This window comes from Prochlorococcus sp. MIT 1323, assembly GCF_047304905.1.
GTDB lineage: Bacteria > Cyanobacteriota > Cyanobacteriia > PCC-6307 > Cyanobiaceae > Prochlorococcus > Prochlorococcus marinus_D.
In genome coordinates, this window is sequence record NZ_CP138973.1 from 1664611 (window position 1) to 2461429 (window position 796819).

A 796819-nucleotide genomic window follows, 5' to 3' on the forward strand; every position below is an offset into this window, starting at 1 on the left:
ATGAGCACAGATCCACCCTTGATCCTGGTGGTGGGTATGCACCGCAGCGGAACTTCCCTACTTGGCTCCATTCTCGAAACACTGGGAGTTGCCATGCCTGGACCCCTGATCCCCGGCGATATCCACAACCCTGATGGGTATTTCGAACGCAGTGACATCACGGCCCTACAAGAAGAGCTCCTCATCGATCTAGGCCGCTGGTGGCCAAGCGCAGCCGGCCTGCAGCCCCTAGCAAACGACTGGATGGAAAGTCCCCGAGCGCAAAGGGCTGCCAACTGCCTGAAACGTCTACTCAGCGCAGACCTCCACAGTCAAACAAACTCCTGGGCGATTAAGGATCCCCGCACCTCATTACTGCTCCCACTCTGGAAAGAGGTCTGCAACGAACTGACAATCCCGCTCAAGCTACTGCTGGCAGTGCGCAACCCAGCGGAAGTAGTCGTGTCGCTCGTGGAACGCGATGGAGGCACTGCAGCAATGGACGAGCAGCGTGCCTCGGGGCTCTGGCTTCGTCACCACCAGCAACTGCTTCATGACAGCGATGGCTTGCCTTTATATGTGCTCGATTACGGCCGCTGGTTTAGCGACGCCGAAGCTCAAATCGAAGCACTAGCAGCGTTCTGCCAACCGCAGGGAATAGCACCCTGCCAAATCGAGCAAGCAGCGGCCTGCATCAAACCGCAACATCGTCGCAGCCAAACCCGGGCTGAAGAAATCTCACTGAACCGCAGCGTGAATCGCTGGTATCGGCATCTGCGCAAGGCTGCGAACACAGGAGACAGTGCAGCACTACGAACCTGGAGCAAAAGAGAACACCAGGCAAGCAGATCCCAAGCAGAGACACATCCCTGGCAAGCCGCACTCGATGCTCTTGGAGCATCCAACCCATCCGCACTGGAACACTGGATGACCCAGGGAATTCCTGAAAGCAGCCTCAGACATCTCAGCGCTCTTAACCACCCTGGCTTCCCCGGAAGCGACCCCAGTGCGCATGACGGGCCATTGTTGCCGACAACCCTTCACCTTGAATTAATCGGAGCCGATCTTGAGCAATGGCACAGCCATCTCTGGATCAATCAACTTCCCATAGCCGCCAACACCAAGCTGACCACGAACGCTGGAGTCAATCCGCAGGCCACACTTCATCTTCAGCCCCTGAGCGTCACTGCTACAAACCCAGCTCTGCTGCTTGCACTAAGCCGACGCGAACGCGTCTTTGATCCCGACCCTACACAGCTGAGGCTACTGCGCCTACTGGGCGTGAATGCTGAACCGCTACCCGCCCGATTGGCAGGGCATTGGCTCAACAGCCCAACTGAGTCAATCTCTGCACTTGGCTTACCAAACCCCAATGCTCTTGCAAGCATGCAAACCGCCTGCCTTTGCCTTGGAACCAGTAGCGATCCCAACTGGCTGACCCCCCCCGCGGGCGTCATGCAGCTGCCCTGTTTCCCCCCAGCGCCTGCTCTGCAGGCCTCCCAAGCCAAGCTGCTGGCGCAGTGGATCAAACACTGCCAACAGCTTGGCTTAGCTCTGGCAAGACTGAATCCAGAACCCTATGAACGCCACTTATTCAGGCAGCTGGATGTTCCATGCTTTGAGGATCCAATCAGTCCTGAGGAGCTACTCAAAGAACTGCAATGGCGCAGCGCTGGACAACCAGCTTCTCCGTGCGTAAAGACACCCATTCCAGCAATCGAGCGGCTCTGGGAGCACACCACTGCAACCTCACCTCGAGCTGCCATCTGCATCAGCTCCTTCAATTACGCCGATCGCCTGATACAAGCTTTGAACAGCAGCAAAGCTCAGACTCTCCAAGAGCTTGAACTAATAGTTGTTGATGACGCTTCCAATGACGACAGCGTGAAGCTCTGCCTGGCATGGCTAGAACAACATGGTTCACGCTTCTGCGGAGGGCAGCTAATCCGCCATCACACGAACGGCGGTCTGGCCTCAGCTCGCAATTCAGCCTTCGCAGCTGCGCACTCACCCTGGTGCTGGGTACTGGATGCCGACAACCAGATCGACCCAACCGCCCTTGAGCATTGCCTCTACATCGCGGAAACTAGTCCAGCCAGCACTGCAGTTGTGCACCCTTTGATACGCATCCTCAATGATGCGGGTCAGCCAATAGGGCTAGTCGGGAAGGGACATGCCTGGCAACGGGAGCAACTGCAGCACGGCAACGCGATTGATGCCATGGCCCTGATCCGTCGCAGCGTGTGGCAGACCGTTGGGGGCTATAGCCACATCCCAGGTGGATGGGAAGATTTTGACTTCTGGTGCAAGCTCATCGCTGCTGACTTCCATGGTGTGATCTGCCCAGAGGTGCTAGCGACTTACCGACAACACGGTGATTCGATGCTGCAAAGTCAGACCAACCAACGTCAACGGCGACTGAGCCGTTTGCTGCAGGAACGTCATCCGTGGTTGCAGCTGGCCTATGCCAAGCCGGATCGCTGAATTTTGAATGACTAGTTCGTACTCTCTTCGTGGACTACTCAATACTGGAGCCGGTCGCAAACTCAAACCTTTATTGCGTTGGGCTTACACGCGACTTATCTGCAATGAACGTGTTTTAACACGTGCAGGCATGATCATTAGAAGTGGCGTCAGAACGCATGATTCCACAAAAGAAACTGTTTTAGTCGTCAGTCACGAAGCGAGCAAAACAGGCGCACCAATCCTGGCTCTAAATCTTGCACAAAATCTTAGCGATACACACAACGTTGTTGTGATGCTTCTTGAAGGAGGAGAACTCCAAGAAGACTTCAAAAAAAATGCAACAACAGTCATATCAACTCGCAATAACTTTATCAACTGCACAGTTGTACGAAGGGCACTAAAACGCATAGATCAATCCAAAAAAATTCGTTTCGCAATAGTAAATTCAGTTGTCTCTGCTCCATTAATTGAGCCCCTAAGGAACGAAGGAATCGCCTGCTTATGCTTGGTGCATGAGTTCGTAACTTATATCAAGCCTTTGGATATTTTCTCAGAAATCAGTATATGGGCTTCGAGGATTATTTGTTCGACACCGCTCACATGGAACGACATAGTCAGGAACTGCTCTCACTTAAACGATGTTCAAGCAATTATTTTGCCGCAAGGTCGCTGCACTCCACCTAAGCAGGTCAAACAAAAGAAAGCCAACAATAAAAAGTCTGAGGATATTTCATCAAAAGATCCTGCGACAGACTTCTTCAAGAAGCTCGCAAAGGACACATTATTAGTCATGGGGGCAGGTGCGATACAACCTCGCAAAGGAGTCGATCTATTTATAGCAACAGCCCAACAAATTCACAAACAAGCCAGTGATCTCAACGTCAAGTTTGCTTGGATTGGGAGCGGTTATGACCCTAATCATGACTTCAATGTATCGGTTTGGATTAAAGATCAAATTGATCGAAGTGGTCTATCTGAGAGAATCGTGATTCTTGACGCATCTCCTGCCTACAGCAAGTTAATCAGTCGCAGTAATATCTTCCTCGTAAGTTCGAGACTAGATCCCCTGCCCAATGTCGCGATTGACGCAATCCTGGAATCAACTCCGGTTCTTTGCTTTGACGAAGCTTGTGGATTCGCGACCCTCCTAGAGAAACACCCATCTCTTCATGAAGTGTGCGTAGCTCCGTACTTTGACTGCAATTCTTTAGCGACAAAAGCTACAGCATTATTACGCTCCCAAGAAATGGCAACAAAAATCAGCGAGCAACTAAAAAAACTAGCTCAACAATGGTTCCACATGCCAACCTATGTACAACAGATAATCGAACTGGGCAATACAGCTTCCAAGGAGGTCGAGAAGGAAGACGCTGACATAAAAATCATCCTAGATTCAAAGGTCATCAACAGGGGATTTCATTCAACAAGCGAAAAACTAACCGACTTAGCGCTAACACAACGCTATGTTTTTGCTTGGAAGAATAATATCCACAAGCGTAAGCCCTTTCCTGGTTTCCATCCAGGCATTTACCTCGAAAGCCAACAACCAGCGATTCAACAACATGATCCACTGGCCCATTGGATAGAAAATGGAAAGCCAAAAGGGCCTTGGCAGGTTCCTTTAATTGAAGCATCTAGCACAGTAGAGAAGTTACCAAGCAACAATCAGGTTGCTTTGCATATTCACGTTTTCTACCCTGAATTGCTGATCCAACTTATCCAACAACTTCAATGCAATACATTGCAACCAGATTTGTTTATTAGCTATTCGAATTCAGAGCTGAAACCTGCAATCGAAAATGTTCTCAGTCAATACAGACAGGCTGCAAACATGCACCAAGTTCCAAACCGTGGACGTGATATAGGCCCTTTAATTAGTGAATTCGGCCGGGAACTCGATCGAAATTATTTAATTCATGGCCATCTACACACCAAAAAAAGTGCACTTATAGATCAAAGAGTGGCATCACGTTGGCGAGATTTTTTATTAATGAACTTACTGGGAAATGCGAGATCACCGATGCTCGATCGAATTGCATCGAGATTCCAAACGGACAGCAACCTAGGCATGGTTTTCCCAGATGATCCGGGTTGCCTGGGCTGGACAGCTAATCGAGCTGAAGCCGAAAGACTGGCCTTCGCTCTTGGCATCACAAATCTGCCAGAGGCAATCAACTTCCCAGTAGGCACAATGTTCTGGGCACGCCAAGGAGCACTTCAACCGCTCTACAAGCTTGGACTGAACTGGAACGACTATCCAAATGAGCCCCTTGGCTACGACGGCACGATGCTGCATGCAATTGAACGCCTACTGCCGCAAATCTGTATGAAGCAAGGTTTCAAATACGCCATGACCCATGTGCCGGGCCTTACCCGTTGAAATCAATGAAGGTGCCCTAATATCTGCTCAAAAAAATGATCGCGACAACCACCCTGGAATGATCCGAACAGCCAATCCAAATCAGAATGCTCGTGAGATCCAGACGCAGCAGAATGGTCTAGAGCCAAAACATGGACTTGTTCATCAAATAGCATCGATGCAGATTCTCCATGATGATCATGGGCAAGCAATCCTCCATTGATCAAAGGATCAGCATATTCACTACCCCAAATTAATTGCAGCGCTCTCAAATCATTACGTGTAAAAGTATTTGACCATAAACCAAACTGAGGACTACGATAAGCCATCACAGTCTCTTCTGGATAAGCGCTATTCCATGGATCAGTAATCCCATCAACTGCATCACCATCTGAATTATCAAAGGGATGCTCTAAACCCAGGCTATGACCAAATTCATGTAATGCCGCATATCGAAGATAATTCTCATTCCCTCTGAAAGCAGGCTTATTGAGCATAATTTCCCAAAATGGCGCCTGACCCTGGGTTTGGTTGGCTAAAGCAAGCCCCAGTATTTCACCAGAAGCATCTGGAATCTCAATAGCTGTATCAAAATAAATACGCAAATCAGCATCTTGCGGTCTCTCCGTAAAGCGGAAATCGAGTGCAATCTGTTGATCAATGGCTGAGACTGAAGACAAGAAATAATCCACAAAAGGATCATCCATAGCCAAAGTGTGGATAACCTGTGGTCCGAAAACGCCTCCACTCACTGAGACAGGTCCAGCCTCACGCTGGATGTAGATATCGAAAAATCCGTCTCCAGCGATGCTGCGATCAAAATCCTGGCTCCAAGGATCGATTAAAGCTTCGACAGGAAGGTCACGAACCATGTGATGTGGTGGAGGCCTATCAATCAATATTCTAAATCTCGCTTGCCCCAATCAGCATGGCTCTTCAGCTGATCCTCACAAACTCATGACAGCAGTGCAATTCTTAAAACACCCAAGTATGGCAAAAAAGGCAAAGAGGCAGAGTCTTTAAATGGCTAAGATGATTGGGTCATAGTTTCTTTCTGAACACTGCCAGTGCACTTGCTGCGAGCAGTAGACCTCTCCAGCAGCAATAGGGCATCAATTTGCAAAGCAGTTTCCAACCGGATGTCGATTCTCTCTCTACAAGACCTCAGCCCTGAAGCTCTCGACCTGCTACGTCGGCACAACCTTTTGATCCAGGCTGCCCGTGCGGAGATTATCGCTGACGCTGTCAGCACTATTGAGCTTCCGCCCGAGCAAAGCGAACAGCTCTGGAACAACCACCTCAAGCAAAACAATCTGGAGAAGCCAGACAAATTGAAAACCAAGCTAAAGGCACTCTCAATTAGCGAAGAAGACCTACGTTGGCAACTAGAATTGCCATTACGAATTAACAAATATAGCTATGAACATTTTCATCACAAAGCAGAAGCGCGTTTTCTAGCCCGCAAAGAACAACTTGATCTCGTTGTTTATAGCCTGCTTCGCGTTAAGGATGCCTACCTCGCTCGTGAACTGTACTTGCGTATCTCCGGCCAAGAAGCCAATTTTGCAGATCTAGCTTTCGACCACAGCCTCGGCAAAGAAGCAAGGACCAAAGGTATTGTGGGGCCTGTGCCGATGACCCAGGCCCATCCAGCCCTTGCTGAAAGGCTACGCACCAGTCAGCCAGGAGAACTGCTTGAGCCCTTCAAAATCGAAGAGTGGTGGTTGGTGGCTCGCCTGGAGCGCTTTGAAGCAGCCAAGTTTGATGACAAGACTGCACAAGCTATGGCCTGCGAGTTATTCCAAGATTGGATTCAGGAGAAACTTCTCTGTAAGCTTGCCGAGTTTTGAGCCCAGGAGTTGGGAAAGGCGAGCATGACCGTTTCCTCAGAAACCAACTTCCTTGGCAACCTTCTTGCTTTCCGCAATTGTTCAGCATCAAGCCATAAAAAGATTTCAGAGCTGAGTACCTCTGTCAGTTTCGCGATTGGACAGGAGCTATGCAGTAGCACATTGATACCCAATCGAGTGCTTTTGATTGGCGAAGGCAAAGCCCGTTTGCTTGGTCGTCAAGATGGAAAGTTATCCAGCCTGGCAATACAAGGGTCGGGCTCCTTCGTGGGTCTGGCCTCGCTATTGCGAGCAGAGGGCTGCGAAGAGGTAAGCGCAGCCACTCCAATCAAGGCCTTAGCCATACCAGACTCATTAATCGCTGAGCTTTACAAGGAAGAATCCAGCTTTCGCGAGTGGTGCAACAACACCCTTTTCCCTGCTGAACTGGCAAAGCTATTAATCGCCTTGCTGAACCAAAGCGAGAGATCTCCCTATCGAGTGCTTGATGTACTGGCCAAGGTGGTGCCAATGGCAGGTGTCATCAGCGGCACCAGCGAGGCATTAAGACTCCTACCAGATGAACAGTTGGCCTTTATAGGCAGTGGCAACACCAAGCTTGCACTGAACTCACTTGTTGATCGAGATACCCCCCTGGATAGCAGTCAAGGCTCATTCGCGTTACGACTGCTAACTCTGCCCAAAGCTGTGGTTAATCAGCTCAAGGCAGGTAAGGCCCCTGAACAACAACGAATCGAACAGGGTCATCAGAGTCCAAAAGAACAAATCTCGCCAGCTATCACCCCTCGCTCCAGCCTTCAATTAAGCGGTGAAGATCCCTACGAATCAGTCACCTTTGTTTCAGGATCGGGGCCAATAGATGAAACTTTGGCTTGCTTCCGAATGTTGGCACAGGCCATGGAGTTGCCGTTCCGGCGGGACTCAATTGAAAAAACCATCCGCGATGCGGTTCGTCGCGGCAAGCAGCCAAACTTGCCCATGCTCGGGCAACTGGCTGTCAGCATGGGCTTGCATGCATCTGGAGGCCGTGTACCAGCTGAGCATTGCACACGTATAAATGTTCCTTGCATCATCCCCTGGGACGGTGGTTTCGGCGTTGTTTTTCGCAGTGACGAGAAGGGTCTGCTGGTAGCCCATCCACGCCTTGGTTGGCTTGAACTGAACCCTGCTTCCATTCAAGAGGCAGCCCCCGAAGGCCTTGACTTGATCCTGATCGATCGCAGTACGGCAACACCTGAGATGAAGTTCAACTTCAGCTGGTTCCTACCTGCGATTCAGAGGTTCCGAACCACCTTGATGCAGGTGCTATTGGCGTCGTTCGTCGTGCAACTATTCACGCTTGCAAATCCACTGTTAATACAGGTGATCATCGACAAGGTGATAAACCAACGCAGCCTAGACACGCTTCAGGTACTTGGAATTGCACTCGTGGCAGTGACCATTTTCGAAGGAATTCTAGGAAGCCTACGAACTTTTCTATTCGCAGATACTACAAACCGCATTGACATGCGCCTAGGCGCTGAAGTTATCGATCATCTGCTGAGATTGCCGATTGGCTATTTCGATCGTCGCCCAGTTGGTGAGCTTGGCACCCGCGTAGCAGAGCTTGAGAAGATTCGATCTTTCCTCACCGGTGAAGCACTGACAACAATCATCGATGCAGCTTTCTCGGTGATCTACATCCTTGTAATGGCCCTATACAGCTGGGTTTTAACCATTGTTGCCCTGCTCGTGGTGCCAATTCAAATAGCTATCACACTGGTTGGAGCACCCCTATTCCGCAGACAATTCAGACAATCAGCTGAGGAAAACGCTCGTACCCAGTCACACCTCGTGGAAGTCCTTACCGGAATTCAGACGGTGAAGGCTCAGAATGTAGAGATCGTGAGCCGTTGGAAATGGCAAGAGCGCTATGGCCGTTACATCGCCCGCACCTTTGAAAAAACGATTACCGGGACAGCACTTACTCAAACCGGGCAAGTCCTCCAGAAACTCTCACAGCTGATGGTGCTCTGGGTGGGTGCAAGCATGGTGCTCAATGGAGAACTAACACTCGGTCAGCTGATTGCCTTCAGGATTATCAGTGGTTATGTCACCCAACCCTTACTTCGCCTTTCCACCATCTGGCAACGCATTCAAGAACTGCGGGTGAGCTTCGAACGCCTAGCAGACATCGTCGACACACCCGAGGAATCAACTGAGCTTGATCAAGGCAAGATTCCGCTGCCGCCAATCAGTGGCCAAGTGGATTTCGACGATCTGAATTTCCAATTCAGACGTGGCGCTCCACAAATACTGAAGAACATCAATCTCTCGATTGCCCCAGGTACATTCGTGGGGTTAGTTGGCCAAAGCGGCAGTGGCAAAAGCACGCTTATGAAACTGATGCCTCGCCTTTATGAACCTGATCAAGGCCGCGTTCGTATTGATGGCTATGACATCAACAAGGTTGAACTTTATTCACTTCGCAGGCAGATCGGCATCGTTCCACAGGAACCTTTGCTTTTCACCGGCAGCGTCAGTGAGAACATTGCTCTAACCGACCCCAATTCAACTGCCGAGGAGATTAAACAAGCAGCGAATATAGCCTGCGCCCATGAATTCATTATGGAGTTGCCCTCTGGTTACAGCACCGAATTGGGAGAGCGAGGTGCCAACATCTCTGGAGGCCAGCGTCAAAGATTGGCAATCGCCAGAACATTGCTGTCCAATCCCAAGCTATTAGTGATGGATGAAGCCACAAGCGCTCTTGACTACGACACCGAACGAAGGGTTTGCCAGAACCTGCGTGAATCCCTAAAGGGCTGCACAGTATTCTTTGTGACCCACCGCCTTTCGACAATTCGCAATGCAGATCTGATCGTCATGTTGCACCAGGGCGCAATCGTTGAGAAAGGCACACACGAAGAACTGATTGCCCTTAAAGGTCGTTACTACGCGCTCTATCGCCAACAGGAGGCAGGGTAATGAAAGAGATAGAGAAGCTCATCAAAAAACCAGCCCAGTTCTTAAAGAATGCACAAAATTCATTAGAGCAACTATTCAACGAGCGCGATGCAGAAGGAGAAGTAATTCGACAATCGCCAATCTGGATGAGAGCCACCACTTGGGGACTCATGGGGACAGCCGCATTTGCAGTGGGATGGCTAGCCGTTGCAAAAACAGAGGAAATTGTGACAGTGACTGGAAAACTTGAACCCTTGGGCTCAGTTCAAGAGATTCAGATGCCTTTAGGAGGCATTGCTTCGGCAATTCTTGTCAAAGATGGCGAAGAAGTTAAGGCTGGACAGGTTGTCATGCGGCTTGATGCGGAAACTACACAACAACAGCTTGACTCCTTCCAAGAGAGTTTCAAACTTAAGAGTAAGCAACTCGAATTAAAGCAGATAGAGTTAGAACAATATCTTCTTCTCAACAATGAAGAAGTGGCAATGCTAAAGCAAAATCTCTCGCTACAAAAACAAATTCTTGCTAGTTACAAAAAACTTAGCGAACAAGGAGCCACTGCGGAGCTGCAATACTTGCAACAATTAAACACGGTGGCTGAAGTTAACGGCAGGCTAAAGCAAACCATAGTAGATCGCAAACGCCAAAAAGCAGTTCAGAATCAACAAATCCAGCAATTGAAGGCAGAATCAGAACAACTACAAGCCAAAATCACAGAAGCATCAGTCAATCTTCGCTACCAAGTTCTGCGCTCACCCGTTCATGGAATTGTCTTTGATCTCAAACCTCGTGGAGAAGGTTATGTTGCCCAAGGGACCGAAACAGTGATGAAAATCGTTCCCTATGACACATTAGAAGCACGCGTTGAAATTCCCAGCAACCAAATTGGTTTTGTGAAGGTGGGCATGCCCGCTGATGTGAGTATCGACTCTTTCCCTGCGACCGACTTTGGCGTACTGGAAGGGGAAGTCAAAAGTATCGGCTCTGACGCCCTCGCTCCTAATCAAGCGGAAAATAGGCTGCAGTACCAATATCCAGCAATGATCCTATTAGACAGCCAACAACTCAAGCTTAAAAACGGAAACCAATTACCTTTGCAAGTTGGAATGAGCGTAACATCCAACATCAAACTACGCAAAGTAAGCTATTTGCAACTTTTATTAGGATCATTCCAAGACAAAGTTGATTCCTTACGTAAATTTTAATCTGTCAGCAGTTTCAAGAGATACTGTAAAAGGCCTCGTCTAAGGTGTGATTATTTCCTATTTTCAAAAATAAGTTCAACCAAAATGTAGAGGGTTATTTATCTTGAAAAGCCTGAAGGTATTTCGATTTACAAATGATATCTCCAAGCAAATCTAGCCTGATGGGCTTGCCACTTCTCATGACGAGCGAAGACTCTGATGAAATCGATGCAACCCTTCAGGCACAGACACAGAAGGGCGCCAACCCAGATGCCGATGCGTGGCATCGATGCTGAGCACATTGGTCGGAACGTCGAACCCTCTGGACTGCTTGTAGCTCACAGTCAAGAAACAACCCAGCTCCTCCTCAAGCAATCGAACCAGCGCATTAAGGCTGGTACCCTGACCAGAGCCAATATTAAACACTCGCTCAAGCCCCTCGTAACTGGCGACAGCCAACAAGGCTCGGACGACATCACTGATATAAAGGAAATCGCGAATGGTGCTGCCGTCACCCCAGATCTCTAGCGGTTCATTCCGCAAAGCACGTGACAAAAAAGCTGGAACGACACCTTGGGCGGAATCCAAACGCTGACGTTCTCCATAAGGATTAGCCACGCGTAACACCAGGCCTTTGAGGCCATGCAACTGCTCATACAGAGCTACATACTTTTCCAATGCCAATTTGGTGATTCCGTAGGAGCAAATGGGATTGGTTGCATGATCTTCCGGAATAGGCACCTCATTCGGCACGCCATACACCGTGCCTCCCGAGGAAACCAGCACCAACCGCTCAGCACGAACCTGCCTAGCTGCCTCAAGAACATTGAGCCCGCCCAGCAGGTTGATCTGCACATCGCGAGCAGGATCACGATTCGAACTCTGGGGCAAGCTGCCATTGGCTAGATGAAACACAACATCAGCACCCGCCATCGCATGGCCAAGAGGCTCAACCTCTGCCATATCAGCTGTATAAAGCTTCAGCCCAGACGCTTCAAGCGCTTGCTTGGGAATCAATCCGGGCCCATGTCTTACAACAGCCCTCACTGAGTGACCAGCCTCTAGCAAACCATCCACCAGATGAGAGCCGATGAATCCACTGGCCCCGATCACAACGGCTTGCATTAGATATAAAAAATCAATTTACTTAGCACAATCCTAAGCTTAAGGAACTGCCTGATAGCGAAAAAGCCAAACATATAAAGCTATAGTCCGAAATAGTCCATGCTTATGAGGCCACTGCGAAAGTTGGGTTTTCAATAAGCAAAGCAAACGGTTAACCTTTTTACGACGAATTAGGCCTGGCAAAATAGAAATAACAAGCCCGTAGCGGGCCTCAAAACAATCTATTTGACGGATAGCTTCTAGGGTATGCCCTCCTCGTTGAGGCATATAAAACCACTGATAAAGGCGCTTCAACCAGTAACGAAAGCCAAGGCCATGAGCACCAATTGAATTCGACTGATGCTGCCTATACAAAATAGATGGTGTAGGAATAAAGCCTATCTCCCCATACGCACTGGCAACCAACGCTAACCACCAATCATGAACCAAAGCTTCAGGCGGCAACGGCATCGCCCGATCAAGCAGAGCCCTGTTAAAAAGAGCCGTACAGCCAGTCACGACATTAGTAAGAGCTAAATCGGATGGCGCGACAAGAGCAGGGTTCAGCATTTGTCGCTTCATAAAAGTGCAGCCATATGGTCTCAAGGATGCATCTACCAGGTGCAAGTCGGAATGAACAAGTGCAGGGGAATTACAACCTTTGCGCTTTTCAATAGCACTAAGAGCTGTAAATCCCCGCTCTAATTTATCAGGCAACCAGATATCATCCTGGTCAGCCAAAGCACAGTAAGAAGCCTCTACACATTTGAGCAAAGCGTTGACATTGGCGGTGCATCCAACATTCCCCTCAGATGGAAGCACAACGAGCCAAGGGGAATAATACGCTTCAAGGCGGTGGATTAATTTCAGAACACGCTCAGAAGACCCATCGTCGCGGATTAACAATCTCCTCGGCCGGAGAGTCTGCGATGCAATCGAAGCCACTTGCTGCTCCAAATACTCATATCCATTAAAAACAGGCAGCACAACATCGATCACCATAAAGCCCATCCCCACTTGCAAAAATAAAGCCAAGCACTATGCAAGTTAACCAGAGTTAACCGCCAACTACCGTAATTACCCCGCCCCCAAGCATGCACAATCGAAGCCTGCGGAAGATGAAGGCATCGCCCAATAGAAGCTAACTTTCGCGTGAGATCAGCATCTTCTAAATAGAGAAAATAACGTTCATCGAACCCACCAACATTCTGAAAAGAGTCAGAGCGAATCAACATGCAACAACCACTCAAATAAGGGGCCTCAAAAACCTGTTGATAATTTTCGCCATGCATCACATACCAATTGTCATAGCGCCTCAGCCAGTTCGGCTTGACCCAGCGAGGAATGAAGCGGCGACTCAACAAGCCAAGAACGGTTGGATTCTGCTTGCATAACTTCTGAACGATGCCACGTTCATCAACAATCTTAGGTACAGCAAGAACCACATCAGGATGCACTTGCAGCCAACCGAGCAGCAATGAAAATGTATTTTGATCCCAGCTCAGATCCGTATTGAGAATACCGAGGTAAGCAGGCAGCTCCTCAAGAGATCTGACCAATCGGTTCACAGCACGGCCATAGCCGAGGTTTTCAGTATGAACAAGCCAATGATCAGCATCACCAAGCAGCTGATCGACAGGCTCGCCGGGGTGGTGATCATTGACAACGACGCTGTAGCCAACCTCGGGAGAAAGCGTTCGCAAATTGGTCTTGAGGCTGTCAACCTCCTGCTGAGAGGGGTGATAAGCCACCAGTACAAGCAAAAGCGAGCGCGATGAAATCACGAACTCAACCAGGATTGATACCTTTGGCTGAGTTCATCCCAATTCTCTCCCCACTGTATCCAGAACGATCGCGCACACTCTTGCACCAATCCAAATGATTTAGGTACCACTCCACGGTGGCGGCAATCCCCTGTTCAAAACTATGGCGTGGCTTCCACCCCAGTTCATGGGTGATTTTTGATGCGTCAATGGCATAACGGCGATCATGCCCCGGGCGATCGCGCACCCGGGTGATCAATGCGGCATAGGTCTGCGGCTGAGGGCGGAGACAATCAAGTGTTCGGCAAATGGTTTCCACGACATCTCGGTTGGTCCTTTCACTGGGATTGCCATGGTCACCAGCCCCTCCAACGCAATAGCTCTCCCCTAAACGTCCTCGGGTGGCAGCCAACAACAAGGCCTCAACATGATCCTCCACGTACAACCAATCGCGTACATTTCCACCATCCCCATAAAGAGGGATCGGCTCACCCGCTAAAGCCTTGAGAATGACTACGGGAATCAACTTCTCAGGGAACTGCCAGGGACCGTAGTTATTGGAGCAATTGGTGAGCACAACAGGCAAACCATAGGTGTGATGCCAGGCACTCACAAGGTGGTCACTGGCCGCCTTGCTGGCCGAATAAGGACTCCTTGGGTCATAAGCAGTAGTTTCTGAAAATCGCCCATGCTCGCCGAGGGAACCAAACACCTCATCAGTGCTGATGTGATGAAAGCGGAAGTGCTCACAGCGTTCTTCTGGTAGAGCACTCCAATGACTTCGGACAGCCTGGAGAAGATTGAAGGTGCCGGTGATGTTGCTCTCGATAAACGCAGCTGGCCCATCGATGGAGCGATCAACATGGCTTTCTGCAGCCAAATGCATCACCAGATCAGGATCAGCCTGCTTGACAGCAGCATGGGTTGCATCGGCATCAGCGAGATCGACCCGTAGAAAATGATGGTTGGCATGCTCACCGATGCTGCTGAGGTCACTGGCATAGCTGAGTTTGTCAAGGTTGAACACTTGAGCACCAGACTCACTCAGGAGCCTGCGAACCACACACCCGCCAATAAAACCAGCTCCGCCGGTAACAAGAACCCGCGCATCGGCAGCCACCCAAAAGGTCATCACATGTCCTTGCCTGGCAAGACCTTAAACTCCAACATATTTAATAGGCGGGAATCAAGCTCCTCCAGGCTTGAGCACAGTCTGGATGGTGCTCAAAAGGATGATCAGGTCAATCCAGTTGTTGAAATGCTGCAGGCAGTAGTGGCCATAAGAACATTTCTTCAGGCCGGACTCCTAGAGGCTTCTGGCATGAAGCGCACAGAGGTGGACAATTCGAACATTGAAGGTCGCGCCGAGACACAAAGTCAAATCAAAAGGAGCAGACCTTAAATCTGACGCAACTGCTCCAAAACCCCATATAAAGCCTGCCGCCAATGGATCCCAGACAAACCAAGGGCTGACCGCGTGGCAGTGCAATCCAGCAAGGAATAACTTGGTCTTCGAGCAGAAGTTGGATAGTCAGCGGTGGTCAAAGGCCTCACGAGCGCTGGGGTTTGCAACAACTCACACTGCATCGCCAATTCGCCTATGGCCACAGCGAAGTCGTACCAACTGGCCACCCCAGCATCACTCCAATGATGGCGACCCACTAGTGATTGCTCCAGAACAGACCAGCAGGCCTGAGCCAGACCATGGGTCGATGTAGGGCAGCCCACCTGATCCGCGACAACTCCCAAAGTTTCACGCTCTTGATGAAGGCGAAGCATCGTGAGCAGGAAGTTGCGCCCAACCGGTCCATAAACCCAGCTAGTGCGAAGGATGCATAGCCTGTCTGGATCCAAAGCGGAAGCCGCCTGCACTTCACCAGCAGCTTTGGAGGCTCCATAGACCCCCAGAGGTATGAGAGGTTGATGAGGCTGATACGGAGATCCCTGCGCCCCATCAAAAACAAAATCAGTGCTGAGCTGCAACAAAAACCCACCCGTTCGCTGTAGGGCCCGTGCCAATGCTTCTGGAGCTTTTGCATTGACTGCATAAACCAGCTCCGATTCGGATTCGGCGCGATCAACAGCCGTATAAGCACCTGCATTAATGACCCAGACTGGCTTTAGTTCATGCACAGCGGCCTCACAGGCCTTGGGATCCGAAAGATCAAGCGCATACCGGTCCAGCACGATCAATTCCACCGAAGGAGGAGCCAGCTTTTGTAAAGCCTGGCCCAACTGACCAGAACCACCCGTGATCAAAACACGCATGATTGATCATCAAGCAATGGTGCATTGGCATCCTTATCGGACAACAGAGGTAATAGCTGTGTCCCCTCAGGCTCAGGCGTCGTCACCGGCCAAGCAATCGCAAGGTCAGGATCGTCCCAGCGAATGGACTGCTCACACTCACGGCTCCAGAAATCGGTGGTTTTGTAGAGCACATCGGCATGGTCACTAAGTGTGAGAAATCCATGGGCGAACCCTGGCGGAACCCAAAGCTGGCAATGATTCTCTGCACTCAACCTGGCTGAGACCCACTGCCCGAAGGTGGGCGAATCACGTTGAATATCGACAGCCACATCAAAAATCTCACCCACCACACAACGCACAAGCTTGCCCTGAGGATGAGGCGGCAACTGATAGTGCAATCCCCGCAACACACCTATTGAGGAACGCGAATGATTGTCCTGTACGAACAATGACGTGGGTTGACCTGAGTTCTCAAGAACTTCCTGAAAAGCAAGCTGATTCCAGCTTTCGAAAAAAAAGCCCCTCTCATCACCGAATACCCGTGGTTGGATCAGCAAAGGCCCGGACAAGACATGTCCGGCGTAACTCTGGAGTGATTCAGCCTGCATCCTCAAGAAGCTGCATCAGGTAAATGCCGTAACCACTCTTACGCAACGGAGCCGCCAAAGTCGAAAGCTGGTCATCTGTGATCCAACCCATCCGCCAAGCCACTTCCTCAGGGCAGCCGACCTTGAGAGTTTGACGATGCTCAAGCGTTCGGATGTAGCTCGAGGCCTCATGCAGAGAGTCACAGGTACCTGTATCAAGCCAGGCCATACCTCGACCCATTAACTGCACATGCAACTGGCCTTCATCGAGATACTGACGGTTGAGATCAGTAATCTCAAGCTCCCCGCGTGCCGACGGAACCACTTTACGGGCACGCTCAACGACGGTGTCATCATAAAAATACAATCCCGTAACGGCATATCTGGATTTCGGTTGATCGGGCTTCTCTTCAATGCTGAGCACCCTTCCATCAGGAGAAAAGTCAACAACCCCGTATCGCTCTGGGTCGCGCACCGGATAGGCAAAAACCGTCGCCCCAACTTTAGGGAAGTTGTCAGAAACCAAATTCTGACCGTGAAAAAGGTTGTCACCAAGCACCAGAGCCGAAGACCTACCAGCAAGAAAATCCGCACCAATCAAAAAAGCCTGAGCCAGTCCATCCGGGCTTGGCTGAACGGCATAGCGAATCTCTATGCCCCAGGCCTGACCATCACCAAGCAGCGATTGAAAAGACCCTTGATCCTGCGGTGTGGTGATGATCAATACTTCACGGATACCCGCAAGCATCAATGTGCTCAACGGGTAATAGACCATCGGCTTGTCATAAACCGGCAGCAACTGCTTGCTTAACGCCTGCGTAATCGGATGCAGCCTTGTGCCACTTCCTCCGGCGAGGATGATCCCCTTGCGTGCCTGAGCCAATCGCTGCGTCAACTCTCAATTGATGTTGGCATGCTCCGCCATGGCTGATGTGAAATACACAAAACCATTGAGCAGGCCTTGAAAAGCATGGAAGATTAACTCCAAGACCCAAGAGAACGATTGCGACATGTTGACCACTATTTCCTGCGGCGATCTTGATCTCAATCTCAATCACCCCATTGGCACACCGACACTGGTCCCAGGCAAAGCCCTGGAAGCTCAACTGGACGTTCGCCGATTACCAGAGTGGCAATCAGAAAACAGCAAAGACCCTCCCACGAAGCTGGCCGTTCATATTCATATTCACTACACGGAAACCATCGACTGCCTGCTTGCAGCTCTCAACAAGGTTTCAGACGGCTTAGGAAGCTTTGACCTATGGATCAGCACCAACAGCACCGCCAAGGCTGAACTGATCAAAGAGCGGATTCATTCAAGCCTGAATCAGGCAATGCTCAAACATCTCAACATCCGAATCTGCGGCAATCGAGGCCGCAACTTGGCGCCGCTATTAATTGATCTGTGGTCAGACCTACAGACCTACGACTTACTTCTACATCTCCACGGGAAACGTTCTTTAGAGAGCGATCTTGGCCAACCCTGGCTAGAAGAACTGCTCAATACATTGCTCCCAGATTCCTGCAGCGTGCTGCATTTACGTCAAACATTCAGCAACCATCCCAGCTTGGGACTGGTAATGCCTGCACCTCCCGAGCTGATTCGCCCCTACTTGAACTGGGGCACAAACTTTGAATTAGCGAGTCAATTCAGTCAATTGTTCGCGCCGCATCGCCCGTTGCGACGCGATGCCTTATTGAGCTTCCCTGCAGGGATGATGTTTTGGGCCAAACCCGCGGCATTGATGCCTCTTGCCCATGCAATGGCACAAATAAACGAACTGCCCCCAGAACCCCTTGCGATTGACGGCAGCAGTTTGCATGCTTTGGAGCGGCTCGTATCTCACAGCTGTGAACAAGCCGAACACACCTGGAAACTGATCCACAAAGATAAGCCTGCAAGCCACGGGGATCTGCAACGCAATATCAGTGCTTGGGAGCCGCAGCCCCTAGCTCTTCAAGATGGATTAGCAACCTTGGCTCACAAGCTTCGCCAAGAGATGGAGCGCAGCGAATCTGCAGAAACAAAACTGAACAACTGCGCTCAGCAACTAAAAAGCTCCAACGAGCAACTTCAACAAGCCGATGTACAACTTCAACAAGCCGATGGGCAACTGCGAGAGCTCTCTGCTGAGCTGCATGCAATCAAACGTTCACTGAGTTGGAAACTGACACGCCTCCTGCGCTGGTTAAGTAAATCGCAATAATCCTCATGCCTGCTCTTGCCCTGATGCGGCCGGCTGGAACATGAACATTGAATAGATCACGTTTCGACGCATGTTCGTCATCATTTCAAGAAACATGTCATAGCCCTCATTCTTATATTCAATCAGTGGATCTTTCTGACCATAACCGCGCAAGCCTACTGATTCTCGCAGAGCATCCATCGCCTGCAGATGTTCCCGCCAAAGTGTATCGATCTGCTGAAGGATGAAGAAACGTTCAGCCTCACGCATCAGCCCTGGACGTTGCTGCTCAATCTGACCCTCCTTAATGTCATAAGCATTGCGCAGTTGCTCCTGCAGAAAAGACTTAAGTTCCTCCATGCTTAGCTCCTGCAACTGCTCAGGCTTTAGATCCTCAAGCAGATAGACAAATTCCTGGACCTTGCTAACCAGTTGGCCTAAATCCCATTCTTCAAGGGGCAAGTCAGGGTTCACATAAGCCTCAACAACATCGTCCATGGTTCTCTCTCCATAACCAATCACCTGCTTCTTGAGGCCGCGACCCTCGAGTACCCGGCGACGTTCGGCATAAACGGCACGACGTTGATTGTTCATTACCTCGTCGTACTCAAAAACCTGCTTACGGATGTCGTAGTAATAGGTTTCTACCTTTTTCTGAGCACCCTCTAAAGAACGGGTGAGCATGCCCGACTCAATGGGCATGTCTTCCTCCACGCGGAAAGCATTCATCAACGAAGCCACCCGTTCTCCTCCGAAGATGCGCAATAGGTTGTCTTCCAAAGAAAGGAAAAAACGGGTACTACCTAAATCCCCCTGGCGGCCGGCCCGACCACGAAGTTGATTGTCAACCCTGCGAGATTCATGACGTTCTGTACCAATCACATGAAGACCACCTACTTCCCTCACTCGAACCTCCTCCTGGGTCACTACTACGTCGTATTCAGTCTTGACTCTTGCGATCGCCTGTCGTAAGGCAGCAATCTGCGGATCATCGGTAGGTGCTTTTTCAGCAGCAGTGGAGATGCGATCCTCCAATTCGATCACGCTCAGTGCCCTATCTCCCCAAACCTTCACAAGCTCACGAGCTAACTCCGCAAGGAACTGATCAGTGTCATCAGTGAGCGAGCAAGGATAAAGACTCCCGATTGCACGGGCCTCGCTTAAGACATGGCCATGAGAGCCATTCGAAGCAGCGGCCTTGGCAGCGAACCCACCACCTGTCTCGGCAGCCCTCTGCAATGGCACTGGTGGACGATGACCCTCCTCAGGCCGCACCAATCTTGGCAGCAAAACCTCACGCAACTTGAGGCGTGCCATGTAATCACTATTTCCGCCGAGAATGATGTCTGTCCCACGGCCAGCCATGTTTGTGGCAATCGTCACAGCACCTGCACGGCCAGCCTGGGCCACGATCTCCGCCTCACGTTCCACATTCTCCGGCTTGGCATTCAAAAGATTGTGGGGAATCTCTTGTTCTGAGAGCAGGGAGCTCAACAGTTCGCTTTTCTCAACACTGGTCGTGCCAACCAGAACAGGCCTTCCCTGCTTATGAATTTCAGCCGTCTCGTTGGCCACGGCGCGCCACTTTGCTGATTCAGTCTTATAAACCTGATCCACCCAATCCGCACGAGCCCGAGGCTGATTGGTAGGGATAACTGAAGTCTCAAGCTTGTAGGTCTTCTCAAACTCAACCTCTTCTGTCTTAGCGGTGCCGGTCATGCCAGCCAAGCGGGGATAGAGCAGAAAGAAATTTTGATAAGTAATCGAAGCCAGGGTTTGAGTTTCGGGCTGAATCGCTAGCTGTTCCTTGGCCTCAATCGCCTGATGCTGTCCGTCGCTCCAGCGTCGGCCAGGCATCACACGGCCTGTGAACTCATCAACAATCACAGCTTCACCATCGCGCACGATGTAATTCACATCCCGGACAAACAACTCCTTGGCCTTCAATGCATTTGTGATGTAATGGGCCCAGGGATCAGCGGGGTCAAACAGATCCCTCACATTGAGGTTCTGCTCAGCCTTGGCGAAGCCTTCATCCGTGAGTGTGCAACTGCGTTGCTTCTCATCAACCTCGTAGTCACCCTCAGGGTCAATGCCATCCTTACCCTGTTCGGCAGCCCGCTCAAGAGCAGCGGCCACATCTGCAGCCTGCTGATACTTCTCCTGGGGACGCTCCACCTGTCCGGAAATGATCAAGGGAGTACGCGCCTCATCGATCAGAATCGAATCCACCTCATCGATGACGCAGTACTGAAACTCCCGCTGAACCACCTCACTAAGATCGGTGGCCATGTTGTCGCGCAGGTAGTCAAAACCCAACTCTGAATTGGTGGCATAGGTGATATCGCAGGCATAGTTTTTCCTGCGCTCAGCAGGACTCATGTCCTGCTGAATCAAACCAACCGACAACCCCAAAAAGCGATGAACTTGTCCCATCCATTCAGCATCTCGCCTTGCTAGATAGTCATTCACAGTGACGACATGTACACCTCGCCCTGTTAAGGCATTGAGATAAGCAGGCAAAGTCGCCACAAGCGTTTTACCTTCGCCAGTCTTCATCTCACCAATCTGGCCCTCATGCAACACCATTCCGCCGATTAGCTGCACATCGAAGTGCCGCATCTCAAGAACACGTTTACTGGCCTCTCGCACCACGGCAAAAGCCTCGGGGAGCAGCTCATCCAAGAGAGGTAACTGCTTGTCAAGGCTGCCTGCATTCTCAAGCCGCTGACGAAACTCAGCCGTTCTGGCGCGGAGTTGTTCGTCGCCGAGCGGAGCAATGTCCTCTTCGAGGATATTGATGTCAGTGACGATCGGCTGGTAGCGCTTCAGCTTGCGGGCATTGGGATCTCCCAGCAGGAGCTTGAGCATGAAACAGCTGTTATTTCTGCGTGCAGCCTACTGAGTGCTGCTTGGAGGGATGCTGAAAGGAGAAAAGTACTGGCTCGAAAGAACACAACATGAACCACTGCATATGAGAAAACAGATTGAAGACATCGCAAGCAAACCGTTCTGAAAAAGAAGTGGATACATCTCTCACGCGCCTACGTTCCAAGCGCCACTCGCTTAGCTGAAAGCAATCTCCATTGGCCAGGGACGGATGATAAAGAGGTCAGTGATCCGTTATGACCCGTATCCGTCTTGTTGAACACGCCGCCGGAGCTCCGGGCATGCGCTGGTTCGGGATTGGACCTGATCTCAAGCCAAGCCGCGGACTTCTTAAGCTGCACCGTCTGCTCCACAAACACGCCTTCTGGGCCCAGCAACGCGACACGTCAGAACTAAAAAAAATGCTGGCAGGCAGCAACGTGGTCATTAGCCTTTGGCGTGGCAAGCGCCTGGTGGGCTTCGGACGTGCCACGAGCGACGGGATCTACCGAGCCGTCCTATGGGACGTTGTCGTAGCTGGCGATCTGCAAGGTCATGGCTTAGGCAGACAAGTGATCGAAGCTCTGCTAGTCGCTCCTGGCATCCGCAATGTTGAGCGTGTCTACTTGATGACAACAAACAGCAGAGGCTTCTACGAGCAAATGGGCTTCGAAAGGTCAAGCAATCAACAGCTGTTGTTGTTGAATCTCAAAAACAGCTAATTGTTCAAACTGAAAAGCGGATGAAGAGATTCGAACTCTCGACCCTCTCCTTGGCAAGGAGATGCTCTACCACTGAGCTACATCCGCATCACGTGCCTTGGGGATGTCTCCCCTTGGACAAAGACAGCATGCACCACCAAAGGGGAACTGGTCAATTCCAATCAATCAGCTGGCAGAAGTAGCTGAGCAGAGCACTCCCATCAGCGAACCCATTTCTAAAGCCTGTAACCCATAACTCCAGCCCAAATTGCTCTTAATCCCAGCCCGCTCAAGTGCTTGTTGCATGGTGTCTGTGGTGAGCACACCAAAAATCACCGGCACACCTGTCTCCCTTGAGACTGAAGCAATGCCCTTACTGGCCTCAGCAACCACCACATCAAAATGGGGTGTATCGCCTCGAATCACAGCACCAAGGGTAATCAACACCTGATAGCGACCACTACGCGCAAGATTCTGAGCCACAAGAGGCAATTCAAACGATCCGGGCACCCAGGCCACATCAAGTTGAGAACTGCCTGCAGAGGTATCAACCCCATGGCGAGCCAAACAATCAAGACAGCCACTCAAAAGCTTGCCAGTCACCAAGTCGTTAAACCTGGCGACAACAACAGCTATGCGCAGAGCTTGTACATCTGTATAACGCCCTTCAAATGTGGCCATCATTCAGTGGCAGGAACTGCCCACATGCTCTCATCACAGCAAGTGAGTGATTGGTTCAAACCACCAAAAAGCTGATTGCTCCGTTGAGCAAAACAAGATGGAACCAAACCCCGCCAATGATTTCGATCTTTTTGATTTCAGGGTTGCGGCGATCGCCAGGATTTTTTTGGGTTGCATAAAGCACCGGAATCCCAACAACCAAAAGCAATGATGCGAACAACAGGGCGTTCACAGCGATGTCGGAAATGATCTGCATGGAGTTGAGGCGGCGGAGCCAATGCTCTGATCTTTGAAAATTCTCCCACGAGGCCGAGGCTTCTCATGAAAAGGCCGCCATGGGTGTCGCGAGGCTTCACATCCTTCCCAGCAGACCAGACTTACGATGCCATCTCTTTGCTGGCAGGATTATCCAATGACTGCCAACGCTGAGTTGTTGCAAGGCAGTCTGTTTGGTGATCTGGAACCGCAGGCAAACGCTGAAAGCTGCTCAGAAACCATTACACGAGCTCTGCGTAACGATCTCTCTGATCAAGAACTCGTCGACGAATCCCTAAAAAGGCCCCGCAATCGACATAAGCCAACATCCGTTCCAAGCATCCCACTTGATTCTGAAAGCCAAGAGCAACTCGAAACAGCTGATAACGACAACGACCTGCCCGCCTGGGCACACCACAACCTTGTTGACCCTGAGCAGCTCACGCCAATGCTGAGTCATTACGTGGAACTCAAGGCCAAACATCCCGAAAGGATCTTGCTCTACAGACTCGGCGATTTTTTTGAATGCTTTTTTGAAGATGCCATTCAGCTCTCAAGGCTGCTGGAGCTGACTCTCACGGGCAAGGAAGGAGGTAAAGGGATCGGCCGTGTGCCGATGGCAGGCGTCCCCCACCACGCTGCAGAACGCTATTGCGCCGAATTAATCCGCCATGGGCTCAGCGTGGCCATTTGTGACCAACTGGAAACAACTCCAAGCAAAGGCGCACTGCTTAAACGTGACATCACCAGGGTGCTCACCCCAGGCACGGTGATTGCCGAAGGCATGCTGACAGCTCGCCGCAACAATTGGCTAGCAGCAGTTGTGGTTGAGCCAGCACAAGGCAACCAACCGTTTTGCTGGGGTCTAGCCAACGCCGATGTCAGCACAGGCGAATTCCTGGTCACGCAACGGGAGGGGAGCGCTGAGCTGCACCAACACCTTGCTCAGCTCGAGGCTTCGGAACTGATCATGGCTCAACAGAGCGGAGAAAGCAGCAGGCCTGCATGGTGTCCAGAGCAGCTCTTCCTGACAACAATGGCCACTACCCCCTTCAGTCAACCAGAGGCCGAGCGAACGTTGCTCAATCATTACCGGCTCAGCACCCTTGACGGTCTAGGGCTGCAAGCGGTGCCTTTAGCACTAAGGGCCGCCGGTGGACTGCTGACTTATCTAAGGGACACCCAACCCCTTGCTGAACACGTAGATGACGGCATCGCCCCGATGCCCCTGGAACATCCGCTCACAGTGTTCGCCAGCGATGCCTTAGTGCTCGACGCCCAAACCCGACGCAACCTAGAACTCACAAGCACTCAACGAGACGGCCAGTTTCAAGGGTCACTGCTGTGGGCCGTAGACCGTACCCTCACCGCAATGGGAGCCCGCTGCCTGCGTCGCTGGATCGAGGCCCCCCTTCTAGACAGCAAAGCCATCCGCGCCCGTCAAGCGGTAGTGAACCATCTCGTGGAGACACGCTCCCTGCGGCATTCACTTCGACGCTTGCTGCGACCGATGGGAGATCTAGAACGGCTGGCGGGCAGGGCCGGCGCCGGTCATGCTGGCGCCCGTGAGCTAGTGGCTATCGCCGATGGCATTGAACGATTACCACGGCTAGCAGAGCAACTACACAATGCATTGAGCTCTGGCCCACACTGGCTCGACAACTTGCTGACTCTGGATAAGAGCCTGCCAAAACTGGCGGCAAGTATCCGCGAGCAATTGATCAATAACCCACCGCTCAGCCTCAGCGAGGGAGGCCTCATGCACGACAACGTTGATCCGCTGCTGGATGGCCTGCGCAATCAACTGGATGACCAGGACAACTGGCTTGCAGGTCAGGAAATCCAAGAACGCAAACTCAGTGGCAACCCTAATCTGCGCCTGCAATACCACCGAACCTTCGGCTACTTCCTAGCCGTAAGCAAAGCCAAGGCTTCCATGGTGCCGGACCACTGGATCCGCCGGCAGACCCTGGCCAACGAGGAACGCTTCATCACACCAGATCTCAAAACCCGGGAAGGGCAGATCTTTCAGCTCAGAGCAAGGGCCTGCCAAAGGGAATACGAATTGTTCTGCCAATTGCGCGAGCAAGTGGGCAAACAGGCAACTGCAATCCGTAAAGCAGCACGGGCCGTGGCAGGACTCGATGCGCTAGTCGGGCTAGCAGAAGTAGCTGCGACTGGAAACTATTGCTGCCCAGAGATCGATAACAGCAGAGAACTGCAGCTCAAAACCTGCAGACACCCAGTGGTGGAACAACTACTGGTAGAGAGATCCTTCATCCCTAACGATGTAGAACTTGGCAAGGGCATCGACCTCGTCGTACTCACCGGCCCAAACGCCAGTGGCAAAAGCTGCTACCTGCGTCAAATCGGCCTCATACAGTTGCTAGCCCAGGTGGGTAGTTGGGTACCTGCAAAGCAGGCTTTTGTTGGCATCGCAGATCGCATCTTCACCCGCGTCGGCGCCGTAGATGACCTAGCGGCGGGACAGTCCACCTTCATGGTGGAAATGGCAGAAACGGCCAACATTCTCCATCACGCCAGCGATCGTTCCTTGGTGCTTCTCGATGAGATTGGACGTGGCACCGCAACCTTCGATGGTCTTTCCATTGCCTGGGCAGTGAGCGAACACCTGGCAACAGATCTTAGAAGCCGCACTGTGTTCGCAACCCACTATCACGAACTCAACGGGCTGAGCCAGGAGCTGGCCAATGTCGCCAATTCTCAAGTTTTGGTGGAGGAAACAGGCGACGACCTGGTGTTCCTGCATCAAGTGACCGCAGGCGGTGCAAATCGCAGTTACGGCATTGAAGCCGCCCGTCTAGCTGGTGTGCCGGATGACGTGGTGCAACGAGCAAGGCAGGTGTTAGCTCAGCTTCAAGACGATCACTCATCTCTACACGCCCTGCCAAGCGCGAAAACAATCAAAAGAGAATGCTGAGAACCTCCTGTCGCCTGACATCGATCCACTGCCTCATTTGACGCCCATTCAAGTGAACCTCTGCTCAAGATCGTTCGTATCAACAACCAGGTAGCCGATGTGGCAATACCCTGCAAGCAAATTGGTTTCGTTCGCAAAGCCATTCCCATTGACATCAGGATTGATTCGTTCACCTCTACAAAGTTCGGGGTACGCAAGGCAAGGGCAGCTCGATTGAATCCGACGCACTACCAGCCGATCAACCACATCAAAGACAGGGATACCGCTTCCCTTGCAAGTTGGGTTTCACTTACTTCAACTATCAAACTGCAGAGTGGGAACTATTGACAACTACTGCTGGGCCAGCTCCAGAGCAAAACCGATTCACTCAGGCAATTGTGAATCAAGCAAGAGACTATCAATATTGACTGCAACAACAACAGGCCAACAATAAGAGCAAATTACACAAAGCTGATCATTGATTGAAAAAGCAAGCGGCAACAAAATAGAAAGATGAAAAACAAGGCTATTGATAGGATTAGTCTCAAGACTGATCTAGAAAAATCAGATTCACCATTCACATCACTTCTAATCAATCGCTGTGCACAAATAAAGGTGTGAGCTACGTCACGATTGAATGTGAGCAAGTTCGCGGCTCAAAAAGTTCTAGATCACATCTAAAGTCATGACATTGATCGAGATTGATTGAGTCATCAAAAGGCATTACCTTTTCTCCGATCATGAAGAGACTCTTCAGAAGTATCCGCTCAAATAACAAGCAATCAGAGCGCAGAGACTTCATCAGTGAATCTCTAAATTTAGCAAAACCAACAGACAGTCAGGACACTCATCTTGGCGCGGGGCATTCAAGCCACTATTACTACAATAGTGACAAGATCACTGAACAAGAGCAGCCCTTTGAGCTCGAAGCCAAGGGAGCCTCAAATGCAAACAACACAACCAAAGATTATTCTCGCGACAGTAGACTATCTTTTGAGAGGCAAGAAACATTCAATGTTCATCATTCCACCAGACTGGAAGATCCGATTACAGGCAATCAACATGGCCAAAATACATTTGGCCGACGCCTAAGACAGCCATTCCGTTCTTTCAATCAGCAAGGTTTCTCTTCCAGGGCAAATCAGCAAGATCGCGATGAATCAACTGATGAATTCAACCATCAAGGCCAATTCGAACGAAAGTCAAATAGGTTTTCCTTCGGAAAGCTAAACTGGATGGGAAGAAAGGACCAACTGGAGTTACCTCAAGATCGTACAAATGGTGAATATGAAGCTGGCGAAGAAGGTGGTTCACGCAACCCATTTAGCAAAGGTTTTGATCGACACTCTTTCAGACATAACCCACGACCATACGATGTCGATCTAAGCATCAGCATCAAGCCATGGGACTTTAGTGTAGGGAGTCTATTTGATTATGGTTATACCCGTATTTATGATGCATCACACGACGGCACGAAAAAAGAAGTCTTTGAAGATGGTGCTATCAGAATTAATTATGATGGTGATTTCTTAAATGATAATAGGTTGGATTTCTCAGATGTTTTTGGCTGGAGTTGGGGCCCATGGGCAACAATGAAGCTTGGTAATGTTGAAGCTCAAGTCAATGCAACCCACACCACGACAGGAGAAAGTGTTGATCTTGGATCATACACACTAGACCTCTCAGAAGATCGATTCCTTGTCGATCTTAACGGCAAGATCGATGCTGCGGAAAGCTTCCTCGATAGACGCAGTAACTGGGACTTTGATGTGGATATTGATGCTGTATTCGGTGGCATGAGAGAAAACATTGAAGACTTTGATGAAACATTGGCAATGATTGATGCTCTTGACTGGAGTACATTTGATGGTGACATTGAAGCCAACACTTTTACTTATTATGATATGGATGCATATTCATGGGTAGGTTCACAATATGATTCAGGCAGAATTTACAAAGCTCGTGGTGGAACCGACGAGCTAATACTTAATGGTATTGATAGTGCAGACATCAAGAGCTTCAATGGCGAAACCTTCAGCGGTCTGACTGATTACACAACGATCGGCGAACAGGCCATTTATCAAGGCACAGCTTTCGACATCTTGAGCCTCAAAAATGGAGATGAAATTTATCTACAAGGTTTTGAGAGGATTACCACCGAAGACGATAGCTACCGCATTAGAGAAGGAATGAGCGACAGCACAAAAGAACAATGGAATCTACAAGTCATGGATGCTGCAAGTGCTTGGCGATTCAACAAAGGTTCTGACAAAGTCAAGCTTGTTTCTCTCGATAGTGGTCTTAATGACGTTGCTGGGAGTGACTCTGATGCTCACAATGAAATCTCACATGTTCAAAACCAAAACGCAAAATCAGGCAGCTCCCATGGCCATCGAGCGATGAGTGTGATGGCAGCTAAGCATGACAGTGAAAACCTGGCAGGCATTGCTCCCGGAAGCCAACTTGTTGCCTATAATGTTTGGGATGATACCTTCTACGAATCAATTGAAGATGCAAAAGATCAGCGTAATTGTGATGAACGTCTAGTTTTTCAAAGCGGAGCCAGATGGTCAAATCCGAGTAGTAATTGGCCAAGTGCAGAAGAAATGAAAACGTCTTTTGAAGAAACTCAAGAATACGCCTTCTTTTCTCTTGCCGCTGGCAATAACGGAAATAAAGAAACCGTTTGGGCTGCTGGACAACACCCTGATGATTTAATTCCTGATGATACAACTGAACTGGATAATATTGCCATCGTTGGTGCTCTGCAGTTCACAGGTACAGAAGAAATCGATGCGATTGCCGGTGGTTCAATTACCAACATAACTGGCACCCAGCTGGCTAGTTACTCAAATGCTGGTGAGGGAATGACGATGGTTGCACCGACCGACAGCCAATCTATTGATGCGAACGGATGGCAAAGATCTTTTGGCGGCACCTCTTGTGCCAACCCTAATCTTGCTGGTGCAGCTGCAATTGTCTGGAGTGAGAATTTAGCTCTTACGGGTGTAGAGGTTAAAGACATCATCACGACTAGCGCGATGGATCTGGGAGATCCGGGGACTGACGACACCTACGGTGCAGGCACAGTCAATATTGACTCAGCGGTCCGTCGTGCTCACGCACTTTCAGTCGATAATGAGTTAGCCAGTCTCTACAGCAATACGGATTTTCTAGCTTGATTAATAACACGATCTAAGCGCTTCTCCTTTCATCGCCCTGGGCATATGTCCAGGGCTTTTGCTAGGAATTCAATCTCATTGATCCAACCAAGCACGACGCAACAGAGCATTGACCGTCGCTGCAACCAGACCAGCCCCACCCCGACTACCCATTAAGCGAATATGAGCTAGTCCGCTAACAGCTAACCGCCGCTTGCTGTCAGATACACCTACAAAGCCCACAGGCATGCCGATGATCAAACTAGGAGGAGGTGAACCTGTAGACACCAGATCCAACAAAGCTTCCAAAGCCGTTGGTGCACTACCAATCAACACAATCGGCGCTTGTTGATCCACATCTTTAGCCGCCAATTCTTGCCATGCGCATCGCAAGCCCTCGGCTGTTCGCGTGGAACCGTTTGGTGCCTCATCCGGCGCCCACTCCAGCACGCAGCGAACTGATGTCTTGAGTGTGCGTCGCGCCATCGGCTGCACTGCTACAGCTGCCATGGCCGTATCGGTGAGAATTGGCGCTCCGGCCTGCAAGGCAGCCAGCCCAAGCTCACAAGCCTGTGGAGTAAAGCGCAGCAAAGGAATTAGGCCAAAATCCCCACTGCTGTGAATCAAACGCTCCAACACCTGCTGCTGCAAGGGATCCAAACCCGTTACACCCAACTGCTCGCGAATGCGGCGAATGCTTTCCGTGAAGATCGGATGATCAAGCGACTTCACGTTTCTGCCTTAAGCCAGATAGATATCAAGCATCATCAGTTAAAGATCTTCGGTCTGCCGCTGCAATGCCGATCCATCTCATCTGGGGCGATGATGCCGCCGCCCGAGACCACGCCATCGAGACTCTGATCGGCGATGTTGTCGATCAAGCATGGAGCAGCATCAACCTCAGCCGCCTCGATGGAGCTGATGCTGGGCAAGCCAGCCAAGCCTTGGCAGAAGCACGCACACCACCCTTCGGAAGTGGCGGACGACTGGTGCTGTTACAGCGCAGTCCGTTCTGCAACGCTTGCCCTAGCGAACTTGCCAATCGTTTCGAAGACGTGCTGGATCTAATTCCAGAAACCAGCCACCTGGTGCTATGCAACCCCAACAAACCAGACGGCCGACTGCGAACAACGAAGGCCTTACAAAAGCTTGTGAAGTTGAAGCAAGCCAGCGAAAAAAGCTTTCTGCTGCCAGCGTTCTGGGATGGTGCCGGTCAGCAGGAGCTGGTGGAACGCACCGCCCGCGACTTAGGTCTGCAGCTGGAGCCTGAAGCCACTACAGCGCTGGTGGAAGCCATCGGCAACGACAGTACGCGACTCACCGCAGAGCTGCAAAAACTGGCTCTCCATGCCGACATTCGCCAAGAAAGCACAACTGCTAATCAATCACCAAGTTTGATTAAAGCCGAAAACGTAGCCGCGCTGATTGAAGGAATGGCCACCAATGCACTACAGGTTGGAGATTCACTCTTGGCAGGCCATGCCGGAGAAGCGATCGCCCGTCTTGATGCACTCCTTGATGCCGGTGAGCCAGCACTTCGCATCGTGGCCACCTTGACAGGCCAAATCAGAGGCTGGCTTTGGGTGAGTTTGCTGGAGCAGCAAGGGGAACGAGATGTGAACGTGATTGCCAAAGCAGCAGGCATTGGCAACCCCAAGCGGATCTACGTGATGCGCAAACAGCTACAGGGCCGGCCACCGCAGCGATTCCTCACCCTGCTCAGTCGCTTGCTTGAAGTAGAAGCCGCCCTCAAGCGAGGTGCAATCCCTACTGATGCCTTCCGCGACGGGTTACTCAGCACTCCCTAATCCAGTGACGACACGCTGAAATAATCAGAACGTGTGTCAAAGGCATGGATGGCGTTGCTGGTGCAAAAATTCGGCGGATCATCCGTCGGCAACGTCGAGCGCATCCAAGCCGTCGCTGAGCGGATTGCGACCAGCAAAGATCTCGGCCACGACCTGGTGATTGTGGTATCCGCTATGGGCCAAACCACTGATGAGCTCACAGCCCTAGCGAAAGTGATCAGCGGCAATCCCCCTCAACGGGAAATGGACATGCTGCTAGCCACCGGAGAACAGGTTTCGATCTCCTTGCTTGCAATGGCACTGCATGAACTGGGTATACAAGCGATTTCGATGACTGGAGCCCAAGTGGGCATCGTGACAGAGTCTGCCTATGGCCGCGCTCGAATCCTAGACGTCCGCACTGAGCGCCTGCAATCCCTGTTGAGCACTGGCAAGGTGGTAGTCGTGGCAGGCTTCCAGGGCACAAGCCTGAGCAGCGTTGGCACCGCAGAGATCACCACCCTCGGCCGCGGTGGTTCAGATACATCTGCAGTTGCCATAGCAGCCGCCCTAGGAGCAGATGCCTGCGAGATCTACACCGATGTACCAGGAGTGCTCACAAGTGATCCACGTCAGGTCAGCGATGCCCAACTGATGCAAGAAGTGAGTTGCGACGAGATGCTTGAGCTGGCCAGTCTGGGCGCCTCCGTGTTGCACCCCCGTGCGGTCGAGATCGCCCGCAACTTTGGAGTCGCCCTGGTCGTGCGTTCTAGCTGGAACAACGAAGCCGGAACCAAGCTCACAAGCAAATCAAAGCGCCCCCTCGGTCGAGAAGGTCTAGAGCTTGGTCGGCCTGTGGATGGCGTTGAACTTGCCGAAGGTCAAGCGGTGATCGCCCTCTCTCACGTGCCCGATCAACCGGGTGTCGCAGCCACACTTTTTGAGAACCTCTCTAGCGATGGCGTGAATGTAGACCTCATCATCCAATCAACCCATGACGGCAACAGCAATGACATTGCCTTCACAGTGGCCGAAGCCGACTTAGCGAAAGCCCACTCACTTTGCGAAGGGCTGCTTAAAACCGTCGGTGGCCAACTCTCAGCTGAAGCCGGAATGAGCAAACTAAGCATCAGCGGAGCAGGAATCATGGGACGCCCCGGTATCGCCGCAAGCCTTTTCGACACGATCTCACGGGCAGGAATCAACCTACGGCTGATCGCGACTAGTGAAGTGAAAGTCAGCTGCGTCATCGATGCAACGCTGGGAAGCAAAGCCCTGCGTGCAGTCAGCACAGCCTTTGAACTCAGCGACAGCCAAGTACGCATCAATCCTTTGGTCAACGGCAAAGGTGAACCAGAGGTTCGAGGGGTAGCACTCGATCAAGGTCAGGCCCAGCTAAGTGTGCGAGGGGTGCCGAATCGGCCTGGGACAGCAGCAGCTCTTTGTTCAGCGATGGCAGAGGCTGGAATCAGCCTCGATGCGATCGTGCAATCAGAGCGACAACATGAGGATGGAAGCCGGGATATCAGCTTCACCCTCAAGCGCGATGAGCGAGAGCAAGCCAACAAGACTCTTGCCCCCCTACTTGCGCAATGGCCAGGAGCCAATCTGGAAGACGGTCCTGCAATCGCCCGGGTGAGCGCAGTGGGTGCAGGCATGCCCGCCACCGCAGGTACAGCAGGGCGCATGTTCCGAGCTCTCGCAGATGCAAAGATCAATATCGCCATGATCGCTACCAGTGAAATCCGCACAAGTTGCGTGGTGGCTGAACCCGATGGAGTCAAGGCGCTGCAAGCAGTGCATAAAGGCTTTGGGCTGGGTGAAGAGACTGATCATCCAGTGCAAAGCAACTTGTAATGGCTGAGAAGTCCACAGTTCCGCTAGGCAATTATTCAGCAGAAAAACAGCCTGTTTTCATCGCTTGATTCAGCTTCAAATCAACGTTGCAACACCCTTCGAGTCTTGTTCTTATGGGTATACGCCTCAGCTGCCTGCAATAAACCAAAACCACTAACAGCATCAGCTAGACGAGCCATCCCAGTGGGTCAACACCCTTTAGATCACCCTGCAGATGCTGAAGCAAATGGATGAATTCATTACTAATCAAGAGGCAGGGCACCTCTGAAGACATCAACCTTCACCGCAATCTAATCGTGCCCAATGAGCCATTTAAAGCCCTATGGCTGGAATGCTTGCGAGCTAATCAGATGCACCGCTGAGCACCCTTACACCAATTCGCGGCCCTGCCTCAATGAACTCATGCACGAACTCAATAGGCTACCCACCACAAAGTTGTTTCGACCTTATTTCGGCTCCAGAAAAACTCGCTAAAGACTCCTCAAGTCGTTATCTTGTTTGAAAAAAACCGTGTCATTGAGGCGAATGCACAAGGATCAAACTTCCGACAACTACAAGTATCAAATGGAATGCAAACAAAAGGTACTTTCTACATAATTTGATCACATGAACAATGGCCAATGATCAAGTATTGCGAATCAGCTTCTGCCTGAACTTCTTGATGCGATCGCGCAGGCTTGCTGCTTCCTCAAAATTAAGATTCTTGGCAGCTTCTTTCATCTTTGTTTCGAGCTGATCAATCAACTCAGGTAAAGCATCAAGGGCTAAGCCAGCATCCTGATCTGAATCAAGCGCATCAACAGCCCGGCCAGTAATCTGCACCAAGTCAGCATCTTTACCATCCGTCTGTAATCGCCTTGATAATTCGAGAAACGAGAGGATCGAATTGCTCGCTCTCTTACCCGCTGGCCTTGGCACGATGCCATTCAGTTCGTTGTAAGCCTTTTGAATCTCGCGTCTTCGCTCAGTTTCACTAATCGCTCTTACCATCGAATCTGTCAAGTTGTCTGCATAAAGAAGTGCCATCCCATCCACATGCCTAGCCGCACGACCAATGGTCTGAATCAACGACCGCTCCGCTCGCAAGAAACCTTCCTTATCAGCATCAAGAATGACCACTAATGACACCTCCGGAAGATCCAAGCCTTCTCGGAGAAGATTGACCCCAACAAGAACATCATATTCACCTAATCTCAAATCCTGAATAATCTCAATCCGCTCGATTGAATGGATCTCCGAGTGTAAATAACGAACGCGCACATCATTCTCCGCTAGATAATCTGTAAGGTCTTCCGCCATACGCTTGGTCAGGGTGGTGATTAACACTCTCTCCTGCTTCTCTGCTCTGATACGGATTTCTGCCAACAAGTCATCGACCTGGCCTTGCGTCGGTCGCACTTCCACCAAGGGATCAAGAACCCCTGTGGGCCGAATCACCTGTTCAGCCAAATGACCATCACTCTGCTTAAGCTCCCAATCACCTGGCGTCGCACTAACAAATACAGTTTGCCTCGCCTTCCTCCAGAATTCCTCACTCTTGAGAGGACGATTATCAGCAGCACTAGGCAATCGAAAACCATGCTCAATCAAAACTTTCTTACGAGCTTGATCGCCGTTGTACATCGCCTTAAGCTGAGAACAGGTCACATGACTTTCATCCACAACCAGTAACCAATCCTCAGGGAAATAGTCAATCAAGCATTCAGGAGGCGTTCCCGCAGAACGGCCAGCCAGATGGCGGGCATAGTTTTCAACACCATTACAATAACCAACCTCCCGTAACATCTCCAAGTCGTAGGTAGTGCGTTGCTCCAAACGCTGCGCTTCCAAAAGCTTGCCTTGTTCATTGAGAAACTGCAAACGCCCACGCAGCTCATCACGAATCGCTTGAACTGCAACATTGAGTCGCTCTTTAGGAGTCACAAAATGCTTGGCCGGATAAATATTAATGGCTTCCAAGCTTTGCAAAATCTCACCTGTTGTTGGGTCCAGATAACGGATTGCCTCTACCTCATCACCAAAAAGCTCAATACGCACTAGCCGATCTTCATAAGCAGGGCCAATCTCCAAAACATCCCCTCTCACGCGAAAGCGGCCCCGCGTAATGTCAATATCATTACGGCTATATTGGTTCTCAACCAACTCCCGTAATGCACTGCGGATATTGAGTGTTTCACCAACTTTAAACTTGACAGCAGCTTTTAGATATTCACTTGGTATTCCTAGGCCGTAAATGCAGCTGATTGAAGCTACTACAATGACATCATTTCGCTCAAATAACGAGCGCGTTGCTGAATGGCGCAGCATATCAATTTCTTCATTAATCGAAGATGTCTTGGCTATATACGTATCACTAACAGGCACGTAAGCCTCGGGTTGATAATAATCATAGTAAGAAATAAAATATTCAACAGAATTATCAGGAAAGAACTCCCTAAACTCATTGCAAAGTTGAGCAGCAAGCGTCTTGTTATGAGCCAAGACAAGGGCCGGTCGGCCAGTCTGAGCAATCAAATTGGCAATCGTGAATGTCTTACCCGTACCGGTAGCTCCTAAAAGCGTCTGATAACGCTGGCCCTGATTGACCCCCTCCACCAACCGAGCAATCGCAGTGGGCTGATCCCCCTTCGGGCTATAGGGCGCCTTGAGGTGATACTTCGGCATTAGGGCCGTAACGGGCAGCCGCTTAGCTTATGAGCAGATGCCATGAACGGGCTATCCCAGACTTTTTCCAACGCTGATGACCTGCTAAACAATGCCTTGAACTCTCAGGCTGAAAGCAAAGCAGCTCTCGTGAACTCAATATCAGCGATGCCGAGAGATCGCAACACGATCGTGCTCACAACGCTGTAAAAGACAGCGCCACAGATGGCACTAAGTAAACCGTTCTTTAGCCGAAAACCATTAATCAGCCAGGCTGCCAGAGCAAATAAAAGGACCGTGATCAACCAGTTGAACAAAAACGACACTGGCCAGATCAGCCCCCCCAAGGACGTAATTGCCCAGAATGGACCCAACAGCAACTTGAGAGGCACGATCAACAACGTACCCAATAGGCCAATCATCACGGCCGACCACAAAGCTGTGCTGAAATTGGCCATCTCAATGCCAAGGGGCAACGCAGCAACCAATAACAAAATGAGGGCCCGAATGGGCCATTGCAGCAACCAGCCGAGCGATCCAAGCATTTAAAGAATACTACTCAAAGTAGCTGACTAGACATTAATTAACGCTAGTGAATTAATGCAAATTTGGGCGCACTGAGAGCTTCACGCAAGCCCCGCACAACAGCAACCATCGCCAGCTCATCATTGAGACGGTTCACCGCCGATCCAACACCGACACCAGCAGCACCAGCAGCAATAGCCATGGGCACCGTCACTGCCGATAAACCAGAAGCACAAAGCACAGGAACTACCCGATCAGCAGCCTTCAGTGCGGTAGAAATGCTGTGTGCAGCAGCCAAAGTGGGAGCAGCTTTCTCAATCAAGCCAAGACTTCCAGCACTAAATGGTTTAGCGCTCGTGCCGCCCTCCGTCTGAATCAGATCAGCACCGGCAGCAACCAGATCCACTGCCAGTTGCTCCTGCTGATCCATCGGCAACACATGGGGCACGGTCACACTCAAGACAACCTCAGGCAACAACACCCTGGTTAAACGAGTCAGCTCAAAGACTTCGGCGGCACCAAAGATCCGGCCCTGAGGATAAAAAGTATCGAAATTTCCAATTTCCACCATGGCAGCACCAGCTGCAACCGCTGCAGGGAACAGCTCAGGGTCCACCGCTGACACACAAACCGGAACTCCAGCGGATTCCCTGATCGCCAGTTGCACTAGCTCTGGATCACAAGCCACATCAATCAGATCAGCGCCACCGTGGCCAGCAGCCCGCGCGACCTGCGCCACCGAGAGGGCCTTGAAATTCATCAAACCAGCAATCACCTTGAGGGCCGAGCGCTGCTCGAGACGCTGACGCAAGTGTGCTGGCAACTGAGCGAGACGGGTCATTTCATCAACGATCTATAGCTCCATACTCCCATTTGCCAGGCTCCTGCACGGCAAACTGACCTCAGCTGAATGACCACTGCGCCATGGCCTCATCCAGCTCAGCGCAACTGCCCTGGAGCGCCTGGCACGCGCGTCTCCATCACAAACTGCTAGCGAATCCAGATCTACTGCCAGCAGAAGCCTCACTCTTGATCGCCGTGTCCGGCGGTCAAGATTCGATGGCCCTGCTTGGCCTATTGATCGATCTCCAACGAAAACATGGCTGGTCTTTAGAGGTATGGCATGGCGACCACAACTGGCATAAACAATCAGCAACGATCGCAACTGAACTCAAGAATTGGTGTGAATCACACAACTTGAGCTTCTGGTCTGATCAAGCCAAACCTGGACACACCAACAAAGAAGCTACAGCGCGACATTGGCGATATGAACAACTGACACTTCACGCAGAACGTTTGTCATCCAACAACCCAAACCATCCATGCCGGTATGTGCTCACAGGTCACACCAGTTCTGATCGAGCTGAAACCTTGATACTCAACCTTGCCCGAGGTACCGACCTCGCGGGACTGAGCAGCATGCGCCAATGCAGGCCCATCAGCAAAGACCATCCTCACAAAAACGTGCAGCTCATACGCCCTTTGCTGGGGTTCTCGCGTGAGGACACCGCCCTGATTTGCAGCGAGCTGGGCTTACCTATTTGGCTTGATCCTGCCAATTCCAATCCAGACTTCAGCCGCAACCGAGTCCGCCAAGAAGTGCTCCCAGTACTGGAATCTCTCCATCCTGGCTGCAGCTTGCGCATGGCCGCTCTCGCCGAAAGGCTCAACCATCACCATGCGGACCAGCAAGCGATCGCCATGCTGGCTCTAAACAACCTCAGCAAGCAAAACGGCCTTTGTCGTAAGGACCTTGCCCAACTACCGATCACAGCAAGAACAACTCTGTTGGCCTATTGGCTCAAGCGATCAGGAGCACCAAGTCTGCCAGCAGTCCAACTTGAACAGATCAGCCAAAGCATTGCCCCCGGAAAACCACCTGGATCTCTACACCTCGCGCAGGGCTGGAAAGTCCAATGGCAGCGAAACTCTGTACAACTAGAACATCACGACTGACTCCGGTGGACGGTGACTTCCAACAGCAGTACCTCGCAGCCGAGAAGGCCTATGGGGCAGGAAATTACGAAGCAGCGCAATCAATCTGTGAACGCCTGCTAGGCCAGCTAGAGGTGCAGCAGAAAGGACCTGAGCAAGAAGCAATGCTGGCCTGGCGGGCCTTTGTTGCTCTGCTAATGGGCAACGTCCTGCTCTACGGAATGAACGATATCCAACAAGCCCAACACCACTACAACCTGGTTCTAGATAGCCAACCACAAGACACTTTGAAAGAACTCGCCGAACAAGGCTTAGAACGATGCCAAGGCGAATTGCAACGAGAGCCTGCAGATACAGAAGAACATCCTCAAAGCCCTAGCCCTAAACAATCCACAAAACACAAGCCAATGGCTCTAAAAGCTGAAGTCACAGAACAACAGCAGAGCCTGATTAATGATCCCTTCCTATCTACAAAGACCCAAAACATTAATGAGGCCAACAAAGCCAAACATCCTCAATCAGATCAGCAGGCCAATCAACAAGAGACAAGGACATTGAGCAATAAAATGTCAGAGTCTCTGGCTGATCTTATTCGTGATCCCTTTCTATATCCAGCCGCCCAAACTGCAGCGACAGAAGCAGATCATTCTAAATCTACAGCCAAAATGGAATCAACACTCATTGCAGATAGCATGAAGCCTGAAAAGTTATCTAAGCAGAAAAACTACGCACAAAATACTGATCTTCAACAAAAGGTCCATGCGAAACAAGAACCATCGACAACAGCGAAAGCGCTAAAAATCAAATCAGATCTCAATACAGAAACCGAAATAAGGCCAACAGCGAAATCAGAAGTAAACCCAATCAAAAAGCCTAAACAGGACACTTTCAAGCAAGCAAAAATCCCCCCAGAGGCCATCTCACAAGCATCAACCAATGACCTCCTAAATGATTCATTGTTGCGCGTGACCATGCCCTCTTGCGCTGACCTTGCCAAGCAGGAGACCAGTCAATTGCAGTCAAAGAAGCGAACATCAGCAACACTGACAGCTCGCCTCAAAAACTTCTGGATGGTCTTAAGCCACCGCTGAGCGGCGACGGCGCGTGCGACCGGAAGGCACCTCTGCTGAATCAGGTTCAGAGTGAGTCTTGACATTGGCTTGATCTGCAACCTTCTTCGTAGTCGACGTTGCTGACAGAGCTGCCGCAACCTTGACAGGAGCCGCAGCTGGAGTTCGGCGTCCGTTACTAGCCAGATCACGATTACCACGAATGCGGGTCACTGATCGATCTTCAGGTTCAGCATCAGCCATACCTTTATAAGCAGGTGTTCCGCCTGGTGCAGGCTGAACTAAGCACAGAAGCAAGGGCTCAACTTGCAACTCACGACGCATTCGACGACCCAAGCCCACTTCCACTTCTCGCTGCAAACCCATCCAATCGACTTCAGGAGTTTTGCCATCTGTTTGACGAGAAAACTGATTCCAGCGGTTTTCCAACACCCAGCTTATTTCCCGTTCAGTCCAAATCGACATCTTGCGGGGGTCAGCAGCGGTCACAACACCTCGCAAGTTCACTCTTGGCGGTGCAACCATCACTCCATCGGTACTGATTGCAGCCAGCACAGTGACAACACCATCTTCAGCAAGTTGCTGGCGCTCCTTCAAAACACGAGCATCAACAATGCCATTGCGAGAAGCATCAAGAAGTTCAATTCCTGCCTTTACTGAGTCTCCTTTACTAATCGAATCAGCTGAAAGTTGAACGACATCCCCATTATCAAGAATCAAAATATTTTCGCTAGCTATACCCATCGACTGCGCAGTCTTACTGTGGCAAATAAGCATGCGATGCTCACCATGTACAGGCACAAAAAACTTTGGCTTTGTTAAAGCCAGCATCAACTTGTGATCCTCCTGGAAGCCATGCCCAGACACATGGATACCCTCTCCCTTGCCATAGACCACCTTGGCTCCCAGCATCATCAAGCGGTCAATGGTATTAACAACTGAGATCGTATTACCCGGAATCGGACTCGCCGAAAAGATAATCGTGTCAGAGTTCTTGACCTGCACATGTTGATGCTCACCGCGTGAGATGCGACTTAACGCAGCCAACGGCTCGCCCTGACTTCCTGTCATCAACAACAGAGTCTCGCGATCAGGCATATCACGAATCTGTTTGATTGGTACGAACAGATCATCAGGAGCACGCATATAGCCAAGTTCACGCGCCTTAGCGATAACATTGAGCATCGATCGCCCAAGCAAACCAACTTTTCGTCCGTTCTTTATGGCCAGCTCCAAAATCATTGAAACGCGGTGAATAGAGCTCGCAAAAGTTGTGATAATCACTCGGCCATCAGCTTGAGAAATATGGCGATCTAAAGCAGGAAATACCGATCGCTCAGGTGGACAGAAGCCAGGCACCTCAGCATTAGTTGAATCACTGAACAAACACAAAACACCTTGCTCACCGTGATGGGCAAGGCGAGCCATATCAAAATTTTCACCATCCACAGGAGTATGGTCAAACTTGAAGTCTCCTGTGAAGATCACCGAGCCAACAGGAGTGGTGATGGCAAGCGAAAAGCTATCTGCCATCGAGTGGGTATTGCGGATAAATTCCACCGAAAAGTGTTGTCCAACCTTGACAACATCCCTTGGACTCACAGTCTGGATCGTGGTGCGATCTGTAACACCAGCCTCTTCCATCTTTCCCTGGAGCATTGACATGGCCAGACGCGGGCCATAGATCACTGGAATATTGAAGTGCTTGAGATGATGAGGAATCCCACCAATATGATCTTCATGACCATGCGTCACGATCATGCCGCGGATGCGCTTTTGGTTCTCGCGTAGATAACTGGTATCTGGCATCACCACATTGACGCCATGCATTCCATCACTCGGAAATGCCAGGCCAGCATCCACCATCATGATGTCGTCGCCGTACTCGAACACGCAGGTGTTCTTACCAATCTCATGGAGCCCACCAAGGGGAATCACTCGTAAGCAGGGCTCTTTGGCTTTACCGTCTCTAGCAGAGGTGGATCTGGGAATGGAGGAACTAGACGTCATGACAAAAGCGTGCGAAAACTATTTGGGGACTGAAATGAAGCGAGCGCTCATGGCGAAAAGCTAAAGCGTCAAGCAATCAATGTGGGAAACAGCCGTGGCGTCAGGTCTGACACAAGGCAGTCAAGGTGTTTGAAAGAGCATCTCGCATCACGGGATCAAGAGGAAGCAAAGGGAGGCGGGGGGATCCAACCGGCCAACCGCTGAGTTCGAGGGCTGCTTTAACAGGAATCGGATTGGTGGTGACAAATAGAGCCTTGAACAAAGGTTGCAACTGCTCGTGATAACTGAGGGCAAGAGCACCTTGACCATTGAGATAGGCCTCAATCATCGCCTTCAGCCGACGACCTACAAGGTGACTTGCGACACTCACCACCCCAACTGCCCCCACCGACAACATGGGCAAAAGCAAGCCATCGTCGCCGCTGTAAACAGCCAATTTTGAACCACACTGCAACCTCAACTGGGTCACCTCATCCGTGGTGCCACTGGCGGCTTTGAAACTCACCACATTCGGACATTCCATCAACCTTGCAACTGTTGCTGGAGCAAGCGAACAGCCAGTCCGCCCAGGAATGTTGTAAAGCATTAGCGGCAACTCAGGGGCAGCCTGGGCAATAGCCCTGAAATGGGCTTCAAGACCTTCCTGCGGAGGCTTGTTGTAATAAGGAACAACCACCAATGCCCCATCAGCACCCACCGCAGCTGCCTGGGTGGTGGCCTCTATCGCCTCAGCGGTGCTATTGCTACCAGTACCGGCAAGAACCTTCACGCCTGGCCCCACTGCCTGACGGACCACCCCAAGCAATTGATGCTGCTCCTGCCAGCTCAGAGTGGGCGATTCCCCAGTCGTGCCGCAAACAACCAGCCCATCAGATCCCTCATCCACGAGATAGCGAGCAAGACGACCAGCCAAAGCCAGATCAACGCATCCATCAGCGTCAAAAGGTGTGACCATGGCCGTCAGCAAACGGCCAAAAGGAGTTGGAGACAACTCAGCAGCAGAGCTCATGATGACGACAACAACAATTCTGCAATTTGGATCGCATTTAGAGCGGCACCTTTACGGATCTGATCCCCGCATAGCCAAAGCTCGAGAGCATTGGGATCACTGATGTCCTGCCGAATGCGACCCACCGCAACCGGATCGCGATCAGTGACATCGGTAGGCATGGGAAAGCGATTCTGCTCAAAATCTTCGATTAACTCGAGCCCCGCTGCCACCTTCAGCAATTGGCGAGCTTCTTCCACTGGAAAAGGCTCGTCAAACTCAATATTCACAGCCTCCGAATGGGCTCGAAGTACAGGCACCCGAACACAAGTTGCGGTAAAGCGCAAATCAGGAAGGCCCATAATTTTGCGCGTTTCATTGACCATCTTCATTTCCTCCTCGCAATAGCTATTGGTCATCAATGGAGAGTTGTGCAGGAACAAGTTGAAGGCAAGGGAATGAGGAAGCACTTCACTACAAGGTGTGTCGCCCGCTAAAACAACCTGAGTGAGCTGCTTGAGCTCCTCCATAGCGCGTGCACCTGCACCACTCGCCGACTGATAGGTGCTGACAACAACGCGACGCAAAGCACGTCTTGCAGCCAAAGGTGCCAGCACCAGAGTTAACAAAATCGTGGTGCAATTCGGATTTGCAATCACCCCCTGATGCTCTGCAACCGCCTCAGGATTGACCTCTGGCACCACCAGTGGCACGTCGGCATCCATCCTGAAGGCACTGGAGTTGTCAATCATCAGCGCACCGGCTGAGTTGATCACCTGCCGCCACTGACGCGATACGGATCCACCAGCTGAAGCGAGCACCAAATCAACCCCCTCAAAAGCAGCTTCGCTCACCTCCTGAACGACGAGGCTGGAGCCATTCCAAGGTTGAACATGGCCCGCAGAACGCGCAGATGCCAATAAGCGCAACTCACTAATGGGAAACGAGCGTTCCTGCAGCAGCTGAAGCAGCTCCTGACCCACTGCGCCACTGGCACCAAGCACAGCAACTGTGAGGGGACGATCGGGAAAAAACGATATGGGAAGCAAGCGGTGAGATCAGGTTATTGACTGAGTTCAGGGGTTCGATCTCAATAAAAAATTGAACCCAGCTGGGAAAAGCCCTACAGCCTCAATCAGGCAAAACGCTGAGACCACAATACGTGTTGAGAGATGAACTGGCGCTTTCTTAGGGTGGTCTTCTGCTCGCAGTCGTCCGTCCATGAGTGCCACAGCACTACAGGTCAAAACCACGCAGAAACCCAATAGTCGGCTTGCTGTCGAAGTAGCGGTACCAGCAGAGCGCTGCCAGGCCAACTATGAGGCCGCTGTTACCCGCTTAAGCCGCACCATCAATCTTCCAGGCTTCCGCAAGGGGAAGGTTCCGCGTGCCGTTCTGCTGCAACAGATCGGCCTGGTAAGAATCCGTGCAACAGCCTTAGAATCTCTCGTCGATGCTGTCTGGCGTGAAGTCCTCGAACAAGAATCAATCGAGCCACTTTGCGAACCCGAACTCAGTGGCGGCTTTGACGCTCTTCTGGAAAGCTTTCAGCCCGGCGAGGCACTGACCCTCACCCTTGAGACAGACGTCACCCCAACCCCAAAACTTAAGGCCACCAAAGGGCTCCAAGCCGAAGCAGAAGTGGTGACTTTCGATCCCAGCAAGGTCGATGAATTGATTGAACAATCCCGCAAACAACTAGCAACACTTGTACCCGTCGAAAGTCGCCCAGCAGCAATCGGCGATGTCGCTGTGGTTAGTTTCAGTGGTACCTACGACGACGACGGCAGCGCAATCGAAGGCGGAAGTAGTGAGTCCATGGATGTCGATCTTGAAGATGGACAAATGATCCCCGGCTTCGTGGAAGGGATTATCGGGATGAGCTTGGGCAGTGAGAAAACTGTTGATTGCCACTTCCCAGACGATTACTCGAAAGAGGATGCTCGCGGCCGTAAAGCCAGCTTTGTGATCAACCTCAAAGAACTCAAAACCCGCGAATTACCTGATCTTGACGATGCTTTCGCCCAGCAGTCCAGTGACAAAGCAACTCTGGAGGAACTTCGCAACGATCTAGAACAACGTCTTCAGGAAGACGCAAAGCGTCGTGATCGCAGCAATCGTCATGACGCACTGCTGGAAGCATTGACTGAGCAGCTGGAAGTAGATCTACCCAACACCCTTGTGCAGCAAGAGATACGCAACCTTGTTGAACAAACTGCCAGTCAATTCGCCCAACAGGGAATGGACGTGAAATCCATGTTCACCCCAGAGCTTGTACGTTCCTTGATGGAATCATCACGCCCAGAAGCCGAAGAGCGTCTACGACGCAGTCTTGCCCTCACTGCACTAGCTGAAAGCGAAGATCTCAAAATAGAAGAGAGTGAAATCAGCGCCAAGGTCAAGGAAGTAAGCCGCGAGCTTTCTGGCGAACGCGATATTGACCCGGCAAGGTTGCGTCAAGCTGTTAGCGACGACTTACTCAAAGACAAATTGCTGGACTGGCTCGAAGACAACAGCACCATTACCGAAAAGGTGCTTGAAAGCGAGGCAAAAACCAGTAAGCCCGCTGCAAAATCCAAAGGCAGCAAAACTAAATCCACAAAAACCAAGACCAACAAAGCCAAGACTGAAAAACCTGCCTCGGAGAAAACCAAGTCCTGAATGGCACCAATAGATTGATAGAAGTGCTCCCCTAAAGCCCAAGCGAGTGATCGATTCCTGCTGCTACCACCCCATCCACAATCGCTGGCAAGGCATTCGTCCTGTCTCATCACCAGGGATCCTGCCCACAGTGGTGGAACAGTCGGGCCGGGGAGAACGGGCATTCGACATTTACTCGCGCTTGCTACGTGAGCGAATCATTTTTCTTGGCACTGGTGTCGACGATCAAGTGGCCGATGCCCTCGTTGCTCAGATGCTCTTCCTTGAAGCCGAAGATCCCGAAAAGGACATCCAGATCTATATCAACTCCCCAGGTGGTTCAGTGACCGCTGGTTTGGCTATCTATGACACCATGCAGCAGGTCGCTCCAGACGTCGTGACCATCTGTTATGGCCTTGCTGCCAGCATGGGGGCTTTCCTTCTCTGCGGAGGTACCAAAGGCAAGCGACTGGCACTACCCAATGCACGGATCATGATTCATCAGCCCCTGGGTGGTGCCCAGGGGCAAGCAGTAGACATCGAAATCCAGGCTAAAGAGATCCTCTTCTTAAAAGAAACCCTCAACGGCCTTCTCGCCGAGCACACTGGCCAACCCCTCAACAAAATCGCTGAAGACACTGACCGCGACCACTTCCTTTCTCCAGCAAAAGCGGTTGAATACGGACTGATCGATCGGGTTGTGGATAGCCTCACAGGCGGTGGAATCGTTACGGAAGGGTGACGCAACCCTTATCTGACACGATCCTGAGCGTTCAGGCTGGCCAACATTCGTCAGATCCTGTCTGCCCGTTTGAAGTGATCACAGCCCGATGGCCAAATTCGACGCCCATCTAAAGTGCTCTTTCTGCGGCAAGTCTCAGGACCAAGTACGCAAATTGATTGCTGGGCCAGGTGTCTACATCTGCGACGAATGTATCGATCTTTGCACCGAGATCCTGGATGAAGAACTTGTCGATAGCCAAGGCAACCCACGTCATAGCAGCGAGTCCAATCGCAAGTCTGCAACTGCTTCCCATAAAAGTGGAAAGCCAGCACCCACACTCGCCACCATACCCAAACCTCAGCAGATCAAAAACTTCCTAGATAAGCAAGTGGTGGGGCAAGAAGCTGCCAAAAAAGTCCTTTCAGTCGCCGTCTATAACCACTACAAACGCCTGGCTTGGCAAGGTGACGGCCAAGGCGAAACCGATCTCTCTGCAACCAGGCTCCACAAGTCAAACATCCTGCTCATCGGTCCAACAGGCTGTGGCAAAACCCTATTAGCTCAGACCCTGGCCGAACTCCTGGACGTGCCCTTCGCCGTTGCTGATGCAACCACACTGACCGAAGCCGGCTACGTGGGCGAGGATGTCGAAAATATTTTGCTGCGGCTATTGCAAAAGGCCGACATGGACGTGGAGCATGCCCAGCGGGGCATCATTTACGTGGATGAGATCGATAAGATCGCCCGAAAAAGTGAAAACCCCTCCATTACCCGCGACGTATCCGGTGAAGGAGTACAGCAAGCCCTGCTAAAAATGCTCGAAGGCACAGTCGCCAACGTGCCACCGCAAGGAGGGCGTAAACACCCCTATCAAGACTGCATCCAAATCGACACCAGCCAGATCCTCTTCATCTGCGGTGGTGCCTTCATTGGCCTCGAAGATGTGGTGCAAAAGCGACTAGGCCGTAATGCTATCGGTTTTATGCCCAGCGATGGTCGAGGGCGCAGCCGGGCCAATCGTGATCTACAGGCCTCACAGGTGCTGCACCACCTTGAAGCCGACGACCTCGTGCGTTATGGCTTGATCCCTGAATTCATTGGCCGCATTCCCGTGAGTGCAGTGCTTGAACCACTTGATTCACAAGCACTCGAATCGATACTCACGGAACCTCGTGATGCACTGGTCAAGCAATTCAGCACCCTGCTGAGCATGGACAACGTGCAGCTTGAGTTTGAATCAGATGCCGTAGAAGCTATCGCCCAGGAAGCACATCGGCGCAAGACCGGGGCCCGAGCACTACGAGGCATCATCGAAGAGTTAATGCTGGATTTGATGTACGACCTTCCCTCCAAGAAGAACGTGAAGAAATTCACCGTGACCCGCACGATGGTTGATGAACATACCGGCGGCAAGGTGCTGCCTCTACCAGCCAACGACGAGCGAGCGCATCAGGAATCAGCCTGATCTAGTGGCGACGGCTGACCACCTAAAGGTGCCCCGCCAGCACGGACTTTTTTTGCATCACGGAATTGATCTTGGAGATGGCAGCGTGGCCCACTATCTAGAAGGTCGGTCAATCCTGCGCAGCTCCCTTGAAGACTTCTCGCGCGGTTCACCTGTGAACGTGGTGAATCACACCCAGGCCTCTCCCTCAGGAGTGACCCTGAGACGAGCGATGAGTCGCATTGGAGAGCAGCGCTACAACCTACTTTTCAATAATTGTGAGCACTTTGCTAACTGGTGCAAAACCGGGCGACATCGAAGCAGCCAAGTCGAAGACTGGATGCAAACCAGCAGCCTAGGAGCGCTGGCACTGGGGCAAATCATCCCTGCTGCCCTACTGACAGGATTATCACTACTCCTTCGGCGAGGATTGGTGGATGAAACCTCGCGGGAACGTGCAAGGCAAGCAGTAGCTCAACTGAAAAGTCTGCGCGTGAACTTACTCAACAAGCTTGAAGCAACACTGGAGCAAGCAGAGGGATGGCTTCATGGTGAACTAGACAACAACTTGATCGATCACCCCAACTCCCGCAGCCGTTCTTTGCTGTTAAAAGGTCAGACCCTTGCCGATGAACTAGCAGCAATAGAAGATCTAGAAGCCCGCATCACTGCATTGCTCGACGAACCAAAAGCCAAGCCTGAGTAACCTCAACATCCCGCCAGCAGCGCATGAGCCAGGCCTACCAGCCGCTGCATCACAAATATCGGCCACAGCGCTTCGATGCCCTGGTAGGGCAGGACGCGATCGCCGCGACCCTCAGTCATGCCTTGCGCAGCAGCCGAATCGCACCGGCCTATCTATTCAGCGGTCCACGAGGCACTGGTAAAACCTCCAGTGCTCGCATCCTGGCACGATCACTCAACTGCTTGAACTGCGACCAGCCAACACCCGAGCCATGCGGAAACTGTGAGCTCTGCAAAAGCATTGCCGCCGGCACAGCACTAGACGTGATCGAAATCGACGCCGCCTCCAACACCGGCGTAGACAACATTCGCGAACTGATCGAACGCTCCCGCTTTGCCCCGGTACAAGCCCGCTGGAAGGTTTATGTGGTGGACGAATGCCACATGCTCTCAACCGCCGCCTTCAATGCCCTACTGAAGACCCTTGAAGAACCACCACCACGGGTGGTGTTCGTACTAGCAACGACCGATCCACAGCGAGTGCTGCCGACCATCCTCAGCCGTTGTCAGCGTTTTGATTTCAGGCGGATTCCACTGGAAGCCCTTGAAAAACACCTAGAGATGATCGCCACTCGTGAAGCCATTCCGATTGAGCCCGAAGCCCTGCATGTGGTAGCCCAGCGAGCCCAGGGAGGACTTAGAGATGCGGAAAGCCTGCTTGATCAGCTCAGCCTGCTTCCAGGGCCAATCAAAGCAGAAGCTGTATGGGAGTTGATGGGAGCAGTGCCTGAGCAAGAGCTGCTGAAACTAGCCGCAGCCTTGGCCCAAGCCGATCCACTCAGTTTATTGGAAACCTGCCGAAACCTGCTGAATCGAGGGCGTGATCCAGGTGCACTTCTGCAAGGGCTGGCAGCGGTGTTGCGAGATTTGGTGCTCATGACTGCCGCACCCGATCGCCCTGAACTCACAAGTGTTTCTCCACAATTCCGCAATCAATTGCCGCCCCTAGCCAGCCAAATAGGTCGTCATCAGCTTTTGCAATGGCAGGTCCAACTCAAAGGAAGCGAAAATCAGCTGCGTCACAGCGTTCAACCCCGTCTCTGGCTTGAAGTGCTTCTGCTGGGTCTGCTGGCCGATCCACCTTCCAGTGAAGCTGTAACCGCAGTGCCAATAGCAAAGACAGCTCAACCAATAACCCCAACTGCGCAGGCGATCACTGCCAAGGCATTGACCCCGACAACACAAATCCAACAACCCCCTTCTGGATCAACGACGACCAACAATCCAGTCTCAGCAATCACCCCAAACGCAGAACCCGATCCATCCCCAGCTCCAGCCCAGAGCACCCCTAACAGCAATCTGCAGGAGTTATGGCAACAAATACTTGGCAGTTTGGAGTTACCTTCCACACGCATGTTGCTCTCTCAGCAAGCCCAGCTAGTGCGCCTTGATGACCATCGCGCCGTGGTTCAAGTCGCCGGCAACTGGATGGGAATGGTGCAAAGCCGTGCAACCCTCCTGGAACAAGCAATTGCAAAAGCCCTGGGAAATTCCAGACAGCTTGTTCTCGAAAGCCAAAGCGGAAGTGCCACACAAACTCCCATCCCACAAAAAACGGGTGCGGCACCAAAAACAAACACATCCACTTCCACTGCTGAACCATCACCACAAGTTCAATCCAGATCTACAGACGCTTATTCCCCAGATCCTGCAACCAGCGCCGCCATCACAGACCAGCAAAAGCCTCTAGAGGAGGATTCTCCTACGACTCAGCCCACTTCCTCTTTAGAACCAATCGACAGCAAAGCAAAGCGCCTAGCTGACTTCTTCAACGGCAAAGTGCTGGACGTGGACCTTTAAACATTCAAACCTGAACAGGCTGTTGGCCATGATGACTGGTCTTGGCCCACACCAAACTCTTCGGAAAAAGTGCCATCCGTACTGTGACCCAAGGGATGACCACAAACCAGTGAGACAAATAAGTAATCGCCACCACAAGATTCCACGGGGTTGGTGATGGCAAAGCAGGCCCATCACTGATGCTCCTACAACCGCGCCAGTAAGCCATCCCTGAAATGCTGAAGGCCACGATCGAAAGGGGCCAATAGGTTGGGATAGTGCGTGTCAACAATGTGGTGAACAAATCAGCGAAAGACACCACTGGGAGGGCGTATTGAAGGAGGAAAAAACAAGCCAAATCAAGACGCTGAGCCAGAGTTAACTTGCTGGACATCAAGACTGGCCAGTAGTCAAAAAATCGCTGCAATCCACCCTCGGCCCAACGTTGCCGTTGTCTCCAAAGAGCTGACAAGCTCTCCACTGCCTCCTCCTGCACTGGAGGGTTCCAGACAATCCCGACCAAAGCTCCAGTTGTAAGTAAACGGAAACTCAGATCAAGATCATCTGTGACCGTATTTTCATTGAATCCCCCACAAGCCTCCAGAGTGGAGCGTTGAATCAACTGGCCATTTCCACGCAGCTCAACCACGCCTCCCCCCGCTAAGCGTCCTTGTTGAATCAAGGCATCCATAGCCATCTCCATCGCCTGAACCCTGGTGAGCAGATTGTGCTGAGAGTTGATCACCGCCTTACGCAACTGCACAGCAGACCACCCACCCTGTTGGGCAAATAACACCAGACGCTGGAGCAGGTCATCCTGCAACTGGGCATCAGCATCAAGAATCAAAAGCCATTCCCCCTGAAGCTGCTGGAGTGCTGCATTAAGAGCTCCAGACTTTCCGCCGCCTGCTCCAGAAGGACGATGAATCACGTTTAAAGAAGGAAACTGCTGCTGCAACTCATCCAGTAGAGCTGGCGTTCGGTCCTGACTACCATCATCAATAATCCAAGTAGACAACTTGCCCTTGGGATAGTTCAGACCGGCAAGACGTTCCACCAACCGATCAACCACAGCTTCCTCATCCCTGGCAGCGACCAAAACATCAACGCTGGGCCAGACATACTCAGCAGAGGGCTCAAGCCCTATTTCATTGGCATTGGCAGACGAGTGCTGCCGATCGCGCAAAACCGTGCGCAGACCATACCCTCCCAAGACAAAAGCCAGCGTAATTGCAGGCAAAAGACTTCTACCTGCTTCCAACCAAAGGTGGGGTGCGGCACCAGCCCAACCGCAAGCAATCAAAAACAGGGCTGTCTTGCCGCGTCGATAATCCCCAATGACAGCGGCGGCGGCCATGCATAGACCCGAAGTCCAGCGACTCTAAGGGGCATCCTTCATCTCAGGCAAAGGTCCATAGGTCGTTCCTGGGTAGTAATGACTAAGAATCTGTTCAGTTGTCCAGCCCCGACGGGCCAGATCAACTGCTCCGGCTTGTGAAAGCCCAGCCCCATGGCCAAAACCACCGCCAGAAAGTTGCCAAACTCCGACACCAACTTCCTCAACCACGAAGAGAGTGCTTGGCAACTGACGCAAATGACGCCGAATACCGTCTAATCGAAGCACCACAGGGGGCTGATGGCCTTCATCACGTATCTCCAAAGACAAGACCCGACCACTTGGACCCCGTTCAAGAACAGTCAATCGCTGGGGCATTGACAAGCTAGGCGCCACCAAACGCAAAGCTTGTTTCAACTGTTCAGCAGTCAAAGTACGGGTCCAACGAAAACGGGGATGCCCCTGGCCATAAGCACCATCGGCATTATCCAGCAATGACTTCACGACAACTCGTTCTGTGAGTGGCAAAAGGAATCGATCTACCCATCCAACCGATCCATCCAACTGAGCCCTTAGGTATGGAACAGACTCCATGGACCAAGCTTCAGAACCAGCGGCCATCACACCACCATTGCTGGCGTGATACACAGCATTGATCGGTTGCTCCTTCCAGCTCAACACCTTGCCAGCAGTGCTCACAATCGCCTGGCGGACTCCAAAACTGGCCTGCCTTGGATCGCTGTAAACCTGGCACTGAGTGTCACTGCACAGATGGTATCCATCAAGGGCAAACCGATGGCTATTGGCAAGCGCCCAGGTCCTAGCCAACACCGTCTGAGCAGCTAATGCTGCTGATGGAGCGCCCGCTCCAATCTCATGGGGCACCACTCCTTCCAGATACCTCTCCAGGGGGACATGTTCCACCAAAGTCCAGCTTCCGTAGGCATCAACCTGCAGTTGAAACGGCCCCAAATACACCCCACCCTTCCAACTGAGGCCATCCGGAGCATCAATCTGAATCGGACCCACCAAGCTGCGATCACCACTGTCCCCCTGAATCACAGGCTGCACAGCTGTAGAGACGATGCCCTGCCAAAGACGAATGTCCACTCCTGGGAGAGGTTGTACCCCTTGCGGCGCCCACACTTCCCATTCGCTTGGATGAGCCACCACTGCCGCAACGCCCAGCTCTCGCCACTGCGATGCAACCTGATCCGCCGACTCGAAACTGGCGAATGGACCAGCCACCTGACGTGACAACTGGAGGGGCTCCTCGAGAGCTACCAACCGCCAGGTGATTGTGATAACTGGAGCCCGCTGCACATCACCGCGCGCATCTTTGAGAAATAAGGGCTGATGCCCAGCACTGATCAAACGTAATGATGGAGCTGAGCGACTCGACGTCGTGCCCTGTCCCAAATAAGGCTGCAAAGCCACCCACAACAAAGACCTACCTGACATAGGAACTGGCGGAGCTTGTACCGCCTGATGAGTAGGCATACCAACAGAATCAACTGGTGGAATCACCTCTTGGGCGTCACAGCCCACCGTGCACACACCAAGCAAGACCAGGGCGCCACTCATGACTTGCTTTGAGCGAAGCAGCGAACGATGAAAAGTCTTGGCCAATGCTTCCCCTCCGCAAACACCCATCATGCGAAATTTGGCTTCTGGCAGGTCTTGATCGTATGGTTGTCGTTTGTGTGCAGACCGTCAGAGATGCCTAAGCTCAAGACCCGCAAAGCTGCTGCCAAGCGGTTCAAGGCAACTGTCACTGGCAAATTCATGCGCCGTCGTGCATTTCGCAATCACCTGCTGGACCACAAAAGCCCGAAATTAAAGCGCCATCTCGCCACCAAAGCCGTTGTAGATGAACGCGATGCGGAAAATGTGCGTCTGATGCTCCCTTACGCCTAAAGACCAAGCTCAACTAACAGGTCTTATACAAGCTCTGATCTGATTTCATTCCCTTCTTGATTTCTTAAACCATGGCCCGCGTCAAAAGAGGCAACGTTGCCCGCAAACGCCGCAACAAAATTCTTCGACTAGCCCGCGGCTTTCAAGGCAGCAATGGAAGCCTCTTCCGCACAGCCAATCAGCGGGTCATGAAGGCTCTTTGCAATGCCTATCGCGATCGGCGGCGGCGCAAACGTGATTTTCGTCGTCTCTGGATTGCTCGCATTAATGCAGCCGCTCGGATCAATGGAGTCAGCTACAGCCGCCTGATTGGTGGCCTTAAAAAAGCCGACGTACGCATCAATCGGAAAATGTTGGCCCAACTGGCAGTCATGGATCCAAAAAGTTTCACGAGCGTGGTTACCTCCGCCAAGAGCTGATTCACTTTTTGGCTTATCAATACACATAGGCAACAGAAACTCCAATCTGAAGATCTTTCTGGATGCCTAGCCAAAAAACTTTCATCTGTGTTTAATGACCAGAGCATCTTGAAATCTTGATAGGGCTTGTTTTTCTCTACCGTCTATTACTTTTGAGGATCATCCAATCCATCAAAGCTAAAAAATCATCAAGACATCAAAATCAGTTGTGGCTTGATAGCTGAGCATGAGCAAGCCTTAAACCTGACTCCAAGGCTTGCCGTTGCGCTGACGGCTCCAAGCCACTGTTGGCAGTAGGCCTGTACGTAATAGCGCGCGGTCTTCGCTGATCGGCTTGCTCCGGCTTTGCCTTCGCATCCGATGAACCGAAAAATTGACTGATTTCAACAACTGAGGCCTGCAACCCACAAGCTCAGGCAAAATCTCAATGGCCTAACCACACTTCAGACATGCAGCCACTAAGACTGTCATCACTCTGCTGAACTGAACATGCCTGTTCAGCAGCACTGGATCCCAAAAAGCAGAGAAAACCATGAATGTGCCCGATCATGGGGGTTACTGCAACAGGAGCTAGAAGTCGGCTGATGTTCTGAGAACCAAGGGATTTGCATCGATGAGTCCAAAACAAACAAGCTGGACTAAGACCCTCCGCTACGTCTCTCTCATGCTCGAAAACAATGAATCTGACGTGCTGATGCACGCAGAACGTCCTATACCGATCTGCTAGTCCTGCAAAGACTCGTTCTCATCTGAGAAGATATCAAACCATCAAATGGTGGGAGCTACTTTGAAAAGATGGTTGGAAGCCTCTAACCCCTCAGTGTTGATCTCTAACGAAGCGCAAATTTCCCGCAAGTGCCTAACTCAATATCGATGAACCTGCAGAGCAAATTCTTTGAGCCATTGGAAAAATGGTTTTTCAACCAGAAAAGCAGATGTTAAAAGTTCAAAGTCAATTCGACTACTTCCTCGATTTGACTGCAAATGCCAACCCATCACTAAGAACTGCCACTAAACCATGAGCGCCTTCCTGCCAGAAACGCAAACCTACCTAATTGGCCTAATCGGTTTGCTCGCAATCGTGGCTGTCATCGTGGGCAGTCAAGTTTTCAAGGCTCAACGCGACGAACGGGCACTGATCCGACTTGAAAAAAGTGGAGCGGGCTCTTCAAAAGAGGCATCCAAACTCTATGAACTGGCATCTGTACAGCTGCGTAAAAGGCTCTATCCCCAGGCCATAGCATCCCTTCGCAAGGCCTTGAAGCAACTGACTGGTGAACCAGATGAAGCCAAAGCTCTGATCGAAAATGCCCTTGGGTTTGCACTCGCGGCTCAAACAGACTATTCATCTGCAGTTAGTCACTACCAGTCAGCCCTAAAAGCCAAGGCTGACTACCCCGTAGCACTCAACAACCTTGCCTTTGCTAAAGAGCGCCTTGAGCAAGATGCTGAGGCCTACGAGCTGTATCAAAAGGTGCTCAGCCTGGATCCCAAGAACAAGACAGCGCGCAAAAACCTAAAACGACTGGCAAAAACACAACCAACAAACTCACCAGAGCCCGCGGATGGGCAAGGGTTCTGATGCCTGTACTGAACAGGAGCTGTTTAAGTCGAGCATGCCGCCGGTATTGGTAAGACGAGGTGCCTGCCAACCCACCATTGTTAACTCCTGAAGGCCGATAAAAAAACCACCTGGCTCCACTCCAGGAATCAACTGATCTGAAAGGGGTAGCAACTCCAGCTGATCTGACTTGGCATTCAAGTTTCCCTGCACAGGAGTTGTAACGCTGCCAAGACGCATCTCTCCACGCAGATCAATGATCTGACCAATCGGTGTGAGCTTGTCCAGATTCAAGTTCACATCAACATTGGAGCCATCTCCAAAAGACTTATAAGTGCCACACCACTGGCGTGGCATTGTCTCAGCAAGATCAACGGCGCGCGCTACCGGATCAAATCTCTGAACAGAGCCCTCCACGACCAGCGGCACAGCCAATTGAGAGGAATCCAAGGGCATAGTGAGCTCGAAGGGAACCTGACTGTCAATCGAGAGATCCATGGCGAGCAGGATGGGCATGGAAAAACATGATGATGGGCACAAGCTAAGGCCAATCGGCTCAACCGGGACACTCCGCGATGACGTTCCAACAACCTCAACAGCGCCAATGGTTCTGACGCACTCCTCACCTGACCTACTCACAATCGGCAAACGCAACTTCCACAGCCGACTTTTTGCAGGCACAGGGAAGTACCCAAGCCTAAAAGTGATGCAACAGAGTCTGCGCTCTTCAGGATGCGAAATGGTGACGGTTGCAGTCCGCCGTGTACAGACAATGGCATCAGGCCACGCCGGCCTGATCGAAGCCATCGACTGGTCAAAAATATGGATGCTGCCCAACACCGCTGGCTGTGCAACTGCAGAGGAAGCCATTCGTGTAGCCCGACTCGGCCGCGAACTCGCCAAACTGGCAGGCCAGGAGGACAACAAGTTCGTCAAGCTCGAAGTCATCCCCGACAGCCGCCACCTCCTACCTGACCCTTTCGGCACCCTTGAGGCCGCTGAACAATTGGTAAAAGAAGGCTTCGAGGTCTTGCCATACATCAATGCCGATCCCCTCTTGGCGAAGCGCCTTGAAGAGGTGGGCTGTGCGACGGTCATGCCACTGGGCTCACCGATTGGATCAGGTCAAGGTCTGAGGAATGCCGCCAACATCTCCCTAATCATTGAAAACGCCCGAGTGCCAGTCGTTGTGGATGCTGGCATCGGTGTCCCCAGTGAAGCTGCACAAGCCTTGGAAATGGGTGCCGACGCAGTGCTGGTGAACAGCGCAATTGCCTTAGCCGGAGATCCAATCACCATGGCCGAAGCAATGCGCTGGGCGATTCAGGCCGGTAGGCAGGCTTACAGATCAGGTCGCCTACCCGAACGCGCCGCAGCCTCGCCAAGCTCACCGACAACAGGGATTATTACGGAAGCCAAGACTAAACAATTATGAAGGAACGTAACGGAAAAGTTCCTGCAAGCAATCCTGTCCATAGGGTCCGCCGAGTTGTAAGTGTTACATGCAAGTCACCGAGGAAGAGGGTGGTCGACTCAACGCCTTTGCAAGAGAACCCCGTATGGAAGTGATAGCTGAAAAAGGCAGCAGCAACGCCAACACTCGCCTGCTCCTCATCGGTGGAGCCCTGCTTGTGACATCCCTAATCATCGTCAGGATCGCCATCAGCTGAAAAACCTTGTAGTAGCTTGCCCTGACTGAGCGAATTGCTCGTTCCTGCAGGAGTTTGAGTTGAAAGTTTTCGTTCTCGGCGGCGACGGCTTCTGCGGATGGCCTTGTGCAGTGAACCTTGCTGATAGGGGTCACGACGTTTTGATCGTCGACAATCTCAGCCGCCGCAAGATCGATATCGATCTTGAAGTCGAGTCACTGACACCAATCACCAGCATTGGAGACCGCCTTAAGGCCTGGCGAGAAATCGGAGGCAAGCCAATTCGTTTTGAGCACCTAGACATCGCCCATCAGTACGACCGATTGGTGACAATGCTCAAAACTGAACGACCCGATGCGGTGGTTCACTTTGCCGAGCAGCGTGCAGCTCCCTACTCGATGAAGAGCAGCTCCACCAAGCGCTATACCGTCGATAACAACGTCAACGGCACTCACAATCTGCTCGCCGCCATCGTTGAAAGCGGCCTAGACATCCACATCGTGCACCTGGGAACGATGGGGGTGTACGGCTACGGCTCGCACCGCGGAGCCACCATTCCTGAGGGATACCTCAAAGTGGAAGTGCCCCAGCCTGATGGCAGCCGTTTCGAGGAAGAAATTCTTCACCCAGCCAGCCCTGGAAGCGTCTATCACATGACCAAGACGCTCGATCAACTGCTTTTCCTCTACTACAACAAGAATGACCAAATCAGGATCACCGACCTTCACCAAGGCATCGTCTGGGGTACCAACACTGAAGCAACCGCTAGGGATCCACGACTAACCAACCGCTTTGATTACGACGGTGACTACGGCACAGTTCTCAACCGCTTCCTGATGCAGGCAGCAATCGGTTATCCGCTCACTGTCCATGGAACAGGAGGTCAAACCCGTGCCTTCATCCACATCTGCGATTCTGTGAAGTGCGTACAACTGGCTCTTGAAAACCCACCGGCTAAAGGCGAACGAGTCAAGATTTTCAACCAAATGACCGAGAGCCACCAAGTGGGTGAACTTGCCAAGAAGGTAGCTGCCCTAACCGGCGCCGAACTAAACCATCTTCCAAACCCACGCAACGAAGCAGTGGAGAATGATCTGATTGTGGATAACCGCTGCTTCATCGAACTTGGACTCAAACCAACCACCCTCGACGATGGCCTACTTGCTGAAGTAGTCGATGTGGCAAAACGCTGGGCAGACCGCTGCGACCGCAGTCGTATCCCATGTGTATCGGCCTGGACTTCAACCCAGGCGGAGGCCATCAAGCACCCCTCCTAAACAGCCTGCCCACACCACCCGCTGAACCAGTGAAGATCGCCTTTTTCACAGAGACCTTCCTCCCAAAAGTGGATGGAATCGTGACAAGACTCACCAAAACGGTGCAGCACCTGGTTGAAGCCGGTGATGAAGTGATGGTGTTCTGCCCGGAAGGCTGTCCTAGGGAATACATGGGAGCCGAATTGATAGGAGTGCCAGCCATGCCACTGCCGCTCTATCCGGAACTGAAGCTTGCCCTGCCCAGACCAGCCGTTGCCGAAGCCCTAGAAACCTTCAAGCCTGATCTCGTACACGTTGTCAATCCAGCTGTACTAGGCCTTGGGGGGATTTGGCTAGCCAAAACCAGCGGAATCCCGCTAATAGCTAGCTACCACACCCACCTCCCGAAATACCTAGAGCATTACGGCATGGGCATGCTGGAGCCCTTGCTCTGGGAACTTCTCAAGGCAGCCCACAATCAAGCAATACTCAATCTCTGCACCTCAACAGCAATGGTGGCTGAATTGAGCGAGAAAGGGATCCAAAACACCGCCCTGTGGCAACGCGGCGTTGATACCGAACTCTTTCGACCGGAACTGCGCAACGAAACCATGCGCTTACGCCTTTTGAACACAAACGATGATCAAGGTGCCCTGCTTCTCTACGTAGGGCGGCTCTCCGCCGAAAAGCAAATCGAACGCATCAAACCTGTTCTCGATCGCATACCCGAGGCACGATTGGCCCTAGTAGGCGATGGACCTCACCGCCAGCAACTGGAAAAAGCATTTGAAGGCACTGCTACAACATTTGTGGGCTATCTCGAAGGGGAGGAACTAGCCAGTGCATATGCAAGCGGGGATGCCTTTCTATTCCCCTCAAGCACCGAAACCCTTGGGCTCGTTTTACTGGAAGCAATGGCAGCAGGTTGTCCTGTAGTAGGAGCCAATCGTGGCGGAATTCCAGACATCATTACCGATGGAGTCAACGGCTGTCTCTACGAGCCGGATGGAGTGGATGGAGGGTCCACCAGCCTGATCAATGCAACCCGACGACTGCTCGGCAACGATCTCGAGCGTCAAGGTCTGCGCAAAGCAGCCCGTCAAGAAGCCGAACGCTGGGGATGGGCCAGTGCTACGCAACAACTGCGGAGCTACTACAGAACAATCCTCGGCCAACCCCTCAACCTGGCCGCCTGAGAACAAACATCAGTGTGTTCTGAGAGTCAGTGAGTTCAACTAGAGCGTGTGCGATTCCAAGCCTGAAGCACCTGCCGTGCCATAGGCAATGCATGGACCGAACCTCCCCCAGGAGTGTTCTGGGCAAAAGCAACAACGACGATTTCTGCTGACTGATATGGCGCAAAACATGCAAACCATGCGTGATCAGAGCCACCGGTACTGTCCTCGGCAGTGCCCGTCTTGCCAGCCACTTGCGGAAAGTTGGGCAAATTGATACCTGAACCAGTCCCATCCTGCACAACCTTGCGCAACCCACGCCGAATCGTCGCCAATGTGGAAGGCTTGATATCGACCTTGATGCGTCGCTGTGATGAAGTCCAGTCGATCGCACCATCTGCCAGATGAGGAGTGACCAAAAAACCCCCATTGGCGAATACTGCATAAGCACGAGCAAGTTGCAAAGGAGTGATCTGAACCACAGATTGACCAATCGAGGCGCTGGCCATGTCCTCGGGAATCCAAGGAGTCGTTCCAGCTTCAGCCCAACCCCGACCTTTAGCCGCCCAGGCCTGATGGCCCACCAAGCCTTTGCTCTCCTCATAGCCAATCTCAATCCCAGTGCGGGCATCGAAACCAAGCTTGATGGCGGCCTCATAAAGCGCCTTAGAACCAACACCCACACCCACCTGATAAAAGAAGGTATTGCTGGAAAAGCGCAGCGCATCCTCATACCCGATCGTGCCAAATCCGACACCGTTGTGGTCAGGGAAGCAATGCCCCCCATAAGTGATGCATGCCGCCGTCTTTAAACGCACATCAGGCAGAAACTTGCCACTCTCCATGCCCGCCATACTTGTAACAGGTTTCCAAGTACTCCCCGGGTCATAGGCATTCATGGCCCGACTGAGCAATGGCTTGCTCGACGAAGCAAAAAGCTTGTCGTACTCCTTCTGCGTGGTGAACAGTTTTGAGAAAAAATTGGGATCAAAGGCAGGGCGACTAGCCATGGCGCGAATAGCACCGTTACGAGGGTCGAGTGCTACAACTGCACCGCCAGGCTTATCTTCAAGAGCCTTTTCAGCAGCCAACTGCAAATCAAGGTCGAGTGTGAGGAGGAGGTCTTTACCCGCCTGTGAAGGCTTGTCACCAAGACTGCGCTGCACCTCTCCCATAGCGTTGACTTCAAGCATCTGACCACCCCACTTCCCTCGTAAATGAGGCTCATAGGCCGCCTCCACTCCAATTCGGCCAATGCGATCTCTAATCTCATAACCCTGATCAGCGAGAGTCTTAAACTCCTTTTCAGTGATTGGCTGGGTATAACCCAAGACATGGGCGGCCAAAGTGCCGTGAGGGTAGTGACGTAGTACATCCACATCGACCTGGGCCGCTTCAAAACTGCGAGCCTGCTCTCGAAAACGCAGCACCTGCTCAGGTTTCAAATCAGTTGCCAAAGTGATGCGATAGCCATCCGTGCCAAACCCCTGTCGCCTGCGTTGATCTAAATCCTGCTTAGGAAGATTGAGCAACTGAGAAAGACTGTCACGAAGCCCAGGCCAATTAACATCACTAACCAATCGAGGCTGCAAATAAAGGTTGTAGCTCAGCTTGCTTGAGGCAAGTACACGACCTTGCCGATCGAGCAGCCGACCACGAATCGGTGAGCGGGGTACCAAGCGAATCCGATTTTCATCTGCCAACTCTCGGTATCGAGCCCCTTCCAACAGCTGTAACCAGGTCAACCGCGCCACCATGGCACCACTAAACAAAAGCACCAGAGCAAGCAAGGCCTTGGGCTGCTGGCCTAAACCACTGTGCCGCTGATTGGCACGTCCCAAAGGCCGCGATCCACTCATCAACGTCAGCTTTGTTCCACGCCTGATTTTGGCGATTTTTCGCCAACATCTTTCTGCAGATGAAGCTGAAGAGCATCAAGCCTTCCCTCAATCCTGGCCAGCACCTCCAGCAAAATCTGCTGATCCTGAGGGTCTGGAGATTTCACAACGACATCATCAACGGCCACATTCACTGCCATCACAGGATTCCCCAGCCCTGGGCTGACCTGATCTAATCGATCACGTACGGATCGAGCAGCAGCTTCTCCTTCAACACGAAGCTCCTGGAGGGGATCACTTGAGCCCGTAAAAGCTTCCACGATTTTTCTCGCTCCACCACGACGGACCCGATCAACCATGGCTAAACCCACAGGAAGAGCATCCTGCATCAGGGAAAGGCGAAGGCTGTCGAACGAATCGTCGGCCATGCAAGCCTCAAAGATCTACCTAACAACAGTTTGCTCGGAAGGGATCAAAAGTGTTGGGCAAGACGTTTGAGACATTCCCATCGACCAGCCCCCAAAACCTGCCAAAACCAATAACGCCACCATTGGTCCCACAGCATGATGCGTTGTCTCCAAGCTGAGCCATTCCCTCCAAGACCGCCAAAAACGCTCACGAGCAAAGCGCTTGCGCTCACGAGACTCTTGTTTGAAACGCCTGCGAAACGACTTCTCGACCCAGCGCTCAAAAGACTGCTTCTTTGTGACCGCCATCTTGCGCTCGACCTCAAGCAACTGGCCAGCTGTCAGTTCCGGGTGAAAAGTGCCGATCAGCTCCAAACTTTTAAGGAACATCTCAACAGCGGCATCCTTGATATCCCTTTGACTCTCATCCAACAGGGCCCAATCAAGCTCAGGGTAAAAGCGACCACGATTGAGGCTGATCTGGTCTTCACCCAACTGACCGGGCTCCCTTAACCAACGATCGGTGTTGCTATCAAACCTTCGCCAGTACAGGAAAGGGTTGATATAAACAGTCTTACCCGCAAACTGAATGCTGTCCTGTTGCAAACGGCGGTCTAGCTGTATGTCCTGCTGTTGAGCGATGGTCAAAAGTCTCTAGGCCAGTGGCCCAGGCTATCGAGTCATTCTGAGCTTCACCAGTCCCTCATCACCTCAACAGAATCGACTTTCACTTCAAGGGTGCGAATCAAAAATATTGAGTGATGCAGAACACTCTCGAAGATAATTTGAGCTCATGCAGCCAAGTCAGCGCAGAAAGCGTTGAAGAAGAAGATTCGACGCTATAAAGATCGTCGAATATTTGTCACCATCAACATATCGACAATAATTACCAAATAAGCGAATGTCAAAGTTGATCATTGGTAGCATAAAATAACCTGATTCGAAAGACAATTGACAAGAAAAATGTAAGCTTGTCAAAAGCCAAGATGCATAATATTCTCAATCCAAATAAAATCGCAGGGCTCTTAAAGCTGACGCGAGAGTGTATAATTCTGCATCACCTCCAATAAAACGTGAAGCCACAATTTAGAGTCAAGAAAAGAAATTTAATACCTAAACTATTCCCACTCAATCGTTCCAGGAGGCTTGCTGGTGATGTCAAGCACAACCCTGTTTACACCGCTCACTTCATTGACAATTCGATTGGAGATACGCTCCAAAAGTTCATAAGGCAAACGCGACCAATCCGCTGTCATGCCGTCCTCACTGGAGACACATCGCAGCACAATCGGCCAGGCATAGGTGCGTTTATCCCCCATTACCCCGACAGAGCGCACCGGTAGCAATACGGCAAAAGCCTGCCAAATCTCGTGATATAAACCCGCCTCGCGGATTTCCTCTCGCACGATTAAGTCAGCATCGCGTAAGCAATTGAGCTTTTCATCGGTAACTTCATCAAGGATACGAATCGCCAGACCTGGGCCAGGAAAAGGATGGCGGCGGACAATCTCCTCAGGCAGCCCCAAAGCACGGCCTACCTTGCGCACTTCATCCTTAAACAGTCGCCTAAGCGGCTCCACCAATTTGAACTGCAAGTCTTTGGGAAGGCCGCCTACATTGTGGTGGCTCTTGATCTTCACGGCCACCCGCTCTCCGGTTTTCGGATCTATGTTGGTACCAGAACTCTCGATCACATCCGGATAAAGAGTGCCCTGCGCAAGATAATCAAAGGGGCCGAGACGATTGCTTTCCTCCTCAAACACCCTGATGAATTCCGTGCCGATAATCTTGCGCTTTTCCTCAGGGTCAATAATCCCCTTGAGCTTAGAAATGAAACGTTGACGCGCATTAATATATTCAACATTGATGTGGAACTTTTGATCAAAGAAGTCCATCAAGAATTCAGGCTCACCTTTACGCATAAAACCCTGATCAATAAACATGCACGTGAGCTGATCTCCAATGGCCTTTTTTAATAAAAAAGCCAGTGTTGAGGAATCAACTCCTCCGGACAAAGCAAGCAAGACCCTTTTCTGACCCACCTGAGCCTGCACCTGAGCAATCGATTCTTCAATAAATGCAGTCGTCGTCCAATTCGGCTCACAACCACAAATGTGGTAAACGAAGTTTCGAATCAGAGCAATTCCGTGGCTTGAATGCACCACCTCAGGGTGAAACTGAACGCCATAAAACTGACGATTGTGATCAGCAACCGCCGCATCAGGAGTATTGGCTGTATGAGCAAGCCGAACAAACCCCTCAGGCAAATCCCTCACCACATCACCATGGCTCATCCACATCGTGGAGCCACTTTCAACATTGGTGAGAAGGTCCCTAGGGTCCTCGACCTGCAAGGGCGCCTTACCGTATTCAGCCTTGCCAATAGCAGCCTCCACCCGACCACCCAGCTGCTGCACCATTAGCTGCATGCCGTAACAAACACCAAGCACAGGAATACCCAAATCCCAAATGTTCGGATCACAAAGCGGCGCTCTATCGGCATACACAGAGCTAGGTCCGCCGCTCAAAATGATGCCCTTCGGGGCAAGCTGGCGCAGCTCATCCGCTGAGGTGCAATAGCTCATCACCAATGAGTAGACCTCTGTTTCTCGCACCCGACGGGCAATCAGCTCTGAATACTGAGAGCCAAAATCGAGAATGACGATTGCCGGCTGGCTCTGACCTTCAGACTGGGAATTGGACATATCAGCGAAAAAGCTCCTCTGGAGTCAACCAACAGAACGTTCAGGGTAGAGAAAGGCTTATCGGTGAATCCTCAGGGGTCACTCCCAAGACAGCCAACTGTTGAGACCCTTGGGGACCAGCCCAGCGCAACCGTCGCTGACGGTCGAAAAGAGCTGCCCCAATAGCTATCGACCATGAGCCATAACGTGCAAGGTAGGCAGCGCTGCGATGCTCCACTGTTGCTGCCAGCCGATACCAAAGCTTGCGTACCAGCTCTTGATCTTGAGCTTCCAGCATCTTCAAGGCTGCCTCCATGGAATCAGCCTGGCCAAGTTGCCGGATCAGATCCAACGGCAATCCTTCACGCACAGCCATGGCCGCAAGCACCTCCAAACGACCATCTGCCAGATGGTGATGAGTATGAAAAATCCCCCCTGCCAACTTCACCAACTTGCCGTGATACCCCAACAACAACAATTGCTCCACCCCAGCCTCTGCCGCGGCCACAATGACAGGCCCCAACCAATTGCCAATCTTGAGGAGCGGCTGAGCAGCCAACCCCAACTGTCGAGCTAGATCAAGACCATTCTCACCAATCACCAAAGTCATTGCTCCACAAAAATCTGAAGCGGCACTTTGCCGACGTAGTTGCTCAATGGTCTGCTGCAACTGATCAGGAGAGGCGCTGACCTGCACATCCGCCTGGGTACCAATCAAGGCCAAGCCATCCACAACCCCAAAAGCTGCATTACTGGTACGTGCTGCCAAATCTCTACCCCTAGGCAACACAACTTCCAACTGCAGCCCTCGACCCGAAGGCACCAGCGGGTACAAATTACGACTCAAAAGCTCGCGTGCAAATCGAGACACACACGCCTCTCCACCGGACCCCAGCGTGCCAACACCCTTGCCTGCCAGGAGATTCAGCCAGGCCTCTGAATGAACATTCAACTCATCATCAACAACCAACTCCTGCCACTGAACACACACCCAAATCTCCAAACCTCTTGTGAGATCCAGACCTGGACCTGGATCGCAATGGCTGATTGCCAAAGCCTGTTCACCTCCAGCCAAAACCGCTGCAGAGGTCACTGACACAGCAAAAGGTTCGTCGCGATCAGGCAATTCAAGCAACTGAAAACCACTGAAAGGCCTACCAAGCAAAGCTTCGGTAGCAGCTCGGGCCGCAGCCGCGACCCAAACCGGGAGCGTCAACCCCCTTGAATCAGCATCAGCGTGATCGATAAAAAACCCTTGCTTAGGTATTTTTTAGGATGGTTCATTACTAAGCCTTAGGCCGTGCAGGACAAACTCACCCTGATGATCCCGGGTCCTACGCCGGTTCCCGAAACAGTACTCAAAGCGATGGGTCGCCACCCCATCGGCCATCGCAGTGGAGAGTTTCAAGCAGTCGTTAGACATACCAGCGAGCAGCTGCGCTGGCTGCATCAGACCAAAGCAGATGTTCTAGTCATAACTGGCAGCGGCACCGCTGCGATGGAAGCAGGAATCATCAATACCCTCAGCTACGGTGACAAGGTCCTCTGCGGAGACAACGGCAAGTTTGGACAGCGCTGGGTCAAGCTGGCTAAGGCCTACGGCCTGGACGTACAAGTGATAAAAGCAGACTGGGGACAACCGTTAGACCCAGAAGCCTTCAAAAGAGCACTGGAAGCAGACAATGGCAAAACAATCAAAGCCGTAATTCTCACCCACTCGGAAACCTCAACCGGGGTCATTAACGACCTTGAAACCATCAGCAAATATGTCCGCACTCACGGCAAAGCACTAACCATCGCTGATTGCGTGACAAGCCTTGGAGCCTGCAATGTCCCCATGGATTCTTGGGGTCTAGATGTGGTCGCCTCCGGTTCCCAAAAGGGATACATGATGCCTCCAGGTCTCAGCTTCGTGGCCATGAGTGAACGAGCCTGGCAAGCGCATCAACAATCGGATCTACCGAAGTTTTATCTCGATCTGGGGCCGTACCGAAAAACTGCCGCTCAAGACAGCAATCCATTCACCCCTGCTGTGAATCTCTACTTCGCACTGGAATCTGCACTGGGAATGATGCAGTCAGAAGGACTAGAAGCCATCTTTGACCGTCATGCCCGCCATCGCGCAGCCGCTCAGGCCGGCATGAAGGCCATCTGCCTGCCGCTGTATGCAGCAGAAGGACACGGCAGCCCAGCGATCACAGCAGTCGCACCTGAGGGAATTGATGCAGAGCAACTGCGCAAAACTGTCAAAGAGAAATTCGACATCCTGCTAGCAGGTGGACAGGATCATCTAAAAGGGAAGGTCTTCCGTATAGGCCATCTTGGATTCGTATGTGATAGAGATATCCTCACTGCCATAGCTGCCATCGAATCCACCTTGCAATCTCTTGGCTTGCATAAAGGCAACATGGGAGATGGACTGGCTGCTGCTGCAGCAATTCTGAGGTAACAGTGCTCGCCAACAAAACGAACTAAAGCTGATCTAAACTGATCAAATGCGGGTGTAATTCAGTGGTAGAATGTCAGCTTCCCAAGCTGAACGTCGCCGGTTCGAATCCGGTCACCCGCTTATCAAAGAATTAATCAAAGTTCATAGAATACTCATTCATATTTAACAAGCAAAAAAGCCTACCTAATCGAAAATAGGGTTCAAAACATTATTCAATGCCAATTCAGGATCTGGGCTTGATTAATTGAAGAACTTGTGGGCCAACCACTCCTGCACGACGCTCCTGATCTAATGCCTTAAGAATCAAACTGCCAGCAGCCTGAAAATCTCCCGCTTCCGCCTGTGCAGAAGCTCGGTCAAAAAAACCACTCGCGGCCTTCAAGTAAACCTCGCGTTGAATAGAAGCGGAATTCGTGCCCGCTGTTGTTCTCAAAAAAGTAGACGTCAAAACTGCTCAGCTGAACCCCTTGATTGAAAGTTTAACGCGAATTGTCTAGTACAAGCAATATCGAGCATCAAAACAGCAAATGTTGTTGCCCAAATCAGCCAATTGATATGTATAGAAAATATAAGAGGGCTAAATCAGGTTCCTGGCTCCTCAATGTTGCCTCCCATAGTTTCGATCTGAGCTCTTAAGACTGACGCACGAGTCTGGTCACCACGTGTTTCAGCAACAGCCAATGCAAATTCAAGCTTCTCGAGCTGATGACCCCCCTCATGGAAAGCCTGAAGTCTGATAGAAGGTCTCGCTAACGGTGACAATACTGAGCTGGTAACACTAGCTTTGCCAGAGGCAGAAATGGTTAAAGCCATGGATGCCTTTCTTTTTATTGTGCACCCGATGCCACCCTCATGCCGCGAGAGTGTCTGGTTCCCCTGACCAAGACTGAGGATCTTCTCGGGCTTGATCCTCAGCTTGATCAGAACTATCCAGAAGTTCCTGGCACTCTTTTAAGAGCTGCTCAACCCCATCGAGCATCTCCATTTCCTCGGAGGGAATTCTCTGAGATTCGCTCTGCTGTCTCAACTGAAACTCCAAAGCCTCCTGACGCTGCTCCAACTTAACGAGCCTCTGTGATAAAGCAGTGATCGTCTGAACCAGGTCTTCTGCAGTACGAGTAATTCGAAAAGAAACTGACGAGGACATAGCCACAAACAAATACTTTGTCCCGATGACAACACATTAGGAATCAAGCCTCAAGTCATTAGGCAGATGGTGAAGAGAATCATTTGCGCTCAAAGTATCTGTACTTTTTCCAATCGATCCCATGCCTTCTCTGGCAACGTTACTGATTTATCTCATGGCAGGAACAGCATTGGGTCTGCTGACATTGCGCACTGGCATTCCAGCTGCACCCCTTGCAGGCGCTCTTTTAGGTGCAGGGCTCGTGAGCATGAGCGGTCGCCTTGATGTTGCTGAATGGCCCTCAGGAACACGCACCGCAATTGAAATCGCCATCGGCACGGTGATTGGTACCGGCCTGACCAAAAGCTCCCTAGGGGAGCTGCAAAGCCTCTGGAAACCAGCCCTACTGATCACTCTGACCCTTGTACTTACTGGGATCGTGATCGGCCTTTGGAGCAGTCGATTACTAGGTATTGACCCTGTGGTTTCACTCCTCGGCGCTGCCCCAGGAGGCATCAGTGGCATGAGTCTGGTAGGTGCGGAATTCGGCGTCGGTGCTGCAGTCGCCACCCTGCATGCTGTGAGATTAATCACCGTACTTTTGGTCCTACCCCTTCTGGTGAAGCTATTGGCCCCATTAGGACTAATTGATTCCTGATTAAACCTGGACAGGACAGTTTCAATCGATAAGTTGATCAATACTGTGTTGACTTGCAAGCGATGAATCGAAATCGAGTTGCCCTTTCACTCACACTGCTAGGCCTTGTCGGAATCAGTCTTTCTGCCACAGCTGCCCAGTCAGCAACAGCTGACGCCGCAAGCAAAGGAGCCCAGGTCTACTGCTTCATGCGTAGTAATGGCAATAACCATGAGGTGAGCTGGACTGCCTCTTATGCCCTAATCAAACGCCAGGGCAATAGCCTTTTCAAGACCTCACCACAGCATGCTGCCGTATTAATTACTGAAGCAGTGGTCAACGAACCCAGCAGTTACCCAAACTGCGGTCAATACCTTGGCGATTTATTCGGAAATAGCAAAAACTCTTTGTCAGTAGCTGATCAAGAAAGTGGTAATGAGACTGTCATCGACTCCTATAGCTCTAGCAATACCAACACCACCACTCCTTCAAGCACAGATCATGAGCAGCACTACAGCTATTAAATTCCCTCATTTCCTTGCCAAACTATTTCTTAGCGGGGTGCTGCTTTCCGGTCTTAGCTGCAACAGTCGCTCAGCACCAACCAATCCATCTGCTGACTCAAATATCTCGTCCCAAGCTTGCTTGGAAAATCTTGACCTCAAAGGACTCGACAAAGCCCTACTGCGCTGCAATAGCGTAGTGAGCAAATATCAAAACGACCCTGAACCACTCAACGACCGGTCCCTGATCTACACCCTGCTTGGCCAAACCAATTTGGCTTGTCAAGATGTCTCCAAAGGCTTACAGCTTCTGAATCAACAAGGAGCATCAGCTGATCCGATGGTGCGTCACGAACTAACCGTGCGTAAAGACTCCTGCATGCAACATCTCAACATGACTGGCAAAGGCTGACGCTTGAGTCCAACACGACGAGAACCAAGCAATACCTCAATCCGCTCGGCCTTACTTGCTATCAGAGCATCCACCAGCTGATCTGCAAAACCCAGTTGGAACCAATGACTCGTGAGTCCACCATCCATCCCCAATCGATGGCAACGATCCTCAGCCTGATCCACATCACCAGGTGTCCAGTGACGTTCAAGCAAAACCACATGCCTAGCGCGATGCAAGGTGTAACCAAGCCCGCCTACTGCATAGGTTGCCAACAAAAGGGAACTCATCCCTGATTGAAAACGATTCACAGCTTCCTGACGCTGCCCTGGACGCTGACGACCAGTTAACAACTCACCCCCTAAGCGTTGCTGCAAAAGCAACAAAGGACCAACAAAACTGCTGAAAAGAACAACGGCTTGCCCCTCAGCAAGAAGTGCTGCCACAAAAGTCTCCACTGCTGGCAGCTTGAACTCCGCTGCGATCTGGCGCAAAGCCGTAAGCACCGCCAGCGATTCCGCATCTGAACGCACCAAACCCTGCTGAACACGATGGCGATAGTTGTCAGTGACAAGAGCTAGACGATGGTCAAAACCACGAGACTCTGGCTCTGTAAGGACAACCCGATGCTCTTGACGACGTTTTGGGGGCAAGCCAAGCAAAGTCTGTTTGCGTCGATGCAGAACCAATGGCCGTGTGAGCTTCCCTAGAGCATCGAGATCACTCGCACCACGTGAATGCCAGCGTCGCTGTCCACCTTGATCTCGCCAGTGACCCTGACAAAAACGCTCTTCAAACTTACGTTGATCTCGAGCCAAAGGATGATCAATGGCAGCCAACAGTGGATAAAGCTGATCAGGACGACCATTTTTCATCGGCGTCCCGGTGAGTAACCAAATAGCCCTTAAACGCGGATGCCGCGCAAGCCTTAAAAGAGCCTGAGTTCGTCTTGACTTGATGGACTGGCCGAAATGCGCTTCATCCACCAACAGAAGCGTTCCCGCCGCCGGCAATTCCCTAGGCAGACGCGCCCAGCTATGGATGCACACCGGCAAATCAAGACTTGCAGCTTCGATGCGCCAGTGTTCATGAAGACCCACCGGCGCCACCACCATGACCCGTACATCAGCACATCTCACCATGGCGCGAGCCGCCAAAAGAGAGGTAAGAGTCTTACCAAGACCCATTTCATCAGCCAAGACTGCACCGCGCCGCGCCAACAACCAACGGGCTCCAGAGCACTGATGAGGAAGAGGTCTACGACCATCTGTCAAAACAACCTCAAGATCTGCATAGCTCACGAGATCGCGATGGGGCGGCATCGGTGGCAAAGGCTGTTCGAACCAACTCAGCCACTGAGCCAAGTCGTCCTGCACCAAAAAACGTGAGCCAAACTGCCTCTGCAAACGTTGAGCCGCAACCAAAGGAAATTCCCAGCCCTGGCGAGTACCACGCCAAATTCCACGAGGCCTCACTTTGCGAAGCTGAGCCTGAGTCACCGCATCGAAAGGGAACGCCACCTTGACCAAACCCGCCGCAGTCAGACCCAAATAACAGCTGGAAGACGATTTAGGCGTGAGCTTCACTGCTCAAGAAACACCTAATTTACGCCCCATTGCCTTACTAGCAAGAGCGAAAGCAACCACTGTAAAAAGCAGCGCAAAGCAAGCCAAAATAGATATTTAGGCACATTGACTTAAAGAGCATTCGCGGCACACTGCACAAAACCGAGAAACTCGGATGCACAATAGGGACGCGGTTTTCCTCGAAGATCTATGCCCCAAGTTACATGTCCGAAGATGGAGAAAATCCCTGCACAACTATACCGCTCAAAGTTGTATCTATTGCGGTAAAACTTCTGAATCAATTGACCATATTTTACCTCTAAGTCGCGGTGGCTTAAGTATTACTCAAAACTGCGTTCCGGCCTGTCTCTCCTGTAACGGTCACAAATCAGATGCCCATGCCTTCGAGTGGTATAGGCGCCAACGTTTCTATGATCCACGACGAGCAATGGCCATCCGCGCCTGGATGGATGGCGATCTCAGACTGGCTTTAAGGTTGCTTCAATGGACCCAAACTAACCATAGAGAAGCTCCTTTTATCAGCCAAGATGAAGAATGGATGCCCCAGCTGGCCTAAACCAATCTCACCAGACCTGACAGGCCACCACAGGGTGATGTCTTTGACAAATAGAAGCAAGCTGCTCAGGTTGCTCCGGAGCGAGAAGCATCGCACCTGTCAACAAAGCCAAAGGCAAGACAAAATGAAAAGCTGAACTGATATGCCGACCTTGAACGATCCTTGGACATGCCCGACGCGGCAGCATGGACACTGAAATCGCGGAAGCGCGCAAATAGGAGCTCGCCATGACCAAAACCAGAACATAATACATTTGTACTCATGCTCGCAGAGCTTGTCAAGCAGAGTCCGCCTCTCCCCACCGGATCAAAGTTGCTGGTTCTCGGTGGAGGATTCAGTGGCCAGCATGTAGTGGCTCTGGCGAGAGCACTTGGCAGCACTGCTATCTGCAGCCGCAGAAACATCAACAGCCCAGGCGCAGACATCGCATTTGATAGTGCCACCAAGCTGTTGCCAGCCACGAAAGTTCTAGAAGGTGTCACTCATTTACTCAGCTGCATACCACCAGCAGCCGATGGGAAAGATCCAGTGCTGACATGCTTGGGCGACCAGCTCAAAGCGCTGCCATTGCAATGGGTTGGCTATCTCTCCACCACAGGGGTTTACGGAGATCGCCAAGGACGCTGGGTCACAGAAATCGATCATCCTCAGCCGCAGCAAGCACGGAGCAAACGAAGATTGGCCTGTGAAGAGGCCTGGCAAGCTTCGGGATTACCCCTGCAGATTCTGCGACTGCCTGGCATCTACGGACCAGGCCGCTCAGTGCTTAAAAGCGTCAACACAGGTCAAAGCAGAATGATCCACAAGCCCAACCAGGTGTTTTCAAGAATTCATGTCGATGACATCGCAGGCGCCATCCTGCACCTAATCCAATGCGCTGCTGATGGACAGCGGCCCATCGTGATCAACGTCACCGATGACATGCCAACAGCGTATACAGACGTACTCGGGTTCGCCGCCCAACTACTTGGAAAGTCCCTACCCGAAATTGAGCCGTTTGCAGTTGCCGCTACACAGATGAATCCCATGGCACTCTCCTTCTGGCAAGAGAATCGCAGGGTTAGCAATCAGCTCCTATGCCGCGAGCTTGGCTATTCCCTGATGCATCCCAACTATCACTCCGGCCTTAGAGACTGTTATCTGGCAGAAGGTTTCAAGGTCTCACAGACGAATTTTCCTTAGTTGTTGAACCTTCCCGATCCGGACCACCAAGAATGAACTCGTTCCAATTGAAGGGCTTCTCTGGATCGATAAATGTCAACCCGGCATCGCGCAAAAACTGACTCCAATGCACCACCAACCAACCATTCCGCAACCCTGTACCAAGACCAAACAACAACAAACCAAGCAGCAACCAGCGCATCATGGCTATGCCTTCTGAAGGCTTTGAAGCTAATCAACTTATCGTTATCGCCCTCGGCGATCCCGCTGGCATCGGGATGGAGGTCACCCTCAAGGCCCTCGCTTCACCAAGCTTGCCATCAAAGCTGCATCCCAAGCTGGTTGGCTGTCGAAAAACCCTGGAACTGACCTATGCCCAATTACAAGCTCAAGGGATCTCTCCCCTAGCCAATCCAAAGAACCTCGATATCAAAGATCTACCCCTGAAGAGCACACTGCAGCCTGGATACCCCACAGCACAGAGTGGAGCCGCAAGCTTTCTATGGTTGACAAAGGCAACAGAACTCCTCTTGAAGAGTCGAGCCCGCGCCCTTGTTACCGCTCCCATTGCCAAGCATGCCTGGCATGCAGCAGGCCATCACTATCCCGGTCAAACCGAACGGCTTAAAGAACTGGTGGGCGCTGATCAAGCCTCCATGCTCTTCACCGCGATCTCACCTCAAAACGGCTGGCGGCTAAACACTCTGCTAGCAACAACCCATATCCCGCTAGCAGCAGTCCCAAAAGTGCTTACCCCTGAGTTGGTTAGAGCGAAGCTCAACGTACTCAAGGCATTCTGCCAAAGATTCAAAACCGATCCATCCATTGCAGTCGCAGGCCTCAATCCCCACGCTGGCGAGCAAGGCCAACTGGGCCATGAAGAGCTGAAATGGTTGATCCCAATGCTGAACAGATGGAAAACCGAGCACCCTGAGATCCAACTAGACGGTCCTTTACCTCCCGACACATGTTGGCTTTCAGCTGCAAAGGCTTGGCATGGCATCCCATGCGCCCAAACCCCAGACGGCATCCTGGCCTTGTACCACGATCAGGGTCTAATCCCAATGAAGCTGCTGGCTTTCGACTCTGCCGTCAACACCACCCTTGGGCTTCCATTTCTGCGTACCTCACCTGATCACGGCACCGCCTTTGACATTGCCGGAAAAGGATGTGCCAGACCCGAGAGCATGTTGGCCGCCCTCAAAGCAGCCTGGGAGCTCACGGAATGACGCTGATCAGCCAGGCTTAACACGCATCAAAACCTGACCGAACTCAACTGGTGTGCCGTTATCTACAAGGATTTCAACCACCTCGCCACTGACTTCAGATTCCAACTCATTCATCAACTTCATGGCCTCCAAAATGCACACGATCTGACCGACACCAATGCGACTACCAACTTCTACAAATGGGGATTCCCCAGGGCCAGGAGCACGATAAAACGTGCCGACCATCGGTGCCGTTACCTCCAGGAAATCAGTTCTGGAACCTGGTACCGCTGGAGGCGGAGTACCAGGTCCGACCATCTCAACTCTCGGTTCTGGAGCCGGTGATGGTATCTCAACGGTCGAAGACACCGGCATCACCGGGGCCACCACTGCTGCTGCAGGGATATTCCGCCTGACCTCAAGACGAAAATCATCGCCCTCAAGGCGAAATTCCTGGATGTCGCTTTCCGCCAAGGCTGCAAGCAACTGGTGCAGTTGATCATGATCGAGCTGCATAGCCATTAGTTCTCGCGACCTAGGTAGCTGTCGTTACGTGTATCGACTTTAATTTTCTCGCCCACAGAAAGAAACAAAGGAACCATCACCTGAGCACCAGTCTCAAGGATGGCGGGCTTAGTACCCCCGGTAGCGGTATCACCCTTAACACCAGGATCAGTTTCAGTGATTTCAAGCACCACAGAATTGGGGAGCTCCACCTCAAGAGGATTTCCGTTCCATGAGACCACATTCACCTCCATACCTTCCTTGAGGTATTTACGACTGTCACCGATCTGCTGCGCTGTAAGCCTGGTTTCCTCATAACTAGACATGTCCATAAAGACATAGTCACCGGACTCCATATAAGTGTGTTGGAGGGTCGACTTCTCAAGCAAGGCCTGCGGAAGCATCTCCCCAGCCCTAAAGGTTTTTTCCACCACGCTGCCGCTCTGCACCGCCTTCAACTTGGTACGCACAAAAGCTGAACCCTTACCCGGTTTCACATGCAAAAACTCGACTACACGCCAAACAGAACCGTCTAATTCAATCGAGGTGCCAGTGCGGAAGTCGTTACTTGAGATCATTCCCGCTGAACGGATCAGAGGGATCATACGGCTGTGCCAAAGTCCAAGCACTAGAAGAGTTCCACATGCCAAATACTCCTCTACTGACCAGCCTGATCACAGTGCTCGCAGTACTTTTACTGAATTGGGGTAATCCTGTTCTGGCTGCTCTGCCAGCTGGAAGTGCAGTGACGGATGGTGCCGCAATCCTGCGCAATGCCCTACCAATCGAACAAAAAGATCTCCGCCAAATGCAAGCCACCCTTGAGGCCACTAGCAAAGTGGTTGGGTCTTCAAAGGGCAATCGCTGGGTTGCCCTAAACGAAGCTGCTGCTTCTAGTCAGTTCCTAGTAATAACCCGCAAAAAGAGCATCCTCGCAGCCATCCCAGAAGCATCTCGAGAAGAGGGTGAGGCCCTTTTGGAATCCTTGGGAGAAACGGTCCAGGCCCTGGGGGATGAAGCAAGTAACCAAAACATAGATGGCTTCATCGACCTACGTCGCAAAAGTCTCAAGCAGATCGGTGCTCTAGAAGCGCTATTGGTGAATGATTTTCCTTACACCATCCCTGAGGAATTCAACTCACTACCGCGGCTTCTTGGACGAGCAACTGTATCGATCAAAACCACAAAAGGGAATATCACTGCTGTCATTGATGGCTACAACGCCCCGCTAACAGCCGGCGCCTTCGTAGACCTAGCTCTCAAAGGCTTTTATGACGGATTGCCATTCACACGCGCTGAAGACAATTACGTACTACAAAGCGGTGACCCCACAGGACCTGAAAGCGGATACATCGACCCAACAACCAAGAAAGAACGTCAAGTGCCTCTGGAAATCCGTATTCCAGAGGAAGCAACTCCTTTTTACAACCAAACCTTTGAAGACATCGGTCTTTACAAAGCCACACCAGTCCTCCCATTCGCCGCCCTTGGCACACTCGGATGGGCCCATTCCGACCAGGCTATAGACGACGGTTCCTCCCAGTTCTTTCTATTTCTCTATGATGCAGAATTAACTCCAGCGGGTCTCAACTTGGTGGATGGCCGCAATGCAGCCTTTGGCTATGTTGTTGAAGGTACCGAGTTACTTAAAAAACTCGAAGTTGGTGATCAAATCTTATCCATCAAAGTTGTCGATGGAGCCGATCGGCTGAAGCCCCACGCCTGAGGACTTGTGTATGGGCGAAACCCTAGGCCAACTTGGTGAAAATGAACTACTGCAACGACTAGCCCGCTTTGCTCCTGCTGGCCAACTTGACGACGACACAGCGCAAGTCCACACCAATGAGGGAGAACTCCTCATTAACACCGATGTCATGGTGGAAGGCATTCACTTCAGCGAAGACACCACGACTCCAAAAGATGTGGGTTGGCGTTGCGTAACCGCCAACCTTTCCGACCTAGCAGCCAGTGGCGTTGATCAGATTCTGGGTATCACTGTCGGACTTGTAGTCCCTCCAGAGACCCCCTGGAACTGGGTAGAAGGGGTTTATTTAGGCATAGAAGCCGCATTGAAACAGTTTGGGGGGACCTTGCTGGGCGGCGACTGTTCCCGAGGGGATCAACGACTACTCGCAATCACCGCCCTGGGCACTCTCGGGCCAGTACGGTTGCACCGCGCCCAAGCCCAACCTGGAGATTCTCTTGTCGTCAGTGGTCCCCATGGCCTCAGCCGCCTTGGCCTGGCCCTACTACGCTCAGATCCACTGATAGAAGCAGCCCTGCTGCCAGACCAACTCAAGCAAAAAGCGATAGAAGCTCATCAACACCCTCAACCATGTTTGAAGGCGCTGCACGCTCTTCAAACCTGTAAGCCTGAAGAACTCCCATGGCGAGCTGGGGGCACCGACAGTAGTGACGGACTTCTGGCAGCGGTTCAAGGCCTTTGCAGAAGCAGCGGTTGCCGGGCGATTCTTGATCCAACAGGCCTACCCAAAGACCCTGACTGGCCACTAGGCGAACACTGGGATAGCTGGTGCCTAAACGGCGGAGAAGACTTTGAACTTATTCTCAGCCTGCCACCTCAATGGGCCACCGCTTGGCTGCAAGTTCTTCCATGTAGCCAAGTCATTGGGGTCATGGAAAAAGGCCCACCTCGGGTGGAATGGGCGCATGGAAAAGGAGAAGTGAGCAACTTCTCAAGCTTCAAACATTTCCTATAAAGAAAGACAACAAACCCCTCCTATTGGCGAGGGGTTTGTAACTCAAAAGCAGCTAGAAGCTCAGAGGAAAGTAATCCCGTGAAAGATCACTTCCAATTCTTGGCCACAATCTCAGCGAGATCGACAACCCTCTGGCTATAACCCCACTCATTGTCATACCAAGCAACCACCTTCACCAAATTGTCGCCAATAGTCATCGTGAGATCCTCATCAACGATGGTGGATTCATTAGTACCGGCGTAGTCACTAGAAACCAAAGGAAGATCACCATATTTAATGATTCCCTTCATGCCACCCTGAGAAGCCGATTTGAGTGCAGCATTCACTTCTTCAGCAGTCGTGGAACGTCCGGACTCAAACACCAGATCTACCGCTGAAACGTTTGGGGTTGGAACACGCATGGCAATACCCGTGAGCTTGCCCTTCATCTGTGGATAAACCAAAGCCACAGCCTTGGCAGCGCCAGTTGAGGTTGGAACAATATTCATGGCTGCCGCACGAGCACGGCGAAGATCACGATGGCTGTTATCGAGGATCCGCTGATCACCGGTGTAGCTATGAATAGTCGTCATCAGGCCCTTATTGATCCCAAAGGTCTGATCAAGCACCTTCACGATTGGTGCCAGGCAATTGGTTGTGCAGCTGGCATTACTGAGAACATTGAAATCACCGTGTCGGTACTGATCAGCATTGACGCCCACGACATATGTGCCAACACCATCTCCTTTACCAGGAGCTGTGAGGATAACTTTCTTCGCACCAGCCTCGATGTGTTTGCTAGCCCCGACATCAGTATTGAAAACCCCGGTGGACTCGATCACAAGATCGATACCCCACTCCTTCCAAGGAAGATTCAAGGGGTTGCGATCTGAAAAACACTTAATGGTTTTACCGTTGATAACAAAAGTGTCATCGGTATAACCGATCTCCGCATCCTTGATCTGTCCAAGAATTGAATCGTACTTAAGCAGATGAGCATTGGTCTTAGGGTCAGAAGTGACGTTGATGCCAACCACTTCAATCCCAGTATTCGCACCACGGCTTAGCCAACAACGCATGAAGTTGCGACCGATTCGGCCGAATCCATTGATCGCAACGCGCAGAGTCATAACAAAAACGGGGAAACCGCAAGGGAAGTGGCCGATGATCATACAGAAATAGGTTGCACTTTCCGCTGTTCCGGATGAGGAGGCGGCCCATAGCTGGCACAAGGTCAACCCCGGCTGGACCTCTCCAAAACATAAGAATCACGGGCTTTCAGCCCAAGACTGGCTTATCTTTTGAGCCTATGGTTTTGCCCATTGACCAGCACGCTCAGCCGCCAGCAACCCATCCACTTCATAGGTGTTGGCGGCATCGGCATGTCTGCCCTAGCTCTAATTCTGGTGAATCGAGGTCATATTGTCTCAGGCTCAGACCCACGCGAAAACACTACCGTTGAGCGCCTGCGAGCTCAAGGAGTAAGGGTCTTCCGCGATCAGAGCGCCGCAAACATCAATGCCATTTGTAGCAACGTAGATCTCCTTCCTTTGGTGGTGATCAGCACAGCCATTCCCAAGAGCAATCCTGAGCTCAAGGCAGCCAAGCTGTCTCAATTGAAAATCTTGCATCGCTCAGACCTCCTTGCTGCCTTGATTCAGGCACAACCCTCCATCGCAGTAGCCGGGAGCCATGGCAAAACCACAACCAGCACCCTGCTCACCACACTGCTGGCCACAACCGATCAAGACCCAACAGCTGTAATTGGTGGTGTCGTGCCTTACTACGACAGCAACGGCCATGCGGGCAAAGGGCGACTGCTAGTAGCAGAAGCTGATGAATCTGATGGCTCTCTCATCAAGTTTCAGGCAACTCTCGGCGTGATCACCAACTTGGAGTTAGATCACACCGATCACTACGCCAATCTTGATGAACTGATCAACACCATGAAGCGGTTCGGCCGAGGTTGCCGACGACTGCTCGCCAACTTCGACTGCCCAATCCTCAAGGAGCATTTCGATGCCACAGCTTGGTGGTCAGTCAAAACCTCAGCGGGTGTTGATTTTGCAGCTTTACCAATTTGCCTCAATGGCGATCAAACAATTGCGGACATTTACGAGCAGGGCAAACGGATGGGTCAAATCACACTGCCGATGCCCGGACTTCACAACCTCAGCAACGCTATGGCCGCTATAGCAGCCTGCAGACTCGAAGGACTGTCCTTTGAGGACGTGCAACAAGGTCTTGCTGACCTGCAGCCTCCTGGGCGCCGTTTCGACTTCCGAGGCACTTGGGAGGGTCGCCAAATCGTTGATGATTACGCCCACCATCCAAGCGAAGTCAGCGCCACACTCACAATGGCGCGCCTAATAGTAACTAGCGGTCGTAGCCAACTACCGAACCCACCCAAACGCATTTTGGCCGTGTTCCAGCCTCATCGATACAGCCGTACAAACGAATTTCTCTACGAGTTCGCAAGGGCACTCGGTGAAGCGGATGCTGTTCTGCTAGCACCCGTTTACAGCGCCGGAGAGAACCCTATTCAGGGAGCCACTAGTGAGAGCCTGGCTAAAGCGATCAGAATCCAGCACCCCAGCCTGCCAGTCGCCGTAGCTGAAAACTTTAATCAGCTAACCCTATTGGTGCAAAAACACAGCCTCAAAGGTGACCTAGTCCTCGCCATGGGTGCAGGCAATATCAACAATCTATGGAGACAACTGACACGTCTTGACAACGCAAAGAGATGCCCACCCTCCCTGGCAGCCTGACCCTAGTGAAGGGGATCAAGCCCCAACCACTGGTTTCTCTTGCCAACTTCACGAGCTGGCGCGTCGGAGGACCTGCGGAATGGTTTGCATCGCCCAGCAGCGTGGAAGAACTACAGACACTGATTGCTTGGGCCTATGAACAGAAGATGCCCTGTCGAGTCATTGGAGCAGGATCAAACCTGCTGATCAACGACGCTGGCTTGCCGGGCCTGAGCCTTTGCATGCGCAAACTCCAAGGGAGCGAGCTAGATCCAAAGACTGGCATTGTCGAAGCCTTGGCCGGTGAACCAATCCCCAACCTTTCCAAACGCGCCGCAAAGGCGGGCCTGCATGGCCTGGAATGGGCCGTTGGGATTCCTGGAACAGTTGGTGGTGCAACCGTCATGAATGCTGGAGCCCAGGGCGGCTGCACAGCCGACTGGCTGGAATCTGTACAAGTCATCGACCTCAATGGCGAGGGCCCTTTTGAACTGAGCCGCCAAGAACTTGACTACGCCTACAGACAAAGTCTCTTGCAGGAAAAAACACTCGTCGTGCTCTCAGCAAGATTCCGCCTAGACCCCGGCCATGATCACAAGGAGCTCAATGAAATCACATATAAAAACCTCACTCATCGCACGACGACCCAGCCTTATCAATTGCCTAGTTGCGGAAGTGTCTTTCGCAACCCAGAACCCCTCAAAGCTGGTCGTCTAATCGAAGCGCTGGGTCTGAAAGGTCACCGCATTGGAGGAGCTGAAGTCTCCCCCATTCACGCAAACTTCATCGTCAATATTGGTGGGGCCACGGCTGCCGACATCAATCAAATGATCAGCTTCATTCAGCAACGGGTTCAGATGACCCATGGAGTGATGCTCCATCCTGAAGTGAAACGACTTGGTTTCGAAGCGACCGCTTAATCTGCCTATTCCTCCAGCAACGCAATGGCAGGGTTCGGACTTCCCAATTTCGGCCAACTCACCGAAGCCTTCCGCAAGGCCCAACAAATCCAACAAAACGCCCAAAAACTGCAGGAAGAGCTAGATGCCATGGAAATTGAGGGCAGCAGCCCAGACGGCAGAGCAAGTATCTGGCTATCTGGCAACCAGCAACCACTGCGTGTGCGTCTTGAACCCTCACTGCTTGCCGAAGGACAAGATGCCAGCGAAACCGCGATCTTGGCCGCTCTTCAATCCGCCTATGAGCACTCCACCACAACCATGAAAGAGCAAATGGAAGAACTTACAGGAGGCCTGAACCTGAACCTCCCCGGGATGAGCGACTGAGGCACTCCATCTCCTCCAAAAAACGCTTATAGATTGGATATCGTTCCCAACTTTTGTCGACCCCACAACCGGGCTCATCACGATGGAAACAATCCCTAAATCTGCAGGGATAATCTTCAATCTGTCCATCAAATTCAGGGAACAACACCGCAAGCTTGCGCGGATCAGCAGGAAGTTCAGGTCGATTAAACCCTGGTGTATCTGCAACAAGAGATCCTTCGCACAGTCGAAAAAGTTCAACATGACGAGTGGTATGCCTGCCACGTTGTAACCGGCCAGAAACAGCGCCTACGCGCAGGGATAGCTGGGGTAAGAGCTGATTGAGCAAACTGGTCTTACCCACACCTGAAGGACCACAAAAGACAGCAAGTCGTGTACTGCTGAGTTTGTTTTTTAGGGCACCCAATCCCTCTCCGGTCTGCACAGAGACCGCCATAGGCCTATACCCCCAACCCCTTAGCCGCACTAGCTGCTGCTCGAGCTGATCCGAAGTGATCAGGTCGCGTTTGGTGAGGATGAGGTGAACATCAACACCAGTCTGCTCAGCGGAAAGTAGAAAACGACTCGCTTGGTCAGCGTCAAAGCAAGGTTGCTTGACTGCCAAGGCAACAACAACAGCCGTAACGTTGGCGACTGGCGGGCGGTTGATCCAACTCTGCCTAGGTTCCACATCACCAACCACAGCTCGACGCTCCTGCCAATCGATTGCTTCCACCCAAACTCGATCCCCCACATGCACTGCAGCCCCGCGATGGTCAAGGCGCGTTCGACGAGTACAAAGCAAGCGCAATGGTTCAGCATCAGTTGATCGTGTCCAGCTGACCAATGAAGACGGATTAAAAGTCTCGAGTTCTACCTCGAGAAAATTGGCTTGTAAGGCCACCACCATCCCTGCAAGCCGCGGCGCCTCAGCCGCCGCCACAGGTCACCATCAACCTCAACCAAGTGTTTTCCTGAGCAATAATCTCGACGCGATGGCCTGCCTCTACTAACCCTGGCACCACCATCGCCTCAGGTTCCCCACGATCAAGATCCACCTGAAGACGTTCCTTGGGCTTAAGACCCTCGAGAGCCAAGCGACAGCGAATAAAATTGATCGGGCAGGGAGTACCACGCAAATCAATCTGCTGATCAGGAACAAGCTGGGCGGTCATCCTTTCTGACCAAACAAACGAGCAAACAAACCACTGTTGTGGTGGTGATGCTGCCTACCTTTAGCGGAATGATGGCCAGCCAGATCTTCAAGCAAGCCCCGCTCCTCATCAGAAAGACGAATGGGCAACTTCACATTGATAGAAATGTGCTGATTACCTCTTGCTACTGGGTTCCCTAGCTTAGGAATACCCTTGTTTTCAAGGGTGAGTACAGCATTGGGCTGAGTTCCAGCAGGAATCTCAAGACTGGTGTTGCCATCAACCGTATCGACCTCAATGATGTCTCCAAGGATTGCCTGGAGATAACTCACGTTGACTTCTGAAAGCACCGTAATCCCATCACGTCGCAAGTGGGGATGGGACTTCACCGTCAAAAATACGTAAAGGTCTCCAGAAGGTCCACCCCGCAAACCAGCATTTCCCTCACCGGCAACTCTCAGACGAGTTCCGGTATCAACCCCAGCGGGAATATTGATGCGCAATTTCTTGCGAACCTGACGTACACCCTGTCCAGCACATGCACCACAAGGATCTGAAATCACCTGTCCAGTACCTTCACAACTGGGACATTCCGCCACCTGAGTGAAGCTCCCGAAAGGTGTTCTGGTCGCTCGTCGCACCTGACCAACACCACCACAAGTGGAACAAGTAGTTGGTCCACTACCCACCTTGGCTCCAGTGCCGTTACAGGTGTCGCAAGTTTCAAGATGGGGAATTTTGATTTCTAGTTCCTGGCCGAAAACAGCTTGCTCAAAGTCAATCTTCAAGTCGTAGCGAAGATCATCTCCTTGCTGCGGTCCCCGTCGTCTTGGACGACCACCACCAGATCCACCAGCCCCACCAAAACCACTAAAAAAGGTCTCAAAGAGATCGGCAAAGCCACCCATATCTCCCACATCGGGCATGCCCCCTGCACCCCCAAGCCCAGCCTCGCCAAATTGGTCATAACGGCCACGAGTCTGAGGATCGCTAAGCACCTCATAAGCACGACCTATCTCCTTAAAACGATCCTCTGCACCAGGATCCTTATTGATATCTGGGTGATACTGACGTGCCAGACGGCGATAAGCCCGCTTCAGGGTATCGCCATCAGCATCTTTGCTGACCCCTAGCAGGTCGTAATAATCAGCCATCAGCTCGTCAACACTCCTTCACCCTAAAGGGCAACAGCATGCAATCAGACCCCTGGTTGGTCAGGATCTGCCTCACCTTGAAAAGTTGCAGTGGAGTCATCATTGGATTGAGCTGAAGAAGGAGAGGCGCCACTCTGCGGGCCTGGTCCCATAGACACCTTCACAAGAGCATGGCGAAGCACCCTGCCATTGAGGTGATATCCACGCTGAAGTTCCTCTGTGACTACATCCTCTGGATGCTCCTCACTGGGCTCTCTTGAAACAGCCTCATGGAGCGTGGGATCAAACGCCTGTCCAACAACCCGCATTGAAGCAACGCCCAATTGTTTGAGCACCTCAACAAGCTGTTTATAAAGACCCTGATAACTGCGATGAAGGGCCTGGGCCTCCTCTCCCTGAGGATCTAATTGCTGACGAGCTCGCTCAAAATTGTCCACCACCGGCAGAATTTCACTCAAAGTAGTACAGATGAGCTGTAATCGAAGATCGTCCTGATCGCGACTCTGACGTTTGCGGAAATTATCGAAATCTGCAGCAATCCGCATGTACTGACTACGAAGAGTTTCGTGCTCTTCCCGCAGGCTGCTGTGCTCCTGCTCCAACTGCTGTAAGCGAGCCTCATTATCCGCTAATGGTGCAGATTGAGCAGAAGGCTGATCCTCGTCGGAATTCATCGATGCCACTGATTCCAGAGGCACGGAAGCCTCTAAACCCTCAGCAGCAGGATCGTGAGCTGGGGTAGGGGCGTCGCCACTCATGCTGACCGTTTGCAAATTCACGTCTAGACATGTTGATGGGAGTAGCACACCTCCCACAAGCGGCGGAAGCCCGCACCTCCAATTTCATTTCTTCTTCGTGACCCAGGGCCGACCAATCCCCAAAGCAACCAACAGCATCCAGCAGCGACTGGAACTGGAACTGCTCCTACAAGTCAGTGTGCTTAGCCACGAAGAACTTGTTGTCGGAGTGGAGGTAATGGCCAACCACACCACTCTTGACATCTCAACGTGGCAACAATTCCAGGCCCTGCCAATCAACATGCACAACCAACATTTGGTTGTAGCCATCTCGGACCAATGCAATGAGCAAACCAAAAATCAACTGATCTCAGTACTTCAGTCCCAAGGCTTCAGCACAGAATTCCGTCTCGCGCTGGCATCCGACATCAGCGAGCTGCTTGCACCAATGAGATCTGAGCAGCACGTTGAATCTGCATCCAAGTCAAAAGCAACAAAGCCAATTGCACAAACACCAACCTCCCTGCTGGCAGGATTTAGTGCCGAAGGCGTGCTCGAAGAAGATCCTGAAGAACAAGCCAGACTTGCTAGTTACGTAGAGGATTTGGAGTCCAGCTTGATGGACTCAGACAGCTCACCAGTCATCAACCTGGTGGACCGCATACTGCTAGAAGCACTGCAAACATCAGCCAGCGACGTACACGTTGAGCCGCAACAAGACGGACTACAGATCCGCTTCCGTCAAGACGGTGTCCTGCAGCGCTATATCGAACCCCTCCCGAGCCGGTTGATCCCTGCTGTTACCTCACGCTTCAAGATCATGGCCGACCTAGACATCGCAGAACGGCGCATGGCTCAGGACGGTCGCATTCGTCGCACATATCGCAATCGTATGGTCGATTTCAGGGTTAATAGCCTGCCAAGCCGTTACGGGGAAAAAATCTGTCTGCGACTCCTTGACAGCAGTGCTCCACAACTCGGGCTAGACAAACTGATCAGCAACCCAAGTGCTCTCTCTCTCGTACGCAACTTGGGCTCTAAGCCCTTCGGCATGATCCTTGTGACAGGTCCAACAGGATCAGGCAAATCAACGACCCTTTACTCCCTACTGGCTGAACGCAACGAGCCTGGTATCAACATTTCCACCGTAGAAGATCCCATCGAATACACCCTCCCTGGGATTACTCAATGTCAAGTGAACAGGGAAAAAGGCTTCGATTTCAGTACTGCACTGAGAGCCTTCATGCGTCAAGACCCAGACGTTCTGCTGGTCGGTGAAACCCGTGACCTAGAAACCGCAAAAACCGCCATCGAAGCCGCACTGACTGGTCATCTGGTGCTAACCACACTGCATTGCAATGACGCATCAAGTGCGATCGCCCGCCTCAACGAGATGGGCGTGGAACCATTCATGGTGAGCGCCTCGTTGATTGGCATCGTCTCTCAACGACTTCTACGAAGAGTGTGCCGTTCTTGTCGTAAGTCCTATCACCCAACTGAAAAAGAACTGGGGCGATTCGGATTGATGGCCCATACAGAAACTGGCGTGACCTTTTTCAAGGCCCACCACCACGGTCAAGAAAAACAGCCGTGCCCCAACTGTCAAGGCAGCGGCTACAAGGGCCGAGTTGGTGTCTATGAAGTACTGCGCATGAACGAAGAGCTCGCTACAGCCGTCGCCAAAGGTGCCACTACTGATTTAGTAAGACGTCTGGCGCTAGAAGCTGGTATGAAAACTCTTTTGGGCTACAGCCTTGACCTGGTGAGAGAAGGCCACACCACCCTTGAGGAAGTGGGCCGAATGATCCTCACCGATTCCGGATTGGAATCTGAGCGCCGCGCAAGAGCCCTTAGCACTCTCACCTGCAACGTCTGCGGGGCAGGCCTCCAAGACGGCTGGCTGGAATGTCCCTACTGTCTAACCCCTCGCCAATGAAGGACCCGTCATGGATCTAATGATCGAGGACCTGATGGAACAGCTGGTGCAAGGTGGCGGCAGTGATCTGCACATTGCTACCGGCCAGCCCCCGTATGGACGATTCAGCGGTGAATTAAGGCCAATGACCAATACCCCCCTATCCGAAGAAACATGCAACAAGCTGATTTTCTCAATGCTCAACAACAGTCAGAGAAAGACTCTTGAACAAATCTGGGAGCTTGACTGTGCCTATGGGCTAAAGGGTGTGGCACGCTTTCGCGTGAATGTCTATCGACAGAAGGGAAGTTACGCCGCCTGTCTACGTGCTCTTGGCAGCACTATCCCGAGTATTGAAAGTCTCAACCTGCCATCAGTAGTCATAGAAACCAGCAAACGACCAAGGGGATTAGTGCTAGTAACAGGACCAACCGGATCAGGCAAAACAACAACCCTTGCTTCCCTGCTGGACCACATCAATCACACCAGAAGCGAACACATCCTCACGATCGAAGATCCAATCGAATTCGTATACAAAAGCGATCTCAGCCTTGTGCACCAGCGACAGCTCAATGAAGACACACGCAGTTTTGGCAATGCCCTGCGTGCCGCACTACGCGAAGATCCAGATGTGATCCTCGTGGGCGAAATGCGCGACCTGGAAACCATTCAACTGGCCATCAGCGCCGCCGAAACCGGTCACCTCATATTCGGCACCCTGCACACCAACTCGGCGGCACAAACGGTCGATCGCATGGTTGATGTTTTCCCGCCAAACCAGCAAACCCAAATCAGAGTTCAACTCTCAGGAAGCCTGCTAGCCATTTTTTCTCAAACCCTCTGCCGTCGCCAAAATCCACAACCAGAACAATTTGGGCGGGTCATGGCTCAAGAAATCTTGATCAACACCCCAGCCACAGCAAACCTGATCAGAGAAGGCAAAACCGCACAGCTCTACTCCCAAATTCAAACCGGAGGAGAACTAGGGATGCAAACACTAGAAAAAGCCCTTGCGAATCTAACTAAACAGGGTGAAATTAGCCGCTCTGAAGCCATCGCCAAAGCCAGTAAACCCAGCGAACTGGAGCAACTCCTCAACGATGGCTAAGAGAAAGGCCTAAGCGATGACATCCTTCATCGCCACCTACGAATCCGCAAGTGGTCAAAAACACACAATAACCATCAAAGCGGCCGACCTAACAACCGCAAAAAAATTACTACGTCGTCGTGGAATACGAGCAACTGACCTGAAAGTAGCTCTCAGCAATAAAGGACAAGAAAGTAGCAAAAAAATTGACCGCCAAAAGAATACAAAATCATCAAATCTTGGACTATTTTCCATCGATCTAAGTGCCGCTTTCGAAAAGTCCCCAGGTGTAAAAGACAAAGCAGTTTTCGCAAGCAAATTGGCAACTCTGGTGGATGCAGGCGTTCCGATCGTGCGCAGTCTCGACCTAATGGCTAGTCAGCAGCGCTTGCCTATGTTCAAACGTGCACTGATGAAGGTGAGTCTTGATGTAAATGAAGGCAGTGCCATGGGCACTGCTATGAGCAAGTGGCCAAAGGTTTTCGACCAACTCAGTATCGCAATGGTGGAAGCCGGAGAGGCTGGTGGTGTTTTGGATGAATCTCTCAAGAGACTCGCCAAGTTATTAGAAGACAATGCCCGACTCAAGAACCAAATCAAAGGGGCCCTTGGTTACCCAATCACTGTGCTGGTGATAGCCATCCTCGTCTTCCTAGGTATGACAATCTTCTTGATCCCGACCTTTGCAGAAATCTTTGAAGATTTAGGCGCCGAGCTGCCCCTGTTCACTCAGTTCATGGTCGACCTAAGCAAATTATTGCGTTCCTCCTTTTCCCTGCTATTAACAGGTGTCCTACTGGCGTGCGCTTGGATTTTCAACCGCTACTACTCCACTCACCAAGGACGCCGTCAGATCGATCGACTGAAGCTGAAAATCCCCCTATTCGGCACTCTGATCATCAAAACTGCCACCGCTCAATTCTCCAGAATCTTCAGCTCATTGATCAAAGCAGGCGTACCAATCCTGATGTCACTAGAAATTGCCAGCGAAACCGCTGGCAATGCGATCATTTCCGACGCCATTCTTGAATCACGCACCCTTGTTCAAGAAGGAGTGCTCCTTAGTGCTGCCTTAATTCGCCAAAAAGTGCTTCCAGACATGGCCTTAAACATGCTGGCCATTGGCGAGGAAACCGGAGAGATGGATCAAATGCTCAGCAAGGTGGCTGATTTTTACGAGGATGAGGTCTCTTCCTCGGTGAAGGCTTTGACCTCAATGCTTGAACCCGCGATGATCGTTGTAGTCGGTGTCATCGTGGGCTCCATCCTTCTAGCGATGTATCTCCCGATGTTCACCGTGTTTGATCAGATCCAGTAGCGAGCTGCAAACTCTTTGCAATGGCCTGACCAGCAAGCCAACCACTGGTCCAACAATGCTGGAAGTTGAACCCCCCCGTTAGCCCATCCACATCGAGAAGTTCCCCAGCAAAAAAAAGACCTGGACAAACCCGACTCTCCATCGTCGCGAGATTCACCTCACCCAACTGCACTCCCCCAGCCGTAACGAACTCTTCTCCAAATGGCCCCTTGCCACCGATTGAGTAACAGCTAGCAACCAAAGCTTCAAACAAAAGACGTTCCAAACGGGCAGGACAATCCGCCCAACGCAAATCCCGAGTAGCACCCACTTGAGCCAACAAGGACAACCAAAGACGACGGGGCAAGTTGGGCACAGGACGAGCTGATCCCAGAGTGCGTCGACCTTGGTGATGACGTAGGTCACGCATTGACTGCTTCACCAGATTGTGACTACTCATGCCAACCCAATTGACAAAAAGCTTTCCCCGATAGTGATCGCCTTGCAAAGCCCTTGCAGCAAAAGCAGTAAGCCGCAAAATGGCGGGCCCACTTAATCCCCAATGAGTAATCAACACCCTGCCGGTCTGCTGAAAGTTTTGACCTCCAGCCTTAAGACTGAGATGAACGCCATCGAGAGCCAAACCAGAACATGCGATTAACGCAGGTGCCTCCAGAGTAAGACTGAACAGAGAAGGAACTGACGGCACAAGCTGATGACCCATCGCTGCCGCCAAGCGACGACCACTGGGATGCCCACCCGTAGCCAATAAAACCCTTTGAGCCTGAAAAGAAGACCCATCCCGACATTGAACTAAGAACCCTGCAGCACCCCTACGCTCCAAGCTCTGTACAACCTTCTGACTGCGCAAGCTGACTCCAGCCAACACTGCTGCCTGCTTCAGACACGCCACCACTGCAGAGGAGCAATTAGCCACAGGGAACATTCGCCCATCCGGCTCTGCCACAAGCTCCAGGCCCCGATCGGCAAACCAAGCCACCGCATCACCGGTAGCAAAACGGCTAAAGAGGCCCCGCAATGGGCGGCCACCTCGGGGGTAATTGGTCACCAAATCACCTGGCTCCCAGCAGGCATGGGTCACGTTGCAACGGCCGCCACCACTGATCTTCACCTTCGTCAATGGCTCAGAGGTGGCCTCCAACACATGCACAAAAGCCAAACCCTCCTCAGCCGCGGTGATTGCCCCAAAAAAACCTGAGGCACCACCACCAACAACGATCAAATCAACTGGCGGGTCGGAAAGTAAGGGCAACTCCGTTATTGCAATAGCGCTTGCCGGTTGGCCTGGGACCATCATTGAAGACATGTCCCTGATGACCGCCACAGCGCCGGCAATGATATTCGCTGCGAGGAATAATCAATTTGAAATCTACTTTCGTTTGAATAGCTCCAGCAAGGGGCTCCCAGAAACTTGGCCAGCCAGTACCACTATCGAATTTCGCCGCAGAAGAAAACAACGGCAGATCGCAACCTGCACAGTGATAGATGCCCACACGCTTCTCCTTGTCGAGAGAACTCGTAAAAGGGCGCTCGGTTCCCTCCTCTCGAAGCACCCGATAAGCCTCAGGGGAAAGACGCTTTGCCCACTGCTCATTACTAAGCGACCAATCAAGATCCTCAGCCCTCGTAGCAGCAAAGGCTGCTGCAGGTCTCCTATAAAGACCAAAGGCTCCTGCAATAGTGGCTATCAGCAGAGAACGACGACTCAATAGCAAAGCAGTAATGGGCATAAGCGCAACCAAAATCAATGACCTTCTTTCTAGGAAAGCGCAACACAACTATGAAGGCAGCATGAATCAATGATTGCTCCTTTCACGCCACAGGTTGATGGTGCTTATCGGTTCAGCGTGGCTCCAATGCTCGACTGCACAGATCGACACTTCAGGGTACTAATGCGACAAATCAGTCGCCGGGCGTTGCTTTACACGGAAATGTTGGTGGCCCAAGCTCTGCATCACAGCAACCGTCTTGATCATCTGCTCGATTTCGACATCATCGAGCATCCCCTGTCTCTACAAGTAGGAGGCGATGATCCAAAAATGCTTGCAGAAGCAGCGCGTCTGGCCGATGCCTGGGGCTACGACGAAATCAACCTCAACGTGGGATGTCCCAGCTCAAGAGCAAAAGCAGGCAACTTCGGTGCCTGCCTAATGGCTAAACCTGATCAAGTCGCACGTTGTGTTGAAGCGATGGCGATGGCGAGCCCTCTTCCAGTCACCGTGAAACACCGTCTAGGAATTGATAATTTCGATAGCGACGCTCTACTCATGACCTTTGTCGACCGAGTGTCCATAGCAGGAGCCACTCGCTTTACTGTGCATGCACGAAAAGCCTGGCTAGAAGGGCTTGACCCCAAACAAAACCGCACGATTCCACCACTTCAACATCAACGAGTCACCCATCTCAAGCAACAACGCCCGCAGCTCACTATTGAAATCAATGGAGGGCTAGAACACCCTGCCGACTGCCTAACAGCGCTGGAAGCCTGTGATGGGGCAATGGTGGGGCGAGCAGCGTATGCGCATCCGCTCCGCTGGCAGAGCATGGATGAGCTGGTCTATGGAGAACAACCACGCTCAATCAATGCTTCTGAAGTCATAGGAGGATTACTCCCTCATGCCGAAACCCACCTAAGCCGAGGTGGCCGGCTATGGGATCTTTGCCGACATCTTTTACAACTCGTTGAAGAGGTACCGGGCGCCAAAGCCTGGCGGCGAGACCTTGGCATCAAGGCTCAAAAAGCCGATGCCGATCTAAGAGTGCTGCAAAAAGCAGCCCAGCAACTTGAAGATGCCGGGCTATAAGGACTGAACTCAGCCCTCCGCTCCCCCATATCCGCTGTAGCTGTCACCACCTTCACCATCAGGTGCAGAGCCTCCCCTACGACGACGAGTGCGACCCTCGTCATAGGAACTTGTTTCAGGAGAAGCTCCGCCATAACTGCGATCTTCCCAACCACGAGCTCCCGAACCACGATCTCCACCACCGCCACCACCGCCATATCCACCGCCGCCGCCATATCCACCACCACCGCCATATCCGCCGCCGCCGCCGCCATATCCACCGCCGCCACCGCCATATCCACCGCCGCCACCGCCATATCCACCGCCGCCACCGCCATATCCACCGCCGCGACGGGGCGCACTGCCACGTGGCTCTGCCTTATTAATCCTCAAAGGGCGACCCATCATTTCCGCCCCTTGAAGAGCTTCGATAGCCGCAGGCTCAGCTGACTCATCAGCCATCTCAACAAAAGCAAAGCCCCTTTTGCGTCCTGTGTCGCGTTCCAAGGGCAAAGCACAATTCGCAACCTCACCAAAAGGTGCAAACAATTCAATAACGTCTTCCTGCTCAGCGCGGAAGGGAAGATTGCCGACGAAAATACTCACTTTCCTTGTGGACCGTAAAAAAAGTAGTGGACCAATTGGCCAGGTATAGCCATTAGTTCATGATTCGGGAATGAATCAATCCACCTTTGGCGCTATCAGCGTAGACCCGCCGAGGCACTTCGATCATGACAGTACGGAATCAAGGCGGCTACGCCAGTGGCGCAGTTGCTCCTCAACTCGATCAAAACCAGTGCCACCTTCACTAATCCGCACAGCCACAACCCGCTTTGGAGCCAATGCTTCATGCAAATCCTTAGCAATAGCAGAGTGAAATTCCTGCCATTGTTCAAGGCTTAGATCACAAAGCAAAATCCCTTCGTCTAAACAACGCTTCACAACCGCACCCACCAATTGGTAGGCCTCCCGAAAGGGCACTCCTTTAGCAACCAAGTAGTCAGCCACATCAGTGGCATTGGAAAAGTCGGATTCAACGGCAGCTGCCAAACGTTCCGAACAAAACTCCAACCCTTGCTCCATCAAAATCGACATGGCTTCCACACAATCTTTAGTAGTGCGAACGGTGTCAAAGAGAGCTTCCTTATCCTCCTGAAAATCCTTGTTGTAAGCCAATGGCAATCCCTTAATCATGGTCAGGAGACCCTGAAGGTGACCAAACACACGACCACATTTGCCACGTACCAATTCAGGCACATCAGGATTCTTCTTCTGAGGCATCAAGCTGCTGCCAGTGGCACAACGGTCGCTGAGACGCACAAATGCAAATTCCTCAGACGCCCAGAAAATCACCTCCTCCGCCAGGCGACTGAGATGGACCATGACCAACGAAGCCGCCGCTGTGTACTCAACAGCAAAATCGCGATCACTTACCGCATCCAGGCTATTCGCGTAAATACACTCAAAGCCAAGTGCTGCTGCTGTATTTTGGCGATCAATAGGTACTGATGTTCCTGCAAGGGCAGCGGCGCCAAGCGGCGAAATATTGACTCTTCCGCGAACATCTTTAAGCCGATCTCTATCCCTTTGGATCATCTCGATATAAGCCAAAAGATGATGGGCCAAGCAAAGCGGCTGGGCACGCTGTAAGTGGGTGTAGCCGGGAATCAAAGTTTGACGATGGGATTCTGCCTGTGTCAAAAGAGCATGCTGAAACCGCTCCAGTTCACAATCCAAATCATCCAAGCGACGCCTTAACCACAAGCGCAGATCCGTGCCTACCTGATCATTGCGACTTCGGCCGGTATGAAGTTTCTTACCGACAGGCCCCAATAAAGCGATCAGCCGCCTTTCAACAGCGAAATGAACATCTTCATCAACAAGTCCTGGCTGAAATTCTCCTGCCGCTGCCTCTGAGCGGATTTTCTCAAGGCCGCCCTCAAGCTGAGCCGCCTCTTCAAAACTGATCACTCCACATTCGCCAAGCATGCGTGCATGAGCGATAGACCCATCCAAATCTTCTTGGAGCAGAGTGATGTCAAAGCTGATGGAAGCATTGAACCGCTCAATAACCGGATGCAATCCCTCTTCAAACCTTTTGCTCCAGCCTTCTGCAGAACCACCGGTCACTCCACCTGCCATCCCTTCATAAGTAGCGAGTCAACAGCTTGTCAGGCCAGGGAGACAGAAGGCAGCGTTACCTCCTCTGGCACTTTCAAAACCACCATTGAGGCATCATCTTCCAGTTGATGGTCCACACCGACAAACCGATCCAAACGGGCAAATAACTGATCAAGAATCCCCTGTGCGCCTAAACCACTTCGACAAGATCCCTCCATTGTGCGAATCAAGCGAGCTTCATCAAAACGATCTCCGGTGATGCCAGGAGCTTCGGTAACACCATCTGTGTAGTAAATAATCACGTCACCAGGCTTGAGTAAAATTTCACCACAGCTGTAATCCGCCTCTGGCTGAAGTCCAATCAACAAACCAGGCACATCAAGCCGACTCACACTGCGTTGCTCAGCTCGCCAGATCAGAGGAGGATTATGAGCAGCATTTGCATAGCGAAGACGACGCGTGCGCGGATCGTAGTCAGAATAAAAAAGAGTCACAAACCTATGGGACTGAGCCAAGTCCTCTTGAGCTAGCTGATTGAGATCATGGAGAATCCGATTGGGCGGCAGACCACTTAACACCTCTGCACGCAACATGCCCCTGAGCATGGTCATTAATAAACCAGCAGGTACACCCTTACCCATCACATCTCCCATCACAAGACCCCAACGACCTCGTTCCTTGCGTCGACCGATCAGTTCTGGACGGGTAGGAATGAAATCGTAATAATCGCCGCCAACCTGAAAGGCGGGACGGCAACGAGCCGCAAGCTCGACACCTTCAATCACGGGACAACGATCCGGCAAAAGCTGAGCCTGAATCTCTGCCCCGATACTGAGTTGACGATCAACCCGCTCGTGAAGACGCGCCTCCTGAAGCATCAGATCGTTCTCAATAGCCACCCCAGTCAGGTCTGCCACCAACTGCACATGGCGACGGTGAACATCACTCCAAATCAGAGCTGCTTGAGGATCGAAAACATAAAGCCTGCCACGCTGCTGCCCGCGAGCAACTAATGAGGTGGCAAACATCCCGGCCCTAGCCAAATGGCGCTGAACCAGCTGATCCATAGCAAGAACCTGTGCCTCATCAGTACCGAAACCTGTGGCAAAACCTGCTTCAAATGAAGCCAACTGCCTCACTAATTCCTGACTCTGATCAAATGGAACTGCCTGAAGCTGCTCCCTCCACAAACGACCATCAACCTGAAAAGGCACGAGCAATGCTCCTTGTACGCCCACCAGGCGGGAGGCCACCACAGGGACCAATTCGAGAAAACGATGCAGATTGGTGAAACTGCGCAGGGCAAAACCCAACGAAACCAACAAGTCCTGATTGCGGCGCTGCTCCCTCGACAAGCTATCAAGCAATTGCCGCAACGACGTAGAGGCTGACACCTGCTGAGAAGCGTTACGAAAAGAAGGAGTCGGATGTCGCCGTGGCGGCTTACTGCTCACAGCAACGGCACAGCAGGGTTAGAAAGTTAGCAAGATCAACTGCTGCAGGCCGCCTCCAGAACATCAATAGTTAGCCAAAAGTGCCTCAACAAATTCAAAACTGTTGAACGGTCGTAAATCACGGATCCCTTCACCAGCGCCGATGAAACGAATCGGCAACCTCGCTTCTGAAGCGACCGCTAAGGCCACACCACCACGAGATGTGCCATCCAACTTGGTAATCACTACCCCTGTAAGAGCTGCCGCCTGGGCAAAAGCCATGGCTTGTCGCAATCCGTTCTGACCTTGACTGGCATCAAGTATCAAAAGAGATTCAACCCTGGCTTCAGGTGCTAAACGATCAATAATTCGTCGAACCTTCTGTAGCTCCTCCATCAAATTGTGCTTTGTCTGCAACCGACCAGCTGTGTCAACAAGCACAAGGTCTGTTGATTTAGATCGGGCCGCACCAATTGCATCAAACACAACAGCAGCAGGATCAGCATTTGCAGTGGAATTGGCTATGACCGGAACACCACTGCGAGCACCCCACACCTTTACCTGTTCAACCGCAGCAGCCCGGAAGGTGTCAGCAGCAGCAATCAAAGCGTTATAACCACTGCGTACTGCCAAGTTTGCCAACTTGCCAAGAGTAGTGGTCTTGCCAACACCATTGACTCCCACAAATAACCAGATATTGAGACGGCCCCGTTCTGGCGCCAAAAGATCAGTGCCAGTGTCCTGAATCGGAGCCTCCAAAAGATTGCAAAGTTGTTGTTTAAGAAAGCGAAGTCCTTCAGCAGGATCTACAACTTCTTCGTTCATTCGACAACGAAGCGCATCGAGAACTTGATCCGTAGCTTCAACTCCCGCATCAGCTCTCAAAAGTAATGTTTCAAGGTCATCAAGCACCTCAGGGGTAAGGGGATCATCTCCGAGGTTTTCCAAAAGGCTTTTAACAAAACCTTGACGGGTCTTTTCAAGACCACGCCTGAGTCGACCCAACCAATCAATCTCCTCTAAAGAAATTTTTTCCGGCTTGCGCCCCTGTGCGGCAAGCACTTCTGCAGACCACGCAAAGGTTTCGTCAAACTCACCAAGCGTGGGTTCAGGCGACGTTTCCGAAAATTGAGATTGCTGAGCTACTTGAGGCGACACCTCCTCAACCCTTGCTTCAAGCTCTTGTTGACGAGACTGCCTCTGGAGAGCAGCTTGCTCCAATAAAGAACTCCCAGCCTCAAGACTTGAAGACTGAGCACTAAATTCAGGTTGAACATTCGCAGTAAGGGTTGTTTCGCTAGCAGAGTCAATCTCGACTGAAGCCTGTGACGTTTTCTGCTGCTCTTGCTGTGCTTTTAAGCGGGCGTAAGCACTGCGAGCCCACTCCAAAGAGGATTCCTCCTGGTTCATTGGAGAAGATTCCTCTTGATTATTAGACGAATCGGAGCTGACCTCCTCAGAGCCTTCTGCCTTCTGCTCTAAAACTTTCTCAGTAGAAACATCGTCACTGGCTTGACGATTAAACCAGTCGTAAACCATTAGGCCAACGTCACAGTGGAGGCATCATGCAACCGTCTCAAGACACCATTAATCATGCGACGACCTTGATCATCGCTGTAGCGATGGGCCAATTCAACAGCTTCATTGCAAGCCACAGCAGATGGAGTCTGAAGAGCAGTCAAGTCCACCACGGCCAACCTCAAGATATCCCGATCAATACGAGGCAAACGACTCAAGCGCCAGCCCTCCATAACAGTATCAATACTTGCATCAATGCTGTTGCGTTGTTCTATCACCAACCTCACACGCTCTAGAGCCCCAAGCCGAATCTGCTCCTGGTTTCCTAACGCCAGCAAACGGGGGATTTCCAAGCTTGTTGAAACACCATTAATAACCTGTTCTGCACCAATAAGACAAGCCTGTAAATGCTCACGAACCTGACTCGTAGAGCTTGCATCACGATCTTGAAACTCACTATCGAGTAAATGCTGTTGAGCATTCTCAAGCTCAACAGCACAAGTATCAAGACCCTCTCTCCAGTGCTGACTCAGTGTATCAAAAGCCTTCTGAAGAAGACTCTCCAAAGATATTGTTTTCAACCTCGAACTTTCATGTTCGGGAATCTGACCAAGCACCAAAAGAGCCAGTTCTCGAGCAAGTGATCTGGACTGCATGATCGACACAAGAACGGGAGGAGACGAACTCAAACCTGGGTCGTAGTCGTAGAAGGCGGGGCAGTATTAGAACGCAATTGAGTCATCAAACTTGAGAAACTGCGATTCATAGGAGGCTCTTGTTCATCAGGGTTCACAATTCCTGCTGAAATAATCGTGCGGAAAGCATCCTCCACGGTAATATTTAAATTGCGAACCGAAGACTCCGGCACCAAGGTATACCAACCTGTGGTGGGATTGGGGGCCGTGGGAATAAATACACTAAGCAAGGGCTGATCAAGCTCAGCTTGTAGTGAAGGACCTACCAAACCGGTCACAAAACCAACACTAAACAAGCCCTCACGGGGATATTCGACCAACACCACTCGACGAAAACGCTTCGAATTATCTCTTAGGAAAGTTTCCAAAAGCTGCTTAAGGGTCTTATAAACCGAACCAGCAAGAGGTATCCGAGAAAGAGTTCCCTCACCAAACTCAAGCAGCCAACGTCCAACAATATTGCGAGCCATCAAGCCAATCAAAAGGATGCCAAGCAACGGCACCGTAAGGCCCAGGCTCAAATTAATCAGATCCTGAAGAAGTGGATTAAGGGTGATGAACGGATTGACCTGTTTGGGGATCGACGTAAGAAATGCCAGTACAAATTTGCTGACAGTGGTAGCCAACCAGATCGTTGTCGCCAAAGGTATGACTACCAACAACCCTGCAATGAGATCGTTCTTGAGATCCTGCTGAAGCCTTGAGGTCAGCGGCAGATCTGTTCTGGGATTGGACTGCACCAAGGAAAGTCTGAGGCCAAAAGCGGACTTGATTAAACCAACCTAACCAGCTGTCTGACTTCTGCCGAGTTTTTAAAGCACGGCTGTGAGCGCCAGCAACACAAAAGCCACTGCAAGCACAACAGCACTAAGGGTGCCACCAAAACGACGCTGATTCACTGCAAGATTGCGCTGCCGCTCCATTTGCTGGATCTGCTGATCCATCTGAGTTAATTGACCAGCGACGAAATCATTGGCTGCCTTTTGCTGATCTTCATCAGTTGCAGTAGCAGGCAACTGACCAGCTTGTGCAAGCTGATCACCAAGGACCTTGAGAGCTTCAGGGTTCTGAGCCTGTCTACGGGCTTCCTCAAGCTGATCTCGCCTTTGCTTCAAAGTTTGATTTGCCTGTCCAGCGAGGGTCTGATTACCAGAAATCGCCATTGGAATCACTGCGATCATGGCAATAGCAAAAAGACTAGAAAAAACACAAATCAGCCAGCGAATCGGCAGTTTTGCTTTGCCTGGATGATCCAGCCTGGAACTGATCAACATCAGCAACAGACCTATAAATCCCATCGGAGAAAGCGTAACCAAACGCTGAACCATCACTTGCTGAAACTCCGCCGAAGCCCAATCGCTTGCTCCAAGCAAGACAACCATCTGCAAAAGCAGCAAAATCACGAGAGTGAGTCCGAGCCAGCGCATCAACGGAGTTAAACGACCGGCTGAACTTGATCCCAACTCAGAAGCAGGCAAGGCACGATGCCAAAAGGTAATCAAGTGTACGGTTGATGGTTGTGAAAATCTGCGCCACGCAAGATCAACTCAGCCATGAGCTCAAAGAGCAAGCAAACAAACAAGGTTTTGATCCTGTAGGAATTGCCAGGTTCCCTGGTAGTGACCGACTACAACTTCGCTCCGCTGCTCTACAGCGCTGGCTAAAAGCCGGTCATCAGGCCGACATGGCATGGATGGCCTCATCGCAAAGGCAACAGGCGGACCAACTACTCGAAGGGATGACAAGCCTGCTGGCGGTAGGTCTGAACTACTTCGTAAATGTAGAAAGAGCTCCAGGCAAATTATTAGTTGCTCGCTATGCCTGGGGACGGGACTATCACCGAGTGATCAAGCAAAGGCTCCGAAGAGTAGGTCGCTGGCTTGAACAACAGCGACCTAACTGCCGCTGGAAAATCTGCGTAGATACCGCTCCATTACTCGACAAAGCCTGGGCAGAAGAGGCCGGTCTCGGTTGGATCGGCAAGCACAGCAACCTGATCAATACCCAGCGAGGTTCATGGATGGTGCTGGGTCATCTTCTTTGCACCGAACCACTCACCCCAGACCAACCCGCCAAGTCCCTGTGCGGCAAATGCCAATCCTGTCTGGAGATGTGTCCCACCGAAGCCATCACCGAACCCTTTGTGATCGATTCACGTCGATGCCTGGCCTACCACACAATCGAAAACCGCAACCCTGACTTACCAGAAAACATTGTGAGGTCCTTGGGGGATTGGGTCGCCGGATGTGACATCTGTCAAGACATCTGCCCATGGAATCAACAATCTCTTCCCCATAGCAATGATCCTGATGTACAGCCTCGAGATTGGTTACTCAAGCTGACGCGCAATCAGGCCCTCTCATGGAGCGATACAACTTGGAGTGAACAGTTACGCGGATCTGCTCTGAAAAGAATCAAACCATGGATGTGGCGTCGAAATGCAGCCTCAACGCAAACCAACAAACCTCCTACGCTGCAAAAGAACTAAATCCATGGAATGAAACTGAACCAGCTGCGATATAAACCGCTTAACGGCTGGCTCAGAGGAGCTGTTCTAGGGCTCATCACCACAATTGTGGCAACACCTCCTACTCATGCCCTCATTCCCTACATCTACGAGCCAAGTCCTCTTGAATTAAAAGGAGCCAGCCTCGGCATTGGACGCACAGCCGCCCAATTGCTGCAACTGGGTCAACCAAAAGAGGCCGCGCTCTTGGCAGCACTTGCTGTCCGACTGCAACCAGAAGATGAGCGTCTCTGGTCAATTTTTGCAGAAGCCCAACTACGCAGCGATCAACTTGATGCTGCAAGCCATTCTTTAGCGCGAGCAAAGCAACTCAACCCCAAGAAAGCAGGCCTTTGGTTCGCTGAAGCTTCCCTTGCCCTGAGAGATAACCGGCCTGCAGACGCCGTGAGCCTCCTCATCCAAGGTCTCGAACTCGACCCAGACAATGCTGGTGCTTACTTTGATTTAGGCAACGCAAGAGTGATGCAAGCCAATCTTCAGATCGCTCTCGAGGCTTTTGAAAAGGCATCCGGCTTGCAGCCAACATTCTGGGAAGCCGTTAACAACCAAGGACTCGTGTTGTTTGAAATGGGCAAAATCAAAGCTGCCATCAAACGCTGGCGGCGTGTACTACAAATCAAACGCAATGCTGAACCAATGCTTGCCCTTGCGGCTGCTTTAAATCAAATCAACCCTGGCAGCACAGAAGCACTCGCACTTGCCAACCAAGCCCTTGCAGAAAATCCAAATTACGTCTTACCAAGACACCAGAAAGAGCAGCTCTGGGGAGATCGCCTTCGCCAAGCCACTAGTCATTTACTGACAAACCCAAATCTACGATCAGCTGTGGAACGAGCTGAAGCCAACGCTGATACAAACCAATAGGCACTGATCAACAATGCGGGTATCCGCTAAGTAGATCTGTAGGCTGAGCGCTTTAAGCCCTCTAATCCCAAATCTGGATGGCCGAGGAGCGCCTTCAACCAATCGCATTGCATCAAGAGATGCAACGCTCCTATCTCGAATACGCGATGAGCGTAATCGTAGGAAGAGCATTGCCCGATGCCCGGGATGGCCTCAAGCCAGTTCAGCGGCGCATCCTATTTGCAATGCACGAGCTAGGCCTGACGCCAGATCGTCCCTATAGAAAATGCGCCCGTGTTGTTGGAGATGTCCTAGGGAAATATCACCCTCATGGCGATCAAGCCGTTTACGACGCACTCGTTCGACTCGTTCAGAACTTTTCAAGCCGTTTCCCAGTATTGGATGGACACGGCAACTTCGGCTCCGTTGATGACGATCCGCCTGCGGCCATGCGTTACACAGAAACGCGTCTGGCTTCAATCGCCCATATGGCGTTGTTGGATGAAATCGGCGAGGAAACAGTTGATTTTACTGCGAATTTTGATGGCTCCCAACAGGAACCCTCAGTACTGCCAGCCCAACTTCCCTTCCTACTACTAAATGGTTGTTCGGGAATCGCCGTGGGTATGGCGACCAGCATTCCACCACACAACCTTGGCGAAGTGGTCGATGGATTGATTGCCCTGATACGCAAGCCCGATCTCAGTGACGACAAATTACTTGGTCTAATTCCTGGCCCAGACTTTCCAACTGGTGGAGAGATCCTGCTGGGCACTGGCATCCGTGAGACTTACCTCAAAGGACGCGGCAGCATCCCAATGCGTGGCGTGGCCCATGTCGAAGAAATACAACCTGGAAAGGGTCGGCACCGCCGAAGTGCTGTTGTAGTCACTGAATTGCCCTATCAACTCAGCAAAGCTGGCTGGATCGAAAAACTGGCAGATCTTGTTAACAATGGAAAAATCGGTGGCATTGCCGATATTCGCGACGAAAGCGACCGAGAAGGAATGAGGATAGTGGTGGAACTGCGCCGAGATGCCAACCCAGAGAATGTTCTCGGCGATCTGCATCGACGCACCTCCCTACAAAGCAATTTCGGTGCAATTCTTCTGGCTCTTGTTAACGGCCAACCCCAACAACTTTCACTGAGGAAATTGCTACAAACCTTTCTCGAGTACCGAGAACTCACAGTTATCCGAAGAACCAACCATGCCCTAGGAAAAACAAAAACTCGCCTGGAAGTGGTGGAAGGATTGATCACAGCATTGAACGCACTACAAGCTGTCATTGCAATGATCCAAGAAGCTGCCGATGCTGCTGCTGCAAGAGCCCGTCTGATGGTGCAATTAGATCTAAATGAAAAGCAAGCCGACGCTGTTCTGGCAATGCCACTAAGACGACTTACAAGTCTGGAACAAAGCAGTTTGAGGCAAGAAGCCAAAGAACTACAAGGAAAACAAGAACAACTTCAATTCCTTCTCGAAAATCGAGAAAGCATGCTGGAAGTACTCATTCAAGAACTTCGACAGCTCAAAAAACGCTTTAACAACCCCCGCCGAACTCGCCTTGTAGAGGGTGGCGATGATCTGGTCGCTGAGCGAGCGGCAAACCAAAGACCGAATGCTGAAGTTCAACGACAACAAGCACTATCCGCGCTGCCAAGTGATGGACGAATACTCATTCAACAAGACAGCCAGGTCAAGGTAATGAGCCCACAAATCCTCGGTCGACTTCACCTCAACGAAGCCTGCAAACTCGGCGATGGACCCTCGCCAGCCAGATTGATCTTGCCAATTGAACCAGCCCCACGTCTACTTGCGGTGACAAACAATGGTCGAGTAGCTCTAGTCCGCTGGGAATTTGCAGGGCAACAACCCGGATCGCTGGAACGCTTCCTACCAGGAGGATTAGAAAAAGAAACATTGATCAACATTTTCCCCTTGCCCGTAGATCAAAACCTAAGCCTAGGTCTACTGAGCAGCGATGGACGCTTCAAACGATTACCCATAGAAGAAGTGATGGAACTTTCCGGAAGAGCAGCAACCATTGTTAAATTAAAAGATGGTGTTGTATTAAAATCAGCATTCATTTGCAAAGCAAATGACGATGTCATTTTAGCAAGTAACATGGGAAGAGTAATCAGAATTAATGTTAACAACGACAGCATGCCATTGATGGGAAAATTAGCTCAGGGGCCTATGACAATGCGACTATTACCAGAAGAAATGGTCGTTGGAGCAATTTCTTGTCCACCAAACTGTGAAAGCACTGTATTACTTGCCACACGCCTAGGTAAATTCGCCAAACTATTAGTCTCTTCGATAAGAGTCTGCCAGAGAGGAGATTTAGGCGAAATTGGGTTAACAATAAAAGATTCAAGCCGAGATCAAGATCGAGTAGTTGACATCTCTAATGGCAATAGGTTGGTCGGCCTAGTCAGTAGCCAAGGTCGCCATGGCCGTATCGAAGCTGGAAAGCTGGAACTGACCATACCAATCAAACCAAGTCTAAATATCGTCGAATTAAAAGACAACGAAGAAATTCAAAACCTCGTGCCACTAATCACGACTAATAATATTATAGATTAAACCTTTAACACCTAAGGCCTTGACAATTACCCTTATTAAGACAATTGTGTGCGTTCTATCCAATCGAGATATTCAGGAGTAACTGTCCCTGTAATATACTCTCCGGTAAAACAAGAAAGCTCAAGTTCAGAAACACCCGAACCTTCAACAATTGCTGCTTCTAGATCAGCGACCTCTTGATAGACCATGTGATCAGTTGAAAGTTCGGAAGAGATTTCAGGAATAGTGCGATTATAAGCAATCAGCTCATGCCGATTTGGCATATTTATGCCATAAACATGTGAATGTCGCACTGGTGGTGCTGCAGAAGTAAACGTGACTTTATTCGCACCAGCAACTCGAGCCATTTGTACTATCTCCTTCGAAGTCGTACCACGTACAATTGAATCATCCACAATTAAAACATTCTTACCTTTAAATTCTGTTCCCATAGCATTTAACTTTTGTCTAACAGATTTCTTACGTTGAGCTTGTCCAGGCATGATAAATGTACGGCCTACATAACGATTTTTAAAAAAGCCCTCACGATATTCAATCCCGAGCTGTCTAGCCACTTGCATAGCAGCAGGCCGTGAAGAGTCAGGAATTGGCATCACAACATCTATATCTCCAGATGGCGTGTACTTTGCAATAGTTTCTGCAAGTCGATCCCCCATCCTTAATCGAGCCTCGTAAACCGAGATTCCACTCATCACTGAATCAGGACGAGCAAGATAAACATACTCAAATGAACATGGCACAAGACGCGGATTCTTCGCACACTGACGTGAATAAAGCTCGCCATTTTGAGTAATGAAAATCGCCTCACCAGGATCAACATCCCTAACAATCTCATAATCACCATTCTCTAATACCAATGACTCACTAGCCACAATCCACTCATCAGCACCTTCTAAAGACTTACGTTTACCAAGTACCAATGGCCTAATCCCAAACGGATCACGAAAGGCAAGAAGACCGTGCCCTGCAATCAAAGCAATAGATGTATAAGAACCTTCTACTCGTTGATGCACAGACGTAACAGCATCAAATACCTGATCTGGAGTAAGATCACTACCATAAATTTTCAATTGCAATTCAGTAGCTAGAACATTAAGCAACATCTCCGTATCACTCTTTGAATTTGTGTGGCGACGATCAATATTGAACAAGTCGCGATCAAGCTCTCGAGTATTGGTAAGGTTACCGTTATGAATAAGAATGATTCCGTAAGGAGCATTCACATAAAATGGTTGTGCTTCTTCTTCCCGCTCAGCTGCACCCTTTGTTGCATATCTGACATGACCAAGACCAATATTACCGATTAAGGAACGCATATCACGTGTGCGATAGGCCTCCCGCACTTGCCCCCTTGCCTTATGCAAGTGAAAAACACTGCCATCCATGGTGGCTATGCCAGTAGAGTCCTGACCCCGGTGCTGTAGAAGCAGCAAGCTGTCATAAATCTGCTGATTGACCAGCGCAGTAGAAACAATGCCAACAATGCCGCACATGTGAAGCTCAACTCCTCAAATGCATAAGCCAAGGAAGACATTTTGCACCAAAGCTCAACTCAGACGCTTGAAGAGAAATCCAAGCCCATACGACGAGGTATTGCCTGCTCAAAGCACTCCCTCAGCTGATTCAAAGGAAGCTGAACCAAGCGATTGCCAGCCTGAGTGATCAACAACTCCTCATCAGCCGTAACAACACCAAGGTACTGATCAAACACTGCGCCAGGGGATCTGGTCTTTGCCTGATTTAAAACCTTTTGCCAGGCAACAGCCTGCGTGGATGGAACACTCACCAAGATGCGTGAACCACCTTCAGCAAATAACAAGCGATCCAATCGAGCATCGCTGGATGGTAACTCAAGATGTGCACCCAAATTTGCAGCGATACAACACTCAGCAACTGCAACTGCAAGACCTCCATCACTTAAATCATGAGCAGAGCGAACAAATCCCTCAGTAATAGAATTGCGTAGGAAAGATTGAACTAAACACTCAAGTTTCAGATCAATCTCCGGAGGCCTACCAGTAACTAAACCATGAATACATTCAAGATAACTACTACCCGCAAGGCTAACGCGAGGATCAACCGCAACTGTTGTATCGATAGGCACGCCTAAAAGCCAAATCAAATCACCAGGCTCAAGCCAAGCCTGACCACACACATTTGCAAGATTATGAACTAAACCAACCATTCCAACAACTGGTGTTGGGTGAATAGGTTGTATTTTTCCATCAGCTAAGCGAGTCTCATTATATAGAGAAACATTACCTCCAGTTACTGGTGTTGAAAAAGTCTTGCAAGCCTTAGAAAGACCACGACAAGCTAAAGCCAATTGCCAATACCCAGTAGGCGTTTCCGGAGAAGGAAAATTGAGATTATCTGTGACAGCCAAAGGCTCCGCACCAACACAACTAAGATTTCTGGCCGCTTCTGCTACAGCGGCCATAGCACCACGTTCTGGATCAAGAAAAACCCATCGATTAGGACAATCAACAACTGCCGCAACTCCCCGGTTTACCTCATCTACAGAGCCTTTACCTTGCTGTGGACGTAATCTCACAACAGCAGCATCAGAAACTCCTGGGGCTGAAACTGTATTGGCTTGAACCTGATGGTCATATTGACGATAAACCCAACGTTTTGAAGCAATCGTAGGGTCATCAAGTAACTTTAGAAGAATTTCATCCCATGAAAGATTACTACAAAAATGAGATTGTGAATTTAAATTGATCCCTTTTAAACCAACAACTGGTAATAGATTCTCCTGCCAGTCCCATTTGGCCTGAATCTCTAACGGAGGATCACTCACTAATTCATGTCGATCAATTGGAGTGTCATCAGCTAATGCATTAGCAGGCACCTCAGCAACAACTTCACCTTTTTGCAAAACACGAACCACCTTCTCTTCAAGAACGCAACCAACAATTGCTGCTTGCAACCCCCAACGGATAAATCTCTCCATCAAAGATTGCTCTTGTCCAGGCTTCACCACAAAAAGCATTCTCTCTTGAGATTCCGAAAGTAAAAACTCATATGGAGTCATCCCAAGCTCACGAGCAGGAACTCGATCAAGATCGAGTTCAATACCAAGACCACCCTTAGCAGCCATCTCCGAACAGCTACAAGTAAGACCAGCCGCACCCATGTCCTGAGCAGCAACAACATCGCCACTCTTAAAAGCTTCAAGACAAGCTTCGATTAAACCTTTTTCCAAAAATGGATCACCAACCTGAACCGCAGGACGATCATCCAGAGAAGCTTTTGTGAGCTCTGCACTAGCAAAACTGGCACCACCCATACCATCACGACCAGTTGTACTACCGACATAAATCACCGGATAACCAACACCATGAGCCCCAGAACAAACAATCTCGTCTGTTTCCATCAGCCCAAGAGCCATTGCATTAACTAACGGGTTACCGGAATAACTGGAATCAAACGCCACCTCACCACCAACGGTAGGAACTCCCACGCAATTGCCGTAATGAGCAATACCTTCAACGACCCCCTCCATAAGACCAACATTACGTTCATCTTCAAGAGGTCCAAAACGTAAAGCATTAAGGAGCGCAATAGGCCTTGCACCCATAGTAAAAATATCTCTCAAGATTCCGCCAACACCTGTAGCAGCTCCTTGAAAAGGTTCCAATGCAGAAGGATGATTGTGGCTTTCGATTTTGAAAGCCAAGCTCTGACCATCTCCTAAATCCACTACACCAGCATTTTCTCCAGGACCAACCAAAATCCGATGACCACTTGTAGGAAAGCTGCTGAGCAAAGGCCTTGAATTGCGATAACAACAGTGTTCAGACCACATCACACCAAACATTCCCAGCTCAACTCGGTTAGGTGCACGTTGGAGACGACGACAAATTTCGTCATAATCATGTGGTTTAAGACCTTCATGACGTAAAGCCGCAGCCACGTCATAGTCAACTCTCAAATCGGGGCCCTGACACACGAGATCTAACTCATCTCTTCCCAGTTTTGCTTATAAAGCTCAAACCCAAGGATCATTCTGACCATCGCCTCTACCGTCCGGACGGCGGCGGCGACGTAATTCTTCAGTTGATTGGGAAAAATTGTCAGTCTGTTGATCATCCCAACCTTCTAAGGGATCCATTTCAGCCATATCAGAAGACTTCCAAGAACGCTCAACTGGTTCATCCCAGGGAGGATCCTCCAACCAGCCTTCCAAACGATCACTGGCCCGGTCACCCATCTTGTGAAGTTGATCACGCCAATGACGGGAACGCTTGATTAAACCCTGACGAACACTGGAATGAACCAAGGGAAGATCATCTAAACCACGCAAAGCAGTAGCAACCATTCCTGGTTGCTGATCAACAATGCGATCAGTTGTTAATCGCCATCGACTACTGCCTGGAAGCCGAGGATCACTGCGAGAGACCAAATAATGAAGGATTTTCCCTGTTGTGGGATTAAAAACAAAATCAGCAACCAAACCGAGGCGGTGCCCATCGCGATCCAACAAATCAGCATCTAACAAAGTCGGAAGACGCTCAAGCGTGATCTGATCAGAAACAGCCGGTTGCCCTTTAACAAAAACTTCTTGCTCATTAATCGCACGGGACTGATCCAAACGCCAAACATCCCTCGACACTCGAAGTGCTGATGGACGACTAACCCAACCAAGTAAACGATGAACAGGAGGATGCATCCAAGGCATTACACCAGGGCCGTGATCTAACCCCTGATCACAACGTACACGATGATGCAACAAATCACTCAATAAAATCTGATCAGGAAGATTCAAAGTTCAAGAACGAATTTGTACTGGCATCACCAAATATGTAAAACCAATATCATCATCCTTTGGCGAAATAATTGCAGGTGTAGTTGGAGCATTACAGCGCAGTACAATACGGTCACTATCCATCACCTTCAAACCATCTAGTACATAACGAACATTAAAAGCAATCTGAACAGCATCCCCAGTAAATTCAGCCGATAGCGATTCAGAACCACTGCCTACATCCTGAGCATCAGCACTAATTTGTAGAAGCTCAGAAGTATTGTCACCACTAACCTTTACAACATTGTTATGTTGATCAGCTAATACAGCTATTCGTTCTAAAGCTGCAATAAAAGCACGCCGATCAACATCGAAACTCCGAGCAAAACCATCAGGAATTAACTGACGATAATTAGGATAGGTACCGTCTAATGTTCGACTAGTTACGACTTGATCAGCAGCTAAAAACACCACCTGACCTTTATCACAAAACAAACTCACTTGATCATCACCACGCCATCCAGGGATCAAACGCTCTACTTCCCGCAGAGAGCGAGAAGGAAGCGTTACGGAAAAATTCTCACCTTCATCATCCATCTCAGATGAGACCGTAGTCTCAACAGCTAAGGCATCTGCCAAGCTTAAAACGGCAAGGCGGTGACCATCAGTTGCCGCTGCTTCCATCGCTTTACCATCAAAATGCAGATGAACTCCTGTTAGTAACTGTTTGGCTTCATCTGCACTGCTAGCAAAAAGAGTTCCTCGAAGAGCTTTCAAAAGAGCCGTCGCATTAACCTTGACAGCCTTACCACTTTCAACAAGAGGTAATTCAGGAAAATCATCAGCAGACATCCCACGCATCTGATAACTCCCGCTTGAACTTTTGAGTTCAACCTGTTCACCAGCCTCATCAGTGGCCAAAGTGATAGGTGAATCACTTGAAAGCCTTGAAACAATTTCCCCTAATAGACGCGCAGGCAAAGTAATCGCACCACTCGATTCCACCGAGGCAGTCAATGCCGTTTGAATACCAAGGCTCAGATCAAAACCCGTGAGGCTGAGACGATCAGTGCCAGCATCAGCAGTGAGAAGGACGTTGGCTAGCACTGGATGAGTGGGTCGTGAAGCCACGGCTCTGCTAACGAGCTGCAGTGCTGTATTGAGTTCAGCCTGTGAACAAACGAGTTTCATTGAATCAATGTCACGACTAGAACAAGAACGCTGAAGAGGTCTCCCAGAATTTCACAAGCCAGCAAGAAGTGCAATGGCAGATCATTCTCATTCATAACCTCCCGTCTTTATTAATTTAATTATTAAAAGAAATTAAAAGAACCGTAGTAGTAGGGCTTGAGGAAATCGTGGAAAATTGTACAAATCCTTTATGGCGACTGGGGTCTAATGGCTATAGACTTGTGGAAAGGATAGTTGGACATGTGGAGAGATGTCGTTCTTTCCACATTTTAATCAATTGGGGAAAAGGATGAGTTTTTTAAATGGTTGGGTTTTGCGGCCTTTTCCCCAGTTTCAATAATAATTTGAGCATGATTTCCACAGTCAGATTATAGATAGTCCATTCGAGATGCTAATGGTTGTTTGATCCTTAAAAACCCATGACACGAGCTACAGTGGTTAGATCTGGATTTAGATCTGCATGAAATGTTGCATCGTTGTTATTGATGGCACAATCTGGATCTTTTAAACCGTTGCCAGTAAGGACACATACAACAGTTGCCCCTGAAGGGACTTCAGAAGCACGTTTTAATAATCCTGCTACAGAAGCAGCACTTGCAGGTTCACAGAAAATGCCTTCCTCGCGACCAAGCAATTTGTAAGCTTCTATTATTTTTTCATCTGAAACATCAAGAAAGGCTCCATTGCTGCTTGATTTTGCGGCAATGGCTTTTTCTTTGTTGACTGGATTCCCTATTCTAATTGCCGTTGCAATTGTATTTGGATTGTTTACGGTTTTATTGAAAACTAATGGAGCAGAGCCACTTGCTTGGAATCCCATCATTTGTGGTAGAAGTTGACATTTTCCGGCTTGTTTGTACTCTTGAAAACCCATCCAATACGCAGTGATATTGCCTGCATTACCCATTGGGATGCAAAGCCATTCCGGCGCTTCTCCGAGAGCATCAACAATTTCAAAGGCTGCAGTTTTTTGACCTTGAAGCCTGTATGGGTTGACGGAATTCACTAGTGTTACTGGGTATTTCAAGGCCATTTCTTGAACGATGTCGAGAGCACGATCAAAATTGCCTCGAATTGCCAGCACCTCGGCGCCATAAACTAAAGCTTGAGCTAACTTTCCTTGCGCTACATAACCGTCTGGAATTAATACAAAAGCACGCATGCCAGCGCGTCTTGCATATGCAGCAGCAGCAGCAGATGTGTTGCCTGTACTGGCACATATGACTCCTTCACAATTAGCTTCTTTGGCCTTGCTGATCGCCATCGTCATGCCTCGGTCCTTAAAGGACCCTGTGGGGTTGAGGCCGTCGTATTTCACGTACACCTTGACTCCCCTGCCAATCTGTTCAGCTATGGAGGTGACAGGGATCAATGGCGTCGCCCCTTCTTTGAGCGTCACGACAGGTGTGGTATCGCTTACCGGTAACCAGGATCTATACGCTTCTATTAGGCCAGGCCAATCCTGCATCACAGGGGTTGTGGAGATAGCTTGAGGGAGGTTCTGGCTGAGGGACACCAATAGAGAGCAAGAGAGCAGTGTTTAGTAGGAATCTAAGCCTTAAGGCTTAGATTCCTTAAGGCCGTCTAGTGGCGAATCGGAAAAGAATTTCACCAAACCAGCGATTGACTCAGCTTTTTGCATGATTCCAAACAGAGCCGGTAGGTTTACTGTCATTGTTTGGTTGGGATAGGCTTTTAGAAAGTGGATGGCATTAAGACCGCCCTTCCCTATTTGCATGCCATTGATTACTCCAGCTCTGAATGCTGGAACACTTACCGAAGGGTTTGGCACGTTGAGAGGGTAGATGATTTTGGATATGCGGTTGATGATTACGTTGCCAATGCGGGTGGTCATTAATCGACTGGTAAGCCCTATAGGAAGTTCTAGCTTTTTATTGAGGAGCTTGGAAACACTTTCTGGGTTTTGTCGACTGAATTTCAGGGCATCTTTTAACAGGCCTCTGGCTTTTCCTGTTTTTGCTAGATATTCCAAATCTGACACTGAGATTGAGCGGCGGAAGGCACCACTCACTAAGGCCACTTCTTTGGCTGCTTCTGCTTTCGGTATCGTTGAAAACAGACTTAATTCCAAACCTAGGCAGAGAGCCATCAGAGATCGGTAAGAATGTTTTTTGGATTGATTCATTAGTGAACCCTTTAGTCACAGAATTTAGGGTGAAACTCCTGCTGCTACCTTGACAAGACGGACAACACCACGTTCGGCGAGACCCTGCGCAACTTTTATACCCATTTTGTGGGTATCAGGTTCGCGGATCAGTCTTGGTAGGCGGCTGAGGACTAGTTCAGGAGTGAAGCCTGGCAGGTTTTGCAAGATAACGATCAGTTGTCGAATTGGTTCTAAATCAAGCAATGAACCATCGTCAGAATTTTCAGACTCCGAACCAATGGCTATAAGTGGAGGTTGCAAGGATCGCGGTAGGTTACGACCCAGACGTTGAAATGTTTGCCAGCCAAAGGCGTCAAGGCGGTTGATTAGTGCTTCAACAAGTTGTTCTCTCAAGAGACCACCGTTGATTGAGAAGAGGAAATCGATGACCTGATCAATTAAGCTGTCCAAGTCGAGCTGGGCTTGGCTTGCAGCACTTGCTACCAGGTTTTCTAGTCGAGTCCAGCGGAAGATTTCCCCGTCAAATAGCATTTCTTTGAGGCTTTGGCGTAATTGAGGGTCTGGATCTTCCATGAGTCGCCGAGCGAAGTAAGGATAAGCGGCACCAAGAATTTTGAATTCTGAATCTACACTTAATGCGATGCCTTCAAGGGTTATTAGTGAACGAATAATTAATGCGTAGTATGGAGGTACTTTGAAAGGGAACTTGTACATTACGCCAGAGAGGTCATCAGTTACGCTTTTGAAATCAAGGCGACTTACACCCATCTCTAGAGCTTGGCTGAAGACACTTTCAAACGCAGGTACAATTGGTTCGAGATTGACATCTTCTGCTAGAAAACCGAGTTTTACAAAGTCTCGTGAAAGGTTGTTGAAATTACGGTTTACCAGATGTACTACTGCTTCAATTAAGCCTGTACGTGATTCTCGGCTCACCTCACTCATCATTCCGAAATCGAGGTAGCAGAGCCGCCCATCGGCCATAGCCAGAAGGTTACCAGGATGTGGATCAGCGTGGAAAAACCCGTGTTCCAACAACTGTTGCAAGCTGCAGTTAACTCCGACTTCTACCATATTATTGGGATCGATTCCTAGCTCTCTCACTGCCTTTAGATTAGTGAGTTTTACTCCATCAATCCATTCCATTGTAAGTACTCTACGGCTAGTAGCCTGTCGATAGATTATTGGTACAGCGATGCGTTGATTATGGCTGTGAAGAGTGCGGAAACGCTCTGCATTGGCAGCTTCATTAAGGTAATCCATCTCTTCAAATACTCTTCGGCCTAGCTCATCAATCAGTGCCACAAGATCACTACGTATCAATCTCACATTGCTTTTTAGCCATGCGGCAATGTTCCGTACGATGTAGAGATCAAGGGTGATTTGTTCACGAAGTCCTGGTCGTTGTACCTTGACGGCCACCTGTTGACCTCCTTTGAGTACGCCTCGGTGGACCTGTCCTAAAGAGGCGGCAGAGATGGGTTCTTTGTCGAGTTGTTCGTAGATTTCTTCGATTGGTGTTTCAAGGTCTTCTTCTATGCAGGCCATAGCCATGACACTGTCGAAGCCTGGCAATTGGTCTTGTAGTTGTGAAAGTTCTTCCAGTAGAACTGGTGGTACCAGGTCTGGTCGACTGGAAAGAGCTTGTCCAGCCTTAATGAAAGCAGGGCCAAGCTCTACTAAGAGTTCCGCGAATTCTCGTGCTCGGGAACGAGCACGATTTGCATCGTTCAGTAAGCCAAAAACTTTGTCCCCTGCTAAGCCAATCAGGAAGAGACCAATTGGTAGAAGTGTTTGCCAGAGTCGGCGCAAAAGGCGCTGTGGATGGCCGGCATAAATTCTGGTAATTGCAGCAGGGTCGTATTCAAGTAGGCCTGCCGCCTCGATGAAATCCCCGAGTTCTGTTTCCATCCTGAGTGGGGTCTTGATCATTCACCCCTTCTAAACGAACCGTGCTGCCGCTACGGTCGGAATCATCACAGGGCTGGACGTGCTCACCGGTCTGCTGCTGCAGAACATAGCTCTGATCGAGAGTCTTGAACTGGAGTTCAGCTCCGGCTTTACGGTGCTCACCGGCGAGACCGGCGCAGGCAAGTCGATTCTTCTCGATGCCCTCGATGCGGTGCTGGGTGGAGCGCAGGGGGCCAGCGGCGTTCGTTTGCTACGCGCTGGTTCTGATCGAGCCAGGATCGAAGCTGCGTTTCAACTCAGCCCTGCGCTTGAACAGTGGTTGATCGAGGCGGAGTTTGACCCTGAAGAGGAGCTCTTGATCAGCCGTGAATGGAAACGGCAGGAGGGTGATCGCTTTTCTAGTCGCTGCCGGCTGAACGGCAGCACGGTGAATCGTCAGCAGTTGCTTGAGCTCAGACCGATGCTGATTGATCTCACTGTTCAGGGCCAGATCCAGTTGTTGTCGCGTGCGGGGCAGCAACGGTTATGGCTGGACCGTCTCGGTGGTTCTTCGCTGGCAGAGGTCAAGGCACAGGTTGCTGATGCCTGGACGGACTGGCGCGTTGCTGCAGATGCCCTGATGGCTCTCGAGCAGGAACAGCAGCGTTTCGAACAGGAGCGGGCTGAACAGGAGCAGCAGTTGGAGCAGCTTCAAGCTGCTGATCTCGAGGATCCAGACGAGCAGCAGCGGCTAGAGCAGGATCAGGATCGCCTCGTTCATGGCGTGAGGCTTCTCGAGGGTCTGGCCTTGTTGTTTGGGCGTCTCCGCGATGGTGCGGATCAGGGGCCCTCTTTGCAGGATCACTTCTCGGCGTCCATCCAGGAGCTGCAGGCCATGGCCCAGTTGGATGGTTCCCTGGAGCCGCTGCGGGATCAGGCTCTGGATCTCGGGGCCGGTGTTGACGCCTTGTTGCGCTCCCTAGATCAATACGGTCTGGCGCTCGAGAGCGATCCAGATCATTTGGAACGGATCCAAGACCGCCTGTCTATTCTAAAACGCCTGCAGCGCCGCTATGGCCTTGATCTGGCCGGTTTGATTCTGCGTCGCGATGACTTGCTTCATCGTCTGGGGGCTGAAGGATTCGCGGTTGATCTCGCCCGCCTGCATCAGGACGAGAACGACCGACGCCAGAGTCGTGATCAAGCCAATGCGGCGTTGCATCGCGAGCGTTTCAATGCAGCGGAGGCTCTCGAGGCGTCGTTGCTTGAGCTGTTGCCCCCTATGGGCCTGGCCAACGTGCGTTTCAAGGTGGATCTCACCCCCTGTGATCCCTCTGACCATGGTGCGGATGCTGTGCAATTCCTGTTTTCCGCCAATCCCGGCCAACCGATGGCACCGTTGACGGAGGTGGCGTCCGGCGGTGAGATGTCCCGTTTTCTCCTGGCGCTCAAGACCACTCTTGCCGCGGTGGATGGGTCCAGCACGCTGTTGTTTGATGAGATTGATGCCGGCGTCAGTGGACGCGTTAGTGGAGCGATGGCGGATCTTCTTCAGACCCTGGCGCGTCAACGCCAGGTGTTTTGCGTCACCCACCAACCGCTCGTGGCGGCCGTGGCCGATCACCATTTCCGGGTAAGTAAGCATGTGCAGGACGGCGTGACCCATTCGCGAGTGTCCCGACTGCGGGACACTCAGGAACGCCGCCAGGAGCTAGCTGACCTCGCTGGTGGTAATCAGGCTGATGCCTATGCAGCGAGCCTGCTGGACCAGCGCACAGCTTGAAGGCTTCGGTTCTTCCTAAGCTCTTGAGCTTTCCAACGGGTCCTGATGGCGCGAGCTGCTGCCAAGATCGCTGATTCAGCTGGCTCGCTGGCGACTCAGGACGACGTGATTCGCGTGAGGGGTGCCCGGCAGCACAATCTCAATAATGTCGACGTCACCATCCCCCGCAACAAGCTGGTGGTGTTCACCGGAGTCAGTGGCAGCGGCAAGAGTTCGCTGGCCTTCGACACGATCTTTGCGGAGGGACAACGCCGCTATGTCGAAAGTCTGTCGGCCTATGCCCGGCAGTTCTTGGGGCAGGTGGACAAGCCCGATGTAGATGCGATCGAGGGTCTCTCGCCGGCGATCTCGATCGACCAGAAATCCACCAGTCACAACCCGCGGTCGACGGTGGGCACCGTCACGGAGATTCAGGATTACCTCCGTTTGCTGTTCGGTCGCGCTGGCGAACCCCACTGCCCCAAATGTGGCCGCTCGATTAAGCCGCAGAGCATCGACGAGATGGTCGATCAGATCCTTCTTTTGCCGGAGGGGACCCGTTATCAGTTGTTGGCGCCGGTGGTGCGCGGCAAGAAGGGCACCCACACCAAGCTGATCAGTGGCCTGGCAGCAGAGGGTTTCGCCCGGGTGCGCATCAACGGTGAGGTGCGCGAGCTGGCCGACAACATTGAGCTGGACAAGAACCACAGCCACAACATCGAAGTGGTGGTCGATCGTCTTGTCGCTCGTGAGGGGATCCAGGAACGGCTGACCGATTCCCTCCGCACGGCCCTCAAACGCGGCGATGGTTTGGCGCTGGTGGAGGTGGTGCCTAAGAAGGGTGAGGAACTTCCCGACGGCGTTGAGCGGGAGCGTCTCTATTCCGAGAACTTTGCCTGCCCGGTGCACGGCGCTGTGATGGAGGAACTGTCGCCACGGCTGTTTTCCTTCAACAGTCCCTATGGCGCCTGTGAGGCTTGCCATGGCATTGGCCATCTGCGCAAATTCACCGTGGACCGGGTGATTCCGGATCCATCCCAGCCGGTGTACGCCGCTGTTGCTCCTTGGGCGGAAAAAGACAACAGCTATTACTTCTCTCTGCTCTATTCAGTGGGTGAAGCCTTTGGCTTTGAGATCAAGACCCCATGGAATGAGCTCACGGACGAACAGTGGGATGTGCTGCTCAATGGAAGCCGCGAACCGATTCTGATTCAGGCCGATAGCCGGTATCGCAAGGGCAAAGGGGGGTACACCCGCCCGTTTGAGGGCATTCTTCCAATCCTTGAGCGGCAGTTCCGTGATGCCAGCGGAGAAGCCCAGCGCCAGAAGTTGGAGAAGTACCTCGAGCTGGTTCCTTGTGAAGCCTGTGGCGGTCAGCGGCTCCGACCCGAAGCCCTGGCGGTGAAGGTGGGTCCTTATCGGATTACTGAACTCACTTCTATCAGCGTGGCGCTGACTCTTGAACGCATCGAAAAGCTGATGGGCGTTGGAGCAGCTAATGGATCTGAGCCTTTGCTCAATTCACGTCAGATCCAGATCGGTGATTTGGTCTTGCGTGAGATTCATATGCGTCTTCGCTTTCTTCTTGATGTTGGGCTCGAATATCTCAGTTTGGATCGACCCGCGATGACCTTATCTGGCGGTGAGGCTCAGAGGATTCGTTTGGCGACACAGATCGGTGCTGGTCTGACGGGTGTGCTTTATGTGCTTGATGAACCAAGCATTGGCTTGCATCAGCGGGACAATGATCGTCTGTTAGCCACGCTCAGACGTTTAAGGGATCTGGGTAACACTTTATTGGTGGTAGAACACGATGAGGACACCATTCGCGCTGCTGACCATCTTGTCGATATTGGTCCAGGGGCAGGGGTGCATGGGGGTCATATTGTTGTTGAAGGATCTTTGGATCATCTGTTGATGGCTGAAGAATCTTTGACAGGTGCATATCTCAGTGGCCGCCGCTCTATTCCTACACCTAGAGAGAGGAGAGAAGGAAGCAGTCGCAGGCTTCGTTTGATTGATTGTGATCGCAATAATCTTAAAAATCTCACCGTAGATTTTCCTTTAGGGCGCCTTGTTGCGGTCACAGGAGTCAGTGGTAGTGGTAAGAGCACTTTGGTGAATGAGTTGCTTCATCCTGCCTTAGATCACAGTTTGGGTTTGAAGGTGCCTTTCCCTCAAGGCTTGGGCGAGTTGCGAGGTGTCAATGCGATCGACAAGGTGATCGTGATTGACCAGTCTCCAATCGGCCGTACACCGCGGTCTAATCCAGCCACCTACACCGGTGCGTTTGATCCGATTCGTCAGGTATTTGCTGCTTCCGTTGAGGCAAAGGCTCGTGGTTATCAGGTTGGTCAGTTTAGTTTCAATGTGAAAGGTGGTCGCTGTGAGGCTTGTCGTGGTCAAGGGGTGAATGTGATTGAAATGAACTTTTTGCCAGATGTTTATGTTCAGTGCGATGTCTGCAAAGGTGCTCGATTTAATCGGGAGACCTTACAGGTCACTTACAAGGGCCACACCATTGCAGATGTTTTGCAGATGACGGTTGAGCAGGCTGCAGAGGTTTTTTCTGCTATTCCCCAGGCGGCTGATCGATTGCGCACGTTGGTTGATGTGGGACTGGGATATGTGAAGTTAGGTCAGCCTGCGCCCACGCTTTCAGGTGGTGAAGCTCAACGTGTGAAGCTTGCTACCGAGCTCTCAAAGCGCGCTACTGGCAAAACCCTTTATTTGATTGATGAACCAACCACTGGCCTCAGTTTTTACGACGTGCATAAGTTGATGGATGTTATGCAGCGTCTTGTTGATAAAGGCAATTCAATTATCGTGATAGAACACAACTTGGATGTAATTCGTTGTTCTGATTGGATTATTGATCTTGGCCCTGAAGGAGGAGATTGTGGTGGCGATCTTCTGGTCACGGGGACTCCAGAACAGGTTGCATCCCATCCCACTAGCCATACGGGGCATTATCTCAAGAAGGTGTTAGCGAAGCATCCTCCTGAGACTGTGTCTGTTGCAGCTTGATGATGTTTTTTCATTCCCGTCTTTGGCTGTTTGCAATCAGTTTTGGAGCGGGGCTTGGACTTTTTCCAAGCTCTGCTCCTGCACTTGAACGCTTGGTGTTTGATCTGCCTGTACTGGAAAGTCAGATTGATTTTGAGCTTGGCGCTGCTCAGAGCGCAGGCGATCTAATTGATGCCAATCCCGATTTTGTGGAGTTGGATCGGGCTACGGATGGTGCTTTTGTGCGACTTCTCAATCAGGTCTTTAACGCTCCCCTGCCAGCGCAGATTGAGAAGGTGATTGAGAAGTCTGTCGGGAAGCCTCTTTTGGAGCAGGCTCTGATCGTAGTAACCAAGTTGGTTCAAGTTGAGGGGTTGCCCCAAGACACCAGTGGAAGGATGTTGCTTGAGGCGCTTTCGCGTGCTTCCAAGAGTGGTCAGCCAACTGTGCTTGGTTTGTTGCGACAAATCCCTGGTCAAGCTGCATCCATCAACTTGTCGAAATTGGCCAGCTATGTCTCACGGCTTCAACGTAATCAGCTAGCAGCAAATTTGCTTGTGGAGAAAGAGGCTCCTGTTCAGATTAAAACTGGATTACGCATGCCGCTTTCCGGGTTGTGGTTAAGTCAGCAAGTTGATTTTCAGGCTTCCCATCGCTCGAAACCGATACGGGTGGTGGTGATACAACCGAAGTCTCGTGCAAATGGTCGCTTGGTGGTCATTTCACATGGGCTTTGGGAGTCTCCGAGAGATCTTCAGGGTTGGGCTGAATATCTTTCTGCTAACGGTTATACGGTGTTGCTCCCGGAGCATCAGGGCAGTGATGCTGATCAGCAGAAGGCGATGTTGGCGGGTGATCAACCTCCGCCGGGACCTCAAGAGTTGCGTCTTCGTGCGATGGATGTGACTGCGATGCTCTCTGCTGTGGAGTCAGGTGGTTTGTTGTCAAGACTTTCCCTCAATACAGATGAGGTCGCTGTTGTTGGTCATTCATGGGGGGCGACTACGGCGATTCAATTGGCTGGGGCACGCTCAACGGATGTGAAGCTCTCTGCTCGTTGTCATAACCAGGATGACCCTGAGCGCAATATCAGCTGGATACTGCAGTGCAGTTGGCTTTCCAAAATGAATGAGTCTTCTGTTGAAGACTCACGGGTCAAGGCAGTTGTGGCGGTGAGTCCGCCGTTACGTCTTCTATTTGATCCAAGTAGAACTTCAGTTTTGACAGCCAAGGTTTTGTTGGTTAGTGGCACTCGTGATTGGGTCGTGCCTCCGGTGCCTGAGGCTCTGGTGCCCATGCGTGATAGTGGTGCTTTGGAGTTTGGCCATCGCTTGGTGCTTGCCCAAGATGGTGGTCACTTCAACTTGATGGCACCTGCAAATCAGCTTCAGCCGGCCACTTTGGCGCCCCTCATTCTTGCTTGGATTAATGAACAGCTTGCAAATCCTGGTGTTGTCACCTTTAGTGGCGGCGGTTGGGGTGATGCTGTGCATCCTTTAGTGGATGTGACTGATGCGGCTCTGAACCTGTATCGCTGAGGCTTTTTGGCCTGGCTTGTTGCGAGCAAGAGGCTTCATTATTCTGTCTTTGAGGTTTGTATTTCTCAACGATTCGCTCTAGGATTTTTGTGTTTAAAAGAGAAAACACATAGAGGGAATATATTGTTGTCGTTTCTAGTGAGCTGGGAGGTTTGGTTCTTATCCTTTCTTTAGGCTTATGAGGATGGAAATTCCTTGATTATTTCTTTATGGCCATCCGCATTTGGATGGTTTCGTTGATCGCCTTGGAGGCATCAGATGGGTTTGAGATTGCTTCATCTGCATCTTCATGGACTGTTTCGATCTCACGACTTGGAATTGGGTCGCGATGCTGATACAGGAGGCCAGGCTCTTTATGTGCTCGAGCTTGTCAGGGGCCTGGCAGCGCGTTCGGAAATTGAGCAGGTTGAGGTGGTTACCCGCTTAATTCATGATCGTCGTGTTTCTACTGACTATGCCAATCCCATTGAGGATATTGCTCCTGGGGCCAAGATCATCAGGCTGCCTTTTGGACCAAGACGATATTTGCGCAAGGAGTTGTTTTGGCCCTATTTGGATGATTTAGCGGATCAGACCGTTAGCCATCTCCAGCAGCAAGAACATCTTCCTGATTGGATTCATGCTCATTACGCCGATGCAGGCTATGTGGGAGCCCTTGTGAGTCGCAGGCTGGGTGTTCCCTTGGTGTTTACAGGTCATTCCTTGGGCAGGGAAAAGTTGCGGCGTCTGTTGGGAGTTGGTGGAGACCATGAACAGATCGAGCAAACATATGCCATTGGTCAACGCATTGATGCTGAAGAGTTGACTCTTGCTCATTGCAGTTTGGTGATTACGAGTACTCGCCAGGAAATTGATCATCAATACGCTCGCTATGGGCGTTTTGTTCCGGAGCAAGCGGAGGTGGTGCCTCCCGGCGTTGATTCCATTCGCTTCCATCCACTCCAATCTTCTAGTGAAACGGATGTTGTTGATGGATTGCTCGCGCCCTTTTTGAGGAAACCTTCTTTACCTCCTCTTTTGGCCATTTCCAGAGCTGTACGTCGTAAGAATATTCCTTTTTTGGTGGAGGCTTACGGCCGCTCGCCTGTGTTGCGTCAACGGCATAATCTTGTGCTTGTACTCGGCTGTCGGGATGATCCTCGTCAGTTGGAGAAGCAACAGCGGGAGGTGTTCCAGCAGGTTTTTGATCTCGTGGATCGTTACGACCTCTATGGCCGGGTGGCTTATCCCAAACAGCACCGTCGTGATCAGATCCCAGCGATTTACCGATGGGCAGCCTTGCATCGTGGTTTGTTTGTGAATCCAGCGCTTACCGAGCCCTTTGGGCTCACTTTGCTTGAAGCGGCGGCCTGTGGTTTGCCGATGGTGGCGACTGATGACGGTGGTCCACGCGACATCCTTGCTCGTTGTGACAACGGCTTGTTGGTTGACGTTACTGATCTGGAGGCACTTCAGGATGTAATGGAGCAGGCTGGTTCAGACGCAGATCAGTGGCGTCTTTGGAGTGATAACGGGATTGAGGCGGTCAGTCGGCATTTCAGTTGGGATGCTCATGTTTGCCATTACTTGGCATTGATGAAGCAACGTCTTGAATTGTCTCAGCCACGAATCTGGGCCACAGATAAAGAGTGTCTGGGCAGTCCACTCGGGCAGAGTTTGTTGTTGCTTGATCTTGATAGTTCTTTGGAAGAACCCGAGGCAGAGGGTTTGGCTTCGCTGCGGGAGGGATTGGAATCCATTGGCTCTGGTGATGCGCATGGTCTGGGAGTATTGACGGGTCGTTCTGTGCAGGCTGCAAAAAAGCGTTATGCAGAGCTGCATCTTCCTTCTCCTCGGGTTTGGATTAGTCGCGCGGGTACTGAAATCCATTACGGATTGGGGGATCAGTCGGATCGCTTTTGGCAGGCCCATATCGACGTTGATTGGCGGCGACAGGCAGTGGTGTCTGCTTTAGCTGATCTCAAGGACCATTTGACCCTTCAGGACGATCAGGAGCAGGGTCCTCACAAGGTGAGTTATCTATTGAAAGAGCATGGTGAGGCGATTTTGCCACTCGTCCGTCAGCGTTTAAGGCAAAGGGGTCAGGCGGCACGTCCTCATTTGCGTTGTCATTGGTTTTTGGATGTGGTGCCTTTGCGGGCTTCCCGAAGCGAAGCCATTCGCTATCTCTCTCTTCGTTGGGGATTACCTCTTGAGCAGATTTTGGTTGTTGCCAGTCAACAAGGTGATGCTGAATTGGTAAGGGGATTGACTGCTTCAGTAGTCCTTGCAGAGCATGATCCTTGTCTGGAGGGTTTGCGACATCAGCAACGAGTGTTTTTTGCTAACAACCCGCATTTGTTTGGACTTTTAGATGGCTTAAATCACTATCGATTTTTCTTAAAGTCTTAACTGACACCCTTACCCTTTATTACCTGGATGGATGCGGCGGCTCGATCAGCTTTAGAGCGAACTGCTTCCATAGACTTGCCTTTGGCTAAAGCAACCCCCATGCGACGCCCTGGTCGAGCATTGGGTTTGCCGAACAGCAATATCTGGGTGTCAATTTCTGAGAGGGCTTTCTCCACTCCTTTGTAGGAAATGGATGAGAGATTGTCTTTTGCCAGGATTACCCTGCTTGCTGCTGCATCTGCAGTTTGAATAGTAGGAATAGGTAAGTTCAGCACTGCGCGCAGGTGTAGTTCGAATTCACTAAGGTTTTGGCTGATAAGGGTGACAAGTCCGGTGTCATGTGGTCTTGGTGATAGTTCCGAGAAAATCACTTCATTGCCACAAAGAAAGAACTCCACCCCGAACAATCCCACACCATCAAGATTTTTGGTAATAGTCAGAGCCATTGATTGGGCTTGCTTGAGTTGTTCAGTAGAGAGTTCTGCTGGTTGCCAGCTGCATTGATAATCTCCTCCAATTTGTTCATGCCCGATTGGTTCGCAGAAGAGGGTGGAGCCATCCTCTTGGCGAATTGTGAGCAAGGTAATTTCGAGATCAAAGTGAAGGAACTCTTCCACGATGACTCGCGGTGAGTTACCCCGGGACCCTGCCATAGCGGCTTGCCAGGCTTGCCGAAGGCCTTCAGGATTGCTAACCACACTTTGGCCTTTGCCGGAGGAGCTCATGACTGGTTTGACCACCACTGGCCAGCCCAGGGGCTCAGCTGCATGTTTGAGTTCTTCGGCACTGCCGGCATAAGCAAATTTTGGGGTCAGTAGAGCCAATTCAGCGCTGGCGAGATCTCTGATTCGATCGCGATTCATCGTTACGGCTGTGGCTCGGGCCGTAGGGATCACTGTGATTCCTTCGTTTTCAAGCTCTGCCAGTGCATTGACTGCCAATGCTTCGATCTCTGGAATGACTACATCCGGTTGGTGATGCCTGATGATGGCTGTGAGGGCTTCTGAATTGTTCATGTCCAGAACCTCTGCTTGGTCTGCTACTTGCATGGCCGGGGCCCCGGAGTATCGATCACAGGCGATGACATGGCAGCCCAACCGTTGAGCGGCGATTGTTATTTCTTTGCCGAGTTCTCCGCTGCCAAGTAACAGCAAGGTTTTTGGTAAGACAGTCATCATGAAGGTGTTGATGATGAGTTGATCTTCGCGCTCGGCTGGTTAGGGGAATTGCCTTAAAAGTGGTATTTGAGATCCCTTTACACTTTGAGATCAGGGATCAGCGTGAGCTGTCGAAAGGCTGGTTCTTCGCTGATGAACCCCCAGGCTTCGAATACACTGGGATCAGGATGAGTGATGCGTTGTTTTTTCATGTTTTGTTCCAGCCGAAAGCCTTCTCGGGCCATGCGTCGCATCAGACTTGCAGCCTCTTCGAAACGGGAAGCCATGGCTTCAAGGCTTGCGCAGTCGCTTGTGAGACCAGCCTCTTTCCAAGTGAAGTAACTCATTTTTTTAATACACCAGATTGATGGTGATGACGACTGGGTGTTTGAAGCTTCGAGGTTCCGCAGACCACATTTGCTATTGGGTTGGTATGGATATTTCTCGTTGGCAGTTGCTCTGTGTTAACAGTTCAACCATTATCGGCGGACTAACCTGCCCGAGGGAGAGAGGCTGTTCTTAATAAGTACGACACAATGGAGAGTTTCTGGCCTTTGCCCCGATTGGCTTTGTTTGCACCAGCAAAAAGCTCACTTTGCTTGATAAGACTTGGAGTTTAGTGATTTCAGGGTTCTGCACCATGAGTTGCCTTCGTGGGTGTGTGCTTGATAAGTCTCAAAGGAAGCAAGGCCAATGTGTACACCAGGAAGGGGATGTAGAACTTTGGGTCTTCACGAGTGTGTTCAACGTAGGTGAGCAGAAAGACGGTCCAAAGCCAGTGGCTGCCAATTAAATGAAGTCTCTTCCAATGTTTCATACCCATCCATTGCTGGGCTCGATCAGTGGAAGTTAAGGCCATCAGGAAAACAAAAATATAACCAAGACCACCGAAAATCCACTGGCCTATTGATTGATCTTCGAGAAAAGGTTCTGGGAAGTTCAAAGAGATCAACACAATCAGGCTGAGGTGAATGAAGTGTGAGGCTGCAAAGCTCAGTCCGATGGAGCGCCTGTTGCGAAGAGTCCAGGTTGTAAAAGGTGTTTTCCAGAGGGAATAGACACTCGATGCGGTAAAGGTAATGGAGAAGAGAAATAGAGAGCTTCTACCGGTGTAATCAATGCCTGCTTTGATCGTTTCGGCACTCCAGCCGCTCAAAACGAAAAAGATGGTAAGCATCAAAAGGATCATGCCAGCGACCCAAGCAGTGATGTTCCAGCCTTGTAGTTTCATGGCCTTCATTTTGTTATTGATGTACTGGAACTGATGGGAGTTGGTGGCAAGAAGTGAGTTTAAAAGTGCATCTTTATTCCTTATAGAAGTAACTCATGCCAGCACTTATGCAGTGGGGCGTAATAGCAGACCCAGTAGCACTAAGCCTCCAGTGCTCAACCAAAATCTTCTCACCACCATTTGCTCGTCGGCACCTCCGATTTCATAGTGGTGGTGAAGCGGGGCCATGCGGAACACGCGTCGTCCAACGCCGTCAGCTCCTTTGGTGGCTTTGAACACCCACACCTGAATAATCACAGAGAGGGATTCAGCCAAGAACACACCACCCATGAGCAATAGCGGCCAGAGGCTGTTGGAGAGGATTGCGACTCCACTCAATGCGGCCCCCATTGCTAGTGAGCCTGTGTCGCCCATGAACACTCGGGCTGGGTTGCGGTTGTGCATCAGAAAACCGAGCCAGGCACCTGCCATTGCCATGCAGAAGCCTGCTAGTACAGGATCGCCATCATTGCCTCTCAGCATCAGTTGCACGGCTAGTCCAGTGAAGACAAGCGCCCCGCAGCCACTTGCTAGTCCATCGAGTCCGTCGGTGAGATTGGTGGCGTTGCTTTCCGCTAGGAACACGAACAGTGCTAGTGGCCAGATCATGAATCCCATCTGGATGGACATGCCAAGGGGCAGGGCGATGCTGGAGTCGATCCAGTGTTGCCAGCCCGCCCAAGCGAGAAAGATCAGGCCGGCTGCGGTTTGAAGTAGAAGTTTTCCCCGAGGGGTAAGACCAGTGTTGGTTCCGCGCGTGAGACTGCGCCAGTCGTCGAAGCCACCGATCACCATGTAAGCCAGGGTGATGCATGACAGAGCTAGCAGTTGCTCGCTGCTTTCGCCATTCACACTGACGAAACTTCCGATGATGAGCCCCACTGGAACAACTAGCAGCCCACCCATGGTTGGTGTGCCAGATTTGCGCTGATGAGTCTGTGGCCCGTCTTCTCGAATCACTTGCCCCATTTTTAGGGCCTTTAACTTTGGGATGCCCCAGCTTGCGACCAGCACTGAAATCAGTGTTGAAATCATCAACGGCAAGCTGAGCAGACTGTTGGCTATGAAGCGGTCCGATGTGAAGCTTGCAGCAAAGATAACGATCCCGAGCAAGCTTGCAGACGTTGTTCCTTTAGTCCACCACCTTTGTGTATCCGTATCAGCCAATGGCTTCGGAGAGTTGCTCACGTCAGGGCTTGATTTGCGGTGCGTAATGAAGTGAGCAGGCTTCTTCGGTTTGAGAAAATGACTATTCTTCCCAGTTTTCTTCTGTTTGCTCGTCGTCGGCTTTGTAATCTTCTTTTTCTCCCATCAAGGCCGAAAGCTCCTCTTCCTCTACTGTGCTGACCTCTGGTGAGGTGGATTCTTCATCGGCGACTAGCCTTCCACTTGTTTCGAGCCAACTCAGCAGATCTGGTTCTTCGCGTAGGGGTAAAACTGGGGCAGGTTCTGTTCTTCTATAGCGCGTAAGAGCAGGGTTGATGCCGTCGAGTGCGCTCAGGTTGATCGTATCGAGGGCGCTCATTTGTGAGGACTTAGACCAATCAGCCAACATAGTTCATTGAGTTCCTTTGATCAGGTGTTTTTTTCTTCCAAGCTGATCTTGATGGTTCTTGCCTGGGGCTTGGCTTTACTACTCAGCCTTGGCTTGCGGTTTTGGGGTCTGTTGCATCCTGAGCCTTTTGTAATTCGGCCTCTCCTGGTGGCGTTGTTGCTCTTTGCTCCTGCGGTTGGCCTTGGTATTTGGGTCATGCGGGAGGGATTTTCTACGGCTGATTCCGAGTCTTTGGTCAACGGGAAGGGAGAATCTTTGAATTGTGATTCGGAGTCCAGTTGATGGGGCGTGCGAAGAAGGTGGTGCTTGCTTATTCCGGTGGTGTTGACACCAGCGTTTGCATCCCATACCTCAAGCATGAATGGGGGGTAGACGAGGTGATCACCTTTGCTGCCGATTTAGGTCAGGGCGATGAGCTTGATCCCATCCGCCTTAAGGCTCTTGATGCTGGTGCTAGTCAGTCTCTGGTGGGAGATTTGATAGAGCCTTTTGTAGAACAGTTTGCTTTGCCGGCGATTCGTGCCAATGCTCTTTATGAAGGTCGTTATCCACTGTCTACGGCTTTAGCTCGCCCCCTAATTGCTCGTCGGTTGGTAGAGGTTGCCAGGGAGGTTGGGGCCGATGCGGTGGCTCATGGCTGTACGGGTAAAGGCAACGATCAGGTGCGTTTTGATTTGGCCATTGCAGCACTAGCACCTGATCTCAAGGTGCTAACTCCCGCTCGGGAATGGAGCATGAGCAGAGAGGAGGCGATCGCCTATGGCGAACGCTTTGGGATTCCTGCCCCCGTGAGTAAGAAATCGCCTTATTCGATTGATCTGAATCTTTTGGGTCGGAGTATTGAAGCGGGTCCTCTTGAAGATCTGATGGTGGCTCCGCCCGAGGAGGTCTTTGCCATGACTTCCTCGATTGACGCTGCACCCTCTCAGGCTCAGGACATTGAGATTAGTTTTGAAGCTGGTAATCCTGTGGCTATTGATGGGGTACGACTTGATTCGGTGGGTTTGATCAAGGAGGCAAATCGTCTTGCTGGACGGCATGGTTTCGGGCGCCTTGACATCATTGAGAATCGGGTGGTTGGCATCAAGAGTCGGGAGATTTATGAAACTCCAGGGTTACTTTTATTGATTCGTGCTCATCAGGAATTGGAGAGTTTGACACTTGCTGCGGATGTGTTGCGCATGAAGCGTCAATTGGAGATGCAATGGGCTGAGCTGGTCTATCAGGGTCTTTGGTTTTCCCCTTTGAAGGATGCTCTGGATGGATTCATGGATCGCACTCAGATTTATGTGAATGGCTTGGTGCGGATTCGTCTCCATAAAGGCAATGCCATGGTGATTGGCCGGAGCTCTGACACCAACAGCTTGTATATATCTGAGATGGCTACCTATGGCAGCGAGGACAACTTTGACCACAGGGCTGCTGAAGGATTTATCTACATCTGGGGACTTCCAAGTCGCCTTTGGGCAGCAGCTCGGCGAGGCTAAGTTGTGACCTTTTGATTAGTTTTCTTGTGGAGATTGTCCTCTGCCACCAAGCCATCTTGTGCGGAGCAGGGAAGGCACTCTTAATGGGTGAGGCTCCTCAATCATGATTGACTCAGTTTGAATAGCAGAGTTTTGAGTATGTGTGATTAGCCGATAGCGCTCTAATAGGGGGATGAGTCGTTGTTGAAATTTTCGTTCGAAAATATCAGGGAGTTCTTTTAGGAGTGCTTCGTATTCCTGGACTTGCTCCTTAAGGTCTTTGATTTGACTTTTAAGCAGCTCTTGTTGGTCATAAGGATTTTCTTTGCAGTTAGATCTGATCTCAGCCTTGATTAGAAGCAACTTGCCTCTTGATTGCCGCCATTGTTGGATGGCATCATGTCTGGTTATTTTTTTATTTTCTTGTTGTGTTTCCTTTTTCTTCCAAATTGGAAGAGGGCTCTGATGGTCCTGATGGGCAGCGCGCATGGCAGAAAGCTAACGCCAAGCAGCTTTTTCATCAATGGTGTTGATCAGGCTTCTACGGCTGCGGCTTCCTGCTGTTCTACTGGCTCAGGCTCACTCCCGGGGACGATTCTGGGAGCGGGTAGAGGACCTTCCTGCTTCACAGTTAGATAGCGAATCACGTCTTCACTGAGACGCATGGCTTTTTCCAGCACGGCCACTTGTTGTCCATTGCCGTTGTGGCTTAGCTGCACATAGATGCCTTCCTTGTGATTTGAGATTGGATAGGCCAGGCGGCGCTTGCCACGCATTTGATTGTCGAGGACCTCTGCCCCAGCTTCAGTCACCATCTCGCGGTACTTGGTGACATGGGTTTCTACTTCCTCTTCCGGGATGTCCGGCCGGAGGATGTACATGGTTTCGTAATAAGGTTGTTGACTCATCAGGTGTTCCGACAGGGACTTAAAGGCTCACGGCAGTGAGCGACGGAGCGACCAGCCTATCTCTTTGTGGTCAGTGTTTAGGAGAGCTGCATGCGAACGGCTTGGCTGATACCTGGCAGGTCTGGTTCACGTCCTCTTAGGCATTCGATGAGGGCGAAAATCACGATGGCAAGCATTGTCACCAGCACAGTGCTGGTTAGCGTGCGCAGCATGAAAGCACCACTAAGAGGTTGTAGAAGGATTTGGAAGGCATAGCCCAGCAGTACGACAACAATGTCTACTAGTAGTGCTTGCAGTGTGTTGAAGCGAAGAAAATAGGGAACTTTAGGGTTCCTTACAACGGCAAGAAATAGCAAGAAAAAGATTAGAAGACTTCCGAACGGGATCCCTTGTTCCAGGATCATTAAGGGTAGGGCTGGAAGTGCAAGCAATTCAAGCAATGGAAATTGCACAAATAAACTTCGCCCAAATGGAATGGTGTCGCTCCAAGGGAGCATGTAAATCAGCACTCCCAGCAACCGTTGCCAGATAGGGATCAGCATGGGGGTCAGATCACTGCTATGACGCTAAACCGTGAGCCAGCTCAGAGCAGCTTTTCTCATCTCTTCGACAGGCACCTGGTTGTTGCCGCTCCAGAGCCTTAGAGAGGCCGCGCCTTGTTGAACAAGCATTTCGAGGCCATCTATGCAATGGCAGCCATGTTCAGTTCCTAAGGTCAGCCAGGCGGTTGGTTTTGGTGTGTAAATCAGGTCATAGAGAGTTGTCTTTGGGCTTAGGTTTTGCCAAATCTTCTTCCCCAGGGGCATTGGCGCTCTAGGAGTTGATGTTTCCGAACGGTTTTGGGACATGCCTACTGGTGTGGTGTTGACCACCAGATCGGCTTTGGTTATTTGTTCAACCAGAGCAGGGTCCTGTTGGAGAATTCCTTGCAAGAGCACTTGGCAATCAGATTCGGGGCTCGCTGGGTTGGGCTTGAGATCATCGAGAAATCTCTTCAGCGCATCAGATCGGCGGCCAACCACCATGATTTGAGCCAATTTTAAATCTTGCAGACCTGCAACGACTGCTCGGGCGCTACCACCGCAACCGAGTACGACTGCACGACGCTCATGCCATTCGCACTTGCTTTCTTGAAGGGGTGCAATAAAACCAGCCACGTCTGTGTTGGTGCCTGTCCAACCGCCATCGGCATGAGGGATCAGAGTGTTGACGGCTTTAAGTCGTTTTGCCAATGGGCTGAGCTCTCGACAGGTTTTGGCCACGTCTTGTTTGTGGGGGATGGTGATGTTCAGGCCAAGGCAGTTGATCGAACGCAGAGCGCAGAGCACATTGGCCAGATCGTTGGTTTCGCAGGGCATGGCCACGTAGCACCAGTCGAGATTCATTGCAGTGAGGGCTGCGTTTTGCATCACCGGTGAGAGGGAATGGTGCACTGGTTGGCCGAGCAGGCCTATTAGGGAGGTTGTGCCGCTAATCATTCCCATTGCTTGATCGGTTCTGTGCCCAGCCTGCCGGGCGAGCTGTTCGGGAACCACACCTCGCCTCTAAGTGGCCTCACTGCCGAGGATGCACCTGTTCAAGACAGAGATCTTTAGGAGGTCGGCACGAATGGGAAAGGTTGTTGGCATTGACCTTGGAACCACGAACAGTTGTGTCGCCGTAATGGAGGGTGGCAAGCCCGTCGTGATTGCTAACGCTGAAGGGTTTAGAACAACTCCCTCCGTGGTCGCTTATACCAAAAATCAGGATCAGTTGGTTGGCCAGATCGCCAAGCGCCAAGCGGTGATGAACACTGATAACACCTTTTATTCAGCGAAGCGCTTCGTTGGTCGTCGGGTTGATGAGGTGAACGAAGAGTCGAAGGAAGTGAGCTATGAGGTTGAGAAGTCTGGTTCTAATGTGAGGTTGAAGTGCCCGGTTCTTGATAAGCAGTTTTCTCCTGAGGAAGTGAGTGCTCAGGTGTTGCGCAAGTTAGCTGAGGACGCTGGTAAGTATCTCGGTGAGAACGTAAACCAGGCCGTGATCACGGTGCCTGCGTATTTTAATGACTCACAGAGACAGGCCACCAAAGACGCCGGCAAGATAGCTGGCTTAGAGGTGCTACGCATCATTAACGAGCCAACCGCGGCTGCGTTGGCATATGGCCTCGATAAGAAGAGTAATGAGCGCATTCTGGTGTTTGACCTGGGTGGTGGAACCTTTGATGTTTCCGTGCTCGAGGTAGGTGATGGTGTTTTTGAGGTTCTATCTACCTCTGGTGACACTCATCTAGGCGGAGATGATTTCGATAAAGTGATTGTTGATCATCTGGCTGCAACTTTTAAGGCCAATGAAGGTATTGATCTGCGTCAGGATAAGCAGGCTCTTCAGCGTCTCACTGAGGCGGCAGAGAAAGCCAAGATCGAGCTTTCCAGTGCTACGCAAAGTGAGATCAACCTGCCATTTATTACTGCTACCTCTGAGGGGCCTAAGCATCTCGATCTAACCCTGACACGTGCCAAATTTGAGGAATTGGCTTCAAAGCTGATTGATCGTTGTCGCGTACCTGTGGAGCAGGCTCTTAAGGATGCCAAGCTCTCTTCTGGTGAACTTGACGAAATCGTGATGGTGGGCGGCTCCAGCCGCATGCCTGCAGTTCAGGAACTTGTAAAGAGGGTTACGGGTAAAGATCCCAATCAGACTGTCAACCCTGATGAGGTTGTTGCAGTAGGAGCTGCCATACAGGGCGGGGTATTGGCTGGTGAAGTTAAGGACATCTTGCTGCTTGACGTCACTCCTCTCTCCTTGGGTGTGGAGACTCTTGGTGGTGTGATGACTAAGATGATTACGCGTAATACGACTGTTCCTACGAAGAAGTCGGAAACGTATTCCACAGCGGTTGATGGACAAACCAATGTGGAGATTCACGTGCTTCAGGGTGAACGTGAGATGGCCTCTGATAATAAGAGCTTGGGAACATTCCGTCTTGATGGAATTCCTCCTGCCCCTCGTGGTGTTCCTCAGATTGAGGTGACCTTTGATATCGATGCTAACGGTATTCTTAGTGTTAATGCCAAGGATAAGGGTAGCGGTAAGGAGCAAAGCATTTCGATTACTGGTGCTTCAACCCTCTCTGAAAATGAAGTTGAGAAGATGGTTAAGGATGCTGAGACCAATGCCTCAGCTGATAAAGAAAAGCGTGAGCGCATTGACATTAAGAACCAGGCTGAGACTCTTGTTTATCAGGCGGAAAAGCAGCTCGGAGAGTTGGCTGACAAGGTTGATGCTGATTCAAAGGCAAAGGTGGAAGATAAGCGTGTCAAGCTTAAGGCTGCCATTGAGAAAGATGACTTTGATGAGATGAAGACACTATTGGAGGAACTGCAGCAGGAGCTTTATACCTTGGGTGCTTCTGTTTATCAGCAGGCGGGTGCTGCCGGCGCTGATGCTGGCGCTGATGCTGGCGCGGCTGGTGCTGGTGATTCCAGTAGTGGTGATGATGTGATTGACGCAGAATTTACTGAGACGAAGTGATGGGATAATTGACTTGTTGATGTTATAAAGCCTCATTTGCACGCTTTCCTATCGTCATCAAGTAGTTCTGGTCAATATTGGCCTTACTTTTGATACATGGTTAGCCTATGTAGCATGAATTCTTTTATCTTTTAGTGGCTAAGAATGGATCAAGAAACGAATGATTGTTTAGGTTTTGTCGATCAGCGATTAAACTTGATTAGGGTTGATTGAAATGAGTGGAGGTCTTATGTAAAGACGCCTACCCTCTGCTTAAAATAGTGACATCTGTTTTAGGTTTTGCTTGACTGGCATTGGTAATTAGTGGCAGCTGCTACATCACCATGGGCTGGCATGACAAAATATTCCCTGGAGAGAGTGAAGGCCTAAAATTTATAAAACAGCTCAAATGATTCCTAGCCTTGAGAAAAAATTATCTAGATTAGGTTATCAACTTTGAGAGATGTTTTTCCCCATGCATGAGTTGACCTGAGAGGCAAGAGTCTCTTGCAGGTTGGTGGTGTGCTGACCAATGATCTTTTGTTTGATTGTCTTGGAGTAGTCAACTCAATCAATATTGAGCCACATTATTACAATAATTGAGCCGATAGATATGCCTATTCTGATCAATATGAATCTGATGATAGTAAGAGGCAGTTTTCTGCAATGCTGAATACATTGTTACTGAGTTAGCGACAGAATCGATCGAATCAATCTTTTTAATGCTTGCTTGTAGCATCTCAATGATTTCTCAATGATTTGACCGTACCACTTGAACCATGCTAATAGCGTTTGAAGTGTTGAGGAACTCTTTATTGATATTCTCCGCCTAGCTAATTAAATTCCTTGTAAAGTGCCCTGGTGTGATCCCGATATATTCTAAATTTCTAGAAAAATTTCTGGGGCTTATCCCTTGCCTAAAAGAATAAACGCAGAAAACTCTACGAAGCATGGATTTCTGTTGAGAAGGAGCGCCTATAGTTTTTTAGTAAATGTTAATCTCAGTAGATTTCCTAATTGTTTGATGTATGATAACTGCAAGCAGATTTTAGCCGAGCTATCATTTCATGACTTGGAACTATACGGTTAAGAGAGTTGCAATCTTTCGATATATTATACTCAGTAAATTGCAGAAATAAGAAGCCCAATCCCTTTGATTGGCAATCTTATGACGATTGGATTTAGGATTCCTTGATTGACGCTACAAGGCTTTTTATGTGTAGGCGTTTGTCCGCTATGTTAAGGGCAAATCAAATCCTTTATGCCCCCCTGTCAGTGATTTTGACGGTTCAATCTGCACTTATTGAAGCAAGGGCTTTCTTGCAATGGCAGCTGCATGGGAAGTTCTAATGAACTTTTCCCATCTGTTGCTGCGGACTCCACTGTCTGCTGGCATTGATCTGTGTTATAGCTTGAAGGATAGAAAATCCTATTTGCCAAAAGGTTATGGAAACCCTTGGAACCATTTTCGCTTGTCTGCTGGCAGTAGTTCCTGTTGGTTTGTTGTTACATTTTTATGCCAGGCACCGAGACAAAGAGATAACTCTCAACTAACGCTTCTTGCTTGATTTCTTCAACATCATGGCGTCTTGCCATCTCGAAAGCATGTGCCTCTTAGGCATTCATTCCCTTTGAAAGCGTTTTTAGGCACTTCTTGATTGTTGATGGGTACTGGCGTCTCGAGGAATTAAGGCAATCCAAGTGTGCGTCTACCAGCTCATCGAGATTTCTTTGACGCAGCAAACTGGTGATCTTCGGACGCCTTGCTGTTGGATGATTGAAAATTGATCAAGAGGCAAGTCAAGATCTTGTTTCGTTAGCGAGTTGCTCTTTTACCCATGCAGCGCTGGCGGGGGCGAGCAAGACGCCATTTCGGTAATGGCCCGTCGCCACGATTAGCCCGGGCTCTAGTTTTTCTAAAAGAGGTGCTGGACGTTCGACAGGTTGAGCGCGCAATCCATGCCATTGGTTTTTCACAGTCGCGCTCTGTAGCCAATCCGGTGCATCTCCTGCGAGGTGTTGCATGGCCTTGAGGTGGCTAGACATTGGTTGAACGCCTGGCTCGAGAGTGGCACCTATCCAGATTTGATTGGTTCCGTGGGGGATCAGGTTGATGCCATGGCTCACGAGTACTGCAGGCCAGCCGCTCCAATTGTGCTGATCTGAGATCAGCTCTAGATCCAGCACTTGTCCAAGCACAGGGGCCATGGGAAGACTGTGGCCTAGAGATTCCAGCAGGGCTTTGCTGCCCAGTGCTGCACAGATCACGACAGCGTTTTGGCTCAAATTTGTTCCTCCGGGAAGTTGAAGGCGCCACTGTTTGTCTTCGACAGATGAATTTCGTTCCAGCGAGATGACTGGCTCTTGGATTTGTTGTACGCCTTGGTCTTGTAGGGCAGCCCGTAGGCATTTTTGTAGGGCGATCGGGTCTAGATAACCGTCTTGATGAGAGATCAGGCCCCCATGTTGTGTGTTTGGCCATGATCGGCCCATGCAGGGATTCGAGTTTGCTGAGATCAGCTCAAGGCCGAGATGCTGCCGTTGTTCTGCGAGTTGCTTCATCAGGGTGGCTTCTGCTTCGCTACTCGCCAGTTGAATCAGAGGAGTGTTGAGCGCGAGCGGATGCTCTTGATTGCTCAGTTCTGCAATCCACTCTGGCCAGAGGGCCATGCTCTGTTGCCGGAGTCGCCAGGCTCGTCCACTGCTGCGTCTGAAAACATGCCCCATGAGTACCCCTAGCGAAGCAGTTGTTCCTGGGAGGGTCCCTGATCTGTTAATAGGTTGACCCAGTATTGGATCAATCAGCATCACTTGGTGGCCATGCTTGGCTAAATACCAGGCGGTGCCAGCGCCAACCACACCGGCGCCAATGATGGCAACGCTGGAAGCAGTCATTCTTGATATTGACGAGCGATGCATCTCACTTTGAGGTGTTCTTTGTGCTGACGTTCGTCAAGACAGAATGAGTGTTTGCAATCAGGTTGCGTGAGTTCCCCTCTTGGTGCTGTATGGAATCCTTACGGTTGCAAGCTTCGTGTGATTCTGCAGCTCATCTGTCCAGATCGGCCTGCTTTGGTGAGTGAGTTGTCGGGATGGGTGGCTGTTAATGGAGGCAATATTCTTCATGCTGATCACCATACGGATATTGGGGCTGGACTGTTTCTGAGCAGGATCGAATTTGGGATTGAGGGCTTCGGATTGCCTCGAGAGGCGATAGCACCGGCTGTGAATGCCCTGGCAGATCGCCTCGGGGGTCAGGCGCAAGTGCATTTTTCTGATGAGATCCCTCGGGTGGCGATCTTCGCGAGCAAGCAGAGTCACTGTCTGTTGGATCTACTTTGGCGCACTCGCAGTGGGGAGTTGCCGATGCAGGTGCCGCTTGTGATTGCAAACCACTCTCAATTGGAGCCTTTATGCAGGGAGTTTGGTGTTTGTTTTGAGTGTGTTCCTATGACGCCTGCCAGCAAGCCTGAGGCGGAACAAACAATGCTGGATTTGTTGGCTGAGCATCGGATTGAGCTGGTTGTGTTGGCCAAGTACATGCAGGTTCTTAGTGGTGTTTTTCTAGAGCGTTTCCCCGCCGTGATTAATATTCACCATTCCTTCCTGCCGGCTTTTAAGGGGGCACAGCCCTATCACAGGGCCTGGGATCGAGGGGTGAAAGTGATTGGTGCTACCGCCCATTACGTCACTGAAGATCTGGATGACGGGCCGATTATTGAGCAGACCATCGAGCATGTAAATCATCGTGATGAGGTGGAAGATTTGATTCGTAAAGGGCGTGATACGGAACGTCTCGCTTTGGCAAGGGCCTTGAGATTGCATCTTTGTCGCCAGGTGATGGTCTATCGCGGTAGAACCGCTGTTTTTGCATGACGGTGTTGGCTTGGATGGCTCGATGTCGCCCTGCTGCTGCGACCTCCATGGGTTGGCTTGTTTTCCAGTGGGGGCTTTTTTTGTTGCCTTCCAGTGCATTGTTGGCAGGCCTGTTGCTGCTTACGGCCCTGGTGCTTGGTAGTTGTCAGCGACAGCAACCGTTTTGGCGTGATCCCTGGAATTGGCCTTTGCTGATTGCCGCACTGTTGATGCTGTTTGGTTGCGTTCAGGCCTATTCGGGTGGACGTGCTTGGGTTGGTCTGGGGAATTGGTTGCCTTTCTTTTGGGCTTTTTGGGGTTTTCAGCCTTATTTAGTGAGTGATGAAGCCCGACGACGTTGTGCCCTTTGGCTTGTCGCTGGCACTTTGCCTGTGGTGATTACCGGTCTCGGGCAGCTCTGGTGGGGATGGCAGGGGCCATGGCAATTGTTCGGTGGCTTAATCGTCTGGTTCATGGCTCCCGGCGGGGAGCCTACTGGCCGTTTATCTGGTCTGTTTGATTACGCAAATATTGCCGGAGCCTGGTTGGCGGTGGTTTGGCCATTCTGTTTGGGAGCTTTGCTTCAGCCTGCCCTTAGTCGTTTTCAACGCAGTGTGGCTTTGGGGGTCGCTATTGCTGTTGTGGCTGCATTGGTTCTCACCGATTCACGTAATGCTTGGGGAGGGTTGATGTTGGCGATTCCCTTTGTTTTTGGGCCCGCTAGGTGGCCCTGGTTGTTGCCGTTGATGGTGTTAGCGCTGTTACCAGTGACCCTTGCAGCATTACCAGGCAGTCCTTCAGGTTTGCAGCAGTGGGCACGCACGTTTGTGCCTGAGGGCATTTGGGCACGTCTTAATGACATGCGCTATATCCAGGATCGTGAGTTGATGTCAACTCGCATGAGCCAGTGGGGAGTGGCGCTAGAGCTCATTGAGACTCGTCCTTGGCTGGGTTGGGGGGCTGCTGCTTTTTCAGTGCTCTATCCGCTGCGGACTGGTCAGTGGCATGGCCATGCCCACAACCTTCCTCTTGAACTTGCTGTGAGCCATGGGATACCCGTGGCTCTGCTAGTGGTGGGGACTGTTTTAGCTCTCTTGATCACAGTCTTGCGACGTGGTGTGTTGACTGGTGGAGTCTTGATAAGCCGAGGTTTGAGTAGCACGGTCTTTGACCGTGCTTGGTGGACGGCAAGTTTGATCCTGGTGGTGATGCACGCTACTGACATGCCTTTCTTTGACAGTCGGCTCAACATTGCCGGCTGGATTCTTTTGGCTGGATTGCGTTGCATCATTCTTCCCCAGCAGGCACTCCCACATGCTCGTTTAGGGCTTGATGATGATGGTGGATGAGTTGCTTTTGGTTGAGGGGCCCTTCTAGATGGGTCCAGGGAAGTGTTCGTGATGGCTCCCATGATTCATGCACCACTTCTTCCCATGCGGGTGGGCGGGGTAGTGGTATGGCTTGTTCAGTTGTTGCATTGAGATCCCCTTCGCGTGCTGCTTTGTAGGCCTTTCTCCAGCTGCCCAGTTTGTTGTGTGAGCCCCGGACAGATGCAATCACAGGGGCGAGGCGTCGGTCACTGCGTGACAGCAGAGCCTGGATCGTGCTCCATCCGAAGCTTTCTGGTCGCACCTCAATGCCTTTTGGTTTCAGTTGTTTGGCTAGTTGTTTGAGTCGTTTCTCCGCTTTACGGTTGATCCCTTGCCATTGAAAGGGAGTATGAGCCTTAGGGACAAAGGTGCTGACTCCCAGAGTGAGGCGTAAGCCTGGGGTTGTTTTTTTGAGGTTCAGTAACAGATTGCTCGTGTCGTCTATATCGGAGTCCTCTTCGGTAGGCAGTCCAACCATGCCGTAGAGCTTCAGGCCACTGAGGCCGCCTTCAAACGCATATTTGGCAGCCGTAAAAATTTCTTCTTGAGCAAGCTTTTTATTGATCATTGCGCGAATGCGCTCGCTGCCGCTTTCGATGGCAATTGTTAGTGATTTGCTGCCGCGGCGGTTCAGGATCCTGGTCAATTCTGAGTTCACTGTGGCGGCCCGTACCGAGCTAACGCTGAGGCGGATGTCGTTGAAGCGATCTTTGTCTAACCATTGCAGTAGCTCACCAAATTGAGGGTGTTGGGTAACAGAGGCGCCTAGTAGTCCAAGTCTCTTAGTGGCGGTGAGTCCTTTCTCAATGGCAGGGATGAGTCCATCGTCTAAGGATGGACTGCGGAAGGGCAGTGTGAGATAGCTGGCAAGACAGAATCGGCAAAGTTCTGGGCAGCTGCGGACCACCTCAACCATATGGATGTTTGGCCAGGCAGCATCTGGCGAGATCACTGTGGAATGAGTGAGGGTGTTGCCGCGCCAGGTTTGCTTCGCGATTGAGGGGGGTAAGTCGGATTCGACGGGCTTTACTGTCAGCAGGGTGTCGTCAGCGTCGTAGATGGGTTCATAGAACCTTGGTACATAGACACCTGGAATCTTTGCCAGAGCTCGCAGGCGATCAGTTCGTGCCAACTGTTTCACTTGTTGGAGCCTATCGATGAAGGCTGGTAAAAGTTCTTCCCCGTCTCCCAACAACACCACATCGAAAAATGGAGCTAGGGGTTCGGGGTTAGCTGTGAGTACAGGACCACCACCAAAAACAATCGGGTTGTTTTCTCCGCGTTGATGACTCCATAGCGGGATGCGTTGTTGCTCAAGTAGATCCAGTAATACCGGACCATCCAGTTCCCAGCTCAGGGAGAGTCCGAACAGGTCGCATGTGCGATGGGGGATGTCCCCTTGATCGGTAAATAACCGCCTTACATCGATGTCTTCACGTTTAGCGAGGGTGGCCCAGATGACTTGATATCCCAGGCTGGTAATCCCAATGCTGTATGTGCTTGGGAACGCCAGCACGGCTCGGAGCGCTCCAGGTTCGGGAACGGCGGGGGTGAATAGGAGTGTTTCCTTGTTCAGGAGGTCAACCTTGGCAACATCAGTTCATCCTGAAGAGGCTATTGGCATCGGGTGCGAAATTATTTGATGTACGTCAATAAATCAATGGTTAAGGAATCAGCGCTTCATCATTGGGTTGATTGACCTTGCTTGATTATATGTTTTGATCTGTCAGCTGTCTTTGGCAAATTTCTTGCTTCACTTTATATTGATGTAATAATAATTTCTATGACTACCTGCCTCTTAGGGATCTAGGTTATTGTGATATTTGATGGCAATATTGACTGACATCCTAGGTTCAGGAGCGGATATTTGCGAGTCTTGTTATGGAGATTATGAGAATTCAAATAATATGGGCTGTCTGCAAATTGTCCAGTTTATTTAGATAAAATAAGTAGCAGATTACTTCTTTCGATTGGTTACTCTTTGTATTCCATTGTGATTTGTCTTTCATAGATTGAGTGTTCATTAAAGAGGCGAGCGACGAGAAAGCTTGATAGGCATGTCACTAGAATTGGTTTGAGGATTAGCAAATCTTTGGTTAGTGCGAAGGCTAAAAACATGGCTGTGATCGGTGTGCGTGAGCAGCTGGCTACGAACGCTCCCATGCCTGCAAAAATGAAGGTACTGGGTGCATGGCCAGTGAGCATTTCTGCCCAGTCTCCACAGGCCAGGCCGATTGCTCCTCCTAGGGTCAGCATCGGAACAAATAAGCCTCCTGGTGCTCCTGAGGCAGCTGCTAGCCCGGTAGTGAAAAACAGCACGACGAAGGTGGTGAGAGCCATCAGAGGACCAGCTTCTCCTCCGCCGACCAGATCTTGGAGGTTGTCCAAATTCCTAAAGCTTTCAGGAAGAGCTGCATAAACCCCTCCGAGTAGACCACCACTGAGCACCATCCTTAAAACGAGTCGATTGCCGAACCAGGTTTTACCTTTGCGTTGCATCGCTAGGACGTAGCGGCAGTAAAACTCCGCCAAGACTCCAGTGACCAAACCAAGGGTGATTAGGTAGCCCAGGTCGATTGGTAGAAAGTGCACTAGGGGTGTGTATTCACGTTCCAGTTGAAAGCCCACGCCTTTGCTAAGACTTCCAGCTGATGGACTTAGTCCTAGAAATCCGAACACATCTGCCCAAGTATCAGCCCAGAAGGTGGTGACAACCACCAGCAGCAAGACTGCAGGTTTTGCAGAATGAAGTAGCTCTTCAATTACATAAACAAAGCCTCCAATTGGCGCACTGAAAATAGCGGCTAGACCTGCCCCACCTCCAGCAGCGACAATGACTCGGCGAAAGGCGATCGGTGCCTTTAACCATTGAGCAAATTTCCAAGCGACAGAGCCTCCCATTTGCACTGCTGGTCCTTCTGGACCAAGTGGAAAACCACTGCCGATGGCGATAACTCCTGCGACTAGCTTGACCATCCCAACCCTCAATCCCATTGGTACGGATCGATGGCGTAAAAACGCCATGATGTGGCTCACCCCTGAACCGCTCGCAGAGGGGGCTAGACGGGAAACAAGCAACCCAGAAACCAAGCCTCCTGTGGCACCAAGGGCTGGTAGAACGATCCATGGCGGAAGAAGTTCAAGAAGCTGGAATCGCCACTTGGCGAGGCTATAGATACCAGCTTTGAAAAGCACTCCTGTGAGGGCAGCTCCAAGGCCCGTAAGCATCAGAGCCAGCACAACCACAAACCAGCGCTGCTCTAAGAGTTTGCGGATGCTGCGACTGGACTGCATCAGATTTTGTTGCCGGTTTAGATCATTCGGCATGGCCATTGGTGGGTGAAAACTCTGCAAGAACTTCTGCTTGTATGTCGTTACTTACCACGCGCCCTTGATCTGCAAAGCCATCAATCTGGTTGAAATTTAGATAGCGATAAAGCTCAGATGAGAGGGGATTAATTTTTTCTGTAGCGATCGAAAGGTATTCTTTTGGTGTAGGGATTCTGCCTAATAATGCACACACTGCTGCCAACTCAGCACTGCCTAAATAGACCTGGGCTCCTTGGCCTAGTCGATTGTTGAAGTTTCGAGTGCTTGTGGAGAAAACGGTTGTGTTGTCTTCCACGCGTGCTTGATTGCCCATACATAATGAACAACCAGGCATTTCCATGCGGCTCCCTGCCGCTTCGAAGATTTTGTAGTAACCCTCTTCTTGAAGCATGGCTTCATCCATTCTTGTTGGTGGGCAAACCCATAGCCGAGCTTTGTTGGTTCCAGACCCTTCAAGAATTTTTGCGGCAGCTCTGTAGTGGCCGATGTTGGTCATACAGGAGCCGATAAAGACTTCCTGCACTGGATTGTTTGCAACCTCACTGAGTAGTTTTACATTGTCGGGATCGTTGGGACAGGCCAGTACGGGTTCTTTAAGTTCGTTGAGATTGATATTGATGATTTCGGCATACTCTGCGTTTTGATCAGCGCTAATCAATTCTGGTTTTGCTAGCCAAGCTTCCATGGCTTTGATACGTCTTGCCAGGGTGCGAGCATCCTGATAACCGCGGGCAATCATGTTTTTTAGCAATGCAATATTGCTGCGAAGGTATTCAGCAATCGTTGATTCAGAGAGTTTGATCGTGCAGCCAGCGCAGGAACGTTCAGCAGTGGCATCGGTTAGTTCAAAGGCTTGTTCCAGCTTCAGATCAGGTAATCCTTCGATTTCCATGATTTTGCCGCTAAAGACATTGAGCTTTTTGGCTTTTTCTACGCTGAGTAGACCTTCTTGAATCGCGATCAAGGGGATGGCATTGACGACGTCACGCAGTGTGATGCCTCTCTGTAGTGAGCCGCTGAAACGAACCAGTACAGATTCCGGCATGTCTAGGGGCATGGCACCGATGGCTGCAGCAAAAGCCACCACGCCAGAACCTCCGGGGAAAGAAATGCCTAAGGGGAAACGAGTGTGGCTATCGCCGCCTGTTCCCACTGTGTCTGGCAGAAGCATGCGGTTCAGCCAGCTGTGGATGATCCCATCGCCTGGATGAAGTGCTACTCCACCACGTTGGGCGAAGAAATCGGGAAGTTCTTTCTGGGTTTGTAGATCTACAGGCTTCGGGTAGGCAGCGGTGTGGCAAAAGCTTTGCATGACCAGATCTGCTGCAAATCCCAGGCAGGCGAGCTCCTTCATTTCGTCCCGAGTCATTGGTCCAGTTGTGTCTTGGCTGCCTACAGTTGTCATCAGCGGCTCGCAACTGGTCCCAGGTCGTATTCCTTCGAGACCACAAGCAAGACCAACGATTTTTTGGGCTTGGGTATACCCCTTGCCCGTTTCAGGAGTGTCTCCTGGGCGGACGAATAGATCGGAGGTTGACAGTCCAAATTGAGAACGCACTTTGTCGGTTAGTGCTCTGCCGATCAGTAGGGAGATACGCCCACCCGCGCGCACTTCGTCGCTGATGGTGATTGGTTTGAGCTTGAAGTGAGCCACGATTTCGCCTGCTTTGTCTTCTCCGAAGGCCCGTTCGATGGTGCCGGCATGTGGACGGATGGTGATCACATCGCCACTTTGCAGCTGACTGACATCACATTCGATTGGTAGGGCGCCGGAGTCTTCCGCTGTGTTGAAGAAAATGGGAGCGATTTTGCCGCCAAGGATGACGCCGCCGGATCGCTTGTTGGGTACGTAAGGGATATCGGCTCCTATGTGCCAAAGCACCGAATTGATTGCTGATTTACGAGAACTGCCCGTACCCACTACATCGCCCACGTAGGCAATGGGATGGCCTTTTGCCTTCAGGCTGATGATCGTGGCAAGGGCCTTGGGATCCCGTGTTTCCAGCATGGCCAGAGCATGCAGGGGGATGTCTGGTCGAGTGGTGGCATGGGTGGCGGGGGATAGATCGTCGGTATTGGTTTCACCTTCAACTTTGAAGACTGTGACTGTGATCTCTTTGGCTAAGACTGGTTTTGAGGTGAACCATTCAGCGGCGGCCCAGCTTTCTACAACTTGCTTTGCGAAGCGATTGGTTTCAGCTAGCTCGATAACGTCATGGACAGCGTCGTAGACGAGCAGGGTGCGACTCAGGCCTGTAGCGGCGCATTCAGCCAGCTCGTGGTCATTGTGTTGAAGCAGCTCAATCAGAGCTGCAACGTTGTACCCCCCAATCATCGTGCCTAGTAGTTTTGTGGCTTCTAAGGGAGTAATGAGTGGGCTCTTGCTGTTTCCCTGGGCGATAGCACTCAGCCAGGTTGCTTTCACGTAGGCAGCTTCATCTACTCCTGGAGGGATGCGTTCACGCAGCAGGTAAAGCAGTTCAGAGTTATCTCCTGCTGGTGGATTCTGTAAAAGTAAGGTGAGTGCTTGGGTTTGCTCGGCAGTGAGGGGCAGGGGGGGGATGCCCTGGGCGTCACGTTCGGCGGCGAGCTGGCGATAAGCACTCAGCATTGGGGTGATTCCTCGGCAGAGGTCATGGCCCTTCTATTGTTATTTGCCGTCGATCCCTTCTGGCAGGAGATCGATATTGAAATGCAATTACCGGATGCTGCCACCTTGCTGGTTTCCTAGCCTGGGTTGTCATGAATTCTGGCGAAATGACCACCACCTCCGACTTGCATGTGGTGGATACGCGGCCGTTGGTGTCGCCCCTCTTGCTTCATCAGGAGCTGCCCCTCGATCTAGTGGCTCTCAAAACCGTTGCAGACACTCGTAAGCGAATCCAAGCAATTCTGCGTGGTGAGGATCCCCGCTTGCTGGTGATTGTTGGTCCCTGCTCGGTTCATGACATTGCCTCTGCAAGGGACTATGCCCGTCAGTTGGAGCCATTGCGACAGCGATATGCCGCCCAGTTGGAGGTGGTTTTGCGGGTCTATTTCGAAAAACCTCGCACCACCGTTGGCTGGAAAGGTCTCATCAATGATCCCCATCTCGATGGTTCCTATGACATCAACACTGGCTTGAGGCGTGCGCGGTCGTTGTTGCTCGACCTTGCCCGCGAGGGTATGCCGACGGCCACTGAATTGCTGGATCCGGTTGTGCCTCAATACATCGCTGATTTGATCAGTTGGACGGCGATTGGAGCCAGAACCACTGAGAGTCAGACCCATCGGGAGATGGCTTCTGGATTGTCAATGCCCGTCGGTTACAAAAACGGTACCGATGGCAGTGCCAAGATTGCGATCCATGCGATGCAGGCAGCATCTAGACCGCATCATTTTCTTGGGATCAATCGCCAGGGTCAGGCTTCGATTGTGCATACCACTGGAAACCCTGATGGCCATCTCGTGTTGCGGGGAGGTAATGGCTGTACCAATTACCATCCCGAAGCGGTGGAAGAGGTTGCAAAAGAATTAGTGAAGGCTGGCTTGGCTGATCGGTTGATGGTGGATTGCAGCCACGACAATTCGAATAAAGATTTTCGGCGACAGTCAGAGGTGCTGCAGGCTGTTGCTACTCAGGTACGCCAAGGATCCACCCATCTCATGGGTGTGATGTTGGAAAGTCATCTTGTCGAGGGCAATCAGAAGTTGCCTGAAGACCTCTCTACTCTTGTCTATGGTCAAAGCATTACGGATGCTTGTATCGATATAGAGACAACGGCAACTCTCCTTGAGGATTTGGCGGCTGCAGTGGCTTCAGTGACGTTGTCACCAATAACTTGATCAGCCTTTAGATCGCTGTCATCCATGACCAGGCGACTGCAACTCCCATCGGCACAGTGAGGTTGTCGATACCCCAGCGACTTAGTTGCTCTAGTCCAACGGCAAGGCTTGTGACGGCGAAGATGCGTAGAGGATGGAAGTTAGCGTCAATGAGCAGGCTTAGAGTGAAAAGAATGATGAGGGTTATCACAGCCATGGTAAGAGTGCCTGCGATTGATTTGCGTTGACCCCATATCAACCAATTGGGTGAGCGTACTTTGCGACCGATGAGGCCAGCTAACCCATCGCCGAAAGCCATCACAAGCACTCCGGAGCAGACCGCTGCAGCATTTTCTGGCCAGAAGAAAATCAGCAACAGGGTGATTGTTAGAGCGTATGCCACTGTGCCGTAGCTGTTGCGATTGACGTCTTCAATAGCTGGTAGTAAGCGCCAGCGGTGGTTGATGAGGATCACAATGGTAATGAGAATTGCCATTGGAATCGCCCAATCCGATGGGATCCCGAGCCACCAGGCCAAAGGGATCACTGGGCCAGTACCGATGTGAACGATCTTGCGACTTAGTTCTCGTTGGTTAGGCCAGCGGACCCTGCAAACCACAGCAGCTGAAAGCACAAAAGCTATCCAGCATGCAATGGCAACCAGAGAGTTGATATACCCCAAGACTTATCTCATGCAGCTTGTTGATGGTTGGTCATCATCCGTAGCTTGAGAATGGCTTTGGCCTCCAACTGTCGTACGCGTTCTCGTGAGACGCTGATTTGCCGCCCGATTTCAGCGAGGGTCAGTGGTTCTTCACCATCTAGACCGAAGCGCAAGCGCAGGATTTTCTGTTCACGTTCATTGAGCTGAGATAGCCAACCTCCTAGGTGTTCCTTTTGGATGCTGCGATCTAGGCCTTCCATTGGTTCGGCCCCATCGGGGTCGGGGATCAGTTCACCTAGGGTGCTGCGATCTTCTTCTCCGCGGGCATGGGCATCGAGGGATGCGCAAGGAGCGCTTTGAGCGATGAGATCCTCAAGGTCTTGGGGTTGAATACCCATGGCATGGGCTAACTCCAATCGATTTGGTTGACGGCCGAAACGATGGGAAAGCTCTCTTGAGATGCGTCGCATCTTGGAGAGTTTTTCGCTGATGTGGATGGGTAGACGGATGGTGCGGGCACTGTTGTCGATGGCCCTGGTCATCCCTTGACGAATCCACCAATAGGCGTAGGTGGAGAACTTATAACCCATGGCTGGATCGAACTTGTCGACAGCACGTTCGAGACCAATGGCTCCTTCTTGGACTAGGTCAAGGAGTTCAAGGCCCTGATTCTGATATTTTTTGGCAACGCTAACCACGAGCCGGAGGTTGGCTGACATCATGCGGTCACGGGCGCGTTTGCCCATGCGAATTTTGTGGCGTTGTCGTGGAGTGTGGTCTTGCTCTGGTAACTCCAGCAATTCCTTCATCGCTTGCACATGGTGGGCCAGCTCAATTTCCTCAGCTGCGGTCAGCAAAGGGACGCGTCCAATGCTGCTCAGGTAGAACCCGATCGCATCAGTACCCAAACGACCACCTTGGCGATTTTGATTACGGGATGCCTGCCCGTTACGGCCAGCTCGATTCGCCGTTTCTGAACGTTGCTTAGATGTAGACGGTAATACAACTTCTGACGAAGGCGTGAGTGAAGCACCCTTCGCAGATTCCAGAGGGATCCCCATCACCCTGGCCTCCTAAATTAGATTTGCGCGGAATGTAGCACTCATAGAGCTTAGAAACTTGGTTGAAGCAAAAAGTTTTTGTTAGCCCATGCGAGTGATCAGTTGATTGGTCGCTTCTAAGTAAAAAAACTGTTTTGCATGCTGATTATTCCTTTTTAGGTAGCAAAGAGCACTTTCTCACAGTTATGGTCTCGTGAGGCATCGAGTTTCACGCTGCAGGGATGCCTTGTTGCCAAAGGTTGATCAGCTGTTGCTGTGCACGATGTTCTTCACTATTGGGATTGGGTTGGCGCTGTAAAAAGCTGCCATCGCTCTGCATATCCCATGCTTCACGGTTGTCGTTTAGGTAGAGGTTCAGCAGTCGCTCTAGGTGTTCCTTTTGCTCTGGTTCTTCAATTGGAGTAATGGCTTCCACGCGTCTATCTAAGTTTCGAGGCATCAAGTCTGCGCTGCCGATATAAACCTCTGGGTTGTTGTCATTGGCAAACCAGAAGATACGGGAGTGTTCCAGGAACCGGCCGATGATGCTGATCACGCTGATGTTTTCGCTGAATCCTTTTCGCCCTGGGTAGAGACAGCACATACCGCGGATGATCAGTTCGATGCGAACTCCACCTTGGGAAGCTTCGTAGAGCAGGCTAATGATGGCTGGATCCACCAGAGCATTCATCTTGGCGCGGATGTGTCCGCCTTTACCTTCGCGGGCGTGTTCGATTTCGCGGAGGATTAGTGATTCCATCCCCTTGCGTAGGGTGACAGGTGCCACCAGCAGTCGACGGAAGCTTTGTTGCTTTGAAAAGCCAGTGAGATAATTGAATAGCTCAACTAGATCTTGGCTGATTTCCGGTCTTGCAGAGAGCAGGCCAAGATCGGTATAGAGACGTGATGTCTTCGAGTTGTAGTTCCCTGTGCCGATGTGCACGTAGCTGCGTAGGCGCTCTTTTTCTTTGCGAACGACCAAGATGGTTTTTGTGTGGGTTTTTAGTCCTAAAACGCCATAGACAACGTGAACGCCAGATCGTTCTAGATGACGGGCCCATTGAATATTGTTGCCTTCATCGAAGCGTGCCTTGAGTTCAACCAGAGCCATGACCTGCTTTCCGTGTTCGGCTGCACGGATCAGGGCCGCAATGATTGGGGAATCCTTAGATGTCCGATAGAGCGTGATCTTGATTCCCATGACTAGGGGATCGTCTGCTGCCTGATTGATGAATTCCTCTACAGAGGTCGCGAACAGTTCGTATGGGTGGTGCAGGAGAATGTCTTTGCGGCGAATCACCGAGAAGATGCTTTTGAATTCTTCTTCTTTGATTGATTCGTCTTCAAGCATTCTGCGCTGGCTGCGGGAGAGAACTTTGGCGGTCAGGCCAATGTGGGGTTGGTCTTTGAGTTGTTCCAGAGGTAAACGCATGAGACCGAATAGATCATCGAGGCCTAATAGTCCCTCGATGCGATAAAGGTCTTTTTCTTCAACAGCCATACCTTCAATCAGCATCTCAACGACTCTCTGGGGCATTTCGTTGGTTACTTCGAGTCTCACCACTTCTCCGCCCATCCGCCGCTTATGCAGGCCTTGTTCCATGGCGCTCATGAGATCGTCGGCTTCTAGGTCCCTGAGTTCAAGGTCGGCATCGCGGGTGACTCGGAAGAAGTAGTGCTCTTCAATCTTCATCCCGGGGAAGAGCAATTTGAGGTTGAAGGCCACCACTTGCTCCAATGGAACTGCTGTGTGAACCGGTTTGGGATTGATGCCACTTAGATCAGGAGGTATCTCTACAAACCGAGGGATCGTTTTTTGTGGAATCTTGACCCGGGCGAATTGTTGTTGGCCTGTTTCCGGATCGAGGATCAGGGTGGCAATGTTGAGGCTGAGATTGCTAACGAAAGGGAAGGGATGGGCTTGATCCACGGCTAGTGGTGTCAGCACCGGGAAAATGGCTGTCTGGAAATAATTGTCAATCCAGAGGCGTTCTTTTGGATTGAGTTGCTCATAGTCGAGTAGGTGAACACCATGCTCGACTAGCTGGCTTTTGAGGTGTTTACGGTAGTGATCTTGTTGTTGCTCGATGAGAGGAACAAGGTGATCTCGGATCGTGAGGAGCTGCTGAAGAGGGGTTAGACCGTCTGCGCTGGTTTTGGTAATGCCGGCTTCCACTTGTGCTTTGAGGGAGGCCACGCGAACCATGAAGAATTCGTCGAGGTTGTTGCTGAAGATGGCACTGAACTTGGCTTGTTCCAGCAGCGGGGTGCGCGTATCCAGTGCCTGAGCAAGGACCCTTTCGTTGAAGGAGATCCAGCTGAGCTCTCGGTTGATGTAGTGCTCCGAAGCTACTGCTGGATTACTCATTGAATGCCAGTTTGTTGATCCACTATCCAGGCAAAGTAGCAATCATGATTGTTTGACTGTTGTGTTACTTGTGCTTGTAGGTGGGCCTCCTGCAACAAGGGCAACAACTCCCGTTAGTACGAGGATGGCCAGCCAGAAAGGACTGCGAGGGCCTATTTGGTCGTAGGCGAATCCTGCAGCCGCTGCCCCAAGGAAGGTCCCTAGACTCTGCAGGCCTTGAAGGCTACCGAGTACTGCCCCTTGGCCTGCGTTGTCGAGGCGTCTGGAGACGAGGGCTCTCAAGCATGGCACGACTAGACCTGTGCCAAGGGCTAGTACCGATACGGCAGTGAATACAACAGAAATCGAATTCTGCTGACTGGCCATGGGCAATAGCAGACAGCCTGCAATGACGAAGCCAACGCCAGCAATGGTGAGCCGCCATTCGCCGAAGGATTTGACCAGTGGACCGATGAGCAGCCCTTGAACCACCATTGCGATCACGCCTACAACTGCAAAGGTCAGGCCCGCTAAACCGACTGTCCATGAAAAGGCTTGCTTCAGGTAAAGCACCAGCACAGCTGTGAAACCGTTGAATGCCATGAAGAACAGGAAGAAGGCGAAACAAAGGCGGCTTACTAATGGATTGGCAAAGATCTGTGCTAGCTGGGTGATCGGGTTGAGTTGTCTTTTGCTTGGTAGGGAATTGCGAGCTGCTGGCGGGTGTGTTTCGGGAAGGATATAGATCACAAGAAGTAGGTTCGCGACTGCGAAGGCTGTGGCGGCTATCCCGGGTAGAGCAATATTGATCTCTGCTAAGCGGCCACCGATATAAGGGCCCAAGATGAACCCGAGGCCAAATGCAACGCCAATCAGGCCGAATGCCTTGGCTCGGCTCTCAGGTGTTGAGATGTCGGCAAGCACTGCTGTGGCGCTACTTGCTGTTCCACCGCTAACGCCATCGATGATTCTTGCTGAGAAGAGAAGGATCAGGGGAACAATGCCGATCCAAGCGGCTGGAAGTATGTTCCAGTCAATCCATACTGTGATAGCGAATAAGCCAAGGCCGACTACTGAGCCAGCAACGCAAGCGGTTAAAATTGGTTTGCGGCCAAAACGATCACTGAGAGCTCCAATTAGGGGAGCCACGACGAATTGAGCCAATGCATAAGTACCTCCAAGTAGCCCCAGGATTGTGCCGCTGTCTGTGAAGCGTCCTGGGAGGTATGGAAGTAATGGCAGTAAGAGGGTTTCTCCTAGGCGATCGTTCAACAGAGTGACAAAGGCACAGAGAAAGATGGGAATCTGTGGTCGGCGCAATTGGGAATGAGTCAGGATGAATGTCACGATCCCATAGAGACTTGACGCCATTGATCTAAATGGCAGGCTCTTGTGACTTGTCGCCGCTTAAGACCCCTTACAAAAACTGATCATTTTGTTGTCAGGGAGATTTATGCCGATGCGATTGAATCTCAAGGGGGAGGCTTGTATTCCCCTGTTCAGATCAGTGCTTGGGCAGCCTTGGCTTGGTTACCAGGAGTTCTGGATCGGCCACTGATTGAAGGACGAGGTTGGTTGAGTCTTGAGAACGACGAGGTTGAGGCTTTCGCTCTTCGTTATCCCTCTGATCGTTTGGCGTTGCTGTATTGCCGGGGCCGGTCTGCTCGTTGTGGCCATGCCACTGCGTTGCTTGAACAGGTAGAAGCTGAAGCCTTGCAGGAAGGAGAGCTAATCTTGGTGACGGAAGCCAGTTTGTGTAGTCACCCTTTGCTGTTGAAGTGGGGCTGGATTGAAATGTCTAAGGAAGTGATTCAGATCGGAGGTGTGAGTTTCGATCGTTATCGCATGGCGAAAAACCTACAGGCTCGCTTCAAATGATGGTTTCTCTCCAAGCAATGAGCTGCTCAAGCGTGGTTTGGGCTAAGCCTGATTGCAGACACTTTTCAGCATGAGCGATACCTTCATCGAGGTTGTCGGCCAGGCCAGCTAACCATAGGTAGGTACCAGCATTCCAGAGGAGGGGCTGACTTAATGGCCCGCGATTGTGCAGAGCTTCCATTGCCTGTTCGCTCCACTCCGTCAGGTTGCTCCACTCAACGTCTTGGCTAAAGCAGCCATGGTTACGGGGGTGGAGGATGAGTCGTTCTGGCTTGCCATTTTGAACTCGGGATGTGATGCAAGCTCGACTGATGGGAAGGTCTGTGCTTCCTTCGAGCCCTTTCACAGTCACGAGATTTGTTTCACCTGCTAGCGCAAGGGCTTTCCAGGCCCGCTCTTCGGTGGGGGGATGCACGAAGCCGCTGACGAGTAAATGCTTTCCTTGATGTGCTGTCCAAAGCAGCTCCAAACTGGCCACAGGCGGTCGCTTGCCGATGTCGTCGCGATAACTGATCAAGCTTTCGGCTAGCGGGAAGTGATCTGGCTGGTAAATCAGTGCCAGACCATGTTGTTGAAAGCCAGCTTCTAGGTTTGCTATTGATAGGCCTTGGAGTTGTAGCCCTAAGGCTTTGAATAACTCTTCTGTGGTGACGCCATATTTGATTGGCATACGCTGCCCCCCTTGCAAGACGACGGGTTGACCAGCGTTGAGTAGGACCAGTGCTGTGAGCGGATAAATCGGGGCTGTTCGCTTGCGGCCGTCGAATGGCATGCCAAAGCAAATGGGTCGTTTCTGGCCATTGGCTGATTTCAGTTTGGGTCCAAGCACTCTGTATGTATCCAGCATGCCGGCGAGTTCCTGGGGCTCGGGTCGACGAATGCGATGGGCGATGAGGAAGGCGCCAATTTGAGCAGGGCTGGCTTGGGCTGTAAGGATGAGATGCAAGGCATCAGCTGATTCTTCACGGCTCATGCCACGACTGGTTTGCTCTCCACTTCCCACCTTCCTGAGGTGGGCTTTGAAGCGTTCACGGCCGGATAATTCGGGGCATGTGGTCACGATTGATTGCCGGAACTCATTGGATCTTTCTGTAGTCATGTAGCTGCGTGGAGTAGCGATTAAGACATCCTTGTGACATGTCTGCTTGGCACAGGCCTAATTGACTCCGTTGGGCTTTAGGAATCACTTCAACGATAAAGCGAGGCTGTTTGCATTTCAGCGTAGTTATGTTTTTTAAGTGCAAGGTTCGAATCTGCAAAGTTTTTGCGCTGGGGTATTGATCAAAGTTGAGACTAGTTTTATGCTATATTTTTATTTGATTACAGGGCTTTTGATTGCAAGGGTTCGGCATGCATCTTGCATAGAAGATTAATCTAACAGTAAGAGCGCTTTTTGTGGCAGCGTAGTTCTGCTTTTCAGTAGTTGATTGGTGTCAATGAAATGAATCATCAGATGCGATTGCTTTTGTTTGGATTGCAGTTTTCATTTATTGCCATCATCCTCTTTTTGATTCAATAACCCATATTGGCGTATCCGTTGGCTATGGATTTATTGCCATGATCTGTATTGCTGAGCAAGTTGTTTTTTGGCTAGGTCTCGATGGAGATCAGTCGGCAGACTTTGGCTGAGCTTGAACAGGTTTGATTGACTACTGGATGTGCCGATGCAGCCCAGGGCTAGTAATGCTGCTCGTGTTGTAGCTTCGGAACCTTTTCTTGCCACTTCGGCAATGCGGTTGCTGATGTCGGCACCATCGCGTCGTTGCAGAATTCGAATGGTGCTTAACACCACCGGATCGCGTATGTCGTTGAGGAGGTCGTCAAGGAGGTTCAGCAGCTCGTCATCGCTGAGTTGGTATGCCTTGAAGTTCAACAACTCCAGACCAGCGATGCGCATTGCTTGGGAAGGTTCTCTGAAAATCCTTTTTATCAGCAAAGTTGGCACGATTGCTCCCCAGCAGGCCATTGCTTGTAGTACCTCGAGCTCCAGTTCTTCTTGATCACCAAGTTGTTGGATGAGCCAGTCTCGAGCCTCAGGTTGATGGCAGAGGCCAGCTGCATGGATGAGTTCGGACTGCTTACCATGTTGCTTAAGCAGGGTTTTTAATATTCCCCAGCCATCATCACCAAGTAAGCCCAGTCTTTCGGCTAAGGCTTTACGTAGATCAGCAGAAAGGCTGGGGCAGTAAACATTCCCCAGCCAGTCTGGTTCTAGAGGAGCCTTGCCTACTTTATTGAGACGTTCCCAGAGAACGGCTTCATCGAAGCTCATGAATGTTCTAGATCAGCGTGCGCCTAGTTCGGCGGCGAGTTCACGTTCCAGCTTCTCATCGTGAACCGTCGGCAGTACGTTGCTCATTTGGGTGCGATGGGTGCTGTAGAAGAGCATGCCGATAAACACCATCCCGCCAATGATGTTGCCGAGGGTGACTGGAATGAAGTTCCAAACGATTACCTGGCCAAAAGAAACGCCTGAACCAAGCATGGGTCCGGCGGTGTGCAGGAACATGTTCACCACGATGTGCTCCATTCCCATGGTTTGGAATGCTGTGATCGGTAGCCAGCAGGCGAGGATCTTTCCTGGAACGCTCTTGCTTACCAAGGCCATCGTGACCCCAAGACAAACCAGCCAGTTGGCAATCATGCCGCGTAGGAACGCGAGGAAGAAACCAGTGCTGCCTAGGTCTTGATATTTGGCCACGACATTGGCCTTATTGAGTGCCATGATCTTGGCGGCAACCACGGCCCAACCTTTGCCCCCATCGGCTGCCGCAAGTGGCTCAACTGTGCCTGCGCTGGTCAGGCTTGTGGCGAGTAATAGAGCCACCAATGCACAGCCGATGAAATTGCCAATCCAAACCCATATCCAGTTACGGAAGGTTGCTTGCCATGTGCTTTTCCCAGCCCAGGTTGCCATTGGCAATAAGGCGAAGTTGCCTGTGACTAGCTCCATGCCGAAGAGCACGATGCTGGCAAACCCAAAGGGGAAGAGAACGGAGCCTAGAAATGGCATTCCAGACTGGACTCCTACGGTGATGGCTAAGCAGGTGGCTAGGCCAAGAATCGCTCCTGAATAGAAACCACGTACCAGCAGATTTTTAATACTCACACTGGATTTTTTTCCGCCGGCAGTAATCATGCCGTCGACGAGTTCATTGGGCAGGACGTAGTCCATTTGGGATGTGTTCACATCCATGGCAGTTCTCGTTGGGGTGGGGTGTTGAAGGAAGGAATTGAGAGTTTCAGCCGCTGATTCGGTTCATCAGGCGTGAGAAGAGATCTCGGCCACCTTCTTTTTGATTGATTGCAGGCTTGTCATGACCGCTGTTGCTGAACCAGTTGACAAAGCGAGAGAAAAGATCACGTGCTTGGGAAGTCGATTGCATGGTGGGGCTTGATAGGTGATTGATCTAGGAACGGTGGTTTAGCGATCGCAGCTCAAGGGGATGGGCTGCTGTTTTCGCCTAAATTGCTGAACCAGTTCATGAAGTTGGAGAAAGGGTCGCTGTTTTGCTTCGGTTGGCTACGAGGTTGAGCACCGAAGCGTTCGATCAGTAATTCCCGCAGTACGTCTTTCAGTTCGCTGCCAGGAATGGCTTTGCGATGCAGTGTTCCGATTTGGGCGTCCGGCCCTTGTCTGCCTTCAAGGCTGAGGTCATAGGCCTCAACCATGCCTTGGCCCCCGTTTGGTGCACGGGCTTTGGTTCCTGTGAGGCCGATTGCGCCCATGTAGGCCTGGCCACAACTGTTGGGACAGCCAGTCCAATGGACTTTTATTTCCTCAGGGAGGATGAGTTCTGCATCCAGTTCATGGGCCATTGCCATTGCCTGATCTTTGGTGTTTGTAAGGGCGAAGCTGCAGTACGTATTTCCTGTGCAGGAGACAGTGCCGGCGGCAATGGAACCGGGCTCAAGTGGAAAACGCTGTAGCAGTGGATCAGCTTGAAATTTGTCGAGGTTGGTAGTTGATAGCCCCACCAAAATGATGTTCTGGTCTTCTGTAAGACGAATTTCACCACTGCCATAGTTAAGACTGGCGCTAGCAAGATCCTGAAGATCTTCTGCGCTTAATCGTCCAACGGGTACATGCATGCCGGCGTAGTGAAGCCCTGTTTGTTTCTGAGGGTGGATTCCGTAAAAAGAGCGTGGCTTGTCGTCAAATACAGAACCGGGATCAGGTGTTAGCGGTCCAAATGTTTCCGCCACCATGGTGCGAAACGCTTCGATGCCCACGCTGTCGAGGTACATGCGAAACCTGCCCTTAGGGCGATTGTTACGCTCACCGTTATCTCGCCATAACGTTAGAATAGTGCCGGTGAGTCGACAGATTTCATTGGGTTTAACCCAGGCATTTAAAGGCAGCGCATAGTCATTCATCTGCGAGGAGAGGATCCCTCCGAGCCAGACGCCGAAACCCATCACCCCATCGTGTTCCACTGGATGGAAGATGATGTCGTTATGGAGCAGGAAATTATCGCGGGCCCCTGCAACTGCCGTATTCCATTTGCGGGGAAGGTTGGAGAATTCATGGTTTCCTTTCCCTTGATTCGTGAGGAAATTTTGTAGTTCAGTTGTGTATGGGCGAGTATCAACAATTTCAAGAGGGTCAATCCCAGCCAGTGGATTTCCTGTGACATTGCGTGGGTTATCAAAACCTGATTGGATTGTGTTGAGACCTGCCTCTTCAAGACGTTTGAGGATTTCGGGAAGATCACTCAGTAAAACACCACGAAGCTGTAGGTTTTGTCGTGTTGTGATGTCGCAACTGCCGTCTTCTCCGTAGCGACCCACGATTGAGGCCACTACTTTTATTTGGTGGCTATTGAGAACACCATTGGGTATCCTTAGCCGTAGCATAAACTTGCCAGGGGTTTTGGGTCGCCAGAACATTCCATACCATTTCAGGCGCAGTTCGAGGTCTGTTTTATCGACCTGTTCCCAACCTACCTGAGCAAAGGTTTCAAGTTCATCACCAACATCTAAGCCATCTTTAAAAGCTTTGTTTTGCTCAATTTTGTTGAGCTTCTTCCCTTGGAGAAATTGTTTCGCAGGAGAGCTAATAACCATGAAATTTTGTTGAAATTAAACTTGAAAAGAAGTGATCATGTTTTTTGAAACTTTATTCGCCTATTCGATAGCCATGGTTTTTAGGCCCTGCCTTTATTGAAGCAAGGGTGAGTTGCGAATGGAGTCATTAAGCCTGATGGAAGAGGGTATTGGCGGTATCAGATTGAACAAAACTGAGCATTTGTGTGAAATTCAAAATTTGGTGTCTTTGTGTACATTCTGAACCCGGCTGATGTTGGCAACTAGAGGTGTTGAGGAGTGAGGCCACGCTGCGAATGGAGTCATTAAGCCTGATGGAAGAGGGTATTGGCGGTATCAGATTGAACAAAACTGAGCATTTGTGTGAAATTCAAAATTTGGTGTCTTTGTGTACATTCTGAACCCGGCTGATGTTGGCAACTAGAGGTGTTGAGGAGTGAGGCCACGCTGCGAATGGAGTCATTAAGCCTGATGGAAGAGGGTATTGGCGGTATCAGATTGAACAAAACTGAGCATTTGTGTGAAATTCAAAATTTGGTGTTTATCGATACATCTAGGTGCACAAGTTTCCTTCTTTATGGTTGCTGTGTGTAAATTTTAAGTGATTTCAGTATTGGCGGCCTATCTCTCCCAACCAGCGGATTGTGCCTTGTCTGAGCATTTTCCATACACGGTTCATGGCAGCTAAATCCCTTTCGAAGTCACTGTTAAAGCGTTTTGAGCGGGTTGCACCCTGTCTGCCTTGGCGACCACTCGTCCTCAACCGAGTTTGCGACTGTGTTCGATAGCGACGGGATGCCATGGTTGCAGTCGACTATTAAGACTGGAATGACTTCACCAGTTTCGGATGTCTTAGATCCGTGGCCGTTGTTACGAAAGCATGAGGAGGTTGGTTGTAAGCGCGCTTTGCGTTACATCGTGCATGGCCGTGCTGGTGGGTATGTTCCTTCTTGTGTGCGTTCTTTTGCTCTGCAGGTCGCGCAACGTCGTGGCACACCTGTGCTTGTAGAGGCCTTAACGGCTACTGATCGCCATGAGCAGATTGCAGATCCTATTTGGCTGGTTCCTTTGTTGTTGCTGCCTGGTTCTCATGTTCGAGAGGATGTGCCGTTGCTTCGTCAGCGACTTCAGCAACAGGGTGTGAACACCAGGTTGGTGCCTTTCTTGGGTGCCTGGCCCTCTTGGTGGCGATTGTTACAGGAGTGGGTGCAGCGTCAGGCTTGTCGTGATGGCTCTCTTGTTTTGGTTCATCATCCCCTTCGCCAGGGTGTTGCTCATCGCTATTTAAGTTTGCTGCAGCAGCGGCTGGCGTTGCCCATGCTTTCCTGGGACGACTGGCATGCTGATGTCGCTTCAGCGAAGGAGGCATCCACGCCTCTTTTTCTTGCCTTGGCGCCAATCCAGATTACGCAGACGCTGCGCGATTCTGGGGTGATGACTTCCCTACTTGAGATTGAGTTATTTCGTTTCGGTTTGATTGATTTGCTGGCTGCATTGCCATGAGCTCTTTGGACTTTGGCACTGTGTATTTGGTGGGTGCAGGCCCTGGTGATCCTGATTTGCTCACACTGAAGGCTTATCGTCTGCTTCGCCAATGCGGAGCCTTGGTTCACGATGCTCTGGTGCCTAAGGAAGTACTCGAGTTAGTGCCCGAGTCTTGTGAACGGCATTTTGTTGGTAAACGTCGAGAACGTCATTGGGTTCCACAGTCCAAGACAAATGAGTTGCTTGTTGAATTGGCTCAGAGTCATTCCTGTGTAGTACGCCTAAAAGGTGGTGATCCTTTTCTGTTTGGGCGGGGTGGTGAGGAGGCCGCCTATTTGCAGAGTCATGGGGTATCGGTGGAGGTGGTCCCTGGGATTACAGCGGGGATGGCTGCGCCGGCCTATGTGGGCATTCCTCTGACCCATCGTTGTGGGGGTAGTTCTGTCACCTTTGTGACAGGTCACGAGAAGATCGACAAACAGCGCCCTTCTGTGAATTGGAAGGATCTTGCTAGTGCAAGTGACAGTCTGGTGATTTATATGGGTTTGCATAACCTTGCTTATATCGTCGAAGAGTTGATTGCCGGTGGACTCGATCCAGCTACGTCCGCAGCAATCATTCAACAGGGCACTGTCGTAGGTCAGCGCTACCTCAAAGCTCCCTTGGAACAGTTGGTTCAAAGGGTGCAGAGCGAAGGGTTTGCAGCGCCGTCGATTGTGATTGTGGGTGCAGTAGTTGATGAACAGGTTGCAGAGTGTGCTCCTCAGCCGGCTGAGGTTGTGATGCCGATCAAGTCTTGATCTATTACTTAGCAACCTAAAGGTAGATGTTGGATTTAGCGTTTAAAGTAGGAGATATCGCTGGGCCATTGGTAGTTCTTCTGCGGGGTCGCATGTGAGTAAATCGCCGTCGGCGAACACCTCGTAAGTTTGTGGATCTACCTCTACTTTTGGTAGTGAATTGTTGTTGTGCATTTCTGCTTTGCCGATCGTGCGGGTGTTCAGAACGGGAATGCAGGCACGTTGCAGCCCCAGCTTGTTGGGAAGATCTGTTTCGATGGCCGCTTGGCTCAGGAAGGAGAGGCAGCTGGGGGCAAGGGCTTTGCCGAATGCTGCAAACATTGGTCTGCCATGGACCGGTCCAGGTGTTGGAATCGAGGCATTAGCATCGCCCATTTGCGCCCAGATGATTGACCCGCCCTTGATGACAAGTTCTGGCCGCACGCCGAAGAAGCCTGGCTTCCAGAGCACCAGGTCTGCCAGTTTGCCTACCTCTACTGAGCCAACATGGTTGTCAATGCCGTGGGCAATGGCGGGGTTGATCGTTACTTTGGCGATGTAGCGCTTTAGGCGGTTGTTGTCGTTACGAGTGCCACGTGGATTGGCAGCATCTTCTGGCAGAGGGCCTCTCTGAACTTTCATCTTGTGAGCGGTTTGGAATGTTCTGGTAATCACCTCTCCGACTCGTCCCATCGCTTGGGAATCACTGGCAATGATGCTGAAGGCACCGAGGTCGTGGAGAATATCTTCCGCAGCGATGGTTTCGCGACGGATGCGCGATTCGGCAAAGGCCACATCTTCAGGAATCGCTGGATCTAGGTGGTGGCAAACCATGAGCATGTCGAGGTGCTCTTCCAGGGTGTTGCGGGTGTAAGGCCGGGTTGGATTTGTGGAGCTGGGCAGCACGTTGCTTTCACCACAGATACGGATGATGTCTGGTGCATGGCCTCCACCGGCCCCTTCGGTATGGAAGGTGTGGATGGTGCGTCCGCCGATGGCTCGGATTGTGTCTTCTACAAAACCTGCTTCATTGAGCGTGTCTGTGTGGATGCAGACCTGAACATCAAAGCGATCGGCTACCGAAAGACAGCAGTCAATAGCTGCTGGAGTGGTACCCCAGTCTTCGTGGAGTTTGAGGCCGCAGGCTCCAGCTAGCACTTGCTCCTCTAGAGCTTCAGCTGTACTGGCATTGCCTTTACCAAAGAAGCCAAGATTCATCGGCAATCCTTCAGCTGCTTGCAGCATGCGGCTGATGTGAAAGGCGCCAGGTGTACAGGTAGTGGCATTGGTGCCTGTTGCCGGACCTGTACCACCACCGAGCATGGTGGTAACGCCGCTAGCCAGGGCAGTCTCGATTTGCTGTGGGCAAATGAAATGGATGTGGCTATCGATGGCGCCGGCGGTCACGATGTGACCCTCTCCAGCAATGGCTTCAGTGCCTGGGCCGATCACAATGTCAATCCCGTCAGTGATGTCGGGATTGCCAGCCTTGCCGATGGCAACGATCCGTCCGTCTCGTAGGCCGATATCTGCTTTGACGATCCCCCACCAGTCGAGGATCAGGGCATTGGTGATCACGGTGTCAACAGCACCATTGGCGCGGGATTGCTGGGATTGCCCCATGCCGTCGCGGATCACTTTCCCTCCACCGAATTTGACTTCTTCGCCGTAGGTGGTGAAATCGCGTTCCACTTCCAGGATCAACTCGGTGTCTGCTAGGCGTATGCGGTCACCTGTGGTGGGGCCGTAGGTTTCGGCGTAGGCCTGGCGATCGATCCGGTAGGCCATAGCAATGCAGCGAAAGGGACGAGGTGTAGAAGCAGTTCAGTCGAGGGGTCCGTTGACCAGACCGTTGAAACCAAAAACCTTGCGGTGACCAGCAAGGGCAACCAGGCGCACGTCACGTTCGTCGCCGGGTTCGAAGCGGATCGCTGTTCCAGCAGGGATGTCCAATCGGTGCCCCCGTGCAGCATCACGATCGAAGTGCAGAGCTGTATTGGTCTCGAAAAAGTGAAAGTGGGAGCCAACTTGGATCGGTCGATCGCCACTATTGGCCACGCGCAGGGTGAGGGTTGGCCGGTTGCTGTTGAGTTCAAGCGTGCCCGGTTCAGGAATCAGTTCACCGGGGATTAGCGGAGGCATGGGGATTTTTTAGCGGATGGGGTCGTGGAGGGTGACCAATTTGGTGCCGTCCTTAAAGACGGCTTCGATTTGCACCTCCGGGATCAGTTCGGGAACACCATCCATCACCTGATCGCGACGCAGCCAGGTGCTGCCTTCGGCCATCAGCTCCGCGACGGATTGGCCGTCACGAGCGCCTTCGATGACAAGGAAGCTGAGCCAGGCCACTGCTTCGGGGTGGTTGAGCCGCAGGCCGCGGTTGAGGCGTCGTTCTGCAAGCAGGGCAGCGGTGACGATCAGGAGTTTGTCTTTTTCCTGGGGGCTGAGGTGCATGGAAGCCAGGATTTCATTTCAGTGTGGCGAGGCAGAAGGCGATTGATGGTTCTTTGTGAACCTTTCGTTTGAGAACGTTCCCTCTTCTTGCAGGGGCCATTCTCGTGGAGGTTGAGGAGTGCTTAGCCGCCGTAGCTGGCGTGTGCGGGCCCAGAGGCGGGAAAACCATTGGCGCGCGGCTTGGCTTGATGGCCCTATATATCGGGCCACTAAGCCTTGATCGAGACCACCACAAGCCATGGAACCTTCTAGGTTTGCGCGATCTGTTCGACAGTTCCGCAGAAGTATCTCCATCACGTCGGCAGTCAGAGGATTCGGTGCGGCCCAAACAAAAGATCCGAACACGGGCTGTGTCCCCATGCCGTGCAAACTCTGCAGCACTTCGCTGTTGAGCTCGAGTTGATCGACTAGTTCCCATTGACGACCGATCGGGGTTTGTCGGCAGATCTCCAGGTTTGACCTCCAGGCGCCTTCGTTCAGTGTTTCTCCAGCAGCTGTGCGACCTAGGCGCACCACTTCGGCGCAGAGAAAACTGGCTTTTGGTTGCAGTTCGACTTGCATCCGTTGCTTGTAGAGGCCTCCTTGAAAAACCACGAGCTCTTGGGGTAACCATTCCAAGTCAGCATTGGTTTCTAGTTCGAAGTGACACTCTTGACTTGCCCAGCGGCCTTTGGGGTGTTGTTTGGAGCGGCCTACGGAGCCATAGACCTTCTGGGCAGCCACACTCGTGACCAGGCCGCGGCTGTCTGCTCCAGCTTTGATATTCACACTGAGCTGATCTCCTCCGACCAAACCCCCTGCGGTGTGAAGTAAGGGCAGTTGACAGCGGCCGTCGTGATCAAGATTGGCACGCTGAATCTTGAATGGAGCCGTGCATTGGCTCTGATGCACGGTGAGCCGGGATTGAAGATCGTCTGTCGCAGTTTTGCTGATCAGTTGCAGGGAACATTGGCCGTGCCAGGGTCTATCGCCAGTCATCGGAGCACGCTGTGATCGAGCACGGTTTAACTCTTTAGCAACACTCACGGATGGAGCAGTTGCCGTTTGGCAGGCTTATGGTCATGAGCTTGGTCGATTTTCCTTCTCTGGATACTGTTCCGGTGCTCACCCGCAGGCTTGATGCTGTTGGGGTTGAGGCTTGTATGGAATTGCCTCTTACTGCTGAAGAACGCACACGTTTGCGAGGGCTGCGATGCACGGCTTGTGGTCAGTCCGTCTTATTGCAATTGCCGCGGCAGGGCCCATTGCAGCCTGGAGAAAGTTTGGCTGCGGCGGAAGGTCCTGTTTTGGTGAGGGTGGTCGCTGCTCCTGAGAAACTCTTGGTGGTTAGGGCTCCTTCAGAACTGGCTTTGCTTGAGGCGGCTTATCACTTGGGTAATCGTCACGTGGCACTAGAGCTACGCACGCAGCAGCTGCGTTTGCTAGATGATCCTGTCTTAGCCGATCTGCTGCGGGTGCGTGGCTTGGCTTTGGAGTCTCTGATGGAGCCATTTTATCCGGAGCCTGGGGCCTATCAAGGCGTCCATAGCCATGATCACCAGCCCATTGATGGGCAGCAACAACGTCATCATTGATGAGCAGTCTCGCTTTGCTTCAGCTTGTTAGCCCTGCTTTGCCGGTGGGTGCGTTCAGTTATTCGGAGGGTTTGGAACTGCTGGTGCAGCGTGAGCAGCTTCAGGATCGAGCAACTTTGGCAAGTTGGTTGGAGGCGGAGCTCAGTCGCGGGCAGGTCATGATCGAAGCTGCTGCTTTGCGTCCGCTGCGTCATTCCCTCAGCCAATGGAAGGTGAGTGCTGAGCAGGACAGAGTTGACCATGGCACTGCTGTGCGGGATTGGGCTCAATGGTTGATTGCACTGCGAGATGCGGCTGAAGTAAGAGCGCAGCAACAGCAGATGGGTCGATCTCTTTTGCAGTTGTTAGCCGATCTGGGTCATCCTCTCCCTGATGGAGGAGTGGATTTTGGTTGGCCAGTGGCGTGGGCTTGGGCTGGTTTGTCTTGGGACATAACGCCTCTGGAGGTTGTGCAGGGTTACCTGTTTGGCTGGGTGGCTAATCAGCTCAGTGCGGCCGTGCGTCTTGTTCCGCTGGGGCCAACTGAGGCACAACGGTTGCAGCGTCAGCTTCAGCCGCTCATTGAAATGCAGGCCAGTAGCTTGCTTCATGTGGATCCACAGCAGCTTTGGTGTGGAGGAGTGGGTTCTGCTATTGCACAGCTCTCCCATGCTGAGCTTTATTCCCGATTATTCCGAAGCTGATGAGTAGCAAACTGCGTTTAGGTGTGGCTGGCCCGGTGGGTTCGGGTAAGACAGCTCTAGTGGAGGCAATCTGTCGCCGTCTACGAGATCAGTTGCAATTAGCAGTTGTCACCAATGACATCTATACCCAGGAAGATGCAGAGTTCTTGACGCGTGTTGGAGCTCTTGAGCCAGAGCGTATTCGCGGAGTGGAAACAGGCGGTTGTCCTCATACTGCTATTCGTGAGGATTGTTCGATTAATCGCGCGGCCGTAGAAGATCTGGAGCGAAATTTTCCAGATCTTGATGTTGTGCTTGTTGAGAGTGGTGGCGATAATCTTGCCGCCAGCTTCAGTCCAGAATTGGTGGACCTTTGCATCTATGTGATTGATGTGGCGGCTGGCGACAAGATCCCTCGCAAGGGTGGTCCGGGGATTACCCGCTCGGATTTATTGGTGATCAACAAGATTGATCTTGCTGTCCATGTCGGGGCCAGCTTGGAGGTGATGGAGCGCGATACGACGCGGATGCGGGGAGAGCGCCCTTGGTGTTTCACCAACTTGCGGAGCGGCGATGGCCTGGAGAGTGTGCTGCAATTTTTGTTGCAACAGATACCAAATCGACCTGAGCAATGATCAGCGCAAAGGGCTTTGTATCATTCACTACAGAATCATGCCTGCCTGATCTTTACGTTCCCCAAGCCGCCCGAATAGGCGTGCTCCATATTCTGCCTATCTACGGTTTCGATGAACGTTTCATTCTCAAAGCGCCTTGTAGCTGGCTTCGCCGCAACCGCCGTTGGTGTCAGCATTACGGCTTGCGGTGGTGGTAGTGATAAAACCGCTAACACCGATTTCGACGACTCGGTCACGGTTGGTATCCTCCATTCCTTAAGTGGCACCATGGCCATCTCGGAGTCCACCCTTGTGGACACAGAGAAAATGGCGATTGAAGAGATCAACGCTGCCGGTGGGGTTGAAGTTGATGGCAAGAATTACAAGATCGACTACATCGTTGAAGATGGCGCTTCTGATTGGCCAACCTTCGCTGAGAAGTCCAAGAAGTTGATCGATCAGGACAGTGTTCCTGTGGTCTTTGGTGGTTGGACTTCCGCAAGCCGTAAGGCGATGCTGCCGGTTTACGAATCGAAGAATGCATTCCTCTATTACCCGATTCAGTACGAAGGCCAGGAGTGTTCCAATAACATCTTCTACACAGGTGCGACTCCGAATCAGCAGTCGGAGCCTGCAACCAAGTTCATGTTCGAGAAGTCGCCTGCTGCTGGCAAGCCCTTCTTTCTTGTAGGTTCTGATTACGTTTTCCCTCGCACCTCCAATACCATCACTAAGGAGCAGGTCAAAGCTCTGGGTGGGAAAGTGGTCGGAGAGGATTATTTGCCTCTCGGCAACACTGAAGTGGCGCCGATCATTGCCAAGATCAAGAAGGCATTACCTGACGGTGGTGTGATCATCAACACCCTCAATGGTGACCAGAACGTCGCTTTCTTTAAGCAGATTCAGGATGCCGGACTTACTCCTGAGAATGGCTACTACGTGATGAGCTATTCCATCGCGGAAGAAGAGATCAGCACGATCGGGCCTGAGTTCCTTGAGGGACACTATGGGGCTTGGAATTACATGATGTCGATTGATACGCCTGCTTCGAAGAAGTTTGCATCTGACTTCAAGGCCAAATATGGCAATGACCGTCAGGTTGCTGACCCTCAGGAGTCGGCTTACAACATGGTGTATCTCTGGAAAGCTGCGGTCGAGAAGGCCAATAGCTTTGATGACGACAAGGTACGTGAAGCTTTGATCGGAATTGAGTTTGATGCGCCTCAGGGCCCTGTGAAAGTGATGCCAAACCATCACCTGTCCCAGACCGTACGTATCGGCAAGATCACCAAAGATGGTCAGTTCGAGATTCTCGAAGAGACAGATGGCCCTGTTGCTCCACAGGCTTGGAACCAGTTCGAGCCCAGTTCTAAGGGCTATGCTTGCGACTGGACTGACGCCAACAAAGGCGAGAAGTACAAGCTTTGATTACCTTGTCAAGGCGTTTTTCCGCTTTGGCATTGTTTGGGAGGAGTCCGGAAACGGACTCCTCCTTTCGTCGTTTTTCCGGTCTCTGAACTTCGCCCGTGCAACTGCTTCTTGAAAGTCTTTTCAATGGTGTGGCCATCGGCTCGGTGCTGCTGGTTGCTGCCCTCGGACTGGCGATAGTCTTCGGCCTGATGGGTGTCATTAACCTCGCCCATGGCGAGTTGATTATGCTCGGGGCCTACACCACTTATGTAGTACAGCTGATCTTCAAGCTGCCTGCTCTGCAGTCTGTCTACAACGCTTATGTGTTGGTGGCGATTCCTCTGGCCTTCATCGTTAGTGGTGTGGTTGGTATCTTGCTAGAACGCACCGTGATTCGTCGTCTCTACGGCAACCCGTTGGAGACATTGTTGGCAACATGGGGCGTTAGCCTGATTCTGCAGCAGTTTGTGCGCAGTTTTCCATTGGCTTATGCGGCTGGCTTGGTGCTGGCGTTAGTGCTTGGCTTCAGTCTGCCGATCATTCTTCCTGACAAGCTTTTGGAGGGGCCGCGGGCCCGCCTGGTGCGTGCTGGAAGCTGGCTTGTGTCGGCTCTGGCTGGGGTGTTACTGGCGGGTGGTTTGGCCTCTCAGATCAGTCGTATCGCTCGTGCGACCTCTCGCAATGTCGATGTCACGGCACCTAAGTGGATGCGTGGGGGGATTGAACTATCGGGCATGACCTTCCCTGTACCACGCTTGGTGATCATTGTGATCACGATCCTCGCTGTACTCGGTATCACCTGGTTCTTGAATCGCAGTGTGTGGGGGATGCGCATCAGGGCAGTGACTCAGAATCGTTCCATGAGTGATTGCCTTGGCATCTCAACCGATACCGTGGATGTGCTTACCTTTGGTATCGGCTCCGGTTTGGCTGGCGTCGCTGGGGTAGCGGTGTCTTTGTTGGGATCCGTGGGACCCAACGTTGGCACTTCTTATATCGTTGGTTGCTTCATGGTGGTGGTGCTTGGAGGCGTCGGAAATCTGTTCGGCACCGTGTTGGCCTCCTTTGCTATTGGGGTGCTAACAGACCTGATCGGTGCTGGCCGTTTGCTCAGTATCTGGCCTTCGATGCCTGCGCCTTTGGCGAGCGTGGTTGATTTTTTTGCTACCACGAGCATGGCTCAGGTGATGGTGTTTGCGTTGATTGTGGTGTTCCTTCAGTTCCGTCCTGCTGGTCTTTTTCCCCAGAGGGGACGCATGGTGGAGGCTTAAATCAATGTTGAAAGCGTTTCAACAACGCCGTTGGCCCCTGGTGATTGTCTGGGTCTTGATCGTTGCTGCGATTGTGGCGGCGCCTGCAGTGGTGTCGGTATTTGGGCTCAACCTGCTCGGTCGTTTTCTCTCTCTCTCGATCGTGGCCCTCGGCATCGATTTGATTTGGGGTTTTACAGGCTTATTGAGCCTGGGCCAGGGCATCTTCTTTGCGCTCGGTGGTTACGCAGCCGCAATGTACCTGCAGCTCAACAGTTCGAGCGAACAACCCAATGGTATTCCAGAGTTCTTCGGCCTATATGGGGTGGATCAACTGCCTGGATTTTGGCAGCCGTTTCATTCGCCTTGGTTCACGCTGATTGCCATCTGGTTGATCCCTGCACTGCTTGCCGCGCTGTTAGGCAACTTGGTGTTCCGCAACCGGATCAAGGGAGTTTATTTTTCGATTCTTACCCAGGCCGCCTTGCTGGTTTTCTTTAATTTCTTCAACGGACAGCAGAAACTGATCAATGGCACCAACGGTCTTAAGACCGATGTCACAGAGCTTTTTGGCCAGCAGGTGGGCTCTGCATTAATGCAGCGAGGCTTCTTCTGGTTAACGGCCGTGATGGTTATCTTGGCCTGGTTGGCTGTGCGCTGGGTGGTGCGTGGCCGTTTTGGTGAAGTGTTGATCGCCATTCGCGATGACGAGCCGCGTTTGCGTTTTGCTGGTTACAACCCCACCTTGTTTAAAACCATCGTGTTTGCGATGGCTGGTGGCTTGGCCGGCATCGGCGGTGCTCTTTACACCGTGCAGTCCGGCATCGTCTCGCCGCAATACATGACTGTTCCCTTCTCAATCGACATGGTGATTTGGGTGGCAGTTGGCGGACGCGGAACTTTGATTGGTGCCATTCTTGGAGCCCTAGTCATTAATTTGGCGAGGAGCCAAATCAGTACGGTTTGGCCAGAAGGCTGGCTATTTATCCTGGGAGGCTTGTTTATTCTCGTCGTTACGGCACTACCAGAAGGTGTTGTGGGCTGGTGGCAGGCGGGTGGGCCACGCAACCTGCTTACTCGCTTGGGTGTCGCGCGCAGGATCGGTACCTATCCACGATTGGAAATGGATGGCAAGGAGGAGGTGAAGTCATGACAACGGCTTTGCTTGAGCTGCGTCAAATCAGTGTCAGCTTTGATGGCTTTATGGCACTGCGTGATCTCAATCTCAGCCTGCAGCCAGGAGAATTGCGTGCCGTGATTGGTCCCAACGGTGCAGGCAAGACCACCTTCCTTGACGTGATCACTGGCAAGCTTCGACCAACGTCAGGTGATGTTTTGTTTAAGGGCCAATCTCTTTTAAACAAGCCGGAACACAGGATTGCGCGGCTTGGCATTGGTAGGAAGTTTCAGAGCCCGAGAGTCTTCGAAAACCTCACTGTTGAGGAAAACCTCGCCTTGGCGGTCAGTCATCCAAAGCGTCCTTGGCCACTCTTAAGCGCAGGTCTTAGTGCTGTTGAGCGCGATCGCATTGCCCATTTGATGGGTATCGTTTCGCTGCAGCAGCGTGCGCATCAAGTTGCTGGATCGTTGTCTCATGGGCAGAAGCAGTGGTTGGAGATCGCCATGCTTGTGGGTCAGTCTCCTGACCTGTTATTGGTTGATGAACCAGTTGCTGGTTTGACGGATGAGGAAACTGATCTCACCGCGGATCTGCTTAAGTCTCTCGTTGGTGAGCACACTGTTTTGGTGATTGACCATGATATGGAGTTCATCCGGCGCCTGGAGAGTCAGGTTTCTGTTCTTCATCAGGGTCACGTTCTCTGCGAGGGCTCGATGGATCAGATTCAGTGTGATCCACGCGTGATCGAGGTTTACCTAGGTCGCAATGAGGAGGCTGCTTGATGCAGAGATTTCTACCTATGCCGTTCATGATTTGGTTAAGCCGATGACCATACTCGAGATTCGGGGCTTGAATACCTACTATGGAGAGAGTCATATCCTTAGGGATGTCGACCTCACCGTGAAAGCTGGTGAGATGGTCTGCTTGATCGGCCGCAACGGTGTAGGTAAGACCACCTTATTGAAATCGTTAATCGGTCTGTTGCGTCCTCGTAGTGGAGAGATTCTTTTTAACGGCGCAGGCTTGGATCGCCATCCTCCGCATCAGCGGGCTCGTGCAGGCATTGGTTATGTGCCTCAGGGGCGAGAAATTATTCCCCATCTTACGGTGGAGGAGAACCTGATGCTGGGGATGGAGGCATTGCCCGGCGGCTTGGCTCGTAACCACAGCATTGACCCGCTTGTCTATGAGTTGTTCCCGATTCTGCAGGAGTTTTTGCCGCGTAAGGGCGGAGATCTCAGCGGTGGGCAACAGCAGCAGCTTGCGATTGCTCGGGCTCTGCTTGGTAAGCCGAAATTGCTCCTGCTAGATGAACCGACGGAGGGTATTCAGCCCAATATCGTTCAAGACATTGAAAGAGCTGTTCGACGCATTATTGCCGAGACAGGGATTGGCGTTCTTTTGGTAGAGCAGCATCTGCACTTTGTTCGTCAAGCTGATCGTTACTACGCCATGCAACGAGGTGGCATTGTGGCCAGTGGTCCGACCAGCGACCTTAGTCAGGCGGTGGTGGATCAATTCCTAAGTGTATGAGTGCGTATGGAGATGTTTAGGGGTGGGGCATTAATCTGTATGCCTGGGAGAAGTGTCAGTGTTGTTGGGTTTTAAGAGGGAGTACCAAAGGCCTTCAGGATCCAACCATGCTCTGAGCAGATGATCATTGATCTTCACGATGGGTTGGCAGTTGAGGCTATTAATTAGGAGCCATTGATCATCTTTTTCTGGTGTGGCTTCTAGTTGAGTTTCTTGCAGCCATCCATGTTCGAGTCCCTGTTGCCGCATTACACCTGGTAGACAGCCACTGGCAAGACGAGGTGTGAGCCAATGATTGTTTCGTCGCACGATGAGGTTGGCGGTACTGCCACAACAAAGTTCACCGCTTGTGCTGAGCAGTATGGCCTCATCGCAATTCGCTTTCTGTGCTTCGTGGCGGGCTTGTATCGCTTGACCGTAGGCGAAGGTTTTGTAACGACTCAAGCGACTATTGGCGTTACGACGCTCATGGCAACTGATCATCGTCGTCAGTGGAGTAAAGCAGGGCTCCATTGCATTCAGCTCTAGCCAGAAGCGATGGGTTGTTGATTTCGGGTTGTCCTGGGGCAGGCTGATGCCTCGGCTTGAACTATCGCCACGGCTCCAGTTGAGGCGCAGGGCCCCATTGCCATTGTCCAAGTTGCATTGTTTTAGGCCCTCTTTGATCAGAGGTGTCAACCATTGCGCTGTAGGCGGGGGGGCCATCCCTAGCAGGCATGCGCTGGTCTGCCAGCGGCTGAGATGAGCATTGAGGAGTTGTGGATGTCCATCAAGGATCAGAATTGTCTCAAAGATTCCATCGGCAAGCTGCAGGCCTCGATCTCTTAGAGGAAGAGCGAGCTCCGCAGTGCTACCCCAGCTGCCATCGATCCAGGCAATCTGGTTTTTCATTGCAGTGCCTCCAGTAGTGGCAGCAGTTTCCAGTTCAGCTCATCAGCTTCGCAATAGGGGTCGGAACCGGTCACGATGCCGCAGCCGGCATGGGCTCGTAACGTGTTCCCCTCGAGCAACATCGAGCGAATCAGAATGCTGCTGTCGAGCTGCCCATCCCAGTTGAGATGCAACAACGAGCCGCAATAGGGCCCGCGTGCTGTCGGCTCTAGTTCGTGCAATCGCTGGCAGGCGCGCAGCTTGGGGGCACCGCTGATGGAGCCTCCAGGCCAGCAGGCTTGTAGTAGGTCTACCCAAGATTGGTTTGATCGAAGCCGTCCTTGCACTACTGAGGTGAGGTGATGCACATGGGGATAGGTCTCAAGGCCTACCAATTGAGGCACTGTGATGGAGCCGGGTTGACAGACTCGCCCTAGATCGTTGCGCAATAGATCGACGATCATCACGTTTTCAGCTCGATCTTTGCTGCTGCAAACAAGATCAGCTGCCAGATCAGCGTCTTGGCTTTGGTTGTGGTGGCGTGGTCGGGTCCCTTTGATTGGTCGCGTTTCAACTTCTCCTGTTGGGAGTGCTTTTAGGAAACGCTCTGGAGAGGCGGAGATCACGGCTTCACCTTTTGCAAGGCCTGCAGCTATCACGAGGCCGGCAAAGGGAGCTGGGTTGTGGTGGCGAAGTTTTAGGAAAAGGTCTACGGCGAAGCTTCCTGAAGGGATCGTGGTGGTACAGCAAGCGCTGAGATTGGCCTGGAAAATATCGCCGCTCGCAATCCAATCTCGGATCTGTTGCACATCACGTGCATAGTCAGCTCTAGTGGTGAGCCATTTCCATGCATTGACGGGAATGTTGAGGTCTGTTGTTGCAAGTGACGACTCATCTTTGCTGTTTTCAGCTGCATTCTCAGATTGCTGGGCTTCTAGCCAGTTAGCCAGTTCTTGCAGTCGTTTGGGATGACACCCTTCGATCCAGAGCTGATGCTTTTGCAGGTCGAATCGCAGTACTGGGTCATGTTGCGCCATCCACAGAGTTGCCATGGAATCTTTTTTCCACGGATTTTTGGGTTCTATCCAGGCTCCTGCTTCGTAGCTGAGCCAGCCTGTCCAGTGGCCTGGTTCTAGATCACGCAGTACCTCAAAAGGATTGCTGGAATCTTTTTCGCCAGGGATTCCTTGGCAACAAATCTGATTAATGGGATCGACTGCCAGAGTCGCCCAACGACCCAGACCACTGCCGTCTCCATCCAGCCACACAAGCCCAGCTTCTCCCCAAGTTTTGGTGAGTTGTTTTGCCAACTTCGCTGGTTCTTGCCAGCGGCAAAGTCGCCGCTCCAGAGCAGTCATGGTGTCGGCTTGCTGCAGAGATCTGATCTACCAGCCTCGCTCAAAGCTGCATCGCGGATGCGGCAGCTGTCGCACATGCCGCAGGCATGATCGCCTCCGCTATAGCAGCTCCAAGTTTTTTCGATTGGTACGCCTAGCCGCAGCGCCTCTTGCACAATCTGTTTCTTGTGCCAATGCATGAGTGGAGCCCAGAGTTTGATCCCATGTCCTTCACGGCCAGCCTTATTGGCCAGATCAGCCAAGGCCTGATAGGCCTTGAGATAGTCAGGTCTGCAGTCTGGGTAGCCGGAGTAGTCCATTGCATTGACCCCTAATACCAGCCGATTGGCATTACTGGCTTCGGCAAGACTGAGGCCAATGGCAATGAAGACGGTGTTGCGTCCGGGTACGTAAGTGTTGGGGATCACTCCGTCAACGACTCCTTCACTGGGTACTGTTTGCGTTAGATCGGTGAGGGAGGAGCCTCCCCAACTGCCAAGGTTGACACTGATTACATGGTGTTCAGTTAGACCCATGTGGGCTGCTATCGCGTTAGCGGCTTGTAGTTCTTTGCGATGTCGTTGCCCGTAATCGAAGGATAGTCCGATCACTTTTTGACCTGCTTCCATGGCCAAAGCAGCGGCAGTCGCTGAATCAAGTCCGCCTGAGAGCAGGGCAATGGTTTTGGAGTCGCTCATGCGGGCCATTCTGTTGTGCTAAGCGGTATGGCGGTATCACTTCAGATCAGAATCTTTTTCGGGCTGGTTGTTTTGTGGTCGACGACAGTGCTGGAACCCCTGCGGGCAATACCACGGCTGGATTTGAATGATTATCCGCAGCCGATTGCTGGACAGCAACGCTGGGTGATTCAGCTCCCAGGGTTGCTAGCCAAAAGACCTGATCCTGTCCTGTCCACTAATGCTATGGATTGGCGGGTCCAGTTGATTGTGGGTCGAACGATTCAGTTGGACTGCAATCAGCACGATTTGTCAGGTCAAGGGCTGAGGATGGAGCGGCTTCAAGGAGCTGAGCAGCCGATGCTCTATAGCGTTGCAGGTGCAGTGAAGGTGATGTTCACTCGTATCGCTTGCCCCCCTGATGAGCCGATGCGTGAGAGCTTTCTTGTTTTTGGCACTAAGCCCTATTTGGTGCCCTATAACGCCTCCTTCCCGATCGTCGTTGATGTACCTGGTGGCTTAGAGGCGCGTTGGTGGTTGTGGAAGGCTGAGATCACTCAGCGTGAGGCAACCAAGCTTTGAGCTTCAACGGATACCAAGCCACTTGTGGGTTTGCATGCTGAGTCTCCAGTGGGGATGACTTTGTACGTGCTCGAAAGCTAGTTGTTGACCTGTTGTTGTCTCCCAGCCAGGTTGAAGGAAAAGTAGTGGTTCCTTTGATGTGTTGCTGAGGTGTGATTGTGAGGCGTTGTCGTTCTTTCTCGCTTCTAAGGCAGCTTTGGCCATGTCTTCGGCGAAGTTTAGATCGTCTGTTTCATGGACTACAACTTTAAGCTCATGACACGCTGCTAATAAGTCTGTGCGAGGTGGCGCATGGCGTTTTGGCGAGAGGGTGATCCATGTGGGAACACCGCTGAGCTGATTCACTCCGCTGGTTTCTAGATGGATTGGCAATGGCCCGCCGTGGTTTGGTGCTGTGGCAATGCGTAGTGCCTCACATAGGGGCGCGATGTTGTGTTGCAATGGCTCACCCCCGGTCAACACCACAAAGGCCGCGCCATCTTTTGCTGCTGTTGCTGTTTCCTCTGCTAGTTGTTCAAGCGTGATTTGCGGATGGTTTCTCGAGTTCCAAGAGTGCTTGGTGTCGCACCATGAACAGCCGACATCACAGCCGGCGAGCCTGATGAAGAAGGCGCTGCGACCGACATGGGCTCCTTCTCCTTGTAGGGAATGGAAGGTTTCTACTACCGGCAGATTGCCGGTCATCCAATCCGGCTGGGTTGCTCCTGAGCGGAGATGTTGGTCTGGCTTTGTCGGCGTAGGGCTTCGTTAGGTGAGGCTGGTAGCCGTAGTTGAGCTGCCTCGATTAATCCTCGGAAGAGGGGATGGGGTTTTCCGGGTCGGGAGAGAAATTCAGGGTGGTATTGGCAGGCTGTGAAGAAGGGATGACCTTTCAGCTCGATCAGTTCTACGAGGCGTCCATCGGGTGAGCTACCGCTGATGGTGTAGCCGGATTCAATAAATAGGTTGCGGTAGGAGTTGTTGAATTCATAGCGATGGCGGTGGCGCTCGTAGACAACCTGTTCGCCATAAAGCTTCTGTGCCAACGTGTCTGGTGCGATGCGGCATGGATAGACTCCAAGCCTCATTGTGCCGCCTAGATCGACTACGTCTTGTTGCTCTGGCAGGAGGTGGATAACAGGATGGCTGGTGTTGGGCTCCAGCTCGGAACTACTGGCTCCAGTGAGTCCTGCCTGGTTGCGTGCCCACTCGATCACAGCGCATTGCATGCCTAGACAAAGCCCTAGGAATGGCACTCGTTGTTCTCTCGCCCAGCGAATGGCAGCAACTTTGCCATCGACGCCGCGGTTACCGAAGCCTCCAGGAACTACAACAGCATCCATTCCTTTGAGTAGGCTTTCAGGACCATGCGTTTCGATCTGCTCGGCGCAGACCCAAGACAGCTCGAGAGAGGCATCTTGGGTGAGGCAGGCATGGCGCAGGGCTTCTACTACTGAAAGGTAGGCGTCGTTGAGTTGCACATATTTTCCGACTAGGGCCACCTTCACAGCGGGACCTGGGTTGCGCAGCTTATGAACCAGCTGAATCCAGCTTTTCATGTCGCTGTCATGGTCAGTCAGGTTGAGTACATCCAGCATTTCTAGACAGAGGCCCTCTTCCTCTAGTGAGATGGGTACGGCATAAATGCTGTCGGCATCAAGGGCAGTGATGACAGCCCGGTTTGGTACCCCGCAGAAGCCTCCAATTTTGCTTTTTAGGTCTTCATTGATTGGGCGGTCGCTGCGGCAAACCAGTACATCTGGTTGTATGCCGATTGCGCGCAGTTCCTTGACGGAGTGCTGTGTGGGCTTGGTTTTGAGTTCACCGGATGTGCCGATGAACGGGAGTAGGGTCACATGGATGTAGGCGAGGTCGTTGCGTCCTACGTCACCACGGAATTCACGGATTGCTTCGAGGAAGGGCAGAGATTCGATGTCTCCGACAGTTCCGCCGATTTCTGTGATCACGACATCTGCGCCACTATTGGCTGCTACTCGGTGGATGCGTTCGCGAATCTCACCAGTGATGTGGGGGATCACTTGCACAGTGCCGCCGTTGTAGTCGCCGCGCCGTTCCTTATTGATGACTGCTTGATAGATCGAGCCAGTGGTTACGCTATTGAGGCGTGACATGGCTGTGTCAGTAAAGCGCTCGTAGTGGCCAAGATCCAAGTCGGTTTCGGCGCCGTCTTCGGTGACGAACACTTCACCATGTTGAAATGGACTCATGGTGCCTGGGTCCACATTGAGGTAGGGATCCAGCTTCAGGATCGAGACGCTGTAGCCACGCGACTTGAGTAGGCGACCAAGGCTCGCGGCCACAATTCCCTTGCCGATGCTTGATACGACTCCACCGGTAACAAAGACGAACTTGGCCATGAATTTCAGGCTGATTCTTTAAGTTACCTCGGCTTTCTCATGCTTCCAGCAGGCTGCGCAGCATCCAGGCGGTTTTTTCGTGAATCTGAAGCCGCTGGGTTAATAGATCGGCGCTGGGTTGGTCATTGGCGGCTTCAGCCAGTTTAAAAATTTCCCGAGCGGTGCGTGCAACTTCTTCATGACCATCGACCAGCTCACGCACCATCTCGAGGGCGGCGGGATGTTGCTCCGCTTCCTTGATCGAAGCGAGTTGTCCGAGGGTATTGCCGCCGAAGGGTGCCAGAAAACCAAGGGCACGAATGCGTTCGGCGATCACATCGCGGGCATTCCAGAGCTCGGTGTATTGATCCATAAACATCAGGTGGAGCGTGTTGAACATCGGGCTGGTTACGTTCCAGTGGAATCCGTGGGTTTTGCCGTAGAGCACATAGGTATCGGCGAGAACCCTTCCAAGGCCGTCAGAGATTGCCTGTCGTTTGTCCGTTGGGATGCCGATTTCAAGGAAGGAGGTCTGAGGTATTGAAATTCAGTGCGTTTGTTAAGTGTTAATCAGGAATCGAGATTTTGAATGTAGTCCCGTACCTTGCAGCGACGTTGCGGTTGACGCAATTTCAAGAGGGCATGGCTTTCAATCTGACGCACTCGTTCTCGCGATAGATGCATTGCCTCGCCAATTTGCGTCAGGGTTTGCGGAGTGTCGTCTTCAAGTCCAAAACGTCGTCTGATGACTGTCGCTTCGCGGTGGCTTAGTTCATCCAGCAAGATTTCAAGGTCGTTGTGCAATTGATCGCGGGTGAGTTTCTCCTCTGGGGTCGCGTTGCTGTCTTCCAGCAGATCGCCGAGTTGGCTGTCTTGTTCTTGGCCTATTCGAGTTTCCAGGGAGATCGAACGTGGAACCCTCATTAGGGTTAGGCGCACTGTTTCTTCACTAAGGCCAAGTGCCTTGGCGAGATCGGCAATCGAAGCTAATCGTCCTTGGTTGCTAGCAATCTCCTGTTGAACCCGTTTGATGCGGTTTAGTTTTTCGGTGATGTGCATCGGCAGTCGGATCGTCCGACTTTGCGTCGCAATGGCCCTGGTGATGCCCTGACGGATCCACCAGTAGGCGTAGGTGCTGAAGCGGAAACCTCTGGCGGGGTCAAACTTCTCTACTGCGCGTTCCAAGCCCAGGGTGCCTTCTTGCACCAGATCCAGCAGTTCTATGCCCCGTTGTTGATATTTCTTGGCTACAGCCACCACAAGTCGAAGGTTGGCCTGGATCATCTGATCCTTGGCACGCCGACCATCTCGCAAACTTCGCTTGAGTTCCAAGGGGTCAAGACCAGTCAGGGCTCCCCAGGTCTTGTAACCAGTCTTGATTTTGTCTTGCAGTTCGGCCAGGTTGATCCCAGCAGCCACAGCCCATTCCTGTTTGGTGGGCCAGTGGCAGGAATGGTTCGCTTCTCGCTGCTGTAGCTCCTCCAGTCTTTGTAATTCTTTGATCGCTTCTTGGTTGGAGGCCAGTTTCCTTTCCTGTTTGAGCAGGGCTTCCCTGCGCTGAACAAGTCGCGCCAAGGTCACTTCCTCTTCATGTGTCAGTAGCTCTACGCGTCCAATGTCCTGTAAGTAGAGACGCACAGGATCGGTGCTGCCGCTTCTGCGGACTCGGGAAGTCTTGGTTGGTTGGGGGCTGCTCTTCAAGGGTTGCCCGCAAAGATGATGCCTTCAGGGTTAATGAAGACGCCCCAAGCTGTCTCGAATGCGCTGAATCTATTCGGGATCGACCCAGGTACTTTCTACATGCAGTTCCTCTAATTGATGGTAGGAGACACCTGCGGGGGCTTGGGTCATCAGGCAGCGAGCTTGTTGGGTTTTTGGGAAGGCAATCGTGTCGCGGATCGAGTCTTCCCCGGCGAGCAGCATGACGATCCGATCCATCCCGAATGCCAAGCCGCCATGAGGTGGGGCTCCCATCTCGAGGGCGTCGATGAGGAAGCCGAATTGTTGATTTGCTTCTTCTAGGGGCAGACCGATGGTTTGCAGGACTTGTCGTTGGAGTTCGGCATTGTGAATGCGTAGGGATCCTCCGCCAAGCTCCAGCCCATTCAAGACAAGGTCATAGGCCTGAGCACGGGCTTGTGGAAGGCGCTCCATCCAGGCGTCGGGATCATCGCCTAGATCGTCCTTATTTGGTGCACAGAAGGGGTGATGGAGAGCCTCAAGGCGGTTTTCTTCTGCGTTCAACTCGAACATCGGGAAGTCCACGACCCAGAGGAATTTCCATCGATTGTTGTCTTGGTCTGTGGGGATCAGGCCCAGCTCGCGGCCCAGGAATTGCCGCACCCGGTCAAGGGCGCTGTTGACGGTGGCGGTCTTGCCCGCTCCGAACAAAATCAGGTCACCCGCTTTGGCTCCAGTCTGTTTCAGCAGGGCTGTCTTTTGTTTGCTGTTGAGGTTGTCTTTGATCGCACCAATGCTGTCGATCTCATCGGAATCGCGTACACGGATGAAAGCCAGGCCACCGGCCCCAGCTTTTTGGGCTTCGTTGAAAATGTCTCCGCCGGGTTTGATGCGCACGTTGCTGATCAGGTCGTTCCCGTTTGGCACAGTGATGCACTTCACGGAGCCTCCAGCGGCTATGGCCCCGGAGAAGACTTTGAAGCCCATGTCTTTGAGGATGTCGCTGACATCATTGAGCTCCATTCCATAGCGGGTATCGGGCCGGTCGGTGCCGTATCGGTCCATGGCCTCATTCCAAGTCAATCTTGGGAAGGGAAGTGGAAGGTCGATGCCTTTCACTGCTTTCCAGATGGTGGCGATCAGTCGTTCATTGAGCTTGAGGATCTGTTCTTGATCCATGAAACTCATTTCGATGTCCAGCTGGGTGAATTCCGGCTGCCTGTCGGCGCGTAGGTCTTCATCGCGGAAGCAGCGAGCGACTTGGTAGTAGCGCTCCAAGCCGCCCACCATGAGTAATTGTTTGAATAGCTGGGGGGATTGAGGCAGCGCAAACCATTCACCGCTGCATACCCTTGAAGGCACTAGGTAGTCGCGGGCTCCTTCGGGAGTGGAGCGTGTCAGAACAGGAGTTTCCACTTCGATGAACCCCTCGTCTTCCAAAAAACGACGAGCCGTTTTAATGGTTGTGTGGCGTAGCTGGAGATTGCGGCTCATTCGCTCCCGGCGCAGATCTAGGTGGCGGTGACGCAGACGTAGCTCTTCTTTGACCGGTTCTTCGTCGTGGATCGAGACCGTAAAGGGCAGGTTGCCTGTGACGGGGTTGAGTACCTCGAGACCATTGGCTAGTACCTCAATCTCGCCGGTGCTGAGTTTGCTGTTGATTGCATCGGCCGGCCTGGGTCTGACCAGACCCGTGATCTGCAGGACGGTTTCATTACGCAGGCTCTCTGCGCTTGCGAAGAGCTCAGCACCTTGATCGGGATCCACGGTGATTTGTATGGTTCCACTGCGGTCTCGCAGATCGATGAAGATCACTCCGCCATGGTCTCGACAGCGATCAACCCAGCCACACAGTTGCACGTTGGAGGCGATGTGCTTACTGCGCAGTTCGCCGCAACCGTTGCTGCGCATGGGTAAGGCTTCAGGATGAAAAGTGAGTTTCCCACAGGGGCTTGTTGCCGCTTATTAGAACGACCGGTTTTGGTGATGGCCTTCAGCTAAGGGAAGGACGGCGATAAAAGGGGCGCTTCACCACCGTTGCCCGGTGGTGCTTGCCGCGGATCTCTACCTCTACTTCGTTACCGATGCGGGCTAGAGCTGTGGGTAGATAGCCCAGGGCTATCGCTTCTTCCAGACTGGGCGACCAGGTGCCGCTTGTGATTTCTCCCACTTTGTTGTTGTTGTGAAGCAGTGGGTATCCATGACGGGCTATGGCTCGTCCAGACAGCTTTAGGCCGACCAAGCGGCGAATGGGGCCTTGCTCTGCTTGTTGCTCTAAGGCAGTTCGACCCATGAATGGAGCAGGCATTTCCAGGTGTACCAACCAGCCGAGACCAGCCTCGAAGGGTGTTGTATTGATGTCCATGTCCTGTCCATAGAGGTGCATTGCTGCCTCTAGACGCAGGGTGTCACGGGAACCGAGTCCGCATGGGATGACTCCTTCGGCGAGCAATTTGAGCCAGAGGGTTCGGCCGGCTTCTGCCTCTAGGAGCAGTTCAAAGCCGTCTTCGCCGGTGTAGCCAGTTCGTGCAACGAAGACTGAAGAGGGATCTTTCGCTCCCAGGCCGTAAAACTGGACTTGGCGATGGCCGAAGCGGGGAAGGCTCGCTAGTGATTCGCCACTGAAGCGTTCCAACACCTTGGTCGCTTGGGGTCCTTGTAGTGCCAGTAAGACGCCATTGTTCTTGGCATCCGAGAGTGCGATGCCTGCGGGCTGCAAATGTTGCTTTAACCAGATGGTGTCGGTTTTGCTGCAGGCTGCATTAATCACAATCAGCAGGCTTTGGCTGTCTTGCTTATTGGTGCCAAGGTCATAAATGACTAGGTCATCGAGAATTCCGCCTGTTTCGTTGAGCAGCACCGTGTAGCAAGCCTCACCTGGCCCGATGCGATTGAGGTCGGTTGGCACTAGTGCCTGCAAGGTGTCTTTGGGGTTGGTTCCTTCGAGACGCAGCACTCCCATATGAGAGATATCGAACATTCCCACCTGCTGACGCACTGCCTGATGTTCTTGGAGTAGGCCAGAGAACTGCACTGGCATGTCCCAGCCGGCAAAGGGCACCATCCGGCCGCCTGCATCTCGGCAGAGGTCATGGAGGGGTGTTTGTTGCAGATTCACAGGCTGGTCGTTGTAGTGCCGAAATCCTATGGAGGGTGCTATCGGCTTGTAAAAGCGGAAGGAATGTCGCAGATTTGACGATTTCAGTCGTCCAATCCGTCAACAGTCCTTACCCTGAGCGTCATTCGGGGATTGAAAAATGTCCACGAGAGCCAGCTGCAACACCTGCGAACACTGTGGTACCAGTCAGTTGGCGGATGCAGGTTGGTGTCGTCTTAGGCAAATCAGCGTGCATCCAGAGTTGGCGCACGTTGCTCTGTGTCATCACTGGACAGAACAAGCCCCATCACTGCCATTGTTGAAGGAGAAAGCGACTGAAACTCAGATGGATCGGCAGCTTGAGCTTGGTCGTACTTTGGTTGGTTGTCTAAGTGAGGATCTTTAATCAGGGGATACAGGAGCTGTTTTCAGACCTGGATGTTTTCCGAGCTGTTTTGAGTGTTCGAAGATCTAGCGTGAAACTCTGCTGAAGCAATGGATTGATGCTGCTCACTTTTGCTCAGATGTTGCACACAGGCTGAGCAGCATGAGCAGGCTGCGGGTCACCTTGGCGCCTAGCACACTACTCATCCCTGAAGGATCAAGTTGTGGGGCGAGTTCCACCACGTCTGCGCCTACCAGTTGATGGTGTCGTAGTACATCCACGACGGCGGCAAAATCGCGCCATAGAAAGCCGCCTGGTTCAGGTGTCCCCGTCCCTGGCAGTACGGATGGGTCGAACCAATCTAAATCCACGGTGAGATAGAGAGGTTTGCCTTGATGGGGTGCAAGGGCTTTAGCTAGCTCAGTCGCTGCTTGGCCGGGGTTGTGGTTCACCAGCCGTTGCTGATCGTGTAGTTCCTGAAATTCTGCGCGTGTGCCACTGCGGATTGCTAACTGCAGCAGCTGAGCACTGGGCAGTACCTCGAGGCAACGGCGCATGGCACAGGCATGGCTGTGTCGCGCACCTAGATACTCTTGGCGGAGATCTGCATGGGCATCTAGTTGCAACAGCACGAGATCTGAATGAGATTCAGTGATTGCAGCCACTGCTCCGGAGCTGATCGAGTGCTCGCCGCCTAGCATCAGCGGCCTGAGACCCATCTGCAGCACGTTTTGGGTGGCTTTTTTGACTGCTTCTACAACTGGCTTAGGGTCGCCGAAGGGAATGTCAAGGGCGCCAAGATCGGTGAAGGCAATCTCATCTAGATCCAGATCAAGCTGAGGGCAGTAGGTCTCTAGGCCGTTGCTGACGTCGCGGATGGCTGCCGGACCGAAGCGGCTGCCTGGGCGGAATGAAGAGGTGCCGTCGTAAGGCACGCCAAAAAGTCCGACGTTGCATCCGGTAGGGTCACGTTTTGCAGCCATGAAGATGGCACCTTCGCTGTCGAATCTTGCTGCAGCGGTTGTTGTGTTTTGGGGCATCAAGTCAGCTCCCTTTCAATGAAAGCTGGGATGGCTTCAAAGGCACCCTGTTGCCAGCGTGGGCTCCAGATTTCACAGCCTGAGGAGATGGCGGCCGCTCTTGCTGGGAGTGGGTTGCGATAACGAGGACCATCGATGGCGGCGAAGGTCCAGCTCCACCAGCCGCTTGGATACATCGGCACAGAGCCGTAGAGGGGATCTGCGTAGCCAAAAACTTGACGGATCAGGCGAACAGTGTCGATGTGAACCTGGCGGAACGCTTCTGGGGACTCGCTTTGAGTAGCAAAAACTCCTCCGGGTCGGAGGAGTCGTCGACACTGCTGGAAAAAGGCCTTGTTGAAGAGGCCTTCAGCGGGTCCGGTCGGATCTGAGCCGTCCACAAGGATCACGTCGTAGGAGCAGTCAGCTGCATTGGTGACCCAGGCAATGCCGTCTTCCAGGTTGAGCTTTAAGCGGGGATCGCTCCACGCATGGCCTCCAAGGCTGGGCAGATGTTTTTGGCTCAGTTCCACGACTCGGCCATCAATTTCCACCATGTCGAGGTGTTTGACGTCTTGGTAGCGCAGGCACTCCCTTGCTGTGCCTCCATCGCCTCCCCCAATCACCAACACCTTTTCAAGTTGGGCAGCGCTACACAGAGCTGGGTGAACCAAGGATTCGTGATAGTGGCGTTCCTGGTGTTCTGCGGTCATCCAGCAGCCGTCGAGCAACAGCCCTTTGCCGTAGCGGCCGCTGTCGATCACCGTGATTCGCTGGTATGGGCTTTTTTCATCAACCAATACACGGCCTTGAAGGCCATAGCGAACACCCTGGTGGTGTTCATCGATCCAGCCACTTGCTGTTATCGAAGGGCTGTCCATGGCAAGGAGGCCTCAAACTCTCTTCCAGCTAAGTCCCCCGTAGGGCTTGGATGCCAGCGTGGGTCCATGGTGCAAGACCTTCTGATTGCAAATCGCTTGTTGATTCCCGCTGCTGAACTGCAATGGCGGTTTTCAAGGGTTTCTGGGCCTGGAGGGAAGGCGAGCAAAGGAATAGACTTAATTCAACGTTTTTAGCCTTTTTTTGTTGTTCTGTCCGAAGGGTGTTGTTTTCTACTTAGACGTGCATCTTTGCATGAATAATTAACGCAAGGCATGATGACTGAATGCTAATTAGGCATCGAGTGAAGGTTTGGATTGTCGGGTACATTTTAATTCGCCGCGCAGTTTTTTGGCTTGAAGACGACGTTTCTTTGCTGCTTGACTGGGTTTGGTTGGTTTGCGTGTCTTGGGAACTGCTTCTAAGCCCATTCGTAAAAAATAAGCCAGTCTCGAAAGGGCTAACTGACGGTTTTGATATTGGGAACGTTCTTCCGCTGCAACCACACGTACACAACCAGCTACCAAGCGATGTTGAAGTTGATTTAATAAGCGTTTTTTTCGAAAAGGTCCCAGTGCAGAGGTTGCGTTGAGATCAAAGATCAGTTCAACTCGACTATTGGTCTTGTTGACGTTTTGCCCACCAGGACCTGAAGCTTTGGAGAATCGCCATTGTAATTCAGCTGATGGGATGACTAATTGTGAATTAACTCTTAGATCGTCCATTGACTTTAGTCGCAGATCTTGGCAGTATTTTTAAGAGTGTGACTCTATTGAAGTGGGCTTAGTGGCATGTCGCATGGTAATGATTAAAACACATGATTGTTGCAGGTCAAGATTTGGCCAGGACAGATGTCACTGGCCATGGCATTGGCGCTAATCCTTCTTTTTGAAGGTTGAGATTGTTCATGCTTCTGCTTATGGAAACTTCGCAAGATAAACTTGGAATATTCTCCTAAGCTAATGACTTGGTTTTGAGGTCGAATCGCTTTTTGGATTCTTTCAAAGCCAAACATCCCAATGATCCATTCAAGGAATAATTTGCATCCAAGGGCTAAATTAATAAGCAGGTGATCATTCTTCTTTTTTTCGATTATCACGATTTCGGAAAGCTCTCTCTCCTGTCCATAATGCGATGGCAATTAATACGGCTGTAATCGTTAGGGGAAAATCGGTAATTGATACAGCGAACATTGGATAAATCATCTCTGGCTTTGCTTGAAATAGATGGCTTGGGCTTTTAGGTTGTGCATTTAGGCTATAGAACTTATTCTCTTAAGCCTTGCATGTGTGTTAATTCGATATCTTTTTGTCGTCAGCCTCTTCTCGAATTGCTGCTTTGGCTTCTTGCCAAAGTTGTTCTAGCTCCGTCAGTGATTGGCCGCTTAGCTGGCCGTCTAGTGCTGCTTCAACGCGAGAAAAGCGATTAAGAAAGCGTTGGTTTGTACCTGCAAGGCCTTCTTCTGGGTTTAGGCCGCACCAGCGCGCAACATTCACAAGAGTGAACAGCACATCACCAAGTTCTGTTTGTGCATGGGCTTGGTCTTCATGCTCTACCGCCTCTTTGAGTTCCTCGAACTCTTCTTGCACTTTTCCCCATACTCCATCGATGGTGTTCCATTCGAAGCCAACGTTCGCGACCTTTTTGGAGATGGCCATCGCTCCAGCTAGAGCTGGCTGGCCTCTGACCTTGCTACGTAGACGATCGCTTAGCGGATTTTTAGAGGCCGTGCTGGGTTGCTCACTCGCTTTAATCGATTCCCAACTTTGCCCAACTGCTTCGCTGTCGATTGCGACTGCCTCTGCGAACACATGCGGGTGACGGCGAATCAGCTTTGCGCTGATGCCTCGAGCGATGTCTTCGAGATTGAAGCGTCCTTCTTCGTTAGCGATCTGAGCATGTAGCACGACCTGCAGCAGAAGATCCCCTAGTTCTTCACTGAGGTGGTTGTCATCGCCGTTGCGGATGGCGTCGGCCACTTCGTGGGCTTCTTCCAACATGCATGGAATCAAGGAGGTATGGGTTTGCTCCAGATCCCAGGGGCAACCTCCCTTTGGATCCCTGAGCTGGGCCACGATGCTCACCAGCTCCGCGATGGCTTCTGTTGGAGCCAGATGTTGTTCGGCGTCCATGGCCATTGGTTTGTCTTGGCCTACCTTCTCATCGATGACGCCAGCGATGCCATTCGGCGGGGAGGGGATCGCCATCGAGAATGAGGTGTAGCCAAACACTGGCTTCTAGCCCGAGCAGCAGTGAAAGGATTGGTTGAGGATTAAGCCGCAGCTGCTCATTCAATGCTTTGGCAAGACTCAGCGGTGCAGGGCAACCTAGCGGCTGCAAGAGCATCAGTAGTAGGCCAGTCCAACTCATCAGATAGGCGAGCCTTAGACCGGTACCGATCAGTGGGCCGTGGGAGAAGAGGGAGCGATGGGGAATCAGCTTGCGGTAAGGCCACCAAAGCCCTTGCAAGAGCCCCCAGCGCTTCAATGGTTTTGAGTTAGTGTCGAGGTCTGGAGACAGCCACAGTCCGCCGACGACAAAGCCCAGCCCACCAAGGAGACCACTGGGCAAGCCCATCACAAAGCTCAGGCCGAAGCCAAATGGCAGGCTCCAGAAGTAGGTGGCTTTGTCGTGGTCTTCGCCTGAGGCCATGTCTCTTCTATGGTGCTCAAGTCCACCTTGACCTCTTGGGGCACAATTGTCTCTAGGGGCGATTAGCTCAGCGGTAGAGCGCCTGCCTTACAAGCAGGATGTCGCTGGTTCGATCCCAGCATCGCCCATTCATTGGCCTCAATGAATTTTTGGTTTGCCTAAAACTCATAAAAAGCTGTTCACTCAATTCAATGAGCCTTAAATGAGATTGCTAACTGATGGTATTGGCTTGCCAATTAAATTGGCAAGCCAATAAGCTGAATTCTGCACCTTGTCTTGTGTCAAGACATGCACCTGAAAAAGGTTTCATTGTATCTTTAATTATGAATGCCTTTGAATCTGACTTTTGAGGCCATGAGTTAAGCCTTTGCGAACTGAAATCTGTTGTTGGGCATGCTTTTAATGTGCTCATCGGCTTACGGTCTTCATCAAGAATATTGCTTGACGATGAGTGGTGATTAGGGCAAGAAAGTAATGCTCTGATCTTTCCTGAGCCAGTTCAAAAGGAGTGGCTGGTAGGTCGCCTATGTTTCAATTGAGTAGCAATATAAATATTGCCCCAGTTCAGCCATTCTCTCAAATGAATCTGATTGGACTGTTTAGAACCCTCTGCTTGTTCTGCCGATTTAGCAGGGCTTCATCATGATCCTCATCAATTCAGCATGAGGCGAGCTTCTGATCACAACTCCCTTAAGACCCATGAAGGTTGATCCGCATCATCAAGGCAGGATTTCAAAGTCCCAGGCCTGAAAGGGCCACTGCAGAGCTAGATTTCTTGAGAATGAAGAATTTCGCTAGGGATGCAAGAGTGATGCATGGTTAATTCTTTGAGATGGAAAATGGTCCGCGCCTAGGCATTACGCCAACCGCCGCAGCTGAGCTGGTTCGACAGGCTGCTTTGGCCGGCAAGCCAGGCTTGATGCACCTCGATTTGATTAAGGCCACCTGCGATGAGGGTTGGCTTTACATACGACTCCAGCCAGGTGAATGTGGTGGTGTGCCTCTCGCTCGAGCAGATGGCATCACTCTTTTTGCACCGGCGGGCCAGTTCCATTTACTTTCGGGTCTCACCCTCAATTATTATGGAGATTTGAGTGGTGGCGGTTTCCTGATTAGTGTGCCTGAGGGAGCTGAAGCAACTGCTTGTGGTGGAGGTTTTCGTTTTATAGAAAAAGAACAGTAGTTATTTGTAGTCAGTGCTCCGGCTTATTTAACATGCCATCTGAATATTGGCATGGTTAAATTGTTCAACTGTGATTTGATTTGCTGGCGATAGCTTTTCTTGTTGATCATTTTTATTGCTTTGATGTATGAGCTTTGCAGGAGGTTGGGCCGCTACATAAGCGTTTCTTCAGTGAGATTTCAGGTCAGGCTTTGACCCTTTTGGCAGCTCTCACAGTGACCAAAGAACTCAAGTGTGTGGAAGATCAGCTGAAAATTATGACTTTGTTCTTGCGGGATGTTGAGGTTGTGCAAAGGGCAATGCTCGATCGGCAGCGTTTTGCCGCAGTCCACGCATGTGAGGTGATGAAGGTCCCTTTCAACTGGCGCATAGAGGGCTTCACCTGTTGGTAGGTGTCGGCATCTCACCAGTCCTCGTTGTTGAAGCTGGCGCAAGTTTCTGTATACGGTTGCAAGTCCCATGGCATAGGGGCTGTCCTGCAAGGAGCGATAAAGCTGCTGACCGCTCATTTCATCGCAACAGCCACGTAGTTCTTTCAAAAGTTGGTTCTGCCGCAGTGTGGGCTGACTCTGATCGACAGGCATGGATGAGCTCGTTCACTTGTTCTTTTAGCTCAGAGGAGCTGGCAAGAGGATTGCTTTTGACAAATTTTTTGGATAAATGATTCTAGAGAATCAACGAGCAAGACCATTGCACGAATTCAATTTCATGCAAAAAAGCAGATGTTGAAGCAGATCTCAAGAGAATATAGAATCTTTCATTGACAAACTCTTTGCCTCATTTTGAAATGATATTCGTCAGAGCTTTGGTTTGTGATTTAGTTTCAGCAGTTAACTCACGGATGTGCCATCAATCGCGATGATTCAGAATCAATGGCTAGTTTTTATATTTTTATTGAAAATCAAGCCAGCCCTGCAAGATATGTAAGGTCTTTTTTCTCAAGTGGTAGCCACTCCAGTGGCTCTTACGTCGATCGCTAATCAAGCCAGCATCCTTCAAGAGCTGGAGAAGAAAATAAACGCGTGATTGTTCAAACTGTCACTGATTAATCAGAATCATACAATATTTTTCAGGCCAGGGAAGTTCTTTTATTTTTTGCATGAGAATAGAATCTGGAAGCGTCTTGATTAGAGTTTTGGCACTTGCTTTTGCAGCGCTCCCATGAGAATCAAGTGGAAGAATATCCGCCAAGCTTTTGAACTTACAAGGGTAATTAGCTTAGTCTGATGCTCAACGCGAGTCAGTCTCTGCCTGTGGGTTATAAGTAGTTTTTAAGGTTGTTTTGGGTGCTCATGTCATTACATGATGAGCAGCGATCACTGGGCACAAGTTTTCAACCTGATCCATCCAATATCATGAAAAATTCTGCAAAAGAATTCCATTGCTGCAGAATCAGCCACATGCACAGTTGAGCTAGATGGATAGGCTCGCCACAGCCTGGGCGATATTTCAGGGCCTTCTGCTTGAAGCGATTCCCTTCCTGTTGCTGGGTGTCACCATTGCTGGCCTGGCCCGCTGGCTTGTACCCCAGGGTGCCTGGATCGGACGTCTCCCCCGGCATCCACTGCTAGCGCCGATCCTGGGTGCCTTAATGGGTTTTGCCCTACCTGCTTGTGAATGTGGCAATGTTCCTGTCGCCCGCCGCTTGCTGGCCAGCGGTGCTCCTTTGGGCACAGCCTTCGGCTTTTTGTTTGCAGCGCCAGTCCTGAATCCGATTGTTCTCGCCAGCACCTGGGCCGCTTTCCCTGATCAGTCTTGGTTGCTGATTGCTAGACCACTGGGAGCCTTTCTCATCGCTCTGGTACTCAGTGCTCTTTTGGTGCAGCTACCAGAAGCGCAATTGATTGAATCGTCCCTACTGGCAGAACGGCGTCTTAGCCAGCCCTTGAGCAGCATCGGCCTATTAGAAAGAGGCGCTGGGCTGATCGGAGCCGCGCTACCCGATCCACAACCAACGAGGATCAAGCGACCTCAACTCAGTGAGGTGCTGGAACAAAGCAGCAGGGAATTTCTTGACCTGCTTGCTCTACTCGTACTCGGTTGTGTGATCGCCGCCCTTGTGCAGAGTTGGCTGCCACGCAGTTGGCTCTTGGCGGTAGGCAGCGCGCCAACACTCTCGATTGTGGCGTTAATGCTGCTGGCCATTGTGGTCTCGGTGTGCTCAAGCGTGGATGCCTTTCTGGCCCTTGGCTTCGCTGCCCAGGTGACACCTGGAGCCCTGCTGGCGTTCCTGTTACTGGGCCCGGTTGTGGATCTGAAACTTGCGGGTCTGTTCACGGTGTTACTCAGGCCAAAAGCAATTGGCATCACAGCAATCGTGGCCTGTCTAGGCGTGCTTCTCATTGGCCAGTGGGTCAATTTATGGCAACTTTGAACAGGACAAAACAATGATGCGTGCCCTGCTTCTGCAGCTGTGGGGATGGATGGTGGTCTGGAGTGTTCATTCAGGTCGCCTCGATCTCCTTCTCGCTGGTGGCTTTCACAAACTTGTGAGTGCTTCAGGAGTGGCGCTGCTGATTGCGGGTGTGATGGTGGGACTGAAAAGCCGCAAGCGGAAAGAATCAGTCTCATGGCCCTGGCTGGCCAGTGCTGGGATGGCAGTACTTGTGTTAGTCGTGCCCCCGCAACCTTCCTTCAGCGACCTGGCAGCCTCGCGCCCGCAAGGCCTACTTGAACCGCCGGATCTGGCTTTCGTGCTGCCGCCTCAACAGCGCACGCTTACGGACTGGGTAAGGCTATTGCGCAGCCAGCCTGACCCGGATCTGGTGGATGGCAATCCTGTCAAGATCAGTGGATTTGTGCTCAAGACAGGCGATCAGCCAGCCCAGATCGCACGCCTTACGGTGCGCTGCTGTCTGGCAGATGCCACCCCTGCAGGTCTACCGGTGGCCTGGCCAGTGAACGCTAAACCCAAGGTCAATCAGTGGCTCAAGATTGAAGGGCATATGAAGGTGGAAACACGTCAGGGCCAGAGAGTCGCCGTTGTGGTTCCCGAGACAATCACCCCGATTCAAAGGCCGGAACGACCGCTGGAACCATGAAGCAAAAGATGTGGGTGCTGCTAACAAGCTTCGCGGCTCTGGTGCTGGCGCAACAGCAACTGCTGCTGAGCCGTCCACCCCGATTGGTGTCACGCACACTGCAGCCCCTCCAGTCAGGTAGCGCTGCCCTTGACCTTCGCTTCAGTCGGCCGATGCAATTGGAGAGCGTGGCGGCAGATAGTCAACTACAACCGGACCTACCTCACCGTTGGCAGGGGGAGAACAATCTTCTGCGTTTGTTGATTGATGCCAATCAGAGCATCAAGACTTCAATTCAGCTGTCGGTGGCTGGACAGGATCATCGAGCCCAAGCTCTACCTTCTCAACACTGGTGGTGGGATCCGAGACCCTGGCTGTTAGTGAATCGCCAGGTGGATGGCGGAGATCAATTGCAAGTCCAGAGCCGCGATGGGCGTTGGATACCCCTGAGCCCCACGCTGAATCAGATTCAGAGAGTTGTTCCCCTTGGCAATGGCAAGGGAGCTGCCTTGATCGAAAAGGATCAGGACTGGAAGCAGCGAGTCTTTTTGCTGCCTTTGTTGCCAAGCAATATCACGGTTCATCGCGATCAGCTCGCCGCTCCAAAGGCAGGGAAATTGATGCCATTAGTGCCAGGGCAATATCTTTTTGCTGATCTCAGCAGCAACCTGAACGGTGACCTGCTTGTGCAAACAGGAGGATTCTCTCCAGGCAGTGGACGCACTGAACTGATCAAAGCGGATGGCCAGAGAAGAATCCTTGAGATCAAAGCCTCTGGTCCGATCCAGCTGCTGCCGGCCGGTGGTGGAGCAGTTGTGCCCACCTTCAACGGGCTGACACTGCGTCCACTGATTGAAAACTACAAGACCCCCCAACTCCTCCCCGGGGCAAGGGATCTTGGAGATTTCTGCCAAGCCACGGGCAGGGCAGTGCTCATCCGCCATTGGCCGGACTATCGCCGTTCAATCGAGTTGGTGATTCCAGGATTGCCTCCTAGGCAGCTCTGGCTTGGCGAAGAGTCAGTGCTGGCCTTGAGCTGTGATAACAGGGGCGAACATGTTTGGGCGGTTCTTGGTCGCAGGCAGGATCGCCGCATCAAACATGAGCTGGTTCTACTGGATGGCGACGGCGTTGTACTGAGCCGCCGCCAACTAGCACCATGGCTTTTTAAGTCAGGTTCAAGGCTGCAGTTTGATCCTGTTGGCGAACAGTTGTTGATGACCGTCACCAAGCCAGGATTGGATGCAGGCCGAGCGGCTCTGATGGATGCCACCACGCTTGAATGGCTCGAGCTATTGCCAATACGAATTAAGGAGGCACTGTGGTTGTCTGCAGGCTGACCTATCGCTGTTGGCTTAGAAGCTGAATGTGACGCCGGTGCCGACATGGTGCTGCCAGCCTTCACCCCAGCCTGAGCCTCCTTCTGAACTGTAGGTGGGCTGCCAGTGGGCGAACAGAACAGTGTTGTTGCCAACTGGATATGCAACTTCCAGTTCGCCTGCGAAATCGGTGCGCTGTTCGAGTCCGGAGTAGCTGCCTGGTACGTAGAAGCGTGGTCCAGCGTTGAGGCTGATGTTCAACAGGTCGACATTGAAACCGACTCCAAGACGGGGATCGGTGTAGTTGCCCATCCATGTGCCATCCGATTCCCATCCCTGCCGATGCTCGAGAGAGAGATAAACGCCATCGATCAGGTCTTCAAGGCGATCGCCGAGAGCAAAATTGACATCTCCATCGCCCAGTGCCCAAAGCACTTTCGCTCCTAGTTCATTCTTCAGACCCTTAATGTCTTCGCCTTGATCCTTGGTGACGTAGTAGGGATTCCAGGAGACCGACAGGCTGAGGCGATCGTTAGGGGCATAGCGCGCCTGTAGGAAACCGCGGACATCGGAGCGCTTGTAGTCGGTGTCATGGGACCCATGGCCAGCATGGCCAGCATGGTCGTCATGGCCAGCATGGTCGTCATGGCCAGCATGGTCATCGTCATGCTCATCGCCATGCTCGTCCTCATGCTCGTCCTCATGCTCGGCATGGTCGTCATGGTCATCGCCATGCTCGGCATGCTCATCGTCGCTATGGCTATCCGTCTCTTCGTCATGCTCATCCACATGAACCTTGCCGTAAAAGTGTTCCGCTTCACCCCACACCAGGGCTGGACCAATGGCGGCTTCAATCGCGAAGCTACCGTTATTGCCAAGACCCCACTCCATCACTAAGCCAAACAAACCATCGATGGCGTAGTGCTCAGGGCTGCCCTCGAGGTTGGTTTCGAACCCTCCATGACCTTCGATGGTGATAACGGGTGATGTACGAAATTCACCTGCCTCTAGAGCTTCTGCGCCACCGCCGCCATGGTTGCCACCTGCAACACTGGGGCGGCAGAGGGTGGCATCAAGCGTTGCTGGAGCAAGTAGGAGCGCTAGAAGTAAAAACTTGGGCCGATTGAAGAGACGATGAGACATTGGTTTGTGTAGGAATGAATTGAAAGGGATTCAACAAAGGTGAAATTGATTGTTCAACGAATCGCGGACCAACGCGCCATCAGTTCATCGGCAGCGGCCTGATCACACTGGCCTCCTTGGCCTTGGACCACAGTGCAAATGTTTAGCGTTGCCGTGCCAACTGTGGAGCGATCGGGAGCAAGGCCATCGGCGAACAGAGGGGTGCCATTCACAGGCAGACCAGTGCTGCGGCTGATGCGGCGCAGGGTCTTGCTGACAGGTAGAGATTCAGGGAAAAGGGTTTGGGCGCCGGAGCCTTGCACTTCAGCTGTGATCGTTCGAAGGCTAGAGGGGCGCAAAACGCCTCCGGTGGTAAAGGAATCGAGCATGGTGATTTGTCGTAGCCCATATCGATTCGTGAGGTAGCTATAAGCTTTGTGTTCACTCACGAGAATGCGCTGATTCTCAGGAATCGTGGCGAACTGCTTGCCTCCCCAATCACCAACGCGATTGAGCACGTTAATCGCTTCTGCGGCCCGAGCAGTCAAGGCAGACTGTTGAGTAGAAGGCAGGACAGGAGCGAGACGCTCAGCAATAACGGTCACCATCGCGGCTGAATTGGCGGGATCGTGCCAGACATGGGGGTCTAAGTCCTCATTAATGGGTATTGCTTTCTCCGCCACGGCAACCACCTTGGTTGAGCCGCTGATTTTGTTTGCACTTGGGGTGAGGTTGTAGCCGTTGTGCAACACCAAACTCGCACTGCTCAGAGCCTGTCGGTCGCTGGGTTTGAGCCTGTAGTTGTGGGGATCGCTACCCGGTTGAATCAGGCAAACCACCTTGGCATCTGAGGCCACAAGGGTGCGAGTGAGATCACAGAGCACACCATCAATGGCGACCACGGTTGGCTGACTTGCCTGTGCAGAAACTGGAGTAGCAGAGACTGTGGCTAGAACAAGTAGAGCGTTTATGGCTGAAGGTGTGATACGGCGAGCTGAAACCAAGATGTTCTAAAATGAGAATGATTCCCATTTTTATGTTCAGTCGGGGTTCTGTGCGTTCTCTTGTTTCAGTTCCAAGACAGGACCAAGGTCTTCATCAGTTCGGTGTTGGCATTGCCTCAGCGATGCCGAGCCTCAGCGTGCGAGGGGTCTCCTATGACTACGACAACTGCCCTGCCATTAAGAGCGTTGATCTCGACCTTCACCCTGGGACGCTCACAGCCCTCGTCGGTCCTAATGGTGCTGGTAAGTCCACCCTGCTTCATTTGATTCAGGGTTGCCTTAGAGCGAATCAGGGCACGATTGAAAGCAACGGCAGTATTGCTTTGATGCCACAACGGGCGTCGATCGACTGGTCGTTTCCGATCACGGTGACGCAGATGGTGGAGTTGGGAAGACTGCGTACGCGCAATCCAGGGCAGCAGCTTTCTGCCCAGCAGCTACTCAATCAGGTTGGGCTGAATGGTCTCGGTGCTCGACGGCTCGACCGGCTGTCAGGAGGCCAGCAGCAGCGGGTGCTGCTGGCACGGGCACTGATGCAGCAGACCAGCATCTTGCTGCTCGATGAACCTTGCAGCGCCATCGACCCGCCGACGCGTGAACACCTACTCACAGTGATGCGCCAGCAAGCAGAATCGGGACAAACCCTACTCGTGAGTAGCCATGATTGGGGCAGTGCCCTCGACAGTTATGACCGAGTGGTGGTGCTCGACGGTACGGTCCTTGCCTGTGGCACACCCGATGAAGTTCGCCAGAACCTCACCGACATGACTTGCATGATGGGCAGTCACTGCTGTGGATGACTTGGGCGTTTGGTGGCTAACGCCACTGATCCTGGCTCTGATGGTTGGGGTGATCTGCCCGACGACTGGTGCTCTGCTGATTACTCAGCGACGCATCCTTTTAGCCAATCTGATGGCCCATTCGGTCTTGCCAGGGCTGGTGCTTGCGCTTGCATTCGAGCTGGATCCCCTAATCGGTGGTTTGCTGAGCGGTCTGCTTGGTGCGTTGCTGGCAGAACAGCTCAACCATCGCTTCAAAGGCCGGGAGGAGGGCGCAATGAACACCGTGCTGGCGGGTTTCACTGCCCTGGGTGTGCTGCTGGTGCCCCTGCTGCAAGCGCGAATCGATCTGGAAGCCCTTCTTTTTGGAGACATGCTTGCTGGCAACGGTAGCGATGTGATTCGGACGCTGATCGCTGCCGCTGCCTTGCTGCTGCTGTTGCTCAGTCGTTATCAGGATCTTGTGTTTCTCGGTGTGGATCAGGAGGGAGCGATCGCGGCGCGACGACCGGTCATGCAGATCCGTTTCATCACGATTCTGATCACCGCTTTGGTCGTGATCAGCGCAATCACTGCCGTTGGTGTTGTGCTTGTGATTGCCCTGCTTTGCGCTCCTGTGCTGGTGAATCTTGATCGCAGCGAGAGTCTGCGCGTCTTGATGCTGCGCTCTGCTGGCACTGGTGTGCTGCTGAGTAGTGGCGGATTAATGCTGGCGATTTTGCTGGATCTGCCACCGGGGCCTTTGATTGGGGTGCTTTGTCTGGTGTTGTTGTGTTTTTGGCGCCGTTGACCAAGGTTCAGATTGACATCGCTACTGATGGCAAAAGTTGTTGTGAGCTGCCATCCCCTTGCTAAGCGGGATTCTCCTTTCTAGATGTGCACGACCCAACGGCTAGCCAGCGCCAAGGCCAACAATGCTCCGCTAGCTGTTAGCCAGGGTTGTCGCTGGCGGCTGATTAGACGCCGAAGTAACACCAAACAACCAAGCCAACCAACCGCAATTGCCAAGCTTTGGTAGAAGCCAGTCACGTTGGGGTCGGCGCTCCATTGAGGCCAACCAATTGGCAACACAGTGCCGGCCTCTGCCATGCCAATCGGTAGATGACGCGCCAAGAGCACGCTCCATAACAGTGGCAAGGCGGTATACAGCCAGCGACGCTCCACCCACAGACCTGCAGCTGCTGGCAGGCTTAGCGCTAGTGCAGCAAACACCAGTCGCGCTAAAAGGGGCCCCTCCTGGAGAGACTCTGCAGCCAGGGGCAACCAGCCCAGTAGTCGTTGCCAATGATGCAGGGTGATTCCACCTGCCAACACCAAGATCAATCCCTTCTCGCCTTTTGGACCATGCATGCTGCGTTGCAGATCTGCGGCTGGAGGCCGCAGTCGCAATTGCACGGAGTGGTGCGGGCATGCTTGGGCGCAGGTCAGACAAAGGACACAGTTGCGGTTGTCGCTGAGATGGGCTGGATGGTTGCCCAGGGGGCAACCTTCGCTCGCCATACCTTCGCCTTCAGCAGGACCTCCTTTGAAACAGGCGTAGGACGTGCAACTCCCTGAGCAAGTGCCCGATTGCGCACGTAATTCGAGGATCGAAAGCTTTGCGAATAGGCCATTCATGCCGCCAACTGGGCAGAGATAGCGGCACCAGAATCGCTTTTCGAAGACCAGTGAACACAGCACAGCTCCTGAGGTAATCAGTAGCAAGAGACAACTGCTGAGTCGGGCTGTGTCTTCTAGGTTCCAGACCTCTTCCCAAATCAGGATCGCGGCGAACCCTATCGCCAAAACTGGTGCGCCCCAACTGTCGTGATCGCCATGGGGCTAGAGCCTTGGTTGCAACCAATCGGCAGGTAAACCCAAGGTTGAGATCAATGTTGCGAGAGCCTTTTTGCTGTTCTGAGCAATTTCGCCCCAGACCATGAATGGACAGACTGCACACCAAAGTCGTCCAACTAGGGGGTAAGTCAGCAGGATCAGAGGCCACCACCAGGCCCAGAAAAATTTTCGCATGCTGTTATGTGCCCTGTCTTGTGGGCCAAACCACAGCCACAGGTTCACTAGCACGAAGACCCAGCTCACCAGCCCAAAAAGCAAGCCGTTCCAGAGTTGGGGTGAGCGCATCAACTGACGTAGTTGAGGCTTGCAGCGCCAGATCTCAAAGCGCAGGTTGGGTTCCCGGCTGTTCACCCAGAACACGTCTTCCGGCAAAGCTGCGGGTAGGGCCATGGTGATTGCACCGCTTGCTTGCTCAGCCGCGGCCTGGCTGCGGGCTTGTTGCAGGGCCCGTTCCACCACGCTGTCCAATTCGCGGATGTTGTTCGGGAAATCGTGGCTTTGCAGTCGCCTGACAATTGCTTCGGGCAACTCGGGAGGGCGACTCCAGCCCAGACTGGGGCTGCGCTGGCGCAGGCTGTAACGGAGCTAATCGCCCAGATCTGATCGTCGCACTCTTAAGGGTGGCACTCTGATCTGAGTTGCTACCCCCTCTAGCTCTTTGAGGCTTGATTCGGCAGTCAACAAGATCCGCCCCGAGAAGGCAGGGTGGCCTTCAGTTGCAAGGGCAATCAGACGTGCTTGCAGTTGAGGCTCTGCAAGATCAATGCAGTCGATCAGCAGGTTGCCATCCCCTAGGCAATCGAGCAGAGACAGTTCATGAGAGCCTTCTCTGCCAAAAAGTTCAACGCCTTGGCCTCGTATGTTGCTGGCATCGAAGCTCATCAAAAGAAGGCGTCGATCGGCAGAGCCGAAATGAACCAGTCTGGCGATGTTGTCTTTTTCTAAGCCTGGTTCACCACTGATTAAGACTGGCTTGCGCTCTGGATCATTGGCTGCTTGGCGAATGGATTCCCGTAACTTGCAGGCATAACGGCTGCCTCCCACAACGCCGCGGCGTGGGCGACCGATTAGGTAGGGAGCCATCCGCATCATGCATTGATGGCTGGGGGTGGTGCACTCCATACCGATCAGGCACGACGGACATCCAACTCATCCAAGCTGACAGCAAGCCATTGCGGCTCAAGCTCATCTTGATCAATTAATTCATGGGGCTAAGCGCTCGATGCGCCAGGTTTGCGCATGGTTGCTGTCTTGTTGGGGTCGGTAGCGAAATCGATCGTTTAGCCGGTTCTCGCGTCCCTGCCAGAATTCGAATTCAGTCGGAGCCACCCGAAAGCCACCCCAGAACTCAGGGAGGGGTACTTCACCATTGGCGAAGCGACGATTCATTTCTTGCCATTTCATTTCCAGGATCTGGCGCGAGCTGATCACTTGGCTTTGCTGCGATACCCAGACCCCAAGGCGACTCCCGAAGGGCCTTGAGCTGAAATAGGCCTGAGATTCAGCTCTGCTGATGCGCTCAGCAGGGCCCATGATTGCGACTTGCCGCTCAAGGTCATACCAGGGAAATAGCAGGCTCACATTCGGATGCGCAGAAATGTCTTGGGCTTTTCGGCTGCCGTAATTGGTGAAGAACACAAATCCGCGCTTGTCAAAGGCTTTGAGCAGCACTGTGCGGCTACTGGGGCGCTTGCCATCAAAGGTGCTGAGCACCATGGCTGTGGACTCTTGCAGATCAGCTGCGATGGCTTGCTGAAGCCAGCGACGGAATTGCTCCACTGGATCGGCATCTAGGTCGACACTGCGCAGGCTTGCTCTTTGGTAATTCCGCCTAATCGCTGCAATGTCTTGATCAGGGGAGGGTGCACCCATGGGAGCGATGGGGTTAAGAGGATTCTTAGCCAATGCCGCTTGGGCCCGCCGCTTGATGTTCTATCTGTTTAGCAGGGTGTATTACTGCTGAGGCTTAATCCTTTCAGTAGCGGTTTTGAAAGATCTGCATTGGCAGGCCTAATGAAGATCAGCATCAGCGCCTTGCCATGGGCTTAGCAATGGATTGATTGGTTTTGAGTTTTAAGGTTTTAGGCCTTTGGGTAGCAGGGCTCCCTCAAGGCGGGCGCCCTCCAGCTGGGCTCCTTCTAGCTTGCTGTTTCTCAGATCGCATCCACGTAGGTCCGCTTCGCGTAGATCGGCCTCGCTAAAGGATGTGCCGTAGAGGCAGCAGCCAAGCAGGTTGGCTCCGTGCAGATTGGCTCTCTGTAGCAGGGCATAACTAAGGTCTGCGTTGTTGAAATCTGCTTTGCCTAGGTCAGTGAGTTGATCGAGTCCTGAACGGAAATCTGCCTCGACTAGCCGGGTGTGATGCCATCTGCTGCTGGCAGCAATCACGCCTCTTAAGCAGCAGCGATGCATGACAGCCTCGCTGAAGTCTGCTTTTTGCATACGGGATCCGGAGAGGTCAGCTTCGTGCCAAAACGATTGCTGAGCTTGAAGATTGGAAAGATCTGCCCCCCATAGCAAGGCTTCTTGAAAACAGCAGCCCTGGACGTTGGCATTGCTTAGCTGGGCATGACCAAAGCGGGCTTCCTTGAAACAGCTGTCGGTGAGTTCGCAGCTTGATAGATCGAGATCAAGACCATCGACTTGAATGAGCTGAAGCCCTGGAAAACAACGCTTGCCATCAACAAGGGCTTGTCGTAATTGGTCGAGGTTTTGTGGGCTAAGGGAAGGGATCTCCTCCATTAAATGATGGAGGAGAGCTCGTCGAGCTGTTGGCGGCGGGCGGTCATGATCAGTTTTTGCGCCTGGCTAATCAGTTTGAACACAGCCTTGTCCATCACCTCGTAGTACACGAGGGATCCTTCAGGGCGGCGATGCACCACTCCAGCGATGGTCAGCAGCTTCAGGTGTTTCGATACCAGAGCCTGGCTTAGGTCAGTTTTTTCAACAACGGCAGTTACGTTGAGAGGCCCGCTCCTGAGTGCCTCAAGAACTGCCAGGCGATTGGGCTCTGAGAACACTTTGAAGTACTCGGCGAGGAGCTCCATATCAATAACTTGTATAAAACAGAATAAACTTAGCGTGACCCGCTGAGACTTGATGAGGTATATTAACGTAATAGCGTTATATTAGCTTTAGCATCCTTGCTGGATTGCTGTCTGGGCCGAAGCCCCTGCAGGCTTGTGGTTACAGGATTGCTGATCAGCCTTGAGACCTCTAGATCTTGCGGGTTCTTGGGCGCGATTGGCTGTATCGAGGCTGCTTGTGTTCCTGTTTTGTGATTTGGATACTCGGTGTATTTTGCGATTGCCTAAGGGAAAGGGCGAGTTTTAAAGCAAAGGCCTTATGATCACTTGCCAGTTAGAGCAAGGTGATGACGGCCACTACTGCTACTGCCCCTACCATGAGAGGAGGAGGGAGGAATGAGCTTCCGCCACACCTTGATGACAACCTCCTGACTCCGCGTTTTTACACCACAGAATTCGATAAGGCAGCCAAAACTGACCTTGACATCGCCCGCAAAGATTTTGAGGCGATGTTTAAAGAGATGGAAGCAGACTACAACCTGAAACATTTTGATCGCAAGGCTTCTCTAGAGCGCCTTTCTGAACTCTCTCCTGAGGACAAGGCTATTTATGAGAGCTACTTGGTTCGCTCTGTTGTCTCAGAGTTTTCTGGCTTTTTACTCTTTAAGGAGATCTCAAATAGATTCAAGAAAGCAGGTCGTCAGGAATTGGGGCAGTTTTTTACATTTTTAGCAAGGGATGAAGCTCGTCATGCAGGTTTTCTTGGTAGGGCATTAAAGGCAGAAGGAATTAATGTTGATTTGCCAAACTTAGGCAACAAAAGAGCGGCCACATTTTTTCCGCTCAGCTGGGTTCTCTACTCCTTATATCTTTCTGAGAAGATTGGCTATTGGCGTTATATCTTGATTAACCGTCACTTAAATGATAATCCAGAGAAGGTATGTGCGCCTTTATTTGACTTTTTTGAGCCATGGTGTCAGGACGAAAATCGTCATGGTGATTGCATCAATCTGATGATGCGTTGCTGGCCAGGAATGACCAAAGGCTTCCGAGGCAAACTGCTAAGCCGCTTTTTCCTTTGGAGTGTTTTTCTTACTCACACACTCACTGTTTGCGAGCGGGGTGATTTCTATGGGCTTTTGGGTATCGACCCTGTCCTTTTTGATGAGGAGGTGATCATTCAAACCAATAACACTTCTCGCAATGCATTCCCTTGGGTTTACAACTTCGATGATGGCAAATTCCTTGAGATGCGTGTGCAGATCTTGAAGGCATTTCGTAATTGGAGGGAAAGCTCTGGCTTGGCTAAGCCGGTAGCTCTGAGTAAGTTTGTTTCATTGATTCTTAGGCAGTTCGCCTTGCCAATGCAGAAAACAAATGCAGTTCGCTATGGATAAATTCTTCTGCTGAAGAAGACTTGATGAAATCCTGAGAGTTTTCTTCAGCGTATAGCACAAGTTATATTTCTGTAGGCTTTGTTGCTTGAGTTTGTTTATAGATCAAAAGGGCTGCCTGCTTTAGATTTAATGCTGCCCAAATCTTTGCCGAACTGCATTTCGTAGACCTCATCCTCATCCTGAGTCTCAACTTCTAGATCTCCAGTTGCTCTTGCCACGCAAAGCAGCCCGTATCCTTTGTCGCGCATTTCTTTTGAAAGGCCAATACCAGCCGTTTGATCCATCTCGCCAGATAAAATTCTTACGGCGCATGTTGTGCAACAGCCATTTCTGCATGAAAAAGGCAGCTGCTCTCCACGTGACTCGAAAGAGCGCAGAATATATTCCCCATCTGGCACATCAAAAGTAATTGTGCGGCCTGCTTGGCGGTGGTGGATTGTGATCTTGTGAAGGGATGTCATATGAGTAGCAAGAATGTGAAAGTGTTTTTTCAATGTAGTAAGGATAGGTATTTTTTTAATGCTTCGCTAGCAGATGAGTTTGTCGTGTTGGCTTGGTGTTGATTGATCACCCGTATCAACTGCCAGTGCAATGTTTTATTGAACACTAAGATCCCTATTTGTTGGTGCCGGTGGTAATGAACTTGCATGTTCATGTAATTGATCAACATCTAGTTGAATGCTGCAACTCTCACCACCAAAGCGCATTTTCAGCCAATTGATTGCTGTGAGTTCGTTGGCAACCACTGCTTCCACTCCGGTTCCAGGCAGATTGAATTTCTGAACCAGTGCAGGAGAAAGATACCAAAAAGCTACATCGTCGCCATTGCGCTTCCGACGTTCGCGAATTGTTTCTCGTAATTGCCCATTGCCGGTCAGTTGGCCGGTAGGGGCCAATAGTACGTAGAGAGCTTGGGTCTCTGACATGGTGAAAAGTGCTTAGAGAAATCCTTTAAATCAATCTTATACGCCAAGTTGTTTTGTCTTTGCAGGATGGAGCTCAGCCTTTAGTGGAAATGGTAGGGCGGTGCTTTGATTCTTTTATAGGTTTTCGCCTTTGCCTTCTCCAGTTTGGTTGTGTGCTCTACGTGGCTGATTTTTCAAGACGATTGCACTGATATTGCGCTTGAACGGAATCCGAAGCCATCAATCACACTATTTTCAGCTTGTTAGTCGATCCCGTTCGCTCTACTTGCTAAGAGCAGCACCGCCAGGCAATGTCTTCACGCTGCCTACTTTTTCGCTCAAAATATTGAGGATTGATGCGGTTTGTTGTTGGACCATTGTTCCTTTTTGCAAGAGTTGTCTTAGTTCTTGCCTAAACGTGGGTGATTGTGGCGGGTTTGCCAATCTTGGAAATCGCTCTGAGTTTTGTAGATGAGCTGTGATCACTGAGCGAACACCTCCCAACGATCCTTGCGATTGCTTGCGACCAGGCCGTTGTATCAGTCTTGATTGGGCCTGATTCGTTGCTGGACACTATTCCTAGAGCTCAAGTTTTGAGATCTGGTTTTTGAAAAGCTTCTCCTGAGATGTCCTCTTTGCTCTCAAGCGAGTGCGTCCAGTGTGTTCAGCCAGCCGATGCTGCCATACCTGAATGGTCCTGATCGAATGTGCTGACCTTGCCAGCTTCGTTGCATTAACTTTGCCCATCTCATCATCGGCTCTATGGAGGTGCCAGCAAGTGCCATGTCTGCTTGGGGGATCTGGCATCCAGCGGAACCATGCCTCATCGATCAGTGAAGAAGATCTAACGAATGCTTCCTAGGCAGCTCATGAGCAGCTCAGGGGATCAGCGATCAAGTTCAGTCTTCTGGGAAAAGCAGGTTGGCGAGTTCTTCTGCATCAACGTCATAGACGCGCGCCAGGCTGGTTTCAATGGCGCTGGTCACGTCTCCTGGAAGAAAGCGCATCGCATTGAGCGCATCTTCAGAGATCTCATCAGTGAGCAGCTGATCCTCAGATTCGAGCTTTTCATCATTGATCACGGCCAATACCCACGTGATGTAGGCATCCACCAAATTCGAAAATTCGAGTTCGGGATCGTTCAGATCCAGGGTCATGGGCCCTGCCGGATTAGACACCTCATCAGTCTGCCTTCTGGAGGAGAGGATGTCTGCCATGGACGATTCCCAAGCAATTCTGTTTCAGGGCAAATTGGTTGATTTTGCTTTGGCTGAGCTGGTGCGGCAGCACCGGGATAGCTTTCAGCCCCTCTGGACGGTGGATAGTTGGGCCAAGTTGCTGATTTGGATGGCGCTCAACTGTGGGTTGTCGGGAGAGCGCGAGAGCCTTGAGTTATTTGCCGAGGCTCTGGGCCCAAGGTTGACGGGTCGCTTGCGCGGGTTGTTTTACGAACGAACCTTGGAGGATCTCGAATTGCAGCTGATGGCTGATCCAGCTGAGCCCCAAGTGCTGGTGATGCCTATAGCACCTGGGGCCGTAGTGACACCCCAGCAGGCTTCCAGGGCATTGGATCAGGTGGGGTTGCTGGAAAGGGTTGATTCCGACCGCAGTCGCTGGCAAAGGCTTGATGCGCTAGTCGCTATTCCTTGGAAAGTTTCTCAGTGATGCGGGTGATGGTTTCGAGCCGTCATGGATGCGCCGCGGTCTTTTGCGAGCATGGTTCGAATGCCGTCCACTTCCATCGTGACTGAGCTGAGCGCCGCAGACCCAGCCTTTGTTCAGGCGGCTGATGCCCTGGCTAAGACCTATGACCCAGCTGGTACGGAGAGTCGCTGGCAGTGCGCATGGGAGGAGAGTGGTGCTTTTCACCCTGACCCACAGGCTGCAGGCGAGCCTTTTTCGGTGGTGATCCCCCCCCCAAACGTGACCGGCAGTTTGCATATGGGGCATGCCTTCAATACGGCTCTGATCGACACAATCGTGCGTTTTCAGCGCTTGCAAGGAAAAAATGTGCTCTGTCTGCCTGGGACCGATCACGCATCGATTGCTGTGCAGACCATTCTTGAAAAGCAGCTAAAAGCTGAAGCGATCAGTCGTTATGACTTAGGCCGGGAGGCCTTTCTTGAACGTGCCTGGGCCTGGAAGGAGGAAAGCGGTGGGCGGATTGTTGATCAGCTTCGCCGCTTGGGTTACTCGGTTGACTGGCAGCGTCAGCGCTTCACTTTGGATGAAGGTCTTAGTGCGGCTGTTCGTGAAGCTTTTGTTCGCTTACATGAGCAGGGCTTGATCTATCGAGGTGAGTACCTCGTGAATTGGTGCCCGGCTTCCGGATCGGCAGTGAGCGATTTGGAGGTTGAGATGAAGGAAGTCGATGGTCATTTGTGGCACTTGCGCTATCCCCTCACGGGTGGCCCAGCTCCTGATGGCACTACTCATCTTGAAGTGGCCACAACTCGCCCTGAAACCATGCTTGGCGATGTGGCTGTTGCGGTGAATCCGGCCGACGAGCGTTATCGCCATTTGGTGGGTCAAACCCTCACATTGCCCCTGCTGGGGCGAGAGATTCCCGTGATTGCTGATGATCATGTGGATCAGGATTTTGGGACTGGTTGCGTCAAGGTGACACCCGCCCATGACCCCAACGATTTTGCGATTGGACGGCGGCACGACTTGCCTCAGATCACGGTGATGAGCAAAAACGGAAGCATGAATGGTCATGCCGGTCGTTTTGAGGGGCTGGATCGCTTTGAGGCCCGCAAGGCAGTGGTGGCGGCCTTGCAGGAGGAGGGCCTATTGGTGAAAGTGGAGCCCCATCGCCATAGCGTTCCTTATTCCGATCGGGGCAAGGTGCCGGTGGAGCCTTTGCTTTCCACTCAGTGGTTCGTGCGTATGGAACCTCTAGCGGCCCGTTGCCATGAGTGTCTGGATCATGGAGCACCCCGCTTCGTACCCAATCGTTGGCAAAAGGTCTATCGCGATTGGCTCACTGAGATTCGTGATTGGTGCATCAGCCGGCAGCTGTGGTGGGGCCATCGCATTCCTGCCTGGTTTGTTGTCAGTGAGACTGACGATCAGTTGACCGATGCCACTCCTTATCTGGTGGCTCGCTCGGAGGAGGAGGCATGGCAGCAGGCTCGTGATCAGTTTGGAGAGGCTGTGGTCATCCAGCAGGATGAAGATGTTCTTGATACCTGGTTTTCCAGTGGTCTTTGGCCCTTCTCCACCATGGGCTGGCCTGATCAAGAGAGTGCAGACCTTGAATGTTGGTATCCCACCAGCACTTTGGTCACAGGGTTCGACATCATCTTTTTCTGGGTGGCGAGGATGACGATGATGGCTGGTGCCTTCACCGGTCGCATGCCGTTCGCAGACGTCTATATCCATGGCTTGGTGCGGGATGAGCAGAATCGCAAGATGAGCAAAAGCGCCGGCAATGGTATTGATCCGTTGTTGCTCATCGAGCGTTATGGCACCGATGCTTTGCGCTTTGCTCTGGTGCGTGAAGTTGCCGGAGCTGGTCAAGACATCCGCTTGGATTACGACCGTAAGAGCGACACCTCCGCGACAGTGGAGGCGGCCCGGAACTTCGCTAATAAGCTCTGGAATGCCACTCGTTTTGCCCTGATGAATCTGGGTGGAGAGACGCCGGCGTCGCTTGGTGAGCCTGATTCCGCGAGCTTGCAGCTCGCGGATCGTTGGATTCTTTCTCGCCTAGCTCGCATGAATCGCGATGTTGCTGAGCGCTACGACAGTTATCGCCTTGGTGAGGCGGCTAAATGCCTTTATGAGTTCGCTTGGAACGATATTTGCGACTGGTATTTAGAGCTGAGTAAACGACGGCTACATCCGGGTGAAGATGCCAGTGGTGAAGTTCTGGCGGATCAGTGCACAGCTCGTCAGGTGTTGGCCAAGGTGCTTGCTGATCTATTGGTGATGCTTCACCCATTAATGCCTCATTTGAGCGAGGAACTTTGGCATGGGTTAACTGGTGCGCCCAAAGATACTTTTCTGGCTTTGCAAAGCTGGCCAGCAAGCAACCAATCATCTCTTGATGACGCTCTTGAGCTGTCGTTTACTGAGCTGATTGAGGCCATCCGGGTGGTGCGTAACTTGCGTGCAGTTGCTGGTCTGAAGCCAGCTCAAACAGTGCCGGTTCAATTCATTACAAGCCGCCCTGAGCTGGCGGCTTTGTTAGAGCAGGCGACTGCGGATATCACAGCTCTCACGCGTGCTGAGAGCGTGGTGGTGGCGACCAGTGTTGATCTGACGCAGCGCTGCTTAGCCGGTGTTAGTGGGGAGTTGCAAGTGCTGCTGCCCATCGATGGATTGGTGGATCTGGATGCTCTTAGGGGTCGCTTGGAGAAGGATTTAGCTAAGGCAGAGAAAGAGATTGCTGGTCTGGCGGGTCGCTTGGCCAATCCGAATTTCGCAATCAAAGCTCCGCCGAACGTCGTTGAGGAATGCCAATCCAACCTTGCTGAGGCTGAGGCTCAGGCTGAGCTGGCGCGTCAGCGGTTGTCCGATTTGGGGTGATGATGATGTCACTTTTATGGTCTGCTCTGGAGCAGTGCAGACCTTTAGTAGGCCAGTGCCACCTGGATGGTGACATCGTTGTAATCCCAATCGGGATTATTGCTGGACAGCATGTCTTCAACGGCGAAGAAGTTGTAACCCAAATTTTTGATGTGGCTTTGATTGTCTCTGGCGCTATTGGCCCCCCAAGTGAAGACATCTCCAAAGGGGTTGATCACAACAGGTGCGTAGTACCCGGCTTCAGCAGGGGATAGCGACCAGGAGAGTGTTTGCGTTGGTTGATCGCGCGTATAAATCAGCGAATCACTTGGATCGATGATGTTGTCTTTAATGGTTTGGTAGAAGGTGTTTCTTGCATCTGCGGTGATGTTGTTAATTTTGAAGCCAGTGCTTGGGTCTCCATCAAGTTTGATGAAACCAATCCGGTTGTTGTAGCCGCCCTCACTGTTGATGATTAGGGTTAGATGCTGGCCGTTGCTACTTATGGAAGACAGATCGAGGATTGAGTTGTAGATATCCGTTTGTAGACTTGCTATGGAAGCAGAGGCAGGGTCGGTAGCAGAGGTTGATGAGCTGATCTCGATGACAAGATCATCGTTGCCTTGACTACTTTTGTTGTCAGTTAGGTTAAGCAGGAAGTTGTCCTTGCTTTCCGTGATGGTTAATTGAGGTGCATTATTGACGGGGTTATTATTGCTGTACTGCTTGAAATTAAGGGTAGAACCTTCTGGTATAAATAATTCATGAGTACCTAGATTTGTCGAGCTTTTTGTGGCACCGATAGAGCCCAAGCTTGTGCCATTCTGGTTAACAATGTGCAAGCTGTTTTGCCAATTAGTATTGGCAGCAGTTACTTTGAACTGTAGCCAAAGGCCAGTGCCTGACCCTTCACTAACTTTGAAGGAATGATTGTCAATGAGCAAAAGCTGGTTGGGCTTTTCCTGTTCTTGTGAGCTCGAGGCTGGCTTGTTGTTTGCAGAAGTGATATTGTTGTTTGCAGAACTGATATTGATGTTTGCAGAAGTGATTGTGATTCCTAAGCTTTGCATCACATTGATGCTTCGGTAATCAACTGCCCTATCCCAAGCTGAGCTACCAGTGGAGTAGGTTGCAAGAATAATCACATCATAAATTCCATTGCTATCGTTATCGGACGGGTTGTCAAAATCTGGTGCACTATTAAATGCCAATGCACCAGTTGTTTCGTTGATTGAAAATAGCGAGCTATCATCACCTCCAGTAATCGACCAATAAGTTGTCCCTCCAGTTGTTGCATTGGTAAATGTATGAACTGCCGTTGTATTTTCCACCAAGGAAAAATCTACACTATTATCCCCTGCATTGCCTGTAGGACCTGCTATAAGAATAGGCAATTGTCTTAGGCTTTCATTAGGATCGGTGATCATATCTTCAGGCTCTGATGATGAGCTACTATTGGCAAAGGTGTGGTCGAAATCAAGGATTAGAAAGTTGGTGTTATTGATGCTGAAAAAGTCATTCGCTTGGTTGTTATAGAGGACTAGAAAGTCTTCATCGTTGCCCCAAGTTGTGCTTTCGCCGGTAGTAAATGAGCCGGAGAAATTATTGGCTTGGAAGTTTGTGCGTGCATTGCTCCAGTCATTAATAGACCAGGTACCTTGCACAAAATAATTAGCCCCAATTGTTAACCCGCTCAGTTGATCACCTGCGGTTAACTTGTTAAAGGATGTATTTGGGAGATAGAGTTGGTCGTCACTATGATGAAAGTCGTAAATCACATCAACGCCATTGCTAAATGTGATTACTTCGCCATTGATCAGCGTGGCACTGTTCTGTAAGACAGGAGCGTTACTCCAGATTTTTGAATCACTATCGTGTTGGAAGTAATGGTCTGTACGGCTTGATTTTACGCCCCCTGTTGTTGCAGCAAAAATGATGTCAGCGCCTTGCCCACCATCAAGGTAGTCATCACCCTGACCGCCATGCAGGAAATCATTACCGTCGCCACCGGTGATGAGATCATGGCCATTGCCCCCGTAGAGTTCATCTTTGCCTGCATTACTGGGAACTTCTTGACCTTGCTGGTTGCCATCTCCGCGGAGAACATCATTTTTCTTGCCAGAACTAATGTAGTCATTGCCCTCACCGCCAAACAGATAATTTGTGCTTCTATCGTTTGTATTTGTTGACGTCTGGCCATAAATAGCATCGGCACCTCCCCCCCCAAAGATGTAATCAATTCCACTTCCCCCAGATAGAGTATCGCTTCCTCCAAATCCATAAATGTAGTCTCCTGCAACGCCTTTGCCTTGATCACCACCGATGATGATGTCATCATTGCTGGTTCCATTAATCGTATCGGCCGTGTTGCCACCTGTATAAGGACTGCCTACATCTGAGATTTCAATGGTTGCAAATTCAGCACGATCAATGCCGATCTCATTCACTATCGTGCCATGGTCTTCTTCTATTTGTATGGCATTAAGAAGCTCTGCTGAAACACCATCTTTTTGGCCATTTGATAGCAGGATGGCAAAAAGATGGCCTTCATCACCAGCTGTATCATTTGCATTAAACTGAGCATCAAGGTGGTGACCAAGCTCTTCATTTAGAACGCTAATAACCTGTTCACTTGTTGCAAGTCTAAGCCAGTTCTGATTGAGATAAATTTTGCCAGTATTTTTGGAGTAGGCACCTTTGGCGCCGTAAATATGCTTTTCAGGTAAAACAGCTACCTCCGGCAATCTGCCGAAGTTGCCAAGACTCAATTGTTGGTTGAGAGTTTTTAAATCTTCTGATATGCCACCTAATCTGAGCGCATTTTTACTGGCGCTCAGGAAGTGCCCTTCCCGTGAGGCTTGCTGCAGAAAGGCCTTCCAGGCAAGTTGAACTTTCCCAATCACCTCCTTGCCCATTTCTGTTTTCGCAGCCTATTCAACGTGACAAAGGCCTAGGCCCATGCGGTAAGCGCCTTGCCTTGACCCATATCTATGGTGTATTGAAAAGTGTTCACACTCTTTCGCTTGCCAGTCTAGCTTGAATGGCTGATAAGGATGTTTTTCGAATCAGATTTTGATCACTGTTGAGTGGCTCAGCAAGACCTATCAGGTCGCAGATAAGACACCAGGTTTTGTTGGCACGTTCAACCATTTTTTTAGGCGTAAGACCCGAGACGTTCAAGCTGTTAGGGACGTGAGCTTCAGCATCCAGCCAGGGGAAATGGTGGGCTTCCTTGGCGCAAACGGTGCCGGTAAAACCACTACCTTAAAAATGCTTTGCGGCTTAATTCATCCCAGTGCAGGGAGGGTGCATGTCGCTGGCTATCTGCCTCAGCGACGTCAGGCTGCTTTTCTCAAGCAGATCACTTTGGTGATGGGTCAGAAGCAGCAGCTGATCTGGGACTTGCCGCCACTCGATTCGCTCTCCGTCAATGCTGCGGTCTATGGCATTGGAGAGAAGGAGGCCCGATACCGCATTAATGAGTTGGCGGAGATGTTGGAGATCGCAGAAGAGCTCACCCGCCCGGTGCGTAAGTTGTCCCTTGGACAGCGCATGAAGGCTGAGTTATTAGCGGCCCTATTGCATCGTCCCTCGGTGCTTTTTCTGGATGAACCGACCCTTGGCTTGGATGTGAATGCTCAGGCGAGGGTGCGTAGTTTTCTGGCGGAGTACAACCGTCAAACGGGCGCAACGGTTTTGCTGACAAGTCACTACATGGCCGACATCACTGCTTTGTGTTCGAGGGTGTTATTGATTCATCAAGGGGAGCTCATTCACGATGGTGGCCTTGATGCATTAGCCACGAGCCTGTCTCCCTTCCGTCAGGTTCGTCTTGAGCTCAATCGGTCAGTTTCCCCGGAAGACTTCGTCGGTTATGGCGAGTTGGAAGCACTGGATGATCGAGCCGTGCGTCTTCTGGTTTCACGCAGTGAGCTCACTGAGGTTGTGGCACGTCTGCTGGCCAATTTTGATGTTTTGGATCTTGAAGTTAATGATCCACCGATCGATGAATTGATCGGCAGCCTTTTTCGTAAGGGGAGGGTTGTATGAAGATCGCTGGCCTGTCTTGGCCGGTGGTGAGGGCCTTGTTGGCTTCTCAGCACGCCAACATGGTTCAGTATCGCGCTGAGATTGCCCTTTGGGCTCTGTCCGGTGTGCTGCCTTTCATCATGTTGAGCCTTTGGAGTGAAAGTGACGCTGGAGCGTCATTGGGCTTCAAGGGGGTGGGCTTGGCCCGTTATTACCTCAGCGTCTTCATGGTGCGTCAGTTTTCAGTGGTGTGGGTGGTTTTTGCCTTTGAGGAGGATGCCTTGCTCGGGCGTTTATCTCCCTTTTTGCTCCAGCCTTTGCATCCACTTTGGCGTTATGTGGCTGCTCATGTGGCTGAACGAGTCACTCGCTTTCCTTTTTCTATTGGGATCGCAGCTATTTTTTTCCTGCTTTATCCAACGTCTTTTTGGTTGCCGTCGCTTGGCCAGTTTTTGTTGGCTTGTCTGGCCATCTTGCTCGCTTTCAGTATCAATTTTCTGCTACAGAGTTTGATTGCCGCACTTTGCTTTTGGAGTGAGAAGGCTAGTGCTTTGGAGCGGTTGCTGCTGATTCCATATCTCTATTTTTCTGGTTGGTTGGTCCCTCTTGCTGCGTTCCCAGATGCGGCGCGAACGGTTTGTTTCTGGACGCCGTTTCCCTATCTGATTGATTTTCCGGCACGGGTGCTGGCGGGTTTGCCTGTTGATTTTGTAGCCGGCTTTGCGGCTCAGTTGTTTTGGGTAGCGTTATTGCTGCCTTTGGTGTTGATGGCTTGGCGCGCTGGGGTGCGTCGCTATACAGCGATGGGGGCTTGAGATGGGGCGCTACCTGCTCAGCCTGAAGCGTTTTTGGGGCACGGCATTGGCTGGGCAGTTGGAGTATCAGGTCAACATGCTGATCGATTTGGTGGCCATGGTCGGCAGTTTGGCTGGCAGCATCTTTGTGCTGTCTGTGTTCTTTGGGCAGGGGCGAGAACTGGGTGGTTGGAGTTGGGAAGCTGCCCTTGTGGTTCAGGGGATTTACACCTTTTTGGATGGCGTTTCAAGTACCTGGCTACGCCCCAACCTCGGTGCGATTGTCACCCATGTGCGTGAGGGCACTTTGGATTTTGTGCTGTTGAAGCCGATCGACAGCCAGTTTTGGGTATCGCTACGCATCATGGCGCCGGAGGGCCTTCCGGAAATGTGGTTGGGGTTGGTTTTGATCGTCTGGGCTGCATCCCGGGCAGGCGCATCTTTCAGCCTTGGCACAGTATTGGTAGCTGTTTTGATGCTTTGTGTAGGCGGTGTGATTCTCTATGCCCTGTGGTTTGTGATTGCTGCCACGAGCATCTGGTTCGTGAAGACCTGGAATGCCACTGAAGTGCTACGGGCCGTGCTGGCTTCCGGTCGGTTCCCAGTGAGTGCCTATCCGCCGACTCTGCGCTTGGTGTTCACTTTGGTGTTACCGGTTGCTTTTTTGACCACGGTTCCAGCAGAGGTCATCCTTGGTCGTGCGGCCATGCCGATGTTGGCTTTGGGATTGTTTTTGGCTGTGATTTTTTTTGTTGGAAGCCGGGCTTTTTGGCTGTTTGCTTTGCGCTATTACACATCAGCTTCGAGTTGATGTGTTTTGCCGGTGGGCATTGGTTTGAGGCTTGCATTTATTGATCGCTGCCGACCCCATGGTGTACTCGGAAAAGGTTGGTGGGGTTGCAACCCAGTTTGATGCTCAGAATCTGTTCGTAGTTTGGGCCCCAGAACGCCTGTTTTCAGTTTGGTGCGAAGACATGACCTTCGTTCACGTAGGTGCTGATGCCAGGTGTGGCTGTGCGAATTAGGGCCATGGCACGATTCACTTCCAGTTTTTGCTTGTAGTTTTGCCCTAGCAAGTGTGGCTCTGATTAGACGAGTGCCGAGGCGTCGTTGTAACTCCTTGATGGCTGCTGTTGTGTTTTTAGCTTTGGCTTGTCGCCAAAGCGCTGGTAGGCCGATGGCGGAAAGAGTGGCCAATCAGGCTTGCTGCAGAGTTTGCGCCGATGCATCGCCAACTCTGCATGAATCTTGAGTATGAGATGTATTGGTGTTGCATGCAGATCGCTTGTGTTGATGGATCCGGGGACTTGGTTGGAGTCTTGGCTGCCTTTCTTGCAGACACCTATTGGTGCAGTTCTATTTGTGCCTCTTTATGCACTTTGGGTCACATTGTTGCTGCCAGGTGTATGGGCCTCGATGCTTGCAGGTGCGCTCTTCGGGACTGGGTTAGGAAGTTTGCTGGTGTTTGTCGGCGCCTGCCTGGGTGCAGAGGCATCCTTTCTGCTTGGACGTTACTGGCTAAGGAATTGGGCTCGACGTCGCTTGGCAGTTGTGCCAAAACTGCAGGCTGTTGAGAAGGCCGTGAGTCGTGAGGGGCTCAAGTTGGTGCTCTTAACCCGCCTGTCTCCGGCGTTCCCTTTTAGTGTGCTCAACCTGGCATATGGCCTCAGTGAGGTGAGCCTGCGGGACTATTCGATCGGTTTGATCGGCATTCTTCCCGGCACTGTTTTGTTTTGTGGTTTTGGTGCACTGGCTGGAGATGTGGCGCGATTTGGCGATGTCCTCTCTGGCCAGGCTGACCCGGCCACCTGGACTCTCAGGATTGTTGGGGTGTTGGCCACGGTTGTGGCGGTATGGCTGGTAGGCCTTGCAGCCAAGCGAGCTCTTCAGGATTCCGAGCCATCCAGTTGATCTGGGTTGTCTAGCTGCCAGTCTTTGAGGGCGGCAAAGAACACGAACCAGCTCAGCCGGAGGCGTGCAAGCACCCCAGTGCGTTGAGCCAGATCTGCATATTTGGCACGTCCGCAGGCTGTTTTGATCCAGGTGTTGATGTTGGCTTGGCTCATGCTCTTATGCAGTGATTCAAAGCCTAGGGATGGAGAACTTCAGCTGGCCAAAAGTTTGAGCAGCTCCTCCTGGTTAAGGACCGTGACTTCAAGTTTCTCGGCCTTGTTCAGCTTGCTGCCCGCTTCAACTCCAGCCACCACATAATTGGTGTTTTTGCTGACAGAGCTATTGACTTTGCCACCGGCGGCTTCGATCAGGGCTTGGGCTTCGCTGCGGTTCAGGGTTGGCAGAGTGCCGGTTAATACAAAGGTTTGGCCCTCCAAGCTGACCGTTCTTTGGTTTTGATCTGTGTCGTGAGCGAGCTCGTCTTCATTGGCTTCCAGGGAGATGCCTAGCTGTTTCAACTTGGCCAGAAGCTGTTGATTGGCGGGGGTGGCAAACCATTGTTGTAGTGACTGCGCAATTTCGTTGCCGACTCCGAACACTGACGTGATTTGTTCGGGTGCCTTGCAGGCGGCGTTGGCCAGTGTGGCGGCGCTGGGGAACTTTTTAGCTAGGGCTTTAGCGTTGACTTCGCCGACATGGTGGATGCCTAGGCCGTAGAGCTGCTTATGCCAGGGCTTGCTTTTGGAGGCTTGCAGGGCGGTTATCAGGTTTGCTGTTGATTTACTGCCCATACGATCCATGCTTGCCAGAAGGCTTGCCTCGAGTGCATAGAGGTCAGCAATCGATTGCACTAGACCGCGGTTTACTAGCTGTTCGATCAGCTTGCTGCCGAGGCCATCTACATCCAGAGCTCCTTTACTGACCCAGTGACGTAGTGTTCCGCGCAGTATCGCTGGGCAGCTGCTGTTGACACAGCGTGTTGCTGCTTCGTCTTCTTCCCGCACTAGGTCTGATCGGCATTCCGGACAGATATGAGGCAGCTTGAGTGTCTGTGCTCCTGCAGGTCGTAGTTCTCTCAACACACCTATCACTTCCGGGATGATTTCGCCGGCCTTGCGCACCACGATGGTGTCGCCGCTATGGAGATCGAGCTCGCTGACCCGATTGGCGTTGTGCAGTGTGGCGCGGCTCACACTTGTACCTGCTAGTGGTATCGCTTCGAATTCAGCCACAGGGGTTACGGCGCCTGTGCGTCCCACCTGGCAGGTGAGTCTTAGCAATTTGCTTGGGGCTTCTTCAGCGGCGTATTTGAGTGCAATCGCCCAACGTGGGGCCTTTTGAGTAAAGCCTGCAGTTTCTTGTAGTTGTAAGTCGTTGATCTTTACGACTACTCCGTCGGTGGCGTATGGAAGTTGATGGCGATCCTCATCCCAGAGCTTGAAGAAGTGTTCTACCGCAGTTAAATCCGTAAGCAACGCGGTGTTTGGATTCACCTTGAAGCCGATGGCCTGGAGCCATTCCAATGCTGCCCATTGGTTCATGGGTCTGGCTGGATCATGAGCTTTCGCTTGCCAGTTGTCTGGTAGATGCAGGGTGTAGGCAAAGAAGTCCAGCTGACGTGAGGCCACCACCTTGGGATCTAGTTGACGCAACGTGCCGGCACAGGCATTGCGGGGGTTGGCAAAGGCTACGTCGCCCCGTTTTCCTCGGGCAGTGTTGATGTCTGCAAAGGTGCTATTCGGGATAAACGCTTCTCCTCGCACTTCCAGCCAGGCTGGAGGATGCACGAGTTGTAATCGCAGCGGAATGGAGGCAATGGTGCGGACGTTGGCTGTGATCTCCTCTCCATTAGCGCCATCACCGCGGGTGGCTGCGCGTATGAGTACGCCGTGTTCGTAGCTGAGGGCTAGCGCGTTGCCATCGATCTTCAGTTCGCCCACCATCGATAGATCAGGTTGAGGCGTTTTAGGGTTGGTTTGATGACCAAGCAGCTTGGCGAGTCGGACGTACCAGCCCGTTAGTTCGTCAACATTGAAAGCATTGTCGAGGCTGAGTAATGGGATGCGATGCTGAACACTTGCAAAGCCTTGAGCAGGGGCTCCACCAATCCTTTGGGTGGGGCTGTCTGGGGTGAGTAGCGATGAATCTTTAGCTTCTAGGTTCAGTAGCTCGCGATAGAGGCGGTCGTAGACGGCATCCTCCATCGTTGGTGTATCAAGTACGTAGTAAGAGTGGGCGGCCTGATTGAGTAGTTGGCGTAGTTCGGCTGCCCGCTCTGGGGGTGTTATCGACGTCGGGGTCACCGCAGCTGTCTTAAGAACGATCGGTTATGAATTGAGGGGCACAATGCGATCGACTCGCCATGAATCGTCAATCTTGCTGAATGTGAAATCCATTTTTAATTCATCTTTGCCATCAGATTTGAGTTTGATGGTGAGGATGACCTGACCTTCTTGGAGCCTAGGTCGACCGGATTTGAGGTTGCGATATCGGTTGAGTTTCAGACTGGCCAGGAAGCGGATGAATTGTTGTCTGTTGACGTGCTGCCGATAGGTTTTGGTGGTGAGTAGGTAGGCAGCATCAATCCGACCTGCCGCGACCTGAGTGAAGAACTGCTTGACCAAGGGGTTGATGCCCCTTGCACTGAAGACCAGCCTGACGGCCGTGATGGTCCAGTAGAGCAGTAGGGCTCCAGCGCCAGCTAGTAGGGCTTTGGTCCCAATGTCCCGTGCCAGGGCTAGATCCATCATCTTGATGCAATTGAAAAGAGAGTCTGACTGACCGACTTCAGAAATATGGCTCTTCAGCGATTGTGTGAAGTGGGCAGACTGTCAAAGCTTGATTTAAGGGCCTACCCCACGCGCATTAATGCCTCTGGTGCCTCTGCTGCCGCTGTTTCATCGCTTCAATAGGGAATATTTCAATGGCGCCCTAGCGATTGGATCTCAGCCTCTTCTGTCTGTGCGGTGGAGTGATGGTCGATTGCGCAAGACGGCAGGTTTTTATCGTCGTGGCTTAAGGGTTGACGGCCGCAACAGCTGCGAGATTGTTCTTTCTCGTCCGTTGCTGGAGCTTCTGCCTCAGACCGCTACTGAAAGCACTCTTTGCCACGAAATGATCCATGCCTGGATTGATCTTGTACTGCAGGTTAAGGAGAGTCATGGCCCCAACTTTCATGCCCGGATGGCCGCCATTAACGCTGCCCAGAACCAGTTTCAGGTGAGTGTGCGCCATCAGTTTCCCGTGCCTCAAACGCCGCCGCGGTGGTGGGCGGTTTGCCCTCGCTGTGGTCTTCGTTCTCCTTATCAGCGACGTGTTCATCGCGCTGCTTGTCGGCAATGTTGCGACCGTCACTATGGGGGTAGCTGGCATGCCAGCTGTGTGTTCGTCTATGAACCTGCGTCACCGGAGGCCTGAGTGGACATGTTTTTCTGGGTGCTTCAGGTCAGTGGGGTCTCGATTGCCCTAATCGGTTGGCAACGGGAGCAGTGGTTGCACCGGCGGCGCCGGTAACGTCGATGCATGGATACACGTCGTCAACGTCGCCAAAGGTCCAGGGATCCCTTGGATCGTCGTTTGGATCAGTGGCTTGAGACAGGTCGTCAGTTGGTTGATGGTGTGGCCGGCACCCGCCCTGGACAGCGTGGATCTGGTCGTACAGACCGTCGTTCCGCTGCGAGCTTGGGAACGGTTGGTCGCTGGGTGGGTGACAAGCTTGAATGGTTTTTGGAAGAGGACGAGGACGATGGTTGGCTGGAGCCTTGGCAGTCTGAGCCTCAGTCCACTGAAATGCGAGTGAAGCGACCACTGGAAGCGATCTCTCGCCGTGTTCCCCCTTTGATTCAACCTGCGTCTTCTCGCAGTGAGGTTGTGCCTCATGAGGATGATTGGCCCGATGAGTCCACCTTCCAGGTTGATCGTTGGCAGCGTCGCCCATCAGAGCGGCTTAATCCTGAGGCCGCTTCAAACAGAAGCGCATCAGAATCATTGAAGCGACCGCTGGAGCGGAGACCTTTGCCGCGTTCCAGTCGTCGGCGAGATTGAGCCTGCGCGATTCAATCAGGCTGCAGCGCTCAAAGATGCTTGATGTGGTTTGTGCGCTACGCGAAAATGGCAGCCTCGCCGTGCGAGTTGATCATTGACTTCACCTACCAGTTCTTCAGGTAGATCTTCAGCCATTTGCTCTGCTGTTGCATTGATGGAGGGCGATCCCTCTTCAAGGGCCTCAAGTAGTTCGGCCCATTGCTCCACCTGAAGTGTTCGGTTGATGGGTTGGTAGCCGCTTTTCTCAAGCAAGCCTTTGCAAATTTTGGCGTTCCAGAGAGCTGTGCGTGGAGGGGTTTGTGGACCGTGCTTATGGGCTGCACCAGTCTCAAGGGCTCCTGGAGTTGGTCGTCCATGTCGATCGCGCAAGCCTTGCAGTTGTAGAGCTCGGCCGCAATTGATTGCTGAGATGCCGTAGATCCGTCCCAGATCAGTAAGGCTCAGCCAGCTTGGGGAGGGTGCCATGGAGAGGGGAACCGCTTGAATAATCTTCCCGAAAGCACAAGAGTTGGCAAGTTGTCAAGTTAAAAATCGACAAATCGAGAGCTCTGGTCATGAACAGAGTTGAAGCTCTTGTCGTGGAGTGGGTCCGAGCCATTTCTCGAGCTCAGGGCTGAAAACTTCTCGGATCACTGTTAGTTCACGCTCTTGGCGAAAGAAGCGATAATGACGGCTCCAAAATGGCCCTGTTTGGCCGAATGCGGATTCGAGCCAATCGGCAGCGACAAGTCCCAGTCCATCGACTTCTCGAAACAGTTCGGAACGGCCTTTTGTGAGACTGTCCCAGATGGGTTGATTGCGATTGTGGAGATGCTTTTCGGCTTCATCGAAATTCCACCAGCTTTCTGCCCAGGCCAGGGTATGGGAGTCGCAGATCAACCACACCTGGCGCCTTAGTAAAGGTGGTTTGAGTTCGCGAACTTCCTGCGGGGCTGTTGCATCAGGATTGGGTTCCGGTTGCATGGCAATGAGGTTGACTTGCACTTCATGGCCTGTGAGCAGTCTCAGGTGGCGGGTTGGGCTGCCATCTCCAAGCAGCATCAATCGCCAGGGTCCGGGAAGTTGCCAGGGGCCTTCACCAGAGAGCACTGCCTTGCTAGGGGCGTCCCAGACCCGTGCTGGTGAGATCAGTCCTGAGGGTGTCTGGTTCAGAAGGCGCCTCCAATGTTGAGCTGACGTTGCTGACCTTGATTTTTGATGACGGCACCATTGGCGTTGACAGAGTCCAAGCGCCAGTTACTGCTACCGATGTTCTCTCCGGGTTTTGCGGAGGCGGAGGTTTGCTTCAGCTGAAAGATTGCTGAGCTGCTGCCTTTAGGGCCATGTACGACACCTACAAGTACGGGGACTTCGCTTGCATTGTCCTGCAAGTGACTTGAGTGGCTGGAGAACGTTTCTTCGCGGATGGGAACGATGACAGGCTCCAAGCTTTGGACCCAATCAGGATCAAGCGGGGTTTGGGGAAGGACTGCCAGCTCAGCGTTTGTGTTTTGGGTGCTAATGCTTGAGCTGTTGCTGGGTTCTTCGCTGGTCGTTCGAGATGCGGCGGGTAACTTTCTGAGCCGCTCCATGACTAGCAAATTTCGTTCTCGGTCAAGCTGGGCTTGGGAGGCCTGCCAATTGTGAGCTAGCCAGACACTGCTGATTAGCCCCGCAGTGGCAAGACCAGTAAGAGTAAGAGTTTGCCACTGAGGTGGCTTCGCCTTGAGTGATTCGTGGACATGCACCCTGGCAGAGGTCAGATGATTGTCTTGCTCGTGGAAGACGCGGTCCATCACCTGTTCAGCTCGTAGGTTCCAGTAGGCCCGCGAGGTGGTGAGCTGAGAGGGCACCGTTCGTTTTCAATGACATCCAACGTTATCGATCGTGACCAGAGGCGGCGAGGGTTCGACGCTTCTGCAGTTCCAGCCAGACCAACAGGGCGGTGAGATCTGCCTTGCTAACACCGGGAATCTGGCTGGCCTGAGCGAAATTGAGTGGCCCTACAGCGGTTAGTTTTTCGCGGGCTTCCTTAGAGAGGGTGCTGATGTTGGCGTAGTCGAGATTTGCAGGTAGGCGTCTTTGGCTCTGCCGCTTCAATTGATCAATTTGTTGTTGCTGCCGTTGTAGGTAACCGCTGTACTTGATATCAATTTCTGCTCCTTCTCTTACGCCTAGGGCAAGCTCTGGATCGACTAGGCCATGCTCGATCAGATCAGCACTACGCACGCCAGGACGTCGGAGCAGATCGGCCAGAGTTATGGAGCCTTTGATTGTTGCGCCTGTTTTGGCCTCGAGGGCCGGTGCGACTGGATCGCTAGCTTTGAGTCGCTGCTTTTCGAGTCGTTGTTTTTCATCCTCTAGAGCGGTTTGTTTGCGTTGAAACAGCTGCCAACGGCGTGCATCAATCAGGCCTAGCTGATAGCCCAGAGGCGTGAGGCGTCGGTCTGCGTTGTCGCCCCGCAAAATCAGGCGGTATTCGCTTCGACTGGTGAGCACCCGGTACGGCTCGTGTAGATCCTTGCTGACAAGATCGTCGATCATTGTGCCGATATAGCTGCCCTCGCGCGGAAATTGCACTTGCTCTTGGCCTTGGACGAGACGGGCTGCATTGAGACCGGCAACCAGCCCTTGGGCGGCGGCTTCTTCATAGCCGGTTGTGCCATTCAGTTGCCCAGCAGTGAAAAGCCCTTTGACGCGTTTGGTTTGCAATGAAGGACTGAGCTGTGTGGCGGGAAGGTAGTCGTAATCGACTGCATAGGCAGGCCGCAGCATGACGCATTGTTCAAGCCCTGGCAGGGTGCGTAGCAAGTCGAGTTGCAACCGCTCAGGTAGTCCGGTGGAGAATCCCTGCACATAAATTTCTGGCGTGTCGCGACCTTCCGGTTCGAGAAAAATCTGGTGAGAGTCTTTGTCAGCAAAACGGACGATCTTGTCTTCGATTGATGGGCAGTAACGCGGCCCTTTGCTGTCGAGAAAGCCTCCATAGATAGGCGTTAGTGCGAGGTTCTCTTTGATCAGTTGATGGGTTGATGCGGTGGTGCGGGTGATGTAGCAGCTCATCTGTTCACCGCTGACCCAGGCCGTTGGGTCGAAGGAGAAGAAGCGATCAGCGGCATCGCTGGGTTGCTCTTCCAGTTGATCGAGAGCAATGCTGCGTCGATCGACTCTGGCCGGAGTGCCTGTCTTGAGGCGATTGGTTTGGAAGCCAAGTGACTCGAGGGCTTCGGTGAGCCCTTCTGCGGCTTGCTCGCCGGCACGACCTGCCGGCATGGATTGATTGCCAACCCAGATCTGACCACCAAGAAACGTGCCGGTGGTTAGCACGACGGCTTGGGCCCGATAAATACTGCCGAAATAGGTCCGTACGCCTGTGATTTGTGCTGCATGTCCTTGAGCTGGCTCCCAGTGCTCCCCGCCACCAGATGGATCTCCTTTGACTTCGAGGCCAGTCACCATCGCTTCTCTTAGCGAGAGGTTGGCTGTTTGTTGAAGCAACTGCAGCATTTGGCGTGAATAGAGGCGTTTGTCGGTCTGGGCGCGTAAGGCCCAGACCGCAGGGCCGCGGCTTGCATTCAGCACACGTTTTTGCAGCGCCGTCGCATCGGCAAGGCGTCCGATGACCCCCCCAAGGGCATCGACTTCATGCACGAGTTGACTCTTGGCTGGCCCTCCCACTGCGGGATTACACGGTTGCCAGGCAATCCGATCGAGGTTGAGGGTGAATAAAGCTGTACTTAGGCCTAAGCGCGCTGCCGTAATCGCGGCTTCACAACCGGCGTGCCCACCGCCGACGATGATGACGTCGAAGTGTTCGGTTGGGGGAGCACTGAAGGGCATGGGGCCCGTGACGTTCTAGAGAACAGTAGAAATCATCAATGTATTGCTGCTTTAGGCCGCCAGGTTGCGGAACCGTGTGAATTGGGGCTCGAACAGTAGTTTTACTGTGCCGACAGGGCCGTTGCGGTGCTTGGTCACGATGACTTCGGTGATGCCGCGGTCGGGGGTCTCTGGGTTGTAGTACTCGTCGCGGTAGATCATCAGCACCAGGTCAGCGTCCTGTTCGATTGAGCCTGACTCGCGCAGGTCGCTGAGCATTGGGCGTTTGTTGGTGCGGGATTCCACCCCACGGCTGAGCTGTGATAAGGCAATCACAGGTACGTTCAGTTCCCTGGCCATGCCCTTAAGGCCGCGGGTAATCCGGGAGAGTTCCTGAACACGGTTATCAGGCGTGGAGCCCTCCATCAGTTGTAGGTAGTCGATCACGATGAGTCCGAGCTCTTTGCCTTGTTCGGCCATGAGCCGCCTGGAGAGAGAACGCATCTCCAGGACGCCTGAATTGGGTTTGTCATCGATGTAGATCGGTAGCTGGCCAAGGGTGTTGATGCCCTGGCCCAGAAGAGGCCACTCTTCCTGCCGTAAACGGCCTGTTCTCAGTCGACTGCTCTCAATGCCAACTTCCATTGAAAGGAGGCGATAGGTGAGTTGTTCCTTGCTCATCTCCAGGCTGAACAAGCACACAGGCAGGTTGTGGAGTTGAGCAACGTTTTTGGTCAGATTGAGCACCATGGAGGTTTTGCCCATGGCTGGGCGGCCAGCCACAATGATCAGATCACTGCGCTGCAGACCCTGGGTCATGGCATCGAGGTCGTAGAAGTTCACAGGGATGCCTGCGACGGACGTGCCTAGTGAGCGGCTTTCGATCTCGTTGAAGGTGCTGGTAAGGATTTCTGCTGTGGGGGTGAGACCTTTGGATGGCTTTTCCTGGCTGATCGCAAAAATTGTTTGTTCTGCTTTGTCGAGAACCTGTTCCATCGGTAGGCCCTGGTCAAAGCCGAGTTGAATCACTTCGTTGCCTGAGCGAATCAACTGTCGCCGTAGGAATTTGTCCATCACCAAACGGGCCACTTGCTCGATTGATGCAGTGGAGGCGACGCGCTCTACAAGTTCGATCAGACGGTTGCTGCCACCTACCTTCTCCAGGGACCCTGTGTCGGCCAACCAGGCGCTCATTGCTGTGAGATCGGTGGGTTTGCCCTGGCTGTGAAGCATCAGGGCTGTGCGGAAGATCTCTCGATGGGCGTTGAGATAAAAAGCCTCAGGTTGGAGCACATCGACCACTCTGCCGATGGCATCAGGATCAAGAAGGATGCCTCCTAGAACAGCTTCCTCTGCCTCCAGATTTTGAGGAGGCACGGAGTCTGGCAGGGCTTCAAAGCTCGGTTCTCGAGATGTAGAAGAGGCTTTCCTGAAGGGACGGGACCCCTCTGCGGCGGTATCGCCGTTGTTTGGCAGGGGGGCGCTCACCATGGATGAGGAGCTGACGTTATAAGGAGACCCACTTTGGCTTGTTTTTCAAGCCTTGCCAGCAATCAGTAGCTGACGACTTCGAGGTTGATTTCGGCGTTGACTTCGTTGTGCAGTTTCACTTGCACCTTGTAGCTGCCGGTCCGGTGAATTTCCGGAACGATGATATTGCGGCGGTCGATCTCCTTCTTTGTGGCTGTTTCGATTGCTTCAGCGACATCACCATTGGTGACTGTGCCGAACAAGACATCGTCTTCGCCGGTTTGCTTTTTAACGGTGAAACGCCCGATTGTGACCAGAGCGGTTTGGAAGTCCAGGGCTTCCTGCTTGATTGCCGCCTGATGTTCGGCCTGCTTGGCACGTCGGTGACCGACCTGTTTCATCACGGCTGGGGTCACAGGGACAGCCTTGCCGAAGGGAAGCAGGAAGTTGCGGGCATAACCAGGAGCAACCTCAACTAGGTCGCCGTCCTTGCCGAGGCTGAGGACGTCTTCGTTCAGGACGACTTGTACGCGCTTGGCCATGGCGATAAGAAGACGGACGACGACTGTTGAGCGATCGACAACCTTACGATGTGATCGGTAGCCGGATCTTGCGAGCCAAGCCTAGGGCTCGCATGAGGCGGATGTGCTGCCAGGTGAGGTCGATCTGACCGCGCTGGAGTCCATGAATGGCGGAGTGCGGGAAGGCGTGGTGGTTGTTGTGCCAACCTTCGCCAAAAGTAAGAGCTGCTACCCAAGGGTTGTTGCGGGAGTTGTCACCGCTGTCGAAGGCCACAGTCCCCCAGCAGTGACTGGCGGAATTGACCAGCCAGGTGATGTGATACACGATCGTTAGGCGCAAGGGGATACCCCACAGCACGAGGGCCCACCCACCGGCTCCACTGACGCTGCCGATCCAGAAGAGCAAACCGGCTAGCGGGAGCTGCAACAGTAGAAAGTACTTGTTAAGCCAGCGGTAATAGGGATCCGCTGCCAGGTCAACAGTGAGGCGTGGCACGACCCGCATGGCTGGAATGGGTTCAAACATCCAGCCCATGTGGCTCCACCAGAAGCCCTTATGACTGTTGTGGTGGTCGGGGTCAGTATCGGAAAACTTGTGATGGTGGCGATGGAGTCCTACCCAGTCGATTGGACCGTGTTGGCAGCTCAAGGTTCCGCAGGTGGCAAAGAAGCGCTCCAGCCAGTGGGGTACTCGGAACGACCGGTGTGAGAGCAGACGGTGGTAGCCGATCGTCACGCCGAGGCAGGCCGTGACCCAGTAGAGGACGAGAAGGGTTGTGATCGCTTGCCAGCTCCAGAAACGGGGCAACAGGGCCAGGATGGATAGGGCATGAATGGCGATCATGAATCCGATCGTTCCCCAGCGTCTTGATTCTTTAGGTGGGCAAATGGCCTGGCTTGTGTAGGAGCGCTGAAGTTTTGTAGAAAGGCTTGAGGCCTTATGCGAAGCTGCAGGCCTGCTTATCGTTGAAGGCGTAGGTATCACTCTGGAGGCCATGAGCGATCTATCGAATGTGCATAAACTATACACGATACGGATCCTTATCCAGTGACTAAGCCTGATGTTGAATCTGATTCGGCGACCAGGGGCTATCGCGAGCGCTTGGATGATGGGCGGCGGGCCATGGCTCATCTCATTCATGTTTGGCATGAGCGCAATGGTTGGTCACATAAGGTCTTGCCGGCTCTGGCTGAATGCCTTGATCTCGGCCGGGTGCACAATTCGCAGATCTCTAATCTGCGCAACGGCAAACTCGCTTCACCAGGCCCCGAAGTGTTTCTGGCATTGGGTCAAGCCAACGCCATTCTTCATGCCGGTCTAGAGCCGATTCGTGATCGCTTGGTTGAGGGGCATCCCGACTTACTCAAGGTGCTTTCGGAAAGTTCTCTTCCTCTGGAAGGAGCAGATGGTGAGCCACTCGGCGCTGGCGCTCTGTTTGAGATTTTTGTGGGTCTTGCTGCCTTACCTGCTGGCTTTGATTGGCGAATTGAAGAAGATGAGGCCGCAGCTCTTAGTGCTGCTTTGGCTGATTGTCTATGCAATGGAAAATCGTGGCGTCAATGCCGGGACAAGGTGATGGAGGCTTATCCAGTCACTAAGGCGCAGCGCAGAGAACGTTTTGCGGAGGTGATGGCTGGTTTGAGGGATTACAACTCTGAGGAGCTCGATGGTGAATTGCTTGATCTGCACGCAACTCAGGTGGCCTTGGGTGGAGTGAACAGACAGGGAGCAGAGGGGTTTTTGGATGATCTCAGGGCCCGCTCAGAGTTGTTGGTTGCTCAGGAAGCCCCGGAAACATAGCGGGCTTGCTGGACTCGACGAGCCAGGCCAAGACGACGCAATGCCTTCACGTGTTGCCAGGTGATGTCGAATTCAAACCATCGCAGGCCATGACGGGCGCTGGAGGGATAGGCATGGTGATTGTTGTGCCAACCCTCGCCGAAGGACAGCACCGCCACCCACCAGCAGTTGCGAGAGAGGTCTGGGCTGTCGAAGTTGCGGTAGCCAAATGCATGGGTCGCCGAGTTCACAAACCAGGTCACGTGGTACACAACCACCAGTCGCAGGGGGATGGCCCAGAGCACCAGGCCAAGTCCTCCACCGTGCACCTGGGCGACTTCTCCGTACCAGTAGAGCCCAAGACCGAGAGGGATCTGTAGCAGCAGGAACCAGCGATCAAGCCATCGGAAGAAAGGGTCGGCTAGCAGATCTCCTGCAAAGCGGTCCATGTGATCCAGCGCTGGAATCTCATGCAGCATCCATTCACTGTGGGCCCACCAGAGGCCACGGCCGGCGTCGTGGTGGTCATTGGTTTGGTCGGAGTAGCGGTGATGGTGGCGATGCAGAGCCACCCATTCGATGGGGCCACTCTGGCAGGCAAGCGTGGCCATGATCACCAGAATCCTCTCCAGCCAAACGGGTACGACAAAGCTGCGATGAGCGACCAGTCGATGTAATCCCAAGGTCACCCCGAGCACCGTGGTCCAATAAAGAACGGCAAAAGCGACCAACCCTTGCCAGCTCCAAAAGCGTGGTAGCAGTGCGAAGGTTGCTGCTACATGCATGGCCAGCATGAAACTGGTGGTGCCCCATTTGAATCGACGTTGTTTTGCTGGTAGTGGCTCACGATGAGCCTTTACAGCAGCCCACAAACGTTGCTGACGGTTTGTGGCTGAAGAGACCGGAAGAGGGGAAACCAAGAGGTACTCCTTTGGATGGGTCGGCCGCTTGGCTTGTAAGGCGAGTGGAGCGGAAAGGGCCGAGACATGTTCAAATCTAAAGGAACTATGGAACCGTTTCCAGGGGCCATAGCTCAGCTGTGCATCTTCTTGATGCGTGCTGAGCTATGGCAGTTTTGCCAATGATTTGCGCTGACTTGGTTCGGTGAACTGTGATTTTGGCAATGTTCTGCTCTTGTTCTTCACTTTCGATTTCGTTTGACGTTCAACGAGGATTCAGCATGGGGATGATTGCTTCTGACCCCGGGTTGTTTTGAAGACATTCCCTGCAGCTGGCTTTGATGAACTGCTGGTGCAGGCGTGGGCCAGGCGGCACGTTGGCTTTGTCTCTAAGCGCCTTGAGGGGATCGCATGCGAGCGGACGGCTGCCGTAGCGGTTCGCCTTGCGAAGGTGTTGGAGGCTTTCAGCAGCGAACGAGTCGCCACGCAACACTTTGCTTCCATCACCGGTTATGGCCATGGAGATCAGGCTCGGGAGGTGGTTGATCGTGTATTTGCAAGGGTGCTTGGTGCTGAAAAAGCAGCTGTTCGACTCCAGTTTGTGAGTGGTACCCATGCAATTGCGACTGCGTTGTTTGGCGTTCTTCGGCCTGGTGACCGACTCGTGTCAGTGACCGGAGAGCCTTACGACACCCTTGAAGAAGTGATTGGTCTGCGTGGATCCGGCCAGGGGTCTTTAACCGAATTAGGGATCTCTTATGACCAGCTGCCCCTCACGGCCGAGGGATGTGTGGATGTTTCAGCCTTGGAACGCGCCTTGGAGGTGCCAACAAGGATGGTGTTGATACAGCGCAGCTGTGGCTACAGCTCGCGGTCATCTCTTTCGATCAAAGCCATTGGCGAGTTGTGTCATCGCATCCATAACTCTCAGCCTGGATGTGTCTGTTTTGTCGACAATTGCTATGGCGAGCTTGTTGAGGATTTGGAGCCCCCAGCAGTTGGTGCTGATCTGATTGCGGGCTCTTTGATCAAAAATCTCGGTGGCACGATTGCTCCAACTGGTGGATATGTCGCCGGTCGGGCTGATTTGGTGGAGCAGGCTTGCTGTCGGCTCACTGCTCCAGGAATTGGTAGTCAGGGGGGCACTGGCTTTGATCTTTATCGGTTGGTGTTGCAGGGGCTGTTCTTGGCTCCACAAATGGTGGCAGAGGCATTGATCGGAGCTGATTTGGTCGCGGGTGTGTTCGACACTTTGGGCTTTGCAGTGAAGCCCTCGATGGGAGCCTTTCGTAGCGATTTAATTCAGGCGGTGCAGCTTGGAGACCCTGAGGTTTTGAAAGTTGTTTGCAGGGCCTTTCAGGCATGTTCACCTATTGGGGCCTATCTCGATCCTGTGCCGGCAGCGATGCCTGGGTATGCAAGCGATTTGGTGATGGCGGGCGGAACATTTATTGACGGCAGCACCAGTGAGTTTTCTGCAGATGCTCCCTTGCGCCCCCCTTACAACCTCTATGTGCAGGGAGGTACCCATCGCACTCATGTGGAATTGGCACTGATCCGAGCTTTGGTGGCTTTGGTTCGCGCCGGTTTGCTGGATGTACCCCAGACTGGGTGAGCTTTGCCTCGCCAGGCTCGATGGCTTTCCAATACCCCGACCACTTTCGGTTTGCCGATACCCATGAATACGCCAGTTTGGATGGTGAATTGGTGCGGATAGGCATCAGTGCCTTTGCTGTTGATCAGTTGGGTGACATTGTGTTTGTGGATTTGCCGGAGGTGGGCGATCGGCTGAATCGCGGCACCACTTTCGGGTCCGTTGAGTCGGTGAAAGCTGTCGAGGATTTGCATGCTCCGATCAGCGGTGAGCTGGTGCGGATTAATGAGTCGGTGCTTTCCAGCCCGGATGAACTTCAAAATGATCCTCATGGTGAGGGGTGGTTGCTCGTGGTTCGCCCGGCGGACCCAGCTCAATTGCAGGATCTGATGGACGCAGCCACCTATGCCAACAAGGTGGCTATCGAATCAAGCAACTAAGCACCTGATGAAGTGCGATGGTTCTGGGCCAAATTTTCTAAACTTCTTTCCATCTTGTTGATGAATGTCCCTTGACACTGCTTGAACAGCGTGCAGTTGAGGCTTCAAGCATTCAGTCCTCACCTTTTTTGGTGAGGCACATTGGGCCCAGCTTGGAAGACCAGCAGCAAATGCTGCTGGAGCTTGGTCATCGTGATCTTCAGAGCTTTGTTGCTGCTGTAGTTCCTCCAGACATTCTTGAGACAACGGCACCCAGCAGTTCCCTTCCTGAGGGCTGTGGTGAAGTTCAGGCTATGGAGGAACTGCGTCTCATCGCGGCGGCGAATCGGGTGAGGCGTTCTTTAATTGGGCTTGGCTATTACGGCACAGCAACGCCTGCATTGATTCAGCGACAGGTGCTTGAAAATCCTGCTTGGTATACCGCTTACACCCCTTATCAGGCTGAGATCTCTCAAGGACGGCTTGAGGCTCTGTTCAACTTTCAGACGCTGATCAGTGAGCTCACGGGGTTGCCGATCGCCAATGCTTCCTTGCTTGATGAGGGAACGGCAGCTGCTGAGGCGATGAGCCTCAGCTTTGCGATTTGCAAGCGCCCTCAGGCCCATCGTTTTCTCGTGGATGCGGAGGTTCTTCCCCAGACTCTTGCAGTGTTGAGAACTCGGGCTGAACCTCTGGGCATTGATCTCGAGGTGGCCGAGCCGATGACCTTTCAGTTTGATGCTGAGGTCTTTGGTGTTTTGCTTCAGTTGCCTGGACGTAGCGGCAGGCTCTGGGACCCCACGACCTCCATTCAGGCTGCTCATGAGGTAGGGGCCCTGGCAACTGTTGCCATTGATCCTCTTGCTCAGGTTTTGCTTGCTCCAGTGGCTGAATTTGGAGCTGATATTGCTGTTGGGAGTGTTCAACGGTTTGGGGTGCCAATGGGCTTTGGGGGACCTCACGCCGCCTTTTTTGCCACCCTTGAGATCTTCAAGCGCCAGGTCCCTGGACGTCTAGTCGGCCAGTCTGTGGATGCGGAGGGGCAACCGGCTTTGCGATTGGCGTTGCAGACCCGGGAGCAACACATCCGCCGAGACAAGGCCACCAGCAATATCTGCACGGCGCAGGTCTTATTGGCTGTGATGGCGTCGTTCTATGCAGTGCACCATGGACCCGATGGGCTCGCTGCAATCGCTAGACGAGTCCTGCTTTTACGGGCTCAACTGGAGAGGGGATTGCACCAGTTGGGCTATCCAGTCCAGTCGATAGCTCGCTTTGACACGATTGAGGTGATCTGTCGCCAAGCTCCTGCTGTTCATCAGGCAGCCGCTTTGGCGGGATTTAACCTACGGGTGTTGCCTTTGGGTGTTGCTCCAGAGGCAGCCCATGGATTTGGAATTAGTTTTGATGAGCTCAGCACCGATCAGGAGCTGAAGTCGATCCTCCAGATTTTGGCTGAGGCTGCAGGTCAGCCTGTGCCAGTTCTCGAAGACCCTGGAAACCCTCACCTTGAGGAGCTTGTTGGCTTGCCGTTGCGCCAGCGACCTTGGCTGCAGCAGCAGGTGTTCCATCGCTATCGCAGCGAAACCGAGTTGCTTCGTTACCTCCAGCGATTGGTGGGCCGCGATCTTTCATTGGTGCACGGGATGATCCCCCTGGGCAGTTGCACGATGAAGCTCAATGCTGCAGCTGAACTGATCCCCATTAGTTGGAGGGAGTTTGCGGCGCTGCATCCTTTTGCTCCTCAGGATCAGTGCCAGGGGTATCAGAGATTGGTTCAGAACCTGGAAGATTGGTTTGCAGACATTACTGGCTTTGCCGGGGTGTCTTTGCAGCCGAATGCCGGCTCTCAGGGGGAATTAGCTGGCTTGTTAGTGATTCGCGCTTGGCATCATTCCCGCGGAGAGCAGCAGAGAGATGTTTGCCTGATTCCCACCAGTGCCCATGGCACCAATCCAGCCACGTGCGTGATGGCCGGTTTGCGGGTGGTGCCTGTGGCTTGTGATGCAGACGGGAACGTGGATCTCAATGATTTGGCCAGCAAGGCAGAGGCCCATGCTCCTCAGCTGGCAGCCCTGATGGTCACCTATCCCTCAACCCATGGTGTCTTTGAACCGCAGATTCGTGAAATCTGTGAGCTCGTTCATGGTCACGGTGGCCAGGTGTATCTCGATGGCGCCAATCTCAATGCGCAGATCGGTTTTTGTCGTCCTGGGACTTATGGCGCTGATGTTTGTCATATCAATCTGCACAAAACATTTTGTATCCCCCATGGCGGTGGTGGACCAGGGGTGGGTCCGATCGCGGTGTCTGCTCATTTGATGCCCTTCCTCCCAGGTCATCCCCTCGCTGCCTGCGGCGGCGAGCAGGGAATCGGCGCAATTTCGGCTGCGCCATGGGGCAGTGCAGGCATCCTGCCGATCAGCTGGATGTACCTGCGCATGATGGGTGAGGAGGGATTGCGGCAGGCCAGTGCCGTTGCACTGTTATCTGCTAATTACCTAGCCCATCGGTTGCATCCTCATTACCCGGTGCTGTTTCGGGGTCAAGCAGGGTTGGTTGCCCATGAATGCATCCTCGACCTGCGCCCCCTGAAGCGAAGTGCAGGCTTGGAGGTGGATGACATTGCAAAGCGGTTGATGGACTACGGCTTTCATGCTCCAACTGTGAGCTGGCCTGTGGCAGGGACTGTGATGGTGGAACCCACTGAGAGCGAGAGCTTGGAGGAGCTCAACCGCTTCTGCGACGCCATGATTGCCATACGCGAAGAAACGGCAGCGATCGAGTCAGGCCAGATCGATCCTCAGAACAACCCGCTGCGACGGGCACCTCACACTTTGGCGGCCGTCACAGCAGAGGTTTGGGATCGTCCATACTCCCGCGCCGAAGCTGCTTTCCCATTGGCTGAGCAGCGCCAAAGCAAGTTTTGGCCTGCGGTTTCGCGAATTGATAATGCCTATGGCGATCGCAATTTGCTGTGTAGCTGCCCATCAGTTGAGGAGCTTGCTGATAACGCTGTTCTTAAACCTCCCCTGGTGTGAACAGATTAAAGGCAGTAACTTTTCACTGAAAACCGAATTTTTGGTTTTTAATTCAGCACATGTGGCAGTGTTTTGACCATACTGTCCCGCATCTGCACCATCGCTGGGGGGACAGCATGGATAGCGACACTTCATTGAACCAAGTAGATCAGTCCTCTAGGGGGGCTGGGGTAACTCTTCCTACCCTTCCAGATGGATTGGAATCAGCTCTGCTGCAGGGACATACCTTGGCGGTTGATGGAACCAATGTGGTGCGTGTCCCTTTTGGTGTCCGTCAGCCACGCCGTCAACGACCTGATCGTCCAGAGCGATGGGCAACATTGGTGTTGCCATTTCAATCTCAAGGACACCCCACACCTCCTCCTCATGCTGCCTAATTGATCAGGCAGCATCAAACAACTTTCTTTGTTGAGAGAGACGCCAATCCAGCATCGACTTGACATCTGTTAAGGAACAGATTGGGGTGCGGAACGGCAACAAAAGCATTGGACTGCGTTCAGGTCTAACCAACCATGTTTGGTTGCTCTGTGGCAGGAGCAGAAAACCGCGGTATCGAACAGCAGCGTTTTGGCCAGGCTGAGATCCCATCGCGCCGAGGGCTGAATGCAATGACTTGTGCATTTCAAGCCACAATATCTAGCGTGCCAATCTTTTTTTAGATTGTCTTTATGATTGGGATTATGCCTGGCTTTTGTTGCTTCTAGACAGGGCAAGGCTTCTGGCAGATCAGGCTTTTGCTCTCATTCTTAAGTTAGCAAAACCAGATTTTTTGCGTTTAAAGCCGGAGAGAGTTTCTTTTGTAAGAATCCATATCTAGTGTTCACTAGATTTAGTTTGTTTCGCAGTTCTAGGCCTTCGAAGGGTCGTCGAGAAGATCCTTATCGAGGCTGTTGCAACAAAGGTGATTGGTTCGGATGGATCAAAGCTTGAGAGGTTGCATCTGCATCAGCAGGTGCACTAAGTCTCGAATGGATTCGTCTTTGGCGGGTTTGGCGTGGTTACTCATCAGCTGCCGTCCAAGCACCTGAGCTCCGAGGTGGCTGAGTTGACTGCGCAGGCTCATCGACATGCCCATGCCGCCCCCGCCGGAAAAGCTTGCCATTGCGATTGGCCTGCCGTTGAACAAATTGCGGAAGTCATCTCCTTGCACGGAGAGCCAGGCGACGGCACTTGTGAACGCAGGTGGAATCGAGCCGTTGTATTCAGGCGCGCAGATCACCCAGTGCGTGGCCGCTATTAGCTGTTGATGGAGTGGTGCTACACCGTCTGGCATTCCAGCTTCCTTTTCCACAGGCGTGAACAGTGGCAGGCCCAAGCTTGTGAGATCGAGAATCTTGGCTCTGTGGCCCTGATGTTCAGCTTGAGCGGCGATGCGACGAGCTAGCTTTAGGTTCTCGCCATTGCTAGCGGCGATGACAAGCAGATCGGGGGGGGGGGATAACGCCATAAACCTGGTCTAACTCAAGAGATGCTGCTCTCACGCAACAAATTTGTACACGGTTTTGCTGCACCTCAGCCAATCTCAGGCCGCTTCGTTGAGTTCGGCTTCTCGGTAAGGCACGAAGTTGGCTTTTCGGGTGCCGCAGATGGGGCAGAACCAATCCTCCGGAATCGCTTCAAATGCGGTTCCTGCGGAGATGCCTGACTCGGGATCACCGATGGCTGGGTCATAGATCATCGAGCACACTTTGCAAATCTATTGACCAGCTACGGGTTGATCCGCTTCGTTGACGATGCCCTTGCCTTCCAGTGCTTTGAGGGCAACGTCGTAACGCTCGGCATGATGTTGCTCGATTGGCACTAAAAAGCCGAAGTTGTGAGCGGCACGACGAAAAAGGTTCGCGTGTTGCGGAGACTCTTCGATCTGTTCGTTGAATTCTGCTTCTGCGTCGCTGTCACGATCAGTACGGGCTTGAGCCGCGAACTCGGGATACATCGTGGTGTACTCATAGGTTTCACCTTCAATGGCCAGCTCGAGGCATCAGCTGAGGACTTGTTGCTTCTGTTGTGCATTGAGCTTGGCTGGATCGTCAATCTCTAGTTCGGGATGAAGTAGCCGGAAGTGGGCAAAGGCCTGCTCATTTTCCTGAGCAGCGGTATCGCGGAAAAGCTTGGCTAATGAATTGTTGCCAAGTGTCTTGGCAACGTCGGCGAAGAAGAGTTATTTGCGATTGGCCATGCTCTCGCCAGCGAAGGCGGCTTCGAGATTGGCGCTAGTTGTGGGCTTGGAGAGGTTTATGCAGAATCAGGTACCCAGTACATGAATGCTAGCCAGCAGTCATCGCGACCATGGACTAATAGTTGGCTCCACTCCGTCGCTGATGCACTGCCGTCGTGCCTTCTCGCTCCAGTAGGGCACCATGGCTGATCTCGGCATATAGCAGCCAGTGGTCTCCACATTCCATGCGTTGCTGTACGCATCCTTCAAGCCATGCCAGAGCATTTTTAAGCAGCGGTTGACCTGCGGGACTGGCGTCAAGCTCTAGCCCTGCGAACCGGTCTGAACCAGCTGGGAATGGTTGCAGGAAATGTTTCATCAGTTCGTGTTGCCTTCCTGCTGCCAACACATTGAGAGCGAAGTGGTCGCCCCGATGCAGCAACGCTTCAACGGCTCGGTCTTTGGCGACGGCCACGCTCAGCCCTGGCGGTGAAAAGCTGGCTTGGCTGACCCAGCTTGCGACCATTGCGCCGCTAAGCGCTGTATTCCCTTCACCTTTACGAGCCGTCAAGATGCATAGTGAGCCCACTACCCGACCAAGGGCAAGCACGGCTGGATCGCTACGGCTTGCACTCATGCCACTGGTTGCTCGTGGTTGCTGGCGTTGTTGTTGCTTGAGAAGGTCTCGGCCAAAGAGTGTGCCTGTCTCTTCCAGGGTTTTCACCATGGCAGCATCGGGACTGAACTTCACTTTTATTGGCTCGAATCCAAAGGAGAAACCACCATCACGTAGCTTCTTTTCGAGAAGTTCCAATGCCTCTCCACTCCAGCCATAGCTGCCGAATATGCCTACCTTTTTGTTGCGGTCACCTTCGGCCAGCAAGGTCCCTAGAGCCGATACGATTGGTGTTGGCGCATGCCCTCCAAGGGTTGGCGATCCAATCAAGTAGGCATCGGCTTGTTGGATTGCATTCATCAATTCATTCGCAGGTGTGAATTCGCAGTTGAGGCTTTCTACTTGAATACCAGTACTGGAGACTCCTTTTGCGAGTGCGTCAGCAATCGCCGCTGTGTTGCCGTAGGCGCTGGCGAAAAGAAGAACGACCTTTAAAGGGGCTTGTTGTTGGCTTTCACCCCAGCGGAGGTAGTCATTCAGCAGGCTCCGCCAGCTCGTTTCTATGGCTGGCCCATGGCATGGGGCGATCGTGCGGATGTCTAGCTCTTCAAGCCGCTCTACTAAGGTATCTACCTGGCTGGCCATGGGAGCCATCAGGCAGTCATAGAAATGCCGACGCTCCTCTTCTGTGCTGATGCGATTGGCTTCTGCCCATTCGCTTGTGCAGAGGTGGGCGGCGAATAGTTTGTCGCTCATCAACAAGCCAAGGCTTTCCTCGAAGGCCAGTAGACCGCCTGGCCAGCGAGCTGTGGGCGCTGGTAGCAGCCACAATGCGTGTTCATTGCTGAGGGAGAGCTTCTTTTCTTGTCGAACAATCTCAATGGATGGAAGAGACGGAAGGGATGACTCTTCCTGTTCATTGTTGTTGGGTGTTGCTGGTTTGCGTTGTTCCCAAAGCTCTCTGAGCAATTTGGCGCCGGGATTGGAACTGATTAACGCCAGCTGGGGGTAGCTGTTGGCCAGCTTTTTGAGTAACGCAACTCGGTTGGGGTTGATGTGACCAACGACCACCTTCAACGCTTTGGTATCTGCAGGTAGAGCCTTGGCGAGTGCCGGCATGAAAACCTCGGCATAGGCGTCGCCAGGGGGGTGTACGAGGACAGCCGATTGAGGTTGCCCATGTGAGTCTTCACCGGCAGAGAAAAGAAAGCTATTGGCGGTACTGCCTCGCTCCAGGGCATATTCCAGCTCAAAGCGCAGACGTTGTGGACTAAGGCCGCGCAAGCTGATCAGGCCCTTTTCGATTGGGAGTGTGATCACCGTTCGCTGCGCTGCTGCTGCAGGCTCGTGGATGGAGGACATCGACATCAGTAGTGGTTCCCTACTTTGCGGTGATGTACTGCTGTTTTAGCTTCAGCATCCGCCACATTGCCTTGTTCGACCAGGGCGTAGATGATCCAGTGATCGGGGGTTTCTAGTCGCTGTTTGACGAGGCAATCCAAGAAGGCCAGCGCATCCACGAGTACGGGGCCTCCTTTGGCAACGTTGTTGAGTACATTCACTCCTTCGAAACGATCGGCTCCGGGGGGGAAGCGTTTGAGGAATTGCCTTAGTAAGGGTTGATAGTTGTCTTCTCTTAATACGTTGAGTACGAAACGATCCCCTACTTGCATCAGGGTTTCTATGGCTCTGTCTTTGGCTACTGCGACGGTTAGCCCTGGCGGTGTGAAACTTGCTTGACTTACCCAGCTTGCGATCATGGCGCCACGTCGTTGGCAGGACTCTTCATCTTGGCTGGCGGTGACGACATAAAGGCCGCCACTCAGGGTGCCCATGGCCTTGTCAAGTTCAGTATCTAGGCTTTTCATGGCCGCAATATTTTGCTTTTGGTTGAGTAGTTGTCCAAGGTCGGTACCAGCTTCTTCGAAGCGTTGGTAGAGATTCCCGTCAGGAGCTTGCCGCACCCTTAAAGGTTCGAAAGCTTCTTTTTGCCCAAGGCTACGTAGTTGCGCTGCTACTGCATCAATTGGCTCATCATTGCCGCCATAGGCATCGTAAACGGCAACCCATTGCTTTTGATTCAAAGCTGCCAATAGGGTGCCAATTGAACTCTGCAGTTCTGCATCTGGTTGGGATGGCCAGGTTGGTACTACTACTGCCTTTGCTTCCCCAATTAATGCGCTCAGTTCTTGGGCATCAGTGGCTCGAAGATCGACTAGTTGTACCTCTCCTTTGGCTTTGCCGATGCCGTGGGCAATGGCTTGGCTGAGCCGGTCGCAAAAGCCGTAATAACTGAGATAACAGATGGCTGCATAGCTTTCTCCTTGGCTTCGTTGGCTGCTCCAGTCGCGATAGTCGTCGACCCAAAGCTTGAGATGGTGGCGGAGTAGCGGGCCGTGACCAACGGCAATTGTGGTGATCTCTGGTAGCTGATCCATGCGCTTCAAAGCCTGGACAACACTGCGCGCATTGGGCCCCATCAGGCAGTCGTAATAGAAGCGGAAGTCTGGGGCGAGTGCGGAGGGGTCCTGGTCGAAGAGTTCATCTGAGCAATAGTGCAGACCAAATGCATCACAGGTGTAAAGAATCCCTGTGGCGTGGTCGAAAGAGAAGATTGTGTCTGGCCAGTGCAGGTTGGGCGCACTCAGAAATTCGAAGCGGTGAGCGATACCGCTTGTTGGGTTAGTGCCTAGATCAAGTTCTTCGCCGGTTTTGACTTCTCGCGAGCGGAAGGGGCGATGCACCTGATCCTCTAGGAACTTGATGGCGACCTTTGAAGCAATGATTTCGATCTCGGGATTGAGATCGATGATCTGGCCCACTAGACCGGAATGGTCGGGTTCGGTGTGGCTGATGATGAGATAGTCGATCGCTTTTGGATCGATTTGCTCCTTAAGCATCGGTAGCCAGGTGTCCTCAAACTTGAGGTGGTTGGTATCGATCAATGCTGTTTGGGCACCTCGCACTAGGAAGCTGTTGTAGGTGGTGCCGTTACGAAGCCCGAACTCGATATCAAAGCGGCTGCGGTCCCAATCGAGGGCACGGATCGTGGTGGTGTCGCTAGCGATAGCTGCGCATTGGAGTGACAACCTTGGAGCAGTGTTGGGCGTTGTCACTGTGGTGTCTTTGTTCGCAACGTTCATGGACCCTTTACACCAATGTCAAAACTCTACGGAGGGTGTTCGGAGAACTGTGCTGTCGTTCAGGAGGCGGCAAGGTTGGGCAGCCAATCCACTAGGGGTGGGGCTGCAATGATCAGCACCAAGACAGCGATTTGCAGGCCCACGAAGGGCAGTGCACCCTTATAGATTTCTTGTGTGGTAATGGTTTTAGGGGCTACTCCGCGTAGATAAAAGAGTGCGAAGCCGAAAGGTGGGGTGAGGAAGGAGGTTTGCAAATTGGCGCCGATGACAACACCTAGCCAGATCAAGGCCTCGGGTCCAAGGATTTCGCGAGCTGCTGGGAGTAAGAGCGGAACGGCAATAAAGGCGATTTCAAAGAAGTCGATGAAAAAGCCGAGGCCGAAGATCGTGAGCATGCTCACGGCCATAAAACCAACCTTGCCCCCGGGTAGGTTGAGCAAAAGGTCGGCAATGAGTTGATCGCCGCCTACGCCGCGAAAGACAAGGCTAAAAGCTGTTGAGCCCAGTAAAATCGCCATCACCATGGCGGTGGTTCGCAGGGTTTCATCGCATACTTTTGAGAGGCTGCTGCGACTGAACCCTCCATTGAGCGCTGCTAGGGCCATGGCGCCCGTGGCACCAAGAACGCCAGCTTCGGTGGGTGTTGCGATTCCAAAGAAGATGCTGCCTAGCACCAAGAGGATCAGGCCTAGGGGCGGGATGATCACACGCAGCAGTTGGCCAGGTTGCATGGGGATCAGTTCTGCTGGATTCAGTTGGGGGGCGAGATGAGGTTTGAGGTGGCTGATCACGAGCACATAAGTGGCAAATGCACCAGCCATGAGCACCCCTGGAATCAGTGAGCCGAGGAACAGATCTCCTACTGAGACTCCCAACTGGTCGCCGAGAACCACCAAGACAATGCTGGGTGGAATGATCTGGCCAAGGGTGCCTGAGGCAGCAATGACCCCCGTGGCGAGTGAGCGGTCGTAGCCCGCTCTCAGCATGGCCGGTAGAGAGATCAGCCCCATAGTGGTGACTGTCGCTGCTACGACTCCGGTGGTGGCAGCGAGCAGTGAGCCCACGAGCACGACGGCCAGGGCCAGGCCACCGCGGAGTTTGCCGAGTAGACGTCCCATGTTCTCGAGCAGTCGCTCTGCAATACCTGATGTCTCGAGCATGGCGCCCATGAACACAAACGCCGGAATGGCCAACAAGGTGAAGTTGGCCATGATCCCCAGGATTCGCTGCGGCAGAGCGGTAACGAACAGTGGATCGATCACACCAAGAGCCATGCCCAGCAACGCGAAGATCACGGCAATGCCACCGAGGCAGAAGGCCACTGGATAGCCGCTCAATAGGGCGAAGACCAGGGCTATAAACATCCCAGGCCCAAGTGTGGTGGCGGGATCGAAACTGATCACATGGTCGAGTAGTTCAATCTCAATCAAGGCGATCTCCGCCCTGTTCCGCTTCAGGGTTGAATGGCCTAAATGTTTGGGCTTTTAGCTTTGCCCAGGCTCGAATGGCTTCGGCGACGCCTTGTAGGGCCAAGAGTAGGAAGCCCAATGGGATGAGGGATTTAACCCAGTAGCGCGGCAGGCCGTTGGGGTCGGGTGAGGCTTCGCCGATCCTCCAAGACTGCAGGGCGGGTTCGAGCGAGATCAGCATCACTCCCAGGGCAAATGGCAACAGGAAGACCAGGGTGCCAAGCAGCTCCATACGTGTTTGGTGCTTTTCTCCCCAGCGGCTTTGAAGCACATCAACCCGCACATGCCCATGGCGTTGGAGGGTCCAGCCCAGTCCCAGTAGGAACACCAGATCAAAGAGGTACCACTGCCCTTCGATGAGACCGTTGGAGCTGAGATTGTGGCCGATGGACACACCCAGATAGCGCCCCACAACGTTCCAGAGCCCTAATCCCAACATCATCAACACCGACCAGCGAGCAATGACTGCAAAGGCCTTGTTTAAGGCGTCAAGGCGTTCTGCTAGGTCTAGCCAGCGTCTCATCAAGTTCCTTGCAGTTGGTCGTAACTGAAGCGAGCGAATGAGAACTCATTGACGTTGTTCCAGGCGTAAACCTCCTTACGGAAGCCTTGCCATTGCTGAAGCAGGCTGCGGAAGCTGGCATCTTTTGCGGCGGTATCGCTATAGAGCTGGAAGGCTGCTTCTTGGGCAGCTTTAAGGATGCTTTGGTCATAGGGAACCAGCTCGGTGTTGCCCTTTAAAAGCCTTTGCAGAGCAGCCCCGTTGAGGTTGTCGTATCGGCTGAGCATGGTGAGGTTGGCTTCGTAACAGGCGGTTTTGAACATCGCTTGGTATTCGCTCGGCAGCTTGCTCCAGGCTTGTTGGTTGACCAGAGCTGCAAGGGTGGGGCCGGGTTCCCACCAACCTGGGTAGTAGTAGAAGCGTGCGGCTTTGGCTAGGCCAAGCTTTTCGTCATCGTATGGGCCGGTCCATTCAGCGGCGTCGATCGCGCCACGCTCTAGAGCCAGGTAGATCTCTCCACCAGGCAAAACCTGCACATTGACGCCAAGGCTGGCAAGTACCTTGCCGCCCAGGCCAGGGATACGCATTTTGAGTCCCTGTAGAGAACTCAGGCCCTCGAGTTTGCGCTTGAACCATCCGCCCATTTGTGCACCGGTGTTGCCAGCGGGGAAGCTGATCACTCCGAAATCGGCATAGAGGTTGTTGATGGCGTCGTTACCGCCGGCTTCGTAGAGCCAAGCGTTCTGTTGTTGTGCGGTAAGGCCAAACGGTACGGAAGTGCCGAAGGCAAAGCCGGGATTTTTGCCAATGTAGTAGTAACTGGCGGTATGACCGCACTCGACGGAGCCCGCCTGAACCGCATCAAGGACTTCTAGGCCTGGTACGAGCTCGCCGGCCGCATAGGGCTTGATTTGGAAGTTGCCTCCGCTTAGTTCATTCACCCTTCTGCTGATTGTTTCGGCCCCCCCGTAAATCGTGTCTAGAGAGGGGGGCCAGCTGGTGGCCATTCGCCAGCGGATCTTGGGCTGGCTGCTACTGCCGCTTTCTTCCTCTCTACGGATTGTGCAGGCACTGAGAATGCCTGCGCCGACGGCTGCTGAGACAGCCGTAGCACCAGACCCGAGTAGTTTTCGACGTTGCATACAGTTCTCTGGGTCGCTGCGATTTTACGGCGCATCTACAAGTTCAGAGCAACGATGTCAGTTGAAGAATGAAGTTTGGAGTTGCTTTTCGGGCTAGGGCTGGTCCAAACGAGCACTCCCCCACAACATTGAGTCATGCTTAAAGGGTCTTGTTGGTATCACACGTCGTTCTTCAGCTGAACCGTGTTCGCGATGTGATGCTTGGTTTTTGGCGAGGCTGATCTCGAGAATCGCATCGGGCTAGGCGGCTTTTGTCTGTTCGCGCTCTCCCCCTTAGGGCCAGTGGAAGTGATGATGCAAGACCTCATAGCAGAATGTTTTGAGTAGTGCATGATCCAAAACTTGGACAGCAGGATCAGAGGCTCTTTGTTGTTATTTGTCGGCTAAGTGTTTTCGTCTTTGTTGTGCCCTTAATTATTGAATATTAGGGTCAGTTTGGTAGTGTTTTTAACTCATGGTGGCTTGGCCTAAATCCGATCGGTTAACTGAAATTGTGTAACTTTCATTTCTATTTGCACGATTTCAGTTGTAGCGATGGGCTGGGATGTGTCGAGCTACTAGTTACTGTCCCAGGCGTTTAAAAGAATCAAAGGAAGATTGGTTTTTGATCAGCATTCTTCGATTCTCAAAGCAGAAAATATTCATGGCTTAAGTGATTGCCCTAAAGTCAATCTGTGGATTTTATCCGAACTTCATTTGTTAGAAAATGGTGCATACGTATTGGCTGATGATCCCCTTAATTTTTTGCATGAACTTGGTTTCAAGGCAGCGTGAAGATTTGATTGTTAATGGGCTGGTGTGCAGTCATAACCAACACCAGCTGCCGATCGCAGCAGCTTGGCCGATGCGTAGACCTTCTTGATTCCATAGGGTCCATATGCGTGCGTTCTGGATTAGAAACCTTCGCCCTTCATGGTTAATACGGATCCCTTGATAGTCCTTGATTGCATCCTGTTGGAGCGCTTTGTCTAAGGCATTGGCGCGTGCATCTTGTTCGCTGGTTGGTGCTGTCAAGCGGGAAGGCATGCCGACCATCTCTGCCCAGCGCCGTCCCCACAGCTGAAGTGCTGCAGCATTGGCATAGCTGAGATTTGGATCGTGCCCGTCACTATGGGCCAGTACGGGCTGTCTTGAGGCAAATAGTTCCTGACTGGCAAGACGTTGTGAAGGCTGCCGCCGCTCACATGCCAGAAGTGGGTGATTGAAAGCTTGTTGGTGAGAGATTAAAAGTAGGTTCACCAGCTCCTGCTTCTCCGAAGATAGCCAGGGGGGTTCAGCCACCGGTGGCCATCGCCTGAAGCATGGCTTGCTGGGATAGGGCTTGTCCCTGCTCCCTGAGATGATTCAGGAAAGTCTGACGGGCTTTTGGGAAGCGGGGTTCTTCGGCCAGGGGTAGATCACCTGCTGCATCGAGCCCTGTGTCGCCTTCCATGGCTGGAGTAATCACCACTAGATCGGCATCGAGGCTGGAGTCGTAGCGCCACCATAAGCTCGGGTCCACAACGGCGGGATGGGGTGGTACAGGCAGCTCGTCGCTGCTGGATGGCTCAGCAGGAACCTCATTCTTTTCGGCAGCTGTTTCTGCCAGTTTTGCGAGTGCATCACGCCGTTGTTCGGCTAGATCCGCAAGCAATTTGTTGCGGGTGCGACCGCGTAGCTGAAACAGTACAAAGGGATCTTCGCTGAAGCGATCCCCCATCAGGAAATAGATGGCGCTGATGTGTTTGCAGGGATTGGCTTTATCTGGGCAGCTGCATTCACTGCGGACTTCCTGCAGCTTGAAGGGAAAAAGACGTCGACCACTGGCTGCAAATGCCCGCTCGATGTCTGCCGGCATGATCCCTGCCAGCAACTGGGCAGACCAGCGCGCTTTCTGGGTAAGGGCTTCTAGTACATACCCCCAGTCTTCGTCGTTGAGGACATCAAGCCAGAGTTTCACCTTGTAGGGGTCTTCACCGGTGCCCTGGACGCGGGCGTGTACTCTGCGACCCTCGAAGCGTATTGAGGTGACATTGCCTTCTCTGGCGTAGGTCCAGGCACGCTCAAGTCGCTTTTTGAAGCGATAGGAATTAATCAATTCCATCCATTGCTCCACCCACCAAGGCTGTTGCCCTAGCCCCTCTTCCCCTAGGGCGGTTGTGATGCTGGTGTTGTTGGTGCTGCTTGTCATGACGTCATCTTTGAATCAGCTGTCTTCTAGGGCCACTAGTTCGCGCAATTGACTGACGCCTAAGCCACCTAACCAGTCTTCTCCAGAGCCAATGATGTCTTCGGCAAGTCGAGATTTTTCACGAATCATGCGATCAATTTTTTCTTCAACTGAGCCGCTGGTGATGAATTTGTGCACCATCACCCGATTGGTTTGCCCGATCCTGTAAGCGCGATCAGTGGCCTGGTTTTCTACGGCAGGATTCCACCAGCGATCAACATGAAACACATGGCTAGCCCGCGTCAGGTTGAGGCCTACACCACCGGCTTTGAGTGACAGCAGGAACAGTTGGGGTCCACGTGGATCCTCCTGGAAGCGATCAACCATGGCCTGACGTTCAGTTTTGCTTGTGCTGCCGTGCAGGAATGGAACTTCAAAGCGCCAGCGTTGTTGCAGGTAGGCCTTAAGGAGATGACCCCATTCTGCGAATTGGGTGAATAACAGAGCGCGATCTCCTGCCTCGATTACTTCTTCGAGAATTTCTTCCAAACGCAGCAGCTTGGCGGAGCGGTCCATGAACCCTTTGGTAACGGTTTGTTCTTTGAGGGCTAGGGCGGGATGGTTGCAGATTTGCTTCAGTCGGGTAAGCAATCCGAGCACCTTGCCATGACGTTGACCCCTGGGTGCGCGGGCAATGGCCTCCAGTGTTTCATCCACTGTGTTGCGATAGAGGGCTGCCTGTTCTTTGCTCAGCCCCACCCATTCGCTCAGCTCTACTTTTTCGGGTAGGTCGGAGATGATTGCCTTGTCGGTTTTTAGTCGTCTCAGGATGAAGGGACCAACACGGCCCTTGAGGTCTCGCAGGGAAGACATGTCGCCATAGCGCTCAATTGGCAGCCGGTAGCGCTGGCGGAAGAAGTCTTCTTCACCGAGAACCCTTGGGTTAAGGAAGTCCATCAGTGCCCAAAGTTCACTGACTCGGTTTTCTACGGGTGTGCCGGTAAGAGCAATCCTGAAGCGATTGTTTTTGTCTGGGCGACCCATATCGCGTGCTGCTTGGCTCTGTTTGGCGTTGGGGTTCTTAATGGCTTGGGCTTCATCGATGACCACGCCTTGCCAGTCGACCGTTTCCAGGAGCTCACTATCTCGCTGCAGGAGCCCATAACTGGTGAGAACGAGGTCTAAGCCTTTGAGTGCTTTCTTTAAGGCGGCGGGGGTAGAGGGCCGACGCGGCCCATAGTGTTCGCGTACGTTTAACTCTGGTGTGAAGGCCAATGCCTCTCTCTTCCAGTTGGTGAGTACGGACGTGGGAGCGATAAGCAATACCGGTCGTTTGAGTTCCTGTTCCGCCTTGAGGTGTTGCAGGAATGCCAGTAGCTGGATCGTTTTGCCAAGGCCCATGTCGTCGGCCAGGCATGCCCCTTGATCGAAGCGATGCAGGAAGGCCAGCCAACCCAGACCCCTTTCCTGATAAGGCCTTAGTTGACCGCAGAAGCCTTCGGGAGCAGGTAGGGGGTCTGGTGCTTTTTGCTGGTGGTACTGCTCCAACACCGCCTGTAGTCGTGGACCGGCCTCAAAGCGGTGAACGGGCAGTCGCATCAGCGTGTCGCCATCGGTTGCGGTAAGGCGCAAGGCATCGTCGAGGCTGATGCCTGGATTGACGCTGCAGAAGTGTTCCGCATGTTTGAGATCGTTGGGCCGTAATTCGATCCAGGCGCCCTTGTGGTTGACAAGCGGGCTGCGCTTGCTTGCTAGTCGCTCCAGTTCGCGAAGCGTCAGGGTGACGCCACCGATCATGAGCTCCCAACTCCAGTCGAGGGTTTCGCCCAAAGTGAAACCTCTAGATCTCTCCGATAGCTCCGCCTTGATCGCTAGGCCTAGGCGACTGGCCAGCCCTCCCGAGAGGCTGGCAGGCAATTCCACGCCAACGCCAACATCACGCAGTTGGGTCGCTGCAGTGCGCACCAATACAAAGGCTTCAGCAGGGGTGAGCTGCATTGCTTCTGGTGTGGCGCTGTCGAGGCCTCGTTCGATCGGTGCAAACACCGTGAGGGCTCGCCCCATGCCTTCCAGTAGCACCTCGCCTGGATGTTCCACACGGATTTCGCCTAGTTGCAGGACCTTGGGACCAGCTGCCCAGGCTGCTGCGGCCGGTACTTTGATCGTGGGATCAGCCTCAGCCTGTAAAGAGAAGCGCAGCTCCCAGAGGTCTTCCCCTTCTCCGGGAGTGAAGAGTTCTAAGCAGGCCCTGGCTGGTGCGACGTTGCCAGCCACGCCTTCACGCCAATGGTTGCTTGCTGTAGCTAGACGTTCGGCTTCCTCATCGGGGAGGTTGATCACGCCGCTGTCCGACCCCAGTGCTTCCTGCCAGGCTGTGAGCAATGGGTCTAGGCCTTGCTGACTCGCTTCAAATCCGGTGCGCAGTTGGGCATCCAAGAGTTCTTCCAGCAAGCTGGCTACGCGAAGGCGACCGCTGCGGGGTCGGCATGAAGCCACAGGGTTAGCGGCTCGCATCGCCTCTGGTCTTAGGCGGGTCATTCGGTTGCTACGCCTTCCGGTGGGCTCCCGCCAGGGGAGGGCGCAGGTGGCCACTAAGGGAAGCTGAGCGGCAAGGTCTTCGAGGCGGCGGCGATCATCTTCACGGTTGAGTAGCGGTGTCCAGCGTGCTCGGTGGGGATAGCCCTCTCCCTTGCTGAGTTCCACCTGGGGTAGCCAACGTCCGCGAGCAATCATGCTCAGGGCCCAGCGCTGTAGATGGCTCCACCAGCGCAATTCATCGGCCAGATCAGGATGATCTCCTGAAAGAGGCAGTTTCGAAAGCCAGGCCGTTGCGGCAGCAGGTTCCACTGCCAGGCCTTGCACCTGCCAGGGCCACCATTCCGTTTGTTTGGGAATGGGTTCGCCTGCTTGTAAGGGCAGTCCTGTCCAACTTGTTTTGTTGTCTTTGGCTTCGTCGGATTCAGTGGATACGTTCTTGGTTTTGCTTCGCGGTTTGACTGTTCGGCTAGGCAGGGTCAGACATGCTGTGGCGTCGATAATTTCATCAGGCAGTAGATCGCGCTCGATGAGCCACGCACGTAGATCGTCTGGGCTGAGGGTGAAGGGGTGGAGTGCGGGAGTTGCTGCTGGTCCTGCTGGGGTAGCGACTCGCCAGGTATCTGCCCACACAAGGAGCGCAGGGCGACCGGAGCTGGTCGGAGTACGGATGGCTGGAAGCCAGGTGGCGTGCAGCAGGCTCATGGCCGCGACGCAAAAAGTATGTGTTGGGTTTCTTGGAGCAGGAGTGCACTGCCGATCAACGGCAACCATCCACGCAGGAGTTCCATAACCAATCATGCCAGGGCGCCGGTCCCCTAGCTATGGCCAGCTGCTTTCGAGGGGGTGTGGCTGTGGATTGCGCAAGCTAAAGCTGCCATAGAGCAAGCCCAAGCCTTAGGAGCGCAAGTCCATTGCCAGTTTGAAGGGCAGGTTTAACAGGGCTGCACGCATGCCTGAAGTTGGCATTGCCCAAGCGAATGCAAATACATCTGGGCCCCAACCATTGGGTTGGTTGCGGTGGCGGGCAACGTCATAGGGAGGTCCAAAGGCGATCATGGCTGGTGGATCCTTGTTCCACGTCCGAATTCTTCATGGCCGTTGCAAGATCATTGCGTTCTGGTGATTCGCGACCTCGCACTGGGTCAGAGATCCGCACTGCTTTTCTGACATTTTTTGCTGAGCGTGCGCATCAGGTGATTCCTAGTGCTTCGTTGGTTCCTGAAGACCCCACGGTGCTACTAACCATTGCTGGCATGCTGCCGTTTAAGCCCGTTTTCATGGGTCAGGCTGAACGCCCTGCGCCGCGGGCCACCAGTAGCCAGAAATGTATTCGCACGAATGACATCGAGAACGTGGGTCGCACAGCGCGGCATCACACGTTTTTTGAGATGCTTGGCAACTTCTCTTTTGGCGATTACTTCAAGCAACAAGCGATTGAGTGGGCCTGGGAGCTCACGACAGAGGTGTTTGGACTTGATCCGAAGAATTTGGTGGTGAGCGTCTTTCGAGAGGACGATGAGGCTGAGACCATCTGGCGAGATGTGGTGGGGGTGAATCCCAAGCGCATCATTCGTATGGATGAGGCTGATAATTTTTGGGCTTCAGGGCCGACTGGCCCCTGTGGACCTTGTTCGGAGATCTATTACGACTTCAAGCCGGATCTGGGCAACGACGACATTGATCTGGAAGACGACGGTCGTTTTGTTGAGTTCTACAACCTGGTTTTTATGCAATACAACCGAGATGGGGAGGGCAATCTCACCCCACTCGCGAACCGCAATATTGATACCGGCATGGGCTTGGAGCGGATGGCTCAGATTTTGCAGGGCGTCCCTAATAACTATGAAACTGACATTATTTACCCATTGATCGAGACGGCTGCTGGGCTGGCGGGTCTCGATTATCAAAAGCTTGATGAGAAGGGGAAGACCAGCTTCAAGGTGATCGGCGATCACTGCCGCGCGATTACGCATTTGATCTGTGATGGGGTTACTGCTAGCAACCTTGGTCGCGGCTACATCATGCGGCGTTTGCTTCGCAGGGTGGTGCGTCATGGGCGACTGGTCGGGATCGAGAAGCCTTTCTTGCAGGCCATGGGGGAAGCGGCGATTGCCTTAATGGTGGAGGCTTACCCCCAGCTTGAGGAGCGCCGAAAGCTGATTCTGGCGGAACTCAATCGCGAGGAGGCCCGCTTCTTGGAAACGTTGGAGCGCGGTGAGAAGGTGCTGGCTGATGTGTTGGTTGCTAATCCCCAGATGATTTCAGGGGGCCAGGCCTTTGAGTTGTACGACACCTATGGCTTTCCTTTGGAACTCACCCAGGAGATTGCTGAAGAGCATGGTTTGACTGTGGATCTCCAAGGATTTGAGCAAGCGATGGATCAGCAACGTCAGCGGGCCAAGGCCGCTGCAGTGAGCATTGATCTCACGCTGCAAGGGGCTATCGAGCAAATGGCAGCTGAGTTGGAGGCCACTCGCTTCAAGGGTTATGAGGTCTTAGAGCAGCCTTGCTGTGTCTTGGCCCTAGTCGTGAATGGGGAGTCGGCCGAACGAGCCAGCGCTGGTGACAGTGTGCAGATCGTGCTCGATACCACGCCCTTCTACGGTGAAAGTGGCGGCCAGGTGGGTGATCACGGTGTGCTTTCGGGTGAAGGATCTGGCGGCAATGGTGTGATCGTGACTGTTGACGATGTGAGTCGTCATCGCAACGTATTTGTGCATTTTGGTCGTATTGAGCGCGGCACGTTGGCTCTGGGCGACCTGGTTAACGCTCAGGTGGATCGGGCCTGTCGTCGCCGTGCCCAGGCCAATCACACTGCAACTCACCTCTTGCAGGCGGCGCTCAAGCAGGTCGTTGATTCGGGGATCGGTCAGGCAGGTTCTCTGGTGGACTTCGATCGCTTGCGCTTCGACTTCCACTGTTCGCGAGCTGTTACGGCCAAAGAACTCGAGCAGATTGAGGCTTTGATTAACGGTTGGATCATGGAATCTCATGATCTGATTGTTGAAGAGATGTCGATCCAAGAGGCCAAGGCTGCCGGCGCTGTAGCGATGTTCGGAGAGAAGTACGCCGATGTGGTGCGCGTGGTGGATGTGCCAGGTGTGTCGATGGAACTTTGCGGCGGAACCCATGTGGCCAATACAGCTGAGATCGGCTTGTTCAAGATCGTTGCTGAGAGCAGTGTTGCTGCAGGAATTCGGCGGATTGAGGCTGTGGCTGGTCCGGCGGTGCTGGCGTATCTCAATGAGCGCGATGAGGTGGTGAAGAAACTTTTGGAGCGCTTGAAGGTGAAGCCCAGCGAAATCGTCGAACGGGTGACATCGCTGCAGGAGGAGCTGAAGAGCAGCCAAAAAGCGTTGACTGCAGCACGGGCTGAATTAGCGGTCGCGAAGTCAGCGGCCTTGGCAACCCAGGTAGTAGCTGTTGGTGAGTACCAGTTGTTGGTGGCCCGTCTTGATGGTGTGGAGGGTGCGGGCTTACAAAACGCAGCTCAGGGTTTATTGGATCAATTGGGGGATGGTGCTGCTGTTGTGTTGGGAGGTTTGCCTGATCCGAGCGACGAAGGCAAGGTGATTTTGGTAGCGGCCTTTGGCAAGCAGGTGATCGCTCAGGGTCAGCAAGCGGGCAAGTTCATTGGCTCGATCGCTAAGCGTTGCGGCGGCGGCGGCGGGGGGCGCCCCAATCTGGCCCAGGCTGGGGGGCGCGATGGAGCGGCTCTGGATGGAGCATTGGAAGCGGCAAAGGTTGAGCTGAAGCAAGCCTTGGGCTGAGCTTGTAATTGCAGGGAGACGTCTTGACTAAGAGCTTGATTGTTGAGATGTTAAGTAATTGTATGACCTTGCATTAGTTTTCTTATTGAGCTCATTCAACGATATTTGCTACGACTTTAGGGCGGGAGCTTTGCAGGATAAGATTAATCTCCTGATAATGGATTTCTAGTTTTTTGATGAGGATTTTCTAGTCTAATCTAGAAAATTGTTTTTCTTGGGAGTCAAGTTGCTATTTATCAAGATGGGGTCTCTTTTGCTGGTTTTGAGTCGGCCTGGCGAGGTGCTCTATTAATACTTGAAATCCACGATGAACAATATATCATTGGTTGATGAATGATATCTTTGGTTATTCATTCTCCCTATAGCGGTGTTTAAGTTGTTCGGCTGTTAGTGAAACGAACTGGCTCAGACTTTTTAAGTCTTGCAGTGCTTTGTCCAATAAAACATCATCCCCTTTGCAGGCTCCGTTGATTCCATCAAGTAGCAATGTGATTACCTTATTGGTATTGCGGACACGCTCACTCATCAGAGCAAGCAGTTCGATCAGCAGTTCGGAGTCATAGATCAGTGCTTGGAGTAGATCGTTACCGTTGATTTGGAGTAGTTCTGCAGGTCCATCAACCACCCGGACATCAGCAGAGTGAGTGCCATCGCCGAATAGGCCCATCTCCCCCAATAATGCTTCGGCTTCAATCATTGTCAGCGTGTGAGGAGATTGCCCTTGTTGTTGGATCTCAATCGCCACCTTTCCTTGAGTCAGCAGAAGCAGGTGCTTGGCTGCTGTGTCTTGCTTGATGAGCAGCTCTCCTGGCTTGGCATACAAGCTTTTGGGATGGAGTGCATTGGCGTGGGTCGCCAGCAGTAACTTCAGTCGCTCGCGGACTCGCTGAAGTTGAGGTTCTTGTCCCCACATGGCTGCCGTGGATGGCTTTCATTATCTTGCTATGACTGGCGACATCGTGCAGAACCAATGCAAGCTGGTCCGTTATAGGGAAACCCTTTTTTAGATCAAACAGCAATGTTGGCGACTGGAATCGCTTTTCAAAATGATTGGCCTTAGATCAAGGCTTAATTTGTCTTCTCATCAATATTGTGCAGTGCAATGAATTATGTTTGCGTGAAAAAGCCTGAAGATTTCAGGCTTGAGTTCATGTTTTTGGCGGGACAATCAAATGCCAACCCTTTACAGATGGTCGATTGGCTGACTTTTCATCGATGCTTATTGATGGCAGAGCTTGTTGCCTGATTGCAAATTACGTGTATTTATATTTGTGGCTTGATTTTCTGTGTCATCAGTCATTGCCCCAACTATTATTGCGCCTATTATTATTCGTATTTCCAGCTGTATTTGTATTTGTGGTTTGATTGTTCGCATCGTTACTCGATGTACTGGTGGAGTTATTGCCTGAATCGTTACTAGAAGTATCTGTAGAGTTATCGCTTGAGTTGTTGGTAGAGTTATCGTTTAAATCATTGCTAGAAGTATCTGTAGATGTATCCTTCTTACTGGCTGAATCAGATTTGTTGTTTTTGGTTTCTTTGGACTCATTTAACTCAGTTTGTATTGAGTCGCTAATTGATTGAAGTTGAAGTCTTCCCCCAAAAGGTTTATTATTCAGAATAAAAGTAGGGTTGATTTTGGGCTCACCTTTTGTAGTTGTATTTAAAATATTGTAGAAATCGCGAATCAGCATGGGTTCGAAGTTGTTACTTGGGTCATTTTTTGGTAAGGGGGTTATGGGTTTATAGCTCAGCAGCTCATTAAATGTTTTGGCTATTCCAATGCGTTCTGGAGGAGGTGTTTGGCCTTTGATGTGTTTAATGACTAGCTGGCTGAAATACTTAGGAGTCATTTTCATGCGACTTAGGATAGTTCCGCCTGGGTTTATTATCACTTGCTCACCAGCTTTGATGATATAAGTATCATTTTGCCCGTTGGCAGTATTAGAGCCAAGGCCCTGAGATAAAGCGTATGTTACCATTTTTTTCTCGAGGTATTCAAGCGCTTTCTGTTCTACTAGATCATGATTCTTCATCCACATTGCTCGTCCTGGAACTGAATCTTGGATGGCAGGTGATTCGTATGCTTGTACATTATCAACAGTTTGTTCCACAATTAGCGACTTGACTGGCTCTGATTCGTACGGGGGCGTAATTTGTCCGATAGATGCAACTAGAAATTTTGTATTTTTCGATTGCTTGACCTGGGAGACTTCAGTTCTTAAGGCTGTGTTATTTCTAGAAATAGGTGGGGCTTCTACAAAGCTTCCGCCAATGGGAAATCGATAGGATATCTTGCCTCCTATGGTTGTATCCGCAATACCATCGTAGGATCCGTAGGCAAATAAATTAAGTCTTGAACCGATTGGGATATTCAATCCTACGCGCCCACCAGCATAGTTATTACCTATCCCTGCAAGTAGATATGGCGATAAGGATAGGGTGATGGGCTCTTGATCAATTTCAGCAATAGGCATTCCTACCGTCGCACTGGCAAAGGAGAATTGGCTCTCGCAGTTGTCTACGGGAACCCCACCAGCAGCAGCAAACTTCCAACGATTTTGTTCTGTCTCTACTCCTAACGAAAGCTGTGAGCGAGAACAACTATCTTTAATTTGGCCCTGCCAATGGGTGTACCCCGCCATAACTCCATTGCTTCTTTGGTTATTGGGATCAAACCAGCGATATCCGAATTCTTGGCTTACTCCCCATGCCTTGTCGAAGTTAGAGGATGACGATGTAAGGCTATAGAGAACTGAACTCCCGCTATTTTGACTGAGAGGTTGAAAGTATGCTAAGTCACCTAAAATAAGCCCCTCAAAATCACTGTTATTGGAATTATTCCCCCAGATGGTTCCACCAATTCCAATCACTGGATTAAGTCGTGGATGCAGGGTGAGAATGTCGGCGTCTGGCTCGTTGAGCAAGGCTGCTTCAGATTTGCCGCTGATTTGAGCTTCTCCAGTGAGTACAGCAAGATCATAATTACCTTCTTCGTTGATGCTTAAGACATAGGTCGTACCACGAATTCCAAGAACCTTGCTACCGATGCAGCTGCGCTGGGTACCGTTAATCAGGACAGACCCATTGCTTAAACTGAAGCAGTCTTCACCGAGGTTGATCAAGCTGTTTTTGCCGAGATATCCAAGAGCGCGACGATCAAACAGCAATTCAGTTCTGCTGCTGCCTGTGCTTATTTGTTGTCCCTCTTTGGCCGATTGCTTCACGCGGGCTTGATTTTTATCGATATAAACTTCGTTACCATCAACAATGCGTTGAATGGTTGCTTGTTTAAGGGATGAAGCGAAAGCAGGGCTAATGAAACCTTGTAATACGATCAGCCACAAGAAAAGTTTTCTTGGCTTCATCGTCAACTCTTTGAGAATTGTCATTCTTTACTTGATTCATTCAGGAATTTAGCTTTGCTATGGACGCTTTTAATCGCGTACACGTGCTGTGCTTTTTGGCCTCGTATCTCATAAAGTCCTAAGTTTTTTAGAGTCCATTGGTCGCCGAGGAGTTGAGCTACTTCCTCGCTCATAACCACTGTTTGATTGCTTTGTTTGGCTATTTTTTCGAGCCGGCTAGCAGTGTTGACAGCATCGCCGATCACCGTGTAATCCATGCGACTGCGGGAGCCAATGTTGCCGCTGATCACAGTGCCATAACTAAGCACAACCACCTGTTCCCAGGATTCTTCACCTTTATTGTTCCAGTGTTGATTGAGCTTTGTTAGCCGTTTCTCGATATCTAAAGCTGCTTCGATGGCGGCTTTTGCCTCCACCTGACTGCTTCGCTTGATTGGTGCTCCAAAAACAGCCAAGGCGGCATCACCAATGAATTTATCCACCGTGCCTCCCCGTTGATGGATGGCTTCTACAACTTCGGAGAAATAGAGGTTTAGCCTTTCCACCAGTCGGGGTACTTGACCACTTTCTGACATGGATTGGGTGAAGCTGGTGAAGCTGCGAATATCGGTCATCAACACCACGACTTTCGTGAGTCGTCCACCCAGGATGTCATCTGCTTCCTCAGGTTGATTGGCGATCTCCGCGGCTACGGCTGGTGATAAGTAGCGCCCTAGGCTTTGACGTAGGCGTCGTTTTTGCCATTGGAGTTTCAATGTGGCACCAGCACTACTGATGATGCCTGCCGCGAGTGCTCCAGCAGACAGGCTCACCAAACCAACCTCAAGGCCAAGTTGGGCGATGAATAGGAGGCTTAGTAGCAGTAGGCCTGAAGCAATCGCCGTCAGCATTCCCAGGCGAGTGAGAGGACGTTCCCAGCGCTGAGAGGCCAAAGCCATAAGTACCACCATTACTCCTAGCAACAGCGACCATCCAGGCGATTTGTGGGGGAACAGCAGGGCGCGGCCTTCTATTTGATTGGCGATTTCCGTCGCGTGGACTTCCACGCCAGGCATTCCTGCACCTCTTGCAAATGCTGTTTGGTGTAAGTCTTGTAGTGATGTAGCCGTTGGACCGATTAGGACTATTTGATTGCGCAGTTGCCCAGACTCTTTCAATGCTGCATAGCTGTTTGGCTCTAGCAGTTGCCAGATGGAAAGGGTAGGAATCGTGCGCGGTGGGCCGTAGGGATCCAGGAGTGGCAACCAACCATCCCATTTCACATGATGATTAACTGGTAGTTCTGCAGCTTGTAAGAGCGCAACCCCAAGGCTACGAGGAGTGTTTTTGCCAAGACTCTTGCTGACCGTGGTGGCATAGGTGTTCGGGCGTTGGCGGACCACACCATCAGCATCTTGGAATCCATTGAGTAGTCCGTGTTGGTTTGTTCCCAATGCAGCGCTAAGTGCAGGCGTAGCACGCAGAAGGCTTAGGCCTCCTACCGCACCACGGCTTTCGAGCACTTGTGCTGCCAATACGACTTTGGGTTGGAAGCGGTTTATGCTGACGGCTAAGACCTGATCGTCGTTTGGGCCATAGATACTTGGGCTATCGAAGAGCAGGTCAACACCAACAGCCTTCACTCCACAGGCAAAGAGGCGATCCAAAACCGTTGCGTAGATTTTTCGCGGCCATGGCCAATGCTGCAAACTACGTAAGTCTCTTCTCTCACTGAGATCTGTATTGGAGGCTTGTTGCAGGCTGAAGTCGTCAATGGCCACGATCGTGATGCCATCAGGAACCCGACGTGGGCCACGAAGCTCTTGGGCAGCATCGACAAATGCCAGTTCAAGAAGCTCTATTTGGCTGGGATAGAGCAAGCCAATGCCGCCAATCACCACTCCAAGGCTTAAGACAGCCGCTTGGCGCTTGATCCACTCGCCCTTTGTCGCCATCCATGCTCAAGACTGCTAATAACCATGGTGATGCCAGTCGTTCTGAACAGCCAGCTCTTGTTGCATTAGGCAGGAACAGCTTTGTCTTGAGATCGACAGTTGTTATGAGGAATAGTGCATGCTTAGTGTGTGAGTGAAGGTTGACTAATGTGCCAATAATTGATTCATATTGAAGAGTGATTTAGGGGTTGCATTACTGTTCAATAACTAAAAATAATCAAACATGGCTGTTTTCAGCGTTGAGCAGTTGCAGGCTGTGCACTTTTTTTCGGCTTTAACAACGGATGATTGTGAGCAATTATTGGATCGCCATCTTGAGTCCAGTCATGGTGCTGACCAGGTTTTCGTGATGGAGCAAGACTGGGGTGAGTCGGTTTTTCTGTTGTGCTCAGGCATGGCCAAAGTCCGCAGTTATACGGCTGATGGCGATGAAGTTGTGATGTCAGTGTTGGGGGAGGGGGACCTGTTTGGTGAGATGGCTGTTCTTGATGCAGCACCCAGGTCTGCTGATGTTGTGGCCTTAACGCCAGTGAAACTTTTGAAGATGAGAGCGTCGCCTTTTGTGACTTTGCTGCGTAAGGAAGTGGGCTTTGCGATTGCCCTTGCTCAGCTTGAGGCATCTCGCTTGCGGGATCTCAATCAGCGTTTTGCAATCCAGACCAGTGATGCCACGACGCGCTTACTCAATGCATTGGCTTATTTGGCTCGCAAGAGTTCTTCTGCTGATGATCCCAAAGTGGCGATTCCGCCCTTAGCTCAAAGGGAGTTGGGTCTCATGGCAGGTTTGTCCAGGGAGACTGCCTCCCGGACATTGAGCAAGCTGCGGAGTCGTGGAACACTGGAGGAGATCGAAGGCTGTCTGCGTTTGGTGGATCTGCAGCCGCTGGTCAAACGAGGTCTGTTGCCGCTTGGCTCTTAGAGCTTTTGAGCACGGTTACGGGTTGAATTGACCAGCCAGAATCGTCTTGGACTTAGGAGTCTTTGGAAAGCTTTCAGAAAAACAAGTCGCTGATCTCGAGGGATGCGACTCTTCAGTGCTCCATGAGTTGCTGTGATCACAGTCGCCCATGTCTCCGATATGGGAATGATTTTAGGCCCTAACCTTGAAGGTATGTGGTCTGACGCAGGCTTGCTTCTAGATGGTCCATCAGCCGGCGCACATCGTTGATCTTTAGCTCACCTCGTTGAATCGCAAGTTCACTAGCCAAGCGCAGCCTCTCTAGCAGGATCTCAGGGTTGTGCTCCATTGCTTCGAGCACCTCGGAATTGGTGTTGCCTCGCACAACGTGGTCTACCTGGTAGCCACCACCAGTTGTTAGTCGGATGTGCACTGCATTGGTACTGCCGAACAGGTTGTGCAGATTGCCCATCACTTCCTGGTAAGCACCGGCGAGAAACATGCCAATCATGTAAGCCTCGTTTTGGCGCAGGTTGTGCAGCTCCAGAAGAGTTTTGGTTTGCCCATTCCCGATGAAGCGGTCCAGTTTGCCGTCGGAGTCGCAGGTGAGGTCAGCGAAGTGACCTAGCTGAGTTGGTTCTTCATTCAATCGATGAATCGGCATGAGCGGGAAGAGTTGTTCAATGGCCCAGGTGTCTGGGGCTGAACGAAATATTGAAAGGTTGGCGTAGTAGGTGCCAGCGAGAACAGCTCTTAAACTTTGTAAGTCGTCGGGAATTGTTTCGTTGCAAGGCAATTGGCCCATAATTGCTTCGGCGCAAGCCCCTGTAAGTTGTTCTGCCAGAGCCCGCTCTGGCAGACTGATGTAACCCAAGCGGAAGGCAGCGAGGGCATCTTCTTTGAATTTGATCGCGTCGTTCCATGCTTCCTGTAGTCGCGATATCTCAGACAAAGCATCCTTTTGAGTTGCCATAACTCCTGCGAGCGTCTCCCTAAGGTTGTGAATGGTGAGGGGTTCCTCTCTGGTTTGATTGGGTACAGCTCCTGGGACAGTTCCTGTACCCAGTACATCGAACACGAGTATTGAGAAATGACTAGCGATCGCGCGTCCGCTTTCGCTTACAAGGATAGGCAAAGTGATGCCATGGGGTTCACAGCATTCGCGCACCGTTGCGACCACATCATTGGCGTAGTTTTGTAGGGAGTAATTGGTCGATGCTGCGCTAGCGCTGCGGCTGCCGTCGTAGTCGACACCCAGACCACCCCCAACATCCAAATACCCCATGGGGGCTCCCAGCTTGGTGAGCTCTACGTATATTTGCGCTGCCTCTTGAAGCGCGTCTTTAAGTACAGCGATGTCGTTGATTTGGCTGCCGATGTGGAAGTGCAGTAGGCGCAGATCGCTAAGTAGATCAGCTTGTCTTAAGGCTTCCACTGTGGCTAGCAGATCCGGCACTGATAGACCGAACTTGGCTTTCTCTCCTGCTGAGCTACTCCAGTGGCCCGTACTGCGTGTCGTTAGCTTTGCTCGTACACCGAGGAAGGGTGCGGCGCCAAGTTCTTGGCTGGAGCGGATAATCCGTTCCACTTCATCGGGTTGTTCAATCACTACTACAGGTTGGCGACCAAGCCTGCGGGCCAGGATCGCGGTTTCGATGTAGCGCTGATCTTTGTAGCCGTTACAGATCAGTAGTGCCTCTGGGTCGTTGACGAGTGAAAGAGCAATCAGCAGCTCAGCCTTGCTGCCAGCCTCTAGGCCAAAGTGCCAGTGTCGACCACTCTCTACCAGTTGTTCTACGACGTGGCGCTGTTGGTTGCACTTCACCGGGAATACGCCTTGATATCGACCGGCGTATCCGTATTTGCTAATGGCTTCTTCGAAGGCGCTGTGCAGCCTCTCTAGCCGGTCTTCGAGGATGTCATCAAAGCGGATCAGCAGAGGCAAGTTGAGGTTACGGCTTTTGAGCTCCTCTACCAGTTCCACCAGATCAAGGCAGCTGCCTTGATCGCCGCGTGGCTGGACCTGCACGTGGCCGTTGGCGTTGGCTGAGAAGTAGGGCTCCCCCCAGCGATCGAGACCATAGAGAGCTGCACTGTCTGCAACGGTCCATGACTTGTTGCCCTGGATGGGGTCGGCTGCCGACATAACGCACGCAGATGGATCGCTGAGGGAATGACAAGGAAATCTAGGTGTGCTTTGGCATTCGTATTGCTTCAGTATCAGCATCTCCTGCACTTCATGGTTTTGTGTTGGTGCTTTCTTTGGAATTGCTTGTTTAAAGCTGTGATTACTTTTGGCCTTATTAAGGGCTGTTGTGAACCAGCTGTTCATGCTTGATCACTTTTAGGTATTCAGGCTGATCTGCAGGCTTGTTGTTTAGAGTTCAAAAGCGATATTTCAGGTGTGCATAGAGGCCATCTCCTAACAGCCACTCTTGCCAAATGCCTTGGTTATCTGCGCTTTCAAATGAATTAACCCAGCCCAACTCCAGCATCCAGGATCCTTTGTAGTAGCGAGTCAGGATGCCACCTGAGCCGATCGTGTCTTCAAAGACGATGTCGTTGAAATCTGTTCTAACTCCACCCATCCCTAGGAAGGGGACGATCTGGAGTGCTTGATCATCTTTTTGCCAGGCAGTCATTATCAGCTCACTGATTCCAAGCCAGCCGCTGTCGCCACTGATCAGACTGCCAGGCAGCCCGCGTAGACCTACATCGCTGCCGATGCTGAAGCCCATGTCGCTAGGGAGATGATTAAAGGCCCATTGACCTGCCCCTCGCAGCTTAAGCATCACTTTGGGGCTTAGGCCCCAGTGAAGGTTGGCTAGACCACCGATGGCGCGAGCTTCACCTGGATTAATTCTGAACCAGGCCAATTCCTTGAGCTGGCTTTCAGTGCTGAAACCAGCGATGCCTTGCAGTCCATAGATATTGCTGTCCCAAGCCAGGTCTTTGATCCTTCCTGAGAAGTTAATGCCGCCTCTTAGGTAGCCGCTTCGTAGCCAGCCGTCTGGGCCCCCTCCGAGTACAAGAGGAATACTGTCGCCTGCTAAGTAGCTGTCATTGCGGTTGACGCTGATACCGGCGAAGGCACTCCAGAGTTGATTGGTTGAGCGGTACAAGGTGGTTTCCACTTGTCCCATGGCTTGCAACTGCCGGAAGCTGATCTCATGGGCGTCATCTGATGCTTCGACTAGCTGGCGGCGGCTGTGGCCGAAAGATCCGATAAGACGCCAGCTGTCTGATAATGGCCAGGTGTAACTGGTGGAAGTGATGGTGGCTCCGAGTTCTGGGTCGGAATCACTGTTCATTTCGAAGTAGGCCAGAAAATTATCGTTGCGCTTCACGACGTTGTTTTTCATGACCGTGGCAATGCTGCGCCATTCGCCGGTGCCGATATTGCCGTCGTTGCGGATGCTTACTTCTCCCAGCCATGGGGCAGGAGCGGGGTCGACTGTGAGGCTCAATTTGGCTTGAGTGGCATCGCTGCCGAGGCGACCCAGATTTCCTGTGATCTGCCCCACCCCAGGGATGCTGCGCACATTTACCAAAGCTTTTTCGAGGCTAGGCAGATGCAGCACGCTGCCGATTAGTGAATGCAGCCGCTCCTTGATTTGCTTTTGCAGACCTAAGTCAGGGCTTTTGATGCGCAGCTCGGCGATTCTGCCCTCTACCACCTCCAGTGCTCCTGGACTTGGTGATGCAAGAGTGAAGACCCGACTGTTCACATAGCCATCGCGCACCAGCCTGGCGGTGAGGTTGGCAGCACAGATGTTTAGGGTGTCTGCGACGGTTGGTCTGCCGCAGGAGCTGAGAATTTTTTGCAGTTGCTCAGTGCTGTAAGGGGTCGTGCCATAGAGAGGAGGCCGCCAGTTAGAGCTTGGGATATCCGCAGGTGCTCTAAGCGCCTCTTTTGCTTTGTTTTCAAGCGGCGGTTGTGGTTCTTGCAGGATTTGTTGTTGCCTGGGTTGGGGCCCTGTTTCCAGAGGGGTTTGCTCCGGCAGTCGTACTGGCCCCGGTTGCAGGGGTGGTGCTACAAGTTGGGCTAGAAGTAAAAATATGGCTTGAGTATTCCGAGGGATTGCAAATCATTATGGGGCTTTTCTATTGATGAACCCAGTGCGCGTTGCTTGGAGAATCATATTAATATCAAAAAATATGGGCATAATGGTTTCTCGCTGGTGCGATTCGCTCAGCATTAGCCAAGTCAGCCAGATCACAGCAAATCTTGCTATTGATCACTGTTGATCACGAATTTCTTTTAGAGGGTATGTGTTTTGAGGGCAATAAAGTTCCTGTGATGAGACCTATCGCTAGACGGGTTTTGCTGACCTTGGCTCTAACGCTAGGTTTTTCGACGTGGCTTGGTTCTTTGGTGCGGGCTGATGTACGTTCCGGTGGGATCGGTACCCGAGTTAACGGGAACCTTGAAGGGGTCTGCAGGCGCGGGATCTGCCGCATTACTGGTGGCAGCGATGCGGGTAAGAATCGTTTTCACAGATTTAGTGCTTTCGATACTCGTGGTGCCATTAAGGGCGTGAATATTGATACCGGTGGGAAAAGTAATTTGATTGTGGGTGTGACCGCTTCTGCTGGAACCTATCTCGATAAGCTCCTGAGTTTGTCGTCACCAGCCAATCTTTTTTGGCTGTCACCTGGTGGCATTCATCTTGGCTCAGGGGTTGGTTTTGTGAATGTGCAGCAGCTCAAGTTAAGTACGGCCAATTCACTGCGTTTTCATAATGGTGTTTTCGACGTGTTCGGTAGTAGCCCGCAGCAACTTGCGGCTTTGGTTTCTGATCCCTTGTCAGGATCGCAGGGATTTGTAGATGATCCGGCGCGGCGTGCAGAGCTTGGCCTTACCGCTACGCCAAGGATTCTGCTTCAAGGCATTGATGTCTCTATTGATAAGAGCTTGTTGGTTGATGCACCTAGTGGCGGTGTGGAGGTAGTTGGCAGCCGCCTTTCGGTGAGTTCTGCTGATGGCAGTGGTGGCAATCTCACGCTGACCGGTGATCAAGTGAAGGTTGATGGCAGCTCTAAGTTGTTAGCGACTGGTGCGACTGGCGGCGGATTGATTCAGGTGGGTGGCAGCTGGCAGAACAGTGATCAAACTGTACGCCAGGCATTGCATACAACGGTTGAACCTGGCGCGTTATTTGATGCTTCGGCTACTGATCAGGGGCATGGCGGAACGATTGTGGCTTGGAGTGATATCCATAACCCTAATGGCTTAACTAGTGTTGCAGGCAGTTTGGTTAGCCGTGGTGGAAGCCTTAATGGCAATGGAGGAAAAATTGAAACATCCGGTGCTTATCTTGATGTTGATCAAGTTGCGATTGATGTGGGTAGTGTCAATGGTGAGGCGGGTGAGTGGCTCTTAGATCCATTCACCTATACCATTGATAATTCGAGCCAAAACGCGATTCAAAATGCTTTAATTGCTGGCGCTAATGTTGCGATTAGTACAAGTGTGAAAGATACGACTTATGTTCCTGACGCAGATATCTCAACTGTGAATGCGCCTGATGGTGATATTAATGTTGATATTAGTTTGGATTGGTCTGGTGGCTCTGGGACTCTGCAATTGACTGCTGATGATACAGTAAATATTGCTAATGGTGTCACAGTTACCACAGGCAGTGGTGGCTTGGCTGTGACTACTGCAAAGCTCACGGGAGATGGCAACGTTAATGTTGCTTCAGGAGGCACATTTGTAGTTAATCAATCTGGAACTTCTACATATAATGGTGTGATTGCTGGAGCTGGCGGACTACAAAAGAAGGGTGCTGGCAATCTGACGCTTACAGGTGCTCAAACGTTTACAGGCAATACTTCCATTACTGCGGGTACGTTAACAATGGGTGCGGCCTCAGGGCTTTCTAGTTCAACGGATTTGAGAATTGATACTGGAGCCACATTGAGTGCCTTGAATGACCTAACAATTCGCTCACTGAGTGGCAGTGGAACCTATAATATGTCTGGCACTACAACAGATTTAAGAATTAATATTCCTTCGGGTGTTACAGAAACATTCTCGGGCGTTATTCAGGCAGATAATGCTACTTCTAGGCTTCTTAAGCAAGGGCCTGGTACACAGGTTCTTGCTGGTGCTAATACCTACGATGGTGAAACTTACGTTGATGCTGGCATCTTGAGAGTGTCGAATGCGGCGGGCCTTGGCACTACCACACAGGAAACTCTTGTACGCGATGGCGCCACTCTTGAATTTGCTGGTGGTGCAACACTCGCTGATGAGATGGAAGTAGGGGAACAGATTAAATTGAATTATAATGGTGGCCCTACAGATTCTGTGCTTAGGGCTTTTTCAGGTTACACGGAGATTACCGATACAGTTATGCTGGAGGGAGATTCAAAGATTGAGGCTAATGCCTCATCATTTTTGATTTTAGATCCCTCGAGCAGTGCCACTGCATATGCAGTGGCACCTGATGCAACTCTCTGCACATCAACCAATACTTGCAATCTTTCTGTTGGCGGAGCTGGCAATGTGCAAACAGAATCAGGCCACGGTATTGATCTTAATGATGGCACTGATTCTTTTACGCTCACTAAAGTTGAATCTGGCACGTTACTAATATCCGGAAAATCGGATATCACTCAGACTATAGATATACAGGAGGGTACATTCCAAGTCGCTCATAAAGATGCCTTCGGTACATCTACTGCTATTAACCTTGGATCTAACACCACTGCCGCAACTCTGAAATTCAGTGTTAACATGCCACGCGATTCTACTGCAGCTACTACTACGTTAACCTTAGGCGCTTTGGGAGGAACTTTTGATGTAGATTTGGGAGTTACAGTTTACACTGATAGTATTAATATTCAAGGCGGAAGTGCCAATAATGGGTTCACCAAGGATGGCGGGGGAGAGTTGATTCTCGAGGGTGTTAATACATACTCTGGTCCTACAACAGTTACCGCTGGCACTCTAACAGTTAACTCTGCTGCTCCTGCATCTGCGACTTGTTCTAGTGGTGCTAGCAGTAACCTCTGTTTCAGTAGTGGAGGAGGAGGAGGTGGCGATACATCTACCCCAACATCTACTACAACTCAGCCCACAACACCTGCTACAACTGCAACCACAACTACCGTTACAGGAGGTACTACAGAAGACATTGATGGCTTTAATCAGGATTTGTTTGATGATGATGTGGCTGAGGTTGTCGCTGTTGTGAATTCTGCTCAGACACAACTATTGCCAAGTTTGGTTGGTTCAGCAGCGATTGAAAGAATAACTGTTGGCCCATTAACAGTTATTGAAGGAGGAGAATCTGCAGACACTCAGATTGACTCTACCAATGATGAATTTGACAAGGGTGCTGTACAAGGCACTCCTCAGACCATAGCCGCTAATGGTTTGGAAGTGGATCTTTCACTCAATAACTCCTTTGAGGTTGTCGATAACTCGACATATGGCGCTACTGTTGAAGCTGGGGGAGAATCAACGTCTTCTGTTAATACCAGGAGTGACACTCAGGCTGAGGCTGGAGGGGCTAAAATAGGCGAAGGAGCAAATTCTGCCGCTAATAATGATTCAGGGGAAGGGGATGCGTCAGCTGCAGAGGCTGAATCAGGGGAGTTCCAAGGTGGCGCCACTGATTCCGTTGCGTCATCGGCGGCAGTGTCGGCACCCTCTTCTGTGACCAAGGTGACATCAGCTCAGGCAACGGCCAATGTTGCCAAGGCTGACGCGGCGGCCATGCGCCGTACTGTTCAGGCGCTCAACTTGCCTGATCTGGCGGACCGACCCACACCAACATCTGCGCAGCTCCAGGAAGGCATGCAGCGGGCTGTTGAACGCTTTGGTAGCCGTCCATGACATTCGCGAAGGCGAGCGTCAGTTTTGTTGTTAAGTCCTTATTACTTGGACTGGTGGCCTCAGCAAGTACTGCTTGCCAGGGCCATACATCGGCAGAGCCTCAAACCAATTTGTTGCGCAAAGACCCTTGGCTGCTCACTGCTGCTGAGACAGTTTTGCCTTCGTCAAATACACCTCCTCGATTTAACCGGGAGGTCTACAACCCTGCGGTATTGCATGTGCGTTTCACCCAGGCTGCAGGCAAGACCACTTCTAAAAATACAGACGCTTTTCTTGATTTAACCCTGATTCCATCTGAGGGGGAGCTTGAGGGACGTCGCGTTGAGCTCTCAACCCGGGAGTTCGCCTCTCTACTGAAGCAGCTCTATCTCCAGCTCTCGCGGCAGGATTTCTTGGATGTGGCCAATTCAGAATCTCCAACCAGACGATTGCACCAGCTTTTGATCGGCAGTATTACTCCCTTGCTTGAGAAGCATCGTGTTAGCACCTTGCTGATTGCTGCTGATCGAGGCCTACAGGCGGTACCTTTTGCTGCACTTAGCGACGGGCAGCGCTACTTCGGTGATCGCTATGCCTTTGCGATGACACCATCACTCGCACTTACCGATATAAACCTACCTGCTCAGAGCGGTTCTCGATTACTCGCTCTTGGTGCCTCTCAGTTCGATGGCTTGGCGCCACTTCCGCTTGTGCCACAGGAGCTCGAGAAGATCGCAGTATCCGATCCCGATCGCAAGGATCTTTTCCTCAATCAAGCTTTCACTCCATCAGCGTTGCTGGTGCAGGGTGGAGAATCCAGGTATGACCGCGTTCATGTAGCTACTCATGCGGAGTTCAGGCCTGGTGGACCGGCGGCATCTCAGCTTCACTCTGGTACAGGGCCCATCTCTATGCAGCAGTTGTCGAAACTGCGCCAGCAGCGTAAAGGGGTGCCCCTTGATCTGGTTGTGTTTAGTGCTTGCCGTACAGCACTAGGCGACCCTGACTCTGAGCTCGGTTTCGCTGGCCTGGCGCTTCAGGCTGGTGCCCGCAGCGCTGTCGGTACCCTTTGGTATGTCGATGACGTAGTGACGTCTGCTTATTTCGTGCAGATGTACCGCTACCTTGAGCAAGACATGCCCAAAGCTGAGGCACTACAGCTCACGCGTCAGGCATTCCTTCGAGGGCTTGTAAGACTTGAGGGAGATCAGATCATCGGGGCTGATGGCATCCCTCTGCTTACTGATCTAACTTCTACGCAGCAACGTCGCGTGGCTAGAGGCATGCAGAATCCTTTCTTTTGGGCTGGGATTGAACTGCTTGGTTCGCCTTGGTGAAGTCTCTCGTATGGGCCGCATCATTCACTCCTTGCTCTATGGATACTGTTTGCTTTTGCTTCTCCTGCAGAGATGTTATGGCAAGAGTGCAAGAGATGATGCAGGCTGGATCCAGCCTGCATGCAAGTAGGTTGTCATGGCTTTAGTACCGTCTACGCACTTATCACGGTTAGCTTTCCGTCTGCAATTGTTGTCGCTTCTGTCGTCCCTTTCCTTGGTTCCAGCAGTTGGATTCGCTCAGGATGACCTTCGCAGTACTTTCCCCGGTCGGCGGGTAGGAGGAGGAACAAGAGGTGAATGTAGTGCACGTCTGCTGGTTCATCTGGTCCCCCAAAGCAGTGTCTATGCCCCGAGCAGTACTTTTCAAATTGGCTTGCTTGAAGGGCCTACGGCAACTCCTCAACCTCTGGAACTGCAGTTCCGTCCTATGAGTGCCTCCAGTAGTAATGAGACGTCTGGATTAAACCGCACGTCTAACGATTTGCCGGCGTCCACGGCAGGGATCACTTTGATCAGATTGGAGTCTCTCAATTTCCCAACTGTTTGGGAGTCTTCTTATTGTTGTGGTGATGGTGAGACCACGAGCAGTGACCCTTTGGCGTTCGTTCAAACTTCATCGCCTCCGGCAGTGAGTTTGCTTGTTAGCGACTCAGAGCCCGGTGATCTGCGTATTCAGGAAGCCCTTGCGAACTTAAGAATGCATTGTGGTGGAAGTGTTTCAAGCGAGTCTTTCGTTAATACATTTGGCCTGGGGGATGTCATTGATTCGGCCTGGCCGGTTGAGCTTCCTGTTCGTTGCCCATTTTGAGTTCGGCTACTAGAAGGGGTTCTTCCCTTCCTTTGACTTTAATCTCTCCCCACTCGTCCCAATGCAGAGAGCTTTTGAGCTCGTCTTCGAGTAGTTCTCTGGTGCTTGATGAAACCAACACGCGAAGAACTCCTACATGACGATCTTTTTCGAAACCCTCAAGTCTTGATGCGCAATTGACGGTATCGCCGATAACTGCGTATTCGACCCGCTCTGTACTGCCCATCGACCCTGCTAGCACTACCCCTGAGTGAATCCCGATGCGCATGCGGTTGGCAGGTGCACCTTCTTTTTCTAATTCTGCATTGAGCTTCACCAGCCCAGCTTGAATTTCGATCACTGCTTCAATGGCTGCTCGGGCGTCCGCTTTTGGGTCATCGCTGAGGGGAACGCCAAAGACAGCTAACATGCCGTCACCGGTGAATTTGTTGACGACTCCTCCTCGTTTGGTAATGGCGGTAACGCAGTAGGCCATTCCTCGGTTCAGCCAGTCCATTAATTCAGCGGGCTTAAAATGTTCGGAAACCGTTGTGAAGTTTGCTGTATCGGAGAACAGCACAGTTACAGGTAGCTGCTGCCCTTCAAAACGTCCATTTTTGAGTAGTTGATCACGCTTTTCCCATAGTTGCTTGGCGATTGCCGGAGAGGTGGCTTGCCCAAGCAGCCTTTTAATTTGTTGTTGGTGTTGTTGACTGACCACACCCCGTCTCAGCCAGGCTGAGCCTGCCATTATTGCCATCCCAGCTACCGGCATGACCGTGCCGATCCAGACGTAATTGACCAGCAAGATCACCAAGCTTGCGCTAACGGCTATCAGGGTTGTGACGACCACAAGCACACTTCGACGCAGGGTGAGGAAGGCTTCACCCAGTGCTAAACCAGCTCCTGCTGTGAGAAGAGTAATCCATAGGTTGCCCCAACCAGGCATCACGAATCCTTGAATCAGCTGTCCGTTTTGTTGGTCTACTAGGGCGGCTATTCGCAACGCATGTATTTCTACTCCTGGCATGAAGAACTGCATCGCCCCTTTACTGAAGCGGCTGTGGGGAACTTCGTAGAGATCCCTGAGAGATGGGGCTGTGCTGCCAATCAGCACCATATGGTCTTGAATTGCCTCATTTGGGATGCTTTTATCTAGGAGTTCTGAAAGCGAGAACGTTTTGAAACTCCCTGGTTCACGGAAAAGCAACAGCCGTTGTATCCCCAACCCAGCGTTTGTTTCACGGAAATAGCCACCTGAATTGGCGGTTAGCCAGGTATTGGCTGAAGTACTCGCTTCAATTTCCTGGCGCAGCTGCTTATCACCCGTTGCAACTTCAACGATGCGTAGAGGGAAAGCCACTGTGGCTTTGTTTTGGTTAGTCACATGAACCAGATCACGTCGAATTACGTTGTCGTGATCTAGTGAGATGTCGTTGTAGCTCTGCTGTAATTGCGGTGTTCCTGGTATCGCGGGAATCCCGCTGGCTAAATTAAAGATCGAAACCAGTCGGGGGTCGGTGCGGAAGCGCTTGCGCAGGCAGGCTTGGTTTGGCCCTACACCCTGGTCACGATAGATGTCGAATCCAATGGCAAGAGCTCCATTGTTGCGAAGTAGATCTATTCCCTCGCAGAACAGGCCATCATCGATTGGCCAGCCGAGACGTTGGATGTCATTTTCCTCGATGCCAATGATCGTGATTGGCTGTTTATTTCCCGATGCTGCGGGTCGCAGCGTAGTAATGAGGTCGTATACCAGTAGATCAAGAGTCTGCGCTACGCCTGAAACCTGGATCACAGCGAGCAAGCACAAGCCGCCCAGATAGGGAGCTATTCGCCTAGCAATACCTCTGGCAGTGATGGATCTCCAGCCAGTTGCTTTGCTTGGCCGTGGCTGTTGTCGTTGGTGCCCGCTGCTTCTTGAGGCTTTTCCCACTCGCCATGCTCCTTTCTCTCAGCCTATGCAGCATTGACCTGGCTGGTTGATTTCACTACGAGACTAGCTACTTGACGACCTGCAACCGGCTTGATTCGAGCAGTTTTAAAGGGCTGTGATTTCCGAATTGTTTTTTGTCAGCCTGAGCTCCTTGTCTGCAATCTGCCTCTATGAAAGGCGATTATTCAGGCCAGCTACAGCTCCTAAATCCGTAATGATTGGTTGTGCCCTATGGACTAGAGAACTGGGGAAATTTCTGTTTTTCTTGACGAGATTTTCACTATTTAGTGGTGAGGGATATATGCACTAATATATTCTCCAAGAGTGACGGCAAGTTATCTTCTTCTTCCTGTCAATTGCAGGTCATAAACATGCCGTTTGCGACCTTTTTGCTTTGTTCAAGTTGTGCAGCCTCAGTAGAAGTTCGAATCATTATCATTTGCGGCGATCTCGAGTTTCTTGTCTGAATAGCAAGTGGACTGAAAGGAGCGGTCAATAAAAATTTGTTTTTCATTGACTTTGCGGATTGAAATTATATGGAAAGTTGTGTAATTACTTTTGAAGTAATCGAAATCTGAACGAACAAAAATCATGGTTTGCAACGTGCTTGCTAGCGGTTTCGGCTATGCATCGACCTCTGCTAAAAGCTTGTTATTGGGCTAGTTATGCTCCTTTGGTATTCAATTTTGTAGTCTTTTGGCCCTGGAATCAGTTATTTACTTTCATGGGGAAAGTGTAAATCCTTTATGTGTCTAGTTTTTCTGACACGTTTGACCCTCCGCGTATCACTTTGTAGAGCTTATGCATGGAGCGGATCAGCCTTCGTTGGTTATCTAGCTTTCTTGAAAGATCTTGCTCCTTATTTAGCATCCCAATTTCCATTTGGCGGAGATGTACCAATCGGGCCAGTTTCTCGATCAACCCCTGGTCCTGATCGATCAGGGGTTGTAGGTCTCGGCGCTCCACTTCTAGGAGTACCGATTCTTCAAGTGCGCGAACTGTGGAGTTGCGAGGTTGTTTCGTGCACAGTGCCATTTCTCCGAAGATCTCATGCTGGCCAAGTTTGGAAAAGGTTATTTCTTGTCCTTGTGAATTTGTTTGCGACACCTTCACCGTGCCGGTGATGACCTGGTACAGGCAATCTCCATGTTCACCCTGTCTGATAATCGTTTCCCCTTTTGCGAAGCGCACGCAGCGTGTTGATGGGGCTAGGGCATCAAGTTGGGCTTGGCTTAGATCTGTAAAAAGTGCATTGCTTTTGAGCAATTGGACCTTGCGTTGATCGTCAGCGCACATTGGATGGTCTGCAGCCAAGGTCTGTGGTTTGGGGCTCCCTAAACGGACGCGGAATGGAATGCTTTGACCAATTCGCTCGAGGGCATACCAAATTTGTTCCATCAGTTCACCACGGATGCTCAACCGTTTGACGTCACTGATATCTCTATGCCACACTTGGATGCCATAGCAGATGTAACTGTCTTCGAAGCTGGCTACCCATGCTTTTGGGGCTGGTTTGCTCAGCACAGAAGTGTGGCGATTGACTACACCCAGCAGCAGGCTGAGAGCTTGTGATGGAGGGAAGCCGTAATCCAGGCCAACTTCAAAACAATTGCCATAGGGAGTGCCTAGGTGGACTCGTCGGATCGTCGCTTGAGCAACCGTGTCGTTGGGGATAATCAGGGTGCACCCATCCATACCAGTGCGGAGATAGGTGTTCATTAGGGTCAGCATGATGACTTGACCGCAGTCCTCTCCTATTTGGATCCAATCGCCTTCTTTAAACGGTTGATCTAATTGAAGACTCAGCCCGCCGAAAATGTCTTTAAGTGGTTCTTGTGCGGCGAAGGCGACGACGCCTGTGAGCAAGGCAGATGTCGTGATCAAGCCAGCGAGATTGACCCCTGCTTGCTGAAGGATGATTAATGTCAGGATGGCTGCCAGGATTAGTCCGCTCAGTTGGCGCAGAATTTTGGCTGGTGGCATCCACCAGCCCAGTGCCCCTGGAATCTCCAGGAGTAACCATCCCCCCAGGCTGAGTGTTGCGTAGAGCAGTGCTAGTTGTCCGATTGTGGTGAGGCTGGCCTGCTTAGAGATGATCTTTTCTAAGAACGGCAGCGCAGTCCCTACCCAGATCAGTAACGCCAGCACTGGTAGGCGAACCGGTGGTTTTGGCCAACGTGAGCTAAGCAGGTTGCGTTGATGGCTAACTGCTAACAGCAGGGTGATCAAAATCGTGGTGATCAGGCGCAGGCCAAACGTCATCAGATTTGGGCGTTCGTAGTAGGAGACTTGATTGCATTGGTTGGCCAGTCATGCCATGGAGCCAGCATGTTGAAGCAGCTTCAAGTGATTGAATTCTGATCGATGTGTCGTCTGTGAGGTCATCAATGCCCGCATTGTCTTGTTGTGCTTTGGCTTTGCTTGTCATAAGGGTCTAAGCCAATGGTGCTGACGCCTGTGTTCGTCAAGGGATTGATGGCATGACAGACCTGTTGGCCGTCAATTGGCTAGCCAAGCTAATCGCTGTTCGCTTCACTGATGGAGATCATTGTGATTGGATCCTCCTCTTTCGAGTGGGTCGGACCTGCTTCACTTACAAGGGTGTAGATGATTAGATCTAATGATTGGGGTGGCTTGATCTGCCAAAAAGTGCCAGGGCTTAATAGAACGATTGCCTAGGGAACAAGATGTCCTCACAGGGCATCATTTAGGCCTTTGTCAGTTTTCTGGCGAAAGCGGTTGCCTGGGATTGCAGCAGATTGGACAACTTTTAGGTCGGATGATTTAGCTATTCTCTCTTCAACAGGCTTTGCTGCGATATCACGAGCCCAATGCTCTGCTGTGAATGTGAAGCGTGTGCCATGTCTAGTTGGATTTCTCTTTTGAAAGGCCTCGATAGAGAGCAGTGCAGTGGAGGGTTAGGGCATTGCTGCTTATCTGATTCAGATCTAGAACCATTGGTTGGCTTGCCAAGCGGTAACTCCAACACGGACGATGGCCGCAACAACGACTGATCAGCATGGCCATGGAACGCACCTTTGTTGCCATCAAGCCCGATGGCGTCCAGCGTGGTCTGGTGGGAGAAATTCTGGGTCGATTTGAGCGCAAGGGCTTCAAGCTCGTGGGGCTTAAACAGGTGACCCCCAGTCGTGATTTGGCTGGTGAGCATTACGGCGTGCACCGTGAACGCCCTTTCTTTGCTGGGCTTGTTGATTTCATTACCTCCGGTCCTGTGGTTGCAATGGTCTGGGAAGGTGATGGTGTGATTGCGAGCGCCCGCAAGTTGATCGGCGCCACCAAACCTCTTGAGGCTGAGCCAGGCACCATTCGTGGCGATTTAGCTGTGAACATCGGTCGCAATGTGATCCACGGATCCGATGGTCCAGACACCGCTCATTTTGAGATCAACCTCTGGTTTGCTTCTGAAGAGCTCAACGCATGGACTCCTTCAGATCAGAGCTGGCGCATTGAAAGCTGAGGCTGCAATATTTTGCGTGCCTGATTGGGGCAAAATGATTGTGCTGTTGATCAGGCTTTTGTGATGGTTGGGACTGACATCGCGATCCTGAAGCCAGTGGCTCTCTTCACTGGCTTTAGTTTGATGGCCATGACGCTTTCGAGCTCGGTTCAAGCTATAGAGAGCGCAATGGTGCAGGAGATCCTCGATGGCAATCAGTTGTACATCGATTCTCAACAGGCGAAAGTGAATCAAAAGGCTACTGAGCCACAGCAGGTCAGCACGGGCGATAGTCGTGGCCAGCTTCTGTTCAATTCCGGAGCATCTGGTCGCCTGAATCGGTTTTCCAGGATGCAATTAGGTAGTAGTTGTTATCAACTGACCCAGGGGCAGATTTTGGTCTCCGGGAAGCAAGATGGCTGTACCCGTTCAGCCCGACTCAGTGTTCGAGGCACGAATTACGTTCTGCAGGTTTCGGATGATGGGGCTACTGAGGTGTCTGTCTTGGAGGGTGAGGTGGAATATCGTTCTGTGGAGCCTCAAGCTCAAGCTGATCAATCTCCCAGGATGGATCAAGCTCAGGATCAACAACCCTTGAGTGATGAGCCGGTCATCATTAGATCTGGAGAATCGCTTCGGGTGTCCCCTGATGGCATGATCTCAGCATTGAGGAAGCTAACGGCTGGCGATTACAGCCGCATCTTTGCAGGCCCTTTGTTTGAGGGCTTCCAGACTGAGATCCCTGCGTTGCCCTCACTCCAATCTTATGTACGATCTCAGTTCCCATCAGTGAGAATTCCTTCAATTCCTACGATCGTGCCTTCCTCTACCCCTCGGATCCCTGGTGGTGGCTTTTTTCGGTTTTGATGCAATGAGCCCTGGAAGATCTGAGTGATCTTCATACTGATTGGGTGAGCAAGGTGATCCCAAGGTCAGGCACCGATGCGCATTCCTAGAAATGCTCCAGTGCTTCTTGTGGCTGGTGTCCTGACGCTGGCTGCTGCCCTATTGGCATCTTGTTCGGCATCGCTTTGTCGACCTTGGTGGGCATTGGAACGCAATCTTGAGGGTCAGCTCGTCAGGATTCGTGGGCCTCGCCTGGCCTCGCCAGAGATCGTGCAGGTGGTGATCGACGACGCAACCCTCGCGGAGGGTCTCTGGTTTGAGCAGCAGGAGCAGATACCATCCTGGGCCGTGGGAATGGGAAGCCTGCCCTGGCCAAGAGCGCGCTACGGCGACCTTTTGGAGCCGTTGATGGCGGCTGGTGCTGATGTGGTGGTCTTGAATGTGGTCTTCGCTGGAGAGAGTGTCTTCGGGCCAGCAGACGACAAGGCTTTTATCGCAGCCCTCGAGCCGCATCAGCAGCACCTTGTACTGGCGGCAGAAATGGTTGAAGCAGAAGATCAACTCGGCGCCGGTGCAATTTCTCTCTTGCGTCCTGATGCTGTGGATGCCCCTGAACTAGACAAACTCTCGCTGGGCTTGAGCAATCTCTTTCCCCCTGAGCATGGAGCTCGGTTTTTGCAACCAGAGTTTTATGCCACCACCTTGGAACAACCGCTCGGTCATGAGGCGTTGCATTCTTTGCCAGTTGCTGCATTGGAGCAGGCAGGCCGCTCGCTCGAGTTGGATCTTTATGGCCAGACTCTTAACTTCTATGGCCCTGAGCCCGAGCCCATCGGGATGGATGGATCCTGCTCAACCCTGGGTCACGGGTTTTTGCGATTGTCGGCAAAGAATGTGATCAATCCGCGGCAATGGGCGGTGCACCCCTGTCGTGAGTGGGTTGATGGGGCTGTCGTTTTGGTGGGTGTTGTTGTGTCTGGTGGCGGAAGTGCGTTAAGCGATCTGCCATCACCCTTCGGTGATCTTTCGGGAATGGAGTTGCTTGCCACCTCCACTGGCAATGCTTTGACAGGCGATGGACTGCGGGCCTGGCCCCAGTCACTTCCGCAGAGAGGCGCTTTTGTTGGCCTTGTTGTTCTACTCACACTGTTACTGGCTTTTTATCGCACCGATTTGGCTTGGCGACTTGGTGTGCTTTTTGCATGCTCAGGTTTGTGGTTTGTGGTTGGCTATGCGCTGATGCAGCATCGCCATGTCTGGATTCCAGTTCTTACACCTCCTGTCGCATTGGTGGTTGGTGCTTTGCTCTATGGAAGTGAGGCTTATCGACGTATGTCGATCAAACGGCGATTGACGCGTCGCTGGCTGGAACGTTGTGTGGACCCCTCCGTTGTAGGCCCCATGCTCAGCGACCCGAGTGATATGGAGGCTTTGTTTGATGGCCAGCTCAAATCTGTCAGTGTGTTGTTTGCGGATCTTCAAGGGTTCACTGCTCTGACTAGACAGCGCAGCGAGCAGGGTCGAGTTCGTGTTCATCTTGAGCAGCTCAATCATTATCTCGATGAGATGCGTTCGGTGGTATGGGACCACCATGGATTCCTAGACAAGTTTATTGGCGATGCCGTGATGGCCGTGTTTGGTCTGCCCGATGGTCGTGGTGAATCTGCAGAAGCGCAATCCGCTATTTGTTGTGCTATGGCGATGCGTGAGAGGCTTGTTCATTTGAATCGTCTCTGGCAGGCGAAGGGAGTGGAGCCTCTGGTTAATGGGATTGGTATCGCTAGCGGCACCGTCTTGGCTGGTGGGATTGGTGGTCGCAAGCTTGGGGGACTTTCCGTGATCGGAGACACCGTGAACCTTGCTAGCCGCCTGGAGGGTTTGACCCGCAGCCTGGATCAATCCATTCTTTTCGATCAGTGCACCTCAGAATTGGCGGGAGAGGGTTTTGGTATCCGATCTTTGGGGATACAAGAGCTAAAGGGGATTGGGCGCCTTGAGGTTTATAGCCTTTCTGATAGAGGGTGATGGCTTATTAAACCATTGATTAGGCCACTTCCGCCAAGAGTTTCTGGTAGGGAGAGTTAGAGACGGACGCCATATCTTCATGGCGACCTTGTTGGACCACTTGACCACGCTCTAGTACCAAGATGAGGTCAGCATCACGGATGGTACTGAGGCGGTGGGCCACGATGATTTGGGTGCAGCCACGACGTCGGAAGGCCTCGTCCACCAAGCGTTCTGTTTCGCTATCGAGTGCTGAGGTGGCTTCATCGAGGATCAGAATGCTGGGGTTTTGAACCAGGGCACGAGCAATGTCGAGCCGTTGTCGTTGACCGCCTGAAAGGTTGCGACCTCCTTCGCTAAGTACAGTTTCAAAGCCATCAGGCAGGCCGAGAACGGTGTCGAGTATTTGGGCATCTGCACATGCCTGCATAAGGTCTTTGTCTGGAAGGCTGTTATTCCATAGATTGAGGTTCTCACGAACATTGCATCCATAGAGTTGTACATCTTGTTGAACCATCGCAAGTGAGCTGACGCTGATGGCTCGTGGTATTTCGTTCAGCGGAATACCGTCGTAGAGGATTTGTCCTGAGGAAGGTTGATAGAGACCGGCAAGCAGTTTGGCGATTGTGCTTTTACCAGAGCCACTGCCTCCGACAAAAGCAATCCTTTGGCCGTGTTGGATGGATAGACGTAGTCCATTAATCAGAGGGGGGTTAAGTGGCAGGTAGCCGAAGTAGACGTCTTGAATTTCGATGGCGCCTGATAGGCGTTCCCTGTCGCTATTCCAGTCCTGAATTTTTGGTGCGTCGATTAGTAATGGGTCTCGAGGTTGTTCAAGAACATCTTCCAGGCGGAGTACTTCAGCTTCCAAGTCGGGCAGGCTCTGCACGAAGCCAATTACATTTTCGATTTCCGCTTTTAGGTTAGTGGCAATGGTTTGGGCTGCCAGGAGCATTCCTAGAGTGAGCTGGCCTTGAATCACCAGGAAAAATCCAACCAACAAAATTGCCACCTCGTTCAAGGTGGTCATGGCGCTCGGGATCACCCTGATCCGTGCGTTGAGAAGTTGAAGCTTTTGCACAGTGTTGAGGAGTCGACTTTGGTAACCCGCGTAGCGTCTGAAGATGTCGTTTTCTACAGCTGCTGCTTTTACGGTGTCGATATCTTGCAAGGCGCTTACTACGACTGCGCCAGCTTTGGCCCCATCTTTTTGGAGCTGTTGACTAGAGTCTTGTTGTACTCGAAGGTTGATGGCTACCACGAGGGCGTTGATTCCAGTAGTCACGCCTACGAGCAGTCCTAGAATTGGGCTGTAGAGCAAAGTCAATACCAGATAAAACACCAGTAGAACAATGCCGGTGAGCATGGGGATCAGTTCTCCGCCGATGAATTCGGCAATTCGGGCATTACTTGCAACCCTGCTGGCTATATCTGATGCATAGCGTTGGGCGTAATAACGCTCTGGTAAGGCCAGGACCTGGTGCTCAAATTGTGCAGCAAAGCGTCGGGTTAGTCGCCTTTCCAGGGCGCGTGTTCCGATGAGCTGAAGATGCTGCAGCACCACTTGCAGGCTGATGGTGAGGGCCATGCCCCACAACATTGGCTTTAACCACGTTTGGATTTGATTGCCGATAATCTCATCCATATAGATCTGGGCAAAGATCGGCATCACCAGCTGGGGCAAGATCAGCAGCAGACCAGCTAGCAGAATGAATAGAGCTCCTTTGGGTTCAAGGCTTAAGCGCCGCCAAACCACTGGCCAGACTGATGGAGCCTTTCCGCCTTTTTGAAAGTTTGGACCTGGCTCCAGCGTTAGGACAATGCCGGTGTAACTGGTATCGAATTCTTCGCGACTGACAGTTCGAGGACCGAGAGCTGGATCATTGAGGGCCACTCGATCACCAATGAAACCTTCGAGGATGAGGAAATGGTTGAATTCCCAAAACACGATTACTGGTGGCTGGATTTGTTCTAAAGCCAGCAATCCTTTTTTGAATCCTTTTGCTTTGAGGCCTAGGCTTTGCGCCGCAAGTAATAAATTGGCCGCATCACTGCCGTCGCGTGAGACGCCGCACAGTTCGCGCAGTTGGGTCAGAGGTACATAACGGCCGTAGTACTGGAGGATGATGCTGAGGGAGGCTGCCCCGCATTCCGTGTTTTCCAATTGCAGCAATGTTGGGGTACGTACCCACTGCTTGCTGAGACGAGCTTGGATGCGGATCCAGAGTTGACGACAGAAAGGATGCAGGTTCATGTCTTATCTCCCTCAGTAGATCCCACTGAGATTTCTCAATAGAGGGATCACATAGCTGATTGGCCGCCTTTGCTCTACAAGCACTCTCAGCGTTGTGGGTGTGCCTGCTGTGAGCTGTAGGTCTGGCCCTTTGCTGCCGCCCCAGTCATAACCGCTAGGTGTTGTGGGGTCTTTGGTTAAGGACGTAGTTACTTCGATCAGTGGACCTTCGTCTTTGGTATTGATGGCCTTGAACAGTGATTCTTTGTTGTAAAGCCGATTGATGACGGCCTCTTTGCTGACTGGTAAACGACGCACTTTGAGGATTTCAGCTTCGATGCCACCATGGCGTTGTGCTTTGGTCGTTGTTGGTGTCACGCGAACTGGCTGACCGATACGAAGGCGTTTACCATCTTTTGCTGGGAAGAAGGCCAGGCTTTCAAGCGTATTGGCGTCTTTGTCTCGCTCAAGTTCAAAGAGTGTGACGCCTGGTTGCACCACTTGCCCTAATTGGACATGGCGGTCAGTGACACAGCCTGCTAGAGGTGCTTTCACGGTGGCTGTTCGTGCAATTTGTTGTTCTAGGGCAGCAATTTCGCTTTGTTTCTGATTAATTAATTGCTCACGTTGGTTGTTACTTGTCTCTAGGTTGTATAACAGTTCAGAGAGTCGTTGGACTCTTTGATCCCATTCGACTTGACTTACCGCATTCTTTTGAAATGCCAATTTCCAGCGTGCTGTGCTTTCCCTAAGCTCATCTTCCCGTTGGATAGCAATGAGGTCTAAACTTGCATCATTGGCGATTAGAATCTCAAGTTGGTTGTTTGCTTTTTGTTGTTCCAGCTCTAATTGCACTGGGTCAATGACGGCTAGAGGTGTTCCTTGCTTGATGCAATCCCCCACATTGACTTTGAATTCTTTGATGCGGCCATTAGTTTCGCTTTGAATCCATTGTAAATTTTCTGTTCTAATTAGGACGCCACGCCCTTCGATTCTTACGGGTAAACGGCCAAATATTGACCACAGCAGAATGCTAAGACTGAACCCCAATAGTGAGATCAGTAAAAGCCAGTAACTTGGCCTGAGCAATTCAAGAGGCTGGTCTAGTTGTTCAGGGCTGGATAATGCATCCAGAGCATTTTTTCGAAACAGGCTCATGAAACCTGCCTCTCCATTAAGCGGGCAAATAGCCCAGCTTCATTCATCAGACTTTCGAATGTGCCTTGTTGCTGCACTTGACCTTTCTCCAGCACAATGATGCGATCGGCGTGGCGAATTGTGCTCAGCCGATGGGCGATGACCAAACGTGTGATGCTTAGTGTTTCAAGGCTGCGACTCACAATTCCTTGGGTGTGATTGTCCAGGGCGCTTGTGGCTTCATCAAAGATCAGAATTCGCGGTTGCCGCACCAAGGCGCGGGCGATGGCAATTCGTTGGCGTTGGCCACCTGAGAGGGTCCCCCCTCCCTCAGAAACAATGGTTTGTAGTCCCATTGGCATTTCGCGGATGTCGTCTGCCAGGCCTGCCATCTCAGCAGCAGCCCAGGCGTCCTCTTGATTGATTAGGCATCCTCCGGCGATAGCCTCCATCAGGCTGCCGCTGAATAGGCTATTGCTTTGTAGCACTGTGCCAATTTGACGCCGCAAGCTTTCGAGGCGTATGCCATTCAGCGGCTGATCGTCATATCTGATTTCTCCGTTTTCAGGCTTGCCAAATCCCAGCAGCATGCGCACGATTGTTGATTTGCCTGATCCTGAAGGACCCACCAGAGCGATGAATTCCCCTGGGTTTGCTTTCAGGCTCACCTTATCTAGAACCAGCGGCAGATCTGGGGCATAGCGATAACTCACGCGGTCGAGTTTGATGGCTCCACGCAGCTCGGCTGGTTCGATGGCTTCATCGAAAACTTCTGGTGTGGCTTTCAGCAAAGGCTTTGCTCGTTCATAGAGGACAGGCATATCGAAGGCTGCAACTGCAAGCCCAGCGAAGCTGGCCATGCCTCCCACAAATGTTCCGAAGGCTGAGAAAAACCCAAGTAACTGGCCAGCGTTGGGTGCATTGAGTGCAGGGGTCATCGCGGCATCAGCGATCAGTTTTGTGATCACGATGTAAAGCAGCAGGTTGCCAAGGTTTGGCATCACACCCTGCAGGAGTGCGGCGGTTGCTTCTTTGATATCCAGAGCATTTTCTAGAACCACGACGCGTTGGAAGTGTTCTCCCCACCAGCGGGCGGCCGCAGCTTCAGCTCCTGCTAGACGCAGTTTCGATACAGAGCTGATGAGCTCAAGATTGCGACTTTGGGCTTGGCCTTCGATCTCCTCCTGTTGGCGTTTTAGAGGGCGAGTTTGCAGACCGATTAATGCTGTCGGCAGAAGCACCATCATGGAGATTACTAGCGCTAGCAATGTCAACTTGACGCTGATCCTCAACATGAACAGCACATAAATACTGGTGAGCACTACCTTGACCAGACCCCCTTCCAAGAGGTTTTGGATTTGACTGCGCAATTGCTCTAGTGCATTAAAGCGGAGTTGAAGGTCGCCGATGTTGTATTGACGGAAGAAATCCGTCGGCAGGCTTAGCAAGTGCTTAATACTTGCCAGCTGGAATTTTGCCCCCCCTTTTTGTTGGGTGATTTGGAAAGACCGGCTTTGGATCCATTCCAATGCCACTCGTGTGATACCAGCAGCGATAAGAATTAGGCCTATTTGCAGCAATAGAAGAAGGTCTCTATCGGGCAAAGCCGAGTTTGTAATTATGGTGTTGAACATGGGGGTCAGCAAGCTCAGAAGAGTTGCCAAAAACATCACGCCAACTCCGATACGGAAGCCGCCACTGAGTAGTCCAAGGCATGCCCCAGCTGCCAATCCGGTGATCCCCATCCCGAAGATCCAGCGCGCAGCACCGACCTCTCGGCCAATGGCAAGTAAGAAACCTAATGTGATTCCCAAGAGCAGGCCACTGATTACAAATCTGGCGAGATTGTTTGGTTGTCCATAGGTAAAACGCAAAAGCCCCAAGGTGGTTAGATCCTTGGTTTGGAATTTGGGACTGATGGCCATCACCCTTGGATTTAGCTCTTCAAGTAGTTGGCTTGCTTGGGAGAGGGGTATCGGCTTTGCCATTCGCTCGGGAGCCCAGACGCGATAGCCGTTGGCAGTGGAATGAAGGACAACTGGGCTTGTAGGCGTCTGCTCGAGAAAACCGATGAGGTCCCCGCAATCTTTCTCCAGCAGGTTGTCGTTGAGCAGTACATCCCGTCCGATTAAACCTGCCGATTCCAGAATCAGCAGTAGCCTTGAGCGCGGGTCAGGCGTGTTTCGAATTGGTGCCTTCGCTGATGCTGAGCCTTGTTGGGCCAGGGTCGCGACGCAGGCCAGAAGAGGATCTTGACGAACAGTTTCTTGTAGGGGCTGATGTTGCTGGCTCTGGCTAGTTTGACCAGCTGCCTCAAGACTGCGGAATAGATGTTCTTCGCTTTGTTGGCTCAGAGGCTCATGACTGTGTTGTCTTAAGTGGTGTTGCTCCCAGGCTTGTTGATGGTGGGCTTCCAGAAGGTTTGCTAGAGCAGTTTCGCTGGAGTTTGTTGTCTCAGGACGATGGCTAAGTTTCTCCCAGAGCAACGCTTGCAGAATTTTCAGCCCTTCCTGTTGTTCTGGATCTGAGCTGTTCAGCGACGTCAACACACTGGTAGTGATTGCTTTGATGCGAAGGTGGCTGGTGCTATTGAGACCATCAATAGGTAAACCAGGCAGGATTGCGCCTTCATTAAGGCTCATCAGGCCAACTCTTGAGCGAAGGGATCCTTCCTTAGAGCGTTGCTCAAGGATCAGTCTTATCTCTCCCTCAGTAACCTTCAAAGGATTAGAGGGCCATGGTTGCTCTTCACCGGGTAGCAGTTTCAAGAAATCAGCCCTCCTTATCCTGAAATTGTCTGCACAGCCAGTCAAAACGCAACCCGGCTGAACTGATGGCCGAGAGTTGATCAAGACCAAGCTGTTCGTTGTCGATGATTTCCTCGGCTATGCGGCTTGCTTCAGCAAATCCACGGCTGAGGAGTTGATCACGGCTGCGTTGGGAGAGCATGCGTGCGATGCCTTTGTAGAAACGCTTGGCCAGCCTCGGATCTGCGTTGAGGGTCATGCTGAGTTCCTCTTTGTCGAGCACCAGTAGCTCTAGGCCTGTGAGTGTGTCCACATTGGCGGTGGCTCCGGCTGCTTGAGGGTTGAGCATTGTGAGCTCACCGAGTAGTTCACCGCGTCGAGAGCTGCCTACCGATTGCCAGCTCCCGTTTTCAGTGATACTTATCCTGGCCTCACCAGCGAGCAGCAGATAGAGGCCAGGCACATTATCTCCCTCTTGAAGGAGAACGTCTCCAGCGACAAGGCGTTTGAATTTACCGGACCTGGCGATCCAGGCGACATCCTTCTCTTCGAGTTCTGCGAATAGCACCAGAACTTTGCGGAGGGGTTCCTGGTCAGTCTCGGCAATACGATGAACCCAAGCGTTTTGGCCTTGCACTTGGAGGGCCAGTTTTTCAGCGATGAGGCGATAGAAGAGATGGCAAATGAAAGCCTCGGATTGATTGATTGACTCCAGAGCCTCTCTAGGGATTTGGAGCAGACGACTTCCTGGACCAGCATCAATGCTTGCCACTGCTGGCCGTTCTTCCAGCCAGCTCATCTCTCCCACCAGGTTGCCTGCTTTTAGGCTGGCGAGTGACAAGCTTCCGCCATCAGCTTGCTTGGTGCAAACCGTGATTGGTCCTGACTCCACTATAAACAATCCGTCCGGAGTGCTGCCTTCTTCGATCAGACGACAGGAGGTTGTGATTTCCCTGACGACAGAGACATCACGAATCCAGGCCAGCAGCTTGGAATCTGCTTTTTCAAAGATGTTAAATGGCAAGACATTCCCAGTCACAATTTCATTGTGCATTTGATTGGACCTTGTTTTGCCTGAAGGTGAGATTCAGATACTTTGCTTAAACTTTTCATCAAGCTCACAGCTCTTTTTGGGGCAAGTCAATGCTGCAAGTAGAAGATTGAGAGGTTTAGTAGATTTTCAGAGGAGATGGCTTGCATTGACTTATTCAGATGGGATCAGGCTAATGGTATCTTTGCGCTCAAAAAACTCTACACTGGTTGCCTTGGGGCTCCCTTTGGTGGCACATTGCGCTGTGATTCAGGCAAGTCTGCTGCCATGATTCATGGGCAAGTTGATTGTTGAGGCAAGCAGGTGTTTGCCTATTGATGATTGGAGGCCTGAGCCTCGGCAGAAGTCTTGGTTTTTCGAAAAGCAGTTTGATGTTGTGATTTGGCTGAGCCTGTCGTCATGCTCATGTACTGGGACTGCATTTTGCCGCAATGACTCGCGGGATGATTGGCATCTTTCGGATGTTTTAATCTCATCGAGTTCCGGTCAGTTTTTTTGGAGAGTTTTCAGCCCATGCCTATGAACGGCTTGGTCATTGTACTGTAGGTGAAATGTGGTTTTAGATTTATAGTTTAGATCTATGGCTTTGTAAGATTAAGGGATTCACGCAAGCCTATCTGCTTGCTGTTTTATGATTTTGCAGATAGGCTAGGGAAATGGCTTTGTATTGTTTATGCTAGCAGTTAGCATTTGCTAATGCTTGGATAATTTGCTATTGCTCAAGGAACCTTTGTGATCCTTTGATATTATAATCTATTACTTACATTTCCTATGGTGTTGAAGATGATGACTCGCTACAATGGAAATAGCATTCTGCAGCTTGATGGTGTTGATTGAATTGCGATTCTGCTCAGATTTCTGAGGTTGATTGCTGACGAGGAATTATTATCATGTCCCCATGACTGCATGGTTTAATTCGCATATTTACGCCGTAAATCGATTCCACTGAAATGCTTCTAAGATTTGAATCTGTTCTGCGTTGATTCCCTTGCCGCTGATGCATGTTTCGATTAATTCAGCTGTTATGGCGGCGAGCAGGACTCCATTACGGTGATGTCCAGTTGCCAGCCAGAGGCCATCAACGGATGAGCGGCCCAGTAGTGGCGCTCCGTCAGGCGTGCAAGGTCGGAACCCCCACCAACGTTCCATCGGTGGCCATTGGCTTGCTTCTGGCAGGAGAGTGTCAATGCCGGCTTGTAGTTGTTGTTGGCCAAAAGGGGTGAGACCTTCCATGAAACCGGCCTCAGGCTCGCTGGTGGCTCCCACCACGAGTAGCCCATCTTCACGAGGTACGAGGTAAATGCCCGGACCAAACACAATTCGCTTCAAGCTGTCCCGTGGCCCTTGGAGCGACAGCATCTGACCCTTCACGGGCACGATGGCTAGGGCTGGGAGCAGTTGGGCACTCCAAGCACCGCAACAAAGCACAGCCTTGTGACTGGTCAGCGTGTGCATCTCCCCTTCAGCGTTGCGCATTCTCACCCCTCTGAACGTATGGCCGTCTCGCAGGATCTCCTGTACTTCTACGCCTTCTTGGAAGCGAACGCCCAGGCTCACACAGGCTGTCTCCAGTGCCCGCATCAATCGTCGGCGATTGTCGATTTGTCCGTCTTGGCTGAAGAGCAAGCCGGCCTGCCAGTTAGGTCCAATTCCTGGTACTTCTCGCTCCAGGCCCGAACGATCGAGGGTCTCACCTAAGTAGGCGGTGGGATAGAGATCTCGCTGCGTCGCTGTGGCGAAGGGCACCACAATCCCGCATTGGCGCAGACCGCAACAGAGGCCGCTGTCGGTTTCGATTTGGTCCACCCAGGATGGGATGAGATCCAGGCTTAATTGGCCTAGCCGTAGTTGCTCTCCGCTGAGGCCTTCAGCATGGGGTGCAAGCATGCCGGCCGCAACGAAGCCAGCGGCCTCATTGCGGCGTCTGCTGAGTACTTCTACTGCGCTGCCGCGCCGCGCCAATTTGTGGGCTAAAGCTAGGCCCATCAAGCCGCCTCCCAGGATCAGCACTGATTCAGTACGCATTGCTGCCATGGTCAACTGAATGAACAGTCCAGATCAGTTCAGTGTTTCAGCCTGTTGACCCAACTTCGGCCATGTGAGGGAACCTTTCCATAGGATCAAGGACATATAACCAGTAATTGGAGATCGGCAATGACAGCGGCCACCAGCTCGGATAACGGCGCATGGGAAGCCGTGATCGGTCTGGAGACACACGTGCAGCTAGGCACCAATAGCAAGATCTTCACATGCGCCTCCACGACCTTTGGCGACGACCCCAACACCCACATCGACCCTGTTGTGTGTGGCCTGCCCGGCACGTTACCGGTGCTTAATCAGATGGTGTTGGAATACGCGGTCAAGGCAGCAATGGCACTCAACCTCAATATTGCCGAGCACAGCAAGTTTGATCGCAAACAGTATTTTTATCCCGATCTACCGAAGAACTATCAGATCTCTCAATTTGATGAGCCGATTGCAGAAGAAGGCTGGATTGAGGTGGAAGTTGCGGAGAAGGGGAAGGATACTTACCTCAAGCGTATTGGCATCGAGCGTCTCCATATGGAGGAGGATGCCGGCAAGCTCGTTCATGCTGGCAGCGATCGACTCGCCGGCTCCACCCACTCCCTGGTTGACTACAACCGGGCCGGCGTGGCGTTAGCTGAGATTGTCAGCAAGCCTGATCTGCGCACTGGGCGTGAGGCGGCGGAATATGCCTCGGAGATTCGCAGGATCATGCGTTATTTAGGGGTCTCTGATGGAAACATGCAGGAAGGTTCTTTGCGTTGTGACGTCAATATCTCCGTGCGCCAAGGGGCCGACGCTCCCTTTGGCACCAAGGTTGAGATCAAGAACATGAACTCGTTTTCGGCCATCCAGAAAGCTTGTGAGTACGAGATTCAGCGTCAGATCAAGGCCTATGAGGCCGGTGAAGCAGTGGTGCAGGAAACCCGCCTTTGGGATGAGGGCAAGCAACTCACCAAGAGCATGCGCTCGAAGGAAGGCAGCAGCGATTATCGCTATTTCCCCGACCCTGATTTAGGTCCGATTGAGGTGATGGCATCGGTACGTGAGGGTTGGCGTACGGAGTTACCAGAGTTGCCGTCGGCGAAGCGTCATCGTTATGCCGAAGAGTTTGGTTTGTCGGTGTATGACGCCAGGCTGCTCACTGATGAGTATGCGATGGCGGAATACTTCGAGGCGGCCGTGGCGGCAGGTGCCGAGGCCAAGGGAGTGGCGAATTGGATCCAGGGCGATATTGCTGCTTACGTGAATGCCAATCGCCTTTCTTATTCCACGTTGCCATTTCGACCGGAGCAGTTGGCAGAGATGGTGCAACTGATCGACGGCGGCAAAATCAGCGGCAAGATCGCCAAGGAAATCTTGCCTGAGTTGTTGGAGAAGGGTGGTTCAGCGAAGGCGATTGTTGATCAGCGCGGTCTGGGGATGATCAGTGATCCGGCGGCACTCACAACGATTGTGGAGGAACTGTTGGCGGCTCATCCTCAGGAAGTAGAGGCCTTCCGCGGCGGTAAGACCAAGCTGCAGGGTTTCTTTGTTGGTCAACTGATGAAGAAGACTGGCGGCAAAGCTGATCCCAAGCTCGCCAATCAGATCCTCAGCAAGAAGTTGAAGGGTTGATGGCTGCAGTTGATCGCTTCAGTTGAGCTCACTCGTCGATCATTAACTGTGCTGGTGCGTGGCGAACCTTGGGGATGTTGAGGTAGTTAATGGTTAACACAAGCGATAGCGTTCACCATTAGTTATTGGATGAGCCTTGTTTGCTACCTGTAGTCATAAAGTGTTCTCATCTAGTCCATAGCTGCTTATTGCTGTTCTTGCCTGAGTGCCTGGTCTACAACCTGTTTCCAGCTGTTTGGCGAACCACTGTTGTCGATCACCAGATCGGCAAGATCTCGCTTTTGGCTCATCGGCCATTGAGCTGCGATTCGTCGCTCTGAGTCTTGGCGCGACAGTTCGTCGCGATTCATCAACCGTTGGCATTGTTGAGTAGAGCTGCAATCCACTAACCACACTTCACTGCACAAATCAGTGAGCTTCGCTTCAAATAGCAAAGGGATCATCAGCACGACCGGTGTTGTTTCAGTAAGGAGAGCCAAGTCAGCCTCAAATCGCTGACGCACGATTGGATGCACGAGCTGCTCTAGCCAATAGCGCTCGGCGGCATCGTTAAACACGATCTTGCCGAGGGCAGAGCGATCGAGGCTGCTTTCATTGTTCTGGCTGTCTGCCGCCACGGCTTTGCCATATCGCTGCAGCACAGCCTTGGTTGCTGCGCTGCCAGGGGCTAGGGCCGCGCGGGCGTATAGGTCAGCATCGAGAAAAGCAAGGGCGTGTTGCTCAGCGAGGTAGTGGCCAACGCTGCTCTTGCCAGTGGCGATACCGCCAGTTAGGCCGATGCGTCGTTGTGATTTAGACCAAGGTGGCTGTAGCACCGTGCTAATCGGCTCGGCAGTCATGATGAAGGTGGAGGATGTGTTTAGTTTGTCTCCTAAGGCCGTGAGCTCTGCGCTTGCTTCCCTTTGGCGCCCCATCCAAGGTGGTGTATCGGCCCCATTGGGTTTTCAGGCTGCAGGGATAACGGCTGGATTGAAGGACTCTGGTAAGCCGGATCTGGCTTTGCTGCTAGCTCCAGAAGGTGCTGTTTGTGCAGGGACGTTCACCACGTCATTGGTGCGTGCAGCTTGTGTTGATCTTTGTGTGGATCATTTGCAGGCTTGTGGTGGGAAGGCACGGACTGTGTTGATTAATTCTGGCCAGGCGAATGCTTGCACCGGTCAACGCGGTTGGCTCGATAGCATTCGAGCCACTCAGGCTCTGGCTGATCGACTTGAGCTTCCAGTTGAGCAGGTTTTGATTTGTTCAACCGGTGTAATTGGTGTACCGATCCCGATAGACACTCTGCTTGCAGGGTTGGATCCCCTTGTGGAAGCACTTAACGATGAGGGTGGTGCGGAAGCGGCCGGCGCAATTCTTACGACCGATGGAGTTGAGAAACAAGTTGCTCTCGAGGCTGAGCTTGGTGGGCGTTTAGTTCGTATCGGCGGGATGGCTAAGGGATCAGGAATGATCCATCCTGATATGGCAACGATGCTGGGCTATTTTAGTTGTGATGTCGGTGTTGCAGTCGACGTTTGGCAAGCGATGCTGAAGCGGGTTGTTGATCGCTCCTTTAATGCGATTACGGTCGATGGTGATACCAGCACCAATGACTCTTGTCTGGCTTTTGCTGCTGGTGAACCTCTAGATCGAGAACATCTGCAGGCTTTAGAGGTTGGCCTTTTAGTAGCTGCCCAGCAGCTCGCCAAGGCCATCGCTCGTGATGGTGAAGGTGCAACCTGTTTGTTGGAGGTTCATGTGGAGGGTGTTGCGAGCGATGTTGAGGCCTGCTGCATCGCACGCACGATTTGTGGCTCTTCTTTGGTAAAAACGGCAGTACATGGTCGTGACCCCAACTGGGGGCGAATCGTCGCGGCTGCAGGGCGTGCTGGTGTGGACTTCGACCCTGCAGCCGTAGCCCTTTGGTTGGGCCCTCATCAGTTAATGGAATTTGGTCAGCCGTTGTCTTTTGATCGGATAGCTGTATCTCGCTATATGCAAGAGCGGGTTGATGGCGCTTATTTAAGTGATGACACAGTGAGGATTCGTTTGGTTGTTGGTGATGGGTCTGGCGATGGCATGGCTTGGGGCTGCGACCTTTCGGATCAATATGTGCGCATCAACGCCGATTACACTACCTAGGCGGAGATTCATTGTGTAGAAAGGCATTTGAGCTGATTGGATATCGCTGGTAACGCAGTGGTAACAGTTGTAAAAGACGTAGTGCTCATTGGATCCTTCGCTCTGGTGCTCACGACTCAACGCACATTGTTCGCTCTAACAGATCACGTCTCAAGGAAATAGACGTGCGTTGCAGGGTGGCTATGGGGACAATGAGGGCCGTCTACATACGTTATATGGCTTCAGAGATTTGTTTCATGAAACCTCAGCTCGATCTGAATTTATTTTTTTAAAAATTTCTAATAGGACCTGTGACCAACATCACAACTAGCAATGATTGGAGTCAATGACGTATAAGAGAAATTGGCAGATGATGTGTTTGTCGGCGGAAGAGATTCCAACGAACTTAAACACACTACTTATTTTTAATCATGACTACTTTTAAAAATCAGATCACCGAAGCTGAATTTGAAGCACTCGTTATGAGTGAGCTTGAAGACATGGAGCTAACTCCTGAACAACTGGCATTCGTAACTGGTGGAGGCCTCTGGTCTTGGGTTAAAAAAACAGCCAAGAAAGCAGCAGACTGGGTCGAAAGTACTTTGGGTGATGGTGATGGCGAACATGAAGTGAGTGACTACATTGACGAAGTCCTTGCGGTTATTGGTTTCCTATCTAGTAAGAAAAGTGACAAAAAAGACTGACCCCTTCTAGACAGGAAGTGTCTTTATCACCCCGCCATTGAGCGGGGTTTTTTGTAGTCTTTTCAGCATGTAATTAAGATCACAGTTGAAGATGACTGAGATCATCACATCTGTTGCTAATTTGGGAGATAGTGTGTTCATCCGAGGGATAGATCTCTCACAACCCATTCAAACCAATGACAAACAACGAACTTACGATTGAAGAGCTACAGGGAATTGCAGGTTGCGGTACTTTTACTGGCAATGCATTAAGGTTGGATAAGTCTTCTACTAAGTTTGCTGATAGGAACCAAAGCAAAGCAATTATCAATCCAGATTCCATGTGTGATCCTATTCATAAAGTTGGATTGCGAGGGATAGGCGACGCCGTCGAACGCGCTGTTGCAGTACCGGCCTTTCTTTAGTCTCACAATAACAAGTACAAGATTAGAACAGGTCTAGTTTCTATTATTGGTGATGAAGGGTAAATAGCCCTGACCAATCCTCACATTATTCAACCAATCCAAACCAATGACTAACAACGAACTTACGATTGAAGAGCTACAGGGAATTGCAGGTGGATTAAGTCCTGGAAATTGTGTTAGTGCTCTAACTAGTAAAGAAGGTACAGTGGTAGATGGGATGTGCACAACATGGTTAAGTGCTTACCTAGCAGAAATTAAGTTCCCTGTCCTTGACTAAATAACAGAAGTAAATCGTCTTAAAGTGGATGGTTAAATAGAGATATCAGGTGTAGCCAATCCCCAATAACCAATAGAAACACTATATAAACTCAAGCTGGTTCATCTACTATTACAGTCATAGCAATTCTTCTGAGGTTAGCTATACTCAGGAAAGAGTATTTACACCTAATGACTGACCCAAAAGAAAACGAAGAAATCAACGAGGAACTGTCAACTGACGACTTGAAAGCTGTTAGTGGTGGGTTGAGGGGTCAGGGTTCATCTGGAGACACAGTGAAGGGGGGAAGTTCAGAGGATTTGCTAGCTGGACAGGGTTCAGGTTCAGGGCTAACAAAAGCTGATTTTGAAAGAGCTAATAAGATAGGTTTTAGTCAAGTCATAAGAGGTGACCAACTTGCAGCGTCAGAAGACGCTCTGAGATAATAAGGTGTAGAAGCTAGCCAATCCTCACGTTATTTAACCAATCTAACATTTCCTGCTTTTGTTTTTTGAGTTCTGCTGGTGATGTCTTACCAGGCTTAGCTGGATTAGTTTTTGTATAAGGAGCCTCCAATCGGTTGGCTCCTTTTTTATGTGTTTGCTTTACTGGCTGTTTAGGGATCTGTTTGATTGGTTTATTAATGGTAAGTGGTTGCTGCGCTTTCAGTTCATGTATTTGTAGCTGTTCTATTTCAGGGATAAGTAGCTGTTGGACTTTCAGTTGCCTTCCCTTAATTGAGTTTACTTGGTTACGTGCCATTGGTAAATATATTGTGGATAATGAGCCGAAGATGAATTGCACATCGAAAGTAGATCAGTCCACCCTTCTGAAGTACTTGTATCTATACCGGCTCTAATGCCTATACTTCTTTTGGAAGGATTGTAATTTGAGATTTCGCTTGCCTTTACTTTATTTTCTCTATTTAGCTAAACTTGGATGCGACTCTCTTTTTATTTATTCATTTGTCAAGCAAATTATAATCTGTAACTTATTCGTTGACAGGGTTGGGCAATCGGATTCCTGCAGTAGTTGGTTGGTATATGTGGTTGATTAGACGAGGAAATCACCTACTGCTTGAATGTCTCCGGCTGCATTGTCTACTCGACAGAGTAAGTCAGCTCCAAGATAAATATGGGCATGACCGAAGGCATTGATGATGTTTAGGCCACTTGTGCCACTATCGATTTTAATTCGATCTTCTCCATCTGCGAAGTCTTTGATAGTGTCCCAACCGGCCCCTTTGATGATTCTGAACGTATCACAGCCTGATCCTCCATACATTTTGTCGCTTCCAGTGCCACCATCTAGAAAGTCATTCCCGCTATCACCATAGAGGCTGTCATTACCTCTACCACCGTAGAGACGGTCAACTCCATTTGCACCTTTGAGTCGGTCATTTCCCGTACCACCAAACAGACGGTCATTCCCTTCATCACCGCTTAGACGGTCATTCCCACTACCACCGTAGAGAAGGTCATTCCCTATAAAACCCAAGAGAAGGTCAGGCCCGCTCCCACCGTAGAGACGGTCAAGACCACTTCCTCCAATAAGCCAATCATCTCCTCTACCACCGTAGAGTCGATTATTCCCACTACGATCTTCAAGGTAGTCACTACCATAACCACCATAAAGACGGTCATTCCCGATTCCACCGAAGATTCGATCATCTCCCCCAGCACCATGGAGGTAGTCATTCCCGCCTCCACCAAAAATTTGGTCTGCTCCGTTGCCGCCAGATAATACGTCAGAATTGATGCCTCCATAATATACAGTCATGGCACTTGCTAGGTAATTTTGTAGGGAGAATGATTGCTCTCAATAGAAAGAGTATTTCATCCCTTAATGATTCGTGCGGTGATTCTAATCACAACTTTCTGTGATAACTTGCCAGGTATCGATGGTTGTTTCAAGCCAATAGTGAGGTGTTTCAAGAAATAAAAAGCCCCCGCTTTTGCAGGGGCTTTTGGCGGGTATCCTCTTCAAGGACAGTCCATCTCATAAGGAGGGTCACAAATTGGCTGATAAATTGGCTCACTGGTGTCGTGCACCCTTACATCCCGATTGGCTGGTGTTGCAGATAACGCCTGAATTGCAGGCATCACTGCTGGTTCACTCTTGCTTGGTGCTCCATAACCATTGCTTCCAAAGCGATATTTAATGTCTGCCGTAAAGCGTGTATCAAAGGCTTCGTCGTAAGAAAGATTGGCGCCAAGCGTTAAACCATTGCTGATGTTGTAGGCGAGTCTTCCTTTAACACCAGAACCATCAGCATCATCGAGATCACCTTGCTGGTAGTAATAACCAACAGAAGCATTGAGATCAGGTGTGATGCTGTACCCAACATCCAAGCCATAGGTATCAAGAGCACCACCTTTGTAATGGCTGTTCAGCTTGTGTTCGACATCACCAATAGGAACCAGTGCATAGGCATTGAAGTTCCAGGTGTCTGAGACTGCTTCTAAGCCTGCAGCAACCTGAGAGAAGAAGACATCACGCTTATCAAAGACATTGACGCTGGTATCAGCATCACCTGTATTCATTGGCCGGCTGTCATAGCCAGCATTGATGCCATACATCCAAGAGCGATCACCATTGAGCCAGCGATAGCCAAGCCTTGTTGAAGTGCTGATCGTGGTACCCGCAACATCGGTATTAACGATGCTGCTTTCACCATCTCGATCAGAGAAGTTGGCATTGGCTAAGGCATCGATAAACCAAACGCTGTTCTCGCCAACGGCAATGGGAAGAAAGGCACCAATGCCGGCTTGATTGGGTGTGCCTGCTCCTTGCAGTGCTCCTTGGAACCCCCAGTTGAACTGCACAGCGTCTTTGAGGTTGATCTCCATCACGCCTAGATCTGCGGCACTGCCCTCTTCTTTTTCTTGAGCAGCAACTGGCTGAATCGGAGTATTGGCTAAGGCAAGAGCAGCAGCAGTAAGCGATAAGGAGAGGCGGAGGGAACGCTGCACGGGGATTGAACGATTAAAAGTGCTCTCATTATCTGGGATGTGTTTGGTTGCAGCTATCAACCCACATCAACTTCAGCAATTGGTTTGTCGTCAGTGGCTAAGCCAAGTGAGATCTTCATTCGTCAACTCCTTCTGTTCAAGTAAGAGCTAGTGAAGGAAGTTGTATTAAAGTCAGATCAGTTAACTTGATCTGTTGGTTGCTGTTGCACGGGAATATTTGCTGATGCACGACCTGTGCGGAATCTCCATTTTTGATAATCACTAATAATCCCTGTTGCGGACTCAAAGATCACACCTGTTGCAAGCAGAAATACAGCGAACTGCAAAATTGGATCTAACCTCCACCCTTGAAAGAATACGATTAACCCCGCCAGTGGAAGCATCAGCATTCTTCCAAGTGATTGAAAAACAAGAAAAATGCTTTTCCCTATAACGGTAGGAGAAGTGTCTGCTCTTCGTTGCAGGACAAAAAATAACTGGAACAAACCTAAAACTCCTGCAGGTATACCCCAAAGGAAAACTAGGATTCCAATAATGCTGCTCCAGTTCAGTGACGCATTAAACATTGAATTTTTTACGCTTAATTATTTTTAGCATTCTTTTTGCAATTAGAACATTTTCTAAAATAAAGATTCACGCTCATCTGCTTTCCTTTTGCCCTATGGGTTCAACTCAGGTGCGGGATGAAATATTTAAGCTTGCTGTTAAAAACGTCAATAAAAATTCTGCAAGAAAGTTTAGTCGCTCTTGAGTAAATAAAGAACTTCCAAGTCTTGCATTGATTCAGCTACCTTGCGCCTTAGAAATGTTAAAGCATCGCCATCCATGCTTGATTCAGAAATCATTGCTTCTGACTGTTGGATGGCATGTTCTAGGTTCTGGATTTTTATTTCCAGAACCTCTTTATCCTTTCTGCATTGGTCCAGCGTGTAGGCATCAATCATAGGTCAGCATGGTGGATTTGATGAATAATCGATCGTTCAAGTATCAAGGTAACTACAACTCCTTTAAAGAACATAAACCAAAGCAATCCATAGTCATACTTAGAAATACCTGTGCTCCATCCATTAACAATTGAAGACTCCAAAGCATCTATTGATAGAGGTATGCCTTAGAGACCCTTTGCGCCCCTATCAAATGAAAACCAAAACAGGTCTGCTTCTACTTGCTGGGGTGCTTGCAATCACAGCAGTCCCATCTATAAGTTCTTCTATCGCCACACCGGCAAGACAGCAGTTCCAACTCACAGCAGGGCAAAAGGAGTTCATCAGGCAGTTTGACGAAGCAGTTGGAACAAAGGTGCTTCCCCTTGCTTCAACGCCTGTTGCTGCGCCTTTCATCAAGGTTGCTTCTATTGCTTGTGGAGATAATGAACTCCAAAGAGATGCTGTGTTTGCTCTGGGGGCAACAGAGTGGCAGGCACAAGACGCTACAAAGAGATTTCAGACACTCTTTTGTGACAATTAGGTCTCCTTAAAGTTCTGCCCTCCAACCCAGAAATTGACTTGGACTTTCATTTCTCTTCCTGATACATCGGGTTCGGAACAGGGATCTGAATGTTCAGGTGCTTGGGGATCTTTATTGGTTCTTCCTTTGGGTCTAACCAGTTCGCCGCCATTCGTAGTGCATTTGCTGTTGTCTCTCTTGCTTGAGGTGTAGACCACAGAAGAGCAACGATGACAGCAAGTAGAAGAGTTTTGATCATGCCGTCACGATCTCTTGCTCCACGATGATTCTTCTAATCGTCGATAGAGCAAGACCCGTTTGCTCTCTGATGGACCTGTAAGAGCACCCTTCCTTTCTTAGGCGTAGGACAAGACCTTCTTTGACGCGACTGGTCTTCGGTCTACCTCCCAAGTTCCCGCCTGTTTCTTTGCGGTGTTGGATGCTCTCAATGGTTCTCTCTCTGGTCAGTGAGCGCTCTACTTCTGCAAGACCAGAGAGCAGACCAATAAGCACAGGAGCGAATTTCCCAAGTCCTCTTGTATTGATCAGTCCATCAAGAGTTCTGATGTGAATGCGTTGCTGCTGCAGGTCATGGATGCGATTGACCACTTCAACCTGAGTCCTGCCTAAACGGTCCATCTTTGTGACCACCAACTCATCTCCTTCATCGAGTGCACTGAGTGCTGCCATCAGTTGAGGTCGTTCTTTCTCTTTGACTGTTGTGCTGATCGTTTCTTGGAATACAACGCAGCATCCTTCTTTTTTCAGATCAGTAACCTGCCCTTCTGTGGTCTGCCCTGAGGTACTGACGCGGGCATAACCAATCGATTTGTAGTTGGGTTTATCCATGAATGATGGTCTCTCGAACTTGCGCTTTTGGAATTTGCCCATGCCCGTTCCAAAAAAAGGGTGTTTTACCTGTATTTCTACTTTAACAATCAGAACGCCTTAATGGAACAGATTTGACTTCGTTTCACTGGATTTGAGGGATGACTGCTTCTTTGCCAAAATGATCGCTAACCGAACGCTTATTGGAACATAAGAAATAGGCACTACTGCTCATACCCCTACTCAACCTCCGTGCTTAGACCTTTATTAGGAGTCCGAGGACGTAGAGACCCTGAAAACCTGTCCTGGACTTGAGGGCATCCAACGCGGGTGCCCTTCTTCATGTCTTGCAGTTACTGCCAGAGGGGAGAGCACCTCAACAGTAAATGCCCTCAATGGATCATGAGAAGGGAACTGGAGGTTGGATGGGCGCCTGAAGTTGCATAGCAAGAGGTATCGGTAGAAGATCAGATGCATTCAGCAAACAAGCAACGATGTCTTTAGTACCTCGCTGGGAAGTCATGACTGATGAGGCAAAGGCAATCACCAAGCGGATTGCTGTGTCTGCGGTGGTACTGCTGCTTGCCCTTTGGATTGTTAGAGCACTGATTCCGTGGGTGATCGTCGCGATCTGCGGTTACTGGGCATATCGGTGGTTGGCGAAGAGCAGTTAAGAAGGTTGGGGTGCCATGAGTTGCTTAGTTGTCGTCGATATAGGGATCCCGCATCCAGTCATTACCCAATGCACCTTTAAGTCGCTTCCTGCCTGTCGAGAGTGCTTCTGTTGCGCGCTTGGTGTCGTAGTGGAAGTAGTGCTCTTGGATGTATTGGATTGAGGTGTCGCAGTTGTTGCAGACCGTGGCAATGGGTACACCTCGCTCTAGTGCAAGGGTGATCCAGGTGTGCCGAAAGGAATACCAAGTCAAGGTTTTGCCAGTGTGTACATCTGCTTTACGGCAGTTGTTGGAGTCTTCTGCTGACCAGGTAGCGAGTCCAGATTCCACCAGCATTTCGAGGAGTCCATCACGCCAGATTCGAGAACTGAGTGCTTTGCCTGTGCGTTGATTGCAGAAGAGGAGAGCGTTCTTCTTTTTTGGTTTACAGGCGCTCCTGGAGGTCTCTTGTGGGCAAGAATAAAACTTTCCTTCAGGGAATTTTAGGTTTCCGGGAATATTTAACTCCTTAAAGATTGCATTCCCTTGGCTCTAAGTATTGCTATGGAGAATTGGCCCATCAGTGCTTAGAGATTATTTAATTTTCATTAGCTTGGAGTGATCCTTTGGCTTGAGAGCTAAAGATAGGTTTTTGTAGTCGTTTATGAATTGATAGGAGCCAATCTTTCCATTACGCTCATAGCTGACAATCCATAGCTGATCTAGCTCGATTGGATTTGGTACTATATCTGCCCCGCGAAACTTATTTACTTGACTCATTTTTTCTGTTGCAGATATAAGAATTAACCCATCAGGTAGTTCAGCTGCCCAGTTGAATTTTCGACTAATTGGCGCAAACCCTTTGCTCCATTCTTGGAGTCGCTCAGTGAGTTCATTTATATTGAATGCCTGGCCAGTTGTTGAGTAGTAGATGACATCAGAGGATAGATATTTACTCACAGCAGCATTTGGGTTGACTTCTGTTTCCCTAACATATTCCAAAAATGCTTTTACTCTTTTATCGTTGGAGTCAATAGGCTTGGCGTCAGCTTTTGAATTGTTACTTGCTAATGCAGAGAGGCCTTGTGCCCCAATGATAGACCCAGCAAAAAAACTTCCTATTAAATCACGACGTAAGATCATTGACATCTTCGTAATAGTATATAAATATATTCTATGCGCCGGAGCTGCTTTTTCTCGTCATTGCAATATTTTTTAAATACATTGAGTATTTATAAATTACTCATTCTCTCGAAGTCAAGGCATGGGGCAGCAGCACCAGCAAGCGATAGAGGAAGACGAAGAGAACGGTGCACTGGGATTGAACGATTAAAAGTGCTCTCATTATCTGGGATGTGTTTGGTTGCAGCTATCAACCCACATCAACTTCAGCAATTGGTTTGTCGTCAGTGGCTAAGCCAAGTGAGATCTTCATTCGTCAACTCCTTCTGTTCAAGTAAGAGCTAGTGAAGGAAGTTGTATTCAAGATGGTGGTTCACTCGCTCGCTTTGCTCGCTCGTTCACCGCACGATCAGCAATAGGGATCTAAGGAACTGTTGTGTCTTTAGTAAATGGTGTGTGGTCCTTATGAGCAGAGCAACCTCTCCAACCTGTTCATCAGATGAGTGTGGTGTTGGTAGAGGTGTTTGATTGTCTCTGTGTCTTTATCTTCTTGTGCTGTTAGCAACATCTTTTCGTAGATGCTGACTTTGCTAAGCATGGAGCGGCAAAGCTTTTCTTTAGCGGTAGTGAGTGTCGTCATGGTGTTGGTATGTCTATGTTGTCTTTCCTCTTAGAGTAGGGGGGTAGGTGTCTTTTTCTAGTGATAGCAAGGGTTTTCAGTCAAGAGCATCAAAGAAGCGCTTGATGATCAGCTCTTCTGGTGTAAGGCGCTCTCGAGGTTGTTGAGCCATCAGCTGTAAGGGGGTAGGCGTTGGTTGATCCTCTCTACCTGCTGTTAATTCATTGAGCCATTCATCGAGCATGTCATCTGTCATTTGAGGTTCTAAGGCTTCTGCTTGTTTTCGTTGTTGCTCTTGTTGCCAGATCTCAGTTGCAAGCTGCTCATCCCAAATCTGGTAAGAGATCATGATGCGGAAGATCTCCTCTTCTTTTTGACCTAGAGCTTCTGTGCCTTTGAAGTCATTGATGATCTGATCGATGAGATCGTCTGCGTCTCGCTGCAGCATGGCGTCGATAGTTGTTAGCTGTGCTTGATCGCCAAGCTGCTGCATCATCAAGCCTCGTTGCTCGTAGAGCTGCTTGTCTTTTTCTTGGCCCAATGCTTCTGCTTTTTGGTAAGCAGCCTTGGCTGATGCTTTGAGCTTTGTGAGCTTGGATGGCTCGCCTTTGTGGGTTTGGCTCCATTGCTTAGCCAATGAATCTTGAGAGAGCTTGGGAGTGTCTTGCAGCTTGGTGATGGTTTCATCTTTGATGGCTTTAGCGAGCCAGATGATTGCAAGCCTGAGGATTTCTTTGTCTGTAAGTTCGAGTTGATCGGCCAAGCCGATTGCCTGATGCTTTTCTGCCTTAGGAAGACTGACCGAGAGAGGCCTAGAGCGCCCTGTATGACCCTTGTCTACTGTTGATGCTCTTGCGCATCTAGAGGTGCTTTGCAGGGCCTTAAAGCCGCTTCTGGAAGCCTCATGTAAGGCGATGCGAATGGCTTCCCTTTGATTACATTGAAGAGAGTTAGTAAGACCTTCTAGCATTTGATCTTCTTGCGCAGATAGCATCGTTGTCATGCGTGCTGCACACTTTTGAGTTGATTGAATGATTGGATGCTTTGAAGAATCAAAGCGATGCTGCTTGATGGGGAAGAAGGTCTTGGATTTTGATGTTGTATTGAACTTACTTTGCTTGCTTTGACCCATGAGTTCGTTTTGGTGATACGTGTTTTATTGTTTGATCTAACCAATCCAATGGAGGTGATTTTCTGCAGCTTTAATTGTCTTTCTACCTTTGCTAAGTAGATCTGTTGCTTCATCGGCTCGGTAGTGGAAGTAATGGTCTTCTATGTATTTCATGCTGGTGTCGGTGTTAGCTGCAATCACAGGAACTGGTACACCGGCTTTAAGACGCATGCTGATGTGAGTGTGTCGAAAGCTGTACCAGGTGAGGTTCTTGCCGGAGTGGATGTTGATGCGTCTTTGGTTGTTGCTGTCATCATCGGCCCAATCTGCGAGTCGTGCCTCTACTAATGCCTCAGCGAAAGCGTCTTTCCAGATGCGTTCACTAAAGGCTTGCCCTGTCCGTTGATTGACAAAAAGCAAGTCGTCGGGCTTCTTGAATCTGGTGATATCTCTGAGGGTCTCAAGGTGACGAGCGATGGGAGCAGAGATGCGGTAATAGCGAGCTGTTTTGGTGTTCTCTGGCGGCACCTCAACAATGATCCATGTCTTCCTTTCTGCTTTGGGGATAGCGGTGTTCTCTGAGATGTGCTTCCACTTGATCTTGCGTAGGGAGCCAGGACGGATGCCGCTATCCATCGAGATGCGCATCGCGTAATAGATGAGTTGCCGATGGATGAGCTGTGCTGCAGAGCGGGGCGAAAGGCCATCAACGCTGACGGTTGTGATGTACTTGCCGCTGGAATCTTTGAGTAGCTGACCTTGTTCATCGAAAGTGCGTTGCAAGCCTTTGCTCCACCAGAGCCGGCTGCTTTTTTCAAGCTCTAACCACTCTTTTTCTGAGAAGTCATCACGGCGGTGCTTTTGGTCTTTCGGCAGCTTGATGCGTGGGATCTCAGGAAGGCTCTCTCGCGTGACAAAACCATGGGCGACGCCGACTTCCTCAAAGGCGCGTTTAAGGGCAGACATCTCTTGGAGGATGGTGGTTTGCACTGGGATCTTTTTGCCGATTTGTATGGCTCGTTCTTTGCGCCATGTCTCGTAGTTCAAAAAGGCCGAGCGCCGAAACTTGTGAATGGGCTTTTTGTCATCTCCGACGTAGTCCCTGAGCCAGCGCATCTGATTGGCAAGCAGCCTGTAGCGAGCAGCTGTAATCCCTTGCAGTGGGATAGAGCTGATCTTCTTTTGTTCTTTGGCTAGGAACTGTTGAGCCATCTCAGTGAATGAGATCGAACGGATGGCTTCTCCGCGATCAGCTTTGGCTTTGAGTTCCATGTAGAGAGCAAGACCAACCATCCAGGCATCGTCTTGTCCTGTGATGTCTGGTTTGGGATATTGACCCTTGGCATCTTTAAGAACAAAGCGGTGCCTTGTTCCTGCTTCTCGGTCGTAGAAGTAGAGGAACCATCGACCACCCCGCTCTGCACGCCTGTAGACGTAGGCGTTGTTATCGGTTGGGATCTGTTTTTTATCGAGAACGCTTGAAGTCGTCAACAGTTAGTGGAGCGAGCTGGTAACGCTTTGGGTACGGCAGGACCGCCGCAAGAGGGATGTCACGAGCGGCAGTGATCTGGTAACACCATGGTAACGATGATAGGTTATGACCAAAAGCGCTGCAAATACTAGATTATGGGTAATACGTGCGCATCAATGCCGATTACACTACCTAGGCTGAGAACTACTGTACTGGAAGGCTTTTGAGGGGCTGTCAAATAGGCGCTTACGCAATGCTTACGCTGAATACGGACATAGGCCGACAGGCCATTTGTTGTCTACTAGTAATGACTCAACGAACCTTGCTCGCCCTAACAGATCACGTCTCAAGGAAATAGACGTGCGTTGCAGGGTGGCCATGGGGCAAATGAGGTCCATCTACATACGTTATATCGCTTCAGAGATTTGTTTCATGAAACCTCAGCTCGATCTGAATTTATTTTTTTAAAAATTTCTAATAGGACCTGTGACCAACATCACAACTAGCAATGATTGGAGTCAATGACGTATAAGAGAAATTGGCAGATGATGTGTTTGTCGGCGGAAGAGATTCCAACGAACTTAAACACACTACTTATTTTTAATCATGACTACTTTTAAAAATCAGATCACCGAAGCTGAATTTGAAGCACTCGTTATGAGTGAGCTTGAAGACATGGAGCTAACTCCTGAACAACTGGCATTCGTAACTGGTGGAGGCCTCTGGTCTTGGGTTAAAAAAACAGCCAAGAAAGCAGCAGACTGGGTCGAAAGTACTTTGGGTGATGGTGATGGCGAACATGAAGTGAGTGACTACATTGACGAAGTCCTTGCGGTTATTGGTTTCCTATCTAGTAAGAAAAGTGACAAAAAAGACTGATCCCTTCTAGACAGGAAGTGTCTTTATCACCCCGCCATTGAGCGGGGTTTTTTATAGCCTTTTCAGCTTGTAATTAAGATCACAGTTGAAGATGACTGAGATCATCACAGCTGTTGCTGATTTGGGAGATAGTGTGTTTGTCGGCGGAAGAGATTCCAACGAACTTAAACACACTACTTATTTTTAATCATGACTAATTTTAAAAATCAGATCACCGAAGCTGAATTTGAAGCACTCGTTATGAGTGAGCTTGAAGACATGGAGCTAACTCCTGAACAACTGGCATTCGTAACTGGTGGAGGCTTCTGGTCTTGGCTTAAAAAAACAGCCAAGAAAGTAGCCAAGAAAGTAGGCAAAGCTATCGACAAAAAGGGAGATAATGATGGAAAGTTTGAATTGCAAGACATAATAGACATGCTTCCAATAGTAACTGTAGGGATGATGTAGTAAACTCTGATTAAAGGCTGATCATAAGTGTAGATATAGTATATTTTTATATACGTATCTAAGGCAAATTCAGATTGCTCCAAGCAGATCTTTGCTACCCCGCCAATGAGCGGGGTTTTTTGTAGCCTTTTCAGCTTGTAATTAAGATCACAGTTGAAGATGACTGAGATCATCACAGCTGTTGCTGATTTGGGAGACAGTGTGTTTGTCGGCGGAAGAGATTCCAACGAACTTAAACACACTACTTATTTTTAATCATGACTAATTTTAAAAATCAGATCACCGAAGCTGAATTTGAAGCACTCGTTATGAGTGAGCTTGAAGACATGGAGCTAACTCCTGAACAACTGGCATTCGTAACTGGTGGAGGCCTCTGGAGTTGGATCAAAAAAACAGTTAAAAAAATAGGTGATAAGATTGAAAGTACTTTTGGCGATGGTGATGGCAAGCATGAGGTAAGCGATTACATTGATGAAATCAGGGATCTCTTTAAGCCAAGCCCTTTTGACCCACGTCCAAACCCAGGACCTTGTCGTTGATTGGCGACTGATCCTTCTAGATAGGGCATATTTTTATATATGTATCTGAGGCAAATGCAGATTGCTCCAAGCAGATCTTTGCTACCCTGCCATTGAGCGGGGTTTTTTATAGCCTTTTCAGCTTGTAATTAAGATCACAGTTGAAGATGACTGAGATCATCACAGCTGTTGCTGATTTGGGAGATGATGTGTTCATCCGAGGGATAAGTCCCTCACAACCAATCCAAGCCAATGACAAACAACGAACTTACGATTGGAGAGCTACAGGGATTTGCAGGTTGCGGTACTTCTACTGGCAATGCTTTTAGGTTGGATAAGTCTTCTACTAAGTTTGCTGACAGGAATCAAAGGAAAGCAATTATACATTCAAATTATATTGTTGATCCTATTTACAAAGATGGACTAGATACTGGTCCTATAAATAAAAGTGAAGTTGGTCCAATGGGAAGAGAGCGATAAGCTCAGCTAGGTTCATCCATTATCACAGACCCAGCAATTCCTCTGAAGTTAGCTATACTCAGGGAAGAGTATTTACACCTAATGGCTGACCCAAAAGACAACGAAGAAATCAACGAGGAACTATCGCTCTTGCTGTGTCTCAGGCCATAGTCAGAACTCCGAATTCATTGTTCTCTTTGTCATCTTCCTGCTCCCTCTCGTAAATGATAGAAAGTTTCCTCACACCTCACAGCAACACCCTTATATTGAGGTGGGAAAGATTTCATCCAAGTATGTATTGCCATAGTGACTGGCAAGACCCCCTTGACATGGAAGACAATTTTTTTTCTTTTTGTCTAAGAAATGTGGTGGAAGGTTCAAGCCGCTACTATCTCTTGCTCCACGATGATCCTTCTGATGGTGGAGAGAGCAAGACCTGTGTGCTCTCTTATGGATCTGTAAGAGCAGCCTTCCTTGCTAAGGCGTAGTGCCAGCCCTTCTTTGACCCGACTGGTCTTAGGTCTGCCTCCCAAGAGTTCCCATCTGTTTCTTTGCGGTGTTGGATGCTCTCAAGTGTTCTCTTTCTGGTCAATGAGCGCTCCACTTTTGCAAGACCAGAGAGCAGACCAAGAAGCACAGGCGCGAACTTGCCTAAAGCTCTGGTGTTGATCAGCCCATCGAGGGTTCTGACGTGGATGCCTTGCTGCGGCAGGTCATGGATGTGATTGACTACCTCGACTTGAGTTCTGCCTAACCTATCTATCTTCGAGGCCACAAACTCATCGCCTCATCCCCATTACTCTGGAATGCTGATTGTGGATATAGGCAGCATTAGATCTTGAACCGAAAATTAGAGTAAAGCAGTGATAAAGAAGCATGAAAAAGGACGCCAACATCAATCAGCGCCCATACCTCAAAACCTACTTGAGGAGTGTTGTGTCTTTAGTTTAATCGATAACCAACTAATCTTCTGCGTTTTCAAATTGCTTTGCCAATTTGAATGCCTTTCTGATAATCAAATATGCGCCGTATAATCCAGCGATTAAGGGAATAACAATGAATGGATTAGGACTGTAGTTGGAATAATCCTTTACGCCATCGACGTATTCAATTCCTGAACATTTTAGATAGAAGAGACTCATGAAAATGATTGCCCATCCAAGGATTGAAAGAATTCCTCCTTTTTTATCCCCCTCATAAAACCTATCTAAACCCCACCCCCAACCAATACCGAGTAAGACACCTCTTGTGATTGCATTTTTTTCTTGCTTGCGAAGCATTGGTCAATTAATGGTTAAAGTTCGAACTAACCATAACTGATTCTTTCTGATAGTGTGTGAATAAGCAAAATACCCTCTAGGCGCAGGGCGAAAAAAGGTCCGTTTATGCTTTATGGAGAAGTCTGGAGATTATTTCTAAGTTGCGTGCATCAAGGACCATGCGCAAGGCTGTTCTTGCTTAACAGTCACCATTGCATTGCCGGATCCTTCCGAGCACTAGAGACCAGAACAGTCGCGATCAGCCGCTTGACCCAAGCGACCCTCTTGAGCTAGTACAGATGTACTGGACGCGCAGGGCTCGATGGCACGGTTCTCAGGCAGGCAACTATCACCCATCCCTTCTTCTGACCCAGAGGAGTGGCAGTGCATGGATGAGGGCACTCTCAAATCCTCGCGATCAGGAGCAGTGTGCATGACCTGTAATCACTTCCGCTATGCGGTCGGAAAGCAGTGCCAGACCTTATTGACCTGTCCCATTCATCAACGCTTGATTCCTCAAGGAGAGCACCTCAACAGCAAATGCCATCAATGGATCATCAGAAGGGAGCTGGAGGTTGGATGGGCTCCTGAAGTTGCATAGCAAGAGGGTTCGGTAGAAGATCAGATGCATTGAAAAAAGTAACAACCATGTCTCTGGTACCTCGCTGGGAAGTCATGACTGATGGGGCAAAGGCAATCACCAAGCGGATAGCTGTTTCTGCCTTGGTGCTGCTGCTTGGGTTTTGGCTGGTCAGAGCATTGATTCCGTGGGTGATCGTCGCGATCTGCGGTTACTGGGTCTATCGGTGGTTGGCGAAGAGCACTTAAGAAGGTTGGGATGTGATGAGTTGGCTAGGTGTCGTCGACATAGGGATCACGGCATCCAGTCATTACCCAATGCTTTTTTAAGTCGCTTTCAGCCTGTTGAGGGTGCTTCTGTTGAATGCTTGGCGTCGTAATGGACTCATTTTCTTGGATGTATTGGATGAGGTGTCGCAGTTTTTGCAGGCCGTGGCAATGGCTACACCTCGCTCTCAGGCAAGCATGAAACAAGGAACCACTTTTACAAGAAATATCCCCTGTGAAATTAGTGTTAATCCACACAGATTGCTTTCAGCCATGCCTGCAAGGGCTGCCAATCATCATGTTGATCGATCGATTGCCAAAACTCCTCAATCACAGATCGAATTGGTGTTTTGACAAGATTCCAGCGCTGCAATCGCGCATTGATGGCTTGTGCCTCAGCCGGCTCAGCAGACACAGCTTCCCGTTGCTGTGTCCACCAACGATCTCTCCAATCCAGCCAGGCTTTCCTTGCAGGTTCAGCACCATTTAAGACCACTGGCAACAAAGCTTCTGGCTCTTCCGGCAACCCCTTGGTCGATATTTGAGCAGCAAGGCCTGCAAAGAAGGCACCATAACCAACAGGCCAAGTGTCGAGGAGTGCAAGAGTTTTACGAACGGCATCATCACAACCCTCAAGATTGTCATTGCGATCAAAACGACTCGGAAGACCGAGACGACGCTGCATGCAAGCTCTATAATGAGATTGGTAAATAGGAGCAAATGTCTCTAATGACTGCTCCATTGGCTGCCGTGGCAGAAGCATTGCCAATGGTTCTTGCAGCAGGCGCAAGTTGTTATGGCATATCCCAGGTTGCCTGCCATAGGCATAGAGGCCTGTTTGATCAAAATAAGCAGCAGTAAATCCAGGCTCCCATTGATCCAAAAAGGCGAATGGACCGTAATCGAAACTTTCTCCCAGCAGAGACATGTTGTCGGTATTGAGAACACCATGGGTAAAACCTGCAGCCATCCACTCCGCCGTTAACCTGGCCACCCGTTCAACGAGTTCTGCGTAGAAGGCCAGCAACTGAGCTTCGATCGCGCCAGCAGCATTGCCTTCTTGAACAGGATAGGCAGCGGCAATCTGCGGATAATAGACATCAACCACATGACGCAACAAACGCTCTAGGCTCTGAGCATCCCGCAAATGCAGCAGCCGCTCACAAGTGCCAAAGCGCAGATGCGTGCGTGCCATACGCATCATCACTGAACTGCGAGTCGGAGAAGGCTCATCACCCCGCCAAAGCTTCTCACCGGTTTCCACTAAGCAAAGAGTTCGGCTCGTGGTGACGCCTAAACGGTGCAGCGCTTCACTGGCGATAATCTCCCGTACACCCCCTTTGAGGGTCAGTCGACCATCCCCTCCACGGCTCCAGGGAGTTGTACCAGATCCCTTAGTGCCAAGATCCTGAAGCTGTCCAAATCGATCACGCAGTTGACCATAAAGGAAGCCACGACCATCCCCAAGCAATGGATTGTATGTACCGAATTGATAGCCGTGATAACGCAGAGCTAATAACGGAGTACGAGCCTCAAAAGAACCATAAGCCTGCTCCAGATGATGATCCTCTACGGCATCAGGGTCAACCCCTAGCTGCCTCAGCAAAGCATCATTACGGAAACGCAATTCAGTACGCGGAAATCGTGCGGCATCAACCACATCCCAATACTCAGAGCCCAGACTTTCAATCTGCGGCTCAAAGTTCAATGCGAGTAGCAGGTTAGTCAATCCAACACAAAGCTGTCGTTACACGTTGTTCTCAAATTCATAGACAGCCCTCATGCATTCATGGCCAATATTTTATTCCCCTGTTTCGCCACATAGCAGCGGTTGAAGGAGCCCCCATCGTTGTATGGCCCACAACACCTGCCAGAGCAAGGCACTGTACCCTTGGAAATCGCGATGCTAACTCAAGACTTTTATCTGATAAATTGTAGCGGATGATTCTAAAATCTAATTCACGAGCTCTGCTGATATAGAGGGCGCTAAGAAAGTCTTTGATGACAGGGTTAGCGGAAAATTTTGTGTCAATCAATTGATCTTTAATATGATTCCAGTGCCAAAGAATGAGCCAGAAACTCATCACCTAGAACCTTGCAGTTCCCCCGCTCCCAGTACTTAGGGCTCTCTATTCGTTGGGTAGCTTGGCTATCTTGTGATTGTCTTTAATAGAGTCAGTGACTAAAATGGTGAACAGCGCAAGGTCGCTTAGTGATCGTAGAGATCTATTCGTTAAGCGTACATCTACTCGGCAAGATAATCTTGACATTTGCTATCAGAGCCTGACCACCTAGTAGGCACGATCAACGTGAGCGATTGCAAGAAGATCTAAGATTAAGTGGACTGATCAAAAGTATCGCTTACGATTCCATTGTTCAGGTCTTATTTAGATTTCAGAGCAATCGCGGTATAGATAACAATCCCCAGGCTTTTCCATGCGCGCTGTATTGCATGAAGTCATGATTTGGGAAACAGCACGTAGAGACCACCGCTAAGCCATTAGGCAAGGAATTGATCAGTCAAGACGCTTGAGCGCCTGAATCAGCAACGCAGGGGAACGGCTATGTAGAAAGGGCATGGAGCTAGGCCCATCAAGGAACGGCACGATACGAAATAGTTGCTCATAAAGTAGAGATGCCTCACGGCAGTAGACGTAGAGACCAAGGTCAACCAAGAAAGGAACGGCCACTAAGAGACATCCCAGTTGCTTTTGCCTGTTTAGATCGCGCTGTCCTAGCTCAAGCCAGTGCGGGCGATATCGAGAACATCGGCCATCGAGCGAATCTGATCCATCATTGATACCAGCTGAGCAGCACTGTTGAGCTCAACCCGCAAATCAATGCAGGCGGGTTTGCCATAGGATGTTTTAACCCTGGCATCGCTCACATTGATGTGGTTGTCTGAAAGACGCATCAGGATGTCTTTCAGAATTCCCACTCGGTCAATCACTTCAATACGCAACTGCACCGGGAATCTCTCGCCTGCGATGAAGGCACCTTGATTCCAGCGCACCGGCAATCGTCTTTCACTGGGGATCGAGCCAACATTGACGCAATCCTGCCGGTGAATCGTGATGCCGTGATTACCAAGAGCAACCGTTCCAAGGATCGCTTCTCCTGGCAGCGGACTACAACAGCCGCCCAGGCGGTAATCAAGGCCCTCCACGCCAAGGATCGGTACGCCATCAGACGCAGACAGCCTGGCTGGGCTTAACTCCACTTGAGCCACAAGCCGTTTCGCAACATTGACATTGCTGAGTGGTTGCTCAGGCTCGACAGTCTGAAGACGGATTTCTTCTCGCAAACGATTCAGAACTTGCTGCAAGGTCAAAGCTCCAAAACCAAGCGCCGCAAGCAAATCCTCTGTAACCGGTAAATTGCAGCGTTCTGCCACGCGAGTCATCGCTTCGCTACTGAGTAGCGCATCAAAACCATTGCGACCGAGTTCACGCTCCAAAAGGTCTTTCCCCCGTTGGATCGTTTCATCACGATGGCTTCGCTTATACCACTGACGGATGCGATTACGGGCTGTGGGAGTAGCCACAAAGTTCAGCCAATCGAGGCTTGGATGTGCTGTTTTGCTGGTGAGAACTTGCACGAAATCACCATTTTGTAATGAGGTCGACAATGGACAAAGCCGATCATTAATTCGCGCACCATGGCAATGGTTGCCAACCTCTGAATGAATCCGATAGGCGAAATCAACGACTGTTGAGTCTTTGCGCAAGCCCACTACATCGCCTTTAGGAGTAAATACAAACACCTCCTCATCAAACAAGTCTTCCTTGATCGAAGCAAGGTAGTCGTTGTGGTCATCATTGCCTCCTTCCTGTTGCCACTCGACAAGCTGACGAAGCCAATTAAACCGCTCCTTATTGGCGGCAGCTGGGGAACCACCTTCTTTGTACTCCCAATGAGCCGCAATGCCGAATTCAGACACACGATGCATCCCTGGAGTACGAATCTGCACCTCAATGGGCCGATGCTTGCCGAGGACCGCCGTATGTAGCGATTGATAGCCATTGGGCTTGGCTAAACCGATGTAATCCTTGAAGCGTCCGGGAATAGGCCGGAAGGTGTCATGCACGACAGCCAAGGCGCGGTAGCAAGTCTCCACACTGGGAGCGATAATTCGCAAAGCCGCCACATCGAAGATCTCATGGAATGCCTTTTGCTGGCGTTGCATCTTGCTCCAGATGCCATAGAGATGCTTCGGCCGCCCACTGACTTCACAAGCATCAAGACCCGCAGCTTCCAGTCGTTCCGTTAACAGTTCAACCGTGGTCGCCAGACGGTTCTCCCGTTCACTGCGCTTGGTAGCCACCTCTTGCTGAATCTCTCGGAAAGCCTCAGGTTCAAGAAGCTTGAAGGCCAAATCCTCGAGTTCCCATTTGAAGCGACCAATGCCGAGGCGATTGGCTAGAGGTGCGTAAATCTCGCGGGTTTCACGAGCAATGCGCTGCTGCTTATCAGCCTGCAATGAGCCAAGCGTGCGCATGTTGTGAAGCCTATCGGCCAATTTCACCAGCACCACGCGGATGTCGCTGGCCATTGCCAGAAACATTTTGCGTAAGTTCTCAGCTTGGGCCTCAGTGTGGTTAGTGAAATTAATCCCCCCCAGTTTGGTGACGCCTTCCACCAGTTCCCGTACCTCAGCGCCGAAATAATCTTCCAGTTGCTCCAGGGTTAAATCGGTGTCTTCCACTACATCGTGAAGGAAACCTGCAGCGATCACGCTGGCGCTAGCGCCGATATCCCGCAACAGATCAGCCACTGCCACGGCGTGAACGATATATGGGTCACCACTGGCTCGAAATTGCCCCTCATGCAGCTGAAAGGCCAAATCAAAAGCTGCTGCAAGCAGGGCTTCTGAATCGATTGGGCAACTCTGCCCAATCCCAGGAGGAATGTGCTTAATACAGTCTTTCAACCATTCCGGCAAGGCAATGCCGTAGTCATCAACACTGCTGAACGGATGTCTCCTGATCTCAGGCAAACCACACACCTCTGAACCACAGGCAGCATTGGCCTGTGTTGACTTTGGGGCAGTGGTGACGTTGAGCATCCGACCCAGCGCATCAATCCATGGTATTCAGTCTCAAGACTCCGTGCTACTAACGATGCCCAGCTCTTCAGAGCAGGTACTCGAGCTCAGCCAACTGCGCATGCGCTATCCCCGCAGCGCTGATTGGACACTGGATGGACTGAACCTAAGCATCAAGTCAGGAGAGAGACTCGCCCTGGTGGGCCCTTCAGGCTGTGGCAAGAGCACCGTGGCCAAGGCCGTACTGCATCTACTTCCCCCTGGCAGCATTTGCCAGGGGGGGTTGCTACTGACCGGCCAAGATCCAAGACCATTGCATCAGAAGCGATTGCGGCAACTGCGTGGTGAAGCGGTAGGTCTGGTTTTTCAGGATCCAATGACCCGCCTCAATCCGTTGATGACGGTGGGAAAGCATTTGCTGGACACTCTCAACGCCCACCAACCACAAGCTACCCCCAGCTGGCGAGAGCAGCGGGCAGAGGAACTCCTGGAGCGAGTGGGAATCGGGGCGAACCGGTTCCGCGCTTACCCCCATGAATTCAGTGGTGGGATGCGTCAGCGGCTGTCCATTGCTCTAGCAATCGCCCTCAATCCCCCTCTGGTCATCGCCGATGAGCCCACCACCAGCCTTGATGTCGCCGTGGCAGGTCAGGTTATGGCCGAACTCAGCAACCTCTGCGAAGAGCTCGGCAGTGCTCTCATGCTGATCAGCCATGACTTGGCGATGGCAGCTCGCTGGTGCGAGCGCATGGCCATTCTCGATGGGGGACGCATGGTGGAAGAGGGTCGGAGCGAAGAGCTGCTTTCTCATCCCCGCTCAGCTATCGGCACTCGGCTCGTGGGTGCCGCCAGGGCGCGTGAAGGCGGAAGCACTCCAACTTGCTCGCATACCGCTGCCGTCGTTCTAGAAGTCAATGCTTTGCGCTGTTGGCATGTTCTGGGAGGCTGGCCCTGGGCACCGACCTGGCTCAAAGCTGTTGATGGAGTGAGCTTCAAGATCCGTGCTGGCGAGAGCCTTGGTGTGGTTGGAGCATCTGGCTGCGGCAAAAGCACCCTTTGCCGGGCCCTCATGGGTCTTACGCCGATCCGGGGTGGTCAGGTGCACCTCCAAGGCCACAACCTGCTCAGCCTGCAAGGACAGCCATTAAGGCAAGCCCGTCAGGCCTTGCAGATGGTTTTTCAAGACCCCCTCGCCTGCCTCAATCCAAAAATGACGATCGCAGAAGCCATCGCTGACCCACTGCTCATCCATGGAATGGCAAGCCGAGCCGAAGCAAGGCAAAACGGGCGAAAGTTACTTGAACAGGTGGGCCTCAGCCCAGCAGAGGACTATCAAAACCGACTGCCTCGCCAGCTCTCTGGCGGCCAGCAACAACGCGTCGCCATTGCCCGAGCCTTGGCCTTAAAACCGAAGGTGCTGATTTGCGATGAGAGCGTCAGCATGCTGGATGCGGAAATTCAAGCTGAGGTGTTGGCTCTATTGCGTCAGCTTCAGAAAGAATTGGGGCTCGCGATTCTTTTCATTACCCACGACCTCTCCGTTGCCAGTGGTTTTTGCCACAGAGTGATTGTGCTCGACCATGGGCAAATCGTTGAGGAAGGACCGGGCGATCAGCTCCTTCAGAACCCCCAAGCAGCAATTACCCGCACACTCGTCGAAGCCTGCCCGAGACTGCCAACCCAAAAGGCTTAGAGGGATGGGAAAGAACACAAAGCAACACGCTTTGGCCTTTAAAACTCTAGTGAAATCGTTAAAATTGAACATCTATTGCGAAGCCAACACGCCTCAGGATCTATTTATCTTTGATCATTTGCCATTAAATGCATGGCCAAAATTGCAGGAATTGATATTAAAGAGGTGTTTCTTTAAGTATAAGATTCTGGCGGGCATGAAATGCCTGACCGACCCTTGGAACATTTTCTAGGTATGATAATTGCGCTTCCTCAAGAGCAGGTAACCTCTCGGTAAAATAAAACAGCAAAAGCCAAAATAAAGTCATCAAAGATTTAGCTTTCATTGACGCAAAACTATCAAACAAGCAAGAGGCCAGCCTTCGAGGCTGGAGCAGATGTCTCCCAATTTTCACCTGGTGACTTCACGATCAGCAGTTTTGACATCATTAATGATCTTGAAATTGGTACAGACAGGATCATGGCCTGGGGATCCATAGTAGATGAAGTCACTCAATTAGCCAGCACCAGGAGCCTGAGGAGAGAAGAGATGTCATCACTACTCAACTCGACAACTTCCAATGCTCATACTGCAGCCATATTCAGCATGAATACACGAACTTTCCTAGAGATGAATGACGCCAGAGTTGGTTTGCAGGGGAGCTCAGACAGTATGGTTGAAATTACTGGTTACAGCGGTAATCTCTCAGATCTGGTCATGGGATAGTCCTTAACCGTATTCTCACTAGGGAAGAATTATTTTGATCGATTGAAACTCATTATTGCTCAAGAGTTAAGCATTTTCAAAAAAACTTCCTTGAGTTATCACAGATACCTAATTCAGAGTGAGTAATAATCTATAGCGTCATTCGATCCTATGGTTTGCATTTGAATCTTTGCAAGAGTACGCCTTGCGACAAAGGCATTCTCCATCTCAAACCTCCAGAAATCATTGAGTTGCTGACATTGAGCAAGGAATATATCAGCTTCGGAAAGATTATAACCAGCGCTCTTGGCCACTTCAATAACTTTCGAAGTGTCGACATCTAATGGCGTATGCTGATCACCCCATTTCTCCAATGAGCAATCCTTTAATTGAGCCTGCAGATCAGGGTTGCGTCGCGCTTCAGCAATAAAAGCCTCCAGTTCGCTCATGCGCCTAAAAAAAATAGCTAGGAGACAGGGAAAAGTCCCCCAGATTAGTCAATGTCAACCTAATCTATCTCAGACTCTGCTGGCAGGCTGGTTAGATGGTTATATGTTGGACTCCTTCTACCAATTATATCTGCTATGGGCAAGCTGTTTCTGGGAAAAGGATCCCTCTGTGGCGGATCAATAACTTTTTAGAACTAACCTAATCTTGATTAATGCGTACTCCATGCCCCTTGATCTGGATTATTTGAGATAAGGTGAAGAATCGAATTGCTTGGATCTTATACCTTGGACACTTCACTATAATCTTTTTGATGAATAGAAAAAGTGGGCTCGGCAAAGACAAACTCAAAGTTGTAGTTTACCGCTATATTGAAAGAACATGCTTTGTGAAATGATACACTAACTTTAGTGTATTAGCTGATAATGGCTGAGAAGAGATTTCCACGGAATCTCGTGATTCTCATTACTGATCAAGAAAGGTCCCATGACCTTGGGTTTGCGGATACCTTTGATAGTGACTTACCCGCCACCTCGTGGTTATCGCAAAATGGCCTTTCTTTTTCTAATGCATTTACAAATACCAATCAATGTTCAGTAGCGAGAACTTCATTCTTTACATCCAAATTCCCCGCCCAGCACGAGGTCAAAGAGGTTATAACTTCTGATAAATGGGTTAATCCTCAGACTCAAGCACAGATTGGCTTGAATCCAGACATTCCCAACTTTGCCACAATACTGAAGAACGAGGGTTACGACGTTATTTATAAGGGCAAAGCACATATGAATATCGGCTTTAATCAAAATAAGGGTACAGCAAATACATCAGATGACGAATACATAGACCCAGACTTGTCTCTGCTTGGCTTTAATGAATGGGATCCCCCTGAAGCGGGAACATTCTCGAACCCTCTTGGTCTGACCAATGATCAGCGATTTATAAATGATGGTATAACGTGGCTTGAAGATAGAATTGATTCAGGGAATGATAAACCATTTGCCCTAGTGATTAGTCTGGTCAACCCACACGATATCCTTGCATATCCACCTTTAGGGCAAGCATTAGCAATAGGCAATGAAGATTATAAGTATAGCATTAAGGATTTTCTGGACGTAAATTTTTCATCTCAACAGCCTATTCCTGAGACCATAAATGAGAACATATCCAGTAATTACAAGCCCGATGTTCAAGCGGAATTCGTGGAAGTAATGGACAATCTTTTTGCGCCAATAGATGACACTATAACTAGCAATAGCACAAGCTATCTAAACTTTTATGCCAATCTAATCCAACGAACAGACCTCCAATTTAAACAGGTAATTGATACGATTAACTCCGACGCGGCATTTGCATCAGATACGATGATTGTGAAGATGTCCGACCACGGTGAGCTTGGCTTAGCTCATGGTGGTATGAGACAAAAAACATTTAATGCCTATGAAGAAGCGATTAAAACTCCTTTGATATGGAGTAATCCAGGATACTTTGAAGGCCGCGAATCCAATATTGAGGAACTTGTTTCTCATATTGATTTCCTCCCGACATACTTGAACCTCATTGGGGCAGAAAAAAATACAATTGATTCATATGATCTACAGGGAATTGACTATAGCGGAATTATTGATGGGAGTACAGATGACAATGAGTCGCAAGATTATATTTTATTCACCTGGGATGATGATTGGGCTGGACAAGACCCCCCATCTGGTGTGGCTAAAGACCCACAGCTAGGAATGTTAAACCCGCCTAGTAAAATTCAGGCGATTAGAACCAAAGAATACAAGTTAGTCAGGTATTATGATCAATCAAAGCCATATTCGAATCAGGTATATCAAGAAGAATTCTATGATCTAAGGGGCAATGGCACTGATTATTCTGACGAGCAACAGCAACCACTAGAATCTCTCAACTATTCTCCATGGGCTGAAACCAAACGCGCAGAAGCTGGCGAGGCAAAGATAGCAACCAAAGAAATCACCGATGAATATCTAGTCTTATCAGCACAATTAGATGCAGCTATAGAAGAGCGCTTACAAAGCATGCCTGACTTGCCTGGTGTTGAACCAACAATTGCTACAAAATTACTTGAAAATGGTACAAGAGAAGAAGTCTTTTACATTCACGATGGTCCAGGAAAATTAACCAAAGATCTTGAAATTGCATTTAATTCAAGAGATGGCCAATATTACAATATTCAGTATTTAAATTCAAGCATGAATGATAATGGAGAGAAGGTCGATGAATGGATAAATATAGGAGGAGAAGATAATATAATCAAAGGCACGAATAGCCCAATATACCTATATTATAAAGGACTGCCTAAAAATCTAGCCAAGGAGAATATACGTGTTGAATGGATTGAAAAGTCTGCGAGTCTGCCGACAACAAGCATTGCAACTCAAGGTGTCGCACCTGAGGCGATGATTCGTCTAACTGATGGGCCAGGTAAATTGACCAAGGATGTTGAAGTCTCTTTTGTCCCAAATGATGGTCAATATTATAATGTTCAATATCTGGATGCATACTTAGACGATGATACTGGGGTGTTGGTTGAATCATGGTCAATCATAGGGGGGGGAAGCATACAAGGTGGGGCAAAGCCTATAAATCTATCTTTTAAAGGCTTACCAGCAACATTGCGCGAGGAGCAGATCCGTGTCGCATGGGTTGGATCTTCCAGTGACCCTCCATCTTTAGACAGCGTGCAAAAGACTTATCAAGGGACAAATAAGAATGATCGAATCATAGACATCTTCTCCTTTTCAGGATCTGGTGAAACCAATGATCTCTTGAAAGGCTTAGAAGGTGATGACATCATTTTTGCAGGTAGAGGCAATGACTATTTGTATGGTGGAAAGGGCGATGACACTCTGATTGGTGGCCATGGAGATGATCGTTTAAATGGTGGCAGCGGCTCAGACAAGTTCACGCTCAGTCCAGGAAAGGATACAATTGAAGACTTCCAAATATTCAAGTTGGACAGGATTCTAATTGAAGAGAACATTGAATTGTTCTTCGAACAAGTTGGTAGCGATTTACTTATCAAAGGTGACGGAGGTATCGAAACGACTCTTTTAAATATGAGTAAGCATGACTTTATGCTTTTTCGGCCTATTGAGACTCTTTGATGAGAGTCAATAAAGAAATGCCCCTAATGTGCTTATCTGTTCATCAACTTCAGGCGTAGCAATTTCAAAAGATGATCAAATTCCTTAGGCAAGGGTGCCTCAAAGATCATCCGTTCACCGGTTAGTGGATGATTTAAACCAAGCTGCACAGCGTGCAGAATCTGGCCAGGTAAATCCATCGGTAACTTGCGGCAGCGGCTGTAAATGGGATCACCAACTATTGGATGACCAATGTGAGCACAATGAACACGAATCTGATGGGTGCGCCCCGTATCAAGCTTGAAACGCAGCAAGGAATAGTCAGCTAATCGTTCAACCAACGTCCAATGGGTGCAGGCATGACGGCCTCCGTCTTCAGTGATCACGGCATATTTTTTGCGATCCACCGGATGGCGACCAATCGCTGCCACGATCGTGCCTTGGTCACCTGTCGGAGCGCCATGCACGACAGCCAGATAGTTACGTGATGCAATTCGTTTCTGAATCTGCTCTTGCAGTTTCACCAATGCCTCCTGACTCTTGGCAATCACGATGCAGCCAGTGGTGTCTTTATCGAGACGATGCACGATGCCTGGTCGCAACTTTCCACTGATGCCAGGCAGATCAGAGCAATGATGCAACAGACCATTCACTAACGTGCCGTTGCGATTGCCTGGAGCTGGATGCACTGTGAGGCCCGCAGGTTTGTTGATCACGATCAGATGTCTATCTTCAAACAGCACATCCAGCGGCATCTCCTCCGGTTGCAGGTAGGGCAGCGGTTCCGGTGGTGGCATCCACAACTCCACCTCATCGCCTTGGCGCAAAGGAGTCTTCGCTCGCCCGGTGATGCCGTTCACACGTACAAGACCAGCCTCAATAAACTTTTGGATGTGTGAACGGCTCTGCTCCGATCGCTGGCTCACAAGCCAACGATCCAGACGCATTGGTAAGGGTTTGGGGTAGTGCAGCTTCAGCAATTCACCCTCACCTTCTCCGAACGCCAATGTCCGTTCGTCCAATGTCATGGCAATGGCAACTCCAGCGCGATCGGCCCCAACAGTGCTCGGCGAAAGTCATCCAAAAGCCGTTGAGCCATCCGCCCTGTATCACCAGAGGTGTGGCGTTCGGCAACAGTCATCAACCAAGCATGGGTATCAGCTTGCTCACCGGCCAAGTTGATGCCGTAACGCTGCTCAAGGACCCCTGCAACGACCCCAGCCGCTGCCTGCTTCTCCAACACACTCAGCGTCTCCAGCAACGCTAGGGCTACTAACTCAACGTCATAGGCGGCCTGGCCGATGTCATCGCAAAGGGCGAGATGCAAAGCAGCCTGTTGGTCATCGAGGCGGGGTGGCAAAACGCCGGGGGCATCAAGTAAGTCAAGGTTTTGACCCAAGCGCACCCAGCGCAGGGTGCGGGTCACGCCGGCGCGACGAGCACTCTCCACCACCTTCTGACGGACCAAGCGATTGATCAGGGCAGACTTGCCCACATTGGGAAACCCCAAAGTGAGTGCCCTTACAGGGCGTGGTCGCATACCACGGGAGCGGCGGCGCTGATTGAGCTGATCGCCAGCTCGTATGGCTGCTTGTTGAACCTGCTTAACACCTGTGCCAGCCTTGGCATCACACCACCATGGGGTTTGGGCCTGGTCACGGAACCAACGATCCCAAGATTGTCGAGCCGCAGAGGAAATCATGTCGCGGCGGTTGATCACGAGCAAATGCTGCTTGCCCTTAATCCAGCGCTGCAGCTGCGGATGAGCAGTGGCTATCGGGATGCGAGCATCTCGCACCTCAATGACAAGGTCAATTTTGTCGAGATTCTTGCTGAGCTGTTGTTCCGCCTTAGCGATGTGGCCTGGATACCACTGAATTGTTGGAGTGCTCACGGCACCACCAGCACCGGACAAGGGGCCAACTGGATTACCCGGGCTGCTGTGCTCTCGCTCTCGCCATCCAAATTCACACCGCGTGTGCCCATCACAATCACATCCACATTTAATTCATCAGCCACATCGCAGATCACGAAGGCAGGCTTACCTTCTCTCTCCAACACTTCACAAGCAATCCCAGCCTGCTCGACTTGCTCTCGAGCCCTTTTCAATAGAACTGCCACAGCCTCAGGATCGTGCATTTCAGGCCGCTCAGCCTGGACCACAGACAGGATGATCAAACGGCTGCTATGGCTTCTGGCCAGTTCCAAAGCCTTGCTGGCCGTTTCCATCGTTTCCCGGCTCTGATCAATCGGGAAGAGAACGGTTTCAAACATGCGTTTGAACAAAATGCTTGCTTCAATCTTGTCCTAGCGCCAACCAGATCAGTTCGCCGGCCTATCCAGCCAACCAGCCAAACAAAACACGGGTTAATCTCAGCGGGTTTTTCTTACCGTACGGCACAACCCCCATGGCGAAGCGTTCACTGTCCAGTCTCAACGCAGCGGACCTACGCAGTAAGCGTGTGCTGGTTCGGGTTGATTTCAACGTGCCTCTCAACGAGACCGGCGCCATTACCGATGACACCCGCATCCGCGCCGCCCTGCCCACCATCAATGACCTCATCGACAAAGGTGCTCGGGTGATCCTCTCGGCTCACTTTGGCCGACCAAAGGGACAAATCAACGAAGGTATGCGGCTCACACCAGTAGCAAAACGCCTCAGCGAACTCCTGGGTAAAACCGTGCCCAAAGCCGAAAGCTGCGTTGGTAGCGATGCCGAAGCCAAGGTCAATGCCATGGCCGATGGAGACGTTGTCCTGCTCGAGAACGTGCGCTTCTTCTCAGAAGAAGAAAAAAACGACGCCAACTTCGCCCAAAAGCTCGCAGCACTTGCTGACGCCTATGTGAATGACGCCTTCGGTGCAGCACACCGAGCCCACGCCTCTACCGAAGGGGTCACGAAATTCCTCAACCCCAGCGTTGCAGGCCACCTGATGGAGAAGGAACTTCAATACCTTCAAGGTGCCATCGACGACCCCAAGCGACCCCTTGCAGCGATCGTGGGTGGGTCCAAGGTCAGCAGCAAGATCGGCGTGCTGGAAGCCTTGATCGACAAGTGCGACAAGGTGCTGATCGGCGGCGGCATGATCTTCACGTTCTACAAAGCGCGTGGCCTTTCAGTCGGCAAGAGCCTGGTGGAAGAAGACAAGTTAGAGCTGGCCAAGGAGCTAGAGGCCAAGGCCAAGGCCAAGGGGGTTCAACTGCTTCTGCCCACTGATGTAGTTCTAGCCGATGACTTCGCCCCCGACGCCAATAGTCAGACCGTATCCATCGACGCCATTCCCGATGGTTGGATGGGACTGGACATTGGCCCAGACTCAATCAATCTCTTCCAAGACGCACTTGCTGACTGCCAAACAGTGATCTGGAACGGCCCCATGGGCGTGTTTGAGTTCGACAGGTTTGCCGCCGGCACCAACGCCATCGCCACAACCTTGGCGGACCTCAGTGGCAAGGGTTGCTGCACAATCATCGGTGGTGGTGACTCCGTGGCCGCTGTCGAGAAGGCCGGCCTCGCCGAGAAGATGTCTCACATCTCCACCGGTGGTGGCGCCAGCCTTGAGCTGCTGGAAGGCAAGGTGTTGCCAGGTGTCGCAGCTCTCGACGACGCCTAAGCAAAGACCTCGCTTGTCTGATCGGGCCATTGCCTTGCATAACGGCAATGGCCCCCGCATTCATTAGCTCTGATCAGAGCTCTCGAGCAAACTTCTGGCGCAATACTGATCTGACAGAGAACCTTCATCCCAGCAATCGTAAGGCGCATGAACAGCGAAGAAGACTGCAACTGACTTGACGATTCAGCACCTTGCAAGCTTTGAGCTGCCCGAGTGCAAACCTGCAAACTCTTGTAGGTCAAGCTCGTTGAGCATCATCAGGCAAGATCCTCAGTTTGCAGGCTTGAAGCAACTGTCAATGTTGAGCTTAAGCAGTAACAATCGAAGTAGCTCGACTGACAATCATGAGCAAAGCTCAGCTCAGTTCAACGTCTAGCCTTGCCTTTGTTGGCCTTGGCGCATTGGGTTTACCAATGGCTGCCAATTTGCTGGCTGCGGGTTATGAGCTGAAGGTTCATAGCCGCAGTCGTGCGGCTGAATTGAATTGGGCTTTGAAAGGTAGCCGTTCCTGCAGCTCACCAGCAGAAGCAGCAGCAGATAGCCAGGCTCTCATGATCTGCGTTAGCGATGATGAAGCAGTTGAAGCGGTTCTTTTTGGTTCTCAGGGAGCAGCTTCTATGCTCAGCTCTGGTGCCGTTGTGGTGGATTTCTCGACGATTGCCCCAGCAACGTCGATCACCCTTGCGCAGCGACTCGCTCAGCAAGGGGTGACCTATCTGGATGCACCGGTGACCGGTGGGACAGAAGGGGCCAGAGCAGGAACTCTTACCGTTTTGGTTGGTGGCAGCGCACAAGTTCTGGCAAGGGTGCAGCCACTGCTCGAGGTGATCGGTGAGACCATTCATCACTTCGGTCCGGTGGGACGGGGCCAGCAGGTGAAGGCGCTCAACCAAGTGCTGGTGGCTGGCAGCTATGCCGCCTTAGCAGAAGCAATCGCGCTAGGGCAGCAGCTGGGTCTACCGATGCAGGAGGTGATCAAAGCCTTACAAGATGGTGCTGCAGGTTCATGGGCTCTCAAGCACCGATCAACAGCGATGCTCGAAGATCACTATCCGCTTGGCTTCAAGCTGGCTTTACATCACAAGGATCTCGGCATTGCCTTGGAAACGGCAGAACGCGTGGGACTACAACTGCCCATCACAAGCCAAGTGAAATCCATGGAGGAACATTTGATTGAACACGGCCATAGCGAGGAAGACGTCTCAGTGCTGAGGCGGTGGTTTGATCAGCAACAGGCAGAATCTCAGCAATTCTGATCGAGCCTTCGATAGGCTGAATCAGTTGTTAATAATGCTTCAATTGAAGGTTGATCTTTATGTCTAATAAGAGCCAATAGATTCAGCCTGAATGTTCATTTGTGATCTACTGCTTCATGAACTCCAACTGATATGTGTAGAAGGGGTTAGTGATGATACCGGCAATATGCTATTTACTAGCTAGGCTGCATAGATCCATCCAGTGTAACGATTCAAGGCGCACAAGATGCACTTGAATACTCACTGATTACCATGGGAAAAATGATAGGCTGCATCACCAATCAAGTTATCCAGTGCCTTGAGCTAGATGTCGACTCCGTTGTTGTATAGCTTCCGTCGCTGCCCTTATGCAATGAGAGCCCGATGGGCTCTTTTGGTTTCTGGCCTTTTGGTGAACTTGCGAGAAGTGGCCCTGAAAAATAAGCCGCCAGAGCTGCTGCAGGCTTCTCAAAAAGGAACCGTGCCAGTGCTGTTGACTGCAGATGGGACAGTGATTGATCAAAGCATTGATATCATGCAATGGGCTCTTCAGCAAGCTGACCCCTTTGATGGGCTACGCAGCGGAAAAGCCGGAGAACAAAAAACAATTCAGGAGCTTATCGAACAGAATGATGGCCCTTTTAAATATCATTTAGACCGTTTTAAATATGCTGGCAGGTTTAAAGGAGAAGATGCCGAAGAGCATCACAACATGGCTAGAGACATTCTTGTGGAATGGAATGCGCGACTGGTACAACAAGAATCAAGGGATCGCAATGGTTGGCTGGTCGGAAAATCTCAGAGCTTGGCAGACTGGGCGTTATGGCCTTTTGTGCGTCAATACCGCCTCGCTGATCCATCAAGCTTTGATTGCGATCAAGATCTTCAAGCCATCAAAAGATGGTTGCAAGCTTTTCTGCAACAGCCACTGTTTACAAGGTTGATGACACCAGTCAAACCTTGGCTGCCAGAGCATCATCCGCAGGCTTTCCCTGCTGATTCAAGTTTAGTCAAAATAGATCAGCCATTGTTTCATCTGGCTTTGCTTGAAGACTGGCAAGACGCATGCAATCAAGGGGTTTATCAATTCTCTACTCGTGGATTAAAACTCAAAGAGATTGGATTCATTCATTTGAGTTACCTGCATCAACTTGAGTCTACTTATCATCAATTTTATCGTGATCGAGGCCAAGTGCTTAGCTTGAAATTAAACCCAGAGCAACTGACAATGCCGCTGCGAGCTGAACCCTCATCAGCCGGGGAGCTTTTCCCTCATCTGTTTGGAGTTTTGCCTTTGAACGCTGTAGAACTTGTGGAAACTTATCCATGAATGAACGCTTTGATGCCGATCAAGATCGTCTTCACTTTGCCGCAACTGAGAGGAACCGTGATGCCATTGCTGCTGTTCTGAGCAAGGCGCTGCCGAGCGATGGGAGAGTGTTGGAACTTGCAAGTGGCAGTGGCGAACATGCCGTTGCTTTTCAGAAACTGTTCCCAAAGCTCATTTGGCATACCAGCGACATTGATTCGATGCACCTTCGCAGCATCACGGCTTGGATTCATTTTGAACAGCTTGAACAGATCATGCCGCCCCCCCTCAAGATCGATGTCAACGCGCGCCCCTGGCAACTACCTGATGGACTAACTGATCATCTTTGCGGAGTTATTTGTATCAATATGATTCACATCTCTCCTTGGAATTGTTGTGAATCTTTGATCCAAGAAGCTGCTCAATTACTGGGCGACTCTGCACCACTGATTCTCTATGGGCCATACAAGCGTAATGGTCTTCACACGAGTGAAAGTAATGCCAGATTTGATGAGTATCTGTGCCAGCAAGATCCAACTTGGGGAGTGCGTGAGCTTGAAGATGTAGAACGTCTTGGGGTCAGTTCAGGCCTTTCGTTGAATGAGGTGATTGAAATGCCTGCCAATAACCTCTCCTTGATCTTTAGGCCTAGGCAATCATGACTTGATCACGCCAATCAAGACATCCCTAAAACTGTCGTCAATGAAGACGGCTGAAGCAATGAAGACTCAAGGGATCAGTTCGTCTTCATTGCTCACCACCCGTACACGCTTGGTCACTGTGATCACACCATCAGGATGCACCAACATCGCTGCCCATGTTTGGCTGCCGGGCGTGAAGGGGGCCTGCACCGATTTAAAGATGCCACCACCATGCATCGGTGCCAGCTGGATATCAGGCGTGCTTTGAAGACTGACCTGAGCAGGCGTAAGCGCAATCAAGCCACCAGCAACCATCGCCTGGCCCAAGGGCTGATCAAAGATCACGTCAACGTCGTAACGACTACCTGTGAGCACAGCATCAGGAATCAACAGGCTGATCGGCAAAGGTTTGCTGGCGCTACGCAGGATCGAGTGTTCGCTAATCACTTCTTCGCCAGTGATTAGCGAGCCTTCAGTGAGCAATGCCAAGCGTTGGCTTGCCTCAAGGGCATAGCTCAGGCTTTCCGCTTCACGATTAGCACTTACATCAACTGCAAATGTTGAGCGTCCGTCCTTTAAAGATTCGGCAGGACGAACAGACCAACGGGCATCAGGAAACTTGGCAGAGAAAATGCGCAAACGACTCTCCAGATCAGATGCATATTCGTCTGTGAGCAGACCTCTGAGGGCGTCACCTCCAGGCGTATTGAGAGCCTGCTGTAATCGGGTGCTGAGAGGCACAGCATCTGCAGCCCTACCAATCAATGGCATCAACGCTGAACACAATGCCAGCAGACTGGAGGCCAAAGCGACTGGCTTGAGATGACGCACTGGAGGCTTGAGGGCACTGCCGATAAGTTAGGCCGCACCTTCATGCTCTGCCCACTGCCATGCCCAGGCTTCTGATTGCTGCAAGCGGCACCGGTGGCCATCTTTTTCCAGCACTAGCTGTTGCCGAAGCCTTGCCCGGCTCCTGGAGCGTGTGCTGGCTGGGAGTGCCAGATCGCCTAGAAACCCAATTGGTGTCAGAACGCTATGAGCTGACCACTGTGCGCGCCGGCGGTTTACAAGGTCGCGGCCTGCGCAAGTTGGTGCAGTTGCTGCAATTACTCGCTGCCACTGGCCGGGTCAGAAAGCTACTGCGAAAGCAAGGCATCCAGACTGTTTTCACCACTGGGGGCTATATCGCTGCACCAGCAATCTTGGCGGCTCGCTGGTGCGGAATCCCTGTGGTGCTGCACGAATCCAATGCCATCCCCGGACGAGTGACGCGCTTATTGGGCCGCTTCTGCCAGGTCGTGGCTGTAGGCCTCTCTGTTGCTGCCAAGCGCATCCCAGGCAGCAAAGCTGTGGTCACAGGAACACCGGTGCGCTCGGCATTCCTTTCGCCACAGCCCTTGCCGCGTTGGGTTCCTGGCGGTGATGGCCCATTGCTGGTGGTGATTGGTGGTAGTCAAGGGGCTGTCGGACTCAACCGCATGGTGCGAGGCGCACTGCCATCGCTGCTGGAGGCCGGTTGTCGTGTGGTGCATCTCACCGGTAACAACGATCCAGATGTAGGAGAACTCGATCACCCCAACCTGGTGGAACAGCCTTTCAGTCATGAGATGCCTGGTTTGCTGCAACATGCCGATCTCGCCATCAGCCGTGCGGGCGCCGGCAGCTTGAGTGAATTGGCCGTCTGTGGCACCCCAGCCATCTTGGTGCCCTTCCCCCAAGCGGCAGACCAGCATCAAGAGGCCAATGCAGCCTGCGCCGCTGCGCTTGGGGCTGCCGTGATCGTGCATCAACATGCAGCCGAACATCGGGCTCTTGGTCATGCTCTGGAACAACTCATGGGACCTCGCTTACGCGGTGACGCTGCTGCCAGAAACCCTTTAATGCCCATGAAGCAAGGCATGATGAAGTTGGCAGTGCGTGATGCAGACCAGTTGCTGGTGACATTGCTGAAGCCACTCATCGGAGCAGGGCTTTGAACGCAGCAAGGATGCGGCGATTGCCTGACCTCTGCTGCAAACCAATGCGCAACCAGCGCTCCCCAAGTTCTGCAAAGGAGCGGCAGTCACGTAACAGCACGCGCCGATGAGCCATTCTCTCTCGTAATGGCACAAGGGAGATATCGCCACGAATCAACAAGAAGTTGGTGGCAGATGGATAAGACCGGATCCCTGGTAGGCAACGCAGCTGAGTTTGCATCCAAAGACCTTCCTGAGCAACCCATCCCTGGACCCGCGCTATCCACCGCTCGAAGGCAGGACGATCCGCCATCAAGGCAATCCCTGCAGCAATCGCTAATCCATTAAGAGGCCATGGATCTCGCCATTGCTGCCAACGTTGTAAACGGTCAGGCGTGCCAATGGCATAACCCAAACGCAATCCGGCCACAGCAAACAACTTTGTCAAACTGCGAATCACCACAAGATTGGGGTGGTTGACCACTAGCGAAACAAGAGACTGGCGCTCCCCATCGGGCACCAATGGCAAAAACGCTTCATCACAGATGACCAGCTGATAACGCGCTAGCAACGGTTCAAGCGATGCTCTGCTCCACAACTGACCAGTAGGGTTATGGGGATTGGTAATCCATAGAACATCGGTATCCGATAGCAGCGGAAAAGGCTGAGGCATCTCACCAGACCAAGAGAGGGGCAGTGGCAAAGCTTGCTGGCAGGCTTGCCAGCATCTCAGAGCCCTGCCGTAATCAGCAAAGCCTGGACTAGGCAGGCCACTCACGCCCTCAAACGCCGCATCACGAGCGGCCCAGGTGAACAGTTCCGCCGCGCCATTTCCCGGCAACACCATCAGGGGATCAACCCCATGCCAGTTGCTGATCACGTCTCGCAAGCGCTGATGGCTGCGATCCGGATAATCCCTCAGCGTGTTGTCAGTTAGAGCCCTTCTTAAACACCCTTGTAAAGCTCGCGATGGAGGGAAAGGCACCAAAGAGGCACTTGCATCCAAAAGCTGCTCCGGTCGACAACCCAGCCGTTGCGCCTCATCAATGCGATTGCCACCGTGAAGGGAGGGAGCGGAGCTCAAGTCAATGGCGACCCATAACAACAATCCATCCTGCCGAGTGGGAGGGAGTCGACGTGCTCAAAAAAGCCGATAGAAAGCAATGGCAAAGCAAATTTCTAATCGCTCAAACGATGCGCCGTCGTCTGACCGCCTTCATGGTGATCCTGGTTGGCAGCACTGCAATCCTTGGTATTGCTCAACGCAGTGGAGCTGAAAACAACTTCAAGGATCTCGTGCAACTGCTGGAGACAGGCACCTGCATGAGTTGCAGTCTTGAGGATGCCGATCTGATGCATGCCGATCTGCGTGCTGCCAACCTTGAAAAGGCCAAGTTGCAGAGAGCCGACCTCGGTCGCGCTCAGCTTGATGGAGCCAACCTAAACGGGTCTGATCTGAGCTTTGCCACCCTTCGCCATGCCTCATTACGTGGGGCCGATCTCAGAGGTGCCACGCTCACAGGAACAGATCTGATCGGAGCCGATCTCAGTGGCGCAAAACTGGACGAAAACGGATTGTCTAGTAGTCACTGGAAGGATGCCAAGGGAGTACAAGCAGTGGCTAGCGACTATGCCTCCCTCCATAACGCTGGTGTGGAGGAAGTTTTGCAAGGTCGCTATCCAGAAGCAGAGGACTACTTCAATAAAGCCCTAATGCGTCGACCGGATGCAGCAATCACTTGGGTTGCCCGCGGCATCACTCGAGCCGAACAAGCGAAACGAGAATTGGCCTCAAGAGATTTTGCCTTCGCTGCTGAGCTCTACGAACAACAAGAACAACCTGAAATTGCCAAGCAACTACGAGATGGTGCAGAACAAGTGAAACAAGATCTAGCCCAACGAGGAGGCAATGGAGTTGGTAGCTCGATTCTTAACAGTGCAACTGGTTTGTTTCAACAGTTGCTACCCATAGCAGTCAAATTTTTATCACCCCTCGCCTTTTAAAAGCCCAAAATGAAAGACCATTCATTGATTGCGTTGAACTACTGGGAATAAATTAAATTGCGTGTTGCTTTCGTAGAAGGTTGATAACCATAGCCGTAAGTCCCCCCCCGCTCGTCATTAATAATACGAGGTGTAACCATGATCACAAGTTCACTCTTGTTCTTTTTCCCACTGGTCTGCCTAAAGAACTGGCCAATCACAGGAATATCGCCAAGAATTGGCCATTTTCTAACCACCTGAATATCAGCATCACTGATTACACCGGTAAGTATCAGAGTTTGTCCATCGCGAACGCGAACAGCACCAGTTTCCAGAATCCGCTCATTCACAGTTGTAATGCTCCCGCATTGACCTTGCTGAATTGGTTCGCCAACCACAGCCGAAAGATTGGGTTCTAGTGTAAAGGTGACGAAGCCATTGTCATCAATCTTGCTGACCATTGCGCCAAGAGATAAGCCGGCAGTCTCAAATGTTGGTTCGCAAAAGATGTTGCCATTTTCATCTGATGTGACACTAAATGCAGTGACAACTTTATCGCCAAGACGTACATATGCTTCATTGGCATTGTCTCGACCGATCTCTCCAGGAATACTCTCTGAACTCTCAGATAGTATCAACGTGGGTGAAGCCATAACCTTAGTATTAGACGATACAATTTGTGCTCTTAGGAAGTCATAAAAAGTTTGATCCTGATAATTAGAGGCGGGGTTTGGAGCGTTTGCTCCTTCAGCTAACGATGTCCAGGTGTTGGATGACGAGGCTGTATCAATGTTGTACAGAGTTGGGCCAGCACCACCATTAGTAATGACTGAGCCAGAGGCATCGAACTGCATGCCCTCCGCCTTGATAGGGAGGCCTGCCTCATCAAACTTTATTCGCCCAGTAGATTCACCTGTTGGTGTCAGCTCGTAAACATATCCATAGTCATAGCCTGTAGTGTTGGTTGTGCTTACCTCACTTTCAGTCTCCACTGTTGTAGAGCTAAAAGTCTCTTTATTGGCAGGCATATTGCTCCCGAATGCTGCCAATAATTCGCCATTATCGTTGACAATTAAATTATCGCCAAACCGTATTGAAAAGCTATTGTTAATTTCGCTATCATTGTCTAAATTAACATCTAATATCTTCACTGATAATGCCACTTGCCTAGAGCGCAGATCGATCTGCTTGAGATAGCTCTCCGCCACAGCAACCAAGTGCGAATCCCCGACTAATGTGATTGTTTGCAAGCGAGAATCAGTTGTACCTGTAAGACCCCGTAGAGGGCCAGCTGACGCTCCGTAGGTTTCAATACTCGTGGTCTTAGAAGACGTTTGTGAAATCTGATTGCTGAGCTGAGATGTGCCTGCGGATGATGCCTCGCCAGATGTAATGCTGACGATATTCACCTTACTGATCGCAGCTCCGAGGCTGGCCAAGTAGTCAGCTGCAGAAGCAGCACTTGCTTGATTCAACCGATACACCTTCGAAACCTGAGGACCAAATGTTTTGCTCGCAACGGCACTGCCAACAAGCAACGTGCGGCCATCAAGCTTTCCCTGTAACCCTGATGCCAACAGCACCCCATTGAGGGCACGGGCATAGCTCTCATTTTGAAAAGCCATCGACACCTTCTTATTACCACCATTGAATGGCGCATCTGCTGATGTGCCCACGCCAGTCGTGTTTCCACTTTCTGAATCATCCCCTACAAAAATGAATCCATAGCCTCCCAATCGAGCAAGAGACATCAAGGCATCTTTCGCAGGAGCATTGTTCAAGGTCAGAGTCACTGAAGGACCACTCACCTGCACAAAACTGCGGTTACTCAGCACCATGGTGCCTACGGCCATATCTCCTAGTGGAGGCGCTACAGCACGTTGTCGCAAAGGCGGTACATAAGTCGCCTGAGGCACCCTGCCTGGCGTGCGTAGATCCAATCGTCCAGTTTGCTCAGCCTGAGCCGTCAACCCAGGAAAGCTAAGGATCAAATTGCGGCCGTCGGCACTAACCAAAGGTTCCAGTAACGGCCTGCCGGCCACCCCCTCAACATTTAATTGATAGCTCTTGCCTGATCCTGCAAGGCTCACAGATTGCAGCCCCAGTTGCGGCATCGACACTTGCTGTGGACCGCGGAGCAGTCCAGGCTTGCCCTGGGTAGTCAATCGACCTTCCCAGTTCTGACCACTCTGTCGCTGCTGCACAACGGGCTGCGGGCCCACACCTTCAATGATGACTTCAACGCTGTCCTGAGAGCGTCGCAACTTCAGCTCCATCGTCCCCTGCTTCTGTGCCTTCACCGGAGTTGGCAGCATCAAGCCACCGTTTATAGAGGCGCCATACAAACCAAGAGCTGCAAGCAAAGGAACCAGTCGCTGGGAACGAGACATACGGCGACCCAGGGTCGATCTTGCACACAATCTTCACGGATGGTATCGATCGATTTCCTTGCCAGCTAGGGGTGCTTCAGGCTTCAGGAGGGAATCCTTCCTCAGAATCAAAAATCCTTCGCTTCCCTTGTTTGGCAGGAACGGATGTTTTGTCATAGAAGGTTAGTTTCAGTTTGAGCTGCGTGAGTGCTGGTCCTGTTACGACCTCATCTTTGCGCCCATTCTGAGGGTCGAGTGCTGTTAGCTCAAGATCACTGGGTTGGACCACGAGCTGCAAAGCTTCTATTCCTCTAAGAAAGTCCTGCAGGGCGATAAAAGGTCCACGGGCCTGAAGGAGCACGGCTGTTTTCTCGTAACCACGTCCTGCCAGTGGGTTTTCAGGGCTGATCTCTTCGCCATCTGGGTTCGACTTTGTTCCCGGAGGCTCTTGACTGGTAGCTGCCGATGGTGACGGGGCGACTAACACAGGTTCATAGAGCTCCAGAACCACCCCTGCCGCCATGGCTTCGCGGCTCAACTGAGCCAAAAAAGTCTGAATTTTGTTCTTACCTGCCACCAGATTCAGCAACACATCCTGCTGCTGCTGAACCTTTGCTAGCTGTTCAGTGGCTGTCTTCAACTGGCCAGGCAGCAAGGGTAATGAGGCCTCTTGGTTGAGCAGTTGTTCCAGACGTTGCTGCTGGTCTTCCAAGCGAACAAAGGTAGGCGATACAACCGTGAAGACCAACGAGCAAGCCACCATGCCGCCTACCACGAGCGGCACTCCCACCAAGACACGCTCACGTGTGATTTTGTGCTGCCAGCTCGGCCGCTCTTGGCTGAGATTGGTCATGGTGCTACCCCCTGCTCCTCAAGCAGCCGATAGCGCTCTACCAAACCGCTTGCACCCAACTCACTCAATTCCTGTAGAGAAGGCTTCGCCTTGGGATCCAAAGTCACATCGACGCTGAATTGCACGAATTCCCCATCCTCATCAGCCCCCTCCCTCACCACTTTCAAAACCTTCACCCCATCAGGTTTCACCATTGGCAGTGCCGAAAGTTGCAGCACCAATGCATTGATGCGTTCAAAGGGCCCCGGAGAACCACCGCCCAAGGATTGACCGACAATTTTGATCTGCTGAGTTCTTACCGCAACCTCCTTTAGCTGTATGCCTTGAGGCGTCAGCCGGCTCAATTGTTCCATCAGTGCAGAGCTGGCTCGAACCGCGACCAACTGTTCAGCGATTTGGGTGTTTTCCTTACTTATGACTGCTGTACGTGCCTTTAGCTGCTGCAATTGCGTCTGATCCAGCCGCAATCTTTGTTCCAGTGGCTGCAAGCGATCAAGCTCAACCTGTTGCTGACCTTCTTGCCAGGTCAACCAAGCGGCCACTGCTCCAACAGCAAGCACCAGCAGAGCCCCGAGCCCAATGCCCTTGCCAAGCAAGGATCGCATCTGAGGCACAAGAGCAGGCTGAGCGTTCAGACCCAACTCCTGGCGACGTTCCTGCAGCAGATTCAACTCAGCCCTAGTCAATGGAGCCATCAGCATTGCTCCCAGGCGCCCGCTAGGGCTAAACAAGCCAAAGCTGCGAAGTCACCCTGCCAGAAATCAGGCTCTGGTCCTTCAAGGGCGGGTTGCTCTTCACCAACCAACCAAAGCTTTTGCTTGCTTAGGCACTCACCTTGATCTAGAGACTCCAACGCTAAACAAAGGTGCTGCTGATCAACTGCAGCGGCTGTAACCCACCATGCCAAAGGGGGCGACGCCCCTTCGCTGCGTAAACGCCAAGCCTGCAACACCTCATCAAGCTCCTGCAAAAGATCCTGCGTCAGATCGCCACCATCAAAAGAAGCCGAAAGAGCATGGTCGAGCTCAGGCAAACCGCTGCGTAATAGCACTAAACGCCAGTTCCCATGATGCTTCAACAACCAAGCCAGATCTCCTTCAAAGTGTTGGCTGGCCGCACGTACAGTCCGCCAGGCAGCCGTCAGCATCCACTCAAGGCTCACTAGCGGTAGATCCGCCGCTTCGACGACATCAATCCAGGCATGCACCATCAATCGATCAGTCCCAACCGCTAAAGACAGCGGCGTTCGAGTCGACAAAGATCCAGCAAGCTGCACTGATGAAACAGCTAAATAAGACTCCGATAAGGACAATGGCCAATTCAGTTTAGGGTTTAGTTCTCGGAGGGCCTTTACCTGATCCACCTCTGGTTCACCATCGGGCCAGCAGAGCAAGCGCCATTGACAGGTCTGCATCGGCAACAACATCTCCAGCTGGCCTCCGAGAAGACCGATATCCAGAAGTAGCTCCCCTAACAACTCACCCAAAGCTTGACGCTGGGTGGGCATGCCTGCACGACAAAGGCCCTGAGGCAGGGGTACATGTCGAAGAGTCAATCTCTCCCGCTGTTCCCAGAGCATCACGAGAGCAGACTCATCAACAACAAGCAGCACCCGTTGTTTCAAAAACCACCGCTCCGCCATGGCCTGCAACTGTTCCAGCTGCGGAAAACGCTCGCGTAGACCAGCCAACACCAAGGAAAGGCAACCACGCTCTGGACGAAGCGTATCGGCTACTGCCAGGGCACGCCGCTCCCTACAGCCTCCGACACATGCCGGAAGCCATGGCGGTCAAGCTGGCCGATCAGCCCATCCAAAATATGCGGTACCAAATCTGGACCCTTAAAGATCCAACCGGTGTAAAGCTGTAAAAGGGAAGCCCCAGCACTGATTCGCTCCCATGCAGCCTCTGGCGAGTCGATCCCTCCCACGCCGATCAAGGGCAACGCCGGACCTGCAGTGGCACGCAGCCGACGCAGCACCTCCAAGGCCCGTTGACGCAGTGGCGCTCCACTGAGCCCACCAGCCTCCTCCGCCAGGCTGCGACCCGTTTTGGGAAGGACCCGCCCGTCGAGGCCGAACCTGTCGAGGCTGGTATTCACAGCAATGACACCTGCCAAACCCTCCTCATAAGCCAAGCGAGCCAGGCCATCAATGGCATCATCCTCGAGATCCGGAGCGATCTTCACCAATAGTGGCGGGCATCCTTGCAATCGTCGCAATCGCTCCACCAGACGCCTTAACTGGCTGGCATCCTGGAGATCACGCAAGCCTGGTGTATTAGGAGAGCTGACATTGATCACGGCGTAATCCGCCAATGGTGCCAGCAACTCAAGCGACAAGGCGTAATCGTCTGGGGCCTGCTCCAATGGCGTGATCCTGGATTTGCCCAAGTTGAGACCCAGCACAGCTGGACGCTGGCCAGGTGAAGGCAAAGCCTGTTTCTCCAAAGTGCGACGCATCACCTCAGCACCGTTGTTGTTGAAACCCATCCGGTTCAAAGCGGCCTGCTCAGCAGCAAGGCGAAAGAGTCGGGGCCGAGGGTTACCGGTCTGCCCATGCCAAGTCACAGTGCCGAGTTCGGCGAATCCAAATCCAAAGCGATCCCAGATACTGGCCGCCACTCCGTTTTTGTCAAAGCCAGCCGCCAGTCCAACAGGATTACGAAACCGGCAGCCGAACAACCCTTGCTCAAGCCGCAGATCATGGCGTTGCAAATCCAAGGCTATAGCTGCCAGGACAGCTGATATGCCTGGCCAATCTCTACGTAGGGACGCCTGGCTAAGGGCACTCAATGCTGCTTGAGTCAACTGTTCCGGATCTAAGCCCTGATCATTCGCGAGTATTGGTCCCAGCCAACGGCGATACAACCCACCGGTGGAGTACACCTTTGCAGGTGATGGCTCAGCCATCCTGGGCCTCCTCAGATCTGATCCGATCCTGCCGCGCAGCGGCGCAACCGCCAGCGGTTTTCCCCCATAGGCTCCAATAGCCAATCGCGCCAACGCCAGGGGGCAGTCTTACTTGCAAGCTGCTCGATTGGTTGCTCCACCAACTGGGCCAACTCAACCAGGCTGAGGCCATAGCCACGCACAGCAAAACGATCAGCCAGCTCCAGTCTTGTGAGCAGCCGCTGCAAATCAGAAGGTGCATAACCTTCGCCATCTCCAGCTGCTTTGATCGGCTCAACAAGACCGAGTGCAATAGAGGCTGACCCCTGTCCAGACATCAAAGCTGGAGCACCACCTCCTTTGGAAAAGCTCACTGCGATTTGGTCAACCCTTTCATTGTCTGGGTCACCGCTGTGACCTTTCACATAAGCCAGGGGCACATCATCCAAGCGAGCACGGTCTAAAGCTCGCCAGAGATCCTGATTCAGGACAGGCTTGCCAGCCGCCGTACGCCAACCTGTACGTTTCCATCCCGCCATCCATTTGCTTAAACCATCAATTAAATATTTGCTGTCGGTACGGATCTTTAAATCTGGGTGACAAGGAAGATCTTTGAGCTGCTCCAGCACATGAAGGGCCGCCTGAAGTTCCATGCGGTTGTTGGTCGTGGCCGGCGCATATCCTCCGAACTCCTCCACGCTCCCATCCTCAAAGCGCAGCAGTGCCCCCCAGCCCCCAGGGCCAGGATTTCCACTACAAGCCCCATCAGTGGCAGCAGCCACAACCCGTCCACGACCATCAGCCATTTGAGAAGTCTGTTGTTGTTTGGTACAACACGGTTCGCTTGGTCCTTAGTCATTAGACGCTATGTCGCGAACCTACCCCGAGCTCCTCATGGCATTGAGAAAGCCAGGCAACAGGCTGTTGGTTGTAGGTCTTGGTTTATTCACTTTGCTGACGACCTTGCCAGCAATCTCCAAAACGATTTTCAACAGTCAGCCTCTCAATCAAGAACGCTTGGTCGTACTGGCTCAGGCAGTGGGAGGAAATCGCTGGAAACTGCTCGTAATCGAACAAATCAAGCCTCTGCCACTGTGCTGGGAAACCCGTCCAGACGGATTGGTCAACCCAACCCTTAATAACTTCAACTTTGCAGGAATCTGCAATCGTTACTTAGACAGCAACGGCTATTCCTTGCGAAGTAGCGGCGAAGACATGGTTCACAGCTTTCGGCTACGAATCAAACAAAGCCGAGGCCATCTGGAACTCAAAGCCCTCGATCCTGCACGGTCGGTTGCAATTACTGTTGCCAGCGCAATCCTTCCTCAACGCAATCGTGATGCGTTTGTGAAATTAAACCTAGAACCAGGGTGGAAGCTGGAGCGTCGCATATACCAAGGACGCAAACTCAGCCACGTCTACTTTGCTCATCCAGATCCTGTGAACGTCTTAATTGCCAAAGCATCAGCTCATCAAGGACCTTCCGTCTTCAATCAACTAGGAGCTCCCAAGGCACCACTCCCTCCCCCAATTTCAATAGCCAAAAACAGCGTCATACATGGCAAGGGCCCCATTCGACTTCTTGTGATTCCTTATCGTCCCTGACGCAGGCCACTGCAGAGAGGACAGTTGAAGTAGCGCCCCTTAATACTAGTCACTCTAATGATTGCCTCATATCATTAAGATTGTGAGGGGTGCGAATAAACAGTTCAGGGTCGAAACAAGGAAAGACTCCTGAATCTGTTCCACCTAAAAATCCCTGCCTTTGGCGGGGATTTTTTTTGCATATTGGCCACGCAAAAAAACACCGGCCCCGAAGGACCGGTTAAGAGTTAAAAAAACGGATGCATAGCAACCAAGCTGAAGGCCGCTATCCGCTGGCCATCACTTGAGGCTGACCTTACCGCCAACCTCTTCGATGGCCTTTTTGAGAGCCTCAGCATCATTTTTAGCAATGCCTTCCTTGATGGTCTTAGGAGCTGCTTCGACCATGGCTTTTGCGTCGCCCAGGCCGAGGCCGGTAGCTTCACGAACGGCTTTAAGGACCTTGATCTTGGCTGAAGCGTCGAAACTCTCAAGCACAACATCAAATTCGGTTTGCTCTTCGGCAGCTTCAGCAGCAGCGCCACCAGCAGCACCACCAGCAGCCATCACAACGCCTGCAGAAGGAGCGGCAGAGACGCCAAAAGCATCCTCAATCTGCTTAACCAGCTCAGAAGCCTCAAGCAAAGAAAGGGTTTTTAGCGATTCAAGAATGTCGTCGGTTTTTTTAGACATGGTTTGGATTAAGCAACAGATCAGGGAGAAACAGTCGAATCGAAGACGTTCAGCTCTCGCCACTCTCGGCGTGCTGATGAAGCGCCCGGGCAAGGCCGGAAGGAACCTCGTTGATACCCACAGCAACCTTGGTAGCCAAGGCATTGAGGGAACCTGCGATCTGCGCCATCAGAACCTCCTTGGTCGGAAGATCACCAATAGCCTTGATCTCACCTTGTGAGAGGAGCTTGCCTTCGAAAAGACCACCCTTCGTCTCGGATTTTTTAGTGTCCTTCTGAAAAGCCTGTACGGCCTTAACAGCACCACCAACATCGCCCTTGATCAGAACGAAGGCGTTGGTACCAGTCAGTAAGGATTCGAGATTCGACCAGGCACCATTCCCATTAATGGCGTGGCGCATCAAGGTGTTTTTGGTCACCTTGCATACCCCGTTGCTGACCTGCAAACGCGTGCGCAGATCAGACATTTCCTTAATGGAGAGGCCCTGATAATCCAGGACCAGTGCCATTTCGGCCTCGCCGAGAAGCCCCTTGAGCTCTTCGACAATCTGTTGCTTGCTCTCCAGAGTGCGGCCCATAGGAATTGGATCGGATCGGGTGAACAAGCTGGGCACGCACTCGCCAAGTGCTCAAAAAAGAGCAGAGGCCGCGTGTCGATCCAATCCCAACAGGGAAAAACCTTCGCATCTACCTCGACAGGACTTAAACAACCTCAGATGATGCATGAAGCATCACTGGAAGATGGCAACCTGTTGTCTTGGGTCGGGCGCGTGCCCGTTGGCTTTCGCCAAGGAGCAACCCTACAGCAACAAGGTCAAGCGTCCTCTTCGATGTCCTGAAGAGCAGTTACGTCCACTTCCACTGAAGGACCCATGGTGGAGGTGATGTACAGACTCTTCCAATAGCGACCCTTGGCACCACTTGGCTTATTGCGATCGATGGTCTCCTGCAAGGTCTTCAGATTCTCGAGTAGGGCGTCTGCGGAAAAACTTGCCTTGCCGAAACGCACATGCACGATGCCAGCACGATCAGCCCTGAATTCCAGCTTGCCGGCCTTGAACTCCTTGATCGCAGCCGCTAAATCCGTAGTTACTGTTCCAGCCTTAGGGTTTGGCATCAGGCCACGGGGACCGAGCACTCTGCCCAGCTTGGCCACCTTGGGCATCATGTCAGGGGTGGCGATCAAAAGATCGAAATCCATCTGGCCTTTGCCGATGGTTTCCACCAAATCATCATCCCCAGCCAACTCAGCCCCAGCTGTCTTGGCCTCAGCTAACTTTTCACCCCTGGTGATCACGGCGATGCGCACGCTCTGCCCCGTACCTTGAGGCAGAGCAACAGTGGTTCGCAATTGTTGATCGGTGTATTTGGGATCAATCCCAAGGCGCACGTGGGCTTCGATGGTTTCGTCGAACTTTGCTGTGGCGTTCTCTTTGACGAGCTGAATGGCCTCAATAGGCTGATAAACACGGTCTTCAACTTTGGCGAGAAGACCAGTAATACGTTTAGACAGTTTTGGCATGGCAGATGTGGGGTGCAGGCGACACAACGTGTCTCCCCCGAAAATGGTGAATAGATGAATCTTGAAGATGGACGCTACATCAGTGTCAGTCGCTGATGGAAACGCCCATGTTTCGAGCAGTACCTTCAATGATGCGCATGGCCGACTCAATACTGGTGCAATTGAGATCAGGTAGCTTGGTCTTGGCGATCTCTTCAAGCTGAGAACGGCTTAGGGAGCCGACCTTGCCATGGGCGGACTCACCAGAACCTTTTTCGATCCCTGCAGCCTTCGTGATCAGCACTGATGCTGGGGGAGTCTTGGTAATGAATGTGAAACTACGGTCTTCAAAAACCGAGATCTCTACCGGAATCACTAATCCGGCCTTGTCCTGCGTGCGAGCGTTGTACTCCTTGCAAAACGCCATGATGTTGACTCCATGCTGGCCAAGGGCAGGACCCACAGGCGGAGCAGGATTAGCTTTGCCAGCCTGAAGGGCCAGCTTGATCACAGATACAACTTTCTTGGCCATGGACGAGCGGGATTGAACGATTGCGGATGACTTGGCCCTTGGGACAAGTGCGGCAAGATGGTGGCCCACCTCTTTGGCCGCCCTCCGCAGGGAGACGGCCGCCGTTAGCTCAATTCTGTTTATTGATTTGAGAAAACTCGAGTTCCACAGGTGTTTCCCTGCCAAAGATTGAGAGAAGAGCTTTTAGCTTGCTGCGCTCTCCAGAGACTTCGATCACCTCCCCCTGGAAGTCCTTGAAAGGGCCCGAAGTCACAAGGATCTGATCGCCCTCAGCGAGATCGACCTTGACGAGCGTCTTTTTCTCAGCAGCACGCTTGAAGATGCGATCCACCTCCTGACGACTGAGCGGTCGGGGTTTGATGTGACCCCGAGCTTTCCCTGTGGCGCGGCGGTCCTCAGCCCCCACGAAGTTGATCACGTTGGGGGTGCTGCGCACCGCCATCATTGTGTCTTCATCAAGAACCATTCGTACCAACACGTACCCCGGAAAGACTTTCTCCTCAGTGGACTGACGACTGCCATCCTTTTTCAATTTCACCGCTGGGGTCTGGGGAATTTCGATCTCCAGAATCCTGTTGCTCACACCAAGGGTGACGGCCCGCTGCTCAAGAGTTGCCTTCACCTTCTTCTCACAGCTCGAGGCCACCTGAATGGCATACCAGCGGGCTACGGTTGTTCTGGCTGCAGGAGTTGGGGCCTTGGTACCCTCCTCTCCATCATTAGGAGCCGGCAGTTCCAGAACCTCAGATGGTTCTTGTGGTGTGAGCTCGAGTTCTGACACTTGCGCTGATAAGAAGCTAATGGTTTGGGAAAGACGGTTGAGGCAAGACAGCAAAACCGCCCTACACAATCAAACGAAAATCTGGGACGACGCCCAGCTATAAAACCGACTCACGGCAGCGATGAATGCAGCCGAGAGACTGACCATCAGGATCACGGCGATGGATTCGCTGAACAGCTGCTGGCGACTGGGCCATACCACCAGGCTCAACTCCTCATATGTTGCTGCAAGAAACCCACTCTGACGGGTTGGTTCTGCCTCAGGAGAATTGCTGGAGTCTGTGGTGTCCTCGGCAGGAGATGCGCTTGAGTCTGTGGTGTCCTCGGAAATAGGGCTGGTCACGGAGCTTAGGCCGGTGGCTATCGCCGGTGCTGAAGCACACGCCGGCAAACCAACACTTTACCGGATACCTGTTTCAATCCTCAGGAAGGAACTGAAATGGTTCAGAGGCCTGAGCACCTGGTATCACGCGCACGGCGCGGGCACCGCTGAAACGCTCTTCCAGCAATTCCGTGGCCAACGGGTTCTCAACCCGACGACGCAGTACACGCCGTAAAGGGCGAGCGCCATATTCCGGCTCATAACCTTGCAAAGCCAAAGCCTCAACAGCGTCTGCCTCCACACGCAATTCAAGACCTTGCTCAGCAAGCAGGCTGGAGAGATCGGCCAATTGCAGCTGCACAATTCGCTGAAGGTCATCAGCCTTGAGCGGACGAAAACGTATCACTTCATCGATGCGATTCAAAAATTCAGGCCGAAATTGCTTACTGAGGGCCTGATCCACCTTTTGAGCCAGGCTCTGATCAAGACAATCCCCATCTGCCCCCTCCTGTTGCGCCAAGCGAGACGCATCAAGGATGGCGCGGCTAGCCAAGTTGCTAGTCATCACAACCACGGTGTGACGGAAGTCCACGGTGCGGCCCTGCGAGTCAGTGAGACGGCCATCGTCCAGAACCTGCAGGAGCACATTGAACACATCAGGATGAGCCTTCTCAATTTCATCCAGAAGCAACACCGCATAAGGACGGCGACACACTGCTTCGGTGAGCTGTCCACCCTCCTCATAGCCGACATAGCCGGGAGGAGCCCCCAAAAGACGCGCCACGGCATTGCGTTCCATGAATTCACTCATATCGAGTCGCACCAGCGCCTCTTCCTCATCGAACAAGGAGGCCGCAAGCGCTTTTGCCAGTTCTGTCTTGCCCACGCCAGTGGGTCCAAGAAACAAAAACGAACCAACAGGACGGCGCGGATCCTTCATGCCCGCTCGAGCCCGACGAATCGCTGCCGCCACTGCCTGAACCGCTTCGGGCTGACCAATCACCCGCTCGCCTAAATGGGCTTCAAGATCTAGCAACTTTTGCCGTTCAGCCGCCAGCAACCGCTGAACAGGAATCCCAGTCCAGCGTGCAACGACATCGGCAATGTCTTCAGCCTCCACTTGCTCCCGTAGGAGCGCCGAACCAGATGCCTTGGCAACAGCCAACGTTTCTTCAAGGTCGGCCCGCCGTTGCTGAACCCTATGCAATTGGTCGTATTGAAGACGTGCAGCCGCCTCTAGATCTCCGAGTCGTTCTGCTTCAGCAATGGCATTGCGGAGATCCTCGTCTTGTTGCAACAAATCACGCAGCTCGGCCAGATGATCCCGTTCGATCTGCCAGCGCTCTCGTAAATCTGTGAGCTGAGATGATGCAGCAATCCGAGCAGCCTGTAACTGCACCCGTTCAGCCTCCGGTGCCTGCTCAGCCGCCAGCAAAGCAAGCTCGACACGACGCAGCTCCGCCTCCGCTTCTTCAACCACCTGAGGCTTCGAGGTGACATCCATCTTGAGCTGAGCTGCAGCCTCATCGATGAGATCGATGGCCTTATCAGGTAAGCAGCGGTCACTGATGTAGCGATCAGCCAAGCGATTGGCAGCAGTCACCGCACCATCGGTGATCGTGACGCCGTGGTGAAGTTCGTAGCGCTCTTTCAGGCCTCGCAAGATTTCAACGCTCAATTCAAGACTCGGCTCCTTGATTAACACCTGCTGAAAACGCCGATTGAGTGCCTGATCCTTCTCCACTGTGCGGCGATAGTTCTCAGGGGTCGTGGCCCCAATGCAGCGGAGGTCTCCCCTTGCCAAAGCCGGCTTGAGCAAACTTCCAGCATCCGCACTGGAACGATCGCTGCTCACCACCGTGTGCAGTTCATCGATGAACAACACCACACCTGCATCTGGATCGCTCACCTCTTTCAACACAGCCCGAAGCCGTTCCTCAAATTGACCACGAAACTTGGCACCAGCGATCAGTGCACCAAGATCAAGGGAGACCAAGCGCAAACCCTTCAGGGAATCAGGAACCTCCCCAGCCACAATGCGTTGAGCCAACAGCTCGGCGATGGCCGTTTTACCAACGCCAGGAGCTCCAATTAACACCGGATTGTTCTTGCCGCGACGCGATAAAACCTTGATCAAACGGCGAATTTCTGGATCTCTACCGATCACAGGATCTAGCTGTCCTGCCTGAGCTGCAGCGGTAAGGTCACGACCATAGGCCTCTAGAGCCTGAGGTTCTTGCTGGAGTTGCAATGGAGTTGGCTCCCCAGCAGCTATGGCAGGTTGTTGGATAATTGGCGGGGCAGGAGAGGAGACAGGTCTCGTTTGTGAAGCCACCGATGCAGGTGGCGCAGAATCGGGCGTAGGAGGAGAAGTCGGCGTTGATGTACGCAACTGGCGCCTGCCTTTGGGCGAGCGTCTCAACTCCGCTTCCAAGCGTTCACTGGGCATTCCTAGCTCTTCAAATAGCTCGGTTCCAATGCGCGGATCGCGCCCCAACGCAATCAGCAAATGAGACACGTCAATCAGCCGAGATCCCCAGCGAACTCTGGAACGGTCTGCTTCTTCAAGGAGGTCTTCAAGGTCATCGCCGATGAACAACTCATCACCACGAGCCATAGGCTGCTCGGCCAAAAAACCTTCCAAGCGATCCAGCAGCGCAGTTGAATCAATGGGCAGCGCCAACACCCAATCGCTGTAACGCCGATCACTGAAAAGCACCTGGATCAAGTGCTCCACATCAAGCTGACCATGTCGCCAACGGCGGGCGACATCCTGACCGACAAGCAACAAATCCCAAGCGTCATCACTGAATCGATCAGGATCACTTGTGAGACTTCCCTGGGCGGAAGCCGCTTGACTGGTCTCAGGATGCATAGGGTTCAGCTCGCGGCCTCACGAGAGGCCAGTTGAATCAGCTCCACCTTGTAGCCATCGGGATCTTCCACAAAGGCAATCACGGTGTTGCCATGTTGCATAGGCCCGGGTTCTCGCACCACACGCCCCCCTCGCTTTGAGATGGCCAAGCAGGTGGATTGAATATCCTCCACGCCCAAGGCGATATGGCCATAGCCCTCTCCCAACTCGTAGTGATCTTGGTCCCAGTTGTGTGTGAGCTCCAGCACAGTGGTGTCACTCTCCTCGCCATAACCGACAAACGCCAAGGTGAAGCGACCTGAGGGGTAGTCCTTTCGCCGCAACAGATGCATGCCTAGAACCTCGGTGTAGAAGTGCAGAGAACGATCCAAATCCCCCACCCTCAGCATCGTGTGCAACATCCGCATTTCGAGCGATCCTGACCTTTAAGACTCAGTTCATTCTGCGTCGTTCTACGACTGACAACAGCCTCAGCATCAGTAAAAGGGCTAGGCGTTTCACAGTCCGCGGGAGGGCAAACCATAGGATCCACGCAACTTCAATTCGTCACAGGTGATCGATTCCCTCGACCTCGTCATTGACACCATCGTGGCCAGAGAGGTTCTGGACTCCCGCGGCAACCCCACAGTTGAAGCAGAAGTGTTGCTCGAAGCAGGTGCCATTGGTCGGGCCATCGTGCCCAGCGGAGCAAGCACCGGTGCCCATGAGGCGCATGAATTAAGAGATGGCGACAGCCGCTACATGGGCAAAGGGGTGACTAAGGCTGTGAGCCATATCGAGGATCGGATTGCCCCAGCTCTCTGTGGGATCTCCTCCCTAGATCAGGCCAGTGTTGATGGCACCATGCAAGAGCTTGATGGCAGCGACAACAAATCAAGCCTGGGTGCAAACGCGATCCTGGCCGTGAGCATGGCCACTGCCCGCGCGGCCGCCAATGGCTTGGGTTTGCCCCTCTACCGCTACCTGGGTGGCCCAATGGCCTCATTGCTGCCCGTACCGCTGATGAATGTGATCAACGGTGGTGCGCATGCTGCTAACAATCTCGATTTTCAGGAATTCATGCTGGTGCCCCATGGAGCAAGCACCTTCCGAGATTCGCTTCGCATGGGCGCAGAAGTATTCCACACACTCAAGGGCCTGCTCAGTGCTCAGGGGCTCTCAACGGCAGTTGGAGATGAAGGCGGCTTTGCACCCAACCTGACCAACAATGATGCAGCAGGAGATCTGCTCATTCAAGCAATCGAAAAAGCAGGCTATTCGCCTGGTAAGGATATTTCCTTGGCACTAGATGTAGCCAGCACAGAGTTCTATAAAGACGGCTGCTATGCCTTCGGAGGTGGGAGTTACACCAGCACCGAAATGGTCAATGAGCTCGAAAAACTTGTTGATCGCTACCCAATCATTTCGATCGAAGATGGACTAGCAGAAGATGATTGGCAAGGTTGGGCTCTACTCACAAAAAAATTGGGGAAGCGTATCCAACTGATAGGTGACGATATTTTTGTAACTAGTACGAAGCGCCTACAACAGGGAATTGATCAAAACGTAGCCAATTCCATCCTGATTAAAGTGAATCAGATCGGCTCGCTAACCGAAACGCTTCAGGCCATTGATCTTGCTGGGCGCTCTGGTTACACCAGCGTGATCAGCCACCGCAGCGGCGAAACGGAAGACACCACAATTGCAGATCTTGCCGTTGCTACTCGTGCTGGGCAGATCAAAACGGGCTCCCTAAGTCGCAGTGAACGGGTAGCGAAATACAACCAACTGCTGCGAATCGAAGACGAACTCGGTAGTCAAGCTGTCTATGCAGGCGCCACAGGACAAGGGCCACGCGGGCGAAGCTAAGCACAGGCCTCAAAGGGGCACGACGGGTATCACTTTGGAAGACCTTCAGCGACTCTGACTCGACACATGATCCATGCGCGACTCACGTCCCAGCTTGATCTGCAATCTGAACCAACCGAAGCCCACCGGGAGAGCCGCGACCAACGGCAAGACAGCCCAAATCGGTCGACTACTTGCCCCCAAAAGAGCAGCTGCAATGCCTAGAGAGCCCAATAACACCGATTGACCAAGGGCCTTTTGAACGCTGATCATGCGCCGCAACTGTCGATCGGATTCACCCATCCGGATCTGCAATTGCAGATCTCCTTGTTCAAGGCGTTCAAGGCTTTCGTCCAGACGCCTTGGCAAGGCTGCAGCTCGGCTGCCAATAGCACCTACCTGACGTCCGAGCTCATTGAGCAAATCGTTTGGACCAGAACCGCTTGAAGTCATCAGTGGCAATAAATATGGCTTGGCTATAGCCATCAAACTAAAGCCTGAGTCGAGGCTTCGGCCCACACCTTCAAAGGTGGAGAGAGCACGCATCACAAAAATCAGCTCAACTGGCAGCCGAAAGGGTTGGCCATAAACCAACTCGTACAGATCTCCGGAAAGTTTCTCGATCACATTGGCGCTGAAGGGGGGCGTTAAAGCGTCTTGAAACATCACTCGCACCAACCGCCGCACAGGCCCAACGTCGATGCCATAAGCAATCAAACCCGCAGCCTGCAACTCCTCAACCAGGGCTGCCGCATCTCTAGCCGCCGCCGCACGAATCATCGAACCGAGCCGACGTCGCAAAGAATCGGAGAGCAGCCCCATCATGCCGAAGTCGTAGTAAATGAGAGCTCCATCAGGGGCCACGGCAAGGTTGCCTGGATGGGGATCGGCATGAAAAAAACCGAATCGCACGAGCTGCTGCAGATAACTGGCGGCTCCAAGCTCCGCTACGGCCGAGGGATCAATGCCTGCCTTCAATAAAGCCTCAAGATCATTCACCTTGATGCCTGGCAAATAATCGAGACAAAGAACACGCCGGGTGCTGAGCTCCCAGACCACTGCAGGCACGCGAATACGAGAATCATCAAGAAACTGTTGACGAAACCGAGCTGCGTACTGAGCCTCCACACGAAAGTCGAGCTCCCTTAATAAGACCCGACGGCATTCCTGAGCAATCGCCACCCAGTCGCGTCCACGTCCCCATTTGGGGTGACGTTGCAGTACAGCAGCGACCTGCTGCATGATTTGCAAATCCAGGCGAAACAATCGCTCCAGGCGGGGCCTTTGAATCTTCAGGACAACTTGCCGACCGCTGCGCAGACTGGCGCGATGAACCTGAGCTAGGGAGGCGGCTGCAAGGGGCTGATCATCAAGATCAATGATCTCTGCACAGCGGTCCCCCAATTCCTGCTCCAGCAGAATTTGAGCTTGCTCAAAACTAAATGCAGGGACCTTGTCCTGAAGATCAGCCAGTTCAGATACCCATTGAATTGGCAAAACATCAGGACGTGCCGAGAGCAACTGGCCAAGCTTGATAAAAGCGGAACCAAGTTGGAGCAATTCTGTAGTGAGCCAACGAGCTCGAATCGTTTGGCGGGCCTGCCGCCGCTCACTGGTACAACCGCCTGGATAAGTCCATTGACTGGCATCCCACCAAACAAAGATGATTAACGTCAAAACTGCACGCCAAATACGCAGCGCACGCAGCCCACGCCGAATTGCTACCAGCAGGGACGGACAAGCCATTACTGGTTGATCTCAACCTGGCGATTGAGGCCTGCCACCTTTGCCCTAAGACGATCGATCTGATCCTGAGCATGATCTTGATTAGAAGCTGGCGATGAGGTTGCCTTTGTCTCACTGACCTCGCCAGATTCCTGCTCCAGACGATCAGCCTCTGCAATCACCTCTTGCTGAAAAAGATCCCATTCCTTGCTAAACCGTTCTGGAGCATCCTGCGCCAGCAATGCCAGGCCAGCAGTAGCGTCAGCAAGCCCATGACCCAATCGTGCTGCTAAGCGGTTCAAGGTCGCTCTGAGTAGGGAATCAGGAGAACTCATGACCACAGCACGGATGCCTGAAACTGTGGCAGATCCAACTCGCAATCAAAGCACTTAAGGAGCGTTGGGAGGCCTTGTCAAAGTATGAGGTGGGTCGCTTGGAAATGGGGTGATCACGTTCAAGGGCTTTTAGGGATAGTTCCTCCTAAGAAAGTCTGATACTGGCGAGTACGGCCGTTGAGGGGAGTCTCTCCTGCGAAGGAAATCTGATGCTGGTGTGCTTGAAGGCTTGGGCTTTGGAGCTACTGGCTGAGGCGGCGTTGGCCTGCCAAAAGAGTTTGATGCTGGTGAGCTTGCAGGCTTGGGCTTTGGAGCTACTGGCTGAGGCGGCGTTGGCCTGCCAAAAGAGTTTGATGCTGGTGAGCTTGCAGGCTTGGGCTTTGGAGCTACAGGTTGAGCAGGTCTGGTTCCCTGAGGGTTGATTGGTGCAGGCAGTTCTGGAGCAGCCAGAGCAGGGTCAGCCAGACCGGGGTCTGCCGAGTCGGCTTCTGTGGCTTGGCGAATCGCTTGAAGCTCCTGTTCACGGCGAAGAGCAGCAGCAGCCAACTTCTCTGCTTGCTGCTTTGCCTGCTTCTCAGCCTGCTCTTTGGCCTTACGTTTGGCTGCAATTTTGGCCTCCTTGGCAGCGACGTCCGCCTGTAGGTCTGCACTTCTGCCACCATGCCGACGACGCAGTCCTTCTAGGCGCTCTCCAGGGAATGGAAAAGGAGTCGGTCCAAAAGACTGTTGCTGAGGCTGCTGCGTGTTCCCACGCAGAATCATGATCCTCTGGGTTATGCCATAGCCCAGGGCAAAACACCCACCCACCAACAAAGGTCCAAGCCAAAAGCGTGGGCGCTTGCGGTTCTTCTGCTCAGTTGGTGATGGTTTGGCCACGTGATCAAGCATATCCAGTCGTCTTGATCAGCTTTAAAGTTCAAACAAGGGCAAAACAATCCCTGATGCCAATCAATGCTGGCTCGATCAAGACCGATCAATCATCCATATTTAGATGGGTCAAAGTAGATGCAAGCACAAAAGATTGCAACCAGAAGCTTTGAAGAATTTATAGACGAAGAGCCGGATAACCTAAGTGTTGCTAAAAGCTCCCAACTGCTGCTTGCCCACTAATTGCGATCTTCTGTTTATAGACAGAAAGGCAAATTAGCTTGCTATCCCAACCATTCATGACATGGCCTTGTCGATAGCCTGAGATAGAAAGTAAGCAACCAGAACACTGATACATGTGTAAAATATGCCTGACTAGCTTGGATGCCTGCATCACCATTCGCTTCAGCAAGCACACGCAAATTCTTTGTTCAAAAAAGAAATGAGCCATTTCATGGCTGCCAAGTCAATGAACTGGAAAATCCGTTGCTGCATTGCAAGAGACTATGAGATAGAGATTACTGGAGCTTCGGGGAGCTCCAGTGTGCTTGAACCAAGCTCAGCAGACATTTCTCTTGAAATGTAGATCAATGTCCATTAGTTGCACAAACACTGTTGAGAATATGGCCAATCCAGGGGCATTGACGAATGGATAAGTAAATGAATTCGTAATAATCATGTATGCTTCTCTACATCACTCTGACAACATTGCGCCCGGTGGCATTGCTGAAAGCAGTATTCAAGAGAGATTTAAGTTGGCTTTATTAACATATAATTTCCACTTTATAGGATTACCTCTGCGTTGATGCATGCACTTATACAATAAGAATATTGCGAAACGAATTGCTTTAATCTGCTACACGGCATAATAGAAAAACTGAAAGCAAGGAAAGGGCATCTAGCCATAGTTGCCAATCATTATTGGCGTTATCATTTTTGCAAGGGTTCATAAAGGAAAAACTTTTGATGATAGAAAAGCTTCTAACAATTTAATCCTAAGCAAAAAGTTGATAGCCAAAAGAAGAAGTTGGAAACATGAAGCCTGGTGGCTTCTTAGATAAGCAGAAAACAAACAACTGCAACACTACTCAATCAGCTCAGGAAGTTTTCCGGCCTTGCGCGCAGCTGTACAGGTCACTGAATTGATATTAGTATATTCTGGGGGGGCAAGATATCGAGATGTAATGGCACAAAGTTTCCAACCAGTGTAAGGTTTTCGTTGCCCCGTAAGGTCTTCTGAAAAACCATTCGCTTGACACCAAGTTGATCTAGGGAATTGATAAGCACCAACTTTATCTTCACACGCAACATTAGCTTGACGGAAAAAATAAGTATTTCCATTGTCACTATTGATTTTGATGCTGAAGTCTTGTTGTGATTGAGCCTGAGCACTAGCTGGAGCAGAGAATAGAAATGAAAGCAGTGTTGTCATTAAAATCGGGAGCCTTGATAATGTTCTCAACTGTCTAGCACTTGATTGATTGTATAATAACAGTCTTTAACGCGAAAAGGTAAGCTTTTAATTTAATTGGCTCTATTCTTAAATATTATTCTGGTGATGATCAATTGAATCATCATCTATGAGCTAGCTTGAAAAACAAGTCGATAGACTTTGCGATTATTTGTATGTGATATTTGAAAGTTGTCAGTCGAGCCAATGTGTTTTTTATAGATGAGCTGGCTTCTCCCCTCAAGCAAGAAAGATTAGAGACAGTTTTCTTGATAGAAAATAATTTGCGAACTTACGATCTTTTCTATAAAGAAATAGGTCGTTGTGAATTCAATCAAAGTGGGTCAATGATTCAATCAATATATTGCCAATAGCAGCATACTTTGAATCCGAGGTTATGGCAATAATACCCAACACTTCTTATAGAAATATAAGCAGTAGTGTGCTTTTACTCATCTAAAAAAGGCAAAAAGCTTCACCTGCAAAAAAAGGGAAGGCATTCCCCTGGAGCGTAAGGTCACTTATGACACACTTTGAGGCAGTGGGATAAGTGATCCGCTAAAATGACCTTTGAAGTAAAAGCTAGGTAAGGGAGCTCTATCTTTAATGCCCAATCAATTATGCGGACCAGTAGGCGCTTTAACAGCTAGAGATTGGAAAGGACAAAGTCTTGAAATTTATCTCTCAATGAATCAAATTCTTTACGAGTTTGATCATTGATTAGGCCCACATGCCCATTTTCTATGGCAGTATGGGTTTCATTCAATGCTTTTAGCATGTAATAAATTTCTGATTGGGATTCAAAAGTAAATTTCATGGTAAAAGATATTAATATTATTAAAGTATCGCCGAGAAATGGATCGGGGCAATCTGTATAAACACTCATAAATTTAAATAGTGCACATGTCTATCGAGGGGATTGGCAGGTTGTAAATGTAAAGGGAAAATGAAAATGGTTAGGGAGGTAAAGGGAAGGATCAAGAAAATGTCTCGCGCAAAAGATTACAGACGGAGCTTTACTGGACAAGCCGAATGAGTATTAACCTTATTCAAGGTGGCTTTACCTAAAAGGTAATATGATTACCGGTTTAAAATTGAAATGATCGAAAACAAGCCTCTACCATACTGTTGAGAATCAAGATATAGACTCAGGCCTTGACTTAGTTCTATAATAGTGATTATATGTTGCTAAGCCTATATGGGCCATCCTATTGCGTTGATCATTGCCATTGCCCTGTTGTGCACTCTTTGGCGACTGTTGTATTTCTCAGATGTTGCCAGAAACTAGAGCTAAGAGAAAGAGATCTAGGTATCAAAAAGTCAACCCAAAAAATAGTTGTTACTTCTAATACTTAGCAGACATACATGGCTTTCACTCATTAAAAGAGATTAATATTTTACGACCACACACTAGATATCTCGTGCCGGCTCAATCGAGTTTCAAATCGTCTTAAAGATACGGTTTATTCTCCTGCTGAAGTTCTCTGACTATGAAGAAGCACTTTTTATGATTTGCAGGAGAATATTAATCTTGCTGGGATCCTTTGCTCACTTAAATCAACTCGATCATTAGCCAAATAATATCTTAGCGTTGATACTCGAAGTAGATTTTTGTTGTCCATTGGGGAAACGCTCTGTATGAGACCTGCTAGAGGGATGAATTCTGCAAAGAATAAGCTCTGCCAAATTGTGCTGTATCAGATTAAGCAGCCAAAAGCAAATCACCCTTAAAGGATATACAAAGACTATCGTTGCAATACCTAGAACAAGATGCCGATGAAATAACATGTGGGCATGATATCTTGATGGTAGTGGATTTGAACTATCTATCTATACTCATCCGCAAATGCTTTAAGAGTGCAATAGGTTGAGAAGAAGGAACTACTCTTGACTATCCATCGTAAATATGTAGTACAAAAACCATCCTACACCCACTAGCAATATTATGAGAGCCCCAATTATGTCCCAAGGAATGGAATCCATAATCTACTTTTTAATCCTCACAGTAATAGCTTAATAGCCACTATACTAGCTTAAGCACCAGCTCAAATGGAACAATGAAAAAGTACGCCTGCAAGGTTTGCACCTATGTCTATGACCCAAGGGTTGGTGACCCGACAAATGGGATCCCACCAGGCACGAGCTTTGCTGATTTGCCCAGAGATTGGAAATGTCCACAATGTAAAGTAGGAAAAGGAAAATTTAAAGCATGTAATTGATTCTGCGATCTTAAATTAACCATGTTTTGACTTCAAAAGTAGATGGTGGGATGAAATCACCAAAGCCTTTAAGCTGCTAACAACACTCAAATAGATCTTAAACTAAGAAACCTGGCAATTCTCAATAGCCAAGTGGTTTATCATTAAAGATGATGATTGTTAAGGTATATTGGCTTGTCGACATCAACTTGTAGAAGCCATTGCTTAGGTCAGAGTTCTCTGTGAGCGCTTGGAAGTAGATCAAAAAACAGAATTAATTTTGTCGGCAGGCCTTAAGAGCGGCTTACCAGACTGCATAATAGAATATGAAATATCAAAGACTTGTTGGGAAGAGATATGTTTCGGAAAATCTTCATTTGGTTGCAGACCTATCTTCTCGTAATTCATTGCTATCCTTGTGCTTGCTGTATTTAATAAAATCATTTCCTTAGAATTTATTAGGCTAAGTATTTCCTGAAGCACTTAGAATGTATTTTATTCAGGATCTATTATGTGCGCCACTGTCTCATTCGGCTAGGCAACTTTAGACATAAGGATATTAAACTATGAAGTAATTGAGGTGATTGCTTGATCGAGTATATGGATGAGTACCCTTAGATGAAAGCCACACGCTGAGATTAAATCTTGCATAGCATCTTCTTAATGGGCATGTAGAAATATGAGGAAGAAAAAGAATGCGGTAAGTTTTCTTATTCGTATTCTCATGGCTTTTTAAACGCTGATTTTAAATCTCTAATTAGGGCACTATCTATCATATGGCTTGATCAAGCCAATAAGTCGATCAAGCAAAAACTTGATTGATTTTTATCTCCTCTTGACTAGCCAATATAATGATATTGATAGTCAATGAAGCCCGATGCTTAATCTGTTCAGTGATTCTCCACTTTTAGCCTCTTGTCAGGCGTCATTGGTGCTCATTTTTGGAGTTATTATGCTCCTTCATGCACGTCGAAGCCGTCCTAATCTTAAATGGCATCCAGAATATCGTCAGTTATTAACCAAAGCCTATGATAACTCACCCTATGTAAAAGGAAATAAACTATAAACCTAAATCTTAGGCCATGCTTTTGATAGATGTGGATAATGACATGTTAATTCGATTTTGGCATGCCTTGCTTACAACATATGAGATTGAGAGGAAAATTATTCTTCGCGAATGAAATCTAATGGTTGGGCTTTGTTCCAGCCGCACATCAATTACCTGGAGCCGTTTAACTCATGTCTAGAAAAATAGTTTCGAGCCTTTTTTACTGCAGTGATCTGTTCGATTTTAGATCTTCACCCAAGCGACTAATTGGATTATCATCGTTCAGGCTTGGCGCCGGATAGAGGGTGGTGCAATTGAACGCAAAATCACCACCAGCTTTCTGAACAATGTCTGCAATCTGGAGGAAGACCTCCTGTTGAATATCTAACCAGTCTTTCCAAACAGTTGTTTTAGTAAAGCAATACACCATCATGTTGATCGAGGAGTTATCCCATTCGTTGAAATTCACCAAGATGCTCTGTTTTTGATCTATGTCTGGATGGTTTACTAGCAGACTTCTAACACTATTGGTAATTGTCTCGATACGGGGCAGATCTTCGTAGCGAAGGCTAATGCTGGCCTTGATTCTTCTATTATACATTCGTCCAGGATTCTCAATCGGAGTAGTCGCAAAGATCGAATTTGGTATATAGAGTGGTCGACGATCAAAGGTGCGAATGCGGGTGTGATACCAGCCAATTTTCTCAACTGTTCCATCATCAAAGTTTGAGGTGCTAATCCAGTCACCTTCTGAGAACGGACGAGTAAAAAAGAGCATGAATCCTGATAGGAAATTCTGAGATATCTGCTGTGTCCCAAAGCCGAGGCCAATGCCTGCTCCACCAAGCAAAGCGCCTACTGCTGCGGTAGAGACTCCAAAAGTCACCATCAGGGCCGCGATAGTTAAAATAATGACTCCAATGGTGAATACCCGATCCAATAAGGCGGTCAACATAGCCTCATCTCTGGGATCTTCCACCTTCAGCCAGCGTTGAATCCGATTCGATTGCAGGAGCAGTGCCCGGCCGAGATTGATGGTGGCCCACCCCAGCGCGATCACCACCAGAGCAGTTGAGACTGCTGAACTTTTAATGGGCAATAAGGCCTTAGCTTGCAGTTCCAAGAGATGTAACAGCCAACCCAAATACAGAGCTGACCCAAATCCAAGCAATAAGGGCCTTCGGATGGATCTCGCTACCAGAGGGCCAATTCGCCTTCCGTACTTATCCAGTAGAACGAGTATCAACCAAAGAATAGCTAAGAAGACAGTTCCGACCAGGATCCCTTCGTGACTCTGAAAAAAATCGATTTTGTTGAGAAGCTCTTGTTGCGTATTGGGCATGCGGCTTGATCTGGTTTGAGCAAATCTTACTGAGGAAAGTTGAATCAGGTTAGAGATAAAACTTCCTTTATCACATTAGACACAATTTCTCAAGAGCAAGATAAGTCTCTCTCAAGAAAATGGTCTGATCAAGAAGTGGTGTGTCTACCAGTTGATCTACAAGACATAGATGCACCGTCTCTTAGTGAATCAGATGAAGCCATCTTCCAGACTATTGCAGAACATGTAGAGGCAGAAAACTAGATCAATGAGAACAAGAAGACTAACAGTCACTGGTGGGAATGCTGATTCCACTCTGAAGTTGACCGTGTCGCTGAGGCCCATCTCTTCAGTTGCGGCAAAGAATTTGATTGATTCTTGCTCATCTGCTGAAGACGAGCAGATTGTTGTTGGTTATGGAGTCACCATTTCTTTAAGCATGTTTACGATGCCCTTTTGATTAGAGGTGATGGCCTTCGCCACAAATGACTTGATTTAGAGAAGGATTAGATTCTTTTCTGAGATGATTGAGGGCATACTTAATCAAGTTCCAAAAAACTAGCTGATAGCCAAGCAACCAACTGTCGATGCGAAGACCTCAAGCCTAGTTAGATCACTAGTAACCAAGAATTAGCCAGTCAGTTTAAGCCTTAGATTAGTGCCCATCATGGCAAATCTGCTTAAATTAAGTCAAAGAAACCTTGTCAGCAAAAGGAAGACAAGCAAATCTACTCATGAAGATCTATGCTATGGATTAGCTAATGCGAAGTCTGCAAACTTCTTGCGTAATGTCTGAAAACCTTTGAGCGATTTCCTGTCCATTTCAAGCAATCCATTCTCAACACACCATTGAGTCTGGTTTAAGGCCTTCAACATGTAATAAATCTCCGTCTGAGATTCAAAGGTGAACTTGACAGCCATAGGAGATTGCTCTTGCGTGGTATCTAGCTTAATAGGAATAAAAGCAAAACGAGCGTGACAAGGATTTGCGCCCCATCCCAAGCAGTGGTGAAGGTGTGATTGGGTTGCTATTTTCAATGCAAACAATCTGATTGTAGTCAGCGTTATTTGAGGCCTACCCTTGGAAGCAAGTTGATGGAGGTCTGTGAAAGAATTTTGTAGCTATCCAGCCTATCCTACTTGATTGGTGCCTAGATTAATATTTGCCTATTTCACTGCTTAACCTCTATGCAGGTCAAATATATTTTTTAGTCAGCCTCATTGTAAATGAGAGTTAGTTTCTATGGGGATAATATAAACAATTCCCTATGCGACTTGGCTTTAACCCTGCCTCTAGGGATTCTCTTTAAGGAGTTTCATGAGAATCTTTTGCTGCATCTTAGTCGCACGTAGAATATCTCTTTCTTGCTCGGCCAAGGCTAACTCTTTCTGAAGACGATCAATGCGCAGATCAAGCTCTTTCTCACTGCTACTCATGTTGGCTTCCGATCCATTAGGGGCAGACTTAAGACCTTGGCAGCTTAGATTCTACCCCTTCTTTAAGGGCCTCCCATCAGAAACATTATAAATATCTAAATTGAAGCAGGCCTCATGGATAGAATCGAAATAATCAAAGCTTGAATCACAGTTGACAGACATTTGTCTTGAATTTGTTGATGATCTTAGGATCAGCACGCCACTCCGGAGAGAGTCCGTTGGGCTCGTAGATTTCGCTAGTGCTTGCGTTGCACACAAAAATCGTGTTGCCAGTGTCAGCGCCTGACATCCACCGGCAAAGCATAGGAATCGTTGTTTAACCGTCAACAATCATTGAGCAAGCCTGCCGAAAGGAGGAGGATGTGGATTGAGCCTCTGCAGATATGGTTAATACAATGACAGAGCGCAGGGCTGTGAGTATTTGTTTCACTTGACCATAGAATGATTTATAATAATATATTCATTCACGCAATATCGACAAGGAAGAATGGATTTGGTTGATGCAACATGACGAAGATACTTCTGTTTTGACCTTGATATTCGATTAAAATAGTTCTGTCACTTGTAGTAAGACGATGCCAGACCTTTCACTTCCTACTATCCTGGCCATTGCAGCACTGGTAGCTCTTGTCCCTATTGCATTTGGTGGCTTTCTTGCGGTCAAGCGTCGCACAATCACGAGTTAAATCATTTGCTTTACCTTGTAGGTGTCGTTTTAATATCAACCTCCAAAAAACTCTGGGATAACTACGACACTCGCTACTTTTATTTAATCAATTCGACCCTTGATGACCTCCTAAGTAACCTGAGTGAAGTGAGAATCCTCAGCAGTGATCTTGATGACTGATCACTGCTGGGCGCCAAAGTAATCAAATCACCTTTAGGCAGTCAAAATGATTTGATTACTTTCAAAACGATAATTCTTAAACCAATTGCTTCCGTCATGCCCAATCATCAGTCAATAGAAATGTGTTATCTGCAAATAAAGAGGTGATTAGCCCGGTTAAAGGTTTTGAACTATTGTTCGCAGGGTATGGTATGCCTGCCATATTTCTTGATTTGGGTAAGGTAACCTTCGTGCACAGGTTTGGCTTATCTTGGTCATTGTAAACTCTATAATTAGCCAATACTGCTCTTGCGCCGACAGCTGAACACATTTCAAGTCTTGTCCCGGGCTATGTTCTTGGCAGTAGTTATGGTCTGTGGCGCCGGCTTGACGCTTCCCGTAAGGGCTGAAGCTGGCTGTGCAGCATTTGAGGCTATTGGATGGAATGAAAATTTAGCCTCTGGTGCAAAGTCAGGCTTGATCAATGGAGGCAGTTGGAGATGTTCAAATACTTATGCTGCTGGTGCTGGTTTTGTATCTGATGATTATGCAGTTACTGTGCATACTTGTTTTGATGAAATATTTTGCAGTGAGAGGGGCTTTGAAGTTGGAGCAATATACGTTCAAGTCAATAAGGATGGAATAAAAGGAAATTTCAAGGCTAGAGGGCAGGTTCTCAAGACAGATCGTAAGAGCATGAAGGTCAAGCAGGTGGATTCGGATATCGCATACAGCTGGACTGATGGTGGAATTAATGAGTTCAATACTGCATCACTGTTGATAGAACGATAGCCTTAGAGAAGATTTTAGTTGCTAGGATGAACATCAAGAAACGATGGCAATGAAGATATCTACACCTCATCGATGGCCTAAGGTCTTTGGCCAAATTTATCATGCCCGACTAATTCAGGTCTTTAAGGGATTGACTCTTACGGCCTCCAGATCTATCTCCTGGGGGTTGATTTTTTGAGTGTCTATATTTTATAAAAAATAAGTTCATCTCGATAGAGATGTTGTAAAGGAAAAGCTTAAATACAGAAAATTGTAGTCATTTTCCTCAGTCCAGGTCTTCTTCATCAAGGAATCGATTGGCTACTAGGGCATCGACCACTGCGAGCAAGGCGCCGCAACCCCAGATCAAACGCCAGATCTGTTCTTCGGCAAATACAGAGAGACTGAGGAAGACCAACGCCAGCACCACATCGAGCAGAAGTGCACGGCGTATCAGTTGCGGGGGTAGTGGAGGCATGAGCTATCTTAGCTCCTTTACTTGATATTCAGGATCGTGAAATTCACCAACTCATGGTTGGAGGAGATGGCTCCATCAACCTTTTTGATCACATTGACTGTAGCTAGACGTTGTGATTATATAGCGATATATTTACATCTTTTATAATTATAGCTATTGAGATAATTCTCGACAGCCGCATCATCTTTTACATTCAAAACAGGCCTTTCGCTTGATTCCTAAGAGGATTGCAATTCAGTAGATCTCAGCCTGGGTGGGCTAATTTCCGTTTAGTAATGTTTACTTTGGCTTCGTCTGCGATAAATTCGCTGCCGAGATTTTGCTTTTGCTGGCCCTTTGAGTAACCCATAGACAGCACAGCTTGCGAATAGAGCTGCGATTGCTCCTACCAAGCTTGATCCAAGTAAAAGGCGAGTGCTGAAGGCCCAGCCTTGAGTCCAAAGATCTTGGTCATTGAGTTGAGTGAGGTCAAACTTGTTTTGCCCTTGGTCAAGTAGGGAAGAGCCAACTTGATAGTTGAACCAATAGAGCGGCAAATAGGTGACCGGGTTGCTGATCCAGGTGCCTATGGCAGCCAGTAGATGGTTGCCGCGCACCACACTGGCTAAGGCGACACCGAGCAGTGTCTGTAACCCGAAGAAAGGGAAGCAGCCGCTGAACACTCCCGCTGCGACCCCTCGCGCCCGTTGCCCTGGCGTTCCTTCTTGCTTCCAGAGCCAAACAAGCCAGCGGCGCAGTTGCCTGCTGATGCCCTGGAGGGTTTGCTGGATCATGGCCAGACCGAAGCAATGGTGCTGCAGGGTGGCTTTGATCGTAGGAAGGGCTGAAGGTGCCAGTGATGATGTCTTCTCCAATCCCCCATCAACAAACGATTGCCGCAGTGGCAACGGCGGTTGCACCAGGCCAAGGGGGTATTGCTGTGGTGCGGCTTTCTGGGCCAGCGGCTGAGGTCGTTGGGCGGAGTGTGGTGTCGATCCCGGGGCAACAACTTTGGGTTAGTCATCGTGTGTTGTATGGCCATGTGATGGATGAGAGCGGCAAGGAACGAATCGATGAAGTACTTGTGTTGCTGATGAAGGGGCCACGCAGTTTCACTGGCGAGGATGTTGTGGAGATCCACTGTCATGGTGGATTGATGGCTGTTCAGCGGGTGCTTGAGCGTGTGTTGGCTCAGCCGCATGTGCGTCGGGCACTGCCTGGAGAGTTCAGCCAGCGCGCGGTGCTCAACGGCCGGCTTGACCTCACCCAGGCGGAGGCGATCAGTGAACTTGTGGCGGCGCGTAGTCGTCGAGCAGCCCAGTTGGCGATGACGGGAGTCGATGGAGGCATTCAGCGCCGCATTAGCTCCCTCCGGGAAAGGTTGTTGGATCAGCTCAGTGAGCTGGAGGCCAGGGTTGATTTTGAGGAGGATCTTCCCCCTCTCGATGGTGCTGAGTTGTTACTTGAGTTGCAGTGCGTGCGGCGAGAGCTCGAACAGCTTGTTGAAGATGCCAAGCGTGGTGATGTGCTGCGCCAGGGGCTACAGGTGGCTCTGGTCGGTCGCCCTAACGTTGGTAAGAGCTCCCTGTTGAATCGCCTCAGCCGCCGGGAGCGGGCGATCGTGACGGATCTTCCTGGTACGACCAGGGATGTCTTGGAGAGCGAGATTGTGCTGGAGGGTGTGCCGATCACCTTGGTAGACACCGCAGGCATTCGCGCCACACAGGATGCGCTGGAGCAACTTGGGATAGACCGTAGTCATCAGGCTCTCGCTGCAGCTGATTTGGCGGTGTTGGTGTTTGATCTCAGTCTGGGATGGACATCCGATGATGCGGCGTTGTTGGCTCAGATCCCAGATGATCTGCCAAGGCTTCTTGTGGGTAATAAAGCTGATCTTCAGCCTGCCTCGATGGCTGCTTCTCTAATGGCTGCTTCGCTGGGCAATGAGGTTGATGGCAAGGCTGTGGATGTGATGTTGAGCGCACTCACGGGGCAAGGAGAAGAGGCCTTGATTGAGGCTGTTTTGAAGACTTGTGGGGCCAGCGAAGCGCAGGGGTTGGTGGTTGCTCTTAATCAACGTCAGCGTGATTTGGCTCTCGCCGCTGCTGGGGCCTTGGGCCGTAGTCAGGAAGCAGCAGAGCACCAGTTGCCCTGGGATTTCTGGACCATTGATCTGCGGCAAGCGATCAGCAGCCTGGGTGAGATCACTGGTGAGGAGATCACAGAAGCTGTGCTTGATCGGATCTTTTCGCGTTTTTGTATTGGCAAGTAGGCGTCAATGGAAACTCACTATTGTTAATTCATAGTGTCAAAATGCTTTTTTCTGCCTAGTTAATCACTCCTCGAAAGATTGTCTTTTTGTTTGCAAGATGTTTTCCATGTCAGTCTCTACACCTTCGCTGACCCTGACTCCAGAATTGCGAAGCAGGCTTGAGAGCTGGTTGACAGAAGATCTCGGTCGTGGTGATCTCACCGCTCCTGCTTTGCGTGGTTGTCATGGTCGTGCGTGTTGGCGAGCGAAAGCCGATGGTTTGTTTTGTGGTGGAGTGCTCGTTGAGCCATTGCTGCATGCGCTTGATCCAAAGGCCAGGGTGCAGCTTCTCGTCACTGAAGGGGCTTCAGTTTCAGTTGGCCAAGATTTACTGCGGCTTGAGGGGCAGGCCTCAGCGTTGGTGGCTGTTGAGCGCACAGCACTGAATTTGGCGATGCGATTGTCTGGCGTGGCTACTGCAACTGCCGCACTCGTGGATCAGTTGCGTGGTTCGTCTGTGCGCTTGGCTGACACCCGTAAGACCACTCCTGGGCTACGTGTTTTGGAGAAGTACGCCGTTCGCTGTGGGGGGGGAGTGAATCACCGTTGTGGTTTGGATGATGCCGCCATGCTCAAGGAGAACCATTTGGCTTGGGCTGGCGGCATGGCTGCAGCTGTCGCCGCTGTTCGCACAAGCGCACCATGGCCAGCTCAGATCATCATTGAAGCGGAAACTGCCGAACAGGCTGATGAGGCGATTCGGGCTGGAGCGAATGGTGTGCTGTTGGATGAATTTTCCCCTGCGCAGTTGCAAGATTTGGTGCCTCGCTTGCGTCTATTGGCAGAGCAGCGAGCTGAAGGGCCTGTGGTTCTGGAGGCTTCTGGTGTTGATCTTGTCCAGTTGCATGCCTACGCGGCAACTGGGATTGATTTGATCTCGACGAGTGCTCCGGTGACGCGTAGTTCCTGGCTTGATATCAGCATGCGATTTGAATCAACGTTTGAATCAACGACGTCTGCCTAAGTCGTATTGAGGTTGTTCTGTTTTAAGCCAATCTTGCTTGCCAACCTAACGACTGCCTCACGCTCTGCTCTGCAACTCAGTTTCCCAAACATGATGAGCTGAGCGTTTAGTTTATCCCCGTGCTGCGCTCGCTTCGTCTTCCTCTGTCGCTTGCTGGTCCTGCTGCTCTTGCTTTGGCTAGCACTCCCATTGAGCCTGCCAGTGCTCAAGACGACGGCAGCGCAGATGATCTAGGCGTGATGGAGATCAACCTCAAAGACGCTGTGCAGTTCAACTGGGGCTTTCAAGGCGCACTGCAAGGAGCGCCTTTGCTCTTATGGTGATAGTGCTTACAAAAACGCTCATAGCGTTTGGCAGATCCATCGAGCCTTGCCGATAGCTTTAAAAAGGCAGGGCTGCATTCACTGAGGCCGTCTGATTGGAACCTGATGTAGTGGCCATAGTTGGAATAGGGGTCATAAAAGCCTTTCCTTACCCCAGCCGCTTTGGGGTTGGCATGGATAGACCTCAAGGTGTTCAACTCTCTTCTGTGGTCTTTGGGGTGGATTGGAGTCGAGAAATACCTGGCCTCCCAGAAGTGCCCACAACGCCCGCTCAAGCGATTCAGGACCATGGCTGAGTACCAAGCAAACCAATGCATCAATCTCGGCAGCTCACTTGCTTCATCAGGACGCAGCAGTAGGTGCAGGTGGTTAGCTATCAGCCAGAGCCCATAAACCTTCACGGCAAATTTCTGCTTGGCCTTTTTAAGTACCGCCAGTAAGACATCACGCCTAAGGGCTTTGGCAATCAAGAACTGCCGGCTATTGCAGCGCAGCGTGATGTGAAAACTGCATCCATGAGGCAGTAAGCGTTTTGCTCGAGCCATGCGTAGTACCCAGTTGTCGGCAGTAGGTCATCCGAGCCATGTACTGACGGCATCAGCGCACAATCATCAGCAAGGGAACAACCAAGAGCTGATGAGGAGAGTGAATCACGAAAGGATTAATCAGTGCATTGGCTCTGGTTGTCTAGCTTTTGTTGAGCCGCCTATTGAGCCGAAAACCTAGATGGAGAAGGCAGCTTTCAGGTTTTGCTAGACAAGCACGTCCTGATGCCCGTTCACTGTTCAAAAGATCAGCGCGCAGTGTTGTTGGTGATTGCTTGAGAACAGTGCTGAACCAGGCTTGCTGGTTGCCGGCATCGTGGTCAGTGATGATCAGGGTGATTGCAGGCCCATTTCGCCTCGGAGTTCATGCTCAGCCTTGCCCACGCTCTGGAGAGTCAACTGCGTGCGGCGATCGACCGTGCCTTCCCTGAAGCCGCAGCCTCAGCACGTGTGAGTGGCACTGGATTGGATCCACAATTGGCCCAAGCCAGCAAGCCTGAATTTGGTGATTTTCAGGCCAATGCTGCCTTACCCCTCGCTAAGCCGCTCAAGCAGCCTCCGCGTCAAATTGCTGCAGCGATAGTCGACCAGCTGATGGTCGATACGGAATTCACTGCTATTTGCTTGACGCCAGAAATTGCTGGGCCAGGTTTCATTAATCTCACCGTCCGGCCCGAATGCCTGGCTGCTGAAGTGCAGGCAAGGCTGGCTGATGCTCGTCTGGGCGTGCCGCTGGTGGAGGGCGATAACGATGGGCAGCAGCCCACTCCAGTGGTGGTGGATTTCTCCAGCCCCAACATCGCCAAGGAGATGCATGTGGGTCATTTGCGTTCCACGATCATTGGCGATTCCCTTGCTCGGGTGTTGGAGTTTCGTGGACACCCCGTGCTGCGTCTTAACCATGTGGGCGATTGGGGTACGCAGTTTGGGATGTTGATTACCCACCTGAAGCAAGTGGCACCAGCGGCTCTTGAAACAGCTGATGCTGTGGATCTTGGTGATCTGGTGGTGTTTTATCGCCAGGCGAAGCAACGCTTTGATGACGACGAGGCTTTTCAGACCACCTCCCGTGAGGAGGTGGTGAAATTGCAAGGGGGTGACCCTCTTTCCTTGAAGGCTTGGAGTTTGCTCTGTGATCAGTCGCGCCGTGAATTTCAAAAGATCTACGATCGGCTTGATGTTCGTCTCAACGAGCGCGGTGAATCGTTTTATAACGTCTATCTCGAGAGCGTCGTTGAGGATCTAAATGTCTCCGGTTTGCTCGTTACCGATGACGGCGCTCAGTGTGTCTTCCTTGAGGGTGTGACGGGTAAGGACGGCAAACCTCTGCCTGTGATTGTTCAGAAGAGTGATGGTGGCTTCAATTACGCCACCACCGATCTGGCAGCCATGCGCTATCGCTTTGCTGCTCCTCCCCAAGGTGATGGCGCTCGGCGTGTGATTTACGTGACCGATGCTGGCCAGGCCAATCATTTCGCTGGCGTCTTCCAGGTTGCTCAGCGCGCAGGTTGGATCCCTGATGCTGGTCGTCTCCAGCACGTGCCTTTTGGCTTGGTTCAGGGGGAAGATGGCAAGAAGCTCAAAACGCGTGCTGGTGACACTGTTCGTCTGCGCGAGTTACTCGATGAGGCTGTTGAGCGCGCTGAGTCTGATCTGCGACGGCGGCTGCAGGAGGAGGGACGTGTGGAGCAGGACTCCTTTGTTGAGCAGGTGGCCACCACGGTGGGGCTGGCAGCAGTGAAGTATGCCGATCTCAGCCAGAACCGAATCACCAACTACCAGTTCAGTTTTGATCGCATGCTTGCTCTACAGGGCAATACAGCTCCTTATCTGCTTTATGCCGTTGTTCGTATCGCCGGTATTGCGCGCAAGGGGGGTGATCTTGAGGTCACTACGGCTGAGCTTCAGTTCAGTGAAACACAGGAATGGGCTTTAGTGCGGGAGTTACTGAAGTTTGATGTAGTGATCGCCGAAGTTGAGGAGGAGTTGTTACCCAATCGTCTCTGCACCTATCTGTTTGAGCTCAGTCAGGTGTTTAATCGCTTTTACGATCAGGTGCCGGTGTTGAAAGCTGAGCAACCCTCTCGTAGCTGTCGCCTAGCGCTCTGCCGGCTCACGGCAGATACCCTAAAACTAGGGCTGTCGTTGTTGGGTATTCCCACGCTGGAGCGGATGTGATGGGGTCTTCACCTTCACGAATGAGTTCTGGTGCCCCCGCTCCTCGGGTGGAAGTGGAGTTTCTGAAGGCCTATAGCGCTCCGCTTGAGGGTCGCCGTGGATTGCTGCGCCTTGATTTTAATGAGAATACGATCGGCCCTAGCCCTCGTGTACTCGAGGCGTTGCGAGCGATTTCTGCTGATCAGATCGCCGTTTATCCGGAGTATGACGGGTTGCGAGAAGCGGTGGTGGCCAATTTGAGCAATCGTGATCAGGGCCGACCAGGGCTGACCCAGCCACTTAGCCCTAGTCAGATTGGCTTATTTAACGGCGTTGATGCAGCGATTCACGCGATCTTTCATGCCTATGGCGATCGTGGTGATCTCTTACTGACAACGAGCCCTACCTTTGGCTACTACACGCCCTGCGCCCAGATGCAGGGGATGGAGATTTTTGCCATTCCCTATGAAGGCAGCGACTTTTGCTTTCCGCTTGATGCGATTCGTAAGCGTGTGCTGGAGCAGAAGCCAAGGCTGTTGTTGCTCTGCAATCCCAACAACCCCACTGGCACTCGCTTGGCACCAGAACAGATTCAGCAACTTGCCATTGCTGCGCCTGAAACGTTGGTGGTAGTCGATGAGCTCTATGAGGCGTTCACGGGTGACAGCGTGATGCCTCTTGCCGACTTCACTGCAACCCCAAATTTGTTGGTGTTGCGTTCGCTGGCCAAAACCGCAGGGTTGGCGGGTCTTCGCATGGGGTTCGCGATCGGCTCTGCTGATGTCATCGATCGCGTCAGTCGTATGACTGGGCCTTATGACATCAACAGCTTTGCGGTAACAGCAGCTTTCGCAGCTCTTGATGATCAGGCTTACGTGGATGCCTACGTGGCTGATGTGTTGAAGGCGCGTGAGTGGCTCAGAATCCGCCTTCAAGCCTCTGGTTTGCCTTACCACCTCGATGGAGGGAATTACCTGTTGATCTGGCCGCAGCAGCAACCAACAGAGGTGGAAGCAGCCTTGCGCAAGCGGGGCATCTTGGTTCGGCTGATGACTGGCAAACCGCTGATTGATGGATCCTTGCGGGTCAGCATCGGCACGATTGAGCAAATGCAGCAATTTTGGCAAGCCTTTGCCACTGTTGAGTCTCTTGCAGCCTGAGTGACTGGCAAGACATGCTGATCGACTCACTCAGGCTATGGATGCGCTGTTAGCGCATCACCTCAATGACAGGTCCATCACCCAAATCGTTCGGCAGGCTGATGGTCGTTCCTGTCTGCTTCACGGGTGTACCTGCCATCGCATCAAGGAAGGGTTGCACCCCTGTTTGATCACAGTCGCTTGGCGCTGCACCACTCACGTATTGCACTGGGATGACTCGGCGTGGATTGAGTGCATTGACGACCCGTGCTGCTTCAGCGCCGTCATAGACCTTGGCGCCACCCCCTACGCCGATGATCAAGACGTCGGGACGTCCAAGCAGAACTTTGTCTTCTCCCGATAAAGAGGCAGCGCTGCCGCCAAGGTGAGCAAATTGCAGGCCACCCTGTTGCCAGCGCCATAGGGTGGCTTGGCCGAAACGGCGCCCGCCAAGGCGGTCATGGGGAGCCGCAAATCCCTCCAGGTTTAAGCCTCCAATGCGGTATGAGCCTGGTTGCACGAGAAAGCGACCACTAGCGACTCGAGCTCCTTCATCAGCGAGCTCAGAGCTGGCAAGGATCACAGTGGCATTCACCCGGGGCTCGCGCAGGCCTGCAGCGCAGCCCACGGCCTTGAATGGGTTGAGCAACACCGATTGCCCACCGCCTTGGATCAGTAGAGCACTGTGGCCGTAACTCGTAATCGTTACTCCGCCGGCAATGGCCGAGGAGGCTGAGGACAGTACTAAACCCACAGCTGAAGCTGCAGAAAGGCTACGGGTGCTCAGAACCTTTAAGAGGGAAGGCATGAGTGGAAGCGGGAGTGTTTTGGAAGTTAGCAGTGCTTTTCGCTGGCTTCAGTCAGACGCAAAAAGTTGGTAAGCAGTTGATGGCCTGCCTCCGTGAGCACACTTTCGGGATGGAACTGCACTCCTTGTAGATGGGGGTGTGTTCGATGACGTAGGCCCATGATTGTGCCGTCCTCTAGCCATGCTGTGACTTCTAGGCAGTCCGGCAGGCTCTCTCGCTCTGCAATCAGGCTGTGATATCTGGTAGCAGTGAGTGGTAGTGGTAAGCCTTTAAACAGCCCTTCGCCGTTGTGCAGCACAGGCGAGGTTTTGCCATGCATGAGTTCATCAGCTTGCACCACCTTCCCTCCGTAGGCTTGAGCTAGGGCTTGATGCCCCAAGCACACCCCTAGGGTGGGGATTGTGGGAGCCAGCTCGGTCAGCACCTCCATGCAAACTCCGGATTGATCAGGATTGCCCGGACCAGGTGAGAGCAGGATGGCGGCGGGGCGTAGCTCCCTGATTTGGCTGAGGCAGAGAGCATCGTTGCGCTCAACTCGTAGATCACCAGCGACAGGATGCTTTGCGGCCAGTTCCCCTAAATACTGCACCAGGTTGAAGGTGAAGCTGTCGTAGTTGTCGATAATCAGGAGCATGGGGCTGCAGGGCGTCAGAGCCCAAGGCGGATCAGTAGAGGAGGGAGCAGCAGCAGCAGGGCAATCAGTAGAGAGCTAATGGCGGCAACCATGACAGCAGCAGCAGCAGTGTCTTTGGCGATGCGGGCAAGGGGGTGAAAGCGGCGACCGATTGCTAGGTCCACCACAGCTTCGATGGATGTATTGAGCAACTCCAAGACAAGCACTGCTGCCACCGTGAGAACCAAGACGGCTAGATCGTTGAGATTCAGTCGCAGCCAGAGCCCCAGACCGAAAACGACGGCGCCGATCACGACATGGATGCGGAAGTTGCGCTGACTGACGATGCCATAGGCCAGACCCTGGGCTGCGTAGCGAAAACTGCTTGGTAGGTCTGCGGCAATTCGCCAGGCGCCCCGCCTGGCAGCTTGATGCCCTTGGCTGGATAGTGGGGTGATCTCTTCGGACAACAAATTGTTGGTCTGAGGGAGCATGTAGTGATCTCTTGGATTGCATCACTAGTGGTGATGAACCTTACCGTTGATGCTGAGAAGTTGCTCCTGGTAGCTCAGCATCGTTTTCAGGCTCTGATCTGTTGGGTGGTCCCAGCCCAGTAGATGCAGGAGGCCATGGCTTACCAGCCAGCGGAGTTCTAGGCCAAGTTCATGGCTGTGTTGTTTGGCTTGGCGTTGTGCTGTTTGCACTGAGACGACAATGTCGCCCAGTTCGACGCAAGTGTCTGTTGGTAGGACGAGGCTGTTATCTAGTGCTGGGAAGGAGAGGACGTCAGTCGATTCAGATCGTTGACGCCAAGCGTGATTCAGTTCAGTGATGGTGGCGTCATCCGTGAGTTGAAGGCCCAGGCTGAGCATCGGGCTGAGGCGCACAATCTCAGGACAGGTCAGGGTTGGGTCACGACGGACGCTTTCAATCCAGGCTGTGAGGTCTTGCTGCCAGGGACTTGCGTTAGTGAGGCGGCGCTTTGTGTCTGCATCAACCAAGCTCGTCAAAGCATCATCGTTGGCGGGATGAAAGGCCAGATCGAGATCGATCGGAGAGGTTTGCAGTGCGCTCATGCGCGCATCAATGGGGAAGTGTGGGCCTGCCGAGCCAGGCAATCATCAAGATGAACCCCACAACGCCAAAGGCGGTGAGGCCGAAGTGCCACAGGCTCTGTCCACCTTTGCGCACCATGTTGCGCATTGCCAGTTTCACGAAGCTTGGCGGTGGTGTTGCTTGTGATGGAGGCTCCTTGGAGCTTGGATCTGTCGTCATTGGCATGTCTGATTTATTGATCCATATCACTGCCTGGTCGATCGACACCCTGACGCAGCAGGGTCTGAATGAATCGGTCTAAATCACCATTCATCACCGCTTGCACGTCTGTGGTTTCTTCTGCTGTGCGTAGGTCTTTCACCATTTGGTAGGGATGGAAGACATAGTTGCGGATCTGATTGCCCCAGGCAGCTTCAACGATATCGCCGCGGATGTCAGCGATCTCGGCAGCACGCTGCTCCTGGGCGATCACCATCAGCTTGGCTTTCAGGAGAGCCAATGCCTTTTCTTTGTTTTGTAGTTGTGAGCGCTCTTGCGTACAGCGCACGGCTAATCCTGTTGGGATATGCAGAATGCGTACGGCTGTCTCCACCTTGTTGACGTTTTGGCCCCCGGCGCCCCCGGAGCGGCTTGTGGTGACTTCTAGATCTTTCTCGGGGATATCGAGCTCTACTTCCTGATCGATTTTTGGCATGATCTCCACGCCTGCAAAGCTTGTTTGGCGCTTGCCATTGGCGTTGAAAGGAGAGATTCTCACCAAGCGGTGGGTGCCCTTTTCATTACGCAGATAGCCGTAGGCATAGCGGCCTTCAATCTCTACCGTGGCGCTTTTAATTCCTGCCTCTTCCCCTTCGGAAAGCTCGTCCACGGTCACTGTCATGTCGTGATCCTCTGCCCAGCGGGTGTACATCCTGAGCAGCATCTGAGCCCAGTCTTGAGCATCTGTGCCACCAGCCCCAGCGTTAATTGAGAGCACGGCTCCTTCCTTGTCGTACTCGCCGCTAAGTAGTCGCTCGAGCTCCCAGCGATCAAGCCCTTGGCGCAGCTGTTTCAGCCCCGATTGGGCTTCGCTGAGCATCTCGTCGTCTGGCTCCAGGTCGTAGAGCTCTAAGGTTGCTTGGGCATCATTGACGGCACTACGCCAGAGCGTGATTTGCACCAGCTGGGCTTTAACTTCGTCCAGCTGACGCATCTGCTTCTGGGCGTTTTGCTGGTCGTCCCAGAAATCTGGTTGAGCAGCGAGTTGCTCGAGATCTTGTTGGCGAGCATTTAGAGCAGGAACGTCAAAGACAGTCCTGGGCTTGGCCCAGGCGGTCGGTGAGCTCAGAAAGATCGCGTTTGAAGTCGGTGAGGTCCAGCAACGTTGGTGCTTGAGTCCAGAGATCTGACGCTATCAGCGGGGCCAGCCTGCATAGGATCTCAGTGACGTCATCACAGTGCCATGGCCAAGGTTGAGATCTATACCTGGCAGTCATGCCCATTCTGCCTGCGTGCCAAGGCTCTCTTGGATCGCAAAGGGGTGAGTTACCAGGAGCACGCCATCGATGGCGATCAGGAAGCCCGCGCAGCGATGGCGAGCCGGGCTGGGGGGAGTAACACGTTGCCCCAGATCTTTATCGATGATCTGAGCATTGGTGGCTGCGATGAGTTGCATGCCCTTGAGGGGGCTCACAAACTTGATGGTTTGCTCCAAGGCAAGGTCTGACGCCATGCGACAGCTGTTCGTCTTGGATCCCCTGCAGTGCATTCAACCTGCCAAAGATTCCTCAGCTGCGTTGATGCAGGCGGCCCAACGGGCATCGATTGAGGTTTGGGCTTGTACACCTGCTGATCTTCAGGCTCGCGGAGATCAGCTCTCTGCGATTGCCATCCCTGTGGTGCCTGAGCCTTGGATTAGCACCGGTGAGCCCCGGAGCCTTCCTCTGACTGACTTCGCCTGCATCTGGATGCGTAAGGATCCTCCGGTTGATGAGGGCTATCTCTATGCCACCCATTTGCTCGAGCTGGCAGAGCGGGCTGGAGTGTGCGTGCTCAATAGGCCAGCGGCGCTGCGTGCCTGGAATGAAAAGATCGGTGCGCTGCGCTTCAACAGCCTGATGGCTCCCACGCTTGTGGCCAGTCGGGTCAGTGAGCTTGCGGCCTTTGCCCGTGAGCAAGGAGAGGTGGTGCTCAAACCTTTAGGGGGTCGAGCTGGTCAGGGGCTGGTGCGAGTCGCTGGTGCCGCTCCCGGACTTGAGGCCTTACTTGAGTTGGTCACGGATCAGGAGCAGCTACCGGTGATGGCTCAGCGTTTTTTGCCGGCTGTCATTGAAGGAGACAAGCGCATTTTGTTGGTGGATGGAGAGCCTCTTGGCGCCGTGAACCGTCGTCCTAAGGCTGGAGATTTTCGCAGCAACCTTGCGATGGGTGGAAGCCCTGAACCCACAGAACTAGACAGTCGTGAATTGCAGATCTGTGCAGAATTGGCACCCGTTTTGAGAGAACAGGGTTTGTTTTTTGTGGGAATTGATGTGATTGATGGCCTGCTGAGTGAAATCAATGTCACCAGCCCTACTGGCATTAGAGAGGTTGAACGCCTCAATGGGGTTCCCCTGGCTGATCAAGTGATTGCCCGTTTGCTGTTGAGTCTTGGTTGATCCTTGGCACGCAGATCGAGTTGGTCGGCCAGTACAGACAGCTTCATGCCAACTTCCTGTAATTCGCGTTCGACCACAGACCCTCGGACCAAACCAGCTCCGGCGGTGAGATCAAGCATTGAACCGCGTGCATGGCCACAACGGATGGCCACGCGCAGTTCCGTATCACCTTGGCTGTCGATCCAGCCAATCGGTGCCGCATAGTTGCCACGTTCAAAAGGTTCCAATGTGCGCAGCCAGGCCATCGCCTCCCGGCAAGGCAGACCCGCGACCGCCGGTGTTGGATGGAGAATTTTGGCCAGATTGAGGGATGTGTGATCACGGGCTTTGGCTGTAATCGGTGTATGCAGATGCACCAGTTGGCCATGACGTGCGAGCTGGGGGTTCCGTGGTCGCCGTGGTGTCAGCCCTTGATTGCACAGCTGATTGGTAATTGAGGCAACGACAAGTTCATGCTCGCGACGGTCTTTTTCAGAGCGGAGTAGTTCTTGGCCATCGTCATTGCGATCAGCAGTGCCGGCCAGAGCATCGGTGCGTAGCTGATTCCCTTGCAGGCTGAGTAGCCGTTCAGGCGAAGCTCCAAAAAAGGCATCCTCGTGGGTTCTTCGCCATAAGAAGCGGCAACTACCTGATTGGTGTTGACGTAGTTTGGCCAGTACTGGCAGCGGGTTTAAGGGTGTTTGGAGCTGAATGGATTGGCGTACAGCTAGCACCAATTTGTTGAGCTCACCGCTGCTTACTAAATCCAGTCCGCGTTTGAGAGCTGGTCTGTAACACTCCTGCCAGGGCTGGAGTCCCTTGGTACAGCGGACGCTGCTGGGCCAGAAATCTTTTGAATTGTGATGGGGGTCGAGCAGGTTTTCCGCCATCAGCCAAAGCTGTTCTGCTAGGTCCCGCGCTTCTGCTTGTTGGGTGATCACGCCATTGAGACGCAACCAACCGTGTCGACCCTGGCGGCTGAGTTGCCAACGCGGCAGTACCGCTTGAACTGCTGCTGTGCGGATCTGGTTGCGTTGTCGTTCTGCTGGATGGTCGAAAAAGGAAAAGGCCAACAGGATTTTCGGCCGGGCCTGAGCAGGGGAGTTGGGCGTCGCGTCTGTGAGACGTGCCAGGGTTGTATCGCTGAATCGTTGGGCCACCTCAAAGCGTCTGGGGCCTGCAAGATCAAGGCTTTGGCACTGACCTGTTGCTGCAAAGCAAAGGCCTGGTGCACTATCCCAGAGAAACTGGAAGGGATGCTCATCAGCCAGCAAGGGCAGGTGGTACAGCGGATCCACCTCGGCGAGAGGCAGGGCCAGGCTGAGGACACCTTCATCGCCCTTGCGTTCGCACCAGCCCCGGGATGCGGCAGTTAAAAGATTGCTGAAACTACGGTCAGCTGTCATCCGGGATCGGAGTTGAGCGCGGGTGCTGCTCAAATGTATGGGCCTTTCCCTGGTTTCCAGGCTTCTTTCCCATGCCAGACCAGCAGGATGTTGCATCCCTTTACGCCAAGGCCTCCACAAGGCGCGCTCTTTGGAAAGCCGCGATCAAGTGGCCGATGTACTCCGTGGCAGTGATGCCGGCGTTGCTGGCGGCAGGTTGGCGGGTGGGGGCCGGCGAAGCAGTGCGTCTTGATCAACTGCTTGGCTTTTTGGTTTCGGCTGTGCTGCTTTTGCTTTGGGAAAACCTCAGCAACGACCTCTTTGATGCAGATACCGGCGTGGACAGCTTCACCAAGTTGCATTCGGTGGTTGCGCTGCTGGGTCAGCGGAGACCTGTGCGCCGCTTTGCTCACTTAGCGCTCGTATTGGGCTTGTTGTTGATGTTGCTGTTGGCTTTGCGCAGCAGTGCTGCTGTGCTCTTTTTGGTGCTGGTGAGTTGTGGTTTGGGATATCTCTACCAGGGGCCGCCCTTCCGCTGGGGCTACATAGGCCTCGGTGAACCGCTTTGTTGGTTGGCTTTTGGCCCTTTCGCTACTGCCGCTGCCTTGTTGGCGTTAGCACCGCTCAACGGTGATGGATCAGCTATTCCATGGGCAACGGCGTTCACCCTGGGTAGTGGTCCGGCCTTAGCGACAACCTTGGTGCTCTTTTGCTCTCATTTTCATCAAGTCGCTGAGGATGCGGCTTTTGGCAAACGGTCGCCGGTGGTGCGCTTGGGCACAGCTCGTGCGGCGGCTTTGGTGCCCTGGATTCTTTCGCTTGTGTTTGCTCTGGAGTGGATCCCTGTGCTGCAGGGAGATTGGCCGCTGACAGCTCTGCTTGGCGGCTTGGGATTGCCTGCAGGAGCAGCGCTGATCCGTTTGCTTCGCCATCACCATGATCAGCCAGAGAAGATTCGTGGCAGCAAGTTTTTGGCATTGCGCTTTCAGGCGCTCAATGGCTTGGGGTTGAGCTTGGGCTTAGCGCTAGCGCCTTGCTTTGGCTTTGCGATGTCTCGCGCAGGTTGAGTTGATGGCTCTCAAGTTTCAGTGCAAACCGTTTTCATTTCGTTTGAGTCGGGTGTTGCAGACGTCTCAGGGGGTTGTTGAAGAAAGGCAGGGTTGGTTGCTGAGATTGGAGGATGCAGCTGGTCGTTGTGGTTGGGGGGAAGTGGCGCCGATGGATGCCGCTGGGCTAAAGGCCTGCGGCGATTGTTTGGTCAAGCTGCGCTTGGCACCAACGCGTTTGGAGTTGGAGGATGGAATGGCGTTTTGGCCTGCGCCTTTGGCTTTTGGTGTGGGTGCAGCTTTGGCGGAATTGGATGGCCTCGTGGGGTCTGTGGCAACAGGCGGTTGGCTTGCGGCGCCTGCCTCGGCTGTGTTGTTGCCGGCGGGGCAGGCCCTTTTGAATGCGTTGGATTCCATGCTTGAGATGGATGCCTCAGCAGGTGATCCCTTCACTGTGAAGTGGAAGGTGGCGGTCGCTCCAGATGCACTGGAGCGGCGCCTCTTGTTGCAATTGTTGGAGCGGCTGCCAGAGCATGCGCGCTTCAGGCTTGATGGCAATGGCGGTTGGGATCGCAGTGTGGTCAGCTGGTGGGTGGAGCGATGTCTGCAGGATCCGAGGCTGGAATGGTTGGAACAACCTTTGCCTGCTAGTGATCTTGAGGGTTTAAGAGCTTTGGCTCAACAGGTTCCCGTGGCTCTTGATGAGTCGCTTGTGCTTGAGCCATCACTGCGAGAGTCATGGTCTGGCTGGCAGGTGCGGCGTCCGCTTTTAGACGGTGATCCAAGACCACTGCTTAGGGGGCTGCAGGAGGGTGTGGGCTACCGGATGTTGAGCACGGCCTTTGAAACCGGCATTGGTCGGCGTTGGCTCCACCATCTCGCTGCTTTGCAGCATCAGGGCCCTACACCAGTGGCTCCTGGCCTGGCCCCGGGTTGGTGCCCTGAGGGACCTTTATTTAGCGCTGATCCCGAAGTGGTCTGGGCGACGGCATGAGGGAGTTGGTTGCCCTGCGTTGCAATCCCGCTCAGGCTGGGCAAAGGGCCTTGCAGCTTGCTCAGGCCTTGGATCAAGGCGATTGGGTGCAACTGCTGCCGCCCGTTGGAACTAGCGGTTTGATCCCTAGGGCTCTTTTGCCTGATGGTCCTGGTGTGGTGGTCGCAAGTGGAGGCACCTCCGGCGGACAGCAGCACTGTTTGCAGCCTTGTAGCCATCTCGACTTATCAGCTTCGGCCACAGGTCAATGGCTTCAGCAGCAGGGTTACGACCTGCAGCAATGCATGGTGCTTAATCCTTTGCCGTTGCATCACGTTAGTGGCTTGATGCCTTGGTGGCGTAGTCGTTGTTGGCGTGTTGGGCATGCATGGCTACAGCCTGGCTTGCTGAGGGATCCAGACGCTTTAGAGCAGTTGTGTGGCTCGTTGCCGGGATGGGGAGAGCAACCGGTCTTGATGTCTTTGGTGCCAACACAACTGCAGCGGTTGTTGACGCATAACGCTGGTGTGCGTGTGTTGAAGGCTTGTGCTGTGATTTGGGTTGGTGGAGCAGTGCTTTCGCCAGGGTTGATGAAAGCGGCACGGGACGAAGGGTTGCGCTTGGCACCCTGCTATGGAGCAACTGAGACAGCGGCGATGGTGACAGCGCTTGCTCCTGAGGATTTCCTGGCGGGTGCGACGGGCTGTGGATCACCGCTTGAAGATGTGGAGCTGCAGTTGACGCAAGCAGGCGCGTTGCAAGTGCGAACAGCGCGGTTGGCGTTGGCGCGCTGGTCGGGTGAGGGCTTGGAGGATGTTCGAGATCAGCAAGGCTGGTGGACCTCTGGAGATGCTGGTTGTTTGACAACTGAGAGCAACCAGCTTCGGCTCAATATCGATGGCCGCTTGGATGGAGCGATTCACTCTGGTGGTGAAACGGTGTTCCCTGAACAGTTGGAGTCCCGTTTAGAAGCGGCGGCGGTTGGTTTACCTCTTGAGGCTGTGTTGCTGCTTGCTGTTGAGGACAGGGAATGGGGTCAACGCTTGGTGGCGCTTGTGCGTCCTGCTGCTGGGGGGAATGGAGAGGATTTGATCAAGCACCTACGCCATCTCATTGCTGATTGGTCTCCCGCTGAACGGCCGATGCATTGGCGGCTTTGTCCAATGCTTGCTCCGATGGCGAATGGAAAATGGCAACGGGGCCATTGGCAGCAATGGTTGCGGTTGCTAGAAGCGGAAAGTACAGAGTTTTGACTATGGCCAGTCTTTCGGATAATGAGCTCAGTAATAAGAAATTAGCCGCGGGTTTGCTCGGGATTTTTCTTGGCGCTTTAGGGATTCATAAATTTGTCTTAGGCAAGAATAATCCGGCTATTATTATGTTGGTGGTTTCACTTGCAGGCGGTTCCATTACGTGTGGCATCGCATATGCAGTCATGCAAGTTATAGGTTTAATTGAGGGCATTATTTATTTAACACAGACACCGCAAGAATTTAAAGAGATTTATCTTGATGGTGACAAGGAGTGGCTCTGATGAGTGTTAGTTCATTGCGCATTTTGCCACGGATGATGCTTGCAGGATCAGCTCTAATGAGTTGTAGTATCTTCGCGTCTATGCCAAAGGATGCCTTTCATCCTTTTGTGTTGATGGCAAGTTTTTTACCGCTGCAGTTGGGGGCGTTGGTGTGGGTCAGATTGAGCCAATCTTCCCCACACCGGAAGCCTCCAGCCAGCGATCAATGCCTTCTGGTAGTGCACAGCGATGACGTGTCTGGGCATTGATCGCTAGATGGCGGATGAGAGCGTGGGCAGCGATTTGCTCTTCGCAGCGGAATTCGAAGTGAACTTGGAAGCTGTTTGGATTGAGTCGCTCTGGGCGTAGCTCTACAACCAAGGCTTCTCCGGTTTGGATCGGCCTGCGGAAATCTGCTTGACAATGGATGATCGGCAAGGCCACTTCTGGTGTTGCCTCAGAGTTGCGGCTGCCAGGAAAGATCTCTGTGGGGGTTAGGCCGTAGTGCTCAAGACTCTCTTCCCATGACTCATGACACCAACGGAATAGCTGATGGAAATGCATCACGCCGGCGGCATCAGTATCGCCAAAACGCACGACGCGGCGCAGCAATAACCAGTTTTCTGGATTCATGTTTGGGATTGTGGTTGCTAGGCAAGACCACCACAATGGTTTTGATTTGGATTGTGATGCTGTGGTGACGGTAAAGAGAGAGTTTGTTGATGATGCGGTTTTTTGAGTGTTATTGATGCCTTTGCGGTCGTTCTAGAAGCCTGCATCTCGAGAGATGTATTACCCGCGACAGCTGGGATGTGCCCCTTGATGGCTGGATTAGTGAAACAGGAGTTTTCAGAGTAAAATAAAAAAACTTAGATTCGGCTCCCAGATTACGAATAAAAAATGCATCAAGAAAGCCCTGCTAGCAATAAGAGACAAGCTTTATAGTTAATATTTTCTTGGCTCTTGGCCATCCTTGAATTAGTCTGCTTTAAGGCTTAAATGATCGAGAACAATGACAGCATCAGAACTTTACTCGTACGCAAAAGTTCAGTCCATAGAGATAGATGGCAAAAGAGACGTGATCACCCTTAGACCAGTTGTTCAATCTAACCTGTTCAATTCATTGGGCGAGGGTAATCATTATGCATTCCAGACAACTATCGACGACAAAACCTTCACCTTTGAGGCCGTTGTCAATAGTCAAGGACCAAACATAACCCTGGAACTAGGCAATGATGTTGCAGCTGCAATCGTTGAAACTCTCGATCAAAATGAAGACAATAAAATTAGCGATCGGGAATTCAAGGAAGGAATGGAGAATGCCGTGGTGTCATGCGATTACGATGAATCATTGCCTTGGCTCAACCTAGATGATGACAATGGTGAGTTGTTTTTCAATAGACATGATGAGGATAGTTACCGTCGGGTCAAGCTCTTCGGAGGTGATGAGGATGATGTCATAGTTGGCGAAGGGGGTAATGATGAGCTATTTGGTGATGGTGGAGATGATCTTTTGATTGGTGGCGAAGGCCGTGATCTCCATGAAGGAGGGAAAGGCTCAGATGTTTTTATGTATAAAAATGCAACTCACTCCGGCAACGGGAGCAAACGTGATGTGATTACAGACTTCAATGGCGAGGAGGGAGATCGTATTGATTTCTCGAATATTCAGACTGCGATTAAATTTATTGGTTCGGCTGAGTTCAGCGGATCTCCAGGAGAGGTGAGGTTTGATGCAGGTATTTTACAGCTCAATACAGATAAAGATCAAAACAGCGATATGGAGATTGAGCTGACAGGTGTGCAGAGTTTCTCGAGTGATTATTTGCTCTTGGCGCTTCACTAGAGCCAGCTTATTTAAGCATAACCTTGAGCTGGCCAGCTCAAGAAAATTCTTTAAATCATCTTAAGTACAAACTCTTGCATTCGGCTTGTAAGGCTTGATCTCGTTGCTCTATTGATTGCTTGTGATGTCATTTAGCCACTCTGCTAGCTGCTGATGTGATTGACTACATGTTAGCCCTCATATCTGATCATGAGAGTCAATCTCAACGGGGAGAAGAATGCAGCAGGTAATGTCTTCGCGTATATCACGATTGGCTTGGCATTAGGGCTTAATGGATTGGTGATAGCAGCTTGGCTAATTTGGACAAGATTGAACTAGTCAGTATTTATTTCGATCTCAGTAAAAGGCTCCGCATCAGCTCAAAACTTTTCTTGCCTTTTGCTCTTTGTGGATTCCTCAGTACACAGGGAATGCTTGCATTCCTAGGCCAAAGTTCAGGCCAATTCTTACAAGCCAGTAGCTGATCAACGCAACGGCTGCCACGATCAAATGCCAAGTGTGGATGGCAACGGGTAGTAATTGTCGTTGATGAATGGCCAGTACCGACCAGACGATCATCATTGCTGTCACCACTGGCCCAAAAGCATGCCATTGCACAGAGCTATTCAGATCTCCATGCAGTGCTTCAGTCGTGGCCCTAGTAAGGAAGCAGGTTGGGCAGGGAATGCCGGTGAGAGCTCTGAGTGGGCAGGACCAGCCTGGTAGCGATGGATGCAGACCCTTGATCCATAGGGAGCCAGTGAGTGTTGCAGGCAGTAGATAACCAGCCCGTTGGATCCGTCGCAGAAAACGGTTCAGTGCCTTGTGCCTTAGCGATCCACAGAACCCATGATCACGTCGATGGAGCCAAGAATGGCCATGATGTCTGCCACTTTCGCTCCCTTGAGGATATGGGGAAGGATTTGCAGGTTATTGAGGTCAGCAGCGCGGATTTTGAAACGCCACGGTGTGACGTCATTGTTGCCCTGTAGGAAGACGCCGATTTCTCCCTTGCCTGACTCAAGCCTGGTGTAAAGCTCACCATTGGGGATCTTGAAGGTGGGTGCAACTTTCTTGGCAACGTATTGATAGTCAAACCCGGTAAAGGGGCTCTTCTTACCCTCGGCCATGCGCTGAGCTTCGAGGTTTTCTGTTGGGCCGCCTGGGATCATCTCGCAGGCTTGGCGCAGAATCTTCAGCGATTGGCGCATTTCTTCGATCCGAACGCGATAGCGCGCATAGCAATCGCCTTCTTTCTCCCAGGCGACATCCCAATCGAAGTCGTCATAGCACTCGTAGTGATCCACTTTGCGTAGATCCCATGGCACTCCTGAAGCCCGCAGCATCGGCCCTGAAAGGCTCCAATTGATCGCCTCATCTCGTCCAATGGCGCCCAAACCTTCGATGCGGCGACGGAAGATTGGGTTGTTGGTGATTAGTTTTTCGTACTCATCGATTTTGGGACCAAACCAGTCGCAGAAGTCTTGGCATTTCTCTAGCCAGCCCCAGGGCAAATCACAGGCGACGCCACCGATGCGGAAATAGTTGTTGTTGATCAATCGTTGCCCTGTGGCTGCTTCCCACAGGTCGTAGATCATTTCTCTTTCTCGGAAGATATAGAAAAAGGGTGTTTGGGCACCCACATCAGCCAGGAAGGGGCCAAGCCAGAGAAGGTGGTTGGCAATGCGATTGAGCTCGAGCATCAGCACGCGGATGTAGCTTGCTCGCTTAGGCACAGAGATGTTGGCCAAGCGCTCCGGAGCGTTCACGACGATTGCCTCGTAGAACATTCCGGCTGCATAGTCCATGCGGCTCACGTAGGGCACGAACATCACACTCGTGCGGTTTTCGGCAATTTTTTCCATGCCCCGATGGAGATAACCGATCACCGGTTCGCAGTCCACGACGTCTTCACCGTCGAGGGTGACCACCAGCCTCAGCACTCCATGCATCGAGGGATGATGGGGGCCGAAGTTGACGACCATTGGCTCCGTACGCGTTTCCAGCTGCGACATGGGGCCTTGAGTTGCAGAGCGTTAGCGGGATCTTAGGAAGGAACCCATGCCCGATTCGTCCATTAACTCGGATTCAGGTTTCAAGCATCTGTCCGTAATGGAAGATGCCGTGTCGCAGCCTGTCGCTGCTTTGCCTGCAGAGCTGCTCGATGGCGGGTTGATCATTGATGCCACCCTGGGCGGCGGCGGCCATAGTGCTCTGTTGTTGGAACGTCATCCAGATCTCCGCCTGATCGGTTTGGACCAAGACCCCACGGCTCGTGCGGCGGCGGCTGAGCGACTGGCGCTATTTGGAGATCGCGTCACGATCGTGGCGACTAATTTTGTCGATTTCAGTCCTGCCGAGCCGGCAGTGGTGGTGATGGCTGACTTGGGAGTGAGCAGTCCCCAACTGGATGTGGCGCAAAGAGGTTTTAGCTTTCGCCTCGATGGTCCGCTCGACATGCGCATGAACCCCCAGGTGGGCGAAACGGCGGCTGAGCTGATTGGGCGTCTCGAAGAAACCGAGCTAGCAGATCTCATCTATGCCTATGGCGAGGAGCGCTTGTCCCGTCGCATCGCCCGGCGCATTAAGCACGATCTGGCAGAGCAAGGACCCTATGCCGGCACCGCCGCTTTGGCTTATGCGGTGGCTGGTTGCTATTCGCCGAAGGCCCGTCGTGGTCGTATCCATCCAGCCACCCGCACTTTTCAGGCCCTGCGCATTGCTGTGAATGATGAATTGGATGCCTTAGATCGCTTCTTGCAAAAGGCCCCTGACTGGTTAGTACCAGGTGGTTTGCTCGCAGTGATCAGCTTTCATTCCCTTGAAGACCGTCGTGTCAAGACTGCTTTCTTGCGTGATCAGCGCCTGGAGCGGCTAACCCGTAAGCCTTTGGTGGCCAGTGAGATGGAAATCGCTGCCAATCCACGTAGCCGTAGTGCAAAGTGTCGGTTCGCTCGCCGCTTGCCTCAAGCGATGACTGCCGATGCCCGCTGATCCAATCTGGTGGTGGGCTGTTGGAGTGCAACTGTTAGCTCTCCCTGGAGCATTGTTTCCGGTGCTACCGAGTTTGTTGTGGTTGCCGCTCGGGGCTGGGTTATGGGTTTGGCATGTGGGCTGGAGTGCAGGTTGGCTCAGCCTTGGTTTGGCCTGCATTGTTTTTTTTCTTGGCCTTATTGCTGATCTGTTAGCGGTAGCTCTTGCTTCTGCTCGTTTACGCGCAAGCCGCTGGGCAGTTTTGGGTGCTGGATTGGGGCTGCTGCTTGGCTTGGTGGGTCTGTTGCCTGCGCTGCCTTTTGGAGGCCCATTGCTAGGGGCTCTCTTTGGACCTTGGCTGGGTGCTGCTTTGGTGGAAACGTTGACGGCTAGTCAACCTCCATTAGCACTTGGATGGTTGCTTGCAGCTCGTCGTGGTGCGCTGGTCGGGCTTGCAGTGGTTGCTGGCTTATTGGTGAGCCGAGTAGCCCAGTTCGTTTTGGCGCTACTCGGCATCGCTGGTTTTTTGCTGCTCAGTTGGGCTTAAGCAGGCCAGTGTTGTCTGTGCTGCCGAACAACTGACGGTAGGCAGCAGTTGAGATGCAAACCATGGCAGGAACCATCACAAAGAGGCCCCCATAATGGAAGGTGGCGGCGATGCCATGGATCACAGCCTCCACGATCAGCAGCCAGAGCACGATCCACCATGAAGGGTTGATCACATTGATACCAGAACTCAATGCATTGGCTGAGTTCTTGCTGCCAAGCAGGCTGTTTTGAACGAGGAACTGTTGGGTGACCAGGAACCAGATTGCAAAGATTGCTAGGGCAATGCTTGGAATCACGATCAGGGCTTGATTGATCTGGCCTAGCCCCAGGCCTATCAGGTAGGCAATCACTGAGGCAACCGCGATCACGACGATATAAAGGATCAATGAGCCCAGTAGCCGCCAGCTGGAGGTTTGATCCCAACGTGTAAAGACGGCGAAGTCAGGCTTTCGACCATCGAGTGCAGTCCAAGCGCCTCGGATCAGTCCCACAATTCCCCATAACACCACGATGATGTAACCGATCAGGCCAACGATCAGCAGTAGATAACCCAGGACTGGATGTAGACCTCCAGTATTGAATCCTGCAACTTCTTTGAGAGCGGCGATGCGTGCACCACCAATTACCGCAATGCCGATGAAGGGGAGCGTGACCACCCCCACCAGGATTTGGAAAAGTAAAAAACTCCAGGGAGCTTTACAGAAGGCGTTCCAGCCGTCCTCGACGGCTTTGAGCACCTGAAGGTTGGAGCCGGTTGGAGTAGTTGCCACCGTCTTCGTTACAGATACTTCTAAAAAGTAGCCGCAGTAAAAGTTTTGCTCAGGATTTTTGGAAACTGCGACATCGATTGTGAGGCAGGTGTTGCTATCCAGCTCTCAGGTCGGTCACGACAGTGCTAATCGACTCCACAGCCTGGGTGATCTCTTCGCTTGAGGTGTTGCGACCCAAGCTCAGTCGAAGCGAGGCTTCCGCCTCAGCTGATGTGCGACCTAATGCCATCAGCACATGGGATGGGGATCCTTGGCTGCAGGCAGAGCCACTGCTGCAAGCAATGAGCGGTCGCAATTGTTGATGCAGGCTGCTGCCGCGCACTCCTGGAATTGTGATGTTGAGATTGTGAGGCAGCCTTTGTTCTAGCGATCCATTGAGGATGAGATCGGGCAGGCGTTCTCGTAAACCATCCCAGAGTTGATTGCGCAGCGTGCAGAGCTTTACTTGGCGGCTCGTGATGTCCTCCATGGCTAGTTCTACGGCTTTAGCGAGGCCCACAATTAATGGCACGGGTAGTGTCCCGGGCCTTAGGCCTTGCTCTTGGCCTCCACCCCACTGCAAGGGTTTGATTGGCATTTCAGGACGTACGACGAGTGCGCCGATCCCTTTGGGGCCGTAAAGCTTGTGGCCGCTGATGCTGATCAGATCGAGCCCGAGAGCATCTGGATCGAGATGGACGTGACCAAAGGCTTGCGCGGCATCGCTATGCAGAACCACATCACGCTTACGGCAAAGCTCTGACAGCTCTGCTAGGGGTTGGATGACGCCCGTTTCATTGTTGGCCACCATCACGCTCACGAGCAGCGTGTCGTTTTCAAATGCCTCAGCCAGTTGCGCCGGTCGCAGTAGACCATCCGCCCGTGGTTGTAGTTCCGTTAGTCGGAAACCTTCCTTTTGCAGTTGGCGCAGCGGATCGAGTACGGCATGGTGTTCAGTAACCAGCGTGATCAGGTGGCCTGGTGCTCCGCGTTGTTCTGCTCTTGCCCTGGCATGGCCCACTAGCGCCAGGTTATTAGCTTCTGTGGCACCGCTCGTAAAGATCACTCGTTGCGGCGTGACGCGCAGATGGCAGGCCAGTTGCTCTCGAGCGAGGCTCACGGCGGCTGCGGCCTTCAATCCAGAGCGATGTTGGCGGCTTGAGGCATTTCCCCAGTCCTCGCTCCAGTAGGCGGCCATGGCCTTTATAACCTCGGCAGCACAGGGTGTGGTTGCCTGATAATCCAAGCAAAGGGGGGATTGTTTTAGGGATCCACTGGAAAGGCTTGGCAGCATGGTGGAAAGTTCCGTTGCTCTGTCGCGCATGCGTCGTTCTTTCAGGATCGTTGGTCTGAGCCTCACGGCCTTGTTTTTGTTATGCCTTCGCCCTTCAGAGGCTATTGAGCCTCAGGAGGTTATTGAGCAGATGAAGAAGAGTAGGCCTGCCAATTTGGTGGTGTTAATTAAGCGCCCTGATGTTGGTGGCGACTATCTCTTGGGGATGTATGCGCTCAAGACGGACAAGTTTGATCAGGATCTGCGCCGCTTCAAACTTTGGCAGGAGTGGTCATATGACCTCAACGTTCACACGGAGTCAGTGAGCTGCAGTACCGAAGAACCTCTACGGATCACCCGAGATCGCAGAGCGGTGTATGTGCGTCGTCTTAATCCAGGGGGAATTGTGAATCCAGCGAATCGGGAGGATCATCTTGTGTGGTGGGCGGCTTGTGTCCCAGAGCTGGGCGGCACAGATCCAACCAATCTGAAAGAGAAGGCTCTATCACTCGGTTATTCAACCGTGTTGGTTGAATCCCAAGAAGTCTTGGTCGGACCAGTCCGTTGAGGTCCCTATCGCTTCAGGACTGTTGGGGCGATCGCTTCTAGATTTTTGCAGCTTGCAATCCTGTTGGCCCATGAGTGAGACCCTTCCCCAGAATGTCGAGGCTGCCCCGTCTCCGCGGTTACTACTGGTTGATGATGAACCCGGACTGCGCACTGCGGTGCAGGCTTATCTGGAGGATGAAGGATTTGAGGTCACCACGGCTGTCGATGGAGACGATGGCTGGCAGAAGGCTCAAGAGATGCTGCCTGATTTGGTCATCAGCGATGTGATGATGCCGCGTTGTGATGGCTATGGACTCCTTAAGCGGATGCGGGAGGACGAGCGCTTGGGTGGCACTCCTGTGATTTTTCTCACTGCTAAGGGGATGACGGCCGATCGCACCGAGGGTTATCTGGCTGGGGTGGATGACTACATCCCTAAACCCTTTGACCCTGAGGAGTTGGTGGCTCGTGTCCGCAACGTGGTTCGTCGGCAAGATCGCCTTCTTCGGGAAGCAGCTCGTTTCGCGGATACTGATGTGGGTCAGATGGCCCGGCAGATCACAGAGATTCGCACCATGCTTGCCCATGGTGATGGCAGTTCATCCAAGGATGTAGCGCTTCACAATTTCACGCCGCGGGAGGCGAGTGTTCTGCAATTGGTGGCTGAGGGGTTGATGAATAAGGAGATCGCTCGGAAGTTGGAGACATCAATTCGCAATGTTGAGAAGTACGTGAGTCGTCTGTTCATCAAAACGGGCACGTCAAGTCGCACTGAGTTGGTTCGTTATGCCTTGGAAAACCAGTTAGTGACATGACCATTGGCAGGCTGCAATGGCGTGTCTGATGCGGATTGGCTCTCAGCCAGCTTCAACCATGGCTGGACTTACAGCCAACGCATTGCTGCTGTGGATGCTGGTCGAGGGTTGGTGGAGTTGCTTGCGGTGCATTACACCCACTCGAGTCGCGATGTATGGCAACAGCGTTTGCAGGCGGGGCAGATTCGGCTGAATGGCGAGCTGGTGCGATTGGATCAGCTGCTCGCCTCAGGTGATCAGGTGTGTTGGCAGCGCCCTCCATGGCTGGAAGCTGCGGTTCCGGCGAGCTGGGAGGTGATTTTTGATGATGGCGATCTGCTGGTCGTCAATAAGCCTTCAGGGTTGCCGGTGATCCCAGGTGGGGGGTTCCTTGATCACACGCTGACGGGGCTGCTGCAACGTCGTTGTCAGCTGGATGGGGAGTCTCGGCTGCCAAGGCCGGTGCATCGCCTGGGACGGTTTACATCGGGACTGTTGATCTGCGCTAGGCAAAGGGAGACTCGAGCGAAACTCTCAGCGATGTTTCGTCGTGCCACTGCCGGTGATCAAGGCTGCAAGAAGATTTATCGCGCTTTGGCGCACCGCAATCTGAATGTCCATTGCGATGAGGTTGCCACGATCAGGGTCCCGATTGTGCAGACGGCTCACCCCATGGTGGGCAAGGTTTGGGTTGCTGCTGATTCATCTCGGCAATATGATTCAAAGCAGTCTGAATCTCGTGTTCTTACAGCCTTGTCAACTGTGCGATTGCTGGAGCGACGTCAGGATGCAGATTTGCTGGAGGTAGCAATTCAAACTGGACGTCCGCATCAAATCCGAATCCATCTGGCAGCGATTGGTTCACCCTTGATTGGAGACCCTCTCTACGGTTTTGATGGGCAGATTTCATCAGCAGCAACACCAGGTGATGGTGGTTATTGTCTTCATGCTCACAGGCTTCTGGATGTGCCCTACCGCAACCGTCTGCATGGCTTCACAGCCTGCTCGCCGCGGCGCCTCCAGATGAAGACAGAAAGATGAGCGGCGCCTATTGCACCAGTGAGGGTGATCGTTGCATCGCCAAGAGCTCGTGACTTGTTGATTTTGAAGCGTGGGTTGCTGATTGCATTCTCTTTGAATTCTGTGCGCCAGTATCAAGTGTTGCAGTCTGAAAGATTGGACCTGAAATTATTAATTTGAAAAATAAAATCTACGTTTTTCTCTGATGCAAATCAGGACGGATAAATTTCAGTTGGAGATCATATGACGTATGTTTTTGATGTTTCTGAGGATGCTTCTTGTGCTCAGCCGAAATCAACCTTTTATGCTGTTTAGCAGATTGTGATGAGGCGGGCTTTTGTGACCCATTTTGAGGGAACTTTGAGGTTGAAGAAAGGCAATCTTCAGTTACAAGGCCTGGGTTCTCTCGGTTTAAGCGCTAGCCAGTGGAAAGCCATTAATCAATCCAGTGCGATTGATCTTGTTCTTGCCAGCATCTTTCCTGAGAGCGATAGGCTTTCAGTTATTGGTGAGGGTGGCTCTTATACTGGGCTGGTGGGCACCGCATTTGTTAAGCCCGGAGATGTAGTGGTAGTTGATATTAACTTGTTCAGCCAATTTAGGCTTGATTGAGCTTGATAGATATTGTCTGTCCCTATTGTTTTTGCCAGAAGATTTGGCTGTGGCTCTAACTTTTCTTGAACTCAATTAGTCGTGAAAAGTAGAATGGAGCCTGATTGAGTTTGCTGCGGATGGGTTCGAATCCGCAGCCCCTTGCGGCTTTGATGATGCCGTCTTCGCGAAGGGTATACGCGCGAGTTGTTTTGCTAGGCCCTGGGAACAGCTGGCCAATGCGTTTGAGTAGCGCTAGTAGAGGGGTGTAAGGGGCAAAGCTCACTAGCAAACTTTCTTGTGTGAGTCCGCATAGGTGACGGACCATCTCTTCCGCTGCTTGTTGGGGGTAGTGGATGAAGACATCCAGGCAGATCACGGTGTGAAAGCAACCCTGCAGGCTTTCCAGGTCGGAGGTGCTGAAGGTTAGTCGGCTTAGATCCAGCTCCGCATCTGCAGCGCGGCGTTTGGTTTCGGCCACCATGGCGGCGGAAATGTCACTTGCGGCAATTGATCCAGCCCCCATTGCGGCCAGAGGAAGGCTGAGGCTTCCTACCCCGCAGCCGGCGTCGCAGAAACTCATGCCACTCAGATCACCGCGTTCCTGAAGCCAGGCGAGCACATCATCCACCGTTTTTTGATGGCCGATGCGGATGTTGCGCTGCACTTTATTGACATCATCACTTTCGCTGTAGATGCGATTCCAGCGATCAAACCCTGTTCCGTTGAAGTAGTTGGCTACTTCAGTTTTTTCGGCCTGTTTGAGCTCTTGGCGCTGTTCCATGGCCATTGAGTTGGCTTCAGACGATCGGGATCTTAAGCAGCATGCTTCCAGATCAGCTCTTCAGTATCCGGTTTCCACTGCCAGCGGAGTAAGTCTGTTAAGGGCTGATTCACAAGTAGCTCATCCAGTGTGCGGCCATTGCCTATTACCTGACGAGGGGCCATGGTGGCAGCCCAGATGGCCGCGGCAGGTTCACCACTCCAAGTAGCTAAACGTCGACTCCCTTCCAGGAGAGGCAATGTGACTCCTGCCAGAGTGCCATCTTCCAAACGACAGGTTCCTTTTTCGACCAGCAGAACTCTTTCATCCCAGCGATACTTGCCATCTTTGAGGCCGTAGGGAGCGAGACTATCGCTCACAAGTACCAGCTGTTGTGGTGCCAGTCTTTGCAATAGCACCGCCATGGTGGGGTCAACATGAACTCCATCGGCGATTAGTCCCATAGCGATCTCTCCATGCATGCAGGCTTCCCCCATCGGGCCAGCTGCACGATGGTGAAGACCGGGCATGGCATTGAAGGAGTGGGTCAGCATTCCCACTCCCTGGGAGAAGGCATCGGCAGAGGCTTCCCCATCTGCGTTCGAGTGCCCTAGGCATATCACGATGCCTAGGGTCCTGAGTCGTTCAATCACTTCAGATGATCCGGGAAGTTCTGGAGCCAGGGTCATCAAACTGATGTCTTGCTCAAAGCCGCGAATGCGTTCATCCAGTGCCCTTAGGCTCGGAGCACAGAGATGCTCCAGGGGATGGGCGCCGTGGCGTGCCATTGCCAGAAAAGGGCCTTCAAGGTGGGCCCCCAGCAGTTCACAGCGTTGCGGGCAGTGTTGTTCTCGGGCTGCATGCAGCACCGTTAAAGATTGACGCAGGGCTGCTACCCCGCAGCTCACAAGCGTGGGGCAGATTGCCTGTACACCGTCTTGCCAGAGTTTGTCGAGCAGCTTCAGGAGCTGGGGAATGTCTTTGGCGGTGAGCTCAGGGAAGGCCAATCCCAGCCCTCCATTGATTTGTAGATCGATGCCCATGGGGCTGAGCCAGTCGCCCTGCCAGCTCTCCCCGTCCATGGCAGAGCCATCTGCCATGGGTTGAATACTGAGCACCCGCTTGTGTTCATCTAAGGCCATCCACCACAGCTTGGTGTCCACGGCTTTGTTGAGAGGTTCGGGCAGGCGGATGTGGGTGATCCGATGCATGGGAGGTGGCCAGGTGGTGCTAGTGCGGGACCATGGCATTGTCGTCATTATTCATCGTGACCTCTGCTTCTCTGCCTGTGCCTTTGGCAGCTGCTGAATCGCCGCCGCAGGTGGCTGTGGTGATGGGTAGTGATTCTGATTTGCCAACCCTGCAACCGGCCGTCACCGTCTTAGAGGAGTTCGGTGTGAAGGTGGAGGTGCGTGTGCTTTCTGCGCACCGTACGCCCCTTGAGATGGTGGCCTTTGCAAAGGAAGCTCATCAGAGAGGTTTGAAGGTGATCGTGGCAGGTGCCGGCGGTGCTGCTCATTTGCCGGGCATGGTGGCGTCACTCACCACGCTGCCAGTGATTGGAGTACCTGTGCAGAGCAGGGCTCTTTCCGGGGTGGATTCCTTGCATTCGATTGTGCAGATGCCTGGGGGAATCCCTGTGGCAACAGTGGCGATTGGTGGAGGGCTTAATGCTGGCTTGCTGGCGGCTCAGATCCTGGCGATCTGCGATCCAAAGCTTGCAGAGCGGTTGAGGGCCTACCGCCAGGATCTTCACGATGCTGTGGTCGCCAAGGATGCTCGCTTGTTGGAGCTTGGCAGCGAGGCTTATTTGGGGCAGATGTGAAGGTCTTGTTGGAACCTCACAACTCCACTCAAGCCACAGGTAAGGTCCCGGCTTGATGCTTGTCTATGAGTTTTGATGCTGCGTAATCCTTTCACCCGCCTCTTGGTTGTTGCTATTTTCCCGGCATTAATCGTCTACATTGTTGTGCTGTCTCTCTCGGCAGCTGCGGGTATTCAACCTGGAAAAGTTTTAACGGATCTAATGCAGACATGCGACTTCCCAGTTGCTGTTGGCATGCTTTCTAATTTTGGATTTTTGCTTTGGGCTGCAGCGGCAGCCATAAGCCTTTTTGTTTCCCTCTCTGGGCTAGCAATAAAGCGTGATTGGTGTCAGCTGTTGCTAGTGGGTGGCATTTTTTCCACTAGTCTTTGTCTCGATGATTTATTTTTACTGCATGATCGTCATATAGGCCCTGATTTTCTATATACCTCCTATGCCATTTTGGCCCTATTCATCTTGTTACGCTTTCGCAAATTAGTCATCCAGGCTGATGTTGTGGCATTCCTGGCGGCGGCCATGCTTCTGGGCCTCTCGATAGTCAGCGATAAGGTTCAGGATCTATTGCCCATTGGCTACGCCACGGTGCAGTTGTTTGAAGAGGGCTTTAAGTTTGTTGGGATTGCTTGCTGGCTTGCATTTTGGTGGCAGGCTTCTTTGCGAGGCGCCACGCTTCAGGCTAGTGAATGATCTGCTGAGGATCTAAACGAGCGCTTTGGATTAGCCCTCGCGGAACAATATCGCTTGAAGAGAAGGCTAAACTTAATCAGCGGGGCCATTGTATTCTTTCACCATCTCCTGGTTGTTAGAATCAACTTCATGGTAATACTTGGATAGTAGTAATTGCTTTAGGGTTTGATCATTCGGAGGCCGCATTTGGCGTAAATATTAAAGAAATAATCATATTATTCTGAATCGCATAGAAGTGTTTTGATTGCTGATCGCGAATTCGCAAGGTATTGATAATATTAAATCATTAATTCTTAGAGGTAAATTAGATAGCCTAATGGAGTGGCGGCAAGCCACTCCATTAGGCTCCAGGAAGCATGTTCTGGTATCCCTAGAAGGATTACAAGCCAACGAAGGGTGTTCGGATGCATATCAGAACAAAGCCAATTCTGCATTTTGATGAAGTACGAATCGATAGATGTTGGTATAAGCAAATGAATGGAGGAATATTGATTAACATTAATCAGATCCGTTTGGGCCCAAACCAATACGATTAGTAAAGTGCTTAGATACCAGAATGATAGCCAGCGACCATAGTCGGTTCCGAGTATAAATAGGGGTGCAATGGCGATAATTTGGATCGAGGCCACCATGAGAGCAAAGCGGCGTAATTTAAAGCGATCATAATTAATATTGGCCATGGCACTATGGCCAAATCCTGCCAAGAGTAGACGTAATCCAGCCATGGCCGTTATCAGCCAAGCCAGGGGCACCCAAATCGGACCCGCAAAGCCTTTGAAGATTTTATAGGTTTTTGCAAATTGAGTGCCAGGGACCCTGGCTAGGGCCTTAATTGCTCCATCGGGTGATCCACTGATTAGCTTGTCTGACGGCCCCATTAGATCGGCAAGTGCTACCCACGAACTATGGATGGCATGGGCAATCTCACTATTGCCACGCGAGTGCAGAACTAAGGAAAATATTGCCAAAGTAGGGAGCAAGAATAGAAAGGCCCTTATTAAACCTTTCCAAAAAATAAATACATGGCAATTTCTATCTAGCGCGATCAAATAACCTGCTATTAGAATTAATATTGGTAGTGCAACAAAACCATATATTTCCTGGCTAAGGATGCCCATAATTGAGATTGTATTGATCATGATTAGAGCTGGAATTGTCGACCATCGACGAGACCACCAGGCCCTAAGAATTAATAGACAAGCAAGCAAAAGAATTAGTACAGTAAAATCCTTTCGGATCAAATTGCCAGTTGTCAATGGCCCGAGAAGCCCTACTGATGAAAGAATGACCAGTGGATGCAACAACAGCTCTCTACGCCAGCAGAGAAAGATCGCTAAAATTGCGAAGAATAAAAGAGATATAGCTAAAACAAGATTTTCAGGATTAACTCCTGTGAGAATTGTTAGATGATAAATGCCGGAGCCAGGCAGCCCTCGGCGTACAAAGCCTCCTGAGTAGTTTATAAGCCATTCCCCAACAGTCCAAGAATCGTTGTAGCTATTGTTTTCACTAATATTGCGCAGTATGCCTCGGAGGAATGTAGCGGAAAGCATCAGCATCACAATGCTGTCTGCTGAAGATAATGAGACACCCCAGAAGTGACTCATAAAAAGCTGTAGCCATCCATGTTTTTTCAAATCAATAGAAGCCTCTATTAATTTCTTGATTTTAGCCTTGGCGCTGACCGGTAGGATCAAGCCAGTTTTAAATCACATTGTAAGGCCTACTTATTGGGCATAATAAATGCAATGTAGCCGGCATAAAATTTCTGCAAAGGTTGATTTGTTGATGCTACTTCCATTGGAATACCTCTTCTTGAGATCGCTAAATGCTGACATTCTCTTTTTGTTAATTTGTAGACTGTTTGGTTGATGGGCTTTTTAAGCTCTTGCAATGTGGCCTTGACAACCACTCTTTTGGCTGAATGTATGTTCTGGCAGGTATGCCTGTGATTCACGATATTGCTTTTGAATCCAATCCTTAGCCGATTGGGTATGATTCAACCGGCAGTATTTGGCTTAAGCAAAATTTCTAAGTATTTTTTGCAAGCCAATATTTAGCTTAGCTGATTTGCTTCAAGATGAATAGTTTTGGACTGTATCTTCTTCGCTATCCCCAGCCGATGACCCTACTTGTTGACAACGATCATGTTAGCTAGAGAAGCATTGAATTGTTGGCGCAGAATGATTGCGTTATATACATGCAGATAGTGTCAGGGAGTGTTCTCTAGATTGATGAGAATGATTGGTCTAAAGTCCAGTTCTAATAGCCATGTCTGAAGAGAAGACTTTGCTGGGGTCAAGCTTTTCTCTTGCTTGCTGCCACTCCTCCAGTCGTGGATAAGTTCGGCGAAGGATTGTGGCTGATTGGCGCGAATCTTTCGCTAGGTAAAGTCTGCCATTCTCAGCAGCTATGTGTTCATCTAGATGGTCAAGTACCTCAAATAATCCCGGTACCGCTGCAGGAAGATCCACTGCAAGTGTCCATCCCTGCATTGGAAACGACAAGTGGCCTGGGTTACTAGGACCAAAACGCTTGAGCACAGTCAAAAAGCTCGAAGTGCCAATTTTTCGCAAGGCTTCTAGCGTGTAGAGCACTAAGTGTGAGGCGTTGTCTGGCACAACGAATTGATACTGCAAAAAACCGGCCGGGCCATAGATACGATTCCAGTCCTGCACACCATCAAGAGGGTGGAAATAGGCTCCGATTGTCTGCAATTCACCTAGCCTCTGCTTGGGTGCCTTGCGAAACCAGGCTTCGTTAAAGGCTCGTACGGTGAGCTTGTTGAGTAGCCCTCCAGGGAGAAAAGTCGGTGCTGAGGCCAAGGGCTTGGGGTCGTAAACCAGTGGATCAGCCTGTTGGCTGGTGGGTAGTTGTTCGGCAAGGGCATGGTCACCGCAGCTGAGAACTCCGCGGCCCTTTGCATCGAGGCTGTCGATCCAGGCGACGCTGTAACGGTAATTGCTATCAGACGCCACCATCGCCGCCATCAGCTCATCGAGATTGTGATATCGAGCGGTATTGACGCTGATCAAAGAGCTGCTGATTGGGATGAGTGAAAAGGTGGCTTCCACGATGATGCCGGTGAGACCCATCCCACCCACCGTTGCCCAGAACTGTTCGCTTTCATCCACGCTGCTTTTCCCGCTGGGGGTGAGCTCACGCAGCTTGCCGCTGCCATCAACAAGCAACAGCCGTTGGAGATGATTGCCAAAGCTGCCATCAACGTGATGGTTTTTGCCGTGCACATCTGCTGCAATGGCACCGCCAATGGTGACGTTACGAGTGCCAGGGGTGACGGGCAAAAAAAAGCCTGCCGGCACGATCACCCGCAGCAACTGATTCAGACTTACCCCTGCGCCGGCTGTCACAGAGCCTTTGACAAGATCAAGGTTGATTTGATCAAAGGCTCCCATCTCAACCGCAGAGGCACCATCCAGTTGGGCCGCATCACCGTATGAGCGGCCTAGCCCTCTAGCGATCAGTGAGGCCGGGCTGGCCTGACGCACTAGCTCCTGGACTTGTTGGACGCTGGCTGGCTGCACAACCTTTGCCTGCACTGGCATTGTGCGGCCCCAACCGCTGAGGATTTGTGTTTGCGAAGAGAGGGGCAAGGTCACAGCCTTGAAGCAAAGGGCGCAGGCAACAAGCGAATGAACCACATGATCTGTGCCCACCACCAGGGGAGGTATTCGATACCTCGACGGTTGGGGCGTCTCAGTAGATCACGCGCGACCGATTGTGGACTAACGCACAGAACTTTTGGTGCCTTGCCAATCGTCATCGATGTGGCCATAAAGCCAGCCTTGATGGTGCGCACTGCAAAAGGCTTCCTTTGGCAGCGCAGTTGTAGACCCTCGCAGAACGCAGTAAGAGCAGCTTTGGCTGCTCCGTAGTGATAGTTGGAGGGTCTGCCACGATCAGCTGCCACTGAACTGAATACCCACAACCGCCCCGGGCAAGACAGCCGCTCAGGAGTAGCAATCGCACTTAACCATGGCAGCAGACCGCTGTAGTTTGCAGCTGTGATTCGCAAGGCCTCAGTGGCATCGTTGCGCGCTAGTTCGAGATCACCAAGAGAACCCGCAGTGATCAAATACAAGTCATAGTTGCCCACCTGCGGCTTGCCAGGACCATCAAGGGCTACATCAGTCAAAAGATCGGTCTGCTCCTGGGTGACGACGGCGCCATAGTGATTTCTTAGTTGTTCGGCCAGTTGTTCGTTCCCAGCCTGGTTGCGGGCAATCAAATGGAACTGACGACAGCCACATCGAGCCAACTCATGGCAAATTGCCTGGGCTATTTCACTGGTACTTCCGAGCACAAAGGAGCTGCGAATCGGAGTTCTCGCTGCTTGACCCATAGTGTTCATCCTTTCGCAAACCTGCTAGATGAGAAGGCTGGATAAGGCCAGAAAATCCTAATCGCAGCAGCGAGAGCCACGATTGACCAAAGGGTGATAATTCGCCTAAGCACCGCAACCGGCAGGGCCACTGCAGCGCCAATGTCCAGTCTGCTTAAAAGCAAGACTGTGACGGCCTCATTCACTCCAACCCCGCCAGGTAATGATGAAGCTATGCCGATGACACCAGACAGCAAATAAATGCTGATGGCTGTTGGGATGCTGATAGGTGTAGGGCTCAGCAAGTGCACTAGTAACCAAAGCACTAAGGCCTCATTGGCCCAGAGCGCCATTGAAATCAATATGGCGGGCCAGATGGCGCGCCCCAGAGCGCCGCTGGGTAGATGATGATGCCAGCTTTTTAGGCGATTGGATAAGAAGCAGCGCAGGGGGCGTAAGGCGGAAAAGAAAACAACAGCCAACACCCCCACAGCCAGCAGTAGTTCAACGATCCAATTCAGGCCTGAAAGATGCACTATCAATTGCTTCGGCGTCAACAGCATCAGCAGAAAAGCCACGGCAGATGCATCAGCGATGCGTTCAACTACAAAGACGTGCACCAGGGGGCTGCGGGGGTAGTGCAGCTGCCTATGGAGCTGCCGAATCCGATTGAGTTCGCCCAACTTGGCGGGGGTTGCCGTAAGGGCAAAGCCACGAAACCAGCCGATCAGATCGGCCCAACTCAGTCGACCGATTCCAATTCGGCCCAGTAATAGCCTCCAGCGCCAATAACGGCCTGCATAGCTGACTGCCACGATGCCGTAGAGCACTGGAAGCCACAGCAGCAGCTTGTGGGACGACGCTACAAGTACTTGGCGCTCAGAAGCTGGCCTCTGCAGCATCGCCGTTAAAGCCACAGCTATGAGTGTCAGGGCAATGAAACTGCTCCATGCTGGTTTCCAGTCTTGACTGGGCTGAGAGTCAGCAGCTGACATCAGTTTCTACGCTCTTGCCATAGCAAGCACAACACTCCCAGACCCGTAGCGAACCAGATAGTCATCAAGCGGATTAGCAGAGTGGCCGGAGTGGCGACGGCAAGAGGTACACCTTGGAGATTCAACAGACCAATGGTGCCTGCCTCGGTGCTGCCAAGTCCACCTGGTAATAGGGAAAGAGCTCCGAGGAGGCCAGCGGCCGTGTGAGCAATTGTTGCTTCACCCCAGTTGATGCCGCTTGCGCCGATGCCTTTAATCAATATCCATAGGCTGAGGCCTTCTAATGACCATGCCACTACCCCAAGTATGGTTGCCGTTAGCAAGAGCCGCGGTCGCAACAATTGCCGTAATGCAATCAGACCATCCCCGCTTGCGCTGACAAACTTCTCAGGCAGCAACTTGTTAGCAGTTGAGTAAAACAACGATCTCAACCATCGTCCTGAGCCCAACAGCCAGAACCCGATCACAGCAATTAGCCCCAAGGTGCATAGCAAAACGAAAGGCAGTTGCCAACGCAGCAGCAAGGGCAGATTGAACAACAAAATAAGCAGTACAGAAGTACCGTCAGTGAGTCGTTCTACCGCCAACGCCATCAGAGTCGGGGGTGCCGGGATATTGCAGTTCTGCTTGAGTAGCCAAGAACGAACAGCTTCTCCGCTTTTACCTGGCGTAGCGGTAAAAGCATAGGAACCCATCCAGATCCGGGCATCATCTGCTATGGGTGGTTGCAAGAAGAGAGCTGCCAGCAACAGCCTCCACCTGCCGTAGCGAACCGTATAGCTAACCAGTACAAGCAGCAGCCCCACTGATATCTGTGGCAAAAGGCGTAGAAATAGCGGAAGTAACTTGTCGCCCTGGCTCCAACTCCCCAACAGCCCATAGCTCAGCAGGGTCAGAGCTATCAATGGCAACAAAGCGCCCAGCGAGAAAGCAGGGTAGGGCCTTGGTTCAGTGCAAAAGCTGCGGTAGTGGGGGATTGCGGCAGCTTGGAGTAATTCCCGATCGCCCCGACTATCGCCATAGGCTTCAATTGTCAAATGTTTGAGTGGCCCTAAATGGGCTTCCAGGCATCGCACCTTCTCGGAGCCCTTGCAATTAGCACTCACCAATTGCGGTTGCCATAAACCCTCTACTCTTGCTAATTCAGTGCAGAGCAGCTCTACGCCCAAAGCATCGGCTAGTGGTTGCAAGAGCAAGCGCGGTGAAGCAGAGCAGAGCAATACTCGATCACCACGCTTCTGATGCCATTGCAATCTCTGAACCGCTTCACCACGTAGTTGACGCTGCAGCATTGGCAGTAACCAATCCTGGCGACCGTTCAATGCGGCCTTATTAACGGCCTCACAGATACGAAAGGCTGCAATTACCTTCTCTTTGCAACGTCCAGTTTTGATGAGGCGTAGTTGCCATGCAATCAGCCAAGGCATACAGATCAGAACTGCCAAGACTGTGCCCAAGGCATCACGCGATCGTCGGCATGCCATCAGTAGACAATCACCCTGCAAAAGAGTGCCGTCCACATCAAAAACTGCAATCGCCATGATTATGCAGCTGCGTGGTTGACTAACCCGATTAGCAAAGTAGTCAAGACCCAACCGATCAAGGTGAACTGAATGCCGCGATCATTCAACAGAATCTCCTCAGGCTTTTCGCCATTGAGATCTGGTCTCAATGTGCCACGGCGTTCGACCTCTTCAGGATCACTGAGCAACTGATAGCGGAAAATCCCTACTAGTACGAAGGGTACGGTGAGCAGCATCCAACTGGTTGACGCTCCTTTCAGAGCTGGTCCGGCGGCCCAGAGTGAATAAGACATAAAGGAACTGGTTGCCACCAAGCTTTCAAGCCGCAGCAGTAGAGGTAATGAGTAGCGCTTCAATACTGTGCGGGTAGTTACCCCAGCGTTCTTCGTTACGCGAAGTTCGGCCTTGCGCTTTTCAATAGCTAGAAAAAGCGCTAGCAGTCCCACAGTGAGAAGGAACCAGGGGGAAAGGGGTAGGCCAGCAGCAACAGCACCTGCGATGGCCCGCAATAAGAACCCCGATGCGATAGCGAAAAGATCGAGCAACGGCTGGTGCTTCAGCTGCAAGCAGTAGCCGACTTGAATGAGGCCGTATAGCAGTACCACCCCTGCCAATTCTGGAGTAATTACGGCTGCGAAACTGAAGCTGACCACGGTGAGCATCAAGGCTGTGGCTAGGGCTGTAGGCACCGTGACCAGCCCAGCGGCGATGGATCGATGTCTTTTGCTGGGGTGAACTCGATCGGCATCTATATCAAGACAGTCATTCAGTAGATAGATCGCGCTAGAGATCAAGCAGAAAGCCACAAGTGCAGCAATTGCCCGCTGCCAAATCTCAATCTCGAAGCGGAAGGCAAAAAGTGGAGCAGCGAAAACCAACAGATTCTTTGGCCATTGCCGGGGCCGACATGCAGCCAGCGTTGGAGAAAGAGCCAAATGCATTGACTAGAGCTTTAGGTGATTAGCGATGCCGGGATAGAACCAGCGAGATCGTGTTTGCAAGGCAGGCTTTCTACCGCTGAGCCAAACGCCTCTAGAGACAATTCTGCCCTAACGCCTAAGGGTGGTCATGCTCTCCAGATTGCTTTGTCTTGATGATCTTTCCTTGGGGCGTGAGGCTTGCGCAATTAGCTCAAGCTGGCTGTTACTGCATCATCACAGCTTTCTTTCTGCGGACGCTTTTGCAAATGAGTCATCCAGGCTGATGGTGTGGCATGCCTGGCGTCGGCCCTGCTTCTGGGCCTCTCGATAGTCAGCGATAAGGTTCAGGATCTATTGCCCATTGGCTACGCCACGGTGCAGTTGTTTGAAGAGGGCTTTAAGTTTGTTGGGATTGCTTGCTGGCTTGCATTTTGGTGGCAGGCTTCTGCTTCTCTTCGAGGAGCCAAGCTTCAGCCTAGTAACTGATCTGCTGAGGATCTCAACGAGAGTTCTCTGATGCTTGGGCCATTGGTATTCCCTATCTGGTTGCGGCTCAGTCTGGTTTTGCCACTGTTCGCCCTCAATCTTTGGGTGCTGCGACAGTTATTACTGCCTTTGGCTCCTTTCCCAGGGCTGTTTGTCACGGCAGCGCTGATTGCATTTTTGCTAGATATCCCCAGTCGCTGGATTAATCAGCGTCTGGGGTTGCCCCGTTGGCTGGCCATCGGTGTGGTGGCAGTTTTGGCGGTTGGCTTGTTGGTGTTAGCGGGCGTTGCTTTGGTGCCCCGTCTAATTGATCAGCTTGGCCAGTTGATCAATGAATTACCTGGCTGGCTTGTGGCTGCAGAAGGTTGGGTGAGTCGGCTGCAGGAATGGGCTTCGGCTCGGGGCTTGCCTAGTGAATTTGGAGACTTCAGTAGTGATCTACTGACACGATTGAGCGGCGTGGCGACTCAGTTGAGTCAGCAATTACTCGGCATTCTTGGAGCCACTCTTGGCATCACCATCAACACCTTGTTGGTCCTTGTCTTGGCAGTGTTTCTTTTGTTGGGTGGCGATCCAATTGCTGCTGGGTTGGCTCGTTGGCTGCCGGCTCAATGGAGGGAGCTTGTGGTCGATACGATCACGGGCACATTCCGTGGATATTTTGCCGGGCAGGTCTTGCTTGCATTGATTCTCAGCGGCGGCCAAATCCTTGTTTTTACGGTGTTGGATATTCCTTTTGGAGTGTTATTTGCTGTCTTAATTGGTTTTACGACCTTGATCCCTTACGCGAGTGCGCTCACGATTGTTGGTGTTAGTGCACTGCTCGCATTACAGGACCCCCGCATGGGTCTAGAGATTCTGGCCGCTGCGATCGCTGTTGGTCAGATTGTGGATCAAGTGATCCAACCGCGCCTGATGGGAAGCATCGTTGGCTTGCAGCCTGCTTGGTTGCTCATTGCCTTGCCGATTGGTGCCAGAACAGGAGCATTATTTGGTTTTGGGCAGCTCTTGGGGTTATTGCTCGCCGTTCCCGTGGCGAGTTGCATTAAGACACTGGTTGATGCTTGGCGGGAATTACCTTTCGATCCAGCAGAGTCTTGAGCACGATCTCAACGCACGTTTCCAGATTCTGTTCACCCGTATTGATCTTTAGTTCGGGTGATGCAGGGTCTTCATAGGGGCTTGAAATACCAGTGAAATCTTTGATTTCGCCGGCCCTGGCTTTGGCATAGAGCCCTTTGGTGTCTCGCTCTTCGCAAATTGTCAGATCCGCTGCACAGTGGATTTCGATGAAATCATCAACATCCACAAGCTTGCGAGCTTTGTCACGGTCAGCTCGAAAGGGGGAGACGAAAGCGGTGAGCACGATGACACCGGCATCGAGGAAGAGCTTCGCAACTTCGCCGATGCGGCGAATGTTCTCCTCTCGATCTGAGTCGGAGAAGCCGAGGTCTTTGCAAAGGCTATGGCGAATGTTGTCGCCATCTAATACATAGGTGGCAAGACCTTGCTCAAAAAGGGCAGCATTCACTGCATTGGCAAGGGTGCTTTTGCCAGAACCGGATAGGCCAGTGAACCAGAGGATTGCACTGCGGTGGCCGCGTTGTTGTGCTCGCGATTGACGGTCTACGGAGGCTTCATGCCAGACAATGTTCGTGCCCTTGGGGTTTGTATCTCCTTGCGGGGCAGAGCTCATGGTCTTGATGTTGATTGGGCTGCCATTCTCCATTCCGCCTAGTTGATCTGTCAGCTCCTTTCAGCCACCAGCTTGTTTGGGACGGAAGCCCTCGCTTTGTAGGAAGTCCATCACCAGGCTCACCTGGTCGCCCTGTAGCTCGAGTAGATCGTCTTTGACTGTTCCGCCGGTGCCAGCCCGGGCCTTAAGGCGCTTGAGCAAAGCCTTGGCTTCTGTAGCGGTGAGTTCCAGCCCAGTGATCTGGGTCACTGTTTTGCCACGCTTGCCTCCGCGTGTGCGTTGCACCCGCACAGCTTGCTGCTCCTTGGGATTGGCTTGGCTGACATCGGGGCGCTCCATCGCTCTGGATTGCCCTGAAAAACCACCTGGGCCGGTGAATTCTTGCCAGCCACCTCGGGGCATTGTCTGATCGCCAATGTTGTGAATGTACGGGGGTTGGTGTTTTTGCATGCCATCTTCGAGGTGATCAGATGCAACTCCGCGATCCGATGGCTGCTGGTGATGCTCTGCTGGATGGTTGCTGCAACAACGATTGCAGCGCTAACGCGAAGGTGTTCAGCTTGAGGAGAGAGCTGATTCCAATTGCAGCGGCTGCCAGTCTTTTCGTGATTGGCCTGGCTTGGGCAGGGCCCATGGGGCGCATGGTTGAGTTGGCCGTGATGATCCCCGCCTATTTGATTAGTGGTTGGGGTGTTCTGACTACGGCTGGTCGCAACATTCTGCGAGGTCGGCTATTTGATGAAAACTTTTTAATGAGCATCGCAACGATTGGGGCGATCTGTATCGGCGAACTGCCAGAGGCGGTGGCCGTGATGTTGTTTTTTCAGATTGGTGAATTGTTCCAGGGCTATTCGGTTGGGCGTTCCAGGCGTTCTATTCAGGCCTTGCTTCAAGTCAAACCTGATCGGGCCAATCTGATGGTTGGTGATCAGCTCATCGAGGTTGATCCCAACAGTGTCAAGGTTGGTGACCAGGTGTTGGTTCGGCCTGGTGAGAAGGTTCCTTTGGATGGGGATGTGGTGGAGGGGCGTTCAAGTTTGGACACCTCGGCCCTCACTGGTGAATCGCAACCACGAGCCGTTCAATTGGGTGATAAGGCTTTGGCCGGAACGATCAACCAGTCGGGCGCTTTGGTGCTGCAGGTGATCAGGCCATTGAAAGAATCCTCTGTGGCCAAGATTCTTCAACTGGTGGAAAGCGCCGCCAGTCGCAAGGCTCCTACCGAAAAGCTGATCACCAGTTTTGCCCGCATTTATACGCCGATCGTGGTGGGTTTGGCACTGCTAGTGGCGGTCTTGCCTCCTTTAGTTGTGCAGGCCAATCCAATTGAGTGGCTGAATCGCGCTTTGGTGTTGGTGGTGATCTCATGCCCATGTGGCTTGGTGATCAGCATTCCCCTCGGCTATTTCGGCGGGGCTGGCGGTGCGGCTCGGCAGGGAATTCTGGTGAAGGGGTCGATGTTCCTCGATGCACTCAGCAAGGTGAAAAGGGTGGTGTTCGACAAGACGGGCACATTGACTCAGGGCTGCTTTCGTGTTTCGCAAGTCATCTCGGCGAATGGTTTCTCAGAGCAGCAGCTGTTGGAATTGGCCGCGATGGCGGAGTCACAATCAACACATCCAGTGGCTCAATCGATCAAGCAGGCCTATGCAGCCCCGATTGATTCATCCAGAATCGCCGCTGTAGAGGAGATCCCAGGCCATGGCATTCGTGCTGAGGTGAACGGACATTCAGTGCTGATTGGTAATGATCGATTGCTGCATCGCGATGGCATCGTCCATCAGGCCTGTGCAGTGGACAGCACCGTGGTGCATGTGGTGGTGGATGGTGTCTACAGCGGCCGCATCCTGATTGCAGATGCCATTAAGCCGGATGCTGTTGATGCGGTGAGCGCTCTCCATAAGCGTGGAATTAACGTTTCCATGCTCACAGGTGATAGCCATCCAGTGGCTGAGATCATTGCCGATCAGCTTGGTCTCGATGGCTTTTGCGCTGATCTGTTGCCTGAAGGGAAGGTTGCTGCACTCGATTGCGCGCTGCGCAGCGCCCATCAAGCTGGGGGCACCGTGGCGTATGTGGGCGATGGCATTAACGATGCACCGGTGATTGCTCGCGCTGATGTAGGCATGGCGATGGGAGCACTCGGCTCTGATGCCGCCATTGAGACCGCTGATGTGGTGATCATGACCGATGTCCCTTCTCAGGTCGCCAAGGCGATTGATATCGGCAAGCGCACCAGGCGGATTGTTTGACAAAACATCGCTATGGCGCTGAGTGTGAAGGGGCTGTTCATCGCCTTTGCGGCCTTTGGTGCGGCGACTCTTTGGTCGGCTGTCTTTGCTGATGTAGGAGTTGCCTTGCTGGCAATCCTCAATGCCTCGCGCGTTTGGCGCAGTTGAGTGGGCTAGCAAAGACTCCCTCTAACTTTGCGGCTTCAAACGAAAGCACTCTTTGCTGCTTGGGGTGATTCTTTCGATTCCTAGGGTGGTGTCGTTCTTGCCTGGCGTACCGGTGACCAGCACTCTGCCCTCTCAGCCCAAAGATGCGGACCTCGCTGTGAGTGCGCGACCTTCTGCCCAGGGGCGTTTCGGCAGATATGGGGGGCAATACGTTCCCGAAACCTTGATGCCTGCCTTGGCTGAACTGGAGCAAGCAGCTGCGCAGGCATGGAAAGATCATGCCTTCACGACTGAGTTGGATCGGTTGCTACGTCGTTATGTGGGTCGGGCGACGCCGCTCTATGAGGCTGAGCGACTCACAGCTCATTACCGCCGTTCAGACGGAGGCCCCAGGATCTGGCTGAAGCGTGAGGATCTCAATCACACAGGCGCTCACAAAATCAATAACGCTTTGGGTCAGGCTCTGTTGGCGTTACGCATGGGTAAAAAGCGGATCATTGCCGAAACAGGTGCGGGTCAACACGGTGTGGCCACGGCCACGGTGTGTGCCCGTTTTGGTCTTGAGTGTGTTGTTTACATGGGCGCTGAGGACATGCGCCGTCAGGCGTTGAATGTGTTCCGCATGCGTCTGCTTGGAGCCACAGTGCAGCCTGTCACCGCAGGCACGGCCACGCTTAAGGACGCGACTAGTGAGGCGATTCGTGATTGGGTTACCAATGTGGAAACCACTCATTACATCCTTGGTTCGGTGGCTGGTCCCCATCCCTATCCGATGCTTGTTAGGGACTTTCATGCCGTGATCGGTCAGGAGGCCAGGCAGCAGTGTGCTGAGGCTTTCGGTCGCTTGCCTGATGTTCTTTTGGCGTGCGTTGGTGGAGGGTCCAATGCCATGGGTTTGTTTCATCCCTTCGTGCAGGACCGCTCTGTGCGCATGATTGGAGTGGAAGCTGCTGGTGATGGTGTTGAAACTGGTCGTCATGCGGCAACAATCACCGAAGGTCGAGTAGGCGTCTTGCATGGAGCGATGAGTTTGTTGCTTCAGGATGATGAAGGTCAGGTGCAAGAAGCCCATTCGATTAGTGCCGGCCTCGACTACCCGGGAGTTGGTCCAGAACACAGCTACTTGTGTGAGATTGGTCGGGCGGAGTATGCCGCGGTTACCGATCAGCAGGCTTTGGATGCTCTGCGCTTGGTGAGTGAACTAGAAGGAATTATTCCTGCCCTGGAGACAGCCCATGCCTTTGCTTGGTTAGAGACGCTTTGCCCCACTCTCGCCGCTGGAACAGAAGTGGTGATCAATTGCTCTGGCCGTGGCGATAAAGATGTCAACACCGTGGCAGAGAAACTTGGCAATCAGCTTTGAGTGATGGCTACCGGCAGTCTTAAGGCACTCGCTGCTGTCTGGTGATGAGCTGCTGCAGATGTTTCGCTGTAAACCAAGCAACTGCCTCAAGTTCAGCTATCAATCCCAGTTTTGGCAACATGATTAGCTGATGATTTGCTCAACCCCAGTGCAGCGTTGCCTTGGGTGGCCCGTGGTATTCAATACCCCGTTGCACGGGGTATTGTTTGGTCGTAAGTCTTCAACCCACTATGGGCCAGTAACGCTAGAAGCTGCAGGGGCAAACGCTATCTGATGCAAGACACCTACGAGAGTCAGACCACTACTCAAAGAGCGGAATCAAACACTTTCCCATGGGCCTTTAGTTAATTTAGCGCCATCTGAACCAGGCCATGGAGGCATGGTGACTACATGCGCTACAGCTTCCAACTGTCCAGTATTGCGAAATTGCATCGCTCCGCCGCAAGGCGCATGTAACGCGGTGCCAGCATTAAAAGGCACATGTTTTTCAATGCCTTCATGCTTTATCCAGAACACCCCTTCCCCTTGAATAAAATACCATATTTCTTCTGTACACAATTGAATGGCAGCATGTGAAATAAAGCCAGGGGGAAAACGGCACAAGTAGGTATTTCCATGCTCAGTTTGAAGCATAAACTCCATTACACTGCCATCATCAGCCCTGCCTAAAACCCGCTCCTCAGGCTGGCATACTTGCTTAAGAGTTTCTGGAGTCGGCATTTTTGTTTTATCTGCGTGATCAGAATGCTTCTTATTCATTTGTTGTTCATCATTTAATCTCCTGAGCTAATTATAGCGTATCTATTGAAAATATAATTACAAACACATAAAGTAAGAACAAGGTAGGCTTTTTCTCCTTCGATGAAAGCATCCGCCGGGCAAGGCAAAGGCCTTGATCTCGAGAGTGCTTGATCCAATGATTCGAAGTTGCAAGCCTGGTTTGAAATTGGCGAAGAGTTACCCCCACTGCAGAGCGATTTGCAATCAAGAACTGCCTGCTATTGCAACGCAGCGTGAGATGAAAACTGTAGCCAGACGGCAGTAAGCGTTTTGCTCGAGCCATGAGCTGATGGCATCAGAGCTCGATCATCAGCAAGGGGTTAACGAGTAACTGATCACGAGAACAAATAAGGCAAAGATTAATCAGTCCATGGGCTCCATTGTTCAGCTTTTGTTGAACCGCGTATACCGCCGAAAAGCTAGTCGCCGAACATCGGTAGACGTAGTAAAAAAGTTTGCAACTCATCGCTAGCTGTCTCGCTTAGCAGAGCAGCCTTTCAAGGTGATTCGCCACGCTGCTGACGGCTGCCTTGGCTGTGGCATAAGCCATGCGCATCGGTCCAACGAGAGCAACTTGTCCGATGCCTTCCCCGGAGCTGTGATAGGTCGCTTGCACCACTGAACAGGCTTCCAGGGCGCTCTTGGGGTGCTCCGCGCCGATCCACACGCCTCCAAGTTGCTCACTGCCAACTGGCACCACTGCAGCTGGCTGCGTATCCATCAGTTCCAGTAAAGGTTGGAGGCTGGCGCTACTGCTGAATTCTGGCTGCGCAAGCAGCCTTGACATCCCATGGAACACCGCATCTGATTCAGCCGGTGTTTGAGCTTGGCTGTGGCTGTGAATCGCCTCTCGCAGTAAAGATCCGCTCAGATTGAGCTGCGGTGGCAGGCTCGACCAGTCGAGGCTGCCGTTGCCCGTTGTGGCCAATTGATCGCGGGTCCACTCCTCGATGGCTTCGAGTTCGTTGCTGGCTTCATGGGGCAGGCGCAGATTGAGATGACTGGCTTGGTTGGAGCTTTCCACCAGCATCACCAGTAGCCGGTCGCCACTGCGCACTAGGCGTACGGCTTGAAGAGTTGGCTTTGGCCGGGCGGGCCTGGTAATCAAGCTCATGAGGCCGGTGAAATCGGTGAGACGACGGGCCAGTTGCCACATCAAGTCATCGAGAGCTGCCCAGCGCAGACTGAGGTTTGTCAGTTCCCTTTCAAGGTGCTGCGCCGCCGATCCTGGAGGCGGCAGCAAGCAGTTCACATAGTGGCGATAGCCCTGCGGGCTCGGCACTCTTCCCGCCGAGGTATGAGGTTGGGTGAGCAGGCCACGCTGTTCAAGGGCTCCCATCGCCGAACGAACCGTTGCTGCGCTCGCTTTGAGGCCAAAGCGTTGCACCAGGGTTTTGCTGCCGACGGGCTCAATCGTGTCCACGTAGTGGTGCACCGTTGCTTGAAGCACCTGCTGTTGTCGTGCCGGTAGCGACTCCAAAGCGGTGAGGTCGGGATATTGATGGTACGGGGGGGTCGCCCTTCTTTTGTGCTCTGTCACGAACTCACTAAGCCGGCCTCAGGGTTGGCGCACTTTGCTTACAACCCAGCATCACCAAGTCTCGATGCTTCTTTCCAGATTGCAGCTGTTGTGGTTCTCGTCGTGCAGCTCGACAAGATTTTGTGGCGGAAATTTTGCTGCTGTTCGCGATGCAGTTGGCTTGCGCAAAGAGACCTGTCAATCGACTCATTGATGTTGCCTTTGTGAGAGCTTCATACTGGGCGCAAGACGATCAGATGATTAATGGATAAAGATGATCTAAAGAGTCCCATTGCCGGCCCATGAAGGCCCGCCCGTTTTTGATTGCCGTGGTGGCCACGGTGTTTGTCCTGTTCTCATTGGTGGCGGGGCTTGGATGGGCTATGGCCCGCCAAAACCCTCTTCGTTTGGTTGATCAGCCACTGGAGTTGCCACGTGCTGCAAGGTTTGTGCCTCGAGAGGCTGCTCTTGCCGTTCATTGGTTGATGGATCCAGTGCGTGTGCCGGCCTATGCCCAGGCTGTAGCTCCGGCACGCAACCGTCGCAAGGCTCGCGATGGGGCTCAGCAGATTCGTGATGGTGCCTTCGCACTCGCTGGTTTGGATTTTGAGTCGGAGTTGGTCGACTGGCTTGGTCCGCAAGTGAGCATGGCTCTGTTGGAACCCAACGGGCCAGAAGGATCCATGGGTTGGCTTTTGGTTCTAGAGAGTCGAGATCAGGATGGTGCGAGGCGTTTTTTACAGCGCTTTTGGCAAGTACGCAGCTTGGCTGGCACAGATCTGCAGATCAGCCGCTATCGGGGGATGGGAGTGATTAGTGGCAAAGGGGCTTTGAGCGGACGTAATCCCCAGCCTTTGGCAACAGCATTGATCGACGATGACCTGCTGTTGCTTGCCTCCGGCCGGGGGGTATTGGAACAGGCTCTTGATGTTTCCCAGTTGTCTGATCAGCATCAACTTGGCGATCAGGAGCTTGTCGAGATCTTGCGCCAGCTTGGCGATGGTGTGGCGCTGATGGTTGCCTCGCCGCCCGCGCTTCACTCTTGGTTAGGCCTGCCTAAGCAGCTCAGCCAGCGTGAGGATCTGTTGGGTTTGGTAGCTGCCTTGAAGCCTGAAGGGTCAGATTTGGCGCTGGAAGGGCTGTTGCGTTTCCAGCAACCTCTGGAAGCTGTTGCAAGTGAGGCTGGATCAGCTGATGGACTTGTTCAGCTCACTGCCTCGGCTGGTGGTGAGGCGGAGGCACTCGCTTTGCTGAGTTCACCTTCTCGATTACTGGATCCCTCAGATCAGGATCCTCTGGTGCAGTGGTTAGGTCCCTTACTGCGTCAGCAGTTGACGTCAAATGAACTGTCTTCGGCTGCCACGATTGCTGGTTTGGACGATGGACCGTTGTTGTGGCTTCAGCAGCCCGAAGGCTGGGTGGTTGCGACCAAGCAGGACCATCCAGCTGTCTCGGTGGTGGATGATGCGCTGACTGAGCAGGGTTTTATTCGTTCGGATTTGCCGTCTGATGACGAATCTCTGCAGGTGTGGACGCGCTTGGCACGTCAACAAAGCTCTAGTAAGAACTTGCTTGAGGCTCAGTTGGGCGTCGCTTTGGTCGAAGAGCCAGACCAGGCCTGGTGGGGTCAGACCCTTGCGGCTCTGCAGCAGCGCAAGCAGGGCAAGGCGTTGCAGCCTCGTCTTCGTCAGCTGAACAATCTCAATCGAGATGATCGTCCGCTTATTCAACAGCTGGTTCTTGGTGCAAATCCTGGTCGCGTGCAGCTTCAGCATTGGCGTCCCTGGACGTTGATGCAAACGCTTGCTGGTGGCTCATTGCAGCCCAGTGTGCAGGGGTTGGCCATGGCTGTGGGGCCTGATCAAGATGAGCAAAGTTCTTCTCTTCGCATGCGTGCCCGCCTCAACCTCGGTTGATCTTTTCTTATTGCGCCATGGCATCGCTGAGCAGCGTTGCCATGGCGTTGATGATTCGCTAAGGCCACTTACAGAACAAGGAATTCTGCGCATGATGGAGGTCGCTCGTCGCTTGCGAAGCCTTGGCTTTGCTGCTGATCGTCTGCTGAGTAGTCCTTACCTGCGTGCGGCTCAGACGGCAGAACTTGCTCAGCAGGCGGGGCTGGCGGGGCGGGTGGAATTCGAGAGTTGCTTGCTTCCTGGAAGGGATCCTTGGCCTTTGCTTGAAGGATTGGTTGGGCGCTGCCTTTTGGTGGGTCATGAACCTGAGTTGACTCATCTAGCAGCAAGGTTGCTTGGCATGCCTTCGGGCTGCCTGGTGTTGAAGAAGGCTGGTTTTGCTCACCTCAGATGGTCGCAGCAGAAACGAAGCCCTGCTGGCAGGGCAACGCTGCAGGTGCTATTGAGGCCTTCGGTGTTGTTGCCCTGTTCCGCTTAGGTTGCCAAGGAGTTGTCGAGATGCGGTGGGGCAGGAGCAGGTTGGGGAGATTCGCCACGATCGCAGTGGCATCAGCTTTCGTCCGGGGCTGGAGGGAGTGCCAGTAACCCAATCCGCCATCTGTGAGATCGATGGAATGCAGGGGCGGCTTGCTTATCGGGGTTTTCCAATTGCGGAGCTCTCAGCGCATAGCAGCTTTTTGGAAACCACCTATCTGTTGATCTGGGGCGATCTGCCCAGCCCACAGCAACTTCGTGATTTCGAAGCTGAGGTGCAGATGCACCGTCGCGTGAGTTTTCGGGTACGCGACATGATGAAGTGCTTCCCAGCTTCGGGGCACCCGATGGATGCACTTCAATCGAGTGCAGCATCGCTGGGGCTGTTCTATTCCCGTCGAGCCATCGATGACCCGAAGTACGTCTATGACGCCGTGGTGAGGCTGATCGCCAAGATTCCCACGATGGTGGCGGCTTTTAAGTTGATTCGCAAAGGGCAAGATCCCATTCAGCCTCGTGATGACCTGGCCTACTCAGCCAATTTCCTCTACATGCTCACCGAGCGTGAACCGGACCCTTTGGCGGCCAGGGTTCTTGATCGCTGCTTGATCCTGCATGCGGAACACAGTCTGAATGCCAGTACTTTTAGTGCTCGCGTGACCGCCAGTACGCTCACTGATCCTTATGCAGTGGTGGCCTCCGCAGTGGGCACCCTTGCAGGACCACTACATGGTGGTGCCAATGAGGATGTTTTGGCGATGCTCGAAGAGATCGGCAGCCCAGAGCATGCTGGTGATTACTTGGATGAAGCGATTGCTTCTAAGCGCAAGGTGATGGGCTTTGGTCATCGGGAATATCGGGTCAAGGATCCTCGCGCTGTGATCCTTCAGGGTCTTGCAGAGGAGTTGTTTGCCCGATTCGGCACCGATGAGATGTATGACGTGGCCAAGGCGTTGGAGCAGGCGGCTGCTACCCGTTTAGGGCCTAAAGGGATCTATCCGAATGTGGACTTCTATTCCGGTCTTGTGTATCGCAAGCTTGGAATTCCACGTGATCTTTTTACTCCTGTGTTTGCTATCTCAAGGGTGGCTGGTTGGCTGGCTCATTGGCGAGAGCAACTTGGCGCGAATCGGATTTTCAGGCCTTCGCAGATTTACACCGGTGCCCAGAACAGAACTTGGATCCCTAGTGATGAGCGTGTCTCTTCTACGGGCGCCTAAGTTGCAGCCAGCTCAGCCATCACCATGGTGACCACCTTTGCCACTGCAACCTCAGGCTTGGTGAGTTCTGGCCTTGATCTGGAGTTGAGCTTTAGTCAGTCATTACAAGGGCTGGGGCTTTCCCCGCAGATGGCCCATCTCATTTGGCTGCCGCTGCCGATGCTGTTGGTGTTGACCGCGGCGATGGTGGGCGTTTTGGTCACCGTGTGGCTGGAGCGGAAGATTTCGGCGGCTGTTCAGCAGCGGATCGGACCGGAATACGCAGGAGCTCTCGGCGTGTTGCAGCCGATGGCCGATGGCTTGAAGTTGCTGGTGAAGGAAGACGTGATCCCTGTCAGGGCGGATGGCCTGCTGTTCACTCTTGGTCCGGTCCTGGTGCTTGTGCCTGTGATCCTCTCCTGGTTGATCGTGCCCTTTGGTCAAAATCTGCTGATCAGCAATGTGGGGATAGGGATTTTCCTCTGGATCTCCCTCAGCAGCATTCAGCCCATTGGCCTATTGATGAGTGGCTATGCCTCCAATAACAAGTACTCACTCTTGGGTGGGCTGAGGGCTGCAGCTCAATCGATCAGTTACGAAATCCCTCTTGCCTTGGCTGTTCTGGCAGTGGTGATGATGAGCAATTCGCTCAGCACGGTCGACATTGTTGCCCAACAAAATGGTGCTGGCTTGCTGAGCTGGAATGTGTGGCGGCAGCCTGTGGGCTTTTTGATCTTTTGGATCTGTGCGCTGGCCGAGTGCGAACGACTTCCTTTCGATCTCCCTGAAGCTGAGGAAGAGCTGGTGGCGGGTTATCAGACCGAGTACGCAGGGATGAAGTTTGCCCTGTTTTATCTCGGTAGTTACATCAACCTTGTGCTTTCGTCCTTGTTGGTCGCAGTGCTCTACCTAGGGGGATGGGGCTTCCCCATCCCGGTGGAATGGCTGGCTGGTTGGCTTGGTCAGTCGGTTGATGCTCCCTTGGTGCAGGTGATCACTGGCTCCGTTGGCATTGTGATGACAGTGCTGAAGGCTTATCTACTGGTGTTCTTAGCCATCTTGTTGCGCTGGACTACTCCACGAGTACGTATTGATCAATTGCTTGATTTGGGCTGGAAGTTTCTTTTGCCGATCGCTCTTGGAAATCTGCTGATTACAGCTGCTCTTAAGTTGGCTTTCCCTGTTGCCTTTGGTGGTTGATGCAGCTAAAGCGCTCGAAGGCGCTGGATCTCGTTCCGGGAGGGCTAAGCACTTTTACTTATCCTGGTTAAAAAGCTTGTAGGATTTCTGGAATGCTCCTAGTGGGCCTCTTAGAGGGTCCTTTCGCATGTTCGGGTTCCTCAAAAAAGTTGCTGACTACACCCGCGACGCTGCGGATGCAGCGAACTATCTGATCCAGGGCCTTGCGGTCACATTCGATCATCTGCGCCGGCGTCCGATCACGGTGCAGTATCCATACGAGAAGCTCATCCCCTCAGAGCGTTATCGCGGTCGTATCCACTACGAGTTTGATAAATGCATTGCTTGTGAGGTTTGCGTCAGGGTTTGTCCCATCAACCTGCCTGTTGTGGACTGGGTGATGAATAAGGAGACCAAGAAAAAGGAGCTGCGCAATTACTCCATTGATTTCGGTGTCTGCATCTTTTGTGGCAACTGTGTGGAGTACTGCCCTACCAATTGCTTATCGATGACAGAGGAATATGAGCTGGCTGCGTACGATCGACATAGCCTCAACTACGACAATGTTGCATTGGGTCGTTTGCCAACCAGTGTGACGACAGACCCATCTGTGCAGCCTTTACGAGAGCTGGCCTATCTGCCTAAAGGGGTGATGGATCCCCATGATGTCCCTGCCAATCAACCTCGAGCCGGACAGCTCCCGGCAGAGGCGCTCAAGAGTCTGAGCTTGCAACAAGAGTCTGTTCAAGGGGATGAGGGAGAATCGTTGCAGGATGCTTCTGATCAAGACCAGCCCAGCGGATGACGATTGCTACTTCCACAGAATTAATCTGTTTCCTGGTTCTAGGCGCCGTGGTGGTTCTCGGCAGTCTTGGTGTCGTCTTGCTGGGCAATATCGTCTACTCCGCCTTTTTGCTTGGTGGCGTATTTATGGCTGTGGCTGGTCTCTATCTGCTCCTCAATGCCAGTTTTGTTGCAGCAGCACAGGTGCTGGTTTATGTGGGTGCAGTCAACGTGCTGATTCTCTTCGCGATCATGCTGGTCAACAAGCGCGAAGATTTGAAGCCGATCGAGGGATTGCCTATTCGAAGGCTGCTCTCTGGTGGAGTTTGTGCAGGGTTGTTTGTTCTTTTCTTTCGTGTGGTGATCACCACACCTTGGGCAGTGCCAGGCCCCGCAGCGATTGGAGTAGGGGCTACTGAGCGAATTGGTGAACACCTATTTACTGACTACCTTTTGCCTTTTGAGCTGGCGTCTGTGCTTCTACTGATGGCCATGATCGGTGCAATTGTGTTGGCCCGCAGAGATGTGCTGGAGACTGATGTTGGTACAGGTGATGCTGTCAATCAGGGTCTGATCGAGAAGGCTCAAACCCCGTTGCTTGTCGATAAGTCCACGCCCTGATCAGTTCAGGACACTTTGCTTTTTCCCCTGATTGATCCCATGCTCGAGTCCTCGTCCGGTCTTGTTCCTCTTCAGGCCTATCTCTTGCTTGCTGCGATGCTTTTCTGTATCGGCGTGTGGGGGCTGATCAATAGCCGTAATGCTGTTCGGGTTTTGATGAGCATTGAGCTGATGCTCAATGCGGTGAATATCAATCTGATGGCATTCTCTTCATATATTGATGGTGATCTGATCCGCGGTCAGGTCTTTGCTGTGTTTGTGATTACTGTTGCTGCTGCAGAGGCAGCTGTGGGTCTTGCGATCCTCCTTTCCTTGTATCGCAATCGCGTCACTGTGGATATGGAGCGCTTCAATCTGCTGCGCTGGTAAGGAGACCCAGGCATGCGTCTCGATTTGGTCTGGGTGATCTATCGGGCGGGAAGTCATTCTGCGCATCGTGAAGCCTGTTGTTGTGTTGACGAGCTCCAAGCGCTTGGAGTGAAAGTGGTGATGGCCATGAGTGGAGTGACGGCCAACCCTTTCCCCGATTTATTGGCCTCAGAAGCCGGCCGGCCTGATTTGGCTGTTGTGCTTGGGGGCGATGGCACGGTGCTCGGTGCGGCCCGTCATCTTGCCGTTCATGATGTCCCAATCCTTAGTTTCAACGTCGGCGGGCATCTAGGTTTTCTGACGCATGAACGCTGTTTGCTTGATGGCGGTCAGCTATGGCAGCGATTGTTGCAGGACAACTTTGCTTTGGAGCGCAGGATGATGTTGCAGGCTGCAGTGGACAGCCGCTCCCCTGCTGAACGAACTGCTCGACCTACTGCTTCGCTCCAGGATTTGAATGGGACTAAGGCACCGCACTGGGCCCTGAATGATTTTTATATGCGTCCTTATCGCGATGATGTGTCGCCTACCTGCACCCTTGAACTTGAGATCGATGGTGAGGTGGTTGATCATTACCGTGGCGATGGTTTGATCTTGGCGACACCCACAGGGTCTACCGGCTACTCGATGGCGTCTGGAGGGCCGATTCTTCACCCTGGCATTGATGCCATCATCGTGAGTCCAATTTGTCCGATGAGTCTCTCTAGTCGTCCGGTCATCGTGCCTCCAGCTTCACGGCTCGTGATTGGGCTTCTGGGAGAAAACACTCGCCGGGTGAAGCTCTGGAAAGATGGGGCGAGTGGTGCCCTGCTTGAACCAGGCCAGTGTTGTGTTGTTCAAAGGGCTCGGCACCATGCATTGATGGTGGTTCTTGAACAGAGCCCTTCTTATTACAGAACTCTCACGCACAAGCTGCATTGGGCGGGAAGTCTGCTCAACAATCAACCATCTCCCAGCTGAAGTTCATGGGCCTCGAGATCGAACGGAGGTTTTTGGTGGTGGGAGAAGAGTGGCGAGCTTTGGCAGGACCAGCCTTGCCTTTGCGTCAGGGTTACCTGGCCGGGTCTCCTCAAGGGTTCACTGTCAGGATGAGAATCATGGCGATGGAGCAGGCTTGGCTCACCCTCAAGGCTCCTGCTGAGGGGATTGCTCGCCATGAGTTCGAATATCGGATCCCTCTAGTCGATGCAGAGGCTCTCTGGGGTTTGGCGCCTGATCGTCTGATCAAGACACGTTATGAACTAAGCCTTAAAGGTGGTGATTGGGTGGTCGATTGCTTCGAAGGAGCGAATGCTCCTCTTGTGCTAGCGGAGGTGGAACTTGTCTCTGCGGAGGATCGGCTAGAGATTCCCGCGTGGTGTGGGCAGGAGGTGACTGGTGCATCTGAGTGGAACAATGCGGCTTTGGCACGCACCCCGATTCAGCAATGGTCCGATCAGAGGCGCAGAGATAACGGCCTGGCTTGACCAAAGCGCCCCAAGGGCCTTTATAATCTCTTAACAGTTCCGATCGAGTGAACTGGTTGTTCGGGCAGCAGAGGCTGCGGGAAGGCAACTTGTGTTTGGTTTGTACGATACCGATGGCATCCTCCGCTTTACATGCCGGGATCGTGAGGCTTGTATGGCCTATGTCGAGTTGTTTGATCTCGAGTCCGAAGGATGTTCTTTGATGTCCATCCCAGAGCCCGCTGTGCTTGGGTTTAGGAATCAGAGTCGGAGTCGTCTGGCAAGGAGCAGCAATTGAAACCATCGCGGCAGATCTTGCCGTGATCCATGGCCCAGTTCAGAAGGGCTACACGATTTTTTGAGCCTGTTTTGGTGAACATGTTGCTGACATGATTATCGACAGTTCGCTTGCTGATGGTTAGCTTTTCAGCGATTTCTTGGTTGGTTAGACCGTCGGCAACAAGGTCAATGATTTCCATTTCCCTTGAAGAGAGTGAGATATGAACGGCGGAACTGGGGATTTTGCCTGTGGCCATTTCCTCCCCATTGATTATCTCCGTTCATCTTACGCAGACTTTGGGCAAGCGATCCCTCATAGTTGGTGAGTAAGTGAAGGACATCGTGATTTGAGTTCAGCCTTGCAGCGCTCCATCGAGGCCGGAGCGGTGACGATCACTGCTGAGGTCATGCCTCCTCGTGGTGCAGATCCTGTTCATTCCTTGACGATGGCTCAAGGTTTGAAAGGTTTTGTTCATGCCATCAATGTGACTGATGGCAGCCGTGCAGTGATGCGGATGAGCAGCCTTGCTCTCTGCCGGTTGCTGTTAGATGAGGGGCTTGAACCGATTTTGCAGCTCGCTTGCCGTGATCGCAATCGGATCGCCCTTCAATCCGATTTACTTGGAGCTCATGCTCTGGGTATTCGCAACGTGCTCTGCCTTACAGGTGATCCGGTTCGGGTTGGTGATCAACCTGAGGCGAGACCTGTTCATGACTACGAGTCGGTGAAATTGCTGCATCAGGTCTCTGCCTTCAACCGTGCTGATGACCCTGTTTCGGGATTACTCCCTGATGGAGCGACTGCTTTGTTTGCTGGGGCCGCTGCCGATCCCAATTGCCAGAGCTTGAGTGGTCTGCGGCGTCGCCTTGAACGAAAGAAAGAGGCCGGTGCTCGCTTTCTTCAGACTCAGATGGTGATGAAACCCGCTGTGCTTGAACACTTTTGCAATGAGGTGGCCAATCCCCTTGGGTTGCCTGTGCTTGCTGGGGTGTTTTTGCTGAAATCAGCTCGTAATGCAAGCTTCATTAATAGGGTTGTGCCTGGAGCATGCATTCCTGAATCACTTGTGGCTCGGCTGGAGCACGCATCTGATCCAATGGCAGAGGGGATCGCTATTGCTGCTGAGCAGGTCAGGAGTTACTTGTCTCTTGCCCAGGGCGTCCATCTGATGGCCGTGAAAGCAGAAGAGCGCATCCCCGAGATTCTTGATCAGGCTGGAATCAACTTGGTGCCGGTGTGAGGTCTGTGCCAAGGAGTTCGGCCATGGCCTTCTGCTGAGGAGATGGTTCCACCAGGTCTTGGCGCCTTGCATCGGTGATCAGCCAATCAAGGGCTGCTTCTTGAAGGTCAAAGTGATCGCCGTTTTTGCCAACGCAGTAACGGCCAAACACCAGCTTTTCCACCAGCTGCACACCAGCTCCAATACGGGAATAGTCAAAGATGATCGAGTTGTCTACGGTTGCCCCTTCGCAGATGCAACAGCTAGGGCCGATCATTGATGGCCCAATAATTGTTGCTCCATCTTCGATGCGGGTCATGCCACCCACATAAATTGGCCCTTGCACATTGATCTTGTCCCAGTTCGCGGCAACGTTCAAGCCTGTGTAGATCCCAGGACGGACTTCCTTGCCAGGGATGCCTACTTGGCGAACCTCTCCTTGCAGCACGCTGCGAATGGCCCTCCAATAATCCGGAACCTTGCCAATGTCCACCCATTCGAAATCCATGGGTAGGGCGAAGAATGGTAAGCCCATCTCCACCAGCTTGGGGAATAGGTCAGAGCCGATATCGAAGGGTTGGTCGGAAGGAATGTGCTCGAAAATCTCTGGTTCAAAGAGATAGATACCTGTGTTGATTGTGTCGCTCAGCGCTGCATCAGTGGAGGGTTTTTCTTGGAATGCCTGAACACAATCATTCTCGTCTGTGACCACCACGCCATAGCTGCTGACTTGATCTTTGGGGACTCGTTTGGTCACCAAGCTCGCCAGAGCGCCTTTGGCTCGATGGCGTTTTACGGCTTCTGAGAGGTCGAGATCAATGAGGGCGTCGCCACAGAGCACTACAAAGGTGTCATCAAAGAATTGTTGAAAATCCTGGATTTTTTTGAGGCCGCCAGCGGAACCAAGGGCATCACCAATCAGTTCTCCCTCTTCGATGCGTCCCTCGAAGCTGTAGGCGATTTCTACGCCAAAGCGCTGGCCATCGCGGAAGTAGTTTTCAATTTCCTCAGCTAGGTGAGACACATTCACCATTACTTCTTTGAATCCGTGCTCCTTCAGCAGTTCGAGCAGAAACTCCATCACGGGTTTCTGAAGGATGGGAATCATCGGCTTGGGGATCACGTGGGTGATCGGCTGGACGCGCGTCCCTTTGCCGGCCGCCAAAATCATCGCCTTCATTGGCGTTGTTAGGCCTCAGCTCGGTTAAACAACATAGACCTCCATTCAAGCGGCATTCACGACCTCGGCCGGAGTGGCAGCTGGCACGTTAAGGCTGGTAAGTGGGAGCTGAGCAATGGTTCCTGGGGCCAGCAGTCGCTTCAGTCGGAGGGGGGCATAGAGGGATCCTTCCTGTGCCAGCTCCACTTTTCCTTGTGAGCATAGAAATAACAGAGCCCAGAACACGCCCACCCGATCCGTGTCCAGGTCTGATGTTGAGACCTGTTCCCACTGACCAACCAACTGCTCGAAATCAACCCAGTGCAGGGCCTGTTCCCAATCGTTAAGGAAAACTCCTAAGGCTGCAGTCGTTTCAGGAAGTTTTTCCCGGTGCGCCAGAGCGGTGACTTGGGCAATGGCCTCACGCTCGCTCAAACGTTTATTGCGTTTGCGGCGTCGCTGTTGCAGTTCGTCGGATTCGAGTTGCTCGGCGATGGATTCCAGTTGTTCGATGAGCTCGCCAAGAGTCACTGGCCTGCGTAGGGGCGGTGGTGCTGCCGGACGACGTAAGAGGTGGCGCTCTGGGCGCCTGGGAAGCGCAAAACTTGGATCTAGCCAGCCTTGCTCTCCCAGCTCTGCTTCGAAGCCTTCTTCAAACAGAGGTTCCGGTGGAAAGGTTTGGGCTTCGAGAACCTCTGCTTTGAGACCAACCAGGACTGATGCGGCCAAAAAGGCTTCGCTGCTGTCTGCTAAATCCTGTTCATAACTGCCGCCTTGCCGTTGCACTTGTGCGGCCACTTGCTGGGGCACCTCAATGCGCTGGCGTAGTTGATCGAGGAAACCATCAACCACAGCGATCACATCGACATCCCAGGGATCTAATTCACCTCGCTCTGCGGCATCTTGCAGCAGGCGGATTGCAAGGCGTGCGCCTGAATCAGCCCCCCTGTTCAGTCCATCATCCTGCAAGGCAAAGATCACGCTTGAAATAAGTTATCGATCTTGTTAGGCGCGCGCTAGGGGGATTCCATAGATCATCATGCCTTTAAAGAGTTATATGAATTTGGTTAGGAGGAAGCTGATGAGGTGGTTTCTAGTCAGCTTCCGTCTCAACGTTTGATCGTCTTGCTTGGTCTTGGTCGGTTGAGTTGGTGGCTTAGAGGCTGAGGTCGGGATTGCTTGGCATGGTTCTAGATCAGGCACTTCCGGCAGTGAATAAGCATCTATTGCTAGCCCTTAGACCTGCAATAACATCCAAAAGGGCTCGCGAGAATTGTGAATCGCTTTGTTGAGCTCGAGGCACAAGATCAAGATGAAATTGATCTTGCGAATCCCTTAAAATAACAACTAGCTACTCATTACTGCTGCAGACTTCAGGGTGGTTCGCTGTGCAAAGAAAGGCTGAAGCTCTTACTTTCTAGTGAGCTGCTCCGATCGCGTTTGAGTGATCGGCAGCCTTGGGGAGGAGACCAAAGCAGGCGTCATGGTGGTGTTTCGAATCATCAATGCTGAGGGTTTTTTGATGCTTTGCAGGGCTAATTCATCTCGCTTTACTAATTCTTGGATGGATGCGGTATAGCTATCGGTCATGAGTCGGGGGTAGAGGCCAATGCCGATGATCGGCACGAGTAAGCAGCTAATGATGTAGACCTCTCTTGGTTCGGCATCAACCAGGTTGGTATGAGAGATAAGTTGGTCATTCTCTTTGCCGAAGAAGATTTCTCTCAGCATTGAGAGTAGATAGATTGGGGTAAGGATGACGCCGATTGCTGCAAGCCCCGCAATCACAATTCGGAAAGTCAGCGTGTAGGCCTCATCGGTAGCAAAGCCCACGAACACCATTAATTCAGAAACAAAACCACTCATGCCAGGCAGAGCGAGGGAGGCGAGTGCACAGACAGTCCATAGGGCGAACATGATTCGCATCTTTTGACCCACTCCTCCCATCTCATCAAGTTGCAAGGTGTGGGTGCGGTCGTAGGTGGCTCCTACAAGGAAGAACAGACTGGCTCCGATTAGACCATGACTGATCATCTGCAGCATGGCGCCACTCGTTCCTAGGGCACTGAAGCTGCCTATACCGATCAGTACAAAGCCCATGTGGCTAATTGAGCTATAGGCGATCTTGCGTTTGAGGTTGCGCTGGGCGAAGGAGGTGAGAGCGGCATAGATGATGTTGACCACCCCAAGCACGATAAGAAGGGGGGCGAACTGGGCATGGGCTTCAGGGAGCAGTTGAGCGTTAAAGCGCATCAAGGCATAGCCGCCCATCTTCAGCAGGATGCCTGCAAGCAGCATGTGAACTGGCGCCGTTGCTTCTCCATGGGCGTCTGGTAGCCAGGTGTGTAGAGGAACAATTGGCAGCTTGACGCCGAAGGCAATGAGCAGTCCGGCGTAACAGAACAACTGGAAACCTGTCCCAAAGCTTTGTTGGGCGAGGTTGGTGTATTCGAAGTTGGGTGTGCCTCCGCCAAAGAACCCCATGGCTAGGGCCACCAGCAGAATGAACAGCGAACTGCCAGCGGTATAAATGATGAATTTTGTGGCTGCATATTGCCTTTTTTTGCCACCCCAGATCGCTAGCAGCAGGTAGACCGGCAACAATTCCAATTCCCAGGCCAGGAAGAACAGCAGCATGTCTTGAACGGCAAAAACTGCGATCTGGCCGCCATCCATTGCCAGTATCAGAAAAAAGAACAGCTTGGGTTTGAACGTAACTGGCCAGGCTGCCAGGACTGCCAGTGCTGTGATGAAACTGGTGAGCAGAATGAGTGGCATCGAGATGCCATCTGCTCCGACGGCCCAGGTGAGGCCCAGATCAGGTAACCAGCTCACCCGTTCGGATAGTTGTAAGCCGCTCAGACTGGGGTCATAGCCGTATAGGTAGGCAGCTACGGTGATCAGAAAGGTCACCAGGGCGATGCCGAGTGCAAACCAACGAACCTGCTTACCTTCCCCTTCATCAGGGATGAACGGCACCAGAAAGGCCCCCACAATCGGGAACAGAATTGAGAGGCTCAGCCAGGGGAAGTTAGCGCTCACTTGATCACTCAGCAGCTCGGCACCTGTGTCCAAGGGTGCGCTTATGGCAAACTCCAGCACGGACAGGCCTTTTCAGCACTGGTTGGAGTGTAGAAATGCTTGGCGTTCTGACACTGCATCGATAGGCGATAACACACAATTTGGTTTATCAGCTCACAGGATTGCCTAGGACGCCGAAAAGCACGACCAAAGCGATGACACCACCGAAAACGATGAGTGCGTAAAACTGAGCGCGGCCTGTTTCAAAGTACTTAAGACCTTCGCCACTTCCAAGCGTGAGTAGGCCGGTAAGATTCACCACGCCGTCAACCACCTTGGCATCCACTTCAAGCACTTCACGAGCCAGTTTGCGGCTGCCGCGTACGAAGATCTTTTCATTGATGTCATCCAAATACCACTTGTTGGCCAGGAAGGTATTGATGACAGGGAAACGATTGGCAAATAGTTCTTCGAGATCGAGGCGGTGCAGTGCATAAGCCAAGACAGCCAAGCTGATGCCTGCTGTGGAGATCGCCACTGAAGCACCTGCGAGTGGCAGGAATTCACTCCAGTTGAATTTTGCGGCCATTTCAAGGGCCTCCTCTGGGTTGAGCAGGCCTGCAAAGCGGCTGTTCCAGGGGGTGCCCAGTAGACCAATCAGCATCGAGGGCACTGCCAAGACTGCTAATGGCAGAGTCATGGACCAGGGCGACTCATGCAGGACCCCGCCTTGATGAGGAGGCTCGTCTTCACTGCCTTTGCCCGCAGCAGCAAGCAGGTTTGCCTGAAGGGTTTTGTCGTCTCCGCGGAATGGCCCTTCAAATGTGAGGAAGTAGAGGCGGAACATGTAGAAGGCCGTCATCCCTGCTGTCAGAAAGCCCACAACCCAGAGCAATGGGAAGGTTGTGAATGCTTGTCCAAGAATTTCGTCCTTGCTCCAGAAGCCTGCTAGAGGGGGAATACCGCTGATGGCAATGCAGCCGATCAGGAAGGTGATGGCTGTGATCGGCATTTTTTGGCGCAGGCCGCCCATCAGCCTCATGTCTTGGGCCAGGATGGGCTCGTGACCAACAACGTCTTCCATGGCGTGGATCACTGAACCTGAGCCAAGGAAAAGCATGGCCTTGAAAAAGGCATGGGTCACCAGGTGGAACATTCCTGCTACGGGAGCGCCGCAGCCCATCGCCAGCATCATGTATCCAAGTTGAGACACGGTGCTGTAAGCCAGTCCCTTCTTGAGGTCCATCTGGGTGAGCGCGATGGACGCTCCCAGAAAACAGGTGATCGTGCCGATCACGGCGATCACCAAACCCACCATGGGGAACTGGCTGTAGAGAGGTTCGAGCCTGGCAACGAGGAAGACACCGGCTGCCACCATGGTTGCCGCATGGATGAGAGCTGAAATTGGTGTGGGCCCTTCCATGGCATCGGGAAGCCAAACATGAAGGGGGAATTGAGCTGACTTGGCCATCGGCCCCATGAAGACCAATAGACATAAGGTCAAGGCCGCCCAGCCTGGAACGGTGCCGTTCGCGATGGCATCTGACAAGCCATTCGCAATGCCATGGAAATCAAAACTGCCCGTTGCCCAGAAGAGTCCGAGAATGCCAAGGAGCAAGCCAAAATCACCCACACGGTTGACGACAAAAGCCTTTTGAGCTGCATGGGCGGCACCATCTCGGTCGTACCAGAAGCCCACCAGGAGATAGGAGCACATCCCTACCAGCTCCCAAAACACGTAGATTTCGAGAAGGTTGGGGCTGATAATCAAGCCCAGCATCGAGCTGCTGAATAGGGCTAGATAGGTAAAGAAACGTACGTAGCCCTTGTCGTGGGCCATGTAGCCGTGGGAGTAGATCATCACCAGCAGAGCGATGGTGGTGACCAGGGCAAGCATTACGGCTCCAAGGGGATCAATCACATAACCCATTGGCAGCATGAAACTGCCGGCGCTGGCCCAGACGAAGAGATGTTCGACAGGAGCAGCACCGGTCAGCTGCTCGGCGAGGACTGCATAGCTCAAGACGGCGGCAGCACCTAGAGAGGTGAGCAGCAGCACAGCTACCGGCTTACGCAGGCGGTTAATGGTGCGGTTGAAACTGATTAGTCCCAAGCCTGTGGCGATCGCTCCGAGTAGGGGGAACACCGGGATTAACCAGGCGAGGTCGGCGGCCGAGGTCATCCGGTCCAGGCAGGATCATGGGAGTGTAGGCAATTCAGCTCAGCAGGCCTTCCAGCTTGGAGGAGAGGAAGGCCGCGCTGCCGATGGGGATGAAGCGATGGGCATACCAGAACACTCCCACAGCGATAGCGATGCCGAGCTGGGAAGGCTTCAAAGCTTCTTGCCATAGCAATTGTTGTCGTCCATCGATCACCGCCCTGAAGGGGATTACGGAGGTGTTTTGACGCAGTTCCTCAAAAGCATCGCCGAAGCGGGCTCGCAATCTGCGGTCGCCATGCCAAACAGCAAATAAGTGATGGCCGATCAGCCCTAAACAAGTCACCAGCATGAAGCTGCTGCCAATCCAGAGCGCATGCGAGAAACACCAGAGGATTTGGCCAATGGCTTGGGGATGTCTACTGATGCGGATGATCCCCGTGGCATAAAGCCGTACTTTCGGCTTGAGCAAGGCTGGGATTTCCAGCAGGTTGTAGGTGGCGGGATAGAGGAAGAGGAAACTGATGGCCGTGAGGGCCCAGATCATTGGCACCATGCCTGGCACCCCTTGCAGATTCCAGAGCCGCACCCCGTCATAGCGATGTGCGAGGAAGTAACCGATCACCACCACAGCGGAGGGAATGCTTGTTGCGGCAAAAATCAATCGCCATGCCCTAGCCCCGATTTTGGTTTCGGCATGGCTACGTAGGGCTGCTCCGCCGCTGTGGATCACAGCGAAGAGAAACAACAGAACAAGCATCACAAGGGTGCTGTGATGGAGCCCAGTGGATGACAATTGTGCCAAGCGGCAGTGGCAATGATTATCGATTCTGGCGCCCAGGCTTTTCCGCTTACAGTTTTTCTGTTGTTACTGCCGGGTTGGCAGGTCCTCCATGGCCGATCTGCCGTTCACACTCGATCAGTTGCGCATCCTCCACGCCATCGTGAGTGAGGGCAGCTTTAAGAAAGCAGCCGATAGCCTTTATGTCACTCAGCCGGCGGTGAGCCTGCAGATTCAGAACCTGGAGAAGCAGTTAGAGGTCTCCTTGTTTGATCGTGGGGGCCGCAAGGCTCAGCTAACCGAAGCGGGCCGACTTCTGTTGAGCTACTGCGAGCGGATTCTTAGTCAGTGTCAGGAAGCCTGCCGAGCTCTGGATGATCTGCATGACCTCAAAGGTGGATCATTAGTGATTGGGGCTAGCCAGACGACTGGCACCTATTTGATGCCGCGCATGATTGGCTTATTTCGCCAAAAGTACCCGGATGTGGCCGTGCAATTGCAAGTGCACAGCACCCGACGCACCGGTTGGAGCATTGCCAATGGTCAAATTGATCTAGCGATCATTGGAGGCGAGCTGCCATCGGAGCTCAACGAACTTCTTCAGGTTGTGCCTTACGCCAGCGATGAACTGGCCCTCGTTCTTCCGGTGAAACATCCTTTGTCGAGGCTTGTTGAACTCACCAAGGAAGATCTCTATCGCTTGGGCTTTATCAGTCTTGATTCCCAGTCCACCACTCGCAAGATGCTGGACCAGCTCCTGGCTCGATCTGGCTTGGATGTGCAGCGCTTGCGGATAGAGATGGAGCTCAATTCTCTTGAGGCGATCAAGAATGCAGTTCAATCTGGTCTTGGGGCAGCTTTTTTGCCTGTGGTATCGATTGAACGTGAACTCACTGCCGGCACAGTGCACAAACCGTTGGTGGTTGATCTGCAGGTGCGTCGTCAGCTGAAGTTGATCAGCCATCCTGCGCGTTACTGTTCACGTGCAGCAGAAGCCTTTAGGCGTGATGTTCTGCCAGTTTTTGCTAGTGCCGACAGCCCCATTCGTCAGAACAGGGCCGTTCTTGCAGATGGCAATGGTTAAGAGTCGACTCAGAATTGATCCGCTTCAGGTGTTACGCCCACGGAATCGTCAGCAACTCCTTTAGTAATAAATTTATTCTCTCTGATATCTGTCTGGTAGACGCAGCGGACGATTGGTTTATCGCGGATTGAACCGATATAAGCGAAGGTGTTCATGCGTTGCTTGCACTCTCTCACCTGGCTATTGGTGACGGCACCTTGTTTTTCCAGCACCGTCCAGTTTTCCCTACGAATGACACAGCCAGGCTGCAGACTTGGCTGTGTGACAAAACTGCTTGACGGGTTAAGCGTGGTGTACATCTCAACGTCGATGACGAAGGCGCTGGCTCCCCATTGCCGACAGAATTCAGGATCAGGCACAGCCATGTCCAGCTGCTGACTGCTGGCAATGTTGCCTTGGTCGCCTTGGGTGGTGCTAGTGACAGCACTGCCGATCCCGATCCCAACGATCAGAACCCCTGCGAGTACAGCCAGGCTGGCTGTATTCAAGCGGATGCCATTGCCTCCTGGTGGGGTGGGAGGGCCAGAACGACTTGAAGGGGAACGGTCATAGCTGGAGTCATCGCTTTCATAGCGGTTGCGGCGCGAGTAGCGGTCCCGGCGGCCTCCCTCTTGGCCATAGCTCTCAGGAGGCGATTGGCGGTTGTAACGGGAGCGATTCACAACAGCTCAGGGGTACGAGGGAGCCCCATGGAGTAATTCAGCACGCGGCACTCTGGGTTGTAGCTTAATTTTCCAGCCTGAAGCAGCTTGCGGATTGTTCCTTCGAGTTCTGAGCCAATTCTGCGCAGGTTGTAGTCGCTAAGTTCGCCTCCTGCATGTGAGGCCACCAACTCTGCGAAGCGTTGCTGGATCTCTTTTGTGACGGATTCTGTCCAAAGAAACTCGTTGTCAGGATCGAGATCAAGCGTGAGCTGGTCGGGGTCTGGAACGAGATCATTGTTTTCAACCCTGGCCGTGAAGATCCTGACGTGACGGGTCGTGCACTTCAATAGGGTCTCGTTCATGGCATGGACCGGTCCCGCAATGGGGCCCGCTAGAGCAAGTGAAGGGACTCTAGGAAGAGAATGGGGGAGGGCTCCTTTTAGGGTTGATGTTTACTTGTCGTGAGAAGCATGCGCGTTGCCATCGCAGGAGCAGGTCTGGCTGGACTCTCATGTGCCAAATATCTAGTTGATGCGGGACACATTCCAGTTGTTTATGAGTCCCGCGATGTGCTTGGCGGCAAAGTTGCGGCTTGGAAGGATGATGATGGTGACTGGTATGAGACTGGTTTACATATCTTTTTTGGGGCTTATCCAAATATGCTCCAGTTGTTCCAAGAATTGGGCATTGAGGAGCGTTTGCAGTGGAAAAGTCACTCGATGATCTTCAACCAGCTTGAGGAGCCTGGAACATACAGCCGCTTTGACTTTCCTGATCTCCCAGCTCCATTCAATGGAGTGGCTGCCATTTTAGGGAATAACGATTTGCTCAGCTGGCCAGAGAAGGTTGCCTTCGGCTTGGGTCTCGTACCGGCAATGTTGCGAGGCCAGGCTTACGTGGAGGAGTGTGATCAATATTCTTGGACTGAATGGCTGAGGCTCCACAACATCCCTGAGCGGGTGAATGAGGAGGTTTTCATCGCCATGAGTAAGGCATTGAACTTTATTGACCCTGATGAGATTTCAGCCACTGTCATCCTCACGGCGCTCAATCGATTCCTTCAGGAAAAGAATGGTTCCAAGATGGCCTTCCTTGATGGGGCCCCTCCTGAGCGGCTTTGTCAACCGATGGTGGAGCATATTCAGTCTCATGGTGGCGAGGTTTATCTCAACAGCCCCTTGCGGGAGATCAAGCTCAGTGAAGACAGCAGTGTGGAGAGCTTTCTGATTGGAGGTGAGCCGGGGAGTGAACCTAGGAATGTTCAAGCCGATGCTTATGTCAGTGCTCTTCCTGTGGATCCGCTCAAATTGCTTTTGCCGGCCCCTTGGAAGCAGATGGAGGTGTTTCGCAAACTCGACGGACTGCGCGGTGTTCCAGTGATCAACATTCATCTCTGGTTCGACCGCAAGCTCACGGATATCGATCACCTGCTCTTCAGTCGTTCCCCTCTTTTGAGTGTCTACGCCGATATGAGCATTACCTGCAAGGAGTACGAAGATCCAGATCGCTCTATGTTGGAACTGGTCTTTGCTCCAGCCAAAGATTGGATCGGCCGTAGCGATGAGGACATCATCGAAGCCACATTGGCTGAGCTCAAGAAGCTTTTCCCGATGCACTTCACAGGCGAAAAACAGGCCAAACTGCGCAAGTACAAGGTCATTAAGACACCCCTTTCGGTTTACAAGACCACCCCTGGGTGTCAGAAGCTTCGTCCGAGCCAGGAGACTCCGATTGCCAACTTTTTTCTCGCTGGTGACTTCACAATGCAGCGATACCTTGCGTCGATGGAGGGTGCGGTGCTCAGCGGCAAGTTGTGTGCAAATGCCGTGGATAGCTTTGGGGAGAAGTTATCCATGGCCCAGTCTGTTAGCAAGCCTCTCCAGGCCTGAAGAATGACTCAGCTAGCGCCGGATTCGTCGATTATCAATGCTCAGGCTTGCTTGAGTCTTGATGAGGCTTATGAGGCTTGTCGGAAGGAAACAGCTCAGTGGGCGAAAACCTTCTATCTCGGCACCATGTTGCTTCCTTCGATCAAACGCAGAGCGATTTGGGCCATCTATGTGTGGTGTCGGCGAACTGATGAGCTGATGGATAGCGCAGAGGCTCAGACGCGTCCTGTTTCAGAATTAGCGAAGCGGCTTGATCAATGGGAAGAACGCACTCGAGCCATGTTCGCTGGCCAGGTGCTGGATGGCCTCGATGCGGTCATGGCAGACACTCTTGAACGTTTCCCTCAGTCCATACAGCCTTATCTGGACATGATTGAGGGGCAGCGCATGGATCTGAATCAGCATCGATACGCCACCTTTCAGCAGCTAGAGCTCTATTGCTATCGAGTGGCAGGCACTGTGGGTTTGATGACCCAGCACGTCATGGGTCTTGACCCTGCATACACAACAGCCCCTTGGAGTTCTTCTCCAGAGACATCAGATGCTGCTATCGCTCTGGGAATTGCCAATCAACTGACCAACATTCTTCGTGATGTCGGAGAGGACCGTGGTCGTGGCCGTATTTACATTCCCCAGGAAGATCTCGACCGATTTGGTTATTCAGAAGCTGATTTGATGGCTGGACGTTTGAATAGTGCTTGGAAGGATTTGATGGCTTTCCAATTGGAGCGTGCTCGCGAGTGGTTTGCCCGGTCGGAAGCTGGAGTGCGCTGGCTATCTCAAGATGCCCGTTGGCCAGTATGGGCTTCCTTGCGGCTTTATAGAGGGATCCTCGATTCCATCGAACGCTTGGACTATGACGTTTTTAATAATCGAGCTTATGTGAGTCGCTGGATGAAGTTGGTTGATCTTCCTCTGTCATATCTGATGGCCCAAGCACGCTGAGGCTAGACAAACAGATTTTGAAAGAGGAGTACCGGTTCAGTTCAAACAGTTGTCTTTTGATTGGCGAGGAGATCCTTCAGTTTGGAAAGTTCTCCAGCCCAGCGTGGGTCGGGTGCTTCTTCAGCAGGCGCATCACTGTGTACAACTTTGTTGGCCGATTTTCTGGCTGATCCTGGGGCATTGCCGCTTGAATTTGTACCGTTGCGGCGTGAACCACCACCGGATCCTTCGTTTGTATTACGGCGTTCAGAACGCTCAACCCGCAAGTTGTTTCCGTTGAATTCTCGGCCGTTGAACTGTTCAATTACCGCATTGGCAATTTTCTCATCATTGACATTGGCGAAGCCGAATCCACGACAACCTCCAGTTTCTCGGTCGAGAACTGCCTTGAAGCGAATCCCCTCTCCAACGCTGGCCAGCTGCGTTTCCAGCTCTTTGCTTTCAAAAGTTTGCGGCAGGTTGCCGATGTAAAGGCGAACGCTCATGAAAAAGAGAGGGGAATGAGAAAAGGATGTGGATCAGGCCGATCGATGTCCTTATTGCCAGTGCAGTTAATCACAGCAAGGTTTGTTTTTGTTCCCACCAGTAAGTTGCCGCCTTAAAAGCTTGCTCTCGATTCTGTACCCGACCAAAGGCTTTTTCTTGGCAGAGATGGCGAAGCAGCTCACCTAGAGCTTGACCTTTGGGGAGTTTGAGGGTCTTTTGCAGTGCATAGCCGTCCACAGGAGGTGAGGGGTGGAACAGAGGATCATCGGCGTTCCGCCAACGCTCTAGCCACTGCACCTGGCTGATGTGCGGGAGCTGCAGGATGAGGGCTGGAAGGTCTGTTTCTAGATCGAGGTGCAATTGCAGCCGATCCAATTCGCTGAGGCTTGCAAACGCCATACCGTCGTTGCGTTCTTCCCAGTAACGAAGGAGTTGGCAGCGTTGACATTGTCGCCGGCTGAAGCGCAATGCGCTCAGCCCCTCATTGCTGAGCAGATGAGTGAGACGAGCCAAGGGAAGGGCAACGGCTTGCTCTTCAGGTTTGAGGGATTTGGCAACCTTTAAACATGGTGCTGGTCGGCTGATTCTTTCAATGGTGTTTTGCCAACAATCCAGTAGGCCACTGCGCAGCAGCAGCGGCAGCACGTCATCGGCCCAAGGCGCAGCCACGATCCGTTGTAGTTCTGCCTGAATTCGTTCAGGAGCTGCTTGGGGCAGAAGTCTGTGGTGGCAATTGATCCATGCCAAGGTTTGCTTCCCCAGGCTGAGCTGCAGTTCGGCTATCAGTCGCAGACCGCGCAGCAACCTCAGGGGATCGTCGAGCAGGTTTTGCTCACGTACCGCAACAAGTTTTTTTTGCTCCAGATCACTTAGCCCTCCCGTTGGGTCCACGAGCTGAGGGGTGGCCTCGAGGGTGAGGGCAATGGCGTTGAGACGGAAGTCCCGCCGCCAAAGGTCCTCTTCAAGGTTGGATCCCTCTTGGGCGGCGATGTCGATGGTCCAGCCTTTGATGACCAATCGCGCCATGTCCCTTTCGGCGTCCAGCACCACACATGTGCCTCCCACTGTCTTGGCCAGACTGCGGGTGATCTCTAGCGCCTTGTTTGGCACAATGAAGTCGAGATCTGGTTGCTGCTGAAGTCGGCCAAGGAGGCCATCACGAACGGCACCTCCTACTAAGGCCGTTCCAGCAGGAAGTTCTTGAATCGATAGTGGCCAGTGATCAGGATGTAATTGTTCCCAAAGGGCCTGGACCCGGATGGTGGGATCACCCTCCAGAATGGGTGCAGCAGAGCGAAGGGAGGGCATGTGTATTTGTGTCGACTGCCGCTGGGTTGATCGTTGTCAGGCCTATCACGCAGTGGAGCGGCAGCACGGGGTTGCCCATCTCAATGCGGTACCGGATCTGGAGCCTCAGAACCCACGCATCCATATCAGTGTGATTGATTTGCCTGAAGGAGTGACAGGCGTGGAATGGGATGTACGGGACTGCGGTAGTTTTCTTTTAGATCATGGGCGCTGGAAGCGATTGTGCCCTGGTCAGGAGCTGCCTCGATGAGCTGTCAGCCCGGTTCATCCTTGGAAGCAGATAAGGCTTTTTTGCTTTTGGCACTCCACAGTTCTTCAGAAACGCTTGGTGTCGCTGTTCAAGATTGCCGCGATCCCAAGACCAGTCGGCGAACTGCAACTTTCCCACTGGGCCGCGGGCTCTCAAATAGTTTGCTCAATTGTGTAGAGGAGCTTTTGCCAGCAGCCTCTTGGCCTCAGTTGGCTCGCTTGGCCGTGGCCATTGGTCCTGGCGGATTTACCGGGACTCGTTTAACCGTCGTGATGGCAAGAACTCTCGCCCAGCAGCTTGGTTGTTCCCTCGATGGGGTGAGCAGTTTTGCTTTGATGGCTCCTCGCTTGGCGGTTGCGTTAAGCCATGAGCAAATGGAGCAGCCATTTTGGATCGTGAAACCCCTGCAGCGGCGAGGAACTGTGGCCGGTCGTTATCAGTTGCAAATGGCTGCAGACGTTGGCGCTGCAAAGGCTGTTGTGGAGTTGGAATCGCCCCATTTGTTAGCAGAGGATTTCAAGGCCTTCCCTGCCCTTGATGCCCAAGATGATGTGGCTAAGGATGTGGAGCATTTGCTTGAACTGTGCGCCACGGCGCACAGTTTGGGCCAGGAGGTCGCCTGGACTGATGTGCTGCCTGTTTATCCCACATCTCCGGTGATGGTCTCGTCTTGAGGAGTTGGTGTCGTCCTGGGCCGATTGTTGTAGGAGGCCTCTTGTTCTGGCTGATTGCTGCCGGACCTTTGCGTCCTTATCGGCAAGCGCTAACGAATGGGAAGCCTCCTCAGTTGATCTTGGTACTAGGAGGTGATGTTGACCGTGAGCATCTTGGTATCCGATTAGCGAGGGATTTGAATTTGCCTCTGGTGGTTAGCGGTGGTAGCAACCTGGAATATGCCCAGTGGTTGGTTCGTGAGGTGGGGATTCCTCTGAGTCAGGTTCAGCTCGACTACCGCGCTAAGGACACCCTGGGTAACTTCACGTCTCTTGTGGATGAACTGCGGTTAAAGGGCATCCAACATGTCTTATTGGTGACTAGTGAGGATCATTTGCCCCGTTCCATGGCCGTGGGTCATGTTGTGGCTGGTAGCCGAGGGATCCGCCTGACAGGCATCTCTGTCTCTTGCGCTAATCAATGTCGGGAGGAGGGGTTGCGCAAGCGGATCAGCGATTGGTTAAGGGCTTGGGCTTGGGTGGCTACAGGTCGTGATCTTAAGGAGTGGGCCCAGCGGCGCTGGCCAGAGGCACTCAGCGCTGGCGGCGGAGACGCTCTTCTGCCGAACTCAAAAGTCCTTGATCCAGCAGCGCATTGATTCTTTTTTGGAGTTCTGCGCTGGTGGCTTCCAAGTCGTGTTTACGACGGCTGGAAGGTGGGGGGATCGGTTTGCCGATTCGAAGTTGTATTGGTATGAGTCGGGGTAATTGTCCACGTTTACCAAGGACACGGTGGCTATTGATGATCGCTACTGGAAGTAGGGGCGCATCGCTGCGAGCCGCTAGCAGTGCGGCCCCAGGCATGGGGGCATTGACGCGGCCGTTGGCTTGGCGAGTGCCATCAAGGAAGACCCCTATGGCCCAGCCTTCGTCCAGGCGGGCAGTGGCCATGCGAATGGCTTCCCTGTCACTGGCGCCGCGTTTCACCGGGTAAGCACCACAGGCACGGATGATTGCTCCTAAGAAGGGGATCCGGAACAGTTCTGCTTTGGCCATGAAGGCCACAGGCCGCCCAAGAGCATGGCCAAGGAGGGGCGGGTCAAGGTGAGAGCCGTGGTTGGCGACGACCACAACAGCACCTTGACGCGGAACATTGTCGTTGCCAAAGGTGCATCCCCTAAATAGAACCCGGAAGATGGGAAACACCAGTAGATAGCTCACGAGTCGATAGGTGAGACTTGGCTGCGGTGTCATTAGCACCGGCATGCTTGAGCTCAGGCGGGGTTTGGTTTGGGTCAAAGTTCAATTCCCCAGGTCTGCAGCACAGCTCAGCTGGATGGTCGCAACTCCTGGAAGAGATCGCTTGACTAGACCACTCAGCACATTGCCAGGGCCGATTTCGACCACTGTGTTGACCCCTTGGCTGGCCATGGTATCCATCGTTTCGCGCCAACGGACGCCTGTTGTCATTTGATCTTTTAGCCGTTGCTTCAGCAAGTTGGCATCGCAGGTTGGGATTGGATCGGCATTGCAGAGAACGGGGACACGGGCGTCTTTGAAAGTCACTTGATCCAGTTCAGCTGCAAATTCTGTGGCCGCTGTGGCCATGAAAGGCGAATGGAAGGCTCCCGAGACTGGCAACGGAATCGCTCGCTTGCAGGTCAGCTGGCTGCTGACCTTGCTAACAGCCTCTGGGGTGCCGGATAAAACCACCTGGGCAGCACTGTTGTCATTGGCGATCACGACTCCTTCTGTGTCTGCTACCAGAGCTTTTAGCTGTGTGCGGTCAAAGCCCAAGATGGCTGTCATGGCCCCACCACCGGCTGAGGCCATCAGTTCTGAGCGGCGTTGCAGAAGCAGCAGGGCGGTGTTTACGTCAAAAACCTCAGCCGCATAGAGGGCTACAAGTTCACCCAGGCTGTGCCCTGCGATGAGCGATGCCTCACGACCCTGCCTGCGCAGTTCATCCACCAGTAATGATTCAACGACAAAAAGTGCGGGTTGGGTATTGCGGGTGTCATTAAGGTCGGCTGGGTCATGATTGGTTTGGTCGCTACCACGGCAAATCGCAAGGAGATCACGTCCCAGTAGTCGAGAGGCGTGGGCAAAGCGCTCTTCGGCATCGGGCAAGCTGATGATCGGGTCAGCCATGCCCAGCTTTTGTGAGCCCTGACCAGGGAACACCCAAGCGATCGACATCAGAATGGTATAGCGATTTAGCGCGAGCCTAGATGGGCCCATGCCAGCGGATTAACGCTGCACCCCAACTGAGACCAGCTCCAAAACCGCTGCTTGCGATCAGTTGACCAGGTTTAATTCTCCCGTCTTGTACGGCTTCATCAAGCATGAGTGGGATGGTTGCTGCCGATGTGTTCCCGTATTCAGCCAGGTTGCTGAGCACCTTGGCCTGCGGAATGGCGAAGCGATTTGCTACTGCATCGAGGATGCGTTGATTGGCTTGATGAAGCAGGAGCCAGTCCAGTGACTCCGGGGCTGTGTTGGTGGCTTTGAGAAGGGTTTGGAGGATGGCAGGTACTTCTCGAACAGCGAATTTGTAGACCTCCTGTCCGTTCATCTGAATTGGCTGAAAACCGCCTTGCTGATGGCTATTACCTGCTACCAGGGATAGATAGTTTTGAATTTGCGGCAGGTTGAGGCAGTCGCCGCGGCTGCCGTCAGATTTCAACTGAAAGCCCAGCAGCCCGTTGTGAGCAGCACTCGTTGCTTCCAGAGCAACAGCTCCAGCTCCATCGCCAAAAAGCACACAACTGCGACGATCGTCCCAGTCGACCCAGCGGCTTAGTTGGTCCGCACCGATCACGAGTGCTCGCCGCATCGCACCAGTGCGAAGGAACTGGGCGGCAGTGATCAGGGCGAATAGAAAACCACTACAAGCGGCTGTGAGATCAAAAGCCACTGCTTCGCGAGCTCCCAAAATGGCTTGCAGTTGCGGGGCTGAACCAAAGAGATCATCAGGGGTTGATGTGGCCAGGATGATCAGATCAACACTTTCGGATTCCCAGCCAGCCATTGTTAGGGCGTTGGCTGCAGCTTGATGACTTAGGCCTGTCAGCGTTTCATTCGGTCCGATAACACGTCGGGCACTGATTCCAGTGCGGCTACGGATCCATGCATCGCTGGTGTCAACCCTTTGGCCGAGTTGGTCGTTGCTAATCCGTTGGGATGGTGTGGCACTGCCGCAGCCCACCAGGGCTACTCCGCTACTGATTGTGGACGTTTCAGCCAAGGGGCAAGTGGTCCAAGGTGGCGTCAGTCAATCACAGCGTTTCGGCAAAGCGCCTTTAGGCGCTTTCAACAGGTGTCTTTTGCAGTTCGGCTAAATCGTCCATGACACCATGGCTCGCTGCGGAGTGGGCTAGTCGTAGTGCACTGACCACCGATAGCGCCTTGCTGCTGCCATGGCCGATCACACAGATGCCATTCACACCCAGCAATAGTGCCCCACCATGTTCTGCATGGTCGAGGCGTTTCTTAATTCGCTTGAGGTTGCTGCGTAGGAATGCAGAACCCACCTTGCCGCGTCTGCCTCGGGGCAGTTCGGCTCGCAATACATCAAGCAGCACGCTGCCGACAGACTCCAGGAATTTGAGGAGCACATTGCCGGTGAAGCCATCGCATACCACCACGTCGAAAGCCCCTGAAAGAACATCACGACCTTCGCAGTTGCCCGCGAATTGAAGCCGATGCTCTTCGCTGAGTAGCTCATGAGTGCGAATGGCTAGATCGTTGCCCTTGCACTCCTCTTCGCCAATATTCAGAAGCCCGATGCGTGGTCGAGCCACCTGGAGAACATCGCGGGAATAGATATTGCCAAGTAGGGCAAATTGGTGGAGGTAGATGGGCTTGCAATCCATGTTGGCGCCCACATCCAGCACTAGCACTGGTTGTGTTGGATCTTTTGTTGGGAATAGAGCACCTATGGCGGGACGGTCTATCCCTGCTAGACGCCCCAGTCGGAAGATGGCTGAGGCCATCATGGCTCCGGAATTTCCAGCCGAATACATTGCTAGAACTTCGCCCTTTTTGACCAGGTCCATGGTCAGGTTGATGCTGGCGTCGCGTTTGCGGCGCACCACAGTGGCCTCTTCATCCATGCCCACAGAGGGACCGCTTGCGACAAGCTCCAGATGACCAGCGGCTGTGGCTTGGTTGAAGAGTTCGGTGAGACCCATGGCATGGACAGCCCCTAACACTTTTTCGGTCTCTCCGACGAACTTGATGCGGAGGGGAAGTCTTTGAATCGCTTTTAGACAGCCATCAAGAATGGGGCCAGGAGCCTGGTCTCCACCCATGCCATCGACGGCCACCCAGAGCCGATCGCTATTTTTGATGTCCTCCGCTTCTGGGTTGTATTCGCTGCTTTGTAGTCGCCGCAGGGGATCAAAAACGAGTGGCTGAAGCATGCTTCCTGCCATTGATCCAGCATTCGACACGACGGATCCAGCACTGGAAACAACTGTTCCGGCTACGTTCCCAGCGGCGGAAGCTGAGTTCGTGGCACTTCCTACCAGGCTGGTAACGGCTGCATTGCGGCGATACCAGATCACCAGACGCCTAATGGCTCTGGGGCGGGTGGTCTTGCTCCGGGGCCCGGAGGCCGTGGAGGGATCAGAGTCCTTCGGGGGCAAGGGAGTCGATGATGCGCTGGAACAGGTAGCCGGTACCTCGAGCGGTGAGGATCAGCTCGGGATTGGCGGGATCGTCTTCGAGTTTGGAGCGAAGACGTGAAATATGAACATCCACGACTCTGGTGTCTACATGTCGTTCAGGTGTATAACCCCATACCTCCTTGAGGATTTCGCCGCGACTGAAAGGCTCCCCTGAGCGGCTGACCAGTAGCTCAAGCAGGCTGAATTCCATACCGGTAAGGCGAATCCGCTCATCTCCTCGGAAAACCTGCCGCTTGTTGGTGTCGACTCTGAGTTCAGCCACTTGAATCACCCCTGAGTTAGGGATGCCGGCAACGTGCTCTTTCTCGACTCGCCGAAGCACGCAGCGTATTCGCGCTTCAAGTTCCTTAGGGCTGAAGGGTTTGACGACGTAGTCGTCTGCACCCAGCTCAAGCCCCGTGATTCTGTCAGCGACATCTCCAAGGGCCGTGAGCATCACGATCGGGACATCCGATTCTTTGCGAAGCTCTTGACAAACGCCATAGCCATCAAGCTTTGGCATCATCACGTCGAGCACAACAAGATCAGGCTCACAGTTGTGGAAGATATCGAGAGCTTCGTTGCCGTCACATGCCGTGACCACTTGATAGCCGATCATCGAGAGGCGGGTTTCGAGGATCCGACGAATGCTGGCCTCATCGTCGACCACGAGGATCGTCTCTTTAGATGGGCTGGTGGCCGTCATTTTTTTCTTTGGCGGCTGCAATCAATGAATCTTAGATAAGAGCTGTTAAGGCTTACCGGCCTTTTGGTTCATTTAAAGCCAACTTTCTTTACCTATCTTAGTAAGTGCGCACTGCTTCCGTCTACGTCTGTCAGAGCTGTGGCGCTAAGACCAGCCAGTTTTTTGGTCGCTGCGCCAGTTGCGGGACTTGGAATTCTTTGGTCGAACAGGTCGCTCATTCAACCGATGGTCGCCGCCGGAGTAACAGTTTTGATCCGGCGGTGGAACCAGCGGCGCGGCTCTCGATGGCGATGGCTTCTCTCGGGGATCAACCCGTTCGCCGTCTTGCCAGTGGCTACGACGAATTGGATCGAGTCCTGGGAGGAGGTCTGGTGCCTGGATCAATGGTGTTAGTTGGAGGTGATCCTGGGATTGGTAAGAGCACGCTGCTGTTGCAGAGCGCCACGGCTATGGCACTGCAACACTCTGTGCTTTACGTGAGTGCTGAGGAGTCTGCCCAGCAGGTGAAGTTGCGTTGGCTGCGCCTTGAGGGGGTTGCGTCGGACCTGCAGCTTTTGGCGGAAACAGACTTGGAATTGGTGCTTCAGGAATTGGAAGCACTGCGGCCTGCGGTGGCGATTATCGACAGCATTCAGGCTTTGCATGATGGGTCGCTTTCCAGTGCGCCTGGCTCTGTCGCTCAGGTGCGCGAGTGTGCAGCAGCTTTACAGCGTTTGGCTAAGCGTCAGGACACAGCTTTGGTTTTGGTGGGCCATGTCACCAAGGAGGGGATGCTGGCGGGCCCCAAGGTGCTTGAGCATTTGGTCGATGCAGTACTCACTTTTGAGGGCGATCGATTTGCCAGTCATCGCCTTCTGAGGGCTGTAAAAAACCGCTTTGGAGCCACCCATGAGCTGGGGGTGTTCGAGATGCAGGGGAAGGGCCTAGCTGAAGTAGGGAATCCCAGCGAACTCTTTCTCAAGGGTGAGTCTGCTTCTGGGGTGGCCACCATCGTGGCCTTTGAAGGGACCCGTTCATTGGTGGTGGATCTGCAGGCTTTGGTGGGCGTAACCAGCTATGCCAGTCCTCGCCGTACCGCTACAGGATTAGGCACCAACCGCTTGCACCAAATTCTGGCCGTATTGGAGAAGCACATGGGCTTGCCATTGTCACGCTATGACTGTTATCTGGCTGTTGCTGGCGGATTAGAAGTCGAAGAGCCTGCTGCTGATTTGGGTGTCGCCGCTGCCGTTGTTTCCAGTTATCGGGATCTCATGCTGCCAAAAGGCACAGTTTTGCTTGGGGAGTTGGGCTTAGGGGGGCAATTGCGGCCAGTGGGGCAGCTTGGGCAGCGTCTTAAGGAAGCAGTTCGCTTAGGTTTTCATCGTGCAGTAGTGCCGCAGGGCAGTGGCCTAGGACCCATCGGCAAGGAGCTGGAGTTGGAACTACTTGAGGCTGCGAGTGTGACTGAGGCTTTGGTAATGGCGCTCGGTGTGAATCCAGCTGATGATGGCTGCTGAATGGCAATGATGTTTTCGCTTTAGAAATAGACGTCTATGTTGCTTCGGCCTGTTGTCTTCAGCCAGTTCTCAATATCTAGGTAGCCGCCGGGATAGAGCCTTACCGCTTGGGTCCACACGTCTGCAGCTCTGTCGAACAATCGATCAGCTTCGTCTTGCAGACCAGCTTCTTGCGCTGTGCGGCCGCGTTTTTCGTAAATCAAGCCCATGTTCTTTAGGCAGGAGGGCTGGTTTGAGTTTTGGTCAAGGGCCCTCTGATAGGTATCAAGTGCGAGGTCCTCGTCCCCGTTGCTCATATAGATGATCGCCATGTTCTTGAGGGTTTCACTGCGGTCGAAGGGGCTTTCCTCAAGCTTCAGACTCTCTTCATAGTTTTCCAGTGCCTCTGCATAGTCGCCTGCGTTTTGGGCTGATAGGCCATCGCGGTAATACACATAGGCTCTTTTGGCCTTATCGTTGATTGGCATCATCTTCACGATTAGATCGGCCATCACCGTGAAGGTCTTGTCAATGAAGTTGTCTTTGTTTTGGGTGCGTGGCACGGCGTGAATAAAGGAATCACACCATTATCCTCGCCTTATTCTGAAAAGACTGTTTTGAGTCTCTGGTGAGATCTTTGGGCTGCTGTTATGCGATGGGCTATGCGTAACGATTGTCATTAGCGTGCGGGAACATTTCACCGATCCGTGAGCCGCAACGACCGTCCATTGGCTCATTCATCCGTCTCACTCGATATCGAGGGGATGAAATGCGGCGGCTGCGTTCAATCGGTAGAGCGTATTTTGCTTGAGCAGCCCAGTGTTGCTCGTGCCAGTGTCAACTTGGTAGCCCGCACTGCGTGGCTGGATCTCAACGATCCAGGCCAGTCTCTTGAGCCGATCCTTGCTGCCCTGGCAGCTCGGGGTTTCTCTGCTCAGCCAAGAAATACGGGCTCATTAGAACAACTGACGCCTTCAACGCGTGATTCGCTCGGGGCTTGGTGGAGTCAGTGGAGGCAGTTAATGGTGGCCTTGGTGCTGCTGCTGCTGTCGGTTCTTGGCCACCTTGCTGCCGGTGGACATCTTGAGCTGATGATTGTTGGGGCCTTACCCTTCCATGCCGGATTGGCCACGGTGGCTTTGTTGGGCCCTGGTCGGCCGATTCTTGTTGGCGGAGCGCGGGCGGCTCTTGCCTTAACCCCCACCATGGACACCTTGGTGGGATTGGGCGTTAGCAGTGCCTATCTGGCGAGCCTGGTTGCTCTGCTTTGGCCTCAGGTGGGTTGGCCTTGCTTCTTCAATGAACCCGTGATGTTGCTCGGCTTTGTCTTGCTGGGAAGGTTCCTTGAGGAGCGTGCTCGTTTCCGCACTGGGCGGGCCCTCCAACAGCTGGCTCAATTGCAGCCAGATACTGCCAGGTTGCTGGCCGGTGATGGGACGATCCGTGAGGTAAGAGTTGGTGCTCTCAGGCCTGGGGAGAGGGTTCAGTTGTTAGCAGGGGATCGCATTCCGGTTGATGGCATGGTGCTGGAGGGACATTCCGCTGTCGACGTATCCAGCATTACTGGTGAGCCATTGCCGTTGGAGGCAGCTCCAGGAATGGAGCTGACTTCAGGCAGCCTCAATCTTGAAGCCACCTTGTTGCTAGAGGTGCGACATGTGGGAGCTGAGACAGCTCTGGCAAGAATCATTAGTTTGGTGGAACAGGCCCAGGCGCGTAAGGCTCCTATTCAAGGCCTGGCTGATCGGGTTGCAGGTCGCTTTTGCTACGGCGTTGTCAGCCTGGCACTGCTGACTTTCCTGTTTTGGTGGCAACTGGGTGCACGTTTTTGGCCACAGGTCTTGCACGCTTCGGGTCAGGGGTTGGTGCATGGATATGGTCACCATGTCCCGCTTGGAGGCGTCGCTGAAACCTCCTTAGGATTGGCTTTACAGCTCGCCATCGCTGTTCTAGTCGTGGCCTGTCCCTGTGCATTGGGATTGGCAACGCCCACAGTGATCACGGTGGCCTCTGGTCAGGCGGCCCGCCGGGGGTGGTTATTTCGCGGTGGGGATGTGATTGAAATGGCAGCCTCGCTGAGGCAGGTTGTCTTCGACAAAACTGGCACTCTTACCCTTGGCCGCCCTTTGGTGGCGGGGGTTGTTGGCACAAAAAACCCTGATCAATTGTTGCAGCTAGCTGCAAGTCTTGAGCAAAACAGTCGCCATCCCTTGGCCCATGCTGTTTTGCAAGAGTCTCAACGGCATCGCCTTTCGCTATTGCCCACTTTGGCAACCCGTACCTATCCAGGCTCCGGCCTGGCCGGTGAGCTTGAAGGTGTAGAAGGAACGGTGCGAGTCGGCACACCGGAATGGCTTCAGGCTGAAGGGGTTCATTGGACAGCGGCACTTCAGGCTGATGTTGAGCAGTCGTCTCTTCAGGGGCAATCGGTGGTAGCCGTGGCTCTGGGGGAAGAGCCTTTGGGTCTTGTGAACATTGATGATCGGCTTCGACCTGATGTGTCTGTTGCTTTGGATCGATTAAGAGAGCAGGGGCTGACTCTGGCCATGCTTAGTGGTGATAGACGTCAGACGGTGGAACGCCTAGGGCAGCAGTTGGGTTTTCAACCCCATCAACTGGGCTGGCAGTTGTTGCCTGATCAGAAGCTGGAGCGCTTGCAACGTCTTCGCAAGGCTGGACTGTTGGCAATGGTTGGCGATGGCATTAATGATGCCCCAGCCCTGGCAGCAGCAGATCTTGGTATCGCTGTGGGTACCGGCACGCAGATTGCTCAGGATTCTGCTGATCTGGTGTTGCTTGGGGATCGCCTGGAGGGTTTGCCGGAAGCCCTGTTGTTGGCTCGCCGCACCATGGCAAAAGTGCGTCAAAACCTGACTTGGGCCTTTGGCTACAACCTCATTGCTTTGCCAATTGCTGCAGGATTGTTGTTGCCGGGCTTTGGGTTGTTGCTCTCCCCACCCATCGCAGCTCTATTGATGGCCCTTAGTTCAATCACGGTGGTCGTTAACGCTTTGGCACTGCGTACTACATGAGTGGTCGCCTTCTTGTTCTGGAGGGTATTGACGGCTGTGGCAAGACCACTCAGCTCCGTCACCTTGCCAAATGGCTGCCACGCAGCGGTTTGATGCCTGAGGGTGCAAGGTTGCATCTCACCCGTGAGCCAGGTGGTACGGCTTTGGGTATTGCCTTGCGCAAGTTGGTCCTTCACCCGCCTGGGGATGCCTCCCCGGAACCCCTTGCGGAACTGTTGCTGTATGCGGCTGATCGAGCCCAGCATGTGGCTCAGTTGATTCGACCGGCGCTTGAGCAGGGGCACTGGGTACTCAGTGATCGTTTTAGTGGCTCTACCCTTGCTTATCAGGGTTATGGAAGAGAGTTGGATCTGGATTTGATTCAGCAACTCGAGCAGATCGCCACGGCTGGACTTGTCCCGGACCTAACTTTTTGGTTTGAGTTGTCTGTAGAAGAAAGTCTGGTTCGGCGGGATGCAAGATCTAACGATCGAATCGAAGCGGAAGGAGTTGATTTTTTAACCAGAGTGGCAACTGGATTTGCTGTTTTGGCTAGGGAACGATCTTGGGTGCCGTTGCAGGCGGATCAACAAGTTGAGTCAGTTAGTTCTGCTTTGGAGAGCCAGCTCAAGCACCATTTCGGGCCTTTGCAAGAGAGCATGCGATGAGCCTTGAGATTGAGTCGCGTGGGCTGTTTGAAGATTTGATCGCTCAGCCATTGGCAGTTGCATTGCTGGAGGCAGCGTTGAGTCAGGGTCGACTGGCTCCCGCATATCTCTTTTCTGGTCCAGATGGAGTGGGTCGCAGTCTGGCGGCATTGCGTTTTCTCGAGGGCGTCATCAGTAGTGGTAAGGCGGCCCTGCGTGAACGCCGTCGTCTAGAGGCGTTCAACCATCCTGATCTGCTTTGGGTCGAACCGACTTATCAGCATCAAGGCCGCCTGGTCCCTAAGTCCCAGGCAGAGGAAGAAGGCGTCAACCGCCGTTCCCCCCCACAGGTGCGCCTCGAACAGATTCGGGGGGTGACAAGATTCCTAGGACGACGACCTGTTGAGGCCCCAAGGGGCATGGTGGTGATTGAAGCGGCGGACTCTATGCCCGAAGCTGCTGCGAATGCTTTGCTTAAAACGCTGGAAGAACCAGGTCATGGCTTGTTGATTCTGCTTTCGGCCGCTTCTGAGCGCTTGCTCACGACAATTCGTTCTCGATGCCAACAGATTCTTTTTGCTCGTCTTGAAGCAGCTGACATGCAGGCTGTTCTGGCCAGGACGAGCACAGCTGAGATGCGGTCGTCCTTGTTGGCATTGGATCACCCGGAACTGGTTGCGATGGCCGCTGGTTCTCCTGGGGCGCTGTTGCAGCATTTTTGGCTCTGGCAGGCAGTTCCAGAGGAGTTTTGGCTACGGCTTGAAGAGCGTCCCCAAAAGCCAATGGAAGCCTTGGCTTTGGCGAGGGACCTTACTGAGGCTCTTAATGGGGAGCAGCAGCTTTGGCTGATTGATTGGTGGCAACAACATTTTTGGATCCAACGGCCTGATCCAAGACCACTGAAACGTTTGGAAAGGCTGCGTTCACACCTGCTGGGGTTTGTGCAACCCAGGCTGGCCTGGGAAGTGGCTTTGCTGGAACTGATTCCTTGCGTTTAAGCGCTGGCGCGCTCTCCTTGCTTGTTTTGTGCTTCTCTGGCCTCCCTCTCTTGGCGTGCCTGGGTTAGTAGGTCTTGGAACTCTTCGAGTTGTCCTCCTGTAGGCAATTCAAGGCAGTAACCAGCACCGTAGACGGTTTTAATGAAGCGGGGTTTGCGTGGATCGGGTTCCAGCTTGGTGCGCAGGTGGCGAACGTGTACTCGGATGGTTTCGATGTCATCATCAGGTTCATAGCCCCACACCTCCTTGAGGATTAGAGAAGGTGCCACGGTCTGTCCATGGCGCTGAAGTAGGCAGTGGAGCAGCTCAAATTCCAGGTGAGTGAGCCGTACGGGACGGTCCAACCAAATCGCTTCAAATCGCTCAGGCACGAGTGTGAGAGGGCCGTAGCTGAGGATCTCGTGATGCGCGTTGGTGCCCACCGGTGCTCGATCGGTGCGACGGAGTAGGGCTTTCACCCTCACTTGCAATTCTTCAAGATCAAAAGGCTTTGTTAGGTAATCATCTGCGCCTGAATTGAAGCCAGTGACCTTATCTTTTGTGCCTCCCAAGGCGGTGATCATCAAGATCGGAATCCCCGCGGTGCGCTCGTCTCGACGCAACCTCTGGCAGAGAGTTAGCCCATCTACGTTGGGAAGCATCAAATCGAGCAAAATCAGGTCTGGGGTGTACTGAAGGGCAAGAGCCTGACCTTTGATGCCGTCTTCAGCCTTCTGTACGTCAAAACCATTGTGCTCTAAATGGCTGCTTACCAGTTCACGCATGTCCTGGTCGTCTTCGATCAGCAGGATGCAAGGCTTCATTTAGATCGGAGTCCAGGAGGAATTGGAAATCATCGGGGTGCTGTGAAGTCAGCTCTTGTCAGATTCTCTCAAGATTTGCTTTGAGGTGCATCATTGGCATCTCTGTGGGGGCATAGAGCCCAATCACTGAAACTCCCACGCAGACTGACCTTTTGCCTGGCTGACGAATACCTAAAAGGTGTCCTCTTTTTAGGAAGTCTTCCGAATCTGTCCACGCACTGTTGCGGATGCCCTCTAACAGGCAATCAAAACCACAGCCACCGGCTGTGGATCTGAAAACTCCCCGGGCGGGATTCGAACCTGCGACCAATCGATTAACAGTCGACCGCTCTACCGCTGAGCTACCGAGGATTGCAACCCGAAGAACCTACCCTTCATCCCCGCCGACCTGCAAGGGGTTGGAGGTTTTGTCGTAGCTGATGGCCAGATTGCCAGGCTCCTACTCGGCCGTTTTCCATCTTGGCAGCCCCATCAGCATGGTCGAGTTCTTCTAGGCGATGGGTGACCCATAGGGCGGTCAGGGGTGCGTGGGAGCGATGGCAAAGCTGTTGAACTGTTGCCAAAATCCTTTGTTGGCTTGCTGGGTCTAGTAGTGCTGTTGGTTCATCCAGCAGCAGCAGTGTGGCTTCACTGGCCAGGGCGCCGGCAATTGCTAGGCGTTGTTTTTGGCCTCCGCTAAGGGTGTGAATCGGGCGCGATTCCATGGCGGCCAAACCAACCTGCTCTAGGGAATCGCCAATGCGCTGTTGGCGTTGTTTGATTGGGATGTCGCTAGGCAAATTCAGCAGCAAGTCGCTGCCGCAACTTGGCAACAGCAGTTGATGGTCAGGGTTTTGAAACACCAGAGCAGCTTTGAGCATGCACGTCACCTGACCATGCTGTGGCTGTAATAAACCGCTGATTAGCTTGGCAAGGGTGCTTTTGCCGCTGCCATTGCTACCTACGAGCATCCATAGGCCTGGTTCTGGAATTGCAAAACTGCATTGGTCCAAGGCTTTTGTGCCGCAGGGCCAAATGAAGCTCACCTGCTCAAAACTTAGGAGGGGGGCCATCTCTAAAGATGCTTTGATCAGCGTTCTCGTTCACCATGGCTTCAGGTTTCAAAGGAAAAGCCAGGCCGCTTACTGCCTCCAGTTGCTGCTGTTTTCTCATAGAGCTGAACCGCAACTATTTCACTGACCAAAACAGTGACTTTCTTGTCTTCGACTTTTTCGCAACTGAGCTCCAGAAGGTGAGGCTGACTTCTCTCCAGGCACTTGCGCACTTGCTGGTAAACGGCTTCCGCATCTGCCAATGCTTTGCGCTGCACAGATACCGGCAAGGGGCTCAATTTGAGGGCCAGCTCAATGACGTACACGGACAAAGTTGACAGGATTGCATCATTCTTGCGAATCACGCCCCACTATTTGCCATGCAGACCAAAGTGGATAAGTATTTACACTTAGAAATGGACCGTTTCGCTCGAGTGGCCCTCATGCATCCTCTCCATGAGGCCAGTGTCCTCAGCGTCCTTTTGGAGTGATGTGGACAGTCAAGGTTCTTTTGCTCGGATAGGTGATGTGTGCCGCTTTAGGCTTTGATCTTGTCTTGTCGGCATTGTTTGTTTGGGTGTGTCGATCTGCAGCTCATCGATTGCGTCTCACAGGAGATCTGCGTCCCTAAGGAGTCAGAGCTCGAAAGCTTCTCGATTGAGTATTTATTTTTGAATGCAGTGATTAGAGTCTGGGAGCCCTTTGAGGGCAAGTATTTTTAAAATTGTCTTCCCCATAATGATCGACTTGCTGCAGGCAATGCCGTGTAATTTATGGCATCAGGGCTGGATTTTAATTTTAAATCAATCCCTGCGTAAGCAGTGAATCTATTGATTGAAGTCCTTTGCTATGAGTCGTTTGGCGAGGTCAATGGTCTAGTTGGCTGTGATGGGCTGTTTCTCTTGAATATCACATGGCCACTTAAGATTGTATTACTCTTCCCTTAAGAGACAGAGCAGTGCCTAATGAGTACTCCCCTTCCGTCGAATTCGCAGGCTCAGCGAGATGCTGGTGATTATCTTCGCGAGAGTTTGGTTAGACAAAAGCTTGTGCAACGTATTTGCGGGCAGGCTGTTATCTATTTTGGGGCATTTATTATTGCAGTTTCGCTGTATAAATTTGTCAGCGCTTTCTCGTTAGATGTGTCTCCTTGGCCTGAGCTGCAGCTTGGAGTCGCTGGCCTGTTGTTAGTTTTTTTAGGCAATTTTCTGCGACGCTCAACCTTTTTAAAGTCTTTACTTTCGGAGTTTAGTCCTTCTGCTAGAGCAAGTAGATCTCTATTGATGTTGATCCTTGCATTATTTATTATGGGAGCTGTTGCTCTATTCAAGCTGTCCGTTCAGGATGTTTTGCGTTACAAACGGCTGCTTGGAGAAGGAGGTATTCTTGAGTACTTGCAGGCTCTAATTCTATTCACTTCTGCCTGGGTCGCTTGGCTAATTTCTAGGGACTTCTGGAGGCGACTGTTGATGCGCTTGCATGGAGCGATTTATGGGATGATTGCTTTAGGACTGCTTTTTGTAGGCTTAGAGGAGCTTGCTTGGGGTCAGGTTTTGTTTGGCTGGAGAACACCTGAGAATATAGCGGCTCTTAATGCTCAAAATCAGACAACGATTCACAACCTCGAGTTTTTTCAAGATTATCTCGATATTAATCTTTTCCTGGTATCAGTATTGATGCTGGTTTTGGTGCTATGGCGGCCATCTTTTGGACTATTCCAATCAAGATCATCTCGAGGTGATGTAATTCCTGCCGGAACATTTTTTCTGCCCAGGTATTTCTGGCCTCTATTCTTTTGCGCTGCGTTTTTGTCTTATTTTGTTGCCACCAGGTCAGCGACAGCTTTGGTTCTGAATATTGATCAGGAGTGGGCAGAATTGATGCTTTATCTCTCCTTCGGTCTAGGGTTGCTGCGAACCTATGTCTTGCTAGCCAATCCGTCAGGGCGCCAAAATGGTTGATAGATATCTGCCGGTATTGAGAGAGTTGCTAGCTGAGTCAGTGATGTCATGAGCTGAGGTTATCTTTTGGTGTTAAGTATAATTCTTTTCGCCTATTTTCCCATTGATGACTGGATTTGGAAAAGTCTCTGACCAGGCTGGCTCTGCCCTTTTCTTCTGGTCTTTATTCTTCCTTAGGATGGTATTTGGCAGCTCTCTAGTATTCATTTCGGCAGCTGAGGAATGATGCGAATGTCATCTCTTGTTAGTGGGTTGAGCTCCTATCGCAGAGACAACTTCCCTTGGGTGGTTCTTGGGATGGCTGGCGGCTTTTGGCTGGTCGGACTGCTGATTCAGTTTTGGCGCCTTGAAAGCCTTACTGCTACTTACGACCAAGCTCTTTTTTTGCAGGAGCTTTGGTCTACTGCTAGGGGTCATTTTTTTGAAAGTAGCCTTTCGTCGGAGTTGTCGGCAGCTGTTGCCAATCAAGATGCTTTGCCAAGCATCGACTATCTGCATCTTGGCCAGCACGCCAATGTGCTGACTGTTTTGGCAGCGCCCTTAGTAGCACTCTTTGGTCGCTGGACCTTGCCGTTGATTCAAGTGGGGCTGTTGGCTCTAGCAGGTTTGGTGTTGTGGCGGATGGCGTCTGCCCGATTGTCGAGACCCTTGGCGATTCGCTTGACCGCGTCCTACTACCTGAGTGGAACCGTGATTGGCCCACTTGTTGAAAACTTTCACGACCTTTGTTGGTTGCCATTACTGGGCTTTTTGGTTGTTGATGGTCTCCTCAAGCAGGGGTGGCGCCAGGTGATGGCTTGCAGTTTCCTGATGCTGTTGGTGCGTGAAGATGCGGGACTCACGCTGTTTTCACTTGGATTTTGGGCAGCGCTTCGTCGACCTGGTGCACGCGCCATCGGCCTCATGGTCATGGCGATGTCATTGGTTTATGTGGCAGTCATGACTGGCTGGATCCAGCCCCAGTTTGATTCCTCCCTGTCTGATCGCTTCCTGCAGGAAAAGTTTGGGCATCTTTTGCAAGGCCGCACTGGTGGGACCTTCACCGTTCTATGGACGATGGTGACCCATCCGCTTCGTTTGCTGGCGGCCTTGGTGTCTCCCCCTGGAACCACCTTGGCTTTTCTGCTGGCGCCAGCGTTGCCTTTGGCCTTTATCCCCTTTGTCTCGCTGGATGTGGCCCTGATGGTGGCTGTGCCTTTATTCATCGCCTTGGTGTCCCAGGGCATGAGTGCGTTGTCGGTAACGCTCAGGTATGTGCTTGCTTTGGTCCCAGGGTTATTTATGGGCGCAATGCTTTGGTGGCAGGCCCATCCAGGTTTCTGGTCTCATCTTTGGTTCCGGCGTTTCTGGACGGGATGTCTTGCCCTAGGGCTTGTTTTGACTTTGGCAAGCAATCCCCATCGCACGTTCTCCGCTCTTGTACCGGATAGCTTTAGTCCATTCGTTCATGTTTCGCCGGTCGCCATGCTGCAGCGAGCTGCAACGGCCCGTCATGCCGTTGGGCTTGTGCCAGATAACGCCTCGGTCGCTGCTGATACTCCCTTGTTGCCGCTGCTGGCGGAAAGGGAAGTTGCCTTGCGCTTCCCGAAACATATCGAGTACTACAACCGTCAGGATCAAATTGAATCGGTTCAATGGGTCTTGGCTTTCCCTGGCTATTACCGTTCGTTGATGCCACTGTTTCGCCAGGAAACGTCTCGTTGGCGATCTATCAATAAGGCCTTGCAGGAACTCATGGAAGAGGGGCGTTACGGAGTGGTGAGCTGCGCGGATGGGTTGGTGGTTTTGCGCAATAGCGTTGATTCCTCTCCTGATGCACAGCGTTGTCTTGATGCATTGCTAGCACTGGAGCCTGGATGAAATAGAAGGTTGAGAACGTGCCTTCTGCTCGATTCCGGTTACTGTTGATTTGCTTTGGCAATAGCGAAGTGACTTTGCCTGAAATAGGCATGCGTCGCATGCTTCGTGAATTGCCGTTATCCCCAAAGGAGGAGGTGCTCATGAGTTCCAGTTGTTCGATGCAGGGTCTGCTGATCGCGGAGAACGCCGGCTGATTTTTACACCTGTTCCCTGATCAAATGGTTCCGCGCCAGAGTGGACCCGACGAGAGCCCCCGTCATGTGCGCATGGCGGGGGCATCGTTTTTGCAGGCTTTTAATCCATTGGAGGGTCTCAAGGTTGTTTGATGGATTTGTGCTCGGATCGCTGACAAAGTTCCAAGCCGCTCTCCCAGTTTTCACACCCCCAGCCAGCTTGTTTGGCTTGGCTCAATAGGCGCTGCTGTTGTTTTCGGTTGGATCCCCAACCTGGATCTTTTGGGTTGAGAAGCAGTACATCAAAGTTTTCTAGATCTAAAGACTTTCCTTTGCTGCGGGGGAAGTCAATGGCAATGCGTTGGCTGAGATGGGGGGCGAGATAGCTCGTGGTGGCAAGGCGGCTACTGCTAGGAATGTTTGCGATGGCTTCATGGGATGGGGTTAATGCATCGAGTCTTTCCAGATAAGGCCCACTAAAAAACCAGGGCTTAGCAAGGGCTACCCAGCAGATGGTGCTCCAGGTCAGTAGTCGCCAAGGAACGGCTTGTTTTGGGCGTACAGCCAGTCCATCAATGGCAGCTACAACAGCTATGACCGCAATTGGCAGGCTGTAGTGATGAATCAGTGTTCGTTGCGGTGACTCTTCCGATAGCAGATTCACCAGGATTAGCGGTAAAGCTCCAATCAGAACGGGTAGGGAGTTTCGGCGCCAGAATGGAGCGACGGCAATGCTGATTAACAGCAGATAGATCAGTCCGCCGATCCAATCCACATGCTCGATTAACAACTGAGGCTTTGTGATCAGATTGAAGAGAACCTCATCGAAACTGTCGCCTAGGTAAGAGAAAAGAGCTCCGGCTGCCTTAGGGCCTCCAGTACTGCCTTTCAGCCAGGGGTAAAGCCAGTGATTGAGCATGGCCAACCAGCCCAAGGCCAATCCAATGGCTGCAAAGGCCCAGATCCATCGCTTACGCAAGGCCTGCTCTAACCCCAGGCCTCCTACCACAAGCACAAGCCCATCACGGCAGCCAAGCAATAAGAGTAGTAAGCCAAACCACAGCCAGGCTTTTTTGGCTCGACTGGCCCAGTAGCAACCCGCCAGGGCCGGCATCACCCACACCTCTGGGTGGAAGTCGAACAGATTGGCGTTGAACACCACTGGCTGCAGCCACCAAAGTGCGCAGATCAGCCAGCACAGTTTTGGAGTAAGGCCTGCTTGGCGGCCCACCCCCCAAAGGGGTAGTGCTGTCAGGCTTAGTCCAGCCGCCTGGCTGGCGAGTAGCCATTGAACGCTGGCATGGAAGTGATATGGAAGGGCTGCCAGATAAAGAGTCCAGGCGCCGTGATCAGCTAGCAAATGAACCCCTTCCATCGAGGAATAGGGTGGCAACCCTTGGCTGGCCAACCAGACCCACTGGTCGAACAGGCCAAGATCGTAAGCATTGCTCTGCAGCAGAGCATGACGAGTTGCGGCGGCGGCCCAAAGCAACAGGAAGATTGCCAGGCAGGTGAGACTCAGGCGTCGGGGTGGGTAGGCCTTGGTGTTCAAGCGGCAATGCTCGAGTTTGTTGAGCTTCCCATAAGCTTTCGCCTCTGGTCAGACAGCACGTTGGCGGTGTTGATGAGCTATCGAATCAGTTCTTTGATTGGTACTAGATAGGTTTGATGCGGTATCTGTGGGCAGTAAGTGGAGTTTGGCTGCTCACACAAAAGAGCCTGCAGGTTATTTCTTGCATGTCCTTGAGTGAGAGGTTTAAAGCTTTCTTCCCAGTTAAGGCTCCCCACTAGATGGGTAGCACCTTGCGCATCCCAGGCTTTTAGTTTTTTCTGATTAATACTTTTGGCAGTGGTGAGCCATCCTTGACGCCGTGCAAGGTTCAACAAACTGGGATCACTGCCAGTAACGCTCACGATCCGAGCCTTGCTTGGGACTTCTTTGCGGATGCTTTGGGCTAATGGCATCCAGATTTCTGTTTGTCGACGCTCGAGAGCCCAATAATCAAAATTGAGTACGGTGAGGCTGATGGCAACAATCAGGGCAAGGTTGATGTTGGTCAACCATTGGGGATGTGGTTTTTTGGATGTGATTAGCTTCGTTAAAGAATGCCAGCCCCTTCCCATTAATGGGCAGAGAAAAATCAATAGCGGCAGTTGGTAGTACTCATGAATGGAGCTTGCTCTTAAGAAAACTGCTGTGCAGGCTCCCATGCTGAGTAGGCCTGTTGCCAGAATTTGACCACCTGCATCTCGGCGGCATTCCCACAGGCCAAAGATCACGATTGGTACACCCAGCACAGCCAGGTTGCGTACGCTGATTCTCAGCAATAGGTTTAGCCAGAGATTGACATCCAGCAGCATGCTCAGACTGCTGCGATCAGAGTTGTTGCCCCAGAATCCGAAGCTCAAGTCACTGGTTTGGCCAAGTTGATAAGCATGGCCATACCAAATGGCTCCAATCAGTATTGAGCTACCCGCATAGAGCCAAGGACCAGGCGAACGTGCAAGTTTTCCTAAGCCTCTAATCAATGTCGCAAGTGGTAGTGCTGGTCCAAGTGGTTGAGGCTGCATTTGCACTACCAAAAGGGGTATGCCGAGCCAGATCAAGGGCATCACTTTGATCAAGCAGGCAAGGCAAAATGCCAGCCAGCTGGTGAGCAGAGCCCAGCGAGAGCGCTGCTCTTTCCAGGCAAGCAGCCGCTCGATACTCAGTGCTGCTAGTAGCAGTAGCAGCGCTTCTGCCTGCAAAGTGCGGCCGTAATAAACCCCTAGTGGCAGGACAGCAAAGAAGACCCCGCCCCACCAAGCGCTAATCGGATCAAGCAGGCGATGCCCGATGCGGATGATAAGCACGATGGTGAGTGCGCTACAGAAAACCGAAAGGCCTCGTCCCAGCCATTCGTGCAGGCCCGCAAGCTTGTAAAGCTGGCCAAGTAGATAGGGATATAAAGGAAACTCGCATTCCACATATCCAGGGTTGGCTCCACTCCAATCAATTTGCGGCAACCAGATCGGTGTGCCTTGCAGGGCAAAATGCCTCGCCATGGCTGCTGTATCCGCCTGACGCCAGCTATGGATGCCGAGGATGGGAGCCTGCAATTGGATCAGGCGCAGGATTACCCCTAAGCCCAAGGGAAACCAGATTTGTTGAGCCCAGCGGGCAACAGACTTCGCCATCAGCAACTGGTTTCAATCAAGGGGTATTCCGGATGCAACTGGATTAGGTGACATCGTTCCAGACAACGATCATCAGGATCACTGCTATTTGAGCTCAAAAGGTATTTGATACAACGTTTTTGTAGTCGTAGTTAGCTAGGTCGACGTTGGCGAGTACCCCTAGGCAATGGCTTCTGGCAAAAAAATTCAGCTTCCTTTCATTGTGTTCGTTCAGTCTGAGCTGCTGAAACGATGAATGAGTTGGATGCGGTGATCTTGCTGGGTCAGCGCCATGAAGAGTGCTTCGAGGCCGTGGTTTGAAACGTCAGCCTCAACGGGTCGTTTGAGCTGATAGGGCTTCGACAGAACAAGCAGTTCCTTGAGCTGAGTAGTGAGGCTGTTGTGGCTTCGCCGAACCGCCTACAGGAGTTCTGGTTGGTGTGTTCGGCAGAATGCGTGACAGGGCTCGGCTTCCCTAGATCGAGGCAAGTTATTGGGTTTGCGGGCCACAAAAAAGCAGGGCCCAGTCTTCCTTGCTTTGCGCAAGCTTGCACTGCCGCTCCTGAACCATGCTGCTGATTCGCTGGGGATTGCGCGTCAAGATCCATTCAGCGTCTGGAACAGCATCTAAGGAGCTGATGCGCTGGCCTGCATACCAGTTGAGGCTTGGCCTTTCATCATTCCCCTCGAGCACCACCTTCCCTCCCTTTGCTTGTGCGGCGAGCTGGGCGACAGGTTCAACGGGCCAGTTCTCATTGAGTTCCCAGAGCCAGAGTGAGGAGCCCATTAATAGGTATAGAGCTGCGACGCTTCCAGCCACCATGCTGATTGCGCCCAATTTGCGTTTGGCATGGGTTGGGCGCAGCATCAGCCAGCCGCCGATACTCCAGCCCGCCCCAGCAGCGAGTGCAATACCGCTATAGGGATAAAACGTGAGAACTCGCCCTGATGCTCCTATCAGCCCGAATAGAACAAGGGAGACTCCTAGGGCCAGCCAGAGGAACGGAACATGTTTTAAAACTCCTGCACCAGGAGGATTTGTTAGATCCTTCCTGTGAATGAGCCAGGCCAGTGGTGCTCCACAGAGCAGTGCAAATGGGAGCCATAGAGGGTGGCTGTACCAGGGGAGTTGGGTCTTCAATGGCAGGATTGCAATCGCCAAAATGACCTGCGTGGCGAGTGCCCATTTGCCCCAACGGCTGTGTCGTTGACGCCAGGCCCAGGCCATTGCGAAGGGCCATAGCAACAGCCAGGGCCAACCACCCTCGAGCATCTCAATTACCGGGACTTTCCAGCCGAGGTCACTGCCTTCTCCAGCATCAAACAGAACGCGGCCTGCACCATCGCCTCCCCAGAGCCACAACGCTCCAGTTCCTCGATGTAATCCATGCCAGAGGTGCCAGGCCAGGCCAGGGATCAGCCCCACTTCAAACCAGCCTGTCAGTGGCCATCTCCACCAGCGCCTGAATTCGCCACCCCAGAGCATTGGAATCAAGGCTGCTGCTGCTGTTGGCAGCAGCAGAGGGGCTTTGAGCAGCAGCATGCCACTGCTGATGAGTCCTGCCCCCAGCATTCGCCAGCGGTCCATTGAGCTGCGATCGAGGCTTAAAACGAGTAACCACAACAAGGCCATGGCACTGAGTTGCGGACCGTCGAGCATGGCTAGCCGACCATGGCGTGCCACTGGCATCAACGTCAGCAAAATTGCAGCTGTAACAAGGCAGCTGGTTCGATCATTTGGTCGTAGATGCCATTGCACGAGCCCCCCTAAGGGAACAATCAGCGTCGATAGCACTGCAGGGGCCAGTCTCACCAGAGTGTTTGAGGGGAGCCCTGGTAAAGATGTATCGCCGCTGTTGCTGAGTTGGATGGCGCTAGCAATCAGCCAATGCAGGCCTGGTGGTTTGTTGAGGTAGGGCGACTCCCACAGGGTGGGGAGTAGAGCTTCTGGGCCCTGCTTTTGGCTTAATTCAAAGGCGACTCTGGCAACGATGCCTTCATCAAAATCACGCAGGGGTAGATCTCCTAGCCCCACTAGTGCAAGCACGCATGCCACCAGCCAAAGCAAGAGCAAACCCAGTAGAGGCGCTCTGCGAATGGATGGGTTGTTTTCAGCTGCTGGCGTGAACAAGATTCAGAGCTAGTCGGCGGGCATGGAAGGCCTTAGGCCAATGACCGTTATCCACTAAGTGTCACCTTTTGCTGGTCATTGACATCCTTAACCTGCTGAGCTGGGTTCAGCGCTTGCTAGCTCTAGAAGGGATGCTGGCTGGCATGGTTTGACTTGGTGTTTCTGATACCCACCATTGAAACCATTGATACATCTGTCACACCAAGAGGTGTTTAAGAAGAGAGTAAGGGCCAACATCAAATCGGCGCATAGCGCCCATCCGTGTGAGGAACCAAATGAAACTCTTCCAGCAATTGCTGGTGGCACCTGCTGCCTTGGGCCTGATGGCCCCAATGGCTGCTAATGCCGCAGACCTAGACATCAAAGGTGTGTCCGATTATTCGGCCTCCAGCGAGCAGGTCACCAGCATCTCCCAATTCCAAGATGTTTATCCAACCGACTGGGCTTATCAGGCTCTGAGCAACCTGATTGAGCGCTACGGCTGTGTCGCTGGCTATCCAAGCGGTAGCTACTTGGGCAACAGAGCAATGACCCGCTTTGAAGCGGCTGCTCTATTGAATGCCTGCCTCGATCGCATCACTGAAGTCACCGACGAACTGCGTCGCCTTCTCAACGAATTCGAGCAGGAGCTCGCCATCCTCAAGGGCCGTGTTGATGGCCTAGAAGCCCGCGTTGGTGAACTCGAAGCCACTCAGTTCTCGACAACAACCAAGCTTGTTGGTCAGACATCCTTCGTGATCGGCGCCAACACCTACGGCGGTGATGCCGATGATATTCACGGCAAAGACCGTGACGAGCAAGCTGCCAATGCAAGTGGTGCCACTGTCTTCAACTACGACATGCGCCTTGAGCTCAATACCAGCTTCACTGGTAAGGATCTGTTGAAGACCCGCTTGCGCGCTGGCAACTTTGCCGAATCCCCCTTCGGCAGCAATGGTTATGTTGGCCTCTCAGCCATGGAAGTGGCTTTTGGAGAATCCGGCGACGAGAATGAAGTCACCGTGGATCGCCTCTGGTATCAGTTCCCACTCGGCGAAGAGTTCACTGCGACCATTGGTGGCATGGTTCGCCAGGACAACATGCTTGCCGTATGGCCAAGCAATTATCCGGCTGAAACCATCATTGATTTCTTCACCTACGCCGGTGCACCTGGCGCCTACAGCCTCACCAAAGGTGGTGGTGCTGGCATCTGGTGGGATGACAATGACAGTGGCTGGAGCATTAGTGCTAGCTATGTCTCCGCCAACGCTGATAACGGCAACCCCAATCGCGGCGATGCCGATGCTACTGCTCGTGAAAAAGGTGGTATCGGCACTGATGCTGCTGCTTCGAACGGCACTGCTCAAATCGCCTACGCTGATGAGCGCTGGGGTGTTGCAGCTGCTTACTCCTATACCTCAGGAGACAATGGCGCTGGTCTTTACGCGGGTAATGGCACCCCGTTGGCAGTTCAGGCTGCTGGCATGGGCACAACCAACTCCTATGGATTGAGTGCTTGGTGGGCTCCAGAAGAGACTGGTTGGTTCCCAAGCATCAGCGCTGGCTGGGGTTACAACGACGTCAACGACAATGATGACAACGCCGTCTTTGAGTCGGCTACATCCCAGTCCTGGTATGTCGGTCTTCAATGGGAAGATGCATTTATCGAGGGCAATGTCCTTGGTGCTGCTGTGGGTCAGCCCACATTCGTCACTGACGTCGACTATGACGATAACGACCACGGCGACGAAAATGTTGCTGATGGCAACTACGCCTTTGAACTCTGGTACAAGTTCCAGGTCACCGACAACATCTCTGTGACTCCTGCGATCTTCTACCTAAGCCGTCCTTTGGGTGAACTTACAGATGGTGGTGGTCATTTCCACGGAAACGACGACGACACCTTCAACAACTTTGGTGGTTTAGTTAGAACCACCTTTAAGTTCTGATTTTTTGGCCCAACACAACGTTGGGCCTGATTAGAACACCTCCTCACAATCTCTATCAATTGCAGCCCTCCGGCAACGGGGGGCTTTTTCATGCTCTGATCACCATCGCTTGGTTTGGATGGGTCAGTGGCGATGATCATGCCATTGCAGATCCTTAATACTTCGGGCATCAAGATTCGCCTTGATGCCACGATCTGAGCTTCAAATCTGAAATAGATTCTGAATTCAGAATCTATTTGCAGCGAGCTCCTTATCAGGTGGTCGAGATTGATGAATCCACACTGATTCGATTTTGCAGAAGCTTTTAGTATCTATTGCTACTTGCCAGAAGCAAGGCTGTCACTTTGGCAAGTCTTTTTTGAGGAGTTAATACTCAAGATTCAGTACCTCTTTTTGTGTGAGGAACCAAATGAAACTCTTCCAGCAATTGCTGGTGGCACCTGCTGCCTTGGGCCTGATGGCTCCAATGGCTGCTAATGCCGCAGACCTAGACATCAAAGGTGTGTCCGATTATTCGGCCTCCAGCGAGCAGGTCACCAGCATCTCCCAATTCCAAGATGTTTATCCAACCGACTGGGCTTATCAGGCTCTGAGCAACCTGATTGAGCGCTACGGCTGTGTCGCTGGCTATCCAAGCGGTAGCTACTTGGGCAACAGAGCAATGACCCGCTTTGAAGCGGCTGCTCTATTGAATGCCTGCCTCGATCGCATCACTGAAGTCACCGACGAACTGCGTCGCCTTCTCAACGAATTCGAGCAGGAGCTCGCCATCCTCAAGGGCCGTGTTGATGGCCTAGAAGCCCGCGTTGGTGAACTCGAAGCCACTCAGTTCTCGACAACAACCAAGCTTGTTGGTCAGACATCCTTCGTGATTGGCGCTAACAGCTACGGCGGTGACGGCAAGCAGGGAAGTCTTGATTTGGCACACCAAACAAATGCAGCTGCGTTTATACAAGCTGCTGGGGGGCTTGACGAAGATCGTGCAGATGCAGCTGCAGCTGCGTCTGGTGCCACTGTCTTCAACTACGACATGCGCCTTGAGCTCAATACCAGCTTCACTGGTAAGGATTTGTTGAAGACCCGCTTGCGCGCTGGCAACTTTGCCGAATCCCCCTTCGGCAGCAATGGTTATGTTGGCCTCTCAGCCATGGAAGTGGCTTTTGGAGAATCCGGCGACGAGAATGAAGTCACCGTGGATCGCCTCTGGTATCAGTTCCCACTCGGCGAAGAGTTCACTGCGACCATTGGTGGCATGGTTCGCCAGGACAACATGCTTGCCGTATGGCCAAGCAATTATCCGGCTGAAACCATCATTGATTTCTTCACCTACGCCGGTGCACCTGGCGCCTACAGCCTCACCAAAGGTGGTGGTGCTGGCATCTGGTGGGATGACAATGACAGTGGCTGGAGCATTAGTGCTAGCTATGTCTCAGCCAACGCTGATGATGGCAATCCCAACACTGGTGGGGTTGGCACAGATGGTGCTGCTTCCAATGCAACAGCCCAAATCGCTTACGCCGATGAGCGTTGGGGCATTGCAGCTGCTTACTCCTACACCTCAGGAGATAACGGTGCTGGTCTTTATGCAGGTAATGCAACACCGTCTGCGGCTTTTGTTGCAACAACGGGAATTAGCAACTCCTTTGGTGTGAGTGCTTGGTGGTCTCCAGAAGAGAATGGTTGGGTCCCCAGCATCAGTACTGGTTGGGGTATTAACAGTGTCACACCAAACGATGCCTTTGACGATATTATTGATAGTGCTATATCCCAGTCATGGTATTTAGGCCTTCAGTGGGAAGATGCTTTCTTCGAGGGCAATGTTCTTGGAGCCGCGGTGGGTCAACCCACATTCCTGTCTGATATTGAATACGACGCTAATCTCCACGACTCAGATTTTGTTGCTGATGGCAACTACGCCTTTGAGTTCTGGTACAAGTTCCAGGTCACCGACAACATTTCTGTGACTCCTGCGATCTTCTACCTAAGCCGTCCTTTTGGTGGTATCACCAACGGTCAGAGAAGCGGTAATGCTTATGGATACACCTTCACCAACTTTGGTGGTTTAGTTAGAACCACATTTAAGTTCTGATTGAAATGGCCCAACATCTTGTTGGGCCTCAGAACCTACTCCTCCCAATCTCGATCAATTTCAGCCCTCCGGAAACGGGGGGCTTTTTCATGCTCTGATCACCATCGCTTTGTTTGGATGGGTCAGTGGCCATGCCATCGCCCATGCCTATCGCTGCTGACATTACGGCCTTAGTTGGGTGCACTCCGTTGGTGCGCCTTAATCGCTTGCCACAGGTCAGTGGTTGCCATGCGGAGGTGCTGGCCAAGTTGGAAAGCTTCAATCCCACTGCCTCGGTTAAAGACCGCATCGCGGGGGCCATGATTCATGCAGCGGAGGAAGCTGGAACCATTGCTCCGGGGCGCACCGTGCTGGTGGAACCCACCAGTGGAAACACGGGGATCGCCTTGGCCATGGTGGCTGCCGCCCGAGGCTATCGCCTCATTCTCACCATGCCGGACACAATGAGTACAGAGCGTCGCGCCATGCTTAGGGCCTATGGCGCTGAACTGCAACTCACCCCAGGCAGCGATGGAATGTCTGGTTCCATTGAGTTGGCAAAGGAGTTGGTAGCAACCATCCCTGAGGCTTATCTGCTGCAGCAGTTTGATAATCCTGCGAATCCGCAGGTGCATGAGCGCACAACCGCAGAGGAGATCTGGAATGATTGCGAGGGGCGGTTGGATGGTCTGATTACTGGAGTAGGAACGGGGGGCACACTCACAGGTTGTGCGCGTTTGCTCAAGCAACGCAATCCAAGCCTGCGAGTGTTTGCGGTTGAGCCAGCGTTAAGCCCTGTTTTGGCAGGCGGGAGCCCTGCTCCCCATCGCATTCAGGGGATTGGTGCTGGCTTCATTCCTAGCGTTCTTGATCTCTCTTTGATCGATGAGATCCTGCCGGTCTCTGATGACGACGCGATGGAGATGGGTCGGCGCTTGGCGAGGGAGGAGGGCTTGCTAAGTGGGGTAAGCAGTGGCGCTGCTGTTGCGGCTGCCCTGCAAGTGGGTAGTAGGGCTGAGATGGTGGGCAAGCGCCTTGTTGTTGTCTTGGCAAGTTTTGGTGAGCGTTATCTTTCAACGCCGATGTTTAGCTCTGCTTCGGCGGTGCCGGCGCAGCGTGATGGATACCTTTGATGTCTTCCAAATGACTTGTTTCTATGGCTGCAGATCCCTATCAGGTGTTGGGAGTATCCTCCACCGCTAGCTCGGCTGAGATCAAGGCTGCCTATCGCCAGTTGGTGAAAAGGCATCACCCTGACGCTGGTGGAGATGAGCAGGGGATCCTTGCGCTCAATGCAGCTTGGGAGATTTTGGGGGATTCAGACCATCGACGCGCCTATGACCGCACAAGAAAGCATGGCGTTTCAGTTGCTGACGAAGCGCATCAGCGAGGGGTTCGCAATGCTCGCGCTAGTGCTGCTGCTCGAGCGACCAAAGGCCAGGCAGCAGCAGAAGATGAGGCTCTTGTGCAGTGGATCAAGCAGGTTTATGTCCCGATCGATCGATTGCTGGGGCAAGTGATCAATCCTTTCCCTGCTCAGTTTCGCTCTCTTTCGGCTGACCCTTACGACGATTCCTTGATGGAGGTCTTTTGCACTTACCTGGAACAGAGTGGTAATCGCCTTGAGACGGTTAATAGGCTTTATCGAGCTTTGCCTATCCCTGCGTCCGCACAAGGTTTTGGTTTGAGCCTGTATCACTGCCTCTCCCAAGTAGAAGATGCTTTGGCTGAGCTGGAGCGCTACACGATGGGCTATGTCGATAGTTATCTCCACGATGGTCGAGAGATGTTGCGGGAAGCCAAAAAGCGGCGTTTACGCTTAAAGGAGGAACGCCGTCGGCTGGAGATTTCGTGAAAGCTGCCTGGCGCTTTTGGTCGTTTATTGCTCTGATCTGGTTGCTGTCTACGGGCATCGATCGGATCTGGTGGCATCACTACGCCAGCATTCCCTCTTGGGATCAGGCCGATTATCTCAACAGCGCTCTTGATCATGGACGGGCATTAGGCCTGTTACCAGGCGGTCAATGGCAGGGATGGAACGCTTTACTCGACCTTTCTCCCAAAATTCCGCCCTTGGCTTCGCTGGTGAATGGCACTGTGATGGCAGTGGCTGGTGATGCTCCGGAGCAGGCTGCTTGGAGCCTTAGCTTTTGGCATGGGCTGCTCCTTGTTGCTGTTGCGGCATGGGGGTTGCGTTTGCGTGGGCAGGGGATGGCATTGCTTGCCGTTGTCTTTGTTGCCATGGCTCCAGCCTTGTTGGAGTTGCGCGCGGATTATGTTTTGGAGATGCCGCTCACTGCTGCAGTCACCTTGGCGTTATGGCGTCTGGGGTGTTGGTGGGATCCACAGCGAGGTGGACGTTGGGTACAGGCCCTGTTTGCTGCGGCTGCTTGTACGGCGGCACTTTTGGTAAAGCAAAGCGCTTTGTTGGTTTTGCTTCCGGCGCTGTTATGGGCCAGTTGGTGTGCCTTATGTCGTACCAATCGCACCCGATTTCAGCTGCTGGCAGGTGTGGGTGTGTTTTTGTTCGGCCTGGGTCCTTGGTTACGTCACAACTGGATCACAACGCTTGGAGGAACGAATAGGGCCGTGATCGAATCGGCGGCTAGGGAAGGGGACCCTTCTCTATGGACCCTTGAAAACTGGCTTTGGTATCCACGTTTGTTGCCGGCGCAGTTAGGCCCTGTTCTGCTCATCGTTGGTCTCAGTGGTTGTGTGCTCTGGTTGGGTATTCACTGCCGCAGCCTTGGATCTTCAACACAGAGAGCAGTGTCTTCTGATGATCCACTGGCTTGGCGTTGGCTGATCGTGACTCTGCTGGCTGGTTGGTTGTGCACCAGTCTCAGTCCGAATAAGGGTGATCGATATATCACTCCACTGCTCCCACCATTGCTTTTGTTGCTTGCTAGGGGTTGGTGGCAATGGGGGCTTTGGGCGAACCGTAGCTGGCTGAAGGGCTCCTGGCTGATTTTGTCTACGACCCTCTTGGCGGGGTTGTTGGCCATCCTTCCTTCAGCTTTGTCGGCTCAGATCACTCGTTTGTCAGAGCGCCACAAGGGGCCTGTGGAGGCCATTGTCCGGGCGGCTGGAGGCGCTGATCCCAATGGCTTGCCCACCACAATCATCGTGGTGCCCAGTACTCCGGATCTCAATCAGCACAATGTCAGTTATTTCGGTCGCAGACGGGGTGGTCGATTGGTAGGTCGCCAGCTTGGTAGTAGTGCAGGTGATGTGGAGCCGGTGCTGCAGCAGGCTGAGTGGGTTGTGCTTGCAGAGGGAGATCAGGGCTCAGTTCGAGACACTGCGGCACGCCTTGATCAGGCTGTTCGCAGCAGTGGTGTATTTGTTGAGCTGCGCCGTTTTTCACGGCAATCTGGCGGCAGCTATTCCCTTTGGGCACGCAGTTCTGGGGTCCCTAGGGCAGCAAGCTTTGCTGAGCGTTTTCCATCTCTGGCCCAGGGGTTGGGGAAGGGACCTCAAGGGCTTGAGCCAGTCTTTGCTGCGGTCTCTGTCGAACATATGTTGGATGGCCATTTCAGTTATCGAACTGAAGTGCGAGAAGCCGCAATGCGGCGTTTGCTTGATAATCCTGTTGATACCGATGCCCGCTGGACATTGGCGCTTTTGGCAGTGTTGGCGAATCGCCCTGTTGAGGCAGCGACTCAATTCGCCGTCTTGGAGAAACGACTACCAGAGAGTCCTTGGCCCAGTGTTTATCGCAGTGTGGTGATCCTGGCGGGCTTGAATCCCTGGCAGGCATCAGCTGTGGCTGATCGAGCCCAGCGCAAGCATCCCAATGATTTATTGGCCGGTCTTGGTGATCTCAGTGGGGTTTTGGCAGGAGCTTTGTGGCGTTTGCCTGCGGCCTCAGGCTCGATCCCTAAGGCTGTGCAACAGGTTGAGGAAGCGCTAAAGCCCTCTTCTCATGAGAAGGGTTCCAGCTGATCGATCCGTAGCCACACGTCCGGAACAGGCATGCGCCAGCGCACTTGCCCATAGCCCTCTTTGACGGCCAGCAGTTCACCTGGACCTTCGAAAATGTAGTCGGGGGGAGAAGGATCACTGGCCGCTGCTTCAGTGCTGCTGCTAAAGGCGTGCCTATTGACCCGAACAAGGGCTCCTTTCTTGAGGGCTGCCGTGGCCTTTGCTGGTGCAGATGTTTCGGCCATGACGTGGTTTTCTCTAAGACTCAGGCTAGAACCTTCTCAGGATCACCAACATTCTGATTTGGGTCATTCACTCGCCCTCTATTTTTTGGCCTTCGGAGCTCTGTTGCTTGTAGCCGTGCTTCTCGATGACCTGGCGGCTCGCGTGAGGGTTCCGGGGATCCTGATGGTGTTGATTCTTGGTTTGTTGGTTGATAACCATTTGACTGTGGCTTCGGATGCGGCTGATGCGCTCCCTCCCTTGCTTTCCTTGGTCCACGCAGACCAAATCACGCAGGCAGCACTTGTTTTAGTGCTTTTCTTCGGGGGGCTCACGACGAATTGGGCAGAGACGCGCTCTGTGATCCCATCGGCCCTAAGGCTGGCCACTTTTGGTGCTTTATTCACAGCCCTTCTGATCACCTTGGCGATGCTTGGATTTGGCTTGGCCGAAGGGAGTGCTGGTTGGGTGGTGTTGTTCCCGCAGGCTTTGTTCGTGGGCGCGATGTTGTCCAGTACGGATGCATCTGCGACCTTTTCTCTCTTGCGGCCTCTCGCTGGACGCTTGCCTAAGCCTGTTTTGGACCTGATTGAGACGGAGTCGGGCTTCAACGACCCTGTCGCTGTGGTTTTGGCAGGGGTGGCAATGGCTTTGGCCGGCGGGGAGGGTGTCGCTCCGGCTGCTTTGGTGACTGTGGTGTTACGTCAGTTTCTTTTGGGCATTTTGCTTGGCTTTCTCGGGGGCAGTCTCACCACTCAGGTGCTCGGTAGTCGTAGGTCTCTGAATACCAATTCCATGTTGCCAGTTGTGAGTCTTGCTTTGTTGATGGTGCTTGCAGGTGGAACCACCTTGATGGGTGGCAGTGCCTTGTTGGCTGCTTATGTGGCGGGGCTTGTGCTCGGCAATGGTTCAAGCACCGATCAGTTGGTGCTTGCGGAGGCCCATTCCAGTTTTGCAAAAATGGCTGAACTGCTTTTGTTTCTTTGTATGGGGCTGGTGGTTTCCCCTGAGGACGTTGTTCGAGCAGCTGGCGGAGCATTCCTACTGTTTCTCTTAATGCAGGTGGTGCGTTGGTTGATTGTTCACTTTCTGCTCTTACGCAGCTCATTTTCGTTAGGGCAGCGGACGTTTGTGTGCTGCGCTGGCCTGCGTGGTGCGGTGCCTATTGCTTTAGCGATTCAGGTCTGGGCTTCGTCGTCGGTGAGTTGGGGAAAAACCATGCCTCCCCTAGCCCTGGCGGTGGTTTTGTTCGGATTGTTGTTCCAGGGATTTGCTTTAGTGCCTATTGCAAATCGCCTTGGGCTAGCTAGTCCACTGGAGGCTCCGCTCTCAGCCCCTTAGTCTCGCGGCCAATGCCGTCAGTTCTTTTATGCGCCTTCTACTTGTTGGTTGCACAGGTTTTGTCGGCCGTGAGCTGGTCCCCCAGTTGTTGGCAGCCAAGCATCAGTTGATCTTGGTCAGTCGCAAGGCTGCCTCTGGGTTCGATCAAGAGCGCCAGGCAGGGCAGTTGGAGTGGCTGCAGATTAATCCGGCGGATCCAAACAGTTGGCTCGATGGCCCACTACTGACTGCCTTGGCTCAAGTAGAAGGAGTGGTGAACCTGGCCGGAGAACCGATCGCTGAGCAGCGCTGGACAGCTGCTCATTGTCAGGAGCTGGAGTCGAGTCGTTTGGATACAACCAGGGCATTGGTGAAAGCCATGAGTCAACTCAAGACACCACCAAGAGTGCTCTTGAATGCCTCTGCGGTGGGCTATTACGGCACCAGTCCAGATGGCTACTTCACGGAAAAGAGTCCTTGTGGACAAGATTTCCTCGCTCACCTTTGTGAGCGGTGGGAGGCTGCAGCTGCTGCTAAACCGTCTGCTACCAGATTGGTAGTAGTGCGTATCGGTATCGTTCTAGGGCCCGAAGGAGGGGCTCTAGGCAAGATGCTGCCAGTGTTCAGGCTTGGTATTGGTGGTCCGGTGGGCAGTGGCCTTCAGTGGATGAGTTGGATTCATCGCACTGATCTGTGTCAGTTGATTGAAAAGGCTCTTAAGGAACGGGCTTGGTCCGGTGTGGTGAATGGGGTTGCTCCTGAGCCTGTCCCTATGGCTTCGTTCGCGGAGGTTCTCGGCAAGACTCTTGGTCGTCCAAGCCTCTTGCCGGTTCCAGGTCCGCTCCTCAAGATCTTGCTTGGGGATGGCGCTCGTGTCGTCCTTGAGGGTCAACAGGTGGCCTCAGAACGACTTGCAGGGTTGGGTTTCAGGTTTAAGTATCCCGATCTATGCCAGGCCTTATCCGCAGCCACCATGCCCACACCCCATTGATGAGGGCAGCGGTCATTAACAGGCTGATGGCGGGCAAAAATAGGGGCATCCAGAGTTGCTGAAACAGTCCTATTGGTTTCTCCACTCCCTGGCTTGCGGCCAGGATCGCTGTGACAAACCAGAGTGCTCCAGCAATCACTAGGAACACATCGATGATCAGCAGTCGGTCCAACCACTGTTTCCATTGGGGATCGGCAGAAGGAGTTGTCATTGATGTCTTTCAGTCAGCATGTTTGTAATGGCTTGGGCTAATCGTTGCCCGCCACCTGCCACCCCGAGTCTTTGCAAGGCCTGCTTCTGGCATTGTTGTTGCAGGTCAGGGTCCGCTTGGCTGCGTTTCAATAGCTCCAGAGTCAGTTTGGCAGTGTTCTGCAGGTTGAGCGCTTCGCCAGGCTTCCCACCAGCACAAAACACAGTGGGCCCGAGTAGTCGGCGCTGAGCTTCTGCGAATGCGGCGGTGAACTGGGGCCCCATTCCTGGAAGTTGTAGCACTGGCTTAGCGAGCCCTACCGCCTGTTCAGTCGCCGTGCCCGCCATGCTGATCAGGAGATCGCTGCTCTGAAGGACCGCAATGAAACAGTCGCGTTGCAAGGTGATGTGTCTTTGACCGAGCACAAGCTTGGTGTGTATTGCGTTGCCGATACCAGGTTGCATTTGCCAGCCTTGTTGAGCGACTAATTGAGCCAGGCTGCTGTCGTCTAGGGCTGGGACTAGTGCAAGATCTAGGCTTATTTCATCGCGGGCTAGTAGTTGTTCTGGAAGATATTCCACCATCTTCAACAGCAACAGCAGGTTGTGTTCTAGTTCTGGGAGGCGGCTGCCAGGCAGAAGTCCTAGGCGATAACGGCAGCTTGGTAAGCGTGCTTGAGGTGTGAGGACTGGATCCATAAAGGGATTGCCCAGAAAGCTCACTGGCCGTTGAAGTTGAGCCGTGAGGTCTGTTGCGGTGAGCTCGTCGCGGCTATAAACACCCAAAAACCGCTTACTTTTCAGACAGCTGCCACAAGGCCAAGGCAATCGCAGGCGACCTTCATAGTGACTGGAGTAAGCCACTAGGTAGATCGCGACGGGACGGCAGCTAAGCCAAGCTGCCATCACAGGGATCACATCGCCAATCACCACCAGCAGGTCGTAGTGGTCTGCCACCTGCAACAAACGTCCCAGGCGCCTTAGGAGATAGAACAATTGGCCTTGGAGCAGTTCAGTCAGCCTGCCTCGAAAACTGGTGTATCCAAGCCCGCCTGTGCTGAATGCTTTGGCCTGTCCAAGGATTTTGATTCCTGCCTCGGTATAGGCATGACCATGACCGACCAAAGGCAGGGCCTCCAGTTGATGGCCGAGGTTGAGCAGGGTTTTGCCTAGTAGGGCCCCGGAAAGGTCTTCCCCGTGTCCATTACTCAACAGCAGCAGCTTCGCCAAATCAGAGCTCCAGCCAAGCCTTTACTTTCTTCAAAGCATGCCAATTTGGTCTGCGAAGTAACCCATCGGCGATTGAGTCCTTGAGGTCTTTTGCAAACTCCGGTGCAACAGCAAGAATTTTTTGCACCATGTCGATTTGATCTCTTACACCCTTGGAGTTGGTTTCCAGCAGGGCCAGGCTGAGGTTGATACGAGCTTGGGGATCCTGGGCGTTGAGCTTTACCGCAGTGCGCGCGCTGCGCAGGGCCTCATCGGGTTGAGCATTGAGAAGCTGTAGCCAGGCTAGGCATGTCCAGCCAGCCGCTTGATTGGGCGTCGTTGTTGTGATGGTTTTGAAGTCTTCGATCAGCTCACTGGCTTCAGCTCCGGACTGATACCGGGCCATGGCTGTTTCGAAGAGGTTCTCGTTGGTGGACGCCATCGGATGCAGCAGAACTGCTTAGGTCTCTTCAGATTCCCACGGAGCGGTGGCCATTGACTTCAGACAGCGAATGAGCTGCCGCAACCGCAGGTTTGGCTGGCGTTGGGATTGGTGAAATTGAAGCCGCCGCCAATCATTTCAGTGCTGAAATCCAATTGCATCCCATAGATGTACAGCAGGCTCTTGGGATCACAGATCACACGGAAACTTGCGCCATCGGTTGCGGTGTACTCATAGACCTCATCACCCTCTTGGATATCGGCTGAGGGTACAAAATCCATGGTGTAGCTCATGCCGCTGCAACCGCCCGAGCGCACGCCTACTCGCAGCACCTGATCATTCCCCTTCTCAAGGCAGAGCCTGGCCAACTGCTGCATAGCTGTGTTGGTGATTTGGATGCCTTTGCCGTCAGTAGCGGTGTGGTGGGTTGCAGGATTAGTGGTGCTGGTCATTCAGTGCTGGCACAGACCTCAATTCATTTTATGGAGGGATTTCTCTCGTTGCACTATCCAATTCAGTCAACCTATCCGCCATATTTATAGAGTCGGAAGGATTTTTGTAGGAAGCGCGTGCGGGTCGCCATTGTGGGCGCTGGGCTTGCCGGATTGGCTGCAGCGGTTGATCTCGTTGATGCCGGTCATACCGTGGATCTCTACGAAGCTCGGCCGTTCATTGGTGGCAAGGTTGGTAGTTGGGAAGATCCAGATGGCAACCATGTCGAAATGGGGTTGCATGTTTTCTTTTTCAATTACGCCAATCTTTTTGCGCTGATGCGCAAGGTGGGTGCCATTGACAATCTGCTGCCAAAGGACCACACCCATTTGTTCGTCAATCGTGGTGGTGATCTTCGATCTCTTGATTTTCGTTTTGTCCTAGGGGCTCCTTTTAACGGTCTCAAGGCTTTTTTTACGACTCCTCAGCTGAACTGGATCGATAAATTGCGCAATGCCCTTGCTCTGGGAACGAGTCCCATTGTTAGGGGCCTGGTGGATTACGAGGGGGCCATGAGCACAATCCGTGCTCTCGATGCAGTGAGTTTTCAACAGTGGTTTCTCAGTCATGGCGGCAGCCTGCAGAGCATTCAGCGCATGTGGAACCCGGTTGCCTATGCCCTTGGCTTTATTGACTGTGAGGCGATCTCTGCCCGTTGCATGCTCACCATTTTCATGATGTTTGCAGCTCGTACGGAAGCATCCAAGCTGAATTTGCTTAAAGGCTCCCCTCATCGTTGGCTTACAGCGCCGATTCTTGATTACATCCAGGCAAGGGGTGGTCGTCTTCATCTCCGCCATCGTGTTCGTGAGGTGCACTTTCGCGATGACGAAGCTCCCGTGGTTACCGGGCTCAGCCTTGGCACACCAGACGGGGATGTCATGGTTGAAGCTGATTGCTATTTGGCCGCTTGCGATGTGCCAGGCATTCAGCGCTTGCTTCCTGAAGCATGGCGTAAGTTCCCCCAATTTGATGACATCTACAAGCTCCAAGCCGTGCCAGTCGCCACCGTGCAGCTGCGTTACGACGGCTGGGTGACTGAGTTGGGTAATGACCCCATTCACGAGGCTGCACGCAGGGATCTCCGGAGTCCTGTTGGCTTGGATAATCTTTTGTATACAGCTGATGCAGATTTCAGCTGCTTTGCGGATCTGGCCTTGGCAAGTCCTGAGGACTATCGCCGGGAGGGCCTGGGTTCTTTACTCCAATGTGTACTCACTCCTGGTGACCCCTGGATTTCTAAATCCGTAGAGACGATCGTTTCGCACACCGATGCTCAAGTGCGTGAATTGTTCCCTTCGTCTCTTTCTCTCAAGCTGGTGTGGAGCAACGTCGTCAAACTTGCTCAGTCTCTTTATCGAGAAGCCCCAGGGATGGAGCCTTATAGACCAGATCAGTCCACGCCTGTCAGCAATTTCTTTTTGGCGGGGAGTTATACCCGCCAGGATTACATCGACTCAATGGAGGGTGCCACGATGAGTGGCCATTTGGCGGCGGCGGCGATCCTTCATCAACCAGCCAAGTTGGCCACCAATCAGGCGGTGGCTTAACGATGGGACGCTGGCTTGAACACACAGTCACTAGCGATATCAATGCTCCCGTTGAGCAGGTATGGGCTGTCTGGATGGATCTCGAGGCCATGCCCCGCTGGATGAACTGGATTGAATCTGTCAAAACCCTGGAGGATCCAAGCCTCACGGATTGGACCTTGGCTGCTCAGGGCTTTCGTTTCCATTGGCAGGCAAGGATCAGCAAGCAGGTTGAAGGGCAGCAGTTGCAATGGGAATCCATAGGAGGGCTACCTACGAAAGGAGCTGTGCGTTTTTATCCGGAGAGCGAGAACCGTACAGCTGTGAAATTGAGCGTTACTTACGAGTTGCCGAGGCCCTTGGCACCCTTGATGGAACCGAGCATCCTGGGAGGGATTGTTACTCGTGAGCTCCAGGCCAATCTTGACAGATTTAGGGATCTTGTGGAAAGCGGTTACTGCGTTTCCTCCTGAGTACTCGAGGACAGCCGCCTGGCGGTTGAGGAGTGCATTGATCCTGCTCACGGTTGCGCTAACGGGATGCAGTACCGATCGCACTACTACCGAGAAGTTGGCTACAACACCGCGATCGGCTACGGATAGTTCTGAGCAGTTTGTGATGCCGATTGATCTTTCTGATCGGCTCACACCACTGCCTTCGGCCACAGAGGTTCAAGAGCGAGTGCTCGCAGGTCGAAGGGATCCTTTTCAACCGCTTGTTGGCTCAACAACTTCAAAGGGATTCATCCTGAAAGGTGTCCTGGTTGTTGGCGGGCAGCAGCGGGCATTTGTTCAAACATCAGATGGATCAGGAGCATTGTGCGTGGGGCCTGGAGGTCTTTGCCCCGGTCAAGTTGAGGCGGACCAGCTGTTACCTCCAAGCTGGTCGCTGCTATCGATCGACGTTCAGCGCGGCTGCATCACCCTGAGCCAGGGGGGCAAGTCTCAGCCTCCGACCTGCATGCTTTAACACAAGCACTGACAAGCCCCTCAAGGTCGTGGGGATCGGCTTCTTGATCGACCCTTCCAAAATGCTGCTCACAGCTGAGGCTTGTCTGGGGGCCAATGGAGATAACTTTGACTGTTTGAAGCTGCTGCAGCCAGTCGCTGCCAAAACGATGGCTGAGCAAACTTGCTGTGTGTGCAGCGGTTTTGCCGCTGCTGAAAGCAATTGCATCCACATTGCTGTTTGCGAGGGCTGTGGCCGTGTCCTCCGGGATTGCTTCTGGGCAACGGGATTCATAAGCTGCTACTTCAATCACGTGTGCTCCGCTTTCCCGGAAGGCTTCTCCCAGAATGGTGCGGCCACCGCTCTGGACTCTTGGCAGCAGCATCTTCAGTCCAAAGCCTGACACTGGGAAATGATTGATCAGGCTGTCAGCCACAAAGTTTGGGGGAACAAAATCAACCGCAGCTCCTAGGTGTTCAAGATATTGGGCTGTTTTGCGGCCTACTGCTGCAAGTTTTAGTCCCTTGGGACGATTAGCAAGAGATTGGCCGATACGCTGAAGCCGTTCTTCAACGGCCCGTACTCCATTGGCGCTGGAGAAAACCAACCAGTGGAAAGTCTTGATGTCGGCTAAGGCATCATCGAGGGGTTGCCAATCGTCGGGTGGGCCAATCACAAGAGCGGGCAGATCAAGAACGTTCGATCCAAGGGCATGAAGCCGACTCCGAGCCTCACTCTGTTGCTCCTGGGCACGGGTCATGATGATTGTGCAGCCATGAAGGGGAGCTATGGGTTTGCTGCTCATTTCTCTCCCTCATTTAGTTTCACAATGCCCGCTACCTGATGGCGCAGCCCTTCGCTTTCCTTGCTTCGTCCTTGACGGTGGAGCAGCGTAATAGCCTTGCTAAAGCTGTTGCGGGCACCATTGATGTCCCCAGCGACGAGCATCGCAACCGCATGATTTTGGTGGGTCTCAGCATGCTCAGGATTGAGTTGTTTCGCTTGTTCGTAGGCGTATAAGGCTTCTACAAGATTGCCTCGGCGACGCTGCATTAATCCGAGGTTGTACCACGCCAGAGCGACTTCCGGGGCTTGTTGGGTAGCGGTGGTGGTGAGTGCGATGGCTTCATCCAGTAGCTCTTGTTGCATGAGCAGGGCTGCCAGGTTGAGGCGAGCTCCCAGGCTCACTCTGATGTCCATGGGTAGAGCCACGGCTTCGCGGTAGGCCGTGACGGCTCCTTGGGGATCGTCTTGGGCAAGGGCAATGCCTAGGTGCAGAAGAAGTTCGTAGCGTTCGATCGGATTGGCATTTGTGTTTTCGTTCTGCTTTAGGCCTTGCCGCAAGAGCTGGATGCCGCGTTCTTTTTGCCCTTCGTCTACCTCGAGAGCGCCGAGTTTTGCACAGGTATACGGATCGCCTGGATGCTCAGCCAGCCAGGTCTCCATTGCTGTCCTCAACCGTTGGGATTTGTTGCTGCTTTGGAGTAGATCTGGCCGGTAGCCTTCGTGGAGCAAAGCCGGCTCAAGGTAATCGACGATGCGCCAATGGGGTTCTTCGCTGAGCAGATCCCTCACGCTGTCGTCAATCATGGAGTGGTAGGGGCGGCTCCAGTGGATTCGCGAGTGTCGGCGGAACAGACGGCTGACGTTGGAATAAGGGGCCATCGTTGCTCCCTGCTCAAAGCGCAGCAGGTTTATCACCAGAACATCAGGCTGAGCCATCAAGTTTTGTAGGCCTGAGATGGCCTCAGCGCGTAGTTGTTCATCGGCATCAAGAACAAGGACCCAATCCCCCGTGATCAGGTTCATGGCGGCATTACGGGCTGGGGCAAAGTCCCCTGGCCACGGTAGGTGCTCTATTCGTGCACCGGCGGCTTCAGCTATGGCCACTGTTGCATCCGTGGAGCCCGTGTCGACTAGCACGATTTCGTCTACGAACCCTTTCACGGACGCCAGGCATGCTCCCAGGCGACTCTCTTCGTTGCGTACGACCATCGAGAGGCTGAGCATTGGAGCTGGTTCGTAGGTTGGCTCGAGGATATAGACGTCAGTCAGTGAAGTCTTGGAACAGCGGCGTTTGGGTACTTGATTGCACCTGCGCAGGTTGTAGCAGGCAGGTAAGAACCTGGCGCTGCGCTTCAGGCATCTGACCAGGGCTGTAAGCCGCGGGGATGCCGATATTTAACACTTCAATCAGCTCATCCCAGATGTAAGGACTGCCGTAGACAACTAGGCCTGCGAGGCGTTTTTGCTGTTGGAGTTGCTTGACGGTTGCCACCCATGGCTCGTGGCGATCCTGGTCGCCGCGGAAGGGGTTCCCGCGTAAGAAAAGTTGCAGCATTACTGGGCCGATGCCCAATCGTTCTAGAGCTAAAGGCTGATCTGGGTCGTCTTGCCAGGGAGAGATCCCTAGGGGGTGACAGAGCAAACTTTGAAATCCAGCTTCAGAGGGCAGTACGAGTGCTGGGGCCGTGGCTGTGAGTACCGAGCATGGCAAGACTCCATCCACCCGCAGGAGATTGATGCCTGACTCAGTTGGGGTGACCGGTCCTGGATTGTGGATTTTTAGCGATGCAGTCACCAGTTCTCTGGCGAGAGCACGGTCTTCGTCTCGTTCCAGGGGTTTGTCAATGCTTGTGCTGTCTTTGAGGGCCAGCTTTGCAGTGGAGGTACCAACCTTTTGTAAGGCTTTTCGCCGGCGCTCTTGGGAGGCGTGCAAACGTTGCATTGGAATTTGGCCCGACTGGAGGGCCTTGCATAGGGCCTCGATAGCGTCATCTGCGTTCTCGGGCATTAAAATCAGGTCAGCACCGGCGGCAAAGGCCATCACGGCGGCTTCGCCAGCGCTATAGGACTGAGTGATTGCTCGCATGACCAGGGCATCGGTCACGACCAAGCCCTCGAACTTGAGTTGGCGGCGTAAAAGGTCTTGGAGAATAGCTGGAGAGAGGGTCGCCGGACAGGAGGCGTCGAGGTTTCGCATCAATAGATGGGCCGTCATGATGCTGTCGATGCCGGCTTTCATGACGGCCTGGAAAGGCACGAGTTCAAGCTCCACAAGCTGGCGGAGGTTGTCATCCAGTACAGGCAACTGCAGATGGGAATCCATTCCCGTATTGCCATGACCTGGGAAGTGTTTGGCGCATCCCAGCACACCTTCTGCTGCAAGGCCTTGTTGGAAAGCACAGGCCAAAGAAGAGGCGGCGGCAGTGTCTTCTCCCCATGCCCGCACATTGATGACAGGGTTGGCTGGGTTGTTGTTGACATCGCAGACGGGTGCTAACACCCAGTTGAGTCCGCAGCGTCGAGCTTGGTGTCCTGTGCAGCGGCCGTAGCGCTCGGCCAGATTGACAGCACGACCTTGGTCTTCTTGATAAAGCCGTCCAAGGGCCATGGGCGGTACGAGCCAAGTACCGCCTTCAAAGCGTTGACCGACACCCTCTTCCACATCGGCACATAACAGGAGGGGTGCTTTCGCCCATTGTCTAAGTCTCTTGCAGCGATGCCTTATTTCGGTGCTTGTGCCGCCCAGCAAAATCACACCGCCCACACCTTCAGCGAGCAGACGTTTTAGCTCAGCGTTGCTTAGTTCCCATTTTGGATAACGGCGTTGGTCATCGCTGGCATGACCACTTGCTCGCACCACCAGCAACTCAGCGACTTGACGTCGAAGGGGGCTCTGGATCGGCGGGTTCACGTTTTATTGAAAGTGGTTGTCTCGTAAGTGGTTGGTTGATCACTTTTTGATTGCACTTCTTCAAGGGTTTCTCGCTGTTGTTCCAATTGCTCAAGAAGGTTTAGTACCGAAGTTCCCTTCTCGATTCCGCGATCCAAATGAAAGTGCACTTCAGGTGCACGTCGCATCTGCAATCTGCGGCCAAGCTCGCCTCTGAGGAAACCACTGGCGGCCTCTAGACCCTCTAGTACTTCAGAGCGTTGGATCTCTTCGCCGTAAATGCTCACAAAAATCTTGCAGTGCTGTAGATCGCCGGAGACTTCCACATTCGTAATACTCACCATGCCCTGATGCACCCGTTCGTCGCGGATGCCATGGATGAGTAATTCGCTTGTCTCTCGGCGGATTAGGGCAGCGACCCGCTCCACCCGTCGCCCAGGTGCCATATCTATGCCAGTGATGTTGGATACACCATGGCATGCATGATTAAGACAATGCTGATCAATCCACTTATTAGGGCCCCAATGATGGCTATTGCAGTCACGGGATTACTGCGACGCTTGGCGAGTGGCTCGATGTAGTTATTGAGCAAACCAAGACAGAAGGCGATGAGGTATCGCGGATAGCGTGACAAGTTGAGAAATAACTCTCTCATCTTCAGTTATTGCAGAGGGTTTTTGGGAAATGGGTTAGCCCAAAGTGAGGATGATGCTACTTCTGAAGTCACAGATCACCTGAGCGCGAAGGTTGCCGGTATCGTGCATTCTCAGTGTGACCAGTTATACGACGTTAGTTTAGTGAGGCAGAAGGTACTGCGGTAGTTCCTCTGAGAGACCGCAGTGCAGCGTCTTAGGGCTTGCTGTTGCCTCTATTGCTTAGAGCGGCCAGCGGGGGGCTCAGATCTCAGCTCAGTTGGTGCGGCCATTCTGGCGATAGCCGTAGGCAGTGTTGCTCAAGAAAAGGCAATTGGCGAAGCCGTTAAAGGGGAAGAAATCTGGAACACTTCTCTTCGGCGCGTCGCAAATTTCTGTTGATTCATTGCTCAGCATGCACCATTTGCGGTTGCTAAATTAATTATTTGCCTAGAAGAAACTGTTTGATTGGTGTCTTGAAATACAGCCATTTGGCTAACTTTCAAAGCCGATTGCATTGATCTGACTTGATTGAGTCTGTATAAAACAGCTCTTTTCATTTTCCACTCTCAGTCTAAAGCCAAATGCGATTATTGCCCTTTTTGCCTTAGCGGGCTTTTGAAGCTGTTAGCTACTCTGCCGTTCTTTTGGCAGAGCAAACGATGATGGAACTGCATCAATTCCGCCATTCCGCCTTCTGTCTCAAGGTGCGGATGGTCTTGCAGGCCAAGGGTTTGACTTACCAGGTGGTGGAAGTTACCCCCGGGTTAGGACAGCTCAACGTGTTTCGTTTGTCAGGTCAGCGTCAGGTCCCTGTACTTGTCGATGGCGATGTTGTTTTGGCAGACTCCAGCACCATTGCTCGACATCTCGAGGCTAAGCAGCCGGAACCACCCCTCATTCCGGTTGATCCACAGCAGGCCGCGCAGGTGTACTTGATTGAAGATTGGGCTGATACGACATTGGCGCGGGCAGGCCGGTCAGCTTTGTTGCAGGCTGCAGCCTTGGACTCTGAGTTGCGTTTAGCTCTTCTTCCAGAAGATCTGCCAACTCCCTTGCGTCAGGTCATGGGAGATCTCCCGGGGGGGTTGTTGAACGGTGCCTCTGAGATCATTGGCCAGACAGAGAGGGTTGAGTTATTAACGAGCCTCGAACAATTGGCTGATTTGATGCAGAAACGCTCCTGGCTAGTAGGAGATGCGATGAGCCTGGCTGATTTAGCTGTAGCCGCTCAGATTTCTTTAATGCGTTTTCCAGCCTCTGCTGGGGCAGCACTTGCAGGTAAAGGTGTGTTCGGCCTGAGTGATCACCCGCGGTTGCAGCCCTTATTCCACTGGAGGGATCAGCTTGAGTTGTCATTGCTTGAGACGGATGACTCAGCCCGATGAGTCTTGCTTGAACACCGATGCAGAAATGGCTGTCTAATGTCTGATCCCTTGATTCGTGATTCTGATCACTACGTCGTTTTGGAGCCTGGCCAGCCTGAGCGGCTTCTGAGCGCTGCTGACACACTTGTTTGGTTGCAGACTTGGCTCCAGAGTTTGGATGTCTTGCCAGAGGATTTGCAGAGTCAGAACTCACTCGTGTCAGCGGCCCAGCGGTTGCTTGATACAGCTTGTGAGCTGGAGGTGGGCCAAGGTCTCTGCCTGCAGTGGTTTGCGGTGCGCCTGGAACCTCCTGGATCTGTTCAAAGTTGAGTTCATTTGGATAGGTTTAGTGCGCTTTGACAAGACTGTTGCTGAACCCCGATGCAATCGTGCAGGCATTGCGTATCGAGAAGACAAGCTCAATCCAAGCTTCCTTTAATATCATGAGCCTTTAAATCATCATTTATAATTGTTGCATTTCGCGATTTTTCAAGGGGCATTATGATGTGAATCTAGAGCCGAATGTATATCAGCGCATTGATCACTTCTAGACTTGCGGACTGAAGGAAGTATTCTATAAATAAAAATCTGTCTCGAGAGCATATAGAATGGCTGGAGACTTTGTTGAGTCATACGAGATAGATGCGTCAATTCAATTGCAAGTCTGAAATGGTATTGCCCTAAAATATTTTGCGTGTCACCAATGAAGAGCAGAAATTATATGGCTAGGGAGTATTCCAAACAAATTTGCTGCTTGCCACATAGTTCCAAGTAAAGGCAAAGATGATGCCAAGCAGTTGGGCGATTAGCTCGTTGGAAGAGATGTGCTCGTAATAAGCAGATGCCAATCCAATATTGGCCACGAATGGTAAAGAGGAGACAAGTAAAAACTTTGTAAGGCCCTTTATTAATTTTAAGCCATTAAGGCGTGCAAACCTAAAAGTTAAAATATTGTTGATTAAGTAATTGGATGTTGCTGCTAATATGACAGCAATAGGCAGAGAGGATTGAAAGGAATAAGCAAGTATATTGGTAAGAATGAAAACACTAAATAGCTGTATAAAAACACCACTTAGGCCAACGAGTGCAAAGCTTATTGCGCGACGAGGAATAAGCTTTAAGCTGATTGAATGTAGAAATGATAATAAGAAATCCCATGCGACTGCGATATCCAGTTTAGAGCTTCCATGTAGCCTCTTCTCGAAGATCAGGGGTAGCTCGCCAACTAATAAGGCTCCATTGCTTTTGGCTAATAATTCATATAGGAACTTAAAGCCATTGACATCAACAGAGCGAATGATTGGCATGGCCTGCTTCAAGTCGACTGCAAAAAATCCACTCATGTAATCAGTTAAATGGCGATATCTTTTTGAGAGACTTTTTTTGGCAAGAAAGTTTGCAAAAGTAGAAGCATTTTCTCGGTCATTGGTGAGACCATTGATTACAGATCCTTGAAGAAACCTGCTGCCAACAACAAGATCTAAGCCTTGGTCTCTTAGATGACTTATTGATTGTTTGATGACTGACGTAGGATGTTGACCATCGCAATCCATGACAAGAGCATATTCATGGCAAGCATTTAAGAGTCCTTCTTTGATAGCACTGGCAAGACCACTTCTGCCTACACGCCTAACTAATCGGATGAATGAATATTGACGAGCCAATTCCAATACCACCTCAGAGGTGCCATCTGGCGAATCATCATCTACAACGATAATCTCTAACTTGTATTGCAAGGATAGATCAATGATTGATTCGATGATGGTGCAAATATTATCCCTTTCATTGAAAGCAGGTAATATTATTGATAAGCTGGCAGTCTCTGCCATCTCTAAGCATTGGTTGACCACTTGCTATTTTAGCATCCTTAGATGCTCGGCAAGGCAAGCCCCTTCCGAGTAAAGAATCAATATTTTCTTTAGTTCTTGTCTGTTAGTAAATCCGTGTTATCTCTGATGGTTTATTTTGATAAATGGGGTTGTCTAGTTGATGGCTAATGTTTGAATTTGCCGAGGACAGGGTGGATTCTATTGCTCCATTGCTTCATAGTTGCTTACGAAACCAGTCGATTGTTTTTGTTAGTCCATCTTCAAGTGGAATGAGTGGCTTCCAGTCCAGTTGCTTTTGGGCTAAGTCGATTATTGGCTGGCGTTGCATTGGATCGTCTTGAGGCAAGGGCTTTGAGATCAAAGGCAGATTGGGTTGGATACTATTGCGAACTAACTCTGCTAGTTGGCGAATCGTGAATTCACTGGGATTGCCGATGTTAATAGGTCCAGTTGTATCACTGTTCATGAGGCGCAACATGCCTTCGATGAGATCATCCACATAACAGAATGAACGCGTTTGTAGGCCATCTCCGTAGAGGGTTAGTGGTTCACCACGAAGTGCCTGCATGATGAAGTTGCTCACCACCCTGCCGTCATCTGGCAACATTCGGGGGCCATAGGTGTTGAAGATGCGCATCACTCTGATCTCCGTGGCATGGATGCGTTGGTAGTCGAAGCAGAGTGTTTCTGCAATGCGCTTTCCCTCGTCGTAACAGCTGCGAATCCCGATTGTGTTAACGCAACCGCGATAGCTTTCTGGTTGGGGATGAATTTCTGGGTCGCCGTAAACCTCGCTTGTGCTTGCGAGTAGTAGGCGTGCGCCTACCCTGCGAGCGAGGCCCAGCATGTTGTAGGTACCAAGAAAACTGGTTTTGGCTGTTTTAATTGGATTAAACTGATAGTGAACCGGTGATGCAGGGCATGCCAGATGCCAGATCCGATCAACTTCGAGCTTGATTGGTTCGGTTACATCGTGTCTGATTAATTCGAAGCGTGGATGCTCGATCCATTGCGCAACATTGACTTTGCGCCCAGTGAAATAGTTGTCGAGGCAAATGACTTCTTCCCCCGCCTGCATGAGCCTGTCGACTAGATGAGAGCCAAGAAAGCCTGCGCCTCCGGTAACAAGATTGCGAGTCGGTTGCAAGGCTTCAGTGTTAGATATTTAGATCTGAGTCTAGGCGGAGATGTCTGCTCACTTGATACCAATAAAAAAGCTCCGCACCAGTAGAGATGCGGAGAAGAAACGAGGCTTGCTAGAGCTATTGATTAACTTGCAGATCAATTCAGCAACGCTTTTGACTTCGCCACCACATTCTCTACGGTGAAGCCAAACTTCTCCATGCATGTGCCACCTGGTGCAGAAGCGCCAAAGCTGTTCATGGTCACACTGTCGCCATCAAGGCCGATGTACTTGTGCCAGCCAAATGATTCGGCGGCTTCCACCACGATGCGCTTGCGTACAGCGTTTGGCAGCACCTCTTGTTTGTATGCGCTGCTCTGTTCTTCGAAAAGTTCTACGCAAGGCATCGAGACCACGCGAATCTTGTGGCCTTCAGCACTGAGTTGCTTGGCGGCTTGTACGCAAAGGTCAAGCTCTGTGCCTGTACCGATCAGGATCAGATCAGCTGTTCCTTCGCAATCTTCCAGTACGTAGCCGCCGAGAGCGACATTTTCGATGGATGAATTGGCTTGGTTGGCCATGCCCTGACGGCTCAGGCAAAGAGAGCTGGGGCGTTTGCGATTCTGGATGGCTAATTTGTACGCTCCGCTGGTCTCATTACCATCTCCGGGACGGAACACCAGCATGTTTGGCATGGCGCGCAGGGAGGGAATGGTTTCGACCGGTTGGTGGGTAGGCCCATCTTCACCGACGCCGATTGAGTCATGGGTGAGTACGTAGATCACTCCAAGCTCACTTAAGGCTGAAAGGCGCATTGAGCCGCGCATGTAGTCAGCAAAAACCAGGAAGGTTCCGCCGTAGGGGATTAGACCACTGTTGTGGTAAGCGATGCCATTGAGGATGGCGGCCATGGCGTGCTCCCGCACACCGAAATGTAGATAACGCTTTTCGGGTGTTTCCGGTTGGAAGGAGCCGGTTTCACCTTTGATATCGGTGTAATTGGAGTGAGTGAGGTCGGCAGAACCGCCAATCAGTTCGGGCAGATTTGGCCCCAGCGCGCCGAGGCAGATCTGGGAGTGCTTACGCGTTGCGAGGCCGCTGTCTTCAGGGGTATAGGTCGGTAGATCTTTGTCCCACCCCTTGGGAAGCTCACCGCGCAACATCCGCTCGAATTCAGCTGCTTCATTTGGGTATTGACTTCTGTAGTTGGCGAGTGCTTGATTCCACTCAGATTCAAGGCGAGCGCCTTGATCGATGGCCTTGCGGTACTGGTCGTAGGCCTCTTGGGGAATTTCAAAAGGGCCATAGTTCCATCCCAGTTGTTGGCGAGTGAGAGTGGCTTCTTCTTCGCCAAGGGGCGCCCCATGCACTCCGGCAGTGTCACTTTTGTTAGGGGAGCCGTAACCAATGGTGGTGGTCACCTTGATAATGGACGGCTTATCGGTCACGGCCTTGGCGGCAGCGATCGCCTTGGCGATGGCATTCACGTCGGTGTCGCCATTGGCGACATGTTGTACATGCCAGCCATAGGCCTCGTAGCGCTTGAGAACGTCTTCGGTGAAGGAAACGTCTGTGCGGCCGTCGATCGTGATGTGGTTGTCGTCGTAGAGGGCGATCAGTTTTCCTAGCTTGAGGTGGCCGGCAAGGGAGCAGGCCTCCGAGGCAATACCTTCTTGGTTGCAGCCATCGCCCATCACCACGTAGGTGTAGTGATCAACGATCTTTGCTTCGGGTTTATTGAATTTGGCCGCAAGGTGAGCTTCAGCGATCGCAAGGCCAACGGCATTAGAGATCCCAGCACCAAGGGGGCCTGCGGTGACTTCGACTCCAGGGGTCTCAAATGTTTCGGGATGTCCAGGAGTGCGCGAGCCCCATTGGCGGAATTGCTTGATGTCCTCGATGCTCACCGAGTCATACCCGGTGAGATGCAACAGCGAGTAAACCAACATGCAGCCGTGACCGGCTGAGAGGACAAAGCGGTCGCGGTTGAACCACTGAGGATTCTTGGGGTTGTGATGCAGAAATTGGTCCCAGAGGGTGTAGCCCATGGGGGCACAGCCCATGGGAAGACCAGGGTGGCCGCTGTTGGCCTTGTTGACCGCATCTACGGCCAGCATGCGAATGCTGTTGATGCAGAGCGTATCTAGGGAAGCAGTCGCAGCGACCATGGTATTGAGATGGGATAGCAGGGAGTCTGAAGGATGGAGGCGGCAGAGCCGCTTAGGCCATTTGGCGGAAGGCGAGGCAGACGTTGTGACCGCCGAAGCCGAAGGAATTGGAGAGCACCACGCTTAATCTGTGTTCTCTGGCCATGTTGGGGACATAGTCCAGATCACACTGTGGATCTGGGTTGAGGTAATTAATGGTGGGAGGCACCATGCCGTGCTGAAGGGCAAGCACGCACGCCACAGCTTCAATGCCGCCCGATCCACCAAGAAGGTGACCAGTCATGGATTTTGTGGAGCTCACAGGAATCTGATAAGCCCTCTCGCCGAGAGCATTTTTGATGGCTGCTGTTTCGTTGCTGTCATTGGCAGGAGTACTGGTGCCATGGGCATTGATGTAATCCACGCTGGTGGACTCCAGCTGTCCGTCTTTTAGGGCCAGGCGGATTGCTTCTGCACCACCAACGCCGCCAGGGGTTGGTGAGGTGATGTGGTGAGCATCGCAGGTCATGCCATAGCCCACAATCTCAGCATGGATAGTGGCATCGCGATTTTTGGCGTGCTCAAGGGTTTCAAGGACCAGGACGCCAGATCCTTCCCCGATGACGAATCCATCTCGTTCTGCATCGAACGGACGGCTAGCCGTGGCGGGGTCATCATTGCGGAAGGAGAGGGCCTTGGCACTGGCGAAGCCAGCCACACCAAGTGGCGTGATGCTTGCTTCTGCACCACCACATACCATTACATCAGCTTTGCCGAGTTGCAGCAGCCGGAAAGCATCGCCGATGGCATTGGATCCAGCTGCACAGGCTGTGGCCACTGCTGAGCTGGGTCCTTTGGCCCCTAACGCAATGGCGGCAAGCCCAGTAGCCATGTTGGGGATCATCATCGGCACTGTGAATGGGCTGACCCGACCGGGACCTTTCTCATTCAAAACGTGGGCTTGGGTCTCCATGGTGAGCAGACCACCGACACCTGAACCAATAATCACCCCGATGCGGGAGGAATTTTCCTCTTCGATGCTTAGACCGGCATCAGCAACTGCCTGCTTGGCGGCTACTACACCGAATTTGCTGAATCGATCCCATCTTTTTGATTCCTTCGCTTCGAGGAAACCGGTTGGGTCAAAGTCTTTGACCTCTGCGGCAAAGCGACATGCATGGGCTGACGCGTCAAACAGGCTGATGGCGCCTACGCCATTGTGGGCTGTCTTCAACCCTTCTAAATAGTCCGCGACCGTGTTGCCAATCGGTGTGACCGCTCCGAGACCGGTGATCACAACCCGATGGAGATCCCCCATCATGCCGATCCTCAGGCTTGCTTGTCTTCGATGTACTTGACGGCATCACCGACGGTCGTGATGCCCTCAGCCGCCTCGTCGGGGATCTCGATGTCGAAGGCCTCTTCGAGGGCCATCACGAGTTCCACGGTGTCGAGGGAGTCGGCACCAAGGTCGTTCTGAAAACTCGATTCTGGCTTCACTTCGCCGGCCTCAACACTCAGTTGCTCCGTAACGATTGAACGGACTTTCTCAAGGATCGCTTCCTGGGACATAGCCGTGAAGACGGGACGACGCATCCTACGAGCTGGCGGTAGTGGGGTTAACAACGGTGACGGCAACACGTCGAACTTGTCTCACTAGGAGTCTTGCCAGTTACCGTTACTTCAAGCCTTTTGTTCCGGACCAGGCTCATGTCTCACGCTGTCAAGATTTACGACACATGCATTGGTTGCACTCAATGCGTTCGTGCATGCCCTCTCGATGTTCTCGAGATGGTTCCCTGGGATGGCCATAAATCCGGCCAGATCGCTGCATCTCCTCGCACTGAAGATTGTGTGGGATGCAAGCGATGCGAAACCGCCTGCCCCACTGATTTCCTCAGCATTCGCGTTTATTTAGGCGACGAGACCACGCGCAGTATGGGCCTGGCTTACTGATCTGAGTTCAACGTCTCAGTCTCAGTTGGCCCTGTTTTGCGCATCTACCCCATAAGCTCAGCCCGGCAGGTGCCGGGCTTTTTTTATGTGCGGAATCGTTGCGGTTATTGGCTCCCGTGAGGCGGCCCCGTTGCTGTTAGAAGGGCTTAGGCAGCTCGAATACCGCGGTTACGACTCTGCTGGTCTTGCCACTGTTGAGCTGTTAGCTGAGGATGGTTCCAGTCGGCTCACTTGCCAGCGGGCTCAAGGAAAGCTGGTAAACCTCACAGCATGTGTGGAAGAGAAGGGTGCGCCAGGGCATTGCGGCATCGGCCACACCCGTTGGGCCACTCATGGGAAACCTGAAGAGCGCAATGCTCATCCCCATAGGGATGGCTCTGGTCTTGTGGCGGTAGTGCAGAACGGCATTATCGAGAATCACCGTTCTCTCCGCGAGGCACTTGAGGCTGAAGGGGTGAGGTTTGTTTCAGAGACAGATACGGAAGTCATTCCTCATCTCATCTCGCTTGAACTTCGTGCTCTGCAGGTTCAGGGCCGAGGCGTGAATGGAAGGATGTTGTTAGAGGCTGTGCAACGGGTGTTGCCTCAGTTGAAGGGTGCCTATGCCCTTGCCGTGGTTTGGGGGGAAGTACCAGGTGCTCTTGTCGTCGCTCGTAAGCATGCACCGCTGTTGATTGGTCTTGGCGAAGGTGAATTCCTCTGCGCAAGTGATACGCCAGCTTTGGCAGGCTTCACGCGCACGATTCTTCCTATGGAAGATGGAGAGGTGGCCTTGCTCACGCCTTTGGGGATTGAGCTTTATGACGCACAAGGCGAACGGCAGCAGCGAAGCCCTTCACTCCTCAGTGGCGGTGATCAAGTGGCCGATAAACGTCACTTCCGTCATTTCATGCTGAAGGAAATCCACGAGCAGCCTGAGACTGCGGAGCTGTGGGTAGCACGTCATCTGCCTCCAGATCTTTCGTCTGATGATCCTGTGGCTTTGCCCTTCGATCATTCCTTTTATGCCGATCTAGAGCGAATTCAGATTTTGGCCTGTGGCACGAGTCGTCATGCGGCACTTGTAGGGGCCTATTTGTTGGAGCAGTTCGCGGGGATTCCCACTTCTGTGTTTTACGCAAGTGAGTTTCGCTATGCACCGCCTCCACTAGCACCCCACACACTCACGATTGGGGTGACCCAGTCTGGTGAGACCGCTGATACTCTCGCGGCATTGGCGATGGATGCTCATCGTAGGCAGGCTCATGGGGAGCCTGCATTTGCGCCTCGCCAGTTAGGGGTCACGAATCGGCCAGAAAGCTCCCTGACTCGTCAGGTTCCATACATTCTCGATATTGGTGCAGGGATTGAAGTGGGGGTGGCCGCTACAAAGACCTTCTTGGGGCAGTTGTTGGCTTTTTATGGACTTGCGTTGGCATTTGCTGCTCGTCGTAGTCACCGTTCAGTGACTGAGATTGCCAACCTAAAAGACGAACTAAGGGCTTTACCGCATCAGCTGCACTCGCTGGTGGAGCTTCATGATCAACGCTGCGAAGTTTTAGCTAACCGCTTCGCTGATACTCAGGATGTGATCTTTTTGGGTCGTGGCATTAACTATCCCATTGCCCTTGAGGGAGCTCTCAAGCTTAAGGAGATCAGCTATATCCATGCAGAGGGATACCCAGCTGGGGAAATGAAGCATGGACCTATTGCTTTGCTCGATGCGCGTGTGCCGGTCGTCTCGATTGCGATGCCGGGAGTGGTTTTTGAGAAGGTGCTCAGCAATGCACAGGAGGCGAAAGCTCGTGATGCAAAGCTGATCGGTGTGGCGCCGGAGTGTCCGGATACGGCCTTGTTTGATGCTTTACTTCCTGTCCCTGAGGTGAGCGAGTGGATCAGTCCTCTGCTCACGCTTGTTCCGATACAGCTACTGAGCTATCACATTGCAGCTCATAGGGGTCTTGATGTGGATCAGCCTCGCAACCTGGCCAAAAGCGTGACAGTGGAATAGCTCAAGCTCAATTGACAATCACGTTCTCACTACGTCCGTAGCGGTCCTCAAAGCGCACGATGTCATCTTCACAGAGGTATGGACCACTTTGGACCTCAATCAATACCATGTGCATCCGTCCTGGATTGGTGAGTCTGTGTTTGCAGCCCAAAGGGATGTAGGTGCTCTGGTTTTCTCTTACCAATTGCTTTTCTCCGTCCTTTTCGACCAAGGCGGTTCCCTTGACCACGATCCAGTGTTCAGAACGGTGATGATGCATTTGTAGCGACAGGCTTGCGCCTGGGTTCACCTCGATTCTTTTGACTTGCCAGCGTTTACCTTCAACCACGGTGGTGTATTGCCCCCAGGGTCGATAGATCTTCCGGTGTGCTTTGCCTTCGGAGCTCCCGGAGGCTTCGAGTCGATTCACAATCGTTTTGACGTTTTGAGCCTGGCTGCGATCGGCAATCAGCACGGCATCGTCCGTTTCAACCACCACAAGGTTCTCCACGCCCAGCCCCACCACCAGCCTGTGTTCGCTGCGTAGATAGCAGTTTTGGGTGCCTTCGCTGATCACCCGCCCGCGCAGCACATTGCCGTTTTCGTCTCGATCTGCGTTATCCCAAAGGGCACTCCAGCTGCCCACGTCACTCCAGCCAGCATCGAGAGGCAGTACCGTGCCCAGCTCAGTTTTTTCCATGACAGCGACATCGATAGCAACGTTTGGACATTTGGCGAAGGCTTCACGTTCCAGCCGCAAGAAGTCGAGGTCGGGCACTTCCTGCTCCAGGGCAGCACGGCAACAGCTCACCACCTCGGGAGATAGTCGCTCCAGCTCGCTCAGGATGGCGCTCGCTTTGAACAAAAATATGCCACTGTTCCAGGTGAAGCATCCATTTGCCAGGAACTGCTCAGCGGCGATGCGATCAGGTTTTTCCACAAACCTGGCAATGGGTAAGGCTTTGGGTTCACCGTTGCCGAATGATTCTGCTGCTTCGATATATCCGTAACCTGTTTCAGGGGCGGTGGGCACGATGCCGAAGGTCACAAGTCGCCCGGCTTCTGCGGGGATGCGACCGGCTTCGATGACATGACGGAACTGGGTTGCATCGCGGATGACATGGTCTGCAGCCAGGATTAGCAGTAGCGGATCTTCGCCTCGTTCTGTGGCTTGCAGTGCCGCCACTGTTACTGCTGGAGCGGTATTGCGACCCATGGGCTCGAGCAGGATTGCATTGGGCTCCACCTCGATTTGGCGCATCTGCTCGGCCACGATGAAGCGATGCTCTTCGTTGCAGATCAGCAGTGGCGCACTAAGCCCCTCGATGCCTTTAAGTCTTTGTTGTGTTTGCTGAAGCAGCGTTTCTTCACTGGATCCGCTTAGAGCCCAGTACTGCTTGGGGTAGCTCGCGCGCGACAGCGGCCACAGGCGGGTACCTGTTCCCCCACAGAGGATCACTGGAATCAGGGGGGAGGTGGCCACGGTTTCGTACTTCAGTGTTCCCACAATCGCTTAGATATCTTGCTTCTGTCGATTGCTTAGAGCTCTAGCAGTCCAGGAGGTGGGGTGAGTAGGAGCCAGCCTTGATTGAGTTGCACTTCTGGAACGATGGCTTCTACGAATGGAACCAGAACTCGCCGTCCTGTCAGTACTTCGATCTCGAGGAGGTCGTTTCCGGCGGTGGTGAGGTCGGTGACATGACCAATTGCAGGGCCTTCCGCTTCCAAACGGGCCTCGAGGCCGACCAAATCAAGCAGATGAAACTCGCCTTCGGCCAGGCTAGGGCGATCACTTGAAGGCACCAGTAGGTTTTGGCCTACAAGTGCTTCGGCCGCATTGCGATTGTTCACCCCAGCAAATTTCACGACATAGAGCGACCTGCCAGGTAGTTGACGTCCAGTCAGCAATTCAATAGGTCGTGGCTCACCATTGCGTTCTTTGAGCCAGCGTTGACCAGGAAGAGTGAAGCGCTCAGGGAAGTCACTGCTGGGGTTGATGCGTAGTTCACCTTGCATTCCTTGGGCGGCCACCAGTTTCCCCACGGTGAGCCAGTCTTCGTCGCCGTTCATGGGCGGAGAAAGCATGTCTGCTGATAATGGCGCTAAGACTGCCAAAAGCTGATCTCATGGCCTCTGTAGAAGCACCGATCTTGCCTGGTTCCAATGTGGTTGTGAACGAGATTCGCTCGATCTACAACGGCTATAGCGGATGTGTGCAACGTATCAGTGGAGATAGAGCTGCGGTGTTGTTTGAGGGGGGGAACTGGGACAAGTTGGTCACGATTCCTCTGAAACATCTTTTGCTGTCTTGAGGTTTTTGGCAGCCCCTTCACTGCTGCCAGTGACTTTCTCTAGTCAGCAAGGAGATTGATCTCCATCTTTCAGGAGCATGGTTTTCTGTTCAGTGCGGCTTTAGTTGTCGGTAGCTGATTGGGTGAGTGCCTCAAGTGAATGGCGGGCTGCCTCTTGTTCGGCATTGCGGCGGGAGCCTCCGCAACCCTCTCCAATTGGCCGATCATCGAGATGAACTTGGCAAACATAACGTTGAGGATCGCCATGTTGCTTGCTTCGTTCTGCACATTCGTAGCGGGGTAGCCCGAGCCCCCGTGCCTGGCTCCATTCCTGCAGCGCGGATTTGCTGTTGAGTCGATGAGGATCGGCTAGAACCGCACTGCTTGCCTCTTGCCAGTGGGGTGTGAGCCAGTGGTGGATTGGCTCAAGGCTTTGCCAGCACTCATAGAGCGCTCCAATCAACGCTTCGGTTGCTTCAGCCTGCAGGGTGGGTTTAGCAGAGGCATCCCCTGCAGCCATGGGTCCGATGATGAGTACTGCTTCGATGCCGATACGTTGACCGACTTCGGCTAGCCAGCGATCACTCACAAGGTGAGCTCTTAATGCCGAGCGCTCGCCTACATCCATGCGCGGGAAGTGGCGATCGATATATTCCGAGGCGGCTAGCCGCAGAACTGCGTCGCCAAGGAATTCCAGGCGCTCGTGGTTGATGATTTCTTGAGCTGAGGTGTGCGTCAGTGCTTCATCGAGAATGGCTAGACCTCTCGGTTCAGTTCCAGGGCAGCTTTTTGATCGTGCAGGATCCATCAGCGCGAGTTTCTTCAGCAGGTTTTGCAGTTGCTGGACCCGCTCGTTAGAGAGGTTTTTTGGGGTTGTTCGGGATGTTTTCGTCTTCGATCGATGAGTCATCACGCTAAGGATGGATTGTCTGGCCTTCTCTGCAGATTGATCAACAGCGTTAGGGAAGAGGGTGAAAGCAGGTCGTAAGCCGGGTTCTGTTCACTGCTCAAGAGCAGTGGGTGCTCATCTATCTAGGACCGCCGTTGCCGACGGCCTCAAGCGGCGCATTTATGTGGAACGTGGCAGATGGCCAGCCATCGCCCCTTGGCCTTGCTCCCAACCGGGGTTTACCGAGCCAGCACCTCTCGATGCTGCTGGTGCGCTCTTACCGCACCTTTGCACCCTTGCCTGTGCCCGGAGTAGAACCCCATGAGGCCATCGGCGGTGTTTTTCTGTGGCACTCTCCTCACGGTCACCCGCACTGGGCATTACCCAGCAAGTCTGGCCATCGGGGAGCCCGGACTTTCCTCAATCAAGCTCGTCTTGCCAAGGGCAATGACGACTTGATCGCGAACACCTCACCTGCTTTCAGCTTCCATCATGCATTGAGGGCATAATTCCCTGTGATGGGGCTGTAGCTCAGCCGGATAGAGCGACGGTTTCCTAAACCGTAGGTCGTGGGTTCGAGTCCCGCCAGCCCCGTTTTTTGCCAACTGTTCGCGGTAGCCGGTACTACATCTGGTGGGCTAGGCAAATGCCACGCTCTCGCTAGTGTTGATTCGGTGGATCAGGCGTCATGACCCAGCTTCACGATCTGCGGCTACGGCTACTTGTTCAGCAGGAAAGCGAGAGCATTGCAAATTCACAGCCTATGGACCTGGACCTCTCTGTGGTTCAGGCTCGCTGCCTCTGTTGGTTGGCTTTATTGGCTGAGGCTCATGAAGATCAGGCCAGTGACGCTGAACGCCGAGGTGATACTGAGCAGGCGATGGGTTGGTTTGCTGATTCGATGCGACTGCGCGATGTGATCCAGGTGGTGTCCACCATTGAGATTCCCTTGCCGGCTCTAGGTGATACAGATTCGGGTGAGGGCAGTTTTTCAAGCGAGCCTCCTCTTGAGGCTTAGTAGATGCCATGATGGGATGTGAGCTAGACGGAGTGCGGTGCCTGAAGAGCCCTGTCAATGCCCTGACTGTCAAAGGTTTTACCGGGAGCATGATCGGTTGATTCGTGAGTGCCCTACCTTGCGTCATCAGCAGGAGCTCAATTGGGCTGCGTTGCAGTCTTTTCGAACACTTTCTGGTCGTGTGCTTGAAGATCTGCAGAAGCAATATGGTTCCCAAGCCAATGAGGCTGCTAATACTCAGACCACTCCTGTTGGTGGGGGAGAAGAGCCAGCTGATGCAATCCAGCAATCGATCGCTGATTTGGAGAACATCAATGCGCACCTGTTCTCCATCGAAGCCCTTATGGAACGCATCTTTGATGTGAAGGTGCCAGAAGCTGTTGAGCAGAAATTTCGAGAACTTGCAGGTGAACTAGCTCCAGATCCTCTCAATGTAGATCGGCTTCGCCTCAACCGTCTTCTGCATCAGACCCCTGATTTGCCTGATCGCAGTTAGTTTTTCGACCCATCGTTTATTGATTCTTCAGGGCACATCGCAGGTAATTTCTACGGGGAAGGGCTCAGCTTTCCAGATTGTCTGACAGTAGTCTTGGATTGAGCGGTCTGAGGAGAAGAAGCCAGTCCTTGCGGTGTTTAACAGTGACATCCGGTTCCATTGTTTCCGGTTGGTCCAGGCTTGGTTGACCTCGTCTTGGGCGCGCAGATAATCGGCGAAATCGGCTAATACGAAGAATGGATCGAAGCCAGTGAGGTTGTCGAGCAGGGGGCGGAACAGTTCGCCATCGCCGTTGCTGAAATGGCCAAGGCCGATCAGTCTTAAGGCTTCCGCTAGCTCGGGCAAGGTTTCAACAATTTGCCTGGGCCGATAGCCGTTGGTTTGGAGCTCCATGATTTCCGTCTCGGTTTTGCCAAACAGGAAGAAGTTCTCAGGGCCGACTCGCTCACGGATTTCAACGTTGGCACCATCAAGGGTGCCGATGGTGAGAGCTCCGTTCATCGCGAACTTCATGTTGCCGGTGCCTGAAGCTTCCTTGCCTGCTGTTGAGACCTGTTCGGAGAGGTCTGAGGCGGGATAAATCTGCTCAGCGAGTTTTACGTTGTAGTCAGGTAGGAAAACGACCCGAAGGCGGCCCTCCATATCGGGATCAGCGTTGATTGTTTCGGCAATGCCATTGATGAAGCGGATGATTAGTTTGGCCATGTAGTAGCCAGGTGCTGCCTTGCCTCCAAAGATCACGGTGCGCGGAGCCATTCCCTTGGCCTGGCCGTTTTTGATGCGCAGGTAGTGGGTGATCACCTGCAGGGCATTGAGGTGTTGGCGTTTGTATTCATGGATTCGTTTGACCTGCACATCGAAGAGGCTCGAAGGATCCACCAGAACACCGGTTTGTCGATGGATGTAACCGGCAAGTTTGCGCTTCACCGAAAGTTTGGTTGCTCCCCATTGCTCTAGGAAGGCGGTGTCATGTTGCCGCTCCTCCAGCTTGGTGAGTAATTCCATGTTGGTGATCCATTCAGGACCAACGTGTTCATCGAGTAGTCGTGAGAGGGCTGGGTTGGCAAGGGCTACCCAGCGCCGCGGCGTGACGCCATTCGTGACATTGGTGAATTTTTCCGGCCAGATCTCAGCGAATTCAGGCATCAGCTGTCGCTTCAACAGATCAGAGTGCAACGCCGCAACACCGTTCACATGATGGGCTGCAATGGTGGCCAAGTTCGCCATGCGCACGGCCTTGCCACCATCCTCATCGATAATCGACAATTTTCGCTGGATCACATCATTGCCTGGGTACCGCAGGCGCACCTGTTGTAGGAAGCGGCGGTTGATCTCATAGATGAGCTCAAGGTGGCGGGGCAACAGGCTGGCAAAGCGAGTGAGATCCCACTTCTCTAGAGCTTCTGGCAACAACGTGTGGTTGGTGTATGCGACTGAGCGGGTCGTGATGTCCCAGGCGGTATCCCAATCCAGATAGTGCTCATCAATGAGCAGTCGCATCAGCTCTGCTACCGCAATCGCCGGGTGGGTGTCGTTGAGCTGAACGGTCCAGTGATTAGGGAACTCTTCAATGGGAATGCCTCGGTTACCAAGACTGCGCAGCATGTCTTGGAGGGAGCAGCTCACAAAGAAGTGTTGCTGCTTGAGGCGCAGGCGGCGGCCTTCATCGGTGCCGTCATTGGGATAGAGCACCTTGGAAAGGGTTTCTGAACCAACCTTTTCTTCCACAGCGCCGTAATAGTCACCGATGTTGAAGGCGTAGAAATCGAAGCTTTCAGTAGCGTCTGCTCGCCAGAGGCGTAGGCGGTTACAGGTGTTGACCCGATAGCCAAGGACCGGCACATCGTGGGGAATGCCGATGGCATGCTCGGAGGGGATCCAGCGTGAGCGGTAGTTCCCCTTGCCGTCGGTGTAGCTCTCGGTGCGACCACCAAACCCAACGAAGCAGGCCTCCTCGGGTTGGGGGAGTTCCCAGGGCCAACCACCCTTGAGCCATTTATCTGTGACCTCTACCTGCCAGCCATCTCGGATCAACTGGTTGAAGATGCCGAATTCGTAGCGGATTCCATAGCCGATAGCTGGCACCTGCAGGCTGGCCAGTGATTCCATGTAGCAGGCGGCAAGACGGCCTAGACCTCCATTGCCGAGACCGGGCTCTTCTTCGACCTCAAGGATCTGATCGAGTGATTCGATCCGGAAGCGGCGTAAAGCTTGCTCTGCGATGTCTTTAGAGATGCCAAGGTTGAGCAGGTTGCTGTTGAGCTGAGGACCGATGAGGAATTCCGCAGATAGATAGGCCACCGTCTTGTGGGGTCGGGCTCGAATCGCCTCAAGACTTGCCAGGTAGCGAGTCATCAGCCGATCCCGCACGGCATAACTCAGGGCCATGTAGAGGTCATGGTTACTTGCTGTGGGAGCAAGTTTTCCGAGGGTAAAGAACAGATGTTCTGTCATCCCGTCGAATACAGCATCGGCATCCAGCCCGGCTCGTTCAGGATCTGCGAAGCACCCCGGAGTGGGCAGGCGTAGATCTAGGGGGTGGGAGCTGCTCATGACGGCGGAGAGAAAATAATGTGGGAGGGCTGGAGGCTCTCCTGGAAAGGGTTATTAAGGAAACGACTAATCAGGCGTAGCAGGAGTCAGTGGTTGATCGGCAGCTCAAAAGGTGTCACGGTGATTGATTTTTCATCCTCGTCAGGTGCTTTGAGGATGCTCATTCTCTTAAGGCGAAGGGTTTAGGCCATTGAGCCCAGCTGGGGAATCTCTGGAAGTTAGCTGCGATGTGCGGATTGTTTGCCTTAGCAACCGCACATCAACACCTGCAGGTTCTCCTCACCCTTCGTTTTGAGAAGACCAAAGCAGGATTTGCCTTTCCTTTAATCTCGCTCACAAAGACTCAAATACGGGCTCCATGGTTTTGCATTCGGTGTTGTCTGTGCTGAGCAGCCACGACGTGGAGGTGGCTGAAACTTTGATCGGTGTGCTGAATTTCCTGCTGATTTTTGTTGCAGCACGCACTCTTGCTGAGCTTTTGGTGCGTTTGCATCTACCGACGATCGTCGGCGAACTTCTCGCTGGAGTTCTGATCGGAGCCTCAGGTTTGCATCTATTGGTGCCGCCGAGTACTCATTCTCATTTGAATGATGGTTTGGTCAGCCTGATCAGCGCTTTGGCCTCGATTCCTCCTGAGGCAGTCCCAGACCTCTATTACGAAACCTTCCCCTCTCTGCAAGCGGTTGCCACGCTCGGCTTGTATGCCCTGCTTTTCCTCACCGGGTTGGAAAGTGAGTTGGAAGAGTTGGTCGCTGTAGGAGTCCAGGCCTTCACAGTGGCTATGGCTGGCGTGGTGCTGCCTTTTGCCTTAGGCACCTTTGGTTTGATGGCTCTCTTCCAGGTGGAATTGATCCCGGCGATTTTTGCTGGTGCTTCGATGACTGCTACCAGCATCGGTATCACTGCCAGTGTGTTTGGCGAACTCGGCTATCTCAAAACGCGAGAGGGCCAGATCGTGATTGGTGCGGCTGTGCTTGATGACATCCTTGGCATTGTGATCCTGGCTGTTGTTGTGGCCTTGGCCACAGGAGGCAACCTCGAGATTGCCCCGATTGTGAAACTTGTCGTAGCAGCGACAGTGTTTGTGGTCTTAGCAATCGTGCTTAGCCGTACTGCGGCTCCAGCCTTTGATTGGGTGATCGACCGACTTAAAGCGCCTGGAGCGGTTGTTGTGGCCTCGTTTGTGATTCTTGTGCTGTGTTGCTTTATCGCTACGGCGATTGGTTTGGAAGCCGCTTTGGGGGCCTTTGCCGCTGGATTGATCCTCAGCAGCTCGAAGAACAATCACGCGATTCAGCAGTCGGTTTTGCCGATCGTGACCCTCTTCGCCACGATTTTCTTTGTTTTGGTTGGCGCTGGCATGGATCTTTCAGTGATCAATCCTCTGGATCCTGCGAGCCGCTCTGCACTCGTTGTGGCTGGCTTCCTGGTTGTTGTAGCGATTGTGGGCAAGATTGCTGCTGGTTGGGCTTTCTGGATTGACAAACCCACCAATCGTTTGGTTGTTGGTCTTGGCATGATGCCTCGCGGTGAAGTTGGTTTGATTTTTCTTGGGCTGGGTACAAGCGCCGGACTGCTTTCTCCTTCTTTAGAAGCTGCGGTTCTATTGATGGTGATTAGCACCACCTTCCTTGCACCGTTGCTTTTGCGTTTGGTGCTTAAAGACAAAACGCCTGGAGGCGGCAACTCCATCCCTGATGACGTTGCTGCCAATCCTGTTGGCCTGGTTTAGTGCAGCTTTTTTGATTGCATAGCCCTGATAAGTAAAAGAATTGCCTACCATCAACTTTCGCCACCGTCGCCGTTGTGACGTCAGCTCCATCTGCCGTGCTTAATGCTTCCTGGAGCCATCTGGGGCACGATGTTCATTGTCTACAACGCATCCCAGATCAGGATGTTGAGCATGGGGGACGCCAACGGCCGGCATTGTTGTTGGTACATGGCTTCGGGGCTTCTACCGATCACTGGCGCCACAACATTCCAAAGCTTTCTCTCACCCATGAGGTGCATGCCATAGACCTGCTTGGCTTTGGTCGTAGTGCCAAACCTGGTGGGCTCGATTATGGCGGGGACCTTTGGAAAGACCAGTTGGTTGCATATGTCAATGAGCGGATTGGAAGGCCCACTGTGATTGTTGGCAATTCGCTGGGAGGTTATGCAGCCTTGGCTGCAGCTGCTGCTCTTGAATCGCAATCGGCCGGAGTGGTTTTACTGAATGCTGCTGGTTATTTCAGCGATGAGAAGTTTTCTCCAAAACCAAAAGACATGAGTTCGAGGCTTCGCCAGATGATTGGGCAAGGTCTTTCAAGGGATCTTGTGGTGAAGTGGTTGATATATCCCTTAATCCAGAGAATGATCTTTGAGAATCTGCGCAGGCCTGGTGTCATTCGCAGGACTCTCCAGCAGGTTTATATAGACCCTGCCAATGTTGATGATGATCTAATTGAGTCGATTCGTAGGCCTTCTCTGGATCCAGGCGCATTCCAAGTGTTTCGCAATGTTTTTCAGGCACGTGGGCTTAGGGGTAAGGCTATTGATGAATTGTTCAATGATTTGCAAGCTCCTCTGTTATTGCTCTGGGGTGATGGTGATCCTTGGTTGAGGAATGCAAAAGCCAAGCAAGATAAGTTTCGCACATATGCCAGAGAAGCTTCTTTGGAAGTGAAAGAGGTGCTTTTAAATGCTGGACATTGCCCTCATGATGAGGTGCCTGACTTGGTGAATTCTGAATTGCTGGAGTGGCTAAATGGTTTGAGTATTGCTTAATTTAGGAATGCTCGACGGCCATAGTTCTCCTCTCCTCCGTAAGCAGAGTCCCTATCCTCATTGGCAGTATCTGCACCCAGAAAGTGGTGATCGTTTGCGGATTGTGCCTGAGCGAGGTGGTTTAGTCACTGATTGGTGTTGTAACGGCCATGAGCTGCTCTATTTGGATCAGGAGCGTTTTGCAGATCCAGAGAAAAGTATTCGCGGAGGCATTCCAGTGTTGTTTCCCATCTGCGGAAACCTGCCAGGTGATTTATTACCCTTGCCAAGTGGTGAGTTCATTCTTAAACAGCATGGTTTTGCTAGGGATCAGCCTTGGGAATTACAGTTATTAGAAGATCACAGTGGCGTGAAGCTTAGCTTTGTTGATAGTGAAGAGACACGTGCTGCTTATCCATTTTCTTTTTTGCTTGAGATGGTGGTGCGCCCGATTCTCAATGCTTTAGAGATCGAGGTGAATGTACATAACCGTAGTCAAATTACGATGCCCTTCAGTTTTGGCTTACACCCTTATTTCAAGGTGACTGATTTGAATAAGGTCCGGTTGGAAGGTTTGCCTCATTCATGTCTCAATCATTTGCAGATGGCAGAAGCTGAAACCGCCATCCAATTGGCAGCTTTAACTGAGGGGGTGGACTTCTTGGCTCGCCCTGCGGGGCCAGTCACCCTTGTGGATGAAGCCGCTGGCACATCTCTGCAGCTTCAGCATGAGAACCCCATGGATCTCACTGTGGTGTGGACTGATCCGCCGCGGCAGATGGTATGCCTTGAGCCTTGGACTGGTCCGCGGGAGGCATTGATTAGTGGTGATCGCAAGTTGGAGATCGACGCTGGTGGCCAGCAGAAGCTGAGATGTGCCTTGGTTAATTGTTGATCAATTTCCTCTATTGATGCAACTTTAATCCCCAGTGAAAATATCTTCATTTTCAGATTGAGTACGCATAGTCTGAATTGATATTGGTTGGCCAAGCTTCTTCCTTTTGGCTTGTATTCGGCCATGTCATAAGATTTAAATTAATCTACCTTGAGTGGACTTGCCTTGAATGCATCCTTGCGCAAAGGGCTTGGAGTCTTGGGCTTGATGATCTAATCATTTTCTAAAAGTTTAATATGGGATATGTTGATCTCTGCAGTGACCATGGCTTGGATATAATCTTTTAGGGTTAAAGTTAATTGATTGATATGCTTGGGTGCGATTAAAGGCTTGGGAAGAGGTTTAACCGTTTAGATCTTGTGCCTGAAAGTTGTCTATATGCTAGTGACTATTCCATGGATTAAGTCTGAGAAGATCCTGCGCTTTTCGATGCTCTATTGAGGCATTCTGCCATGCCTGCTTGGCCGTTGATTAACCAAAAACCCCTGGTAATCGGCCTCTCGCTAGTTGCTGTTTTGGGTCGAATTGTTGCTTCACAGCTTCAATCAGTGGCTTTGAGGGTGCATCCAGCCAAGCAGGCAGGCGATCGCCAGCTTGGCTGGGTTGCTGCAGGAGTGTGAGCTGGCCACCGAGGCGAGCAATCTCGTGGCGCAACGCGTTGAGATCCTCGCTTTGGCTGATCCCTTTTTCGTTGGCTGGTGATATTTGCCAGCCGTCGCCGATGCCAGCGCCAGCGGCAAGCTGCCAATGCCAGCCGTTGAGGGCTTGCAGTTCTTTGCTGGCGATCAGCCGGTGAATGTTGCTTGGTTGCAGCGCTACCCGTACCAGCCAATGGTTGCTATCGAAAGATCCTTCAGATGGGTGTGGCTCTTGATGGGGGCCGAGCCAGTCAAGCTGTTTTGTGCCCAGTTGATGTTGATTGGCGAGGGTTTTGAGGTGGCCTATTTGGTCGTTGACAGCTTGATCGCTCACGCTGGCCACGCCGATGTTGAGATGCCAGTCTTCTAAATCTGTTTTGATCCAATCGCAGTATTCCGGGGTGAAGCTGGTGCGCAATAGTGCAGCTCGCCATGCTTCCAGCGCTTCCAGAGAACCATCAAGGCGAAGGCCGATGTGTGCTGGGCGGATTGGTTGGCAGCGCAGAGTGAGTTCCGTGATCAGAGCCAAGCTGCCCCAACTGCCGCACAGCAGGCGCATGAGGTCATAGCCAGCTACGTTTTTGACTACCCGGCCTCCAGCATGCGCAGCAATGCCATCGCTACGCAGGAGGCCGATTCCGATCAGTTGGTCGCGGATACCCAGATGCCGCTGTCGCAAACCGCCGGCGAGGCCTCGAGCCACCAACCCACCCACACTGCCAGCACTGTTGGGATCTGTGTTGGCTTGGCTTCCCCTGGGCCAGTTGACAGCTAGCCACTGATGGTGTTCTTTTAAAGCCATTTGGAGCTCTGCCAGCGGCAGGCCTGCTTCAACAGTGATCGTGAGGTCGTCGACAGCGTGATCAATGATGCGATTGAGACCACTCACGCTGATTGGTTGTGAAGGCATCTCCACAGGCGGCCCCCATTGCAGACGGCTGCCAAGACCACAGGGCAGCCAGGGGGTTGCTGCTGCATGCAGCCCCGCAACAAGATCGGCCAGTTCATCTGCCGTAGCAGGTGCTGGCACGTTGGCGGTATCGGCGAAGAACGTGTTCACGTCACGATGGTGCCATGAAGATTGTGGTGCTTGATGACGACCCCACCGGCTCCCAGACTGTGCATGGCTGTCTGCTGCTGCTGCGCTGGGATGTTGATGTGTTGCGGCATGGGTTGCGCCACCCTTCGCCACTCTTGTTTGTGCTGGCCAACACACGTGCGTTAGCCCCTGATCAGGCGGCATCCCGCAATCGTGAGATTTGTTCTGCTTTGCGGCAAGCATTCGCGGCGGAAGGCATGTCAGCAGCGGAAGTTGTTGTGGTCAGTCGCGGTGACTCCACGCTGCGCGGTCATGGCGTTTTGGAGCCTGAGGTGATCGCTGAGGAGCTTGGCCCCTTCGATGCGACGCTGCATGTTCCTGCTTTCCTCGAAGGAGGGCGTACCACGGTGAATGGCGTGCATTTGCTTGATGGCAAGCCAGTGCATTCCAGTGCTTTTGCCAAAGATCGCTTGTTTGGTTACAGCACCAGTGATCTCCCTGCTTGGCTAGAGGAGAAAAGTGGTGGGCAGATCCGAGCTGAAACTGTTCAGAGCCTTTGCCTTGCGCAGTTGGATGCGGCTGTTGAAAATCAAGATGCTGCGAAGCCATTGAAGACAGGCCGCACAGAGTTGCGTCGTTGGTTGGCTCGGCTTCATCACAATCAGTCTGTGGTGGTGGATGCGGAGCATTCTGAGCAATTGCTGGCCTTAGCAGAAGCGGTAAGGCAGTTGGCTGGTCATAAGCGTTTTCTGTTTCGCTCTGCAGCAAGTTTGCTCAATGCGTTGGCAGATCTTGCACCCCAACCTCTTGCTGCTGATGGCTTGGCTGGCATGCGACGGACCGATCACTCAGGTCAACGATGGCCTGGGTTGGTGATAGTTGGTTCCCACGTTCCTCTGGCTGATGCTCAGTTGGAATGTTTACTCGAGGAGCCAGAGTGCATGGGGGTGGAATTGCCAGTTCCCCGCTTGGCGCAGATCTTGCAGAGAGGCTTGTCTGATGGGCGCTTGGCTGAATTGGAGCAGCATTGCTTCAATCAGCTGGGCGAGGCGCTTGCCATCGGTCGTACACCGGTGTTGTTTACGAGTCGCGGTGAATTGGATTGCTCAACATCAGCGGCAAGGCTGAGCTTTGGCGTTGCTTTGGCTCAATTGATGGCTCGTCTTGCGGCTGCTCTCGCGCCGAGGTTGGGCTATTTGATCAGTAAGGGTGGAATTACAACCCACACTCTGTTAGCAGAAGGGCTGGGTTTGGAGATGGTGCAGCTTGAGGGGCAAATCTTGCCAGGCTTGTCGTTGGTGCGGCCTTTAGCTGGAGATGGCTTGGTTGATCTGCCGATCCTTACCTTCCCCGGAAATCTTGGCAATGAAACCACGCTGTTGACCGCCTGGCGATTGATGGAGGCCGGCGGCACAGGCCAGTAGTTCCATTGGATGGGCGACGGCCACATCACCATCCAGATGGCGGCGGAGTTGCAAGGTGCAGCCAATGTTGGCGCTGGCAATCAGCTCCGCTCCAGTGTTGCTGAGGTCAGCAACCTTGATTCTCCCCAGTTCGGCAGCTTCTTGAGGGTTGACCAAGTTATAAATTCCTGCGCTCCCACAGCAAACTCCGGCTTCTGTGGCTTCGCTCAAAACTAGATGTGGAATGGCCTTCAATAGTTGTCTTGGTTGGGCTTGGATGCCTTGGCCATGAATCATGTGGCAGGCATCGTGGTATGCAACTTTCAGAGGAGTTTGGGGGCTGGCAGGCTGCCCATTGTGATGGGCAAGAGGCTGAAGCTTTTGCTGAAAGTTGCTGTCGAGACCGTGTTCCGCAAGGAATTCATGCACATCGAAGACGGGAATGTTGAAGCTTGCTGTTGCGTTGAGGAGTTCGCCGTAGGCCTTCATGGTGTGGCCACAGCCCGAGGCGGCCACCAGCACAGCCTCTAAGGGCTCGGCTCCAGCAGGTCGCCCTGGGCCGACAACATTGGCAAAGCTTTGGACAAGCTTCTCGGCTAGCTCTCGGGTTTGTTTGAGTTGCCCCTGGTGGTGGGAGACGGCGCCACAGCAGCCTTGATCTTTTGGCACAACGACTTCAAAGCCATTCGCTTGCAGCACAGCAATAGTGGCTCGGTTCACGTTGGGATCGAAGCAACGTTGCACACAGCCAAGAACAAGCCCCACTCTGCTGCGGCGTTGACCTGTTGCGGGGTGGAGAACCTGCAGATCATCCTGAAAATTTTCTGCTGCAAGAGCAGGTAACAAGGCCTCCATCGCTTCCAGTTGGGGCCCAAGAATTTTGTTGATACCGAGGCGGCGGCTGAGCGCTTGTATTGGTGTCCCCGCGTAGGCACGCAAAGGTTGCAGAAGGGCGCGCAGTCGGCCGGGATAGGGGAGCAACTTCAGTAGAACTTGACGAAAGTGGTTCTGGCAGGGGCTGCGAAGTTTTGCTTGGTTCAGTAAAGGGCGCGTCGCCTCGATGAGCTGGTCGTAGCGAACGCCTGAGGGGCAGGCACTCACACAGGCAAAGCAACCTAGGCAGGAGTCGAAGTGGCTGGCGACGGTGGCATCAAGCTCCAGCTCACCGTTGTCGATCGCCTTGAGGGTATGGATTCGCCCTCGTGGTGAATCCATTTCAGTGCCCAACACTCGGTAACTTGCGCAGGTTGGCAGGCAGAAACCACAGTGCACGCAGGGGTCGGTGGCGTCTGCTGGGAGACGGCTTAAGACCTTGTCATTTTGGTTTGGCGTGACGTCAACAGATGTCATGCTTTGAGTCTGGCGACTTCCATGTCGCTCTGTCGCATGCCGGCAGTATGTGCCATCACTATTGGCGATCGTTCTCAATACCGTTGGCTGTTGCCTGAAGATTTGCTTTTTGGCACCAACTTTATGATTTTTTGCTCATGCTACTTACTCAGGATAAATATTGCCGCTAGCATTTAGATGCACTGCCAATTTGATGGAAAATATCCTGGATTTTGGGCTCCCAAGAGTTCGAGATATGGGCATTGTTTGTAAATTTAAATCATTATTGCAGATCAACCTTTTGAAAGGTATCAGGAGTTTATTTTAAGCGGACAAATAACCCTTTGTTAGCTACAATCTGATCTTTGTAGATAATCGTAAACTGCCTTTGTTCTAAAATTGGATCTAGCAGGCTCTTGTTTTGGTCAATGCTTGCAACAATGTCTCCTGATTTAGGTAAGTACCTTTGACCCTTGTTGATACCGTCCTTGATTAAATAAGTTTTTGTCTTTGAATCGTATTCAATCAGCCTATCATATTTTAATTGTCCCAGGAACCGCTCGCGTGAAAGCCTCGATTTCTCGTTGATAATGAGGTTGACCTCGTTGCCAATTCTTTTAAGATGTTGGAGGGTTTCATCCAAATGTTCGAAATTTGCTTGATTAGAAATTTGCTCTAGTTTTATCCATTTTGCAGTTTTGTAAACGCTTGAAATTCTGAGCGCTGAGAACTGCAAGTGTTCGCATATGAGAATTCCAGCAGCAAATATTATGCTGGTGAAAACAGGTTTCTTCGTATTTAAGTGATTTTTAATCCATGGCTCAATCCATTTTGACCATGCATAAGCAGCATTGATAATAATTACTATTTGGAGGGGAAATGATTGATAGTCGTCTGCTTTCAGGCGTGTTAGGCCAAGAAGAGCTGTCCCATAAATAAACGCAGCAATATTAAAAGAATCAAGTATGTTTAATGTGACTAATTTTTTTATAGCCATCCATAACCTTGTGATGGTTAAGAGGCCTAACGCTGTGATCCGAATGTCGAGATTCAGATTGAGTTGATTCCCCTCGATGTAAAGACCTTCACTTGCATAAACTCCTGGAATTAAGGAGAGAACTACATAGCTTGCAATGAATACTGGAATAAGAAGAAGAATGTAGAGATCCAGCTTGTTGCTTTTTAAGAGTTTGCTGAATAGGTCTTTAAGATGGTTCGGGCCAAAAGCTGACATCTTCTTCGCCTCTAGCGCAAGATTCACGATAGAAGGCGTTACGAAGAGAAGGATGGCTATATCTTTAGTTAAAGATCCTATTGATGCGAGAATAATGGCCGTGTAGAAAGTTGTATTTTTATTCTCTTTAGCGTGTCTAATGTAGCAATATAAATAGGCTGCATAAAGTGTTCCTACTGTTCTCTCGGAGTAGATGACGTGGAAAAACGTAAATACTGTAGAAGGGTGAAAGAGAAGGATTATGGTGATAAATATTGCTAAGCTTGACTGATTGACTTTTCCTTTTATTGAAAGGTTTTCGACGATTTTTGTGCAAAAGAAAACTATTAAAAAAAGTTGGAATGAGCAAAAAAGTAGCCAGGTCTTGATTTGAACTGTGAACCAGCTAAGAATGTGTAAATCCTGATGGGCTAGTGGGAAAAAGCGAAAATCGCTTCTCCTCATTGTTTCGTTGACAAAGCTGTAGCGGATTGAAAAATTATCTAACAGGTTTCCATTGATTAGGTCTGGATACCAGCCAATCATGTCGAAGTAAAGGTAGGAAGAACCATAGATTATTGCTATTGCATAGCAGGCAAGAAGGATTGAAGTCAGTGGATTCTTGCTCCCGAATTCGATTAAGCTTTTCAAGAAAGGGCGAGTTGATTGATATTGACTTTTGTTCTTTTTGTAATGTCGACGTGCAAGCACTGTCAGCTTGTACGTCCCGGTTAATATGAATATTAGAAAGAGGTCGTGTGCGTATCCGAGATATAAGCGAATCAAAGCTCTGCCTTCACTTGAATTGGCTGTTGGTAGTAAGTGGTTGTTTTTGTGAATCCAGATTGCCAGACATATTCCGATGCCTGTAATTAAGCTGCTAATTGTTATGAGGACTATTGGCCATGGAAATTGTAAATTGCTTTTTGAGTATTTCTTTTTTTGGATTGCCATTTTAGTAATTTAGAGCTCTTGATTGCCGAGTTGGAATTTATGAGATTTGGCTTATTGTTTATGTAGCGATTGATTGTATTCTGCGATAGTTTTAAGGCTGGGTAGGCATGGCTGAAGGGCAAGGTTAGTTGCGTTTCAGAATCGTTTGATGATCGTTTCAGCGAAACCACTACAGCTCACAGGTTCTACTGGCGGGTCCATCAGGCGAGCCAGGTCATAGGTGATCTGTTGATTGGCAATCGCAGCACTTAGCCCTTTTGTGATCAAGTCTGCGGCTTCTTGCCAGCCCAGAAACTCCAGCATCATCACGCCGCTGAGGATGACCGATCCAGGGTTGATGCGATCAAGGCCGGCATGCTTGGGTGCTGTTCCGTGGGTTGCTTCGAAAATGGCAGCGTTCTCGCCGATGTTGGCTCCCGGGGCCATGCCTAAGCCGCCCACCATCGCCGCAGCGGCGTCGGAGATGTAGTCGCCATTGAGGTTGAGTGTCGCGAGAATCGAGTATTCCTGCGGCCGCGTTTGGATCTGTTGGAAGATGCTGTCGGCGATCCGGTCATCGACAAGCACCATCGCTTTCCATTGGCCGTTGCCATGACTGGTGCCGATGGCATCCAGCACGGCGAGTACTTCGGCATCGATGCTGGCCTTTTTCTCAGGAGTCAGGCTGTCGTAGCCAGGTTCGATCATGCGGGCATTGGCTTGGATGGTCAGTTCTGGATCGTTCTCAAGATTGCCGAGAATCCAGCTCTCTCGTTCGGTGACGCACACATCGCGGAACTCGCTTGTGGCGAGTTCATAACCCCAGTCACGGAAGGCTCCTTCCGTGAACTTCATGATGTTGCCTTTGTGCACCAAGGTGACGTGGCGCTTGTCGCCCTTCAGTCGAAGAGCATGTTGGATCGCTTTGCGGATATGGCGCTGGCTGCCGTGCTTGCTTACAGGCTTGATGCCGATGCCTGAGCCTTCAGGAATCTGGCGTTTGCCCAGCTTGCCGTTGGCTGGAATGACGACTGCGTTGAGATGTTCGCGCAATTTCTGGCCGACTGGATCATCGGCTTCCCATTCCACCCCCATGTAAATATCTTCCGTATTTTCTCGGTAGACGATGACATCAAGATCCTGAGGCCGTTTGTGGGGGCTTGGTGTGCCGTTGTAGTAGCGACACGGGCGGACGCAGGAATACAAATCGAAGATTTGACGTAGGGCCACATTGAGGGAACGGATGCCGCCACCGATTGGAGTCGTGAGGGGGCCTTTGATGGCGACCCCATAGGTGCGGATCGCTTCAAGGGTGTCCTCTGGTAGGTACTGGTAGGTGCCGTAGAGATCGCAGGCCTCGTCGCCTGCATATACCTTGAACCATTCGATACGACGCACCCCTTGATAGGCCTTTGTTACAGCTGCATCCAGCACTCTTTGGGTCGCGGGCCAGATGTCGACACCTGTGCCATCGCCGCGGATGAAGGGAATGATTGGCTCGTTGGGTACGACTGGCTGGCCGTTCACGAAGCGGATGGCCGTGCCCTGGCTTGGTGTGGAGAGCTTCTCGAACTGAGCCATGGAAACGTGCTCGACGGTGACGCGTGCTGAGGCGAGCCTATGCCTTGGTGGTGGCCCTGACGACCAGGCTTTAGAGACTTAGCTTGAGCTTGCCAAACTCTTCTCGAATTCAGTAGTGCAGTTCTACGTCCATAGAGAGTGATGGAGATGTCATCAATCTCAGAGCGTTTGCCTGGTCAGATCTGGGTAGTAGCGGCTTGTTTCAATGAAGAGGCTGTGATCTGTCAGTTCATAGAACGAGTGCTGGCCTTGCCGGAAGTCAGTCATTTGTTGCTGGTGGATGATGGCTCACGTGACGCCACGGTGGCTCAGATCCGCATATGGCAGCAGCGATTTGTTGGTCCTAAGGCTTCTATTCCAGTCACTTTGTTGGAGCTCACAAGGAACTTTGGTAAAGAAGCGGCAATGCTGGCTGGCTTGGATTATGCCCAGGGTCACTGCGATGCTGTGGTGCTGATTGATTCAGATCTTCAGCATCCGCCAGAGCTGATTACGCAGATGGCTCAGGCTTGGCGTGATGGTGCTGAGGTTGTCACTGCAGTCCGTGACGATCGTGATCAGGAATCAAGGTTGAAAGTAACAACTTCCTCCTGGTTCTACAGGGTTTTCAATCGGGTAGTGGATTCCATTCAACTGATTGATGGGGCAGGAGATTTTCGTTTACTCAGTGCACCAGTTGTGCAAGCCCTCACTCAAATGCGCGAATTCAGTCGTTTCTCCAAAGGTTTACTTCCTTGGACCGGATATCGCAGTCTCGAGCTGAGTTATAGCAGGGTGAAACGAATGGGAGGTCGTAGCTCCTGGAGCCCCCTGAAGCTATGGAGCTATGCACTCGACGGCATCTTTTCCTTCTCAGTGATTCCTCTAAAGATTTGGAGTTTTTTGGGCCTTGTAGTTTCCTTGATTAGTTTACTTTACGCTGCAGTTATCATTTTGATCACGATTTTCAATGGAGTTGATCTTCCTGGCTATGCCTCACTCATTGTGGCGGTTCTGTTTTTTGGGGGCATTCAATTGATTGGTATCGGTGTACTTGGCGAGTACATCGGTCGGATCTATGTGGATACCAAAGCCAGACCACACTATTTCATTAGGGCCATTCACGGTTCACTTTGAGTGGAGGCACTGGCTTGTAGTTTTTTTACTGCTTGCCACTCCATTTGACGCCATGAGGATGAGAAAAATGTACGAGATAAAGGGAAATCTGTTAGGCCTTTATGAATCTCTTCTGGCTTTAGCGCTGCAGCTGGATGCGATAGCAGCAAAGGTTGTGTGTGCGGTGGTGAGAATGAAACAGATTTGAGTTCTTGCCAAGCGGCTTTGAGCGGAGCATCCACCATTCGCCCTGTGAAAAGTACGCCGGCAAATCGGGCGTTGGTAGCTACTAACGCTTTGCGCAGTCGTGGTAAAGCCATGCGAGTGAGGGTTTGCAGCACAAGCCACTTCAACCAGCCACCATTCGTTAGAGCTGTTAGCCAGTAGCGTGATGACAGTCCAGTGGGCAAGGGCTCAGCAGTGGTGCGTAACCAGCTGATGCCTTGTTTAGGGGCTAGTTCGAGGATCACATCGAGCACGATGGGCACCAGATGCACATGTTGATGGCCATCAATGGCGATGATGGTGAGTCCAGTGAGTTCTCGAAATCGCTGGATTTGAGAATTCAGTTCACAGCGAATTTGCCTTTCAAGTCGTCGTCGTCTTGGTGCATTTTTAGGTAGGCATGATGCCAGCATTAACGTCCCAAAAGAGCATTTGAGCCGCCCTAAATTATCAATGAGTTCATAGACTTGTTGAGGGGGCGCTACTGCTCGACCTTCGCTTAGGCAGAGGTGCAAGCAAAGTTGAAGGCTGGGGTAGCTTCTACATTGTTCAATAGCGGACTCAACGGCATTGCCGTTGACCAGCAGGCTGGCGCTGTCGAGCTGCCTGGCCGCAGCAAGAGCAAGGATGGCGGTGTTGGTCGCGTTGGTGAGACCTAGGTCATCGGCATGCAGTTGAGGCTTCGTATTGTTAGATCGTTGGTGCCGGCGCATGCTGAATCGGGCTGCCCTTGACCAGATCAAAGCATTGAGCAATGTCGGTGTAAAAACCAGCATCACTGTGGTGATGGGTAGTGAAGCCCAAGGGCTGAGCGCCAATGGCAACAGTGCGCTCACGCTGACATTGACACTGAACTGCAGAAGCAACCAGCGACGTGCGAAGCGCTGTCCAGTTGTTTCTGAACGGAAGGTGTACAGGGCATGGCCTAGATAGCTGACCAATGAGGCGGCCAAGAAGCCACTGAGGTTGCTCAGCCAGAACGGTATGAGCTTTGCCATGAGCACCAGCAGCGTTGCGTGTATGGCTGCAGCTGCTAGTCCGACTACTCCATAACGCCCTACCCGTGCAGCCAATGGCTGCAAACTCATGAGAGCACAGTCTCAAGGACTGTATTCATCGTTTTGAGATGATCGAGTAGCAATAGACATGACATGGCAGAGCGATTCCTCATCAGGGACAACATCAAAGTGTCGCAACCGTAATGGCATGGCACTGATTGATCCTGCAAGATTGGTACGCTTTAGGAGACTGGATGCAGTCGCTACAAGATGAATCACTTGGAGTTTGCTCAGGGCCAGATTGAATGGTCATGTTTTGAGTCCGCATATACCAGCCGCTCAATCCATCTTCATTTGCTGATGGGATGATCCAGAGATTTGCAGTTGGTTTGAGGGTGAGCCCCTTGATCTTTCTCTACTAATACACCTTTGGAGCTCGTTGCTTTAGTACCGCCTTGTTGATGCAAATCAACTCAGCGGCGAGGTTGTTCTCTTAACTCTCTGCAATCGATGACTTCATGAAGCACCGGCTATTTTTCATGTCCTTTCACCTTTGAAAGCTTTGTTTCCCCAATTGCGGTAGCCCTTGCGAGCGCACTCAGAGAAGGCACTAAGGCAGCCCATACGATGGCCGAGAACACTGATTTCGTGAGCTCTTTCCTTAAAGACGTGGTTGATCTCTCCAGTTATCGCAACCTGGTGGCTGCAATTGGAAAGGTCTTGTTTGTGGATTCCTCGGTGCCGCCAACGAGGTGGCAGCACCGACGATGCGGTGGTCTGAGGAGCTTTGCAATCGTCAGATTTGAGCAAACTGCGGCATAGTTCTGCATCGGTTAGTCCACTCGCCCCTGTGCGTCGCGTCTTTTTTCTGGTTCCGGGGACTACTGATCGCTATCGCTGCGGTGGTCTTTCAGTGGCGCTCCATACCGCAAGGTTGGTGAACAGGCTTATTCCTACTGATTTGGTGACCTATCGGAACCGTCAGGACGATTATCTGTTTTTGGATGATCTTTTGCAGCAAGAACCAGCTCAAGGGGAAACACTTTGGGTGGTGAGCTGGGGGTTTGAAGTGCCGAAGTTGTTGCGGCGTCTAAGGGGGCGGCATGTGGTTTATCACGCCCATAGCAGCGGTTATGGATTTGATCTTCCATCAGGGGTTCCTGTCTTCGCTGTGAGCAGAAATACCCTTGGCTACTGGGGTGACCGGGCTCCTCGCAACCCTCTGTTTTTGGTGCCTAATGCTTTAGAGCCCTATTGGTTGGAGAGAGGTGCTCGGCTTGGAGAAGCTGTGGCTGAAGCTGGAGATCGCCCCATCGATGTCTTGGTACAGGAGCGAAAGAGTAGCCGTTATGTGCTGGGGCAATTGGTCCCTGCCTTGAGAAAGCTGGGGCTGAAGGTTGTGGTTCAGAGTGGCTGGGTGGAGGATCTGGTCGCTCTGTTCAACGATTCCAAGGTTTATATCTACGATTCGGCTGAGTATTGGCGGAGTAATGGCCTGAGTGAGGGCTTTGGTTTGCCCCCTCTGGAGGCGATGGCTTGCGGCTGCGTTGTGTTCAGCAGTTTCAACCATGCGCTCGCCGATACACTTGAGCCGAGTGTGGTGGGCCATCAGATTGGTTGCGGCAGTCTCGCTTGGGATGTGCGGCGGATTTGCGAATCTGTGCGAGAGCCGGCGGCTTGGCGTCCAACTCAGGAGCGGCTCAATCAGCTGTTAAGTGAACATACGGAAACGGCTTTGATGTCGCGTTGGAGATCGGCGCTGGCTGCTATTGAGACCATGCCGTCAGATGAACTGCCCCTCAGGAGGTCTTCACCTTTTGTGTTGCGATGCAATCGAAAGGTTGGTCGATTATTGAGGCTCTTGAGAAAGCTGATCTCTCGCAGCTAATTGTTGCTTCTGTCTTTCTGATGAGCTGCTGCATCGAATAAGGGACTTGGGGATGGTCAATCGGTTGGCTGGCTGGCACTGAAGGTCAATAGGGCTTGGAAGTACAGCCTTATGTTGTGGGCATCTCATCAGGTGAGGTTGATACTTGCCTGAATCTCACGTGGCTAAACATAAGAGAAGCTTTGGTCGCAGTGCAACCCTGAAACACGTCAGGGGGATTCTTAGTTATCTACCTAAGAGGCAATTAAGAGGATTCTTTTTGTTGTTATTGATGTCCATTGGTGTGGGATTTGGGGATCTTTTGTTTGTGGGTTTGATTGCTAAGTTAGTGGGTTCGTTAAGTGGCTCTAGTCTCGCAGATAATCTCCCCAATGTGAGGGTTTTCGGAGGTGATGCTCTGGATAGGGGGCTATGGATTGTGGGGATCTTGATTGTTTTGATCTGGGCCTCTACTGGATTGAAATTCCTTACCCAGTTGATAGGTGCCAGAGTCAGTGCGGAGATATGGTCGGCCTTGGGTAACAAGATCTATGGAAATCTTTTGTTGCAGCCGTTTGACTATTTTAAGGATAGTAGTTCTACCAAGTTACTCACGCGTCTGAACCGTGTATTGAGTAAAGTCTCGGATAATATTGTAATGCCAATATTAACAATTTTTGGCAATAGCTTGTCTGCTGCAATTTTAGCTTTCGGGGTTATTGTTGCTTTTGGGTGGATTGCACTTGTTGTTTTTGGCTTATTGCTTTTTGCCTATTCGATTGCTTCTTTGTTGATTACGCCAAGGATGCGCTTTCTCTCGAGGCAGAAGTATGTATATAGCCGACGAGTCAATCAAATACTATTAGAATCCTCCAGGTCTATTCGTGATATTCATTTGCATGGTTCTGAGGTTTTCTTTCTTCGTCGTTTTGAGGAAATTGGATCTCAAGGCAAGCGCTATGATCGTATATCAAAAATCCTGCCTAATTTACCTCGCTTTGCAATTGAGCCTGTAGGGGTAACTGTTTTGTTTGCACTCGGTCTTCTTCCGCTTTTGATTGGCGGTGAGAGCCAAGACTCTGTACGCGATGCATTGCCTGCTCTCGTAGGCGTGGTCTTTGCATCATTGCGACTAGCGTCTCCAATACAGGCTGTTTTTAAAGCAGTAACCATCTTGAGAGGATCACTGCCAGATCTAGAAAATGCCATTGATCTTCTTCAGCTTAAGCCTAATCGCTTGCTTGATTCATCTTCCGGCCCGGTTAGTCCTGCTGGAATTATGCCACGTTATACGATTAAATTGAATGGAGTTTCTTATAGGTATTTAAAGCATTCTAACTGGGTCCTAGAGGATGTTGAGTTGACTATTCCTGTCGGGGCCAGAGTGGCACTGGTTGGCACCACTGGAGGAGGTAAAACCACGGCGGCTCATATTATTTTGGGCCTGTTACGTGCTCAAAAAGGGAGTTTACTACTTGATGGTGTAGATATTAGGCAGGAAGAGGTTCAAGCCTGGCAGCAATGTTGTGCTTTTGTTCCCCAACATATCAGGCTTCTTGATGCAAGTGTGCGTGCAAATGTTGCCTTTGGTATTGATGATGCATGCATTGATGAAGATGTTTTCTGGGACTGTCTCGAGATGGCTCAGTTGGCTGAATTTGTCTCTGATTTGCCTTTTGGAGCTTTCACAAGGATCGGTGAAGATGGAATGCGCCTTTCCGGTGGTCAGCGCCAGAGATTGGCTTTAGCAAGAGCATTCTATAAGCGTGCCAAAGTACTGGTGCTAGATGAGGCTACAAGTGCTTTAGATAACAAGACGGAGAGTGATGTCATGGAATCACTTGAGCTGATTGGAAGGCGTTGTACGACAATTGTCATTGCTCATAGATTGTCTACAATTCGCTTTTGTGATCGAATTTATGAATTTAGTCAAGGTCGGGTGGTGGCTTCTGGCACCTACGATGAGTTGAAGGATCGTTCGCGATCTTTTGAGGAGTTGGTCAATCTTCAGGATGGCTGATGTTGTGTTGGTATCCACAGCGGATTGGGATCATCCGTTGTGGACTAATAAGCAACATGTGGCCTGTTCTCTTTTAGATGAAGGTCACAGAATCCTTTATGTAGATTCGCTTGGGTTGCGGATGTTTCAGCCCACTGGGCGTGATCTTCGACGTGTTATTAGTCGTTTGAGACGTGGTCTTAGCTTGCCCAGGCAAGTCCGTAAAGGGCTCTGGGTTTGGTCTCCTTTAGTTCTTCCAGGTGGTAATCAGGGAATTGCTTTGATGTTGAATCGTCTCAGCCTTGCGATGGGGTTGCGTTTAGCTCTCTGGTTTATTGAATTTCGTCGACCTTGGTTATGGACATATAACCCTCTTACGGCAAGGTTTCTGAGTTTGAAGGGCTTTTCTTTATGCATCTATCACGCTGTTGATGCATTGCAGGAACAGCCTTGTATGCCTCGGGAAGTGATTGAAGCTGAAGAGCAAAGACTATGTCGCTTGGTTGATCAAGTGTTTGTGACTTCTCCACAACTGAAACGTCAGCTTGAGCCGCATTCTGCACGGATTAGATATGATCCCAATGTTGCCAATCAGGATCATTTTGCGCAGGCGATGAAGGTTGGATCGGCAGGCTTGCCTAGCGACCTTGAAGTTATAACGTTGCCCAGAATTGGTTTTATCGGGGCTGTGAGCAGTTACAAGCTGGATTTTGAATTAGTTGTAGCAGTTGCTCGTTCTAAGCCGCTTTGGCAGTTCGTGTTTATTGGGCCTACTGGTGAGGGAGAGCCCTTTACAGATATCAGCTTGCTTGAGAAGGAGCCAAATATCCATTTGCTCGGTAAGAGATCTTATGAGGATTTGCCGCGCTATTGCGCAGGATTTGCATGTGGGTGGTTGCCATTGCGGTTGACGCCTTACACGGAGGCCATGTTCCCGATGAAATTCTTTGAGTACATATCCGCCGGTTTGCCTGTAGTGGCTACAGAGATTGATGCTTTAAGAGAGTTTTCTTCTGTTGCTTGGTTGTGCGATGACACACCTGAGGCCTTCTCCAAAGCTTTGACGGGTTGCTTAGCTGGTCATGGACCTGATCAGAGTGAGCGCTTGGCGATGGCATCGCAGTACACCTACCAGGCGCGTACTAAACGAATGTTGTCGGCTTTAGAGGCCTTGCCATGATTAGAGATTTGAGTGTTATTACGGTATGCATGAATCGTCAACATCATTTGTTGACCTCTGCTCAGCAATTAGCTGCTTGGCCCCATCATCAAGAACATTTGGTCCTGGATTGGAGTAGTCGAGATCCTGTGCAAAGGAGTCAGTTGCCAGATGATTCCAGGATTCGTTTGGAACGCGTCGAGCGGGAAGAGCGATGGAATCTATGCCGTGCTTATAACTTCGCAGCACAACTCGCAAGGGGTAGTCTCTTGCTCAAGCTAGATGCAGATTGCTGGCCAGAAGATCTTGACCCTCTTGCATATTTTGCGGATGGTTATGAAAGGTGTTGGTTTGGTTCTGGCCTGGATGGCCGCCTTGGACAGTTCTTAATGGCACGTGAATCTTTTGAAGCTGTTGGAGGCTTCAACGAAGTTCTCGTTGGCTATGGATTTGATGACAAAGATCTCAAGGCCAGGTTGCAGAGCCTCAACTATTCCGTTCAGCTAATGCCGGAAGCAGCTATCGGGGTGATTCCTCACTCCATTCATGAACGAGTGAGCCGTTTGCGAGCCCCTCAGCTCAAATCCACTGCTTTGGAAAATTCGCGTAGCTTTGCTCTGCATAGGGCTACTGCAATGAGCAACCGAGTAGCTGCAGCTCACATGCCTTGGACAGCTCAGCGATCAGGCAGTCGTTACGAATATGTTGCTGCTGGTCTATGGCGGTGTGACCCCAGCACGATTCCAAAAGTTGATGGCTTAGCTGCTGCAGAACTCCAGCATTTGCGTCGGCAGGTGTTCTGGTCACGCTTCCTTGAGCTGCCAGATCTGCACGTAAAGCTTTTGCCTGTCAAGCTCCTCCCTCCCGATCATGAGGGTAAATTTGTTGTTCGCTCTTGGCATTTGTGTTATTGGCATACTTTGCGTCGGCTTTTGCGCATCCCTGTCAATCTGCTTATCTTGTTTAAGGGATGTCTACGCCGCCCTTACCCTTGATGGGCACGTTTTTTTGAAGTTCTTTTAGATGTTCTATTGGAGCAATTGTCAAGGCCTTATGCCGTTAACACGACTTGGTTGCTGATAGGCACTATAAAAGCATCAGAAATTTGATTAAAATCCTTTTCATTTTCGCTTGGAGAAAGCTTCTTGTTCTTAATTTTTTTCTGAGTTGGAATGTTTTGAAAATCAACTTGCCATCCTTGTTTACCGCCTAGCTTCGTCAAACACTTAATAAGTACCTTCAGTGTCTTGCGGATGTACTTCAGTTGCTTATGTTCGACGTTGGCTATGTCACTCAAAGATCTGATTATTCTATGTATTGGAGCACTTTCTTGAGTCTCTTGCTGATGTTCCCGAGCGAGTCCCCCTATCGGATTGATCAGGTGATGTCATCACCATGGTTGATGACGTTGTTATTTTTCAGCCAAGTGCTCTTTGCGACTTGCATCAATTGGTTGGCTGTCCGCCAGAAGATGTCTTGGTGGTGGATTGCTGTAGGCCTTTTTTGTCTAGTGACTACGGCTTTTTTCACGTTGTCCTCATGGGGTACAAGCGATGTCACCAAGTTGAATCATTACATCGACCAGTTTGTTGTACATCTACCTAGAGAGCCCTTTTGGTGGATATTGGCTCCCTTGATCAAGGTTCTTCCTTACAGGATGGCAGCCATTCATGGGCTTGTTGCGACGTTTTTCGCTGTTTTGGCCATCTTTCTCTCCCGTTGTTGGCGATTGCCAGGCTGGGGTGGCTGGTGGGCTTTGTTGTTGTTGACAAGCCCATTCCTAAGAGGGTTTTTGCAGAACGCTCACACCCGACAGGCTTGGGCAGTTTTACTGGCTGTGCCACTGTTTCTACGTGCCTCGGGCTTTGTTGAAATACGAATACTTCCTGTTTTATCTTCTGCTGTTTTGGCTTTATTTAGTCATCTCACGGCTTTCCCTATGCTTGTTTTGGCCTCAATTCCTGCAAGTTGGCAAGGCATAGGTTCTTTGGCCAGGTTGCCGCGTCTCGTGAAGATTGGCGTCTTTGGATTGCTCGTCGTTGTATTGACTATTTTTGCACAACCGATCTGGCTCAAATTGCTGGATTACACAAGTCAGATGAATTTTTTTAGCTCTTATTCAATTCAGCGACCTGTTTTGGTTTCAGAAGTGCTTTTGTTGGTAGCGGTTGTTCTTTCCTGCCAAAGGAGAAAAATATCATGGTCTGTTTTGAAGCATTGTCAGGCGAGTAGGACTTTGCTTCTTTACATGTTGATGTTCATCATTGTGCAATGTGGAGTGAGGTTTGAAATCTACCCACAGATCGTCTTCAGATTTGCAGATCCGATAGGGTTATTTTTGCTGCTATCTGTACTGCGTTGGTTTCAACTTTATAGCATTAATAAGATGTTGCTGCCTTTACTTCTCTTTAGTTTGATGATCTGGGGTAAGCAATTGGTTGACCCGGTTGGCCTTAATTGTGGCTTTGATGATGACTTCCTTTGCATCCCAGACAGGTGGCCTTGGCAGATTGTGTACTATTGATTTATTTGTACTTTTTTAGACAATTTTGAGGGGGAGTCGTTTAAAGGTTTGGTTTATATGCTGGTGGCCGCAAAATTATGCTTATGTCTTTTAGAGGGCTTTAATCCCTTTAGTTGCTCCAATAAGCATTGTAAGGTTATTATGGAGTTGTGGCTGATTTGTTTGGAGCTTTAAGGCGTCATATGGGTCGTTTGTGTCGACGCCTCCTGTGGCTGTTGAGTTATAAAAAAATCAAGGCTTCTGAATGTTCTGTCGAAACTGCTATCGCTGCCGATGATATACATAGTGCATTAAGGCTTCTTGAATATCAGCAGTATAAATATCAGTGGCATTTTCAGGTGGAGAGGTTTGTTTTTAGACCAGATTGCAGGCCGGTAGGACCTGATAAGGCTTTGACTTTACTTGTCGGGATTCACAAGTCTGAGTCTCTCCTTTCTCATCAGTGTTTTTATGCTGGAATTGCAGCTATTTATATTTCTATTCAACAAAAGAATTCAGTTAGTTTGGATGGCTTACACCCATGGCTTTTCAGGCAGGCAGGCCTGACTAGCTCAGAACAGATTGTTTTTAGTCCTCATTGGCGTAACCGTGAATGTCCATATAAACAAATTATTTCGGCTCGCGCCTGCTTGCTGCAGTTATCTCTTTCTGAAGGAAGGGCTGCTGCTAAAACAATTGAGTCAATTGGCAACGCAAATTTACGGATTCTCAATGCGATGCCTTTTCGAGAGATTTCTGCTGATGTGCTATATCGCAGTACTACTAATCTTTTGAGAGGACTTTTGTGTCTAAGCTTTAATCGGTTAGGATGTCATCAGTTGTGCAATTCCTTGAAAAGATTTCGGATAGAGCTTGAGTGTGGTCGATATCGAAGACCAGTTGAAGAGGCCAAGGAGAATCATCTTGGCCTCTTGATTGAAGTCCTTGACTTGGTCGAGTTGGCTATGACGTCAGATTCACAAGTTTTGCGTGAAAAAAGGCTTTCCATAATGATTAACATAGCTTCGCCTGGCATTGCTGAGGGGGCGCTTGACTGGCTTGACTCCCTTGAGCCTAACTTTTTATCGGATAGCTAAAATATGGCAAAGATTGTATTGCATATCCATGATTTGGGCTTGGGGGGTGCAGAGCGTATTGCCTTGAAGTGGATTGCTTGGTTGCAGGATATGGGGCATGAGGTAACTCTTTTATTAGGATTCCCGCCTGATGAAGTATTTTTCCAGGCGCCGCCTGGCCTTCAAGTAGTTACCCGCCCTATTGGATCAAAAGAGTCGACTTGGAGATGGCTGCGAAGTTATTTAGCCAAGTATCCACCTGATCTAGCAATTGGTGTTTCCACCAGGCCATCGATTAACTTGCTATTGGCCAATGTAGGTAAACCCTGGCGTGTCATTGTTGCAGAGGTTAATTATCCACCGGCAAAAATATTGCCATTATCGTGGTGGATTTTACGCAGAATTCTTTATCCAAGAGCAGCTCTGCATCAGGTCCAAACTTTAAGAATCGGTCAGTGGCTTGAAGATTCAGGCTTGACTAGCCATTGGCGGATTGTGTCTAATCCAGTGGAATGGCCTTTGCCGATCCAGGACCCTTGCATTTCTCCTGAATCTTGTCTACCGGCTAAAGCACAGGTTATTTTGGCTGTAGGGACTAAGCCTCATCAAAAGGGATTTGATCGATTATTGCAGGCCTTTAGTTTGCTTGCCAATGATCATCCGAATTGCTGGCTTGTTATCGCGGGTGTTCATCAGAGTCATCCTTACTTGCGTCAGACTCTTTCCGCTCATGTCAACGGTCAAAGCCGGCGTCTGTTAATTAGACGTGTCGGGAATGTGGGCGATTGGTATGAAAGAGCTGATCTTTTTGTCCTTAGTTCAAGGTTTGAAGGCTGCCCCAATGTGCTTATGGAAGCAATGGCATCTGGGACAGCATGTCTTGCCATTGATTGTCCAACAGGGCCTCGAGAGTTGATACAACATGGCGTTAATGGTGAATTACTACCTGAAAACGTTGATGCGCAGAAGTTGGGAAACTCTATTGCAACCTTGATTGAGAACCCTTTAAAGCTTGAACGTTTTGGGCGAGAAGCTCGAAGGATCCGTGAGTTGTATTCACCGTCTGTAGTTCGCAAGCAGTTTGAGGATGTTGTTCAGCAGGCTTTGGACCCTCTTGTGATGGTATTCGCACCCACTAGATGTTCTCCTTCGGAGACATTTATCCGGAGCAATCTTGCTGCAATGCCTTTGCGGCAAATTGCTTTTTTTGGCGATGAATACGCTGGAACTTCAAATAGTCCTGGGCAAATGGCCTATGGCGTTGCAATTTTCCTTAGCAAGGTCTGCACACGTCTTGGTCTTCAGCGATTGGCAACTTTGCCATCATCATTCATCGCTTATTGGCTGATCCGTTGTCATAGGCCAGACGTGATTCTTGTTGAATTTGGTTTCCATGCAGTGCGGGTCATGGATGCTGTTCGCTGGAGTGGCGTGCCTCTTGTTGTGCATTTCCGGGGTTCTGATGCATCCGCAGACAGGCGTTTGAGATTGTTGCAGGAGCGCTATAGGCGTCTGATGCGTATCGCATCAGCATTCATCGTTAAGAGTCGGCCCATGAAAGTCGTTTTGGAGGAGCTTGGGGCAGATTCTGAACGGATCACAATCAGCCCTTCTGGGGCAAACCCCACTTTGTTTTACGGAGCTTCGCCTGCAAATGCACCACCCCGAGTGTTGTTTGTCGGTCGATTAGTTGAGAAGAAGGCTCCCTTAGATGCGCTTGAGGCTTTTGCAATGGTTCAGCAGCGTTCTGAGTTGCCACTGCATTTGGATTTCATTGGTGAGGGTCCCCTGCGACCGGCTTTGGAGGTGCGCATCCGAGAACTGGGCCTCGAGGGTCAGGTGGAATTGCTGGGATTTCAGTCACCTGCCCAGGTAGCCGCATCGATGCGGCAGGTGCGCTGCCTGCTGCTGCCCTCCCGGGTCGCGGCGGATGGTGATTCCGAGGGATGCCCCGTGGCCGTGCTCGAGGCGCAGATGGCCGGGTTGCCTGTGGTCTCGACCCGTCATGCGGGGATCCCGGAGGTGGTGCTTGAGGAGCGCACCGCTTTCCTTGCAGAAGAAGGGGATCTGGAGGCGTTGGCGTATGGGTTGCTGAGGCTGCTGGAGCATCCAGCTCTGGCGGCGCAGATGGGGCATGCCGCGCAGCGGCATGCCCGCGAGCGGTTCACGGTGGGGAATCACATCTCCACCGTGGCATCTGTGCTGGGCCACGCTGCAGCCCAGTGTCACCGTAGCCGTCATTCCTGATCAGCAGTCTTGTGACTGGATCTCATCTGAGCCTCTTGCTGTTGATGAAGTTGTAGATCTCGCCACTGCTGCCGATTTCGCTCAGCACTTTGCTGATAGTGCTCAGTCCCGCCTGACGGGCCAGCTTCGCTGCACGGTGAGCAAGGCGAAGGTTCAGTTCATGTCTGCGATGAAGATGTCGCTGGGGATCCCAGAGTTTGAGATTGGACTGTTTGGTGATTTCGATGGAGAGGTTGATCAGGCGCCTGTCATGAGTAGTGATGTCGCGGGATGAGACCCCGTGAATCGCCAAGTGGGTGGGCACGAAGAAAACAGCTGTGTTGGAGGCGTAGGGAATCGAGCGAATCTTGGTTAAATAGCGGGAGGGGATTCGTCTCTTTGCCGACATGTAGCGGGTTCGGTTGGGGTTTCGGAGCGCATAGATATCGAGGGCTCCGCCTTCTCCTTGATCGCGATCGTCTCTCAGGTAAATGAGCCCTGCCAAAAGTTCCTTGGGGTTGTCGCAATGGGGGCCTAACTGCGTTGTGCCCTCCATGGTGCAGGGAGAGGTTGCCCGCCCATCTCCTCGAGATTCAGTGTGGTCGATCAGCTCCTGAAGGTGAGGCTGCAGATGGGGGGGGAGATGGGGATGAATGAACTGGATTAGGTCTTGCTTCTGTGCTGTCCAGGCGGATGCGACCGTGTTGAGTTCCGTCAGGTCGGCTGGAAGTGATGTGAATTCCCAGGGATAGGCCGTGTTCTGTGTGTAAGGAGTGTTGGGTTTGGTAAAATGATGGATTGCCTGGCTTGTGGGGAAGCGGCTGGCGAGCGGTTTGAGTAGCGCTTCGGGAAGGAAGTTACGGCAGATCCAGAGTGGAAATGTCTCGGGATGAAATTCGGCTTGCTTGAGTTGTTCCGAGAATGAAAAATGGGAACTGCAGGTATCGCTCATTGTTTGTCTTTTCTGGCCTGGATTCTAAGAGGCTTGATTTCAATCCATTTTTTACAAGGACCCCAAGCGGCAGAAGCGCCGCCTTGGCGCTGTTGAGGCTCTGTAGCCTCTGCTCATGAGCTTTCTGGCCGGCCTCAACGACGCCCAGCGCAGGGCGGTGGATCACCACGAAGGGCCGCTGTTGGTCGTAGCGGGTGCCGGCAGCGGCAAGACCCGGGCCCTCACCCATCGCATCGCCCACCTAATCGGTGAGCATGGCGCCGATCCGGTTCAGATTCTGGCGGTGACCTTCACCAACAAGGCCGCCCGAGAGATGAAGGAGCGGCTGGAGTTGTTGCTGGCCCAGCGCCTGGCTCAGAGCCAGTACGGCCAGCCCTGGAGCACGCTGCCGCCGGTGGAGCAGCGTCAACTGCGTTCGCGCATCTACCGGGAGGTGACTAAGGAGCTGTGGATCGGCACCTTCCATGCGCTGTTTTCGCGCATGCTGCGTTTTGATATCGACAAGTTCAAAGATCCGGAGGGCCTCACCTGGACCAAGCAATTCTCAATTTATGACGAGGCTGATGCCCAGAGCCTGGTGAAGGAGATCGTCACTCAGGATCTTCAGCTAGACCCAAAGCGTTTTGAGCCGAAGAAGGTGCGTTGGGCGATCAGCAACGCCAAGAACCAGGGATGGCTGCCTGATGAGCTGGAGGCCAATGCAGAAGGCCAGCGGGGCAAGCTTACCGCTGAGACCTATCGCCGTTACCGAAAGGCTCTTGCGGCGAACAATGCACTCGATTTCGACGATCTTCTGTTGTTACCAGTGCAGTTGCTACAACAGAACGAGCAGGTTCGCGGCTATTGGCATCGCCGCTTCCGTCACGTGTTGGTGGATGAGTATCAGGACACCAACCGTACCCAGTACGAGCTGATCAAGCTTCTGGTGCTTGATGGTCGAGATCCTCAGAGTTACGACGATTGGCAGGGGCGTTCAATATTTGTGGTCGGTGATGCCGATCAGAGTATCTACAGCTTCCGGGCTGCGGATTTCACCATCTTGATGGGATTTCAGGACGATTTTGGTGATCAGGCTCCGGAGGACTCCACACGGACGATGGTCAAGTTGGAGGAGAATTATCGTTCCACTGCAACGATCCTTGAGGCTGCCAATGCGCTGATTGCGAACAACACCGAACGGATCGAAAAGGTATTGCGACCGACGCGTAGCGAAGGAGAGCTGATCACACTCACTCGTTGTGATGATGAGATTGCCGAGGCCGAAGCAGTGGTGCATCGGCTGAGGATGTTGGAGTCTGCAAACCCAGAACTCAGTTGGGGGGATATGGCGGTGCTTTACCGCACCAATGCCCAATCACGCGCCATTGAAGAATCATTGGTTCGTTGGGGAATTCCATATTTGGTGGTGGGTGGCCTTCGCTTTTATGACAGACGTGAGATCAAAGATGTGTTGGCGTATCTGAGGCTTCTTGTTAACCCAGCAGACGGTGTAAGTCTTTTGCGTGTTATCAATGTGCCTAAGCGGGGAATTGGTAAAACCACTATTCAGCGCTTAACCGATGCGGCTAATCAGCTTGGGATCCCGCTTTGGGATGTGGTCAGTGATCCGGAAGCCGTGCGTTCTTTGGGTGGTCGTTCATCCAAGGGTCTTTTGCAGTTTTGTGAGCTAGTTAATGATTTGCAGCGGCAGATTCAGGAGTCTTCACCTGCGGAATTGATTCAGCAGGTGATGGAGAAGAGTGGCTACGTGAGTGAGCTGATTGCAGATGGAACTGATGAGGCGGAGGAGCGGCGTCGCAATTTGCAGGAATTAGTCAATGCAGGTCTTCAGTATCAAGAGGAGAACGAGGAAGGTGATTTAGAGGGCTTTCTGGCTAGTGCTGCTCTGTCAAGCGATGCCGACAGCAAAGACACTGCGGCCGACCGGGTCACCTTGATGACCCTGCATAGCAGTAAGGGGCTTGAGTTTCCCGTCGTTTCTCTAGTGGGCCTGGAGCAGGGACTGTTCCCGAGCTATCGCTCGCTAGATGATCCGGCTTCGCTGGAGGAGGAGCGTCGTCTTTGTTATGTAGGGATTACCCGGGCTAAAGAGCGGCTGTTCATTTTTCACGCCTGTGAGCGACGGCTCTGGGGAGGCATGCGTGAGGCTGCCGTGCCATCAGTTTTTCTTTCGGAACTGCCTGAAGCACTAGTGCATGGTGACGTCCCTCAGAGCGGAGGGGCCGCCATGCGTCGTGAACGTCATCTGGAAAGACTGACGCGTGTGGATCGTCAGCGGCCTAGTGCACCGCCGGCAAATGCTGTTCGACGTCGACAGACTAATTCCGCTTCTAGTCGCCGCTGGGCCGTTGGTGATCGGGTTACGCACTCCAGCTTCGGTGTTGGTGAAATTACACATACCTTCGGCAGTGGTCAAAAGGTTTCAATTGCGGTGAAGTTTGTAGGGATGGGGCCAAAGATTCTTGACCCCCGTCTTGCGCCGATAGAACCATTGGAGTGAGGTGATAAGAGAATTGGGCTACTTATCCCTGAAAATGATTGCCTTGAAAAGGCAGCGCTGCTGTTGATTCGCACTTTGGGTCATAGCCGGCGTCAAGGTGCTCGATCTTGTCAACAGACCAATCCTCAGAGGATTGGTCTTGTAGAGGCAGTTCGCCTTTTGCGTAACCCTGCTTCGAGAGAGGGTGGAAAAGGCCTTGCATTTCTTTTGGATGGAGGTTGCTTTGAACTGCTGTGTGCCCTTTGGCAAGGTGGTCGCGGTTGGAACAGTTTTTCCCTTGGTTGGCTTTGAAGGACCACTCTTTTCAGTAAGTACCAGTCACGGAGCTGCTGAGCTGTGGTCAAGTACCACGATCCGATATCTATGGCTCAGGTTTGTGGGGGATTTTGTACTTCTGTTCAGTAAATATTGCTCTGGCTGTTTGCCTGGTTGACCAACGCTGCCTTCGCGTTGTTTTTTGGCTTGATGTCTGCTGACTGACTTCAACCTCTGTCTTATTGCAAGCAATAGTATTCTTATGAGTTGAAGGACTGAATTAACGGCCTAGTATTTGAGCGATCTCAGCAGGGGAAGGCTGAATACTCAATCCCCAGTAAGGATCTAGTAGTTGATGTATTGCTAAGGCTTGCTGATCAAACGGTAATTTCAGTGCAGAGATTAATTCTTCGCTCAAGCGTTGTCTTTCCTGCCATTCGATCTGCTCCTCTTGTGCTTTGGTAGCTGTCAACAGACTTAGATCCTGCTTAGCTGTGACATTGATCCAGTGCAGATTTTTTTTTAAAGCTGTGGCGTAACCCAAATGTGTGCCGAAAGCATTGCTTGCTAATCCATCACTAAGTTCCAGAAGTGTGCGCAGTGAGTCTAGAAACCAGGGGTTTGAGCGGTGGCCATTGCAGGCGGTGATCCAACCATCTGGAATAGGTAGGCTCAGAGGATCTTTCCAGTGCCGTAGCCAAACCACTTTTAAGTAACCATATTGATCAGCAATGGAGCTGACTGCATCGATACAGGCCTTTAGATCCATGGATCGTTCCACTTGATCCCAGCTGTGGGCTAGCACCACCAGTAGGGTTTTGCCCCAGTGTTCGCGATATAGCTGCAGCTGCTTAGCAGTGAGCAAAGGTTTTGCGAAGCGAATCCATGGTCCAATCGGGTGAGCAGGGACAGCCTGTTCTTCCTGTAACCATCGAGCACGTAATGGACCCATGCAAAGGTAGCCTTGCTTTGCCCAGGCTTTTGGCGCTTCAAAACGTGAGCTTTTTGCAACTTTGAGGCCGTGTTCCAAGAGCACTTCAAGCGGGGCTCCAACTAGTGGCAAACCGCAATAGCGTTTCAACTGAATATCGTGGCCGTAGTGGTGCGATGAAGGTTCTCGTTCGCGTCGATTGGGGGTGAAAAAAGCTTTTTGCGCGTCAGGCTTTTGGAATTGGTCTTGGTGCCAAAGGTCATGGCAGAGATTGGGTTGTATCGGATTGCCTTGGTAGGCCTGATGGACCAATCCCTGCCAAGCCTTCAAGGCCTCCCATTCCGAACGAGCCAAGCGTGTCCTGAACAGGATGCGTCCCCAAGCGATGGTCTGCCAGCGCAGGGTGTCTTTCATAGAATGCTTTGAAAAAGCAGAACAGCTACCACGGTGTTGATGGCAGGGATCTGCTTATACATGGCTTCAAGGCGATTTATTTGAACCATGCTTGGTTCACTGAAGTTCTGATCAGGGTAGAGATGCATTGCCATAAAAAGCTCGTTTGTGCTGAAAGCTATGGCGACGCGAGAAAAAGTGGATACGAATTGCCTCGGCTTGCCGATGGTTTCATCGAGTGGTAGCCATAAAAAATCTCATGATTCCGAAGTGCCTGCAGTTGCTGAACTCTGTAGAAATCAACTAGTAGGATGCTTAGTTTGAAGCTGTTAACCCTTTCGGTTAGCGATAGCTGCAAAGTCGTAGATTTGATGTCTGTTTCTTAGATCTCTTTACTCAATGGTAGATGGTTGGAGAGGAGAGTGAGGAGCAGAACTTTCCCATGCTGATGACGTTGTTGTTGACTTTCACCCTTGTTGCAACAGCAAGCAGAGGATGATTGCAGCGGATGATCCTTCTTCGGTGACATACAGCCGAGATCATGATTTCAGCTCATTGATGGGCTAGCAGCCAGTGTGAGGGGTGTAGCAATAGAGATGACATCAACAGTCTCATGATTAGTACAGTCTTATTATTCCCTTTAGGTGAAATAGATCGATGAGATCTATAGTGATTACGGTTTTGATTCGCATGGGTTCTTCTCTACCTGAGAATACAGTTGTTAACGCTATAGGAGCAATGCCTTTGTACTTTAATATGTCTGAACAGTTCATTTCAGAGCAACCACTAGTCAGAGAGGAATTCTCATGACATCAACATCGCCAAGCAGCTCAACCGGCCCATGTTGGTTGATGTACATACCCTGGTTACTTGGCGTAACGATTTGCTTGTTGTTATTTAATGCGGCTTTGGGAAATGCGGGAAATTCTCTGAACCATTTGGCCTCAACATGCAATGTTCGCTTGCTTGATTCTGTGCATTCATGGCATGAATTTGGTTTTTGGGAGCTTGGTGGTCTGATGACTTTTCGAAAATTATTGGTGACTCTGCCTTCATCAATACCTAAGGATCTTTATTCCTCACAGTCCACCTTATATATTGTGCCCCATTATTTCGCCTACCAGTTGGCTGGAGTGGTTGGATTTTGGCAAGTAATTCGGGCTTCTGCTTATGCATCTGCAGCTTTAATTTCTCTTTCTGTTGCCACGCTGTCATGGCTAATTATTGAAGAACGTTCTCGTTCAATTTCGACCCCTCGTTATATTTTGGGTTTGGTCTTATTTGCTGCTTTTGCTGTTGTCTTCCCAAGCGAGGGTATTTGGGGAGCGTTGTGGAATAGCGATGACCGGGCTCTTTCTTCTGTCCTAGTGGCTGTTAGTGCATCATGCTTGGCGTTGGCGATCCGTTTGAGGAGTGCTTGGCTTCATATACTTTCAGCGGTGCTGTTGGTGATTGCTGCAATTGGCTGCCCAAGGATGGGAGTGATGTGTGCAATCACAGTGCTGATTGGTCGCTATGCATTGGAATTGAAAGACTCTTTTGTTCGCGCTATCTATTCTTGGTCAATGGCATTGGCTCTTTTCGCTTCTAGTGCGATGCATTATATCCGTCTTGCTGTAGTTGATTTGACAGGACGCTTCATTTTAGGTGGTAGCTCCATGCTCGACCGTTTTGGCTTTATTCATAAAACAAAAGGCAAAGCTCAATCAGATTTGGATTATGAATCAATAGCTCAGTCTTTTGGTTTTGCATGGAGGCAATCTGAATTGATGATTGACAAGATATCAAAAGTCGCTAGCTTTGAGCACCTTCTTCTGTACCTTTTGGCAGGTACTGGCTTGATTGCATTGATTACTTACTGTAACCATGTGAATTCTCTATATTCAGGTTCACTTGCAATCGTAACAGCTCCCCCGTTACTCTGGTGTGTTTTGATTAACCAGTCGGTAGCAGAGCATCCAGATATTCATGCCATTACGTGGACAGCAGCTTTAGGTCTGGGCTTGGTTTATCTCGTCGCCTGTCTCGCAATTGCTCTTCGCAATCGTTTGGGTTTGTTTTGTAGCGTTATAGGGGGAAGTTGGATTGCTTACTGGTTATTCCTTTGGCAAGTTCAATACTTTCTGCGAGCGTATCCCGCGTTGCGATCTGCGTATCCTTTATGAAAGCTCTGAAGCAAGCACTTCTGTATGTATTCAAGCGCATTTTACGCGTAATCAAAGGCCAGCAGTATAAGCGGCTATTTGATGCATCGGCAGGTAAGCAACCTTGTCTGGTTGCTTACCTGCCGATGCAAAATCGGGGATGGATTCTCTATTTCCTTTGGAGAGATCTTCAGGCGCAGTTTAGTTGCATTAAATCGGTTGGCTGTGAGATTGCTGGGGATGAAGCTGAGTTGCGCCAATTTATCGGTCGTCACGATATCTATGTAGTGGCTATGGGTTTGAAGTTTTTAGATGAACTTATTGAGTTTGGAGTACCTGAAAAGCGTATTGTCTTTTATCATACTCATGTGCGCTTGGGTTTACCACTTGATCGGATTGATCGGCTTCATGCAGTGCTTGTTTTAAATCACTTTGAAAAAGAATTGGTGTCTATGCGTAAGGTTAAGAAAGAACGGATTCATGTTTTTCCTGCTGGATACGACCCCTGTTTATTTGCAGGAAATGACCAAGATGGGTTTTCTCAACAGTGTGGCGAGCGTAATATCGATGTTTTATTTGTTGGCCGTTATCGTGAAGGCCCTGATGGTTATTACCATAAGCGTAAACGTTATGGCTTGCAGGTACAGATAGTCAATCGTTTGATTATGATGGGCCTAAATGTAGCCATACTAGGCCATGATTGGGAGTGTTGTGAATATTCTCTTGATCAACGCGTTAGCTTGATTGATCTACCACATTCTGAGACCCCTAAAGTTTATCAGAATTCTCGCTTGGTTTGCTCGGTGGCGGCTCAGGAGGGTGGTCCTGTTTCTTTCCTAGAAGGAATGGCTAGTGGCTGCTTGATGCTGTCATCTCCAACAGGCTTCCCAGCAGATATTCAGTCAGGCGAGCTTGGAAGTTGGCTGATGCCCTTACGAGCGGACTGTGAGGCTTGGTGTATGCAAATTACAATGCTGTTGTCTAACAATGAGCTTCTTAATGAGGATGTTTTTCGCCAACGCTTTGAGATTTTGAGACCCGCTCAGTTTTCTGCTCTTGCTCGTCAACTCGTTTCGATTTGCTTCTCTGGCCATCATTCTGAGATGAATTAATTATTTAGGTTGACTTACTCGCTATAAACCTCTCGAATTTTCGTAGTCTTCGGATAGACAAAGTTGTTTTGAGAAGTGAGTTATAAACGATGTCTAGGGCCTCTTGGCTTGAATGAGCATGGACGTTTTCGCCAAGGATTTTTTGTAGCGGATGAAGACTTGAAAGTTCAACTGGAATTCCTTTTAGGATGAAACGTAGCGCAAGCATTGAAGTTGGACAGTAAACCTTATCGATAGAGTTGTATTGAAAGGTCTTTTTTTTGTACGGTCTTTTTTGCTTTTCTCTTTCGCCTGTTTGAGTCAAATTAATTTCTAGAGGCTTGTACGAGTTGTATATGTTTTTTGAATCATGCCTGTCTTTGATCCTCTCAATTAGCTCCTGGTTGAAATTTTCGCGGTTGATTGAGCGCAACGCTAGTAATACTGGTGCCGGGTTGATTAGAAGAATGTTGGATGAGTTTTTGATGCCGAAGTCTTTAATTGTTTTCCCGGTCAGCATGATTTGATCTTCTCCTTGTTGTTCTTTTAGGTATGAGTAGAGAGCATTCTTATGCTTATTTTCGAGTAGATCTTGACCTGGAAATTTGAGTGTTTGGAGTTCTTTGCTAAAGCGGCTTGCACGAAATAGGCCAAACTTATGACTTTTTGGAGCATAGGCGTGATCAAGGATCACCAGCCTTTCAAGAGCAGCTTTTTGAGCACTTGATGGGCCTAATAGGATCGTTCTGGCGAATGTACCTAGATAGCCGAAAGTTATCTTTTTGTGATTCGAATATAGATCTGATGTGAGGTAGCGAAAGCTTGTGAATGGGTGTGATCTTCTGCACAGTGTGCGGACACGTGGATCGGACTTCGGGTGACTTGGGAGAAAGTATTGAATCATAGTCTCGCTATGCATTGCTAGAGACATCTGCTTGTGTAGATGATAAATTTAATCAAGACTTTATGACAAGAAGTATTTTGTGCATGGACCCAGATCTTAATATTCAAAAGCAATTCTCTAAATATCTTACCCGATAATTAAGATTGCTCCCATTTGGAGAGCAAGGGTTCTTGATTCTTTGTATTTATTCAATGGTTAATTTGTCCATGGCTTTGACTAGATCATCAACTAATTTAACTTGTCCCAAGAAAGCCTCAAGAAGTGTTAGAGGAAGCGCACTTGGACCATCACATAAAGCTTTGTTGGGATCGGGATGAGATTCAAGGAATAACCCCGCAAGCCCAACGGCCATGCCAGCACGGGCGAGTTCAAGAACTTGTGAACGCCGGCCGCCCGAGGCGGCTCCACCAGCATCGCGGCATTGCAATGCATGGGTGACATCGAAAATCAGGGGCAAATCATTGCAGGTCTGCTTCATGACTCCAAAGCCCAGCATGTCGACAACTAGATTGTCGTAGCCAAAGTTGGAGCCACGTTCACAAAGAAGCAATTTAGTGTTGCCACATTCGCGAAATTTTTCAGTAATATTTTTCATTTGCTCTGGGCTCAGGAATTGTGGCTTCTTGATATTGATCACGGCATTTGTTTCTGCCATCGCCCGCACAAGATCTGTTTGGCGTGCCAGGAAGGCAGGAAGTTGAATTACGTCGCAAATGGCGGCAGCTTCAGAGGCCTCTTCTGGTGAGTGAACATCAGTTAAAACCGGGATTTTATATGTTTCTTTCACGGCTTTTAATATGTTAAGACCTGTTTTTATTCCTGGACCTCGATACGAATGAATTGAAGAACGATTGGCTTTATCGTAAGAGGCTTTGAAGATAAATGGAATGCCTAGCCGTTGACAAACTTCAACATAGTGACCGGCCACGTTGATGGCAAAATCAAGACTTTCAAGCACATTCACCCCGCCGATCAATACGAAGGGTTGGTCGTTGCCAACGCTAATACCATCTATTGAGACGCTAGTACTTGTCATCTTGATTGTTCGTTTTGATGTTCTGTATTGAGTGTAGCCGGCTTGGGCAATCGACGGTATTTTTGTGATTTTTGGATGACCTTGATCACGGTGATATGGAATTGCTGAACTGCCTTTGCTTGTCTGATATCTTTTTGTAGCCTTTCTAGGTTTGTCTTGATACTAGTGAATGATTGTTGGCTGGAAATTATGAGGCTTGCCATAGTATGTTCTACGCGAATATCGGCTGGCTCAGCATTGAATTAAAGGCCATAGTGGTGAGGTAAAAAATGTTTTAATCGAGAACAGATCTTCTTCTCCTGCTTTGGAGAATCGCAGCCTTGCCATTCTTGAATCGGAGACATTGCTTTGGATGTGCTTCCTGCTGCTGTTCGTTGGTTGGGCTTCATTGCTTTTGTCATCATGCTCAAGTCATAGGGCTACGACGTTGAATTTTGTTGCGCCTGATTCGGCTTGGGTGTCTGCTCCATTGAGTTAGTGAGACGAGAAAGGTTTACGCTCATTTTCATGAGCGAAACATGTGAGTCATGACCACGCCGATACCGATTTATATCGGTTACGACCCGCGTGAAAGAGCTGCAACCAATGTTCTGATTGACAGTCTTTACCAGCACAGCTCGATGCCGCTGGCAATCACCCCTTTGGTCACTCCTCAGCTAGAAGGCCAGGGCTTGTTTCGGCGGGAGCGCGATCCGAAGCAAAGCACGGCATTCTCCTTCACGAGATTTCTTGTGCCGAAGCTGATGGATTATCAAGGCTGGGCGATTTTTATGGATTGCGACATGCTTTGTCGTGGTGATATCGCGGAGCTATGGGCACAGCGAGATGAACAGATGGCCGTGATGTGCGTTAAGCATCAGCATGAGCCAGGAGAAACGAAAAAATTCTTGGGTGAGGTGCAGAGCCCCTACCCGAAAAAAAACTGGAGCTCGCTAATGATGCTGAACTGCTGTCGTTGCAAAGCGCTCACAGTTGATTACGTGAATAGGGCTACGGGTTTGGATTTGCATCGTTTTCACTGGCTTGCAGGTGATCATGAGATTGGAGCTCTTGATGGTGTGCTTTGGAACCACTTGGTTGCTGTACAGGAGGACCTTGAGCTGTCAGATGAGCAGATACGACCCCAGTTACTGCATTGGACTCTGGGTGGACCATGGTTCCGCGATCAGCGAACAATGGGTGGCGCCTTAGCGGCTGAATGGTTTAGTGCTCGTGATGATGCGATGAAGCTTTGGGATTAATGCCGATGGGAGTTCAACGCAGTGTCGTGGCCGTGCCTGCAAGGCTTGAATCATCGCGATTACCTAATAAGGTTCTGGCAGATATTGGCGGGATGCCAATGCTGCAGCGTGTTCTTGAGCGCTGTAGTCAGGCTCATGGGCCCACGGCGGTTGTCCTTTGCACGGATAGTGATCGATTGAAAGAGATGGCGGAAGACTGGGGTTTCCCGGTGTTGATGACTTCGGCTTCATGCAGTTCAGGTAGCGAAAGAATTGCTTCGGTTGCCGATCATTTGGTTGCCATGGCCTGGGATGAGCAAGCTGATCGTTGGGAGCAGCAGCAGCAGCAACAGCGGTTGGCTATGACTGCAGTGATCAATGTGCAAGGGGATCAGCCGTTCTTGGATCCAGCGGTGGTGACGACAATGGCGATGGATTTCGAGCAGAGAGAGATTGTTCCAGCTGTGATAACCCCGGTTTACCGACTCAAGCCCGAGACCATCCATAACCCAAATGTTGTCAAGACGTTGATTGCTCAGGATGGACGTGCTCTTTACTTCTCCCGCTCAGCAATTCCGCATGTGCGTGATGTGGACCCTTTGGATTGGCATCGCCATACCACCTACTGGGGGCATGTGGGGATGTATGGCTTTCGAGGAGATGTGTTGGCTGGTTGGGCGGATCTACCACCATCCCCTCTTGAGGATGTGGAGCGTCTTGAACAGCTGCGATTAATTGAGGCTGGCTATACGATTGCCACATTTACTGTCGAAGGATCATCTCTTTCTGTTGATACGAAGGAGCAGTTGGAGGAGGCTAGGAAGTTTTGCTGAAATCATGACTGTGAAGCCAAGGTGAATGGCATTTATTGGTCTCTGAGCCAAGTTGCAGATGTTGACCATATTGAGTCAATATTGACATTCGTTAATTGATTTTTGACTGCGTGGTAGATAGGCGATTGCCACAGCCCTAGCTGCTCTAAAATGTCTTCTGGTATTAGAGTATCTGTAGCACTTGCATTAATCTTTTGTCCCCAGCGTGGCTTTTGGTAGTTAATGTCTAGGAATTTGCATAGGTTCGCGTAAGTTTTCTATGTGAACAATGTTTCGTAGAAGCTGATGAAGTAGTTTTCGTGACCAAAGGCTTCGTCTAGGGCACCCAAGGTCTGCACATAATTACTGCGAATCGAGACTTGTTTTGGCAGTTTTTTAACAAGAGAACGAAGGCTTTCTATTGCCTCGTCTGGGGATAGTTGGCAGCGTTTACGCAGTTTCATGCGTTGGCTGGAAATCACTCGTTCAATGGGGTCACGCATCAGAAAAACCGGCCGAACAGGAATCCCGCGTTGCGTAAATTCACGTTTGATTGTCATCAGGGTATTGGCGCTTAGGCATGAATAGGAGGGGGGTAATGTCTCCGGTTAGGTTGATATAAGGTTGGCTTAGCAGACTGCAGAAGTAGTCGTAATAGCGTTCAGTATCCTTGAAGAAGCGTTGGCGACGCCAAGTGCGTGGCTTGAGCCATGAACCTTGTTGTTGCCTATAGCGGACTAGCTTTGGAACAGTTAATGCATCGTGGATGTGATATTCCTTGTAGAAGCCAAAATGTGAATCGGCTCTGTTATGTAGCTGTAATGGAGCAACGACGTGCCGGTTTTTTGCGCGCCAACCACGAGAAGGAAGACACCTTGTTGTGTCGTCGAGTTTGTTTTAGGCATTGCGGTCCTTCCAGCCTTTTTTGCGCAGTTGATGCCATTGACCACGGGCTTTTAGTAGGCGTTCTGCGAGTTCTCGCACTGCACCATGCCCCCCACGGCGTTGGAGCACGGCATCGGCTTGGGATCGAAGGGGACGACAGGCATCCGCAGGGGCTAGTAAGAGCTTGACCAGAGGGCGCACGATCAGGTCATTGAGGTCGTCGCCGATAAAGGCGGTCTGTGATGGGGCGAGGTTTAACTGCTGTTGCAGTTCGGACAGCGCTGCTGTTTTGTCTTTGATTCCCACTAAGCAATGCTGAATGTCCAGTTGTTTAGCGCGAAATTCGGTTGCACCTCCTTTGCCACCGCTGAGGAAAGCAAGGGTCAGCCCTTCTTGTTGGAGCAGTCTTAGTCCCAGTCCATCGCGCACATCAAATCGCTTTTGCAGTTCACCGTGAGCATCAAGCCATAGCCCACCATCGGTAAGGACTCCATCAACATCCATCACCAGTAGATCGATGGAAGCTAATGCCTTCCACTGCAGTCGCCATTGCAGCTCTCGGTTCCAGTAACGGGGGTGGGTTCGAGAGATCAGGGTGGTGCCGCTCATGTCAGCCCTGCTTGAATCAGATCATGAAGCCGTAGCAGCCCGAGCAGCTGTCGGCCATTGCTTGCTGCTGAAACCACAGGTAAGACCGAGACCGGCTTGCGACGATTACGTTCCATCTGTTTAATCGCTTCCACAACGAGTAAATCAGCTTCCACAGTGATGGGATCTTTTGTCATCAAGTCAATGGCACTCAGTGAGGCCCATTTTTCGGCTGGATGATTGCGAAGGGCACGACGCAAGTCACCATCAGTGATGATTCCTAGTAGGCGGCCAGGATGGTTGGGATCCTCAACCCAACCACTGCCAATCCCATCGCGGGTCAGTCCGCTAATGACCTCTTGAAAGGGGGTATTAGGAGTTAACGGATGAAGTTTTTTAGTGGGCACCATTAAATCTTCTGCAGTGCTTGTCAGTTTTTTACCCAGCGCACCGGCTGGATGATTGATAGCGAAGTCGGTTGGTGAGATGCCCCGACGTTCCATCCACACTGCGGCAAGTGCATCGCCAACTGCCATGGCCACAGCTGTGCTGGCAGTTGGCGCTAGATTCAATGGACACACTTCACGATCGACGCTGGCTTCAAGCACCACATCGCTACCGTCGGCAAGTGAGCTATTGCGACGACCCACCAGGGCGATTCTTGACGTGCCACGTCGTTTGAGATGAGGCATTATTTCTAAAAGCTCAGCAGTTTCACCGCTGTTGGAGAGCATGAGGCAGACGTCCTCTTGGGCTACCACTCCCAGATCGCCATGCATTGCATCGAGTGGGTTGAGGTAAATCGCCATTAGGCCGATAGACGAAAAGGTGGCGGCGATTTTGCGGGCCACGATGCCGCTCTTCCCAACACCAGTAATGACAAGTTTTGCGCCTTGATTAGCGCAGTCCTCGAGTAGGGCCAAGGCCTGTTCAACTTCTGCTGTCCCTAGTCGTTCGGCAGCGGCGGCGATGGCGGCGGCCTCTTCCTGCAGGCAGCGGGTGAGGGCAGACAAACTGTAAGTTCGTGATGATGCGGTAATTCTCCTGCATACCACCGCCATGGAGAGTCTGTTGAAGCCAGAGCCTGGATTCGATGGACCAGGTTTGCCAATGGGTTTGTTGGCGGTACTGCAGCAAGTTGCGTCAGAGGTTGGGATTAAACGCCTTGCCTTGGTGGGTGGTGCGGTTCGAGATGGCCTGTTGCATCGGGTTCATTTTGATCCCTGGCGAGGTTTGCCTGATCTCGATTTGGTGGTGGAGGGTTCAGCGGTGGTTTTAGCCAAGGCGCTTCGCCGGCATGTAGGGCCAGAGCAGTTGCCGCAGCTGCGTGTGCATGGGGCTTACGGAACGGTGGAACTTGTGGTTGATGGGTTATTGCTTGATTTAGCCACTGCGCGGCAAGAAACCTATGCATCTCCTGGACAAAACCCGCAGGTCAAGGAGGGTCTTCTCGAAGAAGACTTAGCCCGAAGGGACTTCACGGTGAATGCCATGGCTTTGGAGTTGCCAGGGATGACCTTGTTAGATCCCCATGATGGTTGGGCGGCTTTAGCCAAGCGTCAGCTGGTTTTTTTACACTTAAACAGTGTCGCGGACGATCCGACGCGAGTCGTGCGAGGGGCCCGTTATGCGGCCCGGCTTGGTTTTGTATTGGCGCCTGAGGCTCTCGCTCAGGTGCGCTCCACTCTTCAATCCTGGCCTTGGGCTTGGCGTCCTGGCGAAGCGCCGAAGCTGGCACCGCCAGCCCTTTCAACGCGGTTGCGGATGGAGTTGGAGTTGTTGTTGGAAAGGGAGCCTTGGCAGAAGGCAGTGGCTTATTTGCAGGACTGGGGAGCTCTGGTGTTACTTGATGAGGACCTTCAGGCTGATCAAAACTGGCATCGTCGAATGCGCTGGGCCTGGCGTTTGGAGCTGCCGTTGCTGACAGCATTGGTGGCCGGAGCTGCGGACCCTCTGGCTATGGCAGAACGCTTGCAGCTGCCACAATTGCAGCAAAGGTTGTTGGCGGAAGCGGCCGAATTGCAGATTTTGTTGGCTTCGCTAGAGGTCGCTGAGAGTTTGTCGACGTGGTCGCCCGCTCGCTGGTGCGAAACCCTGGAGGGCAATGGTTGGCAGCCAGAGGCGGTGGCTCTTTGCGTTTGCTTGGGTGTACCGATGTGGCGACCCTTGCTGCGTTGGTGGGGGCGTTGGCGGCAGGTGAAGTCTCCTGTATCGGCACAGGCTTTGATTGATCAGGGCTGGCGACCCGGTCCAGCTTTGGGGGCCGAATTACAGCGGCTCAGGCTGGAGCTGATCGATCAGCAGGTGGCGTTGAGGTGATGTTCTTCTGGCGGCGCTTTGGGCTGGGAGTAGTGGTCATCCTGGTCTGTGTGGCATTTGCCTTGAAGGCTCTTTTGTTGGTGGATCTCACCAGCTTGTGGAGTGATGTGCTTTAAAGCGTTGACAAGAGTTTTCTGCCGACTTTCAGGGATCTGTTGGCAATGCTCCGCAATGACACCCATCCGCCGGTTTATTACAGCCTGCTCTGTTTCTGGGGTCAGATCGTTGGGCAGAACGCTGTGACGTTGCGATTGCTTTCCTGGTTGGCCTATGGGCTTGGTGGAATTGTGATGGTGTTTCAGGCAGGCGCCTTGGCTCAGGCAATAGGTTTGTCGCGGGGTAGGAGATTGTGCCTTGCGGCATTGCTGGCTTTTTGCAGTTCCTATCCGGTGCGTTTTGCGATCGATGGCAAGAGTTGTGCCTCTTTGGTGTTGTTTGTGGGGCTTGCTTGGTGGCGGCGACGACGGCTTGGGATCTATGGCAGCAGCGCTGGCGGCTGGGCGACAAAGCCACACTGGCTTTGCTTCCTGCTTTGGTTTGGATTGCTTACGCGGCTGCTTATCTTTTTCGTGATTGCACGGGTAGCTGGTTGGTTCAGCCAGGTTTCGCTCTGCTTGAGGAGACCTTGGCAAGGGCCCTTGGTCCTTGGCCCTTCCCGAAAATTGAGTCGTTTGTCTTGCTGATGCCGGCTTTGCGTCGATGGGGTCGAATTTCTGCTGGTCATGATGGTGATGAAGGCCATAGAAGGGATTGACAGCCAGCTGTAGTTGCTGGTTCTCTTTTGGATCAGAGCGGTTTGATCCCATCCGCGTTGATGCTTCTGGCCGTAGTGGCCGTGTCGTTTCTGAAGCCGTTGGCTTTTAGCCGCTACTTCTTGGTGCTGGTGCCGGCGGCTCTGCCTTTGATTGCGGTGAAGTTGGGGGGTCTTCGACTCAACCTCCGAGGTAGTGCCTTAGTTCTTGTCGCTTTGACGGCCCTAACTGTTTTGTGGTGGCAGCAGAGCTATATAGGGCTTCACCCTGGCCTCGGCACTGCCGGTGGTAGCGAACAAGACAATTCTCGTGCGATTAGCCAATCACTAGCCGGCCATGTGGAGCGCTATGGACGGCGGTCGAGGTTACTTAATTTGAGTGATCATATGGAAGTTGCGGCTGGTCGGATGCTTAGCAATCCAATGCCTTGGGTGATGCTGCTGCTCTGCAGAAACGATTGGATAAACCACCTTTACCATCGGTGATCTGGCTTGCGAGTAGTGGTCCTGACCAATCAATGCGTCGGCGGCTCAAGCCTCTGATTAAGAGAGCTGAAAGAGGGGGGTATGAATGTCGGGAGGATGGCCCATAGATTGAGTACAGACGCATCTTGCGTTGCACGTTGACGACGTCCAATGTTGGTGACTATCAGTAGCTAACTTCAATTGAATGAGCAGCAACCACTACATCGGCTGAACCTGGCCGATGCGTTGCCAAGGCCCGTCCCTGAGCAGCTCTGAGGCGATCTTGGTTGAACAGGCCAGGAGTAATGGGCCGCAGGTTTGTGGATCCACCATGAGTTCGAGCAGTGCCTGGTGGTGTTCACTGCCTGGTGTTACATCGTTCAGTGCAATTTCGATCGGTGGGGGTTCGCCGTTGATGCTTGGATTGAGCAAGTGCCAGTTGCGGCGATTGGCTGGGGCCAGGGTGCTCGAATAGCCAGCTTTGAGTAGCGGTAGAGCACCCTGCAGGGAGGGAATGGCGGCGGCTTCGAGGATGAGACGTAGAGGTTGTAGCCCTGCTCTATGGCGTTGGTGATTGCTTGCACTGAGCATTTCACCGAGATGGCCCAGTAGTCCGAAGCCGGTGATGTCGGTACATGCATGAATGGTTTGCATTCCTGTATGTCTCTCTTCAAGGCTGCGCAGCGCTGTCAGGAGGTTGTGCTGGCTGATTGTCATCTGCGCAAGTGCAGCGTCGAGATCCTCTGGGTGAGCTTCTCCTGCCATGGCTGCAGCAAAGATCACGCCGCTGCCTATGGGGCGGCTGAGGAGCAGGACATCTCCCGATTGCAGCTTGCCTTTGCTCCAAGGCACACGCCCAGAAGCCACCTTGCCGTTAACGCTAAGGGTGAGCTGGATCCCAAGATTGATTGGTTGGGGCGGAATGCTGCGGGCTTCGAGGGTATGCCCTCCAATTAATTTGGCGCCTTGCGGTTCGAGGGTTGATTGGATTCCTTTGAGCGTTTGGACCAACAACTCTTGTTGAAGTTCAGAAGACACCTTGGGCAGGGTGATGACCGCCTGTGCAGAGATCACATGCGCACCACTGGCCCAAAGATCTGAGCAGGCATGCAGTGTGGTTAAGCGACCATTAAGCCAGGGGTCGCTGATCAGTGCAGGGAAACCATCGACACTTTGCAGCAAGCTGTCGCCTGATGATGTGCTGGCAATCAAGGCAGCGTCCTCAGGTTGTTGCCCAAGAGCTCCTAGGCCTGCCTGCTTTAGGGCATCGTTTAAAGGCTTTTCAGCCAATTTGGCTGCGCAACCTCGGCAAGCCATGCCCTCCTGTCGCTTGAGAACGCCGCTCATGCTTGGGAGTTCGTTAAAGCTCCCCATGAAGCGCCGATCGATAGCTTCTTTCCAGTACCAAAGCCAGGGATGGGGCCCGATGATCAGGTTGCCCCAAAAAGCCCAGGCGGTGAACCTCCCGGAGGTCAGCTGACCTCCCAGTATTTGCAAGGCAAGCTGTTGTGGCTGCCATGGACGGGTGGGTTGTCTACGGCTGAGCCGCTCTAGGTTTTGGGCAAGAGGCTTTGCGGCTTGCACGGCCCATACCCCTGCGGCTGGCCGCTGGGCCTTATCAATCACCGCACAGTCGCCGACGGCGAAGCAGTGGGGATGGTTGATGACTTGAAGTGTCTTAGTGGTGCGAACACGCCCAAAGGGATCCACGGGAAAGCCACTGGTAGCAAGCCAAGCGGGGGCTTGGCTGCCAGTGCAGAGCAGGGCGGGGCCACTCAAGGGAGTTCCGCTTGGCACTATTACGATTGCGGCCCTGGAGAGGGCTTGTTTTAGAGCTGGTCTGGGTTGCCCATGATGCGCCTGCAGATTTAAAGGGCGCTTGGGCCAGCGTTGACGAAGGGCGAGCGCCACTTCTACTCCCGCCAGGCCAGCCCCGATCACCGTCAGTGGCGTGGAATCATTGAGCAGCACCTGATTGTCTTGCTGTTCAAGCCATGCCAGGGCAGGCTCCAAAGGCTTGATTGGCATTGCCAGTGCAGCCTGGCTTCGTTCAAGGTAAGGGCCCTTGTTGAAGGTTTCGGCGCCCACATCAAAACTAATTCGTTGGAAATGTATGGGAGGACGCTTGGCGAGGAGCAGGCGATTGTTGTGGGCCTCCACTGCTGTGATTTCGGCAATGATGAGTGCTACGCCAGCTCGGTCGGTGAGGCGACGGAGGTCGATTGCGATTTCACTGTGTCTGTAATGACCGGCAATGAGACCAGGCACCATGCCGGAGTAGAGGGTGCTGCTGTGGCGGTTGATCAGGGTGATCAGTCCTGCAGGTCGGAGTTGGGGACGCATGGCCCAGCGACGCAGCATCAGGGCATGGCTATGTCCCCCCCCGGCCAGAACGAGGTGATCAGCCGTCATGGTTTATCAGCGCAGCATGGAGTTGAGGCTTGGTATTGCGTTGGCAGTTGACCGTGTTGCCTGTGGCGAGATGTTCAACGACCACCCACCTTGAGCACCGTTTTAATTGTGCGTAGCAGGATCATGAGATCTAGCCAGCTATTGAAGTATTTGAGGTAATAGAGGTCGTAAGAGAGTTTGAGCTCTGAATCCTCAACACTTGCGGCATAGGGGGCGCATACCTGGGCCCAGCCGCTTAATCCCGGGCGCATCCAGTGGCGCTTGCGGTAGTGAGGAATGCTTTCTTCCAGTTCATGCTCTATTTCAGGACGTTCAGGTCGCGGTCCAATCAGGCTCATGTCACCACGCAGCACGTTGATGAGCTGAGGGAGTTCATCGAGGCGCGAGCGTCGCAGCCAGTTGCCTATTCGGGTGATGCGTGGGTCGCCCGGCATTGTCCAGCTGATGGGGGCATGAGGTGGTAGCACTTTCATCGTGCGGAGTTTCAGAACCATGAATGGCTGGCCTAACCAGCCGCTGCGTTCCTGGATGTAAAAGATCGGACCGCGATCTTCTAACCAGATCAGCAGGGCCGCTGGCAGCAGGAATAGCGGTGTTGTCACCGCCAACAGCAGCATTGCTAGTACCACATCTGCTACTCGCTTGAGTTGGCGTTGAGGGCTGAACAACATGTTCCAGGGAATTTCGGAATAGCTCAGCCAGGCTTCAGGCAGCAGCTTTGGAGGCAGTCGTTCGAGTTGTCGCTCTGCAAGGGCAAGAGGTGTTGTCAGGTTGCATTCGCGGGGGTCGCGTTGCTCCAATCTTTCGAGTAATTCGCTGCAAACAGGTTGGTGCCTGAAGTTGGGTGATACAGCTATCACTAATGGCCCTTGTTGTTTTGCTACCTCTGCAGCAGGTAGCCATTTAGGCATGAGTCTTGTGGGTGTTTGTCGCCAGGCCTGAAGGGTCTGATCTGCTTCTGTTTCGGAGGCTAGAAGGATCAGCTTGGGCTCTTCAGCCTGAAGTCTCCCCTTGCGCAGACTGACTCGCACTAGGAGTGACCATAGTGTTGTTGGTAGCAGCCATGACATCTGGGTGCTGCGGTGCACCAGCCAGATGTCTAGTGGTGGATTGATCACCCAGCGCAGGATCGCCACCAGCATCAATGTGGTCAGCAGGCAAAGCCCCAGTCGTTGGATCAGTGTCCAGCGGGGCAGTCGGCGCCAGCTCAGCAGGGTGTATGTGCCCAACAGCCAGCCCAGTAGTAAATAGGCCGTGATCGTTGTCACCATCCAGCCAAGCTGTTCCGTTAGCGGTTGTGACCAGATGCTTGATAATCCAGCCAGGACTCCCACTAGGCCAAGCAGATCTAGGCCTACACAAGTCAGCAAGTTGCGGCGAGGATCGCGCCAGGACAAGGGCATCACAGCGACTTGGTGACCCTAGGTCTGCTTGGCTATGTGTTGGTCTTGGGGAACAACAATGGTTTCATTGTTGTTCCTGGCTGTAGCCCTGTGGATTGGCCTTCTGCCAATTCCAACTGTCGCGGCACATGTCTGACAGGCTGCGTTGGGTGTACCATCCCAACCGCTCGGCGGCCAGTCTTGGATCTGCGACGCTACATGCGGCATCTCCAGCGCGGCGCTGGTTAATGCTGTATGGAACGGGTTGGCCGCTTGCCTTTTCAAAGGCCTGCACAACTTCCAATACCGAGTGGCCTTTGCCACTGCCGAGATTAAGAGTGAGGAGTTGCGGTTCCTCTCGTTGCAGTACCTCCAGTGCAGCTCGGTGTCCCTCAGCTAAGTCCATCACATGGATGTAGTCGCGCACAGCACTCCCATCGGGTGTAGGCCAATCGGCTCCAAATACTTGGAGTTCCGCTCGCCGGCCCACTGCTACTTGGCTCACAAAAGGGAAAAGGTTGTTGGGTATTCCCTTGGGATCTTCGCCGATGCAGCCGCTGGGGTGGGCTCCAACTGGATTGAAATAGCGCAATCGGGCAATGCGCCAACCAGGTTCGCTGCAGGCCAGGTCATCTAGCAACTGCTCCACCGCTGCCTTGCTTTGACCATATGGATTGATCGGTTGCACCCGAGTTGTCTCAGGGATTGGGATTTGCTCGGGATAGCCATAGAGCGTTGCACTGCTGCTGAAAACAATCGTGCGGCAGTTATGCCGTTGCATGGCTTCCAGCAGGCAGCGGCTGCCAGCCACATTCACATCCCAGTATTTCAGTGGCCACTGAATTGATTCATGAACTGCCTTAAGCCCGGCGAAGTGCACCACAGCTGCGATGCCGTTTTCCATTGAGTTGAAAGCGCGATCTAGATCGTTGCTATTACGGATATCTCCCTCCAATACGAGCATTCGCTCTTGAGCGGTCACTCCAGCAAGTTCGGCTACCCTTTTTGAGGCAATAGCTGAGCTATTGGAAAAGTTGTCGAGTATCACTAGTCTGTGGCCGGCTTCCAGAAGCACCAGGCAGGCGTGACTGCCAATGAACCCGGCACCACCCGTGATCAACAACTCGGCCATCGCAAATTAAATGACTTAGGCAGTCAGGCTAGGAGCTGTACCTGTTCCATTTCATAAGACTCTTGAAATGATCAGCTGACCAGAGGAGCCATTGCAGAGTCTGCGGGGCATGGTCGGCCCCCTTTCGTTGTGATAGTGAGCTGTCCTTCAATGTTCAGAACCGTAGTCCTCAAGGCAGCAGCTCAACCCTGAACTCCATTAAAGCCTTCGAAGGCTTCGGGACCTCGTTGAAGTCATGACCTGAAACTTGGCTGAGCTGGTGTGCGAGCGAATCAATCCTTTTCTATCGATGAATGAACAAACTCTTGCCTAGCGATGCTCCATTGCAGCGCCGGTCGGTTATTGATTTGGTATTGCAGCATTTCGTTGGCAGCATCAAATACACCAGATTGATGGCTTCGACCCACCATCGCCTACTTCCGAGAGCTTTTCGACTCGTGATCAGCTATTTGCGCATCAATCGTTGCCTCTGGGATTGAACCTCATTCAATTGCTTGTTGGCGTGGTATTTCGCTGGTGTTTTTTTAGGCCCACATTGGTACCGCAATGGCCAGGACTCCGCCAGTGGTGAATACAGCAGCAGAGGTCACCACCATCAGTCAGTTGTTGAGATCAGTTAACACATCATTATCTATCAGGATTCTTCTTGTGAGCGGTACTTTCCATAGGCGTCCTGCTCAGGGCTTTTTGAGCGTAGGGGGGCTCAAGGTGGTGCCATTTCTTGTTGATTTCAAGGCTTGCTGGGCTTGGGCAGATCGCTTGTGGCTTGATCCGTTGTGGTGGTTGCCAGCGGCCTGAAGCCTCGCCAACAGTTCAGGGGCATTGCGCGACGTGTTTGGTTGCCTCGTTTATCGAGCTTGGTGATCACTGGCCCGGCAGACTGCCTACTGGTTGTCGGTGAAGAGTGACTCAGCTGCAGAGCCTGCGAGGAATGGTGGATCTATTGCCGGAACAGACGAGGTGCTGGCAGGCGGTAGAAAGCGTTGCGCGAGATCACTTCCGCAGAGCAGGGTTGCAGGAAATTCGCACGCCTCTTCTGGAAGTGACTGAACTCTTCGCACGTGGCATTGGTGAAGCTACGGATGTTGTTGGAAAGGAGATGTATACCTTTGTTGATCGGGGTGATCGATCCTGCACCCTTCGGCCGGAGGGAACCGCTTCTGTTGTGCGTGCTGCTCTACAGCACGGCTTGTTGAGTCAGGGGCCACAGCGTCTTTGGTATGGCGGTCCAATGTTTCGCTATGAGCGACCTCAGGCTGGTCGGCAAAGACAGTTTTATCAGATTGGTGTGGAGTATCTCGGGGTTGGCAGTCCTCGTAGTGATGCTGAGGTCATTGCATTGGCCTGGGCACTTCTGGTCGACTTGGGGGTGCAAGGTCTTGTTCTGGAGATCAATAGCCTCGGCACCCTTCAGGATCGACAGAAGTATCGAGAGGAGCTTGTGGCGTGGCTAGAAGCCCGTAGTGACCAGCTTGATGACGATTCACGCAAGCGTTTGTATACCAACCCACTGCGTATTCTTGATAGTAAAAACCCTGCAATCAGTGAATTGTTGCAGGATGCTCCCACGCTTTTTGAGGCGCTCAGCGTGGAGAGTAAGGCCCGCTTTGAAGAGGTTCAGGTCGACTTGGAGGCTCTCCAGATACCTTGTCAACTCAATCCTCGTCTTGTGCGCGGCCTTGACTACTACGGCCATACCGCTTTTGAGATCACTAGCGATCAGCTTGGGGCCCAGGCCACAGTCTGTGGAGGAGGCCGATATGACGGGTTGGTTGAGCAGTTAGGGGGGGCGCCAACGCCCGCTTTTGGTTGGGCTCTTGGTATGGAGCGGTTGATGCTTTTGCTTGAGGCTGCGGCGAGTCTTAATCCAAGTGGATCAGCTGCTCGCTTAACGGCTTCCACGAGGCCGGATCTTTATGTGGTGAATCGGGGAGAGCAGGCGGAACGAGTCGCCCTGGTCATTGCCCATCAGCTACGGGCTGCGGGGCTCATGGTGGAGCTGGATAGTTCTGGAGCTGCCTTTAATAAGCAGTTCAAGCGTGCCGGTCGCAGTAGGGCTGCCTGGGCCTTGGTGATTGGTGATGATGAGGTCGAGCGGGGCGAGGGACGCCTTAAGTATTTGCAGGAGGCAACAACTCAAGCCAATCCGACTCCCATCGATCAACTCCATCGACTCGACGATGTCACTGGCCTTGTTCGTTTGGTTCAAGAATGACTTCGTATAACTTTCTTCGCAGGCTGAGCTTCCACTTAATCTTTTGCCATGACTGAGCAGGTCTCTCCCCTCATCTTTTGTTGAACTCGCTGTTTACAACGCTATGAGTACCTTCCCGATCCGCAACATCTGTTGCATTGGTGCGGGTTACGTAGGCGGTCCGACTATGGCGGTGATTGCCGATCGCTGTCCACAGATTCAGGTGAACGTGGTGGACCTCAATGAGGCCCGCATTGCTGCTTGGAATGACCTTGATCTCAACAAACTGCCTGTGTATGAGCCTGGGTTGGATGCGGTGGTCGACCGGGCTCGCGGGCGCAATCTCACTTTCTCTACGCAGGTGGACGCTGCGATTGCTGCTGCTGACATGGTGTTCATTTCGGTGAATACACCAACCAAAACAAAAGGGCTGGGGGCCGGTCAGGCCAGTGATCTGCGTTGGGTGGAAGCTTGTGCTCGTCAGGTTGCTCAATCTGCGCAGGGTCACACGATTGTGGTTGAGAAGAGCACGCTGCCAGTGCGAACCGCTGAAGTTGTGCGTTCGATTCTTGAGGTAGCTCAGCGGCAGGCGGTTGATGGAGAACTACCGATCAGTTTTTCTGTGTTGTCCAACCCAGAGTTCCTGGCCGAGGGCACGGCGATTCGTGATTTGGAGTCGCCGGACCGTGTGTTGATCGGTGGTGAAAACCCCGTTGCCATTCAGTCTTTGGCAGAGATTTATGGCCATTGGGTGCCAGTTGAGAAAATTCTGCTTACCAATCTTTGGAGCAGTGAGCTCTCCAAGCTCACCGCCAATGCGTTTCTTGCTCAGCGCATCAGTTCCATTAACTCAGTGGCGGCTCTTTGCGAACGCACTGGTGCGGATGTTCGTGAGGTGGCGCGCGCTATTGGAAGCGATTCTCGCATTGGCTCCAAGTTCCTTCAATCTGGGCCTGGATTTGGTGGGAGTTGTTTTCAGAAAGACATCCTCAATCTGGTTTATCTCTGTCGTCATTTTGGTTTGCCGGATGTAGCGGACTATTGGGAAAACGTAGTGGCTCTCAATACTTGGCAGCAGCACCGCATTTCTCGTTTGGTGGTTCAAAAGCTTTTTGGAACGGTTACAGGTAAGCGGCTGGCACTGCTCGGCTTTGCTTTTAAGGCAGACACCAACGACACTCGAGAAGCGCCGGCGATTCGTATCGCACATGATCTGCTTGAGGAGGGTGCTCAGCTGGCTATTTATGATCCGAAGGTGGATCCGCAACAGATTGCGTTTGATTTGCAGTTGTCGGCTAGTTCCCCGCCAGATGTCCAGGCAGGTCCTACCCGTGCCGCCCTTAGCGGCGAAGGAACCTGGTGGTCCGGCAGTAGCGTTGCCGATACAGTCGCTGGTGCTGATGCTGCGCTGATCCTGACGGAGTGGCATGAGTTTAGACAGCTTGATTGGGTCGCCTTGGCCCCTTTGATGCGACAACCTGCCTGGGTGTTTGATGCTCGCGCTGTTGTCGATCCAGAAGCTGTGAAATCGTCTGGCTTGATGCTTTGGCGAGTTGGAGATGGTGCTGTATGAGTCGATGCGTTGTTGTTAGCGGTGCTGCAGGATTCATTGGCGCTGCCCTCGTGCAGAGGCTGTTAGCCCAGGGTGACCGTGTCATTGGCATTGACAACCTGAATGACTACTACGATCCGTCTTTGAAGCGTGCACGACTTGCTCAGATTGAAGCGGCTTCCCTTACAGAGTCTTGGACTTTTTATCCAATAGCCTTGGAAGATGGTGCAGGCATAGAGGAATTGTTTAGGGCTGAGAAGCCTCAGGTGGTCGTTAATTTGGCGGCTCAGGCAGGGGTTCGCTACTCATTGGAGAATCCGGCGGCCTACATTCAGGCCAATTTGGTGGGCTTCGGTCACATCCTTGAGGGATGTCGTCATCATGGAGTGCAGCACTTGGTGTATGCCTCAAGTAGCTCGGTATATGGTGGCAATCGCAACTTGCCTTTTCACGAGCAACAGCCTGTGAATCACCCGGTGAGTCTCTATGCCGCTACTAAGAAGGCCAATGAATTGATGGCTCATACCTATAGCCATTTGTATGGGTTGCCTGCTACAGGATTGCGCTTTTTTACTGTGTACGGACCTTGGGGCCGCCCGGACATGGCTCCGATGCTCTTCGCCAGGGCGATTCTTGCTGGCGAGCCCATCAAGGTGTTCAATTACGGCAAGATGCAGCGTGATTTCACCTATATCGACGATATCGTTGAAGGGCTACTTCGTTGTTGCGACAAGCCTGCTACCGCAAATTTAGGCTTCGATCCGCGGAACCCTGATCCAGCCACCGCTGCTGTACCCCACCGTCTTTTCAATATTGGTAATAGCGAGCCCATTGAGTTGATGTATTTTATTGAGCTCTTGGAGAAGTCTCTCGGAAGGGAAGCGGTGAAGGACTTCCAGCCGATGCAACCTGGTGATGTGATGGCCACCGCTGCTGATACATCTGCTCTTGAGGCCTGGGTGAATTTTCGGCCGTCGACCCCAATCGCAGAGGGGGTGGAGTTCTTTTCTCAGTGGTATCGAAGCTTTTATGAGGTTTGATCGAGAGCCTTACATGCATGTGCATGTAAGGCGTCAACGCACCATCGCCGCAACATTTCCGCCGTCTACTGTCAGTAATGCACCAGTGGTTCGTGGCATTAAGGCTAATGCCACGAAAGCATTTGCCACATCACTTGCTCGGACTTCTGCACCGAGCAAGTTCCCACCCATGTAGTTGGCTTCGCTGATGCCGCGCGCTTCCGCTCGTTCTCGAATCATTGCCTGATCGAGCAGGCCGGACCGAATCCGATCTGCATTGATGGCGTTACAGCGAATGCTTGAGGGCCCTTCTTCCAGGGCGTATTGCTTCATAAGTGCCAGCAATGCCGCTTTTGCAATTCCGTAAGCTCCAAAACCAGGGCCTGGGTTTAGCGCTTGCTTGCTGACATTGAAGAGCAGCTGTCCGCCTAAGGATTTGCTGGTTTCTGTCGTTCTATTGCCCTGGGCTCGAAACAGGCGAACTGCAGCTTGTGCAACGTGCTGGTGAGCAAATAGGTTGAGCTCGAAGCTTGCTCGCAATTTGGATTCTGGAAGAGTGGCAATGTTTCCGCTCCAAGCCGCCCCAGCATTGGATACCACGATGTCTAAGCCCCCGAAGCAAGCTGCAATTGTCGTGAATGCATCATGAACCTCAGCCGCATTGGTGAGGTCGCACTTCAGTCCGAGAGCGCTTGAGCCACATTCTTTGGCAGTCGTTGTTGCGGCTTCACCATTCTTGTCAAGTACGACAACTTGTGCACCTTGCTTGGCGAAGGCAAGGGCGATCGCTGAACCAATTCCACCACCACCACCAGTGACCAAGACAACTTGGCGTGCCAGTGGTGCTTCTTTGCCCTTGCCGAGCTTTGCTTGTTCGAGACTCCAGTACTCCATCTCGAAGGTATCTGCCTCGTTGACTGGTTGAAAACGTCCCACTGATTCAGCTGCCATCAGTGTGGCGGCCCAGGCTTCACCAATATCTGCGGTGACATTGGCTTCGGTTGTTGAACGTCCTAGGCCAACGAGGCCAAGTTCAGGGATTGCGATCAGCCTTGGTAGTGGATCGAGGTGTTGTTTATGGCTTCCAACGCGAGCATTCTGACGCTCGAAGTAATCCTGATATGAGGTGATGTATTTCTCTAATGCCAGTTTTGCTGAGTGGAGCCATTCCTCCAGCACGTGGCAGGATTCAATCGCTTCATCTCCTTGGAGTTGTGGAGGCTTGTTGAGAATGAGAGGCCAGGGTTTGGTTCGGATCACGTGGTCGGGGGTAGCGACTCCACGGCGAGACCAGTCTTGGAGGTGAATGTCGTTGACTAGTTGGAGTGCCAGTGGGGTTGAGCGCAACTCCATAAGCCAACGTTGGGGGGCGTTATGCACAGCTGCGGATTGAGCCAGGGCACCACGTAAAAGCGGGAGCAGAATTGCAGCGATGTTTGTTTTAGGAGCTGGATTGGTTGGTGGTGGTAGGCAAAGCGTTGGGGTGTCCCCAAGACGCTCTTCCGCCTCACGCACCAAGTTGATCATTCGCTCGTAGCTTTGTTGTGCTGTGGCTCCAAACGAAAATAAGCCGTGCTTGAGAAGCACCATCCCTTCAAGTTCAACTCCCGCTTGAGCTGCTTCTACTTCTGCTTGTTCGTAGGCTTTGATGGCGGCCATGGCTAGTTGAAAGCCAGGCATGACATAGGGAACAATCGCGACACGTCGACCGTAGAGTTCACGGCAGATCTGTTCGGCATCTGGTTGATCTGCTAGGGCTAAAACAGCTACTGCGTGGGTGTGATCGACGAATTTGCTTGGTAAGAACGCGTGTAGGAGTGCTTCAACCGAAGGGTTGGGTGACGATGGATCGATCAGGTTGCTGCGTTGAGCTGCAACCATGTCTTCGTCGCTAAGTGCAGATAGATCTCTTAAGGCTTGCAGGTTCTCCAATCGCACAGCAGGATGGCCGGCCGGCTCGATGGTTGATAGGTCCCAGCCCGAGCCCTTCACGCACAACACTGGTATGTGATCGCCAAACAATCCTATGCAGCTGGTTTTAACCGAGGTGTTGCCTCCGCCATGCAGCACCAGCTGGGGATCTGAGCCGAGCAGACGGGCTGTGTAAGTGCGGAGAGCCAGGTCTTCAGAGACGTCCTGCGCGGCGTAAGACTTGATGGCAGCTTGTGCCTCGGCATCCGACCAGCGGTTTTGGCACGTCATTGATTGGTGCGTATCGACGGGAACGTTACTTCAGTCGCGCTGTAGTTCCTCTGCTTTCTCCTTTGCTGATGTTTAAGGGTCAAAGCTTTATTGGGCAGTTTGTTGAGATGTTGCCATGCCACGAATTATAATTCCTTGGGATGAAGTGTTGACTGAAGAGATTCTCAGTCAGATGGCTGAATTTTTACTGATTGGTGATTGTGCATATGCTGTTCCGTCTGGGCTTTGTAGATGAAAAAGATGTTGAGATAAAAGTTCTAACGCCTCGGATGATTAGGGTTTTGAATGATTATGGAGCAATATATAGCAGAATCAACGTTGGCTATTTCTTTCAAGTCGAGCAGTCTTCTGTTGATCATTGCCGAGCTCTAGATCTAATGAACTATTTTAGCTCTGGTGTTGGAAAGATGTAAAACTGAGGAATAAAAGCTTGCTATGTGCAGTGACATATCTTTTTTGCAAAGTATTTAACCCCGATGAGGATTTGCTTCTTTTGCATAGGTTCCAGTCAAGCCTTAAGGAGTAGCAATGTAAGGATCTTCTTTGTATTTGAGTGTGTAGGTTGAGTCGACCTTAGTGATTTCAATTCATCTAATATTGGCATCTATGGATAGTAGGATTGATCTATGGCTAAAGACGACCTTGAGTTTGATTGGTCATTGATCAATCTTTCCGTAGTGATATTTTTCATTCATTGGTTTTGATTTCTAATCATCGCAGTAAAGCTCCATGAGACCCGTCTCGCTTGCTGTCGCGACTCCGCGTTCGGTGATTAGGGCCGTTACGAGGCGCGCAGGGGTTACATCAAAAGCAGGGTTGAATCCTTCGCTTTGATTGGGAGTGAGTTGCACGGTGGTGAGTTGGTTGTTGCTAGAAGCGTTGTTGTTTAGTCCTTGGATGTGGGTCACTTCCATCGCCGAGCGGGTTTCGATAGGGATTTCTGCGACCCCATCCGAGATTGACCAGTCGATTGTTGAGCCGGGTAGGGCTACATAAAAGGGCACGCTGTTGTCTAGGGCCGCTAAGGCCTTGAGATAGGTGCCGATTTTGTTGCACACGTCACCGCTGCGTGTGGTTCGGTCGCTACCTACGACGACTGCGTCAACATATCCTTGCTGCATAAGGTGCCCACCCGCGTTATCCACGATCACGGTATGGGGTACGCCTTCACGACCTAGTTCGTAGGCGGTGAGGCTCGCGCCCTGGTTGCGGGGGCGTGTCTCGTCAACCCATACATGAATGTTTAGGCCGGCCCGGTGGGCCTTGTAAATCGGTGCCAGCGCGGTCCCCCAATCAACGGTGGCTAGCCAGCCAGCATTGCAGTGGGTGAGCACTTGTATGGGCTCTTGTTGTCGCACGCTTGGTCTGCCTGCAGCAAGCTTTTGGATGATGGCTAAGCCATGGTTGCCGATGGCCTCACACATGGCCACGTCCTCCTCGGCAATGAGGGCAGACTCGGCTCTGGCGGCCTCTGCCCGCTGAGCTGGTTGAAGCGGTTTTACTTTGTCTCGGATTCGTTTGAGGGCCCAGCGCAGATTGACTGCTGTTGGCCGGGTGGCATTGAGTTGCTTAAAGGCCGCCTCTAGGGCGTCATCGCTGGGGTCTGCTTGTAGGGCCAGCATTAATCCATAGGCCCCGGTGACTCCGATCAATGGAGCCCCACGCACCACCATGGTGCGAATTGCGGTTGCGGCCTCTTGGCAGTTGCTGAGTTTGAGGGTGCTGAACTTGTGGGGCAGTTGGGTTTGATCGATCACGCCGACTGAATGCCCATCTTTTTCAAGCCAGATGGTGCGCCAGGCTGTGCCATCAATGTTCATGACCTTTCACCATTTAGATAATCCTGGGCAGTGTTGATCGAGTCGATGTTATGCCTGGGCAGCTCCTAATTTCTAAAGCGGTTAGGTTGCATGGCTAATTCATCCTGGTGCAATCGCCCATTGTGATATTTGGCTACTAATACATTGAGCCTTGCTGCGAGCAAGGCTTCTGCATTGAAGTCATGGTTGAAGATTAGCTCAAGTGTGGCTTGTTGATTATTGCTAGGCCCAGTAACCTTTTGGGCTGAATGAAAGCATTAGGCCTGGTCTAACCTTTCCTGGGTTAGTGCCTCTTGTGTTTATGAGTTAACTCTTTTTTAAATGAACATTATCAAGACAAACCTCGCCTTCAGGTTTTAAAATGTTTTTTAAGCCAGTTAGGATTTGCTCTTGTTCAACCCAATGTAGTGGATCAAGGTGGCTCTTTAGATGATTGCCCGCTTGAATCATCTAATTGTTATTTCACGTGTGTGTGCATGCATCTTGATCGTAAACACTTTGTAAGTTATCTCAGGGATTGATGGATTCTTTCTGCTGGAGACCTTGGCTAGTTAATTTTTTGAAGGTTGAATAAATATTTGCTAATTAAACTCATGACTTGATGTGATACTTCGACTATCAGTTGTATGCATGAAGCCCTTGAAGGCTATAAGTATTGATCTATTGATCGAGTTATTGACGGGCTATGCTATTTAAAGCTGAAAGACGTTAATTGAATCGCCTCACAACTTCTTCTCTCGAAGGCGCTCGTTTGGGAGTTTTGGGAGGTAGTGGTCTCTATGCCATTGAAGGCCTTGAGAACATTCAAGAATTGGAGATTGATACTCCCTTTGGAAAGCCTTCGGACGCTTTTCGACTCGGCACCCTTGACGGTATGGAGGTGGTATTTCTTGCTCGCCATGGGCGTAATCACACTTTTTTGCCTACGGAAGTTCCCTATCGAGCGAATATTTGGGCGATGCGTTCGCTTGGTGTGCGTTGGATCCTTTCGCCTTCAGCAGTTGGTTCATTGCAGGAACAGGTGCGCCCCTTAGACATGGTGGTACCTGATCAATTCATTGATCGGACTCATCAGCGACCACTGACTTTTTTTGGAGATGGGGCGGTGGCTCATGTGGCAATGGCTGATCCTTTTTGCCTCACGCTTTCTCGCTTGTTAGCTGATGTTGGCGAAAGCCTGATGCCGGATGGACGCCAATTGCATCGTAGTGGTACCTATCTGGCGATGGAAGGTCCGGCCTTTTCCACTCGAGCTGAATCGAAGCTGTATAGGAGTTGGGGCTGCATGGTGATCGGAATGACCAATCACACTGAGGCTCGCCTGGCTCGGGAAGCAGAGATTGCCTATGCTTCTTTATCAATGGTTACTGATTACGATTGTTGGCATGGTCACCATGACAGCGTGACGGTAGAGATGGTGCTTGCAAATCTGAGGGCCAATGCACAGTTGGCCACAAAGATCGTTCGGGCAACAGCCAAAATGGTTGCAGATATTCGTCCCGTCAGCACAGCTCACAATGCTTTGGAAGATGCTTTGCTAACCGCCAAAAAACATGTAACTGACAAAACCCGCCGCAAACTTGACCTCTTTACAAGGCCTTATTGGGGCGAGTTTGGCGGTAGTTGATGGTCAGTTTTTGTTTTTTACAAGATCTAACTCTGCATGTAAATCCCTACCCTGCTAGGCAGGGTTTACACACAGAATCTTGATTCTAAATTAAGCGGAACCGACTCCAGTGAAGGAGCCGAAGAAGAAGAGTCCTAAGACTGAGAGAACCGCCATGCCGCCAACGGTGGCAACTAACCATAGGGGTAGGGACCCTTCTGTCCAACGGCGTTCCCATGAAACGGCTGGACTGCCGTCTGGAAGACGGTCAGGTATGCGTCCGTCAGGGCCTTTAAGTTTCGTACTCATGCTTCAGATCCCTTAGTTGAAGAAGTAGCTGGTAAATAGCACGGCTGTCACAAAAACCAGCAAAAGCCCTAGGTAAAGGCTGGTGCGGTTCAGTTCTGCCGGCAGGTTGTTCGGGTTTGGGTTTTGCTCCATGGTTTGGGAGTGGGATCAGCGACGGATGAGCTGCATGGCGGTTATGGCGCCAAGAAAAAACACTGTGGGTACACCCAGGACGTGTACAGCGAGCCAACGCACCGTGAAAATCGGATAGACACGGACGTTAAGCGCTTGAAGAGGTGCAGAAGAAGATTGAGCCATGGTTTATTGCAGGCGCAGGTCGAGTTGGGATTTGGCTTCGTAGCGTTGGCTAACGACAGGAGCCTTGCTTTCGCTTGCCTGGAAATAGGCATCAGGGCGAGGTGTGCCGAATGTGTCATAGGCAAGGCCCGTGGACACAAACAGGTAGCCGGCGAGGAAGATCGACGGCAGGGTAACGGCGTGGATCACCCAGTAGCGGATGCTAGTGACGATCTCGAAAAAAGGGCGTTCCCCGGTGGAGCCAGCAGCCATGGCCTCAGGCGTATCAGCTTTTAGATCCTATAAGGCTGAGCCTCAACACTGCGTCTGGTGAACGGCATGGTTACAGAGCGTTGCTCATTTGGCTGAAGGTCAAGCCTTAGCCCACCCAGCGCAGAAGGTGGCCTCGTTCCCCAAGAACAAACCCTTTGGCTTGGCTTTCAGAGCTGGTGTCGAACAGTATCCTGATCAAGTTCGAGGGCTGTGTGTCGCCCATGGGATCGATCTGCCAGCTTTTTCCGTCATCCAGAGTCTTAATAAGAGTTCCGTTGCCGCCCGCTGCCCAGATGCCCCCGTTGGGATCCCAGGACAGATCTAGGTAGTTGTAGCCATTGGTGATTGGAATCATCGCTTTCCCCCAGCTGTCGACGTTGCCGGGTTGATCGTTCAGGCGGATCTCGGCCCCCCTGGCCACCATCCATAGTTCACCGTTGGGTTGATAACCCAGGCTCTGCACCCGCTTGCTGCTCACCCTCTCATGGTTTTGCCAAACATCCTGGCCTACATCCAAGGTGGAGAAGAAATTGCCGAGACTGCTCACGCTCACGTAATTGCCAGCTGCACTGCGCCTGAGGTCGCGCACTGCACCTGCTGCTTCACTCACAGTTGCTTTCCAGGTGGTGCCACCATCGCTTGTGCGATAGATGGCACCTGCGTTGGTGGCAAGCTCAGCATTATTGGGACCTAGGTTGGTAATCAGATATGGATCGCCTGGGAGTTTGTTTTCAATCTTCAGGCGTGACCAGTTCTTGCCTGCGTCAGTGCTGTGCATCACCAGCCCTGGCTGCCCAGCGATCCAACCCTCATTGCCGTTGAAATCGATACTGATGAGCCGGAAGTTTTCATCTTCTTCAAGATCCAAGCTGCGCTTCTTCCAGCTGACACCGCCATCATTTGATTCCATGATTAAGCGGTTGGTACCAACAACGAAGCCGTGGTTGGCGTCAGAGAAACTGATGTCCAGAGGATTGGACTCAGTGTTCAACTCCAAGGGTTGCCATGGGCTGGTGCTGGCGATCGGAAGTCGGCTGGTGACGCACCCACTGAGGCCGAACCCGATGGCCGCAATCAGCAGAAGGTTGAAAAGGTTCGAGAACAGGCGGCTCATGGCAGGGATGCGTTAACGCAGTGAGTAGAGGGAGAGGAAGAAGGCGAAGGCCAGTGCCAGGCCTCCAAAGATCAGGACATTCTTTTGCCCTGGTGTTAAGCGGTTGACGCCAATGCCGTAGTTGAGGTTTTGGTCAAAGCCGCTAGGTGCACTGCGAGGACCGATGTTTTTGAAGGCGTCGATGCGGGCACGGCATACGGGGCAACGAAAGTTGGTTGGATCGAGATCCTTGAAAGCTGTTCCGGAAGTGATGCCAAGCTTCTTGACTCCTTCTTCTGGGTCATAGACGTAACCGCAACTGCGGCACTCAAAGCGATGGGTGAGCTCATCGGTGTCGGACTCTGCTGAGGCGATGGTGTCTGGGGCCATACCATCAACGTCAGTTTGAGCAACTGATTCGGCTTCTGTCGAGTCTTCGGCAGGTGTGGTTTTGTCGCTCACAGCTGCACTGTCAGGTGGGATAACTCTATCGGCGTTAGCCCATGGCAGTGAATGCCAGACTGAGAAGCAAGTCGTACTTGTCCATGTTTGCGCTGCCGGGTTATGACGCTTTTCTCGGCTTTCTGCTGATCTCAGCAGCAGTACCGATCTTGGCGCTTGTCACTAACAAGCTCTTGGCGCCTCGCAGTCGCACCGGCGAGCGGGAGCTGACGTATGAATCAGGGATGGAGCCCATTGGTGGTGCCTGGATTCAGTTCAACATTCGCTACTACATGTTCGCTTTAGTTTTCGTCATCTTTGATGTGGAGACCGTTTTCCTTTATCCCTGGGCTGTGGCATTTCATCGCTTAGGTCTATTGGCTTTCATCGAAGCCCTTATTTTTATTGCCATCCTTCTTGTTGCACTGGCTTATGCCTGGCGCAAGGGTGCCCTCGAGTGGAGTTGATTTCATGTCAGTGACCCCCTCCATCGATGCCGTACGTGACTTGCGTGCAGCGAGTTGTGGCCCCGTAGGCGCTCCCAGTGTGACCAGTGACTTGAGTGAGAACATCATTCTCACAAGCCTGGACGATCTACACAATTGGGCTCGGCTTAGCAGTCTCTGGCCGTTGCTGTATGGCACCGCGTGTTGCTTTATCGAGTTCGCGGCTCTGATTGGATCACGTTTTGATTTTGACCGTTTTGGCTTGGTGCCCCGCAGCTCTCCTCGGCAGGCTGATCTCCTGATCGTTGCGGGCACGGTGACCATGAAGATGGCTCCAGCCCTGGTCAGGCTTTATGAGCAGATGCCTGAGCCTAAATACGTGATTGCTATGGGTGCATGCACGATCACTGGTGGCATGTTCAGTGCTGACTCCACTACTGCTGTGCGTGGAGTAGACAAGCTCATCCCCGTAGATCTGTATCTCCCAGGGTGCCCACCTCGCCCTGAAGCAATTTTTGATGCGGTGATCAAGTTACGCAAAAAAGTGGGTGATGAATCGGTTGCTGAGCGGATCAAGATTGCCCAGACCCACCGCTACTTCACAGTGCCCCATCAAATGAAGCGAGTTGAGCCAATTGTTACCGGGGTTTACTTGAGTGCTGATACCCAGAAAGCTGCCTTGACGCCTGGTGCTGGGCTACCAATGGCTGCGGAGTTGAACACCTCTGAAATTGATGCCAGCCCAGCTTCTCAGTCTTCATCAACCTACGAGTCATGAGCGAGACCCCTTCCACCCCCCCGGTGCCGGCGGGTCCGGAACCGGGACCTGTAAGCCGCTGGCTCAACCAGCAGGGCTTTGAGCATCAGTTGCTTGATCCTGATCATCTTGGTGTGGAGGTGATTGGTGTGGAGTCGATGTTCCTGCAGGTGATCGTTGCAGCTCTCAAGGCTGATGGTTTTGATTATCTTCAATGCCAGGGTGGCTATGACGAAGGCCCTGGCCAGCAGCTGGTCTGCTTCTACCATCTCGTGGCCATGGCTGAAATGGTTGCAAAGATGGGGGTGGGAGATTCGTCGTCGGAAGCGGCCAAGGTCCGTGAGGTACGCCTCAAGGTGTTTTTATCCCGTGAAGACATACCTTCGCTCCCATCGATCTACGGCTTGTTTCGAGGAGCTGACTGGCAGGAGCGGGAAACCTTTGACATGTTCGGCATCAACTTTGAGGGACATCCCCATCCGAAAAGGTTGCTAATGCCTGAAGACTGGAAGGGCTGGCCACTGCGGAAAGATTATGTGCAGCCAGACTTTTATGAGATGCAGGATGCTTATTGAGCATTCTTTTTATACTTTCGATAGAAGCGCATCACCGCTAGGGCAAGGCTGCGTGGGTCATGGCGCAGTGTTGCGCGAGGCCTTTTCCCTTGCAATGGAGCTTGCACCAACTCATAGCCCTTGGCGATGAGTGCTTGAGCATCACAGTTGACCGGTTCAGCACCTCGTGCTTGATAGTGCTTCACCAATGGGGATTCTCCTAGGTCATCCTGGGCCAATACGGCATTGAATAGTTTCTGGCTGATGCCCAGGCTGGCGAGTTGGGCTTCGATTGCTCTTAGGTGACCAACAACATCCAGGCCATCTGTTTCCCCGGGTTGAGTCATTAAGTTGCAGATGTAAAGCTTTGGTGCTCGGCTCTGCTGGATGGTTCGAACTAAGGCCGGTACAAGCAAATTGGGTAATAGGGATGTATAGAGGCTTCCAGGTCCTAGAAGAATCAGGTCTGCATTAGAGATTGCCTCTAGCGCGCGGGGCAGGGCTGGCGGTTGTGCGGGCAAGCAGCCAAGCCTCACGATTGGACTTGGGGCCTTGCCGATCGCTGATTCCCCTTCAATGCGCTGGCCGTTTTCCAGTTCTGCCCAGAGCTGTACATCTGCATTGGTAGCGGGAACGACCTGACCCTGAACTGCGAGGACTCGACTAGACGCTGTGATGGCTGTCTCTAGATTGCCCGTGATGGCTGATAGTGCAGAGAGAAAGAGATTGCCGAAGCTGTGGCCCTCTAGACCACTACCTGCTGAGAAACGATATTGAAAAAGTCTTGTGAGCAGGGGTTCTTCGGTTGAGAGTGCCGCCAGGCAGTTGCGAATGTCGCCTGGGGGCTGAACACCAAGTTCGCGACGCAGGACTCCGCTACTGCCGCCATCGTCCGCGACTGTGACGATCGCTGTGATGTTGCTGCTGTAGCGCTTCAGGCCACTGAGCAGAGTGGAGAGGCCTGTTCCACCTCCGATGGCGACGATGTTAGGGCCGCGGTTGAGTTTGCTTTTGGCACGAAGGGCGTCAACGAGCACGGTGTCCTTGTCGGGCGCTAGTGCTTGTTGGATCGAACCAAAGCTGCGGCTTTGTCCCCATAGCACTAGGGCGGCTCCGATTAAGACCACTAAAGGACCTGTAATGCTGCGTGGCAGCACAGTTGTGATTGTTCCCAGTAGCCAGACGAGGGTCTCGATGATCCAGTAGATGGGCTTGAGGTCCGCCCAGATGGCGGCTCCTAGAAGTGCCATAAGAAGGCCCAGGCCCGAAGTGAGCAGCCAGCGCTTGACGACCAGTCCAGGTAGCAGCCAACTCACTGCTCTGCGAGAACGGATCATTAGACCCCTTTCGCTAGCAGCCTTTATCCCTTTGATATTGGCGCGGCGCTGATGAGAGCGGCGCTTGCTAAAGCGGTGTTTGGGCGAGGTCACATGCGCGGGGACAAACCGGCCATAGGTCTTTAACGCAACTGTACGAAAGCTTTCCTTCTTCGACATCCCGGGCAAAATGACTCGGTTCCCAGCACAGGGTCTTTGTGTCAAAAGCCACCCCCGTGGTCGAGATGTGTGATCTCACCATGCAGTGGGGACAATGGCCAGTGCTTGATCAGGTCAACTTGGTCATGCAGCCTGGGGAACGCTTGGCGGTCGTGGGGCCCTCTGGTGCAGGTAAGTCCACGGTGTTGCGGTTGCTGGCAGGTTTGGAGTTGCCTACGAGCGGAGAGCTTCGTCTCTTTGGGGAGCAGCAGGCTTATTTGCGTCTTGATCAGGAGCAACCCCCTGATGTGCGCCTTGTTTTTCAAAACCCAGCGTTGCTGGCCTCCCTCACTGTCGAGGAGAACGTGGGGTTTTTGTTGATGCGGGGGGGGCGCATTAAGCAGAAGGAGATTCGTGAGCGAGCCATAGCTTGTCTAGAAGCTGTAGGGCTTTACGATGTGGCTGATCTGCTTCCAGGCCAGCTCAGTGGTGGCATGCAGAAACGAGTAAGTTTTGCTAGGGCCCTCATTGATGATCCTGATCGGGAGAGCGGAGCGATGCCGTTATTGCTTTATGACGAGCCAACTGCTGGCCTTGATCCTGTGGCTTGCACACGAATTGAAGATTTAATTGTTAAGACCACCACAGTGGCTAGAGGTTGTTCGGTAGTGGTAAGCCATGTACGCAGCACGATTGAACGTTCTGCAGAAAGGGTGGTGATGCTTTATGGAGGCAAGTTTCACTGGGCTGGCTCTATAGAAGACTTCGGTAAGACGGATAATCCTTATGTTGAACAGTTCCGTACCGGTAGTCTTCGCGGGCCAATGCAACCTGAAGAGCATTGATGTCTATGCGACGCAGCGTTCGTGATGCGATTGTCGGATTCTCCATCGTTGGAGCAGTGGTTGCCTTTGCAGGAACCTTGTTCTGGTTAAGGGGTGTGCGTCTTGGCGCCAAGGTTTGGAGCATCAAGGTGAACTTCCCCGATGCAACCGGTCTTGCTGAACGTTCCCCCGTGACTTATCGCGGCATCTTGGTGGGCACTGTCGTCAAAATTGATGTGACTTCCCAAGCTGTGCGGGCCACCCTCGAAATCAATAAGGGTGATCTGCGCCTTTCCAAGCCTGTTGTCGCCAAGGTGGCCTCTAGTTCATTGCTTGGTGGTGATTCTCAGGTGGCGTTGGTGAGTCTTGGCCAGCCGTTGTCTGCTAATGCTCCCCTGCCTCGATCAATGGATTGTTCTGGCAGCAAGGTGTTGTGTAACGGGGCAACGATTGTGGGTGAGCCTCCGGTGAGTATCTCTTCAGTGACAGAGACACTTGAGCGCATTCTGCAAGAGGTAGAGAAGCAGAAGTTGGTCACGTATTTGGTTGATACCACCAAGCAGATTGAGAGCACGGCTGAAGATGTCTCCAAATTAATGAGTCAGCTCAAGGATGAGGTGGCTCGAGCTGAACCGATGATTACCAATCTCAATCTGGCAACCGGCCATATCAACAATGTGGTTGAAGCATTCGATAATCCGAAAACAGTTAATGATCTCAAGCAGACTGTGAGTTACGCTCGCTCGCTTACTCAAAAGTTTGATGCAGTGGGTGGAGATGTGGAAAAGCTTACGAATGATCCGCAATTCATGAATTCTTTGCGTAGCGTTACGATTGGCCTTGGTGAGTTTTTTAATGAGCTTTACCCGGCCCAAACTACTGGTAATAGACCTTGAAATATTAAGCTCTTTAGAGCCTGTATGCGTGATCAATTCATAGGCATAAGTATTATTTAACCTGGTCTATTGCTTCCATTGCGATGGCGGCAATCGCTTGATCAGTTGCCTTTGGCAGTTGGACGTATTTGCCGGCGGCGGCTTCTGCTAGGTCCTTGCCCATACCACTGCCGATGAACTTGCGCTCGGTGTCGATGACTAGCAATTTGATCCCCAGACTGCGGTAGCGGCTCGCTACATCAAGTAATTCCTGCTTTAGATCCGGTGGATCTTCTCCTTCAAGTTGTGGCTGACCTAGTGAGGTCCCTAAAGGCACATTGCCGCGTCCATCAGTGATGGCAACAACGACAACTTGGGCGAGATCTCCTTTAGACAATGCGTTAGCACCCACACGAGCAGCTTGGGTAAGACCATGGGCGAGAGGAGAGCCGCCGCCGCAGGGCATCACTTCTAGCCTTCTTTTTGCTGCAGTAATCGATTTGGTTGGAGGCAGTAAAACCTCCGCTTGTTCTCCTCGGAATGGGATGAGTGAAACCTCATCTCGGTTCTCATAGGCCTCGGTGAGTAAGCGAATGACTGCTCCCTTGGCGCCCTGCATGCGATTTAGAGCCATCGAACCGCTTGCATCAACAAGGAAAATGACGAGTGAACCAGCCTTGCGTTGCAGCAACTTGGCTCTCAGATCTCCTTCTTCGACAATCACTGTGCGATCCGGCTGTCTGGATCGCCGAGCTTTTTGATATGGGGCCGCAGCTCTTAATGTCGCGTCGACGGCGATACGTCGAACAGGGCCACGAGGGATGATGGGCCTGACGTAGCGGCCACGGCTGTCACTGAGGACTGCCGAACGGTTCCCACTGTTTCCACTTTTTGACTTGGCTGCAGAAAACAGCAAAAGGTCTGGATCGATTGCAATTGCTTCTGGATCAAGCATGAACTCTTCTGGAACCGGTGGTGATGTCTGCTCTTCAGGGGTGTCTTCGTCATCATCTTCATCCTCTTCAGAAGTGTCTTCTTGCGATTGATCTGGTGGTGGCGGTGCTTGCTGTTGCTCTGGCGGGGGGGGCTCCATTTGCTCTTCTTGAGGCGGCAACTGCAATGCACGCGGTGCAATCACCAGCCGCACGGCGACTTGGAGGTCGTCTGCTTCAACCTGGTCTCGGCCGCTGAGAGCCGCGTGGGCCCGTGCCACGCGTACTGCATAAAGTTCAGAGCGATGCCCTTCCACGCCTCCACGAATGGCTTCATTGACCAGATATTCGATCTGTGCGTGACTGATTTGTACATCCGGCAGCCATTGACGAGCCAGTAGCAGCTGAGTTGCTAGTGCTTCGGTCTCCTGGGCCCACTTTGCAGCGAAGCTGACACTGCATTGGCCATGGGCCAGTACTGCCTCGGTGATCTCAACACGTTGCTCGTTGCTGATCAGCTGGTCGGCAGAGAGAGCGATGGCGAAACGGTCCAATAGGTGGTCGCGCATTGCCCCTTCTTCAGGGTTGTAAGTAGCAATCAGTAGTGGACGGCAGGGATGGCTGAGGCTGAGGCCTTCTCGCTCTACTCGGTTTTCGCCGGCTCCCACTGCCGCCAGCATGAGGTTGACGATGCCGTCATCCAACAGATTGAGCTCATCGAGATAGAGCACTCCCCGATGGGCTTCTGCTAGTAGTCCAGGTTGGAAGACAGGGGTTCCACTGGTTAGGGAGGCCGTGACGTCTACAGCGCCAACAAGTCTGTCTTCAGTGATGCCAATTGGAACTTGCACAAAGGGTGCTGGGATCACACGGCTCGGCAGTGGCTCCTTTGAGTTCTCCTCATCGGTGGCGCCCTGTTTCGTGATCAGGCGTTGGCTGGCTTCGTCCCATTCCTCAGGGAGCTTTGGATCCAGGTTGAGACCAATGGGGCGATGAATTTGTGAAGTTTGCTGATCTTTGCTAAGGGCTTCCAGATCGAGCACATCGATTGGCGGTAGCAGTGCATGCAATCCCCGTGCCAAGACCGATTTGCCAGTGCCGCGGCCGCCGGCGATCACCACCCCACCTAGTTCTGGATCAACCGCTGCTAGGAGCAGTGAAAGCTTGAGCGTTCCATGGCCTGTAATTGCGGCAAGAGGAAAAGCACGAGTGGCCATGTCCTGGCCTGCTCGATCTCTGGACCTTGTGTTGGCAGTTGCGGCCGATCCGCTTGCAACCATGGAGTCCCCCCGGCTCAATGACGTGTGCGCCAGTCTCGCTGATCAACTCGGAGTTTCTACTGCTTATTCTGCTCCAAGCACGTTGGCGGTGGCACTAGGAGCCAATTTGGCTAGTGCTTTTGGACCTCCGCGTGCCACCTTGAGGGCAGTGCGGCCTGAGTTAGAGCAGACCATCCATGAGTGGCTCTCAACATCGCTTGGAGAGGCATCGGGCGAAAGGGTGAATCCTGCAGGTTTGCGTTGCCGTTGGTCGCCATTATTTGAGACGGACCCCGTTGGCGGTCCACCCGAGCAGCCTGTCTACATCAATGCGGTAGTTGTGGTGGATGGGCCGCGGCTTGCTTTGTTGCAGCCTTGTGAAGCGGCTGCGCTGTCCTTGTTAGCCAGACTGCTGGCCCTGGAGAAGCGCTTCGGACGAGATCGCCAGGCAGAGTTGATGCGCTGGGAATCGCGCTCACTGGATCTTGATTTGCTTGCCTGGGGCGCACTACAGGTTCAGCACGAGGCCCTAATCCTTCCTCACCCCCGTCTGATTGAACGAAGTTTTGTCGTGGTGCCACTTGCAGCGGCCCTAACGGGAGTGGCTCAGGTACCGCGCCGTATTCCCCCTGATTTGGACTGGCTTGAATAGGGGTGGCGCAATTCAAGTCCTTGTCTGGTCATCAGCCACCATGCTGGGAGTTCTTTGTTTGTGGTCAACATGGTGCCTCTTCCGCCCCCTGAGCCATCTTTGCTGTTGGAAACCACAGCAGCGTTAGAGGCAAGAAAGATTCGTTTTGAGATCAACCGTTTTGAGCTGCCGATTGGGGTACAGGGTCTCTTTGGTCTGATTCGCCATCCTGGTGCTTCCTTAGCGGTGCCAATCACTGCCGATGGCAGGGTTGTGGTGCTTCGTCAGTACCGCTTTGCGGTAGCCCGCCGCATCCTGGAATTTCCTGCTGGCACGCTTGAGGATGGTGAAGATCCCCAGACTTCGATGGAGCGGGAACTGGCAGAGGAGGCTGGCTACAGCGCAGCTCGCTGGGATTCTTTGGGGCAGATGCTGCCTTGTCCTGGCTACTCCGATGAAGTCATACACCTTTTTCTGGCCCGAGACCTTAAAGCCCTGAGCGAATCTCCTGCTGGTGATGAAGACGAGGATCTTGAGGTGCTGCATATGACCCCAGCTGAATTCGATGCTTGCTTAGCTAGTGGTGATGAAGCTCTGGATGGCAAGAGCATTACCGCTTGGTATCGGGCGCGTCAGTTGTTGGGTCTCTAAAGATCACCATCCCGCTGGTTGTTCTGGTATTACTGCGAAGCAGTATTTATCTATGGAGGTTGTGCCTAATAACAAGCAATAGCAGGTATTAAATAAGGCTTTTTAAGCAACCTTGCTCATGTGAGTTGTGGTTGCTGGACTCAGCAGCTTCTGCAACATAGAGACAACCTGTTGCTGCTGCTCTTCGCGCAATTCTGGGAAGATCGGCAAGCTCAGCACTTGACTGCAAAGCTGTTCAGTGACCGGCAGGCTGCCTGGGCCTTGGCTTAGGCCTTCATAGGCCGGTTGGAGATGGATCGGGATTGGGTAGTAAATGATGGTGTTAATGCCATGTTCTAAAAGACTTTGTTTGAGCCAATCACGGCAACTGCTATCCGGCAGGGTATTGCTGCCATTGTTTTTTGACGGTTTGCCAAGGCTCTCAGAGTTGCTTTGGTTCATTGGGCAGCTCGTTACCCGCACCACGAATTGGTTCCATGCATGTTGCAGATGGCTTGCTTTTGTTTGATCTGGAAGCTCGAGGCAAGGAAGGTTTGTGAGCAACGTTTGATAACGGGTCGCGATGGCTTGTCGCTTCTCAACCCAGCAAGAAAGCCTTGGTAGTTTCACGTTCAAAACTGCGGCTTGCAGTGCATCCAGTCGGCTGTTGTAGCCAAGTTCTGTATGCAAATATCGACGCGGCATTCCGTGAACAGCGAGTTCTCGCATTCGCTGAGCAAGCTTTGCGTCATGTGTGCTGACGGCTCCACCATCGCCAGCGCCGCCAAGGTTTTTGGTGGGAAAGAAGCTGAAGCAGCCCACATCGCCCCAACTGCCTACAGATCGTCCGTTCCACGCTGCACCACTGGCTTGGGCACAATCTTCGATTACTTTCAGCCCATGTTTGTTGGCGATGGCCATCAGCTGTTCCATGTTGACGGGGCGGCCGAAAAGATGAACTGGTAAAAGAGCACGAGTGGCTGGGGTTATTGCTGCTTCGATTTGTTCCAGGTCGATGAGATAGGTGTCCGCTTCGACGTCCACGAAGACAGGTGTGGCGCCTACCGAACTGATTGCCTCGGCAGTGGCAAAAAAGCTGAAAGAACAGCTGATCACCTCATCTCCTGCTCCGATATCCAGTGCCCTAAGGGCCAGGACCAAAGCATCGGTGCCGCTATTGCAACCAACGACATAAGGCACGCCAAGGGAGTTAGCAAAGCCTTGTTCAAAAGATTCAATTTCGGTGCCGCCGATGTATTGGCCACTGCGCAGCACGCGCAAGACCGCCTCATCAAGGTCAGGCCCCAGTTCGACTAGCTGTTGAGTAAGGCTAAAAGGGGGCACCTGCATGAGAAGCACCTTAAGCCGAGCCGAAGACGGTTTAGCAGCTTTTGAAGTGGCAGATCAGCCGAACCAGGGGGGCTCTTGCCCTGGGTGCCACTTGATGTTGCAGCCGATTGAGGCCTGCTGGTGGGGAGAGACATCCTGCCCGTTCAAAACGGCATCTAAGGCAGCACGTAGGTCCGATCCAGTCACAGGTGCATCGTTCCCAGGGCGGCTGTTATCCAGTTGGCCGCGGTAGCAGAGTCGCTGCAGTCCTTGTGGAGAGGGAGCAAAGAGGAAGAAGTCTGGTGTGCAGGCGGCTTGTAGGGCCTTGGCGAGGCTTTGGTCAGTATCCAGTAGATAAGGGAAACGCCAGCCTTGTTGCTTGGCCTGAGCCGCGAGCTGCTCAGGACCGTCTTGGGGATGAGTGATCAGACTGTTGCTGGCGATAGCCAGTAGCTGCACGGAATCTCCGTAGTCCTGATCAAGATGGGTCAGTTCTTTTTCAATGTGTTTCACGAAAGGGCAGTGGGCGCAGAGCGCCATCAGCAGGAGGGGCTTGGTTGGCAGGTTGCTTGTTTTGATTGTGTTCAGGGCGCCAAGCCCGCCATCGATCTCAAGATTGGTGCCGGGTACCACTTTCAATTCAAACGCCGGTAAGGGGGTCCCGAGAGGCAGCATCGTGGAGGGAGTGAGGGCCATGTTGGGAAAGCAGTCCTTCAATGCTGCTTCAGGATGACTTTGCATGGCTGCATCAATGCCGTGAAGCAAGTCAATGCAAAAGGAAAGACCTTCCTGTTAGTGGCTTTGGCCGTAGTGCTTAACGGCTGTATGACGTCGTCTTCCAAGCCCAGCTGGGCTATTTATCCCTTGCAGCGGCATCAAGCTCATGACGGCCTGGCGGTGGTGAGTGAGCCTGATGGCTATGGCGTACATCTCTTTCTCGAAACGGACACCAGTGATCCAGGGATCTGTACGCCCCGTTGGTTGCCAGACCCTGCAAGGCTTTTCAATGGCAATGGCAATGCCCCATTCAGCTCAGGGCTTGCGTCTCGTAAGGAATTTTTCGTGGTAGTGGCCCGCGGGGATGTCCGCCGTGCCTTGAAGCGTGAGCTGAAGGCTCTTTGTGTTGATCGGGCACCTAGGGCGAGATGGCGTTGGCAGGAGCCGCCCCGCGCTGCTGATCAGGTGAAGCCTTTGAGATTGCCTGCGTTGGAGGAAGAAGACCTGCTCAGGGATCCAGAAGAAGAGAGGAAGCTTCAGGAGGAGTTGTTAAACGGCAACTGGTCTGGAAGCTGATCGAATAGAACTCTTGGCGACCTTATTCGGGGCATCCAGTGAAACTCGGCGTGGCATGGGAGAGAATCGCTGCCAATGTTTCCTAGTGCGTTCGCTCTGATGCTTCTCGATCTAAGCGGTAAGAAGATCCTCGTCACAGGTATCGCCAACAACCGTTCCATTGCCTGGGGCATCGCTCAACAGTTGAAAGCCGCCGGCGCTGAGCTGGGAATCACCTATTTGGCTGATGAAAGGGGCCGTTCGGAAGGCAAGGTGCGCGATCTCACTGCTCCTCTAGAACCCAGTTTGTTTTTGCCTTTGAATGTGCAGGACAGCAATCAGATCGAGGAGGTGTTTGCTGTGATTGCCCAGCAGTGGGGCCAGTTGGATGGTTTGGTCCATTGTCTTGCCTTTGCAGGCAAGGAAGAATTGGTGGGTGATTACAGCGCCACCTCGGCCGAGGGATTCGCACGCGCCTTGGAGATCAGTGCCTACTCGCTGGCCCCGCTTTGTCATCACGCCAAGCCTTTGTTTAGTGATGGTGCAGGGGTTGTGACGTTGACCTATCTCGGTGCAGATCGTGCCATTCCGAATTACAACGTGATGGGTGTTGCCAAGGCTGCTCTGGAGGCTTCAGTGCGTTATCTCTCTGCAGAACTTGGCCCTGATAAGCAGGTGCGTGTGAACGCGATCAGTGCTGGCCCCATTCGCACTTTGGCTAGTTCTGCGATCGGCGGCATCCTCGAGATGATTCATAACGTTGAAGAAAAGGCTCCCTTGCGTCGCACTGTGACCCAGATCGAAGTTGGAAATACAGCCGCGTTCTTGCTGAGCGATCTTTCCAGTGGTATCTCCGGTCAGACGCTTTATGTGGATGCTGGTTACTGCATTAACGGAATGTGATTTGACTGGCAGCATGACTTCATTTGGATGGGCATCATGACGTCGCTAAGGCAGGGGGATGTACATCGCGTCACCGCTGAAACCGACGTGCTTGTTCGTGTTGGGCTTGATGGCTGTGGTCAGTGCAATGTTTCTACGGGGGTCGCCTTCCTCGATCACATGCTTCACCAGCTTTCCAGCCATGGCTTGCTGGATTTAGAGATCACCGCGACTGGTGACACCCACATCGATGACCATCACACCAATGAGGATGTGGGTATTGCTGTTGGTCAGGCCCTATCTCAGGCACTTGGAGATCGACGTGGCATCCACCGCTTCGGTCATTTTGTGGCACCACTCGATGAGGCGTTGGTTCAGGTCGTTCTGGATTGCTCCGGTAGGCCTCATCTCAGTTATGGCCTGCAAATTCCCTCTCAGCGAATTGGTAGCTACGACAGCGAGTTGGTGAAGGAGTTCTTCGTGGCAGTTGTGAACAACAGCGGCCTCACCCTGCATATTCGCCAGTTGGCAGGCACCAATTCCCACCACATCGTTGAAGCCTGTTTCAAGGCTTTTGCCAGAGCTCTGCGCATGGCAATTGAAATCGACCCGCGAAGGGCCGGTGCAGTACCTAGCAGCAAGGGTGTGCTGGAGCAGGCTGGCGGGCAGAAGAGCTGAATGCTTTGGGGGTGGGGATTTCCTCGCTCGCGGGTGTAAGCCCTTTTGCGTAAGGATTGGTCAATCTTGATCAGCCTTGCAGTGAGCACAGTGAGCGATAGCCCTTCAACAGTGTCCGCGGCCTCAATAGATGTACCCGGCGGGTTTGATCGGGATGACTGGGCTAGTGGTTATTGCAATGTTGAGCAAGAGCTCAATGCTGTGTCTTTACGCCCCCTGAGGGGACAGATTCCAGCTGAGCTGCAAGGCAGCCACTATCGCAACGGTCCAGGCAGGTTTGAACGCGATGGGCAATGGGTGCATCACCCCTTTGATGGCGACGGCATGATCACTGCTGTGCGATTCAGCGATAGCAAGGCCACGCTGAGTAATCGCTTTGTGCGAACGAAATATTGGCAGGAAGAGGAAAAGGCCGGTCGCTTCCTCTATCGGGGGGTGTTTGGCACGCAGAAGCGTGGTGGGGCGAAGGCGAATGCTTTTGACGTGCGTTTCAAGAACATTGCCAATACCCAAGTGGTTCAACTTGGTGATCAGTTACTGGCTCTTTGGGAGGCGGCTGGTCCGCACGCGCTTGACCCTGTCAGCTTGGAAACTCATGGGCTTTCGAGTCTCAATGGGGTGCTGAAGCCTGGAGAGGCTTTTAGCGCTCATCCCCGCTTCGATCCTGGCCACCATGGCGAACCTCGCATGGTCACCTTTGGTGTGAATACAGGGCCGACTAGCAAGATCCGGCTGATGGAGTTTGCCACTCAGGGCCCAGATGCGGGACGCCTCATCAGTGATCGCACAGATAGTTTTAAGGGTTTTGCTTTTCTGCATGACTTCGCGATTACTCCTAACTGGACGCTCTTTTTGCAGAATGCGATCAACTTCAATCCGTTGCCGTTTGTTCTGGGTCAGAAGGGTGCGGCGCAATGTTTAACGTCTAAGCCTGGAGGCCAGGCAAAGTTTTGGTTGATTCCTCGTGATTGCGGCACTTTTGCTGGGCAGCCGCCGCGCATCTTTGATGCTCCCGATGGTTTTGTTTTTCACCATCTCAATGCTTGGGAGGAGGGGGATGAGTTGGTGTTGGAGAGCATTTATTACAGCGATTACCCCTCGATTGATCCCGGCGAGGACTTCCTCTCGATGGACTTTGACTTTTTCCCTGAGGGTCGATTAGAGCAGTGCCGCATCAATCTTTTGGGGAAAGGAATTGAAACCAAGCGCTTTAGTGAGCGTTGTTGTGAATTTGCGATGGTCAATCCACGCCGAGAAGGGTTGTCGGCTCGTTATGCATGGATGGCTGTGGCAGAGCGTGAAACCGGCTATGCCCCCCTACAGGCGATCAAGAAACTGGATTTGAGCAATGGTGATCAATGCTTGTGGAGTGCAGCGCCGCGTGGATTTGTCAGTGAGCCATTGATGGTGCCACGCCCTGGCAGTGAAGCTGAGGATGATGGTTGGCTGTTGGTTTTTGTATGGAATGGAGAGCGTCGTGCCAGTCAGTTGTTGATTTTGAATGCAAACGATTTAAGCGAGCAGGCAGTGCTTGAGATGCCTATAACCATTCCATACGGATTGCATGGCAGTTGGGTTGCTGCTGATTGATTGATTGAGTTTAGGGTGTTGATTGGCGAACAAATTCCAAGCTTATTTGGAATTTGTTCGCTCTGAGCTTCAGGATTTGGTTGGTTGACTAGATAAAGTCAATCACATCAGCAGCGAGAAACTCACCCTTATCAACATCCTTCAAGGTGGTGTGAATGCCATCTGCTGTGATCAATAGATCATCACCAACTTGCGTCAAGGACAGCTCAAATCCATTGCTCTCCAGTCATGTTTGGTTGTGAATTGGCGCCTTTGCTATGCAATTCATTCATATTTTGATCGCTCAAGGGCGCTAGATATAAATTAGACATCTAAATGTTCAATATTTTCAGCTCCGATGCGGTTGTTGTGCTCTCCCTTGATGCTTGGCTTGCTTGTTGGCTCTAGTGGATTGATGGGCTTAGCAAGCTCGCCTGCTCATGCTGGGGAACTTCGATGTGATGGCACTTTGCTGCAGCTCAGTGTTCGTGAAAGTGGAGAGCTGCGTTCAGATCGCTTTCGTTTTTCCTTGCAAGTTGAAGCCGAGGGGAAAACTTCATCGGCAGCAATGGATCAGCTCAATCAGCGCTTAGCCACAGTTCGCAGTCGCCTGCGGTCACTCAGCCTGGGCGATCTCAAGATTCCTGCTCCACGCAGTTATGCCATTGATGGCACTAGCGGCAAACCGCGCTTGCAGCGTGCTTTTACCAGCGTCAGTGGTGAGGTGGGCCGATTCAATTACGACGCGTTGATTCAGATCGCAGGCAGGCTGCCTGGTGTTGATTTTCAAGGCATGTCTTCACTTGCTGATCTTGCCAGTGAACAGCAATTGAAGAATCAGTTGTTGCGTAGGGCTCTAAAGCAGGGCAAGCATCAGGCTGAAACCACCTCTGATGCACTTGGCCTCAAGCAGGTGCGATTGCTGCGCATTGATCAGCGCGGTGATGGCTCGATACGTCGGCTCAGTTTTTCAAAAGCAGCAAGCTCAAGCTTCAATCCCGACGAAGCACCGCAGCCGCGCCAGTCGCTCACGCTGAATCTCGATTACTGCTTGTCTTGAAGACAAACAGATTCGCAGCCAATACATTCTCCTGGATGTCTTCAATGACTTGATGCGCGATCGCTTGCTTTGGATCCTCAGCCTGCTCTTCGTGGCCTGGATGGTTTGGTCTGAAACGAGCTTTCAATATTTCGATCAATCGCTCGCTGATGAGCTTGCTCTCTCCTCTGCTGATGTTGCCGTTGTGGGGGGAGCCTTCCTGCTGCCCTATGGCCTCGTTCAGATTCCTGTCGGTTGGGTGTTGGATCGTGGCCGTGCCGAACGTTGGCTGTTACTCGGTGCCATCACGGCTACTGCACTGACACTGGCCTTCGCTCGAGCTGAAACCCTTGATGGCTTGATCATCAGCCGCGCTGGCATGGGTCTTGCTTGTGCTGTTGCCTTCCCGGCCTCAGGGCTGCTTGCGAGGCGAACCCTGCCGCCGCAGCGTTTTGCCTTGGCGATGGGTGCTACCGACAGCCTGCTTGGTTTTGGCGCTGCCTTGGCTGCTTTGATGCCTGTGTTGATCCATTTGGGCTCCTGGCGGCAGCAGGTGACGTTGCAGATCATGGTGTTGGCTTTGCTGGTGGCAACACCGTTAGTTGTCGTGGTTGTTGCCAGCTCGCAGCAGAGTCGTGCAAAGCCAAGCCAATCGATCAGCGAACGCCAAGTCACTGATCATTCAGGGCGCTGGAGTGCCGATGCCATCAAGAAGGTTGTCCATGCGGCCTTGATTTATGCCTGGGGTGCTGGAACTCTTTTTGGCTTTTGTCAATATGGCTTGCTGTCCGAGGTTGAGGGGTGGAGCGGTTCCCTCAAGGTGGGGGTAGGCATGGTTCTTTCCCTCTTTACATCCGTAGGAATGCTTGGGGCAGGTTGGTTTGGCAGTCATCAGTCCAGGAGTGCTCCCATCTTGTTGGCGGGCAGCTGCAGCGCCGCCGCCGCTCTGCTGGTCTTGGTGGCGACCAACCCTCAATCCGTCATCGTTTTGATTTTGGCTGGAGCCATTCTTGGTCTGGGCCTTGGCACGAGTGTTTTAGCTTTTCCTCTTGCAGAAGCTGCAGCTCCTCCAGCTCAAACGGCTCTTGTTGTCGCTTTTGTGAATACAGCAGGCACGTTGATGGGAGCTTTGATGATCATGCTCTCTGGGGTATTGCTGCAGGTATCGACCCCCGGCAATACAACTCTGGTGGTGTTGACCTACGGCAGCCTTGCTTTGTTGGGGATCATTTTGGCTGCCTTGCTTCAGATCAACACCATCAAGCGATCTGCTCAACTCCTTAGTTGAGAGCGGATTGGTTGTTTAGCGATTCGGTGGTCTCGCGATTAGGGCTTGTTTTGTTTGTGGAGCAGTTCTTGCAGGGCTGGATCTAACAGGGCAAAGGCGCAACCTCTGTGGCTCCATTGGCGTTTTTGCTCAATAGTCATCTCTGCAAAGGTTGTGCCGGTTGCGTCGACTTCGAAGATCGGGTCATAGCCGAAGCCCTTGTCTCCTCGAGCTGCGTGGGTGATCAAACCTTCGCAGCGGCCTTCGACCTCCAGTAAAACTTCATTCGTCTCAGATGCGATGCAAAGAGCAGCGCTGAAGTGAGCGCGGCGATCATCGATCCCTTTGAGTTCTTGTAGTAGGCGCTCAATCCTTAGGGAATCACTCGCGGCATAGCGGGCTGAATACACCCCAGGGGCGCCTGCCAGTGCCTCTACGCTGAGTCCGGAGTCGTCTGCGAGGGCCCATTGCCCCGTGGCTTGAGCAACTGTCAAGGCCTTGATGCGTGCATTCTCTGCAAAGGTCTGGCCTGTTTCTTCCACGGCAAGATCTTTGGGTTGGGCTTGCACGCTGAGCGGCAGGTGAGCCAGCAACTGACGGAACTCGCGGATTTTGCCAGCATTGCCGCTGGCGATCACCAGCACCCGCTCTGACAATTCATTGCTGCTCATGTTCGTTCTGCGAGCTGCTTTGCCCATTTCAGAGCTGCTTTGACGTCTGTCTCGCTGGGAGCTTCGCAGTAGATCCTGAGCAGGGGTTCGGTGCCGGAGAAACGCAGCATCAACCAGTGGCTAGGTCCAAGTCGAAATTTCACGCCATCTGTACGGATCACGGCCTGAACGGGTTGATCAGCAACTGTGGCTGGAGGGGTTTGCTCAAGCAGCGTTTCTAGTCGTTGTCGCGAGTCCATATCAGCAAGGCGTAGATCGAAGCGTTCGTAAAAACTGCTCCCCCTACAACGCTCTTGCAGGGCTTTCATGCGTGCGCCGAGGGGCTGCCCTCCCTCCACAAGTGCTTCCAGTACAAGCAGGGCTGCAAAGAGGGCATCCCTTTCAGGCAGGTGCATTCCGAAGCCCACCCCTCCTGATTCCTCACCTCCCACCAGCACATCGCCGCTGAGCATTTCAGCGGCGATGTATTTGAAACCAACCGGTAGTTCCAGCACCTCCCGGCCTAGATCCTCAGCAACTAGACGCATCAGGTCAGAGCCACTCACGGTTTTTACAACCTTGCCTGGCAGTTGTTTGGCTCGGGCGAGGTGGTCAATCAGGAGGGGCATCAGCAGCTGGGTGCTGCAGAAGTTGCCAGCTTCATCTATGGCTGCAATGCGGTCGCCATCGCCATCGAACACAAGACCCACGGCGGGTTGTCCGGTAGCGCTGGAGGCCTGCACAGCTGCGATCAGCTGGCTCAGATATGGGGCGAGGGGTTCGGGCGGGTTGCCGCCGAACAACGGGTCGCGCTGGGCGCGAATTTCTTGAATCAAGCCTTGGTTGTGGGGGTCCAGTAGCTCGGCAATGCAACCCGCTGCTGAACCGTGCATCGGATCGATGATGACCTTGAGCCCCATCTTCTGCAGGCCCTTCATCAGGGACGTTAAATCGAGCTTCTCTCGCAATCCTTTGAGATGCTGCCCACGCCCATCAAATCGCTTGGTAATCCCATTGATGGGTACTGAGATCCCTCCGGCAGCAAGTCGCTGTTCCACAGCTGCGGTGAAAGTGTCTTCCACTGAGCCGCCAAAGGCCCCCTTGATTTTTAGCCCTAACCATTCCGGAGGATTGTGACTGGCTGTCACCACTAAGGCGCCAAGGGCCTGATGTTGAACGATTGCCCAGCTGCAGGCAGGTGTCGGCACAGGCGTTTCGGTGAGTAAGGGCTCCAGCTCACAGCCGCGCACGGCGGCAGCAATGGCCTCTGCCATTTCCGGAGCTAGAAAGCGGCGGTCGTAGCCGATGATCACTGACTGGCTTTTGAGTTCTGTGGGTGCGCGATAGGCCAGCTCCTGTGCAGCAGCAGCAGCAACGGTTAACAACCTTTCGACTGTGATATCCACGCCGATGACCCCGCGCCAACCGTCGGTACCGAAGTGGATGGGGGCCGCGGCCAGCGGCAGGGGGGCCGATGCCATAAATGATCAACTAATGGACTGGATCTAGCAGGCAGCCGCCGTAACGTCGGCTGATGGGTGCCACCCCTCTCGCTGCCAACGTTCTGACTGATCGCTTGCTGCGTAGTTGGCTGCGCTGTCGTCGTAGGGCTTGGTTAGACCGTTATGGCGATGGAGAGCAACGGCTCTGGACTGCTCACCGCACTCTGCAACTTGATGATCAGCAGCGCAACTTTGTTGCTTTGTTGCCGCGCAAACCATGCAGGGGTCTAGACGGTTGCAGTCAAGGCTGCCCAGGGGTGGTGGGGCTGAGGCTTAAGGGGGTTGGTCCTGAGGGGCAGTTATTGGAGGCCCATCCTCCATTGCTGCAGAGGGTCGAGGGGCAAAGTCGTTGGGGGGCATTTGCTTACCGACCGGTGCTTGCACGTCAGGGTCGACGCTTGACCAGAGAGCATCGCTTGGCTTTGGCCCTTGCTGGTCGTTTATTGGCACCGCTGCAGTCGGCTCCCGTGCCTGAAGGCTTGGCTTTGGCCGGAGCTAGTCGCAGTCTTCACATGGAACGAGTTTCATTGCTGGGCGGGCTGCAGCGGCAGCTTGATGATGTCCTGGTCAAGTTGGCCGCAGACCTCGAGCTGAGTGAGCCTCCGCCTTTGGTTGCTGATCGGCGTAAGTGCAAGTTGTGTTCCTGGCGAGGTGTTTGCAATGCCGTGGCTTCTGTAGAGGGACATCTCAGTGAGGTGAGCGGTATCGGGACTCGTCGACGGCAGATGCTTCAGGAACTGGGGATCCTTGGTTTGCAGGATTTAGCGGCAGCCGATCCGAATGAGCTCGGAAGTCGTTTGCAACATTTCGGTGAGCAGCACGGGGAAGTGGCTTGTGAGCTTGTCGCTCAGGCCCGGGCTCAGCGGGATGGTCGTTATGAGCGCTTGAACTCCGCATCAGCTTTACCGGAATTGGCCACTGCCCCTGGTGTGTTGTTGTACGACATCGAATCTGATCCAGATGCTCGCGATGATTTTCTGCATGGTTTTGTCCGGCTGGGCCGCAGGCCAGATGGCAGTTGGGATTTAGAGGGCGCGCAGTATCACCCCTTTTTGGTGCTTTATGAGCATGGCGAGGCACGTTGCTGGCAGCGGTTGCAACGCATGCTGAAGAGTTATCCCGACTGGCCAGTGATGCATTACGGCGAAACGGAGTCTCTAGCTCTTCGCCGTATGGCTAAGCGGCAGGGAGTTGACGCGGCTGAGTTGAGTGCACTGAGCAAGCGCATGATTGATGTGCACGATCGGGTGCGGCGTTCTTGGCGATTGCCTTTAAACAGCTATGGGTTGAAGTGCGTGGCTAGTTGGCTGGGATTTTCTTGGCGTCAGGTGGGTGTCGATGGGGCTCGAGCTCTGCTTTGGTGGCGCCAGTGGCGTGGTTCAGGTCTTCAAGATCGCGGCAGTTCCTATGCCCTGCGTTGGATCTTTGATTACAACCACGATGATTGTCTCGCCACTTGGGCCGTGGCGGCATGGCTGTTAAAGCAAGATGAGCTGTGAAAGCAAGACGAGTAGCTGGGCATCGTCAAGCCATGTTCATTCATTCATGGGTGGAGTCACAAATCCCGTAGGAATGGAGAGGCGCACTCTTGTTGAGTCTTCCGCCAGGCATAGTTCAGCCTCTGTTAGCGACTTGCGGCGCACCAAGGCCAAGCCATAGCTGCCTCTTGAGTCTTGGTCTTGCATCACTGAAGTAATGACCCCTGCTCGATTGTTGACACCTGTCTCTGGCTCAAGATTGATTAGTTTTTGGCCTACGGGAATCGGGCGGTTGGCTTGCCAGTAGCGCAGTTGTTGTTTGATACCACCGCTGTTGGCCAGCTTGGCCAAGGTTTCTTGCCCCAAGTAACAACCCTTGCTGAGACTCACCCATGCGGTTAGTCCCAGTTCAAACGGGTTTGTATCGCCATTGATTTCACCAGGTTCAAGGGGCAGGCCTTGCTTGAGTCGCCAGCTTTCAATTTGATCTGCACTGGCCTGCTGCATAGCAGCCCATTGCTTTGGCAGTGGTTCGTCTGGCAGCAGCCAGGCCACCTCAGGAGTTTGCTCCTGTTTGAGTTGGGCCAGTATCTGCAGGCGTCGAATTGGCTTGATCGGCTTCAGTCGAACCTGGTCTGCAGGGAAGATCACCTGTTCAAATCCCGTCGCGACGGCGTTGTGATCGCCGGCGAGAACAAGCACATCTGCACCTCTTTCATCCAGACGAATCTCCAACAGCGCCCGCACCCTTCCTGTGGCGGTGAGCCAGCAGCAGCGCAGCAGGGAGCCTGTTTCGGCAGCCAGCAGATCGGCACTGGTCTGGCCGTGAAGAAAGTCTCGACTACCAGAACCTTCCAGCCTCAATAGGGGTTTAAGGGCGTCCCAGCGTTGCTTGCTCGAGCTGCTCATGTCTCCGTCTCCAGCTGTCTGGCCCGCTCAGCGACCTGATTGAGCTGGTACAAACTGACAAGCTCTAACTCAGCAGCATTCAAGGCTTCTTCACCACCTTCTTGTCGATCGACGATCGTGACGACGCGTCTCACCAGATAGCCCATCTCACGCAGCTGTTGCACGGCTTTGAGTGACGATCCGCCTGTGGTGACAACGTCTTCCAAAACGGTGATGCGTGCACCTCTGGGAGGTAGTGGACCTTCAAGCCAAGCAGCGGTGCCATGGCCTTTGGCTTGCTTTCTCACGATTAGCGCATTGAGAGTGCGTTCCGCTTGTGCTGCTGCCATCGCCACTGCACTCACCAAGGGATCGGCGCCGAGGGTGAGGCCAGCTACACAAACAGCATCGGGCTCTACATATTTGAGTAACGCCAGGCCTAGCAACGCCAGGCCAGATCCACTGAGGCTGACTGGCTTGCAGTTCACGTAGTGGTTGCTTTGGCGACCAGAGGCCAGGGTGAAGTCTCCATGGCGGTAGGCCTCTCGCGCTAGCCGGTTGAGCAGCTCATCGCGGCAGGCCTCCGCCGATGGGGGAAGAGGGCTCATTGGGCTGGTGCGTTAAGGATTCATTGCCTAGTTTGCGCGTAGTCGTGTTTTTTGCAGTTATGGCTTGGGTGTCCTTCCATAAGCTAAGGATGCTTGGTTTGGCCCTGGTGACACCATTGGCAGTCACTGGATGGGGTGGCGGTTTGGCCTGGGCGAGGCCTGTGGTTTGCACCACGACCCTTGAAGCACCGGATGCCAATCAGTCGTCGAAGGGCCCTGTGGAGGTGAGCCAATGTGGACCGCTGGAATCCACTGGGGCCTTAATCGAACGTCGTTTTTACAGTTGGACAGCTCCCTATGCCCGGGGTGTGGATGTGCTTCATCAGCTCACGGATATGCTCGGCATCGCTGTGGCCGGTCAAGAGGGCAATCGCTTGATGGGATTTGGTTTCCCTGATCAGACAATCATCTGGGATGGTTCTGCTGTGCAGAACACCTATCAGGTGCTTCTAGAAGAGCAGAGCCCTTCCCTACCTTGGCGAACTGTTGATATCTCCAGCGGTTTTGACAACAGCCTTGCGGGGGATGTTCCTTCAGAAATTGTCATGGTGGAGGATGGTCCTGAGATGAATGTGGCGCCTGAGGCCTTCACTCCTATCCGTGGCATGTGGTAGATCCGTGATTGAGGGGGTCTAGCAATCTGGTGAATGCAGCGAACTCATAATTCGCCTAAGGCGAGTTCGATCCTCGCGACCCCCATATTTTCTTCATTCAATGAGGTTGCTTTTCCTGGCTGTATTGCTGGTTCTACCGGCTTTTTTCGCTGCTGGAGAGGTTGCCTTGTTGCGGCTGCGGCCTAGTCGAGTACAGGTTTTAGTGGAAGAGCAGCAGCCCGGAGCTTCCGCCGTTCATCGTCTTCAGCGCCGTTTGAGGAGGGCGTTGATGGTGTCTCAATTGGGTGGAATGCTGGCGTTGGTAGCCCTGGGCTGGGTTGGCCGTGGTGTTGGACATCGCTGGTGGCCTCTAGCTGATCCTGCTAGTCGCTGGTTGGACGGGGGGCTTTTTCTGCTGCTTGTGGTGTTGGCCACCTTGTTGGCTGGTTTTCTTCCTAAGGCCTGGGTGCTGAACCGTCCAGAGGCTTCAGCTCTAAACCTCGCTCCATTGTTGGAGATGGTGATGCGTGTGCTTGCTCCCCTTTTGGCTCTTCTGGAAGCTGTCGCTTCGATGATGTTGCGGCTGGTTGGTTTGAATGCACATTGGGATTCTCTCGTTCCTGCTCTCTCTGCTGGTGAGCTGGAGTCTCTGATCGAAATTGGTGGTGTAACAGGCCTTCGTCCTGATGAGCGCAACATCCTTGAAGGTGTTTTCGCCTTGCGCGACACTCAAGTTAGAGAGGTGATGGTGCCACGTTCTGGCATGGTCACCTTGCCTGTTGGGGTCTGCTTCGCTGAACTGATGAGAGTGGTGCATAGCACCCGCCATGCGCGCTTTCCAGTGATCGGTCAGTCCCTAGATGATGTCAGGGGTGTGCTTGATTTACGTCGGTTGGCGGAACCCATCTCCCGGGGTGCTTTGCAGGCAGAATCTCCGCTTGAACCTTTTTTAGAACCAGCTGTAAGGGTTCTTGAGACCAGCACTTTGGCTGAATTGTTGCCGATGATCCGAAGTGGACAGCCGCTACTGCTTGTCGTTGATGAGCATGGCGGCACCGAAGGATTGGTTACAGCTGCCGATCTCACTGGTGAGATCGTTGGCGATGAGCCCCATGCAGACGACGATGAGCCGGATCTTGAGCTAATTGAGGGTCAGTCAGACACATGGATGGTTGCAGGAGATCTTGAGATCATTGAGCTCAATCGACAGCTCAATCTGGACTTGCCTGAAGCTGATGGACATCACACCTTGGCTGGCTTTCTGCTTGAAAAGTTGCAACACATACCTTCTGCTGGAGAGGCCTTGCGCTGCGATGGTTTGCAGTTCGAGATCGTAACGATGAAGGGTCCTCGTATCGAGCGTGTGCGACTGATTCTTCCCAGTCACGATCACACTGAGGAATGATCGTTGATAATTTCCCCGATGCGCCATGGCCTGCCGATGACCGATCCCATGGTTCCGGTGAAGGTCGGTGTGATCGGGATTGGCAATATGGGTTGGCATCATGCCCGTGTGCTCAGTCTGCTTAAGGATGCGCAGCTGGTGGCAGTCGCTGATCCCGATCCTGAGCGTGGTCAGCTGGCAACTGAACAGTTTGGATGCGATTGGTTCCCTGACTACCACAGCTTGCTAGGCGAGGTCGAAGCGGTCTGCATTGCTGTGCCGACATTGCTCCATCACAAGGTCGGGCAGGCCTGCTTGGAGGCAGGCCTGCATGTGTTAATCGAAAAACCGATTGCGGCCAGTCAGGAGGAGGCATCCGCATTGATTGTGGCGGCGAATAAGGCTGGACGGCTCTTGCAGGTTGGCCATATTGAACGCTTTAACCCTGCCTTTCGAGAGTTGATCAAGGTGGTGGAAAATGAGGAGGTGGTGGTTCTTGAGGCTCGTCGCCATAGCCCCCATGGTGACCGAGCCAATGATGTGTCGGTGGTGCTTGATCTGATGATTCATGACCTCGACTTGGTTCTTGAGCTGGCGGGTGCTCCGGTGGTAGGTCTGGCTGCTGCAGGAGGGCGCACTGCTGAGGGCCCGATCGATTACGTCAATGCCACGCTTGGCTTCAGCAATGGTGTGGTGGCTAGCCTCACGGCTAGCAAGATGAGCCACCGCAAAATTCGCAGTCTCAGTGCTCATTGTCGGGGCAGTCTTGTTGAGACTGATTTCCTTAACCACACCCTGCATATACATCGTCGTGCTCATGAGTGGTATTCAGCCGATCACGGTGAGTTGTTGTATCGCAATGACGGTTTTATCGAAGAGGTCAGCACGACTTCTATTGAGCCTCTCTATGCCGAGTTGGAGCATTTTCTTCAGTGTTTGCGAGGTCGTGAGACACCAGCCGTGGATGGGGAGCAGGCTTCGCGCGCGCTGCGTTTGGCTGACCTGATTGAACATGCCGTCGAACACCCCGGCATGGGGCTTTCCTTGGAGGAGCCCATCTGAGTCGTTAGGAACAAATCAGTCCAACACTCTCGGCTCGCACAGCGCTACTTTCTCAGGGGCTTCTTTGCAAATCGGCTGTTGCTCCATTCGCTTGCTTGTGGCGATTGGGCTTTGGACTCCATCGATTGCGTTCAAGGTTTAGAGCACTAAATTTTCAATCTCAGTTGTCTCGCTGATGGAATCAACAAGCACCGCACCGAGCGATCAATACCGTCGAAGTGTTCTAGGTGTGCCAGTGGATGCATGCCGCGATGTTCAGGCTGCGGCGATTGGTTTGCATGCTCGTGGTGGTGGCCAGATCGTCACGCTTAATGCGGAGATGACGATGGCGGCTAGAGAGAATCCCCTGCTAGGTGATGTTATTGCCGCGGCAGATCTAGTCATCCCAGATGGGATTGGCGTGGTTTGGGCGCTGAGGCGTCAGGGAGTTGTGGTGCCGCGCAGTCCTGGCATTGAACTGGCACGTTCGTTACTTGCCTATGCAGAGGCTCATGATTGGAAGGTGGCCCTAGTGGGAGCAACCCCGCAGGTCATGGATCGTTTGAGGCAACTCCTGAAGCAAGACCTGCCTGCTATGCGACTTGTGATGTCTTCGCATGGTTATCAACCCCAAGATGCTTGGCCTGGCCTGGAAGCCAAGTTGAGAGTTTTGCATCCTGATCTTGTGCTTGTGGCTCTAGGAGTTCCCCGTCAAGAAACATGGATAGCGCGCGTAAGGCGGGCATGTCCAGGCCTCTGGATGGGTGTTGGGGGAAGTTTCGATGTATGGGCTGGCATGAAAAAGCGAGCCCCCGAATGGATGTGTCAGTTAGGGCTCGAATGGCTCTATCGGTTGGGCCAAGAGCCCAGCCGATGGAATCGCATTCTTTGTCTGCCTACCTTCGTCTGGGAGGTATGGCGTCGAGGAAAAAAGCGTTGATTGAAATGAATGCTTCAGCGGAAGCCCACAGATGCTTGCCAAACAAAGACAAGCAGGAAGAAGAAAATGGGGATGAGTGGAAGAACATCCACTGCGGGAGCGTAGGCCTGATAGGCCTCTGGCAGTTGGGCCATCAGATCGAGAGTGAAGGCTGCCATCCCTAGTTGCTCAGCTGCGTTTCATGGACGTTACCACGTGTGATGTGCTGCTGAGTCCGGTTGCCAAGGAGCGAAATCCTCTGAAAAACAGTCATCTTGAATTGCCTGGCTAATAGCTGAGGTGAATCTGATCAGCTGGGTGAGGTTGTGCAGGCTTAGAAGCGTGAGTCCTAGGAGCTCCTCGTTGCGAATCAAGTGATGCAGATAAGCCCGGCTGTGATTGCGGCAGGCTGTACAGGTACAGCTTTGATCTAGGGGTGTGTGATCTTCACGAAAGCGGGCATTGCGTAAATTCCAGCGCTCGCCAGCGACAAGCGCTGTGCCATGTCTTCCCAGGCGGGTAGGCAGCACACAGTCGAATAGATCGATACCGCTGGCAACTGCAATCGCTATTTCTCGCAGGGTGCCAATCCCCATCAGATAGCGGGGGCGATCCTGGGGAAGCAGAGGAGAAACCTGGCGCACGATGCGATGAATGTCTTCAACCGGTTCACCCACGCTGACGCCACCGATGGCGATGCCAGGCAAATCAAAGCTGGCCACGATTTGAGCACTTTGCTCTCTGAGGTGGGGAAAACATCCTCCCTGAACAATGCCGAATAGGGCTTGATTTGTGTGTTGATGGGTGTTCGAGCAGCGTTCCAGCCATGCATGGGTGCGCTTACAGGCAGCCTCCACATCGCTTTCGCTGGCTGGGTATGGGGGGCATTGGTCGAAGGCCATAGCGACATCAGCGCCAAGGGCCATTTGAATTTCGATGGCGCGTTCTGGCGTGAGTTCAATCTGGCTGCCATTACGAGGGTTGCGAAAAACGACCCCGTGATCATCAATACGATTCAGGTCTGCCAGGCTGAAAATCTGAAAGCCACCTGAGTCGGTAAGCAGTGGGCGGTCCCAGCCCATGAAGCGATGCAGGCCACCGGCATCGGCCACGATCCCCTCGCCTGGCTGAAGATGGAGGTGATAGGTGTTGGCTAACACCATCTGAGCTCCGGTGTCGGCCAGTTGAGTGGCTGTGATGCCTTTCACCGTTGCCAACGTGCCCACAGGCATGAAACGAGGTGTGTTGACAGAACCATGAGGAGTGCGGAAGCAGCCAACGCGAGCACGTGTGTGTGAACAGTGGGCGTTGATCTGAAAATCAAACACGGCTAGTGCTACGGCGATACTTCAGCGCCACAGGGCACCAGGCCGATCATGACCCTACGTTGGGCTTTGCCTTTGGCTGGAGGTTGGAGATCTTGCGCGCTCCCCTTTGGCTCCGGGATTTGACTGGAGCATGGATTTTCTACTCCGTATTGCCTGCTTGGCCAGGGCTGAAGCCACGTTTTGAACGGATTGCTCGATTTGCTCCTTGGATCGGATTGGTGCTGGGAGGACTGCAGTCTTTCCTTTGGCTTGTCTTGATCCGTGCCGATTGGCCGACCTCGGCAGTGGCACTTTTGGTCATCGGGCTGGGTGCCTGGCTGTCGGGTGGTCTTCACCTTGATGGGTTGATGGACACGGCCGATGGTCTGGCGGCTGGTCGCGAGCGCTGTCTGCAGGCTATGGACGACAGCTGTGTTGGAGCTAGTGGAGTCCAGGCTCTGCTTGTGGTGGTGTTACTTCAGATTGCAGCCCTACTTCGGCTTGGTTCTCTAGCCCCTTTGGCTTTGCTGATTGCTGCCTTTTGGGGGCGTTGTGCGCCGCTTTGGGCCATGGCGCGCTTCTTTTACTTGCGTGAGGGGCAGGCTGGCACCGCATCCTTTCATCGTCGTTATCGCAAGGGATGGCAGGAAGCATTGCCAGCATGCGTAGTGCTGCTTTTGGCATTAACGGTTGTCCCTTCACTCATGATCGTGGGGTGGCCCAGTCAGATGGTTTTGATGGCAGGAATTGGTGTGGGTGTCTTGCCGGCGTTTTTAGTGCCTGAACTGCTTGGACGTCGTCTTGGTGGGCATAGCGGGGACTCTTATGGCGCTTCAGTCGTGCTGGTGGAAACAATCACGCTTCTGTTGCTGGCGGTGTTTCTGCCGGCAGGCTGAGCAGAAAGGCATTCCCTTCGCTGGGAAGGGCTGGATCAAGGTTCGCTGGAGAGGTGATCAGTTGCAGCGAACCCCCCAAATCTTCAGCCAGTTGGCGTCCCAGGGCTAGGCCAAGGCCGCTGCCGGGACGATCGCCACTGCTTTGGCCTCGAATGCCTCTGCTGAAGATGCGCTCACGCTCTTGCTTGTTGATGGGATCACCTCCATCCCAGACGCATACTCCGTTTTGTTGCAGGCAAAGGCCGATAGGGCGTCCTGCAGGGCTATAGCGGAAAGCATTCTCCAGCAGGTTGGCCACGATTTCAGCGACCACTCCATCTCCTGAAGGACGTAGCTCTTCAGTCCAGGCAGGCCATTGGCTGGGTCCATGCCAAGGGCGTTTTTGCAAGGCTGATGTGGCTATGGCGCGTTCGATCAGTGGTGTTAGTAAGGATTTGATAGTGAGATCAGTGGCTTGTGGCAGTAATGGAGGCAGCAGCAATGGGGCCTTGATGCTTGGTTGGATGGGCAGATTGTCCTGGCCGATCTGGTCGAGGCTGGAGATATAGCGATCTAGTTGTGCTTGCTCGCTCAGCAGACCCTTGATCAAGTTGCGGTGACGACTATCGGGCTCTAGGCGCTTCATCAAGAGTTGGGCATAGGTTCGAAGCGCGGCTAGCGGATTGCGCAGTTGATGCACCATCAGGCTGATTTGTTCCCGTTGCTCGGCCAGCTCGCCAAGCAGCCTGGCGCGCTCAAGCTCAAGACTGAGGCAATGGGTGATGGCACTCGCAGTAGCAAGCAGCCGTAGGTCTAGGCGGGTGGGCCAGGATGGCGAAGAGAGGGGTTTTTCGGCTCTGAGTACTCCAAGCAAGATCGTTCCTTCTTGAAGCGGGTACCAGCGTCGATCAGGTGAGGGTGCACGAAGCTCAGGGTCTGCCTCTACAGGTGGCAGGGATTTGTTCCCTGTGGCGGGCCACTGACTTACGGCTTCCAGGCTGGGGGCGCGCCCGTCTCTTGTTTGAGCGATATAGACCACAAGCTTCTCTAGTGGAGCTTCCGCTTCGAAGCTGCTGAGTTGTTGCTTCACCAGATTGAGGAAACGGTTTGACAGCTTCATGGCGAGCGATGTGCCTCTGGACACCGACACCAAGAGGCTGATACGAATGACACCTTGTAAATTCTGAAAAAAGTATTAAAATTTGAGCGTCGATTGGCTTGAAAGCCTCGCCCAGAGGCTGTAGCTCAAAGTCGGACAAGGCAGAGGTTGCACAAATTGTGTCACCAAAGCCACAGCAGAGGTTGCACAAATCGTGTCGCCAAAGCTACAGCAGAGGTAGATGCGTCCTCTGTTGGATCCTCGGCCTCGGCCGATCATGTTGAAAGTGATCCCTCAGGGTGTTGTAGCTCTGCTGCGATTCCCTGAGTAAGGCTTGCTGACATTTGGGCATCTTCATGCTCTTGCATCGTGCTTGAGCGCTATTTGCAGGACGGTCCTAAGCCGCCCCGTTCCTCTCTCCATCGCACTCCTATACAGGAGTTTCCCGTTTATGTCTAAGAAGCGCAAGCGGATCAGCCGCAGACGATTGGCTGGTCAACGGGTGTTGGCTCATGTGCCTACTTTCCATCTCGAAACCGGTGAATACAAGCCTGTGACGGCAGCTCGTCGTTACATCGCCGAATCTGGTTTGGTCTCACCAGCGATCCTTAATGTTCGTCGTAACGAACACACCACTGATCGCTTTTTCTGGGGCGAGAAAGGATTGTTTAGTGCTCAGTACGCTGAAGAGAACCATTTTCTCTTCCCCTCTTTGCGCTTGATCGTTGACTCCGTTGGGGAAGAGGTCATGTTTGAAGGCCTTGAACTGACTTCCGACGACTGGGAGGAGATCGAGGAGTATGAGTACGCCTTCGTTTGACGAGAAAGCGATTCCTTAGTTGAACCAAGAGTGCAAGGCCTGTTGCATCCGGGGGATTAGTTCTCCCGGAATGCAGTGGCCCCCTTGGAAGCTCACTAATGCCGTCTCCAATTCGCTTGTTTTTAGGCTTTTGAGGAGTTGTTCAGAGGCGGCGTAGGGAATTACGTCGTCTTGGCGCCCATGCAGGAGAAGCACAGCGGGGCGAATGCTTGGAGCTACCCAATTTGGATGTGGGTATGCACTGCAGCCGATTAGGCCTGCTAGAGGTAGATCACAACCACTCGCCAGGGCCATTGCTCCCCCTTGAGAGAAACCCAGCAAAGCCGTTCTTTGTAGAGGAATTTCTGGGGTTTCCAGGGCTTTCAAGCGAGCCTGAAGTTGAGAGATCGCATCAGGAACGGCTGCCCAGTCGCTTGGAAAGAGTCCATACCATTGCCGGCCCAGACCTTGAGGATGACGTTGTTGTGCTCGTAGAGCCACTAGTTCTACGGGAGGCTCGATGACTTGGCAGAGCTCTTGGCCAAGGGGCATCAGATCGTCTGCATCTGCACCCCAGCCATGCAGCAGCACAAGCCTGTAGTAAGCACCTTTGGGAATGTCGCGGAGAAGGTTGTCGCTCACGGTAGGGGTTGTATCGCTGCTGCGTAGGTTGGCCCACGGAATGCTTTCGTCTCTGCTGCCATGGCTCCCATCGCTTTGTTGAGCGTTTCAAACAAACATGGGATTGTGCCTCTAGCGGAATCCTTGCATCGCATGCATGGGTTTCAGCTGCTTTCCAGTGGTGGCACAGCCAAAGTGCTGGAGGATGCTGGTCTGCCCGTGACGCGGGTTGCTGAGCACACAGGTGCTGCGGAAATTCTTGGAGGACGGGTGAAGACTCTGCATCCTCGTGTCCATGGAGGCATCTTGGCGATGCGGGGCGACCCTGATCATGAGGTCGATCTGGAGCAGCATCAGATCCCTCCCATTGATGTAGTGGTGGTGAACCTTTACCCGTTTCGGGAAACAGTGGCCAATCCGCAGGTGAGTTGGGAAACTGCAATTGAGAATATTGATATCGGTGGCCCCGCCATGGTGCGAGCGGCGGCAAAAAACCATGCGCATGTGGCCGTGCTCACGAGGCCGGATCAGTACGACAGATTCCTAGTGGCTTTAAGTGATGGTGTGGATGACCAGCTCCGTCGTGAGCTTGCCCTTGAAGCCTTTGAGCACACCGCTGCCTATGACGTGGCCATCAGCCATTGGATGGGCGAGCGGCTGACTGAGCAAGCTTCCCAATGGCTTGAGGCTATTCCCCTTAGGCAGAGGCTGCGCTATGGCGAGAATCCCCATCAGCATGCGGCTTGGTACAGCGCTCCGAAGCAGGGTTGGGGCGGTGCCATTCAGTTGCAGGGCAAGGAGCTCAGTACCAACAATTTGCTTGATTTGGAAGCTGCCCTGGCCACTGTTCGGGAGTTTGGATATGGCACGGATGGCGCTCAACAAGCTGTTCAAGATGCTGCCGTGGTGGTTAAGCACACCAACCCTTGTGGCGTCGCGATTGGCACTGGCGTGGCGTCGGCCTTAAGCCGTGCCTTGGATGCGGATCGGGTGAGTGCATTTGGAGGGATCGTGGCTCTGAATGGATTGGTGGATGCCACGACTGCTCGGGAGCTCACCAGTTTGTTCTTGGAGTGTGTTGTGGCACCAGGCTTTGAACCAGAAGCTCGGGAAATCCTTGCCAGCAAGGCCAACTTACGTTTGTTGGAACTGGCACCAGGTGCCATTGATGCGGCTGGTCGTGATCACATTCGCACCATCCTCGGCGGGGTGTTGGTGCAGGACCAAGACGATCAATCGATTGATCCCACCAGTTGGACTGTGGCCAGCAAACGCTCGCCTAATGCTGAAGAAAACGAGGATCTCACCTTTGCATGGCGCCTGGTGAGACATGTGCGCTCTAACGCCATCGTGGTGGCTCGTGCTGGCCAGAGTCTCGGAGTTGGAGCGGGCCAGATGAACCGAGTCGGCTCGGCGCGACTAGCCCTTGAGGCAGCTGGCGATCAAGCCAGGGGTGCTGTTTTGGCTAGTGATGGCTTCTTCCCCTTTGACGACACGGTGCGTTTGGCGGCTAACCATGGCATCTGTGCCGTAATCCAGCCTGGAGGGAGCAAGCGTGATGCAGATTCAATCGCTGTTTGCGATGATTTTGGTCTGGCAATGGTGTTGACGGGAAAGCGCCACTTCTTGCATTAAGTTAGTAATAATCAAAGCTAATATCGAGCCAATTTGTTTGCCTATATTTTGACTTTGTTGATTTCCTTGATGAGTTTCATTCTGACTGAATTTGCTTTGGCTTTGTTCCTTGCTGCAAGTGAAATGCGCCCTGGCCCTGCACAAAGCAAGTAAAAGAAAGTAGTTGCATAAACACCAGACAATTCAAAGGCATAGCTATGGTTTTCGACCACGGCGAAGGGGAATCCTTGCAGGCCAGTATCAAATAAGTGGTATGTAATCGCAAAAGCCATTGTCGATAGAAGGCCAAGCGCACATAGCCTAGTAGCAAGTCCGAACGCGATTCCAATTGGACAAATGATTTCTGTTAAAGCTGCTGCATACGTCCACAGCAGAGGGTCGCCTGGTAAGAAGTTAAGGTGTTGGCTGATGACAAATTCCGAGAAGCCTTCTGGATTTTGGAGCTTCTCTAATCCGTTGTGGACCATCAAAATGCTGACCCCGAGCCGGAGTATGAGAATTCCAAATTCGGAGAAGTAGTTAATCGATTCTGACGATGAACTGGCTTGAGGTCCTAGGTCAGAGTCAGATCCCTTTGCTTTAGGGGTTTCGGAGCCGGCCATCATCACCATGGATTGCAGGTGAGCACTTTAGAGAATCGGTTTGCAGATCAAGGCGATAACAGGGTTGACTCGCTCAGAAAGCTGCATGGCGACGTGGTGGGCAGGTCAGTCCATGGGTGGCATGGAAGTCTTCTTGAACCTTCCAGGTGAGTCGTCGCGAGATTTGTCGCACGATTTGCCTCAGCAGCTGGTCACCACTTGTCTGTACAAGACCATCTGGTAGCAGGGTGATCACTTTCGGTAGTTGGATCCACACCGAAAGATCCAAATCCCAGTTCACGATGGTGGTTTGCTGGACAATTTTGCTGTCTTCTGTTTCTGATGGCTGAAGTTTCAGCCCAGCCTTGAAGTCCACATCGTAGTGATCACAAAGGGGCTGATCTTGATGAGTGAGGTCCACATTGATGATTTGGTAGAGCCCTTGCTGCTGAGGAAGCAGCTTTAGGCCGATGCAAGGCTCCACTTCAAAGCCAAAATTTCCGAATCGACCAAGGGTGAGGAGATAGGACTGATCATCGAGGGCCTTGACCTCCATGGGTGCAGCACAGCGTTGAAACCAGCCTTGATGGTGGTCAAGATATGCCGCCACGTTTTTTGGCGGCGCAAGCATCTCCATGCGATCGGAAAAATGACTTCGATAGCAGCGGACTTGTGAGTTGTCGCTGAGGCGCAGGTATTGGTCGGCAGGTATCGACAAGGGCGGCACGGATGGTCATCCCTGGCTGGGTTAGCCGGGGATATTAACAAATGTAAAGCCAGGGTGTTGTTCAGTCGGAGGTTAGGTCGATCAGCTTCTGAATCACATGTTCAACCACTCGATCGGGTGTTGAGGCTCCGGAGGTGATGCCGACGCTCACGCTTCCAGCAGGTAGAAAATTACTTTCGATGAACAGATCTTCTCCCAGTGGCTTGTGTTGGATGCTGTTGTTATCACCAATACGTTCTGGGGTATCGATGTGGAAGGATCGGATCCCTCGGCTGATGGCGATTTCCTGTAGGTGAGTGGTGTTGGATGAGTTGAAACCACCAATCACCACCAGTAGATCTAGAGGTTCATCAACTAGCGAGAACATTGCTTGTTGCCGCTCCTCTGTGGCGTCACAGATGGTGTTGAAGGAAAGGAAATGTTTGTTGAGCTCTATTGGGCCATATTTTCTGAGCATGGTGCGCTCGAATAAACGACCGATTTCCTCGGTTTCACTTTTCAGCATGGTGGTCTGATTGGCTACCCCAAGGCGTTGGAGATCTTGATCTGGGTCAAAGTTTGCAGAGCATGCCTTGGCAAAGCGTTTCATGAACGCTGCACGATCTCCTTGGCCCAGGATGTAATCGGCGACTAGTTGGGCTTCATCAAGGTCTAAAACAACTAGATAGGTCCCTGCAAAGGAGCTGGTGGCCAAGGTTTCTTCATGCTTCACCTTGCCATGAATAATTGAGGTGAATTCTTGCTTCTTATGTTTCTCCACGGTGTGCCACACCTTGGAAACCCATGGACAAGTGGTGTCGATGATGTGACAGCCACGCTCATGAAGCAGCTCCATCTCCTGAACAGTGGCACCGAAGGCGGGCAGGATCACTACATCGCCATCATTGACGCAGGAAAAATCTTTGACACCTCCTTCAGCGTGGATGAACAGCACGTCCATTTCGCGTAAGTGTTCATTCACTGAAGGGTTGTGAATAATTTCGTTAGTAATCCAAATGCGCTCGCTTGGGTAGTGCCTACGGGTTTCATAAGCCATCGCAACTGCTCGCTCTACTCCCCAGCAGAAACCAAAGGCCTCAGCCAATTTCACCTGAAGTCGCCCATGTTGAAGCACATACCCGTTGTCTCGGATTGAGCCAATTAGGCTGCTTTGGTAGGCCTTCTCAAGGTTGCTGGCGACTTCGTTGGCTCGCCCGAAGCCCCTACGGTTGTAACGCTCAGAGTGGTGTAGCGAGCGTTTGAAAGCTTGTGTATCCATCGTGGCAGCAGCAATCTCCTGACTCTATGGGCAGCTCAACACTTTTGAAGCATAAAAAAGCCCGGCACAGGGTCGGGCTTGATGGGATTCAGGTTGTTGATCAGGCTTTAGTTGCCGGCTGAGGCGAAGTCGGGATAAGCCTCCATACCGTGTTCACCGATATCAAGACCTTCGATTTCCTCTGCTTCTGTTACGCGGATTCCGCCAAACAGTGCTCCGATGACAGACCAGGTAACCCAACAGGTCACCACGGTCCAGATGGCGTAGGCAGCGCAGCCGACAAATTGAGCCCAAAGCTGACTTGCGCCACCCCCAACGAATAGCCCAAGAGCGGAACCATCACCTTGGATGTCAAAGCCCCATAGGCCGATCACGAGGGTTCCCCAGATGCCACAGACGCCGTGGACAGAGAAAGCTCCAACTGGATCGTCGATGCCTAAAGAGTCAAGGGCTGAGACCGCGAACACCACAATGACACCACCGATTAGGCCTGCAACCCAGGCCCCTACCATCGTGAGATTCCCACAACCAGCTGTAATGCTCACTAGGCCGGCAAGTATGCCGTTGATGATCATCGTTAGATCAGGCTTGCCGGAGTAGATGGTGGAAATGATCGTTGCGCCGATGGCGCCACCTGCAGCCGCGAGTGTGGTTGTTACAGCCACGTAGGGGACCCATTGATCCATGGCGAGCTGGGAGCCGGGATTGAATCCATACCAGCCGATCCAGAGGATTAGGGCGCCAAGGGTAGCGATGGACATGTTGTGTCCTGGAATCGCTTGGGCCTTGCCACCGACAAATTTGCCGATGCGCGGACCGAGCAGCATTGCTCCCACCAGACCTGCCCAGGCACCGACGGAGTGAACGATCGAGGAGCCTGCGAAATCAATGAATTCAACGCCTTCGCCAAAGGCAGTGTTGAGCCAGCCCCCGTTCCATTCCCAGCTGCCAGCGATTGGGTAAATGAAACCAGTTAGCACTAGGGAGAAGACCACGAACTCGCCGAACTTGACGCGCTCTGCAACGAGTCCTGAGACGATGGTGGCAGCGGTGCCTGCAAAGGCTGCTTGGAAGAGGAAGTCGACGCTTGGGACAAGACCTCCTTCGCTGATCAGTTCAGGGGTTACAGCAGGATCAAAGAACAGGCCGTTGAAATAGAGCCATCCTGCCGAAACAGGATCGCCGTACATCAGCGAATAGCCGATGAACCAGTAAGCCGTTACCGCTAGGGCAAAGACAAATAGGTTTTTGGCGAGGATGTTGACCGCGTTTTTTTGACGACACATTCCGGCTTCGACCATCGCGAAGCCGGCATTCATGAAGATCACCAGAATCGTTGCAACCAGAAGCCAGAGATTGTTGGCTAGGAAGGCAGCATTCAGTTCTGGCATCTCGGCGGCATGGGCCGAGAGGTTGAAGAGTCCTAGGCCGAAGAGGGCCAAGGGCACGCAAGCCAGCCAAGTCAGTGAGCGATTGGAGCTGAAGCCACGGATGCTGCGCAGGAGGAGCATTGGCCCCTCCAGGAGACTGGCCTCCTGAAGGCGAACCGTGCGCCGCCTGGAGGGCGGAAGCGGAGCAGTTGTCATTGGAAGAAGCAGATCTGCAAAACGAGCTGGAAGCCTTTGTGATAGCTCAAAGGTCAAACTTGCTCAACTTGCAATTTTTTTATGTTCACTCTGATACGAAATATGGGATTGGTGGACGCTTTTAGGTCTATTTGCCGGGGTGAAAGTTCGATCTGTTACATCTGGAGCTCTTTTTGCTGTGTCAACTCTGTGTCGTCTTGGTAGGCCTAAGGCCCTCCCAGGTGATCTTGTCGCGGTGAAATCCGAAGCAACAGGGAATGACTTCCACGCCAGCTGTAAGAGCCAGGCGAAAGAGTTCGCCATAGCGAGGGTCTGCGCTATCCCCTGGGGCGAACGCTTGGACATCGTGGCGGCTGAGGCAGGGCACCAAGACTGCTCTGGACTCTGGCAGGACACCGATTAGCTCTTTGAGATGTTTTTGCCCTCGTTCTGTCACCGTGTCGGGAAAGAGGGCTAAGGAGTGTTCGATCCAGGTGGTGTTCTTGACCTCTAAGTAAATGGGTCTGGTGTCGGAGCAATTGGCATCAGGGGTTAACAGCAGGTCAATGCGGCTGCGTCGGTTGCTTCCATAAGTCACTTCCGCACGGATTGCTGCGATCGGACCGAGGACTTGCTTGAGGTGTCCGGCTTCAATCGCGGCTCTGATCAGGCTATTGGCCAAGGCTGTGTTGATACCCACCCAGCAGAGGCCGCCCTGGGCGCTGGGTGCCTCCGCTTGCTCCCATGTCCAGGCCAACTTGCGCTTGGGAGAAGGCGCATGGCGGAGTCGCACTCTGCCTCCAGGATGAAGAACACCAGTCATCGGACCTGTATTGGCGCAGTGGGCTGTCACGATTTCGCCGCTGACTAGCTCCACATCGGCAAGGAAGCGCTTGTAGCGCTTCACCAATATTCCTTCCTCGAGCGGTGGGAATGTGAGTAGTGGACTCCCTAACAATCCTTCCGGGATGGCCTCGGTCATGGGGATGCTTGCAGGGCTTGAGAATGCTGCTAAATGATCAGATGGTCTGAGGCCCAAGGATGGGGAGATCCTTAAAGCGTATTGCTCTGGTTGTCACAGTCGGCACCTTGCTTAGCAAGGTGGGAGGGCTGGTTCGTCAGCTTGTGATTGCGGCTGCCTTCGGGGTAGGAGCGGCTTATGACGCTTACAACTACGCCTACGTCTTGCCGGGGTTTCTGTTGATTCTCCTGGGTGGGATCAACGGTCCTTTCCACAGCGCCATGGTCAGTGTCCTCAGCAGACGGCCGCGGCAGGAGAGCGCTCATGTGTTGGCGGCGCTCAACACCATGGTTAGTGCTGCTTTGTTGTTGTTGACGGCTCTATTGGTGCTGGCAGCCAATCCGTTGATCACTTTGGTGGGCCCAGGTCTGAGTCCTGAGCTGCATCGGATTGCTGTGGTTCAGCTTCAGGTGATGGCACCAATGGCTTTGTTGGCAGGTTTGATCGGCCTGGGCTTCGGCTCCCTTAATGCTGCTGATGAGTTCTGGATTCCGGCGGTTTCGCCAATCATGTCCAGTCTTGCTTTGGTGGTCGGTGTCGGAGTTTTGTGGTGGCAGGTCGGCACGAACATCGGCTCCATGCAGTTCGCCCTTAGGGGTGGCATTGTTTTGGCACTAGCCACCTTGGTGGGAGCCCTGTTGCAGTGGCTGATTCAACTGCCGGCGTTGATCAGGCAAGGCTTGACCAAGATGAAGTTGGTTTGGGATTGGCATCATCCAGGTGTGCGGGAGGTATGGCAGGTCATGGGCCCGGCCACCCTTTCTTCAGGCATGTTGCAGATCAATGTCTTTACAGATCTGTTTTTTGCTTCCGGCATTTTGGGTGCGGCAGCTGGTCTGGGCTACGCCAATCTTTTGGTACAGACGCCTTTGGGGCTGATCTCCAATGCATTGCTGGTGCCACTGCTGCCAACGTTTGCCAGGCTCACTGCCCAGGAAGATCGGCCTGCACTAGTCACTCGCATCCGTCAGGGGTTGATGTTGTCTACGGCCAGCATGGTTCCTCTGGGGGCCATGTTCGTGGCTCTTGGAACCCCAATCGTTGCTTTGGTGTACGAGCGAGGGGCCTTTGATGCCCAGGCGGCCAGCTTGGTGAGTGGATTGCTGATGGCCTATGGCGTGGGCATGCCTGCCTATCTAGCTCGTGATCTGCTGGTGCGTGTGTTTTATGCCCTAGGTGATGGCACTACCCCCTTCCGACTTTCTACGGCAGGGATTGGCTTGAATGTGGTGTTTGATTGGTTGTTGGTTGGTGGCCCAACCCCTTGGGGCCCTCAGTTGCCATTCAATTTCGGGGCTACCGGTTTGGTGCTGGCGACGGTTGCAATCAATCTGCTGACCTGCGCAGCTCTCTTGGTGGGCTTGCATTCGCGGCTAGGGGGCTTGCCTTTGCAACGGTGGGCTTTTGATGGCGTCAAGGTGCTTTGGGCTGGCCTGGCGGCAGGGTTTGCGGCTTGGGCTCTGGCGACCTTGATGCAATGGCCTCAGGACCTGCTGGGACTTTTGATTGAGGTGTGTCTGTCAGTCATCACTGGCCTTGCTGTATTCGCTCTTATCAGCATCTCTCTTGGTGTCGCTGAGGTGCGTGAGCTAGCGCGTGAGCTGCGTTACAGAGTTATTTCTCGCTGAGGCGAACTTCGCGATCCTCACGGACTTGAATTGGTAGCTCCAGATGGTCTCGGCCCACCAGCTGGGGTCCCTGTACCGAAACGATGCGTGCTTCGATCCCGAATTCCTGGAAGGCGTTTTCGAGCTCTTGAATCAGAGCTTTCTCCACCTGGTCCTCAGCATCGACAACTTTGCCGATGAGTCGCTCCCCTAGTGGTCCGATGCGTTGACGCATCACTTCACGGGCGTTGGTGACCTCGATGATCAGCACTGGCCCTCCATGGATGGCAGCAACCTTATCTGCAGTAGGGCTCCAGGATCTCCTCAAGGTCACGAAGTTGAGAGGCTGGGATTAGGCGCGCCAGTGGTAGGCGGGTGCTCCCTCCACCTAGGGGCACTTGCACTGATTCCAGGGCTTGGCGGGCTGCCACATTGGCGCCTTCATTGAGCCTGACGCTGCATTCGATGGCAAGGTTTTCTGCAAGCCCTGCATCGCCCAGATAAAGGTGCCAGCTTGCGATCTGAAGGTAGATGCGATCGGCAAGGGATAGTTGTAGCTCTTTTAAATCTGCTGGATCGATTGTCATAAGTGATGGTCTTGCTAGGTGGATGCTGGCTTGATGTTGGGATCAGGCTTGCTCTTCGGTGGTCTTGGCCTTGGGTCTTTTGACGACTACAAATGCAAGGTGGATGAAGAGTCCAGTAAGCCAGATTTCGCTGAACCAATCCAAGTGTGGCCATGGGTGGCGCATTTGTTGAATGAACCAAAGGCCACTGTTGAAAGCTGCAAAGGCCATGGCATGCAGGGTGAAGTTGACGATTCGAGCGAAATGTTGATAGGTCGGGTCGGTTGTGTCGGCGTTGCCGTACCAGCGAATTGGCATGAGCAGTGTCCTTGTAGATCTCTCGATTGTGGCGCTTGGATGAGACTCGGTTGACGAAGGCCCCCATGATGAAGTCTGATGTTTCCTTCTAAGCGCCTGTAGCTCAGCGGATTAGAGCATCTGACTACGGATCAGAGGGTCGGGAGTTCGAATCTCTCCAGGCGCGCTGATTAACTGCCCTTCGGGCAGTTTTTTTTTGCACTTGGGTCCGGCGGCGGTCTTAGGGCTAAGGGCTGTGCTTAAGACGTGAAGAACCATTGCCTACGATCCGAAAACTGTTGGGTTCTGTAAATGACGGATCGCTTCTTGGCTTCTATTAATGCTGCCCTGACGGATTCCGACCCGGCGATTGCAGGCTTGATCGATCAGGAGAGGCAACGTCAGGAGACCCATCTAGAGCTGATAGCCAGTGAGAACTTCACTTCTCAAGCTGTGATGCAGGCTCAGGGTTCTGTGCTCACCAACAAGTACGCCGAAGGTCTTCCCCATAAGCGCTATTACGGCGGTTGTGAGCATGTCGATGCGATTGAGGAGTTGGCGATCGAGCGTGCTCGGCAGCTCTTTGGTGCGGCTTGGGCCAACGTGCAACCTCATAGTGGGGCGCAGGCCAACTTCGCCGTCTTCCTGGCGCTGTTGCAGCCCGGTGACACCATCATGGGGATGGATCTATCCCATGGGGGGCATCTCACTCATGGTTCTCCTGTCAATGTCAGCGGCAAGTGGTTCAAGGTCGTTCATTACGGCGTGGAGCGTGATAGTCAGCAGCTCGACATGGAGGCTGTTCGTCAGCTGGCCCTGAAAGAGCGTCCTCAACTGATCATCTGCGGCTATTCGGCCTATCCCCGTACGATCGATTTTGCTGCTTTTCGAAGCATCGCTGATGAGGTGGGCGCTTACTTGTTGGCGGACATGGCACACATTGCCGGCCTTGTTGCGGCTGGGGTCCATCCGACTCCTATCGCTCACTGTGATGTGGTGACGACGACCACCCACAAGACATTGCGTGGCCCCAGAGGCGGCTTAATCCTTTGTCGTGATGCGGACTTTGGCCGTAAGTTTGACAAGGCAGTGTTTCCTGGCAGTCAGGGCGGCCCTTTGGAACATGTGATCGCAGCCAAGGCTGTGGCCTTAGGAGAAGCTCTTCAGCCAGAGTTCCAGGCTTATAGCTGCCAGGTGGTGGCGAATGCCCAGGTTCTTGCTGGTCGCATTCAGGAGCGCGGGATTGCGGTGGTGAGTGGAGGAACAGATAATCATCTTGTCTTGCTGGATCTGCGCAGCATTGAGATGACCGGGAAGGTTGCTGATTTGCTTGTCAGTGACGTGAACATCACCGCCAATAAGAACACAGTGCCCTTTGATCCTGAGTCGCCTTTTGTGACCAGTGGTCTGCGCTTGGGCACGGCGGCGCTTACAACTCGTGGCTTTGATGAGGAGGCATTCCGTGAGGTTGCTGATGTGATTGCAGATCGTTTGCTTAAACCGCAAGATGAATCGATCAAGGCGCAGTGCTTGGAACGGGTGAGACAACTTTGTGGCCGTTTCCCTCTCTACAGGGGTGCCCTCCAGCCAGCGCTTGCTTGACTGGCCCTTCGCTCTGGAATCACAGGTTTGCTCTGCTTAGGATTCATTCCATCGGCCCTTCTTTAGGTCGCTTGCTACAGGAGCGAACTTGACTCTCGCGAGCAGCCCCTTTGCTTTTGCTACGGCGAGCTTTGTGATCGCTGCTGTGCTTACCACTTTGGTTGTCCCACTTGTGCGGGCGCTAGGCCTTCACCTTGGTCTCACTGATCAGCCTGACTCCCGCAAGCAGCACAGCACTCCGATGGTGCGTCTTGGTGGCATCGCCATGGTGCTGGGATTTGGTTTGGCTCTGGCAGTGACATGGGGGCTGGGGGGGTTTGGTTTACTTGCGCCTGCGAAGGATCAGCTGATCTGGTCCACTCTGGCGGGGGCTCTTTGCTTTTTTGCGATTGGCCTGGCAGATGATTTGTTCGTTTTGTCTCCTTGGCCTCGTTTGGCAGGACAGGTGGCCGTTGCGTTTGCAATGTGGACTCAGGGGGTACGCATTGGAACGATTGAGTTCCCCTGGTTGGGGGAAGGCTCTTCTTCTTTAATTGCCTTGCCGGATTTGCTTAGCCTTGCTGCCACGCTGGTGTGGCTTGTGGGTATTACCAATGCCATCAATTGGCTAGATGGTCTTGATGGTCTTGCGGCAGGAGTGGCTGGTATTGCCGCTGTTGGTCTTGTGTCGGTCAGTTTTTCACTTCATCAAGTGGCTGCAGGTTTTCTGGCAGCTGCTTTGGCGGGCTGTTGTCTTGGTTTTCTGCGCCATAACTTCAATCCAGCCCGAATTTTTATGGGTGATGGCGGCTCCTATTTCCTTGGCTTTACCTTGGCAGCAATCAGCATCGTGGGACCAGCCAAGGGACTCACCACCGTCAGTCTGTTGCTGCCACTGTTGATTTTGTCTCTGCCTTTGGCTGATATGTCGGCAGTGATTATGGGGCGTTTGCGGGAAGGCCGTTCTCCCTTTTACCCTGATCGTCGCCATCTTCATCACCGTCTGCTGCGCGCCGGCTTCAGTCATCGCCGAACGGTGTTGTTGATCTACGTGTTTACACAATGGCTAGCAGCATTGGCCCTCGTGGTGGCCAATGCTGAAATGCGTTTTTTGTGGCTGGCTTTAGCGACAGCCATTCTCGTGGCGACAGTCGTGATCAGCCGTCGTCAACGTAGTGCTGAAGGTGTCTTCGTAGACCCTTCTAGCCCCCTTGCAGCTCCTAGTGATCCACGTGCCTATCGCGATGGTCATGGCTGAAGCTTCGGCTAAGCATGGTGTTGAGATCCTTTGCATTGGCACGGAGCTGTTGCTTGGCAACATCCTTAACAGCAATGCTCGTTGGTTAGCTGAGGAGCTGGCTGCTCTGGGGCTCCCTCATTACCGCCAAACTGTTGTAGGAGACAACGTTGAACGTCTCAAAGAATCAGTTTTGGAGGCTGTTGATCGCAGTCGGATTCTGATCACCACTGGTGGCCTAGGACCAACGCCTGATGATCTGACTACTGAAACTTTGGCGGCTGCTTTTGATACGCCGCTTGAGGAACGTCCAGAACTTTGGTTCGAGATTCAGGCCAAGCTCACTGCTGGCGGCAGCATTTCTGCAATCAGTAATCGCAAACAGGCATTGTTTCCTCGTGGAGCTGAAATCCTTCCAAATCCTTCCGGCACTGCGCCGGGGATGATCTGGTGTCCTCGGCCGGGGTTCACTGTGCTCACCTTTCCGGGTGTGCCTTCTGAAATGAAGCAGATGTGGTCCCAGACAGCCGTGCCATGGCTGCGTCAGCACGGAGGAGTGGCTGACATCTTTGTGAGTCGGCTGTTGCGGTTTACAGGCATTGCTGAATCCACGCTGGCTGAAGAGGTGGCTGATTTGCTTGAGCAGGGCAATCCAACAGTGGCCCCTTATGCCGGCCTGGGAGAGGTGAAACTACGGATCACGGCCCGAGGGGCAACGGTGGAGCAAGCGAGGCAGCTATTGGATCCAGTGGATGCAGAACTCCGTCATCGCACCGGTTTGTTCTGTTATGGCTCGGATGGTGAGAGCTTGGCTTCGGTTGTGCTGGATTTGTTGCGTCAACGAGGTGAGACCGTTGTAGTGGCAGAGTCTTGTACAGGTGGCGGAGTTGGTGCCGCTTTGGCTGCTGTTCCGAGAGCTTCTGAGGTTTTTCTTGGCGGGGTTATTGCTTATAGCAATGCCATTAAGCAAGCCCTACTGGGGATATCCACAGACCTTTTGCACCAGCACGGTGCAGTTTCGGATCCTGTGGTACGGGCTATGGCTGAAGGCGCGCGTCAACGGCTGGGGGCAGATTGGTCCATTGCGGTGAGCGGTGTGGCAGGCCCTGGCGGTGGTACGCAGGCCAAGCCTGTGGGGTTAGTGCATATCGCAGTAGCTGGACCGCATGGCTGTGATGCAAGCCCTGTGCAGTTCGGTGTTCGTCGTGGAAGGTTGGCAATTCAGGAGCTGAGTGTGGTTCGCAGTCTCGATCGGCTGCGCAGGTTCCTGCTGGATGGGAGCTAAGGTTTTCGGCTACTGCCTCTGAACCTTGAGCTCCGGCACCCTCTACGACAAGGTGTGGGATCTCCATCGGGTGGCTGAACTGCCTGGTGGATCCACTCAGTTATTTGTGGGTTTGCATTTGATCCATGAGGTCACCAGCCCGCAGGCTTTCGCTGCTTTGCGGGACAAGGGTTTGCCGGTGCGGTGCCCTGAGCGCACCGTGGCGACTGTTGATCACATCGTGCCGACGATCAGTCAGAAGCGTCCGTTTGCTGACCCTTTGGCTGAGGAGATGCTCAGCACCTTGGAACGAAACTGTGCCAACTACGGGATTGTTCTTTGCGGCCTTGGCAGTGGTCGCCAGGGCATTGTGCATGTGATAGCTCCTGAGTTGGGGCTGACCCAGCCGGGCATGACTGTGGCTTGTGGTGACTCACACACGTCTACCCATGGGGCGTTTGGCGCCATTGCTTTCGGCATCGGTACCAGCCAGGTGCGGGATGTGCTTGCCAGTCAGAGTCTTGCCATGAACAAGCTCAAGGTGCGCCGGATCTGGGTCGACGGTCAGCTTGGTTCCGGTGTTCATGCCAAGGATTTGATCCTTCATCTGATCCGAAGCCTTGGGGTCAAAGCTGGCGTGGGCTATGCCTATGAGTTCGCCGGACCAGCCATTGATGTGCTCTCCATGGAAGAACGCATGACCCTCTGCAATATGGCGATTGAGGGAGGCGCTCGCTGCGGATATGTCAATCCTGATGGGGTCACTTTTGACTATTTGCAAGGACGGTTTTATGCGCCTACTGGGGAGGCTTGGCATCGGGCAGTGGCCTGGTGGAGCAGCTTGGCCAGTGATCCCAATGCTGTCTTTGATGATGAGGTGACGTTTGATGCGGCCAGTATTGCTCCCATGGTCACCTGGGGCATCACTCCTGGTCAGGGTATTGCTGTAGACGAATCGGTACCGACTGCTGATTCGCTTGAGCCAAGTGAACGTCCAATCGCCGAGGAAGCTTGTCGCTATATGGATTTGGAGCCGGGAATGGCGATTGAAGGGGTTCCAGTTGATGTTTGTTTTATTGGCAGTTGCACCAATGGTCGTCTTAGTGATTTAAAGGCTGCTGCCGCTATTGCCAAGGGCCGCCATGTAGCACAAGGGATCAAGGCCTTTGTGGTGCCAGGTTCGGAACAAGTTGCCAGGGCTGCGGAAGCAGAGGGGCTTGATGGTGTTTTTCGGAAGGCTGGATTTGAATGGCGTGAACCAGGCTGTTCCATGTGTCTGGCAATGAATCCTGATCGTCTGGAGGGGCGTCAGATCAGTGCAAGTTCCAGTAACAGGAATTTCAAGGGGCGTCAGGGTTCGTCCAGAGGTCGCACCTTGTTGATGAGTCCTGCAATGGTGGCTGCTGCTGCCATTACCGGCCAGGTCACCGATGTGCGCAAGCTAATCAGCAACACTGTTCCTTCTCAAAGCTTCCACCAATGACGATTGAGGCTATACCTTTCCCTCATGGCCCTATAGACCAGGTTCGGGGCCGGGCCGTGATGTTGCGTGGTGACGACATTGACACGGATCGGATCATCCCAGCCCGGTTTCTTAAATGTGTGAGTTTTGAGGTGCTGGGAGATCAGGTTTTTGAGGATGATCGCTTGGAACTGGGTGGTTCACATCCCTTCGACCTGAAGGTTCATCAGGGTGCTTCGATCTTGGTTGTTAATGATAATTTCGGCTGTGGTTCTAGTCGTGAACATGCACCTCAAGCTTTGATGCGCTGGGGTGTCCGTGCGCTGATTGGACAGAGCTTTGCAGAAATCTTCTATGGCAACTGTCTGGCGCTGGGAATTCCATGTGCAACTGCCGCCTTTGCTCACATTGATGCCTTGCAGCAGGCGGTAGCAGCGGAACCGTCGCAGAGCTGGGTCTTCAATCTTCAGGATCAGCAGTTGACGAGTGCTGCGGGTTCATGGGATTTACAGATTGAGTCTGGCCCTCGCGAGATGCTGCTTAGCGGACGTTGGGATGCCACATCCCAGTTGGTGGCTCAGGACGCAGCCCTAAAGCGCACGATGGCAGACCTCCCATACCTCAATGATTTTGTGGCGTCTCTGCATTGAATGTTGTTTGTTGAGGACACGAAAGATTGAATTTTGAGTGATTTGCTGCGGCAGATCATTCGCAGCGTGTCTATGAAAAGAGAAAGTGAGCTGGTCATGGTTTCTCTCCGTTACATCTGCACTGTGGTGCTCGTTCTGTTAGCTCCTCCAGCATTTGCGGCGCCAGTTGTGTCTCTCAATGTTGAGCCTTATACAACACAGATGGAGCAGTTGCACCAATTCGGAGCGTGTAGGAGTTGTGATTTGCGCGGGGCAGACCTCCGTGATGCTCATTTGATTGGTGTAGACCTTCGCGATGCTGATCTGCGGGGTGCTCGTCTTGAGAGAGCGAATCTTGAGGGTGCTGATCTAAGTGGGGCTCGCTTGGATGATGCTCTGCTCAATGGGGCGGTGCTTACGAATACTGAGTTGAGTGGGACAGACTTGCGCCGTGCAGACTTACGTGAGGCTGTGGTGATCAATGCTTACTCGCCAGATGTGCGTACGGAAGGAATGCAGTTTGCCGGTGCTGATTTAACCGGTAGTCATTTGATTTATGGGGGTGCTCCTTGATCAACTGAATTAGAAGAGGTGCTCTTCAAATTGATCGAATTGATTGATGGGTGTATAAGGAACAAAAGGTACGCCGGTGCCGGTGAAGTTGAAATCATTAAGACGGAAACGAAAGCCGCCGATACCTTTGTAGGGGTTGAAGTAGAAACCGAAGTCATAGGAACGACGTTGCCAGCGCAGTTCGATGTTTGAGTTAATGATGTCACCGTAATAAATGGATTCGGGGTCTATATTCATTCCTATGCCTGCACTAAGTACTAAAGGGCCTGCAATTTGCTGGTTGATGCCTATCCCAAATGTCCCTAAGTCAACGGCTTGGTCAAATTCAAATGGGCTTTCGCCTTCTTTTAGAGTTATTCCGCCGCTGAGCGAAAGTTGTGTGTAGTCAAGGAAAGGTTTGCTGAATGTTCCTAGAGTCAGGGTTGGTCCAGCACTAAAAGTGATGGTGTTTTGAGTAGCAGTATTAATTTCACTACTGTAAGCGCTTAATGAGGCTCTTAGATTAGTTCTAAAGTCCAGACCAGGTACGATAGCTGCAGGAGAATACCGGTAGGCTGCTTCTGGTGTGAGGGCAGCAGGCTTTCCACGCCAGATTGGGTACCTGCTATTTAGAGATCCATAGAAGTTGATACGCCATAGATCTGAAAGGTTTTCATTGGTAAATGATTCCGCTTGATAGTTGCCTACACCAGCCCTGATGAGAAAGTTGTTTCTTAATTTCCCCCAACGCCATTTGGCGTTCTTCTCAAGTAAAGCTCCATAGGCAGAGTAGATATCTGTTTCTCCCAGTGATCCGTTCCAAGCTTTGTAGCGATAGGCCCCAAAGATATGTGCATCAATCTCGCCAATGAGGGGAATATCAAGCTTATTTTTGAGGTCCCCCCAGTAACGGCTGCCGTCAGCAATATTTAGAGGGTTAAAAGTGCTTAAATCAGCATTAATTTCAACATCCCACCCCAAAGTTTTCCCAGTTAGTTCTGCTTCCAGGCCGAATAAGTCAGCAGCTGTAATTGGCTGGGTTGTTTTGCCGCTGTTAATTGAGCTGCCAGGAGCAACGTAGCTGTTTGTCTCTCCGTCGATGGCGCGCTCTAGAAGGAATTGAGGCTGGAGGGAGAGGGTGTAGTTCTTTGTTAGCTCGATAGGTTTTAGATCACGACCAACAAAGAAACCATCTCGATCGTTATTGTCTATGCCGAATACCCAACGGTTCTCAACTTCTTCCTGCTTTTTGATGGTTTGTGTTCTGGAGACTGGGATAGGAAAACGATCTTCTATAATTAGCTGATTGCGGCGGCTTTGGATCACAATATCCCCACTAGGTTCTTCAGTGGCAATTACATCTTCGGCATCAATACGCGTTTGAGAGGGTGTGTAGGGATCATTGGAGAAGCCCATGCGATCTGCTTTCCATCCCTCTGGGCTGATCGTGACCTTGGCGGCTTGAATCCTCCAGCGGCTGATCGATCCTGTGATTAGCTTTGTGTTCGCTACTTGGTTTAATTGAGAAACTTTAACTCCGCCATATGCATTTGTTTCTCTTACATCCCTTGCTGAGGCCAGATTTCCTCTTTGCAATCCAAGGGTAAGGGCTTGTTGGAACTGGATGCTGCTAATCCGTTGATCGATCTTGGCAATTGCCTGGGCGCGCAATGCTTCTTGCTCTGCTGGAGAGAGCGTCGATGAATTCGTCTGGGCGAGTCTTTGTCGTGTGGCAACAGCTTGGGGAGGCGTAGTGCCAAGAGGGAGAGCCTCTGCTTGGGCTTTAGGGTCACCCTCTCCAAGGGTGATCGACTCAAGTGTCTCTTGGAGTCCTTGGCGAGTTGTTCGATTAGCACGATCGGGGTCAGGACAACCCAGTGGTGGCGGAACGTCAACTTGCTGCGGGGCTGTGTTGTCTTTGCCCCAGCGGTATCTCAAGCCAATAAGGTAAGCATTACTTCCTTCCTTGACACCGCTATAGGTGCCGAAGGCTCCTGAGCGATGGTGAATGCGTCCCACAAGAGAGAGTTGTTGTGAGACTGCGGCTTCAAGCTCAAAGCTCAGATAGTTGAGCAATTTTGCATAGTTCTCGCGGTAGGTCTTCTCATAGTTGCTATGGGCCGTGTTGAAGCTGATTCCCTCGATCACGCCAAAACTCAACCACGGTTGTACCCATAGCCGTGCTCCGATACCCAGCACACCTTCACCAAAGCTCTGTGCAGGTGTTTCTGCAAATGGTACTGATTGATTGAAGGCTCCTCCAGCTTGTTGGTTGGCATGGTGAGCAAAGAGGTCTGCTTCTAGTTCAAGAGCGAAGGGGCCTGCACGAGCGATTCTTTTCTGCAGACCCAGGCCCAGGAGATATTCCTCCCTCATTCGGCCATTGAACAGAAAGGTGTCTCCAAAATTTGAATCAATCATCTGGCCACCCCAAGCCGTTACGGCCCAGGGATGGGGATGCCAATCTGGTATCGGCGGCAGCACAGGTGGACAGGCCATGTCTGGGAGATTGTTTGCGTCTTGTCGAGATATCTCGGACGATTGCGGTGGCTGATCTGCCTGGACCCATTGATTGTTTTGGGCAAGACTTTGATCCCAGATCGTTGTTGAAGCGGTCTGGTTGCTGATAGCTCCAGCGGTGGTGCTGTTTAACTCAACGTCTAAAGCGGTGGGGAATCCGAGGCTTTCGCTTTCTTGTATTGCTAGGCGCCGTCTTGGCTTTGAGGGGTTTTGTGGGATCTGAGCTGCATCGGGTGAATTGGGGCCAAGGTCGATTGCTGCGCTGTCGAGATCTAGAACGCCATAAACGTCCTCTAGTTCCCCTTCTTTTTGAATCAGGCTGTAGCGCAGGGAACTGGCTTGGAAGTACTGAGATCCCTTGCGGAAACGAACACTCCCCCTGGCATAAAGGGTGTTGAAGTTGCTGTCGAACTCAATGCGGTCTGCATGAAGGACGCCTCCATTGAGAACGGCCTTGACGTTCCCTTCAGCGATAAAACGCTCTTGTCTGGCGTCATAGCGTTGACGGTTAGCCCGAAGTTTGAGCTCTCGTGGAGGTTCGGGAGATTGTTCTGGCAGGCTTGGCTGGCGTTGAAAGCCTGTTGATTGCCCCAGCTGCCGCCCTGGTCTAGCGATGGGAGCCGCTTGGCTGGGCGAGGAGGTGCCTTCTTTGTATGAGTTGCTTGACTGAGAATTTGCTTCAGCAGGGATTAACCCTGTAGCAAGGAAGAGCCCAACGAGAAGGGTTGGGGGACTTTTCGCCGCCAATAGGCTTCAGCTGGGGCAGCTGATCTTCCCATGATTGATGGAAGATCTGAGCAGGCCTCAGTCCAGTGTGTTGCGTGACCCGAGAAGTTTCGCTTGCAAAGGTTTTTAGTCTTCGAGATCCTTACGGGCTGGTGTCCTCGAAGGATCGCTGGCCAAGAAGCCGAAGACGAAAACCGCAATGAAGAAGAAGACGACCGAGTAAACGGAGAGCTTGAGGGCGAGCATGGAGAGACCGTTCAACTTCTAGTACATCGATGACATCTTATGGGGCATAGAGGACACTTAGGGATGCAGGAGCAGCTTCAAGCCCAACGATTGGCGTGGATTGAAACTTTTCGAAGTCGCTCTCGGTGGGATCTCAAGCCAGGTTGGTATCGCGCAGGGGATCGTGACCGGCTGTCTCTGCTTCACGATGATTGGGCTCAAATCCATCGACCTGACTGGGTTGCCAGGGGTTTATTGGTCTGGCCTCGAGGCGGAGTATGGCTGCAATTGCAGCAGGAGATCCTTTGTCCTGAAGACTGGCGACAAGCTCAAGCAAGTTGTTTGCGGCTGGTCTTGGGTTGGTGGGCTGATCAGATGCGCCTGTGGGTGGATGGTGTGTTGGTGCATGAGGGGGATCTGTTCGATACCACTTGTCGGTGGAGCCTTCCTGAATCGATCCGTTGGGAGCGACCTTTAACACTCTTGCTGGAGTTGAGGAGTCCTAGCCATGACGATGGCGCGTTGATCAACAGTGAGTTGGTGCTGGAACCCAGGGCCGCTGCAGTGGATATAGATCAGGTTCTGCTGCCTGAAGCGCTGGCGCTCTATTTAGAGGTGGGAGAGGAGTTGCCGGAGGCTTGGCTTGAGCTGGATCCGCACAGTCAGGAGGCAACCGTGGCTGTCGACCAGCAACTCCGCAATGCAGCGCGGCCGCCGGGGCTGATCCATTGGATCGGTCATGCCCATCTTGATTTGGCCTGGCTGTGGTCAGTGGCTGACACTTGGCAGGCGGCAGAGCGCACGTTCCGCTCTGTGCTGCACCTGATGCAGCGATTTCCTGATTTTCATTTCAGCCACTCTTCGCCGGCTCTCTATCAGTGGGTTGAACATCACCGTCCAACTCTTTTTGCTGCGCTTCAGGATGCAAGTCGGGCAGGTCGTTGGGAGCCGATCAATGGCCCTTGGGTCGAGACTGATTGTGTGCTGGTGAGCACTGCTTCGCTTTGGCGACAGTTCACGCTTGGACAGCAGTACAGCCGATCAGCATTTCCGGAGTGGTCCCATCAGGTGGCCTGGCTTCCAGACAGCTTTGGCTTTGCCGCTGGTTTGCCGGCGGTAGCTACCCAGACAGGAATCCGTTGGTTCTGCACCCATAAACTGGCCTGGAATGCCAGTAATCCCTTCCCGCATCGGCTGTTTCGTTGGTGCAGTCGTGGCCAGGCTGAGGTGCTAGCGCTGATGCTTCCGCCAATTGGCACTGATGGGAATCCGATGGCCATGCTTCGCGAGCAGCGGTCTTGGCAGGCGTCTACCGCTGTTGAAGAGGCTTTGTGGGTTCCGGGAGTTGGCGACCATGGAGGTGGCCCCACTGCAGAAATGCTGGAGCAGCTGCAGCTTTGGGAGGATCATCCTCAGGCTTTGCCCCAGAGACCAAGTACAGTAAGGTCTTACCTTGCGATACTTGAAACTCACATTGAGACTTTGCCGGTGTGGCGTGATGAGCTCTATTTGGAGCTTCATCGCGGTTGTGCGACGACCCGTCCCGATCAGAAGCGTCAAAACCGCCACCTTGAAAGGCTTTTGAGGGAAGCGGACCTGGCTATAGCTTTGCTTGCTTGCCACCTTGGCGATAGGACTGACGTTCCTGGAACCTCGGCATCTTCATTGCCAGATTGGCGGCCTTTGCTCTTTCAGCAATTTCACGACATCCTTCCAGGCACATCGATTCCTGAAGTGTTTGAGCAGGCTGAGCCGGTCTGGCGATCGTCATGTCGTGAATCAAGGCGGAGCCGCGATCAGCATCTGCAGCAGCTTTTGCGCAGTGGGGTGTCCTGCTCCGATCGATTCGATCCAGAGTCTTCTGGTGGGTGCTGGGTCTGGATGGGTCTACAGCCACTCCAGCGTTGGTCGCCTGTGCTGAGATTGCCACGAGATCAATGGGGCAGCGCCGGTGGGAAGCTTCCATGCCAAGAGGCCAAGGGAGGCGGAACCTGGGTGCAGTTGCCTGTGCAGCAAGGGGTGACAGCAGTTCCGCTTCAACGTTGTGTCAGTAAGGCCTTAGATGTTGTTGATGGTTTACCTGTTCGTGGGGCTGTGCAGATTCAGCCCCTTGATCAAGGGGGTTGGCGGATTGGCAATGGCCTTTTGGAAGCTGATTTTGGTGCCGAAGGCTTGCAGCAACTTTGGGATCGGAACGGGATACCTCAGTTGGCAGGACCTCTGATCTGGGGGCGTTTTCGCGATCGTGGCGAATTTTGGGATGCCTGGGACCTGTCGGCAGATTATCGCCAGCATCCATTGGCTCTGAACTGGAATGGTTCCATGGAGCTGGTGGAGCGCGGATCGCTTGTAGCGCGCTTGGTCTTGCGAGGTTGGGCTGGGAGCAGTGCTCTGCGCCTTGATGTGCAGCTGAGAGCTGATTGCCCCTGGCTCGAGCTGCGTTTAGGCGTGGATTGGCGTCAAAGTCATGAGTTACTGCGTTTGGAGGTTCCCCTGGCTTGCTCAGCGGTGCGATGGGCGGCGGATACCAGCGGTGGAGTCATTGAACGGCCTGCTGAAGCTATGACGGCTAGGGAAAAAGCACGTTGGGAGGTCCCTGTGATCTCCTGGTTGGCGAGCGAGTCGGCGGCGCCGGGTGGTGGCCTTGCGGTGTTATTGGATGGGCCTCAGGGTGTTCAGGTGTGCCCAGACAAGCTTGGTGCTTCTCTGCTTAGAGGGGCTACTTGGCCAGATCCCTCTGCTGATCGAGGTTGGCATCGTCAGCGATTAGCACTGATGCCTGTTCCCGATGGCTGGAGTCGGGAGGCTGTTCCTCAGGCAGCGTTGGCTTTTCGAGAGCCGGGCTGGTTGGGGCCTTCTGATCTCAAGGTGTCATGGCCAGGATTGCCGTCGCTGCCTTCAAGGCTGGTTCCATTGGCTGTGACGTATGCCGAAGCAAGGCAGCTGAAGCTCAGCGTGCTTAATGCCGGAGCAACACGCCAGTCTTGGGCCGTAGGGAAGACTTGGCGGGTTGGTAGCGCTCCCGAGTCCTGTCTCGGCGAAGCGGTAGAGCTGAAGCCTGGAGAGTTGGCTGAACTATTGCTTGAGCGTGTCGATTGATGTGATCGTTAGTCTTCGTGTTCTTCAAAGGGGTCTTCGAGTTCTTTTGAGGGAGGGCCAAAAGCTGTGTAGAGCCCGTATCCGGTCAGTCCGAAGGTGATGGTGACCATGGCAATGAGCAGGGAGTAGGTCTCGGAAGAGGAGTTTTCCATCACATCTCTCGACAGGATTAGTCCGTATGCGGACTATGACCATTACAGTAGGCATGCTTCATCACCATCCGAGACCGAAGCTCCGTTATGGCTCAAAGCACCCGTCTGGGAAATCTGATCAAATCTCTACCCGGCTACGCCCCTGGCAAGGTAGTGCCAGGTTGGGGGACTACCCCAGTGATGGCTGGGATCGGCTTCATGTTGCTGATTTTCATGGTGACCATCTTGCAGATCTACAACCAGTCGCTTCTCCTCCAAAGCATCAGCTTTGAATAGATTGTCCTCGGCTCTGCTGGGCTGAGGTTCGCCTATGAATGTGTTTGGCATCGGTCTCCCCGAGATGGCGGTTATCGGCGCCATAGCACTGCTTGTATTTGGACCTAAACGACTTCCAGAGTTTGGTCGCACCCTTGGTAAAACCTTGAAAGGTTTCCAGGCGGCCTCAAAGGAATTTGAGCGCGAGATTCATAAAACGATGGCAGAACCTGAGCCCATCGAACAGGCTGCGACTGAAGAGTCCAAGCAGCAAGACACCAATGCAATAAGTGAAACCCCTCAGGAGGCTAAAAACCCTCCCGCCAGCTGAGAGTGGTATGAGGCCGGGTCGTTTACGTCTATTGGTAGGCCTAGGTAATCCAGGCTCAAAGTATGTCGGTACCCGTCACAACATCGGCTTCATGGCCCTCGATAAGTTGGCTGGGCAGAAGTCAGTCAGTTTCCGGTCGCAAACAAAGTTCCATGGACTGATGGCGGAAGTGGGGGTTGGGTCAGCAAGGGTTCGATTGCTGATGCCTGAGACTTATATGAATGAAAGTGGTCGGGCGATTCGTGCAGCCATCGATTGGTTTGGCTTGGAGGTTGATCAGTTGCTGGTGCTTGTAGATGACATGGATTTGCCTTTGGGTCGACTGCGGCTTCGCGCTCAGGGAAGTGCAGGAGGTCACAATGGTTTGCGCAGCGCGATTAAATATCTGGGGACTCAGGATTTTTGTCGTCTGCGGATCGGGATCGGTGCTCCAGGTTGTACCTCTGAGGAACGAAGAGCTCGAACCGTCTCGCATGTGCTCGGGGTGTTTAGTCGGCAGGAGAGCCTCCTAGTCGATCAAGTGCTTGATGAGGTGCTGATCGGTTTGGATCTGATTGAGTGCCTTGGGTTGGAACGGGCAGGTAATCGTCTCAATGCTTTTCAACCGGAGGGTTGTTCTGCCTGCTGATGAGTCATTTCCCTGTCACCACAGCTCGCCTCTGTGTACACCGGCAAAGCTTTGCCGACCAACGCTTGGATGGGGAGGTCTCGGCTGGGGGGTTTCAGTGGCAGTTCAGCTGGGCTTTCGATCGGGGTGAACTGAAAGTGGAACCCTCTCTTGGGCGAGCACTTATTGAGGATGCTTTATTGCGCTTCCTGGTTAAGGCTGACTACCATCTTGAGCCTGGTGGGGATTACATGTTCACTGTTAGGGCCCGATTCTGAAGTTGGGTGGTTCGGGCCAAAGGAGTTGTTGCCCGAGGTGGTCTTCAAGCAACACCATTGCGGCTATGGCGTCCAGATGATGGGGAGGCAGGATCATTCCTCGGGGTAGCCAGCGGCGCCAGTTGCTTGGGGGCCATAGCTCCCAATAGCGATGGCGGGCGCGCAGTGTGCTTCCACGTTCTTCGACCACATGCAAGGGGGCAATTTGCAGCAGAAGGTGCTGCCAGTATTCACTGCTGGTGCCGTTGCCGATCAAGATGCCTTCTAAGGGCGCTTGGTTTTGCCAATGAATGATGAGGTCGAGCACAGCGGCTGCGGCCACCACTTTCCCCTCAAGCACAGTACTTGTTGCTGTGTCTGCAAGCACTAATCCACATTTATTGCGGCCAGGATCTACGGCCACAAGCTTTGTCATGGTTTGTCTTCGGGAATCTTTGTCCAAGGACCACCCACGGGCTGCAGGATAACTGCTACTGGATCGGCCGTATCGCTATTGCGGATTGCCACGGCTTCTAGCTCAATCCGCTCTTTAGAGCGGTTCAGTAATGCCTGGCCGAGCCGGTTCATTTCACTGCCATCGAACTGCAGTCCTGAACTGAGGGATCCGCGTCTTTTTACCTCTGCCAGAGTTGATGCAAGCAGGAGCCTAAGTCGGTTGCGTACGGTTTCGGTGCTCTTCTCATTTTGGTCAAGAGTCGTTCGTGCGAGGACTTCGCCTTGTCGGACGATGTTGATATTTTGGCGAGCATCCGGGAAGGCATACACCACGTTCTCCCCACGCAACACATTTGCGGCAGAGCGCACATAGACCACCCAGGTGCCTGGCTTTCGGATGATCTGTTCGATGCGGTTGATATCGGTGCGTGGCACGAGCAGGATCTGTCGATTGGCTTCTTCACCGGGACGTACGCGCCGAAAAGCCTCCAGGTTTGCTTCCTGAAGTAGGCGGTCGATGACGGCTTTCGCCTGGCTGGGGTTGTCGAGCCGCAGGGTGGCTGCGGCAAGTTGCTGCCCACTGCTCAGCACAACATCCCCTCGACGTAAGGCAATGAGGTTGGTCTCGAGCTGCCTCAGTTCTTTTTCAGCCGCGCTAATTCTGCTGCGAACATTGGCTAGTTCAACTTCCGTTCGGCGGATGTCGGCATCTTTTTTGGAAATGTCGCGACTGAGACGAGCTCGTTCCGCTTCGAGCTGTTGTCTTTGTTGTTGTAGTGGTGCGAGTTCGTTGCGAAGGGCGGCAGCTCGCTTTTTGGCTTCCTTTAGTTCATTCTGAACCTGATTGCTGTCCGACCTGGCCTGCTTGAGATCAAGCTCGGCATTGAACTGGGCCGACCGACTTGAATTGAGGGCATCGCGGCTTTGTTGGAGTTTGGCCTGAAGGTCATCCAGTTCAAAAAGTCCTACTCGCAGTTGTCGACTGACCAGCAGCATCAGTCCTAGGGACAGTGCGCTAATCAGGCTGCCAGTGAGAACGGTTATGAATACGGCTGTCCTTCGCGGTCTGAGATTGAAAAGGCTCAGCCTTGCTTTGCCTACTCGGCTGCCAAGTCGATCGCCGAGGGTGGAGAGCACACCACCGAGGACGAGTAGGGAGAGGATCAGCAGCCAGCCGGTCACGACAATGGGCGGGTGGGATCAGGAATAGTGTCAACCCGTTTCACCATCCTGGACTGGGACGGGGATCAGTTGAATTTTTTAGCAAGGGCAATCGGATCAAGAACGGTGATTTTCTTGCGATCGATTTGCACTAGACCTGAATTGCGCAGGTCTCCCAACAGGCGAGTAATGGTGACGCGAGTCGAGCCGATTGCTTCAGCGATGGACTGATGTGAGAGGCGTAGGTCAATGGTGATTCCTTGTGCCCCTGGAACCCCGAAATCCCGGCAGAGGACTAGTAGGAAACTCACAAGCCTTGATGACATGTCGCGGTGAGTGAGGGTCTCGATCATGGTCTCGGTTTGCAAGATCCGACTCGAGAGACCCTGCAGCAGAAGTAACCCCACGCTGGTGTCGTTTTCGATCGCCTGGCGAACTGAGGTCGCTGGCGCTGTGATCATTTCCACTCGGGTGAAGGCTACGGAGTGATAAAAACGGTCCGAGCGATGGCCTGTGATCAGAGAGAGCACGCCAAATAGGCTGTTTTCACGCAGTAATGCCACGGTGATCTCTTCACCAGATTCATAGACCCGAGATAGCCGAACGGCGCCGCGTCGAATGAGATAAACCTTTTCGGCAGGATCGCCAGGAAAGAAGATGGTTTTGGAACGCTCCACCATTTCGTTGCTGGCGCCATCCAGTTCACGGATGACTTCCAGCAGGGTTTTCTGGGTTGGAGCAGGCGAGTTGGCCATGCTTCCGGACCCTTGAACATAGGGTTGCTGGGCGTAACGGCTGAAGCCGCGGATGACGCCGGTCATGGCTGCGCAGCAAACGGCAGAAATATGAAGTTAGGTAGTGGACCTCCACCACCATGTAGCAATGGTGACGTTTTTTAGTCTTCTTGCATTAACGCCGAACGTTGGAAGGCTTGTAGATTTTGTAGGCCGGGTTCTGCCAGATTCAGCAAGTCGTTGAGTTGATTCCTGCTGAATGGAGCCCCTTCAGCGGTGCCCTGCAGCTCCAATAGGTGCCCATTGGAGCCCATTACTACGTTTAGATCCACATCAGCCCTGGAGTCTTCGCTGTAGTCGAGGTCGAGAAGGGGATAACTATCAACTAAACCAACGGATACTGCAGCAACTTGGTCGATGACGGGTTGATGCGTGAGCAGGCCTTGTTCCAGCAAGCGATCGCAGCCTCGTTTTAAGGCGATCCAAGCGCCGGTGATGGAGGCTGTACGTGTGCCTGCATCAGCCTGAATGACGTCACAATCAATTCGCAGGGTGGTTTCCCCAAGAGCGGCCATGTCGAGCACGGCGCGCAGGCTGCGGCCAATGAGGCGTTGAATTTCTTGAGTGCGGCCGGAAAGCTTGAGCAGTTCACGGTTCTGTCTTTGCGGTGTAGACCCAGGGAGAAGGCGGTACTCGGCGCTGAGCCAGCCTTTGCCTTGGCCTTTGCGCCAGCGGGGTACACCTTCTTCAACGCAAACACTGCAGAGCACTGCGGTGCGACCAGTGCGGATGATTAAGGAACTGAGGGCAAAGCCCATTGGATCCCATTTGATCTGAAGCGGCCGCATCACGTCAGCAAGGCGGCCGTCAGCACGTGGCTGGGGGGATGTGAGCATCGTGCTGTTGGTGGGTGAGATGACCTGAGCCTGGCAGAAACAGGTGCTTTTACACCATGGATAGTGTCAAGAGCCTTGTTAAGCAGCTCCCCACCGCTACATTTGATTTCTGCTGGTTTTGTCGGGGCGATTGAGATTTTTATGACTGCCAGCCTGAGCCCTAGCCATCGCTCCGTGGATCCGTGCATGACGGACCAACGCTCGCAGGAGAGTGATGGGAGTCGGTCTTTGGTAGCAGTTGCTGATAGGCGTCTGCTGCATCTGGTAGCTCCTGAAGGGCAGCTTCAGGTTTATACAGCGCCCTATCGAGGCAGTTTTTCTGTTGTCTTGAGTCAGGCGTTAAGAACGGCTGGGCTGGGAAGTCGTGTGATGGTGGCTCAGTTCCTCAAGGGAGGAGTAGACCAAGGCCCAAATGGGTGTGTGCGCCTATGTGGGCGACTTGAGTGGCTGCGCCCGGCGGTTCCTGGCTGTCTGTCTGAGCCTGCTTCAACGCTTGCCGTTGACTCCAGTGCGCCTGAGGCCGTGGAGGCCATTTGGCAGGAATGTCGGGATCGCATCTTGGCGAGTGATTTGGATCAAATGGTGTTGGATGAGGTTGGTCTGGCGATTGCTCTTGGTTATCTCGATGAAGCTGATGTGTTAACAACTCTGGAACATCGCCCCGGGTCGATGGATGTCATCTTGACTGGCTCAGTCATGCCATCGATCCTGATGGCAATGGCTGATCAGGTCACTGAGTTGCGTCGTGGTTTCTAATGCTTAAAAACGACCGTTGGATCACCGAACAGGCCGCAGCAGGGATGCTTGAACCCTTTCAAGCCGGATTGATTCGACATCTTGATCCTGAGCAGCATCAAAGGCCTGTACTTAGCTTTGGCTGTTCTTCCTTTGGTTATGACCTAAGGCTCTCTGCGAAGGAGTTTTTGATCTTTCGCCATGTACCAGGCACGGTGATGAATCCGAAGCGATTTAATCCTGCAAATCTCGAATCCACCCCTTTGCATCAGGATGAGGATGGCGAGTATTTCATCCTGCCGGCTCATTCTTATGGTCTAGGTGTGGCGTTGGAGAAGATGAAGGTGCCATCAAATATCACTGTAATTTGTTTAGGCAAGAGTACCTATGCCCGCCTTGGCATCATCGTTAATACGACTCCCGCCGAAGCCAGTTGGGAAGGGCATCTCACGCTTGAATTCAGCAATAGCTCTGGAGCTGATTGCCGTATCTATGCCAATGAAGGCATTTGTCAGCTTCTTTTCTTCGAGGGTGATCCCTGCGATACCACCTACAGCGATCGCCAGGGTAAATATCAACATCAGCCAGAACGCGTCACTCTCGCCAGGATTTGACCGAAAAAGATCTGTTGAGAGCAGACATGCATTCAACAGATCTTTTTGATTTTGTAGGCATTGATAGAGTGAAGATACTGATCTCCTCCCCCACTTATGTCAGACAAGCAGCCAAAGTCAGCACCTCCTGAGGTGGAGGTGAATACCTCAGGCGACTATCTTGGTGGATGGGGACAGTTTGGCAACTCTTTTGTCTTTTGGGTGAGTGCGGTCGTTCTCGCCGCTTGTGTAGGAGTTTTGGTGTTCAGTATTGGCCTGCTTCAAGGTTAAAGATGAGATTTTTTGCAATTTAATTCCATGAGACGGACTTCTTTGCTGTTCAGGTTTTCTGCGGGTTTTGAAATTCTTGGTGGGATTTTTGCTCTTCTTCTGCCTATTAAATTTTGTTCACTACTTTTTGGTTATATGCTAGTCACTGAACAGGTAGGTATTGCAAGATTATTTGCATTGGCAATCATTGCTCTTGGCGGGGCGTGCTGGGAAGCATCAAGCCATGCGCCGATGCAAAATCCGAGAAGATCTCTTTGTTATTATAATATTGCTGTTGGACTTTTGTTAACGTCTATTGGTGTGAGCCAAGATGTAACTGGTGTTCTTTTGTGGCCAGGAGTATTTATTCATCTTGCAATAGGGATTTTGCTTTTGCCTGGCCTTAGAAAGTTAGAGATTTCCTAGATAAGGGAATTGATTCTATTTATTTGGTTAAATGCCTAAATGGTTTATTCGCAAATCAGTCCTAGATATAAGAAGAATTTGGCTAGAAAAAGAAACTTGCTATTGTTTAGGGATTGGGATATTTCCTAATGAGCTTTTAGCGCTAAGTGTAACAAGGTGCCTAAAGATCACCTCAGCTGTTTAACTTATTGATCTTTGCTGCTGGCTTGCCGCATTAAGTCGCTCTCTGCGAAGGAAAACTGCCAAGGGGGAGTGTCTCTTGTGACATTGGTGGTACTGCCAGTGAGAAACTGGGGTCGGCTAGCTAGGAAGTAGTGGTCATTCGTCTGGCCTATTAGGTAGAATTTGCTCGCGATAAAAACTACTGAGGAGGAATAAGAAAGCACTTTAAATGCTTCGCTATAGCAAGATCTCTTTTAGTATTATGGTCCATAGGCTACTTGCGATATCTTGTTTTGGCCTTATGCGACTAGAGTGTTAGTTGGAGGTTGATAGTGATATTCTGCTTGATCTGTTTAGTTGATATAATTATATTAATTGATGGTTTAAGAGCTCATGCAGTGGCTCTTCGTGTTATTGATGTTGATTATTCTTTGATTTTTGCTTAGCCATGGCTCATTGGCCCAATGGCCTCTAAATCGTTTTGCTTCTCAGTTCGTTCTTGTGATGCATTCAGGCTGCTGATAGCGCCTACTCCGGCGAACTTGGGTAGGGGTTGGTTTTGAATCAGAGCGTCAGTTAATTGCTGTAGTTGTTCTTGTGTGCGTGCACCCAGCGATAGACCTTGCAGTTCACCTTTGTTATTGAAAAAGTTCAGCTGGGGAATACCGTTGACGTCGTAGCGATCGACTAGGTCTTGCCAGCGTGGGTTGTCGACGTTTACCAGCACAACGTCGAGCTGGTTTTCGTTGTTGCGCTCAGTTGTGAGCATGGCTGGGGCCATTTCACGACAGGCTTGACACCAGTCGGCATAAAATTCGATCACGGTCGGTCGACTATTGGTGAGTGCGACATCTGGGTCGAGGGAGCGTCGTGCCAGTTGCTCCAGCGGAGCCTCAGCATTGAGGCCGCCTCGCAGCAGGAAAAGAACGACTGCTAATCCCAATGCTGTGAATAGCAGTATCAACCTTTGGCCTTTGCCGAGAGTGGAAGACGGGGAACTTCCGGTCATGATGGGCAAGATTCTCGTTGCACTTTGGCAGGTCTGTTTTGTTGTTGTTGCTCGCTTCAATGGGCTAACTGTTCAGAAGTGAAGCGTCTTTTCACGATTCGTTGAGGCTGATGCTGATGCTGCGTCTCCTCGTTGTGCCTTTTCGTGCCCCTTCGTTGCTGTTGCTCTTTGGGGTGGCGGTCGTTATGGGCAACCATTGGTCGTTGCTTCAGTCTGAGCAGATAGACAGCCTCGGCATTGATGTTGAGCTCTTCTGGATTGTTGAGGTCCTTCAGGCGGTCGTGTTGGTCGTGGTTTGCACGATGCCGGATCTGATCTTGCATCAGGTCTCCTTGCTGATGGCTGCCAATCGTGCAATCAGTTTGCTGGTGGTTTTGTTGTTGGTGATCACCGCTGGCCTGTACCTACTTCACCTGAGCTTGCTTGCGGATGTTCTCATCCTTGCTTCTGCGGTATTGCTTGCGCGCTTGGATCTCACTCGCATTCGTGTGGTGCCACCACCGGTTGTGATGGCGATTGCTCTGGGGTTGATTTTGCTTGGCGGGATATGGATTGGCCAGCAGATCTCTACGCCTTTACATCCCAGTCTCGCAGAGCTTTTGGCTGGCTAGGCCTAAATAGCTCCAGAGGTTGCCGAGAACCTTTTTTGTATACAGGCGTGTCTCTGGGTAAGGGATTCGTTCCACCCAGAGCTCAGGGTCTGCAGCCAGTTCTGGGGTTAGCCAGTTGGCTACTGCAGCGGGCCCGGCGTTGTAACTGCCCACTGTCAGCCATGGATTGCCTTGCCATTGCTTCAACAGCATTGCTAGGTAACGGGCCCCAAGTTCAATATTGGTTTCAGGCGTGGCCAGCACTTGCTTGTTTAGAGGGTTATCGCTGAGTTCTGCCGCTGTTTCCGGCATCAGTTGCATCAGCCCTATTGCGCCTACTGGAGACTCCACGCCTGGCGAGAAGCGTGATTCTTGCTTTGTTATGGCCAGCAATAGTTCAGCTCGGACGTCACTGCGGTGACTCGCTTTTTTGATCTCAGGCAAAAAGCGATATGGATGTTGGCTTTGATGGAGCAATTGGCGTATGTGGCAGTCCTCTCCTACGAGTCGCAGGCTTGTTCGCCAGAGCTGACTTAGCCCCGTCCAGTCATCGCCGACGGCCATCCTGAGCCGCCCTTCCACCATCCTGGTGTTGGGATCATGTTGTGCGCGATCGACTTCAACCCTCAGAGTCCGCCATGTTTCCCAGGCCTCCATTGCGAGACCAAGTCGCCAGAGTTCGTTGACAAGCTTTTCTCCACTACCTAGTGGGGTCCAGGATGGGAGCTCAGGGTTCGAAATTGATACGGTTTGCCCTTGCAGTGCAGGCAGATCAGCTCGACCAAGGCGTGCCTGGGCGCGCCAGGTGTAGTAACCATTGGGATGGGATCGGAGCAGCTTTTCCCAGATCTGGGTGGCCTCTCGATTGCGACCCTGTTTGGAGGCAGTGAATCCGATCCAGAACTGTTGCCTAGCGGCGAGGGGCTCCGGCAATTTTTGGGTTGGGATGCTTTCGAGAATCGATTGGGCCTTGTTCCATTCCTCTTTCAGCAGAGCGTCTCGGCTCAGATCCCATTGCAGTTGCCAGCTAGCAGGACTATCAGGCCAGCGTTGAAACACATCGTCCGCTTGGTTCCCATTCTCGAGGCGTACGTGGGCTGCCGCCACACTGGGGGAACGATCAGCAAGGGCAGGCGGCAAGGACTCCAGCAGAGTCGCCTTCGGATGAAGAGGTTCACTGAGGAGGCTCACCGCTTTAGGGCTTTCAGCAGCCTCTGGATCGTCTTGAGCCAGCTTCAAGAGCAGAGATTCGCCCTGGAGTTGTTCCTCCTTATTGCCTCGGAGCAGTGTCTGGCCAATGGCTAGAGCTGTTGCAGGATCAGGGGGTTGTTCTTGTAGGCAGCTCAGGGCTGTTCTTCCGTCGCCTAGTTGTGCAAGACCAAGGGCTAGTTCTTGTCGCTCTTGGTTTGAATGTCCGTTCCTTGCCGGAACGCTGCAGGCGCTGAGTAGGACTTCTGCGGCACCTGGCCAGAAGACCCCCCAACGCGTGAGGTGAATGGCTCTTTGATGGCGACTGTTGCTGGTATCCAGTTCAATTGCGCTGGCTAGTGCCGCTGGATGAGCAGGATGTTGCTGGAGTAGTTGCTGTCGCAGTTCAGGGTTATGGCGCCCGAGGCTGTAATACGCATCAGCCGCCGTCGTCGTGTTTGGAAAACGTTTCAGCAGGCTTTGCCAAAGATGATTGGCCTTTGATTTTTCCCCAAGACGCTCGGCTGTTTGGGCTTGCAGCTTGAGGGCAACGGCTGCTAAGGGGCTGTTCCCCCAGCCTTGGCCGGCCAACAGCCTCTGATGCCTAAGGGTTGATCCTTTTGTCTTGCTCACGAGCAGCAATGAGGCATCTCGGCGTTGCTGGGGATCGATTGACCAGCGATAGGCCTGCCAGAGCTCTGTTTGCGACATTCTTGGCGTAAGTCGCTTGAGCTGTGGTTTTAAAAGGGCTTGCCCAGCGAGGCTTGCCGCCAAGCTGAGTACGGCTGTACCTCCGAGTAGAGGGAATCCGCGAAAGGGGCTCGCGATCACGCCAGAGCAGAAACTGTTGGCATTCTGTGGCGATGAAGTCCGGTTGTGTGATGCAGTCTTCGCAAGGATTTATGCCGCTTGCTCAGGCTCAGCGCTCTGAGTGTGCACCCGTTGCGGAAGCGGCCTGATTCGTTGGGGGATTGCGCTGGCTTTGGCCAATGCAGTTGCGGCCTTGATGGATTGTGGCTTTGGTTGTGGTTTGAAGTGTGCCTGAGCTCGTCACTTTGCTCTGGGCCCCAATGCTTGTGGCGTTGAGACTGTCTTTGATCATGTCCCCTCTCGATTGAGTCTCAGGCTCATGCCCTTTAATCTTCAGTCCATTATTGAGACCTGATGGTCTTTGCTGCTCTTGACCCCTTAGGTGTTCCCCTCGGGACTGCCCAGGCCAGCTTCGGCACAGATGGCATTCGCGGTCGGGTCGGAACGTTGCTGACGCCTGCGTTTATTTTGCAGGTGGGCTACTGGTGTGGTCAGGTGTTGCCTGATCAAGGCCAGGTGTTGATCGGGATGGATTCCCGTAGCAGTGGTGCCATGGTGTGCTCCGCATTGACGGCTGGTTTGACCGCTGCAGGTCGAGAAGTGTGGACCTTGGGCCTATGTCCCACCCCCGCTGTGCCTGGATTAATTCGCAAGCTTGGCGCTGCAGGCGGTTTGATGGTTTCAGCAAGTCATAACCCACCTGAAGACAATGGCATCAAGGTGTTTGGGGCCGATGGTGCCAAACTCAGCCCAGCCAAGCAGGGTCTCATCGAAGCGGGGCTTCGCGGCGAGGCCATTGGTGACAAAGGTCGACCAACGATCACGAGTTGCGGCCCTGCTTATCAGCGCGACGAGCTTCTTAGCCACTATCGCGATGCCCTGCTTTCTTCAGTGCTACATCAACGCCTGGATGGCGTGCCCATTGTGCTTGATCTCTGCTGGGGAGCGGCAACAGCCTGTGGTGCTGAGGTGTTTGCGGCCCTTGGGGCTGATCTCACTGTGTTGCATGGTGAACCGGATGGAAGGCGCATCAATGTCGGTTGTGGTTCTACCCAGCTCGAGCCGTTGCGTCGAGCTGTGATTGAGCGCGGCGCGGTCATGGGCTTTGCCTTTGATGGGGATGCTGATCGGATGCTGGCTTTGGATGGACAGGGTCGCGTCGTCGATGGTGACCATGTGCTCTACCTCTGGGGATCAGACCTTCAGGATCAGCAGGCTTTACCTCAACAAAGGCTGGTGGCTACGGTGATGTCGAATCTTGGATTTGAGAGGGCTTGGCAGCAAAGAGGTGGGATTCTTGAACGCACGCCGGTAGGTGATCAGCATGTCTATGCCGCCATGGTGGAGAGCAATGCGGCTTTAGGTGGTGAACAGTCTGGCCATATCCTTTCAGCAGCTCATGGCCTTTGTGGTGACGGTGTGCTCACTGCTTTGCAGCTTGCCACTCTCTGTCATGGCAGGGGGCTGAGTCTTGGTGAGTGGTTGGATCAGAGTTTCCAGGCGTTCCCACAAAAGTTGGTCAATGTGCGCGTTCCTGATTTGGAACGACGTATGGGTTGGCAGCATTGTGAGCCTCTGCAGGAGGCGGTCTTGGCGGCAGAAGCAGCCATGGGTGAAGACGGCAGAGTCTTGGTAAGGGCAAGTGGAACGGAGCCGTTGTTAAGGGTGATGATTGAAGCGGCGGATTCTGCTGCTGTGGAGTTCTGGACAGCACAGTTGGCCGACCTTGCCGAGCAATACCTCAATCGGGGTTGAGTTTGAGTTGGCGGAGTGCAAGCTGCAGAGCACCATCCAGGGCATCCCCCTGGCCTTTGATCCAGCTTGCAGTAGGCATTCGCTTGGCAATAGCTTGCTCGATCAGTTCGCGAAAGGGTTGTAGATGTTCAAAGGCTCCGCCGTTGCCACAGATCTTGGGATCCGATAGCCCAAGGCTTTGGGCAACTCCTGTGATCGCTTCGGCGATGCAGTGGGCTGATTGTTCAAGGATCGCGATGGCATCCTTATCGCCTACCTGGGCTTCTGCAACGACGAGTGGCGCGAGTTGAGCAAACCCGGCAGCACCGAAATTGGGCTGCACCACAAGGGCTTTGATAGCTGTTGCCGATGAGCAATTGAGAGCGCGCCAGAGTTTCTCGCGTAGAGGTCGATCGGGGATGCGGCCATCGGCCATGCGCAGGCTGAGCTGTAGCCCCTTTTGTCCGAGGTTTTGAGCTGAGCCACCCTCATCAAGTAGCCAACCCCAGCCGCCACAGCGTTGTTCTTTTCCTTGATCATTTCGCCCGATGCAGATCATGCCGGTGCCACTGATCAGGACAATGCCTGCGTCTTGGGGGAAGGCCCCATGCAGGGCCGTGCGTTCATCCCCAGTTGCTAGGCATTGGTTTGATGGGATTTTTAGACAACGCGCGAGCAATTGCTGGGCTTGCTCTTGCATTGGGGTGTCATGTTCTATTCCGCTTGCTCCGACGGCCGCTGCAGAGATCAGAGCTTTTTCAGATCTCAATCCAGCATTGCCGACAGCCTTGCTGAAGCTGCTTCGCAGTGCTTTCTCAAAGCGTTCTTCACCTTCAGAGGCGTGTAGGTGAATAACCCCGCTGCCGAGGCCCTCTGCAATCGGTAACCACTGATTTTGATGCCAGCGGCTTAGGCGGCATCGGGTTTGGGTTTGGCCTGCATCAAAGCCTGCAAGGAAAAGGCCGTTCACGCTGTCTGTTGGAGTTGTTTTTGTTCTGGCTGTGTTTGGGCCAGTGTGGCGAGGCAGAACCAGCCCACGAGTTGAACCTCAGGTCGAAAAAAAATGGTATCTGTGATGCCATGAACCGCAAGCCCCGCCATGGCGGCCAGGCTTGCCAGAGCGGGGAGGGCCAGCGGATTGTTTGAGTTGAGGCCAGCGAGGCCCCTACGCATGCTGCTGATTACTAGAGCGAGACTTGCAATGAGGCCAGGCAGTCCGGTTTCGACAAGGATTTCCAGGGGAACAGAGTAGGCACTTAGGGCGTTGAATTTGGGCTGTTGAAAGAGTGGATAGATACTGTTGAAGGCAGCGTTGCCAGGGCCAATACCCAGCCACGGGCGTGCCTGAATCATTTCAAGGCTCGATAGCCAAACGTTGATGCGGAAGTTGTTAGAGCTGTCACTTCGCCCTGCGATCAAGCTTGTGATTCGGGTGCGGATGGGCTCAATCTGGGTTGCTGCTATCACCAACATGGCTGTGCCCAAAACAATCACGATTAGGGGCAGCAGCCGACGCCAGAAGAGAGGCCAGTGGCTGGTACTGCGCAACAGCAGCAGCCCCAAAATCACAGCTAGAGCGGAAAGCATGCCTAGCCAACCTCCGCGGCTGAAGCTGAATAGGGTTGCTGTGATGCCAAGCCCTAGAGCGACCATCGCGTAAAGCTTTGCCCCCAAACCTTGCCATCTCAGTAGGGCTACTAAGGCCAGCGGCAGGATGGGTATGAGATAGCCGGCTAGCAGGTTGGGATTACCAAGTGGACCATAAATTCGCACTGTCCCTGCAGCCACTGAATTGGGATCTGCCCAGTGGGCCATTCCCTCAGCAGGGGCATAGAGCTGCCTGATTGCGATCACAGAAGAGATCAGTTCGCCGGTTAGTAGGGCAGCCACCAGGCGATCCCACCAGTCGCTCCTGGTGGCTAGTAGCTGTCGCATCAGTGCGTATACCCCCAGGTAGCTGATGAGTTTGATCAATCCTTTGGCAGCTGCCAATGGAACGGGTGAGAACCCTGTAGCGAGACATGCAATAGCGAGAAACACAAGTAACCAGCTACTGATGCTTCCAATTCGGCCAGCTGGTGTCACGCAGCCCCAGATGATCCATAACGCTCCGGCTGCCAGGATTGTTAGTCCAAGCCCTGTTCGAGTCAGCATGGGCAGGGTTGCTAGGAGCATCATCAACAGCAACCCCGCAATCCATTGCAGGCGCATTTGCATCGCCTTAGAAGAGGGAATGCGTCCCTGCCAGCGCAGTAGAAGGGGCTGTGGGGCCGCAGTCTTAGGCATCAGCAGTCGCTATCTTCTGCACTGGGATTATCGACCTGTTGCCATAAAGCTTCGAGGTTGGACAGTTCAGGAGCTTGTTGGTCGTTGCGTTGGTAGAGCCTGCGGTAAACCTGTAGGCCCTGATTGAGCACATAACGTTCTCGCTCCGTCGGCACGGGTAGTGGGTTGGCCTTTTGCCAGGAGTGGGAAGCATCTTTAGGACGCTCGAAACAGTTGCTTTGTTCAATCAGCATCACCATCGGCTCGATAACAGACATCACATCACTCTGGATAAAGAGTTCACGGCCTGGTTGCAGGGCTGTTGCTAAGGCGATTAACAGGGAGGGTTGCAGCACCCTGCGCTTCTGATGACGACGTTTAAACCAGGGGTCTGGGAACTGGATGGACACCCATTGCAGCTGATCTCTAGGCAGGGCATCAAGCCATTCCTCAAGGCTCACATTGACGTTGCAGAACAAGAAGCGGAGGTTGTCGAGTTCGAGTTCTTGGCGATCCCTTTCCGCTGAAAGCACAAGCGGGTGGCGAATCTCAACACCCACATGATTCCACTCTGGTTGAAGTGGAGCCAGGCTTAACAGGAAGCCACCTCGAGCACAACCGATGTCGAGATGGAGAGGGCGGCTGGATTGCGCAAACATTTCTTCCGGGCTTGGCAGTGGCCTTGGAAGTTGGAAGAAACGGCTGAGGGGATTGACGTGCTGGCGCACACTTAGACCGATTTGGCTGGTTCCGAGGCAGAGGGGTCATGCCTAAGCAAACCCCAGCAGGCCGTGTAACCGTGAATGTGGGTAGCGCCAACGCCTCCGGCAGGGCCGATTTCACCGTTGCAGAACACTCCAGCGATAGGTAGTTCTGCCATCAGTTTGCGTGCGATGTGTACATCACCATTGGGTACGCCGTAGAGGCCATGTCCTCGCCCGAGGCAAGCCATTAATAGGCCGAAGAGAGGGGGGCTGGTATTGCGCTCTTTTGCGGCACCGAGCAGTTGCTCAGATTCTTGCCGTGAGGCCTCAGCTTCCCGCAGCTGAAATTGCACGTTTTGGCCAGCTCTTATTTGCTCGGCGACGGCAACGGCACCATTCTTGGGATCTACTCCGATCAGGTTCCTCACCAAAAAAGCTCCTTGAGGCTGAGGTGCTCCGGTTCCTGCTAACACCAGATCCCGTCGTTCTATTCCTAAAAAAAGTGAATGCCGGACTATCTCTCGTTCTTCTTCTGAGAGATCATCCATCACTCGCTGTAGGCAGGCCATCGGACTGTCCCGCTGGTTTTCGTGACTGAGCTCCAAAAGAATATTTTTTTGCACCTGTTCAATGGCGAACACAGGACCAATCGGTTTGCAACCCTGTGCGACCACGACTTCCAGATTCCAGTCGCCCCCAAAGCTGCAGCCAACGGCGCCCATGACAACGCGGTCGTCAAAGAACAGGGAGCCATGAGGGGCATTATGAGGGCCTGCAATGCCACCGAGTTTGGTCGTGGTTGGGTAGGCGTAATCCAGGCCGCTAATGAGATCATTGATGGAGCGTGAGCTGGGATCCACAAGCAGCAACATGCTGCGGGCATTGAAAGGATCAGCGCCAACCCATTCTTGCCAGTGCTGAGCTGGTCCATCTAGGTCTGGTAATGACTGGGTTTCAAGGCAGAAGGGCTTGAGAATGGCTCCTGGCAGCTGCAGCATGGTGATGCTGAGAGCAGGTTCTTTTTCTAGTTCTGAGGCATTCCCTTTGGCTGTGGTGCCAATCACGCCTCCACCGGCACACCCCAACCAGTGGGTTGCTTTCAGTCGACGCTGCAATAAAGGCAGCAATCGCTGTAGATCGCTGGCGTAGTGGGTGGAGGCAAAGACGAGTGCTAGATCGGCCGAGCTGCCCCCAGCCAGGGCTGCCGCCACCTCGTTGACCGCAGCTTCAAGGGAGGGTTGGCTGGACAATGCCGTTCGGCAGCTGGCCTGGGATGAGCTGCGTCTGAACCAATTGAGCGGAGAGAAGGGCTCCATGAATTGGACCCTAACAACACTGACGGAACTCAGGCCAGCATTGATAATGACGCCTTCACGAACCTCCTAAGTGCCTGAACTCCCCTATCGCACTCTGGTCTGGCTGACCTACCGCCTGGCGGCAATGTTTGCACTGGGCCTGCCATTTGTTTTGTTGATCTGGGCTTCGGTGCGTCGGGAGGCTTCGATGGTGCGTTTACTGACCATCTATTGGAAGATTGCCAGTTTGCTAGCCATCAGCGTGCTGTTGCTGACCGATCAAAGGCCTATTGGTTATCTGACGACCTTTTTGGCCCCCTTGTTGATGGTGGCTTCAGTTTGGTTTTGGGTAGACCTTAATGAGGAGCTTGCCGATTTACCCCCCTGGCGGCCTCTGCCATTAACGGTGCGTATTTGGCGCTGGGCTCTGAGCGGGTTCGGTCTAATGGCGGCGGTTATGGCGTCAACCAGTCTTGCTTGCGTCAAGGACGTTGCAGGGGCTAATTGTCGCGTCTGGCTTGAGGCTCCGCAGGGGTTGCATCGGGTTGCGGAGCGATTGTTCGATTTCGTTTTCGGTGGACAGTGGACCGAAGCGGTCGCCGCATTTGTTGGTTATGTGGCCTTGGTGGCTTATGTCGTGGGCTTGCTGCAGTGGCTTCTGGTGCGACTTCCCCGTCAGGGTCGGGTTGCTGGTGAATTCTGACCCTATTGCCTTTGATGCGATAGAGGAGCTGTGAGCAAAATCACCTCGGGTCTTGCGGCGCGTCAACACAATACAGAGAACTTGCAGAGAAGCTATGTGCATCGAGGACAGGTTGTCCTCACAACCAAATCAGGACAATGACATTCGACAAAGCCGAGCTGATTACCGACAAGTTCTTTACGCTGATTGCTGCAATTTGTATTGCTGCGGTTATCTGTGGATCACCTTCCGCAGAAGCTAATACAAATTCGAATGCAGGCCTTTTAGAGCAGGCCAGCAAAGAAGAGACATCTTTTCTATCTGGTTTGCCTGACGTTGACCCTATGCCATTGCCGGATTCTGCTACTGGAGCTTTTTGATGGAGGCTTGATCATTGAACCCACTGCGCGATTGAATGATTTTTTGGCACCCTTTCGATGCTTTGAGTTCTGCTTTTTCAAGCAGAATGTTCAATGACTGCCGTTCTGGATGCGTGTGTGCTGCTTGTGAGCAGATGTCACACCGCATTGACTTTGATAAGCCTCTGGATATCGCTAGTGACGCAAAGGCTCAGTGCTGATGACATTGGTGGTGACATGGTTGTGATGGATGGGGGGATGTCGTGGAGCCCCCCCCCCTTTTATTGATGTTCGAGCACGCCCACGCAGCGACCGCAAAGGGTGGGATGTGTCATGTGCTGGCCGACATCAGTTTCGTAGTGCCAACAGCGTTCGCATTTGCTACCGCGAGCCCTGGCAACCTCGATCGTCGCCAAGGTGTTCTCCTGACTGGCCAGTAGTTCTGCCCATGGTTCACCACCTACTTGTAAATGAGACACCAGCAACCAGTCGCGCAATCCATCCACATCGGGATCTCCTTGTTGCCTGAGCCAGTCGAGTGCTTCCTGGAGCGCTTCGCTGCGTGCTTCCAAGCGGACAGCTGCTTCAAGTGCCGCACCCAGCTCTCCTTGGCTTCGGCAGTCTTCTAGAACGCGGTTCACGGCGCTGCGCAGTTCACGTAGCTGGTGCATTGGTGCCATTATTGAGGGGTCTCGCCAGGTCTCTGGGACCGTGGGCCATCCCCTACGAAAGACAGAGTCTTCCGCTACGGAGTAGGGCAGGTTCTGCCAGATGTCTTCGGCCATATGACATAGCACTGGGGAAATGGCCCCAGCTAGACGCTCAATGATGAGAGCCATCACCGTTTGACAGCTGCGTCGGCGACGCTCGGATGGTGAGCTCACGTAGAGCCGGTCCTTAGCAATGTCGAGGTAGAAGTTCGATAGGTCGACTACGCAGTAGCTCTGGAGTAACTGGAAGAAGCGATAGAACTCGTAGCGATCAAAGGCCGTTGAGATCTCATCCATGACCTCAGCTGTGCGTTGCAGCATCCAGCGATCGAGTAGGGGTAGCTCTGGCACGGGAATCGCGTCGCGCTCGGGATCGAAGTCGTGCAGGTTTCCCAGCAGATAGCGGGACGTGTTACGCACCTTGCGATACACATCTGCGATCTGTCGCAGAATGCTGGCTCCGATCGGAACATCGGCGGAGTAATCCACAGAGCTCACCCATAGGCGCAGAACGTCGGCGCCGTAGGGAGGTTCTTGTTTCTGGTTTTTGCCACCGTCGATAATCACCGCTGGATCGACGACATTCCCTAGCGATTTGCTCATTTTCCGACCCTTCTCATCGAGGGCGAAGCCATGGGTGAGCACCTGCCGATAGGGAGCTTGGCTGTTGATGGCTACGGAGGTCAGCAAAGAAGACTGAAACCAGCCCCTGTGTTGGTCAGAGCCTTCTAGGTACAGCTCGGCAGGGTAGGCGAGGCCATCTTGTTGACTGGCAACAGCCGCCCAACTCGACCCCGAGTCAAACCATACGTCCATCGTGTCGGTTCCTTTACGCCATCGTTCAGCTTCTGCGGCATAGGCCGGTGGCAACAGCTCGACTTCATTGCGTTCCCACCACACGTCGGCACCATGTTCTGTGATCAGGGCCTTGACATGAGCAAGGGTCTCGTCGTTCAACAGCACCTCATTGCCTTCTCGCTCGTAGAACACTGGAATCGGCACGCCCCAAGTGCGTTGTCTGGAAATACACCAGTCGCCCCGTTCTCGCACCATCGCTTCCATGCGATTGCGGCCCGAGGCTGGTAGCCACTCCACGCTGTTGATGGCTGTCAATGCTTCATTGCGGAAGCCTTCGACAGAGGCAAACCATTGTTCTGTGGCGCGAAAAATGGTGGGTTTCTTTGTTCGCCAGTCATAGGGGTAGCGGTGGGCATAGGGTTCGTGCTTCAGCAGAGCACCTCTTTCCTCAAGTGCCGCAATGATGGTGGGGTTGGCGTCTTTGAGCACGTTGAGACCAGCGAATGGACCCGCCTCGCTTGTCATTGTTCCGCTTTCGTCTACTGGGCAGAGCATGCCCAGGTCGTGCTTTTGGCCTGTGTTGAAGTCGTCGACACCATGGCCTGGTGCCGTGTGCACAAGACCAGTTCCCGATTCGGTGGTGATGTATTCACCGCCGATCACGATCGGACTGTCTCGATCCAGTAGTGGGTGTTTGTAGATGAGACCTGCAAGAAGGGCTCCCTTGACCGTGGCGCGAGCTGTGAGTTCCAGCGCGAGGGTGTCGCGTAACGATGGCAACAATTCAGCGGCCACTAGTAGTAGTCGACCTTGGTTGTCCACTGCAAAGGAGTAGTCGAGTGTCTCGTTGACCGAAACCGCAAGGTTGGCGGGCAGAGTCCAGGGGGTGGTGGTCCAGATTGCAATTTGCAGAGCCTGGCCGAGTTCGAGGCCGTTATTCGGCAGCTCCAGGCCCTGATTGCCAAGAGATGTGCGCAAGTTCTCGGGCAGCTTGGCTGCTGGAAAAGCAACGTAGACACTTGGGCTGGTGTGACCGTCTGGATATTCCAACTCCGCTTCAGCAAGGGCTGTACGGGAGCTGGGACTCCAGTGCACCGGCTTGAGTCCCCGATAGATGTATCCCTTTTGAAACATCGTGCCGAATACTTGGATTTGGGCGGCTTCGTATTCCTTCTGGAGCGTTAGGTAGGGATGCTCCCAGTCGGCCCAGATGCCCCAGCGGCGGAAGCCTGCCATTTGGCTGTCCACTTGCTTGCGTGCAAAGGCTGCAGCTTTCTTGCGCAATTTCAGTGGTGTGAGTGCTTCGCGCTGCTCTTGATTGAGGTTCTGCAACACCTTCAGTTCGATCGGAAGGCCGTGGCAGTCCCAACCGGGCACGAAACGCACTTGACGGCCACGCAGGATTTGATGCTTGTTGATGATGTCTTTCAGCACCTTGTTGAGGGCATGGCCCATATGCAGGGCTCCATTGGCGTAGGGCGGCCCGTCATGAAGGGTGAAGTTTTGGCCCTGATTGTTCAGGCCAAGCTCTAAATCAATGCCTTGTTGCTTCCAGAACGCTTGTAACTCTGGTTCTCGTTTGATTGCATTGGCGCGCATGCCAAAGCTGGTTTGCAAAAGGTTGAGAGTGTCCTTGTAAGAGGTTCGTGCAACACCATCCGGTTGTTTCCCCTGGGTCACGGTGTCACTGCAGCAGGAGAGATTATCAATGGAAGGCTGTGTCGATTCAGTTTTTACCGCTGTTGTCTCTTGAATGCTTTCAGTGTCTGTAGTTGTTTCTGGCTCGCTATCTGTTGGGGCCTTGGCGGGAGTCACCTGGAGGATGTCTTTGGGCTGTTGGGTTTGAGATGGCTGTTGAGTCTCAGTTGGCTGTTGAGTTTCAGTTGGCTGTGGCGTTGAAGTCTGCTGCTGACTTGCTTTCGGCTCTTGGCGCTCTAGAACCTTTGCTTCAGGGTGTGTTGAGTCTTTAGGGGAGTCAGTTTTGCCAACGTCAATAGTTTGTTTGCTCTTAGCTGGTTGCTGATCTTCTGATCGTTGCTCAGTGGTCTGCTTGGGGGCTACCGATGTCTTGAGGCTGGTATTGGCTGAAGCCGAAGAACTTTCTTTAGGTTCAGAGTTGGTTTTTGCTTGATCTGCTGCTGCCGCCTCGGTTGACACCGTTGGGGGAATGTTGATCGCTTGTTGATTTGCTGATGAAGGCTGGCTTGTAGATGGCTGTTGCTCAAGAGCTGTTGCTGAGTTTTGGTCTGCGGTTGGTTCAGGACGCACCCATTTCTTATTGCTTGCGTTTGGTTTTGGCCGCACCCGTTCCATCAACCCGTTGAGCCTGTCACCGATGCTTGCTAGTGAGGCCAACAGTTCTTTGAAGCTCTCAGTGGTGAGAGGCTCAGGGCTTTCTTCTGATTCAGGGCTGGGTTCAGATCCCTCCGCTGATGTGATCTCGTTGGCCAAAGCTGAGTCTTGGTCTGCGTTGGGTTTTGGCCGCAGCCGTTCCATCAATCCTGTGAGGGTGCTGCCCAGGTTTGCGATAGAGGCTCCTAGTTGCTTGAGGCTGGTGGTCCATCGCTCCCGAGAAATCAGCCCTTGCTGATCATCCGCACTGAGTTGTTGCCAGCGGTTTTGGGCGACTTCTACCCCGAGTCTGCTCACGAGTAGTGCGCCACAGATCACTGCCAGCATTGGGGCCCCCTGCAAACGGTCGCTGCTGGTGATCAGCCCCAGCCCCAGCATGAACACCACAGCTCCCCACAGCCCGTCACGGGGGCGACTGAGTTCAGTGGCAAGCAGCGGTAGCAGGAGTACTGCCAGGCCGAACAGGAGAGAGAACTCCCCGAGGAGGGTGGCCAGCATCTTTGGTACAACGGTGTAGGCCCATTCTGGAGTGGTGTTTAGAGTTCAGTACGTGCCCATCTGGCGGAATTGGTAGACGCGCTGGTTTTAGGTACCAGTGGCTTAGGTCGTGGGGGTTCAAGTCCCCCGGTGGGCATCCTTTTTAAAGCCCTTGGTTTGATCAGGGGGTATGTTTCCATTTGATGACTCAGGTACTCTCCAACCCGGATCCTGTTGAGGCTGAAGCCAGCTCCAAGTCGGCCTCTCAACAGCTAACGGTGCCGAAGGAGTACCTCGATCCGCCTTCCCCTTGGAATCCCACTGTGGGATTGTTCCTGGGCGGTTATGGCTTGGCGGCTCTAACGATTTGGCAGTGGTGTTTTGGTGATTGGCCTTTACAAATTCTGGTGGCATTGGCGTTCTTCGCCTTGCATATGGAAGGCACTGTGATTCATGACGCTTGTCATAAGGCGGCTCATCCGAATCCTTGGATTAATCAGGCGATGGGTCATGGTTCAGCAATTTTGCTGGGCTTTAGTTTTCCTGTGTTCACAAGAGTGCACCTTCAGCATCACTCACATGTGAATGATCCCAACAATGATCCGGATCACATTGTTAGCACTTTTGGACCGCTTTGGTTGATTGCACCGCGGTTTTTCTATCATGAATATTTCTTCTTTCAACGACGTTTATGGCGTCGCTTTGAGCTGATGCAGTGGGGGCTTGAGCGCGGTTTGTTTGTTTCAATTGTGATCGCTGGTCTTCATTTTGACTTCATGAACTTTGTTTATAATTGTTGGTTTGGCCCTGCTTTAATGGTTGGGGTCACCCTGGGCCTTTTCTTTGACTATTTGCCCCATCGTCCCTTTACTGCACGGGACCGTTGGCATAACGCCAGAGTGTATCCAAGCAGGATGATGAATTGGTTAATTATGGGCCAGAATTATCATCTTGTTCATCATTTATGGCCGTCTATTCCCTGGTTTGAGTATAAGCCGGCCTACGAAGCAACAAAACCTCTATTGGATGCCAAGGGATCACCTCAGCGGCTCGGATTTTTTGAAAGTAGAGCCGATGGGTTTAATTTTCTCTATGACATCGTTTTGGGTGTCCGTAGCCACAAAGCACGTCGTAGCAAGATGCGTCCACTAGCAAAATTGATACCCAGCCGCCGCTGGCGGCGACGTTGGATTGGTTTGCTGCATCGCACTGCTGTCTTGCCAGAAACCAAGAAACGTTGATTATTCTGCCAAAATTTTTGGCACTCTGAAGAAGTCGCCTTCGCGTTGAGGAGCAAGATTGAGAAGTTCTTCGCGTACTGGTGTCGCAGACACCTCGTCAGTACGCGTCACATTCACTACTTCTACTGCTCGTGTGGTGGGTTTTACGTTCGTGGTATCAATTTCTTCAAGCTGGGCCACGTAAGCAAGGATTTTCTCTAGCTGCTCTGTATAGGTCGCGATCTGATCATCTGGCAGGTCTAGGCGAGCTAGCTGGGCCACTTTGCGTACGTCTTTGGCGGTGATCTTGCTCATGCTGCGGTAAGGAAGCTTGTTAGATCTTCGCTCAGCGCGGTAGCCGCTGTCTCTAGCAATGAGGCACCATGCTCTGGCTTAGCAAGGTAGGGGTTTGAGCCCATGCGGCCATCCGGATGCCGTCGGCGGAAATCCTCCGGGCCGTGGATCGGTCCTGCAGGGGCTGGCTCCGGTAGAGGTCGTTGTTTGCTGAGCAGACTGGGTTCTATGTGCAATGTGAGAGCAATTTCGCTGGGAGTGGCGTGCTGGCCTTCTTGATCGCCATATAACTCTCTGGCTGCGCGAAAGACAGAGCCCGCCATAAACCAGTTGGCCAGTTTGCATCGCAGTTTGGATGCCACGGGTAGGTCGTTGCTGATGGCGCTGCTGTAGGCCTGGGCAAAGGCGGCTTTAGTGGTGGCGATATTGCCGCCATGCCCGTTGATCACAAAGATCCGCTCGAAGCCATGGTTGGCAAGGGATATCACGAGATCGTGGATCAATGCGAGCAAAGTGGCGGGTTTTAAGCTCATCGTTCCGGCGAAACCGAGATGGTGTTCAGCCATCCCGAAGGCTTGGGTCGGTGTGACAAGCACCCCTGTGCGACGGCCGACTTCAAGAGCTACTGCTTCAGCGGTGAGTGCATCTGTGCCAATCGCGCCAGTGGGTCCATGTTGTTCGGTGGAGCCAAGTGGCAGGATCACGCCTTTGCAATGGTTCAGATAGTCGTCCACTTCTGGCCAGCTACGCAGGGCTAGGCGAATGGAGTCGACGCTGCTGACGGCGCCGGGCAGGGTGGAGGACATGATTGGGAGGGATGCTTTGACGAGGGATTATTGGGTGCTGCTGTTGAACCAATGGCTTTGTTGTTGCAGAACTTGGGTTCTGAACAACAGCATGGCGGCCACGCAAAAAAATGTGTAGCTCAATCAGAGAACGCTTTAGTTGCTGATGCTTTTCAAGCTGCCTGTAGGGCGTAAAAATCTTGGCTCAGTTGTTCAAGGAAGCGGATCGATCAGAGATTCAAGCTTTAGAGGAAGGTGTTGGCGATGTTAATCAACGGTAAGAGAGGGAATCAGAGCTTTCACCGCAGATTGTGAAGCCATGGAGTCTTTCGGCAGTTGATAGCTCACGAGCGTTTGCCATGATCGGGTTGTTTTTGTAAAGGCATTTTCTCTTGCAATGGTGATCAATTAGTTGTGGATTGGGATGGTTTGTTCCAGGCGTATTTCCCATACAGGAGTCTGTTGCGTGTGGTCTTAGCTGAATGTCAAGAGATAATATCTTTGAATCTAGTTCGGGTTTGTTCAGTAGTGGATTCAGACTTTGGGCTCATATTGTACATATGAATTTACTATCTATGGCCCAGTCTCTGAGCTTAGAAGGCTTACGCGAGAGGTTTTTTCGTTTACAATATTTACCATGCTCTTGACCTATCTTTCATCCTTGTTGGCCAAGAGTGTTTATACTTTTACTGTCATTGGTGCAATGATTCCCCTTCAATATGCACGAGCTGAAAATCTTACATTAAAACTAATTAACGGAGATGTGGTAAGTGGCGAGTACTTGCCCGAAGAAAGTAACAATAAGATCAAAGTCCTACTTAGCCCTTATTTTGGGCGCATTGAGGTCGATGCCTCTTTCATTAAACCAGAGTCCGCTCAATCTCTCTGGCTAAGCTCGGTTGACGTAGGCATTGATGGATCGAATACGGGAGATGATTTGTCATTTGGCTATTCTCTTTCGGCTTCCACTCGTTTCAAGGGAACGGATCATGAGTTTAATGCTTCGGCGAGCTTTGACTTTGATAAGAGTGTAGATGCTGAGAGTGTGTCAACGATTGATACCAATCAAGGCGCATTATCTATTCGCTATGACAGGATTTTATCTTCTCCTAAGTGGAGTGCATATGCTTCCACGGATTATACTTACAATGCTCTCAATGATGTTGGTGTTAACACGAATGTTTTTTCAATTGGTTTTGGTTATAAGGTTTTGGACAATAAGAAATTATCTTTAAGAGTCTCTTTGGGCCCGTCTCTGATCTGGTTTGATGGTGGCTTTGGTTGCAGCACAGGCAATTACGTTTCGGATGGAATTACATTGGAAAAATACTGCGGTGAGATCATTCCATCTGGAACAATCGGTGCTGCCATAGAATGGGATGTGAATGAGAAATTTCGCCTGTCAATTAAAGATCAATTGACAGGATCATTCGTCAATGGCATGGCGGCAGGAAATGATTTGAGTGGTACGCTAAAGTTTTTCCCTTCAAAAGACTCTAAATTTTATATGTCTTTAGTGGCTCGGCTAATTTATAGTGCTCTTCATACACCTGATGTTGATAACACATTTAATTTTAAGCTTGGCACAGAGTTTTAAGTCTCCTAGAAGAAATAGAAGTACAAGCAAACGTGTTTCGCAAGGTCGACAACAGCTTCCCTTTGCGTTTGATTTTAGGCTCAATCAAACCCTAGAAAAGTGGAACCAGGTAGCGGTTGCATTTAGACGAGCTAACGGTATCAGTGATGGCGATTGAGAGCGAAGTGTTTGATAGATGTGGAGAGTAAGTCAATGTATCTGTAGAGGGGAGAATTTTCGACTTTGCTGCACCTGGAATTTTTTACTAGCCTTCGATTGCTGTTTTTAGTGGTTAAAAGGTTTAATAGCCTTAAGTGTAATCTGGAGTTCTTTGATTACATTCCATTGTGCTCCCGCGAATCGCCGTAGATCATCCCTTGTAATTTCTCCAGTAGCTTCTTTGTGAAGCCAGTAATTGTCGTATACTTGCACCCCGTTGACAATTTCAAAGTCAACGTTCATGTCGTAGGCAATCATAGAGTAATTGGCCTTTCTTTTTATCCATTCGTCGTTTTGCGCTTTTGACATCATGTTGAATGTTAGGGGTGTAAATGCCCTGACATGAGTTGGGTCGCTCCAGAATGTGTCGTGCCTGAAGTGCGGGACGTGGATTTCAATGGTTCCCTCGTTTTTTGTTATTCTGTACAACTCTTGCATTATCAATTTAAATTCGTCATAGTCTTGCCCAACGTGCTCCAAGACGTGCTTTAGAAGGATGTGATCAAACTCGTCGTCTTCGAAGCGCCATGGCGTTTCTTTGATGTTCATGAGTATGTCTGGTTTGCACTCTTCGAAGTTGTCGGCGTTGACGTAGTCGTCTCGGCGGTCAAATCCGCATCCCAGGTTTAATTTTTTCATTAGGTTGTGTTTTGGCTGATCCACTCTGGTCAACCTTGGCTGTCTGGTTTTGGAGTACGTGCCTCTTTGTCTTTGGGGTATTTAACTGCGATTGTTTGGATAATAATGATGGAAGCCTTCCAGGGTCTTTGCCAGTTGCTTAAGTTTTTCTTGTATTAACCTTGGCTGTTGATGTCATTTATCTTCACCCAAATCACTCCAATAGCCACCGAGCCCATCGCCAAGGATTTCCCGGCACTTTCAAGGTCTTTCTTCTATCGTCCTGCAGAAGTTGTTGGACCTGAATTGATTGGCTGTTTATTAGTGAAACGCCAAGCCTCAGGTGAGTTGCTCTGGGGCGTGATTGTTGAAACGGAGGCGTATTCGCAAGAGGAGCCCGCCTGCCACGGTTGTCGGCGTAGGTCAGCCAGTAACGAAACGCTGTTTGGTGAGCCTGGTCGTTTTTACGTGTATGTGAGCTATGGCATTCACCACTGCGTCAATGTGGTCACCGATCGTGCCGAATGGGCCAATGGTGTTTTGTTGAGGGCGATTGCACTTCCGGATGAACCGGAACGCGTCGCGGCGGGGCCAGCTTTATTGGCGCGTCGTTTTGGTTTGGACCGCTCCGATGACAGAGCAGCCGTCACAGGAGAGAATGACGTGTGGCTGGCACCTAGGCCGGCTGCTTTCGGTACGCCAACGCTTGTGAGCACAACCAGGATCGGTATCTCTCAAGGACAAGATCTTCCTTGGCGTTGGTATCTCAAGAACTGTCGCAGCATTAGTCGCCGTGCCAAGGGAGATCGCACGCCGCCTTTGCAACAAGCCTGGACTCCTGTTGCCAGTGATGGCCAATGAGCGGCTGGTCCCATCGACACATCCTTGATCTGGCCAGCTTCTCCCTTGAGGATTACACCTCTGTTCTGGAGCTAGCGCATCGCTTCCGCTCCATGCCTGTCACGGGTGCGCGCAAGTTGCCGGCGTTGCAGGGGCGTTTGGTGGCAACGTTGTTTTTTGAGCCCAGTACGCGCACCCGAAGCAGCTTTGAGTTGGCGGCCCGTCGTCTTTCGGCTGATGTGCAGAGTTTCACTCCAGCCAGCAGTTCACTTAGCAAGGGAGAGACTTTGCTTGATACAGCTCGCACCTATGTGGCGATGGGGGCTGATGTGCTGGTGGTGCGTCATAGCTCGACCAGCGTTCCCGAACAACTTGCTTGTGCTTTAGATCGTTCAGGCGAACGCACTGCCGTCCTCAATGGTGGCGATGGTCTGCATAGCCATCCCAGCCAGGGATTGCTTGATCTCTACACTCTCGCCCATCATTTTGATCCGGATCAGCCTCTGCCTGAAGCCATACAAGGCCGAAGGATCGTGATCGTTGGAGACGTCCTTCATTCACGTGTGGCGCGATCCAATCTTTGGGCACTTACTGCCTGCGGTGCAGATGTTGTGTTGTGCGGCCCGCCGAGCCTTGTGCCTCAAGATTTTGTCGCTTTTGTCGAGGCACCACCTCCTGGTCAATCACATGACCCTGTTCAACATCGTGGTTGTGTGGAGGTGGTGCGAACCCTTGAGGAGGCTTTGCCTGGTGCGGATGCGGTGATGACTTTGAGGTTGCAGAAGGAAAGGATGCATCAGTATTTGCTTACTGATCTAAACCGCTTTCATCGTGATTATGGGCTCACCCACGAGCGCCTGAAGTTATGCGGTAAACCTGTACCTCTGCTCCATCCTGGGCCTGTGAACAGAGGGGTTGAGTTGGGTGGATCATTACTGGATGATCACTCCATCAGTCTTGTCGAAGAGCAGGTGCGCAATGGCATCCCAATCCGCATGGCCTTGCTTTATTTGATGGCAGCTGTTGATTCTTACCCAGATCCTTCCTTAGAAGCCATCGGCTGAGGAGCTATTCCTGAGATCTGAGTGCTGTAGTACTTCATGGCGGCTTGTAGTGCTGCGTCCGGTGCCGCGATTGAGGGGCCTAAACCAGGCAGCATTGGGAAATGAGCATCAGGGGCATCAATGTCGATGTGCTGGCTGGGCATTCCCGTGAGCAGCATCGATGAGCGTTGTTGAGACACCACGGCGACTAACCACTTAAAAAGCAGAGTGATGCGGTTCTCCGGGTTGGGCATGAAGGCCAAGTGGGCAAGAGCCCAGCACATCCAGCCAATCCCTCCTGAGAATTTGAAGCCACGCAGATCTGCCACCGCTGCCACACGATCAAGAATCGCCATGCTGCCGAAATCAAACCAGTTGAATGTTGGCCGGGATGACCCGCTCACTAGTGCAGCGATATCTTTGCCCACAAATCCGCCGGCTTGGGTGGCTGGGCCGGCCATGCCAGGTAGGGGTGTCTGATTGGTTGTGTGCCGATAGGAGCAGAGGTCTCCAACGACTCGGATTTCGGGATGGCCGGCAACGGAGAAGTCTGGTTCCACAACGATTCGCCCCCCCTTGTCGAGTTCACAACTGATCGAGTCGGCCAAATTGCGGCCAAGGTGCGAAGGACGCACGCCAGCAGTCCAGATCACGGTTGCGGCCTGAAGACACTGCTCCCCATTCGGGGTGCTAATCATTACCTCGCCGGGTTGCATGGACTGCACCCTGCCTTTGAAAATCATTTCTACACCGAGTGATTCGAGAGTCGTGCGGGCTGATTTCGACAACATTTCAGGCATGGCGCGCAGCACCCTTTCGCCAGGATCAACCAAGTAGATCTTGGTTTGGTCCGGATTGAGTTGTTTGAATTCACGGCGCATGGCATTGCGCATTAACTCAGATACGGCTCCTGCCATCTCACAGCCAGTGGGCCCTGCACCCACAATCACGACGCTCTGTAGGAATTGACGGGCGTTGGGGTCGGGCGTCTGTTCGGCCTGCTCCATCGCCATCAGGAGTCGGCGCCGGATTTCTTCGGCGTGCTCAAGGATTTTCATCGGTGGAGCAAAGCTGCGCCATTCCTCATGCCCGAAGTAGGTGCTGCCAGAGCCGGTGGCGAGCACGAGGTAGTCGTAACTCAAGCTTTTGTTATTGAAAACGATCTGTTTGTCTTGCGGATTGAGCTGGGTGACTTCACCGAGCAGAACTTGCACATTGAATTGCCTGCCAACCAATTGGCGTAGGGGGGTGGCCACATCTCCTTTGGAGACAAGGCCTGTAGCGACTTGGTAGAGGAGGGGTTGGAAGAGGTTGAAATTTCTTTTGTCGATCAGAGTGACGCGCACCTCTGTATTGGCGAGAGCTTTGCAAGCACGCACTCCTGCAAACCCACCACCAATAATCACAACATGGGGCGCACGGCGTAGGCGTTCTTCTGGTGGCTCTAATTCGAGGAAGAAGTGCTCTTTGCCCATGCTCCCTCTGATGATGGTTTTGCTTGAAGGATATGGAGCCTGTTGGTAATTTCCTTTGAGGTCATGCTTCTTACTTAGATCACAACAACTTGAAGCCTTCTAGGAGCAGACCGTAAAGCAGACCAATCCTTGCCATGTCTAATAATTGGCGTGCCAGAGCGGCCCGCTTGGGAGCAGGCCATTGGCGCCGTAATCGCACCATCAATTCCCAAATCACGACAGTGAGAAGAGCTCCGATGGGGTCCATGAGGTCTAAAGCGCCACTGATCGTTCCAACCGAGCTGCCTAACAGAAAAGTTATTAATAAAACGATCACAAACAATGAGCTTCTCCGCCATGGGTTCACAGCCCAGAATTCCAGGCGCTCTCCTGCTTGACCAACACTGCGTTGAAAGCGAGTGAACTGAAGCTGTTGGGGCATAAGAAAAAACTGGCAGGGTTGGATTGAGTTGAACCCCCATCACCCAGCCTGGAATCCTGCCAGACCCTTTTGCAAAACTTGTAGCGTATGTGTCTTCATTCTCTCCAATAGTTAGTGGATTTGAATGAAAAAGCTTGCTAGGCAGGGTTTGGCAATTGATCTGGGCGATTAACTAGCTTCGGCTTTGGCTTTACGCGATGACTTGCCTTCGAGTAGCTCAAGCAGAGCTTCCATTTGTGCCATGACTCCACGCACCTCGCCTGCTTCGGGGAGAAGGCCATCTTCCATGACTCCTTGATGCATTTCACGTAGCTCTTGGCGGATGTAGCGAAGATGACTCACCACCTGTTCACGTTTTGACTGCGACATTGAGGACCAGATCCTTCTTCACTCTCTTTTAACGCATGGACTGTCAAAGAGTGCTGGTGTTCGCATGTCAGATTTCCTGCAAGGGCAATTAAGGCAAATGTGAGTAGGGCTGAAGGACGTGTGATCACGGTCATCGTGACAAGACCTGCCAGTCCAATCAGGATCTGATGTTTGTGCTTACGGATACTTCGAAGAGGAAACTCCATGGCCTTAAGACTTGCCTAAGCGGATTTGCATCTGACAAGCCTCTCTATAGCATCGATCTCGTTGAGACCTGAATGGAGAATAGGGGATTCGAACCCCTGACCTCTGCGGTGCGATCACAGCGCTCTACCAACTGAGCTAATTCCCCAGCGGCAGGAACCTAGCGTCCAGGCAGAATGGAGCTGCGCCTTGCTTGAGCAAACTCCATGCAGAACTCCAAGGTGCTTTCCATTGATATTGCTGGTGCGATTACTCCAGAACGTCTTGAGGCCTTTGATGATGAGGCAACTGCGGTACTTGCTAGGCGTCTTGAAGATGACGATTACCCCACGCCCTTTGCCGGGTTGGGCGATTGGCATCTATTGAGGGCTTTGGCGATTCATCGCCCTGAGCTGACAGCTCCATATGTGCATCTGATCGATCAGGAACCCTTCGATGAAGATTGAGGCGGCACGCCCTCTTATGGGTCGCCGTCTGCTTGTAGCAGTCACTGGCAGTATCGCGGCTGTTAAAACACCATTGCTGGTGAGTGCTCTGATCAAGGCCGGTGCTGAGGTGCGCTGTCTTGTGACTCCTAGTGCTGCTCGTCTAGTCAGCCCTGTTGCTCTGGCCAGTCTTAGTAGGCATCGCTGCTACCAGGATGAGGATCAATGGAATTCGAGTGAACCTCGTCCTTTACATGTGGCCCTGGCTGAATGGGCTGAGCTTGTCATTGTCGCTCCTTTAAGTGCAACGAGTCTTGCCCGCTGGACTCAGGGGCTTGCAGAGGGGCTTCTGGCAAGTTTGTTGCTGGCTTGTGAACGGCCGGTACTTGCAGCGGCAGCAATGAACACTGCCATGTGGTCCAACCCTGCCGTGAGGAGGAACTGGCAAGAGTTGCAGACTGATCCACGCGTGCTGCCATTGGCACCTGAATCTGGGCTGCTGGCCTGTGATCGGATTGGGGATGGCCGCATGGCCGATCCGAAGTTGATTGAGCTGGCTGTGGTGAGTGGGCTTTTGCAGGCTGATGAGACAGGCAGGCTGCAACGCGATTGGCAAGGGCGAAGGTTGTTGGTTACCGCTGGATCGACAGTGGAGGTTTTGGATCCAGCCAGGCTGTTGATCAATCGCAGCAGCGGCCGTATGGGGGTGTTGCTGGCGCAGGCAGCTCGGCTACGCGGTGCCCAGGTGGATTTGGTGCATGGTCCTTTGAAACTACCTGTTGCTTGGTTGGAGGGGTTGGCGGCCTATCCAGTGACAAGCGCAGATGAGATGCAGGACATGCTGGCGCAGCTGCAGTCCAAAGCAGATGCAGTGGCAATGGCGGCGGCGGTTGCGGACGTCCGTCGGGTTAACCGTGCCCAGACTGAGAAACTTTCGAAGGATTGCTTGCTTCAGTCTTTTTCTCAGGGCTGGGAGCAAGTCCCTGACCTTCTAGCTGAGCTCGTTTTAAGGCGACCAGTTGGTCAGGTTCTGCTTGGTTTTGCTGCACTAACTGGTAATGAAGATCAGATTCAGCAGCTTGGTGAGGAAAAACGTCTTCGCAAAGGCTGTGATCTGCTTATGGCGAATCCGATTGATCGCCCTGGTCAGGGTTTTGAGGAGGATTTCAATGGTGGTTGGTTGCTTGCTGCCGGTGGCAGAGTCCGTTCTTTACCTGTTACGTCCAAGCTGGCATTGGCGCATCAGTTGCTTGATGCCATTTTGGAGGTTCAGGTCGTGATTTCGACGCCATCTTGACCCAGTAGATCGATGAAAGTTCGCAGTTGCAGCCTTGGGATATATGGCCAGCCTCCGTTTTTTCCATGGTCTGAAGCAGGGTGTAAAGGTCTTGACGGTCTTCCGGCAAGCTTTGGCGAAAGGGACCTTCCTGGATATCGCGATGGATCGTTTCAATCTTCCGCAGTAATGCCAGCAGGGTCTCTGCCTGTTTGAGCTCATCGGCCACCTCTCGTAGTTCAGCTATCAGTGGGGCTATACGGCCTTTTATGGCGTCTTCGCTGTGGGTGGTTACTGAGCTCGGTAAGCGACGGGTTGTTGAGAGGTACAAGAAGCTAGCCATAACACCTATTTGTGCCCTGTAGGATCCAAACGATCATTTTGGGCGGTTCATCCCGCAGTTATCTGGCCTTTCGGCTTCTTCCCATGCTGTTTCGTCCTTTGCTGGCCCTGGTGCTGGCTTTCTGTCTCACCTTTGTAGCTGCCCCAAGCAGTGTCTCCGCCGCAATCACAGATGGCGCGGGCAATAGCGATTTCGTTGTTGGCAATGAACGCTCTAATGCACGTTTTGGCAACATCGTTAATACCGGTAGAGCAAACGATTGCCCAACCATCGCCGCGGGTTCAAGTGGATCCATCAGCATTGGCTCTGGCGATACTCTCAGCGACATTTGCTTGCAACCGACTGAGGTGCTTGTGAAGGTTGCTCCTACAAAGCGCAAAAAAGCTGATTTCGCTAAAACAAAGATCATCAGCCCATCCAATAACACCACCATTGAGCAGGTTTTCGGAGACATTTCTGGTTCTGGCGCCTTTGCTGAAAAGGGTGGTATTGACTTTCAATTAATTACCGTCCTCGCTCCTAACGGTGAGGAAGTGCCTTTTGTCTTCTCAGCTAAAGACATGCAGGTGGATTCAAACAGTTCTTCAATCTCTGTTGGTACTGAGTTCAAAGGCACAACAAGGACACCGAGCTATCGCACCAGCAACTTCCTTGATCCCAAAAGTCGCGCTTTGACTACAGGTGTTGACTATGCACAAGGCCTCGTTGCATTGGGGGGTGATGACAAGGAGCTCCAGACTGAAAACGTGAAGCGCTATATCGATGGCAAGGGTCAAATCACCCTCTCTGTCGATAGTGTTGACGCTGGTTCTAATGAATTTGCTGGCACCTTCGTCGCATTACAGACTGCTGATACAGACATGGGTTCTAAGGAAGCTCGTGATCTCAAGATCTCTGGAGTCCTCTATGGCCGTAAGGGCTGATTAGAAGACTTCTCATCGTTTCTAATCCTAATTAACTGAAGATTTTTCAAGGGGGCCTATGGGCCCCTTTTTTTTGACCATGCTTTAGTTGCGTCTGGTCTTAGCTGATCAAAACCAGCCGTCTGGGAGAATCTCCCGGCATCCCCAGGCTTGTCATGATTGCCAGTCCCTCTGCATCTGCCCAGTCTCCAGGCGTGATCGCCCCCTATGGAGGGAAACTGGTGGATTTGATGGTGGCTCCTGATCAGCAGGAAGCTGTCAAGGCCAGTGCCAGCCATGTGTTGGAGTGTTCAGATCGCAATGCTTGCGATCTGGAGTTGCTTGTCGGTGGAGGCTTTTCGCCTGAGCGGGGCTTTATGCACCAGGGAGATTACGACGCTGTTGTTGCAGGCCATCGCACTCTTTCCGGCTATCTTTTCGGCTTGCCAATCGTGATGGATACCGATCGAGAGGATGTAGCGATCGGTGATCGGGTGTTGCTGAGTTACAAGGGTCAGGATTTGGCAGTTCTCCAAGTCGAGGACAAATGGGAGCCCGACAAGGTGGTGGAAGCCAAAGGTTGCTATGGCACCACCTCTCTAGAACATCCCGCTGTGCGCATGATTGCCACTGAACGCAAGCGCTTTTATCTCGGGGGCACTTTGCAGGGTTTGGAGTTGCCCAAGCGTATTTTCCCTTGCAAGAGCCCTGCTCAGGTTCGGGCGGAACTTCCTGCCGGGGAGGACGTTGTTGCCTTTCAGTGTCGCAATCCCATTCATCGTGCTCACTACGAGTTGTTTACGCGAGCTTTGCATGCCAGCAATGTGAGCGAGAACGCTGTTGTGCTAGTTCATCCCACCTGTGGACCAACTCAGCAGGATGATATCCCTGGCGGTGTACGTTTTCAGACCTATGAGCGGTTGGCTGCTGAGGTAGATAATCCCCGCATTCGCTGGGCCTATCTTCCCTATGCCATGCATATGGCAGGTCCGCGCGAAGCCCTGCAACACATGATTATTCGCCGCAATTATGGATGTACCCATTTCATCATTGGTCGTGACATGGCCGGATGTAAGTCTTCCCTTAGCGGCGATGACTTCTATGGCCCTTACGACGCGCAGAACTTTGCACAGGAATGTGCAGTAGAGCTGGCAATGGAAACGGTCCCCTCGTTGAATCTTGTTTTCACTGAAGAGGAGGGCTACGTCACTGCCGAGCATGCCGAGGCTCGTGGATTACATGTCAAGAAGCTCAGCGGTACGCAGTTTCGCAAGATGTTGAGAAGTGGCGAGGAGATCCCTGAGTGGTTTGCCTTCCGTAGCGTGGTTGAGGTGCTGAGAGCCACGTGATTCCCTGAGCCCGAATAACATTCTTTCATTACAGGCAGGAGAATCTTGGATAAACGCTGGCGCAACGTAGGCCTTTACGTTCTTCTGGTGGTCGTGGTGGTCGTGGTCGGAACGGCTTTCCTCGGCAAACCTGGCACGACTGAGCGGGAGACTCTCCGCTACAGCGAATTTGTTGAAGCAGTTCAGGACAACCAAGTGAGTCGTGTGCTGATCTCCCCAGACCAGGCCACCGCTCAGGTTGTTGAAAGCGATGGTCGACGCGCGGATGTCAACCTTGCCCCTGACAAGGACCTTTTGAAGCTGTTAACGGATCACAACGTTGATATTGCTGTTCAACCAACCCGTCAGGCAGGTGCTTGGCAACAGGCCGCCGGAAGTTTGATTTTCCCCTTGTTGTTATTGGGTGGACTTTTCTTTCTCTTCCGACGTTCTCAGAGTGGGGGCGGCGGTGGCAACCCTGCCATGAATTTTGGCAAGAGCAAGGCCAGAGTTCAGATGGAGCCGTCCACTCAGGTCACCTTTAGTGATGTTGCTGGGATCGAAGGGGCAAAGCTTGAACTGACCGAAGTCGTTGACTTTCTCAAAAACCCTGATCGATTTACTGCTGTTGGCGCAAAAATCCCCAAAGGTGTTCTGCTGGTAGGCCCTCCTGGAACTGGCAAAACATTGCTTGCCAAAGCAGTGGCTGGGGAAGCTGCGGTGCCGTTCTTCTCGATTTCAGGCTCGGAGTTTGTCGAGATGTTTGTTGGGGTTGGTGCCAGTCGAGTCCGTGACCTATTTGAGCAGGCCAAGAAGAACGCTCCTTGCATTGTTTTCATTGATGAAATTGATGCGGTGGGTCGGCAGCGGGGCGCTGGCCTTGGAGGTGGCAACGATGAGCGTGAGCAGACTCTTAACCAGCTGCTTACTGAAATGGATGGTTTCGAGGGCAATACCGGCATCATTATCGTGGCGGCCACCAATCGGCCTGATGTGCTCGATTCGGCGTTGATGCGCCCTGGTCGCTTTGACCGACAGGTTGTGGTGGAGCGCCCTGATTACACCGGTCGCCTGCAGATCCTCAATGTGCATGCCCGCGATAAGACCCTGTCCAAGGATGTTGATCTCGACAAAGTGGCACGGCGCACACCAGGCTTTACAGGGGCTGATCTTGCCAACTTGCTCAATGAAGCGGCAATCCTCGCAGCTCGGAGGGAGCTCACAGAAGTGAGCAATGACGAGATTAGCGACGCCATTGAGCGGGTCATGGTTGGTCCTGAGAAGAAGGATCGTGTCATGAGTGAACGGCGTAAGCAACTGGTTGCTTATCACGAGTCTGGTCATGCCCTGGTAGGAGCGCTTATGCCTGATTACGACTCAGTGCAGAAGATTTCCATCATTCCTCGTGGTCAGGCTGGTGGTCTCACATTCTTCACCCCGAGTGAGGAGCGGATGGAGTCGGGTCTCTATTCCAGGGCTTATTTGCAAAACCAGATGGCTGTTGCTCTTGGTGGTCGAGTTGCAGAAGAAATCGTCTATGGCGAAGACGAGGTGACCACTGGTGCCTCCAATGACCTTCAACAGGTCGCTCAGGTCGCCAGGCAGATGGTGACGAGGTTCGGGATGAGTGACAAGCTTGGTCCGGTCGCTTTGGGGCGGTCTCAGGGAGGGATGTTTCTTGGTCGTGACATCGCCTCTGAACGCGATTTCTCTGAAGACACGGCAGCGATTATCGATGCGGAGGTCTCTGATCTGGTTGATGTGGCTTACAAGCGTGCCACTAAAGTATTGATCGAAAATCGTTCAGTTCTTGATGAGTTAGCGGATTTGCTTGTCGAGAAGGAAACTGTTGATGCTCAAGATTTGCAGGACTTGCTGATCCGACGCGATGTCAGGGTTGCCGAATACGTCTGAGCGCTCCGGTGATTGTCTCTGGCTTGATAGGCAAGAGGTCTTGATAGCCTCACTACGAGCCCAGCCTTTGGTTGTGGTATTGCGTAGCGAGTACGACCATCTTGAGGGATCTAGCTACAGAGCTTCTTTGTTTGCAGTTTTCGAGCAGCTGCATCTTCTCGGAGTTCGGCATGTGGAGCTGGCCTGGTCTCCTCATCCTGGTTGGATGTCTTTGATGAGGGAGGTGCAGGAGTGCTTTGCAGGGCTCTGCCTGGGAGCAGCATCTATTAGCTGTCCAGAAGCCTTGCAGTCTGTGGCAGAGCTAGGCCTTGCTTATGCCATGACTGCATATTGGGATGCCGACCTTCATCAGAAGGCGCGGGAAATGCATCAGGTCCTTGTGCCTGGGGTTTTCACTCCCACTGAAATCAAGCAGGCTTACCGTTCTGGATGCCGGCTCGTTAAGTTGTTCCCTGCATCAGTTTTGGGGGTTGATTACTGGCGTCAGTTGGCTGGACCAATGGACTCTTTGCCCTTTGTGATTGCCGCTGGTGGGCTTACGGTTCAAGACTTCGTCCCCTGGCTTAATGCGGGGTATGACGCTGTTGCTCTTGGGCGTGATTTGGTTCAAAAGGGGCAGCTTGACCATGCATTGAAGGCTTGTTTGAAGCCTCCGGTAACGACAGGCTAACTTCGACTATTTGTTGACATTCGATTGAGATGCTACATATAAGATAGCTATTTATTCTTCAATGTCTCAGCTAACCATCAGGCTTAGCGTTAAAGCCGATGCTCTTATTGCACAGCTTCAGAAGGAGATCTTTAATCGTCGCCGTAAGAAGGTCAGCGCAGCTGGAGTGGTTGAAACCTTGGTCGAAAGCGGTGCCAAGTCTCAGTCGGACAAGCGCTTTGCGACTTCCTGGACCAATTTGATCAAGGACATCGAAAAGGCTGCCAAGCTCGCCAATACCCATGGCAGCAAGCCTTCAAATCTCACTGCTGATGAGTGGGCCATGGTGTTGACTCATCGCAGTCGTGGTTCAGGTAAATCAACGAGTAAGACTCCTGCAAAGAAAGCCTCTGCTGCTAAAGCCCCCGCAAGGAAGGCTTCGACTACCAAAGCCCCTGCGAAGAAAGCCTCTGCTGCCAAAGCCCCTGCAAAGAAAGCCTCTGCTGCCAAAGCCCCCGCAAGGAAGGCTTCGACTACCAAAGCCCCTGCGAAGAAAGCCTCTGCTGCCAAAGCCCCTGCGAAGAAAGCCTCTGCTGTTAAAGCCCCTGCGAAGAAAGCCTCTGCTGCCAAAGCCCCTGCAAAGAAAGCCTCTGCTGTTAAAGCCCCCGCGAAGAAAACCTCTGCTGCTAAGGCCTCCGCGAAGAAGTCTTCCAGCACATCAGTTGGGACGTCGCGACCAGCTCGCCGTGCACGCAAAGCTAGTGGGAGCAAAAGTATTGTTGCCTCCACGTCTGTAGCAAAACGCATGGCGAAGGCCGCTGGTCGTCTCGGGACCTCTGTCGTTAGCTCGGCGGTTGGGGCCAACGGTAGCGTTCCATTAGCGCTCAAATGAGCACTTGATGTTTGGAGGTGACTGGCTGATCTAGTGCCTCCGTTTCGTCTTTTAAGGCCTCGGGCGAATGGGTAACAACCAACGGTTTTGCCAGTCGTACTAAGAGGCCTTCTTAATTGTCGAGCCAGTGGTTTGGCAGTGGCGATCCCGCTGGTGATTAAGGCAATTCTGCTGTGGCGATCATGGCTCCATGGCTCGTGAATTAGCAGCATCACGAGGGAAGAGCGCCATTGGCAGCGCATGCTTTAACTATTTGTCGATGATGATCTAGTAGTAGGACCTTGTGAAGGGGGGAACCATTGCTTGGTCTAGGTAGGCTCAGATTTGCTTTACCAGAGACTGCACTGTCCTTGTTGGCGTAAGAGGTGATCAGCGAGTACAAGGGACACCATGGCTTCAACTATCGGTACGGCCCTAGGTAGCACGCAGGGATCATGACGACCTTTGGCAGACAGTGTCGTGGTGTTGCCATCAGCGTCAATTGTTTGTTGATCTTTACGGATGGTTGCTGTTGGCTTGAACGCCACTCGGATTACGATCGATTCACCGTTAGTGATCCCTCCCTGGATGCCACCAGAGTTGTTGGTGGCTGTTCGTAGGCGACCATCATTGCTGGGGAGGAAAGCGTCGTTGTGCTCGCTGCCTTTTAGCAGGGTGCCGCCAAAACCCGAGCCGATCTCAAAGCCCTTGCTGGCAGGTAGTGACATCACGGCCTTGGCGAGGTCTGCCTCAAGCTTGTCGAACACAGGCATCCCCAGACCCATTGGGGCATTGCGGACAACACACTCGATCACACCACCGCATGAGTCGCCTTCACGGCTGATGGCTTCAATACGCTCCACCATTTGCGCTGCCATGACTTGGTTCGGGCAACGCACGATGTTTGCTTCGACGTCATCAATGCTGACGTCCTGGGCATTGATTTCGGCTTCCAGGGTGTGAATGCGTTTGACCCATGCCAGTACTTCGGTGTTATGGGCTTTGGTCAGTAATTGCTTGGCAATCGCTCCAGCGGCTACCCGCGCAATCGTCTCTCTTGCGGAGGCTCGTCCTCCACCGCTTCGAGCTTGAATGCCGTACTTCGCCTGATAGGTGGCATCGGCATGGGAAGGCCGAAATGCAACATTCATCTCCTTGTAGTCGCCAGGCTTGTGATCCTTGTTGCGCACCACCATGGCGATTGGTGTTCCAAGGGTTGTGTTGTTGAGCAGACCGCTGAGGATTTCGACTTGATCTTCTTCCTTGCGGGGTGTACTGATCTTGCTTTGGCCAGGTTTGCGTCGATCTAGCTCGGCCTGAATCTTCTGTAGGTCAAGCTCAAGCCTTGGTGGGCAGCCTTCCACGATGACTCCCACGCCCCCTCCATGAGATTCACCGAAGGTGCTGATTCGGAATAGATCCCCAAAGCTGCTGCCCATCAAGAACTCATTCTTATTAGAGAGTAATTAGTCGCTGCGCAGCGGGGAGCTTGCTTTGCTCATCTTCAATTGATGCGGGGAGTTTCAGAGACAACGGCTTGACTGCTTAGCGCTTGGGAGAAGCGCAGTCATTGTTAGCGTCGCTTTCAGCTTGAACAATCGCTGAGATCCTGCGCTCTTGACCAATGGGTTCCGCTTCATCCTTTGAGGTTTCTAGAGGATTTTCCTCGCAGGTAGAGGAGCGTGTGCTGCTGGTGAGGTTGCCCTGCAATCCCATCTTTCCAATTGGGCCGATTTACCTGGCCGATCACCTGCACAAGTGTTTCCCGGATCTCCCTCAACGGATTTTGGATTTGGCTGCTTTGCCTGTGCTGGATGTTGAACGGGTGTTGTTGGCCACGATTGATCAGTTTCTCCCCACCCTGCTGGTTTTTTCTTGGAGAGATATCCAGATCTATGCACCGGTAGATGGCCGTACTGGCAATCCACTGCAGCACTCCTTTGAGGTGTTTTATGCAAGCAATCCTTTGCGACGCCTCCGGGGCGCCTTCGGTGGATTGTTGTTGATGAAAAGCCATTACGGAGAGCTCTGGCGCAATCAGCGACTTGTGCGACATGGGCTGCGAGCAGCTCGTCGCCATGTCAGCCATGCCCGGGCTGTTTTGGGTGGTGGTGCAGTGAGTGTGTTCTATGAGCAACTTGGCCGCTCTTTGCCGAAGGGCACCATCGTGTCGGTGGGGGAAGGAGAGCTCCTGTTGGAGAATTTGCTGCGCGGCGTTTCCCTGAATGATCAACGCTGTTTTGTGGTGGGTGAGCCAGTGCGAGCTGGTCTGATTCATGAGCAGCCTGAAAGGCGTCCTAAAACCGCCTGCGATTACGACTACATCTCATCGATATGGCCTCAGTTGAATTGGTACCTAGAGGGTGGTGACTTCTACGTCGGTGTACAGACCAAGCGGGGCTGTCCCCACAATTGTTGCTATTGCGTTTACACCGTTGTGGAGGGGAAACAAGTACGGCTCAATCCTGTCAAAGAGGTGGTGGCGGAGATGCGCCAGCTTTATGACCGTGGCGTACGTGGCTTTTGGTTCACTGATGCACAGTTCATCCCCGCCCGCCGATACATTGAGGATGCCAAAAATCTTCTGACGGCGATCCAGGCCGAAGGGCTCAATGGAATTCGTTGGGCCGCCTACATCCGTGCCGACAACCTTGATGCCGAGCTTGCGGAGTTGATGGTCGTAACCGGCATGAGTTACTTCGAGATTGGCATTACCTCAGGGTCTCAGGAGCTCGTGCGCAAGATGCGCATGGGGTACAACCTGCGAACTGTGCTTGAGAACTGTCGGCTGTTAGTCCGCGCTGGCTTCCGCCAAAACGTGTCGGTGAACTACTCCTTCAACGTGATTGACGAAAGACCGGAAACGATTCGTCAATCCATCGCCTATCACCGCGAGCTGGAACGGATTTTCGGGCCCGACAAGGTGGAGCCTGCCATCTTCTTCATTGGCCTCCAACCTCACACCCATTTGGAGCAGTACGGCTTTGAACAGGGTTTGATTCAGCCCGGCTACAACCCCATGAGCATGATGCCCTGGACGGCTAGGAAGCTGCTCTGGAACCCTGAACCGATGGGAAGCATTTTCGGGAGAATCTGTCTCGAGGCTTTTGAGACTGAGCCTGGCAATTTCGGACGTACCGTGATGGCCTTGCTTGAGCGGGATTACGGGGTGGCGCCTTTGGAGGAGGCTCTACGGGCTCCAGTGATGGGGCGGGCGGCCTTGGCTAATGCCGTGAGCTGATAGACGAGTAAGGAAGCCATCGCCAGGATGCCGACCACTCCACCGAGGGGGTTGTCAGCTGGCCCGGTGAGCCAAACCGGCGACTGAGGGGAAAATTGGATGAGGCCGGATTGGAGGGCAAACCAGCCACCCACCAAACCTCCGTGCAGTCCTACACATCCCCAGAGGGAACCATGGTCGAGGCGCCTGCGAATGGCCAGCACCAGGCCCAGTAGGAACAGCCCGCTCAGCAGGCCGAGCATTGGCCAGATTCCAATGTTAAAGCGTGTGTGCACCAGGCTGAAAATCAGGGCTTGAATGGGCAGTGCCAGCTGTGCTCCGATCAGTAGCTTGAGCTCTCCCCAGAGCCATCCGCGGAATAGCAGCTCTTCCAGCAAGCCCACGACGAGGCAGAGCAGAATGGCATTGAGCTGTTTATCGGCGTTGAGATCCCCTAGCCAGTAGCCCCAATGGCCGCTGATCGTGATCACGCTGATTAGCAGCAGCAGGGCCCCTGCCCCGGCCAATCCGAGGAGCAGGGGTTTCACAAGGGTGTTGCCAAGGTCTGCACCAGTGATGCCCAAGCTGCGCCATGGATGTTGGCTGATCCAGCGGGCCCTAACCCAGCCAGGCAGTAGCACTAGAAACAGCAGTGCACTGCAGAGGGTTCCCAGCAGGCCGCGCCATTGGAGCGGCAGCCCTGGCAGGAACAGAACCGTCGGTTGCATGATCAGCCAGCCCAACCCGTAGAGCAGGGGGATCAGGGTCACTGTCGGCAACCAGCGCCATCGTTGGTTTAACCATGCTGACCAGAGCGGATGTAGGCCAGACCTGTTCAGCTTTCCTGTTCCAGTGTGCTGGTCAGCCCCTTGGCTTTCAGTGTTTCGCAGTAGAACTCGGCTGGTTCGAGGTCGCAGACGATCACCAGCCCGACGCCGGTGTTATGGGCTTCCAGCATCACGGCCATGGCGTCCTGCTCGCTTAGCTGGGGTACCACCTGCTGGAGGGTGACCACCACGTATTCCATGGAGTTCACCGGATCGTTGTGAAGAAGCACCTTGTAATGAGGCGATTGCTTGCGGATCCGCTCGGTTTGCTTCTCGAGGACGGCGGCACCACCGGGACTGGGGCTGGGGGCATTCACCGCCATGGCCAGGACGATCGGGAGGGCCCCAATGTACGTGGGCCGCTTACCCATGGTGCAGATGGTGAGCAATTCCAGCTTCAAATGGCGGGGGATTGATCCTGTGGTCTCAGAGGGCACGGATCCGACGCATGGCCTCGTCCACATTGACGCGACTGTTGAAGGCGGAGAGACGGAAGTAGCCTTCGCCTGCAGCACCGAAACCGCTGCCTGGGGTGCCTACCACGTGGGCGTTTTGGAGCAGATGATCGAAGAAGCCCCAGGAATCCATGTCGTCCGGTGTCTTCAGCCACACATAGGGCGCATGCTCACCACCATGCACTTCGATCCCGGCGGCCGTAAGTTCCCTGCGGATGATGGCGGCGTTTCTCATGTAGAAGCTCACTAGCTCATTGATCTCCCCCTGGCCTTGGGCGGAGTAAACCGCTTCGGCGCCACGCTGAATGATGTAGCTGACGCCGTTGAACTTGGTGCTTTGGCGCCTGTTCCAGAGATTCCAGAGCTCCACATCTGATCCATCGTCGCTTTTGCCCTTCAAGCCTTTCGGTACCACAGTGAAGGCGCAACGGGTGCCGGTGAATCCAGCATTCTTGGAGAACGATCGGAATTCGATGGCACACTCGCGAGCGCCCTCGATCTCATAGATCGAATGCGGCAGGTCGGGGTTCTGGATGAACGCCTCATAGGCAGCGTCAAACAAAATCAAGACGCTGTTGGTGCGTGCATAGTTCACCCACTCCTGGAGATGGGCTTTTGTGGCTACCGCTCCGGTGGGGTTGTTGGGGAAACACAGATAGATCAGATCGACTGGTTCGGAGGGGATCTTGGCTGCAAACCCATTTTCGGCGTTGATTGGCAGGTAGCTCAGGCCTGCGTAGCGGCCGCTTTGATTGGCGTCGCCGGTGCGACCCGCCATCACGTTGCTGTCGACATACACCGGATAAACTGGATCTGTAACGGCGATGCGATTGCTGCTCCCAAGGATGTCGAGGATGTTGCTGCTGTCGCACTTCGATCCGTCGGAGACAAAGATCTCCTCGGCATTGATCTGACAGCCTTTGGTCTGGAAATCATGCTTGGCGATCGCTTCGCGCAGCCAGTCGTAGCCCTGCTCCGGGCCATAGCCATGGAAGCCAGTGTTGGTCCCCATCTCGTCGATGGCTACCTTCATCGCGTTTCTGCATGCCAGTGGCAGAGGTTCGGTTACATCGCCGATGCCGAGGCGAATGAGCGCAGCATCCGGGTTGGCTTCACTGAAGCTTTTGATCCGCCTGGCGATTTCGGGGAATAGATATCCCGCCTTGAGTTTGAGGTAGTTGCTGTTGACCTGAACCACTGATGAGCTGGCTGTCTTGGCAGGCATCTTGCTACGTCACGGGTCCTTGCGCTGTGTCCGGGGGTTGGCCAGCGTTGTCCATACGATGGGATTAGTGCCCTGTTGGCCATGACCGTCGCCTCACCCCGTCTGGAGCCGGTGGATTTCGACAGCCTGGTCAATGCCGGGATCAATCGCCCTGCCCGTTACATGGGCCATGAGTTGGGGGTGGAGTCTCGTGATTGGCAGGCCTCTCGGGTGCGCTGGGCTCTCTCCTACCCGGAGATCTACGAGGTGGGCGCGAGCAATCAGGGCCACATCATTCTTTATTCGATTCTCAACGCAGTTCCAGGTCAGCTTTGTGACAGGGCCTATCTTCCCGCTCAGGACCTGGCCCAGCGCTTGCGGGATCTTCGGCAGCCTCTGTTCGCGGTGGAGAGTCGCCGTCCTCTCCAGGCCTTCGACATCCTTGGCTTCAGTCTCTGTTATGAGCTTGGGGCCACAAACATCCTTGAGATGCTTGATCTGGCAGAGATTCCTTTGTTAGCAAGCGACCGTGGTGATCAGCCCCTGAATGATCTAGCAGCACCACCATTGATCTTTGCTGGCGGACCAACGGCTACCAGTAACCCTGAGCCCTATGCCGCTTTTTTTGATTTTGTAGCCCTTGGCGATGGTGAAGAGCTGCTGCCTGAGATTGGTTTGGTAGTGGCTGACGCTAAGGCCAATGGACTGAGTCGCTCAAGCCTTTTGCAGGACTTAGCTCAGGTGCCTGGCGTTTACGTGCCGTCGCTTTACGGTCAAGGCCCTGATGGCACCTCCATCGTTCCTTTGGAGCCTGCTGCGCCGGCCAAGATTCTGCGACGGGTGGCCAAGCCGATGCCTCACTACGCCATGGGTTTGGTTCCACATATCGAAACGGTGCATGATCGACTCAAGGTGGAGATTCGTCGCGGTTGTACTCGTGGTTGTCGTTTTTGCCAGCCCGGCATGCTCACACGTCCAGCTCGGGATGTTGATCCGGAGGCGGTGATTGAAGCAGTGCACAATGGTATGAAGCGAACGGGATATAGCGATTTTTCGTTGTTGTCGCTCAGTTGCAGCGATTACTTGGCTCTGCCAGCGGTTGGTGTGGAGTTGCGAAATCGTTTGGCGGATAAGAATGTGACCCTTCAGTTGCCCAGCCAAAGGGTCGATCGCTTTGATGATGATATCGCTCACATCGTTGGCGGTGCTCGTCAGGCCGGTCTCACCTTCGCGCCGGAGGCTGGCAGTCAGCGCTTGCGGAACGTTGTCAATAAAGGTCTTACGAACGCCGACTTGCTGCAGGGGATCCGCATGGCGATGCAGAACGGCTTTCGCAAGGTCAAGCTCTACTTCATGATCGGATTGCCGAGCGAAACGGATGAGGATGTGCTTGGCATTGCCGACACCTGTCAGATGTTGCAGGAGCAGTGCAGGGATCTTGGGCGATTGAACCTGAAGATCACGGTTAGCAACTTCACTCCAAAGCCACATACGCCTTTTCAGTGGCACAGCGTATCTACGCAAGAACTGCAACGACGTCAGCAAAAGCTGAAACAGGCATTACGGGCGCTCAGAGGCGTAAAGGTCAATTTCACTGATGTGCGCCTCTCCGCCATGGAGGACTTTGTCGGTCGCGGTGATCGTCGTCTCTCGTCGGTGATCGAGGCAGCCTGGCGGGCGGGGGGAGGCATGGATGCTTGGTTCGAGGCCCTTGACCGCACTTATCAGGCCTGGGTCTGGGCTATTGCAGCTGCAGGGCTGGAGGGCCGATATAGGGATCTGGAGTTAGGGAGCTGGGGAGCGACCTCAGCCCTCAATCGCGATGATCTGAGCAGCTTCTGCGCTCAGTCTCTGCCGTGGGATCACATTGATACGGGCATTGATAAGAGCTGGCTGGCAGAGGATCTGCAGCGTGCCTTAACGGCAACGGTGGTGCCTGACTGTTCTTTCGAAGGCTGTAGCAGTTGTGGCGTCTGTGGTTCTGAAATGGGTCACAACGAGGTGGTGCCACCGCCGCCTGTGCCAGATCGGCAGCTTCAGAAAACCCCTTTAACGAAGCGAGCCTGTCGCATCCGTCTGCGATTCGCAAAAACTGGTTCGATGGCCCTTCTTAGTCATCTGGATGTCATGCGTCTGCTTGAAAGAGCACTGCGGCGCAGTGGTTTGCCAGTGAGTTACAGCGGTGGGTTTCATTCCCTGCCGCGTTTGCAAATAGCTCTGGCTTTGCCTTTGGGGGTAGAGGCCTTTGGGGAATGGATGGATCTCGAGTTTGTGGAGCCGGTGGAGGCCGAGACCATGCGTCAGCAGCTTCAGGTCACCTTGCCGAAGGGACTCTCTTTGCTTAGTGCGGAATCTGTGCCTGTAGGCGGTAGCAGCCTCTCTCAGTTGCTGGTTGCAGCCTCATGGCGCTTTGATTTGGCCATTGAGTCTGAGAAGCCATCGACGTGGCATCAGTGGCAAGTAGCTGTTGAGTTCTTGAAGGAAGCTCATGAACTGCTGTGGCATGACATGGATAAGAAGGGACGGCCGCGTCAACGAGACTGCCGGCCAGCATTGCGTGAACTTCAACTGTGCAACAGATGCGAGGAGGGAGGTGAGTCTCTTTGCTTAGACGTCGTTCAACTGCGTCTGGAGGCAAGTATTGATTCGATGGGCCGTAGCCTTAAACCTGTTCAGGTGCAGCATTGGCTTGCAGAGCAGATGGGTGAGCCCTTGCGCATGAGCAGTGTGCAAAGGCAGGAACTCAAGTTGCTGCAGTGTTAGAGTCAAAATATGACGTGAATGCAGAGGCAATTTTTGCCACTGGTCCGTCCCGGCCTTCTTCACTCCAATTCTGAGCAAAGCGAGGCTATTTGCTGCTCGTTCATTCCGTTCCCTCTGTTCGGGAGCAGTGAGACACATAACCCATAGGAGTTTTTGGCTCCGTCTGCTTCTTCAACGGCCTTTGGCTGTTACTTCGTTTTCCACCCGATGCATTGAGCCGGCAGGCCATTGATCGGTTCTGAGTCCAGCAGGGCTCCCTATTTATTTTCTATGCCCCAGCAAATTGTCATCTCTGAGCAGCTGCGCATCGCAGCCTTGCTCACAGATGAGCGAGTCGATGAGTTGATCGTTGCTCAGGGTCGATACCAGATCGGAGATGTCTACCTCGGCACGGTCGAGAACGTTCTCCCGGGAATTGATGCCGCTTTTGTGAATATTGGGGAAAGTGAGAAAAATGGTTTTATTCATGTCACTGATCTGGGCCCTCTGCGTTTGAAGAAGGGTGCTGCAGGGATCACCGAGCTGCTGGAGCCCCGTCAGCAGGTGTTGGTTCAGGTGATGAAGGAGCCAACAGGGTCTAAGGGGCCAAGGCTTACTGGCAACCTGGCACTGCCTGGTCGCTACTTGGTGCTGCAGCCCCATGGCCAGGGGGTGAACATCTCTCGCCGGATTAATTCCGAAGGGGAACGCAATCGCTTGCGAGCACTTGGCGTACTAGTGAAGCCGCCGGGTGCTGGCCTGTTGATTCGCACCGAGGCCGATGGCATTAGTGAAGATCTGCTGATCGATGATCTGGAGGTTTTACTCAGGCAATGGGAAGCGATCCAGCAGGCGGCAGAGAATGCTCTACCACCGGTACTGCTCAATCGCGATGAAGATTTCATTCATCGCGTTTTGAGAGATCACGTCGGTCCAGATCTTGTGAGAGTAGTGGTGAATGATGCCGCTGCCATTGAGCGTGTGAGCAGTTTCCTTGGCCAGGAAGGGCCAAATGTATTAGTTGAGGCCCATAACGAATCCACCGAACTTCTTGAGCATTACCGAGTTAATGCTGCCATCCGCGATGCTCTCAAGCCCAGGGTAGATCTGCCATCCGGTGGCTACGTGATCATTGAGCCGACGGAGGCACTCACTGTTATTGATGTCAATTCAGGCTCGTTCACTCGTTCGGCCAATGCTCGTCAGACGGTGCTCTGGACCAATTGTGAGGCAGCTATTGAGATTGCCCGCCAGCTGAAGCTTCGCAATATTGGCGGTGTGATCATCATCGACTTCATCGACATGGAGTCGCGCCGTGATCAGTTGCAGTTGCTGGAGCATTTCACAGCAGCCGTTCGCGATGATGCTGCACGTCCTCAGATTGCCCAGTTGACTGAACTGGGGCTGGTGGAACTCACTCGTAAGCGTCAGGGGCAGAACATTTATGAATTGTTTGGCAGGGCTTGTCCTGCCTGTGGTGGCCTTGGCCATGTGGCGGTACTACCTGGCAAAGATCTGCTACAGCCACTTGCTATGGCGACTGGATTGGTGAGATCAGCAGCCTCTGCTCGGGCTGAAGCGCAGGTGCCAGGGGATGGCGGGAATGGTCGTCGTAGGCGTGGTGGGCGCATTCGTTCTGGTGCGGTTGAGATGCCTGCACATACGCCTCCTTCTGGTGTGGCGAATGGAGTTGAGTCAACCACGTCTGTTGAACCTGAGAGACAAGAGCCTTCGGCCTCGTCTGAGGGTGTTATTCGTCGCCAGGAACCTGAATTGGTTGCTGTTTCAATGGATTCAGGGCAGGAGGAGGTTTTTGCTTGGCTTGGATTAAACCCTTTGCTTTTGATTGAGCCACCTCCAGAGAATGACAACCTTCTGGTTCGCGTGGTTCGGCCTGGGGAAGATGCTGAGTCTGTCCTTGAGGAGGCTCGTGAGCAGCTTTCAGCTAGTTCCAATCGGCGTCGGCGTCGGGGACGAGGTGGTGGTCGAGGGGCCGGCCGTGGTGCTCCCGAAGCCAGTCTCGAAACCCCTTCATCCAATGGCACAGAGGTCGTTGTCCAGCAAGCCAAGGTTGTCGCAAAGAATGAGCCTCTAAGTGTTCAAATCACTCCTCTTGAGGTTGATCATTCATCGAGTAGCGCTTCTGTAGAAACCGTTTCTTCAATTTCCGAGCCGCAGGAGAGTGAACCCGAGGATCCGCGCCGCCGCCGCCGTCGCTCCTCAGCTGCAGGCTGATATGGACCCTTCGGCGGAATCCATCGCCGGAGTTGATGAGGTGGGTCGGGGCTGCTGGTTTGGTCCTGTGTTTGCAGGAGCGGTTGTCCTGACTGAAGTTGCGGCAGTCGAATTGTTAGCTGAGGGGTTAACAGATAGCAAAGCACTGACTGTTCGCCGCAGGGCTCGCCTAGTGCCGCTGATTGAGGATGCCGCGACGGCTTGGGCTCTTGGACAGGCCTCGGCTCGCGAAATTGATGCTCTAGGCATTCGCTCAGCGACGGAACTTGCCATGCTGAGGGCATTGCAGCGGCTACCTACACCGTTGGAGCTTGTCTTGGTTGATGGCGTGTTGCCATTGCGCCTCTGGATGGGGCCACAACGTACCGTGGTGCGCGGTGATAGCAAATGTGCGGCCATCGCTGCAGCCAGTGTGTTGGCCAAGCAGGCTCGTGATGGGCTGATCAAGCGGTTGGCTAGTCGCTTCTATGGCTACGGTTTGGAGCGACATGTTGGCTATGGAACGGCGATCCACCGGCGTGCCTTGTTGGATTTAGGCCCTACAGCGCTTCATCGTCGCTCATTCCTCACCAAGCTGTTTGCTGTTAATGGCAGTCTCACTTGAGCGTATGGGTGTCTCTTGGCACCATTGGCTGAAATCCTTGACAAGTTGTTGGCCAACACGGGTTTTGATGCCAAGCAGGATGCCGCTGAGAATTGATTGACCGGTGCTTTTTAACACCCCTTTGGGGATCAGCTTCAGCAGTGCTGGTGGGGTAACGCTGACAGATAGCAGAGCTTCCCCTTCAAGACCCTTTGGGGTGGCTTCCATGATGGCCTCCAGGCCGAGGTCGAAGTCATCCACTAGATCTAGACCTTTAAGTTCGCTATCGGTTGCGCGGATGCTGAGTTTGCCGTCACAGTTGTCTACTTTGAGTGAGACAACTGGGTTGATCTGCAGCTGAAACACGTTCAGGCTGGTCACTGCGTAGCTGAAGCGACCCTCACCTAGTGGGGTAAGTTTTTCCCATTCCAGCAGAGCAGCCAGAACCCTATCCTGCTCGAGCAGGTAAGCAGGCAGTCGCTCAGTGTTTTGCCTTACCGGCAAATTGAGGTTCTGGCAGGCTTGGAAAGCCAGAGGCATGGCTTGCGGTTGACGCGTCATGATCCTATCGACCTCACTTGCGATGCGCTTCTGATGCCAATACGCGTGGCCTTCCTCGGACCGGAGGGAACCTATGGTCAGCAAGCGGCTCAAGCTCTGGCGGAGCTTGAGGGATTAGCAGATTTTGAGCTGGTGCCATGTATAGGTCTGCGTTCCGTCGTTGAGCATGTGGCCACTAAACGCTCTGAAATGGCGGTGGTTCCGGTGGAGAATTCCGTGGAGGGTGGTGTCACTGCCAGCTTGGATGCGCTTTGGTCTCATCCGCAGTTATGCATCCTTAGGGCAGTGGTTTTGCCGATTCGTCATGCTCTACTGAGCAGTGGCGGACTCAAAGACATCTCTGAAGTCCTGTCTCATCCCCAAGCTCTGGCTCAGTGCAGTGGCTGGTTGGCTGATCATCTTCCTGATGCCCTGCAGTTGCCTACAAGTTCTACGGCCGAGGCGGCCAGCATGGTTATAGATAGTCGATTTCGGGCAGCGATCGCTTCTCGGCCTACGGGCCAGGGAAGAGGCCTTAAAGAACTGGCTTTTCCTATCAACGATGTCGCGGGCAATCGCACCAGATTCCTGTTGTTACGGCAGGGAACACCGCTGCAACGTGGGGATGTGGCCAGCTTCGCATTCTCTCTGCATGCCAACGCCCCGGGCAGCCTGCTCGAAGCACTCACTTGTGTGGCTCGACTGGGGTTCAATATGAGTCGGATTGAGTCGCGTCCCTCGAAGCGAGAACTAGGTGAATACGTGTTCTTTGTGGATGTGGAATTGAGGGATGGGGGTATTGGTGCATCTGAGCAGCTCATCGAGGCCTTGCAGCCTTTGTGTGAACATCTTGTGCATTTCGGCTCTTATCTCAGCAGCGACTTGGAGCTCGATTGAGATCAGTCGCGGCTGCGGAAGACACCGAATTGCATCAGACCATGGGCAAAAGCCCAGCGCATCAACAAAATCGTTGGTATTTCTCTGAATCCCTTGACCACGGCGGCTGGACCCAACCCGAGCACGGCTCCAGGACGACGAAATCCCTCCAAAATCGAATCATTCCAGGAGGGCAGGATGGATCTTGTCCAGTCGTCAGATTCGACAGTGCCGCAAGCAAAAGGGCTATGTAGCAAATTGCGGCGGAATCCTTTAATGCTGGCGAATTCCGGATGGGCCCACTGGTCGAGTAGCTGACGCATCACCCATCGCTCAAGGCTGGTCATCTCACCATCTTCGTAATCACGGCGGTTCCAATCGGCCACCGCAAGTACACCTTTTGGCCTCAGCACACGCAGCAGTTCATCTGCATAGCGCTGCTTGTCTGGCATGTGGGGGCCTGCTTCCACACTCCAAACAGCGTCGAAGCTACCGTTGGCCAGTTTTAAATCGAGGGCATCCATTACCTGGAACTGGCAGGTCATCCCCTCAGGAGTGAGTTGAGACGCTCGTTTCACCTGGGCTGGACTGATGGTGATGCCAAGCACGTCAAAGTTGTAATCCCGGGCCAGGATTCTTGCGCTACCACCAATACCGCAGCCCACGTCAAGTACTCGGGAGCCTCGAGGGAGTTGGGCCAGTCCACTCCATTGAACGAGCTCATGTACGAAGTCTTGCTTTGCGGCTCGGAAATCTCTGGTGCTAGGAGGTTTGCCGTAATAGCCGAGGTGGACGTGTTCACCCCAGAGCCGCTCGAGCAGCTGGTCATTGGTCCAGGCATCGTAAGCAGAGGCAACACTGGCGCTTGATTTGTATCGCCGATCCCGTTGGGTCCAGATCACTACAGCAGAAGTCAGGGTTGTCCCTGCCAGGATCAATATCCACACCCAAAGGTCCATTAATTGTTGGCTTGATCGACGTTGGTGAGGCTTTCTTTGAGTGCAGTCCTTGCCGCAAGCTGACGGCGGGTGTGGTCAAGCATCTCGTATTCACGCTGCAGGCGATGGCTGGTTCTTGTGAGCTCCAGTAGTGCCTGTTGCTCTTCAGCCACAGGTCCCCCGAGATGGGCGCCGATCCAGAAAGAGAGTTCCCTGGGAAGATCAGGCAGGTCATCCGGCATGGTGATGTCTGAATCTGTGAGCTTGCCTGTAAGCATCAACACATCGTGTAGGGCTTTTGCAACGCTGATGGATAGCTCCTCTAGCTGGCTGTGGTTATCCATTTGGTCATCCTCGATCCAGCTCACCATGGCAGTGCGGAAAGGGGCGTCTCGAATCACATCGAGCACTCGGAAGCGCTGCTGTCCAAGGGTGACGATATTGCTGCGTCCGTCTTTGGATGTTTGGTGTTGCAGGATCTCTGCACAACATCCCACATTCGCCATTGTTTTTGTTTGAGGATCCCAGCGCAGCACACCAAAACGCCGATCACTTTCAAGCACACTCTGGAGCATCATTCGGTAACGAGACTCAAAAATGTGCAGTGGAAGCACTTCTTGGGGGAATAAGACGACATCCGGCAGAGGGAAGAGAGGCAACTCCCTGACGGACAGGTCGGTCACAGATAATGTCCTAGAGAGATTAAAAGCCTAGTTAGCCGGCACACATCTTGGAAGACCTTCAGAGTTTCACTTCAATGTCAACACCACTTGGGAGGTCGAGTTTCATCAGTGCATCGATGGTCTTTGCTGACGGGTTGTAGATATCGATGATGCGCCGATGGGTCCGAGTTTCGAAGTGTTCCCGTGAGTCTTTGTCCACATGGGGTGAGCAAAGCACGCAGTAAATCTTCCTTTTGGTGGGAAGAGGGATTGGGCCGATTGCCGTCGCGGCAGTGTTGTCGGCTGTTTCAATGATTTTGTCGCAGGAAAGATCCAACATGCGACGGTCAAAAGCCTTAAGGCGGATGCGGATCTTCTGCTGAGCGATAGCCGTGGACATGAAAGGTTTAGGAGATTTTCCCTGTATTGGGATTAGGGATGGATTGTCGAGGTTCTTTGGGGATGCATTGAACGTTGATCGTTCATGCAGGCTGAAGCTTTGAATTTAAGGGATGACAAGGCAAAGGCCCAATCATCCCCCTCTTGATCATTCGATGATCTTCGAGACAACTCCGGCACCGATGGTGCGGCCTCCTTCGCGAATGGCGAAGCGCATGCCCTGTTCGATGGCCACAGGGCAGATCAATTCACCAGTCATTTTGATGTTGTCGCCTGGCATCACCATCTCCACATTGGAGCCGTCTTCGGCTGTGAAGGCGGTAATTTGGCCCGTCACGTCAGTGGTTCGGATGTAGAACTGTGGACGGTATCCGGCGAAGAAGGGGGTGTGGCGTCCACCTTCTTCTTTTTTGAGGACGTAAACCTGGCCCTCGAATTTGGTGTGAGGTGTAATTGAGCCTGGCTTGACGAGGACCATGCCGCGCTCGATGTCTTCCTTCTCGATGCCGCGAAGTAGGAGCCCGCAATTGTCTCCAGCCAAGCCTTCGTCAAGATCTTTACGGAACATTTCCACACCGGTCACGGTGGTCTTGCGGCTGTCTCTAATGCCGACAATTTCAATTTCCTCGCCTTTTTTGACCTTGCCGCGCTCGATTCGTCCGGTGGCCACCGTGCCACGACCAGTGATTGAGAAAACGTCCTCTACGGCCATTAGGAAAGGTTTTTCGATTTCTCGCTCGGGCTCTGGAATGGATGAATCAACTGCCTCCATTAACTCATCGATCTTTGCTTCCCATTCAGCTTCACCTTCAATGGCTTTGAGACCAGAGACTTGGACTATGGGGATGTCATCACCAGGGAAGTCGTAGCTGCTCAGGAGTTCACGGATCTCCATTTCAACGAGCTCGATAATTTCCTCGTCGTCGACCATGTCGCATTTGTTGAGAGCGACAACCAGTGCAGGCACGCCCACCTGCTTGGCAAGAAGGATGTGCTCCTTGGTTTGAGCCATGGGACCATCGGTTGCTGCGCAAACAAGGATTGCGCCGTCCATCTGGGCCGCACCGGTAATCATGTTCTTGACATAATCCGCGTGGCCGGGGCAGTCCACGTGTGCATAGTGACGCCCATCGGTTTCGTATTCCACGTGGGCGGTATTGATCGTGATACCGCGCTCACGCTCTTCAGGCGCGCCGTCGATCTCGGCGTAATCTTGCACTTTGGCTTGACCCTTTTTCGCAAGCACACTTGTGATGGCTGCGGTCAGGGTTGTTTTGCCGTGGTCGACATGGCCGATGGTGCCAATGTTGACGTGAGGCTTGTTCCTCTCAAACTTCTCGCGAGCCATTGTGTAAAAGAATCGGGGGGTGGAAAGTGGGTGTTGTAGAGATCAGGAATTGCCCTGATTCTTGGAGATGATGGCTTCAGCAACGTTGCGAGGAACTTCCTCGTAATGGCTGAACTCCATCGAGAAGATACCCCGACCCTGAGTCATAGATCGGAGCTGGGTGGCGTAACCGAACATTTCGGCTAGAGGCACTTTGGACTGCACTTTAGAGAGTCCATCGTCAATGGACTGGCCTTCAACCTGACCTCGCCGGGAGGACAGATCGCCGATGATCGAACCGAGGAAATCCTCGGGGATCTCGACTTCAACCTTCATCATCGGTTCAAGCAGCACAGGATTGCACTTCTTGACGCCGTCTTTGAAAGCCATCGATCCGGCGATTTTGAAAGCCATCTCGGATGAGTCCACATCGTGGTAAGACCCGTCAACCATGGTGACTTTCACATCGATGAGCGGGTAGCCAGCGATAACGCCGGATTCGCATGTTTCACGCATGCCTGATTCGGCAGGCTTGATGTATTCCTTGGGAACGATGCCGCCGACAATCTTGTTGACGAATTCAAAGCCTGACCCAGGTTCGCCTGGCTCCATTTCGATTACCACGTGGCCGTATTGGCCTTTACCACCAGTTTGACGGGCAAACTTGCCCTCGCCTTTGGAGCTGGCACGAATGGTTTCCCTGTAGGAGACCTGAGGAGCGCCGATGTTGGCCTCCACCTTGAATTCTCGCAGCATGCGATCCACGAGAATTTCAAGGTGGAGTTCGCCCATACCAGCAATCACGGTTTGACTGGTCTCAGGGTCTGTGCTGACGCGGAAGGTGGGATCCTCTTCCGCTAATGAAAGCAGGGCTTTGGAAAGTTTTTCCATATCACCCTTGGTTTTGGGCTCAACAGCCACCGATATCACTGGCTCGGGGATGTAGAGGGTTTCTAGGACAATTGGATCGTCAGTCGTACAAAGGGTGTCGCCTGTCGTGGTGTTCTTCAGGCCTAGAACAGCACCGAGATCTCCAGCGCGTAGTGCATCGACCTCTTCACGGTCATCGGCCTTGAGAATGATCAGTCGGGAAATTCGTTCTTTCTCGTTCTTCGTGGAGTTCAGCACATAACTGCCTTTCTCGAGCACCCCTGAATACATACGCACGAAGGTGAGCTTGCCGTAGGGGTCCGACATCACCTTGAAGGCCAAAGCACTAAATGGTGCGTTGTCATCGGATGGCCTTACTGCCTCCTTGCCATTGGGAAGTAAACCTTGAATGGGGGGTACATCAACAGGAGCGGGTAGGTAGTCCACCACTGCATCCAATAGCAGTTGAACGCCCTTGTTCTTGAAGGCAGATCCACACAGCAAAGGTACTAGGCCGTGATTGAGAACCCCTTCGCGAATGCCTGATGCAAGTTGGGCTTCGCTTAGTTCTTCCGTCTCTAGAAAAACTTCAATCAGTTCTTCGTCGGTTTCAGCAACACATTCCATCAGCTTGGATCGCCATTCAGCGGCAAGCTCTTTCATATGGTCTGGGATCTCTGTTTCTTCGATGTCCTTGCCGAGATCGTCCTTATAAATAAAGGCTTTGTTTTTAACGAGGTCAATAATGCCGCTGAGATCTCCCTCTGCACCAATAGGCAGCTGGATTGGGATGGCGTTGGCTTTGAGGCGATTCTTGATCTGTCCGTGAACCTTGAGGAAGTCGGCCCCGGTGCGGTCCATTTTGTTGACAAAAACCATCCTTGGAACGGAATAGCGATCGGCTTGCCGCCAGACGGTTTCTGATTGAGGTTGCACGCCACCTACCGCACAAAACACGGCGATTACACCATCGAGCACTCGCATCGAGCGCTCCACTTCAATGGTGAAGTCAACGTGCCCTGGGGTGTCAATGATATTGATGCGGTGATCGTTCCAGGTTGTCGAGATCGCAGCCGCTGTAATCGTGATTCCGCGCTCGCGCTCCTGAGCCATCCAGTCGGTGACGGCGGCGCCGTCATGCACCTCGCCCATCTTGTGAACCACACCGGAATAGAAAAGGATGCGCTCTGTACAGGTGGTTTTGCCGGCGTCAATATGGGCGGCAATCCCGATATTTCTGACGCGTTCCAGGGGAAAGGCGCGAGCCACAGGAAACTCTCCGGGGTTTGGCGTTAAAAGGCGGGTGCGACTCTACATGTCAGCCGTTGGAGCGGTTCAGTGCCGTCAGGGCTTGGCCATGTTCAGTAGCGATAGTGGGCGAAAGCTTTGTTCGCTTCTGCCATCTTGTGGGTTTCTTCTCGCTTGCGAACGGCGCTGCCAGCCTCATTGGCGGCATCCATTAGTTCAGCAGCCAGTTTTTGGGACATGCTGCGGCCATTACGGGCGCGAGAGAAGTTCACCAGCCAGCGCAGGGCCATTGCCGTGCCTCGCTCCTGGCGCACTTCCATCGGCACCTGATATGTGGCACCACCAACACGGCGGGCTCTTACTTCCACCAGTGGCGTGGCGTTTTTTACGGCTGTTTCGAAGAGCTCTATCGGGTCGCCACCGGTGCGCTCATTAATCAATCCAAAGGCTTGAGCCAGGATGCGTTGTGCAGTGGACTTCTTGCCGTGCTTCATCAGCCGAGAGATCATCATCGTGGCCAGTCGGTTGTTGAACTGGGGATCCGGCAGGACTGGGCGTTTTTCGGCTGCGTTGCGGCGGGACATAGACCGTTAGGAGTGGAGAAGGCGGAGGTAGCGCTAATAAGGAGAGAGATTAATGAAGAGGCTCTTTAATCCTGCTTCGACGCCTTGGCGCCGTATTTTGAGCGGGATTGACTGCGATCCTTGACACCTGCAGTGTCCAGAGTTCCGCGGATGATGTGATATCTCACCCCAGGCAGATCTTTGACTCTGCCGCCGCGGATGAGCACCACAGAGTGTTCCTGGAGGTTGTGGCCGATGCCTGGGATGTAGGCCGTGACCTCAAAACCTGAGGTAAGGCGCACGCGCGCAACTTTGCGTAGGGCTGAGTTGGGCTTTTTAGGTGTGGAGGTGTAGACCCGTGTGCAGACACCACGTCGCTCTGGACAAGCGCGCAGCGCAGGAGATTTTGTCTTGCGAGTCAGGTGCTGACGCTCAGTTCGGATCAGCTGTTGGATGGTTGGCATCGAAGGTCGGCATTTGGTCGGAGATCCGACCTGATTCCACAATCAACCACAATACCGTTTCGGCTTGCCTGATTGATGATCAGACGGAGTAGATTGCGATTAGAGCAGCTCTGCAACCAAAACGTATTTCAAATTTAATCTTAAAAAGCGATGGAGGATGTGGTGATAAGGGAGGTATGGGCCCTTCCAGTGCTTCGGTTTTGTTGAGCGAGAAGCCAAGTTTGATCTCTTTAATTATTTGTTGGCGATTGGATCGAGACCTCTGGCATTTTTAAGAGGTTGATTAGCTTCTTTGGGGATTGCCTTTGTGGTGGCGCAAAATGAGGCCAAGTCCATTGTGGATTCTGGGGGGTGTGCCTCGACCTGTTACAACCAATTGATTCGCTACCAATAGGGACGTTGAACTGCCTCCATCTAAGTTCAGGCCGTCTCTGATCCCCAGTTTTTGCAGGGCTAGGCTTGTCTCCAGCAGGGTTGGATCGCTGCCCCTGGCCCCTTTGAGAGTGAGTAGCCAGAGCTTTCCACCACCTTGGCCCACCACACTGCGTGGAGCAGCAAGGGATAGAAAGCTTGGGCTGAAGCCTTCTTGTCTTCCAGACAGAACCACCCGCCCGTTTTGCAGCAGCAATGGACCCCCACCAAGCACTTGAGGCAGTTCGCCAAGAGGATGTGATGCTTTCATCCGCATGCTCACTGTTTCACCAGTCGCCGCCGGTAAACGGAAGCCTCCTCTGGCTACGACCAGATCCCCATCCTTCCTCAGAGGAACCCCCCGGGCCAGCTGCACTTGCTGGAAGCTCTGTACTACTCGCCCGTTGATGATCATCATTGCTTGTTCTTCTCCGCTGAGGGCTTGGTAGATAGGCCCCCAGGCTCTGGTGTAGCGACTAAGGCCTCGCTGCACATAGCCACTATTCAAGGTGTCAACATTCCATCTCTGCCCATTAGAACCTTGAAGTTCTTGTTGAAGTTGCAGGCGGCCGAAGGATAGATGTCCTTTAGGGCCCCAGCCGATTGCCCCTCGATTGAGGATTGGCCCTGAAAACCATGTGCCATTAAGTCGTAAGGCCCCTAGGGGCAACTGGCGCACTCGATTGAAGAAACCCCCGTTGATGGCGATCAGAGCGTCTGCAGGTTGGGCCAACTGGTTGAGAAAACGCAGGCCTTGTTGATGGTTAATTTGCGGCAGAGGCCTGAGGAGCAGGCCTTGCTTTGACAGATTTGTACCGACCCTGGTGATCTGCAGTGGTTTGACCCCAACGTTCACCACTTTTGTGTCGAAGATCAGGCCGCGCTGGATGAGGGCCTGGATGGATGGATTGAGCAGTGGTGAGCTCAGGTTTGTTGCGTTGCTGTGCTTGCCAATACCGTCCAAAACAATGCGCCAGGGTTTGTCCAGGGTGAGGCTGCTTAGGGCTTCTGCCTGACCGATGAGCATGAGGCCATTGCGTTGCTGCTTGGGCATCAGGCCTAATGCCTTCATCTGCTTACGCTGCTGGGCGGTGACCTGAAGATTAAGAAGGAGATTGTTGTCAAGGCTTTGCACGAGTGCCGGACCGCTTAGGTCAAGCACCAGACGATTTGAATTGCTGCCCTTGCCCTGCCGAAGACCTTTGAGGCGTGGTGTTGGCAGTTCAACGTGAAGGGTCTTGCTTTTCCGCTTGATCTTGACTCCTGTCGTCGTGAGCCATTCGGCCACATTCAATGCCACTTCATCTTGAAGCGTGATTTGTGGGAGGGATTTCAGAGAGGCTTTGCTTCCATACCATTGCAGTTGCTGTCCGTTTGGCTGGGTGGACCTGCGGAAGCCAAAACGTCCGACCAGTAGATCCAGGGGAAGCCAGAGCTGGTTTGGAGTGCCATCCCAATGGCCTCTCCAGCGCCAAGGGGCCTCGATTAACTGACCATCGATGTTGAGGCGATCTCCAACAAATAAGTTCGCGGTTCTTACCTCAACAGTTGGAGGTGGGGGAGGAGGAGAAACCATGATTTGGACGCTAGTCCTCTCATTCGGCTAAGTCTTAGAGGAGGGCGCCTGCCTAGGATCAGTGATTGAGCTTTTCACTGTGACCGCAGTCCACTGCGGTGCAGGAAAATAGTTTGGCTGAAGGTTATGTCTCAGGATCACCGTCGTTCCAATTGGCCCTATTGCGACAGCAGCGCTCCTACGGCCGTGGTTGGCGAAAAGGATGCATGTGGCGTTGGTTTCTTGGCTCAAATTGATGGGCTAGCTAGCAATTGGATTTTGCAGCAGGCACTTCGGGCCCTGAACTGCATGGAACATCGCGGTGGTTGCGGAGGTGATGCGGATTCCGGAGATGGAGCAGGTCTGCTTTGCGCTATTCCCTGGAGCTATCTTGAGGCCGTGTGGTCTGCAGTGGAAGCTGCAAAACATCGTTGTGGCCTGGGCATGTTGTTTATGCCTCGAGATGGTGCACGTCGCGCAGAAGCACGTTGCTTTTGCGAGCAGGAGGCCGAGTCCCTCGGTCTCAGGTCCAGAGGATGGCGTGAAGTCCCTGTGGATGTGGCGGTGTTGGGTCCCCTCGCCCGTGATACAGCGCCGGTTATCGAGCAGTGGCTGGTGCAGGGATCTCAGCCAGGTGATGCTTTGGAGGCGTTGTTATTTCGATTGCGGCGGCGTATCGGAGATCGTGCTCGGCGGGCCTGGGGAGAGCATGCCAATGATCTCTACTTGGCCTCACTAAGTAGTCGCACTGTCGTTTACAAAGGCATGGTGCGCTCCGAGGTGCTTGCGGCGTTTTATGCCGATCTCCGCGACCCTCGCTTTGAGGTTCCTTTTGCGGTTTATCACCGCCGCTTCAGCACCAATACGTTGCCCCGTTGGCCACTCGCCCAGCCGATGCGTTTGCTCGGTCATAACGGTGAAATCAATACGTTGTTGGGCAACCTGAATTGGGCTAGGGCCACTGAAGTCAACCTAGATAGCGTTTGGGGTGTTCATGCGGCTGATCTCAAACCGGTTGTTAATGCAGCTTTTAGTGATTCCGCCAACCTTGACGCGACTCTGGAGCTGCTTGTACGCAGTGGTCGCCCGATTGTTGACAGCTTGTTGACTTTGGTTCCTGAGGCCTTCCGGGAACAGCCAGAGCTGGCTGACAAGCCAGAAATTCAGGCTTTTTATGAGTATTCCGCGTGCACGCAAGAGCCCTGGGATGGCCCAGCCTTGCTTGTGTTCTCAGATGGTCGCAGTGTTGGTGCCAGCCTCGATCGCAATGGCTTACGCCCGGCCCGCTATTGCATCACCAGTGATGGCTTGGTGGTGATGGGTTCAGAAACTGGCGTGGTTGAGCTTGAGGAAAGCCGCATCATCGAGAAGGGACGCCTTGGCCCTGGGCAGATGTTGGCGGTTGATCTTGAAAAGGGTCGTTTGCTGCGCAATTGGGATGTCAAGCAGGAGGTTGCTGGCCGATATCCCTATGGCGAATGGCTCAGCCAAAACCGTTGCAAGCTTGGTCAAAAGTCTTGGCAGCAGGATTCTCAACTGGGAGATCTGGAACTGCTTCAGCAGCAGACAGCCTTCGGTTTCACTGCTGAGGATTTGGAGTTAATCATCGACTCAATGGCGGCTGGGGCCAAAGAACCCACTTTTTGCATGGGTGATGACATCCCATTGGCGGTGCTCTCCGATAAGCCCCACCTCCTATACGACTATTTCAAGCAGCGCTTTGCGCAGGTCACGAACCCGCCGATTGATCCCTTGCGGGAAAAGTTGGTGATGAGTCTCGAGATGCATCTGGGAAAGCGTGGTTCTCCCCTCAAGCCTGAGGCGGCGGCGGCTTCGTTGATTCATCTAGAGACTCCGATTCTCAATGAGGCGGAACTTGCAGCTTTTGGTCAGCTGGAGTTTCCAAATACCACACTCTCCACTTTGCTGCCCATTCATGATGGGCCTAGCGGTTTGGGAAGTGCTCTTACACGACTCTGCGTTGCAGCAGAGGATGCTGTGCGCGATGGCAGCCAGATCGTGGTGCTTTCCGACCGCGGGGTTGTTGCTAGCACCACCTACATTCCACCGCTGCTAGCGGTTGGTGCAGTGCATCACCACTTGCTGAAGCAGGGTTTGCGGCTGAATGCTTCCTTGGTGGTCGACACGGCACAGTGCTGGAGCACCCATCATCTGGCCTGTCTAATCGGCTATGGCGCTAGCGCTGTGTGCCCTTGGCTTACTTGGGAGACTACGCGGCATTGGTGGCAGCATCCTCGTACTCAGAAACTGATTGAAACCGGCAAATTGCCAGCGCTGACGATTGATCAGGCCCAGGTCAACGTACGTAAGGCGCAGGAAGATGGCCTGCGCAAGATCCTCTCCAAGATCGGTATTTCCTTACTTGCTAGTTACCACGGCGCTCAGATTTTTGAGGCGATTGGTATCGGTGCCGATGTAATTGAGCTGGCTTTTAAGGGCACGACCAGTCGAGTGGCTGGACTCAGTCTCAATGACTTGGCTAGCGAGACCCTCACCTTCCATGCCAAGGCATTTCCTGAATTGGATCGCACCAAGCTCGAGTTCATGGGCTTTGTGCAATATCGCAGTGGCGGTGAATTTCATCTCAACACTCCGGAAATGTCTAAGGCCCTGCATGCGGCCGTGAGGGCTGGGCCGGGCTACGACCACTTCTCTACCTACAAGAACCTGCTGGAGAATCGGCCTGCTACTGCCCTGCGCGACCTGCTGACGTTTCGCTTAGCCCCTGCACCCCTCCCGTTAGATCAGGTTGAAAGTGTTGAATCCATTTGCGCACGTTTTTGTACTGGTGGAATGAGTCTTGGCGCCTTATCGCGCGAGGCTCACGAGGTGCTTGCCGTGGCGATGAACCGTATCGGTGGGAAGAGCAACAGTGGTGAAGGAGGAGAAGATCCGGCTCGATTCAAGATCCTTGCTGATGTCGATCTTGAGAGTCGTTCAGCAACGCTGCCCAGCATTAAGGGTTTGCGCAATGGCGATACTGCTTGCTCTGCGATTAAGCAGGTCGCCTCTGGTCGCTTTGGTGTGACGCCGGAATATTTGCGGAGCGGTAAGCAACTTGAGATCAAGGTGGCTCAAGGGGCAAAGCCTGGTGAGGGAGGTCAGCTGCCTGGGCAAAAAGTTGATCCCTACATCGCGAAGTTGCGCAATAGCAAGGCTGGTGTGGCGCTGATCTCGCCACCTCCCCATCACGACATCTATTCAATTGAGGATTTGGCCCAGTTGATTCACGACCTTCATCAGGTTCACCCTGCTGCCAAGGTGAGCGTGAAGCTGGTTGCTGAGATTGGCATCGGCACGATTGCTGCTGGAGTGGCGAAGGCCAAGGCCGATGTGATTCAGATCTCTGGTCATGACGGTGGTACAGGTGCCTCGCCTCTGAGTTCGATTAAGCACGCTGGAAGCCCTTGGGAGTTAGGTCTCACCGAGGTACACCGTTCACTGCTTGAAAATGGCTTGCGTGATCGTGTGTTATTGCGTGCTGATGGTGGTCTTAAGACTGGTTGGGACGTGGTGATCGCCGCATTGCTTGGTGCTGAGGAATATGGTTTCGGCTCAGTCGCGATGATTGCCGAGGGCTGCATCATGGCTCGCGTCTGTCATACCAACAAGTGTCCTGTGGGGGTTGCTACCCAGCAGGAGGGCTTGCGCAAGCGCTTCCCAGGTGTCCCGGAGCATGTTGTCAACTTCTTTCTGTTTGTAGCTGAGGAGGTGCGCCAACTGATGAGTGTGCTCGGTGTGGCTCGGCTTGAGGATCTAATTGGCCGCACAGAGCTGCTTGAGCCTCGCAGCCTCAACCTTGTGAAGACCCAAACCCTTGATCTTTCTTGCTTGTTGGATCCGATTCCGGGGGCCGTTGATCGGGCTTGGTTGATTCATGACGCCAAGGCCCATGACAATGGCCCGATCCTCGAGGATCAGCTGCTTGCTGATGCCGAGCTGATGGCAGCGATAGATAGCCATGGTCATATCGCCCGCAATCTCGCGATCGTCAACACGGATCGCAGCGTTTGTGCACGGATCTCTGGTGAGATTGCTGCACGCTATGGCAACAAAGGTTTTCGAGGTCAGCTCGATCTCTCCTTTGAGGGGGCTGCCGGTCAGAGTTTTGCGGCATTTCTGCTGCAGGGGGTGAATGTGCGCTTGGAGGGTGAGGCCAATGATTATGTCGGTAAAGGCATGAATGGTGGTCGGATCACGCTCGTACCAGCTTCGAGTGCAGATCAAAGCGGCAGCCAGGTGATTTTGGGCAACACTTGCCTGTATGGCGCGACCGGTGGAGAGTTGTTTGCTTTAGGTAGGGCTGGCGAGCGTTTTGCTGTGCGCAATAGCGGTGTGAAGGCTGTTGTTGAAGGTGCGGGGGATCATTGCTGTGAATACATGACCGGTGGGGTGGTGGTGGTGTTGGGATCAACTGGCCGCAATGTTGGGGCAGGGATGACCGGTGGCGTGACGTTCCTGCTTGATGAGCAGGGAATGGTGAGCGATCTTGTGAACAAAGAGATTGTTGAGATTTTCTCGCTAACCACTGTTGAGCAGGAAGCCATTCTCAAAACACTCCTCGAAGCCCATCTCGCGCAGACCGGCAGTACAAAAGCCAAGGCGATTTTGGCCAACTGGATCAGTTGGAAAGCACTGTTTAAGGTGCTTGTTCCACCCAGTGAAAAGGTCAATGTTGGTTTAACTTTGCTTGAGAAAGTTGCAGCCTGATGAATGCCTTGGTTTATCAAAACCGAGAAGTTTACGGCGCAGACTTTGACCCTTTTGCCAGAGCAGCGGCAGACTTACTTAGCTGCCCACCATGAATGGATCAAGGCTTTGCGCTCCGAAGGTGTCAAGGTTTCGAGTGGTTTTTTGGTTGATGCTGAACAACGACCAGGAGGTGGAGGGTTGTTGGTGCTGCAGGCAGACTCCTTTGAAGCAGCCAAACGCTTAGTCGAACAGGACCCGATGATTGTTGAGGGTTTAGTTAAATGGGATCTGCAGCAGTGGATCCCTGTGTGTGGGGAGCTCATGGCTTGAGTTCAGCGTGGGTGGGCGGCCATCAGCCGCTGGACCTCGCCGGCGTGGTAGCTGCTGCGTGTAAGAGGGGTACTAACCACTTGGAGGAACCCCAGCTCGGTTTCCCCCATAGAGCGGAAATACTCGAACTGTTCTGGTGTCACAAAGCGATCGACTGGCAGATGCTTTGGGCTTGGCGATAGGTATTGGCCGATAGTTACTATGTCGACCAGGTGACGGCGTAGATCCTCTAGGACCTCAATCACCTCAGCATCTGTTTCACCTAGCCCCACCATCAGGCCGGACTTGCTATAGACCTTCGGCCAGCCTTGCCGCACTTGATACAACAGCTCAAGAGATCGCATGTAGTCAGCTTGTGGACGAGCCCGTTTGTAGAGCCGGGGGACGGTCTCAATATTGTGGTTGAGCACCTCCGGAGCTGCTCTCATTACCTTGGCGAGGGCATCCCAATTGCCGTTGAAATCTGGAATTAGCAGCTCAATTGTGGTTAGGGGAGAACGTTGGCGAATGGCCTCGATGCATGCGACGAATTGACTGGCTCCCCCGTCGCTGAGGTCATCACGGTTAACTGAAGTGATGACCACATGACGAAGGTTCATCTGAGCCACCGCTTCGCTTAGGCGCTCTGGCTCAGTTTGGTCTAGGGAGCGTGGGCTTTTGTCAAAGTCGATGTCGCAGTAAGGGCAAGCGCGGGTGCAGCCCGGCCCCATGATCAAGAAGGTGGCAGTTCCTCCTGCGAAGCACTCCCCGATATTCGGGCAGCTGGCTTCTTGACACACCGTCTTGAGATTGAGGCCCTTCAGCAGCTCGGCTACCTCGCCGATTCGTTGCTGTTGTGGAGCCTTGACGCGCAACCAGTGGGGTTTCAGTAAGGCTTTTCCAGTCATGAGAGCAGTTCAGGAACCCACTGGCAGCAGCAGTTCCAGGCGACTTCACCTTCTACAGTGAGCCTATCGGGATGTAGCGCAGCTTGGTAGCGCACTTCGTTCGGGACGAAGGGGCCGCAGGTTCGAATCCTGTCATCCCGATTGATCGTTGCTTTAGTCCGAGGTAATCCCTTTGACAATTGATATCAATCAGTTCTCTGATCATTCTTAAGGCCTGCCAGTGGGATGCATGAGTAAACCCTGGGAAGACTATTGATGGATTCTTAATGCCTAGGCTAAGGAAAACTTGCGTCAGCTGCTTGACTTTTGGAATGGAGGTTCAAGGCTTAAGGGAAATTTGAAGTGATGAAACCAGTAATTTTCCTTGCCGCAGTGGCAATTGCGGCTGTTCTTTTTGTTCTAAATCCACGTATGGCTGTAGATCACGGTCGGCCGATTTATCTTGTTTCTTGTCGTGTGGAGTGGTCGGTGCATTGGTTGGGAGCCTTTAGGAAGGGTGGCCTATTGGGGCTCTATCCACTGGATCGTGCTGCTCAAGCTGTTGTGTCTGACACTCCTATTGAGTACGTCTCAAAGGATGAGCAAATGGCTATCGCAATGACCACTGTTATGAAGCCTTGTCGCTGAGCGCTTGCGGTATCAAGAGGATTGCTCTTTAAACGATGTTGCAAAGTCACGAGAAAGCTATGTCGTTTAAATCACTATCGCCAGGGGCGGTAGTCTCTTTTTAAGAGACGTTCCCTGACAGTGGTGGTTGACGAGAGCAACAACGTCTATCGCTGTCTACTAATGCCTTTGCTGGTGGCTTATGCCCAACCAATTGTTCTGGTGAGCCAGTGACAGAGGCAGTGGTGGATGTCTTGGTGCTTGGCGCTGGTCCGGCGGCCCTGGCCATTGCTGCAGCCCTGGGCAAGGAGGGTTTACAGGTCTCAGCACTGACGGTTGGCAATCCTCGCGAGCCATGGCCATATACCTATGGCATTTGGGGTGACGAGGTGGATGCCTTTGATATGGGGCACCTGCTCGAGCACCGCTGGTCGAACACAGTGAGTTTTTTTGGCCCAGGCGCCTCTGACCCCAATGCTGACGAGAATCGGCCAAGTCCTCATCATCGGGATTACGGCCTATTCGACAAGATCAAGCTACAGGAGCATTGGTTGCAGCAATGCGAAGCTGCTGGTTTGACTTGGCATCAAGGTCTTGCAACTGATTTTGCTGCTGATTCCACCGTTAGTACTGTGACCACCGCGGAAGGTGTTGAGCTGCAAGCTCGTTTGGTGGTTGATGCAACTGGCTATAAGCCGGTATTTCTGCGTCATGTAGATCATGGGCCGGTGGCGGTTCAGACCTGCTTTGGCGTGGTGGGACGTTTCAATAAGCCCCCAGTGGAGCCTGGCCAGTTTGTGTTGATGGACTACCGCTGTGATCATCTGAGCCCTGCGGAGAAAGCTGAGCCACCCACGTTTCTTTATGCCATGGACTTTGGTGGGGGATGCTTCTTCTTAGAGGAAACATCGCTAGGGCTCGCGCCTCCGGTGTCATTAGAAACCCTGCGTTCACGCTTGGAGCGGCGATTGGCTCATCAAGGCTTAACGATCACTGAATTGCAGCACGAGGAGCTTGGTTATTTCCTGCCGATGAATTTGCCTCTGCCTGACCTGCAGCAACCGCTGCTTGGTTTCGGCGGCTCGGCGGCGATGGTGCACCCTGCTTCGGGCTATTTGGTGGGCAGCATGCTGCGCCGCGCACCTTATGTTGCAAAGGCTGTGGCTGAAGCCATGGCCGATCCAGGGGCGGGGCCGGCGGTGCTCGCGGCTGCAGGTTGGGAGACTCTTTGGCCCAAGGAGTTGCGCCGTAAGCATGCTCTTTATCAATTTGGCCTTGAGAAGCTGATGCGTTTTAAAGAGCCCCAACTGCGTGATTTCTTTGTCAGTTTCTTTGCTTTGCCGAGCGAAGAATGGTACGGCTTTTTGACCAACACTCTTAGCCTGCGGGAATTGGTCGCTGCCATGGTGAACATGTTTGTTAGCGCCCCTTGGAGTGTTCGCTGGGGCCTAATGGGTATGCAGGGGCGGGAGCTGAAGTTGCTTTCACGCTTTCTTTTTCCGCCTCGCTAAAAAGTGCCCTGTCAATTCAGAGATGCCTTGAAACAATGTTCAGCTTGACTGACTTTGCCTTGTTTTCAAGCCAGTTCGGCTCCGGGGTATCCCCTTGGTGTCACCACATGATTGTCTTGCAAACGACTGCTGCTATTGCCGATTAACACAATCGTGAGCATGTCCACCTCTTTGACTGGCAGCGTCTGCAGTGTGTGCAGCTGTATGTCTTCCTGCGCTCGTCCAAGTTGACGTGCTACGACCACTGGCGTGCTGGGGGCTCGATGCTCCAGCATGAGTTCAATGGCACGCGTCAGCTGCCAGTCGCGTTTTTGAGAGCGTGGGTTGTAAAGGGCTACCACGAAATCTCCGCTGGCTGCACTTTTCAGGCGGGTTTCAATCTTTGACCAGGGAGTAAGGCGATCGCTGAGACTCACGCTGCAGAAATCGTGCATCAGAGGGGCACCTACCTTGGCGGCGGCTAATTGCAGGGCTGAGAGGCCTGGATGCACCTGAAATTGTGGCCGATCACTAGGGGGTTGTGTGAGCCATAGTTCCAGGGCTAGGCCGGCCATGCCGTAGATGCCACTGTCTCCTGAAGAGATCAAGGCGACTCGTGCTCCCTGTTGGGCTAGCTCCAGGGCCTTAAGGCAGCGATCCCGTTCGCGAGTGAGTTGCCCGTCCAGACGGGCTTGATCTGGGCGGCGCAACGGTTCCAGTAGATCGAGGTAGAGGTCGTATCCAACCCATATGGCACTGCGGGCTAGTGCTGCACGGGCATCGTGGGTGAGAAAGGCCAAATCTCCAGGACCGCTTCCGATTAGATGCAATTCGCCTCTTTGGGGTGCAAAAGGTTGATTGGCTTCGCTGATGGCGATGGTGGTAGCACCATGTTCAGCGTTTTGGGCGTGGTGAATCTGTTTGGTTAGCAGCAAAGTGCCTTTGTTGTTAGCTGCGAGTAGTGCTGCTGCTTCGGCCACGGAAGAGGTGCCCATAGCTTTTGCTACCACAGCAGAAGGTGTGGGTACGTCAACTTCTGCGAGGGCATCAGCGTTGAAGAAGCGCACAGGCCAGTCCTTTGCTTGCGCGAGAGCGAGCAGAGCGGTTTCATCGGCCTTTCGGTCAATGCTGGCAAGGCCTGCTACTGCCTCTGGGGCAAGGCCTGCCTCTGCTAGGGCAGCTGCCACGGCACGCTCAAGCAGGCTCAGGCTTGTATCGCGTTCACAGCCAATTCCAATCCATAGACTGGCGGGATGCCAGCTGCAAGACATGCTGCTTTGTGGGCCGATGGTTAGCTGGTCTGGCCGAGCTTTATCACCATTGGCATTGGCATCAAAAACGTCTTGTGCAGCAGCAGTTGTTTGCCAAAACGTCGCACCAGAATGCTGCAGAAGCAAAAGCTTCCCCCCTTGGGCTTGGGTCAGCATCAACTGATTCCAGTTGTCGCGGCTGCCGCTACGTCGCCAGCCCCAGCCTTTGCCAAAACTATCGAGGGCCAAGCGGTTTTGGCTGTTGGCGTCTCCGGTGAGTACAGCATGGCCGCCTAGCTCTGCGGCCAGTTCCATGGAAAGTTGTTCTGCGCCCGCCTGGTGACCGCCCAGCAATGGCACGATGTGTTTGCCATGGGCATCAAGGACGATCACGGCGGGATCTTTGTCCTTCCCAATCAGTAATGGAGCAATTAAGCGGGTCACGGCGCCGATAGCACCCACGATGAGCAAGACCCCGTTTGGCTGCCAGTTTCTGCTCAGCACTTCGCTGGCGGGGCCAACTACAAGGCTTTGAGGTGTTCCCTCGAGAGTGTTTGCTGCACGCGGGGTAAGGGCCAGTTGATCCACCTGGTGGCGTCTTGCAAGCCTTTGCAAAAGGGGCCAGGCGCTGACAGAGAGACCAAGAGCCAGGCGCAGAGCGGGGCTAGGTGCGTCGGGATGGGTCAGGGCAGGTTGGCCAAGGGGAACGTTGGAGGCTGTTTCCTTTTATTTGATCTCGGCATGAGCGTTAAAGCATGCTTTTGGATCAATCAAGGGTTGGCCAAGAGGGTTAGGAATTGGGTCTTGGGGAGGCTTGGGCAGCGTCTGCTTTGAGTTTTGGCTCTAGTTCGGCGTTTGGTTCTAGATCAGGAGTTGGCTCGAGAGCAGAGTCTGGATCAGGGTTTGGTTCTAGATCAGGAGTTGGCTCGAGAGCAGAGTCTGGATCAGGGTTTGGTTCTAGATCAGGAGTTGGCTTGAGAGCAGAGTCTGGATCAGAGTTTGGTTCTAGATCAGGAGTTGGCTTGAGAGCAGAGTCTGGATCAGAGTTTGGTTCTAGATCAGGAGTTGGCTTGAGAGCAGAGTCTGGATCAGAGTTTGGTTCTAGATCAAGAGTTGGCTCGAGAGCCGAGTCTGGATCAGGGTTTGGTTCTAGATCAGGGGTTGGCTCTAAAGGAGATTCTGGTTCGGCTTCGGCTTCTGGCTTTAGTTCGGCTCCAGACCCGAGCTCTGTATCGGGTTCACTGGAGAGCGCTAACTCCTGTTTTGCAGACGGATCAGAAAGTTCGTCTTGGATAGGTTTTGGTTCTGATGCGTTGTCAAGTGTCGAGATTTGCGGGGCTTCTGATTTGTCTTGAGGGGTTTGATCAGCCAAAGGCTGGTCTTCTTCTGGCTGGGGTTCCCCTAAGAGCCTTGCTACTTGCTGATTTGTCAGCGTTGCCTGCATCCAAACTGGCTTGACTGCTTCGCTGGTCTGAACAATCCTCAGTTGGTTGTTGAATACTGGATTAATTGGCTTACTAAAGCCGTCGAGCATCTCTGTTTGAACGCTAATGGGGCCTGATCCTGAGGGCAGGCCCTTGATCCAAATGGCGTCTTGGTGAGTGATTTGGAAACTTTCACCATTCACACTCACTTGGAGTCGCCAGCGGCCATCGCCTTCTTTAAGGTTCTGAATGGGAGCATTCCAGATCAACCAGTCCAATAGAAGGGGTTCAGTGTTGCTGAGTTCTGAGGGGCTAACGGTGACGAACCAAGGCTCATCTTCTGTCGGTTGCGTTTTTTGCAGAGGTTGAAGCTGATGCAGCCGCCATTGCAGGCTGGCCTTGGGATCCTTTACAGCTTCGCCCCATGGATAAGCGGCGTAGGCGCTGAGTCTGTGACTTCCAGGCTGCAGGCCTTCCATCGCAATACGCAGTTGGCCACCATCTGCTTCGCTAATGCGGAGTGGTGGATTCTCATCAAGTTGCACCACAACATGGGCACCGAGGCCTAGTTCTGGATCGTTGGTCAGTGGCCAGTCCTTCAAATTGAGGAAGAGCTCCCAGCTCCCATCCTTCTTAAGCACTGTCCCGTCTGTTGGGCTTTCCAGGCTCAGTTGGGGGTGATGCTTGGCGAGTTGCTCTCGCAGTTGTTGTACTGCCCCTGGTGGGGCAATCTCTTGCAGAGTTCCAGTTGGCGCTGGCACGCGTAAGGATTGCGTTGTTGAACGTTCCTTGTTTTGGTTGTTAAAGGGCCAGCCTGGCAGGGCTTGTGCGGGAGAGAGCCCAGAGATGCTCAGCAGCACAACCAACACCAGGCCTTGCAATAGGCGCATGGCCTTCCCATGCCATAACGACAGATTGAATTGCTGACGCCGGCTCGAAAGCGGCATTGGAGGGAGGCAAGATTTGGTCATTCTGGGCAGCCACCCGGTGTGGGTAAAAGCGTGGCAACTCCTTGCAAGGCGGCAGTGTTGGATTAGTTGATTGATTTATGTTAATTAGCGTTGAAAATCTGCTTCTTTTGGAGTTGTAAACTTACGTGTATTAATGATCCGCTTCTGTCAGTGGCCCTTCTGCAGACGCCAGGCCCCCACTGATTAGCGAGCGGATAGAACATTTGTTACTTGCTGTCGTAGTGAGTGGTGCTCAGCTTTATGCTGCTCGAAGCGGTCCCCTTGTAGGGGCCCATAGCTCCAGTGTGAGTCTGAGTTTCGACTTTCGACTTGTGCTGGCGCCCGGTATCAGCACCACTTCGGTGGTGGTGTCTCCGGGGCCCCGGCAAGCCCATGGGCCTGTCGAAGGGGTGGACCTCCACCTCGATCCCGTCCCTCGAGGAACCTCTCGATGACCATCAGCCCACCAGAGCGTGGGGAAAAAGCGAAGCCCATTTACGATCAACCAGTCGACCGGGACCACGTCCCAGCCGACTTCGAAAAATTCGAACAACCCGGATTTTTCTCGAAAAGCCTCGCTAAAGGACCAAACTCCACAACCTGGATTTGGAACCTCCACGCTGACGCCCACGACTTCGATACCCACATTGGGGATCTGGAAGAAACCAGCCGGAAGATCTTTTCGGCGCACTTCGGCCATTTGGCCATAGTGTTTATTTGGTTAAGCGGTGCCTTCTTCCACGGTGCCCGCTTCTCCAACTACTCCGGCTGGCTAGCCGACCCCACGCACGTGAAACCCAGTGCGCAGGTCGTTTGGCCAATTGTCGGTCAAGAAATCATGAATGCTGATGTGGGTGCCGGTTTTAACGGCATCCAGATCACCTCCGGCATTTTCCAAATTTGGAGGGGTTGGGGAATTACCAGTGAGACGGAGCTCATGGCTCTTGCAACTGGTGCCCTAATCATGGCTGCCCTGGTTCTCCATGGCGGAATCTTCCATTACCACAAAGCAGCTCCAAAGCTGGAGTGGTTTAAGAAGATTGAGTCGATGCTTCAGCACCATCAGATTGGTCTGTTTGGCTTGGGCTCTCTTGGTTGGACAGGTCACTTGATCCATGTGGCCAACCCCACCAACGCCCTTTTGGATGCCATAGATGCAGGCACTCCAATGGTGCTTGATGGCAAGACCATTGCCTCTGCAGCGGATATCCCTCTGCCACACGAGCTCTATAACGCTGATCTCGTTGGCCAGATTTATCCAGGTCTTGCTTCAGGCATCGGGAACTTCTTCTCAGCTAATTGGTGGGCCTTTAGTGATTTTCTCACCAACAACGGAGGAGTGAATCCTGTAACCGGTGCTTTATGGAGTACTGATGTTGCTCATCACCATTTGGCATGGGCGGTCTTTTTGATGTTTGGAGGCCACGTATACCGCTCAAGATTCGGTATCGGCCACAGCATGAAAGAGATCATGGGGAACGTAAAGGGTGACCCCCTCTTGTTCCCAGCTCCCAATGGTCATAAAGGTCTCTTTGAGTTCCTTTCCAGCAGCTGGCATGCTCAGTTGGCAGTGAACCTGGCCTGTATTGGTTCTGGGAGCATCGTGGTTGCACACCACATGTATTCTCTGCCTCCATATCCATACCTAGCGACTGATTACCCAACGGTTCTTGGGCTATTCACACACCACATGTGGATTGGTGGCTTGATGATTTGCGGAGCAGCCGCTCACGCTGGCATCGCAGTCATTCGTGACTATGACGTCTCAGTTCACGTCGATAACGTGCTTGACCGCATGTTCAAGGCGCGCGACGCCATTATCAGTCACCTCAACTGGGTGTGTATGTTCCTTGGCTTCCATAGCTTCGGCCTTTATATACACAACGACAGCATGCGTGCTTTGGGTCGTTCCCAAGACATGTTCAGCGACTCTGCAATCCAGTTGCAGCCTGTCTTGGCTCAGTGGATCCAAAGCCTTTGGGCGTCTTCAATCGGCACATCATCTGTGGTTGGTACGGCAACAGGTCTGCCAGGTGCAGTTAGTGATGTGTTCAACGGAAGTGTTGTAGCAGTAGGCGGCAAGGTGGCTCTGATGGCTATTCCCTTGGGAACAGCCGACTTGATGATTCACCACATCCATGCCTTCACCATTCACGTAACTTGCCTCATCCTTCTTAAGGGTGTGCTTTTTGCCCGTAGTTCCCGTCTTGTTCCTGACAAGGCAAATCTTGGCTTCCGCTTCTCTTGCGATGGCCCAGGTCGTGGTGGTACCTGCCAGGTTTCCTCTTGGGACCACGTGTTCCTAGGCCTGTTCTGGATGTACAACTCCCTCTCGATGGTGATCTTCTACTTCTCGTGGAAGATGCAAAGCGATGTATGGGGCACTGTTAATTCAGACGGCAGTGTGACTCATCTCGTTTCTGGCAACTTTGCTCAAAGCGCCATCACTGTGAATGGTTGGTTCCGTGACTTCCTCTGGGCTCAGTCCTCACAGGTACTCACGAGCTACGGCACTGGCCTCAGCGGCTATGGCCTGCTATTCCTTGGTGGCCACTTCGTGTGGGCCTTTAGCTTGATGTTCTTGTTCAGCGGCCGTGGCTACTGGCAGGAGCTATTTGAATCCATTATCTGGGCTCATAACAAGCTCAAGCTTGCTCCCACCATCCAGCCCCGGGCACTTTCGATTACGCAGGGCCGCGCAGTTGGTGTAACCCACTTCCTGTTTGGTGGCATTGTGACCACCTGGGCCTTCTTCCATGCCCGCCTTCTTGGGCTCGGCTGACCTTTCCTGACCTTTCCCCACATGGCAACGAAATTTCCTTCGTTCAGCCAGGGTCTGGCACAGGACCCTACAACCCGCCGTATTTGGTACGGCATAGCCACGGCTCACGACTTCGAGAGCCACGACGGCATGACCGAAGAACGGCTTTACCAAAAGCTGTTCTCTACCCATTTCGGTCATCTGGCTGTTATTGGCCTATGGGTTGCAGGAAACCTGTTCCATATCGCCTGGCAGGGCAACTTCGAACAGTGGGTCGCCGACCCACAAAATGTTCAACCGATTGCCCACGCAATTTGGGATCCTCACTTCGGTCAAGGCATCACTGATGCTTTGACTCAAGCGGGGGCTTCCCGTCCAGTAAACATTTGCTATTCCGGTTTGTACCACTGGTGGTACACCATCGGAATGCGCACCAATACAGAGCTTTACCAGGGCGCCATCTTCATTGACATCCTGGTTGCTTGGCTCTTGTTCGGTGGTTGGCTGCATTTACAGCCAAAGTTCCGTCCTTCGCTGGCGTGGTTCAAGAACGCTGAGGCGATGATGAATCATCACCTCGCAGTGTTGTTCGGTTTCACCAACATCGCCTGGACTGGTCACCTCGTTCACGTGGCCATTCCTGAATCACGTGGTCAGCACGTCGGTTGGGACAACTTCCTCACAGTTCTCCCACACCCTGAAGGGTTGACCCCATTCTTCACAGGAAACTGGGGAGCCTATGCACAGAATCCTGATTCTTTGAATCATGCCTTTGGTACTTCTGAAGGCGCTGGCACGGCCATCCTTACTTTCCTAGGTGGTGTTCATCCACAGAGTGGTGCCCTTTGGCTGACTGACATCTCGCACCACCACATTGCGATCGGTGTCTTCATGATCATCGGTGGCCATATGTACCGGAATAGTTTCGGTATCGGCCATACCTTTAAGGAAATTACCGACGGTCACAACACCAATCATCCCAATGATCCTCATAAGGATGGTTTCCGAGAAAAAATCGGTCACTACGGTCTCAATCACAACGGGATCACCGATACGATCAACAACTCCCTGCACTTCCAACTTGGTCTTGCTCTTGCCTGTCTAGGTACAGCAGCCAGTCTTGTAGCGCATCACATGGGCGCCTTGCCCTCGTATGCCTTCATTGCGCAGGATTACACCACTCAGGCAGCTCTTTACACCCACCATCAGTACATCGCCATCTTCCTGATGTGCGGTGCCTTCTCCCACGGAGCAATCTTCTTTGTCCGTGACTATGACCCTGAGGCCAACAAGGACAATGTTCTTGCAAGGGTCTTAGAAACCAAAGAAGCACTGATCAGTCACTTGAGCTGGGTTTGCATGCTCCTCGGTTTCCATACCCTGGCGCTGTATCTCCACAACGATGTGGTGATTGCTTTCGGAACCCCCGAAAAGCAGATCCTTGTTGAGCCCATCTTTGCTCAGTTCATTCAGGCCGCTAGTGGCAAGGTCATGTATGGCCTTGATGTGTTGCTTGCGAATGCAAATAGTGCCCCATCCTTGGCTGCGGCTGGGATGCCTGGGGATCACTACTGGATGGATCTGATTAATGCCAGTCCAGAAGTTTCCAACTTCATGCCTATTGGCCCAGGAGACTTCCTGGTTCACCATGGCATTGCCTTGGGTCTTCACACCACTGCATTGATCTTGATCAAGGGTGCACTTGATGCAAGAGGTTCCAAGCTGATGCCCGACAAAAAGGACTTCGGCTATGCCTTTGCTTGTGATGGCCCTGGACGTGGCGGCACCTGCGACATCTCTGCGTGGGACTCCACTTACATGGCTATTTTCTGGGCACTGAATACCATTGCTTGGGCAACTTATTACTGGCACTGGAAGCACCTTGCCGCTTGGCAGGGCAACATGGCTCAGTTCAATGAGTCGAGTACCCACTTAATGGGTTGGTTCAGGGATTATCTCTGGATCAATAGTTCCCAGATCATCAATGGCTATAACCCATTCGGGATTAATAATCTCTCCCCTTGGGCATACATGTTCCTAGCAGGCCATTTGGTCTGGGCAACAGGATTCATGTTCCTGATCTCTTGGAGGGGTTATTGGCAGGAGCTGATCGAGACTCTCGTTTGGGCTCATCAGCGCTCTCCGATTGCCAACCTGGTTGGATGGCGTGATAAGCCAGTAGCTCTTTCGATCGTGCAGGCCCGTCTCGTTGGTGTGACGCACTTTGCAGTGGGGAACATCTTTACCTTTGGTGCCTTTGTGATTGCATCTACAGCTAGCAAGTTTGGATAACATCCCCTCTCGCTAGTTAGTTAGTCGATTCATCGTCAGAAAGATAATTCCCCGTCAGGTTTTACTTGACGGGGTTTTTTCTTGCTTTGTTGGATGCATTTCTTCTTAGAGTATTGGCTTGTAAAGCACCTTATTGCTCAAGTAATGCCATGGAAATGGTTGGTCAAATTCTTTGAAATTGTCTAGTCAAAGAGTTTGGCTTTGATTGGATTAATTGAAAAAAAGGATGCCAATTGAAAGCCTTCAAAAGTTTGTTCTTGCCCGATAGAGGGCTTCTTTTTATTCGCTTTCTCTGGACTGTCTTGTCTCTGAGTTAATCCGTTCTGTGTATACAAGTCGACTCAGGGAATCTTGTTAGGTGGTTTTGCTTAGATTAGACTTTCTTCTCTCTTTGTATTGGCGAATACCAAGATGCGAATGTAGGCCGATTTGTTCTTTAAGGCTGCTCGCTTTGAGGAGGCGCCAATGCCTCTAATTGTCTATCACCCTCATGCGATGTTTCTAGGCTCGCCTTAGTCTTCTTAGTGCCTTTTTCTCCCCTCCCAAGGCCTGAGATTTTGAAGTTGGGTGGGGATTTTCCGCCTCGCGAAGGAGAGGCAGAAAATCCTTAAAGCGCTTGGCTTAAGCGGGCTAGAGGCAGGTTTCTTATTTCCACCTTGCCACACCTTTACTCATTGCCCTTTCAGCATGCCTTGGCATTCTTGAAGCAATAAAAAACCTGGGGAAGCAATCAAGCCACCCCAGGAGAAGGTTTTCTACTTTTCTATTTGATGATGTGTAAAGCTGCTTGATTCTTAAGAAGCCCAGACATTCATGGGAACATTCAGCAGTGGTTGCATGTGCAAAGTGTTGCATAGGAACCATGCAAAGGCTGCGCCCGCGCAGCCACCAAGCCAAAAGCCACTCGTGAAGTCTGCCCAGCCTTTCCTTGTGAACAGGTCGGCAGGAGGGTTGGCAACAGTGACATCCGGGGGTGGCACGGTGGGTGCCTTGCCGGGGACGTTGTAAAGCACTAAAAGAGCAGTAAGGATATGCACTGCTCCAACTGTTGCCAATAAAGCTGCAGTTGTAGCAAAATCGGTAGTTCTTAACGGACCCATTACAAGGAAGGGACCGTAAATGAAGTAGCCGATCGCGGCACCAGTTTCCAAGCCGCGGAAGTTTGCAGAAATACCCTCGCGATATAGGGGAAGATTGTTGACTAAGGCTTTCACGAAGTAGCCACTATTGACTGGAGTGGCCAGGTTTCCGACGCAGGGGTCAGCAGCAGGCTGCACAGCCCACTCTTCTACGTGCCCTCGGTCACGGTACTTTTCGTTGAGCGTCTTGGGGCCTAGGGGCAGGTTCTCGTCAGTCATTCGGCATTAGGGGAGTCGGTTGGCTGGGGTTAAGCGTCTACAGCTCAGTCGGTGGCTGTGATATGGCGACCCACTAGGACAATGAAAATTGCCGGTGTCACTAGCACGATCAGGGGTACAAACACCGCAGGCAGCCAGGTGGCAGCAAAATCACTTGTCATGGCGTCAGCCAAAGGTTCCATAGCTACTGTATAGATCGCCTTTGAATAGGGCCTATTCAGGCCCTGTTGGCGACATAAAAGTTCAATCCATCACTATCGGGCTCATCATCGGTTACCGCTGTTTCAACGAGCCATCTTTCAATGAATCAACTGTTTGCTGGTGCTGCTGTTTTAGCTCTCACGCTTGTGCTCTGGGGTTTGGGTAGACGCCCCCGCAAGCTCTTGCTGAGCAGTACCGACGCCAGCAGCGTGGCTGCTTTGAATCGTGTTCAGCTAACGCTAGCCAAGCCTCAATCGCAGGGATCTGAGGATTCCACTTCGTTAGCCCTTGAGAATCCGGTTACATGGAATTCGCCGGCTACGTCTCTTGAACGCCTTGCTCTGCAAAGGCAGTTACGTGAGGCCATGGCTGCCGGCCCTGAGCAACGATTAGAGGCTGTAACCCTGGCAGGCCTCTGGGGTCATGCTTCGGTTATGTCACTGCTACGGCAGGGGCTGCACGACTCCGATGGCCGTGTTGTAGCTGCTGCAGCGGCAGCGCTTGAAGGCTATCGAGGTAAGCCGCGTGCAGAGCTAATTCAGGATGTTCGGCCGCCGCGCAACGTCGCCCGAATGCGGTAGATCGGTCGTCCTTGGCTTTCGTGGTAGGTGCGCATGACTAACTCGCCTAGTAGACCAAAGCAGAACAATTGGACTCCCGTCAGGCCGAGTACCACAGCCATGGTGAGTAGTGGGCGGTTGCCAATGTCTTCTCCCATAAGCTTGATCGCCAGTAAATAGATACTCGTCAGCAGGCTCCCGCCCATGGCGAGTAACCCGCCGAAGCCGAAGACGTACATCGGTCTGGTCAGAAAGCGCTTCATAAACCACACCGTGAATAGATCCATCAACACGCGGAAGGTGCGATCGATCCCGTACTTGCTATTGCCGTATTGGCGTGCACGGTGGTTGACTTTCACTTCGGTGATCAGAGCCCCTTCGATAAAGGCCAAAGCCGGCAGGAAGCGGTGCAGCTCGCCATAGAGACGCATATCGGTCAGGATTTCTTTCCGATAGGCTTTCAGTGAGCAGCCGTAGTCATGCAGCCTTACACCGGTAACTCGGCCGATCAGGCGATTGGCAATTTTTGAGGGCAACTTGCGCTTTAGGGCAGCATCCTGGCGTTGATGACGCCAGCCGCTCACGAGGTCGTATCCCTCACGCAACTTCGATAGGAGTAGCGGGATATCGGCGGGATCGTTTTGGAGATCACCATCGATGCTGACAATCACTTCACCTTGGGATACGTCGAACCCTGCAGCCATGGCAGCCGTTTGGCCATAGTTTTTGCGTAGAAGTACGCCCACCAGTTCTGGCGTTTTAATACTTAGCTGCTCCAGCACCTTGGCGGTTCCGTCGGTGGAGCCATCATTCACCAGCACCAGCTCGAAGATTTCACCAGTAGGGCGTAAGGCTGCAAGGAGTTGATCTATCAACTTTGGCAGGCTTTCCTCTTCGTTGAAGAGGGGCACTACGACTGAGAGGTCCATGGGCGAGGGCATGCCGGAGGCCTTCCGCAGTAGAGAGCAACTTAGGCGCTGCCCTTCAGGGGAGAGTGGTGCCGTCATGGCAGCGTTCCACTCGCCCCGCCCCGCGTAGCTCAGCTCGGTAGTAGCAGGCCACTGGATGGGTGTCGTTGGCAGTCAGCCGATCGCAACCGATGCCGTTGCGTCCATGCTCTTTACCGGAGCTATGCCAGTAGCTTCCGTTGCCTCCATATACGCCAACGTGGCTGCAGCGTTTTCGACTGCCGAAGAAAATCAGATCTCCAGGGCGGAGTTGTTTGGTGTTGTCAGGTTGCACAGTTATTGGCGTACAGAACCTTTCCTGCTGATAGGCGTCGCGCGGCAGCCAGATGCCTTGACTAGCAAAGGCGGTCTGTACAAGGCCAGAGCAGTCAAAATCTGGCCCGATGCTGCCGCCCCATAGGTAAGTGTTTGGCTGGCTGGCTGCTGCCTCCACCCAGGTCATCACAGCCGCTAGTCGTTGCCGGATCTCTCTGATGACAAGCAGTTGAGGTCGCCAGCGTCCCCGTTGAATGATCTGGCCGTTCACTTCGCGCAGATCAATCCAGCAGGGGTATCCGTCTTCCAGTAGCCGCACCCGTAGCCGTGTTAATGGCTGTTGATATTTGTTGGGCTTCGCTGCATCGAGCACTTCAAAGCTTCGGCCTGCGGCCGCCTGGGTGGCCAGTCCAGCCCCTTCGACACCGGCGTAACCGTTGACTCCCTTTTGAAGTTGCCAGCAGCTGCCTGGAGCAAGAAGGTCAGTGGTGATTGGGGTGCCTAGGGTCGGCATTGCCTGAAGTGATTAGCAATGGCGTTCTACCGCCCCGATAGTGCTATGCAGGCTCAGCTAAAGGGGCTGTTAGATCGATTGGCGGCAGAGAGGCGCCCTGGCCTTCATAACAGCGTGGCGATCAGCTGGGTTCGTTATGACTGTTCTGATCCAACTCCCGGCAGTGGCTCGGGGGCCGGTTGGTCGGATCAGCGCATTCTTTTCCCTGCCAGTGTGGTCAAGCTTGTCTATGCCCTTGCTGCTGAGGCATGGCTCCAGCGGGATCTGTTGCCAGAGGCCGATGAGCTTCGTCGGGCGATGCGAGACATGATTGCTGATTCGAGTAATGACGCCACCAGCCTTGTGTTGGATTTGCTTACCGGCACGACAAGCGGCCCATCGCTGCTGGGAGAATCCTGGCAGACTTGGCAGCAGCAGCGGCACCTGGTGAACGACTGGCTGCAAGGGTTGGGATGGGAAGAGTTGGAAAAGGTGAACTGTTGCCAGAAGACCTGGGGTGATGGACCTTATGGTCGAGAGCGAGATTTTTATGGCGTAGGTCTCGGGAATCGCAATGCGTTAACCACTGCAGCTACAGCTCGCCTGCTTGAGTCAGTGATGACTGATGCTTTGGTGTCTCCGTTGGCCTGCAAGCGCTTGCGTCAGCTTCTTTCAAGGTCTATTGATCTCCTGCAGCGCAAGGCTGATCCAGAGAATCAGGTGGATGGATTTCTTGGAGAAGGTTTGCCGGTGGGATCCCGTTTGTGGAGTAAGGCTGGCTGGATGAGTCAGGCTCGTCATGATGCGGCTTGGTGGTCTTTACAAGGAGGCAGGCCGATGCTTTTGGTGGTCTTCACTCAAGGGAGGGAGCGAGCTAATGACACAACCCTCTTGCCGGCAATAGCTCGCGAACTCAGCAAGCTATAGGGTTAAAAGAATTGAGGCCTCTAAGTAAATCAAACGAGAAAAAGTTGAATCTGAGTGAAAGCGGTATAAAGCAGGCATTACATGACTATATAGTATTTATCTATACAGATAAAGTCTTTAATGGTAAGTGATTTTGTGAATTTATATCCTTTTATCTTTTTAAAAGTGCTCTCACTTTTCTCGTTTGGCGGGGCTTGAGTGGATCGATTCAGTCAAGCCGGTTAAAGCGGGATTAGTTTGGAGAAAAGCTACATATATTATGCTTGAAGTCAAAGTGACACGCATGCTTTGGAGACTCTATGCTTAAGTGGAGAGGGCAAGTCTTCCTATTATACCCCGTTTAACAAATCGCCTTTAGAGGGGTAAAGCGGTAGAGAATTTGTTAGATGTTTAATGCTTTTCAACCCCGGCTTGGTTAGTTGAGTAAAAAATAATAAGCTTTTTAGTTGTGTTCATTGCCTGCGTTTGTCGAGCTGGAGAGCCTTTCGCTGAAGGTTACTCAGAATTGGACAACGAATTCCTTGCATGCCTTTGCAGTCAAAGCGATTTGCCACGCCACGAAGAAAAATTCTTGCTGATTTTTGGACAGCTTCTTGGACAACGCAAGTTCGCAGCTGGTCTGTACGGCGCAAATCCGTTTGACACGCAGGAACTGTTTGAGGGCAGTCGATTGAAGCCGTTTGAGGAGTACCTGGCACTCTCGGAAACTGACTTTCAACGGAGAGGGAGGGATTCGAACCCTCGACAAGAGTTGCCTCCTGTAACTCCTTAGCAGGGAGCCGCCTTCAACCACTCGGCCACCTCTCCAGCGGCCTACATACCCTACCAATACCCACCTCTAGTGCTTTGTTTTAGTTGTCTGGGTTTGGTGTCAAATCACCAGTCTGGGTAGTCGATGTTTGAAGCTGCAGAGCACCTCCCATGGAATTGATCCACTGAGATCACTCCATTGTTGTGGTGTAATACAGGCTTCACCGTCCTTGCCTAGGAGGGTCACGATGCTTCCCACCTCTAGGTCGGGATGATTTGTGGCATCCAGCACGAGTTGATCCATGGTGATGGCGCCAACCTGGGGGAGAAGCTGACCATCGGCTATTGCAGAGATTTGGCCTGATAGTGATCGGCTAACCCCGTCGGCATAGCCGATTCCTACGACGGCTAGGCGACTGGGGCGTCGTGTGGTGAAGCGATGGCCGTAACTCACTCCCACACCTGCAGGCACATCCCTGATCAATGTCACCCTTGCTTTGACGCTGAGAGCTGGCTGAAGGTCTACTTTTCCTTGTAGTTGGAGGTTGGGGCTGTGGCCATACAGAGCAAGACCAACGCGCACCATGTCGTAGTGGAGTCCGCGATCGCGAAGGGTGCCGGCGGAGTTGGCAAGGTGCCGCGTAAATCCATTGTGTTGCTCTGGCAGCGTTCTTAGCACCGTCTCAAAGTGTTGCTGCTGCTGATCCGTCACCATTGCGGCTTTCCCTTGGAGATCCCCATCTGCCAGGGCTAAATGGCTATAGATACCCTTTAATTCCAGTTGATTGAGGTGGCCTATCGCCTCCACCAGCATGGGAGCCTCCTTTAGCTCGCAGCCGAGGCGGGTCATCCCAGTATCGATTTTGAGCTGAATCCTGAATTGCCGGCCGCTGCCATCTGCAAGGTTTTGGCAGAGCAGAGCCTCTCGCATACTGCTGAGGGTGGGCATGAGTTGCCAATGAAGGCAAGCTTTCAGGTCTTCGCTATGGGTGAGATTGCCTAGCACGAGCACTGGGGCATTGTGGCCGGCTTGACGAAGCTCAATCCCTTCTTGGAGGGTTGCTACTCCAAGGCTTTTTGCTCCTCCTTGCAAGGCGGCTCGGGCTACGGTTAAAGCGCCATGGCCATAGCCATCAGCTTTCACCACGGCCATCAGGGCACAACTTTTACAAAGGTGTCTCCGAAGGCTGCGGCAATTGGCTTCCACAGCTGCGGGATTAACTTCCACCCAGGCGCGCTGACGTGGATCGGCTTTTGCCATCTGCTCAGGGTTTTTGCCCCTAGGCAGATCACCGTGTGGGGCGATCAGGTCTCGCATGCTGGCAGGGTAAACAAGGGAATGACCTCACCCTTGGAGTGTCGGTAGCATGGCGCTTAATAAGGGGGCTGGCATGAGCCAGGTTCTCGTACTCAACGCGTCCTATGAACCTCTGAACATCACCACCTGGCGTCGCGCCCTGGTGATGATGTTCAAGGGCAAGGCTGAGAGCCTGGAACAGGATTCTTCACGCATGGTTCGCGAGGACACCATGCTCCCTACGGTGATTCGGTTGCGGCATTTTGTTCGGGTGCCTTTTCGGCAATTGCCCCTGACGCGTCGAAATGTGTTTTTTCGCGATGGTCATTGTTGCCAATACTGTGGTTACCAAGGAGAGAAACTCTCCATAGATCATGTGATCCCTCGCAGCCGTGGCGGTAGCGATACCTGGGAAAACGTCACCACGGCTTGCTTGATTTGCAATGTTCGCAAGGGCAGCCGTACTCCTCAGGAGGCTGAAATGCCTCTGCATCGGTTGCCGCGGCGACCACTCAGCAGTCTCAGTTTTGAGGCGACTCGACAGATTCACTCGGGCCGACACAGCGAGTGGGAAAAGTATGTAATCGGCTGGGGCTCTGGTGATACCAGCCTCAATGTCAGTCTTCCTCCTGATGACTGAGTTCTTCCAGTTGATGGCGTTGCTCTTCGGCAATGCAGGCGCCGATCAGCTCTTCCAGCTGGCCAGTCAGCACTGGCTCGAGGGAGAAATTGCGTCCTAATCGGTGGTCAGTGGTGCGATTGTCTTTGTAGTTGTAGGTGCGGATCTTTTCGCTGCGGTCGCCAGTTCCCACTTGGGCTCTTCTCGTTGAGCTTTCACGCGCGTTGGCTTCTGCAATTTGTCTTTCCAGCAACTTCGCTCTCAGGATTTCCATGGCACGTTCTCGATTCTGCAGTTGGGAGCGTTGCTGGGTGCAGAACACCCTGATACCGGTGGGCTTGTGGAGCAGGTCCACTGCCGTTTCAACCTTGTTGACATTTTGTCCGCCAGCCCCGCCTGAGCGAGCAGTGCTGATTTCTAGTTCGCTGGGATCGATCTGCACTTCCACTGCATCAGCTTCTGGCATCACAGCCACTGTTGCTGTGGAGGTGTGCACTCGACCTTGGGATTCTGTAGCAGGAACTCGTTGAACTCGATGCACGCCTGCTTCGAATTTCAGTTGGCTGAAGACGGCATCGCCTTTGATTGAGAGGATGAGCTCACGGAATCCCCCCAAATCGGCCTCTGTTGCACTCAACGGTTGGACTGACCAGCCAATCCGTTGACCGTAGCGCTCATACATGCGGGCTAAATCACCTGCCCATAGGCAGGCTTCGTTTCCGCCTGCACCGGCGCGGATCTCCAGCATGACGCTGCGTTGATCACGAGGATCACTTGGGAGTAGGGCCAGGGTGAGGCGTCTCACCAAGACTGTCTTGCGTGCCTCTAGTTGTTGCAACTCTTCCTGGGCTAAAGACTCCATGGCGTCATCACCCCTACTTTCTCGCAGTAGCTGCTTGGTCTCTTGCCATTCCTGCTCCACATGCTGGAGTGCTTCAAAATCGAGTACGAGGGGTTCCAGTCGTGCTCTTTCTCGCGCAATACTTTCAAGAAGTTTGGGATCAGCTGCCACATCGGGATCAGCTAGCTGGCGCTCCAGGCTTTGAAAACTGGTCTTGGCTGTTTCCAGCCGAGTGATGAGGGTTGAAGAGTCCATACCCATCAACAGCGGATGTTATTGGCACCCGGCGAAGTCTTTGAGGACAACAGCTCAGTCTTCTTTAGAGGTGTTGTCCTTGTTGTTATTTTTGGCGTCTGGTTTTTTTTCATCCGCAGCAGCATCGGCACTGCCCATGCCGTACTTGCGCATGAAGCGATCCACGCGTCCTTCAGTATCAAGAATTTTCTGGGTACCGGTAAAGAAGGGGTGATTACCACTCCATACATCAACGTGGAGTTCTGGTTGGGTGGACCCGGTGGTCATCACCACCTCTCCATTGCAGATCACCTTTGCGTCGGGATACCAGTTGGGATGAATATCAGGTTTAGGCATATCAGGATCAGGAGATGGCAGTCCGGGAAAAGTAGGAGGGGTGAAGGATCAGCGCTTGGAGAACTGAGGAGCTTTGCGAGCTTTCTTGAGGCCGTACTTGCGACGTTCCTTGGCGCGGGGGTCTCTGCTGAGATGGCCTTCAGTTTTGAGCGGTTTACGGTTGTCTGCTGATAACTCACACAGTGCTCGTGCCGCACCCTGTTTGATGGCGTCGGCTTGGCCGGTGAGTCCACCACCGTGAACGTTGACGAGGACGTCGTATTGCTCGTTTAGACCAAGGGTTTGCAGGGGTGCTTTCACTGCCGCGAGATAAGCGGGATTGAAGTTCAGATAGTGGTCACCGGGGCGTCCATTGATGGTGATGGTGCCAGTGCCAGGGACAAGGCGAACGCGGGCAACTGAGGTCTTGCGGCGGCCAGTGCCCCAGTAGACAACGCTGTTATTGGAACTGCTCATTGCGATGAAGCGGCGGGATTGAGCTGAAGGGTTTGGGGTCTCTGGGCGGAATGGGGATGTTCCGGGCCGCGGTAGACCTTGAGTTTGCGGAACAACTGTCTGCCAAGGGCGTTGTGTGGAAGCATCCCTTTAATGGCTTTTTCGACGATGCGTTCAGGTAGACGATCCTGCAACGCTTGGAAGGTTTCAACCTTCATCCCTCCTGGACGACCAGAGTGACGGCGGTAGAGCTTTTGATTTGCCTTGTTGCCGCTGACTCTAATTTTGTCCGCATTGACCACCACAACAAAGTCACCTGTATCCAGGTGAGGGGTGAAGCTTGGCTTGTTCTTGCCGCGCAGCACGGAGGCCACCTCAGTAGCAAGTCTGCCGAGTGTCTGATTCTCTGCATCCACCAGAAACCACTGGCGTTCGATCGAATCAATTGAGGGAACGGAGGTCTTGTTCATCACGCCGGCATGCCGGTTCGGAGATGCACTATCGCAAGGGATAGTGCTGGGCAGGGAGCATCAGGCACATTTAGGACTGAGCCTGATCAAGCTCGATCTTTAACTTTAGCCTTTAATGGGAGCAAATCCAAAAAGATCACTGATGGAATGGTTCGCGAAGCCCTTGTGTTTGCCTTAGGGGTGAGGCGTTGTAGTGGGAGTTCAGCTTGACTCCGGTGCAGATGGAGGATCCAAAGGAGGATCATTTGCTCCGAGGGAATAGCGCGGTTGGCAGTCATACCAAGCGCCTTTAGAGAAAATGTCTTCTTCGTATCCTGCACGCAGGAGGCAAAGACCCTGAGCTGGTGCCGCTTCTTTAACTTCTTGACGGCGTTTCTCCTTCCAGCGCCGCTCAAAGGTCTGAAGATTAAGTCGGTGTTCGCCTAAGGCCACCAATTGGCCCATCAACAGCCGCACCATGCCATAGAGGAAGCCGCTGGCTTGGATCTCAATCATTATTAAATCTCCCTGCCGCTCAATCTTTGCTTCCTGAATTGTGGTGCGGGCATGGGCTCGTCGACTACCAGTTCGTTGAAAAGCGCTGAAGTCTTGCAACCCAAGGAGCCCCTCTAGAGCCATTTGCATCATGGTTTCATCAAGACGAACGTGGTAGCGGTGCCAGCTCCAGGGGGTGAGGAACAGATTGGGTCGCCGACCGTTGTAGATCGTGTAGCGATATCTTCGGTATATGGCTGAATGACATGCATGCCAGGAGGCTGGGCGTGCTACTGCTTCCCGCACACGAATCGTGCTAGGTAGTCGTCCGTTTAGAGCAGGTGCCCAGCGTTCCGCTGGGATGGGGCCACAGCAGTCGAAGTGCACAACTTGGCCCGCAGCATGGACGCCAGCATCTGTGCGACCTGCTGCAACGGCTTGAATAGGCCTCTGAGGATCAAGCTGGGAGATTGCATCTTCAAGCACTTGTTGAACGCTCACCGCTTGTGGTTGACGCTGCCAACCGCAAAAGTTTGAGCCTTCATATTGCACGCTGAGGCCAATACGTCGAACTGGCGTACTTTTTGGCAGTTCGACTTTGGAGTTAGGGAACATTGCTGATCAGTCCAGCATGTTGTCACTGTTCCCAGGCTTTAGACCAACTCTATGATTGCCATCTCAGCATTGTCGCCGCGGCGAGGCACCGTACGGATGATGCGTGTATAGCCCCCTTGACGATCGCCATAACGGTCTTGGGCCTTGTCGAAAAGCGCATGAACCAGTTGCTTGTCGTAGATGTATCCGATGGCGCGGCGTCTTGATGCCAGGCTTCCGTTCTTTGCAAGAGTGATCATTCGTTCAGCTTCGTCCCGAAGGGCCTTGGCTCTGGCTTTTGTTGTTGTGACACGGCCTTCACGGATGAGTTGAGTGGTCAGACCGCGAAGCATGGCTTTGCGTTGATCAGTTGGGCGCCCAAGCTTTGGGACTCGACATTGGTGACGCATGGTTCTCGGTGGTGCGCTGGGGCGGGAATGGAAAAACTGCTAGGCGCTGGTGCGGCTTTGTGGAATAGAGATGCCGATGCGCTCTAGGGCTTCGATGACCTCGTCTGCAGACTTGGAACCGAAGTTCTTGATCTCAAGCAGGTCCTCATAGCTGAAGCCCATCAGGTCAGACACTGAGTTCACCTGGGCTCGCTTGAGGCAGTTGTAAGCCCTTACAGAGAGGTTGAGCTCTTCAAGGGGGATCTGTGATTCAGCGGAAGGCTCGGGTTCCAGGCCAGGTTCTTCCACCATGGTTACGGTGGCAAGGGGCTGAAAGAGTTCGATCAGTAGGTTGGCTGCCTCTGCAAGGGCATCATCTGGTGTAGTTGAACCATCGGTGACAATTTCTATGCGCAGCCTCTCGCGGGTAGAGCCTCCTTCTGCGACGGCGGTCTCGTCGATGGTGAAGTTCACCCGACGAACAGGCATGAACACAGCATCGATCTGCAGGAGATCAATGGCGCTGATATCTTCGTTGTGGCGATCAACAGGCCGGTAACCGATCCCTCGCTCAACATGCACTTCTAACTCAAGGCTGTGACCCTCATGCACAGTGGCAATTTGCCGGTCTCCATCCACCACATGGACTTGCGAGGAGAATTGCAGGTCTTTAGCTTTGACCTGGGCGGGGCCGGTAACCACAAGTCGTCCGATCTCTAGTTCACTCGTTCGACTGTTTACCGACAGCTGTTTGCAGTTCAACAGGATGTCGAGCACATCCTCTCGGACTCCTGGGATGGTCGCGTACTCGTGGTTGACACCTGCAATGCGCACGGCGGTGATGGCGCTGCCCTCAAGGCCCCCCATCAGCACCCTGCGGAGGGAATTCCCAAGCGTGGTGGCTTGCCCGCGTTCGAGCGGTCCAATGAGGAAGACGCCTGTCTGGGCGCGATCATCGGCAACTTGATGCTCGATCCGGTCGATCTGGTATTGCAGCACGGTCTGAAGCGGGGAGAGAGGGCAGGAGCTAGGGAGTGAAACGCGGTTCAGACGCGCCGGCGTTTGGGCCGACGGCAACCGTTGTGGGGGAGTGGGGTGACGTCTCTAATAAGAGTGATTTCGAGGCCTGCCACCTGCAGGGCGCGGATGGCAGTTTCACGGCCGGAGCCGGGTCCACGAACCAGTACCTCGATCTGACGCATGCCCTGTTCGAGTGCCCTACGGGCTGCAGCTTCAGCTGCAGTTTGAGCAGCGAAGGGGGTGCCCTTACGAGCACCCTTGAAGCCACTGGCTCCAGCAGATGACCAGGCGATAACTTCCCCAGCTGTATCGGTGATTGAGACGATCGTGTTGTTGAAGGTGCTTTGAATATGTGCAACGCCATTGGGGACGTTGCGCTTGGTCTTTTTGGAACCTGTTTTTTTGGTGGGTTTGGCCATGGGCTGGGGCCTGGTAGATACGGTTTGGGGAGGGTCTGCCTTGGCAGCTCAAAGAGATGTTGCTTATTTTTTCTTGCCAGCCACGGTTTTGCGTGCACCGCGACGGGTACGGGCATTGGTTCTGGTGCGTTGACCGCGAACGGGGAGGCTCATGCGGTGTCGACGTCCCCGAAGGCAACCGATATCTTGCAGTCGCTTGAGGGCCATTCCCTCTTGGCGTCGAAGGTCTCCTTCAATCGTGAAGGCTTCTAAGGCCGTACGCAGTTTCTGTACATCTCCATCTTCCAGATCTTTGACTCGGATGTCAGGATTGACGCCAGATTTGGTCAGGATGGTTTTGGCTCGGGCTAGACCAATTCCATAGATGTAAGTGAGTGCAACTTCAACCCGCTTGTCACGGGGTATGTCTACGCCAGCAATCCGTGCCACTTAGCAGTTAATCGAGGGGGATAGGGGTCGCCGATGGTGGCGAGAAAGGTTGGTGGTGATTGAACGGCCCAATTCAGTGCCGTTCAATCACCAATGAGGAACAGGGGGTTATCCCTGACGCTGCTTGTGCTTAGGGTTGGAGCAGATCACCATGACCCTGCCATGGCGGCGGATCACCCGGCATTTCTCACACATTTTCTTGACCGAGGCACGCACCTTCATGGAGTGTGGCTCTCCAAATTTCCAAACGGCAACCCTACCATGCAGGTCAACATAGGGATTTCTCGATGCTGATAGCGATTGATTCGATACTGCCGTGGGCTTCCACCGTTTGCAGCAGTCCTTGTTGGCGGTAATGGTCGATAAGGGGGGCTGTTTTTTCGCGGTAGACCTCAAGGCGATTACGAATCACGCTTTCGTTGTCATCACTGCGGCCTCGGGAAATTAACCGTTCAATTAAGACTGCATCGTTGAGTTCCAGTAGTACAACAGCCTCAATTGGTTGCTTGAGTTCCTCAAGTAAGGGTTCGAGTGCTGTGGCTTGGATCAAGGTGCGTGGAAAACCATCCAAGAGCCAACCACCATGTTGCTTCTTGAGTTGATTTTCGACGATGGCGAGCACCAGCTCATCGCTGACCAGCTCGCCTCGGTTCATAACAGCAGCAGCCTCCTGACCAAGGGGTGTTTTGGCGCCGACCTCAGTACGCAGTAAATCACCAGTAGATAGGTGCATTAATTCATGTGCTGCGCAGAGACGTTCAGCCTGGGTCCCTTTGCCTGCCCCAGGGGGCCCTAGGAATAGGAGACGTTGCTTCATGGATGGCAAAAAAGGGCTTGCAGACGAAGTGGGGAATCGTTCATTGGCGGACAAGGCCTTCGTAGCGTTGAGAAATTACATAGGTCTGAACTTGTTTGGCGGTGTCGATGGCAACACCTACAAGGATCAGCAGTGACGTAGCTCCGAGGCCTTGAAAGGTCTGAACGTTGGTGGCGCGTTCCACCGCGGCGGGAATGATTGCAACTGCACCGAGGAACAATCCGCCCAGCAGGGTCAGTCGGTTCTGAACCCCGGATAGGTAGTTCGCTGTAGCACTGCCTGGCCTCACTCCTGGGATGGCCACGCCTCCCCGTTTGAGGTTTGTGGCGATGTCTATTGGATTGATGGTGAGTGAGGCGTAAAAGTAAGAAAAGCCGACAATCAGCGCGAAAAACACCAAGGCATAGGGCCATGGATTAGCGGCACTTGGGTTAAGAGTGCTTGCAGCCCTGATGAGTAAAGGGTTTTTGGTGAAGTTTGCAATGGTGATTGGTAGAAAGATCAGTGCAGAAGCAAAGATGATTGGCATCACACCACCAGCATTCAGCTTCAGAGGTAGATAGCTCTGGCGGTTTGGTAGCAAATTGGTTCCACCTATTTGTCGTTTTGCGCTCACAATCGGCAGACGGCGTGATCCTTCCTGCACGAAGATGATCCCAACGATTGTCATTAGGAAAACCATCACGAGCACAATGATGCCGACCACATCGCCGCGATCGCCGGTTTGTGCTTTTTCAATCGTTGAAGCCAGTGCTTTTGGCAGGGTGGCAACGATGTTCAGGAAGATCACAAGGGAGGCCCCTTGACCAATCCCTCGGTCAGTGATGATTTCGCTCATCCACATCACGATCATCGAGCCTGTTACTAATGCCAGGGCTGTCTGCACGACAAAGACGACCTCACTGAGCCCTTCAACGGCGTACTGGCGGAGGATGAGGGCAAAAATCACACTTTGAACTAGACCCCAGCCAAGAGCTACATAGCGCGTGATCTGTGCGATCTTGCGGCGACCAGCCTCGCCTTCGTTTTTTTGCAGGTCCTCGAGTTGGGGTAAGGCTGCTGTGAGTAACTGGAGAATGATCGAGGCGTTGATGAATGGGAGGATCCCAAGAGCGAAAATCCCCAGGGTGGAGATGCCTCCACCGGTGAAAATATCTAGAAAGCCGATCAGTTGTCCGCCCTGTTGCAGGAAGCTCTGAAAGGCCACCCGATCAATACCTGGCATTGGGATGTAGATGCCGAGGCGAATAAAAAGCAGTAATCCCAGGGTGGTCAGCACTCTGCCGCGCAGCTCTGGGTTGCGCACCAATTGGCTGATGACTTCAGCGGCACTGGGGTTGCGACCCCGACTGACGAGCATTGAGAGAAGGGATTGGGTGGGTTTGAAGCAATAGAGCAGTCCGTTGACTGAGGACTTGTCGGACTGCTCAGACCATAGACATGAAGGTGTATTGACTTGGCATCGTTTCAGTCAAGGATTTCGCATGTGCCGCCAGCGGCTTCGATCTTGCTGCGGGCTGTAGCTGTGAATGCAGCGGCCTGAATGGTCAACTTGACTTTGAGTTCTCCATTGCCAAGTACCTTTAAAGGGTATTTGGGACTAGTGACAACACCACTTTTGACAAGCGTGTCGAGATTAATGGTGCTACCCGCCTTGAGCTCATTGAGGGCCGCTACGTTCACCACAGTGAACTCTTTTGAGTTCACTGTGGTGAAGTGTTTGAGTTTGGGTACGCGCCTATAGAGAGGCATCTGGCCGCCTTCGAAGCCCGGGCGGGTAGGGCGACCAGATCGGGACTTTTGGCCACGCATGCCGAAACCACAACTTGCTCCTTGGCCAGCGGCAATACCGCGACCTTTACGCATTTTGCGGCGCCTTGCACCTACGTTGGCTTTGAGAGAGTCGAGTCGAAGAGAAGTCATAGGGGAATCAGGAGTAGATCTGCTCGAGGGAGATCCCCCGTTCCTTTGCGGTCTCCTTATGGGTACGGAGACTTGCCAGAGCCACCATGGCAGCTCGGGCATTGTTTAGAGGGGTTTTGCTGCCGAGACGCTTGGCTAGAACGTTTTTGATTCCGGCTAGTTCCAGAACTGTGCGAATTGAACCGCCTGCGATGACCCCTGTTCCTGGGGCAGCGGGGCGGATTAGCACGTTGGCAGCACCTTCTCGTCCGTTGGAAATGGTGGGGATGGAGTTGTGGCGAGTGAGAGGAACCTTGACCAGGTGCTTCTTGCCATCAGCGACACCCTTGCGAACAGCACCGATCACATCGCCGGCTTTACCGACTCCAACACCCACTTGGCCACGCTCGTTGCCGACAACCACAATGGCCCGGAAACTCATCTTTTTCCCACCTTTTACGGTTTTGGAGACGCGGCGAATCTGAACGACTCGTTCTTGCCATTCGGAATCACGCTCTTGGCCTCGGCGGTCGCCACGGCGTCCGCCACCTCTGCGCTCACGCCCCCCGCCACGGCGCTGCTGTTGCTGTTGTTCTTGTTGTTGACCTTCCGCAGCTGCGGGGACGTCATTTGGGGTGGTCTGGGTGTTGGGTTGGGTCATGGTGAGAGCAGGGATCAGAACTGAAGGCCCGCCTCACGGGCGGCGTCGGCGAGGGATTTCACTCGGCCGTGGTACAGGTTGCCGCCGCGATCGAAGACCACCTGTTGGATGCCCTTGGCGAGGGCGCGTTTTGCGACTAAGTCCCCGACGGCATTGGAGGCGTCACAGCTGCTGCCATCGGCTTTAAGGCTGGTGCGTAAGTCCTTGTCGAGAGTCGAGGCGGCGCAAAGGGTGTTTTGGGCCTCGTCATCAATAACCTGGGCATAAATGTGGTTGTTGGAGCGGAATACAGCCAGGCGCGGACGCTGGGCGGTGCCCTTGAGATGCCGCCGCAGGCGCCGATGGCGCTTTTGGGTCTGCTGCTTTCGGGAGAGGTTAGACATGGTGGGTAATGCGGAGGGAAGTCAGGCAGACCTCTATTTCTTGCCGGATTTGCCGGCTTTGCGCAGGATCCGTTCGCCCTCGTATCTGATCCCCTTGCCCTTGTAGGGCTCAGGAGGACGAATGGCTCGGATCTTTGCAGCTTCGTTGCCCACCAGCTCCTTGTCTGCACCTGAGACGGTGACGTTGGTGTTGTTCTCTACTGCAAAGGTGACTCCTTCGGGTGGGTCCATTTCTACCGGATGGCTGAAACCTGCACTCACGACAAGCTTTTTGCCTTTCACTTGTGCACGTGAGCCCACGCCGATGAGTTGTAGTTTGCGCGTGTAGCCCTTGCTCACCCCTTCAACCATGTTGGCGACAAGCGAGCGACAGAGACCGTGACGCTCACGCGACTTACGTTTCTGACTAGTGGGTGTAACCACAATTGTGTTCTCCACCTGACTGACGCTGACGCCTTCTGGAAGGGTGCGGTTCAGTTCTCCCTTGGGGCCCTTGACGCTGACTGCAAGACCATCAAGGGTTACAGCCACCTTGTCGGGGATGGGGATGGGATTCTTACCGATACGAGACATGGTTCAGGTTCCGGGTCAGTACACGTAACAGAGCACTTCTCCGCCAACGCCCTGTTTGCGGGCATCGCGGTCGCTCATCACGCCTTTGGAAGTAGAGATGATTGCCATCCCAAGGCCACCAAGGACCTTAGGTAGGGCACGGGTGTTCTTGTAAATGCGCAGGCCTGGCTTGCTCACCCGCTGCATTGAGCGGATGGTGGGATGGCGGTGTTTGCCGCTGTACTTCAATTCGAGGACTAGATGGGTGAGTACACCTTCACCTTCTTCACTGATTTCAGAAATGAAGCCCTCTTGCTGTAGGACTTTGGCAATACTGCGTGACATGCGGGAGGCAGGAACGCGGGTGGTTTGGTGACGTTTTTCACTCGCATTGCGGATGCGTGTGAGCATGTCTGAGATTGGATCGTGGTTGGCCATAGTTCAGTCGTCTCCGAAGAGGGCTTAGTTGCTGCGGAACGGCATTCCCATCTCTCGGAGGAGGGATTGGCCCTCTTCATCCGTACGGGCGCTGGTCACGATGGTGATGTCCATACCCCTGATGGCATCGATCTTGTCGAAGGAAATCTCAGGGAAGATGAGTTGCTCCCTCACTCCAAGGGTGTAGTTTCCACGGCCGTCAAAACTCTTTGGGCTGACACCGCGGAAGTCCCTGATTCTGGGCAGTGCAAGATTGATCAGGCGCTCAAGGAAGGCATACATCCGCTCTCCGCGGAGTGTGACGGCGCAACCTATAGGCATTCCCTGCCTGATTTTGAAGCCAGCGATGGCCTTCTTGGCCCTAGTCACGACAACTTTCTGGCCAGTAATAGAAGCCAGTTCAGTAATGGAGGCCTCCAAGGACTTTGCGTTTTGGGCGGCCTCACCGAGCCCTCGGTTGACGGTGATTTTTAGCACCTTGGGGACTTCGTGAATATTCGAGAGGCTTAGGTCCTTCAGCAGTTTTGGCTGAATGGTCTCCCGGTAGCGCTGTTTGAGTGACATGGCTTGGTGGAAGGGTTCTTCTGGACGTGGTCAGAAGATCGGGGATTGGGAAGAAAGGGAAGTTGGTGGGCTGGAAATTGTGATTTAGATGGCCCAGGGTTCTGTGGTTTGAGTTGTGATTAGTCGATCAACTCTCCGGTTTTTTTGAGGCGGCGTTTTTTGCTGCCGTCTTTTTCGACAACCAGCTCCACACGACTGGCGATCTTTTTTTTATTGGAATAGAGCATCACGTTGGAGGCGTGTACGGACGCTTCCTCTGAGACAATCCTGCCGCTTTCTCCCTCTTGGGTGGGTTTGACGTGACGGGTGCGAATGTTGACGCCCTGCACAATCACGCGGTTCTCTATGGGCAGAGTGCGTAACACTTCGCCAGTTTTTCCTTTGTCCTTGCCTGTGATGACTTGGACGGTGTCCCCTTTATGGATGCGCATCTTGATGCGCTGAGTGGTTTTTTGTTTGGGGGTTGCGATAGGCATTTCAGATCACCTCCGGAGCGAGGGATACGATTTTGGTGAAGTTGCGCTCGCGAAGTTCCCGAGCCACCGGTCCAAAAACACGAGTGCCTCTAGGGTTTTTGTCCTCGTTAATGAGCACTGCGGCGTTGTCGTCGAAACGAATCGAGTTGCCAGTATCTCGGCGCAGGGTTGCTTTTGTGCGCACCACCACAGCTTTGACGACCTCGGATTTCTTGACGCTCATATTTGGCATCGCGTCTTTGACGGCTGCCACGATGACGTCGCCTACATGGGCATAGCGACGGTTTGAGCCCAGCACACGGATGCATTGGATTCGCTTGGCGCCACTGTTATCGGCAACAGTGAGGAAGGATTCTTGCTGAATCATGTGGAGACCTCTTGAGCTTTGGGACTGTGGCTGAGGACTTCAGCAACCGTCCAACGCTTTGATCGGCTGAGAGGGCGTGTCTCAGTGATTCGCACGCGATCACCGACACGGCAGGTGTTGCCAGCGTCGTGGGCTTTATATCGGGTGGTTCGGCTGACCGTCTTTTGATAGATGGGATGGGGGAAGCGGTTTTCCACCGCTACCACTACTGTTTTGTCCATCTTGTCGCTGACGACGGTGCCGAGCCTTTCCTTGAGTGCCATGGGTTCTAAGGGGAAAATCAGGAGGAGGCGGCGGAGCGGCTGCGCTCTTTCTGCACCGTCAAGAGCTGGGCCAGCTTGATGCGGGCCTCTTTGAAGCGGTGCGTATTACTCAGCTGCCGGGTGGCTTGCTGAAAGCGGAGATCGAAAAGCTCTCGGCGGATGCCATCGATCTGCTCTGTGATGTCGGCGTCGGTGAGTTTGCGCACCTCGGCGGCTTTGGGATGGGCCATGGGTCAGGACTCCGCGGTGATGGCGGGCACACTGGCAGGGTTGTCGCTACCAGCAACCTTCTCTTGGTCGTCCAGGCCGATGAACTTTGTTTTGATGGGTAGTTTGTACTGGGCAAGGCGCATGGCTTCCCTAGCAATGTCTTCGGTGATCTCTGCACCGCCCATTTCGAACAGAATCCGACCTGGCTTAATGACGGCAACCCAAAATTCAGGGTTGCCCTTGCCAGAGCCCATGCGTGTTTCAGCGGGACGCATTGTGACTGGCTTGTCTGGGAAGATCCGGATCCAGATCTTCCCACCCCGTTTGACGTAGCGGGTCATGGCTCGGCGGCTGGCCTCGATTTGGCGTGAGGTAATCCAGCCACATTCCTGGGCTTGCAAGGCAAACTCTCCAAAGGCAATGGTGTTGCCCCTGGTTGCGACGCCGCGCATACGGCCTCGTTGCTGTTTGCGGAATTTGACGCGTTTTGGACTCAGCATGGTTCAGGCCTCCTCATCAACCCTCGTTTGAGCGATCTTCGAATTGTTGGGGTCGACGATTTCCCCTGCGCCGTGGGCTTGCACCCACAGGCATTGACTGGGCCTCGTCTCCCAGTACTTCGCCTTTGAAGATCCAGACCTTGATGCCTAGTACTCCGTAGGTAGTGCTAGCTACTTTTGTGGCGTAGTCGATCTCGGCACGAAGGGTGTGTAGAGGCACACGGCCTTCCCGGGTCCATTCGGTGCGAGCGATTTCGGCGCCGTTGAGCCGACCACCAACCTGGATTTTTAAGCCCAGTACACCCGCTCGCTGGGCCCGTTGTACGGCCATGCGGATGGTGCGGCGGAAGGCGACTCGCTTCTCGAGCTGCTGGGCGATGTACTCGGCCAGCAGGAAGGCATCGGCATCGACTCTCTCGACTTCGACGACGTTGATCCGAACCTGTCGGCTGTGATCACCGATGGTTTTTTGGATGCCGGTTCGCAGCTCTTCGATGCCACTGCCCTGGCGGCCAACAAGCACACCTGGTCGTGCAGTCTTCAGTTCCACTTCGAGTTGGTCGGCCTTGCGGGCAATCAACACATCGCTGATGCCTGCTGCGCCGTACTTCTTATGGATGAATCGACGGATCCTGTCGTCCTCCTGAAGGAGGATTGGGTACATCTTGCTGGTGGCGTACCAGCGGGATCGGTGCTCCTGGGTGATCCCCAGGCGTAAGCCGGTTGGATGGATTTTGTTTCCCATCGGTCGGTGTCCTCGGGGGTCAGGAGTCGGTCTGGGCTGCCACAGCAATGCTGATGTGGCAGGTTTGCTTCTTGATCGCGAAAGCGCGACCTTGAGCTCGGGGCCGATAGCGCTTCATGGATGGACCCATGTCGGCGCTGGCTTGGGCAATCACCAGCGATGCTGGATCAAGACCCAGGTTGTGCTCTGCATTGGCCACAGCTGACCTCAGAACTTTTGTGATCGGGCCAGTGGAGCGGTAGGGCATGAACTCGAGCATGATCAGCGCGTCGCGATAGGTGCGACCGCGGATTTGATCGAGCACCCGCCGTACTTTTGATACGGAGCCGCGGATGAAGCGGCCGTGGGCCTTGGCGATAGTTGTCGTCGTGGGGGATGAGGTCGTCATGGTCTCAGCGGCCTCCTTTTTTGTCTTTGATGTGGCCTTTGAAGGTGCGGGTGGGAGCAAATTCACCCAGCTTGTGTCCAACCATCTGCTCGGTGATGAACACCGGCACATGGCTCCTGCCGTTGTGAACGGCAATGGTATGGCCGATCATCATCGGCAGGATGGTGGAGGCTCGAGACCAGGTTTTGATCACCGACTTGTCATCGTCAGCATTTTGCTTTTCCAGCTTGCGAAGCAGGCTGTCAGCAATGAAGGGGCCTTTTTTTAATGAACGTCCCATGGCGGGTTAAGCGAACGGCAGAACAGTGATTGACATCAGGAATCGCGTCCTCCTCGGCTTCGTTTGGAGGTGCGGCGACGTTTCCGAAGAACGAACCGATTGCTGGGCTTGTTCCGCTTACGCGTCTTGAGACCCAGGGCAGGCTTGCCCCAGGGTGTCACCGGGCCTGAACGGCCGATCGGTGCACGTCCTTCGCCACCACCATGAGGGTGGTCACAGGGGTTCATCACACTGCCGCGAACTTGGGGGCGTCGCCCTAGCCAACGGCGACGCCCAGCCTTGCCCAGGCTGGTGTTGCGAACTTCCGAGTTGCCTACTTCGCCGAGAGTGGCGTAGCACTCATTGCGCACAAGGCGGACCTCAGTGGAGGGCAGCTTGAGAGCGACGTAGTCACCCTCCTTGGCCATGACTTGTGCACTTGAGCCGGCCGTACGCGCCATCTGGCCACCCCGGCCGGCATAAAGCTCAACGTTGTGGACGCTGGAGCCAAGAGGGATGGCTGAGAGTGGCAAGGCATTGCCTGCCTCGATCGGTGATTCCGGGCCTGAAATCAGCTGCTGACCAATGGTGATGCCGGCCGGAGCAAGGATGTAGCGCTTCTCGCCATCAGTGTAGAAAAGCAGTGCTAGGCGGGCCTTGCGATGGGGGTCGTAATGGATCGCCGCCACTTTGGCAGGAATGCCGTGCTTATTGCGACGGAAATCGACGATGCGGTAAAGGCGTTTGTGCCCGCCACCGCGATGGCGGCAGGTGATCACACCTCTGTTGTTGCGACCCTTGCGGCGATGTTTGGCCACCACAAGCGAACGCTCGGGTTTACGGCCGGTGACCTCATTGAAGTCTGTGACCACCCTGGTGCGTGTTCCTGGGGTGTAAGGGCGGAAGGTACGGATTGCCATGATGTGTTCAGACCCCTCAGGACTCAGGGAAGAGTTGGATCGTGTTGCCTTCGGCAAGCCGCACGATGGCTTTTTTGACCTGGGCGCGCTTGCCAGTGAAACGACCCACTCGACGGCTGCGCCGTGGAGGATTCATGGTGCTGATGCCGACCACACGGACATCGAAGAGTTGTTCTACGGCTGCCTTGATATCAGGCTTGGCGGCACGATGGTCAACCTCAAAGGTGTACTGGTTTTGTTCCAGTGCGCTGGTCGCCTTTTCTGTGATCAGTGGACGGCGGATCACATTCGCGAGCCGACCGTTGAAACGTTCAGTCATCTCCGTAAACCTCCTGGATCTTGGCGAGAGCCTCCTCGCTCAGCACCAGAGAATTGGCGTGGAGCAAATCGAAGACGTTGAGTTGATCGGCGGCGATCAGTTTCACCTTTTCGAGATTGCGCACGGAGCGTCGGATGATCTCGGAGGGTGTGGAAAGAATGATCAAAACCTTTGCATCTGCGGCAACGCCGAGCCTTACAAGGGCGTCTGAGATCTCTCGGGTCTTCGGCGCCTTCAGGCTGTTGCCAAAGTCTTTGACCACAATGACGTCCTCAAGACGGGCCATCAGCGCGGTGCGTAGGGCCAGACGACGTTCCTTGCGGTTCATCGCCAGGTTGTAGGTCCTTGGCTTTGGTCCGAAGATGATGCCGCCGCCTGGGCGTAAGGGGGTGCGGATCGTTCCCTGGCGGGCACGGCCGGTGCCCTTTTGCTTATAGGGCTTGCGACCACCACCCCGAACCTCGGCACGAGTGAGGGTGCTTGCAGTTCCCTGACGGCTATGGGCCTGCTGCCTGAGCACTGCACGGTGCATGAGATCAACAGCCGTGGTTTCTTTAGAAACTTTGAGTTCAAGGCTTGCCTTGCCGGCTTCCTTGCCCTGCCAGTCGTGAACAACACATTCAGCCATCACTTACCTCCTTGAGCAGGCTTGCTGCCTACGCGTTTTGCGGGTCGGATGTTGAGCAGGGCGCCTGGCTTGCCAGGCACCGACCCCTTCACCACCAAGAGATTGCGGTTGCTGTCCACTTTGAGGATGGTGAGTCCACGGGTCGTGCGCTTTTTGCCGCCGTAGCGGCCAGCCATGCGTTTGCCTGGATAAATCCGCCCTGGCGTGGTTCCAGCACCTGTGGAGCCTGGCTCTCGATGGTTTTTGGAACCGTGGCTCATCGGACCACGGCTGAAGCCGTGGCGCTTTTGATAACCAGCGAACCCACGCCCCATCGTGTCGCCGCTGACGTCTACCTTCTGGCCAGCTTCAAAACTGCCGACGGTGATCGCTGCTCCCAGCTCTAGGCCTTCAAGGCCCTCGACGCGATATTCGCGTAGATGCTTCAAGAGAACCTCTCCAGATTTGGTGAGGTGGCCTTTGGAAGGCTTGTTGATCAATTTTTCGCGGGTATCACCGAAACCGATCTGCACGGCGGCATAACCGTCGGTGTCAGAAGTCTTGAGTTGGGTGATGCGGCAGGGCCCAGCCTCGATCAGGGTGACCGGGATGGCTCTGCCTTGATCGTCGAAGAACTGAGACATGCCCAGTTTCTTCCCAAGGATGCCGATTGACATGGAAGGTACAAACGCCAGCGTGGATGTCCTCCGTCCGTTGTCCGGTCGGGGGGTTGTGATTCAGTGCTGATTAAGGGAGCGCAGTCGTCGCCGAAACACCTCGGACCGTAAGAAACGGCGGCTGAGGCAATTTCGGATAGGGCTAGCGAGCAAATCAGCTGGCTGGGACTTGGTCGACCTTTTGAGTCAATCAGTTTCCCGGCAGTTCAGGGATAAATCCCTTTTCTGCTCTGGCCTAGGGATCCGGCGCAATCGTCGGATCTGATTCGTCTTCTGGAGGCCCGGCTAGCGGACGGGCACAGAAATACAAACCAAACCAAGACCTTACACCACTACTTACTCCAATTAAATATTTTCCGAACCTGCTGGCAGACTCATGGCTACTTGAGTGATGTCGTCATGCCGCTGTTGCTTTCTGGTCGGGTGTTTCGCCGTGACCTGGATGCTTGCGGCTGTCTGGCCATGCATGTTCCCCTTGAAGGTGGCAGTGAAACCCGTTTGCTGCGAAGGCTTCGGGCTGCTGGATACCGCACCCAGCTCAGCTCAGCTCGGGGGCTTGGCGATCCGGAGGTGTTTCTTTTTCAGCTGCACGGTATTCGGCCTCCTCATCTCGGTCATCAAAGCGTTGGGCGCAATGGAGCTGTCGGTGAGGTTCAGCAGGTGATGCCCCAGTTGGCTGAATTATTTGTCGACAACGCTCCTGTGGTGCTCTGGCTTTTGGAGGGGCAGGTGCTGTCAAGATCTGAGCTCTTGGCGCTTTGTGATCTTTGTAAGCGTGAGTCGCGTTTACGGGTCGTTGTTGAGATGGGTGGTGCTCGCAGTTTGAATTGGCAGCCGATGTCTACTTTGCTCGGGGACTGAACACTATTCCTTCTAACCCTTGCCAGCAGAGTGCTCTTCGCGGTGAACTCGCCCTGGCCAGTGGGTCTTGGGTGAAGTTGATCTGTGGTGCCAGCAATCAGGATCTGCTTGCCATTACAGACCTTTGTGCGGTTTTTGCCGCGGCTGGTATTCACTGTGTGGATGTGGCGGCCGATGCTGCCGTTGTCAGGGCAGCTCGTCAGGGGCTGGATTGGGTGCAAGCGCGGAGTGGTTTTCGTCCTTGGTTGATGGTGAGCATCAGCGATGGCAAGGATGCCCATTTTCGAAAAGCTTGGTTTGATCCTGCTCGTTGTCCAAGGGATTGTTCGCGGCCTTGTCAACATGCTTGTCCAGCTGAGGCTATTGGTGAGCAAGGGGGGGTTCAGCTAAGCCGTTGTTATGGCTGTGGACGATGTCTGCCGACTTGTCCGCTTGGCTTGATCGATGAACAAGACCGGCGACTTGAACTTAGAGATTTCGGACCTCTGTTGGCGGAATTGCATCCTGATGCAGTCGAGATTCACACGGCACCTGGGCGGGCTGAGGCCTTTGAATCCACAGTTGCAGAGCTGATGTCGGCTCAGGTGCCTCTGCAGCGGATTGGGGTGAGTTGTGGCCTTGAGGGGCATGGGCTCACGGTTGAGGCTTTAGCAAGTGAGTTGTGGCAAAGATATGTTTGTTTAAGGCGTTCTGGGCAAAGACCTCTTTGGCAGCTTGATGGCCGACCCATGAGTGGCGATATCGGGTCAGGAACGGCTCGAGTTGCTGTAGCGCTCTGGCGGAAGCTGCGGCCATTGGCTCCGCCTGGCCCCCTTCAGTTAGCGGGGGGTACCAACGCCCACACGATCACCTATATCTCTAATGACCATGGGCCGGCAGGTATTGCCTTTGGAGGCATGGCTCGTCGTCTCCTCCAGCCCTGGTTGCTTGAAGCACAGGCCAGGCATGTGAGTCTCAGAGAATGGCCTGAGGGTTGGCAAGCTGCTCTTGCGCAGGCAGAGCAGCTTGTTCGTCCATGGCTGTTCCGCCAATCTGGCTCGTAAGCCTGCTAGAAGGCCATTACGGGAGCCATCTCTGCATGGCTGGGGCTGAGGGCCATGAAGCCAAAGCGTATTACTGATGATCTAGACCGATTGTTGGATTTGTTGCCTCTTGCGGTTCAGCAGGCTTTGGCGACACCCAATAGCCGGGAGGATTTACTTGAGGTGGTCTTGGATCTCGGCAGAGTGCCTGAAGCACGCTATCCGGGACGAGCGCTTGCTTTAGGAGAGCAGTGCCTCACGCGCGATGACCTGCAAACCACTGTTGATCGATTGGGCCAGTTTGGTGCTGACAATCGTGCTGGCATTGAACGAACTCTGCATCGCATCAGTGCTATTCGTAATCGCCAGCGAGAGGTGGTGGGCCTTACCTGCCGTGTGGGAAGGGCCGTTTTTGGAACAGTGGCAATGGTGAGAGATTTGCTGGATAGTGGTCAATCGCTCTTGCTGATGGGGCGCCCCGGAGTTGGTAAGACCACCGCGCTGCGTGAGATTGCCAGGGTTCTTGCTGATGATCTGCAGCGCAGGGTTGTGGTGATTGACACCAGTAACGAGATTGCTGGTGATGGGGATATTCCCCATCCAGCTATTGGTCGGGCCAGGCGCATGCAAGTGTCACTGCCAGAACAACAACATCAGGTCATGATTGAGGCCGTGGAGAACCACATGCCGGAAGTCATCGTGATTGATGAAATCGGTACGGAGCTAGAGGCCCAGGCTGCGCGCACGATCGCTGAACGGGGGGTGCAGCTTGTGGCTACGGCCCATGGCAATGCTTTGGCGAATTTGATCAAGAATCCAACCCTTAGTGATCTTGTTGGCGGGATTCAGACTGTCACTCTCGGAGATGAAGAGGCAAGGCGGCGACGTACGCAGAAGACTGTGCTTGAGAGGGCTGCTGAGCCCACTTTCCCTGTGGCAATTGAAATGAATACTCGCAATCGTTGGTCGATTCATGCCGACGTGGCTACCACTGTTGATCAGTTGCTGCGCGGACAGTTGCCACGCCCCCAGTTGCGGGAGCTGGGCTCTGATGGATCGGTGCGGCTCGTGGATGCGCAGCCGAGTCGATCATCTTCACCACGTCCTGCTCTGGCGGCGGTCCCTCTGCCGGATCCAAAAGCATCTTCTCCTAGAGCGGCCCCACTTGCTCAAGATCATGTTGAGGCGATCTCTGCTGAGCGTTCAGATCACAGAGCAATGCAGGTGCTCTGTTGTGGAATCACTCCCCAACTGGTGGATGAGGCTATTCGTCGTCATGGCTGGCCTGTTCGTTGGGTGGATGACCTCAATGAGGCTGACGTTGTGCTCAGCATCCGTAAGGGACTCGGCCATCAGCCAACTCTGAGACGTCAGGCCCGTGAATCACGTGTGCCGGTCCTTGTGATTAAGTCCGACACATTGCCTCAGGTAGAGCGTGCGCTGGAGCGGCTGTTAGCACGCCGCGCTGGGCCGCAAGATCAGATCTCACATTCAGAGTCTCAGGATGGTGATCAGGAAGATGCCCTGGCTGCACTTGAAGAGTGCAGATTGGCTGTGGAAAAGGTAGTGCTGCCCTATGGACGACCGGTGGAGCTCTTACCCCGTAGCGAGCAGGTTCGTCAGATGCAGGTTGATTTGGTGACGCGCTATCGCCTTAGTAGTGATGTTTTCGGCCAGGCGAAACAACAGCGATTGCGGGTTTATCCCCCTTGAAATCGCTCTGCTTGATCAGCATGCATTGACGAAGGTGGCTTCAATGTGGGTAACTATCTGGATTCCAGTGAAGTCTCCTCTGCGGGCTAATGATCTGGATCATTGGGCCGTCGCCAAGTGGTAAGGCAGCGGGTTTTGGTCTCGCCATTCCTAGGTTCGAATCCTAGCGGCCCAGTTTCTCAATCCTCAGTTGACGTCTCGCTCCCTGTTGGTTTTCGACTTTGACGGTGTCATTGTTGATGGGATGGGCGAGTACTGGTGGAGTGCCCGTCACGCTTGCATGCAGTTAGTGGGTCTGGACTTTGGTCCAGACCCTTTGCCCGATGCGGCTCCTGAGGCTTTTCGTTTGCTCCGGCCCTGGATCCATCAGGGTTGGGAGATGGTGCTTCTGGCGGCAGAGCTGCTGCGTTCTGATGGCCCCTTGCTGCGGCATGGGGCTAAGGCCTTTTCGGTCGATTATCACTTGCGATGTCAGCAGGCTTTAGAGGCTTGGGGATGGCAGCCAGGTCAGTTACAGGAGGCCTTGGAGCAGGTGCGGCGGAGTGCGCTGGAGGCCGATCGGTTGAATTGGCTGGCCCGCCACCGCCCTTTTCCTGGTGTGATTGAGCGTCTTCGTGGCCTCCACGATGAAGGGTTCGACTTGGTGGTGCTCACCACCAAGGGGGCCGAGTTCACCGCTGAACTGTTGAAGGGCTTTCAACTTGCTCCTCATGGGTTGTACGGCCATGAGTCGGGTAGTAAGCCTGAGGTGCTGCTGCGGTTAGCGGCGGAGCGACCACTGCGGGGCTTCGTGGAGGACCGTCGTGCCACCCTCGAGACGGTGCTCGCGACGCCCGGACTATCTTCTCTGCCTTGCTATCTGGCGAGTTGGGGCTATCTCAAGCCGGAAGACTGTCGGACCTTGCCCATGGGCATTCGCCTGTTGGAGCCAGAAGCTTTGGCGGCACCCTTGGCGAGCTGGCCCTGATCCGTTAGGGTACGTCTGTACTATCTAGGACGGTTCGCGGTTGTGGTGGTATTGGACTCTTTGATCGGTGTCCGTCAGCTTTGCCGCAGTGCTTTTTGCTTCGCCTAGGTCAGCAGTCGACGGTACTCGTTTAATCCTTTATTTACCATTGCCATGTCAGTTGACGTGAAATCAGCCCAATCCTCTAAGTCTGATTCCCTCCAGGCTGAACCCCGTCCAGGTGAGCGGGACAAAGCTCTCAATTTGGTGCTTGGTCAGATTGAACGAAATTTTGGCAAGGGTTCGATCATGCGCTTGGGGGATGCCTCTCGGATGCGGGTGGAGACCTTCCCTACAGGGGCGCTGACCCTTGATCTTGCCCTTGGCGGTGGGTACCCGAAAGGACGAGTCGTGGAGGTGTACGGTCCGGAGAGTTCCGGTAAAACCACCCTCACCCTGCATGCCATCGCCGAGGTACAGCGTCGTGGTGGCGTCGCGGCTTTTGTGGATGCCGAGCATGCGCTCGACCCGGTTTATGCAGCCTCTTTAGGAGTGGATATTGAGAACCTGCTGGTATCGCAGCCGGACACGGGGGAGATGGCTCTGGAGATTGTCGACCAGCTTGTGCGCTCTGCCGCCGTTGATATTGTTGTTGTGGATTCTGTTGCTGCGCTCACTCCTCGGTCTGAGATCGAAGGTGAGATGGGCGATTTGGCTGTGGGTAGTCAGGCCCGTCTGATGAGTCAGGCGATGCGCAAGATCACTGGCAACATCGGCAAATCCGGCTGCACGGTCATTTTTCTCAACCAGTTGCGTCTCAAAATAGGCGTCACTTACGGCAACCCGGAGACGACGACTGGTGGCAATGCTCTCAAGTTTTATGCCTCCGTACGTCTCGATATCCGTCGTATTCAAACGCTCAAGCGCGGCACGGAGGAGTATGGAATTCGTGCCAAGGTGAAGGTGGCTAAAAACAAGGTAGCCCCTCCGTTTCGTATTGCTGAGTTCGACATTCTTTTTGGTCGTGGCATCAGTACCCTGGGTTGCTTGCTTGACCTAGCTGAAGAAACCGGTGTTGTCATCCGTAAGGGTGCCTGGTACAGCTATGAGGGCGACAATATCGGTCAGGGACGTGACAACACGATTACTTGGCTTGAGCAGAATTCTGAAGCCCAGGAGCAGATTGAAGTTCTTGTGCGTCAGAAACTCACTGAAGGGTCTGAGGTGACCGCTAATTCCATGCGTCCGTTGGCGGCTGCGGCCCGTACTGCGGCTAAAAAACCTGCCGTTAGCTTGGCATCTGAAGCTGCTTAAGACTGGCTAAAAGAACGAGACAACCCAAGAGCTCTTTGAGGGTCTTGGGTTTGTTGCTGAAGAGAGATTTGGGATGATTGATGCTTTCTTTCCCCAGCAGGTTCTTTTACCTGGCATCGGCGGGGGTCCACCATCCAGCGGCTGGGCCTATGAAGCGCGCTACGACCCACAAAGCCACCATGAAGCCGATGCCAATCCAGGCGCCACGGGTTGTGATGGCGTAAAAACGCTCTTTATCACGTTGGGTAATGGGCAGCCAGGAGACGATTCTGGGGGAGTCATCTTTTTTGGATTGTTTTTGGCGTGGTGCTAGGCCCTGATCGGATCGTCGTCTGGCTTCTCCCATGGCCTTCCTCGTTGCTGTTTGGTTGTTAAAGAGTAGTTGGCTTAATCCGGTAATAGGCGTTGCAGGGGTGTCCAGGGTTCGAGTGTGCTCAGCACTTGCTTCCCCCAGCTCCTTCCTCGTAGACGTCCATCAAGGATTGCCAGTCGTCCGTGATTCTTTCGGAGCGGGGCAATCGCTGGTGTTAGCAGGCTGAGAGCTTCAGGCAAGAGAAGGTCTCGGAACCAGTCACGACCTTGATTCTTGAGGGATTCTACTCTTGCTGCTGTGAGTGGTGACTCTACGCTCGCCAGGGGAAGTAAGGCCACGATTAGTTGTTCTGGGAGAGGGAGTTGATCCTGGTGATGAAGCCACCAAGCCCAGCGGCAACAGACAACACCGTTGGATTCGGGAGCGGTGGTTTCATGAACGACTCTGCGTCCAAACTCCGCCGCCAACTCACTTGTGAGTTGGCGGCGGAGTTGCTGATCGTCAAGTAACACCACAGTGATGCCCGGACGCCCCAGGATCAGACGGCGGCATTGATCGAGCAGATGCTCTGCATAGATTTCGGTATTCGGTAGTGGTTGGCGTCGCGGTGCAAAGAGAGGTATTGGTTCCTGCAGGTTGGGTTCACTCAATCTGGCCATGACGGTGGCAGGAAAGGCTGCAGCGTCCAACTCAGTGCGGACGAGATCGTTTTCCCTTGATCCGCTCAGCAGGACAGACGGCTGGTCTTGTAAAAGACCTGGAAGATTTTGAAGGGGTTCGAGCGGTTGTAGATGCCATTGCCATTGCAGTAGTCGGTGATCGAGTTCGGCCCAGCTTGCCCAAAAACGGCTATCGGCTTTCAGCACTGCAGGCCAAGGGGAAGGTGAGGGGCCTAGAAGTCGCATGAGATCCTTGAGAGCCTGAATTTCGCTGCCATCAAGGCGAACCTGGGCATTGGCTCGGGTGGCGTGAGTAAACAGGCTGCGGCTTAATCGTTCGTGCAGTTGCATGAGGGAAGCCTCCGCAGAAGGATGTGCCCGACGCAAACGCTCCCAGTCTTGAGGTGTGATCGACAAAGCCATGCTGTCCCTTAGTCGCTGGCTTAGTTGGTCTGCTTCTGGAATGATCAACTGCCTTGATTTGAGATGCCCCTGGTGGTGTGCCTCAATCAACTCACTGTGGTTCATCAACCACAGTTGATTCCCTGAGGGCGGAAGGTCCCCTTCCCAGCAGGGGAGTTTGATGCCTTTCGTCAGCAGTTGTGGCAGTTCTACCTTGAGGAGTCGCCGTCGCTGCTGATCGGAAAGGATCATCACAGCATCCTTGGCCTCCAGGCAGAGAGGAACCAGCAGACCAAGCCACCAGTGGTCTTTGCTACGAGGGTCGAGCTGGATCAGGGTGTGATCTTTGCGCCTGAGACTGCGGGCAACAAGACGGCTCAAAGTGAGGTGATGAGGCCAGGGGGATGAGTTCTGCAGGAGCAGGTGCTTGAGCTGCTGATGGCTGCGGGCTTCGAGCATTGCGAGAGCCTAGGAAGCCGTAAACCCGAGAAAGCTCCATGTTGATTGGTCGATCAACATGGACTGCAGTGCGAGAACCGGAGGGATGGAGCAGAACAAAAAAAAATCACTTTGCGCTGGAGTTGTAGGGCTTGGGCTGATTGGTGGCTCCTTGGGATTGGATCTGCAGGCGCTTGGTTGGAAGGTCAATGGTCTGGTGCATCGTTCCAGTACCGCTGATAGGGCTCGCGCTAGGGGTTTGGCTCATTTGGTGAGCACCGATCCGAGCATTCTCGCGGATTGTGATTTGGTGATCCTGGCGCTGCCTTTGGCTCAGCTGCTCAATCCAGATCCGAATCTCCTAAAGGCTTTGCCTGCAGCTGCTGTTGTCACTGACGTGGGTTCAGTGAAGATGCCTGTTTTAGAGCTCTGGCGCGACCTACACCCCCGCTTTGTGGCTAGCCATCCCATGGCAGGCACCGCTGAAGCAGGAGTGGAAGCAGGGCTGCGGGGCTTATTTAAGCAACGTCCTTGGGTAGCGACACCTGACAATCAAACAGACCTTGAGGCGCTCGAGTTGGTGCGTCGATTTGCGGTGTCTTTGGGCAGTCAATGGTTTACGGCGGATGCAGCTAACCATGATCAAGCGGTGGCGCTGATTTCCCACCTGCCTGTGCTGGTGAGTGCTGCGTTGTTACGAACAGTGGGTGAGGAGCGTGATCCTGCTGTTCGCGAACTAGCCAGAGTGCTCTCTTCTAGTGGTTTTGCTGATACCACCAGAGTGGGTGGTGGGAATCCCCAGTTGGGGACATCTATGGCTGAGAGCAACACCGCAGCGATCTTGCGTGGTTTGGCTGCTTATCGCTGGAGCTTGGAGCAGCTTGAGGAGGCCGTTTTGAATGGGCACTGGTCGCAGTTAAAGGCTGAATTGGAACGTTCCCAGGCATTGCGACCCAGCTTTCTTGGTGCTGCCAACAACGACCTCAATGCGCCACCCGCAACTGATGACCTCGCTGAGCCATGAGCTGGCGACAGGTCATGAGTGCCGAGATGCTCACCCCTGCAGTACCTTCACCAGGGTGAATTGAATCGCCACAGAGCCAGAGCCCTCGCATGGGGGTGCGGCTTGCTAGTCCGAAGGGCCCAAATTGTGAAGGGTGCTGCCCAAGGCCACCCACAATTCCATTGGGCCGACCAGTCCAATGTGCAAAGCTCCTGGGTGTGGCTAGTTCTTGATGCCGCCAATCTTCAGGTGCGAGATCTAACCAACTTTCAAGTGTTTGGCGGATGGTTAACAGGGCCATTTGCTTGCGTTCTAGATAGGTGGATTCAGTTAGGCCACACCACTCCGCTGTGGCGGTGAACACACTTGCAATCACTGTGGCTTGACCAGCTGGAGCACGGCCATCGCCTTCACGGCTGATTGATACGAATAGGGAGCCGGGTGTTTTGGATGCTCTTTGCAGATGGACAGGACAGTTTTTTGGCAGGGCGCTGCGATCGATGGCCCCGTAGAACACCAAAGCTCCACTGGGCTGAGGTAATTTCACTAGCCTTTGGCGATAGGCCTTGGGCATGCCTGCTCCTTGTGGCATCAGCGATCTCAGGCATTGAGGAGGCAGACTGAATACCACATCTGGTGTGGTCAGTTCTAAAGCCTTGCCATTGGGGGTTTTGATGCCGACTGTCCAAGCCATGCCCCGCGCGGCTACTTCTAGGCCCACCACACGATGGCGCAGCAATACCTGGCCGCCATCCCGCTTTAGGGCATGCATAAGATCTTCGCTGAGTTTTTGCATCGAACCCTGCAGATGCCAGAGCCCAAGAGGTGCTTGAGCCATTTGCAACACGGTGGCTCCATAGAGGGCGGCTGTGCGATCGAGCGGTTCTTGCGAATAGAGTTTGATCTGGAGGTCTAGGAATTTGCGAAGGCGCTGATCCTGCGCACAGCCGCATAGCTTTAAGAGATCTGCCACTGTCAGGCTGCTCAATAGCCCTGAGGTGAGTGTGGCTGGACGGAGAGCCTGGAGCAGTTGGCCTAAGTCCCAAGCGTTGCGGGGTGTGACCACAGGATCATGGCTCGCAAAGTCCCAGTTGCTTTGGTGGAGCTTGGCAGTGAGGGCCCAGAAGGCTTCACTACCAGGGAAGTGATATTGCCTTTCTTGTTCCCAGCGCTTTGGATCATGCCAGAGCTGAATGGGTTGGGATCCGTCGGCGAGATCTACTACACAAGCGGGATTGAGTAGCTCCGCTTGTGGCATGGGCAGGTTCAGATGCCTATAGATGCGTTCATGGCTGCCACTGGGTTCTAGACCGGCAACCTGGGTGGCACCCACATCGAAGATATAGGGACCTCGCCTGAAGGTTCCAGCACACCCTCCCGGTTGATGGTGCGCTTCCACCAAGGTGACGGGTAATCCTTGCTTGGCTAAGAGGGCTGTTGTCGTTAGGCCGGCAATGCCGCCCCCGATCACGATGATTGAGTTCTCAGCCATCCGGTCATGCTGGCAAGCTCTCAAGTGGTATGGGTATGAATGAGCGTCTGAGAAAGGGCCTTGTAGCAGCTGAGGGCCTCTTGAGTGGTGAAGTCATTGAGGATGTTGAGTGCGTCGCTGGCGGATGCATTCATCAGGCCTGGTGTTTGCAGTTGCAGGGAGGTCGGAAACTGTTTGCCAAAACAGGGGGGGCAGATGCTTTGCCAATGCTCAAGGTCGAAGTTGAGGGGCTAAAGGCTCTTAAGGCATGGGTTGATCCGGGAGTGTTGGAGGTGCCGGAGCCTTTGGCGTTTGATCAGGTCTGTGGTGAAGCCGTGTTGTTGCTGCCTTGGTTGAATTTTCGGGCGGGTAATCAGGCATCCCTGGGCCGTGGGCTGGCCCTTCTCCATCGGGCGTCTGCCGCCGAAAACCCTGGACGCTTTGGTTGGCCCGCGGATGGTTTTATCGGTGCTGGCTCTCAACCAGGAGGGTGGAGGGAGGAGTGGGGCGACGCATTCGTGACGCTGCGCTTGCGTCCTCAGCTCAGAGAGGCGGCTCGATGGGGCTTGGATCTGGTTGATGTTGAGCCAATCCTTTCGGCGTTAATCCCTTGGTTGGATCGCCATCAACCGAGTCCAAGTCTTGTGCATGGAGACCTTTGGAGTGGAAATGCCAATGTTCTTTCAGATGGGCGGGGAGTCTTGCTGGATCCTGCTACCTGGTGGGCCGATAGAGAAGTTGATTTGGCGATGACTCAATTATTCGGTGGTTTTTCGCAGGATTTTTATATCGGATATGAGAACGTATGGCCACTTCCAGCTGATGCAAGCAAAAGGGTGGAGGTTTATAACCTTTATCACCTCATCAATCATGCCAACCTCTTTGGAGGCTCATATCGAAATCAGAGCCAAGCCATTCTGAATCGTTTGGCAAGTTGGTTGCTGACTTGAACTGCCTTTGGATTTTGCAGTGTTCAGCCTAAATATTCCTTGCGGAGGGTCTGAACCCTTTCAGAGAGGGCAGCGCGTTTCTCACTGGTGGTGAGGTTTTGCCAGCTCCATTGGCCCACCATTACGACACCAAGCAGTTCGAGCAGTCCAGGCACGATTGGCAGCAAATTGATTGTGTCCATCACTCCCTTGATCAGGATCTGGGCAATGATCACAGCTGCGAAGATCCCCAAAACCTTGCCGATACGACCCATCTGGCTCCAATCGAGCTTGTTTAGGGTTTCGTTGACCTTGCCAACGGCTTCGCTGTAACGCTCTGAGAATTTAATCTCCTCATCTGCGTTATCAACGCTGTTTGTGGTGGTCGTTTCTGTGGTGGATTGTTCGTTTGTCACGGTGTTGATGTCGCTCATGAACACGAAACCGATGGCAAATCTTTGCTGAGCGTATCGAAAGGATCTTTGTTATGCCAGGGCTGTTGGAGTTTGATCTTAATTGCCTGATGGTTTTGCGTCGCAGCTTATTGGCTGTGGCGCCATTTGAGGGATGTGCTCTTTTATTGGGTGATCAAGATGATTTTAATAGTGATCAAGGCTGCAGTATCTGGAATGTGCGGCTGATTTGGCCTTGCTGCAATGTCTGGGAGCCGGGAATGTTAAGCCTCCCTGAAGACTCGGATGATCCGCATCTTGGGGCTGCGCTGCTGCCATCACGCAAGTGTCGCTTTGCTTTGGATCCTCGTGAACAGTTGCAGGCTCAACGCTTTGCCAGAGAGCACAATTGGCAGGTGTTGGGCAGTGCCCATTCGCATCCTGGCGGTGAGGCTGTGCCGTCCGTTATGGATCAGCGCTGGGCCACTGTGCCGTCGTTACTGGTGATCGTGGCTGGTTCCGGCAATGTGCGCGCTTGGTGGCTGACAGGAGTGCAACCTGGCCAGCAGCATGAGGTTGCGCATTTGGGACAGTGGTAAGGGCATAGCTAGCGGCATTCTTTCCCCTATGGGTCTTCACGAAACCGTTGATGTTGACCTGAGCCCCGATGAGTTAGAACGTTTTTCTCGTCATCTCACCCTGCCAGAGGTTGGGATGAATGGTCAGAAACGGCTCAAGGCGGCTTCTGTGTTGTGCGTAGGTAGTGGCGGGCTCGGTTCGCCGTTGCTGCTTTATTTGGCTGCTGCTGGTGTAGGCCATATCGGGATTGTCGATTTCGATGTTGTTGAGCTTTCTAATTTGCAGCGGCAGGTGATCCATGGCACGAGTTGGGTAGGTCAAGCAAAAACGGACTCTGCTCGGGCGCGCATCCTTGAAATCAATCCCGATTGTCTAGTGGATGTCTACGAGAAAGCGCTGTCGCGAGACAACGCCCTAGAGATCATTCAGCCGTACGACATTGTTTGTGACTGCACTGATAACTTCCCTAGCCGTTACCTGGTGAATGACGCTTGTGTTCTTTTAGGTAAGCCCAGTATTTATGGATCGATTCATCGCTTTGAAGGTCAGGCGACGGTGTTTAACCTTGATGCTGAGAGTCCCAACTATCGCGATCTAGTGCCCGAGCCTCCACCCGCTGGCTTGGTCCCTTCCTGTGGCGAAGGCGGAGTGATGGGGATCCTGCCTGGATTGATTGGTTTAATTCAATCCACGGAGGTCATTAAAATCATTACTGGTATCGGCACGTCGTTGAGTGGAAGGCTGCTGGTGGTTGATGCTTTGGCGATGACTTTTCGGGAAATGTCTTTGCGGCCGAGTCAACCGCGAGCTGTGATTGATCAGCTCATTGATTATCAAGACTTTTGTGGTTTTGGTGCTGATAAACCAGCTCAAGAGAAGGCTGCTGGGTTGGAGAGTATTTCAGTTCAGGAGCTCAAATCTTTGCTCGATCTTGACGCTGAGGATTTTGCCCTGGTGGATGTGCGTCATCCCAATGAGGCTGAGATTGCTTGCATTGCTGGTTCAAAATTGATTCCGCTCAATGAGATTGAGAGTGGTGAGGCGATCGAAAGGTTACGGCAGTTGGCCTCTGGCCGGCGCCTGTTTGTTTATTGCAAATCGGGCGTTCGATCTGCAAAAGCTCTACAAAAACTCAAGGATCACGGTATTAGAGGTATTAATGTTGTCGGTGGATTTGATGCGTGGAAGAGACATATTCATTCTAAAGATACTTGATGCTGGAATGATTATCTTTGCTGAGTTAGGGGATCAAAAAGCCCAGAAAGGACATCAAATACGGTCGTAATTACAGCCTTGTCTCTTAAGCGCAACCTGGCTGTCACAGACATCCCTGGACGCAGCTGACCAAAATTAAGAAGATCAGGTTCTTTCGGTTTGATCAACTGCAAGTCTGCAGTATAGATTTTGAGGGCTGAATTATTGTTGTCTCCTTGAGTCATTGGTGACAAAGAGAGAACTTTTGCTTCTATGCCTCCAAACTCAGCTGTAGGGTAAGCATCAATATCAAGATTCGCTTTAGAATTAACTTCTACTGGAGCACTAATTTTTGATGGAATTTTTACTTTTGCAATTAGCTCGCGGTCTGGAATTATTGTTGCTACGACATCTCCAGGTTGAATCCTTTCTCCCGGAGTTTGATATTTAACATCTTGGATAAATCCATCTACAGGCGCTTTAATAATAAAACGCCTAGATTTTACTTTCAAGATATTAATTGTTGATTGCATCTCTTCTATGGACTGTTCTGCTTGGTGATTAGATCGTTCTTTCTCTTCTTGTAATGAAAGAATTGCAATTTTTATTTGTGCCACTTGTGCTTGCTTTTCAAGAACCTGGTTCTTTTGCACAGCGCCTAGATTCGCAAGATAGGTAAGTTGTTTTAGTAGAATCTTGTCGAGTTGGAGTTGCTCTTCTTTTTGGCGTATGCGCAAATCATACATCTTATCCTCTTTAATCTTTTTAAGAGACAAAAGATTTAATCGCCTAGTCAGGCTTTCAAGGCGAAGCTTTGTCTCATCATCACCGTAGACTATAAGTGGATCACCAGATGCAACAGACTGATGGGGTCTGGTAAGAATCGAACTGATAACACCATGATCTATGGTTGAAACTTTGACAGCCGGTCTTGCTGTTGTTAATTCACCTTGTAGCATTACGATCTCTTCTACTCTGGTAAAAATTGACCAAAGCAAAAGAGCAATAGTTCCAGAACCTAGAGTCCAAATTAATACACGGGACCAAATTGGTGGTGGTGGTAATAAGCCCAGATCTACGGGAGGTGGTTTTTCAAGCTGGCTCTTTTTTGGGGAGAAAAAATCGAAGATATTCATGTTGGCTCTCCAAACTGTGATTGATACAAGGCAAAATACCTACCTTTTTTTTCTATTAACTCTAAATGTGTGCCGACAGAATCCACTCTGCCAGAGTGCATAACGATAATCTGATCTGCTTCAATAAGTGTTGAAAGGCGGTGGGTAATCATTAGAAGGGTGCTATTAGAAAAATATGACCTCAGGTTGCTAACAACTTGACGCTCTGTATCAACATCTAGTGCTGAAGTTGCTTCGTCTAGTACAACCATATTTGGATTTTCAAGTAACATTCTTGATAGTGAGATTCTCTGTCGTTGTCCGCCTGAAAGCCCTGCACCCTTTTCACCAACTGGGGTACTATAACCATTAGGCAAATTCATTATAAATTCATGCGCACATGCAATTTTTGCCATTTCAATAACCTTTTTACTTTCAGCTTGTGGATCCCCAAGGGCAATATTTGAGAATATAGTACCTTCAAAGAGCATGCAGTCTTGAGGTACATATCCAAGTTGTTGTCGGAGTGTATAGAGGTCGACTTTAGAAATATCATAATTGTCGATTAATATACGCCCGGAAGTTGGTGCATAGAGTCTTGGGATCATCTTCAGAAAAGTACTTTTCCCACATCCACTTTGGCCAACAAGTCCTACAAATGATCCAGCTTTAATATCGAGACTTACTGATGAAAGAACTGGAGCTGTAGTAGAAGAATAAGAGAAGCCGACTTCTTCTGCTCTTATTTGTCCTTCTATCGGGGGCATAACTATGTGGCCCTCTTCATTTTCTCCGATTTCTAGAGGTTGATTGACAATATCACTAACACGTTCTAATGAAAGAGACATTTCTTGAAAACTTTGCCAAGTTGAGGCAAGTCTCAGCATTGGTTGAGTTACATAACCACTGATAATTCTGAATGCAATTAACTGACCAAGAGTTAGTTGATTGTTTACTACTAATGTGGAACCAATACCGATAACAATGATGCTACTAACTTTATTAATTAATTGCAGTGCGTTTGAGCTGGTCGTGTTGGCAAGAATAGCTTTAAAACCCTGGTTAATAGAATTAAGGTGTCTTTCCTCCCACTTTTTACGTGAGGCTAATTCTGCATTTTGAAGCTTTACAGTTTGAATCCCACCAAGTATTTCTACAAGTAAGGCTTGAGTTCTAGATGCAGCCTCCGCCCGTCTACGAATTAATCTTTGAGTAATCGGCGTAATTCCAACAGTTACTGCAAATAGAAATGGTATGGTCAAGATAACTGCAAAAGTGAGAACACTGCTATAAAAAAACATGACGACGAAATATAAAACTGCAAAAATCGCATCTAGGACAGCAGTTAATGCCGTACCTGTTAGGAAGCGTCTGATATTCTCAAGTTCACCTAAGCGACTGGACAATTCACCTACAGGCCTGCTATCAAAGAAGCGAGCATTAAGTTTCAACATCCTAGAAATAATTGCAGAGCCAACACTTATGTCAATACGATTTGAAACTTCTACAAATTGAAATGTTCTAAGACTGGCGAATGTGGTCTCCAATATTACAAAAATCAGCATCAAGATAACAAGAGGGCTTAGAGCATCAATCGCTCCTTTACTAATCACCCTATCAATGATTTGCTGAAACAATAAAGGTGTCGCTAACGCAAATAACTGATTAAGGAAGCTAGCTGCAAAAACTTCGATAAGTTGTGCTCTATATTTTTGTACATATGGGAATAACCAGGCCAAACTAAATCGTTTACGGGGTGTATGAAGCCCTATTTCGACTGAAATAACTTGGGGTGATTGAGAGAGGCGTGAGGATGCCTCTGAGAGGCTTAGCTTTTCTATACCCTTAAGAGGATTAAGTATGGTCAACTCGCTATTATTAGTATTGACAATTACAGAACTCAAACCTTTGCTATCTATCCAAACACAAGGCAAAGGAAGTCTGAAAGGATTGTCAATATTAATCCTAACCGCTCGAACGGCGAAACCAAAGCTATCCATTATAGAAAGCATTCTAATATTCCAATTGATATCATCTTTATCGAGTATATCTGCTGCCCTGATAAGAGTATCTCGTCTAATTGGTAGTTCGAAGTATTCAATTAGCATTTTCAGACATGACACAAAGCAATCTTTGCGATTGGCACCACGTGCAAGGCGATAGCCTTTATGCTCCGAGCTATTGTCATCATTTTGAAGTTCAGGAGTAACAGGAATAGTGGTTTTATCAACATTTTCCTCAAGACTTTGGCTTGCAACTCTCTGGTCGATGTTGGGCTCTAAAGAAGTCAAACTCTGTTCTTTAGGACTATCTCTAAGTTGTATTTCCGCAATTCTAGGCCAGTTTTGAATTGTAAAAAATGTACGACATACTTCTGGCGTGATGACCTGTCCATACATGAAGCCATCCTTTGGGACATCAAGGTAAATAAGCGGCCCTTTTGGCATGTTCTGAGCCATATATTTATAAATATAAATCTTCTCTTGAAGTCTAAAATATTGTGAATAGCCAGGCTCTTTTGATTGCAGAGTGCTTTCAATTCTTTTGTAGATGAAAGGAATTTCTATCTCACATATCTTATCACTTAGAATGGCATAAATAAAACTTTTACTTTCTACACTTAAATCATTGAGATCAATATTTCTGTATCTACAAGTTGTCTTAGCCCTAACTTCTTCGCTTAGCGAGTTATCAATGATTTGAGAAATTCCTATAATAGCTGGAGCTTTTAGCGTGTCTATTGTTAGTGATCCAAAGGTACGTGCTTTATCGATTAATCTGACCTCACCTGAATCAAGAAGAATAAGTTGTTCAGAAACAGTATTCCTTGAAAATATTAATGAACCTGCTTCCACTGTTGTAATAGAAGAGTTGTTGAAAAGTTTGTCTGAGAATTCTGTATAGATAGTTTGAGTTAGTTTCAACTATATCAGCTCCCCACTTCCATTAATTGATTAGCTAGTTGACTAGCAATCTCTCTGGATTTTCCACTAAGAACAAGGTTGCCGAGAAAGTCCTTGGTACGCTCATCGTATTGGCTATCAAATCGATATTCAAGCCTAATAATTGCATACCATTGATCCGCCATAAAAGGTGAAAAGAGTTGTCTGGCACCTGCGGTTCTTAATCGAGCACCCACTTCTGGGTGGGGAGTCGTTAGGTCTACAGGGCCCACAATTCCTTGAGTCTTTGACTCTGGTCCACAGCTATGCATCTCAGCTGCTACTCCAAAGTCTATTTCTCCAGCTTCAATTGAATAATAAAGACTATAGGCAAGATCTTCTCCTTCGACACGAATTAAACTGTAAAGAACTCGATCAAGACGATCCTTGTATCTCAAAAAAAGGGACTCACCAGAGCCCTTCAGGATCTCGTCGATAACTTTTTTACGTTTTAGTCTGTATTTGGCATAGGCTATAAGTCTTTCATCATTCATAGCAAGCAAATGATTTTTACGCCAAGCCTCAAAACTATTATCATCAGTGATATTTAGTTGACTTACTAAGCCCTTAATTGCTTCTGCTCCCGTTAGGCTGTCATTTGATGATTCAAGCTTAAATTGGTTGACAAAATCAATCTCGGCTTGCGCTCTTGAAACTGGTTCGATTAACTCATGAAGAGCTAAGCATTGGACCAGTTGTCTGTGGGAGTCTTGATCCATAGACAAATGATAGGTACAAAACAAGGATTTGTCTCTATCTCGAACGCAAATCCCCAAATAATTCGCTAATAGATTTGAAGATGACTTGAAGCACTTGATTTCAAGGTGACTGTTTACCGATATTATGTTCTTTGTTTAGGCCAAGAGATTCTGTACAGTCATAAATCTGGCTGATCATGACAACATCAGCGAGTGCAGGATCATGTCGATTGGCTAGTTTGACTAGGCCTATCAATTCTTTAATTGCAGATTGGGAGTTTTTCAGATGACCAGCCTTATGTTTAAGGGTGAAATTTTCTGAGAGCCATGATTCCCAGTTCACCTCTGAATTTGATGTGTGAGAGATTTGGCTTTGAAGTTTTTCTATTGATCGTAAGAATGCTCCTGGTCTTTTACAGGCTTCAATGCTTTGACTGAGTAATGACTCTCCTGCGGCATTAAATCCCGGCAAAATTGTAAGTCCATCTTCAATTATGTCTGAAGATGGATTATAGGCCTCAAGCTCTAGAGAAGATTCGCTTCGAACAATTAATAAATACTTTCTATTACGTGTTGGCATTACCCATCTGCCTTTAAAGTCTTGACTTCTCGCTAATAGCCTTAACCTTAAGTCTTTATCCATTCTTTTCGCTGTAAATGTTGCTACTCGCTCTCCGGCAATGGGTGTCATTAGCATTCCAAAGACCATGGCCATCGATGTGCTTGGAGATTCTATAAGTTGAGATAACAATGGCTTTGCTTTGTTTAAAAGGCCACCAACTTGTGAATTAAGCCAGTTCGTCAGGGAATCTGTTGTAGACAACCCACGAACTAGGTTTTCTTGAGGTTGAATAGATAGACTTGAGCCAGATGAATCGTTAGCACTGCTACTTGACGTTGATAAACCTGCCAAGTTATTTCGATAGTAGTTCGACACCGTTCCTGTTGAAATGTTGTTAGAATCAATCAGCCTATTTCCAGATAGAGAACTAATATTGTTGTATTTTCCATTGTTTCTTCGTTGGTTGTCAATATTGCCATTGTCTATGTATTGGCTTGATTTCTTTTGATTAATTCCTGATGGCTTATTGTCAGAGCCCTCATCTCCGAAATCCCCTGCTGCTGGACTATCTGCAGGGGATGGCTCCTCTGTAGTTGGATTTGGAATTGATTCTGGATCTGCTGAATCGTCATTATTACTAGGAATATTAATAACAACTCCCGTGTCATCTTCAGCGCCGCCACCGCCACCGCTACCACCGCTACCACCGCCACCACCACCACCACCGCCACCACCACCAGCCTTCTTAGCACTTGTTTTAGTTGGAATTAGTGGATCTCCGATTACACCATTTATATCTCTTCCTTGCTTATCTTTTGCAGTATCGAAAAAACCATTGTCTACAAGCAACATACTAATTAAATCAACCTTGCCATTATTGTCTAAATCTATTAGATAAGCTGAGCCGTCAATCTTGCCAATATCATTTGCATTAAAACCACTTTCGATGGCTGCCTTATACACTTTTTCACTATTCTCCGATGTGATCTTAACGTCCTTTAATCTATCTTTTGCTAATTGAGAAACGCCTGTGTCATCATAGTAATGAACACCGTATTCAAGCTTTTTAAGCCAAGTTTTTAGCGAACCATGCTTCCTCTTATTATAGCTCATGGGTTTTGTATGAAAAATATAGGGAGTTCCATTAGATGTTGTTTTAATCAAAGTATCTAAGTCAACCCCTCCTTTTCCAAATTCGACTTCAACAATGGCACCTTTTTTACCTTGAGTATCAATTGAGAAATCCAGTTCTCCTACAGGTGCGGATGAGATTTCTTTATTGCCAAGCTCTTCGAGCTGGGCGGCAGTGGTAAGAGTAGATTGCTTAGCTTGCGTTCGCTCTGATTTGGTAATAAGGGCTGCTGAATCACTTTTTGCTCCACGTGAGTCCAACATTACGACATGATCGTCAAAACTAGCTTCGTCTAAAATCTTTAATGAACCATTGGCAAGGTTATCAAGAAACTCCTTGCGTTCAGTTTTTTCACTCGCAACATCAATAATTTCCAAGGGAACTAGAGGGGTCATTATCGTGTTATTGAATTGATCTTTAGCACTAACCTCAATCAAAAAGAACTCTTCGTCAATTTTTAAATCACCAACTATTTTTATTTTTTTCATGATTCCTTCTTGGTCCACACTTAGCCAAGAAGGAAGTGCTATCTTCTTGTCATTTGTATCATAAGCCGTGACCTTAATATCAGTATACTCATTGTTGTCACCATAATCAAAATCTAACAGCTCGCTAAGATCCCATTGCGTTTCTTCATCTTTATAAGCAATGCCAAGTTCATGCCATCCAAGGTCCATATTGTAAGTAATCCCACCACCAATATCCTGCCAACCTTCATCATTTTCATACTCATCCATAAAGCCAAAGTCAAACATTTCAAATATCTGGAAAACTTCTTGTTCTAATTCAGTGAGATTTTGAATAGCTGTTCCAGATTCTAGCTTTTCAAATATGTTGTCAATTTCAGTTGTGCTGCCCCGTGAAAGATAATCCAGACCACCTATTAATGAGTCATCATAATTTGCACCACTTACGAATAACCTAAGCATACCGCTTGTAATACCTGAAGAGTCTCCGAGTTGGCCAGCACTATCCTTTGCTCTGACAAAAATTCTATGCTCACCATCAGGCAACAAATTAATACTATTCACAAACTCTGATAATTGAAGTGAGCCTGTTTCTTGATTTAATCTTATTAACTCACGGCCATCATCCAATATGAGCTCATCTGGGATATCGACCTCCCATGTTGTCTTATCATTAGCATCCTTTTCTGAGAATATTTTTTTTAAGTCAAAAAGCCCTCTATCACCAGATCCTGATATTTTTAAACTGGTACTCTCAGCTTCTCCTCTTACAAATAATTCGTTATCCAGCTCATCAATATATTGATAAGAAGGCAACTTTTCACTCATGACAGTTGATCCTGAGACCAATTTCAGCGAATCAGACCAATGTATCCCTAACTCTACAAATTTTAGGCCTTTTTTATCTATTAATCTGCCATCATTTGTTTCTACGAGAATTCTAACTTTTGTTCCTTGTGTTAAGCTCTTAATGTCTTCATAGTTAATTGAGTTGCCTAATGTACCATCACCGTTAAGCACATAAATTTTTGCTTCTACTGTCAGCTTCTCGCTTGAATCGCTATTTGCCGAACCAGAGGCTGCATTCAAAGAGGTTATTAGTGTATTGGAATGATTCATTTCAGTATTGTTTCTATCAATTAATCCATAGTATTCGTCAAAACTTCCTCCATCTATATTTAGATAACATTCTAACTCTGGATTCGCTAAGATCATATCAAAACTTACAATAGCCTCTGGCTTTAACTCACCAATAGCTTCGTCTACTTCTTCAATGACTAATTGTTTAGTAGATAATTTCTCTGTCATATAAGCACTATATGGAAGCAGCTCTAGCGAGTCAGACCAAGAAATATCTAGACTTGTAGATTTGAGGCCTTTCAGACTTATATCACGACTATCAGTCGCCTCAATAGCAACAACAAGATAGCTATTAGGTTGTAGCTTACTTAGGTCACTGGCTGCTAATGGTTTCAATGTACCATCAAAGCCATACTCGTAGAATGATGGTTTAATTAGAAGTTTCCCTGTAGAGTCAGGTTCGCCTGTTTGTGATAAACTATTAAAAGAATAAATAATACTATTCGTATTGTTTATTTCATTAGCATATCGATCTAATGTTTTCCCTTCAGGGTTTTGCTCATCTAGCTTTAATGTAACTTCAACTGGTTTACTTGGATCTTTTAAAAGCACTTCAAATCTAAGTATTTCTTCTCCAGCCTGATCTCCAACTGGCTGATTCATTATCATTGAACTAAATGTATCTAATACTTGTGTATCTGGCTGTATAAATACAGGAGCTGTGTTCTGTATAGGTATCCATATTGTTGAGACATCTGTTTCTATCGGTTCAAAGCTTCCGTCAGTATCTCCTTTGACCCTAGTCTTCGTCCAGACATCTATACCTATACCTGTAACTTCATCGAATCCATCCTGTATTTCAATCATGACCTCATCTGGTATCATCTGAACCTCCGTAGGATCAATTGAAAGAATCAAGCCGTTGAGGTTCCCGAAATCATGCTTTTTCAGATTATCCTTCTTTATATCACTTAATTTCTTTAGATCAAGCGCAAATGTTTTCCGACCTTGCTCATCTGTAAGTACGCGGTAAAAATTATCTGAAACCATATCATCATTTTTCAAGACCAAACTTACTTCTACAGGATCTAAAGAGATACCGTTTTGATCTTTTGAATTGATTTGTATTTTATATGTTTTGAGATCAATAGGCTTTTGATTCTCTATCTTTATCAATTCTCCATCTTGAGTCAATTGAAGCCATTCTGGTAATTCTGTTAAAGAACCATTTACTTCCAATGTTTTTGCTGTTATATCAGTGTATAAAGTTTCGTCTTTATGGTGAAATTGAAGCAATTCAATGAGATCCCATTCTCGGCTTTCATCCATATATACAACACCTAGTTCCCCTGGAAGATCCTCTAAATTATCAATATTAAGTTCTAAATCTGTATCTGGATTCTGTATACGAATATTCAAAAGAACCTCATCACCTACACTGTCAATAAGTGTGGGGGCATTGAGTCCTAGAACTAATCCAAGATCTACTCCTAACCCCTTTGCAGCAAAACCACCTAACTCATTAGCTGCAAGCTTCGTACCATCCGCTCCCATCGTTAGGAAAGTAGGCGCAGCCGTTGGTTTGAATTTCAAATCAAACCAATCTGTTTTAACATCATCGATAATAGCCAACTTTAGATCTACATCATCATACCTATCTCCATTTTCATTTTCAGATTTTACTCTGACTTTAATCAGGTTTAAATCCATATCATTACTAGCAACTAGGGGTTGCTTTGTTAATACACCATTTGAGTCTACTTTTAACCATCCTGGTAGTGAGACTTCGGAGTCATCTTCATCTAGCCCAATGGCTGTAATGTTATAATAATCCTCATCATCACTAATATGAAAATCTAAATATTCACTTAGATTCCAGCTTCTAGCTTCTTCCAAATAAATAACACCAAGTTCGCCAGGATTATTTCTTAATTCATCTATTTCAGAATCTATATCATGGTTTAGAGCTAGCCTTACTTCTTTCTTTTCAATTCCACTAAGGCCAACTGGAGGATTAAAGATTAACCTCATCTCACCAAAATCATTATCTTCAATCTCTATATATTGATTAAGGCCAACTACACGGTAACCCTTTGGATCTGAACTATCTTTTTCATGAAGTTCAAGTTCGAGTTCATCTCCATGCATCATGTCAATATCATAGAATAAGCTGTAATAATCAGTCACTAAGGCTCCACCCTCTTGCAAGGGTTCTTTGAATAACTCAACGATGTGTTCTAAAAAGAAATTGATATTCTCTTCCAGTAGAACTGGTGCATCGTCTACATCTTCAATTTCGATTTCAAGAAATGTACTGGCGTGTGCATTTGAACTATCATTTGCCACGATTTCCAGCAAATATCTACCTACGTCAGCATTACCAGCCGCTAAAATTTCTAAATCAGCACCAGATTGACTAGAAAAAGAATGTAGGATTGTCTCTTTATATAGGTCTTCAGTTGCATATAGATCGAGTATACCTGTCCCAATAGATTTTCCATCGATTTCTCCATGAGGAGACCTAATATTAATCTCAATGGGAGAGGATGGATCATTTACAATAACATCAAATTGAACTATTAGCTCCTTAGCCTGATCTCCAACAGCTTCTCCAACCCCCTGGAATTCATAGTTTCCAGCTAGCATTTCGAAACTATTGTTCTCTTTAATATAATCAGCTTCACTAAATTCATGAAATAAAGGTAATGCAGAGCTTATCAACTCACTTTCGGCTACCATCTCTATTGAGTCTGACCAAGATATTTTTAAGTTTGCTGATTGAATTCCTTTATGCTCAAGATCTCTATTGTCAGTCGCCACAATCTCCACTCTCAGCTTCTCACCTTCATCTAAGGCTGAGAAGTCATCTACCCCTAGTTCTTCTCCTTTTGAACTGCCATTCACTCTATAAAACCGTGGCTCGATTAATAATTTATTTTCAGCATTTGGTGATTCAGATGCCTTGGTAAGTATATTCAGCCAACCTACTTGACCCGGGTTCAACCTTTCTTTGTAGTCACCATCAATCTCCCTAAACATAGTCTCAATGTGATAAGTTAATTTTTCCGATTCACTTTCAGATAACCTTACATTTTCCGCAAGATCAGGATCATCAAATAGATTCCCTAGATTCAACTTCGCAATGTCATCCTGCTTTATAAAAGCAACCCCGTCATCTATTTCACCTAAGGCTTCAATATCTGGATCTTCCTTTACAAATGGACTGTCATTTACGTTTACAACTTTTACATTTAATCTAAATGTGGCAGTTTCTCCATACTGATCAATTGCTTGCCATTCAAGTTGATTTTCACCAACCTCAGGATCGTCTGGTGCAATGATTGCATTTAGAATACCACCACTATTCGTAGATGAATTGTATTCCAACCACCAAGGGAAAGCCCCAGGTATCACGATATCCATCTGATCTCCTTCATCTTCATCCTTGAAGAGGCCATCAAGGTTTAGTTGCCATAAATGATCACCTTCTTCTATTTCAACAGTTTCAACCCAAATGCCAGTGGTATCAACTTTAGCGTTCTCTCGATCAACCTCAGGAGGGTCATTGATGTTTCTAACATCCAATTCAAGCTTTTGGATGAAAGAGGCACCCTTTAAATCAGTTGCCCGTAAAAGTATTTTTTGAATATTATATGTAGTATGTTTTGCTTGAGGTTTTATATTGAACTCGCTATTATTGATACTTGCAAGGTCTTCTATCGAGTCCCCCCATGTTAGTCCTTCATTACCACTAATGCTATAAGCTATAATGTCATTATTAACTATATCTTCATCGTCAAATACTTTATCAAGGTTGATGTCAATCCTCTCTCGTAGATTCAATGTCTTTCTGTATATCTTCCTTCCTGCCTCTACCCTTTCCTCCCATTCTTCAAACAATAACTTAGAAAAAGTTGGCGCACTATTAGTATCTGAGACTACCAGCCTCGTTAAACTTTTTGGAGCGATTACAGATCCACCTAGAGGATCTGTTGCTAATATTTTTAGATTTAGAATACCAACATCGTTATTACCAGGAGTTCCAGTTAGATTACCATCGCCATCAAGATTTAACCAATCAGGAAGTTCTTTTTCTGCACCATCTTCATCTATCGCGACTACTTGAATAGTAATATCATTGATATTATGGTCTATATCGTTAAATCTCTCTTTAAGATTCCAATTTCCTTGCTCTCCTTCTTTAACAGTCTCAAGTTGATCTGTCGCAATATGTACAGGTGAATCATTTTGTGGCTGTAAAACTATCTGAAAATTCTTCGCTTCAGATTCCTTTTCCTTGTTGTTATTTGTACCCCTGCTATAGGCAACTGCAGTAATAGTATATTTTCCTGATTGGTTATCAGGGCCTACCCAATAAATGTTCTTCCAGTCTTCGTATCGCATTGTTTTTTCAGCCACCCAATTATTATTTAGATCCTTATTTTTATAATCGTAGTTCTTTAGTGGATCATACACACCTTCAACTTCTAGTAACTTAGAACCTTCTGGTAAGTTGGATAATTTCATATACAATTCTTGTCCAGCTCCATTTCCTCTCAATTTTGGCGCTAATACTCCCCCTTTTTCTGCTAGTAAAGGGATAGGTTCATCCTCATTTCCTTGCATGTCACTTTGTACTTCCAAAAGTGGAACCCTAACCTTTGCATTATTTTTTATCTCTAAGTATTTAGCGCTACCTTTATTGGTGCTAGCGCCTTCTTGAGCAATAGGTATAATTGCAATAAGCTTATCATGCTCTATTTCACCCAAGTAAAGGCTAAGACTTTCTAGATTACCTTCCTCAATCAGGTAACTTCCATCTCCAAGCTTTTGTGATTGAACATTAAACTTACTTAGACTAGGCAAATCATCCGTAAAGACAGGTTGTGCTATGTCTTTTTGACTGCTATCTACAGACCCTATAATTATACTTAGTCTTTCAGATTTGTCCTTGTCAGAGCTATCAACTCTTAGTGTCAAATCACCTAGATTTAGCCAACCGTTATTTCCTATATCTAGTGGTAGGTTGTCATAGTTATCTATTGAAAGTATTGGCTCATCAGCTACTCCTGTAATGCTTATGTAAATTAATTGTTCCTCTGTAATTGCAATCTCACCCTCTAATGGAGGTGTGCTTAACACCTCAATACCAAATGAATAATCTCCTGAGATGTCTTCATTGGCCAGTATTTTGTATCCCTGAATTTGATCCAGAGTGATTACCTGCTTATCTAGACTTATATTCTGATTGTTAGCATCCATTATCTTTAATTCTGGTGCTATGTTTTTAATCTTATATTGGAGTGTGTCATCAAAATGTGCCGCTTCTACTTCTACAAGATCAGCTAGCAAGAGACCTTGCTCGCTATCTTCTAGCATGGACTTCTTATCAAGAATACTGACTTTGGCAGGTCTTGCATTCCTTGCAAATTGCAAGTTCAATTTGTTTAGATCGCTACGTGCGGTGTCGCCATTGCTCAACTCACGGCTGATGCTTGTAATTGATATTTCATAGTTATCAATAGCTCCAAGTGAATAATCTTCCAGAATCATTTCTTTTGCATCAATTGCATCAATCAAAAGCAATCGCCTACCATTTTCAATACTTGTCTTTATAGGAAGCCAATTGTTATCTGACTCATGTTTTATCCTAAGCCCTTCGGGTATTTCTAATTCAATCCTTAACGTTTCAGATCCATCTTGATCTACTAAGGCGCTCTGAATAGTTTCCTCATTTATTATACTTGTTAGCTTAATGTTGCCACCTTCTTTTAATGCTAATGATTGACTTTCGTAACTAATTTCTTTCGGCTTATCAGCTAATGCCCTTATTGTAACTAAAGCCGTTTGCATGTTTTTAGCCAACGAACCATTTGATTTTTCTTTTGATACAGCAGTCCATTTAAAGCTAATGTTTCCTGATCTGTTTTTTGGTGGAATAAGTTCCATTCCATCGAGCTCTTCTAATTCAAACTTTAATAATTGTCCTGATATATCAATATTCTCGTAACTCCCACCTTCAACTTCCTTTCTTATTTCAATGCCTTCATCTAGCTCGCTCAACTCCATAGATAGGCTTTCAGACCCATCAATATCGACCAATTCGCATCGTTGCAATAATGCTTTAAGTAGAATAGGTTCATCTTCATTTACGGCTATACTTTTCAATTGGTGTATTGGGGTGTCAGCTACAGCTGTAACATCGAATGCATGACTTGTAAGTGCAGAACTTAATAAAGTACCGTCTGACTGTAGTTGGCTTATTAGAACTTTGATGTTAACTTCTCCACTCCACATATTACTTGGGATTAGTTTTATTTCTCCTCCATTTGAGGTTAAATCCGACCAAGTTAATAACCAGTCACCTCTTGAGTCAAGTACACCTAATGAGGGCACTACTTCATCTGGGAGTCCACTAACCCTTATTAACGTTAATGCATCTCTACCATCTTCTTGCCATTGATCACTTCCTTCGCTAATGAGTTTAATGGTACCAAGCTCTCTATTTTCCTTGGCATGGTTACCATTAACTTCTAAATCAAGGTCAGCTTTTCCAGAGGGGGCAATCTTTAGCCCCACATCATACAATAAATAATACTCTTCTTCTGCACCTTTTTTTCTAGCCTCTAGCTTTCTAAGAATTTTATTACCAGCAGACCAATCTGGCTGATTCAGCAAAGTAGATAATGAGTCAAGCTCAATACTTTCTACAAATTCATTTAAATTTCTTATCTCATTACTTTGGCTCTTTGCATCACCATCATCGAACCAAACCTTTAACTGATTCCAAGAATCATCATTTAAATCCAGAATTCTATCTTTGTTATTGTCAAAACTAGCCAGTGCGGAACTACCAGAATAGAAACTTCTATTTCTTCCTTGAGAACCTGTATATTCTGACAATAACTCTTTAATAGAATCAATATTTATATCACCACTCTGACTGTCATTTTCACTGCTGTTATATATTAAAAAACCTGCAGTTAAATCATTCCCATCATTAACATTAGCCTGTAGCCATGCAGTTGGCACAGCAGGGGCATTTGGTAACATTTTAAATTCCTGATTATTATCAATGTCCTCTAAATTAGTCAATGGCAGCACATCATTCTTTAAGCTCATTACAATTGGATCTACAAAATCTTCTCTTAGACTTAATCTTGGCGCGTCACCTGTGTAATTATCTAAATCGATATTTTTGATTACAGCTGTTGACCTTGAGTCTCCACCAGGCTGATCACTGATTCTCGCAGATAAGATAAGATTTAGTTTTTTATTCTTAAGTTCATCGACATCATCTTCATTTTTAACTAAATAAAGATTTCCATTATTTATATTCTCAAATTCATTAACTAACTCTTCATTATTCTCCTCACCAATAGGATCTATTGTAAATAATGTCATCGTTCCAAAAGCATCTGTAGCTCCTACCGCATTAAACTTTCCATTTAACTTTTCCGCCAATGTATAGCCAAGTGGAATATTACGGATAGCCAGAGTCAGTGATTCTGCATTATTTCTATGACCGCTTTTACTTGCGCCACGCCGTACTGGAATCTTTAGCCTTCCCGTTTCCTCTTCAAACTCTATTAGTTCTTCTATTTCTACACTAGATAGCTCTGGAGTTCGAGCAACCTGAGCTACTTTCCATTCAAAGGCTATATCCTCACCTTGATTAGCCAACCCACAGGATAGGTCGTCATTTAATGTTGTTTCTCCTGGGACTAGTTCTCTAGCAGAAGAAACTACCTTGACATTACCTTTGAATGTTCCTCTAAAGCTTTCTGAACTTTTTACTTTTATCAACATCTCTTCCGAAAGTTCCTTTTCATTTGAACTAATGTCAATAATAAACCTTTCTAATTCTTTTCCATCTCGCTCTATTGTTTCAACAGCTGTAACTAGATTTGACTCATATTCAATTTCTGTACCAATTGGCATATCAATTTTGAACCTTAAACTTTTCGTTCCTGGCGGACTATCTGTCGAAATCTTTAAGAGGCTTTCTTCTCCCGACCTCTGCACCGTTATTGGAGTCAGTAGAAGATATTCTGGTTTTTTTGTTATTAATGGTGAAGCATTTAAAATGATTTTTTTAACACTAGAAAATGCTTGAAGGCCATTACCAGGTTCAGTGCTAATAGCAGTTAAGTTTAATTCTATACTATTTTCATTTCCTGTTTGATCTCGTACTATACTATCACTCCATTCCTGACTATTTAGTATCACCAAACTCCCTTCTCTTCTGCCAAGTAAATTTCCAACTCTATCAGTAAAGAGTATATCTTCTCTTCCTTTTGGCAGCTCAATCTGATAGCTTATTAGCTCTCTTAAGTCATCTGAACTTGCTTGCACTATTTCGCCTACTTGCGTTAGCAATAGAGAATCACTCTTGTCTATATTTGTATTTTCATCTAGCCAAAGTGGTTGACTAGGTATTGCTTCAAGGCTATATGATGTGTTTTTTGTGACCAAATCAGATATTAACCCTGTATTACCAAGCTTGGTATTTGAAGAAAACTTAAATGAGAAATCACCGATTGCATGACTGTTAGCTGTTTTTATCTGTAGCTTGTTAATGATCTCTCCTACCTCAATCGATGAACCCACAAATCTCCAGGATCCATTGGCTTCAGCATCTACAACACTTACACTTTCACCATCTGATATTGATATTAACTCTATTCCCTCAGGGTTTTTATCTGTTCGTTCAATCATAAATTCAACTTTTTCCCCTTCTACAGACGGAAGCTCTAGACTTATAAGTTTATTGATAGGCACCCTTGAACCTTCTTCATAAGAGATCTTATGATCTAATACACTTAGAGACGGTACCCTTACCTCTCTTTGTAGTTCAAACTCTATTGAAATACTTACTGATTCTCCTGATGTATCTGTTGCTATTAAATTTCCACGCCATTTAATCAATCCTCCATTAGCGTTCAAACCGAGCCCTGAGCTTGATCCTGAGAATTTAAGCCTATCCGAATCGAATTTAAATATAGCCTCATCCCCTGATAGTCCAGCATTGAATATTTCATTTGCTCCCTCAAACTTGTATGTTAAGCTCTCAGCAGGATCAATATTAAGATCTGGGTCCAAAAATAATGAAGGAGGAAGCTCTAAATTGATTTCACTTTCTTCTTTTAGTTTTACCTTCAGACCAATAATCTCTTTTTCTCCTTGACTGGAATCAATTATCACCTCTTTAAAGCTAATTCCATTGTCTTTTATCAAACCAAGTAATTCACCCTCATCTTTAATTGCTATTTCAGGCGGCCTATTTCTATGTCTTACATATATTGGTACTAACGCAGAGGCATTTAAGCCTCCAACATCACTCACTCGTACCATGAGTATATGTTGACCAAGATTATCTTCTGTTGGATTCACATGCAAGACTCCGCTATTCGAATCCCAGTTAAGCCATTTGAAGTCTTCATTTATTGGCCCATTGTTTACACTCTCTAAGTTGATAATTCCACGATCTTCAGCATCTAGTTCTATTTGAATACTCAATCTTTCTTTATTGTCAATATTTAGATCTATATCTGTAAACCAATCCCTAACATTAATCTGTCTATCTAAACCAATAAAAAATGCATCCATATCATTTTCACTAGGAGGGGCCTCTCCAGACACTGTTGGTTTTTGCTTTGTAAGAAACTGATCAAGTACTGCTGTCCTTTCAGGAGAATCATTCACATTTTCTACTTCGATTGTGATTTCTTGCTCCTTATATAATCCTCCAATATCCGTTGCCCTTATTAAAAATCTGTTTATCCCTACATCGTCATTACTTGCTTGCCCTTGTATTCGCCCGTTTTCACTGTCTATTGTCAACCAAGCAGGTATACCCGCCTGATTCGGAGCTGAAACAAGTTCATACCTAAGCTTCTCATTCGCATCTATAGCTAAATCTATGTCCAGGAAAGCATCCTTAGGTAGACGATATACAAAGCTCTGTTCTTGTTTTAGGTTAGGAGGTTTGATTTCCACACCAACCTCAGGATTATCATTGATGTTGTTTATATTTAAATATAGATCTTTCGAAACCTTTCCATTCCTTTGATCATCTGCCTGGATCCTTATCAGCTCATTCCCAACATGTTGATTTAATGGAACCCCACTTAAGATTCCTGTTGTCGAGTCAAGACTAAGCCAATCTGGAGCTGTAATTAACTTATAATTTAGTTCTGAATCATCTTGATCCTTAAATAACTTTTTAATATCTCGAGTAAAGATTATATCTTGACTGGCTTCAGGGCTCAATATTTCGGCTGATAGTTCTTGATCAGATACTAGTTCAGGCGGATCATTAACCTCCTTAATTGTTATCGCTATGTTTTCTCTAGTAGAGTTTAAATCCTCTCCCATCCTCACAGAAAATGCATACTCTCCTATATCTTGTTGATCAGGATGTGTTTTTATAGTCCACGCTTTAGGGCTTTCTTCCCCAATGATAAGTATTTCATCAGCCGATATACTCTTGCCGATTGCCGGCAGTAAAACAGGTGTTATCTGCACATCTTTCTTTTCTGTTACATCATTAATTAGGAATGGTAACCTTGCAAATAGAGTTTGTGGTTCGTCACTCTTTATTTTCCCTAATGCAACACCCATATTTCCCTTTGGAAGAGCTGCAGCTATTATTCCGTTTAACGCTTGACGTTCTTCCTGATTATCATCTTCAGCATAGTTAACGACTGACCCTGCTTTTTGGAACAAAGGTAGATGATCCCTATTAAAGATATTATTTGTCTTTAGCTCTTCCTCAACAATCTCTATTGAGGATGTTCGCCAATTTAAATTTAGTTCGAGACCTATAACCCCTTCTCCGCTACTTCGCCCATCATGAACATAGATTTCCATCCAATATTTACCAACATCACTTTCATCTTCTACAAACTTGTAACTCAAGACGAATTTATCTTTACCAACAATCTCAGGTGTTGGATCCACTTGCACTAACTCTAACCAATCTGGTACTTCTGCTGAATTTATCCCCGGAAGCGAAAATGATTCTAATACCCAATCACCCTTTTCTTCGATGTCATAAATAGGAGGGTATTTGCCAACACTAATTAGACTTTCTTCATCCTCAAGTACTTCCTTAAGTTCAAAATCATAAGTCAGTGGTGTATTATCATCACCAACTACATAACTCCCATTAGCATTTATAGGCTGCCATATAATTGACCCATTATGCATATGTTCTTTCATGATTGAAGTTATTTCTTTTGATGACACAATTGAAGAGGTGCCCTCATCCTTTGAGGAACTTACACTCCATGTTCTCCAAATATTTTCTTGGCCGTTAATAATTTTTCTGGTTGCCCTCTTCTCTTCGCTTGCCTTAACTGACGTTCTATTTTCTATATTTTTTTCTACACTCTCGTTTTGGTCTTCTGAACCGATCGTGCTGCTTATTAATTGCCGACTATTCACATCACTACCATCTTCTAAGTTAATATCCTTGTTATTGCTTAAACCATCACTCTTTATGATGCCTCCATAGCTATATATCTCTGGTGAATCTGATTCTGTCTGGTTTTGAGTAATGCTTTCATTGCTATTAGTGTTGTTAGCAAGAAGCTGTTCAATTTCCCCTTCTTCCCTTAAGTGAATCCCATCTTTTGTCTCAGATGTTATTCCATTTTCTTTATAGACAAGTAAGGGATCATTTGAATACTCATCTCCTATCAACGGAGAAAGATTATCAGGAACTAGAGTAGTGTTAGCTTCTTGATTAACTATATACAACCCAGACAGTCTGTCATGCTCTGTTTTGTTCGCTGATGTATTTGATGATACTTTAGTAGATTTCTCATAATTAACTTCTTCCCCTATGTTTTCCCGGTGCCTCCCGATTTCACTTGTAATCTCTACATCTTTGGCTTGATCTGTCTCTGTCATGTAATTTTCATGCTTATACCTCTGATTCGGATCTATTCCATGTAAGAGCAACTCAGCGTTCCACGGCGTTCCACCTTCTTGGCCTTCCTTCCTCAATCCTGGAATAGTACCCGCAAGCGCCTCAAGATTCCCATCTACTCTTTCTTTCTCGATTTCCACTACTTCATTACTATTCCATTCATTTATATTTTTCTGATTGTCTTCTTTGTCTAGATTTAGAGATGAATTAGCAATTTCCGCATACGTATTCTCAACCTGACCATTGGATAGCCCATTGTCCGCTAAATATGTAATTGCATAATCAGATGACTCTCCGAATTGCTCAGATGACCATTCACCATAATTAGCGATCTGATCCTTCAAGGCCTGAATCGACCCTCCGCTTATATCTCCATACTACATCTTTTGTTTTTGATTGAAAACGCACTTTTCCCTGTCTGGTGATTTTCACTTACTCTCCAGACGTAATCAGCTTGTACTACCCTGCTTTAAGCTTTCAATACACTCTTTTTAGGCAATTCACTCTCATGAACTTTCCCTTTATTGTCATACTGCATCGACTAATTACGTAGTATCCATAGATGAGGAAGTTATCTTTAAACTAATAACTATTAGAGACTAATATAATTTTCAACTATCCATTGATTGTCGCAAATTGCATTATATTCATGTATTAACTTAATCTATGTTGAGGTATGCTCCCTGGACCCTACCCTATCCAGAAGAAGATCCTCCAATAATATCATTCTGCAATTCTACACCTCTTATATCATTCGTAGTTGTTTCCATCGGCGTCCCTGATCCACCTGTTAGTTGGCCATTGTTGTAGTAAATTGCATCGGGATCACTGTTTGTACCTGGAACAGTGGAAGCCCTAGTCCCCAACGGTGAATCATATCCGTCAACAGAGGCATTTGCTTCGAGGGCGTTTTGCTTTGTAAATGATGCGACATCCCAGGTATAACTGCCTTGTGAAACTAGCTCGGTCCATGTAATTTCCTTCTGTGAGTTACCTATTCCAGTGAATGTATCTTTGCCTGTATGTAGTGTTTTGCCCCAGTCTCTATCAAGTTCAATTAAATCTTCGATACTAATCTTTCCATCAAAGTTTGCATCTACATCTCTTGAATAGGTCCCTGAGTCCCCTGTGGTAGCTTTTTTAGTGGCAGGATCTATATATTGACGCCTAGCACCTGCATTTAGATATGCTAAGTCTTTCATGCCAACATTTCCATCATAATCTAAGTCCCCTTGGAAGGTAATGAGGTTTTTAGAACTATTACCTATGCCTGAATCAAATTCTTGAGATCCGCCATTGGTGCCGCTATAAACCTTGTACAAATCTTGACCAGCATTAAAGACCTTGCCCGCAGAATTGTCATTAATTTCTACGGTTACCCTTAGCAGTTTTTCTTCCTGCAGAGAATCATCGTAGATCCCATATGCATCGAATTCACCGCCTGCTAAAGATGCATATTCAGATGTACTCTCTAGGACATTGTCTCCCCCCACTTCTATTAAGCCAGACTTGTTTTTAATAACCCTACCTACCCACTCTCCACCATCTGCAAAAGTATCGCTGAGGTTATAATTGTCAATGTATATATTATCAGCAGCTCTATTCCCCGTGTTTTTCCAATAAACATCTGCAGAGACAGTATCACCGGCTCGGATTAAGTTAGTGGTGATGCTAGTCTCACCTGGATCTAAGTTCACACCAATCTTTCTTTCACTGCCAAATGCAAGGAATGATGTTTGACCTAGTTCGACCATTCCCTTGTACAGACTTACATCATTTCTTGTGATTTTGACATCTTTACCTAAATCTCTGAGCGTATCAATTTCAGTGATACTACTTGAAGAATCACTGCTCCCTGTATCACTGGTAAAGATTGTGGAATCTTGGTTAACGTAGATGTTAAAACCTAATGTCCCATCAAATTCGTTAGTAGTTGCATCTCCTGGAGCTGACACCAGTTTACCGTCACCAGTTGTTGTATATGGAGAAGAGCCATCTTCCAAGCTCGAGCTGAAGTTAAGTGCAATCGATGCGACGACCTCCTCGTCGTCATACTCAAGATCCTCCCCTGTCCTATCACCTGAATTTTTCTGGTCGAGATGTTGCAAGCTAGCGGCAGCAATTCTGATCTCACCTTTGTCGTTATCTATATGAACAGCATTTGCGATAGGGAACAATGACTTGTTAAACTTAATTGCGTTTTGTTCTATGCTGCCAAATAAGTCACTATTGAAGCTAATAGTTAGATCAATTGACTCAAGATCATAATCTACTACTAGATTTTTCGCCTTGATGTCTAAGATGAAATTTTTATCATCCTTGGATCCAAGTCCATCAACAGCAATACTTGTTATGTTGTCTGTATCACTAGTGTCTTTGATTATTTTTTTGCCATCCATATTATCTCCACTGCCAGTTTCTAATTTGGCATTTTTAAGTTCATATGTGATTTCTAGTGCATCATTTGCGTAGGGGGATGGAGATGCCCATTCCCATGTAGTGAATGCTCCACCTTCAGTTCCATTCCCATCTCCGTCATCTGCTACTAATCTTGTAATACGTGATAGGTCATCATTTGCAAAATAGAAAACACTGTTATTTGAATAGTTTCGACCGACTGCAGTCTCAGCATCTACGTAGGCACCAGCATTCCTTGCCCATTCATCGTATGAATCAAAGTCAATCTCCTCAAAGTTGTGCTGTTGGCCATCCACATGAGGGTAATCACTTTTAAACACCCTATTTGCGACTTTGGTATAAGTGCCACCTGGCTTGTTCCAGCCACTGGCCGTTGTAAAACCGCCCTGTCCATCAGTAGTCGATAAAAAAGTTAGCTTGATGTCCCTTGTGCCGTCATTGTCGATATCAAAGTATGGATTGCTATTCGCACTAGGAACCGTTGGCAGCACCATGTCTGACAACAGGAGTCTTGGCGTTCCATGATCAGTTGCTTCACCTGGCATCTTGACCTCCTTATTGGGGGACCCCGGCAAGTTCTAATGACTTGTCTATTAGCACCAACCTAGCCCTTTTGGGACATTGTCGTCAACAATAATGTTTAGGCTTACGAATTGCTCATATCCCCTGTGGTGCAGTGGATTTGCCCTGATTTACTCTTGCGGGTTTATTGTGATCAAGTCTCAGCTGTCTCCTTTGGGATTCAAGTCAAAGGTTTCGCTGTTGTTTTTGCAGTCACTTCTATCGAATTTTGGCCTCATAGGCCTCCAAAAGAAACGAATGAAAGCTTTTTGGCATCACTGTATTTTTGCAGTATCACAGCATGCTAATAATCTACCCCTCGTTTTAGCTCCACTCCTAGCTCGGCATAGTGCTTGTGGCATACCATCTCTGAGTGGACTCCGGCTAGATCGAAGTAGGCAGGTTGGTTTTTGCAGCGCCCGGTGATGATCACTTCGGTTTCGGCCGGCTTACGCAGCAGGGTTTGAACAATCGGCTCCACAGGAATTAATTCAAGATCCACGCTGGGATTAAGTTCATCGAGGATGACAGTTTTATAGAGCCCACTGGCGATGGCGGCTCTAGCGATCTCCCAGGCGCGCTCTGCTTCGACGTAATCGATCGGTTGTTGTTGACCTCGCCAGACGATGGCATCACGGCCGGAGCGAAGATGATCAACAAGATGGGGGTAGCTTTCTCTTAGGGCCGCAATGGCAGCATCTTCCGTGTAGCCATTGCCACCTTTCAGCCACTGCAAGATCAACACGCGATGGCTTTTGTCTTGGCTGATGCCGCGGCCAATGGCCTGTAGGGCCTTGCCTAGGGCACTGGTGGACTTGCCTTTGCCCTCACCGGTGTAGATCTCAATCCCACCGGTAGGAAGGAAGGGAATAACGCCATCAGCCTGAGGCTCCGGACGACGATGGGCGCGCATTTCGGAATGCAGATCGGCCACCTCAACCAGGGCTCTTGGAGCGGCTCGTCCGGTGACGATGATTTCCATGCCGTCAGGTCGGTCGGTGAGTGTTTTGACCACATCTTCAACAGCCAGCAGGCCTAGATCCAGCACGGGATTGAGTTCATCAAGCACAACGACTGAATAGAGGGCGCTGGCGATGGCTCCCTTGGCGATGTCCCAGCCGCGTTGGGCTTCTTGGCGATCAAAACGGGTAGCGTCCTCGGCGATGAAAAATTCACCCCGACCTGTGCGCACTTGGTCGATCAGGTGAGGGAAGCCCTGTTGCAGTGCCTCAATGGCAGCATCTTCGTCGTAGGCGCGGCCTGGGCCTTTTAAGAATCGAAGCAACAGCACCCTGGTTCGTCGTTGCTCGCAGATCCCGAGCCCGATGGTGCGTAGGACAACACCAAGAGCGGCCTGACTTTTGCCTTTCCCCTCGCCGTCATAGATGTGCAGTTGACCATGACTGCGTTCATTGCTTTCAGCTGCGGTCGCGATGCCAATCCCACGTCTTTTGCTGCTTGATGTTTGGCGATTGCTGGGTGTCTTGGATGCTGCCGCCTGCGAAGTCATTGACGGGTCCTCTACGGTTGGAGCTTAACGAGATCGATGGGCTGAGAAGGTGGTTGCTGGGACGGCTGGCGCAGCGGTGTTTCGGCAGTTGGAACCGCTGTCAGATCGTGAGCATGCCCAGTTGCAGATGTTGCGCAAGTGTCTTGCCAGTTTTAGACGCGTGTGTGTGGCCTATTCCGGCGGAGTTGATAGTGCACTAGTGGCGGCGATTGCTCGGGAACAACTTGGACCTCAAGCCTTTGCTGTGACAGGGGTCTCTCCTGCACTGGCCCCTGAGCTTCTCGATGAAGCACGTCAGCAGGCTGCCTGGCTTGAGATTCGTCACCAGGAATGCATGACTCAGGAATTGGATGATCCGGCCTATAGCAGCAATCCCACAGACCGCTGTTTTGCTTGTAAACGTGAATTACATCGGCATCTGGGCCCGATTGCGCAATCAGCCGGTGGAGCTCAGGTGGTGGATGGCGTGAATCACGACGACTTGGGAGAGCATCGACCTGGCATTGAGGCGGGCCGTCAGGCGGGTGTGCGTTCTCCGCTGGCTGAATTGGAGATTGGCAAGGATGGTGTACGCCAGATCTCACGATCTCTTGGCTTCCCTTGGTGGGATAAGCCTGCGCAGCCCTGCCTGGCTTCTCGTTTTCCCTATGGCAATAGCATCACCGCTCAACGATTGCGTCAGGTTGGTCTGGCTGAAGCCTGGTTAAGAACGCTTGGTTTTGCTGAGGTGCGAGTGCGCAGCCAGGGCTTGGCTGCACGCATTGAAGTTCCTGCTGACCGGATTGAGGATGTGGTGCTTGAGTTGGATCGTGAGCAGGTTGTTGCGCATTTCCTTGCGCTGGGTTTCACCTCCATCAGCCTTGATCTGGAAGGTTTGGTCAGTGGCAAGCTCAATCGCACTGGCCAAGTGCATTGAAGGCGTGGAATGGCTTACGGCTTTATTCCTTTCGCGACTCCTCTTGACTGCGTTGCCATCGGCGGGAGATTGAGCTTGATGCTCTCGCTGATGCCATAGGCCATAACCTGGAAGGTCGTTACTCGCTGCTTTTACAGCTGGGCGAGTAGGGCAACAACAGCTTGTCCGGTGCTTTATGGAGAATCTGCTCGTTAGAGCTAGCTCTGCCGACTGTTGAGCCACGCTGGCTCACAAGGGTGTCGCATAAGGGAGGCTGTTGAGATGCCCTATCCCTTTGTCGGTCTGGATCTTGACAACACAGGCAAAATCGAGAATTTCTTCTTCAGTACGGAGAACAGCTTCAGTTGCGATTGGAGCTTGATTCAGGGCGCGCAGAGCGAACACCAGTCGTTGTCTTGCTGCTTGGTTGTTGGCGGTTAATCAGGTTTTGTTGGCGATGAGGCTTTGCGGCGAGGGATGCCTCAATCCGCAGGACCTCTGCTTCACGAATGGCTGTGTTCTTATCCAAGTACTCAATGCTGTTTGGGTGTGCTGGTGGCAAAGCTTCGGCTGCGCTTCCAGCTCGCAAACAATACAGACTTTTGCAGAATCAACCATGAGCATTTCTGCACATCAAATTCAAGCTGCTAGAGAGGCCACTTGGGAGCCACATTGGTCGGAGAATTAGCAGTTTTTGCCTGCTGACGACTTGGTTCTGCTTGCTTAGACCTAGATCAGGAGTCCGAGGACGTCGAAACCCTGAAAACCTGTCCTGGACTTGAGGGCATCCAACGCGGGACCCTTCTTCATGGCAGTTGTTTGCTCTACTTACAGAGCAAATGCATAGGTTCGAGATGCTTGTGCTCAAACTCACCGCTGGCATTGAGCCAGGACACTGCGTTTTTAAAGAGGTTGGGTGAATCTATTGATAGCGGTGAAGGATGAAAACAAAAAGTCGCCACCGCTCTAGGGGGGAGAAAATAAATAAGCAAAAGCCCCGACTATTGGCGGGGCTTTTTGATGCTTAGTTGTTGAAGTTCCCTGATAGGAAGAGGTTTGGCTTGTTTCGCAAGGGCTGGTGGAACTAACAACATTTAGGTGAAACGAAGCTTTCAATGCTTTTAATCAGACAATAGAGATGATGGCTAACCATTCTTCATCTTTGGCTTAGGTTTCATCTCCTCTTGTCTGCATCCCTATACATTGCTTATGGCTTAAAGGTGGAGAGTAAACCGAACCTGTGTTCATGTTGAACCATTCTCTCGCTCCTGGGTTTGCATTGACTAGGCTATTATCTCACTTTTTTAAATATCCAGTGTTGGTTGTGGTTGTAGATAAGTGTTTGGAACGACTTGGCCAAATGGTTAGAGCGTTATGGTCACTTTTTCGCTAGACCATTTCTCTGTACTCAAATACTTTTCAATGCTTGTTATGAAGCCTACAGCGGAACTACTGAAGCAGTCTCAAGAAGAACTCAGTCAAACAGAATTAGCGATTCAAGGCCTGGAAAAACAGCTAGGGCTAATGAACAAAAGGTTTGATGAACTGAATGGAATGGTGATTGGGTTGGGGCAAGTTCTTGCTTTAGAAGAGAGAAAGAGAAACGGTGATCAGAAAAGGGAAGAGCAACGGTTGAGGTTGGAAGAAGAATATTTGGATAAGTTTGAGCATGACAGGAGGCTTGACTAGTCACCAGCCTCTGAATCTCAAGCCACCACGAACCGGAAGGTGGATGAATGGGGCAATGTGAGAAGGCGTTGAGATAAAACTTGCCTTCTAGAAGTGCCAGTAACGACCACTCAATCACTTCAGTATTGGTTTCAGAAGGTCTCTAGATGATTAAGCCTTTGGATGGCGTACTGCGGTCGCTAGAGCTGCTGGTGTTTCCCGTTGGAAGCTCTTTAATGCATGGCTTTTGGCGCAAAGTTCCTGGCGTAAGAGCTCACAAGCTTGTTCCGGCATCGTTTGATCGCCGCAAGTGAAGACATCCACCGCCGCATAACCATTCTCAGGCCATGTGTGGATGGAAAGATGCGATTCAGCTAGAAGGGCAAGCCCTGTGACCCCCTGAGGCTCAAATCGGTGGGTGATCAGATTGAGAAGAGTGGCACCAGCACGCTTGGCTGCTGTTGTGATCGTGGTTCTCAGAAAGGCTTCGTCATTGAGCTTGGCGTGATCGCAGTCATAAAGCTCGAGGATGCAGTGCTTGCCCACCATGTCGGTGGCGCTGTGATTGATGGAGCTTGTGTTGTCTTGGCAATTGGTGTCTTCCCATCCTGGATTGGGATGCAAGCAAGACAGGGTTCTCTCCATCAAGGCAATAAAAATCAGCTCGCCACCTTAGCGGACCTCTTCCGATCGATTTAAAGATCCTGCTTCGATGATCTGTGATTGTTGTTGCCATTCATCTTGGAAGCCTTCCAAGTGGGTCGCGCTAACGAGGCACTGATGTTTCTCTCCTACAGCCTCGAGCAGCAGCAACTGTCTGCCGGGATCCAGTTCCGCAAGAACGTCATCCAATAACAGCAGAGGGGGTTCACCGCAGAGTTCGCCTACGAGTTCTAGTTCGGCAAGCTTGAGCGCCAGCACCACGGTTCGTTGTTGTCCTGCTGAGCCAAAGCGGCGCGCTTCTGAATCGTTGAGTAGCAATCTCACCTCGTCGCGGTGAGGACCGATCCGGCAACTTCCTAACCGTTCCTCCTCACTGCGCTGGCCGAGGAGTTGCGTTTCGATCGCCAACCTCCAAGGTTCTTCCGCTTCCTCACCTTCGAGTTGGCTGCCTGGCTGATAGTCGAGTCGCAACCCTTCTTTGTGTTTGCTGAGGGTTTCCTGCCATCGGGCTGCAAGTGGTTCAAGGCGGGCGAGAGCTCGACTGCGACGTCGATGAATGCGTGTGCTCACTAAAGCCATCTGTACATCGAAGGCATCCAAGAGGGAATCACGCTCCTGAATCGGGATGTGGCGCCACTGACGCCACAGCTGGCTTCGCTGACGCAGCAGCTTGTTGAAGCGACTGATCAGATCTGAATAGATCGGTTCAAGTTGTTGTACGACGCGATCAAGCCATTGGCGCCGCAGGGCAGGCTCGCCTCGAACGAGATTGAGATCGAGAGCGCTAAACCCCACGCAACGCAGTGGACCGATTAGATCCAATTGGCGGGTGAGCGTTTTGCCGTTGCGGCGGGCTTGTCGACCTCCTTGCCGCCGCAATTCCAGTTCGAGCTTCTCAGTGTCATCAGCGATGGCGCGAAGTAGGGCCCGCTGTTCTTCCCAGTGGATCAAGTCTTGATCGCTGCTGGCGCGATGCGAGCGCAGGCTGCCGAGTAGCTCTACGGCTTCGAGAAGGTTGGATTTGCCGATGCCGTTGGGGCCAATGACCAGCAGCCGATTTCCCGTCAACTCCAGCTGAAGCCTGCTGTAATTGCGATACCCCTGCAGTTCGAGCTGGTGAAGCCGAATCGGTCTTGGAGCGGCATGAGGTTAAGGTACCTTGATTGAGGGGGCTTGAGAGTTGCTCTCATATAGCGGCATCCAGCCGATATTTGTGGGCATGTAGCTCAGTTGGATAGAGCATCAGATTCCGGTTCTGAGGGTCGGGGGTTCGAGTCCCTCCATGCTCGTATTTGCTTTAGCTCCCATACTCTTCTAGAGCTTTCAGTGGCATCGTTCAGTTGAGGAGCTGATCTCAATTCAGGTTGTAGTCGGTCAAGCAAAGATGGCCAGATTGCTGCAGTTCTCTCGCCATGCTTGGGTCAAAAGCGTGGTTTAGATCGCTGCAGGAAGGATCCAATAACGATGTTGACTCGACGACTTAGCGGAGTCGATAACTCATCGCTCTTATGCCATCTGGATCAATAATGAAGCCTTGATCCTTCAATGCTTTGAGGGAGATGGAAGGTGCCAATATTGAGATGCTGCAACCAGGCATAATTCGGCGCAAATTGTCAAGCGCTTGATGTACGAGAACTGCAAGCAATTGTGCTTGTAATGAGCCGGGTTGGGCGACGAGATTCCAGAGGTTGACATTGAGGCCATGGTCGCTTGTGGCGCGCACAAAACCAACCAGGGTTCCTTTTTCTTGTTCAATAATGCTTAGATGCCAAACGCTTCGCTCAAAGGCCAGGGCCCATTGCTCTGAAGTGTGGGTGGCTTCTCTGCAACGAGCGAGAAGTTTGTTGAGTGCTTGAGGATTGGGTGGCTGTTCAAGGTCTAGCCGGAAGCCGGGGGGGAGTTCGGGCTGTTGAAGAAAGGCAAGCAAGGTGGTTTCAACCGGTGTTGCGCATGCCTGCAGCAATGCCGTTAATGGTGAGCAGTGCGCCTCTTAGCAGTTCGCTGCGGCTGTAAGTGCGACCATCGCCAGCATCGTTCATGGGTGGCTGCCGGTTCTGATCACGCAGCTTGCGAAGCAGGGCCACTTGCAGAAACCCAAGGGGCACGATCGTGCGATTGCGAAGATCGACTGATAGCTGTAGGGCGGGATCGGCCGCGAGCAACCTGGGTTGTCCTGTGATGTTTAAGACCAACCGGCGAGTGAGGCTGTACTCCGTTTCGATGATCTCGAAGATACGGTTAAAGGCTTCACGGTAATCTTCGCGGCCAAGGCTAGTCATGTAGTGATGGGCCAGGTCTAGGTCTACTTTTGAAAGGGTCATCTCCACCTTGGAGATCAGCATTCGGAAGAATGGCCAGCGTTGGTGCAGTCTGCGTAGAAGGTCAAGCTGGTCAGCGTCTGATTCGACTTCAGCGGCTAAGGCTGTTCCAACGCCAAACCAGCTCGGTAGCAGGAATCGACTTTGCGTCCAGCCAAATACCCAGGGGATCGCTCTCAGACTAGAGAGGTCCTTGGCGCCGCTTTTGCGTCGAGCAGGACGGCTGGAGATTTGCAATTTGCTGATTTCTTCGATCGGCGTGACCTGTTGGAAGAAGGCCACCAGATCAGGGTTGTTGTGGACGAGGGCCCGATAGTGCTCACGTGAACGGCCAGCCAGTCTGGTCATCAGTTGATTCCAACTTGGGGTGGCATCTAGCTGGTTGGTTACCAGACTGTTTTGCAGGACGGCCGTTGTGAATGTTTCTAGGTTGTAAAGGGCTAGCTCGGGCAGGCTGTATTTCGATGCCAGTACTTCTCCCTGCTCAGTGATCTTGATTCGGCCGCGCACGGTTCCGCTTGGTTGGGCAAGGATTGCTTGGTAGGCAGGGCCACCTCCTCTGCCAACAGATCCACCGCGTCCATGGAAAAGGCGCAGAGCCACACCCTGGCGGTTAGCTAGATCTTGCAGGGCAATTTGGGCTTGATGGATCTCCCAATTGCTGGATAGAAATCCGGAGTCTTTGTTGCTGTCCGAATAGCCAAGCATCAGCTCCTGCAGAGGTTGGACCTGTTCGCTGACACGAGGGAGCAAATTGCGGTAGACAGGTGAACTCAAAAGTGCCTCCATTACTGCTGGAGCCCGCTGGAGATCCTCTACGGTTTCGAAGAGGGGCACCACAAGCAGTTCGGCATGGCCAGCAGCCGGATCCACGAGGCCGGCTTCTTTGGCTAGCAGCAGCACCTCGAGTAGATCGGAAACTGTGTGACTCATTGAGATCACATATGTGCGGCAGATTCGGCTGCCGAATTCCTCCTGCAGTCGGTGCAGCATGCGAAACACGGCCACCGTTTCTGCTGTACTGGGCGACCAGATAACGGCAGAGGGGATCAGGGGGCGGCGAGTCTGTAGTTCCTCCATTAACCATTGCACTCGCTCATTTTCGGCCATGTCGCCATAGGCCTTAGGGAGGTTTAGGTAGCGGGTTAATTCGTCGAGAGCATCGCTATGGCGATTGCTCTCCTGGCGGATGTCAAGGCTGGCTAGTGAGAAAGCGAAGATGTGGACCTGATTTAAGAGGGTATCCAGAGGCTCACAGCTCAGATCTGTGCTGACCAGGCTGTTGCGGATCAGTTCTAGGTCGCTGCGGAATTCTGCTACTGATTTGTAGTGAAGGGCTTCTCCCGCATTAATTAGATTGGGGCTGGGGTTTAGGCCTTCTGGTGGGGTTTGCCAGCCTGCTTCGGCCAATTGCTGGTTGCGTTGTTGAGTGAGTTTCAACCTCTCCAGGGTGTAGCTGAGTTTGAGGCGATAAGGCTCGAGTCGATAGCGGGCTGCGCGTTCCTCGTAAACCTCGGGGAATCGAAGCCGGTCCATTTCCAGTGACTCCAACAGTGGAGTGCTTACCTGGCTCCATTGCATGGAGATGCTGAGTTGATCACGGAGTTTTTGAACGGCATTGACATAGCGCTCCAGCATCAGCTGACGTTGATAACAGGCGGTGCGCCAGGTGATTTCTGGCGTAACGGAAGGATTGCCGTCTCGGTCTGATCCAACCCAAGATCCAAAAGTGCAGAAGGCAGCTTGTGGAATGTGTACGTCCGGATAGCTCTCGGCCATTGCAGTGATCAGGCGACGCCGTAGCTGGGGCATGGCATCAAAAAGCACCTGTTGGAAATAGTGGAGGGCGTAATCCACCTCATCCAGAACGGAGGGCTTGAACTGATGAAGCTCATCGGTCCGCCACCAGAGCCTGATCTCCTCCTCAAGCTGCAGTCTCAGGCTTTCTTTCTCAGATGTCGATTTTGTTGGATCTGATTGAAACTGCTGCAACAGGCTTGCAACCTTGCGTTGCTTATGGCGAACGGTATGACGGACGATTTCAGTGGGATGAGCAGTGAAAACTAGGCGGATATCCATCTCCTGTAGAAGGGTCTCCAGCTGAGCTGGTGGCACGTTGAGACGGCGAAGTCGTTCGAACAGCTCCCTGAATGTGGCTGGGTCTGTCTGCGTGGCGAGCGGTGGAGCAAAGGGGTCATAGGGTTTGTCTTGGCGGTTGTTTTCTTTGCCAGAGGACATACTTGCGAGGTAGCTGTCTTCCTCGATCCGTTGCTCGAGGATATTCACCAGTTGGAAATAGAGGGAGAAGGCGCGTGCTGCGGTGATCGCTTCTGCTAGGTCCATCTCTTGGATCAACAGCACGATTGCTCTGCTGGCACTGTTCTCATCTGCACCTTCAAGGGCCAAAGGTTCACTGAGTTGCTTTAGTCGAAGTAGTCGTTCTGCCTGATCCGGTGGACATTCGCTGCGTAGCACCGTTTGCCAAAGGTCTTCCACCAGTTCAAGGCGGTTCTGCAGTAAGCGTCCTGCCTGCTGCCCTTCTCCGATTGCTCTGGGCTGTTCGCAATCAGTTTTTTGGGCGGAAGACTGCTGCATCGATGCGCTAGTGGACTCAGGTTTGGCCATGATCATCCCAAAATGGCCTCGGCTTTGCTTGCGTTGAGCTCTTCGGCGTTCATTTCGGCAATGCTGTCTTGAATGACAGCCTCCACAGACTTGCCATCGGCATAGCTCTGTAGCCATTGCATGGCTTGATTGCCCTTATTTAGGACCCTATGCAGCGGTGCAAGTTGTTTCTCCAGACCTAGATCTCTACTGATCGGAATGATTCCCTCGAGCATTGTCTCGATCCAGGAGCGGCACAGGATGGGGCTCCCATCTCGCCAGTGGTGCAGGGTTGCGTCCAGGCTCATTTGAGCGACAGCAGAATCATTTGCATCACAAAGATCAGCAAGTTCATCGGTGGTTAGTCGACTCACTTTGAGTGGATCCAGTTGGCTTGGGTTCTGAAGAAGGCTGAGCACGCGCAGTTCGATTAGGGCAGTCACTGCAAGCAGAACATCGGGATCGGTGATTAAGTCGCAGATGCGCAGCTCTAGACGGTTGAGTTGATAGGGGCGGCGAGGTCCGTTTGGCCGTACTGAGGTCCATAGATGACGCTCATTTTGCATCGTGCCAGTGGCCAGTTGTGCTTCAACCCAAGCGACATAGTCAGGATGGTTTTGGAAGAGTGGTACCCGCTCTGGAGTGAGTGGAAATTGCAGCCATCGCTGAGAGTGGCTTCCCGTGGGCTGGCCATCGAGGAAGGGGGAGCTTGCACTCAGGGCAAGAAAGAGGGCTGCTTCACAACGCACCAAGCGCAGCGCAGCAAAGAGCAGCGGTAGATCTTCAAGCCCTAGGTTGATGTGAACACTGGTGGTGACCACCCTGGTGCCGTAGTTGGCCTCAATCAAATCGTGATAGGGGTTGAGCGGATCAGATCGTTCAAAGTGATGACTGTCTCCCAGGCTGAGGGTGCTCCCAGGAATCAATGTGAGCTGCCGTGGAACCAACCATTGGCGCAGTCTTCGCCTCGGAGCCAACAGGGCTTCCCTCAATGGGCCGTAGTGTTGATTTGGCTCAGTGATGTATTCCAGATTTCGGTGGTCTGGTTCTGTGACGAAATCAGCAAGATCACTTGCTGCGGCAGTAGCTACGCCGACGTGCTCACCGCTGAAGCGTCCTGTGAACAGCTCCACTTCGAACCCCTTAAGTAGCAGCCTGGTATTCATGACTTGTGGGACTCGAGGCAGGCCAGGGCTGTGAGCATTCCCCTTGCCTTGTTGAGGGTCTCTTCGTATTCCTTAGTGGGGATGGAATCGGCCACCACACCAGCGCCTGCTTGAACCTTGACTTGCCAGCCGCCTTCAGGATGGGGCCGCACAATCATTGTGCGAATGGTTATAGCGGTATTCAGGGCACCATTGAGATCGATGGACCCATACACACCTGAATAGGGTCCTCTTGAATCGGGTTCGAGCTCATGAATGAGCTGCATGGCTCTGATTTTTGGGGCGCCACTGACCGTGCCTGCTGGGAATGAAGCCATGAGTAGATCCCAAACATCCTTGCCTTTGGCAAGCACACCTTCCACTGCACTGACGATGTGCATGACGTGGGAATATTTCTCGATCACCATCAGATCTTTCACCGTCACACTGCCAGGCCTGCAAACGCGTCCAAGGTCATTGCGGCCAAGATCAACCAACATCACATGCTCGGCACGTTCCTTGGGATCGGCTATCAAGTCTGCTTCAAGCTTGCGGTCTTCAAGTTCGTTGCCGCCACGCGGTCGCGTGCCGGCAATAGGCCGAAGGCTGGCCTTAATGCCATCGGCGACAGGCTCTGCCTTGACCATGACTTCCGGGCTTGAGCCAATCAGCTGCCAGTCGCCGAAGTCAAAGAAAGCCATATATGGAGAAGGATTCACCATTCGCAGACTTCGGTAGAGCTCAAGTGGCTGTTGAGGAACTCTGGTCTCCAGCCGTTGACTGATCACAAGCTGGAACACATCCCCTGCGGCGATGTGTTGCTTGGCCGTTTGAACTGCCTCCTCAAAGCCTTGTTGGCTGTAGTTGCTGATGGTGGGAGGTGGAGATTGACCTTTTGGTTGCCATTGCAGTGGCTGAATCGGCGCAAGTGGTTCCGCCATGCACTTTTCTAGATCTTGAATGCGTGCTTGCGCCTGATCCCAAGCTTCGTTAGCCGTTTGCTCGCCACTCAGGTCTGCGTATGCCACGGCAGTGATGAGGCGTTTGACTTGATCAATGATCAAGATGCTGTCCATCAGCATCCAGATGCCATCAGGCGGATCGTTGTTGTCCCTTAAGTGAACGGGCACTGTGGGTTCAACCCACTTGATCAGTTCAAACCCCCACATTCCATAGAGCTGGCCAAGGGGGGGTAGGCCTGGCAGGGTTGCGGTGCGATAAGGAGCAAGCCATTGCCTGAGCCCTTCAAAAGGGTTGCCGATGGCTTCATCGGTTCGTCCTTCTCGCCAACGACGTGTGAGGTGTTCCCCTCGGCAGGTGGCTGTCCAAAGTGGATTGCAGGCCACCACACTCCAGCGCCCAAGAGTTTCACCCCCTTCGACCGATTCAAGTAAAACCCCAGGGGGATGATCTGCCCCAACTTTTAACCAAGTTGTGAGAGGGGTCTCCAGATCCGCTGGCCAACTGCGGGCCAAAGGAATGAAATTGGCACCACTAGCAGCCATCTCAAAGAAATGGTCACGATCAGAGCTGAGCATGAGGGAATCTTCGCAGCTGGTGCCGATTGGTTGAAGATCCCCGTACCCTTCAGGCGAAAGGGACTCAGGCGTCGTAGGTGTTGCGCCCGCTGAATTTTAATTTCGCTGGATTGGCGTTTTCTCCGATCCGGCGATTATTGACGTTCACCATAGCCCTCCCTTCATTGACTTTCTCGGGGAATACGCCGTCTTTTGGATGCAGGAATTCGGTGTCACCACCTGGGAAGACGCGATAAATTTTGTAGTCTTCAATCTTGGGTTTGAATGTACGCAGCTGAGTGCCTAATGCGAGGCATTGTTCTTTGCGAGCGAAATACATGAGGTTCTCGCCCTCATTCATTTCAGCTGCGCCGCCAGTGGGTAGTTCGAACGCCTGAGCTGTTGAGCTGCTCCAAGTGATGGCGTATTTCTCTTCGGTTTCAGCGGAATTTAGAAGGCCCCCGGTGCTCCCTAGATACTTGGGATACTGACCTGTTAACGCCGTTGCTGTCATGAGTAACCTCGAGAATCGGCATACCGTTACTGGTGAAAAGTAGCACTGCGTTTTGTGCCCTATGGCACTGATTGGCAGCAAGCTTCACACCCGTCAACATTGTGGCTTGTTTTGGAGTTCAAAGTTTTTCCTCAGCGATGGGAAAAAATACTGTGAGCCCTTTGTCCCGACGCTGTGTTAGCCACCCACCCAAGCTGGCCAGCATTCGTTGGGTTGCAGCTTGGCTGAGTTGCAGGCTGCCGGTTTTGGGGTCCCAGCTCAGCACTGGGCCTAGAGCAGCCTTTTGATCCCTACTGCTGGCTCCTTGATCTTCATGATTTGGTATTTGGCTGAGGATTTGAAGCTTTAGGCGGGGGCCTGCAGGGCGAAGCGTGAGCGATAGGCTGCCACCTGCTGGCAGGCCGCGGCTCGTGCGATCAATTAATCCACCCAGCATCGGTTCAAGACGTCTTGGATCACTAAGAACTTCTGGCAAATCAGGGGTGATATCGATCTGGAGTCCTACCCCGCGGCGTTCGAGCTGCTGACGCCAGGCTGGATGAAGCATTGTCAGCATGGCGCCGAGGTCGGTATGGGCGAGCATGGACGCTTCTGGCGGCTGCCGCTGAAGTTCTGCGGCATGAAAAATGAGACCGAATCGATCAATTTGCTCAGTGCACTCAGCATCGATCTGTTTGAGACGGTTGACTACGACACCAGGAAGGTCCCTTCGCCTGAGCAGGGAGTGGATCAGGGTTCGGATGGTCGCTAGTGGGGTTCGCACCTCATGAGTGAGTGCCTCCAACAGAATGAGTTCAGCACTCGTTGCTTGATTGGCTTCTCCTCTGGACTTGGCCGGGTGTGATCTTTCAGGAATCGGTTGCAGTGTGAGACTTGGGGCCATGCCGGCCAACCGTTCCGCAAGTCGAGGCCAGAAGATTTTTTCTAGTTCAGGATTACTTTGTAAAGGTCCTAGGTTTGCCAAAGCCTGACGAAGCTCAATGGCATGGCCAGGGTCTTCGCTGTTCAGTCTCAGGTCCAGCATCTTCAAGAGATCACTGAGGGTTTCTGGATCACTGCGCATTAACAGATGGCGCTCTGCGGGTTTGCCATGCAGGGCCAGGGCAATTTGAACATCCGGGGTAATGATCAGCAGAAGGGGCTCATGACCATCGTTTTGGCGCAGTGGTAACCGTTGATAGCCCCCGACAGCTGAATTGCTTCTCTCATGGATTGATGACCTCACGCGACTGGGAGGCAAGAGGCCGCCTTGAGGAGAATGGAGTGTTTCGAGCTCGTCTGGTGCCCAGACCCATCCTTTTAAGCGTTCGAGCAGTCTTGGCTCATAGAGCGCAGGTAGGGGTGCTGCCAGCCAAAGCCCCTTTTCAGGATCCATGGGCAGCAGGATGTCGTCTTGCAAGGTGTCCAGAGCTGCCCACCACAGGCGTCGAACGGTGGCTTCATCGACGCGGCCAGGAGTGACACCTTCTGCAAGCCGTTGTTGGATTGTGGTGAGCGAGATGGAATCGCTCACCAGTTGTTGAGTCTTGTGTGGCTTCTGCGTGCCACCGAAAGGCAGAGTCCAAGTGCTACGAAGTTCACCACCATTGCTGAGCGGCCATAGCTCATAAATGGTAAGGGGATACCAGTGACAGGGCCAAGGCCAATGGTCATAAAGATGTTCACGACCACTTGGAACATCACCATCGTGGCGACGCCTATGACAACCAGTGATTCGAAGTCAGTGCGGGCTTCTCTGGCAACTTGTAGTAGGCGTCCCATGAGTAGCGCGAAGCCTGTTACGACAAGGATGGTCCCGATGAAGCCAGTTTCTTCCCCTAGGGCACTGAAGATGAAATCGGTGTGCTGCTCGGGGATGAAACGTAACTTGGTGAGTTGACCTTGCAGCAGCCCTGTGCCAAATAGCCCGCCAGAGCCAATGCCCACAGTGCTTTGCAGGAGGTGATAGCCACCACCTAGGGGGTCTTTGGTGGGATCGAGAAACAGCACTAGCCGTTCTCGTTGATAGTCCTTGAGGCCATGCAACCAAAGCCAAGGGGTGGTAACAGCCACGACTCCTTGCAGCGCCAAAGTGAGCGAAGCGGCCAGGCGTTTCCATGGCAGTGAGCGATAGGCCAGCAAACCCATCAGAGGGAGCCATGCGCAGAGAGTCCAAGGCCATAGCCCTGCAAGGAGTGCTGTGGCTAGAGGTGATAGGAGCAACAGGACCCATTCCCAGGGCATGTCAGCCCAATAGAGCATTGTCACTAGCAGGGCGCCGAACACGAGTGAACTGCCGAGATCCGGTTGCAGGAAGACCAGTGTCCAGGGCACAGAAATCACGGCCAAAGGCCTCATCAGGTCGATGGGGCGTTCTATCGGGTGGCGGTCGAGTACTGCTGCCAAAAGGAGTATTGCTGCCAGTTTGGCGAATTCAGATGGCTGAACATTCACCCCAGCGATGCTGATCCAGCGCTGAGCGCCTAGGGCGGAGGTGCCGATTAGGCGAACGGCTACCAGGCTCAGAACAGTGAGTGCGTAGAGGGGAATTAATAGCGGCCGCAGTCTCTGGACTGGCAATCGGGCCAGTAACAGAGCGACCAAGCATCCCAATCCAGCGGTGATCCAGTGGTGATACCAGTCGGCGTAATCAGCCTGTCTTTGAGTGCTGGCGATCAGGACGCCCGCAAGGATCACCATGGCCACTGGCACCCCCCAGAGCACTAGATCCAGTTCTTTCCACCATCTGCGTAGATGCCCATTAGAACGGAAGGACTTGCCACCATTGCGTCGCCGCCTCTGGCTTGAAAGCATGGTCAGTTGGCCTTGGAGGCGCAATCCAGAACTTGTTTGGCTAATTGCTTGAAGGCTTTGGCACTCACTGATTCGGGTCGGCTATGAACGATGGGGCTCCCTTCATTACCCCCCTCTTGCACAGGCATTTCCATAGGGATTTGTGCCAGCAGAGGGACATTGTTTTCCATCGCCAGCTGCTCTCCCCCTCCAGAGCCGAATAGGGCGTAACGACGCTCTGGTTGATCGGGAGGTACGAAGGCGGTCATGTTTTCGACCACGCCGAGCACGTTGATGCCCATTTGCTTGAACATTGCCAGTCCTCGGCGAGCATCCTGCAGTGAAACTTTCTGGGGGGTGGTGACAATCACCACCCCCGCAATAGGAACTGCCTGCGCTAGTGACAACTGTGCATCGCCAGTGCCTGGAGGTAGATCGACCACCAAAACATCTCGCTCCCCCCAGTAGGCCTGATAGAGGAATTGGCGGATAATCCCGTTCAGCATCGGGCCGCGCCAGATCACTGGTTGGTTCTCCTCGATTAGCAGACCCATCGACACCATGGCTATCCCATGACTTTCGATCGGGATGATGCATTGCTCAGCACCGTTGCCGCTCACCTCAGGCGTGCGATCAGCGACTCCAAGCATGGTTGGAGTATTTGGTCCATAGATATCGGCATCGAGCAGTCCCACGCTTAGGCCCTCCTGGGCTAGCGCGCAGGCCAGATTGACGGCCACGGTGCTTTTGCCAACACCCCCTTTACCACTGCTTACGGCGACAATCTGCTGAATCCCTTGGATGGCCTGGGGCTCGGCAGATTGTCCATGGCCAGCCTGGCCTATAGGCCCCTGGCTGGCAGTCTCCCCAATTTCAATCTGCACCTCACTGATGCCGTTGAGCTCTAGTAGTGCTTGTCGAGCTTCTTGTGCCAATCGATCCCTTTGGCTTTGGGCAAATCCAGGCAAGGTGAGGCGGATGACGGCGCGAGGAGGAATGACACGGACCTGGTCAATCCAGCCCATTTCAAGAGCCGAGCGGCCGCTGCCTGAATCCTTGACTTGATCAAGCGCATTGTGTGCCTGCTCGGCCGTGGCCATGCCTTTACTTCAGGTGAGAGGATCCTATGTGTGGACTCTCGCGACAGTTCTCAAGGGCGATATCTGAAAAGACACAAAAACAGAGCTGTCCTGGTACAAAATACAACGCAATTCTATTACTGTTGTCTGCATTGTTCCTACTTTAATTGGCAAGCTTATGGGTGCTTCTGAGAATGTTGGTCAAGGTCCTCCTCCTCCTCACTCGCGCAAACGTGCACGTGAATTGGTACTCGGCTTGCAAGATGAGATCTGTAATGAACTGGAGAGTCTGGATGGTGGCCAATCTTTTAGAACTGACAGTTGGGAGCGGCCTGAAGGTGGTGGTGGGCGATCCAAGGTGATGCGTGAGGGCCGAGTTTTCGAACAGGGCGGCGTTAATTTCTCTGAGGTGCACGGCGAGGAGTTGCCTCCGTCGATTTTGAATCAGCGACCTGAGGCAAAGGGGCATCCCTGGTTTGCTACCGGCACTTCGATGGTGCTACACCCGCGCAATCCCTATGTACCTACGATCCACCTTAATTACCGCTATTTCGAGGCGGGGCCGGTGTGGTGGTTTGGTGGTGGCGCTGACCTCACGCCGTTTTATCCCTACCTGGAAGACGCCCGCCATTTCCATCGCGTTCACAAGCAGGCTTGTGACACGGTTGGACCTGAGCTCCATAAGGTCTTTAAACCTTGGTGTGACGAATATTTCTATCTGAAGCACCGTGGGGAGACACGTGGTGTGGGTGGAATTTTTTACGACTACCAGGATGGATCTGGAGTGCTTTACAAAGGTCAAAACTCTGAGGGGCCCGCTGCACAGGTCTCACGGGAGTTAGGGCCTCATCCGAAGAGCTGGGAACAGTTATTTGAGCTGGCCAAGGCTTGTGGGAAGGCTTTCTTGCCGGCTTATGTGCCGATTGTGGAGAAACGTCAGGAGCAGGCCTATGGCGATCGAGAACGTCAATTCCAGTTGTATCGCCGTGGGCGATATGCGGAGTTCAATCTGGTCTGGGATCGGGGCACGATTTTCGGATTGCAAACCAATGGTCGAACTGAGTCGATCTTGATGTCTTTGCCACCACTGGCTCGTTGGGAGTATGGATATGTCGCACCAGCTGATTCAAGGGAGGCTTTGCTCACTGATTTGTTTACTCGACCTCAGAATTGGTTTGAGGATTCGACGTTGGAGGAGCGTTGTCGACCACACCAGGCGGTGGATTAGAAGACGTCTTCCCACGTACTCCCAGCATCAAAGCATCGGTGACTTTAAGGGCGATGGCTTGAATGGTTGCTTCTCTGGTTTTGGGGTTGCGGAGATTTGCCTCCAGACTCCCTTCCAGCATTCCGATCTCAAGGATGCTGATCCCTCGTCGTGGTCCACCAAGGCCTCCCCGAAAGAATCTGGGAAATCGACCGAAGCTCTGAGCAAGACTTTCATCCACTCGGTTGAGGTTGCGATTGAGGGCCGGGATTAGTCCAGATCCATATCCATGCGGGCTGTATGCATCGAAGTGAATCTCTAGGATGTAGTCGCCCTGCCTGGAAAGGCGGCGGGCTACGGACCAGTTGGTACGTGGATCGCTCGCTTTAGCAATTGAGAGTGCTCCTGGGTCGTAGCCGATGATATTGAGCCCTTTTTGCTTGCTGAGGGCAACGACTGCATCGCGTACTTTCCGGTTCCAAAAGAGTTCATCCCGCATGCGGGGATCCATCGGTGCTTCTCCCCTTTGATCAACTGCAGCACCTGGGGTTCCTGAGCCATGCATCCCCTGTGAGTCTGCATGTCCTGCCATGACAACAATCTTTAAAGAGGGAGACACAGGTTGGCGACCGACCCAATTGCCCCTTAAGCGCGTGCGGGGACCGGTGTTTAGCTCTGCAATCGGTGATTGAGACGGTGCTGTTCTTGAAGGAGATTCAATAGGTGGCGGAGATGGTGCTTCTGCGGAAGTGGCCGGGCAAAGCAAGCTGATCCCCAAGCTGAAAGCTTTGCTCAGAACCAATAGGCTCCTGCCTCTAGCGCTGAGATTTGAAATCACTCAGATTGGAGAGGATAGAAGAGAGCCATCGCTAGCCAGCTCAAGGGGCTGGGAGAGTTCCAATTCCATGGCAATCAGTTCGTCGCGATGGGCCCTCAGCCGCAGGGTGCTGCCTTCGTCGTCGCTGGCGCTGATCAAGCGAAGTTCAACGGCTTCAATGCGGTTGGCGCGATTGCTGTAGATCAATCCTGCGAGTGGGCCCAGACCAATAAGCAGAAGTGGCCACCAGTCCAGGAGGGGATAAAGCTGGCGGACAACCAGTCCAAGGCAGCCTGAACCAATGGCAGCGTATAGGGATAACAGGATTGCCAGCGATTGGCTGGAGGCAACGCTTCCACTGAAGCGAAGGACTTGTCTATCAGCATCGCCACTATCTTGCTTCCAGCCTCGTTCCTCCAGCCAGTGGATCATTCCATTGAGGACCTCTAGTGGGGGACGCGGTGAGTGAACATCTACAACCGTGGTTCGGTCTTTGCTTGCTGCCCGCAGAAAGAACACCAGGCCGATGGCCAGTAGCACTGTGAGTAGCAGGGTCGAGGAGAAGACCGCCGGCATCGCGTTCGTGCATGGGTGCTGATGTACCCATCTGTTCTAGGTCTTTACGATGCCATGGCAGGGCTCTATCAGTCGCTTTGCATCAGCCTTTGCTGAAGCGAGGAGCTGAAGCATGTGATTCGGTCGGATCAGGTTTTGGGCAGCGTTGCTTGGTGTTGCTGTATGAGCCTTGCTTAGCTCTTTAGAAAATTCAGGGCTTTTTGCAGCATGCCTTTCGAAAGCCGATGACGTGGCAGCCTCAGGGCTAGTTGATGCAAGATTCTTGCTTGATGGTTGACTGTTTTGAGCAAGGAGATCAGCAGCCTGGAGACGGTTGCTCCCAGATCGAGAAACTGTTGCGGTGGTTGAAAAAATCTTGCTTGATATCGGCCAGACAGTTCAGCGAGGGCATGCGTCGGATGCTCAAGGCGAGCGAGTGACCATGCCTGATTCAACCCAGTCTCGCCACCGTTTTCAAATCAGCAAAATGAGCAAGCCGGCGCTGTGGCGCTTCAGAGTGGTGAGGATCTGTCCTGGCCCTGCGCCATTTGCTTAATGGCCGACTTTTCTCAAGCTCCTGCAAGTTTTGTCGTTTTCGATGGGGATCTCGACTCAGACTGGGCGAATCGATATCTCAGAGCATCTGCGATTGCGGTAGACACTGAGGCCATGGGACTGATTCATGGCCGTGACCGCCTCTGTCTCGTGCAGATTTGTGACCCTGCCGACAATGTGGCATGCGTGCGGATTGGTTTGGGTCAGACGTCTGCCCCTCGCTTGCAAAAGCTCATGGAGGCCCCTTCTGTTGAAAAGGTGTTCCACTTTGCTCGCTTTGATGTGGCCGCACTTGCTAGCGGATTGGGCATCTCCGTTTTGCCCATTTTCTGTACGAAGGTGGCCAGTCGCCTTGCACGAACCTATAGCCCTCGCCATGGGTTAAAGGAGGTGGTGATGGAGTTGGTTGGAGTTGAACTGGATAAGCAGGCCCAGAGCAGTGATTGGGGACGGGTTGAGGAACTCAGCGATGTTCAGTTGGCCTATGCAGCCAACGATGCTCGATATCTGCTTCCGGCTAGGCAGCGTCTAGAAATGATGTTGCGACGTGAGGGGCGCTGGGAAATTGCGCAGCGTTGTTTCAGTTGTATTCCTGTGATCGCGGAACTGGATCGTTTGCGATTTACCCAGATCTTTGAACATTGACGAGTGTCGTGGGCTTTAGTCCTCAACCATGAAGTTCTCTTCACTGGCCACAGCTTCCAGAAGGCGGTCGAGTTGAGAACCTGAGGTGTTTTCTCCTTCTGTTGGGCGTGAGCGAGCCGCCTCAAGTAGACGTTCGGCAATGGCCTTGCGGCCTTCAAGATCCCTAACCTCCTCTCGACTTGCTGTCAGTTCAACCTTTCTTCGGGCCGAGGCAAGGCTAATGCTGAGGCAGCTGGCCAGTTCGGCGTAGATTTTCACTAAGGCATGGTCTTGCATGGCCGCCATGGCAGTGGTGCTGCAAGCGTTCAGTATCCGCTATGGCGTGTCAAACAGAGCGTTGTCTAGGTGCTCTCCTATGCCCTAATAAAAGCTGTGAGATTAGTGCTGCGAGTGCAGCACTGCCGCCAGCTGTTCCCATTCGTCTGTTGCCAATCCTTCCTAATCGTTGTCGAAGGGAGTCGTCTTTTAACAGTCTCTGAAGCCTGTCTGCCAGTTCTTCTTTGCTTTGACAGGGCAGTACGGCTCCTCCTAAGAGGCGACTTTGCCGTATGGCGAATTGTCGTTTGAATTGTGGTCCTGGTCCAGGCATCGATAAGGCCGGAATGCCTAGACCTACAAGTTGTTCTGTGGCGGTTCCAGCGGTGACAAGGCCCACTTCGGTCCAGGCCGCCCAGCGGTTGAATTGACCAGGCCCGAGCAGCAAGAGCTGTGTACCTTTGACCCAGCAGGCCTTGGCTCCCATGGTGTCGATGGGGGGGGTGGATGGTAGGTATCCATCGGTTCTGAGAATCGCTTCGAGCTGGTTGAGGCTGGGTTGGGAGCCAAAGGCTACAAGTACTGCTAGAGGTAAATCGCTATCGAGCTGGCCTAGGCCTTCAAGGAGTCGCTTGAAATTCGTGCCTGCTTCGGGCATTCGACTTCCACAGAGCAATAACAGTCGCCGGCATCGGTTGAGGGCGGCAGGACTTGATTCGACCTTGAATCCATCCATCATTGGGTTCCCAGGCGCCGTTGCGGCTACCCCGTGGCGTCGTAGTCCTCTGGCGGTGAGATGATCACGAACGGCAACCACTCGGCATCGCGAAGATCGCATTAGGGCCCATTCCCAGGGATCCCATTCACTGCCTTTGAGGCGGTGGTAGTGGTCGCTCAAGGCCCGGCCTGGTCCACTTCTCCAGGTGTAATCACTTTTCGGTGTGCCGATGAAGCCATAGGTTCCACCACTGCTCCATGCCATGAGCAGTGGCAACAGGTCTCCTACTGCCAGAATGGCTTTGCCAGCTTTGGCTGAGCGGCGCACACATCGCCACTGTCGCCAGCTGAGCAGAGTGAGTCCGGCGGCAAGATCAGCAATCAGGCCCCGCAAGCTTTGATTGCTGAAGCCACCACTTGGCAAGGGCGCTGAAGGGCCCAGGCGCTTAAGCCATCCAGCGGCTAAGGCATGTTCAAAAGCTTGTCCTACTCCTACGAGGGGAAGCACTTCAATGGGCAGATTCGGACATTTGCGATGGAGTGCCTCCAACACCCGTAGTGCAATCAGATCCTCGCCATGCCCGTTGCAAATCACGAGCAGAGAGCTAGCAGAGTGGCTGATACGATCCGCTGCAGGGAATTGAGTCTCCCTGGCGGCGGCATGGCCAAGTGGTAAGGCAGAGGATTGCAAATCCTTTATCCCCAGTTCGAATCTGGGTGCCGCCTTCGACAATGTCCTCCAAACAAGTCGCAGTAACTGGCGTGTTCTCGTCTTAGTTCTCTGCAAAAGCGGAAGGGGAGCGGAAGGGGAGTTGGGCTACTTCTCAATCAACGTTGTCACGATTCCACGAACTTAACGAATGAGATTAGCCTTGAAGAAACCGGAGCCAAGTCCAAACCATTTTTTCTTGTCTTGTAGGAAAGTAATCGCGAGTTCAAAGTCCATCAAGCCTTCATCCTCAATGACTTCTTTGGAGAGTCTTCCTTCGCTCTGTTTGGCATAGTTCTCATAAATTTCGTCCTTGCGGGATCCAAGAAAATCAACTATTTCTTGAAGAACATGATCTCGCCATACCTCTTTGCTCTCTTCGCTTAAAACTTGCTCGTGAGCGTCTTTCATATGAGGGCAATAAACCAGCTTTACTTAAGCTAACATCGCTCATGATCTTATTTACTCAATGGGCAGGAAATAAGAGCAAATAAGAAAATGGTTGAAGTACAATTCTCATTTTAACAGCGTAGGAGGAGGGTGTTCTTTGCTCTGCCGCCTTTTTTGAAGTTTGTTGATCTCTCATTATAGAGGCCATTGAATAGTTTTGATCGCTTAATTAGAAATGAGCTCTATCTTTATTCTTGTTCAACATATAAAGGGTTGGGGATTTTTATGTGTTTGGGGTTCTTTGTTGGTTCCTCTGTTGGATCCAACCAGTTAGCCGCCATCCTGAGACCATTGGCTGTCGCGGTTCTTGCTTGAGGCGAAGACCAGAGAAGGGCAACGATGAGGCCAAATAAGACTGTTTTCATTAATGGACGATTAACCTCTCAATGATCAGGGCGACAAATGCTCCTCTTAGGAAGGAAATCCACAGCAAGCCATAGTCAGACACCCCAAGCTTCTTCTTTTCACGTTCAATAGATCTTTTGTGTGCTTCGATCAGGTTCATGCGGCTAATGCTTCCTCTTTCATGATAATCCTGAGGATTGTTGAGAGTGCAAGACCTATTTATTTTCTAATAGATCGAAAAGAGCAACCTTGATCCCTTAACCTCATCACCAAACTCTCCTTTGCAGCATTTCTCTTGGACCGACCTCCAAATTTTCCTCCTGTTTTCAAGTGGTGGTGAATGTGCTCAAGTGTTTTTTTCACGGGTCAGCAAATGCTCTCCTTCAGCAAGACCAGAAAGAAGTCCAAGAAGGACTGGCGTCAATTTACCTATTGCTCTTGTGTTGAACAGGCTATCCGGTGTTCTGATATGGATGCCTTGCTTCTGAAGATCGTGGAGCCTTGCAATCGCCTCCACTTGGTTTCTTTCTAGTCGGTTCAACTTCACGACTAACAATTCATCACCTTCATCGGTTGTTGCTAAAGCAATTTGCAGTTGTGCTCTGCCCACTTCTTTCCCCCTAGTGCTGATGGCCTCGTGAAAGTTAAGACAGCACTCTGCTTCATTTAATGCCTCAGATTGATGATTGGCGCTCTGACATGAAGTGTTTGCTGGGGGGCTTTGCCTAAGCGCTTGAATGTCAATCAAAGGAATCGGCTTTACCTGCTGATGCTTTGATCCCGAATGCTCAGGATTGATTTAGGAGTCCTATGAGGCAGATATTCAGAAAATGAGGCCTGTACTTGAGGGCCTCCGAAGCGGTGCTCTATTTCAGGCTTGCCCCTAAGGCTCTTTATCTTTATGGGGGGGAGAACCTGTTGTGGTGAAAGAGACAGCATTCAACTCGGGTTGAGCTCTCTTGTCACCAATGAGGTGGTCATGATCATTGAGGTGAAAGCACTTGGTAAGTGGATTGACGTTTCTTCTTTTGTGGGCCTGCTTGCTCTTTGGAGGGTCAGAACATTGGCGCATGGTGCGATTGTTGCCATATGCGGGTATTGGATATACAGGTGGAGGTTGATGAGCTCTTGCCGAGTCCGAACAGACCTTGCTAGTACTGCCGTCCTTAAGCGAAGGTTCTGCAGAGCAGGTCACAAGTAATCCAAAGAGGTGGGGATATAGGATATTGATTCCTTCAGCGTCATCCAGTGGCAGAGAAAAAATCAGTGGCAGAAAAAAAAGGACAGGAGTTAGCGACTGTCTCCGTTTATTTGAATACAGGCATAGTTGCAGGTATTTTTGCGGTTGGATTCCTCGTTTCAGCGGTTCTGTTTGCTGCTATCACCTTGATTGCAAGGGCGGTTGTATAAGTGAAACGAGCGACAATTAAAGAGAGAATCATAGAGGTGGTCGATTTTGTGACAACCGAATCACCCTATCGATCAGCAACACAGGTATGGGTCAATGACTATGTGTCTTTTCAGCTGGGCTCATCGCCAGATCAATCTTTAAAGGAAGGAGATGAGTTGCTAACCATGTCTATTTATTGGAATACAGGAATAGGGGCAATTATCTTTGGTCTTGGTTTTGTAGTTACAACACTCTTGCTTGCAGGTGTGTCTTTGATTGCATGGTGATCTGAAGGGGGTAGAGCTTGATCCATGATCTTTGTTTATTCCTGCAAAGCATCAGGCCCTTCCTGGTTTTTCGTTGGGATTGGTGAGCTGCCCACTGCCACCTGATCAGTCTGGACAAAGCAATTCAATTGCACCAAGGCAAATGCAACGCTGTTGTGGAGTGAATGAAGTGCTGCTTGGGATATTGATTTGGTCTTGCTCTACCATCCTGGCGCTTTTTTGGAAGACCTAAAGCTGCTTTGAGCTCGAACAGCCTAGTGTTTGTTTAATCATCACTAGATTCAATGGCAAAGGACAACGGCAAGGGCAAGAAATCCAAGAAATCCAAGAAATGCGCGAGCTCCTCCGGTAGTAGGCGGATCCTTTGGTATGCATTTGGGGCTGGAGGTTTAGCCGCAAGGTGGATAGCAGCATTTGCTCTTTTGGCAATTGCGATCAAGTTGTATCCGCTTAAGCAGGAAGCAAAGTTTTTTAATGCCTGTATTGAAGAGACAAGGAACAGCGGTATTAGCGTCTCTGCAGCAGTTCGTTTCTGCAATGGAGGCACCTAAGGGAGGGGTTGCTTTGTTTGCTGAAGCTTGGATTTCACCCGGCTTGAAATTGCTTATCAGTCTGAGGTCGTAGATGCCCAAAAATTAGTCTCGGGTTTAAGGAGGTCGGTTGGGGGTGTTCTTTTTAATCTTGATGCCAAAAAACTGCTTCCCTCTTGGGAGGGGGGCACCTTTTGTCTAGGGTGAGTCAATAGGAGAATGACCTCGATGCCACGCCGTAATGCAGCCATTGCCGTAGGTGTTGCCACAGCTGCTGTCACTGCTGTTGGCTTGTCGTTCTTTCGGGTAGGAAAACCCCTGGCGATTGTTTCTTCGGCTGTTGTGGGAGTTGCCGCGGTGGCGGCCTCAGCAAGAAGGGAGGGGGAAGAAAATGATGCAAATGCTTATATTAAAAGCGGCAATGCTAAATATGGGATTGGTGATTATCAAGGATCAATTGAAGATTTTAGCAAGGCATTAATCATTGACTCTAAGTATGCTCTTGCATATTATAATCGTGGTAATGCAAAGGATGAACTAGAGGATTACAAAGGTGCGATTGATGATTACAGCAAGGCTTTAGAAATTGACGCCAGGCATGCTGTTGCATACAACAACCGCGGTGTTTCAAATAGGAAATTAGGTGACAATCGAGCGGCAATTGCTGATTACAATAAGGCGCTAGAGATTGATTCTCAACTTGCAGTTGCTTACCTAAATCGTGGAATTTCAAAAGAGAATGATGGTAACCTCACAGGTGCTTGTGCTGATTGGAGAGAGGCATCCGCGCTGGGTGATGAAATCGCTGCTAAGTGGGTGAAAGAGTCATGCCGCTAGATTAGGTTCTTGCTGTCTGCACAATGCAATTTGGGAGCAAGGCTGGTTCACTTTTGGCTGATCAATCTTGAAGCTTTCTAAGCCTTTGCTTTGCAAAATTGCATGGATCCTCTTTCCTCACGCCCTCTTGTAAAATGAAGTTGTTAATTCAGGATTAGTGCAGATTGAATTAACCCGTTCTAGAGGCCTAATGCTCTTCTGTTTGCTGAGGTTCTGCTGAGCTATCTTAAGCGCTTTCTTTACTGCTTAGAAAGGATCATTGCTGTTCTCTGACTGCTAAAGGGGCAAACCTTTCCCTTCACTAAAGCCACAACGAGCAGGATTTTGCCCTGGGTCTTCTTGTGGTGCGCAGGATAGACAAGCTTGCAGGTAGGTTCGCTAGCCAGTTATATGGATCCTCTCCTTGAAGTTGCTCGCTCTTGCTGGTCTCTCACAGTTGGGCTTCTCCGGTAAGGATCTCTCCACTCATGGCCCTTGCCCTGCAGCGGAGTTTTTTCAAAGAGAGCTCACAATCACCCTTTACCGGCCAGGCTTGAGGCAGTCCTTCTGCAACCCCTCGCCCATCAAACTTGCTTTCTGCCACGCTGCTCACCGTGGCTGTCCACCTTTTCTCGTTCAGGGTGCAGCTGCCTGATTTACAGCGTAATGGGATGCTCTCATCCGGTGCGTTGGCGACAAAGGTGAGATGACGGCTGGATCCGTGTACTACGCCTCGGCCGATGAAGCGTACCCCGGTCACTGTCGCTGTCTTGCGATCCATCTGAACAACATGGCAAGTCTGCAGAGAGCCGCTCCCCAATCTGTATTTACATTTGCTAGCAATCGTTTCAAAGCGACCAATAGCGTGGCGTGGATCGGCGATCGAACTTGTTCCAGCAACCATGGACAGGCTGATCAGTAAGAGGGGAACAATCGGAGTGCGCATCTAGTTAATAGTCGCTATCAGCGACACACATTCCCAGACAACGTATGCCATTGATTGCGGTTCGCCGACAGTGTTTGCAAAGGACATCCCCCTCCTCAGGGGTGTCAACCGCTTTTGCCTCCTTTCCCTTTAGAGGTTTTCTGGAGTGACATGGATCGGATGATTTGCCGGTTCTCGTCATGGTCGCGAGGATGGCGATTTGATTCGATTTTGTGATCATGCCCCTTCAGATGGGAGCGCTGGTGAAACAGGAGTGGGCACAAGTATCTCAACCTTGACGTTGCAATTTCTAGAGTCTTTCGATTAGCTCGGTTGGCAGTACTTAGCCAGGTGACGGCAATCCATTTGGAGTCATGAACCCCTATCAGGCGCTGGTTGAGCTGGGAAGATTTGGATCAGGTGTCACCACGACCGGAAGAGTGGTTGCAGTAGAGCGGATGGGGACCACCTTGACGGGTGCCTCTGGAGCAATGTCGGAATCCAGTTCCTTCAGTTCGCAGGCTGCTAAAGCTTCTTGAAGCAGTGAATCAAAAGTTGCTCCAGGCAAGCGGTGGCGTGAGATCTCGAGGAAAGTGCGAGGCAGAGATTCCGCTGCCGCCCTTCGTAGGGCTGGATTGCTGAGGCGATGTTCTTGCTCACCTTGGATGGCTCGGATGAAGCGACGAGTCACATCTCGTTTGGTGGATGCCTTGATGACGGTGTCGCTATCACCGAAACCGTTGTGTGCTTCGCGTTCGAGATCGCTGATGCGACGCTCCAGGCTTTCAAGAACTTCCTCAGCTTCTTTGCAGATGTGTACCAGTTGCCCGTCAGAGAGATTGGGGAGGTCTGCCACATAAACCTTGCCGTGGTCCCTCAGGGCTAAAAAGGTTGGCCTCGGACCCTGACCTTGACGGTGGGGGGCGTTGCGATCGTCGTAATCACTATTGATTTGCCGTCGTGGAGGCACAGGTCCTGCTGAGCTACGGCGACGCGTTATGCGCTGGGGGCTATCAAAGGGCATTGGATTTAAGTTAGATCTGACGACGCTGTTGCCGAAATATTCTCTCGGCTGGGATAGGTAAATATTACTTGAGGACGTGCCTGAAGATCGGCTCGAGAATAGCCTCGTACAAGTCGGTTGTAATTAGTTAGAGAGATATTGCGACTCCAGAGCCCTTGCGATGCCATGCTTCAGCTCGGTAACCCTCGTAATCTCTCCCCGGTTGAGGGAGAGGCAGTTTCGACTTGACCAATAGGCCAAGCTTGAAGAGCTTGTTCGTTGCAAACCTGCAGGACATCACTTACTGCTTCTTCTGAGACCACTAGGCAGAAACCCACTCCAAGATTGAATGTGTGCCAGAGGTCATGCTCTGGAATCTGGCCAGCATCTTGGAGCCATTGAAAAAGTTCTGGTCTGGTCCAGCTGCTTGGATCTATGACGGTAACTAATTCTTTTGGACAACATCGGGGAAGATTCTCTGGTAGGCCTCCACCGGTGATATGTGCCATGCCGTGGAGTGGAACTTTTGCTTCTAGGAGGTTTTTTACCAGCTGGCCGTAAAGGGTGGTAGGGGTTAGCAGGGTCTCGATTAGAGGTTTGTTGTCGCATCCGAATCGAGTGTTCTTATTGGCCTCAGTAAGGGTCAGCACTTTGCGCACCAAGCTGAACCCGTTGCTATGAACGCCACTGCTGGCCACACCGATAATCTGATCTCCAGGCTTGATCTTGCGACCGTCAATCATCTCGTCTTCTTCTACCACTGCTACGCAAAAGCCTGCTAGGTCGTAGCAACCTGGGTCATAAAACCCAGGCATCTCGGCGGTTTCTCCTCCTAGTAGGGCGCAGCCGCTGCTGCGACATCCCTCTGCGATTCCCTCCACAACTTGTGCCATGGCCTCTGGACTGAGGGTTCCTGTGGCGATGTAGTCGAGGAAAAAGAGGGGTTCAGCGCCACTGGTGATGACGTCGTTGACACACATTCCAACCAGGTCCAGCCCTACTCCGTAGTGGGCTTGATGTTGCTGCGCTAGTTCGAGCTTGGTGCCGACCCCATCAGTTCCTGCGACAAGCAGAGGCTTGTTTAGCCCTGCGGGGAGGCGTATCAAGCCTCCAAACCCTCCCAGACCACCGATCACCTCTGGGCGGTGGGTGGCTTCGACGCTAGATCTGATTCGTTCGATGAATGCCCTACCTGCTTGGACGTCAACGCCCGCGGTCTTGTAGTCCATGGTTTCGACTGGCCCTCTCTAGATCCTCCTCTGCCGCCCTCCATTCAGCCAATGTGATGATTGTCCTGTCTTGGATTAGCGGGGCCTCTAGATGGCATCAGTTTGACTGATCAGGGTGGCATGGCTCTGGCCCTTGCAAGTCCAGTGAGGATCTGTTATTCAGCTGGTTAAAGTTGCATCAATCTGACGAGGAGGTGTTGTTCGAGCTCTCCTACAGAGAGGATGTAATTCGTACGGTTTAGGGAAGTTTGGTTGGTTGAAGGACGTATTCCTGATGGGGATGATTTTTTCTCCTCATTCAAGTGTCGTCTGCTAGTAATGAAATCTTCCGTTTCGCTTCTTGTTCTTGCTGGTGTTTGCTCCAGCAGTGCTGCACTATTACCAGCCTTTGCTCTTGATCTTGACCTCGACAAAAAGGTCACCAGGGAACAGGTAAAGAAAGCCCTACTTGAACGAATCTCGCTTCTTGCGACTCCTTTGTCTGCCAATCAAGGCAGCTCAGATCAAGGCAGCGCTGATGTCGCTACTGGTTTAACTGTTGATTCAGTTGTTGAGACACCACAAGAGTTGTCAATTGTTCCAGTTGCCAAGCTCAACCGACCTGTCAAGCCAACTCCCAGTGTTGTTCAAGTGAGCACTGGTGAAGCAAGCTGGTACGGCCCGGGCTTCTTCGGAAACCGAACTGCCAGTGGTGAAGTTTTTAGGCCAGGCACAATGACAGCTGCTCATCGCAGCTTGCCTTTTGGTACCAAGGTAAGGGTGACCAACCTTTGGAATGATCGTTCTGCTGTTGTGACAATCAACGATCGCGGCCCTTTTATCGCACATCGCGTCATCGATCTTGCTCATGGTGCTGCCCATGAGCTTGGTTTGATATCGAGTGGTATTGCCCAAGTGCGTCTTGAGGTGCTGCGCTGAGTTTTTCTGTTCTCAGTTCAACGGCTGAGTTGCAGCGATGGCGTAAGCATCAGCAGTCTTCGGTTCATTTCGTACCCACCATGGGCGCTTTGCACCGCGGTCATGGCCTGCTGATCAAGTCAGCTCAAGGATTTGGCAGCCTTCAACCAGCCGCTGTGTTGGTGAGTGTTTTCGTGAATCCTTTGCAGTTTGGCCCTGCTGAGGATTTCGATAGTTATCCTCGTGATCTTGAGGCCGACTGTGAGTTGGCATCAAGATCAGGTGCCTCTGCACTCTGGGCTCCTTCAGTTGATCAGGTTTTTCCTGGGGGGGCTTCTTCCCAGTTCAGGATTCAGGTTCCTTCTCATCTTCAGGCACATTTGTGTGGGGCGAGTAGGCCCGGTCACTTTGATGGTGTGGTCACGGTGGTGGCTCGCCTTTTGGCTCTAGTTCGGCCAGAGGTGCTTGTGCTTGGCGAAAAGGATTGGCAGCAATTGGTGATCCTGCGCCATTTGGTTACCCAGTTGGGTTTGCCGGTGCGGGTGCATGGGGTCGCCACGGTGCGGGATGAAGATGGCCTGGCTTGTAGTTCCCGTAATCGTTACCTCATGACTCAACATCGCCAGCAGGCGTTGGCCTTGCCTCAGCTACTTGCTCGAGCTGCTCGGGAGTCTCAGGAGGATGGACGAGCAGTTGATCTTGATGGGCTCCGGACCGCATGGGAGCAACTTGGTTTGGAGGTTGAGTATGTAGAAACGGTAGATGCCTTTAACCTGCAGCCTTTGCATGCTGGCCGCAAGCTTTGCCTTCTGGCGGCGGCCGTGCGTTGCGGGGAGACTCGTCTCATCGATCACACTTTTCTGATGTCTCGTCAGCCAATTGTTGCTATAGACGGACCTGCCGGTGCTGGTAAGAGCACCGTGACACGAGCCTTTGCTGAACGGCTTGGCCTGCTCTACCTCGATACGGGGGCCATGTATCGGGCTGTCACTTGGTTGACCCAGCAACATGATGTTGATCCGCAAGACCCTATGGCAGTCAAAACCATCCTTGAGAATCTTGAGCTTGAGCTTGAGCCATCTCAATCAGGAGCACAGACGGTTCGGATTAATGGTCACGACGTAACAGAGGCGATCAGATCGCCGGAAGTGACCTCCTCGGTTTCAGTGGTTGCTTCTCAAGGCTGTGTTCGTAAGGCTTTGACGGCTCAGCAACAGAGGATGGGTTTACGAGGAGGTTTGGTTGCTGAAGGACGAGACATTGGTACGGCCGTTTTCCCGGATGCCGAGTTGAAGGTGTTCCTTACCGCCAGCCCGGCGGAACGTGCCAGGCGTCGCGCTCTGGATCTGGACAATCGTGGTTTCCCGGTTCCTGACCTAGCTGCGTTGGAAACACAAATCGAGGAACGTGATCGCATGGATAGCACCCGCGAGGTTGCTCCTTTGCGGCAAGCTGAAGATGCCACTGAGTTAATCAGTGACGGCATGTCGATTGAGGAGGTGGTTCAGGTCCTGATGGATTTGTTTCGCGTGCAGGTCCCCGAGGAGGTTTGGCCTACACCTAGGGGCTGAGTGCAATCAGTAGGCCTTCACAGGCGTCTTCAAGCAGATCGAGAACTTTTTCGAAGCCTGCATCTCCTCCGTAATAAGGGTCTGGGACCTCTTCAAGTGATGTTTTGGTGGCATAGCTGAGCATGGGCTCGATCCTGGCAGTTGCCATAGGGCCGACTTCAGTGGCCAGGCTCTGAACAGTCGCCAAATTATCTGCGTCCATGGTCAGGATTAGATCAAAAGTCTGCAGATCCTCCAGGGTGATTTGTCTCGCTCGGCTGGGTAGAAGGATCCCTCGCTGCTTGGCAGCACTACGCATGCGCGAATCCGCTGGCCTGCCAACGTGCCATCCACCGGTGCCGGCGGAATCCACCACGAAGTGCTTCTCCATGTCTTGGCTTTTTAGTTGATGCAGGAAAACCCCTTCTGCAGCTGGGGAGCGACAGATGTTGCCGAGGCAAACGAACAGCAGCCGATGATTCATTCAGACTCCAAGCGTTGCGGGATGAGCGTGATTCGCTTTGCATACCACTGAGGCATCTTTGATTGCACTTGCAAGGGGTCTTTAAGTCTATTGATGGGTTGCCTTAGCTCATTTTTGTTGAGTTGAAATCAACAATGCACAAAAGAATCTCGTTTTCCAATGAGTTGATATGAGACTTTGTAAGGTCTTGATCAGAGCGCTCTTAGAGGTCAAAAAGAACGTTATGGATATAAGACTCGGTCCATTGGTGACCATGGAAGCGGGCCAACATGGCTCTTGCTGGATCTTTTTTCGCTCTGTAGCTCAAGTATCGCTTCTGACCTTCCAGCAGCTTGAAGGCACGTTGAGGGGATACCTCCTCTGCTATTTCGACAAGATCTAAGTAAAGGTTTAGGTAGTCTCTAAATGCCGGCATGATGACTTCATCGATCAGCTGGTTCCCTTCATTGCCTAGGTGTAGGCGAGTCCAGAGAAATCCTGGGGAAAAGTAAGGTTTAGCTTCTTCTGGTATCGGCCCTCCCTCAGGGAGGCGAACTCTCCATTGTTCAAAGATTGGCATCAGTCGTTCCCAGACTTGTTTGGTATGGCGTTCGTCACTTGTTATTGCTGGCTGTAAGTCCAGTGCTAAAAGGTGCCCAGATGGAAGTGTTACTAAGTCTGCACCGAAGAACGGAAGATCGAAGGTGTGATAAGGGTTTATCACGAAATTCAAGACCGAGGCTGAACTGCCGGCCTCCACGCACGCGGCTCGCACCTGTCTGAACTTTTTGGTTCTGCAAGCCCAGGTGCATGTTGTCACCTTGATGGGTTGAGATTTGGAGCCTGTTTTCCCTTCTCTTTGCAGGAACTCTGGAGCCACTGGGTATGGCTCAGGCTTCAGTGGTATTAAAGCGTTGATGGCATGGCTGAGGAACGGCGCCCATCGCCATTCGGGCATCCTGACTGGATCAAGGCTGCTTAGGCGTAAGGATGTCATCGAGGTGGGTCATAGTCTGCGTCTGCCGGCGGAGATGAATCCGGTTTAGTGCTGGCAGGAAATAGGAATTCGTGTAGGAAGCGATCAGACCATGCCTTGCCGAAATGACTCGTAAACAAGCCGTGGGCTGGATCCCGCTCAGCGCTGTAAATGTCATAAGCGATCTGTAGTTGTTTGACTTCGGCCGCCGGTATTAGGGAGGCCTTATCGCTGTTTTGTTGGTGCAGCTCCCAGTAACAGTGCAGGAAAGCGTTGAACGCTTCAGGTAAGGAGTTGGTGGCTTTTTCGGCGCCGCCTCTGCAGAACAGTAACCAGGGGGAGAAGTATTGATTGGGATCGAACAATCGCATTGTCTCCTCTCCACTCAGTTCAGGGAAACGATTTTGGAGGGCTTTGAGTCCTTGGAAGTGGCGCTCTAAGTAGGAGTGATCTTGAATGAGTGGTTGGAAGTCAAGGATCGCTACTAGCTTTTGTCTCTTCCCAAACCACAACAAGTCCAATCCCATTAATGGCTGATCAATGTTGTAGTTCGGATAGGCCACTGAGTTGAGGACCTGAAGGCTTTCCCCTGCATCGAGTCGCGAGACCCTCCAGCGACGGAACCCTGGTACCTGCCAGAGCCAACTTCGAATCAAGCTGTTTTTTTTCTCGTTTCGACATTCCCTAAGACCATCAGGAACTGCTGCAGTTTCTCCGCCTTGAATTCGGATGCTGGAGTGCAGTTTCTCAAGTAATGGGTCAAACATCTAAATGTGACCCCTCACTTCTTTGGGCTGAGTTGAAGATTTTCTCAAGATCAGTGGCTTGATGCTTCATGGCATGTTTGATGAATAGGCCAATCACATACCAAGATCGTTCGATCTCCAGAGTGGTCTTATAGGGACTGGTGATCGCAAGCATTTCATCCTCAGCCAGGTTGAAAGTGTTGACCAGTTGAAGGTGTTGATTCTCCGTCAACCTTTTGCTTTCCTCTTAGGCCACAGCATCCTCAGTGCTGCCGCCTCGTTGACGGCTCGTGAGGAATCCAAATAGGACCTTCCCAATTGCAGCCACTAGGTTGCCTTCCAACTCCTTGAACATGGCCATATTGCAGTGAAAGGCCATATTTGCCTCCTCGACCATGCGCTCGGCGGTCTGCTGATTGATCGGCAGGCTATCAAGGGTGGCGGTGTACAGAGTCTTGAACGCTTTGGTGTCTTCAATCTCATCAAAGATATAAAAACGCACGCCGTCATTGCCCCCTAGCTTCATGGCCTTCTGGGCGATGGTCTTGAGAATCTGACCGCCTGAAAGGTCCCCGAGATAGCGGGTGTAGTGATGAGCCACCAGCAACTCAGGCGACTCCTGAGCCAACTTGTGAATACGGGCCACATACTCCTCAGCAGCCAGCGTCGCCTTGGCCAGATTGCGCCAGTCGCTGCCGAAATAAAAAATCAAATCTTGTTCTAAGGCCTCGCAGCGATTGAGCTCGGGGAAGCCAACAGGTGCCACCACCGGATGCTTTTGCTCACGCAGCTTGCCGATTTCTGCTTCCAATGCGGAGTAGACGAAATAGAGATCAGCCACCAGCATGCGATAACTGGACTGATCAACCACACCTTTAAGGAAACAGCTCACGAAACCAGTGTTTTCGGCCATCGTGTGGGCGGCCTTGGTGCCTTCTCTAAGTTGGCTCGCAAGGGCTACAGCCAAGGTGCTTGAAGTCGGATGTCTTGATTGACCCTAGGAGGCTAAATGGCAGTTTCAGTAAGACCTTAAAAGAAGGATTCGCACTTGAACAGGATGCAACGGCAATGAGGCTGAATTAATTCTGATCACGCTGCGCGACGAGCTCAGTGAGAATCAAGTCGATTCGCTGCAATTCGGTATGTTCGGCTAATGAGGCGTCGATCTTTTTTTGAGGCATCCTTAGCTTTTGCCCAATCGAGATAATTTCATTTCGTAATCGCTTGCGATAGGCGTTGAGATCCCCAATGGTCTCCTGTAGCTCTTCTCGTGTGGCTTCAGGCATTGGTTTTAATAACTCATCTTTAAGCCTACACTTGATTATTTAAGCATCATTTCAAGCAAGAGAACCCCTTTAGAGGAGGTCAACATCGAGCCTTTCGAGCAATGATCAACGCAACTCAATGAAGCCTTGCATGGCTTGCTTCTGCTCTGGCTGGCTTGGAGTCTGTTGGAGTTCCGAAGCCCAAAAGTTTGATCAAGCAGTGTTTCTTGGCTGCGTGGATGCTTCAGTGACGAACCGTTGCGTGATTGCTTGCTGATTGGCTGTGTTTCGGTATATAGGCTTACGATTGCGTTCGTCTTCAGCCCAATCAAGGGGGGCAAAACCCATTAGCGCAAAGGTCTTGCCGCTTTAATGCAGGCTTCTTAAGGCGTCACCCGCATTAAGAGGTTTATATGCAAGTGGTAATGTCCATCTAGCTTTTGGAGTCTTCCCTTTATGGTTCAGAAGCTCCCTAACCCCCAGTCCTGTCCGGCTTGCCAATGCTTGACGCATTCTCTCGCGCTGTAGTTGGTGCTGATGCCAAAGGGGCTTGCCTCGGCAGTGCCGATTTGGCTTCTCTTCGTCAGCACGTTGCGGATGCCAACATTCGAATCGATGCAACCAATGCAATCGCGCAACACATTTCTTGTATTGCAGCGGATGCAGTGAGCGGCATGGTTTGCGAGAACACAGGCATGACCCAGCCTGGGGGTAACTGCTATCCCACTCGCCGCATGGCTGCTTGCTTGCGCGATGGAGAGATCATCCTCCGCTATGTCAGTTACGCCCTCTTGGCAGGGGATGCATCTGTTCTGGATGACCGTTGCCTCAATGGTCTCAAAGAGACCTACGACGCTCTGGGCGTGCCTATTAAGAACGCAGTTCGTGCTGTTGAGATCATGAAGGCCGCTACTGTCGCGATCATTACGGATACAAATTCTGGCCCCTCTGCTTTCCAGGGCATCTCTGGTAAGAGTTCTGACTGCCAGGGCATTGCTGCAGAAGCTGCTTCCTATTTTGATCGTGTGATCAGCTCCCTGAGCTGAATCATTCGTAATCTTCTTCAAGTTACCTATCACACTTCCATAAAAGGAATCACACGATGAAATCTGCTGTCACAACAGTGATCACTGCAGCAGATGCAGCAGGTCGTTTCCCTGATATAAGTGACCTTAAAGCTGTCAAGGCATCCTTCGATCGTGCGGTTCCCCGTATGGAAGCTGCTGAGAAGCTGGCTTCTGGCATAGACAATGTGACTGCTGATGCACTTAAAGCTGTTTACAGCGATGGTAAGTATGACCTTGCAACTAGGGACAAGTGTGCAAGAGACATCAACCATTACTTGCGCCTTATTAACTATTGCTTGATAGCAGGTAGCACTGGTCCTCTTGATGAGTGGGGTATTGCCGGTGTTCGAGAAGTGTTTCGCAAACTCGGTATCCCTACTTCTGCCTACATCGAGGCCTTTAGCTACATCCGTGAGCGTGTATGTGTTCCTCGTGATATGGATCAGCAAGCTGCCAACGAGTTTAAGGACCTTCTTAACTACCTGATTAATGCTCTCTCCTGAACCTCAATGCCTTTAGGCGGCTACCTCTCAAGGTCTGCGCAGCTTGTTTTTTAGCTTGGTTGGCCTTGTCTGTAAAAGCATTGGGAATCTATTTGATTTAAAGATCTCCACCAAGCTCTTCTGAATTCCTCTTATCGCTAGTGACTTGAGATGTGCTAAGCCTACATACATGAGCAAGGATGAAAACTGTAAGCCTGATCTTGAGGATTTATTTGATGACTTTGCTCATCCAAATCCACAAATCAAAGAAGAAGCTTATTTGAAAATGTCTCGCCACTGGCCTGAGGAGTCAATGCCTAGGCTGCTGGCCAATCTGGATCAGACGGATATTGAACTTAGAAGAGCATCTGTAAAAGCCCTTGGTGCATTTGGTAGACGCTCCTTGCTCCCTTTGGCGCAGATATTTCATGCCAATGAGAATAGAATAGTTCGCACAAGTTGTCTCAAGGCTTTTGTGCAAGTGGCAGCTAAGTTCCCTGGTGAAGCCTTCCCAAAAGAGGCCATGGAGGTTGTCGAATTGGCTCTACAGGATGATATCCCTGAGTTGATACTTACAGTAGTTCCGCTTCTATCTCTTCTCGGCAAGCAGGGGCTTCCGCTTCTGCTACAGAGTTGCAAAAGTAAGAATATCTTGTTGGCTGCTATTGCAGTAACTGCTCTTGGGGAAGTTGATGATCCTGCAGCTGAAGCTTGCTTGAAAGAGCTTCAGGCGGACGATTTAATTGATGATTTGTTGGGAGGGAGCGTGATTGATGCTCTCAATACATTGGAGCAACGTAATGCAGGCAAGCCCAGTACTCAATAATGACTAGCGTTCATCATTATGTTTCTTTAGATCTTCGTGCGAAAGCTGATCAATTGCGAGCTGCAAAACCCTATTGACGCTTTTATCTTGTTCTGCAGACTTTCTTGCAAGCAGTTCATTGAGGGTTTCCGTTGCCTTCAGTTTCATTAGAGACAAGGCTGCATTCTTTCGGACTTGAGGGTGTAAATCATCGAGCCTGGCCAATAACATTGGCTGTGCCCAGGATGGTTCGTGTAGCTTGCCAAGCAATATGGTTGCTTCAGCACGCACATCGCTGGCAGGGTCAACCAAAGCTTCTAGGAGAAGCTCTCGAGCATCTGTATCACCCAAGGCTTGTATTTGCTCTCCCAGGCCGGCGATGGCTGCCGCTCTAATTTCTGCATGGTCGGATTGGGCTGCATTGCGAAGAGCATCAGGTGCTTGAGCTCCCACAAAGGCCAGCCCCCAGCTAGCGAATCCACATTGCATTGCTGTGCTGTTGGGATTCATGAGGACCTCTAGCAGGAGCTCTACTGCATCGGCACCAAAAATCGCCATAGCTCCTGCCGCTGATCCCTGAACGACAGGGTCTGGATCGTTGAGAAGGGCCTCGAGGAGATTTGGCAAGGTGCTTGGATCGCCAACCAGTTTGAGGGTCTTTGCGGCGGCGCGCCTCACCGTGGCACTGGAATGCTTGTGTAGGGCCACACAAAGTGCTGGCACCGCAGCCTTGCCTACGACGCCGAGACTTTCTGCAAAGGTACGTCGAAGCAATCCTCGATGATCGCCAAGACCAGACACCATGCGCTGAATCTGCTCTGCATCGGCTTTCGGTGTGTCTCCACGTCTGAGCAGAGCCTTTAACTCATCGGCCAGTTCAGCGGCTTCGTCTTCATTCAGCAACGACTCGTCAGTATTGATGCTGAAGGGGTGCTCCTGTGTCAATGTTGTCGACTTGAGAATGCATGCATTATCGATGTGAGCAAGGTAATCACTAGAGTCGAGAGATCAACGGATCCACTGTTTTAACGGTTAAGGCCCTTATGCAAGCCTGCCTGATAGAAGGTTAAGGGGATAACAATGAGACCATGATGCCGTTTGTGAATTGTGCAGGATTTTGGCTGTAATTAGAAATTGTGCCTTCATTCTTTTGGAATTGCACTAGTAAGGATCCTGACCAAAGGCTTTGCTGCGTTTTTTTAGCCTTGAAGTTAGTTAAACCCTTTGCCATCCTGATTGCCTTTGGAAGGTCAGCTGCTATGAATTTGTTTAAGGGATGGTCAGAGCTATTGCTATAGTTATTGGACCTTGAAAGGATCCTGGGACTGTGTTTGCTTTGTTTGATAAGCAGTTAAGTTTGGCTGTGCTGGAGATTGTAGACTCCAACAGCTTGATAATTGCTATTAGCTAGAACAGCCTCAGGATGTTGATAGAAGCTATAAAAATGGTCTTTCATGTCATTGATCTGAAGCCATTAGAGGTTCTCTTTTTTGGGGTGATTGATTTGTCGATATAATAGTGGTCAGTAAAGCGACGATAAGCTGTTCAGTGAAGCTTGATTATTCAGAGTCGAACTTGATTATTGAGGTACTCCAGCCCTCTTGTTGGATTGTTGAAAGTTGGTTTTGTTTTTAAGGCTATTACCAATGCTTGCGCAAGTCTCGACTCCTTTCCAGATTGTATATCAGTCAATGTACTAAGAGTTTTAGCGCTGCGCTCTATTTCCATAGAATGGAATCCCTTGCTTATTCCCACAGCTTTTCTATCTCAAAACATGTTTTATTGTTGATCAATATGACTCATATGGATGAATCAAAAGCTACAGGTTGTAGTACGGAAGCAGGAATAGCTTTTTGGGTTGAGGTTGAGCTACGTGAACTATTTATAAGTGAGCTCAATTGGGCGGGCAATAGCGCGGTATTCTCATTAAGTCAATGATGGTAGATTTCTTTGCCGACAAGTAATGGATGAGTCGATGATACTTTGCGGCTTAAATTGGCACATGGATTTCCTGCTATCCTGGCTTTGAACCTAATGTTTTGCTCTTTAGCTGACGCTTCTTTTAGTGGCTATTTGTGGAGTTCTGGCCATTCTTTGTTGTTTTCTGCTTTGTCGTATTAGCTGCAAGAGATAGAAGTAAATTTTTCTGGCTGAATAAGTCAATCATTGTTGAAGCTATCGTTCTAGTGGAAACAGAAGCTCCTGCCCCTGAACAGCTGGTAAGATCAACTCATGAATTCACCTATGCATTGTATTATTATTTCCCCAACTCTTTAATGAAAGCATCTTCGCTCGAAGCATCTATCACATTGAGCTTACTGAAATCTGGCTAGTGTTTTCTATGTTGAATTGGGGCAGATATTTTACTGGCCTGTAAATTGTAAAGAGTCATTCCGTAGTCAACACTGAGGCTATTTGCTATGGGAGAGAATGATTGATTGAGAGGTTTTTGAGGGTCTTGGCAAGATGATAAGGATCAATTTGGCTATTAGATCTTTCAATGAGTGTTGCCTCTGTTGACCCTCTAACTCAGATCAGTTGTAGCGATACTTTGCTTTTCCAGCTTCTTCCAGGAGGCATGCCTCTAACGTGAGATCGGCCCCTTTTGCAAAACAGCAGAGTTCAAGGTCGCCTACTACTTCTTAAAAGATGACTGAGATAGGAATGCAGTGTTCCAGAGTAATGGCTTGGTTAACCTTTCTGCCTTGTTCCTCGTTCATATTCTGATCTAGTGAAAGAGCTGAAGAGCCCATTCGATCATCTTCCATCTCTCAGCCAGGAAGAGGCACTCAAGATTCTTTGTACGCCTATCAATAAGTTGGAGTTGGCCAGTGATTACTACAAGGCAGCCTTTCACCTAAGCAAATTCCCTGGACCCTTGACAGAAGAGGCCTTGTTGCGCCTGGTTGAGTCAGAGTCCTCTGAGTTGCCTGTTGTGATTGCCCGTAAAAAGGCCGTTGAGGGCTTGGCTCGTCTTGGTTGTACAGCTGCAATTCCTGCCATTGGTCGCTGCCTCACAAGCACTGATCCAAATTTGGTTGAGATTTCCGCTTGGGCCCTTCAAGAGTTGGATTGTCAGGACCCTGATCTACATCAACTCATGATGTCTTTGCTAGATGATCCCAAGCAGCATCGGCGTGTGTTGATTCAGAGCCTGGCTTGCCTTGGGGTGGTTTCAGCGGCACCAAGAATTGAGTCTTTGCAGGATGATGCCAAACCTGGGGTTCGTGGTGCTGCTCTTGCTGCAGTGTTTAGGCTTTGCGGCAAAAGAGATCGATTGCTTGAGCTGGAGTTGCATCTGGCCCTTCCTGTTCAGATGGATCGGTATCTTGCAATTCAGGATGTTATCGATGCAGGTGAATTTGATTTACTTAAGGCTACTTTAAGGGCACCTGTATCTCCGACCTTTCGCATGCGGGCCTTGAATGCTCTTTGGCCTGAAGAGGTGGTAAAGAAGAATGGCCTTGATTTGCTGGTCATTTTGGATGGGCTGATGCTTGATGACCCAGATGATCTTGATCTCGTGCATCATTATGATGAATCCCCTAAAGATGCCTTCCTGATTGAGGAACTATTCGGAACTGATTTCAGTCGCTGTTATCTGGCTCTTCAGACCTTGCGTAGTCGCAATCCAACAGAGCTTTGGCCTTTGTTGTTGAAATGCTGGGAACGAGCAAAGAAGGATTATGGTGCGCTCTATTTCTTTATGGTTCTTTTTAGATGTATGACCGATTGGCCGGAAACAGCACAACAGAAAATTCAGGATTTCTGCTTCTCTGCACTTGATCGGCGTTGGCCTGATTTTATTAAATTCAAGCCAGCTTCCATCCTTACGCTGATGCAATATAGCCCCGAGATTGGTTGTTCCTATTTGTCTCAATGGCTGAACCCAGAGAAGTCTCCTTACTGGGCCTGTCGATATGCAGCATTATTGGCTATTGAGCCTTTGCTTCATGTAGAAAAATGGGGCGCATTGGTAGAGAATGTGGCTAGAAATAAGGAGGACCCACATCGCTTTGTTCGAGCTAAGGTTAACAGTCTTGAGATGAATCGTATCGGGGTTTCTCCTCCTGTAAGGTAAGGGTATCCTTCTTTGCTGATTCGCCTTGATCGTGAATCTTGGATAGTAGTATTGATTATAGATTTAGTGCTTTATTTATTATTGTTTTACTGGTCAACTATCAAGATATTGAGCCTATTAATTCCTTCATGCTTTTATCTCTAAGTGTTCGAGAGGCCCTGGCTTTTGCAAGGTAAAAACGGCAATGGCTTAGTGGGCCTGGAACGCAGGATGTGAGTGCATGGGACAGTTAATAGATGCATTGAACTGTCATGGCATTTCTCCCTCTTGTTATTTCAGTCTTACGACATATCACTAGTTTCTTTGATGTGTTAATTCAGTGTGAGGCAGAGCGCAACCAGCTTTCGTTAAGATGATCGCCTAGATTGACAATACGTTGGAAGTGAAGTGGACCGTGCTTTGAGCCCCAGAGCTGCTCATGTGTTTTTGGGTCAAATCCGCGATCTCGACTAATCCAAATTTTTTCATCAAACTTCACCTCGCTGACCAGATAAGTCATGGTGTTGTTGCGAGGAACTAGGCAGTTGTTACCAGGTTCAACTTGTCCTTGATATTGGTTTGGTTTGACTTCCTTGAAGTGCATAGAGCAGCCCCGTCGCGGAAGGAGCGTATCAGCGCATAGGTGATTGAGAAGGTCAGGGTAAAACCCCGCGCCAGCCATGCGCTTAGGCTCTTGCAAACTATAATTCTCCAATATGAATGCTTCTTTGCTTGCTAGTAATTTATGCACGCCCTGACGATAAGGACGCCATGGATCATAGTCATAACTTTGCTCTGAATAATATCCAGGCCCTTGAAATACATCCCATAATAGTGGCCTAAAGTAGATATTGATTCTGGCAAAGTGGATTGGATCTTTCTGAGCTTGCTCCTTGTTGCTGTAGTGCGCAGCTAATGTTTTGGCGAAACGTAGTAATGAACTCTGACGCATCTTTTTTGTTGATCCTTTAGTTTTTTAGCCTGCGCACTTCCGAGGCAAAAGATGTTTGCAGGACGCCTGAGCCTTCTGATGTTCGTAGAACTGATGATCGGCACCGAATGTGTTTGGAAACAAACCAGATTCTCTCCTCAGCAATAGATTGCCCATATTTGGTTATCAGCAGGAAAGTCCCGTCTGATAGGAATTCATAATTTGAGACAGCTTTTTCAGCTTCTGCATAGCCCCTACTTCTTAAGATCACCCCTTTCTCATGGGTTTTTGGGATAGGTATTAAAAGGCATGAGCCCGATGTGACCTCTGACTTTACATTTGGCTCCCAGTCACTTTCAGCTTGCCATTCCATTTTGAACGGCGATACGGGCATGCTGTTGTGACTTGTCGTGGACTTGAGGAGTTGGATAACTTCCGGATCTTCGCTATTGACCTTTTGGATGCGAATCTCGCTCAGTACTTCCTCAAATTGTTGGAAGGCTAGTGAATGGCTACTTCGCATTGACCGCCATGTACCTTCACATTGAGCAACGAACTGCTCAATGTTCATCAAGAGATTCGTTTGAGTCTTCGTTTTTAACACTTGGCTGATTGCCACTGGCTTTTTGAATCATGCGTACCATGGAGTCAACCATCATCGACATCGCCATGGGAATTTCTTTCCCTGAGGGGGTTAGGGCAGATTGATCACCCGGTTGTTCACTTGAAGGGGGGCGAAACAGAGGCATGGGAAAAGTCGGTGATGGAAAGTTCAGTTTGTCGCCCTGTCGACAGCTCAATGGTTTGCAGGGAAATCATCTCCCTTTGGCCATGATAAACAAGCAAGAGGTGTCTTCCTGTGAGCTGGAAGCCAAAATCATTAATTGTTTTCAGTTTGCATGGCTTCATGATTTTTTGGGCTTGGATATAAGCTCATCAACCTATAGATTCATCCTTGTCAGTCGCTAGCAGGCAAGAGGAGAAGAGCAATCAGGAGTCCCTTAGGTATAAATACTGGCGAGTTGCCTGGTTCGATTTCGCTGCCGGGCCATTGACCCAGGCGATTGCCCTAACTAAAACAAGCTCTATCTAATCTCTGGAAAATTACTCCACCAGTCAATCGCTTCTTGCTTCACCTGCTCAAGCTTGTCTTGGTCTCGCAGTAGAAATTGGAGAAGAGTCATGAAACCAACTTTGCCTCGTTGAAGCTTCTGAGATGGACAGGCAGAGTGGCACCAATACCATCGGCAAGATTCTTGCTGGGAGGAAATAACTGATGACGGTCAGTGAAAACAAGGCCTCTTTTGAAAAGTTGCTTAGTAAGCAACTGCATGGTTTTAGTCAGTTGAGTGAGGCCTTAATTTTGAGGCTGATTCAGCTTGAAGAAAGGGTCGCGATACTTGAGAGTAGTCAATTTTTGAAAGATGATGGCTGCCATGAAGCCACTAAGAAGCTCCTTGTTGATAGTGAGGAGCGCGTGAGGCACCTACAGGGGCTTTTAGACGTTGACCCAGACCGATGCACCTCGTTCAACCTCGCTTACGCTATTTCATCAGAAGGGCAGACCCTTCAAGAGGTTAAGCCTGAGAATAGCGAATCAGACTAAACCTTTAATTTGAAGACAGAAGATTTCCAGACAGAGGGGAATGTCGATCAGTGTCTTGAGAATGGGGATGGGACTTTTGACGATGATGTTGGCGATACTCAATGCGTGGAGGATGCGCAAACAAATCTGCTTTTAGCCTGATCTATGTTTTAGATCAGATCAAGAAGTCGGATGCGAAATTGAGCCACTTCTTTGGCAATGGATGGAGATCCCAATAGAAATGGGTGGTCCTTGATCGTGTCTAGGACTAGATTTAGTTTAGTCTCCTGACTAAGTTTATTTCCCTCTTTTGTAGACTGATAGTTCTTCCAGGCCTCATCAAATATCATCGCAAAATTGTCTGCATTATTGAACAGGCGGTCGCTCTTTTCGTTGGGCGGAGAGAAAGACACGGCAATGGGCATCTTAAATTGATGCCAGGACCCAGATTTGAACTGGGGACACGGCGATTTTCAGTCGCCTGCTCTACCAACTGAGCTATCCCGGCTAGTCGCCTTCGCGACCTCGGAATCTTAAATCACTGGGTGAGGCAAAGCCTTGCCAGGGTGGTGATGAAATCATTGCCTTAGGCGCTGGGTCAGCAACCTTGCGAGGCGCAAACCCAATCGCGTCTTGGCGGCGATGATCATGATGCTTCAGGGGGCAGTCCAAAGCTCATCAGTAGATCAGCAGTGGCGTTGTCGTTCCTGCGTTGATGGTGAGCTTGTTTTTTGCCATCAAAGCCTTCTGCCTGATCGATCGCTCTAGTCTTTGCGGTGATGAGCTGCGCACTGTGATTCAGGCGTTTTAGCTCGCAGTTCTTTCCATCTTCGAGTAGCAGAAAACCGACTTACACCCTCCCTTCTATGACTTGATGCTCGGGGGGCTGGGGGCAGTCTGTTGGACAAAGTGCTATCAGCCTGCATGTTTCCTCCTGGTTGGCCCATCTGGCTAGAGGAATTCTCATGCTTACTCAGGCTGCCGGTTTGGCTCGGTGTCGTGTTCGAGCAGTTGATCTTGTCGTCTGTTGGCTTTCTGCATTCCCTGCCCTATGCGCTTTTCAATTGAAGGTAAAGGCCATGCCCTCTTGTTATCTATGACGGCGTTTGCGCTTTTGACTCGTGGCCTAATTCTTGATCATGCATCTTTTCGGCTAAAGCTAAACATTGCCTCTGGACTGGCAGTCGCCCTGTTGGCCAGACTCACCCATTGCTAATGGTTTTGGGGTTGTATTTGCTCTTTTGTTTTGGGGTTTTTGCCAGGCAGATCGCACCACCTACAGTAATGCCAAGATTCTTCAAGCAATTTCTGGCTGCCAGAGCTGTGGCACCAGTGGTGAGGATGTCATCAACAATCCAAACCCGATGAAAGGACCAGTCAGTTGCGTTGTTGCTAAGACCTGGCACCGCTTCGAATGAATGAATTTGATTTCGCTGGCGTAGCTGTCTGTCGAGATGGTGTTGTCCCACGGTTGCATGGCGGCGGCGTAAGAGGCCATGGCAGGGACGGCATAAGCCACTGGCCAGAAGTTGGGGTACAGGATTTGCTCGGCTTAGGCTTTTCCAGCTCGGAATCGGGACCAGCACAGCGTTGATGGGGACGAGCGGGGTCAGCAGTTTTGCTAAGGCGTGGATCGCTGAGAGCTTCCGATTGCGACGCAGATTCAACAACAGCCGGCGGAGATGACCTTCGTACCAACCCAGCGCCCGCCAGTTCAGGGGACTGAAGCCTTTTAAGCCATCGGCTGGTAGATCGAGTTTCATGCAACAGTTCAGGCAAGGCTTGGAACACTCGGCCTCTGAGGTAATCGCTGCCCGGCAGATGGGGCACTGGGGTTGCATGAGCAGGGCATGACCTGCTCGCATCAGGGATGAAAGCAATGCAGTTCAGCTTCTGAAGCAAGGATTCCCCTCGTTCTTTTGGCAGGGTTCCCTTATGAGGCCATATCAGCCAGATGATTTCGGCATGGCTTTCAGCATGGCCACCAGAGTGTGATGGGCATCTTCACTATCGGCGAGGGTGTGGTCGAACTTGATCTCTAAGGCATCCCCATCCACTTCAAGTTCCATCGTTTCCGAGGTGATTAAAATCATCTTGGCTGTTTGGGGGTCTTTAATTCCTCCGTAGTAACGCGCATAATTCATGACAGCCTCGGCATGGTCGCCATTCATGTGGCGACAGATGCGTGCACTGACATCAGGGGTGAGGGGGTCGGAGCTCATCAGCAGTGGTGTTGTAAATTTTGAGACTAGAGATTGGAGAGCCTGAAGTGAGCTCTTCCCACTAGGAGTTAGTCAAAGCGCTGTTAAAGAAGGAAGTATCTCTAGTTCGATCACATTGAAGCTCATTGAACTTGTCTTTATGACAACCAGTCCAGTCAAAATGTGGTCATGCCATTTGGTTAGCATCATTCAGAGCTAGTGATCCGCTTCTTGCTTGGTACTAACCAAGTTGTGTTGAGGAGAGATCGCTTGCAAGGCCAGACGGGCGACTCCGGCAGCTGGTGGGTTGGTGCAAGTCTTGACGGGTATGCCAAGGATCCGTTCTCTTAATCGACGCCATTGGGGATTGCGGGCACCCCCTCCCAGGCTGATCACTTGCTTGGGAGGTGGCGCGCCAAGTTCTTTGAGACGTTGCCAGCCTTGCAATTCGATGTGTGCGAGGCCTTCCAGCAGGCCATGGAGGTAGAGGGAATCGCTCACAGGTCGTGGATTTAGCTTTGGTTCGAGTGTGGGATCGTCAATTGGGAAGCGTTCGCCGGGGGCGGGAAGAGGGCGCAGCATTAGACCACTGTTGAACTCTGGATTGATCTGGCGGCTTAACTCTTTGAGCTCGGTATCACTGAACAGTTTTCGAAGGACGCTGCCCCCGGCATTGGAGGCTCCGCCGCAGAGCCATCGTCCGCCAACGCGATGGTTGGTGATGCCAGCACCACGGATTGGACCTTCCGTAAAACGTTTCAGCACAAGGGTGCTGCCCAGCACGGTGATGCCGTCGTCGGGACCTGCATTGGCAGTTAAAACAGCAGCATTGGCGTCGGTGGTCCCTGCTACTACGAGGAGTTGTTTCGGTAGGCCAAGGCTTTGGGACTGCTCAGATGCCACCGTACCCAGAACTTTGCCGCTGCTTACGATCTCAGGAAGTGCTGCCCGCCAGGCTGTTTCGGCAAAGCTGGCAGGCCAGGTCTGATTGACTAAATCCCAGCCGAAGCGCAGGTTGTTGCCTTCTTCTCCCCAGCACCAATTGCCTAGCAACCAGCCGCTGATCCAGTCCGCTTGATGGCGAAGCAGAACAGAGGGGCCATGTGTGCTGATTAGTCGTAGAGCTCTTGCCAGGCTGCTGCTCACACTTGAGGCTGGTTCTTCATGGGATACAAGGGAGATGAGTGTTGGCCTTTGTTCCGGGCAGCTCAGGTGATATGGCAGGGCTGTGTCGAGTGGTTTGCCAGAGCGGTCGCAGGCCAGCAGTGTTCCTGAGGTGCCATCGATAGCGACTGCACCCAGGTTTTGTCGCAGGCTGCTAGGTAAAGCACGAATCAGCTCTGTGCAGCAGGTTTTCCAGTCTTCAGGACTCTCAAGCCCTTTTGGATAGTCCGCTTTGCTTGTGTGGATCAGCTTGCCGTGCTCGTTGAGCACGGCAAGCCGTACGCCGCTGGTGCCAAGGTCGATGCCGAGCGCCAGGGACGAGTTAGGCATGGGGTTTCTAGAGGCTGCTTCCCTGTTTTTGTTGTTGGGCCTCTGCTTGAAGCAGAGTGGAGGCCTTGTCCTTAACGTCTTCCCAGGGAAGCTTTAGATCAGGGCGACCGAAGTGGCCATAGGCAGCAGTGTCTTGGTAGAACCGTCCTCCGCGTTGTTGAGGCAGCTGTCTTAGCTTGAATTGTTCAATGATGGCACCAGGTCGCAGGTCAAAATGGTCTTGCACCAAGGCTGTGAGTTGGTCATTCGTCACTTTTCCGGTGCCAAAAGATTCCACTAGGATCGAGACGGGTTTAGCCACGCCAATGGCATAGCTGAGTTGCACCTCTGCACGTTGAGCTAGGCCTGCTGCTACAAGACACTTGGCCACAAATCGTGCGGCGTAGGCGGCAGAGCGGTCCACTTTGGTTGGGTCTTTGCCGGAAAAGGCTCCACCACCATGGCGGGCATAGCCGCCGTAGGTATCTACGATGATCTTTCGGCCAGTAAGGCCAGCATCCCCCTGGGGGCCTCCGACCACAAACTTACCGGTTGGATTGACTAAAAAGCGGGTCGCCTCACGATTGGGTTTGAGGGGGAGGTCAGCAGTCGCTGGTTCTACGACATGGGTCCAGAGGTCTTGAGTGATCCGCTCACGGATTCCATTCTCATCCGAGAGGCCCTCTACCTCCGAGGTGTGTTGAGTGGAGATCAAAATCGTGTCGATCGCGACAGGACGGTCGTTTTCGTAGACCACACTGACTTGGGTCTTCCCATCAGGTAGCAAGTAGCTCAGAGACCCGTCATGACGGACTGCAGCGAGTTGACGGGCAAGGCGATGGGCGAGGCTGATGGGTAGGGGCATCAGCTCAGGGGTCTCGTCGCAGGCGTAGCCAAACATGATCCCTTGGTCTCCGGCTCCCACCTTGTCAAGAGGATCACCTGAATGGTCGTCGGCTTCATTAACCCCTTGGGCGATGTCTGGTGATTGTTGATCCAGGGCAACGAGCACGGCGCAACTCGTGGCATCAAATCCACCTGCACGAGCACCGCTATAGCCAATCTCGCGGATTACGTTCCTAACAAGATGGATGAAATCAACCTGGGCGTTTGAGGTCACTTCGCCTGTAATGAGGCAGAGCCCTGTATTGACAACTGTTTCACAGGCAACTCGGCTGCTGGGGTCTTGAGCGAGTAGGGCGTCTAGAACGGCATCACTCACTTGATCACAGATCTTGTCGGGATGCCCTTCTGTGACGGACTCAGAGGTGAAGACGTAACGGCTCATGGAGAACTGAAGTTATGCGTAATTTTAGGGTCTGCCTTGACGGCTACTTGACGGCTAGATCATTCCAGTGGTGGATAAGGTGGTGGTAGTTCGTCAGTGTTGGGGGTTGATTCCAGCCGGCCATGTAACCAAGGCTGAGACCTATACCAGCCTGTCGAGCCATCTGTAAATCGGAATCGGCATCACCAATCAAGGCGCACTGGGCGGGGGCTAATCCCATTACCTGGCAGAGTCTTTTGACGGCATTTGGATTGGGCTTAGCTGGTTGATGCTCAGCGCTCCAGAGCTCGGTCACCGTGTCATGAAGATTGTTTTGGTTCAGGAAGGTCTCAATCCCTGAGGCGCTGTCATTGCTAATCACGGCGCAGATCACCCCTTGTTGTCGCAGCGCTTGCAAGAGCGAAAGGGCACCTGGTAGCAGAGTCCTGGTTGTTACTAGGCAGGGCACTTCATTCTCAAGAGCATCCACAGCTGCGAACACTTCATTGGCCAGAGCAAGAGCCTGTGGCCAGCCTTCTCCGAGCAGACAGAACACCGTTGCTGTGGAGATTAAGTTGTGATGCCTTGACGCTACGGCGATGGTTCCGCCTGGATCGAGTCCTTCAGCGTTGAGGCCATAGGCAGCAGAGAGAAGCTCCTCAATTTTGCAAACCACACTTTCGCTGGCATTCCCTCCGTGAAACCTACGAATGGCTTGTTCGATTCTTCCCTTTGCCAGAGTGAGCAGATGGGGTTCGCTATGGCAAAGGGTGCCATCCTTGTCGAACAGCACCCCTTGGATCTTGCCGATGGGCGTCCCCCTCAGCAATAGTTGAGGCATGGGCTAGCTATCAGGATTAGTCGAGGGGGACAACTTCTGGATCTTCGCCTTCCTCGGCCTGCTCGAGCAGCATTTGCTTGTAGCGGGCGGCCATTTCTTCAGCTTTGTCAAAGACCTTTTGTGGATCGGTGAGCATGTCTCCGGGTTCGGGCTCAAGGGCCTTGGTCGATAGTGAAATTCGACCTCTCTCCGCATCGAGATCGATGATCATGACCTTCATCTGATCATTCACGTTAAGAACCGAGTGGGGGGTCTCGATATGCTCGTGACTAATTTCGGAGATGTGAAGTAGGCCACTCACGCCACCGATGTCGATGAAGGCTCCGTAGGGCTTGATGCCGCGAACGGCGCCGATGACGACTTCGCCAACCTCGAGGCGATTCATCTTCCTTTCAACCAGAGCACGGCGATGGCTCAGGACCAAGCGATTGCGTTCTTCGTCGACTTCGAGGAATTTCAAAGGTAGGAAGTCCGCGACAAGCTCTTCCTTTGGCTTGCGGGTGCTGATGTGTGATCCGGGGATGAACCCTCTCAGGCCTTCCACCCTGACCAGGGCACCCCCGCGATTGGTCGCAAAGACTTCGGAGTAGATGGTTGCATCTTCCTTTTGTAGCTGTCTTACCCGTTCCCATGCACGTTGGTATTCGATGCGGCGAATTGAAAGGGAGAGTTGTCCGTCTTCGTTCTCCTCACTCATGATGAAGAACTCGCGGATCTCTCCGGGAAGTAAGACGTCGCTGAGTCCTTCGACCCGATTGATCGACACTTCCTGAAGGGGCATGAAGGCTGCGGTCTTGGCCCCGATGTCGATCATTGCGCCCTTTGATTCAAGGGCAAATACCGTGCCGTTGACAATGTCACCTGGCTTGAAGTTGTAGTCGTACTTGCTCAGTAGTGATGCAAATTCATCGAGGGTGAATCCAGCTCCACTCAGGTCGTTTTTGGCTGCTCGGCTGCTCGGGTCATCGGCTGTTGGGACATCCTCTGGAATGCTCAGGTCTTCTTCAGCCAAGGCTTGCTTGGCAGCTTCGGCTGTTTCAGAAGTGGTATTGATTACCTGCTCGCTGCTAGTGCTATCAGCAGCAGAGTCCTGAACTTGTTCAGTAGGAGTCGCAGACATTGTTGGATGGCGGTATGCCCTATGGCAGTGCGCAAGGAAATCCGAGTGGCCCGCCGACCTTTCGGAATTAATTGATCACTCTACAGATTGACTCCTTATTCTCAGCGAACGGCTGCGAGCTGTTCCTTGTTGGCATGAATGCCTTCAAGTGCTGCTACGAAATCATTAACTCCACGGAAATCACGATATACCGACGCAAAGCGTACGTAAGCGACCTCGCTCATTTCCGATAGTTGGTCCAAAACCATTTCGCCGATCTCAGCACTATTCACTTCACGCCCACTTCTTTGCTGAAGTTGCAGTTCAAGCTCGTTCACCATTGACTCAAGTCTGTCTTGCTCGAGACCGGTTTTTTGACAGGCCAGCGTAAGGCCATTAAGGATTTTACTGCGATTGAAAGTCTCCCTATTGCCATTACGCTTCAAAACTGTGATTGGAACAGTTTCGACGCGTTCGTATGTCGTGAAGCGAAAGTCGCAATGTAAGCATTCACGGCGCCTTCTTACACTTCGCCCGGCATCAGCAGCGCGGGATTCAAGTACCCGACTATCAGTGTTTTGGCAGGAGGGGCATTGCATGCCCGTAAGACTCCAAACTTAGTGAACTAAGTCTAGACAGTAATTCGAGCCTTGAGAAGGACCTGTTGAACTGCATTCTCAGGCTTTAGTGCTGTAAATCCTTTGCGAGACAATGAGACTGCATGATTATTTGGATCAACGAGATTGGAGGAAGAAGTGCTTAAAGATAAAAAAAAAGCCCCGCCGAAGCGGGGCTTTGAAGAGATTGGCGTTTTATTTGCCACTGTCTTTGCCGATTTTCGGCGGATCACGGAATGCAACCGCGAAGAACAGGGTGGCAACCACCAGGGTCATTAAGAGGGTGTAAGCAAAAGCATCCATTGAGAGTCTCCGTAGGGTCGATCAGCTGAAGGTGTAGTTCCTGTGGAAGGCTTAAGTTTGCCCTGGAACGCGACGAGTAGAAGCGTCGCCCAACTTTTGGAAAACACCGAATTCAACTTGGTCGCCAAGGTCAGGATCGATACCGGCAAACACGTCGCGGTACAAGGTCCTAGCTGCATGCCACCAGTGGCCGAATAGGAACAAGAGCGCAAAGTTGACGTGAGCAAAGGTGAACCAGCCTCGAGGTGAGCTTCGGAAAACACCATCCGAAGCATAGGTCTCGCGGTCGAAAGTAAAGGCTTCACCAAGTTGAGCCTTGCGAGCCAGACGCTTCACATCAGCGGTATCAGTGAAGGTTTTCCCATCCATGGAACCGCCATAGATGGTTGCCGTTACGCCTTGCTGCTCAAAGGAATTCTTTGCTTCAGCACGGCGGAATGGGATGTCAGCACGCACGACGCCATTCTGATCTTCGAGTAACACAGGGAAGTTCTCGAAGAAATTCGGGATGCGACGGACCTGCAGATCATTGCCTGCCTTGTCTTTGAACGTGATGTGACCGAGCCAGCCAGTAGCAAGACCGTCGCCATTCACCATGGCACCAACCCTAAATAGACCGCCCTTTGCAGGGCTGTTACCTACGTAGTCGTAGAAGGCAAGCTTCTCAGGGATAGCGGCATATGCCGCCTCTTGAGTAGCGCCTTCATCCATGGCTGACTGGACACGACGGTTGATTTCAGTTCTGTAGAAATTTTGGTCCCACTGATAACGGGTAGGTCCAAACAGTTCAACAGGTGTGGCAGCAGATCCATACCACATCGTTCCTGAAACGATGAAGGCAATTGCGCAAACAGCAGCACAACCACTGGCTAAGACTGTTTCGATATTGCCCATGCGAAGGGCTTTGTAAAGCCTTTCAGGTGGGCGGTTGAGCATTTGGAAATGGCCACCAAGGAATCCAAAGATTCCTGCCGCAATGTGGTTCGCCACAATGCCGCCTGGGCTGAAGGGGTTGAATCCTGCAGCACCCCATTCGGGCGCGACATTCTCCATATGACCTGTTAGTCCATAGGAATCAGAGACCCACATCCCTGGACCATAAAGTCCTGATAGATGGAAGGCTCCAAAGCCGAAGCAAACGGCACCTGCAAGTGTCAGGTGGATGCCGAAGATTTTTGGAAGGTCTAAAGCAGGTTCTTGAGTACGTGGATCTAGCCAAAGATCAAGATCCCAGTAGGTCCAGTGCCAGATTGCGGCCAGCATTAACAGGCCACTGAAGATGATGTGAGCGGCAGCAACACCTTCGAAGCTCCAGAGGCCTGGATCAACACCGGTTTCACCGGTGATGCTCCAGCCCCCCCAGCTGCCAGTAATTCCGCAGCGGGTCATGAACGGCATGACATACATGCCTTGCCGCCACATGGGGTTGAGGACGGGATCCGAAGGATCGAAGATGGCTAATTCGTAGAGGGCCATGGAGCCGGCCCAGCCGGCTAACAGGGCTGTGTGCATGAGGTGCACGGCCAGAAGTCGGCCGGGGTCGTTGATAACGACCGTGTGCACCCGATACCAGGGCAATCCCATGGGTCAGGTTCGGGGGAACGAAACGAAGCTGCTAATGCAGCCAGACCCGCAGATCGTAAGACGTGCACCATTAAGTGTGGAGAAGGTTGTCGCTAGCTGCAACGTGCAGTGATACATGAATAGCTCTTAAAAGAGTGGGTTTGGAGGGCTATCGATTTCGTCAGGCTGAGGTTTTGCTGATATTCAGGCTTGGTTACAAACTGCAATGCCGCGCTTGAGACAAAATGGGTTGTCTTTTGCGTTCAAGATCCATGCCCATCATTCGCTTTGTCCGGGAAGGCAAAGATGTTGAGTGCAAGCAAGGCGAAAATCTCAGAGAGGTTGCCTTGCGCGAGGGGATGGAGCTCTACGGGCTGAAAGGAAAGTTGGGGAACTGTGGAGGTTGTGGTCAGTGCATTACTTGTTTTGTTGGAATTGAGGGGGAAAGCAAAGTTGGTGCGCTTTCTCCACGAACTGAGGTTGAGGAAATCAAGCTCAAGCGCCGCCCTGAGAATTGGCGCCTTGCTTGTCAGACCATTGTTATGTCGTCAGTGATCGTCGTGACTCGACCACAGGAAGCCCTGCTTAATGCCAAGAGTCGACTTGAGGCGGCGCGTGCGCAAAAGCTGTCTTAATAGGCCATCAAACCCCTCGAATCAGAGGGGTTTGATGGTGTGATCTCAGCTGGTTTTGAAAGGGCGTGGGCTGCTACGCCCGGTGACGAGGATTGAGCAGATTGCAGTTTGGGTAGCTTGCGGGTGATACTTTCCCGGAGTAATCCTCTGCGGCCATGCCTGTAAACAACTTCGGCTTCCTAGCCACCCTTCTGTTCGTAGCGGTTCCGATGTTGTTTCTGATTGGTCTTTACATCCAGACCAACAGCAACAAAAGCTGATCAACTTCTTGCTGGTTTGAAGGCCATCCGCTTGCCAGTTTCAACTGCGTTCTTGGTCCTGGTCAATCAGGACTGAAGCGGTTTCATCAACTCAGGTGAAGTTGCTCACCGGAACTCCCAACCAGCGTGTCGAGGTCCTAAAGGCCCTTGATCAGTTCTTGATGGCGACTCTCCCAAGCAATTGAAATTAGATCTGCGTTCTCTTTAACCGCCATCTGGGCCACCCTCGCTTTGATTCATCCTTGCTTGATGGGTGTACCCAATGCGTTGGGGCTGATTCTCATGAACTTGCCAATGTCTGGGCGGGGAAGGGGTTACAACTCTTTTGGTGGGGTTCCACGATCTAGCTGGACAGCTTTTAGGAATCCAGACTTAGCCGACAGATATCAGCTGTTTTGAACTTGGGGAGGTCAGTTCGGGTAGAGCATTTTCAGCATTGCTTCCAGCTAGTTCTTGGTCAGTAGGTTCTTTTGCAAGTTTTACCAGGCTTTGCAGCAGCCTATGGCGAGTGAGCTAGGACTTCAGCATGCTGATGACGAGTGAGAAGACTCAGCCTTGGAAGCTGCGTAGGCGGGTGTTACCGCAGCACACAGATCACGCTGGGGTGATGTGGCATGGGGCCTATGTGGCATGGCTGGAGGAGGCTCGAGTGGAGGCTTTGGCGCAGGTAGGCTTGCCCTATGCGCGGATCTCCGCAGCCGGATTGGAGATGCCTGTGGTGCGTCTTGAGATTCACTATCGTCGTGCGCTTCGCCATGGTGAGGTGGTAGAGCTGCAGAGTTGGTCTCTGCCCTGGGATGGGGTGCGATGGCCATGGTTCACAGTTTTTGCATCGGAGGCAGGGGATCGGGTCGCTGATGCTCAGGTGGATCTTGTGTTGCTCAATGTCATGGGCTCGAGGCGGCGGGTGCTACGTCAACCCCCAGAGCCTCTTGCGAGTGCTTTACGGCAACTACAACAGGGGGTCGAGCCGCGCCTATAAGATCATTGGTTCATACGTACTATTTTCCTGGTGGAATGTCGGCATTGGTGGTGGCTTTGGAGCCGCTGTCCAGGGATTGGAGCGGCTCGAATGGGGGACCTCGAGGCGCTAGGCCAGGCTCAAGAGGTCAGTCTGGCTGAGCTATGGACTTGGCCTGAGGAAAGGTTGCGCAAGGTGCTCTCCTGGCCGACAGCCTTGTTCAAAGACTTGAGCCTCCACCGCAGCAAGTGGGGAACTTGTCCAAGTGTCGACGTGCCGGAGGATGTCTTGTTGCCTGTGGATGTGCTTTGGCCGGAAGGGTTTCGTGCCTTGACGCGCCCTCCTTTGGCGCTTTTTTGGCAGGGCCGGCAGGAGCTTTTGGGATGCCTTGGGGCCCGTAGGGCGGTAGCAATTGTTGGCACACGACGGCCTTCGAACCATGGTTTGCGTGTGGCTGAAGCATTGGGTCGTGCTTTGGCACTAGCGGGTTGGCCTGTGATTAGTGGCCTTGCAGAAGGGATTGATACGGCTGCCCATCGCGGCTGTTTGGAAGGCGGTGGTGCGCCTGTGGGCGTCCTGGGCACACCGTTGCAGAAGGTCTATCCCCGGCAGAATGAGGGCCTTCAAGCTCTGGTAGCGGCTCAAGGGCTGCTAGTCACAGAGCAGCCCCGGGAGATTTTGGTCAAGCGCGGTTGTTTTGCAGCCCGTAATCGCTTATTGGTGGCCTTGGCAAAGGCTGTGGTCGTCGTCGAGTGCCCCGAGAGAAGTGGAGCCTTGATAACAGCGCGGCGGGCAATCGAGCAGCAATGTCAGCTGTTTGTCGTGCCCGGAGATGCAAGGCGATGGTCGGCCCTCGGTAGCAATGCTTTGTTGTTGGATCAGGCTTCCCCTTTGCTAAGCCCTGAAGCTCTTGTAAAACAACTTGGTACTGGTCCGCTGGCGGTTCATTCTCCTTCGGTTGCTTTTGATTTGTCTGGTTCTCGATCTAGCTCACGAGCTGGCCAGGATGGCGATACAGCACTGTTAAAGGCCATTGGCGATGGGGCGTCCCTGGAGGATTTGATGACCTGTCTGAATCTGTCTTCGGCGCGATTGACAGAACAATTGCTTCAGTTGGAGCTGCAGGGGGTTTTGGTGGCAGAGCCTGGGTTGTATTGGCGTTTGGCCTAGCCTGTTTCGATGGCATTGCTGGAGATTTCCGCAGCAGAGCTATTGGCCTGGCGTCGTTTGCAGATTGCTGAAGGAGGCCGTGCTGTTGATTTTGACTGGTTGCTTGATTTGGGTGGAGGTTTGCGCTGGAGCGATCTTCAGCAGCTTTATCTCGACCCACGCCGTTCAGTGCTGCTTGAGCGATCTCTTGATCAGCTCGCAATGATCTGGAAGCAACATCTTGATCATCACATTCCTCTTCAGCATTTGATCGGTTGCTGCCCTTGGAGGGATTTTGAGCTGGAGGTCAGTGCGGTGGCATTGATTCCCCGACAGGAGACGGAGCTGTTGGTGGATTTTGCTTTGCAAGCATTGGTTCGGAAACCTTTTGGTCGCTGGGCCGATTTGGGGACAGGGTCAGGAGCACTAGCTGTGGCGTTGGCTCGCGCTCTCCCTGTTTGGCGTGGACATGCAGTTGATTGCAGCATCGAGGCCTTGGCTTTGGCGAAACGGAACTTGCAAAGGCTTGCGCCCCATGCCTTATGGCAGCTGCATCAGGGCAGTTGGTGGGAGCCTTTGCGGCCTTGGTGGGGAGAGTTCAGCTTGGTGCTGGTCAATCCTCCCTACATCCCAGAAGTTGTAATGGCTCAACTTGAACCCGTGGTCCGTGATCATGAGCCTCATTTGGCTCTATACGGGGGAGCCGATGGGTTGGTGGCCACTCGTCAAATCATTGCTGGTGCCATGCAGGCCTTAGAGCCTGGTGGTTGGCTGTTCTTGGAACACCACCATGACCAGAGCGATGCCGTGCTGGCTTTGATGCGTCAGCAGGGTTTGGAGAATGTGGACTACAAGTCAGATTTACTGGGGGTAAGGCGCTTTGCCATTGCTCGGCGTCCTGATCATCAAGACTCTTTGAACCATGGCAGTGCTGCCCTCGGCTGTTCTTGACGCCAGTGCCTTGGCATCCAGATTGCATGCTGGTTCAGCGGCATTGTTGCCGACAGACACCTTGCCAGCTTTGGCGGCCGCTCCTGTTCACGCTGCACAGTTGTGGACGATGAAGCAGAGGTCGGCCGACAAACCTCTGATCCTGATGGGAGCTACTCCTGAAGAGTTACTTGCGCATGTTTTGCCGCTTGCTTTGGAGGATGCCTGGTCGATGGCCAGGCGCTATTGGCCAGGGGCCCTCACCTTGGTTGTACCGGCTTCGGGTGTGCTTGTTGAGGCTCTTAATCCTGGCGCTTTCACGCTTGGGTTGCGAGTACCGGATTGTGGAATGCTGAGGAACTTGCTGAAGCAGAGCGGGCCACTAGCTACCACGAGCGCGAATTTGTCTGGTGCTGTGCCCACTTTCTCTGCAGATGCTGCTCATACTTGTTTCCCAGGATTGCCATTGTTGGGGCCATTGCCATGGCCGACGCCTTCTGGTTTGGCCAGCACGGTGGTGGCTTGGCAAGGGGCCGGGCGTTGGCATGAGTTACGACGTGGTGCAGTGGTGCTTGAGCTTTGAATGAATCGTCTGATCAAGAGAGCCTGACGATTCAAATGGTCGAACCGAACTTGTTAAGAGGTGCATTTCAGAGACCACTTGAGTGATCTCTGAAACTCGTCTCCAACGCGGTGATTTGTTGAGGTTGTTGCTTGTAAAGAGAAGAGCTGTTGTTGATTGGTGGTAAAGCTTTTGCTGCTCTGCGGCCTAGTCACGAATCCCTATTCGTATCAGCCAGTTGAGTTCATCTAGCTCCTGCTTGAATTCGTCGATGTTTTTTTCACAAGTCTGGCGAAGTCTATCGAGTTGAAGATATTTTGTGCTATCTGTCTCCACATTATTCATTTGAGCAGTCAGGCTGTAAAAAGCTTTCCAACACTCTTTTAAAACATTATTGAGCTCACAGCCTCTATCGAGCTCTGATTGAGAGAGTTTTGTGAGCTTCACTCAATACCTTGAGATGCTGTTTAAACATAGAAATACCAGAGCCGAAGTACCAAGACCTTAATAATCCCTGCATTTTTAAACTGTTGCGAAACCCTGTCGCAAGGTTCGTTAAAGCATTTGATTTTGTTGGGCAATGCTATATCAGTGGTTAACTACTCTAGTTTAATGGCGTATACTGGCCATTATTATGGAGGCTAATTAATGCAAAAAATGCAAAAAGATGCAAAGCATTTCTTGTGAATTGATCTTTGCGCTGGTTGGTGAGGCTTTTAAGGCAGGGTGAGGTTGATTGATGGTCAGGTTTTTAATATCTTCCTGTGCTTTTTATTCAGGGCTTGAATTGTTTAGATCAACAATGTCCCGACCATTTGAATCTTTGTGCCAGCCGTTATTTTTTCTGCAAAGGCCAAAGTTGAGAAAGTCTAAGGCGATTCATTCTTGAAGATGCTTGGGGGATAAGTCGCCCAGCCTCTTAGTATCTTCTTCAGTAAAAAATTTCAAAACCTCATTTTTGATATCAAGCTCAAATGTTTGCTTGTCGAACACTAGCTCGCCTTGATTCAGCTTTATTGCAAGCTTTCGGATGGTTGTAGTAACACTCAGAAGCTTGACAGGATTCTTTTGCTGTTTGTTGATTTCTGCAACTTCTGCACTTGTAGGTTGTGGCATTATTGGAATTGGGTAGCCAAGTTCGATTGTTTTCTTCATTAGATCATCTCTCAATGTCTTTACTGCACCTGCTTGACTTGGGTCACCCGCAAGAATAGCCTCAACAAACTTCATTGGATCATTCCTTTTGGATTGGGATGAGTGAAGTAACGTTCTTATAGAGGCTTTGATGGCAGTGCAAGGCGAGATTGGGTTTCTCTGATTAAATCAGTTAGCAACCTTGATACTTCTTCTTTTTTGCTTGCTGCAATTGATTTGATCTTCGATAAGGTGAATTTGTCTGAAGTAATCCATTTAACGACTTCGTCCAATCCTTTATTTGGCCTTGACCATCTCAGTAGGCAGCCTAGTGCGATGACAATCTCATGGATATAGTAGTCGTGAATGTCAGTGGCAATAGTTTTCCACTGGCTGTTGAGATTTCACTGCTCTCAGAGTAAATGCTTGGCATTTTGTTAACTTTCTAGCCCTCAATCATTGCTAAACACCTTGATCTTTTGCCTCGACAAGAGCATCAGTTCTGCTTAGGCAATATGTGCTAACTGCAAACCATACGAGTTTCATTCTAAGTGTCTCTTCGTTGTCAAATTCGTCTTTCAAGTCAGAGTCTACATATCCTGTCTCCTCTATGATCTCATGGATATCGGCTTCAAAATGCTCGTAAAGATAATCGAGTTCCCATACTTCTCTGAAGTCGTCAAATCCTGCAGATATGCCTCGATGGTTAATCTCTCTAATCTCCTGTGAATTGCAGAAGCGCTGGTCCAGGAATTCTATAAATCTCATTGCCTTGGCTCTTGTTTTCGGAGGATCCTAGCAAGACCTTCTCTATTGGGCCCAAATGCGATTGGTACCATCAATCCTTCATTGCCTTTTGTTGTGGTTGCTTCCTGTTTTTGATGCATCTTCCTCTCATAAAATGGGATTGAGCAATCTCCATTAGCAGTGGAGATTTCTTGTCCTTGGAGATTTTTGAGCGGCTATTGTGAATTTTGTTTGCTTTCATATTTTGCCATTGGATCTGATTCTCTGATCAAGGTTTCCTTGCGAATGTCTTGGTCGTTGCCCCCGTGTTCAGTGTTGTCGATGGTTCTGTTTGGTTGGTGGCATTTTTTTGAGCTTGGGGTTAGAACCTCTTTGTAAGCTTCAGATCCTTTGATTGCGGCGTCTAGAAAGTAGACAGTTGTTCAATGATGGTCACCATCAACTCTTCACAATGTTGTCAGTCACGTGAAAGTGGCTTTGATGCCTAAATTGCCTTCCTTCACATGCTCTGGCTGATCGGCTTAGTATTTCTTCTTCAGGCCAGCTTTCATTGGCTATTAGAGCAGGCGACTGTGATTAGTACACCGATTTTTGAATTAAGGGGTCTGGGTTGGGTGCTGTTGTTGCTTGGAGCTTGGTTGCTCGCAGGGAAGGTGAAAGATCAGGCTGATGGTTGAGAGGTTTGAAGAGTTCTTTAAGACAGGACGTTCGACAAGTGTGTCCAAAAAGAAAGGCTCTTGTGCTCCCTTGATCTTCTTGTTTGGCAGCTTGGCTGTTGGTTGACATTCATCTTTCTGAAATGCCGGCTAACGGATTTGAACCGATGGCCTTCGCTTTACAAAAGCGCTGCTCTACCACTGAGCTAAGCCGGCAATCCTGGAAGTGTAACGACGGAGGTGGCTGCTTCTGGCTGACAGTTGGCAATCAGCCACAAGGTGAGTTCGAGTCGGCTTTGACAGCCGGTTTTGGCGAGGGCATGGCTGATGTGACTTTCCACGGTTCGTGGACTAAGGATCAGTCTTTGTGCGATGGCTTTGTTACTGAGACCCTCAAGCAACAAAGTCACCACGGATTGCTCCGCTGGGCTTAGTCGTTGCGTTCCAGCTGATGGAGGCAATGGCAAAGAGTTTGATTGATTTTGTGGCTGCATAGCAGCAAAGCAATTTCTTTCAGGATTCCCCCTCTTCTCCGCCCTATTCCATTGCTCCAGGAGTTGACACGGATTCTTGGCTACTGACAGCCTTCTCTTGGCTACTGACAGCCTTCTCTTGGCTACTGAGAGCCTTGGCTTGGTTACTGACAGCCTTGGCTTGGGAACGTTTGATCGGCAAGTTAGCCACTAAGGCCGTCATGCGATCTTCGGTTTCAAGGCTTACTTCGCCTTCCTCAAGGTCAATCTCCACGTACTTGGCAACGACCTCAAAGATTTCGCGCCGCATTTGATCGAGCAGTTCAGGGCTTAGATCGCTGCGGTCATGGGCAAGCACCAGCTGAAGGCGCTCCCTTGCCGTTTTGGCACTGGCTGGTTGGCGGCCCAGCAATTTGTCAAGAATGTCTCGCAGAGTGGTTGCCATTACGTCAAAAGATCTTGGTTTGCATCAAGCGCCACACCTTTTCGCGTAGTCCCAGTCCTTCCTTGGCCGGATCGATCAGAGGAACATCTTCCCCTTGCAGGCGACGCGCAATGTTGGAGTAGGCACGAGAGGCTGGAGAGTTGTTGGCACTGAGGGTGAGCGGCTCTCCGCGGTTGGTGCTCACAATCACCTGTTCGTCCTCTAGAACTAAACCAAGCAAGGGCAGCGCCAGGATGTCGGTTACATCGTCTGCGGCCAGCATCTCTTGATTGGCCATCATCTTTGGACGCACCCTGTTGAGCACCAGCTGAACAGGGCTTACGCCATGGGTGTTCAGTAAGCCGATGACACGGTCGGCATCGCGCACTGCCGAAACCTCAGGCGTTGTGATCACGATTGCTTCCTTGGCGGCAGCAACAGCATTTTTGAAGCCGTCTTCGATCCCCGCGGGGCAATCAATCAATACATAGTCGAATTGCTTGGCCAGCATCGCGGCAATGCGTTGCATGTCCTCAGGTTTGAGCCACTCGAGCATGCGGGGGTTCCCGGCGGGCAGAAGGGAGAGGTTTGGCTCCTGCTTGTGTTTCACCAGGGCCTGATCAAGCCTGCAGTTCTCTGAGAGCACTTCCTGGGCGGTGTAGACGATTCGGTTCTCCAGGCCCAGTAGTAGATCGAGGTTGCGCAAGCCGAAATCGGCATCCAACACAACGGTTTGAACTCCAAGCTTGGCAAGAGCGATACCCAGGTTGGCGGTGAGGGTGGTTTTGCCGACACCTCCTTTTCCGGAGCAGATCAGAATGGTGCGTGTCGTTGGCGCCACGGGCCATTGAAAAGTGCGGTCAGCTTAAGTGGCCTAGGCAATAGGCCCAAGAGAAATGGTCCAAGGTTTGCAATGGAACAAATGGGCTTTGTTCAACGGGGTATGAGCCGGAGGCTTAATCGTGATGTGTGTTTGCCTTTTGAGGCTGAAGAATTAACCGTTGAATCTGTTAGCCCTAGCAGGCTCGATCATGATTGTGCCTGCTTCAAGTCGGGCCTCTTCTGCTAAGCCAGGTTGGGGTTGATCTTCAGGGCCTCGAGCAACTGCATCGGCAATACGCAGCTGAAGTGGTCTGAGTTGTAGGGCCACAATTTTTGCTTTGGTGTCGCCGTCCTGTCCGGCGTGAGCAATGCCGCGGAGTCGCCCCCAAACCATCACGTCGCCTCCAGCTGATATGCGAGCGCCGGGGTTGACATCCCCGAGTAGCAGTACGTCTCCTTCTGCGCTCAGATGGTCGCCTGATCGCAGAGTGCCTTGGTGGAAGAGCAGTTTTTGGGGCGTCTTGGGCTTGGGTTGTGTATCGCTAGAGCGTGTTTTGGAGCTGTTTCCCTGTGGAGAGGCCATATGCGTTGGATAACCCAGAGCAGCAGCGCTGACAAGGGTTTCTCGCAAGTTGGCGTGAATTCTGGTCAGCGTCACTCCTTCTTTGTTCAGCAGCTCCCTCAGCTGATGCAGGTCCCGGCAACCCAGATGCCAGTCGCGGCAATCGAGTTCGGTGGGCCCAGGATCAAGTTCATTGAGCATGGCCGGCAATGTTTCTCGCCAATGTGCTTCTCGGCACCAGGGGAGTGTGAGTCGTTGTGCCTCAGGCTCGCTCACCTCGATCTCCAAGACCCTTTTCAGATGAGGACGCTAGGCCAGTCCGTCTAGGTTGCCAGCGCAGCTTGAAGCTCCCCATGAATCTCTCGGGGATAAATCAACCATGAAGAGTCGGCTGGGGTAATCAAGCTGGCGACCAGAGGAGAGGCTTGCTCGAGGGCTCGCAATTGCCTTCCATCCCAAAGACGTAGCCCTCCTTTGTAGGGGTGATACCCGCGCTGTTGCTGATGGCGTAATCCACAGCAGAGCGCTGGATCGAAGCCTTGGCGTTCAGCTATTTGCCGAGCCAGAGTGAGGACCTCTAGCTGTTTGCTATGGCTTAGATGTTCCACTGCAAGGGCTTTCAGGAGGTGGCGATTGAGGAAACGTTTGCAGAGTTCGGCTAGAGGTGCAGGTCCCTCGTCTTGCCAACGCAGGAGGTGATAACCGGTGCGCAGGTCATCATTGGCCAGGAATGTGTCGAGGTCGAGTTGATTGAGGCTCCAGAGCCAGGTGGCCATGATCTTGTCGGCCCAAACATGAGCAGCTCCGAATTGGCGAGCGGTGCGCACCACCTGCTCAAGCAGCCAGTTGCAAACAACATTGAGACGGTGGTTATAGACACTGCGGTACATCAGGTTGCGTACGACCAGGTAGTGCTCAACTGCCATGAGGCCTTTTGGATGAATGGCCATGGCTCCATCAGGCGCCAGGGTGAGGGCGGAGAGGATTCGCTCGAGGTCGAGCTGGCCGTAATGGGTGCCTGTGCTGTAGCTGTCTCGCAAGAGATAGTCGAGTCGGTCGCAGTCCAGTTGGCTACTAACCAGAGCCTTGATCACGCTGTGGGGTGAACTGCCCTGTTCAAGAAGATTGGCTACTCCATCTGCAGTGCCCTGGGCGTAGGCCTCAAGGGGCGCACGCACGGCGGGATGTTCTCTGACTAAACGCGCCGACCAGGTCTCATGGTCCAGACCAAATATTTCCTCTCCGGTATGGCTTAGGGGGGCATGGCCGAGGTCATGCAGTAGGGCCGCTCCATAGAGCAGTCCGCGATGTTCCTCTAGGCCTGAGTCGAACTGCAGCAACCTTTCCAGAGCAAGGCGTGCGAGATGGAACACACCAAGGGAATGGGTGAAGCGACTGGACTCAGCTCCATGAAATGTGAGGAAGGCTGGCCCAAGCTGACGGATGCGGCGCAGCCGCTGGAATGGTGCCGCATCGATTAACTGCATCACCATGGCCTCTGCTGCATCGCTGGCATTGAGGGTGATGCCGCGATGGAGAGGGTCGTGATACGTGCGCAGACTCATGGATCATCACGATTCTGCTGAGTTTTTTAATTCAACATCTTCAGCACTATCGAGCTGAAGATCTTCTGTGGTCGCTAACTGGGCATCCTGATCGCGGTCGAGTTGGGCCTCCATCCAGAGTTCAGCATCATGCAACCAACGGTCTTCTTCCCCGCCAGGATTGAGGGGTTCAGGAGGATCCAGAGTCCGATCAGGCTCGATGCCCTGGTTTTGAATGTCTCGGCCGCTTGGAGTCATGTATCCGGCTACCGTCACGGCCAGGCCACTGCCGTCGCTCAGGTTGGTGAGTGTTTGGATCAGACCCTTGCCAAACGTGCGGCTACCAAGCAGCTGTGAGCGGCTGTTGTCTTGCAGGGCACCAGCCAGAATTTCGCTCGCGCTGGCAGTCCCGCCGTTGACCAGTGTCACCATCGGACCGTCATAAAGGGTTTCAATTGCAGAAGGGATTGCTTCGTTAATGCGCTCTCGGTTGCGTGTCTCCACGATTGGGGAGCCACTCAGGAAGTCATCCGCTACTGCTAGTCCAGAGCTCACTAACCCACCGGAGTTATTGCGCAGATCTAGAACTAGGCCTTCAATCTCTTTTTCTGACAGTTCCTGAAGTGCTTCTTTGACCTGTTCGGGCACTCCTTCGCTGAACTGGGTGATGCGTAGGTAGCCCAGGGTGTGTTTAGCACTCCTCAGTCGGCGGGTCCGTACTGGCCTGAGATCCACACTGCGTCGCTCGAGGGTGAGTTCTTCGCTAGATCCATTTGGGGGTTGCAGCTTTACTACAACTTGTGAGCCCACTTCTCCCCTCAGCCTTGCCGCTGTGGCTTCGAGGCCAAGGGATTGTGGAGACTGGCCATCCACGCTGAGTAAGGCCGTGCCGCTTGTGACGCCTGCATCGGCCGCGGGGGACCCTTCAAGCGGAGCGATAACCACGACCTGGCCATCTTCAGCGCGGGCCCCCAGCTGTAGGCCAACGCCGTTGATCTCGCTGCCCAAATTGGCGGTTTTTATGGCGGTGTAGTCGTCTGGTCTCAATAGTCTTGTGTAGGGATCTTCAAGTGGAAGCAGCATCGCTTCGATGGCCTCATAGGCCTCATTACTACTGTTGATTGTTTTCTCTAATGCCTGCTCTCTTAGCCTTCGCCAGTGCACCTCATCGAACTTGGCTGGGTCTAGATATCCCTGGTTGACGAGCCGCCAGCTTTCAACGACCAGTTGTTGAGCATCATTCAATGCCATGGCTGGAGCCGCCATCAGCAGCACGCCAAGACCCAGGCTCAGCCACGCAAGCCATAGGCGCCGCAGCGGATGTGATCGGGAGTTAGTAGTCGGCAACATTGGCTTCATGCCGGGTGCTGTCCATGCAGGACGTTAAGTAGACTCTCGCAATCCGGACCCTCATTTGCATGACGAACTCCTCACCTGTCTACGACTGGTTTCAGGAACGTCTTGAGATTCAGGCCATAGCTGACGATGTCAGCTCCAAGTACGTGCCTCCGCACGTCAATATTTTCTACTGCTTAGGCGGAATCACGCTGGTGTGCTTCCTGGTTCAGTTCGCGACAGGTTTCGCGATGACCTTTTACTACAAGCCCACTGTGACTGAGGCCTATAGCTCTGTGAGCTATCTGATGTCAGATGTCAGTTTCGGCTGGTTGATTCGTTCTGTGCATCGCTGGAGCGCCTCGATGATGGTGTTGATGCTGATCTTGCACGTCTTTCGCGTCTACCTCACTGGCGGCTTTAAGCGTCCGCGAGAGCTCACCTGGGTTACCGGTGTTGTGATGGCTGTGATCACCGTTTCTTTCGGGGTAACCGGCTATTCCCTCCCATGGGATCAAGTCGGGTACTGGGCTGTGAAGATCGTTTCAGGCGTGCCTGCTGCTATTCCCGTGGTTGGAGACTTTATGGTCGAATTGCTTCGCGGTGGCGAGAGCGTCGGCCAGTCCACCCTGACTCGTTTTTATAGCCTTCACACCTTTGTGCTGCCCTGGCTTCTTGCAGTGTTCATGCTCATGCATTTCCTGATGATCAGGAAGCAGGGCATTTCAGGACCGTTGTAAGCGTCAATCATTCAGATTCAAATCCCACTTCACGTTTTTATATTTCAGTTCAGCACCGACTTCATTCGCTAACTATTCGGCCAAAATCCCATGCACATTCTTAAGAAGCCCGATTTCTCTGATCCAAAATTGAGGGCGAAACTGGCCAAGGGCATGGGGCACAACTACTACGGGGAGCCTGCTTGGCCGAATGATCTCCTTTACATCTTCCCAGTCGTGATTCTGGGCACGTTTGCTTGCCTGGTTGGTCTTGCTGTTCTTGATCCCGCGATGTTGGGTGATAAAGCAGATCCCTTTGCAACGCCTCTAGAGATTCTTCCTGAGTGGTATCTCTATCCGGTGTTTCAGATTCTTCGGGTTGTTCCGAATAAGCTGCTTGGCATTGCTTTGCAAACCCTTGTTCCTCTCGGGTTGATGTTGATTCCCTTCATCGAAAGCGTTAATAAGTATCAGAATCCATTCCGCAGGCCAATTGCGATGGCCTTCTTTCTATTCGGAACTGTGATTACGATTTATCTCGGCATCGGTGCTTGTCTCCCCATCGACAAGTCGCTAACTCTGGGTTTGTTCTGAAAAGTTTTAAAAGTCAAGATTTGCTCGCATCAACCCGGCTTCACGCCGGGTTTTTTGTTGCGTTCACTTCATGAGTTGGCAGAAGTTCATCGAGATCCAACCACAACACGTCGTCGGGGCAGACGCGTAGAAGGTGGTGAAGAAGTAGAAATCCCACCATGGTCCAGGTTTGGTAGGTCCTTGACTGCTGTCCTACCCAGGTGCCTGTTGGTCCATCAAAGTATTCCGCCCATTTTTGACGCGGCAGTTGGTTTAATTGGCTCCAGTAGCACTCCTCTAGTAGGGCGCGCATTTCACCCATCAGCAGCACGTCGGCCTCAGGATGACGCCGTTCATGTAACAAGATTGAGGCTCCGAAGAACCAGAGCAGGCTGGGCCAGTGTCCGCCGTTGTGATAGCTCCATGGCCAGTTTTTCGGGTCTGAACCTGTCTTGTTCTGCCATTCCGCCCCTTCCATGGGCGGATGGCAGATGCGCATGGGCATCTGAGCCATCAGATGCTGTCGGTTGTGAAGCACCAGTCGGAACAGAGCGCGCTGTTGCGGGGCGGTGAGCAGCCCAAACAGGCAGGCTAGGGAGTTCCCGAGACTGTAAAAACGAAAGTCAGGTCGTCCGGTGCGGATGTTGCCGATGAGATAGCCACCCCGGTTTTCAAGCCAGTCTTGAAGCCAGTCGGGAACGACCTGTGGCTGCACGTTGAACTCGTTTTGGTGCTGGTTGTCGCCGTATTGCTCTGTGGGCCTTCTCCGCAGCACCTGCATGGTCTTGCTGGTGACCCAGTAGTGCTTGAGCAGGAATTGACGTAGGTCATGCACCCATTGGCGGGTCAGTAAGAGACGTTGGTCGAGAAGCCGACTGACATGAGTTTTGCGACTCAGTTCCATCAGCTCGATGCAGCTGCGCAGGCAGGCATAGAGCAGGACTTCCACTTCAAGTGGTGCCCCCCAAACATCCATGGGGCGGTCAATCATGAATGAGCAATCCTGCACAAATAGAACTGGAGTGCCCTCGAAGGTGGGATGCAGCACGAGATCGAGCATCAGCTGCACACCTCGTTGGACCTTTTGGTTGGTGCCGAAGTTTTTGTCACCGCTGCGCTTGACATAAAGCCAGCACAAAATGGGCCACCAAAGGCTTGCGTCCACAGAGGTGATCCTGCCGATTGAGCGCTGGCCATAGTCAGCAATGAGCTCGCCTTGTTCCTCAACGAAGCTGGTGGGGAACACCCCGCGTGTCTGATATGTGGTGCTTTGCAGATCTAGGCAAACGCTGAGGAATTGCTTCACCTCCTTGTAACGCTTTTGGGTGAGTAGGTAGATCATCACGGGCACGTTGTCGCGCAGGAAGACCTCGCCGTAATTGAGAGCTTTGTTATGGGGCTGATGCTCAAGAGCCGCCACGCTGCCTGCCACAGTGCCGCCTACTTCGATCAGCGTGCGTTCGAAATGCTCCTTGACCTGCTCCACGACCTGGTCTTCATTGGAGTTGGGACGAACCCTTTGGTTTTGCTGGTTTAAGCGTCCGGCCATGGACTGATATGCAATGCATTTGCCAAACGCTAGTGATGGCAGCCCTGACCAACAGTGGAAGCAACTATGGAGATGGGAGC

The 796819-nt window shown here is 52.0% G+C and carries 750 protein-coding genes, 16 tRNA genes, 1 other RNA gene and 8 pseudogenes (1 of these 775 cut by a window edge); 335 read left to right on the plus strand and 440 right to left on the minus strand.

All coding sequences use genetic code 11. The features are described from left to right. A protein-coding gene (locus SIB68_RS08170; protein WP_155724872.1) for a hypothetical protein crosses the window boundary here: on the plus strand, nt 1-4 show its final stretch. 596 nt of this gene lie to the left of the window's left edge; the window shows 4 of its 600 coding nt (coding positions 597-600); its start codon lies off the left edge, out of view; the stop codon is at nt 2-4. After that, entirely contained in the window at nt 1-2463 is a 2463-nt protein-coding gene (locus SIB68_RS08175; RefSeq protein ID WP_196757071.1) for a glycosyltransferase, read from the plus strand. Before SIB68_RS08170 ends, SIB68_RS08175 begins: the two co-directional genes overlap by 4 nt. Nucleotides 2464-2470: 7 nt before the next feature. Then, nucleotides 2471-4825 carry a rhamnan synthesis F family protein gene (locus tag SIB68_RS08180; RefSeq protein WP_081215459.1) on the plus strand — a complete coding sequence of 785 codons (2355 nt, stop codon included), beginning with the start codon at nt 2471-2473 and terminating at the stop codon, nt 4823-4825. 2 nt (nt 4826-4827) lie between these two features. On the opposite strand, the gene SIB68_RS08185 is transcribed toward SIB68_RS08180, so the two are convergent. Continuing rightward, the gene (locus tag SIB68_RS08185) at nt 4828-5556 is read right to left on the minus strand and encodes a matrixin family metalloprotease (protein ID WP_155724873.1); all 729 of its coding nucleotides are present in this window, start codon (nt 5554-5556) and stop codon (nt 4828-4830) included. Between the two features lie 315 nt (nt 5557-5871). Between SIB68_RS08185 and SIB68_RS08190 the strand changes: the two genes are divergently transcribed. Genes SIB68_RS08190 through SIB68_RS08200 form a run of 3 tightly spaced genes read left to right on the plus strand, consistent with a single transcriptional unit; the run spans nt 5872 to nt 10805 of the window. Further along, nucleotides 5872-6654, plus strand: a complete 783-nt coding sequence (locus SIB68_RS08190; protein WP_413681824.1) for a peptidylprolyl isomerase — start codon at nt 5872-5874, stop codon at nt 6652-6654. A gap of 24 nt (nt 6655-6678) precedes the next feature. Next, nucleotides 6679-9621, plus strand: a complete 2943-nt coding sequence (locus tag SIB68_RS08195; protein ID WP_063399245.1) for an ABC transporter transmembrane domain-containing protein — start codon at nt 6679-6681, stop codon at nt 9619-9621. Then, entirely contained in the window at nt 9621-10805 is a 1185-nt protein-coding gene (locus tag SIB68_RS08200; protein ID WP_063399246.1) for an HlyD family secretion protein, read from the plus strand. The genes SIB68_RS08195 and SIB68_RS08200 overlap by 1 nt, the downstream gene beginning before the upstream one ends. Nucleotides 10806-10982: 177 nt before the next feature. On the opposite strand, the gene SIB68_RS08205 is transcribed toward SIB68_RS08200, so the two are convergent. The 7 genes from SIB68_RS08205 to rfbA form a co-directional block, all read right to left on the minus strand. After that, a complete protein-coding gene (locus tag SIB68_RS08205; RefSeq protein ID WP_063399247.1) occupies nt 10983-11909 on the minus strand; it encodes an NAD-dependent epimerase/dehydratase family protein in 927 nt (308 codons plus the stop codon). Nucleotides 11910-11948: 39 nt separating this feature from the next. Continuing rightward, a complete protein-coding gene (locus SIB68_RS08210) occupies nt 11949-12890 on the minus strand; it encodes a glycosyltransferase family 2 protein (protein WP_063399248.1) in 942 nt (313 codons plus the stop codon). Beyond that, on the minus strand, nt 12884-13672 hold the full coding sequence (locus SIB68_RS08215; protein ID WP_155724875.1) for a glycosyltransferase family 2 protein: 789 nt from the start codon (nt 13670-13672) through the stop codon (nt 12884-12886). The genes SIB68_RS08210 and SIB68_RS08215 overlap by 7 nt, the downstream gene beginning before the upstream one ends. 4 nt (nt 13673-13676) lie before the next feature. Then, complete coding sequence (gene rfbB, locus SIB68_RS08220; RefSeq protein WP_063399249.1) at nt 13677-14783, minus strand: dTDP-glucose 4,6-dehydratase; 1107 nt, start codon at nt 14781-14783, stop codon at nt 13677-13679. A 266-nt stretch (nt 14784-15049) separates the two neighbouring features. After that, nucleotides 15050-15919, minus strand: coding sequence for a dTDP-4-dehydrorhamnose reductase (gene rfbD, locus SIB68_RS08225; RefSeq protein ID WP_063399251.1), 870 nt, complete (start codon nt 15917-15919; stop codon nt 15050-15052). Beyond that, complete coding sequence (rfbC, locus tag SIB68_RS08230; protein ID WP_063399252.1) at nt 15907-16509, minus strand: dTDP-4-dehydrorhamnose 3,5-epimerase; 603 nt, start codon at nt 16507-16509, stop codon at nt 15907-15909. The genes rfbD and rfbC overlap by 13 nt, the downstream gene beginning before the upstream one ends. Continuing rightward, nucleotides 16499-17371 (minus strand): glucose-1-phosphate thymidylyltransferase RfbA, encoded by an 873-nt coding sequence (gene rfbA / locus SIB68_RS08235; protein ID WP_063399261.1) that lies wholly within the window; start codon nt 17369-17371, stop codon nt 16499-16501. The genes rfbC and rfbA overlap by 11 nt, the downstream gene beginning before the upstream one ends. Nucleotides 17372-17498: 127 nt before the next feature. Between rfbA and SIB68_RS08240 the strand changes: the two genes are divergently transcribed. Next, nucleotides 17499-18695, plus strand: a complete 1197-nt coding sequence (locus SIB68_RS08240) for a rhamnan synthesis F family protein (RefSeq protein WP_063399253.1) — start codon at nt 17499-17501, stop codon at nt 18693-18695. Between the two features lie 3 nt (nt 18696-18698). Here the strand turns inward: SIB68_RS08240 and secA are convergent, their stop codons facing one another. After that, a complete protein-coding gene (gene secA / locus SIB68_RS08245; protein WP_063399254.1) occupies nt 18699-21545 on the minus strand; it encodes a preprotein translocase subunit SecA in 2847 nt (948 codons plus the stop codon). Nucleotides 21546-21799: 254 nt separating this feature from the next. Here secA and SIB68_RS08250 point away from each other — a divergent pair, with 254 nt between their 5' ends. Next, a complete protein-coding gene (locus SIB68_RS08250; RefSeq protein ID WP_063399255.1) occupies nt 21800-22264 on the plus strand; it encodes a GNAT family N-acetyltransferase in 465 nt (154 codons plus the stop codon). 15 nt (nt 22265-22279) lie between these two features. Here the strand turns inward: SIB68_RS08250 and SIB68_RS08255 are convergent. The 3 genes from SIB68_RS08255 to psbZ all read right to left on the minus strand — a co-directional run bounded on the left by SIB68_RS08255 (nt 22280) and on the right by psbZ (nt 23180). Further along, nucleotides 22280-22351 (minus strand) — tRNA-Gly (locus tag SIB68_RS08255). A gap of 78 nt (nt 22352-22429) precedes the next feature. Continuing rightward, complete coding sequence (ribH, locus tag SIB68_RS08260; protein WP_063399262.1) at nt 22430-22924, minus strand: 6,7-dimethyl-8-ribityllumazine synthase; 495 nt, start codon at nt 22922-22924, stop codon at nt 22430-22432. Between the two features lie 55 nt (nt 22925-22979). After that, the gene (gene psbZ / locus SIB68_RS08265) at nt 22980-23180 is read right to left on the minus strand and encodes a photosystem II reaction center protein PsbZ (RefSeq protein WP_011129459.1); all 201 of its coding nucleotides are present in this window, start codon (nt 23178-23180) and stop codon (nt 22980-22982) included. A gap of 156 nt (nt 23181-23336) precedes the next feature. Here psbZ and mutS point away from each other — a divergent pair, with 156 nt between their 5' ends. Both mutS and SIB68_RS08275 read left to right on the plus strand, forming a co-directional pair. Then, nucleotides 23337-26120 (plus strand): DNA mismatch repair protein MutS, encoded by a 2784-nt coding sequence (gene mutS, locus SIB68_RS08270; protein WP_063399263.1) that lies wholly within the window; start codon nt 23337-23339, stop codon nt 26118-26120. A 680-nt stretch (nt 26121-26800) separates the two neighbouring features. Continuing rightward, a complete protein-coding gene (locus SIB68_RS08275) occupies nt 26801-29281 on the plus strand; it encodes a S8 family serine peptidase (RefSeq protein ID WP_413681825.1) in 2481 nt (826 codons plus the stop codon). A gap of 75 nt (nt 29282-29356) precedes the next feature. On the opposite strand, the gene SIB68_RS08280 is transcribed toward SIB68_RS08275, so the two are convergent. Then, nucleotides 29357-29992 carry a precorrin-8X methylmutase gene (locus tag SIB68_RS08280; RefSeq protein ID WP_063399803.1) on the minus strand — a complete coding sequence of 212 codons (636 nt, stop codon included), beginning with the start codon at nt 29990-29992 and terminating at the stop codon, nt 29357-29359. Between the two features lie 65 nt (nt 29993-30057). On the opposite strand from SIB68_RS08280, the gene holA reads away from it, so the two are divergent. Beyond that, nucleotides 30058-31068 carry a DNA polymerase III subunit delta gene (holA, locus tag SIB68_RS08285; RefSeq protein ID WP_063399805.1) on the plus strand — a complete coding sequence of 337 codons (1011 nt, stop codon included), beginning with the start codon at nt 30058-30060 and terminating at the stop codon, nt 31066-31068. A 48-nt stretch (nt 31069-31116) separates the two neighbouring features. Further along, nucleotides 31117-32904, plus strand: a complete 1788-nt coding sequence (locus SIB68_RS08290; protein ID WP_063399807.1) for an aspartate kinase — start codon at nt 31117-31119, stop codon at nt 32902-32904. A gap of 624 nt (nt 32905-33528) precedes the next feature. Here SIB68_RS08290 and uvrB read toward each other — a convergent pair. The 3 genes from uvrB to SIB68_RS08305 all read right to left on the minus strand — a co-directional run bounded on the left by uvrB (nt 33529) and on the right by SIB68_RS08305 (nt 36913). Next, on the minus strand, nt 33529-35568 hold the full coding sequence (gene uvrB / locus SIB68_RS08295; protein ID WP_063399809.1) for an excinuclease ABC subunit UvrB: 2040 nt from the start codon (nt 35566-35568) through the stop codon (nt 33529-33531). Nucleotides 35569-35672: 104 nt separating this feature from the next. After that, nucleotides 35673-36092: a phage holin family protein gene (locus tag SIB68_RS08300; protein WP_063399811.1), complete on the minus strand. Its 420-nt coding sequence runs from the start codon at nt 36090-36092 to the stop codon at nt 35673-35675. A 44-nt stretch (nt 36093-36136) separates the two neighbouring features. Then, the gene (locus SIB68_RS08305) at nt 36137-36913 is read right to left on the minus strand and encodes a DUF561 domain-containing protein (RefSeq protein WP_063399813.1); all 777 of its coding nucleotides are present in this window, start codon (nt 36911-36913) and stop codon (nt 36137-36139) included. A gap of 83 nt (nt 36914-36996) precedes the next feature. On the opposite strand from SIB68_RS08305, the gene tilS reads away from it, so the two are divergent. Continuing rightward, on the plus strand, nt 36997-38028 hold the full coding sequence (tilS, locus tag SIB68_RS08310; RefSeq protein WP_063400025.1) for a tRNA lysidine(34) synthetase TilS: 1032 nt from the start codon (nt 36997-36999) through the stop codon (nt 38026-38028). Next, a complete protein-coding gene (locus tag SIB68_RS08315) occupies nt 37989-39098 on the plus strand; it encodes a hypothetical protein (RefSeq protein WP_063399815.1) in 1110 nt (369 codons plus the stop codon). The genes tilS and SIB68_RS08315 overlap by 40 nt, the downstream gene beginning before the upstream one ends. On the opposite strand, the gene SIB68_RS08320 is transcribed toward SIB68_RS08315, so the two are convergent. From SIB68_RS08320 to SIB68_RS08330, 3 genes are all read right to left on the minus strand, one after another. Beyond that, nucleotides 39084-41087, minus strand: coding sequence for a ribonuclease J (locus tag SIB68_RS08320; RefSeq protein WP_063399817.1), 2004 nt, complete (start codon nt 41085-41087; stop codon nt 39084-39086). The two genes, SIB68_RS08315 and SIB68_RS08320, sit on opposite strands and share 15 nt — an antisense overlap. 100 nt (nt 41088-41187) lie before the next feature. Then, nucleotides 41188-42096 carry a 4-hydroxy-tetrahydrodipicolinate synthase gene (gene dapA / locus SIB68_RS08325; protein WP_011129444.1) on the minus strand — a complete coding sequence of 303 codons (909 nt, stop codon included), beginning with the start codon at nt 42094-42096 and terminating at the stop codon, nt 41188-41190. Then, complete coding sequence (locus SIB68_RS08330; protein ID WP_063399819.1) at nt 42093-43124, minus strand: aspartate-semialdehyde dehydrogenase; 1032 nt, start codon at nt 43122-43124, stop codon at nt 42093-42095. Before SIB68_RS08330 ends, dapA begins: the two co-directional genes overlap by 4 nt. 172 nt (nt 43125-43296) lie before the next feature. On the opposite strand from SIB68_RS08330, the gene tig reads away from it, so the two are divergent. From tig to SIB68_RS08355, 5 genes are all read left to right on the plus strand, one after another. Then, nucleotides 43297-44736, plus strand: a complete 1440-nt coding sequence (gene tig, locus SIB68_RS08335) for a trigger factor (protein ID WP_063399821.1) — start codon at nt 43297-43299, stop codon at nt 44734-44736. Between the two features lie 46 nt (nt 44737-44782). Next, nucleotides 44783-45457, plus strand: a complete 675-nt coding sequence (clpP, locus tag SIB68_RS08340) for an ATP-dependent Clp endopeptidase proteolytic subunit ClpP (protein WP_063396507.1) — start codon at nt 44783-44785, stop codon at nt 45455-45457. A gap of 88 nt (nt 45458-45545) precedes the next feature. After that, a complete protein-coding gene (gene clpX, locus SIB68_RS08345; RefSeq protein WP_063399823.1) occupies nt 45546-46904 on the plus strand; it encodes an ATP-dependent protease ATP-binding subunit ClpX in 1359 nt (452 codons plus the stop codon). 4 nt (nt 46905-46908) lie between these two features. Next, nucleotides 46909-47589 (plus strand): lecithin retinol acyltransferase family protein, encoded by a 681-nt coding sequence (locus tag SIB68_RS08350; protein ID WP_063399825.1) that lies wholly within the window; start codon nt 46909-46911, stop codon nt 47587-47589. 23 nt (nt 47590-47612) lie between these two features. Next, entirely contained in the window at nt 47613-49427 is a 1815-nt protein-coding gene (locus SIB68_RS08355) for a DNA polymerase III subunit gamma/tau (RefSeq protein WP_063399827.1), read from the plus strand. A 4-nt stretch (nt 49428-49431) separates the two neighbouring features. Here SIB68_RS08355 and SIB68_RS08360 read toward each other — a convergent pair whose 3' ends face one another. Then, on the minus strand, nt 49432-50763 hold the full coding sequence (locus tag SIB68_RS08360) for a glycosyltransferase (RefSeq protein WP_063399829.1): 1332 nt from the start codon (nt 50761-50763) through the stop codon (nt 49432-49434). A 24-nt stretch (nt 50764-50787) separates the two neighbouring features. Then, on the minus strand, nt 50788-52326 hold the full coding sequence (locus SIB68_RS08365; protein ID WP_063400026.1) for a SpoIID/LytB domain-containing protein: 1539 nt from the start codon (nt 52324-52326) through the stop codon (nt 50788-50790). Between the two features lie 135 nt (nt 52327-52461). Between SIB68_RS08365 and rpmI the strand changes: the two genes are divergently transcribed. From rpmI to SIB68_RS08380, 3 genes are all read left to right on the plus strand, one after another. After that, nucleotides 52462-52659 (plus strand): 50S ribosomal protein L35, encoded by a 198-nt coding sequence (rpmI, locus tag SIB68_RS08370; protein WP_011129435.1) that lies wholly within the window; start codon nt 52462-52464, stop codon nt 52657-52659. Between the two features lie 71 nt (nt 52660-52730). Next, nucleotides 52731-53078 (plus strand): 50S ribosomal protein L20, encoded by a 348-nt coding sequence (rplT, locus tag SIB68_RS08375; RefSeq protein WP_011129434.1) that lies wholly within the window; start codon nt 52731-52733, stop codon nt 53076-53078. Between the two features lie 1018 nt (nt 53079-54096). Then, entirely contained in the window at nt 54097-54660 is a 564-nt protein-coding gene (locus tag SIB68_RS08380) for a tetratricopeptide repeat protein (protein WP_063398531.1), read from the plus strand. Here the strand turns inward: SIB68_RS08380 and SIB68_RS08385 are convergent. Next, nucleotides 54628-55155 (minus strand): hypothetical protein, encoded by a 528-nt coding sequence (locus SIB68_RS08385; RefSeq protein WP_063399834.1) that lies wholly within the window; start codon nt 55153-55155, stop codon nt 54628-54630. The genes SIB68_RS08380 and SIB68_RS08385 overlap by 33 nt on opposite strands. An 88-nt stretch (nt 55156-55243) precedes the next feature. Between SIB68_RS08385 and SIB68_RS08390 the strand changes: the two genes are divergently transcribed. The 4 genes from SIB68_RS08390 to SIB68_RS08405 all read left to right on the plus strand — a co-directional run bounded on the left by SIB68_RS08390 (nt 55244) and on the right by SIB68_RS08405 (nt 58740). After that, nucleotides 55244-56074, plus strand: a complete 831-nt coding sequence (locus tag SIB68_RS08390) for a thiazole synthase (RefSeq protein WP_063400027.1) — start codon at nt 55244-55246, stop codon at nt 56072-56074. A gap of 67 nt (nt 56075-56141) precedes the next feature. Then, nucleotides 56142-56309 (plus strand): photosystem II assembly protein Psb34, encoded by a 168-nt coding sequence (gene psb34 / locus SIB68_RS08395; RefSeq protein ID WP_011129430.1) that lies wholly within the window; start codon nt 56142-56144, stop codon nt 56307-56309. Between the two features lie 59 nt (nt 56310-56368). Next, nucleotides 56369-57565: an NAD-dependent epimerase/dehydratase family protein gene (locus SIB68_RS08400; protein WP_063399835.1), complete on the plus strand. Its 1197-nt coding sequence runs from the start codon at nt 56369-56371 to the stop codon at nt 57563-57565. A gap of 29 nt (nt 57566-57594) precedes the next feature. Then, on the plus strand, nt 57595-58740 hold the full coding sequence (locus SIB68_RS08405; protein ID WP_063400028.1) for a glycosyltransferase family 4 protein: 1146 nt from the start codon (nt 57595-57597) through the stop codon (nt 58738-58740). Nucleotides 58741-58775: 35 nt separating this feature from the next. Here the strand turns inward: SIB68_RS08405 and mrdA are convergent, their stop codons facing one another. From mrdA to cbiD, 5 genes are all read right to left on the minus strand, one after another. Beyond that, nucleotides 58776-60578, minus strand: coding sequence for a penicillin-binding protein 2 (gene mrdA, locus SIB68_RS08410; protein WP_063399837.1), 1803 nt, complete (start codon nt 60576-60578; stop codon nt 58776-58778). A gap of 5 nt (nt 60579-60583) precedes the next feature. Then, nucleotides 60584-60985, minus strand: coding sequence for a hypothetical protein (locus SIB68_RS08415; protein ID WP_063399839.1), 402 nt, complete (start codon nt 60983-60985; stop codon nt 60584-60586). A 15-nt stretch (nt 60986-61000) separates the two neighbouring features. Further along, on the minus strand, nt 61001-61612 hold the full coding sequence (locus SIB68_RS08420) for a hypothetical protein (protein WP_063399841.1): 612 nt from the start codon (nt 61610-61612) through the stop codon (nt 61001-61003). Between the two features lie 470 nt (nt 61613-62082). Then, a complete protein-coding gene (gene guaA, locus SIB68_RS08425; protein ID WP_063399843.1) occupies nt 62083-63669 on the minus strand; it encodes a glutamine-hydrolyzing GMP synthase in 1587 nt (528 codons plus the stop codon). A gap of 40 nt (nt 63670-63709) precedes the next feature. Continuing rightward, a complete protein-coding gene (cbiD, locus tag SIB68_RS08430) occupies nt 63710-64864 on the minus strand; it encodes a cobalt-precorrin-5B (C(1))-methyltransferase CbiD (protein ID WP_063399845.1) in 1155 nt (384 codons plus the stop codon). Nucleotides 64865-64948: 84 nt separating this feature from the next. On the opposite strand from cbiD, the gene SIB68_RS08435 reads away from it, so the two are divergent. After that, nucleotides 64949-66097, plus strand: coding sequence for a pyridoxal-phosphate-dependent aminotransferase family protein (locus SIB68_RS08435; protein WP_063399847.1), 1149 nt, complete (start codon nt 64949-64951; stop codon nt 66095-66097). Nucleotides 66098-66145: 48 nt separating this feature from the next. Continuing rightward, nucleotides 66146-66217 (plus strand) — tRNA-Gly (locus SIB68_RS08440). A 103-nt stretch (nt 66218-66320) separates the two neighbouring features. Here SIB68_RS08440 and SIB68_RS08445 read toward each other — a convergent pair. The 3 genes from SIB68_RS08445 to SIB68_RS08455 form a co-directional block, all read right to left on the minus strand. Continuing rightward, complete coding sequence (locus SIB68_RS08445) at nt 66321-66545, minus strand: hypothetical protein (RefSeq protein WP_011129421.1); 225 nt, start codon at nt 66543-66545, stop codon at nt 66321-66323. A gap of 134 nt (nt 66546-66679) precedes the next feature. Further along, a complete protein-coding gene (locus tag SIB68_RS08450) occupies nt 66680-66910 on the minus strand; it encodes a hypothetical protein (RefSeq protein WP_063399849.1) in 231 nt (76 codons plus the stop codon). Between the two features lie 37 nt (nt 66911-66947). After that, complete coding sequence (locus SIB68_RS08455) at nt 66948-67244, minus strand: LysR family transcriptional regulator (RefSeq protein WP_063399852.1); 297 nt, start codon at nt 67242-67244, stop codon at nt 66948-66950. A gap of 121 nt (nt 67245-67365) precedes the next feature. Here SIB68_RS08455 and SIB68_RS08460 point away from each other — a divergent pair, with 121 nt between their 5' ends. The 3 genes from SIB68_RS08460 (at nt 67366) to SIB68_RS08470 (ending at nt 68775) form a co-directional block, all read left to right on the plus strand. Continuing rightward, complete coding sequence (locus SIB68_RS08460; protein WP_011824729.1) at nt 67366-67881, plus strand: AbrB family transcriptional regulator; 516 nt, start codon at nt 67366-67368, stop codon at nt 67879-67881. A 62-nt stretch (nt 67882-67943) separates the two neighbouring features. Continuing rightward, the gene (locus tag SIB68_RS08465) at nt 67944-68384 is read left to right on the plus strand and encodes a DUF6554 family protein (RefSeq protein ID WP_063400029.1); all 441 of its coding nucleotides are present in this window, start codon (nt 67944-67946) and stop codon (nt 68382-68384) included. Beyond that, complete coding sequence (locus tag SIB68_RS08470; protein WP_063399853.1) at nt 68362-68775, plus strand: hypothetical protein; 414 nt, start codon at nt 68362-68364, stop codon at nt 68773-68775. Before SIB68_RS08465 ends, SIB68_RS08470 begins: the two co-directional genes overlap by 23 nt. Here the strand turns inward: SIB68_RS08470 and SIB68_RS08475 are convergent. After that, the gene (locus tag SIB68_RS08475; protein ID WP_196757097.1) at nt 68712-70340 is read right to left on the minus strand and encodes a DEAD/DEAH box helicase; all 1629 of its coding nucleotides are present in this window, start codon (nt 70338-70340) and stop codon (nt 68712-68714) included. The two genes, SIB68_RS08470 and SIB68_RS08475, sit on opposite strands and share 64 nt — an antisense overlap. 154 nt (nt 70341-70494) lie before the next feature. On the opposite strand from SIB68_RS08475, the gene SIB68_RS08480 reads away from it, so the two are divergent. Further along, on the plus strand, nt 70495-70896 hold the full coding sequence (locus SIB68_RS08480) for an HNH endonuclease (RefSeq protein ID WP_063399855.1): 402 nt from the start codon (nt 70495-70497) through the stop codon (nt 70894-70896). A gap of 7 nt (nt 70897-70903) precedes the next feature. On the opposite strand, the gene SIB68_RS08485 is transcribed toward SIB68_RS08480, so the two are convergent. Further along, on the minus strand, nt 70904-71125 hold the full coding sequence (locus SIB68_RS08485) for a serine protease inhibitor (protein ID WP_236068890.1): 222 nt from the start codon (nt 71123-71125) through the stop codon (nt 70904-70906). Between the two features lie 32 nt (nt 71126-71157). On the opposite strand from SIB68_RS08485, the gene SIB68_RS08490 reads away from it, so the two are divergent. Then, nucleotides 71158-72078, plus strand: a complete 921-nt coding sequence (locus tag SIB68_RS08490; protein WP_063399859.1) for an SDR family oxidoreductase — start codon at nt 71158-71160, stop codon at nt 72076-72078. Here SIB68_RS08490 and SIB68_RS08495 read toward each other — a convergent pair. Next, entirely contained in the window at nt 72050-72262 is a 213-nt protein-coding gene (locus tag SIB68_RS08495; protein ID WP_063399861.1) for a hypothetical protein, read from the minus strand. The two genes, SIB68_RS08490 and SIB68_RS08495, sit on opposite strands and share 29 nt — an antisense overlap. On the opposite strand from SIB68_RS08495, the gene pdxA reads away from it, so the two are divergent. Next, nucleotides 72261-73286, plus strand: coding sequence for a 4-hydroxythreonine-4-phosphate dehydrogenase PdxA (gene pdxA, locus SIB68_RS08500; protein WP_063399863.1), 1026 nt, complete (start codon nt 72261-72263; stop codon nt 73284-73286). The genes SIB68_RS08495 and pdxA overlap by 2 nt on opposite strands. A 6-nt stretch (nt 73287-73292) precedes the next feature. Here the strand turns inward: pdxA and accB are convergent, their stop codons facing one another. Together accB and efp are read right to left on the minus strand one after the other, a co-directional pair. Continuing rightward, nucleotides 73293-73787, minus strand: a complete 495-nt coding sequence (gene accB / locus SIB68_RS08505) for an acetyl-CoA carboxylase biotin carboxyl carrier protein (protein WP_074160275.1) — start codon at nt 73785-73787, stop codon at nt 73293-73295. Then, nucleotides 73787-74347 (minus strand): elongation factor P, encoded by a 561-nt coding sequence (gene efp / locus SIB68_RS08510; protein WP_011824720.1) that lies wholly within the window; start codon nt 74345-74347, stop codon nt 73787-73789. The genes accB and efp overlap by 1 nt, the downstream gene beginning before the upstream one ends. A 65-nt stretch (nt 74348-74412) precedes the next feature. On the opposite strand from efp, the gene SIB68_RS08515 reads away from it, so the two are divergent. Further along, on the plus strand, nt 74413-75495 hold the full coding sequence (locus tag SIB68_RS08515) for a peptidylprolyl isomerase (RefSeq protein ID WP_063399865.1): 1083 nt from the start codon (nt 74413-74415) through the stop codon (nt 75493-75495). A 10-nt stretch (nt 75496-75505) separates the two neighbouring features. Beyond that, nucleotides 75506-76489 carry a thiamine-phosphate kinase gene (gene thiL, locus SIB68_RS08520; RefSeq protein WP_063399867.1) on the plus strand — a complete coding sequence of 328 codons (984 nt, stop codon included), beginning with the start codon at nt 75506-75508 and terminating at the stop codon, nt 76487-76489. An 86-nt stretch (nt 76490-76575) separates the two neighbouring features. Here thiL and gap read toward each other — a convergent pair whose 3' ends face one another. Next, on the minus strand, nt 76576-77598 hold the full coding sequence (gap, locus tag SIB68_RS08525) for a type I glyceraldehyde-3-phosphate dehydrogenase (RefSeq protein WP_063399869.1): 1023 nt from the start codon (nt 77596-77598) through the stop codon (nt 76576-76578). A 171-nt stretch (nt 77599-77769) separates the two neighbouring features. On the opposite strand from gap, the gene murC reads away from it, so the two are divergent. From murC to SIB68_RS08540, 3 genes are read left to right on the plus strand one after another with little or no spacing between them, the layout of a single operon-like run. Beyond that, a complete protein-coding gene (gene murC, locus SIB68_RS08530) occupies nt 77770-79236 on the plus strand; it encodes a UDP-N-acetylmuramate--L-alanine ligase (RefSeq protein WP_063399871.1) in 1467 nt (488 codons plus the stop codon). After that, entirely contained in the window at nt 79212-80135 is a 924-nt protein-coding gene (murB, locus tag SIB68_RS08535; RefSeq protein WP_063399873.1) for a UDP-N-acetylmuramate dehydrogenase, read from the plus strand. The genes murC and murB overlap by 25 nt, the downstream gene beginning before the upstream one ends. Before the next feature lie 24 nt (nt 80136-80159). Next, on the plus strand, nt 80160-80501 hold the full coding sequence (locus tag SIB68_RS08540; RefSeq protein ID WP_011824714.1) for a YbaB/EbfC family nucleoid-associated protein: 342 nt from the start codon (nt 80160-80162) through the stop codon (nt 80499-80501). Here the strand turns inward: SIB68_RS08540 and rsgA are convergent. From rsgA to grpE, 4 genes are read right to left on the minus strand one after another with little or no spacing between them, the layout of a single operon-like run. Then, the gene (gene rsgA, locus SIB68_RS08545; protein ID WP_063399874.1) at nt 80458-81423 is read right to left on the minus strand and encodes a ribosome small subunit-dependent GTPase A; all 966 of its coding nucleotides are present in this window, start codon (nt 81421-81423) and stop codon (nt 80458-80460) included. The genes SIB68_RS08540 and rsgA overlap by 44 nt on opposite strands. Continuing rightward, the gene (locus SIB68_RS08550; RefSeq protein ID WP_063399876.1) at nt 81410-81655 is read right to left on the minus strand and encodes a sulfurtransferase TusA family protein; all 246 of its coding nucleotides are present in this window, start codon (nt 81653-81655) and stop codon (nt 81410-81412) included. The genes rsgA and SIB68_RS08550 overlap by 14 nt, the downstream gene beginning before the upstream one ends. After that, nucleotides 81652-82788: a molecular chaperone DnaJ gene (gene dnaJ / locus SIB68_RS08555; protein WP_063399879.1), complete on the minus strand. Its 1137-nt coding sequence runs from the start codon at nt 82786-82788 to the stop codon at nt 81652-81654. The genes SIB68_RS08550 and dnaJ overlap by 4 nt, the downstream gene beginning before the upstream one ends. 44 nt (nt 82789-82832) lie before the next feature. After that, nucleotides 82833-83546: a nucleotide exchange factor GrpE gene (gene grpE / locus SIB68_RS08560; RefSeq protein WP_063399881.1), complete on the minus strand. Its 714-nt coding sequence runs from the start codon at nt 83544-83546 to the stop codon at nt 82833-82835. Here grpE and SIB68_RS08565 point away from each other — a divergent pair. Genes SIB68_RS08565 through SIB68_RS08575 form a run of 3 tightly spaced genes read left to right on the plus strand, consistent with a single transcriptional unit; the run spans nt 83545 to nt 87845 of the window. Then, a complete protein-coding gene (locus tag SIB68_RS08565; RefSeq protein WP_063399883.1) occupies nt 83545-85461 on the plus strand; it encodes a GspE/PulE family protein in 1917 nt (638 codons plus the stop codon). The two genes, grpE and SIB68_RS08565, sit on opposite strands and share 2 nt — an antisense overlap. A 10-nt stretch (nt 85462-85471) precedes the next feature. Beyond that, nucleotides 85472-86548: a type IV pilus twitching motility protein PilT gene (locus SIB68_RS08570; RefSeq protein WP_063399885.1), complete on the plus strand. Its 1077-nt coding sequence runs from the start codon at nt 85472-85474 to the stop codon at nt 86546-86548. A 16-nt stretch (nt 86549-86564) separates the two neighbouring features. After that, a complete protein-coding gene (locus tag SIB68_RS08575; protein ID WP_063399887.1) occupies nt 86565-87845 on the plus strand; it encodes a type II secretion system F family protein in 1281 nt (426 codons plus the stop codon). Here SIB68_RS08575 and SIB68_RS08580 read toward each other — a convergent pair. Both SIB68_RS08580 and msrB read right to left on the minus strand, forming a co-directional pair. Further along, nucleotides 87820-89142 (minus strand): NAD(P)/FAD-dependent oxidoreductase, encoded by a 1323-nt coding sequence (locus SIB68_RS08580; protein ID WP_063399889.1) that lies wholly within the window; start codon nt 89140-89142, stop codon nt 87820-87822. The genes SIB68_RS08575 and SIB68_RS08580 overlap by 26 nt on opposite strands. Continuing rightward, nucleotides 89069-89575: a peptide-methionine (R)-S-oxide reductase MsrB gene (gene msrB / locus SIB68_RS08585; RefSeq protein WP_063400032.1), complete on the minus strand. Its 507-nt coding sequence runs from the start codon at nt 89573-89575 to the stop codon at nt 89069-89071. The genes SIB68_RS08580 and msrB overlap by 74 nt, the downstream gene beginning before the upstream one ends. 69 nt (nt 89576-89644) lie before the next feature. Between msrB and dusA the strand changes: the two genes are divergently transcribed. After that, complete coding sequence (dusA, locus tag SIB68_RS08590) at nt 89645-90649, plus strand: tRNA dihydrouridine(20/20a) synthase DusA (protein ID WP_063399891.1); 1005 nt, start codon at nt 89645-89647, stop codon at nt 90647-90649. A 9-nt stretch (nt 90650-90658) separates the two neighbouring features. Here the strand turns inward: dusA and SIB68_RS08595 are convergent, their stop codons facing one another. The 7 genes from SIB68_RS08595 to SIB68_RS08625 all read right to left on the minus strand — a co-directional run bounded on the left by SIB68_RS08595 (nt 90659) and on the right by SIB68_RS08625 (nt 97822). Next, nucleotides 90659-91234, minus strand: a complete 576-nt coding sequence (locus tag SIB68_RS08595; RefSeq protein ID WP_413681826.1) for an RNA recognition motif domain-containing protein — start codon at nt 91232-91234, stop codon at nt 90659-90661. Nucleotides 91235-91357: 123 nt separating this feature from the next. Next, nucleotides 91358-92770: an argininosuccinate lyase gene (argH, locus tag SIB68_RS08600; protein WP_063399895.1), complete on the minus strand. Its 1413-nt coding sequence runs from the start codon at nt 92768-92770 to the stop codon at nt 91358-91360. Between the two features lie 29 nt (nt 92771-92799). Beyond that, complete coding sequence (locus SIB68_RS08605) at nt 92800-94203, minus strand: PP2C family protein-serine/threonine phosphatase (RefSeq protein WP_063399897.1); 1404 nt, start codon at nt 94201-94203, stop codon at nt 92800-92802. Nucleotides 94204-94266: 63 nt separating this feature from the next. After that, nucleotides 94267-95721 (minus strand): signal recognition particle-docking protein FtsY, encoded by a 1455-nt coding sequence (gene ftsY / locus SIB68_RS08610; RefSeq protein ID WP_063399899.1) that lies wholly within the window; start codon nt 95719-95721, stop codon nt 94267-94269. Beyond that, a complete protein-coding gene (gene nusB, locus SIB68_RS08615; RefSeq protein ID WP_063399901.1) occupies nt 95721-96356 on the minus strand; it encodes a transcription antitermination factor NusB in 636 nt (211 codons plus the stop codon). The genes ftsY and nusB overlap by 1 nt, the downstream gene beginning before the upstream one ends. A 29-nt stretch (nt 96357-96385) precedes the next feature. Beyond that, the gene (locus SIB68_RS08620; protein ID WP_063399903.1) at nt 96386-97138 is read right to left on the minus strand and encodes a DUF502 domain-containing protein; all 753 of its coding nucleotides are present in this window, start codon (nt 97136-97138) and stop codon (nt 96386-96388) included. A 69-nt stretch (nt 97139-97207) separates the two neighbouring features. Beyond that, nucleotides 97208-97822 (minus strand): HpsJ family protein, encoded by a 615-nt coding sequence (locus SIB68_RS08625; protein ID WP_063400033.1) that lies wholly within the window; start codon nt 97820-97822, stop codon nt 97208-97210. Nucleotides 97823-97908: 86 nt separating this feature from the next. Here SIB68_RS08625 and queG point away from each other — a divergent pair, with 86 nt between their 5' ends. The 3 genes from queG to SIB68_RS08640 all read left to right on the plus strand — a co-directional run bounded on the left by queG (nt 97909) and on the right by SIB68_RS08640 (nt 102353). Further along, entirely contained in the window at nt 97909-98883 is a 975-nt protein-coding gene (gene queG / locus SIB68_RS08630; protein ID WP_063399905.1) for a tRNA epoxyqueuosine(34) reductase QueG, read from the plus strand. Nucleotides 98884-98892: 9 nt separating this feature from the next. Next, nucleotides 98893-99786 (plus strand): tetratricopeptide repeat protein, encoded by an 894-nt coding sequence (locus SIB68_RS08635; RefSeq protein ID WP_063399907.1) that lies wholly within the window; start codon nt 98893-98895, stop codon nt 99784-99786. Between the two features lie 77 nt (nt 99787-99863). Further along, nucleotides 99864-102353 (plus strand): DNA topoisomerase (ATP-hydrolyzing) subunit A, encoded by a 2490-nt coding sequence (locus SIB68_RS08640; protein ID WP_063399909.1) that lies wholly within the window; start codon nt 99864-99866, stop codon nt 102351-102353. Between the two features lie 35 nt (nt 102354-102388). On the opposite strand, the gene purF is transcribed toward SIB68_RS08640, so the two are convergent. The 7 genes from purF to SIB68_RS08675 form a co-directional block, all read right to left on the minus strand. Next, a complete protein-coding gene (gene purF / locus SIB68_RS08645) occupies nt 102389-103846 on the minus strand; it encodes an amidophosphoribosyltransferase (protein ID WP_063399911.1) in 1458 nt (485 codons plus the stop codon). Between the two features lie 59 nt (nt 103847-103905). Beyond that, entirely contained in the window at nt 103906-106290 is a 2385-nt protein-coding gene (gene purL / locus SIB68_RS08650) for a phosphoribosylformylglycinamidine synthase subunit PurL (protein WP_063400034.1), read from the minus strand. Nucleotides 106291-106347: 57 nt separating this feature from the next. Further along, a complete protein-coding gene (locus SIB68_RS08655; RefSeq protein WP_063399913.1) occupies nt 106348-107124 on the minus strand; it encodes a hypothetical protein in 777 nt (258 codons plus the stop codon). 3 nt (nt 107125-107127) lie between these two features. Then, the gene (gene dnaN, locus SIB68_RS08660) at nt 107128-108294 is read right to left on the minus strand and encodes a DNA polymerase III subunit beta (RefSeq protein ID WP_063399915.1); all 1167 of its coding nucleotides are present in this window, start codon (nt 108292-108294) and stop codon (nt 107128-107130) included. 409 nt (nt 108295-108703) lie between these two features. Next, the gene (thrC, locus tag SIB68_RS08665; protein ID WP_063399917.1) at nt 108704-109762 is read right to left on the minus strand and encodes a threonine synthase; all 1059 of its coding nucleotides are present in this window, start codon (nt 109760-109762) and stop codon (nt 108704-108706) included. Between the two features lie 90 nt (nt 109763-109852). After that, a complete protein-coding gene (locus SIB68_RS08670) occupies nt 109853-110440 on the minus strand; it encodes an alpha/beta hydrolase (RefSeq protein WP_063399919.1) in 588 nt (195 codons plus the stop codon). 24 nt (nt 110441-110464) lie between these two features. Further along, a complete protein-coding gene (locus tag SIB68_RS08675) occupies nt 110465-112354 on the minus strand; it encodes an ABC1 kinase family protein (protein ID WP_236068892.1) in 1890 nt (629 codons plus the stop codon). Nucleotides 112355-112412: 58 nt separating this feature from the next. Here SIB68_RS08675 and recN point away from each other — a divergent pair, with 58 nt between their 5' ends. The 4 genes from recN (at nt 112413) to SIB68_RS08695 (ending at nt 121009) form a co-directional block, all read left to right on the plus strand. Next, nucleotides 112413-114095: a DNA repair protein RecN gene (gene recN / locus SIB68_RS08680; RefSeq protein ID WP_063399923.1), complete on the plus strand. Its 1683-nt coding sequence runs from the start codon at nt 112413-112415 to the stop codon at nt 114093-114095. A gap of 45 nt (nt 114096-114140) precedes the next feature. Then, nucleotides 114141-117101: an excinuclease ABC subunit UvrA gene (uvrA, locus tag SIB68_RS08685; RefSeq protein ID WP_063399925.1), complete on the plus strand. Its 2961-nt coding sequence runs from the start codon at nt 114141-114143 to the stop codon at nt 117099-117101. Beyond that, nucleotides 117101-118618: an alpha/beta hydrolase family protein gene (locus tag SIB68_RS08690; protein ID WP_063399927.1), complete on the plus strand. Its 1518-nt coding sequence runs from the start codon at nt 117101-117103 to the stop codon at nt 118616-118618. The genes uvrA and SIB68_RS08690 overlap by 1 nt, the downstream gene beginning before the upstream one ends. A 258-nt stretch (nt 118619-118876) precedes the next feature. Next, nucleotides 118877-121009, plus strand: a complete 2133-nt coding sequence (locus SIB68_RS08695; RefSeq protein ID WP_063399929.1) for an HAD family hydrolase — start codon at nt 118877-118879, stop codon at nt 121007-121009. Here the strand turns inward: SIB68_RS08695 and purT are convergent. The 5 genes from purT to SIB68_RS08720 form a co-directional block, all read right to left on the minus strand. Continuing rightward, nucleotides 121006-122184: a formate-dependent phosphoribosylglycinamide formyltransferase gene (gene purT, locus SIB68_RS08700; protein ID WP_063400035.1), complete on the minus strand. Its 1179-nt coding sequence runs from the start codon at nt 122182-122184 to the stop codon at nt 121006-121008. The genes SIB68_RS08695 and purT overlap by 4 nt on opposite strands. 80 nt (nt 122185-122264) lie before the next feature. Beyond that, nucleotides 122265-122513 carry a hypothetical protein gene (locus tag SIB68_RS08705; RefSeq protein ID WP_063399931.1) on the minus strand — a complete coding sequence of 83 codons (249 nt, stop codon included), beginning with the start codon at nt 122511-122513 and terminating at the stop codon, nt 122265-122267. A gap of 278 nt (nt 122514-122791) precedes the next feature. Next, nucleotides 122792-123397 (minus strand): hypothetical protein, encoded by a 606-nt coding sequence (locus SIB68_RS08710; protein ID WP_063400036.1) that lies wholly within the window; start codon nt 123395-123397, stop codon nt 122792-122794. Nucleotides 123398-123502: 105 nt separating this feature from the next. Further along, nucleotides 123503-124624, minus strand: a complete 1122-nt coding sequence (mraY, locus tag SIB68_RS08715) for a phospho-N-acetylmuramoyl-pentapeptide-transferase (protein ID WP_063399933.1) — start codon at nt 124622-124624, stop codon at nt 123503-123505. Between the two features lie 61 nt (nt 124625-124685). Continuing rightward, nucleotides 124686-124961, minus strand: a complete 276-nt coding sequence (locus SIB68_RS08720) for a DUF3134 domain-containing protein (RefSeq protein WP_041384810.1) — start codon at nt 124959-124961, stop codon at nt 124686-124688. A gap of 81 nt (nt 124962-125042) precedes the next feature. Between SIB68_RS08720 and SIB68_RS08725 the strand changes: the two genes are divergently transcribed. Next, nucleotides 125043-125273: a hypothetical protein gene (locus SIB68_RS08725; RefSeq protein ID WP_236068894.1), complete on the plus strand. Its 231-nt coding sequence runs from the start codon at nt 125043-125045 to the stop codon at nt 125271-125273. Then, entirely contained in the window at nt 125273-126478 is a 1206-nt protein-coding gene (locus tag SIB68_RS08730) for an argininosuccinate synthase (protein ID WP_063399935.1), read from the plus strand. The genes SIB68_RS08725 and SIB68_RS08730 overlap by 1 nt, the downstream gene beginning before the upstream one ends. A gap of 15 nt (nt 126479-126493) precedes the next feature. Here SIB68_RS08730 and SIB68_RS08735 read toward each other — a convergent pair whose 3' ends face one another. The 4 genes from SIB68_RS08735 to SIB68_RS08750 all read right to left on the minus strand — a co-directional run bounded on the left by SIB68_RS08735 (nt 126494) and on the right by SIB68_RS08750 (nt 128843). Further along, nucleotides 126494-126946, minus strand: coding sequence for a DUF5320 domain-containing protein (locus SIB68_RS08735; RefSeq protein WP_063399936.1), 453 nt, complete (start codon nt 126944-126946; stop codon nt 126494-126496). A 44-nt stretch (nt 126947-126990) separates the two neighbouring features. Beyond that, nucleotides 126991-127365, minus strand: a complete 375-nt coding sequence (rpsF, locus tag SIB68_RS08740) for a 30S ribosomal protein S6 (protein ID WP_011827575.1) — start codon at nt 127363-127365, stop codon at nt 126991-126993. Nucleotides 127366-127442: 77 nt separating this feature from the next. Next, nucleotides 127443-127907 (minus strand): Tic20 family protein, encoded by a 465-nt coding sequence (locus SIB68_RS08745; protein WP_063399937.1) that lies wholly within the window; start codon nt 127905-127907, stop codon nt 127443-127445. Between the two features lie 24 nt (nt 127908-127931). After that, entirely contained in the window at nt 127932-128843 is a 912-nt protein-coding gene (locus SIB68_RS08750) for a shikimate dehydrogenase (protein WP_063400037.1), read from the minus strand. Nucleotides 128844-128973: 130 nt separating this feature from the next. Here SIB68_RS08750 and dnaK point away from each other — a divergent pair, with 130 nt between their 5' ends. Beyond that, entirely contained in the window at nt 128974-130878 is a 1905-nt protein-coding gene (gene dnaK, locus SIB68_RS08755) for a molecular chaperone DnaK (protein ID WP_063399938.1), read from the plus strand. 1779 nt (nt 130879-132657) lie between these two features. On the opposite strand, the gene SIB68_RS08760 is transcribed toward dnaK, so the two are convergent. Then, nucleotides 132658-133776 carry an NAD(P)/FAD-dependent oxidoreductase gene (locus SIB68_RS08760; protein ID WP_063399939.1) on the minus strand — a complete coding sequence of 373 codons (1119 nt, stop codon included), beginning with the start codon at nt 133774-133776 and terminating at the stop codon, nt 132658-132660. Between the two features lie 66 nt (nt 133777-133842). On the opposite strand from SIB68_RS08760, the gene purU reads away from it, so the two are divergent. Both purU and SIB68_RS08770 read left to right on the plus strand, forming a co-directional pair. After that, entirely contained in the window at nt 133843-134733 is an 891-nt protein-coding gene (gene purU, locus SIB68_RS08765) for a formyltetrahydrofolate deformylase (protein ID WP_236068895.1), read from the plus strand. A 14-nt stretch (nt 134734-134747) separates the two neighbouring features. After that, nucleotides 134748-136061: an O-antigen ligase family protein gene (locus tag SIB68_RS08770; RefSeq protein ID WP_063400039.1), complete on the plus strand. Its 1314-nt coding sequence runs from the start codon at nt 134748-134750 to the stop codon at nt 136059-136061. Here the strand turns inward: SIB68_RS08770 and SIB68_RS08775 are convergent. The 3 genes from SIB68_RS08775 to acnB all read right to left on the minus strand — a co-directional run bounded on the left by SIB68_RS08775 (nt 136000) and on the right by acnB (nt 142023). After that, nucleotides 136000-137598 (minus strand): B12-binding domain-containing radical SAM protein, encoded by a 1599-nt coding sequence (locus SIB68_RS08775; protein WP_063399940.1) that lies wholly within the window; start codon nt 137596-137598, stop codon nt 136000-136002. The genes SIB68_RS08770 and SIB68_RS08775 overlap by 62 nt on opposite strands. Before the next feature lie 458 nt (nt 137599-138056). Next, nucleotides 138057-139415 (minus strand): ClC family H(+)/Cl(-) exchange transporter, encoded by a 1359-nt coding sequence (locus SIB68_RS08780; RefSeq protein WP_063399941.1) that lies wholly within the window; start codon nt 139413-139415, stop codon nt 138057-138059. Next, on the minus strand, nt 139399-142023 hold the full coding sequence (gene acnB, locus SIB68_RS08785; RefSeq protein WP_063399942.1) for a bifunctional aconitate hydratase 2/2-methylisocitrate dehydratase: 2625 nt from the start codon (nt 142021-142023) through the stop codon (nt 139399-139401). Before acnB ends, SIB68_RS08780 begins: the two co-directional genes overlap by 17 nt. A 146-nt stretch (nt 142024-142169) precedes the next feature. On the opposite strand from acnB, the gene SIB68_RS08790 reads away from it, so the two are divergent. Next, nucleotides 142170-143237, plus strand: coding sequence for a 3-deoxy-7-phosphoheptulonate synthase (locus SIB68_RS08790; protein ID WP_063399943.1), 1068 nt, complete (start codon nt 142170-142172; stop codon nt 143235-143237). A gap of 7 nt (nt 143238-143244) precedes the next feature. On the opposite strand, the gene SIB68_RS08795 is transcribed toward SIB68_RS08790, so the two are convergent. The 4 genes from SIB68_RS08795 to SIB68_RS08810 form a co-directional block, all read right to left on the minus strand. Next, on the minus strand, nt 143245-143850 hold the full coding sequence (locus tag SIB68_RS08795; RefSeq protein WP_236068897.1) for a diacylglycerol/polyprenol kinase family protein: 606 nt from the start codon (nt 143848-143850) through the stop codon (nt 143245-143247). Between the two features lie 56 nt (nt 143851-143906). Beyond that, entirely contained in the window at nt 143907-144941 is a 1035-nt protein-coding gene (locus SIB68_RS08800) for an RpoD/SigA family RNA polymerase sigma factor (RefSeq protein ID WP_063399945.1), read from the minus strand. A gap of 208 nt (nt 144942-145149) precedes the next feature. After that, nucleotides 145150-147288: a polyphosphate kinase 1 gene (ppk1, locus tag SIB68_RS08805; RefSeq protein WP_063399946.1), complete on the minus strand. Its 2139-nt coding sequence runs from the start codon at nt 147286-147288 to the stop codon at nt 145150-145152. 42 nt (nt 147289-147330) lie between these two features. Next, entirely contained in the window at nt 147331-148638 is a 1308-nt protein-coding gene (locus tag SIB68_RS08810; protein ID WP_063399947.1) for an MFS transporter, read from the minus strand. Between the two features lie 21 nt (nt 148639-148659). Between SIB68_RS08810 and SIB68_RS08815 the strand changes: the two genes are divergently transcribed. Further along, nucleotides 148660-149145 (plus strand): GNAT family N-acetyltransferase, encoded by a 486-nt coding sequence (locus tag SIB68_RS08815; protein ID WP_011131607.1) that lies wholly within the window; start codon nt 148660-148662, stop codon nt 149143-149145. Here the strand turns inward: SIB68_RS08815 and SIB68_RS08820 are convergent. The 5 genes from SIB68_RS08820 to SIB68_RS08840 all read right to left on the minus strand — a co-directional run bounded on the left by SIB68_RS08820 (nt 149138) and on the right by SIB68_RS08840 (nt 154212). Further along, nucleotides 149138-150244 carry an anthranilate phosphoribosyltransferase family protein gene (locus SIB68_RS08820; protein WP_011131606.1) on the minus strand — a complete coding sequence of 369 codons (1107 nt, stop codon included), beginning with the start codon at nt 150242-150244 and terminating at the stop codon, nt 149138-149140. The two genes, SIB68_RS08815 and SIB68_RS08820, sit on opposite strands and share 8 nt — an antisense overlap. Before the next feature lie 450 nt (nt 150245-150694). Then, nucleotides 150695-151417 (minus strand): hypothetical protein, encoded by a 723-nt coding sequence (locus SIB68_RS08825; protein ID WP_063399948.1) that lies wholly within the window; start codon nt 151415-151417, stop codon nt 150695-150697. Between the two features lie 12 nt (nt 151418-151429). Further along, nucleotides 151430-152320: a formate/nitrite transporter family protein gene (locus tag SIB68_RS08830; RefSeq protein WP_063400040.1), complete on the minus strand. Its 891-nt coding sequence runs from the start codon at nt 152318-152320 to the stop codon at nt 151430-151432. A gap of 67 nt (nt 152321-152387) precedes the next feature. Further along, nucleotides 152388-152531, minus strand: coding sequence for a hypothetical protein (locus tag SIB68_RS08835; protein WP_063399949.1), 144 nt, complete (start codon nt 152529-152531; stop codon nt 152388-152390). Between the two features lie 52 nt (nt 152532-152583). Beyond that, entirely contained in the window at nt 152584-154212 is a 1629-nt protein-coding gene (locus tag SIB68_RS08840) for a ferredoxin--nitrite reductase (RefSeq protein ID WP_063399950.1), read from the minus strand. Nucleotides 154213-154908: 696 nt separating this feature from the next. Here SIB68_RS08840 and SIB68_RS08845 point away from each other — a divergent pair. Next, nucleotides 154909-155694, plus strand: coding sequence for a CbiX/SirB N-terminal domain-containing protein (locus SIB68_RS08845; protein ID WP_413681827.1), 786 nt, complete (start codon nt 154909-154911; stop codon nt 155692-155694). Further along, entirely contained in the window at nt 155691-156476 is a 786-nt protein-coding gene (gene cobA, locus SIB68_RS08850; RefSeq protein ID WP_011131601.1) for a uroporphyrinogen-III C-methyltransferase, read from the plus strand. Before SIB68_RS08845 ends, cobA begins: the two co-directional genes overlap by 4 nt. A gap of 42 nt (nt 156477-156518) precedes the next feature. Here cobA and ureC read toward each other — a convergent pair whose 3' ends face one another. Genes ureC through SIB68_RS08870 form a run of 4 tightly spaced genes read right to left on the minus strand, consistent with a single transcriptional unit; the run spans nt 156519 to nt 159887 of the window. Beyond that, complete coding sequence (ureC, locus tag SIB68_RS08855; RefSeq protein ID WP_063399952.1) at nt 156519-158243, minus strand: urease subunit alpha; 1725 nt, start codon at nt 158241-158243, stop codon at nt 156519-156521. 36 nt (nt 158244-158279) lie between these two features. Then, nucleotides 158280-158597, minus strand: coding sequence for an urease subunit beta (locus SIB68_RS08860; protein WP_011131599.1), 318 nt, complete (start codon nt 158595-158597; stop codon nt 158280-158282). 9 nt (nt 158598-158606) lie between these two features. Next, nucleotides 158607-158909, minus strand: coding sequence for an urease subunit gamma (locus SIB68_RS08865; protein WP_011131598.1), 303 nt, complete (start codon nt 158907-158909; stop codon nt 158607-158609). Between the two features lie 18 nt (nt 158910-158927). Then, the gene (locus SIB68_RS08870) at nt 158928-159887 is read right to left on the minus strand and encodes an urease accessory protein UreD (RefSeq protein ID WP_063400041.1); all 960 of its coding nucleotides are present in this window, start codon (nt 159885-159887) and stop codon (nt 158928-158930) included. 83 nt (nt 159888-159970) lie between these two features. Between SIB68_RS08870 and ureE the strand changes: the two genes are divergently transcribed. The 8 genes from ureE (at nt 159971) to urtE (ending at nt 167072) form a co-directional block, all read left to right on the plus strand. Further along, nucleotides 159971-160483 (plus strand): urease accessory protein UreE, encoded by a 513-nt coding sequence (gene ureE, locus SIB68_RS08875; RefSeq protein WP_063400042.1) that lies wholly within the window; start codon nt 159971-159973, stop codon nt 160481-160483. After that, nucleotides 160483-161166: an urease accessory protein UreF gene (locus SIB68_RS08880; RefSeq protein WP_063399953.1), complete on the plus strand. Its 684-nt coding sequence runs from the start codon at nt 160483-160485 to the stop codon at nt 161164-161166. Before ureE ends, SIB68_RS08880 begins: the two co-directional genes overlap by 1 nt. Then, entirely contained in the window at nt 161166-161780 is a 615-nt protein-coding gene (gene ureG / locus SIB68_RS08885; RefSeq protein WP_063399954.1) for an urease accessory protein UreG, read from the plus strand. The genes SIB68_RS08880 and ureG overlap by 1 nt, the downstream gene beginning before the upstream one ends. 111 nt (nt 161781-161891) lie before the next feature. Beyond that, nucleotides 161892-163187 (plus strand): urea ABC transporter substrate-binding protein, encoded by a 1296-nt coding sequence (gene urtA / locus SIB68_RS08890; protein WP_063399955.1) that lies wholly within the window; start codon nt 161892-161894, stop codon nt 163185-163187. 98 nt (nt 163188-163285) lie between these two features. After that, nucleotides 163286-164440, plus strand: coding sequence for an ABC transporter permease subunit (locus tag SIB68_RS08895; RefSeq protein WP_063399956.1), 1155 nt, complete (start codon nt 163286-163288; stop codon nt 164438-164440). A gap of 4 nt (nt 164441-164444) precedes the next feature. Beyond that, nucleotides 164445-165572 (plus strand): urea ABC transporter permease subunit UrtC, encoded by a 1128-nt coding sequence (gene urtC, locus SIB68_RS08900; RefSeq protein WP_063399957.1) that lies wholly within the window; start codon nt 164445-164447, stop codon nt 165570-165572. Further along, nucleotides 165569-166321 carry an urea ABC transporter ATP-binding protein UrtD gene (gene urtD / locus SIB68_RS08905; protein WP_063399958.1) on the plus strand — a complete coding sequence of 251 codons (753 nt, stop codon included), beginning with the start codon at nt 165569-165571 and terminating at the stop codon, nt 166319-166321. The genes urtC and urtD overlap by 4 nt, the downstream gene beginning before the upstream one ends. Nucleotides 166322-166364: 43 nt before the next feature. Further along, on the plus strand, nt 166365-167072 hold the full coding sequence (gene urtE / locus SIB68_RS08910) for an urea ABC transporter ATP-binding subunit UrtE (protein ID WP_063400043.1): 708 nt from the start codon (nt 166365-166367) through the stop codon (nt 167070-167072). Nucleotides 167073-167102: 30 nt separating this feature from the next. Here the strand turns inward: urtE and SIB68_RS08915 are convergent, their stop codons facing one another. Genes SIB68_RS08915 through queC form a run of 3 tightly spaced genes read right to left on the minus strand, consistent with a single transcriptional unit; the run spans nt 167103 to nt 169977 of the window. Next, nucleotides 167103-167963 (minus strand): aminotransferase class IV, encoded by an 861-nt coding sequence (locus SIB68_RS08915; protein WP_063399959.1) that lies wholly within the window; start codon nt 167961-167963, stop codon nt 167103-167105. Then, nucleotides 167960-169300, minus strand: coding sequence for an anthranilate synthase component I family protein (locus tag SIB68_RS08920; protein ID WP_063399960.1), 1341 nt, complete (start codon nt 169298-169300; stop codon nt 167960-167962). Before SIB68_RS08920 ends, SIB68_RS08915 begins: the two co-directional genes overlap by 4 nt. Beyond that, nucleotides 169297-169977 (minus strand): 7-cyano-7-deazaguanine synthase QueC, encoded by a 681-nt coding sequence (gene queC, locus SIB68_RS08925; RefSeq protein ID WP_063400044.1) that lies wholly within the window; start codon nt 169975-169977, stop codon nt 169297-169299. Before queC ends, SIB68_RS08920 begins: the two co-directional genes overlap by 4 nt. A gap of 27 nt (nt 169978-170004) precedes the next feature. Here queC and SIB68_RS08930 point away from each other — a divergent pair, with 27 nt between their 5' ends. After that, the gene (locus SIB68_RS08930) at nt 170005-170538 is read left to right on the plus strand and encodes an ecotin family protein (protein WP_063399961.1); all 534 of its coding nucleotides are present in this window, start codon (nt 170005-170007) and stop codon (nt 170536-170538) included. A 3-nt stretch (nt 170539-170541) separates the two neighbouring features. Here the strand turns inward: SIB68_RS08930 and SIB68_RS08935 are convergent, their stop codons facing one another. The 6 genes from SIB68_RS08935 to gcvT all read right to left on the minus strand — a co-directional run bounded on the left by SIB68_RS08935 (nt 170542) and on the right by gcvT (nt 177672). Continuing rightward, complete coding sequence (locus SIB68_RS08935; protein ID WP_063399962.1) at nt 170542-171222, minus strand: 7-carboxy-7-deazaguanine synthase QueE; 681 nt, start codon at nt 171220-171222, stop codon at nt 170542-170544. Beyond that, nucleotides 171219-172895 (minus strand): CTP synthase, encoded by a 1677-nt coding sequence (locus SIB68_RS08940; protein ID WP_063399963.1) that lies wholly within the window; start codon nt 172893-172895, stop codon nt 171219-171221. The genes SIB68_RS08935 and SIB68_RS08940 overlap by 4 nt, the downstream gene beginning before the upstream one ends. A 37-nt stretch (nt 172896-172932) precedes the next feature. Next, nucleotides 172933-173415: a Dps family protein gene (locus tag SIB68_RS08945; RefSeq protein ID WP_063399964.1), complete on the minus strand. Its 483-nt coding sequence runs from the start codon at nt 173413-173415 to the stop codon at nt 172933-172935. Nucleotides 173416-173444: 29 nt separating this feature from the next. Then, the gene (locus SIB68_RS08950; protein ID WP_063399965.1) at nt 173445-174575 is read right to left on the minus strand and encodes an RNA polymerase sigma factor, RpoD/SigA family; all 1131 of its coding nucleotides are present in this window, start codon (nt 174573-174575) and stop codon (nt 173445-173447) included. A 69-nt stretch (nt 174576-174644) separates the two neighbouring features. After that, entirely contained in the window at nt 174645-176465 is a 1821-nt protein-coding gene (gene aspS / locus SIB68_RS08955; protein ID WP_063399966.1) for an aspartate--tRNA ligase, read from the minus strand. An 82-nt stretch (nt 176466-176547) separates the two neighbouring features. Beyond that, entirely contained in the window at nt 176548-177672 is a 1125-nt protein-coding gene (gene gcvT, locus SIB68_RS08960) for a glycine cleavage system aminomethyltransferase GcvT (protein ID WP_063399967.1), read from the minus strand. Between the two features lie 139 nt (nt 177673-177811). On the opposite strand from gcvT, the gene SIB68_RS08965 reads away from it, so the two are divergent. Next, nucleotides 177812-178057, plus strand: a complete 246-nt coding sequence (locus SIB68_RS08965; RefSeq protein ID WP_063399968.1) for a hypothetical protein — start codon at nt 177812-177814, stop codon at nt 178055-178057. Nucleotides 178058-178161: 104 nt separating this feature from the next. Here SIB68_RS08965 and speB read toward each other — a convergent pair whose 3' ends face one another. The 5 genes from speB to SIB68_RS08990 all read right to left on the minus strand — a co-directional run bounded on the left by speB (nt 178162) and on the right by SIB68_RS08990 (nt 182586). Further along, entirely contained in the window at nt 178162-179076 is a 915-nt protein-coding gene (gene speB / locus SIB68_RS08970; protein ID WP_063399969.1) for an agmatinase, read from the minus strand. Continuing rightward, nucleotides 179076-179936 carry a polyamine aminopropyltransferase gene (gene speE, locus SIB68_RS08975; RefSeq protein ID WP_063399970.1) on the minus strand — a complete coding sequence of 287 codons (861 nt, stop codon included), beginning with the start codon at nt 179934-179936 and terminating at the stop codon, nt 179076-179078. The genes speB and speE overlap by 1 nt, the downstream gene beginning before the upstream one ends. A 291-nt stretch (nt 179937-180227) precedes the next feature. Next, on the minus strand, nt 180228-180659 hold the full coding sequence (arfB, locus tag SIB68_RS08980; RefSeq protein WP_063399971.1) for an alternative ribosome rescue aminoacyl-tRNA hydrolase ArfB: 432 nt from the start codon (nt 180657-180659) through the stop codon (nt 180228-180230). A 567-nt stretch (nt 180660-181226) separates the two neighbouring features. Next, nucleotides 181227-182141, minus strand: a complete 915-nt coding sequence (gene mazG, locus SIB68_RS08985) for a nucleoside triphosphate pyrophosphohydrolase (protein ID WP_081215487.1) — start codon at nt 182139-182141, stop codon at nt 181227-181229. After that, nucleotides 182095-182586, minus strand: coding sequence for a metal-binding protein (locus SIB68_RS08990; RefSeq protein WP_063399974.1), 492 nt, complete (start codon nt 182584-182586; stop codon nt 182095-182097). The genes mazG and SIB68_RS08990 overlap by 47 nt, the downstream gene beginning before the upstream one ends. 56 nt (nt 182587-182642) lie before the next feature. Between SIB68_RS08990 and SIB68_RS08995 the strand changes: the two genes are divergently transcribed. Both SIB68_RS08995 and SIB68_RS09000 read left to right on the plus strand, forming a co-directional pair. Continuing rightward, nucleotides 182643-182714: transfer RNA gene (locus tag SIB68_RS08995), tRNA-Val, on the plus strand. A 704-nt stretch (nt 182715-183418) separates the two neighbouring features. Continuing rightward, on the plus strand, nt 183419-183769 hold the full coding sequence (locus SIB68_RS09000) for a hypothetical protein (RefSeq protein ID WP_063399975.1): 351 nt from the start codon (nt 183419-183421) through the stop codon (nt 183767-183769). 179 nt (nt 183770-183948) lie between these two features. Here SIB68_RS09000 and SIB68_RS09005 read toward each other — a convergent pair whose 3' ends face one another. Beyond that, nucleotides 183949-184353: a transcriptional repressor gene (locus tag SIB68_RS09005; RefSeq protein WP_074160276.1), complete on the minus strand. Its 405-nt coding sequence runs from the start codon at nt 184351-184353 to the stop codon at nt 183949-183951. An 833-nt stretch (nt 184354-185186) separates the two neighbouring features. Here SIB68_RS09005 and SIB68_RS09010 point away from each other — a divergent pair. The 3 genes from SIB68_RS09010 to SIB68_RS09020 are packed head-to-tail and all read left to right on the plus strand — an operon-like array spanning nt 185187 to nt 188129. Further along, nucleotides 185187-186143: a permease gene (locus tag SIB68_RS09010; protein ID WP_063399978.1), complete on the plus strand. Its 957-nt coding sequence runs from the start codon at nt 185187-185189 to the stop codon at nt 186141-186143. A 13-nt stretch (nt 186144-186156) separates the two neighbouring features. Then, nucleotides 186157-186810: a TIGR03943 family putative permease subunit gene (locus SIB68_RS09015; RefSeq protein ID WP_063400045.1), complete on the plus strand. Its 654-nt coding sequence runs from the start codon at nt 186157-186159 to the stop codon at nt 186808-186810. Then, complete coding sequence (locus tag SIB68_RS09020) at nt 186807-188129, plus strand: hypothetical protein (RefSeq protein WP_063399979.1); 1323 nt, start codon at nt 186807-186809, stop codon at nt 188127-188129. The genes SIB68_RS09015 and SIB68_RS09020 overlap by 4 nt, the downstream gene beginning before the upstream one ends. Before the next feature lie 15 nt (nt 188130-188144). Here the strand turns inward: SIB68_RS09020 and SIB68_RS09025 are convergent, their stop codons facing one another. Together SIB68_RS09025 and SIB68_RS09030 are read right to left on the minus strand one after the other, a co-directional pair. Beyond that, entirely contained in the window at nt 188145-189251 is a 1107-nt protein-coding gene (locus SIB68_RS09025; RefSeq protein WP_063399980.1) for a hypothetical protein, read from the minus strand. A gap of 53 nt (nt 189252-189304) precedes the next feature. Then, nucleotides 189305-190234 (minus strand): metal ABC transporter substrate-binding protein, encoded by a 930-nt coding sequence (locus SIB68_RS09030; protein WP_063399981.1) that lies wholly within the window; start codon nt 190232-190234, stop codon nt 189305-189307. Nucleotides 190235-190356: 122 nt separating this feature from the next. On the opposite strand from SIB68_RS09030, the gene SIB68_RS09035 reads away from it, so the two are divergent. Next, the gene (locus SIB68_RS09035) at nt 190357-191034 is read left to right on the plus strand and encodes a metal ABC transporter ATP-binding protein (protein WP_063400046.1); all 678 of its coding nucleotides are present in this window, start codon (nt 190357-190359) and stop codon (nt 191032-191034) included. Beyond that, nucleotides 191027-191803: a metal ABC transporter permease gene (locus SIB68_RS09040; RefSeq protein WP_063399982.1), complete on the plus strand. Its 777-nt coding sequence runs from the start codon at nt 191027-191029 to the stop codon at nt 191801-191803. The genes SIB68_RS09035 and SIB68_RS09040 overlap by 8 nt, the downstream gene beginning before the upstream one ends. Nucleotides 191804-191883: 80 nt before the next feature. Here the strand turns inward: SIB68_RS09040 and SIB68_RS09045 are convergent. The 4 genes and pseudogenes from SIB68_RS09045 to SIB68_RS09060 all read right to left on the minus strand — a co-directional run bounded on the left by SIB68_RS09045 (nt 191884) and on the right by SIB68_RS09060 (nt 195896). Continuing rightward, nucleotides 191884-193971: pseudogene (locus SIB68_RS09045) on the minus strand (4Fe-4S binding protein). Between the two features lie 81 nt (nt 193972-194052). Continuing rightward, entirely contained in the window at nt 194053-194721 is a 669-nt protein-coding gene (gene pdxH, locus SIB68_RS09050) for a pyridoxamine 5'-phosphate oxidase (RefSeq protein WP_063400047.1), read from the minus strand. A 201-nt stretch (nt 194722-194922) separates the two neighbouring features. Beyond that, the gene (locus SIB68_RS09055) at nt 194923-195591 is read right to left on the minus strand and encodes a pentapeptide repeat-containing protein (protein WP_063399983.1); all 669 of its coding nucleotides are present in this window, start codon (nt 195589-195591) and stop codon (nt 194923-194925) included. Further along, complete coding sequence (locus SIB68_RS09060; protein WP_011131561.1) at nt 195591-195896, minus strand: ArsR/SmtB family transcription factor; 306 nt, start codon at nt 195894-195896, stop codon at nt 195591-195593. Before SIB68_RS09060 ends, SIB68_RS09055 begins: the two co-directional genes overlap by 1 nt. A gap of 326 nt (nt 195897-196222) precedes the next feature. Between SIB68_RS09060 and acsF the strand changes: the two genes are divergently transcribed. Beyond that, the gene (acsF, locus tag SIB68_RS09065) at nt 196223-197272 is read left to right on the plus strand and encodes a magnesium-protoporphyrin IX monomethyl ester (oxidative) cyclase (RefSeq protein WP_011131560.1); all 1050 of its coding nucleotides are present in this window, start codon (nt 196223-196225) and stop codon (nt 197270-197272) included. 95 nt (nt 197273-197367) lie between these two features. Here acsF and SIB68_RS09070 read toward each other — a convergent pair whose 3' ends face one another. The 4 genes from SIB68_RS09070 to SIB68_RS09085 all read right to left on the minus strand — a co-directional run bounded on the left by SIB68_RS09070 (nt 197368) and on the right by SIB68_RS09085 (nt 199334). Continuing rightward, the gene (locus SIB68_RS09070; RefSeq protein ID WP_011131559.1) at nt 197368-197733 is read right to left on the minus strand and encodes a 2Fe-2S iron-sulfur cluster-binding protein; all 366 of its coding nucleotides are present in this window, start codon (nt 197731-197733) and stop codon (nt 197368-197370) included. Nucleotides 197734-197868: 135 nt separating this feature from the next. Beyond that, nucleotides 197869-198198 (minus strand): hypothetical protein, encoded by a 330-nt coding sequence (locus SIB68_RS09075; protein WP_063399984.1) that lies wholly within the window; start codon nt 198196-198198, stop codon nt 197869-197871. 620 nt (nt 198199-198818) lie between these two features. Beyond that, a complete protein-coding gene (locus SIB68_RS09080) occupies nt 198819-199004 on the minus strand; it encodes a hypothetical protein (protein WP_155724919.1) in 186 nt (61 codons plus the stop codon). Nucleotides 199005-199076: 72 nt separating this feature from the next. After that, complete coding sequence (locus SIB68_RS09085) at nt 199077-199334, minus strand: hypothetical protein (protein WP_063398958.1); 258 nt, start codon at nt 199332-199334, stop codon at nt 199077-199079. 58 nt (nt 199335-199392) lie between these two features. On the opposite strand from SIB68_RS09085, the gene SIB68_RS09090 reads away from it, so the two are divergent. After that, on the plus strand, nt 199393-199842 hold the full coding sequence (locus SIB68_RS09090; protein WP_011131556.1) for a hypothetical protein: 450 nt from the start codon (nt 199393-199395) through the stop codon (nt 199840-199842). Nucleotides 199843-199902: 60 nt separating this feature from the next. Then, a complete protein-coding gene (locus SIB68_RS09095) occupies nt 199903-202710 on the plus strand; it encodes a valine--tRNA ligase (protein ID WP_413681828.1) in 2808 nt (935 codons plus the stop codon). A gap of 44 nt (nt 202711-202754) precedes the next feature. On the opposite strand, the gene SIB68_RS09100 is transcribed toward SIB68_RS09095, so the two are convergent. Further along, nucleotides 202755-205604: a calcium-binding protein gene (locus SIB68_RS09100; RefSeq protein WP_063399987.1), complete on the minus strand. Its 2850-nt coding sequence runs from the start codon at nt 205602-205604 to the stop codon at nt 202755-202757. A 157-nt stretch (nt 205605-205761) separates the two neighbouring features. On the opposite strand from SIB68_RS09100, the gene SIB68_RS09105 reads away from it, so the two are divergent. Genes SIB68_RS09105 through SIB68_RS09115 form a run of 3 tightly spaced genes read left to right on the plus strand, consistent with a single transcriptional unit; the run spans nt 205762 to nt 208323 of the window. Continuing rightward, nucleotides 205762-206739, plus strand: a complete 978-nt coding sequence (locus SIB68_RS09105; protein ID WP_063399988.1) for an ATP-binding cassette domain-containing protein — start codon at nt 205762-205764, stop codon at nt 206737-206739. Beyond that, the gene (locus SIB68_RS09110; RefSeq protein WP_011827480.1) at nt 206736-207533 is read left to right on the plus strand and encodes an ABC transporter permease; all 798 of its coding nucleotides are present in this window, start codon (nt 206736-206738) and stop codon (nt 207531-207533) included. The genes SIB68_RS09105 and SIB68_RS09110 overlap by 4 nt, the downstream gene beginning before the upstream one ends. Before the next feature lies 1 nt (nt 207534). Beyond that, entirely contained in the window at nt 207535-208323 is a 789-nt protein-coding gene (locus SIB68_RS09115) for an ABC transporter permease (RefSeq protein ID WP_063399989.1), read from the plus strand. Nucleotides 208324-208360: 37 nt separating this feature from the next. On the opposite strand, the gene SIB68_RS09120 is transcribed toward SIB68_RS09115, so the two are convergent. Further along, the gene (locus SIB68_RS09120; RefSeq protein WP_196757101.1) at nt 208361-208435 is read right to left on the minus strand and encodes a hypothetical protein; all 75 of its coding nucleotides are present in this window, start codon (nt 208433-208435) and stop codon (nt 208361-208363) included. A 370-nt stretch (nt 208436-208805) separates the two neighbouring features. Here SIB68_RS09120 and SIB68_RS09125 point away from each other — a divergent pair, with 370 nt between their 5' ends. Further along, the gene (locus SIB68_RS09125) at nt 208806-209423 is read left to right on the plus strand and encodes a TVP38/TMEM64 family protein (RefSeq protein WP_063399991.1); all 618 of its coding nucleotides are present in this window, start codon (nt 208806-208808) and stop codon (nt 209421-209423) included. Here SIB68_RS09125 and SIB68_RS09130 read toward each other — a convergent pair. The 3 genes from SIB68_RS09130 to SIB68_RS09140 are packed head-to-tail and all read right to left on the minus strand — an operon-like array spanning nt 209399 to nt 212152. Further along, the gene (locus SIB68_RS09130) at nt 209399-209578 is read right to left on the minus strand and encodes a hypothetical protein (protein WP_011131549.1); all 180 of its coding nucleotides are present in this window, start codon (nt 209576-209578) and stop codon (nt 209399-209401) included. The genes SIB68_RS09125 and SIB68_RS09130 overlap by 25 nt on opposite strands. Nucleotides 209579-209617: 39 nt before the next feature. Further along, nucleotides 209618-211708, minus strand: a complete 2091-nt coding sequence (gene ligA / locus SIB68_RS09135) for an NAD-dependent DNA ligase LigA (protein ID WP_063399992.1) — start codon at nt 211706-211708, stop codon at nt 209618-209620. A 24-nt stretch (nt 211709-211732) separates the two neighbouring features. Beyond that, entirely contained in the window at nt 211733-212152 is a 420-nt protein-coding gene (locus SIB68_RS09140) for a hypothetical protein (RefSeq protein ID WP_063396619.1), read from the minus strand. 121 nt (nt 212153-212273) lie between these two features. Between SIB68_RS09140 and SIB68_RS09145 the strand changes: the two genes are divergently transcribed. Together SIB68_RS09145 and SIB68_RS09150 are read left to right on the plus strand one after the other, a co-directional pair. Beyond that, nucleotides 212274-212822, plus strand: coding sequence for a SprT family zinc-dependent metalloprotease (locus tag SIB68_RS09145; protein ID WP_063399993.1), 549 nt, complete (start codon nt 212274-212276; stop codon nt 212820-212822). A gap of 105 nt (nt 212823-212927) precedes the next feature. Beyond that, a complete protein-coding gene (locus SIB68_RS09150) occupies nt 212928-213449 on the plus strand; it encodes a hypothetical protein (protein WP_063399994.1) in 522 nt (173 codons plus the stop codon). 15 nt (nt 213450-213464) lie between these two features. Here the strand turns inward: SIB68_RS09150 and SIB68_RS09155 are convergent, their stop codons facing one another. From SIB68_RS09155 to SIB68_RS09185, 7 genes are all read right to left on the minus strand, one after another. Then, nucleotides 213465-213914: a hypothetical protein gene (locus SIB68_RS09155; RefSeq protein WP_063399995.1), complete on the minus strand. Its 450-nt coding sequence runs from the start codon at nt 213912-213914 to the stop codon at nt 213465-213467. 87 nt (nt 213915-214001) lie between these two features. Then, nucleotides 214002-214580, minus strand: coding sequence for a chorismate lyase (locus SIB68_RS09160; protein WP_169190004.1), 579 nt, complete (start codon nt 214578-214580; stop codon nt 214002-214004). A gap of 17 nt (nt 214581-214597) precedes the next feature. Then, nucleotides 214598-215281: a hypothetical protein gene (locus SIB68_RS09165; protein WP_063399996.1), complete on the minus strand. Its 684-nt coding sequence runs from the start codon at nt 215279-215281 to the stop codon at nt 214598-214600. A 25-nt stretch (nt 215282-215306) separates the two neighbouring features. Further along, on the minus strand, nt 215307-217268 hold the full coding sequence (gene mnmG / locus SIB68_RS09170) for a tRNA uridine-5-carboxymethylaminomethyl(34) synthesis enzyme MnmG (RefSeq protein WP_063399997.1): 1962 nt from the start codon (nt 217266-217268) through the stop codon (nt 215307-215309). A gap of 51 nt (nt 217269-217319) precedes the next feature. Continuing rightward, nucleotides 217320-218738 carry a replicative DNA helicase gene (gene dnaB, locus SIB68_RS09175; RefSeq protein ID WP_011131540.1) on the minus strand — a complete coding sequence of 473 codons (1419 nt, stop codon included), beginning with the start codon at nt 218736-218738 and terminating at the stop codon, nt 217320-217322. A 62-nt stretch (nt 218739-218800) separates the two neighbouring features. Further along, a complete protein-coding gene (rplI, locus tag SIB68_RS09180; protein ID WP_011131539.1) occupies nt 218801-219259 on the minus strand; it encodes a 50S ribosomal protein L9 in 459 nt (152 codons plus the stop codon). A 43-nt stretch (nt 219260-219302) separates the two neighbouring features. Beyond that, nucleotides 219303-220235, minus strand: a complete 933-nt coding sequence (locus SIB68_RS09185) for an acyl-CoA desaturase (RefSeq protein ID WP_063398644.1) — start codon at nt 220233-220235, stop codon at nt 219303-219305. Between the two features lie 51 nt (nt 220236-220286). On the opposite strand from SIB68_RS09185, the gene SIB68_RS09190 reads away from it, so the two are divergent. Beyond that, on the plus strand, nt 220287-221039 hold the full coding sequence (locus SIB68_RS09190; protein ID WP_063398645.1) for a hypothetical protein: 753 nt from the start codon (nt 220287-220289) through the stop codon (nt 221037-221039). Here the strand turns inward: SIB68_RS09190 and SIB68_RS09195 are convergent. Then, nucleotides 221018-221938 (minus strand): acyl-CoA desaturase, encoded by a 921-nt coding sequence (locus SIB68_RS09195; protein ID WP_011131536.1) that lies wholly within the window; start codon nt 221936-221938, stop codon nt 221018-221020. The genes SIB68_RS09190 and SIB68_RS09195 overlap by 22 nt on opposite strands. Before the next feature lie 292 nt (nt 221939-222230). Here SIB68_RS09195 and SIB68_RS09200 point away from each other — a divergent pair, with 292 nt between their 5' ends. From SIB68_RS09200 to SIB68_RS09215, 4 genes are all read left to right on the plus strand, one after another. Continuing rightward, on the plus strand, nt 222231-223532 hold the full coding sequence (locus SIB68_RS09200) for an aminotransferase class I/II-fold pyridoxal phosphate-dependent enzyme (RefSeq protein ID WP_063399998.1): 1302 nt from the start codon (nt 222231-222233) through the stop codon (nt 223530-223532). Nucleotides 223533-223552: 20 nt separating this feature from the next. Further along, the gene (gene gcvH, locus SIB68_RS09205) at nt 223553-223951 is read left to right on the plus strand and encodes a glycine cleavage system protein GcvH (protein WP_063400049.1); all 399 of its coding nucleotides are present in this window, start codon (nt 223553-223555) and stop codon (nt 223949-223951) included. 71 nt (nt 223952-224022) lie between these two features. Beyond that, nucleotides 224023-226971 (plus strand): aminomethyl-transferring glycine dehydrogenase, encoded by a 2949-nt coding sequence (gene gcvP, locus SIB68_RS09210; RefSeq protein WP_063399999.1) that lies wholly within the window; start codon nt 224023-224025, stop codon nt 226969-226971. Between the two features lie 116 nt (nt 226972-227087). After that, a complete protein-coding gene (locus SIB68_RS09215; protein WP_063400050.1) occupies nt 227088-227348 on the plus strand; it encodes a hypothetical protein in 261 nt (86 codons plus the stop codon). A 4-nt stretch (nt 227349-227352) separates the two neighbouring features. Here the strand turns inward: SIB68_RS09215 and SIB68_RS09220 are convergent, their stop codons facing one another. The 8 genes and pseudogenes from SIB68_RS09220 to SIB68_RS09255 all read right to left on the minus strand — a co-directional run bounded on the left by SIB68_RS09220 (nt 227353) and on the right by SIB68_RS09255 (nt 236001). Further along, nucleotides 227353-227559 (minus strand): hypothetical protein, encoded by a 207-nt coding sequence (locus SIB68_RS09220; RefSeq protein ID WP_063400051.1) that lies wholly within the window; start codon nt 227557-227559, stop codon nt 227353-227355. A 331-nt stretch (nt 227560-227890) separates the two neighbouring features. Further along, entirely contained in the window at nt 227891-228418 is a 528-nt protein-coding gene (locus tag SIB68_RS09225) for an NADPH-dependent FMN reductase (RefSeq protein WP_063400000.1), read from the minus strand. A gap of 75 nt (nt 228419-228493) precedes the next feature. Continuing rightward, nucleotides 228494-229210, minus strand: a pseudogene (locus tag SIB68_RS09230) (rubrerythrin family protein). Nucleotides 229211-229265: 55 nt separating this feature from the next. After that, nucleotides 229266-231113, minus strand: coding sequence for a diflavin flavoprotein (locus SIB68_RS09235; protein ID WP_063400001.1), 1848 nt, complete (start codon nt 231111-231113; stop codon nt 229266-229268). Next, nucleotides 231113-232888, minus strand: coding sequence for a diflavin flavoprotein (locus tag SIB68_RS09240; RefSeq protein WP_063400002.1), 1776 nt, complete (start codon nt 232886-232888; stop codon nt 231113-231115). Before SIB68_RS09240 ends, SIB68_RS09235 begins: the two co-directional genes overlap by 1 nt. Nucleotides 232889-232947: 59 nt before the next feature. Next, on the minus strand, nt 232948-234318 hold the full coding sequence (locus SIB68_RS09245; RefSeq protein ID WP_081215489.1) for a TRAP transporter large permease: 1371 nt from the start codon (nt 234316-234318) through the stop codon (nt 232948-232950). Beyond that, entirely contained in the window at nt 234311-234880 is a 570-nt protein-coding gene (locus tag SIB68_RS09250; protein ID WP_063400003.1) for a TRAP transporter small permease subunit, read from the minus strand. Before SIB68_RS09250 ends, SIB68_RS09245 begins: the two co-directional genes overlap by 8 nt. Further along, nucleotides 234880-236001 (minus strand): TRAP transporter substrate-binding protein, encoded by a 1122-nt coding sequence (locus SIB68_RS09255; RefSeq protein WP_063400004.1) that lies wholly within the window; start codon nt 235999-236001, stop codon nt 234880-234882. Before SIB68_RS09255 ends, SIB68_RS09250 begins: the two co-directional genes overlap by 1 nt. A 597-nt stretch (nt 236002-236598) precedes the next feature. On the opposite strand from SIB68_RS09255, the gene SIB68_RS09260 reads away from it, so the two are divergent. Next, nucleotides 236599-236775 carry a hypothetical protein gene (locus SIB68_RS09260; protein WP_155724920.1) on the plus strand — a complete coding sequence of 59 codons (177 nt, stop codon included), beginning with the start codon at nt 236599-236601 and terminating at the stop codon, nt 236773-236775. Between the two features lie 30 nt (nt 236776-236805). Here SIB68_RS09260 and SIB68_RS09265 read toward each other — a convergent pair whose 3' ends face one another. The 4 genes from SIB68_RS09265 to SIB68_RS09280 form a co-directional block, all read right to left on the minus strand. Further along, complete coding sequence (locus SIB68_RS09265; protein WP_063400005.1) at nt 236806-237282, minus strand: MEKHLA domain-containing protein; 477 nt, start codon at nt 237280-237282, stop codon at nt 236806-236808. After that, nucleotides 237275-238171, minus strand: a complete 897-nt coding sequence (locus SIB68_RS09270) for an SWIM zinc finger family protein (RefSeq protein WP_063400006.1) — start codon at nt 238169-238171, stop codon at nt 237275-237277. Before SIB68_RS09270 ends, SIB68_RS09265 begins: the two co-directional genes overlap by 8 nt. Before the next feature lie 15 nt (nt 238172-238186). Further along, a complete protein-coding gene (locus SIB68_RS09275; protein ID WP_063400007.1) occupies nt 238187-241390 on the minus strand; it encodes a DEAD/DEAH box helicase in 3204 nt (1067 codons plus the stop codon). Nucleotides 241391-241582: 192 nt separating this feature from the next. Further along, entirely contained in the window at nt 241583-241744 is a 162-nt protein-coding gene (locus tag SIB68_RS09280; protein ID WP_236068902.1) for a hypothetical protein, read from the minus strand. 35 nt (nt 241745-241779) lie between these two features. Between SIB68_RS09280 and alaS the strand changes: the two genes are divergently transcribed. After that, nucleotides 241780-244458 (plus strand): alanine--tRNA ligase, encoded by a 2679-nt coding sequence (gene alaS / locus SIB68_RS09285; RefSeq protein WP_063400008.1) that lies wholly within the window; start codon nt 241780-241782, stop codon nt 244456-244458. Nucleotides 244459-244804: 346 nt separating this feature from the next. Here alaS and SIB68_RS09290 read toward each other — a convergent pair whose 3' ends face one another. The 3 genes from SIB68_RS09290 to SIB68_RS09300 all read right to left on the minus strand — a co-directional run bounded on the left by SIB68_RS09290 (nt 244805) and on the right by SIB68_RS09300 (nt 249760). Beyond that, nucleotides 244805-245371, minus strand: coding sequence for a cyclic nucleotide-binding domain-containing protein (locus SIB68_RS09290; protein ID WP_063400009.1), 567 nt, complete (start codon nt 245369-245371; stop codon nt 244805-244807). Nucleotides 245372-245750: 379 nt separating this feature from the next. Then, complete coding sequence (locus SIB68_RS09295) at nt 245751-247850, minus strand: hypothetical protein (protein ID WP_236068904.1); 2100 nt, start codon at nt 247848-247850, stop codon at nt 245751-245753. Then, nucleotides 247847-249760 carry a CHASE2 domain-containing protein gene (locus SIB68_RS09300; RefSeq protein WP_063400010.1) on the minus strand — a complete coding sequence of 638 codons (1914 nt, stop codon included), beginning with the start codon at nt 249758-249760 and terminating at the stop codon, nt 247847-247849. The genes SIB68_RS09295 and SIB68_RS09300 overlap by 4 nt, the downstream gene beginning before the upstream one ends. 223 nt (nt 249761-249983) lie before the next feature. Here SIB68_RS09300 and SIB68_RS09305 point away from each other — a divergent pair, with 223 nt between their 5' ends. Then, nucleotides 249984-250679 (plus strand): Crp/Fnr family transcriptional regulator, encoded by a 696-nt coding sequence (locus tag SIB68_RS09305; protein ID WP_063400011.1) that lies wholly within the window; start codon nt 249984-249986, stop codon nt 250677-250679. 178 nt (nt 250680-250857) lie between these two features. Here SIB68_RS09305 and speA read toward each other — a convergent pair whose 3' ends face one another. Next, entirely contained in the window at nt 250858-252804 is a 1947-nt protein-coding gene (gene speA / locus SIB68_RS09310) for a biosynthetic arginine decarboxylase (RefSeq protein WP_063400054.1), read from the minus strand. A gap of 238 nt (nt 252805-253042) precedes the next feature. Further along, complete coding sequence (locus tag SIB68_RS09315; RefSeq protein WP_236068905.1) at nt 253043-254401, minus strand: ShlB/FhaC/HecB family hemolysin secretion/activation protein; 1359 nt, start codon at nt 254399-254401, stop codon at nt 253043-253045. A gap of 170 nt (nt 254402-254571) precedes the next feature. On the opposite strand from SIB68_RS09315, the gene SIB68_RS09320 reads away from it, so the two are divergent. The 4 genes from SIB68_RS09320 to SIB68_RS09335 all read left to right on the plus strand — a co-directional run bounded on the left by SIB68_RS09320 (nt 254572) and on the right by SIB68_RS09335 (nt 260628). Beyond that, the gene (locus SIB68_RS09320) at nt 254572-254769 is read left to right on the plus strand and encodes a hypothetical protein (protein WP_236068907.1); all 198 of its coding nucleotides are present in this window, start codon (nt 254572-254574) and stop codon (nt 254767-254769) included. Between the two features lie 189 nt (nt 254770-254958). Then, nucleotides 254959-258504 carry a beta strand repeat-containing protein gene (locus SIB68_RS09325; protein WP_196757099.1) on the plus strand — a complete coding sequence of 1182 codons (3546 nt, stop codon included), beginning with the start codon at nt 254959-254961 and terminating at the stop codon, nt 258502-258504. After that, the gene (locus tag SIB68_RS09330; protein ID WP_063400014.1) at nt 258501-259820 is read left to right on the plus strand and encodes a CHAT domain-containing protein; all 1320 of its coding nucleotides are present in this window, start codon (nt 258501-258503) and stop codon (nt 259818-259820) included. The genes SIB68_RS09325 and SIB68_RS09330 overlap by 4 nt, the downstream gene beginning before the upstream one ends. A gap of 214 nt (nt 259821-260034) precedes the next feature. Then, a complete protein-coding gene (locus SIB68_RS09335; protein WP_063400015.1) occupies nt 260035-260628 on the plus strand; it encodes a hypothetical protein in 594 nt (197 codons plus the stop codon). Here SIB68_RS09335 and SIB68_RS09340 read toward each other — a convergent pair. Next, the gene (locus SIB68_RS09340) at nt 260579-262405 is read right to left on the minus strand and encodes a CHASE2 domain-containing protein (RefSeq protein ID WP_236068908.1); all 1827 of its coding nucleotides are present in this window, start codon (nt 262403-262405) and stop codon (nt 260579-260581) included. The genes SIB68_RS09335 and SIB68_RS09340 overlap by 50 nt on opposite strands. 882 nt (nt 262406-263287) lie before the next feature. Beyond that, on the minus strand, nt 263288-264805 hold the full coding sequence (locus SIB68_RS09345) for a mechanosensitive ion channel family protein (protein ID WP_063400017.1): 1518 nt from the start codon (nt 264803-264805) through the stop codon (nt 263288-263290). A 218-nt stretch (nt 264806-265023) separates the two neighbouring features. Here SIB68_RS09345 and SIB68_RS09350 point away from each other — a divergent pair, with 218 nt between their 5' ends. The 5 genes from SIB68_RS09350 to SIB68_RS09370 all read left to right on the plus strand — a co-directional run bounded on the left by SIB68_RS09350 (nt 265024) and on the right by SIB68_RS09370 (nt 268871). Then, entirely contained in the window at nt 265024-265158 is a 135-nt protein-coding gene (locus tag SIB68_RS09350) for a hypothetical protein (protein WP_268874301.1), read from the plus strand. Nucleotides 265159-265404: 246 nt separating this feature from the next. Then, entirely contained in the window at nt 265405-265557 is a 153-nt protein-coding gene (locus SIB68_RS09355; RefSeq protein ID WP_155724923.1) for a hypothetical protein, read from the plus strand. 5 nt (nt 265558-265562) lie between these two features. After that, nucleotides 265563-266021 (plus strand): nucleoside-diphosphate kinase, encoded by a 459-nt coding sequence (ndk, locus tag SIB68_RS09360; protein ID WP_063400018.1) that lies wholly within the window; start codon nt 265563-265565, stop codon nt 266019-266021. A 63-nt stretch (nt 266022-266084) separates the two neighbouring features. Further along, the gene (locus SIB68_RS09365; protein ID WP_063400056.1) at nt 266085-266867 is read left to right on the plus strand and encodes a FecR domain-containing protein; all 783 of its coding nucleotides are present in this window, start codon (nt 266085-266087) and stop codon (nt 266865-266867) included. A gap of 75 nt (nt 266868-266942) precedes the next feature. Further along, nucleotides 266943-268871, plus strand: a complete 1929-nt coding sequence (locus tag SIB68_RS09370; protein ID WP_063400019.1) for an adenylate/guanylate cyclase domain-containing protein — start codon at nt 266943-266945, stop codon at nt 268869-268871. 19 nt (nt 268872-268890) lie between these two features. On the opposite strand, the gene SIB68_RS09375 is transcribed toward SIB68_RS09370, so the two are convergent. The 5 genes from SIB68_RS09375 to SIB68_RS09395 all read right to left on the minus strand — a co-directional run bounded on the left by SIB68_RS09375 (nt 268891) and on the right by SIB68_RS09395 (nt 278052). Then, entirely contained in the window at nt 268891-271104 is a 2214-nt protein-coding gene (locus SIB68_RS09375) for an NHLP family bacteriocin export ABC transporter peptidase/permease/ATPase subunit (RefSeq protein ID WP_081215490.1), read from the minus strand. Between the two features lie 12 nt (nt 271105-271116). After that, nucleotides 271117-272241: an NHLP bacteriocin system secretion protein gene (locus tag SIB68_RS09380; protein ID WP_063400020.1), complete on the minus strand. Its 1125-nt coding sequence runs from the start codon at nt 272239-272241 to the stop codon at nt 271117-271119. Beyond that, the gene (locus SIB68_RS09385; protein ID WP_236068910.1) at nt 272238-274988 is read right to left on the minus strand and encodes an ATP-binding cassette domain-containing protein; all 2751 of its coding nucleotides are present in this window, start codon (nt 274986-274988) and stop codon (nt 272238-272240) included. Before SIB68_RS09385 ends, SIB68_RS09380 begins: the two co-directional genes overlap by 4 nt. A gap of 4 nt (nt 274989-274992) precedes the next feature. Beyond that, nucleotides 274993-276021, minus strand: a complete 1029-nt coding sequence (locus tag SIB68_RS09390) for a cyclic nucleotide-binding domain-containing protein (protein ID WP_063400021.1) — start codon at nt 276019-276021, stop codon at nt 274993-274995. Between the two features lie 921 nt (nt 276022-276942). Continuing rightward, entirely contained in the window at nt 276943-278052 is a 1110-nt protein-coding gene (locus SIB68_RS09395) for an FAD-dependent oxidoreductase (RefSeq protein WP_063400022.1), read from the minus strand. 120 nt (nt 278053-278172) lie between these two features. Here SIB68_RS09395 and gatB point away from each other — a divergent pair, with 120 nt between their 5' ends. Further along, nucleotides 278173-279660: an Asp-tRNA(Asn)/Glu-tRNA(Gln) amidotransferase subunit GatB gene (gatB, locus tag SIB68_RS09400; RefSeq protein ID WP_063400023.1), complete on the plus strand. Its 1488-nt coding sequence runs from the start codon at nt 278173-278175 to the stop codon at nt 279658-279660. Between the two features lie 185 nt (nt 279661-279845). Here the strand turns inward: gatB and coaE are convergent, their stop codons facing one another. Then, entirely contained in the window at nt 279846-280499 is a 654-nt protein-coding gene (gene coaE / locus SIB68_RS09405; RefSeq protein WP_063400024.1) for a dephospho-CoA kinase, read from the minus strand. Between coaE and argJ the strand changes: the two genes are divergently transcribed. The 5 genes from argJ (at nt 280498) to SIB68_RS09430 (ending at nt 283570) form a co-directional block, all read left to right on the plus strand. Beyond that, nucleotides 280498-281781: a bifunctional glutamate N-acetyltransferase/amino-acid acetyltransferase ArgJ gene (argJ, locus tag SIB68_RS09410; protein ID WP_081215492.1), complete on the plus strand. Its 1284-nt coding sequence runs from the start codon at nt 280498-280500 to the stop codon at nt 281779-281781. The two genes, coaE and argJ, sit on opposite strands and share 2 nt — an antisense overlap. Nucleotides 281782-282191: 410 nt before the next feature. Continuing rightward, nucleotides 282192-282464 (plus strand): hypothetical protein, encoded by a 273-nt coding sequence (locus tag SIB68_RS09415; protein WP_063399016.1) that lies wholly within the window; start codon nt 282192-282194, stop codon nt 282462-282464. 176 nt (nt 282465-282640) lie between these two features. Continuing rightward, a complete protein-coding gene (locus tag SIB68_RS09420; protein ID WP_063399027.1) occupies nt 282641-282868 on the plus strand; it encodes a CCRG-2 family RiPP in 228 nt (75 codons plus the stop codon). Nucleotides 282869-282974: 106 nt separating this feature from the next. Continuing rightward, a complete protein-coding gene (locus SIB68_RS09425; protein ID WP_155724839.1) occupies nt 282975-283145 on the plus strand; it encodes a CCRG-2 family RiPP in 171 nt (56 codons plus the stop codon). A 170-nt stretch (nt 283146-283315) separates the two neighbouring features. Next, nucleotides 283316-283570: a hypothetical protein gene (locus tag SIB68_RS09430; RefSeq protein WP_063399028.1), complete on the plus strand. Its 255-nt coding sequence runs from the start codon at nt 283316-283318 to the stop codon at nt 283568-283570. A gap of 13 nt (nt 283571-283583) precedes the next feature. Here SIB68_RS09430 and SIB68_RS09435 read toward each other — a convergent pair whose 3' ends face one another. From SIB68_RS09435 to SIB68_RS09455, 5 genes are all read right to left on the minus strand, one after another. Further along, complete coding sequence (locus SIB68_RS09435; protein ID WP_063399029.1) at nt 283584-283886, minus strand: hypothetical protein; 303 nt, start codon at nt 283884-283886, stop codon at nt 283584-283586. 291 nt (nt 283887-284177) lie between these two features. Further along, on the minus strand, nt 284178-284903 hold the full coding sequence (locus SIB68_RS09440; RefSeq protein WP_063399030.1) for a calcium-binding protein: 726 nt from the start codon (nt 284901-284903) through the stop codon (nt 284178-284180). 203 nt (nt 284904-285106) lie between these two features. Further along, nucleotides 285107-286096, minus strand: coding sequence for a hypothetical protein (locus SIB68_RS09445; protein WP_063399040.1), 990 nt, complete (start codon nt 286094-286096; stop codon nt 285107-285109). 176 nt (nt 286097-286272) lie between these two features. Next, a complete protein-coding gene (locus SIB68_RS09450; protein WP_155724840.1) occupies nt 286273-286662 on the minus strand; it encodes a hypothetical protein in 390 nt (129 codons plus the stop codon). A 171-nt stretch (nt 286663-286833) separates the two neighbouring features. Further along, a complete protein-coding gene (locus SIB68_RS09455) occupies nt 286834-287040 on the minus strand; it encodes a hypothetical protein (protein WP_063399032.1) in 207 nt (68 codons plus the stop codon). A 193-nt stretch (nt 287041-287233) separates the two neighbouring features. On the opposite strand from SIB68_RS09455, the gene SIB68_RS09460 reads away from it, so the two are divergent. Beyond that, entirely contained in the window at nt 287234-287563 is a 330-nt protein-coding gene (locus SIB68_RS09460) for a hypothetical protein (protein ID WP_063399033.1), read from the plus strand. 46 nt (nt 287564-287609) lie between these two features. Here the strand turns inward: SIB68_RS09460 and SIB68_RS09465 are convergent, their stop codons facing one another. Then, nucleotides 287610-287801 carry a hypothetical protein gene (locus tag SIB68_RS09465; protein ID WP_063399034.1) on the minus strand — a complete coding sequence of 64 codons (192 nt, stop codon included), beginning with the start codon at nt 287799-287801 and terminating at the stop codon, nt 287610-287612. Beyond that, nucleotides 287798-288433, minus strand: coding sequence for a recombinase family protein (locus SIB68_RS09470; protein ID WP_081215451.1), 636 nt, complete (start codon nt 288431-288433; stop codon nt 287798-287800). Before SIB68_RS09470 ends, SIB68_RS09465 begins: the two co-directional genes overlap by 4 nt. Before the next feature lie 458 nt (nt 288434-288891). Here SIB68_RS09470 and SIB68_RS09475 point away from each other — a divergent pair, with 458 nt between their 5' ends. Next, on the plus strand, nt 288892-289044 hold the full coding sequence (locus SIB68_RS09475; RefSeq protein ID WP_413681829.1) for a hypothetical protein: 153 nt from the start codon (nt 288892-288894) through the stop codon (nt 289042-289044). Nucleotides 289045-289068: 24 nt separating this feature from the next. On the opposite strand, the gene SIB68_RS09480 is transcribed toward SIB68_RS09475, so the two are convergent. The 4 genes from SIB68_RS09480 to SIB68_RS09495 all read right to left on the minus strand — a co-directional run bounded on the left by SIB68_RS09480 (nt 289069) and on the right by SIB68_RS09495 (nt 293366). Next, entirely contained in the window at nt 289069-289380 is a 312-nt protein-coding gene (locus SIB68_RS09480) for a hypothetical protein (protein WP_063399036.1), read from the minus strand. 237 nt (nt 289381-289617) lie between these two features. Further along, nucleotides 289618-290166 carry a hypothetical protein gene (locus tag SIB68_RS09485; RefSeq protein ID WP_063399037.1) on the minus strand — a complete coding sequence of 183 codons (549 nt, stop codon included), beginning with the start codon at nt 290164-290166 and terminating at the stop codon, nt 289618-289620. Nucleotides 290167-290861: 695 nt separating this feature from the next. Next, nucleotides 290862-291767: a hypothetical protein gene (locus SIB68_RS09490; RefSeq protein ID WP_155724843.1), complete on the minus strand. Its 906-nt coding sequence runs from the start codon at nt 291765-291767 to the stop codon at nt 290862-290864. 165 nt (nt 291768-291932) lie between these two features. After that, nucleotides 291933-293366, minus strand: a complete 1434-nt coding sequence (locus tag SIB68_RS09495) for a site-specific integrase (protein ID WP_063399039.1) — start codon at nt 293364-293366, stop codon at nt 291933-291935. Between the two features lie 586 nt (nt 293367-293952). Here SIB68_RS09495 and SIB68_RS09500 point away from each other — a divergent pair. From SIB68_RS09500 to SIB68_RS09515, 4 genes are all read left to right on the plus strand, one after another. After that, nucleotides 293953-294225, plus strand: a complete 273-nt coding sequence (locus SIB68_RS09500; RefSeq protein WP_063399016.1) for a hypothetical protein — start codon at nt 293953-293955, stop codon at nt 294223-294225. A gap of 189 nt (nt 294226-294414) precedes the next feature. After that, entirely contained in the window at nt 294415-294672 is a 258-nt protein-coding gene (locus SIB68_RS09505; RefSeq protein ID WP_063401119.1) for a hypothetical protein, read from the plus strand. A gap of 257 nt (nt 294673-294929) precedes the next feature. Next, on the plus strand, nt 294930-295211 hold the full coding sequence (locus SIB68_RS09510) for a hypothetical protein (protein WP_063401118.1): 282 nt from the start codon (nt 294930-294932) through the stop codon (nt 295209-295211). A 231-nt stretch (nt 295212-295442) separates the two neighbouring features. Next, nucleotides 295443-295670: a CCRG-2 family RiPP gene (locus SIB68_RS09515; protein WP_236069131.1), complete on the plus strand. Its 228-nt coding sequence runs from the start codon at nt 295443-295445 to the stop codon at nt 295668-295670. 356 nt (nt 295671-296026) lie between these two features. Here SIB68_RS09515 and SIB68_RS09520 read toward each other — a convergent pair. The 3 genes and pseudogenes from SIB68_RS09520 to SIB68_RS09530 all read right to left on the minus strand — a co-directional run. Next, a pseudogene (locus tag SIB68_RS09520) lies at nt 296027-296436 on the minus strand (recombinase family protein); the annotation flags it as partial. Between the two features lie 175 nt (nt 296437-296611). Next, on the minus strand, nt 296612-296929 hold the full coding sequence (locus SIB68_RS09525; RefSeq protein WP_063401117.1) for a hypothetical protein: 318 nt from the start codon (nt 296927-296929) through the stop codon (nt 296612-296614). 216 nt (nt 296930-297145) lie between these two features. Further along, complete coding sequence (locus tag SIB68_RS09530; protein WP_063401116.1) at nt 297146-297343, minus strand: hypothetical protein; 198 nt, start codon at nt 297341-297343, stop codon at nt 297146-297148. Nucleotides 297344-297651: 308 nt separating this feature from the next. Between SIB68_RS09530 and SIB68_RS09535 the strand changes: the two genes are divergently transcribed. Beyond that, nucleotides 297652-297867 carry a hypothetical protein gene (locus SIB68_RS09535; protein ID WP_155725006.1) on the plus strand — a complete coding sequence of 72 codons (216 nt, stop codon included), beginning with the start codon at nt 297652-297654 and terminating at the stop codon, nt 297865-297867. A gap of 134 nt (nt 297868-298001) precedes the next feature. Here SIB68_RS09535 and SIB68_RS09540 read toward each other — a convergent pair whose 3' ends face one another. From SIB68_RS09540 to SIB68_RS09555, 4 genes are all read right to left on the minus strand, one after another. After that, nucleotides 298002-299483 (minus strand): protein adenylyltransferase SelO, encoded by a 1482-nt coding sequence (locus SIB68_RS09540; protein ID WP_063401114.1) that lies wholly within the window; start codon nt 299481-299483, stop codon nt 298002-298004. 58 nt (nt 299484-299541) lie between these two features. Then, nucleotides 299542-299838 carry a hypothetical protein gene (locus SIB68_RS09545; protein WP_063401113.1) on the minus strand — a complete coding sequence of 99 codons (297 nt, stop codon included), beginning with the start codon at nt 299836-299838 and terminating at the stop codon, nt 299542-299544. Nucleotides 299839-300270: 432 nt separating this feature from the next. After that, entirely contained in the window at nt 300271-300444 is a 174-nt protein-coding gene (locus tag SIB68_RS09550; protein WP_155725005.1) for a hypothetical protein, read from the minus strand. Nucleotides 300445-300488: 44 nt separating this feature from the next. Then, nucleotides 300489-302819, minus strand: a complete 2331-nt coding sequence (locus tag SIB68_RS09555) for a RelA/SpoT family protein (RefSeq protein WP_413681830.1) — start codon at nt 302817-302819, stop codon at nt 300489-300491. Between the two features lie 55 nt (nt 302820-302874). On the opposite strand from SIB68_RS09555, the gene SIB68_RS09560 reads away from it, so the two are divergent. Together SIB68_RS09560 and SIB68_RS09565 are read left to right on the plus strand one after the other, a co-directional pair. Then, a complete protein-coding gene (locus SIB68_RS09560) occupies nt 302875-304491 on the plus strand; it encodes an ABC transporter ATP-binding protein (protein ID WP_063401111.1) in 1617 nt (538 codons plus the stop codon). Nucleotides 304492-305019: 528 nt separating this feature from the next. After that, nucleotides 305020-305196 carry a bluetail domain-containing putative surface protein gene (locus SIB68_RS09565; protein ID WP_413682041.1) on the plus strand — a complete coding sequence of 59 codons (177 nt, stop codon included), beginning with the start codon at nt 305020-305022 and terminating at the stop codon, nt 305194-305196. A 113-nt stretch (nt 305197-305309) separates the two neighbouring features. Here SIB68_RS09565 and SIB68_RS09570 read toward each other — a convergent pair whose 3' ends face one another. Further along, nucleotides 305310-305624: a Nif11 family protein gene (locus SIB68_RS09570; protein WP_063401108.1), complete on the minus strand. Its 315-nt coding sequence runs from the start codon at nt 305622-305624 to the stop codon at nt 305310-305312. Between the two features lie 453 nt (nt 305625-306077). Between SIB68_RS09570 and SIB68_RS09575 the strand changes: the two genes are divergently transcribed. Beyond that, nucleotides 306078-308750 carry a sulfatase-like hydrolase/transferase gene (locus tag SIB68_RS09575; RefSeq protein ID WP_196757151.1) on the plus strand — a complete coding sequence of 891 codons (2673 nt, stop codon included), beginning with the start codon at nt 306078-306080 and terminating at the stop codon, nt 308748-308750. Nucleotides 308751-308782: 32 nt separating this feature from the next. On the opposite strand, the gene SIB68_RS09580 is transcribed toward SIB68_RS09575, so the two are convergent. From SIB68_RS09580 to SIB68_RS09590, 3 genes are read right to left on the minus strand one after another with little or no spacing between them, the layout of a single operon-like run. Next, complete coding sequence (locus tag SIB68_RS09580) at nt 308783-309757, minus strand: RluA family pseudouridine synthase (RefSeq protein WP_063401105.1); 975 nt, start codon at nt 309755-309757, stop codon at nt 308783-308785. Then, the gene (ylqF, locus tag SIB68_RS09585) at nt 309754-310623 is read right to left on the minus strand and encodes a ribosome biogenesis GTPase YlqF (RefSeq protein WP_063401169.1); all 870 of its coding nucleotides are present in this window, start codon (nt 310621-310623) and stop codon (nt 309754-309756) included. Before ylqF ends, SIB68_RS09580 begins: the two co-directional genes overlap by 4 nt. Next, nucleotides 310620-311003, minus strand: coding sequence for a universal stress protein (locus SIB68_RS09590; RefSeq protein ID WP_063401104.1), 384 nt, complete (start codon nt 311001-311003; stop codon nt 310620-310622). Before SIB68_RS09590 ends, ylqF begins: the two co-directional genes overlap by 4 nt. A gap of 134 nt (nt 311004-311137) precedes the next feature. Here SIB68_RS09590 and SIB68_RS09595 point away from each other — a divergent pair, with 134 nt between their 5' ends. The 4 genes from SIB68_RS09595 to SIB68_RS09610 all read left to right on the plus strand — a co-directional run bounded on the left by SIB68_RS09595 (nt 311138) and on the right by SIB68_RS09610 (nt 315549). Next, nucleotides 311138-312343 carry a phosphoglycerate kinase gene (locus SIB68_RS09595; RefSeq protein ID WP_063401168.1) on the plus strand — a complete coding sequence of 402 codons (1206 nt, stop codon included), beginning with the start codon at nt 311138-311140 and terminating at the stop codon, nt 312341-312343. Between the two features lie 344 nt (nt 312344-312687). Beyond that, nucleotides 312688-313599 (plus strand): NAD(P)-dependent oxidoreductase, encoded by a 912-nt coding sequence (locus SIB68_RS09600; protein ID WP_063401102.1) that lies wholly within the window; start codon nt 312688-312690, stop codon nt 313597-313599. A 307-nt stretch (nt 313600-313906) separates the two neighbouring features. After that, nucleotides 313907-314908, plus strand: coding sequence for a DUF952 domain-containing protein (locus SIB68_RS09605; protein WP_063401101.1), 1002 nt, complete (start codon nt 313907-313909; stop codon nt 314906-314908). Next, nucleotides 314905-315549 carry a DUF938 domain-containing protein gene (locus SIB68_RS09610; RefSeq protein WP_063401100.1) on the plus strand — a complete coding sequence of 215 codons (645 nt, stop codon included), beginning with the start codon at nt 314905-314907 and terminating at the stop codon, nt 315547-315549. The genes SIB68_RS09605 and SIB68_RS09610 overlap by 4 nt, the downstream gene beginning before the upstream one ends. 66 nt (nt 315550-315615) lie before the next feature. Here SIB68_RS09610 and SIB68_RS09615 read toward each other — a convergent pair whose 3' ends face one another. Further along, nucleotides 315616-316299 carry a hypothetical protein gene (locus SIB68_RS09615; protein WP_063401167.1) on the minus strand — a complete coding sequence of 228 codons (684 nt, stop codon included), beginning with the start codon at nt 316297-316299 and terminating at the stop codon, nt 315616-315618. A gap of 119 nt (nt 316300-316418) precedes the next feature. Between SIB68_RS09615 and murG the strand changes: the two genes are divergently transcribed. Beyond that, entirely contained in the window at nt 316419-317504 is a 1086-nt protein-coding gene (gene murG, locus SIB68_RS09620; protein ID WP_063401099.1) for an undecaprenyldiphospho-muramoylpentapeptide beta-N-acetylglucosaminyltransferase, read from the plus strand. On the opposite strand, the gene SIB68_RS09625 is transcribed toward murG, so the two are convergent. After that, a complete protein-coding gene (locus SIB68_RS09625) occupies nt 317485-318567 on the minus strand; it encodes a pyridoxal phosphate-dependent aminotransferase (protein ID WP_063401166.1) in 1083 nt (360 codons plus the stop codon). The two genes, murG and SIB68_RS09625, sit on opposite strands and share 20 nt — an antisense overlap. 110 nt (nt 318568-318677) lie before the next feature. Between SIB68_RS09625 and SIB68_RS09630 the strand changes: the two genes are divergently transcribed. Beyond that, a complete protein-coding gene (locus SIB68_RS09630; RefSeq protein ID WP_063401165.1) occupies nt 318678-319487 on the plus strand; it encodes a pentapeptide repeat-containing protein in 810 nt (269 codons plus the stop codon). Nucleotides 319488-319525: 38 nt separating this feature from the next. Here the strand turns inward: SIB68_RS09630 and SIB68_RS09635 are convergent, their stop codons facing one another. The 6 genes from SIB68_RS09635 to SIB68_RS09660 form a co-directional block, all read right to left on the minus strand. After that, nucleotides 319526-321856, minus strand: a complete 2331-nt coding sequence (locus tag SIB68_RS09635; RefSeq protein WP_063401098.1) for a type II secretion system protein GspD — start codon at nt 321854-321856, stop codon at nt 319526-319528. 76 nt (nt 321857-321932) lie between these two features. Further along, on the minus strand, nt 321933-322688 hold the full coding sequence (locus SIB68_RS09640) for a hypothetical protein (RefSeq protein ID WP_063401097.1): 756 nt from the start codon (nt 322686-322688) through the stop codon (nt 321933-321935). Beyond that, nucleotides 322685-323383, minus strand: a complete 699-nt coding sequence (locus SIB68_RS09645) for a PilN domain-containing protein (protein WP_063401096.1) — start codon at nt 323381-323383, stop codon at nt 322685-322687. The genes SIB68_RS09640 and SIB68_RS09645 overlap by 4 nt, the downstream gene beginning before the upstream one ends. After that, nucleotides 323383-324381, minus strand: a complete 999-nt coding sequence (locus SIB68_RS09650) for a hypothetical protein (protein WP_063401164.1) — start codon at nt 324379-324381, stop codon at nt 323383-323385. Before SIB68_RS09650 ends, SIB68_RS09645 begins: the two co-directional genes overlap by 1 nt. Before the next feature lie 38 nt (nt 324382-324419). Further along, entirely contained in the window at nt 324420-325598 is a 1179-nt protein-coding gene (locus tag SIB68_RS09655) for a quinone-dependent dihydroorotate dehydrogenase (RefSeq protein ID WP_063401095.1), read from the minus strand. Between the two features lie 11 nt (nt 325599-325609). Continuing rightward, nucleotides 325610-326383: a ribonuclease H family protein gene (locus tag SIB68_RS09660; protein WP_063401094.1), complete on the minus strand. Its 774-nt coding sequence runs from the start codon at nt 326381-326383 to the stop codon at nt 325610-325612. A gap of 61 nt (nt 326384-326444) precedes the next feature. Here SIB68_RS09660 and SIB68_RS09665 point away from each other — a divergent pair, with 61 nt between their 5' ends. Further along, nucleotides 326445-327182, plus strand: coding sequence for a DUF3747 domain-containing protein (locus SIB68_RS09665; protein WP_063401093.1), 738 nt, complete (start codon nt 326445-326447; stop codon nt 327180-327182). A 279-nt stretch (nt 327183-327461) separates the two neighbouring features. On the opposite strand, the gene rplL is transcribed toward SIB68_RS09665, so the two are convergent. From rplL to gloA, 8 genes are all read right to left on the minus strand, one after another. After that, on the minus strand, nt 327462-327854 hold the full coding sequence (rplL, locus tag SIB68_RS09670; protein WP_063401162.1) for a 50S ribosomal protein L7/L12: 393 nt from the start codon (nt 327852-327854) through the stop codon (nt 327462-327464). Between the two features lie 49 nt (nt 327855-327903). After that, complete coding sequence (gene rplJ, locus SIB68_RS09675) at nt 327904-328431, minus strand: 50S ribosomal protein L10 (RefSeq protein ID WP_063401163.1); 528 nt, start codon at nt 328429-328431, stop codon at nt 327904-327906. 236 nt (nt 328432-328667) lie between these two features. Further along, nucleotides 328668-329375 carry a 50S ribosomal protein L1 gene (gene rplA, locus SIB68_RS09680; protein WP_063401161.1) on the minus strand — a complete coding sequence of 236 codons (708 nt, stop codon included), beginning with the start codon at nt 329373-329375 and terminating at the stop codon, nt 328668-328670. Between the two features lie 85 nt (nt 329376-329460). After that, entirely contained in the window at nt 329461-329886 is a 426-nt protein-coding gene (gene rplK / locus SIB68_RS09685) for a 50S ribosomal protein L11 (protein WP_011131452.1), read from the minus strand. A gap of 109 nt (nt 329887-329995) precedes the next feature. Next, on the minus strand, nt 329996-330667 hold the full coding sequence (nusG, locus tag SIB68_RS09690) for a transcription termination/antitermination protein NusG (RefSeq protein ID WP_011131451.1): 672 nt from the start codon (nt 330665-330667) through the stop codon (nt 329996-329998). Nucleotides 330668-330736: 69 nt separating this feature from the next. After that, on the minus strand, nt 330737-331009 hold the full coding sequence (gene secE / locus SIB68_RS09695) for a preprotein translocase subunit SecE (RefSeq protein ID WP_063401092.1): 273 nt from the start codon (nt 331007-331009) through the stop codon (nt 330737-330739). A 73-nt stretch (nt 331010-331082) separates the two neighbouring features. Next, nucleotides 331083-333863, minus strand: a complete 2781-nt coding sequence (locus SIB68_RS09700; RefSeq protein ID WP_063401091.1) for an ATP-dependent Clp protease ATP-binding subunit — start codon at nt 333861-333863, stop codon at nt 331083-331085. 5 nt (nt 333864-333868) lie between these two features. Next, a complete protein-coding gene (gene gloA, locus SIB68_RS09705) occupies nt 333869-334270 on the minus strand; it encodes a lactoylglutathione lyase (protein ID WP_063401090.1) in 402 nt (133 codons plus the stop codon). Nucleotides 334271-334415: 145 nt separating this feature from the next. Here gloA and eno point away from each other — a divergent pair, with 145 nt between their 5' ends. Beyond that, nucleotides 334416-335711 carry a phosphopyruvate hydratase gene (gene eno / locus SIB68_RS09710; RefSeq protein ID WP_063401089.1) on the plus strand — a complete coding sequence of 432 codons (1296 nt, stop codon included), beginning with the start codon at nt 334416-334418 and terminating at the stop codon, nt 335709-335711. A 45-nt stretch (nt 335712-335756) separates the two neighbouring features. Here eno and SIB68_RS09715 read toward each other — a convergent pair whose 3' ends face one another. Further along, nucleotides 335757-337436, minus strand: coding sequence for an ABC1 kinase family protein (locus tag SIB68_RS09715; RefSeq protein WP_063401088.1), 1680 nt, complete (start codon nt 337434-337436; stop codon nt 335757-335759). After that, a complete protein-coding gene (locus tag SIB68_RS09720; protein ID WP_063401087.1) occupies nt 337436-337750 on the minus strand; it encodes a hypothetical protein in 315 nt (104 codons plus the stop codon). The genes SIB68_RS09715 and SIB68_RS09720 overlap by 1 nt, the downstream gene beginning before the upstream one ends. Nucleotides 337751-337959: 209 nt before the next feature. Between SIB68_RS09720 and SIB68_RS09725 the strand changes: the two genes are divergently transcribed. Both SIB68_RS09725 and SIB68_RS09730 read left to right on the plus strand, forming a co-directional pair. Then, the gene (locus SIB68_RS09725) at nt 337960-338172 is read left to right on the plus strand and encodes a hypothetical protein (RefSeq protein ID WP_063401086.1); all 213 of its coding nucleotides are present in this window, start codon (nt 337960-337962) and stop codon (nt 338170-338172) included. Continuing rightward, nucleotides 338173-338514 (plus strand): hypothetical protein, encoded by a 342-nt coding sequence (locus SIB68_RS09730; RefSeq protein WP_063401085.1) that lies wholly within the window; start codon nt 338173-338175, stop codon nt 338512-338514. Nucleotides 338515-339701: 1187 nt separating this feature from the next. On the opposite strand, the gene SIB68_RS09735 is transcribed toward SIB68_RS09730, so the two are convergent. Further along, nucleotides 339702-340049 (minus strand): hypothetical protein, encoded by a 348-nt coding sequence (locus tag SIB68_RS09735; RefSeq protein ID WP_236069127.1) that lies wholly within the window; start codon nt 340047-340049, stop codon nt 339702-339704. A 2075-nt stretch (nt 340050-342124) separates the two neighbouring features. Between SIB68_RS09735 and SIB68_RS09740 the strand changes: the two genes are divergently transcribed. Then, nucleotides 342125-342286 carry a rubredoxin gene (locus SIB68_RS09740; RefSeq protein WP_074159238.1) on the plus strand — a complete coding sequence of 54 codons (162 nt, stop codon included), beginning with the start codon at nt 342125-342127 and terminating at the stop codon, nt 342284-342286. A 1247-nt stretch (nt 342287-343533) separates the two neighbouring features. Here the strand turns inward: SIB68_RS09740 and SIB68_RS09745 are convergent. Together SIB68_RS09745 and SIB68_RS09750 are read right to left on the minus strand one after the other, a co-directional pair. Next, nucleotides 343534-344655, minus strand: a complete 1122-nt coding sequence (locus SIB68_RS09745) for a mechanosensitive ion channel family protein (protein WP_063401080.1) — start codon at nt 344653-344655, stop codon at nt 343534-343536. Nucleotides 344656-345927: 1272 nt separating this feature from the next. Beyond that, nucleotides 345928-346071: a hypothetical protein gene (locus tag SIB68_RS09750; RefSeq protein WP_155725002.1), complete on the minus strand. Its 144-nt coding sequence runs from the start codon at nt 346069-346071 to the stop codon at nt 345928-345930. Between the two features lie 1213 nt (nt 346072-347284). Here SIB68_RS09750 and SIB68_RS09755 point away from each other — a divergent pair. Next, on the plus strand, nt 347285-347689 hold the full coding sequence (locus SIB68_RS09755; RefSeq protein WP_236069125.1) for a Paralytic/GBP/PSP peptide: 405 nt from the start codon (nt 347285-347287) through the stop codon (nt 347687-347689). 265 nt (nt 347690-347954) lie between these two features. Here the strand turns inward: SIB68_RS09755 and SIB68_RS09760 are convergent, their stop codons facing one another. Beyond that, the gene (locus SIB68_RS09760; protein ID WP_063401077.1) at nt 347955-348146 is read right to left on the minus strand and encodes a hypothetical protein; all 192 of its coding nucleotides are present in this window, start codon (nt 348144-348146) and stop codon (nt 347955-347957) included. Between the two features lie 269 nt (nt 348147-348415). Beyond that, nucleotides 348416-348919 carry a DUF2062 domain-containing protein gene (locus SIB68_RS09765; protein WP_063401076.1) on the minus strand — a complete coding sequence of 168 codons (504 nt, stop codon included), beginning with the start codon at nt 348917-348919 and terminating at the stop codon, nt 348416-348418. Nucleotides 348920-348984: 65 nt separating this feature from the next. On the opposite strand from SIB68_RS09765, the gene mnmE reads away from it, so the two are divergent. The 3 genes and pseudogenes from mnmE to SIB68_RS09780 form a co-directional block, all read left to right on the plus strand. After that, nucleotides 348985-350397, plus strand: coding sequence for a tRNA uridine-5-carboxymethylaminomethyl(34) synthesis GTPase MnmE (mnmE, locus tag SIB68_RS09770; RefSeq protein ID WP_155725000.1), 1413 nt, complete (start codon nt 348985-348987; stop codon nt 350395-350397). 97 nt (nt 350398-350494) lie between these two features. Then, entirely contained in the window at nt 350495-351400 is a 906-nt protein-coding gene (gene nadC, locus SIB68_RS09775; protein WP_063401074.1) for a carboxylating nicotinate-nucleotide diphosphorylase, read from the plus strand. A 119-nt stretch (nt 351401-351519) separates the two neighbouring features. Next, nucleotides 351520-351705: pseudogene (locus tag SIB68_RS09780) on the plus strand (carbamoyl-phosphate synthase); the annotation flags it as partial. Here the strand turns inward: SIB68_RS09780 and SIB68_RS09785 are convergent. Continuing rightward, a pseudogene (locus SIB68_RS09785) lies at nt 351699-352268 on the minus strand (transposase); the annotation flags it as partial. The pseudogenes SIB68_RS09780 and SIB68_RS09785 overlap by 7 nt on opposite strands. Nucleotides 352269-352634: 366 nt before the next feature. Between SIB68_RS09785 and argS the strand changes: the two are divergent. Further along, on the plus strand, nt 352635-354446 hold the full coding sequence (gene argS / locus SIB68_RS09790) for an arginine--tRNA ligase (protein WP_063401072.1): 1812 nt from the start codon (nt 352635-352637) through the stop codon (nt 354444-354446). Continuing rightward, nucleotides 354446-355585 (plus strand): pyridoxal phosphate-dependent aminotransferase, encoded by a 1140-nt coding sequence (locus SIB68_RS09795; protein WP_063401071.1) that lies wholly within the window; start codon nt 354446-354448, stop codon nt 355583-355585. The genes argS and SIB68_RS09795 overlap by 1 nt, the downstream gene beginning before the upstream one ends. A 49-nt stretch (nt 355586-355634) precedes the next feature. Here the strand turns inward: SIB68_RS09795 and SIB68_RS09800 are convergent, their stop codons facing one another. The 6 genes from SIB68_RS09800 to prfB form a co-directional block, all read right to left on the minus strand. Then, nucleotides 355635-356372 carry an MBL fold metallo-hydrolase gene (locus SIB68_RS09800; protein WP_063401070.1) on the minus strand — a complete coding sequence of 246 codons (738 nt, stop codon included), beginning with the start codon at nt 356370-356372 and terminating at the stop codon, nt 355635-355637. Between the two features lie 26 nt (nt 356373-356398). Further along, nucleotides 356399-357007 (minus strand): anthranilate synthase component II, encoded by a 609-nt coding sequence (locus SIB68_RS09805; protein ID WP_063401069.1) that lies wholly within the window; start codon nt 357005-357007, stop codon nt 356399-356401. A gap of 14 nt (nt 357008-357021) precedes the next feature. Continuing rightward, nucleotides 357022-357480 carry a diacylglycerol kinase family protein gene (locus tag SIB68_RS09810; protein ID WP_063401068.1) on the minus strand — a complete coding sequence of 153 codons (459 nt, stop codon included), beginning with the start codon at nt 357478-357480 and terminating at the stop codon, nt 357022-357024. A gap of 24 nt (nt 357481-357504) precedes the next feature. Further along, complete coding sequence (ybeY, locus tag SIB68_RS09815; RefSeq protein ID WP_063401067.1) at nt 357505-358062, minus strand: rRNA maturation RNase YbeY; 558 nt, start codon at nt 358060-358062, stop codon at nt 357505-357507. Nucleotides 358063-358069: 7 nt separating this feature from the next. Continuing rightward, nucleotides 358070-358261, minus strand: a complete 192-nt coding sequence (locus SIB68_RS09820; protein WP_011131429.1) for a DUF3285 domain-containing protein — start codon at nt 358259-358261, stop codon at nt 358070-358072. Between the two features lie 13 nt (nt 358262-358274). After that, nucleotides 358275-359403 (minus strand): peptide chain release factor 2 gene (gene prfB / locus SIB68_RS09825; protein ID WP_155724999.1). Its coding sequence is split into 2 segments (ribosomal slippage): nt 358275-359327 and nt 359329-359403, totalling 1128 coding nucleotides; the frame shifts between segments, so codons are not numbered across the junction. A gap of 80 nt (nt 359404-359483) precedes the next feature. On the opposite strand from prfB, the gene grxC reads away from it, so the two are divergent. Next, on the plus strand, nt 359484-359747 hold the full coding sequence (grxC, locus tag SIB68_RS09830; RefSeq protein WP_063401065.1) for a glutaredoxin 3: 264 nt from the start codon (nt 359484-359486) through the stop codon (nt 359745-359747). 4 nt (nt 359748-359751) lie between these two features. Then, nucleotides 359752-360678 carry a glutathione synthase gene (gene gshB / locus SIB68_RS09835; RefSeq protein ID WP_196757157.1) on the plus strand — a complete coding sequence of 309 codons (927 nt, stop codon included), beginning with the start codon at nt 359752-359754 and terminating at the stop codon, nt 360676-360678. On the opposite strand, the gene SIB68_RS09840 is transcribed toward gshB, so the two are convergent. Next, on the minus strand, nt 360642-362063 hold the full coding sequence (locus SIB68_RS09840) for an isochorismate synthase MenF (RefSeq protein WP_063401063.1): 1422 nt from the start codon (nt 362061-362063) through the stop codon (nt 360642-360644). The two genes, gshB and SIB68_RS09840, sit on opposite strands and share 37 nt — an antisense overlap. A 71-nt stretch (nt 362064-362134) precedes the next feature. Here SIB68_RS09840 and menA point away from each other — a divergent pair, with 71 nt between their 5' ends. From menA to SIB68_RS09860, 4 genes are read left to right on the plus strand one after another with little or no spacing between them, the layout of a single operon-like run. Further along, on the plus strand, nt 362135-363109 hold the full coding sequence (menA, locus tag SIB68_RS09845) for a 2-carboxy-1,4-naphthoquinone phytyltransferase (RefSeq protein ID WP_063401062.1): 975 nt from the start codon (nt 362135-362137) through the stop codon (nt 363107-363109). A 4-nt stretch (nt 363110-363113) separates the two neighbouring features. Then, a complete protein-coding gene (locus SIB68_RS09850) occupies nt 363114-364082 on the plus strand; it encodes an o-succinylbenzoate synthase (RefSeq protein ID WP_063401160.1) in 969 nt (322 codons plus the stop codon). Continuing rightward, nucleotides 364079-365314 carry an AMP-binding protein gene (locus SIB68_RS09855; protein WP_063401061.1) on the plus strand — a complete coding sequence of 412 codons (1236 nt, stop codon included), beginning with the start codon at nt 364079-364081 and terminating at the stop codon, nt 365312-365314. The genes SIB68_RS09850 and SIB68_RS09855 overlap by 4 nt, the downstream gene beginning before the upstream one ends. 2 nt (nt 365315-365316) lie before the next feature. After that, complete coding sequence (locus tag SIB68_RS09860) at nt 365317-365595, plus strand: TM2 domain-containing protein (protein ID WP_063401060.1); 279 nt, start codon at nt 365317-365319, stop codon at nt 365593-365595. A 156-nt stretch (nt 365596-365751) separates the two neighbouring features. On the opposite strand, the gene SIB68_RS09865 is transcribed toward SIB68_RS09860, so the two are convergent. Next, on the minus strand, nt 365752-366207 hold the full coding sequence (locus SIB68_RS09865) for an acyl-CoA thioesterase (RefSeq protein ID WP_063401059.1): 456 nt from the start codon (nt 366205-366207) through the stop codon (nt 365752-365754). A 379-nt stretch (nt 366208-366586) separates the two neighbouring features. Here SIB68_RS09865 and SIB68_RS09870 point away from each other — a divergent pair, with 379 nt between their 5' ends. Next, on the plus strand, nt 366587-367420 hold the full coding sequence (locus SIB68_RS09870) for a hypothetical protein (RefSeq protein ID WP_155724998.1): 834 nt from the start codon (nt 366587-366589) through the stop codon (nt 367418-367420). A 396-nt stretch (nt 367421-367816) separates the two neighbouring features. On the opposite strand, the gene SIB68_RS09875 is transcribed toward SIB68_RS09870, so the two are convergent. Further along, nucleotides 367817-368218 carry a DUF2752 domain-containing protein gene (locus tag SIB68_RS09875; RefSeq protein WP_413682042.1) on the minus strand — a complete coding sequence of 134 codons (402 nt, stop codon included), beginning with the start codon at nt 368216-368218 and terminating at the stop codon, nt 367817-367819. 11 nt (nt 368219-368229) lie between these two features. Beyond that, on the minus strand, nt 368230-369414 hold the full coding sequence (locus SIB68_RS09880; RefSeq protein WP_063401056.1) for an NAD(P)H-quinone oxidoreductase subunit H: 1185 nt from the start codon (nt 369412-369414) through the stop codon (nt 368230-368232). A gap of 46 nt (nt 369415-369460) precedes the next feature. Between SIB68_RS09880 and rsmH the strand changes: the two genes are divergently transcribed. Both rsmH and SIB68_RS09890 read left to right on the plus strand, forming a co-directional pair. Further along, on the plus strand, nt 369461-370393 hold the full coding sequence (gene rsmH, locus SIB68_RS09885) for a 16S rRNA (cytosine(1402)-N(4))-methyltransferase RsmH (protein WP_063401055.1): 933 nt from the start codon (nt 369461-369463) through the stop codon (nt 370391-370393). Next, on the plus strand, nt 370383-370919 hold the full coding sequence (locus SIB68_RS09890) for a DUF456 domain-containing protein (RefSeq protein ID WP_063401054.1): 537 nt from the start codon (nt 370383-370385) through the stop codon (nt 370917-370919). Before rsmH ends, SIB68_RS09890 begins: the two co-directional genes overlap by 11 nt. Here SIB68_RS09890 and SIB68_RS09895 read toward each other — a convergent pair. Then, on the minus strand, nt 370906-371691 hold the full coding sequence (locus SIB68_RS09895) for a hypothetical protein (protein WP_063401053.1): 786 nt from the start codon (nt 371689-371691) through the stop codon (nt 370906-370908). The genes SIB68_RS09890 and SIB68_RS09895 overlap by 14 nt on opposite strands. 94 nt (nt 371692-371785) lie before the next feature. Next, nucleotides 371786-372994, minus strand: coding sequence for a cysteine desulfurase family protein (locus tag SIB68_RS09900; protein WP_236069123.1), 1209 nt, complete (start codon nt 372992-372994; stop codon nt 371786-371788). Here SIB68_RS09900 and SIB68_RS09905 point away from each other — a divergent pair. From SIB68_RS09905 to SIB68_RS09920, 4 genes are all read left to right on the plus strand, one after another. Continuing rightward, on the plus strand, nt 372993-373511 hold the full coding sequence (locus tag SIB68_RS09905) for a hypothetical protein (protein ID WP_236069121.1): 519 nt from the start codon (nt 372993-372995) through the stop codon (nt 373509-373511). The two genes, SIB68_RS09900 and SIB68_RS09905, sit on opposite strands and share 2 nt — an antisense overlap. Nucleotides 373512-373581: 70 nt before the next feature. Next, complete coding sequence (locus tag SIB68_RS09910; protein ID WP_011131408.1) at nt 373582-374307, plus strand: response regulator transcription factor; 726 nt, start codon at nt 373582-373584, stop codon at nt 374305-374307. Nucleotides 374308-374328: 21 nt separating this feature from the next. Then, entirely contained in the window at nt 374329-375327 is a 999-nt protein-coding gene (locus SIB68_RS09915; protein ID WP_236069119.1) for a pseudouridine synthase, read from the plus strand. Between the two features lie 318 nt (nt 375328-375645). After that, on the plus strand, nt 375646-375918 hold the full coding sequence (locus tag SIB68_RS09920) for a hypothetical protein (protein WP_236069117.1): 273 nt from the start codon (nt 375646-375648) through the stop codon (nt 375916-375918). A gap of 55 nt (nt 375919-375973) precedes the next feature. Here SIB68_RS09920 and bchM read toward each other — a convergent pair whose 3' ends face one another. Continuing rightward, complete coding sequence (gene bchM, locus SIB68_RS09925) at nt 375974-376687, minus strand: magnesium protoporphyrin IX methyltransferase (protein WP_063401049.1); 714 nt, start codon at nt 376685-376687, stop codon at nt 375974-375976. Between the two features lie 26 nt (nt 376688-376713). Then, a complete protein-coding gene (locus tag SIB68_RS09930) occupies nt 376714-377919 on the minus strand; it encodes an N-acetylglucosamine-6-phosphate deacetylase (RefSeq protein WP_236069114.1) in 1206 nt (401 codons plus the stop codon). Nucleotides 377920-377981: 62 nt separating this feature from the next. On the opposite strand from SIB68_RS09930, the gene purE reads away from it, so the two are divergent. Both purE and SIB68_RS09940 read left to right on the plus strand, forming a co-directional pair. Then, on the plus strand, nt 377982-378485 hold the full coding sequence (purE, locus tag SIB68_RS09935; protein ID WP_268873907.1) for a 5-(carboxyamino)imidazole ribonucleotide mutase: 504 nt from the start codon (nt 377982-377984) through the stop codon (nt 378483-378485). Between the two features lie 75 nt (nt 378486-378560). Beyond that, nucleotides 378561-379172 carry a hypothetical protein gene (locus tag SIB68_RS09940; protein WP_063401048.1) on the plus strand — a complete coding sequence of 204 codons (612 nt, stop codon included), beginning with the start codon at nt 378561-378563 and terminating at the stop codon, nt 379170-379172. A gap of 293 nt (nt 379173-379465) precedes the next feature. On the opposite strand, the gene SIB68_RS09945 is transcribed toward SIB68_RS09940, so the two are convergent. The 6 genes from SIB68_RS09945 to SIB68_RS09970 all read right to left on the minus strand — a co-directional run bounded on the left by SIB68_RS09945 (nt 379466) and on the right by SIB68_RS09970 (nt 386973). Further along, nucleotides 379466-380869 (minus strand): hypothetical protein, encoded by a 1404-nt coding sequence (locus SIB68_RS09945; protein ID WP_063401047.1) that lies wholly within the window; start codon nt 380867-380869, stop codon nt 379466-379468. A gap of 552 nt (nt 380870-381421) precedes the next feature. Next, nucleotides 381422-382792, minus strand: coding sequence for an FAD-binding oxidoreductase (locus SIB68_RS09950; protein WP_063401045.1), 1371 nt, complete (start codon nt 382790-382792; stop codon nt 381422-381424). Then, nucleotides 382789-383544, minus strand: a complete 756-nt coding sequence (locus tag SIB68_RS09955; protein WP_236069112.1) for an SDR family NAD(P)-dependent oxidoreductase — start codon at nt 383542-383544, stop codon at nt 382789-382791. The genes SIB68_RS09950 and SIB68_RS09955 overlap by 4 nt, the downstream gene beginning before the upstream one ends. Then, a complete protein-coding gene (locus SIB68_RS09960; RefSeq protein WP_063401043.1) occupies nt 383541-384509 on the minus strand; it encodes a lysylphosphatidylglycerol synthase transmembrane domain-containing protein in 969 nt (322 codons plus the stop codon). Before SIB68_RS09960 ends, SIB68_RS09955 begins: the two co-directional genes overlap by 4 nt. Then, entirely contained in the window at nt 384509-386050 is a 1542-nt protein-coding gene (locus SIB68_RS09965; protein WP_063401042.1) for a flippase-like domain-containing protein, read from the minus strand. The genes SIB68_RS09960 and SIB68_RS09965 overlap by 1 nt, the downstream gene beginning before the upstream one ends. A 2-nt stretch (nt 386051-386052) precedes the next feature. Further along, complete coding sequence (locus SIB68_RS09970; protein ID WP_063401041.1) at nt 386053-386973, minus strand: decaprenyl-phosphate phosphoribosyltransferase; 921 nt, start codon at nt 386971-386973, stop codon at nt 386053-386055. 267 nt (nt 386974-387240) lie between these two features. Between SIB68_RS09970 and SIB68_RS09975 the strand changes: the two genes are divergently transcribed. Together SIB68_RS09975 and SIB68_RS09980 are read left to right on the plus strand one after the other, a co-directional pair. Next, entirely contained in the window at nt 387241-387438 is a 198-nt protein-coding gene (locus SIB68_RS09975; protein WP_063401040.1) for a hypothetical protein, read from the plus strand. A gap of 30 nt (nt 387439-387468) precedes the next feature. After that, the gene (locus tag SIB68_RS09980; protein WP_063401039.1) at nt 387469-388539 is read left to right on the plus strand and encodes an AI-2E family transporter; all 1071 of its coding nucleotides are present in this window, start codon (nt 387469-387471) and stop codon (nt 388537-388539) included. Here SIB68_RS09980 and cysC read toward each other — a convergent pair. Together cysC and SIB68_RS09990 are read right to left on the minus strand one after the other, a co-directional pair. Continuing rightward, entirely contained in the window at nt 388484-389134 is a 651-nt protein-coding gene (gene cysC / locus SIB68_RS09985; protein WP_196757149.1) for an adenylyl-sulfate kinase, read from the minus strand. The genes SIB68_RS09980 and cysC overlap by 56 nt on opposite strands. Nucleotides 389135-389194: 60 nt before the next feature. Next, nucleotides 389195-389536 (minus strand): translation initiation factor, encoded by a 342-nt coding sequence (locus tag SIB68_RS09990; protein ID WP_063401037.1) that lies wholly within the window; start codon nt 389534-389536, stop codon nt 389195-389197. A gap of 86 nt (nt 389537-389622) precedes the next feature. Between SIB68_RS09990 and SIB68_RS09995 the strand changes: the two are divergent. Continuing rightward, a pseudogene (locus SIB68_RS09995) lies at nt 389623-391533 on the plus strand (heavy metal translocating P-type ATPase). Nucleotides 391534-391645: 112 nt separating this feature from the next. Further along, nucleotides 391646-392896 carry a tryptophan synthase subunit beta gene (trpB, locus tag SIB68_RS10000; RefSeq protein WP_063401157.1) on the plus strand — a complete coding sequence of 417 codons (1251 nt, stop codon included), beginning with the start codon at nt 391646-391648 and terminating at the stop codon, nt 392894-392896. Between the two features lie 318 nt (nt 392897-393214). On the opposite strand, the gene SIB68_RS10005 is transcribed toward trpB, so the two are convergent. Together SIB68_RS10005 and SIB68_RS10010 are read right to left on the minus strand one after the other, a co-directional pair. After that, nucleotides 393215-393655 (minus strand): hypothetical protein, encoded by a 441-nt coding sequence (locus SIB68_RS10005; RefSeq protein WP_063401036.1) that lies wholly within the window; start codon nt 393653-393655, stop codon nt 393215-393217. 502 nt (nt 393656-394157) lie between these two features. Further along, on the minus strand, nt 394158-395216 hold the full coding sequence (locus SIB68_RS10010; protein WP_063401034.1) for an HrcA family transcriptional regulator: 1059 nt from the start codon (nt 395214-395216) through the stop codon (nt 394158-394160). A gap of 281 nt (nt 395217-395497) precedes the next feature. Between SIB68_RS10010 and SIB68_RS10015 the strand changes: the two genes are divergently transcribed. The 9 genes from SIB68_RS10015 (at nt 395498) to SIB68_RS10055 (ending at nt 403202) form a co-directional block, all read left to right on the plus strand. Then, the gene (locus SIB68_RS10015; protein WP_063401032.1) at nt 395498-397111 is read left to right on the plus strand and encodes a DUF3352 domain-containing protein; all 1614 of its coding nucleotides are present in this window, start codon (nt 395498-395500) and stop codon (nt 397109-397111) included. After that, a complete protein-coding gene (locus SIB68_RS10020) occupies nt 397062-397589 on the plus strand; it encodes a SixA phosphatase family protein (RefSeq protein ID WP_063401031.1) in 528 nt (175 codons plus the stop codon). Before SIB68_RS10015 ends, SIB68_RS10020 begins: the two co-directional genes overlap by 50 nt. A gap of 25 nt (nt 397590-397614) precedes the next feature. Next, entirely contained in the window at nt 397615-398805 is a 1191-nt protein-coding gene (locus tag SIB68_RS10025) for a citrate synthase (RefSeq protein ID WP_063401156.1), read from the plus strand. A 60-nt stretch (nt 398806-398865) separates the two neighbouring features. After that, the gene (nuoH, locus tag SIB68_RS10030; RefSeq protein ID WP_196757156.1) at nt 398866-399984 is read left to right on the plus strand and encodes an NADH-quinone oxidoreductase subunit NuoH; all 1119 of its coding nucleotides are present in this window, start codon (nt 398866-398868) and stop codon (nt 399982-399984) included. A 127-nt stretch (nt 399985-400111) separates the two neighbouring features. After that, on the plus strand, nt 400112-400768 hold the full coding sequence (gene ndhI / locus SIB68_RS10035; RefSeq protein WP_063401030.1) for an NAD(P)H-quinone oxidoreductase subunit I: 657 nt from the start codon (nt 400112-400114) through the stop codon (nt 400766-400768). Then, on the plus strand, nt 400765-401367 hold the full coding sequence (locus SIB68_RS10040) for an NADH-quinone oxidoreductase subunit J (protein WP_011131383.1): 603 nt from the start codon (nt 400765-400767) through the stop codon (nt 401365-401367). Before ndhI ends, SIB68_RS10040 begins: the two co-directional genes overlap by 4 nt. Nucleotides 401368-401406: 39 nt before the next feature. Continuing rightward, nucleotides 401407-401736, plus strand: a complete 330-nt coding sequence (gene nuoK, locus SIB68_RS10045; protein WP_011827260.1) for an NADH-quinone oxidoreductase subunit NuoK — start codon at nt 401407-401409, stop codon at nt 401734-401736. Nucleotides 401737-401748: 12 nt separating this feature from the next. Then, nucleotides 401749-402696 carry an NAD(+) kinase gene (locus tag SIB68_RS10050; protein ID WP_063401029.1) on the plus strand — a complete coding sequence of 316 codons (948 nt, stop codon included), beginning with the start codon at nt 401749-401751 and terminating at the stop codon, nt 402694-402696. A gap of 5 nt (nt 402697-402701) precedes the next feature. Continuing rightward, nucleotides 402702-403202 (plus strand): CYTH domain-containing protein, encoded by a 501-nt coding sequence (locus tag SIB68_RS10055; protein WP_063401028.1) that lies wholly within the window; start codon nt 402702-402704, stop codon nt 403200-403202. A 233-nt stretch (nt 403203-403435) separates the two neighbouring features. Here the strand turns inward: SIB68_RS10055 and SIB68_RS10060 are convergent, their stop codons facing one another. Next, on the minus strand, nt 403436-403717 hold the full coding sequence (locus SIB68_RS10060; RefSeq protein ID WP_063401027.1) for a helix-turn-helix domain-containing protein: 282 nt from the start codon (nt 403715-403717) through the stop codon (nt 403436-403438). Nucleotides 403718-403807: 90 nt separating this feature from the next. Here SIB68_RS10060 and SIB68_RS10065 point away from each other — a divergent pair, with 90 nt between their 5' ends. Beyond that, on the plus strand, nt 403808-404701 hold the full coding sequence (locus SIB68_RS10065; protein WP_063401026.1) for a methylenetetrahydrofolate reductase: 894 nt from the start codon (nt 403808-403810) through the stop codon (nt 404699-404701). Here SIB68_RS10065 and SIB68_RS10070 read toward each other — a convergent pair. The 5 genes from SIB68_RS10070 to SIB68_RS10090 form a co-directional block, all read right to left on the minus strand. After that, nucleotides 404682-405860 carry a nucleotidyltransferase family protein gene (locus SIB68_RS10070; RefSeq protein WP_011131377.1) on the minus strand — a complete coding sequence of 393 codons (1179 nt, stop codon included), beginning with the start codon at nt 405858-405860 and terminating at the stop codon, nt 404682-404684. The two genes, SIB68_RS10065 and SIB68_RS10070, sit on opposite strands and share 20 nt — an antisense overlap. Before the next feature lie 45 nt (nt 405861-405905). Beyond that, nucleotides 405906-406808, minus strand: coding sequence for a segregation/condensation protein A (locus SIB68_RS10075; RefSeq protein ID WP_063401155.1), 903 nt, complete (start codon nt 406806-406808; stop codon nt 405906-405908). Nucleotides 406809-407249: 441 nt separating this feature from the next. Next, a complete protein-coding gene (locus tag SIB68_RS10080; RefSeq protein WP_063401025.1) occupies nt 407250-408941 on the minus strand; it encodes an NAD(P)H-quinone oxidoreductase subunit 4 in 1692 nt (563 codons plus the stop codon). An 88-nt stretch (nt 408942-409029) separates the two neighbouring features. After that, nucleotides 409030-411042: an NAD(P)H-quinone oxidoreductase subunit 5 gene (locus SIB68_RS10085; protein ID WP_063401024.1), complete on the minus strand. Its 2013-nt coding sequence runs from the start codon at nt 411040-411042 to the stop codon at nt 409030-409032. A 34-nt stretch (nt 411043-411076) separates the two neighbouring features. Continuing rightward, nucleotides 411077-411778 carry an NnrU family protein gene (locus SIB68_RS10090; RefSeq protein ID WP_196757155.1) on the minus strand — a complete coding sequence of 234 codons (702 nt, stop codon included), beginning with the start codon at nt 411776-411778 and terminating at the stop codon, nt 411077-411079. A gap of 133 nt (nt 411779-411911) precedes the next feature. Between SIB68_RS10090 and SIB68_RS10095 the strand changes: the two genes are divergently transcribed. Next, nucleotides 411912-412883, plus strand: a complete 972-nt coding sequence (locus SIB68_RS10095; protein WP_011827241.1) for a LysR family transcriptional regulator — start codon at nt 411912-411914, stop codon at nt 412881-412883. An 8-nt stretch (nt 412884-412891) separates the two neighbouring features. Here SIB68_RS10095 and SIB68_RS10100 read toward each other — a convergent pair whose 3' ends face one another. After that, nucleotides 412892-413545, minus strand: coding sequence for a DUF3172 domain-containing protein (locus tag SIB68_RS10100; RefSeq protein ID WP_063401023.1), 654 nt, complete (start codon nt 413543-413545; stop codon nt 412892-412894). Then, nucleotides 413542-413889 carry an NAD(P)H-quinone oxidoreductase subunit M gene (locus SIB68_RS10105; protein ID WP_063401022.1) on the minus strand — a complete coding sequence of 116 codons (348 nt, stop codon included), beginning with the start codon at nt 413887-413889 and terminating at the stop codon, nt 413542-413544. Before SIB68_RS10105 ends, SIB68_RS10100 begins: the two co-directional genes overlap by 4 nt. Nucleotides 413890-413997: 108 nt before the next feature. Here SIB68_RS10105 and pds point away from each other — a divergent pair, with 108 nt between their 5' ends. Continuing rightward, on the plus strand, nt 413998-415416 hold the full coding sequence (pds, locus tag SIB68_RS10110; protein WP_063401021.1) for a 15-cis-phytoene desaturase: 1419 nt from the start codon (nt 413998-414000) through the stop codon (nt 415414-415416). Between the two features lie 3 nt (nt 415417-415419). Next, nucleotides 415420-416361 carry a phytoene synthase gene (locus SIB68_RS10115; protein ID WP_063401020.1) on the plus strand — a complete coding sequence of 314 codons (942 nt, stop codon included), beginning with the start codon at nt 415420-415422 and terminating at the stop codon, nt 416359-416361. Nucleotides 416362-416402: 41 nt separating this feature from the next. Here the strand turns inward: SIB68_RS10115 and SIB68_RS10120 are convergent, their stop codons facing one another. Beyond that, complete coding sequence (locus tag SIB68_RS10120) at nt 416403-416846, minus strand: RNA recognition motif domain-containing protein (protein ID WP_063401019.1); 444 nt, start codon at nt 416844-416846, stop codon at nt 416403-416405. A gap of 70 nt (nt 416847-416916) precedes the next feature. Then, the gene (locus SIB68_RS10125; protein WP_063401018.1) at nt 416917-418155 is read right to left on the minus strand and encodes a tRNA nucleotidyltransferase; all 1239 of its coding nucleotides are present in this window, start codon (nt 418153-418155) and stop codon (nt 416917-416919) included. On the opposite strand from SIB68_RS10125, the gene SIB68_RS10130 reads away from it, so the two are divergent. From SIB68_RS10130 to SIB68_RS10140, 3 genes are read left to right on the plus strand one after another with little or no spacing between them, the layout of a single operon-like run. After that, nucleotides 418154-418405, plus strand: coding sequence for a Ycf34 family protein (locus SIB68_RS10130; protein WP_036911514.1), 252 nt, complete (start codon nt 418154-418156; stop codon nt 418403-418405). The two genes, SIB68_RS10125 and SIB68_RS10130, sit on opposite strands and share 2 nt — an antisense overlap. Beyond that, nucleotides 418402-419079 (plus strand): tRNA (adenosine(37)-N6)-threonylcarbamoyltransferase complex dimerization subunit type 1 TsaB, encoded by a 678-nt coding sequence (gene tsaB / locus SIB68_RS10135; RefSeq protein WP_063401017.1) that lies wholly within the window; start codon nt 418402-418404, stop codon nt 419077-419079. Before SIB68_RS10130 ends, tsaB begins: the two co-directional genes overlap by 4 nt. Then, nucleotides 419076-419717: a YdcF family protein gene (locus tag SIB68_RS10140; protein ID WP_063401016.1), complete on the plus strand. Its 642-nt coding sequence runs from the start codon at nt 419076-419078 to the stop codon at nt 419715-419717. Before tsaB ends, SIB68_RS10140 begins: the two co-directional genes overlap by 4 nt. Here the strand turns inward: SIB68_RS10140 and SIB68_RS10145 are convergent. The 5 genes from SIB68_RS10145 to rpaB are packed head-to-tail and all read right to left on the minus strand — an operon-like array spanning nt 419653 to nt 424434. Next, entirely contained in the window at nt 419653-420312 is a 660-nt protein-coding gene (locus tag SIB68_RS10145; protein WP_236069104.1) for a lysophospholipid acyltransferase family protein, read from the minus strand. The two genes, SIB68_RS10140 and SIB68_RS10145, sit on opposite strands and share 65 nt — an antisense overlap. 48 nt (nt 420313-420360) lie before the next feature. Beyond that, entirely contained in the window at nt 420361-421257 is an 897-nt protein-coding gene (gene fabD / locus SIB68_RS10150; protein ID WP_063401153.1) for an ACP S-malonyltransferase, read from the minus strand. A 28-nt stretch (nt 421258-421285) separates the two neighbouring features. Then, nucleotides 421286-422305 carry a beta-ketoacyl-ACP synthase III gene (locus SIB68_RS10155; RefSeq protein ID WP_063401014.1) on the minus strand — a complete coding sequence of 340 codons (1020 nt, stop codon included), beginning with the start codon at nt 422303-422305 and terminating at the stop codon, nt 421286-421288. Between the two features lie 55 nt (nt 422306-422360). Further along, complete coding sequence (gene plsX, locus SIB68_RS10160; protein WP_063401013.1) at nt 422361-423707, minus strand: phosphate acyltransferase PlsX; 1347 nt, start codon at nt 423705-423707, stop codon at nt 422361-422363. Continuing rightward, complete coding sequence (gene rpaB, locus SIB68_RS10165) at nt 423688-424434, minus strand: response regulator transcription factor RpaB (RefSeq protein WP_063396737.1); 747 nt, start codon at nt 424432-424434, stop codon at nt 423688-423690. Before rpaB ends, plsX begins: the two co-directional genes overlap by 20 nt. Nucleotides 424435-424538: 104 nt before the next feature. Between rpaB and radA the strand changes: the two genes are divergently transcribed. After that, a complete protein-coding gene (gene radA / locus SIB68_RS10170; RefSeq protein WP_063401012.1) occupies nt 424539-425933 on the plus strand; it encodes a DNA repair protein RadA in 1395 nt (464 codons plus the stop codon). A gap of 20 nt (nt 425934-425953) precedes the next feature. On the opposite strand, the gene SIB68_RS10175 is transcribed toward radA, so the two are convergent. Then, a complete protein-coding gene (locus SIB68_RS10175) occupies nt 425954-426475 on the minus strand; it encodes a photosystem I assembly protein Ycf3 (RefSeq protein WP_011131357.1) in 522 nt (173 codons plus the stop codon). Nucleotides 426476-426619: 144 nt separating this feature from the next. Here SIB68_RS10175 and SIB68_RS10180 point away from each other — a divergent pair, with 144 nt between their 5' ends. Genes SIB68_RS10180 through SIB68_RS10190 form a run of 3 tightly spaced genes read left to right on the plus strand, consistent with a single transcriptional unit; the run spans nt 426620 to nt 430568 of the window. Continuing rightward, nucleotides 426620-428944: a heavy metal translocating P-type ATPase gene (locus SIB68_RS10180; protein WP_063401011.1), complete on the plus strand. Its 2325-nt coding sequence runs from the start codon at nt 426620-426622 to the stop codon at nt 428942-428944. Continuing rightward, nucleotides 428941-429591 (plus strand): dTMP kinase, encoded by a 651-nt coding sequence (tmk, locus tag SIB68_RS10185; RefSeq protein WP_063401010.1) that lies wholly within the window; start codon nt 428941-428943, stop codon nt 429589-429591. Before SIB68_RS10180 ends, tmk begins: the two co-directional genes overlap by 4 nt. After that, nucleotides 429588-430568: a DNA polymerase III subunit delta' gene (locus SIB68_RS10190; protein WP_063401009.1), complete on the plus strand. Its 981-nt coding sequence runs from the start codon at nt 429588-429590 to the stop codon at nt 430566-430568. The genes tmk and SIB68_RS10190 overlap by 4 nt, the downstream gene beginning before the upstream one ends. Here SIB68_RS10190 and SIB68_RS10195 read toward each other — a convergent pair. The 4 genes from SIB68_RS10195 to SIB68_RS10210 all read right to left on the minus strand — a co-directional run bounded on the left by SIB68_RS10195 (nt 430565) and on the right by SIB68_RS10210 (nt 432728). After that, nucleotides 430565-431371: a response regulator transcription factor gene (locus tag SIB68_RS10195; RefSeq protein ID WP_063401008.1), complete on the minus strand. Its 807-nt coding sequence runs from the start codon at nt 431369-431371 to the stop codon at nt 430565-430567. The two genes, SIB68_RS10190 and SIB68_RS10195, sit on opposite strands and share 4 nt — an antisense overlap. Before the next feature lie 279 nt (nt 431372-431650). Further along, a tRNA-Asn gene (locus SIB68_RS10200) sits at nt 431651-431722 on the minus strand. 23 nt (nt 431723-431745) lie between these two features. Beyond that, nucleotides 431746-432423, minus strand: coding sequence for an ABC transporter ATP-binding protein (locus SIB68_RS10205; RefSeq protein WP_063401007.1), 678 nt, complete (start codon nt 432421-432423; stop codon nt 431746-431748). A 41-nt stretch (nt 432424-432464) separates the two neighbouring features. Next, nucleotides 432465-432728 (minus strand): hypothetical protein, encoded by a 264-nt coding sequence (locus SIB68_RS10210; protein ID WP_063401006.1) that lies wholly within the window; start codon nt 432726-432728, stop codon nt 432465-432467. Nucleotides 432729-433709: 981 nt separating this feature from the next. Between SIB68_RS10210 and SIB68_RS10215 the strand changes: the two genes are divergently transcribed. The 3 genes from SIB68_RS10215 (at nt 433710) to SIB68_RS10225 (ending at nt 436417) form a co-directional block, all read left to right on the plus strand. Continuing rightward, nucleotides 433710-434363 (plus strand): hypothetical protein, encoded by a 654-nt coding sequence (locus SIB68_RS10215; protein ID WP_236069102.1) that lies wholly within the window; start codon nt 433710-433712, stop codon nt 434361-434363. Nucleotides 434364-434594: 231 nt separating this feature from the next. Then, nucleotides 434595-436223, plus strand: a complete 1629-nt coding sequence (locus SIB68_RS10220; protein WP_236069100.1) for a DUF2079 domain-containing protein — start codon at nt 434595-434597, stop codon at nt 436221-436223. A 17-nt stretch (nt 436224-436240) separates the two neighbouring features. Continuing rightward, complete coding sequence (locus SIB68_RS10225) at nt 436241-436417, plus strand: hypothetical protein (protein WP_155724997.1); 177 nt, start codon at nt 436241-436243, stop codon at nt 436415-436417. A 118-nt stretch (nt 436418-436535) separates the two neighbouring features. On the opposite strand, the gene SIB68_RS10230 is transcribed toward SIB68_RS10225, so the two are convergent. From SIB68_RS10230 to SIB68_RS10240, 3 genes are all read right to left on the minus strand, one after another. Beyond that, the gene (locus SIB68_RS10230; protein ID WP_063401004.1) at nt 436536-437948 is read right to left on the minus strand and encodes a DUF2079 domain-containing protein; all 1413 of its coding nucleotides are present in this window, start codon (nt 437946-437948) and stop codon (nt 436536-436538) included. A gap of 77 nt (nt 437949-438025) precedes the next feature. Beyond that, nucleotides 438026-439573, minus strand: coding sequence for an ArnT family glycosyltransferase (locus tag SIB68_RS10235; protein ID WP_063401003.1), 1548 nt, complete (start codon nt 439571-439573; stop codon nt 438026-438028). 469 nt (nt 439574-440042) lie between these two features. Beyond that, a complete protein-coding gene (locus SIB68_RS10240) occupies nt 440043-441683 on the minus strand; it encodes a 4-amino-4-deoxy-L-arabinose transferase (protein WP_155724996.1) in 1641 nt (546 codons plus the stop codon). A 275-nt stretch (nt 441684-441958) separates the two neighbouring features. Here SIB68_RS10240 and SIB68_RS10245 point away from each other — a divergent pair, with 275 nt between their 5' ends. The 5 genes from SIB68_RS10245 (at nt 441959) to SIB68_RS10265 (ending at nt 449624) form a co-directional block, all read left to right on the plus strand. Beyond that, nucleotides 441959-443611, plus strand: coding sequence for an iron uptake porin (locus SIB68_RS10245; RefSeq protein WP_063401002.1), 1653 nt, complete (start codon nt 441959-441961; stop codon nt 443609-443611). A gap of 409 nt (nt 443612-444020) precedes the next feature. After that, a complete protein-coding gene (locus SIB68_RS10250; RefSeq protein ID WP_063401001.1) occupies nt 444021-445700 on the plus strand; it encodes an iron uptake porin in 1680 nt (559 codons plus the stop codon). Between the two features lie 143 nt (nt 445701-445843). Beyond that, a complete protein-coding gene (cysK, locus tag SIB68_RS10255; protein ID WP_063401000.1) occupies nt 445844-446812 on the plus strand; it encodes a cysteine synthase A in 969 nt (322 codons plus the stop codon). Between the two features lie 23 nt (nt 446813-446835). Further along, nucleotides 446836-447534, plus strand: coding sequence for a J domain-containing protein (locus SIB68_RS10260; RefSeq protein ID WP_063400999.1), 699 nt, complete (start codon nt 446836-446838; stop codon nt 447532-447534). Beyond that, nucleotides 447531-449624, plus strand: coding sequence for a phospholipid carrier-dependent glycosyltransferase (locus SIB68_RS10265; protein ID WP_063400998.1), 2094 nt, complete (start codon nt 447531-447533; stop codon nt 449622-449624). The genes SIB68_RS10260 and SIB68_RS10265 overlap by 4 nt, the downstream gene beginning before the upstream one ends. On the opposite strand, the gene SIB68_RS10270 is transcribed toward SIB68_RS10265, so the two are convergent. Beyond that, complete coding sequence (locus SIB68_RS10270) at nt 449603-449848, minus strand: NAD(P)H-quinone oxidoreductase subunit O (RefSeq protein WP_011131340.1); 246 nt, start codon at nt 449846-449848, stop codon at nt 449603-449605. The genes SIB68_RS10265 and SIB68_RS10270 overlap by 22 nt on opposite strands. On the opposite strand from SIB68_RS10270, the gene SIB68_RS10275 reads away from it, so the two are divergent. Then, nucleotides 449847-451166 carry a cation:proton antiporter gene (locus SIB68_RS10275; RefSeq protein ID WP_081215555.1) on the plus strand — a complete coding sequence of 440 codons (1320 nt, stop codon included), beginning with the start codon at nt 449847-449849 and terminating at the stop codon, nt 451164-451166. The two genes, SIB68_RS10270 and SIB68_RS10275, sit on opposite strands and share 2 nt — an antisense overlap. Nucleotides 451167-451194: 28 nt before the next feature. Beyond that, nucleotides 451195-452136 carry a TIGR01777 family oxidoreductase gene (locus tag SIB68_RS10280; protein WP_063400997.1) on the plus strand — a complete coding sequence of 314 codons (942 nt, stop codon included), beginning with the start codon at nt 451195-451197 and terminating at the stop codon, nt 452134-452136. Here the strand turns inward: SIB68_RS10280 and SIB68_RS10285 are convergent. The 4 genes from SIB68_RS10285 to SIB68_RS10300 are packed head-to-tail and all read right to left on the minus strand — an operon-like array spanning nt 452078 to nt 454428. Further along, nucleotides 452078-452347: a hypothetical protein gene (locus SIB68_RS10285; protein WP_011131337.1), complete on the minus strand. Its 270-nt coding sequence runs from the start codon at nt 452345-452347 to the stop codon at nt 452078-452080. The genes SIB68_RS10280 and SIB68_RS10285 overlap by 59 nt on opposite strands. Continuing rightward, on the minus strand, nt 452344-453555 hold the full coding sequence (locus tag SIB68_RS10290; protein WP_063400996.1) for a lipid-A-disaccharide synthase-related protein: 1212 nt from the start codon (nt 453553-453555) through the stop codon (nt 452344-452346). Before SIB68_RS10290 ends, SIB68_RS10285 begins: the two co-directional genes overlap by 4 nt. 1 nt (nt 453556) lies before the next feature. Beyond that, nucleotides 453557-453976 carry a hypothetical protein gene (locus tag SIB68_RS10295; RefSeq protein ID WP_063400995.1) on the minus strand — a complete coding sequence of 140 codons (420 nt, stop codon included), beginning with the start codon at nt 453974-453976 and terminating at the stop codon, nt 453557-453559. Nucleotides 453977-454035: 59 nt separating this feature from the next. Further along, the gene (locus SIB68_RS10300; RefSeq protein ID WP_011827196.1) at nt 454036-454428 is read right to left on the minus strand and encodes a HesB/IscA family protein; all 393 of its coding nucleotides are present in this window, start codon (nt 454426-454428) and stop codon (nt 454036-454038) included. Nucleotides 454429-454545: 117 nt separating this feature from the next. Between SIB68_RS10300 and zds the strand changes: the two genes are divergently transcribed. From zds to SIB68_RS10315, 3 genes are read left to right on the plus strand one after another with little or no spacing between them, the layout of a single operon-like run. After that, the gene (gene zds / locus SIB68_RS10305) at nt 454546-456018 is read left to right on the plus strand and encodes a 9,9'-di-cis-zeta-carotene desaturase (protein WP_063400994.1); all 1473 of its coding nucleotides are present in this window, start codon (nt 454546-454548) and stop codon (nt 456016-456018) included. 2 nt (nt 456019-456020) lie between these two features. Continuing rightward, the gene (locus SIB68_RS10310) at nt 456021-456470 is read left to right on the plus strand and encodes an SRPBCC family protein (RefSeq protein ID WP_063400993.1); all 450 of its coding nucleotides are present in this window, start codon (nt 456021-456023) and stop codon (nt 456468-456470) included. Next, nucleotides 456421-456966 carry a hypothetical protein gene (locus SIB68_RS10315; protein WP_236069098.1) on the plus strand — a complete coding sequence of 182 codons (546 nt, stop codon included), beginning with the start codon at nt 456421-456423 and terminating at the stop codon, nt 456964-456966. The genes SIB68_RS10310 and SIB68_RS10315 overlap by 50 nt, the downstream gene beginning before the upstream one ends. Here the strand turns inward: SIB68_RS10315 and SIB68_RS10320 are convergent. From SIB68_RS10320 to SIB68_RS10340, 5 genes are read right to left on the minus strand one after another with little or no spacing between them, the layout of a single operon-like run. Continuing rightward, nucleotides 456917-457750, minus strand: a complete 834-nt coding sequence (locus tag SIB68_RS10320) for a uroporphyrinogen-III synthase (RefSeq protein WP_063400992.1) — start codon at nt 457748-457750, stop codon at nt 456917-456919. The two genes, SIB68_RS10315 and SIB68_RS10320, sit on opposite strands and share 50 nt — an antisense overlap. Beyond that, a complete protein-coding gene (locus SIB68_RS10325; protein WP_063400991.1) occupies nt 457747-458955 on the minus strand; it encodes a glycosyltransferase in 1209 nt (402 codons plus the stop codon). Before SIB68_RS10325 ends, SIB68_RS10320 begins: the two co-directional genes overlap by 4 nt. A gap of 37 nt (nt 458956-458992) precedes the next feature. Beyond that, complete coding sequence (locus tag SIB68_RS10330) at nt 458993-460642, minus strand: glycoside hydrolase family 3 N-terminal domain-containing protein (RefSeq protein WP_063400990.1); 1650 nt, start codon at nt 460640-460642, stop codon at nt 458993-458995. Beyond that, nucleotides 460639-461067 (minus strand): 30S ribosome-binding factor RbfA, encoded by a 429-nt coding sequence (rbfA, locus tag SIB68_RS10335; protein ID WP_063400989.1) that lies wholly within the window; start codon nt 461065-461067, stop codon nt 460639-460641. The genes SIB68_RS10330 and rbfA overlap by 4 nt, the downstream gene beginning before the upstream one ends. A 2-nt stretch (nt 461068-461069) precedes the next feature. Beyond that, nucleotides 461070-461276 carry a DUF751 family protein gene (locus tag SIB68_RS10340; RefSeq protein WP_011827188.1) on the minus strand — a complete coding sequence of 69 codons (207 nt, stop codon included), beginning with the start codon at nt 461274-461276 and terminating at the stop codon, nt 461070-461072. A 639-nt stretch (nt 461277-461915) separates the two neighbouring features. Between SIB68_RS10340 and SIB68_RS10345 the strand changes: the two genes are divergently transcribed. Both SIB68_RS10345 and SIB68_RS10350 read left to right on the plus strand, forming a co-directional pair. Then, a complete protein-coding gene (locus SIB68_RS10345; RefSeq protein ID WP_063401149.1) occupies nt 461916-462641 on the plus strand; it encodes a glutathione S-transferase family protein in 726 nt (241 codons plus the stop codon). A gap of 36 nt (nt 462642-462677) precedes the next feature. Then, the gene (locus SIB68_RS10350; RefSeq protein ID WP_063400988.1) at nt 462678-462950 is read left to right on the plus strand and encodes a chlororespiratory reduction protein 7; all 273 of its coding nucleotides are present in this window, start codon (nt 462678-462680) and stop codon (nt 462948-462950) included. A gap of 395 nt (nt 462951-463345) precedes the next feature. Here the strand turns inward: SIB68_RS10350 and SIB68_RS10355 are convergent, their stop codons facing one another. The 5 genes from SIB68_RS10355 to acpP form a co-directional block, all read right to left on the minus strand. Beyond that, nucleotides 463346-464449: a glycosyltransferase family 2 protein gene (locus SIB68_RS10355; protein ID WP_063400987.1), complete on the minus strand. Its 1104-nt coding sequence runs from the start codon at nt 464447-464449 to the stop codon at nt 463346-463348. A gap of 214 nt (nt 464450-464663) precedes the next feature. Further along, nucleotides 464664-465596 (minus strand): UDP-glucuronic acid decarboxylase family protein, encoded by a 933-nt coding sequence (locus SIB68_RS10360; protein WP_063400986.1) that lies wholly within the window; start codon nt 465594-465596, stop codon nt 464664-464666. A 134-nt stretch (nt 465597-465730) separates the two neighbouring features. Then, nucleotides 465731-467740, minus strand: coding sequence for a transketolase (gene tkt / locus SIB68_RS10365; protein ID WP_063400985.1), 2010 nt, complete (start codon nt 467738-467740; stop codon nt 465731-465733). A 52-nt stretch (nt 467741-467792) separates the two neighbouring features. Beyond that, entirely contained in the window at nt 467793-469040 is a 1248-nt protein-coding gene (gene fabF, locus SIB68_RS10370) for a beta-ketoacyl-ACP synthase II (RefSeq protein WP_063400984.1), read from the minus strand. An 8-nt stretch (nt 469041-469048) separates the two neighbouring features. Continuing rightward, the gene (acpP, locus tag SIB68_RS10375) at nt 469049-469291 is read right to left on the minus strand and encodes an acyl carrier protein (protein WP_011131320.1); all 243 of its coding nucleotides are present in this window, start codon (nt 469289-469291) and stop codon (nt 469049-469051) included. Between the two features lie 138 nt (nt 469292-469429). Between acpP and psaC the strand changes: the two genes are divergently transcribed. After that, the gene (gene psaC, locus SIB68_RS10380; protein ID WP_011827179.1) at nt 469430-469675 is read left to right on the plus strand and encodes a photosystem I iron-sulfur center protein PsaC; all 246 of its coding nucleotides are present in this window, start codon (nt 469430-469432) and stop codon (nt 469673-469675) included. Nucleotides 469676-469760: 85 nt separating this feature from the next. Beyond that, entirely contained in the window at nt 469761-471665 is a 1905-nt protein-coding gene (glmS, locus tag SIB68_RS10385) for a glutamine--fructose-6-phosphate transaminase (isomerizing) (protein ID WP_063400983.1), read from the plus strand. Between the two features lie 7 nt (nt 471666-471672). On the opposite strand, the gene SIB68_RS10390 is transcribed toward glmS, so the two are convergent. Together SIB68_RS10390 and rimM are read right to left on the minus strand one after the other, a co-directional pair. Beyond that, entirely contained in the window at nt 471673-473127 is a 1455-nt protein-coding gene (locus SIB68_RS10390; RefSeq protein ID WP_063400982.1) for a mannose-1-phosphate guanylyltransferase/mannose-6-phosphate isomerase, read from the minus strand. Nucleotides 473128-473183: 56 nt separating this feature from the next. After that, nucleotides 473184-473729, minus strand: a complete 546-nt coding sequence (gene rimM / locus SIB68_RS10395) for a ribosome maturation factor RimM (RefSeq protein WP_063400981.1) — start codon at nt 473727-473729, stop codon at nt 473184-473186. A 41-nt stretch (nt 473730-473770) separates the two neighbouring features. Between rimM and SIB68_RS10400 the strand changes: the two genes are divergently transcribed. Further along, entirely contained in the window at nt 473771-473956 is a 186-nt protein-coding gene (locus tag SIB68_RS10400) for an NAD(P)H dehydrogenase subunit NdhS (protein ID WP_063396984.1), read from the plus strand. A gap of 100 nt (nt 473957-474056) precedes the next feature. On the opposite strand, the gene rnc is transcribed toward SIB68_RS10400, so the two are convergent. Then, nucleotides 474057-474845, minus strand: a complete 789-nt coding sequence (gene rnc, locus SIB68_RS10405; protein ID WP_063401148.1) for a ribonuclease III — start codon at nt 474843-474845, stop codon at nt 474057-474059. A 59-nt stretch (nt 474846-474904) separates the two neighbouring features. Continuing rightward, nucleotides 474905-475306: RNase P RNA component class A (gene rnpB / locus SIB68_RS10410), an RNA gene on the minus strand. Nucleotides 475307-475344: 38 nt separating this feature from the next. Between rnpB and SIB68_RS10415 the strand changes: the two genes are divergently transcribed. From SIB68_RS10415 to SIB68_RS10425, 3 genes are all read left to right on the plus strand, one after another. Next, a tRNA-Arg gene (locus SIB68_RS10415) sits at nt 475345-475418 on the plus strand. 94 nt (nt 475419-475512) lie between these two features. Then, nucleotides 475513-475842 carry a hypothetical protein gene (locus tag SIB68_RS10420; protein WP_063400980.1) on the plus strand — a complete coding sequence of 110 codons (330 nt, stop codon included), beginning with the start codon at nt 475513-475515 and terminating at the stop codon, nt 475840-475842. Nucleotides 475843-475879: 37 nt separating this feature from the next. Continuing rightward, nucleotides 475880-476338 carry a hypothetical protein gene (locus tag SIB68_RS10425; RefSeq protein ID WP_063400979.1) on the plus strand — a complete coding sequence of 153 codons (459 nt, stop codon included), beginning with the start codon at nt 475880-475882 and terminating at the stop codon, nt 476336-476338. Nucleotides 476339-476365: 27 nt separating this feature from the next. On the opposite strand, the gene SIB68_RS10430 is transcribed toward SIB68_RS10425, so the two are convergent. Continuing rightward, nucleotides 476366-478891, minus strand: coding sequence for a glycogen/starch/alpha-glucan phosphorylase (locus SIB68_RS10430; protein WP_063400978.1), 2526 nt, complete (start codon nt 478889-478891; stop codon nt 476366-476368). Nucleotides 478892-479249: 358 nt separating this feature from the next. Here SIB68_RS10430 and SIB68_RS10435 point away from each other — a divergent pair, with 358 nt between their 5' ends. From SIB68_RS10435 to SIB68_RS10445, 3 genes are all read left to right on the plus strand, one after another. Further along, complete coding sequence (locus SIB68_RS10435; protein WP_063400977.1) at nt 479250-480623, plus strand: cation:proton antiporter; 1374 nt, start codon at nt 479250-479252, stop codon at nt 480621-480623. Nucleotides 480624-480697: 74 nt separating this feature from the next. Next, on the plus strand, nt 480698-481657 hold the full coding sequence (locus SIB68_RS10440) for an alpha/beta fold hydrolase (protein WP_011131308.1): 960 nt from the start codon (nt 480698-480700) through the stop codon (nt 481655-481657). Between the two features lie 7 nt (nt 481658-481664). Then, nucleotides 481665-482531, plus strand: coding sequence for a galactose mutarotase (locus SIB68_RS10445; RefSeq protein ID WP_063400976.1), 867 nt, complete (start codon nt 481665-481667; stop codon nt 482529-482531). A gap of 471 nt (nt 482532-483002) precedes the next feature. On the opposite strand, the gene SIB68_RS10450 is transcribed toward SIB68_RS10445, so the two are convergent. Further along, a complete protein-coding gene (locus SIB68_RS10450; protein WP_081215547.1) occupies nt 483003-484229 on the minus strand; it encodes an FAD-binding oxidoreductase in 1227 nt (408 codons plus the stop codon). A gap of 14 nt (nt 484230-484243) precedes the next feature. Between SIB68_RS10450 and SIB68_RS10455 the strand changes: the two genes are divergently transcribed. Next, entirely contained in the window at nt 484244-485632 is a 1389-nt protein-coding gene (locus tag SIB68_RS10455; protein WP_063400975.1) for a four-carbon acid sugar kinase family protein, read from the plus strand. Here SIB68_RS10455 and SIB68_RS10460 read toward each other — a convergent pair. From SIB68_RS10460 to SIB68_RS10470, 3 genes are all read right to left on the minus strand, one after another. Further along, nucleotides 485516-486961, minus strand: coding sequence for a (Fe-S)-binding protein (locus tag SIB68_RS10460; protein ID WP_074160308.1), 1446 nt, complete (start codon nt 486959-486961; stop codon nt 485516-485518). The two genes, SIB68_RS10455 and SIB68_RS10460, sit on opposite strands and share 117 nt — an antisense overlap. 298 nt (nt 486962-487259) lie before the next feature. Next, entirely contained in the window at nt 487260-489107 is a 1848-nt protein-coding gene (locus tag SIB68_RS10465) for a hypothetical protein (protein ID WP_063400974.1), read from the minus strand. 135 nt (nt 489108-489242) lie between these two features. Next, nucleotides 489243-490667 carry an NADP-dependent isocitrate dehydrogenase gene (locus SIB68_RS10470; protein ID WP_063400973.1) on the minus strand — a complete coding sequence of 475 codons (1425 nt, stop codon included), beginning with the start codon at nt 490665-490667 and terminating at the stop codon, nt 489243-489245. A 141-nt stretch (nt 490668-490808) separates the two neighbouring features. Between SIB68_RS10470 and SIB68_RS10475 the strand changes: the two genes are divergently transcribed. Next, nucleotides 490809-491783, plus strand: a complete 975-nt coding sequence (locus tag SIB68_RS10475) for a glycosyltransferase family 2 protein (RefSeq protein ID WP_063400972.1) — start codon at nt 490809-490811, stop codon at nt 491781-491783. On the opposite strand, the gene SIB68_RS10480 is transcribed toward SIB68_RS10475, so the two are convergent. Beyond that, nucleotides 491768-493075, minus strand: coding sequence for a ChbG/HpnK family deacetylase (locus SIB68_RS10480; protein WP_063400971.1), 1308 nt, complete (start codon nt 493073-493075; stop codon nt 491768-491770). The genes SIB68_RS10475 and SIB68_RS10480 overlap by 16 nt on opposite strands. Before the next feature lie 483 nt (nt 493076-493558). Between SIB68_RS10480 and SIB68_RS10485 the strand changes: the two are divergent. The 5 genes and pseudogenes from SIB68_RS10485 to SIB68_RS10505 form a co-directional block, all read left to right on the plus strand. Next, a pseudogene (locus tag SIB68_RS10485) lies at nt 493559-493690 on the plus strand (biliverdin-producing heme oxygenase); the annotation flags it as partial. Nucleotides 493691-493796: 106 nt separating this feature from the next. Continuing rightward, the gene (locus SIB68_RS10490; RefSeq protein ID WP_236069137.1) at nt 493797-494873 is read left to right on the plus strand and encodes a glycosyltransferase; all 1077 of its coding nucleotides are present in this window, start codon (nt 493797-493799) and stop codon (nt 494871-494873) included. Nucleotides 494874-495033: 160 nt separating this feature from the next. Further along, nucleotides 495034-496872 (plus strand): ABC transporter ATP-binding protein, encoded by a 1839-nt coding sequence (locus tag SIB68_RS10495; protein WP_063401145.1) that lies wholly within the window; start codon nt 495034-495036, stop codon nt 496870-496872. Continuing rightward, nucleotides 496865-498031 (plus strand): glycosyltransferase, encoded by a 1167-nt coding sequence (locus SIB68_RS10500; protein ID WP_063400970.1) that lies wholly within the window; start codon nt 496865-496867, stop codon nt 498029-498031. The genes SIB68_RS10495 and SIB68_RS10500 overlap by 8 nt, the downstream gene beginning before the upstream one ends. Then, on the plus strand, nt 498028-499005 hold the full coding sequence (locus SIB68_RS10505; RefSeq protein WP_074160307.1) for a glycosyltransferase family 2 protein: 978 nt from the start codon (nt 498028-498030) through the stop codon (nt 499003-499005). The genes SIB68_RS10500 and SIB68_RS10505 overlap by 4 nt, the downstream gene beginning before the upstream one ends. A 56-nt stretch (nt 499006-499061) precedes the next feature. Here the strand turns inward: SIB68_RS10505 and SIB68_RS10510 are convergent, their stop codons facing one another. Then, nucleotides 499062-499232 (minus strand): hypothetical protein, encoded by a 171-nt coding sequence (locus SIB68_RS10510; protein ID WP_155724990.1) that lies wholly within the window; start codon nt 499230-499232, stop codon nt 499062-499064. 123 nt (nt 499233-499355) lie between these two features. On the opposite strand from SIB68_RS10510, the gene SIB68_RS10515 reads away from it, so the two are divergent. The 3 genes from SIB68_RS10515 to SIB68_RS10525 all read left to right on the plus strand — a co-directional run bounded on the left by SIB68_RS10515 (nt 499356) and on the right by SIB68_RS10525 (nt 503836). After that, nucleotides 499356-500534 (plus strand): hypothetical protein, encoded by a 1179-nt coding sequence (locus SIB68_RS10515; protein WP_155724989.1) that lies wholly within the window; start codon nt 499356-499358, stop codon nt 500532-500534. A gap of 149 nt (nt 500535-500683) precedes the next feature. Further along, a complete protein-coding gene (locus SIB68_RS10520; protein ID WP_063400966.1) occupies nt 500684-501610 on the plus strand; it encodes a hypothetical protein in 927 nt (308 codons plus the stop codon). Between the two features lie 39 nt (nt 501611-501649). Continuing rightward, nucleotides 501650-503836, plus strand: a complete 2187-nt coding sequence (locus SIB68_RS10525) for a glycosyltransferase (protein ID WP_413681831.1) — start codon at nt 501650-501652, stop codon at nt 503834-503836. A gap of 22 nt (nt 503837-503858) precedes the next feature. Here the strand turns inward: SIB68_RS10525 and SIB68_RS10530 are convergent, their stop codons facing one another. Continuing rightward, the gene (locus tag SIB68_RS10530) at nt 503859-504767 is read right to left on the minus strand and encodes a 2OG-Fe(II) oxygenase (protein ID WP_063400965.1); all 909 of its coding nucleotides are present in this window, start codon (nt 504765-504767) and stop codon (nt 503859-503861) included. Between the two features lie 115 nt (nt 504768-504882). Here SIB68_RS10530 and SIB68_RS10535 point away from each other — a divergent pair, with 115 nt between their 5' ends. Beyond that, nucleotides 504883-507267 carry a UvrD-helicase domain-containing protein gene (locus SIB68_RS10535; protein WP_063400964.1) on the plus strand — a complete coding sequence of 795 codons (2385 nt, stop codon included), beginning with the start codon at nt 504883-504885 and terminating at the stop codon, nt 507265-507267. Nucleotides 507268-507330: 63 nt separating this feature from the next. Continuing rightward, nucleotides 507331-507558 carry a hypothetical protein gene (locus tag SIB68_RS10540; RefSeq protein ID WP_063400963.1) on the plus strand — a complete coding sequence of 76 codons (228 nt, stop codon included), beginning with the start codon at nt 507331-507333 and terminating at the stop codon, nt 507556-507558. Nucleotides 507559-507802: 244 nt separating this feature from the next. Here the strand turns inward: SIB68_RS10540 and SIB68_RS10545 are convergent, their stop codons facing one another. Further along, on the minus strand, nt 507803-508867 hold the full coding sequence (locus SIB68_RS10545; protein ID WP_063400962.1) for a hypothetical protein: 1065 nt from the start codon (nt 508865-508867) through the stop codon (nt 507803-507805). A 785-nt stretch (nt 508868-509652) separates the two neighbouring features. Here SIB68_RS10545 and SIB68_RS10550 point away from each other — a divergent pair. Further along, a complete protein-coding gene (locus SIB68_RS10550) occupies nt 509653-511011 on the plus strand; it encodes a hypothetical protein (RefSeq protein WP_155724988.1) in 1359 nt (452 codons plus the stop codon). Beyond that, nucleotides 511008-512102: a glycosyltransferase gene (locus SIB68_RS10555; RefSeq protein WP_063400960.1), complete on the plus strand. Its 1095-nt coding sequence runs from the start codon at nt 511008-511010 to the stop codon at nt 512100-512102. The genes SIB68_RS10550 and SIB68_RS10555 overlap by 4 nt, the downstream gene beginning before the upstream one ends. Nucleotides 512103-512106: 4 nt before the next feature. Here the strand turns inward: SIB68_RS10555 and SIB68_RS10560 are convergent, their stop codons facing one another. Both SIB68_RS10560 and kdsA read right to left on the minus strand, forming a co-directional pair. Next, the gene (locus SIB68_RS10560; protein WP_063400959.1) at nt 512107-512775 is read right to left on the minus strand and encodes a hypothetical protein; all 669 of its coding nucleotides are present in this window, start codon (nt 512773-512775) and stop codon (nt 512107-512109) included. A 394-nt stretch (nt 512776-513169) separates the two neighbouring features. Beyond that, nucleotides 513170-514021: a 3-deoxy-8-phosphooctulonate synthase gene (gene kdsA, locus SIB68_RS10565; protein ID WP_063400958.1), complete on the minus strand. Its 852-nt coding sequence runs from the start codon at nt 514019-514021 to the stop codon at nt 513170-513172. 527 nt (nt 514022-514548) lie between these two features. Here kdsA and SIB68_RS10570 point away from each other — a divergent pair. Both SIB68_RS10570 and kdsB read left to right on the plus strand, forming a co-directional pair. After that, nucleotides 514549-515262 (plus strand): glycosyltransferase, encoded by a 714-nt coding sequence (locus SIB68_RS10570; protein WP_063400956.1) that lies wholly within the window; start codon nt 514549-514551, stop codon nt 515260-515262. Between the two features lie 5 nt (nt 515263-515267). Beyond that, entirely contained in the window at nt 515268-516074 is an 807-nt protein-coding gene (gene kdsB / locus SIB68_RS10575) for a 3-deoxy-manno-octulosonate cytidylyltransferase (RefSeq protein ID WP_063401143.1), read from the plus strand. A gap of 257 nt (nt 516075-516331) precedes the next feature. On the opposite strand, the gene SIB68_RS10580 is transcribed toward kdsB, so the two are convergent. The 3 genes from SIB68_RS10580 to SIB68_RS10590 all read right to left on the minus strand — a co-directional run bounded on the left by SIB68_RS10580 (nt 516332) and on the right by SIB68_RS10590 (nt 518587). Further along, entirely contained in the window at nt 516332-516613 is a 282-nt protein-coding gene (locus SIB68_RS10580; RefSeq protein WP_236069094.1) for a hypothetical protein, read from the minus strand. Nucleotides 516614-516950: 337 nt separating this feature from the next. After that, nucleotides 516951-517547, minus strand: coding sequence for a KdsC family phosphatase (locus SIB68_RS10585; RefSeq protein WP_063400955.1), 597 nt, complete (start codon nt 517545-517547; stop codon nt 516951-516953). Then, nucleotides 517544-518587 carry a KpsF/GutQ family sugar-phosphate isomerase gene (locus tag SIB68_RS10590; protein WP_081215544.1) on the minus strand — a complete coding sequence of 348 codons (1044 nt, stop codon included), beginning with the start codon at nt 518585-518587 and terminating at the stop codon, nt 517544-517546. The genes SIB68_RS10585 and SIB68_RS10590 overlap by 4 nt, the downstream gene beginning before the upstream one ends. Between SIB68_RS10590 and SIB68_RS10595 the strand changes: the two genes are divergently transcribed. The 3 genes from SIB68_RS10595 (at nt 518586) to SIB68_RS10605 (ending at nt 521082) form a co-directional block, all read left to right on the plus strand. Beyond that, nucleotides 518586-519845, plus strand: coding sequence for a CCA tRNA nucleotidyltransferase (locus SIB68_RS10595; RefSeq protein ID WP_063400953.1), 1260 nt, complete (start codon nt 518586-518588; stop codon nt 519843-519845). The two genes, SIB68_RS10590 and SIB68_RS10595, sit on opposite strands and share 2 nt — an antisense overlap. A 155-nt stretch (nt 519846-520000) precedes the next feature. Next, a complete protein-coding gene (locus SIB68_RS10600; protein WP_236069092.1) occupies nt 520001-520528 on the plus strand; it encodes a hypothetical protein in 528 nt (175 codons plus the stop codon). 131 nt (nt 520529-520659) lie between these two features. Further along, a complete protein-coding gene (locus tag SIB68_RS10605; RefSeq protein WP_413681832.1) occupies nt 520660-521082 on the plus strand; it encodes a hypothetical protein in 423 nt (140 codons plus the stop codon). A 198-nt stretch (nt 521083-521280) separates the two neighbouring features. On the opposite strand, the gene selD is transcribed toward SIB68_RS10605, so the two are convergent. The 3 genes from selD to galE all read right to left on the minus strand — a co-directional run bounded on the left by selD (nt 521281) and on the right by galE (nt 525987). Next, nucleotides 521281-523473 (minus strand): selenide, water dikinase SelD, encoded by a 2193-nt coding sequence (gene selD, locus SIB68_RS10610; RefSeq protein WP_063400952.1) that lies wholly within the window; start codon nt 523471-523473, stop codon nt 521281-521283. 74 nt (nt 523474-523547) lie between these two features. Next, complete coding sequence (locus SIB68_RS10615; RefSeq protein ID WP_063400951.1) at nt 523548-524879, minus strand: sugar transferase; 1332 nt, start codon at nt 524877-524879, stop codon at nt 523548-523550. Between the two features lie 61 nt (nt 524880-524940). Continuing rightward, nucleotides 524941-525987, minus strand: a complete 1047-nt coding sequence (gene galE, locus SIB68_RS10620) for a UDP-glucose 4-epimerase GalE (protein WP_063400950.1) — start codon at nt 525985-525987, stop codon at nt 524941-524943. A gap of 293 nt (nt 525988-526280) precedes the next feature. On the opposite strand from galE, the gene SIB68_RS10625 reads away from it, so the two are divergent. The 6 genes from SIB68_RS10625 (at nt 526281) to SIB68_RS10650 (ending at nt 530773) form a co-directional block, all read left to right on the plus strand. Next, nucleotides 526281-526466: a hypothetical protein gene (locus SIB68_RS10625; RefSeq protein WP_063400949.1), complete on the plus strand. Its 186-nt coding sequence runs from the start codon at nt 526281-526283 to the stop codon at nt 526464-526466. A gap of 67 nt (nt 526467-526533) precedes the next feature. Next, nucleotides 526534-526785: a hypothetical protein gene (locus tag SIB68_RS10630; protein WP_155724987.1), complete on the plus strand. Its 252-nt coding sequence runs from the start codon at nt 526534-526536 to the stop codon at nt 526783-526785. Further along, nucleotides 526767-526895 carry a hypothetical protein gene (locus SIB68_RS10635; protein WP_268874315.1) on the plus strand — a complete coding sequence of 43 codons (129 nt, stop codon included), beginning with the start codon at nt 526767-526769 and terminating at the stop codon, nt 526893-526895. Before SIB68_RS10630 ends, SIB68_RS10635 begins: the two co-directional genes overlap by 19 nt. Then, on the plus strand, nt 526892-528202 hold the full coding sequence (hisS, locus tag SIB68_RS10640) for a histidine--tRNA ligase (protein ID WP_063400947.1): 1311 nt from the start codon (nt 526892-526894) through the stop codon (nt 528200-528202). Before SIB68_RS10635 ends, hisS begins: the two co-directional genes overlap by 4 nt. A gap of 103 nt (nt 528203-528305) precedes the next feature. Then, nucleotides 528306-529754, plus strand: coding sequence for a nucleotide sugar dehydrogenase (locus SIB68_RS10645; protein WP_063400946.1), 1449 nt, complete (start codon nt 528306-528308; stop codon nt 529752-529754). Next, nucleotides 529751-530773: an NAD-dependent epimerase gene (locus tag SIB68_RS10650; RefSeq protein ID WP_063400945.1), complete on the plus strand. Its 1023-nt coding sequence runs from the start codon at nt 529751-529753 to the stop codon at nt 530771-530773. Before SIB68_RS10645 ends, SIB68_RS10650 begins: the two co-directional genes overlap by 4 nt. Before the next feature lie 33 nt (nt 530774-530806). On the opposite strand, the gene SIB68_RS10655 is transcribed toward SIB68_RS10650, so the two are convergent. Further along, nucleotides 530807-532954, minus strand: coding sequence for a bifunctional aldolase/short-chain dehydrogenase (locus tag SIB68_RS10655; RefSeq protein WP_063400944.1), 2148 nt, complete (start codon nt 532952-532954; stop codon nt 530807-530809). 206 nt (nt 532955-533160) lie between these two features. On the opposite strand from SIB68_RS10655, the gene SIB68_RS10660 reads away from it, so the two are divergent. Beyond that, nucleotides 533161-533367, plus strand: a complete 207-nt coding sequence (locus SIB68_RS10660; protein ID WP_196757144.1) for a hypothetical protein — start codon at nt 533161-533163, stop codon at nt 533365-533367. A gap of 294 nt (nt 533368-533661) precedes the next feature. Here SIB68_RS10660 and mtnA read toward each other — a convergent pair whose 3' ends face one another. Beyond that, nucleotides 533662-534774 (minus strand): S-methyl-5-thioribose-1-phosphate isomerase, encoded by a 1113-nt coding sequence (mtnA, locus tag SIB68_RS10665; protein ID WP_063400940.1) that lies wholly within the window; start codon nt 534772-534774, stop codon nt 533662-533664. A 712-nt stretch (nt 534775-535486) separates the two neighbouring features. Here mtnA and mtnP point away from each other — a divergent pair. Continuing rightward, the gene (gene mtnP / locus SIB68_RS10670; protein WP_063400938.1) at nt 535487-536401 is read left to right on the plus strand and encodes an S-methyl-5'-thioadenosine phosphorylase; all 915 of its coding nucleotides are present in this window, start codon (nt 535487-535489) and stop codon (nt 536399-536401) included. A gap of 90 nt (nt 536402-536491) precedes the next feature. On the opposite strand, the gene SIB68_RS10675 is transcribed toward mtnP, so the two are convergent. From SIB68_RS10675 to SIB68_RS10700, 6 genes are all read right to left on the minus strand, one after another. After that, nucleotides 536492-536689 (minus strand): photosystem II reaction center protein J, encoded by a 198-nt coding sequence (locus SIB68_RS10675; RefSeq protein ID WP_011131265.1) that lies wholly within the window; start codon nt 536687-536689, stop codon nt 536492-536494. Nucleotides 536690-536701: 12 nt separating this feature from the next. Then, nucleotides 536702-536821: a photosystem II reaction center protein L gene (locus tag SIB68_RS10680; protein WP_011131264.1), complete on the minus strand. Its 120-nt coding sequence runs from the start codon at nt 536819-536821 to the stop codon at nt 536702-536704. Between the two features lie 15 nt (nt 536822-536836). After that, the gene (gene psbF / locus SIB68_RS10685) at nt 536837-536986 is read right to left on the minus strand and encodes a cytochrome b559 subunit beta (RefSeq protein WP_011131263.1); all 150 of its coding nucleotides are present in this window, start codon (nt 536984-536986) and stop codon (nt 536837-536839) included. Between the two features lie 3 nt (nt 536987-536989). After that, nucleotides 536990-537238 (minus strand): cytochrome b559 subunit alpha, encoded by a 249-nt coding sequence (psbE, locus tag SIB68_RS10690; RefSeq protein ID WP_011131262.1) that lies wholly within the window; start codon nt 537236-537238, stop codon nt 536990-536992. 106 nt (nt 537239-537344) lie between these two features. After that, complete coding sequence (locus tag SIB68_RS10695; RefSeq protein WP_063400936.1) at nt 537345-538352, minus strand: photosynthesis system II assembly factor Ycf48; 1008 nt, start codon at nt 538350-538352, stop codon at nt 537345-537347. A 12-nt stretch (nt 538353-538364) separates the two neighbouring features. Beyond that, nucleotides 538365-538793, minus strand: coding sequence for a rubredoxin (locus tag SIB68_RS10700; protein WP_063400934.1), 429 nt, complete (start codon nt 538791-538793; stop codon nt 538365-538367). Nucleotides 538794-538876: 83 nt separating this feature from the next. Between SIB68_RS10700 and SIB68_RS10705 the strand changes: the two genes are divergently transcribed. Genes SIB68_RS10705 through SIB68_RS10715 form a run of 3 tightly spaced genes read left to right on the plus strand, consistent with a single transcriptional unit; the run spans nt 538877 to nt 540550 of the window. Further along, entirely contained in the window at nt 538877-539239 is a 363-nt protein-coding gene (locus tag SIB68_RS10705; RefSeq protein WP_011131259.1) for an NAD(P)H-quinone oxidoreductase subunit 3, read from the plus strand. A 4-nt stretch (nt 539240-539243) separates the two neighbouring features. Then, the gene (locus SIB68_RS10710) at nt 539244-539996 is read left to right on the plus strand and encodes an NADH dehydrogenase subunit K (RefSeq protein WP_063400932.1); all 753 of its coding nucleotides are present in this window, start codon (nt 539244-539246) and stop codon (nt 539994-539996) included. Beyond that, nucleotides 539993-540550 carry an NAD(P)H-quinone oxidoreductase subunit J gene (locus SIB68_RS10715; protein ID WP_011131257.1) on the plus strand — a complete coding sequence of 186 codons (558 nt, stop codon included), beginning with the start codon at nt 539993-539995 and terminating at the stop codon, nt 540548-540550. The genes SIB68_RS10710 and SIB68_RS10715 overlap by 4 nt, the downstream gene beginning before the upstream one ends. Here SIB68_RS10715 and SIB68_RS10720 read toward each other — a convergent pair. Next, the gene (locus SIB68_RS10720) at nt 540544-541866 is read right to left on the minus strand and encodes a gluconeogenesis factor YvcK family protein (RefSeq protein ID WP_063400930.1); all 1323 of its coding nucleotides are present in this window, start codon (nt 541864-541866) and stop codon (nt 540544-540546) included. The two genes, SIB68_RS10715 and SIB68_RS10720, sit on opposite strands and share 7 nt — an antisense overlap. 239 nt (nt 541867-542105) lie before the next feature. Here SIB68_RS10720 and SIB68_RS10725 point away from each other — a divergent pair, with 239 nt between their 5' ends. Both SIB68_RS10725 and SIB68_RS10730 read left to right on the plus strand, forming a co-directional pair. Then, nucleotides 542106-542849: an ABC transporter ATP-binding protein gene (locus tag SIB68_RS10725; RefSeq protein WP_063401142.1), complete on the plus strand. Its 744-nt coding sequence runs from the start codon at nt 542106-542108 to the stop codon at nt 542847-542849. Continuing rightward, nucleotides 542849-543724: an MlaD family protein gene (locus SIB68_RS10730; protein ID WP_063400928.1), complete on the plus strand. Its 876-nt coding sequence runs from the start codon at nt 542849-542851 to the stop codon at nt 543722-543724. The genes SIB68_RS10725 and SIB68_RS10730 overlap by 1 nt, the downstream gene beginning before the upstream one ends. A gap of 52 nt (nt 543725-543776) precedes the next feature. Here the strand turns inward: SIB68_RS10730 and SIB68_RS10735 are convergent, their stop codons facing one another. Further along, complete coding sequence (locus SIB68_RS10735; RefSeq protein ID WP_063400927.1) at nt 543777-545915, minus strand: putative cobaltochelatase; 2139 nt, start codon at nt 545913-545915, stop codon at nt 543777-543779. Between SIB68_RS10735 and folK the strand changes: the two genes are divergently transcribed. Together folK and SIB68_RS10745 are read left to right on the plus strand one after the other, a co-directional pair. After that, on the plus strand, nt 545851-546546 hold the full coding sequence (gene folK / locus SIB68_RS10740) for a 2-amino-4-hydroxy-6-hydroxymethyldihydropteridine diphosphokinase (RefSeq protein ID WP_328586787.1): 696 nt from the start codon (nt 545851-545853) through the stop codon (nt 546544-546546). The two genes, SIB68_RS10735 and folK, sit on opposite strands and share 65 nt — an antisense overlap. A 69-nt stretch (nt 546547-546615) precedes the next feature. After that, complete coding sequence (locus tag SIB68_RS10745; protein ID WP_063401140.1) at nt 546616-547176, plus strand: NUDIX hydrolase; 561 nt, start codon at nt 546616-546618, stop codon at nt 547174-547176. A gap of 102 nt (nt 547177-547278) precedes the next feature. On the opposite strand, the gene SIB68_RS10750 is transcribed toward SIB68_RS10745, so the two are convergent. Together SIB68_RS10750 and SIB68_RS10755 are read right to left on the minus strand one after the other, a co-directional pair. Next, complete coding sequence (locus tag SIB68_RS10750; protein ID WP_063401139.1) at nt 547279-548505, minus strand: DegT/DnrJ/EryC1/StrS family aminotransferase; 1227 nt, start codon at nt 548503-548505, stop codon at nt 547279-547281. Between the two features lie 54 nt (nt 548506-548559). Continuing rightward, nucleotides 548560-549180 (minus strand): thioredoxin family protein, encoded by a 621-nt coding sequence (locus SIB68_RS10755; protein WP_236069088.1) that lies wholly within the window; start codon nt 549178-549180, stop codon nt 548560-548562. A 33-nt stretch (nt 549181-549213) separates the two neighbouring features. Between SIB68_RS10755 and SIB68_RS10760 the strand changes: the two genes are divergently transcribed. The 6 genes from SIB68_RS10760 to SIB68_RS10785 all read left to right on the plus strand — a co-directional run bounded on the left by SIB68_RS10760 (nt 549214) and on the right by SIB68_RS10785 (nt 555212). Continuing rightward, nucleotides 549214-549777, plus strand: a complete 564-nt coding sequence (locus SIB68_RS10760) for a hypothetical protein (RefSeq protein WP_052646194.1) — start codon at nt 549214-549216, stop codon at nt 549775-549777. A gap of 99 nt (nt 549778-549876) precedes the next feature. Next, a complete protein-coding gene (fabI, locus tag SIB68_RS10765) occupies nt 549877-550659 on the plus strand; it encodes an enoyl-ACP reductase FabI (protein ID WP_011131247.1) in 783 nt (260 codons plus the stop codon). A 27-nt stretch (nt 550660-550686) separates the two neighbouring features. Then, complete coding sequence (gene hisB / locus SIB68_RS10770; protein ID WP_063396816.1) at nt 550687-551316, plus strand: imidazoleglycerol-phosphate dehydratase HisB; 630 nt, start codon at nt 550687-550689, stop codon at nt 551314-551316. Nucleotides 551317-551382: 66 nt separating this feature from the next. Beyond that, the gene (locus SIB68_RS10775) at nt 551383-552906 is read left to right on the plus strand and encodes a carotenoid oxygenase family protein (RefSeq protein ID WP_063400925.1); all 1524 of its coding nucleotides are present in this window, start codon (nt 551383-551385) and stop codon (nt 552904-552906) included. A gap of 361 nt (nt 552907-553267) precedes the next feature. Beyond that, the gene (locus SIB68_RS10780; RefSeq protein ID WP_236069086.1) at nt 553268-553945 is read left to right on the plus strand and encodes an SIMPL domain-containing protein; all 678 of its coding nucleotides are present in this window, start codon (nt 553268-553270) and stop codon (nt 553943-553945) included. A 52-nt stretch (nt 553946-553997) separates the two neighbouring features. Then, complete coding sequence (locus SIB68_RS10785; RefSeq protein ID WP_063400921.1) at nt 553998-555212, plus strand: MFS transporter; 1215 nt, start codon at nt 553998-554000, stop codon at nt 555210-555212. Nucleotides 555213-555250: 38 nt separating this feature from the next. Here SIB68_RS10785 and rdgB read toward each other — a convergent pair whose 3' ends face one another. After that, the gene (gene rdgB / locus SIB68_RS10790; protein WP_063400918.1) at nt 555251-555862 is read right to left on the minus strand and encodes an RdgB/HAM1 family non-canonical purine NTP pyrophosphatase; all 612 of its coding nucleotides are present in this window, start codon (nt 555860-555862) and stop codon (nt 555251-555253) included. Continuing rightward, on the minus strand, nt 555859-557322 hold the full coding sequence (locus SIB68_RS10795) for a phosphoglucomutase/phosphomannomutase family protein (RefSeq protein WP_063400916.1): 1464 nt from the start codon (nt 557320-557322) through the stop codon (nt 555859-555861). The genes rdgB and SIB68_RS10795 overlap by 4 nt, the downstream gene beginning before the upstream one ends. A 53-nt stretch (nt 557323-557375) precedes the next feature. On the opposite strand from SIB68_RS10795, the gene SIB68_RS10800 reads away from it, so the two are divergent. Next, nucleotides 557376-558842, plus strand: a complete 1467-nt coding sequence (locus tag SIB68_RS10800; RefSeq protein ID WP_063400913.1) for a TM0106 family RecB-like putative nuclease — start codon at nt 557376-557378, stop codon at nt 558840-558842. A gap of 36 nt (nt 558843-558878) precedes the next feature. Here SIB68_RS10800 and SIB68_RS10805 read toward each other — a convergent pair whose 3' ends face one another. Beyond that, nucleotides 558879-559730 (minus strand): YgfZ/GcvT domain-containing protein, encoded by an 852-nt coding sequence (locus tag SIB68_RS10805; RefSeq protein WP_063400911.1) that lies wholly within the window; start codon nt 559728-559730, stop codon nt 558879-558881. Beyond that, on the minus strand, nt 559727-560317 hold the full coding sequence (gene pyrE / locus SIB68_RS10810; protein ID WP_063400909.1) for an orotate phosphoribosyltransferase: 591 nt from the start codon (nt 560315-560317) through the stop codon (nt 559727-559729). The genes SIB68_RS10805 and pyrE overlap by 4 nt, the downstream gene beginning before the upstream one ends. On the opposite strand from pyrE, the gene SIB68_RS10815 reads away from it, so the two are divergent. The 5 genes from SIB68_RS10815 (at nt 560317) to SIB68_RS10835 (ending at nt 564275) form a co-directional block, all read left to right on the plus strand. After that, nucleotides 560317-560931 carry a hypothetical protein gene (locus SIB68_RS10815; protein WP_063400907.1) on the plus strand — a complete coding sequence of 205 codons (615 nt, stop codon included), beginning with the start codon at nt 560317-560319 and terminating at the stop codon, nt 560929-560931. The genes pyrE and SIB68_RS10815 overlap by 1 nt on opposite strands. 12 nt (nt 560932-560943) lie before the next feature. Further along, nucleotides 560944-561016, plus strand: a tRNA-Ile gene (locus SIB68_RS10820). 15 nt (nt 561017-561031) lie between these two features. Then, entirely contained in the window at nt 561032-562315 is a 1284-nt protein-coding gene (locus SIB68_RS10825) for a hemolysin family protein (protein WP_011827073.1), read from the plus strand. Nucleotides 562316-562351: 36 nt separating this feature from the next. After that, nucleotides 562352-563356, plus strand: a complete 1005-nt coding sequence (locus SIB68_RS10830) for a Gfo/Idh/MocA family protein (protein WP_041375225.1) — start codon at nt 562352-562354, stop codon at nt 563354-563356. A gap of 175 nt (nt 563357-563531) precedes the next feature. Then, nucleotides 563532-564275: a WecB/TagA/CpsF family glycosyltransferase gene (locus tag SIB68_RS10835; protein ID WP_063400902.1), complete on the plus strand. Its 744-nt coding sequence runs from the start codon at nt 563532-563534 to the stop codon at nt 564273-564275. A 14-nt stretch (nt 564276-564289) separates the two neighbouring features. On the opposite strand, the gene SIB68_RS10840 is transcribed toward SIB68_RS10835, so the two are convergent. Next, nucleotides 564290-564433, minus strand: a complete 144-nt coding sequence (locus SIB68_RS10840; RefSeq protein WP_011131230.1) for a photosystem II reaction center protein K — start codon at nt 564431-564433, stop codon at nt 564290-564292. Between the two features lie 30 nt (nt 564434-564463). After that, a complete protein-coding gene (gene tgt, locus SIB68_RS10845; RefSeq protein WP_063400900.1) occupies nt 564464-565582 on the minus strand; it encodes a tRNA guanosine(34) transglycosylase Tgt in 1119 nt (372 codons plus the stop codon). A gap of 92 nt (nt 565583-565674) precedes the next feature. Here tgt and cobS point away from each other — a divergent pair, with 92 nt between their 5' ends. Further along, on the plus strand, nt 565675-566457 hold the full coding sequence (gene cobS / locus SIB68_RS10850; RefSeq protein ID WP_081215554.1) for an adenosylcobinamide-GDP ribazoletransferase: 783 nt from the start codon (nt 565675-565677) through the stop codon (nt 566455-566457). Here cobS and SIB68_RS10855 read toward each other — a convergent pair. Beyond that, nucleotides 566417-567556, minus strand: a complete 1140-nt coding sequence (locus SIB68_RS10855) for a sensor histidine kinase (RefSeq protein WP_063400898.1) — start codon at nt 567554-567556, stop codon at nt 566417-566419. The genes cobS and SIB68_RS10855 overlap by 41 nt on opposite strands. Nucleotides 567557-567986: 430 nt before the next feature. Here SIB68_RS10855 and SIB68_RS10860 point away from each other — a divergent pair, with 430 nt between their 5' ends. After that, nucleotides 567987-568355: a DUF3155 domain-containing protein gene (locus SIB68_RS10860; RefSeq protein ID WP_011131226.1), complete on the plus strand. Its 369-nt coding sequence runs from the start codon at nt 567987-567989 to the stop codon at nt 568353-568355. Between the two features lie 15 nt (nt 568356-568370). Here SIB68_RS10860 and SIB68_RS10865 read toward each other — a convergent pair whose 3' ends face one another. Beyond that, entirely contained in the window at nt 568371-568976 is a 606-nt protein-coding gene (locus tag SIB68_RS10865; protein ID WP_063400891.1) for an alpha/beta hydrolase, read from the minus strand. Between the two features lie 60 nt (nt 568977-569036). Between SIB68_RS10865 and purH the strand changes: the two genes are divergently transcribed. Then, a complete protein-coding gene (purH, locus tag SIB68_RS10870) occupies nt 569037-570590 on the plus strand; it encodes a bifunctional phosphoribosylaminoimidazolecarboxamide formyltransferase/IMP cyclohydrolase (RefSeq protein WP_063400890.1) in 1554 nt (517 codons plus the stop codon). Between the two features lie 41 nt (nt 570591-570631). On the opposite strand, the gene SIB68_RS10875 is transcribed toward purH, so the two are convergent. From SIB68_RS10875 to sfsA, 5 genes are all read right to left on the minus strand, one after another. After that, nucleotides 570632-571201 carry a DoxX family protein gene (locus SIB68_RS10875; protein ID WP_063400889.1) on the minus strand — a complete coding sequence of 190 codons (570 nt, stop codon included), beginning with the start codon at nt 571199-571201 and terminating at the stop codon, nt 570632-570634. 64 nt (nt 571202-571265) lie between these two features. Beyond that, on the minus strand, nt 571266-571898 hold the full coding sequence (locus SIB68_RS10880) for a DUF1997 domain-containing protein (RefSeq protein WP_063400888.1): 633 nt from the start codon (nt 571896-571898) through the stop codon (nt 571266-571268). 61 nt (nt 571899-571959) lie between these two features. Continuing rightward, on the minus strand, nt 571960-573156 hold the full coding sequence (locus SIB68_RS10885; protein WP_063400887.1) for a 4-hydroxy-3-methylbut-2-enyl diphosphate reductase: 1197 nt from the start codon (nt 573154-573156) through the stop codon (nt 571960-571962). A gap of 107 nt (nt 573157-573263) precedes the next feature. Further along, nucleotides 573264-574742 carry an ammonium transporter gene (locus tag SIB68_RS10890; protein WP_063401136.1) on the minus strand — a complete coding sequence of 493 codons (1479 nt, stop codon included), beginning with the start codon at nt 574740-574742 and terminating at the stop codon, nt 573264-573266. A 181-nt stretch (nt 574743-574923) separates the two neighbouring features. Continuing rightward, nucleotides 574924-575703: a DNA/RNA nuclease SfsA gene (gene sfsA, locus SIB68_RS10895; protein WP_063401135.1), complete on the minus strand. Its 780-nt coding sequence runs from the start codon at nt 575701-575703 to the stop codon at nt 574924-574926. Nucleotides 575704-575762: 59 nt separating this feature from the next. Between sfsA and murJ the strand changes: the two genes are divergently transcribed. Next, nucleotides 575763-577370, plus strand: coding sequence for a murein biosynthesis integral membrane protein MurJ (gene murJ, locus SIB68_RS10900; RefSeq protein WP_063400886.1), 1608 nt, complete (start codon nt 575763-575765; stop codon nt 577368-577370). Here the strand turns inward: murJ and SIB68_RS10905 are convergent. From SIB68_RS10905 to SIB68_RS10915, 3 genes are read right to left on the minus strand one after another with little or no spacing between them, the layout of a single operon-like run. Then, the gene (locus SIB68_RS10905) at nt 577357-577620 is read right to left on the minus strand and encodes a hypothetical protein (RefSeq protein WP_063400885.1); all 264 of its coding nucleotides are present in this window, start codon (nt 577618-577620) and stop codon (nt 577357-577359) included. The genes murJ and SIB68_RS10905 overlap by 14 nt on opposite strands. A 25-nt stretch (nt 577621-577645) precedes the next feature. Next, nucleotides 577646-577936 (minus strand): DUF3181 family protein, encoded by a 291-nt coding sequence (locus SIB68_RS10910; protein WP_011131216.1) that lies wholly within the window; start codon nt 577934-577936, stop codon nt 577646-577648. 42 nt (nt 577937-577978) lie between these two features. Continuing rightward, complete coding sequence (locus SIB68_RS10915; protein ID WP_074160306.1) at nt 577979-578233, minus strand: 2TM domain-containing protein; 255 nt, start codon at nt 578231-578233, stop codon at nt 577979-577981. A 92-nt stretch (nt 578234-578325) separates the two neighbouring features. Between SIB68_RS10915 and SIB68_RS10920 the strand changes: the two genes are divergently transcribed. The 7 genes from SIB68_RS10920 (at nt 578326) to SIB68_RS10950 (ending at nt 584958) form a co-directional block, all read left to right on the plus strand. After that, nucleotides 578326-578399, plus strand: a tRNA-Arg gene (locus SIB68_RS10920). A gap of 125 nt (nt 578400-578524) precedes the next feature. Continuing rightward, entirely contained in the window at nt 578525-579814 is a 1290-nt protein-coding gene (gene glyA / locus SIB68_RS10925) for a serine hydroxymethyltransferase (protein WP_063400884.1), read from the plus strand. 88 nt (nt 579815-579902) lie between these two features. Further along, the gene (locus SIB68_RS10930; RefSeq protein WP_063400883.1) at nt 579903-581051 is read left to right on the plus strand and encodes an MraY family glycosyltransferase; all 1149 of its coding nucleotides are present in this window, start codon (nt 579903-579905) and stop codon (nt 581049-581051) included. Next, nucleotides 581044-582315 (plus strand): competence/damage-inducible protein A, encoded by a 1272-nt coding sequence (locus tag SIB68_RS10935; RefSeq protein WP_196757143.1) that lies wholly within the window; start codon nt 581044-581046, stop codon nt 582313-582315. Before SIB68_RS10930 ends, SIB68_RS10935 begins: the two co-directional genes overlap by 8 nt. Before the next feature lie 25 nt (nt 582316-582340). Further along, the gene (leuC, locus tag SIB68_RS10940) at nt 582341-583777 is read left to right on the plus strand and encodes a 3-isopropylmalate dehydratase large subunit (RefSeq protein ID WP_063400881.1); all 1437 of its coding nucleotides are present in this window, start codon (nt 582341-582343) and stop codon (nt 583775-583777) included. Then, entirely contained in the window at nt 583774-584406 is a 633-nt protein-coding gene (locus SIB68_RS10945) for a 3-isopropylmalate dehydratase small subunit (protein WP_063400880.1), read from the plus strand. The genes leuC and SIB68_RS10945 overlap by 4 nt, the downstream gene beginning before the upstream one ends. 96 nt (nt 584407-584502) lie before the next feature. Further along, entirely contained in the window at nt 584503-584958 is a 456-nt protein-coding gene (locus SIB68_RS10950; RefSeq protein WP_236069084.1) for a pentapeptide repeat-containing protein, read from the plus strand. A gap of 9 nt (nt 584959-584967) precedes the next feature. Here SIB68_RS10950 and SIB68_RS10955 read toward each other — a convergent pair whose 3' ends face one another. Both SIB68_RS10955 and SIB68_RS10960 read right to left on the minus strand, forming a co-directional pair. Next, nucleotides 584968-588204: a DUF3769 domain-containing protein gene (locus SIB68_RS10955; protein WP_063400879.1), complete on the minus strand. Its 3237-nt coding sequence runs from the start codon at nt 588202-588204 to the stop codon at nt 584968-584970. 105 nt (nt 588205-588309) lie between these two features. Next, nucleotides 588310-588429, minus strand: a complete 120-nt coding sequence (locus SIB68_RS10960) for a photosystem II reaction center protein I (RefSeq protein WP_011131207.1) — start codon at nt 588427-588429, stop codon at nt 588310-588312. A 39-nt stretch (nt 588430-588468) separates the two neighbouring features. On the opposite strand from SIB68_RS10960, the gene SIB68_RS10965 reads away from it, so the two are divergent. Continuing rightward, a complete protein-coding gene (locus SIB68_RS10965; protein WP_236069082.1) occupies nt 588469-591507 on the plus strand; it encodes an alpha-mannosidase in 3039 nt (1012 codons plus the stop codon). Nucleotides 591508-591515: 8 nt separating this feature from the next. Here the strand turns inward: SIB68_RS10965 and psbN are convergent, their stop codons facing one another. Further along, complete coding sequence (psbN, locus tag SIB68_RS10970) at nt 591516-591659, minus strand: photosystem II reaction center protein PsbN (protein ID WP_011827045.1); 144 nt, start codon at nt 591657-591659, stop codon at nt 591516-591518. An 87-nt stretch (nt 591660-591746) separates the two neighbouring features. Between psbN and psbH the strand changes: the two genes are divergently transcribed. From psbH to SIB68_RS10990, 4 genes are read left to right on the plus strand one after another with little or no spacing between them, the layout of a single operon-like run. Next, the gene (gene psbH / locus SIB68_RS10975) at nt 591747-591935 is read left to right on the plus strand and encodes a photosystem II reaction center phosphoprotein PsbH (RefSeq protein WP_036913571.1); all 189 of its coding nucleotides are present in this window, start codon (nt 591747-591749) and stop codon (nt 591933-591935) included. Nucleotides 591936-591969: 34 nt separating this feature from the next. Next, complete coding sequence (locus SIB68_RS10980) at nt 591970-592245, plus strand: TatA/E family twin arginine-targeting protein translocase (protein WP_063400878.1); 276 nt, start codon at nt 591970-591972, stop codon at nt 592243-592245. Between the two features lie 7 nt (nt 592246-592252). Continuing rightward, nucleotides 592253-592873 carry an aminoacyl-tRNA hydrolase gene (gene pth / locus SIB68_RS10985; RefSeq protein WP_063400877.1) on the plus strand — a complete coding sequence of 207 codons (621 nt, stop codon included), beginning with the start codon at nt 592253-592255 and terminating at the stop codon, nt 592871-592873. Next, a complete protein-coding gene (locus tag SIB68_RS10990) occupies nt 592873-593130 on the plus strand; it encodes a DUF3146 family protein (RefSeq protein ID WP_063400876.1) in 258 nt (85 codons plus the stop codon). Before pth ends, SIB68_RS10990 begins: the two co-directional genes overlap by 1 nt. Here the strand turns inward: SIB68_RS10990 and SIB68_RS10995 are convergent. From SIB68_RS10995 to rph, 4 genes are all read right to left on the minus strand, one after another. Continuing rightward, nucleotides 593114-593545 carry a resolvase gene (locus SIB68_RS10995; RefSeq protein WP_236069080.1) on the minus strand — a complete coding sequence of 144 codons (432 nt, stop codon included), beginning with the start codon at nt 593543-593545 and terminating at the stop codon, nt 593114-593116. The genes SIB68_RS10990 and SIB68_RS10995 overlap by 17 nt on opposite strands. Continuing rightward, on the minus strand, nt 593542-594747 hold the full coding sequence (locus SIB68_RS11000; RefSeq protein ID WP_063400874.1) for a DUF3084 domain-containing protein: 1206 nt from the start codon (nt 594745-594747) through the stop codon (nt 593542-593544). Before SIB68_RS11000 ends, SIB68_RS10995 begins: the two co-directional genes overlap by 4 nt. A gap of 65 nt (nt 594748-594812) precedes the next feature. Then, complete coding sequence (gene ntcA / locus SIB68_RS11005; protein ID WP_063400873.1) at nt 594813-595547, minus strand: global nitrogen regulator NtcA; 735 nt, start codon at nt 595545-595547, stop codon at nt 594813-594815. 74 nt (nt 595548-595621) lie between these two features. Further along, a complete protein-coding gene (gene rph / locus SIB68_RS11010; protein WP_063400872.1) occupies nt 595622-596356 on the minus strand; it encodes a ribonuclease PH in 735 nt (244 codons plus the stop codon). A gap of 141 nt (nt 596357-596497) precedes the next feature. Here rph and SIB68_RS11015 point away from each other — a divergent pair, with 141 nt between their 5' ends. From SIB68_RS11015 to SIB68_RS11030, 4 genes are all read left to right on the plus strand, one after another. After that, nucleotides 596498-597112 carry a cob(I)yrinic acid a,c-diamide adenosyltransferase gene (locus tag SIB68_RS11015; protein ID WP_063401132.1) on the plus strand — a complete coding sequence of 205 codons (615 nt, stop codon included), beginning with the start codon at nt 596498-596500 and terminating at the stop codon, nt 597110-597112. Further along, a complete protein-coding gene (gene dcd, locus SIB68_RS11020) occupies nt 597112-597705 on the plus strand; it encodes a dCTP deaminase (protein ID WP_011131195.1) in 594 nt (197 codons plus the stop codon). Before SIB68_RS11015 ends, dcd begins: the two co-directional genes overlap by 1 nt. A 96-nt stretch (nt 597706-597801) precedes the next feature. After that, nucleotides 597802-597975 carry a hypothetical protein gene (locus tag SIB68_RS11025; RefSeq protein ID WP_155724986.1) on the plus strand — a complete coding sequence of 58 codons (174 nt, stop codon included), beginning with the start codon at nt 597802-597804 and terminating at the stop codon, nt 597973-597975. 27 nt (nt 597976-598002) lie between these two features. Next, nucleotides 598003-598380, plus strand: a complete 378-nt coding sequence (locus SIB68_RS11030; RefSeq protein ID WP_236069079.1) for a hypothetical protein — start codon at nt 598003-598005, stop codon at nt 598378-598380. Between the two features lie 604 nt (nt 598381-598984). On the opposite strand, the gene SIB68_RS11035 is transcribed toward SIB68_RS11030, so the two are convergent. Beyond that, a complete protein-coding gene (locus SIB68_RS11035) occupies nt 598985-599551 on the minus strand; it encodes a thioredoxin family protein (protein ID WP_063400870.1) in 567 nt (188 codons plus the stop codon). Nucleotides 599552-599667: 116 nt separating this feature from the next. Between SIB68_RS11035 and SIB68_RS11040 the strand changes: the two genes are divergently transcribed. Continuing rightward, nucleotides 599668-600162, plus strand: coding sequence for a hypothetical protein (locus SIB68_RS11040; protein ID WP_081215552.1), 495 nt, complete (start codon nt 599668-599670; stop codon nt 600160-600162). Here SIB68_RS11040 and SIB68_RS11045 read toward each other — a convergent pair. Both SIB68_RS11045 and SIB68_RS11050 read right to left on the minus strand, forming a co-directional pair. Continuing rightward, a complete protein-coding gene (locus SIB68_RS11045; RefSeq protein WP_063400868.1) occupies nt 600127-602160 on the minus strand; it encodes a lytic transglycosylase domain-containing protein in 2034 nt (677 codons plus the stop codon). The two genes, SIB68_RS11040 and SIB68_RS11045, sit on opposite strands and share 36 nt — an antisense overlap. A gap of 88 nt (nt 602161-602248) precedes the next feature. Beyond that, nucleotides 602249-602431, minus strand: coding sequence for a hypothetical protein (locus SIB68_RS11050; RefSeq protein WP_063400867.1), 183 nt, complete (start codon nt 602429-602431; stop codon nt 602249-602251). 62 nt (nt 602432-602493) lie between these two features. Here SIB68_RS11050 and glmM point away from each other — a divergent pair, with 62 nt between their 5' ends. Further along, nucleotides 602494-603894 carry a phosphoglucosamine mutase gene (gene glmM, locus SIB68_RS11055; protein ID WP_063400866.1) on the plus strand — a complete coding sequence of 467 codons (1401 nt, stop codon included), beginning with the start codon at nt 602494-602496 and terminating at the stop codon, nt 603892-603894. Here the strand turns inward: glmM and SIB68_RS11060 are convergent. Genes SIB68_RS11060 through SIB68_RS11075 form a run of 4 tightly spaced genes read right to left on the minus strand, consistent with a single transcriptional unit; the run spans nt 603881 to nt 608158 of the window. Beyond that, nucleotides 603881-604843, minus strand: a complete 963-nt coding sequence (locus SIB68_RS11060; protein WP_063400865.1) for an N-acetylglucosamine kinase — start codon at nt 604841-604843, stop codon at nt 603881-603883. The two genes, glmM and SIB68_RS11060, sit on opposite strands and share 14 nt — an antisense overlap. Beyond that, entirely contained in the window at nt 604840-606159 is a 1320-nt protein-coding gene (locus SIB68_RS11065; RefSeq protein ID WP_063400864.1) for an IctB family putative bicarbonate transporter, read from the minus strand. Before SIB68_RS11065 ends, SIB68_RS11060 begins: the two co-directional genes overlap by 4 nt. Then, nucleotides 606159-606866 carry a tRNA (guanosine(46)-N7)-methyltransferase TrmB gene (trmB, locus tag SIB68_RS11070; RefSeq protein ID WP_063400863.1) on the minus strand — a complete coding sequence of 236 codons (708 nt, stop codon included), beginning with the start codon at nt 606864-606866 and terminating at the stop codon, nt 606159-606161. The genes SIB68_RS11065 and trmB overlap by 1 nt, the downstream gene beginning before the upstream one ends. Before the next feature lie 2 nt (nt 606867-606868). Continuing rightward, nucleotides 606869-608158: an FIST N-terminal domain-containing protein gene (locus tag SIB68_RS11075; RefSeq protein ID WP_063400862.1), complete on the minus strand. Its 1290-nt coding sequence runs from the start codon at nt 608156-608158 to the stop codon at nt 606869-606871. Between the two features lie 70 nt (nt 608159-608228). Between SIB68_RS11075 and SIB68_RS11080 the strand changes: the two genes are divergently transcribed. Further along, complete coding sequence (locus SIB68_RS11080) at nt 608229-608840, plus strand: DUF3177 family protein (protein WP_063400861.1); 612 nt, start codon at nt 608229-608231, stop codon at nt 608838-608840. Between the two features lie 137 nt (nt 608841-608977). After that, nucleotides 608978-609199, plus strand: coding sequence for a hypothetical protein (locus tag SIB68_RS11085; protein ID WP_041384675.1), 222 nt, complete (start codon nt 608978-608980; stop codon nt 609197-609199). Nucleotides 609200-609459: 260 nt separating this feature from the next. On the opposite strand, the gene ileS is transcribed toward SIB68_RS11085, so the two are convergent. Beyond that, complete coding sequence (ileS, locus tag SIB68_RS11090; protein WP_063401131.1) at nt 609460-612366, minus strand: isoleucine--tRNA ligase; 2907 nt, start codon at nt 612364-612366, stop codon at nt 609460-609462. 1224 nt (nt 612367-613590) lie between these two features. Between ileS and SIB68_RS11095 the strand changes: the two genes are divergently transcribed. Together SIB68_RS11095 and crtR are read left to right on the plus strand one after the other, a co-directional pair. Beyond that, a tRNA-Leu gene (locus tag SIB68_RS11095) sits at nt 613591-613672 on the plus strand. A gap of 46 nt (nt 613673-613718) precedes the next feature. Next, on the plus strand, nt 613719-614756 hold the full coding sequence (crtR, locus tag SIB68_RS11100) for a beta-carotene hydroxylase (RefSeq protein WP_063400860.1): 1038 nt from the start codon (nt 613719-613721) through the stop codon (nt 614754-614756). Here the strand turns inward: crtR and gatC are convergent, their stop codons facing one another. Both gatC and SIB68_RS11110 read right to left on the minus strand, forming a co-directional pair. Beyond that, nucleotides 614757-615050, minus strand: coding sequence for an Asp-tRNA(Asn)/Glu-tRNA(Gln) amidotransferase subunit GatC (gene gatC, locus SIB68_RS11105; RefSeq protein ID WP_011827016.1), 294 nt, complete (start codon nt 615048-615050; stop codon nt 614757-614759). Then, on the minus strand, nt 615047-615835 hold the full coding sequence (locus SIB68_RS11110) for a creatininase family protein (RefSeq protein ID WP_063400859.1): 789 nt from the start codon (nt 615833-615835) through the stop codon (nt 615047-615049). Before SIB68_RS11110 ends, gatC begins: the two co-directional genes overlap by 4 nt. A 643-nt stretch (nt 615836-616478) precedes the next feature. Between SIB68_RS11110 and SIB68_RS11115 the strand changes: the two genes are divergently transcribed. Then, nucleotides 616479-617411 (plus strand): DUF481 domain-containing protein, encoded by a 933-nt coding sequence (locus tag SIB68_RS11115; protein ID WP_236069077.1) that lies wholly within the window; start codon nt 616479-616481, stop codon nt 617409-617411. Nucleotides 617412-617675: 264 nt separating this feature from the next. Here SIB68_RS11115 and SIB68_RS11120 read toward each other — a convergent pair whose 3' ends face one another. Further along, a complete protein-coding gene (locus SIB68_RS11120; RefSeq protein ID WP_155724984.1) occupies nt 617676-618272 on the minus strand; it encodes a class I SAM-dependent methyltransferase in 597 nt (198 codons plus the stop codon). Nucleotides 618273-618419: 147 nt separating this feature from the next. Between SIB68_RS11120 and SIB68_RS11125 the strand changes: the two genes are divergently transcribed. Both SIB68_RS11125 and SIB68_RS11130 read left to right on the plus strand, forming a co-directional pair. Then, nucleotides 618420-619088, plus strand: a complete 669-nt coding sequence (locus tag SIB68_RS11125; RefSeq protein ID WP_063400856.1) for a DNA-3-methyladenine glycosylase — start codon at nt 618420-618422, stop codon at nt 619086-619088. Further along, nucleotides 619085-620131 carry an aspartate carbamoyltransferase catalytic subunit gene (locus SIB68_RS11130; RefSeq protein WP_063400855.1) on the plus strand — a complete coding sequence of 349 codons (1047 nt, stop codon included), beginning with the start codon at nt 619085-619087 and terminating at the stop codon, nt 620129-620131. The genes SIB68_RS11125 and SIB68_RS11130 overlap by 4 nt, the downstream gene beginning before the upstream one ends. Here SIB68_RS11130 and SIB68_RS11135 read toward each other — a convergent pair. The 4 genes from SIB68_RS11135 to SIB68_RS11150 form a co-directional block, all read right to left on the minus strand. Continuing rightward, entirely contained in the window at nt 620098-621585 is a 1488-nt protein-coding gene (locus tag SIB68_RS11135) for an NAD(P)/FAD-dependent oxidoreductase (protein ID WP_063400854.1), read from the minus strand. The genes SIB68_RS11130 and SIB68_RS11135 overlap by 34 nt on opposite strands. A 79-nt stretch (nt 621586-621664) precedes the next feature. After that, on the minus strand, nt 621665-622006 hold the full coding sequence (locus SIB68_RS11140; RefSeq protein WP_063400853.1) for a DUF565 domain-containing protein: 342 nt from the start codon (nt 622004-622006) through the stop codon (nt 621665-621667). 168 nt (nt 622007-622174) lie between these two features. After that, nucleotides 622175-622375 (minus strand): hypothetical protein, encoded by a 201-nt coding sequence (locus SIB68_RS11145; RefSeq protein ID WP_011131171.1) that lies wholly within the window; start codon nt 622373-622375, stop codon nt 622175-622177. Nucleotides 622376-622654: 279 nt separating this feature from the next. Then, nucleotides 622655-622727 (minus strand) — tRNA-Ala (locus SIB68_RS11150). 58 nt (nt 622728-622785) lie between these two features. On the opposite strand from SIB68_RS11150, the gene SIB68_RS11155 reads away from it, so the two are divergent. Together SIB68_RS11155 and coaBC are read left to right on the plus strand one after the other, a co-directional pair. Next, on the plus strand, nt 622786-623025 hold the full coding sequence (locus SIB68_RS11155; RefSeq protein ID WP_063400852.1) for a DUF2555 domain-containing protein: 240 nt from the start codon (nt 622786-622788) through the stop codon (nt 623023-623025). After that, nucleotides 623015-624301 carry a bifunctional phosphopantothenoylcysteine decarboxylase/phosphopantothenate--cysteine ligase CoaBC gene (coaBC, locus tag SIB68_RS11160; RefSeq protein ID WP_063400851.1) on the plus strand — a complete coding sequence of 429 codons (1287 nt, stop codon included), beginning with the start codon at nt 623015-623017 and terminating at the stop codon, nt 624299-624301. The genes SIB68_RS11155 and coaBC overlap by 11 nt, the downstream gene beginning before the upstream one ends. Here the strand turns inward: coaBC and SIB68_RS11165 are convergent. Continuing rightward, a pseudogene (locus tag SIB68_RS11165) lies at nt 624274-624623 on the minus strand (hypothetical protein). The gene coaBC and the pseudogene SIB68_RS11165 sit on opposite strands and share 28 nt — an antisense overlap. An 83-nt stretch (nt 624624-624706) precedes the next feature. On the opposite strand from SIB68_RS11165, the gene SIB68_RS11170 reads away from it, so the two are divergent. The 4 genes from SIB68_RS11170 (at nt 624707) to SIB68_RS11185 (ending at nt 629437) form a co-directional block, all read left to right on the plus strand. Further along, on the plus strand, nt 624707-625546 hold the full coding sequence (locus SIB68_RS11170) for a photosystem II manganese-stabilizing polypeptide (protein ID WP_063401130.1): 840 nt from the start codon (nt 624707-624709) through the stop codon (nt 625544-625546). A 155-nt stretch (nt 625547-625701) separates the two neighbouring features. Next, nucleotides 625702-626874, plus strand: a complete 1173-nt coding sequence (sat, locus tag SIB68_RS11175) for a sulfate adenylyltransferase (protein WP_063400850.1) — start codon at nt 625702-625704, stop codon at nt 626872-626874. Between the two features lie 45 nt (nt 626875-626919). Then, complete coding sequence (gene ftsH3, locus SIB68_RS11180; protein ID WP_063400849.1) at nt 626920-628767, plus strand: ATP-dependent zinc metalloprotease FtsH3; 1848 nt, start codon at nt 626920-626922, stop codon at nt 628765-628767. Next, nucleotides 628742-629437 carry a bifunctional 4-hydroxy-2-oxoglutarate aldolase/2-dehydro-3-deoxy-phosphogluconate aldolase gene (locus tag SIB68_RS11185; RefSeq protein ID WP_081215542.1) on the plus strand — a complete coding sequence of 232 codons (696 nt, stop codon included), beginning with the start codon at nt 628742-628744 and terminating at the stop codon, nt 629435-629437. Before ftsH3 ends, SIB68_RS11185 begins: the two co-directional genes overlap by 26 nt. A gap of 70 nt (nt 629438-629507) precedes the next feature. Here SIB68_RS11185 and SIB68_RS11190 read toward each other — a convergent pair whose 3' ends face one another. The 3 genes from SIB68_RS11190 to aroC form a co-directional block, all read right to left on the minus strand. After that, nucleotides 629508-629720 carry a hypothetical protein gene (locus SIB68_RS11190; protein WP_063400848.1) on the minus strand — a complete coding sequence of 71 codons (213 nt, stop codon included), beginning with the start codon at nt 629718-629720 and terminating at the stop codon, nt 629508-629510. A 50-nt stretch (nt 629721-629770) separates the two neighbouring features. Beyond that, entirely contained in the window at nt 629771-630550 is a 780-nt protein-coding gene (locus SIB68_RS11195) for a hypothetical protein (protein ID WP_063400847.1), read from the minus strand. A gap of 87 nt (nt 630551-630637) precedes the next feature. Beyond that, nucleotides 630638-631726, minus strand: coding sequence for a chorismate synthase (gene aroC, locus SIB68_RS11200; RefSeq protein WP_011131162.1), 1089 nt, complete (start codon nt 631724-631726; stop codon nt 630638-630640). Nucleotides 631727-631911: 185 nt separating this feature from the next. On the opposite strand from aroC, the gene SIB68_RS11205 reads away from it, so the two are divergent. Further along, nucleotides 631912-633528: a photosystem II high light acclimation radical SAM protein gene (locus SIB68_RS11205; protein WP_063400846.1), complete on the plus strand. Its 1617-nt coding sequence runs from the start codon at nt 631912-631914 to the stop codon at nt 633526-633528. Here SIB68_RS11205 and SIB68_RS11210 read toward each other — a convergent pair. Together SIB68_RS11210 and clpS are read right to left on the minus strand one after the other, a co-directional pair. Next, nucleotides 633450-634235 carry a type II CAAX prenyl endopeptidase Rce1 family protein gene (locus SIB68_RS11210; protein ID WP_063401128.1) on the minus strand — a complete coding sequence of 262 codons (786 nt, stop codon included), beginning with the start codon at nt 634233-634235 and terminating at the stop codon, nt 633450-633452. The genes SIB68_RS11205 and SIB68_RS11210 overlap by 79 nt on opposite strands. 107 nt (nt 634236-634342) lie before the next feature. Next, nucleotides 634343-634657, minus strand: a complete 315-nt coding sequence (gene clpS, locus SIB68_RS11215) for an ATP-dependent Clp protease adapter ClpS (RefSeq protein WP_036915950.1) — start codon at nt 634655-634657, stop codon at nt 634343-634345. On the opposite strand from clpS, the gene SIB68_RS11220 reads away from it, so the two are divergent. Next, nucleotides 634571-634750: a hypothetical protein gene (locus SIB68_RS11220; RefSeq protein ID WP_196757158.1), complete on the plus strand. Its 180-nt coding sequence runs from the start codon at nt 634571-634573 to the stop codon at nt 634748-634750. The genes clpS and SIB68_RS11220 overlap by 87 nt on opposite strands. 10 nt (nt 634751-634760) lie before the next feature. Here SIB68_RS11220 and SIB68_RS11225 read toward each other — a convergent pair whose 3' ends face one another. Then, nucleotides 634761-635987, minus strand: coding sequence for an LL-diaminopimelate aminotransferase (locus SIB68_RS11225; protein ID WP_196757152.1), 1227 nt, complete (start codon nt 635985-635987; stop codon nt 634761-634763). A 108-nt stretch (nt 635988-636095) separates the two neighbouring features. On the opposite strand from SIB68_RS11225, the gene SIB68_RS11230 reads away from it, so the two are divergent. The 3 genes from SIB68_RS11230 to SIB68_RS11240 all read left to right on the plus strand — a co-directional run bounded on the left by SIB68_RS11230 (nt 636096) and on the right by SIB68_RS11240 (nt 641574). Further along, nucleotides 636096-638756 carry a TIGR03960 family B12-binding radical SAM protein gene (locus SIB68_RS11230; protein ID WP_063400844.1) on the plus strand — a complete coding sequence of 887 codons (2661 nt, stop codon included), beginning with the start codon at nt 636096-636098 and terminating at the stop codon, nt 638754-638756. A gap of 270 nt (nt 638757-639026) precedes the next feature. Then, entirely contained in the window at nt 639027-640970 is a 1944-nt protein-coding gene (locus SIB68_RS11235; RefSeq protein ID WP_063400843.1) for an Rne/Rng family ribonuclease, read from the plus strand. Nucleotide 640971: 1 nt separating this feature from the next. Beyond that, the gene (locus tag SIB68_RS11240; protein ID WP_063400842.1) at nt 640972-641574 is read left to right on the plus strand and encodes a ribonuclease HII; all 603 of its coding nucleotides are present in this window, start codon (nt 640972-640974) and stop codon (nt 641572-641574) included. Here the strand turns inward: SIB68_RS11240 and SIB68_RS11245 are convergent. Further along, nucleotides 641530-642114, minus strand: coding sequence for a DUF1997 domain-containing protein (locus SIB68_RS11245; protein ID WP_011131154.1), 585 nt, complete (start codon nt 642112-642114; stop codon nt 641530-641532). The two genes, SIB68_RS11240 and SIB68_RS11245, sit on opposite strands and share 45 nt — an antisense overlap. A 33-nt stretch (nt 642115-642147) precedes the next feature. Between SIB68_RS11245 and pheA the strand changes: the two genes are divergently transcribed. Further along, a complete protein-coding gene (gene pheA, locus SIB68_RS11250; RefSeq protein ID WP_063401127.1) occupies nt 642148-642990 on the plus strand; it encodes a prephenate dehydratase in 843 nt (280 codons plus the stop codon). 2 nt (nt 642991-642992) lie between these two features. Here pheA and SIB68_RS11255 read toward each other — a convergent pair whose 3' ends face one another. From SIB68_RS11255 to tuf, 4 genes are all read right to left on the minus strand, one after another. Continuing rightward, nucleotides 642993-643928 (minus strand): methyltransferase domain-containing protein, encoded by a 936-nt coding sequence (locus SIB68_RS11255; protein ID WP_063400841.1) that lies wholly within the window; start codon nt 643926-643928, stop codon nt 642993-642995. Beyond that, on the minus strand, nt 643928-644590 hold the full coding sequence (locus tag SIB68_RS11260; protein WP_063400840.1) for an LON peptidase substrate-binding domain-containing protein: 663 nt from the start codon (nt 644588-644590) through the stop codon (nt 643928-643930). The genes SIB68_RS11255 and SIB68_RS11260 overlap by 1 nt, the downstream gene beginning before the upstream one ends. A 58-nt stretch (nt 644591-644648) precedes the next feature. Beyond that, a complete protein-coding gene (gene rpsJ, locus SIB68_RS11265) occupies nt 644649-644969 on the minus strand; it encodes a 30S ribosomal protein S10 (RefSeq protein WP_011131150.1) in 321 nt (106 codons plus the stop codon). A gap of 147 nt (nt 644970-645116) precedes the next feature. Then, on the minus strand, nt 645117-646265 hold the full coding sequence (tuf, locus tag SIB68_RS11270; protein ID WP_413681446.1) for an elongation factor Tu: 1149 nt from the start codon (nt 646263-646265) through the stop codon (nt 645117-645119). Here tuf and SIB68_RS11275 point away from each other — a divergent pair. Continuing rightward, the gene (locus SIB68_RS11275) at nt 646194-646355 is read left to right on the plus strand and encodes a hypothetical protein (RefSeq protein ID WP_346766612.1); all 162 of its coding nucleotides are present in this window, start codon (nt 646194-646196) and stop codon (nt 646353-646355) included. The two genes, tuf and SIB68_RS11275, sit on opposite strands and share 72 nt — an antisense overlap. A 3-nt stretch (nt 646356-646358) precedes the next feature. Here the strand turns inward: SIB68_RS11275 and fusA are convergent, their stop codons facing one another. The 4 genes from fusA to SIB68_RS11295 all read right to left on the minus strand — a co-directional run bounded on the left by fusA (nt 646359) and on the right by SIB68_RS11295 (nt 651427). Beyond that, a complete protein-coding gene (gene fusA / locus SIB68_RS11280) occupies nt 646359-648434 on the minus strand; it encodes an elongation factor G (protein ID WP_063400838.1) in 2076 nt (691 codons plus the stop codon). Nucleotides 648435-648526: 92 nt separating this feature from the next. Further along, on the minus strand, nt 648527-648997 hold the full coding sequence (gene rpsG / locus SIB68_RS11285) for a 30S ribosomal protein S7 (protein ID WP_011131147.1): 471 nt from the start codon (nt 648995-648997) through the stop codon (nt 648527-648529). A gap of 65 nt (nt 648998-649062) precedes the next feature. Continuing rightward, nucleotides 649063-649440 carry a 30S ribosomal protein S12 gene (gene rpsL / locus SIB68_RS11290; protein WP_011131146.1) on the minus strand — a complete coding sequence of 126 codons (378 nt, stop codon included), beginning with the start codon at nt 649438-649440 and terminating at the stop codon, nt 649063-649065. A 283-nt stretch (nt 649441-649723) separates the two neighbouring features. Then, nucleotides 649724-651427: a phosphodiester glycosidase family protein gene (locus SIB68_RS11295; RefSeq protein WP_063400837.1), complete on the minus strand. Its 1704-nt coding sequence runs from the start codon at nt 651425-651427 to the stop codon at nt 649724-649726. Between the two features lie 126 nt (nt 651428-651553). On the opposite strand from SIB68_RS11295, the gene gltB reads away from it, so the two are divergent. Further along, nucleotides 651554-656137, plus strand: coding sequence for a glutamate synthase large subunit (gene gltB, locus SIB68_RS11300; protein WP_063400836.1), 4584 nt, complete (start codon nt 651554-651556; stop codon nt 656135-656137). 3 nt (nt 656138-656140) lie between these two features. Further along, entirely contained in the window at nt 656141-656449 is a 309-nt protein-coding gene (locus tag SIB68_RS11305) for a YciI family protein (protein ID WP_063400835.1), read from the plus strand. A 2-nt stretch (nt 656450-656451) separates the two neighbouring features. On the opposite strand, the gene lipA is transcribed toward SIB68_RS11305, so the two are convergent. Next, complete coding sequence (gene lipA / locus SIB68_RS11310) at nt 656452-657336, minus strand: lipoyl synthase (RefSeq protein ID WP_063400834.1); 885 nt, start codon at nt 657334-657336, stop codon at nt 656452-656454. 67 nt (nt 657337-657403) lie between these two features. Between lipA and SIB68_RS11315 the strand changes: the two genes are divergently transcribed. From SIB68_RS11315 to crtL, 3 genes are all read left to right on the plus strand, one after another. Continuing rightward, a tRNA-Pro gene (locus SIB68_RS11315) sits at nt 657404-657477 on the plus strand. A 204-nt stretch (nt 657478-657681) separates the two neighbouring features. Continuing rightward, nucleotides 657682-657963, plus strand: a complete 282-nt coding sequence (locus tag SIB68_RS11320) for a hypothetical protein (RefSeq protein WP_063400833.1) — start codon at nt 657682-657684, stop codon at nt 657961-657963. A 209-nt stretch (nt 657964-658172) separates the two neighbouring features. Next, nucleotides 658173-659453 (plus strand): lycopene beta cyclase, encoded by a 1281-nt coding sequence (crtL, locus tag SIB68_RS11325; RefSeq protein ID WP_063400832.1) that lies wholly within the window; start codon nt 658173-658175, stop codon nt 659451-659453. Nucleotides 659454-659518: 65 nt separating this feature from the next. On the opposite strand, the gene cobJ is transcribed toward crtL, so the two are convergent. Then, entirely contained in the window at nt 659519-661297 is a 1779-nt protein-coding gene (cobJ, locus tag SIB68_RS11330; protein WP_063400831.1) for a precorrin-3B C(17)-methyltransferase, read from the minus strand. Between the two features lie 175 nt (nt 661298-661472). Then, a complete protein-coding gene (locus tag SIB68_RS11335; RefSeq protein ID WP_236069075.1) occupies nt 661473-663053 on the minus strand; it encodes a hypothetical protein in 1581 nt (526 codons plus the stop codon). Between the two features lie 245 nt (nt 663054-663298). Here SIB68_RS11335 and SIB68_RS11340 point away from each other — a divergent pair, with 245 nt between their 5' ends. Genes SIB68_RS11340 through psaB form a run of 3 tightly spaced genes read left to right on the plus strand, consistent with a single transcriptional unit; the run spans nt 663299 to nt 668109 of the window. Beyond that, nucleotides 663299-663511, plus strand: coding sequence for a hypothetical protein (locus SIB68_RS11340; protein WP_196757141.1), 213 nt, complete (start codon nt 663299-663301; stop codon nt 663509-663511). Then, entirely contained in the window at nt 663508-665838 is a 2331-nt protein-coding gene (psaA, locus tag SIB68_RS11345; RefSeq protein ID WP_063400828.1) for a photosystem I core protein PsaA, read from the plus strand. The genes SIB68_RS11340 and psaA overlap by 4 nt, the downstream gene beginning before the upstream one ends. 21 nt (nt 665839-665859) lie before the next feature. Continuing rightward, on the plus strand, nt 665860-668109 hold the full coding sequence (psaB, locus tag SIB68_RS11350) for a photosystem I core protein PsaB (protein ID WP_011131136.1): 2250 nt from the start codon (nt 665860-665862) through the stop codon (nt 668107-668109). A gap of 794 nt (nt 668110-668903) precedes the next feature. Here psaB and SIB68_RS11355 read toward each other — a convergent pair. Beyond that, nucleotides 668904-669467 carry a photosystem I reaction center protein subunit XI gene (locus SIB68_RS11355; RefSeq protein WP_011131135.1) on the minus strand — a complete coding sequence of 188 codons (564 nt, stop codon included), beginning with the start codon at nt 669465-669467 and terminating at the stop codon, nt 668904-668906. 44 nt (nt 669468-669511) lie between these two features. Then, nucleotides 669512-669628: a photosystem I reaction center subunit VIII gene (locus SIB68_RS11360; protein ID WP_011131134.1), complete on the minus strand. Its 117-nt coding sequence runs from the start codon at nt 669626-669628 to the stop codon at nt 669512-669514. A gap of 141 nt (nt 669629-669769) precedes the next feature. On the opposite strand from SIB68_RS11360, the gene SIB68_RS11365 reads away from it, so the two are divergent. Next, nucleotides 669770-670249, plus strand: a complete 480-nt coding sequence (locus SIB68_RS11365; protein WP_063400827.1) for a hypothetical protein — start codon at nt 669770-669772, stop codon at nt 670247-670249. On the opposite strand, the gene SIB68_RS11370 is transcribed toward SIB68_RS11365, so the two are convergent. Further along, nucleotides 670207-671169 (minus strand): glycosyltransferase family 2 protein, encoded by a 963-nt coding sequence (locus SIB68_RS11370; protein ID WP_063401126.1) that lies wholly within the window; start codon nt 671167-671169, stop codon nt 670207-670209. The genes SIB68_RS11365 and SIB68_RS11370 overlap by 43 nt on opposite strands. A gap of 43 nt (nt 671170-671212) precedes the next feature. After that, on the minus strand, nt 671213-671965 hold the full coding sequence (locus SIB68_RS11375) for a C40 family peptidase (RefSeq protein WP_063400826.1): 753 nt from the start codon (nt 671963-671965) through the stop codon (nt 671213-671215). An 18-nt stretch (nt 671966-671983) separates the two neighbouring features. Here SIB68_RS11375 and SIB68_RS11380 point away from each other — a divergent pair, with 18 nt between their 5' ends. Then, on the plus strand, nt 671984-672871 hold the full coding sequence (locus tag SIB68_RS11380) for a serine hydrolase (RefSeq protein ID WP_063400825.1): 888 nt from the start codon (nt 671984-671986) through the stop codon (nt 672869-672871). A 718-nt stretch (nt 672872-673589) separates the two neighbouring features. Here the strand turns inward: SIB68_RS11380 and SIB68_RS11385 are convergent. Both SIB68_RS11385 and alr read right to left on the minus strand, forming a co-directional pair. Beyond that, nucleotides 673590-673678 (minus strand) — tRNA-Ser (locus SIB68_RS11385). Nucleotides 673679-673742: 64 nt separating this feature from the next. Beyond that, nucleotides 673743-674939 carry an alanine racemase gene (alr, locus tag SIB68_RS11390; RefSeq protein ID WP_063400824.1) on the minus strand — a complete coding sequence of 399 codons (1197 nt, stop codon included), beginning with the start codon at nt 674937-674939 and terminating at the stop codon, nt 673743-673745. Nucleotides 674940-675012: 73 nt separating this feature from the next. On the opposite strand from alr, the gene SIB68_RS11395 reads away from it, so the two are divergent. Beyond that, nucleotides 675013-675558 carry an HNH endonuclease gene (locus SIB68_RS11395; RefSeq protein WP_011131129.1) on the plus strand — a complete coding sequence of 182 codons (546 nt, stop codon included), beginning with the start codon at nt 675013-675015 and terminating at the stop codon, nt 675556-675558. Here SIB68_RS11395 and prfA read toward each other — a convergent pair. From prfA to rplC, 30 genes are all read right to left on the minus strand, one after another. Further along, nucleotides 675536-676633, minus strand: a complete 1098-nt coding sequence (prfA, locus tag SIB68_RS11400; RefSeq protein ID WP_011131128.1) for a peptide chain release factor 1 — start codon at nt 676631-676633, stop codon at nt 675536-675538. The genes SIB68_RS11395 and prfA overlap by 23 nt on opposite strands. Before the next feature lie 54 nt (nt 676634-676687). Then, nucleotides 676688-676969, minus strand: a complete 282-nt coding sequence (gene rpmE, locus SIB68_RS11405; protein WP_011131127.1) for a 50S ribosomal protein L31 — start codon at nt 676967-676969, stop codon at nt 676688-676690. Nucleotides 676970-677017: 48 nt separating this feature from the next. Further along, nucleotides 677018-677425, minus strand: a complete 408-nt coding sequence (rpsI, locus tag SIB68_RS11410) for a 30S ribosomal protein S9 (protein ID WP_011826929.1) — start codon at nt 677423-677425, stop codon at nt 677018-677020. Then, a complete protein-coding gene (rplM, locus tag SIB68_RS11415; protein ID WP_011131125.1) occupies nt 677422-677874 on the minus strand; it encodes a 50S ribosomal protein L13 in 453 nt (150 codons plus the stop codon). The genes rpsI and rplM overlap by 4 nt, the downstream gene beginning before the upstream one ends. Nucleotides 677875-678075: 201 nt before the next feature. Further along, on the minus strand, nt 678076-678963 hold the full coding sequence (gene truA / locus SIB68_RS11420) for a tRNA pseudouridine(38-40) synthase TruA (RefSeq protein ID WP_063400822.1): 888 nt from the start codon (nt 678961-678963) through the stop codon (nt 678076-678078). A gap of 38 nt (nt 678964-679001) precedes the next feature. Next, complete coding sequence (gene rplQ, locus SIB68_RS11425; RefSeq protein ID WP_011131123.1) at nt 679002-679352, minus strand: 50S ribosomal protein L17; 351 nt, start codon at nt 679350-679352, stop codon at nt 679002-679004. A 39-nt stretch (nt 679353-679391) separates the two neighbouring features. After that, complete coding sequence (locus tag SIB68_RS11430; RefSeq protein ID WP_063400821.1) at nt 679392-680330, minus strand: DNA-directed RNA polymerase subunit alpha; 939 nt, start codon at nt 680328-680330, stop codon at nt 679392-679394. 47 nt (nt 680331-680377) lie between these two features. Continuing rightward, nucleotides 680378-680770: a 30S ribosomal protein S11 gene (rpsK, locus tag SIB68_RS11435; RefSeq protein ID WP_011826926.1), complete on the minus strand. Its 393-nt coding sequence runs from the start codon at nt 680768-680770 to the stop codon at nt 680378-680380. 63 nt (nt 680771-680833) lie between these two features. Further along, nucleotides 680834-681199, minus strand: a complete 366-nt coding sequence (rpsM, locus tag SIB68_RS11440; RefSeq protein WP_063400820.1) for a 30S ribosomal protein S13 — start codon at nt 681197-681199, stop codon at nt 680834-680836. Nucleotides 681200-681307: 108 nt separating this feature from the next. Then, nucleotides 681308-681421 carry a 50S ribosomal protein L36 gene (gene rpmJ / locus SIB68_RS11445; RefSeq protein ID WP_011826924.1) on the minus strand — a complete coding sequence of 38 codons (114 nt, stop codon included), beginning with the start codon at nt 681419-681421 and terminating at the stop codon, nt 681308-681310. 46 nt (nt 681422-681467) lie between these two features. Then, nucleotides 681468-682016, minus strand: a complete 549-nt coding sequence (locus SIB68_RS11450) for an adenylate kinase (RefSeq protein WP_063400819.1) — start codon at nt 682014-682016, stop codon at nt 681468-681470. A 40-nt stretch (nt 682017-682056) separates the two neighbouring features. Further along, the gene (gene secY, locus SIB68_RS11455) at nt 682057-683376 is read right to left on the minus strand and encodes a preprotein translocase subunit SecY (protein ID WP_063400818.1); all 1320 of its coding nucleotides are present in this window, start codon (nt 683374-683376) and stop codon (nt 682057-682059) included. Between the two features lie 107 nt (nt 683377-683483). After that, nucleotides 683484-683939: a 50S ribosomal protein L15 gene (gene rplO, locus SIB68_RS11460; RefSeq protein WP_063400817.1), complete on the minus strand. Its 456-nt coding sequence runs from the start codon at nt 683937-683939 to the stop codon at nt 683484-683486. Nucleotides 683940-683946: 7 nt separating this feature from the next. Beyond that, nucleotides 683947-684579 (minus strand): 30S ribosomal protein S5, encoded by a 633-nt coding sequence (gene rpsE / locus SIB68_RS11465; protein ID WP_063400816.1) that lies wholly within the window; start codon nt 684577-684579, stop codon nt 683947-683949. 14 nt (nt 684580-684593) lie between these two features. Continuing rightward, on the minus strand, nt 684594-684962 hold the full coding sequence (gene rplR, locus SIB68_RS11470) for a 50S ribosomal protein L18 (protein ID WP_011131114.1): 369 nt from the start codon (nt 684960-684962) through the stop codon (nt 684594-684596). Between the two features lie 33 nt (nt 684963-684995). Next, on the minus strand, nt 684996-685535 hold the full coding sequence (gene rplF, locus SIB68_RS11475; RefSeq protein ID WP_063400815.1) for a 50S ribosomal protein L6: 540 nt from the start codon (nt 685533-685535) through the stop codon (nt 684996-684998). A gap of 15 nt (nt 685536-685550) precedes the next feature. Further along, nucleotides 685551-685952 carry a 30S ribosomal protein S8 gene (rpsH, locus tag SIB68_RS11480; protein WP_011826917.1) on the minus strand — a complete coding sequence of 134 codons (402 nt, stop codon included), beginning with the start codon at nt 685950-685952 and terminating at the stop codon, nt 685551-685553. Nucleotides 685953-685976: 24 nt separating this feature from the next. Then, entirely contained in the window at nt 685977-686516 is a 540-nt protein-coding gene (gene rplE, locus SIB68_RS11485; protein ID WP_063400814.1) for a 50S ribosomal protein L5, read from the minus strand. Between the two features lie 119 nt (nt 686517-686635). Beyond that, nucleotides 686636-686992 carry a 50S ribosomal protein L24 gene (gene rplX / locus SIB68_RS11490; protein ID WP_063400813.1) on the minus strand — a complete coding sequence of 119 codons (357 nt, stop codon included), beginning with the start codon at nt 686990-686992 and terminating at the stop codon, nt 686636-686638. Between the two features lies 1 nt (nt 686993). After that, entirely contained in the window at nt 686994-687359 is a 366-nt protein-coding gene (gene rplN / locus SIB68_RS11495; protein WP_011131109.1) for a 50S ribosomal protein L14, read from the minus strand. Beyond that, on the minus strand, nt 687356-687622 hold the full coding sequence (gene rpsQ / locus SIB68_RS11500; RefSeq protein ID WP_011131108.1) for a 30S ribosomal protein S17: 267 nt from the start codon (nt 687620-687622) through the stop codon (nt 687356-687358). The genes rplN and rpsQ overlap by 4 nt, the downstream gene beginning before the upstream one ends. Nucleotides 687623-687639: 17 nt before the next feature. Continuing rightward, nucleotides 687640-687852 carry a 50S ribosomal protein L29 gene (gene rpmC / locus SIB68_RS11505; protein WP_011131107.1) on the minus strand — a complete coding sequence of 71 codons (213 nt, stop codon included), beginning with the start codon at nt 687850-687852 and terminating at the stop codon, nt 687640-687642. Between the two features lie 3 nt (nt 687853-687855). Then, nucleotides 687856-688332 (minus strand): 50S ribosomal protein L16, encoded by a 477-nt coding sequence (gene rplP, locus SIB68_RS11510; protein WP_063400812.1) that lies wholly within the window; start codon nt 688330-688332, stop codon nt 687856-687858. Between the two features lie 16 nt (nt 688333-688348). After that, complete coding sequence (rpsC, locus tag SIB68_RS11515) at nt 688349-689077, minus strand: 30S ribosomal protein S3 (protein WP_063396913.1); 729 nt, start codon at nt 689075-689077, stop codon at nt 688349-688351. A 19-nt stretch (nt 689078-689096) separates the two neighbouring features. Continuing rightward, nucleotides 689097-689465: a 50S ribosomal protein L22 gene (gene rplV, locus SIB68_RS11520; RefSeq protein WP_011131104.1), complete on the minus strand. Its 369-nt coding sequence runs from the start codon at nt 689463-689465 to the stop codon at nt 689097-689099. 4 nt (nt 689466-689469) lie between these two features. Then, nucleotides 689470-689745: a 30S ribosomal protein S19 gene (gene rpsS / locus SIB68_RS11525; protein ID WP_011131103.1), complete on the minus strand. Its 276-nt coding sequence runs from the start codon at nt 689743-689745 to the stop codon at nt 689470-689472. A gap of 35 nt (nt 689746-689780) precedes the next feature. Then, nucleotides 689781-690644, minus strand: a complete 864-nt coding sequence (gene rplB, locus SIB68_RS11530) for a 50S ribosomal protein L2 (RefSeq protein WP_063400811.1) — start codon at nt 690642-690644, stop codon at nt 689781-689783. A 16-nt stretch (nt 690645-690660) separates the two neighbouring features. Continuing rightward, on the minus strand, nt 690661-690963 hold the full coding sequence (locus tag SIB68_RS11535; RefSeq protein WP_063400810.1) for a 50S ribosomal protein L23: 303 nt from the start codon (nt 690961-690963) through the stop codon (nt 690661-690663). After that, nucleotides 690956-691591: a 50S ribosomal protein L4 gene (rplD, locus tag SIB68_RS11540; RefSeq protein ID WP_063396914.1), complete on the minus strand. Its 636-nt coding sequence runs from the start codon at nt 691589-691591 to the stop codon at nt 690956-690958. Before rplD ends, SIB68_RS11535 begins: the two co-directional genes overlap by 8 nt. After that, nucleotides 691591-692247 carry a 50S ribosomal protein L3 gene (gene rplC, locus SIB68_RS11545; RefSeq protein ID WP_063400809.1) on the minus strand — a complete coding sequence of 219 codons (657 nt, stop codon included), beginning with the start codon at nt 692245-692247 and terminating at the stop codon, nt 691591-691593. Before rplC ends, rplD begins: the two co-directional genes overlap by 1 nt. Before the next feature lie 399 nt (nt 692248-692646). Here rplC and SIB68_RS11550 point away from each other — a divergent pair, with 399 nt between their 5' ends. The 6 genes from SIB68_RS11550 (at nt 692647) to recA (ending at nt 698103) form a co-directional block, all read left to right on the plus strand. After that, on the plus strand, nt 692647-693108 hold the full coding sequence (locus SIB68_RS11550) for an NAD(P)H-quinone oxidoreductase subunit N (RefSeq protein ID WP_063400808.1): 462 nt from the start codon (nt 692647-692649) through the stop codon (nt 693106-693108). A gap of 71 nt (nt 693109-693179) precedes the next feature. Then, complete coding sequence (locus tag SIB68_RS11555) at nt 693180-694151, plus strand: LdpA C-terminal domain-containing domain (RefSeq protein ID WP_063401125.1); 972 nt, start codon at nt 693180-693182, stop codon at nt 694149-694151. A gap of 54 nt (nt 694152-694205) precedes the next feature. Continuing rightward, nucleotides 694206-695843 carry an AAA family ATPase gene (locus SIB68_RS11560; RefSeq protein ID WP_063400807.1) on the plus strand — a complete coding sequence of 546 codons (1638 nt, stop codon included), beginning with the start codon at nt 694206-694208 and terminating at the stop codon, nt 695841-695843. A 103-nt stretch (nt 695844-695946) separates the two neighbouring features. After that, nucleotides 695947-696018: transfer RNA gene (locus tag SIB68_RS11565), tRNA-Gln, on the plus strand. A gap of 15 nt (nt 696019-696033) precedes the next feature. Continuing rightward, a complete protein-coding gene (locus tag SIB68_RS11570; protein ID WP_063400806.1) occupies nt 696034-696810 on the plus strand; it encodes an HAD family hydrolase in 777 nt (258 codons plus the stop codon). A gap of 153 nt (nt 696811-696963) precedes the next feature. Then, nucleotides 696964-698103 (plus strand): recombinase RecA, encoded by a 1140-nt coding sequence (recA, locus tag SIB68_RS11575; protein WP_011826900.1) that lies wholly within the window; start codon nt 696964-696966, stop codon nt 698101-698103. Between the two features lie 106 nt (nt 698104-698209). Here the strand turns inward: recA and SIB68_RS11580 are convergent, their stop codons facing one another. Next, nucleotides 698210-698449, minus strand: coding sequence for a DUF2839 domain-containing protein (locus SIB68_RS11580; protein WP_011826899.1), 240 nt, complete (start codon nt 698447-698449; stop codon nt 698210-698212). Between the two features lie 41 nt (nt 698450-698490). Continuing rightward, nucleotides 698491-699936: a hypothetical protein gene (locus SIB68_RS11585; RefSeq protein ID WP_063400804.1), complete on the minus strand. Its 1446-nt coding sequence runs from the start codon at nt 699934-699936 to the stop codon at nt 698491-698493. A 58-nt stretch (nt 699937-699994) separates the two neighbouring features. On the opposite strand from SIB68_RS11585, the gene SIB68_RS11590 reads away from it, so the two are divergent. Further along, complete coding sequence (locus tag SIB68_RS11590) at nt 699995-700939, plus strand: prephenate/arogenate dehydrogenase (RefSeq protein WP_063400803.1); 945 nt, start codon at nt 699995-699997, stop codon at nt 700937-700939. Here SIB68_RS11590 and crtD read toward each other — a convergent pair. After that, nucleotides 700899-702410, minus strand: a complete 1512-nt coding sequence (gene crtD / locus SIB68_RS11595; RefSeq protein ID WP_063400802.1) for a C-3',4' desaturase CrtD — start codon at nt 702408-702410, stop codon at nt 700899-700901. The two genes, SIB68_RS11590 and crtD, sit on opposite strands and share 41 nt — an antisense overlap. On the opposite strand from crtD, the gene SIB68_RS11600 reads away from it, so the two are divergent. Beyond that, nucleotides 702395-703339 carry a fructosamine kinase family protein gene (locus SIB68_RS11600; protein ID WP_328586786.1) on the plus strand — a complete coding sequence of 315 codons (945 nt, stop codon included), beginning with the start codon at nt 702395-702397 and terminating at the stop codon, nt 703337-703339. The genes crtD and SIB68_RS11600 overlap by 16 nt on opposite strands. Nucleotides 703340-703362: 23 nt before the next feature. Here the strand turns inward: SIB68_RS11600 and SIB68_RS11605 are convergent, their stop codons facing one another. Then, nucleotides 703363-703752, minus strand: coding sequence for a CAAD domain-containing protein (locus tag SIB68_RS11605; protein ID WP_063400800.1), 390 nt, complete (start codon nt 703750-703752; stop codon nt 703363-703365). Nucleotides 703753-703841: 89 nt separating this feature from the next. Between SIB68_RS11605 and SIB68_RS11610 the strand changes: the two genes are divergently transcribed. Both SIB68_RS11610 and moeB read left to right on the plus strand, forming a co-directional pair. Then, entirely contained in the window at nt 703842-704309 is a 468-nt protein-coding gene (locus SIB68_RS11610) for a M67 family metallopeptidase (RefSeq protein WP_236069072.1), read from the plus strand. Nucleotides 704310-704337: 28 nt separating this feature from the next. Next, entirely contained in the window at nt 704338-705504 is a 1167-nt protein-coding gene (gene moeB / locus SIB68_RS11615; protein ID WP_063401124.1) for a molybdopterin-synthase adenylyltransferase MoeB, read from the plus strand. 11 nt (nt 705505-705515) lie between these two features. Here moeB and SIB68_RS11620 read toward each other — a convergent pair whose 3' ends face one another. The 6 genes from SIB68_RS11620 to SIB68_RS11645 form a co-directional block, all read right to left on the minus strand. Beyond that, entirely contained in the window at nt 705516-706619 is a 1104-nt protein-coding gene (locus SIB68_RS11620; RefSeq protein ID WP_063400798.1) for an HlyD family secretion protein, read from the minus strand. Continuing rightward, nucleotides 706616-709522 carry an ABC transporter transmembrane domain-containing protein gene (locus tag SIB68_RS11625; protein WP_063400797.1) on the minus strand — a complete coding sequence of 969 codons (2907 nt, stop codon included), beginning with the start codon at nt 709520-709522 and terminating at the stop codon, nt 706616-706618. The genes SIB68_RS11620 and SIB68_RS11625 overlap by 4 nt, the downstream gene beginning before the upstream one ends. A 5-nt stretch (nt 709523-709527) precedes the next feature. Next, complete coding sequence (locus SIB68_RS11630) at nt 709528-710259, minus strand: peptidylprolyl isomerase (RefSeq protein WP_063400796.1); 732 nt, start codon at nt 710257-710259, stop codon at nt 709528-709530. A 100-nt stretch (nt 710260-710359) separates the two neighbouring features. Beyond that, nucleotides 710360-725758, minus strand: coding sequence for a putative Ig domain-containing protein (locus SIB68_RS11635; protein ID WP_063400795.1), 15399 nt, complete (start codon nt 725756-725758; stop codon nt 710360-710362). Between the two features lie 351 nt (nt 725759-726109). Next, nucleotides 726110-728326: a hypothetical protein gene (locus SIB68_RS11640; RefSeq protein ID WP_063400794.1), complete on the minus strand. Its 2217-nt coding sequence runs from the start codon at nt 728324-728326 to the stop codon at nt 726110-726112. A gap of 371 nt (nt 728327-728697) precedes the next feature. Beyond that, nucleotides 728698-729903, minus strand: coding sequence for a cob(I)yrinic acid a,c-diamide adenosyltransferase (locus SIB68_RS11645; RefSeq protein ID WP_063400793.1), 1206 nt, complete (start codon nt 729901-729903; stop codon nt 728698-728700). Nucleotides 729904-729979: 76 nt separating this feature from the next. On the opposite strand from SIB68_RS11645, the gene larE reads away from it, so the two are divergent. Further along, complete coding sequence (gene larE / locus SIB68_RS11650; RefSeq protein ID WP_063401123.1) at nt 729980-730819, plus strand: ATP-dependent sacrificial sulfur transferase LarE; 840 nt, start codon at nt 729980-729982, stop codon at nt 730817-730819. A gap of 340 nt (nt 730820-731159) precedes the next feature. Here the strand turns inward: larE and SIB68_RS11655 are convergent, their stop codons facing one another. Next, complete coding sequence (locus SIB68_RS11655) at nt 731160-731387, minus strand: hypothetical protein (RefSeq protein WP_063400792.1); 228 nt, start codon at nt 731385-731387, stop codon at nt 731160-731162. An 842-nt stretch (nt 731388-732229) separates the two neighbouring features. Here SIB68_RS11655 and SIB68_RS11660 point away from each other — a divergent pair. Further along, nucleotides 732230-732487 (plus strand): hypothetical protein, encoded by a 258-nt coding sequence (locus SIB68_RS11660; RefSeq protein ID WP_236069070.1) that lies wholly within the window; start codon nt 732230-732232, stop codon nt 732485-732487. 150 nt (nt 732488-732637) lie between these two features. Here the strand turns inward: SIB68_RS11660 and speD are convergent, their stop codons facing one another. Together speD and recF are read right to left on the minus strand one after the other, a co-directional pair. After that, on the minus strand, nt 732638-733111 hold the full coding sequence (gene speD / locus SIB68_RS11665) for an adenosylmethionine decarboxylase (RefSeq protein ID WP_063400790.1): 474 nt from the start codon (nt 733109-733111) through the stop codon (nt 732638-732640). Nucleotides 733112-733138: 27 nt separating this feature from the next. Next, the gene (gene recF, locus SIB68_RS11670) at nt 733139-734236 is read right to left on the minus strand and encodes a DNA replication/repair protein RecF (protein ID WP_236069132.1); all 1098 of its coding nucleotides are present in this window, start codon (nt 734234-734236) and stop codon (nt 733139-733141) included. A gap of 108 nt (nt 734237-734344) precedes the next feature. Here recF and SIB68_RS11675 point away from each other — a divergent pair. Next, nucleotides 734345-734418: transfer RNA gene (locus tag SIB68_RS11675), tRNA-Arg, on the plus strand. Nucleotides 734419-734609: 191 nt separating this feature from the next. Here the strand turns inward: SIB68_RS11675 and SIB68_RS11680 are convergent. The 8 genes from SIB68_RS11680 to SIB68_RS11715 form a co-directional block, all read right to left on the minus strand. Beyond that, entirely contained in the window at nt 734610-735092 is a 483-nt protein-coding gene (locus SIB68_RS11680; protein WP_063400788.1) for a hypothetical protein, read from the minus strand. After that, entirely contained in the window at nt 735064-738078 is a 3015-nt protein-coding gene (gene ppc, locus SIB68_RS11685; RefSeq protein WP_196757140.1) for a phosphoenolpyruvate carboxylase, read from the minus strand. The genes SIB68_RS11680 and ppc overlap by 29 nt, the downstream gene beginning before the upstream one ends. Continuing rightward, nucleotides 738075-739217: a glutamate--cysteine ligase gene (gshA, locus tag SIB68_RS11690; RefSeq protein WP_063400787.1), complete on the minus strand. Its 1143-nt coding sequence runs from the start codon at nt 739215-739217 to the stop codon at nt 738075-738077. Before gshA ends, ppc begins: the two co-directional genes overlap by 4 nt. Beyond that, entirely contained in the window at nt 739214-740734 is a 1521-nt protein-coding gene (locus SIB68_RS11695) for an anthranilate synthase component I family protein (RefSeq protein WP_063400786.1), read from the minus strand. The genes gshA and SIB68_RS11695 overlap by 4 nt, the downstream gene beginning before the upstream one ends. Nucleotides 740735-740798: 64 nt before the next feature. Next, the gene (locus SIB68_RS11700; protein WP_063397570.1) at nt 740799-741227 is read right to left on the minus strand and encodes a photosystem I reaction center subunit II PsaD; all 429 of its coding nucleotides are present in this window, start codon (nt 741225-741227) and stop codon (nt 740799-740801) included. A 118-nt stretch (nt 741228-741345) separates the two neighbouring features. Beyond that, on the minus strand, nt 741346-742740 hold the full coding sequence (locus SIB68_RS11705) for a HAMP domain-containing histidine kinase (RefSeq protein WP_155724982.1): 1395 nt from the start codon (nt 742738-742740) through the stop codon (nt 741346-741348). Beyond that, nucleotides 742737-744020: a rod shape-determining protein RodA gene (gene rodA, locus SIB68_RS11710; protein ID WP_063401121.1), complete on the minus strand. Its 1284-nt coding sequence runs from the start codon at nt 744018-744020 to the stop codon at nt 742737-742739. The genes SIB68_RS11705 and rodA overlap by 4 nt, the downstream gene beginning before the upstream one ends. Before the next feature lie 2 nt (nt 744021-744022). Then, entirely contained in the window at nt 744023-745099 is a 1077-nt protein-coding gene (locus SIB68_RS11715) for an Mrp/NBP35 family ATP-binding protein (protein ID WP_063400784.1), read from the minus strand. A gap of 130 nt (nt 745100-745229) precedes the next feature. Here SIB68_RS11715 and hemF point away from each other — a divergent pair, with 130 nt between their 5' ends. After that, a complete protein-coding gene (hemF, locus tag SIB68_RS11720) occupies nt 745230-746306 on the plus strand; it encodes an oxygen-dependent coproporphyrinogen oxidase (protein WP_063400783.1) in 1077 nt (358 codons plus the stop codon). On the opposite strand, the gene SIB68_RS11725 is transcribed toward hemF, so the two are convergent. Together SIB68_RS11725 and SIB68_RS11730 are read right to left on the minus strand one after the other, a co-directional pair. Further along, on the minus strand, nt 746233-747063 hold the full coding sequence (locus tag SIB68_RS11725; protein ID WP_236069068.1) for an N-acetylmuramoyl-L-alanine amidase: 831 nt from the start codon (nt 747061-747063) through the stop codon (nt 746233-746235). The genes hemF and SIB68_RS11725 overlap by 74 nt on opposite strands. A 60-nt stretch (nt 747064-747123) precedes the next feature. Continuing rightward, nucleotides 747124-747678, minus strand: a complete 555-nt coding sequence (locus tag SIB68_RS11730; protein ID WP_063400781.1) for a cofactor assembly of complex C subunit B — start codon at nt 747676-747678, stop codon at nt 747124-747126. A gap of 313 nt (nt 747679-747991) precedes the next feature. Here SIB68_RS11730 and SIB68_RS11735 point away from each other — a divergent pair, with 313 nt between their 5' ends. Both SIB68_RS11735 and SIB68_RS11740 read left to right on the plus strand, forming a co-directional pair. Then, a complete protein-coding gene (locus SIB68_RS11735) occupies nt 747992-748213 on the plus strand; it encodes a hypothetical protein (protein ID WP_155724981.1) in 222 nt (73 codons plus the stop codon). Further along, nucleotides 748213-748857, plus strand: coding sequence for a ribonuclease D (locus SIB68_RS11740; RefSeq protein ID WP_063401120.1), 645 nt, complete (start codon nt 748213-748215; stop codon nt 748855-748857). The genes SIB68_RS11735 and SIB68_RS11740 overlap by 1 nt, the downstream gene beginning before the upstream one ends. A gap of 15 nt (nt 748858-748872) precedes the next feature. Here SIB68_RS11740 and SIB68_RS11745 read toward each other — a convergent pair whose 3' ends face one another. Both SIB68_RS11745 and SIB68_RS11750 read right to left on the minus strand, forming a co-directional pair. Continuing rightward, nucleotides 748873-749142 carry a hypothetical protein gene (locus tag SIB68_RS11745; RefSeq protein ID WP_011131069.1) on the minus strand — a complete coding sequence of 90 codons (270 nt, stop codon included), beginning with the start codon at nt 749140-749142 and terminating at the stop codon, nt 748873-748875. A 40-nt stretch (nt 749143-749182) separates the two neighbouring features. Beyond that, nucleotides 749183-750430 (minus strand): lipid-A-disaccharide synthase-related protein, encoded by a 1248-nt coding sequence (locus tag SIB68_RS11750; protein WP_063400780.1) that lies wholly within the window; start codon nt 750428-750430, stop codon nt 749183-749185. Nucleotides 750431-750484: 54 nt separating this feature from the next. On the opposite strand from SIB68_RS11750, the gene SIB68_RS11755 reads away from it, so the two are divergent. Then, nucleotides 750485-750555: transfer RNA gene (locus tag SIB68_RS11755), tRNA-Cys, on the plus strand. 127 nt (nt 750556-750682) lie between these two features. Here SIB68_RS11755 and SIB68_RS11760 read toward each other — a convergent pair. Beyond that, nucleotides 750683-750949 carry a hypothetical protein gene (locus tag SIB68_RS11760; protein WP_063400779.1) on the minus strand — a complete coding sequence of 89 codons (267 nt, stop codon included), beginning with the start codon at nt 750947-750949 and terminating at the stop codon, nt 750683-750685. Nucleotides 750950-751679: 730 nt separating this feature from the next. Next, entirely contained in the window at nt 751680-752081 is a 402-nt protein-coding gene (locus SIB68_RS11765) for a recombinase family protein (protein WP_236069066.1), read from the minus strand. Nucleotides 752082-752581: 500 nt separating this feature from the next. Here SIB68_RS11765 and SIB68_RS11770 point away from each other — a divergent pair, with 500 nt between their 5' ends. The 4 genes from SIB68_RS11770 (at nt 752582) to SIB68_RS11785 (ending at nt 754377) form a co-directional block, all read left to right on the plus strand. Further along, the gene (locus tag SIB68_RS11770) at nt 752582-752743 is read left to right on the plus strand and encodes a hypothetical protein (RefSeq protein ID WP_155724717.1); all 162 of its coding nucleotides are present in this window, start codon (nt 752582-752584) and stop codon (nt 752741-752743) included. Continuing rightward, a complete protein-coding gene (locus tag SIB68_RS11775) occupies nt 752744-753010 on the plus strand; it encodes a hypothetical protein (RefSeq protein WP_063400777.1) in 267 nt (88 codons plus the stop codon). It abuts the gene before it with no gap. Nucleotides 753011-753294: 284 nt separating this feature from the next. Next, entirely contained in the window at nt 753295-753561 is a 267-nt protein-coding gene (locus SIB68_RS11780) for a hypothetical protein (RefSeq protein ID WP_063400775.1), read from the plus strand. Nucleotides 753562-753759: 198 nt separating this feature from the next. Then, a complete protein-coding gene (locus tag SIB68_RS11785) occupies nt 753760-754377 on the plus strand; it encodes a tetratricopeptide repeat protein (RefSeq protein WP_063400774.1) in 618 nt (205 codons plus the stop codon). A 430-nt stretch (nt 754378-754807) separates the two neighbouring features. On the opposite strand, the gene SIB68_RS11790 is transcribed toward SIB68_RS11785, so the two are convergent. The 3 genes from SIB68_RS11790 to purM form a co-directional block, all read right to left on the minus strand. Next, on the minus strand, nt 754808-755302 hold the full coding sequence (locus SIB68_RS11790) for a hypothetical protein (protein WP_063400773.1): 495 nt from the start codon (nt 755300-755302) through the stop codon (nt 754808-754810). Nucleotides 755303-755666: 364 nt separating this feature from the next. Beyond that, nucleotides 755667-756305, minus strand: a complete 639-nt coding sequence (locus tag SIB68_RS11795; protein WP_063400772.1) for a hypothetical protein — start codon at nt 756303-756305, stop codon at nt 755667-755669. A gap of 170 nt (nt 756306-756475) precedes the next feature. Continuing rightward, nucleotides 756476-757513: a phosphoribosylformylglycinamidine cyclo-ligase gene (purM, locus tag SIB68_RS11800; RefSeq protein WP_063400771.1), complete on the minus strand. Its 1038-nt coding sequence runs from the start codon at nt 757511-757513 to the stop codon at nt 756476-756478. A gap of 318 nt (nt 757514-757831) precedes the next feature. Between purM and SIB68_RS11805 the strand changes: the two genes are divergently transcribed. Both SIB68_RS11805 and SIB68_RS11810 read left to right on the plus strand, forming a co-directional pair. Then, on the plus strand, nt 757832-758431 hold the full coding sequence (locus SIB68_RS11805) for a septal ring lytic transglycosylase RlpA family protein (protein WP_063400770.1): 600 nt from the start codon (nt 757832-757834) through the stop codon (nt 758429-758431). Next, the gene (locus SIB68_RS11810) at nt 758428-759981 is read left to right on the plus strand and encodes a bifunctional pantoate--beta-alanine ligase/(d)CMP kinase (protein WP_074160301.1); all 1554 of its coding nucleotides are present in this window, start codon (nt 758428-758430) and stop codon (nt 759979-759981) included. The genes SIB68_RS11805 and SIB68_RS11810 overlap by 4 nt, the downstream gene beginning before the upstream one ends. Here SIB68_RS11810 and SIB68_RS11815 read toward each other — a convergent pair. The 6 genes from SIB68_RS11815 to SIB68_RS11840 all read right to left on the minus strand — a co-directional run bounded on the left by SIB68_RS11815 (nt 759971) and on the right by SIB68_RS11840 (nt 763431). Then, a complete protein-coding gene (locus SIB68_RS11815) occupies nt 759971-760444 on the minus strand; it encodes a low molecular weight protein-tyrosine-phosphatase (RefSeq protein ID WP_063400768.1) in 474 nt (157 codons plus the stop codon). The genes SIB68_RS11810 and SIB68_RS11815 overlap by 11 nt on opposite strands. Before the next feature lie 202 nt (nt 760445-760646). Further along, nucleotides 760647-761420, minus strand: a complete 774-nt coding sequence (locus SIB68_RS11820; protein ID WP_063400767.1) for a phycoerythrobilin:ferredoxin oxidoreductase — start codon at nt 761418-761420, stop codon at nt 760647-760649. Then, nucleotides 761417-762166 (minus strand): 15,16-dihydrobiliverdin:ferredoxin oxidoreductase, encoded by a 750-nt coding sequence (locus tag SIB68_RS11825; RefSeq protein WP_063400766.1) that lies wholly within the window; start codon nt 762164-762166, stop codon nt 761417-761419. The genes SIB68_RS11820 and SIB68_RS11825 overlap by 4 nt, the downstream gene beginning before the upstream one ends. Then, a complete protein-coding gene (locus tag SIB68_RS11830) occupies nt 762159-762377 on the minus strand; it encodes a hypothetical protein (protein WP_063400765.1) in 219 nt (72 codons plus the stop codon). The genes SIB68_RS11825 and SIB68_RS11830 overlap by 8 nt, the downstream gene beginning before the upstream one ends. Nucleotides 762378-762392: 15 nt before the next feature. Then, nucleotides 762393-763112, minus strand: coding sequence for a heme oxygenase (biliverdin-producing) (locus tag SIB68_RS11835; RefSeq protein ID WP_063400764.1), 720 nt, complete (start codon nt 763110-763112; stop codon nt 762393-762395). Nucleotides 763113-763224: 112 nt separating this feature from the next. Further along, the gene (locus tag SIB68_RS11840) at nt 763225-763431 is read right to left on the minus strand and encodes a hypothetical protein (RefSeq protein WP_041384640.1); all 207 of its coding nucleotides are present in this window, start codon (nt 763429-763431) and stop codon (nt 763225-763227) included. Nucleotides 763432-763910: 479 nt separating this feature from the next. Between SIB68_RS11840 and SIB68_RS11845 the strand changes: the two genes are divergently transcribed. The 3 genes from SIB68_RS11845 to SIB68_RS11855 all read left to right on the plus strand — a co-directional run bounded on the left by SIB68_RS11845 (nt 763911) and on the right by SIB68_RS11855 (nt 765785). Continuing rightward, nucleotides 763911-764456 carry a bleomycin hydrolase gene (locus SIB68_RS11845; RefSeq protein WP_063400763.1) on the plus strand — a complete coding sequence of 182 codons (546 nt, stop codon included), beginning with the start codon at nt 763911-763913 and terminating at the stop codon, nt 764454-764456. Nucleotides 764457-764512: 56 nt separating this feature from the next. After that, on the plus strand, nt 764513-764980 hold the full coding sequence (locus tag SIB68_RS11850; RefSeq protein ID WP_063400762.1) for a bleomycin hydrolase: 468 nt from the start codon (nt 764513-764515) through the stop codon (nt 764978-764980). Between the two features lie 460 nt (nt 764981-765440). Beyond that, nucleotides 765441-765785, plus strand: coding sequence for a hypothetical protein (locus SIB68_RS11855; protein ID WP_236069060.1), 345 nt, complete (start codon nt 765441-765443; stop codon nt 765783-765785). A 3-nt stretch (nt 765786-765788) separates the two neighbouring features. Here the strand turns inward: SIB68_RS11855 and SIB68_RS11860 are convergent, their stop codons facing one another. Next, complete coding sequence (locus SIB68_RS11860) at nt 765789-766709, minus strand: HEAT repeat domain-containing protein (protein ID WP_063400760.1); 921 nt, start codon at nt 766707-766709, stop codon at nt 765789-765791. Nucleotides 766710-767495: 786 nt separating this feature from the next. Here SIB68_RS11860 and SIB68_RS11865 point away from each other — a divergent pair. Both SIB68_RS11865 and SIB68_RS11870 read left to right on the plus strand, forming a co-directional pair. Continuing rightward, nucleotides 767496-767702: a hypothetical protein gene (locus tag SIB68_RS11865; RefSeq protein ID WP_155724980.1), complete on the plus strand. Its 207-nt coding sequence runs from the start codon at nt 767496-767498 to the stop codon at nt 767700-767702. A gap of 793 nt (nt 767703-768495) precedes the next feature. After that, nucleotides 768496-769845 (plus strand): HEAT repeat domain-containing protein, encoded by a 1350-nt coding sequence (locus SIB68_RS11870; RefSeq protein WP_063400759.1) that lies wholly within the window; start codon nt 768496-768498, stop codon nt 769843-769845. A gap of 316 nt (nt 769846-770161) precedes the next feature. Here SIB68_RS11870 and SIB68_RS11875 read toward each other — a convergent pair whose 3' ends face one another. Genes SIB68_RS11875 through SIB68_RS11885 form a run of 3 tightly spaced genes read right to left on the minus strand, consistent with a single transcriptional unit; the run spans nt 770162 to nt 771504 of the window. Beyond that, nucleotides 770162-770776 carry a chromophore lyase CpcT/CpeT gene (locus tag SIB68_RS11875; protein WP_063400758.1) on the minus strand — a complete coding sequence of 205 codons (615 nt, stop codon included), beginning with the start codon at nt 770774-770776 and terminating at the stop codon, nt 770162-770164. Between the two features lie 16 nt (nt 770777-770792). Next, nucleotides 770793-771326, minus strand: coding sequence for a phycobiliprotein lyase (locus SIB68_RS11880; RefSeq protein ID WP_011131044.1), 534 nt, complete (start codon nt 771324-771326; stop codon nt 770793-770795). After that, a complete protein-coding gene (locus SIB68_RS11885) occupies nt 771316-771504 on the minus strand; it encodes a hypothetical protein (RefSeq protein ID WP_011826832.1) in 189 nt (62 codons plus the stop codon). The genes SIB68_RS11880 and SIB68_RS11885 overlap by 11 nt, the downstream gene beginning before the upstream one ends. Before the next feature lie 596 nt (nt 771505-772100). Between SIB68_RS11885 and SIB68_RS11890 the strand changes: the two genes are divergently transcribed. Continuing rightward, the gene (locus tag SIB68_RS11890) at nt 772101-772361 is read left to right on the plus strand and encodes a hypothetical protein (RefSeq protein ID WP_063400756.1); all 261 of its coding nucleotides are present in this window, start codon (nt 772101-772103) and stop codon (nt 772359-772361) included. 149 nt (nt 772362-772510) lie between these two features. On the opposite strand, the gene SIB68_RS11895 is transcribed toward SIB68_RS11890, so the two are convergent. The 11 genes from SIB68_RS11895 to psbB all read right to left on the minus strand — a co-directional run bounded on the left by SIB68_RS11895 (nt 772511) and on the right by psbB (nt 781725). Next, on the minus strand, nt 772511-772765 hold the full coding sequence (locus tag SIB68_RS11895; protein ID WP_063400755.1) for a hypothetical protein: 255 nt from the start codon (nt 772763-772765) through the stop codon (nt 772511-772513). 10 nt (nt 772766-772775) lie between these two features. Beyond that, nucleotides 772776-772848, minus strand: a tRNA-Phe gene (locus tag SIB68_RS11900). Nucleotides 772849-773542: 694 nt separating this feature from the next. After that, nucleotides 773543-774205 carry a ComF family protein gene (locus SIB68_RS11905; RefSeq protein ID WP_063400754.1) on the minus strand — a complete coding sequence of 221 codons (663 nt, stop codon included), beginning with the start codon at nt 774203-774205 and terminating at the stop codon, nt 773543-773545. Nucleotides 774206-774286: 81 nt separating this feature from the next. Beyond that, complete coding sequence (locus SIB68_RS11910; RefSeq protein WP_063400753.1) at nt 774287-774562, minus strand: DUF2470 domain-containing protein; 276 nt, start codon at nt 774560-774562, stop codon at nt 774287-774289. A gap of 195 nt (nt 774563-774757) precedes the next feature. Continuing rightward, entirely contained in the window at nt 774758-776035 is a 1278-nt protein-coding gene (locus SIB68_RS11915; RefSeq protein ID WP_063400752.1) for an FGGY-family carbohydrate kinase, read from the minus strand. A gap of 7 nt (nt 776036-776042) precedes the next feature. Further along, complete coding sequence (metK, locus tag SIB68_RS11920; RefSeq protein WP_063400751.1) at nt 776043-777302, minus strand: methionine adenosyltransferase; 1260 nt, start codon at nt 777300-777302, stop codon at nt 776043-776045. A 43-nt stretch (nt 777303-777345) separates the two neighbouring features. Then, nucleotides 777346-778122: an HAD family hydrolase gene (locus SIB68_RS11925; RefSeq protein WP_063400750.1), complete on the minus strand. Its 777-nt coding sequence runs from the start codon at nt 778120-778122 to the stop codon at nt 777346-777348. Nucleotides 778123-778138: 16 nt separating this feature from the next. Beyond that, nucleotides 778139-779242 (minus strand): 30S ribosomal protein S1, encoded by a 1104-nt coding sequence (locus tag SIB68_RS11930; RefSeq protein ID WP_011131035.1) that lies wholly within the window; start codon nt 779240-779242, stop codon nt 778139-778141. A 101-nt stretch (nt 779243-779343) separates the two neighbouring features. After that, nucleotides 779344-779820: a transcriptional regulator NrdR gene (gene nrdR / locus SIB68_RS11935; RefSeq protein ID WP_011131034.1), complete on the minus strand. Its 477-nt coding sequence runs from the start codon at nt 779818-779820 to the stop codon at nt 779344-779346. Between the two features lie 213 nt (nt 779821-780033). Next, nucleotides 780034-780141: a photosystem II reaction center protein T gene (locus SIB68_RS11940; RefSeq protein ID WP_011131033.1), complete on the minus strand. Its 108-nt coding sequence runs from the start codon at nt 780139-780141 to the stop codon at nt 780034-780036. Between the two features lie 51 nt (nt 780142-780192). Further along, nucleotides 780193-781725, minus strand: coding sequence for a photosystem II chlorophyll-binding protein CP47 (psbB, locus tag SIB68_RS11945; RefSeq protein WP_063400749.1), 1533 nt, complete (start codon nt 781723-781725; stop codon nt 780193-780195). Between the two features lie 251 nt (nt 781726-781976). Between psbB and SIB68_RS11950 the strand changes: the two genes are divergently transcribed. From SIB68_RS11950 to SIB68_RS11975, 6 genes are all read left to right on the plus strand, one after another. Continuing rightward, entirely contained in the window at nt 781977-782339 is a 363-nt protein-coding gene (locus SIB68_RS11950; protein ID WP_041384630.1) for a 2Fe-2S iron-sulfur cluster-binding protein, read from the plus strand. A gap of 155 nt (nt 782340-782494) precedes the next feature. Further along, nucleotides 782495-782599 carry a photosystem II reaction center protein PsbM gene (gene psbM, locus SIB68_RS11955; RefSeq protein WP_011131030.1) on the plus strand — a complete coding sequence of 35 codons (105 nt, stop codon included), beginning with the start codon at nt 782495-782497 and terminating at the stop codon, nt 782597-782599. 526 nt (nt 782600-783125) lie between these two features. Beyond that, nucleotides 783126-783581 (plus strand): acyl-CoA thioesterase, encoded by a 456-nt coding sequence (locus SIB68_RS11960; protein ID WP_063400748.1) that lies wholly within the window; start codon nt 783126-783128, stop codon nt 783579-783581. A gap of 90 nt (nt 783582-783671) precedes the next feature. Beyond that, nucleotides 783672-784730 carry a DNA-processing protein DprA gene (locus SIB68_RS11965; RefSeq protein ID WP_063400747.1) on the plus strand — a complete coding sequence of 353 codons (1059 nt, stop codon included), beginning with the start codon at nt 783672-783674 and terminating at the stop codon, nt 784728-784730. A gap of 9 nt (nt 784731-784739) precedes the next feature. Then, on the plus strand, nt 784740-785660 hold the full coding sequence (gene prmC, locus SIB68_RS11970) for a peptide chain release factor N(5)-glutamine methyltransferase (RefSeq protein ID WP_063400746.1): 921 nt from the start codon (nt 784740-784742) through the stop codon (nt 785658-785660). Next, nucleotides 785632-786222, plus strand: coding sequence for an L-threonylcarbamoyladenylate synthase (locus SIB68_RS11975; protein WP_063400745.1), 591 nt, complete (start codon nt 785632-785634; stop codon nt 786220-786222). The genes prmC and SIB68_RS11975 overlap by 29 nt, the downstream gene beginning before the upstream one ends. Before the next feature lie 858 nt (nt 786223-787080). Here SIB68_RS11975 and SIB68_RS11980 read toward each other — a convergent pair. Continuing rightward, nucleotides 787081-787431, minus strand: coding sequence for a hypothetical protein (locus SIB68_RS11980; protein ID WP_063400743.1), 351 nt, complete (start codon nt 787429-787431; stop codon nt 787081-787083). 366 nt (nt 787432-787797) lie between these two features. Beyond that, nucleotides 787798-788103, minus strand: coding sequence for a hypothetical protein (locus tag SIB68_RS11985; protein ID WP_063400742.1), 306 nt, complete (start codon nt 788101-788103; stop codon nt 787798-787800). A 482-nt stretch (nt 788104-788585) separates the two neighbouring features. Between SIB68_RS11985 and SIB68_RS11990 the strand changes: the two genes are divergently transcribed. Continuing rightward, nucleotides 788586-788759, plus strand: a complete 174-nt coding sequence (locus tag SIB68_RS11990) for a hypothetical protein (protein WP_196757139.1) — start codon at nt 788586-788588, stop codon at nt 788757-788759. Between the two features lie 123 nt (nt 788760-788882). On the opposite strand, the gene SIB68_RS11995 is transcribed toward SIB68_RS11990, so the two are convergent. From SIB68_RS11995 to ctpZ, 7 genes are all read right to left on the minus strand, one after another. Next, nucleotides 788883-788954: transfer RNA gene (locus SIB68_RS11995), tRNA-Thr, on the minus strand. Then, nucleotides 788945-789232 (minus strand): response regulator transcription factor, encoded by a 288-nt coding sequence (locus SIB68_RS12000; RefSeq protein ID WP_063400741.1) that lies wholly within the window; start codon nt 789230-789232, stop codon nt 788945-788947. The genes SIB68_RS11995 and SIB68_RS12000 overlap by 10 nt, the downstream gene beginning before the upstream one ends. A gap of 43 nt (nt 789233-789275) precedes the next feature. Next, nucleotides 789276-789656, minus strand: coding sequence for a cell division topological specificity factor MinE (gene minE / locus SIB68_RS12005; RefSeq protein WP_063400740.1), 381 nt, complete (start codon nt 789654-789656; stop codon nt 789276-789278). Between the two features lie 4 nt (nt 789657-789660). After that, nucleotides 789661-790476: a septum site-determining protein MinD gene (minD, locus tag SIB68_RS12010; protein WP_011131020.1), complete on the minus strand. Its 816-nt coding sequence runs from the start codon at nt 790474-790476 to the stop codon at nt 789661-789663. A gap of 153 nt (nt 790477-790629) precedes the next feature. Further along, the gene (gene minC / locus SIB68_RS12015; protein ID WP_063400739.1) at nt 790630-791307 is read right to left on the minus strand and encodes a septum site-determining protein MinC; all 678 of its coding nucleotides are present in this window, start codon (nt 791305-791307) and stop codon (nt 790630-790632) included. Between the two features lie 35 nt (nt 791308-791342). Next, entirely contained in the window at nt 791343-792584 is a 1242-nt protein-coding gene (locus tag SIB68_RS12020) for an HD domain-containing protein (protein ID WP_063400738.1), read from the minus strand. Between the two features lie 6 nt (nt 792585-792590). Then, on the minus strand, nt 792591-793913 hold the full coding sequence (gene ctpZ, locus SIB68_RS12025; protein ID WP_236069055.1) for a carboxyl-terminal processing protease CtpZ: 1323 nt from the start codon (nt 793911-793913) through the stop codon (nt 792591-792593). Nucleotides 793914-793981: 68 nt separating this feature from the next. Here ctpZ and petB point away from each other — a divergent pair, with 68 nt between their 5' ends. Together petB and petD are read left to right on the plus strand one after the other, a co-directional pair. Then, complete coding sequence (gene petB / locus SIB68_RS12030) at nt 793982-794638, plus strand: cytochrome b6 (protein WP_011131016.1); 657 nt, start codon at nt 793982-793984, stop codon at nt 794636-794638. Between the two features lie 90 nt (nt 794639-794728). Further along, on the plus strand, nt 794729-795211 hold the full coding sequence (gene petD, locus SIB68_RS12035; protein WP_011131015.1) for a cytochrome b6-f complex subunit IV: 483 nt from the start codon (nt 794729-794731) through the stop codon (nt 795209-795211). Nucleotides 795212-795251: 40 nt separating this feature from the next. Here petD and SIB68_RS12040 read toward each other — a convergent pair whose 3' ends face one another. Further along, nucleotides 795252-796739 carry a glycoside hydrolase 100 family protein gene (locus tag SIB68_RS12040; protein ID WP_011131014.1) on the minus strand — a complete coding sequence of 496 codons (1488 nt, stop codon included), beginning with the start codon at nt 796737-796739 and terminating at the stop codon, nt 795252-795254. Nucleotides 796740-796819: the final 80 nt, after the last annotated feature.

Coding starts and splice junctions, on each gene's coding strand:
- SIB68_RS08175 (WP_196757071.1), top strand. CDS start 1: ATGAGCACAGATCCACCCTTGATCCTGGTGGTGGGTATGCACCGCAGC.
- SIB68_RS08180 (WP_081215459.1), top strand. CDS start 2,471: ATGACTAGTTCGTACTCTCTTCGTGGACTACTCAATACTGGAGCCGGT.
- SIB68_RS08195 (WP_063399245.1), top strand. CDS start 6,679: ATGACCGTTTCCTCAGAAACCAACTTCCTTGGCAACCTTCTTGCTTTC.
- SIB68_RS08200 (WP_063399246.1), top strand. CDS start 9,621: ATGAAAGAGATAGAGAAGCTCATCAAAAAACCAGCCCAGTTCTTAAAG.
- SIB68_RS08205 (WP_063399247.1), bottom strand. CDS start 11,909: ATGCAAGCCGTTGTGATCGGGGCCAGTGGATTCATCGGCTCTCATCTG.
- SIB68_RS08210 (WP_063399248.1), bottom strand. CDS start 12,890: ATGGTGATCGATGTTGTGCTGCCTGTTTTTAATGGATATGAGTATTTG.
- rfbB (WP_063399249.1), bottom strand. CDS start 14,783: ATGACCTTTTGGGTGGCTGCCGATGCGCGGGTTCTTGTTACCGGCGGA.
- rfbD (WP_063399251.1), bottom strand. CDS start 15,919: ATGCGTGTTTTGATCACGGGTGGTTCTGGTCAGTTGGGCCAGGCTTTA.
- rfbC (WP_063399252.1), bottom strand. CDS start 16,509: ATGCAGGCTGAATCACTCCAGAGTTACGCCGGACATGTCTTGTCCGGG.
- SIB68_RS08240 (WP_063399253.1), top strand. CDS start 17,499: ATGTTGACCACTATTTCCTGCGGCGATCTTGATCTCAATCTCAATCAC.
- secA (WP_063399254.1), bottom strand. CDS start 21,545: ATGCTCAAGCTCCTGCTGGGAGATCCCAATGCCCGCAAGCTGAAGCGC.
- SIB68_RS08250 (WP_063399255.1), top strand. CDS start 21,800: ATGACCCGTATCCGTCTTGTTGAACACGCCGCCGGAGCTCCGGGCATG.
- ribH (WP_063399262.1), bottom strand. CDS start 22,924: ATGGCCACATTTGAAGGGCGTTATACAGATGTACAAGCTCTGCGCATA.
- psbZ (WP_011129459.1), bottom strand. CDS start 23,180: ATGCAGATCATTTCCGACATCGCTGTGAACGCCCTGTTGTTCGCATCA.
- mutS (WP_063399263.1), top strand. CDS start 23,337: ATGACTGCCAACGCTGAGTTGTTGCAAGGCAGTCTGTTTGGTGATCTG.
- holA (WP_063399805.1), top strand. CDS start 30,058: ATGCCGATCCATCTCATCTGGGGCGATGATGCCGCCGCCCGAGACCAC.
- SIB68_RS08290 (WP_063399807.1), top strand. CDS start 31,117: ATGGCGTTGCTGGTGCAAAAATTCGGCGGATCATCCGTCGGCAACGTC.
- uvrB (WP_063399809.1), bottom strand. CDS start 35,568: ATGCCGAAGTATCACCTCAAGGCGCCCTATAGCCCGAAGGGGGATCAG.
- SIB68_RS08300 (WP_063399811.1), bottom strand. CDS start 36,092: ATGCTTGGATCGCTCGGCTGGTTGCTGCAATGGCCCATTCGGGCCCTC.
- SIB68_RS08305 (WP_063399813.1), bottom strand. CDS start 36,913: ATGACCCGTCTCGCTCAGTTGCCAGCACACTTGCGTCAGCGTCTCGAG.
- tilS (WP_063400025.1), top strand. CDS start 36,997: ATGGCCTCATCCAGCTCAGCGCAACTGCCCTGGAGCGCCTGGCACGCG.
- SIB68_RS08315 (WP_063399815.1), top strand. CDS start 37,989: ATGGCAGCGAAACTCTGTACAACTAGAACATCACGACTGACTCCGGTG.
- SIB68_RS08320 (WP_063399817.1), bottom strand. CDS start 41,087: ATGACGTCTAGTTCCTCCATTCCCAGATCCACCTCTGCTAGAGACGGT.
- dapA (WP_011129444.1), bottom strand. CDS start 42,096: ATGAGCTCTGCTGCTGAGTTGTCTCCAACTCCTTTTGGCCGTTTGCTG.
- tig (WP_063399821.1), top strand. CDS start 43,297: ATGAGTGCCACAGCACTACAGGTCAAAACCACGCAGAAACCCAATAGT.
- clpX (WP_063399823.1), top strand. CDS start 45,546: ATGGCCAAATTCGACGCCCATCTAAAGTGCTCTTTCTGCGGCAAGTCT.
- SIB68_RS08355 (WP_063399827.1), top strand. CDS start 47,613: ATGAGCCAGGCCTACCAGCCGCTGCATCACAAATATCGGCCACAGCGC.
- SIB68_RS08360 (WP_063399829.1), bottom strand. CDS start 50,763: ATGGCCGCCGCCGCTGTCATTGGGGATTATCGACGCGGCAAGACAGCC.
- SIB68_RS08365 (WP_063400026.1), bottom strand. CDS start 52,326: ATGAGTGGCGCCCTGGTCTTGCTTGGTGTGTGCACGGTGGGCTGTGAC.
- rpmI (WP_011129435.1), top strand. CDS start 52,462: ATGCCTAAGCTCAAGACCCGCAAAGCTGCTGCCAAGCGGTTCAAGGCA.
- rplT (WP_011129434.1), top strand. CDS start 52,731: ATGGCCCGCGTCAAAAGAGGCAACGTTGCCCGCAAACGCCGCAACAAA.
- SIB68_RS08380 (WP_063398531.1), top strand. CDS start 54,097: ATGAGCGCCTTCCTGCCAGAAACGCAAACCTACCTAATTGGCCTAATC.
- SIB68_RS08385 (WP_063399834.1), bottom strand. CDS start 55,155: ATGCCCATCCTGCTCGCCATGGATCTCTCGATTGACAGTCAGGTTCCC.
- SIB68_RS08390 (WP_063400027.1), top strand. CDS start 55,244: ATGGTTCTGACGCACTCCTCACCTGACCTACTCACAATCGGCAAACGC.
- psb34 (WP_011129430.1), top strand. CDS start 56,142: ATGCAAGTCACCGAGGAAGAGGGTGGTCGACTCAACGCCTTTGCAAGA.
- mrdA (WP_063399837.1), bottom strand. CDS start 60,578: ATGAGTGGATCGCGGCCTTTGGGACGTGCCAATCAGCGGCACAGTGGT.
- SIB68_RS08415 (WP_063399839.1), bottom strand. CDS start 60,985: ATGGCCGACGATTCGTTCGACAGCCTTCGCCTTTCCCTGATGCAGGAT.
- guaA (WP_063399843.1), bottom strand. CDS start 63,669: ATGTCCAATTCCCAGTCTGAAGGTCAGAGCCAGCCGGCAATCGTCATT.
- SIB68_RS08450 (WP_063399849.1), bottom strand. CDS start 66,910: ATGGCTTTAACCATTTCTGCCTCTGGCAAAGCTAGTGTTACCAGCTCA.
- SIB68_RS08455 (WP_063399852.1), bottom strand. CDS start 67,244: ATGTCCTCGTCAGTTTCTTTTCGAATTACTCGTACTGCAGAAGACCTG.
- SIB68_RS08460 (WP_011824729.1), top strand. CDS start 67,366: ATGCCTTCTCTGGCAACGTTACTGATTTATCTCATGGCAGGAACAGCA.
- SIB68_RS08465 (WP_063400029.1), top strand. CDS start 67,944: ATGAATCGAAATCGAGTTGCCCTTTCACTCACACTGCTAGGCCTTGTC.
- SIB68_RS08470 (WP_063399853.1), top strand. CDS start 68,362: ATGAGCAGCACTACAGCTATTAAATTCCCTCATTTCCTTGCCAAACTA.
- SIB68_RS08480 (WP_063399855.1), top strand. CDS start 70,495: ATGCACAATAGGGACGCGGTTTTCCTCGAAGATCTATGCCCCAAGTTA.
- SIB68_RS08485 (WP_236068890.1), bottom strand. CDS start 71,125: ATGGCGAGCTCCTATTTGCGCGCTTCCGCGATTTCAGTGTCCATGCTG.
- SIB68_RS08490 (WP_063399859.1), top strand. CDS start 71,158: ATGCTCGCAGAGCTTGTCAAGCAGAGTCCGCCTCTCCCCACCGGATCA.
- pdxA (WP_063399863.1), top strand. CDS start 72,261: ATGGCTATGCCTTCTGAAGGCTTTGAAGCTAATCAACTTATCGTTATC.
- SIB68_RS08495 (WP_063399861.1), bottom strand. CDS start 72,262: ATGATGCGCTGGTTGCTGCTTGGTTTGTTGTTGTTTGGTCTTGGTACA.
- accB (WP_074160275.1), bottom strand. CDS start 73,787: ATGGCTATGCAGCTCGATCATGATCAACTGCACCAGTTGCTTGCAGCC.
- efp (WP_011824720.1), bottom strand. CDS start 74,347: ATGATCTCAAGTAACGACTTCCGCACTGGCACCTCGATTGAATTAGAC.
- SIB68_RS08515 (WP_063399865.1), top strand. CDS start 74,413: ATGCCAAATACTCCTCTACTGACCAGCCTGATCACAGTGCTCGCAGTA.
- thiL (WP_063399867.1), top strand. CDS start 75,506: ATGGGCGAAACCCTAGGCCAACTTGGTGAAAATGAACTACTGCAACGA.
- gap (WP_063399869.1), bottom strand. CDS start 77,598: ATGACTCTGCGCGTTGCGATCAATGGATTCGGCCGAATCGGTCGCAAC.
- murB (WP_063399873.1), top strand. CDS start 79,212: ATGCCCACCCTCCCTGGCAGCCTGACCCTAGTGAAGGGGATCAAGCCC.
- SIB68_RS08540 (WP_011824714.1), top strand. CDS start 80,160: ATGGCAGGGTTCGGACTTCCCAATTTCGGCCAACTCACCGAAGCCTTC.
- SIB68_RS08550 (WP_063399876.1), bottom strand. CDS start 81,655: ATGACCGCCCAGCTTGTTCCTGATCAGCAGATTGATTTGCGTGGTACT.
- dnaJ (WP_063399879.1), bottom strand. CDS start 82,788: ATGGCTGATTATTACGACCTGCTAGGGGTCAGCAAAGATGCTGATGGC.
- SIB68_RS08565 (WP_063399883.1), top strand. CDS start 83,545: ATGCTGACCGTTTGCAAATTCACGTCTAGACATGTTGATGGGAGTAGC.
- grpE (WP_063399881.1), bottom strand. CDS start 83,546: ATGAGTGGCGACGCCCCTACCCCAGCTCACGATCCTGCTGCTGAGGGT.
- SIB68_RS08570 (WP_063399885.1), top strand. CDS start 85,472: ATGGATCTAATGATCGAGGACCTGATGGAACAGCTGGTGCAAGGTGGC.
- SIB68_RS08575 (WP_063399887.1), top strand. CDS start 86,565: ATGACATCCTTCATCGCCACCTACGAATCCGCAAGTGGTCAAAAACAC.
- SIB68_RS08580 (WP_063399889.1), bottom strand. CDS start 89,142: ATGATGGTCCCAGGCCAACCGGCAAGCGCTATTGCAATAACGGAGTTG.
- msrB (WP_063400032.1), bottom strand. CDS start 89,575: ATGCCCATTACTGCTTTGCTATTGAGTCGTCGTTCTCTGCTGATAGCC.
- dusA (WP_063399891.1), top strand. CDS start 89,645: ATGATTGCTCCTTTCACGCCACAGGTTGATGGTGCTTATCGGTTCAGC.
- argH (WP_063399895.1), bottom strand. CDS start 92,770: ATGGCAGGTGGAGTGACCGGTGGTTCTGCAGAAGGCTGGAGCAAAAGG.
- ftsY (WP_063399899.1), bottom strand. CDS start 95,721: ATGGTTTACGACTGGTTTAATCGTCAAGCCAGTGACGATGTTTCTACT.
- nusB (WP_063399901.1), bottom strand. CDS start 96,356: ATGCAGTCCAGATCACTTGCTCGAGAACTGGCTCTTTTGGTGCTTGGT.
- SIB68_RS08625 (WP_063400033.1), bottom strand. CDS start 97,822: ATGCGCTGGCTCGGACTCACTCTCGTGATTTTGCTGCTTTTGCAGATG.
- queG (WP_063399905.1), top strand. CDS start 97,909: ATGGTTGTGAAAATCTGCGCCACGCAAGATCAACTCAGCCATGAGCTC.
- SIB68_RS08635 (WP_063399907.1), top strand. CDS start 98,893: ATGAAACTGAACCAGCTGCGATATAAACCGCTTAACGGCTGGCTCAGA.
- SIB68_RS08640 (WP_063399909.1), top strand. CDS start 99,864: ATGGCCGAGGAGCGCCTTCAACCAATCGCATTGCATCAAGAGATGCAA.
- purF (WP_063399911.1), bottom strand. CDS start 103,846: ATGTGCGGCATTGTTGGCATTGTTTCTACTGCGCTGGTCAATCAGCAG.
- dnaN (WP_063399915.1), bottom strand. CDS start 108,294: ATGAAACTCGTTTGTTCACAGGCTGAACTCAATACAGCACTGCAGCTC.
- thrC (WP_063399917.1), bottom strand. CDS start 109,762: ATGCAGGATTGGCCTGGCCTAATAGAAGCGTATAGATCCTGGTTACCG.
- SIB68_RS08670 (WP_063399919.1), bottom strand. CDS start 110,440: ATGAATCAATCCAAAAAACATTCTTACCGATCTCTGATGGCTCTCTGC.
- SIB68_RS08675 (WP_236068892.1), bottom strand. CDS start 112,354: ATGATCAAGACCCCACTCAGGATGGAAACAGAACTCGGGGATTTCATC.
- uvrA (WP_063399925.1), top strand. CDS start 114,141: ATGGCGCGAGCTGCTGCCAAGATCGCTGATTCAGCTGGCTCGCTGGCG.
- SIB68_RS08690 (WP_063399927.1), top strand. CDS start 117,101: ATGATGTTTTTTCATTCCCGTCTTTGGCTGTTTGCAATCAGTTTTGGA.
- SIB68_RS08695 (WP_063399929.1), top strand. CDS start 118,877: ATGGGTTTGAGATTGCTTCATCTGCATCTTCATGGACTGTTTCGATCT.
- purT (WP_063400035.1), bottom strand. CDS start 122,184: ATGACTGTCTTACCAAAAACCTTGCTGTTACTTGGCAGCGGAGAACTC.
- SIB68_RS08705 (WP_063399931.1), bottom strand. CDS start 122,513: ATGAGTTACTTCACTTGGAAAGAGGCTGGTCTCACAAGCGACTGCGCA.
- SIB68_RS08710 (WP_063400036.1), bottom strand. CDS start 123,397: ATGAAACTACAAGGCTGGAACATCACTGCTTGGGTCGCTGGCATGATC.
- SIB68_RS08720 (WP_041384810.1), bottom strand. CDS start 124,961: ATGAGCGCCCTCGATACGATCAACCTGAGCGCACTCGACGGCATCAAC.
- SIB68_RS08725 (WP_236068894.1), top strand. CDS start 125,043: ATGGTTCTTGCCTGGGGCTTGGCTTTACTACTCAGCCTTGGCTTGCGG.
- SIB68_RS08730 (WP_063399935.1), top strand. CDS start 125,273: ATGGGGCGTGCGAAGAAGGTGGTGCTTGCTTATTCCGGTGGTGTTGAC.
- SIB68_RS08735 (WP_063399936.1), bottom strand. CDS start 126,946: ATGCGCGCTGCCCATCAGGACCATCAGAGCCCTCTTCCAATTTGGAAG.
- rpsF (WP_011827575.1), bottom strand. CDS start 127,365: ATGAGTCAACAACCTTATTACGAAACCATGTACATCCTCCGGCCGGAC.
- SIB68_RS08745 (WP_063399937.1), bottom strand. CDS start 127,907: ATGCTGATCCCTATCTGGCAACGGTTGCTGGGAGTGCTGATTTACATG.
- SIB68_RS08750 (WP_063400037.1), bottom strand. CDS start 128,843: ATGATTAGCGGCACAACCTCCCTAATAGGCCTGCTCGGCCAACCAGTG.
- dnaK (WP_063399938.1), top strand. CDS start 128,974: ATGGGAAAGGTTGTTGGCATTGACCTTGGAACCACGAACAGTTGTGTC.
- SIB68_RS08760 (WP_063399939.1), bottom strand. CDS start 133,776: ATGCATCGCTCGTCAATATCAAGAATGACTGCTTCCAGCGTTGCCATC.
- SIB68_RS08770 (WP_063400039.1), top strand. CDS start 134,748: ATGGCTCGATGTCGCCCTGCTGCTGCGACCTCCATGGGTTGGCTTGTT.
- SIB68_RS08780 (WP_063399941.1), bottom strand. CDS start 139,415: ATGGCCATGCCGAATGATCTAAACCGGCAACAAAATCTGATGCAGTCC.
- acnB (WP_063399942.1), bottom strand. CDS start 142,023: ATGCTGAGTGCTTATCGCCAGCTCGCCGCCGAACGTGACGCCCAGGGC.
- SIB68_RS08790 (WP_063399943.1), top strand. CDS start 142,170: ATGACCACCACCTCCGACTTGCATGTGGTGGATACGCGGCCGTTGGTG.
- SIB68_RS08800 (WP_063399945.1), bottom strand. CDS start 144,941: ATGGGGATCCCTCTGGAATCTGCGAAGGGTGCTTCACTCACGCCTTCG.
- ppk1 (WP_063399946.1), bottom strand. CDS start 147,288: ATGAGTAATCCAGCAGTAGCTTCGGAGCACTACATCAACCGAGAGCTC.
- SIB68_RS08810 (WP_063399947.1), bottom strand. CDS start 148,638: ATGGCGTCAAGTCTCTATGGGATCGTGACATTCATCCTGACTCATTCC.
- SIB68_RS08820 (WP_011131606.1), bottom strand. CDS start 150,244: ATGACTACAGAAAGATCCAATGAGTTCCGGCAATCAATCGTGACCACA.
- SIB68_RS08825 (WP_063399948.1), bottom strand. CDS start 151,417: ATGAGCTTCGATGAAGCCGTTCTCTGGGAACGTCTCAATAAAGTAGGC.
- SIB68_RS08830 (WP_063400040.1), bottom strand. CDS start 152,320: ATGGACTACGTCCTGCCCAATGAACTCGTCGACGGCATGATTACTGCC.
- SIB68_RS08835 (WP_063399949.1), bottom strand. CDS start 152,531: ATGCAATCGACTTCCCAAGCACGTGATCTTTTCTCTCGCTTTGTCAAC.
- SIB68_RS08840 (WP_063399950.1), bottom strand. CDS start 154,212: ATGGTTATTAGCTCTCCTGCGAAACAATTTCTCCAAGGGAAGAAGCTC.
- cobA (WP_011131601.1), top strand. CDS start 155,691: ATGAGCTCTTTGGACTTTGGCACTGTGTATTTGGTGGGTGCAGGCCCT.
- ureC (WP_063399952.1), bottom strand. CDS start 158,243: ATGGCCTACCGGATCGATCGCCAGGCCTACGCCGAAACCTACGGCCCC.
- SIB68_RS08860 (WP_011131599.1), bottom strand. CDS start 158,597: ATGCCTCCGCTAATCCCCGGTGAACTGATTCCTGAACCGGGCACGCTT.
- SIB68_RS08865 (WP_011131598.1), bottom strand. CDS start 158,909: ATGCACCTCAGCCCCCAGGAAAAAGACAAACTCCTGATCGTCACCGCT.
- SIB68_RS08870 (WP_063400041.1), bottom strand. CDS start 159,887: ATGACTGGCGATAGACCCTGGCACGGCCAATGTTCCCTGCAACTGATC.
- ureE (WP_063400042.1), top strand. CDS start 159,971: ATGAGCTTGGTCGATTTTCCTTCTCTGGATACTGTTCCGGTGCTCACC.
- SIB68_RS08880 (WP_063399953.1), top strand. CDS start 160,483: ATGAGCAGTCTCGCTTTGCTTCAGCTTGTTAGCCCTGCTTTGCCGGTG.
- ureG (WP_063399954.1), top strand. CDS start 161,166: ATGAGTAGCAAACTGCGTTTAGGTGTGGCTGGCCCGGTGGGTTCGGGT.
- urtA (WP_063399955.1), top strand. CDS start 161,892: ATGAACGTTTCATTCTCAAAGCGCCTTGTAGCTGGCTTCGCCGCAACC.
- urtC (WP_063399957.1), top strand. CDS start 164,445: ATGTTGAAAGCGTTTCAACAACGCCGTTGGCCCCTGGTGATTGTCTGG.
- urtD (WP_063399958.1), top strand. CDS start 165,569: ATGACAACGGCTTTGCTTGAGCTGCGTCAAATCAGTGTCAGCTTTGAT.
- urtE (WP_063400043.1), top strand. CDS start 166,365: ATGACCATACTCGAGATTCGGGGCTTGAATACCTACTATGGAGAGAGT.
- SIB68_RS08915 (WP_063399959.1), bottom strand. CDS start 167,963: ATGAAAAACCAGATTGCCTGGATCGATGGCAGCTGGGGTAGCACTGCG.
- SIB68_RS08920 (WP_063399960.1), bottom strand. CDS start 169,300: ATGACTGCTCTGGAGCGGCGACTTTGCCGCTGGCAAGAACCAGCGAAG.
- queC (WP_063400044.1), bottom strand. CDS start 169,977: ATGAGCGACTCCAAAACCATTGCCCTGCTCTCAGGCGGACTTGATTCA.
- SIB68_RS08930 (WP_063399961.1), top strand. CDS start 170,005: ATGGCGGTATCACTTCAGATCAGAATCTTTTTCGGGCTGGTTGTTTTG.
- SIB68_RS08935 (WP_063399962.1), bottom strand. CDS start 171,222: ATGACCGGCAATCTGCCGGTAGTAGAAACCTTCCATTCCCTACAAGGA.
- SIB68_RS08940 (WP_063399963.1), bottom strand. CDS start 172,895: ATGGCCAAGTTCGTCTTTGTTACCGGTGGAGTCGTATCAAGCATCGGC.
- aspS (WP_063399966.1), bottom strand. CDS start 176,465: ATGCGCAGCAACGGTTGCGGCGAACTGCGCAGTAAGCACATCGCCTCC.
- SIB68_RS08965 (WP_063399968.1), top strand. CDS start 177,812: ATGTCCACGAGAGCCAGCTGCAACACCTGCGAACACTGTGGTACCAGT.
- speB (WP_063399969.1), bottom strand. CDS start 179,076: ATGCCCCAAAACACAACAACCGCTGCAGCAAGATTCGACAGCGAAGGT.
- speE (WP_063399970.1), bottom strand. CDS start 179,936: ATGGACAGCCCTTCGATAACAGCAAGTGGCTGGATCGATGAACACCAC.
- arfB (WP_063399971.1), bottom strand. CDS start 180,659: ATGGACGATCTAAGAGTTAATTCACAATTAGTCATCCCATCAGCTGAA.
- mazG (WP_081215487.1), bottom strand. CDS start 182,141: ATGGCGATCCCCTCCCCGCCGAATGGCATCGCTGGCGTCATCGATGAG.
- SIB68_RS08990 (WP_063399974.1), bottom strand. CDS start 182,586: ATGGCCTCAGGCGAAGACCACGACAAAGCCACCTACTTCTGGAGCCTG.
- SIB68_RS09000 (WP_063399975.1), top strand. CDS start 183,419: ATGGAAAATGGTCCGCGCCTAGGCATTACGCCAACCGCCGCAGCTGAG.
- SIB68_RS09005 (WP_074160276.1), bottom strand. CDS start 184,353: ATGCCTGTCGATCAGAGTCAGCCCACACTGCGGCAGAACCAACTTTTG.
- SIB68_RS09010 (WP_063399978.1), top strand. CDS start 185,187: ATGGATAGGCTCGCCACAGCCTGGGCGATATTTCAGGGCCTTCTGCTT.
- SIB68_RS09015 (WP_063400045.1), top strand. CDS start 186,157: ATGATGCGTGCCCTGCTTCTGCAGCTGTGGGGATGGATGGTGGTCTGG.
- SIB68_RS09020 (WP_063399979.1), top strand. CDS start 186,807: ATGAAGCAAAAGATGTGGGTGCTGCTAACAAGCTTCGCGGCTCTGGTG.
- SIB68_RS09025 (WP_063399980.1), bottom strand. CDS start 189,251: ATGTCTCATCGTCTCTTCAATCGGCCCAAGTTTTTACTTCTAGCGCTC.
- SIB68_RS09035 (WP_063400046.1), top strand. CDS start 190,357: ATGCCGAGCCTCAGCGTGCGAGGGGTCTCCTATGACTACGACAACTGC.
- pdxH (WP_063400047.1), bottom strand. CDS start 194,721: ATGGGTGCACCCTCCCCTGATCAAGACATTGCAGCGATTAGGCGGAAT.
- SIB68_RS09055 (WP_063399983.1), bottom strand. CDS start 195,591: ATGGAGGAGATCCCTTCCCTTAGCCCACAAAACCTCGACCAATTACGA.
- SIB68_RS09060 (WP_011131561.1), bottom strand. CDS start 195,896: ATGGAGCTCCTCGCCGAGTACTTCAAAGTGTTCTCAGAGCCCAATCGC.
- acsF (WP_011131560.1), top strand. CDS start 196,223: ATGACGGCCACTACTGCTACTGCCCCTACCATGAGAGGAGGAGGGAGG.
- SIB68_RS09070 (WP_011131559.1), bottom strand. CDS start 197,733: ATGACATCCCTTCACAAGATCACAATCCACCACCGCCAAGCAGGCCGC.
- SIB68_RS09075 (WP_063399984.1), bottom strand. CDS start 198,198: ATGTCAGAGACCCAAGCTCTCTACGTACTATTGGCCCCTACCGGCCAA.
- SIB68_RS09080 (WP_155724919.1), bottom strand. CDS start 199,004: ATGAGGCATGGTTCCGCTGGATGCCAGATCCCCCAAGCAGACATGGCA.
- SIB68_RS09085 (WP_063398958.1), bottom strand. CDS start 199,334: ATGACCCTGGATCTGAACGATCCCGAACTCGAATTTTCGAATTTGGTG.
- SIB68_RS09090 (WP_011131556.1), top strand. CDS start 199,393: ATGGACGATTCCCAAGCAATTCTGTTTCAGGGCAAATTGGTTGATTTT.
- SIB68_RS09095 (WP_413681828.1), top strand. CDS start 199,903: ATGCCGTCCACTTCCATCGTGACTGAGCTGAGCGCCGCAGACCCAGCC.
- SIB68_RS09100 (WP_063399987.1), bottom strand. CDS start 205,604: ATGGGCAAGGAGGTGATTGGGAAAGTTCAACTTGCCTGGAAGGCCTTT.
- SIB68_RS09110 (WP_011827480.1), top strand. CDS start 206,736: ATGAAGATCGCTGGCCTGTCTTGGCCGGTGGTGAGGGCCTTGTTGGCT.
- SIB68_RS09115 (WP_063399989.1), top strand. CDS start 207,535: ATGGGGCGCTACCTGCTCAGCCTGAAGCGTTTTTGGGGCACGGCATTG.
- SIB68_RS09125 (WP_063399991.1), top strand. CDS start 208,806: ATGGATCCGGGGACTTGGTTGGAGTCTTGGCTGCCTTTCTTGCAGACA.
- SIB68_RS09130 (WP_011131549.1), bottom strand. CDS start 209,578: ATGAGCCAAGCCAACATCAACACCTGGATCAAAACAGCCTGCGGACGT.
- SIB68_RS09140 (WP_063396619.1), bottom strand. CDS start 212,152: ATGGATCTAGCCCTGGCACGGGACATTGGGACCAAAGCCCTACTAGCT.
- SIB68_RS09145 (WP_063399993.1), top strand. CDS start 212,274: ATGCCTCTGGTGCCTCTGCTGCCGCTGTTTCATCGCTTCAATAGGGAA.
- SIB68_RS09150 (WP_063399994.1), top strand. CDS start 212,928: ATGGATACACGTCGTCAACGTCGCCAAAGGTCCAGGGATCCCTTGGAT.
- SIB68_RS09155 (WP_063399995.1), bottom strand. CDS start 213,914: ATGGCACCCTCCCCAAGCTGGCTGAGCCTTACTGATCTGGGACGGATC.
- mnmG (WP_063399997.1), bottom strand. CDS start 217,268: ATGCCCTTCAGTGCTCCCCCAACCGAACACTTCGACGTCATCATCGTC.
- dnaB (WP_011131540.1), bottom strand. CDS start 218,738: ATGGTGAGCGCCCCCCTGCCAAACAACGGCGATACCGCCGCAGAGGGG.
- rplI (WP_011131539.1), bottom strand. CDS start 219,259: ATGGCCAAGCGCGTACAAGTCGTCCTGAACGAAGACGTCCTCAGCCTC.
- SIB68_RS09185 (WP_063398644.1), bottom strand. CDS start 220,235: ATGGCCTCCAGAGTGATACCTACGCCTTCAACGATAAGCAGGCCTGCA.
- gcvH (WP_063400049.1), top strand. CDS start 223,553: ATGGCTTTCCAATACCCCGACCACTTTCGGTTTGCCGATACCCATGAA.
- SIB68_RS09215 (WP_063400050.1), top strand. CDS start 227,088: ATGGATAGCGACACTTCATTGAACCAAGTAGATCAGTCCTCTAGGGGG.
- SIB68_RS09220 (WP_063400051.1), bottom strand. CDS start 227,559: ATGGGATCTCAGCCTGGCCAAAACGCTGCTGTTCGATACCGCGGTTTT.
- SIB68_RS09225 (WP_063400000.1), bottom strand. CDS start 228,418: ATGGCGTTATCCCCCCCCCCCGATCTGCTTGTCATCGCCGCTAGCAAT.
- SIB68_RS09235 (WP_063400001.1), bottom strand. CDS start 231,113: ATGTCGATGTCCTCCATCCACGAGCCTGCAGCAGCAGCGCAGCGAACG.
- SIB68_RS09240 (WP_063400002.1), bottom strand. CDS start 232,888: ATGAACGTTGCGAACAAAGACACCACAGTGACAACGCCCAACACTGCT.
- SIB68_RS09250 (WP_063400003.1), bottom strand. CDS start 234,880: ATGAGACGCTGGCTAGACCTAGCAGAACGCCTTGACGCCTTAAACAAG.
- SIB68_RS09255 (WP_063400004.1), bottom strand. CDS start 236,001: ATGCAACGTCGAAAACTACTCGGGTCTGGTGCTACGGCTGTCTCAGCA.
- SIB68_RS09270 (WP_063400006.1), bottom strand. CDS start 238,171: ATGACAAGCAGCACCAACAACACCAGCATCACAACCGCCCTAGGGGAA.
- SIB68_RS09275 (WP_063400007.1), bottom strand. CDS start 241,390: ATGAGCCTGCTGCACGCCACCTGGCTTCCAGCCATCCGTACTCCGACC.
- SIB68_RS09280 (WP_236068902.1), bottom strand. CDS start 241,744: ATGATCGCCTTTGGACCTCCCTATGACGTTGCCCGCCACCGCAACCAA.
- alaS (WP_063400008.1), top strand. CDS start 241,780: ATGGCCGTTGCAAGATCATTGCGTTCTGGTGATTCGCGACCTCGCACT.
- SIB68_RS09290 (WP_063400009.1), bottom strand. CDS start 245,371: ATGTGGGGACAAGAACCTCAACTTCAGCGAGTCCGCGAGCGACTGAAG.
- SIB68_RS09295 (WP_236068904.1), bottom strand. CDS start 247,850: ATGACAATTCTCAAAGAGTTGACGATGAAGCCAAGAAAACTTTTCTTG.
- SIB68_RS09300 (WP_063400010.1), bottom strand. CDS start 249,760: ATGGCGACAAAGGGCGAGTGGATCAAGCGCCAAGCGGCTGTCTTAAGC.
- SIB68_RS09305 (WP_063400011.1), top strand. CDS start 249,984: ATGGCTGTTTTCAGCGTTGAGCAGTTGCAGGCTGTGCACTTTTTTTCG.
- speA (WP_063400054.1), bottom strand. CDS start 252,804: ATGTCGGCAGCCGACCCCATCCAGGGCAACAAGTCATGGACCGTTGCA.
- SIB68_RS09325 (WP_196757099.1), top strand. CDS start 254,959: ATGAGACCTATCGCTAGACGGGTTTTGCTGACCTTGGCTCTAACGCTA.
- SIB68_RS09330 (WP_063400014.1), top strand. CDS start 258,501: ATGACATTCGCGAAGGCGAGCGTCAGTTTTGTTGTTAAGTCCTTATTA.
- SIB68_RS09345 (WP_063400017.1), bottom strand. CDS start 264,805: ATGACGTTTGGCCTGCGCCTGATCACCACGATTTTGATCACCCTGCTG.
- SIB68_RS09350 (WP_268874301.1), top strand. CDS start 265,024: ATGACAGACCTGTTGGCCGTCAATTGGCTAGCCAAGCTAATCGCTGTT.
- SIB68_RS09355 (WP_155724923.1), top strand. CDS start 265,405: ATGTCTAGTTGGATTTCTCTTTTGAAAGGCCTCGATAGAGAGCAGTGC.
- ndk (WP_063400018.1), top strand. CDS start 265,563: ATGGCCATGGAACGCACCTTTGTTGCCATCAAGCCCGATGGCGTCCAG.
- SIB68_RS09365 (WP_063400056.1), top strand. CDS start 266,085: ATGGTTGGGACTGACATCGCGATCCTGAAGCCAGTGGCTCTCTTCACT.
- SIB68_RS09370 (WP_063400019.1), top strand. CDS start 266,943: ATGCGCATTCCTAGAAATGCTCCAGTGCTTCTTGTGGCTGGTGTCCTG.
- SIB68_RS09375 (WP_081215490.1), bottom strand. CDS start 271,104: ATGAACCTGCATCCTTTCTGTCGTCAACTCTGGATCCGCATCCAAGCT.
- SIB68_RS09380 (WP_063400020.1), bottom strand. CDS start 272,241: ATGAGCCTGTTTCGAAAAAATGCTCTGGATGCATTATCCAGCCCTGAA.
- SIB68_RS09390 (WP_063400021.1), bottom strand. CDS start 276,021: ATGCACAATGAAATTGTGACTGGGAATGTCTTGCCATTTAACATCTTT.
- SIB68_RS09395 (WP_063400022.1), bottom strand. CDS start 278,052: ATGGCAGCAATGCGTACTGAATCAGTGCTGATCCTGGGAGGCGGCTTG.
- gatB (WP_063400023.1), top strand. CDS start 278,173: ATGACAGCGGCCACCAGCTCGGATAACGGCGCATGGGAAGCCGTGATC.
- argJ (WP_081215492.1), top strand. CDS start 280,498: ATGATGAAGGTGGAGGATGTGTTTAGTTTGTCTCCTAAGGCCGTGAGC.
- coaE (WP_063400024.1), bottom strand. CDS start 280,499: ATGACTGCCGAGCCGATTAGCACGGTGCTACAGCCACCTTGGTCTAAA.
- SIB68_RS09415 (WP_063399016.1), top strand. CDS start 282,192: ATGACTACTTTTAAAAATCAGATCACCGAAGCTGAATTTGAAGCACTC.
- SIB68_RS09420 (WP_063399027.1), top strand. CDS start 282,641: ATGACAAACAACGAACTTACGATTGAAGAGCTACAGGGAATTGCAGGT.
- SIB68_RS09425 (WP_155724839.1), top strand. CDS start 282,975: ATGACTAACAACGAACTTACGATTGAAGAGCTACAGGGAATTGCAGGT.
- SIB68_RS09430 (WP_063399028.1), top strand. CDS start 283,316: ATGACTGACCCAAAAGAAAACGAAGAAATCAACGAGGAACTGTCAACT.
- SIB68_RS09435 (WP_063399029.1), bottom strand. CDS start 283,886: ATGGCACGTAACCAAGTAAACTCAATTAAGGGAAGGCAACTGAAAGTC.
- SIB68_RS09440 (WP_063399030.1), bottom strand. CDS start 284,903: ATGACTGTATATTATGGAGGCATCAATTCTGACGTATTATCTGGCGGC.
- SIB68_RS09450 (WP_155724840.1), bottom strand. CDS start 286,662: ATGTTTAATGCGTCACTGAACTGGAGCAGCATTATTGGAATCCTAGTT.
- SIB68_RS09455 (WP_063399032.1), bottom strand. CDS start 287,040: ATGATTGATGCCTACACGCTGGACCAATGCAGAAAGGATAAAGAGGTT.
- SIB68_RS09460 (WP_063399033.1), top strand. CDS start 287,234: ATGAAAACCAAAACAGGTCTGCTTCTACTTGCTGGGGTGCTTGCAATC.
- SIB68_RS09465 (WP_063399034.1), bottom strand. CDS start 287,801: ATGATCAAAACTCTTCTACTTGCTGTCATCGTTGCTCTTCTGTGGTCT.
- SIB68_RS09470 (WP_081215451.1), bottom strand. CDS start 288,433: ATGGGCAAATTCCAAAAGCGCAAGTTCGAGAGACCATCATTCATGGAT.
- SIB68_RS09475 (WP_413681829.1), top strand. CDS start 288,892: ATGACTGATGAGGCAAAGGCAATCACCAAGCGGATTGCTGTGTCTGCG.
- SIB68_RS09480 (WP_063399036.1), bottom strand. CDS start 289,380: ATGCTGGTGGAATCTGGACTCGCTACCTGGTCAGCAGAAGACTCCAAC.
- SIB68_RS09485 (WP_063399037.1), bottom strand. CDS start 290,166: ATGATCTTACGTCGTGATTTAATAGGAAGTTTTTTTGCTGGGTCTATC.
- SIB68_RS09490 (WP_155724843.1), bottom strand. CDS start 291,767: ATGACAACGATGCTATCTGCGCAAGAAGATCAAATGCTAGAAGGTCTT.
- SIB68_RS09500 (WP_063399016.1), top strand. CDS start 293,953: ATGACTACTTTTAAAAATCAGATCACCGAAGCTGAATTTGAAGCACTC.
- SIB68_RS09505 (WP_063401119.1), top strand. CDS start 294,415: ATGACTAATTTTAAAAATCAGATCACCGAAGCTGAATTTGAAGCACTC.
- SIB68_RS09510 (WP_063401118.1), top strand. CDS start 294,930: ATGACTAATTTTAAAAATCAGATCACCGAAGCTGAATTTGAAGCACTC.
- SIB68_RS09515 (WP_236069131.1), top strand. CDS start 295,443: ATGACAAACAACGAACTTACGATTGGAGAGCTACAGGGATTTGCAGGT.
- SIB68_RS09525 (WP_063401117.1), bottom strand. CDS start 296,929: ATGCTTCGCAAGCAAGAAAAAAATGCAATCACAAGAGGTGTCTTACTC.
- SIB68_RS09530 (WP_063401116.1), bottom strand. CDS start 297,343: ATGCACACTGCTCCTGATCGCGAGGATTTGAGAGTGCCCTCATCCATG.
- SIB68_RS09545 (WP_063401113.1), bottom strand. CDS start 299,838: ATGAGTTTCTGGCTCATTCTTTGGCACTGGAATCATATTAAAGATCAA.
- SIB68_RS09555 (WP_413681830.1), bottom strand. CDS start 302,819: ATGCTCAACGTCACCACTGCCCCAAAGTCAACACAGGCCAATGCTGCC.
- SIB68_RS09560 (WP_063401111.1), top strand. CDS start 302,875: ATGCCCAGCTCTTCAGAGCAGGTACTCGAGCTCAGCCAACTGCGCATG.
- SIB68_RS09565 (WP_413682041.1), top strand. CDS start 305,020: ATGTCATCACTACTCAACTCGACAACTTCCAATGCTCATACTGCAGCC.
- SIB68_RS09570 (WP_063401108.1), bottom strand. CDS start 305,624: ATGAGCGAACTGGAGGCTTTTATTGCTGAAGCGCGACGCAACCCTGAT.
- SIB68_RS09580 (WP_063401105.1), bottom strand. CDS start 309,757: ATGACATTGGACGAACGGACATTGGCGTTCGGAGAAGGTGAGGGTGAA.
- SIB68_RS09590 (WP_063401104.1), bottom strand. CDS start 311,003: ATGTTTGAAACCGTTCTCTTCCCGATTGATCAGAGCCGGGAAACGATG.
- SIB68_RS09595 (WP_063401168.1), top strand. CDS start 311,138: ATGGCGAAGCGTTCACTGTCCAGTCTCAACGCAGCGGACCTACGCAGT.
- SIB68_RS09600 (WP_063401102.1), top strand. CDS start 312,688: ATGAGCAAAGCTCAGCTCAGTTCAACGTCTAGCCTTGCCTTTGTTGGC.
- SIB68_RS09605 (WP_063401101.1), top strand. CDS start 313,907: ATGTCGACTCCGTTGTTGTATAGCTTCCGTCGCTGCCCTTATGCAATG.
- SIB68_RS09610 (WP_063401100.1), top strand. CDS start 314,905: ATGAATGAACGCTTTGATGCCGATCAAGATCGTCTTCACTTTGCCGCA.
- SIB68_RS09615 (WP_063401167.1), bottom strand. CDS start 316,299: ATGCCATTGATTGGTAGGGCTGCAGATGCTGTGCCTCTCAGCACCCGA.
- murG (WP_063401099.1), top strand. CDS start 316,419: ATGCCCAGGCTTCTGATTGCTGCAAGCGGCACCGGTGGCCATCTTTTT.
- SIB68_RS09630 (WP_063401165.1), top strand. CDS start 318,678: ATGCGCCGTCGTCTGACCGCCTTCATGGTGATCCTGGTTGGCAGCACT.
- SIB68_RS09635 (WP_063401098.1), bottom strand. CDS start 321,856: ATGTCTCGTTCCCAGCGACTGGTTCCTTTGCTTGCAGCTCTTGGTTTG.
- SIB68_RS09640 (WP_063401097.1), bottom strand. CDS start 322,688: ATGACCAATCTCAGCCAAGAGCGGCCGAGCTGGCAGCACAAAATCACA.
- SIB68_RS09645 (WP_063401096.1), bottom strand. CDS start 323,383: ATGGCTCCATTGACTAGGGCTGAGTTGAATCTGCTGCAGGAACGTCGC.
- SIB68_RS09655 (WP_063401095.1), bottom strand. CDS start 325,598: ATGGCTGAGCCATCACCTGCAAAGGTGTACTCCACCGGTGGGTTGTAT.
- SIB68_RS09660 (WP_063401094.1), bottom strand. CDS start 326,383: ATGGCTGATGGTCGTGGACGGGTTGTGGCTGCTGCCACTGATGGGGCT.
- SIB68_RS09665 (WP_063401093.1), top strand. CDS start 326,445: ATGTCGCGAACCTACCCCGAGCTCCTCATGGCATTGAGAAAGCCAGGC.
- rplL (WP_063401162.1), bottom strand. CDS start 327,854: ATGTCTAAAAAAACCGACGACATTCTTGAATCGCTAAAAACCCTTTCT.
- rplJ (WP_063401163.1), bottom strand. CDS start 328,431: ATGGGCCGCACTCTGGAGAGCAAGCAACAGATTGTCGAAGAGCTCAAG.
- rplA (WP_063401161.1), bottom strand. CDS start 329,375: ATGCCAAAACTGTCTAAACGTATTACTGGTCTTCTCGCCAAAGTTGAA.
- rplK (WP_011131452.1), bottom strand. CDS start 329,886: ATGGCCAAGAAAGTTGTATCTGTGATCAAGCTGGCCCTTCAGGCTGGC.
- SIB68_RS09700 (WP_063401091.1), bottom strand. CDS start 333,863: ATGCATCCTGAGACCAGTCAAGCGGCTTCCGCCCAGGGAAGTCTCACA.
- gloA (WP_063401090.1), bottom strand. CDS start 334,270: ATGCGGATGTTGCACACGATGCTGAGGGTGGGGGATTTGGATCGTTCT.
- SIB68_RS09715 (WP_063401088.1), bottom strand. CDS start 337,436: ATGGCTTGTCCGTCCCTGCTGGTAGCAATTCGGCGTGGGCTGCGTGCG.
- SIB68_RS09720 (WP_063401087.1), bottom strand. CDS start 337,750: ATGAGTTCTCCTGATTCCCTACTCAGAGCGACCTTGAACCGCTTAGCA.
- SIB68_RS09725 (WP_063401086.1), top strand. CDS start 337,960: ATGCTGGTGTGCTTGAAGGCTTGGGCTTTGGAGCTACTGGCTGAGGCG.
- SIB68_RS09735 (WP_236069127.1), bottom strand. CDS start 340,049: ATGACAACACTGCTTTCATTTCTATTCTCTGCTCCAGCTAGTGCTCAG.
- SIB68_RS09740 (WP_074159238.1), top strand. CDS start 342,125: ATGAAAAAGTACGCCTGCAAGGTTTGCACCTATGTCTATGACCCAAGG.
- SIB68_RS09745 (WP_063401080.1), bottom strand. CDS start 344,655: ATGCCCAATACGCAACAAGAGCTTCTCAACAAAATCGATTTTTTTCAG.
- SIB68_RS09750 (WP_155725002.1), bottom strand. CDS start 346,071: ATGAGTAGCAGTGAGAAAGAGCTTGATCTGCGCATTGATCGTCTTCAG.
- SIB68_RS09760 (WP_063401077.1), bottom strand. CDS start 348,146: ATGCCTCCACTACCCCCGCAACTGATACGCCGTGCACTTCTGCTCGAT.
- SIB68_RS09765 (WP_063401076.1), bottom strand. CDS start 348,919: ATGATCCAGCAAACCCTCCAGGGCATCAGCAGGCAACTGCGCCGCTGG.
- mnmE (WP_155725000.1), top strand. CDS start 348,985: ATGATGTCTTCTCCAATCCCCCATCAACAAACGATTGCCGCAGTGGCA.
- nadC (WP_063401074.1), top strand. CDS start 350,495: ATGTTTTCCATGTCAGTCTCTACACCTTCGCTGACCCTGACTCCAGAA.
- argS (WP_063401072.1), top strand. CDS start 352,635: ATGCTCAGCCTTGCCCACGCTCTGGAGAGTCAACTGCGTGCGGCGATC.
- SIB68_RS09795 (WP_063401071.1), top strand. CDS start 354,446: ATGGGGTCTTCACCTTCACGAATGAGTTCTGGTGCCCCCGCTCCTCGG.
- SIB68_RS09800 (WP_063401070.1), bottom strand. CDS start 356,372: ATGCCTTCCCTCTTAAAGGTTCTGAGCACCCGTAGCCTTTCTGCAGCT.
- SIB68_RS09805 (WP_063401069.1), bottom strand. CDS start 357,007: ATGCTCCTGATTATCGACAACTACGACAGCTTCACCTTCAACCTGGTG.
- SIB68_RS09810 (WP_063401068.1), bottom strand. CDS start 357,480: ATGCTCCCTCAGACCAACAATTTGTTGTCCGAAGAGATCACCCCACTA.
- ybeY (WP_063401067.1), bottom strand. CDS start 358,062: ATGAGCGCACTGCAAACCTCTCCGATCGATCTCGATCTGGCCTTTCAT.
- SIB68_RS09820 (WP_011131429.1), bottom strand. CDS start 358,261: ATGACGACAGATCCAAGCTCCAAGGAGCCTCCATCACAAGCAACACCA.
- grxC (WP_063401065.1), top strand. CDS start 359,484: ATGGCCAAGGTTGAGATCTATACCTGGCAGTCATGCCCATTCTGCCTG.
- gshB (WP_196757157.1), top strand. CDS start 359,752: ATGCGACAGCTGTTCGTCTTGGATCCCCTGCAGTGCATTCAACCTGCC.
- SIB68_RS09840 (WP_063401063.1), bottom strand. CDS start 362,063: ATGACAGCTGACCGTAGTTTCAGCAATCTTTTAACTGCCGCATCCCGG.
- menA (WP_063401062.1), top strand. CDS start 362,135: ATGCCAGACCAGCAGGATGTTGCATCCCTTTACGCCAAGGCCTCCACA.
- SIB68_RS09850 (WP_063401160.1), top strand. CDS start 363,114: ATGGCTCTCAAGTTTCAGTGCAAACCGTTTTCATTTCGTTTGAGTCGG.
- SIB68_RS09855 (WP_063401061.1), top strand. CDS start 364,079: ATGAGGGAGTTGGTTGCCCTGCGTTGCAATCCCGCTCAGGCTGGGCAA.
- SIB68_RS09860 (WP_063401060.1), top strand. CDS start 365,317: ATGGCCAGTCTTTCGGATAATGAGCTCAGTAATAAGAAATTAGCCGCG.
- SIB68_RS09865 (WP_063401059.1), bottom strand. CDS start 366,207: ATGAATCCAGAAAACTGGTTATTGCTGCGCCGCGTCGTGCGTTTTGGC.
- SIB68_RS09870 (WP_155724998.1), top strand. CDS start 366,587: ATGACAGCATCAGAACTTTACTCGTACGCAAAAGTTCAGTCCATAGAG.
- SIB68_RS09880 (WP_063401056.1), bottom strand. CDS start 369,414: ATGTCGCAGCTGGAAACGCGTACGGAGCCAATGGTCGTCAACTTCGGC.
- rsmH (WP_063401055.1), top strand. CDS start 369,461: ATGCCCGATTCGTCCATTAACTCGGATTCAGGTTTCAAGCATCTGTCC.
- SIB68_RS09890 (WP_063401054.1), top strand. CDS start 370,383: ATGCCCGCTGATCCAATCTGGTGGTGGGCTGTTGGAGTGCAACTGTTA.
- SIB68_RS09905 (WP_236069121.1), top strand. CDS start 372,993: ATGCGTCGTTCTTTCAGGATCGTTGGTCTGAGCCTCACGGCCTTGTTT.
- SIB68_RS09900 (WP_236069123.1), bottom strand. CDS start 372,994: ATGCGCGACAGAGCAACGGAACTTTCCACCATGCTGCCAAGCCTTTCC.
- SIB68_RS09910 (WP_011131408.1), top strand. CDS start 373,582: ATGAGTGAGACCCTTCCCCAGAATGTCGAGGCTGCCCCGTCTCCGCGG.
- bchM (WP_063401049.1), bottom strand. CDS start 376,687: ATGGCCATGGAACAGCGCCAAGAGCTCAAACAGGCCGAAAAAACTGAA.
- SIB68_RS09930 (WP_236069114.1), bottom strand. CDS start 377,919: ATGACGACAATGCCATGGTCCCGCACTAGCACCACCTGGCCACCTCCC.
- SIB68_RS09940 (WP_063401048.1), top strand. CDS start 378,561: ATGCTGCGTAATCCTTTCACCCGCCTCTTGGTTGTTGCTATTTTCCCG.
- SIB68_RS09955 (WP_236069112.1), bottom strand. CDS start 383,544: ATGAACACTATGGGTCAAGCAGCGAGAACTCCGATTCGCAGCTCCTTT.
- SIB68_RS09960 (WP_063401043.1), bottom strand. CDS start 384,509: ATGTCAGCTGCTGACTCTCAGCCCAGTCAAGACTGGAAACCAGCATGG.
- SIB68_RS09965 (WP_063401042.1), bottom strand. CDS start 386,050: ATGGCGATTGCAGTTTTTGATGTGGACGGCACTCTTTTGCAGGGTGAT.
- SIB68_RS09970 (WP_063401041.1), bottom strand. CDS start 386,973: ATGCATTTGGCTCTTTCTCCAACGCTGGCTGCATGTCGGCCCCGGCAA.
- SIB68_RS09980 (WP_063401039.1), top strand. CDS start 387,469: ATGCTTGGGCCATTGGTATTCCCTATCTGGTTGCGGCTCAGTCTGGTT.
- cysC (WP_196757149.1), bottom strand. CDS start 389,134: ATGAGCTCTGCCCCGCAAGGAGATACAAACCCCAAGGGCACGAACATT.
- SIB68_RS09990 (WP_063401037.1), bottom strand. CDS start 389,536: ATGCCCCGAGGTGGCTGGCAAGAATTCACCGGCCCAGGTGGTTTTTCA.
- SIB68_RS10005 (WP_063401036.1), bottom strand. CDS start 393,655: ATGAATAAGAAGCATTCTGATCACGCAGATAAAACAAAAATGCCGACT.
- SIB68_RS10015 (WP_063401032.1), top strand. CDS start 395,498: ATGAAGGCCCGCCCGTTTTTGATTGCCGTGGTGGCCACGGTGTTTGTC.
- SIB68_RS10020 (WP_063401031.1), top strand. CDS start 397,062: ATGAGCAAAGTTCTTCTCTTCGCATGCGTGCCCGCCTCAACCTCGGTT.
- ndhI (WP_063401030.1), top strand. CDS start 400,112: ATGTTCGGGTTCCTCAAAAAAGTTGCTGACTACACCCGCGACGCTGCG.
- SIB68_RS10040 (WP_011131383.1), top strand. CDS start 400,765: ATGACGATTGCTACTTCCACAGAATTAATCTGTTTCCTGGTTCTAGGC.
- nuoK (WP_011827260.1), top strand. CDS start 401,407: ATGCTCGAGTCCTCGTCCGGTCTTGTTCCTCTTCAGGCCTATCTCTTG.
- SIB68_RS10050 (WP_063401029.1), top strand. CDS start 401,749: ATGCGTCTCGATTTGGTCTGGGTGATCTATCGGGCGGGAAGTCATTCT.
- SIB68_RS10055 (WP_063401028.1), top strand. CDS start 402,702: ATGGGCCTCGAGATCGAACGGAGGTTTTTGGTGGTGGGAGAAGAGTGG.
- SIB68_RS10060 (WP_063401027.1), bottom strand. CDS start 403,717: ATGGCCACAGGCAAAATCCCCAGTTCCGCCGTTCATATCTCACTCTCT.
- SIB68_RS10070 (WP_011131377.1), bottom strand. CDS start 405,860: ATGAAGGCGATGATTTTGGCGGCCGGCAAAGGGACGCGCGTCCAGCCG.
- SIB68_RS10085 (WP_063401024.1), bottom strand. CDS start 411,042: ATGACCTCGGCCGCCGACCTCGCCTGGTTAATCCCGGTGTTCCCCCTA.
- SIB68_RS10090 (WP_196757155.1), bottom strand. CDS start 411,778: ATGCTTGTTCTGTTGTTTCTCTTCGCTGTGATCCACAGCGGCGGAGCA.
- SIB68_RS10095 (WP_011827241.1), top strand. CDS start 411,912: ATGGCCGATCTGCCGTTCACACTCGATCAGTTGCGCATCCTCCACGCC.
- SIB68_RS10105 (WP_063401022.1), bottom strand. CDS start 413,889: ATGAACGAGACCCTATTGAAGTGCACGACCCGTCACGTCAGGATCTTC.
- pds (WP_063401021.1), top strand. CDS start 413,998: ATGCGCGTTGCCATCGCAGGAGCAGGTCTGGCTGGACTCTCATGTGCC.
- SIB68_RS10115 (WP_063401020.1), top strand. CDS start 415,420: ATGACTCAGCTAGCGCCGGATTCGTCGATTATCAATGCTCAGGCTTGC.
- SIB68_RS10120 (WP_063401019.1), bottom strand. CDS start 416,846: ATGAGCGTTCGCCTTTACATCGGCAACCTGCCGCAAACTTTTGAAAGC.
- SIB68_RS10130 (WP_036911514.1), top strand. CDS start 418,154: ATGTGTATTTGTGTCGACTGCCGCTGGGTTGATCGTTGTCAGGCCTAT.
- SIB68_RS10125 (WP_063401018.1), bottom strand. CDS start 418,155: ATGCCCTCCCTTCGCTCTGCTGCACCCATTCTGGAGGGTGATCCCACC.
- tsaB (WP_063401017.1), top strand. CDS start 418,402: ATGAGCTGTCAGCCCGGTTCATCCTTGGAAGCAGATAAGGCTTTTTTG.
- SIB68_RS10145 (WP_236069104.1), bottom strand. CDS start 420,312: ATGACACCGCAGCCAAGTCTCACCTATCGACTCGTGAGCTATCTACTG.
- fabD (WP_063401153.1), bottom strand. CDS start 421,257: ATGTCGATCGCTTGGGTGTTCCCTGGTCAGGGCTCACAAAAGCTGGGC.
- rpaB (WP_063396737.1), bottom strand. CDS start 424,434: ATGACGGCCACCAGCCCATCTAAAGAGACGATCCTCGTGGTCGACGAT.
- tmk (WP_063401010.1), top strand. CDS start 428,941: ATGAGTGGTCGCCTTCTTGTTCTGGAGGGTATTGACGGCTGTGGCAAG.
- SIB68_RS10190 (WP_063401009.1), top strand. CDS start 429,588: ATGAGCCTTGAGATTGAGTCGCGTGGGCTGTTTGAAGATTTGATCGCT.
- SIB68_RS10195 (WP_063401008.1), bottom strand. CDS start 431,371: ATGAAGCCTTGCATCCTGCTGATCGAAGACGACCAGGACATGCGTGAA.
- SIB68_RS10205 (WP_063401007.1), bottom strand. CDS start 432,423: ATGGCCCCCCTCCTAAGTTTTGAGCAGGTGAGCTTCATTTGGCCCTGC.
- SIB68_RS10215 (WP_236069102.1), top strand. CDS start 433,710: ATGGGAGCTGTTGCTCTATTCAAGCTGTCCGTTCAGGATGTTTTGCGT.
- SIB68_RS10220 (WP_236069100.1), top strand. CDS start 434,595: ATGTCATCTCTTGTTAGTGGGTTGAGCTCCTATCGCAGAGACAACTTC.
- SIB68_RS10235 (WP_063401003.1), bottom strand. CDS start 439,573: ATGGCGAAGTCTGTTGCCCGCTGGGCTCAACAAATCTGGTTTCCCTTG.
- SIB68_RS10245 (WP_063401002.1), top strand. CDS start 441,959: ATGAAACTCTTCCAGCAATTGCTGGTGGCACCTGCTGCCTTGGGCCTG.
- SIB68_RS10250 (WP_063401001.1), top strand. CDS start 444,021: ATGAAACTCTTCCAGCAATTGCTGGTGGCACCTGCTGCCTTGGGCCTG.
- cysK (WP_063401000.1), top strand. CDS start 445,844: ATGCCTATCGCTGCTGACATTACGGCCTTAGTTGGGTGCACTCCGTTG.
- SIB68_RS10260 (WP_063400999.1), top strand. CDS start 446,836: ATGGCTGCAGATCCCTATCAGGTGTTGGGAGTATCCTCCACCGCTAGC.
- SIB68_RS10275 (WP_081215555.1), top strand. CDS start 449,847: ATGACGTGGTTTTCTCTAAGACTCAGGCTAGAACCTTCTCAGGATCAC.
- SIB68_RS10270 (WP_011131340.1), bottom strand. CDS start 449,848: ATGGCCGAAACATCTGCACCAGCAAAGGCCACGGCAGCCCTCAAGAAA.
- SIB68_RS10280 (WP_063400997.1), top strand. CDS start 451,195: ATGCGCCTTCTACTTGTTGGTTGCACAGGTTTTGTCGGCCGTGAGCTG.
- SIB68_RS10285 (WP_011131337.1), bottom strand. CDS start 452,347: ATGACAACTCCTTCTGCCGATCCCCAATGGAAACAGTGGTTGGACCGA.
- SIB68_RS10295 (WP_063400995.1), bottom strand. CDS start 453,976: ATGGCGTCCACCAACGAGAACCTCTTCGAAACAGCCATGGCCCGGTAT.
- SIB68_RS10300 (WP_011827196.1), bottom strand. CDS start 454,428: ATGACCAGCACCACTAATCCTGCAACCCACCACACCGCTACTGACGGC.
- SIB68_RS10310 (WP_063400993.1), top strand. CDS start 456,021: ATGGGACGCTGGCTTGAACACACAGTCACTAGCGATATCAATGCTCCC.
- SIB68_RS10320 (WP_063400992.1), bottom strand. CDS start 457,750: ATGAGCAGCAAACCCATAGCTCCCCTTCATGGCTGCACAATCATCATG.
- SIB68_RS10325 (WP_063400991.1), bottom strand. CDS start 458,955: ATGCTCAGCCTCTCGATGGTCGTACGCAACGAAGAGAGTCGCCTGGGA.
- rbfA (WP_063400989.1), bottom strand. CDS start 461,067: ATGGCACCTGGGCGACGGGTGGAGCGGGTCGCTGCCCTAATCCGCCGA.
- SIB68_RS10340 (WP_011827188.1), bottom strand. CDS start 461,276: ATGAGAGAGTTATTTCTCAACTTGTCACGCTATCCGCGATACCTCATC.
- SIB68_RS10345 (WP_063401149.1), top strand. CDS start 461,916: ATGATGGAACTGCATCAATTCCGCCATTCCGCCTTCTGTCTCAAGGTG.
- SIB68_RS10350 (WP_063400988.1), top strand. CDS start 462,678: ATGTCTGATCCCTTGATTCGTGATTCTGATCACTACGTCGTTTTGGAG.
- SIB68_RS10355 (WP_063400987.1), bottom strand. CDS start 464,449: ATGGCAGAGACTGCCAGCTTATCAATAATATTACCTGCTTTCAATGAA.
- tkt (WP_063400985.1), bottom strand. CDS start 467,740: ATGGTCGCTGCGACTGCTTCCCTAGATACGCTCTGCATCAACAGCATT.
- fabF (WP_063400984.1), bottom strand. CDS start 469,040: ATGATGGGGGATCTCCATCGGGTTGTGATCACCGGTCTCGGAGCGGTC.
- acpP (WP_011131320.1), bottom strand. CDS start 469,291: ATGTCCCAGGAAGCGATCCTTGAGAAAGTCCGTTCAATCGTTACGGAG.
- psaC (WP_011827179.1), top strand. CDS start 469,430: ATGTCTCACGCTGTCAAGATTTACGACACATGCATTGGTTGCACTCAA.
- glmS (WP_063400983.1), top strand. CDS start 469,761: ATGTGCGGAATCGTTGCGGTTATTGGCTCCCGTGAGGCGGCCCCGTTG.
- rimM (WP_063400981.1), bottom strand. CDS start 473,729: ATGCTTTCTCCGCCCATGAACGGCGACGAAGACTGGCTCACCGTGGGG.
- SIB68_RS10400 (WP_063396984.1), top strand. CDS start 473,771: ATGGCCTCTGTAGAAGCACCGATCTTGCCTGGTTCCAATGTGGTTGTG.
- rnc (WP_063401148.1), bottom strand. CDS start 474,845: ATGACTCATCGATCGAAGACGAAAACATCCCGAACAACCCCAAAAAAC.
- SIB68_RS10420 (WP_063400980.1), top strand. CDS start 475,513: ATGACCCAGCTTCACGATCTGCGGCTACGGCTACTTGTTCAGCAGGAA.
- SIB68_RS10430 (WP_063400978.1), bottom strand. CDS start 478,891: ATGAGCAGCTCCCACCCCCTAGATCTACGCCTGCCCACTCCGGGGTGC.
- SIB68_RS10435 (WP_063400977.1), top strand. CDS start 479,250: ATGGTTTTGCATTCGGTGTTGTCTGTGCTGAGCAGCCACGACGTGGAG.
- SIB68_RS10445 (WP_063400976.1), top strand. CDS start 481,665: ATGCTCGACGGCCATAGTTCTCCTCTCCTCCGTAAGCAGAGTCCCTAT.
- SIB68_RS10455 (WP_063400975.1), top strand. CDS start 484,244: ATGAAGATTGTGGTGCTTGATGACGACCCCACCGGCTCCCAGACTGTG.
- SIB68_RS10460 (WP_074160308.1), bottom strand. CDS start 486,961: ATGACATCTGTTGACGTCACGCCAAACCAAAATGACAAGGTCTTAAGC.
- SIB68_RS10465 (WP_063400974.1), bottom strand. CDS start 489,107: ATGGCAATCCAAAAAAAGAAATACTCAAAAAGCAATTTACAATTTCCA.
- SIB68_RS10470 (WP_063400973.1), bottom strand. CDS start 490,667: ATGGCTCAGTTCGAGAAGCTCTCCACACCAAGCCAGGGCACGGCCATC.
- SIB68_RS10475 (WP_063400972.1), top strand. CDS start 490,809: ATGGAGATGTCATCAATCTCAGAGCGTTTGCCTGGTCAGATCTGGGTA.
- SIB68_RS10480 (WP_063400971.1), bottom strand. CDS start 493,075: ATGAGTTTGCAGCCATTGGCTGCACGGGTAGGGCGTTATGGAGTAGTC.
- SIB68_RS10500 (WP_063400970.1), top strand. CDS start 496,865: ATGGCTGATGTTGTGTTGGTATCCACAGCGGATTGGGATCATCCGTTG.
- SIB68_RS10505 (WP_074160307.1), top strand. CDS start 498,028: ATGATTAGAGATTTGAGTGTTATTACGGTATGCATGAATCGTCAACAT.
- SIB68_RS10515 (WP_155724989.1), top strand. CDS start 499,356: ATGTTCCCGAGCGAGTCCCCCTATCGGATTGATCAGGTGATGTCATCA.
- SIB68_RS10530 (WP_063400965.1), bottom strand. CDS start 504,767: ATGAGCGATACCTGCAGTTCCCATTTTTCATTCTCGGAACAACTCAAG.
- SIB68_RS10535 (WP_063400964.1), top strand. CDS start 504,883: ATGAGCTTTCTGGCCGGCCTCAACGACGCCCAGCGCAGGGCGGTGGAT.
- SIB68_RS10545 (WP_063400962.1), bottom strand. CDS start 508,867: ATGAAAGACACCCTGCGCTGGCAGACCATCGCTTGGGGACGCATCCTG.
- SIB68_RS10550 (WP_155724988.1), top strand. CDS start 509,653: ATGACATCAACATCGCCAAGCAGCTCAACCGGCCCATGTTGGTTGATG.
- SIB68_RS10555 (WP_063400960.1), top strand. CDS start 511,008: ATGAAAGCTCTGAAGCAAGCACTTCTGTATGTATTCAAGCGCATTTTA.
- kdsA (WP_063400958.1), bottom strand. CDS start 514,021: ATGACAAGTACTAGCGTCTCAATAGATGGTATTAGCGTTGGCAACGAC.
- SIB68_RS10570 (WP_063400956.1), top strand. CDS start 514,549: ATGACCACGCCGATACCGATTTATATCGGTTACGACCCGCGTGAAAGA.
- kdsB (WP_063401143.1), top strand. CDS start 515,268: ATGGGAGTTCAACGCAGTGTCGTGGCCGTGCCTGCAAGGCTTGAATCA.
- SIB68_RS10580 (WP_236069094.1), bottom strand. CDS start 516,613: ATGACAATCAAACGTGAATTTACGCAACGCGGGATTCCTGTTCGGCCG.
- SIB68_RS10585 (WP_063400955.1), bottom strand. CDS start 517,547: ATGAGCGGCACCACCCTGATCTCTCGAACCCACCCCCGTTACTGGAAC.
- SIB68_RS10595 (WP_063400953.1), top strand. CDS start 518,586: ATGGAGAGTCTGTTGAAGCCAGAGCCTGGATTCGATGGACCAGGTTTG.
- SIB68_RS10590 (WP_081215544.1), bottom strand. CDS start 518,587: ATGGCGGTGGTATGCAGGAGAATTACCGCATCATCACGAACTTACAGT.
- SIB68_RS10605 (WP_413681832.1), top strand. CDS start 520,660: ATGCTTCTGGCCGTAGTGGCCGTGTCGTTTCTGAAGCCGTTGGCTTTT.
- selD (WP_063400952.1), bottom strand. CDS start 523,473: ATGACGGCTGATCACCTCGTTCTGGCCGGGGGGGGACATAGCCATGCC.
- galE (WP_063400950.1), bottom strand. CDS start 525,987: ATGGCCGAGTTGTTGATCACGGGTGGTGCCGGGTTCATTGGCAGTCAC.
- SIB68_RS10625 (WP_063400949.1), top strand. CDS start 526,281: ATGAACAAACTCTTGCCTAGCGATGCTCCATTGCAGCGCCGGTCGGTT.
- SIB68_RS10630 (WP_155724987.1), top strand. CDS start 526,534: ATGGCCAGGACTCCGCCAGTGGTGAATACAGCAGCAGAGGTCACCACC.
- SIB68_RS10645 (WP_063400946.1), top strand. CDS start 528,306: ATGAGTACCTTCCCGATCCGCAACATCTGTTGCATTGGTGCGGGTTAC.
- SIB68_RS10650 (WP_063400945.1), top strand. CDS start 529,751: ATGAGTCGATGCGTTGTTGTTAGCGGTGCTGCAGGATTCATTGGCGCT.
- SIB68_RS10655 (WP_063400944.1), bottom strand. CDS start 532,954: ATGACGTGCCAAAACCGCTGGTCGGATGCCGAGGCACAAGCTGCCATC.
- SIB68_RS10660 (WP_196757144.1), top strand. CDS start 533,161: ATGCTGTTCCGTCTGGGCTTTGTAGATGAAAAAGATGTTGAGATAAAA.
- mtnA (WP_063400940.1), bottom strand. CDS start 534,774: ATGAACATTGATGGCACAGCCTGGCGCACCATCTGGCTTGAAAAAGAT.
- SIB68_RS10675 (WP_011131265.1), bottom strand. CDS start 536,689: ATGAGTACGAAACTTAAAGGCCCTGACGGACGCATACCTGACCGTCTT.
- SIB68_RS10680 (WP_011131264.1), bottom strand. CDS start 536,821: ATGGAGCAAAACCCAAACCCGAACAACCTGCCGGCAGAACTGAACCGC.
- psbF (WP_011131263.1), bottom strand. CDS start 536,986: ATGGCTCAATCTTCTTCTGCACCTCTTCAAGCGCTTAACGTCCGTGTC.
- psbE (WP_011131262.1), bottom strand. CDS start 537,238: ATGGCTGCTGGCTCCACCGGGGAACGCCCTTTTTTCGAGATCGTCACT.
- SIB68_RS10695 (WP_063400936.1), bottom strand. CDS start 538,352: ATGAGCCGCCTGTTCTCGAACCTTTTCAACCTTCTGCTGATTGCGGCC.
- SIB68_RS10705 (WP_011131259.1), top strand. CDS start 538,877: ATGTTTGCGCTGCCGGGTTATGACGCTTTTCTCGGCTTTCTGCTGATC.
- SIB68_RS10710 (WP_063400932.1), top strand. CDS start 539,244: ATGTCAGTGACCCCCTCCATCGATGCCGTACGTGACTTGCGTGCAGCG.
- SIB68_RS10715 (WP_011131257.1), top strand. CDS start 539,993: ATGAGCGAGACCCCTTCCACCCCCCCGGTGCCGGCGGGTCCGGAACCG.
- SIB68_RS10720 (WP_063400930.1), bottom strand. CDS start 541,866: ATGATCCGTTCTCGCAGAGCAGTGAGTTGGCTGCTACCTGGACTGGTC.
- SIB68_RS10725 (WP_063401142.1), top strand. CDS start 542,106: ATGCAGTGGGGACAATGGCCAGTGCTTGATCAGGTCAACTTGGTCATG.
- SIB68_RS10730 (WP_063400928.1), top strand. CDS start 542,849: ATGTCTATGCGACGCAGCGTTCGTGATGCGATTGTCGGATTCTCCATC.
- folK (WP_328586787.1), top strand. CDS start 545,851: ATGTCCTGGCCTGCTCGATCTCTGGACCTTGTGTTGGCAGTTGCGGCC.
- SIB68_RS10735 (WP_063400927.1), bottom strand. CDS start 545,915: ATGGTTGCAAGCGGATCGGCCGCAACTGCCAACACAAGGTCCAGAGAT.
- SIB68_RS10745 (WP_063401140.1), top strand. CDS start 546,616: ATGGTGCCTCTTCCGCCCCCTGAGCCATCTTTGCTGTTGGAAACCACA.
- SIB68_RS10750 (WP_063401139.1), bottom strand. CDS start 548,505: ATGCAGGTGCCCCCTTTTAGCCTTACTCAACAGCTAGTCGAACTGGGG.
- SIB68_RS10755 (WP_236069088.1), bottom strand. CDS start 549,180: ATGGCCCTCACTCCCTCCACGATGCTGCCTCTCGGGACCCCCTTACCG.
- SIB68_RS10760 (WP_052646194.1), top strand. CDS start 549,214: ATGACTTTGCATGGCTGCATCAATGCCGTGAAGCAAGTCAATGCAAAA.
- fabI (WP_011131247.1), top strand. CDS start 549,877: ATGCTTCTCGATCTAAGCGGTAAGAAGATCCTCGTCACAGGTATCGCC.
- hisB (WP_063396816.1), top strand. CDS start 550,687: ATGGGCATCATGACGTCGCTAAGGCAGGGGGATGTACATCGCGTCACC.
- SIB68_RS10780 (WP_236069086.1), top strand. CDS start 553,268: ATGCTTGGCTTGCTTGTTGGCTCTAGTGGATTGATGGGCTTAGCAAGC.
- SIB68_RS10785 (WP_063400921.1), top strand. CDS start 553,998: ATGCGCGATCGCTTGCTTTGGATCCTCAGCCTGCTCTTCGTGGCCTGG.
- rdgB (WP_063400918.1), bottom strand. CDS start 555,862: ATGAGCAGCAATGAATTGTCAGAGCGGGTGCTGGTGATCGCCAGCGGC.
- SIB68_RS10795 (WP_063400916.1), bottom strand. CDS start 557,322: ATGGCATCGGCCCCCCTGCCGCTGGCCGCGGCCCCCATCCACTTCGGT.
- SIB68_RS10800 (WP_063400913.1), top strand. CDS start 557,376: ATGGGTGCCACCCCTCTCGCTGCCAACGTTCTGACTGATCGCTTGCTG.
- SIB68_RS10805 (WP_063400911.1), bottom strand. CDS start 559,730: ATGAGCAGCTCGAGCAAGCAACGCTGGGACGCCCTTAAACCCCTATTG.
- pyrE (WP_063400909.1), bottom strand. CDS start 560,317: ATGAGCCCTCTTCCCCCATCGGCGGAGGCCTGCCGCGATGAGCTGCTC.
- SIB68_RS10825 (WP_011827073.1), top strand. CDS start 561,032: ATGAGGTTGCTTTTCCTGGCTGTATTGCTGGTTCTACCGGCTTTTTTC.
- SIB68_RS10830 (WP_041375225.1), top strand. CDS start 562,352: ATGACCGATCCCATGGTTCCGGTGAAGGTCGGTGTGATCGGGATTGGC.
- SIB68_RS10835 (WP_063400902.1), top strand. CDS start 563,532: ATGGAATCAACAAGCACCGCACCGAGCGATCAATACCGTCGAAGTGTT.
- SIB68_RS10840 (WP_011131230.1), bottom strand. CDS start 564,433: ATGGCAGCCTTCACTCTCGATCTGATGGCCCAACTGCCAGAGGCCTAT.
- SIB68_RS10855 (WP_063400898.1), bottom strand. CDS start 567,556: ATGAAGCTGTCAAACCGTTTCCTCAATCTGGTGAAGCAACAACTCAGC.
- SIB68_RS10860 (WP_011131226.1), top strand. CDS start 567,987: ATGTCTAAGAAGCGCAAGCGGATCAGCCGCAGACGATTGGCTGGTCAA.
- purH (WP_063400890.1), top strand. CDS start 569,037: ATGGCTCCCATCGCTTTGTTGAGCGTTTCAAACAAACATGGGATTGTG.
- SIB68_RS10875 (WP_063400889.1), bottom strand. CDS start 571,201: ATGGTGATGATGGCCGGCTCCGAAACCCCTAAAGCAAAGGGATCTGAC.
- SIB68_RS10885 (WP_063400887.1), bottom strand. CDS start 573,156: ATGGATACACAAGCTTTCAAACGCTCGCTACACCACTCTGAGCGTTAC.
- SIB68_RS10890 (WP_063401136.1), bottom strand. CDS start 574,742: ATGACAACTGCTCCGCTTCCGCCCTCCAGGCGGCGCACGGTTCGCCTT.
- sfsA (WP_063401135.1), bottom strand. CDS start 575,703: ATGACCGAGGCCATCCCGGAAGGATTGTTAGGGAGTCCACTACTCACA.
- murJ (WP_063400886.1), top strand. CDS start 575,763: ATGGGGAGATCCTTAAAGCGTATTGCTCTGGTTGTCACAGTCGGCACC.
- SIB68_RS10910 (WP_011131216.1), bottom strand. CDS start 577,936: ATGACAATCGATCCAGCAGATTTAAAAGAGCTACAACTATCCCTTGCC.
- SIB68_RS10915 (WP_074160306.1), bottom strand. CDS start 578,233: ATGCCAATTCGCTGGTACGGCAACGCCGACACAACCGACCCGACCTAT.
- glyA (WP_063400884.1), top strand. CDS start 578,525: ATGACGGATCGCTTCTTGGCTTCTATTAATGCTGCCCTGACGGATTCC.
- SIB68_RS10935 (WP_196757143.1), top strand. CDS start 581,044: ATGGCTGAAGCTTCGGCTAAGCATGGTGTTGAGATCCTTTGCATTGGC.
- SIB68_RS10945 (WP_063400880.1), top strand. CDS start 583,774: ATGACGATTGAGGCTATACCTTTCCCTCATGGCCCTATAGACCAGGTT.
- SIB68_RS10950 (WP_236069084.1), top strand. CDS start 584,503: ATGGTTTCTCTCCGTTACATCTGCACTGTGGTGCTCGTTCTGTTAGCT.
- SIB68_RS10960 (WP_011131207.1), bottom strand. CDS start 588,429: ATGCTCGCCCTCAAGCTCTCCGTTTACTCGGTCGTCTTCTTCTTCATT.
- SIB68_RS10965 (WP_236069082.1), top strand. CDS start 588,469: ATGGGGCATAGAGGACACTTAGGGATGCAGGAGCAGCTTCAAGCCCAA.
- psbN (WP_011827045.1), bottom strand. CDS start 591,659: ATGGAAAACTCCTCTTCCGAGACCTACTCCCTGCTCATTGCCATGGTC.
- psbH (WP_036913571.1), top strand. CDS start 591,747: ATGGCTCAAAGCACCCGTCTGGGAAATCTGATCAAATCTCTACCCGGC.
- SIB68_RS10980 (WP_063400878.1), top strand. CDS start 591,970: ATGAATGTGTTTGGCATCGGTCTCCCCGAGATGGCGGTTATCGGCGCC.
- pth (WP_063400877.1), top strand. CDS start 592,253: ATGAGGCCGGGTCGTTTACGTCTATTGGTAGGCCTAGGTAATCCAGGC.
- SIB68_RS10990 (WP_063400876.1), top strand. CDS start 592,873: ATGAGTCATTTCCCTGTCACCACAGCTCGCCTCTGTGTACACCGGCAA.
- SIB68_RS10995 (WP_236069080.1), bottom strand. CDS start 593,545: ATGACAAAGCTTGTGGCCGTAGATCCTGGCCGCAATAAATGTGGATTA.
- ntcA (WP_063400873.1), bottom strand. CDS start 595,547: ATGACCGGCGTCATCCGCGGCTTCAGCCGTTACGCCCAGCAACCCTAT.
- rph (WP_063400872.1), bottom strand. CDS start 596,356: ATGCTCACATCCCCCCAGCCACGTGCTGACGGCCGCCTTGCTGACGTG.
- SIB68_RS11015 (WP_063401132.1), top strand. CDS start 596,498: ATGACTGCCAGCCTGAGCCCTAGCCATCGCTCCGTGGATCCGTGCATG.
- dcd (WP_011131195.1), top strand. CDS start 597,112: ATGCTTAAAAACGACCGTTGGATCACCGAACAGGCCGCAGCAGGGATG.
- SIB68_RS11025 (WP_155724986.1), top strand. CDS start 597,802: ATGTCAGACAAGCAGCCAAAGTCAGCACCTCCTGAGGTGGAGGTGAAT.
- SIB68_RS11030 (WP_236069079.1), top strand. CDS start 598,003: ATGAGACGGACTTCTTTGCTGTTCAGGTTTTCTGCGGGTTTTGAAATT.
- SIB68_RS11035 (WP_063400870.1), bottom strand. CDS start 599,551: ATGACCGGAAGTTCCCCGTCTTCCACTCTCGGCAAAGGCCAAAGGTTG.
- SIB68_RS11040 (WP_081215552.1), top strand. CDS start 599,668: ATGCTGCGTCTCCTCGTTGTGCCTTTTCGTGCCCCTTCGTTGCTGTTG.
- SIB68_RS11050 (WP_063400867.1), bottom strand. CDS start 602,431: ATGATCAAAGACAGTCTCAACGCCACAAGCATTGGGGCCCAGAGCAAA.
- glmM (WP_063400866.1), top strand. CDS start 602,494: ATGGTCTTTGCTGCTCTTGACCCCTTAGGTGTTCCCCTCGGGACTGCC.
- SIB68_RS11065 (WP_063400864.1), bottom strand. CDS start 606,159: ATGCCTAAGACTGCGGCCCCACAGCCCCTTCTACTGCGCTGGCAGGGA.
- SIB68_RS11075 (WP_063400862.1), bottom strand. CDS start 608,158: ATGGAGCCCTTCTCTCCGCTCAATTGGTTCAGACGCAGCTCATCCCAG.
- SIB68_RS11085 (WP_041384675.1), top strand. CDS start 608,978: ATGACATTCGACAAAGCCGAGCTGATTACCGACAAGTTCTTTACGCTG.
- crtR (WP_063400860.1), top strand. CDS start 613,719: ATGACTCAGGTACTCTCCAACCCGGATCCTGTTGAGGCTGAAGCCAGC.
- gatC (WP_011827016.1), bottom strand. CDS start 615,050: ATGAGCAAGATCACCGCCAAAGACGTACGCAAAGTGGCCCAGCTAGCT.
- SIB68_RS11110 (WP_063400859.1), bottom strand. CDS start 615,835: ATGTCCTCCACCCTGCCCGGCGCCGTCAGCAGCGTCGACTCCATTCGC.
- SIB68_RS11125 (WP_063400856.1), top strand. CDS start 618,420: ATGTCATTTATCTTCACCCAAATCACTCCAATAGCCACCGAGCCCATC.
- SIB68_RS11130 (WP_063400855.1), top strand. CDS start 619,085: ATGAGCGGCTGGTCCCATCGACACATCCTTGATCTGGCCAGCTTCTCC.
- SIB68_RS11135 (WP_063400854.1), bottom strand. CDS start 621,585: ATGGGCAAAGAGCACTTCTTCCTCGAATTAGAGCCACCAGAAGAACGC.
- SIB68_RS11140 (WP_063400853.1), bottom strand. CDS start 622,006: ATGCCCCAACAGCTTCAGTTCACTCGCTTTCAACGCAGTGTTGGTCAA.
- SIB68_RS11145 (WP_011131171.1), bottom strand. CDS start 622,375: ATGTCGCAGTCAAAACGTGAACAGGTGGTGAGTCATCTTCGCTACATC.
- SIB68_RS11155 (WP_063400852.1), top strand. CDS start 622,786: ATGCAGAACTCCAAGGTGCTTTCCATTGATATTGCTGGTGCGATTACT.
- coaBC (WP_063400851.1), top strand. CDS start 623,015: ATGAAGATTGAGGCGGCACGCCCTCTTATGGGTCGCCGTCTGCTTGTA.
- SIB68_RS11170 (WP_063401130.1), top strand. CDS start 624,707: ATGCTGTTTCGTCCTTTGCTGGCCCTGGTGCTGGCTTTCTGTCTCACC.
- sat (WP_063400850.1), top strand. CDS start 625,702: ATGATTGCCAGTCCCTCTGCATCTGCCCAGTCTCCAGGCGTGATCGCC.
- SIB68_RS11185 (WP_081215542.1), top strand. CDS start 628,742: ATGTCAGGGTTGCCGAATACGTCTGAGCGCTCCGGTGATTGTCTCTGG.
- SIB68_RS11190 (WP_063400848.1), bottom strand. CDS start 629,720: ATGGGTATTGGCGAGCTTGGCAGCCTTTTCGATGTCCTTGATCAAATT.
- SIB68_RS11195 (WP_063400847.1), bottom strand. CDS start 630,550: ATGCGCTGCCAATGGCGCTCTTCCCTCGTGATGCTGCTAATTCACGAG.
- aroC (WP_011131162.1), bottom strand. CDS start 631,726: ATGGGCAGCAGCTTTGGGGATCTATTCCGAATCAGCACCTTCGGTGAA.
- SIB68_RS11205 (WP_063400846.1), top strand. CDS start 631,912: ATGGGTTCCGCTTCATCCTTTGAGGTTTCTAGAGGATTTTCCTCGCAG.
- SIB68_RS11210 (WP_063401128.1), bottom strand. CDS start 634,235: ATGCAACCGACGGTTCTGTTCCTGCCAGGGCTGCCGCTCCAATGGCGC.
- SIB68_RS11220 (WP_196757158.1), top strand. CDS start 634,571: ATGAGGCGATTGCTTGCGGATCCGCTCGGTTTGCTTCTCGAGGACGGC.
- clpS (WP_036915950.1), bottom strand. CDS start 634,657: ATGGCGGTGAATGCCCCCAGCCCCAGTCCCGGTGGTGCCGCCGTCCTC.
- SIB68_RS11230 (WP_063400844.1), top strand. CDS start 636,096: ATGACCGTCGCCTCACCCCGTCTGGAGCCGGTGGATTTCGACAGCCTG.
- SIB68_RS11235 (WP_063400843.1), top strand. CDS start 639,027: ATGCCCCAGCAAATTGTCATCTCTGAGCAGCTGCGCATCGCAGCCTTG.
- SIB68_RS11240 (WP_063400842.1), top strand. CDS start 640,972: ATGGACCCTTCGGCGGAATCCATCGCCGGAGTTGATGAGGTGGGTCGG.
- SIB68_RS11245 (WP_011131154.1), bottom strand. CDS start 642,114: ATGACGCGTCAACCGCAAGCCATGCCTCTGGCTTTCCAAGCCTGCCAG.
- pheA (WP_063401127.1), top strand. CDS start 642,148: ATGCCAATACGCGTGGCCTTCCTCGGACCGGAGGGAACCTATGGTCAG.
- SIB68_RS11255 (WP_063400841.1), bottom strand. CDS start 643,928: ATGGACCTTTGGGTGTGGATATTGATCCTGGCAGGGACAACCCTGACT.
- rpsJ (WP_011131150.1), bottom strand. CDS start 644,969: ATGTCCACGGCTATCGCTCAGCAGAAGATCCGCATCCGCCTTAAGGCT.
- rpsG (WP_011131147.1), bottom strand. CDS start 648,997: ATGTCCCGCCGCAACGCAGCCGAAAAACGCCCAGTCCTGCCGGATCCC.
- rpsL (WP_011131146.1), bottom strand. CDS start 649,440: ATGCCAACCATCCAACAGCTGATCCGAACTGAGCGTCAGCACCTGACT.
- SIB68_RS11295 (WP_063400837.1), bottom strand. CDS start 651,427: ATGGTTTCTCCTCCTCCCCCACCTCCAACTGTTGAGGTAAGAACCGCG.
- gltB (WP_063400836.1), top strand. CDS start 651,554: ATGTCTCAGGATCACCGTCGTTCCAATTGGCCCTATTGCGACAGCAGC.
- SIB68_RS11305 (WP_063400835.1), top strand. CDS start 656,141: ATGCCTTGGTTTATCAAAACCGAGAAGTTTACGGCGCAGACTTTGACC.
- lipA (WP_063400834.1), bottom strand. CDS start 657,336: ATGACTGGAAAAGCCTTACTGAAACCCCACTGGTTGCGCGTCAAGGCT.
- SIB68_RS11320 (WP_063400833.1), top strand. CDS start 657,682: ATGAAACCAGTAATTTTCCTTGCCGCAGTGGCAATTGCGGCTGTTCTT.
- SIB68_RS11335 (WP_236069075.1), bottom strand. CDS start 663,053: ATGCCGCTTTCGAGCCGGCGTCAGCAATTCAATCTGTCGTTATGGCAT.
- psaA (WP_063400828.1), top strand. CDS start 663,508: ATGACCATCAGCCCACCAGAGCGTGGGGAAAAAGCGAAGCCCATTTAC.
- psaB (WP_011131136.1), top strand. CDS start 665,860: ATGGCAACGAAATTTCCTTCGTTCAGCCAGGGTCTGGCACAGGACCCT.
- SIB68_RS11355 (WP_011131135.1), bottom strand. CDS start 669,467: ATGACTGACGAGAACCTGCCCCTAGGCCCCAAGACGCTCAACGAAAAG.
- SIB68_RS11360 (WP_011131134.1), bottom strand. CDS start 669,628: ATGACAAGTGATTTTGCTGCCACCTGGCTGCCTGCGGTGTTTGTACCC.
- SIB68_RS11365 (WP_063400827.1), top strand. CDS start 669,770: ATGAATCAACTGTTTGCTGGTGCTGCTGTTTTAGCTCTCACGCTTGTG.
- SIB68_RS11370 (WP_063401126.1), bottom strand. CDS start 671,169: ATGCCCTCGCCCATGGACCTCTCAGTCGTAGTGCCCCTCTTCAACGAA.
- SIB68_RS11375 (WP_063400826.1), bottom strand. CDS start 671,965: ATGCCGACCCTAGGCACCCCAATCACCACTGACCTTCTTGCTCCAGGC.
- SIB68_RS11380 (WP_063400825.1), top strand. CDS start 671,984: ATGGCGTTCTACCGCCCCGATAGTGCTATGCAGGCTCAGCTAAAGGGG.
- alr (WP_063400824.1), bottom strand. CDS start 674,939: ATGCGAGACCTGATCGCCCCACACGGTGATCTGCCTAGGGGCAAAAAC.
- SIB68_RS11395 (WP_011131129.1), top strand. CDS start 675,013: ATGAGCCAGGTTCTCGTACTCAACGCGTCCTATGAACCTCTGAACATC.
- prfA (WP_011131128.1), bottom strand. CDS start 676,633: ATGGACTCTTCAACCCTCATCACTCGGCTGGAAACAGCCAAGACCAGT.
- rpmE (WP_011131127.1), bottom strand. CDS start 676,969: ATGCCTAAACCTGATATTCATCCCAACTGGTATCCCGACGCAAAGGTG.
- rpsI (WP_011826929.1), bottom strand. CDS start 677,425: ATGAGCAGTTCCAATAACAGCGTTGTCTACTGGGGCACTGGCCGCCGC.
- rplM (WP_011131125.1), bottom strand. CDS start 677,874: ATGAACAAGACCTCCGTTCCCTCAATTGATTCGATCGAACGCCAGTGG.
- truA (WP_063400822.1), bottom strand. CDS start 678,963: ATGTTCCCTAACTCCAAAGTCGAACTGCCAAAAAGTACGCCAGTTCGA.
- rplQ (WP_011131123.1), bottom strand. CDS start 679,352: ATGCGTCACCAATGTCGAGTCCCAAAGCTTGGGCGCCCAACTGATCAA.
- rpsK (WP_011826926.1), bottom strand. CDS start 680,770: ATGGCCAAACCCACCAAAAAAACAGGTTCCAAAAAGACCAAGCGCAAC.
- rpmJ (WP_011826924.1), bottom strand. CDS start 681,421: ATGAAGGTGCGTGCCTCGGTCAAGAAAATGTGTGAGAAATGCCGGGTG.
- SIB68_RS11450 (WP_063400819.1), bottom strand. CDS start 682,016: ATGAAGCAACGTCTCCTATTCCTAGGGCCCCCTGGGGCAGGCAAAGGG.
- secY (WP_063400818.1), bottom strand. CDS start 683,376: ATGCTCGTCAGTCGGGGTCGCAACCCCAGTGCCGCTGAAGTCATCAGC.
- rplO (WP_063400817.1), bottom strand. CDS start 683,939: ATGACTTCTCTTCGACTCGACTCTCTCAAAGCCAACGTAGGTGCAAGG.
- rpsE (WP_063400816.1), bottom strand. CDS start 684,579: ATGACCCAACCCAACACCCAGACCACCCCAAATGACGTCCCCGCAGCT.
- rplR (WP_011131114.1), bottom strand. CDS start 684,962: ATGTCTAACCTCTCCCGAAAGCAGCAGACCCAAAAGCGCCATCGGCGC.
- rplF (WP_063400815.1), bottom strand. CDS start 685,535: ATGTCTCGTATCGGTAAGAATCCCATCCCCATCCCCGACAAGGTGGCT.
- rpsH (WP_011826917.1), bottom strand. CDS start 685,952: ATGGCCAACCACGATCCAATCTCAGACATGCTCACACGCATCCGCAAT.
- rplE (WP_063400814.1), bottom strand. CDS start 686,516: ATGTCACTCAAACAGCGCTACCGGGAGACCATTCAGCCAAAACTGCTG.
- rplX (WP_063400813.1), bottom strand. CDS start 686,992: ATGCCTATCGCAACCCCCAAACAAAAAACCACTCAGCGCATCAAGATG.
- rplN (WP_011131109.1), bottom strand. CDS start 687,359: ATGATTCAGCAAGAATCCTTCCTCACTGTTGCCGATAACAGTGGCGCC.
- rpsQ (WP_011131108.1), bottom strand. CDS start 687,622: ATGGCACTCAAGGAAAGGCTCGGCACCGTCGTCAGCGACAAGATGGAC.
- rpmC (WP_011131107.1), bottom strand. CDS start 687,852: ATGGCCCATCCCAAAGCCGCCGAGGTGCGCAAACTCACCGACGCCGAC.
- rplP (WP_063400812.1), bottom strand. CDS start 688,332: ATGCTGAGTCCAAAACGCGTCAAATTCCGCAAACAGCAACGAGGCCGT.
- rpsC (WP_063396913.1), bottom strand. CDS start 689,077: ATGGGAAACAAAATCCATCCAACCGGCTTACGCCTGGGGATCACCCAG.
- rplV (WP_011131104.1), bottom strand. CDS start 689,465: ATGACGACCTCATCCCCCACGACGACAACTATCGCCAAGGCCCACGGC.
- rpsS (WP_011131103.1), bottom strand. CDS start 689,745: ATGGGACGTTCATTAAAAAAAGGCCCCTTCATTGCTGACAGCCTGCTT.
- rplB (WP_063400811.1), bottom strand. CDS start 690,644: ATGGCAATCCGTACCTTCCGCCCTTACACCCCAGGAACACGCACCAGG.
- SIB68_RS11535 (WP_063400810.1), bottom strand. CDS start 690,963: ATGACTGAACGTTTCAACGGTCGGCTCGCGAATGTGATCCGCCGTCCA.
- rplD (WP_063396914.1), bottom strand. CDS start 691,591: ATGGCTGAATGTGTTGTTCACGACTGGCAGGGCAAGGAAGCCGGCAAG.
- rplC (WP_063400809.1), bottom strand. CDS start 692,247: ATGTCAATCGGCATCCTTGGGAAGAAACTGGGCATGTCTCAGTTCTTC.
- SIB68_RS11550 (WP_063400808.1), top strand. CDS start 692,647: ATGCCGCTGTTGCTTTCTGGTCGGGTGTTTCGCCGTGACCTGGATGCT.
- SIB68_RS11560 (WP_063400807.1), top strand. CDS start 694,206: ATGAAGCCAAAGCGTATTACTGATGATCTAGACCGATTGTTGGATTTG.
- recA (WP_011826900.1), top strand. CDS start 696,964: ATGTCAGTTGACGTGAAATCAGCCCAATCCTCTAAGTCTGATTCCCTC.
- SIB68_RS11580 (WP_011826899.1), bottom strand. CDS start 698,449: ATGGGAGAAGCCAGACGACGATCCGATCAGGGCCTAGCACCACGCCAA.
- SIB68_RS11585 (WP_063400804.1), bottom strand. CDS start 699,936: ATGCTCGAAGCCCGCAGCCATCAGCAGCTCAAGCACCTGCTCCTGCAG.
- SIB68_RS11590 (WP_063400803.1), top strand. CDS start 699,995: ATGGACTGCAGTGCGAGAACCGGAGGGATGGAGCAGAACAAAAAAAAA.
- crtD (WP_063400802.1), bottom strand. CDS start 702,410: ATGGCTGAGAACTCAATCATCGTGATCGGGGGCGGCATTGCCGGCCTA.
- SIB68_RS11605 (WP_063400800.1), bottom strand. CDS start 703,752: ATGAGCGACATCAACACCGTGACAAACGAACAATCCACCACAGAAACG.
- SIB68_RS11610 (WP_236069072.1), top strand. CDS start 703,842: ATGGTTTTGCGTCGCAGCTTATTGGCTGTGGCGCCATTTGAGGGATGT.
- moeB (WP_063401124.1), top strand. CDS start 704,338: ATGGGTCTTCACGAAACCGTTGATGTTGACCTGAGCCCCGATGAGTTA.
- SIB68_RS11620 (WP_063400798.1), bottom strand. CDS start 706,619: ATGAATATCTTCGATTTTTTCTCCCCAAAAAAGAGCCAGCTTGAAAAA.
- SIB68_RS11630 (WP_063400796.1), bottom strand. CDS start 710,259: ATGGATCAAGACTCCCACAGACAACTGGTCCAATGCTTAGCTCTTCAT.
- SIB68_RS11640 (WP_063400794.1), bottom strand. CDS start 728,326: ATGGTGCTGCCAACGGTTCCTAGTGCGAATAGCAATCCATACTTTGAT.
- SIB68_RS11645 (WP_063400793.1), bottom strand. CDS start 729,903: ATGACTTCGCAGGCGGCAGCATCCAAGACACCCAGCAATCGCCAAACA.
- SIB68_RS11660 (WP_236069070.1), top strand. CDS start 732,230: ATGAAGCCTACAGCGGAACTACTGAAGCAGTCTCAAGAAGAACTCAGT.
- speD (WP_063400790.1), bottom strand. CDS start 733,111: ATGGAGAGAACCCTGTCTTGCTTGCATCCCAATCCAGGATGGGAAGAC.
- ppc (WP_196757140.1), bottom strand. CDS start 738,078: ATGATCATGGCCAAACCTGAGTCCACTAGCGCATCGATGCAGCAGTCT.
- gshA (WP_063400787.1), bottom strand. CDS start 739,217: ATGAATACCAGGCTGCTACTTAAGGGGTTCGAAGTGGAGCTGTTCACA.
- SIB68_RS11695 (WP_063400786.1), bottom strand. CDS start 740,734: ATGCTCAGCTCTGATCGTGACCATTTCTTTGAGATGGCTGCTAGTGGT.
- SIB68_RS11700 (WP_063397570.1), bottom strand. CDS start 741,227: ATGACAGCAACGGCGTTAACAGGTCAGTATCCCAAGTATCTAGGGAGC.
- rodA (WP_063401121.1), bottom strand. CDS start 744,020: ATGCTTTCAAGCCAGAGGCGGCGACGCAATGGTGGCAAGTCCTTCCGT.
- SIB68_RS11715 (WP_063400784.1), bottom strand. CDS start 745,099: ATGGCCACGGCCGAGCAGGCACACAATGCGCTTGATCAAGTCAAGGAT.
- SIB68_RS11730 (WP_063400781.1), bottom strand. CDS start 747,678: ATGCCGGCGGTCTTCTCCTCGACCCTGCTACTCACAGTGCTACTGGCC.
- SIB68_RS11740 (WP_063401120.1), top strand. CDS start 748,213: ATGGCCGACTTTTCTCAAGCTCCTGCAAGTTTTGTCGTTTTCGATGGG.
- SIB68_RS11745 (WP_011131069.1), bottom strand. CDS start 749,142: ATGGCGGCCATGCAAGACCATGCCTTAGTGAAAATCTACGCCGAACTG.
- SIB68_RS11760 (WP_063400779.1), bottom strand. CDS start 750,949: ATGAAAGACGCTCACGAGCAAGTTTTAAGCGAAGAGAGCAAAGAGGTA.
- SIB68_RS11780 (WP_063400775.1), top strand. CDS start 753,295: ATGGCAAAGGACAACGGCAAGGGCAAGAAATCCAAGAAATCCAAGAAA.
- SIB68_RS11785 (WP_063400774.1), top strand. CDS start 753,760: ATGACCTCGATGCCACGCCGTAATGCAGCCATTGCCGTAGGTGTTGCC.
- SIB68_RS11790 (WP_063400773.1), bottom strand. CDS start 755,302: ATGCGCACTCCGATTGTTCCCCTCTTACTGATCAGCCTGTCCATGGTT.
- SIB68_RS11795 (WP_063400772.1), bottom strand. CDS start 756,305: ATGCCCTTTGATAGCCCCCAGCGCATAACGCGTCGCCGTAGCTCAGCA.
- purM (WP_063400771.1), bottom strand. CDS start 757,513: ATGGACTACAAGACCGCGGGCGTTGACGTCCAAGCAGGTAGGGCATTC.
- SIB68_RS11805 (WP_063400770.1), top strand. CDS start 757,832: ATGAAATCTTCCGTTTCGCTTCTTGTTCTTGCTGGTGTTTGCTCCAGC.
- SIB68_RS11815 (WP_063400768.1), bottom strand. CDS start 760,444: ATGAATCATCGGCTGCTGTTCGTTTGCCTCGGCAACATCTGTCGCTCC.
- SIB68_RS11820 (WP_063400767.1), bottom strand. CDS start 761,420: ATGACATCCTTACGCCTAAGCAGCCTTGATCCAGTCAGGATGCCCGAA.
- SIB68_RS11825 (WP_063400766.1), bottom strand. CDS start 762,166: ATGTTTGACCCATTACTTGAGAAACTGCACTCCAGCATCCGAATTCAA.
- SIB68_RS11840 (WP_041384640.1), bottom strand. CDS start 763,431: ATGCCTGAAGCCACACGAGAAGAGCTACAGGAGACCATTGGGGATCTC.
- SIB68_RS11845 (WP_063400763.1), top strand. CDS start 763,911: ATGCTTGACGCATTCTCTCGCGCTGTAGTTGGTGCTGATGCCAAAGGG.
- SIB68_RS11850 (WP_063400762.1), top strand. CDS start 764,513: ATGAAATCTGCTGTCACAACAGTGATCACTGCAGCAGATGCAGCAGGT.
- SIB68_RS11865 (WP_155724980.1), top strand. CDS start 767,496: ATGGAATCCCTTGCTTATTCCCACAGCTTTTCTATCTCAAAACATGTT.
- SIB68_RS11875 (WP_063400758.1), bottom strand. CDS start 770,776: ATGCGTCAGAGTTCATTACTACGTTTCGCCAAAACATTAGCTGCGCAC.
- SIB68_RS11880 (WP_011131044.1), bottom strand. CDS start 771,326: ATGAACATTGAGCAGTTCGTTGCTCAATGTGAAGGTACATGGCGGTCA.
- SIB68_RS11885 (WP_011826832.1), bottom strand. CDS start 771,504: ATGCCTCTGTTTCGCCCCCCTTCAAGTGAACAACCGGGTGATCAATCT.
- SIB68_RS11895 (WP_063400755.1), bottom strand. CDS start 772,765: ATGCCCATTGCCGTGTCTTTCTCTCCGCCCAACGAAAAGAGCGACCGC.
- SIB68_RS11905 (WP_063400754.1), bottom strand. CDS start 774,205: ATGCGAGCAGGTCATGCCCTGCTCATGCAACCCCAGTGCCCCATCTGC.
- SIB68_RS11910 (WP_063400753.1), bottom strand. CDS start 774,562: ATGAGCTCCGACCCCCTCACCCCTGATGTCAGTGCACGCATCTGTCGC.
- SIB68_RS11915 (WP_063400752.1), bottom strand. CDS start 776,035: ATGCCTAACTCGTCCCTGGCGCTCGGCATCGACCTTGGCACCAGCGGC.
- metK (WP_063400751.1), bottom strand. CDS start 777,302: ATGAGCCGTTACGTCTTCACCTCTGAGTCCGTCACAGAAGGGCATCCC.
- SIB68_RS11925 (WP_063400750.1), bottom strand. CDS start 778,122: ATGCCTCAACTATTGCTGAGGGGGACGCCCATCGGCAAGATCCAAGGG.
- SIB68_RS11930 (WP_011131035.1), bottom strand. CDS start 779,242: ATGTCTGCGACTCCTACTGAACAAGTTCAGGACTCTGCTGCTGATAGC.
- nrdR (WP_011131034.1), bottom strand. CDS start 779,820: ATGCAATGCCCCTCCTGCCAAAACACTGATAGTCGGGTACTTGAATCC.
- SIB68_RS11940 (WP_011131033.1), bottom strand. CDS start 780,141: ATGGATGCTTTTGCTTACACCCTCTTAATGACCCTGGTGGTTGCCACC.
- psbB (WP_063400749.1), bottom strand. CDS start 781,725: ATGGGATTGCCCTGGTATCGGGTGCACACGGTCGTTATCAACGACCCC.
- SIB68_RS11950 (WP_041384630.1), top strand. CDS start 781,977: ATGCCCATCATTCGCTTTGTCCGGGAAGGCAAAGATGTTGAGTGCAAG.
- psbM (WP_011131030.1), top strand. CDS start 782,495: ATGCCTGTAAACAACTTCGGCTTCCTAGCCACCCTTCTGTTCGTAGCG.
- SIB68_RS11960 (WP_063400748.1), top strand. CDS start 783,126: ATGCTGATGACGAGTGAGAAGACTCAGCCTTGGAAGCTGCGTAGGCGG.
- SIB68_RS11965 (WP_063400747.1), top strand. CDS start 783,672: ATGGGGGACCTCGAGGCGCTAGGCCAGGCTCAAGAGGTCAGTCTGGCT.
- prmC (WP_063400746.1), top strand. CDS start 784,740: ATGGCATTGCTGGAGATTTCCGCAGCAGAGCTATTGGCCTGGCGTCGT.
- SIB68_RS11975 (WP_063400745.1), top strand. CDS start 785,632: ATGGCAGTGCTGCCCTCGGCTGTTCTTGACGCCAGTGCCTTGGCATCC.
- SIB68_RS11980 (WP_063400743.1), bottom strand. CDS start 787,431: ATGAAGTTTGTTGAGGCTATTCTTGCGGGTGACCCAAGTCAAGCAGGT.
- SIB68_RS11985 (WP_063400742.1), bottom strand. CDS start 788,103: ATGAGATTTATAGAATTCCTGGACCAGCGCTTCTGCAATTCACAGGAG.
- SIB68_RS11990 (WP_196757139.1), top strand. CDS start 788,586: ATGCTCTGGCTGATCGGCTTAGTATTTCTTCTTCAGGCCAGCTTTCAT.
- SIB68_RS12000 (WP_063400741.1), bottom strand. CDS start 789,232: ATGCAGCCACAAAATCAATCAAACTCTTTGCCATTGCCTCCATCAGCT.
- minE (WP_063400740.1), bottom strand. CDS start 789,656: ATGGCAACCACTCTGCGAGACATTCTTGACAAATTGCTGGGCCGCCAA.
- SIB68_RS12020 (WP_063400738.1), bottom strand. CDS start 792,584: ATGAGTCTGCGCACGTATCACGACCCTCTCCATCGCGGCATCACCCTC.
- ctpZ (WP_236069055.1), bottom strand. CDS start 793,913: ATGTTGCCGACTACTAACTCCCGATCACATCCGCTGCGGCGCCTATGG.
- petB (WP_011131016.1), top strand. CDS start 793,982: ATGACGAACTCCTCACCTGTCTACGACTGGTTTCAGGAACGTCTTGAG.
- petD (WP_011131015.1), top strand. CDS start 794,729: ATGCACATTCTTAAGAAGCCCGATTTCTCTGATCCAAAATTGAGGGCG.
- SIB68_RS12040 (WP_011131014.1), bottom strand. CDS start 796,739: ATGGCCGGACGCTTAAACCAGCAAAACCAAAGGGTTCGTCCCAACTCC.